This is a genomic window from Aquitalea magnusonii (assembly GCF_002217795.2).
Classification (GTDB): Bacteria; Pseudomonadota; Gammaproteobacteria; order Burkholderiales; family Chromobacteriaceae; genus Aquitalea; species Aquitalea magnusonii_B.
Genome location: NZ_AP018823.1, coordinates 1,895,340 through 2,813,449, shown reverse-complemented (window position 1 = coordinate 2,813,449; position 918,110 = coordinate 1,895,340). Strand labels below are relative to the sequence as shown.

Below are 918,110 nucleotides of genomic sequence, written 5' to 3'. Positions count from 1 at the left end.
TTGCAATTCACTCAAAGCACCAGCGGCTATAAAGTCAACATCTATGGCCCTACTGGCAGTCAGGAGGAATCATGGTTAAGCAAGTAGATAAATACAATGATTTCGACTTTGGAAAATATAACGAGACTCAAAAGTACGATATTCTGAAAAAGCTTTTCGAGCATCATGCTGCTGCCAACGGAAAGAATAATATCTCAGGGTTCGCATTTTAAACAGAGAATGGTCGGGTCAACCTTATCGGTGCTCGTGGCTTCACCAAAGGAAAAATAGTAAAAGATAGCAACAAGGTCTTCGATGACACACTATTTGTAGTGTACAAGGATGCATCTGGCCAAAAACGGGTGTCAGAGTTCGAATTCAATACTGAACCATATAGCAAGCAGAATGGTCAGTTGGCTGGACGGGTATTGATTAATGGCCTGTACCAATACAAGTTGGGCAACCACAAGATATCGTCATATCACAGCCATGCCAGCCTGGCAGAAATGGAAAGAACTCACCACTTCGCCCAACGCCACAACTACCGAGCCCTGAGGATTGTCAAAGGACTGGTCTTTCGCGCCCAAAATACTGGCAGCGCCAAAGCTCCGGAATACGAATTTAGCCCGAACAAACCGGATGCACCGTCGACGACCAACGAGCACAACATCCACTATGGAGGCGAAGGTCCTAACAATAGCACTCGTAACTGGAGTGAAGGGTGAATCGCCCCTCCTTTCCTAGACACTTCGCGAGCCTCACACTAGGCCCCACAAGGAGGTGTCATGAGCAAGCCGCGTTTCCCCGAAGCGTTCAAGATTGAAGCAGTCAAACAGGTAACCGAGCGTGGTTACCCAGTGGCCGAAGTCGCCAGCCGTCTCGGCGTATCTGCCCACAGCCTGTATCAATGGCTGAAACGCTTCGACCCCAAGCGCGCCCAACCGGCCGAACCCGCAGACCAGCAAGCCGAAATCCAACGTCTCAAGGCAGAGCTCAAACGGGTCACCGAGGAGCGCGACATCCTAAAAAAGGCCGCCGCATACTTTGCCAAGGAGTCCGGGTAAGGTATGCCTTCATCCGGGCCCATGCACAGCAGTTCCCTATTTCGACGTCTGTGTCGTGTTATGTCGGTGCATCCCAGTGGCTACTACGCCTGGAAAGCATCCCCGCATTCACCACGAGCGCGTGAAGACCAGCGCTTGCTGGAGCACATCAAGCAGGCATGGCTCGAAAGTGGCGGTGTCTATGGCTATCGCAAGGTGCATGACGACATGCAGGCTCAGGGTGAGCGCTGCGGCAAACATCGTGTGGCACGGCTGATGAAGCAGGAAGGCTTACGTTCGCAGACGGGTTACCACCGGCGTCCTGGGCATTACCGTGGCCGCCCGGCAGTGGTGGCACCTAACCACCTGCAACGCCAGTTCACCGTGAATGAACCGAATAAAGCTTGGGTGACCGACATCACTTATATCCGCACGCATGAGGGGTGGTTGTACCTGGCGGTGGTGCTGGACCTGTTCTCGCGGCAGGTGATTGGCTGGTCGATGCAGTCACGTATCGATAGAGAGCTGGTGGTGAATGCCCTGTTGATGGCGGTATGGCGACGTCAGCCCAAGCAGGAGGTACTGGTGCATTCCGACCAAGGAAGTCAGTTCAGTAGCTACGATTGGCAGGACTTCTTGAAAGCTCATCGCTTGGTGCCCAGCATGAGTCGGCGTGGGAACTGCCACGACAATGCCGTGGCAGAGAGTTTCTTCCAGTTGCTGAAGCGGGAGCGCATCAAGCGCAAAACCTATCACGACAGGGAGGAGGCCCGGCGGGATATCTTCGATTACATCGAGATGTTCTACAAACCGAAACGCCGGCATGGTTCCGCAAACGGGCTATCGCCGGTAGAGTTTGAGAAGCAATATTTCCAACGGCTCAAGAGTGTCTAGAGAAGCCGGGGCGATTCATGGCTAAGTATCAGTCCATGCATACACCAAGCACCGATAAGCGACCTGTGAGAATAGATCATAAAATTTGTGATGACTATGTTCCACCGGCAGCTGATGGAATTATTGGGAATTGTGAATTTTATTATAGGCCGCTGCATGAAGAGTATGTAAAAAAATCCGGCGTCAGCACACTGCAGGCTATTACTGCTTGGGCTAAAATATGGAATCCTTGGGGGATGTGGTAGTTGCCGAGAAGCTGCTGAAAATGCGGGATAAGTTAATTGTAGCAAAGAGTAGTGATGATAACTGGTCGCGACATGCAAGCTTTATGATGCGTCACATTGGTTGCGGTCACAAACCACCAGATTATTACATTAGTTATGGGTATTATTATTGTTCGAATTATGGAAAGAAGTTAATGCCAAAGCTAACCCCCGCAGGGCAGGATTGGCTAAGAAGTGGTCGACGCTTGTTGCAGGTTAATATGGAATATGGCTTAAGGGATAACATGAATGGGCCGCTAATATACATCCCTTGCAAGCGATATCCCAATCGATCAGTAGCATTCAGCTTTGCACAGCGGAAACTGGAGTTAAATAACGCAGCGTTCAGGAAGTTTGCTTTTGATACTCACGTCCCTGCCTATCTTGATGCTGGGCTGGCTGATCTGCCTGTCAGCGATTTGGCTAGAATTGGTGGGCAGCCTAATATCGAGGAGTGGACGGATGGCGCAACATGGAAGCAGGCAATTGATAGCGGCGTAGAGGTTGGTAAGGACTGGGGAGGGCGAGCAGTGCAGGAAGGTAAGGACTTAGTTGATAGTGCTATGCAAAGACTAATGTCGGTATTTAAGTGATGGCTGCCAGTACTCTATTGTCAATAATATTTAAGCTGGTGCGTGCTGCGCTTAAATGGTTGGTGATCATAATCATTGGCCTTGTCTTGCTGGTGGTGGGAGCTTATGGGGTTTATAGGATGTTAAGCATGTGGACATACGAAACTGATCTGATGGAGCATGACAAGCCTTATGGTGGTGGTGATATTCGCATTCACGACAGGCAAGTTATTGTCTTCAAGCCCATTGGTCCCGAATTTAAATTCAAGCCTGCTGCTGAATTAAAAAATCCTGAAGTGGCAGAGTTCGCAGAAGACTGGATGAATCATTACGAAGAGGTAAGAAATAGGGCTTCAGTCCGCTTGTTACGGGGTGATATGGATAAAGGTGTTCATCGCATCTTTGAAAAGCCTGGGCAAAATGGTGCCTGGTGGCTTTCACCTGATTGGAAAACCATTTATGTGAGTACTGACTGGACAAATTTCAAGCTACCCAATGGCCCTGATGGTTATGGGCAACGCTGGCATACACTATGGAAATCAATAGATGGTGGGCAGAGCTGGCAGCAGTTGGAATGGCCAGAACATGTTCAACCAGGCCAGCCCTTGTTCATGCCAGACGGTAAGCGCGGTTACTTGGTTGCCGATGGCATGCGCATATGGCGTACTTTTGATGGGGGACAGAGTTGGCAAGAAATTACTCTGCCTTCATGGGTGAATCAGCAGCTTACCGGCCATCCGAGTGGAAACGGTTTGTTACCTATGATTAAAGACAGTCGGGCAACTTTCAGTGCATTTGATCTGGCTGATGATGGCACATTACGGGTGGCGTTCTATGTACGAAAGGCAAAACTGGCTGCTGGTATCGGTGATGTGATTGAAAGTACATTGTTGTATCGTATTCCCTTATCTGCCTCACAAGATGAGTTGGCTCGTCAGTGGATGCAGCCAGAGATAGTTCTTCAACAACAATCAGTGATAGATATCAAGATGTCACACGATGGCAGCTTGAATCTGATTACGCTATTGGGGAAATTAAAACCTGAAAAAGTAGCTGAAACCCAACAGCGTCCTGCGGCTTATATTCAATGGAAGGATGGGAAGGAAAACTACCGCCATCAATTTGACGAACACGTTATTCCTGGTGCGCTATTTGTCGGGCCACAAGATCAACTGGTACTTGCAGGGGAAAGTTTAAATGCGAAGCAAACCTCTTCTGACTCCATCATCCTGATCAGTACCGACAGAGGCCAAGCCTGGAAAGAGACTGACGATGGCATGGCTTATGCGTGGTACTACGAAGCGGATAAAAATCGTATCTGGAAGTATCAGTACCGGTCCTTATATTGGCGGAAATTGAATCAATAACAGAAATTGACTCCATTCAGCTGGCAATGATTGTATTTACTCACCATTATCGCTGGCTGTTCCTGTTGTGTTACTCATTGGCAATACGATGAGCGTGGCCGTTCGGTGCTCATCATCGATGCCATGGGCAGTGCTACCCGCTATCAATACGGCGACGTAGGTGGCCTACGCGCTATCGTGTCGCCGGATGGCCAGGTCACCCAGCTGGAGTACGATGCCGAATCCCGACTGCTCAAGATCACCGACCCGCTGGGCCGCAGCACACATTACGACTACGACAAGGCCGGGCGTCTGCAAAGCCGCACCGATGCCAACGGCCACGCGCTGGCCTACCGCTACGACAAACTGGGCCGGCTGATTTCCCTGCGCAACGAAAATCACTGTCACTACCTGTTTGAATACGATGAAGGCGGACGGGTGATTGCGGAAACCGGCTTCGATGGTGCCGTCACCAGTTACCGTTATGACCCGCTGGCCCAGGTGCATACCGACGCCATCCAGGGCGTGAAAGTGCCGGCGTGGAACCAGTACAACCCCTACGATCCGGAACGCGACCCGCTGCTGCAGGCAGGCCCGGAGCCAGCCGCCCCGCACGCGGTGTACTACTACCACGCCGACCACCTCGGCACCCCGCAAGCCCTTACCGACGCGCAAGGCCAGTTGGCACTGGAGATGGATTACCAGGCCTGGGGCGAAGCACGGGAAGTGATTGCCGAGGCGGCAGCCTCTGCCGGCATCCGCAACCCCTTCCGCTTCCAGGGGCAGTATCATGACGACGAATCAGGGCTGCACTACAACCGCTATCGCTACTATGATCCGGAGATAGGGCGATTTATCTCGCGAGATCCGATTGGGTTGTTTGGTGGGTTAAATAATTTTATCTATGCTGCCAATCCTATTGAGTGGATCGATGCACTTGGATTAATCAACCTGCGAGCAACTGATCCTGCTCGTGGTTCACTATCACCTATCCAAACTAGATGCTGGTACCTACGAGAAGAGGAAAGAATTGATCAGAAACTATGCCAATGTAAATCGCAGAAAGAGAGAGCTCGTTTAGCTCACAAACTCAGAAATGAGGCGCGTATAAGAGCACGATTGCTTAGTAATGATTCAAAATGGGGAATTGGCCTTTATGTCGGAGGTGAAGCCTCGGGCACTGGAAGAGCTGAGCCGATGTTGAAATGGAAAGATGCAATCGCCAGAGCAAAGGCGAAGGGTGCGAATTCGCCTGATGAGATTTACAAAGTTATTGAGGAGTCATCAAAGAAGTCTAGGGCAAGTGTAAATAAATCACTTGAGGGTGTTGATTGCAATAAAGAATTGAAAGGATTTTAAAGTGAAATTTATAAATTTAGAGACGGTTGAAATTAAAAATGCAATAAAAAAAATAAATAACAAATTAATTATAGAAGTATTGGAAGAGGGGGTGATGCCAGAAGCGGATGTCCTGCTCTGCAAATATCTTGGGCGGAGAATTAATATAAAAGTCGACTTGGATTATGGTGCTGAGATATGTGGCATAGATGTCTTTTCTGATGAGGAAATAAATGAATTAGAAAAAATTATTATAGAAAATAAATAGTTGTCACTACGTTTGTTTTATTCATTCCAGAGCGCGACCCGCTGCTGCAGGCAGGCCCGGAGCCATCCGCCCCGCACGCGGTGTACTACTACCACGCCGACCACCTCGGCACCCCGCAAGCTCTTACCGACGCGCAAGGCCAGTTGGCACTGGAGATGGATTACCAGGCCTGGGGCGAAGCACGGGAAGTGATTGCCGAGGCAGCGGCCTCCGCCGGCATCCGCAACCCACTCCGCTTCCAGGGGCAGTATCATGACGACGAGTCAGGGCTGCACTACAACCGCTATCGCTACTATGATCCGGAGATAGGGCGGTTTATTTCGCGGGACCCGATTGGGTTGCTGGGTGATATTAATATCCATAGCTATGCGCCGAATCCGGTTGAGTGGGTTGATCCTTTGGGACTGTCTCCTAAGCCGAAGAACTCTCCAGATGTTGATAAGTGGGTGGCAAAGGGGGGGGCGGTTTGCGAGTGTTCTTGTGGAAATTGGCAGTATACTGATTGGGATGGGAATTCAGTTACATACAAAGATGGTTATCCTGATTTTTCTCCTTATCAACGTCAGCAAGTGAAAATTGATATGAAAGGTAATCATTCATCAGACTTTACTCTGGCAGATAAAAATGCTCCTCTAGGTCCTAAGTTGGCTCAGAATACTTGGCATCACCATCAGGATATGGAAACGATGCAAGAGGTTCCCAAGAAAATACATTCACGATTTACCCATTGTGGTGGTGTGTCGCTCAAGAAAAGGACATGATTGTGCCGATTAATTCTTTTGGAAAAGCCTCAGTAGATCAAATCGCATTGTTTGAAAGCACAATTGGTGTGCTCCTGCCTAATGATTATAGAGACTTTCTCTTGAAAAATAATGGAGGGGTATTGGTAGATTGTATGATTAGGCCTGCGGGTCTGAATGAAGATGTCTTGCTTGATGTAATGTTTGGATTGCAGTTAGATGAAAATTTAGATTTACAGTTTTGGCTTGAAGAGTACAGTGGGGAAATGCCAAGTGAATCTTTACTTATTGGTAGTGATCCGGGTTCGAATTTTATATTGATGATAATTTCTGGAGAGAGTAAGGGGGTTTATTACTGGGATCATACTCATTTTTTTTCAGATTCTTCTATGGAAGATGGAAATACGTATTTTATTTGTGATGATTTTAATGAGTTTTTAAATTTAATTAATTAATGTGTTCTTTCATAGATGCAGGGGTGAAGATACTATCTCGTGGCCATATTGACTAAGAGTCGGTAACCGTTCTCTAGCATTTTTCTAAAATTCCTTCATCTAGCCACCGCTTGTAGCTAATTGCTCTGGTTGACCCACCAAATACACCTGACCTGTTAGGTCAGGTGCACACCGACGTCATTCAGGGCGTGAAAGTGCCGGGATGGGGCCAGCACCACCTCTACGACCCGGACAAGGACCCGCTGCGCCAAGCCGGTCCGGAGTCGCAAGCGCCGAAGGCGGTGTACTACTACCACGCCGACCACCCCGCAAGCCCTTACCGACGCGCAAGGCCAGTTGACACTGGAGATGGATTACCAGGCCTGGGGCGAAGCACGGGAAGTGATTGCCGAGGCCGCAGCCTCCGCCGGCATCCGCAACCCCTTCCGCTTCCAGGGGCAGTATCATGGCGACGAGTCAGGGCTGCACTACAGCCGCTATCGCTACTATGATCCGGAGATAGGGCGGTTTATTTCGCGAGATCTGATTGGGTTGATGGGTGGGATTAATATCCATAGCTATGCGCCGAATCCGATTGAGTGGATTGATCCGCTTGGTTTGGAACGCTTTCCCACGTGGATGCCAACTAAACAAGGTTATCAGCGTCAGCATATCATTCCATATTCACTAAAAGGGCATCCAGTATTCGAAAAAGCAGGGTTGGATGTGAATTCTGCGGGAAATATGATGTATATGCCGGTGTGTGAAGGTATAGACTCCAAGAAGAAAGGATATCACCGAGGCTGGACCGAAGAACATGCGGCTTATAATAGGATGGTGCAGGCTAAATTAGATGAGATGAATATTAAATCTCGTCAAGAATGGTGGGATAAAGCGAGGACGCAAAAGGAAATTTCTAACTTGCAATTGAAGCTTAGGGCAGACTTGAATTCTGGGAAGCTGACTTCTGCATCTCCAGTGAGGTCGAAAAAGTAAATGAGGTGTGGTGTGATGAAAATATATACTATGAGTACGGCGGAGTCGAATGATAACTGCTATTTTGATGTAAAAGACACGAATGGGTCTGTTTTGGACCATTTTATGCTAGGTGTGCCTGTTGCTAGATTTGAAAAAGGATATCCTTTTATTATGAAGGCTCAATCTTTTTTTAATAAATATAATTTTAATACTTATGATTTTTTTGAGCCGACTATGGCTTTTCCTGTTTTTTCAACTCGTGCGGCTGGCGCGTTGCGGGAGAAAGTGTCATCTCAGATGACATTTTTTCCCGCAAAAGTCGATGTTAATGGCAGTCTTTATGAAGTTTTTGCTGGGGTAGTATTGAATAGAAAAAGTGTGTTTGAAAGGGTGGGCGATTATGAAGTACGTGTTAGGGATGGGGTGGTGATTGGTGATGATGATTTTATTGTTAGAGATTTAGATAATCCACAATTTTTCTTTGCTACGGAGTCTATGCGACTCTTATGTGATAGTTTACGGTTAAATATTTTATTTAAAAATTTTTCGATGATGAAGTAATCACGAAGATGCGGTAAGTGTATGTGGTTGAGCAATTTTTAAAATTGGTTTTTTACTTGATTGTTGCTATTTATATTTATAGGTGATTGCTGACTTTGAAGTGAGGCGAGGATATAGGTAGTCCATTCTTTGTGATGGTGGTGACTCTCAATGGCTTTAGGGATATTGATGTCAGGTAAATTGTTCGCGCAGGTTACGAATTTGTAGCAAGACCAACTAATGGCTTAATCGAGCCGACTGCTGTAATTGATGCTTATATGAGAGTTTTTATGTGACTTTAAATTTGTTAAATATGCTGGGTGGGAATATTTATAGAGCATGGTGTAGGATTATGTTGCTGATGGTGATTGATTTTGAGAAGAATTGAGAATATTTTTAAGCTGGACTCTAGGCTGAGGTTCGATTATTTCATTAGAAAAGTAGTGGATTTTGAAGTTGTGTGGGGCTTGTATGGCACTGGGTGGGCCGCTTCAATTGTCAATGGTGAAGAGGTAATTCCATTTTGGCCAGAGGAGGAATTTGCTCGTATTTGTGCTGATGGAGAATGGAAGGGCTTTTCTGCAAAAGCCATTTTATTGGATAATTTTCTCCTGAAGTGGCTGCCAGGAATGAAACGAGATGGGCGTCGATCTGCTGTTTTTCCAAACGTCGATGGAAAAGCAGTAGTTGTTGATGTTGATGAGCTTTATGATTTAATTGTTTGTGAGAAAAAGCAATATGAGTAGATTTCATTTTGGCAGCGGTTTGGTGGGAGTGAGATGATTTTTATGGTTTGCGACCATGTCTGATTGATTGTTAGTTGGAAGGTTTTTATTGCTCAGGAAACGCTTGATGATATTTTTCTGATGGAGTTTCAGTGTGTATTAATTTTGGTAATTTAGGTAATGAACTGAGATGTTCATTGCAGCTTAAGTAATAATCCAGGCGACTTGGTTGAGGATTGTATGGAAAAATATTACATCATGGCTATGAAAGAGGAACAAGGATGTCCATCTGGTTTTTATTACGCATACCTGGTGCCTGATTTTAAGGGTGGAGGCTATAAAGAACACTATGGTAAGTTGCCATGGTATGCAGGTCCTAAGAGATTTGGAGGTGGTCTTCCAAGTTTTCCTAGTGAATTGGATTTGATTGTGGATGATGAGAGTTATTCGTATGATGTAAGGAGTGGGTCTGCTTATTTTTATGTGCTGAGTGAAAAATTTCGTTCTGTTATTACCTTGTTTAAGACTGGTATTTGTAATATTGTGCCTGTTCGGTATTTGAATCGTTATGGTGAGGTTATTGGGGTTGAGCGCTACTATGTTGCTGCTACTGAGCGAATTGGCATGAAGGATGTTGTTGATTTCAAGACTAGCAAGTTAGGTGGTGAGTTTGGTGATATGTTTGAGGTGTTAAGGTTTAAAGAGAATATGGATTATGATTTGCTGGATATTTTTGATGCGGAAAAAGTCAGTTCACCCTTATTGTCTCTGATCGCATGAGGAAAGCCATGGTTGATAATGATATAAAAGGAGTTGATTTTCTTGATCTTGATTCTGTGGTGCTGAATTCAGAAGAAGATATTTCTAAAGGGGTTGTAAGATACATTCCTGTTTAGATAATCAACAGGTACGGTAGCACTGCGAGGTTTTGCCCCGGAATTAAGTAGTGCACGATTATAGCGAACAATATCTTTACTCGGTTGCTATCGTATAAGACACTATTCAGATATCAAATTCAGGGCTAAGAAAGTGGTTCTTGCCCGTCAATACCTCGTTGCTGCTTTGAAAGAAGTGGTAACTGCTCCTTAGTGCCCTCCTCAAGCGTTTTCTTGTCGTCGCTTTTTGCTGAACTATCCAAGCAGCGACAGCACCGAATACCGCTATGACCCGCTGGGCCGCCGTATCGCCAAGCTCAGTCAGGGCAAGACAACACTGTACGGCTGGGATGGCGACGTGCTGGCGTTTGAAACCCAAGACGACGCCGCAGTGCATTACCTGTTTGAACCCGGCAGCTTCATCCCGCTGGCCCAGGTGCATACCGACGCCATCCAAGGCGTGAAAGTGCCGGCATGGAACCAGTACAACCCCTACGACCCGGAACGCGACCCGCTGCTGCAGGCCGGGCCGGAGCCATCCGCCCCGCGCGCGGTGTACTACTACCACGCCGACCACCTCGGCACCCCGCAAGCCCTTACCGACGCGCAAGGCCAGTTGGCACTGGAGATGGATTACCAGGCCTGGGGCGAAGCACGGGAAGTGATTGCCGAGGTAGCAGCCTCCGCCGGCATCCGCAACCCACTCCGCTTCCAGGGGCAGTATCATGACGACGAGTCAGGGCTGCACTACAACCGCTATCGCTACTATGATCCGGAGATAGGGCGGTTTATTTCGCGGGACCCGATTGGGTTGCTGGGTGATATTAATATCCATAGCTATGCGCCGAATCCGGTTGGCTGGATTGATCCATTGGGGCTGGCACGATGCCCCTGTAATCCATGCTCGAAATATGATGTCGGTCCGTATGATGAGCTCAAGAGGCGTTCTGCGTCAGGTGACAATCTTGATATTCACCACGCGATGCAAAAACACCCGGCCTCTCAAGTTGTTGTTGGCTACGATCCCAAAACTGCTCCATCTATAGCAGTTCCCGCTGGCGAACATGAGCAAATTCCAACGCGTAAGGGTGTATATACGGGAACGGCAAGAGACCTCTTGGCTAGCGATATCAGAGACCTTAGGAAACATACAGGTGCTTCTAATGAGTGTTTGCAACGATTGATCTCACTCAATAAAGAAATGTATCCAGCCGCATTTAAAAAATAGTATTTTCAAAAAGGACTACAGCTATGAATGCAGAAAAATTTATTTCCGCAATCCGGACGCATGTACAGGAAAAGGCCAAAAATGATCTTGTAGGAACTTTTACGTCTCCTTCTGGTAGGTGTCCCCGAGAGCTATTGATAAAGGTTTCAGAGTGGCGCGCGGGCTTGCCGAGTGATCAGCAACGTCTGTTAGATGATGTGATTGCAGAGTCAGTTCGCGTTGCATTATTTGGTCTATTTGCTGTTATCGACGGATCAAGAGTGGTTGATGAAGATGTTGATCGCTTCATTATTACTGCGGTGGGTTACGATGGTGCTAGGACGGAGCTTAATCAAGATATGGCCATCGATCTCCATAGTGAGTTTGCACCAGATTAATTGTCCAGTCCCGGACGATTGTTCACGCGCTTTTTGAATAAGTCAGGTCGCCACTTCTGCCAATCTTTCATGGCCTGAATCGGTGTCCGATGCTAGCGCCAATTGCAGCAAACCCTGACCTACGACAAAGCCGGCCGCCTCAGCAGCCAGCGCCTGAGTGGTGTCACCCAGTGGAGCCGCCAATACCAGTACGATGCCGCCGGACAGCTCACCGGCATTACCGACAATCGCAGCGGCCAGATCAACTACCGTTACGACCCGGTAGGCCGCCTGCTGGAGGCCGCCACCCCCAAAGGTGTGGAAAGCTTCCGCTTCGACCCGGCCGGCAACCTGCTGGACAACACCCCGACAGCCGACGGCCATCAGGACAACAGCTTGCTGGGCAATCTGCTGAGCCACTACGCCGGCCGTCACTACCGCTACGACAGCCGTGGCAACCTCGTTGAAAAGCGCGTCAACGGCAGCCTCACCCAGCTGGAGTGGGACGGCTACAACCGCCTGAGCCGGCTGACAGCACCGGGTGGCAACAGCACCGAATACCGCTATGATCCGCTGGGCCGCCGCATCGCCAAGCTCAGTCAGGGCAAGACAACCCTGTACGGCTGGGATGGCGACGTGCTGGCGTTTGAAACCCAAGACGACGCCGCAGTGCATTACCTGTTCGAACCCGGCAGCTTCATCCCGCTGGCCCAGGTACATACCGACGCCATCCAAGGCGTGAAAGTGCCGGCATGGAACCAGTACAACCCCTACGACCCGGAACGCGACCCGCTGCTGCAGGCCGGCCCGGAGCCATCCGCCCCGCGCGCGGTGTACTACTACCACGCCGACCACCTCGGCACCCCGCAAGCTCTTACCGACGCGCAAGGCCAGTTGGCACTGGAGATGGATTACCAGGCCTGGGGCGAAGCACGGGAAGTGATTGCCGAGGCAGCGGCCTCCGCCGGCATCCGCAACCCCTTCCGCTTCCAGGGGCAGTATCATGACGACGAATCAGGGCTGCATTACAACCGCCACCGCTACTATGATCCGGAGATAGGGCGGTTTATCTCGCGGGACCCGATTGGGTTGCTGGGTGGGATTAATATCCATAGCTATGCGCCGAATCCGGTTGCGTGGATAGATCCTTTTGGGCTTGCGAAGTATCCTGCTGTGACCTTTCCAGAAGACAAGACAATAAAAGATGTTCGAATTCAAATGCAAGGGTCTAGAGGTGGGGATTTTAAAGCCGCAAATGAGGTCGCTGGAGTAACAGGTTGCAAAGGAAAGGCAACTAGAGATGCACACAAAAAAGAATATGGAGATGTAACGTGGCATCATGCTGATTATGATAAAGAAACTAATACTGCCAGAATGCAGTTGGTGAAAACTTCAGACCATGTTGCGAGTCTTCCTCATAGTGGTTCGGTTTCTCAGTTTGAAGAGGCTCATGGGGTGGTTTATGAAACATTAGAGGCAAAAGAGCTTGCTCTGCGTATGAATGCAAAGAAATGCATTTAAATTGAATTGATGGAGGATTTAAATTATGCAGGAAATAAGTTTTGATGATGAGAAAAGTGCAATTGTCAGAATAGATGCTCAGGGGGAGTTGGTTCGTTTAGAGCTGTCAGATTCACTAGATGCTTTTGATGAGAAGCTATCTGATCAGTATGTTTCTACAATTTCAACATTTATTAAGCAGTCAGATGTTTGGTATCGAGATTGTGTTGATGTTTTGAAGGGTGATCAAACTGCAGGTAATTCATTTAGGTTGATGGTGATTTATGTTTTATTTGAGCAGAGTAATAGTGATTCTGTATTTGGGTTGTTGTTTAGGGTTAATGGTGATGTAGAGCATGGGCGTGGTTTTAAGGTGAGTGGAAATGATTTTTCTATCATGGAATATGGTCTTGGGGATGTTTCATTTTGTTAGATATTGAAATATTTTAGAAAATTTTTATCAGCTCGGAAATGCTATTGATTGAATCGCCCCTCCTTTTCTAGACACTTCGCGAGCCTCACACTAGGCCCCACAAGGAGGTGTCATGAGCAAGCCGCGTTTCCCCGAAGCGTTCAAGATTGAAGCAGTCAAACAGGTAACCGAGCGTGGTTACCCAGTGGCCGAAGTCGCCAGCCGTCTCGGCGTATCTGCCCACAGCCTGTATCAATGGCTGAAACGCTTCGACCCCAAGCGCGCCCAACCGGCCGAACCCGCAGACCAGCAAGCCGAAATACGACGTCTCAAGGCAGAGCTCAAACGGGTCACCGAGGAGCGCGACATCCTAAAAAAGGCCGCCGCATACTTTGCCAAGGAGTCCGGGTAAGGTATGCCTTCATCCGGGCCCATGCGCAGCAGTTCCCTATTCGACGGCTGTGTCGTGTTATGTCGGTGCATCCCAGTGGCTACTACGCCTGGAAAGCGTCACCGTACTCACCGCGAGCTCGAGAAGACCAGCGCTTGCTGGGGTATATCAAGCAGGCATGGCTCGAAAGTGGCGGTGTCTATGGCTATCGCAAGGTGCATGACGACATGCAGGCTCAGGGTGAGCGCTGCGGCAAACATCGTGTGGCACGGCTGATGAAGCAGGAAGGCTTACGTTCGCAGACGGGTTACCACCGGCGTCCTGGGCATTACCGTGGCCGCCCGGCAGTGGTGGCACCTAACCACCTGCAACGCCAGTTCACCGTGAATGAACCGAATAAAGCTTGGGTGACCGACATCACTTATATCCGCACGCATGAGGGGTGGTTGTACCTGGCGGTGGTGCTGGACCTGTTCTCGCGGCAGGTGATTGGCTGGTCGATGCAGTCACGTATCGATAGAGAGCTGGTGCTGAATGCCCTGTTGATGGCGGTATGGCGACGTCAGCCCAAGCAGGAGGTACTGGTGCATTCCGACCAAGGAAGTCAGTTCAGTAGCTACGATTGGCAGGACTTCTTGAAAGCTCATCGCTTGGTGCCCAGCATGAGTCGGCGTGGGAACTGCCACGACAATGCCGTGGCAGAGAGTTTCTTCCAGTTGCTGAAGCGGGAGCGCATCAAGCGCAAAACCTATCACGACAGGGAGGAGGCCCGGCGGGATATCTTCGATTACATCGAAATGTTCTACAACCCGAAACGCCGGCATGGTTCCGCAAACGGGCTATCGCCGGTAGAGTTTGAGAAGCAATATTTCCAACGGCTCAAGAGTGTCTAGAGAAGCCGGGGCGATTCAGGGAATGCCCAGCGGCTGTATCCTCACTGTAAGCGTTGCAGTCTCAAACAGGCGGGCCAAGTCACCCAGGCAAAGAGGAGGAAAGGCTAATGAGCAAGTATGTTTTTTCAAACTGGCTCAATAGTTCAGGCGGACCATTGGTGGTAATGGAGGAGGCAAAGGCATCGCTATGGAATAGCATGGGTGGAAGCCCGTCTGATTTCGATTGGGCATGCCAATCTGTTGACTACGCCAGCAAGCTGACATTGCACGGATCAGATGTGCTTGTCTTGGGCGACGAGCCATTGCAAACAGCGATCGCTACGTCTGACAGCAGGCAACTGATCGTTCGCTGGAAGTGGGCCGATAATGAGGTGGATGTGCGTGCTGCAATCGAGCACATCGATTTCAACACGATAAACATTATCGAAAAATTGACAATCAACTGGGTCAATCAGCCACTTGTTGTGTTTGATGCCGTTGAGACATTTGATCCCGCCCAATGCCTGAGATTCACAATGCATTCTGGCTCCAACGAAGTGTCAACGTTCATCCACCAGCCGACTTCGAGGACATCTCTACTGGTGCATGCGATTGCCACCGTGTAGAGGGTGTTTGCAAGGGCGGGTGATTATGAGATACGTGTTAGGGATGGGGTGGTGATTGGTGATGGTCTTGCTTGCGATAAAGTTCTATATGGAATTTAAATGCAAAGTAAATTTAGAAAATTGGCAAGCTATTGTGTGCATTTCCAAATATATGTGTTCAACCGGCGAGGTTAAAGGAAGTCGTCGCAGGTGTTGATTTTATAATTTCTATTGAGGATCTGGAGTCGCCAGATAAATTAGTGTTTATTGCTCAGACTGAAGCTGGACCTATTATTATTGTTATGGATGATGATGGTGTCGAGATTCGAGTTCACTCTGAAAAAACACTACTGCTGGGTGAGGAAATTGTAAGAATGCTTGAAGAACGGGGAGCGGGGGCTGGTTTGAAATTATCAGCTGTTTAACCAGCATGACATCTTAAATTTGGAATGAAACAAATTCCCTCTCCGAAAGCCGGAGCATGCAGGGTAATAGCTTGCAGCAGACCCTGGTCTACGACAAAGCCGGCCGCCTCAGCAGCCAGCGCCTGAGTGGCGCCACCCGGTGGAGCCGCCAGTACCAGTACGATGCCGCCGGCCAGCTTACCGGCATTGCCGATAATCGCAGCGGCCAGATCAACTACCGTTACGACCCGGTAGGCCGCCTGCTGGAGGCCGCCACCCCCTAGGGCGTGGAAAGCTTCCGCTTCGACCCGGCCGGCAACCTGCTGGACAACACCCCGACAACGGGCATCAGGACAACAGCCTGCTGGGCAATCTGCTGAGCCACTACTCCGGCCGTCACTACCGCTACGACAGCCGTGGCAACCTCATCGAAAAGCGCGTCAACGGCAGCCTCACCCAGCTGGAGTGGGACGGCTACAACCGCCTGAGCCGGCTGACAGCACCGGGTGGCGACAGCACCGAATACCGCTATGACCCGCTGGGCCGTCGTATCGCCAAGCTCAGTCAGGGCAAGACAACCCTGTACGGCTGGGATGGCGACGTGCTGGCGTTTGAAACCCAAGACGACGCCGCAGTGCATTACCTGTTCGAACCCGGCAGCTTCATCCCGCTGGCCCAGGTGCATACCGACGCCATCCAGGGCGTGAAAGTGCCGGCATGGAGCCAGCACAACCCCTACGACCCAGACCGCGACCCACTGCTGCAGGCAGGCCCGGAGCCATCCGCCCCGCGCGCGGTGTACTACTACCACGCCGACCACCTCGGCACCCCGCAAGCCCTTACCGACGCGCAATGCCAGTTGGCACTGGAGATGGATTACCAGGCCTGGGGCGAAGCACGGGAAGTGATTGCCGAGGTGGCGGCCTCCGCCGGCATCCGCAACCCCTTCCGCTTCCAGGGGCAGTATCATGACGACGAATCAGGGCTGCACTACAACCGCCACCGCTACTATGATCCGGAGATAGGGCGGTTTATTTCGCGGGATCCGATTGGGTTGATGGGGGGGCTGAATGTTCACAATTATGTTGATAGCCCTGCGACAAAAATAGATCCTTTAGGGCTGATGCCATGGAAGTGGAACCCAAATGGGATGGGGCATCATCTTGTATGGAGAAAAAAAGCAGCATCTTGTGGCTTGGGGCATTTAGCAACAGAGCGTGATACGCCAACATATTTCCCAAATCCATATACGGCGGGAGATCATGAAGTCCTTCATCGTGCTCAAGGACCATACGTTGGTGGTAGGCAGGGGGCTTGGACTGGCTCACAAGATGAACTATTGGAAGCTTCTGCTAAAGGCTTGGATGGTATGACAATGAGGGGAGACTTAAAAATTCCTTCAACAGGTGAGGTGCTTGCTCATAATGTTACCCCATCGGAGGCATATAAAAAACTGATGGAGTGGCATGCAAAGCAGATTAAGAGGAATTGCTCTAAATAAAGGAATATGATGATATGCATACTTTGAGTATTGATGTTGAGGCAAACGGCATTATTCTTGCAGATGTTGATTTTTTACATCAAGTCTTGGAGTGGTCACCTCAATCTGGCGAGTCTAGAGATTTGCTGCATGATTTTTTTGCATCAGATTTAGGTGATTTGGTTATTAATTCAGGTGCGGTAGTTCCGCTTCTGTCAATAGATGATGGTGGGTATGAAATTATTTGCCGTTACGATGAGGAGTTAAGTACAGTTAGTGATATTTCTTTTGTTAGTAATGGTGAATTTCCGCTTTTTATCAGGGGGTCTGCTGATTTTTATGATTTTTCAGCATTGTTGGAATGGCCTTCTGGTGTTGGTCTTGCTAGTTTCTTTTCTCCAGGGTTTTATGCGGTGACTATCAATGGTTTTAGGGAGATTGATGCTGGGCGAATTGTTCGCGCAGGTTACGAATTTGTAGCAAGACCAACTAATGGATTAATCGAGCCGACCGCTGTAATCGATGCTTATATGAGAGTTTTTATGTAATTTTGAATTTTTAAATGTATGGGGTGGAGGCATTTATAGAGAGTAGTGTAGGGTTGTGTTTGCTGATGGTGATTAGTTTTGAGAAAAATTGAAAATGTTTTGAAGCTTGACTCTAAGTTTAGGTTTAATTATTTCATTAGAAAAGTGGTGGATTTTGAAGTTGTGTGGGGCTTGTATGGCACTGGGTGGGCCGCTTCAATTGTCAATGGTGAAGAGGTGATTCCATTTTGGCCAGAGGAGGAATTCGCTCGTATTTGTGCTGATGGAGAATGGAAGGGATTTTCTGCAAAAGCCATTTCATTGGATGATTTTCTCCTGAAGTGGCTGCCAGGAATGAAACGAGATGGTCGTCGCTCTGCTGTTTTCCCAAGCGTCGATGGGAAAGCAGTAGTTGTTGATGCTGATGAGCTTTATGATTTAATTGTTTGTGAGAAAAAGCAATATGAGTAGATTTCATTTTGGCAGCGGTTTGGTGGGAGTGAGATGATTTTTATGGTTTGCGACCATGTCTGATTGATTGTTAGTTGGAAGGTTTTTATCTGCTCAGGAAACGCTTGATGATATTTTTCTGATGGAGTTTCAGTGTGTATTAATTTTGGTAATTTAGGTAATGAGCTGAGATGTTCATTGCAGCTTAAGTAATAATCCAGGCGACTTGGTTGAGGATTGTATGGAAAAATATTACATCATGGCTATGAAAGAGGCGCAAGGATGTCCATCTGGTTTTTATTACGCATACCTGGTGCCTGATTTTAAGGGTGGAGGCTATAAAGAACACTATGGTAAGTTGCCATGGTATGCAGGTCCTAAGAGATTTGGAGGTGGTCTTCCAAGTTTTCCTAGTGAATTGGATTTGATTGTGGATGATGAGAGTTATTCGTATGATGTAAGGAGTGGGTCTGCTTATTTTTATGTGCTGAGTGAAAAATTTCGTTCTGTTATTACCTTGTTTAAGACTGGTATTTGTAATATTGTGCCTGTTCGGTATTTGAATCGTTATGGTGAGGTTGTTGGGGGTGAGCGCTACTATGTTGCTGCTACTGAGCGAATTGGCATGAAGGATGTTGTTGATTTCAAGACTAGCAAGTTAGGTGGTGAGTTTGGTGATATGTTTGAGGTGTTAAGGTTTAAAGAGAATATGGATTATGATTTGCTGGATATTTTTGATGCGGAAAAAGTCAGTTCACCCTTATTGTCTCTGATCGCATGAGGAAAGCCATGGTTGATAATGATATAAAAGGAGTTGATTTTCTTGATCTTGATTCTGTGGTGCTGAATTCAGAAGAAGATATTTCTAAAGGGGTTGTAAGATACATTCCTGTTTAGATAATCAACAGGTACGGTAGCACTGCGAGGTTTTGCCCCGGAATTAAGTAGTGCACGATTATAGCGAACAATATCTTTACTCGGTTGCTATCGTATAAGACACTATTCAGATATCAAATTCAGGGCTAAGAAAGTGGTTCTTGCCCGTCAATACCTCGTTGCTGCTTTGAAAGAAGTGGTAACTGCTCCTTAGTGCCCTCCTCAAGCGTTTTCTTGTCGTCGCTTTTTGCTGAACTATCCAAGCAGCGACAGCACCGAATACCGCTATGACCCGCTGGGCCGCCGTATCGCCAAGCTCAGTCAGGGCAAGACAACCCTGTACGGCTGGGATGGCGACGTACTGGCGTTTGAAACCCAAGACGACGCCGCAGTGCATTACCTGTTTGAACCCGGCAGCTTCATCCCGCTGGCCCAGGTACATACCGACGCCATCCAAGGCGTGAAAGTGCCGGCATGGAACCAGTACAACCCCTACGACCCAGAACGCGACCCGCTGCTGCAGGCCGGCCCGGAGCCATCCGCCCCGCGCGCGGTGTACTACTACCACGCCGACCACCTCGGCACCCCGCAAGCCCTTACCGACGCGCAAGGCCAGTTGGCACTGGAGATGGATTACCAGGCCTGGGGTGAAGCACGGGAAGTGATTGCCGAGGCAGCAGCCTCCGCCGACATCCGCAACCCCTTCCGCTTCCAGGGGCAGTATCATGACGACGAGTCAGGGCTGCACTACAACCGCTATCGCTACTATGATCCGGAGATAGGGCGATTTATCTCGCGAGATCCGATTGGGTTGATGGGTGGGATTAATATCCATAGCTATGCGCCGAATCCGATTGAGTGGGTGGATCCATTTGGTTTGGAACGGTTTGGATCTGGAAAGGGCAAGCATACTGCAACGGTTGAAGTGATAAACAAAAATGGTAATGTAAAAAGCTGTCAAACATTACAGAGTGGTAGTATGACTCCAGAGGAAAAAGAATTAGGTTTTCCTCGGAGTACTTTGGCAACTCATACTGAAAATCGTGCAATGCGTCAAGTTGATATTGCATCTGGAGATGTTGTCAACATTAGCGGGGAGTACCCACCATGCACATCTTGTAAGGGAGCTATGAATAAGAAAGCTAAAGAAGTTGGCTGTGTGGTTAATTATAGTTGGCCTGAGGGCTCTTGGAGTACGAAAAAATGACTGATAAAATTTTCTCTATAGTAATTAAGAGTGTTGTTTTTTATATTGAAGATGATATTCAGACGGTATCGTTTGCTTCTGATGAAACAAATAACCCAGAGAATTATTTAATTCTTCAAAATACAATACCTGCGGATCCTGATGGGTATTATTATGAAATATCATCGAGAGAGTATAGTGGTTATAATGGATTCTCTAATGTGTTGATCGATGAAGAAGGGATTTCATTCAATTTTGGTAGAAATCTTTTGGAGAAGAGTGGTTTTTTTGGTTTGCGACTACATCTGACTGATTGCAAGTTGGAAGGTTTTGATCAGCTCAGGAAAGCGCTTGATCATATTTTTCCTGATGGAATTTCCTGTATGTGATGAAGCTGATTGCCACTGCTATCTCGATTGCTAGTTATTCATACGGTGCAAGTTGAAATTCCTGATGCAGTTACTGCGACGTCCCCCCGGTATTGAGTAGCACGTGACTTTAGAGTCCAATCAACCATAAACGGAGATTGGATATGAAGAGACGATCCACCGAAGAACAGATCATCGGCTTCCTACGCGAAGCAGACGCGGGAATGCCCGTTGCACAGTTGTGCCGCAAATACGCCTTCTCAGAAGCCAGCTATTACCTTTGGCGCAACAAATTCGGCGGAATGAATGTCTCCGAGGCCAAGCGTCTCAAGGAGCTGGAAACCGAGAATGCGCGCCTGAAGAAACTCCTGGCCGAGACCATGCTCGAGAACGAGATTGCCAAAGAGGCCTTGCGAAAAAAGTGGTGAGCGCACCGTCACGGCGGGAGTTGGTGCGCCATCTGGTGGGCAAAGGGCTCAGCGAGCGTCGATCGCTCCGTCTAGCCGACATGAGCCCCAGTTCATTCCGCTACCAACCCGCCACCGACCATAATGTCGCCTTGAAAGCGCAGATCATCGCGCTCGCGCAACGGCACCGTCGCTACGGTGCTGGCATGATCTATTTGAAGCTGCGGCAGAGCGGCATGGTGGTCAATCACAAGCGGGTGGACCGGCTTTATGCTGAGGCAGGTCTGCAAATTCGCCGGCGTAAGCGCAAGAAAATTCCCGTGGCCGACCGTCATCCACTGGCTCGCCCTTTGGCGGCCAATCAGGTTTGGTCGATGGACTTTGTGTTCGACCGGACGGCGGAGGGGCGTGTCATCAAGAATCTGACGGTGGTCGATGATGCCACGCATGAGGCAGTCGCCATTGTTCCGGAACGTGCGATGGGAGGCCTGCATCTGACCCGCGTCCTTGACCAGTTGGCGAAGACACGTGGCTTGCCCAAAGCCATCAGGACCGATAACGGCAAGGAATTCTGCAGCCGAGTGATGTTGAGCTGGGCCCACGCTCATGGGGTTCAGCTCTTTCTCATCGAGCCGGGCAAGCCCAATCAGAACGCTTACATCGAATCCTTTAATGGGCATTTCCGGGATGAGTGCCTGAACGAACACTGGTTCACCAGCCTGCGCCAGGCCCAGGTTGTCATCGAAGCCTGGCGAAGGGAATACAACAATGAAAGGCCGAAGAAAGCACTGGGTGGTTTGACGCCGGCAGCCTATGCCGAATCATTTGCGGAGAAATCAGGTAAATTAAGCTTGGACTCTAAAGCCCCCTGCTACTGAAAGTGGGGGGACGTCGACTGCGCAAAGTTATCGGCGGGGAAGGGTAAGTGAAAATTAAGCTTTGCCGTGAAATGAAAATAGTTGTGTTGATCATGCCTTCAGTATCCTTTGAGGTGGTTGTGTAGATGCCCCGAGTTAAGCAGAATGTGTGGTGAAGTATTTAGCAAATAATGGATTTAAATTGCGGGTAAAGTAATTCATTGGCACTAATAAATTGTAAAAATCATGGTTGGGTAGGTTGTGAGCGTATAAGTCGGAATTTTATGACTGAAATTGATGCTGGTAATAAGGTAAAAGCATCGCGTGATATTATTGTTTTTGGTGAGATTGAGTTGTCGGTATTTGTCTTTGAGGGAGAGGTTATTGATGGGATTTCTTTTTTTAGACAGGGTTTATGTTGAGAGTGATTTGAATTTTGATGTGCTACCAGATGAATTATTACCTTTTGGTCATAAGTGCTTGATGGATCTGTTGTGATTAACTGGCTGAATGTATAGCTTCAAATTTCATTATTGTTTCGGCTTATCCAGTCGCTCTGCAAAAGTAGAATAAGACTTCTGCATGGATGCTCTGCTGTTCGGTCAGCATGACATCCTGAATCTGGAACGCGACAAGCTGCACCGTGAAACCCAACGCATATTGGGCAATAGCTTGCAGCAGACCCTGACCTACGACAAAGCCGGCCGCCTCAGCAGCCAGCGCCTGAGTGGCGCCACCCGGTGGAGCCGCCAGTACCAGTACGATGCCGCCGGCCAGCTTACCGGCATTGCCGATAATCGCAGCGGCCAGATCAACTACCGTTACGACCCGGTAGGCCGCCTGCTGGAGGCCGCCACCCCCTAGGGCGTGGAAAGCTTCCGCTTCGACCCGGCCGGCAACTTGGTGGACAACACCCCGGCAGCCGACGGGCATCAGGACAACAGCCTGCTGGGCAATCTGCTGAGCCACTACGCCGGCCGTCACTACCGCTACGACAGCCGTGGCAACCTCGTTGAAAAGCGCGTCAACGGCAGCCTCACCCAGCTGGAGTGGGACGGCTACAATCGCCTGAGCCGGCTGACAGCACCGGGTGGCAACAGCACCGAATACCGCTATGACCCGCTGGGCCGCCGTATCGCCAAGCTCAGTCAGGGCAAGACAACCCTGTACGGCTGGGATGGCGACGTACTGGCGTTTGAAACCCAAGACGACGCCGCTGTGCATTACCTGTTTGAACCCGGCAGCTTCATCCCGCTGGCACAGGTACATACCGACGCCATCCAAGGCGTGAAAGTGCCGGCATGGAACCAGTACAACCCCTACGACCCAGAACGCGACCCGCTGCTGCAGGCCGGCCCGGAGCCATCCGCCCCGCGCGCGGTGTACTACTACCACGCCGACCACCTCGGCACCCCGCAAGCCCTTACCGACGCGCAAGGCCAGTTGCACTGGAGATGGATTACCAGGCCTGGGGCGAAGCACGGGAAGTGATTGCCGAGGCAGCAGCCTCCGCCGGGATCCGCAACCCCTTCCGCTTCCAAGGGCAGTATCATGACGACGAATCAGGGCTGCACTACAACCGCTATCGCTACTTTGATCCGGAGATAGGGCGGTTTATTTCGCGGGATCCGATTGGGTTGCTGGGTGATATTAATATCCATAGCTATGCGCCGAATCCAATAGAGTGGATTGATCCATTAGGGTTGGCAAAAGGCACCAATCAACGTGGACAAGTTACAAGCAGAAGTTCCTGGAGAAAATCAACGGTTCAAGATGCGTGGGATAATGCGGCTCCAAGCCCAACGGGAGGTCGGGTCTGCCCTGCCTGCAAAGGTGAGGTAAAGGTGGCTCCTGGTACTGGACGCAGAGATTGGGATATTGATCATCACCCGGAGCCTTGGAGCAAACGAGATTTTCCAGACAATATCTCCCGCAAGGAAGTAATCGATAATTATCAAGATGGAACCATCTTTAAGTGTGCTTCCTGCAATAGAAGTGAAGGGAATAGAAAGTGACTAATTTAATTATTGATCATATTGAAGAAAATTTCGGAGAAATTGAGAAGGGCTGGGATTTTAGGATAAGTAAACTTCCAAATTTTCAAGTGGTTGAGTGTAGTAATGGGTTGTTGGAAAACATCACTACAATTATAAGTGTTGGGCTTGCTCAGCATAAGTTGAAGTCTAGACGATCGGAAAAAATAATTCGCCATGAGATATTGCTCTCCTTTGATAAGGATTGTATCCCATCAAACGCGGTGGCTATTATTAAGCAAATTGCGGAAACGTGTGTCGAAACGAGAGAGGCACTACTTGAAAATGATATTATAAAGAAAGTTGGCATTGTTTTTGATAATCACAAATTTGATAGCCTCTGGGTTAAGCCTCCAGTGTTTTTTAATGAAAACTCGTTTAGTTATTCTGGCTCGGATGTGAGTGGTGATATATGCATATTTGCATGGCTTATTCCGATAACTACTAAAGAGCGATGCTACATTGAAGAGAATGGAAGTGAGGCATTTGAGAATGTTCTTGAAACAGTTTCTGTTGATTTTTTTGATTTAAATAGAAATTGCATTTTTTGCGAGAGTGATGAGTAGTATTTACGCTTTTTGCTGAACTATCCAAGCAGCGACAGCACCGAATACCGCTATGACCCGCTGGCCCAGGTACATACCGACGCCATCCAAGGCGTGAAAGTGCCGGCATGGAACCAGCATAATCCCTACGACCCGGAACGCGACCTGCTGCTGCAGGCCGGGCCGGAGCCATCCGCCCCGCGCGCGGTGTACTACTACCACGCCGACCACCTCGGCACCCCGCAAGCTCTTACCGATGCGCAAGGCCAGTTGGCACTGGAGATGGATTACCAGGCCTGGGGCGAAGCACGGGAAGTGATTGCCGAGGCAGCAGCCTCCGCCGGCATCCGCAACCCCTTCCGCTTCCAGGGGCAGTATCATGACGACGAATCAGGGCTGCACTACAACCGCTATCGCTACTATGATCCGGAGATAGGGCGGTTTATTTCGCGGGATCCGATTGGGTTGCTGGGTGGGATTAATATCCATAGCTATACACTGAATCCAATAACATGGATTGATCCTTTAGGCCTCTCAGAGTGCCCGAATAAAAAAACATCGTTTAATGCAAAAAGTCGCCGGGAAGCACTAAGGCAGGCGAAAAGGGATGCTAGAATTCCAATGAATCAACAGCCAAAAATCATGAGAGAAGATCTTGAGGATGGAAGAAGATCTTGAGGATGGAAGAAGATCTTGAGGATGGAAGAAGATCTTGAGGATGGAAGTGGAAATACTGTGCTTGGCCCCAATTATGAACCAGTGACCACAAGAAATTATCACTACACCAACATCGATGGCAAATCAGTGATAATCCAAGAACATAGCATGGGACATGAAAAGGCAACCCCCTGCCATGGAGTAGAGCCTCACTTTAATGTAAGACCAATTAGCAACCCAAGAACTGGCAGCTTCCCCAAAACTCATGGCCATTACAATTTTCCGAGGTAGCAATGAATTTATTAGACAAAATCGCGCGCAATCAATTTTTGCTGCAACTATTTCCAACAGGCCTATTTCAACCAATACATATCGGGCAAATCAATCTCGACATAGGGGGGCGAGTTTATTTCAGCCTACATACAAGACAAAAACCTGAAATGGAAGTTGCCAAATGGGGAGTGTGGGGGAAAGATTACAACACAATTGTAATCAAGTTATTTGCCAAATCAGGAGAGAGCATAGAGATAAAAGAATGGCGCAACTTGCACTATGACATTCTAACAGTAGAAGAAAATGGAAAATGCATAACGATAAGACAGAAAAGCAACTCATTTAGTTTAAAACTCGAGGTGTCAAATATAATTTTTCAAGAATGTACTACCTACGCAGATGAATTAGAGATAAAAAATACCAAGGAATAAGGAGGGGAGAAAATAAAAGTAGACCACATTTTTTTGTAGCTGAAGTCAACGAAAGATACTGCAAGCAGTACAAATACAACAAGCTGGGCAACCGCATCGCCACCGTCCGCCCGGACGGCCACCGCGTGGATGTGCTCAATTACGGCAGCGGCCATGTGCATGGCCTGCTGTTCGGCCAGCACGACATCCTGAATCTGGAACGCGACAAGCTGCACCGTGAAACCCAACGCATATTGGGCAATAGCTTGCAGCAGACCCTGACCTACGACAAAGCCGGCCGCCTCAGCAGCCAGCGCCTGAGTGGTGTCACCCAGTGGAGCCGCCAATACCAGTACGATGCCGCCGGACAGCTCACCGGCATTACCGACAATCGCAGCGGCCAGATCAACTACCGTTACGACCCGGTAGGCCGCCTGCTGGAGGCCGCCACCCCCAAGGGCGTGGAAAGCTTCCGCTTCGACCCGGCCGGCAACCTGCTGGACAACACCCCGACAACGGGCATCAGGACAACAGCCTGCTGGGCAATCTGCTGAGCCACTACGCCGGCCGTCACTACCGCTACGACAGCCGTGGCAACCTCGTTGAAAAGCGCGTCAACGGCAGCCTCACCCAGCTGGAGTGGGACGGCTACAACCGCCTGAGCCGGCTGACAGCACCGGGTGGCAACAGCACCGAATACCGCTATGATCCGCTGGGCCGCCGCATCGCCAAGCTCAGTCAGGGCAAGACAACCCTGTACGGCTGGGATGGCGACGTGCTGGCGTTTGAAACCCAAGACGACGCCGCAGTGCATTACCTGTTCGAACCCGGCAGCTTCATCCCGCTGGCCCAGGTACATACCGACGCCATCCAAGGCGTGAAAGTGCCGGCATGGAACCAGTACAACCCCTACGACCCGGAACGCGACCCGCTGCTGCAGGCCGGCCCGGAGCCATCCGCCCCGCGCGCGGTGTACTACTACCACGCCGACCACCTCGGCACCCCGCAAGCTCTTACCGACGCGCAAGGCCAGTTGGCACTGGAGATGGATTACAAGGCCTGGGGCGAAGCACGGGAAGTGATTGCCGAGGCAGCAGCCTCCGCCGACATCCGCAACCCCTTCCGCTTCCAGGGGCAGTATCATGACGACGAGTCAGGGCTGCACTACAACCGCTATCGCTACTATGATCCGGAGATAGGGCGATTTATCTCGCGAGATCCGATTGGGTTGATGGGTGGGATTAATATCCATAGCTATGCGCCGAATCCTATTGAGTGGACTGACCCACTAGGATTAGAAAACGGGAGAGCAGTAAAAAATAATATGAAAAGAGCTGGACGCCCCTGCCCAAAATGGTATGCGGGCCACCATCTAATTGCTGAGCAGCTTGGTGATCACCCTGTTATAAAAGAGGCGACTGATAGAGGAATATATAATATCAATAGAAATGAAAACGGGGTGGCTTTGCCGACTCGACAAGCGGATTCATTAAGTTCAGGTAAGCCATTGCATAGTGGAAATCACTTGTCAGCTTACTATGAATCGGCTAGGAAGAGGTTGGATAAAATTGGTAATCCAAAGCAAATGAGTAATGACGAGCTTTTGTCGAAAATTGGTAAGGTGGAAATGAAAATGAAGTCGGATCTTGAGCAAGATAAGATAAGACTTCAAACTACAGATCCGCGTCCTGCAAATACTACGTGTATGTTATGAAAATGAAATACTTTATTCTGGCTTCTGATAATGATCTGCCTTTTGTATATGGCGATGCTAAATTTGAACCTGTTGACCAAGGGGTATATTCAAATTTGTGGCATGATAGAAAGTTGCCGAGCGGAACAACTGCACGTGTCAAGCTTGTGAAGAGCGTGAAGAGATTGAATCGTGATTTGTTTTCTGTTAATGCTGGATTTGTCGGGTCTAAAAAGCTGTTGGAAGTGTTGCAGGGGAGATTTAAATCAAAATTTAATCCGGTGCCCGCAGAAATTTTCTACCATTCAGGGGAGAGGGTGCAAGGGGATTTTTTTTTCCTGGAGTTTGACTGTTGGGTCGATGCTTTTGATTATGAAAATTCTAAATTTATCAAGGATGTCGACGGTAGCGGTAAGGTTGTTGAATGTGAATTCCTTCAAATTGATAGCTGTGAAGTGAGAGGCTATGATTTGTTTTTCCTATTGAATGTTGATTTCTTTGAGCCGGTTGTTTCAATGGGGTTAGCGGAGGAGTTGAAGAAAGAGAAAATATCCGGGTTTAAAATTATTTCGACAGAAGATTTTACTTGGAGTGAGTGATTTCAAAGGAGGCTTCTAATCGCAGCGGCCAGATCAACTACCGTTACGACCCGGTAGGCCGCCTGCTGGAGGCCGCCACCCCCAAAGGTGTGGAAAGCTTCCGCTTCGACCCGGCCGGCAACCTGCTGGACAACACCCCGACAGCCGACGGGCATCAGGACAACAGCCTGCTGGGCAATCTGCTGAGCCACTACGCCGGCCGTCACTACCGCTACGACAGCCGTGGCAACCTCGTTGAAAAGCGCGTCAACGGCAGCCTCACCCAGCTGGAGTGGGACGGCTACAACCGCCTGAGCCGGCTGACAGCACCGGGTGGCAACAGCACCGAATACCGCTATGATCCGCTGGGCCACCGCATCGCCAAGCTCAGTCAGGGCAAGACAACACTGTACGGCTGGGATGGCGACGTGCTGGCGTTTGAAACCCAAGACGACGCCGCAGTGCATTACCTGTTTGAACCCGGCAGCTTCATCCCGCTGGCCCAGGTACACACCGAGCCTGGGGCGAAGCACGGGAAGTGATTGCCGAGGCAGCAGCCTCCGCCGGCATCCGCAACCCCTTCCGCTTCCAGGGGCAGTATCATGACGACGAATCAGGGCTGCACTACAACCGCTATCGCTACTATGATCCGGAGATAGGGCGGTTTATCTCGCGGGACCCGATTGGGTTGCTGGGTGGGATTAATATCCATACCTATGCGCCGAATCCGGTTGAGTGGGTTGATCCACTGGGTTTGGCTGGCACGACCATTGATGGCATTGGTAAAGTGATACCCACAGATGATTATGGCATCCCTGATCCTGATTTATTTACTCCCGCTCCAAATGCAAAGGCGTATAAAAGGAATGCCAACTGTGGTCCGTTTGTTGGCCAGAAAAAGGCTGTCCGGGGGCAGCCATGTGCCTCATGTGGTGCTACAGTAATAAATCCAGTGGCAGACCATACAGATCCTTTAGTTGTTGAGCATTATCGAACTGGTGGCAATGATGTAAATCATCAGTCCTCAAACTGTGCGGTGCAGGCACACTGCTCATCTTGCTCAAGTAAACAAGGTGGAAAAGCTGCGGCATTCTCCCGTGCCATGAAGAAGAAACTTGGATTATGAAAATGACAAAAGCACAAGAAGTTGTTTGCAAGAAATTTAATTCCCCATACTTGCCCATAGCTGGGCAAGAAATGGTTGCACTGGCAGTGCAGACCATCGGAAAGATGCCTATATATGGTGTGCGCGTCATAAAAGAGCACCCCGATGATATTGAATGGTTTATTCATTGCGGGGAATTTTCAGGGGAAGATGATTTCTACAAGCCAATTCATGCTAGCCACTTGTCGGAAATGCTCCCGGCCATTGAAAAGTACCTTGCGCTATCACAGGGATTTAAATTCATCATTGATGATTCAGGCTATGAAGATGTTTGGCAAGATTTTCCTGAGGAGGGTGATTTATAAATGAAATGGCTTTGTTGAAAAAATCAGTTAAAGGCTGAGTAGCCCCAATCCCCAGATGGACTTATCTGATATGGATCGTTGCGGTGTGCTGAATGCTGAGAAACGGTTCAGAATCGCTGTACAGATTTGAAGCTCCTCCAGCTGCCGATCAAAGTTCCGTGACTTAATTCGGTCTGCCCGCAATTTGAAACAGTACATCTTCGTTTCGACCAGACTGCGGCGATGGTAGCCGCTCCACATCCCGCTGGTCCAGGGGCACACCGACGCCATCCAGGGTGTGAAAGTGCCGGCGTGGAACCAGTACAACCCCTACGACCCAGACCGCGACCCGCTGCTGCAGGCCGGCCCGGAGCCATCCGCCCCGCGCGCGGTGTACTACTACCACGCCGACCACCTCGGCACCCCGCAAGCCCTTACCGATGCGCAAGGCCAGTTGGCACTGGAGATGGATTACCAGGCCTGGGGCGAAGCACGGGAAGTGATTGCCGAGGCCGCAGCCTCCGCCGGCATCCGCAACCCCTTCCGCTTCCAGGGGCAGTATCATGACGACGAATCAGGGCTGCACTACAACCGCTATCGCTACTATGATCCGGAGATAGGGCGGTTTATCTCGCGCGATCCGATTGGGTTGTTTGGTGGGTTAAATATCCATAAATTTGCAGATAACCCAATTGAGTGGGTTGACCCTTGGGGCTTGAAAAAGGCAGGCGGTAGTTGTGCTTTGGATAAAAGTCTGGCAGGTGTTAAGGGTGATAAAAAGCAAGCTCAGCACATAATTCCTCAAGAAATATGGAATAAAAATGAGGATTTTTTTGATGATATTGGTATGGCGGGGATGAGGGATCATCGGTCGAATGGGGTTCTAATGCCTGACAGTCAGTCTGGAGCAGCTTCCGCAAATAGGAAGTATTACCATAATGGTTCTCATGCTAATTATTCGAGATCTGTTGATGCAGATGTAAGTGTAATCAGAAGAAACTATGAAGCTGGTCGAATTTCAGCAGCTGAGGCTCGGGTGCGAATAGGTAGATTGCAGGATGAGAGAAGGTCGCAAATGAGATCTCCTTTGGTCACGGGAACTTGTCCGGAAAGGCTAAGTTGAGGGTTTTATGAAAAAATACTATTTGGCAGTGATGAGTGAGAGTAATGGGTGTGCTTCCGGTTTCTATTCTGCAATATTGGTGGATGGTGTAGATAAGGATAGCCTTCAGCATTATGGTAAAAAGCCATGGTATGCTGGTCCTAAAAGATTTGGTGGGAAATTGATGCCATTTCCTGATGGTCTGATTTTGATGGCTAATAAGGATTGTTGTGATTGTGATATTAGAAGAGGGTCGGATTATTTCTATGTTTTTAGTGAGAAATTTTTAAATGTAATTAAAAATTATAAAACTAGTTTTGATGAAATTAAGCAGATTGTTCGAGTGATAAAAGATCTGGTCGAATCAGATGGCGGTTTGTTTTTTGTGGGTAGAACAAAAAGAATTTCCATGGCTGATGTTGTGGATTTTAAGTGTAGCAAAATGGTGGGTGAGTTTAATGATATGTTTGAAGTGTTCAGGGTTAGAGCTGATTTTGATTTTGACATGTTTGATATGTTTGATGCGGCAACTGGTCAATTGAGCTTGGTTGTGTCTGCAGAGTTGGTTTTGGCGCTGCAGGAAGTCGATCTAAAGGGTGTTGATTTTATGCCGATTGATGATCTTGTGTTTAATACACTGCAGGATTTCAGATTGAATAGTATGAGGTATTATCCTGTTTGATGGTTTTATGTGTATTTTGGCCGATTAGGGTTTGCGTGGGCATTAATGGTCTTATCTTGTTGGTTGAGATAATGTGTGTTGTTGACTAAGGTTTGATGTGTGTAATTCAATGGAAAGCGAAGCGGCTTGTCTAATAAATGTGTACGCTGGATATAACGATTTAGGGCCCGTGTATGAGGAACTGCCTGCAATCTCCACTGGGGATGGTTGCTACGAGTTGCTGTCGTCGCCTGGCTTGGCATTAAATATGGCGAAAGCAGATTTGATTCGTATAGAGAAGATAGATCAACCAGCAGTTGTATTGAGGCGGGGTGGGAATTTTTGCATACAAATTTATGCTGATGAAATTGCGGATGAAGAGATTGAACGATTGGATCAAACTGTGCTAAGCGAATTGGGTGGTAGTCTGGGTGGTGTAAATGGTGGGAATCTGGCTCTTTCTGTTCCATCAAGCAATGATATTCAGGCTATTAATAGGTTTTTTGATGATTTTAAATCGAGAGTTGGTGTGGAATGGTATTACGCTAATGTTTATAAGAATTTTGAAGACCCTGCAGATGAGACGCTGTTGGATTGGTGGGTCAAGCATTGATGTTTTTTAAAGCGGAATTTGGGGGGAGGTTGGACCAGTTCGCTATCAACTGCTTACGGTTGATTGCTGGTTTGTCATGAACGCTGCTGGCACGGTACTGGCCACAGCGTCTGAGCTATGAGGCAATTTGCCCGGCGTGCAGACAAAAAAACACCCCGCCAGCATGCTGGTCGGGGGGCTGCAATGTCAGAGCATGGCTCCGACGGAGGGTTAACTTTCACCCCATGTCGACGCCGTGCAAGCGTGGTTTGTGCGCGCGGTCAAGAGTGCGTGTACAAACAGGGCGGTTTGCATGTTACGCACTGGAAACCGCTGTTTCTATTAGGGATTGTACTGATCCTGCGGGATGGGTATCCGGATGGGGCTAGCGGTTGGCCATCACCGCCTGCACCAGGTCGGCAATCGAGCGCACTTTCATCTTGTCCATCATCTTGCCGCGGTGGGCTTCCACCGTCTTGATGCTGATGCCCAGTTCGTCGGCAATCACCTTGTTCATCTTGCCTTCCACCACCTTGTCCAGCACTTCGCGTTCGCGGATGGTGAGCGAGGCCAGGCATTCGGCAAAGCGGTCGCGCGCGGCGCTGCTGGCCTGTTGTTGCTGGCTCAACGCCAGGGCGCTGTCCACGGTATTGAGCAGGGCCTGCTGGTTGAACGGTTTTTCCAGGAAGTCGTGTGCGCCGCGCTTGACTGCCTGCACCGCCATCGGCACGTCGCCATGGCCGGTGATGAAGATGACCGGCCAGGGGTTGTGGCGTGCGCTCAGTTCATCAAACAGTTCCAGTCCGCTCATGCCGGGCATGCGGATGTCCACGATCAGGCAGCCGGCCCCGCGCGGCTGGAAGTCTTCCAGCAGGGCTTCTGCGCTGGCGTGACAGGAGATGGCGTAGTCGTGGCTTTCCAGCAGGAAAACCAGCGAGTCACGGAATGCTTCGTCGTCATCGACGATGTGAACCTGGGGAGTACTGGCACTCATGTTTCGGACACCGGTAGCGTGAATCGGAAAATACTACCACCACCGGGATTGTCTTCCACCCACAATTGACCTTCGTGGAACTCGATGATGGTGCGGCAGATGTTGAGACCCATGCCCATGCCTTCGGCCTTGGTGGTGAAGAAGGCATCGAACAGGCGTTCTTTCAGGTCCAGCGGGACGCCGTGGCCGTGATCGCTGATGGCCACTTCGATGCGGCGCGGGTTGAGCTGGCGTGCTTCCACATGCAGTACGCGTTCGGTGGGCGGGCAGTCCTGCATGGATTCGATGCCGTTCTTGATGAGGTTGAGCAGCACTTGTTCCACCAGGATGGGGTCGACATACAAGGCTGGCAGGGTTTTCTCCAACTGGATATCGATGGTGGCGGCCTGACGGCGGGCTTCGATATCGGCAATGGCCAGCGAGGCTTCGATGATGTCGGTGAGCTGGCAGGTTTTGCGGTCCGGCTCGCTTTGTTTGACAAACTCGCGGATGCGGCGCACCACGGTGCCGGCGCGTTCGGCCTGGGCGGTGATTTTTTCCATCACCGGCAGCAGTGATTCCGGGGTGGCTTTGCCTTGGCGGATGCGCTCGATGCAGCCTGCCTGGTAGTTGGCGATGGCCGATAGCGGCTGGTTCAGCTCGTGCGCCAGGGTGGAGGCCATCTCGCCCATGGTGACCAGGCGCGAGGTGGATTGCAGTTGCTGCATCTGCTGCTGGTAGCGTTCTTCGGCGTCGTGCTGCTGGGTGGTGTCGGTGAGGATGGTCATGGACACGATGCGGCCATTCACCCAGCGTATGCTGCGCCGGCGCATGGAGATCCAGCGCGAGGGCGGGTCCATCCATACTTCCATGTCCACGTCGCGCGCACTGCGCATCAGTTCTACCAGGCGCAAGTCGCAATAGCCTAACTGACTGTCGGCGGGCTGGTCCGGTGTGAACCATTGCTGGTAGCGCTGGTTGCAGAACAGCAGCTCCAGCGTGGCCGGGTCCACCACGGCCACGGCTGCGTCCAGCCCTTCGATTACCGTGACAAAGCGCTCGTGCGAGGCTTCCAGCCGGCGTTGTGCTTCCAGCCGCTCGGTAATGTCGGTCAGCACCGCCATCCAGCCGGTGTGGTGGCCACGGGCATCAATCAAGGGCGAGGCCAGGATGTGGGCGTCGAACACCTCGCCATTCTTGCGTTGCATCACCGACTGGAAACCTTCCGGCGGCGCATCGCCGGCCAGGGTATCGTCCAGATCACGCCGGTTGCCTTCACCTTGCGGGCCTTGTCGCCAGTAGGGGTAGGGCGGTGCCAGGCCCAGCAATTCCTGTTCGCTGTAACCGGTGAGGGCGCAGAAAGACGGGTTGACATAGGTGATGCGCCCTTGCAGGTCGATGGCACGGATGCCCACCACCAGCGAATCTTCCATGGCCTTGCGGAAGGACGATTCCTGGCGCAGTGCCTGCTCGGCCTGTTTTTCGGCTGTGATGTCGCGGCCGGATACATAGGCCACGCCGCTGTCGGCCAAGGGGCTGAGCGCCCACACGATCCAGCGGGTCTCGCCGCTCTGGGTGAGGATGCGGGTCTGGACAAAGCGGTCGGCCCCGCCGGTATCAAACATGCGCTCGAAGCTTTCGCGCGCGGTTTCTCGTTCTTCCGGCAGCAGATAATTGAGGAAAGAAGTACCCAGCAGCTCGTCCGCGCTGTAGCCCAGGCCTTTTTCAAAGGCCGGGTTGAGCTGCAGGATGGTGGTATCGCGCCGCACCACGCCCAGCATTTCCTGCGACAGCCGGTACACCCGGTCGCGTTCGCGTTCGGCCTCCACCCGGCCACGGATATGGCGGTTGAGGCTGAGCAGGCTGAGCAGGGTGAGCAAGGCCATGCCGCCGATCAGTCCCAGTTGCAGCAGCCGGGCCTGGGTCATCGCGCCTTTTACCGGGCGGGCGGTAATCACCAGTCCGGTGCCGGGCAGTTCCAGTTTTTCTGCCACACCGCCGCGCATGCGGCTGGCGGCATTGGCGGCAATGGTTTTGCCATCACGGGTTTGCAGCTCCAACTGGTATTTTTCGCTGAACCAGGCCGGGGGGAGCCGTCGTACCACATTGTCGGCATCGAACATGGCCACCAGCATGCCGTTGAACTGGCCGTTCTGGTAGAGCGGGATATGGAGTTCATAGCGCCAGTTGCCATTGCTGCGCTTAAACGGTGTGCTGTAGGCAAAACGCCCATTTTGCTGGGCCTGTTTGAAGGCGGCTGGGGCCTGGATGCTGCCGCCTGGGGCCAGCGGGCCATCTTCATAGGGCGCGGTCCAGCGCAGGGTGCCGTGGTTGTCGCTGCGCGCCAGCGCCAGCATTTCCGGGGTGTTGGCCAGTAGTTGTGAAGCCTGGGTCTGGAAGCCGGCTTCGTCGGTTTCGCCGCTGCCCATGCTGCGTGCCAGGTCGGTCAACTGGGCCAGATTATCTTCCAGCTTCAGTTGCAGGGTTTGTTCGGCCCACAGGGCGTCACGGGCCAGATTGCTTTTTTGCTGTTCGGCTTCGCGTGCATCCAGCGTCCACAGCATCACGCCCATGGTGAGGAAGAACAGCACGATGGTGGTGTTGGGAAATAGCTGATACCAGCCACTGCGTTTGCGGAACGCGTAAAAGCGGGGTGTGCGCATAGGGAGGCGGTGGGCTAGAGGTGGCAAAAGCCAGCAACATGTACTGGCCAGTATGGTTTTCTCCAGTGTACGACAACTGGCCGAGCCTGGCTGTAAGGGTTGGCCCGTGGTTGTCGCCTGATCATCAGCCGGTGCGCATGGCACTTGAGTCCATGCCGCAGCCGGGGGTAATCTCGCGGCTGGCTTTGATCAGGCAGGAAGATGGGCGGCATGCGCAGCAGCATAATCGGCGGAGTGTGGTTGGGTCTGGTGTGCAGCCTGGCGCTGGCGGCACCGCAACCAATCCGCATTGGCGTTCCCGGCGCCTTTACCGGCGGCTCTGCGCCGATGGGGCTGAGCATGCGTAATGGCATCCGGCTGGCCGCCGCCGAAATCAACAAGAGCGGCGGTGTGCTGGGGCGGCCCATCGAGCTGGTGGAGCGCGACGATGGTGGCATCCCGGCACGCGGCATCAAGGTGGCGCAGCAATTGCTCACCCAGGACCGAGTGGTGGCGGTGGTGGGCTTCGTCAATACCGGGGTGGCGCTGGCGGCCAGCAAGAACTACCAGGACGCGCGGGTGCCGGTGATGCTGGCGGTGGCCACCGCCGCCATCCTGACCCGGCAGTTTCCACTGCATGGCAATACCGACAACTATATTTTCCGGGTGGCGGCAGCGGACGACCTGCAAGCACCGTTGATTGTGCGTGAGGCGGTGCAGCGTTCGGGTTATCGCAAGCTGGCCATTTTTGCCGACAACACCAATTACGGCTATCAGGGCCTGATGGAGCTGGAACGTGCGCTGGGGCAGAACGGCCTGAAGCCCAGCTATGTGGCGCGCTTCAACCTGCAGGAACGGGACATGGCCAATGCACTGCTGCAGGCACGCAATGCCGGCAGCCAGGCCATTCTCACCTATGCCATCGGCCCGGAGCTGGCCGAGCTGGCCAATACCATGTCACGCATGGACTGGAAGGTGCCCATCATCGGTAGCTGGACCTTGTCCATGTCCAATTTCATCGATAATGCCGGCCCCAATGGCGAGGGCGCGCGCATGGTGCAAAGTTATATTCCGGCCGAAGACGACACCCCCCGGCGGCGGGACTTTCTGGATGGCTACCAGTGGTTGTTCCACACCCGGCGCATTCCCTCACCGCCCTCGGCGGCACAAGGCTATGACGGCATGAAGCTGATGGCCGAAGCCATCCGCCAGGCGGGTTCACTAGATGGTGTGGCCATTGTGCGGGCGCTGGAAAACCTGCGTCAGCCGGTGGCCGGCGTCATCACCACTTACAAGCAGCCATTCAGCCGCAACGACCACGAGGCGCTGGAGCTGAATGTGCCGGTGATCGGCAAGGTGGAACGTGGCCGGGTGGTGTATGCCTACCCGGCCGACAAGCCAAGACAGTAGTGCCTGGACAAGCTGCGATACTTGGCCGGCTAAACACGCCGGCAAGGAACATCCTGTTACCGGCTTTTGCCTGCTTGCCGTATGACAGCGACTGTCCGCATCCGTGTGGCTTGCACTGGCGACGCCTTGCTGCTGTCAAGCGCGCAGGCATGGCCCTTGTTGCTCAGGTATTGACGCCGCGTTCACTGGCGATTTGCTGAATGGCCGTGACAACCGATTCTGCCCCGCTGCGGATCTGGGTAATGATGTCGCCTACCTTGCCGACATTGTCCACGCTGGAACGTGCCTTGATGCCAATCACGCCCATGCTGTCCACGGCCGCTCCGGTGCTGGTCTGGATGGATGACACCATCTGCGAGATTTCCGCCGTGGACGCACTGGTGCGCTCTGCCAGCTTGCGCACCTCATCGGCCACCACGGCAAAGCCGCGTCCCATTTCGCCTGCTCGTGCGGCTTCGATGGCGGCGTTCAGCGCCAGCAGATTGGTCTGATCCGCGATGTCCTTGATGGTCTGCACGATGCTGCCGATGTGCTCGGAGTTTGTGCCTAGCTGCTGGACATTATCACCGGCACGCGCAATATCAACCGCCATGTCTTCTATTTCGTGTACCGCCTGCTGTACGCTGCTGACCCCCTCGTCAGCCCAGTGACGGGTCTGCTGTGAGGTGTTGAACGCAAACACCGCACTATCCTGCTCCTGGCGCTGCCGCTTGACGGCTTCAGTGATGTCGGTGGCGAACTTGATGATGGATATCACCTTGCCTTCGGTATCGAATACCGGGTTATAAGTGGCTTCCAGCCAGCGTTCACTGCCATCACGGGCCAGCCGGACAATGCGGCCGGAAAAGAACTGCCCGCTGCGCAGATTGTTCCACAAGCGCTGGTAGCCTTCGCTTTGTACCATGTCGTTGCTGCACAGTTGACGGTGATTGCGCCCGATCAGCTCTTCCTTGGCATAAGCCATGGTGTTCAGGAAGTTGCTATTGGCCCGGATAATGGTGCCGTCTGGCTGGAACTCGATGACTGCCATCGAGCGGTCGATGGCAGTCAGTGCGGCCTGGTTTTTCTGCGCGTCGATGACCTTGTCGGTCACGTCACTGGCAAACTTGACGTAGCCTGTCAGCTTGCCGCTGCCATCGTGTACCGGGTTGTAACTGGCTTCCAGCCAGACAGGGCTGCCGTCTTTCTTCTTGCGCTTGATCAGGCCGGAGAAGGGTTGGCCGCGCTGCAGGCTTGTCCAGAAGCTGGCGTAGTCGTTGGAGTTGGCATAGGCCGCATCGCAGAAGCTGCGGTGATGCAGGCCAATCAGCTCGGCGGCGCTGGCATAACCCATGGTCCGGGCAAAGTTTTCGTTCGCGTGGATGACCTTGCAGTCCAGATCAAAGCGGATGATGGCGGTAGAGGCGCTGACTGCGTCCAGCAAGCCCTGCAGCTCCTGATTGGTTGCGGCTTGAGTTTCCAGTTGTGCATGCAACTTGCGGTTGAACATGATCTTCTCCATCGACAAATTCTGTTGGCCACAGCATGACGCCAGAACTGGAGTTTCTGGTCACCGCAACTGAGGGACTGTGGAAAGTACTTATCATTCCAAAAGAAAATATCTTTGATAGATTAAGAGAATTCAACCCTGCGTGGTCAGGGGTTTCTGGTTAAGGCTGGCGCTGCCGTGCGCCAGCCGCATTGACTTCGAAACAGTCTGTCGGAAGACGGTATCAAGAGCGTGATGGCAAGGGGATAAACTCGGTTTCGCCCGGCACCGGGGCAAAGCGTCCCTGCTGCCAGTCGTCCCTGGCCTGGCGGATGCGCTCCAGCCGGGTGGAGACGAAGTTCCAGTCCAGAATGCGGTGGGCATCCGGCGTCGGGCCGGCCAGCAGCGCCAGGCGGCTGGGCTCGCGGGCGGTAATGCACAGCGGTGTGGCCGTCTCCGGCAGCAGGCCCAGTTCGCCACTGGCCAGGTTTTCATCGCCCAGGCTGATGCTGCCGCTGGCCAGATAAATGCCACGCTCGGCAAAGCCCGGCGGAATGTCCAGTGTTGCTCCGGCATCCATCTCCACCACGGCATACAGTGCGTCACCGGGAAAGGCTACCGGTGCGCTGCGGCCCCAGGCATCGCCCAATACCAGTTGTATCCGGCAGCCATCCTGCTGCCATGAGGGCAGGGCGCCGCGGTCGTAGTGGATGAAGGCCGGTGCGCATTCTTCCAGTGCCACCGGCAAGGCCAGCCACAGTTGCAGGCCTTCCACCGGGGTGCCGCTGCGGCGGATGTCCTCCGGAATGCGTTCCGAATGCACGATGCCACGCCCGGCAATCATCAGGTTGGCCGCGCCCGGCTCAATGCGCTGCACGCTACCCAGGCTGTCACGGTGCATCAGCGCGCCGCTGAACAGATAGGTGAGGGTGGCCAGACCGATATGCGGGTGCGGCCGCACGTCGTTATCGCGTTGATCCAGATTGAAGTGGGCGGGGCCCATGTGGTCCAGAAAAATGAAGGGGCCGATATGGCGTGCGCTACGGCTGGGCAGCAGGCGGCGCACCGCAAAGCCGATATCGCTGGTTTTGGCGCTGATGCGCTCACTCCATGTGTTCATCTTGGCGGCTCCGGTGGAAAGCCGGCCAGCCAGTCTGGCCGGCGCGGCTGCGGGGGTGGTTTCAGAAACGACCATTGCGGAAATCGTCAGCCGCCGCTTCCAGTTCGGCACGGGTATTCATCACGAACGGCCCCCACTGGGCAATCGGCTCGTTCAAGGGCTTGCCCGCCACCAGCAGGAAGCGCGCTGGTGCGGCGCTGGTGATGCGGATGCCGCCGGCTGCAGCATCATTGGCCAGAATAGCCATCTGGCGCTGCTTCACCGGCTGGCCGTGACTGCCCGCTTCCAGCTCACCCTGATAAACATAGATGAATGCATTATGGCCTGCCGGAATGGCGAGGAATTCATCCTGTCCGGCGGCCAGATGCACATCCAGATACAGCGGCTCGGTATCCGGGCGCTGGATGGCCGCAGGCTGCTTGTCCACGCTACCGGCAATCAGCCGCAGGCGGCTGCCCTGGGCGCTGTCCAGTTCGGGAATTTCCGCCGCGGGGATGTCGCGATACCACGGGTCTATCATCTTGTTCTTGGCCGGCAGGTTCACCCATAGCTGGAAGCCATGCATCAGGCCGTCTTCCTGCTCTGGCAGCTCGGAGTGAATCAGGCCGCGCCCGGCAGTCATCCACTGCACGCCGCCCGGTCCCAGCAGGCCCTCCTGTCCGGTGCTGTCGCGGTGACGCATGCGGCCATCCAGCATGTAGGTGACGGTTTCGAAGCCACGGTGCGGGTGGTCCGGAAAGCCGGCAATATAGTCGTCCGGATTGTCGGAACGGAATTCGTCCAGCATCAGGAAGGGGTCCAGCCGGCGTTGCAGGTCGTGGGTCAGTACCCGCAACAGGCGGACACCGGCACCGTCTGAAACCTCCATGCCATTGACCAGGCGTTCCACTTCGCGGCTGATGTTGTGTGTGCTCATCTTGCATCTCCTTGTCGGGGCCGGCGTTGCTGGGCCTGGCCGTTGATCATGGACTGCATTATTACAGTGGAAATTTGAATAAAAAAGCGCAAAAATCAGTAGTAATTAATCGAAAAATCAAATGTATGAAACAGGCTAAAACCACCTGGGAGCAATGGCAGGTCTTGCAATGCATTGTCCGTGAGGGCGGCTTTGCCCAGGCGGCCAAGGCCATGCACCGCAGCCAGTCTTCAGTCAGCTATATGGTGGCGCAATTGCAGCAGCAACTGGGTGTTGCCTTGCTGCAGGCGCAAGGACGGCGCATGCGGCTTACTCCGGCAGGCGAGGTGTTGCTGCGCGATGCGCAAAATGTGCTGGCGGCATCATTGCGGCTGGAAGAGAAGGCGCGCTCCTTGCTGCAAGGCTGGGAGGCCGAAGTACGGCTGGCGGTGGACAGCTTGTTTCCCACGCCGGCGCTATTGCCGGCGCTGGGGCAGTTTGCCAGCCATTGCCCCAGTACCCGCCTGCAGATGCACGAGGTGGTGATGTCCGGCGCGGATGATGCGCTGCATGGCCAGCAGGTGGAGCTGGCGGTGGCGGGGCGGGTGCCGCAGGGTTTTCTGGGTGACTGGCTGCTGGAGGCTGAGTTTGTCGCCTGTGCCGCGCCGGATCATCCCTTGCACCGCCTGGGACGGGCGCTGGAAATGGAAGACTTGCAGCAGCATGTGCAAGTGGTGTTGCGCGACTCCGGCCAGCGCCAGCCGCGCGATGAGGGCTGGCTGGGGGCCTGGCAGCGCTGGACAGTGTCGCAACCGGAAACGGCCATTGCTGCGGTGGAGCAGGGCTTTGCCTTTGGCTGGCTGGCCTGGCACCGCATTGCCGACGGCGTGGCCGCCGGGCGGCTCAAGCCCTTGCCATTGGCGCATGGTGCTTTGCGCAAGGCGGCGCTATATCTGATTCTGGCCGATCCGGCGCTTGCCGGTCCGGCTACCTTGCAACTGGCGGATTGCCTGCGGGTGGAGGCGGAGCGCTGGCGCAGCACCTACCAGCCGTACCAGGGGGTGTAGTCCGGGCCATAAGCAAAACGACCAGCGCTGGGCTGGTCGTGGCGGGTGTGGTGTGTGGCAGGCTTAGTGGCCTTGCTGCCCCTGCAGGTAGTGCTCCAGTGCGTGGCCGGCAGACAGGATGTGGAAGCGGATGAACTCTGCGGCTTCCTCGGCCGCGCCTTGCTTGCACAGTTCCAGCAGCCGGGTGTGCTCCTCGTGGGCGCGCTCCATGGTGCGGGTAAACAGGATCTGCATGCGGGTGTAGCGGTCGGTCTTGTTGTGCAGTTGTTCAATCAGCGCCAGGGTATTGGGGCGCTTGGCCGCACGGTACAGCGCCAGGTGGAAGCGCGCGTTGAGCTCACCCCAGTGACGCACATCGTTCTTCTGCAGGGCGACTTCGAATTCGTGCAGGGTCTGCTCGGCCAGGGCAATGTCGGCCGGGGTTTGACAGGGAATCGATGCCTTGAGCACCGAGCCTTCCAGCATGGCGCGGATTTCCAGCAGTTCCAGCACGTCTTCCAGCGACAGCTTGGACACCACGGCGCCCTTGTGGTCGATAATCTGGATCAGCCCTTCGGCTTCCAGTTGGCGCAGGGCTTCGCGTACCGGCACGCGGCTGACGCCGTATTCATTGGATAGCGCTTCCTGGCGCAATTGCTGGCCGTCGACGAATTCTCCGGAGAGCAGTCGCTGGCGAAGCGATTCGGTTACGGCACTGGTCAGCGTCTGGCGCTTGATCGGCTGCAGGGTAGTCATGGTTTTTAGGGTCTGTCAGTCAATCGGATAAATGCAAATGTATTCGATTATACGGGGCTTCCATTGTCAGACAAGAGGGCATCGTGTAGGTTTGGGTCGCAAATGTGAAAGATTTTGCCAGAAGCAAAAGAAAAACCCGGCCATGGCCGGGTTTTTCTTGCAAGACTGGGGTGGATGATGGGGCTCGAACCCACGACAACAGGAATCACAATCCTGGACTCTACCAACTGAGCTACATCCACCGCCGAAGCGGGTTGACTTGCCAGCCTGGGGCTGGCCGTCTGAAAGAGGGTGGGGTGGATGATGGGGCTCGAACCCACGACAACAGGAATCACAATCCTGGACTCTACCAACTGAGCTACATCCACCACAGGGTACTGCATTCTACAACGACTGCCAGTGACTACAAAAACTGGGGTACTGGCGCGCCCGACAGGAATCGAACCTGTAACCCCCGGCTTAGAAGGCCGGTGCTCTATCCAGTTGAGCTACGGGCACTCACTTATCGGGCTTTTTCTGGTCGGGGCGGCGGGATTCGAACTCGCGACCCCCTGATCCCAAATCAGGTGCGCTACCAGGCTGCGCTACGCCCCGACGACAGAGACCGCAACTATACGGATAGGCCCTTTTCCTGTCAACACCGAGTTGCAATCTTTTTTGGGAGGGCGTTCAACCCCGGTGTGGTCCATCCTGCGCCCGGCTGTAGCCGTAGCGGGACTAACTGCATGATATATAGATGCTTATTTTGCGAATTTTTCTTTACGTGAAATTATTCCTAATGTATTTTTGTGGTTTCGTAAAAAGCCAAAAAATGAGAAAATTGCCGCCTCTTTTCAAGTTCCATACGGAATCAGGCATGGCGGCGCAACTCATTGATGGTAAGGCAGTAGCAGAACAACTCATCGCCAAGGTAGGCGAAGGCGTGAAACAGCGGGTGGCGGCAGGCAAGCGCGCACCCGCACTGGCGGTCATTCTGGTTGGCAACGACCCGGCCTCCAGCGTGTATGTGGGCAGCAAGAAGCGCTCTTGCGAAAAGGCCGGCATCCGCTCGGTGGCTTACGACCTGCCGGCGGATACCAGCCAGCAGGCATTGCTGGACATCATCGATACCCTGAATGCCGATGCCACGGTGGATGGCATTCTGGTTCAACTGCCGCTGCCCAAGCAGATCGATCCGCAGGCCGTGATCGAACGCATCGACCCGAAAAAGGATGTCGATGGTTTTCACCCTTATAATATGGGCCGGCTGGCCATCAAGATGCCGCTGCTGCGTCCCTGCACGCCGCGTGGTGTGATGACCCTGCTGGAAGAGTACGGCATCGACCCCAAGGGCAAGAAGGCCGTGATCGTGGGTGCATCCAATATCGTTGGTCGTCCGCAGGCGCTGGAAATGCTGCTGGCCCGTGCCACGGTGACGGTGTGCCACAGCGCCACCGCCGACCTGGCACATGAAGTGGCCCAGGCCGACATCGTGGTGGCGGCGGTGGGCATTCCCGGCTTCATCAAGGGTGAGTGGATCAAGCCCGGTGCCGTGGTGATTGATGTGGGTATCAACCGCCTGGATACCGGCAAGCTGGCTGGCGATGTGGAATTCGCCACCGCTGCCGAGCGCGCCAGTTTCATCACCCCGGTGCCGGGTGGTGTCGGTCCGATGACCGTGGCAACGCTGTTGCAGAATACGTTGGATTCGGCCAATCTGAACGCCTGATCCCGTCACCGGCAACCAGCGCCACAGTCTGCAGGGAGTAGTCATCCCTGCGGCGTGTGGCGTTTGTCTTTTGCCGGATGGTGACGGCGACGCGGAATTGGCAAGTGACAGCCGCAAGGCTGCCGTTGATCATGTAATGACAAAGAGACTGTAATAATGAGTAATACCCGTCAATCGGCCACGCTGCTGATCAGTGCGCCGGACAAGAAGGGCCTGGTAGCGGCCCTGGCCAATTTCCTGATGACTTACAACGCCAACATCATGCATGCCGACCAGCATCAGGATACCAGCGAGAACCTGTTCCTGATGCGTATCCAGTGGGAGCTGGACGGCTTTACCCTGCCGATGGATGCGTTTGCCGCTGCGTTTCAGCCGATTGCCGCCGAGCACAATATGACCTGGAAGGTTTCCCTGTCCAGCCGCAAGCCGCGCATGGCCATTTTCGTATCCAAGTACGAACACTGCCTGGTGGATCTGCTGCACCGCTGGCGCATTGGCGAACTGAACTGCGATATTCCGCTGGTGATTTCCAACCACGAAGATTGCCGCCGTCTGGTGGAGTTCAACGGCATTCCCTTCCACGTTGTGCCGGTAACGCGTGAGAACAAGGCCGAGGCCGAGGCCGAACAGTTCCGCCTGCTGGAAGAGGCTGGTGCCGATTTCATCGTGCTGGCGCGTTATATGCAGGTGCTGTCCGGCGAGTTCGTCAAGCGCTACCCGGACCGGGTGATTAACATCCACCACAGCTTCCTGCCGGCATTCGATGGTGCCAAGCCGTATCACCGCGCCTTTGCCCGCGGTGTGAAGCTGATTGGCGCGACCAGCCATTACGTGACGGAAGATCTGGACGAAGGTCCGATCATCGAGCAGGAAGTGACCCGCATTTCGCACCGTGACGATGTGGAAGACCTGATCCAGAAAGGCCGCGATCTGGAAAAAGTGGTGCTGTCCCGTGCCGTGCGCTGGCATGTGGATGACCGCATTCTGTCCTATTCCAACAAAACTGTTGTCTTTGACTGAGCCGGCATCATGCACCGTCTGATCGATGATCTGCTGGGCCTGCTACGCTTCCGGGTGGGGCCGCTGGAGCAATACCAGTACCCGCGCTGGATGCCGGCACTGTTGCTGACGGTTCTCGGTCTGGTCGCCAGTGGCGGCACCGGTGAACTGGGTAACAATATTGCCGGCCGCATGCTGTTCATGCTGCTGTTTACCTGGCTGGAAACCCTGTTGTTCACCCAGTTCATCACGGTGTGGCTGCGGCTGGCCAAGTGGCAGCCTACGGGCTCGCTGTTCGGTCTGATCGTGCTGTGCAACAGTCTGCAGTTTGTCGAGCCGCTGACTAGCTGGCTGCCGGACGATGCCGCGCTGGGTGCCGACCTGGCCTTGTCCTTGCTGACCATCGCATTGATGGTGAATGGCCTGGCGGTGGTGTCTGCGGTCAGTCGTGTGCGGGTGCTGCTGGGGGTGATGCTGTTTGCCCCGGTGGCCATGCTGACGCTGGCGATGACCTTGCAACTGGCCGCCAGCATGGGCTGGGTGACCATTCCGCAAGATATGCTGGCACCGGTTGGTGAGGCGACGGCACCGGCAGTGGATGCGCCGGCTGCCAGCAAGGCAGGCACTGACTTGTAAGCACTGTGCTGCCATCCTTCACGCCAACTGACAAGGGCTGCCCGCGGGCAGCCCTTGTTGTTGCTGCAGCAAGGCCTGGGCTCAGGGCTCTTCGTCCGGAGGGCTGGCCAGCAGTGTTTGCAGCGCCTGCGCGAAGGCCTCGCGCCGCATGGCGCTGCGCAACTGCCCGTGATACTGGCCGTTGACAAACAGCAGCAGGGTGGGGAGGTGGAAGATGTCGTAGGCATGAGCCAGGGCCATGCTTTGCTGCACATCGACATAGGCCAGTTGCTGCAGCGGCTCGGCTTGCCAGTCCTGCAGCAAGCGCTGCCAGGCGCGACAGGCCGAGCAGCCGGGCTGACCGAACAGGATCAGGGTATTGCCAGGCAGGGCGGCCAGTTGGTGGTGAAAACCGAATTCGTCCAGCAGTAGCCAGCCTGAGGCAGTTGTGCCGGGCATATTGGCTCAGTCCACCTTGGCGATGTAACGCGCCAGCCCCAAAATGGCGCGCAAGGCCTGTCCCTTGGCGGTTTCTTCATTGCGCAGCCGGGCGTAGCGACGCAAGATGGCGCGGCTTTCCACAAACAGGTCAAGGTCGGTATCCGGTGAGGACACCAGGGCAATGCGCTCGATTTCACCCTGAGGCCGGGCTTGTCCCTGGGCAATGCACAGATAGACCTTGTGCGCATTGTGCGGGGTGATGTGGTCAAACAGGTAGAGCATGGAGTTGATGCGCAGCCCTGTTTCCTCACGGATTTCGCGGATCAATGCCTGGGAGCGCAACTCGCCGCGATTGGCCTTGCCGCCAGGCAGGTTGTAGCGCCCCCCGCGTGCGGCAGTGACCAGCACGCCGTCGGGCAATTCGATGATGGCAGTGGCACGTCTTGCCAGATCTGCCGGCAGGCGTTGATCAGGCTTTTTGTCGTCCGGATTTCTCATGCGTCTCTATATAACAGATACGGGCCGCAAATTGCGGCCCTGTTCTGTTGAACATTCTAATGTAAGCACCCGGCAGCGACAAACAGTCAATGCTACTTTAGGCCGGTTTATGCCAGCGGCAAGCATGCTTGTGCTGTTTCCGCGAAGAAAGCGATTTTAAAACCAATGCGGCCCGCCGTGCCTGCGCGTCAGCCAGCGTGGCGGGCTGTCAAGCTCAGTGCTGCTGGCGGTCGGCTTCATCGTCTGCCAGCTCGGCTTCCATCTGGGCGCGGATGGTGGCAAAGAACTGGTGGATTTCCTGCACGGCAGGCGAGATGGCGGCCAGCCATTGTTCGCGCTGGCTGCTGTCGCTGTTGTCGATGTAGGGGCGCATTTCAGGGTCCGGGTGGCGCTCGAAGGCCAGCGCCATGATGGCTTCCAGCGCGCCAGCATGGTCGGCATCGTCAAACAGCAGGTTCCAGTCGTCCTGCTGCAACTGCATGCCTTCGACAAAACCTTCGGCCCAGTCATTGCCGTGTACCACGCCTTGTTCATCGGCATCCAGCCAGGGCTGGAATTCCGCACCCTGTTGCAGGGTGTGGGCGATATCCAGCCAGTGGCCCATCAGCAGGCCGACAAATTTTTCCAGATCCTTTTCGCTGCGGAATGCCTGCTCGTCATCAAAGGCATCACCCAGAATCAGCGGCAGGCATTCGGTGGGCTTGATGGCTTCCGGGCCGCACAGCAAGGCGGTAAAGAAACCGTCCAGCTTTTCCAGGTTCATGCACTGCAGGCGGGAAAAGCGTTGCAGGGTGGTGGACAGGCGCTGGTAGTCGGCCTCGGTCAGCGGAGCGTGTTTCATCGGCGGGTCTTTCGGTATCAATGCGCCATTATCGCTGATCGCGGGCCGGGCTGCCCACCTCCTTGCCGCTCTTATTCCTTCCAGCGCATCGGCGGCAGCGCGGCAAAGGCTTCGCGCAAGGCCTGGCCCCAGCCGGTGTGTAATTGCTGGAAGTAGGGGTCCTGCTCGGTAATGCGCTGGTGAATGCCGGGGCCGAAGTCGTCCTTGTCATATACCAGCATGTCGATGGGCAGGCCGACCGACAGATTGCTCTTCATGGTGGAGTCAAAGCTGATCAGTGCGCATTTGGCGGCGTCTTCCACCGGGGTGTGGTAGTTGACCACGCGGTCGATGATGGGCTTGCCGTACTTGGCTTCGCCAATCTGGAAGTAGGGCGTGTCCGGCGTGGCTTCGATGAAATTGCCCTGCGGGTAGATGTTGAACAGGCGCGGTGCCTCTCCCCGGATTTGCCCGCCCAGGAGGAAGGAACAGCCGACTTCGATCTTGGACTGGCTGAGGGTGGGGCCATCGCGCTCGACAATTTCACGCAGGGTATCGCCCACCAGGCAGGCGGCGTCGTACATGGACGGTACGTTCAGGATGTTGCGCTCGCCCTTGCCGCTACTGGCGTTGGCGCGCTGGCGCAGCAGGCTGACCACGCTTTGGGTGGTGGCCAGGTTGCCGGCGGACAGCATCACCAGCAGGCGCTCGTCCGGTTGCTGGAAAAATTGCATCTTGCGAAAGGTGGACACGTGGTCCACCCCGGCATTGGTACGGGAGTCCGAGGCAAACAGCATGCCGGACGCAAGATTCATGGCGACGCAGTAAGTCATGATGCAGCTACTTGAAAAGTGGAGTTAAACCAATCTAGCTGGCTTGCTACTGTCCGTCCAGCCAGACACGCGCCTGAGCGCTCATGCTTTCGGTGCCACCGCCAAAGCGCACGCCGCGCACCGGGCAGGCATCCAGGTAATCCATGCCGATGGCCAGCTTCAGGTGATGTTCGTTGGCGGCCACCGCATTGGCCACGTCAAAGCTGTGCCAGGCACCGTCCACCCAGGCTTCGGCCCATGCATGGCTGGAGACGTGGTCGGCGGCATGGGCCGGCGAGTAGACATAGCCGCTGACATAGCGCGCCGGAATGCCCAGTTGGCGGGCGCAGCTCAGAAAGACATGGGTGTGGTCCTGGCACACGCCGGCACCTTTGGCGAAGGCCGCCGCCGCCGGGGTGTGGCTTTGGGTTTCGCCAGGCAAGAAGGGCATGTGCTCGCGAATGCCTTCCACCAGCGCTTGCAACTGGGTGAGGCTGGGGACGGGCTGGCGGTAAGCGGCGGCAAAGCGGCGCAGTGCCTCGTCCGGGGTGGTCAGCTCGGTCTGGCGCAGGAAGAATAGCGGCGGCAGATCGTCGCACAGCGGGGTGGTGGTGTCGGTTTCCACCGTGCCGCTGACCTTGATGCGGATTTCCTGATGCGGATAGTCCAGTGTGAGCACATGCAGGATGTTGCCGTAGCTGTCGGTACTGCGATGGGCGGCAACCGGCAGTTCCAGCTGCCAGTCCAGAATCTGCAGGCCATTGCCGGCTTGTGGCGTCAGGCGCAGGTACTGGGTGCTGTGGCGTACCGGGCTGTCGTAGCGGTACAGCGTTTCATGACTGATGGCAAGTCGCATGGCTATCCCTTTCTGGTGGTGCGAACCGGTCTGCGCTCAGGCAGCTTCCAGGTAACTGTGGTGGATGGTATTGCCCAGCAGGATGATGTCGTCGATCAGGCTGTCCAGCGTTTGCTCCAGCCCGTCGGCAAAGATGTCCTCGATGCTGCTGTAGGTGAGCCGGGCCTGGATTTCACTGGCGCGGCGGCGGGCGGCGCGGCCTGCCTGGCCTTCGATGCGCGCCAGTACCTTGTTGATTTCACCAAAGCAGGCACGCAGGCTGCGCGGCATGTCGTGGCGCAGGATCAGCAGTTCGGCCACCCGCTCCGGGGTGATGCTGTCGCGGTAGATGTCGCGGTAGGCCTCGAAACCGGACACCGAGCGCAGCAGCGCCGCCCACTGGTAGTAGTCTAGGATGTTTTCCGCTTCCGGCTCGTTGTCGCTGATCTGCTTGGTTTTCACATTCAGGATGCGCGCGGTGTTGTCGGCGCGTTCGATGAAGGTGCCCAGGCGGGAAAAGTGGAAGGTGTCGTTACGCAGCATGGTGCCGTAGCCCGCGCCGCGGAACAGGTGTGAGCGTTCGCGCACCCATTCCAGAAAGGTGGATGCGCTGCGGGTGTCCAGCCCGCGGCGCTGCCATTCGCGCATTTCCAGCCAGGTGCCATTCACTTGTTCCCACATTTCGGTGGTGATCTTCACCCGCACCACATGGGCGTTTTCCCGTGCATTGCGCATGCAGTTGTAGATGCTGCCGGGGTTGTCGCCATCCAGTGCCAGGTAGTGCAGCACGGCTTGCGGCGTGGGGGTGTGATGACGTTGCAGGAAGTCGGCGGTGCTGCCGGTGACATCCAGCGGCACCAGCAGGTCGTCCTGCGAGGACGCATGCAGCAGTGACATCTGCAGGCTGACATCCAGCAAGCGCGCGGTGTTTTCGGCGCGTTCCATATTGCGTGCCATCCAGTACAGGCACCCTGCCATTCGGCTTAGCATGTGATGTCCTCCTTCAGAATCCAGGTGTCCTTGGTGCCGCCGCCTTGCGACGAGTTGACCACCAGCGAGCCTTCGCGCAGGGCGACGCGGGTGAGGCCGCCGGCCACCAGTTGTACTTTCTTGCCCGACAGCACAAAGGGGCGCAGGTCGATATGGCGCGGCGCAATGCCGGCTTCGACGAAAGTGGGGCAGGTGGACAGCGACAGCGTGGGCTGGGCGATAAAGTTGGCCGGGTCTTCCAGAATGCGCAGCCGGTAGGCTTCGATCTCGTCCTGGCTGGCGGCAGGGCCAACCAGCATGCCGTAGCCACCGGCACTGTGGACTTCCTTCACCACCAGTTCGGGCAGGTGCGCCAGTACATAAGCCAGATCATCCGGCTTGCGCAACTGCCAGGTGGGTACGTTGTGCAGGATGGGTTCTTCGCCCAGATAAAAGCGGATCATGTCCGGCACATAGGGGTAGATGGACTTGTCATCCGCCACGCCGGTGCCCACCGCATTGCATACGCTGACGCGGCCTTCGCGGTACACCGACATCAGCCCCGGCACGCCCAGCATGGAGCCGGCATTGAAGGCCAGCGGGTCCAGGTAGGCATCATCCAGCCGGCGGTAGATCACATCCACCCGCTGCGGGCCGGAGGTGGTGCGCATGTAGACATGGCCGTTCTTGACGAACAGGTCCTGCCCTTCCACCAGCTCCACCCCCATCTGGCTGGCCAGGAAGGCGTGCTCGAAATAGGCGCTGTTGTACTGGCCGGGGGTGAGCACCACCACGGTGGGATTATCCACCTCGGCCGGTGCCACCGAGCGCAGGGTGTCCAGCAGCATATTGGGGTAGTGTTCCACCGGCGTGATGTCGTGGTTGGCAAACAGCTCGGGAAACAGCCGCATCATCATCTTGCGGTTTTCCAGCATGTAGCTCACCCCGGACGGGGTGCGCAGATTGTCTTCCAGCACGTAAAAGCCGCCGTCGCTGTGGCGGATGATGTCCACCCCGGCGATATGGGCGTACACCTGGCGTGGCAGATCTATGCCCTGCATGGCCAACTGGTAGCCGGCATTGGTGAGAATCTGCTCCGGCGGGATGATGCCGGCCTTGAGGATGTCCTGCTCGTGGTAGATATCGTGCAAGAAGCGGTTGAGCGCCGTGACGCGCTGGATGCAGCCTGCTTCCAGCGTTTTCCACTCGCTGGCGGAGATGATGCGTGGAATGGTATCGAACGGGATCAGCCGTTCGGACCCGCTTTCATCGCCATACACGGCAAAGGTGATGCCGACGCGGCGAAACAGGGTGTCGGCTTCGCTTTGCTTGTCGCGCAGCCAGGCCAGCGGTGCCTGGTTAAGCCAGTTGGCGAAACGCTGGTAGGACGGACGGGTGTCCTGATCCGGTGCCAGCATTTCGTCGTAGTGGGTGTGGTCTAGCGGTGTAATCTGGTGCATCGCGCATTCCCCCTTGATGGCTTGTATTGGGGGTAAGGCAATAAGCATGCCCAAAAATGCCGGGCAACCGTCATTTTGACCGTGATACCGGCAGGGACGGGGCTGGCTGAGCGTAAACCACGGTGCGGGCGGGTGGGGAAAAGTCGTGCCGATGCCGTTTTTTCAGCCCGGCATTATGTGCTGATTGATTAATGTTGCTGTAAAAAATACAGAAAAATGACGGCAATGCACCTTAATGACACACGGGTGCAAACTGTGGTGCAAGCTGCGGTTGACAATGGTGCAGAGGCAGCGCTGTCCGGAGCGGCGCTGCCGGGGCTGGCGGGCGTGAAGGCCACCGGCCACCGGTTGCCTGCAGGGCTCAGAGAATTTCTGCGATATTGCGCGCAGCGCGTTTGGCATCGAGGAAAATCAGGCCCAGCTTGGCTTCACGCCGGGCAATCACGGTGAGAACGGCATCCTTGCCGGCATAGCTCATCAGGATGTAGCCGTTGTCACCCTTCACCATTACCTGCTCCAGTTCGCCACGCGCCAGTTCCTTGGCGGTGCGCTCGCCCAGGGACAACATGGCGGCGGCCATGGCACCAACCCGGTCTTCATCCACGTCCTGCGGCAGCAGGGCGGCCATGGTCAGGCCGTCGGACGAGATGATGGCTGAGGCTTCGATATCGGCCGAGGCGCCGTTAAGGTCACTCAGGATGGACTTGAGCATCTGTTCACGCATGGTTTTCTCCAGTGGGTATTCTGTGGCCCGTATCGGGTTTGCTGCTTGTTCAAGCGTAACGACGGCTGAGCAACTCGATCAGCGTCACGAAGTGTTCATCCTGCAGGCGTGGCGTACCGCCAATGACCAGCACGAAAGACTGCTGCCCGACGTGCAGGGGGAAAAATCCCAGTTCGCTCTGCCCTGCCGGATTGCTGACCGACCAGGCGAGGCTGCTGATGTTGAGGTTGTTCTTCAACAGCAGGGCATGGCGGCGGTTAAGCGACATGATGTCGCCGGCCAGGGCGGCGATTTCCTCGGCCGACTCATGATGAAAGCCGGCGGTGGCGTAATACAGGCCATTGTCGTCGGCCAGCAGCGCCCGGCCGGTATCCGACAGCGCCGCCAGCAGTGCGGGTAGCTGGCTTTCCAGATTGACTGCCAGCGAAGGGCGCGGTGCCTCGGTGCCATGCACGAAGTCCAGCCGCTGCAGCCGGTACAGCGTTTCCAGGCCCTTTTCCAGATCGTTGTCGCTCCACTCGGCCAGCAAGGCCTCGGTTAGCGGCACGGAGTGGCCCAGCCGCAGGATCTGGGTGAGCAGCACGCGGGCGGCATCCTGTTCCGGGCTGGATACGGCATAGTAGGCGCCGGCCGGACTGGCAATCGGGTACAGCGCGTCCTTGAGTGCAAGGTTGTCTGACATGATCAGCTTTCCAGCCCGGGATCAATGGAGAACAGCAGGGCCAGCACCAGTTTTTTGACGTCCTCCCGGGAGCGGGCGTCAATTTCGAAAATGGGCGGGCGCATATCGAATTTTTCCAGCAGGGCGGCATAGGTTTCGATGCTGGGCGTGGCGCGCATATCGGTTTTGGTGACGCCAATCACCAGCGGTGCATCCTTGAGCATGTCGCGGAAGGCGTTGAGGAAAAACTGTAAATCCTTCACCGGATTGGCGCGGGTATTGTCCAGCAGCAGGATCAGGCCGATGCCGCCCTGGCTGAGGATGTCCCACATGAAGTCAAAACGTTCCTGGCCGGGCGTGCCATAGAGGTGAACCTTGGTGGTTTCATCCAGCATCAGTACGCCGTAGTCCAGTGCCACCGTGGTGGTGTCCTTGCGGTTGAGCGTCATGTCAGAGGCACGCGCGTCGGTGGTGACCGGCGCGATATCGCTGATGGCACCGATGGCGGTGGTTTTTCCCGCACCGACCGGGCCGGCAAAGATGATCTTGTTATCGTAAGCACGCATGGATTCGAGTTTTCCTGTTTACAGGCCGATGACTTTTTTGAGCAGACGGGACAGCAGATTGCCGTTGCCCGGTGCCGGTTTCACTGCCGGGGTGGCCGGGCTGTCGCTGGCAACCGTGGCGGCATTGCCGGCAGCGGCTGCCTTGACGGCGGGCCTTACCGGTTCGGTGGTGATCACCGACAGATTGCTGCCGCGGTTGGGGATGTCGAGAATCCCGATGCCGTAGGCCGCGGCCAGATAATTGAACAGATGTTCCGGTGGCACCTTGAGCAAACGGGTGATGAGTTTGAGATTGACCGGCGTGCGGGTCAGGAAGGCGGTAATGCGCATGGCCTCCGGAATGGGGGCCAGCCGGGTCAGATTGGGCCAGAAACGCAGGCGGAGCGGTGTGTCGGCGCTGATGCCGCGCATCAGCCGGCCCTGACAGGTCCAGATGGCGAGTTGCCAGGCCAGGGTTTGCGGGCGGATTTCCTGATTCACCGCAGCCAGGGTTTCGTTGGCATAGGCGTGCTGGTCCACTTCGTGGTTGGGGGCGGCACACAGCGCTTGCAGACTGTCCAGCGGTTGCAGCAGCAGGGCCTTGTCCTGTGCTGGCAACAACACCAGTACCGGCACCTCTCTTACCCGTACCACGGCGGCACTGCGCTGACGCAGCAGTCGCGCCACCATGCCAAACAGGCCGGCATGCGGATCAAAACGGGAAAAGCTGATCTTGCCGGGCTCGGCCGGGCTGGTTGCGGCAGGCGGTTCTGCACGAGGAGCGGCACTGCGCGTGGGCGGCAGCATGCTGCGCACCACATCCGGATCGTCAGGCTTGGCTGCCGGGCTGTCGGCTGGTGTGTCCGTATCCGGCAAATCCATCAACTGGGGCAGATCGGATGCTGGTGCCGGTGCCGCATTCTGCTGCCGTGCCGCGGTGGCGGCGCGGTGTGCCTCTTGCGACTGGGTGATGACTTCGGACAGCGTCGGTGCCACGCTGGCCACATAGGCAGCAGCCTCGCTGATGGCGGCAGTGGCTGCCGGTGCGGCTGGCACGGCCTGTGTAATGGCCGCGCTGGGCTGCGGCTGTACCGAGGACATGGCCGGCATGGCCATTGCTGCGCGTGGGCGGTAGTCCTTGCTCAGCAGTTCGCGCATTTGCGGAAACAGGGTTTCAATCCGCACCGGCTTGCGCAGTACGGCTGCCGGTGCCTCCCCCGGCGGGGTGGTGGTGACGATCAGGGCCGGCAGGTGCGGGTGTGCGGCACGGAAGGTGTGCCAGGCATTCCAGCCTTCCACACTGTCCACATCCACAATGGCCAGGTCCGGAGCATGACCGGGCGCTTCATCCAGCAACTGGTATTGCTGGTGGGAATGGTGCATGCGGAACGCCATGCGGAAAACCGACAGCTTGCGGGGGTCCATGCCCACCGGCAGCACGGTGACGAGTTGAGGCTGTGGGGCGTTGCTAAGCATCATGGTCTGGTTTCTCAGGCCGCAAGACGTTGCTGGTTGTGACGTTGCTGCATGGATTGCACGAAACGGCTGAGCATGGCGGTAATCTCATCCGGCGGGCTGGCCAGCCGTTCGCGAATCTGTCGGGTCAGCCAGGTGAAGCGGGCCAGATCGCCCAGGTGTTCGTACAGTTTGAGCAGGGGCGGGTAAAGCTCGGCCAGGGTTGGATTGCTCAGAATGGCGGTTTCCAGGGTCTGGATGGCCATGTCGATCTGGCCGAATTCGATGAATTGCTCTGCCTCGGACAATGCATCGTTCAAGGGGGAAGCGGCTTGCTCCGCATGTTTCACCGTCACCAACTGCAGCCGGGTTGCCGGCTGGCTGATGGGGGCGATATAACCGAATTGGCGGCCGATTTCTTCCAGCGCCAGCCGGTCCGGCTGGTTTTCCAGCGCCAGCAGAACCGGATGCTCTCCCAAATGGCAACCCAGGCGGAACAGTTGTTGTTTCAGGTTGTGGCCGGCATTGCCGATGCCGACATGAAACTGCCACAGATAGCGGCAGAACAGCGACAGTTTGCGGGTCATGTAACAGGCACGCAGGGTATCGATCAGCCGTGACAGCGACACGCCTTCCTGACTGGCCATATCTTGCAGTGCCGGCAGCGCGGCGGCGGGTTCGTGACAGGCCAGCAGGATGCTGGCCTGACGCGGCAGGGGCAGCATGCTGGTAATCAGGGTGATCTCCCGAGGGCTCAGCGGTGCCAGTTCTGCACGGCCTTCCACCAGCGGCACGCGCGGCAGGTGGGCGGCCAGTTGCACTGCTTCGGTGGCGGATACGCTGGCCTGTCCCGGAGTTTGCACCACGGCGCGCAGCAGCATTTCCTCGTGGCTGACGGCTGGCAACTGGTCGCCCAGTTGCTGGTTGACTTCCTCGATGCCCAAGCCCAGCCGGCTTTCGGCCAAGACGCGCAGCGACAGGTTTTGCGGGTCCTCCTGCAGGCCGAGGAAAACCGCATCGGTCAGTTGCTGGCGATCCAGCAGGCTGCGGTCGTGCAGTCGCTCCAGCATATCGCTGTAGTCGTCTATCCAGCGCAGGGTCAGATACAGCTCGGACAGGCGCTTGAGCTGGCTGGGGGCATGGATGGAGCTGCCATCCACATAGCTGCGCAAGGCGATGGCTGCCTGTTCCAGATAGCCAAATTCCAGGAATACCTCGATTTCAGCCAGGGCATCCAGATCGTCCACTTCGTAGGACAGCGTCTGTTCGTCGGCATCGTCCGCGTCTTCTTCCAGGCTGGCATCCGCTGCGGACTCTGGCATCGCGTCGGCTATGTGCGCCATTTGCGGATCGGCCTGGCTGGCCGGCGGGTGCCGGATTACCGCTTCAGGCAATAGGTGTGGCTGCTGCGCGCTGTTGTCGCCAGCCGGTTCGGCCTGGCGGCGCAGCAGGGTGATCAGCAAGGTGACGATCAGCAACAGCACAACGGCACTGGCGGCCATGGCTTCCGGTGATGCGCTCAACTGGCTGAGCAGGGTGGTGATGGTGTCCATGGGGCAGGTGGCTCAGTCCAGCGTGAAGTCGGCAGCGGTGATCAGGTCGGTGCCGCATTCCAGGGTTTCAAACCAGTCAAGGAAGCGTGTCACCATTTCCTTGCCCTTGAACGAGCCGCCATGCTGCGGCACGATCCATTCCACATCCAGTTGGCGAATCATCTGCACCCACAGCCGACAGGCCTTGTTATTGGTCATGTAGCGCTTGTGGAAACCCAGCATGTGGCTGTCGATCAGGTGGGCATCAAAGTCCGCCACCGGCTTGCCGGCTTCGTGGCCATCCATCAGCGAGGCGCCGATGTCGCCGGAAAACAGGATTTTGCTGAGCGGGTCGTACACCTGGAAAAAACCCACGGTGTGCAGGTAATGCGCCGGGATGATCTTGAGGGTGGATTGGCCCAGGGTGATGTCCATGCCCCGCGGCGGGATGGGAATCAGCCGGCCTTCGGTAGCACCGCGGATGCAAAAGTGCGGCAAGAAGCGCACCCATTCCTGGGCAATGATGATCTGCGCATCGGTAATCAGCAGCCAGCCATTGGCCGAGGCGATGATGTCCGGGTCCTGGTGCGAGGCAAAGATATAACGCGTGTGCGAGGGCAGGAAGTAGTCGGCCAGCTCGGCAATCAGGTGCTTGTAGGTGAGGTTGCCACCGGGATCGAGCAGCATGCCATCTCCCTTGTCGATGATGGCGAACTGATTGGACTGGATGCCTTCACCCTGTACCAGTTCGGTAAAGGCGACACATTTGTGATTGCCGTCATCATAAAGCACCAGAGCCATGGCTGTTCCTTGCGTAATGATTGCCGCCAGTGTACGGATTGCAGCGGCAAATCTGCTGACAGAATCAAACTCGGCAAGCGTATGCTTCCCGCTGTCATGAAGACTTATGAGAAGCTGTGTATTATTTTCGTTTGGCTCTAAATCGTTTTGATGTGAGTCAAGGATGACAGCAATGCAGCATGAATAGGCTTTTGGAATATAAGAAGATACTGCAAGTAAATCTGCATTTGTTTTCAGTGGGTTTGCGTCAACACTGCCCTTGGCCGTGCAATGCCTATTCAACTGGCGTGACGGCGGCAGGCTGTTTTAGCGTGCGCGCTGGGTGCGCATGGCCTCGGTAATGGCCTGAATGATGCGGGGGGCGGTGGCGGGGTTGGCGGCCAGATACAGCGGGTCGCCTTGCGGCAGGCTGAACACGGCCTCGAATTGCTGCTCCGGGACTTTCAACCTGGCCAGTTGGCTGCGTAGCTGGTCCGGATCGGCAATCAGTAACTGGACGGCACCGCTTTGCAGCAGCCGCGGACACTCCTGCTGGCTGTTGGTGGTGATGTAGTGGCTGCCGGCGCTGAAGCCGGACTGGATCAGGAACTCTTCCTGCACGTCATGATTGCCCACGCATACCTTGCAGCAGCTTTTCACCTGCTCCAGCGATTGCGGGGCAATGCCGGTTTCGCCATGCAGGCGATAAAACACCCTTTGCATGTGGCCGATCTGGCCCAGCCACAGGAACTGGCTTTCTCGGGTGTCGGTACGGGCAATCGAATAAATCAGCGTGTTGGGGCGGGTGGCTGCCATGCGGTAAGCCCTGGCCCAGGGCAGCACCTGGAAATCCGCCTTCAGGCCGGCCCGCGCCAGGATGTCCTTCACCAGGCGCGTGTTGCGGCCGGACAGATTGCCCTGGCCATCCACGCTACTGAGCCAGGCTGCGTTTTCCGTGACCACCAGGAGCCGCCCATCTGCCATCACCGGCTGCGTCAGCAGCAGCGACAGCAACAGCCCCGCAGCGGCGTGGTGCAGGCAGGACAGGACATGGGGGATGATTGACATGGTGGGGCTCCGGCAATCACATCAGGAATGAATACACTATAAACAACAAAAGCCGCAGGGTTGCCCCTGCGGCTTGCATGCAGCGGCAGTCTCTTTACAGCTTGCCCTCCAGCCAGGCCGGCAGGCTTGCCAGCGCTGCGGCCAGGTTTTCGGGCTGCGTACCGCCAGCCTGGGCCATGTCCGGACGGCCACCGCCCTTGCCACCCACTTGCAGGGCCACCTGATTCACCAGCTCACCAGCCTTGACCTTGCCGGTCAGGTCCTTGGAAACACGGGCAATCAGGCTCACCTTGCCGTCGGCGACGCAGGCCAGCAGCGCCAGGCCGCTTTCCAGCTTGTCCATCAGCTTGTCGCTCATGTCGCGCAAGGTGGCGGCATCGATGTCGTCGATCTTGCTGATCAGGCAGGACACCCCCTTGATGGCTTGTTGCTGGCTGGAGAGCAACTGGTCAAGCTGACCCAGCGCCAGTTGGCCCTTCAACTGCTGAGCCTGTTTCTGCGCGGCCTTCAGTTCGGCCTGCAGTTTTTCCAGCTTGGACAGCAGTTCGCCCGGCTGTGCCTGGGCGATGGCAGCGGCGGCTTTCAGTTCGCCATCCTGTGCCTGTACCAGGGCCAGCGCACCTTCGCCGGTGACGGCTTCGATACGGCGTACGCCAGCAGCCACGCCGGTTTCGGCGATGATCTTGAACAGGCCGATGTCACCAGTGCGCTGCACGTGGGTACCGCCGCACAGCTCGGTGGAGAAATCGCCCATCTTCAGCACGCGCACGGTGTCGCCATACTTTTCGCCAAACAGCGCAATGGCACCGGCCTTGATGGCGTCGTCGTAGGACATGTGGCCAACGCTGACTTCCACGTTGTGGATCACCACGCGGTTGACGATGCGCTCCACTTCGGCCAGTTGCTCGGCGGAAACCGGTTCGTTGTGGGCGAAGTCGAAGCGGGCGCGTTCCGGGTTCACCAGCGAACCCTTCTGCGCCACGTGTTCACCCAGCACATGGCGCAGGGCGGCATGCAGCAGGTGGGTGGCGGAGTGGTTACGCGCGGTGGCGGCACGCTTGTGCAGGTCGATGGTGGCGGTGACGCTGTCGCCCACCTTCAGGCTGCCACGGGCCAGACGGCCCTTGTGACCGAATACCGCAGCCTGCACCTTCTGGGTGTCGGCCACGTCGAACAGCGCAGCCACGCCGCCCTGGGCGGAGATTTCACCCACATCGCCCACCTGACCGCCGCCTTCGGCGTAGAAGGCGGTATTGTCCAGCACCACGATGCCTTCGTCGCCGGCTTCCAACTGCTGTACGGCTTCATTGCCCTTGTACAGCGCCAGAACCTTGGCATCCACGCTGCTGGATTCGTAGCCGTTGAATACGGTGTCGGCACCGCTGTAATCGACATTGCCGGCCATCTTGAAGGACGAAGCGGCACGGGCGCGTTCGCGCTGGGCTTCCATGGCCTTGTCAAAACCGTCCTGATCCACTTCCACTTCGCGTTCGCGGCAGATGTCGGCGGTCAGGTCCAGCGGGAAGCCGAAGGTGTCGTACAGCTTGAAGGCGGTTTCGCCATCCAGCACCTTGCTGTTGGCCGCCAGTGCGGTTTCCAGCAGCGCCATGCCCTTGTCCAGGGTTTCGGCAAAACGCAGTTCTTCCTGACGCAGGGTGTCTTCGATCTCGGCCTGCTTCTGACGCAGTTCCGGGTAGGCCTGGCCCATTTCCTCGGCCAGATCAGCCACCAGCTTGTGGAAGAACAGACCCTTCTGGCCCAGCTTGTAACCGTGGCGGATGGCGCGACGGATGATGCGACGCAGCACGTAACCACGGCCATCATTGGACGGCAGCACGCCATCGGCAATCAGGAAGGAACAGGCGCGGATGTGGTCGGCAATCACCTTGAGCGACGGCACGTCCATGCTGAAGGGCACGCCGGTTTCACGCGCAGCGGCTTTGAGCAGGTTCTGGAACAGGTCGATCTCGTAGTTGGCGTGTACGTGTTGCAGCACCGCCGAGATACGTTCCAGGCCCATGCCGGTATCCACCGACGGCTTGGGCAGCGGGTTCATCGCACCGGATTCGTCACGGTTGAACTGCATGAACACGTTGTTCCAGATTTCGATGAAGCGGTCACCGTCTTCTTCCGGGCTTCCCGGCGGGCCGCCCCAGATGTGTTCGCCGTGATCGTAGAAAATTTCGGTACACGGGCCGCAGGGGCCGGTGTCACCCATTTGCCAGAAGTTGTCCGAAGCGTAGGGTGCGCCCTTGTTGTCGCCAATGCGGACAATTTTTTCTGCCGGAACGCCGATTTCCTTGTTCCAGATGTCAAAGGCTTCGTCGTCGGTGGCGTACACCGTCACCATCAGCTTTTCCTTCGGCAGTGCCAGCCATTGCTCGCCGGTGAGGAATTCCCAGGCAAAGTGGATGGCGTCGCGCTTGAAGTAATCACCGAAGCTGAAGTTGCCCAGCATTTCGAAGAAGGTATGGTGACGTGCGGTGTAGCCCACGTTTTCCAGGTCGTTGTGCTTGCCGCCGGCGCGCACGCATTTCTGGCTGGTGGTGGCGCGGGTGTAGGGGCGCTTGTCAAAGCCGAGGAACACGTCCTTGAACTGGTTCATGCCGGCATTGGTAAACAGCAGGGTGGGGTCTTCCCACGGTACCAGCGAGCTGGAGGCTACGACCTGGTGGCCTTTGGAGGCAAAGAAATCCAGGAACTTCTGGCGAATTTCGGAGGTTTTCATGTCGGTTTCGTCAAGATTGAATACAGTGGTGGCGGCGTGGGACAGTGTCTTGCGGCCATTACGGTCATGCGCGATTGTGTCAAGCCACGGCAAGGCTGGCAAGGGTCATGGCGTGGCAGCGCACGCCGGGCCTGCGTGGAGCCGATAACAAAACCCCCCGCTTAAGCCTTGTGCCGCCTTGCCGTACTTCATCTGCTGTCTGCGGCGGCGCGCCTGGGGCCGGGTTCTCTGCGCGGTTTTGTCAGCGGCGGTTAGTCCTCGTCAGCCCAGGGGAAGTCGTCTTCGTCACGGCCTGCCATCACCTGGCGGATGACGCCCATGCCAAAGCCGCGTGCCGCCAGAAAACGCATTTGTTTTGCCCTTTCCTGCGGCGTGCTGGCCACGCTGCCAAACTTCTTTTCCCATTGCTGCCGGGCCAGGGCCAGGTCGTCGCGGTCTGCCAGGGCATCGGCAATGTCTTCCTGAGCAACACCGCGCTGGCGCATTTCCTGCTGCAGACGCCGGCTGCCATATTTCTGGCCCTTGACGTCGGCAAACTGCCGGGCAAAGCGGCTGTCGGACTGCCAGTTGCGCTCGGCCAGCTCATCCAGCAGGGCTGAGAGTTGTTCCGCACTTTCGGCAAACGGCGCGAGCCGCCGCTCCAGTTCCCGCCGCGTGTATTCGCGGCGGGACAGGAGATCGACGGCTCGCGCCTTCAGGCTTTTTTCCATCGGCACGCCGACTGCTTAGACGTCCAGTACGTCGTCAGCCATGTCTTCGGCGTCGTTTTCGGTGATTTCCACCTTGATGCCGACGGCTTCGCGGATCTTGGCTTCGATTTCCTTGGCGATGGCCGGGTTGGACTTCAGCCATTCACGGGTGTTGTCCTTGCCCTGGCCGATCTTCTGGCCGTTGTAGGCATACCAGGCACCGGATTTTTCAATGAAGCCGTGCTTGACGCCCAGCTCGATGATTTCACCTTCGCGGCTGATGCCTTCACCGTACAGGATGTCGAAATCGGCCTGGCGGAACGGCGGCGATACCTTGTTCTTCACCACCTTGACGCGGGTTTCGTTACCGATCACCTCGTCAGCCTTCTTGATGCCGCCAACGCGGCGGATGTCCAGGCGTACCGAAGCGTAGAACTTCAGCGCATTACCGCCGGTGGTGGTTTCTGGGTTGCCGAACATCACGCCGATCTTCATGCGGATCTGGTTGATGAAGATCACCAGGGTATTGGTGCGCTTGATGTTGGCGGTCAGCTTGCGCAGCGCCTGGCTCATCAGGCGGGCTTGCAGGCCGACGTGGCTGTCGCCCATTTCGCCTTCGATTTCAGCCTTGGGTACCAGCGCGGCCACCGAGTCGATCACGATGACGTCAACACCGCTGGAGCGTACCAGCATGTCGCAGATTTCCAGTGCCTGCTCGCCGGTGTCCGGCTGGGAAATCAGCAAGTCTTCCACGTTCACGCCCAGCTTCTGGGCGTAGATCGGGTCCAGCGCGTTTTCCGCGTCGATGTAGGCGCAGGTGCCGCCCAGCTTCTGGGCTTCGGCCACGGCCTGCAGACACAGGGTGGTTTTACCGGAGGATTCCGGGCCGTAGATTTCCACGACACGACCGCGCGGCAGGCCGCCGACACCCAGTGCCAGGTCCAGGCCCAGCGAACCGGTGGATACCACTTGCAGGTTTTCGTTGATCTGGTTGTCGCTCATCCGCATGATCGAACCCTTGCCGAACTGCTTTTCGATCTGGGCAAGGGCTGCCGCCAATGCGCGGCTCTTGTCTTCTGACGCCATGCTGTCTCCAATTGCGTGTAGTGGAATCGATAGATGGGGGATTATCGCACAAAGCCAAGAGCCGACAAATGCGAATGGCAGCTTGAAATGACACCAATACACGCAACATGGTATTGATGGAGAGGCTGGCCGGAATCGTCTGGTCGGGTAAAATGAGAGCATGATGAACGAGCGCGCACAACGACTGCTGAAAACGCTGATCGAACGCTATATTGCCGATGGTCAGCCGGTGGGATCAAAAACCCTGTCCATGCTGTCCGGCATGGAACTGTCATCTGCTTCCATCCGTAACATCCTGGCCGACCTGGAAGGCATGGGGCTGATTGCCTCGCCGCATACCTCCGCCGGGCGCGTGCCGACGGCCAAGGGCTATCGCCTGTTTGTCGACCACCTGCTCACCATCCAGCCGCTGGAAGAACTGGCGATGCGCGAGCTGGAAAGCAGCCTGCAGCCGGACAGCCCGCAGCGCATTGCACAGGCGGCATCCACCTTGCTGTCCGATCTCACCCACTTTGCCGGGGTGGTGGTGACGCCGCAGCGCTCTGACGTGGCCTTCCGCCAGATCGAATTCCTGCGCCTGTCCGAGCGGCGCATCCTGATGATTCTGGTGACGCTGGATGGTGATGTGCAAAACCATTTGCTGACCACCGAACGCGATTACAGCCCGAGCGAACTGGTGGAGGCGGGCAACTTTATCAGCCAGCACTACGCCGGGCAGGGCATCAGTGCCATTGCCAGCCGCGTGGCGGTGGAACTGCGCGAGCTGCAGGGCAATATCACCGAACTGATGGCGGCTGCGGTGCGTTTTGGCCAGAGTTCGCTGGGCAGTCCCAATGATGCGGTGGTGATTGCCGGTGGTATGAATCTGCTGAATGTGCGCGATTTGTCCGAAGACTTGTCGCGGCTGCGCGAACTGTTTGCCACTTTCGAGCGCAAGACCGAGCTGTTGAAACTGCTTAACCAGGGCCAGGATGCGCAGGGTGTGAACATTTTCATTGGGGAGGAGTCTGGCGTGATGACGCTGGATGAATGCTCGGTGGTGACCGCGCCCTACAGCATCAACGGCATGGTGGTGGGTACCTTGGGTGTGGTCGGCCCCACCCGCATGGCCTACGAACGGGTGATTCCCATTGTGGACATCACTGCGCGGCTGGTGTCCAGCGCGCTCTCTTATTAAGCCGTCCGCCGGACGGTAGCATACGGAATACCTGATGAAACGATTGTTGATGGCGGCTGCCCTTGCTGGCGGCATGATCTCCTCCCTGGCGCAAGCCGATGCCGCACTGCTGGCGCGGCCCGATGTGCAGCGCTATATCGATGAGCAGGTAGCCAGCGGCGTATTCAACCGCCCCGAATTGGAAGCCGTGTTTGCCAATGTGGAACTCAAGCCCAACATCATTGCCATTCTGGACAAGCCGGCCACCTCGCGGCCCTGGTATCAGTTTCGCGGCAGCTTTTACAACGAGCGCCTGCTGAAAAACGGCGTGGCCTTCTGGCAGCAGCATGCCGCCACCTTGCAGCGCGCCGAGCAGGTGTATGGCGTGCCGCCGGAAATGGTGGTGGCCATTCTGGGCATTGAAACCAATTACGGCCGCAATACCGGCAGCTTCCGCCTGGCCGACGCGCTGACCACCATCGCCTTCAACTACCCGCGCCGCGCCGAATACTTCCGCGGCGAGCTGACCGAATTCCTCAAGTTGTCCAAGGAAGAGGGCATCGACCCGCTGACGCTCAAAGGCTCTTACGCCGGGGCGATGGGTCTGCCGCAATTCATGCCGTCCAGCTTCCGCAAATGGGCGGTGGATTTTGACGGCAGCGGCCACCGCGATATCTGGAATAACGTCGACGATGCCATCGGCAGCGTGGCGCATTACTTCCAGCTGCAAGGCTGGCGCCATGGTGACGACATCATCATTCCGGCAGCAGTGCAGCCGGGGGTGGATGTCAGCGGCCTGGTGGCCGACAAGTTCAACCTGCATCTGACGGTGGGTGAACTCAAGGCGCGCGGCATCCTGCCGCAGGCCCAGGTGGCGGACAACGTACAGGCCGTGCTGGTGCCGCTGGAAACCGCGCCGGGGGTGACGGAATACTGGCTGGGGCTGAATAATTTCTACGTGATCACCCGCTATAACAAGAGCACTCTGTATGCCAAGGTGGCGCAGGAGCTGGCTGGCGAGCTGCGCCTGCGTTACCTGAATGCCCAGGCCCTGCAATCCGCCCAGCCTGCCGCCGCCCAGCCCGAAGCGTCGACCCCGGCCCTGTAAGGCCAACCAGGCTGGCGGGTGCTCCTGTCAAAAGGAGTCGCCTTGCCGGCCGATTGCCATTAAAATCCGCCCCCATGAGCTATCAAGTCCTTGCCCGCAAGTGGCGTCCCAAGCGCTTTGCCGACCTGGTCGGCCAGGAGCACGTGGTGCGCGCCCTCTCCAATGCCCTGAAAGAAGAGCGGCTGCATCACGCCTATCTGCTGACCGGCACCCGCGGGGTGGGCAAGACCACCATCGCACGCATTCTGGCCAAGAGCCTGAACTGTGAGACCGGCACCACCGCCGAGCCTTGCGGTGAATGTTCTGCCTGTCGCCAGATCGACGCAGGCCGCTTTGTCGACCTGCTGGAAATCGACGCCGCTTCCAATACCGGCATCGACAATATCCGCGAAGTGCTGGAAAACGCGCAGTACGCGCCCACCTCCGGCCGCTTCAAGGTGTACATCATCGACGAAGTGCACATGCTGTCCAAGAGTGCCTTCAATGCCATGCTCAAGACGCTGGAAGAGCCGCCGGCCCACGTCAAGTTCATCCTGGCCACTACCGATCCGCAAAAAGTGCCGGTCACGGTGCTGTCGCGCTGCCTGCAGTTTTCGCTGCGCAATATGACGCCACAACAGGTGGCAGGCCATCTGGCCCATGTGCTGCAAGTGGAAAACGTGCCGCATGAAAGCGCCGCGCTGGCGCTGCTGGGCCGTGCCGCTGCCGGTTCCATGCGCGATGCGCTGTCGCTGCTGGATCAGGCCATTGCCTATGGCATGGGTGACGTCCGCGAAGACGGCGTGCGCGCCATGCTGGGCGCGGTGGACCGTCGCTACCTGTTTGTGTTGCTGGATGCGCTGGCATCCGGTGATGGCCCGCGCCTGATGGCCGAAGCCGAACAATTGGCCCAGCGTGGCATCGGCTTTGACAGTGTGCTGGCCGAAATGGCCGTGCTATTGCAGCAACTGGCCATGGCACAGACCGTGCCCACGGCGATTGCCGACGACGAACCGGAGCGCGAGGCATTGTTTGCGCTGGCCAGCCTGATTGCGCCGCAAGACGTGCAGCTGTACTACCAGATTGCCATTCATGGCCGCAAGGATCTGGCGCTGGCCCCGGACGAGCATGCCGGTTTCAGCATGACGCTGTTGCGCATGCTGGCCTTCCATCCACTCAATACCCCGGCTGATAGTGTGGCTGCGCCGCGCAGCAGCGGGCTTGCTGCAGCCGGCCATCGTCCAGTTCCGGCGGCTCCGGCAGCATCGCCAGCCGCCACGGCAGCCGAGCCGGCGGGGGATGGTTCCGCCGCTGCCCGCGCCTTGCTGGCGGGCCTGGCCAATCGCAAACCGGCCAGCCGTCCGGCCGAGCAGCAGGCTTCCCCGGCGGCCGACGCCGACCCGGAGCCTGCGCCACGGCCTGAGCCTGTCGCACCGCCACAAGCGCCGGTGGAGGCGGTTGCCAAGCCGCCAGTAGCGCCGCTTGTCGTGCAGACCGCCGCTGCATCCGCTCCGGCGGAAGAGACGCCTGAAGCTGAAGATCAGGCCAGTGAGCAAGACAGCGAACTGGAAACCGCTGCGCCTTGGGATGAGGGCGACGAAGACGATGCCTTGCCTGCCTATGCGATGGCCGAAGAGGCCGAGCTGGCGGAAACGGTGGCCTATCAGTTTGATGGTGACTGGAGTGCGCTGGTGGGCTTGCTGGGTACCCGTCTGGGTGCCGCCCGCATGCTGGCACACAATGCCGTACTGAAAAACTGGAGCCAGTCGCGACTGGAACTGGCCGTACCGGACAGCTTCCGTCACATGGCCACCCGCGACTATCAGGAAAAACTCAAGGCTGCGCTGACCGAGCAATTCGGTCAGCCGGTCGAACTGGTGGTGACAATCGAGGAACTGGGGCTGGAAACACCGGCCATGCAGGGTGCCCGTCATCGTCAGGAACAACTGGCCCAGGCCCGACAATGCCTGGAAAACGATCCGGTCATCCAGCAACTGGTGCGCGAAATGGGCGCCACGCTGGTGGCGGAAACGATTCAACCTTTGCAGGAGTTGTGACATGTTCGGTAAAAACGGTATCGCTGGTCTGATGAAGCAAGCCCAGCAAATGCAGGAAAACATGAAGAAGGCCCAGGAAGAACTGGCCACCGTGGAAGTGGAAGGCCAGTCCGGTGCCGGTCTGGTGAAAATCGTCATGACATGTGCGCACGATGTGAAGCGCGTGTCCATCGACGACAGCCTGCTGGACGATGCCAAGGAAGACAAGGAAATGCTGGAAGACCTGATTGCCGCCGCCGTCAACGACGCGGTACGCAAGGTGGAAGCCACTTCCCAGGAAAAAATGTCCGGCTTTACCAACGGCCTGAACTTGCCGGCCGGCATGAAACTGCCGTTCTAAGACCCGCTCACAAAACCCCCGATTCTGCGTTGCGCCGACTTGCCGTACTCACTGTACTGTCTGCGTCGGCGCGCCTTGACTCGGGTGCTCTACGAGCTTTTGTTAGCGGCTCCAAGCCCCTTGCAACTGGCGGGGCCCGCCAATGATTGACAGCCTGTGGGAGTGGGAGCCGGCATGGAGCAGGTATTGCAGGGGCGTTGTCTGTGCGGGGCGGTGCGCTATCAATGCCATGGCCGCCCCTTGAGCGTGACTTACTGTTACTGCAAGACCTGCCAGCAGGCCAGCGGCGCACCGGTGTACCTGGGAGCGCTGTACCCCGCCGGTGCCGTGCGCTGGCAAGGCAGCACCACCGCTTACCGCTCCTCGGCGCTGGGTCTGCGGCATTTTTGCGGGCAGTGCGGTTCCACCCTGTTTTATGAATGCACCGATGGCAGTGGGCGGGTGGAAATCACCGTTCCCACGCTGGAAACGCCAGCGGTATTGCGGCCTGACTGTCATGAATGGACGTCCAGTGCCATTCCCTGGTTTCACCTGGACGATGACCTGCCGCGTTACCCGCAGGGCGCGCCGGACGACTGATGCCTTGCCTGTTCCCCTTTGCCAAACCCGTATTCCGGATTGCCGATGAAAAACCCACCCGCGCTTGAACAACTGATTGCTGCCCTGAAAGTGCTGCCCGGTGTCGGCCCCAAAACCGCCCAGCGCATGGCTTTCCATTTGCTGCAACGGGACAAGACCGGGGCGGACAAGCTGGCACGGGCGCTGGATCGGGCGCTGAACCATCTCACCCATTGCGAACGCTGCAATACCTTCAGCGAAACCCCGCTGTGCAGCATCTGTGCCGACCCGGAGCGCAGGCCAGACCAGCTGTGCGTGGTGGAAATGCCGGCCGACCTGATGACGCTGGAGCAGGCCAAATGCTATCAGGGCCTGTATTTCGTGCTGATGGGGCGTATTTCGCCGCTGGACAATATCGGCCCCAAGGAAGTGAATCTGGACAAGCTGATGGTGCGGGCGCTGGACGAGGTGGTGGAGGAGGTGGTGATTGCCACCAATTTTACTGCCGAGGGCGAAGTCACCGCCCACATGATTGCCGAGCTGCTCAAGGGCCGCGGCCCCAAGGTGTCGCGCATTGCGCGCGGACTGCCGGTGGGCGGCGAGCTGGAATATGTCGACCTGAGCACACTGGCGCAGGCGGTGTACGAACGCAAATCGCTGACCGCCCAGTCCGACCCGTCCACGCCGCCGGGCTGAGCGTCAGGGCGGGCGCTGTCACTCCATGGCTTGCCGCAGCAGTGCGCCTAACAGGGCAACGCCCTCGCGCTGGTGTAGCGGGTCGAAAAAGCTGAAGTTCAGCCGCAAGGCATTGGCCGCTACCGGGTGCGGGTAGAACAGCGTGGCCGGCGCATAATGTATGCCCTGTTCGATGGCCAGCGGCAGCAAGGCCGCACAGTCCAGCCCTTCGGGCAACACCACCCACTGGAAATAGCCGCCCTCGGCGCGCAGCAAGCGGCTGCCCGCCGGAAAACTCTCCATGATTTGCTGCACCATGGCATCGCGCCGCTGCCGCAGGCTGGCGCGCAGCCGGGTCAGCATGTCGCCGTGCTGGCCGGTGGCCAGCAGCCGTGCCAGCGCCATCTGGCTGGGCAGGGGGGTGCCCAGCGAGCTGCACAGCTTCAGTCCGCGCACGGTATCGCTCAGTCGCCCGGCAGCAATCCAGCCTACCCGATAGCCCGGTGCCAGCGATTTGCTGAAGGAAGAACAGTGCAACACCGTACCGCTGCGATCAAAAGCCTTGAGCGGGCTGGCCCCCTGCTTGCCGAAGTACAGTTCGCGGTAGGTGTCGTCCTCGATGATGCATACCCGGTATTGCTCGGCCAGCGCCACCAGCGCGCGCTTTTGCGCCTCCGGCATGACAAGGCCGGTGGGGTGCTGGAAGTTGGCCATCAGCACGATGCCGGCCGGGCGTTGCTCGTGCAGCGTTTCTTCCACTGCGGCCAGGTCCAGGCTGCCTTGCTCGGACAATGCTGCCGGCAGGATGGCAATGCCCAGATGGCGTAGTTGTTCCAGCGCCGCCGGGAAGGCTGGCGTCACCACTACCATGCTCTGGCTGCCGGAGGCACTGACCGCCGCGCGCATGGCCAGGGTGAGTGCTTCCATGCCACCGCAGGTAATCAGCAGCTCGTCCCCCGCCAGCGCAATGCCCTGACTCAGATAATGCAGGCCCAGTTCGCGGCGCAGGCCGTCAAAGCCCTCCAGCGGTGTGCTGGACAGGGCGTCGCGGTAATCCTGCAAGGCGCGGCCCAGCGCCCGGTTCATCGGTGTGGTGTTGATCAGCGCCGGATTGATGAAGGGGCAGCCCCAGGGCATGGGCAGGGCGGTGGTCAGGTGTTCCATGCGCAGGGTTTGCGGCGCGGCGGTTTCGGCTGGTGCCGCGCGCGTTGCCGGTGGACACACGCGGAAGCCGGAGCGCGGCAGCGCCTGCAGCAAGCCCTGCCGCTCCAGCTCGGCATAAGCGCGCTGGGCGGTGGTCAGGCTGACGGCATGGTCCTGGCATAGCTGGCGCAAGGAGGGCATGCGGTCACCGGCGCGCAGTTGGCCCTGCTCGATGGCGTGGCGGAACAACTGCGCCAGTTGCTGGGTTTTGCTCATGGACTGATTACTCGCGGTTGGGGCGCTCATTCGCCGATAAAGCTGCTTTTTTCCTGCAGCAGATGACCCGGCTGCTCCAGCGAACGAATGACAAAACGGATGTCATTGGCCCCGCGTGCTGCATGTTGCGGCTCCACCTGCACCCGCACACCGATGGTTTCGGTGGCGGTGGCGGCCAGGCTGACTGTCGGCGTGGCCGCTACCAGCCGGATGCCGGGCAGGCCTTCCACGCTGATGGCCAGGCGCTGGGCGGATTCGCTGCTGTTGATCAGCCGCACACTATAGCTGTTTTCCAGCCAGCCATCGTCGGTTTCCCGCACCAGGCTGGCGCGGTCGCGCAGGATGTCGGCCTTGAACGGCAGGCGCTGGGTAAAGCTGAACACTGACAGGCCGATGATGCCCAGCAGCAGGCTGCTGTAAAACAGCACGCGTGGGCGCTGCCATGCCGGTTTGCCCTTGCTCTTGCCTTCCAGTGCGGCCTCGCTGGTGTAGCGGATCAGCCCGCGCGGAGCGTGCAGCTGGTCCATCACCTGGTCGCAGGCGTCGATGCAGGCCGCGCAGCCGATGCATTCGTATTGCAGGCCGTTGCGGATGTCGATGCCGGTAGGGCAGACCTGCACGCAGATGCCGCAGTCGATGCAGCCGCCGGCGGATTTGTCGGCCTGTTTGCCGCGTGGTTCACCACGGCGGGCATTGTAGGAAATGATCAGCGTGTCACGGTCGAACATCGCACCCTGGAAACGGGCATAGGGGCACATGTGGCTGCACACTTTTTCCCGTAACAGCGCGGCCAGCAGATAGGTGAAGGCCGCGTAGAACAGGATCCAGAACACCTCCCACGGCCCGGCCTGGCCCTGCCACAGATTGCTTGCCAACTCGCCTGCCGGGGCAAAGTAGGCCACCAGCGAAAAGCCGGTCCACAGCGAAAACAGCAGCATCAGGCTGTGGGCCAGCCCCTTTTTCAGCAGCTTGCCGGCGCTGTTGGGGGCGGCATCCAGCTTGCGTCTGGCCTTGTGGTCGCCCAGCACCAGCCGCTCTATCCACAGCATGATCTGGGTGTACACCGTTTGCGGACAGGAATAACCGCACCACAGCCGCCCGGCCAGCGTGGTCCACCAGAACAGGCCCAGTGCGCTGACCACCAGCAGGGCGGCCAGATAGACAAAGTCCTCCGGCCAGAAGCTGGCACCGAATACGAAGAACTGGTGGCGTTCCAGGTCAAACAGCACCGCCTGGCGATGATTCCATTGCAGCCATGGCAGGCCGAGGAAAACCAGTTGGGTGAGGATGACCAGTGCCACGCGAATGTTGTTGAAACGGCCGCTGGTCAGGCGGGGGTAAATCTTGATGGGGACGGGCTGGCTCATGCTGCGGGCTCCGGAAGGATAACCCGCTCTTTTTAGGCGCTGTCACCATGACAGACAATGCACAGATCCAAAGCTGTTTATCGGTACAGATTTTTATCTGACTTTTAAAATCAAAGGCTTACTGTTTATTGTCGCGTATTGGATGTCGGGTGGGTGAATACAGATTCGGTACAGATGTTTGCGCCAGATCAAACGGCATCCTTGGCATGCTGAATAACAGCGCATCGCGTCACAGGGGACGGGAGCCACACGGCAACAGGGTTATGGTCAGTCGCGCTTAGCGCGACAGTTGTGGAAACAGCCGGTACAAGCCATCGACGATGATCTCGACTGACACCGCCGCCAGCAGCATGCCCATCACCCGGTTGACGATATTGATGCCGGTCTGCCCCAGCAGGCGGCTGATGGGGGAGGCCAGCACCAGCGCTCCATAGCAGGTAATGGCCACCAGCAGGCTGCTGATCAGCAGATACACCACCTGCAGCCAGGAGTGGGCGGTGGAAGCATAAATGATGACGGTGGAAATGGTGCCGGGGCCGGTGAGCAGGGGGATGGCCATCGGCACCACCGCGATATTGGTTTTGGCCTCGGCCTCCGACTGCTCTTCCTTGGTGGTCTTGGTGGGGGCCGGTTGGGCATTCATCAGCGCAATGGCAATCAGCATCACCAGCAAGCCGCCGCCCACCTGAAAGGAACCGATGCTGATGCCCAGAAAGCGCAGCAGGGTTTCGCCCACCACGGCAAACACACACAGCACCACCGCCACCGCCAGCGTGGTGGTTTGGGCAATGCGCTTGCGTTCCAGCTGACTGGATGTGGGAGTCAGGCTGATGAAGATGGGAATGGCCCCCAGCGGGTTGACCAGCACCAGCAGGGCGACAAATATTTTGGCGATTTCGAGTTCCATGGTGCATCCATGCTAGGGCAAAGCCGCCGGGCTGACATTCAGCGGCGGGACACAAAGCTGCAGGCTTGCGCCAGCACTGGCGGGCAATGCATACAACATAGCCCTTGCCGCACTGCATTGCCGCTCAGCCCTTGTGCGTGACGGCGGACAAGGGCTCGTGAAAGCGCAGCAAGCGTCCGGCATTGGCCATCACCAGCAGGGTGCTCAGATTGTGCAGCACAGCCGCCAGCAGCACGCCGGCACTGCCCAGCAGGCCAAAGGCGGCCAGCAGGGTGAGTGCCACCGCCCAGCCCAGCCCCAGTACCACGTTCTGCGCCAGTACGCGGCGGCACAGGCGGCTAAGCCTGATGGCGGTGGCCAGGCGGCGCAAGTCATGGCTGATCAGCACCACATCGGCAGCGGCCACGGCAATATCGGCTGCGCTGGCTCCCATGGCCACGCCAACCGCACCGGCCTTCAGCGCCAGCGAGTCGTTGATGCCATCACCTACCACCAGCGGGCGGTAACCGGCACTGATTTCTGCCTGCACCGCCTTGAGCTTGCCCGCGGGCAGCACCTGCGCCACCACACTGTCCATGGCCAGCGCCTCGCCTACCGCTGCTGCTGCCTGCCGGTGGTCGCCGGTCAGCAGCATTTGCCGTTGCAGGCCCAGCTGGCGCAGTTGCTGCATGGCCTCGGCGGCTTCGGCGCGCGGGCTGTCGGCCAGATGGAACCAGGCCAGCAGGCGGCCATCCAGCGCCAGTCCGGTCAGCGAGGCAGTGCTGCGCGCAGGCCGTTCACCAGGCACGCCCATTTGTTGCAACAGGGCAGGGCGGCCCAGCAGCACCTGTCCCCAGTCACTGTCGGCCTGCATGCCCATGCCGGGCAGTTCCTGCACATTGCGCAAGGCGGGCGCGGCCTGGTCTGTGGCAAGAGCGGCCAGCGCGCGGCTGACCGGATGGGTGCTGCAGGCGGCCAGCCCGGCTGCCAGCCAGACTGCTTCCACCGGGCTGTCGGCCGCCAGTGTTTCTACCGACTGCACTGCCAGCTGGCCGCTGGTGAGGGTGCCGGTCTTGTCGATGACCAGCGCGTTGACATCGGCCAGCTCTTCCAGAAAAGCCGCCCCGCGGATCAGCACACCATGGCGCGCCGCCACCGCCACGCCGGCCACGGCAGTGGAGGGCGCGGCCAATACCAGCGCGCAGGGACAGGCGGCCACCAGCACGGCCAGCATGGCCTGGCTGTCGCGGCTGATGAACCAGCACAGCGCGGCAATGGCCAGCACCAGTCCCAGATAGGCCCCCGCATGGCCCTCCACCAGCCGGGTGACCGGCGGTTTGGCTTGCTCGGCCTGTTGCATCAGCGCGCTGATGCGCCCCAGCGCCGATTGTTCACCCACCTGGCTGACTTCCAGCTGCAGCAGGCCTTGCAGATTGACCGCCCCGGCATACACCTGGCTGCCGGGTACGACATCCTGCGGCAGGGCCTCGCCGGTGATGGCCGAGGTGTCCAGGCTGGATTGCCCGCTCACCACCATGCCGTCGGCCGGAATGCGCTCGCCCGGTCGTACTTCCACCCGGTCGCCGCTACGCAGCTGGCTGTTGTCCACTTCTTCCAGACTGCCGTCGGCCTGATAGCGGCGGCTGCGGCTGCTGGTAAGGCTGGCCAGCGCGCGGATGGCTTCCTGCGAACCCAGCAGGCTGCGTTCTTCCAGCACATGGCCCAGCACCATCAGGATGGGAAGCAGCGCGGCGCTGAGGGTGTTACCGCTGGCCCAGGCACCCAGCATGGCCAGTGCCACCAGCAGGTCGGTCATGCCGTGCAGGTCCGGGTGTTGCAGGCTGTGCCAGGAGGCACGCAGCAGCGGTACCGCCATCAGCAGCGCGGCGGCGCTGGTCAGCCATTGGGCGATGATCTGCCCGTCGGGAATCAGGAAGTGCCAGATGCCGGCCAGCAGCAACAGGCCGATGGCCAGCAAGGCCAGTTGCAACTGGCGGGCGCTGCGCTGTTGTTCGGCGGCATCCAGCAAGCCGTGATGGGGATGGGAACAGCACTGGCTCACGGGCGGACTCCCGGCACAATCACCCGGCCACTGCTGTCCGGGTCCATGGTGGTGACCTGGCCTGCCTTGGCCAGTACCTGCTGGATCTTGTCCTGGTAAAGCTGGCGCAGCAGGGCAGGCCCGTCCGGCTGTTGCATGCGCGGTGCCAGCGCCAGGATTTCGCTGGTTTCATTGCGGGCCTGGGCCAGCCGTTCGTCGGCACGGGCGTGGGCACTGTTCAGGATGGTGCTGACCGCAGCGCTGGCTTGCTGTTGTTGCCGGGCGGCGGCGGTCTGGGCTTGCGCCAGTTGCCGCTCGACGGTCTGGTCGGCGGTCAGTACCGCGTCAAAGGCCGCTTGTGCGGCATGCGGCAGGCTGGATGTCAGGTCGATACGGGCGACTTGCAGGCCAAGCGGCACACCACGCTGGCGCAGTTGCTGCAGGCGCTGGTTGACCGCTTGCACCAGTTCGCCACGCAGCCGCTCGCGTAGTTCGGCCTGCTGGCTGGAGGGCTGGTTGCTGCGCGTCACCAGAATGCTGTCCAGGTCGCGGCCTGCGCTCAGCTGCAAGGCGGCGGCGCTCACCAGCCGGTCCAGCGCGGGCAGGGCCTGTTCGCCCTGCCGGGCGTAGGCGGCGGCATCGTCGATGCGGTAATACACGGTGGCATTCAGCTGCACCACGCCCACATCGCCTGTCAGCAGATATCCGGAACCGGCCAGTTCGTCACCCATCTGTTGCAATGATGTCCCGGCACCATCCAGCGCCAGCGCATGGGCATTGCGGCTGAGGCCTTCTACCTGCCGTTGTTGCAGTCTTTCGGTGGCAGGCAGCCAGATGATGCTGTCGATGGGGCTGGGCCAGGCCAGCAGCAGTCCGGCACGCTGCACCCTATCCACGGCGCCAAAGTGCAGCACCACCGCCTGGCTGTCGGCAGGAACGGGCCTGACATGGGCAGTCAACCAGCCAAGGCCAGCCAGCAGGGTGATGGCCAGCAGCAGGCGATAACCCAGGCGCAGCGACTGGGCCAGTGCGCTGGCGGGCAGTGGTGCGGTCGCCATCATTTGCCCTTTGCGCTCTTGCCTGCGGCCAGCCCCGGCGGGCCATCCACCAGCGCACGGAACGGGGCGGCATCGGTACGCAATATCAGGTGGGTGCCGGAGCCCACCACGCCGTTGAGGGTGTCCAGCGAACGCAGGGTCTTGTACAGCTCGGGTGCCTGCTGCCAGGCATCGGCGTAAATCCGCGCTGCCTGCACGCGCGAACCAGCTTCGATTTCGGCAGCGGCCACACTGGCATCGGCTTGCTGGATACGGGCATCGCGTGCGGCATTGGCTCGGATGGCGGCGGCCTGTTCATTGCCGCTGGCAGTGCGTTCGGCGGCGATGGTGTCGCGTTCGGCCCGCATGCGCGCCACGGTGGCATCCAGCGTGACGGCGGGCAGGGTCAGGCGCTCCAGCCCGACATCCACCACGCGCACGCCGTAACTTTCCAGCAATTGCGGTGCCAGTTGCTGGCGCAGTTGTTGTTCCAACTGGCTGATGCGCAACTGGCTGCGGTCGGTATTCACCAGATTGCCCAGGGCAAAGCGGCTGCTGCCGGTTTCCATGGCCGAGCCGGCAAAGGTGGCAATCTGCCGTGCCGCTTCATCCGGCTGGTTTTGTACCGCGCGCAAAAAACGGGTGATATGGCTGCTGTCGGCCGGAACCTGCCAGGCGACATAGCTTTGCATGATCACCCGCAGGCCGTCGCGCGTGCCAACATCTTGCAGGCCGCTGGAGGTGGTGCGCAGGCGCAGGTCCACCGGGACCACGGTTTCCAGCGGTGGCGGCAGACGCCAGGCCAGCCCCGGTTGCAGCAATACCCGCACCGGTGCGCCAAAGCGGGTAATCACCAGGGCTTCGCCCGAATGCACTTGCAACATGCAGGCGGACAGGCCGGCCAGCAGCAAAACGCCAAGCGCGGCGGCGGTTTTCCAGTGTCGCCAGCCGCTGCTCGGGCTGTCGCTCGCGGGAGGGTGGTGGTGAAACAGCGCCAAATCAGGCTCCTCAGGGATGCTTTCCCGCTGTGGCGGGGGGCGGTGTGGTGGCAATGGGCGCGCCATGCAGATCGATGGCGGGCAGGCCGGGATTGTTGGCGGCCGGGCGCAGGTCAATGGTGGGCAGGGCGCTGGCCGGAATGCGATGGTCGATGATGATGGGCTGAGCCTGATGCAGGCCTTGCTTCAGTGCATGCAGATAGCGCTCCAGCAGGAAGGACTGCCCGCCAAGGCTGGCGGCCTGACGGTCGGCCTGAAAGGCAATGGCATCCACCTTGCTGCGCGCCACCCGCTCGGCGGCGCTGGCGCTGGCATCGCGTGCCGCCTGTACGGCAGCCTGAATGGCCGCACTATGGCTGCGTACGGCCTGGGCGCGTTCCGCGGCCACACGGGCCTGCGCCAGAATGGCCGCAGCCTGCACGCCGTGATAGGCATTGGCCGCTGCCGCAGGCGGGTGAATGGCCTGGATTACCACGGCCAGCAGTTCCAGCCCGCTACCCGAGCGGTTCAGCGCCTGCTGGATTTGCTGTTGCAACTGGCGCGAGGTATCGGCCAGGGCCTCGCCCAGCAGCTTGTCCAACTGCTGCCCGGCAAAGTAATGCAGCATGGCGCGGTCCGCCACCGCATGCAGCAGGGCGGTGGGGTCGGCCTGCTGGTAGAGCGCCAGGGCGTCGGCATCGCGCAGCCCCTGGCGGTAAACCAGCCGCACATCCAGGCCTACCAGTTGGGTGCTCTGGCGCTCGCCTTGCTGGCTGGCAATCAGTTGGGTGGTTTCGGCGGCATGGTTGCCGTCCCACAAATGATTGTTGTCAGTCGGGGTGGCCGTGCTGTCCGGGCTTTGCCAGCGTCCCTGGCTATCCTGTTGCAGGCCGCTGGCCAGTTGATGCACCACGCCATACTCCACCCGGCGCACCTTGCCGAACGGCCATGGCAAACCCAGATGCCAGCCCGCCTGCCATACCGCCACCGGCTGGCCGAAGCGTTCGTACACACCGCGCTGATCACTATTGATGGTGTTGACGCTGCTCAGCAGCCAGCCACCCAGCAGCAGGGCCAGGGCAAACGGCCGCATGGCGCGGCCCAGGTATTGCAAGGCCCAGCTTTGGCGCAGCTCCAGTCCCAGCCCCTGTTGCAGCCGGCTACGCCAGTTGCGCACACCATCTTGCCCCAGCAGGCTGGCCAGCAGGCTGTTGCAAGGCAGGGCGGGAGGCTGCTGGCGCTGGTAAGGCTGCAAGATTTGCCACAGCGCACGCCAGCCCAGCTCGATTGCCAGCAGTGCCATCACCAGCGCCCCGGCCTGTAGCGGGCGCAGCAGCCAGTCCAGCCCCAGCAGCAGGCCGGCAGCGGCCAGCGCGGGCAGCAGCATGGACAACAGGACGGCGCGCAAGATGGCTTGCAGCCGTGCTGCTTCCGGCCAGTGCGCTCCATCCTGCAAGGCCAGGCTGCGTTCCAGCAGCAGCACGGCAAAACTCACACCCAGGCCAAAAAGCATGGCAGCCAACAGGCCATCCGGCTTGGGCGGGCTGTCGGGTGCGGCCTGCAATACCAGCAGGCTGATCAGCAGGGTCAGCAGGCTGGCGCTGGCTTGTTGCAGTACTGCCCAGCCGGTGCGGCGGCCAATCAGCCGTCGCAGGCGTGGCCACAGCAGCCAGCGGCGCAGGCTGTATTTGCCCGCGGTGGCGTGGGGGCGGGCTGTATTGTTGGCTGGCCTGGATTTGCCTGGCAGAACAAAGGGGAATAAGGGCAGCGCGGCCAAGGCCTGCCGTTTGCGGCGCCAGCCGGCCAGATTGCTACTGCCGTACAGCGCGCCAGTCAGTTGCCACAGGCTGGCCGACAGCGACAGGCATAGCAGGCGCGCCGTTCCGCCAGAGAGCAGCAGCCCCGCCAGCAGGCAGGCCGCCGCCAGCAGCAAGGCAGGCAGGGCGCAGCGCCGGTAGAGCAATTCCTGCCGGGTGGCAGCATCAGCAAGTGCAGAGGGGGAGGTCTTCATATTCCTGAGACGAGGTCAGGCAGCGCCAGCGCAGCTTGCCGACAATGCTACACTGCCTGCATCGCCGGATTGTCACGGGAGCAGGCAAAGCATGGATCATACACCTTACCTTGGCATGGCGTGTTGCGGCCTGATGGCAGCGGCACAGGCAGGCCAGCCAGCGGCAGAACCACCACCGGCGGTGCCGGCCTTGCAGCAGCCGGCCCCTGCCAACAGCAGCTATCAATGCCTGAACCCGGCGCAGCAGTTGCACGCCATGCTGGCCCGCTACGCCCTCAAGTGTGGCGATGCGGCCTGCCCGCTGTGCAATCCGCCTGCTGCGCCGTGAGGGCTCAGGCCAGTAACAGCTTTTCCAGGGTGCGCTGGTAAATTTCGGCCAGCGGTTCCAGATGCGCCACTTCCACGCATTCGTTCAGTTTGTGGATGGTGGCGTTGACCGGGCCAAACTCCACCAGCTCGCGCGCAATGCGCTTGATGAAGCGGCCATCGGAGGTGCCGCCGGTGGTGGACAGTTCGGCGCTATGGCCGGTGACCTGATAGATGGCTTCGCCCAGTGCATCGGTCAATGCGCCCGGTGCGGTGATGAAGGGCATGCCGGACAGGGACCAGTGCAACTCGTAACCCAGGCCGTGCTTGTCCAGAATGGCATGCACCCGGTCTTTCAGTGATTCCACCGAGCTTTCCGGGCTGAAGCGGAAGTTGAAGCGGATTTCACACAGGCCGGGAATGATGTTGACCGCACCGGTACCGGCGTGGATGTTGGACACCTGCCAACTGGTAGGCGGGAAGAAGTCGTTGCCACGGTCCCATTCGGTGACAGCCAGCTCGGCCAGCGCCGGGGCCATCAGGTGGACCGGGTTCTTGGCCAGGTGCGGGTAGGCGATATGGCCCTGGATGCCATGAATCACCAGGCGACCGGACAGCGAACCACGGCGACCGTTCTTGATGGTGTCGCCCAGTTGCTGGTCGGAAGTGGGTTCACCGACAATGCAGTAGTCAATCAGCTCGCCACGCGCTTCCAGCGTATCCACCACCTTGACCGAGCCATCCACCGCCACGCCTTCTTCGTCCGAGGTCAACAGCAGGGCAATGCTGCCGGGGTGATCCGGGTGAGCGGCGACAAAGGCTTCAATGGCGGTGATGAAGGCGGCCAGCGAGGCTTTCATGTCGGCCGCGCCACGCCCGTACAGCAGGCCGTTGCGCTGACGCGGTTCAAACGGCGGACTGTCCCATTGCTCCACCGGGCCGCTGGGCACCACGTCGGTATGGCCGGCAAAGCACAGCAGCGGCCCGCTCGTGCCACGCCGCGCCCACAGATTGTCCACTTCGCCAAAGCGCATCGGTTCGATGACAAAACCCAGTGCCTGCAGGCGTTCGGCCAGCAGTTGCTGGCAGCCGGCATCGTACGGGGTGACGGAATCGCGGCGGATCAGCTCGCAGGTCAGCTCCAGCGTCTTGCTCATGCGGCAAACTCCTCGGCCCATTGGGCTTCGTTGAAACCCACGCTGAGCTTGCCCGGACGTTCCAGCACCGGACGCTTGATGATGGAGGGCTGCGCCTGCAACACGGCAATCGCGCCTTCAGCCGTGGCGGCCTGGGCTTTCAGTTCGTCGGACAGGCCGCGCCAGGTGGTACCCTGGCGGTTGATCAGCTTGTCCAGGCCGATTTCGGCAATCCAGGCTTGCAACTGGGCTTCGGTCACGCCCTGTTTCTTGAAGTCGTGGAAGGCAAAGTCGATGTGATGATCGGTCAGCCACTGGCGGGCTTTTTTGACCGTATTGCAATTGGGAATGCCGTAGAGGGTAATCATGTTGTGTGCTTGCTTATAAATCCAGGGTGAATCCGTCAAAGCTGGTGGCAGTCTTGTCGGGGTCTTGCTTGCTCTGTGGTGGGGTGGTAATCGGTTTGGTTTCTGTCTGTTTGCTTTGGGCGTGGTTGATCAGCCAGTACAGGTTGGTGGGCGAGTCGGCATTTTTCAAGGCATCGTCCAGCAGGATGCGGTCTTGCTGATACAGGCGGAACAGCGACTGCTCGAAGGTTTGTGCGCCTTCGCTCATGCTGTTTTCGATGGCTTCCTTGATCTGGTCGATCTCGCCATTGCGAATCAGCTCGGCGATATGCGGGGTGTTGATCAGGATTTCCAGGGCCGGAATCTGCTTGCCATCCTTGCTGGGTACCAGGCGCTGCGAAATCACTGCGCGCAAGGAAACCGACAAATCCATCAGCAGCGCATTGCGGCTTTCGGTGGGAAACAGGCTGATCACCCGGTTGAGCATGTGATAACTGTTGTTGGCATGCAGCGTAGACAGGCACAAATGGCCGGACTGGGCATAGTTGATGGCATGCGTCATGGTTTCGGCATCGCGGATTTCACCAATCATCAACACGTCCGGCGCTTCACGCATGGCGTTTTTCAGCGCGTTTTCGTAAGAGAAGGTATCTACGCCGATTTCGCGTTGGTTGACGATGGATTTCTGGTGGCGGTAGACAAACTCAATCGGGTCTTCCACCGTCAGGATATGGCCGGACTGGGTCTGGTTGCGATGCTCCAGCAAGGAGGCCACGGTGGAACTCTTGCCGCTGCCGGTGGCCCCCACCACGATGATCAGCCCGCGTTTTTGCTGCACCAGGCTTTGCAAGGTATCGGGCAGGTTAAGCTCGGCCAGCGACGGAATGCGCGGCCGGATGAAGCGCACCACCATGGCCACCGTGCCGCGCTGCTTGAAAATATTCACCCGGTAATTGCCCAGTCCCTCAACCAGCCGGCCAAAGTTCATCTCCAGCTCACGCTCGAAGGTGGCAATTTCGGTTTCATTCATCAGACTGTAGGCCAACTGGCGCACGATATCCGCCGACAGCGGCTTGTCGTTGATCGGCAGGGTTATGCCGTCTATCTTGATCTGCGGCGGCGCTTCCGCCGTGAAAAAGATGTCGCTGGCCTGTTTGTCGGCCATCAGCTTGAAGAATGGCAGCATCAGCATGGTTGGGTTTTCCGATACAAATCTAATGGTGGCTCTGACAGCATGCTGTCTAGTATGGCCGTATTGTGCCTGCAGTCGGCGGCAAGCAACAGTCACCATCAAAAAAGCCCGCTGACGCGGGCTGCTGGGGTGAGGCTCAGGCCTGTTTGTTTACTTCCTGATCGCGCAGGGCGCGCCGCAGGATCTTGCCGACATTGGTCTTGGGCAATTCACTGCGGAATTCCACCAGCTTGGGTACCTTGTAGCCGGTCAGGTTTTCGCGGCAGTGATGAATGATGTCTTTCTCGGTCAGGCTGTCATCCTTTTTCACCACGAATACCTTTACCACTTCGCCGGACTTGTCGTCGGGAATGCCGATGCAGGCCACCTCCAGCACGCCGGGGTGGCTGGCAATCACGTCTTCCACCTCATTGGGGTAGACATTGAAGCCGGACACCAGAATCATGTCCTTCTTGCGATCCACCAGCTTGACAAAGCCTTCCGGCGTCACCATGGCCATGTCGCCGGTGGCCAGGAAGCCGCGCGCGTCGATCGCCTTGGCGGTTTCGTCCGGGCGATTCCAGTAGCCCTTCATCACCTGTGGCCCCTTGATGCACAGCTCGCCCTGTTCGCCTTGGGGCAGGGCCTGGCCATCGGCACCGCGGATTTCAATATCGGTGGACGGAATCGGCAGGCCGATGGTGCCATTGTATGCCTTGATATCCAGCGGATTGATGCAGGCTGCCGGACTGGTTTCGGTCAGACCGTAGGCTTCGGCCAAGGTTACGCCGGTCAGTTGCTTCCATTTGTCGGCCACCGCTTTTTGCACCGCCATGCCGCCACCTAGCGCCAGCCGCCAGCTGGAGAAGTCCACGGTCTTGAAGTCAGGGTGGTTAAGCAGGGCATTGAACAGGGTGTTGACGCCGGTAATGGCCGTGACGCGGTATTTCTTGATTTCCTTGATGAAACCCGGAATATCGCGCGGGTTGGTGATCAGCACATTCAGCGCGCCCAGCTCGGTAAAGATCATCAGGTTCGCGGTGAGCGAAAAGATGTGATACAGCGGCAGGGCGGTGACGATGATTTCCTGCCCTTCGCGGGCCACCGGCTTCACCCAGGCACCGGCCTGCAGCATGTTGGCAATGATGTTGCGGTGTACCAGCATGGCACCCTTGGATACCCCGGTGGTGCCGCCGGTGTATTGCAGGAAAGCAATGTCTTCGTGCTTGATTTCCACCGGCGTAAAGCGCTGGCTTGCGCCTGCCGCCAGTGCGTCGTTGAAACGGATGTGGCCGGGGATGTTCCAGGCGGGCACCATCTTCTTGATCTTGCGCACCACAAAGTTCACCAGCAGGCGCTTGGGGAAGCCCAGCATGTCGCCAATCGAGGCGATGAGCACATGCTTCACCTTGGTGCGCTTGAGTACTTCCTCCAGCACGCCGGCAAAGTTTTCCAGGATGACGATGGTTTCCGCACCCGAATCATTCAGCTGGTGTTCCAGCTCGCGCGGGGTGTACAGCGGATTGACATTCACCACCGTGCAGCCGGCGCGCAAGGTGCCGAATACCGCTACCGGATATTGCAGCAGATTGGGCATCATCACCGCGACACGGTCCCCCTTGTGCAGCTTGAGGGTGTTTTGCAGATAGGAGGCAAACTGCTCGGTCAGCGTTTGCAGTTCACCATAGCTCAGCACCTTGTCCATATTGGCCATGGCGGGGCGGTCGCGGAACTTGTGAACGCTGCGGTCAAACACTTCGACAATCGACTGGAACTGGTTGATGTCGATCTCGTGTGCTACCCCCGGCTGGTAATTCTTTAGCCAAACCTTTTCCATATGTAGGGTTTCTCCATCGTGCTGATACGAGAGTGCCGCGCCTGCAACGTGTGCGGTGGCGAGCGTCTTCTATATAATTGTTTCTGAATTTTCGAACGGGCGTTGCGCCCCTTCCTATATACCTGAACTCCGTCAGGTTGCGGCTAATTTACAGTATGTAAAAAACTCGCGCAAAGCACAGGCTGGTGGGTGCCACCCCGGCGGATAGGGCCTTGACAGGCTTCGGTTTTCTTTTTCACGGGAATGGGTTACAATCGCGATGTTTAGGGATGGGCGTTTCGCCCATTTTTTATTTGTGGAAAGAAGCAATGGATGTTCGTTTGCTGCTGGAAAACACCCTGCCAGGTCTAGGCTATGAGCTGGTCGATTTCGAAATGACCCAGGGTGGCGGTTATCGCGTGTTTATGGACAAGCCTGGTGGCATCACGGTGGAAGACTGTGTGCAGGTTAGCAACCACCTGACCCGTCTGTTCATGGTTGAAAACGTTAATTACGAACGGCTCGAGGTTTCCTCCCCGGGGCTGGATCGTCCTCTCAAGAAAGAGGCGGACTTCGTGCGCTTTGCCGGACAGCTTGCCAAGATCAAGACACGCATGCCGGTCGAGCAGCAAAAGAAGTTTGCCGGTCGTCTTGCCGGGGTTGAAGATGGCGCGGTCAAGCTGGAAGTGGACGGCGGCCGCATCGTGGCAATTGCCCTGACCAATATCGACAAAGCCAGGCTAGAGCCTGAGTTTTGAGCGCAGGCGGGGCCTCGTGCCGCGCACAAGGACAAAAATTCGGAGGAATGCATGAGTCGCGAGATTTTGCTGCTGGTTGATGCCCTGGCAAGCGAGAAGAACGTCAGCAAGGACGTGGTTTTTTCCGCCCTTGAAATGGCGCTTGCTTCGGCAACCAAAAAGAAGTTTACCGATGACGAAATGGATGTGCGTGTCGAAATCGACCGTCACACCGGGCAATATCAAACCTTCCGTCGCTGGACGGTGGTGCAGAACGAGCTGATCGAAAACGAAAGCCGTGAAATCACCATCACCGATGCGCGTGACGATGATCCGCGCATTGAAGTAGGCGCGGTGATTGAACAGCCGATGGAAGCTGTCGAGTTTGGCCGCATCGGCGCGCAGACTGCCAAGCAGGTCATCCTGCAGCGCATCCGCGATGCCGAGCGTGAGCAGTTGCTGAATGAATTCCTGCAGCGTCGCGAACACCTGATCACCGGCACCATCAAGCGCATCGAGCGTGGCAATGCCATCATCGAATGCGGCAAGCTGGAAGCCGTACTGCCGCGCGATCAGATGATTCCGAAGGAAAACCTGCGCGTGGGCGACCGTGTCAAGGCCTTCCTGCTGCGTATCGACCGCATGGGTCGTGGCCCGCAACTGGTGCTGTCGCGTACTTCCAGCCAATTCCTGATCAAGCTGTTTGAACTGGAAGTGCCGGAAATCGAAGAAGGCCTGCTGGAAATCAAGGAAGCAGTCCGCGATGCCGGCCTGCGTGCCAAGATCGCCGTCAAGGCCAATGATGCCCGCATCGATCCGCAAGGTACCTGCATCGGCATGCGCGGCTCCCGCGTTCAGGCCGTTACCCAGGAACTGGCGGGTGAGCGCATCGACATCGTGTTGTGGGCGCCGGAGCCGGCACAGTTCGTCATCAACGCACTGTCCCCGGCAGAAGTAAACCGCATCATGATCGACGAAGACAACCACAGCATGGACGTGGTGGTCGAGGAAGACCAATTGGCTCTGGCCATTGGCCGCAGTGGCCAGAACGTGAAGCTCGCTGCCGAGCTGACCGGCTGGTACCTGAACATCATGACCGTGACCGAAGCGGAAGAGAAACACCAGGCGGAAGATGCGCAACTGCGTGACCTGTTCGTCACTCACCTGGGTGTGGACGAAGCAACGGCCACCGTGCTGGTACAGGAAGGTTTTGCCACCCTGGAAGAGGTGGCGTATGTGCCGATCGCCGAAATGCTGGAGATCGACGGTTTTGACGAGGAGCTGGTGAATGAACTGCGCAGCCGTGCACGTGACGCCATCCTCACTCAGGCCATTGCGTCCGAAGAGAAAGTCGAAGGTGTGTCCGAAGACCTGAAGGATATTGAAGGTCTGGATACCGAACTGGTTCGCAAGTTGGCCGAGAACGGCGTGTCCACGCGGGATGACCTGGCTGATCTGGCCGTCGACGATCTGGTGGACATGACCGGCATTGAAGCTGAAGCTGCACGTGCAATCATCATGAAAGCGCGCGAACACTGGTTCAACCAGTAAGGCTTCTTCGGGAAGTATTTACGGAATTTGGGAAGACGCATGGTATTGACGAATGTAAAACAGTTTGCCGGTGAGCTGAACCTCACGCCTGAACGATTGCTGGAACAGCTTCGTGCGGCGGGAGTGTCCAAGCGCGCACCGGATGATACGCTCTCCGAGCAGGATAAATCCCAGCTTCTCGACTACCTGAAGCGTTCGCATGGCGCCCGTGATGAGTCGCGTATTACGCTGACCCGCAAGTCCACCAGTGAAATCAAGACCGCTGACGGTGGTACGGTAAAAGTGGAGACACGCAAGAAGCGTGTCGTGGTTCGCCCGGAAGATAGCCCGGTTGCCTCGGCTGCAGAAACTGCTGCAGCGGCAGCGGCACCCGCTGCTCCGGTGAGCAAGCCTGTTGAAGCTGTTTCTGCCCCTGCTCCGGCGGCAGAAGCCAAGCCGGTTGAAGTTAAACCGGAAGCAAAGCCGGAACCGCAAGCAAAGGTTGAACCCAAGGTGGAATCCAAGCCCGCCGCACCGGCCGCCCCGGTTGCGGAAGCCCCGGCCAAGGAAGCTGCTCCTGCTGCCAAGCCTGCACCGGCTCCGGTACGCACAGTGGCCTCCATTCTGTCGCCGGAAGAAGTAGCCTCCCGCGAAGCAGAAGAAAAGCGCCAGGCTGCTTTCCGTGCCCGTCAGCAAGAGCTGATGCGCGAAAAGATCGAACGCGAAGAGCGCCGTCAGGCGGCACGTCTGGCTGCGCAGCAGCCGGCCCCGGCACCCAAGCCGGTAGAAGCCCCCAAACCGGTAGAAGCCCGCAGCGAAGAACGTCGTGACGAACGTGGTCCGCGCCCGGCTGGCGACAACCGTGGCCCGCGTCCGGCTGGCGACAACCGCGGCCCGCGTCCGGCTGGCGACAACCGCGGCCCGCGCCCGGCTGGCGACAACCGCGGCCCGCGCCCGGCTGGCGACAACCGTGGTCCGCGTCCGGCAGGTGACAACCGTGGCCCGCGTCCGGCTGCAGCCGCTGCGCCGGGAGCCCCGGTGGTGCCGGCAACCGTTGCCGGCCGTCCGGATGCCAAAAAGGGCGGTAGCGCCAAGAAGGGCAACGAGCGCTGGGAAGAAGGCAAGAAGGGTGGCCGCGGTCTGAAGACCAAGGGCGGCGATGCCGGTAATGACTGGAAATCCCGCGGCGGCAAGGGCAAGCACAAGCAAAACAACCAGCATGCCTTCCAGGCTCCGACCGAGCCCATCGTGCATGACGTGCTGGTGCCGGAAACCATCTCCGTGGCCGATCTGGCTCACCGCATGGCCGTCAAGGGCGTCGAGGTGATCAAGGTCCTGATGAAGATGGGCATGATGGTGACCATCAACCAGGTGCTGGACCAGGAAACCGCCATGATCGTGGTGGAAGAAATGGGCCACAAGCCGCGTGCGGCACAGGCGGACGATCCGGAAGCCTACCTGGAAAAGCCGGAAGGCGAAGAAGTGGAAGTGGCCGTACTGCCGCGTCCGCCGGTTGTCACCGTGATGGGTCACGTCGACCACGGCAAGACCTCGCTGCTGGACTACATCCGTCGCGCCAAAGTGGCCGCGGGCGAAGCCGGTGGCATTACCCAGCACATTGGTGCTTACCACGTGGAAACCCCGCGCGGCATGATCACCTTCCTGGATACTCCGGGTCACGAAGCGTTTACCGCCATGCGTGCCCGTGGTGCCAAGGCCACCGACATCGTGGTGCTGGTGGTGGCTGCCGACGACGGCGTGATGCCGCAAACCATCGAAGCCATTCACCATGCCAAGGCCGCCAAGGTGCCGATGGTGGTGGCGGTCAACAAGATCGACAAGATGGGTGCCAACGCCGAACGTATCCGCCAGGAACTGGTATCCCACGAAGTGGTGCCGGAAGACTGGGGTGGTGATACCCAGTTCGTGGAAGTGTCCGCCAAGCAAGGCACCAATATCGACGCGCTGCTGGAAGCCATCTTGCTGCAGGCGGAAGTGCTGGAGCTGAATGCTCCGGTTGACGCCCCGGCCAAGGGCATCATCGTGGAAGCCCGTCTGGACAAGGGCCGTGGCCCGGTTGCCACGCTGCTGGTGCAGTCCGGCACCCTGAAGAAGGGCGATGTGGTACTGGCTGGTACGGCATTCGGTCGCGTTCGTGCGATGATCGACGAAAACGGCAAGGCCATCGACAGTGCCGGCCCGGCCATCCCGGTGGAAATCCTGGGTCTGTCCGACGTGCCGCAAGCCGGTGAAGACGCCATGGTGCTGACCGACGAGCGCAAGGCGCGTGAAATCGCCCTGTTCCGTGCCGGCAAGTTCCGTGACGTACGCCTGGCCAAGCAGCAAGCCGCCAAGCTGGAAAACATGTTCGCCCAGATGGCCGATGGCAGTGGCGAGGTGCAAACCCTCTCCATCATCATCAAGGCCGACGTGCAGGGTTCCTACGAAGCCTTGGCCGGCAGCCTGCAGAAGCTGTCCACCGACGAAGTGCGCGTCAGCATCCTGCACTCCGGCGTGGGTGGTATCTCGGAATCGGACATCAACCTGGCGATTGCTTCCAAGGCCATCGTGATCGGCTTCAACACCCGTTCCGATGCCGCAGCACGCAAGCTGGCCGAAAACGAAGGCGTGGACATCCGTTACTACAGCATCATCTACGATGCCGTGGACGAAGTGAAAGCAGCCTTGTCCGGCATGCTGGCTCCGGAGAAGAAGGAACAGATCCTGGGTACGGTGGAAATCCGTCAGGTGATTCCGGTATCCAAGGTGGGCAATATTGCGGGTTGTATGGTGACCGACGGTCTGATCAAGCGTACTGCTTCGATCCGCCTGATCCGCAACCACGTAGTGGTGCATACCGGCGAACTGGACTCGCTCAAGCGCTTCAAGGACGACGTGAAGGAAGTGAAGCAGGGCTACGAGTGTGGCCTGATGCTGAAGAACTTCAACGACATCCAGGAAGGCGACCAGTTGGAAGCGTTCGAAATCGTGGAAGTGGCCCGCTCGCTGTAAGCGGCAACTCCCCGGCGGGCGTGCTTTGGGCTCAGGCTCGAAGGCGCTCGCCTTTTGCATTCAAGGCGGCTGACACAAGGCCGGGTATCCGCCCGGCTGGCTGTTGGCCGCTTTCATAACTACAGGATGGAAATCATGGCCAAAGCCAGAAAAGGTTTCTCCCGCGCCGACCGCATTGCTGAACAGATTCAGCGCGAGCTGGCCGAGCTGGTGCGTACCGGTCTGAAAGACCCGCGTGTCGGCTGGATCACCATTACCGCCGTACAAGTGACGCGTGACTACTCCCACGCCAAAGTGTTTTACACCGTGATGGACGAAAAGACCCGCGAAGTCAGCCAGGAAGCACTGGAGCACTCCGCCGGTTACCTGCGTTCCGAACTGGGCCGCAGCATCAAGATGTTCACCACGCCGCAACTGCACTTTGTCTACGACGAGTCGGTATCGCGCGGCATGCACATGACCAGCCTGATCAACCAGGTGGCCAAGGAAGATGCGGAAAAATTCGGTCAGGTCGATGCTGCTGCCCCGGTCGCAGATGAAGAAGGTAGCGCCGAATGAGCAAGCCGCGCAGCAACCGCCGCCAGATTGATGGCGTGCTGCTGATCGACAAGCCCTACGACATTTCCAGCAATAATGCGCTGCAAAAGGCGCGCTGGCTGCTCAATGCCGCCAAGGCAGGGCATACCGGCGTGCTGGATCCGCTGGCCACCGGCCTGTTGCCGATGTGCCTGGGGGAGGCCACCAAGTTTTCCTCCTATCTGCTGGATGCCGACAAGGGCTATCGTGCCACCGTGCGTTTTGGTGCCGCCACCAGCACGGGGGACATCGAAGGTGAAGTGGTGCGCGAATGCCCGATTGCCTTTGATGAAGCTCGTCTGTTGCAAGTGATGCAGCAGTTTGTCGGTGAAATCAGCCAGGTGCCGCCGATGTATTCGGCGCTCAAGCATCAGGGCAAGCCGCTGTACGAATACGCGCGCGAAGGCATTGAAATTGCGCGGGAGCCGCGCAACATCACCATTCACGCGCTCCAACTGGTCAGCTTTGATGGCGTGGAAGCGGTAATCGACGTGCTGTGCAGCAAGGGCACTTATATTCGCACGCTGGCCGAAGACATTGCCATTGCACTGGATTGTGCAGCCCATCTGACCGGTTTGCGCCGCACCACCACCGGCGGCTTCCAGTTGTCCGAGGCCCATACCCTGGCCGATGTGGAAGCGCTGGACATGGCCGGGCGCGAAGCGCTGCTGTTGCCGGTCGACGTATTGGTGCAACACTTTCCGGCACATACGCTGGATGCAGCCAGCGTCGCGCGTTTTATTCACGGACAGGCCGTGCGTTTTGTCGGCGAGTGTGCGAGAATGACGCGCTTTCGTGTTTACAGCGATGTGGACGCGGAGTTTCTGGGTCTGGCCGAGCTGCGGGATGATGACATGCTGCACCCGATCAGACTCCTGGCTGTCAAACAGACAGCCTGCTAGCGAAGTGCAGATGGGTTGGGAAACCGGCTCGCTGCACTTGTCGGATCGCAAGATCCTTACCTGATTTGGAGTTACCCAAAATGGCAATGACCGCCGCCCAAAAAGCAGACATCGTTAAAAGCTTCCAGCACAAGGAAGGCGATACCGGTTCGTCCGAAGTGCAAATCGCACTGCTGACCGCTCGTATCAACGATCTGACCCCGCACTTCAAAGCCAACACCAAGGATCACCACAGCCGTCGTGGTCTGCTGAAGATGGTGAGCCGTCGTCGTCGCCTGCTTGACTACCTCAAGCGTACCGATGCTGACAGCTACCGCGCTCTGATTGCCCGTCTGGGTCTGCGCAAGTAATTGGTTCAGGTTTGAAAAAGTCGCAGCAAGTCTGCGACTTTTTCACGCTGGCCTTCAAGCACGCTGTATTACTGTGACAACGGGGGGAGCCTCTAGAAATTTTGATCGAAGCCGGTCCGAATTTTTAGGGGTTCCCGTTGTGTTTTCAGCTTGAAAAAACAATTTTGACTAAGGGATGCCCTGTGTTCAATAAAATTACCAAATCCTTTCAGTATGGTAACCAGACCGTTACCCTGGAAACCGGCGAAGTAGCACGCCAGGCTTCCGGCTCCGTTATTGTATCTGTTGATGAAACCGTGGTCCTGGTGACCGTTGTTGGCGGCAAAAACGTCAAGCCGGGTCAGGACTTCTTCCCGCTGACCGTAGACTACCTGGAGCGTACCTACGCTGCCGGTAAAATTCCGGGTGGCTTCTTCAAGCGTGAAGGCAAGCAGTCCGAGAAGGAAGTGCTGACCAGCCGCCTGATCGACCGTCCGATCCGCCCGCTGTTCCCGGAAGGCTTCTACCACGACGTACAGATCGTGGCCACCGTGCTGTCGCTGAATCCGGAAGTGGATTCCGACATCCCGGCCATGATTGGTGCCTCCGCTGCACTGGCCATCTCCGGCCTGCCGTTTGCCGGCCCGATCGGTGCTGCCCGTGTGGGTTACGCCAATGGCGAATACATCCTGAACCCGACCAAGACCGAACTGGCCACTTCCGAAATGGATCTGGTGGTTGCCGGTACCGAGCGGGCCGTGCTGATGGTCGAGTCCGAAGCCAAGGAACTGTCCGAAGCCGTGATGCTGGGCGCCGTGGTATTTGGTCACGACCAGATGCAAGCCGCCATCAAGGCCATCAACGAACTGGCTGATGAAGTGAACCCGGTGATGTTCGACTGGACCGCTCCGGCCAAGAACGAAGAGCTGATCGCCAAGGTACGCGGCATTGCCGGTGCCAAGCTGGCTGATGCTTTCCGTCTGCGTCAGAAGCAAGCCCGTACCGTAGCCATCAACGACGCCTGGAGCGACGTCAAGGCTGCGCTGATCACCGAAGAAACCGACACCCTGCTGGCCAACGAAATCAAGGGCATCTTCAAGGGTCTGGAAGCCGAAATCGTGCGTGGCCAGATTCTGGCTGGTGAACCGCGTATCGACGGTCGCGACACCCGCACCGTGCGCCCGATCAGCATCCGCAGCAACGTGCTGCCGCGCACCCACGGTTCCGCCCTGTTTACCCGTGGCGAAACCCAGGGCCTGGTGGTAACCACCCTCGGCACCAAGCAGGACGAGCAGATCATCGACGCGCTGGCCGGTGAATACACCGAGCGCTTCATGCTGCATTACAACTTCCCGCCGTACTCCACCGGTGAAGCCGGCCGCATGGGCCCGCCGAAGCGTCGTGAAATCGGCCACGGTCGTCTGGCCAAGCGTGCCCTGGTTGCCGTACTGCCGCCGGAATCCGAATTCGGTTACTCCATGCGCGTGGTTTCGGAAATCACCGAGTCCAACGGTTCTTCCTCCATGGCTTCGGTTTGCGGTGGCTGCCTGTCGCTGCTGTCCGCCGGTGTGCCGCTGAAGGCCCACGTTGCCGGTATCGCCATGGGTCTGATCCTGGAAGGCAACCGCTTTGCCGTGCTGACCGACATCCTGGGTGATGAAGATCACCTGGGCGACATGGACTTCAAGGTAGCCGGTACTGCCGAAGGCATCACCGCCCTGCAGATGGACATCAAGATCCAGGGCATCACCAAGGAAATCATGCAGGTTGCCCTGGCACAAGCCAAGGAAGGCCGTCAGCATATCCTGGGCCTGATGAAGGAAGCCGTGGAAGGCCCGCAAGAGCTGTCCGCCCACGCTCCGCGTCTGTACGTGATGAAGATCAACCCGGAGAAAATCCGTGACGTGATCGGCAAGGGCGGCGAAACCATCCGCTCCATCACCAAGGATACCGGCACCGAGATCAATATCGAGGAAGATGGCACCATCACCATCGCCTCCATCTCCGGTGAAGGCGCCGAGGCTGCCAAGAAGCGTATTGAAGAAATCACCGTTGAAGTTGAAGTGGGCAAGATCTACGAAGGTACCGTAGTGAAGATCCTCGACAACAACGTCGGTGCCATCGTTTCCATCCTGCCGGGCAAGGATGGTCTGGTACACATTTCCCAGATCGCCAACGAGCGTATCAAGAATGTGTCCGACTACCTGAAAGAAGGCCAGGTTGTGAAGGTCAAGGCCATCGAAATGGATGATCGCGGTCGCATCCGCCTGTCCATCAAGGCGCTGCTGGAAGACGAATCCAAGGTTGCGCGCGAAACCGCCGACTCCTTCGGTCTGAAGACCCAGCAGTAAATACCGGCCTGCCGGTAAGCCAGAAAGCCCGCAGCGATGCGGGCTTTTTTGTGCCTGCAAGGCAGGATGGCAGATGCATTCTGGGCGCGTGCGTGCCTAACAGTCGGCGGGATGGATGTCGCGATTGCGGCAGTCAGGCGGCTTACGCAGTAATGATTTTGCGCCGCGTATGGTGTTATTGCCTTGTTTGAATGCGCAAGTTGTTGAAAGTAAAGTGAAATATTTCTGTTTGACGCATTTGAGATAGGTCAAGTAATTTTATAAGCAGATGTCGCAAACCGGATATGGGTTGGCCGGAAGATTCGATTAGAATCATTTCAAGCGTATTAAATCATAACAATGCCGTTTACTGCCCCGGACAGCAGGCAGGAACGGAGGACCAAGCAGGAAGGGAACTAAAAAGATGAGCAATTCGATCACCCGCGCTGATTTCGACCAGGTCATGGTCCCCAACTACGGCCCGGCTGCCTTCATTCCGGTCAAGGGCCTGGGATCGCGTGTCTGGGATCAGGATGGTCGTGAATTCATTGATCTGGCTGGCGGTATCGCCGTGAATTCGCTGGGCCATTGCCACCCGCAACTGGTGGCTGCGCTGACCGAACAGGCTGGCAAACTGTGGCATGTGTCCAATGTGTTCACCAACGAGCCGGTACTGAAGCTGGCACATGCGCTGACTGCCGCCACCTTTGCCGACCGTGCCTTCTTCTGCAACTCCGGTGCCGAGGCCAATGAAGCCTGCTTCAAGCTGGCACGCAAATATGCTGCCGATCATTTCGGTCCGGAAAAGAACGAAATCATCTCCTGCAAGAATTCCTTCCACGGTCGCACCCTGTTTACCGTGAGTGTGGGTGGCCAGCCCAAGTACACCGAAGGCTTTGCTCCGGTGCCAGCCGGCATCCAGCATTTCGAGTTCAACAATATCGACTCGCTCAAGGCGGCCATCACTGACAAGACCTGCGCCGTGGTCATCGAGCCGGTACAGGGCGAAGGCGGCGTGCTGCCGGCTGACAAGGCCTTCTTGCAAGCCGCGCGCGAACTGTGCGACCAGCACAATGCCTTGCTGATTTTCGATGAAGTTCAAACCGGCGTGGGCCGTACCGGTTCGCTGTACGCCTATCAGGAATACGGCGTGACGCCGGACATCCTCTCCAGTGCCAAGTCGCTGGGTGGCGGTTTCCCGATTGGTGCCATGCTGACCACCGACAAGATTGCCCAGAGCTTCTCGGTCGGCACCCACGGTACGACATATGGCGGCAACCCGCTGGCTGCCTCGGTTGCCCTCAAGGTGATCGAAATCGTCAACACCCCGGAAGTGCTGGCCGGTGTGCGCACCAAGAGCCAGCGTCTGCGCGATGGCCTGAATGCCATCAACGACAAGTACCAGGTATTCAAGGAAGTGCGTGGCATGGGCCTGCTGCTGGGCTGCGTGCTGAGCGATGCCTTTGCCGGTCGCGCCAAGGACTTTGTCAACGCCGCCAGCAAGCATCAGCTGTTGCTGCTGGTAGCCGGTGTCAATGTCGTGCGTCTGGCACCTGCGCTGGTGGTGGAAGAGCGCGACATCGATGAAGCGCTGCAGCGTTTTGATGCTGCCGTGGCCGAACTCGTCGCCGCCAAGTAAGCCTCGTTTCATCCTGCAAGAGACACCACAGCCCGGCCTTGCCGTGGCTGTGGGTACGGCTGCGCCCGCGAAACGGCGCAGCGGCTTACCCCCCAGAGGGAGGTTTCCATGTTTATCGTGCGCCCCGTCCGCACTGCCGACTTGCCCGCCATCGAAAGAATGGCCGTAGCCAGCGGCATCGGTGTGACCAGCCTGCCCAACAATCGGGACAAGCTGTTCGAACGGATCCAGCAGTCCTCATCCTCGTTCGAGTTTGAAGCCACCGCAGAAACCGGCAGCGAATACTATATGTTCGTGCTGGAATCCGCCGGCGAAGTGGTGGGTACTGCCTCCATCAGCGCCTGTGCCGGTTTTGACGAGCCGTTTTACAGCTACCGCAGTGAAACCTTTGTGCATGCCTCGCGCACCCTCAAGGTGAACAACCGGGTGCATGTGCTCAATATCTGTCACGACCTTACCGGCATGGTGCAGTTGTGCGGCTTCTATGCCGATAACGTGCTGGAGCCGCTGGCCGCCGAACTGTTGTCCCGCGCGCGCCTGCTGTTCATCGCTACGGCACGGCAGCGCTTTGGCCGCCGCATCATTGCCGAAATGCAGGGCATTCATGACGATGCCGGTCAGTCGCCGTTCTGGAACGCCATTGGCCGCCGCTTCTTCAATATGGATTTCCTGCAGGTGGAACAGGCTTTCGTCGGCCACAGCAAAACCTTTATTGCCGAGCTGATGCCCAGCTATCCCATCTATGTGCCCTTGCTGCCGGATGATGCGCAAAACGCGATTGGCCAGATCCACGCCAATTTCGAGCGTCCCTGTCAGCTGCTCACCACCGAAGGTTTCGAGGCGGACAACTATATCGACATCTTTGATGGTGGCGCGGTGCTGACTGCCGAGCTGGACCGTCTGCAAACGCTGGAGCGCAACCGCTGTTATCCGGTGGAAGTGGCCGCCAGCCTGCCGGCCCAGGCCAGCATGCATCTGGTGTGCAACCAGCAAGTGGGTGACTTCGTGGCGGCAGCCATTCGTGTGGCCATTGTCGATGGTGTGGCCTTCATCAACCCGGATGCCGCACAGGCGCTGGGTGTAAGCAGCGGCGACACCGTGCGTGTGGTCGGCTTGCAGCAAGGCTGAGGAGAGACAGCATGATGATTATCCGCCCAATCGCGCATAGCGATCTGCCCGGCCTGATGAATCTGGCGCGTAGTGCCGGTGTCGGCCTTACCTCCTTGCCGGTAAATGAAGAACGCCTGTCGCGTCGCATCAGCCGTTCGGTACTGTCCTTTGCCGGCGAGCTGGACCGCGCCGACCAGGGCTATGTATTCGTGCTGGAAGACAGCGAAACCGGCCAGGTTGGTGGCATCTGCGCGCTGGAAGCCGCCGTTGGCCTGAAGGAGCCCTGGTACAACTACCGCGTGGGCACCATCGTGCATGCCTCGGACGAACTGGGGGTGTACTCGCGTCACGAAACCCTGTTCCTGTCCAACGACCATACCGGTTATTCCGAGCTGTGTACCTTGTTTCTGCACCCGGATTTCCGTGCCAACCGTAATGGCGGCCTGCTGTCCAAAAGCCGCTTCCTGTTCCTGGCGCAATTCCCGCAGTTGTTCGGCAAGACCGTGGTGGCGGAAATGCGTGGCGTATCCGATGCGGATGGCCGCTCCCCCTTCTGGGAAGGGCTGGGACGTCACTTCTTCTCCATCGATTTTGCCCAGGCGGATTACCTCACCGGCGTCGGCCAAAAGGCGTTCGTGGCCGAGCTGATGCCCAAGCACCCGGTGTATGTCGATTTCCTGCCGGCTGATGCCCAGGCGGTGATTGGCAAGACCCACGACAACACCCGCCCGGCGGTGGCCATGCTGGAATCCGAAGGCTTCCGCTACGAAGGCTATGTCGACATTTTCGATGCCGGCCCTACCGTGCAGGCGTATACCAGCGAGATTCGTGCGGTGAAGGAAAGCCGCACCGTGACTGCCCGCGTGCTGGACCCGCTGCCCGAAGGGGAGCGTTGCCATTACCTGGTATCCAATCAATCGCTGACCGGTTTCCGGGTGATTCTGGCAGAAGCGCCAGCCCCCACTCATGAATTCTGCCTGACGCCGGAACAGGCGCAGGCCCTGAACGTGCAGGAAGGCGACCACGTGCGCTGCGTGGCACTGTCGCCCAAGGAGAACGCATGACTACTTTGTTTATCAATGGTGAATGGCTGGCTGGTGCCGGCGCAGCTCTGAGCAAGACCAACCCGGCTACCGCTGCAACCATCTGGCAAGGGCAGGGTGCCAGTGCCGGACAAGTGGATGCGGCCATCAGCCATGCGCGCCAGGCCTTCAAGGCCTGGGCTCGCACCGCGCTGGACGAGCGCATTGCCATCGCCCGCCGCTTTGGCGAACTGCTGACGGCCAACAAGGATGCGCTGGCCACCATTATTGCCAAGGAAACCGGCAAGCCGATGTGGGAAGCGCTGACGGAAGTCACCACCATGGTCAACAAGGTGGAGATTTCGGTGAAGTCCTATAACGAGCGTACCGGCGAGCGCGCCGCGACCATGGGCGACGCCCAGGCGGTGCTGCGTCACAAGCCGCATGGTGTGGTGGCCGTGTTCGGCCCGTACAACTTCCCCGGCCATTTGCCCAATGGCCATATCGTCCCGGCGCTGCTGGCCGGTAACTGCGTGTTGTTCAAACCGTCCGAGCTGACACCGTGGACCGCGCAGGAAACGGTACGCCTGTGGGCGGAAGCCGGCTTGCCGGCCGGGGTGATTGCCCTGCTGCAAGGCGCGCGTGAAACCGGCATCGCCCTGGCTGGCCACAAGGGTATCGACGGCCTGTTCTTTACCGGCAGCTCGGCCACTGGCGAACTGCTGCACCGCAATTTCGGTGGTCAGCCGGACAAGATCGTGGCGCTGGAAATGGGCGGTAACAATCCGCTGATCGTGGAAGACGTGGCCGATGTCGATGCCGCCGTGCACCACATCATCCAGTCCGCATTCGTGTCGGCCGGCCAACGCTGCACTTGCGCGCGCCGCCTGCTGGTGCCGCAAGGCGCGTGGGGCGATGCGCTGCTGGCTCGCCTGGTTGAAGTCACCGCCAAGCTGAAAGTGGGGCAGTACGACGAGCAACCGGCACCGTTCATGGGCGCGGTGATTTCCAATGCCGCTGCCGAAGCCCTGCTCAAGGCGCAGGCCTGGCTGCTGGACAATGGCGGCAAGAGCCTGCTGGAAATGCGCCGCCTGACACCGGATGCCGCCATCCTGTCGCCCGGCATCATCGACAGCACCGCGGTGGATCGCCCGGATGAAGAGTTCTTCGGCCCGCTGCTGCAAGTCATCCGCTATGCCGACTTTGACGAAGCCATCGCCATCGCCAACGACACCCGCTTTGGCCTGGCTGGTGGCGTGCTGTCGGATAGCCGTGCCTTGTACGAACGCTATCTGCTGGAAAGCCGCGCCGGCGTGGTCAACTGGAACAAGCCGCTGACCGGTGCTTCCAGTGCAGCTCCGTTTGGTGGCATCGGCGCATCGGGCAACCATCGCCCCAGCGCCTACTATGCCGCCGATTACTGCGCTTACCCGGTGGCCTCGCTGGAATGCGACAGCCTGACCGTGCCTGCCCAACTTTCTCCGGGGATTACACTGTGAACGCCTACGAAGTGAATTTTGACGGCCTGGTTGGGCCGACACACAACTACAGCGGCCTGTCCTTTGGCAATGTGGCTTCCACCAGCAATACCAAGGCAGTGTCCAATCCCAAACAGGCGGCCCAACAGGGGCTCGCCAAGATGAAGGCGCTGCACGACCTGGGCTTCAAGCAGGGCGTGCTGGCCCCGCACGAGCGCCCGGACGTGGCCAGCCTGCGCCGCCTGGGTTTTTCCGGCAGCGACGGCGAAGTGGTGGCACGTGCCGCCAAGGAAGCCCCGGCCATTCTGGCGGCAGCTTCGTCCGCTTCCTGCATGTGGACGGCCAATGCCGCTACGGTGAGCCCGTCCGGTGATACCGCGGACAAGCGGGTGCACTTTACCCCGGCCAATCTGAACAACAAATTCCACCGTTCCATCGAGCATCCCACCACGCGCCGTCTGTTGCAGGCGATGTTTGCCGATGAGCAGCACTTCATGGTGCATGAGGCGCTGCCGGCACAGATGCACTTTGGTGATGAAGGTGCGGCCAACCACACCCGCTTCTGTGCCGAATATGATGCTGCCGGGGTGGAGTTCTTCGTGTTCGGCGCGGCAGCATTCGATGGTCGTTACCCGGCCCCGCAGCGCTTCCCGGCACGGCAGACGCTGGAAGCCTGCCAGGCCGTGGCGCGCCTGCATGGTTTGTCGGAATCCGGCGTGGTGTATGCCCAGCAGGACCCGGCCACTATCGATGCCGGTGTGTTCCACAATGACGTGATTTCGGTGGGCAACCGCAATGTGCTGTTCCACCATGAAAAGTCTTTCCTGGAGCAGGGCAGGGTGCTGGAAGAGCTGTCACGCAAGCTGGCGGCCGTGGGCGGGCAGTTTGTGCCGGTGGAGGTGCCGGATGCCGAAGTGAGCGTGGCCGAGGCGGTGAAGAGTTATCTGTTCAACAGCCAACTGCTGTCCAAGCCGGATGGCAGCATGATTATCGTGGTGCCGGAAGAGTGCCGCAACGTCGAGAGCGTGTGGAGCTATCTGCAAAAGCTGAGCAGCAGCGGTGGCCCGATCAATGAAATCCGCGTGTTCGACCTCAAGCAGTCGATGCAGAATGGCGGCGGCCCGGCTTGCCTGCGTTTGCGGGTGGCGATGTCGGCCAGCGAGATTGCCGCAGTCAACCAGGGTGTGCTGATGAGCGATGATCTGTTCGCAACGCTGAACGCCTGGGTGGAACGGCATTACCGCGATCGCCTGAGTGCGGATGATCTGGCCGACCCCTTGCTGCTGGACGAATGCCGCACGGCGCTGGACGAGCTGACGCGCATCATGCGGCTGGGTTCGGTTTATCCCTTCCAACTGGTCTAGCTAAGATGAAGCGGCCGGCAGCGGTGGATGGTGCGCAAGATCGCCCTGTCCGCATGTCGGCATGCCAAGCACAAAAGTCACCTTTAAGGTGGCTTTTGTGCTGTTATGGGGCAGAGTTGCCATTTTTGCCACATTGTGGGGCAAAAAAGACAGATTCAGTGCTGAAATTCTGGCCCGACTTTTGCTGTAGTAGCGCCAGTTGGCGGTTTTTTGCTGTTTTCACCGGCGTATACCGGACGAGCCATGAAATTTTTCTGGCAAGCCATGTGCTGCTGTAATGATTGGGATTGTATCCCGAAGATTGTATACATTCGAATGACTGCGAAAATTCTATGTTCGCATTGGAATGTGAATGAACATTTCTTTTCGGAAGCGAATAATTTCAAGGAGAAACATGTCAAAAATGTGAAAATGGGGCCTGGTGGTGGAGTGTTATGACGCAGCGAAGATATCCAATTTTATCTTGTTGCGGCGCAGCGTTATTGCTTGATAAAAATCAATAAAATCAATAACTTGCGCAAATTTTAAATGATTTGCTTTTTGGCTGTTTTTCGCCGGTTTTTAAGATTGACAGTCGATTGAATCCACACGCATAATCCGTGCGGCTGTCAGACAGAAGCCAGATAAATGGTTCGATGCGACAGGCTACAACAACAGGTGGCATAAGAAGAGGGGAAGCCCTACAAGCTGCTGGGTCGTTTAATCAAAGGAGATCTCCCACGTGGACATTTTTTTCCAACAGATCCTCAATGGTCTGGTACTCGGTAGTATCTATGCGCTGATCGCGCTGGGTTACACCATGGTGTACGGGATCATGGGCCTCATCAACTTTGCCCATGGCGAAGTCGTGATGTTTGGTGCCATGGTGACCATTTCGGTGGTATCCGCTCTGACCAATGCAGGTGTCAACCTGCCTGGTTGGGCTATTGTGCTGATCGGCATGCTGGTGGCCATTCCGGCCTGCATGTTGCTGGGCTTTGTCATCGAGCGGGTGGCTTACCGCCCCTTGCGTGGCGCCCAGCGTCTGGCCCCGCTGATTACTGCGATTGGTTTGTCCATCGTACTGCAGCAGGTGGCCATCCTGATCTGGGGTCGTAACTACATCCCCTTCCCGCAAGTGCTGAACCATGACACCGTGGAAATCTTCGGTGCCACCATTACCAAGCTGCAGATCATCATCGTGGTGCTGTGCCTGGCCATCATGGCCGGCCTGCTGGTGATGGTAGAGAAGACCAAGCTGGGTCGCGCCATGCGTGCCACCAGTCAGAACCCGGCGGTGGCCGGCCTGATGGGTGTCAACGTCAATACCATCATCTCCGCCACCTTCGTGCTGGGTTCCGCCCTGGGTGCGGTGGCTGGCGTGATGGTTGCCACCAACTACGACCAGGCCCACTACTACATGGGCTTCATGATCGGCCTGAAAGCGTTTACCGCTGCAGTGCTCGGTGGTATCGGCAATCTGGGCGGTGCAGTGGCCGGCGGCATCCTGCTGGGCATCATCGAAAGCCTGGGTGCCGGTTATATCGGTCAACTGACCGGTGGCTTCCTGGGTTCCAACTATCAGGACATCTTTGCCTTCATGGTGCTGATCCTGGTGCTGATTTTCCGTCCGTCCGGCCTGCTGGGCGAAAAAATGGCTGACCGTGCCTGATCTGGGGGAGAAATAACATGAGCAAGGCACTCGATTCCAAAAAACTCGGGCTGTTCATCGCCTGCGGCATTGCCCTGTGCGTACTGCCCTTCGTGGTAGGCGGCGCGCTGGGTAATTCCTGGGTGCGTATCGTCGACTTCGCATTGTTGTACGTGATGCTGGCACTGGGCCTGAACATCGTGGTGGGCTTTGCCGGCCTGCTCGACCTGGGCTTCATCGCCTTCTATGCCGTGGGTGCCTACACCTACGCATTGCTGGGTTCGCCGCACTTTGGCATTCACTGGCCCTTCTATGTCACCATTCCGCTGGGGGCGCTGTTTGCCGCCTTCTTCGGCATTCTGCTCGGTACCCCGGTACTGCGCCTGAAGGGTGACTATCTGGCCATCGTGACGCTGGGTTTTGGTGAAATCATCCGTATCTTCATGAACAACCTGAACGCGCCGGTCAACATCACCAACGGCCCGCAAGGTATCAACCTGATCGACCCGATCCGCGTTGGCGGTGCTGACCTGGGTTCGCCGATCAACCTGTTCGGCATATCCCTGCCGCCGGTCTATCTGTATTACTACCTGTTCCTGGTGCTGACCGTGGTGGTGGTGATCATGGCTTCCCGCCTGCAACACTCCCGTATTGGCCGTGCCTGGGTGGCGCTGCGTGAAGACCAGATTGCCGCTTCGGCCATGGGTATCAACATCCGCAACATCAAGCTGCTGGCCTTTGCCCTGGGTGCGCTGTCCGGTGGTGTGGCTGGTGGCCTGTTCTCTGCCTTCCAGGGTTTTGTCTCGCCGGAATCCTTCAGCTTGCTGGAATCCATCATGATCCTGGCCATGATCGTTCTGGGTGGTATGGGTAATATCGCCGGTGTGATCCTGGGTGCGGTCGTGCTGACCATCGCGCCGGAAATCCTGCGTGACGTGATTGGCCCGCTGCAGATGAAGACCATGGGTCGCATGCTGATCGACCCGGAAAACGCCCGCATGCTGCTGTTTGGTATGGCCATGGTGGTGATGATGCTGGTTCGTCCGGAAGGCATGCTGCCGTCCAAGCGCCGCAAGGCAGAATTCAAGGACGCCAAAGAAGCGGCTGCGCAGAAAGGTTAAGTCATGGCTGAAGTACTGCTGAAAATCGAAGGCATCAACAAGCGTTTTGGCGGTCTGCACGCACTGAGCGATGTCGGCCTGACCATTAACAAGGGTGAAATCTACGGTCTGATCGGCCCGAACGGCGCCGGCAAGACCACGCTGTTCAATGTGCTGACCGGCCTGTACGTGCCGGACGAAGGTTCTTTCACCTTTGACGGCAAGGATCTGTTCCAGGCCAAGCCGCACATCGTGGTGAATGCCGGTATCGCCCGTACCTTCCAGAACATCCGTTTGTTTGCGGAAATGACCGCGCTGGAAAACGTGATGGTGGGTCGCCACATCCGCTCCAAGGCCGGTGCCCTGGGCGCGGTACTGCGTGACCGCCGTACCCGCGAGGAAGAAAAGGCGATTACCGCCAAGGCTTGGGAACTGCTGGAATACGTAGGTATTGCCGACGTGGCCGACGAACGTGCCCGTAACCTGTCCTACGGCCACCAGCGTCGTCTGGAAATCGCCCGCGCGCTGGCCACCGAGCCCAAGCTGCTGGCGCTGGACGAACCGGCTGCCGGTATGAACCCGCGTGAAACCGAAGAGCTCAAGGAACTGATGAGCAAGATCGCCAAGAGCGGCGTGACGGTTTTGCTGATTGAACACGATGTCAAACTCATGATGGGTCTGTGCGATCGCATCGCGGTGCTGGATTACGGCAAGAAAATTGCCGAAGGCATCCCGGAAGAAGTACGCAAGAACCCGAAAGTGATTGAAGCTTACCTGGGAGCGGCACACGCATGAGCCTTCTGGAAGTTAAAAACCTGCAAGTGGCTTACGGCGGCATTCAGGCTGTTCGTGGCGTGGATTTCCACATCAACCAGGGCGAGCTGGTCACCCTGATCGGTGCCAACGGTGCCGGCAAGACCACCACCCTGAAAACCCTGATCGGCATGGTGAAGCCGTCCGGCGGCAGCATCACTTACGATGGCAAGCTGAACGGCACCATTGCCTCGCACGACTACGTGCGTCATGGCCTGGTGATGGTTCCGGAAGGCCGTGGCATCTTTGGCAAGCTGACGGTGGAAGAAAACCTGCAAATGGGTGCCTACTACCGTAACGACCAGGCTGCCATCCAGAGCGAAATCGAGCGCGTGTACGAACTGTTCCCGCGCCTGAAAGAGCGTTTCAAGCAACTGGCCGGCACCCTGTCCGGTGGCGAACAGCAAATGGTGGCCATGGGCCGTGCCATGCTGTCCAAGCCCAAGCTGCTGTTGCTGGATGAGCCGTCCATGGGTCTGGCACCGATCATCGTGGAAAAGATCTTCGAAATCATCCAGATGATTGCCAAGGAAGGCGTGACCATGCTGCTGGTGGAGCAGAACGCCAAACTGGCCCTGGAAGTGTCCCAGCGCGGTTATGTGATGGAAAGCGGCCGTATCACCATGAGTGGTCCGGCGCGCGAATTGCTCGACGACGAACGCGTGCGTAACGCTTATCTCGGCGAGTAAGCAAAAGAGTCTTCAATGACAGCAACGATTAGCCCCGAAGTACTGGTCCACCAGCTCTTCGGGGCCTTTTTATTGCCCCCGCTGCTCTTCATCCTGCCGGTGCTGCTGGGCCTGCTGCTGCGCCGCCGTGCGCCTGCCATCGCAACTAGCCTGGTCTGTCTTGGCCTGCTGCTGGCCTATCTATTGTCCATCCCGCGTACTGCCATGTGGCTGAATGCCGGACTGGAACGTTACCCGGTGGCAAGCATGGCCCAGCTGCAACAGCAACAGGCCATCGTGGTGCTGGGCGGCGGCAAGAAACCGGCTCCCGAATATGACCGTAATGAACCCAGTGCCGATACCCAGACCCGGCTGCGCTACGCCGCTTTTCTGGCACGGCATACCCATCTGCCCCTGCTGGTGACCGGCGGTTCACCCTATGGTGGTGAGCCGGAAGGCGAGGTGATGGCGCGTACCCTGCAACAGGATTACGGCCTGCCGGTGCGATGGGTGGAGATGCAGTCCATCACCACGCTGGAGAATGCCCGCTACAGTGCCCTCATGCTGAAACAGGCCGGCATCAGCCGCATTGTGCTGGTCAGCCAGGGCTGGCATCTGCGCCGCGCGCTGCCGTTTTTCCAGGCCCAGGGCCTGCATGTACTGCCTGCACCCACCGGTTTTGTCCGTTATGATGGCGCAGGGCTGGCCTGGTATCTGCCCACCGGGCGGGCCATGCAGGAATGCCATTCCGCCTTGCGCGAATGGCTGGGCATTTTCTTTTACTCGGTACAAGGCTGGTTGCACGGCAGGACCACGCAGCCAGACTGAGGCCGGGTCAACTCCGAGCAAGAGGTGTGAAGCGTGAACGTTGCAGCCATCATCATCGGCGATGAATTATTGTCCGGCAAACGGCAGGACAAGCATTTGCAATCCCTGATCCGCATTCTGGCGGCGCGTGGCCTGAGCCTGGCCGCTGCGGAATACGTGGGTGACGACCCGGCACGCATCACCGCCGCCTTGCAGCGTGCCTTTGCCAGCGGCGAACTGGTGTTCAGTTTTGGCGGCATTGGTGCCACCCCGGACGACCATACCCGCCGCTGTGCCGGACAGGCGCTGTGCTTGCCGCTGGAGGTTCACCCCGAAGCCGGTGCGCTGATCGAGGCACGCTTTGGCGAGGATGCTTATCCGCACCGCATCAATATGGCGATGTTCCCGTCAGGCAGCCGCATCATCCCCAATCCGGTGAACCAGATTGCCGGTTTCTCGCATGGTGATGTGCATTTCGTGCCGGGCTTTCCCGCCATGGCCTGGCCGATGATCGAATGGGTGCTGGATAGCCAGTACCGCCATCTGTTCAATGACAGCCCGGATGTGGAGCAGGGCGTGATTGCGCTGGACGCGCGCGAGGGTGACCTGATCACCCTGATGCAGGATTTCAGTCAGCGCTATCCTGCCCTCAAGCTGTCCAGCTTGCCCAGCTTTGGCAGCGACACCATCCCGCAGATGCATATCGACTTTGGTTTCACCGGCCAGCGCCAGTTGGTGGACATTGCCATTGCCGAATGGCGCAAGGCACTGACGGCGGCGGGGTATACCTTGCGCGAACGGTCTTGATCTGTTGTGTGGCACAACTGACAAAGGGGCTTTGCGCCCCTTTTTTGTTTTACTGGACCTTGCCGCTCAGCGCCCGGTCTTCAGCTGCGTCCACAGCCGGTTTTGCAGCCGCATGATGTCAGCGGGTACCGGCTCCAGCAGGAACAGCTTGTTGATGAGGGCAGGTGGCGGGTAGATGGCCGGGTCGTTGGCAATCTCCGGTTTCACGAACTTGCGTGCCGCCGCATTGGCGGTGGGGTAGAACACGGTATTGGTGATGCCGGCGTTCACCTGCGGGGTTTGCATGTAGTTGATCCATTGCAGGGCGGAATCGACATTCTTGGCCCCCTTGGGAATCACCATCACGTCAAACCACAGTGGCGCACCGGTCTTGGGGATGTAATAGGCCAATTGATAAGGGCGTTTGGCTTCGGCTGCCCGCGTCTTGGCAATCACCACGTCGCCGGAGTAGCCCAGCACCATGCAGATGTCGCCATTGGCCAGTTCGTTGATATAGCCGGACGAGCTGAAGCGTTTGATATAGGGACGGATTTTTTGCAGGGTCTGGAAGGCTGCCTGATAGTCAGCCTGATTACGGCTGTTGGGGTTTTTACCCAGATAGTGCAGGGTGGTGGCGAACACGGCCTTGGCATCGTCCAGTACCGAAATGCCGCAGCCTTTCAGTTTTGCCGCCTTTTGCGGGTTGAACAGATTGTCCCAGTCGTCCAGCGGCGTGTCCTTGCCCAATAGCGGCTGCACCTTGCTCAGGTTGTAGCCCAGGCCATCGGTGCCATAGGCCCAGGGTACGCCATACAGATTGCCTGGGTCGGCTCCGGCTATCTTGGCCATCAGCGCAGGGTCCAGATTACGCAGATTGGGCAGCTTGCTCTTGTCCAGCTTCTGGAAGGCACCGGCCTGAATCTGCTTGGCCATGAAGTCCGAGGTGGGGGTGACGATATCGTAGCCGGAGCTGCCGGTCAGCAGCTTGGATTGCAGGGTTTCATTGCTGTCGTAATTGTCGTAGCGCACCTTGATGCCGGTCTGTTTTTCAAAGCCGGGAATGGTGTCCTTGGCAATGTAATCCGACCAGTTATACACATTCAGCACTCCGGCGGCGCTGGATGCCTGGCTGGCGGCAGCCAGCAGCAGGGCGGAGGCAAGCAGTTTTCTGGTTTTCATGGCTGTTTTCCTGAGCGGTTGAATACGTCGTCATGAAAGACTTTGGACTACCAGCCAGCCGCGAGGTTTCCGCCTTCTTGCTGCAACAGGCCGAATGGTCCGGCAAGCTGCCGCACAGACAAGAAAAAACCCGGCACCAGGCCGGGTGAGGCAGGCAAAGAAACGGTTTCAATCCAGCAGGTGAAAGTGTTGCAGGATGCTGGAAAAATCCAGCTTGCCCTTGCCTGCTGCCACATGGCTTTCATACAGATTGCGCGCCAGCGCGCCCAGTGGTGTGGCGGCATGGCTGTCCAGCGCGGTGGTTTCGGCCAGGCCCAGGTCTTTGAGCATCAGCTCGCTCATGAAGCCGCCGTCATAGCCACGGCTGGCCGGGGCAGTTTCCATCACGCCAGGCCAGGGGTTGTACAGCTCCAGCGCCCAGTTGCGACCGGAACTGTTGCGCATGATGTCGGACAGCACTTTCGGATCCAGCCCGTTCTTCACTCCCAGCGCCAGCGCCTCGGCGGTACCGGCCATCAGGATGCCCAGCAACATATTGTTGCAGATCTTGGCGGTCTGGCCCGCGCCGTTGCCACCGGCGTGGAAAATGTTCTTGCCCATGGCCTCCAGCAGCGGGCGTGCTTCGGCCACATCCTCTGTCGCTCCGCCAACAATAAAGGTGAGCGTAGCGGCAGCGGCCCCGGCGGTGCCGCCGGAAACCGGCGCGTCCAGCATGCGCAGGCCTGCTGCGGTGGCAGCATCGGCCACCTTGCGCGCATCGCTGGCGGCAATAGTGCTGCAGTCAATCACCAGCCTACCCTTGGGCAGGCTGGCAAACAGCCCTTGCTCGCCCAGATACAACGCCTGCACATGCTTGCCGGCCGGTAGCATGGAAATCACCACGCTGGCACCTTGCACGGCGTCCAGCGCGCTGCTGGCGGCACGGGCACCGGCGGCGTGCAGCCTGGCCAACGCGTCGGCGGACAGATCGAAAGCGGCGACGCTAAAACCCTTGGCCACCAGATTGAGCGCCATCGGCCCACCCATATTGCCCAGTCCGATGAAGGCGATGTGTGTCATTGTCTCTCTCCTCATTTGTTGTACTTAAGGCAAGGTGGCCAAAGGGTGCTGCTCTGCCGGCCACGGTGCCACAAAGTGGCTGTCCACCCAGTCCTGCGGGATGTCGGCCAACTGGCGGTAATGCCATTGCGGTTGCCTGTCCTTGTCCACCAGCAGCGCGCGCACGCCTTCGCGGAAGTCCGGTTTGTGGCAGAAGTTGAGTGACAAAATCAGCTCCATGCGCAGCGCTTCGGCCAGCGACAGGTGGCGGGCGCGCTGGAAGATTTCCCAGGTCACGGCGGCGGACACCGGGCAGCCGTGGCGGAAATTTTTGGCCGCACTGGCCAGCCAGTCGTCATCGAACTGTTGCGTACCCAGGGCATCGGCCACTGTGGCGAGGTCGCCCATGCTCATCAGCTGATGAATGGTCAGCAGGTTGCGGGCGATATTGGACGCTGGCAGGTTGTTGCGTGCGGCCTGCTCCAGCTGGCTGAGCAGGGAGGAAACCTGGGCGCTGCGGGTGGCGCTGTCGGCATCCCAGTATTGCTGTTGCAGCTGCTCCAGCAACTGCGGCCAGGCGTCGCTGGCCAGTACGTGGTCGGCCAGATTGCAGATCAGCGCATCATGTGCATTCAGTGGCGCGCCGGTCAGGCCGAGGAACAGGCCGACCCGTGCCGGCATGCGTTGCAGAAACCAGCTGCCGGCCACGTCCGGATACAAGCCGATGGTGATTTCCGGCATGGCAATGCGGGTGGCACTGGTGGCCACGCGGTGGCTGGCCCCGGCCATCAGGCCCAGCCCGCCACCCATCACGATGCCGTGGCCCCACACGATGAGCGGCTTGGCATAGCAGTGGATGTGGTAGTCCAGCGTGTATTCTTCGCGGAAGAAGGCCAGCGCCTGCGGCTGCGGGTGGCTGTCGTCGCTCAGCAGCGCATCGCGCAGGGCGCGCACATCGCCACCGGCGCAGAAGGCCTTTTCGCCAGCACCGCGCAGCAGTACTGCGGCGATGCCGGAGTCAGCTTCCCAGGCGGCAAGCTTGGCTTGCAGCAGGCGGATCATCTCCAGCGTCAGCGCATTGAGCGATTTTTCGCTGTTGAGGGTGGCAATGCCGATGCGTTTGCCATCGGCACAGCGGCGTTCTTCAAACAAGACAACATCGGGCATGACGGCTCCTGTCAGCGGTTGTGCCATTGCGGGCTGCGCTTGGCCAGAAAGGCCTGCACGCCTTCTTGCTGGTCGGCGGTATCGAACAGCTTGATGAACTGCTCGCGCTCGTGAATCAGGTTATAGCTGGGCGGCTCGATGCGCGCGCGCTGTACCAGTTGCTTGCACACCTTGACCGAGGAGGGCGACTGGCGCGCCACTTTTTCCGCCAGCTTGAGCGCGGCTTCCAGCGCCTGGCCCTGACCGACCACTTCTTCCACCAGACCGATGCGTTCGGCGGTGTCGGCATCCACCCGCTCGCCACACAGAATCATGCGCTTGGCCCAGCCTTCGCCTACCAGCCATGGCAGCTGCTGGGTGCCGCCTGCACAAGGCAGCAGGCCGACCGCGGCTTCCGGCAGCGCCATTTGTGCCTGGACTTCGGCAATGCGGATGTCGCAGGCCAGCGCGCATTCCAGCCCGCCGCCCATGGCATAGCCGTTGATGGCGGCAATGCTGACACCACGGAAGGCGGCCAGCGCCTCGAAGGCCTCGCCGAACAGCATGGTCATTTCGGTAGCCACCAGCTTGTTGCCGTCGGCAAACAGATTGAGGTCGGCCCCGGCGGAGAAGAACTTGCTGCCGCTGCCGGTGATCACCAGCGCGTAAATGTTGTCGTCCGCGTTCAGGTCTGCCACCAGTTGCTTGAGCGCGTTCAGGCTGGCGCGGTTCCAGGTGTTGGCTGGCGGGTTATCGATGGTGACTTGCGCAGTATGGCCGCGTTTTTCCACTTGCAGATGAGCGTAATGTGTCATGGCGTTCCCGATCATTGGTAAGTAGTGCCTACAGTCTGTATACGATCTTTGTTGTCCTGAATCCGCTGCGCGGATGCCGGCTTGGTTTGCCGGGGCTGCCCGGCGGCAGGGAGGGGATATTTGCGTGGCCAAATATCCCCTCCACCCCTAAAGGCCACCCCGGGCAAGCCTGGCCTGCGGCTGCCCGCCGGATCCTGTCAGCCCCGAGGCGCGGCTGAACTCGCCCTGCGCTAACGTCGCAGGGCTCAAACATGCAGCCGCTTAATACCTCGGGTCTGCCATCCGGCGGCAGGCTTGATGGGGCCGTGGCTGCGTCGACAACCTCAATCCTGTATTGCAACATGCACCCCACAAGCAGGGTACATATGCGTGTTCAACGGATGCTCTCCAGCGCGCCGTCCTTCAGCAACTGCCGGGCGATGATCATGCGCATCACCTCGTTGGTGCCTTCCAGAATCTGGTGTACGCGGGCATCGCGTACATGGCGTTCCAGCGGGAAGTCCTTCAGGTAGCCATAGCCGCCAAACAGCTGCAAGGCATTATTGGCGACATTGAATGACAGATCGGTGGCAAAGCGCTTGGCCATGGCACAGTAGGCACTGGCGTCGCTGCTGCCGCTGTCCAGCTTGAAGGCGGCCAGACGTACCATCTGCCGCGCGGCCACCAGCTCGGTCAGCATGTCGGCCAGGCGGAACTGCACGGTCTGGAAGTCGGCCAGCGGCTGACCGAACTGCTGCCGCTCCTGCACATAGCGCTGGGCGGCATTCAGCGCGGCCTGGGCGGTGCCAACGGCGCAGGTGGCGATATTGATGCGGCCGCCATCCAGCCCTTTCATCGCATAGGCAAAGCCCATGCCTTCTTCGCCCAGCAGGTTGCCCGCCGGAATTTCCACATTGTCGAAGGTGATGGCGCGGGTGGGCTGGCTGTTCCAGCCCATTTTCTTTTCCTTCTTGCCGTACTGCACGCCGGGTGCGTTGGCGGGCACCACAAAGGCTGACACGCCCTTGGGGCCGGGGCCGCCGGTACGGGCCATCACCACCAGCACATCGGTGCTGCCCGCGCCGGAGATAAACATCTTGCTGCCGTTCAGCACATAGACTTCGCCCTTTTTCTCGGCGCGGGTCTTGAGCGAGGCGGCATCGGAGCCGGCACCCGGCTCGGTCAGACAGTAGCTGCCCAGCACTTCGCCACTCACCATGCGCGGCACCCATTCCCCGGCCAGCGTGGCGCTGCCGAAGCTGGCAATCATCCAGCTCACCATATTGTGGATGGTGAGATAAGCGGCGGTGGAGGTGCAGCCTGTTGCCAGTTCTTCAAACACGATGGCCGAATCCAGCCGCGACAGGCCCAGCCCGCCGTGGCTTTCCGGGGTGTACAGGCCGAGAAAGCCCATGTCACCGGCTTCGCGGATGGTGGCGAGCGGGAAGGTTTCTTCCAGGTCCCATTCGGCAGCGAACGGGGCCAGGCGGCTGCTGGCAAAGTCGCGCGCGCTGTCCTGGAAGGCCAGTTGCTGTTCGTTGAGTGCAAAGTCCATGTCGGTTTCTCCTCTTGCAGCAGCCGGGCCGGTGGGGGATTGCGGCCTGCTGCGGTCTTGTTTTATCTGACGTGAATCGGTCTGCCTTAAGCAGTGCAACTCAGCGCAGCGAAATGGTGGTGTGTACCTTGCCGCTGCTGGCCTCGTCGTCGAACCAGCGGCTGGTGACGGTTTTGGTCTGGGTATAGAACAGGATCACCTGTTTGCCGTAAGGGCCGAGGTCGCCCAGTTTGGAGCCGCGCGAGCCGGTAAAGCTGAACAGTGGCACCGGCACCGGAATCGGCACATTGATGCCGACCTGACCGACGTCGATGTCCTCCTGGAAGCGCCGTGCGGCAGCGCCGCTTTGGGTGAAGATGGCGGTGCCGTTGCCATTGGGATTGGCATTGATGATGGCAATGGCCTCGTCCAGCGTGTCCACGCCCAGCAGGCACAGCACCGGGCCGAAGATTTCCTGCCGGTAAATCGCCATGTCGGTGGTGACGCCAGAGAAAATGGTGGGGCCGACAAAGTTGCCCTCCGGGTAGCCATCCACTTGCACTTCCCGGCCATCCAGTTCCAGCACCGCGCCTTCGGCCACGCCCTTGGCAATCAGGCTGCTCACCCGTTCGCGGGCAGCGCAGGAAATCAGCGGGCCAAGGTCCGGGTTGTCTTTGCCTGCACCCACGCGCAGGGACTTGGCTTTAGCCACCAGATCGGGAATCCATTTGCGGGCTTCACCCACCAGCACCGCCACGCTCAAGGCCATGCAACGCTGGCCTGCTGCGCCAAATGCCGCGCCGGTCAACTGGTTCAGCGCCTGTTCCTTGTTGGCGTCCGGCAGCACGATGGCGTGGTTCTTGGCCCCCATCATGCATTGCACCCGTTTGCCGGCCAGGCTGGCGCGGTTGTAAACGTGGGTGCCGACGCGGCTGGAGCCGACAAAGGAAATGGCCTTGATGTCCGGATGGTCGCAAATGGCATTCACCACTGCTTCGCCGCCATGCACCACATTCAGCACGCCCGCCGGGATGCCAGCCTGCAAGGCCAGTTCCACCAGCCGCATGGTCACCATCGGGTCCTGTTCGGATGGTTTGAGCACAAAGGTATTGCCGGTGGCAATGGCCATCGGGAACATCCACAGCGGAATCATGGCCGGGAAGTTGAAGGGGGTGATGCCGGCACATACGCCCAGCGGCTGTTGCACGGTGTAAGTATCCACCCCTCCGGCCACGTTTTCGGCGTATTCACCCAGTTGCAGATTGCCAATGCTGGCGGCGTGTTCCACCACTTCCAGACCGCGGAAGATATCGCCCTCGGCATCGGCCAGAGTTTTGCCCTGTTCCGCCGTCAGCAGGGCGGCCAGTTCTTTCATGTGCTCGCGGATCAACTGTTGGTACTTGAGGAAAATCCGTGCGCGGCTGCCGATGGGGGTTTTCTTCCAGCTGGCGAAGGCCGTTTTGGCGCTGGCGACCGCGGCCTCGACTTCCCCGGCGGTGGCCATGGGGACCCGTGCCAGCACTTCTTGCGTGGCCGGGTTGATGATGTCGCGCCACTCCTGGCTGTGTGATTCGACAAATTCACCGTTGATCAGCAGCTTGACGCTGGGAACAGCCTGTTTCATCTGCAACTCTCCTGTGCTTGGCGGCTTGCGTGCCGTCTTGGTATGTCAGTCGTAGTGATAAAAACCCTTGCCGCTCTTGCGCCCCAGATGCCCGGCCGCCACCAGTTGTGCCAGCAGCGGGCAGGCGCGGTATTTGCTGTCACGGAATTCGCTATACAGGATGTCCATGATGGACAGGCAGGTATCCAGGCCAATCAGGTCGGCCAGTGCCAGCGGGCCGATGGGGTGGTTCATGCCCAGCTTCATCACGGTGTCGATGTCCTCCGCGGTGGCCAGGTTCTCGAACAGGGCAAAGGCCGCTTCGTTGATCATCGGCATCAGGATGCGGTTGGAGACAAAGCCCGGCCCGTCCTTCACCGTCACCGGGGTCTTGCCCAGCGCCACCGCCAGCTCGAATACCTTCTGGTAAGTGTGGTCGGCGGTCTGGATGGCGCGGATGATTTCCACCAACTGCATTAGAGGAACCGGGTTCATGAAGTGCATGCCCACCACGCGCTCGGGCTGTGGCACCCAGGCGGCAATGCGGGTGAGCGAAATGGACGAGGTGTTGGATGCCAGAATGGCATCCGCCCGCACCACGCTGCCCAGTTCGCGGAAGATGGCTTCCTTGATGGTCGGGTTTTCGGTGGCGGCTTCCACCACCAGGTCGCGGTCGGCCAGCTCGGCCAGCCGGGTGGTGGGGTGGATGCGCGCCAGAATGCCGGCGATGTCGGCTTCGGCAATGCTGCCTTTCTTCGCCATGCGTGCCAGGCTGTTGCCAATGGCAGCCAGGCCCTTGTGCAGGGCTGCCTCACTGACATCGGCCAGCCGCACTGCAAAGCCATGCATGGCAAATACCTGGGCAATGCCGTTGCCCATGGTGCCTGCACCAATCACGCCGATTTTTTGTCTTGTCATGTGCTGTTCTCCTGCGTTGTTTTTATCACAATAACTTGACGTTTACGTCAACGTCAATCAACAATCCGGCATCGGGGATCAAAACACGGCTGTCTGCTGCCAGCAGGCAAAGGGCAGGGCCAAAACAACAACAGGGGAACAGGCATGCAAAGCGTGACCTACAGCATCAGCCAGTTGGCGCAGGAATTTGATGTCACCACGCGCACTATCCGCTTCTACGAAGACCAGGGGCTGCTGGAGCCACAGCGCGATGGCCAGCGCCGCATCTATACCCGGCGCGACCGGGTGCGGTTGATGCTGATTTTGCGTGGCAAGCGTATCGGCCTGTCCTTGCTGGAAATCCGCGAGCTGTTCGATTTGTACGATGCCGCCAGCAACGACGAACCGCAACTGCGCGAGTTCATCCGCATCCTCAGCCGCAAGGAACAGCAATTGCAGGAACAACTGGACGACATCCGCGTGGTGATGGGGGAAATCAGCCAGATCCGCAGCCAGTGCGAAAAGGCACTGGGCAAACAGGCAGCATCAACACCGTAGCCGGGCAAGCAAGCCATTCAGGAAGGAACAGACAGATGCAACAGCAAGAATCGATTGTCATTGTGGGCATGGCCCGTACCGCCATGGGTGGTTTTCAGGGCATGTTTGCCAGCCAGACGGCCAGCCAGCTGGGTGCAGCCGCCATTCGCGCCGCCGTAGAGCGGGCTGGTGTGGCTGCCGAGGAGGTCGACGAGGTGATCATGGGCTGCGTGCTGCCCGCCGGCCAGGGCCAGGCCCCGGCCCGCCAGGCTGCGCTGGGAGCCGGGCTGCCGCTGGCCACCGGCTGCACCACCATCAACAAGATGTGTGGCTCCGGCATGAAGGCTGCCATGCTGGCGCACGACCTGCTGCTGGCCGGTTCGGCCAGCGTGATGGTGGCCGGTGGCATGGAGAGCATGAGCAATTCGCCCTATCTGATTCCCAAGGCGCGCGGCGGCCTGCGCCTGGGGCATGGCGAAATCAAGGACCACATGTTCCTCGACGGGCTGGAAGATGCCTACGACAAGGGCAAGCTGATGGGCGTGTTTGCTGAAAACTGTGCTGCTGATTATGGCTTCAGCCGCGAAGCACAGGATGCCTTTGCCATCGCCTCGCTCACCCGCGCCCAGCAAGCCATTGCCGAGGGCCGCTTCCGCGAGGAAATCACCCCGGTGCTGGTGGAGGGCAAGACCGGTACGCAAGCCATGGAAATTGACGAGCAGCCGCTCAAGGCAAAGCTGGACAAGATTGCCAGCCTGAAACCGGCTTTTCGCAAGGACGGCACGGTGACAGCGGCCAATTCCAGCTCCATTTCCGATGGTGCCGCCGCGCTGGTGTTGATGACGGCCAGCGAAGCCGCCCGCCGTGGCCTCAAGCCGCTGGCCCGCTTGGTGGCGCATGCCACCCACGCGCAGGAGCCGGGCCTGTTCACCACCGCGCCGGTGGGGGCCATGCGCAAACTGTTGGCCAGGACCGGCTGGACGGTAGCCGATGTCGACCTGTTTGAAATCAACGAAGCCTTTGCCGTGGTCACCATGGCAGCGATGCAGGAGCTGGGCCTGCCGCATGACAAGGTAAACGTGCATGGCGGGGCCTGCGCACTGGGCCACCCGATTGGCGCATCCGGCGCACGGGTGATGGTGACTTTGCTGTCCGCGCTGCGTCAGCATGGCGGCAAACGTGGCGTGGCCAGCCTGTGCATTGGCGGTGGCGAGGCCACGGCGGTGGCGCTGGAACTGCTGTAAGCGCGGTGTCTGGCCAAAACAAAAGCGCCCCCACGGGGCGCTTTTGCATGGTGGTACAAGCCGATTAGCGCGGCGCTTCCTGCTCCTCGCAGGGTTGTCCATTGTCCTCGACTGGCTCCGGGTAATCCTCCGGCCGCAGCCAGTGACGGAACAGGGTAAAACCCACGGCCAGCAGGGTGGGGCCGATGAACAGGCCTAGCAGCCCCCAGGCCAGCAAGCCGCCAATCACCCCCATGAAAATGATGGACAAGGGCATTTGCGCGCCCTGGCTGATCAGCAGCGGCTTGAGCACATTGTCGATGGTGTTGACCAGCAAGAAGCCCCACAGCAGCAGGAAGATGCCCATGCCGGTTTCACCGGAGTAGAACACCCAGGCGGCGGCAGGCAGCCAGATCAGCAGCGTGGGCAGTTGCGCCACCGCCACAATAAAGCACAGAAAACCCAGCACCAGCGCACCCGGCACACCGGCAATCAACAGGCCGATCACGCACAGCACGGTTTGCGCCAGGGCGGTACCCACCACGCCGGTGGTGACGCTGCGGATGGTGCGGGCAATCACCTCGGGCAATTCATCGGCGGTGGCTCCGCCCAGCTTGCTGATGGCCAGTTCGGCCCCATCCCACAGCTTGTCGCCATTGATCAGCAGTAGGCCGGCAACCACGATGGCCAGCACGATTTCCAGCATGCTCAGGCTGGCCGAGGCCCCGCTTTCCAGCGCCCACAGTGCGCCCTTGTTGATGGCCGGGCGGATTTTATCGATGAAGCCTGGCAGGTCCACCTGCACGCTCACCCAGAACTTGTGCAGTGACTCGCCCACCAGCGGCAGGGTATGCACCCAGGCTGGGGCATCCGGCAGGTGGATGCTGGTGAGGTCACGCGACATGGACGCCAGTTGCGGAATGGTGTCGGCCAGCGTCAGCGCCATCAGGCCGATGGGAATGGCCAGCGTCAGCGACAGCCCGCCGACAATGATGATGGCGGCCAGCTTGGCGCGGCCATTGAGCCGCAGCCGCAGCCGGGTGAACAGCGGCCAGGCGGAAATGGCAATGATGGCAGCCCAGGTGAGGGCTCCCAGAAACGGCTGGATCACCTTGAGGCAGGACAGGATGAGCAGGCCCATGACGGCGACGCGCAATACGGCCATCACGCTGATGCTGGGAAAGGGTTTGGGTGGCATGAGGAAAATCCGGAGTCTGAGTGAAAAGGCAGGCACAAAGCCTGCCCGATGGTGTGACACGTTAATGGATCAACCCGCGGACTTCAAGCCAGCATAAGGTGCAAAGCGTGCGGCCTCAGGCGGCAGGTCTCCTTCATTTCACCTTGACCATGATGCGCAGCACGCCCCACTGCCTGCCCTGTACCACGATGGGGGCGGAATAGTTTTTCATCAGGTCAAAGCGGCCACCCCCCATATTGCGGCGGTAGGTTTGTACCAGAAACGGCTTCTTGGTCTTCATCTGGTTGAGCGAGGTGCGGTCCAACTGACGCGTTCTGGCGCGGGAGTTGGCTGCATTCCATACCGGATCATTGGTGGGCGGTTTGGCAAATTCCCGGTTGATGATCGGGTAGTAATTGTTCATGTCACCCGGCGTGCAGGCGATGATGTCGGGCGAGGAGTCGACAATTTCATTGCACAGCGGCCCCAGATGGCGGGCGCAGAACTCGGTGTGGCGCGTCAGGTAATGCGGCGGGGTGATATCCGGCACTTGCTGGTACTGGGTATCGAACAGATCATTGATGGAAATTTCGCCGCGTTTTACCGCGTCTTCAAACAGTGTGGACACCTGCTTGGCCGACGCCACGATTTTCTCGATAAACGGCGTGTCCACCGTCTTGATACCGGCTTCGGAAGTCAGCGAAACCAGATCCTCGCTCATGTTCAACAAGGAGGCGGTATGGCCCTTGATGACTTCGATATCCTTCAGCGATTCGCGGGTGGTTTCCGCCACAACCCGGATTTCTTCTTCAATATGACGGCAGTGTTCGCGGTTGCCTACCGCCTCTTCCACAATCCCGGCCACCGATTGTTTGACCTGGGCCAGATCCTTGCTGATCTGATCAATGCGGGTAACGGCCGAACCAATCTCGCCGGTGCCGGAACGTGCTGCCTGGGCAACCTGCGAGGCGGCGCGGCTGTTGGCAATCAGCGAATCCACCTGGCTGCTCAGCGCGCTGAGCGTGGCCTGAATCATTTGCACCGCGCCCTCGGTCTGGGCTGACAGGTTCTTCACATTATCTGCCACCACGGCAAAACCGCGACCGGCTTCCCCGGCGCGGGCCGCCTCGATGGACGCATTGAGCGCCAGCAGATTGGTTTGCTTGGCGACATCGTTGACCGTTTTGGAAACCTGGGAGACATGTTCCAGCGAGGTGAGGATTTCCGGCAGCTTGGCTTCGATCTGGCCAACACCGTCCACCAGCTCCAGGATGGCATCCAGTGCCACTTTGACGGTGGCGCGGGTTTCTTCCATGCAGGTGGCCGCCTCGGTGGCATTTTTATGGGTGGATTCGGCCGCATCGCCGATACGGGTGTTGGCACCGGACAGGGAATGCACCGCCTCGACCATCGAGGCCATTTTCTCTGTGCGGCTGGTGGCTCGCGCATGCACCGTGTCCACCCGGCCGTCAATTTCCACCGATTCAATGCCCAGCCGGCCAACGCGCTCGGCCAGCGCGGTGACAGTACGGCGCAAGGTATCTTCTGACACGGTATCTTGCGGCCCGCTCGCGGCCGGCTGATCACCCTTCACCCAAAACATGAGACCCATAACTCCCCCAACATTCATCTGCGGTTTCATTAACGGCACACAAGCAGCTGGCATGGCCTGTCAGTACGACTCGGTTTTTGCACTGCACAATGCTATCAGAATAGCACGCAAAATAGGATCAGTACGCACAGGGCCTGAGCCCTGCCCATACTGATCCTGGATATTAGCGATAATGATGATAAATGTTAATGACGTTTGGGTTGCTGCCGCATGGTTTACAGTCGGCGGGCAAAATCGGCAGCCGGGGTAAAGCCAATGATGCGGTCACGCTCCTGGCCTTTGCGGTCAAACAGGATGATGCCCGGCGGGCCGTACAGGCCAAAGCGTTTAAGCAGGGCCTGATGCGCTGGCAGGTTGGCAGTCACGTCGGCACGCAGCAGCACATAGCCTTGCAATTTGGCTGTCACGGCCGGGGCGGGGAAGGTGTCGCTTTCCATTTCCTTGCACGACACACACCAGTCGGCATAAAAGTCCAGCAGCAGCGGCTTGCTGGCAGCCCGCGCCTCAGCCAGTGCGGCATCCAGCCCGGCGATGTCGTTGACCGGGCCAAAATGCATGGCCTGGCTGGCACCGGCCTGCGCCTTGTTACCCGCCAGCCATTTCAGCGGATAGCGTGGGTCGCTTTCCCCGGCCAGCGCCCCGGCCAACTGCGCCGCGCCCACCAGGAACAGCAGCAGGCCCAGGCCCTTGCCCAGCTTGTGGCTGATGTGGGCATTGCCCGGCAGGGTTTCAAACGCCTTCAGGAACACCGCACAGCCCACACACAGCGCCGCCCACAGTATCAGCACCAGCATGGCGGGCAGGAAGGGCGTGGCCATCCAGATCGCCAGTGCCAGCATCAGCACGCCAAAGGCGGCCTTCACCGCCTTCATCCAGCCACCGGCACGCGGCAGCACGTGGCCGCCAAATGTGCCGATCAGGATCAGCGGCAGGCCCAGCCCCAGCGCCATCGCATACAGCGCGGCACCGCCCAGCACGGCATCGCCGGTGCTGCCGATATAGCCCAGCGCCAGCGCCAGCGGCGGTGCCACGCAGGGGCCGATGATCAGCGCCGACAGCGCGCCCATGGCAAACACCGTGGCCAGCTTGCCGCCGGACAGCCGGTTGGAGGCATTGGCCAGCCGGGATTGCAGTGCCGAAGGCAGTTGGATGGTGTACAGATCAAACATGGACAGGGCAAACACCACCATCAGCACGCTGGCACTGAGAATGACGGCAGGCTGTTGCAGCCAGACAGTCAGCAGCGAGCCGGTGAGCCCGGCAATGATGCCGATCACGGTGTAGGTGAGCGCCAGCCCCTGCACATAAGTCAGCGACAGCCAGAAGCCGCGCCGGCGCGTGATGTGCTGGCCCTCACCGGCAATCAGCGAAGAGACAATGGGTAGCAGCGGATACATGCAGGCAGTGAAGGCCATGCCGATGCCGGCCAGCAGGAAGCTGCCCAGCGTGGCCAGCCAGCCCTTGGCCGCCAGATTGCCACCACTACCCGCCGGCTTTCCCGGCACCGCCTCGGCCAGCCAGTTGCTGCTGTCATTGCCGGCGCTGCCATAGGCATTGATGTCCAGGTGGTGGGTATAAGGCGGGTAGCACACCCCGGCGTTGGAACAGCCCTGCAGTTTTACATCCAGCCGGAATTGCGCTGGGGCATCGGCATGCAAGGGCAGCTTGATCAGCTTCTGGCCAAGATAAATCACCTGCTTGCCAAAAAAAGCGTCCTGCTTTTCCTTGCCGGCTGGCAGTTCCGGGCTACCCAGCAGACCGGCTGGGGCGGTGGTGAAGGACAGGCGGTCGCGGTAGACATAATAGCCATCCGCCACCTTCAGTTGCAGCAACAGGTGATCGGGCTGGCGTTCCACGCTGACGGCAAAGGCCTTTTCCGGTGGCAGCAGGTCTTCCTGGTTGACCGCCATGGCGGCAGTGCTCAGACCGAGCAGGCCAAGCAGCGCCAGCAGGCGCCACAAGGGGGACAACAGGCGTAACAGGGAGTGCGGCATGATGGTGCGTTATCTGGAGGATGCAAGGGTTGACCAGCAAGAGGCCCGCCGGTTCCGTGCCGGCTGGCGGCGGCTAGCGGCTGGCGCGGTTACTGCGGCTGGAAAAACGCTATTTTACGGTAGTATCGAGCCATAACAAATCAAAATGGGCGCAACATCACATCATGCAGCACATCATTCATTTTGCCCACGCCAACAGCTTTCCCGCGCCGGTATACGGCAAGCTGCTGCGCGCACTGGGCCAGCACTACCAGTTAGGCTGGCTGGATTGCATCGGCCACGACCCGCGCTATCCGGTGACGGACTGCTGGCCGCATCTGGTGGACGAAACCATTGCCGTGCTCAGCCGCTACCGCCAGCCGGTGATTGGCGTGGGCCATTCGTTGGGCGGCTATCTGCTGTTTTATGCCGCCATCCGCGCGCCAGAACTGTTCAAGGCGTTGGTGATTCTGGACTCGCCCTTGATGGGGCCGCGCCGGGCCGGGCTTATCTGGCTGGCCAAGAAGCTGGGCCTGATCGCCCGCATCACCCCCGGCGGCAATACTCTGGGACGACGCGACTGTTGGGCCAGCGTTGCAATGATGCACGACTATTTTGCCCGCAAACCGGCCTTTGCCCGTTTCGACCCGGACTGCCTGGCCGACTATGCGCTGCATGGCAGCGAGGACGACGGCCAGGGCGGGCGGCGTTTGCGCTTTCGCCCACAGATCGAACACCAGATTTACTGCGCCCTGCCGCATGACTTTCCGCGCTATCGCGGGCAATTGACGGTGCCAACCGCCTTTGTCGCCGCCAGCCGCCACGATGTGGTGCGGCCCTCCGACCTACGCTATATGCAGCGCCACTTCGGCATGCAGCTACATGAGATGACGGGCAGTCATCTGTTTCCGCTGGAAGCGCCACAGCAGACGGCGCAGACCATCCTGCAATTACTGCCCGGCCTGCTGGCCCGCGTTCAGTGACTGCCTGATAGCACCAGCAGGCCGGCCAGCATGCCGCCGCTGGCCGCCAGCAGGGTGGGCAGGCAGCGGCGCGCCAGCGCACTGCCGCCCAGGCTGGCAATCAGGCTGAACTTGAATACATTGTTGGCGGTAATGGCCAGCGCCAGCGTGGTGGCCACCTGCTGGCCGTCCAGCCGGTTCTCGCCAAACAGATTGAAAGCCGTCAGCGAGATGGCGTCCACATCGTTCAGGCCGGAAATCAGCGCTACCACATACACGCCCTTGCTGCCGAACTCGGCATTCAGCCAGGCGGCGCAAAACATCACCAGCGCAAACATGGCACCAAAGCCCAAGGCCAGCTTCATTTCGGAAGGGTTGCTCAGTTGCAGCTCCGGCTGCGGCTGGCTGTTATTGTGCTGGCGCAACTGCCACAGGGCGGCACTCAGGCCGCACAGCAGGCCGGGCAGCAGCACCCATGTTACCGCTGCCAGCACACTGGTTTGCACCACGGCGGCCAGTACCAGCAGCCGTGCAAACAGCACCAGATTGGCCAGCAGGATGACGGCGGTAGCCAGATTGAGCGACAGCGGATTGGCGCGTGCTTCGCGGGCATAAATCAGGCTGGTGGCGGTGGAGGAAACCAGCCCGCCCAGAATGCCCAGCAAGGGGCCGCCCACGCGCTGGCCGAGAATCTTCACGGCCAGATAGCCGGACAGGCTGATGCCCACGATCAGCGTCACCATCAGCCATACCTGATGCGGGTTCACCGCCTGATACGGGCCGAAGGTGCGGTTGGGCAGCAGTGGCAGCACGATGAAGGACAGCGCGGCAAACTGCAGCAGCGACAGCAGGTCGCGCCGTTCCAGCTTGTGGGTGAGGCCGGTGAGTTCCGGTTTCAGGTAGAGCAGGGCGGTGGCGACAATACCCACCGCCACCGCGACACCGCCAAAGCCATGCCATACCAGTGCGCCCAGGCAATACACCACCAGCAAGGAAACCACGGTGGTGGTGCGCGGCTCGGTCTTGTCGCCGTCGGCGCAGCGTTCCGGCAGAAAGCCAAACGAGGCCACCGCCAGCAGGCCGACGGTTTGCAGCAGCACGCCATGCGATGCCGCGTCCAGCATGGCGGCCAGGGTGCCCAGCACGGCAGTCAACGGAAAAGTGCGGATGCCGGCCAGGGTGTGGTGCTTGCGCTCGCGCTCCACCCCCATCAGCAGGCCGATGGCCAGACTGGTGACAAACAGCGGCAGCGCCTCGAACGGGCTGCCTGTGAGATTGAGCCAGCTTGCCAGATCAAAACCACCCATGACTTCCCCTTGTTCAGTTTGGCGCGGCTAAGCAAAACCTTGCTGCAGCCTTGCGCCTCCTTGCCGTACTGCTGGCACTGCCTGCGTCGGCGCGCCTGGCCCCAGGGGCGCTACGCTGTTTTTCTTGGCCGCTGTTGTGACTATTGGGGCAACCAGTTGCGGATACTCGCCTCGATGCCGCTGGCGTTGAGGCCGCAATCGGCCAGCAATACCGTGGGGTCGCCATGTTCAACATAGTCGTCCGGCAGGCCCAGCAGCAAGGCAGGCTTGACGATGCCCATGGCCTGCATGGCCTCCAGACAGCCGGAGCCGGCACCGCCCATCACCACGTTTTCTTCCACGGTGACGATGTAGTCATGCTTGTCGGCCAATTGGCGGATCAAGCCGGTATCCAGCGGTTTGACAAAGCGCATGTCGGCCACCGATGCATCCAGCGCCTCAGCCGCCGCCAGTGCCGGTGCCACCATGCTGCCAAAGGCCAGAATGGCCACCTTGCCCTGGCCGCTGCGGCGCAGCACGCCCTTGCCTACCGGCTGGGCGCTCATTTCCTGCTGGATGTCCACGCCGGGGCCGACGCCGCGCGGGTAGCGCACCGCGGTGGGGCTGTTCATGCAGAAGGCGGTGTACAGCAGTTGGCGGCATTCGTTTTCGTCGGACGGGGCCAGCACCGTCATATTGGGAATGCAGCGCAGGAAGGAAATATCGAAGGCACCGGCGTGGGTGGGGCCATCGGCACCCACCAGACCGGCGCGGTCGATGGCAAACATGACCGGCAGATTCTGCAGCGCCACGTCGTGGATCAGTTGGTCGTAGCCGCGCTGCAGGAAGGTGGAGTAAATCGCCACCACCGGCTTGGCACCATCACAGGCCAGACCAGCAGCAAAGGTAACGGCGTGCTGTTCGGCAATGGCCACGTCGAAGTAGCGGTCCGGGTGTTCCTTCTCGAAGCGCACCAGGCCGGAACCCTCGCGCATGGCCGGGGTGATGCCCACCAGGCGCGCATCCAGCTTGGCCATGTCGCAAATCCAGTCGCCAAACACCTGGGTGTACTGCGGCTTGCCACCACTCTTGCCACCGGCCAGGCCGTTGGCCGGGTCGAACTTGGTGACGCCGTGGTATTTCACCGGGTCGTTCTCGGCCAGCTTGTAGCCGTGGCCCTTCTTGGTGACGATATGCAGGAACTGCGGCCCTTTCAGGCTGCGGATGTTCTTCAGCGTATCCACCAGCACGTCCAGATCGTGCCCGTCGATCGGGCCGATATAGTTGAAGCCGAATTCCTCGAACAGCGTACCGGGGGTGAAGAAGCCCTTGACGTGCTCTTCCACCTTGCTGGCAATTTCCTTCAAGGGCGGGGCCATGCCCAGCACCTTGCTGGAGCCCTCGCGCATGGCGGCGTAGAAGCGGCCGGACATCAGCTTGGCCAGATAATTGTTCAGCGCGCCGACATTGGGCGAAATCGACATGTCGTTGTCGTTGAGGATCACCAGCAAATCGGTATCCATCGCCCCGGCGTTGTTCAGCGCCTCGAAGGCCTGACCGGCGGTCATCGCGCCATCACCGATGATGGCCACGCACTTGCGGTCCAGCCCCTGCATCTTGGCCGCCGCCGCCATGCCCAGCGCCGCACCGATGGAGGTGGACGAATGGCCGACGCCAAAGGTGTCGTAAGGCGATTCCTCGCGCTTGGGAAAGCCCGCCAGCCCGCCTTTCTGCCGCATGCTGCCCATGCGCTCGCGGCGGCCGGTGAGGATTTTGTGCGGATAAGTCTGGTGGCCCACGTCCCATACCAGACGGTCGTCCGGGGTGTTGAACACATAGTGCAGGGCGATGGTCAGCTCGATGCTGCCCAGGTTGGAGGCAAAATGGCCACCGGTCTTGCTGACCGTATCGACCAGGAATTCGCGCAGTTCCGTCGCCAGTTGCGGCAGTTGCTGGCGGCCCAGCGCACGCAGGTCGGAGGGCTGATGAATGGTGTCGAGCAGCGGAGTCATTGTTGTGCTTCTGCGGTTAAAACGAGCGGGCCACAATGTAGTCGGCCAGTTGTTTCAGTCTATCGGCAGCCGGGCCAAAGTCTTCCAGCGCGGCAAAGGCCTGCTCGCGCAGCTCGCGGGCAAACTGTTTGGCCTCGGCCAGACCCATCAGGCTGACGTAAGTAGGCTTGTCGTTGGCGGCGTCCTTGCCGGCGGTTTTGCCCAGCGTGGCGGTATCGGCTTCGCAGTCCAGTACGTCGTCCACCACCTGAAACGCCAGGCCAATGCGTTTGGCAAAGATATCCAGTTGTTCGGTCTGCTTTGCGTTCAAGGGCTGACCGGCCATCGCGCCCAGCAGCACGGCGGCGCGAATCAGCGCACCGGTCTTCAGCATGTGCATGAATTCCAGCTCGGGCAGGTTCAGCGTCTGGCCCACGCTGGCCAGGTCAATCGCCTGGCCACCGGCCATGCCGCCATGGCCGGAAGCGCGCGCCAGCAACTGGCACATGGCCAACTGGCTGGCCGGGCTTACGCCTTCCATCGGGGTGGCAATCAGCTCGAATGCCAGGGTTTGCAGCGCATCACCCACCAACAGGGCGGTGGCTTCGTCGAACTCCACATGACAGGTGGGCTTGCCACGGCGCAGCACATCGTCGTCCATACAGGGCAGGTCGTCGTGGACCAGCGAATAGGCGTGGATCATCTCCACCGCCGCCGCCACGCGTGCCAGGTTTTCCGCGCTGGCACCGCTTAATTCGCCTGCGGCAAAAGCCAGCAGCGGACGCACCCGCTTGCCGCCTTGCAGCGTGGCATAGCGCATGGCCTGATGCAGGCGCTGCGGCAAGGTGTCCGCCGAGGGCAGAAAGCGGGTGAGGGCGGTTTCCATGGTTTGCTGGATCTGCGTCATCCAGCCGATGAAGGATTCATTGGCCATTACTGAGGTCCAGCGGTTTGAGTTCGTCGTTTTCCAGAATTTTCAATTGCTGCTCGGCGTCAGACAGCTTGCCCTGGCAGAACTTGATCAGCTCAATGCCTTGCTTGTACGACGCCAGCGCCGTTTCCAGCGGCACATCGCCGCCTTCCATCGCCTGGATGATGTCCTCCAGCTGCGCCAGCGCGGTTTCAAAGCTGGCCGGGGCTTTGGCGGATTTCGCCATGGCGTTTTCCTTGTCGCAAAATCGGTAGTCGGCCATTTTATTCCATTTCCACGGCAACACGATATTTTTGTCAGGCTGGCAGGCCGCAGCGAAACCGCTTTAGCAATGCCGTCAGGATGGTGTAGGGTTGCGCCTGTTTGCCTGATTTCGACGAGGTTGTGACGTGTCCCACCCCCCTTGCATTCTGATTACCGGCTGCTCCAGCGGCATTGGTTACCACACGGCAAAACTGTTCGCCCAGCGTGGCTGGCGGGTGTTTGCCAGTTGTCGCCGTGCCGAGGATGTGGCCCGGCTGCAAGCCGAAGGGCTGGAAAGCCTGCAACTGGATGTCACCGACAGCGCTTGCATTGAGCGCGCACTGCAAGCCGTGCTGCAGCAGACTGGCGGGCGGCTGGATGCCCTGTTCAATAATGCAGGTTTCGGCCAGCCCGGCGCGGTGGAAGACATCCACCGCCAGGCCATGCGCGAGCAGTTTGAAACCAATCTGTTCGGCCCGTGGGAACTCACCAATGCCGTGCTGCCCGTCATGCGCGCCCAGGGCCATGGCCGCATCATCTATAACAGTTCCATTCTGGGGTTTGCCGCCATGCGCTGGCGCGGCGCCTACAACGCCAGCAAGTTTGCCATGGAAGGCATGTGCGACACCCTGCGGCAAGAGCTGCACGGAACCGGCATTTTTGTCTCGCTGGTGGAGCCGGGGCCGATTGAAAGCCGCTTCCGCCCCAATGCCCTGCAACGCTTCTTGCAGAATGTGGATGTGGCCGGCAGCGTGCATCGCGAGGAATACGAACGCCAGTTAGTACGCCTTAAAAAAGAAGGCCACGCCGCACCCTTCACCCTGCCCGCCACCGCCGTGGGCGAGGCGGTATGGCAGGCGGTCAGCGCCAGCCGCCCCAGGGAGCGCTACCGCATCACCAAACCCACCAAGGTGTTCTGGGTGCTACGCCGCGTGCTGTCCACCCGCGCTTTTGACTGGGCGCTGCGCAAGGCGGTGTAAGGCTGTGGAATGATGGGGGGAGCTGAAGTCCTGACGTGGTCAGCCTGCTCGCTTACAATCAGCCTTCCCCTGATGGACACCTTACTACTGCCATGATCGTTGCTTGCGGCCTGTTATTGGCCGGTTACTCAATATTCAGTTGCCTGCTGCTTGTCATCACGCACTTTCGCCCCGGCAGTTACCCGGATCAGCCCCATTCACGCCAGATGGGCATCGCTTTCTTGTTGACACTGGCAGTGCTGCAGGGGGTGCATGCTGCCTTGTTGCTTGGCTATCCCGATGCCTTGGCATCCGTGCTTTATCGGGCCTGTTTGTTTGCCGCCGCGCCCTGTTTCTATTTCTACAGCCATCCCTTACTACACCCGTCATTGAGCAAGGGCAGCCTGTGGCGCAAATGGCCGCACCTATTGCCTGTATTGCTAGGCACAATGCTGCCATTTGCACTGGCCTTCCCCCTGGCTTTTGCCTTGGGCATGGCGTATCTGCTGTGGTTTGCCCGTTCCATCTATCGACTTCGCGCAGAACGTGAATGTTTTCAGCGTGAACTGCTGCTGGTAGGGGGGGTAGTGCTGATTGCAGCCCTGGTTGCCCTGGCCGGTTTGCTGCCCACGCGCATTCATACAGCGCAATTTTTTGCGCTGTATTCCTGTGCCATCGGTATGGCGTTGTGGTTGACGCAATTGACCTTGGGCTTACGTCCGGCCATGCAGGAAGACATTGTTGCCGCTGCCAATGAAGCCTATCGCACCAGCACCCTCGGCAATGTGGACTGTGAGCGGGTACAAGCCAGGCTGGAGCAGTTGATGCGTGAGGAACGGCTGTACCAAAATGCAGAGCTTAGTTTGCCGATGTTGGCTCAACAGCTGGGATTGGGCGCACATCAATTATCAGAGCTGCTCAATATCCGCCTGGCCAAGGGCTTTTCACGTTATTTGCGTGAACAACGCGTGGCCGCTGCCTGCACCATGCTGCTGGCAGAGCCATCGGCATCGGTACTGTCGGTTGGCCTGAGTGTTGGTTTTGCCTCGCAATCAAACTTTTATGAAGCATTCCGCGAGATCCAAGGCATGACGCCGGGTAGCTATCGAAAGCTGATGAGTGCCGAAAAAACAGCATGAAGTGCTTCTGTTTTATCATTCCGGATTAAATAAATGCTTCTGTTTGTGCCGAGCGGAAGCTTTGCCTGCTAGTAAAAATCATGATGAGGGCTCCTGAACACACCTGAGGAGCTCAAGATGGCCGACATTCTTCCCCTGCTGTTGAAATGCCTGTTAAGCCTCGTCATCAGTACAATTGTCATCCGCATCCTGCAACGTCATCTGGCCGCCTTGCTACAGCGCCTGTGCCAGGACGCAACTGCCGCTGCATTCTGGCGCGACTATACCTGGCTGACCCTGGCCATGGTGCCGTTGGTACTTCTCATCATCAGCGATTGGCTATTCTGGGATGCCGACCTTGTCGACAGCCTGCGTGTCAGTCTGCTGTCAATCTTTGGCGGCTTGCTCTTTTGCTTAATAAAAATTAAGCGCCATATCGACCGTTTCATTGCCATCCCGGCGCATGATGCCAGTACTGCGTCCAAGCAGGAGTCTAGGGCATGAAGCTTCTCCTCACGGGTGGGGATGGCTTTATTGGCCGTCACCTGCATGCACGCTTGCAAGCCGCAGGACACTGCACACGCTTGCTTTCCAGACGCCATGGCTGTGACTTTGTCAGCATGACCGAACCCAGGCACTGGCTACCCTGGGTCAAGGGGCTGGATGCCGTAATCAATTGCGCGGGTATTTTCACCGCCACGCGCCAGCAAACCTTTGACCGGGTGCATACCGACGCCCCCGTCGCCCTGTTCCAGGCCTGTGCCGAAGCGGGCATTACGCGAGTTGTGCAAGTATCCGCCTTGGGGGCGGATGTCCATGCGTACAGCCCGTTTCTGCGCAGCAAGGGCAGGGCAGATGCCTTTTTGCAAATGCTTCCACTCAAATGGATGGTATTGCGCCCCTCCTTGGTTGTCGGCAAGGGAGGGACCAGCAGTCATTTAATGCAGCAATTGGCACGGTTGCCGTTGATTCCGATACCGGGCGATGGCAAGCAAGTCATTCAACCTGTCCATATCGAAGATGTTGCCCTTGCCTTGCTGCATGCGCTAGAGCAAGAACCCGCATGTCGTGTTGTCGCTGCCGTCGGGCCGCGTCGATATACCTTGCTTGATTGGGTTGCTGCACTGCGCCAACAGCAGGACTTGGCGGAGGCACGCTTCTGTCGTCTGCCACTATCACTGGCACGCCTGATTTGCCTGATAGGCCAGGGACTGCACCCGCTGCTACAGACCGATGCACTGGACATGCTCCAGGCAGGGAGCTACAGCGAGCTGCAACCCTTTGTCGAACTCCTGGGCCGCATGCCGCAATCGCCGCTGCATGCCCTTGCCAGCTCAGCCGGAGAATCAAGATGAGTTATTCAGCCATCAAAACATTACATATCCTCAGTATGGTCCTGCTGTTTGGTACCGGGTTTGGCAGTGCATTTTACAAATGGATGGCCGACCGTTCAGGCCGCGTGGAAACCATCGCAACCACCAACCGCCATGTTGTGCTGGCTGACTGGCTGTTTACCACACCCACCATACTGTTTCAGCCCATCAGTGGCTTGTGGATGCTATCGCAGTTGCAGTTGCCACTCGCCACCAATTGGGTGCTCGTTTCGCTGGCGCTCTATGTCTTGGCCGGTTGTTGCTGGCTGCCCGTCGTGTGGTTACAAATCCGCATGCGAGACCTCGCGACACAAGCCTTGCGCCTTGGCCATCCTTTACCCCAACGCTATTGGCAGTACGCACGGTACTGGTTCTACCTGGGGCTGCCTGCTTTCCTTGCCATGGTGATGGTTGTTGTCTTGATGGTCGGCAAGCATGTGCCGGGAGCCAACGGATGAAAAGTCCCATTCAAACCGTGCTGGGTGCTGACTGGCAGCGGCTACCCCGCGCCTTGCAAACCCACTATGCCGCTGCAGCGTGTGTTGACCGCGGCTATCTGGATATCGACTATCCTGCCTGGCTGCAAAAGCCATTAAACCTGCTCTACCGGTGTGGAGCACTGATTAATCAAACTGGTAGCCGGCTGCCCACGGAAGTCCACAAACAGATGCAGCAGGGTAAGCAATACTGGCAGCGGCGTATCACCTTGCCTGGCGGAATGGTGAAACACTTCAATAGTGAATGGCAGCCGCTTGCCAATGGCGAGATAGAAGAACGGGTCAATCGTTTTCTTGCCTTGCGCATGCGTCCCTCAGCCCATGCCACGGGCTTGCAATATGCCGGCACTGGTTACGTACTGCGCATGGGCAAGCTAAAGCTCCACCTGCCGGAGTGGCTGCTGCTGGGGCATACCACCATTGTTGAAACCGCCTTGGGCCCGGATTGTTTCGCCATGGATTTTCGGCTGAACCATCCCTGGTTTGGCCAGCTTTACCGCTATTCCGGTATCTTCCACACCGCAACGGAAGCAGCCCAATCGGTACAGGAGGAGACCGCCTCTCCCTCTACAAGGGTTTGACGTTTGCATGCGAAAGCCACTACCCATATTGTTTCTCGCGCCGCAGACGGAGAGTGGCGTAGTGGCCCGACCTTAGATATCCAGCCGCAGATTGGGCGTCACCATACCGATAATGCTATCCGGCACCGCATTGCGGCGGGCCAACACCGGCCATTGCGCCAGCACGTCCACCGTCTGTGCAATCACCCCATCTATCCAGGCCGGGGTGAACAGCTTGCTCAGCTTGCTAAAAGCATGGAAATCGGCACGGCAAAAGCCATCGCGCTTGCCATTGATGGTGGTGGCATGACTGTTTACCCAGTGACTGCCGGGCTTGTAGCTGTAGGCAATATCGTAGGCCGGGGCCAACTGCCAGGCGTGGCTGTCTGGGTCCAGCAAAAAAGCAAAGTTCTTGGTGTGGTCGTCGTGGTTTCTGGCCACCACATTGAACACCATGCGACGGAACAATTGCGCAGCGTCATCCGCCCCCAGCCCCAGGCGACGCATCAACTGCAAGATTTCCTCATACGAATACTGGCCCAGCTGCTTGTAACTGGCATGCGCCAGGCCGCACAAGGTCTGTACATGCAGCTTGCGATTGCCGCGCCGGTCAAAACGGCGGGTGACAAAATGGCGGCGCGGCCCTTCGTCCAGCAGCCAGCAAGGCTCCATGACAATGCCGCACTGGCGGGCCATCTGATAATACGTATACTCCATTGCGCCAAAGCCCAGCGGGTCACCAAATGTCTCCAGGCCGGACTGCTGCTCCACCACACCGTCAAACTTCAGCAGGCAATGGGTAAAACCTGCCGGCGCATCTGTCTGGCCAGAGCGGGCGTGACGAAAACCCTCATCAAACGCCAAAACCACCTTGGGCCGTGCGCCGCCTGCGCTGCTACCCACCGACAGCAAGCTCAGCATGGCATCCCGCTCGGCCACGCCCGCGGCCAGATTCACCTGCAAGGCAGCGCGCTGATTCAACACCTCCTGCGCCACCTCTACCAGACTGTCGATCGCCACATTGGTGGAGGCATTCAGCCCCTTCATCTGCCGCGCAGGATAAAACTCCAGCGCCCCCATGCCGCGTGAACCGGTGTATTTCAACCGCTCAAGCGGCGTGATACTCGATACCGCCCTGCCTTCACGCGCCACCCAGGCATTGAGCACGGCATTGCCAAAATCATCCGGCAAGGCATCGGCCAACATGCCGGGCAAGCCCCTGAACGTGGCCGGATCCAACTGCGGAAACTGATAAACCTGCGCTGCCAGCGGCATGTGCAGGGGCGACAGCTCAATGCCCTTGCGCCGGAAAGCCGGGTCATATTCGAAATGGCCCAGCCCGCGCCCCCTGTCAAAAGCCAGAGCGCCCACCAGATCGCCCTGGTATTTCACACTCAGCAGATCCTCGTAGCGCATCACCATGCCGTTTCATCCTTGCCCACCGCCTGTGCGGCCTGTGGCTGTTGCCGCGCAGCGCGCTGGCGTGGCTGGCCCTGCAATTTCAGCAATTGCAGGGGAGACAATGGCCGGGGGGCAGCAGATTGTCCAACTGGCTGTCCAGCCCCAGCGCCAGCAACAGCGCCAAAAAGGTATCCAGTTGGGACTTGCCCGCTTCGGCGTATTGCACCGCGCGGCGGGACAGCCCGGCGCGGCTGGCCAATGCATCCTGCGAGATATTGGCCTCCAGCCGGGCCTGGCGTAGCCGACGCCCCAGTTCTTCGGCAAGGGCGCTGGCGCTTTTTGATGTGTCGTAATGATTCATATATGGCGCACTGATAGCATTTATTGCCGCTAATGAGTTAAAAATAGCACATTGTGGATTGGTATATCTTATGCCGGCTCGGTCAATGAGTCATTGGCTTAGCTTGCATAGCGAAAATGCAACTTGGCGCTGCTGACAAAACCCCTGCTGCTGCGCTGCCTTGCCGTACGCCGTGTACGGTCAGCGGCGGCGCGTCTTACCCCAGGGAGGCGACGCTATTTTGTCAGCCGCTCTGGATGGGTGTTACGTGGCACATTAAGAAGCTGCTTTAACGATACTTCAGCAACGGCCACATCCGGCACGGGTTTGCCCATTTCTGCACTGCCAGCCAAGCTGGCAGTCCCGCATCAGCCTGCACTCCCTTGGTCCGCCATCTCCCGCCACGCCTGTTTGTTCATGCGCCGCGCCAGTTGCGCATGGCAGGCCGCCACCAGTTTCAGCAAATCCCCGTTCTGCATGCCCAGGCCCTTGGGCTGTGCAATTTCATCAGCCAGCGCCTGCAAGGGCGTGGCGCTGCACTCCAGCGCGCTGAGTCGGCCATGGCTATGGCGGCGCGGGTGGTCCGGGGTGTAATTCAGCGTTAGCAGCCAGTGGGTGTGCTGCCAGTTTGCTTCCTGTTGCAGCACGGTTTGCAGTACGGCATGGCTGATTTGCTGACCCGCTTCAGCGGCGATGGCCAGTGCCTGATCCCAGCGAGGAGTATGCGGCGGTAGCTGGTGCAGGGCGGGGAGCAGTTCGCGGCTTAGCCAGCGGCGTAGTTGGCGGGCGGCGGGTTTGCGGCTGCGGCGCAGGGCTTGCAGCAGGGCGGGCAGTGGCCAACTGGGCGGGGTGTGCTCGTCGGGCTGCTGTGCGTGTGTTTGCAGTTGCTGGCGGAGTTGTTCGGTGCAGCGTGGGCCGATGGCGGCGGCCAGATCGGCGATGGCGAGCAGGGGTGGGGTGTGGTGGAGGGTGAGGCGGATGGGTTTGCCGAGGTAGTGGAGGGTGAGGGGTGGTGGGGGCAGGGTGGTTTTGGTGTTAGCGGACATGGTGATGTCTCCATCAATATGGTGGTAGAGGATTTCCTGTCCGGATAATCAGGTCGCCAAACCTGGTTGCGCTGTTTAAGCGCAACTCGCAAAGGCTAAACAGCAAGCGGGCTAGTCGCAAGGGTTTACGGTGTGTGGATGGCTGGCAAGTAGTGTAGGAAATGGTTTTGTATCCGCTTTGCGGATGATGATTTTGCTGCCGCGTCCGCGCGGCGGCGGGGAAGGGACCTTTGCTTGGCCAAAGGCCCCTTCCAACCCCAAAGGCCACCCCACAAGCATGGCCTGCGGCTGCCCGACAGGTCCCGCCCGGCGCGAGGCGCGCCTGAACTCGCGATTTGCTAACGTCAAATCGCTCAAACATTGCAGGCGCTTAAAACCTCGCCCCGGCCACCCGTCGGCATGCTTGACGGGGCCGGTGGGCGCGTTGGTGCGGTGGTTATCTGATCAAGAACATCTGTCGGAGCTGGCACAGTCCCGTCAGCGCCCTGGGCGGCATGGCTGGGGCGGGGTTTCGACGCGCTGCGGGTCGCCTTTTCTTTGGGTTCTTTCTTTTGGCGAAGCAAAAGAAAGAACCTCGACGGCGGGGCGAGACCCGCGAAGTTGAATTTTTCTTTGTTTCTTTTTTATTTTATTGTTAATAAAAATGTGGATTGTCAAAATGGTATTTCAATCCAGTCTATTGTTTTTTCTAGTTTTGCCATTGTTTCTTTTGCTTCCGCAGATAGTTCTTTATATTTGGATGCTTTTATTATTTTTGGTTGTGCTAAGTTAAGAGTTAGTCTTAAGTGATTTAAGGTTGATTGTAGCATTTCGACAGTTTTTTGATCTGCTTTTGAATTCCCGATTTGATCCATTTTTTGGCCAAAGTTCAATATTTCTCTGAATAAGACAATCCAGTGATTAATTGATTCTTCGTTTGGATTTTGGTTCGCAATTATTCTAACGGTGGATAATATTTCTTCAATTAAGTCTTCTTGTGATCTTTTTTTGGTTTTTGTGAGTTTGTAGTGGTTTTTAATATGTTTGTAATGGTGTTGTTCAGCTCGGGCCAGCATCGGTCGAATGTTCTTTCTAGCTGGGCTTGGTTGAGTGGATTTTCAGATAAATCGTTTATTGAGTTGATAAGTTTTTTTATCTCATCTTCGCTATAAGGTGTTGCTTGGAACTGATTTAAAGGACCTTGCAATTGAGCTGTTTCTAAGTCGAACAGTAAGGGGCACACGCGAGAAAGCTTTGCGTTGCTTATTGCTCCAGATTCAAACATTAACCAAGGTGATGTCATGCTTTCATGCGTGACGCATATGATTCCAAGCTTGGATTCTCTAAGGTTGTGTTCAATTTCCGTGGACCATCGTTGCCCTTTTTCAATATCGGGTGAGTAGAAAGTTTCTATTGATTGGATTACATCTGGTAGCCATGTTCTAAAGGCATCTCCGATTAGCTTTCCCCGCTCTCCTGACCAAGAAATAAATACTTTCATAAGTTATTTTCCTTTTGAATAAATGTTAGTTATGTGACATGATTTGTTGGTTTGGTTTTTGAAATTTATTTGTCTGCGCAATTCTTAGTGAGAGTAGATTTAATTCGTATGCTCTATCATGTTTTCCATCAAATACAACCGAAAAGAATAGTCCGGTAAAGAAAGGTACTGCTAGGATAAGGATTAGCATGGCGATGCTAAGAAATATTTTTTCCACTCCTAGCGTGGCAAATATGGATGTGGCACCGTTTCCAATGATTCCGCTAATTATTCCAATGATTATTGATAGAAATATTAAGAATACAGGTTTTTCGGTTTGGCCTTTTTTCATTGATAAGACATTAGCCCATTCTTTTGAGTTGTTAACTATTTCTTCAAAATTGTCAATTTCAATTTTTGATGTTTTCTTTGCGTGGTGGAATATTATTGGGTTGATTTGTTTGAAAATACTTTTTTCTATTTTTAATGTCGAATATATGTTGTTGTGTGCCCTCTCAAGGCCTTTGAAAAATTCCCAAAAAAATAACATTTCAAAAAATATCATTGCTAGTAATGTGTCACTTATTTTTATTGAGATAGTGCTTAGGAAAACAAACGATATGAGTGTATATAAAAATACTGGTTTTGAGTGACTGTTTTGATAAGCATGTTTTAAATTCAAAATTATTAGACTAAAAAATCTTATATTTAAATACGAGGAGGTAAAATTTTCCAAAATAAAACTCCATTACATTGTTCTGATGTAAGTTTTATCATGAATGACAATGAATTATCAATGCGGAATGGTGCCACGAAGGTTATAAAACATTATTGTGCTGGTCGCAGCATCTTTAGCTGCCTGCTGCATGTGGTCAAGGTAATCGGTCAAGCGGTGGTCTGCATTCATACCGGCTGTGCCTCTGCCAGCACCTCGGCACGGAATTTCAATGGCAGGTCATCAGGCGTCAGCAGGTCGACATGCAGGCCTAGCAGCGATTCCAGCTCGACTTGCAGGCCGCCAAGATCGATCAGCGTTGCACCGGGCAAGGCATCCACCAGCAGGTCGATATCGCTGCCTTCGTGGTCGGTGCCGTGTAGTACCGAGCCGAATACGCGTGGGTTGGTAGTGGGGAATCGGGCTACCGTTGCGCGGACAGCGGCGCGCTGCAATTCCAGCACAAGGGAGGGGCGCATGGGCATTCTTTCAGGTAGAAAGCTGCTGAAATGTTAAGCGATCAACCATGGCACTCCAAGGACTATTTTCCGGTACGTGCATGCAGCTATCCGTTTGGTCTTGCTGCACCTTATCTGGCTTTCTTTGATGTCAGTTGGCGATAGCTGCCGCAAAAAAAGCCCACCATCCGGTGGGCTTTTACCACTTGTCCGTGACAAGCCATGCCTGGCTTGTCATTGCGCCAACCCGCTACACCGAAAACTTCCCCGCCAGTTGCGTCAACTGCGATGACAGGGTTTTCAGGCGGTTGACGGTTTCGCTGGAGGATTGCACCACCCGGCTGTTTTCCTCCGACATCCGCGCCACTTGCTCCACATTACGGGCGATATCCTGGCTGTTCTGGCTTTGCTCGCTCAGGCGGGTGCGGATGTCGGCCACGGCCACGCAAGCCTGGTCGATCTGTGCGCGGATGGCGTCCATTACCTCATGCGCTTCCACGGCCTTGCTTTGCCCGGCTTCCACCGTGCCACGGCTGGTGCTCATATGCCCGGCCACATGCTGGGTGGTGCCCTGGATTTCCTGCACGATGGTGGTGATCTCGGTGGTGGAGTGGGCGGTGCGTTCCGCCAGTTTGCGTACTTCGTCGGCGACAACGGCAAAGCCGCGTCCCGCCTCGCCGGCGCGGGCGGCTTCGATGGCGGCATTCAGGGCCAGCAGATTGGTTTGGTCTGCCACTTCGTGAATCACATCCACAATGGTGACGATGGACTCGGACTGGCGGGTGAGCTTGTCGATGGTGCCGGCCACTTCATTGATGGAGGCAACAATGCTGCTCATGCTGTGGCCTGCATCGCCTATCACTTCCACCCCGGTGAATGACTGGCTGACTGCATTGCGGGTGAGCAGGTCGGCCTGCGCCGAACGCTCGGCGCTTACCGACAGGCTGGTGCTCAGTTGTTCTACCGCGGCAGCCATGTCCGAGGCGGCATCATGTTGCTGTTCGCTCCCCCGTGCTACGTGGCGGGCACTGCTGGCAACTTCGCTGGCTGTTTCATCCAGTTGGCGCGAGGTGGTAATCAGGCTGCTGACGGTTTCGTGCAAGTTGTTGCGCATGGTGTGAATCTCGGCCAGCAGGCTGTCTGTTGCTTGGTCACGCAGTTTGATTTCGGTATCCAGTCTGCCGCTGGCAATTTGCTGCACCACCTTTTGCACGTAGAACGGGTCGCCGCCCAGTTGCAAGGTAATGGACATGTAAAGGGTGACAAACAGATAGGCCGACAGCAGCAGGGTGAACAAGGCACAGGCCATGTAGATGTTGCGCTGCAGCAGGATGTGTCCCAGCCGTACATGCAGCAGGGATTCAAGCTGATCAAGCGCAACTTGCTGCAGCGCCTGTGCGCTTTGTATGGTGCCGTCTTGCAGGCCGCTGGCATGTGTCGGTAAGCCGGAGAGGGCATTTTCCAGTTGCTGGGCATTGGCTTTGGCCTGAGTGGCAAATTGTTCCTGCCTGGCGGCAAGTATCTCTTTCAGGCCGGGGTTGAAGGCGGTGGCTTTGGCAAAGTCATCCTGCATGCCGGATAGTGCATCATCCAGCAGGATGCGCAGCCCCACGGCGGTGTCATGGTCCTTGGTGCCAAGCGGCTGGCCGGCGGATCGTTCCAGCAGGGCATTGGCGCGGGTGGCGCGGATCAGCCAGTTGGGCCATTTGACGGTGATGGCGTCCATCAGATAGAAGGTGTCGATATCCGGGTCCAGGGTCAGATTGGATTGATCGCTCACCCGGCCGATATGCTCATTCAGGGTATCGGTCAGCTTGTCCAGGTTATCGGCAGAGGGGCGGGTCTTGACCGCCTGCCAGGCGGCGTTCAAACCATTCCAGCTGCTTTCCACCGCCAGTCGCTGGCCAATTTCGGCTTGTACCGCATTCACCGCCCCCCAGGCGGGTTCCAGATTGGCGGCGCGTGCCTGCCCTTTTTCTGCCAATACCCGTTGCTGCTGGATTTGCGCCAGCAAGGCCATGCTTGGTTTCAGGTATTGCGTGCCTATCAGTTCCTTGCTGGAGAAGTCGGCATTATCCTGATTGCTACGATAAAGTCCGTAGGTAAGGTAGGTCAGCGCAATGGCAAATACGGTACCAATTATTGCAAAACGGCTGGGGTAACTCATTCGCCGCATGGCTTTGGCTACGATCTGGAACATGGCATTCTCGCTAAGGGCTGTGATGGTGATGCTTGCTCAGGTTATGCGGTACATTCGTCGGGACGAATCTGTGCGGTGAATGTCAATCATTTTTTATCAGAACAGATTGATTTAAAGAGGCATAACGGAACAGATGGTTGATTGCGCGTCTCCTTTTAAATATCAATGAATGATGCATTGGCTGATTTGATTTTTATGTGGCGGTCTTCCCCAGCATAGGAAAGATTGCAAAAGAATGCAGGGAGTGCGAGTTTTTTCTGTTATTTGCTTGAATGGTTAGGGACAGTTTGTAAATAATTTGATAAATGAATTGGCGAGTCAGCAGGATAAAGCCAAGGCACTTATCACTGGAATGAGCCATAAAAAAAGCCCACCGGTGGTGGGCTTTTGTCTAAGTGAGGAGCAGTCAGGCCAGCTTGGCCAGTTGCACTTTCACCTTGTCCATCTTGTCGTTCAACTCGGCCAGTTGCGCTTTGTCACGCTCCACCAGATGCGCCGGGGCCTTGTCCACATAGCCCGGTTTTTCCAGCTTGGCGGTCAGCTTGGCCAGCTCGGCGTCCAGCTTGCCCAGTTCCTTGGTGAGGCGGGCGGTTTCGGCGGCCTTGTCCACTTCCACCTTCAGCATCAGGCGGGCGTTGCCGGAGATGGCCACCGGCGCGTCGTCTGCCGGCAGGGTGGCGACGATGCTGCCTTCGGTCAGGCGGGCCAGCAGCTTCAGGTAGGGGATGAAATCCGCTACCGAGGCATCGCCGGTTTCAATAAACAGCGGGGCCTTCACGGCCGGGCCGATGCCCATTTCGCCACGCAGGTTGCGCACTGCGTTCACCATGTCCTTGAAGGCATCCATGCGCGCGTTGGCCGCGGCATTGATCTTCTCCAGCACGGCTACCGGCCATTGCGCCAGCATGATGGAGTCGGTCTTCTTGGCATTAGCCAGCGGGGCGACGGTTTGCCACAGCTCTTCGGTGATGAAGGGCATCAGCGGGTGGGTCAGGCGCAGGGCCACTTCCAGCACGCGCACGATGGTGCGGCGGGTGGCGCGTTGCTGGGCTTCGTTACCGTTTTGCAGCTGTACCTTGGCCAGTTCTACGTACCAGTCGCAGTACTCGTTCCAGATGAATTCGTAGATCACCTGGGCGGCCAGGTCGAAGCGGTAGGTTTCCAGCGCATTGGTGACGTCGGCTTCGGCCTGTTGCAGGCGGCCGATGATCCACTGGTCGACAAAGCTGAATTCCAGCGGCAGGCTTTCGTCCTGACCGCAGTCCTTGCCTTCCACGTTCATCATCACGAAGCGGGTGGCGTTCCACAGCTTGTTGCAGAAGTTGCGGTAGCCTTCTGCCCGCTTGAAGTCGAAGTTGACGCTGCGGCCCAGGGTGGCATAGCTGGCCATGGTGAAACGCAGGGCGTCGGTGCCATAGGCCGGAATGCCTTCCGGGAACAGCTTTTCGGTGGCCTTGGCAATGGCCGGGGCTTTTTCCGGGCGGCGCAGGCCGGTGGTGCGTTTTTCCACCAGTGGTTGCAACGCGATGCCGTCGATCAGGTCCACCGGGTCAATCACATTGCCCTCGGACTTGGACATCTTCTTGCCTTCGTGGTCGCGCACCATGCCGTGGATGTACACGTCGCGGAACGGCACCTTGCCGGTGAAGTGCTTGGTCATCATGATCATCCGGGCTACCCAGAAGAAGATGATTTCGTAGCCGGTAACCAGCACATTGGAGGTGACAAAGGCGTTCAGTTCCGGGGTTTCTTCCGGCCAGCCCAGAGTGGAGAAGGGCACCAGCGCGGAGGAGAACCAGGTGTCCAGCACGTCCTGTTCGCGGCGCAGCGTCTTGCCCGGCGCCTTGGCCTGGGCTTCTGCTTCGGTACGGGCAACCACGATATTGCCGTCTTCGTCGTACCAGGCCGGAATCTGGTGGCCCCACCACAGTTGACGGGAGATACACCAGTCCTGGATGTTCTTCATCCACTGGTTGTAGGTGTTGACCCAGTTTTCCGGGATGAAGCGCACTTCGCCGGATTCCACGGCTTCGATAGCTTTCTGGGCGATGGACTGGCCGGTGGCGTCGCCTTCGCCCACCTTGCTCATGGCCACGAACCATTGGTCGGTCAGCAAGGGTTCGATGACGGTGCCGGTACGGTCGCCGCGCGGCACCATCAGCTTGTGCGGCTTGGTGTCCAGCAGCAGGCCCTGCGCTTGCAGGTCGGCCAGCATGGTCTTGCGGGCTTCCTGGGTGGTCAGGCCGGCGTAGGCGGCCGGCAGTTCGATGCTGCCCTGGGCGCTGCCGTCAAAGCCGAAGATCTGCGCCTTGGGCAGGATGGTGGCTTGCAGGCTCATCACATTGATGAGCGGGGTGTTGTGGCGCTTGCCCACTTCGTAGTCGTTGAAGTCGTGCGCCGGGGTGATCTTGACGAAGCCGGTGCCGAATTCCTTGTCCACATAGCTGTCGGCAATCACCGGGATGGTGCGGCCGGTCAGCGGCAGTTGCAGCTGTTTGCCCAGCAGGTGCTGATAGCGTTCGTCTTCCGGGTTGATGGCCACGGCTACGTCGCCCAGCAGGGTTTCCGGGCGGGTGGTGGCGACGGTGACAAATTCGTCGCTACCGACTACCGGGTATTTGATGTGCCACATATGGCCGTCTTCTTCCTCGGAAATCACTTCCAGGTCGGAGATGGCGGTGCCCAGCTTGGCATCCCAGTTGGACAGGCGCTTGCCACGGTAGATCAGGCCTTGTTCGTACAGGCGTACGAATACTTCGGTCACCACTTCGGCGCGCACGTCGTCCATGGTGAAGTATTCACGGCTCCAGTCCACCGAGCAGCCTACGCGGCGCATCTGGCTGGTGATGGTGCCGCCGGATTTTTCCTTCCATTCCCACACCTTGGCGGTGAACGCTTCGCGGCCCATGTCGTGGCGGTTGATGCCTTGTTCGGCCAACTGGCGTTCCACCACGATCTGGGTGGCAATGCCGGCGTGGTCGGTGCCGGGAATCCATACCGTGTTGTCGCCCTTCATGCGGTAGTAGCGCGTCAGGCCATCCATGATGGTCTGGTTGAAGGCGTGGCCCATGTGCAGGGTGCCGGTGACATTGGGCGGCGGCAACTGGATGGCGAAGGACGGCTTGGTGGTGTCCATGCTCGGCTTGAAGTAGCCGGCCTGTTCCCAGTGTTGGTACCAACGGCGTTCGATATCGCCCGGTTCAAAGCTCTTGGCAAGTTCCATGGTGGTGAATGGTGTGTCTTATGCTGAAAAAATGGGTCGATTATACCCTTTTTTGCGGTGTTCTCCGAGCCGGCTGGCAGCGCTGCTGCTGGCTTGATTTAACATAAGCTTTACTGACAGAAAGTCTGGCTTCGTCAATAATGGGTGCCATCTCTCTTGACGAACAACAATCCACCACTCGCATGGACGCCCCGCGCATTCTCGTGATCGAAGACAGCCTGATGCTGATTCGCCCCCTGTGCCGTCTGGTCAATAAGCAGGGTTTTATTGCGGTGCCGGTAACCAGCCTGGCCGAGGTGCGCCAGGCCCTGGCCGTAGACCCGCGTTTTATGGCGGCGGTGGCGGATTACTGTCTGCCCGATGCGCCCAGCGGCGAGGTGTTGCCACTGCTGCTGGAAAACCGCATTCCCACCGTGGTGCTGACCGCGCACAACGATATGGCCACGCGTGAGCGGGTGTTGAGTATGCCGGTGGTGGACTACATTCCCAAGGAAAGTCCATCCGCCTTTGAATACGTGATGAAGATGCTGCGCCGCATCCGTCTTAACCCCAGCATCAAGGTGCTGGTGGTGGACGATTCGCTGGCCATGCGCCAGCTCTTGCGCACCCAGTTGGAGCGCCATCTGTATCAGGTGCTGGAAGCGGCCGATGCGGAACAGGCGCTGACCATTCTCCGGCAGGAGCGCGGCATCAAGCTGGTGCTGACCGATCACGACATGCCGGGCATGGACGGGGTACGCATGACCAGCACGGTGCGGCGTTTTCTGGACCCCACCCACCTGGCCATTATCGGGATTTCCGGTAGCCAGGACCCCACCATGACGGCACGCTTCATCAAGGCCGGGGCGGATGATTACCTGCAAAAACCCTTCAATTACGAAGAATTTTTCTGCCGCGTCACGCGCAATGTGGAGTTTGTGGAAAACCTGCAGGCGCTGAAGGAATCTGCCAGCAAAGACCCGCTGTCCGGCCTGTCCAACCGGCGGCATTTTTTCGAACAGGCCAGCGCCTTGCGCCACAATATCGGTGTGGCGGTGCTGGATATCGACCTGTTCAAGCGCATCAACGATGGCTACGGCCATGATGTGGGCGACCGGGTGATCTACCAGACTGCCCGCTTGCTGGAGTCTTTCTTCCCGGACGACATTGTTGCCCGTTTTGGCGGCGAGGAGTTCGTCATCCTCAGTCAAGAAGTGAATGCCAGCGTGATGCTGGCCCAACTGGACAAGCTGCGCCGGGCGCTGGCCAATCTGGAAATCAGCACCCCGCTGGGCGATTTGCGTTTTACCGTCAGCATCGGCATGGCGGCCACCGATGAAAGCGATATCGGCAATCTGCTCAAACAGGCGGACAACTATCTTTATCAGGCCAAGCACCGTGGCCGCAATCAGGTGTGTGGCGGCATGGTGACGGCTCAGGGGAATGATTCCCCGCTGGCCCTGGCATGAAAACAGGGGCCGGAGCCCCTTGGTCTTGTGCCATCCCTCCCTTTAATGTACTGCCGAGCGGGAAAACAGGTTCAGCACCAGTACGCCGCCAATGATCATGGCCATGCCGATGATGGCGGGCAGGTCCAGCTTCTGGCCGTATAACTGCCAGGCCACCAGCGAAACCAGCACGATGCCCGCGCCGGACCAGATGGCATACACCACCCCCACCGGTACGTGACGCAGCGTCAGTGACAGCATGTACAGCGACAGCATGTAGCCGGCGGCGGTCAGTACGGACGGGCCAAGCCGGGTAAAGCCTTCGGTCAGCTTCATCGATGAGGTGGCCACCACTTCGGCCAGAATGGCGATGCTCAGGAAAATCCAGGCGTTGTTGTTCATCTCGGTCTCCCTTGGTTTATTCGCTTTGCGACAGCACAGTTTGCCTGCCTTGCATGACACGCTGACGCAGCCGGTCGTAAGCCAGATTGAATAGATAGGTATAGGGCAGGAAAAAGGCAAAGAAGCCCAGGTCCAGCAGCAATGCCTGCCACAGCGATGTGTCAAGCCACCAGGCCGCCAGTGGCACCAGCATCACCACCAGTCCGCCCTCAAACAGCAAGGCATGTGCGCTGCGCACCCACACCGTACGCTGCAGCCCCCAGCGCCGCTCCGCCCGCTCGAACAGGGCGTTGAACAGCATATTGAACAGCATGGCCACGCCGGACATCATCAGCGCCAGCACCCCCATCTGGCCCATGCCGTTGCCAGTCAGCAGGGCGGCCAGTGGCACCAGCATGGCCATGGCGCAGGCTTCATACAGCACGGCGTGCAAGACGCGCTCCTGGATGCGCTTGTTGTCGGCTGTTGGCATGTGACTTTCCTTTCTGATGCGGATGATGCGGTTTGACCGGCTTTGGGTGACATTCTGATTGGTTTGTCGGATAGTTAAAAAATAAAATCCATCGGAGAAACCGATATGTCCTGGTCGCTAGATGCCATTGCCGCCTTCAGCACGGCAGCCGAGCTAGGCTCGTTCTCTGCTGCGGCGCGTCGCCTGGGCAAGAGTCAGTCCACCATCAGCGAGGCGATTGCCAATCTGGAGATCGATCTGGGTGTCAGCCTGTTCGATCGCAGTGGCCGGCAACCGCTACTGACTGCTGCCGGCCAGCAACTGCTCAGCCATGCCCGCCAGTTGCTCGATGCCAGCGATGCACTGGCGCGAGTGGCCGGTCTGCTGGGCGGCGGGCTGGAGCCGCGGCTGACCATCGTGCTGTCCGACACTTTTCAGTCCGAATCGCTGGAGCAGATGTTGCGCCTGTTCGAACAGCAATTTCCGGCGCTGGAACTGGAAACCCTGGTGGCAGAAAAAGAAGATGTGATTGATCTGGTGGAAAGTGGTCGGGCACAGCTTGGCTTTGTCTCGGGACTGGCGCGCTATCCGGCGGATATCGGTTATTACCCCATGCCGGATGCCAGTCAGAGCAGCCTGTATGTCAGCAGCAATCATCCGCTGGCGGGCCTCGCCAGTGTCAGCCGCGAACAACTGGCCGCCGAACGGGAGCTGCGGCTCAACACCTACTATGGCCCGCCCAGCGCCACCCTCGGTGCGCGCTGCTGGTCCGCTCCCAGCTACCTGCTGCTGCTGGAAATGACGCGGCTGGGCTTTGGCTGGTCCGAGCTGCCCAGTTGGCTGGCCGTCAACTTTGGCGGGGACGAGCTGAGCGAGCTGAAAGTGGCCGGCTGGCCCAAGGCGGTGCAGGTGGATCTGGTGTGGTCGCAGGCACGCCAGCCCGGCCGGGCGGCCTCCTGGGTGCTGGCGCAGTTGATGGAAGGTTGATCAGCCAGCAAAACACTGCGTTCTGCAAATCGCGCTTGTCGCATCCTTCTTTGCCCATACTATCCAAAAACGCTTCACCTTCCGCGCCATCACGCAGTCATTTATAAAGGCATGTTTATGAGCAATCTGTCCTCCTTCGCCATTACCGGCAAATGGCCGGCGCAATATCCGGACCGTCTGCAACTGTATTCCCTGCCCACCCCCAACGGGGTAAAGGTATCCATCATGCTGGAGGAGTGCGGCCTGCCGTATGAGGCGCATCTGGTCAGCTTTGAAAGCAACGATCAGTTCAGCCCGGAATTCCTGTCACTCAATCCCAATAACAAGATTCCGGCCATCCTTGACCCCAAGGGGCCGGATGGCAAGCCGCTGGCCTTGTTTGAGTCCGGTGCCATCCTGCTGTATCTGGCGGAGAAAACCGGCCAGTTCCTGCCGGCTGATCCGGCTCTGCGTTATGAAACCATTCAGTGGCTGATGTTCCAGATGGGCGGAGTGGGGCCGATGTTTGGCCAACTGGGTTTCTTCCACAAATTTGCTGGCAAGGACATAGAAGATAAACGTCCGCGCGACCGCTACGTGGCCGAGTCGCGCCGTCTGCTTGGCGTGCTGGATGCCCGCCTGAAAGGCCGTCGCTGGATCATGGGCGATGATTACACCATCGCCGACATGGCCATCCTGCCCTGGGTGCGCAATCTGGTGCAGTTTTATGGCGCGGGCGAACTGGTGGGCTATGCCGATTTTGTCGAAGTGCAGCGCGTGCTGGATGCCTTCCTGGCACGTCCGGCGGTGCAGGCGGGCCTGAACCAGCCGCCACGCAACTGACCCTTCTGCTTGCTGCGTAGAAATACGCAGTCGATTGTCATGAGGAAGGATTGCGCTTAGTGTCTGCAGTTTCCATCATCAGGGAGTTGCTCCTCATGCGCGTCCTTCATTGCTTGCTTGTGGTTGTTGCTTGGTGTGGGCTGGCGTGGTCCCCGGCGCATGCCGCCTCGCTCTCTGAAGCGGAACTCAGCGGCCATTACTGGCTGCAGAATGTGCGCGAGGTGGGTGGGGAGTTGTTGTTGCGGCCGGATGCCAGCTTTGAATGGAAGTTGAGCTATGGCGCGGTCGATCAGTATGCCACGGGCAAATGGCGGCTCAAGGATGGCAAGCTGGAGCTGCTGGCCAGCAGGCCAAAGGGTTCGCCGCTGTTCCGGCTGTTTGCGGAGGATGAGCTGCGCATTCGCAAGCCGGCAGAGCCGGGCAGTTGGATCGCCATTGTCGGCGTGCCGCAGGTAGGGCCGGCTGCCGGCATGGAAGTGCTGTTTGAAAGTGCTGGCGGCAAGCGCTGGCGCGCGGTCACTGATCGCAATGGCGATGCCATCGTGCAGGTGGATGCCGCCGAGCGTTGGACGCGGGCAGGCTTGCGTCGGGATGGCGACCAGGGGGACTGGCAATGGTTTGCCATTCCGGCGGTTCGGGCAGAAGCCAGGCTGGCGGCTTTTGCCATTGATGACATCAGCCAGATTGCGCCGCTGCCATTTGAACAGATGATCCTGCTGCCACAACAAGGCAAGCTGAAAACGGAAGATGGCGGCATGGTGTATGCGCGCTAGGCCGTGTTGGCGGGCATAAAAAAAGCCGGGCTAGCCCGGCTTTTTGCATGGCGTGGTGCCGGATTACAGCGCCGGCATGCTGTAGCCTTCGATCTTGGCGGCTTGTACCAGACCGGCCAGATATTCATGCATGGCCTTGTTGCCGGCCATCTGGGTCAGGTATTGCTGCAGGCGTTCCTTGATGTCGTCAAAGCTGATCTGGCCGCCCTGATTGCGTTCGTTCACCTGGATGATGTGATAGCCGAACTGGGTTTGCACCAGGTTGGGGGTGATCTGGCCGGCTGCGGTGCTGAAAACGGCCTGTTCGAATTCCGGCACCATCTGGCCACGGCCAAACTGGCCCAGGCTGCCGCCTTGCTTGCCGGACGGGCAGGTGGAGTGTTCACGGGCCAGGTCGGCAAAGCGCGCTGGGTTGGCTTGTACTTCGGCCAGCACGCCTTCGGCCTTGGATTTGGCCAGCATATTGCCCAGTTCGTCACCACCACCCAGCGGGAACAGGATGTGGCTGGCCACGGCGGATTCGCCGCTGGCAAAACGTTCCGGGTATTCATCGTAGAAGGCGCGGCAGGTGGCTTCGTCTACCGGCTCAACCTGGATTTCCTTTTCCAGCAGGGCACCGATGGCTGCATTGGGGTTGGCCGCGTCCAGACCTTCCGCCTTGGCTTGTTGCAGCAGCAGCTCGCGCAGCACCAGTTCCTGGATAGTGGCATCGCGCGGATTGGGCGCGTCTGCGTGGTTTTCCTGTTCAGCCTGCACCATGGCTTCAGTGATTTCAACGCCGTTTACGATAATGGCCATGAGATTTTCCTGTTTGGGGAGAGTAAGTGAGACGCTGCAAAGTATACGGCGCGCTAAAAGTGGGAATTAAATGGGGCCGCCGGGGGTAATGTCAATAGCGTTGCCCGTTGCTGTGCTGGTTTTGTGCTGATTTGCGAATAATTGTTAAAGCGCGCCCCCGCTTATTACATAGCAACATCTCGGTCTTGCTGCTTAAAAGGCAAGACAAGCCGCGGTAGTCCAATGTCCTCAATCTTTCCAATCAGGACGCTGGACATGAAAACTTTCCGCTGGGCTGCTTATCCGCTAGCCAGTGCCATGCTGCTGACCGCACTGGCCTTCGTGCTGTGTCACGCGCTTTATATTCCCTGGCCGGACAATTACTTTGCCTGGCGTCACGAATTGATGCTGCTTAGCGGCGTGGAACTGATCATGCTGATGTCGCTGGGCATGTTGCTGGGTATACGCCCCTTGTGGCTGGAAAAGCTGTGGGGCGGGCTGGACAAGCTGTACCGGCTGCATCGCCGGCTGGGTATTGCCGCCGGTCTGATGTTGGCGGCGCACTGGTTGCTGGACCTGTCGCCGCGCTGGCTGATCCAGCTGGGGCTGATTGCGCCCAAGGTCAGGCCATTCCGTGCGCATGTTTTTTCCTGGACTGGCCTGGCCAAGCAGGTGGGTGAGTGGGCCGCCTGGGTGGTGCTCGGCCTGGTGATTGTCGCCTTGCTGCGCATGGTGCCGTATGGTTTCTGGCGCAAATTGCACAAGCTGTTTGCCCCGGTATATCTGATGGGGGTGTTTCACAGTGCCATCCTCATCCCGACGGCATTCTGGTGGACGCCGCTGGGCTGGGCGCTGGCCGTGCTGCTGCTGGTTGGCAGCTATGCCGCTATTGCTTCCTTGCAGCGCAAGGTGGGTAGCTTGCAGCGCCATGCCGGTAGCGTTACCGCCGTGCATGTCCTGCCGGGCAATATGCTGGAACTCCGTTGTGAGGTGCCGCGCTGGCCTGGGCATCAGGCGGGGCAGTTTGCCCTGTTGCGACTGGATGCGGCAGAAGGTGCCCACCCCTTTACCATTGCTTCGGCCTGGCCAGGGCATGGCGAGCTGCGTTTTGTCATCAAGGCGCTGGGAGACTACACCGCCAGCCTGCCCGCCAGGGTGAAGCCAGGCTGCAAGGTGGTGCTGGAGGGGCCTTATGGTGGTTTTACCGGCGGGGTGGATGGTAGGCCGCTGTCCGGACCGCAGGTATGGGTAGCCGGTGGAGTGGGGGTGACACCTTTCCTGGCCTGGCTGCAGGCTTGCTGGCAGCCGGTGACGATGCCGGTGGATTTCTTCTACTGCGTGCGCAAGGCCAGTGAAGCCGCCGGGCTGGATGAAGTGCGCCATGCCTGTCAGCGGCTGGGTATCCGCCTGCACTTGCTGGAGAGCGATCACGGCCAGCGGCTGGAGGTGGCAGCGCTGCCCGAGGCTGCCGATGTGTGGTTCTGCGGGCCGGAAGGTTTGGGGCAGAGCCTGCAGCGCCAGTTGGCCAGCCGCGCGGTGCCGCCGCGTTTCCATCACGAGGCATTCTCGCTGCGCTGAGCTCGTCACCGCTTCAGAACAGGTCGATGTCGCCGCTGACGACTTCGGCCTCGCTCACCATGCCCAGTTGTTGCAGGGCTTCAAACTGGTTTACCTGGTTGCGGCCATGGGTTTTGGAGTAATACAGCGCCTTGTCGGCACGCTCTATCACCTGGGCCGGCACCAGGCAGTTGCCCAGTCTGGTAAAGCCGATGCTCACCGTGATCTGACCCACTTGTGGAAAGGGCTGGCTGGCGATGCGGGTGCAGAAACCTTCCAGTATGGCCTGCGCCTTTTCCTCGCTGGCTGAGTGAAACAGGATGGCAAATTCCTCGCCACCGTAGCGGTACAGGCCATCGTCCTCACCAAAAAACTGCTGCATGCGCTGCGCCAGCATCAGCAGCACTTCATCGCCGATGATGTGGCCGTAATTGTCATTAACCTGCTTGAAGTGATCGATATCCAGCAGTGCCAGAAACGGGATGCGCTGGCTGCGACCTGCCGTTACGCCTACCAGTGAAAACAGTTGGGCATCAAACTTGCGTCTATTGTTGAGGCCGGTGAGGGTGTCACTGTCCGATGCATGCAGCAGATTGAGGAAGTTCTCGTGGATGCGTGCCAGCGCAATCAGCAACTGGTTGTTTACCACGCTATCGGCAGATGGCGTCACCATCAGCACGGCAATCACCTGATTGGCCTGGTAAAGCGGTACGCAAAGACCGGTATCGGTAGGGTAGATGAGCTGATGTGCTTCCTGTTGCAGCAGGATGCGCAACATTTTGCCGCCTGGCAGGGTCCAGGGCTGGTTTTGCTGGGGTAGCTCGTCCAGATTGTCCAGTTGGATGCGCCACCAGGGGTGGCCGTCTATCCAGCGGCAGTTGTACAGCGCGATGGTGCAGTCCGGCATCAGTTCGCGCAGCGTGGTCAGCAGGCTGATTTCCAGCGTTCTGCGCTCGCGCTGGGCGGTCAGTTCAACAAGACTGTCCAGGATTTCCGGCAAGGGTGGTGCCGGTGGCGTGTTGTGTGAAGAGACGCTGGGCATATCCATTGAGGCCACATTGGTTGCTGCAGGGCAGTTTCATGACAAACGATGGAGCCAGTATAGGCAGTCAATGACAGGGAAGCCAGCGGGCGAGCGGCCATGTGCCGGCCGCCCGTCTAGCTGTCAACTGCGTCCGGTGCTGCCGAAACCGCCTTCGCCGCGCTCGGACTGGTCGAACTCATCCACCAGATTGAACTGCACCTGAACCACCGGCACGATGATCATCTGGGCAATGCGTTCCAGTGGTGCCAGGCGGAAGGCGGTGTGCCCCCGGTTCCACACCGAGACAAACAACTGGCCTTGGTAGTCGGAGTCGATCAGTCCTACCAGATTGCCCAGCACGATGCCATGTTTGTGGCCCAGGCCGGAACGCGGCAGGATCATGGCCGCCAGCTTGGGGTCGGCAATGTGAATGGCCATGCCGGTGGGCACCAGTTGGGTTTCACCCGGTGCAATCAGCAAGTCCTTGTCGATGGCGGCGCGCAGGTCCAGGCCGGCGGAGCCCGGCGTGGCGTAGTCGGGCAGGTTGTCGTGCAGGCGCGGGTCCAGCACTTTGACGTCTACAACAGGTTTCATGATGGTTTTCCTGCAAATGAAATGGGCAGGCAGGCCGCGTGGGCCTGCCTTGTAGGGCAAGGTCGGGTTGTGGTTGCGACTTAACGGGGCAGCAGGCGGGTTAGATGCTCGACAATGGCCCGAGCCACGGCGGGCTTGGGCAGGTCCGGCAGCGCGTGCGCACCGGCATCATCCAGCAGCACAACCTGGTTGCTGTCCGCACCCATGGCGTGTTGCGCCAGATTGGCCACCAGCAGCGGCAGCCGCTTTTTCTTGCGTTTGCTCTCGGCAAATTCCAGCAGGTTCTGGCTTTCGGCGGCAAAGCCGACACAGAACGGTGCGGCCGGCAGGCTGGCCACGGTGGCCAGGATGTCCGGGTTTTCTTCCAGTTCGATCACCGGCAGGCCGCTGCCCTTCTTGATCTTGTGCTCCGAGCGGTTTTTCACCCGGTAGTCGGCCACCGCGGCCACGCTGATGAAGATATCCGCGGCACCGACGGTCTGCATCACGCTATCGTGCATTTCGCGCGCGCTGCTCACATCGATGCGCTGCATGCCAATCGGTGCCGCCATGCCGGTGGGGCCGGAAATCAGCGTTACCTCGGCACCGGCGTCGCGGCAGGCGCGTGCCAGTGCATAGCCCATTTTACCGGAGCTGATATTGGTGATGCCGCGCACGGTATCGATGGCTTCATAAGTGGGGCCGGCGGTCAGCACCACTTTTTTGCCAGCCAGGGTCTTGGCCACAAAAAAGCCTTCCAGCAGTTCGGCGAGTGCTTCCGGCTCCAGCATGCGGCCTTCGCCCACCTCGCCGCAGGCTTGTTCACCGCTGTCCGGCCCCCATACCGACACCCCGTCTGCCTTCAGCTGGGCGACATTGCGCTGGGTGGGCGGGTTTTGCCACATCTGGCGGTTCATTGCCGGAGCGACGATCAGCGGACAGCTGCGGGCGGCGGCCAGGGTGGAAATCAGGTCATCGCTCACGCCGTGGGCCAGCTTGAACAGCAGGTTGGTGCTGGCCGGGGCAATCAGGAAGGCATCGGCCCGGCGCGATAGTTGTATGTGCGCCATGGCATTGTCGGGACGCGGGTCCCAGATATCCGTGTAGACCGCGTTGCCGGACAGGGCCTGAAAGGTGACTGGCGTGACAAAGCGGGTGGCGGCCTCGGTCATCACCACTTCCACCGTATGACCGGCCTTGACCAGCAGGCGGGTGAGTTCGGCAGCTTTGTAGGCGGCAATGCCGCCGCTCACACCGAGCAGGATGCGTCTGGCTGTCATCGGGCTTCCCGGATTACTGTGCAATATAAAGCCGAAAGTTTACCGGAAATTCCGCATGGCCGCGCAGCCGGCTTGCAACTGACCGTTGGCCGGGAGGGGAAGATGGCGGGGCGTGGATATGATGTTTGCCGACTGCGTCCAAACAAGCTATAGCCAGAGTAAGGGTAAATCATTCATGTCCATCATTGACTGGCCATTGGCCGAACGACCCCGTGAAAAATTGCTGGCCCAGGGGCCTGCCGCCCTGAGCGATGCCGAATTACTGGCCATCTTTCTGCGTACCGGCATCAAGGGAATGACGGCGGTGGACATGGCGCGGCAGCTACTGACGCAGTTTGGCTCGCTGGCGGCGCTGTTGGGCTGCCAACTGGCGGATTTTGAGCGCTGTCCTGGCCTTGGGGCTGCCAAGTATGCGCAGTTGATGGCGTGCAAGGAGCTGGCGCGCCGCGCGCTGGCTGAAGAAATGACGCTCAGCGATGTGCTGGACGGGCCGGATGCGGTGAAGAACTACCTGCGCTGGGCCATAGGACGGCGTGATGTCGAGGTATTTGTGGTGCTGTTTCTGAGTGCGCAGCACCGGCTTATCACCGTGGAGGAGCTGGCAAGTGGTACGCTGACCGAGGCGCGGGTCTATCCGCGAGAGGTGGCGCGGCGCTGTCTGCAACACAATGCAGCCGCCGTGATCGTGGCGCACAATCATCCCTCCGGCGTGGCGGAGCCTTCGGCGGCCGACCGGGCGCTGACCGCCAGTCTCACTGCGGCGCTGGCATTGCTGGATTGTCGTTTGCTGGATCATTTTGTGGTAACGGGCAGCCAGGCGGTGTCTATGGCCGAACTTGGCTGGCTGTGATGGGGGATGCGGATCGATGCTGTGCGGTAGCCTGACAGTGCTGCGCCAGTTGACGGGCGCATCTGGCTGGTGACTGTCGGCTGTGACCTTGTCTCTCAACTGCATCACACGGAGGTTGCCATGAACATCCTGCGCTTGCTCAATGAGTCGGATTACATTCAGGTCAACAACCAGTTTATCAAGCCGGATCAGCACGGCGCGTCGGAGGAGTTTGCCGATGAGGATGACATCGTGCTGGAAGCCCATGTTGATGGACAGGATCTGGTACTGACCCTGGGTGATCTGGAAGATGCCACGCCCTTGGCTGATGGTGGCTTCTGGCTGGAGGGCGTGGGCTATCTGCGCTTTCTGTCGCGGCAAAGCCTGCATTAGACAGGGCGGGGTGCTGCTGCCTGCGAACCTGATGCGCCCTGCATGGGTTTGCGGGCTGTCCTGTTGCGCCGCTTCCTGCTGGTGGTGTGGTTTTTCGGCCGGCCTGGCCTGACGATATACTTTTTCTTTTTCCTGGCTGCATGCAGTTTGATTTGTCTCAAATCAGGGTCTTGTCGCTGCTGTTAGAGTGTCGACTCTTATTCTAAAGGCATAATCTGCCGCATGGCTTCGAGGGTAATATGGAAAAATACAGAATCGGCATGATAGGCGCAGGTGTAACCGGCACCCCGCTGCTCCAGCAACTGCTGGATGCCCCGTTTGTTGAAATGGTCGGGGTGGCTGATCTGGATTTGCGTCTGCCCGGTATCGAGCTGGCGCGCGCGCGCGGCGTACCGGTAACCAGCAACTTCATCGAGATTGCCGAGCAGGGCGATCAGGTGGACATCATCATTGATGTCACCGGTTCGCGTAAGGTGCGCGAAGATCTGCGCCGCTTCATGCAGTTTTCCGGTAACAGCCATACTGTCATCGTGCATGAACGTGTTGCCTTGCTGATGATGTCGCTGGGTGCTGGCCAGCAAGTAGAAACCCAGCACGAGGAAATGGGCTACTGAGCCTGCGTTTACAGCAGGTGCGCAAGACAAAACCCGGCTTCGGCCGGGTTTTTTGCATTTCACGGCGGAACGCTGCGTATCAGCCAAAGCCACGTTGTTTCAAGGCCAGGTACAGCATGCCGGCGGTAATGGCGTCGTTCAGCGCGTCATGGCGCGGCAGGGCCGGCACTTGCAGGTCGGCAATCAGCTCGGCCAGCCGCAGGTCGATGTAGGCACCGGGGTTTTGCTTGAACTTGTAGTCGTAATAGCGGCCCGAGACTTCGATCTGCCGGTTGGGCAGGCTGATGCCGGTGATGCCGCGCACGTATTTGTTGAGCACGGCCACATCGTATTCCAGGTAGTAACCCACCAGCGGCCTCCCGCCAATGAAGTCCAGCAACTGCCGTACTGCGTCGTCTGCATCCAGCCCTTCCGACACATCCATCGGGCGCAGCCCGTGAATGCTGATGTTGCGGCTTTCCAGTTTGCGCGTGGGTTTGACCAGCACATAAAAGGCCTGGCTGGACAGGATGCGGTTGCCGCGCAGCTTCACCGCGCCAATGGATAGCAGTTCGGCTTCCTGTACTTTCAGGCTGGTGGTTTCGCAGTCCACGCTGACCACCTCCTGTGTGTCGTCGACAAACAGGGTGACATAGCGCGGGTCTTTGAGCATGCGGCGCTGCCACTGGCGTTTGAGATTGCCCAGCATCAGAAGCTCCCCAGACGGAAATGGTGGCGCAGCTGGGTGCGGAATTTCTTCACCACGCCCAGGGCGTCTTTCAGCAGGTCGCGTTCCAGCGTGGAGAGCTGATCGGGTTCAATCTGGTTGCCCGGCTGTTTGCCCAGCGACAGTTGCTGCAAGCCCTGGCTCAGCTTGAGGGTGAGCAGGAAGGACAGCGATTCGGCAATTTCACTGGCCAGCTCCTTGTCCAGATGCCCGGCTTCGGCCAGTGCGTGCAGCCGGTCGAAGGTGTTGCACTGGCTGATTCCGTGTTCCAGTGAGAGTGAACGCACGCCATGCACCAGCGGGAAAATGCCGCCTTTTTTCAGGTCCAGCATGGCCTTGCCGTTGCGCTCCTTGGTGAGCAGGTGGGAGAACAAGCCCAAAGGGGTGTCGAACTGTTCGATGGCGCGGGCAAAGCGCGAGAAAAAGCTGGCATCGTCGCGTAGCTGTTGCAGCAAATAGGCATGGCTGCGTTCCAGCAGGCTGGCATCGCCGGCGACGGCTTCGGCATCCACGTAAATGGCCAGGTTCATCAGCGCGGCACCATCCGGCTGGTACACCCATTGGTGAATCTGCTGTTGCAGCTGGCTTTCGGTCAGCCGCCAGGCGGCATTGTTGACCATGATCTGGCCCTGGCAGGGCGGGTAGCCAAAACGGGCCAGTGCGGCGGAAAAGGCTTCGCAGATGGCGGGCAGTTCCGGGTGGTTGAAGCCGTTGCGCAGGATCAGCGCATTGTCCTGATCGGTTTTGAGGATTTGTTCGCCACGGCCTTCCGAGCCCATTACCAGCAGGCAGCTATTGTCTTGCAGTTCTGCCGGGGCCAGTAGTTGCCAGGTGCGGGAGAACAGCCGGGCATTGAGGGTTTGCACCAGGCGGCCCAGTTGCGGGGCTTTGACGCCGTGGCTGAACAGGATTTGCACCAGACGGGTGATTTGAGCGGCGATTTCCGCCAGCTCGTCCAGCGTGTCGGCGCGATCCAGCCGCTGGGCAATCAGGTGGGAGTGGTTGGAGAAGTAGGACAGGATGTCCACCTGGGACAAGATACCGATGGCCTGGCCATTGTCGGTCACCACCAGGCGGCGGATATTGCGCCGGGTCATGATCAGCAGCGCATTGAACAGGAAGTCACCCACGTCCACGGTAAGCAGTTCGAAGCGGCACAGGGCTGCCAGTGGCGTGCTGCCGGGGACTTCGTTGAGCACGATGTCGCGAAAATCGGTAGTGGTGAAGATGCCCAGCCTGCCGTCATGGCGTACCAGTACCGACTTGACCTTATTGTCCTTCATCACCCGCGCCGCGTCGCGCACGCTGGTGCTGCCATCCACGAACACCGGGGTGCGGCTGCCGACATCGCGCACTGTGGCGGTGAGCAGGGTTTGTAGTTCGCGGTTGCCGGCACGTTGCGCCATGCTGCCGAACTTCTCTGACACGCTGGCATAAAAGTAGGCGCCAAAACGCGGGTTCTGTTCGGTCAGCGCCATCACCACATCCCGCGGCAGGGTGTAGAGCAGGGCTTCTTCGTGTACCACAAAGCGGTGTGGCGTCTGCCCGGCTACCATGGCGCGAGCGTCGAAGGTATCGCGTTCGCGGTAGAGGGTGATGACTTCGTCGCCTGCCATTTCACGCATGCTGCCTTTGAGCACCACGTACAGGGCATCTACCCGGTCGCTGGGGCCAAGCAGGCATTCTTCCTCGGCAAAAAACTGGATGTCGGCGTGTTTTTCCAGCGTTTGCTGTTCGCCGGGCGTCAGGGTGTCGAAGGGCGGATGGCTGAAGTCAAAACGGCTCATGATGTCTCTCCGGTGGCGCTATTGTTATCCATCTTGCAGAAGTGGCCTTTCAAACAGCATAACGCGGAAGCGACGGGCCGCAAACGAAAAAGCCGTTTCCTGAGAAACGGCTTGTGTAAGGCATGCAGCGGTATTCGCTTCAGTGGCCACTGCTTTGCAACGGTGCGCCGTCACGAAACAGCAATAGCTGGCCGGGCTGTAGCTGGATCCAGCTTTCGTTGTCGGTCAATGGCTGGGTGGCCACTACGGCCACCCGGTCGTACGGGGTGGTGACGGTGGAAAAATCTACGGTGACATCGTCGTCCACCAGATGGGCCTTGTTGAACGGCGCCTGGCGGATAATGTAGTGCAGATTGGTGGCGCAGTGGGCAAACAGCACTTCGCCATTGCTCAGCATGAAGTTGAATACGCCGTGCTGGCGGATTTCGGCCGCCAGGCGGTCGATTTCGGCAAACAGTTCGTCCAGTTGCGGCGCACTGCACCACTTGCTGCGCAATTGCTCCAGCAGGTAGCAAAAGGCGCGTTCCGAATCGGTGCTGCCCACCGGGTTGAAGTGACAGCCGGCTTCGGGCTGGAAGGTTTTCAGGTCGCCATTGTGGGCGAAAATCCAGTACTGGCCCCACATCTCGCGCATGAAGGGATGGGTATTGGCCAGATTGACCTCGCCCTGGGTGGCCTTGCGGATGTGGGCGATGACGTTTTGCGACTTGATCGGGTAATTGCGTACCAGATGGGCGACGGCGGATTCCACCGAGGGCTTGTCATCCAGAAAGATGCGGCAACCCTTGCCTTCAAAAAAGGCAATGCCCCAGCCATCGGCATGGTGGTCGGTGAGGCCGCCACGGCGGTGGAAGCCTTCAAAGGAAAACAGGATGTCGGTGGGGGTATTGCAATTCATGCCTAATAGCTGGCACATGGGGTCATCACTCGCTGCTATGGGGTGTTTCGGGGGTGTTGGCCGGGCTGCCAAGGCGTCCGGGGTGTTCCGAGCATAGTCGATTCATCCCGCAGCGACAATTGTCCGACACAGGGCCGGGCAGCTTAGCCACGCTGCGGGCAACAGGCTCTGATCAGGATCAGACATGCTGAGGGTTCACTCCCCCAGTGTCACCAGGCCGTTTTCTCCCAAGTTGGCCCCCATGTCGGAGGCCAGCTCGCCCACCCGCACCAGCGCCCGTTCGTAGGCTTCGTTCCACGGATAGCAGCAGGACAGCCGCAGGCAGTTGCGATAACGGCCACGCGCCGAATACATCACCCCCGGAACCACGGTAATGCGTTCGGCCAGCGCGGCGTGAAACAGCTCCAGCGTGTCCACCCCGGCGGGCAGTTCCACCCACAACAGGCAGCCGCCGGAGGGCAGGGTGGCGCGGGTGCCTTGTGGAAAGCGGCTGGCCACCGTGCCACGCAGTCGTTCCATCTGGCTCATGAAATGGCGGCGGATCAGCCGCAGGTGATGGTCGTAACCGCCGCTTTCCAGATATTCGGCCAGGGTTTCTTCCAGCAGCCGTGGCTGCCCCAGCGAGCTGGCGCATTTCAGTTGCAATACTTCGCGGGCAAAGCGTCCGGCGGCAATCCAGCCAATGCGAAAACCCGGTGCCAGCGTCTTGCTGTAGCTGGAGCACAGCAGCACCCAGCCATCGCGGTCGAAGGCCTTTACCGCGTCCGGCGTCTGGCTGCCGTAGTGCAGGTCGGCGTGCGGGGCGTCCTCGATCAGCGGAATGCGGTAGTCGTTGACCAGTTGCGCCAGCCGGCGCTTGGCTTCCGGCGGCATGGTGCTGCCCAGCGGGTTGTGTACGGTGGGCATGGCCACGATGGCTTGCAGCCGCTTTTCCGATAGCAGCAATTCCAGTGCGTCCAGTGACAGCCCGCTATTGGGGTGGGTAGGAATCTCGATCACCGACAGGCCCAGGCTTTTGAGCAAGGGCAGCAGGTAAAAATAGGTGGGCGATTCCAGCCCCACCGTATCGCCTGGCTTGCACACGGCGCGCAAGGCCAGTTGCAGCGCTTCGGAACAGCCATTGGTGATGACGATGTCGTCCGGGGCCAGCACGCAGCCCCAACTGACCGCACGCTGGGCAATCTGGCGGCGCAAGCGGGCCGAGCCGGGCGGGAAGGGGTAGTCGGTGGTCAGCTCCGGTTGCTGGCGCAATAGCCGCCCCATGATGTGCTTGAAGCGGTTGGTAGGGTAGAAGTCGCTGCCGCGCGGGCTGGCCAGGGACAGGTCGATGAAATCAGCTGACGTCTGTACCCGCATCACCGCTTCGATATGGTCCACCACTTCGCCGGTGGGCGCGGCTTCGCTCTGGCGGCGCATGCGTGGCAGCGGCAGGCTGGCGGCGGCTTTGACATAAAAGCCGGATTGCGGCCGCGCTTCGATAAAGCCGCGGTCTTCCAGCGTGCGGTAGGCCAGCAGAATGGTGGACGGGCTGACCTTGTGGATGTCACAGGCCTTGCGGACAGAAGGCAGCCGTTCGCCGGCCTGCATCACGCCGTTCTGGATCAGCGTGATCCATTCATTGACCAACTGCTGGTAGAGCGGCTCCTGATTCATGGTGCATTCCTTGGGCGGCGGACGGCTGTCCGGCACAGTTTTTGGCAAAGTGGACCATAACAGTTTGGAGATTGCATAACTGTTATGGTCTCAATTGTATTTTTCTGAATCTGTTATTGTCCAGTCGCTTTACGTACCATGGCAGCATCAAAAACATGGTGCGGTGGCAGGGTTTGCCTGTCGGGCCACAAGCCGGATTACGGCAAGCCTGTCCACCGCCAGCACTGCCCTGGAGTTGTCATGAATCTTGTTGCCCTGGTCACCTATCTGCTGGTGATGTCCATCACCCCCGGCCCCAACAACCTGGTGCTGGCCTCGTCCGGCGTCAATTACGGTTTCAGCCGCACGCTGCCGGCCTTGCTGGGCATGGCGTTGGGACTGGCCGTGCAGATCGGCCTGATGACGGTATTCCTGGGGCAGGTGGCAGGGCTGATCAGCAGCGTGCAGCTGTATCTGGCACTGGCCGGCTGCAGTTATCTGTTGTGGCTGTCCTGGGGCATGGCGCGGGCAGGGGCGGTGGACAAGGCGGATGGCGCGGCGGCACCGATGGGCTTTTCTGGTGGCTTGCTGTTCAACTGGCTCAACCCCAAAGTGTGGCTGATGGGTTTCAATATTGCGGTGGTGTTTTTGCCCAAGCATATGGACCCGCTGGCTGCCGGCCTGCTGTTTGCCGTCATCACCTTTGCCGTGGGCCTGCCCTGCATTGCGCTGTGGGCGGGCAGTGGCGTGGCCATCCGCCGCTGGCTGGCCTCGCCACGGCGCTTGCGTGCCTTCAACTGCGGCATGGCCGCCATGCTGGCCGGTACTGCGTTCTGGCTGATGGCGCAGATGCTGCCAGCCCATATGTTGCCGGTGGTCAGCGCGCTGATCTGATCTGTTCTGAACCGTTCTCCGGCCCTCCCTCAGTCTGGCAAGCGGGAGGGCTTGGCCGATAATCCGAGCCCGCATTTGCGGGCTGTTTTGTTGGCGGCGTACAATAGCGCCTTTCTTCATCCGGCTGGACCTCATTCCATCATGATCCGTACCCGCTTTGCCCCCAGCCCTACCGGCTATCTGCACATTGGTGGCGTGCGTACCGCACTCTTTTCCTGGGCGTATGCCCGCAAGAACAACGGCGTTTTCGTGCTGCGCATCGAGGACACCGACCTTGAACGCTCCACGCCGGAGTCGGTCAAGGCCATCATGGACGGCATGCACTGGGTAGGCCTGGATTATGACGAAGGTCCGTTCTACCAGACCCAGCGTTTTGACCGCTACAAGGAAGTCATCCAGCAGCTGCTGGAATCCGGCCATGCCTACCGCTGCTATTGCAGCAAGGAAGAGCTGGAAGCCATGCGCGCCGAGCAGGAAGCCAAGGGTGAAAAACCGCGCTACGACCGTCGCTGGCGTCCGGAAGAGGGCAAGACCCTGCCGGCCATTCCGGCTGATGTGGAGCCGGTAATCCGCTTCCGCACCCCGCTGGACGGCACTGTCGCCTGGGACGACGCGGTGAAGGGCCGTATCGAATTCTCCAATACCGAGCTGGACGATCTGATCATCGCCCGCCCGGATGGCAGCCCCACCTACAACTTCTGCGTGGTGGTGGACGACTGGGACATGCAGATCACCCATGTGATCCGCGGTGACGACCACGTCAACAATACCCCGCGCCAGATCAACATCCTGAAGGCGCTGAATGCGCCGCTGCCGGTGTATGGCCATCTGCCGATGATCCTGAATGAGGACGGCCAGAAGATGTCCAAGCGCCGCGACGCGGTGAGCGTGGTGGACTACGCCGACAAGGGCATCCTGCCGGAAGCGCTGCTCAACTACCTGGCCCGTCTGGGCTGGGGCCACGGCGATGACGAATTCTTCGACATGAAGCAGTTTGTCGAATGGTTCAGCCTGGAAGCGGTCAGCGCCTCGGCCAGCCGTTTCAACCAGGAAAAATTCCTGTGGCTGAACGCCCAGCACATCAAGGCCGCTGACAACAGCCGCTTGGCAGCGCTGATTGCCCCGCGTCTGGCTGCCGCAGGTGTGGATACCGCCACCGGCCCGGCCATTGAGGACGTGATTGCGCTGGTGAAAGAGCGCATCCAGGACCTGAACGCGCTGGCCGTGGAAGTGGATTACTTCTACAAGAAACGCGAAGCCGCTGCTGCCGATGTGGAAAAACACCTGGCTGGCGACGCCGTGGCACGCATGGGCCGCTTTGCCGACAAGCTGGCGGCACTGGATAGCTGGACCGCCGAAAGCATCCACGAACTGTTCAAGCCGTTCTGCGCCGAAGAAGGCATCAAGATGGGCCAACTGGGCATGCCGCTGCGCGTGCTGGTGTGTGGCACCACCCAGACTCCGTCGGTGGATGCCGTGCTGGCGCTGATCGGCAAGGAAGAAGTGCTGCGCCGCCTGCGCGCCTGAGCGGTTTTTCAGACGAACCCAATCACTTTCTCAGCAGCCTAAAAGCCACCCTGCGGGGTGGCTTTTTTTGTGCGCATGGGCAGGGAATCAGGTCACCGCATGGCGCTGCTGGAACTGCGGCTGATCCCAGTTGGCGCCATCCAGAATGTCGCGCAGGGTTTCCACCGCATCCCATACGTCAACATGGCGCAGGTAGAGCGGGGTGATGCCAAAGCGCAGCACTTCCGGTTCGCGGTAGTCGCCAATCACCCCACGGGCGATCAGCGCCTGCATCACCGCATAGCCTTGCGGGTGACGATAGCTGACATGGCTGCCGCGCTGTGCGTGATTCCGCGGGGTGATCAGGGTCAGCGGATGGTGGGCGCAGCGTTGTTCCACCAGCTGGATGAACAGGTCGGTGAGTGCCAGCGATTTTTCGCGCAGTGCCGTCATGCTGGTTTGCAAGGTGGCATCCAGTCCGCACTCCACCAGTGCCATGGACAGGATGGGCTGGGTGCCGCACAAAAAGCGGCGTATACCGTGGGCAGGCTGGTAGTCCGCCGCCATGTCAAACGGACGAGAGTGCCCCCACCAGCCGGATAGTGGTTGCCAGAAGCGGTCCTGATGGCGTGCTGCCACCCAGATGAAGGCCGGGGAGCCCGGTCCGCCATTCAGGTATTTATAAGTACAGCCCACGGCAAAGTCGGCCTCGCTTGCATTGAGGTCGACCGGTACGGCACCGGCCGCATGGGCCAGGTCCCAGATGGTGAGGGCGCCATGACGGCGTGCCTGCGCCGTCACTGCCGCCATGTCATGCATGGCACCGGTACGGTAATTGACGTGCGATAGCAGTAGCACCGCCACGTCTTCGTTCAATGCTTGTTCCAGCGGCAGGCTGTCGTCGATCAGCCGCATTTCATAGCCTTGCTGCAGCAGGTCCATCATGCCCTGGATCATGTACAGGTCGGTGGGGAAGTTGTCGCGCTCGGAGACAATCACCTTGCGCTGCGGGGCGGCTTGCTGCTGGATGCGGATGGCGGCAGCCAGTGCCTTGAAGATATTGAGCGAGGTGGTGTCGGTGATGACCACTTCGTCGCTGCCGGCACCGATCAGCCCCGCCAGCTTGTTGCCCAGCCGACGCGGCAGCTCGAACCAGCCGGCCGTATTCCAACTGCGGATCAGCCCTTCACCCCATTCCGCGCGCAATACTTGCAGGCTGCGCTCTTCAGCGGCCTGTGGCAGCACGCCCAGCGAGTTGCCATCCAGATAAATCACATCTTGCGGCAGTCGGAATTGCTGGCGCAGTCCGGCCAGTTCGTCGCTGGCATCGGCTGCCAGGCAGTGTTCACGCGTCAGCATGGTGTAGTCTCCTTGGTGGGGGAAACATCATGGTAGCACTGGCTTGATTGTGAACAATTGCAAGTTCTGCTTGCTGATTGCCAGTATTTTGCAGATTATTCGAATTAGTGAATGAATAATGAAAGAAACGTGCAAATGCAGCTCGACGCAATCGACATGCGCATCCTGCGCGCCTTGCAGGACAATGGCCGCCTGAGCAATCAGGACCTGGCCGAGCAGGTGGCGCTGTCGCCTTCTGCCTGCTTGCGCCGGGTACGAACGCTGGAAGAGGAGGGCCTGATCCGCGCCTACCGTGCCGAGCTGGACGCCGTGGCGCTGGGCTTCGAGCTGGAAGCCATTGTGCAGGTAACGCTGGATCGCAGCCGCGATGATTGGCATGGCGAGTTCCTGCAGCAGATGCAGGCCTTTGAGGAGGTGACGGCTGCCTATGTGGTGACCGGGCCGTGCAATTACATCCTGCAGCTGCGTTGCCGTAATCTGGCGGCGTTTTCCGACTTTATTGTGGAGCGTCTCAACAAGGTGCCCGGCATGCGCGATATCTGCTCGCACATCGTGATGAAAACCCTGAAAGACAGCCGCCATCAGCTTCCGCTCTGATCAGGGCCTGCCATGCACTGGGCGTAACAAAGCCGGTCTATGCTGCGTGTGGATGCCTGTCTGTCGGTCCTGCCCTGCTGTTGTTCAGCACCACTTACCTGGGGTGTGAGCAAAAACTCTAGAAAAGTGGATTTTGTGGCGAGGGATGGGGGATAATGCCGCCCAGCCAAACTGAGGTGCATCAAAATGAAGTGTGTTGACGATTTCCGCCTGCGTCTGGGCAAGCATGAACTGGTTCCCATCATGGTGGGTGGCATGGGCGTGGACATCTCCACCGTCGCCCTGTCGCTGGAGGCTGCCCGTCTGGGTGGCATCGGCCATATCTCCGATGCCATGGTACCCACGGTGACGGACCGTCGCTTCAACACCAAGTTTGTCAAGGACAAGCTCAAGCAGTACAAATTCAACGTCGAGAACGCCGACAAGTCGGTGGTGAAGTTCGACCTGGACATCCTGGCCGAGGCAACCAGGTTGCACGTGGGCTCCGCCATGGAGGCCAAAAAGGGCGACGGGCTGATTTTCATCAACTGTATGGAAAAGCTCACCATGAACGCGCCCAAGGAAACCCTGCGCGTGCGTATGCAAACCGCCATGGATGCCGGTATTGACGGCATTACCCTGGCGGCCGGTCTGCATCTGGGCTCTTTCTCGCTGATTGAAGATCACCCGCGTTTTCGCGACGTGAAGCTGGGCATCATTGTTTCGTCCCTGCGCGCCTTGCAGCTGTTCCTGAAAAAGTCGTCCCGTACCGGCCGTCTGCCGGACTACGTGGTGGTGGAAGGCCCGCTGGCTGGCGGCCATCTGGGCTTTGGCATGGACTGGGCAGAGTACGATCTGGCCACCATCGTGGCGGAAATCCGCGCCTGGATGCAGGCAGAACAGCTGGACATCCCGCTGATTCCGGCTGGTGGCATCTTTACCGGCAGCGATGCAGTCGGCTTCCTGGAAAACGGTGCCAGTGCCGTACAAGTAGCCACCCGCTTCACCGTCACCCGCGAATGCGGCCTGCCGGAAAAAGTGCAGCAGGAATACTTCAAGGCCACCGAAGATGATATTGAGGTGAACCAGTTGTCGCCGACCGGTTACCCGATGCGCATGATCAAGTCCTGCCCGGCTATCGGCGATGGCATTCGCCCCAATTGCGAGGCTTACGGCTATCTGCTGGATGCCAATGGTAGCTGTTCCTATATCCAGGCGTACAACCGCGAAGTGGCAGCCCATCCGGGCGAGCGCCGCATCAAGGTGATGGACAAGACCTGTCTGTGTACCCATATGCGTAATTTCGATTGCTGGACCTGCGGTCAGTACACCTACCGCCTGAAGGATACGACCCGTCGCAATGAAGACGGCAGCTACCAGATCCTCAGCGCCGAACACGTGTTCAAGGACTACCAGTTCAGCAAGGATGGCAAGGTAGCCTTGCCGGACTGACAAGGTACGCAAACCCGGTCTGGCTGGACCGGTTGGTAGAGAATGGCGAATCGCTGCGGCGCTTCGCCATTTTTCTTGTTGAAGCGGCACTGGCAGTAGTATCGTCAGAGCCTGTCTTGTCACTTTTGAGGAATGCCATGCCGCAACGTCTGGACCCCGCCACCACCGCCCTGATCCTGATCGACTTGCAACAGGGCATCCTGGGTTTTGCCAAGCAGCCCTATGATACCGAGCAGGTGCTGGAGCACTCCGCCGCGCTGGCCAAAGCCTTCCGAGCCGCCGGTGCGCCGGTGGTGCTGGTGCGGGTAGGCTGGTCGGCGGATGGTGGCGATGCGCTGCAGTTGCCGACCGATCTGGTGCCGCCGGCCACGCCGGTGCCGGACAACTGGTTGCAACAACCGGCCGAGCTGGAGGTGGCTGCCAGTGATATCCAGATCATCAAGCGGCAGTGGAATGCGTTTTACGGCACCGAGCTGGATTTGCAGCTGCGTCGGCGTGGTATCCGCACCGTGGTGCTGGCCGGCATTTCCACCCATATCGGCGTGGATTCCACCGCGCGTGCGGCCTGGGAGCGCAATTATGCGGTGGTGCTGGCCGAAGATGCCATGAGCTGCCAGGTGCTGGAATGTCACCAGTTTTCCGTCAAGCATATTTTCCCGCGCCTGGGCCGGGTGCGTAGTACGGCCCAGGTGTTGCAAGCCCTAGCGGCGGGGAAGGGTGGCAGTGAGTCGTTATCCGCTTGATCCGAACCAGGTTGAACTGACGGCGATCCGGGCGCAGGGGGCCGGCGGCCAGAACGTCAACAAGGTGTCCTCCGCCATTCACCTGCGTTTTGACGTGATGGCCTCCAGCCTGCCCGATCACATCAAGCAGCGCCTGCTGGCCATGGCCGACGCCCGCTTGAGCAAGCAGGGCGTCATCATCATCAAGGCGCAGCAGCACCGCACGCAGGAGTTGAACCGGGACGATGCACTGGCGCGTCTGCAAGCCATGGTGGATGCGGTGTCGCACCAGCCCAAGGCCAGGCTGGCCACCCGTCCCACCTATGGTTCACGTCAGCGCAGGCTAGAGGGGAAATCCCGGCGCAGCGGCATCAAGGCCTTGCGTGGTCGGGTGGATGACTGAACCGGCTGGGCGGGCTCAGGCGCGGCGACTGGACTGACAACTTGGAAACAGGTGTCGGCCCAGCTCTTCGGCTGGCACCGGTTTGCACAGCAAAAAGCCTTGCAGTTCGATATCCGGATGGTGCGCGCACAGGAAGTCCAGGTCCTGGGGGTTATCTATGCCTTCGGCCACCATGCGCAGACCCAGCTCGCGCGCGATATTGGCCATGCCGGCAATGATGCTCTGGCTGCGGGCGTCGCGGTGAATGTCCTTGATCAGGATGCGATCGAACTTCAGTTCGGTCAGTGGCAGGTTCTTGATGTGTTCTAGTGTGGTGTGGCCGGTGCCAAAGTCATCCAGCGACAATTCGAAGCCGCGCATGCGCAGGCGCAGCAGGGTGGCCAGCGTGTGGCCGAAATTGGTGAAGGCCATGGTTTCGGTGATTTCCAGCACAATGCGGTCAAACGCGAGGCCGCGCGATTCCACTTGTTCCACCAGCCAGTCCAGAAATTCCCGGTCGTCCAGCAGGCGGCGCGACAGGTTGATCGACAGGCGCAAATCTTGCGTATCCGGCCCGCGGATCAGCAAATCCAGGCCGGTTTGCACAATGCGGTGGGTCAGCAGGGAAATGAAGCCTTCATGCTCCAGCATGCCGATGAACTGGTTGGGCCCCAGTATGCCCATGGTGGGGTGACGCCAGCGTGCCAGCGCTTCAATCTGCACCGCCTTGCCCTGGCGCAGGTCGTAAATCGGCTGATAGAACGCACAAAACTGGTTGTGTGCCAGGCCGGTGATGATGTCGATCAGCGGCAGGCTGCTCTTGTTGTCGATGATGTCCTGCGGCAAGTCCAGCAGGCGGGTGATTTCGGTCAGGAACAGATTGTCATCAATCGGTTTGGCCAGATGACCAATGCCGGTGAAGCCCAGCTCTTGCGCTGCGCGCACGCTGTTGGCCAGCAATTCCGGCGAGTGGCCGCTGATGAGCAGCAGCGAGGGAATATGTGGTTGGCGGGATAGGTGTTCCACCAGCTCGATACCATCCATGCCCGGCATATTCAGGTCGGTAATCACCAGGTCGAGCGTGGGAATCTGCCGGCTAAGCTGGAAGGCCCAACTGCCATCGGCGGCTTCATGTACCACGGCATTGGGGATCTGCTGACACAGTTCTTTGAGCAGCTTGCGCTGACTGCTGCTGTCTTCGGCAAGCAGAATCTGTCTTGGCGGTTTACTGGTCATGGCGGACGCGCTGAGGGAGGAGTATTCCTCAATCTAAGCAGGTGTCATGCAATCTTTCCAGTTAAAAAACGGATAGATAGCGATTTCGTAAGTGGAAGCTGTAATGAGATGGCCGGATTGTGCGCTTTTTGTGAAAAAAATAGCGCTCAGCCAGCAGGGGGATGGCAGGGGTGGTCGGCCATGGCGATGCCAGCGCAAGGCTGGCCAGCTTTCAGGCAGAAACAAAGCGATTCCGCGTGCCTTGGCAAGCGGAAAGAGGCTGCGCGACCCTGCAGGTGGGCTGAGTGGCCGCGAGACAGGCGTGGCTGCTTAGCGGCGCTTGAAGTGCTGCGGGGCCGGGCCGCCGACCGGAGCGGTCGGATGGCGGAAATTGATGCGACCCTTGGTCAGGTCGTACGGGGACATTTCCACGGTAACGCGGTCGCCCACCAGTACGCGGATACGGTGCATTTTCATTTTGCCCGAGCCATAGGCCAGGATTTCCACATTGTTGTCTAGGCGCACGCGAAAGCGCGATTCCGGCAGCATTTCAATAACGACGCCTTGCAGTTCGATCATGTCTTCTTTGGACATTAACGATTCCTTTCAGTGTAACGGGTGGGCCAATAGCCCATGCGGCAGTCCCTCACGGAGCGCCGCACGATCTGTGATAACAGATTGCTTCTATCGATAACCAAGCAGGTAAGACTGGCAGCACATGCAAAATGTGCCGTTACCAAGGCAAGGCAGACGGATTGAAACCCCGATTGGGGAACGGTCCGGAAGGAGGCAGCGCGCATTATACGGCTAAATGGCTGATTTGTCAGCACAAATGAACAGTGAATCCACATTTGCTGCCAGGTTTTGTCTGCTGGCGGCAAAAACACTTATGCATCCGCAGCTTAGCGTGGTTGTCTGCATGTTGCATGCAGCACAGCGCCGACGCTGGCGAGGGGGTGGCACCGGTGTTGCAGCCGCTTGGGCCGGTGCTGGCGGTCGCTCTGCCTGGTCTGTCTGGCGCGGGTGCGGGCGTGGCCTGACAGGGCGTGGCGGAGCCTGGTCAAATCCTTGATATATGTCACAAAAGGAAAATTCAACATTCATATTCTTACAATTCAATACAAAAATGCACTGGATTATTCCTGCTCTTGCTGACATCCTGTAGGGTTTCGATCATCACGTTTTGCTGATATTTGCCAGCGGAGCAAAACGCTATCAGTTGTAAACCCTGCAGTAGGACAGACTTATGGAAAACAATAGAGAAGGCGAAGGACTCCGGCGCAGCCTGCAGGCGCGTCATTTGTCCATGATCGCCATTGGCGGCTCCATCGGTACCGGCCTGTTTCTGGCTTCCGGTGCCACCGTCGCCTCCGCCGGGCCGGGTGGGGCCTTGCTGTCGTATGCCCTGATCGGCCTGATGGTGTATTTCCTGATGACCAGCCTGGGCGAGATGGCGGCTTTCATGCCGGTGTCCGGCTCGTTTCAGGTGTATGGCTCGCGCTTTGTTGATCACTCCTTCGGTTTCGCCCAGGGCTGGAATTATTGGTACAACTGGGCGGTCACCATTGCGGTGGAGTTGGCTGCGGCCGCCATCGTGATGCATTACTGGTTGCCCACCGTGCCGGGCGTGGTGTGGAGTGCGCTGTTTCTGGCCATTATCTTTGCCCTCAACTATTTCTCGGTAAAGGGCTTTGGCGAGGCGGAGTTCTGGTGTTCCATGCTCAAGGTGATCACCATCATCGCCTTCATCATCGTGGGTTTCATGATGATCTGGGGCATCATGACCAATCCGGACAGCAGCCGTTATTCACCCGGCCTGAATGTGTTCATGCATGGTGACGGTCCCTTTGTCGGCGGGATGGCGGCCTTTGTCAGCGTGTCGATGATTGTGGGCTTTTCCTTCCAGGGGACCGAGCTGATCGGCGTGGCCGCAGGGGAGTCCAGCCAACCGGCCAAGACCATTCCGCGCGCGGTAAAGCAGATTTTCTGGCGCATCCTGATGTTCTACATGCTGTCCATCCTGATCATCGGCTTTATCCTGCCGTATAACGATCCGCTGCTACTGAAGAATGATGTACAGGATGTGGGGGCCAGCCCGTTCACCCTGGTGTTCAGCCGTGCCGGTCTCGCGCTGTCGGCCAGCCTGATGAATGCGGTGATCCTGTCTGCCATTCTGTCGGCGGGTAATTCCGGCATGTATGCCTCCACCCGCATGCTGTACGTGATGGCACAGAACAAGATGGCACCGGCCTGGTTTGGCAAGTTGTCCGACAGCGGTGTGCCGCGCAATGCGCTATATGCCACCACGGCGATTGCCGCACTGTGTTTTCTTACCTCCTTGTTTGAAAGCAATGCGGTATATCTGTGGCTGCTTAATTCCTCCGGCATGACCGGCTTCATTGCCTGGCTGGGCATTGCCATCTGCCATTACCGCTTCCGCCGTGCTTATGTGCGGCAGGGGTATGATCTGGCCGATCTGCCGTATAAGGCGCGCTGGTTTCCGTTGGGGCCGCTGTTTGCCTTTGCGCTGTGCATGTTGATCATGCTGGGTCAGAATTACGCCGCCTTCACCAGTGCCAAGGTGGACTGGAATGGCGTCGTGGCCACCTATATCGGTATTCCGCTGTTCTTGCTGCTGTGGCTGGGCTACAAATGGAAGCATGGCAGCAAGCTGATTGCGCTGGACAAGATTGCCCTGGCCCAGGCGCATGCCCAGTTGGAGCCCGCCGCATCGGCCACGCGTATGGCACAACAGGCTGCGGATTGAGCGCATTGCGCCGCTTGTCGCAGCAGCCCGGCTCCGCCGGGCTTTTTTCATGCCGGTGACGGGCTGGCGGCACAATTTTTTTATCGGCTGCGCTGTGCGGCGGCAGTGCGCACGTTACAATCGGCGCGCAATGCACTGCATGACAAAGTGCAGTATGCCAGACCACCATCCCCCACCAAGCAGGCCACTGGCCCGGAGAACAATAACATGGCCCTGATGTCACTTTTTTTCAGCAAATATCTGTTTGTGCTGGCAGCCTTGCTGCCCATCATCAATCCGCCCGGCCTGGTGCCCATCTTCATTTCGATGACGGCACGCAACAGCAAGCAGCAGCGGGCGTTTCTGGCGCGGCGTATTGCCATGTACTGCTTCCTGTTGCTGCTGGGCAGCATGTATGTGGGCAGTTTCGTGCTGGAGTTTTTTGGTGTGTCCTTGCCGGTGGTGCAGTTGTCCGGCGGCTTGCTGATTTCACTGGCGGCCTGGCGCATGCTCAATGACAACCCGGCGGAAAGCAACCAGCCTTCCAGTGAGCCGGTGCGGCAGGAGAATCGTGATGAGCTGAAGCAGCGGGCGTTTTATCCGCTGACCTTCCCGCTGACGGTGGGGCCGGGTTCGATTTCGGTGTCCATCACCGTGGGTGCGTCGATGACCGTAACCGGCAAGCCCATGGTCAAATACATGCTGGTGCCGATGGCCAGCCTGGCGGCGGTGCTGTCATTGGCCGTGCTGGTGTACATGTGTTATCGCCATGCTGACAAGCTGCTGGGCTATCTGGGCCAGACCGGCTCGGTGGTGTTCCTGCGCCTGTCAGCCTTCATCCTGATGTGCCTGGGGGTGCAGATCATGTGGGAAGGGGTGGAGCAGTTGTTCTCCGAACTGATCCAGAGCAATGCCAGCCTGCTGCATCGCTGAGGCATCGCCGCCCATTGCCTGCTGCAGCTGCGGGTAAAAGTCGATGAAGTCCTGCTCCAGTGCGTCATAGTGCTGCAGCAGGTCGTCAATGCCGGCCGCAACCGGGTTGTCACGCCGGATGCGGTGGCGGGAAAAGCCGCGCAGCACGGCGGCTATCCCCGCAATCTCGGCATAGGATAGCAGCCAGTCTTCTGCCTGCATGCGCGGCAGGATTTCCAACAGGCGTGGCGGCAGCCATTGGCGATGCGCCTGCAGTTCGGCGTAACTGCGGCGGGTAAAGTCGGCCAGCGGCATGCTGCAAAAGCGCGCCCAGTGCCGCGCCAGGAAGTGATCATAGAAAATATCCACCAGAATGCCGGCATAGCGTCGTCGTATCGGTGCGATGCGGCTTTTGCTTTGCATCACCAGCGGATGGCGGTCGGTGTGGCTGTCTATCCGGCGGTGCAGGGCCATGCCTTGCTGCAGTGCTGGCGGCAGGTGTAAGGCATGGGATGGCTTGAGAAAGTCGCCCAGCAGATTGCCAACGCGCGCCGCCGGGTTGTCCGGTGCCAGATGCAGGTGGGCCAGGTAGTTCATGCCGGGCCATGCCGGTTAAGCCGCACCACGATGATACGGGCCTGTTCGGTACTGCAGATGGTCAGGTTCGTCCCCGTTTCCAGCAGCAAGGCATCCTGCGTCTGCAGGGTGCAACGGCGACCATCTTCGCGCTGTATGGTCAGCGCATTGCCTGCCGCCAGCACCACCAGCAGTACATCGTCACGGCTTTGCAACTGGTGCTGGCCGCATAGTTGGAAACTTTCCACCTGCTGCCGGAAGCGCTCTCGCCGGGTCATGATATTGAAGTCGGTCACGGCTCCATCCTGCAACTGACTGTGAATGGGCTCTTCCCCGGCAAAGGCCAGCGGCTGGCTATCCCTGTCCAGCAGGCTGTGGCTGCCATCGCCGCGTTGCAGCAGCAAGCCCTGGCCATCCAGCAGCAGTAACTGGCGGTCCACGCCGGCAAACTGCGAAAACGGACCATCGCTCGCCACGCTGGCCATGCTGATGCGGTAGTCGAAGTTGTCCAGCGTGGCATCCGGTGGGGAGATCAGGATCTGGCGCGTGGTGCCGCCGCCATTTTTCCACGGCGTGGTCAGATAGTTGCGGGCAGACAGGGTGTGCATGGCGGGCTCGGACAGGCAAAACCGTGATTATCGCCTTAATGCCGGCGTGCTTGCACCTGCTCTCCGGCGGGCGGGCATCGAGGTGCGCAGGGGCGGAATTTTGTAGTGCTCCAACTACAAAGAGCGGGTTTTGATCTGACGCAATATGCCATTCCACTGTAGTGCCAAGATGAGATCAAACCTTACAGGCGCGACAGGCCAGGCCGGATGGCCCTGCTGGTGGCGGGAGCCTCCCGCAGCAGGCAGGTCGCACCAACCCCACCCTAAGGAGATTAATCATGGCTACCAGCGCTTTCTTCATTCCTTCCGTCAACCTGATGGGAGCCGGCTGCTTGCAGCAGGCCGTAGACAGCATGCAGGCCCAGGGTTTCAAGCGAGCCCTCATCGTCACTGACGCCGGCCTGGTCAAGACCGGCCTGGCCGGCAAGGTTGCCTCGCTGTTGGCGGCGGCTGATATCCAGTCCGCGGTGTTTGACGGCGTGCATCCCAATCCGACCAGTGCCAATGTGAATGCCGGCCTGGCCTTGCTGCAGGAAAAGCAGTGTGATGTGGTGATTTCGCTGGGCGGTGGTTCGCCGCACGACTGTGCCAAGGCTATCGCCCTGGTGGCGATCAATGGCGGCAAGATCCAGGACTACGAAGGCGTGGACAAGTCGGCCAAGCCGCAACTGCCGCTGGTGGCCATCAATACCACTGCCGGTACTGCCAGTGAAATGACGCGTTTTTGCATCATCACCGACGAGGCACGCCACATCAAGATGGCCATCGTGGACAAGCACACCACGCCGATTCTGTCGGTAAACGACCCGGAAACCATGGCCGGCATGCCGCCATCGCTGACTGCCGCCACCGGCATGGATGCGCTCACCCATGCCATCGAGGCCTATGTGTCGACCATCGCCACGCCGATTACCGACGCCTGCGCACTGAAGGCCATCAGCCTGATCGTGGCCTACCTGCCGCGTGCCGTGGAAAACGGCCAGGACATGGAAGCGCGTGAGCAAATGGCCTATGCCCAGTTCCTGGCCGGCATGGCCTTCAACAACGCATCGCTGGGTTATGTGCATGCCATGGCGCACCAGTTGGGTGGTTTCTACGATTTGCCGCATGGTGTGTGCAATGCCGTGTTGCTGCCGCATGTGCAGGTGTTCAACAGCAAGGTGGCTGCCGCCCGTCTGGCCGATGTTGCGGTGGCACTGGGCGCGAAGGCTGAAGCCGCGGAGGCTATTGCAGCCATTCGTCAACTGGCTGCCCGCGTGGGCATTCCGGCTGGTTTGACCCAGCTTGGCGTGAAAGAAGAAGATATCCCGGTGCTGGCTACCAATGCCCTGAAAGACGCCTGCGGCTTTACCAATCCGGTTCAGGCCACGCACGAAGAAATCTGCGCCATCTACCGCGCAGCCATGTAAGCCTGCTATCGCCTGATGTGCAGCCAACAGAGCCGGCCTTGCCGGCTCTTTTTCATCAGGAAGCCGCCTGCAGGCTGTTGCCAAAACCGGCGCTTTGGGCAGCGCTGCGGATGGCGTCCAGCACCAGTCTGGCCTTGCGCGGGATGCGGCGGCTGGCAAACACGGCATGCATCTGCGCGTCTTCGCCACGGTTGGATACGATGCGGTAGTCCGGGCACAGCCGCACCAGTTGACCGCTGGCCACCAGTGGTTCGGCCAGCCAGTCGCCCATGCGTGCCACGCCCCAGCCGGCCAGGGCCGCCTGCAGCACCGCATTGCCGGAACTCACCCGATGGCTGGCATTCAGGTTGAGGCTGACCTGATGGCTGTCCGAAACGAAATTCCAGGCTTTGAGAATGCGCGGTGCGGCATGAATCAGGATGGCGTGTTCGCTCAGTTCTTCCGGCTGCCGTGGCAGGCCCCGGCTGGCAACATAGGCCGGGCTGGCGTACAGGCGGCGTTGATAAGGCCATAGCGGAAAGCCGATCAGTTCGCTGGAGGCGGGGTAGGCACCACGGATGCTGAAGTCCAGCTTCTCGCGGATGGGCTCCAGAATGGTGTCGCTGTACAGGATGTCAAAACGCAGTTGCGGATTGTGCTCGGCCAGTTGTTGCAGGATGGGTGGCAGGAAATGGCTGGCCATCACCTCGGGTGCGGAAAAGCGCAGCCAGCCACGCGGCGCACTGCCCAGCGCCGCCAGATCGTCTTCCACTTCTTCCTGCAGTTGCAGAATTTGTCGCGCGGTATCGTAGTAGGCTTCGCCGGCCATGGTGAGGCTGACTTGTTTTTGCGAGCGGGCCAGCAGGCTGGTGCCCAGGTTTTCTTCCAGCGCCTGCACCGCTCGGGTGGCGCTGCTGGGCGAGGTACCCAACTGGCGTGCCGCTGAAACAAAGCTTTTGCGTTCCACCACGGCGCAGAACACCTGCAACTCCCATAGCAACTTCATTCTTGCCCCCTGTATTGCAATAACTGCAACACGGTATTGCAACAACATGGGCGGTGCAAGCCCTACAATGGCTTCCATTATCAGGAGGCAGTCATGTTGTTGACCTTGGGATTCTTGTGTTTCTTCTCTTTCATGGCCGGTCTGATCGATGCGGCCGTTGGCGGTGGCGGCTTGATCCAGACCCCGGCGCTGTTCAATTTTCTGCCGCAATATTCGGCAGCCACGCTGTTTGGCACCAACAAGATGTCTTCGGCAGTGGGAACCTTGTCGGCCACGCGCTCGTATTTGCAGCGGGTGCGCCTGCCGTGGAAGCTGGTGATTCCGGCGGCCATCACCGCCTTTATCATGTCCTTTGCCGGGGCGGCCACGGTAAACGCCATTCCCAAGTCGGTGATCCGCCCGCTGGTGCTGGTGCTGCTGGTGTTGATGGCCATGTATACGCTGTGGAAAAAAGACTTCGGCAAGTTGCACAAGCCGGTGACGATAGGGCGGCGCGAGATGGCCGTCGGCATGGCCATTGGCGGGGCCATCGGTTTTTATGATGGCTTGTTTGGTCCTGGTACTGGCAGCTTCCTGATTTTCCTGTTCATCCGTTTTTTTGCCTTTGATTTCCTGCATGCCTCGGCCGCGGCCAAGGTGGTCAACCTCACCACCAATGTGGCCGCGCTGGCCTTTTTCATTCCTACCGGCAATGTGCTGTTCCAGTACGCCATTCCGATGGCCGGTTTCAATGTGCTGGGTGCGATGACCGGTTCCTGGGTGGCGATGAAAAAAGGCGCGGGCTTTGTGCGGGTGTTGTTCCTGCTGCTGACTACGGTGTTGATCGGCAAACTGGCCTGGGACATGGTGCAGCCCTGGTTGCATGGCTGAATCCGGCGTGCCGGCTGAAATGAAAAAGACCACGCGATATCGCGTGGTCTTTTGTCTTGTCATCCGTGCCAGGCTCAGTCGTGTTTGTCCCAGCCACGGTGACGGCCATGGTGATGACGATGATGGCGGCGTCCTTCTTCTGGCGCGGCGCGGTCCTCACGCTGGTTCTTGGTGGTGATGGCCACGCCGGTGGCGCCACCCACGGCGCTGCCGATGATGGCACCATTGCGCCCACCTACCGCATTACCCACTGCAGCGCCTGCTGCACCACCTACTGCACCACCAAGAATCGCATCTGTTGTCGAGCCAGCCTGAGCGGCAGTTGCTGCCAGGCTGAGGGCAATAATCGAAATCCACTTGTTCATTTGCATGATTTGCTGCTTTCACTGAGTAAGTGGCGGCAGTCTAGTCAAGGCGGGTCAAAACGGACAAGTGATGAAATGTTAGCAAGTATTGAAAAGTGTTTTACTGGTAATGATGCTGACATTGCTGGATGATTTTATGATTTTAAGTATTTGATATTATTGATTTTTGTATTCCATATTCCTGCAGTGGGTTTATAACAATCTGTTACAGAGTCAGGCTGGGTAAAGCCCCCGACCCTGCAACAGCCATTGTCATGTTGCGGCAGCAGCTTGCCAGCGTCTGTTACTGGCCGGAGCAGCCGCAGCCACCACCGCCGCCGCAGCCACCACCACTGGCCGGTGCGCTTTCCTGCGGCTGCCCCAGGCTGATCTGGAACTCGATCACGATCATCTCCGGCTGGCGTTCGGCGTAGCGGAAGCTAACCTGCTGGCCATAACGCTGGCGTACCTGCTCCAGCAAGGGGAGCGGGTCGTGATCGTTGACAAAGCGCATGACTTCGCCGTCGTGCAGTGATTCGAGCGCGCCAAAAATGGCGGCATGGCGGAAGCGTTTGGCGATGCCGCGGGCATCGAACAGGTAGCTGGTATTCAGTTGAGGAGCAAGTGTAGTCATGTGTTATTCCTGCATGAGGGGGTGGTGAAGCCCGGATTTTGTCGCAGGCCCAGCCTGGTTATCCTTGAGTCAGGATAAGAAATTCCGCTTTGCCGGGCTGGTGGTGTTTAGGGCGCTGAGCGTCTGCCGTGGTGGAAAAACGCAGGCGGTGCTGCCGCGATAGCCTTATTCCGCAGCGGTGTTGCGCAAAGTCGGCCCGGTCATGGTGCTGGGCTTGCTGCTGGGAGATGCCAGTCTTTGGTTTCTGGGGTGGCGGATTTAAGCGCTGTCGCCCAGCTCATGCCGCTTGGGCCGTGTCAGGCCGCCCCCCCGCGGGCTGGATGGGTGCGCCTGGCTTTGTCATGGCTTGCAGCATCAGCCGCCACTATCATGCTGGCACCTCAGTTTGCGCTTTCTGCGGTGGCAGGCAGGGCAAGCTGTCAGTGCCGTCCCGCCGGCTGTACAATAGCGCGCCATGAGCCATGAAATCAGCCCGCCAGCCGCAGCTCCACGCCTGCTGGCCTGTCACGAATGCGATCTGCTGCAGTCTGCGCCGCTACAGGTGCAGCAGGGAGTGCTGTGCTGCCGCTGCGGGTGTCAACTGCTGCCTGGCCCGGCCTACCGTCCGGCAACTTCGCTGGCACTGGTGCTGGCCGGCTTGCTGGTGTTTGTGCTGGCCAATGTGTTTCCCGTGGTCGGGCTGGAGGCGGGCGGCGTCAGAACCGCCACCACCTTGCTGGGAACGGCCTGGCAACTGTCGCAGCAGCAAATGGAGCCGGTAGCCTTGCTGGTATTGCTCACCGGTGTGCTGACGCCGGGGCTGGAGTTGCTCTGTCTGCTCTACCTGCTGCTGCCCTTGGCGCTGGGCCATGCGCCTCCGGGCTTTGCCCGCGTAATGCGCCTGGTGCGCGTGCTGCATCCATGGGGCATGGTGGAGGTCTTTCTGCTTGGGGTGCTGGTTTCGCTGGTCAAGCTGGCACATATGGCCGAAGTGCATCCCGGCATCGGTTTGTGGTCGTTTTTTGCCCTGATCCTGCTGCTGGCAGGCAATGCCAGCCGTTTTGATGCGGGTTTGTTATGGGAGCGCTATCAGTCATGCCGCGCTACCAGGTAAACAGTGCCGCCAGCCAGGGGCTGTGGACCTGCCATGGCTGCGGACAACTATGCCGCGTTGGCAGCGCGCCGGTGGACGGCACGCCCTGCTGTCCGCGCTGCGGTGCCGGGCTGCACCGGCGCAAGCCGCACAGCCTGCAATATGCCTGGGCTTTCTTGCTGGCCGCCATCGTGTGCTACATCCCGGCCAATCTGATGCCCATCATGCTGACGGAAATGCTGTCCGGCACCCAGCGCGATACCATCATGAGCGGGGTGGCCTATCTGTGGCGCAATGGCTCCTGGCCACTGGCGCTGGTGGTGTTCATCGCCAGTGTGCTGGTGCCTTTGCTGAAAATACTGTCCATGCTGCTGTTGCTGCTTACCGTGCATTGGCGTTCGCGCTGGGCACCGCGGCAGCGCACCCGCCTGTACCGCCTGCTGGAAGTGGTGGGGCCGTGGTCCATGCTGGATATCTATGTGGTGGGTTTGCTGGTTGCGCTGGTGCAATTGCAATCGCTGGCTACCATCAAGGCCGGCCCTGGTGCCGTGGCTTTTGGTGCCGTGGTGGTGCTGACCATGCTTTCTGCCATGCATTTTGATCCCAGACTGATCTGGGATGTTTTCGAGGATGATGATGAGCGACAAGCCCCTGCCGCAGACGACTGATGCACCGCACAGCGTGAGTAGCGCTGATGAAACCCGCACGCCGGATGGCGTGCCGCTGGCGGTGGCCCGTCCCGCCCGTCCCAGCCGCTGGTCGCCCTCGCTGGTGTGGCTGATTCCGCTGGTGGCGGCGCTGATTGGCGGCTATCTGGCGGTGCAGGCCATCCTGGCGCGCGGCCCCACCATCACCATTACCTTCCGCAGTGGCGAAGGGCTGGAGGCCGGCAAGACGCGCATCAAGTACAAGGATGTGGATATCGGTGAAGTCACCGCGGTGCGCATCAGCGCTGACAGCAAGAATATCGAGGCCACGGCCCAGTTGAGCAAGGAGGCCGAACGTTTTCTGGCGCGTGACAGCCGTTTCTGGATTGTGCGGCCGCGCATTGCCGGCGGCAGCGTATCCGGTTTGGGCACGCTGTTGTCCGGTGCCTATGTTGGCATGGATGCGGGCAAGAGCAGCGAGATGAGCCAGCATTTCACCGGCCTGGATGTGCCGCCCATCATCACCGGAGATCTGCCAGGCCGTCAGTTCGTGCTCAAGGCTGCGGAGCTGGGCTCACTGGATATCGGTGCGCCAGTGTATTTCCGCCGCGTACCAGTGGGGCAGGTGGTGGCCTATCAGCTGGACCGCAATGGCCGCAATGTTGACATCACCGTCTTCGTCAACGCCCCTTACGACCGTTTTGTCACGGCAGACAGCCGTTTCTGGCACGCCAGCGGAGTGGATCTCTCCATCTCGGCTAACGGACTGAAGGTGAATACCCAGTCGCTCAGCGCCATCATGCTGGGTGGGGTGGCGTTTGAAACCCCGGTTTCGCCGGAGGAGAGCAAGCAGGCGGCGACAGGCAGCACCTTCACCTTGTCCAATACCCGTGAGCAAGCCATGCAATCGCCGGACCACGAAGTGGTGCCATTGCAGCTGAAATTCCAGCAGTCAGTCCGCGGCCTGGCCGTGGGGGCACCGGTAGACTTCCGTGGCATCGTCATTGGCGAAGTCACCAGCATCGGCATGGAATACGATGCCCCGCGCAAGGACTTCAACATGCTGGTCACCATCCGTATCTTCCCCAGCCGGCTGATCAGCATGTCCAGCAATCTGAATGAAGCCCGGCTGCATCAGTTGAAGCTGGACAAGATGGTGGAGCATGGCATGCGGGCGCAGTTGCGCTCGGGCAGCTTGCTGACCGGCCAGTTGTATGTGGCGCTGGACTTCTTCCGCGATGCCAAGCCGGCGCGCCTCGGACACAGCCAGGGCATGGATGTCCTGCCCACCATTCCGGGTGATCTTGAAGAGCTGCAGGGTGTGCTGCAACGCATTGCCCGCAAGCTGGACAAGGTGCCGTTCGACAGCATAGGCCAGGAACTGGACGCCACCATCAAGGAGCTGCACGCCACACTGTCCACGGTGCAGCAGTTGGGTCATAGCCTGGATGGCAAGGTGGTGCCGCAAACCCTGCAAACCCTGCAGCAACTGCAGCAGACGCTGGATAACGCCAATCAGGCACTGCAGGCCAACTCGCCTCTGCAGCAGGATGTGCGCAAGGCTGCTCAGGAAGTGAGTGAAACCGCGCGCAGCTTCCGTGCGCTAAGTGATTATCTGGATCGCCACCCGGAAGCGCTGATCCGTGGCAAACAGGAGAACCGACCATGAACAAGCGCATGCTGACCTGCGGCATCGTGCTGTGCAGCCTGCTGCTGGCTGCTTGCAGCTCGGCCCCCATCCGTTACCACCAACTGCGGGCCAGCCTGCCGGGCGGGGCCAGTCAGCAGCCCGGAGCCGTGCTGCTAGTCGAGCAGGTCAGCCTGCCGGCGGGAACGGATCGACCGCAATTATTGCTGGAAGATGAGCAAAACCAGCCGCGCTTGCAAGAGCAGGATTACTGGACAGCCAGCCTGTCACGCCTGCTCACCCAGGCCGTGGCTGGTAATCTGGCAGAGCAATTGCGCTTGTCAACGGTGTACGCCGCCCCGCAACTGTCACTGGCCCAGCCGGATCTGTCCTTGCAGTTGGATGTCCGTGCCTTCCGCTTGCTGCCGGGGCAGGGGGCACAACTGACATCCGCCTGGCGGGTGCTGCGGCCAGGCACGCAGGAAGTGCTGCTGCGAGGTTATTTCAGCCAGCAGCAGGCACAGACTGGGCAGCAGAGTGCGCAACTGGTGGCCGCGCAACAGCAACTGGTCAATGCGCTAAGCCAGCAGATTGCCACTGCCTTGGCGGCGCATGCCGACTGGCTGTACCCGCCCGCTAAGCGCTAGCCCGCCAGGGGTGGACGACGCTGGAACCAGGGCTGGGCTTGTTCCAGCTGCGCGGCCAGTTGCAGCAGCAGTCCATCCTGCCCCATGCCCGCCACAAACTGGGTACCCACCGGGATATTGTCTGCCGTCCAGTACAGCGGCACGCTCATGGCGGGTTGGCCACTCATATTGAAGGGGATGGTCCAGCCAATGTATTCCATCAGCTTGCGCGAGTGCTCTGGCACCAGTTGGCTCAGCTTCAGTGTCCAGTCCCAGCCAAGATGACCCAGCAGCAGGGTGGACAGCGCGTCCTCGAAGCGGGAGGTGCCCAGGCTGCCAATGGCTGCCGGTAGCTGGTTCAGTACCGGTGTTACCAGTATGTCGTAGCCTTGGTGGAAGCGCTGCATATTGCGCCCCTGCCGCAGCGCAAAGTCGCGCATCCAGGCAAATTCGCCGGCAGACAGCAGCTCGCCATAACGTGCCAGCGTCCAGCTTGATGGCTCCACCAGCCGGAAGCTGGCAGGCTGGCCATACAGTTGCCGACTGTTGCGCATCAGGCAGGCCATCTCCCCGCACACCATCACCAGCATGGCGCGGCACATTTCCTCGGCAGTATCCAGCGGCGGGTGGACTTCTTCCACGCTGTGTCCCAGGCTTTCCAGCAGGCGCAGACTGTGACTGAGCGCGGCATCGCATTCGGCGTGCAGGTGGCCTCCCATCAAAGGACGGCGTGTATAAGCAATGCGCAGTTTGCCCGGTGCTTGCTGCAGGCTGGCCAGAAACGTTTGTGATGGCGGTGGGCAGTGGTAGGCATCCGCACAGTCATTACCCTGGCACAAGATATCCAGCATGGCGGCACTATCACGTACGCTGCGGGTCAGCACGTGTTCGCTGGTAAATCCCTGCCAGCTTTCCGAGCGCTCCGGGCCGCAGGGCGAGCGCCCACGGCTGGGCTTGAGCCCGAACAGCCCGCAATTGGACGCCGGGATACGGATGGAGCCGCCGCCATCCCCGCCGTGTGCAATGGCAACCATGCCGGCGGCGACGGCTGCCGCCGACCCGCCGCTGGAGCCGCCGCAAGTCAGCGCGTGGTTCCAAGGGTTACGGGTAGCGCCATGGAGTGCCGACTCGGTATAGGGGTAGAGGCCAAACTCCGGCGTGCTTGTCTTGCCGGCGAAAATCAGCCCGGCGGCACGGTAGCGCCGGACCAGCTCGGCATCCTGTTGCGGAATATACCCGGCACACAGGCGGCTGCCATTGCTGGTGGGGATGCCGGCGACATCCGCCAGCAGGTCTTTGAGCAGGATGGGCAGGCCGGCCAGCGGGCTGGCGCCTGGCGGTGGCACTTGCCGGTCAGCACTGTCATCCAGGCGCAGGACAAGCGCATTGAGTGCCGGATTGCGGCTGTCCATCCTTTCCCGCGCCGCGCGCAGCAGTTCGCCTTGACTGATCTGCCCGCTTGCCAACAAGCCGGCCAAAGACAGGCCATCGTGTTCTTCGTAGTCAGGGAAAAATGCCATGCTCTGTTCCTGATGCTGAACCAAAGCATTCAGCATAATCGCTTTTGCCAGCGCATGCCGGTTTTGCAATTGCTTGCATTGAAATGTGTGGAATTAAAATTAAATTGCCACTTATTAAAAAATAATGATGTATATTTTTTAATGAAGAGTTTTTTTTGAATTTATATAGCGTCGTGCTTGGGTAGAATCTACCGCATCCTCCATCTTGCCCATCATCATGACCCGTCATCCGGCTTCTTCACGCTCTGCCTATGTCCTGCTGGTGCTGACCATGCTGCTGTGGTCTACCAATTTTGTCATCGCCCGTGCCATGCATGGCCAGATCGGGCCATTTGGTCTGGCTTTCGGGCGCTGGGCCATTGCCTTGCTCTGCCTGCTGCCGTTTGGCCTGCCGCGGCTGCGCCCAGCCTGGCCGCTACTGCGCCGGCAATGGCAGAAGCTGCTGCTGTTGGGCATGTTCGGCATCGGGCTGACCAATACCCTGGTGTATGTGGCCGTACGCACCACCACGGCCACCAACGCCGTCATTCTCAATAGCGCCACGCCGATGATGGTGCTGGTATTGGGTTCGCTGTATTTCCGGCAAAAACTGGCGCGCCGGCAGTGGGCCGGCATGCTGGTGGCCATGGCCGGTGCCTTGCTGATTGTGCTCAAGGGTGATGTGTTGGGCATGAGCGCTGTCCAGTTCAGTCATGGCGATCTGCTGGTGCTGGCGGCTGGCTTGTGCTGGGCGGTGTATACCCTGGGGCTGCGCACCCTGCTGCCGGGGCTGGATGCCTTGGTGATGATGATGGTGTTGTTGTTTGTGGGCGAATGCATGCTGCTGCCGGCATTCGTGCAGGAAACCTGGCAGGCCGGCGGCTTTCATTTATTATCCCTGCCGGCAGGGGCCGCCTTGCTGTATCTGGGCGTTTTCCCCTCGGTACTGGCTTTCCTGATGTATAACCGCGCCATTGCCCAGGTGGGGGCGGCCAAGGCGGCAGGCTTTCTCTATCTGATGCCTGCTTTTGGCGCGGTGCAGTCCATCCTGCTGCTGGGGGAGGAATTGCACTGGTACCATGTGGCGGGTCTGTCCGCCATCTTTGCCGGCATCGTGCTAGGCTCGCTCAGCCGTCGCCCCGCCAGCTCAAGCCAGGTAGTGACGGGCAAGCTGTCTGCTGCCGAGTAAAGCGGCGATGTGGTGTTGACTACGGATTTCTACGGATGGTGAAAAAGGCAGCTTCCCACTAAAGTTACGTCTGTTGGCAGTGCCCGTACTTATTGGATCTCCTGCAGTACCTGCCAACCTTAATTTTGCTTAGTAGTTGAAGTACCTCTGGCTTTTGTTCCTCTTCAGTATTGGCTATAGCTCGGCCCGGTGATTCCTCCCCGTTTCACCGGGCATTTTCTTGCCTGTCTTTCGCTCCCATATTGGTTTTCCTTGCCGCGGCGGCACTGCGCCCGCAGTTGGCGTGCAGTGGTAATCATGGTCAGCCTGCGGTCTATCCCCTACAATAGCGGCAGATCAACAGCGGCTGTGCCGGTGGTGACGTGCAGTCCGGCGCTGCTCCGGCAGACAACACGGCATCGGTGCTACCCGCTTTTTTTATTACAGGATGCTTTACATGGAACCCGTACGCCTTTCCAAGCGGATGGCCGAACTGGGTATTTGCTCCCGTCGCGAGGCGGACAGCTATATCGAACAAGGCTGGGTCAAAGTAGACGGCGAAGTGGCCGTGCTTGGCCAGAAAGTGCTGCCGCACAACACGATTGAAGTGCTGAAGAAGGCCCAGGATGCTCAGTCCTCACGCGTGACCATTTTACTTAACAAGCCGGTGGGCTATGTTTCGGGTCAGGCCGAGAAAGGCTATCTGCCGGCGGTGACTCTGGTCAAACCGGAAAACCATTGGTCGGAAGATCCCAGCAAAAAACGCTTCATCCCCGCCCATTTGCGAGGGCTGGCACCGGCCGGGCGGCTGGATATCGATTCGGTGGGCTTGCTGGTGCTGACGCAAGATGGCCGTGTGGCCAAGCACATCATTGGCGAGAACTCCACGGTGGAGAAAGAATATCTGGTGCGGGTGACTGGTGAGCTGAGCGAACGTGGTCTGGCCTTGCTCAATCACGGCCTGTCGCTGGATGGCGAGGCGCTTAAACCGGCTGAAGTTGCCTGGCAGAATGAAGATCAGCTGCGCTTTGTCCTGCGAGAAGGCAAAAAGCGTCAGATTCGCCGCATGTGCGAACTGGTAGGCTTGCGCGTGGTGGGTCTTAAGCGTATCCGTATCGGTACGATCAAGCTGGGCAACCTGCCAACCGGGCAGTGGCGCTACCTGCGTGACGACGAGATGTTCTGATCAGCACAGGCCGGGGTGGGCCGGCATGCGGCAACGGCGACCAGTGGTCGCCGTTTTGCATTGCAATATCCGACTTGGATTTGGCGGGCTGGCGTGACATTATCAAGCCCATGAACCCGATGCTGACGATATTGCTGGCACTACTGGCCGGCCTGATCCTGTTTTGTGTTTTCCCTTCTGCCTCCGGGCATTGGCTGCTGCGTGGCAGTTTGCGCCTGATGGGATTTCGCAGCCGCCGGCTGGCTTTGCCTGGCGGAGAGCTGGCATATCTGGAGGGGGGCAGTGGCCCCAGCCTGTTGCTGATTCACGGCTTTGGCGGCGATGGCCCAACCAGTTGGGGTCGCGTCATGTCGGCACTGGCAAAAGGCCATCATGTCCTGGTGCCGGATTTACTCTGGTTTGGTCGCAGTCATGTGGCAGGTGAGCCGGGATTGCTGGCGCAGGCGGATGCACTGCAAGCACTGATTCTTGCCCGTGTGCCGGACACCGTGCAGTTGGTGGGCTTGTCCTATGGCGGTTTCGTTGCCTTGGAACTGGCACGGCGCATGCCAGAGAAGGTTGCACGCTTGGTCATCATGGCATCACCGGGCATGGCCTATACGCCGGACGATCAGCAGGAGCTGCTTGCGCGGGCGCAGGTGCAAAGTGCCGAGCAATTATTCGTACCCAACGATGTACAGGCGCTGGCACGCATGATGGCGCTGGTGGGTAGCCCGCTGGCGAATGCGCCGCAGTTTTTGCTGCGCGATGTCTGGCAGTTTTATTACCGCGATCGCGTACCGCAGTTGCGGGCCCTGATGCAGGAGCTGGCCACCGGCCAGCAGGCCCATGTTGAGCGCCTCAGTCAGCCTCTGGCCATGCCGGTTGCGGTGATCTGGGGTTCGCAAGACGAAATCTTTCCATTGCATATCGGCCAGCGGCTGGCATCCTTGCTGGATGCCCCGCTGGTAACCATCGATGGTGGCACGCATGTGCTGCCTGTGGTGTCTGCCGGACAAACCGCGGCTGCCTTGCAGGATATTTTGCAGGCCGCTGCACCCGGGACTTGATCCAGTGCAGCAGCCCGGTGGCCAATATCGGGCATACTGCTGACTTTGTCTGAAGGAGAGGTGCCAATGCTGGACTGGCTATGGCAGAAACTGGGCCTGGATGCGGCTTCAAAGCAGAAGAAAGCGGATTTGCTGCAGGCCATCGAGACGGTGATTACTGGCTGTGATGGCCGTCTCAAACTGCTGCCGGGCTATCAGCAGCGCTTGCTTCCCGGCATCGGGCAGACGCTGGACTATCTGGCCGGCCTGCCTTGGCAGCGCATCCCCCCGCTGGAACTGTCCTTGCGCAGTTTTGCCACCGACCGCAGGCTAGGCCTGCTGTTTTCCAGCCCGCTCAGCCTGCTGCTATGCCTGAAAGGCAGTGCTCCCTTGCAGGCGTTCTTCCTCTCGGCCAGCCAGGGCGATGAGGCTTGGGCCATCATGAGCATGTGTAAAAGCGAGAACGTGCGCTTTGGCATGGTGGAGCACAATGGTGAAATCTGCAGTGATGTTGCCCAACAGGTTGTCAGTTTCGACCAGCACCGCCTGATTGATCCTTCTGCCAGTGCGGAGGATTTGCAGCAGAGCACCCGACACCGGGGCCTGGCCGTCCTGGTGGCCGTGATAGACCGGCGCATCAAGCTGTTGCAGCAAATGCGGCTGGATCTGCAGGCCGAGCTGGGCCAGATTCAGCTGAAACTGGCGACCTTCGGCCATGCCGGGCGGGTGGTGATTGATGCAACTGGCGGTGCCGGTACTGTCGCCAGCTTGCAGCTATCTGATGTCCAGGCACTGCGCCAGCGCGAGGCCGCAGTACAACAGCAGCTACAGCCGCTGGCACGCTTGACCGAGCTGGATGGCATTCTGGAAGTGGTGCGCGAGGTGCTGGAGCAGCCACAAGGCTTTTTCCATGTCGAGGCACAAACCATCTATCTCAATCGCATGGGCGTGTTGCATGAGCGTCTGGATGCGGACGATGTCACCGCCTTGTGCTACGAGCAGGTGGTATTGGGGCAGTTGCAGCCGATTTCGCGGGTATTGATGCCGGTTTATGTCCAGCGCCAGCACGTGCAAGAGCTGGAACAGCAGTTTGCCGATGAGCTTGCCACACTGGAGCAGCAGCAACTGCAAGGTGGCTTATTCTGATTGCCGGCCGGACAGTGCCGCGGCGCTGTCCCGGATGAGTGGCCAGATTTCCTCTGCCTGACTCACCGCATAAGCCTGATGCTTGTATTTGACCACCCCCTGGTCAGATAGCAACAAGGCATGGTCGGCCTGCACGCCAGCCCGGTTTAGACAGGCTTGTACACAGGACAGGCGGCATCCATCCAGCGCCAGGATGGGACGGCCGGATTGTGCCAGTCTTACCAGTCCGGGTACGCCGCCGCCGACACCGGCAATGCAGGACATTTCCGCCAGACCTTCCCGGTCCAGACGCAGCGCAAGGTCATTGGCCATCTGGGCTGCGCTGGAGCAGCCGGAGCAAGCATAGACCAGAGGGAATCTATTGGATGTCATGCCTCATTGTGCGATGCATGCCGGGCAAAGCGGTATCGGTCGCAGGCATCGGTCCGGCTACTCCTTCCGGGGGAGGCGCAGGATCAAGGGCACCGTCATTTCTGCTGCGCTGACGCCACCATGCTGGCCGGGCAGATGAAGTGCTTTCTCTTGCGGCAGCGTGTCGCGGATGCTCCAGTCATCGCGCGCCAGCAAGGTGACGTCACCGCAACGGCTTGCCAATTGTGGATGTGGCTCACCAGGGCCGAACACACCCGCCTGCAGCAACTGCTGGCTATCCACCACCCAGCAAGCATGGCCTAGTTGCTGTCGGGCCAGACTGATGAAGGCGTCGCGCAGCCCCGGTTTTAGGTGGCAGAACGCGGCACGGCGCTCACCTGACAGCGGCTGGGCCAGCATGGTGTACAAGGCCGGAAAATCTTCATCCAGGCTGATCTGCCGTGTGGCGGGCGTATCGATGAAACCATGGTCGGCGCTGGCCAGCAGTACGCTGTCGGTCTGATCGGCAATCTCGCTCAAGCGGGCGAAGGCCACGTCCAGCCGGTCAAACAGGGCCTGCACGGCGGGAGAGTGGCAGCCTTGCCGATGCATCAGGCTGTCCAGTTGTGGCAAGTAGAGGTAATGAAAACCCGGTGCTTGATTTTGTTGCAGGTGCTCTGCCAGCAGGTCAAAAGCATCTTCGATGTCACGATAGCCGGTACGCTGCATATTCCCGGCGTGGTGCAGGCTGTAGGGGGAGTCGGCGATATAGTGCGGTTGCAGTATTTCTGCCGCGCGCCCCAGTTGTGGCAGCACCGGTGGGCAAACCAGCAAGCGGCTGGCCAGTTGTGCCGGTGTCAGCATAGTGCCAACCGGATGTCGCACCGTCATTGGCAGCGGGGCCACGATACTCTGCTGTCCGGCCTCCTTATCATTGCAATACAGATGCCAGCCAATCAAACCATGGCTGGCAGGCGACTGACCGGTCAGCAAGGTGGTGATGGCCGCGGCGGTGGTGGCCGGAAACACGCTGCTCAGCGTGCTGCACTGATGGCGGCGCAGTGCGCTGTCCGGGCCAAGTGTGTCCAGTTGCCGTGAGCCCAGTCCGTCAATCAGAAGCAGCACCACATGCCGGTGCCGGGCAATGCCGGCCAGCCAGGGGTGGTGTAGTCCGGCGTGACCGCCGGTGGGGCCTCCCAGCTCACTACTCAGGCTGGCAAGCAAATTGAGCAAGCTGCCACCGTGGTAATCAGGCCAATGGCTACCAGGGAAAAGGGCAGAGAGCGATGAGGGCATGGCGACTCGCAATACGGCTGAAATTCACTCAGCTTACAGGCATACTGTGCCGACTTGAATCACTGGTTTAACCGTATGTCCCAAGCCGAGCAAAACATCTGTCAGCGTTGCGGTGCCTGCTGCGCCGCCTTTCGGGTGAGTTTTCATTACTCAGAACTGGACACCGAGCCGGGTGGCCGGGTGCCGGCAAGGCTGGCCGATGAGGAAACCGCCACTACCATGCGCATGCGTGGCACTGACTATGCGCGTCCGCGCTGTATTGCGCTGGTTGGCAAGATAGGAGAGTCGGTCCGCTGTGGTATTTACAGTGAGCGGCCTTCGCCTTGTCGCGAGTTTGGTGCCCGCGCCAGTATTGGCATTTATGAGGCAGCCTGTAATCGCGCACGGGCGCAAAACGGCTTGCCGCCTTTACAACTGGACTAAAAGCTGGGTATTTCCGCTGGGAATCCGTTGATTGCCCGCTATTCTGAAAAAACGTAAGGCACGGTAGGAAAGTACCCTACTAACTTCCGTAATGTCTCCACCTCGGTCGGCCACAGGGCGGTTGACCGAAACTGCCCCGGCTTGTATGCCGGGGCTTTTTTTGCGCAGGCTAAAACGAAAAAACCGGGCAGGCTGCCCGGTTTGTTCCAGCCGCAACGGCCAGCGTTGCTGCTTACGGACGTTCCACTGCCAGTGCCACACCCATGCCACCGCCAATGCACAGGGTTGCCAGGCCTTTCTTGGCGTCACGGCGTTGCATTTCGTGCAGCAGGGTCACCAGCACGCGGCAGCCGGATGCGCCAATCGGATGGCCCAGGGCAATGGCACCGCCGTTGACGTTGACTTTATCGGCAGACCAGCCCAGCTCGCGCGCCACGCCCAGTGCTTGTGCCGCGAAAGCTTCGTTGGCCTCTACCAGATCCAGTTGCTCAATGGTCCAGCCGGCTTTTTCCAGTACCTTGCGCGTGGCAGCCACCGGGCCGATGCCCATGACTTCGGGCGCGCAACCCGTCAGGGCATAGCCACGAATCACGGCCAGCGGCTTCAGACCCAACTGGTCAGCCTTGGCGGCGGTCATCAGCATCACGGCAGCTGCACCGTCATTGATGCCGGAGGCGTTGCCGGCGGTTACGGTGCCATCTTTCTTGAAGGCCGGGCGCAGCTTGGCCAGCGTCTCGGCAGTGGTGCCAGCCTTGATGTATTCGTCAGCATCAACGGCTACCGGGTCGCCCTTGCGCTGCGGTACCAGCACCGGAACGATTTCATCCTTGAACTTGCCAGCCTTCTGCGCGGCTTCGGCGCGGTTTTGCGAGGCCAGTGCCAGTGCATCCTGTTCTTCGCGGCTGATGCTGTATTTTTCTGCCACGTTTTCCGCAGTAATGCCCATGTGGTACTGGTTGTAAACGTCGGTCAGACCATCAGCCACCATGGTGTCCACCAACTGGGCATTGCCCATGCGGAAGCCATCACGCGAGCCCGGCAGGATGTGCGGGGACAGCGACATGTTTTCCTGACCACCGGCGATCACGATTTCGGCATCGCCATTGGCAATGGCCTGGGCTGCCAGATGGACGGCACGCAGGCCGGAGCCGCATACCACGTTGAGGGTGGAGGCAGGCGTGGTAATCGGCAGGCCGGCCTTGATCAGAGCCTGGCGGGCGGGGTTCTGGCCAACGCCGGCAGTCAGTACCTGACCCAGAATCACTTCACTCACGTCTTCCGGCTTAACGCCGGTCTGGGCCAGCAGGCCCTTGATGACGGTGGCACCCAGCTCGGGAGCGGGTACCTTGGACAGTGCACCACCAAAGCTGCCGACGGCAGTGCGCAGGGCGGCAACAATCACGATTTCTTGCATAGCTAACTCTCCGTTATGGTTCTGCGGTGGGGGCCCCTGTCAGGAGCATGTGCCCGGCATACATGTGCCGGGCATCGGGTAATTACTGCAAGCTGGCCACTGTGCTGGGCATGGCTTTGGCCAGAACATAGGTACCGGGCGCAGCCACCAGTGCCGGGAATTCCTTGCTGCCGGCAGCTTTGGGGGCGGCAACCTTTTTGCCCGATTGCGGGGCCAACCAGTTGTCCCAGTCTTTCCACCAACTGCCCGGACGGCTTTCCGCGCCTTCCAGCCACACTTCCGGATCGTCCACCAGGTTGTCATTCACCCAGTAGTTACGCTTGTCCTTGGTAACCGGATTGATGGAGCCGGCGATATGGCCGGATGCGCCGAGGACAAAGCGGCGCGACGGTGCGCCGGTCAGGTACTTGATGCCGGAGAAGGCCGACTTCCACGGCACGATGTGGTCTTCGCGCGCGGCAAACACGTACAGCGGGATGTCCAGCTTGCTGATGTCGATGGGCACATCGCACAGGGTGATGGCATTTTTCTTCACCAGCGCATTGTTCAGGTAGAACTGGCGCAGGAAGAAGGTATGCATCGGCAGCGGCAGGTCAACGGCGTCGTTGTTCCAGTACAAGAGGTCGAACGGAGCCGGCGTCTTGCCCAGCAGGTAGTTGTTGACCACGTAGTTCCATACCAGGTCATTGGCGCGCAGGCTGGCGAAGGTACGGCCGATTTCCTTGCCGCTGACAATGCCGCCATGGGTAAGCTTGGCTTCACGGCTGGCAACCAGGTTTTCGTCGATAAAGACCTTGATTTCACCCGGCTCCGCGTGGTCAATCAGCGAGGTCATGAAGGTGGCGCTGTCAATCAGCTTGATGCCCTTGGCCTGCATCACACACAAGGACGTGTTGAGGATGACGCCGCCCACGCAGAAGCCCAAGGCGTTCATGCTCGGTTGCTTGGTGATTTTCTTGACGGTTTCCGCCGCGGCAATCACGCCTTTTTCGATATAGCTTTCCCAGGTGAAATGCTTCATTTCCGGTACAGCCGAGCGCCAGCTGATCAGGAATACCTTGTAACCCTGGGCGACAAAGTGGCGCACCATGGAGTTGTCCGGCTGCAAGTCCATCAGGTAGTACTTATTGATGCAGGGCGGTACGATCAGCAGCGGCTTTTCATATACCTCGGCAGTGGTCGGGGTGTATTGGATCAGCTCGATCAGCTCGTTGCGGAAAACCACTTCGCCCGGCGTGGTGGCGATATTCTTGCCGATCTCGAACTTGCTTTCGTCCGACATCGAGATATGGCCCTTCTGGATGTCTTCGGCCATGTTCTTCATGCCTTCCACCAGGCTTTCGCCCTTGGTTTCCAGCGCCCGCTTGATGACTTCCGGGTTGGTCAGCATGAAGTTGGTGGGTGCCATCGCGTCCAGATACTGGCGGGTGGCAAAAGCCAATTTTTCCTTGGATTCTTCTTCCAGCTGGGATTGATCAACCAGCTCGGTCATCCATTTGGATGTTTGCAGATAGCTTTGTTTCAGGAAGCTATAGAACGGATGTTCATTCCATTCCGGTGCGGTAAAGCGGCGATCGGTACTGGCGGCTGGGGCTGCTGTGGTCTCGGCCGGTTTCTGGCCCAGAAATTGCAGCCACATATTCATTTGCTGCTGGTAGAGATTGGTTTGCATGGCCAGCATCTGGTTGGTGTTGTTCACCATCTGGTTCCAGGCACCGGAAATAGGATTGGCTGCTGCATCCAGCGGCATACCTGCGGTCATCGAATTGACAAACTGCTGCATCCACTGTTGGTTGGCCTCGGAGAGGCTGGAGAAGAAACTCTCCAGGGAAGCGGTCGTGTCCTGAGTCAAGGTAAATCTCCTTAACATGCCGTGAGTGGTGGGTGGATACGTGCTGCCCGGCTTGCTTGGGCGGGTGTTGCCGTCGCCGGGGTACTCGCTGACTGTAACAGGACTGTATGACAATTTCACCGGCTGGTGGTAAGCCGCGGTGAAAAAATCCATGGTGAGCTCAGGGCTGTTGCGGCAATGCACAATTCATGTCCATGTTCTTAACCAAATGACATGGTGCTTGTCCAGGCTTCATTTGATGTCATTGTCCTGATTTTGTCAGGGCGGCAGAATGGTAGCAGGTAATATGCTGGCAATGACATTAGTATAACTGCGTGCATGCTCCCGCAAGCCGCTTACATCTGGGATAATCGCACGCTTGAACGGTAAGGAGTACACCATGGCAGTTGTGATGCTGGAAGGCGTGGAGCAGCAAGTCAGCAATATTTTCTGCATTGGCCGCAATTACGCGGCACATGTGGCGGAGCTGGGCAATCAGTTGGAAGAAGAACCGCTGGTATTCCTCAAGCCCACTTCCTCCCTCACGCGCAGCGGGCGGGACATCGTGCTGCCGGCCTATTCCTCCGATGTACACCATGAGTGCGAGCTGGTGCTGCTGATTGGCAAGGGCGGCAGTGATATTGCCGTTGCGGATGCGCTGTCTCACGTTGCTGGCGTGGGCATTGGTCTGGACCTGACCGCGCGCGATGTGCAAAGTGAGGCCAAGCAGGGCGGCAAGCCCTGGACCAAGGCCAAGGGCTTCCGTCACGCGGCTTGTGTGTCTGATTTTGTTGCCGCTTCCCGTCTGGAGCTGGCTAAGCCATTTCACTTCAGCCTGCAGGTGAATGGTGCCACCCGTCAGCAGGGTGATACCAGCCTGATGTTGTATCCGCTGGCCATCATCATCAGTTATCTGTCGCAGACTTACGGCCTGACGGCGGGCGATCTGGTCTACACCGGCACGCCGCAAGGTGTGGCAGCCCTGCACGCGGGGGATGTGCTGCATCTGCAATTGGACGGTGTGCTAAGTGCCGACTGGACGGTGGCCGCATGAGCCGCCCGCGTGAGCAGGACGAAGACGACGGCAAGGTGCGGCTGGACAAATGGCTGTGGGCGGCGCGTTTTTACAAGACGCGCCAACTGGCGCATGAGGCGCTGGAGCTGGGCCGGGTGCTGGTGAATGGCGAGCGGGTGAAGGCTTCGCGCATCGTGCGCGAGGGGGATGAACTGCTGCTGCGCATCAACCAGCTGGAATACCGCATTACCGTGCTGCAATTGGCCACCCAGCGTCGTCCGGCCAAGGAGGCCGTGCTGATGTACCAGGAGGACGAAGCGAGCAAGGCTGAGCGCGAAGAGCGCATGCTGCTGCTGAAGGCCGAACATGCCAGTTTCCCGCATGGCGAAGGCCGTCCCACCAAGAAAGCCCGGCGCGATATTTCCCGCTTCAAGGGCTCCCTGTAATGACCATGTCACCGTTCCAGATGCCGGGCGGTGGCAGCTTTATCTGATTGTGTATTGATGTCTGCCTCATCTGCTGTTGCTGCGCCCTCCCTGCGTCCTTTTGCGCTGTTCTATTTTGCCTATTTCGCCTTTCAGGGCTTGTTCGGCCCGTTCTGGGGCTTGTATCTGGAATCGCTGTCATTCTCTGCACTGCAGATTTCCGTGCTGATGGCACTGTCCACGCTGGCGCGTATCGTGGCTCCCGGCTTCTGGGGCTGGCTGGCAGACCGGCAAGGGCGGCGACGGGCCATCATCATCAGCACCTCGCTGTGTTCGGCATTGGCCTTTGCGCTGGTGGGGCTGGGTAATGGCTTCTGGTGGATTTTCACCAGTCTGGCGGTATCGCATTTCTTTTGGGCCGGGGCCTTGCCGCTGGTGGAAGCCAGCACGGCCTACCTCACGCGTGCCCAGCCGGGCCGCTACAGCCGGGTACGGGTGTGGGGCTCCATCGGCTTTGTCTGCCTGTCCATGGTGGGCGGCTATGTGCTGGACCTGATCCATCTGGCTAATCTGCCCTGGGCCTTGCTGCTGTTGCTGGCATGCATCGTGTTGGCAGGCTGGTTCGTGCCGGACGTCAGCAACCCTCGCCATCATCAAGCGGCCGGGCCGATCTGGCAGACCTTGCGCCAGCCACGCGTACTGGCCTTGTTTGCCTGTTGCTTCCTGATGGCTTATGCCCACGGGCCTTATTACACTTTTTATTCCATCGGCCTGCGCCATGCCGGCTATGACAAGGGTGCCATCGGCTTGTTGTGGTCGGTGGGGGTGATCAGCGAAATCCTGGTGTTCCTGCTGATGCCGCGCATCATGGGTCGCTTTGCGCTGGAGCGGCTGATGTTGGCTTCACTGCTGACCGCCGTATTGCGCTTTGTGTTGATTGCCTGTGCGGTGGAGCAGCCGGTGCTGGCGGTGCTGGCGCAAAGCATGCATGCGCTGACCTTCGGCCTGCACCATGCCACTTCGGTGGGGCTGATTCACCGCCTGTTTGCCCAGCAGCACCAGGGCCGGGCGCAGGGCTTATACATCATTGCCTCGTTTGGTGTGGGCGGCAGTTCCGGCGGGCTGGTTGGCGGTTTGTTGTGGCCGCACGGCGGCATGTTGCCGACGTTTGGCATGTCGGTAGTGGCTGCCGCGCTGGGCGTGCTGGTGTGCCTGCGCTGGTTGCGGCCGGAACCCTGCGCCAAACCTACAGCAGCATGATCAGCTTCAGTTCCGGCGCTGCAGCCAGATTCAGCGTCAGTTGCTGATACACCAGACGGCCGCGTTGCGGATGGTTGAAGGCGCGTTCGCCGCCTTCGCGGCCTTGCACGTCATGCTGCTGCCACAGCGTATCGAATTCCGCGCTGCCCTGGCGCAGGGTGTCCAGCCATTGCCGGATGCTGTTTTCCTCCAGCCGCTCACCCGCATCGGCGCGAAACTCTGCCACCATGCGCCGCGCCCGTACCGGCCAGTCTTCCACCAGTTGACGTGACTCGGTGCGCAAAAACATGAAATCCAGCAAATTGTGCCGTGCCAGCGGCTGGTCCAGCCAGCCACTGAACAATTCCGCCGCCAGCGTATTCCAGGCCAGCGCATCCCAGTTGGCATCCAGCACGTAAGCCGGAGCGCCGATGACATCTACCGCGTCACGCAAGGCCTGACGCGATTGCGGATTGCGTTCGACAGGCCTGTCCTGCGGGTTTTTCAGTCCGGCCAGCTTGAACAGGTAATCGCGCTCGGCATGGGTCAGCAGCAGGGCATCGGCCAGACGTGACAGGGTGGGGGCGGATACCGACTGGCTGCGCCCCTGTTCAATCCAGGTCAGCCAGGTGGGGCTGATGCCGCACAGGGCGGCGACTTCTTCGCGCCGCAAGCCCTTGGCACGGCGTCGGCTGCCCGCTGGCAGGCCGGCTTGTTGTGGGCTGACCCGTTCGCGATGGGCGCGGATGAATTCGCCCAGCGGGCTGGTGGTTTTGCTTTGGCTCATGCGGATTCCTGATGGCGTTTCCACTTTAACGTGGTAGTGCTGGTACTAGTATAAACGCTTATCTTGTACTAGGAAAAAAGCTGCGCGATGATGTGTGCCAACAGCAGCCGAACTCTGTGGCGCACAACGGCCAAGGCGGTCAGGACAGCCTTGTAGCAGTAGTGAGCAGCGTGACAGAATGGCTGCCTTGTATCCGGCAAACCGGCGGTGTTGCAACCGCCATTTCACGAGCAGGAAGCCATGACAGCACAAACTCTTTACGACAAGCTCTGGTCCAGCCATGTAGTGCGGGAAGAGGCCGACGGCACGGTTCTTCTTTATATCGACCGTCACCTGGTGCATGAAGTCACCAGCCCGCAAGCCTTTGAAGGCCTGAAACTGGCCGGGCGCGGCCTGTGGCGTGTGGACTCGGTGGTATCCACCGCCGACCACAACACCCCGACCGATCACTGGGACGAAGGCATCAAGGACCCGATCTCCCGTCAGCAGGTGGAAACCCTGGACGCCAACATCAAGTCCTTTGGCGCGCTGGCTTACTTCCCGTTCAAAGACAAGGGGCAGGGCATTGTGCATGTGATGGGGCCGGAACAGGGCGCCACCTTGCCGGGCATGACCGTGGTCTGTGGTGACAGCCACACCTCCACCCACGGTGCCTTCGGTGCGCTGGCACACGGCATCGGCACTTCGGAAGTGGAACACGTGATGGCCACCCAGTGCCTGGTAGCCAAGAAGTCCAAGAACATGCTGGTGAAGGTGAATGGCCCGCTGCCTGCCGGCATTACCGGCAAGGACGTGGCGCTGGCGATTATTGGAAAAATCGGCACCGCCGGCGGTACCGGCTATGCCATCGAGTTCGGTGGCGAGGCCATTCGCAGCCTGTCGATGGAAGGCCGCATGACCTTGTGCAATATGGCCATCGAAGCCGGTGCCCGTTCCGGCATGGTGGCGGTGGATGAAAAGACCATCGACTACGTCAAGGGCCGTCCGTTTGCCCCCACCGGCGCGCAGTGGGATGCTGCCGTGGCTTACTGGAACACCCTGCATTCCGATGAAGGCGCGCATTTCGACGCCGTGGTTGAACTGGAAGCCAGCGACATCAAGCCACAAGTGACCTGGGGCACCTCGCCGGAAATGGTGACCGATATCGACGGCATCGTGCCAGACCCGGCTGCCGAAGCCGACCCGGTGAAGAAGGGCAGTATTGAACGCGCGCTGGCCTATATGGGTCTGACCGCCAATACCCCGGTGAAAGACATTCCGGTCGACATCGTGTTTATCGGTTCCTGTACCAATTCCCGCATTGAAGACCTGCGTGAAGCCGCTGCGGTAGCGCGTGGCCGTAAAAAGGCAGCCAGTGTGAAGCAAGTGCTTGTGGTGCCGGGTTCCGGCCTGGTGAAGGCGCAGGCCGAAGCCGAAGGGCTGGACAAGATTTTCATCGCGGCAGGTTTCGAATGGCGCGAGCCGGGTTGCTCCATGTGCCTGGCCATGAATGCCGACCGCCTGCAACCGGGCGAGCGTTGCGCCTCCACCTCCAACCGCAACTTCGAAGGCCGCCAGGGGCAGGGTGGGCGTACCCATCTGGTCAGCCCGGCCATGGCGGCTGCGGCAGGGGTGACCGGCCATTTTGTTGATATCCGTAGCCTGTAACCACCAGAGGAGTCTCGATATGAAACAGTTGATGCTGATTGTGCTGGCGACAGTGGCCCTCACCGCCTGCAATACCATACGTGGCGTAGGTCAGGATGTTTCCAAGGGCGGGCAGGCGATAGAAAACGCCGCCAAGGATGTTTCCAACAAATTGTAGATTGGTCAAAGCGCGGAGCAGCTCCTTGCTCCGCCCTGCCGAACAAAAGCGATGGGCCGTGCAGCCCGTGAAATGGCATAGTGATGAAAGCATTTACTACCCTGAGTGGACTGGTTTGTCCGCTTGATCGTGCCAATGTCGATACCGACGCGATCATCCCCAAGCAGTTTCTCAAGTCGATCAAGCGCTCCGGCTTTGGTCCCAACCTGTTTGACGAGTGGCGCTATCTGGACCACGGCGAACCGGGCATGGACAACAGCAAGCGCCCGCTGAACCCCGACTTTGTGCTCAACTTCCCGCGCTACGCCGGTGCGCAAGTGCTGCTGGCGCGTGAAAACTTCGGCTGTGGTTCCAGCCGCGAACACGCACCGTGGGCGCTGGACGACCAGGGCTTCCGCGTGGTGATCGCGCCCAGCTTTGCCGACATCTTCTTCAACAACTGCTACAAGAACGGCCTGTTGCCCATTGTGCAGCCGGCTGAAGTGGTGGATCAGCTGTTCCGCGAATGCGAAGCCAGCGAAGGCTACCGCCTGACGGTGGATCTGCAAGCGCAGACCATCACCACCCCGTCCGGCCAGTCGTTTGCCTTTGACATCACCGAGCACCGCAAGCACTGCCTGCTGGGTGGTCTGGATGAAATCGGCCTTACCTTGCAGCACGCGGAAGAAATCAAATCTTACGAGGCGGCCCGCCGCCAGTCCCAGCCCTGGTTGTTCCACCAGGCCTGAACAGGAGAATGACATGAGCCAGAGCGCACACGCAGAACACGTCCAGCAACAATTCGGTGCCCAGGCCGCGGCCTACCTGCACAGCCAGGTACACGCCCAGGGCGCGGAGTTTGCCCAGCTACAGCAAGCCGTGCGCGAGCACGGCGCAGCGCGGGTGCTGGACCTGGGCTGCGGTGCCGGCCATGTCAGCTTCCAGTTGGCCGAACACGCCGCCAGCGTGGTGGCCTACGACTTGTCCGCCAGCATGCTGCAGGTAGTGGCGGACGAGGCGGCATCCCGTGGCCTGGGCACGCTCACCACCCGGCAAGGCGCGGCCGAACAACTCCCATTTGCCGATGGCGAATTCGACTTTGTGTTCAGCCGCTACTCCGCCCACCACTGGGGCGATCTGGGCCTGGCGCTGCGCGAGGCGCGCCGGGTGCTCAAACCCGGTGGCAAGCTTGCCTTCATCGACGTGATGTCGCCCGGCCAGCCGCTGCTGGATACCTATCTGCAAGCAGTGGAAGTGCTGCGCGATACCAGCCATGTCCACAACTACGCCATGGCCGAATGGCTGGCCGCGTTGAGCGGTGCCGGCTGGCAAGTGCAGCAGGTGACGCGGCAAAAGCTGCGGCTGGAATTTGGCGTATGGGTGGAACGCATGCGCACACCGCAAACCATGCGCGAGGCCATTCGCCTGCTGCAGCAGTCGGTGGGGCAGGAAGTGCGCGACTACTACGCCATCGAGGCCGATGGCAGCTTTACCGTCGACGTGATCGTACTGTGGGCAGCGTGAAGATTTCAAAATACTCAGTAATCAGAGACAGCAAAGGATAAATCATGAAAATCGCCGTATTGCCGGGTGACGGCATTGGTCCGGAAATCATTGCCCAGGCACGTCGCGTGCTGGATGTACTGCGTCAGGACGGCCTGCCGATCGAGCTGGAAGAAGCCCCGCTGGGCGGTGCCGGCTATGACGCCTATGGCGTGCCGTATCCGGAATTCACCCAGAAACTGTGCCGTGCAGCCGACGCCGTGCTGCTCGGCGCGGTAGGCGGCCCGCAATACGACACGCTGGATCGCCCGCTGCGTCCCGAGCGCGGTCTGCTGGCCATCCGCAAGGACCTGAACCTGTTTGCCAACCTGCGTCCGGCCATCCTGTACCCGGAACTGGCCAATGCCTCCACCCTGAAGCCGGAAGTGGTGTCGGGTCTGGACATCATGATCGTGCGCGAACTCACCGGTGACATCTACTTTGGTCAGCCGCGTGGCATGGGTGTGAACGAACAGGGCGAGCGCGAAGCCTTCAACACCATGCGCTACAGCGAAAGCGAAGTGCGCCGCATCGCTCACGTTGCCTTCGGCATTGCCATGAAGCGCAACAAGAAGCTGTGTTCGGTCGACAAGGCCAATGTGCTGGAAACCACCGAGTTCTGGAAAGAAATCATGATCGACGTGGCGCGCGAATACCCGCAGGTAGAGCTGAGCCACATGTATGTGGACAATGCCGCCATGCAGCTGGTGCGCAACCCCAAGCAGTTCGACGTGATGGTGACTGGCAACATCTTTGGCGACATCCTGTCCGACGAAGCCTCCATGCTCACCGGCTCCATCGGCATGCTGCCGTCGGCCTCGCTGGACCAGAACAACAAGGGCCTGTACGAGCCTTCGCACGGTTCCGCACCGGACATCGCCGGCAAGAACCTGGCCAATCCGCTGGCCACCATCCTGTCTGCCGCCATGATGCTGCGCTACACCTTCGCCCAGGAAGAAGCCGCCCAGCGCGTGGAAAATGCGGTCAAGACCGTACTGGCCCAAGGCTACCGCACTGGCGACATCTTTGAAGCCGGCTGCCAGAAAGTCAGCTGCTCCGGCATGGGTGACGCAGTGGTGGCAGCGCTGTAAAAAAAACTTCACCCTGATAGGGTTGACCCCATTGCCACCTGCGCTATCGCGCTGCACAATGGGGTAATAAAAATACTTGGCCCGCTGGCGCTTGCGTTAACGGGCCAATCGCAACTTTAGAGACAGATCCCAGGAGAAACCCGTGAAAGTAGGCTTTGTAGGCTGGCGCGGCATGGTTGGTTCCGTGCTGATGCAACGTATGCGTGAAGAGAACGATTTCGCTGTCATCAACGAACCGGTGTTCTTCACCACTTCCAATGTCGGCGGCAAAGGCCCGGACATCGGCCGTGATGTACCGGCACTGAAAGACGCCAAGAACATCGACGAACTGAAGGCAATGGATGCCATTGTCACCTGTCAGGGCGGCGATTACACCAGCGACATCTATCCGAAACTGCGTGCCGCCGGCTGGACTGGCTACTGGATCGACGCCGCTTCCACCCTGCGCATGGCTGACGATGCCGTCATCGTGCTGGACCCGGTCAACCGCAATGTGATCGACAGCGCACTGGCCAAGGGCGTGAAAGATTACATCGGTGGCAACTGTACCAACTCCATCATGCTGATGGGCATGGGCGGCCTGTTCCGTGAAGGTCTGGTGGAATGGGTTTCCTCCATGACCTACCAGGCAGCTTCCGGCGGTGGTGCCAACCACATGCGCGAACTGATCAAGGGCATGGGTGTGGTACACGCTGCCGTGGCCGACGAACTGGCTACCCCGTCGTCCGCCATTCTGGAGATCGACCGCAAGGTGGCTGCTGCCATCCGCGAAGACGTGCCGACCGAATTCTTCGGCGCGCCGCTGGCTGGTGGTCTGATCCCCTGGATCGACAAGCAGCTGGACAACGGCCAGTCCAAGGAAGAGTGGAAGGGCCAGGCTGAGGTCAACAAGATTCTGGGCACCGATGCCACCATACCGGTGGATGGCCTGTGCGTGCGCATCGGCGCCATGCGCTGCCATAGCCTGGCACTGACCGTGAAGCTGAAGAAAGACCTGCCGCTGGAAGAGATCGAAGCCATCATCAAGTCTGGCAACGACTGGGTGAAATGGGTGCCGAACGACCGCGAAATCAGCGTCAAGGAACTGACCCCGGCCGCCATCACCGGTGGCCTGGAAGTTGGCGTGGGCCGCGTACGCAAGCTGAACATGGGTGGTGAGTACCTGTCCGCTTTCGTGATTGGTGATCAGTTGCTGTGGGGCGCGGCCGAACCGCTGCGCCGCATGCTGCGCATCCTCATCGAACGCTGATTCGGGGTAAAATGGTCGATACGCTTTTATCTGGCAGCTAGCCGGAATCGACTACACTGCAAAGGGCGCATTTTGCGCCCTTTGCTTTTGGCTGAGTTAAAATCAGCTTTTTTCTGGAATGTAAGGATTGATTCGGATGATGCAGCTTGCTGTGGTAGGTGCCGCTGGCCTGGTTGGCCAATCTGTTCTCGAACTGCTGGCCGAGCGCCAGTTCCCGGCTGAGCGGGTGTTTGCCGTGGATGGCCCGGAGCATGAGGCGTCAACCGTCAGCTATGGCAATCTGGAACTGGACATCCGCCAACTGGACGAATTCGGTTTCGAGAATGTGGCGCTGGCCATTTTTGTCGCTGGCAGCGATGTGGCGCGCGAATATGTACCACAAGCCCGCGCCGCAGGCGTCACGGTAATTGACTTCAGCGATGCCTACCGGCTGGATGCGGAAGTGCCGCTGGTGATACCGTCGGTCAATGGCGATCAATTGGCAGGACTGGAGGCGGGGGCGCTGGTGGCGGCACCCAATTGCACGGTCACACCCTTGGCCATGGCCTTGCGCCCCTTGCTGCCCCTGCAGCCGCGTCGCCTGACGGTTGCCACTTATCAGTCGGTATCCGGCGCAGGGCAGAAGGCGCTGGAAGAACTGGCAGAACAGACGACTGCCTTATTCTCGCAGCGCGAGTCGGAAAATAACGTTTTTGCCAAGCGCATTGCCTTTAATGTGCTGCCGCAGATCGGTCAGCTTGATGAAGACGGTGTTTCCGAAGAAGAGCACTCCGTGGTGAATGAATTGCGTCGCCTGTTGCAGCAGCCGGCGCTGCAGGTAGAAGCCAGTTGTGTGCGTGTGCCGGTATTTTTTGGCCATGCCTGGGCAGTATCACTGGAGGTTGAAGAGGATATTGATCTGGTGCAAGTACGTAATCGCCTGTTGGCGGCAGGATTGCAATTGATTGCCGCCGAGCAGCATGGTGGCTATATCACGCCAATGGAGGCAACCGGTAATGACGGTGTCTGGATTAGCCGTTTGCGCAAGACCGGAAAGACGCTCAGTTTTTGGCTCAGTGCTGACAATGTTCGTGTTGGTGCCGCCCTCAATTGCGTTCTTTTGGCCGAGTCTTTGTATAAAGCTGGCCTATTTGAATAAATGTAAAGCCCCGGCGTAGCCGGGGTTTTATTGTTATGTTATCTAGCTAAAAGCTTGGCTAGGGCCTAATATGGCACTAGTTGCCAGTTGTGTGTCCGTGCGGGTAGAACGGGCGAAATAAAATCAAGACAAATGAGTGCCGGAAGGTAGACTTGTGAATAATCAGGCAAAATTCAAGCTGAGCGTGCTGGCGGTCGCCATGGTTTGCTCGGCAAATGTATGGGCCGGTCTTGGCAGGATCAATGTGCGATCCTTCCTGGGGGAGACCTTTCACGCAGATATCGAGTTGACCGGGGTTCGCTCGAGTGAGCTGGAAACTGCCCGTATCGGGCTGGCCAGCCCGGATACCTTCCGCGATCTGAATGTCGACTACAGCAGCAGCATGTCGGCACTGCGCTTCCATGTCGCCCCGTCTGCACGCGGCGCGGTAATCAAAGTCAGCTCTTCCGTCCCCATCAATGAGCCCTACCTGCGTTTCGTGGTAGAGGCGAAAACCAGTTCCGGCCGCTCGGTGCGTGAGTACACAGTGCTGCTGGATCCGGCCAGCTACAACGCGCCACAAGCCAAATCCATCGTGCAGGACATGCCGCAATATGCCGAGGACAATCTGTCCAGCCGCTACGCGGCCAAGCCGGCCAAGCCTGCGCGCGCCATCGTCCCCGGCGTGGTGCAAACCCGTTCCGGCTCTACCTTGCGTGGCATGGCCGCCAGGGTGAAGCCCGCCGGCGCATCGCTGGAGCAGACCATGGCGGCGTTGGTGCAGAACAATCCGCATGCCTTTAGCGATGGTAATCCCAACAAGCTCAAAGCCGGCGTTACCTTGAAAGTGCCGGCAGCCGGCAAGGTAAAAGCCCTGTCGGCTGAACAGGTCAATACCATTTTGCATCCGGATGGCACGGCACCGACGGCACCAGCTACGGCACCGGTGGCACCGGCGGTCAAACCGCAGCCTGCTGCCAAGGGGACTGATGTCCTGAAACTGGTTCCGCCTGATGCCGCTGGCGCAGCACCGGATGCCAAGCTTTCCGCGCTGGAACAGCAGGTTAGCGCGCGCGAACAGTCACTGAAGGATGCCGAGGCGCGCATTGCCGCGCTGGAACAGCAACTCAAGGCCATGCAAAGTGGCAAGCCGCAGGCATCGCAGCCACAGGCCGTGGTACCGGCAGCCTCCATGCCGGCGGTTGAGCCCATTGTCGAAGCGAGCGCCCCCGTTGCAGCGGTGCCGGCACCCAAACCGGTGGTTGCGCCCAAGCCGGTGGCAGCTCCTCCTGCGCCGCCGGAGCGTTCCTGGCTGGATGGCTTGCTCGACAATCTGCCACTGATCGGTGGTGGTGTGGCCGGGGTGGGTCTGCTTGGGGCGCTGCTGGTATTGATTTCCCGTCGCCGCAAGGCCGCTGCAGGTTCTTCACTGCAACTGTCCGCCCAGGCCAATAATGCTGTGCTGGGGCGCAATGCGGTTGGCAGCGGCCCAAGCTCCGTCAGCGGTGGCCACTCCTTCATGACCAACTTCACGCAGTCCTCAGGGGCGATTGACGCGGCTGAAGTCGATCCGGTAGCCGAGGCTGAGGTGTACATGGCCTATGGCCGTGATGCCCAGGCCGAGGAAATCCTCAAGGATGCCCTGGCCAAGGATCCCTCGCGTCAGGAAGTCCGCCAGAAATTGCTGGAACTGTATGCCGCCAGACCGGATGCCGCCAGCTTCGAGAAGCTGGCGCGTGAATTTCATGCCAGCACCGACGGCAAGGGTCAGGCCTGGGCCAAGGTGGCGGCCATGGGCCTGGCGATTGATCCGGCCAATGCGCTGTATCAACTGGCCGAGGATGAGGCCGCGGTGGAAAGTGCGGCCCCTGCGGCTGCTGGCGTCATCGATCTGGATCAGGAGCTGTTTGGCGAGACCATCGCCGAGCCCGAGCTGGCCAAACCTGTTGAAGTTGCTGCATCGGCACCGGCCGATGATCCCTTGCGTGCAGCCTTGTTTGCCGAAGAAGAGGTGGCCGCTCCGGCTCCCGTGGCCGAGTCCAATCTGATGGATTTTGACCTGGATGCCGAACTCTCCGCCCTTGCCCCCGCAGCCCCCGAACCGGAAAAACCGGCGGCAGAGCCGGTGGCCGACACCAATCTGCTGGACTTCGATTTCAATCTGGACGGGCTGACGGCGGATAGCGAGCCGGCCAAAACCGAAGAACCGGCGGTGGGTACTCTGGAACTGCCATCCACCCCGCCGGCCAGCGACGGTTTTGAATCCTTGTACGAAGACATGGTGGCTGCCACCCCGACAGCAACGCCTGCCGCAGCCCAGCCTGAGTCAGCGCCTGCTGCCGAGGGCATGACCCTGCTGGATGACCCTCTGTCCACCAAGCTGGATCTGGCCAAGGTTTATCTCGATATGGGAGACCGCGACGGTGCGCGTGAAGTATTGCAGGATCTGGTGGGTGAAGCGCAAGGCAGCTTGAAGGAAGAAGCCCAGGCATTGCTTGCCAAGATCAGCAACTAAGGCAGTCCGGCTTGCCGATCAGGCTTAGCTTGTGAGACGGGCAGTGTGCAAGCACTGCCGCGCCAATTTTGCCGGTTTTATTTTTCATGGCACACGTTTAAGCCGGGTAGTTCATTAGCAATAAAACCTGCCAAAGCAGGAATCAGGGAAGTCCGTACCATGGCTTCAAGACATCGCATGACCTTGCTGGCCATCCTGCTGGCCGGCATGGGCTCTGCAGGATCGGCACTGGCAGGCTTGGGGCCTATTCATGTCCTGTCCTCGGAAGGCCAGCCGTTCGAGGCGGAAATTCCCGTAGTGGATGAAGATCCGCAAGGGAATGTGCTGGTTGGCCTGGCTGATCGCAACAAATACCCGCTGGTTTCCACCTACAGTCCGTCTGCATCGGTATTGAAGTTCTCCGCCATCCGTAAACCGGACGGCAGCATCCAGAAAATTCTGGTCAGGGGACCCAGCCGTTTTGATGAGTCGCTGCTGCGCTTTGCCGTGGAAATGAGCTGGCCGGCCGGACGGCTGGTGCGCGAGTTCGAGGTGGACTATCTGAGGGATGGCCCGCCGCGCAAGGACAAGCCACCGGTTCACGACGATACGGTGAAGAAAACTGCCGTGTCGCCAGACCAGATGCCAAGGCTCAGCAGCCTGGGTCTGGGGGAGCTGAAGGTCAAGTCTAAGCTGGGTGAGCCGCTGGTGGCCGAACTGGAGCTGTTTGGCACCGCAGTAAAGCAGACAGACAATATTCATGTGGCACTGTCCGCCGACAGCCTGCAGGGCGCGCCCAGTGCCGAGCAGCTGCAATTGGTGGCTTCCATGTCGCATCAGCTTACGCGCTCGGCTGCCGGCAAGTCCATGCTGCTGCTGAAAAGTACGCGCGTATTGACCGAGCCCTTGCTCGCCTTCCGGCTGGATGTTGGCGCTGCCAATGTGCATGCGCAAAAGCGCTACACCCTGTTGCTGGACCCCAATGGCTATACCGTTGAAGAGCATGCTGTCGACAGTGCCGCGGCGCATGGTGCGGCACATGGCGGCGGCAAGGTGCAAGCACTGAAGGTATACCGGGTATTGCATGGTGATACCCTGTCGCTGATTGCCGCCCGCATGAAAGGTGGTGGCAACCAGGCAGAAACCGCCAGACGCTTGTACCGCAACAATCCGGATGCCTTTATCGGCGGAGATGTCAATCGTCTGCGCGCCGGTACCGCGCTGAAGTACCCGGCCGAGTGGCACATGAGCAGCGCCGGCACCCCTGCGACACATGCCAGGCCAGCCCAAGCGCCACAGCCGCCGTCCGCTTCAGCCAAGCCGGAAGCGCCATCCACACCGGCAGTTGCCGCTCCGGAGGCCGTGACACTCAAACCCATGGTCAAGCCCGCCGGTGAGCAAGCCAAGCTTGCCGCATCGGCCAGCAAGCCGCAGGCTTCCGCACCACAGCTTGCAGCCGTCAAGGCTGTCACGCCAGGCAGTGCTGCTGACAATGTCAGGGAAGATAGGCTGAAGAACATTCTGCAGCGCCAGGATCAGGCTTTGCAGCAGGCGCAGCAGAAAACCCTGGAACTGGAACAGAAAATCCGCAACCTGCAGCTGGCCAAGGCAGCAGAAGCCAGTGCCGCCGCCATCGCCAGTCAGAACAAGGCCGCTGCCAGCCAGCCCGTCGCTGCGGTAACGGCAACGCCTACCGTCCAGGCCAGTCGCGCCATGGCTGCTTCGGCACCGGCCCTTGCCCCGGTGACGGCTTCGGCGCCAGCCATTGCCGCGCCCAAGGCTGCCCCCGCATCAGCGCCCAAACCGCTGGCGGCCAAAGCGCCTGAGCCTGCAGCGGCAACGGACTTCCTGGTGGATGATGTGCTGGCCAGCCTGCGCGGCAATACCACCATGATTGCTGGCGGTGCTGCCGTGGCAGCGCTGTCGGCTTTGCTGTTGGCGCAGCGCAGACGCCAGCGCAAGATTGCCACACCCGATAGCCAGCCCGAGGTGAAACCGGTGGCAGACAATGCCTCCTTGCTGACCATGGGGCCACTCACCACCCTGATGAGCGGTATCAAGCGTGGCGAGGGAATCGACCTTGCCTCGGTGGACCTGATTGCCGAAGCCGAGGTGTATCTGGCATATGGCCGCACCGACCAGGCTCTGGAGATACTGCGTGAAGGTCTGGTGCGCGAACCAATGCGCCAGGACCTGCGTTACAAGCTGCTGGAAGTGCTGGCCATGCAGTCGGACAAAGAGGGCTTTGTGGCCGAAGCCACAACCGCGCGCGGTATTTTCGGCAAGGACAGCACCTTGTGGATGCGCGTATGTGAACTGGGCCACACGCTGGCACCGGAACACCCGCTGTTCGATGCACAGCCGGTTGCCGCGGCCTCACCGCTGGATCTGCAGCCGGTCAGGGTACAGACCGCCGCGGAAGAGGCGGTGGCTGATGCGGCTGCGACGCCTGCTCCTGCCGATGCGGCCAGCGTGCCACTAGATCTGGCTGCCGAACTTGGCGCGCTGGAGCCTGCACCGGAACAGCCACTGGCGATGGACTTCATCGAAAAGCCGACAGCAGGCCCGGCAGCGCTGCCGCCGGCAAGTGATGAGAATCCCGCGCTGAGCGGACTGGATGCCTTTGCCTCGCTGGGGGAGCAGGAGCTAGAAAGCGTGGTGAACCAGGCCCCGGAACCGATGCTGGACATGGATTTCCTGTCCGAGCTGCCCGAGTCGGTCAAGCTGGAACCACCCGCCGGCCAGCCTGAAGCTGCCGCACCGGCACCAAGCGCGCAGTCCGAAGCCAATGACAAGATGGAGCTGGCCAAGCTGTATCTGGAAATGGGTGACAAGGAAACCGCCGAAGCGCTGATGAAGGAAGCAGGGCAGACCGCCTAGCTGTTGGCGCAGGGTATCAACACGGGGATGCAGCCGCATCCCCGTTTTTCATGGCTCGGCCAGCAACTCGCCACACCGGGCTTCTTGCATGTCAACATGGCGTAAACCCCGCAGGATAGGGTAGAGTTGATGCTTTATCGCCCCGCTGTCAGTGGCATCTGCGCTGGCTGCGGGAAGTTTTGCAAGCAAGGTGTGGGCATGAGAATAGCGCTCGGCATCGAGTATGACGGTCGGGCATTCTCCGGTTGGCAGACTCAGCCGCATGGCAATACCGTTCAGGACAAACTGAACCAGGCCATCAGCCGGATTGCCGGTCATGAAATTACAACGCTGGCCGCTGGCCGTACCGATGCCGGTGTGCATGCCGCCATGCAGGTGGTGCATTTCGATACGCGGACGGTACGTCCGCTGACGGCATGGGTGCGTGGCGTGAATGCGCTGCTGCCGCACGAAGTTGCGGTGGTGTGGGCGCGTGAGGTGTCAGACGACTTCCATGCGCGCTTCTCCGCTTTTTCGCGCTCCTACAGTTATTTCCTGCTGACCCATCCGGTACGCCCCTGTCTGCTGGCTGGCAAGGTAGGCTGGTATCACCAGCAACTGGATGTGGATGCCATGCGCCGTGCTGCACGGTGCTTGCTGGGACAGCATGATTTTTCCAGCTTCCGGGCGGCCGAATGCCAGGCCAAGAGCCCGCTCAAGCACTTGCAGCAGCTGGATATCAGCGAACAGGGCGGCTTGATCCGCTTTGACCTGATGGCCGATGCCTTCCTGCACCACATGGTGCGCAATATCGTCGGCGCGCTGCTGTATGTCGGCAAAGGCAGCCTGGATGAAGCCGGCCTGCAAGCCTTGCTGGCGGCACGGGACAGGACCCGGGCGCCGCCCACCTTCATGCCGGACGGCCTGTATCTGACCGGGGTGGGCTATCCCGCGCAGTTTGCCCTGCCGACGCAGGCTGAACCGGCGCGCCTGGCTTTGTGGAGATGAAGTGACAGTCAGAATCAAGATTTGCGGTATTACCCGCCCGCAGGATGGTGCCGAAGCTGCCCGCCTGGGTGCCGATGCCATCGGCCTGGTGTTTTACCCGAAAAGCCCGCGCAATGTCAGCATCGCCCAGGCGCAGGCGGTGATTGCCGCCTTGCCGCCCTTTGTCAGCGTGGTGGCGCTGTTCGTCAACCCGGAGCGCAACTGGGTGGAAGAGGTGCTGGCTGCCTGCAGCATCGACATGCTGCAGTTTCATGGCGAAGAAAGTGCGGAATTCTGCCGTTCTTTCCGGCGGCCTTATCTCAAGGCCGTACGGGTGAAGCCCGGCCTGGACCTGAGCGCCGCGGCAGCCCAATACCCGGATGCGCGCGGACTACTCACCGACGCCTTTGTCGAAGGCGCACATGGTGGCACCGGTACCACGTTTGACTGGACCTTGCTGCCGGAAAACCTGCCCCTGCCGTTGATTTTGTCCGGCGGGCTGGATGACAACAATATCGGACAAGCCGTGGCCGCAGTGCGGCCGGCGGCGGTGGATGTTTCCAGCGGAGTGGAAGCAGCCAAGGGAATCAAAGATGCTGCCAGAATGGCAGCGTTCATATCAGGAGCAAGGCATGGAGCGGTATGATCTTCCGGATGCAAAAGGCCATTTCGGCCCGTATGGTGGCGTCTATGTTGCCGAAACCTTGATGGCGGCACTGGACGAGCTCAAGAACGAATACGAGCGCGTCAAGGCCGATCCCACCTTCTGGGAAGAGTTTCGCCAGGAGCTGAAACACTACGTGGGTCGTCCCAGCCCCATCTACCACGCCAAGCGCTGGTCGGAACAACTGGGCGGTGCGCAGATCTTCCTCAAGCGCGAAGACCTCAACCACACCGGTGCGCACAAGATCAGCAATGCCATCGGTCAGGCCCTGCTGGCACGCCGCATGGGCAAAAAGCGCGTGATTGCCGAAACCGGTGCCGGCCAGCATGGCGTGGCCACCGCTACCGTGGCTGCACGTTATGGCATGGAATGCTTTGTCTACATGGGTGCCGAGGACATCAAGCGCCAGTCGCCCAATGTATTCCGCATGAAGCTGCTGGGTGCCACCGTGGTGCCGGTGGAGTCCGGTTCCAAAACCCTGAAGGACGCATTGAACGAAGCCATGCGCGACTGGGTGACCAATGTCGACAGCACCTTCTACATTCTGGGCACGGCAGCCGGCCCGCATCCTTACCCGATGATGGTGCGTGACTTCCTGTCGGTGATTGGCGAAGAGTCCAAGGAGCAAATGCCCGAAGTGGCTGGCCGCCAGCCGGATGTGGTGGTGGCCTGCGTGGGTGGCGGTTCTAACGCCATCGGCATGTTCTATCCCTACATCAATGTGGACGGCGTGCGCCTGGTGGGCGTGGAAGCCGGAGGTCACGGCATTGACAGCGGCATGCATGCCGCCCCCTTGTCCGGCGGTGCCGGCGTAGGCGTGCTGCACGGTGCCAAGAGCTATCTGATGCAGGATGCCAACGGTCAGGTTGTCGAGACCCATTCGGTATCGGCCGGTCTGGATTATCCCGGCGTTGGCCCTGAGCACAGCTATCTCAAGGACATTGGCCGCGCCGAATACGTTGCCATCGACGACAAGGAAGCCCTTGCTGCCTTCCATGACTGCTGTCACCTGGAAGGCATCATCCCGGCGCTGGAGTCCAGCCACGCGCTGGCCTGGGCTGCCAAGGTGGCACCCACCATGGGCAAGGACAAGGTGATTCTGGTCAACCTGTCCGGCCGTGGCGACAAGGACATCAATACCGTGGCCGGCCTGGCCGGTATCACGCTGTAACAAGGCGAAGGAAGGCTTATGTCACGTATTGCTGCATGTTTTGCTGCCCTGCAGGGCAAGAAGGCGCTGATTCCCTTCATTACCGCTGGCGACCCGCATCCGTCCCGCACCGTCGAGCTGATGCACGGTCTGGTGGATGGTGGTGCCGACATCATCGAACTGGGCGTGCCGTTTTCCGACCCGATGGCCGACGGCCCGGTGATCCAGCGCGCTTCGGAACGCGCACTGGTTCACAAGGTGGGTCTGCGCGATGTGCTGGCCATGGTGGCGGAATTCCGCAAAACCAACACCACCACGCCAGTCGTACTGATGGGTTATCTCAACCCGGTATTCGTCATGGGCTATGCGGCGTTTGCCACAGCAGCGCGTGAAGCAGGGGTGGATGGTGTGCTGACCGTGGATTGCCCGCCGGAAGAAGCGGCGGATCTGTCTGCCGCGCTGATCGCGGCAGACCTCGACCCGGTATTCCTGATTGCCCCTACCACGCCAGAGGCACGGGTGCGCGAAATCGCCCGTCACGCCCGTGGTTATGTCTATTATGTGTCGCTCAAAGGCGTCACCGGTGCAGGAAATCTGGACATTGACGATGTAGCGCGTAAAATTGCCGCCCTTAGAGCACATATTCAGGTTCCCATCGGCGTTGGCTTCGGCATTCGCGATGCCGCCACAGCCAAGGCCATCTCCGTGACGGCTGATGCCGTGGTGGTGGGGAGCCGACTGGTGCAGGAAATCGAGGCGGCGACAGAACAAACCGCCAAAGAGCGGTTGACCGGTCTGGTAGCGGAATTGAAAGCTGCCATTCTTTAAGGAACACGCAAACGGGGTGACATCACCCCGTTTTACTGACAACCCGGCTGGTGTGGCCGGGTTGTGTTGAGCAAGGAGTCAGCATGAGCTGGTTGAACAAGCTCCTGCCGCCGAAGATCAAGCGCGATTCCCGCGCTGACAAGCCTTCAGCGGTACCGGAGGGGCTGTGGAGCAAGTGCCCGGCATGTGAAGCCGTACTGTATTACACCGACCTGGAGAGCAATCTGCAGGTTTGTCCGAAATGTAATCATCACCATCCGCTGAATGCCCGTCAGCGGCTGGACATGCTGCTGGATGACGAAGGCCGCCGCGAAATCGGTGCCGAAGTCAAACCGGTGGACATTCTGAAGTTCAAGGATGGCAAACGCTATCCCGATCGCCTGGCAGCCGCGCAAAACAGCACCGGTGAAGACGATGCGCTGGTGGTGATGCAAGGCAGCATTCATTCCATGCCGGCCGTGGTGGCAGCCTTTGAATTCCGTTTCATCGGTGGTTCCATGGGTTCGGTGGTGGGTGAGCGTTTCGTGCGTGGCGTGCAAGCCGCCATCGAAGCCAAGGCCCCGTTCATCTGCGTGGCGGCATCCGGTGGTGCGCGCATGCAGGAAGGCCTGAACTCGCTGATGCAGATGGCCAAGACCAGTGCCGCACTGCAACTGCTGACCGATCACCAACTGCCTTTCATTTCGGTGCTGACCGATCCCACCATGGGTGGCGTGTCCGCCTCCTTCGCCTTCCTGGGTGATGTGGTGATTGGCGAACCGGGAGCGCTGATCGGTTTTGCCGGCCCGCGCGTGATCGAGCAGACCGTGCGTGAGACCCTGCCGGAAGGCTTCCAGCGTTCCGAATTCCTGCTGGAAAAGGGTGCCATCGACATGATCGTCGATCGTCGCGAACTCAAGCGCAAGATTGCCGAACTGGTGGCCATGCTGCAAAAGCAGCCTGCAGTCGCCTGATTTCCGGCCAGCAAGCCACAAGCCGCTTCCATTGGGGGCGGCTTTTTTCATGCCTGCTGCTTGTGCTAGGCTGGAGCCCATCTCCGGCATGACCGTAACTGTCGCCTTTATCAGAAAGCCTCGCCGTGCTTACCGCCTCCCAGTTGACCAGCTTGCAGGCCATTCTGCCTGCCGATCGTATCCATCTTGATGCAGAAACGTGTGAGCGCTATGGCCAGGACTGGACGCGCTACACCACGCCACGGGCGGCTGCCATCGTGTTTCCGATGGGTATCGAAGAAGTGCAGGCGGTGGTGCGCTGGGCCAATGCGCAGGGGGTGGGCATTGTCCCCTCTGGCGGCCGTACCGGCCTGTCTGGCGGTGCTGTTGCCGCGCAGGGCGAGGTGGTGGTGTCGCTGGAGCGCATGAACCGCATTGACGGTTTTGACCCGCTGGCGCGCACCGTGCGCTGCCAGGCCGGGGTGATCACCGCCGCCTTGCAGCAGTTTGCTGCCGACCACGGCCTGTATTACCCGGTGGACTTTGCCTCCAGTGGCTCCAGCCAGATCGGCGGCAATATCGCCACCAATGCAGGCGGTATCCGGGTGGTGCGCTATGGCATGACGCGGGAGTGGGTGGCTGGCCTTACGGCGGTGAGCGGTAGCGGTGAGGTACTGGAGTGCAATCTGGGCCTTGCCAAGAACAATGCCGGCTACGACTTCCGCCACCTGTTCATCGGCTCGGAAGGCACGCTGGGGCTGGTGGTGGAGGCCACCATGCGCCTGACCGATCTGCCACCGGCCACCACGGTGCTATTGCTGGCCTTGCCCAGGCTGGCAGACATCATGGCGGTGTTTCACGCCTTCCGCAGCGCGCTGACGCTGCAGGCTTTCGAATTCTTTTCTGATCTGGCGCTGACCCATGTGCTGGCTGCCCAGCAGGCAACAGCGCCGCTGGCTGAACGTCAGCCTTTCTATGTATTGCTGGAGCTGGAAACCGCAGTCCAGTCGCAGGAAGAAGCTGTCTTGCAGGTGTTTTCTGCTTGCCTGGAGCAAGGCTGGGTGTGTGATGGCGTCATTGCCCAGTCGCAGCAGCAGGCCAAGTCCTTGTGGCGCTTGCGCGAGGGCATCAGCGCCGCCATCACGCCGTATACGCCGTACAAGAATGACATCTCGGTGGTGCTGAGCCGGCTGCCGCAATTCGTGGCGCGTTTGCAAGGCGTGCTGGCGCGTGATTACCCGGACTTCGAGGTGCTGTGGTATGGCCATATCGGCGATGGCAATCTGCACATCAATGTGTTGAAACCGGCCAGTTGGGCGCTAGAGGATTTTCGTCATGCCTGCGAGCAGGTGAACGGCCAGGTGTTTGCGCTGGTGGCGGAGTTTGCCGGCAGCATGTCAGCCGAGCATGGCGTGGGCTTGCTCAAGCGCGATTATCTGGGGGTAACGCGTTCGGCAGAGGAGATTGCCCTGATGCGTGGGGTCAAGGCGGTATTTGATCCCAACTGCATCATGAATCCGGGCAAGTTACTTGCCTGATCGGCTTGCTGACGGTCACTGTGAATTGCAGGATGCAAGGTTATATGCTTTTGGTATTTTTATTCAGAATAACATCAGCTAAGCTTCGATAAAAATAATATATAACTCAATAAAAACAACAATTTGCGATGGCTTGTTGATTCTGAATATTACATTCTTGGTATCTGCAGTGAATCCATGGCCAATTTGTGCAGTTTTGCCTTTTTTCTAGGCAGCGCCAGCAAGTGGCTCACGGCAAAAGACTTTTTTTATTTGTTCAGTACTTATCCACAGAGTTATCCGCTGATTGCTGTGGATAATTGCGGCCCGCTGCAAGGGCGTGGCCATGGCCAACTGGCCACAACCCTTGACCGTTAACGGTTTCAGTCGGCCTGTGTGCTGCTTTCCAGCGCTTCCAGCTCTTCTTGCAGCAGCATCCAGTCTTCCTCCACCTGCGCCAGTTCGCTGCTGACCACGCCCAGCCGTTTGACGGCTTCGGCCAGTTTTGCCTTGTTGGCATCGCTATAGGCATCTTCACCGGACATGAAGGCATCCAGCTGGTTTTTCTCGCCGCTCAGTTGCTCCAACTGCTTTTCCAGCTTGGCCAGTTTGCTCAGCAGCGGCTTTTTCAGCTGCGCCAGTTTCTGGCGGGCTTCGGCTTCCTGGCGCTTTTGTTCCTTGCGGTTGACCGACTGGGCGTCGCCGCTGGATGGCTTGTTGCCTTCGGCCAGTTGGGCCAGACGCCACTGACGGTAGTCTTCCAGATCACCATCAAACGGCTTGACCGTGCCATCGCTGACCAGCCAGAACAGGTCGGTGGTGGATTCCAGCAGACTGCGGTCGTGCGATACCACAATCAGCGCGCCGGAGAAGTCCTGCAAGGCCAGTGTCAGCGCATGGCGCATTTCCAGGTCCAGGTGGTTGGTGGGTTCGTCCAGCAGCAAGAGATTGGGCTTTTGCCACACAATCATCGCCAGCGCCAGACGGGCTTTTTCGCCACCGGACATCGGGCCGACCAGATCGGTGGCGCTGTCGCCGCGGAAGTTGAAACCGCCCAGAAAGCTGCGTAGTTCCAGCTCGCGCACCGTCGGGGCCAGCCGCTGCATGTGCTGCAATGGCGATTCATCCTCGCGCAGGGTTTCCAGCTGGTGCTGGGCGAAATAGCCAATCTTCAGCGTTTGCGCCTTGATTACCTCGCCAGCTTGCTGCGGCAGGTCGCCCGCCAGCAGTTTCACCAGCGTGGATTTACCGGCACCGTTCACCCCCAAGAGGCCGATGCGGCTGCCGGCTTCCACTGACAGCGACAGCCCGCGCAGTATGGTGCTGCTGCCATAGCCGATATCCACCTTGTCCAGCCGCAGCAGCGGGTTGGGCAGGTTGTCCGGGCTGTCGAAGTGAAAATCAAACGGCGAGGCGACGTGGGCCGGGGCAATGCGCTCCAGCTTTTCCAGTGCCTTCACCCGGCTTTGCGCCTGCCTTGCCTTGCTGGCCTTGGCCTTGAAACGGGTGATGAAGGATTCCAGATGGGCGATCTGGCGTTGCTGCTTGTCATATTCGCCCTGCTGGCGCGCCAGCTTTTCCGCCCGCATGGTTTCAAACTGGCTGTAATTGCCGGTGTAGAGCGTCAGGGTCTGGTTGGCCACTTCGGCAATATGGCTGCAGATGCTGTCCAGGAAGTCGCGGTCGTGCGAGATGATCAGCAAGGTGCCCGGATAGCTTTGCAGCCAGTCTTCCAGCCACAGCACGGTTTCCAGGTCCAGGTGGTTGGTGGGCTCGTCCAGCAGCAGCAGGTCGGAGCGGCACATCAGCGCCTGGGCCAGGTTCAGCCGCATGCGCCAGCCACCGGAGAAACTCTTCACCGGGTTGCGGTGCGCTTCCACGGCAAAGCCCAGGCCGGTCAGCAGTTTGGCGGCACGGGCCGGGGCGGAATAGGCTTCAATGCGTGCCAGCTCGCCATGCAGATGACCAATGGCACTGCCGTCATCACGCGCCTCGGCGGCGGCCAGTTCGGCTTCCAGTTGGCGCAATTCCTGATCGCCATCCAGCACATAGTCGATGGCGGCGGTATCCAGCGCCGGGGTTTCCTGCGCTACGTGCGCCATCACCCATTGCTTGGGAATGTCGGCATCGCCGGCATCGGCGTGCAATTCACCCTTGAGCAGGGCAAACAGGCTGGACTTGCCCACGCCGTTGGCACCGACCAGGCCGGTCTTGTAGCCGGGGTTGAGGGTGAGGCTGGCGTCGATCAGCAAGTCTTTCAGCCCGCGACGCAGGCTGAGGTTTTTCAGTTGGATCATATTGGGTTTCTGCGCGGCACAGCGCGCTGTGCCGACGCGGTATTAAGCAGCGGGGAGGGCGGACAGGTCCCAGCGTGGTTTGATGGAATAGCCACCCGGTGCGGTGGCATGCCGCAGCCGCATGGCACCGGCAAAGGCAATCATCGCGCCGTTGTCGGTACACAGTGCCAGTGGCGGGTAGTACACCTGCAGCTTGCGACGGCTGGCGGCCTGATCCAGCGCGGCACGCAACTGCTTGTTGGCACCCACGCCACCGGCCACCACCAGCTTTTTCATGCCGGTCTGTTTCAGCGCCTTGAGCGACTTGCTGACCAGCACCTCGACAATGGCTTCCTGAAAGGCGCGGCAAATGTCCTTGCGGGTTTGCTCGTCAATCTGGCCGTGTTCGGCTTCCACTTGCTTGCTCAGGGTGAGCACGGCGGTTTTCAGGCCGGAGAAGCTCATGTCCAGATTGTCGCTGTGCAGCATGGGGCGGGGCAGATTGAAGCGAGTCGGGTCGCCTTCTTCGGCCAGCCGTGACAGCAGCGGGCCGCCGGGGTAGGGCAGGCCCAGCAGCTTTGCTGTCTTGTCGAAGGCTTCGCCCGCGGCATCGTCCAGCGTTTCACCCAGCACTTCATACTGGCCGATGCCATGCACTGCCATCAGCTGGGTGTGGCCGCCGGAAACCAGCAAGGCAATGAAGGGAAAGTCCGGGCGCGGGTCGGCCAGCAGCGGCGACAGCAAATGGCCTTCCAGATGATGCACGCCGATTACCGGAATGTTCAGGCCAAAGGCCAGCGCATTGGCCACGCTGGCTCCCACCATCAGCGCACCGCCAAGGCCGGGGCCCTGGGTGTAGGCAATGGCATCCACATCGGCCAGGGTTTTACCGGCATCGGCCAGGCAGGCTTCGGTGAGCGGGATGACGCGGCGGATATGGTCGCGGCTGGCCAGCTCGGGCACCACGCCACCGTATTCGGCGTGCATGGCCATTTGCGTATGCAGTTGGTGGGCAACTAGGCCCGCCGTGAGGTCGTACAGTGCAACGCCGGTTTCGTCGCACGATGATTCGATTCCAAGTACCAGCATGATGGCTTTATAACGGGGCAATCTTTCCATTTTACCGGCTAATCTTTGTCTGCCCAAATCTGGAATGATAGTCTGTGCCGATCGGCGCTTCTGGCGCGCAACAAAATCAGGAAGGGACAGGTAGTGAAAGCAAGACTCAAATGGGTGGATGGCGTGTGTTTCATGGGCGAAAGCGGCAGTGGCCATGCGGTGGTGATGGACGGTGCGCCGGAAGGTGGTGGCCGTAATCTGGGCCCGCGGCCGATGGAACTGCTGTTGCTGGGAACCGCCGGCTGTACCAGTTATGACGTGATTTCCATCCTGAAAAAGTCGCGCCAGCAAGTGACCGACTGCTGGGTGGAAATGGAAGCCGAGCGCGCGGATACCGAACCCAAGGTGTTCACCAAGATTCATTTCCACTTTGTGGTGACTGGCCGCGAACTGAAGCCGGAAGTGGTGGAGCGTGCCATCAAGCTGTCGGCAGAAAAATACTGCTCGGCCTCCATCATGCTGGGCAAGACCGCCGACATCACCCACGACTTCGAGCTGCGTGAGAGCTGATGCCTGCTCCCGGCTCCCCCGGTGTCCGGTTCGGTAACACAAGACCGCCGCTGCCATCAGGTAGCGGCGGTCTTGTTTTTGCCGCTGGCGGCAGCCGCGGTGGCACAGCGGCAAAACTTGCCGCCCAGGCTGGCTGGCGCGGGGGGGCGCAGGGTGTGACCGGCTTGCGCCATCAATAAAATCAGGCTTCTAGGCGGATTGCTGCGGCTGGCATGATTCCTGCTAATGATCGGGACGCATTCAGGGAGAAACGGTCATGTTGGACAAGATTGGCAAGGAGTTCGATTTTCAGCAGCGGGCGCTGAATCTGCGCGCATACCGCCAGGAAGTCATTGCCAGCAATATTGCCAATGCCGACACCCCCAATTACAAAGCGGTGGATTTCGACTTCAAGCAGGCGCTGCAGTCGGCACAAGGCAGTCAGAACAAGCTGGCCTTGAATGTAACCGATGCGCGCCACTTGCCGGGCGATGCCGCCGGTGCCGCCGGCAAGCCCGCCGTGCAGTATCGCAATGCAGTACAGCAAAGCCTGGACGGTAACACCGTGGATATGGACGTGGAGCGTGCGGCTTTTGCGGATAACGCACTGCAATACCAGTCCACGCTCACTTTCCTGAGCAAGCGTATTTCCAGTCTGAATACCGCCATTACCGGTGGAGGTCAGTAAGCATGTCTCTTGCCAATATCTTTGCCATTTCCGGTTCCGCGCTCACCGCCCAGTCGATGCGACTTAACGTGGTGGCCAGTAATATCGCCAACGCGGAAAGCGCCACCAGCTCCACCGGGCAGCCCTACAAGGGCCGCCATGTGGTGTTTACCGCGCTGCCGGTGACAGCATCCCAGCCGCAGGTGGCGGGGGTGCGCGTGACTTCCATCGTGGAAGATCAGACGCCGCCGCGCCTGAAGTATGACCCCAGCAATCCTCTGGCGGACGAGAAGGGCTATGTCAACATGCCCAACGTCAATCCGGTCGAGGAAATGTCCGACATGATTTCCGCCTCGCGCTCGTATCAGACCAATGTGGAAATGATGAATACCGCCAAAACCCTCCTGCAGAAAACCCTGCAGCTGGGGCAGTGATGAAAGGCCAGCGCCATGACCAGCTCGGTTAATTCCTCGTCCAATCCGTATGCAGTACTCAACGGCAGCTCCAGCAGCAGTGGCACCAGTTCCACTACTTCCACCAATGCCAACAACGACACCAGTGCCAAAGGTATTCAGGACCGCTTCCTGAAACTGCTGGTTACCCAGTTGCAGGCACAGGACCCGATGAATCCGATGGATAACAGCCAGATCACCAGCCAGATGGCGCAGATCAGCCAGGTATCCGGCATGCAGACGCTGAACACCTCGATGCAGAGCCTGGTGCAGTCGCAAGCGGCCAACCAGTCGATGATGGCTGCCACCATGATAGGCAAGCAGGCGCTGGTGCCTGGCAATGCGCTCAACCTTAGCAGCGGCAGCTCGGTGCAAGGGGCGGTGAATCTCAGCGGCGCGGCAACCGATTACACCGTCAGCATCAAGGATGCCAATGGCACGGTGGTGGACACCCTCACGGTGAAGAGCCCCAGCAATGGCCTGAATACCTTCGACTGGGATGGCAAGGATGCCAATGGCAACCAGTTGCCCAGCGGCAAGTACACCTTCAGCGCCCAGGCCACCAGTGCCAGCACCACGGCAGTTACCGCCACGCCTTATGCCAATCAGGCGGTGACAGCAGTGAGCTGGGCCAGCGGTACGCCGCAGCTGATCATGAAAGACGGCACCAGCGTCGGTCTGGCCAATGTGGCACAGCTATCTTAAATCCAGGTCATTAGTGCAATCAGGTTTCGGGGAGTAGCAATATGGGTTTTCAACAAGGTCTGAGCGGTCTGAATTCGGCGTCCTCGCAGTTGGATACCATTGGCAATAACGTGTCCAATGCCAGCACCGTTGGCTTTAAGAGTTCGCGTACCGAGTTCAGCGATCTGTTTTCCACCAGCTTTTATGGTGTGGCCAGTACTAGTTCCGGTATCGGCTCGCAGGTGAGCGCGGTAACCCAGTCCTTCAGTGCCGGCAACATTACCCCGACTGGTCGCAGCCTTGATCTGGCCATCAACAACAATGGTTTTTTCATTGTGCGGCAAAACCCCACATCTTCCACCGGTTCGCTGGCCTACACCCGTAATGGCCAGTTCCAGGTGGACAAGGATGGCTACATCGTCAATGGCAATGACCGCCTGCAAGGCTGGATGGCCAATAACGGCGTGGTGACCCAAGGCCCGGTGACCGACCTGAAACTGCAAACCAACCTGATTTCGCCGGCCGCCACCACCAAGGTCACCATGGGGGTCAATCTGGATTCCCGCCTGAGCACCCCTACGGTGACGCCGCTGGACCCCACCAATACCAAGACCTTCAACTGGTCCAATGCCGCACAGGTGTATGACAGCCTGGGCAACCAGCACAATCTGACCCTGTACTACGTCAAGGGTACGCCCACTGCCACCGGTACGCCGTGGACGGTAACGGCCTATGTGGACGGTAATCCGGCCACTACGCCCAATACCTACACCATGAACTACGACACCTCGGGTAATCTGATCACTACCACATCTACCACTCCGCCCACCACGATCGCGCCGTTCAGTGTCAGCTATACCGCGACAAGTCCTAATGGATCTTCTACGCCGCTTAACTTCACTGTCGACTATACCGGCTCTACCCAAACTGCCCAGGCCTCCGGCACCCCGACCGAAACCGTGGATGGTTATGCGCCAGGTACCCTGAGCAGCATGAATATCGATACCCACGGCAATATCATGGCCAGCTTCTCCAATGGTCAGAACAAGATCATCGGGCAGGTGGCGCTGGCTACCTTTACCAACTCGCAAGGCCTGCAAAACGAAGGTGGCAACCGCTGGCAGCAGACCCTGCAGTCGGGTGTGCCGGCCTACAATGCGCCAGGCTCGGGTAATGCCGGTACCGTGCAGTCGCAGGCGCTGGAGGATTCCAACGTCGATTTGACGGCAGAGCTGGTCAACATGATTACCGCGCAGCGCTTCTACCAGGCCAATGCGCAGACTATCAAGACCGAAGACACCCTGATGCAGACCATCATCAACCTGTAAGCAATAAAACAAGACTGAGCAAAGCAGCCTGAGGAAGCGGGGAATCAATGGATAAGATGCTGTACCTGGCCATGACCGGCGCCAAGCATATCGATTTGCAGCAGGCAACCACGGCCAATAATCTGTCCAATGCCAATACCAACGCCTTCAAGGCCGATCTGGCGTCTTTCCGCGCCCTGCCGGTAGTCGGGCCGGGTGCTCCCACCCGTACCTATGTGGTGGACAACACCATTGGCCATGACATGAGCCAGGGCAGTCTGATGCATACCGGCAGCCCCAGCGACTTTGCCCTGGGTTCCCCCGGTTTCTTTGCGGTGCAGGCTTCCGATGGCAATGAGGCTTACACACGCGATGGTGGCTATGTGCTGGACGCCAATGGCATGATGCGCACCCGTAGCGGCCTGCCCATCATGGGGGATGGCGGTCCGATCACGGTGCCCACCGGCTATCAGGTGCAGTTGGGACAGGATGGCTCGGTAATCGGTGTGCCGCTCAATGGCACTGACCGCACCCCGCAGTTGCTGGGCCAGATCAAGCTGGTCAATCCCGGCAACAAGGAAGTCTACAAAGGCCCGGATGGCTTGTTTCGCATGAATAATGGTGATACCGCCACCGCCGACACCAATGTCAAGCTGGTGCCGGAAACGCTGGAAGCCAGCAATGTGAATGCGGTGGAAAGCCTGGTGCAGATGATTTCCCATGGCCGCCAATACGACCTGAACATCAAACTGATGCAGAACGCCGATCAGAACGATCAGAAAGCCACCCAGTTGCTGAGCATGGGTTGAGCGCTGCATTCACCAAACAGATAACAGACAAGAATACTGAGGAAATACCGCCATGATGCGTGCGCTTTATGTTGCCAAGACCGGGATGGATTCCAGCCAGTTCAACCTGGATGTGATTTCCAACAACCTGGCCAACGTCAATACTGTTGGTTTCAAGCGCGGGCGCGCAATTTTCGAAGACCTGTATTATCAGACCCTGCGTCAACCGGGGGCGCAGTTGGCTGATGGCAGCACCACTCCCACCGGCTTGCAGGTTGGTACGGGTGCCACCGCCGTGGCAACCGCCAAAAACTTCACCCAGGGCAATATGACGCAAAGCAGCCAGCCGCTGGACTGGGCCATCACCGGTGATGGTTTCTTCCGCATCCTGCGTCCGGATGGCACCACGGCATACACCCGCGATGGCGAGTTCAAGCGCAACTCCAATGGGGATATTGTCACCTCCGATGGCTATCAACTGAACCCGAATATCAATATCCCGGGTACGGCCACCCAGATCACCGTATCCAATGCTGGTGTCGTGCAGTATTTCCTGCCCAATAATCCGGCCCCGCAAACCGCCGGCACCATCCAGCTCACCACCTTCATCAACCCGCAAGGGCTGGAGAGTGTGGGCAATAACCTCTACCTGCAAAGTGCATCGTCCGGCGACCCGCAGGATGGTGATCCGGGTACCGACAGCCGCGGCATCATCAAACAGGGGTTTCTGGAAGGCTCCAACGTGAATGTGACCGAAGAGCTGGTCAACATGATTACCGCGCAGCGTTCTTTCGAGATGAACTCCAAGGCCATCACCACCGCCGACCAGATGCTGCAGAAACTGACACAGATGTAAGCCGGATGATCTCCGGCAGTGGTCTGGCTGATGGTCTGCTGGTGAGTGCTGCAGTTTTGTGATGTGCAATTAAGGGCTAGAATCGCGTGTCAGACAGGTATGCGATGCAGGAGGAGGGCAAATGAATATGCTGAAATGGATGGTGCTGGGCCTGCTGGCTGTGCTGGCGGGGTGTGCAGCCCAGGAGCCCCCTCTGGTAACCCTGCCGATGACGGCCAGACCGCAACCGCAGGCTGCTACCCTGCCGGCCAATGGCTCTATTTTCCAGGCGGGCAGCTATCGCGCCATGTTTGAGGACAAGATGCCTGCGCTGGTTGGCGACACCCTCACCATCAATATCCAGGAAAAATCTTCCACCTCGCAGTCGGAACAAACCACCGCCACCCGCTCCTCGGCGCTGACTGACAATATCTCCAGCGGCATGCAGCTTCCCTTCGTTCCGGGCAGCCTGACCAAGGGTTTGGGCGCTTCGTTCAATGGCAGTGGTTCGGCCAGCAATACCGGCAAGGGCACCAATCAGGTAGCCACTACCTTTGTCAGTTCCATCACCGTGACGGTGATTGAAGTGCTGTCCAATGGCAATCTCATTGTCAGTGGGGAAAAGGTGGTGCGCATCAATGGCGATACCGAATCCATCCGCCTGTCCGGCGTGGTGAATCCGCGTGATATTGCCGCAGATCGTTCGGTGTCATCGCTCAAGGTGGCGGATGCCCGCATCGAGCAGGAAACCAAGGGTAATAACCGCCTGTATAACGAACCGGGCTGGCTGGCCAAGTTCTTCCTCAGCATCATTCCCATTTGACGGTCGGAACCGGACTGGATGACATCATGAAAAAATTCCTGCTTGCCCTGGCCTGCATGTTGGCAGTGGCGCATGCGCCGGCCGCCGAACGGCTGAAGGACATTACCAATATTGCCGGTGTGCGTTCCAACCAATTGCTGGGTTATGGCCTGGTGGTGGGCCTGGATGGCAGTGGTGACAAAGTGACCTCCTCACCGTTCACCGGCCAGTCTCTGTCCAATATGCTGACTCAGCTTGGTGTGCAGATTCCCCCTGGCACCAAGGTCGATCCCAAGAACGTGGCGGCTGTCAGCCTGACCGCCACGCTGCCGCCGTTTGCCCGCAAAGGCCAGGCGCTGGATGTCACGGTCTCGTCCATTGGCGATGCCAAAAGCCTGCGCGGCGGCACCTTGCTGCTGTCGCCACTGAAAGGGGCGGATGGTCAGATCTACGGCATGGCCCAGGGTAATGTGCTGGTAGGCGGTGCCGGTGCTTCCTCCGGTGGCAGCAAGGCGCAGGTCAATCAGTTAAGCGTGGGGCGCATTGCCGGCGGTGCCACGGTGGAACGTGAAGTGCCTACCGCGCTGGGCAGTGGCGAGTTCATCAACCTGGAACTGCAGGAAGCCAACTTCACCATGGCCAATCGGGTGGTGCAAGCCATCAACAAGGCATTCGGCAATGGTACGGCGCGGGCGGTGGATGGCGGCATGGTGGAAGTGCGTGCGCCTTTCGATTCCAATCAGCGCGTGCAGTTTCTGTCGCGGATGGAAAATCTTGCCGTCGACCCGGCAGAAGTTTCCCCTCTGGTCATCATCAATGCCCGTACCGGTTCCATCGTGATGAACCAGGCCGTGCAGCTGGAACCATGCGCCATCGCCCATGGCAATCTGACCGTCACCATCAACAACACCCCGCAGGTCAGCCAGCCGCCAGCCCTGTCCGGCGGGCAGACCGTGGCCACCAATCAAGCCAATGTCAGCGTCACCAGCGATGGCGGCAAGGTGCTGAAAGTGGCCAAGAGCGCCAATCTCAACCAGGTGGTGTCCGCATTGAATGCCTTGGGTGCCACCCCGCAGGATCTGATTTCCATCCTGCAGGCGATGAAAGCCGCCGGATCACTCAAGGCCGATCTGCAAATCATCTGAGCCTGTCTTGTCTTGTGTTTTCTTGTCATTGAGGCCCCGCTTGCGGGGCCTTTTTGCATTGGCCCGTTTCTTGCTATTAACGGCGCAAGGAGCGAGACATGACGACGCAGTTTTCCACTACTTATTCGGCAGCCGATGCCCTGAACCAGCAACTGGCGGTAGACCCTACCCAGATGTCCAGTCTGCGTTCGCGCATGGCCAAGGATCCGCAGGGGGCAGCCAAGGAGGCGGCGTCGCAGTTTGAAGCCCTGCTGATGGGAACCATGCTGAAAACCATGCGCGAGACCAAGTTTGACGATGAAGGCGACTCCGCCATGGATACCTACCGCGGCATGCTGGACCAGCAGATGGTGCAGTCACTCAGCCGTGCCGGCGGGATGGGCATTGCCAATCTGGTGTACCAGCAGATTGCCAAGCAGGCCGGTTTTGACCCCGGACAGGACGCATCCAACTTGCATGCCGGCAACAGCGGTCCGGTATTGCCTGCCCGCTTCAGTCAGTCCAGCGGCCTGAAGGCCTATCAGGCTGCCCAGAGTGAGGCGGCAACGGCGGGTAGCAGCACGGGTGCTGCTGCCTCCTCGACGGTAAGTAGTGATGGCAAGGGTTTTGTGCAGGGCATGTTGCCGCATGCACGTACTGCTGCCGCCCAATTGGGTGTGGCACCCGAGTTTGTGGTGGCCCATGCCGCGCTGGAAAGCGGCTGGGGCAAGCGTGCCATTCGCAATGCCGATGGCAGTGATTCGCACAATCTGTTTGGCATCAAGGCAACGGCTGACTGGCAGGGTAAGTCCACCAGTATCACCACCACCGAATATGTAAACGGCACCGCGCAGAAGAAGGTGGAAAAATTCCGCTCTTATGATTCGTATGCCGATGCCTTCCGTGACTATGCGCGCATGCTGAAAGACTCGCCGCGCTATCAGGCGGCTCTCAATCAAGGGCGCAATGTCACCGGCTTTGCCCAGGGGCTGCAAAACGGCGGCTATGCCACGGATCCGCGCTATGCCCGCAAACTGGTGGATGTGGCTGCCTCGCTGGGGCAGCAGTCGGTACGGTCTTGATTAAAGTTTCAGCAGTTGCGGTCGATAAGACTGCAGAGAGGTGATGATGGGCTCGAATATTTTTTCCATTGGTGTCAGCGGTCTGAACGCAGCGCAAACTGCGCTGTCTGTCGTCGGCCAGAACATTGCCAATGGCAACACCCCCGGCTACAACCGTCAGGTCATGAGCCAGGCGGCCCGCATGCCGCAGCAGGAAGGCTTTGGTTATCTGGGGCAGGGCGTGGATATCACCGGTGTCAGCCGCATCTACGACAGATATCTGGATTCCCAGGTGTTGGCCGCCCAGTCCGGCAGCAATTACTACTCCAGCCAGCTGTCGCAGCTTAACCAGATCAATAATCTGCTGTCCGATCCCACCGTTGGCCTGAGCAACTCTTTCCAGAGTTTCTACAGCAGCCTGCAGACGCTGTCACAAGACCCTTCGTCGATTCCCAGCCGCCAGACCGTGGTCAATATGTCGCAGGCGCTGGTATCCAACTTCACAGCCATCGGCAACAACCTGTCGCAAATGCAGGCCGGTGCCAATTCGCAGATCACCAGCACGGTAAACAGCATCAATGCCCTGGCGCAGAATATTGCCGATCTGAATAACCAGATTGCCGCCGCTGCCGCCGGCAACACCCAGCAACAGCCCAATGACCTGATGGACCAGCGTGATCAGGCCATGGAGCAACTGAACAAGTTGGTGACGGCCAAGGCCGTGCCGCAGTCTGATGGCACCTACAGCGTGTTCATCGGTAATGGCCAGGCCCTGGTGATGGGCAGCGTGCTTACCAAGCTGGGTACCCAGAAGGACCCGGCCAATCCGCTGAATGTGCAAGTTACCTATCCCAATCCGAATGGCACCACTACCGTGGTACCCAGCACGGCGCTGGCTGGCGGGCAGTTGGCGGGCTATCTGGATTACCGTGACGGCCCCTTGCTGACCACCCAGCAGAAGCTGGGGACTCTGGCGATTGACTTCACCACGGCCATGAATTACCAGAACCAGTTGGGGCGTGATCTGTCGGGCAACCAGGGGGGGCTGATCTTTACCGACATGAGCAGCTACGCCTCGCATCCGCAGGATGCCGTGGCCAATATGCAGCTGTTGCTGGCCGACCCGTCCAAGCTGGCGGCTTCTTCCGCGCTGCAATTGGGTTCGGGCGGCATCACCCCATCGGGCACCGGCGTCACCCTGTCCGGCGTGTGGGCCAGCATGCCCGGCACCTATGGCTGGGCCAGCACCTCGTCACCGCCGTCGGTGTCGACACACCCGGCTACCGGCCTGACCGGCATGACCATCAATGCCACTACCGCCACCAGCATCACGGCGACGCTGACCGGTGGTCCGGACAATGGCCAGACCTTCAATGTGGTGCCGGACCCCACGGTATCCAATGGTTACAAGCTGGTGGACAATGCCTCGCCAGCCAATGACCTGGGGATCAAGTTCCAGCTTTCCGGCCAGATGAAAGCCGGCATGACCATTAATGTCTCCCCGGTGCCTACCGGTACCGCGGTGATCGGCAACGGCAACAATCTGGGCGAGATGATGAGTTTGCAGACACGCAAGATCGTGGACGAGACCAAGGATGGTACCAATACCGGCCTGCAGTCTTTCCAGACCTTCTATTCCACCACGGTAAGTTATGTGGGCAATGCCACCAATACCGTGAAGCTGGCATCTGCATCGCAAACCACCTTGTTGCAGCAGGCCACCACCTCGCGCTCCAATGTCAGCGGGGTGAACATGGATCAGGAAGCTGCCGACCTGATCAAGTACCAACAGGCATATCAGGCGTCTGGCAAGGTGCTTCAGATTGCACAGACACTATTTCAGCAAATCCTGCAAATGGGTGGCTGAGGTGAGGGTTGAATCATGAGAATCAGTACCGCTACTTCTTACTTGACCGGCACTTACGACATGCAGTCGCTGCAATCGCAGCTACAGTCGCTGCAGTCGCAACTGGATACCCAAAAACGGGTGGTTACTCCGGCGGATGACCCGGTGGCCGCTGCACGCATCCTGCAGCTGAACCAGTCCGACGGCATGAACAGCCAGTACATCACCAATACCAAGGCGGTAGAGTCCACCTTGTCGCTGGCCGAGTCGCAGCTGTCCAATGCCTCCAATCTGCTGACCAGTCTGAAAGCCGTTGCCATCCAGGCCGGCAATACCGTTTTGTCATCCGACCAGTTGCTGATGATTCAGAAGCAGGTGCAGGAAGGCATTTCCGAAATGACCGGCTATGCCAATGCTACCGATGGCAAGGGCAACTATCTGTTCAGCGGCAACAAGGTGGATACGCCTCCCTATGTGCTGGATGCCACTTATACCGCAAGCTACAAGGGCGACACCGGCCAGCGTAATGTGCCGATCAGTGCGTCGCGCAGCATGCAGATTTCCGATGCCGGCAGCAATATCTTTGGCAATGCCAGCAGTCCAACTGCCGTATTTGACGCGCTCAAATCCTTGAATGATCTGTTGGCGCAAAACCCCAAGCCATCCACCTACAGCACCGATATGGGCAATATCGTGTCGGCGCTGGATGCCGCGCAGAAGAATCTGGCCACCAATATCGCCTCGATTGGCGCGCGCCGCCAGGAAAACCAGAGCGTGCAGGATATGGGTACCCAACTGGGCCTGCAGTACAAGAGCGGCATCAGTGACTTGCAGGATCTGGACATGCCAAGTGCCATCACCAGCTTCACCCAGACCCAGACATCCTTGAAATACAGCCAGTTGGTTTACAACAAGGTCACTAGTCTTTCACTGTTCAATTACATGTCCTGACGGCGGCAGTATTGCGGGTTAAACGAAACGGCTACCACATGGTAGCCGTTTTCATTTGCCTGGCGGGTTTACAGCGTTGCCGGCTCCACGATGATGCCGGCGCGCAGGCCGGGTTTGACGCCGGGGTTGGGAAACAGGATGCGCTCGGCCCCGCCTGTGGCCACATAGCGCTGCGCACCATCTTCGGCAATCAGGAAACCATCAGGCAGCGCGGTGAAATTTTCCACATCGGCATCCAGGTACAGGCGGAACGCTTGGCTGTGCTTGATCAGGTCGTACTTGGCGCGAAATAGCGGATAGTCACCCGGCTGATAGGCGGCCAGCGCCGGGGTGGTATTGCTCACTAGCTGGCGCAGCGCCTGGTCGATGCCGGCAAAGCGCGACAGATCGTTTTGGCCAAACGGACGTGCCTTGCCCAGCTCCAGGGTAAAGGCATGCGCCTGATGGTAGTGGCTGGTGTAGTAGCTGAAGGTATTGGCCGGCTTGCTGTGCAGCAGCACGGCCTCGATGCCGCAGTGTTTCAGCCAGGCCAGTTGGGCCGGATCATGCGCGCGCTGGTGCAAGAAGGGGTAGATGGCAAACTTTTCATATACCGAGCCACGGATGGCAGTGTGCAGGTCGTAGTGCAGGCGCGGCGCAGTCGCTGGCGCATGCCGGAAGAACCGTGCGGCCTGCTGTTCCAGCCGTGCCGCATGCCCGGCCTCGCGGGTGTCGGGGTGTTGCTGGTGCGCACCACAGAACAGGCGGTTGAGGTCGTAGTCCAGATAACGCTCTCCCTGGCGCATGGCGTCGGGATTGCCAAACAGCACCAGTACGCGGTGCTGCAGCGGCAGATTGCCACTGGCAATGTCGGCGAGCATCTTGTCCACGACTTCAACCGGTGCGGTTTCGTTGCCATGAATGCCGCAGGACAGCAGGATGTGGTGGCCCGCGGGATGGGCCGCCGCCGGCAGCAGTTCAACCGCATTGTCACTATGCCAGCGCGCCAGCACGCCACTGGCCAGGTGCCAGTCCTGTGCTTGCGGTGCCGTGGCGGATAGCACCTGCTGCAGGAAACGGGAGGGTGGGGTGGTCATTGGCAGTCCTGCACAATAGGGATGGCCGATTGTAACCATTTCCGGCTGCTGTGCAGCCGGCATGCCGCGTAGATGAACGGGCATGCCGTTTCTGGGCAAACCTCAGTCTATCCAGCCTGGTTTGCGCATTTCCAGAAAGGCCTTGACGCCTTCCTGGCCTTCTTCGCTGCGGCGCAGGGCTACCATGCGGTCTATGGTGAGCGCAATCACCTCGGGGGCGATATCACGGTGTTCGATATCGCGAATCAGCTGCTTGGCCGCTACCATGGCCTGCGGGCCGTTCAGCAGTAGCTGGCGGCACATGTGCTCAACGGCATCCTCCAGCTCATCGTTTTCCACCGTCTGATGAATCAGGCCCAGCCTGCGTGCCTTGCCGGCATTGATGCGCTCTGCCGTGACAAAGTAGCGCCGCGCAGCGCGCGGGCCGATGGCACGTACGATGTATGGTGCAGCCAGCGCCGGGATGATGCCCAGTTTGACGTCGGAAAAGCAGAACAGGGCCTCGGATACGCTGATGGACACATCGCAGCAGGCAACCAGGGCCGCACCGATGCCAAAGGCAGAACCCTGTACCCGGGCAATGGTGGGCTTGGGCAGGTGGTCCAGCGTTTCTAGCAGGATGGACAGCTTTTGCGCATCGCGGCGTTGCCGGGCTTCGTCAAATTCGGTCAGCTTGCGCAGCCATGCGCTGTCATGGCCGGCGGAAAAACTGATGCCCTCGCCGGTCAGTACCACGACACGGATGCTGTCATCCTCGGCCACGGTCTGCAAGGTGGCGGTCAGCAGTTCCACCATTCTGTCATCCAGCGCATTGTGCAGTTCACCCCGGTTCAGGCAGATGGTAGCGATGCCCTGCGGGCTGACTTTCAGTAATACGGCGTCTTCCATGCGTTTCTCCTTGTTGTTGTTGTGGGTGCCGCCTCAGGGTTGGCAAAAGCGAAAAATGCTGCGGGTAAAGGCTTCTGCTGCCTCGATATGCAATACATGTGCCGCGTGTGGAATCAGCTCCAGCGTGGCACCGCTGATTCTTTCCTGCAACAGTTCTGCCTGATAGCGCGGTGTCAGTCTATCCTCGTTACCCAGCAGGATGTGGCAGGGCAGTTTGATCTGTTGCAGCCAGTTACGCGCGTCGTGCTCTTTCACGCCATTGATCAGGCGGATGACGGCATCCCAGTCCACCATGCCTGCCATCACTTTCATGTCTTCCAGCATGGCGGCATTGGCCGCCAGAAAGCGGCTGGAAAACAGCCATGGCACACTGGCATTGAAGCGCAAATCCAGTCCGCCGGCCTGATTGCACTCGATCCAGCTCTGGCTGATGCGGTTGCTGGCTTCATCCGACCAGGCCAGGGTGGAGGCCAGCAGCAGCTTGTGCAGCCGGTGTGCATGCCGATGGGCAAAGTGTTGTGCCACCATGCCGCCGTAGGACAAGCCCACCAGGAATACTTTTTCCAGTTGCAATGCATCCAGCAGGGCGGCTGCCAGATCGGCCTGCGTGGCCAGTGCATATTTCTCGGTTGCCGGCTTGTCGCTTTGGCCCTGGCCGAGGAAATCCAGCCGCAGTACCTGGTAGTGACTTTCCAGTGCCGGTGTCAGCAGCGACCAGGCCGGTGTCGACATGGTGATGCCATTGAACAGCATCAGGGTGTGCTGACCGTGTCCGCTTATTTCGTAAAACAGCGAATAGCCGTCAAGCGTGATGTGAGGCATGAGAGAGGCTCCCAGGGGCGCTGTGTCCGCCGGATGGCGGCACTGGATGACTTCATTCTAGGCTGCATTGTTGCCACACAGCCAGTATGCTGTGGTTTTGCTGACAGATAGCGTGCTTAGGTAAACAGATTGTCATTAATCCTGTTTAAAGTGCTGGGATGTACAATGGCGGGATGACGTGATCACCGGATATGAACTGTATGTCTGATAGGGAAGTGGCTGCGCTTGAGCAATTGGGCTCGCGCTGTCAGGAACTGGAACTGATCATCAACGAACGGCGTTTGCAGCCGGTGTTCCAGCCTATTGTCGACCTCGAGAATGGCCAGGTCTTTGGCTATGAGGGCTTGATCCGTGGCCCTTCCAACAGCGCCTTGCATGCGCCGGTCAATCTGTTTGACCAGGCGGAGCGCTGCAATCTCACCGTGCAGTTGGATCGTACCTGCCGCCAGGTCACCATGGAGCGTTTTGTCGAACTGGGCCTCTCCGGTTTGCTGTTCCTGAATATCTGTCCGGCCACCTTGCTGGCACCGGAGCACCGGCAAGGCGAGACACTGGCGTTTCTTGGCAAGATCGGCCTGCCGGCTGAGCGCATCATCATCGAAGTGACCGAAACCACCCCCAGTGCCTGCTATTCCACCTTGCGCCGGGCTACCGAGCATTATCGTGAGAATGGCTTTCGCATTGCGCTGGATGATCTGGGAGAGGGCTTTTCCAACCTCAGGCTGTGGTCGGAGTTACGGCCCGATTTCGTCAAGCTGGACAAGCACTTCGTGCAACAACTGCATCTGGATCCGCTCAAAGAGCAGTTTGTCCGCTCGATGGTGGATATCGCCCGCCAGTCCGGCGCATTGCTGGTGGCCGAGGGCATCGAGACGGTGGCCGAATTGCGCACCTTGCAGCGCCTGGGCGTACGCTACGGCCAGGGCTATCTGCTGGCACGGCCCAGCCCGGTGCCGGCACTGGACTTGCAGATTCATGTCAGCGGGGTGTCCTGGTCGGGAGGCAGGATGCGCCTGCCCTGGCAAATGACGGCAACGGCGCGTGATTTGTTGCAGGAAGTGCCTTATCTGGAGCCCAATATCCCCAACGAGGCCGCCTACCGGCTGTTTGCCGGTGATCCGGCCCGCTTTGCCATTCCGGTGGTGGAGCATGGGGTGCCGATTGGCCTGTTGCGGCGACATCATTTGCTGGAGAGCTTTGCCAAGCCCTTCAACCGTGAACTTTACGGCAAAAAGCCCTGCACCATGATGATGGACAAGCAGCCGCTGATTGTCAGTGCCGACCTGAATGTACATGAGCTGTCCACCCTGGTGGTGGCGTCCGAGCAGCGCTACCTGGTGGATGGCTTCATCATCACCGAGGAGGGGCGTTACCTGGGCATGGGCACCGGTTTTGCCCTGATGCGCAAGATGACCGAGCTGCAGATTTCCGCCGCCCGCTATGCCAATCCGCTGACCGGTCTGCCGGGCAATGTGCCGCTGTCCGAGGCCATAGACCGCTTGCTGGAAGCACGGCTGCCCTTTGTGGTGGCGTATGCCGACCTGGACAATTTCAAACCCTTTAATGATCTGTACGGCTATGCCGCTGGTGACGAGATGATCCAGTTGGTAGGGCGGCTGCTGGTGGAGTGTGCCGACCCGGATCGTGATTTTGTCGGCCATGTCGGTGGGGATGATTTCGCCCTGCTGCTGCAGTCCACCGACTGGCAGCAAAAGCTGCAATCCATGCTGCAAGAGTTTGATCGCACCGTGCGTGGCTTTTTTGATCCTGCCCATCTGGCTGCCGGCGGTTTCGAGATGACTGGCCGTAACGGCGAGCAAGTACGTTTTCCACTGACTTCCTTGTCCGTGGGCGTGGTGCGGGTAGGGCCGGGGCAATATCCCAGTCACTACGAAGTGGGCTCGGCAACGGCCGAAGCCAAGAAGCAGGCAAAAAAACAGCTTGGCTCGGCCCTGTTTGTCGAGCGTCGCCAGCAGCTTGCCCTGCCGGATCCATCGCAGAGCGTGGCTGTTCGATGAATTAAACAAGCAGACCTGCTTTGCCTGTTTTGTATCAAATATTTCCACTCTGCGCTGCCTGTTTTCCAGAAAACCAGCGCTGTGAGGCTGGGAAGCCACATTGCCATGTCACTTTTGATCAAGTTTTGACTTGAGGCTTGTCAAATTTATTAAACGTAAGCTAGGCTTCTCTCCAGAAAAGAGCAGCACAAAGACTGCTCTGGGCAGCAACGGGAAGTTTGATCACGCGGACGGAAACGCCCATTCTGTGATCAAGGCCCAAGACTGATCGTAGTTTGGGAGAGTAGGGGAGGAGCCAGCATGAAATATGCCACCGCGCGCATTGCCATCCATGACGGCAACACAGGTCACGCCTGTTTCAGCACACCTCCTCGTAGTGTTATCGTTTCCGGTTTGATCGTTTTTTTCCCGCTTTTTTCTGTGCCGGACACTGCCCATTCGCGGTAGGGACTGGTATTGTTTTGAAAGCGGATCAGGTGCGAGTGGAAGGGACAGCCAGTCTGTCCATCCTGGAAGCTGACCCGATAATCAGGTCGCAGACACGCGAAATCAGCCGCCAAGGCTGGAATAGTAGGAGGGAGCAAAATCATGACGGATGCTGTAGCGGCCAATAAGCCGGTTCAATCAGTTGCTGGTGCACAGGCTGCCAAGCAGGTTCAGAGCGTGCAAGCCAATGACAAGCCCTATCTGAGAATCAGTGGGGTGCTGAAGAAATTTGGTGACAACGTTGCCGTTGATCATGTTGATCTGGACATCAGACAGCACGAAATCTTTGCCCTGCTGGGTAGTTCCGGCTGCGGCAAATCCACACTGCTGCGCATGCTGGCAGGCATGGATTCCCCAACCTCGGGCAAGATCATTCTGGATGGCGAGGACGTCATCGGCCTGGAGCCGTACGAGCGTCCGGTCAATATGATGTTCCAGAGCTATGCGCTGTTCCCCCACATGACGGTGGCCGAGAACATTGCTTTCGGTCTGAAGCAGGACAAGCTGCCCAAGGCGGAAATCAGCGCCCGTGTGGACGAAATGCTCGACCTGGTGCAGATGCGCAAGTATGCCAACCGCAAGCCGCACCAGCTCTCCGGTGGCCAGCAACAGCGCGTGGCGCTGGCGCGCAGCCTGGCCAAGCGTCCCAAGCTGCTGCTGCTGGACGAACCGCTGGGCGCGCTGGACAAGAAGCTGCGTCAGCAAACCCAGTTGGAACTGGCCAGCACCATCGAAAAGGTGGGCGTGACCTGCATCATGGTGACGCACGATCAGGAAGAAGCCATGACCATGGCGGACCGCATCGGCATCATGTCCGAAGGCAAGCTGCTGCAAGTGGGCACCCCGACCGAGATCTACGACTACCCCAACTGTCGTTTCACCGCCGAATTCATCGGTGAAACCAATATGTTTGAGGGTGCGGTGACGGTGGATGAATCCGACCGGGTGGAAATCACCTCGCAGGAGCTGGGCGGTGTGGTCCGCATCGACCACGGCATTACCGGTCCCAAGGGCATGCATGTGTGGGCCAGTGTCCGTCCGGAAGATGTCCGTCTGGACCGCAAGACCGTTGCTGCCGGCCCGAACATGGCCGCCGGCGTGGTGGAAAACATTGCCTACATGGGCAGCTATTCCGTGTTCCACATCAAGCTGGCCAGCGGCAAGGTGGTGAAATCGGTGGTGCCGTCCTCGCGCTGGTACGATGCCGACGAAACCGCCCCCACCTGGGGTGACCCGGTATTTGTCAGCTGGCGTGCCGATGCTCCGGTGGTGTTGACCCAGTAAGGGCTGCCCGGTTGGTCAAAGCGGATACGTCGTCAGAGTGTCCGCTTTTTTTGCGCCTGTATCCGGCGTTGCTGCTGTTTGCTGTCATCGATCAAGAGGTGTTCATGCTGCGCTTTGCCCATCAAGCTCCTGTCAATTCCTATTACCAGGCCACGGCCATGCACTGGGCGCACTGTCCTCCGCTGCAGGAGGCCGTATCGGCTGAGGTCTGTGTAGTGGGCGGCGGGCTGGCCGGCCTGTCTGCCGCGCTCAATCTGGCGGAACGCGGCTTCTCGGTTGTGCTGCTAGAGGGGGCCGCCGTGGGTTTTGGTGCCTCTGGCCGTAACGGTGGTCAGGTGATAGCCGGCTATGCCTGCGGTATCGACACCCTGCGCACGCAACTTGGCAGCGAACTGTCGCGGGTGATGTGGGATATGTCGGTGGAGGCGGTGGACATCATCGATGAACGGGTGCGCCGCCATGGCATTGATTGCGACTGGACGCGCGGCTTCTGTAATGTCGCGGTCAAGCCGCGCCACCTGCAGGAGCTGGAAGTCTGGCAGCAAGAAGCCGAACTGGTGTACGGCTATGAAGGCATGGAGCTGTGGGATGCCGCCCGCTTGCGTCAGCAGTTGGGCAGTTCGCGCTACCGGGGTGGTTTGTTTGACCCGCGTTCCGGCCATCTGCATCCGCTCAACTACACGCTGGGCCTGGCGCGTGCGGCACTGGCCGCGGGAGTGAGGATTTATGAACAGACGCCGGTATTGCGGCTGGAGCAGGGGGCGCAGCCTGTGGTGCATGCCGAGCAGGGGCTGGTGCGCTGCCAGCATGTAGTGCTGGCCTGCAATGCCTATATCGGCCAACTGCAGCCGCAGTTGGAGCGCAAGATCATGCCGGCTGGCACCTATGTGATTGCCACCGAACCGCTGGGTGCTGAGCGCGCCGCCAGTCTGATTGCCAACAATATGGCGGTGTGCGACACCAATTTCGTGCTGGATTATTACCGGCTGTCGGCGGACCACCGTCTGCTGTTTGGCGGCAAGGTCAGCTATTCCGGACGCGAGCCGCATGATCTGGCCGGGGCAATGCGCAGCGATATGCTGCGGGTGTTTCCGCAGTTGGCGGATGTGAAGGTGGACTATGCCTGGGGCGGTTTTTGCGACATCACCGTCAACCGCGCGCCGGACCTGGGCCGCCTGGCCGGCAATATCTACTACATGCAGGGTTTTTCCGGCCACGGGGTCAATGTTACTGGCATTGCCGGCAAGGTGATGGCCGAGGCCATTGCCGGCACCGCAGGCCGGCTGGACCTGTTTGCCCGCCTGCAGCATCGTGACTTTCCCGGTGGAAAGTGGCTGCGTACCCCTGCCTTGGTGCTGGGCATGGCCTATTACCGCATGCTGGATGCATTGTAAGCGCTAGCTTGCCTGCCGCAGGACAGCGGAGAACGGTTTGCTGGGCGCTGATTTTTAGCCGCGCCGGCGCAATGGAAGATATGCCGTCAAATGCATGATCGGACGGCATATTTGCCGTTTTTTCGTCGCGGAACAGGACATCCGGGTAAAGGGGATGCGCCGGAAAATTGCCATCCAGGCCACGTCATCAAATTTTTACTTGTCAAGCTGCGTGATGTTGTTAAAATCCGCGCTCGTTTTGCAATGCAAAACACCGACAATCAATTGTTTCGCTCCGACATCCCAGGCCCACATAAAAGCTTTGTAGCCCGAAAGCCGCGCACTAAGGAGCGGGGTTATCCATCGAATCATTGAGGGAAAATCTCATGGCTTGGACTGTGGCTGATAGCCGGAGCCTGTACGGCATCCGGCATTGGGGGGCGGGCTATTTTGACGTGGGCGACAACGGATGCATCCAGGTGCAGCCGAATGTGCGTCATGCCACACGGATTGATCTGCACGAATTAAGCCGTCAACTGGGGGCCAAAGGGCTGGATCTGCCGCTGTTGGTGCGCTTTCCGGACATCCTGCAAGACCGCGTGACGCGCCTGTGCCGCGCTTTTGACAATGCCATTGCCACGCAAAACTACGGCAATCGCTATACCGCCATTTATCCCATCAAGGTGAACCAGCAAGAAGCGGTGGTGAAAAGCATCATCGCCACCCGCGACGTGTCCATCGGGCTGGAAGCCGGCTCCAAGCCGGAACTGATGGCCGTGCTGGCGCTGGCTCCCAAGGGCGGCACCATCATCTGCAATGGCTACAAGGACCGCGAGTTCGTGCGTCTGGCGCTGATCGGCCAGAAGCTGGGTCATCAGGTGTTCATCGTCATCGAAAAAGAATCCGAAGTTGACCTGGCGATTGAAGAAAGCCAGAAGCTGGGCGTGCGCCCGATGCTGGGCATGCGCGTGCGCCTGTCCTCGCTGGCCAGCAGCAAATGGGCGGATACCGGTGGCGACAAGGGCAAGTTCGGCCTGTCCGCGGCCCAGCTGATTTCCGCTGCTGACAAGCTGGCCGCTGCCGGCATGTCCGACTGCGTGCGCTTGATGCACTTCCACATGGGTTCGCAGATTGCCAATATCGGCGACTACCGTGCCGGCTTCCGCGAAGCGGTGCGTTACTTTGCCGAATTGCGTGCGCTGGGCCTGCCGATTGACCACGTCGACGTGGGCGGTGGTCTGGGCGTGGATTACGACGGCACCCACTCGCGCAATGCCAGCTCCATCAACTACGACATGGACGAATACGCCCAGGTCATCGTGTCCATGCTGGCCGAGTTCTGCGACGAAAACGGCATTCCGCATCCGCGCATCCTGTCCGAATCCGGCCGTGCCATGACTGCCCACCATGCGGTGCTGATCATGAACGTGACTGATGTGGAACGCCTGCCGGAAAGCGTGCCGGAAGTGGATGACCTGTCGGTACTGGCCAAGCCGGTGCGCAAGCTGTTCGAGCTGATGGAGCTGACCGACGAAGAAATGGTGACGGAAATCTATTACCGTGCCAGCCATTACGCGTCCGATGTGTCCGACCTTTACTCCGCCGGCCGTATTTCGCTGAAGGAAAAGGCGATGGCCGAAGACGTACACGCCACCCTGTGCCGTCGTCTGCACCGCCAGCTGCAAGCCAGCCAGCGTTCGCAGCGCCAGGTGTATGACGAGCTGACCGACAAGCTGGCGGACAAGTATTTCTGCAACTTCTCGGTGTTCCAGAGCCTGCCGGATACCTGGGCCATCGACCAGATCCTGCCCATCATGCCGGTACACCGGCTGGACGAGCAGCCCACCCGCCGCGCCGTGCTGCAGGATTTGACCTGCGATTCGGACGGCAAGGTGAAGCAGTATGTCGACCAGCAAAGCATTGAATCCAGCATGTCGGTGCATGAGGTGGCCGCGGGCAAGGAATACCTGATTGCCGTATTCATGGTGGGTGCCTACCAGGAAATCCTGGGTGACATGCACAATCTGTTTGGCGATACCGACTCGGTCAACGTCTATGTGCGCGACAATGGCCAACTGGAATTTGCCGGTGTCGAGGAGCATGACACCATCGAAGACATGCTGCGCTATGTACACCTGTCGCCGGAGGAAATCCTCAACCGCTACGAGGAAAAAGCCCGTGCGGCTGACCTGTCCAGCGACGAGCGCAATGTGTTCTTTGCCGAGTTCTGCCGTGGTCTGAAGCAGTCGTCCTATCTGTCGGTTTAAGCCGCGCAGGTCTGATACAAAAGAAAAAGCCCTGAGTAATCAGGGCTTTTTTGCGTGTATTGCTCAGAAAATCAGCCTTCGGCTTCGACAAAATGCAGTTCCGGCGGCTCGCGGCGGAAGAAACCGGTGAGCTTGGCCAGATAGGCAATCCCCAGCGCCAGCCAGATCAGTCCCAGCATGATGGCGCGGCCATCCAGGCTGACCAGCAGCCACAGGTCGGCCAGCATGCCGATCAGCGGAAACAGCAGGAACAGGAAGAAGTCACGCGGCGCGCGACGGCGCTGGCGCACGTAGTAGTGGGCAATCACCGACAGATTGACAAAGCTGAACGCCAGGAAAGCACCAAAGTTGATGAATGACGTGGAGGTGGTGACATCCAGCTTCAGTGCCAGCAAGGCCACCACGCCACAAATCACCAGATTGTTCACCGGGGTGCGAAAGCGCACATGCAGCTTGCCGAATACGGACTGCGGCAGCACCGCGTCGCGGCCCATGGCGTACAGCAGACGCGAGGCACTGGCCTGCGCCGACAGGCCGGAGGCAAACTGGCCGATGATCAGGCCGATCAGGAAGATGCTGGCAAACAGGTCGCCGCCGATATTCTTGGCAATGTCGAACGCGGCATCATCCACGCTCTTGAACTGGCTGGAGGGGTGGGCCAACTGCACAAAGTAGGATGCCAGCACGAAAATCAGCCCGCCGATGATGGTAATCCACATGATGGCGCGTGGAATGGTGTGGCGTGCATCGCGGGTTTCCTCGGTAAGCGTGCTGACCGCATCAAAACCCAGAAAGGAATAACAGGCCACGGCGGCACCAGCCATGATCATCGGCAGCTTCATGTCGCCACGGAAAAAGGGCGCCAGATTCCACAAGGGCTTGCTGGCATCGCCCGCCACATAGTGGATGCACAGCGCGACAAAGGCCAGCAGCACCAGAAATTGCAGCAGCATCATCAGGTAGTTGACGGTATTGGCCATCTTCAGCCCGATGATGTTGATCAGCGTGGTGAACACGATGAAGGCAATCACCCACACCGCCATCGGGATGGCGGGAAAGGCGGAAGCCAGATAGGCCGCGCCGATCAGCCAGATGGCCATCGGCAGGAACAGATAGTCCAGCAACACCGCCCAGCCCACCAGGAAGCCCAGCTTGGCGTGGATGGATTTGCGGGTGTAGGTGTAGGCCGAACCGGCCACTGGAAAGGCCGCCGCCATGCGGCCATAGCTGTAGGCGGTAAACAGCATGGCCACCAGTGCCACCAGATAGGCGGCCGGCACCATGCCATCGGTCATTTGCGCCAGGATGCCGAAGGTTCCCAGCACGATGATGGGCGTCATGTAGGCCAGGCCAAACAGCACCACGGAGCCCAGCGTCAGCGAGCGCTCCAGTTGTTTCGTTTCCATTGTTTCTCCTTGTTGCTCATGTTTGTGTTTGTTGTCATGAGCCTGTCTCTTTTGTATGCACTTCACCTTGCCGGCAGGGCGTGCTTCCGGGCGGACGTGGCGCGTCCGGCAGACGGAGGCGGCCCACTGCCTAGTGTTGAATACGGAAGCTGCGCTGGCCGTTTTCGCCGTTGATGACGTCACCGGCCAGGGCAATGCGCCGGTCGTGCAGATAGCGGTAATCACGGCGGCTGGCGGCCAACTGGTTCAAATCCAGTGCCACACGCAGCTGCTGCGGGTCGCGGCCGCAACTGGCCACCACTTGGCCAAAGGGGTTGATCACCGCGCTTTCACCGGCAAATTGCAGGCCATCACCGCTGCCGCAGCGGTTGGTCATCACGGCAAACAACTGGTTTTCCATGGCGCGTGCGGTAATCGCAGTGCGATGCACCGGGCCGTACGGGTCCATATTGCCGTTGGTGACAATCAGCAGGTCCACCTCTTGCTGCGCCAGCGCGCGGGCGGTTTCCGGAAACTCGATGTCGTAACAGATGAGGATGCCGACGCGCAGGCCTTCCCACTCGCAGCTCAGCAATGCATCGCCGGGGGTGAAGATGCCGTGGTCGGATGCCCATAGATGGGTTTTGCGGTAGGCCAGTGCCACGCCGTGCGGGGTGAGCAGGGCGGTGGTGTTGTAAAAGCGGCCCTCATGTGCCTCGGCAAAGCCGATGGCCACGCTGATGTTTTTGTCTCGTGCCGCCTGCTGGATGGTGCGGATGGCCGGGCCGTCGATGGGCTGGGCCAGGGCGGCGATGTTGTCGGCGGTGGGAAAACCGCTGAGGTAGGTTTCCGGGAATACCAGCAGCCGGGTATCCGGGCTGCAGCGGGCGATGGCCTGCAGGGCGCTGGCGGTGTTGGCCGGGATGTCGCCATCGGCGCCAGGCAGTTGGGCCAGTTCTACAATCATGCTGTCTCCTTGGTTGAATGTTGTCAGACTACATTGCTGGCGCAGCCCCGTTGTCAGCGGGGAGGCTGTTGGAGCGTCTGGAAGCGTGCTAGCTTGAGAAGCTGTCAGCACAGGGCTCAGTATCGGTCCCTGATCCAGGTATGAAAATTACATCAAATGAGTAACCAGATTGGGGTAGTCGTGGCTTTGGAAATACAGGATATCGCCTGGCATCGCACAGTGGGGCGCTTGATCGATCAACTGGACAAACCCGTGTTCTGGCCGGCCCTGTTAGGGGTACTGGCCGATTATGTGGCCTTTGACAGTTGGGTGGTGCTGCTGTTTTACCCTGATCGCCCGCCCACGGTGCTGGCCGAGCAGGCCATGGCCGATGGCGGGGTGGATACCTTGTTTCAGGATTATTTGCAGGGTCTGTACCGGCTGGACCCGTTTTATGTCGCCAGCCTGGAGTACCGCCATGCCGGGCTGTTGCGGCTGGACGAGGTGGCACCGGACCGTTTCCCCTTCACCGATTACTACCAGCGCTACTTCCGCCTGAATATTGTCGAGGACGAGGTGCAGTTCAATCTGCCCGGTGAGGATGGCAGCACCTTGTGCCTGTCGCTGGGGGCAGGGCAGCGCTTCAGTCCGGAGCAGATGGCCACGCTCAGCCTGTTGCAGCCCTGGGTACTGGCCCTGATGCGCCAGCGCCTGTATTTCGAGCAACTGGCCGCCAGCAAGCCTGCTGTGGCCGCGCCGCAGGCAGCCTCGGTCGGGCTGGAGGGGCAGGGCCTCACCCTGCGCGAGAACGAGGTTGCCCAGCTGATGCTGGGTGGTCATTCCAGCAAGGCGATTGCCCAGCGCTTGCAGATATCGGTGGAAACCGTACGTGTGCACAAGAAACACCTGTACAGCAAGCTGGGCATCAATTCGCAATCCGAGCTGTTTTCGGTATTCCTGCGCGCCAGCCGGGCGTGAAAAAGCCTGCGCGTGGCAGGCTTGGTGTGATGCCGGGCTTGCTTACTGGATGATGCCGCCGCCCAGACAGATATCACCGTCGTACAGCACAGCAGACTGGCCTGGCGTCACCGCCCACTGTTTTTCGCGGAAGGTGAGGGTGGCCTGGCCATCCACTACCGGCGACAGCGAACAGGCCGCATCAGCCATGCGATATCGGTTCTTGGCCGCGTATTCACCAGCGGCTGGTGCGCCGTTCAGCGTCCAGGACAAATCGCTCATCGCCAGTGTGGGCTTGAGCAGCAGCGGGTGGTCATGCCCCTGCACCACGATCAGCTTGTTACCCGGAATATCCTTGCCGGCAACAAACCACGGTTCGCCGCTGCCATCCTTGCTGCCGCCAATGGTCAGTCCCTTGCGCTGGCCCAGCGTGTAGTACATCAGGCCCATGTGTTCTCCCACCACCTTGCCCTCTGCCGTTACCATCTGGCCCGGCTGGGTGGGCAGATAACGTTGCAGGAACTCGCGGAACGGGCGCTCACCGATGAAGCAGATGCCGGTGGAGTCTTTCTTGGCGGCGGTGGGCAGGCCGGCTTGTTCGGCCAGCTTGCGCACTTCGGTCTTGCGGATGTCGCCCAGTGGGAAGATGGATTTGGCCAGTTGGTGTTGCTGCAGGCGGTACAGGAAGTAGCTTTGGTCCTTGGTGTGGTCCACTGCCTTCATCAGGTAGTGCAGGCCGTCCTGTTCCATCTTGCGCGCGTAGTGGCCGGTGGCGATGCAGTCGGCACCCAGTTCCAGCGCGTAGTCCAGAAAGGCCTTGAACTTGATTTCGGCATTGCACAGCACGTCCGGATTGGGGGTGCGGCCAGCCGAGTATTCCTTGAGGAAGTACGAGAACACGCGGTCCTTGTATTCCTTGGCGAAATTGACGATTTCCATGTCGATGCCGACGATGTCGGCCACGCTCATGGCATCCAGTGCATCCTGCTTGATGGAGCAGTATTCGTCGTCGTTGTCGTCTTCCCAGTTCTGCATGAATACGCCGATGACTTCATGGCCTTGCTGCTTGAGCAGCCAGGCGGTTACCGACGAATCCACACCGCCGGACATGCCGACGACAATACGTTTCTTACCCGTCACGGGGAAAATCCTTCTTTCCAGAGAGCCAGGGGCACCACTACGGGTGGTTCCCCGAATGAATTGAACCAGCTATCCACCACCCATTCCTGGCCGGTGTCCTGCTCGGTGATATGACTGGCAAAGTGTTGGGTCAGCAGCCAGCGGGTGCGCCGCACAATGGGGTCCACCCGGTGAAAATGCAGCCAGCCCTGCGTAGCCAGGAACTGCAGGAAGGCTGAGTCGTTATGGCTGTGATCGATGCAGTCCATGCGGCCGTCGGCATCGTTGTCGAAGCGGTCGCCACCCTTGTCGTGCCACAGCGGGCTGTCTTGGGCCGACAGCCAGTACAGGGCCTGGACGGCACGCTGGATCTGGCTGCGTTCGGTACTGGCATCCTGCGGATGGGCAAACAACTGGGCCAGCCAGTCGCGGGCTTCCTCGGAAATTTCCACTTCCAGCTGTTTGGCGCAGCCGTAATCATAACAGAGCTGCAGTGGCTCCGCATGCAGTGCTCCGCTGGCCAGCAGTAACAGGCAGGCAGCATGGCGGCGCAGCCAGTGATAAAGGTGGCGCAAGGATTCCTCCCTTGCCGCCTGCTTCAGGGTTGATGGTGAATCAGGTCCAGGGCAAAGCGTTGTCCCAGCCGGTAGTCATCCAGGCATTGCATGACAACCGGGCTGCGGTGTTGCGACAGGCGGGCGGCGATGTCATCGTAAGTAAGCCAGTGGGCGCTGACAATCCCCGTATCCAGCTTTTCTGCCGGATGATGTTGCACCGCACGCGCGGCAAAGGCAAAGCGCAGCCAGGTAATGTCGCTGTCCGGTTTGTCCACCATGTAGATGCCCACCAGGTGTTGTAATTCCACCTCCCAGCCGGTTTCCTCGCGGGTTTCGCGCAGGGCGGCGGCAAACAGGCTTTCACCGTGTTCCAGGTGGCCGGCCGGCTGGTTAAAGCGCAGGCCTTGCTCGGTTTCTTCTTCCACCATCAGATAGCGGCCATCCCGTTCCACGATGGTGGCCACTGTGGTATTTGGTTTCCATTGCATGTCTCTGACCTTAATCTAATTGACAATCGTTATTATTTGAAAATACTATGTCGAGAATCATTCTCATTCAAGGTGCGTGCCATGTATGTCTGCTTGTGCAATGCGGTAACCGATAGCCAGATCCGCCAGGCGGTGGAAAATGGGGCTACGCGCATGTGCGACCTGCGGGCAGAGCTGGGCGTGGCTTCCGAATGCGGCAAGTGCGCTTGCTGCGCCAACCAGTTGCGTAAGGAAACCTTGCAGCAGATGGGAGCCTGCCATCCGGGACGGGTGGCTGCCTGAGTACGCAAGCTGCCGTGGGCAGATGACGCGGCCAGCGTGGCTGCGGAGCAAGAAAAAGGGGGCGATCGCCCCCTTTGTCGTTTCTGCCTGCGGTCTACTTGCCACCGCTGGCCGCTGCCTTGGCTGCCGGTGCCGAGGCATCGGGTGCAGGATCTTCCTGCTCTTCCCACGGCAGGCCAACCTTTTTGTTGTTGATGGACAGGTTGCCGTTCTTGTAATTGAGCTGGGTGGAAATCTGCCCCTTGTCCTCGTTGATGTATTTCTCGTCTTTCCACTGCGTCAGCTGGCTGTCCAGCAGATTGCGCGCCAGGTCTTCCACCTCACCCTATTGGGCTGCACTTCTGCGCTCTGATCCACCATGAACAGGGTGCGCGCTTGCGCCACCACCAGGTTTTCCAGGGTCTTGCGCGGCAGGCTCAGCCTGGCTTCCACTTCAAAGCGCTTGAGGAAGGCGGTGGAGTTGTTCAGGTCCGCTTCCTGCAGGCCGTTGAGCCCCAGGCTGCCTTGCAGCGTGGTTTCGCCACTGGGCATCTTCAGGTAGAAGTCGTTGATCACCAGCTTGGGATTGTTGGTGAGCAGCGGAATGCCGGTGTGCTTGATGGTGTCGATGTACTGCTTGCGCAATACTGCCGGGTCCACGCCTTCGAACGGAATCTGGCTGATGGCCTGATCCAGCTTCAGCAAGGTGGGGCCGTGCAGGTGATTGGCCGACACATCCAGCCGCATCGGGCCGTAATGCTGGTCGTTGTAGTTGAACTCGGCAAAGTCCAGCTTGCCGCGGGTATTGATGAATTCGTCCTGTTCGCTGCTGACAATCTGGTAGCGGAAGTTCTTCAGCGCCACTGCCGACGGCTTGAATTCGCCGGACGGGTTGATGAATTCTCCCACCCGCATGCGTGTCATCAGGTAAACCAGTTCGTTCAGCTTGATGCTGTAAGGAACGCTGTCCTTCCAGTTAAGCTGCACATTGCCCACGGTCAGCTCGCTGGTGCCCAGCTTGATGCCGGTGGCACCGGGGCGGATGTCGGAGACATAGCGCACGCCGTCAAAGGCCAGGCTGCCTTTGCTGGAGGCTTCCAGCAGGAAGCCCGGCGAGTTGGCTTCGGTCTTGTATTCCTTGTAGCCCGATGCATAGTCCAGCTTCAGGTCGAAGCCTTTCCATTTCATCTTCACGCCGGACAGGGCTTCTTCGTAGTCGAAGGAGGGCACATTGACATTCAGTTCGCCGCCGCCGCCAAAGCCCAGCCGGTTGGTGACGGTAATCGGGTCTTTGTCGCCAAAGAAGGTTTTGAGCGTTTTGCGGGTGGCATCGCTCATGGCAAATTCGGTGGTGACCAGCGCACGCGCCGGACGGAAGTCCAGGCTGGACAGGCCGGGGAAGGGGCCATGCTTGATGTGGTGGGTGAACTTGATGGTGGAACCCAGCAGCGGCTTGAAATTGTCCGGCAGCATGTTTTCATACGGCCCGGACAGGCGGCGGTTGAATTCCAGTTCGGTGGTCTCGGTGGAGGAGAACCAGCCGCGGTCGTAGCTGTGGGACTTCACCTTGAACAGCGGCAGGCTGGCCAGCATCTTGTGCTGCTCTTCCAGCGTGTCTTCGGCTTTCATGCCGGCCCAGAAGGCAGCCGCGCCGTTGAGCACCAACAGGCCACCCAGAGTGGCTCCCGCAATAATCAGACGTCGTTTTGGCAACACAAGCGTTTTTCTGAAGGGTGTGTGGATTGAGGCCCTATGGTACACCATGCGCGCCACAAGTCGAACCGTAGAAAACAGTCTGACACTGCAGGATCAATTGGTTAAAATGGAGAATTGCCCAAAATTCTGAGGTTTTCTGCCCGCATGCATTGGCTTAACGGTTTGCTTGATCTCCCATGGTGGGGGTATATCGTCGTGGCCCTGGTGCTGACTCACATCACCATTGCTTCTGTCACCATTTTTCTGCACCGCCACCAGGCACACCGTGCGCTGGACCTGCACCCGCTGCCCAGTCATTTCTTCCGTTTCTGGTTGTGGCTGACCACCGGCATGGTGACCAAGCAGTGGGCGGCCATTCACCGCAAGCATCATGCCAAGTGCGAAACCGCAGAGGACCCGCACAGCCCGCAGATACTGGGTATCAAGAAAGTGCTGTGGGAAGGGGTGGAATTGTACCGCGCCGCCTGCAAGGATCAGTCCATCATGGACAAGTTTGGCCATGGCACGCCGGATGACTGGATCGAGCACAAGCTGTACACGCCACACTTTGGCAAGGGCATCTTCCTGATGCTGGCCATCGACCTGCTGCTGTTCGGCCCGGCCGGCTTGTCCATCTGGGCGGTGCAGATGGTGTGGATTCCATTCTGGGCGGCCGGGGTCATCAACGGCCTGGGCCACTGGTGGGGTTATCGCAATTTCGAGAATGAAGACGCCTCCACCAATATCTTCCCCTGGGGCATTATTGTTGGCGGTGAAGAGCTGCATAACAACCACCATACTTTTGGCACTTCGGCCAAGCTGTCTTACAAGTGGTACGAGTTTGATATCGGCTGGATGTACATCCGCATGCTGGAAATCTGCCATCTGGCGAAGGTTCGCCGGGTGGCGCCGCGTCTGGCGCAGGATAGCAGCCGTCCGCAACTGGACCTGGAGCACCTGCAGGCCATCATCGCCAATCGCTATGCCATTGCCGCCCGTTATGCGCGCGAACTCAAACAGGTGTATCGCAAGGAGCTGGAACAGGTCAGCCTGCCGGAGATGGATGATCTGGTGCGCAAGATGAAGATCTGGCTGAAGCAGGATGCCAAGGACACGCCGGAGTGCGACAAGGCGCAGCTGGCTGCGGTGCTGCAGCACAGCGAAACCCTGCATACCATCTATACCATGCGTCAGGAACTATGCCGGCTGTGGGAACGCTCCTCGCTGACGCGTGAGCAGCTGCTGCACGAGCTGCAGGACTGGTGCCTGCGGGCCGAGCGGTCCGGTATTGCCGCGCTGGAGCGCTTTGCTCTCAGCCTGCGCAGGACGGCCGTGGCCTGATATTCCCTGTGTACCGGAAAAAATCCCGCTGGCAGTGTCAGCGGGATTTTTTTTCATGGCAGGCATGATTACTCGGTAATGCTCTGGTTCCAGTAGGCCTGCTTGATGTAAGGCATGGCAGTCAGTTGGGCGGCAATCTGCTCCAGTACTTCCGAATCGGCAGAGGTCGACAGCAAGGTGGCGGTGATTTCCACATCATCATCGCCAAACGGCTCGACATTCACATCACCCAGCGGGTACTGCGCCTGCTCCAGCAATTGATCAATCAGGGTGAACGCCAGTTTTTGCTGTTCCTCGGCACTGATCACACATAGCTGGTAGGTGACTTCGCTGTGCTCATCATCCAGCGGCGTGCGGTTGATGGAATTCACCACCGGTCGCAGCAGGGTGTTGGCGGCCAGCACGAAGATGGCAGCCAACAAGGCCGCATCCAGCAAGCCCGCTCCGGCGCAGGCCCCGGCCGCCGCCGAGCCCCACAGGGTGGCGGCGGTATTCAGCCCGCGTACATTCAGGCCTTCCTTCATGATGGTGCCGGCCCCCAGAAAGCCGACGCCGGATACCACATAAGCCACCACATGGGTGGCACCTTCATGGCCATTCAGGCGCATGGCCAGATCGACAAAGGCGGCAGCGCCCACGGCCACCAGCGCATTGGTGCGCAGCCCGGCAGTCCGCTGGCGCACCTGGCGTTCGTAACCGATGGCCGAGCCCAGCAGAAAGGCGGTCAGCAGGGCAATGAAGGAATGGGTAAACACAGAAAAATCGAAGTGCATAGAGCCCTCCTGTGGTGATGGTTTGGGGCAGGCGTATTGGTAGCGGCTGGCAATGACATCCTGATGAAACTGCCAGCGCACCGGGCAGGCCGGACCATCCGGCCCGGCCTTGGCCTTACAGCATGGATGCCACCACCTTGTAGATCACCATGCCCATGGCCACGACCAGATAGCCGCGCAACACGGCCATCCACAGCTTGTTACGCTGGGACAGCACCAGCGGGGGCAGTTGGTCCAGCGGCGGCATGCGCCAGCTATGCATGTGATGCAAATCCATCTTGCGTGCCTTGTGATGCGGCACCTGGCCCTTTTCCATTTCTTCGCGGGCATGCAGCACGTTCACCACGATGGCGATGATCAGGCCGATCACGCTGCCGCCAATCAGGATATTACTGATGCTTTCGCCCGACATGTCCGGGAACACCACCGCCGCCGTCAGGATGATGGACAGCAGCACCAGTACCGCCACGATGATGGCCGACAGCACATTGAAGAAGCGGCCGTTCACCCACGGGCCCAGTACATCCTTGTCATTGCACAGCAATAGCAGGAAGACGGTGGCGCTGGGCAGCAGCACGCCGGCCAGGGTTTGCACGGCATTGGTCAGCAGGCCCAGCGGTACGCCCGGAATCAGCACCAGCGCCGCCGCCAGCACGATCAGGCCGCAATACATGGCATAGAAACCCTTGGCGTCGCCCGGCTTGCGGTGCAGCGAGTGTTTCAGGCTCAGTACATCGCCCAGCGCATAAGCGGTGGACAGCGAAACCGCCATGGCGCCGATGATGCTGGCGTCAATCAGGGCGACGGCGAACAGCGTGCCGGGCAGGCGGCCATAGTATTTGGCCAGCCCATTGGCGACCGCGCCGGCATCCTGGAAGTTGCCGAACTCCGGATGACCGATGAACACCTGGGCGGTGAAGGCAATCATGGCCACCGCACCAATCACCACCAGTGCAATGCCCAGCCACAGATCGGCACGCTCGTAGGAGATGAAACGCGGGGTGATGCGCTTGTCGATCAGATAGCTTTGCTGGAAGAACAACTGCCACGGTGCCACGGTGGTGCCGACAATGCCGATGATCAGCAGCATCACGTCTGCCAGCTTGCCGCCTGCCGGCATTTGCGGTAGCAGGAAATCATGCGCCACCTGGGTCATGGGCGGGTGAACCATCACCAGGATGGGAACCAGCAGCAGGCTGCCGGCCACCAGAATCAGCGAAAAACGCTCGAAGCGGCGGAAGTCGCCGGTACTGGCCGACAGCATGATGAATACCGCAGCCAGGCCCACGCCGATAATTTTGGGTACGCCCAGAAAATCCATCCCCAGGCTGATGCCGATGAATTCGGTGACGATGGTCAGCGCATTAAGCAGGAACAGGTCGATGGCGCTGAAGGCACCCCAGAACTTGCCAAAGCGTTCGAGGATCAGCCGGGCATGGCCCACGCCGGTGACGGCCCCCAGGCGCAGTACCATTTCCTGGTTTACGTACAGGACAGGAATCAGCAGTGCCAGCGTCCACAGCAGCGAGGTGCCGTAGTTTTGTCCGGCCTGGGCATAGGTGCTGAAGGCACCGGCATCGTTGTCCCCCACCATCACGATGAGGCCGGGGCCGAGAATGGCCAGCAGGGTCTTGAATTTGGCCATCCAGCCATGGCGGGCAGCGGTGTCGTTGTGACGGATGGTACCCAGCGCGCCGCGGATGTCGCCGATGTGGGCGCTATCCAGTACGGCGGTGCGGTTATCTTGTTTGGACATGTGTTACTCCCTGAAACTGTTACTGCATAAGCATTCTGGTGCGGTCCGACGGCTCGGATCTGCCTTTCAGGGGGTGTGGGATGTCTGGCCTCATGGCAGGCATGAAACGCGAGATATCCAGGCATCCTGCTGGCTTGTCGTGGCGAGGTCGGTACGGCAATACGGCGTGGCACAAGGGCCGGGTCGAGGAGGTCACACAGTGGGGAGGCGGGAGGAGAAGGGGATGTCAGTGGCGATAGGGCATCCTCATCGTACTGCTCGCCGTCATGCTGCTCTGTGCGACCGCGCTACTGGGGTAGGGGTCCATGTTTGTCCTTTTCCTGGTCTTGGCATCGGGCGATGCGGGTCAATCACTGTTGGCCGGATGTCGGCGGGCAGGCAGTCTCAGGCCTGCTTGCGTTGGTGCAGGGCGATGCGCAGGTGGCGGTACAGCCAGCTCCACACGCTTTCATCGTGGCAGGCAAATGCCAGGTGGGCCGGCAGTGGCCGGGCTTGCTTGTGTTGTGTAGACAGCAGCATGGCGTAGTGCATGATCAGGCTCCTGAAGCAGTTGCGGACGCTGCCTGAACATGTCGCTGACAGACGGATCAGGCAGTGCCCGTGAAAAATTTCATGGGCAAAGCGGGACATCGATCACGGTCTGATGGCATGGCGGCTCCTTTCCGTCTGTGGCCGGATCTGGCGCAGAGGCTGCAAAGTCAGCAAGGCAATGCGGCATCAGGCTGCAAGCGCAAGCAAGGCGACAAGCCATGGCTTAACGACAGCACAGTGCTGCATGGGCAACTGGCAGGGCGGGGTGCACGGGGTGAAGCAACGGGGGGTGAAGCAGATGCGCACCATCTTGATCTGGCAAGACGGCGGCGGGGGAATACGGCGCAGGTCTTGGCGGATCAGCTCAAAACAGTTTGTTGATGACTGGGGCAGTCCAAGGCAGTAGACCCGAATTAAAAAGATGCGCGGATTCTAGTCCCCGCTGTTTGCGGGTGTCAATCGCGATTGGCGGCTTTTTGTGCCATCGCAGCAAAAAAGTTCCGCGACTGTGTCATCACCGTCGCAGCGGTAGGTTTTTGCCGTTTTCAGGCCGGCTTTTTTGCAGCCGGCACCCTGCCCGCCTGGGGGGAGGCACTGTGTGCCGCCTGCTTTAGCGGTAGAATCTGCGCTTTCCCACCTTGCAGCAAAGGAAGCAGCATGAGCATCTATCGTCACAAGCAGGGCGCCCGTCTGGCCGAAGCCGCCGTATGTAACGGCATGATTTTCCTCGCCGGTCAGGTGCCGGAAAACACCGATGCCGACGCCCAGGCGCAAACTGCCAATGTACTGGCCCAGATCGACACCCTGCTGGCCGAACTGGGCTCGGACAAGAGCAAGATTCTGGATGTCACCATTTTCCTGGCCAGCCTGGCCGACTACGATGCAATGAATGCTGCCTGGGACGCCTGGGTACCGGCTGGCAATGTGCCGGCGCGTGCCACTGTGGAAGCCAAGCTGGCCAACCCGGCATGGAAAGTGGAAATCAAGCTGGTGGCTGCCAGCTGAGCGCTGTCTGGCTGAATGTAAAAAACCCGCTACGGCGGGTTTTTTGTTGTGGGTGCTTGAGAGCCGCTGACAAAACCTCGTAGAGAACCTGTGCCAAGGCGGCGCAATGCTGGAGCGTGGGGTGTTATCGGGTCTTAAAAGCTGCCCTGATAACGCAGGCTATCGGCCACCGGCTTGCCGGCGATGAAATCGCTACAGGCCTGCAGCACGCAATCAGTCAGGTCGGCGCGCTGCGCGCTGACCGGCAGCACCGGCAGGCTGCGCATCCAGGTGAGCTGGCGTTTGCACAACTGGCGGGTGGCGGCCACGCCGCGTTCGATGAATTCCGCCTCGCTGCACTGTCCGTCCAGATAGTCCCAGGCCTGGCGATAACCCACGCAGCGCATGGAGGGTAGGTCGGGAGTAAGCGTCGGGTAGTCCTGGCGCAGGCGGCGAACCTCACCCAGAAAGTCCTGCTGCAGCATCAGCTCGAAGCGCTGGGCAATGCGTTGGTGCAGCCAGCTACGCTCCTCCGGCACCAGCGCCAGCGGCAGGCAGTTAAAGTCGGCGGCGGCTTCCTTGCCGCGGGCAATCAGGCTGGACATGGTCTGGCCGCTGAGCAGGCAGATTTCCAGCGCACGGTGAATGCGCTGCGCGTCATTGGGGTTGAGGCGGGCGGCGGTGTCCGGGTCCAGCACGGCCAGCCTGGCGTGCATGGCGGGCCAGCCGATGCGGCCGGCTTCGGCATCCAGTTCGGCGCGCAGGGCCGGGTCGGCTTGCGGCAGGTCGGACAGGCCTTCCAGCAGCGCCTTGTAGTACAGCATGGTGCCGCCCACCAGCAGCGGCATATTGCCACGGGCGCGGATTTCAGTGATCAAGCGGTTGGCATCGGCATGAAACTGGGCGGCGGAATAGGTCTCCAGCGGGCTGATGATGTCAATCAGATGGTGCGGGCAGGCGGCCATTTCCTCAGCCGTGGGTTTGGCGCTGCCGATATCCATGCCGCGATACACCAGGGCCGAGTCCACGCTGATGATTTCCACCGGGAAATGACGGGCCAGCGCCAGCGCCAGGCCGGTCTTGCCGGAAGCGGTGGGGCCCATCAACAGAATGGCATCGGGGGTGTGTGACATGGTGTGGTCTTCGTACGGGCTGGGTCTGGGGCGGGATTGTCGCACAGCTATACCCGCCCCGGAACCGCTTTTACGGCTGTGGCGCCAGCAGGCCGGCAGCGTAGCTGTCCAGCTGTTGCAGGATGTCCTGCTGGGCCGGTGTCAGCTCGCGCTCGCGCACGGCTGCCATTTCTTGCTGGAACTGCGCCAGGTTGCGCCCGCCCACGCCATCCTGCAGCTTGTGCCGGCACCAGTCGCGCCAGCGTTGGCTTTCTTCATCTGACAGGCTGGTGGGGAAGTTGCGTGCGCGGTAGCGGAACAGCAATTCACCCAGTTGGGCGTCTTCGAAAAAGGCCATCTCGCCAGTCAGTTGGGCGGCGGATTTCAGTCGCAGCTTGTTCAGCACCTTGCGGTCGTTATTGCTGACAAAACCGCCGTACAGGTTCTCGTCCACATCGCGCGGCTCGCCCGCTTCGCGGCGATACACCTGCCGCCATGTATGTGTCAGGTCGGGCAGGGCGGCGGCGCTGGCGGCATGCTGTTGTATCTGCACCATGTCCACGCCCCAGTGCGCTGCCCGGTCGGCGCCCAGTACCTTGAGGTTGGCTACGACAAAGGGCGATTTGTTGATGTGGATGGTCTTGAGCGGTAGCCGCGTCATGCCTTCCGGCAGCTCTTCGGTGCGGGTGTAGATGCGCTGGCGGATGTCGTCGGCACTCAGGCCGCGCAGCATGGCCGGGTCGAAGGCCAGGTCCCATACAATCACTTCATTGCTGTTGGTGGGGTGCGGGGCCAGCGGCCAGACAATGGCCAGATTGCCGCGCTCGGCACCGTACATGCCGGAGATGTGCAGCAGCGGCTGCGGTTTGTGCAGGTTCAGCTGTGCCTTCACCGCGTCTTTCTTGCGCAGGCTGAGGTAATAGTCGAACAGCTTGGGCTGCTTTTGCCTGATCAGCCGCGCCAGCGCAATGGTGGCGCGCACATCGGACAGCGCGTCATGGGCGGCTTCGTGCAGCAGGCCGTTGGCAGCGGACAGGTGTTCCAGCTTGAAACTGGGGCGGCCGTCTTCGTGTTGCGGCCATTCAATGCCTTCCGGGCGCAGCGCATAGGTGGCGCGCACCAGGTCCAGAATGTCCCAGCGGCCGCATTGGTTCTGCCATTCGCGGGCATAGGGGTCGATCAGATTGCGCCAGAACAGAAAGCGGCTGACTTCATCGTCAAAGCGCAGCGTGTTGTAGCCCACGCCGATGGTGCCGGGGGCGGCCAGTTCGCGTTCGATCACCGCGGCGAACTCATGCTCGGCCACGCCTTGCTGCAGGCAGTGCTGCGGGGTGATGCCGGTGAGCAGGCAGGCTTCCGGCGCGGGCAGGTAGTCTGGCGCGGGCTGGCAGTACAGCATCAGCGGCTCGCCGATTTCGTTCAGCTCGGCATCGGTACGCACCCCGGCAAATTGCGAGGGGCGGTCCTGGCGCGGCACGGCGCCGAAGGTTTCATAGTCGTGCCAAAAGAATGTATGCATGGCGGTATCGTCATGGTTGAACGAGGCGGAGTCTGGCAGTCTGGGGCAAGGCTGCCGGGCGGCGCAAGGGCCGGCGGGTCAGCCCTGATGGAAGCAGCGGCCGCACACGGCACGGTAGCGCGCCTCGCCGCCTATCTCCACTTGCGGGCCTTGTACCACACGGCTGCCATCGGCATTGATGCGGATATGCATGGTGGCTTTCTTGCCGCAGGCACAGATGGTCTTGATTTCTTCAATCTCTTCGGCGCGGGTCAGCAGCCAGGTGGCCCCGGCAAAGGGGTGGCCCTGAAAATCCACCCGCAAGCCAAAGCAGATCACCGGGATATTGCGGGTATGGGCCAGCCGGTGCAGCTGGCAGACCTGATCCGGTGTCAGGAACTGGGCTTCGTCCAGCAGGATGCAACTGATGCCGGCCCAGTCCAGTGACAAAAAGTCGGTATCACCGGCAAAGGTGTGGGCCTGACGTTGGATGCCCAGCCGGGAGGAAATCATGCCCACGCCAAAGCGGTCGTCGATGGCGGCGGTATACAGGGCAACCTGCTTGCCCATGGTTTCGTAGTTGTTGGCGATCTGCAGCAACTGGGTGCTCTTGCCGCTGTTCATGGCGGCATAGCGGAAAAACAGTTTGGCCATACGTGTTCTGTCTTGTGGTCCGGTGTGGTTCAGCGCCCGCGCATGAACAGATTGTCCAGGTCTTTCATGCTCAGGCGCGACCAGGTGGGGCGGCCATGATTGCACTGATTGGAGCGTTCGGTGTTTTCCATGTCACGCAGCAGGGCGTTCATCTCGGTCAGCGTCAGCTGGCGGTTGGCGCGCACCGCGCCGTGGCAGGCCATGGTGGCCAGCAGCTCGTTACGGCGCTCGGTCAGCACCTGGCTGAGGCCGAATTCGCGCACATCCTTCAGCACGGCGCGGGCCAGATCCACCGGATTGCCATCCTGCAGCCATACCGGTACACCGCGCACGGCAATCTGGGTGGGGGACAGCGGTGCCAGTTCCACCCCCAGTTGCTTCATCTGTTCGCCATGTTCATGCACGGTGGCCACTTCCATGCGGTCAGCGGCGAACGACACCGGCAGCAGCAAGGGCTGCATCGGAATGGTGTCGGCCTCCAGTGCGGTTTTCAGCCGTTCGTAGACAATGCGTTCGTGGGCGGCATGCATGTCCACTACGATCAGCCCGTCTTCGCACTGGCTGAGGATGTAGACCCCATGCAGTTGGGCCAGTGCAAAGCCCAGCGGTGGAATGCCCTCGCTGGCTTGTGGCAGGGCTTGCAACTGGCTTGGCGACAGCATGGCGGGCAGGGGGCTGGCTGGTACTGCTGCTTCCTGGGCCAGGCGGCTTTCTTCTTCACGCAGGCCGCCAAACATCTTGTCGTAAGTGCCAATGGCCTCGCGCGCCACATGCAGCGGCATGCTCTGCTGCTGGTAGCTGAAAGGCCGCGCCGGGGTGTGGTTGCCGCCGCCGGATGCCGGGGCAGGGCTGCGCGGCGGAAACAGTGCCGCTTGCGGCTCGCTGACATTGGCGCTGGTGTTGATGTCACCCTGCGCCGGCACCGGGCTGCTGCTGCCGGCGCTAGTGGCGGCCAGTGCCTTGTTGATGCTGTGAAACAGGAACTGGTGGATGGCCTGGCTTTCGCGAAAGCGTACTTCGATTTTGGTGGGGTGGACATTCACGTCCACGCCGGCCGGGTCCATCGACAGGAACAGCGCATACACCGGGTGGCGCTCGTGATGCAGCACATCGCGGTAGGCCTGACGCAGCGCGTGCTGAGCGGTCTTGTCGCGCACAAAGCGGCCATTCACATAAAAATACTGTGCGTCGCGACTGGCCTTGGAATAGGTGGGCGAGCCGACAAAGCCGCTCAGCGTCATGCTGCCGGCAGCGGTTTCCACCGTGATGGCTTCGGCAATGAAGTCCTTGCCCAGTAGCGCCCCTACCCGGGCTTGCATGTCTTGCGCCGGCAAGCGCCAGATCACCTTGCCATTGTGGCGCAGCATGAACTCCACCTGCGGATGGGCCAGTGCAATGCGCTCGAAGGTGGCCTCGCAGTGGGCGTATTCGGTGTTTTCACTCTTGAGGAATTTGCGCCGCGCCGGGGTGTTGAAGTACAGGTCCACCACTTCCACGCTGGTGCCGGGCGCGTGCGCGGCGGGCTCTACCGGATGCAGTGCGCCGTCAATGGCGATGATCTGGTGGGCGTGCGCACTGTCGGCGGGACGGCTGGTGAGGGTGAGGCGTGAGACGGAAGCCACGCTGGCCAGCCCTTCACCGCGAAAACCCAGGGTGCCCACCTGTTCCAGGTCGTCCAGCGAGGCAATCTTGCTGGTGGCATGGCGGTCCAGCGCCAGCGGCAAATCATCGGCTGCAATGCCGCCGCCGTTGTCGGTGACGCGGATCAGCTTGATGCCGCCCTGGGCCAGGTCGACGGTGATCTTGCTGGCACCGGCATCCAGGCTGTTTTCCAGCATTTCCTTCAGGGCAGAGGCGGGGCGTTCCACCACTTCGCCAGCGGCTATCTGGTTGACGAGGTGGTCTGGGAGCTTGTGAATGCGTTTCATAGGCCGTCGATGATAATGCCGGACTGGCAGGAAGGGTAGGGCAATGCTCCCGCCGCAGCGGGCGGGAGCGGATAAGGCTTACTGGCGCTGTGCGGCGCGCTTGTGTCGCCAGAACTCGATGATGGCGGGCAGGAAGGAAACAAAGATGATGCCGAAGATCAGCAGTTCCAGGTTCTTGCGCACGAAGGGCAGGTTGCCAAAGAAGTAACCTGCGTAGCTGAAACCGGCCACCCACAGCACCGCACCGGCCACGTTGTACACGGTGAACTGGCGATAGCCCATGCTGCCGATGCCGGCCACAAACGGCGCAAAGGTGCGGATGATGGGCACAAAACGGGTGAAGATGATGGTCTTGCCGCCATGACGGTCGTAAAAGGCGTGGGTTTTGGCCAGGTATTCCGGCTTGATCAGCCGCGGAAAGCGTTGCAGCAGCCGTGCGCCCAGCAGTTTGCCGATGGTGTAGTTGACGGTATTGCCCAGGATGCCGGCCACGGTCAGCAGCAGCACCAGCATGTGAACGTCCATCTTGCCCATGGCGGCCAGCGCACCGGCGACAAACAGCAGTGAGTCGCCCGGCAGGAAGGGCGTTACCACCAGGCCGGTTTCGCAAAAGATGATCAGGAACAGGATGGCGTAGATCCATACGCCGTACTGCGCCACCAGTTGGGCCAGATGGACGTCGATGTGCAGGATGAAGTCGAGCAGAAAAGTGATGGCTTCCATGGGACACCGGTTTTGGTCTGTGGGGGATGGAAAACTGGCCGGACAAGCCGGCCAGTCATTACCGCGGATGCAGGGTCAGGCTCAGACCACCGCTTCTTCTTTCGGTTTGGTCGGCTTGATCATGTGCTCGCGGCTGACACCCAGCCACAGCGCGATCGGGCTGGCCACCAGTACCGAAGAGTAAATGCCGAACACGATGCCGATGGTCAGTGCCATGGCAAAGCCGTGCAGTGCCGGGCCGCCGAATACCAGCATGGACACCACCATCATCTCGGTAGAGAAGTGGGTGATGATGGTACGGCTCATGGTGGCGGTAATGGCATTGTCGATGATGCTGGCCGTGGTCTTGCCGCGCAGGCCGGGCTTGCGGAAGTTTTCACGGATACGGTCGAACACCACCACCGATTCGTTCACCGAATAGCCCAGTACCGCCAGTACGCCGGCCAGTACGGTCAGCGAGAACTCCCAGCGGAAGAAGGCAAAGCAGCCAAGGATGATCACCACGTCGTGCATGTTGGCGATGATGGCCGACACGGCAAAGCGCCATTCAAAGCGCAGCGCCAGGTAGGCCATGATGCCCAGACACACCAGGATGGCAGCGGTCAGGCCGTGGGAAACCAGCTCCTCACCCACGCTGGGGCCGACAAAGTCCACCTTGCGCAGCTGCACGGTGCTGTCCTTGGCCTTGAGCAGGCCCATTACCTTTTCCGACAGTTGGGCCGAGGTGGTGCCCGGCTTGTTCGGCAGGCGGATCATCACGTCGCTGCTGCTGCCCAGGCTTTGCACGGTGGCTTCGCCCAGCTTGAGGCTGTCCACGGTATCGCGGATCAGGTTCAGGTCGGCCGACTGCTGGTACTGTACTTCCAGCACGGTACCGCCGGTGAATTCAACACTGTAGTTGAGCCCGCGGGTAGCCAGAAAGAACACGGCAAGAATGAAGGTGACCAGCGAAATTGCCGTGGTCAACCTGCCGTAGCTCATGAACGGGATGTCCCGTTTGATGCGGAAAAGCTCCATTGTCTGTCCCGTCCTTATTTCTCAGGTTTCCACACCTGGCCAATGGCCAGCGAGGTCAGTTTGCGACGGCGGCCGTACCACAGGTTCACCAGGCCGCGCGATACCAGTACGGCGGAGAACATGGAAGTCAGGATGCCGATGCAGTGCACCACGGCAAAGCCGCGTACCGGGCCGGTGCCGAAAATCAGCAAGGCCAGACCGGCAATCAGGGTGGTGACGTTGGAGTCCAGAATCGTCGCCCAGGCATGGCTGTAACCGGCCTGGATGGCCGAATGCGGCGGCACGCCATTGCGCAGTTCTTCACGGATACGCTCGTTGATCAGCACGTTGGCATCAATCGCCATACCCAGCGCCAGCGCAATGGCGGCAATGCCGGGCAGGGTGAGCGTGGCCTGCAGGATGGACAGGATAGCCAGCAGCAGGAACACGTTGACCGCCAGCGAGAGGGCGGAGAACACGCCAAACACGCCGTAGTAAATCACCATGAACACCGCGATGGCGGCAAAGCCCCACAGGGTGGAGTGGAAGCCCTTCTCGATGTTTTCCTTACCCAGGCTCGGGCCGACGGTACGCTCTTCGATGATGTTCATTGGCGCGGCCAGCGAACCGGCACGCAGCAACAGGGCGGTGTCATTGGCTTCCGCCGGGTTCATGCTGCCGGAGATCTGTACGCGGCCACCGCCGATTTCCGAACGGATCACCGGCGCAGTCACCACTTCGGCACGGCCTTTTTCCACCAGGATCATCGCCATGCGCTTGCCGATGTTTTCCGCCGTTACCTGACGGAAGATGGAAGCGCCGGTGGAGTCCAGATTGATGTGTACTGCCGGTGCGCCGTTTTCATCAAAGCCCGCTTGCGCATCGTTGATGTTGTCGCCGGTCAGCTCCACGTCCTTCTTCACCAGAATCTTGCTGTCGCCACGCGCAGTGGCTTCGTCCAGCAGGTCGTAACCGGCCGGAATATTGCCGGCCAGTGCGTCGCTGACCTTGCCCTGGTCGTCTTCCACCATGCGCACTTCCAGCGTGGCAGTACGGCCGATGATGTCCTTGGCGCGGGCGGTGTCCTGGATGCCGGGCAGTTCCACCACGATGCGGTTGGGGCCGGCCTGCTGGATGATGGGTTCAGACGTACCCAGCTCGTTCACCCGGTTGTGCAGGGTGGAGATGTTCTGCTTGACCGCATCGCCCTGGATCTTGGTGACTTCTTCCGGCTTCAGGGTGGCGGTCAGCTTGTAAGCACTGTCATCGCTGCTCACCACCAGGGTGGGCAGGGTGCGGCTGACCACATTTTGCGCGGCCTTCAGGGTGTCGGCATCACGCAGCTGCACTTCCAGCACATTGCCATTGCGCTTGATGCTGCCGTAGCGCACTTGCTTGTTCTTCAGCTCGCGGCGGATGTCGCCAGCGTAGCGTTCCATGGTTTTGTCGATGGCGGCCTGCATGTCAACCTGCAGCAGGAAATGCACGCCACCGCGCAAGTCCAGACCCAGGAACATGGGGTAGGCCTTCAGGTCGGCCAGCCACTGCGGCGAGGCCGGCAGCAGGTTCAGGGCGATGATGTAATTGTCACCCAGCGCGCGCTGGATGGCATCCCGCGCCTTGATCTGGGTGTCGGCATCCTTGAAGCGGATCTTCAGGCTGCTGCCGTCCAGGTAAAGACCGTCCGGGCTGATGTTCTGGGTTTTCAGTGCCTCTTCCACGCGGCCCATCAGGGCGGTGTCCACCGGAATGGACTGGCGGGTGCTGGAGACCTGTACCGCGGGAGTCTCGCCGTAGAAGTTGGGTAGCGTGTAGATCGTGGCAATGATCAGGGCTACCGCAATGACGAGGTATTTCCAGAGAGGATAGCGGTTCATGAGTGATATCGGAGGTAGGAAACGAAACTGGCCGTCCCCCGGTATGACCGGGCTGACGGCCGTCCTGGGGAATTACAGGGACTTCAGCGTGCCTTTTTCCACCTTGCCGGTAACGGCCGGGCGTTGCACATTGATTTCCACGCCATTGGCGATTTCCAGGGTCAGGAACTGCTCACCGGCCTTGACTACGCGGCCCAGTACACCGCCTTGGGTAATGACTTCGTCACCCTTCTGGATTTCCGACAACATCTTTTGGTGCTCTTTCATTTTCTTCTGCTGCGGACGAACCATCAGGAACCAGAACAGCACGAAGATGACGATCATGGGCAGGAAAGACATGATGTCGAAACCGCCCGGTGCGGCACCTGCGGCGAAAGCTTTATCGATGAAGGGCATTGTTTGCTCCCCTGTTATGTAAGTGTTGTTGATACAAACCGGCCATTGTAGCCACGCTACGTGGGTTTTTCCAACCGTTGGGCATGTCTGACCTGCGTGTGACCGGGGCGGTTCCCCTGGTCAGGCCACGCCGCGTGCGCGTTTGGCGGCAAACTCCAGGCGGAAATCCTCAAAACGGTCTTCCTCGATCGCCTTGCGCATTTCGCGCATCAGCTCCTGGTAGTAATAAAGATTGTGAATGGTGTTCAGCCGTGCGCCCAGGATTTCACCCACGCGGTGCAGGTGGTGCAGATAGGCGCGGCTGAAGTTGCGGCAGGCGTAGCAGCCGCATTCTTCGTCCAGCGGCTTCTTGTCATCCTTGTAACGTGCGTTCTTGATCTTCACGTCGCCGTACTGGGTGAAGATCCAGCCATTACGGGCATTGCGGGTGGGCATTACGCAGTCGAACATGTCGATGCCGTTGGCCACACCGTGTACCAGGTCTTCCGGTGTGCCCACGCCCATCAGGTAATGCGGCTTGTCGGCCGGCAGCATGCCGTTCAGCTCATTCAGCATGCGGTACATTTCCGGCTTCGGTTCGCCCACCGACAGACCGCCGATGGCGTAACCGTCAAAGCCCACCTGCAGCAGGCCTTCCAGCGACTCCTGGCGCAAGTCGGTATACAGATTGCCCTGCACGATGCCGAACAGGGCATTGGGATTTTTCAGGTCGTCAAAGGCACGGCGCGAACGCTCGGCCCAGCGCAAGCTCATCTGCAGCGATTTCTGCGCGGTGGCATGATCCACCTGGCCTGGCGTGCATTCATCCAGTTGCATCACGATGTCCGAATTGAGCACGGTCTGGATCTTCATCGAGATTTCCGGGCTCAAAAACAGCTTGTTGCCGTTGATCGGGCTTTGGAAGGTGCAGCCTTCCTCGGTCAGCTTGCGCATGTCGGCCAGGCTGAAAACCTGGAAGCCGCCCGAGTCGGTCAGAATGGGTTTGTCCCAGCCGATGAATTCGTGCAGGCCGCCAAACTGCTCGATCACCTCCAGGCCCGGGCGCAGCCACAGGTGGAAGGTGTTGCCCAGAATGATCTGCGCGCCGATGTCGTTCAGCTCCACCGGGCTCATGGCCTTGACCGAGCCATAGGTGCCCACGGGCTGGAAAACCGGGGTTTCCACTGTGCCGTGGTTGAGTTCCAGTGTGCCGCGCCGCGCGCCGCCGGATGTTTTGTGTACGGTAAACTTCAGCATGGGGTGTATTTGTTATGCAAAATCAGCGCGCTAGTATACAGCAAGCCGGCACTGGGCGGGCGCTTGCCATGGGATATGGCCGGGCGGCAGTTGGTGGCGCGGTTGGCGCGGGCCGGCCTGGTACATTGGCAGACACGGGTTTTTTCTGGCTTGCGCCTGCCTGGGGCTTGCATTTTCTCGGCCAGGCCTTTAGTATTGCCAACTCGACGACAGGCACGTAGCTCAGCTGGTTAGAGCACCACCTTGACATGGTGGGGGTCGTTGGTTCGAGTCCAATCGTGCCTACCAATACACAGCATGGAGTTATCCCAGGTGAAAAACTGGCGAACTACCACAACCCGACATTCTCACGCTAGCTGAGCCTTGCGGGTTGTACCATGCAAAAAAAGAGCGGCTCAGGCCGCTCTTTTTTTTTACCCTTCGCAACGATATTACGCCCTGTTTGGAGTTGACATGCCTGACATTCGCCTGCCTGACGGCTCGGTTCGATCCTTCGACAAGCCGGTAACGGTTCATGAAGTGGCTGCGTCCATCGGTACTGGTCTGGCGCGTGCTGCGCTGGCAGGTCGCGTCGATGGCGTGCTGGTGGATACCTCGTACAGTATCGATCGTGATGCCGATCTGGCTATCGTGACCGACAAGGATTCTGATGGTCTTGGCATCATCCGCCACTCCACCGCTCACTTGCTGGCCTATGCGGTAAAAGAGTTGTTCCCTGAAGCCCAAGTGACCATCGGGCCGGAAATCGAAAACGGTTTTTACTACGACTTCGCCTACAAGCGCCCGTTTACCCCGGAAGACCTCACCGCCATCGAAAAGAAGATGAGCGAACTGGCCAAGAAGGATATTCCGGTCGAGCGTTACGAGCTGCCGCGTGATGAAGCCATTGCCTACTTCAAGAGCATTGGCGAAGCCTACAAGGCCGAGATCATCGAATCCATCCCGCAAGGCGAAGTGCTGAGCCTGTACCGCGAAGGCGAGTTCACCGACCTGTGCCGTGGCCCGCACGTGCCGTCCACCGGCAAGCTGAAAGTGTTCAAGCTGATGAAGGTGGCCGGTGCCTACTGGCGCGGCGACAGCAAGAACGAAATGCTGCAGCGTATCTACGGTACGGCCTGGGCCAAGAAGGAAGACCTGGAAGCCTACCTGTACATGCTGGAAGAGGCGGAAAAGCGCGACCACCGCAAGCTGGGCGTGCAGATGGACCTGTTCCACCTGCAGGATGAAGCGCCAGGCATGGTGTTCTGGCATCCCAAGGGCTGGCAGCTGTGGCAGAACGTCGAGCAATACATGCGCGGCAAGCTGGTGAAAGAGGGTTATCAGGAAGTCCGCACGCCGATGATGATGGATGTGGAATTGTGGAAGAAGTCGGGTCACTGGCAGAACTACAAGGAAAACATGTTCATCACCGAGTCGGAAAAGCGCGACTACGCTGTCAAGCCGATGAACTGCCCGGGCCATATCCAGATTTTCAACAGCGGCCTGCGCTCCTATCGTGACCTGCCGCTGCGCTATGCCGAGTTTGGTTCCTGTCACCGTAACGAGCCGGGCGGTGCGCTGCATGGCATCATGCGCGTGCGTGGTTTCGTGCAGGATGATGGTCACATCTTCTGTACCGAAGACCAGATCAACCAGGAAGCCAAGGCTTTCCATCGACTGGTGATGGAAGTGTATGAGCGCTTCGGTTTTGACAGGGTGTCCATCAAGCTGGCGCTGCGTCCGGAAAAACGCCTGGGTGCGGAAGAAACCTGGGACAAGGCCGAGCAAGGCATGCGCGAAGCACTGCAGGCTTGCGGTGTGGCCTGGGAAGAACTGCCGGGTGAGGGTGCCTTCTACGGGCCGAAGATCGAATACCACGTGAAGGATGCGCTGGGTCGCTCCTGGCAATGTGGTACCCTGCAGCTGGATTTCATGCTGCCGGAAAGTCTGGGCGCTGAATATGTGGCTGATGACAATAGCCGCAAGCGTCCGGTCATGCTGCACCGCGCTGCACTGGGTTCGCTGGAGCGCTTCCTGGGTATTCTGATCGAAAACCACGCAGGCGCCTTCCCGCTGTGGCTGTCCCCGGTGCAGATGGTGGTGATGAATATTACCGAAGCGCAGGCGGATTATGCTGCACAAATCGCTGAAGCATTGAAGAAACAAGGCTTCCGCGTCGATCTTGACTTGAGAAACGAGAAGATCGGCTATAAAATCCGCGAGCACAGTCTGCAAAAGCTGCCGTACCAGATCATTGTGGGCGACAAGGAAAAAGCAGGCGAACTGGTTGCCGTGCGCGCCCGGGGCGAAGACCTGGGTCAGCTCACGCTGGATGCATTCATTGCCCGCCTCAAGGCTGAGATGCCCGAGGCCTGATCCGGCAGCGGCAGGCATTTGATAGATTAATAGGAGATTTGGCTATAGCTCAGGAACGCGAAGCACGGATCAACGGCGAGATTACCGCTCGCGAGATTCGTCTGGTAGGCATGGAAGGTGAGCAGATTGGTGTTGTCAGTCTGCGTGAAGCAATGGCACTGGCCGAGGAAAATGACGTGGATCTGGTGGAAATTTCCCCGACTGCTCAGCCTCCGGTCTGCAAGCTGATGGACTACGGCAAGTTCAAGTACGAACAGTCGAAGAAGCGTCACGAGGCCAAGCTCAAGCAAAAGCAGGTCCAGATCAAGGAAATCAAGTTCCGTCCGGGCACTGATGATGGCGATTACAACGTCAAGCTGCGCAACCTGATCCGTTTCCTTAATGATGGCGACAAGGCCAAGATCACCCTGCGTTTCCGTGGTCGTGAAATGGCTCACCAGGATATCGGCCTGGCGCTGCTCAAGCGCGTTGAAGCCGATTTGGCGGAAATTGCGACAGTTGAGCAGTTTCCCAAGCTGGAAGGTCGTCAAATGGTGATGATGATTGCCCCGAAAAAGAAATAATCGGGTATAATCTTCTCCTCGATACGGCAGGGTATACCCTGCCGTGTTGATTTGTAGGGCGGCAACGCCCTGCGCAAAAGCGTGACGCAGTGGTATCAAGCACCTTCGGGTCACCCTGTGTCTAATCTAACTCAGAAATTCTGCAGGAGTTTTCCATGCCGAAAATGAAGACCAAGTCGAGCGCGAAAAAGCGTCTCAACGTGCTGGGCAATGGCGGTGTAAAGCGCTCTTATGCGTTCAAGCGTCACATCCTGACCAAGAAAACCACCAAGAACAAGCGCCAGTTGCGCGGTACCACTCTGGTACACGCCACCAACATGGCTTCTGTTCGCGCCATGATGCCCTACGCATAAGGAGACTGAATAATGCCACGCGTTAAACGCGGTGTAACCGCACGTGCTCGTCACAAGAAAATCCTTGCCCTGGCGAAAGGCTATCGCGGCCGTCGCAAGAACGTCTATCGCATCGCCAAACAGGCGGTGATGAAAGCCGGTCAATATGCCTACCGCGACCGTCGTCAGAAAAAGCGTCAGTTCCGTCAGCTGTGGATTGCCCGTATCAACGCCGCTGCGCGTGAAAACGGTCTGCCGTACAGCAAATTCATGAACGGCCTGAAAAAAGCTGCCATCGAAATCGACCGTAAGGTCCTGGCCGATCTGGCCGTGTTCGACAAGCCGGCTTTTGCTCAGATCGTTGAAAAGGCGAAAGCTAGCCTCGCTTGATAGCAAGACTGTAAAAGGGGAGGCTAATGCCTCCCTTTTTTTTCATTTGCCTGTAGTAAAGATGTTGCAAGAGCGTTGACCAGACTGCCATGAGTGTGGTCAGCCTTTTTGTTCCGGTCTGCTGGTTGGTGCAGGGTGCCGCTGATGTCATGCAACGGTTGCCACATCGCTGGCCGACAGGCCGGAAAGACGCATACGGTGTGAGACCCAATGACTAACGTTGACGCGATTCTCCAAGCTGGTCTGGCTGCCGTCGAGGCAGTGTCCGACCTCATCGAACTGGAGCAGGTCAAGGCACGCTATCTCGGCAAGAGCGGCGAGCTGACCGAACTCCTCAAACAATTGGGCAAGCTTCCTCCCGAGGAGCGCAAGGCTGCCGGTGCCACCATCAATGTGGCCAAGCAGGCTTTCGAAACCGCCCACAATGCCCGCCGCGACCTGATCAATGCGCAGAAACTGGAAGCCCAGTTGGCGGCCGAGTCGCTGGATGTGACCCTGCCGGGCCGTGGCTTGTCCACTGGTGGCCTGCACCCGGTGGCGCTGACACTGGAGCGTATTGCCACCCTGTTCCGTTCCATGGGTTTTCAGGTGGCAGACGGTCCGGAAATCGAAACCGACTTCCACAATTTCCAGGCACTGAACATTCCGGAAAACCACCCGGCCCGCGCCATGGCCGATACCTTCTATGTAGAAGGTGGTGATGTGCTGCGTACCCATACCAGCCCGATCCAGGTGCGTTACATGCTGAACAATGAGCCGCCGATCAAGATCGTGGCTCCCGGCCGTGTGTATCGCGTGGATTCCGATGCCACCCATTCGCCGATGTTCCACCAGATGGAAGGCCTGTGGGTGGAAGAGGGCGTGTCCTTTGCCGACCTCAAGGCGGTGGTGACTGATTTCCTGCGCCGCTTCTTCGAGCGTGACGACCTGCAAGTGCGTTTTCGTCCGTCCTTCTTCCCCTTCACCGAGCCGTCCGCCGAAATCGACGTGCTGGGCGAGCGTGGCTGGCTGGAAGTGGGCGGCTGCGGCATGGTCCACCCCAATGTGCTGCGCAATGTGAATATCGATCCGGAAAAGTACAGCGGTTTTGCCTTTGGCATCGGTCTGGACCGTTTCGCCATGCTGCGTTACGGCGTGAATGACCTGCGACTGTTCTTTGAGAACGATCTCAACTTCCTCAAACAGTTCAATTAAGCGCAGGCAGGGATAAACAATGCAATTCTCCGAACAATGGCTGAGAAACTGGGTTAATCCTTCTCTTTCCAGCGAGGAACTGTCCTACCTGCTGACCATGGCGGGTCTGGAAGTGGAAGAAACCACTGCCGCCGCGCCGGCCTTTACCGGTGTGGTGATTGGCGAGGTCAAGGAGTGCGTCAAGCACGAAAACGCTGACCGCCTGCGCGTGACCAAGGTGGATGTCGGTACTGGCGAACTGGTGCAGATTGTCTGTGGCGCACCGAACGTGGCCGTGGGTGTGCGCGTACCGTGCGCACTGCCTGGCGCGGTATTGCCGGGTGACTTCAAGATCAAGCCCACCAAGATGCGCGGTGTGGAATCCGGTGGCATGCTGTGTTCCGGCAAGGAGCTGGGCGTACCGGAAGATGTGGATGGCTTGATGCTGCTGCCGGCGGATGCGCCGGTGGGCCAGAACATCCGCGACTACCTGGGGCTGGATGATCAGTTGTTCACGCTGAAAATCACCCCCAATCGTGCTGACTGCCTGTCGATCAAGGGCATTGCGCGCGAAGTGGCGGCACTGACCGGTGCTGCACTGCAGCCGCAAGCCATTACCGCCATCGCACCGCAAATCGACGATGTAGTGCCGGTTGCCATCGCCGCCCCGCAAGCCTGCGGTCGCTATATCGGTCGCGTGATTCGCAATGTCAACGCCGCTGCACCCACCCCGGACTGGATGAAGCGCCGTCTGGAGCGCTCCGGTCTGCGTTCCATTTCAGCCATTGTTGATGTCACCAATTATGTGCTGCTGGAACAAGGTCAGCCGATGCACGCCTTTGATCTGGCCAAGCTGAACGGTGGTATTACCGTGCGCATGGCCAAGGCTGGCGAGCAGTTGCTGTGCCTGAACGAAAAAACCGTCACGCTGGCTGAAGACAATCTGGTGATTGCCGATGACGCCAAGGTGCTGGCCATTGCCGGCATCATGGGTGGCGAGGAAAGCGGTGTTACCACCGCCAGCACTGACATCATGCTGGAAAGTGCCTTCTTTGCCCCGGCAGCCATTGCCGGCAAGGCCCGCGCTTGGGGTTTCGGTTCCGACTCTTCCTTCCGCTTCGAGCGTGGCGTGGATTTCGAACTGCAACGCGACGCCATGGAACGCGCCACCGAACTGGTGCTGTCCATCTGTGGTGGCGAAGCCGGCCCGCTCAACGAGCAAGTTGCCGAGCTGCCTGTCCGCAAAGGCGTGAAAGTCCGCACTGCGCGCGTAGCACGCCTGCTGGGCATCACCCTGTCTGCCGATCAGATTGCCACTATCCTCACCCGTCTGGGTCTGGCTTTCGATACTCAGGAAGACGGTTTCCTGGTGCATGCACCTTCCTTCCGCTACGACATCGAGATCGAAGAGGACCTGATCGAGGAAGTGGCCCGCGTACACGGTTACGATGCCATTCCCTACGAAGCACCGGCTGCCCGCCTGCGCATGCTGGCGCTGCCGGAAGAACGTCGCCCGCGTGAAGACATCCGCCATTTCCTGGCTGGTCGCGACTATCAGGAAGTGGTCAGCTACGCCTTTGTCGAAGAAGCCTGGGAGCGTGACTTCGCCGGCAATGCCGACCCGGTGCGCCTGATCAACCCGATTGCCTCGCAAATGAGCGTGATGCGTTCGTCGCTGATTGGCGGTCTGGTCAATGTGCTGCAAGGCAACCTCAACCGCAAACAGCCGCGTGTGCGCGTGTTCGAAGTGGCCCGCGTGTTCGGCAAGAACGCTGCCGGCAAGGCCGACGAAACCACCCAGCCGGAAAAAGTGGCCGGTTTGGCATGGGGCCCGCGTGTTGCCGAGCAATGGGGTGCCAAGGCCGAACGCATCGACTTTTATGATGTGAAGGCGGACGTGGAAGCCCTGCTGCTGCCAGCACAAGCCAGCTTTGCCAAGGCGGCACACCCGGCCTTCCATCCTGGCCGTTGTGCTGAAATCAGCCTGAATGGCAAGGTGATTGGCGTGATGGGTGAGCTGCATCCCAAGTGGGCGCAGCAATACGGCCTGCCAACGCCGCCGGTGCTGTTTGAGTTGGACTTGGCCGCGGTCGAACAACGTGCTGCCATCAAGGCACAGCCGGTCAGCAAATTGCAGCCGGTACGCCGCGATCTGGCGCTGGTGGTTGACGAGCAGGTAACGGTTGCTGCTATGCTGGACACTTTCCGTCAGCATGCATCGGCGCTGGTGAAGGAAGTGGCCCTGTTTGATGTCTATCGCGGCAAGGGTGTGGAAGAGGGCAAGAAGAGTCTGGCCTTCCGCGTGGTGTTGCAGGATGATGCCCGCACCCTGACCGACGAAGATGTCGAGCCGGCCATCCAGAAGCTGCTGGATGCTGTTGCAAGCGCACACGCAGCCCAATTGCGCCTGTAAGCCAATATTGCCGGAAGGCGTGGCATAATGTCCGCCTTCCATCTGTATATTCAAGAAGTTAAGGGGTAGTCATGACTTTGACCAAGGCTGAGTTGGCCGACCTGTTGTTTGACCAGGTAGGTCTGAACAAGCGTGAAGCCAAGGACATGGTTGAAACGTTTTTTGAGGAAATCCGTATCGCGCTGGAAGCAGGTGATTCGGTAAAGCTGTCCGGATTTGGTAATTTCCAGCTGCGCGACAAGCCGCAACGTCCGGGCCGCAATCCCAAGACCGGGGAAGAAATTCCCATCACGGCACGCCGCGTGGTGACCTTCCACGCCAGTCAGAAACTCAAAGGAATGGTTGAGCAATACCATGCTAACAAGCAAGGCTGATCTGCCGGCAATCCCGTCCAAGCGCTATTTCACCATCAGCGAAGTCAGCGAGCTGACCGGGGTGAAGCCGCATGTGCTGCGTTACTGGGAACAGGAATTCTCCCAGTTGCGCCTGGTCAAGCGCCGTGGCAATCGTCGTTACTACCAGCACCACGAAGTGCTGCTGGTGCGGCGTATTCGCGGTCTGCTGTACGACGATGGCTTTACCATTCAGGGCGCGCGCCAGCGGCTGGGTGCCGGTGGTGAAATGGAACGGCCGATTACTGCTCAGGAAGTACGCTCCGAGCTGGAAGCAATTTTGAATTGGCTGGATTCAGGTGTTGGCAAACAGTAAATAAACGGTTACAATGCGTTTCTCTTGAGTCGGGGTGTAGCGCAGCCTGGTAGCGCACCTGCATGGGGTGCAGGGGGTCGGAAGTTCGAATCTTCTCACCCCGACCACAAGAACAATTGCAGTATCAAACAGTTAAGCCTCCCAATGCGGAGGCTTTTTTGTTGTCTTCAAATATTGCGCGGGGCTTTTGCGGGACTTCACATTGCTTCCCAAGTCTCTATAGCCTCACGGTTGTATTGCACACTTCACGCGCGCCGCTTTGCGGCTGTCAACACACTGCCAGACAGCCGACAAAGCGGGTTTTGTCCCTCCAGCACCAAGCATCGGAATGCGTTGGCGTGCTGATACGCAGCGTGGACCACGCTGCCTGCGCCGGGCTAAACCTTGAAGCCCGAAACCGCCTGTTTGAGCTCATCCGCCATGGACTTGAGGCGATCGGCATTCACCGCTACCTGCGAGACAACCATGCTGGTTTCTTCAGTCATGTGGGCAATGTGCTCGACACGCTTGGCAATGGTACCGCTGGTGGTTTTTTGCTCGCGCAAGGAATGGGAAATGCCGATTACCGCCTGCACCACGCCTTTCGAGCCATCACTGATCAGGCGCATGGATTCCCCGGCACGGCTGGCCAGCTCCACACCCTCGGTCACCCGTTGGCTACCCTGCTGCATGGCTGTCGTGGCGTGGTCGGTATGTGTCTGGATGCTGGCGATCATCGAGGAAATTTCCTCGGCTGACATGGTGGTCCGTTCGGCGAGTTTTCTGACCTCATCGGCAACCACGGCGAAGCCGCGACCTTGCTCGCCGGCACGCGCAGCCTCGATGGCTGCGTTCAAGGCCAGCAGATTGGTCTGGTCGGCAACTTCCTTGATCACGTTGGCAATGCTGCTGATCTGTTGCGATTGCGCGGAGAGCGTAGCCATCTGCTGAGCTGTCTCGTTCACGCTCTGGGCGATACGGGTCATTTCATCGGTCGCATCCTTGACTTGCAATGCGCCCAGGTCGGAGCGGTTGCCCGACTCCGTGGCAATCTGTTCCGCTTCCTGCGCATTTTCCGCCACGATATCGATGCTGAAGGTGAGCTCTTCAATCGAGGCAGCCACCGACACGGTGTCGTCACTCTGCTGTGAGGCACTGGCCGACACCTTGCTGGAGGCGGCGGCAAGTTCGGCGGCAAGATTGGACACATTGGCCGCATTGCTTAGCACCTTGCGGATCAGTTCTGCCAGTTGCTCCTGCATCGCCTTGATTGAGGCCATCAGGCTGTCCTGGTTTGCACCTTCTATCTCCACGCGGGTTGAGAGGTCGCCCGAGGCAATGCGGCGCGACACTTCCATGGCATAACGTGGTTCCCCGCCAAGCTGCCGGATGATGCTGCGGCTGACATACAGCGAGAGGGCGATCAAGGACGCCAGCATGAGCAGGGCAGTCACCAGACTGCCGGAAATGATGCGGGAGCGGGTGGCATCAAACTGTTTGTCCGCTTCCTCCGCTTCCGCTGTCAGCGACAGGGCAAAGGGGGTCAGGGCATCGTTAATTGCTTGCACATGCTTGTCCATTTCGTCGTCCAGCGGGCGGATCAGCTTGAGGTCGGCATCGGCCTTGAGCAGCGGCAGGACTTGCGATTCGTATAAGGTGATGAGTGCCCGATGAGCGCTTTTGGCTTGCTCTGTCCGCGCCTTCTCCTGGGGGGTGCTCGCCAGTTCGCTGGCACGGGCCAGCATCTTTTCCGTAGTGACCTTGATTTCAGCCCAGTCCTTGGCGGATTCGGCCAGATTCCGGTTGATGATGCTGTCGGCAATGATGCGATACATGACCGGGCCAATCTTGGCGGTGATCAGCATTTCATTGCTCTGACTGCTGCGCTTGTAGCCAGCGTCCTGCAGATCGCCAAGATAGCTCATGCCTAACTGGGCAATCAGCAGCATCAGGGAGAAGGCTACCGTGGCAATCACCAGCAAGATGTGAAGCCGACTTGAAATCTTGAGTTTTCCCATTATTCAGGGCCTTCCGGAAGCGTGGAGTGGACAGATGAAAACACTACTATCGTAGACCGATATTCTGTAAACGATGCAACAGACTGCGCCTTGGCTTTGCCCATGCTGCGCGGGTGATTGATTCGGTATGGCATGTTTCATTTGCAATGAAAACACCGAATGCATGCAATGCGGTCCCGGATATTCTCCGGACATGTTTCATGTCTTGCATATGGTTTTTCCTGATTTGCCTGGTTATGCATTCCATACCTGGCCGTGTAATGGTTTTGTCGGCGGTTTGTGCGTCCAAGGCAGTATGTTGCTGGTTCTGTCCCTTGTGGTGCTTGCCATACCTTTACGCTGGCATGACAAGGGCACGAATGATGACTGCAGCGATAGTGATGCGGTGTCGGTATTTCGACGACTAGCGCGAGCTAGGCAGTGGGTGCATGACCCGTGGTGCTGTAATATGCCGCTGAATATTCTAACGGCATTTAAACGATGAAACAGCTTCTCGACAGTGCAGATTCTAGGCGGTTTGATGAACTCTCCCCGGCGTGCCGCCTTATCTGGGCCAAGAGTGGTGAAACCTCAGGGCATGGCCTGCTATGTCATATGCTGGATGTGGCTGCCGTGGCATCTGCCGTACTGGACTACAGTCCGCATCCGCCACAGCAGTTGGCAGACTGGTTTGGCCTGCCTGTGCCGAGTGTCAAGCGGTGGCTGGCCATGCTGGTTGGCCTGCATGATTTTGGCAAAGCCATCCCAGGTTTTCAGGCCAAATGGGAGGCTGGCAAACGGGCCGACCAGCAGGCAGGGTTGGCTTTCTTGCCAGAGATTTGCCTTGCGGCAGATCGGCACGATTTGGCCAGCGCGGCATTGCTGCCCCGGCTCTTGCTGGCCCAGGGCCTGCCTGCTGACTGGGCCGCTGGTGTGGTACAGGCTGTGAGTGCTCATCACGGCTTCAATTTTGTTGATGTGCAAGGGGCTCGTCCGTTGCACGAGCCCGATATCTGGCAGCAAACTCGCCAGCAGATTTTCACCGCTTATTGGCAAACGCTGGCTCCGGCCAGCCTGCCGCAAGATCAAGCCTTGTCCCTGGTTGCTGTGCAATGGCTGGCTGGGCTTACCAGCGTGTGTGACTGGATAGGCTCCAATAGCGAGTGGTTTCCCGCCGGTGAGCGCGCGGTCACGCTGGATGGACATTTTGCCCTGGCACGCAGTATCGCATGGCGAGTTCTAAGCGAACGCGACAAGCTCGGATGGCCGCCACAACTGGCCTTGCTGCAGCAGCCAGCAGCCAGTTGTGATGCATTGATCACGCAGATGCTGGGTTCGAAGGTCCCGGTCAGTGCCCGTCCTTTGCAGCGGCTGGCTGACACGCTGCTGGCCAGGGGGCAGGGTGCCAGCCTGTTGTTGGTCGAGGCTCCGATGGGCGAGGGCAAGACCGAGCTGGCGTTTCTAGCCAGTCTGCGTCTGCAAGCCCGTGAGCAGCACCGTGGTCTCTACCTGGCCTTGCCGACGCAGGCAACCGGCAATGCCATATTTGAGCGCGCACTGCAGTTTTTACGTGCTTTTGCCGGTAACGCGCCGCTGGATATCCAATTGGCGCACGGTGGTGCCGCCATGAACGAGACGGTTACTCGTCTGCGTGATATCTGGGGAGCATCGCGGGATGAAGCGGTGGTTTCTGCTGCCTGGTTTGCCCAAAAGCGGCGTGGGCTGCTGTCGCCCTATGCTGTTGGGACAGTCGATCAGGGCCTATTTGGGGTGATGAATGTCAAACACCACTTTGTGCGCCTGTGGGGTCTTGCCAACAAGGTGGTGGTGCTGGACGAGGTGCATGCATACGACGCCTACACCAGCAGCCTGATCGAAACCCTGCTGCGCTGGCTCAAAGCGTTGGGCTGTTCCGTCATCCTGATGAGTGCCACCTTGCCTGAGGCAAAGCGCGTCGCCTTGCTGCGCGCCTGGGGGATTGGCAGCCCCGTGCCAGATTATCCCTACCCCCGCGTGATGTTGGCTGACGCGCAGGGGGTGCGTGGAGATACCTTTACTCCCCGTCGGCAGGCACCGATTGCGGTCAGCGGGCTGGACGAGTCGCTGGATAGTATTGCCTCCCTGGCGTTGGCTGCCGTGCGGGATGGTGGCTGCGGAGCGGTTATCGTCAACACCGTGGACCGTGCCCAGCAGTTGTATCGGCGGCTGGCAGATCAGCTTCCTATCGGCACGGTGTTGCAGATCTTTCATGCCCGCTTCCCCGCCGATGAACGCCAGGCCATTGAGCAAGCCGTGCTGGCCACATTCGGAGCCAAAGGCCAGCGGCCAGCCCGTGCCTTGCTGCTGGCCACGCAGGTTGCCGAACAAAGTTTGGACATCGATTTTGACTTCCTGATTTCCGATCTGGCACCGGTAGACCTGCTACTGCAGCGTGCTGGCCGTCTGCATCGCCATCAGCGTGATGAACGGCCTGCAGCCCACCAGCAGCCACATCTGCATGTGGCCGGCTTACTGGCCGAGCGCTTGCCAGACTTGCAAACCACGGCCTGGGGAAAGGTGTACGGTGACTACCTGTGTCTGGTGACCTGGGCCATCCTGCTGCAGGAGCCACTGTGGCGGCTGCCAGAGGATATCGACCGGTTGGTACAGGCCGTGTATGCCCCCTGGCCGAAGCTGCCGGCGTTGGCCGCTGATATTGTGCAGAAGATAGAGGACGTCAGCCGTATCGAGCACCAAGCACTGACTAATCTGCACGCCCAATTGGCGCGCCATATCGCCATCGACCCGCGTGAATTGCCGGAATACGCTTACCACGACAAGCCGCATGGTGCTGACGAGGATGATACCTTGGCATTGCGCAACCAGACGCGGCTGGGCAGCGATAGTGTCACTGCCATTCCTCTGTGGGTTGATGGGGCGGGTCAGTGGTGCCTACAGGCGGACAGCCCTTCATTCAACCCGCAGTTGCCTGTCAGCGATGCATTGGCCCGCCAGCTATATGCTCGGCAGCTACGGATTGCAAACCCAGTGCTGCTCAAGCATTTGCTTGCACAAGCCCCCTGTCCGGCCTTTGCCGACCACCCCTTGCTTGCTCATTGCCAGCCCTTGTTGCTACAGGATGGAGTGTGCTCAGTGGGAGGGATAAAGGTGATGCTTACGCCGGACCTAGGTTTGCAGTATTGCAAGGAGACGACTGTGTAAGAGGTGGCCCGGTTATAGGGGAAGCAGACGGTGTGCCTAGTGATTTAACAACTAATACGGTTCATCCCCTTACCGGGCCATGGTCAGAAATCTAGCATGAGTTTGGCTCTGATTTCTTGGAAAATTTCAGAACAATTAATACTTGTGGGATGATGCACATCTAATTATTATGACTTTGACATTTTTTGATTGTTAATTTTATCGAGGTGAGATGCATGAAAGGCCGAGTATGTCTGCTGGACCAAGCCTGGCTACCGGTGCGCTACACCGATGGCCAGGTAAGGGAAGTCGGTTTGTTGCAGCTGTTCGCCGATGCAGACCGCATCAGTGGACTGGCGGAGACCACTCCTCCCAGCCTGATTGCCCTGTACCGCCTGCTACTGGCCATTACCCACCGCGCGTTTATCCGCGGTTTGGGCCGCTGGAGCATCAGCGACATCAAGCGTTATTACCGCGAGGGCCTGCCTGTTGCAGTACTGCAGGACTATCTGGAGCACTGGCGTGAGCGCTTTTATGTATTTCATCCCACATGGCCGTTTATGCAGGTGGCAGCCCTGGCGACAGCAGAAGAAACACGAGAGAAAAGCAAGCCGTGGACCCAGATTTCCTTGGCCAGCAGTAATGGCAATGCACCAGTACTGTTTGACCATGCGGTGGATACTCTGGCCACCAGAGTGCCGGTTGCCCAATTGTTGCGCCAGATGTTGGGATTCTTGCAATACACACCAGGCGGGCTGGTAAAAACGGTAAGGGATTCGGACAAGGCCGGACCATTGGCCAATACCGCCGCCATCCTGCCGTTAGGGGACACCCTGGCGCAAACGCTGTGCCTGGCTTTGCATCCGGCCAGCCTGGAGGCTGAGGGCGATTTGCCCGCCTGGGAAAGGCCACCGCCGGATATGGCGGCCCTGCTAGCCGCACCTAGCCTCGCTACCGGCCCGAATGATCGCTATACCCGCTTGAGCCGTGCGGTATTGCTGTTGCCTGACGATGAGAATGGCCACACTGTCAGCCAGATACGTTTTGCTGCTGGCCTAGCGCTGGCCGAGGATGAACACGCGCCGGACCACATGGCCAGTTATCGTGCCGGCAATACCGGCATGGTGCGTCTGGGTTTTAGCGAAGGCCGGGCGATATGGCGTGATTTACCCACCTTTCTACCCGATGCCAGCGGCAAACATGCCTTGCCTGCTGCGGTACTCAGTCATGCCAGCAAGCTATTGACGCAGCAGGGAGTAACACCCGGCTGGCTGGCGGTAATGGTGCTGGGGGTAGCCAGCGACAAAGCCAAGCTATTGCGCTGGCGCGTGGAACGCTTCAATTTGCCGCAGGCCTTGCTGGGGCAGGAAGACGCGGCCCAAGTACTGCGGCATTACTTGCGCTTGGGTGAGGAGCTGTTTGGCGAGCTGCGCAAGACAGCCAGCGCCATGTTGGCCAAGGCCATGCCGGACCCAGACCACAAAGACACCGGCAGCCGTGCCCGCACCATCTTTGACAACGGCCCGGCCCCTGCCGCCTATTTCTCCAGTCTGGAAAGCCGCTTGCCACAGCTCTTGCCGCTGATTGCCAATATGCAGGCCGATGCAGTCGACCATTACTGGAAAGAGGCCAGATTGGCTGCGGCTGAAATTGCCTGGGCCAGCGTGTGCCGCCAACTGGGCGACAGCGCCCGTGCCTTGCGCGCCCGCGCCCAGTCCGAGCCTTTCTACCTGGGGCTGCTTAAGCCCTTGCGTCCCGTTACTGCATCCCAGCCCAAGGAGCCATCCAATGTCTGATCATGCGCTGGAATTCATCCAGCATCTGCAAAGTCTGGCGCAAAAAAACCGTGGCGCGCTGGCAGCCTTGCGCCGCAGCGCCGGTTTCGCACCCGGCACCTATCCGCCGGCCTTTCCCCATGTCGAGCGCTTTGTACCGGCCAGCAGCCATGCCGAAGACAGCTACCGGCTGGCGCTGTATGTCACGGCAGCCCTGTTTGCCCGCCATCCACAGCATATGGCCGGGCAAAGCCTGGCAACCACATTGGGCAGACTGATATCGGCGCGTGACAGCGGCAGCATCGAACAGCGCTTTGTCGCGCTGCTGGCTGCTGATGCCGAGGACGTGCCGCAGTATCTGCGCCAACTGGTGTCCCTGTTGGCGGCAGACGGTCACGGCCTGGATTACGCCAGCCTGCTGCAGGACCTGTCCGCTTATCTGCGCCCCAGCCAGTTTGATGGTCGGGACGACCGCAACAAAGTACGCCAGCGCTGGGCGCGCGACTTCTATCGCCAATTGACCACGCAAGCGTAATAAGCTGCATTGCCATGATTGATAGCGTCATTTTTGGAAAGACTGCCATGAGCCTGTTTGTCGAATTTCACCTGATTCAGAACTTTGCCCCCTCCAACCTCAACCGTGACGATACCGGAGCCCCAAAAGACGCGGTATTTGGCGGCTATCGTCGCGCCCGCGTCAGCAGCCAGTGTTTCAAGCGAGCCATTCGCCTGACTGCCGATTTCCCTTTGCCGAATCAGGGCATCCGCACCAAAAAACTGCTGGAGATGCTGCGCGGGCAATTGCAGCAGCAATATGGTCGCACCGCTGAAGATCTGGACAGCCGCATTGAAACTGCGCTATCTGCCGCTGGGCTAAAGCTGAAGGAGGATGGCAAGACCGAATACCTGTTGTTTTTAGGGCAGCAGGAAATCGACGGTTTTGCCGCCCTGATCGATTTGCATTGGGAGGCACTGGCCACCCCGGCAGGCGGCGAGAAAAAGAGCAAAAAAGACGCCAAGGCCAGTGCGCCTGCCGATGTTGCGCAACAGGCCAAAACCATCATGAACGGAGGCAAGGCGCTGGATGTGGCCTTGTTTGGCCGTATGCTGGCCGACCTGCCGGCGGTCAATCAGGATGCCGCCTGCCAAGTGGCGCACGCCATCAGCACACACCGGGTGGAACGTGAGTTCGACTACTTTACCGCCGTGGATGACATGGGCGCAGCGGATGAACCCGGTGTCGGCATGATAGGCCAGGTGGAGTTCAATTCCGCCACCTTTTACCGCTATGCCGTGGTAGACCCGGCCAAGCTGGTGGCCAATCTGCAAGGCGACCGCGAACTAGCTCTGACCGGCCTGCACGCACTGGTACAGGCGGTAGCCCGTGCCATTCCCAGCGGCAAGCAAAATACCTTTGCTGCCCATAATCCCCCCAGCTTCATTGGTGTGGTCATACGCCATGCCAGTCCGCTCAATCTGGCCAATGCGTTTGAAAAGCCAGTCTATGCCCGCAATGGCGAAGCGCTTACCAGCCCCTCGGTTGCTGCATTGGCCGCTTACGAGCAGCAGCTTGCTGCCGTCTATGGCAACGGGCAAGACCGCTGGGCCTATCTGGACCTGACCCAGGCCTGGCCACAGGACAAGGGTGAACGCCAGACCAGCCTGGCCGCCCTGGCCGACTGGGTGGTCGCCCAACTGCGTCCCGAACTGGAGCAATGATATGGCCACCTTGCTGCTTCGGCTGGCAGGCCCCATGCAGGCATGGGGTAGCACCAGCCGGTTTGATGAACGCGATAGTGGCCTGGAGCCGTCCAAATCCGGCGTGATCGGTCTGCTTTGTGCTGCACTCGGTCGGGATCGCAGCATGGCGGTGGACGATCTGGCAGCCTTGCGCATGGCTGTAAGAGTAGACCGCGAAGGCCTGCTGATGCGTGATTACCAGACAGCCACCGGTGTGTTGTTGGCTTCTGGCAAGCCGGACCATCAGCGTACGGTGGTCAGCCCGCGGTTTTATCTAGCAGATGCAGTGTTTCTGGTGGGGCTGGAAGGAGACAGCGCTTTGCTCTCCACCATCCAGCAGGCGCTGCAACAGCCGGTGTGGCCGCTGGCCCTGGGGCGTAAGTCCATGCCACCAGGGCTGCCGGTGTGGCTGCCTGATGGGCTGCAGGATGGCAACTTGCTTGCCGTGCTGCAAGCCTGGCCCAGACTGGCGGCTGGCCGGCCCGAGCAGCAAGGCCAGCCGCTGCGCCTGATGCTGGAACACCCCTCAGAGGGAGCCATGAGGCTGGATCAGCCACTGGGGCCATTTTCCGAGCGCAGGTTTGGCCCGCGCTTTGTCAAACCGGAGGTGATGCATGTACCTGAGCAGACTCAAGCTTGACAGCCGCATGGCCACCGTCCGGCGCGATCTGGCCAGTGCCTACGATATGCACCGCACCCTCAGCCGTGCTTTTGCCGCCAGTGACGATGCCCAGCCATCGCGCTTTCTGTGGCGACTGGACAGTGTGGATGCGCTGCAGGGCGAGGCGGTGGTGCTGATTCAATCGGAAGAAGCCGGCCGCTGGCAGCAACTGCCGGCAGGCTATGTGCAGGACAGCGCCAGCAAGCAGTTGGACCTGTCCGTGCTGCTGCAGGATCAGCGACATTACCGGTTCCGCCTGCTGGCCAACCCCACGGTAAGCCGCGCTGGCAAACGCTATGGCCTGGTCAAGGAAGAGGAGCAACTGGCCTGGTTGCAGCGGCAACTGCAGAAAGCCGGTTGCGTGGTTCACAGCGTGCTGCGCACCCGCTCCGAGCGCTGGAGCATGCGTAGGAAAGGCCAGCTTGTCACCGTACAGGCCGCAGGCTTTGAAGGCGTGCTGGCTGTCGAGCAATCCGCACTGCTGCAAGCAGCCATCGGTCAGGGCATTGGCCATGCCAAGGCACTGGGCCTGGGCATGTTGTCACTGGCACCGTTAAGCCATGGCTGATCTGTTGCCCAAACTCAAACCACTGCCCATCAAGGAAAGGCTGTCGGTACTGTTTGTCGAGCGCTGCCAACTGGATGTGCTGGACGGTGCTTTTGTGGCGGTAGATGCAACTGGTATCCGTACCCATATTCCAGTGGGTGGCGTGGCATGCCTGATGCTGGAGCCGGGCGTGCGGGTCTCCCACGCGGCCTGCAAACTGGCGGCCGAGGTGGGCAGCTTGCTGGTATGGGTGGGCGAAGCCGGCGTGCGTTTGTATTCCGCCGGCCAGCCCGGCGGTGCCCGTGCAGACCGTCTGCTATACCAGGCCCGGCTGGCGCTGGATGACGATGCCCGGCTCAAGGTGGTGCGCGAGATGTACCGTCGCCGGTTTGGTGAAGAACCACCACAGCGCCGCAGCGTGGATCAGCTGCGCGGCATCGAAGGTGTGCGGGTGCGGGCGCTGTACAAGCATCTGGCCGCCCAATACGGTGTGAAATGGCAGGGCCGCAATTACGACCACACCGATTGGGATGCCGCCGATGTCATCAACCGCTGCCTCTCCGCTGCCAATCATTGCCTGTATGGCGTGGTAGAAGCGGCGGTACTGGCCGCAGGCTACGCACCGGCAATCGGTTTCATCCACAGCGGCAAACCCCTGTCCTTTGTCTACGATATCGCCGACATCTACAAGTTTGAAACCGTAGTGCCGGTTGCCTTTGCCGTGGCTGCCAGATCAAACGGCGGCAAGGACGAACGCACCGTGCGTCAACACTGCCGCGACATGTTTCGCAAAACCAGGTTGCTAGAACGCATCATTCCCGACATTGAAGATATTTTGGCGGCAGGCGGGTTGGACCTGCCCAAGATCGAGGGCGTGGTGGAAGCAGCGATACCGGAAGAAAAGGGGCTGGGCGATGCTGGTCATCGTGCTTGAAAACGCGCCGCCACGGCTGCGTGGCCGCATGGCCATCTGGTTACTGGAAATCCGCGCAGGTGTGTATGTGGGTAACTACAGCCGCAAAGTGCGTGACTACCTGTGGGGGCAAGTGGAGGCCGGGATAGAAGAGGGCAATGCCGTCATGGCCTGGCAGGCCAGTAACGAAGCCGGTTTTGACTTTGTCACCTTGGGGAAAAACCGCCGCATGCCGGTGGAGTTTGACGGAGCCCGGCTGGTATCATTCCACCCGCCAGACAGCTTGGATCAGGAATGACCTCCCGTTCTTTAACAAGCTGAAAATCAGCAGTGCAGTGCAGCAAAAAATCGGTAGATTTTTGTGTGGTTGGAATGCTGATTAAAAACAATGACTTATTTTTAGACTGTTCCCCGCGCCCGCGGGGATGAACCGCGAGGCCGCGCTGGATTTGCTCACCGTTCAGCCTGTTCCCCGCGCCCGCGGGGATGAACCGCCTTGTGCATCAACACTTCCACGGCTTTCACCCTGTTCCCCGCGCCCGCGGGGATGAACCGAACGCCTCCTTGAGCCGGTAGGCTTCGCCCAGCTGTTCCCCGCGCCCGCGGGGATGAACCGCCACCGGTACCTTCACCGTTGCCGGCACTGCGCTGTTCCCCGCGCCCGCGGGGATGAACCGATGCCAGCGCCGATGATATCGACAACTTCGCCCTGTTCCCCGCGCCCGCGGGGATGAACCGGAGGCATTCTTGCGATAACCCGCCTTGAGTGCCTGTTCCCCGCGCCCGCGGGGATGAACCGGCTTGCCGTTACATCGACACTAGTCCACCCCTCTGTTCCCCGCGCCCGCGGGGATGAACCGTTCTGCGGCAGCTTCACCATCGGCACGTCGTTCTGTTCCCCGCGCCCGCGGGGATGAACCGACGTTCGCGAATGGGTGAGTACAGTTCTTCAACTGTTCCCCGCGCCCGCGGGGATGAACCGTGCCATAGTCGGCCGGGATCACCTCCGGCCCCCTGTTCCCCGCGCCCGCGGGGATGAACCGTCGATCTACCTGAACGACACGCCAGTACAAAACTGTTCCCCGCGCCCGCGGGGATGAACCGAGCAGCGTGACCGCCGTAGACGGCGTGCTCAACTGTTCCCCGCGCCCGCGGGGATGAACCGCTGGCAGTCGCTGGTGAATACCGTGCTCACGCCTGTTCCCCGCGCCCGCGGGGATGAACCGCCGCCGTCCTCGGTCGCGGTCTTCCGGTCGTGCTGTTCCCCGCGCCCGCGGGGATGAACCGTCGTACACGCCCTGCAGGCTGTAATCGGTGAACTGTTCCCCGCGCCCGCGGGGATGAACCGTTCAGTGCCGACTTGGCTGCCTTTTTCATCTGCTGTTCCCCGCGCCCGCGGGGATGAACCGGGTAGGGTCGCGTGGTGTGCCAGCACCGTTACCTGTTCCCCGCGCCCGCGGGGATGAACCGACCGTCGATGATGCGAAGCGCCGCTATCGTGACTGTTCCCCGCGCCCGCGGGGATGAACCGCCACATGTGCTCATGCGGCTGCTACCGACCGCCTGTTCCCCGCGCCCGCGGGGATGAACCGCAATGCACCGTCCGGCAACTGCGGCCACCAACCTGTTCCCCGCGCCCGCGGGGATGAACCGGTTCCAGCATTGGGGTCAATAGTTTCTTTATTCTGTTCCCCGCGCCCGCGGGGATGAACCGATCACGGCAGCGATTGCGCCGATACCGGCAACCTGTTCCCCGCGCCCGCGGGGATGAACCGCCTGATCGTTGCCGAATGGGATGGCAGTTTCGCTGTTCCCCGCGCCCGCGGGGATGAACCGCAGAAACTGCTCGACGACATTTTGTTGCCTGACTGTTCCCCGCGCCCGCGGGGATGAACCGCTGGCGCATCCTGTCGAAGTCGATGCCTTCGGCTGTTCCCCGCGCCCGCGGGGATGAACCGCGCCATGCCCCCGCATCCAACCTGCACGAATACTGTTCCCCGCGCCCGCGGGGATGAACCGCAGCTGCAAGCCAGCCAACAGCAGCGCATCCGCTGTTCCCCGCGCCCGCGGGGATGAACCGTGCCGGGGTTGCTTTTACTACTGCCTCAGATGCTGTTCCCCGCGCCCGCGGGGATGAACCAGATCGTCGGCATCCAGACTGATGGTGTCCAGCCTGTTCCCCGCGCCCGCGGGGATGAACCGCATAGTTAGCTCCTGGCGCTATGTGATGCGTTCTGTTCCCCGCGCCCGCGGGGATGAACCGGGATGCAGCAGATCAGCCCACGCTGATGACAACTGTTCCCCGCGCCCGCGGGGATGAACCGTGGAAGAAGGCCGAGCCGGGTCCGAGTAGCACCTGTTCCCCGCGCCCGCGGGGATGAACCGACTACAAAGCAGCCCGCCGCCTTTTGCGTGACCTGTTCCCCGCGCCCGCGGGGATGAACCGCCGACGACGCCCCCTGCTGCTGGCCGACGACTCTGTTCCCCGCGCCCGCGGGGATGAACCGCAAAGGAAAAGCTGGGATGTGAGAGCGACTACCTGTTCCCCGCGCCCGCGGGGATGAACCGACAGGTAGACAGCGGCAATGGAAAGAACGAGGCTGTTCCCCGCGCCCGCGGGGATGAACCGAAATTGCGCCTGCTGATGAGTCATTTTATCGACTGTTCCCCGCGCCCGCGGGGATGAACCGTTTGCCGTGGCCTCGTGACATACTTCGTGATGCTGTTCCCCGCGCCCGCGGGGATGAACCGCCTAGTTCTGGAGTGTCAGCCATTACTTGGCCCTGTTCCCCGCTCCCGCGGGGATGAACCGTAGGTGTAACCAGATGGCAGGGTCGGCGACGTCTGTTCCCCGCGCCCGCGGGGATGAACCGGCGTCGTTGATCAGTGCGCGGATCTCGCTGCGCTGTTCCCCGCGCCCGCGGGGATGAACCGGGCGAGGTAAAGATGGGCGTCACGGTCACTCTTCCCCCCCACGGCGCTGCTGCCGTTGTTTCTGGCTGCTGGCGGGATCAGGGGCTGGACTGAGCATGTTGGCTGAATTGCCGGACAAGCAGTGCGATGAGCTGCCTTACTGCCGGACTGGGCTGGTAGCCTGTGCGGGTGATAAGGCCCAGGGTGCGTGATATGTGTGGCTGTCCCAGTGCAATGCCGGTCAGGCTATGCATATAGGCCGGGGTGAGCGATAGCTCGGGCACCACCATGGCACCCAGGCCGGCCATGGCCATGCCATAGGCACCGTGCAGATGGCTGGCTTCATAGTGAATGCGTGGCCGCTGCGGCAGGCCGGCCAGGTGGTGGTCCAGCAGCAGGCGGTTGCCACTGCGCTGTGCTACCCCTATCAGTCGTTCTCCTGCCAGTTCTGCCCATTCCACCTGCTGACGGCCTGCCAGTGGGTGGTCGTGGCGCACCACCAGCACATAGCGTTCGGTCAGCAAGGGCTGAAAGTCTATGCCTGGGTCTTCGCCGCCAATGAAGTTGATGCCGAAGTCGGCTTTGCCTTCCACTACCTGGCTGAGGACTTCTTGCGCGCCTTCGTCAAATACCCGCAGGCAGATGGCGGGGTGGCTGGCGGCAAACTCGGCCAGTGCGGCTGGCAGCAGGTGCTGTGCTGCCGATGGAATGCTGGCAATCGACACCAGTCCGCTGCGGTGCTGTGCCCGTTCGCCCAGGCCGTGCATGGCTTGTTCCAGTTCGTCCACCACGTTTTGTGCATGCAGGCGGAAATGTTCGCCTTCCTCGGTCAGCCGCACACTGCGTGTGGTGCGCTCCAGCAAGCGCACCTGCAGGGACTGTTCCAGTTTTTCTATGCGTCGGCTCAAGGCGGGTTGTGACAGGTACAGCGCCTCAGCCGCTGCCTTGAAGCTGGACTTTTCCGCCACCGCCAAAAAAGCCTGCAATTCGTTGAGTTCCAGATTGATGCGTGCCATCGATTAATCCATGAAATAAAAGCAATTAAACATTTATTGCGTTTTGTGCATTATTCCTGCGCAACATAAGCACAACAAGAGGAGAACTCGATGGCAGGAACATGGAAGCCAGGCTGCGGCCTGGCTGCGCTGCTGCTGGCGTTTGCCTGCACCCAGGCAATGGCAGAACAACTGACTGTGGTCAGCTCTGGCGGCTTTGCCGCCGCGCTGAAATTGCTGGCCCCGCAATTCGAGCGTGAAACCGGACATCAGCTGCAACTGCAATGGGGGCCGTCCATGGGTGATACCCCGCAAGCCATTCCGCAGCGCCTGGCGCGTGGTGAAAAAATCGACGTGCTGGTGATGGTGGGCAGCGCACTGGACCAACTGCAAGCCCAAGGCCGGCTGCTGCCGGACAGCAATACTCCGCTGGCTGCGTCGCGCATTGCGCTGGCGGTGAAACACGGCAGCCCGCAGCCGGACATCAGCACCTTGGCCGCATTGAAACAGACCCTGCTTAACAGCCATTCCATTGCCTATTCCGACAGCGCCAGCGGGGTGTTCCTGTCGACCGTACTGTTTTCCCGCCTGGGCGTGGCCGAGCAGATCAAGGACCGCAGCCGCATGATTCCCGCCGAACCGGTGGGCAAGGTGGTGGCGCGCGGTGAAGCCGAGCTGGGCTTCCAGCAATTGAGCGAGCTGATTCCGATTGGCGGCATCGATATTGTCGGCCTGCTGCCGGAACCGGCGCAGCAAGTCACCACCTTTTCCGCAGGCATCAGCCGCGACAGTAGCCATCAGGCGGCGGCGCGTCAGTTGCTGCGCTTTCTTGCTGCGCCGCAGGCTGCGGCAAGCATTCGCCAGACCGGGATGACACCGGTCAGCACCTCCGCTCAATAACAAGGATGACGACATGACCACTGCCAGCCCACGCCAGTCCAGCCTGTCCATGGTGTTACGCGTTACCAGCGGTAACTTCCTGGAAATGTTCGACTTTTTCCTGTACGGCTTTTACGCCACCTATATTGCCAAAACCTTTTTCCCCAGCGGTAATCTGTATGCCTCGCTCATCATGGCTTTTGCCACCTTTGGTGCCGGCTTTCTGGCCCGTCCCATCGGTGCCATCGTGCTGGGCAGCTATATCGACCGCATTGGCCGCCGCAAGGGGCTGATTGTCACCCTGGCCATCATGGCTTGCGGCACCGCGCTGATCGCCTTTGTCCCCGGTTATGCCAGCATTGGCCTGGCTGCTCCCTTGCTGGTGCTGCTGGGCCGCTTGTTGCAGGGCTTCTCCGCCGGGGTGGAGCTGGGCGGGGTGTCGGTGTATCTGGCTGAAATGGCCACGCCGGGCCGCAAGGGTTTCTTTGTCAGTTGGCAGTCGGCCAGCCAGCAAGTGGCCATCATGTTTGCCGCCGTGCTGGGTTATTTGCTGCATCAGGCTTTCAACAATCAGCAGATCGACCAATGGGCATGGCGCATTCCGTTTTTCATCGGCTGCATGATCATTCCCTTCATCTTTGCCATTCGTCGTTCGCTGCAGGAAACCGATGCCTTCCTGGCACACAAGCATCACCCCAGTTTTGCCGACATCCTGCGCTCCATTGCGCAGAACTGGCGGCTGATTACCGGTGGCATGTTGCTGGTGGTGATGACCACGGTGAGCTTTTACCTGATCACCGTCTACACCCCGACTTTTGGCAAGAGCGTGCTCAAGCTCAGCGAAAACGACAGCCTGCTGGTGACTTTCTTTGTCGGCCTGTCCAACTTTATCTGGCTGCCCATCATGGGCGCGCTGTCCGACCGCATTGGCCGCTGGCCGTTGATGCTGGGTTTCAGCCTGCTGGCCATGCTCACCGCCTACCCGGCGCTGGCCTGGATGGTGGCTTCGCCCAGCTTTGGCCACATGCTGGCGGTGGAGCTGTGGCTGTCCTTCCTCTACGCCAGCTATAACGGTGCCACCGTGGTGGCACTGACCGAGCTGATGCCCAGCCATGTGCGCACCGTGGGCTTTTCGCTGGCCTACAGCCTGGCCACGGCGATTTTTGGCGGTTTTACCCCGCTGGTGTCCACCGCGCTGATTGATGCCAGCGGCGACAAGGCTGCGCCCGGCTACTGGATGATGCTGGCTGCCGCTTGTGGCCTGGCCGCCACCCTGATGCTGTACCGCAAGGACATCCGCAGCCGCTTTGTCGGCAAGCCTGCCACTGTCTGAAGCATACACACTCTCTCCGTGCGCCTTTGCTTACCAGTCAGCGCATGTTACGGCCTCCCATGGGAGGCCTTTTTTTATGTGTTGTGCCGCCGTGAACCAAACCCTGCAGCAATGCTGCATCTTCTGCCCGTACTGCTTGCACGGTCTGCGACGGTGCGGCTTGTTCCGGTCGCGCTGGGCTATTTTCTCCCCCTGCTTATCCGGGCGGTGCTGTTGATTATCGGGGTTTGTCATGCTTAGGCCTGGGGCGTGGCCGGGCAGGTGGGGCTGAGTGAGGTTTGCCAGGCGGGTGAATTTGGCTGGCGGTAACAGCGCGGGTGGATGGGCTGTAATTTAAATGTGAATTAAGTGGCAGGTATCTATTTTTCTATATCGTAAAAGGTGAATGGGCAGATTGATTTTTTGTATATGACATGGATCAATAAAGTGTAATTGCATAAGGCGTTTTCCAGCATTTTTACATTGTTTTATTTATGCTATTTGCTTGAATTGTTTAAACTTTTTCTGTTGATTGCGTCTATTCCACAAATAATGTAATCATCATGATTATGTCAATATGGCTGGCTATGATGTTGTCTGCATTGTGGTCAGCTCTAGCTCTAACTAATCAAAATCAACGTTAATTCATCTGCCTATAGAAAATGCGTAACAATCAGCCAGTCACCCAGCAGGAAACCATTGTTCCAGATGGTGTTTTCATTTATTCCAGAACCGACACTCAGGGAAATATTACCGAGGCAAACAGGGCCTTTGCGGAAATCAGCGGTTTTGACCAAGCGGAAATGCTGGGGCAGCCACATAATCTGATCCGCCATCCTGACATGCCGGAAGAAGCTTTTGCCGATATGTGGCGCAATCTGAAGGATGGGCGTCCATGGCGTGGCCTGGTCAAAAATCGGCGCAAGGATGGTGGCTATTACTGGGTGCGGGCCAATGCATCGCCGGTGCGTGAGCAGGGCCGGATTGTGGCTTACCAGTCGGTGCGCACGCCGCCGGGCCGGGAAGAAGTTGCCGCTGCCGAGCAGTTGTACCGGCGCATCCGGGAAGGGGATCGCACCATCCGCATTGAAAACGGCAGGGTGGTGCGCAACCAGTCCGCCTGGCTGGTGCTGAGCAAGAGCTTCAACTTCCAGCTGTACTTCACCTTGTCGCTGTTGCTGGCAAGCCTGGTACTGGGTTTGCTGGCCAGCCGCTTTGCTGGTGTGGTGTCGCTGTTTTACGGGGTGGCGGTACTGGGTTTGTTGTGCGGTTTGTGGCAATTGTTCGTCACGCTGCCCACCACGCTGGGCAGGCTGAACCGCATCCACCGTTTTTTGCAGGATTTGCTTGGCACCGGCAATCTGCAGGCTGCGCTGCAGCCTACACGCAACGATATCATCAGCCACATTGCCGCCGAGCTGGACAACCAGACTGCAGCGGTGGCGGCCACCCTGCAAGTCATGCAAAACGCGGCACACAATGTGCAGGACACTGCCAACAGCCTGAACCACAGTGTGACCGAACTGGTGTCGTCGGCCACCTTGCAGACCGACAAGACCAGCGAGTCGGCGGCAACCATTGAGCAACTTACCGCCTCCATCGGTCTGATCGCACGCCATGCGCATGATACCGAGGCGGTAACGCGCGATGTGGGCAGCAAGGCGCAGGAGGCGTCGCGTCTGTCCGAACATGCCAGCGAAACCATCCGTGCGCTGGCGGTATCGGTGGTCAGTTCCGCCGAGACGGTGGAGCAACTGGGCGTGCGTACCGAGGATATCGGCAAGGTAGCCAATGTCATCAAGGATATTGCTGATCAGACCAATCTGCTGGCGCTCAATGCGGCGATTGAGGCGGCACGGGCGGGGGAAACCGGTCGCGGTTTCGCCGTGGTGGCCGATGAAGTGCGCAAGCTGGCCGAGCGCACCGCCAATGCCACGCTGGAAATCGACAAGATGATTACCCGTATCCAGGCCGATACCACCGGTGCGGTTGGCAGCATGCGGCAAAGTGCGGCACAGGTGAATACCAGCGTCAGCCTGGTGCAGCAGGCGCATGCCGTGCTGGACGAAATCAGCCTGCAAATGAGCCGTGCCGTGAGCATGGTGGGGGAAATCAGCCATTCCGCTGACGAGCAGAAAACTGGCATGGATCTGATGGAGCAGAGCCTGGAATCGGTGGCGGCCTTGACCGACCAGAACCTGCAAGTGGCGCGCGACACCAAGGCCGATTCCAGCCGTCTGCAACTGAATGTGGAGCGCATGGGCAAGGCCACGGCGCAATATCAGGTGTGAGCTTGCCGCCGGGCCATCCGGCCTGGCACGGTTGTCTTATCCGCCGGGCTGGCTGGTCAGCAGCGGCCCGGCCTTGATGACCGCCTGGGTGCGGCTGCTGACCTCCAGCTTGCGCAGGATGGCCGATACATGTGCCTTGACCGTGCTTTCGGCAATATTCAGCTCGTGGGCGACAATCTTATTGGGCTTGCCTGCCACAATGGCATCCAGCACACAGCGCTCCTGCCGGGTCAGGCTGCTGATGCGATCGCGCATGGCCAGTTGCTCGGTTGTCAGCGGCAGCGGCAGCGGGCTGTTGGTATCGTGACCGGCCAATTGCGCTGGCTGATAGATTTCACCGTCTTCGGCAATGCGGCGTACCGCATCGGCCATTTGCTGGCGCGGGGTGGATTTGGGAATGAAGCCACACACCCCCAGTTGCAGCGCCGCGCTGACCACCTCGCTGCGCTCGTCGGCAGACACCACCACCAGCGGCACCACCGGTGCGGCTTGCCGTAGCAGGGCAATGCCGTTCAGGCCATGCATGCCGGGCATGTTGAGATCCAGCAGTGCCAGCTCCAGCGTGTCGTCACCAATGGCCGCCTGCACCTCGGCCAGCGATGTGCATTCAATCAGGCGGATGTCACGTCCGAATGCTTCCTGCACCACGTCTTTGAGCGCCTCCCGGAACAGGGGGTGGTCATCGGCAATCAATACACTCATATCCATCATGAATCGGCCTCGCAAGATAAGGCTGCCCGGCGTTGACAGCGTCCAAGACTATAGCCTGAAACAGCCAATGCTGGCAGCATGTGGCTGCCGCTGGATGGCAAAAACGGCTGGCGCAGGAAGTTGGCAGCGCGTTGCCATGCAGCGCTAGAATGCAATGAGCAGGTAGTTGCCAAGCCCGGCAGCGCCGGTCGTAATCGGCCAAGCAACAAGAATGGCTGCCCGCCAAGACCGGGCAGCAAGGTGGAGACAAGATGGAGAAACCACTGGTGCTGCTGGCCACCACCCAGCAGCAAGACCCCGCACAAGCAGCCGCCGAGCTGTTTTCCCAGTTGTATCAGCCAGCGCTGTCCCTGGTGCTGCTGTTCATTTCCCCGGCGTATGATCTGGCAGGTCTGGCACCGGCCCTGCAGCAGCATTTTGGCGATGCGCTGGTGGTGGGCTGCACCACGGCAGGTGAAATCGGCTGCCATGGTTATCAGCAAGGCAGTATCAGTGGTGTGAGTTTTGCCCAGCCGGACTTCTTTGCGGTTGCCGCCAGGCTGGACAATCTGCACGATTTCGAACTCGCCGATGCATTCGAAGCCGTCATGACCGCCAGGCACGAACTGGCGCGCAACAGCGGCAAGGCAATTGATCGCAACAGCTTTGCCCTGATGCTGATCGACGGCCTGGCCGCCTGCGAGGAGCGGGTTGCCAGCCGGCTGTCGTCCGCGCTGGGGCATATTCCGCTGCTGGGCGGCTCTGCCGGTGACAATATGCGCTTCGAAAACACCGCCGTGTTGCTGAATGGCCGTTTTTACAATCAGGCGGCCGTTTTTATCATGGTGTCCAGTCGCCACCCGTTTGAAATGTTCAAGTCCGAGCATGCGGCACGCAGCGGTGAGCGCATGGTGATTACCGAAGCCGATGCCGACAGCCGGCTGGTGACGGAAATCAATGCCGAGCCGGCAGCCGTGGAATATTGCCGTACCCTGGGGCTGAACCCGGACCGGCTGGATGCCAATACCTTTGCCGCACATCCGCTGGTGCTGCAGGTGGGAGGGGTGCCTTATGTGCGTTCCATCCAGCGTGTCAATCACGACCTGTCGCTCTCCTTTTTCTGCAGCGTGGACGAAGGAGTGGTGCTGTCCGGCACCCAGGCGCAAGACTTGGTAGCCAGCCTGGACCAGACCTTTGCTCGGGTGCGCAGCCAGCTTGGTCCGCTGCAGGTGGTGCTGGGCTGTGATTGTGTACTGCGCCGCATCATGATCAGCAATACGGCGGCACAAAACCGGCTGTCCAGTCTGCTGGTGCAAAATCGGGTGGTCGGCTTCAACACCTATGGCGAGCAATTCAATGCCATGCATGTGAATCAGACATTCACCGGCATCGCCATCGGCTATGCTGCCGCTCACGCAGGAGAATAGGCATGGAACCGGCGCTGGATAAGCAGACCGACAAGGCCGTGCTGCTGCAATACATCGCGCAACTGGAAAAGGACAATGCCAAGCTGCGCAAGATCAACAATGCGCTGATCTACCGCGTGGAAAGCGGCATGGCGGACAATGGCAACTCCTTCACCATCTTCCAGGTATCGGCTGAGCTGGAAAAACGCATCCAGGAACGTACCCATGCGCTGGAGCGCGCAATCAACGATCTGAAAACCAGCAATATCGCCCTGGAAGAAGCCCGGCTGGCCGCCGAACAGGCCAATAACCGGCTGGGTGTGGCGGTGGATACCATTGCGGACGGCTTTGCCCAGTGGGACCAGCACGACAGGCTGGTACGCTTCAACCAGCGCTTTGTCGATTTGCAGCCGGCATTGCGGCGGCATGTGTACACCGGCATGCATTTTGCCGAGTACCTGGATCATCTGGCTGATTCCGGCAGTGCGCTGGAAGCACTGGGACAGGCAGATCACTGGCGTGCCCAGCGCAGCAGCCTGCACCGTGACAGCAGTGGCAGCTACCTGGAGCCGCTGAGCGACGGACGCTGCCTGCGCATCAGCGAACGAGCCACCGCAGATGGTGGCCGGGTGGCCATTTACACCGACATTACCGAAATCAAGCGCCAGGAGCAGTTGTTGCGCCAGCAAGACCAGGCGGCGCACCGCCAGTTGCTGGAAGCCACGGTCAACAGCCTGCGCCAGGGTATTGCCGTGTTCGACCAGCACTCACGCTTGCTGGCCTGGAACCACCGCTTCTGCGAGCTGGCCGGCCTGCCGCCCACAACCTTGCGTCTCGGCCAGGCGCTGCCGCTGGAGGCGGAAATCCCGCTGCTATGTCCGGTTCACGGCAGTTACGAAGTGGAAACCGGCCATGGCATCGTGCTGGAGATCGAATCCTGCCCGATGCCCGATGCCGGTTTTGTGATTACCTGCAGTGATGTCACCGCCCGCAAGCACGACGAACGCGCGCTGCGCGAGAGCGAATCCAAGCTCCGCCTGATTACTGATGCGCTGCCGGCGCTGATTTCCTATGTCGACAAAGACCAGGTCTATCGTTTTACCAACAAGGGCTATGAAGACTGGTTTGGCAAGCCGGTCAACGAAATCAACGGCCATACCCTGCGCGAGGTGCTCGGACCGGCCTTGTATGACCCGCGCCGCCATTTTGTCGAGCAGGCGCTGGCCGGTATTTCCTCGGTCTTCGAACTCAAGATGCCAGCCCCCAAGCGTTCGGTGGAATATGCCCAGGCGGCGTTCATTCCCCATATTGGCGAGGACGGCTCGGTGCATGGTTTTTATGCGCTGATCCAGGACATCACCCAGACCCGCCGCGCCGAGCAGGTACTGCAACAGGCCAAGGAAGAACTGGAGCGCAGCGTGACGGAGCGTACCGCCGAATTGCGTCAGGCCAATGCCCAACTGCGCGAGGCGATTGTGGCTGCCGAAGAGGCCAATCGCAGCAAGACGCGTTTTTTTGCCGCCGCCAGTCACGATTTGCTGCAGCCGCTGAATGCGGCACGCTTGTTTGTCGCCAGCCTGGCTGAGCGCGAAGCGGCCGCAGAGGGCATGCGCCTGGCACAACATGCCGCCAGCTCGCTGGAGGCGGTGGATGACCTGATCAATACCCTGCTGGAACTGTCCCGCATCGATGCCGGCGCATTGCAGGTCGCGCGCAGCCATTTCCACCTGGACCAACTGCTGCGTCAGCTCGGCATCGAGTTCAGTCCGCTGCTGGCCGAGCGCGGACTGCGCTTGCGCTGTCACCCCCTGGCGGTGGTGGTCCACAGCGACTGGGTGCTGCTGGGCCGCATCCTGCGTAATTTCCTCAGCAATGCGCTGCGTTACAGCGAGCAGGGCAGCGTACTGCTGGGCGCACGGCGTACTGCCGAAGGCGTGCTGGTTGGGGTGTGGGATCAGGGACAGGGCATTCCCGCCGCCAAATTGTCGCTGGTATTCGAGGAATTCCAGCGTCTGTCAGAGCATACCGCGATGTGCAGCAAGGGCCTGGGCCTGGGGCTGGCCATCGTCAAGCGGCTGGCCGGGCGTCTGCAACACCGGCTGGTGGTGCGCTCGCATTATGGCCGCGGTTCGTTCTTCGGCATAGTGCTGCCCTATGGCCAGCCCGAGGTGGCCAGCGTGATGCCGCGCCAGCAGGAGCGGGTGCCGGTACCCGGCCCATCCGAACTGCAAGGTTTGTCAGTGCTGCTGATCGATAACGAGCCGGCCATCCTGGCCGGCATGAGTACCTTGTTGTCCGGCTGGGGCTGTTTGCCGCTGGCGGCGGCAGGCAGCGAAGAAGCGCAAGCCATGCTGGCACGCTTGAGCCGCCCGCCGGACGTGATTCTGGCCGACTATCACTTGGACCACGACGAGCGCGGCCCGCAAGTCATCCGTGCGCTCTACCAGCAATTGCAGCAAAGGATTCCCGCGGCCATCATCACCGCCGACCACACCCCGGAAGTGGCGGCGGAAATTGCGGCTGGCGACTGGGCAATGCTGACCAAGCCGGTACGCCCGGCAAAGCTGCGCGCCCTGATCGGCCATCTGGGCCGGCAAGCCCAGGCCGCCGCAGGCTGAAGCACACTGGTCATCCGGCCTGGTTTGCCCTGTTATAAGACCAAAGTCGAATAGAGGAATGGCGGGCGATTTCGCACAATGACCTGGCAGCCGGTAGCAAGCACCGGCGCTTCGATTCTAATAGCCAGGAGGCAACGTCATGTATCAGCAAGCACTCGCCGCAATCAGCAAGAAAATTCCGCTGAAATCCCGCTACGACAACTTCATCGGTGGCCGCTGGGTGGCACCGGTGCAGGGCCAGTACTTCACCAATGTCAGCCCGATTGATGGCAAGCCGCTGTGCGAGATTGCCCGCTCTAGCGCTGCCGATATCGAACTGGCGCTGGATGCCGCCCATGCCGCCGCCGATCGCTGGGGCCGCACCGCAGCTGCAGTCCGTGCCAATGTATTGCTGAAGATTGCCGATCGTCTGGAAGAGTACCTGCCTTTCCTGGCACTGGTGGAAACCCTGGATAACGGCAAACCCATCCGTGAAACCAATGCCGCCGACCTGCCGCTGGCCGTTGACCACTTCCGTTACTTCGCCTCCTGCCTGCGTGCGCAGGAAGGTTCGCTGTCCGAACTGGACGACGATACCGTGGCCTACCACTTCCACGAACCGCTGGGCGTGGTGGGGCAGATCATCCCGTGGAACTTCCCGCTGCTGATGGCCGCCTGGAAGCTGGCCCCGGCACTGGCTGCCGGTAACTGCATCGTGCTCAAGCCGGCCGAACAAACCCCGATGGCCATTCTGGTGCTGATGGAAGTGATTGCCGACCTGTTGCCGGACGGCGTGCTCAATGTGGTGAACGGCTTTGGCGTGGAAGCCGGCAAACCGCTGGCCACCAACCCGCGCATTGCCAAAGTGGCCTTTACCGGTGAAACCGGCACTGGCCGCCTGATCATGCAGTACGCTGCCGAAAACATCATCCCGGTAACGCTGGAGCTGGGTGGCAAGTCGCCAAATATCTTCTTTGCCGATGTGATGCGTGAAGATGACGACTTTTTCGACAAGGCGCTGGAAGGTTTCGCCATGTTTGCGTTGAATCAGGGTGAAGTCTGCACCTGCCCGTCGCGCGTGCTGGTACAGGAATCCATCTACGATGCCTTCATGGAACGTGCAGTCGCCCGCGTCAAGGCCATCAAGCAGGGCAATCCGCTGGACATGTCCACCATGATCGGTGCCCAGGCTTCGCGTGAGCAGTTGGACAAGATCCTGTCCTACATCGACATCGGCCGGGCTGAAGGCGCCCAGGTGCTGACCGGCGGCGGTCAGGCCCATCTGGGTGGCCAACTGGCGGAGGGCTTCTATGTCCAGCCCACCATTCTGGCCGGTCATAACAAGATGCGCGTATTCCAGGAAGAAATCTTCGGCCCGGTGGTTGCTGTAACCACCTTCAAGGACAAGGAAGAAGCCCTGCACATTGCCAATGACAGCGCCTTCGGCCTGGGAGCCGGTGTCTGGACCCGTGACGGCAATACTGCCTACCGCATGGGCCGCGAGATCAAGGCGGGCCGTGTCTGGACCAACTGCTACCACCTCTACCCGGCACATGCTGCCTTTGGTGGTTACAAGAAGTCCGGTATCGGTCGTGAAACCCACAAGATGATGCTGGATCACTACCAGCAAACCAAGAACCTGCTGGTGAGCTACAGCCCGAAAGCCCTGGGCTTCTTCTAAGCAGTGCCGGGCAGCCGGCGGCGAGGCAGCATGCGCGCCGCCGGCTTGCTGACAGCCGTTCTTTTCACGGTCACCACCTGTGGGTGTGTGGCCGCTTGCAAGCAGCGGTCCTCCTTGGGGGTGGCGCGAGCCGCTCTCGCTTTGGCGCCGCCGGTATCTCGCAAAAAAGGGGTGACATGATTTCCCGCGTCAACATGACAGAGCGTGCTGCGGAACTATTGTCGGTGTTGTGCCAACGCCATGGTTCCCTGCTGTTCCACCAGTCTGGTGGATGTTGTGACGGCAGTGCGCCACTGTGTTTTACCCAGCAGGAATTCCGTGTTGGCGATCATGACATCCTGTTGGGAGAAATCGGCGGCTGCCCTTTTTACATCAGCGAATTCTTGTACGGTTATTGGCAGAACTGCCAACTCACCATCGATGCCCAGCCAGGGCGTAGCAGCAGCTTCTCTCTGGAGGCGACAGAAGGCATGCGCTTTGTTACCCTGTCGCGCCTGTTCACTGCACAGGAGCTGGCGCTGCTGTCACCGCCAGCGCGCGCCTCGGACTGAACTGTGCCTGACGGCAATGCAAAACCCCGGACTGGCCGGGGTTTTTTATTTGCAGGGGTATTCTGCAACTGTGCCGGTATTGCTCAATCAGCGGTGTGACCCCAGCTTCAGGAAGCATCCAGATAGTCGTAGCCGGCCCAATCCAGCGCGTAGCCATGCCCCTGCGGTTTTAGCTGCACCGGCTTGAGCAGGCCATGTTGCTGCATGTAATGCAGGTGGGCATGAATGGTGGGCTCGTTGAACTCATCGCCCATTTCGCGCCGGATGGCAGTCATGATCTGGCGTTCATCCAGGTATTGCACCTGCTTGGCGCGCAGAATGCGTAATATTCTGAAAACCAATAATTCGTTGCGAGGCATTGTTGGATGATATGGTGTTGCAGCGATTTTTCATTTATCTGACATTTTTATTGCGCAAGTCAAGCAATATGACAGAAGTGTTTCTCTCAGGAGTGATCAATGGTGTTGGAGCGTCCCGATTCCCCATGCATAGCCCGCTGTACCACGGCAGTCGGTGATAATGTCTGCCGTGGCTGCGCCCGCAGCTTTGCAGAGATTTCCAACTGGTGTTTCATGGCAAGCGCAGAGCGAGAGCAAGTATGGCAATGCCTGCCGCAGCGTCAGCCGCTGCTGGATATTGCCGAACGACTGGGGACTTTGCTTGATTTGCAAAACATGGAAGGTATCGAGTGGGGTGTGCTGCGGCTGGAGGGCAGGGTAGTCCTGCTGCGCTTGCAAGATGACGTGTTGCAACTGCGTCTACCCGATGGCCGTGCCTTGCCTCTTGGCATGGAGCAGGGCTTGGATGGTGTTGAAGCGCAACTGCGCCAATATGTTGCATTAGCAAATTAGCATTAAAAGGAGAACTGAAGCATGGCGCAAAACAGCGCATTGCCCGCCTTCTGGAATCAGCGTTATCAGCAAGGGGTGACACCATGGGAGGGGGCAAGCCCGGATGCCGAGATGCAGCGCTTCATTGCCACCTTGCCGGTGGGAAGTCGGGTTTTGCTGCCAGGCTGTGGCAGTGCCAGCGATGCGCGCTGGCTGGCCGAAGCCGGCATGCGTGTAGATGCCATTGACTTCAGTGAAGAGGCCATTGAGCGGGCATCGCAGGCGCTGCAGGGAACGCCGGTGCGTGTGCGGCAGGCGGATTTCTTTGCCCTGTCTGCCAGCCCGGTTTATGACCTGGTCTTCGAGCGCGCCTTTCTTTGTGCCTTGCCGCCAAGCCGTTGGGACGACTATACCCACAAGATGAGCCAGCTAATTGGCAAGGATGGCTATCTGGCGGGTGTTTTTTTTCTGGCAGACAAGCCGAAAGGGCCGCCGTTTGGAACCAGCCTCGAGGCATTGCAGCAGCGCTTTGCCGGGCATTTTGTCTTGCGCCAGTGTAAGGCCGTGGCAGAAGCCATCCCGGTATTCGCCGGTCAGGAGTTCTGGATGGTCTGGCATCGCGTGTCCGCTGGTGATGAGGGCCGGCAATAAGGGTTTTTCAATTTTATTGTTAACAGTTTTTGTTTTCTCTATTCATAGTGATCGTGGTTCATGATGGCAAGCATTCTTATCCAAAATTTGAGTAGTCATTTCACAGATTTCAGGTAAAAATGTAGCGCCCGCTTTAAACATATAACAAGCAATATCAGCAGGTCGCAAGGAGAGAGCATGGAGTGGTTCTGGCGTATTTATTCCCTGATAGAGAAGACGTTTTTCTACACGCTTACCCGGAAATTGTGCAGTTTCTTTTTTCTGAGCCTGTTTCAGCTCGCCATGCTGGTATATGTCTATCTGGTGTTGACCGATATTCGTGGCCAGCTCAATGGTTCCGGCATGAATGCGGCTGTGCTGGACAATATCCGCCGCAGCATTGACAGTGCCATTTTCTGGTCTGCCACCTTGTGGGTGGTCGGCTTTGTCTTTGTCAGCTTCATGGTCTGGTATTTGCGCTACCTGATCGTGCGTCCGCTGAAGATGATTATTGGCATCTTCAATGAAATTGGCGCCGGGGAAGGGGATTTGTCGCGTGACATTCCCACCATCACGCATGATGAAATTCGCGAGGTATCGGTTTCCTATAACCGCTTCCAGCTGAAAATGCGGGAAATCATCAGCAATGTCCGGCTGATGACCGTGCGTATCGCCATGGATTCTGCCCGTACCCGCAAGAATGTCAGCGAATCGCTGGGCAGTGCCTTGCGGCAAGATGAATTGGCCACCAGAGTGCGGGATGCCAGTGATCAGACGACCATGGGTATTAACCAGGTAACCGGCCAGACGCAATCCATTTCCTCCTCCACTTTGTCCAATCTGGATGTGGCGCGTGAATCCTATGACGAATTGAAAACCGTTGCCGATCGCATTTTCGACATCAGCCAGAAGGTGGGCCACTTTAACCAGACGGTGGAAGACCTGAGTCAACGCTCGGCCAGCATCAAAACCATTGTTGACCTGATCAAGGATATTTCTGACCAGACCAATCTGCTGGCGCTGAATGCAGCCATCGAGGCTGCACGCGCAGGTGAAACCGGCCGCGGCTTTGCCGTGGTGGCGGATGAGGTGCGCAAGCTGGCCGAGAAAGTGAAAAAGGCCACGGACGAGATTTCCAGCAATATCGACGGCATGCTTGGCCTGGTATCCGATACCCAGGTGGAAACCAACGAAATTACCGCTGGTACCCATCAGGCCAGAGAGGTGGTGTCTCGTGCTTCGCAGCACTTTGGCCGCATGATGGGAGATTTTGAAACCACGGCCAGTAGCCTGACCCAGATTGCCGGTACCATGGAGGACTTTGCCGAAACCAACCGGCAGGTTAATCGCCATGTGTCCGAAATTCATGGCCTTGGCCAGCAGGTGACTGAACGGCTGAATCATACCGAGCAGGTGGCTGACGCGCTGTCAGGCGTGGCGGAGCAGGTGCAGGAAATGGTCTCCCGCTTCATTATCGGTGAAGGCGAGTTCGATCGCATGATCGGCCTTGCGCGCAAGCAGCGCGATCAGTTGCAGGGCATCTTGCAGCAGCAGTTGCAGGGCGGAATCGATATCTTTGACAAGCGCTATCAGCAGATCCCCGGCAGCAAGCCGCCCAAATACCACACCGCCTATGACGAAAAGCTGGCAGGGCTGGTGCAGCCACATTACGACGGGCTGGTACGTGATGTGGTAGGCGGGCGTTTTTGCTTGTTGGTTGATACCAATGGCTATGCGCCAACCCACAATAGCTGGTATAGCCAGCCGCTGAGCGGCGATGAAGAAAAAGATCTGGTCAACAGCCGTGACAAGCGGATGTTTGCCGATCCTGCCGGCTTGAAGTCGGCACGCAATACCGAACCCTTCCTGCTGCACACCTATATGCGCGACACTGGAGAAATCCTGTCCGAGCTTACGCTGCCGGTATTTGTGGATGGACGCCACTGGGGGGCCTTGCGCCTGGGCTTTGATCCCAGCAGCCTGCTGGAAGCTGCCGGATTGGAAAGCAAGACCAAACGCTAAATCCGGGAGATATGAAATGAAAAAGAGGCTTCAAGCCTCTTTTTCATTTTCTTGCCTGCAGATGGATTCAGTCCAGTTGCGAGGTGCAGCAGGGGCAGCGGCTGGCTTTCAGCGGCACGCTGGACAGGCAGTAACGGCATTCCTTGGTCGCTGGTGCCGGGGCTGCTTCAGCCGGTGCTTCGCGCTTCAGTTTGTTGATGGCCTTTACCAGCATGAAAATGGCAAAGGCAACAATGGTGAAGCTCACCAGAGAGTTGATGAACAAGCCGATATTCATGGTGACTGCACCGGCCTGCTTGGCGGCGGCAACCGAGGCATAAGGGCCTGCCTGCTTCGCGCCTTCCTTCAGTACCAGAAACAGGTTGGCAAAGTCGACATTGCCAACCAGTAAGCCGATGGGGGGCATGATCACATCATCGACCAGTGATTTGACGATGGAGCCAAAGGCACCGCCAATGACCACGCCGACGGCCAGATCAATCACATTACCCTTGACGGCAAATTCCTTGAATTCTTTCAGAATGGACATGGCAGATCCTTTGATTTTTGTTTAATACAGTGTTAACCAAAAAATAGTTTAGCATGAATGCGCGGCGGCCGTTGTCACTGCCTTCTTGGGCAGGCAGGTTTTATATTGTCAAAATCAAAGCAAAAATCAAAGGAAAGTGCGGCAGTAGGCAGCCAGAAAAACAAAAAACCGCCAGCGGTGGCGGTTTAATATCAGAGTAATGGCTCCCCGAGCAGGGCTCGAACCTGCGACCTGCGGATTAACAGTCCGTCGCTCTACCGACTGAGCTATCAGGGAACAAAACACGGTGCATTGCGAGAGTGGCTCCCCGAGCAGGGCTCGAACCTGCGACCTGCGGATTAACAGTCCGTCGCTCTACCGACTGAGCTATCAGGGAATAACCGGGCAATGCTTAAATTGTGGTTTCTTGGCTCCCCGAGCAGGGCTCGAACCTGCGACCTGCGGATTAACAGTCCGTCGCTCTACCGACTGAGCTATCAGGGAACATCCAAGAGAGTGCGAACTATACCGATGCGAATCAGGCCTGTCAACGCTTTGGCCGTTATTTTGACAGCTTTTTCATGGCCCGTTCCCGGCATGGGAACTAAGTCCATGAAGCGAAAAGATTATCGCAACTGCATGGCCATGGTTTCCGTGATGGTACTGGCAGAAAATGATGGGAAAAAGTAAAATTCTTGACTAATTTAGTGTGCTAATCACAGGTGTTGCTACATGAACAAGCCATGGCAGGTGTGGGTAGAGAAAAATCAAGGTGATGTTGGTACTGAAAACCGGGTGGAGTTTCCGGATTTTTTCCGGCAGGTTGCGGCTGTGCGCGATGGAAATGCACTGGCCATGCTGGACGGTTTCAGCATTATCCAGCTAGACGGTGAAGATGCCGAAACTTTTCTGCAAGGCCAATTGTCTGGTGACATCCGCGCTGTTACGGATGGCATGGCCAGCTTCAGTACCTATTCCACCGCCAAGGGACGCATGCTGGCAAGTTTTCTTATCTGGAAACAGCAGGCCACATATTATCTGATGGTTTCATCGGAAATCTGCCAGGCAATTGCCAAGCGCTTGAGCATGTTTGTCATGCGTTCCAAGGTAAAAGTACAGGTGCTGGATGCAGAACACTTCAGTATTGCCGGTGCGCGCGGCAGGCAATTGCAAGCTGATATTGAGCAGTTTTTTGCAGTCGCCAGCCCGGCACCCCTGACGGTACTGCATGGCGCTGCAGAAACGGCTATCGCATTGCCGGAAGGCGGTTATCTGCTGAAACTGGCGGCGCATTCCGCCCTGCTGCCCACCTTGCTTGCAGCAGAAGCCACTGCCGTGTCATCGGCGGCATGGCGTATCCGCGATATTGATGCGGGTATTGTCTGGGTGGAGCAGGCGACCCAGGAGCAATTCGTGCCCCAGATGGCAAATATGGAGCTGATTGGCGCGGTCAGTTTTAAAAAGGGCTGCTACCCTGGGCAGGAGATTGTGGCGCGTACCCAATATCTTGGTAAGTTGAAACGTCGCTTATTCAAAGCCAGACTGTCTGCATTTGCCGCCGTGGGCAGCAAATTATTTAGTCCGGAAGTGCCAGAGCAATCCATAGGGATGGTCGCAGCCATTTGCCCGGTTGCTGAGGATGCATACGAGGCATTGGTTGTCGTCCAGACTGTTTGCTGGGAAAAAGGTGTTTATCTGGAGCCTGAGTATCTCACCCGCCTTGAGCGTTTGAGCTTGCCTTATGTTACTCAGGATGAATAAGCTTCTGGTTTGTTTACTAAATTTTAACCATTTGACCTTGACGAGTGGATAGGCTTTTGGCTAAATTGAATTTGTTTGTTGTCAAACCAAATAATAAGGGCGGAAAAATGGATATTAGCAATCTGAGTTTTACCGAGCTGGTAGCACTGAAGAACGATGTTGAAAACGAAATCAAACGTCGTGAATCTGAAGAAAAAACCAAGGCCAAAAAGCAGATCATCGAACTGGCCAAGGCTTATGGCCTGAGCGTGGAAGAGGTGCTGGGCAAGGTTGGTGGCGCAGTACGCAAGCCGGTGGAAGCTAAGTATCGCCACCCGCAAAATGCCGATCTGACCTGGACCGGTCGTGGTCGCAAGCCGGTATGGGTACAAGAATTGCTCAATGCTGGTAAAACGCTTGAAGATCTGGCCATCTGATGTAACATGACACTGACAAGTGCATGAAAAAAAGCGCCTGCATGGGCGCTTTTTGTTTTTGCATGCAAGTTCTTCTTGCTGATTTGCCTGCGTGTATAAATACTGATAAGAATGAACAGTATACGCGGTACTATCAACGATCCCCGTCATCATGACCGACTGAAAGTTACGACATGTTGGACTTTTTCTCCCGAGGCTCAAAGAACAAGTCAGACCCTTTGGCCAATGCGGCGGCTGCCAAGGTATATGCCGATGCGCTAAAGCAGGAATACGGCGCTGCTGCACATGAGAAAATTACCGAGATGTTGGCTGAGGTAAATGCCCTTTCCCCGCATGTCACGGCCGATCTGCTGGATGCGGTGTTGACCTTGAATCTGGAAATGCAGCCGCTACATGAAAACCTGTGTAGCCAATATTTCATGAATACCCGCATGCCAAAGGTATTGGAGGGGCAGCTTCGTTCGCAGATTCTCTCCTTTGGCAAACAATTCCTCGAGTTTTACCAGCGTGCGCTTTCTGTGGATACCAGCTTGCAGCAGGAGGAGCGCTTGCGGGCAATGCTGCCCTTGGTGGTGGTGCGCATGATGCATTACTTCGGCGAGTTTGCCCGCTGGCAATATCTGCGGCATTTCAGTCCGGATGACGTGTTCTGGCTCAATGTAAACCAGCTATATCGTTTTGCTGAGCAAATGCACATTGATTCCACACCTGTTTTCCTGTTTGGTGAGGATAGTCCCGGCACGACGGTGCAGGATCAGTATCTGATCATGTTGATGCTGTCCCTGCTGAGCAGTGGCAACCTCACCCTGCGGCAGTTCAATTTCTCTTATCAAATCCTGTGCCTGGTTTCCAATCGCATGTCGCTGCAGGCGCAGTTTTCGGAAGAGGCCAGTTTTGCCGTATGCCTGACCGAGGCCAAACCTGCGGTGCGGGCCAATGCGAGTTTTGTCAGTGATGCGGCCCGTTTCTGGTCCACGGTTGACATGGTGGAAATCATTCATGGCTGGGCCACTGTCATGGAAGGGGGGCGTTTGCCGCCCGAGTTGAAGCCTTTGGTGGAGCCTGGTATCGATGCCAGCCTGTTGCGCATGCTGTGCCGCGAGTGGGCTGCCAAGCCGGTGCGTTTTGAGCGTGCCGAGCGTATGGCCGTGACCAACCGTAATCTTGAGGTTGCGCATCGCCTGTCGGCACTGCACCGGTTGATACGCCAGCCGGATGAAGCCAGCATGGTGCAGACACGCCAGGCGGATACCGATAGTTTTGATGATGCGGCCAATATTCGCATTTACGGTTTTGTCACCAGTCGCAAGCGGGATCGCAGCACCTTGGCGTTGGCACCATTGAACATGTCTGCGGATGTGCCGCAGCCGACTGTGCCGCGAGACGAATTTTTGCGCTGGTCGGTGGAAAATGTGAGTCAGACCGGCTTGGGGGTGACGCTGGATTCACTGGGTAATGAGTGGGTGAGCCTGGGCGGTCTGGTTGGCTATCGTGACGTGGAGAGCAGTAACTGGAGCCTGGGACTGATTCGCCGGGTGAAGCGGGCCAGTCAGCGCGAGCGCATCTATCTGGGGCTGGAGACATTGTCCAGCCGGCCGGTGGCGGCCTCCATCCGTCCGGTGGATGCCAAGCTGATTGATCCTAGCCTGCCACCGGATATGGTGTGGCTGTCAGGGCATATTTCTCTGTTTGTGCCATTCGATCGTGGTGGGCGGCGCATCAATGCCCTGATCATGCCGATCTCGGTGTATACGCTAGGCAAACAGTACTATATGACGGCACGTAACAAGCATTTCCAGATTGCGCTGGGCAAGGTGCTGGAAAAAGGCAGTGACTGGTGTCTGGCTGAAATTGAGCTGGTGAAGGCGCTGGAAAAGTTGCCGCTGGTGATGTAAGCCGTTTGTCATGTTGGTAATAGAAAAAGCCGGAGCGCATGCTCCGGCTTTTTTGCATCAGGAAGGACGGTGATTCAGCGTAATTCGTTGATCACGGCATAGATGGGGGTCAATACCGCCTCGCCCATGCGCAAGCTGCGTTGGCCATTCCAGCCATAGTCGTCGTCCGGCAGGTTGGCATTGTCCTTGAACGGCATTTCCAGGGTAAAGGCCAGGCATTTGAAGTTTTCCCCTACCCAGTTGGTGGCCAAGCTGAGGTTGGCGCTGCCTGGGACGTCCTTTTCGTAACCCACTTCATCCTGGAAGTCGGGGTTGGCCACCATCAGATAGTGCTTGAACTTGTCTTCCAGTTGGCGAATGGTGTCGTTATACGAAGGCACGCCTTCGGTGCCGGCAACAAACACATAGGGCAGGGATTCGTCGCCGTGAATGTCCAGGAACAGGTCAACGCCGGTTTCCAGCATTTTGTTGCGTACCAGCAGCACTTCCGGACTCTTGTCGGCGGAAGGCTCCAGCCATTCCCGGTTCAGATTGGCACCTGCGGCATTGGTGCGCAGATTGCCCAGAATCGAGCCATCCGGATTCATATTGGGCACCACGTAGAAGGTAGCCTTGTCCAGCAGGGCGCGGGAGGTGGCATCCAGCGGGTCCAGCAGACGGTTGAGGAAGCCTTCGACAAACCACTCGGCCATGGTTTCGCCGGGATGCTGACGGGCAGTCACCCAGATTTTCAGGTCGGATTCGACTTCGTGACCAATGGTCAGCAGATTGATGTCACGGCCCTGCACGGTAAAGCCCAGATCATGTATCTGGCACAGGCCGGAGCCTTGCGCCTGACCCAGCAGGTTCAGGTGCTGCTCATGTGAATAGGGTTCGAAGTAGGCGTAGTACACGCTATTGGCCAGCGGAACGTGCTCAACGGTCATCACCTGGCCATCGTACTGTGCCGGAACGCGGAACCAGTTGATGCGGTCGTAGGAGGCCATGAGCTGGTAGTTGGTCCAGCCTTCGGGATAAGCACACTCACCGGCGTTCAGAAAGCGCAGCGTACAAGCCTGGTAGGCTGCGCCCTGCAGGCGGAAATAAAACCATTGGGCAAAGTCAGAGGCATTGTCACGCGGAATCCGCAGCTGGATGTCGTCGAAACTCTCCATGGAAACGATTTCGATACTGCCTGCGTCAAAGTTGCTGCTGATTTTCATGCGTTGAACCTGTGGTCTTTGCGGGAACTCAAAGATGGAATTGTAAACCTGCAGTGGCTCGCGTGCATCAGGAAAACAAAAAACCCCGCCATAGCGGGGTTGTTCTGTGTTCCAGGAGGAATCAGGCGCGCTTGGTGGCAGTCTTCACCGCATCGGCAGTGGCGCTGCTGGCAGCCTTGATGCTGCTGTCGGTGAATTCGGCAACCTGCTGGGCAGCCTTGCTGAAGCTGTTGACGGCGGCAGCGGCAGCGGCCAGGGAGGTCTTGACCGCGTTCAGCGCATTGTCGGAACCAGCCGGTGCATTCTTGGCGGCACCTTCCAGTGCGGTAATCAGGTTTTTGTTGAAGCTGCCGAGGTTTTCTTCAGCCAGTTTGGACAGTTCGGTCTGGGCAGCGGAAACGATTTCGTACACATTGCGGGAGTTGGCAACGGCCTTGTCCACCGACTGGCTGGTCAGCTGGTTGAACTGGTTGAGCGCCTCCTGGGCGTCAGTGGCACCTGCCAGCGCCTTGGCAACCTTGACGTTTTCTTCCAGAGTCTGCTTGGAAGCTTCCAGATTCAGCTTGACCAGGCGTTCGGCGCTGTCCAGGGAGATTTGGGCTACGCGCAGGGCAGCTTCAAAGCCGGACAGGGAGATTTTGCTCAGTTGATCGTTGGTATTGAACATGTTTTTAACCCTCATCATTGGATTTCGTGGAAATGACCGACAAGCTCTGTGTTGATTGATCTCTAAAGATTATCTTTTTATATTGCACTGCACAATGAAGGTGGAATGTAGCATGCGCTGCGAAAAGGGCATAGAAGTTTTGCTCTAGCTTGTTGTATTTATGATAAATTGCGGATGCACAACACCAACGACAATAATCCGGGAGTGTTACATGAGTGTTGAAAAAAGGGTCATCAAGAAGTACCCGAACCGTCGCCTGTATGACACGGCGACCAGTTCCTACATCACTTTGGGAGACGTGAAGCAACTGGTGCTCGAGAACGTGGACATCCAGGTTGTCGATGCCAAAACGCAGGATGACATCACCCGCAGCGTGCTGCTGCAGATCATCCTGGAGGAAGAAAACGGTGGCATGCCCATGTTCAGCTATGAAGTGCTGACGCAGTTCATCCGCTTTTATGGTCAGGCCATGCAGGGCATGATGGGCCCTTTCCTGGAAAAGAACCTGCAACTGTTTGGTCAGATGCAGCAGAAATTGCAGGAGCAGACCCGCGCCATCTACGGTGACAAGGCGGTGTTCAACTCCACCATGTGGGGTGAGTTCATGAAGCTGCAGGGGCCGGCCATCCAGAATGTGATGTCCAGTTATATGGAGCAGAGCACCGGCATGTTCCTGGAAATGCAGAACCGCATGCAGGAGCAGACCAAGCAACTGTTCAGCGGTTTTGCCTTCCCCGGCTATGTGCCACCTGGTAAGGACGATACCGACAAGTCCTGATGTCTGTTTCAGAATCAGCCCGCGTAAATGCGGGTTTTTTTGTGTCTGTATTCCTGCTGTTGTACCCCGTCTGCGGCTCTTGCGATTGCGTCGCCGCCTGGCTGACCGCGCTGGCGCGGGATGCGCGCGTGCCTGACTACCCCTAGGTGCTGCCGCGTAGGGCGGTGGGTGATTCTTGCGTCGCAGGACGCAGCTTTTGCCCGGACAGGGAAGCGGCAGAAGATATTGCTGCCAGTGTCGCAGTTGTGCATCCCCATCGATACGGGTGGCAGGGAAGGGTACATTTCTCCGGCGCAGGATTTGGTGTTGCTGCGGTGAAAGCCCTGTGTGCAGGGCAGGCAATGATTGCCCTGGTGCTTGGGGCCGGTGGAGGATTTTGCCCATCTGCATCAGCGCATGTGCCAATTGCGGCGTCCGGCCGTCACGGATTCGTCGGATCGCCCGTATTGCCCATGAGCGCGCTTTACCCGGCCTGAATGACAACAGCCCCTGTCCACGTGGTGTGGGCAGGGGCTGTGTTGTTTCAGTCTGCTGTGCGGCGATTACAGGCTGGGGAAGGCAAACTGCGAAGCCTCGTGGCTGGCGCGTTGCGGCCAGCGCTGGGTGATGGTCTTGCGCTTGGTGTAGAAGCGCACGCCATCCGGGCCGTAGGCGTGCAGGTCGCCAAACAGCGAACGCTTCCAGCCGCCAAAGCTGTGGTAGGCCACCGGTACCGGCAGCGGTACATTGACGCCCACCATGCCCACTTCGATTTCGTCGCAGAACAGGCGTGCTGCTTCGCCATCACGGGTGAACAGGCAGGTGCCGTTGCCGTATTCGTGGTCGTTGATCAGCTGCATGGCGTCTTCCAGGCTGTTCACCCGCACGATGCACAGTACCGGGCCGAAGATTTCTTCTTCGTAGACCTTCATGCCGGGCTTGACGTGGTCGAACAGGGTGCCGCCGACGAAGAAGCCTTCTTCGCAGCCGGATACCTTCAGGCCACGGCCATCCACCACCAGCGTTGCGCCTTGCTCCACGCCGCTGTCGATATAGCCCACTACCTTGTCGCGTGCCGCACCGGTCACCAGCGGGCCCATGTCCAGACCGCAGGAGGTACCGGCACCGATTTTCAGTTCGGCAATCTTGGGCTTGAGTTTTTCTACCAGCTTGTCGGCCACCTGGTCGCCCACTGCCACCACCACAGAAATGGCCATGCAGCGCTCGCCGCAGGAGCCATAAGCCGCACCCATCAGTGCGTTGACGGTGTTGTCCAGATCGGCATCCGGCAGCACCACGGCGTGGTTTTTGGCACCACCCAGCGCCTGTACGCGTTTGCCGCGCTTGTTGGCCTCGGTGTAGATGTATTCGGCAATCGGGGTGGAGCCGACAAAGCTGATGGCTTTTACTTCCGGTGCTTCGATCAGGCCGTCTACCGCTTCCTTGTCGCCGTTGATTACATTGAGCACGCCTTGCGGCAGGCCGGCTTCATGCAGCAGTTGGGCAATGAACAAGGTGGAGCTGGGGTCGCGCTCGGACGGCTTCAGGATGAAGCAGTTACCGCAGGCAATGGCCAGCGGGTACATCCACAGCGGCACCATGGCCGGGAAGTTGAACGGGGTGATGCCGGCCACCACGCCCAGCGGCTGGAAGTCGCTCCAACTGTCGATATTGGGGCCGACATTGCGGTTGTACTCGCCCTTGAGCAGTTCCGGCACGCCGCAGGCGTATTCCACGTTTTCGATGCCGCGCTGCAGCTCACCCACCGCGTCTTCTAGCGTCTTGCCGTGTTCTTCGCTGATCAACTGGGCAATCTTGTCGCGGTTGGCTTCCAGCAGTTGCTTGAAGCGGAACATCACCTGGGCGCGCTTGGCCGGCGGGGTTTTGCGCCAGGCCGGGAAGGCGGCTTTGGCACTGGCGATGGCGGCGCGGATGATGTCCTGGTTGGCCAGGGCCACTTCGCGTACCGGCTTGCCGAGCGAGGGGTTGAAGACGGCGCTGCTGCGGCCTGCCTGCTGGACAAGCTCACCATTGATCAGATGGGCGATAGTGCTCACGTTGGATTCTCTCTTTGAATGCGTGGTGTTGCTGTGCATGAAATGGGGTGGATCAGGCCAGGTTGTTCAGGACGCCGCCCACGGCATCGAACAGGGTGTCGAGCTGTGCCGGGGTGGTGTTGAAGCTGGGGCCGAATTGCAGGGTGTCGCCGCCAAAGCGCACGTAGAAACCAGCCTGCCACAGCTTGATGCCCGCCTCGTAGGGGCGGATGGTGGCATCGCCGTCGCGCGCGGCCAGTTGGATGGCACCGGCCAGGCCGCAGTTGCGGATGTCCACCACATGCTGGCTGCCCTTGAGCGCATGCAGTTTGTCTTCAAATACCGGTGCCAGCGCCAGCGACTGTTCGATCAGTTGTTCGCGCTTGAGCACTTCCAGCGTGGCCAGGCCGGCGGCGCAGGCCACCGGGTGGCCGGAGTAGGTGTAGCCATGGGTGAATTCGATGGCGTGCTGCGGCAGGTTCTGCTGCATGAAGGTGTTGTAGATTTCCTTGGAGGCAATCACCGCACCCAGCGGTACCGCGCCGTTGGTTACTTGCTTGGCGGTGTTCATGATGTCCGGGGTGACGCCAAAATAATCGGCACCGGTCCACTTGCCCATGCGGCCGTAGGCGGTGATCACTTCGTCAAAAATCAGCAGGATGTTGTTCTGGCTGCAGATTTCGCGCAGACGTTGCAGATAACCCTTGGGCGGCACGATGACGCCGGACGAACCCGACATCGGCTCGACAATGACGGCGGCAATATTGGACGCATCATGCAGCTCGATCAGCTTGAGCAGTTCGTTGGCTAGCTCCACGCCGCCGGTTTCGGCCATGCCACGGGTGAAAGCCATGCCCGGCTGCAGGGTGTGCGGCAGGTGGTCGGCATCCATCAGTTGGCCGTACAGCTTGCGGTTGCCGCCGATGCCGCCCAGCGAGGTGCCACCGATGTTGACGCCGTGGTAGCCACGGGCGCGGCCGATGAAGCGGGTTTTGCTGGGCTGGCCTTTCAGACGCCAGTAAGCCTTGGCCATCTTGATGGCGGTGTCGGCACACTCGGAGCCGGAACCGGTAAACAGCACGTGGTCGAGGCCTTCGGGCATGATGCCGGCGATTTCCTCGGCCAGGCGGAAGGCCAGCGGGTGGCCGTACTGGAAGCCCGGAGCGTAGTCCAGCGTGCCCAACTGGCGCGCTACCGCTTCCTGGATTTCCTTGCGGTTATGACCGGCACCACAGGTCCACAGGCCGGACAGACTATCGAAAATACGGCGGCCCTTGTCGTCGATGAAGTAATTGCCATCAGCCGCCACGATGATGCGCGGGTCTTGCTTGAATGCACGGTTGGCCGAGAAGGGCATCCATTGGGCGTCGAGTTTCAGATCGCTGGGGGTAAACACAGAATGCGGTGCAGACATGGTGGCTCCTGATGCCATGAGTGATGGTGACAGCATGCATCAAACAATAGGTGAGTTAAATTGAAACTTATAAACGTAAAGGTTTATTTTTTCTTACGTAATGTGGTTGGATATGGCAGAGCTTGGTGCAAGCTGGCCGCTGCCAGCGGCGGGCAGGCTGTCTGTTGCTGTGGCCGCTTTGTGCTGTGCCAGCTTCCAGGCGCGCGGGGTCAGGCCGCTGTGGGCCTTGAATGCGCGCGACAGCGCGGCTTCGCTGCCATAACCCACCGCATCGGCAATCAGCTTTAATGCTTGTCCCCGGCGCAGCATTTGCTGGGCCAGGCTGATGCGCCAGCCTTGCAGATAGGCACCGGGGGTACAGCCCACCGTGTCACGAAAGCTGTTGGCAAACACGCTGCGTGACATGCCGCAGCTTGCCGCCAGCGCATCCAGCGTCCAGTCTTGTTGCGGTTGTTCATGCATGGCCACCAGGGCGCGGCGCAGTCGGGGGTGGGACATGCCCGCCAGCATGCCGCCGCGTATGGCCCCCGTCTCCATCAGATAGCGCAACAACTGGATGAATACCGCTTCGAACAGGCGGTCCAGCAGGGCCTCTCGGCCACAGTAGTGGTTGAAGGCCTCGGTAAACAGCAGCTCCAGAATGGCTTGGGTGCCGGGAATGTCCTGCAGCGGCACGCAAACCACATTCGGCAGCGCCCCGGCCAGCGGGTTGTCAGCACCGCCGTCGAATTGCAACTGGGCGCAGGCGAGGGTGGCACCGGTTTGCGGATCGCTGATAAAGCGCCGTGCCAGCGGGCGCGGGTAAAACAGCAGGCTGGGTTCGCCAATATGCAGCGTAGCCTGGCCGGGGTGTTCCACGGTCAGCTCGCCGTGCTGCACCAGATGTAACTGCCCGCCGCTCTCTGGCGTGTCAAAGCGTGTCACCCCGCACAGGCTGCCGGAATGGAACAGGCGCGCACGCACCGGGAAGTGATGCAGCAAGGCGTCCAGCCTGTCGGTACAGGTATCCAGCACTTTGCGACTCCTGATCAATTTATCAATACTTTTTGTAGCATATCGTATTGGCAAGCGCGGTAAAGTGGTTTCTGCCAAACGGCTTGAATCCCCCACTCATGCAATACAAGGAATCCACCATGTCCATTGAAAAAGTCCTCTACCGCGCCAATGCCACCGCCACCGGTGGTCGTGAAGGCAGTGCCGAATCGTCTGATGCCGCCTTGAAGGTGCAATTGTCCACCCCGCGCGAACTGGGCGGTGCCGGTGGTCCGGGCACCAATCCCGAGCAATTGTTTGCCGCCGGTTACTCGGCCTGCTTTCTGGGGGCGCTGAAATTTGTGGCGCTGCAAGACAAGGTGGCCTTGCCTGCCACCACCACGGTGAACGCTACCGTGGGCATCGGCCCGATTCCCACCGGCTTTGGCATCGAAGTGGATTTGCAGATCAGCATTCCCGGTGTGGATGCAGCCAAGGCGCAAGCGCTGGTGGACAAGGCGCATATTGTCTGCCCGTACTCCAATGCCACCCGTGGCAATATCGACGTGCGCCTGCAACTGGTGTAAGCCACGACTGCTGGCAAGATGCCATCGTGATGACCCCCGCCTGGCCGGGGGTTTTGGCATTTCAGCGCCATCAAGGCAGGCTTAGCCGGCAGTCCGGCTGCGGCAGTCTGAAATCCAGCCGCTGTCGGGCCACAAGTTGCCAGCGCAAGGCGGTGTTGGCAGAAGCCGCGCAGGTATGCACTGGCAAATCGCTGTATAATCTGGCGTTTTTCATTTTTTGCACTACGCCACATGTCCAAAGCTCCTCGTATCGGTATGGTTTCCCTTGGCTGTCCTAAAGCCCAGAGCGATTCCGAACACATTCTTACCCGCCTGCGCGCGGAGGGTTATGAAATTTCCTCCTCTTATGACGGGGCTGACCTGGTGGTGGTCAACACCTGTGGTTTCATTGATTCGGCGGTGACCGAATCGCTGGATGCCATTGGCGAAGCGCTGAATGAAAACGGCAAGGTGATTGTCACCGGCTGTCTGGGTGCCAAGGATGGCGTGGTACAGAATGCCCACCCGTCGGTGCTGGCCGTCACCGGCCCGCATGCCACCGATGAGGTGATGGATGCGGTACATAACTACCTGCCCAAGCCGCACGACCCCTTTGTTGATCTGGTGCCGGATATCGGCATTCGCCTGACGCCCAAACACTATGCCTATCTGAAGATTTCCGAAGGCTGTAATCACCGCTGTACCTTCTGCATCATCCCGTCCATGCGTGGCGATCTGGAAAGCCGTCCGGTACACGATGTGCTGCGTGAAGCGGCCAATCTGGCCCGCGCCGGGGTGAAGGAGCTGCTGGTGATTTCGCAGGACACCTCGGCCTATGGCGTGGATGTCAAATACAAGCTGGGCTTCCATGACGGCCGCCCGGTGAAGACCCGCATGACCGAGCTGTGCGAGGAGCTGGGCAAGCACGGCATCTGGGTGCGCCTGCACTATGTTTACCCCTACCCGCACGTGGATGAAGTGATTCCGCTGATGCGCGACGGCAAGATCCTGCCTTACCTGGATATCCCGTTCCAGCATGCCAGCCAGAAAGTGCTGAAGCTGATGAAGCGTCCGGCCAATAGCGACAATGTGCTGGCGCGCATCAAGAAATGGCGCGAGATCTGCCCGCAGTTGGTAATCCGTTCCACTTTCATTGTCGGCTTCCCCGGCGAAACCGAAGAAGACTTCGAAGAACTGCTGCAATTCCTGCGTGAAGCCCAGTTGGATCGCGTGGGCTGTTTCACCTATTCCGCAGTCGAAGGTGCTACCGCCAACGACTTGCCGGATCAGGTGCCGGAAGATGTGAAAGAGGCGCGCAAGGAGCGCTTCATGGCAGTCCAGGCCGAAATCAGCGCCCGCAAGTTGGAAGCCCGTATCGGCCAGCGTCTGACCGTGCTGGTGGATGAAATCGACGACGAAGGCACCGCCATCTGCCGCAGCTATGCCGATGCGCCGGAAATCGACGGCCTGGTGTTTGTGGAAGACGCGACCGGTCTTGAGGCTGGCCAGTTTGTCGAGGTGGACATTGTCGATTGCAGCGAGCACGACCTGTGGGGCGAGCGCGTCTGAGTCTTGGCCGCGGATGACAAGTCAAAGCAACGGCGTTCCTGCGGGAACGCCGTTTTTGTTGCTGCCGCTTAGTCCTTGAACGCGGGCAGGCTCAGCGTGAAGCAGGCCCCGCCCTGCGGGAGATTGGCCGCGCTCAGCATGCCGCCATGGCGCTCGACAATGCCATAGCTGATGGACAAGCCAAGCCCGGTGCCCTTGCCGATGGGCTTGGTGGTGAAGAAGGGGTCGAAGATCAGTGGCAAGGCTTCCTCACTGATGCCGCTGCCATTGTCGTGCAGTTGCAGTTCCACGCTTTGTGCCTGACGGGTGATGCTCAGTTCCAGCCGGGGCTTCATGGTTTTTTCGATGGCATCAAACGCATTCTGGATCAGGTTCACCAGCACTTGTTGCAACTGGTTGGCCGAGCCACACACCCAGGCGGGGGCGTCCAGCCCGGTGTTGATGACTTCCACCCGGAAGGGCGCGGCACGGCTGACCCAGTGCAAGGCGCGTTGGGTGAGGTCGGCCAGGTCCACCCGCTGGCGGGTGTTTTCTTCCACCGCAGAAAAGCGCTTGAGTGCATCCACGATATGGCCGCTGCGCTCGGCACCTTCCATCAGGCCGGCGCTGAGCGAGGGCAGGTCGGCAATCAGGCGGTCGATTTTCAGTTCAATGCGCAAGGCCTGGTTTTCCGCGCTCAGGTCATGGGCGTGGATGGCGTTCAGATAACGGGTGAGCTTGCCGGCATAGCGCTGCATGGCGTGGGCATTGCCCAGCACAAAGCTGATGGGATTGTTCAGCTCATGCGCCACCCCGGCCACCAGCCGGCCCAGCGAGGCCATTTTCTCGGCTTGCACCAACTGCGCCTGGGCTGATTTGAGTGCCTGATGCGCCGCCTGTAACTGGGCATAAGCACGCTTGAGTTCGCCAATCGGACGTCCCACGGCGACAAAGCCGCTGTAACGGCCTTCACCGTCATACAAGGGGCTGACATTCCAGGTGACCGGCACCGGTTCTCCCTGCTGGCGGGGCAGGGCGATTTCCACATCCTGCACATCGCTGCGACCTGCTGCCAGCAGGGTGGCGATCTGGCTGCGTGCCTGGCTGTCTTCCACCAGTTCGGCCAGTTCGCGGCCAACCAGCTCGCTTTCTGCATGGCCGGTCAGTTGCAGCATGGCGCGGTTGACCTGGCGTACCTTTCCCACCGTATCGCACACCACCAGCACATCGGTCATGGCGGCCAGTACACCCTCGGTAAAGTGATGGGCTTCGGCCAGCTCACGGTGCTTGGTTTCCAGCGTTTCCTGTGAGGCCACCAGCTCGCTATACACCTCGTCCATGCGCTGGATGACGTCTATCCAGGCTGCTTCGGCCAGCTCCTGTCCGGCAGCGGCAAGGCTGTCGTCCGGCAGGCTGACCGGTGCATTCAGGGCATGGTGCGGGGCTGTCATGGTCTGGGGTTTCCTGTGGGCCAAGGGTAATGCCTATCCGGCTGCGGGCAGAGTCCCGTTTGTGTGCTTGCCATTTTATGCCGAGGCGAGTCTGGTGGGCAGCTTTTCTCTGGAGGGGAGCGGGCAGTGCGGTGTTTGCTTGCTTATTCAATCAGGCATTGGATATTTACATTTTTTTAAATATGAATATGGCTTGCAGAATAATGCAAGATGAAAAAAGCATTGTCATGCAGCGGTTTTGACTAATCCATCCAGACTATAGCTAACTGAAAAGACTATTTTTTGCGGCGGTGGCATTCGCTACACTGTTTTTCATATACAGATATTTTAAATAATATCTTTCAAAAAAATCGTTAAAAAGAAAGTATTTTAATAGAATTAACTTTTTGTTGAAAAAGATCGCAGACCGTCATATGATTGATATACTTTCTACTTAGTATTCACCTTTAGTTTGCCAAATCTTCTGGTGTAACTTGACCGGACTTGGCATGACGGCAGTTTGTTTTGCATTACACATGATTTAAATAACGCTAACCGGTCAAGCTTGATTGGTAAGCCGTCCACCTCTATGCCTAACCATGGTTTTTCATGGTTTGAATAGCATTATTTTCGTGCCGATGCCGCATTAAGCTGTGGTGTCGTGGCATGAACTTCAGCCTGATCATTTGGGGTTTTCCATTTATGCGTATGCGCTGCATGCGCAGGCCGGCTTGCGTGCCTGGCGTCGGGAAAGTTCCAACTGAGGCGCTGGCTGTGCATGCAAGACCAGCGATGCAAGCTTGTCTGACAGCCTTATGTGACACCCAGGGGGCGCCATGGCAGGGCCGGTGCCGGATTTCTTTCCGTCTTTCAAAATGAAACCAGACTGAAACCGCTATGCGAAAACTAGTCTTGGCCATCGGTATGGCCGTCGGCGCGCTGGCTGCCTCGGGGGAGGCCGCGCCACTCTGGAAGAGCAAGGCTTATGATGCGGCCATCATCCAGGCACGGCAGGGGAATATCCGGCCTGCGCTGAAGATGCTGGAAAGTGAGGCGGCCCGCGGGCCGTTGGCCGCACCCTTGCTCAATGATTACATCACCTTGCTGTGCTGGGATCAGCAGTACGCCAAGGCCATGCAGGCCAGCCAGGGCCGGGAAGGGGAGCTGCATGCCGATACCCTGCGGCTGCTGGCGGCCAATTTGCGTGGCCACAAGGAGTTTGGCAATGCCAGCCGTCTGTTTGGTTTGGCGCGCGAGCGGGGTGGCGACATCAGCAGCAGCATCCAGCAAGCCATGAGTACGGCCGAGGGCGGCGACATCACCCGCGCGCTGGACATCCTGAACCAGACCAATCCGGTATCGCGCGATGATGTGCTGGAGCTGACCCGAGCGCGGGCTTATGTGCTGATGCTGCATGGCGATCAGGCCCGTTCGCTGGATTACATCCAGGACAATCTGCGGCGCTACGCCGGCGACCCGGTGCTTGAGCGGCTGAAGCTGGATGTGCTGACCCGGCTGGGTCTGCCTGATCTGGACGGCAAGTCCGGCACCGCACTGAGCGAGAAGGAGCGGCAGCAGATTCTCAACGTCTCCACCATCGAATTGAAGGGGGCTGGTGAATTCACCACCGAAACCTACAAGCGGCTGATTCCGGCAGCATCCTTCTTCAATAACTACGTGCTGCTGTTAAGCCAGAAAAACCACCTGGACAGCGCGCTGGACATTGCCGCGCACAACCCGGCCTTGCTCACCCGCAAAACCCTGGCCGTGCTGCAGCAAGCCAGCGACAGCCAGGGTAAACCGGCGCAGCACGAGCAGGTGCGGCAGTGGATCAGCCAGTATTACGGCATTGACGGCGATGATGCCGGAACGCTGGTGGATAGCAGCGAAGTCGCTCCGGTCAGCCCGGAGCTGGCTGAAGTGCGCGCCCATGCCGATGCCTTGCGCCGCGAGGGAGCTTATGCGCAGGCGCTGGTTTATCTGACGAAGTGGCAGGCGCAGTATGCCGACGATCCGGTGCTCAATGCCCAGTACCGCAGCGTGCTGGCCTCGCTGGAAATGATGGATGCGCAACGCAGTCTGTTGTCGCGCCCGGCGCTGCCAGGGCAGGATCCGGCATGGTCGCTGGATCTGCAGCAAGGGCAGCAGGCCATCGAATGGGCACAGGTGCGGGCTGATCTGGATGAAATCCGCGAAATGCAGCAGACGCTGGACCAGGCGCTGGCGCAGAACGCCCGCTGGCTGGATGCGCCTGGCCATTCGCCAGCCATGCAGGCGCGTACCATCGACATCCGCCTGCAATTATTGCAGCGCCGTGGCCGCACCGAGGATGCCATCAAGTTGTTCGAGCAGAATCAGCAACTGCCTTACTCCGCCAATGGCCATGCGGCGGTGGCGGCATGCTATCTGGTGCGCAAGCAGCCGCAACAGGCTGCCCGTCAGTTTCAGAATGCGCTGTCCCGCGTACGCCGCGATGACCCCAAGGTGGAATGGCAGGTGGGCCTGGCCTATGCCCAACTGGAATCCGGCCAGTACCGCGCGGCCAGCAAAACCATTGCGGATGCCAGAAACGCCACGCCGCGTACCATGGCCGATCCGCTGACCGGCAACCGGCGCTTTAATCCGGACTACCTGTCGCTGGCCTATCACCAGGCGATGATCACGGCATTTCTGGGCGATGTGAAAGGCGCGCAGGTGCAGATGGACAGCCTGCTGGACCTGGCGCCGTTTGCCGCGCAAACCCGTATCGGCATGGCGCAGATTGCCCTGTTGCTGGAGTCGCCCACCACCACCAAGGCCATGCTCAAGCGGCTGGCGGTGGACGACGGCCCGGAGAAAAACTGGGACGTGATGGTGGGGCTGGTGGAAGCCGACCTGGCGCGGCAGGACTTCCAGCAAGCGCGACGATTGCTGGATGAACTGGAAAGCATGCCGGTGGATTCGGCGGAAAGCCGGCTCAAGCTGAGCGAACAGCAAGAGCAGTACCGCGCACTGACCGGGCCGGAGCTGGTGGTGGAAGCCGGGCATGACCTGGGCAGCAGCCAGGGCACCAGCATGCACAATGCCTATGACAGCCAGACCCGGCTGTACAGCGCCACCTATAACAATCTGCGCGTATTTGCCCAGCACCAGTTCCAGACCGCCGACTTTGCCTCCACCAGCGGGGTGGGCAGCGACAAGGTGCGCTTTGAAACCGCAGGCTTGGGCCTGCAATACCGCAGCCAGTACGGCACCGGCGAGATCGGCGGCTTCAGCCAGCTGGATGGCCACGCCATGCAAGGCGGCTTTGCCGGTTTTGACTGGACGGTGAACGACAACTGGCTGCTGGGCCTGCGCTACGAGAAAAACAGCATGGCCACGCCGCTGGAAGCACGCCAGAGCGGGGTGTACGCCAACCGCCTGCTGGGCAAGCTGGAGTACAAGCGCGACGACCTCACCACGGTGGAATTTGAAGCCTCGCAAATGGACTTCACCGATACCAACCGCCGCCAGGGCTTTGCGCTGACGGTGAACCAGACCCTGATCAAGGGGCCGATCTACCAGCTCAACGGCATTCTGGAAGCCAGCACCAATCACAACGACGTGCTGGACACGGCCAACTACTACAGCCCGCACCGCGACCTGGATACCAGCATCACCCTGATGAATGACATCACGCTATGGCGCTATTACGACAACAGCTTCCACCAGCGCATCGGCATCAGCGGCGGACGCTATTACGAAACGGCCTTTGGCAGCAAGAACACCTGGGCCTACACCATCGAACAAGTCTGGGATTTCAAAAAGGGAGGGGAGATCCGCTACGGCTTCTCACGCTCCATGCACCCCTATGACGGGGTGTCGGACGGCAGCAACCGCATCTATCTGTTCCTGGACTGGAAAATCAAATGAAAAACCTGATCCGCACTCTGCTGCTGGTGCTGGGCATGCTGTTGTCGCTGCATGCCGGTGCCAGCGCCGCCAACTCCAAACTGATCATCCTGTGCTACCACGAGGTGGCCGAAGAGGCTTTGTCGCTGTCCGACCCGTATGCGGTGGATGTGCAACTGCTGTCGAAGCAACTGGCCTGGATGAAGGGGCAGGGCTACCACTTTGTCAGCGTGGACGACATCCTGGCCGACCGCAACGGCACCCGCCCCTTGCCGGAAAAAGCCGTATTGCTGAGCTTTGACGATGGCTACCAGAGCATGTACAGCAAGGTTTTCCCCATTCTCAAGCAGTTCAAGGCCCCGGCGGTGGTGGCGCTGGTGGGGTCCTGGCTGCTGCCGCGCGACGATCAGGAAGTGCAGTACGGCGACATCTGGGTGCCGCGCAGCCGTTTTCTCAGCTGGGATGAAATCAGGGAAATGAAAGCCAGCGGGCTGATTGAAATTGCCAGCCATTCCTTTGCCATGCACAAGGGGGTGACGGCCAATCCGCAAGGCGGCTCCGAACCGGCTTATACCAGCCCCAGTTGGAGCGAGGGCAAGTACGAAAGCTATGACGCCTACCTGGCCCGCGCTGCGGCAGACATGAAAAAGAACAGCGACTTCCTGGCGGAAAAGCTGGGCGAACGTCCACGGGTGATGGTGTGGCCCTATGGTGCTTACAACTTCCGCGTGACCAAGCTGGCGGGTGAGCTGGGCATGCCCATCACCATGAGCCTGGACGATGGCATCAATACCGGCAAAACCCCGCTGCAAGCCATGCGCCGCGTGCTGATGGATGCGCGCACCAGGATTCCGGAACTGGCCTTCCAGTTTCACCAACTGGAGAAATTCCCCGACGGCGTGCGCCCGGAATCCAGCCGCATCATGCATGTGGACCTGGACTACATCTACGACCCGGACCCGGCCCAGCAGGACCGCAATATCGACGCCTTGCTGGACCGGGTAAAGGCCATGGGCGTGAGCACGGTCTACCTGCAAGCCTTTGCCGACCCCAAGGGTACTGGCGAGGCCGAAGCGCTGTATTTCCCCAACCGCTACCTGCCGATGCGCGCCGACCTGTTCAACCGCGTGGCCTGGTCGCTGGACACCCGCTGCGATGTGAAAGTGTATGCCTGGATGCCGCTGCTGGCTTTCAAGCTGCCGGACAGCAACCCGGTGGCCGGCAAGCTGGTGCTGGCTGCCGCGCGTGACGGTTCGCCACCGCAGGTGAAAGGCTATCGCCGCCTGTCGCCGTATTCGGCTGAGGCCCGCGCCACCATCCGTGGCATTTACGAAGACCTGGCCCGTGGCGCCCACTTCCATGGCCTGCTGTTTCATGACGACGCCACCCTGTCCGACGATGAAGACGTCAGCGCCGACGCCCAGGCCTGGTATCAGCAGCAGGGCCTGCCGCTGAACCCGGCCGAGGCACGCAAGGACCCGGCCATGCTGGCCGCCTGGACCAGCGAAAAGATCAAGCGGCTGGATGACTTCAGCCTGGAACTGACCGAGCTGGTAAGGATTTACGAACCGGCGCTGAAAGTCGCCCGCAACTACTATGCGCCGGTGGTGCTTAACCCGGCCTCGGAAACCTGGTTTGCCCAGTCCTACCGCAGCGGCCTGCAGCATTACGACTACGTTGCGGTGATGGCCATGCCTTATATGGAGCAAGCCGAACAGCCCAAAAAATGGATGCAGAGCTTGCTGCACGACGTCAAGGACATTCCGGGCGCGCTGGACAAGACCGTGTTTGAACTGCAGGCCACCAACTGGCGCACCAATCAGCCGGTACCGACAGAAGAGCTGGTGGACACGGTGAATACCCTGCACGAGCAAGGCGCGCGTCACTTTGCCTACTACCCGGATGACCAGTTCAAGGACCAGCCAAAGCTGTCGGTCATCCGGCGGGTGTTTTCCATGAAATCCAACCCGGCCGAATAAGGGGAGACCAGCATGAGCACGCTGATTGCAGTGATTCTGGCCTTCGCCTTCTACTACCCGCTGTTCATGGCCTGGCTGTGGATGCAGGGCGCGCTGTTCTATTACTGGCATTACGAGCGCAAGGACCCGCCAGTCTCCCAGCCGCCAGTGCTGGATTACCCGCCGGTTTCGGTCATCATCCCTTGCTACAACGAGGGGCAGAATGCGCGGGAAACCATAGGCGCTGCGCTGGCGCTGGATTATCCGGAGTTTGAAGTGATTGCCGTCAACGACGGCAGTACCGATGACACCGGCGACATTCTCAATGAACTGGCGGCCAGCAACCCGCGCCTCAGGGTGATTCACCAGTCGCCCAACCAGGGCAAGGCGGTGGGGCTGAATACCGCGCTGGCCTTTTCGCGCAATGAATACCTGCTGTGCATTGATGGCGATGCGGTGCTGGACCGCTATGCGGCCAAATGGCTGCTGCGCCATTTCATCAACTCGCCGCGCGTGGCCGCAGTCACCGGCAACCCGCGCATCCGCAATCGCACCACGCTCCTGGGGCGGCTGCAGGTGGGCGAGTTCACCGCCATCATCGGCTTGATCAAGCGTGCGCAGCGCTCCTACGGACGGCTGTTTACGGTATCGGGCGTGATCACCGCCTTTCGCAAGTCGGCGGTGATCGAGGCCGGCATGTGGAGCGAGGACATGCTGACCGAGGATATCGACATCAGCTGGAAGCTGCAGCACAAGCACTGGGCGGTGCGCTTTGAGCCGCATGCGCTGGTGTGGATCCTGATGCCGGAAACCCTCAAGGGCCTGTTCAAGCAGCGGGTGCGCTGGGCCAAGGGCGGCACCCAGGCGCTGATGCGCAATGCCTGGGTGTTTACCAGTTGGCGGCACCGTTATATGTGGCCCATCTACCTGGAGTATTTCCTCAGCGTGGTGTGGTCGTACAGCATGGCCTTCGTCATTGGCTACTGGCTGGCTTCGCTGCTGTTGCCCAGCGTGCTGCAACCCATTTCCAGCCCCTTCCTGCCCGGTTGGTACGGCCTGCTGCTGGGCTATACCTGCCTCACCCAGTTTGCCGTCAGCAAGGCCATCGACAGCCAGTACGACAAGGGGCTGGGCCGGAATTACTACTGGATGATCTGGTATCCGCTGGCGTACTGGCTGCTCAATGTGCTGACCTCGGTGTACGCCTTTCCACAAGCTGTCATCAGAAAGAAAGGGACCCGGGCCCGCTGGACCAGTCCCGATCGGGGAGTTCACCATGGAAAGTAGTGCCGACAAACTGATTATCGAAGCGCCGCACCTGCTGACGCCGCCGCAGCGCTTCTGCTCCTGGTTCTTCACCGCCCTGGGCTGGCTGGCATGGTGCTATCTGTGGCTGCCAGCCATGCTGTGGTGCTGGAGGGTGGTGCAGACCGGTGTGCTGTTTGATACCTCGGGGCGCAGCGGGGAGTTGATCACCCTGGGCATCTATACCCTGATTGGCGCTTTCCTGGGCCTGACACTGGTGGTGTGGGCCTTATCCAGCTACTACAAGTACAAGGGCTCGGACCGGCGCAAGAGCCGTGGTGACACCCACCCGCAGGATGTGGCCGAGCAACTGCACATTCCGCTGGAGGTATTGCTGGCCGGCAAGGACCGCAAGGTGATGGTGGTGCATCATTTGCCTGATGGCGGCGTATCCAGGATAGAAGCCTTGTCCTGATACTGGCGGCACCGATAAATCTGCCCCTTGCGGTATATGTCCGCCAGGGGCATTGATATTTATCCGCCAGCGCCTGGCAGTCATTTCATCAGCCTGGAAAATGCTTGTCGGCCATCGTCATCATTGCTGTCGGCAGCTAAATCCACTAGGCTTAACCCCTACGGCCAATAATGGTATTGGCAATAATAGCGTTGCAGCGCACGGCTGGTTTGGCTGGCTTAATTTTTTCCAGGCAAACCGGATAACTGCACGCATGTCCTGCACAGTATCGCCATGCTGGGCAAGGATAAAAAATAAAGCCTTCAGGGGAAGAATTATGACGGTTGCACGAAGAATCCTGTTTCAAATCCTTATTTCTGTTGTTGCCCTGCTTATCGTAGGTGGTGCCGGTATCGTGACACAGAACAAATTGTCGGCCACCGCCAGCAATTTTGCCGAAAACGATTATCCCAGCATCATCATCCTGGATGAATTCAATTCCTCTGCCACCGAAATGCGCCTGGGTGGGCTGCAATATGTCACGGCCAGCAATACCAGTGAAAAAGAGCAATTCAGAAATCGTATTGAGAATGGTTATCGCAAGGCCAAGCAGAATATTGCCACTTATGAAAAGTTGCTCAACGATGAGGAAGACCGTCGGCTATACGAAGCGGACAAGAAAAACCTGGATGATTACTATGCCAAGCTGCAGCCGGTAATGCAGGCATTTGACCAGGGCGATATGGAGCTGGTAAAGAAAATCCGCAATGCCACGCTCACGCCCTCGGGCAAGTTATTGTCCAAGGGCATCGATGACCATATCCAGTACAACAAGGATCATGTGCAAAAGGAAATCGAGCTGGCGCATCAAGAAGCGCATAGCGCGCTGATCTTTGCGGTATCCGTGCTGGTGCTGGCCATTGTCATCCTGGCCATCAGCGGTCTGCGTACCTTTGCTGCCGTTACCCGCCCGCTCAATGCGCTCAAGAGCACCATGCACGACATCGAGGACAAGCTGGATTTCACCCTGCAGGTGGAGGTGCATAACCCGCATGATGAAATCGGCAGCACGGCTACCGCGTTCAACCGTCTGATCAGTCGCGTCAATCAGAGCCTGCGCGACATCAGTGATAGCTGTCGTCAGGTCACCAGCTATACCACCAGCCTGGCCGCGGCAGCGCGCCATGTGTCCGATGCCGCCAGCAAGCAGAACGAAGCCTCGGCCAGCATTGCCGCCACCATGGAGCAGCTTACCGTCAGCATTAACCACGTTGGCAGCCGTGCCGGCAGCACCAGTGATAAAAGCATAGAGGCAAGCGATCTGGCAGAGTCCGGCCAGGCGGTGATCGGACGCACGGTGGCCGATATCCAGTCCATTCACCATACCGTGGGCAATGCGGCGCAGTGCATCGATGAACTGGAACAGCAAAACAGCAAGGTGGCCGCCTCGGTAGGCGACATCAAGGACATTGCCGAGCAGACCAATCTGCTGGCACTGAATGCCGCCATCGAGGCTGCCCGTGCCGGCGAGCAAGGGCGCGGCTTTGCCGTGGTGGCGGACGAAGTGCGCAAGCTGGCTGAGCGCACCTCGGTGCTGACACGCGAGATTGACGAGGTGATCAAGGGCATTACCACTATCTCGCGCCAGAGTGCCGAAGCCATGAACCAGACCCAGCAGAAGGTGGATGACGGCGTGCATGGCGCGGATGAAGCCTTGCAAGCCATTGGCCGCATCGGTACGGCATCGGGTGCGGCACGCTTGATGGCGGTGGAAATTGCCGATGCCATTCACGAACAGGCCAGCGCCAGCAACAGCATTGCCGCCCAGATCGAGCAGATTGCCCAGATGGCCGAGCGCTCCAGTGATGCGGCGGCCGAAACCGCAGAAACGGCCAGGGAGCTGGATGCCTCCGTGGCGGTGATGACCAGTGCGGTTGCCCGCTACCGGCTGTAGCTTTGAGGCCGGATACACCACCTTGGCAAGCCCGGTGATGCCGGGCTTTGTTGCGCACGGCAACAGCTACCGTGGCATCATGGGGTGTACTTGATGACCGATCGGGACCCCATGCTTACCCATGCTTTTGCTTACAAACAATGGGCCGACCAGCGCACGCTGCAGGCCGTGCGTACCCTGGCCCCGGCAAACCAGCCACAGGCCTATGCCTTTGCCTGCCAGCAACTCAATCACATGGTGATGGTGGAAGAGCTGTTCCGCGCCCGCTTGCAGGGACTGCCTGCACCGCATGCCGCCACCAATAGCGTGCAACTGCCCACGCTGGATGAGCTGGAGCGCCGCCTGCTGGCATCCAACGCCTGGTTGACCAGCCATATTGCCGCTCTCACGCCGGAAAGTGCGGCGCAAATCATCCGTTTTGTGTTTGCCGATGGCCAGGCCGGCAGCATGAGCCAGCAAGAAATCCTGTTCCACATCCTCAATCACGGCACTTACCACCGTGGTGCCATCGGACATGCGCTGGAGCAGGCCGGAGCACAGCGGCCAGCCGATACCTACACGCTGTACATCCATGCGGCCGAACCGCAGCGCCGTTGGTGCTGAACGGATGTGCGGCTACCCGGCTGCAGCGCGTCACGCCCCCCGGCCAAGGCCTGCCGACGCAGTGGGTACCTTGCGCGCGGCAACAAGGGGCAAGGAAGGGCGGGAGAGCAGGGCTTAGTGGGTAGTACACACCTGGCAGGGGTCGAAGCTGCGCACGATGTGTTGTACCTGCAGGGCTTGCGGGTCGCAGGCCGCCACCCCTTCCAGCGCTTTTTCCAGCGGGCCGGGCAGGCCCTGGCTGTCGCGCGGCGAGAAATTCCATGTCGTCGGCGCGATGATCTGGTAGCGGCTGATGCGCCCGGCATCCAGTGCCACCCAATGCCCCAGCATGCCGCGTGCCGCCTCGGTCAGGCCGATGGCCTGGCTGTGCTGCGGCTGGGTGGGAGTCGCCAGCTGGAATGCGTCGTCCAGTTGCAGTGCGGCCAGCCACTGTTCCATCTGCGGCACAAGGCGTGCCACTTCGGTAAGGCGTGCCACCACCCGGCTGTGTACATTGCCACCGTGTTCTGCCACCAGGGCAAGCAGCAGCGGCTCGCCGCGCAGCAGGCCGCGCGCCAGTGCGCCGGTTTCGGCGGCGGCACCGGCAATGCGCGGGGCCTTGCTCCAGCTATAGCCCTCGGCCTTGTCCGGCAGCGGCACCGTATCGCTATGCAGCGGCCTGGCCGGGCCATCGCCAGCCAGCCAACTGCTGTGGTTGTCCTCGCTGATGTCGTCCAGCTCCAGCGGCAGGCGGCTGCCGTCCTGCCATACGCCAGCCGGGCTCCAACAGCCATCCGGCGCGGCATAGGCATCGGCGGCAATGAAGCGGTCGTAGCTACGGCCCAGTTGGTGCAATTGCAGGTTGTCGGCAATGTGCAGAAAACAGGCAAAGTCCGCCTCGGGGGCTTGCTGGCGGTAGTTTACCAGTGCTTCAGGCGTGTTCAGGGCGGCGATGGCTTCCAGTGGCAGGCCGAAGGTGTGCTGTTCCAGATAACGGCGGAAGGTGCGCAACCATTGCTGCAAGCGCACCCGTTCGGCTGCGCTCACCACCTTGGTGACGCCACCCGGTTGCAGGCACAGCGTGTGCGGCCAGTGGCCGGCCAGGCTGCCCATGAAGCGCATCAGGATGGCGCGTGCCTCCAGCATGGGGGCGACGGCACTGCCGCGCTGGGCCTGGAAGCGGGCAAAGATATCCGCATGCCAGGGCTGGGACTGGTAGTCGGCGCGGGCAAAATCCGGCATGAAGAACAAATAGAAATGACTGAGGTGGTCGGCAATGTTTTCCACCGCGTGGATCAGATTGCGCACCTGCAGGCCATTGGGGGGCGGGCTGATGCCATACAGGGCGGATAGCGCATTGGCTGCCGCCACCGATTGCGATACCGAACAGATGCCGCAGATGCGCGGCACGATGGCCAGCGCGTCCAGCGGCTCGCGCCCCAGCAATATCCGTTCAAAACCGCGAAACAGCGGGGCGGTAACACGGGCGGCACTGACCTTGCCGTCGGCAAAGTCCAGCGTGATGTTCAGATCGCCCTCGACACGATTGAAGGGGCCAAGAATGCGGCGGCTCATGCTTTGTTCTTTTTCGGCAGGGAAGGCGGTACGGTCATGCGGTCCAGCGTGGCGTTTTGCCGCACCCGTGCCGGCGTGGCGGATTTGGACAGCGTGGCCAGCGCCACAAACCAGGCTTTGGGCATGTCGGTGGGCAGACCTACCGGGAAACCGGCCACCTGTGGTGTGCTGAAGAAACCATGGCCGGGGTCGGCAAAATCCGGCGCGGTGCAGTTGATGCAGGGATAGCCGCCAGTCAGGCAGGAGCCCTCGCCATTCCAGCCACGGCTGTTGCAGTCGGCATGGGCCTGGGTGCCTTTGCAGCCCACGTGTTCCATCAGGCAGCCCATCTGGCCCGGTGCCGTGGCGCTGGCCTTGAATTCGTAAAATTCGTTCTTGTCGCAGCCGTGGTGTACCAGCTTGTCGGCGTAAAAGCGCGGGCGGCCCAAGGGGTCGAGGTCGCTGGCCTTGAGGCTGTCACTGGCCAGCAAGGCCAGGGTTTCCAGCACCCAGCCCGGATGGGTGGGGCAGCCGGAGATATTCACCACCGGCAAGCCACCGGCGGCGTGGAAATCTCCGCCCAACAGCCCGCCCGGATGGTTACCGCTGTGGTTCAGTCCGGTGGCACCGGTCAGGTTGTCACCCGCCGCGCTGATGCCTCCATAGGCTGCGCAGGTGCCCACCGCGATGACGTGCCGGGCGCGGCGCGCCAGTTGTTCGATCAGCCTGCTCATGGGCTGGCCGTCCGGCAGCAGGTGGAAGCGCCCGGCAGCACCGGTCATCACCGATCCTTCCAGGCAGAGCATGTCCAGCGGCGCGCGGCCATCGGCCAGTGCTTGCAGCAAGTGCATGGCTTCATCTAGGCTTTGTTCGGCAAAGCTCGGGTGCCAGATCAGCTCGATGCCGATGTCTTCCAGTGTGGTGAACAGGCTGGGCGATTCGGCATTCAGCAGCGACAGGGTACAGCCGCCGCAGCCGCCGGATTGCAGCCACAGCAGGCGTTTATTTTTCGAGGCCATAGCGGGTCAGCTTGTTGCGCAGGCCGACGCGGGACAGCCCCAGTTCGGCGGCGGCGCGGGTTTTGTTCCAGCGCAGCCGGGTGAGGGTTTCGCGCAGGATCTGCTTTTCCAGTTCTTCCATGCGGGTTTTCAGATCGCCCGGCAGGCCGGAAAGAAAGGCCAGCTCGGCAACTTGCTCTTCGGCGGCGGCTTGCAGCACTTCGGCCGACAGCAGCTCGGCACCCAGCCGGTCTTCGTCACTCAATACCAGCATGCGGTTGATCTCGTTGCGCAGCTGGCGCACATTGCCCGGCCAGCGGTAGTCCTGCATGGCTTGCAGGGTGTCTTCGCCAAAATGGGCGGCCGGACGCTGATAGTGCTGGCAGGCTTCTTCCAGCAGGCTGTGGGCAATCAGCGGAATGTCCTGCGGCCGGTCGCGCAGTGGCGGTACGCTGACGGTAAAGGCGGACAGCCGGTAGTAGAGGTCTTCGCGAAACTGACCAGCGCGTACCAGCTCGGGCAGTTGCTTGTTGGTGGCCGATACCACGCGCACATTCACCTTGAGCGGGCGCGGGCTGCCCACCGGGCGGATTTCGCCTTCTTGCAGCACGCGCAGCAGCTTGGCCTGGAAGGCGGGTGAGGTTTCGCCGATTTCATCCAGGAAAATGGTGCCGCCATCGGCTTGCTGGAACAGGCCGATGCGGTCCTGGTAGGCCCCGGTAAACGCTCCGCGTTTGTGGCCGAACAGCTCGCTTTCCAGTAGTTGTTCCGGCATGGCGGCGCAGTTTTCCACCACGAAGGGGCGGTCACGGCGGTGGCTGGCATAGTGCAGTGCGCGCGCCAGCAATTCCTTGCCCACGCCGGATTCGCCTTCAATCAGCACGGAGATGTCAAACGGCGCCACCCGCGACAGCAGCGCGCAGATCTTGCTCATGCTGCTATCCGGCGCACGCACGATATTGTCCATGGCCGAGCGTTCGCGCATCTGCTCGCGCTTGCTGTCCACCCGCACCTTGAGCCAGGGTTCGGACGATTTCAGCTCCACATTCAGCAGCTCGTTTTCCTGCTGCAGGCGGAACAGTTCCACCGCGCCCTGCACGGTGAGCAGCAGCGATTCCGGCCGCCACGGCTTGAGCAGGTATTGATAGATACCCGCTTCGTTGACCGCGGCAATGATGTCGGCGTTGTCGGTGTAACCGGACAGGATGATGCGGATGACTTGCGGACAGCGTTCGCGCACCTGTTTGAGAAATTCCACGCCGCTCATGTCCGGCATGCGCTGGTCGCTCACCACCACCTGGATGAACTCCGAATCCAGAATGGCCAGCGCTTCGGCAGCGCCGCTGGCGGTAAACAGGGTGAAGTCGTCTTCCAGCGTGCGTTCCAGGGCTTCCAGTGAACGGATTTCATCATCCACCAGCAAGATGGCGGGTTTGGCGCGCATTGTTGTTATTCCCCAAAATGTGTTCGATGCGGTGTGTTCGGTACGGTGCGGGCCGGCAGGCCCGGCGAATTATTGTTGTTTGCGCTAGCGGAAACGGGCTTAGCAAATGCGCGGCAGCATTTCGCCGCTCAGCCAGTCCAGCAAGCGTTCGCCGCCAAAATCGGTTTGTACCCGCACAAACTGGTGGGCGTCATGCACCACTTCGCCGATGATGGCCGCCTGCTGTCCCAGCGGGTGGGCTTGCAGGGCGGCTAGTGCCGCCGCCGCCTCTGCTGCCGGGCAGATGGCCACCAGTTTACCTTCATTGGCAATGTAGAGCGGGTCCAATCCCAGAAATTCGCAGGCGGCGCGCACGCTGGCCTGTACCGGAATGGCGCTTTCCTGCAGCCGCATGCCCACACCGGACTGCTGGGCGATTTCGTTGAGCGTGGTGGCCAGGCCGCCACGGGTGGGGTCGCGCATCAGGAGCAGGCCGGGGCTGGCGGCCATCAGCGCGGCAGCCAGGGTGTGCAGGGCTGCGCTGTCGGACAGGATGGGGCTGGCAAAGCCCAGCCCTTCACGTTGCGACATCACCGCCATGCCATGATCGCCCAGCGTGCCGGACAGCAGGATCACATCGCCGGGACGGGCCTGATCGCCGGACAGGTTTACTCCGTCGGCCACCACGCCCACGCCGGTGGTGGAAATGAACACGCCATCGCCCTTGCCGCGTTCCACCACCTTGGTGTCGCCGGTGACAATGGCCACGCCGGCCGCGCGCGCAGCGGCAGCCATGGAGCGCACGATGCGCGCCAGATCAGCCAGCGGCAAGCCTTCTTCCAGAATGAAACCGGCGGACAGGTACAAGGGTGTGGCACCGCCCATGGCCAGGTCGTTGACCGTGCCATGCACCGCCAGGCTGCCGATATCGCCACCGGGAAAGAACAAGGGCGAAATGACATGGCTGTCGGTGGCAATGGCAATGCGTCCGCCCGGTGGCGGCAGGATAGCCTGGTCATTACCCTGCGCCAGCCAGTCGTTGGCAAACTCGGCGGCAAACAGCTCGCTCACCAACTGGGCCATGGCGCGGCCACCGCTGCCGTGGGTGAGGTTGACCAGGCCGTGCTTGAGGTCGAGCGGACGGGTGTAGGGCTTGCTCATGCCGTGGCTCCCTGTACGAAACGGCCATAGTGGTAATGGGCGGCACAGGCCCCTTCACTGGACACCATGCAGGAGCCCAGCGGGTTGTCCGGCGTGCAGACAATGCCGAATACCTTGCAGTCCTGCGGTTGCTTCTGGCCGCGCAGGATGGCACCGCACTCACAGGCCTTGTGGTCCGGCACATGGCGATACGGCAGGGCAAAGCGCAGCTCGGCGTCAAATTCGGCAAAGTCCGGGTGAATGGCCAGCGCGGAGTGCGGCACCTGGCCCAGGCCGCGCCATTCAAAGCTGTCGCGCAGCACCATGGTTTGCGCCACCCGCTGGCGGGCTTTCTGATTGCCTTCGTGGGTGACGGCGCGGCTGAACTGGGTTTCCACCTCGGTGCGGCCCTGCTTGATCTGCTCCACCAGCATGGCCACCGCCTGCAGCACGTCCAGCGGTTCGAAACCGGCAATCACCACCGGCTTGGCAAACTCCTCGGCCACCGCAGCATAGGGTGCGCTGCCAATCACGGTGCTGACGTGGGAGGGGCCGATAAAGCCGTCCAGCTGCACCGCATCGCCTGCGGCCAGCAGATGGCGCATGGCGGGCGGGGTGAGCACGTGGTTGCAGAACACACTGAAATTGGCCAGTTGTTCCTGCCGCGCCTGCAATAGCGCCAGTCCGGTGGGCGGGGTGGTGGTTTCAAAGCCGATGGCAAAGAACACCACCTGCTTGTGCGGGTTGTCGCGGGCAATCTGCAAGGCGTCATTGGTGGAGTACACCATGCGCACGTCCGCGCCCTTGGCACGCGCCTGGTACAAGCTCATCTTGTTGGATGCCGGCACGCGCAGGGTGTCGCCATAACTGCACAGGATGACATCCGGACGCAGCGCCAGCTCGATGGCGGAATCCACCCGGCCGATGGGCAGCACACACACCGGACAGCCGGGGCCGTGGATCAGCCGGATATTGTCCGGCAGCAAGCCGGTGAGGCCGTAGCGGGCAATGGCGTGGGTGTGGCCGCCACAGAACTCCATCAGCCGGTATTCACGGGCCGGGTCCACCAGACGGCTGATTTGCGCAGCCATGCCACGGGCAATGTCGCCACGGCGGAATTCGTCTACATACTTCATGCCTGCTCCCCCGCTGCCAATTGATCCATCAGGGCCAGGGTGCGGGCGGCTTCTTCGGCATCGAGTTTGCCGATGGCATAGCCGACGTGCAGGATGACGTAATCGCCTTCCTGCGGGCTGTCGATCAGGGCGACCGATACTTCACGGCTGACACCGTCCACGTCCACTACCGCCATCTCGTCGGGCAGTAGCTGGCTGATTCTTACCGGCATGGCCAGGCACATGATTCCTTCTCCTTGTTATTGTGTTTGCGCGGCGGCGTGGCTCAGGATAAAGCGCTCTGCGCCGTGCCTTGCAGCAGGCGTTGCCGTGCCACCCAGGCCTGACCCAGGCTCAGGCCGCCGTCGTTGGGCGGCAGGGCATGGGCGGTATAGACCTGCAGGCCGGCGTCACGCAGCAGCGGCAGCAGGCCTTGCAGCAATTGGCGATTGGCGCAGCAGCCACCGGCCAGCACCAGTTGCTGGATGCCGGTGGTGCTGGAGGCACGTGCGGCCCAGTCGGCTAGCGCATGCGCCAGCGTGGCGTGCCACAGGCTGGCAATGGCCAGCGGGTCGTGCAGTTGCAGCAACTGGCGCGCCAGCGGGCTGAGGTCCAGCAGATTGGTGGACGATACCTGCCAGCCTCCGGCCAGCGGTGCGCAGGGCGTGGCCAGCGCTTCCAGTTTTTGCGCGGCCTCGCTCTCGAAGCTTTGTTCCGGGCAGATGCCGGCCAGACCGGCGATGGCATCAAACCAGCGCCCCATGCTGGTGGTGTCCGGGCAGTTGAGCCCGGTTTCCAACTGGCGCAGCAATATGGGCAGGCCGGGGCGGTCGCTCAGCTGCGGCGGCAAGGGCAGCGCGCCGGCCAGCCGGTGCCACAAGCCCACCGCCATGCGCCAGGGCTCACGGGCGGCCTTGTCACCACCGGGCAGCGGCAAGGGGGTGATATGGCCCATGCGTTCGCAACTGGCCCCTTCCAGCATCATCAGCTCACCGCCCCAGGCACCGCCATTCTTGCCCAGGCCATAGCCGTCCAGCGCCAGACCCAGCGTCGGGCCTTGCAGGCCATGCTCGGCGATGACGGCAGCCAGGTGGGCATGGTGGTGCTGCACCGGCAGCAAGGGAATGCCCAATTGGCGTGACCATTGCTGAGCCAACTGGCTGGAAAAACTGTCCGGCTGCAAATCACAGGCAATGGCCTGCGGGTTGACGCCGGTCAGGTCCAGCAGGTGCTGGGCGGTGTGTTCCAGCGCCTCGCAACTGAGCGGGTGGTCCAGATCGCCCACATGTTGCGAGACAAAGGCTTCGTTGCCGCGCAGCACGGTGGCGGTGGTCTTGAGATAAGCCCCCAGCGCCAGCACGTCCGGCCCGCCCTCGGCCAGGGGCAGCGGGTCCGGCACAAAGCCGCGCGCCCGGCGGTAGAACAAGGGCTGCGCGTCTTGCAGCGCCAGCACGCTGTCGTCGCAGCGGGTGACGATATTGCGGTTGTGCAGCAGGAACACGTCGGCCACCTTGTTCAGCCGTTCACGCGCTTCCTGATTGCTGGTGACAATCGGTTCGCCGGACAGGTTGGCACTGGTCATCACCCAGCTTTGCTCACAGGCGTGCTCGCGCCATTGCTGGCCTTGCGGGCGGCCCAGCGCTTCGTGGAACAACAGCCATTGCAGCGGGGTGTAGGGCAGCATCACGCCGATGGCGGCAATGCCGGGGGCGATGTCCGGCATCCGTTGGTCGGCTTCCGGTTTTTTCTGCAGCAGCACGATGGGCCGTTCCGGGCGTTGCAGCCAGGCGGCTTCCTGCGGGCTGACTTCACAAAAGGCGCGCACCGATTCCACATTGAGCGCCATCACTGCCAGCGGCTTGCCGGGGCGATGCTTGAGCTGTCGCAGCCGCGCCACAGCTTCCGGATTGGTGGCGTCGCATACCAGATGAAAGCCACCCAGCCCTTTCATGGCAATGCTGCGGCCCATCTGCAGGATTTGCCAGGCACCGTGCAGCGGGTCGCCGTTGAGCGGCACACCAAAGCGGTCGGTCAGTTGCAGCTGCGGGCCGCAGTCCGGACAGGCGGTGGGTTCGGCATGAAAGCGGCGGCTGTGCGGGCCTTGGTATTCGCTGCGACAGGTCGGGCACAGCAAAAAGGGCAGCATGCTGGTGTTGGCGCGGTCGTAGGGCAGGCGATGGGTGACGGTGTAGCGCGGGCCGCAATCGGTACAGTTGATGAAGGGGTAGCGATAGCGGCGATTGGCCGGGTCAAACAGCTCGTCCAGACAGGCCGGACAGGTGGCACTGTCGGCGGGCAGGCGCGCCTGGGTGGTGCTGCCGCTGCTGCTGCGGATTTCAAAGCCGTCTTCATCCGGCAGCGGGTCCAGCAGGCTTTGCTGCATGCTGTCGATCTGGGCCAGCGGCGGCAAATCCTGTTGCAAATGCAGTTGGAAGGCATCCAGCTGGCTGCTGCTGCCCTGCAGTTCGATGGTGACGCCTTCGCCGGTGTTGTGTACAAAGCCGGACAGGCCAGCCGCCTGGGCGGTGCGCCAGATGAAGGGGCGAAAGCCCACTCCCTGTACCCGGCCGCGGATGGCCAGTCGCAAGCGTTGTGTCGGCATGATTCAGCGGCGCTCCTGCAACTGCTGCTCCAGCGCGGCTATCTGCTGACGCAGGCGGGCCACTTCGCGCTGTTTCACCAACTGGGCATCGTTCATGGCCAGCAACAGCCAGTCAATCCACAGGTCCATGCCGTCGCCGCTCTTGCTGGATAGCTGCAAAACCTTGATTTTCGGGTTGATGCGCCGCGCGTTGGCAATGCACACGTCCACGTCGAAATCCAGATGGCGCAGCAGGTCGATCTTGGTCAGCAGCATGATGTCGGCGGCAGCAAACATGTCCGGGTACTTCAGCGGTTTGTCCTCGCCTTCGGTGACGGACAGGATGGCCACCTTGTGCGCCTCGCCCAGATCGAAAGCCGCCGGGCATACCAGATTGCCCACGTTTTCGATCAGCAACAGGCTGTCATCGGCCGGGTTCAGCTGTTCCAGCGCCTGGCCCACCATGTGGGCGTCCAGATGGCAGCCCTTGCCGGTGTTGATCTGGATGGCGGGCGCGCCGGCCGCGCGGATGCGCTCGGCATCGTTGCTGGTTTGCTGGTCGCCTTCCACCACGTACACCAGGGTGTCGCTGCCCAGTTGGCGGATGGTTTCGGCCAGCAGGGTGGTTTTGCCCGAGCCGGGACTGGACACCAGATTGAGCGCAAAAATGCCACGGTCGCGCAGCCACTGGCGGTTTTGCGCGGCATAGCCATCGTTCTTGGACAGGATGTCCTGCTCAATCTTCACCATGCGCGCCTGGCTCAGCCCCGGCGCATGGGCATGGGCCGCGCCCTGGCCATAATGCAGCGCCGCACCGCCCGCCTGCTGGCTGAGCGTGGGCTGATGCTCTGCCGCTTGGTCTGCCGGGCTGGCCGGTGCCAGGTGGGCGTGAACATGATGATGCTGGTCGTGGTCGTGGTCGTGGGAATGGCCATGATCATGAGAGTGCGCATGGTGCGGGCGATAGGGAAACTTCACGCCGCCGGGAGTCCGGCCTTCAATCTTCACATTGCCTTTGCTGCAGCCGCAAACGGTACACATTGCTGCCTCTCCTTGTTTTTCATTCTGATGGCAGCGGCCGGTGGCCACTTGCCGGTATTCATGGGGCGGGGCTTATTCCACTTCCAGTTCGCTGACGCGCATTTCATCGCCACCGGTTACTTGCACCTGATGCTTGCCGCACAGTGGGCAGGCATCAAAGCGAGCATGGACGGCCACGCGCTGGCTGCAGGCCAGGCACCAGCCTTCACCGGGCTGGCGCACAAAGTGAAAGCGCGCGCCATCGGCCAGCGTGTCGCGGCTGACTACTTCCAGGCAAAAATCCAGGGCTTCCACTTCCACCCCGGCCAGCTCGCCTATGCTCAGCCATACCTGTTTTACCCGCCGGAAGTCCTGGGCCTTGGCCTGGTCTTCCAGCAACTGGATGATGCCTTCAGCCAGTGACATTTCATGCATATTCGGTTTCCTTGCTCACGCTGTATGCCACACAGGGGTCGATCAGGCTGATCTGGCGCTGCCATTCTGCGTCAGACGCTGCCGCCAGAAAACCCAGGCTTACCCGCAATACCCCTTCCGGGTGTGCATGCCACAGCGTGGGCGGCACCACCCGGTAACGGCTGATGCGGCCATTTTCATCCAGTGCCGCCAGATGCAGCAGCGGCCCGCGTGCGGTGTCCACCAGCGCCAGCGCGCCGTCGGGCAGGCAGGCGGCACTGGCTTGCAATTGCTGTGTGCCGCTCAGCCAGCGCGCCAGTTGCAGCAGCCGCGCCAGCAGCCGTGCGCGCGGGCGTAAATTTTTTTCCAGCAGGCCGGGCAGATGGGCGGCTTCACGTGCCAGTGCGCTTACCTCGCGCGCCTGTCCCTGCCATACCGGCCCGCCTGGGCGCAGCCAGTCGGCCAGATGCGCCGCCAGCATGCCAGCGCCAAACGGTGGCAGCAGCGTACAGCCGGGCAGCGGCTGCTCCAGCATGCGCAGCCAGCGTGCCGGTGCGGTATCGCCTTGCATCAGCCAGGCCAGCCAGCCGTCTTCGCCGCGTTGCAGCCAGTGCTGGCAGTCCTCACCGTAGACAAAGGCTTCGGCCAGGCTGCGCAGGGAGGGCAGGTCCTGTGCGGCGCGCCATTGTGCGGTCCACTCTGCCGCCGCCGCTGTGCCGTCAAAAGCCTGCGACCAGTCCAGTAGCAGCTTGCGCAGGGTTTCGCGCGTGGCTTCCAGTGTCAGCGTGGCTCGCTGTTCATCACTTGCCGTGGCCTGCTGACCGGCGGCCTGCTGCAGTACCAGCCTGGCGGCCAGGCTTTGCGCCTGGGCGCACAGGGAAAACAGCAGCGGGGTCATGGCAATGGCTTGCGCAGCGGGCTGGCCGATGAACAGCCGCTCTGCTTCCCGACGTGGCCAGCTTACGCGCGGAGCCGTGGCCCCGTCCTTGTCCTGGCTCAGATGAATGCGGATCTGATCGGCTGTCATCGGCCCAGTCCAAACAGGCGGCGGCGCGACAGGTCCGGTGCGGCGGGCTGTGCTGGTGGAAACAATAGCTTGAGCACTTCTTCTGCCGTGCTGCAGGCACTGGCCTGGTCGACAAATTGCAGCACCGGTGAAAACAGCGAGCACAGCCGGTAGTCGCCCAGTGCGGCTTCATGCCCAGCCATGAAGGGCAGGGCATCACCCGGCAGTTGCACCACCACCTCGCCACCCGGTGGCACCGGCGGCAGGCTGTCGGCTGCGGCGGGCAGCAGCAACAGGTTCATGAACCAGGGGGTGAGCAGCACGCCCACCCATAGCTGGCCGTGCGGGCCGTCCCACTGCCGGAAGCCGATGGCTTGCACCTGTAGCGCCGGATTGAGGATGGGAATGCCCTGCATGCGCGTGTCGGCAATCTGGCGGAATAGCTGTTCCAGCCCGGGGCCGGGGGTCTGGGCAGGGTTCATGCCGGGCTGTCCAGCACCATGAACTGGTCACGTGCGCCATCGCACACCGGGCAGCGCCAGTGTTCCGGCAGCCCGGAAAACGGCGTGCCGGGCGGAATCTGCCACACATCGTCGCCTTGTGCCGGGTCGTACACCCACCAGCAGATCTTGCACTCCATGCGCGCAGTATCCGCCAGGCTGTCATCGCGCCCCAGATAGGAGCCTTCGAAGCGCCCGTCCATCAGTATTCCCCCTGCAACCACTGCCAGGCTTCCTGCAGGCGGTCCAGCGAGTCGGCCAGATCGTCCGCCGAAGCCAGTGCCACTTCCGGAATGCGGGTGATTTCCAGCGTATCCAGCAAGATGCTGTTCATGCCGTTGAAGTACTGCACGCGCCAGACATTAGCCAGCGAGGTGGCCATGATGCGGCATTTGCCATAGCCGCGGGAAAACACCCCGCTATTACCCGGCCCCAGGATGGCATCCAGGCAGTCCATGTCGGCCGGACTCATCGGCAGCAAGGAAAAGTTGGTGATATGGGCCTCGCTGCCGGGGTTTTGCATGGCGGCGGCAATTTCGGTCAGTACCGGCCCGGCATTCATCAGTTGCTCGGGCAGGGTGGGGATGTCCAGCTCGGCCTTGCCAAACGCGCGGGCGGCCTGCCATACGGCGGCGGGAATCGGGCAGGCTTCAATGCGGTCGGCCAGCAGCTGGCCGTCGGCGCTGCTTTCCAGCACGCGCCAGATGCCGGCGAATACCGATTCCTGCATGTCCAGTTCGCGTCCGTCCAGCAGTTTCACCCGACAGGACACCTCGCCTTCGCCCAGTAGCTGGTTGATCAACTGACGGTTGGCGGCGTCAAGCTGGCTGATGTCCTGCACCGGATAAACCTCGGCATCACCCTGATAGCCCTGCAACTGGGCAATCAGGTCGGCAATCACCTGTTTGGCGGCATGCAGGTGTTCCACTTCTTCCGAGGTGGGCAGGGTGGGCTGGTCGAAGCTGTCGATTTCACGCGGCAGCGGCATGTAGGCCAGGTCCGGGTCTTCCGGTTGCGAACCGGGGCCAAGGCCCACCACGGCGACGGGGAAGGGTTTGATGTTCATGCGCAACCTTTCTCGCTGCTGGCACTGGTGACCGGAATGCCGACCGAAGGCGGGCGACGGGTGGGGGCGGTGAGCTTGTCGGCAAAGCTGTGTACGATGTCCGGCCAGTCCTGCAGGCCGGCGATGATGCCCACGTATTCTCCCTGCCGCAGAAACAGCAGGGCCGGGAATTTCAGGATGCCAAAGCGTTTGGCAATGGCCTGGCTGGCCGGCAGGTCGGCATAGGCCACGCGGAAGGTATCGGCGGGGAATTCGCGCAGCACTTCCGGCACGATCACCACATTGTCCAGCACCTCGGGATATTTCACCGGGTCGGCATTCAGCATCACGATCAGGTTTGGCGTTGCGCTTGCCAGGCTGTCCAGCCCGGCTGCAGCAACGGCCTGGTAGCCGGTATCAGCCAGCCTTTGCAGCAGGTTGTCTTGCGGATTGCTCATCAGGAGGTTTTCCTTTGTGCGTCCAATTGCGCCTGCAGATGCGGGGGCAATTGCGGTTCGCGCTGATTGAGGTCGGCCAGATGGATGGCCGGGTCGAAACGGCCGTTCATGGCGGCATCCAGTGCGGCCAGTGCATCCAGGATGTCGGCTGCACGTTCGGCGCTTAGCACCTCGCGTGCCGCCCCCATGAATACCAGCAGCCAGTCGCCGGGCTGTACTGCGCCCACCAGCGACAGGTCTACCGTTTGCCATTGCCCGGCGTGCTGACAGTCGGCCACCAGTTGGTGACAGCGTTCCACTTGCATGGGAATGCCCAGACACATCAGCCTTCTCCTTGCAGCACGCGGTCGTCGCCAATGCGGCAGGCCAGTTCGGCTGACGGGCGTTCGTCTTCATAGCGCTGCATGTCCAGGCTGGCGTGGTTCAGCCGGTCGTCGTCCTGGCGGGGTGACAGGCTGACGCCCCAGTCCTGCAACTGCTGTACGGCCAGCGCGATAGCCGGTTCCAGCTGCGCGCGCACCGCGTCGGTCAGGCTGCCGCCATAGTCTTCCAGTTGTACCGGCTGCACGCCGATCAGCACAATCTGGCCGGGCAGATTACCCTTGAGGTCGGCCAGCGCCAGCACCTCGGAAAACCCGGTCTGGTGCAGGCTCATTTTCTTGGCGGTGAGATAGGCCGGCACGGCATCGTCGTGGTACACCTTCAGCGTGCCGGGCGTGAGGCCAAAGTCGATGGCGTCGAACAGGATCAGCCGGTCCGCTTCCTCCACATAGGGCAGCAGCAACAGGCCTTGGGTGCCACCGTCCACAACGTCGACGTTGGCAGGGAGCTGGTAGCGGGCAAACAGCTGCTCGGCGGCGCGTACGCCAAAACCTTCGTCAGCCCAGAGCAGGTTGCCCAGCCCCATGATGGTGATGTGTGCGGTGTGCATGGTGTCGAAGCGCTGTAACGGAGAGGGTTACAGATCAAGATTCATGCCAGTGCGGCACAGCGGTAGAAAGCTTGCCAAATCAGCGGCTTGGGCTTAATTCCACAGTCACTGCAAGGACATATTGCTGGCAAATGGAAAGCCAAGTGGAAACTTTCTATTCGGCAGGGGGCTGATGTGGTTACGGAAATTTTAAATGTAATTGACATCGCATGTGCAAGCGCTTGCGGTGTAGCTGAATCACCTTCTTCTTGCTTCACACTCTTCTTTGCGCTGATGACTGGTTTTGCTTTCCGCATACCGTGCCCCCTTGACTCTCCCCTATGTTTTGCAAATATCATTAATTCCTATAAAAAATATGAATATTAGATATTAAGATGCTGCTGCGTTACCCCATTATTCAAGGCCTTGCCCTTATTTCTGTGCTGTTGCCGGCATACGGATATGCAGCCACTTCACCCGACCAGATTCTGCGTGACCGCCAGCAACAACTGGAACAACAGCGACAAGAGTTGCTCACTCGACCGGATATTTTTAACGCTCCAATACCGGAAGCGGCTCTTCCAGCCCCGCAAGACAGCATGCAGCCACAAACTGAAATTGGCCTCTGCTTTGAGATTAAATCAGTAACTTTCACTGGTGAGCCCACCGCATGGGATGGCTGGCTGCACGATATCGTCAAACCTATGCATGGAAATTGCCCCGATGTACGCCAGTTACAAACACTGGTGCAGGTCCTTACCAATGCCATGGTAGAGCGGGGCTATGTCACCAGCCGTGCTTATCTGCCGGAGCAGAACCTTAAATCAGGGGTGCTGAAATTGGTGATTGTGCCAGGCCGTTTGGGCCAGATTCGTTTGCAAAATGGGGGGAGTGACCTGTCCCTACGCGCTGCATTTCCTATTGATTCGGGTGATGTTCTGAATGTGCGGGCACTTGAGCAAGGCCTAGAGCAGCTTTCTCGTGTGAGTTCACAAAAAGCCAGCATGGAAATTGTGCCAGCAGGGCAAGAGGGATATTCGGATGTTCTGGTGAAGCGTGAGCGAGGCAAGCCATGGAGTTTGACGTACGGGTGGGATGATTCTGGTCAGAAATCAACGGGAAAACAGCAAGGCAGTCTAGGCCTAACTACCGATAACGTTATTGGTATCAACGACAGCTTTTCGATCAATTGGACTCAGGATGGAGAACGTATCAGTGACCCACGTTCACGAGCTGATACTTTGTCCTGGGTATTACCTTGGGGTAACTGGACTGGTCTTATCAGTTACAGTGAGTCAGATTATCGCCAGTTGGTTCAAGGAGTAAATCAGACATTTATTTCTACAGGTCATAGTCGTAATTCATTTTTTTCCTTGTCGCGCTTATTGCAGCGGAACCAAGCCAGTAAAACGGAATTAGCCTTGCAACTAACGCGTAAAGCGTCGCGCAGTTTCATTGAAAACGTAGAAATCAGCACACAGCGTAGAAACCTCACCCAAATAGGCTTAGAGCTGACACATCGACATTACCTGGGTGCATGGGTCCTGGATGGTGCGTTATCGGCGACGAAGGGGATCAATTTTTGGGATGCGATGGCAGATACCTTGGCTGACCAAGGTGGGCCTTCCGCCCGTGCTCGTGTTTATGCTGTCCGTCTTAATCTGAGTGCACCACTGAAAATCGGTGAACAGAATCTGCGCTGGACGACCAGTATCAAGGGACAGTACAGCCCTGATTTGTTGCTGGGCTCCGAGCAATTCAGCATAGGTAGCCGCTATACCGTACGTGGTTTTGATACCTACAGCCTGTCTGGCAGCAATGGCTATTTTTTGCGTAACGAACTGGCATGGACAGTGTTGCCACCCAGCTCACGTGGACAGTCGCTGGAAGTTTATACCGGACTTGATCTGGGCCAGGTGTCACGTCAGACATATGACTGGGGTGCTTCCACGTTGTCGGGGTGGGGTATTGGTCTGCGAGCCAGCCTATATCCCGGCCTAAATCTTGAACTCGCCCATGAGCGCGCATTGTATCAGCCCGAAGGGTGGAACCGCCCAGCCATCACGCATTTTCGCGTAGCCATGCAGTACTGATTTAAGCCACTACCTTAATTTTGGTGATACACGATGAACAAGCTTTGCTATCGGATTATTTTCAATAAATATCGTCAACAGTTAATGGCGGTCGCTGAAATTACTGTGGGCCAAGGCAAAAATGGCAGTACCGATCGTACTACTGATTCCACTACGCCTTTGCGCGGTTGGATACCGAATTGGCTATTCAAGAGTATTGTGGTCTTTACCATGATGAGCTTGGGGACTGCCACACTTGCGGCAGATATTATTGCTGCGCCTAATGCTGGAGCGGGCAAACAGCCTGGAGTTATCAACGCTCCTAATGGTGTGAGTGTGGTCAACATCACCACCCCAACTTCCAGCGGGGTCTCCCATAACCAGTACGAGCAATTCAATGTTGGTCGCGCAGGGGCAATCCTCAACAACTCGCCAACGCTGAATCCCACCCAGTTGGGAGGCTATATCAATGGCAACGCAAATCTGATACCGGGTAACAGCGCGCGTATCATTCTGAATGAAGTGATCGCCCCAAACCCGTCTCAACTACGTGGCATGCTGGAGGTGGCCGGACAGAAGGCTGAAGTCATCATTGCCAACCCCTGGGGTATTTCTGTGGGTGCTGGTGCGGGATTTATCAATACCAGCAATGCCACGCTTACTACCGGGACTCCACAATTGAGCAATGGCAGTCTCACCGGCTACCAGGTAAGCCGTGGTAGCGTCAGCGTTGACGGTCAGGCCGACGTTAGTGTTCTGGATAGTTTCACGATCATCAGCCGTGCTTTACAGCTTAATGCCGGTTTGTATGCCAAGCAGTTGAATGTAGTGCTGGGTGCGAATCAGGTCGACAAGGCCACGCTGACTGCCACCCCAATTCAGGGTAATGGTCCGGCTCCAGCCCTGGCGCTGGATGTGGCGCAGCTAGGAGGTATGTACGCGGGTGCCATTAAGCTGATCGGTACTGAAGCCGGGGTGGGCGTTAATAGCAAAGGTCAGATCCAGGCCACTAGTGGCACATTGCAGCTAACCAGTGCAGGTGATCTGGTGCTATCAGGCTCCACCAGCGCACAGGGCGACATGACGCTTGAGGCTTTGGACAATCTTAGCAATAGCGGCACCATCAGCTCTACAGGCAAGCTCAGCGCCCGCGGTGCTCAAGCTCAACTCGACGGGACGATGGCTGCCGGTGGAGATTTGACTGTCACGGCGATAAGCGTTACCGGGCACGGTGGTTTAGCGGCGGGTAGCCGCGAAGATGGCACATTGGGAGAGCTTGGCAGCTTGCGCATCTCAGCTGCTGAGAATTTGCAGCATCATGGTCGGTTACTGGCAGCGCAGGACGTTGTACTCACTGGTGAGCGAGTACAACTCGATGAGGCCAACATTAGCAGCGTACATGGTGATATTTCGGCCCAAAGTGATAGCGATCTTAGTTTGGCTGACGCGAAGTTGATAGCCAGCGGCCAGGTGAGCCTTCAGGCCAAGGGGGTGCTGGATACGCATCAAGGATCAGTAGCTGGACGTGATTTACAGATTACGGCACAGGCGCTGAATAATCAGCAAGGTATGCTGGCCCAAGTTGGTACAGGCAGCTTGCTGCTTGATGTTGCCGGCAACATTGACAACAGCCACGGGCGCATCGTCGGAGACGGGCAATTGTTGCTGACTGCAGGTCAGTTGGCTAATACGGCTGGGTTGATTCAGGCCGATAAACTGACACTCAATAGCGGTAGTGTTAATAATCAGGGCGGTACAATGCTGGCGTTAAATGAAGATAGCCAGCATGCCTTGCATGTCCGTGGTGCATTCGATAATAGCCATGCCGGCCAGATATTGACCAATGGTGACTGGCAAATTGCTGCAGATAGTCTAAGTAACCGGCAAGGAACTATTCAGGCTCTGCGAGCATTGAATATATCTTCGGTGAATGATGTGGACAACAATAGTGGGCAGTTGTCTTCCGGGAGCCAGTTCGTATTGGATGCAGCGGGATTTAACAACCAATACGGCACCTTGCAAAGCGCCGGAACCATAACTGCTAGGCTGTTGGGTGTACTAGATAATCGTAATGGCAAAGTACTGAGTAATCAGGCCATGTCCTTACGTTTGCAGAGATTGTTTAATCAGCAAGGCATTGTGAGCGGCGGTGGGGTTACAGCCATTGCTGCGCAAAGCCTCAACAACCAGCAAGGCCGGGTAATAGGTGGGCAAAGTCTATCACTATCCCTAGTGGATAATTTCACCTTTAGCCAGGGGGATACGCTATCAAGTACTGGCGCGCTACAGCTAGATACGATGGGCGACATCATCAATAGCGGCAATTGGCAAAGTACTGGTGATATGTCTTTGTCTGCTCGCAATGTTAGCAATAATACCGGTGCGCAACTCATTGCTGGCGGGGCGCTCAGTGCCACTGCTTCGGCTTCTGTGGGCAATCAAGGTCGCATGGAGGGTAGTCAGGTAGATGTAAAAGCCGATGTAATTAACAATAGCGGCATGATTAGTGCCAACCGGCTATCGGCTAATGCTCGGCATCTGCAAAACCAGGGTAGTGCTGCAGTGCTGGCGGCTACTGAACAACTAGATGTAAGCGCCAGCGAGCGGCTAAGCAATACCGATGGTGCCCTGATGTATAGCGCGGGCTCCATGAACTTGCATAGTGGTGGGCTACTAGAAAATATCTCCTCCTTTATTGCAGCGGAAGGGGATGTAAATGTCGATGCCAGCCGATTAGAAAATCGTCGCTCGGCAGTGGTGATTCAGCGTGAGGCGGAAACCAGTAGTTATGGCTGGAACAAATACAATTACTATTGGCGCAGCTTTGGCGCACGTGGCCAGGGTGATATTTCGGCTGTAACCAAAACCTTACTGGTGAATAGCCCAGAGGCGGCTAACAGTTATTACGGCACTATCCTGCAGCTTGATCAAGCCAATAAAAAAGCCTTGGTCCGCTACCAGGGCGATCACGAGCTCTGGGTCAATTACAACGCAATCCAGAAAAATGCTGATGGCAGCTATGATATGACCTTCTATGAAGGTAAGGCCTGCCTGGGGCGAGGTGAAACTTGCCCCTATCAGCAGATTGTCTGGCGTGAATATACCGGCGTACCCCGCGTGGAACAATGGGATCCAAATCTGCACGTGAATCCCATTACGTTAAATGATATCGACGATCTGTATAACTTTCGCGAGCGCTCCGTGAGTGGCACCCGCTATTTGGATAAATTAATTTCTGCAGGGGCAGCCTCCACGCTAGATGCTGGCAAAAAGTTGACTCTGAATGTAGGCAGCTTGCTGAATGATGCCAGCCGCATTACCGCCAATGGCGACCTTGCCATTGTCGGGGCCAGCTCGGTTATCAATCAAAGCTACTCGATTAATGAGCGACTGCATGAAACAGGTGTCGATCATTACGACAAGCATGTCGGCATTCACTGGTATCGCTCCTGGACGAGAGACGAGACTAGCTCGGTACAGACGCTGGATGCCGTCATCGCAGGTAATCAGGGGGTCAGTATTGCAGCGCCAGTCATCGACAATGTCACGCAAGAGCAGGCGCAAACAACAAAAGTACCAACAGTTGGTGCTACAGCGGGCCAAGCTGATCCTGGCGATGCGCTAGCCAATTTGCTGGTGAAGCTGCCCAATAATGGCTTGTTCACACAAACTAGCTATCCAGGCGCACATTATCTGATTGAAACCGATCCACGCTTTACCCAATACAGCAATTTCATCAGCAGTGACTACATGCTGCAACAATTGGGTTTCGATCCCAATGTAATCCAAAAAAGATTAGGTGATGGCTACTATGAACAGAAACTGGTCAAGGACCAGATACTGTCGCTAACCGGAGCCGCATCCCGCAATGGCAAGGACGCTACCGAACAGTACAAGCAATTACTTAACAGCGGAGCCAAAGTAGGGCAGAGCTTTCAGTTGCAGTTGGGCGTAGCCTTGTCTCCAGAGCAAATTGCCCGTCTGCAAGAAGATATTGTCTGGATGGTGAGCGAAACAGTACAAACCGCTTCTGGTCCGCAGCAAGTACTGGTTCCCAAAGTCTATCTGGCAAGTACCAGCCCTCAACTGCGCGCGGACGGTGCATTAATCAGTGGTAAGTCCCTTAATCTGCAAGCTTCGAGGCTAAACAATCAGGGGCAATTGCATAGTGCAGAACAGCTTGTTATCCAGGCCGATCAGCTGAATCACCAGGGTGGTCTGATCGATGGTCAAAGCGTATCGCTCAGCGCCAAACAACTCAATCTAAGCACTGATCTGCAGCATAGTGGCCGCACCGCAGAAGTACGCGGTACCGATATCAAGCTGAGTGGCGATGATGTCACCTTGCGGGGTGCCAAAATCAACGCCAGCGACAGCGTTGCGATTGCAGCTAAGAATAATCTGGCCATTACCACGGCTAGACGCGAAGAAGACGGCACCGTACAAGTGATGTCTGGTCGCATGGGCAATCGCGGTACACATTTGCAAGAACCCGGCGGCAGCGGTGTGGCTACCTATACGGGCCATTGGGAACGTGCGCAAGGTTCCGACATCAGCGCAGGTGGCAAGCTGACCCTCAGCGCCGGCCAAGATATTACCGTGCAAGGCTCCAGTGCCAAAGCACAGGGCCAAACCCTGCTGAGTGCAGGACGCGACATCAACATCACCACCGATACCACCCACAATCGCGGCACCCTGCAGGCAGATAGCGCCGCCACCCGCGTGTCGGCCAGTGGCCAAGCGGATACCCTATATACCAGCCAGATTGGTGGCGCAGCCGGGCTCACCGTAGAGGCAGGCAAACAACTCACCCTGACCGGCAGTGGCCTCAGCAGCAGCCAAGGCCAGACCGCCCTCAGCGCCGACACCGTCACGCTACAGGAAGCACGGCAACAGTCAGCCGACCACGACCAGGAATGGGGTAAAAGAAGCCAGGGCCAAACCCTGATCAACAAAGACAAGGGATTCGGCAGCAGCATCAGCAGCAGCCAGGGCGTCAATATCGTGGCACGCCAGAGTGACCTCACCCTGCAAGGCAGCAGCATCGACGCCGACCAGGGCGCGATCAAGCTCAAGGCGGCACAAGACGTCAAACTTCTGGCCAGCCAGGATCAAGAACAACTGCAACAAGAACACCACAGCAGCAGCAAAGGACTGTTCCGCAGCAAGCGCACCGACAGTATTCAAGAGCACCAACGCACCCAAGCCCAAGGCAGCAGCCTGTCTGCCGACAGCATCCGCATCGACGCCGGTCGCGACCTCACGCTGCAGGGCGGCAATGTCGCTGCCACCCACGATGTCGAGCTGACAGCAGGGCGCGATGTCACCCTCACTACGGCTATCAGCACCGAGCGCCAGTTTGCTGATGAAAAAACCAGCACCTCCGGCTTGATGGGCAGCGGCGGCATTGGCTTTAGCATTGGCAAACAATCCCAGCGCGACCAGCAAGCAGACACAGGTACCGCCGAAAAAGGCAGCACCGTCGGCAGCATCCTAGGCAATGTCAACATCCATGCCGGCCAGCAAGCCACCCTACGTGGCACGGATGTCATTGCCGGCGGCGATATCGACCTCAAGGCCAAAGAAATCCGTATCGAAGCCGCAGAAAACCGCTACCAACACGACGAAAAGCACGAAGCCAGCAAGAGCGGCCTCACCGTCGCCCTCTCCGGCGTAGTCGGTGCCGCCGTCAATACCGCCGTCCAACAAACCCAGGAAGCCAAAGAAACCGACAATGGCCGACTGCAAGCCCTCAAAGGCATCCAGGCCGGCCTGAGCGGCTATCAAGCCTACCAAGCCTATCAAGAAGAAGCCGCCAAAGCCCCCGCTGAACAAAGCTTTGCCGGCATCAGCCTGTCCATCGGCAACCAAAAATCCGCCTCACACAGCAGCACCAGCCAGAGCCAAAGCCAAGGCAGCAGCCTGCAAGCAGGCGGCAACCTCAGCTTAAGCGCGACCGGCAGCGGCCAGCGCGATGCCCAAGGCCAAGCCCAGGACGGCGACATCCGCATTCGGGGCAGCAGCCTGCAAGCCGGCAAAGACCTCACCCTGGACGCCGCCCGCGACATCGAACTGACCGCCAGCCGCAATCAAAGCACCGAAACCGGCGGCAATACCAGCAGCGGCTGGAACCTGGGCATCAGCCTGGGCGTCAGCAACAGCGGAGCAGGGCTCTCCATCTTTGCCAACGCCAACAAAGGCAAAGGCAGCGAAAGCGGCCACGGCAACAACTGGCAAGAAACCACCCTCAATGCCGGCAACACACTGCAGCTCCAGTCCGGACGCGACACCACCCTCACCGGGGCCCAAGCCAGTGGCCACACCATCGTGGCAGAAGTAGGCCGCGACCTCACCCTCAGCAGCCAGCAAGACGAAGACCACTATCATGCCAAGCAAAACCAAGCCAGCGTGGGCGGCAGCTTCACCGTTGGCAGCATGACCGGCAGCGGCTCCTTCAGTGTCAGCAAACAAAAGCTCGACAGCGACTACCGCAGCGTACAAGAACAAACCGGCCTTTACGCCGGCAGTGGCGGCTATGACATCACCGTTGGCCAGCACACCCAACTCAACGGTGCCGTGATTGGCAGCACCGCCAGCGCCGACAAAAACCAACTGGACACCGGCACCCTCGGCTTCAGCAACCTGCACAACCAAGCCGACTACAAAGTCGAAAGCCAAAGCATCGGCATGAGCAGCGGCCTGAGCGTCAGCGACCAACTCAAAGGCACCCTGATGAGCCAGGGAGCCAGCAGCCTGCTCGGCGGCGGCAACAGCAGCGGCCATGCCGAATCCACCACCTATGCGGCAATCAGTGATGGCAGCATCACCATCCGTGACCAGGACAAGCAGCAACAAGACATCGCCACCCTCAGCCGCGACGTCGAACATGCCGCCAACGGCCTCAGCCCCATCTTCGACAAAGACAAAGAACGGCAACGACTCGCCGAAGCCCAAGCCATCGGCGCCATCGGCAGCCAACTCATCCAGGTTGTTGCCACCGACAAACTGGCCGAAGCCAACCGCAAAGCCGGCCAAGACCCAGACTACGCCAACAGCCAGGAATACAAAGACCTGCAAGCCCAGTGGGGCACAGGCGGCACCTTCCAAAAGGCCGCCACCGCCGCCACCGCCGCCCTGCAAGGGCTGGCGGGGAACAACCTCCAGGCAGCACTGGCCGGCGCCGCCGCGCCCTACCTGGCAGGCGTAGTCAAAGACCTGACCGGCGACAACAAACAAGCCAACATCCTCGCCCATGCCGTGGTGGGTGCCGCGCTCGCCCAACTCAAAGGCGACAATGCCCTTGCCGGAGCGGCAGGCGCAGGCAGCGCCCCGCTGATGGCCGACTACCTGCAACAGACGCTGTATCCTGATGCGAAAAACCTGACGGAAGAACAAAAGCAAACCATCAGCGCGCTGACCACGCTGGCCTCAGGGCTGGCAGGCGGCCTGGCGGGTGGAAACAGCGCAGGTGGGCTGACAGGGATGCAGGCGGGTAAGAATGAGGTGGAGAATAACACCTTGTCGCCCAAGGAAATCAACACCCTGGGTAAAGAGCTTCAGTCGCAATGCGGTACGCTCAGTGGAGGCTCGAAATCGGCGTGCGAAAATGGCTTGATTACTGCTGCTGTCAAAGAAAGTAACCGCAGAAACGACTTTAGTCCGGAATATCAAGCCGCATTTGACGCCACATTCAACAAGGCGATGGCAGATGTTTCCACCATCTGCAAAGCCAATAGTCAGTGTGTTACCGAAGTAGCCAATAGCCTATTGATGGCTCGCCTAAGCTGCAGTACGGTAGAGTGTGCCAATGGCCAAGCAGGAGGTGCTGTCCGCAATGCCGCGCTGCGCTATGGCAGTGTGCTGGATGTTGCCAAACTGGCAGTAGGGGATTTTGGTTGGCTGGTTGGGTTGAAGGGGCCGTCTACAACTGCTGCAAACTCTGCGGTCATATCTGTCCGTCAGGCAGACCTTAATACGCTTGCGGCAAATGGCGTGAAATTTACTCCAGAAAATGTGTTAGCAACTGGCATTGGGCCAAACGGGAAAATTGTTTTTCTTGAAAACGGATCATCAAGTGCAGGATTGCAACACATTATCGAAAGGCATGCGGCTGATTTTGAAAGCAAAGGCATTGCACAGTCCGATATTCCTTCGGTGGTAATGGAGGCTGTTACTAAAGGTACGTTGGTAGGGACGAATGGCTCGGCCCCTGTCTATCAAATAATTTATGACGGATCACCAAAATATATTTCTGTTGGGGTTGGCTCCAATGGTTTTATTGTCCGTGCAAACCCCGTCTCGACATGGAAACCTGTTCAATGAAAAAGCTAAGATTAAGTGCTGAGTACGGTGCGCCTCCAATTTTCAATCCCACCCCTGAAGAAATGGGGCATATAGATATCGACGATCTTAACCTGTCTTCTGATCTTTTGATTAAAATAAGAGAGTGGGATTTTAAATTTCAAAAAACTTTTGTAGATGACTATCCACCAGATTCTGGTTTTAAAATTCTCGACGATTTGCAGCAACATAATAAAGTTGGGGCTGAGCTTGCAGAACTGATTCAGCAGGAGATGGGGGAAAATATATTTATCGAATTTTTTCCGCTAAAGTAGAGTTTCCACGACGTCTGCAAACTCCACCGCGATGCCCAAGGCCAATCCAAAAATTCAAAGCAATCCATGAGCAACAAAGCCGCGAAGTGGATAAAAACAGCCCGCTGGTGGCGCAAGGCTGGGACAAGGAACTCGCCTACGGCGGTATCCAGATCAGCGAACGTCCAAACTGGATGAGCGACATCTTTGGCATGGACGTGATGCGCGACGAACAAGCCAAAGCCCTGGTGAAATACTGGAATGCACAAGACCTGAACAAGATCGACAGCAATAGCCCGGCCTGGAGCAAGTTCGCGGTGTTTGCCTCCGACCCAGAAAACCAACTGGCACTGTTCAGTGGTGGCCTGGCGGTGAAGGAGCTGGTCCAAAAGGCCACCGCCTTCCTCAGCCGCAATAGCGCGACAAGCACGGTCGAAGCTTCTAAGATTGGCCTGCAATGGGGCAAAGGCAATATGAAGCAAGGCATGCCCTGGGAGGATTTTGTTGGCACCACCTTACCTGCCAATTCCCGCTTGCCACAAAACTTCAAAACCTTTGATTATTATGATCGTCTCTCTAAAACCGCCATCAGCGCCAAAACCCTGGATACACAGACCTTGGCCAAGCTAACTAAGCCGAATCAACTATATAGCTCGATCAAGAGTAATGTGGATGCGGTGGCGAAGTTTAAACCGGCAGATTTGTCGGGTGTTACACTAACCCCGGCGATGATTGCCAATCGTGAAATCCGCTTGGCAGTCCCGGCGCAAACCAATGCTACGCAGTGGCTGGAAATCAACCGTGCGGTCGAATACGGCAAGACCTTGGGCATCAAGATTAATATTACACAGGTAAAGTGAAATGACCTTTAAACCAAATCAAGATTATTGGACCAATGTGTACATTACCGAGCAATTTATTTCTATAAGAACTTATTCTGGTTTAGGCTTGGCGGGGGCGGATCCACTATTCCCACAACATTTATTGGAACCAGATGCAGATCATCACACCCTTGGTCTGACAGTATTGCAAGCCTTGCAAAATAGCCGAACCTTAAGCAATGAGGAATGTGAAACTACCGATTTTTTTGATTTGACCGCAGGCAAACTACGCTATCAAGCCTGGTATCAGGAATTGATGCAGCGTTATGGCTATAAAACCAAAAAAGCCTTGTTCAAGAATATGCAGTTATGTGGTATTCACTGCGTGAACGGCATCATTACCATTATTCCTTATCGTCACGAAAAACTAGAGGCCTGGGGTGGCGACGGTATCGAGGAGAGTGATTATGTCGTACTTTCTACCGCGTCTACACCAGAAGAAATTGGCGCAGGCCTACGCTTAGCCATCAGTCGCTGTCGTTGACGCCTGCCCTGCCCGGTGTGGGTGCAGTCCGAAAGATTAACAACCCCGCACTGGGCAGCGCCAAGGCCAATAAAGAGCTCTCCTTGGACGCAGCTCGTGACATAAAACAAAGCACTGAAAGTGGCAATCTCAACAACGCCTGCAGTGCATAAAGTTTTGCACACACCAATTAAAGATATATTTCCATGAAGAAAAATACCATAACTTGTTTTCGAACAAAAATTATCAACACATTTGTCTTAATTACTTTATCATCTGCATCTGCATCTGCATCTGCATCTGCATCTGCATCTGCATCTGCAATATCTAACCAGATATCTGCTGATATCTTGCTGAGCAAACTGACTGATAGTTGCGATACATCGCTATTTGGCTATCTAAAACAAAATGAAGCAGTTGCAACTAAACTGGCACCTGTGTATACGAAAGATAATTTTCTATTTTTCAAAGTGAAAAATAGAAAATCACACGACAATGACAGCATCGTTAACTTCACAACTCCATTGAATGCGAGTGGTTTGGAAATTATAGGCTACACCGATCAGTATACAAATCTGGGTAAAGATGGTCGTTATTATAATTGGGGATTTGTCGTAAAGGGTAATCCTGCAGATGTTATAAAGAAGCTACCTGCCAATGTTGCATCACAGCTACGCCAAGATGGTGATATTTTTATCAAAGCGGAATGGAAGCCTTCAAAAGACGATGCAGCCCCTTGGCGAGCAGGCACTAACACACCATCAGGCGAGCCGCCAAAGCTTGGCACTGTGGAGCTGCTTTTGATGCTCGAAGCCACTTCTGCCAACGAAACGCATATTATTTGTTCACTACAAGGCACTGTCACCCAAGATATTCTTAAAGCTCATAGGCCAGACCTGTACGATGAAATGTATAATAATAAAATCACTGTACAAAAATGGATAATTGCCGCAGAGCTAATTAAAAATTTCCAAATGGGGCGCCTTTTCAATAGCAATGAAGAGAAACAGAAAATTCTACAAGATACCATTTCAACCCTGAAAAAAAATAACCCAAATCACCCTCTAGCTTATTGGCAGGAGCTGACAGAAATTCAAAATAATTTCTTGGATGATGTTGCGAGAGATGAGCCGGAAAATGAGAAAAATCTTAGGGCGTTGATGGCTCTGTTGATGGTGAATGCTATGGATATTGATCAACTGAAAGATACGCCGCCAGAACAATCCCCGATTGTAACCCTAGTAACCAATAATATTATGAGCGTCGAACAGCTGGTACAGCTTAAAGGGGAATTTCAATATGGTGCTGCACTGCGAAAAAGAGAGGAAGCAGTAAAGAAACTGAAGGAGCGATATGATTTAGCCGACAAAAAGTGACTATCATGTTGTGGTTGGAGATTGGTGAAGTGTTGCTCTCACTCAGTCCAAGGCTGGTTCTAAGGAAGCCCGATGCCATCCCGTAAAGAAATTGCAAGTATTTGAGATAAACTGGCTATTTGTCTGGTGTATAGATTCAATCTTGGAATGGAGAGTAAAAATAAAATGATCTTTGGAGAGCCTTTTTACTTTGCACTGCAGTTTGATGTTGTCGAGGCATGGAATTCACCCGAAAGTATATGGCGAAATGGACTTTTTTGTTGTAGGTAAAAGGTGAGAGGGTGTTTGAGATTGTAGATGTTGTTGAGTTAAAAACAACATTTGGATTTTATTCAAAATCACCAATAGAAGAACTTTGTATTAATAACATAGAAATTGATGCGGTCGATTTGTATCGGAATGCTGAAAAATATTTCATAGGAGATGGTGAGGAGTTGATTAAGGGGTTGTTTGATCTAACATGCACAGCGATGGAAGATGGTCAGTGCTATTTGTATTTAATTAAAACAGACGAAGGTGATAGATTGGTATGGAGTACTGATAATGGAGAGAATGTAAGTGAGGCTATACTTCCTGTAGGAACGATAAAGGAAACTATAAAAAATTACAAAATATAAATCTGTAATCACTCAGGCTCCTCGATAAATCCCATTTTCCTAAATGGTTAATCAATAAAATCAATAAGTTACGAGATGTTTATTGCCCAAAGAGAGGGTTTTCGAGGAACCACCTTCGGCTTCGGCCAGCAAAATGGCATCAGCTTCCAACTGGGCGTTGGCCAGAGCCAGGGCAGCAGCCTGCAAGCCGGCAAAGACCTCACCCTGGACGCCGCCCGCGACATCGCACTGACCGCCAGCCGCAACCACCGCACCGAAACCGGCGGCAATACCAGCAGCGGCTGGAACCTGGGCATCAGCCTGGGCGTCAGCAACAGCGGAGCAGGGCTTTCCATCTTTGCCAACGCCAACAAAGGCAAAGGCAGCGAAAGCGGCCACGGCAACACCTGGCAAGAAACCACCCTCAATGCCGGCAACACACTGCAGCTCCAGTCCGGGCGCGACACCACCCTCACCGGAGCCCAAGCCAGCGGGCGCGCCATTGTGGCCGAAGTAGGCCGCGACCTCACCCTCAGCAGCCAGCAAGACGAAGACCACTACCACGCCAAGCAAAACCAAGCCAGCGTGGGCGGCAGCTTCACCGTTGGCAGCATGACCGGCAGCGGCTCCTTCAGCCTCAGCAAACAAAAGCTCGACAGCGACTACCGCAGCGTACAAGAACAAACCGGCCTTTACGCCGGCAGTGGCGGCTATGACATCACCGTGGGCCAGCACACCCAACTCAACGGCGCCGTGATGGGCAGCACCGCCAGCGCCGACCAAAACCAACTGGACACCGGCACCCTCGGCTTCAGCAATCTACACAACCAAGCCGACTACACAGTCGAAAGCCAAAGCATCGGCATGAGCAGCGGCCTGAGCGTCAGCGACCAACTCAAAGGCACCCTGATGAGCCAGGGAGCCAGCAGCCTGCTCGGCGGCGGCAACAGCAGCGGCCATGCCGAATCCACCACCTATGCGGCAATCAGTGATGGCAGCATCACCATCCGTGACCAGGACAAACAGCAACAAGACATCGCCACCCTCAGCCGCGACGTCGAACATGCCGCCAACGGCCTTAGCCCCATCTTCGACAAAGACAAAGAACGGCAACGACTCGCCGAAGCCCAAGCCATCGGCGCCATCGGCAGCCAACTCATCCAGGTTGTTGCCACCGACAAACTGGCCGAAGCCAACCGCAAAGCCACCCAAGACCCAGACTACGCCAACAGCCAGGAATACAAAGACCTGCAAGCCCAGTGGGGCACCGGCGGCACCTTCCAAAAGGCCGCTACCGCCGCCACCGCCGCCCTGCAAGGGCTGGCGGGGAACAACCTCCAGGCTGCACTGGCCGGTGCCGCCGCCCCCTACCTGGCAGGCGTAGTCAAAGACCTGACCGGCGACAACAAACAAGCCAACATTCTCGCCCATGCCGTGGTGGGCGCTGCGCTGGCCCAACTCAAAGGCGACAATGCCCTTGCCGGAGCAGCAGGCGCAGGCAGCGCGCCGCTGATGGCCGACTACCTGCAACAGACGCTGTATCCTGATGCGAAAAACCTGACGGAAGAACAAAAGCAAACCATCAGCGCGCTGACCACGCTGGCCTCAGGGCTGGCAGGCGGCCTGGCGGGTGGAAACAGCGCCGGTGGGCTGACGGGGATGCAGGCGGGCAAGAATGAGGTGGAGAATAACTACCTGACAGCCAAACAGGACGCGGCCAAGAATACCGAAAAAGCGGGCTGCAAAGGCGAGTTGAGCTGCCTAGCCAAGGTTGAACTGAAATATGCCCTGATCAGCGGCCAGCAAGAAATCGGACGGATGGTCGGCGTCGGTGGCGGCATCGGCCTGCAAAGCTACCAGCAGGCAGAAAACATCGTCGACATGGTGCGCAACTGGAGCGACACCCAAAAAACTCTGGTCGCCCTGGTCAACGACCCCGCTTTCCGCAGCAAGGTTGGCGACAGCATTGTGCAAGACTACCGCCAACGCATAGACCTGATGACTAAGGCCTACAATGATGGCGGCTGGGACGGATCGGTCACATCCGGGGTAGAAGCCGGACGACTGGCGGTGGATGTGGTGGGCGCGGCGACAGCGGTGATGGGGGCGGGTAAAGTAGCCGCTACCGCAGCCAAGGCCGGGGCCAATGTGGCGGGGCAGGCCATCACCAAAACCGCAGCGGCGGTAGAAGCCTCTGTTGGTGGTTTGCAAGGCTTCAACCAGCTACTGAAAAACGGCGGACTGTTTACCAGTAATGGCAAACCACTGATGGACTTCCGCTTGCTGACCACTGCTCAGAAAAGCGTAGTTGGCGACCTGCTGGGCAGCCAGAAAGTGCAACAGCTGATTCCCGGCGCGCAAGAAATAGGCCGCAGCCCCGGCATCGGACAAAGCGGTATTGACGGGTTGTACAAGGTCAACAAGCCGGGCGTGGATTATGTGGTGATCGAATACAAATTCGGGTCATCCAAACAAAGCATGACGCTGGACGGCTTGCAAGGCAGTGATAGCTGGTTGAGCGGGGCGAATACCAATTACAACCGGATATTGGAGTCGGTGGGCCTAGCTAATGCATCAAAAGTAGAAAAAGCCCTGAGTGAGGGGAAGGTTGAAAAGTGGTTGGTACACACCGACCCATTTGGTCGAGTGACAGTAGGCGTGATGAGGAAGGATGGTAAATTGATTCCAAATCCTGAGGCGGCATCGAAATTATTAAAAGGGATAAAATAGTGCGCTCGTTAATTGGCAGTCGTGCATACTGGGATGGCTTGGTGAAATTTCTTATTGAAGATATATGTGATCGTTGGGAGACCGCCAATAAGCCCGGTGGAGATGTATCCTATGCTCCCCAATATATGTTTTCAATTTCAAGAGAGAATTGGCACTTGCTACTCAGCCGCTACTCCCGTGGCGACGACATCCAGGAACTGGCGCAGTATTTCCCGCCCTTACTCGATGCCTGGGAAGAATCCGAGCGGTTGGGCAAGGACGTGTTTACCCCGCAACAGCAATACACCCGCCACGCCTGGAAGGTGAATCTGGACCATTACATCGTCTGCTTCTGGCTGGTGGGGCTGGCTTTGGCCCTGGAGCTGCCGGACGCGCAATGGCAACGGCTGCTGCTATTGATTGGCAACGAAGGCGAAGACCAATTACTCGACCGTATCATTGCCAGCCGTCAAACAGGGCGCAAGATTGGCGTTACGCTGTGCCACCCCAAGCCCTACCAGCGGCTGCTGAACGCCATCGACGCCCCAGCAGCACAGCAAGCCCGGCTGCTGGCCGACTTTGTGCAGCACTGGTATCGCGAACTGGACCGCCCGGCCAAACCCGGCAATGCCCCGGCCACCGCCATGTATGAACGCCCGTACTGGTACAGCTTGGGGAATCGACAGTTAGAGGACAGCGGTTACTTTGGCCGCTGGTGCGTGGAGGCGGTAGCCGCCGTCAAAGCCTTTGGCCTGGATGACAGCCAGTGTCTGGGACTGGAACACTACCCCGGCGACCTGCTACGGCCCAACGGCCCCAGCACCCACCCCGCCCGCCCGGACAACGGCGACGATCAAACGCCCACCATCCCCAGCCCACCCTGTAAAAGCTGGTGGCAACGTTTATTGGGGCGCTAACAGTAACAGCCCGCCTATCCATTAAATAGCCGGGCTGTTCTGCACGGGTGACTACGCGGGTTCAAGCCAGCAATTGCTGTGTTGCTGCTGCAAACCCAGCAAGCCCTGCATCAAGTGGCTGCGATAGGCATCGGACGGGTGCAGGGCAAGCAAGGCCAATACCGCCTCCAGCGTCTGGGCCTGCTCTCGCAATGCGGATTCCAGTTGGGCAAAACCACGTGCCAAATCCTGCACCGGGCTGCGCAGCGCGGCAAAGCGGTCCTGCTGGAGCATGGCTTGCAGCAGGACGATGTGTTGGTGCATCAGGGGGAGGATGGGTGTGGTGGTTTGGTGTGTCATGGGCGTTGCTCCTGAGGTGGTATATAGAGCAACGGCGGGGTGGTGGAAGACCTGCTTAAGGCGGTAAACGGTGCAATACAGGATAGGAAGATACGCATCAGAAGGCTCCAGAAAGCAGCTGGAATCTGCTCCCTACGACGCCAATCGCGGGTGGCAGGCGCATGGCGGGATTGGCGTTACCGGCTTCCTTCCCGGCGCCTCAAAAGAGGCTCCCACCATGGCCCGCCATAAAAAAGGCAAAGCAATGGTGTGCGGACTGGTACGCAAGCGCGTAGCAGTCCGGGAAGCTCGGGACGCCAATCCCGGTGCCGCTATTGAACGGCACGGTGGGGATTATCTAGTGCTGCGGGTGGGAAGGCAAGAAACATGGGCTAGGGCGGGCGGTGGCAAGGCGGGGCATGGTGTACGGAGCGCGGGCCGTGGATGGCAACGCAAAGGTATGCGTCAGTTGGCGACGCAAGGTTTAAACGCGACGTGCTTGCCTTAGCTGGCGGCGGGCCTGCGCCAGGTCCCAGGCGCTTTGCAGGGCCATCCAGAACTGTGCATCCTGGCCGAACAAGCAGGCCAGCCGGATGGCGGTGTCGGGGCTGATGCCGCGTTTGCCGGCAATCAGTTCGTTCAGCCTGCGCCGCGAGATGCCCAGCCGCCGCGCGGCATCGGTCTGGCTCATGCCGGAGGGTGCCAGAAAGCGGCTGTCCAGAAAGCGGCCGGGATGTAGCGGGGTGCGGGCACTGACGAGCGGAGTGGACATGGTGGCGGGCTTGGATGGCGTGTTGGGCTGCGTTGCTTTGCCGCCAGCGTGTGCTGGCGGCAGTTTGACACAAGCTGCGGTCTGGTCAGGAAAATGAAAACGTCAGCGCCAAGGCGTGCCGATGCAGACAGTAGGCTGAGTCAGGCAAGCAGGCGCTGAGGTTTTCCTGGTTTAGTCCTTGAACATGCGGAAACCGCTGATCATGGTCGACACCATGCTCTGCTTGGACATGATGTCTTCGCGGATGGCTGCATACACGTGAATCATCACGAACAAAATGATGGACCACATGCCCAGCCGGTGCCAGTTGTGTACGGTAAGGCTGTTGCCGCCAAAGGCGGAAATCACCCAGCCAAAGCCCTGGTAGGCCCAGCTCTTGGTGCCCAGGCCTTCGCCGTACAGCGCAAAGCCGGAGAAGCACATGAATACCGCGGCCCACAGGAAAGTGGCCATGGCGATCTGGCCGACCGGGTTGTGGCCGATGTATTTTTTCGGATAGCGCTCCAGGAACAGATACCAGCGCACTTCAAAGAAAAATTCCTTCCACCAGCCCTTGTCCCACACCGGCACCAGAATGATCTCGCGTGCATGGTGATTGCCCACCAGCGCCCAGTACAGCCGGCCAATCAGGCCGATGGCCAGGATGTAGCCGGCGGTGAAATGGGCAAAGCGGATATAGCCCATGACAAAATTGAAGGTGGCCTCGCCCGGAACCGAAGGCAGGGGTTTGCCGATCAGGTAACCGGTAACGGACAGGGTGATGATGCACAGCACGGTAACCCAGTGCCACAGGCGCACCGGTGCCTCGTACACATAAACGGACGTGACCTTGCGGCCCAGGCCCTGTGGGGCGTTGCCGTCGAAGCCGTAGCTTTTCATGTTGAATCTCCTGTTTTCCCGCCGTACCGCCACGCTGCCGGCCATCCCGGGAGTGATGGGCACTCCGGCCAGCGTGGCGGACGATCAGGAAGTTCGCCAGTACCGCCTGCGGGGGGGGCGGGCGGTGCTGACTGGTCAATCGTCGTGCCGTCAGCCGGGCAGGGGGTGCCGCCGGGCGGACGGGCGCGACGAACTCAACGTACTTTCACACTCACCAGTTCGCCGCCGTCCTCGCCAATCACATGGGTGGAGCAGGCCAGGCAGGGGTCGAAGCTGTGCAGGGTGCGCAGGATTTCCAGCGGCTGATCCGGCACCGCCATCTTGGTGCCCATCAGCGAGGCTTCGTACGCGCCGATCTGGCCCTTGGCGTCACGCGGACCGGCATTCCAGGTGGTGGGCACCACGCACTGGTAGCTGTCGATGCGGGTGTCGGCAATCTTCAGCCAGTGACCCAGCGCACCACGCGGTGCTTCGGTAAAGCCCACGCCCTTGGCCGCGGCGGGCCAACTGGCCGGGTCCCACTTCTCCACATTGGCAGTTGCCGTGTCGCCGTTCTTGATGTTGGTGATGAGGCGGTCGAAGAAGTAGCGCATCTTGTTGGCGGCCCAGGACGATTCCAGCGCGCGCGCGGCGGTACGGCCCAGGGTGGAGAACAAGGCTTCCTTGGGTGCGCCCAGTGCATGCAGCAGCTTGTCCACCGGCTCCTTGAACTCCGGCTTGTTCTGGTGATAGCCGATCAGGTAGCGCGCCAGCGGGCCTACTTCCATGGCGTGGCCCTTCCAGCGCGGCGATTTGATCCACGAGTACTTGGCCGATTCGTCCAGTTGCTCGATACGGGTCTTGGTTCCCTTGTGCTTGGCACCCAGCTCGAATTTGGGCGCGGTGATGCCGTCGAAGGGGTGCAGGCCCTTGCTGTCGTCGCCATAGCTGTACCAGCTATGGGTGACGAATTCCTGGATTTCATCCGGGGCGTACAGGTCGATCGGGTGGATTTCGTTGAACTTGCCGTTGATGATGGCGCCACGCGGCAGCAGCAGGCTGCTTTCGCTGTAGTCGTTGGCATGGTCGGGGAAGTCGCCGTAGGACATCACGCTCTGGCTGGACAGGCCGCCACCAATGGCCGCCCAGTCCTTGTAGAAGCCGGCAATGGCGATCACGTCCGGAATGTACACCTGCTCGCAGAAGGTGATGGTGCGGTCGATGATCTGCGACACCAGGTTCAGCCGCTCCATATTGATGGCACCGACTGCGCCCACGTCATCGATATTGATGGCGCAGGGCATGCCGCCCACCAGCCAGTTGGGGTGGGGGTTCTTGCCGCCAAAAATAGTGTGGATCTTGACGATTTCCTTCTGGAAGTCCAGCGCTTCCAGATAGTGCGCCACCGCCATCAGGTTGGCTTCCGGCGGCAGTTTCATCGCCGGGTGGCCCCAGTAGCCATTGCGGAAGGGGCCTAGCTGGCCGGATTCGACAAAGCGCTTCAGCCGCGATTGCAGGTCACGGAAATAACCTGGGCTGGACAGCGGCCAGTCGGAAATGCTCTGTGCCAGCTCGCTGGTTTTCTTCGGGTCGGCCTTCAGCGCGGACACCACGTCCACCCAGTCCAGCGCATGCAGGTGGTAGAAGTGTACCAAGTGGTCGTGTACATACAGCGCCGCCTGCATCATGTTGCGGATCAGGTTGGCGTTTTCGGGAATCTTGATCTTCAGCGCGTCTTCCACCGCGCGCACCGAGGTCAGCGCGTGGGTGCCGGTACATACACCGCAGATGCGCTCGACAAAGGCCCAGGCGTCACGCGGGTCGCGGCCCTTGAGAATCACTTCCAGGCCGCGCCACATGGTGCCGGTGGACACGGCATTGGTGATGATGTTGTTGCTGTCGATGTTCACTTCGCAGCGCAGATGGCCCTCAATGCGAGTGACCGGGTCCACCACCACGCGGCGGCCGCTATTGTCCAGGGTAAAACCTTGGGTCTGGTAGGACATCAGACTTTCTCCTCGTTCTTGTCTTTATTCTCGGCGGGTGCGGCGGCATCCAGCGGCTGCAGGTCCTGCTTTTTCAGCATGGTGCTCTTGATGGCGCTGACCGCGGCGTGGGCGGCAATGGCAGCCCCGGCGGTGCCGGCCACGGTAAAGCCGATCTTGTCGGCATTGGCTTCCACGCCGAATTGCGGAATCGAGGTGACGCGGTCGTAGAAGGAACCCTTGTCCCAGAAGCCTTCTTCCGAACAGCCAATGCAGCCGTGGCCGGACTGGATGGGGAAGGACACGCCGTCGTTCCAGCGTACGGTGGAGCAGGCGTTATAGGTGGTGGGGCCTTTGCAGCCCATCTTGTACAGGCAATAGCCCTTGCGCGCGCCATCGTCGTCCCAGCTCTCGACAAACTGACCGGCGTCAAAGTGCGGGCGGCGATAGCATTTATCATGGATGCGCTGGCCGTAGAACATCTTGGGCCGGCCCTGGCGGTCCAGCTCCGGAATCTTGTCGAAAGTCACCATATAGGTAATCACGGCGGCCATCACTTCCGGAATCGGCGGACAGCCCGGCACCTTGATCACCGGCTTGTCCAGAATCACCTGATGCACCGGCGTGGCGCGGGTGGGGTTGGGCTTGGCGGCCTGCACACAGCCCCAACTGGCACAGGAACCCCAGGCGATCAGCGCCTTGGCATCAGCCGATACGCGCTTGAGTTTTTCCACAAAGGGTTCGCCGCCGGGGAAGCAGTACATGCCGTCCTCATTGAGCGGCGGGTTGCCTTCCACGGCCACGATGTAATTGCCTTTGTGGTTCTTGATCAGGTCGTCAAGAATGGCTTCGGCCTGATGACCGGCAGCGGCCATGATGGTGTCGTCGTAATCCAGCGAGATCAGCGACAGGATGGCGTCCTTGGCCAGCGGGTGGGCCGAGCGGATGAAGGACTCGGTACAACAGGTGCATTCCAGGCCGTGCAGCCAGATCACCGGCACGCGTGGCTTGGTTTCCAGTGCATAGGCAATGCGTGGGACAAAAGCCGAGCCCAGGCCCAGCGAGGTGGCGGTCAGGCTGCAGAACTTCAGGAAGCTGCGCCGAGTCACGCCCTGGCGACGCATGGCTTGATAGAAAGTCTCCATGTGTTTACGCTCCTCCATGCCATGCATATGGCATTTGATGTGTTTTCTTGTTGTGCCGGATCTGCGTTTTTAGTGATCTGTCCGGACAGGCTGGCGGTGTTGCAACCTGTCCCTGGTTTCAATTTTCGTGCCAGCGCCAACGGCGGGAAAAATGGAGTGAAAACAGCAGCTTGATACATGGTGTAAAAAATGGAGTGTAAACTTTGTTTGCAGTTTGCCAACGAAGTGGAAAATAAATCGCTGGCATATGCCATGTAAAAAAGATGACTGCCAGCTTCAGGGTATTAAGTAAAAAATGTATAATGCTGCTGTAATGAACAGTAAATTGCTTACAGGTGTTCGATGATGTCTCCGTTGATGCAGCCCATAGAGCAGATTGCCTCGACTGATATTCTCAGTTGCTCACCGGAGACCCTGGTTCGCGAAGCAGCAGCCATGATGATGGAAAGCGGCTGCGGGTCCATTGTGGTATTCAATTCTGCGGAGCAGGCCATTGGTATCTGGACTGAAACCGATGCGCTATCGGTCGATCTGTCCGACGAAACTTCCCGCTGTCTGCCCATTCGTGAGGTGATGAGCACACCCGTCGTCACCTTGCCGCATCATATGAGCGTGCATGATGTGGTGGGCCAGTTTCGTAACAATGCCATCCGTCATGCCCTGGTGGAAAAACAAGGCAAAATCATCGGCCTGGTGTCGCTGTCCGATGTGGTGCTGTGCCAGGGGACCGAGGCTTTTCTCGGTCTGAAAAGACTGGACGGCATCCAGGCCAAGCCGGTTGTGGTGCTGCAGTCCAGTGATAGCCTGGCGGCAGCGCTGGCCAGCATGCGTGAGCAGGAGCTGACTGCCATCGGCGTACAGTTTGCCGATGGCAGCTATGGCATCCTCACCCAGCGCGATGTGGTTGGACTGGTCGCTTCTGGCCGGGGCCAGGCCGAGCTGGGCGATATCTGTACCCGGCCGGTGATTGGCGTTTCGGTCAGCACCAGCCTGTTGCAGGCCCGCCGCGTCATCCTGCAGCACCAGATCCGCCATCTGGCGGTATTCGATGCCGAACACCGACTGGCTCATATCATTGGTTTTCGTGAAATCATCCAAAGCATAGAGCATGAGTTCCTGCTGGAACTGCATGGCGCGCTGCGCGAGCGCGACGAGGCGCTGGTGCAGTCGCGCCAAAGCCTGTTGCTGGCCGACAAGGTGTTTGAAGCCACCATGGAAGGCATTGTCATTACCGATGGCAATGGCTTTATCCAGTCGGTCAATCCTGCCTTCACCCGCATTACCGGCTACAGCCGGGAAGAAGCCATCGGCAAGACGCCGGCCCTGCTCAAGTCCGGCAAGCAATCGCCAGAATTTTATGAATACCTGTGGCGTTGCCTGCGCAATGACGGTGCCTGGCAAGGCGAGGTGATCAACCGCCGCAAGAACGGCCTGCTGTACACCGAACACCTGAGCATTACCGCCATTCGCGATGAGCGCGGCGAATGCCTGCATTATGTGGCGGTGTTTTCCGACATCACCCAACGCAAGCAGGCCGAGGAGCGGCTGCATTTCCTGGCCAACCACGATGCGCTGACCGGCCTGCCCAACCGCACGCTGTTCATCGAAAAACTGCAGTCGGCGGTAGAGCAGGCGCGCCAGTATGATCGCCGCTTTGCCTTGCTGTTCATCGATCTTGACCGCTTCAAGATGGTGAACGACACCCTGGGCCACCATGCAGGTGACGAACTGCTGGTGCGCATTGCCAGCGAGCTGCAGCGCATTGCCCCCAATCTGTCCACCGTGGCCCGCCTGTCCGGCGACGAATTCACCGTGCTGCTGGAAAACATTGTCACCGTGCAGCAGGTGGCCAGCCGGGCGCAGAGCATTCTGGATGCCATCTCCGCCGAATCCACCGTGGCCGGGCAGGGCGTGTTCATTTCGGCCAGCATCGGCATCAGCATGTTCCCGGAAGACGGTGCCATGGCCGATGCCCTGCTGGTGAATGCCGACACCGCCATGTACCGGGCCAAGGAGCGCGGCAAGAACAATTTCCAGTTTTACACTGCCGACATGAATGCCCGTGCCATCGAACGGCTGAAGATGGAATACAGCCTGCACCGTGCGCTGGCACAGAATGAGCTGGAGGTGTGGTATCAGCCCAAGGTGGAGCTGTCGTCCGGCCGCATCATCGGTGCCGAAGCCTTGCTGCGCTGGCGACACCCGGACATGGGCCTGATTTCGCCGGCGCAGTTCATCCCGATTGCCGAGGAAAGTTCTCTGATTACCAGCATTGGCGAGTGGGTGCTGGACAGCAGTTGCGCTGCCATCCGCCGCTGGCGCGATGCCGGGCTGTTGCAAGGGCGTATTGCGGTGAACGTGTCCGGCCGGCAGCTGAAGTATTCCAGCATTGTCGATACCGTGGCCTGTATGCTGGAACGCTATGCGCTGCCCAGCAGTGCGCTGGAGCTGGAAATCACCGAAAGCGTGGCGATGGATGAAGACAGCGGCATGGTGGAAGTGTTGCACCGCCTGCAGGCGCTGGGCATCTATCTGTCCATCGACGACTTCGGCACCGGCTATTCCAGCCTGTCCTATCTGAAGCGACTGCCGGTGCGCGGCTTGAAGATTGACCAGAGCTTCATCATGGACCTGCACCAGGACCGTGACGATGCCGCCATCACCCAGGCCATCATCTCGATTGCCCGCAGCCTGGGGCTGGACCTGGTGGCCGAAGGGGTGGAGCTGGACGAACAGCGCCGTTTCCTGGTGGAGCAGGGCTGCCACTGCGGTCAGGGTTATCTGTTCAGCAAACCGGTGCCGGCTGATGCCTTTGAAGCCCTGCTGCGCGCACAGCAGGTTTGATGCTGACCGCATGAGTGCGTGGCGGTCTGGCCGCCACTGCGCTATCCTCGGCAGATGACTCGCTCCTCTTCCGTCCGCGCGGCGGCAAACAAGCCATCACAGCCATTGTTCTGGCGTGATCCGGCCTTGCCCTTCCTGGAAATCCGCACCGTGCAGGATGGGCGCCAGGTCTGTTACGCCCGCCATTCCCACGAGCATTTTTCCATTGGTGCCATCACCGGCGGTGTCAGCAGCTATCTGAGTCTGCAAGACCGCTATCAGGTGGCGCATGGCAGCGTAGTGTTGATGAACCCCGGTGAGGTGCATGCCTGCAACCCGATTGCCAATCAGGCCTGGTCCTACCACATGCTGTATGTGGATACCGCCTGGCTGGCGCAGTTGCAGCATGAGATTGGGCTGAGCGCCAATCAGGATTTTCACTGTTTTTCCCCGCGTTTGAGCGAGGATGCCGCGCTGTTCCGTGACCTGCAGCAACTGGTGGCCCGCTGCCTGAGCGCGGACTATGCCACGCTGGGCAAGCAGGAGGCGGCCACAAGCTTCTTTGCGCAGTTGCACACCCGGCTGCACACCGTGACGCCCAGCAGTGCAGGGCAGCATCGGCGCTTGCAACGGGTGGCTGAGTTCATTGACGATCAATACGCCTCAGACCTGCGGCTGGAGGACATCTGCGCCGCCTCCTCCTTATCCGCCTCCTATCTGATCCGCGCCTTCCGCCAGCGCTACCACATGACGCCGCATGAATATCTGCTCGATAGGCGCATCCGGCGTGGCAAGACACTGCTGCGCAGCGGCCAGTCCATCGCCCAGGTCGCCCAGACCCTGGGCTTTGCCGATCAGGCGCATTTCCAGCGCACCTTCAAGCGGCTGGTGGCCGCCACGCCAGGTCAGTACTGTCGCAGTGCCGGCTGAATCAATCCAGCAGCAGATATAGCGCACTGCCGGCCAGCAACACCGCCAGCAGCCGGTTAAACAAGCGCATGCGTGCCGGCTGGCGCAGATGCTGTTGCAGGCGTGCGCCGGCCCAGGCCCAGCAGGCAATCGACAGGTAGCAGATGACAAAATAGATGGCGGCAAAACGCCATACCAGCAGGGCATCGCCATGGCTGGCAAACGCCCCCATGCCGGCCAGTGAGGCCAGCCAGGCCTTGGGATTCAGCCATTGCATCAGCGCACCGTGCCGGAATGATGGCCGTTGTCTTGCGTCTCCCAGTTCGCCTTGGTCGCTGGCCAGCTTCCATGCCAGGTATAACAAGAAGGCCACGCCGGCTAACTGGATCAGTCCGCGTGCCGCCGGCAGGTCGTCCAGCAGCTCGGCCAGACCAAGTCCGGTCAGCAGAAACAACAGGGTAAAACCAATGGTGGCACCGCTGACATGACGCAGACTGGGCAGGAAGCCATGGCTGGCACCGCAGCCGAATGCCACGATATTCACCGGGCCGGGAGAAATGGAGGAGGCCAGCGCAAAGGCGGCCATGGAAAGCAGGGCTTGCATGTCTATCCTCGATGGGTGGGAAGAGTGTTCGAAGATAGGCTGCCCGGCCTGGACGGTATTGAACAAAATCACCCATTTGTACGGTGGGCTTGTCCCTTGCCACCCCGCCGCGACCGGGATGGTGAGCGGAAGGATGCCATTTTGCTAGATCATGGGCAGCATCATGGCGCAGATGGCCAGTAGCCAGCACAAGGCAGTTGTCATGAAGAAGCGGATTAACAAGCGCCGCATGCCTTGTTGTCTCTGCCCAAAGTCACGTCCTGCTGCGGCTTTGCCAAACAAGCCATGAATCGTGTCATCCAGCACTGTCAGTGACGGGGCATTTTCGAGTGCTGCCAGTAGCGCCGCATCCAATTGCAAGCGCCAGCAGAACCAGCTTTGCAACAGCATGGCGAGGGCGGCAGCGGTCTGTAGCCGCCATTCGCCAGCCTGAATACTGGCCAGCAGTAGCAGGCAGGGGCCGGGCCAGAGCAGCCAGCGGGTGCTGCGCAAGGCCGCGGCATGCAGGCGGAGGGTTGCTGTCTCAGGCAGCATGAGCGTCTCCTGGGGTGCAACAGGTCTGGATCCAGTGCCATTGCTGCGGTGACAGCACAATCTTGCGGCCCTGAGCCTGCAGGATTTGTTTGGCCTGCGCCAGATCGCTACAGCGTCCCGTCATCACCAGCCAGGCCATGATCACCGCCGCGCTGCGGCTCATGCCCAGTGCGCAATGGACCAGGATCGGGCCTGGGCGAGAATGCCGCAGGGCTTCCAGTTGTGCGACTGCATTGTGCATTCCGGCGCGATCTGGCAGGAGTAAATCCAGCAGCGGCAAATCCACATAGTGTGCTGCCGGGTGTGCCTGACGGCAGTATTCCGCCGCCAGGTCCAGCACGCTGTGAAAGCATGTTTCACGGGCAGCAATGGCCGGGCCTATCCAGACATCGTCTGCAATCAAACTGGCATGTGAATGTCCACGCAACAACCGGGCATGTATCTGCCGCATGAACAGCGTCAAGGGCAGAAACAGGCAGCGTGCGGGCAGCCTGTGCTGGCCTGCGACTTTTTGCCATACGCCGGCACCAAGGCGGCCATAGCCGACCGCCAGCAGGATCAGGCTCAGTGCCGGCCAAAGCAGCAGCCAGTACCAGCCGCCAAGCCAACTGGCGGCCAGGGTCAGCGCCAGCCCGCCCACTGCATAAGGCCTGCTCAACTGGCGGCGGCGTGTCTGTTCGATCTCCGCCACCCGGCTATAAGGCGGCAGTGGCATGGGGAGCAGATAACACACGACGATGCCCAGGGCGAAACCGGTGGGGATGTCGAGAAAGTGATGCTGCCAGGTGGTCAGTACCGATATGCCGATCAGCGCGAACCAGCCATGCAGCAGCCAGCGCCAACGCTGCGGCGTGTGTACTGCATAGCGTAGCCACAACACCGTCAGCAGGCTGATGTGCAGCGAAGGTGCCTGATTGAAGGGCTTGTCAAAGCCAGCCAGCAGGGTGAATAACTGGCCCGCCCATCCGTTCAGCGGCGGGCGCTCAAAGCCAAAGCGCAGCGGAAACAGCGCAAACAGCAGGCAGGAGAGCACGGTGACGCTCAGCAGCCGCAGCGCATGTCGGCGCAACTCCTCCCGGCTGCTGCAAATGAACAGCGACAGGCCGTAGAGGAGATCGATGCTCCAGTAGGGTAGGATGGTCCACGGCCACAGCGGGATGCGCCGTTCCCAGTCCATGGCGATATTGCCCACTGCCGATGGCGGCAGACTGGCGGCGTAGTGATTGGCCGCCCCGTATAGCAAGAAGAAAGCCGGACCAAGCAGCGCCAGCCACTGCAGGGCTTCGGGCCACTGGCGACGGTTGGTGGGCGGGCTCATGCCGTGGCTTGTGCCTGCACGGTTTGCCTCTGGTGCGGCGTGGCGTGCAGGCGGCGCGCGATGGTCACGCTGAAAATGCCCCATTCGTCGATGCGCTGGCAGATTTTCTCGAAACCCGCCGCGGCAACCAGTTGATCCATCTCTTCTTGGGTGCGGCGTCGCATCACCCAGTCGCTGCCGCCGCGATGGCTGGTGAGCGTGCGGGCAATCATCTCCAGTTGGGGATGCCAGGGTTGATTGGTGTAGACGAGATAGCCGCCTGCCGGCACAGCGGCGGCTAGACCAGCCAGCGAGTCGCGAATGCCGGCGTTGCCGGGAAACAGTTCATACAGGCCGGAGACAATGGCCAGCGTGGGGCGTGGCTGTAGTGCGGCGAGATCGGCCCCGTCGAAGGCATCGCCCTGATCGAAGCGTGCTTTGCCTTGCAAGCCGCGTTGCGCGATCAGCTTGCGTCCGGCGCTGACGTTGATGTCGCTGTAGTCGCGCAGTTGCAGGTGTTCGACGCGGTCGGCGTTGGTGGAGAGTGCATCCAGCACGTAGCGGCCATGGCCGGCGGCGATGTCCACCAGCCGCACCGGCATGCCGGCTTGCTCCAATTCCAAGACGGCCAGCGAGATCAGCTCCTGCAGGTGCAGTTTGCGCTGGCGGATGCCACGCCAGCCAATGCTGTCCAGATAGACGCGGTCGCCCAGCCGGCCTAGCGGCGTGATGCCGGAGGCTTGGTTGCGGTAAACGTAGTCCAGCGTGCTGCCGGAATCGAAACCGGTTTGCCAGCCTAGCCGGATGCCGTCGGACAGCCGGCCCAGCGTAGCCAGCGTCAGGCGGGTGAGGGCGAAGTTCCAGCGCTTGGGCGACAGGGCGGGCAGCGGCTGTTGCAGGCGATTGAATTCCTGGGCGGTGTAGCCGTGCTGGTCGGCTGCCAGCAGCGAGGGTCTGGCTACGCCGGCTTCCACGCGCTGGATGAAGGCGCGTATCTTGTCGAAGGCCAGTGCGCGGTCGCGCTCGCCCAGTGTGTCGTGATAGAAACCGGGCAGCTCGTGGCGCTCCTTGCACGGGCTGCCCAGATTCTGGAAAAAGGTTTCCTGCGGGGCCTTGTGTACGACGAAATCCGCGCCGGAGATCAGCAACTGCGTCGGCACGGTAATGGCACCGGCGTCGGCGATGATGCGCTCGGCGGTGTCGTAAAGGGCCAGCAGGATGTTGGCCGAGATGGGCCGGGTGATCAGCGGGTCGCTGTTGTAGGAGGCGATGCGCTCTGCATCGTGGGTCAGGAACTTGGCCTTCACATAGGAATTGACGAAGAAATTGCCGCGCAGCTTGTGCATCAGGCGCAGGCTGGGGCGAGCGAAAGGCACGTACAGCTTTACCTTGAAGGCCGGCGCAGCCAGGATCAGCGCGCGCAGGCGCGGCGCGTAATCATGCACCCAGCTTGCCGCCAGTACCGCGCCCACGCTTTGCGCAATGACGATCAACTGGTCAATCCGCACGCCGTGCTCCGCTTGCAGATGACGGACAAACTCTTCCAGATCACGAATCGTGGTGCCGATGCTGGGACTGAAGCCGCGCGGTCCGTCGTTGCGGCCGTGGCCGCGTGCATCCCAGGCGAATACCGGTGTATCTGCTAGGTCAAGTTCGTCCACCACATGCTGTAAGCGGCCGGAGTGCTCGTGGCCGCGATGCAATAGCAGGATGGCGCGCTGTGCCGGCGTGGTGATGGCCGGCCAGTGGCGGTAGAACAGCGCTTGTCCATCGAAACTGGTGAAGCGGGATTCCAGGGCTTGTCGCATGGCAGAGACCTTTCAGTTTTCTTGTCAGTGGCTGTCCGGGCCAGGTTCGGCGGGCAGGGTTTTTTGTTTTAACTGCAAAAAAGTGTCGCGAATATGCGCGCGGAAGCTGTCTTTGTTCTCTTGCCAGCACAGGGAGCGTCCTATGGCGACATCGACAAAGAAGGGGACCGGCAGCCACTGACCACGGCCCATCGCCCGGCCCAGGCCGTGCAGGTACACCGGCGCGACCGGGATGTCGGGGAAATCACGTAGCAGGTACCAGATGCCGGCTTTGATTTCAGACAGCGCTTCTGGCTCACCACGTGTGCCTTCGGGAAACAGCACCAGAATCTCGCCCGCTTGCAGTGCCTGCCGGCAGCCGGCCAGCGGGTCACGGCCTGCGCCCACGCCGCCGCGCACCACCGGGATGATGCCCACCACATTGGTGGCGAACCAGGCCATCCAGCGGTTTTTCAGAAAGTAATCCGCCGCGGCGGCGGGGCGCACGCGCGGGATCAGCCCCAAGGGAAACAGGCTGTAGAGCGCCAGAATGTCCAGGTGGCTGTTGTGGTTGGCAATGACGATGGCAGGGCCGGCGGTGGGCAGCCGTTCCTGATGCCGTACTGTCATCCCTAGCCACAGGCGCACCACCGGGCGTGCCAGCAGCATGACAAAGAGAATACGCAGCAGCTTGTTCATAAGGCGCTTAGAAGTACAGGTAGTGTACGTAGTGGAAAAACAGCGGTGCGGTATAAGTGAGCGAGTCCAGGCGGTCCAGAATGCCGCCGTGGCCCGGCAGTAGACGACCGGAATCCTTGACGCCGATGTCACGCTTCACCGCTGAAATCACGATGTCACCGATAAAACCCATGGAGCCGATCAGCAAACCTGCCAGTGCGGCATGCTGCGGACTGAATGGGGTGAGCAGGGGGCCGAGCAGCCAGCCGAGCAGGCCGGTGGTCAATACCCCGCCAAGCAGTCCTGCCAGAGTCTTGTTGGGTGATACCTTGGGGGCAATCTTGCGTTTGCCAAAGGACTTGCCCCACAGGTACTGCGCCACATCGTTCAACTGGGTCAGTGCCACCAGGTAAAACAGCATCATCGCCCCCTGCGCCGGTACGCCGATGCCGGTCAGTTGCGGCAGGGTCAGCACCGCCGCCATGTGGCTCAGGCAGAACACGCTGATCATCAGGCCCCATTGCAGCGAGGCCGCCGCTTTAAGAAAGCCCTGCGTCTCGCCAATCAGCACCATGCGCATGGGCACAAACAGGAAGATGTAAACCGGGATGAAAATGATGAACATGCCGTACCAGTGAATGCCCAGCCAGTAGTACTGCAGCGGAATGCTCAGATAGGCCCAGAACAGCACCACGTGGTCTGCGGTGCGCGTGGCGCACAGCGTCAGGTATTCCTTGAGCGCCAGGAAGCTGATCAGCGCAAATACCACCAGCGCCAGCGGGACGCTGCCCAGCAGGGTGAGCGAGAAGCAGCCGACAATCCACCACCAGGTCTTGATCCGCAGTTTCAGTTCCAGCCAGTTTTTTTCCGGCTTGCGCGCTTCCAGCACGCGGATGGCAACGCTGGCCAGCACCAGCAGGACAAAGACACCGCCCAGCGCCCACAGGAGCGGTGGCGGCAACAGCAACTTAAACATGGCGGCTTTCTTTCAGAATGGCGCGGGCGCGGTTGAATACAGTCAGCAACATCAGGAGTGCGGTGAGGCCGAACAGCCAGTCAGCGTAAGCGGCGGTGGTGGGCATCAAGCCCACCAGCAGTGCGAAGGCGCCATACCAGAAGGCACGGTCGCTCTTGCCCATCGGCCCGTCGTAACGGCGTGTCGCGCCAAGCGCGGGCCCGAGCACGCCGACGAATTCGGTCAGCAGCGCGAGCAGTACGGCCAGCACCACCAGCGCGGGATGGGTGCTCAGTACGGCAAAGGGGAGATAAAGTGCGGCGTCGGAGACCACATCGCCCACTTCGTTAAGAATGCCGCCAAGACGTGATTGCTGGCCAAATTCACGCGCCAGCATGCCGTCGATGGCGTTCAGTGCCATGCGTAGGAACAGAAACAAGGGCAGCAGCAGCCATGCCAGTGGCCGGGAGGAGTCCAGCCATAGCCAGAGGCCGTAGGCGATGGAGCCGAGCATGGCGCTCAGTGTGACCTGATTGGCAGTGACGCCGCCACGGACCAGGGATTTCAACAGCGGACGCAGCAAGTTTTGAAAGCGGGATTTGAGATCGTAAATACTTGGCATGGAAAGTGGATCGTTGCGGCAGGCCACCCTGCACGCGGGAAAGAAATGATGACAAACGGATTTTGACAGTCGCAGCCAGCAGGGGCAAATGGTCGCGGTATTTTGCGGTTTTTACTTAGGCCCGACGGCCGGGGGCGGCCAGGCAAGGGAATGTATTGGCATACCAGGCCGGCTTGCCCGGTGAGATCGCCCCTGGTGTTACTGCACGGATGGGGGAGCGGAAGCGGAAGTGGGTGCCTGTGTGCTGACCGGCATGGGGCCAGATCATCCGGCGCACAGGCAAAGAAAAAGGGATGCCGAGGCATCCCTGTTGCAGCGCTGATGGCAGACTGCGCGTTTACTGCTGGATCTTGGCCTGGGCTTTCAGCTCGCCAACGTATTTCTCGATGCGAGCGCCCATGATGCGCTGGGTCAGTTGCGGACGGGCATCGTCCAGCGACGGCACATTGCGCTCGGTGCGGACATCGTCCAGCTTGATCACGTGCCAGCCAAACTGGGTTTTCACCGGTTTGGCAGTAACCTGGCCCTTGCTCAGCTTGGCCATGGCGTCAGAGAACTCCGGTACGAAGGTGCCGGCTTCCTGCCAGCCCAGATCGCCACCGTTACCCTTGCTGCCCGGATCCTTGGATTTTTCCTTGGCCAGCAGGTCGAAAGCCTTGCCCTTGCGCAGGGCTTCGATCACGGCCTTGGCTTCGGCTTCGCTGCCAACCAGAATGTGGCGGGCATGGTATTGCTTGGTTTCCGGCACGGTAGCCACCAGCTTGTCATACTCAGCCTTCAGTTGCTCGTCCGTTACCGGGTTGGCTTTCTGGAAGTCCTTGATGACACGGTTGGCCAGCGCCATGGCTTCCATGTTCTGCAGTTCGGCCTTGAAGTCGGCAGTCTTGTCGATGCCTTTCTTGATGGCTTCCTGACGCAGCACTTCGGCGGTGATCAGTTGATCCTTGACCATGTCCTTGGTCTTGTCATCGGCTGCCTGGCCTTGGGCTGCCATCATCTGCACCACGGCGTCGATGCGGGCGGGGGAGATTTCGGTGCCATTGACGGACGGGCCGGCAGCAAAGACGGCAGAGGTGCTCAGAGCGGCCAGCAGGGCGCTTGCCAGCAAAGTCTTGCGCATGATGTTGGTTTCCTGTTGTTACTGTGGTGTGGTGTTACTGGATTTTCGCCTTGCTGCGCAGATCTTCCACTGCCTTGGCAATGGCTTCTTCCTGCAGTTGGCGCTCGATTTGCGGTTTTACTTCAGCCAGCGGCGGCAGTTTGGCATCGCGGATATCATCTACCTTGAATACGATCCAGCCCACGCGGGTTTGCATCGGCTTGCTGCTGTACTGGCCTTTCTTCAGGTCTTTCAGCAGCTCGGCCAGTTGAGGTTCCATGCGGGCCAGATTGCCCCAGCCCATGTCGCCGCCATTTTGCTTGGCAGCCGGATCCAGCGAACGGCTCTTGGCCAGGTCTTCGAACTTGGCACCCTTTTTCAGGCTGTCGATGATCTTGAGCGCATCGGCTTCGCTGGCCACGGTAATCTGGCGTGCGTGGACGTCCTTGGTGCCGGCAAACTTGCTTTGGGTCTGGTTGTAGCGTTCTTGCAGCTGTGCATCGCTGATCTGCATGTTTTTCACCAGGTCGGCAAACAGCGCTTCGCGCAGCATGTCCTGGCGGACTTCTTCCATGCGCTTGATGAAGGCGGGCTGCTGGTCCAGCTTGCGGCTCTGGGCTTCTTGCAGGATGACTTCACGGTTGATCAGGGTGTCTTTTACTTGCTGGCGCAGCGCGGGGGAATCCTGCACATTGCCATTGCTGTTTTGCACGACAACAGCCACCGCATTGTCCAGATCAGTCTTGTCAATGGACTTGCCATTAACCATGGCAATGGATTCGGCCATGGCCGGAATGCTGATGGAGGCAGCCAGCAGCAGGGCAGCAATCTTGGTAGTTTTCATTGGCGATTCTTCCTTGGGTCAAAGTTCTTCTGGTGTCAGTGCGCGAATGGCCAGCGCATGCACCCTGGTTTTCATCAGATCGCCCAATGTGGCATACACCAGACGATGGCGTGCCACACTGTTAAGACCGGCAAAACGGCTGGAGACAATCAGCACATCATAGTGGCCGCCACCGGAGCGGGCTCCGGCGTGCCCGGCATGGGCGGCGCTGTCGTCCTGGATTTCCAGATGTTCCGGTGTCAAGGCCTGCAGGGCAGCCTGCAGCAGCGCGACGGTATCGCTCATGCAGGGAATACCTTGCGGAAGGGTTTTACTTCTACCGCGGCGTATACGCCGGCAGCAACATAAGGGTCGGCATCGGCCCAGTTGCGGGCTTCTTCCAGGCTGGCAAATTCGGCCACGATCAGGCTGCCGGTAAAGCCGGCACTGCCAGGGTCCACGCTGTCAATGGCCGGGCAGGGGCCTGCCAGTACCAGACGGCCCTGTTCCTGCAAGGCAGACAGGCGGGCCAGGTGTTCCGGGCGGGCGGCAAGACGCTTTTCCAGGGAGCCGGGGTGATCCTGGCCGCTGATGATATACAGCATTATTTCTTTTCCTCGATGTATTTGGACAGGAACAGGCTTTGTGCGATGACGAACACCACCATCAGGCCCAGACTGCCAAACAGTTTGAAGCTCAGCCAGATTTCGCGACTGAAATTGAAGGCTACATACAGATTGAGTGCGCCCATGAAGGTAAAGAACAGCGACCAGGCATAGGCCAGCTTGCGCCAGATGAGTTGTGGTAGCTGGATCTGCGCGCCCATCAGCAGTTTCAGGCCGTTCTTGCCCATCAGGTCGCTAACCAGCAGTGCAATGGCCATCAGCCAATACAGTACGGTGAATTTCCAGATGATGAACAGATCGTTGTGCGATATCACGGTAGCCGCACCCAGCACCACGCTGAGGATCAGGTTGATCCATTGCATGGCGTCCACCTTGCGGTGCTTGAGCCAGGTCCAGGCAAACAGCAGGACGGTTGCCGCCACCAGAACCTTGGTGGCCAGAAACATGTCGTGGGTGATCAGGTAACTGCCGAAGAACAGGGCTACCGGAAGGAAGTCGGATAAGAATTTCATGCGGCTGATTATGGGGGCAGCCTGCCTGTTATACAAGCCAGGACAAGGCTGCCGTCATGACATAAGTGTTAACGATTGCTTTGCTTGACCACGCTCAGCGCGGTAGCCACCAGCGAGCTGACATCCGCCACATTGGCCGGCAGGATGACGGTGTTGTTCTGCTTGGCCAGTTGGGCAAAGGCGGCCACATACTGCTCTGCCACCTTGAGGTTGACTGCTTCGATACCGCCGTCCACCTTCACCGCTTCGGCTACCCGCCGTACGGCATCTGCCGTGGCATCGGCCACCAGGCGCAGTGCCTCGGCCTCACCCTGTGCCTTGTTGATGGCAGCCTGCTTGTTGCCTTCGGAATTGTTGATGGTGGCTTGCATCTCGCCTTGCGATTTCTGGATGGCTGCTTCGCGTGCGCCGGTAGCCAGGTTGATCTGCTCCATCTTCACCCCTTCGGACTGGGCAATACGGGCGCGCTTTTCCCGCTCGGCGGTAATTTGCGCCTGCATGGAATGCAGGATGTCCTGCGGCGGAACCAAGTCCTTGATTTCATAGCGCAATACCTTCACGCCCCAGTTGATGGCGGCTTCATCCAGCGAAGCCACCACGATCTGGTTGATTTCATCACGTTCCTCGAAGGTCTTGTCCAGCTCCATCTTGCCAATCACCGAGCGCAAGGTGGTTTGCGACAGTTGGGTGATGGCCAGCAGGTAGTCGCTGGTGCCATAGGAGGCGCGCTGCGGGTCCGTCACCTGGAAATACAGGATGCCGTCCACCTTTAGCTGGGTATTGTCGCGGGTGATGCAGATCTGGCTGGGTACATCCAGCGGTACTTCCTTCAGGCTGTGCTTGTAGGCCAGCCGGTCGATGAAGGGAATCAGGATGTTCAGCCCTGGTGTGAGGGTGGCGTGATAGCGGCCCAGCCGCTCCACGATATAGGCATGCTGTTGTGGCACCACCTTGACCGATTTGATGATGAAGATCACCACGGCGGCAAACAGGACGATGACGAATTCCATGATTATCGGCTTTCTTTTGATGAAGTGGTAAGGAGCAGTACATTGCCGTCACGGCCTGCGATGGCGGCGCTGTCACCCGCTGCCAGCGTGCTTGCATCCTCTGCACGGGCCTGCCATTCGGTGCCGCGATAATGCACACGCAGGTTTTGGCTGTCGATCCGGCTGATTACGCGGACCAGTTGGCCGATGTCCGGGTCGTCGAGCACGGCCTTGCTTGGTTGCGGTGCGGCTGGCTGGCGTTTGCGCCAGCGGCTCACGGCCAGAACACCGGCCATGCCGCCCAGGCTGGCCAGTGTCCAGCACAGTGCCTCACTGCCGCCCAGCAGGCTGGCAATGCCACCGGCGGCCAGCGCTACGGCGATTACCAGCAAGTAGAAAGTGCCGGACATGAATTCGGCCATCAGCGCCAGCAGCGCGCCGATCAGCCATAGAGTAGGAGTCAAGGTTGGCCAGCTTTCATGACGAAAGATTAGGCATTCTCATGCCGAAATGTGTCCAAGACAACTGCTTTTAGCGGTGGTCCGGGGCGGGAAGGGTGGACAGCAATGCGGCAGCTTGTGCTGGATCAAGCCAAAACGTGTCCAGTGCCAGCCGCAGTGTCTCGGTCAGCAGGCTCAGGACGATGAGCAGCGGGATCATGATTTGCCTCCGCTTGTGGCATCAGCATCAGGACGCACGCTGCGGCCAAAGCGCGTTACCATGCAGGCAACACTGTTAACTAAGACTTCGGGACAGGTATAAATGTTTCAACTGGCAGCCCCTGTTGCTGCAGAAATCGAAATCAAGAAGAGTCGCTTTCTTGCCTATGTGTATCCGGTTGCCCGGCGTGAAGAGGCTATGCAGCATCTTCTTGCGCTGCGCGCCCAGTATCCCGATGCCCGCCATTACTGCGCGGTGCTGCTGGTGGATGGCGACTCCATGCTGGATGATGATGGTGAGCCTTCCGGCACGGCGGCCCGGCCCATGTATAACGTGCTGATGCACAAGCAACTGCATAATGTGCTGGCGGTGGTGGTGCGCTATTTTGGCGGCGTCAAACTGGGTGCGGGCGGTCTGGTGCGTGCCTACACCCAGGCGCTGAACGCGGCGCTGCTGCTGGCGCAAGCGGTGCCCGTGGTGGTGATGGCGCAATGTCGTGCCCGTATTGCCTTTGCAGATGAGTCACGTTTTCGCCGTCATTGTGATGCTTTGCAGATTGCCGTGAGCGAGGCCAGCTATGGTGAACAGGTGGAATTGACGCTGAGCCTGCCGGCTACGCAGTGTGAGGCCTTGCAAATGCGCTTGCACGACCTGTTGGCCGGTGAGGTATATTTCATGACGCATGAGAATTGAGTTTGCCATCGGCACTTGCTGCGGCAAGCAATGACACAATCGGCTGGAAATGATCTTGTTTACGGGGAGAAATGAATGTCGCAGCAGCAATACCGTCTGGTGACGCGCAGTGATTTTGACGGCCTGGTGTGTGCCGTGCTGTTGAACGAGCTTGGCATGGTGAATGACATCAAGTTTGTCCATCCCAAGGACATGCAGGACGGGAAAATAGAAATCACCGAGCGGGATATCACCACCAATCTGCCGTATGTGCCTGGTGCGTATCTGGCCTTTGACCACCATTTTTCCGAAACCCTGCGCAACGGGCAGCATGCCAACCACATCATCGACCCGGCGGCGCCTTCTGCCGCCCGCGTGGTGTACGACCACTTTGGCGGCAAGCAGGCTTTTCCGCGCATCAGTGATGAAATGATGGACGCGGTGGACAAGGCCGACTCTGCCCAGTTCAGCCGCGAGGAAATCCTCAATCCCACCGGCTGGGTCTTGCTCAATTATCTGATGGATGCGCGCACCGGTCTTGGGCGCTTCCGTAATTTCACCGTCAGCAATTATCAGTTGATGATGGATTTGATCGGCTATTGCCGCGACCACAGTATCGAGGAAATCCTGGCCTTGCCGGATGTGAAGGAGCGGGTGGACCTGTACATGCAGTATCAGGAGCAGGCGCGCGAACAGATCGCACGCTGTGCCAAGGTGCATGGCAATCTGGTGTTGCTCAACCTGCTGCTGGAAGAAACCATCTATCCGGCCAACCGCTTCCTGGTATATGCGATGTATCCGGAGTGCAATATTTCCATCCACATGATGTGGGGCCTGAACAAGCAGAACATCGTGTTTGCCACTGGCAAGTCCATCATCGATCGCAGTTGCCGCACCAATGTGGGGGCGCTGATGCTGCAGTACGGTGGTGGCGGCCATGAGGCGGCGGGGACTTGTCAGGTCAGTGTCGATCAGTATGAGGATATCCGCGACGAGCTGATTACCCGTATCCGGGCGCAAGGCTGATGCATCGCTTACGGCCAGCGATGGCAGGGCTGATCAAGCCCGGTCCGTGAATGTCCTCGGTGCAATGCCGCTAATCAGGGAACATGATTTTCATGTTCCCTTTTTAATTGCAAGCCTCTGCGCTGCCGGTGCTGCTGCTGGTGGCACGCAGTGCGGGATCAGCAGCCTGCCATATTGCGCCGCCAGATGGCCCGGCACTGCCGGGTCAGAATGCGGGGTGCTGGCGTTTGTCACCCGCTTGGCGAGTACGGCAGGCGCTGCGTCGCCCTGTCTGGGTGGCCTTGCTTGTCGTGATACAGCGCTAAGCCTGGCCATTCTGCGCACTGGCCATGTGGCATCAAGTAGCAGGTATTGGCCTGGGGCAAGGGTTGTGCATATTAGCCTGGCAATGGACTGGGGTTTTCTTATCCTGAAGCATGGACTTTCTTGTTAGAATGTTGAGATTAAACAAGTTGTTTTAAATAATTAAAACTAACAAAAGAACGCACATCAAATGAAGATCAATCTGCCTGTTACCGCCAACGAGTTGATTGTCGACCCTGTTAATCCCATCGTCACCAAGACCGATGTGAAAGGCAGCATTACCTACGCCAATCGCGCGTTCATCGAGATCAGCGGCTTTAGCGAGGCCGAACTGCTGGGCCAGAACCACAATATCGTGCGCCACCCGGACATGCCGCCATCGGCATTTGCAGACTTGTGGGAAACGGTGAAGGCAGGCAAGCCATGGCGTGGCATCGTGAAAAACCGGGCCAAGAATGGCGATTTCTACTGGGTGGAGGCTTACGTTACCCCGATTACCGAACATGGCCGTATTGTGGGCTACATGTCGGTGCGCTCCCAGCCAAAGCGGCAGGATATCGATGCCGCTGCAGCCCTTTATCGCCAAGTGATGAACAAGCAGGCCAGCCTGCCTTCCACCTTGCAGCGTTATGCACGGCAGTCTGATGTGTTGCAAGTCGCGCCGCTGCTGTTTCTGCTGGGCCTGTTGGCGGCCATGGTGTCGTTCTTCTTGCCGGATGCCTTGCTCTGGCTGCGTGAGGCACTTGGCATGACCGGCTGTGTGCTGGCACTTGGCGCGGCCATCTGGGCATGGCGGCGGGTGCGCTCGGTATTGAAGGTGCTGGACGGACGCTTCCAGGACTTGCAGGAAGGCCGGCTGGATCATGCCTCCATGGCGCATGAAGGCGGCTTGCTGGGCAAGGTGCTTTCCTCGCTGGAATCCTTGCGCATTCATTACCGCGCCACCATTGCCGATGTGATGCGGGCCAGCCTGTATACCAAGGAACAGGCTCATGGTTTGCTGGATGATATGCATGCCCTGGCGGCACGATCGGTGCAGCAGCGTCAGGGATTAAACCAGATTAGCCACAATATGGAGTCGCTCAGCCTGGCGGTGCAGGATGTGGTGCGCCTGGCCGAACATAATCAGCAGGATTCACGCCATACCCAGGATGTGGCGCGGGATGGCCGCCATACCATGGATGCCGCAACCTCGGCGGCGGAGCGTGCGGTGAACGTGGTGTCACAGTCGCGTGGTGCCATGGTGGAGCTGGATGAGGCGATGATCCGCATCCGCAGCATGACGACTCTGATTCGCGAGATTGCCGATCAGACCAATCTGCTGGCCCTGAATGCCGCCATCGAGGCTGCCCGTGCCGGAGAGATGGGGCGTGGTTTTGCCGTGGTGGCGGACGAGGTGCGCAAGCTGGCCGAGCGCACCACCAACACCACCGATTCCATTGGTGAGATTGTCGAGGAAATCGGCAAGATCACCCATTCCGCCGTCAGCAGCATGGATGCCACGGTGGAAGAGGTGGGCGAGGTCAATGGGCAGATCCGCCTGTCATCGGGCAAGCTGCAGGGCCTGATCGAGGCGGCTGAGCAGTCCAGCCTGCAGGCACAGAAACTGGCCAGGGAGATGGGCAGCAAATCCGATTCCATCAATGTGATGGCGGCAGCGCTGGAGCAGTTGAATGCCTTGTCAGAGCAGGATTTGAGCACTACCCACTCCATTGGTGAGAGTGCCGGACATCTGGCCGAAACCTCGGAGGATCTGGCGCAGCTAACCGAAAATTTCAGCAAATGGCAGCAGCGTTGAACTGCTGAGCTTGCCCCACGCAACAGCCTGTCCGCGTTTTATCCGGACAGGCTTTTTTCATGGCTGTGTCGTGGTGCGGCGGGCAACCCAGATGGCGGTTTCCAGTTGCATGGCAATCTCGTTGTGCTGGTTGAGGGTGGTCCAGCGCAATTGCACAACGCCGAATCCGGGCTGGCTGGACGAAGGTTTTTGACCCGTTACCTCGATTTTGGCACGCAAGGTATCGCCGGGACGGGTAGGACGCGGCCAGCGCATATCGCGTATGCCCATGCCGATCAGCCCATTGGCCACGTTTTTCAGTTCACTGGCGGTGATCAGCCGCATGGTAAGGCTGCTGGTGTGCCAGCCAGAGGCTGCCAGGCCATCGAAAAAACTGCTCTTGGCCGCCTGTGGGTCGGTATGGAAGGGCTGCGGGTCAAACTGGCTGGCAAAGGCGATGATTTCTTCTTCGCTCAGGGTGTGGCTGGCCGTTTCGAACACGCGGCCCGGTGTCAGGTCTTCGAAGTAGAGCATATGTTTACGTTAACGTAAGTTTTGATGCTGCAGCATACGATGTGCCAGCCGACAGGTCAAAGGCGGTGCCGGGCCGGAGGTCAGATCCGCAGTGCGGCAATCAGCTCGCTTTCCAGTGCCAGTACCGTCTTGTCGTCTTTCAAACCGGGCCCGCTTACCAGGAAGGAGTCTTCCGCCCGGCTGCCCAGGGTCATGATCTTGGCGGACTGCACGCTAAGGTGATAATCGGCCAGCACCTTGGCAATGCGCGCCAGCAGCCCGGGACGGTCGCCGGCCACGATGGACAATACGTAGAAATTGTCCTTGTCGTCCGGACGGATCAGCACTTGCGGCGCAATCGGGAAGTGCTTCAGGTGACGGCTGATACGCCCGTTGGCCGGTGGCGGCGGCGGGGTTTCCAGGCGCAGGCATTCGGCCAGTTCGAATTCGATGAAGTTGATCATGTCGCGGTAATCCCCGTCGTGGTGCTCGGGAATGAAGACATGGAAGGTGTCCAGCGCATAGCCGTGGCGCGTGGTGTATACCTTGGCATCGGCAATGCTGTAGTTGGTGCGGCCAAAGAAGGCACAGGTGCGGGCAAACAGTTCCGGCTTGTCCGGGGTGTAGACCAGCACCTGGATGCCTTCGTGATCGTCCGACAGGCGGGCGCGCACCATGGGCGTTTCGATATTGACGAAACGGTTGAGAATGCGCGCATGCCAGGCAATTTCCTTGGCCTCGTGCCGCAGGAAGTACACCATGTCCAGCTGCGACCACAGTTTTTGCTCCACCCCGGCCGGAACGGCATAAAGGCGCAGCAGGCTGAGTGCCTGGGTCTTGCGTTCTTCCAGTTCCGAGTTGAGGTCCACCTCGCCACCACGCAACAAGACGCGCAGGGTGGCGTTGTAGAGGTCTTCCAGCAGCTTGGCTTTCCAGGCATTCCACACCTTGGGGCTGGTGCCGCGGATGTCGGCCACGGTCAGCAGGTATAGTGCGGCCAGTCGGCGTGGGGTTTGCGTCAGTTCGGCAAAGCGCTGGATTACATCCGGATCGTAAATGTCCTGCTTCTGCGCAATGCTGGACATGGTGAGGTGCTGGCCCACCAGCCAGACCACCAGGTCGGTGTCCGCGGCGGATAGCGCGTGTTGCTCGCAGAACTCGCGCGCATCCACCATGCCCAGCGTGGAGTGGTCGCCGCCACGGCCCTTGGCAATGTCGTGGAACAGGCCGGCCACGTACAGCACTTCCGGCCGCTCGAAATCATTGATCAGCCGCGACAGGAAGGGGTATTCGTGATTGAAGGCGCTGATGGCAAAACGGCGCAGATTGCGTACCACCATCAGGATGTGTTCATCCACGGTATACACATGGAACAGGTCGTGCTGCATCTGCCCGACGATGCGGCCAAAACCGGGCAAGTAACGGCCCAGCACGCCGTACAGGTTCATGCGGCGCAGGCAGCGGGTGAGGCCGGGTTCGCGCAGTATCTGCATGAACAGGCGGCGGTTTTCCGGATTCTTGCGGAAGCGGTCATTGATGTGGCTGCGGCCATGCCACAGTGCGCGCAGCATGCGCGGCGCAAAACCGGTCAGTTCCGGATTGCGTTGCAGCATCAGGAAGGCTTCCAGAATGGCGGAAGGCTCTGTTTCGAATACATCGGGACGGCGGATGCCCAGCATGCCGTTAACCGAATAAAAGCGCTCGTTCAGGTTTTGCGTGATGCGCGGCACCTGCGAGTAGAGGCGGGCGCGCAAATTGGGCAGCAGAATGCCATTGAGCTGGCTGACGGTTTTGGCGGCGCGGAAATACAACTGCATCACTTGCTCGCTGGCGCGCTTGGCCGGAGTGTCCTGCAGGCCGAAGGCCAGTCCCATGCTTTGCTGCAGATCGAAGATCAGCCGGTCTTCGCGCCGGCGCGCCAGGATGTGCAGGTCGATGCGCAGCCGCTGCAACTGGCGGTCGCTGTGGTGAATCAGCCGTGCTTCCGCCTGGGTGAGGATGCCGCGCTGTACCAGGTCGCTCCAGTTTTCCCCCAGACCGATGGCCTTGCTGATCCACAAAATCGTGTGCAAATCGCGCAGGCCGCCCGGACTTTCCTTGATATTGGGTTCCAGATTGTTGGTCACGCCAAAGTGGCGGTTGTGGCGCTGCTGTTGTTCCAGCGTCTTGCCTTCGAAGAAGGCCAGCGGGTCGCGCTGGCAGTCCAGGCGATGGATCAGCTGCTGATAGGGCGTGGCAGCACCGGCAATCAGCCGGTTTTCCAGCAGATTGGTTTCGATGGTGATGTCTGCTGCGGCTTCCTGCAGGCATTCGGCGATGGTACGCACGCTGTGGCCCACTTCCAGGCCCACATCCCACATGCGGCCGATGAGTGCGGCAACGCGTTCTGGCAAATCTGCCGGCGTCGGGCTGGGCAGCAAGACCAGCACATCGATGTCGGAACTGGGGAAGAGCTGGCCACGGCCATAACCGCCAACGGCAATCAGGGTGGCACTTTCGCCCATGCCTGCCTGCTGCCACAGTTGCTGCAGCACGCTGTCCACCACCTGGCTGTGTCGGCCCAGATAGTGCTGCGGATCACGTCCGACCCGGTATTGTTCAAGCAGTTGCTGGCGTTGGTTGGCCAGTTGTTTGCGCAGGTCTTGGGTCAGGTCGCTCGCGTGCAGGCTCATGTCAGCGTCTTTCCTGTTTCAGGATGATGGCAATGCCGGCAAACAGGAACAGCAGTGTCGGCACCGTGGCAGAGATGATGGGATTCCAGCTGTACAGCAATCCCAGATGGCCAAACAGGCGGTTGATGAAGTGGAAACCCACGCCCAGGCAAATGCCGGAGAACAAGCGCACGCCCAGTTGGCCGTGCCGGCGCTGTTGCGGGGTGAAGGCCAGCGCCACCAGTGCCATCGATACGCAGGCCAGCGGGTAGAACAGCTTGCTCCACAGCGCTATGTCATAACGCTGCGTCTGCTGCTTGTTGGCGCTCAGATGTTCGATGTACTTGATCAGGTTTAGTGCCGACATCTGTTCCGGTACCACCAGCAGCACGTTCAGGATGTCCGGCTCGACAATCGATGTCCATTGCGCCAGCGGTACGGATTTGCTCTCTACGTGGTCCGGAAACAGACGGGTTTCCACCACATTGTGCAACTGCCAGACATGGGCGGCACGCTGGTAGTTGCCGCGTTCGGCATAGCGGGTGGTCACCAGTTGGTAGTTATCGTCATAGGTGTAGATGCGCACCCCCAGCAAGGTGGTGTCCGGCAGCATCTCATGCACATTGATGAAGTTGTTGTTGTCCTTCACCCAGATGCCGGAGCGGAACTCCTGCGCCACCATCGAGCGCATGGCGGACAGCTTCATGCGTTCGGCCTGCTGCAGCGCATAGGGGCTGATGAACTCGCCCAGTGCGGTGGTGAGCAGGGCAAAGCCCAGGCCAAACAGCAGCAGGGTGCGGGCGATCTGCCCCAGGGTGATGCCGCAGGTGCGGATCACGGTGTATTCGCTGGAGCTGGCCAGTTGGGTCATCGCCACCATGCCGCCAATCAGCACGGCCAGCGGCATCAGTTCGTAGGCGTGGCCGGGAGCCTGCAGCGCAATGTAGGCCAGCATCTTGGTGATGGTGTAATTGCCGTGGTTCAGGTCTGGCACTTCGTGGATGATATCGAAGAAACCATACAGGCCCAGCAAGGCTGCCAGGGTAAACAGCGTGGACTGGGTCAGCGCGCTGATGATGTAGCGATAAATCAGTTTCATCGGATTCAGTGCTTGTGCAGGAAGTATTTCAGGGTCTGGCTGACGGAACTGGCTGGACGATCACGATATTTCAGCAGCAGAACGGCAATGATCAGCACAATGACATGCACCACCAGAATGCTGGCCATGCCCACTTTGCCCTGGGTAATCCAGTTACGTACCAGGGTCAGGCTGTTCTGGTACAGGAAGAAACCCAGCAAGGCCACCACCAGGTTGTAGGCATGGCCGCTGCGCGGGTTGTAGTAGGAAAGCGGAATGGCCAGCAAGGCCAGTACCAGGCAACTCAAGGGCATGGACAGACGCCATACCAGCTCCGAGCGGAAGGCCGGATCGCTGCTGCCGATCAGCGCACTGGTGCTTTGTGCCTGGCGGTTATTGGGTGTCGCGGCCAGCTTCTGATTGGTGCCGATCAGCACGCTGTAGCGTTTGAAGCTGCCCACCTCATAATTCGATTGTCCCGGTTCACCCACGTAGCGGCGGCCATCCTCCAGTACCAGCACGCGTTCGTTGTCGGCATTGACGGTAATGTAGCCGCGCTGGGCGAAGATGCTGGAAACCTTGCCTTCACTCATGTCCTGCATGAAGATGCGCGTGGCGGCACCATGTTGGCCGCCATAGCTTTCAATGAAATACACTTTGCTGCCGGAGCCGGTTTCCTTGAAGACGCCGGGGGCAATGGCGCTGATCTCTTCGCGCCGCTTGAGGATTTCGGCATACACCTGGCTGCGCTCTTCGGCCCACGGGGCAATGAACAGCGACACAATCCCCACCAACAAGGCCAGCGGGATGGTGAAGCGCATCACCGGCCATATCCAGTCGCGCAGTGACAGGCCGGATGACAGCCAGACGGCCATTTCATGGTCACGCCAGATGCGGGTCATCACCACCAGCACAGTGACGAAGACGGTAAGAATCATCAACAAGGGAAACAGACCCAGTGCCCAGAAGCCGATCAGCGCGGTGACCGCCTCGTTTGCAATCTGCCCTTCGGCCGCACGGCCAAGCAGGTTGATGGCCTGGGTGGAGAGAATGATGGCCAGCAGGACGATAAAAACGCCCAGGGCGGTAAAAGTCAATTCTCGGGTCAGGCTTTTACGAAAAACCATTTATCAGTGCCTTTTTGACTTTTTATGACTTGCGTAGTGATAATTTGATTTGATAACTCTGAAACGCCGTTTCCGGCAAATTTCGGGATGGACGCAGCTTCTGTCTTCGCCTGCTACAGGCAGGGCTTTCCGGCACGCTAGGCACTGCTGGCAGCCTGCAAGAAGTGGAACAACTGACACTCGCAATACACGGGAGTACAAGATGGAATTTAACATAAAAAGCGGCAGCCCGGAAAAACAGCGCGTTGCCTGCGTGATAGTAGGTGTCTATGAATCGCGCAAGCTCACCTTTGCCGCCGATTTGCTCGATCGTATCTCCAACGGCTTTATCAGCGATGTCATCCGCCGTGGCGACATGGAAGGCAAGCTGGGCAGCACCCTGCTGTTGCACTCGGTGCCACATACCCTGTGCGACCGGGTGATGCTGGTGGGACTGGGCAAGGAGCGTGATTTTCGCGCCAAGGAATACCGCGAGGCGGTACGCAGTTCGGTGCGCAGCCTCACCCAGACTTCAGCCACCGAGGCCGTCAGCTATCTGACCGAGCTGACTGTGAAGAAGCATGATGTCGAATGGATGATCGAGCAGGCCACCGTGGTGACGCTGGATGTGCTGTACCGCTTCGACCGCTTCAAGAGCAAGCAGGATGACAGCGTGCGTGAGCCGCGCAAGCTTACCCTGGCCGTGCCGCGCCGCAGCGATCTGGCGGATGGCGAAAAAGGCCTGCTGCGTGGTCTGGCCATTGGCAACGGCATGAAGCTGGCCAAGGACCTGGGCAATCTGCCGCCCAATGTCTGCACGCCGAGCTATCTGGCCGAAGAAGCGGAGCGCATTGCCGCCGAATTCGGTGCCGGTGTGGAAATCTACGGCCAGCGCCAGCTAGAAGAGCTGGGCCTGCATTCCTTCCTGTCGGTCGCCCGTGGCAGCGTGGTGGAGCCCAAGCTCATCGTGCTGCAATACCAGGGTGCCAAGGACAAGAACGACCGGCCGCTGGCCTTGGTGGGCAAGGGCATCACCTTTGACTCCGGCGGTATCTCGCTCAAGCCCGGCGAAGGCATGGACGAGATGAAATACGATATGTGCGGCGCCGCCTCGGTGCTGGGTGCCTTCCGCGCGGCGGTGGAAATGAAGCTGCCGATCAATCTGGTTACCATTGTTCCGGCCTGCGAAAACATGCCGGCGGGCAATGCCGTCAAGCCCGGTGACATCATCACCAGCCTGTCCGGCCAAACCATCGAAGTGCTCAATACCGATGCCGAAGGCCGCCTGATCCTGTGCGATGCGCTGACTTTTGCCGAACGCTTCAACCCGCAAACCGTGATTGATGTCGCCACCCTGACCGGTGCCTGCGTCATTGCGCTGGGCCATATCGCCACCGGCCTGTACAGCAATCAGGACAGCCTGGCGCGTGAACTGCTGGCCGCCGGCGAGGAAGTGGCCGACCGCGCTTGGCACATGCCCTTGTGGGATGAGTACCAGGAGCAGCTCAAGAGCCCGTTTGCCGACATGGCCAATATCGGTGGCCGTCCCGGTGGCAGCATTACCGCCGCCTGCTTCCTGTCACGTTTTGCCAAGGCTTACGACTGGGCGCACCTGGATATCGCCGGCACCGCATGGAAGAGCGGCAAGGACAAGGGCGCAACCGGTCGCCCGGTCCCGCTGCTGGTGCAATTCCTGCAAGACCGCGCCGATATCGCCCTGGGCAATGTCGTGCGCCGTGGCCGTCCGCGTCGCGAATCGCCAGAAGTTGTAGAAGATGACGCGGATTGATTTTTATACCAATGTGGCCCAGCCGCAGGAGTTTGCCTGCAAGCTGGCCGCAACGGTATTCCGCAAACAGGAGCGCTTGCTGGTCTGGCTGGAAGACGAGCGGGCGTTCGATACCTTCAGTAACCGGTTGTGGTGTATTGCTGATACCCAGTTCATTGCCCATTGCCGGCTGGATGCTGCTGAAGCTGCGCAAACGCCGATCTGGTTGACCACCGCACTGCCGACGGAGCTGCAGCACCCGGTATTGTTGAACCTGGGGCCGGAATTACCGCCCGCACCGGCACAGTTTTCCCGTATTCTGGAGATCGTCGGAACCGATGAGGCCGCGCTGGATACTGCCCGCCACCGCTTCAAGGCTTATCGCGCTCTGGGTTACGCCATCCAACACCATGACATGAGCCACAAGTGACCATGAACCAGTCGCCAACGCCTGATCTGCCCTCCTGGGACGAGCTGGACCTGCCCGTGCTGGACGAAGTGGTGGATGAATCCGCCATTCCGGTACTGGCAGAGGAAGTGCTGGACCTTCCGGATTTTGATTTTTCCAGTGAAGCGAATGCCCTGCCCAGTGGCATCCACTTGCCGGCAGAGGGGGTGGCGGAGCTGGAAATACCGGAACTCACGCTGGAAGATCTGGATGTGGCTGCGCCCGCAACGGCTGCTGCCGCACTGGATTTGGCCAGTCTGCCTTCGCTGGACCTGACCGAACCCGCAGCAGAGCTGGACCTGGAGCAGGTACTCCACGGCGACCAGGGAATGGCCATCGCCCCGGCAGCGCAATCGCAGCCAAGGCCGGAAGCGCCCTTGTTGGCAGTGGATGGATTTGAATTCATGCTGGATGAACCAGCACCAGCACCAGCACCAGCACCAGCACCAGCACCAGCACCAGCACCCGTCGCGCCGGTAGCCGCAGCGGCGCTTGCGCCAGAACCGGTCTTGCCAGCCGAGGTGCCGACGCCAGCGGTGGCGCAGGAAGCCGACGTGATGATCCCGACCCTGGCTGCGCTGGAAGATGAGCTGCAGATTCCGGATCTGTCAGACGAGCTGGGTGATGACTGGGGCAACATGGGCGAAGAGGCGATAGCCCCTGCAGCCACAGCAGAACCGGACACCCCCCAACCGCTATTGGCAGCCGAGGCTGTCAGCACTGCGCCAGTCCCGGAGCCGGAAACCCGACATGGCACGCCGGTAGATATGCCCCCGGCCTTGCCCGGTGGATTGTCCATCTCGCTGGACAGCCTGCCTGCCGGGGTGCTGGGTGGCGGTATCGGACGGCTGGAAGAGGAAACGCCTTCCGCAAGTGAATTGCTGGCGCGGGCGCAGGCACTGGTATCTTCCGCTCCCGCCTCGCTGGATGATGTATTGCGCGTTGCAGAACAAACCCTGGCGCAACAGACAGAAGCCGAGCAGGACGCTTTGTTGCAATCCTTGCATGCGGTACCGGAGCCGGAACACAAGGCATTTACTGCGCTGAGCGAAGATGAACTGCTGCAGGCCATGGCCAATCTGCCCGGCATGCTGCCGGCGGAAGAGCAGGATTGGCCTGGACTGGGGACCGCCGGGCAGCCGGATGCCGCCGTGCCTGAGCTGCAGGATGAGGCCGCTATATTGGCCGCCTCGGCCTTGCTGGCGGATGCGCCGGGCGATGCAGACTTCAGCCTGCAGTCCTTGCAGGCAGCGGAGTCGCCAGTATTGAGCACCGAGACCCAGCCTCTGGTGGAAATGGAGGAAAGCTGGCCCGGCCTGGATGAGGTGGATCGCGCCAGTGAGACCGAACTTAACCTGGCTGAAGACGAAGAGCACGCGGCGGTAACGGAAGTCAGCACTGTCATGCCCGCGGTATCGTCCGCCATGCCGGCGCTGCCTGTACGGGATGAGGACGCGGCGTTGTGCGGCTCTGACGCCGCTGCGCCGGCCCAGCCAGCCGGCAACACGGCGGCGCTCTCTGCACCGGTGCAGGGATTGTTTGCCGAATCGCCCTTCGCCATTGAACGGGCCAGTGGCGTGGTTGCACCAGAGCTGGAGTCGGCGGTGCTGACACCGCCGCAGCCGGAGACTGTCACCCCGGCTGCGCCGCCGGATCTGCCACTGCTGACCGAGACGGACGAAGCGCAGGTGCCGCCGGCAGGCGAGGTGGAACCGCCGCAACAGGCCGCAGTAGCGGTGGAGGCGCCGCCATTGCTTACCCCGGCTGCGCCGCCGGATTTGCCACTGCTGACCGAGACGGACGAAGCGCTGTTGCCGCAGGCAGGCGAGGTGGAACCGCTGCAACAGGCCGTAGTAGCCGTCGATGAGCAGCCTGCGCTGCCGTCGGCAGCACTGGAAACATTGGCCGGTACCAGTTTTGCCGCTGCCATGCCACAGGCAGGACCGCAAACGGCAACGCCGGATGCGGCCAAGTCGGTAGAGGTGCTGAGTGTTGCCGCTGTCACCACTGCCTCGGCTGCCGCAGCCTTGATGAACCCGCCCGCTCGCAAGGATGAAACGGTTGCGGTGGTGGATGAGCGGGCGCTGGTGGAAGCCATGTATGAAAAACTGCTGCCACGCATGAAGGTGGAGCTGTCACTATGGCTGCAGGACGCTCTGGAACTGCAGGCCAAGAACATGCTGTCCGGCGTGATGCAGCAGTTGAAGGAAGACTACGACATGCTGTTTGGCGAAACCCTGAAGGAAAGCCTGCGTCAGGCCATTCTGGCGCTGGGACGTGAGCAGCAAGGGCAGCATGACCCGTCTCGTGGAGGAGAAAACTGATGGGACACCGTTTATCCCGTATTGTCACCCGTACCGGGGACGACGGCACCACCGGTCTGGGGGATGGCAGCCGGGTGGCCAAGGATTGCACGCGCGTTCAGGCGCTGGGTGATGTAGACGAGCTTAATTCGGTTTTGGGTGTGCTGCTGGCCGAGGACCTGCCCGTTGAGGTCGCACAGCGCTTGCTGGCGGTGCAGCACGATCTGTTTGATCTGGGCTCCGAGCTGGCGGTGCCGGGCTATGCCGCACTCAAGCCGGAGCATGTTGCCATGCTGGAAGAGTGGGTGAGTCAAATGAATGCTGATCTGCCCATGCTCAAGGAGTTCATTTTGCCGGGGGGCTCGCGTCCGGCTGGCCTGGCCCACCAGGCCCGTTCGGTGTGTCGTCGGGCCGAACGCGCACTGGTGGCCGCCTCGCATGAGGGCGAGGTTTCACCATCGGCACGGCAGTATCTGAACCGCTTGTCCGATGCCCTGTTCATTCTGGCCCGTCATTTGAACAAGGTGCTGGGCCAGCCCGATGTCTTGTGGCAACCGCACCGCCGCGCCTGATGCCTGCTGGTCAGCCATGAAAAAGCCGCTGTTGTGAGCGGCTTTGCTTATCATGGTGCTGCAGCCTGGCTGATATCAGGCCGTGGCATGGCTGGGGGACGCGGCAAGCACCTCGGGCGGTAACTGCTCCAGCCACTGCAGCAGGCGCTCTGCCGTGCGTTCCCAGTGCGTGTCCAGCATCATCATATGACCCATATGCGGCAGGATTTCCGCATGTACATCCAGTCGCTCTGCTGTTGCCACCACATCCTGCGGTGAGATCAGCATGTCCTCGGCCGCCCCCAGCACCAGGGCCGGTAACGGCGGGATGGCCGCTATCCCCAAGGGATTGACCAAGGTCATGTCCATCACCGCGCGCTGACTTTCCAGTTGGCACTTTTCCACCAGCAATGCCGTGATGTTGGCAGGCGCATCCGCCGACAGCAGCAAGTCGCGCAGCTCATCCTGAGCCGGATTGTAATTGCCTTGCTGGTATCGATTCAGGTTCAGCAGCAAGGCCGGTGCCTGGGTCAGCAGGCGCAGGCTGGAGCTGGCCAGCCCGGTAGGCGGCACTGATGCCAGGAAGGCGGCAGCCGGCAGGCGCTGACGGGTCAGGTATTGCTGTAGGACGAAGCCCCCCATCGAGTGGCCAATCATGATGGGCGTACGCTTGATGCGCTTGACCGCCGCACTCAGATTGCTCACATAGTCGTCTATGCTGATGGCCGCCAGGTATTGGTGGCCGTCGCTGTCGCCATGTCCTTCCAGGCTGAGCGCCCAGCAGTCGTAGCCCTGGCGGGCAAACCAGGGCAGGAAGGCTTCCTGCCAGCACCAGGCGGCACAGAATGCGCCGTGGACAAACAAAAGGGGCGGCGCTTGGCGCGCCGTCCCTGTTGCTGCCTCATGAATCAGTTCGAGGCGTGGTTGCATTGAATCAAAGTACCTCTCCGGCATGGTCTGCCAAGCGTGAACGTTCCCCGCGTTGCAGGGTGATATGGCCGGAATGTTCCCAGCCCTTGAAGCGGTCCACCACGTAGGTGAGGCCGGAACTGCCTTCGGTCAGATAGGGGGTGTCGATTTGCGAAATATTGCCCAGACAGACTACCTTGGTTCCCGGACCTGCACGAGTGATCAGTGTCTTCATCTGCTTGGGCGTCAGGTTTTGCGCCTCGTCGATGATCAGGTACTTGTTGAGGAAGGTCCGGCCGCGCATGAAGTTGAGTGACTTCACCTTGATGCGCGAACGCACCAGGTCGCGGGTGGCGGCACGGCCCCAGTCGCCGCCGTCGTCATCGCTCTTGTTGAGCACGTCCAGGTTGTCTTCCAGCGCACCCATCCACGGGGCCATCTTTTCCTCTTCGGTGCCCGGCAAGAATCCGATGTCCTCGCCTACCGGCACGGTGACACGGGTCATGATGATTTCCGAATACAGTTTTTGCTCCAGCGTCATGGCCAGGCCCGCGGCCAGGGTGAGCAGGGTTTTGCCGGTGCCGGCCTGGCCGAGCAAGGTGATGAAGTCCACTTCAGGGTCCATCAGCAGGTTCAGCGCGAAGTTTTGTTCCCGGTTGCGCGCGGTAATGCCCCACACATTGTTCTTGTGGTGGCTGTAATCCTTCAGGGTCTGGATCACGGCGCTCTTGCCTTCCACCTTGATCACGCGCGCCTGCAAAGGCTGCGGTCCTTCCTGCCACAGCATCTGGTTGATCAGCAGGTTGGGAACATCCTGCCCTTTTACCTGATAGAAGCTGCGGCCCTGTTCCTGCCAGGACTTCATGTCCTTGCCATTGCGTTCCCAGAACGCCTCGTCGATTTCACGCGTGCCGGTGTACAGCAGGTCCGAATCCTGCAGCACCTTGTCGTTGAAGTAATCTTCGGCATCCAGGCCCAGCGCACGGGCCTTGATGCGCATATTGATGTCCTTGGAAACCAGGATGACCGAGCGCTCCGGATGCAGCTCCTTGAGGGCCATCACGATGCCGAGGATCTGATTGTCCGCCTTGCCTACCGGCAGGGAAGCGGGCAGCACGCTGTGAATGGCCTGGGTCTGCAGGATCAGCTTGCCAGTGGCAGCATCACGACTGGCATTTTTCAGCGTGATGCCGGCTTCAATCTTGTTTTCGCAGCCGCTGACAATATCGTCCAGAAAGCGGCTGGTCTGGCGGGCATTGCGCGCCACTTCCGACATGCCGCTCTTGTGGGCGTCCAGCTCTTCCAGGGTGATGATGGGGATGAAAACATCATGCTCTTCGAAGCGGTACAAACTGGTAGGGTCGTGCAGCAATACATTGGTGTCCAGAACGAACAGCTTGGTGGTTTTGCTTTTCTTACGGCTTACCATGATGGACCCCTTGGCGATGCAGAGCCCGGTCGGCAGACCGGGGCACTGCGTTAGAGAGTGTTTACAAAGGCAAGAACTTCAGCAGCATGACCGGGCACTTTCACCTTGCGCCATTCGCGCACGATCACGCCGCCGGCATCGATCACGAAGGTACTGCGCTCGATGCCTCTGACCTGCTTGCCGTACATGTTTTTCATTTTGATGACGTCAAACAGGGTACAAACAGTTTCCTCCGCATCGGATAGCAATTCAAACGGCAACTCCAGCTTGGCCTTGAAGTTTTCATGCGATTTGATGCTGTCACGCGAGATACCGACAATGCTGACGCCAGCCGCGGCAAATTGGGCGTGCAGGTCGCGGAAATCCATGGTTTCGTTGGTGCAGCCCGGCGTGTTGTCCTTGGGGTAGAAGTAGATCACCAGCGGCTTGGACGCAGCGGAAAGAGAGAAGGTGGTGCCGGCGGTGCCGGGCAGGGTGAAGTCGGGGCAGGGTGTGCCTGACATGCAAGACTCCTGACGGTGGTGGTTGGTGGGAGTACAACCGCCTTGCTTTGAGCTTAGCGGAAATTTCTTACGGTTGTCATCCTTATTCTGAGCCGTTTTCTTCATGATGACCACGTCGTATCAGCACCAGCAGTGCGCCTTCTCCTCCCATGGTTTCGCTGGCCTGGCAGAAGGCCAATACCTCCGGGTGATGGCGCAGCCAGCTACGCACCAGTTTTTTCAGCACAGGTTGGCCATTGGAGCCAAAGCCTTTGCCATGAATGATGCGCAAGCAGGGGCCGCGGTGTCGTGCGCGGTGCAAGAACAGGGCCAATGCATCCTGCGCCTGGTAACGATCCATGCCGTGCAAGTCCAGTTGGCAGGCAACCGGCCAATGGCCATTGCGCAAGCGCCTGAGCGTCTGGCCTGGCATGCCGGGGCGGGAAAACTGTGCCAGGTTGTCTTGTGGTTCGAACAGGCCGGACATATGACGCAGCACTTCCATCTCGGTGTGGGCTGACAAGCCGTGCTGAGCATGGCGGCGACGTGGGTGCGGGCTGGGTTTCTTGTGCTGCGGGATGTGACGCGGCTGACTCTTCAGCGGGATGACATCGCTGAACAGTTGCTTGAAATCGGGCTCGGGAAGTGGAGCAGGGGTAGGCGTACGCACGGCAGGCACGTCACTGCGACGCGCCTGCCGGCGGATTTCCTTCAATGTATCCTTGAAGGCCTTCAAGATATTACTTCAGGCTGTCCAGATAGCGTTCGGCATCCAGGGCGGCCTGGCAGCCGGAGGCGGCGCTGGTCACGGCCTGGCGGTAGATGTGGTCCTGCACGTCACCGGCAGCAAACACGCCCTCCACGCTGGTCAGGGTGGCATTGCCTTCGCGGCCGCCACGGGTGATCAGGTAGCCGGTGGCATCCATTTCCAACTGGCCTTTGAAAATGTCGGTATTGGGCTGGTGGCCGATGGCGATGAACACACCCATCAGCTTGATGTCTTCGGTGCTGCCGTCATTGAACTTCAGGCGGGCACCGGTAACGCCGCTGTCGTCGCCCAGTACTTCATCCAGATTGGCATTCAGCTTGAGGGTGATCTTGCCTTCGGCCACGCGCGACATCAGTTTGTCGATCATGATCTTTTCGGCACGGAAGCTGTCGCGGCGGTGGATCAGGGTCACGTGTTTGGCGATATTGGCCAGGTACAGCGCCTCTTCCACGGCAGTATTGCCGCCACCAACCACGGCGACATCCTGATTGCGATAGAAGAAACCATCGCAAGTGGCGCAGGCGGATACGCCTTTGCCGGCAAAGGCTTGCTCGGATGGCAGACCCAGGTATTTGGCGGAAGCACCGGTGGCAATGATGAGCGCGTCGCAGGTGTATTCGCCAGCGTCACCCACCAGGCGGATTGGCTTTTCATTCAGGTGGGTGGTGTGGATATGATCAAAGATCATTTCCGTGCCAAAGCGTTCGGCATGCTGCTGGAAGCGTTGCATCAGCTCAGGACCCATCACGCCGCTGGCATCAGCCGGCCAGTTGTCCACTTCGGTGGTGGTCATCAGTTGGCCACCTTGTGCCAGGCCGGTAATCAGCACCGGTTTGAGGTTGGCGCGGGCGGCGTAAACGGCTGCAGTGTAGCCAGCAGGACCGGAACCAAGGATCAGGAGGGGGCTGTGACGGGTGTTGCTCATCGTGTTGTTCCTGTTTTAGGTCGTTGAACAGTCATTTTAGCAGCTTTGCCATGACAGAATGGCGCATGCGGTCTAAACTGGACTTGTTAAATCGTGTAATGAGTGCGGAGGTGGGGGCATGGACGGAATAAGTCAAGTAAGCGGACAGAATGTTTCATCGGCCACTCAGGTGTTCGCCCTGAAAAAATCGCTGCAGGCCGAAGGCCAGTCGGTATTGTCCTTGGTGCAGGGTGCCAGCGATGTCGGCACGCAAATCAGCCAGCCTGCGTCGAATCCGGCCCATCTGGGGCAAAGTATTGATGTCCGTGCCTGAACTGGTCTGACTGGAAAAGCGGCGCTGGCCGCTTCTTTTGTGCCTGTTGCCGGTGCAGCAGGCAGCCTTGGACGCGGCAATGAAAAAACCGGGCAAGCCCGGTTTTTTTGTGCGGTGCTGAAGCGGGCTCAGGCCTGTTCACTGACTCTGCGGCTGCTGGTCTGGGTGGTGCTTTCCAGCAGGGACTGGTTGCTCTGATACTGCGCCACGGCAATCTGGCCGCTGTTCTTCTGGTTTTCCAGCGTCTGCTGTGCCTGATTGCGGACCGGAACAGACTGGCTGCTCGCGGTGGTATTGCTGTCGCTACTGCTGCGCTCGCTGTTGCGATTGCTGCTGGCGGTGGTTTGGCGGCTGCGGCTGCTGACGGCTGCTGCCGAGGTACTGCTGGTGGTGCTGTCCGATTCACTGCTGGCCCGGCTGGCATTCACGGTGCGCGTGCTGTCGGTACTGACGCTGGCGGCCTGGCTGGAGGTCAACTGGCTGGCCAGTGTCTGTTCGATCTGGAAGCGGTTCTGGCTTTGCCGCGATGGGGTGCTGACAACAGCCTGCAGGCTGCTGGCAGTGGTTTGCAGTTGTTCGGTGCTGCTCTGATTGCGGGTGGATACGGTACTGGTATCGCTGGTGTTCTGGCTGCTGTTGGCTGCGCGGCTGTTGCGGCTCTGTTGCAACAAGTTGGCCGTGGTGCTGGCGCTACTGCTCTGCAAGCGAGAGATGCTATCCATGGCGCAACTCCTGTTGATGGGCTAACCCTGTGATTTTATATCATTTTACGCAGGGTTTGCTGATAAATCAGTCTGGATGGCGCCATGGTGTGTGATTACTTCAACAGCACCAAGGCCAGCATGCGTTCTGCCAGTGCGTCCACGCTCAGCTCACCGTCGGATTTGTACCACTGCACCGACCAGTGCAGGCTGCCCAGCAAGGTGCGACGCAGCAGGCGGGTATCCTGCTTGACCAGTCCGGCGGCGGCGGCCTCGTCCAGTACTTCTTGCCACAGTGCTTCGTAGCGGTCGCGCAGCACGATCAGGCCGGGTTTGGCCGCGGCAGAGACACTGCGCCATTCATACAGCATCACTTCCAGTGCGGCCTGGTTATCCCCCAGCAGCGAGTTCAGATGAACATGGAACAGGGCGGACAGCTTGTCGCGCGGGTTACGGGCGCGCGCAATGGCTTCGCCCAACTGCTCGGTAGTGGCGCTAATGCCCAGCGCCATCACCGCTACCAGAATTTCTTCCTTGGTGCGGAAATGATAGAACAGGCTGCCGGACTGCAGTCCGACGGCATTGCCCAAATCGCGCACCGTGGTGCGTTCATAGCCCTGATCGCGGAACAGTTTGGCGGCGGCACGCACCAGTTCCATGCGACGGCTGTTTTCCTCGGGCTGATTATTTTTGTCTTGTACGCTCATGGTTCAGCCTATGTGCTGCGGGTAAGTTGAATGGTGGAGTGGCCCAGCTCGGGCAGAAAGCGCAGCGCGGCCTGCCATGCCATCTCTGGCCCCAATTGTTCCAGACAATTGGTGTGCTGATAGGGGCATTTCCGTTCGAAACAGGGGCTGCAGTCCAGATTGAGGCTGACCACGGCGGCCTGATCCGATAGCGGCGGGGTGAAGTCCGGGCTGGAGGAGCCATACAGCGCCACCAGCGGTTTGCCAAGGGCTGCGGCAACGTGCATCAGGCCGGAGTCGTTGCACACCGCCAGGCGGGTCAGGCCCATCAGGTCGATGGCTTCTTCCAGTCCGGTGCTGCCGCACAGATTGATGGCTGTGCCATCTGCCAGGCGGGCGATGTCATCACCGATGTCCTTGTCTTTGCCCGAGCCGAACAGCCAGACGGCAAAGCCGGCAGCGGCAAAGCGTTTGGCCAGTTCGGCAAAGTGGCGCGCCGGCCAGCGTTTGGCCGGGCCATATTCGGCACCTGGACAGAAGGCGACCACCGGGCGACTGGTGTCCAGGTGCAGGCGGCGGGCTGTTTCCAGCTGGCTTTGCGGATTGGTGACCAGTGCCGGATGGGCAATGGGGCGAGGCAAGGGGGTGTTGCGGGTTTCTGCCAGTGCGCAGAAGCGCTCCACCATCATCGGCAGTTCCTGCTCGTCCAGTTCGCGGGTGTCATTGAGAATCCAGTAGCGCGATTCGCCAATGAAGCCGGTCCGCAAGGGAATGCCGGCAAAGAGCGGGATCAGGGCCGATTTGATGGAGTTGGGCAGTACGATGGCCTGGTCAAAGCCTTCGGCCTTGAGTTTGCGGGCAGTTTGCCAGCGCTCGCGCAGGCGCAGTGCGCCGTGGCCGAAAGGGTTGAGATGCGCCTTGGCCACTTCCGGCATGCGTGCGAGCAGGGGCAGGGTCCAGGCCGGCGCAAATACATGCAGTTCCAGGCCGGGATGTCGTTGGTGCAGGCGCTGGTATAGCGGCTGGGCCATGACGCTGTCGCCCACCCAGGAGGGGCCGATGACCAGTATTTTTTTCTTCATGAAGGGTTCCGCTTCCAAATCAGCGCCATCCTGTGTCGGCTGTGGTGGCAAGCTGGCGTTGATTTGGTGAGCGGGCAAGCGAAAAAGGTGCGGAAGCCCGCACCTTTCGCATGCCGTCGGTCAGGCCAGGACTTAGTGGTGATGTCCGGCCGGTCCGATCAGCTTGTACTGGGTGCCACAGTAGGGGCACAGCGCTTCGCCGGTTTTGTGTACTGGCAGGAAGACGCGCGGATGCGAGTTCCAGGCCACCATGTCCGGCATCGGGCAGTGCAGGGGCAGGTCTTTGGCGGTCACTTCGATGACGCGACGGGTGTTTTCTTTCAGTTCAGCCATTGTCTTTCCTTGTCAGGCCGGCATTGCCGGCCCTTGCTGCTTGGGTGTGTTTACTTGACGTAGGTTAGCCAGTGTTCGTGTTCGGCATCCAGGCCCTTCACGATATTGAAGTACTTTTGCTGGATGGCGGCAGTGATCGGGCCGCGGCTACCTGTACCGATGGCACGGCGATCCAGTTCGCGGATCGGGGTGACTTCGGCGGCGGTGCCGGTGAAGAAGGCTTCGTCGGCACTGTAGACTTCGTCGCGGGTGATGCGTTTTTCGATGATTTCCAGCCCTTGCTCCTGGGCAATCTGCACCACGGTGTCGCGGGTGATGCCTTCCAGTGCGGAGGTGAGGTCCGGGGTGTAAAGCTTGCCCTTGCGCACGATGAAGATGTTCTCGCCCGAGCCTTCGGCCACAAAACCGTCCACGTCCAGCAGCAGGGCTTCGTCGTAGCCGTCTGCCGTGGCTTCGTTGTTGGCCAGGATGGAGTTCATGTAGTTGCCGTTGGCCTTGGCCTTGCACATGGTGATGTTGACGTGGTGGCGAGTGAAGGATGAAGTCTTCACGCGGATGCCCTTTTCCAGGCCTTCTTCGCCCAGGTAGGCACCCCACGGCCAGGCGGCCACGATGACTTGTACATCGTCCTTTTTCGGTGCCACGCCCAGTTTGCCGGAGCCGTAGAAGGCCATCGGGCGGAAGTAGCAGGAGGACAGCTTGTTGGCCTTGACCACGTCCAGATGCGCCTGGTTGATGTCGTCCTTGCTGAACGGCAGGTCCATGCCCAGGATCTTGGCGGAGCGGAACAGGCGGTCGGTGTGGTCCTGCAGGCGGAAGATGGCCGGACCCTTGGGGGTTTCATAGGCCCGCACGCCTTCGAACACGCCCATGCCGTAATGCAGCGTGTGGGTCAGTACGTGGGTGGTGGCATCGCGCCAGTCAACCAGCTTGCCGTCATACCAGATGAATCCGTCACGATCTGCCATCGACATCTTGGAGCTCTCCGTCATTATGTTTTGCGTAGCTGGCGATTATACCGTCAGCCGTGGTCTTGTGAACCGTCGTCAGCGAAAAACCGTTTCAGGCTGTGCTGTCGGTGCCGAAAACCTGCTGCCACAGTGCCTGCCCCTGCTGGTAGTGCTGGCGCAGTGTTTCATTGACTTCCACCTTGCTGCTTTCGTTTAGCCGGGCTGCATGCTGCAGCTTGCGGTAGTGGCGGTAGGCAGCGCGTCCCTGTTCTGCCTGCTCGGGGCTGATCAGTCCTGCCTCGGCGGCAACGGCCAGCAGGGCGATGTTGCCGGTATTGCGGGTGAAGGCGGGGAGTTGGCCGGCGTGTGCCAGAATCAGATATTGCACGATGAATTCGATATCGATGATGCCGCCGCGCGCATGCTTGACGTCGTGCTCGTGTGGCGGGTGGCTTTCCAGCATGCGCTGGCGCATGGCCAGAACCTCGCTGCGCAGCTTGGCCAGCTCGCGCGGCAGGGTTAGCACGTCATGGCGGATGGCTTCGAAGCCTTCACCGATGGTGGCATCGCCTGCCACGTAGCGCGCTCGGGTAAGGGCTTGATGTTCCCACACCCAGGCTTGTTTTTCCTGGTAGTTGCGAAAGGCTGCTAGTGAGCTGACCAGCAGGCCGCTGGCACCGTTGGGGCGCAGGCGCAAGTCGATGTCGTAGAGCACGCCGGCGCTGGTGGCGCTGGTCAGCCAGGTGGACATCTTGCGTGCCAGGCGCGAGTAAAGCTCGGTGGCGTCGGGATGTTCGTCGTCGTACAGAAAGATGATGTCCAGATCGGAGGCATAGCCCAGCTCTTTGCCGCCCAGTTTGCCGTAGCCAATGATGGCAAAACGCGGGGTATCGGTGTGGCGGCTGGGAATGTCGCGCCAGGCGTGGCGCAGTGTGGCATCCAGTACCGTATCGGCCAGCAGGGACAGTTGATCGGACAGTGCTTCCACCGTCCACATGCCGGCAATGTCTTGTGCCACCAGGCGGAAGGCCTGGGCGTGCTGGAAGTGGCGCAGGGTGTCCATCTTGGCTTCGATGTCGCCGTCGCTTTGTGCCATTTGCGCTTCCAGCTGGGCAGTCAGTGCCGGCCAGTCCGGTGTGGCGTACAGCACGCGGGCGTCCAGCAGCTCATCCAGCAGGATGGGGTGGCGGGTCAGGTAAGTGGACACCCAGGCGCTGGCCGAGCACAGGGTGGCCAGTCGCTGCAGGGTTTGCGGATATTCGGTGAGCAAGGCCAGGTAGGACGCACGCCGGCTGATGGCTTCCATCAGGCCGATGATGCGGGACAGGGTGGCGGCCGGGTTGGGGAAGTGGGTGGATACCTCGATCAGCGGTGGAATCAGTGCGTCGAATTTCTTGCGCCCGGCCAGTGGAATCTGTTGGTAGCGCTGACTCTGGGCCAATGCCCGCAACTGGCCCGCCACGCCTGGCACATCATCAAAGCCCAGTCCGGCCAGTTGTTCGGTCGGGTCCTGTTCGCAGATGTCGCGCCACAGGGAGGACAGCGGATGATCGGGTGCGGTTTCGGTGGGCAGGATGAAGACTTGTTCGAAATGGCGCGTTACCTTGCGCCGCTCGGTGTTGAGTGCATCCAGGAAGTCATGCCAGTTGGCAAAGCCCATGCTGGCGGCAATGCGGGCCTGGTTTTCCGCGCTGGCGGGCAGTGTCTGGGTTTGCTGGTCATCCAGGTATTGCAGGCGGTGTTCCAGATTGCGCAGGAAAGCATAAGCCTCCTGCAATTCGGCCACGGCAGCCGGTTCCAGCAGGCGCAGTTCGGCCAGGCGCTGCAGGGTGGCGCGGGTGCCGCGTAATTGCAGGCTCTTGTCGCGCCCGCCGCGGATCAGCTGGAACACCTGGGCGATGAATTCCACTTCCCGGATTCCACCCGGCCCCAGCTTGATATTGTCGGCCATGTCGCGCCGGGCCACTTCGCGGCGGATCTGGGCGTGCAGTTCGCGCATCGCCCCGTAGGCGTTGTAATCCAGATACTTGCGGTAGACGAAGGGGCGTACCATGTCGGAGAGGCCGGTGACATCGCCGGTGAGTGCCTTGGCCTTGATCCAGGCATAGCGTTCCCACTCGCGGCCCTGGGTGAGCAGGTAGTTTTCCAGCGCGGAAAAACTCATTACCAGCGGGCCGGAGTCGCCGTAGGGGCGCAGGCGCATGTCGACGCGGAACACCTGGCCATCCAGCGTGACATCGTTGATCAGACTGATGATGCGCTTGCCCACCTGGCTGAAGTATTCGTGGTTGCTGATTTTGCGCGGGCCGCTGGTTTCACCGCCTTCGGGGTAGATGAAGATCAGGTCGATGTCGGAGGAGACATTCAGCTCGCCGCCGCCCAGCTTGCCCATGCCGATGACGATGAGCTGCTGCACTTCGCCACTGTCCTCGCCGATGGGCTGGCCATACTGGGGCAGCGAGCGGCAGGCGCAGGCCAAGGCCTGCTGCACGGCAAATTCGGCCAGCAGGCTGATGGTGCTGACGACTTCGTCCAGGCCGGCCAGGCCGTTGTGATCGCGAGTAATCAGCCGTGCCATTACCGCCTGGCGCAGCCGACGCAGGGCGGATGCCGTGCTGTCCGGCCCGTCCAGTGCGTCCCAATCGGCAAAGCCAGCCATCTCGGCGGCATCCAGTGGTTGTTGCAGGCGGTTCTGCAGCAAGGCAAGCTGTTCAGGCCGCGCCGTCAGCAGCCGGTCCAGATAAAGTGAAAAGGCACGGCTCTGGGCAATGGCATGCTCCGGGTTTGCTGGCATAATGGCGCTGCACTCGCTGGTTGGTCCTGATAACACCTCATTGTATCGGTTTAGCTCATTTGGAAAAGCCCCTGCACCTGCTTGCCAGAATCCATGTCATTCGCTTGCTGCGCAAACTGCTGCGAATCGTCGGCCTGTTGTTGTTGCTGACGGGCATCGTGGTGGGTGGTGCTTTTTCGGTATTCAACTGGTGGTTTCTGCCGCGGCTGGAGCAATTCCGCCCGCAACTGGAGGCCAGCTTGTCGCAGGCAAGCGGACGGCAGGTGAGCGTGAGGGCCTTGTCCGGCGAATGGCAAGGCGTGGCACCACGGCTGCAATTGCAGGGGCTGCGTATTGCCAATCCGGTGAATGGCGAGGCACTTACCCTGCAGCAGGTGCTGGTGGTGCCGTCATGGTGGTCGCTGCTGTCCTGGCAGCCGCTGTTTTCCAGCATCGTGCTGCAGGGACCAAGCGTGGCACTGGTGCGTAACAGCGATGGCCATATCCTGCTGAATGGTTTTGACCTCTCCGCCAGCCCCGAGCGGTCGCAGTCAGCCGACGATGAACCTTCCGCCAACTGGCTGTTACGGCAGAAGCGCATTGAAATCAGTCAGGCGCATATCAGCTGGGAAGACAAGCAACTGGGGCTGCCACGGCTGGATTTGCAGCGTGGCCAGTTGATTTTGGGCCAGACCCTGCTGGGTCACCGGCTGAGCCTGTCCGGCAAGCCGGTGGCCACGCTGGGCAAGGGCTTTGACATGGAATTGTCATGGCGCGGCAATGATTTGCGCCAGTGGCGCGACTGGGCCGGCAGTGCGCGCATACGCCTCAACGGTGCGCAGGCCGGCATGTTGTCGCGCTATATGGAGAAGGTTGGCCTGGTTAACAGCGGCGAAGGCAGTGGCACGCTGGAGGCGGATTTTTCCGATGGCCATGTCAACAGCCTGCATGCCGATGTCAGTATCCGCAATGCAGCCTACACGCCGCGCGATGCACACACGCTGGTATTGCCTGCCATCAGTGGCAAGCTGCAACTGGAGCGCTCCTCGGACGGGATCTACGCCATCAATGCGTCCAATCTCACCCTGGCCAGTGCCAGCGGGCTTGCATTCGATAATTCCAGTATTCGCGGTAACTGGCTGCCCGGAGCGCAGGGCTATGGCCAACTGACGCTGGATAATGTCAATGTGGCGCACCTGACGCCGTTTATCCGAGCGCTGGGCGGGGATGGCAATTCGCTGTTTTCCCGTTTTGCACCCAGCGGCCAGCTGAAAAACCTGTCGCTCAGTTGGAAAGGCCCTTTGCAGTCACCCCGCCAGTACGTGGTGGCGAGCCGTTTCGATCAATTGGCGTGGCAGGCGTTTTCATCCATCCCCGGCGTCAGCGGTGTCAGTGGCTCGCTGCGTTTTGGCGAGCAGGGGGGCAGTCTGCAACTGGACAGCCGCCATGCGGCATTGAATTACCCGGCGGTATTCCCGCAGTTGCTGAATTTTGATCAGCTCAACGCCCGTGTGGAGTGGAAAAACCAGGGTCAGCAGACCGATGTGGATTTTCACGACGTCCGTTTTGCCAATGCCGATCTGCAAGGTCGTTTTGGCGGACATTACCACCATGATGGCAAGGGGCCAGGCGTGGTGGACTTTACCGCCAGTGTGGACAAGGTGGCTGCCATCCGGGTGCCGGCCTACCTGCCGCATGCGGTAGGGGAGGATACCCTGCGCTGGCTGAAGCAGGCTTTGCTGGGCGGCACCGCCAGTGATGTGCGCATGATCCTGAAAGGCGATCTGGCCGACTTTCCCTTTGCCGGTGGCAAGGGTGGTCAGTTCAGCGTGGATGCCAAGGTGGAGCAGGGCAAGCTGCTGTATGAAAAGGGCTGGCCCACCATTGACAACATCCAGGCCGACCTGGGTTTTCATAATGAAAAAATGCTGATTGCAGCAAGAAGCGGCAGCACGCTGGGTGTGCCGCTGAGCGCTGTTGAGGTGGGCATTGACAATCTGGGCGCTGCCCAGCCGGTGCTGACGGTGCAGGGCCACGCCCAGGGGGCGCTTGCCAGTATGCTCAAGTTCACGACCAGCAGTCCGGTGGATGGCTGGCTGGATGGCTTTACCGGCAATCTGCAGGCAGGTGGAAATGCCGCGCTGAATCTGAAGCTGGGCATTCCGCTATCCGGCCCACAGCCGGTGCGGGTGCGCGGCGACATCCTGCTGGCGGGCAATCAGCTTGGCTTCCATACCCTGCCTATTCCCACCTTGCGTGATGCGCACGGCACCCTCACTTTTACCGAACACGGCGTTGAAACCAATGGTGTCGCCTTTAATGCGCTGGGCGGGCCCTTCCTGCTGAAAGCCAGCAGCACGCCTGCCGGTCGCATGAACTTCGATATCCGTGGCGAGGCAGACAGCAAGCAGGCGCTGGATCGCTATCTGCCCATGCTCTCGCCCTATGTCAGCGGTCGCTCACCGTTTGCGGTGCAGTTTGTGGTGCAAAAAGGCTTGGAAAGCCTGCAGCTCAGTTCCAGTCTGCAAGGAAGCAGCATCCAGGCACCGGAACCTGCCGGCAAGCAGGCTGCCGATGTGTTGCCGCTGTCCTTGCGCGTGGTGCCGGGCAAGACCGCCCAGCAGCCGGTGCGGCTGGATCTGGAGGTGGGGAGTGTCGCCAGCGGCAGCTTGTTGCTGGATGGGCATGGCAATCTGAAAAGCGGGGTGATTGCGTCGGGTCGTCCGCTGGGCAAGCAGCCGGATGAAGGGCTGGTGTTGCGGCTGGCGGCCCCTCGGGTGGATGTGCCTCGCTGGGTGGACGCCATTGCCGGGCCTTCCGGCTTGCATGGCAATGGTGCTGCCGCCAGCAAGTCCATGCAGTTGGAACTGCCCTTGCAGATTGAACTGGATACTCCGCAACTGGATGGCTGGAGCGGCAGTCTGCACAAGGTAACGGCTACGCTGGGCAATCGGCGCATTCACAATGGCTGGTCGCTGGACGTGCGCGCGCATGAGCTCAGTGGCAGCATCGACTATCTGCCCGCGGGCAATGGGCTGGTACGTGCCAATCTGGCTTATGCGCTACTTAATCCGCCGGACAAGGGCAGTGCGGCAGACGGGGATGTGGCGATGAGCGACAAGGGCGACTGGCCGGCCCTGGATATCCGCGTGGGCGATCTGATTTACCAGAACCGGTCTGTGGGCAAGCTGGATCTACGCGCCCGTCGCGAAGGCCGTGACTGGGTGCTTAACCCGCTGCGGCTGGTGGCGCCGGAAGGCAGCCTGCAGGGCAGTGCCCGTGTGCGCCGCAGCGCCAGCGGCAAGGAAGTGCAAACCAGCTACCAGCTTGACAGCAGCGATGTCGGCAAGCTGCTGGCCCGTGTCGGCCTGCAGGATACCTTCCGCAAAGGTGAAGGTACGCTGCGTGGCAATATGAGCTGGCCCGGCGGGCTGTTTGATCTGAGCGCCAGCCAGCTAAGCGGCGAGATGACGCTGGCCCTGAAAAACGGCCGCTTTGCCAAGGTGGATCCGGGGGTGGCACGCCTGCTTGGCGTATTGAGCCTGCAGTCGCTGACGCGCCGGGTAAAACTGGATTTCACCGATGTATTCAGCGATGGCTTTGCCTTTGACTCCATCACCGGAGATGCACACATCAGCAAGGGCGTGTTTGTTTCTGATAATGTGCATATGAAAGGCCCGGCTGCGGATGTCTTCCTCCGTGGGCAGGTTAATCTGGCCAATGAAACCCAGGACGTACACATCAAGGTACAGCCGCATCTGGCCGAGAGTGTGGCCCTGGCGGCCGGTGCGGCCTTGCTCAACCCGGTAGTGGGCGTGGCTGCCCTGGCGGCACAGAAAGTATTGCAGGACCCGGTCGGCAAGATACTGTCGGTCGAATATGCACTGACCGGCTCGTTCGCCAATCCCAAGGTGGAGAAGCAGGGCATGGAACCTTTGAGAAACAGCAAGCGGATCATCACGCCATGAAACAGAAATTTATCGCTGCCGCCGTGCAAATGGTGTCCGGTACCGATGTTGCCGCCAACCTGGCCCGTGCCGCGGCACTGGTGGCCGAGGCAGCCGCCGGCGGTGCCGCCTTTGTGGTATTGCCGGAATACTTTTGCCTGATGGGCAGACAGGATGGCGATAAGGTCGCCATCTGCGAAGACGCCGGCCACGGCCCCTTGCAGAGCGCGCTGGCGGCCATGGCGCGCGACAACAAGGTATGGCTGGCGGCTGGCACCATTCCGCTGCGCAGCCCGCAGCCGGGCAAGGTATTCAACAGCACGCTGGTATTTGATCCGGATGGCGTGGTGCAGGCGCGCTACGACAAGATCCACCTGTTTGGCTATACCGGAAATGGTGAGCGCTATTGTGAGTCCGACAGCATTCTGGCCGGTAAGCAGCCGGTGAAGGTGGATATCGGTCTGGCGCAAGTAGCCTGCGGTATCTGTTACGATCTGCGCTTTCCCGAGCTGTTCCGCCAGCTTGCCCCGTTTGATGTGATGATTTTGCCGGCAGCCTTTACCGCCGCCACCGGCGAAGCGCACTGGGAAGTGCTGATGCGTGCCCGTGCCATTGAAAACCAATGCTTCGTGATTGCCTCCGGCCAGGGTGGTAGGCATGAAAATGGCCGCAAAACCCATGGTCAGTCCATGATCATCGACCCCTGGGGGCGCATTTTGGCGCAGCAGGCCAGTGGCGAAGGCGTGGTGCTGGCCGAGATTGACCCCGAATTGCTGCATTCGGTGCGCAGCGGCCTGCCGGCCCTGGCCCACCGCGTGCTCTGACAGAAAGACCCCCCCATGCAAGACGCTTTCACCATTGCCGATCAACTGCTGCTCTCGCCTTTTGGCGTTGACGAGTCCGTGATCGAAAAAACCTTTTCCCGCATGCGCCAGCACGCGGTGGACTATGCCGATCTTTACTTCCAGTACACCCGCAGCGAGGGCTGGAGTCTGGAAGAGGGCATCGTCAAGTCCGGCAGCTTCAGCATCGACCAGGGCGTGGGTGTGCGCGCCGTGGCTGGCGACAAGACAGCCTTTGCCTATTCCGACGATATCGGTGTGGATGCCATTACCCGTGCTGCCGACGCAGTGCGAGCCATCGGTCTGGCCGGTGGTGATGGCAGCGCCGGCCGCCAGTCGCCGCAGCGCGCGCGCGATCTTTATCCGGCCATCGATCCCTGTTACAGCCTGGAAGCTGCCGCCAAGGTGGCCCTGCTGGAAAAAGTGGAAAAGCTGGCCCGCGCCATGGACCCGCGCGTGATCCAGGTGATGGCCGGCGTGGCTTCGGAATACGATGTGGTGTATGTGGCGCGGCATGATGGCGTACGTGCGGCCGATGTGCGGCCGCTGGTGCGGCTGTCGGTACATGTGATTGCCGAACAGAATGGCCGCCGCGAGCAGGGCTCCGGCGGCGGCGGTGGCCGTTTCGACCTGACGCGCTTTGACGATGCACTGGTGGAAACCTATGTGCGTCAGGCGGTGGACCAGGCATTGATCAATCTGGAAGCCCGCCCGGCCCCCGCTGGCCAGATGACGGTGGTGCTGGGCTCCGGCTGGCCGGGTGTGCTGCTACATGAAGCCATCGGCCATGGCCTGGAAGGCGACTTCAACCGCAAGGGCACCTCGGCCTTCTCCGGCAAGCTGGGCCAGCGCGTGGCCGCTGCCGGGGTAACGGTGGTGGATGATGGCACGCTGGATGGCCGCCGCGGTTCGCTGGCTATCGACGATGAAGGCAACCAGACCAACCGCACCGTGCTGATTGAAGACGGTATTCTCAAGGGCTATATGCAGGATGCGATGAATGCCCGCCTGATGCAGGTGGCCCCCACCGGCAATGGCCGGCGCGAATCCTATGCCCATATCCCCATGCCACGCATGACCAATACCTATATGTTGGGCGGTCAGCATGATCCCAAGGAAATCATCGCCTCGGTCAAGGACGGCCTGTATGCCGCCAATTTCGGCGGTGGTCAGGTGGACATTACCAGCGGCAAGTTCGTCTTCTCCGCTTCGGAGGCCTGGCGCATCGAAGATGGCAAGCTGACCTATCCGGTAAAGGGGGCCACGCTGATTGGCAACGGCCCGGATGTGCTGGGTTATGTTTCCATGATCGGTAATGACATGGCGCTGGATCAGGGCGTTGGTGTCTGCGGCAAGGAAGGCCAGAGCGTGCCGGTGGGGGTGGGGCAGCCTACCTTGCGTATTGATGGCGGACTGACCGTTGGTGGTACCGGCGGCTGACAGGGTAGCTGGCATTCATGAAGCAAGCGAAGGCCGGCCTGGCACATGGCCAGTGGCTGTTGTTGCTGGCCGGGCTCTGCCTGCAGCACCGCGTGGCGGCACAGGACTTTACCGTTGCGGTGGAGGAGTCCGATAACCATCCTTTTGAGTATGTTCAGGGGGATGGCAAGACCCACGGCGGTTTTCATCTGGAAGTCATCGATGAGGTGACAGCCAGGCTGGGGTGGCATGTGGTGTACAAGCCCATGCCTTGGCAGCGCGCCCTGCGCAGCCTGCAGCTTGGACGAGTGGATGCGCTCAGCTATCTGGCCCGCACGCCGGAGCGCGACGCCTATGCGGTATTCCTGCCAGCGGCCATCCAGCACCGACAATATGCCGGCCTGTTTGTGCTGCGCGCCCAGCGCCAGCATTTTCCCGACAGCGCCCGTCCCTGCAGTTACGCCGCTTATCGCATGGCGGCGGCCAGCAACTATTTTTATGGCGCCATCGTGCAGCAGGCGATGCATGAGTGCTGGCAGATAGACATGACAGCCAGCTCCAAGGAAGAAGTGTTTGCCAAGCTGCTGGCCGGACGCATCGACATTGCCGTGGCCTACGGTACATCGCTGCAGTCGCTGGATATGCGCATGCCGGAGCTGCAATCCCAGGTGGTGGCGCTGCGTGAGCCGCGCTGGCTGATTGGTGACTTCTACCTCGGTTTCTCACGCAAAGCCATGTCGGCACAGCGCATTGATGCCTATGTCGCCGCACTTGGACGCTTCCGCAAAACCCCGGCTTATCAGCAACTGGTCAGCAAATACAATATGAAGTCCTTCCTGCCCTGAGCGGCAGGCAAGTCCTTGTCGTCCTTTCCGCTTGAAGGTGTGACCGGAGCGGATGGCGGTTGCAGGAGAAATCATGGTTCGGCTGGAAGATCTACATATCCTGCTGCACACCGCACAACTGGGCAGCCTGTCTGCCGCTGCTCGTGCGCTGGATATCAGTCCGGCGGTGGCCAGTGCCGCGCTCAAACGGCTGGAAAGCGAGCTGGGTACCCATCTGCTGGTGCGTTCCACCCGCAGCCTGCGGCTGACTGCCGATGGCGAGCGTTATCTGGAGCATGCCCGGACTGCGCTGGATGCCTTGCAAGCCGGCGCGCAGGCGCTGGCTGCCGGCCGCCAGACGCTGCAGGGGCAGCTCAGCCTGTCCATGCCCTCCGATATCGGCAGGCAATTGCTGCGTCCCTGGCTGGATGCCTTTCTGGCGGAGCATCCGGGCGTACGGCTGCAATTGCATATCAGCGACCGTCTGGCCGATTTGTACCGCATGCCGGTGGACGTGGCCCTGCGCTACGGCGTGCCGGAGGATTCCAGCCTGGTGGCCCTGCCCATGCTGCCGGATAATCGGCGGCTGCTGTGTGCCGCACCTTCCTACCTGGCAGCACATGGCTGGCCGCAACACCCTGAAGATCTCACCGCCCATGCCTGCCTGCGGCTGGTGCTGGGCGATGCCCTGCACGAACGCTGGCGTTTTGCCCGGCAAGGGGAGTGGACCACCGTTTTGGTTGGCGGGCGGTGCAATAGTGATGATGGCGAGATTGTGCGCCGCTGGGCGGTGGCCGGGCAGGGCATCGCCTACAAATCCAGGCTGGATGTGCTGGCCGATGTGCGCGCCGGCCGCCTGCTGCCCTTGCTGACCGAGTATCAGACCGAGCGTGCGCCGCTGTATCTGGTCTGCCCCCACCGCATGATGCTATCGCCGCTGGTGGTGCGCCTGCGCGAATTCCTGCAGTTGCGCCTGCAACAATATGTGGCGGGCAGCGAACCGGTGCCAGATCAGGACTGAGCCGGCACCCGGACGCTCAACCCTGGGTACTGAGCAGGCTGCCCACCGAGCTGGTGTAGCTGTTGCTCTGGCTGTGCTGCAGGTTTTGCAACAGCGCGCTCAGGAAAGATTGCAGATTGGCCGAGGTGCTGCTGCCGCTTGCACTACTGTCGCTGCTGCCATTGGCCTGCTGGACGCTGCTGAGCAGATTGTTGAAATCGCTTTGCAGGGTGCTCAGCGTGCCGGAGCTGCTGGACAGTTGCTGGATCAGGCTTTGCAACTGGCTTTCGGCATTGCCGTAGGCCGTGCTGCTGTCACTGCTGCTATCCGCCGTACTGGTTGACTTCAGCGCTGCAAACAGGTCATGCAGGAAGGTGTGCATGGCCTGCATCGGGTTTTGCGTGCTGCTGCTGGTCAGGCTGCTGTCGCTGTCGTCGTCATCATCCGGTGGCGGCGGAGGTGGTTGTACTGCGGCTGTGCCGGCATTGCTGCCGCTACTGTTTGCCGTGCTGCTGCTGGACGACGGTGGTTGCAAGGAGATGCCCAACTGGCTTAGTGCCTGCTCCACGCTTTGCATGAAGGCATCGTTGCTGCCGCGGTGCTTACCGTGGTGGCGTACTTCGCTGCCCGTACTTGTTGTGCTGGCCTGGCTGCTGCCCAGCAGGCTGCCATAAACCGAAGTGCTGCTGCTGATTCCTGAAATGCTCATGATGATGGCTCCTGATACGCGCTGGTGAGCGGTGCGCTGTTGCCATCGATGCGGCGCATGACGGCAGGCGTGCTGCTGCAGCAAGGCAAGTTCCAGGCCAGTGTGTGACGGTGAAAATGTAAAAACCTGTTAGGAAGTGTTAGCGTTTGTCGCCTGTCGCGGCAAAAACGCCATGCTCTGCTAAGGTGTCGCCTGTCGTGGATTTCCGGCAGTTGGCAGCGATGGAAAAAATTGCCGCTGCCAGCAGGCACTTGCCGCCGGAAAATTGTAAATATTGATTGCAGACAAGGGCTTGTCACGGTTGATGGCCGGTCTGCAGGCAAATTTTGCCGTTGCGTCAGAAGGTAGCCGCCATCAATGAGAGAGGGACCCGGGGCAAGCGGGCAGGCGGCTACCGTTTGCCATGATGCGTGGGTCGCCGGTTAAAAACGGTTAGCGGGCGGTAAAGCACTATAAATCAGTGTAAATGCCAGTAAAACTTCACCCGCAGCCGGCCGTGATGTGGATCATGTCTGCCGACAGCCTCCCAGGAGAGGGGGGAATGCGATAAATCAGGATGGAAAATGCGAATACTGCTGGTTGATGACGATATTGAATTGGCCGACATGCTGGGCAGCTACCTGGAGCGAGAGTCCTGCCTGGTTCAGAAAGTAAGCGATGGCACCAGCGCCGTGGTGCAGGCACTGTCCGGTCAGTTCGACCTGATGGTGCTGGATGTCATGATGCCCGGACTGAGCGGGGTGGAAGTGCTGCGGCGGGTGCGGGAGCACAGCATGTTGCCGGTGCTGATGCTGACTGCGCGTGGTGATGACACTGACCGTGTGCTGGGACTGGAGCTGGGTGCCGATGACTATGTGCCCAAGCCCTGCACCCCGCGCGAGCTGCTGGCGCGCATCCGCGCCATCCTGCGTCGCACCGGCAATCAGCCGCAGCCGGCGCACGAAACCGATGTGCTGCGCGAGGGGCCGCTCACCATGTGGCCGGGCGAGCGTCGTGCCCAATGGGGCGAACAGACGCTGGAGCTGACCAGTACCGAATACAGCCTGCTGGAACTGCTGGTGCGCCATGCCGGCCAGCCGGTTGGCAAGGACGTGCTGTCCAAGCAGGCGCTGGGCCGTCCGCTGGCGCGTTTTGACCGCAGTGTGGATGTACACATGAGCAGCATCCGGCAAAAGCTGTCGCGCGTGGCACCGGGCCGCATCTGCATTCAGACCGTGGTGCGACGCGGTTATCAGTTCATCAAGGCCTGATATGGGACGCTTGTTCTGGAAGCTGTTTCTCATCTTGTGGCTGGCGCAAATCAGCACCGTGGTCGGGGTGGGGGCGTTTTTCTGGATCAAGCACCGTAGCGATACCGCCGCCGCCATCGAAGAGCACCATCCGATGGATGGCACGGTACTGGATCTGGCCGCTTCCCTGCTGCGCTATGAAGGGCCTGCCGCCTTGCGCAAGCAACTGGCCGGCATGCAGCCGCATGGTCGCAATTATCTGTATGTGCTGGACGACCAGGGGCATGACCTGCTGGGGCGCTCGGTACCGGTACTGGACCACTTCGGTCCCCGTCCCCGGCGTGAGGTCAGCCTGCCGGATGGCAGACATTACCGCTTGGTATTGTTACCGCCAGGGCCGCCGGGCATGCCGGGCGGTCCGGGACGCGGCGGGCCGGAAGATCCGGGGCCGATTCCCCTGATTCCAGTGCTTGCCGCCCTGCTGGCAAGCCTGCTGTTTGGTGCCATCCTGGCGCGCTATCTGTCCAAACCCATCCATCTGATGAGCGAGGCATTCCAATCCGTGGCCAAGGGCCAGATGGACATCAATCTTGCCGACAAGATAGGCGGGCGGCGTGATGAGCTGGCTGATCTGGGACGTGATTTCGACAGTCTGGCGCAAAGGCTGAAGCAGTTGATCGTGGGGCAGCGCCGCCTGTTTCACGATGTGTCACACGAGCTGCGCTCGCCCTTGGCCCGGCTGAATGCTGCGGTGGATCTGGCACGGCAGCAGCCTGATCGTCTGGATGAATGGCTGGAGCGTATCGAGCGTGAATCCGGCCGCATGGATGCGCTGGTGGGCGAGGTGCTGGCGCTGGCCAGGCTGGATGCCGAGAGCGCCCAGCATCCGCCGGAGCGTCTGGCAATCGATGTATTGCTGGAAGAGTTGGTGCCGGATGCCGAATTCGAGGCACAGGCCAATGATTGCAGCATCGTGCTGCTGCAGACCGATATGGCGGAAGTGATGATGCAGCCGGAACTGCTGTCGCGTGCGCTGGAAAACGTGGTACGCAATGCCATTCACCATACCCGCAAGGGCAGTGCGGTGTCGCTGGCAGTGGTGCGCGGCGCAGCCGAAGTCAGCATTGAAGTGTGTGACTGCGGCCCCGGTGTGCCGGAACATGAACTCGAAACCATCTTCGAGCCTTTCTTCCGTAGCGAACAGAACAATCAGCCAGGCGGCTACGGGCTGGGTCTGGCGATGGCGCATCGCATCGTGCAGACCCATCATGGCCGTATCAAGGCGGCCAATCTGCCGCAGGGTGGGCTGCGTGTCAGCATCACCCTGCCGCTGGCCTAGGCGCTAGCCCTTGGAGCGCAGACCGCCGGAACTCCCCAGTTCGCTTAGCAAACGGCTGGTAGTCTGGCCGCTCAGGCGGAAAGGGTCCAGCACCGGGCTGGAAGAATGCCGCAGCAGCAGTGCGGCATTTTTCTTGTCCAGCGGTGCCTGCGCCATCGACCAGCAGGCAAACTCGCGCTGATCGACTTCCGCATAAGTCAGCAAGGTGACGTCGCGGTGACGGCTGTCACGGCAAATGGCCTGATACAGCGCATTCACCTCGGTCCGTCCACCTTCCAGTGCCTGCACAAACACGCCATCCCCGTAGCACAGTACACCGGTGATGCCGCGTTCGGGATTGTGCTGGTGGGCTGCATCCAGAATCTGCTTCACCAGTTCGCTGGTGATGGGGGTGGTGCTGCGGCTGGCATAAATCAGGCGAACAAGCATCTCAGTTTCCTTTGTGCAGCAGCGACAGGAATTCCCGGCGCAGGTTGGCGTCGCGCAGGAAGGAGCCGCGCATTACGCTGTTGGTCATCTTGGAGTTACTGTCTTTCACCCCGCGCCAGTGCATGCAGAAATGATCGGCCTCCATGACGATGGCCAGGCCGTCCGGCTGCAATTTGTCCATCAGCAGGTCGGCAATCTGCATGACTGCTTCTTCCTGGATTTGCGGGCGGGTCATCACCCAGTCAATCAGGCGGGCGTACTTGGACAGGCCGATCAGATTGGAGTGCTCATTGGGCATCACCCCCACCCACACCCGGCCCATGATGGGGCAGAGGTGGTGGGAGCAGGCGCTGCGTACCGTGATCGGCCCCACAATCATCAGCTCGTTCAGCTGCTCGATATTGGGAAATTCGGTATTGGGCGGGCTGGCAACATAACGGCCACGAAACACTTCGCGCACGAACATCTTGGCGACACGCCGCGCGGTATCCTGCGTGTTGTGGTCGTTGACGGTATCGATGACCAGGCTTTCCAGCACCCCCTGCATCTTGGCTGCCACTTCCTGTTGCAGCAAATCCAGCTCATCGCCTTCGATGAAGTCGGCAATATTGTCATTGGCGTGAAAGCGCACGCCGGCATTCTGAAGACGGTAGCGTATGCGCGAAGAAACGCTTTCTGTCGGCGTGGCGTTGTTATCCGTTTTGCTCATGGTGGGCTTGGGCCTTTATCTTCGATGGACTGGTGTGATCCCGGCAAAGGCAGTTGCCCATGGGGAATCGCCCTGCCAGCCGCTGTTTATCCGTGACGTGTATAGCAAGCGACAGCTGAGGACTGCCGCTGGAATTCCTGTTCTGCATGGTAATGCGCCGCAAGGGCCGGGAAAAGGAAAACCGGAATCGACACTGTCAGATGGTGACAGCGGCGCAGGCTTTCAAGACGGTGGCGCAGTTTTCTGCTGCCGGTACAAACAGGGCTGGCCGGATGCTTCCAGCACATCGATGCAGGGCTGGCGCTTGCTCTTGATGTGTAGTGCGCGGCAGGCATAGGGAAAGCGCGCATCATGGCTGATGTGGTAATGGCGGCAAGCCAGGCAGCCGGGGCGCGGGGCAGTGGATTGTCCGGTAGCAGGCATGGTGTGGCCAGGAGGAATGGAAACTGTGCTGATTGTGCCTGTCGGGGCGGTGTATGTGAATATTTGTTTTAAATGCTGATGTCGGCTGTCATTTTTGGTATAAAGCTGAATTGCATCCCGCGAAGTTGGCTATCTCTGCCGGCAAGGCGGCGTGACCGGCTGCTCAAGCCGGTATTGATACTGATCATGACTATCGACCCCGTACTGGTTTTGGCTCCGATCTTTCTCACCACCGAATTGCTGAGTCTGGCGCTGTGCATGGCGCTGGCTTCGCTGCGGCGCAGCGGCCTGCCCGGCGCACGGGAGTGGCTGCTGGCCAATGTTGCGGTAGTGATCTATCTGCCCTTGCTGGGTTTGCGCGGGCTGATTCCCGACAGTATTTCCATTGTTGTGGCCAATGGCATCCTGGCGCTGTCTGTCGCCTTGTATTATGCCGGCTGTGCCTATTTCCTGGGCCAGCCAGCGCGCTGGAACTGGCTGCTGGGCGGTGCGCTGCTGCAGGTGCTGGCCGTCACTTACTGGCGCTACGGCAATGACAGCTTGCCCATGCGTGTGATGGCCATTTCTGCCTACAGTGCAGCGGTGTGTACGGCAACTGCCTACTTGATGCTGAAACATTACCGTGGCCGGCGCAGCAGCGTTCATTACCGCTTGCTTACGGTACTGGCCTGTGTCTTTGCCCTGACCCAACTGGTGCGCAGCGTCTATTTCTACACACTACACCCCGCGCCCACCAATATCATGCTGGCCAGTGGCTGGAACATCATGCTGCTGTGTCTGGGGGCGGCCATCATGCCCGCCTTGTCCATGGCGGCGGTGCTGATGCTGCACGAATCGCTGCAAACCGAGGCGGAGAATGCGGCCAACCGCGATTTCATGACCGGCGCGCTGTCCCGCAAGCATCTGTTTACCATCGGCCAGCAGCAGATACTGCACGCGGCCGCCACCCATCAGCCGCTGACGCTGTTATTGATCGATCTGGATCACTTCAAGGCCATCAACGACACCTATGGCCATGCGGCGGGTGATGAGGTGCTGCGGGCCTTTGCCGACATGGTGCGCGGACATCTGCGCAGCCGTGATGCGCTGGGCCGGCTGGGGGGAGAGGAGTTTGCCATCATGCTGCCGGATACCACGGTGGAGGCGGCATGGCAGGTGGCCGAGCGCTTGCGGCAGCAGGCGCAGCAGCATCTGGTCTGCAGCAGTTTTGGGCATTGCCGCTACAGCATCAGCATCGGCGTGGCGGGCTGGCATGGTGGTGAAAGCTTCGACCAGCTATGTCGCCGCGCCGACCAAGCCCTGTACGAGGCCAAGAACCATGGCCGCAACCGGGTGCATGTCAGTCCGGGCATCTCGGCTGCGGTGGCGGGCTGAGTTGTCTTTCACGGCGCCGGTTTGAAGCTCAGGCATACCGAATTGATGCAGTAGCGTTCGCCGGTGGGTTCCGGCCCGTCGGGAAATACATGGCCCAGATGGGCGTCACAGTCGGCGCAGCGTACTTCCACCCGGATCATGCCGTGCGAGGTGTCGCGCAGACGCTTGATGCGCTCACCGGCGGCTTCGGCCCAGAAACTGGGCCAGCCGCAGCCTGCGTCAAACTTGGTGTCGGAGTGGAACAGCAGGCTGCCGCAGCAGATGCAGTGATAGTCACCGCGCTCGCTACGCCGGTAGTGCTCTCCACTGAAGGGACGTTCGGTGCCCCCCTGGCGGGTGACGCGGTATTGTTCCGGACTGAGCCGGGCGCGCCAGTCGGCGTCGCTGATGGATTTCGGGTCGCTCATGGCCATTCCTCGGGTGGGGTGCTGACAGTGAATCGGGCCGGACAGGAAAATCTGTCACGCCGCCTGCTTACAGTTCGTCCAGGCTGTTGTCCAGATGGGTCTCGTCGGCCCATTTTTCAATTTCCCACTCGCCATCCCGATAGCGAATCCAGTTGAGTGCGGCATTCGGAATGGGAAAGTCGCGGGCGCCGCTCAGTCCCTGGCCGCTGGCGGTGCGGTGTACCATTTCCAGCACACCGCCATGGCTTACCACCAGAATCTGCTGTCCGCTGTGGCGTTCTGCCAGTTGCTGCATGAAGTGCATGATGCGCTGCTGAAAGCCGTGCAGGCTTTCACCACCTTGCAGGTCGAAGTGGACATCCCGCTCCTGATGCAGCCGGTAGACGTGGGGGATGTGCTGGCGTGCCTCATCGAAGGTGCGGCCCTGCAGGGCACCATAATGCCGTTCTTTCAGCGCCGGGTGGGTTTGCAACGGCAGGCCCAGCCGCTGGCTGATGGCGCTGGCGGTCTGGCGGGCGCGGTTCAGCTCGCTGACATGCAGCGCGGCAAACTGCAGTTGCCGGCGCGCCAGGGCGTTGGCCAGTTGCTCGGCTTGCTGCAGGCCATGGCTGTTGAGTGGAATGTCCAGATGACCCTGCAGGCGGCGTTCGCGGTTCCAGTCGGTTTCACCGTGGCGGATCAGGCAGAAGCGGGTGGTGTGCATGAAGGTGTCCGGCTTGGGTTGATTACAGGATGCCGACGCCGGAGATTTCCCGCGCCAGGTTGGCGGCGTAGTTGTCCGTCATGCCGCCGACAAAATCCAGTACCTTCATATAGGCCTGGTACAGGCTGTCTTCAGTCTTGACGTGCTGTTCCAGCAGCCCCATGGCCAGATGCTGGCGCGGTGTCAGTTGCTCGCCCCCGCGGGTGATGTAGGCATGTACCGCTGGCACCAGCACATCCAGAATGGTGGCGACGCAGGGGTAGGACGCCAGTTCGGTCACCAGCTTGGTGCGATGGCGGTATACCTTGTTGCTGGCCAGTTCCTTGGCCTGGATCAGCGCTTCCTGTACCTCGGCATCGGTCAGGTTGATCAGGTCCTTGGCCGGAAATTCGCCCGCAAGAAGGGCGTTGTGGTGCAGCATGAATTTCTGTGCCACTTCGGCCACGCAGCGGCCAATGGCGATGCCGCGCAAGGTGGCGCATTTCTGCTTCACGTCGTGCAGGTTCCACACCTTTTCATATTCGGTAAAGCGGGCGAACAGGCCTTCGAATTCCCGTACATCCAGAATGCCGATTTCGACTGCATCTTCCAGGTCCAGAATGGCGTAGCAGATGTCGTCAGCCGCCTCCATCAGATAGGACAGCGGATGACGGCCCCATTCCAGCAATCCGATGCGTGGCAGGTGCAACTCTTCGGCAATGCGCTCGAAGTAGGGCAGTTCGGTGCGATAGATGTTGAACTTGTCGCGCGCAAGCGCCTTGGGCGCATCTGATGTCCACGGATACTTGATCAGCGCACCCAGTGCCGCGGCAGTCAGGCGCATGCCGCCTTCGTGGCTGTACATCTCCAGTGTGGCCAGCATGCGCAGGCCGTGGGCGTTGCCTTCGTAGGTCTGCACATCGCGCAACTGGGCGGCATCCAGCGTGGTGAGGAAATGCGCATTACGCGCATCGCGGAACCAGTCGCGCAGCGCATCTTCGCCGGTATGGCCAAACGGCGGGTTGCCAATGTCGTGCGCCAGGCAGGCCACCTGCACTACCGCGCCGATATCGAAGGGGCTGTAGCCGGGCGGCATGATCCCGGCGTGCTGCATCATCACCCCCACCCGGTTACCCAGGCTGCGGCCCACGCTGGCCACTTCCACGCTGTGCGTCAGCCGGTTGTGGGTGTGGTCGTTCTGGGCCAGCGGGTGCACCTGGGTCTTGCGGCCCAGGCGGCGGAAAGCGCTGGAAAACACCACCCGGTCGTGGTCGATATGAAAGTCGCTGCGCAAGCCTGCGCTGCCTTCATCGGTAGCCGGGGTGCGGGTGGGCTTGATTTCGCCTTGTACCACCTTGAAGCGCTGGGTGGACAGCAGGGCGGTCCATTGTTGTTGCTGGTGCTGGGTCATGGCAGGCCGTGGCAGGTTGGATGTAGCGATGATATGGGCTTTGCCGCCTGGGGAAAAGCAGCTTGCCGCTCAGGGCTGGGCATACAGGCGGATCAACTGGCCGTGGCGGTCTTCGGTAATGTAGAGTGCGCCGTCGGCACCGGCGCGGATTTCTACCGGGCCGCCGGGGCCTTTGCTGTCTTTCCAGTTGCTGATCAGTTCCAGCCCCTGGCCGGTGGGCAGGCCTTGGCGGTCGGTCGGATAGGCCATCAGGCGGTGGCCATGCTGGCGATAGCCATGAAAGCCGACAATCAGCCAGCCGGCAAAGCGTGGCGCGGCCTTGGGCCCCAGCCACCAGGTCAGTCCCAATGGTGCGGCATGTGCGGGTAACAGGCGGTAGGGGGGAGTGGTTTGACTGCAGTCATAGGCGGGAAACTCCGGTGCCGCCACCTGTTTGTCGTAGCAAAAGGGCCAGCCATAGTGCTTGCCGGCTTGCAGCAGATTCAGCTCGTCGTGTGGCAGTTCATTGTCGTTGGGCAACTGCAGTTTCAGCTGGATGGCGTCGCGGCTGTTTTCTGCCTGCAGCAGGATGCCACTGCGCGGATGCACGCCCAGTGCCATGCTGTTGCGCAGGCCACGGGCAAATACCCCCAGATCGCTGACCTTGCCATTGTTATCGATGTGATAGCGCCACACCACGCCGGCCCGGTCCTGCTCACTCTCGGGGCAGCGTCCGCTTGCCTGCTCGGCTGGCGCTGCGTTTTCGCAATTGTCGGATGAGCTGCCGATATTGACGTAGAGATCGCCGTTGGCGGCCAGGGCAAAGGTAGTGAGCGGGTGACGCTGGCGCAGTGGCAGGCTGATGACGGTTTCGCGTTGTTGTGGCGCTGCCAGGTCAAAGCGGATGATGCGTCCCACTTCTCCCACGTAAATCTTGCCATCCGGTCCTTGCACCACGCCGTGCGGACGGTCCAGCCCTGTTAGCAGCACAGTCTGCTGCCAGTTGCCGTTCTTGCGTTCCAGTTGCAGCAGCCGGCCTTGCGGGGCATCCCAGCGTGTCATTTCGGTCAGCAGCAGCTTGCCGTCTGGCAGGATGGCAAGTCCACGCGGCATTTTCAGGCCGCTGGCAATGATTTCGGCGCACAGGCCGGGCAGGACGTGCATGCCGGCTGGTGCAGTCTGAGGGCAGCGTTCGGCAGCTTGCGCCGACAGGGGCAGCATCAGGCAGGCAAGGATAAGCAGGTGACGGACATGCATGCGTTTTCTCCGGGAAGTACCGGCACAAGCCGGATGCTGCCAGCAACAATAGCAAGGGCCTGCCGGAAAGTCGCCTTTGCTGTGCGATCGGCTTGGGTTGGTGGGGGAATGGAGCCGCTAAAATCTGCTTGCGATGATTGTGTATGTAAATGATAATGATTGTCATTAACAAGCAAGCGAGGTGATGTCATGCTGTGGGCAATCATTCAGCTATGCGGAGTAGGGGTAATGGTGCTGACGCGGTTTGCATACCGGCCATTGCTGCGGCGTAGTAGTCACCTGCTGGTGGGGCAGTGCATCCTGCGCTGGCCTGTGCTGCTTGGCATGGTAATCCTGCCCTTGCTGGCCTCGTTTCCGGGCTGGCCGCACCGGTTTTCGCTGGCCCTGCCACCGCTGGCCGGGCCGGTGGGCTGCCTGATGCTGGCGTATGCATGCTGGCTGTTCTGGCGTAGTCAGCTTGATGTGCTGTCGGGTAATGCACAGCGTAAGCCATGGCCGGGCGGGGTTTATCAGCGTATTCGCCATCCGCTGTATGCGGCCCTGTGGCTGGCGGCGCTGGCCCAGTTCCTGCTGGTGCAGGATGGCTTGGCGGGCAGTGGCGGAGTGCTCGCCCTGCTGTTCAGCTATGGACGCAGCGTAAGGCGGGAGGAGGGGCTGTTGCTGCAGTGGCTGGGTGATGCCTATCGCCAGTATATGCAGCACACCGGCCGACTGTGGCCCCGCGGGCTGGCCCGCTAGCGCTGCCGGTCGCTCTCAGGGCTGACCATCGATATTGCTCAGCATGGCGGTGATTTCCGCCGGGCGATACAGGGCCGGGCCGCTTCGATACACCGTCAATTTTCCTTGTTCGATGAGGCCGACTTCCAGCTGCCTGCTGGCTGGGTCCAGCAGCAGGTAGGCCATCTCGCTGCCACCTTCGTGCGGCTTGTTGCCACTGACATAGAGCAGTTGGTCCCGGCTTAGCGGGCCGCTGACCTGCATGTTCTGCTGGAACACGGCAAATTTGCTGCCCAGCAGTTGCCGCAACGCCTCCGCCACCACGCCGGTCTGGTACAGACCGATGTCGGCCGGGTACTTTCCTACCTTGTGTTCCAGCGCCTGCCATTGCTGCTTGCCATCCGCCTTGTCTGACGCCTGTTTCAGGATGGCCACGGCATTGCCCAGTGCCGGGTTCTCCGTGAGCAGTGTTGCCGCGTGCTGCTTGGCTTCTGCCGTGACATTGCTTGCCTGCTGGCGCAGTGCGGCAAGCGGTGCGCTGCTGGCTTGCAGGCTATTGTGGGCTGCGCCGATGGCGGCTGAGGCCGCTTGCTGTACCTGTTCGCTTTGTTGCTGGCTGCAGGCGGTCAGCAGGCAAAGTCCTGTCATGGCCATGACTTTTCTGTACGCGATCATGATGGCTCCTGGTGCTGTGAACGATGGCAGAGTGTCTGGAGCGGCAAGAGTTCCTGTTTTTTATCGTAGTAATACTACATATATTCTTGCATATCACCTGTAGTTAACATTCACTATGAAAAACATGAATGTTTGAAATCGAACATATTGGCCTGTTCGCTGCGCAGTAGCCTTATTCTGCGCGTGGGGTGGTTGCGCGGTGGCTGCCGGTGCTTGTGGCTTTGGCGGCAAAAGATGCCAGGTGCGGCTGCAAGGCAGGCACTTTGCCTGTTTTGCTGCTATGGTGTTGATTATCAACAGTTCTGTGTATGCGGTGGCTGACACCTTGCCGTTCAGGCGGGGGCTGGATTTTCCCTATTGGCCAGTCAGGGCGCTTTGTGCGGTCCTAGTTTGATCTGCATCAAGCTCTTATTTTCGATATCGAATGTAGTATTGTTTCCATAGAGAACAATTTCGGGCTTCAATCAGGAGATAGTCATGGAATCGATTGCTCAACAAGCCGTACAAGCCGACCCGTGGCGGGATTTTGCCGCCGGAGACTGGCAAACCCGTGTCGATGTGCGTAACTTCATCCAGCGCAATTACCAACCTTATGCTGGCGACGCCAGCTTCCTTGCCGCCGCGACCGAGCGCACCCAGGCCTTGTGGGCTGCGCTGGGCGAATTGCTGAAACAGGAGCGGGAAAAGGGCGTGCTGGATGTCTCGGCTGACCGTGGCACTTCCATTACCGCTCACGATGCGGGCTATATCGATCCCAAGCTGGAACTGATTGTCGGCCTGCAAACCGATGCCCCGCTCAAGCGCGCCATCATGCCAAACGGTGGTTTGCGCATGGTGGAAGCCGGGCTGGCTGCCTATGGCTTTACCCTGGACCCGATGATCAAGGAAGTCTGGAGCAAATACCGCAAGAGTCATAACCAGGGGGTGTTCGATACCTATACCCCGGAAATCCTGGCGGCGCGCAAATCCGGCATCATCACCGGTCTGCCGGATGCCTATGGCCGTGGCCGCATCATCGGCGACTATCGCCGTGTCGCCCTGTACGGTACCGATTTCCTGCGCAAGGAGCGCCAGCAAGCCTTCCACGAACTGGACGACGCCGTCTTCTCCGAAGATGTGCTGCGTCAGCGTGAGGAGCTGTCCGAGCAATTCCGCGCGCTGGATGAGCTGCGCGAAATGGCAGCCAAGTACGGCTATGACATCAGCCGCCCGGCGGTGAATGCGCGCGAAGCCGTGCAATGGACCTACTTTGCCTACCTGGCTGCGGTGAAGGAGCAAAACGGTGCCGCCATGTCGCTGGGTCGCATTGCCACCTTCCTCGACATCTACATCGAGCGTGATGTGGCTGCCGGTGTGCTGACCGAAGCACAGGCACAGGAGCTGATTGACGATCTGGTGATCAAGCTGCGCATCGTGCGTTTCCTGCGCACTCCGGAATACGACCAGCTGTTCTCCGGCGACCCCACCTGGGTGACCGAATCCATTGGCGGCATGGGCGAGGATGGCCGCACGCTGGTGACCAAAAACAGCTTCCGCTTCCTCAATACCCTGTACAACCTGGGGCCGGCACCGGAGCCCAACCTCACGGTATTGTGGTCCACCGCGCTGCCGCAGGGCTTCAAGGACTTCTGCGCCAAGGTGTCCATCGATACCAGCTCCATCCAGTACGAAAACGACGACCTGATGCGGCCCTACTGGGGCGACGATTACGGCATTGCCTGCTGCGTGTCGGCCATGCGTATCGGCAAGCAGATGCAGTTCTTTGGTGCCCGCGCCAACCTGGCCAAGGCCATGCTGTATGCCATCAATGGCGGTCGCGATGAAAAGAGCGGTGCCGTGGTGGCCCATGGCTTCGAACCGATTACCGATGATGTGCTGGACTTTGACACGGTGATGGCCAAGTTCGACAAGATGATGGACTGGCTGGCCGCCACTTATGTGAAAGCGCTCAACTGCATCCATTACATGCACGACAAATACGCTTACGAGCGTATCGAGATGGCGCTGCATGACCGTGACATCCTGCGCACCATGGCCTGCGGCATTGCCGGGCTGTCGGTGGCAGCGGATTCGCTGTCGGCCATCAAGCATGCCCGCGTACATGTCATCCGCAACGAAGACGGCCTGGCGGTGGACTACCGCATCGAGGGCGACTACCCAGCCTATGGCAATAACGATGACCGGGTGGACAGCATGGCAGTGTGGCTGACCGAAACCTTCATGAACAAGATCAAGGCCCAGCCGTATTTCTACCGCAATGCCACGCCCACCCAGTCGGTGCTCACCATTACCTCCAATGTGGTGTATGGCAAGAAAACCGGTAACACCCCGTGCGGCCGTCGCGCTGGCGAGCCGTTTGCGCCGGGTGCCAATCCGATGAACGGTCGTGACGTGCATGGCTTTGTTGCGGCCGGTGCCTCGGTGGCCAAGCTGCCCTATGCCGCTGCGCTGGATGGCATCAGCTGGACCGCATCGGCCACGCCGGATGCGCTGGGCCATACCGCAGAGGACCGCGTTGCCAATCTGTCGCATTGTCTGGATGGCTTTGCCGCTGCCGGCGGTTTCCATGTGAATGTGAACGTATTCCGTCGTGAAACCCTGCTGGACGCCATGGAACACCCGGAACTGTACCCGCAGCTCACCATCCGCGTGTCCGGCTATGCGGTGAACTTCGTCAAACTGACGCGAGAACAACAACTGGATGTGATCAACCGTACCTTCCACAGCAGCCTGTAAGCCCGTCACGGTTTGTCCATCCACCCGCCCGCCGGCAGATGCTGACGGGCGGTTTTTTCATCAGGAGTTCTCATGACCCAGCAGCATGTGGTGCATGCGCCGCTCAGTCAGGGTGAGCTGACCGGCTATGTCCACTCCACCGAAAGCGGTGCCGGAGTGGACGGGCCGGGCATGCGTTTTGTCTATTTCATGTCCGGCTGCCAGTTTCGCTGCCAGTATTGCCACAACCCGGATACCTGGAAGCTGCATGCCGGTCGCCAACTGACGGTGGCACAGGCAGTGGCGGAAATCGCACCTTATGCCGGCTTTCTCAAATTTGCCGGTGGCGTCACGGTATCCGGTGGCGAGCCGCTGATGCAGCCAGAATTTGTCGGCGCACTATTCACCGCCATCAAGCAGCGCTACGGCCTGCATACCGCGCTGGATACCCAGGGCTTTTTGCATGCCAATGTGGATGATGCCTGGTTTGACCAGGTCGATCTGGTGTTGCTGGACATCAAGCACAGCGACCCGCAGCGCTATCTGGAAATTACCGGCCAGGCCTTGCAGCCGACGCTGGATTTTGCCCAGCGGCTGAAACGGCTGGGCAAGCCCGTCTGGCTGCGTTATGTGCTGGTGCCGGGGTTGACGGATGGTGCGGCTGATATCGCCCGCCTGGCAGACTACGCGGCCAGCCTTGGTGGCATCGTGCAACGGGTGGAGGTGCTGCCCTTCCACCAGATGGGAGCGGGCAAATGGGCACAATTGGGGCTGACTTATCCCTTGGCGGATACCCCGCCTCCCACTGCGGCTGCCGTGGATGCGGCCCGTTGCTTGTTTGCCGCGCGAGGACTCACGGTGTGCTGAGCTGAATACGGTGCAGGATTTGGGTGAAAGGTTCAGGCTATCTTTCCGAAACTTCTGATAGGTATTGTTTCTCGAGCAAGGATAATACGACGGGTGAGTGATTGACCAACCCTGAAATGATTGTCCGAAGAGATGAATAAAGAAGCGAGCAAATCCGGCAAGCAAACCTGCAATCTGTCCTCCCGGGTAATCAGTGAGCAAATCAGCACCCTGATCGATCGGCTATCCAAAAAAGGGCAGTGTATCGTCATCTGGGAAAAGCAACGCTTGCTGTTCTGCTCCATGGACAGCCGCAATGCCCAGCGTTACCTGGCCAAACCCACCTGCCTTGGCGTCTACGACGCTGATGTCACCTATTGGGATGTGCAGAAGGATCTGAAGGAAATCCTGCAACGCGACTGATGACTTTGGGGGGCGGACTGGTTTGCTAGCCAGTCCGCGGCATGATTCTGATTTACCCCTGCTGCCATATCCGGTAGAGTCCGCCTTTTCCATCGTCAAGGCAGGCCTCTGACAGGAGGGCTGCCCGCCGTCCAGCAAGTGAGTCCTGCCCTTATGCCTGGCTCATGCACCACACCATTTTCGATACTCCCATCCTGCGCGACCTGATGCGCGCCTTGTCCATTTTCCTGCTGCGTCTGCGTGGCTGGCGCATTGATGGCAATTTCCCCGATTTGCCCAAATACGTGCTGATTGCCGCACCGCATACCAGCAACTGGGATTTCCCATTAACGCTGGGCGTGTGTTTTGCCCTGCAAGCCAAGCTTTACTGGATGGGTAAGCACACCTTGTTCTGGGGGCCAATGGCTCCGGTCATGCGCTGGCTGGGCGGTATTCCGGTATTACGCAGCCGCAGCAACTCGCTGGTGCAGCAGATGGTGGCGGTGTACCAGCGTTCGGACAAGCTGGTGGTGGCCATTCCGCCGGAGGGAACCCGTCAGCGGGTAAAAGAATGGAAAACCGGGTTTTATCATATTGCCTGCGGTGCTCAGGTGCCGGTGGTGCTGGCTTATATGGATTATGCCCGTAAGGTTTGCGGCTTCGGCCCGGTGTTTTATCCCTGTGGCGATATCACGGTGGACATGCCGAAGATTCAGGCCTTTTATCAGGACAAGGTGGGTAAATACCCTGATCAGTATTAGATCCGGCTGGCAAGGTGGCCGCTGCCACTGCCTTGATCGGGGCAGAGCCTGACGCCGGACTCCCGGCAGCCCGCTCATCGCCAGTAATTCAGCCCGCAGGCGCAATGCTGCGGGCTTTTTCATGCTGGGCGCGCGGTGTTCACGGCGTGGGGGCGGCACTGGTGGCGGCTTGTACCGGGATGAATTGCAGAAGTGGTGCGGCCAGCAAGGACTGGCCAAAGTCGATGGCGCTGCGGCGCAGTTTTTCATCAGAAAATTCGGCCAGCAACTCTAGTCGGGCGATGATCTTGGACATTTCGCGCTCGAAGCTCAGATTGCGCTGCTGTGGCGTGATTTCATTGGCCAGCAGCATCGGGCTGCCATCCGCATTCTGCCGCCGTCCCAGCAGCCAGGAGGCCACTTCGACATTGTAGGCGGCATTGGCCAGTTGCTGGGCATTCAGGCCATGCACCAGGTAGAGCTCGGTCCGCCCGCCATAGACATCAACCAGCATGCTACCCAATCCATACACCAGGGTGCCGGCACGGTCGCCGCTGAACTGCGGATCAAAGGCGGTGCTCAGTGCCGCGGTGGAGCGCACCTGTCCCAGCGCGGGCAGGGCTTGCCGGTGCCGTATTGCCGTCATGACGTGTGCGATGGCGGCATCCCGGCTACTGAAGCCTGCTTTTTGCCATTGCGACGGATTGCGGCGGTAGAGTTTGTCCAGCAGGGTCTGCAAGCTGGCCAGGTTGTCGCGCATGGCCAGGTTGGCGATGCGGTTGGCGGCGCTTTGACCCAGTTCGGCCGAACTGAAGTCCTCACTCTTGACGGGCTTTTTGGCCGGGGTGTTGCTGCAGCCAGCCAGCATCAATCCCAACAGCACACACAGGGCAGGGCGAAACATCTTCATGGCGGTACACGCGGGGCGTGTGGCAGTGAGGTTGAGCCGTTTTACCCTGTTGTCTGCTGCCAGGCAAGCCAGCCTGGTTTCAGGACTTGGTGGCGAATAGTGCGCGCCAGCCATCCACTCCCAGGCGGGTGACGGTCTCGATGTTCTTCTCGAAGATGGCTTCCGCTTCCGGGAAGGCTTCCACCGCGCGGTCGATGCTGGCTTCGCGGATCAGGTGCAAAGTGGGCCAGGGCGAGCGGTTGGTGTAATTGCTGACATCGTTGATGCCGGTGCCGTCAAACTGGAATTTCGGATGAAAACTGGCTACTTGCAGTTCGCCGTCCAGCTCCAGCTCTTCGACGATGGCATCAGCGATATCCTGGAATTCATTGAAATCCAGAAAGCGTTGCAATACATAAGGATGCACCAGCAGCGTGGTGTCGGTTTCTTCTGGGTCGGTGTCGGCCAGCAGGCGCAGCTCACGTGCCAGTTCTTCGGCCAGTTGTGCCGGTTCGGTGGCATCGCTTACCACAATGCGGACTTGGTTCTTGACGTAAACGGATTTGGCAAAAGGACAGAGATTAAGGCCGATAACGGCTTTTTCCAGCCACAGGCGTGTGCTGGCAATGGCTTCTTCGTGGCTTGGCGTCTGCATGGTGCATGCTCCGATGGCTGGGCGGTGGCTAGGCAAGGCTGCGGTGGCGGATGACAAAACAAAAAACCCGGACGAGTCCGGGTTTTCATCAGCGCGTAATCTTTGGAAGATTACAGCGGCTGGATGTTGGAGGCTTGCTTGCCTTTCGGGCCATCGACGATGTCGAAGCTTACGCGCTGGTTTTCGGCCAGGGTGCGGAAGCCTTTGGCATTGATCTGGGAGAAGTGAGCGAATACGTCATCGCCACCTTCATCCGGAGTGATGAAGCCAAAACCTTTGGAGTCGTTGAACCACTTAACGGTACCGGTTGCCATTTTGTTTATCCTCAAAACGAGCAAGTTGATAAAACGCATGAAGTTCAAGGGAAATGGCGACTGAGGTACGGACTAAATGCCACTACGACAACTACACATCCACAACTTGAGCATCCTGCAGGCAGGCATACTGCCCATTGTTGCGAATGTTGGCAAGTATTTTCTGCGCCTTGTCAGGGCGCGCTGCGAGCAATCCCTGTACAAAAACACTGTGTGGTACATGGTTTATTTGGCCAGGGGCCTGGGTCAGGCACCAAAAAAGCCTTGTTTCTCTGCTTCATCCAGTGCGTGCAGCAGCCATTGGCCTGCCAGCGGGCAGCCGTCGCTGACCTTGCTGGCGGCCATCGACAGTACCTGCTGCTTGCTGACACCGTTTTCCCGCCAGCTCTGACCCTGGCGGTTCAGGTTGAGCAGGATGGGCATGAGCCGGTCCATGGCGCGGGCAAAGCGTGCCTCGGCGCTTTGGCGCGCCTCGAATTCCTGCCACAGCGCGACCAGCCCGGCTGCCTGCGCTTGCGGCAGCAAACCGCAGATGCGACGGATGGCCGCCAGTTCCTCGGCTTCGCGCTCGGCATTGTCGGTGGCGGCATAGACAATCACATCGCCGGTATCGATTTCTCCCAGATCGTGAATCAGCAGCATGCGGATCACCTTATCGATATCCAGTGCCACCGGCGCATGCTCGGCCATGCTCAGGGCAAGCAGGGCAGCCTGCCAGCTATGCTCGGCCGAATTCTCGTAGCGCTCCAGGCCGACTGGCTTGGTTTTACGCAGCACGGTTTTGAGTTTGTCCACTTCCAGAATGAAGTCGATCTGTTTTTGCAGGGCAAGCAAGGCGGCGGGCATGGCAGGGTACTCCGGCAAAGTCACAATAAAGGCGCACATGATACCCCGCTGTTTTTACCTGCGGGAAAGGATTGGCTCGGCTGGAGCCAATCCGATGATTTATAGTGCAATGACATCTGGCCACACCGTGAGCACCCCATGAGCGATGAAGAGCAATTGCAGTTTGTACGGGAAGATCCGGAGGGGTTTCAGGATTTCCGCGACGTACTGTCCGATTACGCGCCCCAAATTGAAAAGCTGGCTTCACAGTTGGGGCAAAACCCGCATTCACCACAACTGGTGGGCGACCTGTTTCGCCTGATGCACACCATCAAGGGCGATGCCGGTTTGTGTCGGGTGATGTTCGTGGTGCCGTATGCCCATGCGCTGGAAGGTCTGCTGGCACGCTTGCGCAGTGGCGAGCTGGTATATCAGGACGTCATGGGTGATGTGCTGCTGCTGGTGCTGGACCGGCTGGAGCTGGTGATGGGCCAGATAGCCGCCGCCCGCCCCGTGGACGCGGTGCAGATGCGCACCTTGCTGGAAACCTTGCGCACACTGGAGAGCGCGCCCTTGCCTTCGGTGCTGGCCACCTGCACGCGCCTGGTGGCGGCCATGGTTGGGGTACAGGGCAATAGCGAGGCACCGTCGGCGGCTGTTGCCGGTAACGCCGGTGGGCAGTCGCGCCAACAGGATATGTTGTTGTTCCGTACGCTGGCCTTGCAACTGGAGCAGCGCATGCCGGAATTTGTCGGTCGTACCGAGCGCAACCTCAAACTGGCGCTGGAACTGAACCGGCAGGCCGGTGGCTGGGTGGATGCCGAACAACTGGAAGCGGCGGTTTATATGCACGATGTCGGCATGATGTTCCTGCCGGAGCAAGTGTGGCTCAAGCTGGGCACGATCAGTGACCACGAGCGCCGCCTGATGATACTGCACCCGGCCTGGGTGGCCGGGCTGATGGGGCGCATGCCAGGCTGGGAGGGTGCCGCGCTGATGGTGATGCAGCATCACGAAACGCCGGATGGGGAAGGGTATCCTTATGGCCTGGTCAGCGGTGAAATCTGCCAGGGAGCCCGCATCCTGGCGCTGGTGGATGCATTCGAAGCGGTGATGCTCAAGCATGCCCATCGCGGGCAACGCCGTTCCATGCTGCGTGCCGCGGCAGAACTGAATGCGGCGGACAACCAGTTTGAGCGTGCCTGGCTTGACCCTTTCAATCAGGTTGTGCGCCGCATGCTGGAACAGCCGGCTGCCTGAGTCCTTTCAGTGTGCGGCCATGCCGTGGCTGTCCAGCCAGGTCAGCATGCGCTGCCAGCCGTCCTGTGCGGCGGCTGCATTATAAGAAGGACGATAATCCGCATTGAAGGCATGACCGGCTTGTGGGTACACCACGATTTGCGACGCGCTGCTGCCCTGTTGCAGGGCGCTGCGCATGCTGTTTACGCTGTCCTGCGGAATGCTGCCATCCTGGCCGCCGTAAAGTCCGAGAACCGGTACTTTCAATGTCGTGGCAATATCGACCGGCTGGCTTGGCGTCAATGTGCCGTGCTCTCCCACCAGCTTGCCATACCAGGCAATGCCGGCTTTCAGATCCGGGTTATGGCTGGCGTACAGCCAGGTAATGCGGCCACCCCAGCAGAAGCCGGTAATCGCTGTCCGCTTGACATCGCCGCCATGCAGGCCGGCCCAGGCCAGGGTGGCATCCAGATCCTGCATCACCTGCTGATCCGCAACCTTGCTGACGATGGTGCTGATGATGGTGGCGATGTCGCTGGCCTCGGCTGGATTGCCCTGGCGGAAGTACAGTTCAGGTGCAATCGCCAGATAGCCGCGTTTGGCCAGGCGACGACAGATGTCGCGGATATGCTCGTGGACGCCAAAGATTTCCTGCACCACCAGCACGATGGGCAGCGCATCTGCCTGGCCGGTAGGGCGGGCAAAGTAGGCCGGCAGAATGCCATCATCCAGCGCAATACCCGCCAGCCCGGTATCCAGTGACAGGGTGTCGGTGATGATGCTGGCCGTGACGGGCTGTACCGCCAGGGCGAAGCCGGTGGCCAGTGCTCCTTTGATGAAGTCGCGGCGTGGTGGATCGAATGCTTGCATGAACAGGATGCTCCCGGGTGTGGTCCGGCATACTGCCAGGACTTGTGGTTTGCAGCGTGCTTGGCGACAATGCCGCTCGCTTGCTGGCTCTTGCCTGCTTTGTCGGCGCAGCTTCCGCTGTTTGACTAAACTGTAGTCTAGATCGCTTATCCCAATCACCACCATGCCCCAGCCTCCGTCCAAGATAAAACTCCCCGGCAGTTTTCTGCGCGTGGGGGAGCAGCTCCCGGTTGATGTCTATGCCAAGAATGGCTTTTTGCTGCTGAAAAAGGGGCATTATGTCCTCACCCCGGAACAGCGCGAACGCCTGATGGATGTGGCACATGGCGATGCGGAAGAGGTTGCGGTGCGGCTGGAGCGCGAACGGCTGGATCGGGCCGCACAGCGTGAACGTGAAGCGGCAACCATGACCCCGAAAAACCCGCTGGTTGAGGTGGGTTTCATGGCCGGGCGGCTGGAGGCCGTTCTGCTGCATGGGCTGTCCGTGCCGGGCCTGGCCGGCAGGCTGGAAGAGATGGCGGAGGAGCTGTTGCAACTGACGCAGCGCTTTCGTGACGGCATGCTGGCATCGCTGTTTCTGGTGCCTGTGAAGTCGCACAGTCTGAAAGTGGCCACCCTGGTGGCGCTGCTGGGCCGGCGGCAGGGACTGGAGCCGCAGCGGCTGCATAGCCTGGTGTGTGCGGCGATGTCGATGAATGTTGCCATCAGCCAGTTGCTGAACCAGTTGGGCAGTCAGCGCCAGCCCATGAGCTTGTCGCAGCAGGAAGAAATGCTGGCACACCCGGTATTGGGGTCGGCCATATTGCGCGAGGCCGGCGTGGCGGACGAGCATTGGCACATGCTGGTACAGACGCATCACGAGCAGGATGATGGGCTGGGCTACCCGGCAGGGCTGCGCGCTGATGAAATCCACCCCGATGCGCGCTTGCTGGCGCTGGCTGACCTGCTGTGCGAGCGCTTCCACAGTGATGCCGCCGTGCTGCCGGCACAAGTCATGGCCAGCCTGTTCCGCGGCGAGCTGGGTCCATTCGCGCCGGCGCTGGTGTCCTTGATGATCAAGGAGATGGGCATTTATCCGCCGGGCAGCTTTGTGCGCCTGGCCAGCAATGAAATCGCGGTGGTGACCCATAGTGGCGACAAGGCCAATCAGCCGCGGGCCGCTGCGCTGCGCAAGGTGGATGGTCCGCCCTATGCGGATGTTCTGCTGCGCGATACGCGTCAGGGCGCTTACCGGGTGCTGGAGCCGGTAGCCGCGGCAACCGCAGCCGTGAATCCGGCTTATCTGACGCGGCTGTGGACCTCGCGACTGGGCTAGGCCGTCAGTGACTGGCGGCGGGCTCGCTGGCCGAAGCGCGCAGCGGGCTGATGCGCACGCTGCTCAGATTATTGACTTTCCACACCCGCTGCATGTGACCGAAGTCACGTCTTTGCTGATTGCTCAGCCTAAGCTCCGGGCGCATGGACAAGTCCAGGAATACCTCACCCAAATAAACGCTGCTGCCGGCATTGATGTCGAAACCCGCCTGCACCGGCATGGTGATCGAGCGCCACTGGCTGCCCCAGCCGGATTCCTCCACCCAGTTGCCCCAGGCATCAGTAACCTGATAGTGGCCTGGCGGCAGCGCAAACAACAGCAGCTTGCCATCCACCGGACTCATGCCTGCCTCGCCGAACACCGTGTCGGTATTCATGCTGGCCCTGCCATTGGCAATGATATGGCCGCTACTGTCGGCGATGTGCAGCCCGGTATTGGCCGAGTCCTGGTCAAAGGCTTTGGCCGTCAGCGAGACGATGGCATAGCCATAGCCCGATGGCGGGGTGATGCTGCCTTGCAGGCGGTCTGCCATGGTGCTGCAGGCAGATAACAGGAGTGGCGCCAGCAGCATGCTGCAACGCTGGATGATGGCCATGTTTCTTGGCTCCTTGTGGAGTTGGCGGGCAGCTTGCGCGCACCGGCGCGGGGCCGGTATGCATCTTGCCGTTACGATAGATTCGGGTATGCTAGCCGATCATTTTATTGTTGATAACAAAAACACGCGCAAAGGATACCCATGGATCAGTTCGACAACGTCAGTGTGGCCAAGCGTGCCAATGTCTATTTTGATGGCAAATGCGTCAGCCACAACATTACGCTGGCCGATGGCACCCGCAAATCGGTAGGCGTGATTCTGCCATCCAAACTGTTGTTCAATACCGGCGCACCGGAAATCATGGAGCTGCTGGAAGGCAAGTGCCGCATTACCCTGGCAGGCAGTAGCGAAGCGGTTGAGTATCAGGGTGGCCAGAGCTTTAATGTTCCGGGCGATAGCTCTTTCCAGATTGAAGTGTTGGAAACCCTGCACTACGTTTGCCATTTCGGCTGAGTCAATCCGCCCGCACCCTGCGCGGCCTGGTCGGCATTGCTGGCCGGGCCGTATGCTCCACGCCGCACGGTGATGCAGTCCCGTGCGGACTGCTTGCCATACTCCCCGTCTTTTATCCCTGATACGGCCTGATTTTCGCTGTTTCCATCGCTTTGTCCGCTTGTTCCTGTCTCATCTGCTGTATTAACTGCAATTTTTGCGTCCGGGATCCATATTTTTGCTGCGGGTTGTAAGCAAAACTACGCTTTTCCTGACTTATCCGAAAGGATATCCTTGCAAACCCGATCCAGCTTGGGTTGGGGGCAATAAGAGCTATGATGACAATAAGCAGGCAGCGGCCGCCCGTGGCAAGCTGTCATGATTAACCGGCCATGGGCGTGGTGACTGGAACAAGTGGATGCTTAAACGGCTTGAGGCGCAATGGTCGCGCCATGCATTGTCTGCCAAACCGGCGGTAGTCTATCCCGTCGCGGTGTGTATCTGCCTGTTGGCCGGCTGGCTGCTGGCCGTGGTGGCCAGTTATCTGCAAGATCGCGCTGATCTGCAGCAGCGCGCCGCAAGCATATCGCAGCAGCTCGAACGCCAGTTGTCGCTGGCCAATGTGGCGCTCAGTCGTATTGATTCCGTCATGCCTGGCAATAACTGCGACTTGAGCTCACGCTTGTTGGCCGCGGTGGTCCAGTCCACCCCGCATGCCCGTTATGCGCTGCGGCAAGCGCCGGACGGGCGCGTCTGTACCTCTGATCTCTCCCGGATGGACATGCCGCCCGCTGCGCCCGCTGGCACCAGTCTGTCGTTGCGTGCAGAGCTGGCCGGTGGCTCGGCTGTTGTGCTGCAGCGCCAGGGGAATGGCAGCAGCATGCTGGAATTGGGCGCAGTGTCGCTGGCCACCATATTGCAGACGGAGAGTGCGGTGGTTGCCGCAACGGTGCGGGTAGGATCACAGTACCTCACGGCGGATGGCGAGGTGCGTAAGTGGGATGAGGCCATGGTGCAGGGCCTGAACCGCCGGGTTGGCAGTCATGATGGTCTGCTGGAGGTTGTGGTACAGCAACCTTGGGTGGAGGTGTTATGGCATTCCTTGCTGCGCCGGCTGGATACCTTGCTACTGGCCGGCCTGGCCGGCGTGGCGCTGGGCTGGGCGCTGTTGCGTCGCCAACTGGCGCGCAATTCCAGCTCCTGGGAAATTGCACAGGGTATTCGCAATCGCGAATTCTTTACCCATTATCAGCCCATCGTGACGGCCGATCAGGGGGAGTGTATCGGTGTGGAGGTGCTGGCACGCTGGCGTCATCCGGTGCAGGGGGCCATCCGTTCCGATCTGTTCATTCCTGCGGCCGAGGATGCCGGGCTGATCGTGCCGCTTACCCGTTACCTGATCCGCCGTGTCAGCAAGGAATTCAAGCAGGTGGCGTTGCCGCCGGGCTTCCTGGTCAGCATCAATATTGCCGCCGAACATCTGGGCATGCCGGATCTGGTGGAGGACTGCAAGATGCTGCTGGCGGTATTGCGCGAGAAAAAGGCCGTGCTGGTGCTGGAGGTGTCTGAGCGTTTTCCACTGCCCGAGCATCAGGTGACTCATCGTGTAGTGCAAGACCTGCGCCAGATGGGGGTAAAGCTGGCGCTGGATGATTTTGGCATTGGCCATGCCGATCGCAACTACTTGCGCCGCTGGGGCTTTGACTACCTTAAAGTGGAAAAAGGCTATGTATCGGCACTGGGCAAGGACAGTTTCAAGGCCAATATTCTGGACGGTTTGTTGCAGACTTCACGTCAACTGGGTGTGCAGGTGATTGTGAAGGGGGTGGAGACGCAGGGGCAGCAGAATTACCTGTCGGTGAAGGGCTTTCAGTTCTTGCAGGGTTTTTACTTTGGCAAGCCGATGACGCTGAACCATTTCCGCCAGTGGCTGTATTCCGGCATCACCCAGGACCGTGTGCCGTCGGTTGCCGCAATGGCGGCAGGCCGGAGTGAGGCGGCGGATCGCTGAGTCCGCCCTGCCAGCAATAATGGCAAAGGGTATGCCGCGGGCTGTTGGCTCCGGCTGGCGGCGGCAGGATGCGATGACCAGGGTCGGCGTGCGCCGGCCCTTGTGCTTTGTGCGCGGGCGTTGCTGGCGGCTTAGTTGTTGTGAGGCTGGGTGCTGATCAGCAGCAATGATTCCCCGCTGTGCATGATGACTTCCGGGCCGGGGGAGAACTCGACTTCGCCGGGGCTGCGTTCCAGGGCAATCACCATGGCCTTGCCATCAAAGCCTTCTCGCAGAAAGCGTTCCAGCGGCTGGCCTTCCCAGCGTTCGTCCAGCACATGGACCTGGGCATGGAACTGGTTGGGATAGCGGTGGTGCAGGTGCTCGAAGAAATGCAGGGTTTCCGGGTGCGCCACGATATTGGCCATGTTCATGCCGCCCAGATGTGACGGAATCACCACATTGTCTGCTCCGACCGCCAGCAGTTTCTTGCGCGAGCTTTCGTTTTCCGCCTTGGCCACGGCCAGAACCTTGCTGTTGAGGCTTTTGGCAGTAACCACCACAAAGGCATTGTCGGCATCGGCACTCAGGCAGGAAATCAGTGCGCGCGCATGTGTGATGCCTGCGGCGGTGAGGTTTTCATCCTCGGAGGCATCGCCGATGATGAAGGGAATGTCCAGCTCTTGCAGCAGCATGGTGTTAGCTTCGTCTTTTTCTATCACCACCACCTGGTGCTGGGTGCCCAGCAACTCCTCCAGTGCATAGCGGCCGGTATGACTCAGACCGCAAATGATGGTGTGGCCGCGCATGTGGGCGATCAGTTTTTCCATTTTCTTTCGTCTCAGATAAAGCGGCAGGTCGCCCTGGAACAACATCAGCGTGAGCGAGGAAATGCCATAACCGACCACGCCGGTGCCAAACACGATCAGGGCAATGGTGAAGTAGCGGCCTTCCAGCGACAGGTTGTGGGTTTCGCCATAGCCGATGGTGGCCAGGGTGATGACCGTCATGAACAGGCTGTCGGAGAAGTCCCAGTGTTCGATCAGCATGTAGCCTGTAGTGCCAAACAACAGGGCGGCAAAAACCAGGCTGCTCAGGAACACGAGTTTACGCGGGAAGCTTTGGCGCATGAGTGAGGGGACCGCTGGCAAATGCGGCATTATAGCCGCTCTGCATGACTACGACATGCCCAGTTCCAGTGCTTGACCTGGCCGCAGGCTGGCAGGGTGAGCCGGAAGATGTGTACAAATATGTGCCGTGCCGCCCGGCGCAATGCTTCTTCACACTGTTTTACATGCCGTTACCTGCGGCTGGATAAGCTGAGTGTGTATCAACGCACTGGAGGTCCAGTCCATGAAAACCCGCATCCTGCTTCCCGCGCTACTGGCGCTGTCGTTTACCGGCCTGGCACATGCCGATGCCTCGGCCATTCTTGGTGGTGCGCTGGGTGGTGCCGTAGGTGCCGCCGTCGGCCAGTCTGTTGGCGGACGCAATGGTGCCATCATCGGCGGTGCTGTCGGTGGCAGCGTCGGTACGGCGCTGGCCTACCAGCGTGATGAAGAGCGTCGCTACCGCCCCTTGCCGCCGTCGGCACCGGTGGTGTACCAGCCGGTAGCCTATGTGGAACCGGTACGCTACATGCCGCCGCCGCGTCCGTACTGGCATGCCGGCTGGCGTGAGCGTGAGCAATATCGTCACTGGCGTGAACGCGATTGGCGCGAGCATGGCTGGCGGGGAGAGGATTACCGCTGGCGCGACTGATTTGTCCTGTTGCTGCCCGTGCAAGCGCGGCAGCCCGCCATGTAGGCAAAACCAGCCCCTGAACCCAGGGGCTTTTTTCATGGTGCATGCGCTGCGTGGTGTGCGGGGCGGTGTGTTGTGGCCGCACTGGGGCGAGAGCGCGTGATGGTCTGCAAAATGCTTGCCATGTTCTGGGTACTGTTCATATAATTCATTAGCAAACTAATCATTTATATGAAAATCACTATGGACAACGTGGACTTGCTGCGTCTTGGCATTACCAGCGCCATCATGCATGCCGGGCGCAAGTGGCGGCACATTTCGCAGGATGTGTTGTTTGGTCACGGCCTGACCGCACCTTGTGCCACGGCGCTGATTTTCATCGGCCGCCTGGGCGAAGGCATCAACCAGATTGCCCTGGCGGAGGAAATCGGCATTGAAGGCCCGTCGCTGGTACGGGTGATCGATCAACTGGCCGCCGATGGCCTGGTGCGCCGCGAAAAGGACAAAGTGGATCGCCGTTCCAATACCCTGTGGTTTACCGACGTGGGCAGGGCGCTGACGAACAAGATAGAAGTGGAACTGGTGGGCTTGCGCGCGCTGGTGTTCAAGGATGTGGCCGCGGCTGATCTGGAAGCTACCTTGCGGGTGTTTGCCGCCTTGGATGCCGCATTCCAGCGGCCTGGGCTGGCGGCTGAACTGGCAGCCATTGCAGGGCAGGAGCGCGCATGACGCTTCCTTCCTGGCGCGACTGGTTTTTTTCGGCCAAGGTGTTTGCCGCCGCCATGCTGGCGCTGTTCATTGCCATGGCGCTGGAACTGCCACGGCCCTACTGGGCAATGGCCACGGTGTATGTGGTGTCGCATCCGCTGACCGGAGCCACCCGCTCCAAGGCGGTGTACCGCATTGGCGGTACCTTGCTGGGGGCTTCCGCTGCCGTCGTCCTGACCCCTTTGTTTGTCAATGCACCCACCTTGCTGTGCCTGGTCGTAGCCTTGTGGACGGGCAGCCTGTTGAGCATTTCCCTGCTGGACCGTACCCCGCGCAGTTATCTGTTCATGTTGTCGGCTTATACCTTGCCGATGATCGCGCTGCCGACGCTGAATCATCCGGAAACCATCTTTGACGTGGCGCTGGCGCGTAGCGAGGAAATCCTGCTTGGCATCCTGTGTGCCAGCGTGGTGTCGGCACTGATATGGCCGGGCAAGGTTGCGCCCATTTTTTCGGCCCGTATCAGCAGTTGGATGCAGGACACGCGCGACTGGGCCTGTGAGCTGCTTAGCCCGCAACAGGGTGGTGGTGCGCAGGCCAGCCATGCCAGCCGTCACAAGCTGGCGGCGGATATCCTGGCACTGGACCAGTTCATCTCTCATTTGTCCTACGACACCACCAGCTTTGCCATGGTCAAGCATGCCCGAGAACTGCGTGGCCGCATGAGCATGCTGCTGCCCATCCTGTCCTCGCTCACCGAAACCCGGCAGGCCTTGGTACAGCAGGCTGCCGGGCTGCCTGCCTCCCTGACGGCGCTGATGCAACAGGTGGCCGACTGGATGAACGACCCGGACCTGCATCGCAGCCGCCAGGCGGTACCGGCACTGCAGCGGCAACTGGCGGCGCTCAAGCAGCAGATTGCCGATGGCGATGACTGGCAGTCCTTGCTGATTGCCCATGTGCTGGCGCGGGTGCAATCACTGATCAATCTGTGGCTGGACTGCCGTCTATTGCAGCAATTGCTGGCAGAAGAACACCCCACCTTCACGTGGAAACCGGCCTATCGGCATTGGCCGGTAGGCGGCACGGCACGGCATTACGATTACGGCATGGTGGCGTTTTCATCCTTGCAGGCGTCCACCGCCATCTTTCTGGCGTCACAACTGTGGATAGGGTTGGGCTGGACCGACGGATCCGGTGCCGTGATCATGGTGGCCATTGCGTCCTGCTTCTTTGCCGCACTGGACGAACCCGCGCCGATGATGCGTACCTTCCTGATCTGGGCGCTGGTCAGCATCGTGCTCACCACGGTGCTGCTGTTCATGGTGATTCCGGCGGCCTACACCTTTGAAATGCTGGTGGCCATGCTGGCCATTCCCTTCCTGTTGGTGGGCACACTGTTCACCCGGCCGCAGTTCACCATGATTGCCATGATGCTGACGGTGAACACGGCCACCTTCCTTAGCCTGCAAGGTGCGTACGATACCGACTTCACCGCCTTCTTCAACGGTAATGTCGCCACCGTGGTGGGCGTGTCGTTTGCGCTCCTGTTCAGCCTGCTGGTCCGTCCCTTTGGCATCGAGCTGGCCATCCGCCGCCTGCGCCGTGCCAGTTGGCACGACCTGGCGCGCATGGCGGCGGGGCGTGGACTGGACGATTATCCGCAACTCACCGCCCGCATGCTGGACCGACTGGGCCAACTGATACCGCGGCTGGCCGCCAGCGGGCATGACCAGTTGCCGCAGGCGTTTAGCGAGTTACGTACCGGCTTTAGCGTATTGCACCTGCAGCGCGACGAAAATGCCTTGTCCGGCCCGGCCGGCCTGCGAGTGCAGCAGGTACTGGATGAAGTGGCTGCGCATTACCGCCAGGCACTGGCGCTGCGTCAGCAAGCGCCAACCCGCGCGCAGCTACTGCAGCGCATTGATGCCGCGCTGGACCAGGTACTGGCCGTATCGCGCCGTAGCGACCACCATGTGCTTACCGTGCTCAATGCCTTGGTGGAGCTGCGCGTAACCCTGTTTCCGGCAGCCGGCAGCTATGCCGTGGCCGCCCCCTTACCCTTGGCTACTGGAGGCGTGACACCGTGATCGGTGAAATCGAAATCTACGGGGTGTTCTTCCCCAGCCTGCTGATCCTGATGGTGCTGGCCTTTGGCGTGACCGCCGGCCTGCGCATCCTGCTGGGGCAGCTAGGCTTCTACAAACTGGTATGGCACCGTTCCCTGATGAACTTTGCCTTGTATGTAATCGTGCTCGGCGGTTTCGTCGTGCTGACTCGCGGATGGTGATGATGAAAAAGCTGGCAGGAAAAGCGGGCCCGGTAGCCCTGACCCTGATTGTGGTAGTGGCCGCCGTAATGGTGGGGCGTCATTTGTGGGATTACTACACCAATGCGCCGTGGACGCGGGATGGCCATATCCGCGCCGACGTGGTGCAGATTTCGCCGGATGTCTCCGGCCTGATCACCGAGGTGAAAGTGACAGACAATCAACTGGTGAAACGGGGCCAGGTATTGTTTGTCATCGATCGTGCGCGTTACACACTGGCGCTGAAGCAGGCTGAGGCCGCGCTGGCGATGCAAAGTGCCGGCCTGGCACAGGCCAAGCGCGAAGCGGCGCGCAACCGTGGCCTGGCCGACCTGGTGGCACGGGAAAACATCGAACAAAGCGAAGCCCGCGTGCAGCAGGATGAAGCCAATGTCGCTGCGGCAGCTAGCGCGGTGGACGTTGCCAAGCTGAACTTGCAGCGCACCGTGGTAAGCAGCCCGGTGGATGGCTATCTGAACGACCGCATGCCGCGGGTGGGCGACTATGTCAGCACCGGCAAGCCGGTGTTGTCGCTGGTGGATGCCCGTTCCTTCCATGTGGACGGCTACTTCGAGGAAACCAAACTGGGCCGGGTGCAGGTAAACCAGCCGGTGGAAATCCAGATCATGGGTGAGGCGCGCAAGCTGCGCGGTCATGTGCAAAGCATTGCCGCCGGTATCGAGGACCGCGACCGCAGCAACGGTGCCACCTTGCTGCCCAATGTGAATCCCACCTTCAACTGGGTGCGGCTGGCACAGCGCATCCCGGTACGGGTGACGCTGGATGAGGTTCCGGCCGACTTTCGCATGATTGCCGGTCGCACTGCCACCGTGGCGGTGCTGCCCGGCAAGGGAGGCCAGCCGTGAGCCGCCGTCGTTCTGCCGCCTGGCTGGTCCTCACCGCGCTGGCCGGCTGCACCACCGTAGGGCCGGATTACCATCTGCCGCAGCAGGCTGCGCTGCAGCGCGGCTCGGCACAAGCCGGCTTTGCCAATGTCGATGGCAAGCTGACCAGCGCGCAGCCCGCGGCCAGCCGCTGGTGGCAGCTATATCACGACCCGGTACTCGAACAACTGGTGGAACAGGCAGAGGCTGCCAATACCGATTTGCGCGCCGCCACGGCCAATCTGCAAAAAGCCATGGCGGTGGCACGCGAGGTGAATGCCGAAGCCGGGCCGCATGCCAGCGTATCGGCATCTGCCGAACGCTCCAGGATTTCCGGCCAGAGCATGTTGCTGGAGCAGCCGCTGCCGGTGACCAATCTGGGCGATGAGGGGATACGGGTTGCCTACCAGCTCGACCTGTTTGGCAAGCTGCGCCGCGGCGAAGAGGCTGCCGCCGCCAATACCGAGGCGGTGGCCGCCGCGCGCGATCTGGCCCACATCACCGTGACGGCGGAAACCGTGCGCAGCTACCTGCAGATCTGCTCGGCCAACCATGGCTACCAGGTATTGCAACAGCAATACGGCTTGCAGCAAAAGCAAGTGGAACTGACGCAGCGGCTGGCGCGTGCCGGGCGACTGACCGCCACTGATGTGCTGCGTGCCAAGGCGCAGGCGGATAGTGTACAGGCGGGCTTGCCCGTCTATCAGGCCCAGCGCGATGCGGCCCGCTACCGGCTGGCCATGCTGCTGGGCAAAACGCCGGGCGAAGCCTTGCCGGCGGCGGCACTGGCCTGCGCGCAGGAGCCGCAACTGACACAGCCCATTCCGGTGGGGGATGGCCGAGCCTTGCTGGCGCGCCGCCCGGACGTGAAACAGGCCGAACGGCGGCTGGCGCAGTCCAGCGCCATGATAGGCGTGGCCACCGCCGAGCTGTATCCCAGCATCACACTGGGGGCCTCAGCCGGCTTCACCGGTGTGCTGGAAGACCTGGGCAAACGCTCCACCCAGCGCTTTGGCCTTGGCCCGCTGATCAGTTGGTCCATCCCCGATAGCGGCAGCCGCGCCCGCGTGGCGGCGGCACAGGCCGACTCCGCCACCGCGCTGGCGCACTTTGATGGCGTGGTGCTCAATGCCCTGCGTGAAGTGGAAACCAGCCTCAGCCTGTACGGCAAGGATTTGCAGCGGCTTACCCTGCTGCGTAGTGCGCGTGACAGCGCACGGGATGCCGCCGCGCAGAACCGCCGCCTGTATCAGGCTGGCCGTGCGCCTTACCTGTCCAGCCTGGATGCGGACCGCAGCATGGTCAGCAGCGAGCTGGCGGTGGCCAGTGCCGAAAGCCAGTTGGCGCAGGATCAGGTCAATCTGTTCCTGGCACTGGGTGGCGGGTGGGAGGTGCTAAGCCGCCCGCTTAGCGCCAAGTGAGTCATGCTCTGGCGGGTCCATCAGCCGCCGCAGATGGCTTGAGCATTTACTTGATGTAACAGTAATCCCGTCCGCTTAAATGGACTTGTGCAGGCTTGCACTCAGGGCATAGCATTGCGAACTTGATCTCGGTACGGAAGCAATGCATGGCAGAGCCCGGTAGCATCCCCATTCTGTTACCGGTATTTGTGGTCACTGAATTACTGTGTGCCTGCAATACCGTGCAGTTATGGTCATTGAAAAAGGCTGGTGTTGCCGGAACCCGCAGCTGGTTGCTGGCCAATATCGCCATGCTGGGCTACCTGCCGGCACTGGGTTTGCGCACGGTGCTGCCGCTGGTATTCAGCGTGGTAGTGAGCAATGGCCTGGGACTGCTGGCGGCCAGCCTGTTTTACATTGGCTGCGCCCGTTTCCTGGGACGGCCCACCCATGTGCGACCGCTGGCCCTGATGGTGGTGGTGGGCGTTGCCGGTTTGCTGGGCTTTACCCTGCTGCTGGACAGCATACGGGTCCGGGTGGTGATTGCGTCCGGTGGCATTTGCATCGTGTTTGCCGCCACCGCCTGGCTGCTGTTCCGCCATCGCCTGCCCACGCACCGCGCGGCAGTCTACTGGCTGGGTTCGGCCTGCAGTCTGCTCACATTCTTGCTGCATCTGGGGCGATTGGTCTATTACGGCAGCGGTTACGGCAGTCTTGACGACCTGTTTGCCACCACCCCGGTCAATGTGTTTTCCATGAGCATGACCGCCGCGCTGGTACCCGGCCTGTCCATGCTGGCCGTGGCCATGGTGCAGGAGCAACTGCTGAGCGATGCCACCTGGCGTGCCGAGCATGATGGCATGACCGGCCTGAATACCCGGCAGTGCTTTGAGGCGCGCAGCATGCAGCAGATGCAGCAAGCCTGGGAGCAGGCGTTTCCGCTGTGCCTGCTATTGATGGACATGGACCATTTCAAGCAGATCAACGACCGTCATGGCCATCAGGCCGGTGATCAGGTGTTGCTGGCATTCAGCGCACTGCTGCAGGAGGGCCTGCGTCCGGGCGATGTGGCGGGCCGCATGGGGGGCGAGGAGTTTGCCCTGTTATTGCCGCACACCACGCTTGAGCAGGCGCAGGCGCTGGCTGATGCCTTGCGATTGCGCGCTGCCGCCATCCCGGCAAGCTCACTTGGCGGCAGCATTCCTTACAGTGTCAGCATGGGGCTGGCGGCGTGGCAGCCAGGCATCTCCTTCCCGGAGCTGTACCGCCATGCCGACCTGGCCTTGTATGCGGCCAAGCAGGCCGGTCGCAATACCATTGTGCTCCACCGCTGACGCTGTCGGCCTGCAATCCGGTGCTCAGCCGTCCAGCAGTGCCTGCCTCAGTTGCTGCAAGCCTGCCTGATAGTGTTGGCGTGCTTGCAGCGCTTGTTGCATGTCGACTGCGGTAAACATGATGCCTTGATTGGGCTGTAATTGCCCCACCATGTCCAGATCAGCACTGATGACTGTCCCTATCATGGCGTAGCCGCCACCAGAAACCGCATCGCGCAGCAATATGATGGGCTCCTTGCCGGACGGTACCTGGATGGAACCGATGGGGTAGCCTGCATCCACGATATTTGAGGGGTCCGCCCCGGCACCAAATGGTGCTTCCCGTGGCTGAAACTGCAAGGGCGCACCTCCTTTGAGCCGATAGCCAATGCGGTCGGATTCTGAAGATACGCGCCATTGATCCTGATAAAACCGTGCTGCGGATTCGGCGCACAGGCGATGCGCATACAGGCCGGGGAGCACCCGCACCTCCGCCTTGCGCGGCAGCGTGGCTTGCAGCGCTGCCGGCAGGGTTCTGCCTACCGGCGCTGTTGTTGGCGGCGCGGCAACCAGCGGCAAGATATCGCCAGCCTGTAAACACCGGCCCTGATAACCCCCCAGGCCGCCCAGCGCATAGGTGGAGCGGCTGTCCAATACCGCGGGTAGATCAATGCCACCGGAAACCGCCAGATAGGCACGCATGCCAGCAGCAGCCGGGAGGAAATCCAGCGTGTCACCCGCCGCAATCGACAACACCTGATGCACCGCCTGTGGCTGCCCATTGATGCGTGGCTGCATGGCGGCACCGCAGATGGCGATCTGGCAGGCCGTGCTGAACTGCAACTGCGGCCCCAGCAAGGTGCATTCCAGCACGGCGGCGGTTTCCGCATTGCCTAGCAGCAGATTGGCGGCGCGGAATGAATATTGATCCAGCGCCCCGGAAGGGGGAATGCCCAGGTGGTAGTAGCCGTTGCGGCCAGCGTCCTGCACCGAGGTAGCCAGGCCAGGCTTGATGACTTTAATGTGCATGATGGGTTCCCGGTAGCGATTGCTTGTAGGCCTCTGGATTGGCCAGGAATTCCGGCAGCGAGAAACGGACCGGAAAGATATCCAGCGCAAAGCGGCCCTCGGCCACCGCCTGGATGGCCGCCTGGTATTGCTGCTGATCGATGGGCTTGAAACGGACAAGATCGCCGGGACGGAACAGCACCATGCTGTCTGCCAAGTAGGGCTGGCGTTGCGCCGGGTCGTAAATGGGCGCTGGCGTGATGCCAAACATCTGGTAGCCACCCGCTCCTTCTACCGAGTAAATACAGGCAAAGCAGCCCCCATGGCCAATGGTCTGGCGCGGGGTTGCCGTGCGCGGGCTCAGGTACTTGGGTACCTGCAATTGCTGATCGCGCTCCACCATCTGGTACATGAAGGGCAGGCCGGCGACAAAGCCCACCATGGACACCAACCACGGTGAGCCGCTATGGGCGGTGATAAAGGCATCGACCGAAGCAAAGCCGTTCACCCGTGCCGCGTATTCCAGATCGCTAGCCTGCGGGTCCTGATGGCGCTGGCGAAAGCGCGCCCCCACTTCCCGCGTCCAGGGGTCGTTGTACCATACCGGGATTTCCACCAGCCGGGTATCCAGTATCTGCGGGCTGTCTGCCAGCGATTGTTCCAACTGCTGCACCTGTCGCAGCAATTGCTCCGCCGGCAGGATGTCCGGATCAAAACGCAGTTGAAAGGAGGCATTGGCCGGGCAGATTTCCACGATCCCGGGCCATTGCAGTTGCCTAAGCTTGCTGGTGATGGCCATGCTGGCAAAGAAGGCGGGCAGCGACATCGATTCGCTGATTTCGGCAAACAGGAATTCGTCGCCGCCAAAGGTGTAACGAATGCTCATGCAAGTCTCCGGGGTCAAGATTGTGCCGGTGGTGGTCCATTTGCACGGCCAGCGGCCTGTCGCTGACTCAGCCACTGTTCCAGAAAACGGGTGTGGTAGCGTCCGGCACACACGTCGGCATCGGCCAGCAAGGCCTGGTGCAGGCTTTGGGTATGAGCAATGCCCGCGATGTGCAATTCGTCCAGCGCCCGGCGCATGCGGTACAGGGCGCGCTCGCGGCTTTCATCCCACACAATCAGCTTGGCCAGCATGGAGTCGTAGTGGGGCGGGATGACACAGCCCGGGTACAGCATGCTGTCAAAGCGTACTCCCGGCCCGCCCGGCAGCCGCAGTTGGTGGATGGTGCCGGGGGAGGGGCGGAAATCTTGCTGCGGGTCTTCGGCATTGATGCGGCACTCGATGGCCGCGCCGCGCAGCTGAATGTCTTGTTGCTCAAAGCGCAAGGGCTGGCCATCGGCAATCAGCAGCATTTCGCGCAGCAAATCGATGCCGGTGATCATTTCGCTGATCGGGTGCTCCACCTGGATGCGGGTATTCATTTCAATGAAATAGAATTCGCCCTGGTCAAACAGGAATTCCAGCGTGCCTGCGCCACGGTAGGACACCGACTGCGCCAACTGCACCGCTGCCTGACACAGCCTGCTGCGCTGCTGGTCATTCAGGGCGGGCGAAGGGGCTTCTTCCATGATTTTCTGGCGGCGGCGCTGCAAGGAACATTCACGTTCGTAGCAATGAATCACCCGTTGGCCATCACCCAGGATTTGCACTTCCAGATGCCGTGCCTGCGGCATGAAGCGTTCCAGATACAGATGCCCATCGCCAAAGGCACCCAGAGCTTCGCGTTGGGCGGCGGCAAACGCGGCATGCAGTGCTTCGGCATGTTCCACCACGCGGATGCCCCGGCCACCACCCCCTGCCACGGCCTTGATCATCAGCGGATAACCGATTTCCTTGGCCATGCTCATGGCCTGCACCACGTCAGCCAGTGCGCCCGGGCTGCCCGGTACGGTGGTTACGCCTACCGCCTGTGCCATGGCCCGGGCACGGGCCTTGTCACCCATCAGGGCGATGGTGTCTGCACTGGGACCGACAAAAATCATGCCGGCTGCGGCTACCTGGCTGGCAAACTCGGCATTTTCGGCGAGAAAGCCATAGCCCGGATGAATGGCATCCACTTCATGACTGCGGGCAGCAGCCAGAATGGCCGGAATGTCCAGATAGCTTTTTGCCGCCGGTGGCGGACCGATTTCCACTGTCCGGTCTGCCATCTGGCAGGCCAGGCTGTCCCGATCGGCGCTGCTGTGTACCAGCACGGTTTGCACGCCCATCTCCCGGGCGGCCCGGATGATGCGCACCGCGATTTCTCCCCGGTTGGCCACCAGGAGCCGCCGGATGCGCTGCAAGGCAAGGGCTTGCGTCATGTCACCACCCTCGCCACCGGCTGGCCGATGTCGACCGCATCGCCATCCTCTAGCAGGAAGGTCTGCAAGTGTCCGCTGTGCTGGGCGGTCAGTTCGTTGAATTGCTTCATCACCTCGATGCAGGCAATGACGGTATCGGCCGCAACCAGCTTGCCTTCTTCCACATAGGGCGCTGCATCCGGGGCCGGGCGACGATAGAAGGTGCCGGGCAGTGGGGCGAGAATCAGGTGTTCGGTCATGTGGTGTTCTCCTTGTGTAGCTTGTTTTTATGTGGCTCAGACTGTGCTTGGAGCATGTGGTGCGCGAATGGTGATGCCGGCTTGCAGCAAGCGGCTGCGGGTGGTGCGGATCAGTTCCAGCGCACCTGGGGTATCGCTGTGAATGCAGATGGAGTCGAACTCAATGGGGATGCGCTGGCCATCCACGGTATCAACCAGGCCGTCACGGCAGGCCAGCGCTACCTTGTCCGCCACCGCAGGCGGGGACAGCCGGCCCATCTTGCGGGTAAAGACAATGCTGCCGCTGGTATCGTAATCACGGTCGGCAAAGAATTCGCGTATTGCCCTCACCCCCAGTGCGGTAGCGGCACGGTGCGTAGCCGAGCCCGCCATGCAATACACCGCCAGTTGTGGCGACAACTGCTGCACCGCCTGCAAGAAGGCATATGACAGGGCCTCATCGCTGGCCATTGCCATGTACAAGGCACCGTGTGGTTTCACATGCTGCATGCGCATGCCTTCCAGTTGCAGGAAAGCTTGCAAGGCACCGATCTGGTACACCGCGTCCTGTACCAGCTCCTGCACGCTGGCCTGGATGGTGCGCCGGCCGAAACCCACCAGGTCGCGATAGCCGGGGTGGGCACCCACGGCAACGCCAGATGCTTTGGCCAGGCTGACACTGCTGGCCATGGTGGCGGGGTCGCCAGCATGAAAGCCGGTGGCGATATTGGCCGATGAAATCAGCGGCATGATGTGTTGGTCTACCCCGTCGCCGATCTGCCAGGGACCAAAGCTTTCGCCCATATCGGCGTTTAGGTCGATTACCTGCTTTTGCATCTGTATGCCTGTCGGAGAGTGAATCAGGCGGATACCGTAAGCAGGGGGGAGGAGGCGGGAGAAGTTTTAAATTTTGATAGGGTTCTATCAATTATTTTGATAACGCCAGGTTGCCAGACAGGGAAGGGCGGTTGACCGCTTATGCCTTGCCTTGCCTGCGGATTTAGCTGTACCACCAGGCAGTCATGCCGCGCTCTGGCTCACTGCCCGCGTAGGCTTGCTCCGGCCGAACCTGCCAATGCATCTGATACCGGTTTTCGACCTTTCACCCAACAAACTCCTCCCTATCTGATTGGCCTGCCACCGCGAGCGCTTTGATGATTGCCAATGTCATCAATCCGCCCGGACGCCTCCATGCCCAAGCCCTACCAGCTGCGCTTCTCCTCCCACCTGGGCCTGGACCTCTCCGTACACCACTTCACCATTACTCGCTCATCTCCAATCGTGTGCTCTTCTCTTCCCGGCATATCCAGCCCATCAGTTGACCCGGTACCACATCGTTGTTGGTTGATGCTGCTGTTTTCACTCAAACGCGGGTTGATCTGCCTGCTGCTGCCCTGGCTGGCAGCGTGCGCCAGCCTGGCCGGGCCGGGTGGCGGGCTGATTGGCGTGCCTACCCATTTGTATGACTTCAACCCGCATATCTACACCGTCAAATCCATCACGTTTGAGTTTCTGGGTGTGGCTGGGGTGTCCGGCGGCGAGGAGTGCTGCGCCACGCTGCCCCGCACCTGGCGTCCCGGCCTGATGGCCACCGTGCGCTGGGTGGAGGACCCCAATCCTTGCCTGGGGTGTGCACCCAATATCAACAAAGAGAGGAAAAAATTTCTTGAGTATATGAAACAGAAAGAAGCCAGCTACCAGCACTACAGCGCGCAGGTGGAGATTCCACGATATGGCAGTACCTGCGGCTTGAATCTGGTGTTCCTGCCCTGCCATCAGGTACGGCTGGTACTGGATTGCCAACAGAAATATCCACTGATCAAACAGTGGAGAGCTGAAGCCAAACAGATGGAGGGTCAAGCATGTCCGAAAGCACAATAAACCAGGAGCACGCCCAACTGGCCGCCCCCTGGGATGAGCAACTGGATGCCTTCCCCGGTGCTGCCCAGCAACTGCGCGATATGCGCCATTGGCGGCGACAGCTCTGGTGGCACGGCATCCGCTGGCTTAAACGCGCGCTGCTCTGCCTGCTGCTGCCGTGGCTGGCAGCGTGCGCCAGCCTGGCCGGGCCGGGTGGCGGGCTGATTGGCGTGCCTACCCATTTGTATGACTTCAACCCGCATATCTACACCGTCAAATCCGTCACGTTTGAGTTTCTGGGTGTAGCCGGGGTGTCCGGCGGCGAGGAGTGCTGCGCCACGCTGCCACGCACCTGGCGTCCCGGCCTGATGGCCACCGTACGCTGGGTGGAGGACCCCAATCCTTGCTTGGGGTGCGGTCCTAAAAATGAGAATGCTTTTCGTGAATACATGAAAAAGAAAGAAGCCACCTACCAGCACTACAGCGCGCAGGTGGAGATTCCGCCGTACCAGGATACCTATGGCATCAATCTGGCCTTTCTGCCCTGCCATCAGGTGAGGCTGGTGATTGATAGCAAACAAGTATTCCCGATGCTGGCGAAGTGGGAAGCCGAAGCCAAACAGATGGAGGGTCAGTCATGTCCGAAAGCGCAATAAACCTGGAACACGCCCAGTTGGCCGCCCCCTGGGATGAGCAACTGGATGCCTTCCCCAGTGCTGCCCAGCAACTGCGCGATATGCGCCATTGGCGGCGACAGCTCTGGTGGCACGGCATCCGCTGGCTTAAACGCGCGCTGCTCTGCCTGCTGCTGCCCTGGCTGGCAGCGTGCTCCAGCCTGGCCGGGCCGGGGGGCGGGCTGATTGGCGTGCCTACCCATCTGTATGACTTCAACCCGCATATCTACACCGTCAAATCCGTCACGTTTGAGTTTCTGGGTGTGGCCGGGGTATCCGGTGGAGAGGAGTGCTGCGCCACGCTGCCCCGCACCTGGCGTCCCGGCCTGATGGCCACCGTGCGCTGGGTGGAGGACCCCAATCCTTGCCTGGGGTGTGCTCCAAATATGGATAAAGAACCTGAAAAATTTGATGCATACATGAAAAAGATTCGCGCCAGCTACCAGCACTACAGCGCGCAGGTGGAGATTCCACGATATGGCAGTACCTGCGGCCTGAATCTGGTGTTCCTGCCCTGCCATCAGGTACGGCTGGTACTGGATTGCCAACAAAAATATCCACTGATCAAGCAGTGGAGAGCTGAAGCCAAACAACTGGAGGGTCAGTCATGTCCGAAAGCGCAATAAACCTGGAACACGCCCAACTGGCCGCCCCCTGGGATGAGCAGCTGGATGCCTTCCCCAGTGATGCCCAGGAACTACGCAACACGCGCTATGTGCAGCAACAGGAAATGCAGGAAGCCTCCCTGGCCGCGCACGCCCAGCGCCGCCCGCCCCCTTGCGGGCTGGTGACCAATGTGTCGCTGTTCTTCGATGGCACCAATAACCACCGCGCCACCGACCGGCTCACCAACAGCCACTCCAATATTGCCCGGCTATACGATGCCTCCATCCAGGGGGAGCGCGCGGCGCGCGATGGCTATTTTTCCTACTACCTGCAAGGTGTGGGTACCCAGTTCAAGGAAATCCATGAAATGAGCTTCTCCGCTGCCGGGCTGAAATACGCCGCGGGCGGGCAGATGCGCATTCTGTGGGGGCTGACCCGGCTGATTGATGCACTGCGCAAATCGAAAAGCCCGGATCCGGACCACCCGGAAGACTTGCCGGATGATGAGGCCTATCGCATTGCCTGCGACATGGTGAATGGCGAGCTCAATCACTGGGATACCAGGCGGCAGGGGCCGGTGCCGCCCAGCAAGCGTCGTCATCAGGCCATGCGCAATGGCATGGCTTCCATCATTCAGCATCTGGAGGTGCAGCAAGCACCCAAGCTGGCTGGTTTGCGGGTGCATGTGTATGGCTTCTCCCGTGGTGCAGCCGAGGCGCGCGCCTTCTTGCACTGGCTGCTGGAACTGTGCGAGTACGGCGAGGATGGCAAGTACCGGCTGTTTGGCGTGCCGGTCAAGGTGCCGTTTGTCGGCCTGTTCGATACCGTGGCCTCGGTGGGGCTGGCCGCCATCCGCCCGCCGGCGCTGGGCCATATGGACTGGGCGGACAATACCATGCCGCTGCCGCAGGCCCCCGGTTTTATCGGCCAGCATGTGCACCTGGTGTCGGCGCACGAGCAGCGCATCTGCTTTCCGCTGGATTCCACCCGCCTGCCGTCCGGCCGCTACCCGGCAGGCAATCTGGGCGAATTTGTCTACCCCGGCGTGCATTCTGATGTGGGCGGTGGCTACGGCCTGCGCGAGCAGGGCCGCTGTGGTGGCGAGGTGGGCATGCAACTGTCGCAGATTGCCCTGCGCCGCATGTACCTGCTGGCTTTCCGTGCCGCTGCGCCAATGACGGTGCCGAAAGAGTTGTATGACACCAGCGAAGGCAAGCTGGCCAGTATCGAAAGCTGGCGCTGGATGGACAGCGAGGTTCAAGAACAATTTAAAGTTAGTAATGACCTGATCACCCGCTTCAACGCTTGGGCGCAACTGCGCGACTGTGCCGAAGACACGGTGGAAAAAATCGTGGTCAAGCAAACCGCGCTGATCACCGCCTGGCGCATCGAACGCTTTGCCGGCGGCCTGGGCGGCAGCGGTGGGGTGCAGCAGGAGCAAACCGCCGCCTTCCGCCGTATTCCGCCGGACGATGCCATGCATAACGACTGGGCCAAAACCGCCTGGCGGCAAGCGCAAGCGCATGAACAGGCACAGGACGAACTGGCCGCCGTGATCAACCGCCCCGGCAGCACCATGCGCGATGTACAAAAAGCGCAGGACAAGGTGGCGGCCAACCCGGCCCCGCCCGGCGTGGTGGACCCGCGCAGCGGCCAGGTGGTGCCGGGGCTGAGCGTGCCATCCCCCGCCAAGGACTTCGACCCCAGCATGGACCACTCACAGTTGCGCGAAGCGGCGCTGGAGTTTCGCGAAGACTATCTGCACTGGCGGCGGGTGGACGGCCTGTTTGATGCCAAGGGCAAGCGCCTGCCCACCCCGCTGGCCGAGCCGGGCCAGGCCAGCCTGATTGATAGCGACCCGGACTGGAAACGCCCCTGGCATTTGACCTGGACCCTGATCGGCCTGTGGCTGAGCACGCTGTTCTCCCGCCCGATCAACCCGGACCACGAATACGAAGGGGTTTATTTGCTGCGCGAAGGCGAGCAACGCTGGCGTGACGTGGGCAATGGCCAGGGGCTGACCGCCGCGGCCAACCGCGATCTGCTGGCCTTGTTTGACGAGCACATACACGACTCGCGCGCCTGGTTCATGGTGGCAGCCACCGGCAACCGCGAGACAGACGGCAGCTACTTCCGGCTGCGGACCATTCTGTACGACGACATCACCAACAAGCGCTATCTGAACGCCTTGCAAAAGAGCGCAGCCGCCTGTGAGCCACCTGACGGGGCTCAGGCACAGCCGGCGGAATTGGCCGGGCAGCAAGGGGGTGGTTGATGCACTGCCTTGTGGGGGGGCCGCCAGCTTAGGCCAGGTCATATCATTTCAGCCTGTCGGGACAGGAGTGTAGCTGAGTTCGGCCTTGCCGACAGGCCGGGCCGGAAGGGGTAGTAAACGAGATGGAGAGTAAGTACTTTGGCGTTTTCCTTCCGGCAATTGAAGTATTTTGTTGCCACGGCTGAAGCGGGACAGGTTTCCCAGGCGGCGATGCAGCTGAACATCACCCAGTCGGCAGTGACGGCAGCCATCCGGCAACTGGAGGAAGTGCTGGTTACACGTTTGTTTGTACGCCACCCTCACGGCATGGTGCTGACTGATTCTGGCCGGCGTTTTCTCAGCCATGCCTACGGGATTCTGGCCGATGTGGAAGAGGCCATGTTGCTGAGCAATTGGGAAAGCGACTTTGCCGGCAGCTTGTCGGTGGCGGCCACTTATACGGTGATGGGGTATTTTCTGCCGGCACATGTGCGGCGGCTGGCGGCCTTGTACCCGCAACTCGAAATACGGCTGCACGAATTGCCGCGTGCCGAGATCGAAGCCGGACTGTTACAGCACGACTTCGATGTGGCGGTGCTGCTCAGTTCCAATGTGGACAACCCGGCGTTGCAGCTGGAGTCCATCATCAGTTCGCCCCGGCGCTTGTGGTTGCCGGCACAGCATCCGCTGCTGTCCCATCCCGCCCCCGGCTTGCAGGACATCGCTGGCGAGCCTTATATCATGCTGACGGTGGATGAGGCGGAGCAGTCGACACTGCGCTATTGGCAGCAGGCAGGCTTGCAGCCGCAGGTAAGGGTGCGCACCAGTTCGGTGGAGGCGGTACGCAGCATGGTGGCCAATGGCAGCGGGGTAAGCATTCTGTCGGACATGGTGTACCGGCCATGGTCGCTGGAGGGGCGGCGTATCGAAACGGTGAGCCTGCACGGCCTGGTGCCGCCGATGACCCTGGGCCTGGCGTGGAAAGCGCAGGCAGAAATCAGCCCGTCCATCGTGTTGTTTCGCGACTATTTCCGCCAGCAGTTCATGACGCCGTTCAGCAGCCAGCGCAGTGCGGCTGCGCGCTAGGGCTTTCAGCCTGTTGGCTGACCGGCTCCCCAGCCGTTTTCAAATACCAGCGCGGCCAGATTTTGCCGCTGCGCCCAGTTTTCCTGCTCCAGCATGGGTTTGTCGTAAAAGGCCTCGACATGGCCGATGCACAGGATGGCCACTGCCTTGGCCTCGGCGGGCAGGCCCAGCAGCGTGCCCAGCCGCTGCGGGTCGAACAGCGATACCCAGCCCAGGCCGATGCCCTCGGCGCGGGCGGCCAGCCACATGTTCTGGATGGCGCAGGCAATGGAGCAGATATCCATTTCCGGCAGGGTGCGGCGGCCAAACACATGGCGCTCGCGCCCGTCCATCAGCGCCGCCACCAGCACCTCGCCGCAGTCCAGAATGCCCTCAACCTTCAGCTTCATGAATTCTTCTTCCCGCTGACCCAGTGCCTTGGCAGTGGCCACCCGTTCCACCTCCACCTCGGCATGCAGTTGCTGGCGCAGGGCGGTATCGCTAATGCGGATGAAGCGCCAAGGCTGCATGAAGCCCACGCTGGGTGCCAGGTGCGCGGCCTGCAACAAACGTTGCAGCAGGGCCGGGTCCACCGGGTCCGGCTTGAAGTGGCGCATGTCGCGCCGTTCGCGGATGGCGCGGTAAACGGCGTCGATGTCGGCTTGGGGATAGGCATTCATGGCAGGAACAGTCTGGCGCAGGCCGCAGGGTTGGACGGGAAGTAAAGATGCAGATAACTGGCCAGCAGGCTGCCATGGCGGTATACCGGCTCGCCTTGGCCGCTACCGGTGGCGCGGCTGGCATGGGTAAGCGGGGTGATGGGTGTATCCAGGCTGGAATAGTGAAAAGTGTGGCCGCGCAGCACTGCACCATCCAGTTGCAGTTGTTGCAGGCCCAGCGCACTCAGGCGGCTATTCAGCCGGGCATGGCCGGGCAGCAGGCCCAGCATGGCCTCACTGTTACCCTGCTTGTCGGTCAGGCTGTCCAGCAAGTACAGCATGCCGCCACATTCGGCATACAGCGGCTTGCCGGCGGCGACGTGGGCATGCAGGCTGGCGCGGCTGTGCTGTGCGCGGGCCAGCGCGGCCAGATGCAGTTCCGGATAGCCACCGGGCAGCCAGACTGCATCGCAGTCCGGCAGCGTGTCGTCGGCCAGTGGCGAGAAGTAATGCAGCTCGGCCCCCAATGCCTGCAGTGTCTGCACATTGGCCGGGTAGATGAAGCTGAAGGCGGTATCGCGGGCGATGGCGATGCGCACGCCGTCCAGCAGCCGTGGCAGGCTGGGTGCCGTGGCAGGTTGGAAGGCGACTGGCGGCGGCAGTTGTGCCAGTGCGGTATTGGCTAGCTGGGTGGCAGCGCGCTCCAGCCGTGCTTCCAGATCGTCCACCTCCTGCGCCTGCACCAGGCCCAGATGACGCTCCGGCAGGCCCATGTCCTGCTGGCGCATCACCGCGCCCAGATAATTGAGGCTGGCGGGCAGGGCGGCGGTGAGCATCTCCGCATGGCGGCTTGATGCCACCTGATTGGCCAGCACGCCGTAAAACGGCAGGCCGGGGCGGAAGGTCGCCAGGCCATGCGCCACCGCCGCAAAGGTTTGCGCCATGCCGGCAGCGTCGATGATGGCGGCCACCGGCACGCCGAACAACTGCGCCAGATCGGCACTGCTGGGCGTGCCATCGAACAGGCCCATGCTGCCTTCGATCAGGATCAGGTCGGCCTCGGCGGCGGCCTGGTACAGGCGCTGGCGACAGTCATCCTCGCCGTTCATCCACAAATCCAGTGCATACACGGTGTGGCCGCTGGCCTGTTCCAGCACATAGGGGTCGAGAAAATCCGGCCCGGTCTTGAACACGCGCACGGTTCGGCCCTGCTGGCGGTGGTAGCGCGCCAGCCCGGCGCTGAGGGTGGTCTTGCCCTGATGCGAGGCAGGGGCGCTGATGAACAGCGCCGGGCAGTGGCGGATGGCCATGTCAGAACTCCACGCCCTGTTGTGCCTTGATGCCTTGCTCACGGTAGGGGTGCTTCACCAGCTTCATTTCCGTGACCAGATCGGCCGCGTCAATCAGCGCCTGCGGCGCATGGCGGCCGGTAATCACCACATGCAGCTTGGCCGGGCGGCTGGCCAGTGCCGCCAGGACTTCGTCCAGCGGCAGGTAGTCGTACTTCAGCACGATGTTCAGCTCATCCAGAATCAGCATGTCGTAGTGGCCGCTGCCCAGCATCTCCAGTACCGCATCCCAGGCCTGGCGCGCGGTGGCGATGTCGGCCTCGCGGTTCTGGGTGTTCCAGGTATAGCCCTCGCCCATGGTGAGAAAGCGGCAGTTGTCGAAGCGGCTGAACAGGTCGCGCTCGGCGGTATGCAGCGCGCCCTTGATGAACTGCACCACGCCCAGCTGCATGCCGTGGCCGACAATGCGCAGGCCCATGCCGAAGGCGGCGCTGCTCTTGCCCTTGCCCGTGCCGGTGTGGACGATGAGCAAGCCTTTTTCCTTGGTGGCGGCGGCTTTTTTCTTTTCAAAGCCGGCCTTGCGTTTTTCCACCATGCGCTGGTGGGCGGCGGCGTCGGTTTTCATGGCGGTTTCCTTCTGATTGCTGGTCTGCGGCGCAGGTCGGGACCGTGCCGCAGCAGGGGTATTGGTGAATGGTGGGTTTGGCGCGGCTAACAACAGCGCAGCGTCCCGGTGGCAAGGCGGCGCAACGCTGCAACAGGGTTTTTGTCAGCGGCTGTCACTGCCAGTGGGTGCCGGTGAGTGCGCGTAGTCGCTCCACAATGCGCGGACGGCTGGGGTGATAGCCGATGAATACCAGCTGCGCCTGCCGTGGTGCGGCGGTTTCCGGCTCCTGTTGCAGTTGCACGCGCTGGCGCACCGCTTGCAGTGTCAGCCGGCCCTGGCCGTCGGCACTGGCAGCATGGCCCTTGATGCGCAGCAGCGCTTCTTCGCGGGCAATGCTTTCCACCGCTGCCAGCAGGCGGGCCGCGTCCTGCGCGTCCTTGCTGCGGATCAGGAAGGACTGCCAGCCCGGGTCCTGCTCGTGAAAATGCTTGTGGGTGGCCAGGCCGTGACTGTGGGCGGCCAGCCCGCCGTGGCTGTGGCCGTCCAGCAGCGCCTGGTTGGCCAGCGGCCGCAGATTTAGCGGCAGGCTGGATACCGGGCCGTAATGGCGATGGCCGCTGCCGCTGACTTCATGCAGATGCAGGCCCAGCGTCAGCCGGGTGTCCAGTTTTGCCTGATAGGCCAGCTCGATAAAGCGGATGGACGGTGCCAGCTCGCGCACCGTGCTTTCCGCTTGCAGCATGGCGGTGTCGGTAAGGGTGTCGATCTTGTTCAGCACCACGATGTCGGCGTTCTCTAGCTGCTGGCGGAACAGGCTGGCCACCGCGTTGTCCTGCTGGCCGTGGCCGCTGTCAAAGTCGCCAGCCAGCAGCAGCGGGGTATCCACCACGGCCAGCGTGGCGTCCAGCACAAAGCGTTCTGCCAGCTCCGGGCCTTGCAGCTGTTCCATTACCGCGCTGGGCAGGGCCAGTCCCGAGGTTTCGATCAGCACATGGTCGATCTGCTGGCGGCGCTGCCACAAGGCCAGCATGGTGGGCAGGAAGTGCTCGTCGTCGTCGTAAGCCACCAGGCCATTGGCCAGATCGTGAATCTCCACCCCGGCCTTGTCGTCCGTACGCAGGATGGTGCCGTCGATGGACACCTCGCCAAATTCGTTGACCAGAATGGCCAGCCGCCGTTGTTTGCTGTCGCGGATCAGATTGGACAGCAGGGTGGTTTTGCCCGCGCCCAGAAAACCGGTGAGCACGGTGACCGGAATGCGCGGGCTGCTCATGCCAGTTGCTCCAGTGCGGCTTGCAGGCTGGCAAAGTCGGCAAAGCTGACCGGGTAGTCCAGCTGCGGACGATCCACCACGATGAAGGGAATGCCCAGTGCGGCGGCAGCGGCGGCCTTGGCACCATAGCCACCGGCGTCACCCGACTGCTTGCTGATGACGCAGTCGATCTGCCAGTCGCGCCACAGGGTTTCATTGGCGGCCTGCGAGAACGGCCCTTGCATCGCGCATAGCCGGGCGCGCGGAATGCCCAGGTCGATGGCGCGTTGCAGGTGTTGCGGGTCCGGTGCCAGGCGGACGAACCATTGCTTGTCAGCCGCGCCCTCGGCCTGCACAAAGCAGGCCAGCTCCTTGCTGCCGGTGGCCAGGAAAATGCGCTGGCCATGCTGCATCGCCAGTTTTGCCGCTTCGGCCATGCTGCTGCAGTGAATGGCCGGGTGCTGATCCTCTGCACTGGGGCGCTCGTAGCGCAGATAAGGCAGGGCCAGTTCCTGCGCCAACGCCATCAGCTGTTGCGACATTTCCGTGGCATAGGGGTGAGTGGCATCCACGATGCAGCGTGCCTGGCTTTGTTGCAGCAGCTCGCGGCGACGCTCCACACCCAGCCGCCCGCTGATGCTGGTGAGGCCGGGGCTGTCGGCGGCGACGATTTCGGCACCGTAGTCGCTGGCTGTGCTGACAATCACCGGCTGGCCGCCTGCCGCCAGTTGGCGTGCCAGTGCATTGCCGTCGCTGGTGCCGGCAAACACCCAGGCGGCAGCGCCGGGCAGGCTGTCGGCGGTAATGGTGTCGGCGGTGTTCTGCCAGTTGAAATAGCCGCGCGGGGTGAACATCCAGTTACGCTTGCGGCGGGTGAAGCGGTTGCCGATCACCAGCGAGGTGAGCATGTTGAACTGGCGGGTGCGCAGCTCGGCCAGGGTGACGATTTCCACGGTCTGGCCTTCGCGGTAGGCATTGTGAACGATGCCGCACAGGGTTTCCGGCCGCTTGTGTTCCAGCATGATGTCCAGAATGCGGTACACGCCTTCCTGCCGCTGCTTGCTTTGCACGTTGTAAAACACCACGGCCAGATCCGCCTCTGCAATATGGCGGGCGCGGCTTTCAATCCACTCCCACGGGCACAGCAGGTCTGACAGGCTGAGGGTGGCAAAGTCGTGCGATAGCGGCGCGCCCAGCAGCGAGGCACAGGCATTGGCCGAGGTGATGCCAGGAATCAGCTGCACATCGAAGCTGTCGTCCTCGCGCATGTCCTCGTAGGCCAGCGTGGCCATCGCATAAATGCCGATGTCGCCGCTGGAAATCAGCGCCACCGTCTTGCCGGCACGGGCTTCTTCCAGCGCCAGCTGGGCGCGGTCGCGTTCCTGGGTGAGTGGCAGGGTGCGGATGTCCTTGCCGGTAATCCACGGCTGGATCCAGGTGAGGTAGAGGTCGTAGGCGACGATGACGTCGCTGGCGGCCAGCGCCTGTTCCACCATGGGCGGAATCAGTTCGCGGCTGCCGGGGCCGACGGAGACTAGATAGAGTTTTCCGGTCATTGTTTTGTGCTTTCTGCTGCGTGCAGGCGGGGCCTGCCAAAAGTTTGTCTGGGCAATGCGTGGTGCGCATTGCGGATGTAAATCCTGTATTTGTTACGTAGCGGTGCTGGACCGTGGTCCTGCGCTGATACGTTTAACTGCGCGGTTTGCGGCTGGTCTGGGCTCTGGCAGCTTCAACCAGTGTTCTTACCAAACAAGCACCTTACCAACGCAGCCACCGGGCCCCATCAAGCATGCCGACGGGTGGCGCTGCTGCGGTTTTAAGCGGCTGGCTGTTTGAGCGATTGGACGTTAGCCAATCGCGAGTTCCAGCCGTGCCGCAGCAGGGGCAGGCCCCGGAGGGCAGCCGCAGGCCATGCTTGCCGGGGTGGCCTTGGAGGTGAAGGAGGGCTTGGCCAGGCAAGCCCTCTTTCCCGTCCGCCGCGCGGAAGCGGCATGCAAATCATCATCCGCGTAGCGGATTTCTAACTCGCACCTTCCAACGAAAAACCAACAGCAAAATCAACTTCGCGGGTCTCGCCCCGCCGTCGAGGTACTTTACTTTTGCTTCGCCAAAAGAAAGTACCCAAAGAAAAGGCGACCCGCAGCGCCGCGAAACCCCGCCCCAGCCGCACCGCCCAGGGCGCGGCTGAACTCGCACCGTGCTACCGTCACGGTGCTCAAACATGCAGCCGCTTAAAACCTTGGGCAGCACGCCTGTGTCGGCTCGCGCTGACGGGACTGGGGCTGCGTCGAATTTGTCGTTTTAACGAACCAACGACTGCGACGACACCCGGCACATCCTAATTTTTACTGCTGTCTTGGCCTCGTCTGGAGACTGGGTCACCAACGATGCTGTTTGTCTTTCAAAAATCAACCACCGTACCAACGCGCCCATGGGCCCCATCAAGCATGCCGACGGGTGGCCGGGGCGAGGTCTTAAGCGCCTGCAATGTCTGAGCGATTTGACGTTGGCAAATCGCGAGTTCAGGCGCGCCTCGCACCGGACGGGACCTGTCGGGCAGCCGCAGGCCATGCTTGTGGGGTGGCCTTGGAGGTGAAGGAGGGCTTGGCCAGGCAAGCCCTCTTTCCCGTCCGCCGCGCGGAAGCGGCAATGCAAAACATCATCCGCGTGAGCGGATACAAACCCCTTACCTGCACCTCTTGCCAGTGTTTCCACGCCCCTCTAACCTGGCCGCTGCCAACAACGCTGATTAGCCTTATCCCGTTGCGTTTACAAGCGCAATCAGGTTTGGCGACCTGTCTTGTAACTGGCATGAGAAGCCGCACTGCGCGGCTTCTTTAGCTTGTGTCCGTATGGTTTATGGCGGGCCAGGTGGGGAGACCTATGCGGTCTGCCGGTTCCAGTTCCGGTTCGCCAACCCTGCTTTGGCCTGCCACCCGCGTTTGGCGACGTTATTCACCTGCGCCAAAATCATCAAACCCATCCTCCACCACCGCCACCGTCACCCCCTCTCGCGCCATCTTTGGTACCAGCAGCCGCCCGCGCGGGCTGGCAATCAGCGCGCAGGGTTCGCACACCCCGTCCACGCCCACATTCTGCTGTACCCAGGTGGAAGGCTGGCCGGTCCAGCCGCGGGCGGCCACGTCGCTGCGGGCAATGACGCGCAAGGGCAGCGCGTGACGGGCGCAGAATTCCAGCAGGCCGCTTTCATCGGCCTTCAGGTCGATGGTGGCCACCTCGCGCACGTCACTGAGGCTGCGCCCGGCCAGCGCTTGCAACACGGCCTGTTCGATGGCCTCCGCACTTTTGCCACGGCGGCAGCCTATGCCCAGCGTCAGCGGCTTCAGCGCTTCTGTCGCTGTGGTAATGGCCGGGGTGGCACCGGTCAGGCGGGCGACGTGGTAGGCCAGCGCATTGGCACCGCCTTCGTGGCCGGACAGCAGCGGGATGGCAAAGCGCGCGGCTTCGTCCAGCACCACCACCGCCGGGTCGGTGAGTTTGCTTTGTGGCAGGCCATCCAGATAGCGCACGGCAATGCCGCTGGCCATCAGCAACACCCATTGGCGGTGCTGGTGGAAGACGGCGGCAAATTGCTGGCGCGCGTTGTCATCCGGCTGTTGCCAGGGCTGGTAGAGGGTGGCGTCCAGCGCGCGGGCCAGTTGCCGCGCCAGCGGCAGGGCAGATTCGCGCACGGTCCAGATGGCGGTGTGGCTCACGAGGCTTGCTGCTCCGGGTCCTGTTCCGATTGTGCTGCCAGTTCCGGCTTGCGCTTGCTGGGGCGCGGGGTTTTGCGGTCGGTGCCATCACGGAAAATATGCGTGAAACCAGCAGCGTACAGGCTGGATTCCACCCCGCCTTCGCGTGACAACGCCGCGCCCACCAGCAGCAGGGTGGTGAGCAGCCAGTCTTTCTGTTTGACCTCTTCCAGCAACTTGCCCAGCGTGCTGCGGTGGATGGACTGGTCCGGCCAGCTGGCGCGGCGCACCAGTGCCACCGGGGTGTCCGGCGGGTAGTGCAGCAGCAGGTCGGCCACGGTGTATTTCAGCCGCTGGCCGGACAGGAAGATGCACATGGTGGCCTGGTGTTCGGCAAAGCGGGCGATGGATTCCAGCTCCGGCACCGCGCTGGCGCGGCCGGAGACGCGGGTGAGGATGATGGATTGCGAGATGGCCGGGCGGGTCAGTTCGCTGCCCAGTGCTGCCGCAGCGGCGGTAAACGAGGACACGCCGGGGACGATTTCGTATTCAATACCCAGCGCTTCCAGCCGGCGCATTTGCTCGGCGGTGGCACCGTAGATGGCCGGGTCGCCGGAGTGCAGCCGCGCCACGTCGATATTGGCGGCCTGGGCGCGGCGGTAGCAGTCTTCCTGCTGGTCCAGCGACAGTTCGGCGGTATCGAGGATTTCGGCACCTTCACTGCAATGCTGCAGCATGTCGGTGGGCACCAGCGAACCGGCGTACAGCACCATGCCGCAGCTACCCAACAGGCGTGCGCCGCGCAGGGTGATCAGGTCGGCGGCACCGGGGCCGGCACCAATGAAATAGACTTTCATGAATGACGTTTCTCTCTCGCCTGACGGCGGATCAGCATGGTGGCAAGGTAACCGCTGGCCGAGGCGTCCAGCTGGCTGACATCCGGACACAGGATTTCATCGCTCAGGCCGATGCGGCGGGCAAAGGCACAATGCTGGGCAATACCCAGCCGCGACAGCAGGGCCAGTACATCCGGCAGACGCTGGCCGATTTTCATCAGCACCACGATGTCGTGGCTGGCGATGTCCGCTTCCAGTGCGGCCATGTCGTCCGGGCAGGGCAGGATCAGCATGCGTTCCTTGCCTTCGCCCAGCGGCCAGGACAGCGCCGAGGCGGTGGCGGCAAAGCTGGTGACACCGGGAAAAGTGGTGTGGGCAAGGCCGGGCAGCCGTTCGCGCAGCGCGGCCAGTAAGTAACCGTAGGTGGAGTAGGTCATGCTGTCGCCGATGGTGAGATAGGCCACCTTGTGGCCTTGCTCCAGCTCGGCGGCCACGCTGGCGGCCAGCGCGGCGTAGTGGTCGGCCAGCAGGCTGCGGTCCGGGTCCATGATGAATTCCACGTCACGGAATTTGCTGGCGTCGACAGGCAGGCCGGCCAGACATTGCTGTGCCACCGATTGCTCGCTGCCACGCGCACGCGGCAGGTAGATGATGTCGGCCTGCTGCAGTGCCTGCAGCGCAGCCACCGGTATCAGCCCGGCCTGGCCCGGGCCTACGCCCACGCCAATGAAATGTCCCAGTTCACTCATGTGTGTCTCCGGCGGCTGCGCCCAGCGGCGTGCCGTCCATGCTGAACAGCCGCACTGCCACGCGGCGGGCGCTGGGCAGTCGGCTGTGCATGCGGGTGGATACCCGCTGTTCTATCTCCATCCAGAAGGCTTGCGCCTGCGGATGGCCTTGCAATATCTGCACGATGTTTTCCACCGTATTGGCCTGGCGGATGGCCTGTACCAGCGCCGCGCTCAGGCCCAGTTCTTGCGCCAGTTGCGCCACATCGCCCATGGCCATGCCGCTTTTGCCGGAGTGGGTGTCCCATACCGTGGGGTCCAGCAGCTTGGCCAGCTTGCCGGGGTGGCCCAGCACCCACAGCGTGTCCAGCACGCGGCCTTGTTCCTGCAGGATGGCTTCGGCCTGCTCCAGCGAGCTGCCGACAAAGTTGGCAATCTGCACCACCTGTTTTTTCGGCAGGCCCAGCACGTCGGCGGCGTAGCCACGGCCTATCTTGCCGGGGGTGAAGGCGATGGCGGCAGGCAGATCGCCCAGCGCCACGCGGATATACACCTCGATGGAGGCCATCCACGCTGCCAGCGACATCGGCTCGACAATGCCGCTGGTGCCCAGGATGGAAATGCCGCCGACGATGCCCAGCATGGGGTTGAAGGTGCGCTTGGCAATGCGCCCGCCTTCCACACAGCCGATGGCCAGGTCAAAACCGGGGTCGGCACGGCCAGCCAGCACCTCGGCTACCGCCCACTGCATCATCTGGCGCGGTACCGGGTTGATGGCCGGTTCGCCCGGAGGAATGCGCAGGCCGGGCAGGGTGACGGTGCCCACGCCTTCGGCAGCGATAAAACGCAGCTGGCCGCTGCCATTGCACCTTACCTCGGCAAAGATGGTGGCGCCGTGGGTGTTGTCCGGGTCGTCGCCACCGTCTTTCAGTACTTCGGCGCGCGCGGTGAGTTCATCCAGCAGGTCCACTGCCTGTATCGGCACGGTGAGGTAGTAGTCCGGGTCGGGCAGGCTGATGTCCACTTCGCTGGCGCGCACCCCGTCCAGCAGGCAGGCCAGCGCGGCTTTTACCGCGGCGGTGGCACAGCTGCCGGTGGTGCGACCACGGCGCAGGCCGTTGGGGGCCGGCACCGTCAGGTCGTAGGGGACGCGCCGTTCGTGGGTCATGCCTCTTGCGCTGCCTGTTGCTGCTGGTAAACATGGCCGATGGCGTCAATCATCAGCGCATTGACGATGGTGGCCGCCCACGGCGAGCCGCCACGGGTGCCGCTATTGGTGATGCGCGGCACTTGCAGCAGGCCGCGCAGCGCGTCCTTGCATTCGCGGGTGCCGACAAAGCCCACCGGCAGGCCTACCACCAGTTGCGGCCGCCAGCCGTGTTCGCGCACCAGCCGTACCAGTTCCATGATGGCAGTGGGCGCGTCGCCAATGGCGACGATCACGTCATTGCCAAACTTTTCCCAGGCGCGGCGGATGCCGGCGGCAGAGCGGGTGAGGCCGTGGGCCTCGGCCAGCAGATAGGTTTCCGGGTCGTGTACGCCGCACCAGGTTTCCACTTCCAACTGTTGCAACACCGCGCGCTTGAGGCCGGTTTCCACCATGGTGACATCGGTGACGATGCGGCGGCAGCGCAGCAGGGCGCGCATGCCGATGGCCGCCGCGCCGGGGGAGAAAAACAGCTCGTCCACGCTGCTGAAGTCGCCGGTGGTATGCACCAGCCGGTGCAGCGCGGTGTGCTGTTCTGCCGGAAAGGCCGACCAGTCACGCCCCTCGCGGATGATGCGCATGCTTTCCGCCTCGATGGGGTGCGGCACATAGGGCGGCCAAGCGGGCGCGGCGGCCGGGGTGTTGTCCTTGGCCAGCAGGCCGCGCACCTTGCCGTGATGGCCTTGTTGCGGCGTGCCCACTTGCTGCTCGAAACCGATGATCTGCACCCGGTATTTGCACAGCGAGCAGTTCATGCTGGCACGGCCTTCCACGCCTTCCTGCGCCCGCTCCAGAAACACTTCGGCCACATGTTCGTGTACGCCCAGATAAGGCGCGGCCAGCACTTCGATATCCGGGCAGCGCGCGGCCAGATCGTCCACCGCGCCGTAAATGCGCTTGACCAGCACGCCATCGAACAGGAAGTAAGGCAGCACCACGATGCGCTCAAAGCCCAGCAGGCTGGCTGCTTTCAGGCCATCGGCCACCAGCGGGCGCGCAGTGCCGGAATAGCAGACAAAGGATGCGCCAAAGCCCATGCCTTCTTCCAGCATGCGGGTGAGTTTGGCGATTTCCGAGTTGGCGTCCGGGTCGGTAGTGCCACGGCCCACCACCACCAGGCAGCTATCGCCACGTGCCACGGTGCGCGTTGAGCGCGCTTCGGCCTCGATGATGCGCAGGCGGCACAGCTCCAGCAGGCGCGGGTGCAGGTTCATCGCCGCGCCAAAGTGGAAGGCGGTGTCCGGGTGTTCCTGTTGCAGCGCCAGCAGTTCGCTGGGCATGTCGTTCTTGGCATGGGTGGCGGCCAGCAGCACGCCGGGGGTCATCACCACCGTCTTGGCGCCATCGGCAATGGCCGCAGCCACCGCCTGGTCGATGGTGGGCGTGGCGAATTCCAGAAAGCCGTGGTAGATGCGGCGCTGCGGTGCACGCTGGCGCATGAGCTCAACCAGCGACATGAATTCGGCAATACCGGCCGGGTCGCGGCTGCCATGCCCGGCCAGCACGATGCTGTAGTCCTGCGTGCTCATTGCGCCTGCTCCGGCGTGGGCAGATGGCTGGGCTCGATCTGGCTGGCCATCGGCGTTTTGGTGCGGATCAGCATGATGCTCATGTCCGAGCAGCGGTGTTCGGCGCACTCGGCCAGCGTGCCGTGCCATTCGGCTTCGCCACGGGTGAGGTTTTCCCACACTTCCACCTGCTGGTCGGCCGGGATGCCGTTTTCCAGCAGGTAGGCGGCGATATGCCAGGGCATGAAGGAGCGCGCCTCGTCCCAGGGACAGGGAATCACGATGGCATTGCGCTGGTCTTGCAGCACATGCACCAGATGGCGCTTGAACGGGGTGAGGTCGCCACGGCGGTGGAAGGTGATGAAGGTGGTTTCGTCAAAACACACCTTGGCACGCGAAGCCAGCACCTGGGCCGAGGACAGGCCGGGCATGGTTTCCACCGGGTGGCCACAGGCGCGCTCCACCCGTTCCAGATACTGGAAGCCGCTGAAGTGGATGTCGCCCATGAATACCACCACGCAGTTCTTGCCGGCGTGGTGCAGCTTGGCCACTTCGTCCAACTGGGCCACCTGGTCGCGGTAGCCCATCTGGATGACCTGGGCGCTGTCCGGAATCAGCGGGCGCACCACGTCGATGACGGCGTTGAAGCCGGCGACGACGTCGGCATTGGCAATGAGATCGGCCGAGCGGCGTGGCAGGTAGCCGATATCGCCGGGACCGGCACCGATGCAGATAATCATGTCTGTTCCTTTATGCAGCGCGACGGCATCAGCCCAGTCGCGCCTGAATCGTGATGGTGAGTTGTTCGCTGGACAGCTGCTCGCATGGCAGGTATTCCGCCCGCATGGCCTGGGCCAGCTCGCGGGCGCGGCCCAGCTTCACATAAGCTTGTTCGGTATCCAGCACCAGCGCCGGAATGGCGGCGTCGGCCAGCTCGCCCGCCAGTTGCAGGCTTTGCTGCCACGGGTCGGCATGGTCTTCGCCCAGCGCCACATTGGCGCGGCCGTCGCTCAGCACTACCAATAGCGGCGACAGGCCCTGTGCGCCCTGGCGGCCCAGCGTGGTGGCGGCCAGTTGCAGCGCATGCGGCAGCGGGGTGCGGCCTCCGGTGGGCAGCGCGTGCAGCGCCTGTTCGGCTTGTTCCACCTGACGGGTGGGGGGCAGCACCAGCTCGGCCTGACGGCCACGGAAGGCGATGACGGCAATCTGGTCGCGGCGCTGGTAGGCGTCCTGCAACAGGCTGAGCACGGTGCCCTTTACCTGTTCCATGCGCTGCTGGGCGGCCATGGAGCCGGAGGCGTCCACCACCAGCACAATCAGGTTGCCCTGTTTTGCCGTACGCACCTTGTCGTGCAGGTCGGCGCGGGTGACAGCAAATTCCGCCGGATTGCGCTGGATGGCATGGCGCAGGGTGGCGTCCAGTGCCAGTGCCTGCGGTTGGGCATTGGGCACGGCGCGCACGCTGTGGCCCCGCCGTGCATTCAGCACCGTGCTGCGGCGGCCGCTGGCCTCGCTATCGCTGCGGTGGCTGGCCAGGCGGATGGTGCCGATGTCCTGCGGCGCGCGGGCGGCAAACACCTGTTCGCTGCCGCTGTCTGCTGGTGACTGCTGGTCCTGCTCGTCGTCTGCGGACGTGTCTTGCTGCTCGCCCGGCTGTTGTTCTGTAGCGGCGGTGTCATCGGCTGGGCTGGCGGGCGGCGGTGGATTTTGCGCTTGCTGCGTCAGCTCATCCAGCTTGTCCTGATCCAGCCCGCTTTGCTCGAAAGGCTTGCGGCGGCGGCGGTGCGGCAGCACCAGCATGGCGGCAGTGCGGATGTCTTCAGCGCTGACCTGTACCCGCGCATCCAGCGCGGCCAGTGCGCGGGCTGCCTTGTGCAGCACGATGTCGGCGCGCAGGCTGGCCACTTCAAACTCGCAGCACAGCTGGCTGATGAAGTCGAACAGGTGCTCACTTACCGTGACGCTGGCCAGCATGGCCTGGGCCTGGCGAATCTGCTCCTGCAGCGCGCTGCCCTCGGCCTGCCAGCGGGCGGCAAAAGCCTGCGGGTCGGCTTCGAAAGCCAGACGGCGGCGTACCACCTCGCTGCGGATGGCGGCATCGCGCGGGGCGCTTACGTCCACCATCAGGCCGAAACGGTCCAGCAGTTGCGGGCGCAGCTCGCCTTCTTCCTGGTTCATGGTGCCAAGCAAAGTGATGCGCGCCGGGTGGCTGATGGACAGGCCTTCGCGCTGCACGGTGTTGACGCCCATGGCGGCCACGTCCAGCAGCACGTCCACCAGATGGTCGGCCAGCAGGTTCACTTCGTCGATGTACAGCAGGCCGCGGTGGGCATTGGCCAGCAGGCCGGGCTTGAAAGCCTGGCGAGCCTGCTTGAGCGCCTGTTCAAAGTCCAGGCTGCCCAGGACGCGGTCTTCGCTGGCACCCAGCGGCAGATTGACGAAGGGAACGGCGGCATCTTCCGCCACCGCTTGTTCGCCCTGACAGCAGCTGCATTCGGGCAAGGGGGAGGCCGGGTCGCAGTTGAAGGCACAGCCCGGCACGCGGCGGATGGGCGGCAAAATGGCCGCCAGCCCGCGTGCGGCGGTGCTCTTGGCACTGCCCTTGTCACCACGGATCAGTACGCCGCCTATGCTCGGGTCCACCGCGCACAGTAGCAGCGCCTGCTTCAGTTGTTGCTGACCGACGATGGCGGCAAACGGATAAATCTGTTTCATGAGCGGCCTTGCGGATGTTCGCCACGCGCTTCGAGCATGGCTTCGCTATTCAGATGCAGTTGTTGCAGCGCGGCCAGGGTTTCCGGCCTGGGCTGCTGCCACAACTGGCGCTGGGCGGCTTCCAGCAGGCGTTCGCTGATGGCATTGAGCGCCCACGGGTTGCTGTCGGCAAAAAACTGCTGCATGGCCGGGTCCAGCGCGTAGCGGGCGGCCAGTTCCTCGTATACCCAGTCGTCCACCACATGGGCGGTGGCATCGTAGCCGAACAGGTAGTCCACGGTGGCGGTCAGTTCCAGCCCGCCCTTGTAGCCATGCTGCTGGATGCTGGCAATCCACTTGGGGTTGGCCACGCGCGAGCGGAACACGCGCAGCACTTCTTCCTTCAGCCCGCGCACTTGCGGCTGGTCCGGATTATGGCTGTCGCCAAAGAAGGCACGCGGCTGGCGGCCGGTCAGGCTGCGGATGGTGGCAATCATGCCGCCGTGGTATTGCAGGTAGTCGTCGCTGTCGAAGATGTCGTGTTCGCGATTGTCCTGATTGTGCAGCGCCACTTCCACGCCGGACAGGCGATGGCGCAGCGCGTCGCGCGCATCGGCCCCCTGTACGTGGCGGCCATAGGCATAGCCGCCCCAGTTGAGGTAAGCGGTGGCGAAGTCGGCGTCGGTCTGCCAGTTCTGCTCGTTGATCAGCGGCAGAATACCGGCGCCGTAGCTGCCGGGCTTGGCACCGAAGATGCGCAGCAGCGCCGGTTCGGCGGCGTGGTCGGGCAGGGCTTGCAGCAACTGCTGGCGCATGTCGTCCAGATAATGCTTGCGCAGGTAGTTGTCGGCCGGGTCTTCGTCCAGCATGGCCACCGTCTGCACCGCGTCGTCCACCAGCGCAATCAGCTGCGGGAAGGCATCGCGGAAAAAGCCGCTGATGCGCACCGTGACGTCAATGCGCGGACGGCCCAGCTCGGAAAGCGGAATCACCTCGATGCCGGCCACGCGGCGGCTTTCCGCCTGCCAGCGCGGACGCACGCCCAGCAGGGCGAGGATTTCGGCAATATCGTCGCCATGGGTGCGCATGGCGCTGGTGCCCCACACGCTGATGCTGACCGATTCCGGATACTGGCCGGTTTCCTTGCGATGGCGCGCCAGCATTTCATTGGCCAGCTGGCTGCCCACCTGCCAGGCGGCTTGCGAGGGCAGGCCGCGCGGGTCTACCGAATAGAAATTGCGTCCGGTGGGCAGAATGTGCGCCATGCCACGGGTGGGTGCGCCGCTGGGGCCTGCCGGCACATAGCCACCGGCCAGACCACGCAGCAGATTGTCGATTTCCTCGTGGGTGCGCGCCAGATTGGGTACTAGTTCGCACTGGATATAGGCCAGCACCTGTTGCAGGGCCTGGCTGTTGCCAGCCTGTGGCAGCACGGTGGCGATGACTACGGGAAGCGAAGCCGCCTCCGTACTCAGCATATGGGCCACCAACTGGCGGGCCAGTTGATTGATGTGGTCGATGGCATCGCTGCGGGTGTGCAGCAACTGCGGGCTGCTCATTTCCAGTGCCACCGGCACGTTTTCCAGGCGGCGGCCCTTGTCGTCCTGCAGCGCGTCCCAGTCCACCCCCAGTGCAGCGGCCACGCTGGCGGGCAGGCTGGGTACGGCCAGATTGGGCAGGCGGGTGAGGGCGCACAGCATGTCCACCAGCGCCTCGCCCTGCGGGGCCTGGCCGAGAATGTGCAGGCCGTCGCGGATTTGCGCTGCGCCCAGTTCGCACAGATAGCCGTCGATGTCTTCGATCAGGTGGGCTACGTCCACGCCCTCCATCTTGGCCAGCGTCAGCGGCACGCCGTCAGCGTTCAGCGTGGCATCCCATTCGTGGGCATGGTCGTGGCCGTGATCGTGCGCATGACCGTCATGGCCGTGCTCATGGTGATGATGGTCGTGATGGTGGTCATGCCCATGGTCATGATGGTGATGATCATGTGCGCCATGGCTGTGCGCTGCGCCCTTGGCCACCGGGCGGAACTGCATGCCGGCTGCCTTGGCGGGCGTCGCTTTCCCGGCTTTGGCTGGCTGGCTCAGGCGATAGCCCGCTGGCGCTGCCTTGGGCGGATGCGGGTGAGCATGATCATGGCCATGGTGATGGTGGTCATGGTGATCATGCGCGTGATGGTCATGGCTGTGCTCATGTGCATCATGGTGATGATGGTCATGCCCCAGCATGGCGGCCAGATCACTATCCAGCTTGGCTTCCTTGATCAGGTCCCAGATTTGCTGCTGCAACAGCGGCAGCTTGTTCGGGTCCAGCATTTCCACCTGGTAGTACTCGTCCACCAACTGGGTGAGCTGGGCCAGCGGGCCGTAGGTGTCGGCGGTGGTCATCGGCGGGGTCAGGTGGTCGATGATGACCGAATGGGCGCGACGCTTGGCCTGCGAGCCTTCACCCGGATCGTTCAGGATGAAGGGGTAGAACATGGGCATGTCGCCCAGCAAGGCGTCGGGGAAGCAGTGTTCCGACACGCCCACGCCCTTGCCCGGCAGCCATTCCAGCGTGCCGTGCTTGCCCACGTGGACGATGGCATCGGCCTGCCACTCGTCACGCAGCCAGCAGTACAGCGCGTAGTAGTGATGGGTGGGCGGCAGGTCCGGCGTGTGGTAGATGGCGTCCGGGTCCATGCCATAGCCACGCGGCGGTTGCAGCGCGACAAAGGCATTGCCCAGTTCCATGCCGGCAAATACCAATTGGTCGCCATCCACATAAGCCTTGCCCGGCGCTTGGCCCCAGCGCTCCAGCATGCGCTGTTGCAGCGGGGCCGGCAGCTCGGCAAACCATGTCTGGTAACGCGCCAGCGGCACGCGGGCCACGGCATTGCGCAGTTGCTCGGCGCTCAGGTAGTCGGTGTCGTAACAGCCGCGGTCGATCAGGCTGTGCATCAGCGCGTCGCTGCTCTCCGGCAGCGGGCCTATCCGGTAGCCATTGGCCTGCATCGCCTGTAGCAGCGCATACAGCGAGGCGGCGGAATCCAGCCCCACCGCATTGCCCACTTGCGAGGCCTTGCTGTTGGAGTTGGTAAAAATAAAGGCTACCCGCTTGTCCGCCGCCGGGGTGTGCTTCAGCCGCGCCAGCCGGGCGGCAATGCCGGCCAGGCGGCGCATGCGGTCCGGCAGGGGCTGGTAGTCGCTGCTGGCCGGGTCTTCCGGCTTGAACGATACCGGCACGCCGATGATGCGGCCGTCGAATTCCGGCAGCGCCACATTCATGGCGGTGTCCAGCGGGTTCAGCCCGCGTTCGGATGCTTCCCACTGCGCCTGGGTCATGCTGCTGGTGATGGCTTGCAGCACCGGGATGTCCAGCTGCTCGAAGGCTTCCACTGCCCAGCTGGCCTGGGTGGCCCCTTCGGCATTCACTTCGCCCATGGCAAAGGAGGTGGTGTTGATCAGCACGCAGGGCTGGCCGGCCCGTGGGTCGCGCAGCCATTGCAGCGCGGCGGGCAGGCCGTTGTCGTCCTGGCTGCGCAGCGAGGAGGTAAACAGCGGCAGCGCGTTGATCTGCCGCTCGGCCAGCATGTCCACCAGCAGGTCGATGAAGCGGGTGTTGCCGCTCAGCCAGTGGGCGCGGTAGAAGCTGATGGCCACCGTGGGCCAGCCGGGCTGGCGAATTTCACACCAGTCGTCCAGGCTGCAGCCGTCGGACAGTTCCGGGTGATACAGGCCGTGTTCCGGCAGTGCGGCTGGCGGCAGGTAGCCGTGGCCGGTCAGCAGCAGGCGGTCGGACAGGTAACGCATCAGCTGCGTCATATTGCCGCTGCCACCGGCTTGCAGATAGGCATTGGCATCCTGCTGGATGGCCGGGGGGACGGTGCTGAGCGCGGCCAGTTCCGGGTCCGGCTCGCCGGTGCCGCTCAGCACGATCAGTGCCTGATGCCGTGCCAGCGCCTGCTGGCGCAAGGCATCGAAACCGGCAATGGCCTGCACCCGGCCCAGTACGCGCAGCAGCAGGATGCGGGCGCTGGCCAGCGGGCCGTCCAGCAACTGCTGCATCTGGTGTTCATCGGTAATCTGTTGCAGGGCAATGCCGGATACCGGGCTGAAATCCTGCGGCCAGTGGGCGCGGCCCAGTGCGGTGAGGTCGGTGCCGGCATGGCTGAGCAGCACGATGCCGCCTTGATGGTGCTGGGTCATGGGGTGCTTTCATTGCAGACGTCGCCCGAGCCCAGGCGGTGGAAAATCAGCGGTTCTACCGGCGCACCGCCTTGCAGATGCTCGCTGACAATGCGCTGTACTGCACTGGCATCCACCTTGCGATACCACACGCCCTCCGGGTAAACCACCATGATGGGGCCTTCCTTGCACACGGCAAAACAATGGCTGCGGGTGCGTTTCACCTTCAGGCCGTCGCAGGCGTCAATCGCCTGACCCAGTTGCTTGAACATGGCCTCGGCCTGCTGGCCGTTTTCGGTACAGCGCGGGCCGGTACACATCAGCACGTGTTTGTAATGCAGTCGCATGCGGTTCTCGCGGCAATCACCCAGCCTGTTGGCCGGGCAGGGTGTCAAAACGTTTCCACTTGTAGATGGCGGCGGACAGCGCCCAGGTGAGGGCAAACAAGGCCACCACGAAATAACCGAAGTGGGCCAGGTTGTCGTTGAGCATGGCCACCACATCCCAGGCACCGCCGCTCAGTTGCAGCTTGTCGGCAATCAGGCCCAGGGTTTCCAGCCCGCCTATGCATACCGCCACCAGCACCGACACCAGGGTGATGGTGAGGTTGTACCACAGCTTGCGGATGGGGTTGATGAAGGCCCAGCCGTACACCTCCACCATCAGCATGCTGTCCAGCGTGTCCACCAGCGCCATGCCGGCGGCAAACAGCACCGGGTACACCATGATGTTCCATAGCGGAATGCCGTCGCTGCTTTGCGAGGAGGCAATGGCAAACAGGCCGATTTCGGTGGCGGTATCAAACCCCAGGCCAAACAGCAGGCCGATGGGCAGCATATGCCAGCTTTTGCTCACCATGCGGAACAAGGGCCGCAGCAGGCGCGACAGCAGGCCGCGGTTACCCAGTAGGATGTTGAGTTGCTCGTCACACACGGCTTCGCCGGCGCGGGCGCGGCGGAAGCTGTGCCAGATGCCGTGCAGCGCGGACAGGTTCATTGCCGCCAGCGCCAGCAGGAAAAAGGCGGAAATGCCGGTGCTGATGGCCCCGCCGATTTCACGGAAGCCGTTGATGCTGTCTTGCAAGGCGCGGGTGGCAAACACCACGGCGGCCACCGCGGCAATCACCAGCAGGGAATGGCCGATGGAAAAGAAAAAGCCCACGCACAGCGGGCGCTGGTTTTCCTGCATCAGCTTGCGCACGGTGTTGTCGATGGCGGCGATGTGGTCGGCATCCACCGCGTGGCGCAAGCCCAGCAGGTAGGCCAGCAGGGCGGTGCCCAGTCGGGCCGGGTGGTCGGCAAAGGCGCTGAGCGCCCAGCCCCAGGCCAGCAGATTGGCAGCCAGCAGCGGCAACAGTACCCATAAGTGACGGGAACGCTGTGCGCCGGCTAAAGATGATGAATGCGGTTTTGCTTGCATGCTGCCCTCGGAGACGATACGTCGCCGCAAGCGAGGGCACTGTCCGCCAAGCAGGGCGGCATTGTGCATTCCCCCGGTACACCCCGCCCGGATTCAGCCTGCGTCGACACGTATGACGGCCGGTCTCCTGGCTCGCGCTTCTTTACCCGACATCGCCTTCCCGGTTGGGCCGGTGGCATGATGATGCAGACTCGTCGCTTACAGTTGCGGGGGCAGCTGCGGTGTCTCACCGCATTCCCGTTTCACCCCTGGCGGGGCACCGTCATTTGAAGCGCGCATGATACGTGACAACGCAGCAAATGGGAATTCTTCCCGCTGATTTTCAAGGCTTTTCCCATTGCGACAGCGCGGCTTCCAGCCGTTGCCAGCCCGCTTCGTCGGGTGGCAGGCCAAGGCGCAGGCTGGGGCCGTCGGCAAAGCGGCGCACCAGGATGCCGCGCCGGGCCAGAAAGTCGAACAAGGCCGGGCAGTACGCCCCGTGCAGCCACTGGAACAGATTGCTGCCGCCTGCCGGAGTCAGGCCGTGGTCTTGCAGTAGCTGCTGCAAACGCTGGCGGTCGCGGGCCAGTTGCCCGCGCATCGCTTGCTGCCAGGCGTGGTCCTGCAAGGCCAGTTTCACCACTTCACGCGCCGGGCCGTTGATGCTCCACGGCCCGATGGCCTCGGCCAGTTGTTGCAGCAGGGCCGGCCAGGCAAATACAAAGCCCACCCGCGCGCCAGCCAGGCCAAAGAACTTGCCCACCGAGCGCAGCACGATCAGTCCCGGCAGGCCCACTTCATCCAGCAGGCTGTGTTCCGGCGTGGCGTCCATGAAGGCTTCATCCAGTATCAGCCAGCCGCCGCGGCTGGCCAGCCGCGCGCGCCAGTCGGCCAACTGCGCTCGGGCAAAGGTGGTGCCGGTGGGATTGTTGGGGTGGCACAGTAGCAGCACGTCCAGGGTGTCGACGGCGGCGTCGATATCTTCCGGCGCATGGCGGCTGAGCGTGTGGCCGTGTTGCTCCCAGTGCCAGGGGTGCTCGGCATAGCACAAGGGCAGCATGCCCACCCGGCCGGGCGGGCGCAGCGTGGGCAGCAACTGGATGGCGGGCTGGGAGCCGGCCACCGGCAGCAGCAGCGGGCTGCCGTAGTAATCCGCCGCGGCTTGTTCCAGGCCGTCGTCCTGTTCGGGCAGGCGCTGCCAGCTACGCGGGCTGATGGGCGGCACCGGCCAGCCTTGCGGGTTCAGCCCGGTGGACAGGTCCAGCCAGTTTTCCACCGCAATGCCGTATTGCGCTGCGGCACGCAGGATGCCACCACCGTGTTCAAGCATGAGTAAAGCTCCAGTTCAGCAAACCAGCCAGCAAGGCCAGTGCCACCCACAGCCACAGGCTGCGCTGTACCAGTGCGATGGCGCGGGCGATGTCCTCGGCCACCGGCGGGCGTTGCAGGCCCAGGGTGGGGCGTTGTTTCAGTTTGCCGTGATAGCTGGCCGCGCCGCCCAGCAGCACACCCAGCGCACCGGCACCGGCCGCCATCACCGGCCCGGCATTGGGGCTGTACCAGGTGGGTGCCTGGGCGCGCCAGCATTGCCAGCCCTGACGGGTGTGGCCCAGCAGGATGTAAGTCAGCGCGGTGAGGCGGGCGGGAATCAGGTTGAGCACATCGTCAAAGCGGGCGGCAGCCCAGCCAAAGTGCAAAAAGCGTTGATTGCGGTAGCCCCACATCGCGTCCAGGGTATTGGCGGCGCGGTATAGCACCACGCCGGGCGCGCCCAGCAGCAGAAACCAGAACACGGCGGCAAAAATGGCATCGCTGCCGTTTTCCAGCACCGATTCGATGGTGGCGCGCGCCACCGCGGTTTCGTCCAGTTCGCTGGTGTTGCGGCTGACGATCATCGCTACCTTGTAGCGGGCCAGTGGCAGGTCGCCAGCGCGCAGCGCATCCAGCACCGCCTGCGCATGCTCACGCAGGCTTTGCGCGCCAATGGCCAGATACAGCAGCAGCACCGAGGCCAACTGGCCCAGCCAGGGCAAGCCTGCCAGCCACCAGGCCAGCAGCGTTGGCGGCAACAGCAACAGGGCGATGCCCAGCACGCCGCGCAAGCGCATGCGCCATACCGGCTCGGCCTGGGGTGTGGCCGGGTAAAGTGCATGCTCCACCTGGCGCACCAGATAGCCATAGCCCACCAGCGGATGCCAGCGCCGCGGCTCGCCCAACAGGCGGTCCAGCAGCACGGCCAATAACAGAAAAACAGCAGAAATCACGTCACTCGCCTATATAATCGCCGGCTTCAGGGCAGCGGCCGATCCGGCTGCCCAAGCGTTGAAGAGCGACATTCTAGGGGGCTTCCCGAAAAAATGCGCGCCGGAGAATAGCATGACTGCCAAAACCATCATGATTCAGGGCACCACTTCGGATGCCGGCAAGAGCACTTTCGCCACCGGCTTTTGCCGTTTGCTGGCGCGGCGCGGGCTGCGTGTGGCCCCGTTCAAGCCGCAGAACATGGCGCTCAACAGCGCGGTAACGGTGGATGGCGGCGAGATTGGCCGCTCGCAAGCAGTGCAGGCGCTGGCCTGCGGCGTGGAGCCGCATACCGACATGAACCCGGTGCTGCTCAAGCCCAATAGCAATACCGGTTCCCAGCTCATCATCCAGGGGCGGGCGGTAGGCAATATCGACGCGGTGTCCTACCACGCCTACAAGCCGGTGGCGATGCAGTCGGTGTTGCAATCGCACGCCCGGCTGGCAGCGCAATACCAGTGCATCGTGGTGGAAGGGGCGGGCAGCCCGGCGGAAATCAATCTGCGCGAGGGGGACATCGCCAATATGGGCTTTGCCGAGGCGGTGGATTGCCCGGTGGTGCTGGTGGCCGATATCGAGCGTGGCGGGGTGTTTGCCCACCTGGTGGGTACGCTGGAATTGCTGTCCGACAGCGAACGCGCGCGGGTGGTGGGGCTGGTGATCAACCGCTTCCGTGGCGACCCGGCGCTGCTGCAGTCCGGCGTGGAGTGGGTGGAGCAGCGCACCGGCAAGCCGGTGCTGGGCGTGCTGCCCTATCTCAACGGCCTGCATATCGAGGCGGAAGACAGTCTGGCGCTCAATCGCCCGCAAGGCGAACATGCGCCGCAGCAAACGCTGCGCGTGGTGGTGCCGGTATTGCCGCGCATCAGTAATCACACCGATTTCGACCCGCTGCGCCTGCATCCGCAAGTGGAGCTGTTGCTGGTCAAGCCCGGCCAGCCCTTGCCCGCGGCGGACCTGATCATCCTGCCTGGCAGCAAGAGCGTGCGGGCCGATCTGGCCAGCTTGCGCGCCGCTGGCTGGGAGGCGGCCATTGCCCGCCATCTGCGCTATGGCGGCAAGCTGATTGGCATTTGTGGCGGTTTGCAAATGCTGGGCCAGCAGTTGCACGACCCGCTGGGGCTGGAAGGCGAGGCGGGCAGCAGTGCGGGCCTGGGCTGGCTGGAGATGGAAACCACGCTGGCCACGCACAAGCAGCTGACGCGGGTGAACGGCCACTTGACGCTGGGTGCGGCAGCAGTGAGCGGTTATGAAATCCACATGGGGGTGAGCACTGGCGCGGCACTGGCGCAGCCCGCGGTGCGGCTGGAGGATGGCCGCTGCGACGGGGCCATCAGCGCCGATGGCCAGATTCTGGCCACCTATCTGCACGGGGTGTTCGATCAGCCGGAAAGTCTGGCTGCGCTGTTGCAATGGGCCGGACTGGCTGCGCCGCAGCCGCTGGATTACCCGGCCATCCGCGAAGCGCATATCGAACGGCTGGCCGACATGCTGCAGCAGCATCTGGACCTGACACCGCTGGCGCGCTGGCTGCCTTGAAGGGTCTGGCCTGATCAGTCGGCGCTGGCGTCTTGCGGCGGCAGGTACGGCTGGATTTCCTCCAGCAGCGCCTGATGGCAATCCAGCAACTGGGGCAGCAATTGCTCCAGTTCGGTCGCTGCCTGCTGCTGGGCGGCGGACTCAATGCGGTAGCACAAGGCGGCAAACGGCGCCGCGCCAATCGACAGCGCCGCCCCGCGCAGCGCATGGGCAAACATGGCGCTGTCGTTCATGCGCTGCTGGCTGATGGCCTGCTGCAGTTTTTCCAGCCGCAACTGGGCATCGCGGATAAAGGTTTGCAGCAGGGCGAGCACAAACGCTGCATCACCGTCACAGTTTTCCAGGGTTTTCTGATAATCCAGCTGACAGCCGGTGACGGCCTCGCTCTGTGGGGCCGTGTGCTGCGGCAGGGTGCTTTCACCGCTGAGCACCCGTTCGATTTCTTCAAACAGACGCTGCGCATCCACCGGCTTGCTGACATAGCCATCCATGCCGGCTGCCAGGCAGCGTTCCCGGTCGCCGGTCATCGCATTGGCGGTCATGGCAATCACCGGCAGGCGCGGCAGTTGCTGCGCGGCCTCGCGCTGGCGTAGCGCGCGGGTGGCTTCCAGGCCGTCCATCACCGGCATCTGCATGTCCATCAACACCAGGTCGAATTTTTGCGCCGCCAGCAGTTGCAGTGCCTGTGCGCCATCTGCCGCCACGCTGGCCAGGCAGCCGCGCCGCGTCAGAATGGCCAGCGCCAGCTTCTGGTTGACCTCGTTGTCTTCCACCAGCAGCACATTCAACTGTTGCTTGCTGTCGTAGCCGCCGGTGCTGGGCTGCAGGCTGTCCGCTGCGCTGCTGGCCGTCATGCCGCGCAACTGGCAGATGGTGGCCAGCAGTTCTTCCTGCGGTACTGGTTTGGTCAGATAGCCGCCTATGCCCAGCTCCTGGCAGCGGCGGCCATCGCCACGCTCGCCGGAGGAGGTGAGCATGATGATGTCGGCCTGGCAGCCTTGTTGTTGCAACTGGCGCGCCACCTCGAAGCCGGACATGCCCGGCATGTGGCCATCCAGCAGGATCAGGTCGAAGCTGCGCGCCTGCAGCAGCGCCAGGGCCTCGAAACCGTCGGCACTGAGGGTGGCCACCATATTCCAGTTTTTCAGCAGCGCCGCCAGCCAACTGCGGTTGGTCGGGTTGTCGTCGCATACCAGCACTTCCAGTCCGGCCAGTTCGGACGGCTGGCTGGCCGCTGCCTGCTCCTCGCTCAGTTGCAGCGGAATGCTGAAGACGAATTCCGAGCCTTGTTGCGGGGTGCTGGTCACGCGGATATCACCGCCTAGCAGGGCAACCAGTTTCTGGGTGATGGACAGGCCCAGCCCGGTGCCGCCATAGCGGCGGGTGGTGCTGTTGTCGGCCTGGGCGAAGGCATCAAAGATGACGCGCTGCTTTTCCGGCGCGATGCCAATGCCGGTGTCCCGCACGGTAAAGGTCATCAGGTAGCGCCGGTCTGTCTGCTGCTGGCCGCGGATGTCCAGCAGGATCTCGCCTTCTTTGGTGAATTTCACCGCATTGCCCAGCAGATTGTTCAGCACCTGGCGCAGGCGGGAGGGGTCGCAGATAAAGCGGTCCGGCAGTTCGGGCGCAATCTGGCAGATGACTTCCAGATTGCGCTCCTCGGCCTTGCGCGCAAAGGGGTAGACCGTCTGGCTGACCAGGCTGCGCAAGGAGAAGGGCAGTTCTTCCAGCACCATCTTGCCGGCATCGATCTTGGAGAAGTCCAGGATGTCGTTGATGATGATCAGCAGCGAATCGGCGGAGGATTTGACGATTTCCAGGTATTCGCGCTGCTCGGTGGTCAGCTCGGTATCCAGTGTCAGTTCGGTCATGCCGATGATGCCGTTCATCGGGGTGCGGATTTCATGGCTCATATTGGCCAGGAAGGCACCCTTGGCCACATTGGCGGCTTCGGCCAGATCCAGCGCGCGGTCCAGCTTGCGGCTGAGTGCCTCGGCTTCTTCGCGCCGTTTTTCACTGTGGGACAGGTTGCGCCAGGCCAGGGCGGCTATCAGCACGGCCACCAGCATCAGCAAGGCGGCGGTGATGGCCACCATGGAGTTGATGTCCTGCAGGCTCTGGTTGCTGGCGTTGGCGGCATCGGTTAGCCGGCTGTTGGCACCCACGGTCAGCTCGCGCACATTGTCGGCCACGCTGTCCAGCCGCTTGAGCAAGGCCTGGGCCTGGGCGCGGTCAAAATAGCCGTCACCGGCATTCAGCTGCCGGTCGGTCTGGGTAATCAGGCTGCCCAGCGGGCCGATCTGCTGCTGATACCACCCGCTGTTGTGAAACAGCGAGGCATAGCGGTATTCCTGCAGCAGATTGATGCGCGATACCAGGATGTTGTAGCGCAACTGCAGCTCGTCCAGGTCGCTGCTGTTGCCACGGCTTTCTGCCAGCTTGGCCGCACCCAGGGTGCGGTAGTAATCGATGCCAAGCTGGGAGTAGACCCACACCACATTGTCCTGCCCTTGCTCGGCAAAACGCTTCATTTCCGCCTGTTGGCGCTGGTATAGCATGCCGACCACCAGCAGGGCGGCCACCATCAGGATGCCCAGCAGCCAAAGCTGGCTACTGATGCGTGTTTGCCGTGAGAACCAAGACACTGAAGGCTTCCGTTAAGGGTTTATTCGACGCGGATGCGGTTAACCTGCCATACGCAGCGGGAGTAGATTTCCTTGGTGCGCAGTTCGGGTTTCTTGTCAAAGGGATACATCACGAACAGCGGGCCCTTGTCGCGCACGGTCAGCACCTTGCCATTGATCTTGCGGGCCAGGATGACATCGTATTTTTCCAGATCGGCCAAGGGAATTTCAGCCGCATAGTCATTCAGTGCCACCACGTACAGCTTGCTGCCCTTGCTGCCTGCCGCCTTGAGCACATCGCGGAACAGCGGGCCTTCAAAGGTTTGTTCCTGCTTGTACCAGGGGGTGGCTACGGTCATTTTTACCTGTGGCAGCTTGTCCAGCATGGCGCTATCGAATTGTGCGTCGGCCCCGCTGTTCTTTTCGGTGATCTGCCCGGTAATGGTGACGATGGGGTGGGTGGCAGGTTTTTCCAGCGCCAGGGCAGAGCCGGCATGCAGTGCCAGCAGGGCGCTCAGCAGCAGGGCGTGACGGGTAAGAGGCATGAGGGTTTCCTTGGTTGAGTGAAGCAGCAAGTGCAGGAAAAGGCGGGAAGTCTGTTGTTGAGCAGCATTCTACAAGCTGCCGGTGAAAAATCCATGCCTGATGAAGCAGTCATTTGAGGCGGTACACGGCCATGATTTGCCGCAGCGCTGCGATTGCGCGCAGGCACAGCGGCCTTGCCGTCGTCTGCCACCCTTTGCCTGGCGGTGTCCTCCAGCTTGCCCATGCTGTGCTGTCACCGTTTTTGCATAACTTAAAGCTATCCAGCAAACAGATTTTAAATATTTTCGGTATTCAGAACCCTTCCATAGACTGCAATCGTCAGTGCCTCGCCGCCATGGTTGAGCGGCGTGCTGATGCGGCTTGCGGCCTGGCTGTAAGCGGCACAACCCCATGCCACCCGCGTTTGCGGTGTTCGGGGCCTTATACAGGGAAGGAAGTGAAATGGTGATGGAAAAAACCGATACGCTGGTGATTGGCGCGGGCCAGGCCGGCATTGCCCTGAGCGAACACCTGAGCAAGCTGGATGTGCCGCATCTGGTGCTGGAGCGCCAACGCATTGCCGAGCGCTGGCGCTCGGAACGCTGGGATTCGCTGGTGTGCAACGGCCCGGCCTGGCACGACCGCTTTCCCGGCCTGGATTTTGATGATGTCGCGCCGGATGCCTTTGCCGGCAAGGAACGGGTGGCGGACTATCTGGAAGCCTATGCCCGCAAATTCCACGCCCCCATCCGCACCGGGGTGGAAGTGCTCAAGGTGGTGCGCAATGACGGACGCCCTGGCTTTACCGTGACCACTTCGGCTGGTGTCTTCGAGGCCAATCGGGTGGTGGCTGCCACCGGCCCCTTCCAGCAGCCGCTGATTCCGCAACTCATTCCGGCTGACAGCCCGGTGACGCAAATGCACTCGGCCGCATACCGCAACCCGCAGCAACTGCCGCCCGGTGCGGTACTGGTGGTGGGTTCGGGCTCGTCCGGGGTGCAGATTGCCGACGAGCTGCAGCGCGCAGGCCGTCAGGTGTATTTGTCGGTCGGCCCGCACGACAGGCCGCCGCGCCGCTACCGCGAGCGGGACTTCTGCTGGTGGCTGGGGGTGCTGGGGGAGTGGGATGCCCAGAAAGTGAAGCCGGGGCGTGAGCACGTCACCATTGCGGTGAGCGGCGCACGTGGCGGACATACCGTGGATTTTCGCCGGCTGGCCGAGCAGGGCATCACCTTGCTGGGCATGACCCGCTCTTGCGAAAACGGTGTGATGCAGTTCCAGCCGGACCTGGCGGAAAACATTGCCCGCGGCGATGAAAACTACCTGGGGCTGCTGGACGCTGCCGATGCCTATATTGCGCAGAACGGGCTGGAGCTGCCGCCAGAGCCGCAAGCGCGGCAACTGCCGCCGGACCCGGCCTGCGTGCGGCAACCCATCCTGTCGCTGGACCTGGCTGCCAGCGGTGTCAGCACCGTGATCTGGGCCACCGGTTTTGCCGTGGATTACTGCTGGCTGCAAGTGAATGCCTTTGATGAAAAGGGCAAACCCAGTCATCAGCGTGGCATCTCCAGCGAACCGGGCGTGTATTTCCTGGGCCTGCCCTGGCTGTCGCGGCGTGGCTCCAGCTTTATCTGGGGGGTATGGCATGACGCCAAGTTCATTGCCGACCACATTGCCACCCAGCGCAAATACCAGGCCTATCACGCCAGTACCCCAGCCACCGCAGCGCCGGTGCGTGAAACGGTTTGTCAGGCTGCTGACTAAGTGATTTGATTCGATTTGAAAGGACCCGGCGAAGCCGGGCCTTCCGACTAACTGATTGATTCCGCAGCCTTGCCATCTGTTCCCAATCCCCCCGCTCTTGCCCTGGCAATTGAAAAGATCGACTCGCTTTCTTTCCAGCAGGCGAGATGGGGGTTGTCAATAATCCGCGGCAGCGGCAAGACCGTCGCCCCACACACAGCAATGAGGTGAAACATGGTTCACAAACGCATTCGTCCGTTCAATACCCGCGATACCTACCCGGAACAAAAGCTGGATAACGACCTGTGCCAGGCGGTGGTGGCCGGCAATATGGTGTTCCTGCGCGGCCAGATCGGTCAGGACCTGGATACCCGCGAGTCGGTTGGCATCGGCGATGTCACCGCCCAGGCGGAAAAAGCCATGGCCAATGTGAAGATGCTGCTGGAGGAGTCCGGCAGCCATCTGGATCACGTGTGCAAGATCGTCATCTACCTGGTGGATACCCGCTATCGCGAGGCGGTGTATCAGGTGGTGGGGCGCTGGCTCAAGGGCGTGTATCCGGTGTCCACCGGGCTGGTGATTTCTGCTCTGGCACGGCCTGAATGGCTGGTGGAAATCGACATCACCGCGGTGATTCCGGAAGGCTATCAGCCATGACCTTTTCCATTGCCGCACGTTGTCCGCAAACCGGCATGCTGGGGGTGGCGGCGGCCTCATCCAGCATTGCCGTGGCCAGCCGCTGCTGCCATGTGGCAGCCGGGGTGGGCGCGGTGATGAGCCAGAATGTCACCAACCCGGCCCTGGGTCCCAGGGCGCTGGCCTTGATGGCCCAAGGCCAGCGTGCTGGCGAGCTGCTGGCGGCATTGGCCGGTGCTGACCCGCATCTGGCCTGGCGTCAGTTGCTGCTGGTGCCGGCGCAAGGGGAGATTGCCACCTTCAGCGGTCAGCATGCGCTGGGGGTGTTTGCCACGGCGCAGGGCGAACACTGCGCTGCCGGTGGCAATATCCTGGCCGATGCCCGCCTGCCGGCGCGCATGGTGCAGGCTTTCGAGGAGAGTCGCGGCCATCTGGCCGAGCGCCTGCTCACCGCCATGCAGGCCGCGGTGGCGGCGGGGGGGGAGGTCGGGCCGATTCACGCTACCGGAATCAAGCTGGTATCGACGCAGAGCTGGCCGGTGGTGGACCTGCGGGTGGACTGGAGCGATGGCGAACCGGTGGCTGAACTGCAGCAGCTTTGGCAGCGCTATCAGCCGCAAATGCAGGATTACATCACCCGTGCCGAAGCGCCAGAACAAGCCCCTGGCTATGGGGTGCCGGGGCTGTAGCCTTGCCGCCTTAAACGCACAAGCCAGATCCGCATGGATCTGGCTTGGCAGTGGCTACGCCATGACGAGCGGGTGGCGGTGGGGCCTGGCCTCCGGGCAGAACCAGGCCCATGCCGCTGGCTGATCTTTATTCAGCGACGCGGCGCTTCGTACCAGCCCTTGGTCGCATTGACCACTTTGACCACCAGCAGCATCACCGGGACTTCGATCAGCACACCGACAACCGTGGCCAGCGCGGCACCGGATTCGAAGCCGAACAGGCTGATGGCGGCGGCCACGGCCAGCTCAAAGAAATTGGAAGCACCGATCAGGGCGGAGGGGCAGGCGATATTGTGTTTTTCGCCCACCGCCCGGTTCAGCCAGTAAGCCAGTGCGGCGTTGAAAAACACCTGGATCAGAATGGGCAGCGCCAGCAGCGCAATCACCAGTGGCTGCCTGAGGATGGCCTCCCCCTGAAAGCCGAACAGCAGCACCAGCGTAGCCAATAGTGCCGTGATCGACCACGGGCCGGTCTTGGCCATGGCGGCGGCAAAGACGGCCTGCCCCTGGCCTAGCAGTCGCTTGCGCCATAGTTGGGCCAGCATAACCGGGATGACGATGTAGAGCAGCACCGAGGTGAGCAGCGTATCCCAAGGCACGGTGATGGACGAGATGCCCAGCAGGAAGGCCACGATGGGCGCAAAGGCAAACACCATGATGCTGTCGTTGACCGCCACCTGAGACAGGGTGAACAGCGGGTCGCCATTGGACAGCCGGCTCCAGACAAACACCATGGCGGTACACGGTGCGGCAGCCAGCAGGATCAAGCCGGCAATATAGCTATCCAGTTGCTCGGCTGGCAGCATGGGGGCAAACAGATTACGCACGAACAGCCAGCCCAGAAAAGCCATGGAAAAAGGCTTGACCAGCCAGTTGACGAACAGGGTGACGGCAATGCCGCGTACATGCTGACGCACTTCGTGCAGGGCGGCAAAGTCCACCTTCACCAGCATGGGAATGATCATGACCCAGATCAGCAGGCCGACAGGCAGGTTTACCCGTGCCAGCTCCAGATGGCCGATGGCCTGGAACCAGGACGGAGCAAGCTGGCCGGCCGCGATGCCGGCCACAATGCACAGCAGGACCCAGACCGATAGCAAACGTTCGAAGAGACCCATTGGCGCTGCGCTGCCGCTTGTGCCGGTGGCATTGCATTGGCGGTTTGACATGGCGGCTCCTTACTGGCCAAGTGCGGCGCGCACCGCCGGCACCAGCCGGGCGCGGATGTCTTCATATACGGCGACAAAGCTTTCCAGCGGCTCGCCATGCGGGTCGTGAAAGCCCACATGAATGCGCGGCACCGGGCGCGGAAACACCGGGCAGCTTTCCCTGGCGTTGTCGCAGACGCTGACCACCAGATCAATGTCCTGATGCATCACTTCTTCCACCGACTTCGGGTGCAGGCCTGCGGTGGGCAGGCCGGCCAGTTGCAAGGCCTGGATGGCACCATCTGCCACCTTGGGCTGAGGCTGGGTGCCGGCGGAAATGGCCTGTACCAGGCCTGGCAGTGCGTGGTTGAGGATGGCCTCAGCCATCTGGGAGCGGCAGGCATTGCCGGTACACAGCACCAGCACGGTTTTGGGTGCGCTCATGATTTCAGCTCCGGAGTATCTGCATGGGGCGCGGGGCAGTGCCCGGACCCGCCGCAGGCGGCAGCCATCGGCAGGCAGGGCTGACCCTGGCAGCAATTGCGCGTCAGGAAGGCGATGAGCTGGTCCATCATGTGGTATGCGGCGCAATAGCGGATGAAGCGGCTTTCACGCTCACCTTTGATCAGGCCGACACGACTGAGATGGGACAGGTGAAAAGACAGCGTGGCATTGGGAATGCCTAGCTGTTCTCCAATGGCAGAGGCGGTGATGCCCTGCGGTCCGGCTTCTACCAGCAGACGAAAAATGGCAAGACGAGACTCATGCCCAAGCGCGGCAAGAAGTTCGGCGGCAGTTATTGTTTCCATATTTCCATTATTATGGAAATAATGTTGGTGGTCAAGGTGATGGGCGGCTGGTGGCAAAAAGCGTAAATCTATTATTGCAGTAGTATGGTAGTGGGTAAGAAATACTGCTATCACACAGACAGTAGTGATTGTGCTTATGCAATGATGAGCGCTATTGCCTGTCATTACGCAGCAACAAAAACACCAGATCGCCATCGGCATTCATCATCTTGTCCTGGATGGTTGCCGATAATGCCGCCCAGCTTATCTAAAACGTTGTCAGTATTTCGATCGGGGATGTGTATGTTCAATAAGAAACTGCATGCAAAAATTGCCAGCCAGGATGCTGCGCTAGAACAACAACAGGCCGTGCTGGAGGCCATCAGCCTGTCCATGGCCAGCGTGAGCTTTGACTTGAACGCCAATGTGACGGATTCCAACTCCCTGTTTCAACAGGTAATGGGCTATGGCGCATCCAGCTTGCTGGGCATGAATCACCGTGCTTTCTGCGATCCGGACTATGTCGCATCGCGTGATTATCAGGAGTTCTGGAATTCCTTGCGCGCCGGCAAGCCTTATATCGGGCGGGTAAAGCGGGTGCGCAGTTCTGGCGAGAGGATATGGCTGGAGGCAACCTACAACCCGGTGAAAGACAAGGCGGGAAAGGTGATTGGCTTCATCAAGTTTGCCACCGACATCACCCGGCGGGTGGAAGAGGCTGCGCGCAACAAGGCGGTGCTGGAGTCGGTTAACCGGGTGATGGCCAGTATCGAGTTCACCGTGGATGGGGTGATTACGGCGGTCAATCATAACTTCCTGCAGACCATGGGCTATCAGGAGTCGGAATTGATAGGCCAAAGCCACCGCAGATTGTGCGCACCAGAATTTGCCCAAAGCCGCGAATACACCCAGTTGTGGGATCAGCTACGCAGCGGACAGTTTTTTTCCGGGCAGATCAAGCGCATTGCCAGGGATGGTTCCGAGCGCTGGCTGGAGGCCAGTTATAACCCGGTATTTGACGATGCCGGCAAAGTGATTTCCGTCATCAAGTTTGCCACCGACATCACGGCAAACGTGATTGCCCAGAAGCAGGAGCGCGACAGCGCGCTGTTTGCCTTCAATACCTCACAGCAAACCCGGCAATGGGCGGAAGAGGGTGTGAACAATATCTCCGACAGCGTGGCCAATATTGAAAACATGGCTAACGAGATTTCCACCGCGGCACAAAGCGTCCAGTCGCTGGGGCAGCACTCGCAGCAGATTGGTACCATTGTGCAGACCATCAAGGACATTGCCGATCAAACCAATTTGCTGGCCTTGAATGCCGCCATCGAGGCGGCGCGCGCCGGAGAAACCGGCCGTGGCTTTGCCGTGGTGGCCGATGAGGTGCGCAAGCTGGCCGAGAGAACCTCGCTGTCCACGTCAGAGATATCCGGCATGGTCAGCGCCATCCAGAGCCAGACCGGTACCGCGGTAAACAATATGGATCAGATCAAGAAGCTGGTGGAAGGCAGTGTCGGGCAGGTCAACAAGGTGGGTGATGTCATCAACCAGATCCGCCAGGGGGCGGACTCGGTCGTCACCGCCATCCAGCAGATGGTCCTGGACAAAGGCGTGCAGTAGTCACGCCATGTCCCGCATATGAAAAACCCCGCGTCAGGCGGGGTTTTTCATATCAGACAGCATACCGGACAGGCTGTAGCGATGGTTTTGACAGTGCAATGGCATAATGCTAATAATTAACAAAAAATATCTAAACAGCACATTATTATGTATAAAACGATTGCAAATGTGATTGCAAAGCACATGCCGCCAGATGCCAGCCTGATCGGCTATGGCAATGGCCATCGTTCCTGGCTGTTCAATGTATCCTGGCCTGCTGCCGGTGAGGCTGAGCACGCCGGCCGACGCTATACCGTCTTTATCCGGATTGAACATGATGTGATTGAAGACGGAGTGCGTTTTGAGCTGGAAAACATGGAAGGCAAGATAGCTGCTTATCTCAAGTATCAGTTTGCCCATTTCCGCCCGGTCAACAATCCCTTCCTGCCTGCCGATGCGCCACATGATTTATGGACTATCAGTACTGCGGTACTGGATTGATGGTACAAACCCCTCATTCCAATTGCTGTGTTTGATCCGCAGCGCCTTGCTGCGGCCTGTCACCACGCAGTGGCCGGGCATATATCACGATACGACTTGCGCCGTAAGCGGCAGCACTCCAGCCAGGCAAACTGGGCTGCAGCTATCTGTCCGCACTCTGCCGTGAATGGGTGAGCTGCTCGCGCCAGGTGTTGAGGATGTGTGCTTGAGTCGGCCTTGCTGGTGATTTTTTGACATGTCCTCGCCTATCGTTGGGCCTGACCGCAAACGCTGCCCTCGCCGCAGGGCATGTGCCATCGACAATGCATCGTGATCGTCAATGAAATCTCTCTACAACTGCTTCCTGCAACTAGGAATAAGCCGTCAAGTTGAAGCCCGCCAGTTTCTATTGCGTGCCGGCGAAGTGGCGCAACGGCTCTATTTGATCGAAAAGGGATGTTTGCGTCTCTGTATTATTGACCCGGCTGGTCGCGAAACGAGTACCCAATTCTTTTTCGAGGGAGACGTTGTTGCCTCCTTGGAAAGCTTGCTGACAGGCAATCCCAGCAGCCAATACTTGCTTAGCATGGAGGCCTGCGACTTGCGGGTGCTGGATGCATCCGAGCTGATGCAGCGGGCTCAGTCAGATACCCAGCTTCAAGCAGAGCTGCACGCGTTAACGCAGCGACGATTAATTCACTACGTCAATCTTTACACAAGCGCCATCGCCGATTCACCTACCCAGCGCTATCTGGCTTTGCAGGCCACACACCAACAGCAACTGGAGCGCATTCCACTTCACATTCTGGCAGCGTATCTGGGGGTGAGTGCAGTACACCTGAGTCGAATCCGGCGCAAACTGAAAAGTGAGTCGGGGTCGCCTGCGCGCTGAACATTTGTTAATGCCCCCATGAAACCTAAGTTGCATGATGGCCCCATCACAAACACATTGGAGCAAGCATGCATACCTTGGTCATCCTGTCACACCCCTATGCTAAGAGTTATTGTCATGCCTTGTTCGAGCGAGTGGTGCTGACGCTCGAACAGGCCGGACATTCGGTTGACCGACTACACCTGGACCAGGAGGAGTTTGATCCCATCATGCGTGGCGCTGATCTTGCCGTTTATGCAAAGGGTCAAACTGCCGATCCCGCCGTGTCGGCCTATCAAGCCCGTATTGCTGCTGCGCAGCAGTTGGTATTCATCTTCCCGATCTGGTGGGAAGTAATGCCGGCCCTGCTAAAAGGCTTTCTTGACAAGGTGTTTACCAAGGGCTGGGCTTACCAGCCATCGAAACTGGGTGTCAAAGGAAATCTGGGACACATTCAGCGGGCAGTCATCGTGACCACGATGAACACGCCCAAATGGGCATACCGCTGGCTATTTGGAGACGCAGTGCAACGCGCGCTGGCACGGGGCACCCTGCGCAAATGCGGTGTCCAAAAAGTGGAGTGGGTGGCTCTGTCGCCAGTCAGCCATGTTTCGGATGAAAAACGTCAACGCTGGTTGAAACAGGTGGCGTCCAGGTTTGCTTAACGTCTTGCGTGTATCCGGCGTAGGCAGCAGCGTGTTGCATGATGAGCCTGCGGGGACAGGTCTTCTAAGAACCTTGTCCTCAAGTTGTTGCGGCGCTTGCTCAGCTGGATGGCCAGTCACGGATGATTGCTCCGGTGCTGTTTGAATCAATCAGGGCGCTGCTTGTACCAGGCTGCGTTCTTTTATTTCACCCGCGCCACCTCATCCACCCGCGTGGTGTAGCAGGGCGATTTCTTGTCCTGCCGCATGCGCCAGTCCTCGCTCAGTCCTTCTGCCCCCAGTTTTACCGTGCCACTGCCAAAGTTCCGGTTGAGTTTGTCGATGGCGGCCATCAGTTTGGCGCGCTTGGGGTCGGGCAGGGGGCTGAACAGGTCGCGCTGCTGGATGGCTGGTGTGCCGATGTCCATCAGGATGATGCCGGCCTTGTGGTAGCTGAACTCGGGTCGCCAGATGGCGCGCAGCGCGGCCTGGGCAGCGTGGTTGAGCAGCAGGGTGTCGGCGCTGGGGTGGATCAGCGGCACACAGGTGTAGCCGTGGTACTGGCCCAGCTCGCGAAACGGGTTGGTGCGGATGCTGACGCCAAGCAGCCCGGCCACGCAGCCCTGGGCGCGCAGCTTTTCGGCGGCGCGGGCCACGTGGTGGCTGATGCTGGCTGACAGCGCGGGCAGGTTGCGTACCAGGCGGCTGAAGCTGCGGCTGGAGATGATTTGCTGTTTGGCCGGGGCCACATCTTCCAGCGCCAGGCAGGGCGCGCCGTTGAGCTCCGCCACCGTGCGTTCCATCACGACATTGAACTTGCGCTTGATGTGGCGCGGGTCGGCCTGTTTCAGGTCCAAGGCGCTGTGGATGTTCATCTGCGTCAGCTTGTGGGCAATGCGCCGGCCAATCCCCCACACTTCACCCACCGCAAATTCGGCCAGCAGCCGGTCGGCCTCGCGCGGGGTCAGCCAGTCCCATTCAAACACACCGTTCCACTCCGGCCGCTTCTTGGCCACGTGGTTGGCCAGCTTGGCCAGCGTCTTGCTGCTGCCCATGCCCACGCAGGTGGGAATGCCCAGTCCCTGCCACACCGCCTGGCGGATGCGGTGGCCATGGCTGTCCAGGTCCGGGATGCCTGTTACATCGAGAAAGCATTCGTCGATGCTGTAGATTTCCTGCTGCGGGGCAAAGCGCGACAGCACATTCATCATGCGGCGTGACATGTCGCCGTACAGCGCATAGTTGCTGGAAAACACTGCTACGCGGTGCTTGTGGCATAACTGTTGCACCTGGTAGAAGGGCAGGAAGGCGGGAATGCCCAGCGCCTTGGCCTCGGCCGAGCGGGCCACCACGCAGCCATCGTTATTGGATAGCACAATGATGGGGCGGCCAAGGAGGTCCGGGCGGAACACCCGCTCGCAACTGGCGTAAAAGCTGTTGCCATCCACCAGCGCAAAAGTGCTCATACCAGCCGCCGCACCACGGCAATCACCACCCCCCATATCTGCAAGGTGTAATCGCCTTCCGCCGGAATCATCGGATAGCCGGGCGCATCGGCCAATAGTGCCAGCAGGCCTTGCTGCTTGTGCAGGCGGCGCAGCACAAAGCCGTCTTCATGCGCGGCCACCACCACATTGCCATGGACTGGCGTGCGCGCCTTGTCGATCAGCACATAGTCGCCCTTGAAAATACCGTGGATGGCATCGTTGCTGGCCATCATCAGAAAGGTACAGTCCGGGTCATCCACCAGCAGGGTGTTGAGGTTGATATTGTCCTGCACGTAATCGTCGGCCGGGCTGGGGAAACCGGCGCGCACGCTGTCGGCCATCAGGGGAATGCGTAGCGGGCTGGAGCGGGACAAGGGGATGGGGTAGTGCATGGCTACTGCTCGATATGATTATGTACAAAATCAAATATAGCAGAAAGCACGCCGCCAGGTGTGAGGATTTGCCGGTGGGCAGGGTAGATTGAAATGCTGGCGCTGAGGTGGCGGCTTGCTGCTGTACCACGCCGTCATCTGCCGCAGTGGCCGGTTGATAAGGAAGGCAGGTGATGGTTTGCCGCGCGGCAGGGACTCGCCGGGCATATTGGGCGAGTCCCTAGCGCGCATGGCCTCAGGGATGGCTGTGTGTGCAGCACCTCACGACCAGGGCCAGCAATGAGGCAAGCGCGGCAAACATGGTGACTGCACTCCAGCCGTAACGTGCCAGCAGCAGACTGGCCAATACCGAACCGAGCGACATGCCAATGAACATGCAGACAAACAGCAAGGCATTCAGTCGGCTGCGTGCTGCAGGATCAATCCGGTAGATCACCGCCTGGTGGGCAATCAGGCTGGCTTGCACGCCAAGGTCAAACAGCACGGCACCAGCGGCCAGCAGTATCAGTTGTACATGTACCGAGCATAAAGGTGCCAGGCTCAGCATCACAAAGGCCAAGGTGGCAAGACCGGCACCGGCACGTGTCACGACTTCCGGTCCCTGGCGATCTGCCATATGCCCGGCCAGCGGTGCGGCCAGCGCACCGGCAGCGCCGGCCAGACCAAACGCGCCGGAGGCAGCGCTGCCCATGTGGAAAGGATTGTTGTGCAGCATGATGGCCAGCGTGGACCAGAATGCGCTGAATCCAACCGATAGCAAGCCTTGTGCGATGGCCGCCCGGCGCAGGGCACCATGCTTGCGCCACAAGGTAAACAGCGAACCGAGCAGGGCGTGATATGCCAGGCTGGTGCTGGGCTGGAAGCGTGGCAGAAAGCGGCGGATTGCCAGGCCGGTCAGCAGAATCGTAGCCGCGGCAATGAAGAACATCGCACGCCAGCCATACTGCTCAGCCACCACGCCACTGACCACGCGCGACAGCAGGATGCCGGTCAGCAGGCCAGTCATTACGCTCCCCACCACTTTGCCGCGCTGGGTTTCCGGGGCCAGGGTGGCCGCAGCCGGCACGATATCTTGCGCCAGCGTAGCGCTCACCCCGATCAGCAGCGAGGCGGGCAGCAATACCGCCAGCGAAGGCGACAGTCCTGCCAGCAACAGGGCCAATACCAGCAGACCGGCCTTGATCAGCATGATGCTGCGCCGGTCATGCCTATCGCCCAGCGGGGCCAGCAGGAGAATGCCCAGTGCGTATCCCAGTTGGGTCAGGGTGGGAACCAGGCCGGCAGCCTGGCCCGAGGCACCGATATCGCCCGCCAATACACCCAGCATGGGCTGACTGTAGTAAAGGGAGGCAACCGACAGCCCCGCCCCTGTTGCCATCAGCAGTATCCGGAAGCGCGACAGGGATGGCCCGGCAGCCTGGCCAGCCATGGCCAGCGCAGCAGGGGTAAGCAGTTTGGAAGATGACATGTGCAGCCTCATGGAGTGGGAGATGACGGTCACATCATGAATGTGCGCGGCTTGTATGTGTAGCAGCCTGTTTGGAAGATCTGTTATACATTCAATGCATGAACAAGATCAGGAGCGCGGCAATGGATGACGATAAAGACGCGAGCGGCGCGCTGCGTACGGCCCTGCCTCTGCAAGCAGGTACGGGGGAGCGTATTGAGTTGATGCTGACCTTTCTCCGAATTGTCGAGGCCGGCAGCCTGTCTGCCGCGGCAGTACAACTGGGGACAACACAGCCCACCGTCAGCCGCCGACTGCAAATGCTGGAGCGCTCCCTGGGCTTGAGATTGCTTCAGCGCAGCACGCATGCCATGCGTTTAACCCAGGACGGTGAGCGCTGCTATGAACGCGCCAAGGAGCTGCTGGCCGGCTGGGCGCGGTTTGAGTCGGAACTCAAAGGGGCCAGAGAGGAGCCGGAGGGCGTGCTGCGCGTGATTGTGCCGCACGCCTTCGGACAGGAAAGGCTGATTGGCCCGTTGGCACGCTACTTGCAGCAACATGCCGGGATGGCGGTGGAATGGCTGCTGCATGATGATCGTGCCATCCAGGATTACATCGCGGCTGGCATCGACTGCGCAATTCAGGTGGGCGAAGTGCGTGATCCGGGCCTGGTGGCCGTGCCGCTGGCGCAGGTGCCGCGTATTGTCGTGGCCGCCCCTTCCTTGCTCAATGGCCAGCCCATCCCGCAAGACGCCAGCGAGCTGGCTGCGCTGCCCTGGCTGGCACTGCGCACTTTTTATCGCAATGAAGTACGGCTGACCCATTGCGAGACGGGAAAGAGCAAGCACATTCAGATCAGGCCGCGTTTTAGCACCGACAGCCTCTATGCCTTGCGTAGTGCTGCACTGCAGGGGGTAGGGGTGGGCATCGGTTCAAGTTGGGTGATGGATACCTATCTGGCGCAAGGACAGTTGATACAACTGGCACCCAAGTGGCAGGCGGCAGCGCTGCCGGTCAGCCTGGTCTACCCCTATGCCCGGTTCTATCCGGCGCGGCTACGCCGTTTTATCGATCTGATCCGAGCCGAAGCCCCCACAATCTTTGCTGCCCAGCAGCATGACCCGGCCATGGCACCCGCCGCTATGCCCAATCATGGCGTTGGCCGATGAGCTATTGGCACTCCTGGGCCGGATGGCTGGTACCCTGGCCAAGCCCTTTGGCCGGATTGCACGGCGACTGGGAAGCTGCGCTTGTTGCCCGCTATACCGCACAAGGCATGCACCATACCGGCTGCCTGTGTTACCCTGAGCAGGGTTTTTCCATGCTGCCATGACGGGGGCATGGTGTCTGACTGCCTTTTCGTCCCCGCACGCTCCTTCTTTGCCCGACTGCCTAAATTGAAGCGCTTGCCCGTTCGATCAGAACGTTTCCTCGCAATGCAATGCAGCTTCATTCCTGTAAAGGCGTCCCGGCATGCCCGGTTATCTGACCATGCAACAAACGGTGTCCGTTGGCGGCATCGATTATCTTGTCCGCTCCTTGCTGGACTCCCAGCAATATTCCGATCCGCTGGGCGAAGCGGAAGGACGCGGTATTTCACCGGCCAGTTGGTCCTTGTTTGGGCTGCTGTGGCCATCGGCCCGTGTACTTGCGCTGCTGATGCACAGCGAACCGCTTGCCGGTTTGAAAGTGCTGGAAATCGGGGCTGGCCTGGCGCTTGCCAGCATGGTGATTCACCGTCGCGCAGGGGATGTCACCGTGACTGACTGGCACCCGCGCAGCCCGGATTTCCTGCGCGAAAACCTGCAGCTCAACCATTTGCCGCCACTGGAATATCAGGCTGGCGACTGGGGTGGCAGCAATCCGGCACTGGGGCGCTTTGACTTGATCATCGGCAGCGATGTGCTGTACGAGCGCCAGCAGCCCGGCTTGTTGGCACACTTTATTGATCGCCATGCCACCGGGACGGCGGAGATTGTGATTGTTGACCCTGACCGTGGCAATCGAACCGGGTTTTGCCGGGAAATGACGGCTCTGGGCTATGGCTTCAAGGTGGAGCGCGCGCCAAGCAAGATGGAGAGCGGGGAAGCCTACAAGGGCTGTATTGTGCGGCTGTCTCGTCAGCGCGCACAGGCAGTCTAGCGCGGCAGCCTCACTGCTTGCGTATTGCGGTGTGCCAGGCGGCGTATCCGGGGCGCATGGTGCCAGCCTGCAAAGGCCGGGGAATCTGCCTTCCACGCCCCTATTGCGGCTGTCTGGTAATAATTATTGACAAATCAACAGGATAGGGGTATTGTTTCGGCACCTCTTCCCAAAGGTGATGTTCCAGATCACCTGCCTTGCCTTAACTGCTGCCGTTTCGCTACAGCAATTTCCGCCCAGGCCCACGAAGCCAATCCTCATGCCGCACAGCCGTTTTACCGGTGCGACAGATTACCTTTTCAGATTGGAAACACCATGTCCAAAGAAGACATGATTGAGCTCGAAGGTGTTGTCATCGAGATGCTGCCGGAATCACGTTTTCGTGTCCGGCTCGATAATAATGTGGAAATTCTCGCGTATGGTTCGGGCAAGATGAAGATACACCGCATCCGCGTGCTGCAAGGCGACCGGGTGACTGTTGAAATGTCACCATACGACCTGACCAAGGGGCGTATCAATTTCCGTCACCCAACTGCCAAACCAGCCTATCAGCCTCAAAGAAGGCCAAGACGCTAAAGACCAGGCGTGAAAATATGGTCGCAAGGAAAATAATTGAAAATTAATGAATTGAAACAAGGTGATTATATCACCCAGCAAGTAGACAATTTGACGGTTGCACTTGAAGTTGTATCGGTTAAAAAAATTGGCCGCCGCTTTATGGTTACGTTCAGCTCTGTGTTTGGTATCGAGACTGCAAGTTACCATGGTGATGCATATATCACCGTTTCTTGAGATTAAAAAATCCTGCCATCAGGCAGGATTTTCCGGCAGTCCAAAGATGAAAAAAGCCCCGTTTGGGGCTTTTTTCATACCAGCAAGAATTAAAGTGGCTGAATGCTGGCTGCAGCCGGGCCTTTCTGGCCCATTGCTCTGGTAAAGCTGACTTTCTGACCTTCGTGCAATGATTTGAAACCATCGGCACGGATCTCGGAAAAATGTGCGAAAAGATCGCCGCTGCCATTGTCCGGTGTAATAAAACCAAAACCTTTTGCATCATTGAAAAACTTAACGGTGCCTGTTTCCATGATTTACTCCTTGCGTCAATTTGAATTCCAGAAAACATGATAGTCAAGGGATAGATAAGGAAACAAGGAAGACCCATTTGGCGGGCAACGAGGTATCGATAGGTATGGCGCTTGAAAATCCTGCTTTTTCTTTTTTACGCTACAAACTGCGCTCGGTCAATATATTTCCGCTGTCTGGGGCATGATAATGGAAAAGATTCAAGCGGCTGTATTGGCCGGTGAATATTCACTGCTGCAATTTAATTCCCATTGTGATGAAATTGGCTGAAGTCTTCACCACGGCTAACCACATGGCGCAGCAGGATTTGGCGGCGTGGCGCTAACGCGTAGTAAAACGGGATGTATCCCGTGTACTGCATTGCTTGCGCTGTTTTACAACCGCTTGCGGCCGCAGCCAGCACGCAGGGGGGATTGAGCGCCGCTGTGTTCAGATGATGATGCGGATGTTGTCGATTACCTTGCGCACGCCTGGCATCCCGGCGGCGGCGTGCCGGGCCAGCGCTTGCTCTGACCAGCTATGCACACTGCCGCCAAGAATGACATCCGCCCCATCAATGCTGACGGTGATGCTGTCAATATCGCGGATGGCGCGGCGCTTGAGGGCGGTTTGCACTTCTTGCTCGATGGCATGGCTGAGGGGCTTGCTGCGCAGGCTGATGGCATTGCTGATGCCGGTTACGCCGCAGAGATGGCGCAACACATTGCTTGCTGCCTGGCGCTGGAAGTCCCATTCGACATCGCCTGCCAGCGTGATCCAGCCATGTTCAACCATCACCTTGATCGCATGCCCCTTGAGAGTTCCCATCAGTTGCAGCGCGTTGGCGGCTGCATGTGAAATATCGCTATCACTGCGCTGTTCGGTAGCCGGAATGACCACGGTCAGCGCTACTGCCAGTGCTTGCACCCCTTCAACCCGCAAGGCGGCACGTTCGGCTGACCACTTCTGGGTGGCGTCGGTCAGGACGCCGTTCAGGCTGACGACACCATCGTTGACCTGCACACCAATTTGACTGGCATCGAGCTGCGGGTCCCATTGCAATTCGGCGATGACATCTGCCTGTAGCTGTGTATCTGTCTTGCTCATGCTGACTACTCCTTTTGCGCGGAACAGCCATCATCGCCAGCAGTCTGCTTGGCGGTCTGTCTGTTAACGCAGGAAGACGGGAGGCTGGCAGTCACGCCAGCCGTAAAGGCCGTATTGTTCTGATGCGGCATAGCGCGGTAACAGCCCGTGGCAGCGCCGCGAAGGCTGTTATCTGCGCAACTTCAGGCCTGCAGCAATTGATGCAGCACATAAGGCAATACTCCGCCGTGCAGGCAGTAGGCCACTTCGGTTGGCGTATCCACACGTAATTGCAAGGTGCAGACCTGGTGGCAACCATCGGGGTAGTTGATATGCAGTTGCACCGGCTGTGCCGGTGATAGCGGGCTGTGCAAGCCTTCCAGTGCGAAGCTTTCACGGCCAGTCAGGCCTAGGGTGCAGATGCTGTCGCCAGCCTGGAATTGCAGCGGCAACACGCCCATGCCAACCAGATTGGAGCGGTGAATGCGTTCGAAGCTTTCGGCAATTACCGCGCGCACCCCCAGCAAGGCCGTGCCTTTGGCCGCCCAGTCTCGGCTTGAGCCGCTGCCGTATTCCTTGCCGGCAATCACCAGCAGTGGCACGCCTTCTGCCTGGTAGCGCTGGGCCACGTCATAAATGAAGCCTTGCGTGCCATCCGGCTGGTGCAGGCTATAGCCACCGGTGACGCGGCTGCCATCCCCGGCGGGCGCTAACATCAGATTATGTATGCGGATATTGGCAAAAGTGCCGCGCACCATGACCTCATGATTGCCACGACGGGAACCATAACTGTTGAACAAGCGGGGCGGAATGCCCAGTTGCTGCAGATAGCCTCCGGCACAGGAATCGGGTGCAATGCTGCCGGCCGGGCTGATGTGATCGGTCGTGACCGAATCGCCCAGCAGCAGCAGCGCGCGGGCTTGCCGTATCGCCGGCACCGGGGGGAGGCTGTCCAGCGTCACCTTGTCCAGAAACGGAGGGCGGGCAATATAGCTGGAGAGCGGCCAGTTATACGATTTATGCGTGTTGAGCGGCAGCTCCTGCCACAAGGGCGCATCCGCCACCTGGTATAGCTGTGGGTAGCGGGCCGGATTTTCCGCTGCGTGAACGGCCCGCTCGATTTCCTGCGGACTGGGCCACAGCATGGACAGATAGACGGCATTGCCCTGGGCATCGTGACCGAGCGGCGCACGGGTGAGGTCGATGTCTATCCGCCCGGCCAGCGCAAAGGCCACCACCAGCGGCGGGCTCATCAGGAAGTTGGCGCGCAGTGCCGGATGTATGCGCGCTTCGAAATTGCGATTGCCGGACAGCACGGCAGCGCAGATCAGGTCGTCATCGACAATCTGTTGCTCCAGGGTCAGATCCAGCGGACCCGAATTGCCAATGCAGGTGGTGCAGCCATAGGCAAGCAGGCGAAAGCCAAGCTGTGCCAGCGGTTCCAATAGCCCTGCGCTTTGCAGGTAGTCGCGCACTACTTGCGAACCGGGGGCCAGCGAGGTTTTGATATGGGATGGAACTTTCAGTCCCAATGCCACCGCCTTGCGGGCCAGCAAACCCGCCGTCAGCATGCTGCCCGGATGCGAGGTGTTGGTGCAGGAGGTAATGGCGGCAATCACGATGTCGCCATGTGCCAGCGGCGTGCCGCTTGCCGGTCCGGCTGGCCGGGCGGGGGCGGCAGCGTCCTTGCCGAAGCCGCCATGCTCGGTGGGGGTGGACAGGGTGGTGAGGAAGCTTTGCTGCAAGGCATCCAGCGGTATGCGATCCTGCGGCCGCCGCGGGCCGGCCACGCAGGGCTTGATGTCTGCCAGGTTTACATTGATGACGCGACTGTAGTCGATCTCGCCCAGCCGGGGCATGCCAAACATTTGCTGTGCCTGGAAGTAAGCCTGAAACGCGGCCACCTGTTCGCCATCCCGGCCTGTGGCCGTCAGGTAGGCCACTGTCTGGTGGTCGGGAGGGAAATACGCCACGGTGGCACCGTATTCCGGTGCCATATTGGCAATGGTGGCGCGGTCCGGCACGGTAAGCCGGGCGGCACCGTTGCCAAAGAATTCGACAAAGTCGCCAACTACATCCGATTTGCGCAGCAATTCGGTCAGGGTGAGGACCACATCGGTAGCGGTGACGCCTGCCGACACCTGTCCGTGCAGGTGTACGCCCAGCACATCCGGCTGCAGCAGGAATACCGGCAAGCCCAGCATGGCAGATTCCGCCTCGATGCCGCCCACCCCCCAGCCCAACACCCCCAGGCCATTGATCATGGTGGTATGCGAATCGGTCCCGACCAGGGTGTCGGGAAAGTAGATCTTGCCTTGCCTGCTCAGGCCCGGTGCCAGGTACTCCAGATTGACCTGGTGGACAATACCCTGCCCCGGCGGGGTGACGTGCAGATTGGCAAAGGCATGCTGACCCCATTTGATGAAGCGGTAGCGCTCACCATTGCGTTCGTATTCCAGTTGCAGATTGCGCTGCAAGGCATCGGGCTCGCGGAAAAAATCCACCTGTACCGAGTGATCCACCACCAGATGCACCGGAATTTTCGGTGTGATCAGCAAAGGGTCGCGGCCCAGGCGCATGGTGGCATCGCGCATGGCGGCCAGATCGCATAGCAGGGGCACGCCGGTGAAGTCCTGCAGCAAAATGCGCGCCACCACGAAGGGAATTTCCGTCTCGCGAGGCGCTTGTGGCTGCCAGCCTGCCAGTTGGCGCAAATGGGCCTCGCTGACATATTGGCCATCCACATGCCGCAACAGGGATTCCAGCATGATGCGCAAGGAAACCGGCAGCCGGGAGATGGCACCGAAGCCCTCTTGTTCCAGCAAGGGCAGCGCGTAATACAAACCGATCTGCCCGTTGCCAAAGGAGAATTCGCGTAAATAACTGGCGCTGCGCATGGTGTGGCCTCCTGCTGATGGGCGTTGCCGTTGCCGGTATGGAGGACAATCTTGGCCACTGCATCGCCCATGCTCTGTGCGCAGGCGCACATTCGGCAGGCTGCCTATACCATATTGCCAGGCTGCACCCAGTTATCGAATTGGGCCTCACTGATGCTGGCCAGCTCCAGCGCGGCCTGTTTCAGCGTGCAGCCGGTTTGCTGCGCATGGCGGGCGATGCGGGCCGCCTGGTCATAACCGAGGTGCGGACTGAGGGCGGTCACCAGCATCAGGGATTGGTTCAGCAACTGGGCGATGCGCTGGCGGTCGGCTTCCAGCCCGGCAATGCAATGCGTGGCCAGACTGTCCATGCCATCACTCAGCAGGCGCAGGCTTTGCAGAAAGTTGTAGGCAATCAGCGGCTTGAAGACATTCAGTTCGAAGTTGCCCGAAGCCGCGCCGATGGACAGCGCCACATCATTGCCCATCACCTGGCAGCACAGCATGGTGATGGCTTCACACTGGGTGGGGTTGACCTTGCCCGGCATGATGGAGCTGCCGGCTTCGTTGGCAGGCAGGATCAGCTCCCCCAGCCCGCAGCGCGGGCCGGAAGCCAGCCAGCGGATATCATTGGCGATTTTCATCAGGGCGGTGGCCAGCATTTTCATCGCGCCATGCGCAAGCACCATGGCGTCATGCCCGGCCAGGGCGGCAAACTTGTTGTCAGCGCTGCAAAGTGGCAGGCCGGTTTGCGCTGCCAGGATGGCGGCCACCCGCTCACCAAAGCGCGGATGCGTGTTAAGGCCGGTGCCGACGGCAGTGCCGCCGATGGCCAACTGATACAAGGCTGGCAGGCTGCCTTGCAAGGCTTGTTCGGCGTGGCGCAACTGGGCAATCCACCCGGATATCTCCTGCTCCAGTGTCAGCGGAGTGGCATCTTGCAGGTGGGTACGGCCAATTTTGATCAGCCCGGCAAAGGCCTGCGCTTTGGTCTGTAGCTGTTGCTGCAGCCTGTCCAGCGCCGGCAGCAGTTGCTGGCGGATGCCTTGTGCGGCGGCCAGATGCATGGCGGTGGGGAACACATCGTTGCTGGACTGCCCCATATTGATTTCATCATGCGGGTGCAGCAGGGCGTGCTGGCCGGGATGGCCACCAAGCAACTGGCTGGCCCGGTTGGCCAGCACTTCGTTGATGTTCATATGGCTTTGCGTGCCCGAGCCGGTTTGCCAGACGGATAAGGGAAATTGCCGCTCATGCAAGCCTGCGCTGATTTCATCACAGGCGTGGAGAATGGCCTCGCCCTTGGTGGCATCCAGCAAGCCCAGCTCCATATTTGCCTGGGCTGCCGCCCGCTTGATGCTGGCCAGCGCCTGGATCAGGGCCGGCGGCATCAGCTCGCTTGAAATGGCAAAATGCTGCAACGCACGTTGGGTTTCGGCCCCCCACAGTGCATCGTTTGCTACGGCAATGCTGCCAAAACTGTCGTTTTCCATGCGCGGGGAAGTTGTCATCCAGCATGCTCCATCGGCTGTTGTGGTTGCGCTGGCATGCGGCCCACCCGTCATCATGCAAAATGCCCATCAACTCCAGGGGGAATTGACAGGCGGTGCATCAACACCAGGCGGCTGCCGCAGGGCAGGCCAGGGTGCTTAAGGGGGAAAGCCCTGCCATGCAGGATGGCTAAGCCGCGTGTACGCTGCGCTTACTCAGGACTTGGTTTGGTCCGTGGTTTTGTCCTGCATGCTGCCAGGTGTTTTGCCGGCAGCGTCCTTGACGGTGTCTTTGCCGGCGTCAACGTTATTGCCCTTTTGGCTGAACACCGGTGCCGCTTGGGTGATGCCGGCATTGGCCTTGCTATTACTGCCTTCGGCGGGTTTTGCGGTGTCGTGCTTTTCGGTGATTGAAGTCATTGCGTGTACCTCTTGGTCTTGCTGATTGTGTCGGGTGAGTTCACCCGGCATCCAGCACATCATGCGCGCTTGCTGATGGCCCCTCTGTGCGTTATGCCGCATAGCGCATAATAAATCTCAGATAAGCACGCTAATCTTGTCGATGACATCGCGCACACCGGGCATGCCGGCTGCCGCATGGTTGGCCAGCGCGCGCTCGGACCAGCTATGGACGCTGCCGGAAAGAATCACATCCGGCCCATCAATGCTGACGGTAATGCTGTTGATGTCACGTATGGCCCGGCGCTTGAGCGCCGCTTCCACTTCTTCCTTGATGGCCTGGCTGAGCAGCTTGCTACGCAGCGTGATCTGGTTGCTGATGCCGGTAACGCCCGCCAGATGGCGTAGCAGGCTGATGGCGGTCTTGCGCTGGAAGTCCCATTCGACTTCGCCGGACAACGTGATCCAGCCGTGTTCGACCATCACTTTGATCGCGTGGTCTTTGAGTACCGGGACCATGTGCAGGGCATTGGCCGCGGCGGCGGAAATCTCGCCATCACTGCGTTGTTCCTGCCAGGGCAGGGCCACGGTCAGCTCGACGGCAAGCGCCTGCACCCCTCCCACGCGCAAGGCCGCCCGTTCGGCGGCCCACTTTTGCGTAAAGTCGGCCACCTCTCCGCTAAGGGTAATGACCCCGTCCTTGGCCTGCACGCCAATATGGCTGGCATAAATCTGCGGGTCCCATGCCAGCTCCGCCATGACATCTGACTGCAGTGTGGTATCGGTCTTTAGCATGATGGCGACTCCTTGTGGTTTGGAGTGCCATGATCGATGGTCAGGCCTGCGGCGTCTGTCTGTTGGGACACACAGCGATGAGCAGGGCAGGATGCACCGCGGGATGGCTGATGTGTTCTCTGACGTACATACATTATGTAATTTATGGATTATCTTAATAGAGATTGAATCATTTGATTTAATATTGTGAGGTGAAACATGGTAGAGACATGCCCGGCCAATGGTTTGCTTAGGGCCTTGCCAGAGGCGGAGTGGATGCATATCAGGCCCTTTCTCGAACAGGTGGAACTGCCGCTGGGCAAAACGCTGTACGAATCGGGACACAAGCTCAGCCACGTCTATTTTCCAGTCACGGCCATCGTATCGCTGCTCTATGTGATGGAGAACGGCGACTCGGCGGAGATTGCCGTGGTCGGCAATGAGGGCATTGTCGGCATCGCCCTGTTCATGGGGGGTGAGTCCACGCCAAGTCGGGGCGTGGTGCAAAGCGGTGGCTACGGTTATCGGCTGCCCGCCAAAGAGATCAAGCAGGCGTTCGAACGTTCGCTGCCGTTCATGCATCTGCTGCTGCGTTACACCCAGGCGCTGATTACCCAGATGTCGCAGACCGCCGTTTGCAACCGGCATCACTCGCTGGATCAGCAGCTATGCCGCTGGCTGCTGCTAAGCCTGGACCGGCTGCAGGGCAGTGAGCTTTGCATGACGCAGGAGCTGATTGCCAATATGCTGGGGGTGCGACGCGAAGGCGTGACCAATGCCGCGTTGAGCTTGCAGCGCGATGGAATCATCCGTTATTCCCGTGGCCATATCCGGGTTCTGGATCGCCCTGCGCTGGAATCCCGCACCTGTGAGTGCTATTCCGTGGTGAAAAAGGAATATCAGCGCTTGCTGCCGCCCTTTCAGGCCAGATGAGCGGATGGCACGCAACAGCACCGTGCCACCTGCGTTGAAGTAATTACAGCGTGGTGCCGGCGGCTTTTTTTCTGCCACTTTCGGCGCGCGCCGGGCTGGATAATGCCGAGTGCAGACTGCTGAAGTGCTGCTCTGTCAGCGCGCACAGGTTTTCATGGTTTTTTGACAGATCGTTGCACAGCTCGGTGGAGCAGTGCATCAGCTTGCTGGACGCATGGCTGGCGATCTGGTTGATCTTGCTGATGGTTTCCTCTGGGGAGCCGGCCACCAGCAGTTCTTTCATCGACAAGGCGCAAGTATCCAGTCCGGCCTGGCCCAGTGCCAGGTTGAAATGGACAATCTTTTCGGCGCAATCCAGGGAAAGCGCCATAAGCTTGATGCCTAGTCCCAAACCCGGCTGGCTTGGTGCCGGCAACTCCTGATGTGCAGTGTTCATGCTGGTTCTCCGCAACGCGTCATAGTGATGGCCGGAAAGAAAGGCAGCTTTCTTTCCCATCCGTTCAAACCGTGCCTTGCTTCTGTCCGGATGCAGCAAGGCACCGCTGGAAGCCGGCTGGCCAGACGGAAATGCACTTCCGTCAGCGGCATCTTCCAATAGCCGCAGTTCGTCCGTATGTACGGTGCCAAACATAGCGCTTTTTCAGCCAAGAGCAGGCTTGTGCATTGCCCGGCTAAGCGCGTTAACACACAGTCAGGGCTGGCGGAAATGGCGCAGGCTGAGCGTGGCACCCAATATCGGGTTGCCGGGGGAGTGGAAAATGCAGCAGCCACACAATTGCATTCTGCAGCGCTTGCCGTCAGCCGATCGCCAGCAACTGTTGGCGCGATGCGAACAGATGACTTTGCCGCAGGCTGCGCGCCTGGACGGGCCAGGCCAAGGTGGCCACCAGGTCTACTTTCCCCTGTCCGGGCTGGTGGTATTGCAGTCCGGCAGCGGCGGCCACGCGGTTTCGGCTGGCATGTTCGGCAATGAGGGCATGCTGGGCGCGGGCCTGGCATTGGGTTTGGCCCGCTCGCCCTTGCAGGCCACGGTGCTGGAGGCCGGACAGGCCATGCGACTTGGCTGTCTTGGCTTCTGGCATGCATTGCGGCATAGCCGACCCTTGACCAGGCTTAGCCAGCATTATCTTTATTCCACCTATGAGCAGCTTGCCCTGTCGGCAGCCTGTGCCCATTGCCACGACATCACGCCACGGCTGGCCTGCTGGTTGCTGATGGCGGACGATCGTCTGCAACTGGCTGCAATGCATTTCACCCAGCAGGAGATGGCCGACATTCTGGGAGTGCGACGGGTCGGCATTACCCGGGCGGCAGGCTGGCTGCAAGACCAGGGGCTGATTGGCTACCACCGTGGTGTGATCAGCATCCTGGATCGACCAGGTTTACAACAGGCCGCCTGTAGTTGTTATGTTTTGTTCGCCCGCAATCATGCACCTTTGATTTGTCATATCTAGCGCCGCTTGCCACCGCAGCCTGCATGTTTGTGCATGGTCTTGTGAGCAAGCCGGTGTGGCCGGCAGAGGGGTCATCTTCCATGCTGCGCTGCGGAATATGCTTGCAGACCGGTTAATAGCGTGTAGGGTACAGGGCACTGCCGGCTTCATCGTGTTGCCGGCTCTCTGCTGTGCAGAGATCTGTACAGAAAAAAGTGATGAAACCTACCCCCCCTGAAGCACTCCAGCCGGTGCAATCCATCCGCCCGGACCAAGCACCGCAGCCGTCTGCCATCATTGGCATTGGCTGCTCCGCCGGCGGACTGGAAGCGCTGGAAGCCTTGGTGGCCGGGATTACACCTGGCCTTGGCGTGGCGCTGGTGATTGTGCAGCATCTGGCCCCTGATTCCGCCAGCATCCTGCCGGAGTTGCTGGCCAGCCATACCCGCCTGGCCGTGCATGAGGCGGGACACGGCACGCCGATTCTGCCGGAGTGCATTTATGTGATTCCGCCCAATAAAACCCTCAGCTTTGACCATGGTTGTCTTTACCTTTCCACGCCGCCTGCCGGACTGCGCTTGCCGATTGATCGCCTGTTTCACACCCTGGCGCATGGCCTGGGCCGACGCAGCATGGCCGTCATCCTGTCCGGCATGGGGAAGGATGGCATGCTGGGCTTGAAGGAAATCAAGGCCTGCGGCGGGCTGAGTTATGCGCAGGATCCGCTGACCGCACGTGCCGACAGCATGCCGCGCAGCGCGATAGACCTTGGGGTGGTTGATTTCGTCGCCAGCCCGCAACGCCTGGCCAGCCTCTTGCTTGAGCAATGCAGCCATCCGGCGGCACCGCTGGCGCTGCCTGCCCCGCAAGCGGCCATCCGGGAAATCATCAGCTTGTTGCAGCAACATACCGGCAATGATTTTTCGCATTACAAGCCCAATACCCTGAATCGGCGCATCGAGCGGCGCATGACCTTGCTGCAGTTGGACAGCATAGCCGCCTATGCCGAGCATTTTCGCGGCAATCTGCAAGAACGTGATTTGCTGCTCAAGGAATTGCTGATTGGCGTTACCCGGTTTTTTCGCGATACCGCCATGTGGGACTACTTGCGGGACATGGCCATGCCGGCGCTGTTTGCGCAGTATCCGGCAGGCAAGGCATTGCGCGCCTGGGTGCCTGCCTGCTCCAGCGGCGAGGAAGCGTACTCGCTGGCCATCCTGTTTCGCGAGGCGCTGCTATTGCATCAGCCCGCCGGGCAGTTCAGCCTGCAAATCTATGCCACAGACCTGGACAGCGACGCCATCCAGCATGCGCGACGTGGCGTCTACGCTGGCAGCATTGCCGCGGACGTGGGGGCGGCACGGCTGCAGCAGTACTTTGTGGCCGAGGGCGATCATGTCCGGGTGAGCAAGGACATCCGTGACATGATTGTGTTTGCCACGCAGAACATCATTTCCGATCCGCCATTTACCCGGCTGGATATCCTGTCGTGCCGCAACCTGATGATTTATCTGGACAGCGTATTACAGGAGCAACTGCTGCCCTTGTTTCATTACGCGCTCTGTGCCGGCGGTATTCTGGTGCTGGGCAGCGCAGAAACCATCGGCCGGTTTTCCACCCTGTTTGTACCGCTGGATAAGAAAAATCGCATCTTTTCCCGCAACGACGAAGCCAGCAGCAGTCGCATGCTTGAATTACCGCTGCGCACAGCGTCGTGCTTGTTGCCGCTAATTGAAGAAACCATGCCAGATTACCGTAAAAGCCTTGAATACCAGACTGATCAACTGATTCAGCAAAATTATGCGCCAGCAGGGGTATTGATCAATAACGACGGGGATATCCTCTATATCAGTGGCCGGGTAGGGCGCTATCTGGAACCTGCGGCGGGCAAGGTGAATGTGAACATCTATGCCATGGCGCGCGAAGGATTGGCTAGTGCGCTGCATACCGCCATCCAGCAAGTTCAGTCCGGTGTGGAAATGGTGCAGCTGCATGATTTGCAGGTGGATGTTTTTGGAACACCGCACAGCTTTCATCTGACGGTACAACACATTCGGCAGCCGGAAGCGCTGCAGGGCCGGCTGCTGGTGGTGTTTACCGAAGCGCCGCCAGCCAAGACCAGGTCACGACGCCGCACTTCTGCCAGCGAGCGCGAGCTGATGCTGGAGCGCGAGCTGGAGCAGAGCCGCAAGCTGCTGCGCTCGATGCAGGAAGACATGCAGATTGCGCTGGAAGAAATGAAGTCCGGCAATGAAGAGCTGCAAGCCACCAATGAGGAGCTGACCACCTCGCGCGAGGAGCTGCAGTCGCTGAATGAAGAGTTGCAAACCATCAATGCCGAGCTGCAGGCCAAGCTGGACGACCTGACCTGGGAACGCAATGACATGAACAATCTGCTGAACAGCACCGAGATTGCCACGGTGTTCCTGGATGGTGACATGCGCTTGCGGCGCTTTACCAGCCATGCCACCGCGCTGTTCAAGTTCATTCCCGGCGATATTGGCCGTCCCTTGTCCGATATCCGCAGCGAACTGGATTATCCGCTGCTGCTGGATGATGCAGCCAAGGTGTTGCACACCGGGGTATTTGAAGAAAAACGGGTATATAGCCGCCATGGCCGCTGGTACCGCGTACGCATCATGCCTTATCGCCGGCTGGACAACGTGATTGACGGGATCGTGATCACTTTCATCGACACGACGGAGATTGCCAGCCTGGAAGCACGGCTGCAACAGCAGATGGAGTAAGGCTGATGGCCAACAAGTCCCATGCAAGACGTAGTGCTGCTAGCTTGCGCCAGCGTGCCGAGCAGCGGCTCAAGGCCATGCCGCTGCAGTTGCCTGGGACGCCGGACCCTCTGCGCATGTTGCACGAGCTGCAAGTGCATCAGATCGAACTGGAAATGCAGAATGAAGAACTGAAGCTGTCCAATGAGGCATTGCGGCTGGCTTCCTGCGTGTTCAGTCACAGCCATGAAGGCATTGTCATTACCGATGGTGCCATGCGCATTATTGAGACGAATCCTGCATTTAGCACGATTACCGGTTTTTCTGCCCGCGACAGTCTTGGCCGCACGCCGGCCATGCTGATCTGCCAAGGGCAGGATGGCCAGCACCCCAAGGCCATGTTGCGCGCACTGTACCGCCATGGCAGTTGGTGCGGGGAGTTGAACTGCCTGAGGCGCGATGGGACTGCTTATCCCGCCCGCCTGTTTCTGACCTTGTTGCGTGAGCCTGCCGGCGCAGGCCGGGAGCAGCGGCACTATATCGGTTTTTTTTCCGATATCAGCCAGTTGCGGCTGCATGAAGACGAACTCAATCGCATGGCCAACTACGATTTGCTCACCAGCCTGCCCAACCGGCGCTTGCTGACCGAGTGGCTGAATCTGGTCATTCACCGCGCGCAACGCACCGGCAAGCGCCTGGCGGTGTGTTATCTGGACCTGGACGGCTTCAAGGCAGTCAACGATAGCCTCGGCCACGAAGCCGGAGATCAGTTGCTGGTGGATATCGCCGACCGTTTGCGGCTGGCCCTGCGCGTCAACGATATCATTGCCCGGCTGGGCGGCGATGAGTTCGTGCTGCTGCTGACCGATCTGGCCGATGACGAAGAATACCGGCTGGTGCTGGATCGCGTCCTGCAAACAGTGGCCACGCCACTGACACTGGCCGGCAGCCTGGTCCAGGTTTCGGCCAGCATCGGCGTCACGGTGTACCCGCATGACGACTCGGACAATGACACCTTGCTGCGCCATGCCGACCAAGCCATGTATCTGGCCAAGCAGTCCGGTAAAAACCGCTACCATTATTACGATCTGGCCCAGGACAAGCTGATGCGTGAATACCACGACCAGCTATCACGGCTGGCCAATGCGCTGGAGCAGGGCGAGCTGCTGCTGGTGTATCAGCCCAAGGTGGATCTGCGCGATGGCAAGGTAATCGGACTGGAAGCCTTGTTGCGCTGGCAGCATCCCGAGCTGGGTTTGCTGCTGCCGGAAAGCTTCCTGAAAGTGCTGGAAGGCAGCATGACCGAGCTGGGGCTGGGCGACTGGGTGAGCAAGCAGGTATTGCAGCAAATGGAGCACTGGCGCCAGCAGGGCTGGGTGCTGGATGTCAGCATCAATATCAGCGCCAGCCAGTTACAACAGCCGGATTTTGCCGACAACTTGCTGCAGCAACTGGCGCAGTTTCCGCTGCTCTCACCGGCCCAGCTCGGGCTGGAGCTGCTGGAGACGGCAGCGCTGGAGAACATCGTGCAGTCCATTCAGACGCTGGCAGTGTGTCGCGCCCATGGCATCAGTTTTGCGCTGGACGATTTTGGAACCGGCTACTCCTCACTGGCCTACTTCCGCAATCTGCCGGTTGACATGCTCAAGATCGACCAGAGTTTTGTCAGCAATATGCTCAATAGCCCGGAAGACCGCAACATCGTCGACAGCATCATCCGGCTGGCGCGCGCCTTCAACCGCGAAGTCATTGCCGAAGGCGTGGAAAGCCTGGCGCATGGTGCCATGCTGTTGCAACTGGGCTGCCATTACTGCCAAGGCTATGCCATTGCCCGGCCCATGCCGGCCGCGTCCATCATTGCCTGGATGCAAGGCTGGGAGCAGCAGCGGACATGGGAACACCTGCCTGCGCTTGCCTGCGCCGGCTGATGCCGCGCCCAGCCATGCCGCCCGTCCTTATGTATGCTGCTGCACCGACGCCGCCTGCGCTTTGCGGGATGATGGGCCATGGGCTTGGCATGGACATGCAGCAGCATCCGACATGATCGTTCTTTGCTGTTTTGGTGCAGCCGGGGCATCCCGCGCGCTTGCCTTGCCTCCCCGTTGCGGACGCATTGCCTGCATCGGAATGCCTGCGCCGCAGGCTTGTTGATAGAAAGAAGGGTGTCACCATGACGGAAAAGGAAATTCTGGCACGCATCGTGAGCATGAACGGCAACCGCGACGGTGCCGTTCTCGCCGGGTTCTGGTTACTGATGGGCTCACGCCATGATATCCGTTTGTTTACCCTTGGCGATCTGCGCACCCTCTCCGGAGAGAGCCGCTCCTTGTTCCATGCCATTAACCAGGCTTACAGCAGCGAGCGTTTTACTGCATTAAGCCCGGCAATGGCCACCCGGCTGATGAGCATCCTGGTGGATTACGAGCATGCACATGCCGATAAAAAACCGTTTGTTGGTGCCAGCGCATCCGGGCGGGAGACCGGCTAAGGCATGCCGGGCAGCGGTACCGGCACACAAGGCCACCAGGCTGCAGCCTGATGACGGCAAGGTCGGCCAATCACTGCACTGCAGGCGCGGGGGGAGGGTACGGTTGTTGGCGGCATGATTTTTTGCCTGTACCGCATAAGTGACTTAGGCTGTGGCTGGCATTATCGACTTTTGCGAGGGAAAACATGCATATCGCCATTCTGACATTCGATGGATTCAATGAGCTGGATTCGCTGATTGCACTGGGGATTCTCAATCGGGTGAAAAAAACGGGGTGGCGGGTTTCCATTGCCAGCCCCAGCGCCACGGTGGCGTCGATGAATGGCGTGGTGTTGCAATCGCATATTGATCTGTCAGCGGCCAGCCTGGCCGATGCCGTCATCATCGGTAGCGGCATGAAAACGCGGGAGGTGGCCGCCGATGCCGGGCTGATGTCGCAGTTGCGCCTGGACCCGGCCCGGCAACTGCTGGGGGCGCAATGCTCCGGCACGCTGTTGCTGGCAAAGCTTGGCCTGCTGGACGGGCTGCCGGCCTGTACCGATCTGATTAGCAAACCGTGGGTGGAGGAGGCGGGGGTGGGCGTGCTGGATCAGCCTTTCTATGCCAAGGGCAATCTGGCCACTGCCGGTGGCTGTCTGGCATCCCAATATCTTGCGTTTTGGCTGATTGCCCGGCTGGAGGGGCTGGAAGCGGCAAGAAGTGCCCTGCATTATGTGGCACCGGTAGGCGAAAAAGAACAGTACCTGCAGCGCGCGATGGAAAACGTGATGCCATTTATGGCGGCGTAGGCGGTAGCGGCATGATGTGCTTGCTCCAGCCGCCATGCGGGGCTAGGGGAAGTATTTGCTGATGACCTGGTTGATGAAGCCATCCTGCCTCATGCGGTTGATGGCCTCGGCAATCCTGGCGGCATCCTCACGCGGGAACATCCGGCCTGAGGCGATCCAGTTCTGGTCGCTGTACATGCGCGCACCCACCACCGGCGGGACGCCGTTCTGGCGCTGGTAAATCGGCTTGAAGGTGGTGGCTGCCCCAAAAAAGCTGGCCACCCGTCCTGCTTTCAGCATCTTGGCCATGTCTTCCAGCGGGCTTTCCACCAGTTGCTCGCTCTGCACGCCTTGGCGCAGCAGCCAGGTACGGACGCTGGAGCCGGCGCGAATGCCGATCAGACCGGCTGCCGTGGCCTGCGCCACGCTGTCCAGCGCCGGGCTGCCATCGCGGGTGATGAAGCCGAAATCCGTGGTATTGGTGACGGCAATCCAGTTAAACAGCGCTTCGCGTTCCGGTGTGCGGGCAAAGTAAATCATCAATGCGCTGGCGCTGGAGGTCACTTCCTGCATCGCCCGTTTCCATGGGCGTATCTTGGCATTGGGAATAAAGCCGGCACGGCGGATGGCCTCGCTGCCGATTTCTATCATCATGCCCCCAGGCTGCTCCCCTCCCTGGCTGCACATCGGTGGCAGATGATCACATTCCAGATCAATCACCCTGGCGGCATCCTGCGCCTGGGCGCAGTGGCATAACAGCATGATGACGCTGGCAAGCAGCGTGACCGGTAGGACTGACATGCCATTCTTCCTTGCCACAAGAGCAGTTGCGGTTGATCTGTTCTTTAATACATAGCCGAGCCGGATGAAAATGCCAATGTATTGGCATGCTGCTGCGGCAGGTGGCGAGGGATGGCTGATGCGGTGTCGGTGCTTGCTTAAACAGCCTTTATTATCAATACGCGCTGAAAAATTAAGCACTGCTGCCGATTTTATGATTAATAATCGGGCGGTAATTTGCTTGTCATTGCGCTGCGGCTGACCGCAACTCAGCCGCAGCCTTGCCACCAGGCACCTGTGCCGCCGGGGCCGGACTGCGCGCCGCTTTGCCCGATTTATGTTGCATTTTAAATACACATTCATTGTCGACGTACTGCCCTTGCGGATGCTGGCGTGCGGCTAACTGTGGGCAAGCTGCGGCGAATCTGCATGATCGTGGCGCTATTGTCCGGTGATGGGCTTGTAGGCGGTGGGCCGCCTATCGTGGGTCTTACTTGTCATTCTGGTCGGCAAATAATATCGTAATGCGATATTTTACACATGCAGTGCATCTCACCGTGGCTGCTGTGCCGCTGGCACAAGACCAGCCGCTTGCCTGCAGCCACGCCCACCAAGGAATCTATGTCCGGTTCATTCAGGAAAATCCCCATTGAGGTCGCTCCCGCCAAACCTGCCGAGCAGGAGGTGGTATCGCTATATGCCGCGCAGAAGAAAATCTACCCGCGCAGTGTGCGTGGCCGATTCAACAACTGGCGCATTGTGTTTGTCGTGCTCACCCAACTGGTGTTTCTGGGCCTGCCCTGGCTACGCTGGGATGGGCGGCAGGCGGTGAATTTCGACCTGGTGGAACGCAAGTTCTACCTGTTTGGCCTGATTATCTGGCCGCAGGATTTCATCTACCTGGCGGCCTTGCTGATTATCTCGGCCTTCGGCCTGTTTTTGTGGACCACCATCGCCGGCCGCCTGTGGTGCGGTTATTCCTGTCCGCAGACGGTGTATACCGAAATCATGCTGTGGATAGAGCAGTGGACCGAGGGCAGCCACAGCCAGCGCAGCAAGCTGGACCAGCAAGGCTGGAGCCTGCGCAAGCTGCGCATCAAGCTGATCAAGCACAGCCTGATGCTGACCTTTTCCCTGCTGACCGGCTTTACCCTGGTGGGCTACTTCACCCCGATTCACGCGCTGCTGGCAGCGCTGCCCGGTTTTGATTACGGACCGTGGGAGCTGTTCTGGATCTTCTTCTACGCGGCTTGCACCTATTTGCTGGCCGGAGTGATGCGCGAACAGGTATGCCAGTACATGTGTCCCTATGCCCGCTTCCAGAGTGTGATGTTCGATGCCGACACGCTGGTGATTTCCTATGATGCCGCCCGCGGCGAGCCGCGCGGTGCGCGCAAGAAGGGCAGCAATCCGCAGCAGCAGGGCTTGGGCTCCTGCATCAACTGCGGTATTTGCGTGCAAGTGTGCCCGGCCGGCATCGATATCCGTGCCGGCCTGCAGCATGAGTGCATAGGCTGTGCTGCCTGCATCGATGCCTGCGACGCAGTGATGGACAAGCTGGCCTACCCGCGCGGACTGATTCGCTACACCACCGAACATGCGCTGGAGGGGCGCTATCCGGAAACGGCCATCCTGTCGCGGCTGCGGCGTCCGCGTGTGGTGCTGTATGCCTTGCTGCTGCTGGTGGCCACCAGTGCGGCCGGTATTTCCTTTGCCATGCGCAAGCCGTTCAAGGTGGATGTGATCCGTGATCGCGCCTCGCTGGTGCAGGAAACCGGCGATGGCCGGCTGGAAAACAGCTATCTGCTGAACGTGATCAACACCACCAGCCAGGATCAGCGCTTCAGCATCAGTGTGAGCGGTCTGCCGGGAATTGCCATTGCCAAGCCGCAGCCCTTATCCATCAAGGCTGCCGACAGCAAGGGCCTTGGGGTGCGGGTGGTGGTGGATCCGCAATACGCCGACCGCGGCAGCCACCCCATCCGGTTCCGGGTGCAGTCGCTGGACAATCCCGCGCTGGTGGTGGAGGAAAAATCCAGCTTCATCGGCGAATAAGGCGGTGGGGGGGCGACCGGTGCGCTGCAACAGGAGGTCAGTGCGGGTCCAGTGTGCCCAGGCAGGCCAGCAGCAATAGCGCCAGCAGGCACAGGGCAATCTGCAGCCGCACGGCACGCTGGAAACAGGGCAGGGCGCGCGGGCTGCTGGCCATGCGCGGCACCAGGTAGTAGCGGTTGTATAGCGCCAGCAGTGTCATGCCGGCCACCATCAGCAGCTTCAGGCCCAGCAGGATGGCATAGGGCGATGGGCTATCCGGCAGCAGGCTGCCGTTGATCAGGTAGAGATTGCCCAGGCCGCTGGCAATCACCAGCAGCACCACGCCGTGGCCGGCAGTGGAAAAGCGCAGCATGATCTGGCGCAGCACGGCGGGGGAGGCCGCCGCGGATGGTCCGCTCAGTCGCAATACCAGCGGCAGTGCGCCCAGCCATGCGCCACTGCTCAGCAGGTGCAGCAGATCAGTCAACTGGTGGCCAAGGCCATCCATGGCGGCATGGCCGCTGAGGGTGAGGCTGCTTAGCAGCGCAGCGCTGCTGAGCGCGCTGATGCCCGGCGAGGTCAAGCTGCGGCGCGGCCAACTGCTCAGCAACAACAGCAGGGCGGCGGCCAACTGCCAGCACCAGGCGTGGCCAATGCCGCTATCGCGGGCCACGCTGAGCAAGGTGGCAGGCTGCCAGCTATCTGTCCAGCCATCGGCCAGGATGGCACTGTGCAGCGGCAGCGCGCATAGCGTGGCCAGCAGGATGACAAGGCTGGCCCGGCGCTGCCAGCGCGCCAGCGCCTGCCAGATGGGCTGGCGTACTCCGGCAGGCACCAGCGCCAGCAGAAAGAGCGCGCTACCCCACAGCCACAGCGCTGCGCCGTGGGTTAGCCAGCGGCACAGCCATAGCAGGACATCAGCAGAATTCACTTGCTCACGCTGAAGCGGTAGCTGCCCTTGGTTTTGTGGCCGTCCACCGACAGCACATGCCATTCCAACTGGTAGCTGCCGGCTGGCAGCGGCTGGGCCGGTTTCACCACCAGGGTCTTGCCGCCATTGCCCAGCGTGGCTTCACCCAGGGCAACCTCCTGTTTGGCGGCGTTGCTGAGCTTGATGCCGCTGAATTTCACGTCCAGCGCTTCGGAAAAAGTCAGATTCAAACTGGCCGGTGTGCTGACCGCGCTGTCGGCGGCCGGTTCGGCAGTTTTCAGGTGGGCATGCGCCCAGGCCGCCGTGGTGGTGAGCAGGCTGGCAGCAACAATCAGCATGGAGGAACGGATAAAACGCAGCATGACAACTCCTGTCGGGTGAAAAAGCATGAATGGTGCGGCCTGGTGCCAGCCGGAGAGGCAGGATGCTAACCCATAGGCCGGAACTCGGGTAGCCGCGTTGCGGGGGGAATGGCAAAAACCGGTCTTGCCGCCGCCCCGGCATGGCATGGTGTCAGCCTCCCGCCATGGCAGGCTGGCGGCCATGGTAAAGCAGGGGGAAGCCATCGTCGGCCGGCACGCTGTGGATGGGGGTGGCATACAGTTGGCTGAGCAGGACTGGGCTTAGCACCTGGGCGGTGGGTCCGGCGGACAGCAGCCGCCCTGCCTGCAATAGCAGGGCATGCTGGCTGTAGCGCAGGGCGGCGTTCAGGTCGTGCAGTACCATGATGGTCAGCATATTGCGCTGGCGGGTTTGCTGTTCGATCACCCCCAGCACCTGTTGCTGGTGTTGCGGGTCCAGCGCGCTGATGGGCTCGTCCAGCAGCAGGATTTCCGGTGCCCGCAGCAGTGCCTGGGCCAGAAACACCATCTGGCGCTGCCCGCCGCTCAGTTGGCCCAGCGGCTGTTGTTCCAGCGCGGACAAACCTAGCAGTGCCAGTTGCTGGCGTGCTTGTTGCCGCAAGCTTGGCGGCACCCGCCAGCCCAGGGTTTGCACCTTGCCCAGCAGCACCACCTCCAGTGCGCTCAGCCGGCTGCTGCTGCCGCAGTCCTGCGGCAGCCAGGCCACGGCAGCGGGCAGCGTGCCAGTTTGATGCCGCCAGTCGGGCTGGTCGGTACGGCGGATGCAGCCGCCATAGGCCAGTTGCCCGGCCAGGGTGCGCAGCAGGGTGGATTTGCCCGAGCCATTCGGGCCCAGCAGGCAGGTGATGCTGCCACGCGGCCCGCTGTGCAGGTTCAGTCCATGCAGTACCGTGCGCCCGGCCAGTCTTACCGAGAGTTGCTCCAGTTGCAGCATTTTATTGTCCATCCTTGCCGCGCAGGATCAGCAGCAGGAAAAACGGCAGGCCGATCAGCGCGGTGACAATGCCGATGGGAATCAAACCGCCGGGCGACAGCCACTTGCCCAGCAGCGAGGCCAGCGACAGCAGCAAGGCACCGGACAAGGCCGCGCCGGGAATCAGGTAACGGTGATCTTCTCCCAGCAGCATGCGTGCCATGTGCGGGGCAATCAGGCCGACAAAGCCGATGGTGCCGACAAAGGCCACCGCCACGCCGGTCAGCAAGGACACCAGGGCCAGCGCCCGCCAGCGCAGGCGGGCCACGGCAATGCCCAGGCTGGCGGCGCGTTCATCGGACAAGCCCAGCGCGGTAAAGCGCCAGGCGTCCCGTGCCAGCAAGCCACCGCCCAGCAGCAGGGTAAGCCACATCAGGCCCACCGCATGCCAGCCGCTTTTGTACAGGCTGCCGAACAGCCAGAACACGATCTGCGCCAGCGCGTCCGGCGCGGCCAGGTATTGCAGCAGCGACAGCAGCGCCTGAAACAGAAACAGCAGGGCAATGCCCGCCAAGACATAGGATTCGGCATTGCCGCCGCGGCGTCGGCCTATCAATAGCACTGCCGCCCCGGCAACAAAGGCAAAGCCCAGTGCGCACAGCGGCAGGCCCCAGGCTTCGGCCAGCCCCAGGCTGCTGCCTGCCACGATGAACAGCGCCGCACCAAAACCGGCACCGGCGGAAATGCCCAGCGTGTAGCTACAGGCCAGCGGGTTGTGCAGCACAGTCTGCATGATCAGGCCGGACACCCCCAGCGCCGCGCCCACTGCCAGCGCCATCAGCGCCACCGGCAGGCGGATTTGCCACACGATGACACCATCGCCCCCTTCGCCTTGCAGCAGGCTGTGCAGCACTTGGGTGATGCTCAACTGTGCCGGGCCGCTGGCAATGTCCAGTAGCAGGCTGCCGCCCAGCAGTATCAGTCCCAGCAGCAGGACTCCGGCCCGCGTGAGGGCGTGCGGCCAGCGGGCTGTCATGGCCAGGCTGAGTGTGTTCATGGCTTGAGCCCCAGCAGCCAACTGCCGCTATAGGCGACGGGCAAGTAACGCTGGTGGTACTGGCGCAATTCGGCCAGCGGGTCGACATCGGCAAACTGCGCCGGATATAGCTGCTTGGCGATAAAGGCCATGGCGGTATAGTCGTTCAGGCTGCGGCACAGGCCGTGCTCGATGGCATAGACATGCTGCTGGCGCACTGCCGGCAGGCTGCTCCAGCCGGGGCGGCCCAGATAGGCTTGCAGGCTGGCACGCGCATCGGCCGCGCTATGGTCATAGCCCAGCTTGACCGCCTTGGGGCGGTTTACCCAGGACGAACCGGCAATGAAGATGTAGTCCGGCTGCGCTGCCAGCACGGCTTCCGGGTTCAGCGGCCCCCAGTTGGCGGCAATGCGGCCATTGGCCAGATTATCCGCGCCCAAGGTGTCCAGCAGCTTGCCCCACATGGTGTCGCGGTAGGTATTGCCCACGCTGTCGGCACCATCGCGGCCCAGCTCCACATACACCCGCGGCTTGCTGCTGGACTTGGCCAGCGCCACGCGGCGCAGGATGTCACGGTATTTGCGCTGGTATTGCTGCGCCAGTTCCTCGGCGCGGATATTGCTGCCCATCACCGCGCCAATGGCACGGGTGCTGGCCAGGTGCCGCTCCAACGTCTGGGCGTTGTAGTCGATCACCACAATGGGAATGCCGGCCTGGGTGATTTGCTGCACGGCAGTGCCCAGCACCTTGAAGCTGCCTTCGGGCAGGATCAGCACATCCGGCTTCAGTGCAATCACTTTTTCGGCGCTGAAGGTGTTGTCCTCGCTATAGCCCACGTCCGGCATGGTCTTGAGTGCCGGAATCACCTGCTGGTAACGCGCCCAGTTGGCCGGACGCCAGCCGGCCCACGGGTTTTTGCTGATGCCCACCACCCGCTTCCAGCCGTCAGCACCGGCAATGGCGGTGAAGTCCTCAAAGTTGAAACCCAGCACCACGCGTTTGGCCGGGACATCCACCACCACCTTGCGGTTCAGGGCGTCGCTGATGGCAAGCGGCTTGGCACGGGCAGGTTCGGCCAGCAAGGCAGGCAGGGCAAGAACGGTAAGCAGGAGCAGGGCAAGTCGGCAGGAAACAGACATGGCTGGTGCATGGGATGATGGGCAAGAGCGTCATTGTAGGCAACGGCGGCTGTGACAGCCTGTGGCAAATTGTCGCAGCCCCCGCTGACAGCGGCTTGGCGGTGGCCGAGCGACAGAATTTGGCGTTGACAGTTCAAATGCAAATGAGCATGATTCTCATTTTCAGAATATTCATCATCATGCTCATCCCTTTTCTGATCATGTTGCGCGAAGGCATGGAGGCCGCGCTGATTGTTGGCATCATCGCCAGCTATCTGCGCCAGTCAGGCCAGCAGCGCTGGATGCCTGCCGTTTGGCTGGGCGTGGTCCTTGCCTGCCTGCTCAGCCTGGCCGTGGGCTTTGCCCTGGAAATGACCGAGCAGGAATTCCCGCAAAAGCAGCAAGAACTGTTTGAGGCCGTGGTGGCGCTGATTGCCGTCGGCATTCTCACTTCCATGGTGTTCTGGATGAAGCAGGCCGCCCGTTCCATCAAGGGGCAGTTGCATGACTCCATCGACGCCGCGCTCAGCCGTGGCCGTGGTCAGGCTTATGCGCTGATCGGCATGGCCTTCTTTGCCGTGGCGCGTGAAGGGCTGGAGTCAGTGTTCTTCCTGCTGGCGGCCTTTCAGCAGCAGGCGCAAAACCCGCTGGCCTGGCTGGCCGCGCTGCTGGGCCTGGCTGTCGCCGTGGCCATTGGCTGGGGCATCTACCAGGGCGGGGTACGCATCGATCTGCGCCGCTTCTTCCGCCTTACCGGCATGTTCATCATTCTGGTGGCCGCCGGTCTGCTGGCCGGTGCGGTCAAGGCCCTGCATGAAGCCGGGCTGTGGAACCAGCTACAAGGCGTGGTGTTCGACCTTAGCCGCGTCTTGCCCATCGACACCCCGCTAGGGGTGATTCTGTCCGGCATGTTCGGCTACAACGACACCCCCACCGTCAGCGAGCTGCTGGCCTGGGTGCTGTATCTGCTGCCAGCCCTTTACCTGTTCATGCGCGGCAGCAAGCCTGCCGCCAGCCCTGCCAGTGCCACGCTGCACTCCCATTGACATCACCGCTCACCAATCCTGAAGGAAAATCACTGATGGCAAACCATGCCCTGTTCAAGTTGTCTGTTGTGGCTCTGCTGGTATCCACGCTGGCTGCCTGCGGCAAAACCGAGCAAGCACCTGCGGCCCAGGCCGGCAGTGCGCCGGTTGCTGAAGCTTCTGCCGCAGCAGCATCGGCCCCGGCCCCGGCCGTGGATTACACCGCCCAACTGGCCGGCCCGATTGCTGAATACAAGAAATATGTCAGCACCGAGCTGGACGGCTTGCTGACCCAGTCCAAGGCGTTTGCCGCCGCCATCAAGGCCGGCGATCTGAAAAAGGCACAGGGCCTGTATGCCATCACGCGCCAGCATTACGAGCGCATCGAGCCGATTGCCGAACTGTTCTCCGACATGGATAGCGCGATTGACGCCCGCGAAGACGATTTCAAGGAAAAGGCCGCCGATCCTAAATTCACCGGCTTCCATCGTCTGGAAAAAGCGCTGTTTGGCGATCACACCACCAAGGGCCAGGCCCAGTACGCCGACAAGCTGGTGGCCGACATCACCGAGCTGAACAAGCGCGTGGCCACGCTGGACATTCCGCCGGCCAAGATGGTGGGTGGCGCTGCCGGCCTGATCGAGGAAGTGGCGGCCACCAAGGTGAGTGGCGAGGAAGACCGCTACAGCCATACCGATCTGTGGGACTTCCAGGCCAATGTGGATGGCGCACAGAAGATTGTGGAACTGCTGCGTCCGCTGCTGCAGCAGGCCAGCCCGGATTTGCTGGCCAAGGTGGATGAAAACTTCAAGACCGTGGACAGCCTGCTGGACAAATACCGCAGTGAGGACAAAAAAGGCTTTGTCAGCTACGACAAGGTAAGCGAAGCCGACCGTACCTCCATGAAGGGGCCGATTACTGCCCTGGCTGAAGATCTGTCCAAGCTGCGCGGCGTGCTGGGCCTGGATTGATCCACTTGGTGCTGCCCCCTTGCCGCGCATGGCAGGGGGCAGTGTCCCGTCAGACAGTCAGGGCGGCCAGCGGCTGCCCCGGCTGCATTCAGGAAGCATTCATGTCCAAAGCATTATCCCTGTGCCTGCTGCTAAGCTTGCTGGCCGCCTGCAGCAAGGAAAAACCGGCCCAGGCCGTGGCCGGCAGCACCGCCGCGCCGGCCATTGCCGTTGTCAATGTCGGGGTGACGGATGAAGCCTGCGAGCCGATGCAGCTTACCGTCAAGCGCGGCAAAACCCAGTTCATGATCAAGAACAACAGCGCCCGCGTCGTGGAATGGGAAATCCTCAAGGGGGTGTATGTGGTGGAGGAGCGCGAGAACATCGCCCCCGGCTTCACCCAGAAGCTGACCGCCAAACTGGAACCCGGCAAATACGAAATGACCTGCGGCCTGCTGAGCAATCCGCACGGTGTCCTGATTGTTGAATGAACATGCTGCAAGGCAGCATCACACAGACAGACCTAACGTCATGACAGAACAAGACAAGCCCGCCACCGCCGCCACCAGCGCCATTGCCAACCCCCAGCGCCGCAGCCTGCTGCGTGGCGCCGGGCTGTTTGGCGGCGGCCTGTTGGCGGGTGGGCTGGGCAGTGCCGCCTGGTTTGGCAAACTGGCCAGCCCGGCTGATCCGGCAAGCGAAGTGGTGCCGTATCGCGGTGCGCATCAGGCCGGCATTACCACGCCTGCGCCGCAAGAAGCCATTTTCATTGCATTCGATGTACTGGCCAAAGACCGCCAAGGCCTGCAACAGACCTTGCAGTTGCTGACCGAACGCATTGCCTTTCTCACGCGTGGTGGCCCGGCTGCCGTCAGCCCGCCCAAGCTGCCACCGCCGGATTCCGGCCTGTTGGGCGATACCGTGTCGCCAGACCGCCTCACCATCACCGTGGCGGTGGGAGCCTCCTTGTTTGATGGGCGTTTTGGCCTGCAAGCACAGCGGCCGCAGCACCTGAGCCAGATGCCGGCCTTTCCCAATGATGCGCTGGATGCCGCCTGGTGTGATGGCGACCTGCTGCTGCAATGCTGTGCCAATGCGCGCGAGACCGTGATTCATGCCGTGCGTGACATCATCAAGCACTGCCCGGACAAGCTGGCGGCGCGCTGGAAAATGGACGGTTTCCAGCCGGCAGGCGCGGTGCGCCACAACAGTACCCCCATCAATCTGTTTGGCTTCAAGGACGGCACCGGCAATCCGGATAGCGCCGATGCCGCCCAGATGAACGCACTGGTGTGGGTGGACGACAAGGACAAGGAACCGGCCTGGGCCAAGGGTGGCAGTTATGTTGCCATCCGCCTGATCCGCTTCACGCTGGAGCAGTGGGACCGGACACCGCTGGGTGAGCAGCAGGGCATTTTTGGCCGTGACAAGTCCAGTGGCGCACCCTTGGGCAAGCAGCACGAATTTGACGACCCTGATTTTGCCGCCGACCCGCACGGCCAGCATGTACCGCTGGATTCCCACATGCGCCGTGCCGAACCCCGCCAGCATGGCCGCCACGATGCCCGGCTGCTGCGCCGCAGCTACAGCTACTCGCTGGGGCTGACCAAATCCGGCCAACTGGACATGGGGCTGGTGTTCATCTGCTTCCAGTCCAATCTGCAAACCGGCTTCATTGCTACCCAGAAGCGGCTGAATGGCGAGCCGCTGGAGGAATACATCAAGCCCTTTGGTGGTGGTTATTTCTTTGCCTTACCCGGGGTGGAAGGCAATGGCTGGCTGGGCCAGTCCTTGCTGCAAGCCACCGCCTGAGCGCAGCAGATGCGCTTGGGCAGCTAAAAAAATGCCGGCACCAGGTGCCGGCATTTTGCCTGCAAGATGCTGGGTCAGATCTTGTAGGCATCGACAATGTTCTGCAACTGGCGTGACAAGTTGTCCAGTTGCTGGGCCGAGCTGGCGGTATTGCCGGCGGCGGCACTGCTTTCTTCCGCCATCTGCGCAATGCCTTCCACCTGCTGGGCAATATTGATGGTGGCCACGCTTTGTTCCTTGATGGCATTGGTGATTTCATCCACCAGCACCACCGCGCGCTGGCTGCCGCTGCCGATGGCCACGATGGATTGATTGGCCTCTTCGGCACCACGCACGCCATCGGCCACGTTGGTTTCCACCTGTCCCATCGCCTTCACCGCCACCTCGGCACTTTCCTGGATGGCCGTGATGGTGGAGGCGATTTCCTGCGTGGACTGCGCGGTACGTTCGGCCAGCTTGCGCACTTCGTCGGCCACCACGGCAAAGCCACGGCCCTGCTCGCCGGCACGGGCGGCCTCGATGGCGGCATTGAGCGCCAGCAGATTGGTCTGGTCGGCCACGTCACGGATTACCTGTACCACGCGGGAAACCTGCTGGCTCTTTTCTTCCAGCCCGCGTAGCTGTGCCGAGGCTGCATCTACGGTGCGCGAGATGTGCTGAATATCGCTGGCGGCCTTGCTGATGGTGATCTTGCCCTGTTCGGCCAACTGGCCGGAGCTGACGGAGGCGGAGTTGGCCTCGCTGGCGCGGTCGGCCACATGGTTGACGCTGACGGTCATCTCTTCCACCGTGGCCGCCATATTGGATGAGGCACTGCTCTGGTGCTGGGCGGCGGTGGCTACCTGATTGGCCGTGGCGGCCAGTTCGGTGGACACGCTGGCAATGGTCAGCGCCCCCTGTTTGACCGATTGCAGATTGCCTTGCATGGTGTCCAGCAGCTTGTTAAAGGCATCGGCGGCATTGCCCAGTTCATCCGGGCGGGTAACCTTGATGCGCTGGGTGAAGTCCAGTTCTTGCGCCACATGGCGCAGGCTGTCGCGCAGGACCTGCATGCGGTGGCGGATTTCCCGCACCAGTGTGAAACCCAGGCCGCCAGCCACCAGCACTGCCAACACAATGATGGTGGCAAACAGGTTGACTGCCTGTTGGTAATTGTGCAGACCCTCTTCGGTCAGTTGTTTGGCCATCTTGTTGTTGTAGGTAACGTGGTCTTCCATCGCTTGGGTAAACTGGTTGGCCAGATTGCGGAACTCGCCGGTTTGCGAGAGTTCCTTGCTGATACCCTCCTGATTGTTGGCGTCCGCCATGGCCTGGATAACGTGGGCCTTGTCCAGGTAGGCCTTCAGCGATTGCCTGTCCGCCGCCAGCAATTGCTTGTCCTGCTCGTCCGCCAGAAAACCGGTTTCGTAACTGCTAAGCCCGGCTTCCACCTTGCTGGCATTGTCACGCAGCCGCTCGCTGGCGGCAGTTTTTTCCCCGGCATTGCCCGCCAACATGTAGTCGCGGATATTGATGCGCAGGCGTTCGCCGTAAATGGTGGATTGGTATAGCAGTTTTATGCTGGGCAGCACGTTTCTATCGATAAATTCAACCCGCTCCTGTGCCTTGCGCATATTGCTGTAGGCGAAGCCGGCTACGGTCAGGATTGCGATCAGGCAAACCAGCAATGTCCCGGTCAGTCTTTGTGCAATGGTCAGCTTCATGCTGTTCTCATTTCTTTGGTGGAAAAAGTAAATATGTTTGCACGCCGGCCTAATGCCAGCAAGCATAAGTCAATGAAAGTATAAGGTTTTCAGATTTGAATTATATGTTTAATTGATTGGGCTAAATTTAAACATTTTGATGCAAATTAGGCGGATTGGATACTACAAGCGAATTGCGCTACGGGATACTAGCTATTGGACATGTTGATGTGCATATACATGATTTAAAAAATATTCCTTTGGAATATTTTTTCTGGCGCGCCGCGGGATATATGTGCTAGTTATGCCGTAAATGCAGGACTTTCATGCTGAACCAGCAATACTGATATATCAGTTAGAGCAATTTTGTTGTTGGATGCCACTGCCAAACAGCAGATGATGCAGCAATGTAACAGGGAGCGGTGGCTTTGGCCCTCCCGACTGATGCGTGCGCATCACGACAGCAACATGATTGGAGATATGCGTGATTAGTGGCAAGACAACGCTGATTGCCCATCTGGGTTATCCCACCGAGAGCTTTAAGGCTCCGATGATTTACAACCCCTGGTTCGACAGCCAGGGCATTGATGCCGTGGTGATGCCCATTGGCGTCAAGCCGGAAGACTATGTGGCGGCGCTCGCCAGCATCCGCAAGTTCACCAATCTGCGCGGCGCACTGGTCACCATGCCGCACAAGGTTACTACCCTGGGCCTGATGGACGAAATCACCCCCACCGCCGCTATTGCCGGTGCCTGCAATGCCATCCTGGTGCGGCCGGATGGCACGCTGCTGGGCGACCAGTTTGACGGTGCCGGTTTTGTGCGAGGTGTGGAGCGCAAGGGCTTTGCGCTCAAGGGGCGCAAGGTGCTGGTATCCGGCAATGGTGGGGTGGGGTGTGCCATTGCCGCCTCGCTGGCCGCTGCCGGGGTGGCCGAAATGGCCTTGTTCGACAGCCATACCGCGTCTTCGGAAGCGCTGGCAGGGCGCTTGCGTCAGCATTATCCGCAGTTGAAGGTATCGGTGGGCAGCAACGACCCGGCCGGTTTCGAGCTGATCGTCAACGCCACTCCGCTGGGCATGAAGGACGACGACCCGCTGCCGTTTGACATGGACCGGGTCAGCCCGGACACCTTTGTTGGCGAAGTGGTGATGAAAAAGGAAATCACCCCGCTGCTGGCGGCGGCGCAGGCCAAGGGCTGCCGTATCCAGCTAGGGACCGACATGCTGTTTGAAATGATTCCGGCCTATCTGGAATTCTTCGGTTTTGGCAGCACCACGCCGGAAGAATTGCGTGCCGTGGCCAAGCTGAGTTACTGAGGAGGCGGTGATGCAGAAAATGCTGATGTTGCACGGCATCAACCACAATATGTTCGGCAAGCGCGACCCCAAGCAGTACGGCACGGTGACGCTGGCCGAGATCGACGCGCGCCTGCAGGCGCTGGGCCGTGAGCTGGGTGTGGAAGTGGAAAGCTTCCAGACCAATCACGAAGGGGAAATGTGCGAGCGCATTCACCAAGCCTATGCCGATGGCGTGGACGCGGTGCTGATCAATGCCGGGGCCTGGACCCATTACAGCTATGGCATTCGCGATGCGCTGGCCATCCTCACCGTACCCATCGTGGAAATCCACATGTCCAACATCCACGCCCGCGAACCCTTCCGCCATCTGTCGGTGTTTGCCGACATCGTCCAGGGTCAGATCTGCGGTTTTGGCAGCGAAAGCTATCTGTTGGGCTTGCGCGCCGCTGTGGCGGCAAGCGCAGCGCAGTAAGTTTTTCACTGCAGCAATCCTACACTGACTCAGTCAGTCCTGCGCGGAGGAGCCTGGCTCCTCCGCTTTTTTTTGGCTAGTGCCGGTGGGGGAGGGAAAGCCCCAGGGCCGCCGCCAGCTCGGGCAGGCCGGGGAAGATGGCAATCTGCCCGGCAAACTGCGCGGCGCTTGCCGCATCCAGATGCACACCGGCCACCGCCACGCCCGCCGCCAGCCCGGCGGCAATGCCGGAGGCGCTGTCTTCCACCAGCAGGCAGTCGCCAGGGGCTGCGTCAAGCAGGCGTAGCGCGTGCTGAATCAGCGCCGGGTCCGGCTTCCAGGCATTCACTTCGTAGGCGCTGATGATGGCGTCGCCAAAATAGGGCTTCAGCCCGGTACTGTGCAGGCTGGTTTCTATCTTCTGGCGTGGGCCGTTGGAGGCAATGCAGCGCGGCAGTTGCAGCGCGGCCAGCAAATCATGCGCGCCGGGCATGGTGTCCAGTTCGCTTGCCAGCAGTGGCAGGCTTTGCTCACGGAACTGACGACTGAACAGTTCACCGTCCAGTTGCGGAAAGTGCTGCTTGATGTCGTCCAGAAAGCGCGCATAGGGCCGGCCACGGAAATACTGCAGGATGCTGGCTTCATCCAGCGCATGGCCATGCTGTTGCAGGATGCGCCCGATCAGCCGCGCTGACAGGCTTTCGCTGTCCACCAGCGTGCCATCGCAATCAAAAATCACTGCCTTGATTTTAAACATCTACCTTCCTTTTAATGGCTGCAATCCATAGCATATTGTTATAACTGTTATGGCTGAAGGTGGCTTCTTTCTTTGGCCGGAATTCCCCACAATGGGGCGGGCCCTGGCATGGCGTTTGCCGGATGGCAGGGCGAAAACAGAAATGATGATGGCACGGCAACGTCCGTGCTGCATACCACCAGGAGGAGGCAGTAGATGAAACTTTCAACACGGCTGGGGCTGATCGTGGGCTTGGCGGCGCTGGGCGGCTTGCTGCTGGCCGCCATGGGGCTGGCATCCCTGCGCACTGCCATGCTGGAGCAGCGCCACGAATCCATCCGCACCGTGCTGACGCTGGCGGCGCAGCAGGTAAAACATTTCCAGCAACTGGAGCAAAGCGGCCAACTGAGCCGGGCGGAGGCGCAGCGCCGTGCCATCGATGCCCTGCGCAGCATGCACTACCAGAAAAGCCTGTATCTGTGGGCGCGTACCACTGGCGCGCTGGGCCTGGTGCTGCCTGGAGACAAGGGCGTGGGGCAGGTGGATTTCGGCAAGACGCTGCCGGATGGCCGCCATGACTTCAACCGCTATCTGGATGTGCTGGCCACGCAGGACATCGGCTTTGTCGAACTGATGGTGGTGAAACCCGGCGGCAGTGACGAGGTGTTGAAAATCAACGGTGTCACCCGGATTGACGGCTGGGACTGGGTGATCGGCTTTGGTGCCTGGACGGATGACATCCAGGCGGCCTTCTGGGAGGTGGCGCTGCGTTATATGGTCAGCGGGCTGTTGATGTTTGCCGTCATCGGCGGGGTGGCGGTGTGGATGGCCAGGAAAATCTACCGCGCCCTGGGCGGTGAGCCGGATCTGGCGGCCCAACTGGCCGGTGAAATTGCAGCGGGCAAGCTTAACCGGCAGTTGGATGCCGAGGCGCCGGCGGGCAGCCTGATGGCCTCCATCGCGGTGATGCAGGACAATCTGCGTACGCTGATTTGCGGCATCCAGGATAACGCCAGCCAGGTGGGGCAGTTGTCACATCATCTGGCCGGGCAGATGGCGCAGATCAACGATGCCTCGCGCCTGAGTTCCGCCGCCATTTCCTCCAGTGCTGCGGCCATCGAACAACTGGCGGTCAGTGTTGACCACATCTCCATGGGCGCGCGCGAGACCGAGACCAACTCCACCCAGGCAACGGAATTGGCCGCACGCGGTGCCTCGCTGGTGCTGCATGCCGGTGAAGAAATCAGCCGTGCTGCCAGCCAGGTGAATGATGCTTCGCGGCTGATTGGTTCTTTGGAGCAGCGCACCGACCAGATTGGCGATATTGCCAGCGTGATTCGTGATATTGCCGACCAGACCAATCTGTTGGCGCTTAACGCCGCCATCGAGGCCGCCCGTGCCGGCGAGCAGGGCCGCGGCTTTGCCGTGGTGGCGGACGAAGTGCGCAAGCTGGCCGAACGCACCAGCACCGCCACTGCGCAGATAGCCAGCACGGTACAGGCAGTGCATGCCGATACCGCCGCCGTGGTGCAAGGTATGCAGGCCATGGCACCGCAGGTGGCGATGGGGGTGCAGATGGCGGCCCAGGCAGGGGAGGCGCTGCAGCAGATCAACACCGCATCCGCCCAGGCGCTGGACAAGGTGCGCAGCATTGCCACAGCCACCACCGAGCAAAGCCAGGCCAGCAATAGCGTGGCGCAAAACATCGAGCAGATTTCCGGCCGCATGGAGGAGTCCAGCCACGCGGTTGCGCAGGCATGCGAGCATGTGGCCCGGCTGGAGCAACTGACCGCAGCCTTGCACCAGTCGGTGGCGCGCTTTCAGGTGTAGCGGTAGCGGGCAAGGGCCGGATGCGGGGAGGGCGGCTTGCTGGGCAAATTGAACTGTGTTCAAATCCGGAACCACTCAGCAAGGAGAAACGACATGGCAGGCAGTATGGAGCGTTCGCTGGCAATCCTGGAATTGCTGGCCCGTAATGGCGGACAACTGCCGCTGCATGTCATTGCCGACACCCTCAACATGCCGCGCAGTGGCGCGCACCGGTTGCTGGCCATGCTGATCGAGCAAGGCTATGTGCGCCAGCATGCGGAGAAGGGCGAGTATCAGCTCTCGCTCAAGCTGGTTTCGCTGGGGCTGATCTACCTGTCCACCAGCGGGGTGGCTGATGTGTCGCAGCCGATTCTGGAAAACCTGGCGCGCAGCTCGGGCGAGCTGGCGCGGCTGGGCATTATCGAGAACGAGCTGATCACCTTTGTGGCCAAGGCGCAGGGCGCACGCTCCGGCCTGCGCTACGACCCGGACATGGGCAGCAACCCGCCATTGTTCTGCACCGCCAGCGGCCCGGCCTGGCTCTCCCGGCTGGATGATGAACAGGCCTTGCAGATTGTCGCCCGGCAGGGCTTTGGCAATGGCCACGACTACGGCCCCAATGCCCCGCGCACCATTGCCGCCTTTCTGGAGGTGCTGCATGCCACCCGCAAGCGTGGCCATGCGGTGGCGGTGGACAGTTACGAACCGGGCATGACCTCGCTGGCCGCGCCCATCATCAACCCGCTCAACCAGAAGGTGGTGGGCGTGGTGACACTGGCCGGCCCCACCAGCCGCATTCCGGCGGACCGGCTGCCGGAGCTGGGCAGCCTGTTGCAGGATGCCGCTCGCGAGCTGGGTGAGGCCTCGCTGGGTTCGCTGTACTTCAAGTCCTGATTTGCGCTGTTTTTTCATGCATGGCCCGCCTGTCGGGCCATTGCCATTCATGCGCTCGATGTATAGCAAAGTGTTATATCTGATAGAGCGATAGTGCTCTTTTTTAATGCATGGCGCGGGAACACAATCCTCGCATGCAAACCTCTATCCCGACTCTGTTCATGCGTGGCGGTACCTCACGCGGGCCCTTCTTCCTGGCAGACGATCTGCCGCAGGATCAGGCATTGCGCGACCGTGTGCTGCTCGCTGTCATGGGCTCTCCCGACCGCCGCCAGATTGACGGCCTGGGTGGAGCGCACCCGCTGACCAGCAAGGTCGGCATCATTTCCCGCGGCAGCCAGCCTGGCGTGGACCTGGACTTCCTGTTTGCCCAGTTGCAGCCGGACAAGGACACGGTGGATACCACGCCCAACTGCGGCAATATGCTGGCAGCGGTGGTGCCTTTTGCGCTGGAGCGCGGCCTGGTAACGGCGCAGGGTGAAACCAGCACCTTCCGCGTGCTCACCCTCAATACCGGCATGCAGTGCGACGTGACGGTACAAACGCCGGGCGGCCAGATGCGTTACGACGGCGACGCCCGCATTGACGGCGTACCTGGCAGCGCCTCGCCCATCACCATCAACTTTCTGGATACCGCCGGTTCGGTGTGTTCCGGCTTGCTGCCCACCGGCAAGGTGAAGGATGTGGTGCAACTGGAAGGCGTGGGTGCGCTGGAAGTCACCTGTATCGACAACGGCATGCCGCTGGTGATGCTGCGCGCTGCCGACCTGGGCCGCAGCGGCTATGAAAGCGTGGCCGAACTGAATGCCGATACCGAGCTGAAAACCCGGCTGGAAGCGCTGCGCCTGCAATGCGGCCACCTGATGGGTCTGGGCGATGCCAGCAAGAAAACCTATCCCAAGATGTGTCTGGTTGCCCCGCCGCGCGACGGCGGCAGCATCAGCACCCGTTGTTTCATCCCCCATGTCTGCCACGACGCCATCGGCGTGCTGGCGGCAGTGACGGTTGGCACCGCCTGTGTGCTGGAAGGCTCGGTCACCGAGGGCATCGCGCAGATGCAGGCCGGCCACCTCCATCTGGTGTCGGTGGAACACCCGACCGGCGAATTCTCGGTGGACCTGGAACTGGACCCGGACAACCCGCAACACGTCATCCGCGCAGCGCTGCTGCGCACTGCAAGGCTCATCATGCGCGGAGAGGTCATGATTCCCTCCGCCATCTGGAAAGGACAGCAAGCATGATCATCGACATCCACGGCCACTACACCACCGCCCCCAAGGCGCTGGAAGACTGGCGCAAACGCCAGATCGACAACCTCTCCACCCCGGAGCTGGGCCCCAAGCCGTCCGAACTGAAGATCTCCGACGACGAGCTGCGCGACACCATCGAAAGCAACCAGCTGCGCCTGATGAAACAGCGCGGCTCCGACCTCACCATCTTCAGCCCGCGTGCCAGCTTCATGGCCCACCATATCGGCGACTTCAACACCTCCTCCACCTGGGCCGCCATCTGCAACGAGCTGTGCTACCGCGTCAGCCAGTTGTTCCCCGACCACTTCATCGGCGCGGCCATGCTGCCGCAGTCGCCCGGTGTCGACCCGGCCACCTCCATTCCGGAGCTGGAACGCTGCATCAAGGACTACGGCTTTGTCGGCATCAACCTCAACCCGGACCCGTCCGGCGGCCACTGGACCAGCCCGCCGCTGTCCGACCGCCACTGGTATCCCATCTACGAAAAAATGGTGGAGTACGACATCCCGGCCATGGTGCATGTGTCCACCAGCTGCAACTGCGCCTTCCACACCACCGGCGCGCACTACCTGAACGCGGACACCACCGCCTTCATGCAATGCCTGACCTCAGACCTGTTTACGGACTTCCCCACGCTGCGCTTTGTCATCCCGCACGGCGGTGGTGCAGTGCCTTACCACTGGGGCCGCTTCCGCGGGCTGGCGCAGGAAATGAAAAAGCCGCTGCTCAAGGACCATCTGCTCAACAACATCTTCTTTGACACCTGCGTCTACCACCAGCCGGGCATCGACCTGCTGACCAAGGTCATCCCGGTGGACAACGTGCTGTTTGCCAGCGAAATGATCGGCGCGGTACGCGGCATCGACCCGGAAACCGGCCACTACTACGACGACACCAAGCGCTACATCGAAGCGGCGGCACTGACGGATGCCGAGCGGCAGCAAATCTTTGAAGGCAATGCCCGCCGGGTGTATCCGCGACTGGATGCTGCCCTGAAAGCTAAAGGCTTGTAGTCATTGCGAACAAAAGCCCCGCGCTGACCCGGAGCTTTTGCGGAGTTGACCGCCTCTCACGTGCGCCATGGGCCACGCGATGGATAAAACAGATTAAGGAAGACAACACCATGTACCAACTCGGAGTGGTATACCGCAACATCACCCGCGCCGACCGCGCCGCCGCCGATGCACTGGCAGCGCTGGGCTCGGCCACCGTACACGAAGCCATGGGCCGCGTCGGCCTGCTCAAGCCCTATATGCGCCCCATCTACCCGGGCAAGCAGGTGTCCGGCACCGCTGTCACCGTGCTGCTGCAACCGGGCGACAACTGGATGCTGCATGTGGCGGCAGAACAGATTCAGCCCGGTGACATCGTGGTGGCAGGCGTTACCTCGGAATGCACCGACGGCTACTTTGGCGACCTGCTGGCCACCAGCTTCCAGGCCCGCGGCGCGCGGGCGCTGATCATCGACGCCGGTGTGCGCGATGTCAAAACCCTGCAGGAAATGGACTTCCCGGTCTGGAGCCGCGCCATCAGCAGCAAGGGCACCATCAAGGCCACGCTGGGCTCGGTGAATATCCCGGTGGTGTGCGCCGGCATGCTGGTGCATCCGGGCGATGTGATTGTGGCGGACGACGACGGCGTGGTGTGCGTACCGGCTGCCCGTGCGGCGGAAACCCTGGCGGCGGCGCAAAAGCGCGAATCGTTCGAGGGCGAAAAACGCGCCAAGCTGGCTTCCGGCGTGCTGGGCCTGGACATGTATGCAATGCGTGAGCCACTGGCCAAGGCCGGTCTGCGTTATATCGACTGAGGACGACAGCATGAGCAAACCTGTAAGTGGCGACTTCAGCAAGACCGCAGGCTGGCTGGACTGGTTTGACGGCCCGGCCAAACCGGCCTTCACTCTGCCAGCAGGCGCGGTGGATGCCCACTGTCATGTATTTGGTCCGGGGGCGGAGTTCCCCTATGCGCCGGAACGCAAATACACCCCGTGTGACGCCAGCAAGGCAGAGCTGTTTGCCCTGCGCGACCATCTGGGTTTTGAACGCAATGTGATTGTGCAGGCCACCTGCCACGGTGCCGACAACCGCGCCATGGTGGATGCCTGCCGTGCCAGCAAGGGCAAGGCGCGTGGCGTGGCCACCGTCAGGCGCGCAGTTACCGATGAAGAGCTGCAAAGCCTGCACGAGGCCGGTGTGCGCGGCGTGCGTTTCAACTTCGTCAAACGGCTGGTGGATTTCACCCCCAAGGACGAGCTGATGGAAATTGCCAGCCGCATCGCCAAACTGGGCTGGCATATCGTGGTGTATTTCGAAGCGCAGGACCTGCCGGAACTGTGGGACTTCTTCACCAATCTGCCCACCACCGTGGTGGTGGACCACATGGGCCGGCCGGATGTCAGCCTGCCGGTGGACGGGCCGCAGTTTGAATTGTTCGTGAAACTGATGCGCGAACATGACAATATCTGGTCCAAGGTCAGCTGCCCGGAACGCCTGAGCGTGACCGGCCCCAAGGCGCTGGATGGCGAACGCCACGCCTACCACGACGTGATTCCGTTTGCCCGCAAACTGGTGGAAACCTTCCCCGACCGCGTGCTGTGGGGCACTGACTGGCCACACCCCAATCTGAAAGACCATATGCCGGACGACGGCCTCTTGGTGGATTTCATCCCCCATATCGCGCCGACGCCGCAATTGCAGCAACAGCTGCTGGTCACCAATCCCATGCGCCTGTACTGGCCGGAAGAATGCTGAGGAGCCGCCATGGCTTTGGACAAACCGTATAAAGATGTGCCCGGCACCATCATTTTCGATGCCGAGCAAAGCCGCCTGGGCTACTGGCTGAACCAGTTCTGCACCAGCCTGATGAAGGCGGAAAACCGCGCCCGCTTTCTGGCCGACGAACGGGCTTATCTCGATGAATGGGCCATGACGGAAGAACAGAAGCAGGCGGTGATGGCGCGCGACCTTAACTGGTGCATGCAGTTGGGCGGCAATATCTACTTCCTGGCGCGCATCGGTGCCACCGACGGCAAGAGCTTCCAGCAGATGGCCGGCTCCATGACCGGCATGAGCGAAGAGGAATACCGCAACATGATGCTGGCCGGTGGCCGCTCGGTGGAAGGCAACCGCTACCTTGGCGAAGACGGCGACGCCCAGCCGCACCGCCAGCCGCAAGGCGCGGGCAGCAAGAAAGAAGGCAACTGATATGGCACGCATCACCGCATCCGTTTATACCTCCCACGTGCCGGCCATCGGTGTGGCCATGGACCTGCACAAGACGCAGGAAGACTACTGGCAGCCGCTGTTTGCCGGTTACGACTTCTCCAAGCAATGGATGAAGGACAACAAGCCGGACGTGATTTTCCTGGTGTACAACGACCACGCCACCGCCTTCAGCCTGGACATGATTCCCACCTTCGCCATTGGCACGGCTGCCGAGTACAAACCGGCCGATGAAGGCTGGGGCGCGCGTCCGGTGCCGGTGGTGAAGGGGCACCCGGCGCTGGCCAGCCATATTGCGCAAAGCGTGATCCAGCAGGACTTCGACCTCACCATCGTCAACAAGATGGACGTGGACCACGGCCTCACCGTGCCGCTGTCGCTGATGTGCGGCGAGCTGGACCCGGTGAAGGACGCCTGGCCCTGCCCGGTGATTCCGTTTGCCGTCAACGTGGTGCAATACCCGGTGCCCTCCGGCCAGCGCTGCTTTGCGCTGGGTCAGGCCATCCGCAAGGCGGTGGAAAGCTTTGACGAAGACATCAATGTACATATCTGGGGCACCGGCGGTATGAGCCACCAGTTGCAGGGTGCGCGTGCCGGGCTGATCAACCGCGAGTGGGACAACAACTGGCTGGACCTGATGATCAACGACCCGGTGGCCTGCGCCAAAGTGCCGCATATCGACTATGTGCGTGAAGCCGGCAGCGAAGGTATCGAACTGGTGATGTGGCTGATTGCCCGCGGCGCGATGGCCGACGTGAACAACGGTGAGCGCAGCGGCCCGCTGCCGCAGGTGACGCACCGTTTCTACCACGTCCCGGCTTCCAATACCGCCGTGGGTCACGCCATTCTGGAAAACAAGGAATAAGGAATCCCTGTCATGACAATCAAAGTAGCACTGGCTGGCGCAGGCGCGTTCGGCATCAAGCATCTGGACGGCATCAAGAATATTGCCGATGTGGAAGTGGTCTCGCTGATTGGCCGCGACCTGGCCAAAACCCGCGAAGTGGCGGACAAATACGGCGTGGCCCATGTCACGGATGACCTGAACGAAACCCTGGCCATCAAGGAAGTGGACGCTGTCATCCTGTGTACGCCCACCCAGATGCACGCCGGGCAAACCGCCGCCTGCCTCAAGGCTGGCAAGCACGTGCAGGTGGAAATTCCGCTGGCCGACAGCCTGGCCGGTGCCGAAGCCGCCGCCGCGCTGCAACAGGAAACCGGCCTGGTGGCCATGTGCGGCCACACCCGCCGCTTCAACCCCAGCCACCAGTGGGTACACAACAAGATTACCGCCGGGGAATTCAACATCCAGCAGATGGATGTGCAAACCTATTTCTTCCGCCGCACCAATATGAATGCGCTGGGCCAGCCGCGCAGCTGGACCGACCACCTGCTGTGGCACCACGCCGCCCACACCGTGGACCTGTTTGCCTATCAGGCTGGCAGCCCCATCGTGAAGGCCAATGCCATCCAGGGGCCGATTCACCCGGAACTGGGCATCGCCATGGATATGTCCATCCAACTGAAGGCCGCCAACGGTGCCATCTGCACGCTCAGCCTGTCGTTCAACAATGACGGCCCGCTGGGGACTTTCTTCCGTTACATCGGCGACACCGGCACCTATATTGCCCGCTACGACGACCTGTTCAACGGCAAGGAAGAGAAGATCGACGTATCGCATGTGGCCGTGTCGATGAACGGCATCGAGCTGCAAGACCGCGAATTCTTTGCCGCCATTCGCGAAGGCCGTGAGCCCAACTCCAGCCTGCGCCAAGTATTGCCGTGCTATCAGGTGCTGCATGCGCTGGAGCAGCAGTTGGTTTAGAGCTGCTGAAAAACCTAGTGCTGCGTTGCGCCTCCTTGCCGTACTTTGTGTACTGTTTGCGTTGGCGCGCCTTGCCCCAGCACGCTTTGCTTTTTTTTAGCGGCTCTTGATAAGTTTCTTTTGCAATCCCTTTGTAAGCGACCCTCCTGAACAAGGCAGTCCGGTTTGTTGCAAACCGGCTGACCTTGTCTTTTTGTTGCAGGGTCCCCGTCAGACAGTGCAAGGACAGTTCCATGAAACAGCGACAGCTTGGCCCGTTTACCGTTTCTGCCATCGGCCTTGGCTGCATGAATCTCAGTCACGCCTATGGCGTGCCACCGTCTGCCGAGCAGGGCGGCCAGGTATTGCTGGCAGCGCTGGATGCGGGCGTCACCCTGTTTGATACCGCCGCGCTGTACGGTTTTGGTGCCAATGAAGAGCTGGTGGGGCGAGTATTAAAGCCGCATCGTCAGCAGATTGTGCTCACCAGCAAGTGCGGCATGACCGGGGTGGAAGGCAAACGGGTGATAGACGGCAGGCCGGACACCCTGCGCCAGACCTGCGAGGACAGCCTGCGCCGCCTGCAAACCGATGTGATTGACCTCTACTACCTGCACCGCTGGGACCGCCAGGTGCCGATTGAGGATTCGGTTGGCGCGCTGGCTGATCTGGTGGCCGCGGGCAAGATCCGCAGCATCGGCCTGTCCGAGGTTTCCGCCGCCACGCTGGCCCGCGCCCAGGCGGTACACCCGATTGCCGCGGTGCAAAGTGAATATTCGCTGTGGACGCGCAATCCGGAAATCGCGCTGCTGGATGCCTGCCGCGCCCAGAACGTGGCCCTGGTAGCCTTCAGCCCGCTGGGCCGTGGTTTCCTGGCCGGTGGCGTGCGTGACCCGTCCGGCTTTGCTGCCAACGACATCCGCCGCGCCATGCCGCGCTTCCAGGCCGAACACTTTAGCCGCAACCTGCGCCTGTTGGATGCATTGCAGGGGCTGGCCACCGAAACCGGCTTTACCCTGGCCCAACTGGCCATGGGCTGGCTGCTGGCACAAAGCGAACAGGTGATTCCGATTCCAGGCACCAGCAATCTCCGCCATCTGCAGGAAAACCTGTCGGCCGACACAGTGACGCTGGACATGGAAGTGCTGACCCGTCTGGACGCCATTGTCAATGAAAACACGGTGAGCGGTGCGCGCTACAACGCCGCCACCCAGCAGGAAATCGACACCGAGGAATTTGGCGTTTCTGTTCAGCCAGCCTGATAGCCGGGCAGGAGATGACCACACCATTGCTTCCATCTGGGGTGTGAACCCATGCCGACGGGGTGTTCCTGTCGGCCTTTTTTTGCCTGCAAAGCCGCCGCCTGCAATCGCCTGCGATATCTCGCCTTTTATCAAGAAGGCGAGGCTTCCTTCTTCAATTGGCAGGGAAGGGGCAAAAAAATCCCGGCACAAGGCCGGGTGTTCAGCGAAGGAGGAGATGGTGCTGACAAACAGTGTATGGGTTTGCGGCCTGCCGCCCGTCAGAGATGGCTGCAGGCGCGCGGTCCTCAGGCAAGCGGTTCCAGCAACATCACACCGGCAGCGGTGTTGGAAATCGGCAGATGGTAGGTGTTTTGCAGCGCGCGCACATCGCCCTTGATGGTGGCGCGGGCAGCCAGCCACATCAGCAGCTCGATGCCTTGCGAGCCGGTATGCTCCACCAGTTGCTCCACCGTGTACTGGGTGGCCCATTTGGGCTTGTCCACCAGGCTTTGCATGAATTGCAGGTCGAAGGGCTTGTTGATGAAACCGGCGCGTTCGCCATCCAGCTGATGCGACAGGCCGCCGGTGCCGATCACCACCACGCGGGCGTCGGAATCCCAGGCGCTGATGGCTTCGCCAATGGCCTCGCCCAGCTTGTAGCAGCGGCTGGCCGAGGGAATGGGGAACTGCACGGTGTTGATGCACACCGGCACCACCTTGATCGGGCAGGCGCCTTCTTGCGGCCACAGCAGTTTCAAGGGCAGGGTGAAGGCATGGTCCACCAGCATTTCCTGACAGGTGGTGAGGTCGAACTCCTTGTTCACCAGCTGATTGATCAGGTGCCAGGACAGCTCGGTGTCACCAGTAAACGGCGGCAGGGTGGGAATGCCCCAGCCTTCGTCGGCATTGCGGTATTCCGGCGCGGCACCTACCGAGAAGGTGGGCATCTTGTCCAGGAAGAAATTCAGGCCGTGGTCGTTGTACACCACCACGGCAACGTCGGGTTTCACTTCGTCCAGCCAGCGATGGATGGGCGGGAAGGCGTCGAAAAACGGCTTCCAGTACGGTTCGTTCTGCAGATTGCCGGCAATGGCACGGCCGATGGCCGGAACGTGGGAGGTAACGATGCTGCCTACGATTTTTGCCATGATTATTGTCCCGCGTTCAGGAGTTTCTGTTTGAATTCGTCTTTGCTCATGCCGGTTTGCTGGGCACCGATGTCCTGCACGTCCAGGCCGAAGATGCCGGCAAACTTGGCCAGGTAGTAAACATTGCCGCCAGCGGCAATCAGTTGCAGCACATTGCGGCTTTGCACCGCAGCCAGTTGCGGCGCGGTCAGGCCGAAGCGGGCGCAGTAGGCGGCTTCGTCGGCCTTGAAGGCGTCGCGGTTGGCCTTGTCGTTGAAGGAAAAGCACATCTTGTTGAGGGCATAACCCTTCTGCGCCTGAATGTCGTCAAACAGGGTGGTTCCCGGAATGGAAACGCGTTGTTGCTCCGCCATCACTTGTTCTCCCTTGTTGATTCTGGTGAGTTCAGTGTCCCTGTTTGCGGTATGGAGATAAATGCGGTAAACCGGATGGCATAGATGAAAAATTTCGATCATTTGCAGCTGGATGGCCGGCTGCTGCAATTACTGCTGACGGTGATGGAGGAGCGCTCGGTCACCCGTGCGGCAGAGCGGCTGGACATGACCCAGTCGGCGGTCAGTCATGCGCTGGACAAGCTGCGGCTGATTGTGGACGACCCGCTGTTTGTGAAGTCCGGCCGCGGCATCTCGCCCACGGTACGGGCCGAGGCGCTGGCCCAGCACGCGCGCAGCCTGCTGGAAGACATGCGCCGCTTTGTCAGTGCCGCCAGTTTTGATCCGGCCCGTTTGCAGCGCACCATCAGCATTGCCGCCAACGATTTGCAACGGGATTTGCTGCTGCCGCGCCTGCTGGGGCTGTTGCAGGCCGAAGCGCCGGGCGTGTCGCTGCGAGTGTTGCCCTCCGGCATCCCCTCTGTGGAGATGCTGCGCAGTGATGAGTGCGATCTGGTGATCACCCCGCGCCCGCCGGATGGCAGCGACATCGTGCAAAAGCGGCTGTTTGCCGACCACTACCGGGTGTTTTACGACGCAGGCTGCCGTGCGGCACCGGCCAGTCTGGACGACTATCTGGCGGCCGAGCATGTTACGGTGGGCTATACGCCACCGCGCATGCTGGATATTGATGATTTTCTGGCCGGGCAGGGGGTAAGGCGGCGCATTGCCGCCTGGCTACCGGGTTTTGCCGGCATCGCACCTTTTGTGCAGGGCAGTTGCCGGCTGGCTACTTTGCCGGGCTTGCTGGCCAGCAACCTGCTGGCGGGGCTGGCCAGTTGTGCGCCGCCGCTCTCTTGCCCGGACATGCCGATGTATCTGGTATGGCACCAGCGCCATCGCCACGACCCGCTGCACATCTGGTTGCGCCAGCGGCTGGAGCAGGTGACGCAGCAGGCGCTGGCGGCGCAACTGCCGCGATGATACAGAGCGGCTAACAAAATAGCGTAGCGTCCCTGAGGCAAGGCGCGCCGACGCCGACAGTACATAAATGTATGGCAAGGAGGCGCAAGGCTGCAGCAGGGGTTTTGTCAGCCGCGCTTAGCAGCCGCTGTCCTGCAGGCGCTGGCTGACGGTGCGGCACAGCCAGTCCACCGAACGGGCGGCGCGGCTGGCCACACTGTGCGCGTCCTGGCTAAGAAATTCGTCATTGGCCACTTCAAAGGCGTAATTGCCCTGATAACCGGCCATTTCCAGCCGCACCAGCATGTCCACCACCGCCATGCTGTGTACTCCCTCGCCGGGGAAGGAGCGCTGGTGGCGCGAGATATGCACCATTTCTTCCAGCAGCGGCAGGTAGTCGCTCATGGCATCGGACAACTGCACCAGAAACAGCTTGTGCATGGGGATGCGGTACAGGTCGTCCAGCGGGATGCCACGGGCAAACAGGTGGAAGCTGTCCAGCACCAGGCCCACGTTCTGCCGGTTCACCATTTCCACCACCTGCCATGCCGCGTGGTAGTCGTGTACATAACGGCCCCAGGCCAGCGGCTCGAAGCCGATGCGGATGCCCAGGGGCGTTGCCAGCGTGGACAGCAGGCGCAGATGGGCGGCGGTGGTTTCCAGGTCGCCCACCGCATTGGGCGAGGTGGTGGCCGATACCACCAGCAGCTCCGCGCCCACCTGCTGCATCATGCGCATCATGGTTTTGGCCAGGTCTATCTTGTATTCCAGAAAGCGGCCGCTCATGCCTTCGAAGTCGCGCAGCGCCTCGAAGCCGATCACCTTCATGCCGCTGTGGCGCACCGTGCGCACGGTTTGTGCCAGGCCGCCTTCCTGTTCGTTCATCAGGTCCTGCGCCCACAGCGTGAGGCGGGAGAAACCGGCGGCGGACATGGCCTGCAGCTTGTCTTGCAGCTTGCCCTGCAAGGGGGCGGTATCAATGGCAAAGCGGCTGGCGTCCATGTCAGTTCCCCTGTTCCTTGCTGATGGCAAATTGCAGCAAGCCGGCATGCTCCAGCGCGTGCCGCACCAGTTGTTGCGGGCCGGACAGGCCCAGCCCCTGTTGTTGCAGCTGCTGGCGGGTGAGGGCCATGTCATGGCTGGCCAGCGTGACACCGGTCATGCCCTCGCTAATGCCATGCTCCAGCACGGCGGCCTGCAAGCGCAGCTGGATCTTGCCGCAGGGGCTTAGCAGCAGGCGGCTGTCCGTGGTATCGGCTGCAGTGGTTTGCTCAAAACCGAACAGGTGCTGGTAGAAGTCCTGCCAGTCACCAATGCGCTCCAACGGTACGCTCTGGGTCAGCAGGCTGATGCGGCTCAGCCCGGCATCCGTAGCCTGGCTATCCGCGTTCAGCGGCAGGAAGTCCACATCGTAAATGGAGTGCTCGCCATAGCGGTCTACCAGATACAGCAGCGAACCGCCCACACCCTGGAAGGCCGGAATGTGTAATTCCATCACCCCGGTGCCCATATCCACTTCCCATGCCCCCAGTTCGCGGGCGCGCAAGGTGGCTGCGCGTGCATCCTTCACCCGCAGCGCAATGGCGCAAATGCTGTGGCCGCGCTGCTGCGCGTAATGCTGGGCAAAGCTGTCCGGCTCGGCATTGACGATGAAGTTGATATCGCCCTGACGGTACAACAGCACCTGTTTGGAACGGTGCCGGGCGGTACAGCGAAAACCCATGGCCTGCAGCAGTTGGCCAAGGGCTGTCGGGTCGGTGGTGGCAAATTCAACAAATTCGATGCCGTCCGTGCCCATGGGGTTGGGCCGGCTGCTAAAGGGAAGGGTGTCGGACATGGGGAACCTGTCTGGTAAGGGCTGCGGGTTCAACAAGAGCTTGCCGGTTCAATCTGTCAGCTTCAGTCGCTGAGGCTGGCAAAATGCCGGGCCATGCGCTGGGCATCCGGGTTCAGGCCGCTGAACAGGCGGAATGCGCCCGCAGCCTGATACACCACCATGCCGCCGCCATTCATGGTAGCGCAGCCCAGCGCCTTTGCCGCCTTGAGCAAGGCGGTTTCGCGCGGGAAGTAAATCACGTCGGCCACCCACAAGGCCGGATGCAGCCATTCCACTGGCAGCGGCAGGCCGGGGTGGCCTTGCATGCCAATCGGCGTGGCCTGGATCAGGCCGTCGGCAGCGGCCAGTTCTCCGGCCACATCGTCGGCCACCACCACCCGCCCGGCACCAAAGCGCTGGTTCAGCCGTGCCGCCAGTGCGCTGGCGCGCGCCGGGTCGGCATCGTGTAGTGCCAGTCTTTGCGCACCCAGGGTGAGGATGGCATGGGCTACGGCGGCACCGGCACCGCCCGCGCCCAGTTGCACCACCTTGTCCAGCCTGGCCTGCGGCCATTGCTGCTGGAAGGACTGGGCAAAGCCCCACCAGTCGGTGTTGTGGCCAATGCGTTTGCCATCACGCAACTGCACGGTATTCACCGCGCCAATGGCGGCGGCATCGTCCGACAGGCTGTCCAGACAGGCCAGCACGGTTTGCTTGAACGGATGGGTGATGTTGCAGCCGGCATAGCCCACGGTCTGCATGGCGGTCAGCAGCGTGTCCAGCCCCGCAGCGCTGGTGTCCTGCGGCAGGTCGTGTAATTGATACAGACAGCGCAGGCCCAGCTGGCGGGCTTCTTCTTCGTGTAGCTGTGGCGAGCGCGAGCCCTGGATGCTTTGGCCGATCAGGCCCAGCAACAGCGTGCTGGCAGCGGAGGTGGATGCAGACATGTGTTGGTCTTTTTTGCTTGATTGCCGCGGCGGGCGGCATGCACCCCGCACACGGCATAGGCCGTGTGCGGGATGGCGGGAACAGGGAAACGCACTGGTGCAGTGAAAATTTTCACGCTAAGATTGAAATGTACCTTTTGGTACGAAATAAGTAAACCGGCAGCATCGCCAGACCAGGACTCAAACCCAGAGCGGTGCGCCGCCAGCGCCAGTTTCCCCATTGAGGATGACCACCATGCAACACTGTATTGCCACCGTTTCTCTGAGCGGAACCCTACCCGAGAAACTGGAGGCGATTGCCGCTGCCGGCTTTCAGGGCGTAGAAATCTTTGAAAACGACCTGCTGTATTTCGACGGTTCGCCACGGGATGTGCGCCGCCTGTGTCAGGAGCTGGGATTGCAGATCATGCTGTTCCAGCCTTTCCGCGACTTCGAAGGCTGCCGCCGCGACCGTCTGCAACACAATCTGGAACGGGCCGAACGCAAGTTCGAGCTGATGCACGAGCTGGGAACAGACCGCATCCTGGTGTGCAGCAATGTGCAGCCGGATGTGATCCGCGATAACGCGGTGCTTGCCGACGACCTGCACCAGCTGGCCGAGCTGGCGGCAAGGCATGAAGTGCTGGTGGGTTACGAGGCGCTGGCCTGGGGCCAGCATGTGAATTCCTACCGTCAGGTGTGGGACATCGTCAAAACGGTGGACCACCCCAATCTGGGCGTGATTCTGGACAGCTTCCACACCCTGTCGATCAAGGACGACCTGTCGCGCCTGACGGAAATTCCGGGCGACAAGATCGTATTCCTGCAACTGGCCGATGCGCCCATCCTCAATATGGACGTGCTGGAGTGGAGCCGCCATTTCCGCTGCTTCCCCGGTCAGGGCGAGTTCGACCTGCCTGCTTTCCTCGGTCCCATCCTGCAAAGCGGCTATCAGGGCCCGCTGAGTCTGGAAATTTTCAACGACGGTTTCCGCGCGGCACCCACCGGCGGTACTGCGGCAGACGGCCGCCGTGGCTTGCTGTATCTGGAAGAAAGCACCCGCGCCCGACTGGCCGCCAGCGCGGAACCCAGTGCCGCCGCCGTACTGCCGCAGTTGTTTGTCCCAGCACCGCAGCCGCAGTACGACGGGGTGGAGTTTCTGGAATTCGCCGTGGACGAGGCCGCCGCCAGCCGCCTGGCGCGCTGGTTCGGCAAACTGGGCTTTGCCCATGCCGGGCAGCACAAATCCAAGAGCGTCAACCTGTACCGTCAGGGGGGCATCAACCTGATTCTCAACTCGGAGCCGGACTCCTTCGCCCATGCCTTTTTCGTGGCACATGGCCCGTCGCTGTGCGCATCCGCCTTCCGGGTGAATGACAGCGCCCAGGCCCTGCAACGCGCCAAGCAGTATCGCGCCCGCTCGTTTGAAAGCCGCGTCGGCCCCAACGAGCGGCAGATTCCCGCTGTGCGTGCGCCGGATGGCAGCCTGCAATACCTGGTGGACCCCGGCGCGGACGGCAGCAGCATTTACCAGTCCGACTTCGACATGCTGCCGGGTGCCGCAGGCAAGCAAGGCCTGCTCACCGGCATCGACCACTTCGCGCTGGGCCTGCCGGAGGAAACGATGGACGCCTGGATGCTGTTCTTTCGCGCCGTGTATGGCTTCAAGGCCGAGAACGAGCACGTGCTGCCCGACCCCTATGGACTGGTGAAAAGCCGGGTGCTGCACAGCCCGGATGGCAGCATCCGCATTCCGCTCAATATCTCGGAAAACCGCAATACCGCCATTGCCCGCTCGGTGTCCACCTATCGGGGTTCCGGCGTGCAGCACATTGCCTTTGCTACCGACGACATCTTTGCTGCGGTGGCCGCGGCGCGGGAAAGCGGCGTGCCCTTGCTGGAAATTCCGCGTAACTACTACGACGATCTGGCCGCGCGCTTCGATCTGCCGGATGAATTTGTCGCCAGCCTGGCCGCGGCCAACATCCTGTACGACCGAGATGCCCAAGGCGGAGAAATGCTGCATGTGTACACCGCCCAGTTTGAAGACCGCTTCTTCTTCGAACTGCTGCAACGCCGCGCGGGCTACCAGCAATACGGTGCCGCCAATGTGGCGGTGCGCCTGGCCGCGCAGGCTCAGTCGCGCGCCCGGCAGCAGGCGCGCAGCAATTGGTATGACTAAGAGGGCATGAGCCACAGCGTATGGCAGTAAAAAGGGACACCACGTGGTGTCCCTTTCTCATGGCCAGCGGCTTGCAGCAATGAGGTCATATCCCTTGCAGGCCTGCCTTCAGGTTCGCTGCATGGCAGGCAAGGACATGTATGCCCAGGCGTAATCCGGTGTGATCAGGCCTGCGCCGTTTCTGCCTGGGTGGGGTCTTGTGGCTGCCTGCGCGTCAGCAGCACGGAGTCGGCCCCGGCATACACTTTGCGATAGCGCAGGTAGCCGGGGCCGATCAAGAATGGTTCCTGCCCTGGCGTGACTGTTTGGGGTACCTGGGTGCCTTGGGAGTCCTCGTACAATTTCACCCAGCCTTCTTCTTCCTTTGACAGTCTGCCGTTGGCTTTTTTCTTTTCACTCAGCTCTTTCAAGCCCGCCAGAATCTCCGGGGTTTCCTTGCTGGTAATCACCATGCGTCTTTTCTTTTTTTGAAAAAAACATCAAAATTAGTTGGGTCTATGTCTGTTTCAGTTAGTGCATGGCAAATGGATGTCATGGCTTTCTCTTCATGTAATATTCGAGATATTCTGTGGAATATTGAAGGGATTTTTTATATTTACTTTTTAAGTATTCTCTGTAATTTGGATCATCTTTTCCCTTGAGTGCCTTGACATCATTTGCATTGTATTTTGAGTCCAGCTCCCATGCCTCTTTTAGGTCTTCTTTGTCGATATTGCTTAATGATTCTTTGAGTAAGGCAATTTCTTTTTTGCGATCATTAACAAATTCATTCCATTTCTTTCTTCGATACTCCAGCGATGGCTTGGGGCCACCTTTGATCTCTCCCGGCCAGTTGGGGTTTTCCGGTGAATAATTGCTCACCGTAACCAGCACCTTGTCTGGCGACATGATCTGTATCCATACCCGGGCTGGCGTCGCATAGCGGGGTACGTCCACCTGATGGGGAATGACGGGAATCTTTTCGTATGCCCATTCCTTGTAGGTTTTTGCCTTGGTGCCAGCCTGGGTCAGTACCACCAACTTCATGCCGGGTTGCCATTTTTCCGGCAGGGCAACGCAGCACATGGTGCCGCTGCCACCATAGGCGGATACCCTGTCCATCGCCTCGAATGTCTTGATGTCATCCGGCATGGCAATGCCGATTGCATCGTAGTCGTCCTCGGTGTAGTTGATGGCGGTGAGCGCAACCCCCATATGGCTTGGGCCGAGACTCACGCAACTGCTGAGCAGCCCCCCAGCCAGTAGTGCGCTGCAGAGGCGTGCCAGCATATTGCGGTACAGCTGGTCATTCATGGTGTGGCGGGTTTCTTTTCCAGCTCGACATCCATGCCCATCATGCTGATGATCAGCAGGTAATCGCTCTGCATCTCATGGCTACGTCTGTTGGCGGCGTTCAGGACGCTGCCTTTGGCAAGCCTGATCAGGGCAATCTTGTCACCCACCAGTGCTTGCGATTTCACCGTGCTGGCATCATTCATCAGCCAGTCACGCAGTGTCTGGCCGGTGGTTTCCAGTTTGGTGGGGTCGGCTTCTTCCCAGCCAAATTGCTTGGAGACCAGCCCGTATTCTTCCCCCCGCTTCATAATGGTGAGCAGGGTTTGCGCCTGGCCATTGGCGTCATAAAGCTGCGGCATGCGTTCATTCGGCACCATGACATACTCTCCCAGCCAGTCATCGGCCTTGGCCAGTGGGGATAGCAGCAGGGCCAGTAGCAGCGCACAAGAACGGAACCATTTATTCGTCATTGCCTTCTCCTTAAGTGCTGAGGATCTGAATAAAAGCCAAAGCTCTGACAGGAAATTTACCACTGTGCCTCTGCCATCTTGGCAAGTATTTTATCAACATCACTCTTTTTAACTAGGCCATCCACCTCCAGCATTAAGCATTTCTTGAATTCGGGCTGAAGGCATGCATAATAAATATTATTTTTATTCAATTGCCCATCTCCAAATGTTTTGTCAGAGTGAATTGCTTGTAATATACCATATTTGGTTGGCAAGCTATACTTAATGTCAATGTGGGTTGTATATCGACCCGTATTGGATGGCTCAATATCATTGTTATTAATTTTTAAATCGTAATTGGTGTAGGCGCTTGACTCCGAAATAATAATAGAACCTTCTAGTCTGAGCTTTCTGCGATGAGAAATACCTATCACCTCAATTTTATCTTTATCGCAACTTTCTATTTTTACACTCTTAACGCTGGAAAAAATATATCCACACTCTATTTTTTCTGCAGACGCTACTTCCGTTGCAAGCAGGATAAAAAGTACACTGTAAATGCTCTTCATTAATTAATTCTTCTGCATTGAAACTCTTTAAAAGAAATCAATAGCATTGCAAGAAGTAGCCTAATTTTAATCTCCAATGGATTGGAAGTTGTTTGGCAGAGTAGTTTAATCATTTATAGTGAATCATGCCATTCTCAAAACATAGCCACCTAACTTGGTTGTTGAAACCACCTTCCAGTTTTCTCATGTATACGTGCAAGTCATGAGAATTTTGGAGATCGGCATATCTTTTTTGTGATGTAGTGTCTTATGGAGAAGGTTTATGGAGCGCTATCTTGAATGAGTTTGCTGGCAGCCAATGGTTGCTGAGTATGCAATCTTTCTAAACTCTTTAATTGATCTTGTTTTGTAGGAGTCGACTGCTTTATTTATCTCTTCAAATGAGACGGATCCTGCGTTAATTTCTATATCTGAGGTTTTCCCTATTATTCGTGCGACATAGCAAAGTCCAGTCCCAGATGGCCCATTTTTGTAAGTTATGCCGCAAGTGTCTGTTGTCTCATAGATGGAAAAGCCATTTTTCATGGCTAGTGTGGCAGGCCCTGAGGTCCCTGCCACACCACCTAAATACCAGACCCCTTTCTCTCCAAGCCCTTCCTGGACGTCTGATTCTGATATGGGCCTTATGGCTGGATTTTTAGGGTCGGTATTGCTAATTATAAGATGCTGTGTAGTAACGCTGTTTTTTCTTATTAATTGATTGTTTTTTTTGGCCCATTTCTTATCTGTATATGCGAATTGCACATTGCCAATGCATATTAGTCCCTTGGCAAAGGAAAGTCCCGGAAGAAGAATTAATAATGTAATAAATTTATTTACTTGTTGCATCCAGAAGCTCCTTTGCGATTCGAGTGGTTTGCTTAATTCTATCATCAAGGCCCATGTTGCCACCATTTAGGGCAAAAGAGATGGAGGTAATGGCCTGCGTTGATATGTCATTTTCTTTTATTATTTTATTCATTGATTTATATCCTGCTTTCCTAGCTCCTCTTTCCCAATAAAACCCTCCAGCATCAATGCAGTTGAATGGGATGGTGCTAATTTTCTGAGGATCTGCGATGTCTGGTATTTGTTCATAAGTTAATATTTGCCAGGCTTGGGCAGTTTTTAGAGAGACTTTTCTCCAGCCTCTGTAAATCCAATAGCCGTTGTGATTCAAGCGCCCCGTTAATTGCTTCATTCCTCGGCCGCGATATTTAACACCATCTGGTGCGGGTCCATTGGAAAGGTTTTTGTTGTTGTTATACTTAAAATACCACGAATCGTTTATATTATTATAGAATCCATTTGTTTCAGGTAAGATGCTGGGATGGTTGGGGTTTCGAGATGGAATCACGGATCCCTCCTGCATTCTTGCAAGAAAAAAAGACTCGACAGCGCCTTGGCCGTAAAAATGTGTCATTCTTGTTTTTGATTGATCGACTAGATATTTGGCTGCGATTCTGTTAATGTGGTTTCGATATTTTTCTCTGAGTTCTTCAGGGTTTGGGGTTTCTTTCTTGTTGTATACAGTGTCGGGATAGATCTTGGAGAATTCATCTTTACTTAACCATCCATTTTTCTTAAATTGGGTTATGAATGATCTTGGATTAAAATGCCAATGAGCACTGGAAATCTCCAATCCAGCCTCTTCCCAAAATGATAAAGATTCAATGTGCGCCTTGAATTCAGCATATTTCCTCTCATCCATTGGATCATCCAATACGTCACTTTTACTTTTTAGCCAAGCATATCGAGTATCAATTGTGGATTTTTCCCACTCAGTCGGAAATTTACAAATTGTTCGTGAAAGTCGTGACTGGACTTTTGCATCGGCCAGTGCAGTTGCTAACACGCCTTTATCCAACTTTTTTCCACTATTTCCCGTAAGCCATTTCTCAAGCATGGGGGAGTTGCATTGGCTATCCGGTGTGGGGTCATCGTCAATCAAGGTCCAGCCAAGCCAATGGGGGAAATCGGCATCGCTGAATTTCTTGATGCCTACCGCATTCAGATTCACCCAGCCTTGGCCGCCTGGGTAATTGACCTTGTGCCAATGTGGGACTGAGCCAGCAGGGATAGCGGTTTCATTTTCGGTATTGATGACCCGGCCAAATCGCAGCAACTCGTAAGCCGCACTTGGTGCAATATGAAAAGCATCTCCCAGGGCGGTCGCTTTGCTGTAAAGACTGTACTCATACTTGTCGTCGCTATCTGCTAGTGCTGCGCCGACCTCAACGAATACACCCTGTTGTTGAGTATCTTCTTGCCGAGTGGTGAGCAGGCATTTCCCGCGTTCAAAACGCATCGTCACAAACAGAGGGACAGTGGAGGTATGAACGACAGCGCCACTGCCTGCGGGAGCTTGCGGCGATGCAATAGAAGCAAAAAATAGTGTGCCTGGCGGTAGATAGAAATGCATATCGCCATAGACGATCTTGTCCCGGCCATCCTTGCTGATATCCAGCGTGCCCGAGCTTCTACCGACGATTTTTTTCAGGTTGGCATCGTCGCAGATGATTTCCAGATGGATGGCATTGTTGCCGTTGCAGCTGCCTACGCTGCCCAAGCTATCTTTGCGATATACCGGCTGCTTCTTTTTGACGAAGACCTGTTTGAGATGCATATAAATCGAGTAGTACTCGATCTGGCCGTCTGTTCCCTCGCCAATTTCTGTGCTGTGCTTGATCACCACACAGCCATTGTCGGTCTCGCCCTGATAGGCCAAAGGCTTCTTATCCGCATCAGGAGATGGGTCTCGCTTGTATACCACCACGCCATCGGCAATTGCGCGAACCGGCTCGCCATGCGCACCTGTGTCGGTATGCTCGATATGTTGGCCACCATGCCAGGCCATACGGCTGGCGATAGGAAAGCCTCCGCGAGAGCTAAAGGGCATCAAACCGGCCAGCCACTGTTCATCTGTGGCCGTGCCTTGGGGCGTTTTAAGAATCGGGGGACTGATGATCATGCTGATATCCGCTTATTCCGAGAACGGATGAGAATTGGGTGGGGTGTATTTGTCTTTTGGTAGCGTCGGTATCGGAATATTCATGCTGTCCGGCCCGCTCCAGTCATGGCTACCCCCCTTGAAGCTGACGGTTCCGGGGGCGTGCAGCTCAATCTTGCCATCCTTGATCCGCACGTAAGCGCCGCCGCTGGTCAGCAAAATTTCCTTCTTGCCATTCAAGTTGATGTTCTGCTTGGCCGAGGTAATCGTCACATCCTTATCCGCCGTCAGTTCCATCGCATCGCTCTGCGCTTGCACCTGCACCTTGCCCTTCGCCGCAATCAGCTTCAGCGCCACCTTGTCCTTCACCCCGGCCACAAACAGGCTGATGTGCTGACCGACGTTGTGCAGCCAGCGGCGGCCGGTGGTGTGGTTGGCATCGCGTTGGGCGATGAGGTTGAGGTTGGTTCCAGCGCTGAGGGTGTGGCTTTGTTCGGTGAGGCTGGCGATGCCGGCCGGGGCGGACAGGATGAGCAGCGGCTGTTGGCCAGCCTGGCTGCTGTTGCCGCTGCTGGCGGTTTTGCCTTCCTTGTCGGTATTGCTGCCGGCTTCCCAGGCTTTGAGCGCGGCGGCGTGGTGTTGCAGGTGGCCGCTGTCCTTGTTGCCGTCTTTGCCGTTGTCGGAGTTGATGGCGTCCGGCCCGGTTTCCATGCTGTCGGCCAGTTGTGCAGCGGCGGTGTCGCCCAGGCTTTGGCTGAGGCTGAGCGCGGCGTCGAGCTGGCTTTGCGCATGCTCGCGCGCCAGTTGTTTGCCGGATGCGCCGTTTTGCGCTTCGGTGCTGATGAGCAGGCCGTGGCCGGCGCGGATGGCGCCGTGCTGGTCGGTGCGTAGTTCGAAGCCTTCGCCGCGCGGCTGGGCTTTGCCATTGCTGCGCGGGTGGGTGAGGTAGCCCTGGTTGAGCTGGGTCTTGCCCGCTTCGCTACTGAGCTTGGCGCGGACTTCACCGGGCGTGTCGTCGAACAGCAGTTCGTTGTACTGGCCGCCCTGGTGTTCTTTGGATTTGATGCCGGACAGGGTCTTGTTGGCGGGCAAAGCGCCGGCACCGCTGAAGGCCGGGGTGGCGTGGCTGCCGTTGTACAGCACGCCAACAATCACCGGGCGGTCGATATCGCCTTCGATAAAGTCGACCAGCACTTCCTGGCCGATGCGCGGGATGAACTGGTGGCCCCAGCCGGCCCCGGCGCTGGGCATGGCCACGCGCAGCCAGCAGGAGGAGCGGTCGTCCAGATTGGCGCCGCTGCCGGGGTGTTCGTCTGGCCGCTGCCAGTGGAACTGCACCTTGATGCGGCCCAACTCGTCGGTGTGGACTTCTTCCCCCTCGGGCCCCACCACGGTGGCGGTCTGTACACCTTTAGATGTCGGCTTGGCCTGCGTGCTGTGGGCATAAGCCGGGGTGAGCGGAATGCCGCGGCGCTGGGCGGTGATCTGGGTCTGGAAGGGGCTGCTGTTCTGGCTGTCGTTTGATGTGCTGCTATCTCCCAGCAAGCCGCGCAGGCTGCTGGCCAGATCACCCGGCAGATTGTTGTTGGCACGGAAGGTTTGGCCGGTGACCACGAATTCACGCTGCTCGCTGCTGTCGCCCTCGTGCAGCGGATGTTCATCCAGGCGGAACCATTGGCCAGCGAGCAGGCTGCGTACTGAGCCGCTGCCAGAGAATTGCTTGGCCTGCACATCGTGCGCCTGCTGACGCCGCTGCGCATACTGACTCAGTTGCTCGGCATCGCTGGCGTAGTACAGCGACTGCGGGTCGTAATCCTGCAGGGTGGATTGCAAGGCATCGCCACTGCGGCCTTGCTGGATGCGGCTCTGATCGCCGCTGTGCTGGGTGCTCACCGGCTGGTAATCGAAACTGGCCAGCGCCACCGCACCGGACACCACCTGACGGGCGGCGCTCCAATCCGTCAGGCCGTCTTCTTCCTCGGTGGCATCGCTGCGGTGAAAGCGCACCCGCTCACTGGCGGCGGGCGGCAGGCTGTACGCATCATCAAACACCACCAGCTTGACCTGCGGATGCTCACCATCGACATGCTCGAAACGCCAGGCGTAACCCTCTTCGTGCAGCAGGCGCACGATGAAGTCGAAATCGCTCTCGCGGTATTGCAAACAGTAACTGCGCGGGTTGGCGGAGGCAGTGTGAAACTCCAGCGTCTGTACCTGGGCAAACACCGGATTATTGGCCTGATGCTCGGCCAGGATCTGCTTGACGATGTCCGGCACCGACAAGTCCTGAAACACCCGCGACGTACGACGCAGCCGCAGCAGCGCAAACGGCGGCTCGATGGTGAGGCCGTACTTGGCAAAACCGCCATCCGAACCCAGCAACTCGGCCCGTGACACCACCCCGCAACGCACCACCTGGCTGCCATCGGCATCCAGCACCCCCAGGCGGGCGGCCACACCGAGCAGCGACTTGAGCTCGATATTGCCATCCGGCGACAAACAACTGAGCTGATAGCGATAGGCCTCCGACACGCCCTCGCTGCCGTCCAGCGTGTGTGGCAATAACTGCTCGGCGGCGATCTGCCCGCCATCCAGCTGCAGGGTGAGCAGACGCTGGTGCTGGGAAAAGGCGGCGGCGAAGCTGGCGAGCAGGGAGGAGAAATCCATGGTGCGGGCTATCACGTCGGCTGACGTGAATCATCACATTCTGTTGAAAGTTCAACAGCTTATGCCTTCAGCATGGATCGAACAAGGCTGAATGGCATGAATGCGTAGTTCTACGGATGCCACGCGGCGCCGCTAAAGGGGCTGCGTGGTCGCGACTGAGTGGAGGGATAGACTGCGCTGCTCGACTTAACCGTGGCTAGCAAGAGCGCAGCATCCCTTGGGCAAGAAGATGCCGCGCAGCAGCAGGTTTTGGTGAGCGCTACTTATTTTAGCGGCGATACGGCGGTGGGCAGGGCAATGGTGGAGTGCATGTCGGTGGTGAGCCAGGCCGGGCCACCCTTGGGCGGCCAGATGCCGGCGGCGACGGCTTCGCCACGGATGCGGCTGCGTTCGTCCACGCTGGCGTAGGCCCAGATATTGGTAAAGCGCAGCGGGCCTTGCAGGGCGAACATGGCCACCAGGCAGGGCGACAGGGCGCTGCGCGGCGGCAGGTATTCCTGCCACAGGTCCATGGTGTGCTGCAGGCCGCCGGTCTTGATGCCGTAGGTACGGATTTCATACACCGGGCCGCTGATGCCGCTTTCGCTGCTGGGGCGCAGCGGGGCCATCCACGGGAAGGCCTGATACGCCTGCCGGTCGATGCTGGTGGCGAGGCTGCCGCAGCCGTAGGGGTCGGCGCTCAGGCGGGTGCGTTGCTGCTCGGCTTCCAGTGCGGCCAGGCTGTCAAAACCGCGCAAAACCAGCAGCTGGTTGAGCTGGCCGATATCGCTATACCAGCAGCCCAGCAGTTCGCCGCCGGCGGCGGCATCGCTGGTGTAGGCCTGTACGTTCTGGGCAGCCTGGGCGGTGGTGCCAAAGGGCAGGGTGAGGGTGGCGAGTTCGTAGTACATGGTGTGTCCTTGCTTGATATTGAAAATGTTCAAAGGCTTGCGTCGGGTTGGCGTCCGGCGGCGTGGTGTGCCGCCAAGTAGCCGAAAGTCATGGCCGGGCCCAAGGTGATGCCGCCACTGGGGTAGTGGCCGCCCATCATGCTGTGCATGTCGTTGCCGACCGCGTACAAGCCGCTGATGGGCTGGCGGTGTTCATCCAGCACTTGCGCGCTGGCATTGGTGGCCAGCCCGGCGAAGCTGCCCAGGCTGCCGGGGACGATCTTCACCGCGTAGTACGGCCCGTGTTGCAGCGGGGCCATGCAGGGGTTGGGCCAGGCATTGTCCTTGTCGCCCTGTACGCGGTTATAGGGGGTGTCGCCCTTGGCAAAGTCGCTGTCCTCCCCGGTAGCGGCTTGCTGGTTGTAGCGTGCCACCTGCTGTTCAAGCGCTACGGGGTTGATGCCGCAGCGGCGGGCCAGCTCTTGCAGCGTATTGCCACGTTGCAGATAGCCATTGCGCAGCCAGCGACCCAGCGGCATGGGGGCGGGTTTGACCGCGCCCAGCCCGTAGCGGCGGACAAAGCGGTGGTCGGCCACCAGCCAGGCTTGCACCGGCTGACCTGCCGGGATGGCACGCAGCAGGGCGGAGACAAAGTCGTGGTAGGAGTCAGCCTCGTTGCAAAAGCGCTGGCCATTGGCGGTAACGGCAATCAGCCCCGGTTTGGCCCGTTCGATCAGATGCGGAAAGTGGGCGGTGCTGCCATCGGCGCGTGGCACCAGCGATACCGGTGCCAATGCCATGGGGGAGGCCATCTCGCCCATCACGCCGCCAACGGCTTCACCCAGCCGCAGGCCATCGCCGCTATTGCTGGCCGGCGCGGCCGACCAGTGTTCCTGCCCGCTGGGCGCATGGGCCAGCAACTGGCGCTTGCGGGCGACATCGTGCGGAAAGCCGCCGCAGGCCAGCACCACGCCACGGCTGGCATGCACGGTGAGCGGGCCGTCCGGCGTGTCCAGTAGCGCACCGCTCACCTTGTCCTGTTCGCGCAGCAACTGGCGCACCGGGCTGGACAGGCGCAGTTCCACCCCGTCTTGCAGGGCCGAGGCCCCCAGCGCGGCGGCCAGCGCATTGCCGTTGACCAGCCGCATGCCACGGCCATGCAGCAGGCAGTCGCGCCAGTAGGCCAGCACGCGCCGGGTGACATAGGCAAAGGAGGTGAGCGAACGGCTGGCGTTGAGGAAATGGCGCAGCTCCACACCGGAGGCGATACCCATGCCCCATAGCGAAATCACGTCCAGCGGCTTTTTCAGCTGGTGAATATGCGTGCCCAGCAGTCGGCCATCGAAAGGTGCCGCACACACCGAACGCCCGCCAGTGGCCGCCCCGGCGCTGTGGCCGTGGAAGTCCGGAATCAGGTTGCCGTCGATGAAGCGCAGCAGGCTGTTGCGCTGGAAGAAGTCCACCATGCGTGGCGCGTGGCTCAGATAGGCATCGGCCAGTGCGGGGTCGAAGTCCTCTCCCAGTTCGCTGTGCAGGTACTGGCGCGGCAGGGCTGGGTCTTCGTCTATCCCGGCGGCGATGGCCAGCGGGTTGCGCGGCACCCATAGCCAGCCGCCCGACCAGGCGGTGGTGCCGCCAAACTCGGCTTCTTTTTCCGCCACCACCACCTTCAGCCCCAGCCGGGCGGCGGTGACGGCGGTGGCCAGGCCACCGGCGCCGCTGCCCACTACCAGCAGGTCGCAGTGCAGGGTGTTGGCTTGTGCTTGCTTGTCCACGGCCAACCTCAGCGCGCCAGCGGACCCTGCGCCAGCAGGAAGTCCAGCATCAGTTCACGCACGGCGGCAAACATGTCGCCACCCACCACAGTCTGGCAGCCCAGTGCGCGGGCGCTTTCAATCAGCGGGGTGACCGCCGGGGCGGTAATCACATCGCCGACAAACATGGTGCCGTCCAGCTTGCTGGCATCAATCGGCAGCGGGTCGCTGGCCTGCATGCCGGTGGGCGAGGCGTTGATGGCAATGGCAAAGCCGCTGGGGTCATTGCTGCCTATGCGCAGCTGGCCGGGGAAACCGGCAGACAGGCGGGCAATCAGCTGGTCGCGGCGGCTGGTGTCGGCATCGTGGATGGCCAGTTCGCTGACACCGTTTTCCAGCAGGGCCAGCGCAATGGCCGAACCCGCCCCGCCAGCACCCACCAGCAGCGCCCGCTTGCCTTCCGGCTGGCAGCCGGCCTCACGCATGGCGGCTACATAACCGGCGCCGTCACACATGTCGCCGTGCCAGCTACCGTCGGCATTGCGGCGCATCACATTGACTGCGCCCAGGCGGCGCGCCCGGTCGCTGGTACTGCTGCATTGGGCAAACATGGCGAACTTGTGCGGCACGGTGACGATGATGCCGTCCAGATTGCCCGCCAGGCTGATGCCCTTGACGTAGGCATCCAGATTGGCCGGGCTGACATGGCTGGGCACCAGAATGGCATTACGGCCTTGCTGTTGCAGGGAGGCGCTGACGCCAGCCGGGGATTTCACCTGGGCGATCGGGTCGCCCACGATGGCCAGTACGCGGGTGGCACCATCCAGTTGCAGGGTTTGGGTCATGTTGTGCTCTCCTTATTGGGTAACGGTGTCGCGCGTCAGGGCGCGGGTGTGGCGTTGGCTGGCATGGGTGGCGGCAATGCTGGCAAACACCAGTGCCGGGCCGATGGTGATGCCGGGCGCGGTATAGACCCCGCCCATGATGGAATGCATGTCATTGCCCACCGCATACAGGCCGGCAATGGGTTGGCCGTCGCGGCCCAGCACCCGAGCCTGGGTGTCGGTTTGCAGGCCGGTGGCGGCACCGATGTCGCCCGGATAGAGCCGCACCGCGTAATACGGGGCTTCGGCGAGCGGGCCGATATTGGGATTGGGCTGACCGCGTGAGGGGTCGCCCATGTTTTGCTGGTAGGCGGTTTCGCCACGGTGGAAGTCGCTGTCCACGCCACTGGCGGCATAGCGGTTGTTGCGCGCCACGCTGTCCTCCAGCGTGCTGGCGTCCATGCCCAGCTTGCCGGCCAGCTCGGCCAGTGTGTTGCCTGCGGTCAGGTAGCCATCGGCCAGGAAGGGTTCCAGGTTCTTGCCGCCGGGGCGCACCATGCCGATGCCGTACTGGCGCAAGGCGGCAGCATCGCAGATCAGGAAGGCCGGAATGCTGGGTGTGCTGCGGTGGGCTTCCTGCATGGCCAGGCCAAACAGGTGGTAGGAGGTGCTTTCGTTGACAAAGCGCGCGCCACGGGCATTGACGGTAATCATGCCGGGCTTGGCGCGGTCCAGCATGAAGTGCGGAAACACCGCCTGGCTGCCATCGGCACGGCGGCGCAGTGATACCGGAGCCCAGAACGCCGGGCTGAGGCTGCCTTCGGCCAGTTTTGCACCAAGGCCGCGCGCCAGTTGCTGTGCCTGGCCGGTATGGCCGGGCGCGCCGGGGCACCAGTCCATCTCTATGCCCGGCAGCAGGCGGGCGCGTTGTTCCGGGTCGCGGTTGAAACCGCCGCTGGCCAGAATCACCCCCTGATTCACCTTGATGCTGCGGCTGGTCTTGCCCTGGCGCAGGGTGAGGCCATGTACGCCGCCCTCATCGTGCTGGATGTCGCTGGCCTGACAGCGCAGTGCCAGCTGCACATTGCCCAGTTTCGACAGCGAATACAGCAGGCGGCCCACCAATGCATTACCCATCACCAGCCGGGTGCCACGCGGGTAGGACAGGCGGTCGCTGGCATGGCGCAGCAGCAGCTTGAGCGAGTGCCTGAACGAAGGCAGCGAGTGTTTGAGCTGCAGCAGGTGGTTGATGTCGGTGCGGTCCACCATCATGCCGCCCAGCACGGTGAATTCGGGGATGGGCGGGCGCAGCACGGCAAACAGCTCGCCCAAGAGGCGGCCATCAAAGGGCAAGGGTTCCAGCGCACGGCCATTGAGGGTGGAGCCGGGCAGGTCGGAAATATAGTCCGGGTGTTTGGGGTAGGGGCGGAATTTCACCTCGGTGGCGGCTTCCAGCGCAGCCACCACGGCCGGGCCGGCTTGCAGGAAGGCCTGGCGCAGTGCCGGGTCGGCCCGTTCGCCAATGGCCTTGTCCAGATAGCGGGCTGCTTCGGCCAGGGTGTCTTGCGGATTCACCCGTGTGCTATGCAGGGTGCCGGGTATCCAGGTAGTGCCGCCGGACAGGGCGGTGGTGCCGCCCACGTATTCGCTGTGTTCCACCAGCAGCACTTTCTGTCCGGCAAGGCCGGCAAACAGTGCGGCAGCCAGCCCGGCACCGCCGGCACCGATCACCACCACATCATATTCACTGCCTTGTGCAGGCAGGTTTTCCAGTTGCAACAGCATGTCAGTCTCTCCGTATTGCTGTCCTGCGTCCGTTTTGTTGCATAAAAGCAACCAGTCGGTACGTTTTGCGAATTTTTTTTAATGGAAGATTGTTACGTGCCAGCCGACTCCAGCGCTGCACCGTAGGTGCGCTGCAATACCTGTTGTGCAGCACTGCGCAGCAGCTTGGCCCGCTCCATGGCACCCAGATGGGCCTTGCTGTGCATCGGCACTTCCAGCGCAATCGGCAGGTCCGGCGGCAAGGCCAGCAGCAGTTCGCCCAGCGCCAGCCCGCCATGGCCCGGTGGCATGCGCTCGGCGCGGGCCTGGTACAGCAGTTCTTCCATGCTGTCGGGCTTGGCTGCCGGGGCATCGCACAACTGCATGTAGTGCAGGCGCTGGCGCGGCACCTCGGCCAGCATGGCCGGGGTATCCCCGGCGCGGTCAAAGTGGATGGCATCCACCAGCAGGGCGGCATTGTCCTGGCCGGCTTGCTGCAGCAGCTGCATGGCCATGGCGATGTTGCGGATGTCGGTCCACGGCATGGGCTCGATATTCATGCTCAGGCCCAGTGGTGCGCCCAGTTCACACAGCCGGGCAAAACTGTCCACGCAGCGGGCAAAGTCCGGGTCGTTGCCTGCCACCAGTACCTCGTGTGCGCCCAGCCGGGCGGCACTTTCCAGCATGGGCAGATAGCTGGCCACGTCCACCTCCGGTTTGAGCCTGAGTATTTCCACATCAGACACTTGCAGGCCGGTGTCCTGCAGGCGCTGCAAGGTTGCGCGCAGCAGCGGGCTGTTGCCCCGCATGTCGTGTTGCGGCTCCTGGACGGTGGCGGGCAGCAGGCGCAGGCCGACATGGCTGAAGCCGGCTGCCGCGGCGCAACTGACCATGTCGGGTGGGGATAGCTCCAGCATGCTGAGGGCAGCAAGAGCGAGCTGGCGTGGTGGCATGAGTCTCTCCTGTGTAGCTGGCGCTGGTGGGTGCTGTGGTGGCATTCCCCTGCCTGGCCAGTCTGTTTTGCGGTGTCTGATGGCTGGGCAGTATGCAATCGCAAAAAGTGGAATGCAATTCAAAAAAATAACTTTGTTTCTAAAGTTGTGCAGCCAGACTGCCTGGCATGCCAGGGTCGCAGCTAGTGGCAGGCGGTGCCGAGCGGGTACTGGAAAGAGGTGAAAATGCAGGACTGGCCTGCATTTGTGGCGTGGCAGGACTCAGGGATTTCCCGCACTGAAACGGCGCATTTTTGCCGCTTTGGCGTGCCGAAAACCGCTGTTGCATTTTTTTAATGTGCTGATTTCACGTAACAAAACTACAAGAATTGCAGTCTGGTGCATGATCTGGATATCTGCACATGGATGGGGCGCAGTTATCGTAAATCGGTATAACTGATAGATTTTTTGCGGTATGTTTTCAGGATTCATGCCAAGTCAGAATGCAATCCATGCCTACGGCGCATGAACAAGCATGCAAGCCACAGGCTGCACCAGGCGGCTGGTTTGCATGGCCGGATCGTCCAGACACAACAAGCAGGCAGCTCCGGGAACAGGAGACAGCCGGCAGGGGACAGTAGCAGGCAGCAACTGCTGGTGGCGGGCAGGTCCGCAAGCAGGCGACCAGCCCAGCCTAGCCAGCCAGAACAACAAGGCAGCGATTGCACACAGCGCTGCAACAGGAGACAAACAGATGAGTAACGCCAGCAATGTCATCAATGTACGGTCATTGATCGACGATCGTCCCATCAACCGCTTTCAGTGGCTGGTGGTGTTCTTTGGTTTCTGCATTATCGCGGCCGACGGTTTTGACGTGGCCATCATGGGTTTCATCGCCCCGGAACTCAAACGCCTGTGGCATGTGACCAACCCGCAGCTGGCACCGGTGCTCAGCGCCGCGCTGGCCGGCCTCACGCTGGGTGCGCTGTTTGCCGGCCCGCTGGCAGACTACCTGGGCCGCAAGGTGGTGCTGGTGTTGTCGGTATTCTTCTTCGGTTTCTGGACTTTGGTTACCGCCACCTCAACCGACGTTACCCATCTGGTGATCTTCCGCTTCCTCACCGGTCTGGGCCTTGGTGCCGCCATGCCCAATGTCGGCACGCTGGTGTCGGAATTTGCGCCGGAACGCCGTCGCTCCTTCCTGGTGACCGTGGTGTTCTGCGGCTTTACCGTGGGTGCTGCCGGCGGTGGCTTCCTGTCGGCCTGGATGATTCCGCACTTTGGCTGGCAAAGCGTGCTGATTTTTGGTGGGGTGCTGCCGATTGCCGTATCCATCGCGCTGTTGCTGTTCCTGCCGGAATCGGTGCGTTTCCTGGTGGTGCGTAATGCTCCGGCCGCCCGTATTGCCAAGATCGTGCAACGCCTGGCCCCGGATCTGTCGCTGAAGGACGCCAGCTTCACCATGGGCAATGCCGATGCGCCGGCCAAGGAAAATTCCATCCGTACCGTGCTGTCGCGTCAGTACCGCTTTGGTTCCTTCATGCTGTGGCTGGGTTACTTCATGGCGCTGTTCGTGGTGTACCTGATGGGTAGCTGGATGCCCACCCTGGTGAAAGAGTCCGGTTATACCCTGGCGGATGCCGCCTTCATTGCCGCCTTCTTCCAGTTTGGCGGCCCGGCAGGTTCCCTGTTCATGGGCTGGTGCATGGACCGTGCCAATCCGCACAAGGTGCTGGCCACCACTTATGCGCTGGGCGCACTGCTGCTGTTCGGCTTTACCTCGGTGGCTCAGCATCTGCCGCTGCTGTGTGCGCTCACCTTTGCCGTCGGCTTCTGCTTTAACGGTGCCAATACCGGCATGAATGCGCTGTCTGCCGGCTTCTACCCCACTGCGGCGCGTGCCACCGGCTCTAGCTGGATGCATGGTGTGGGCCGTATCGGTGCGGTGCTCAGTGCCTTTGCCGGTGGCCAGATGCTGGCCTGGGGCTGGACCTTCTCCCAGGTGTTTGCTGCCCTGGCGGTTCCTGCCGGCATCATCGTGCTGTCGCTGCTGCTGAAGAATATGGCCAGCAAGGGTCTGCCGGTGCAGGTGGTCGGCGCTGCCAGCAAGGCCATGCACCACTGATGTCAAGCTGACGGGCTGCGGACTCAGTCTGCCGCCCGCTCCAGATAGGCCAATACCGTATCGATGATGATCTGCCGGTGTCTGGCAGCGTGTTCGGGCAGGGTAAGGTCGCGCCCGAACAGGCTGGCAAAGGTGTGGCGGTTGGAGACACGGTAGAAGCACAGTGAGCTGATCAGCATGTGTACATCAATGGCATCGGCCTGGTTGTGGAATACCTGCTCGGCAATGCCGCGCGTGAGGATACCTTCCACCACTTCGATCACGCTGCGGTTGCGCTGGCGGATGATGTCCGAGTCGGCAATATGCCGCGCCTGGTGGATGTTCTCGATACTCACCAGCCGACAGAAGTCCGGATGATTGTGGTGGTAGTCGAAGGTGAAGCCGGTGAGCAAGGCCATGGCCTCGCGCGGCGGCAGTCCTTGCAGCTGCAACTGCTTTTCGATATCGCGGATTTCGCCATACACCCGCTCCAGCACGGCAATGTACAGCTCCTTCTTGCTGTGGAAGTGATACACCACCATGCGTTTGTTGGTACTGGCCTGCGCGGCGATATTATCCAGCCGGGCACCGCTGAAGCCGTGCTGGACGAATTCGTTTTGTGCCGCCTCCAGAATACGTTGGCGCATGCCTTCCGGATCGTTTTTACGCCGAGCCGGCAGTGGGGTGGTGGGGCAGTCTGCTGAGGTCAAAACGGATACCAATGAAAGGAGAAGTGGCAATAAAAGCAGAATCTGACCGCTTTTGATGACGGGTGTCAATCAGGCGGCAGTCGCCGGCAAGGGCGTTTTTGTCTGGCCAGGGTGGGGCAGTTTCCATTTGCCATGCCCGGCATGAGGATTGATTTTAAATAAATATTAATCTGTGAAAAAACAGATAGGAGATAATCGTGAAACGCAAGACCCAATTGATGCTGCTGGCTTCCCTGTCCCCGCTGCTGGCCAATGCCGCGCTGGCGGACGATTCCACGGTCACCATTTATGGCCGTATCCATGCCGACTTTGAAAACACCAAGTCCGGCGCGGCCAGTACCGCTTTCTCCACCAACAAGGTGCAAAACGACACCTCGCGCATCGGCTTCAAGGGCACGGAAGACTTGGGCAACGGCCTGAAAGCCATCTGGCAGGTGGAATCCGGGGTGGCCATTGATGATGGTTCGAGTACTGGCTCCAATACCTGGGCCGGTCGGGAAAGCTTTGTCGGGCTGAGTTCCAATCAACTGGGTACCCTGAAGGCCGGTAACTTCCTGGTGGCCATTGACGACCTGCACTACATCGCGGGCAACAGCTTCCAGTACGCCACCGGTATTTCCAATGATGCCACGCTGTGGGCCAATGGCGGCAGCCTGGCCAGTGGCGGTTTTGATGTGCGCGCCGGTAACTCGCTGAGCTATCAGACGCCCAAGTTCAATAATGTCACCGCCCGCATCCAGTATTCGCTCACCAGCGGCACCGGCAGCTCGGAAACCGCCACCCATGGCGCCAGCCTGGTGTCGGCCAATCTGACCTATGATGACGGCCAGTTGCGCGTGGGTTACGGCTTCCAGCAAAACCGCGCCATGCAGCAGATGTCCAGCAACTTCTACCAGAACGGCCTGATGCACATGCTGGCTGTGGGTTACAACTTTGGCAGCATCTATATTGGCGGCCTGGTGGAACACGACATCCTGGATAACATCAACCAGACCGGCAACAGCCGCAGCCGCAACTATGGCAGCCTGATCGCCACCTATACCAATGGTGCCAATATCTTCTCCGCCCAGTATGGTCAGGCAGCTTCCTGGAAGGGTTCAGCCGCGGTGCAGGATAGCGGTGCCAAGATGGGCACGCTGGCTTACAACCGTGTCTTGAGCAAGACCACCCAGGTGTATGTGCTGTATACCGAGCTGCACAATGATGCCAATGCCACTTACGTGCTGGGTGGCAACCCCAGCGCCACCGCCGCCGGGGCCAGCAAGCAGCATTCGCTGGCCGTGGGCATGTGGAAGAACTTCTGATCCTGAGGTAACGGTCCAGTGCCGCAGGTCCGGGGCAACCCGCCTGCGGTTTTGGCCGTTCTGCGCCCATGCGTCTTTATCACCGTCTTGCCCCATCTTCCTCGCGGATTGCCATGCTGGTGGCCGCGGCGTTTTTCATGGAAAACCTCGACGCCACCGTCATCAACACGGCCTTGCCGGCACTGGCGGCCTCGTTTGGCGTGCAGCCGGTGGACCTCAATATCGGCATCGCCGCCTATTTGCTGAGCCTGACACTGTTGATTCCGGCCAGCGGCTGGCTGGCCGACCGGCTGGGCTGCCGCCGGGTATTCATGGCGGCCATCGTGGTGTTTACCCTGGCGTCCTTGCTGTGTGCCATGTCGCAAAACCTGTGGCAGTTTGCGCTGGCGCGGGTGTTGCAAGGCGTGGGCGGGGCGATGATGGTGCCGGTGGGGCGGCTGGCGGTGTTGCGCAATACGCCCAAACAAAAGCTGATGCAGGCCATTGCCATGATTACCTGGCCGGGGCTGGTGGCACCCTTGCTGGGGCCGCCACTGGGGGGGCTCATCACCACCTATGCGTCCTGGCACTGGATTTTCCTGCTTAACCTGCCGCTGGGCGCGCTGGCGTTTGCATTGGCCGGGTGGCTGATTCCGGCCTCGGATGATGCGGCGGCAAGCAGCCGTTTCGACTGGACAGGCTTTCTGCTGTGCGGCACGGCCTGTCTGTTGCTGATGAGCGGTCTGGAGCAGGTGGGCGGCAATGGACGCCTGACGCTGGCCATGCTCTGCCTGTTTTGTTCCGCCGTGCTGCTGGCGGGCCTGTGGCGGCATTGCCGCCGCAGCCAGGCCCCCTTGCTGGACTTGTCCATCCTGCGCATTCGCACTTACCGTACCACCATTGTTGGTGGTTCCCTGCTGCGCGCGGCCATCAATACCACGCCGTTTTTGCTGCCGCTGATGTTGCAACTGGGCATGGGGGTGGAGGCTTTTCATGCAGGCTTGCTGTTGCTCACCCTGTTTGCCGGCAATCTGGGCATGAAGGTGATCACCAGCCGTACGCTGCAGCGCTTCGGTTTTCGCCACACCTTGCTGATCAGCGGTCTGGCGCTGGTGCTGCTGACCTTGCTGCTCGCCACCTTCGGGCCGGATACGCCATGGCCGTGGATGGTGCTGGTGCTGTTGCTGTCCGGCATGGCCCGCTCCATGACCTTCACCACCTTGAGCACCCTGGCTTTTGTCGACGTGCCGCCGGCACAGATGAGCCATGCCAACACCCTGTTCAATATGCTGCTGCGCATGGCCTACGGCCTGGGCATTGCCTTTGCCGCCATCGCGCTGCGCCTCTCCGAGGGCTGGCTGCCGGCCTCCAGCCCCTTGGCGCACTATCATTTTGCCTTCTGCATGCTGGCCGCACTGACCTTGCTGGCCCTGTGGGATGTATGGCAACTGCCGGCCAATGCCGGGCAACTGTTGAGCCAGCAGCCGGCGCCGCGTCACTGATGCGCCAATATCTGTTTGGACAGACGGCAAGGGCAATGCCATGCTTCTGGCTTGGCCGCCGGGCCGGGACAGCATGACAGGCACCGCCTGAGGGCGGGCTGGAATAACGACAAGAAGGTTGGGTTTATGGATTTGAAACAGTTGCAGTACTTTACCTGTGTGGCAGAGCTGGGCAGCTTCACCCGCGCGTCCAATACGCTGAACATTGCCCAGCCCGCGCTCAGCCGCCAGATCCGCATGCTGGAAGTGGAGCTGCGGCAGAACCTGCTGATCCGCAATGGCCGGGGTGTTTCCATGACCGAGGCGGGCAAGGTGTTGCTGGAGCACAGCCTGGGCATCCTGCACCAGGTGGAGCGGGTGAAGGAGGAGCTGGGCAAGGTGCGTGGTGCCATGGCCGGGCATGTGGTGGTGGGCTTGCCACCCAGCTTGCTCAAGGTATTGGCGGTGCCGCTGACCAAAACCTTCCGCGCCCGGCTGCCCAATGCCTCGCTGTCCATCTGCGAGGGTTTGTCCGTCACCATGCACGAGGCGCTGGTGGCCGGGCGGCTGGATGTGGCCCTGCTGTACAACGTGATTCCGTCTGCCGAAGTGGAAACCTTCCCCTTGCTGGAAGAAGAACTATTCCTGATGACCGCCCGCTTTGACGATGCCCCGGACAGCATCACCCTGCGTGATGTCGCCGGCACGCCGCTGATCATCCCCAGCCGCCCCAACTCCATCCGCATGCTGGTGGAGTCGGAGTTGGCCAATATCGGCTGCCGTCCGCACATCGAGCTGGAAATCGACGGTGTGTCCGCCATTCTGGAGCTGGTGGCCGATGGCTATGGCTCGGCGGTGCTCACCCGCAGCGCAGTGACCTCACTGGCCGATGCCTCGCGCTTTACCGTGCGCAAGATTGTCGAACCGGTGCTGTCCAGCAAGCTGGCCATGGCCATCAGCCTGCGTCACCCGGCCACCCTGACCCAGCAACTGTTCATCGATTTGATTCGCGAACATATCCGCGAATGGCTGGGGTATCCCTCCGAAACCTGATTGCCTCCGAACGGCTAACAAAATAGCGTAGTGTCCCTGGGGCAAGGCGCGCCGATGCCGACAGTACAAGCGTACGGCAAGCAGGCGCAACGCAGCAGCAGGGTTTTTGTTAGCGGTTCCTGGGGCGGAAAGTAGTATTGTGCTGGCTATTGCAAGTATCACCGGACCCATCTTCATCCTCATTGCCCTTGGTTACTGGGTAAGCTGGCGGCAGTGGTTTGCCCAGGCCAGCGTGCGGGCGCTGGGGCAGTTTGTCATCACCTTTGCCTTGCCGGCGATGATATTCCGCGCACTGACCCGCCAGTCTTTTGCCGAGGTGGTGGACCTGCACTACCTGCTGGCTTATGGGCTTGGCTCCTTGCTGGCATTGGGGCTGGGCATGCTGTTTGCCCGCGTGGTGGCCGGGCATGACCTGCGTCTGAGTACCCTGTTCGGGCTGGGCATGTCCATGTCCAATAGCGGCTTTATCGGCTTTCCCATCGTGTCGCAACTGCTGGGTGCCAAGGCTGGCATTGCGCTGGCCATGACCATGCTGGTGGAAAACGCGCTGGTGTTTCCGCTGGGGCTGATCCTGCTGGAAAGCCATGCCGCCAACGGCAAGGGCTGGGTTTACCTGCTGCGCCAGGTGGCCGGGCGCTTGCTGCGCTCGCCGCTGGTGATTGCCATCAGCACCGGGGTGTTGTGTTCGCTGGCAGGCTTGCAACTGCCAGGCGTGCTCAGCAAGGTGCTGGAGTTGCTGGCACAGGCATCGGTGGCCTTGTCACTGTTTGTTATCGGCGGCTCACTGGTGGGCTTGAAGACACGGGGCATCGTGCGCCGGATTTCCCCCATCGTGCTGGGCAAGCTACTGATACACCCCTTGCTGATCTTCTTGCTGCTGCATTTCCTGCTGCCGGTGCCAGCCTGGCTGCAAGTGGCGGCGGTGCTGTTTGCCTGCGCACCGATGATGAGCATCTACCCCATCCTGGGGCAGAAGTACGGCCATGAAGGCTTGTGCGCGGCCACCTTGCTGGCAGCCACGGTGGCATCCTTTTTTTCCATCAGCGGCATGCTCTGGCTGCAAGGCTGAGTTGTGGCGGCCCATGCGGCGGCGAGAATAAGCAATCCGGTTTTTCTTGGTTGGGAATGCGGGCATGGTTTTTTAATATCCATCCCATGCACATGGTTATGTCCTGTCATGACAGGCCGTGTTTTCATTCCCCTTGCTTTGAAAGGCTGCCAGGATGAGCTTTTATCAGGATTACAACGACAAGCTGGCCATTGAAGGCTGGAACACCCGCGAACTGAGCCAGTACCAGACGTTCGACCTCAAACGCCTGTCCCCGGCACTGGGGGCAGAAATCCGTGGTGTCGACCTCAGCCAGCCGCTGCCGCCTGCGCAACTGGCGGAAATCCGCCAGGCGCTGACCGAGCATCTGGTGCTGACCTTCCCCAGCCAGGCCATCAATGCCGAACAGCACAAGGCGTTTGGCCGTCTGTTTGGCAGCCTGCACCAGCATGTGCTGGGCGACAGCACCCAGTTGACCGCGCGCAGTGGCGATGCGGAAATCCTGGGCTGGAAAACCGGCCGCACCACCCGTTACACCGCGGGCGATGCCTGGCATAACGATGTGTCTTGCGACCCGCACCCCATCTGGGCGTCGTTCCTGCGCGTCACCCGCCTGCCGGAAGTGGGCGGTGGCGACACGGCGTTTGCCAACCTCTACCTGGCGTATGAATCCTTGTCCGAACCCATCAAGCAACTGCTGTTGGGGCTGACTGCCGTGCATGACGGGCGGGAAGGCTGGAGCAATGGCTATGGTGCCGAACCCAAGCCGGGCCAGGTATTCAATGCCAGCGAACACCCGGTGGTGGCAAAGCACCCGGTCAGCGGTCGCCCCTTCCTGTTTGTGAACGAGGCGTTTACTTCGCATATCGTGCAGCTGAGCCGCGCCGAAAGCGATGCGCTATTGCAACTGCTGTACCGCCATATCGAAAAACACCAGTCCTTCCAGGCGCGCATTCACTGGCAGCCGGACATGCTGCTGCTGTGGGACAACTGGGCCACCCAGCACCACGCCATCTGGGACTACTACCCGTTCGAGCGCTGGGGCGAGCGTGTGTCGGCTTATCTGGACCACGGCCCGCAGCCTGCCGGCAGCATCATCAGCCAGCAATAAGCAGCGCAGACTTAAGGCCCGGCTTTGCCAGGCCCGGTGACATCGCACCAAATAACGTTGTCAGCAGCCTGGGGGCTGCCCATCACGGGCGGCCCTTTTTACTGTGTGAAGCACGCGGCTTATGCAGCTTTGCTCTGGCTTATCCAGCGGCGGCTTGATAAGCAACGCAGTTTTCCTTGGTTCACGGGCGCTGTGGCAGTGCTTACAGTAAGCCCATCACGCAAACACACCATAAAGGAAGCCAGCATGACTCTGCGACTTGGCGACATCGCGCCGGATTTCAGCCAGCAATCCACCATTGGCGAACTGAACTTCCACCAGTGGAAGGGTGATAGCTGGGCCGTGTTGTTTTCCCATCCGGCGGACTATACCCCGGTATGCACCACCGAACTGGGTGCCACCGCCAAATTGCAGCAGGAATTTGCCCGCCGCAACGTCAAGGTGCTGGCGCTGTCGGTAGACTCGGTGGAAGCCCACCATGGCTGGATTGCCGATATCAACGACACCCAGCAGACCGAAGTGAATTTCCCCATCGTGGCCGATGCCGACCGCAAGGTGTCCGAGGCCTACGACCTGATTCACCCCAATGCCAGCAGCACCCATACCGTGCGCTCGCTGTTCATCATCGACCCGGCCCACAAGGTGCGGCTGATCATTACCTACCCAGCCAGTACCGGCCGCAATTTTGCCGAAATCCTGCGCGTGATCGACTCCCTGCAACTGACCGACCATCACAGTGTGGCCACCCCGGCCAACTGGCAGCAGGGTGAGGAGGTGGTGATTGTGCCGTCGCTACAGGATGAAGCGCTGATCCGTGAAAAGTTTCCCCAGGGCTATCGTGCCGTGCGGCCCTATCTGCGCCTGACGCCACAGCCGGTGTGAAATAGCGCCTTGAGTTTTTCCGTCCCTGTTGTTCTGTTGTCTCTGTTTCTCCTTCTTGCATGTCTCTTCTTCATGCCGGGTTATCCAACCCGGCATTTTTTTATGCGCAGGCAGAATGCAACACTGCCGGCGCGCCCAGCCACAGCAAGCTGCCCTTGTTGCAGCACCGTGCGCCAGCTACTGGCTAGTGCAAGAGGCAGGCCGGATGGTGCAGCGGTAGGCGCTTGCCTATTTGCCTCGGCCACTGGCGCATGCCTGCGGTAAAAAACGCTAATAAGAAACCTGTTGCCGGGTTGCGCCTGCGTGTCTGCTGCTACTGGCTGTGGCGGTGCGTTTTCCCCAGGCATGCTGCGCTATTTTCTTGGCCGCGCTAAGCAGTTTCATCAATTGACGCGCGCGATATTGCTGTGAAGAATCTAAAAAATTAAGCGAATATTCGCGGTAATAGCAAAGTAAAATATCTGTACATGAAAGTATTTTCTTGTTTGGTGCTTAATAAAGCATCTGTGGCAAAGAGAATTTTCCGAAAACGGGTATTGCTGGCCGGCGTGACAAATGCACGCTGCCGGATCGGCGTAAAAATAGTGTCCTGCCTTGTTTGATAAGGAGTGGACGCAGCCACATTGCATGGCCGATACTTTGAAACCGCGATACTGTGCCACGGCCAGTCATGTTGATGAATACCGGTTCTTTTACTCAAGCAGGAATAAGCGTTGGACCGCCAAACCCCCGATATTGAAGCCATGCTGGATCTGGCATACCAATTGGTATTGTGCCAGCTGGAAGCGGATGTCTATCGCGCCAAGCAGGATATCCGCGAAATGGTGGTGCCCATCAAAATCCTGCTGCTCAAGGAAATGGAGCAGGACGGCCAGATTTGCAGTCTGGACGACTTCTAGCCTCCTGCTGTTCTCGTCGCGCAAGCCTTTCCCTATTGCCCTGCCGCAGTCTCCGGCATGCTGATGTGCATCACGGCGTCTGGTGCAGCCGCTTTGCCATTTCGACGCCTGGCCGGGCATGGCGCGCTACCGCCTGCTTGCGCCGCCGTGCCAGCCATTGGTAGACACCCGATCCGCCCAGCAGCATCAGCAGCAGCCCGGTGAGTGCGGTGGCCACCCGTTGGACGTTCCCGGCAAAGCTGCCATCGTGCAGTACCTGCGCCCAACTGCTGACGCGCCGCCAGGGGTTGCTGGCTTCGGTTCTGTCGATGCGCAGCAGCTTGCCCTGATAGGGGTCTGCCTGCACCAGCGTACTGCCGTTGGGATGTTGCTCGTCCGGCAGTTTCAGGCGCATTTCCACCGGCTTGTCCGGCCGGGCACTGATGTTGATGCTGGTGAGCCTGCCTTGCGGCAGGCGCTGCCGGGCCAGGTGGGCCAGGGTGTCCAATGGCAGGCGCTGGCCGGTAGGCTGGATGGTGGCGTGCTTGCCTGGCTTGCCCTGCTTGGCTGGTGTCAGCCAGTCACGCAGGGGCTGATTGAACGCCAGCACCAGGCCGCTAAGCGTGCTGAGCAGCAGCAAGAGCAGCATGGCGGCACCGGCGGTGCGGTGCAGGTCGCTCACCAGAATGGCCACGCCCTTGTCACGGCGCACCCGCCAGGCCTTGCTCCAGTTCTTCGGCCACCAGTGAATGATGCCGCTTAGCAGTACCAGGGTGATCAGCACACCCGCCCAGCCCACCCAGATTTTGCCTTCCGGCAGCAGCAGACGTGCATGCAGTTCGTGCAGCCAGCCCCAGCCTTGGGCATTGCTGTCCTGTTGTTGCAGGATGCGGCCGCTGACCGGGTCCAGCCACAGGGTAATATCTGGCTGTCCCTTGCTGCGCACACGTGCCTGAATGCTGTTCTGGCTGTGTTCCGGCAAGCGCAGGCTGATATCGGCATGCGGGTAGTGCAGCCGCGCCATGGCATAGGCGGCCTGGTAGCTGACGGGCGTGGCCAGATTGGGCAGGCTGTCGGGGCTGATCTCGGACTGCAGCTCGGCACGGAAAACCAGCAGGCTGCCGCTCAGGCCCAGGGTGATGGCCAGCAGGGCTGCACCCAGGCCCAGGTAGCGGTGCAGCAGGATGATGAAACGCTTCAAGATGGTGTCCTGATTTTCTCGGTTTGCGCTATCAGAAAGTCAGGCTGGCCTTGACCAGCAGCTCACGCGGATCACCCAGGCGCACGGTGGATACGCTGCCACTGCTGCTGGTGGTGGTGGTGCCGGTGCCGGATGCGTAGTAGGTTTTGTCGAACACGTTTTTCAGATTGGCCTGGATTTCCAGCTTCTGGCCGCGCAGACGGGTTTGCCAGGCGACAAAGGCATCGGTCACGTAATAGGACGGCAGTTGGAAGGAGTTGGCCGCATCGCCCTGACGTTGGCCGACATAGCGGGTGCCGCCGCCAATGCGCCAGTGGTTGCCAAACATGTCATTGCCCAGATCGTAGGCCAGGTTGATGCTGCCACTGTGCTTGGGTACGTTGTAAAGCTGTTTGCCGGCATAGACCGGATCGCTGGTCACTACCGCGTCGGTATAGGCCCAGGCCAGTGTCAGTGACAGCTTGCGGGTGATTTCACCGCTGACATCCAGCTCCACCCCTTGGGAGCGCACCTTGCCCATGGCTTTGTCGATGCCATCGGTGTCGGTGGCGACAACATTGGTTTTTTCAATGTGGAACACCGCTGCGGTAGCGCTAATGCCATTTTGTTCCAGCTTCAGGCCCGCCTCGTGCGATACGCCGCGTTCCGGCTCAAAGCTTTGGCCATCACTGGCCGCATTGGGGACAAAGGACTCGCTGTAACTGCCGTACAGCGACCAGTGCGGATTGAGTTTGTAGATCAGGCCAAACTGGGGCAGGGCGGTATAGCCATCGCTGCGGTCGCTCACCACATAAGGCCGGCCCACGCCATCTTCCTGGCGGTAATGCTGATAGCGCAGACCATAAGTGGTGCGCCATTGCGGTGACAGTTCCCAGTTGTCCATCAGCAGCAGCGACTGGGTGTCGATGGTGCTGCGGTTATCGCTCTGGCTGGCACTGAGCGTGGTATTGGCCGGGCTGAGCACGCCGTAGACCGGCTTGTTGACATTCAACTGGGTGGCGGTGCTGGCACTGCCACGGAAGGTGTCCGAGCGCAGTTCGCGTGACTGGGTGATATCCAGGCCGATGATGGGCTTGTGGTTCTGCCCGAAGATGGCAATATCGCCCTGCAATTTGGTGGAAAAGGCCAGTGTGCTGTTGTTCACCACATTGCCATCCAGTCGTCTGGTCAGCACGCCGGTGCGGGCGTTGTATGCGGTGGCGCGGGTTTCGTAGTTGCTGTAGCTGATTTCATTCCAGGCCAGCCGGCTGTCCAGGCTCCACTGATTGCCCAGCAAGCGGCTGAAGCTGGCCGTTGCAGCCTGGGTATGACCTTGGGCCACATCCAGCGTATCGCCCAGCCTGGTTTCCCGAGCGACGTTCAGAGGCTTGCCATTGTAAAACACCGTGCCTCTGTCCCATGGCGTGGAGAAGTCGCTGTATTGGTAAGACAGCAGCAGTTTGTTGCGCTCATCGCTCCAGGACAGGGAAGGGGCAATCATGCTGCGTTTGGTGCTGCCATAGTTGCGCCAGTAGTCGGTGTCCTGTTTGTCGGCAATCAGGCGGTAGGCAAAATTGGAATCCCCCACCGGGCCGGTGGTGTCCAGCGTGGCAGAGCCACCGCCAAAGCTGGAGCTTTGTGCGCTGAGCGTGGTCTTGGGGGAGTTTTCCGGTTTTTTGCTGATGACATTGATGACGCCGCCGGGCTCCTGAATGCCGTACAGCAAGGATGCCGGTCCTTTCAGAACCTCCACCGACTCGGTCGTGGCATCGAAATTACTCATCAGGTAAGAGCGGACGCCATCGCGCAGAATGCTGCCGTCATTGCGCTCGCCAAAGCCACGGCGGGTGAAGCTGTCCTGGATGCCGGCCAGGGTGTTGCTTTCCACTATGCCGCTAATGGCGCTGACCGCCTCGCCCAGCGATTTTACCTGTTTGTCGGCAATGGTTTGCGGGGTGACGCTTTGCACGGCTTGCGGTGTGTCCAGCGTGCTTTGGGCATAGCCTGCCACGCTGCTTGCGCGGGTTTGGTAACTATGTGCCGGCTGGCTGTCGGTAGTGGCGCTGACCGATACGGTTTCCAGGGTGGCGGTATCTTCAGCTTTGGCAGTGAGGGGAATCAGCAGGAGTAGCGAGGTGGAAAAAAAGGAAGCAGGTTTCATGATACATATTGTTATAAATGATAATCATTATCATACATTATTTTGCCGGATTACGGTAGTGTGCGCCCAGGGCGCTAGGGCTGGTTCTGCTGCAGTCTCATGCCCTGTATTGCTGTCGTTGGCGTGCTGAGTGCCGGCCTGGCCGTCTGCCGGTCATGCCTGGCCGGTTATGGCTTTGACGCTGTCATCTGCCGATGGCTTGGCGGCATGTGGCCGTGGTGCTGGCAGGTAAAAAGGTGCAAGCAGCGACAAGATTTCCGCCTGCCAAGGCTAGTATGGTCATTTTCATGTCGCTGGGTGTCTCATGCCGCGATTTTCCATGCTCACCCTGCTGCAAGTATTGGCCTTGCTGCAGGCCAGTGCCTTGCTGCAGGCATCAACCATTCTGGGTGATAGCAGCATGTTTTCCATCAACGGCTCGGGCTTGAGCATCTACACCTCCAGCATGGGCGGGGGCAATGCCTACTGGGCCGGGCATTACAAGGTGGTGGATGTTGCCTATCAAAATGCCGGACATTACCGGCTGGACCTGGCCTGCGCCGCCCCCTGCGCCGCGCTGTCCTTGTCGGTCAGCGCGCAGGACGCCGCACAATTGCGGCTGGGCGATGAGGTGCAAGCCAGGCCCATGCCATATGGCGTGGCGTTTGATCTGGCGCGCAACGGCCAGTTGATTGCCATGCTGCTGGATCCTGCCCTGGCCGGTGAAGTGAAACCGGTACGGGTGATGTAGCTGCCTCCGCCTCATCGGCCGTATTTGTGCATCACCTGATCGACAAAACCTTCCTGTTTCATGCGGTTGAGGGCTGCCGCAATGCGGGCTGCCGTGTCCGCCGGAAAGCGTGGGCCGGAGGCCATCCAGCTTTGGCTGCTGTAAACCACCTTGCCCTCCACCGGCAGGGTGCCAGTCTCCTGCTGGTATATGGACCTGAAGGTGATGGATGCGCCCAGAAAGCTGCCGATGCGGCCCGCTTTGAGCATCTTGGCCATTTCGGGAAGCTGGCTTTGCTCCAGCCGCCGACTGTCTATGCCTTGTTGTGCCAGCCAACTGAGCGCGCTGGAGCCGCTACGCACCCCGATTAATCCCGCCGCCAGCGCCTGCTGCAAGGTATTGCATGGCGCGCTGCCATCTTTGCTAAAGAACCTGAAGTCGGTGGTATTGGTGATGGCTATCCAGCGGAACAAGGCTTCGCGCTCCGGCGTGCGGGCAAAATAAATGATGACTGCATTGGGGCGATCGATGACTTCACGCATGGCGCGATTCCACGGGCGAATCTTGGTGCGAGGCATGAAACCTGCACGGCGTATGGCCTCGCTACCAATTTCAATCATCATGCCCGGACTGGATTCGCCCGGACGATTGCAGATATTGGGCAGGTAATCACATTCAAGATCGATGACTCTGCTGGATTCTGCGGCTTGCGCCAGGCATGCGGTCAGCAATAGTCCGGGCAGCAGTCTGTGTGGCAGGGCGGCCATGAAGGGCTGGCTCCTTTGCGGAGGTATTTTCTTTGCCCTTATTTATAAGCGTTAGTTACCGAATTTGTGCAAATAAATCGCCCGCATGGCATCTCTTAAGTGTTTTTCCGGTTTTCACGGCATTACCGCTGGCTTGAGGTTCTGGGCAGGGTAGGGCCGCAGCCCGGCTCATCCTCCGGCTGGCATGTCGCGCCGGGCTGCGGCAGCCTTGCCGCGTGACTGGCCGCCCATGCTGCCGTCCATCTCGGCATGGGCAGCCGGCTGTGGTGTGGTGAGGTTAATTGCACAGGGAGAAATCAGCGGGACTAGATGGGATGAAACGGGATCAGCCGCGCCAGGCAAGCGTTTCAGCCATCTAGCCGCTCCAGGGTGACCACCGTTTAAATTTTGCGAATGGTCCGCTCAGGAAAGGCCAGATGTGGCACTTTTAGCAAGTTATTTGCACTGCAAGGAACAGTGTCATAGCTGACGGCCAAACCAGACCACTCGGCCAACGACTGCAAAATCACCGCCAGGATTAGATGGGTCAATCTCAAAGGGCCTGTAAGCCTCGTTAGCGCTCATAATTTCCAGTTTCCCACCTGGTAGCTTCTGCACACGCTTAACAAGCAAGTCCCCCTCAATACGCAGTACATACAGCCCTGCCCCAGGTGATGTGTCCGCATGATTCACCAGAATGACATCTCTATCATTCAGTACCCCTTCCATTGAGTCACCCTTTACGGAAAGGACTGACAAGTTGTTGGGATCAATCCTTAGATAGTTATCTATCCAGTAGCGCCGGAAAGACATAGAGAAAATGGGCTTTTCGCCGGCGACAGCAGCCCCATGACCTGCAGCAGCCTTGAGGTCATAACGAGGGATAAAGACAAACTCCTCCAGATCCACAGGATTGCCCAACGTGTCGTGGCATGGACATTTAGAGCCCAGCGATGGAGTCACCTTGTCGGTAGCACCTTTGCGCATTTCTCCTTCACCAAACAGTAGCCAATCCGCCGCAAGGCCATATTTCTTGGCATAAATCGAGATCTTTGTCGCATCGGGCTCTCTCTCGCCCGCTTCCCATGCCTGAAAAGTTGATAGTGAGACACCAACGACATTGGCAGCCTCAATTCTAGGCACTCCCATAGCCTCTCTAGCCTCTCTAATTCGGCTCCCGAGAGCGGACCGGTTACTTTCAGGTTGTTCAGGGGAACCTGAAAGCAACATCTGACCATCAGTACCTGTTTTAGAGTTCATTGCAAGCGCCTGAAAATTAATAGTTTTCTTGTTCGGTGTCTGATTCCGCACACACAAAAACCTGAAAACAAGTTGAAAACGGTTGTTAAGTGTTCATTTTCAGGTATCATGTGCTCACCTAATCACCGCAAGAGATTAAGAAATGAGCACATCCACAACCCAAAAAAAACCCGCCGAGGATTGGCACCGGGCGGATATTGTGGCGGCCGTTCGTAAGGCTGGATGGTCTCTTCGCAAGTTGTCCGTCCAAGCTCAATTGAGCCCTAGCGCATTAAACAATGCGCTGGATAGACCGTGGCCGAAGGCAGAAAAAATCATTGCTGCTGCCATCGGAGTTGAACCAGAGACCATCTGGCCGAGCCGCTACGCAAAGCGCCATTTTAAGCCAGTTTTTCCAACCATTCCTCCTTCATCCACAAATACCCCCACAGCATCACGATCGGCTGTTGCTGTTGAGTGAATGGTAGGGATGAACAGGCCAAATGGCCACAAATCAGATTCTCTGAGCTAGGAGTGATGCAATGAGAAACCAAGGCGGAAAATCCCGCAGCCCCACAAGCCTTGCTGAGGCTTTCGATCTTGATGAAGCAAATGCTCTGAAAGCACACCGCCGCCCGCGCAAGCAGATGGAAGAGCTGATGAGTACCAACCGCTCAACCTATGCCCGCTGGGTGTCAGACTGCGAAATGCCGGCCAGCCGTTTGTTGCAGTTCTCAGTACTGTGCGGCTCTGCCCATGTCATTGAGTACCTGGCTATTGCATGCGGAAAGTTGGTTGTGAGCATCCCGACTGGAAAAAAAGCCAAGGCTGGCGATCTGGGGGAAATGCAAGCCAACTTTGGCAAGGCCGTGATGCTTCTTGAACAGTTTTACCGAGGACAGTCTGAACTGTCAGAAACCCTTGGAGTGTTGAATGACGTTCTTTCGCAAGTGGCATACCACCGAGAGAACGTTATCAAAACAGGCCAGCCGGAACTTGAATTGTTTGGGGACTAAGCATGACCCAGGCTGAACTCAAAACTCACTACAGTGCTGCAGAGCTGGCCGAAATGAAACTGCCCAGCTTGCCAGGAACAATCCAGGGGATTGGTATCCGGGCCAAGACTGAACAATGGGAGTCAAAAAAGCGCCAGGGCCGTGGCGGTGGCTATGAATACGCCCTCTCCAGCCTTCCTGACGCCGCTGTTCGCGCCATCAAGGACCGCCTGGTGACGTCAATGATTGCCGCCCCCGCTGTGTCTGTACCTGTTTTGCCGATGAAGGCGCAGCAGATGGAGCTGGCACTGACTAGCCGTCAGCAAACTGTTGAAGGTGCCCGCAAGGGTGTACTGGTTGCCATTGAGCGCCTGATGGCTGGCTGCGGTGTTACCCGTGAAGCGGCTATTCACACCATGCTGACCCAGGCGAAGGCCGGCACCCTGGACCCTCACCTGGAGCGGATGCTACGTGCTGCCCATGATGGCCGTGGCCGTAAGGGCGATAGCCCATACCCATCTGTACGCAGCATCAAAGGCTGGCGCGCACTTGAAAAACAAGGGCAGCTTGCCCCGAAAACTGCGGTTAGCGCCGTGTTGGAAATTCCGGCCTGGGCCAAGTCTTTCCTGGATTACTGGCAAGTGCCTTCCAAACCGAGCGTATCCCATGCCTATGAGCAATTTGCACGGGATTGGACTGATAGCCCGGAAATGCTGCCATCAATTCACCAGGTGCGCCGCTTCATCGGCAAGTTGGGCACGGTCTCGCGGGAAACTGGTCGTATCGGCCCGCGTGAGATGAAGAACATCAAGCCCTTTGTCCGCCGTGATATTTCCGATCTGCTGCCGAATGACGTGTGGACAGCGGACGGCCATACCTTCGACGCCGAGGTACAGCATCCGCTGCATGGCAGGCCATTCCGCCCGGAAATCACAGCCATCATCGACGTGGCCACCCGCCGCATCATCGGCTGGAGCGTTGGCCTGGCTGAGTCTGGACTTGCTGTGCTGGATGCCATCACCCATGCGGTGACCCGTGAGGGCGTGATGGCGATCTTCTATGTCGACAATGGCTCCGGCTACAAAAACGACATGCTGCGCAATGAGTCGACTGGCGTGATGGGGCGACTTGGGGCCGACATGCGCTTTGCCCGCCCTTACAACTCGCAGGCTAAGGGTGCTGTTGAGCGGCTGCACCAGTCGGTATTCGTTCGCGCCGCCCGTGAGCTGCAGAGCTATATCGGTGCCGACATGGACCGCGAGGCGAAGTTGAGCCAGTTCAAGCTGACCCGCAAGGCCATCAAGGATGGTGGCAGCGTGAATCTGATCAGTTGGCCGAACTTCATTGCCTTCATCAACCAGCGGATTGCCGATTACAACGCCCGCCCGCATCGCGGCCTAAATGGCATCAGCCCGGACATGAAGCTGGCCGAATTTGTTGCCATGGGATGGGAGCCAACCCGCTTGCAGCCAGGCGAGGAAGCCTATCTGTTTCGACCACAAGTCGAGCGGACCATCAGCCGCTGTGAAATCTCTCTGTTCGGTAACCGCTATTTCAGCCGGACTCTGGAAGAGTTCCACGGCGAGCGCTTGCGTATCGGCTACGACGTGAACGATGCCAGCCGGGTCTGGGTGTATGCCGACGATGGCAGGCTTATTTGCACAGCGGAATGGAATGCCAACGTTCGCAGCTTCTTCCCTGTATCGGTGATTGAGCAGGCCAGAGAGAAACGCGCAGCTGGCAGAGCGAACCGCCTGCAGGTGCATCTGGAAGAGGTGCAAGCCGAACGACGCGGCCAACCGGTCATTGAGGCCCAGCAGGAAATTGTTATCCCAGGGCTGATCAGCGGCACTCGTGAGCAACTGGCAGAAGCCGCTGCGCTTGCCCGTGCCAAGCGTCAGCCACAGACCGCTGAGACACCTAGTCTGCGGGTGATTGATGTTGAACCGACCCCCGCACCCAGCAATGTCCTTAGCCTGCCGGATACTCCGGATGCCCGGTACCGCTACTTCTGCACCCTGCGCGACCGTCACCAGCGTGGCGAACCGCTGGGCGAACGTGAACTGGACTGGCTACTGAACAAATACGTCCGTACCAACGAATACCGAACCCTCAGCCAGCGCTGAGACCACAAAAAACAGGAGCCTAAACGTGAATCGCATTGCACCGATTGCCAACCTTGATCTTGTCAGCATCGCCATGAGCAAGCTGATCAACCGCCAAGACGGCCTACCCGGCCTGGGCGTTTACTACGGCCCTAGTGGTTACGGCAAGACCACCACCATCGTCGCTGTAGCCAACGAGACCCGCGCCTACTACGTCCAGATGCGCAGCGCCTGGGGCAAAAAAGCCCTGCTGGAAAAAATCGCCTTTGAAATGGGCATGCGACCTGCTGCCACTGTGTCAGCCAATCTGGATCTGATCTGCGAACAGATGTCGACCAGCCAGCGTCCGCTGATTCTTGATGAGGCCGACCATGCGGCCTCCCGCCCCGGCATGGTGGAGTTACTGCGCGATATCTACGAAGGCAGCCAGGCTCCGCTGATGCTGGTGGGGGAAGAAATGCTACCCAGCAAGCTGAAGAAATTTGAGCGGTTTCATGGTCGGGTGCTGGCTTGGGTGCCTGCGCAGCCGGTAACCATGAGCGATGCCCTGAAGTTGAAAGATATCTACAGCCCGGATATCGCCATTGCTGATGACTTGCTGGCGTATGTGGTCGACCTTGCTCACGGTTCTGTTCGTCGGCTTTGCGTCAACCTGGTGAACATCCAAGAGCACGCCATGTTGAATGGTCTGGACGCAATTGACCGGGCGACATGGGGTACCCAGCCGCTCTATACCGGCGATGCACCGAGAAGGGTTTAACGATGGCAGCGACAAAGCAAAAACGTCGCGGTGCCCACCTAGAAATGGTGGGGGGTAAGGGGGGGCGTCAGAGAGTTTGGGAAGCCATCCGGGCCAATCGTGATGGCTTCTATCTGGCAGACATATCCCGCGCTGCGAAGGTCGATCTGGCGACAGTGAGGACGTATGTGCAAGCACTCGAACGCGGCGGATTTATCCAGCAGTGCAATGTGACCGTAAAGCTGGCAGAGGCAAAGCAATTTGCCCTGGTCAAGGATAACGGCCTGGAAGCGCCGCGCCTGACCGCAGAGGGAAAGCCGGTTATTCAAGGGCTAGTCAATGAGGCGATGTGGCGAACCATGCGGATGGTACGCGACTTCAATTTTCACGAACTCGCGGCACTGGCCAGCACCACTGAAGTTTCAGTCGCACCAGGTACGGCCCGGACCTATCTGAAGCACCTGGCTACCGCTGGTTATTTGATTGAAATCGATAAAGGGCATGGCAAGGGTGCTGGTGGAATTCCTACCCGGTACCGCTTTAATCCAGCCCGAAACAGCGGGCCTCGCCCTCCGATGATCCAGCGTACCAAGTCAGTCTATGACCCCAATTTGGGCCAGGTCGTTTGGCAAGAGGAGCCAGATTATGACCACTGATTGGCTGGAAATATTGCGTACTGCCGTAGCCCAGCGTGGTCAGAAGCCGGTTGCTGCTGAACTGGGGTACTCCCGCACCACTGTCAGCCTTGTTTTAGCTGGCAAATATGCAGGGAAGACCGATGCGGTCGCCACGCAGGTGCTGGCTGTTCTGGCCACGGTGACCTGCCCATTCAATGGCCAGGAAATGACCATGGCTGATTGCCGCGCTTTCAGCAGCAGCCGTGCCCCGACACACCACCCGTTGAAACTGACGCACTGGCGGACCTGCCGCAAGTGCAAAAACTGCAGCAAAGGAGAGTGATATGCAAACCGCCGCCCCGCAGCGCCCAGTGCCTGCATTCCTGCCCATCAATGCCCTGATGCTGCAGGCCGTGAAAAAAGTGGAAGTGGTGATTCAGGAGCTGGGCCGTCGCGGCTTTGCCGTGGTCGGCATCGACATGAGCACTCCGTCGCGCCCCACCGTCCAGATCCAGACCAGTGCCCGCTGCGCCCAGTTGATTGAGTCGGGCCAGGCTGCTTACTACGGCTTTGGCCTGGGTGAGATTGGCCGCTATCGCGAAGGCCAATTCTGCCTGGATGGCTGCCGCGTGGTGTGGACCGAAAACGCTAACTGACCAGGAGCAAAACCATGAATACGCAACAGATTTTGAACGTACTGCAAGGGAGTCGCTTCGGTATGTCAGCCAAAGAGGTAGCCAAAGCAACCGGCCAACCTGCTGCAGACGTTGGGGCGGCGCTGTTTCAGATGGAGATCGCTGGCCAGGTGGGGAAACGTATGGTTGGCCGTGATTCCGTCTGGATCGTCAAGGTACAGACCAAGCCTGCGCAGAAAAAACGAGCTGCCCCGGTAGAGAAGGCACCACCCAAGCCGCTCCCGCTCCCAATGACTCGTATTCCTATCGCTGGACATGTGCAGTTGGATGTTACCGGAGGTCCGATCCGCCTCGGATTCTCCAACCTGAATGATCTGCAGGGCTTTATCAACAAATTGAATGAGGGGCAGTAGCCATGAAAAACCAAACCACTGAGACCAATGCAAACCGTGACTATCGCGCCATGCGCCGTGCAATGGGCATGAATCAGGCTCAGTTCTGGGGGGCTGTCAACGTGACCCAGTCGGGTGGCTCCCGCTACGAAAGTGGCCGCCAGGCTCCGGTCCAGGTAGACGAGCTGGTGCGTCTCCGCCATGAACTCGGCATTGATACCGCCCTGATCACCCCGGAAAACGCCGACCTGATTCGCGCCATTCTGGCTGGCACGCTGGATAGCAAGCTGCTGCTGCAAAACGCTAATCGCTGCCGTGATCTGCTGATTCACCTTGGCAATGGTGCTGTTGATCTGACCGAACTGGCTCAGTCGGTTTCTAACCTGATCGCTGGCCATCAGGAGACAGCAGAGGCCTTGCAGTAGCAATGACTAAGCAGGTCGAGTTGGATGAATCCACCAAAGCCAAGCTGCGGGCAGAGGTTGATCTGCTGGTGAGCATGGGGCATGACCGGGCAAGGGCAAAGCGGATTGTGTGGGATGACTACCTGGACGAGTTGGCAGCCTATACGGCGGCAGCTCAGCCAGTAGCCACTCCACCGGAGACAGAGCCAGTCCAGGAGCAGGAAATAGCGCTCCCAGCGCCGACAGCCCCTGATCCGGTTCTGCCCGGCCCAGAGCCACCGGCAAGAACCAGCCGGTTTTGGGACGCAAAGGAAGAACCCCGGCTAACACCGGAATGGCTGGAGCGAAACCGGCTGCAGCTGGCGAAAGTTAAACAGATTGTTGGAATGAGGAGCAGGTAATGCAAAACGCAACGCAAAACACCCCGAACGGCTACCGCAAGGATGCCAAGGGCCGTTTGGTACCGGTCGAATCAATCAAGGAGATCGACCTGACCCGTGATGCCCTGGTTGTCGAAATCGTCCAGAAAGCACTGGCTGTGAACAAGATGCTGGCTGACTTCAAGTCCGGCGTTTTTGCGGATATCCAGGCCTTCATTGAGCTTTCTGCTGAGCGGTACGGGGCAAAGATCGGTGGGGCAAAGGGCAATACCACCCTGGCCACCTTTGATGGCCACTACATGATCAAGCGTGCAGTCAGCGACACGCTCACCTTTGACGAAGGCCTGCAGGCCGCCAAAGCCCTGATCGACGAGTGCGTGCATGAGTGGACTGAAGGTGCCCGCAGTGAGATCCGCACCCTGATTAGCGATGCGTTCAACGTGGACAAAGAGGGAAAGATTTCCACCGGGCGCATCCTCAGCCTGCGCCGCCTGGAAATCCAGGACGAGAAGTGGCAGCGGGCCATGAATGCCCTCAGCGACTCGGTACGGGTGCAGTGTTCCAAGTCCTACATCCGCGTGTACGAGCGGATTGGCGATACCGACCAGTACCAGCCGATTCCGCTGGATATGGCTGGGGTGTGAGATGGGCCGAGTAGACAGCCTTATTGAACGGGTAATGCAGAAGCATCCCGGAACGAGCCAAGCAGCATTGCTGAAGTACTACGAAGAGGTCCACCAGGAGTTAGCCCCGTTGGCACGTCAATTAGAGGCCATGGTTGACCATGCGGAATTGCTGAAGGCAAAGGCGATTTCTGCAGACCGGATGGCAATCCTAAACAAGGTAAATGCTCTGATTCGCACCGGAGATCTGCCAGCGCGAGCACACAGTGAACGGAATGGAATGGTTCTCGCCTACAACGCGATCTATGAGTTTATCGCGGATCAGGACAAGGACGATGTTGGAAAGACGGATGCCGCCAAGCGTCAGTAATTGGCGGCTTCTGATCCGCAACCTCAGAACCGGAAACATCCCTTTCAAGTAGTTTTTACAACGCAGTACCAAGGAGAAAAGCATGAACAAGCAAGAGCTGATCAAACACGTAGCCGAACACGCTGAAGTGACTGCCAAGCAGGCCGAAGCCGTGATCAACAGCCTGACCACCACCATCCTGGACACCGTCCGTGCCGGTGGTGAGCTGCAAATCACTGACTTGGGCAAGTTCGGCAGTGTGGAGCGTGCCGCCAAGGCCGGCCGCAATCCCAAGACCGGTGAAACCATCCAGATCGCTGCCAAGCGTGCTGCGAAGTTCTCCCCGGCCAAGCGTCTGAAAGAGGCCGCAGCAGGCTAATCCGTGCGAAACCGCCCGCAAGGGCGGTCTGCCAGGCGTGGTGGCTTGGTACTGATGAGCAGCCGAGGAAAACATGGATAAACAAACAGCAATCGAAAAAATCAGGAAGTGCCTAGCCCTGGCCAAAAGCGCCAATGAGCATGAAGCCGCTGCAGCCCTTCGCCAGGCTCAAGCGCTGATGCGCAAGTATGGGGTGGAGGATGGCGACATCCTGATGGCCGAGGTAAGCGAGGCCAAGGTTAAAGCAGGTGCCAAAACCAAGCCTGTGAAGTGGGAAAGCCAGCTGTCCACCACGGTGGCCACCGCCTTTGGCTGCCGCAAGATTTTTGTCCAGGAATTGAAAGCAGGCTACTGGACGTTTATCGGCTGCGGCCCGGCAGCAGAGATAGCCACTTATGCCTACACCGTGCTGATGCGCCAGCTGCGCAAAGCCCGCAGTGAGTACCAGCAGACCCACTGTAAACGCCTTGTTCCGGCTAGTCGGACTCGCCGCGCCGATCTGTTCTGCGAAGCCTGGGTGGCTGGCGTTCGTCGCCAGATTGAGGCCTTTGCAGGCACGCAAGCCAACGAAGAAGCACTGGAGGTCTACATGGCCAAGGAATACCCGGACCTTGGCACCTTGGTTCCCAGGGATCGCCAAGCGGGAAAGAGTCTTCGCGATGGTGATGTGAATGCACGAGCAGCTGGCTGGAATGCTGGACGCAAGGCAACGCTGAATCATGGCGTCGACAACAAACCGTTGGCCATTGGTCAGTAACCGCCGAAAGAAACGACATGGGCAAGCTACAAGACCGTATCAATGAAATCGAACAAAAAGTCGCAATGGGTGAGCTGGACGCATTCCAGTGCTTTACCCAGATGCGCCAGCTGATTGATGTCTCCTGTGACCAGTCGGAATTGCTGCCCCTCTACCGCGAAGTTGTTGGACGAGTCGCCATTGCCCAAGACGCCAGAACAGTACTGCCGAATATGCGGTGCTGGTGGAGCAGAGAAAACATCCTCCGTATCGCGATGGACTTGCCAGACAAAGAAGGCCGCGCCTTCATCGGGCGCTGATAGAACCCGGTGTCGAGCCTGTTAACACAGGCTCCGCAACGTGTTTTAACCCTCAATGCAGCCGTGACCGGCCAGCCCCGATCAACTCACTGGGGTGCCGTCCTCTGATAAAGCCGGCATGGCCGGTCACGCGTGCATTGAGTTTGACCAGGAGAAGAACAATGACCGACAGACGCAAGGCGATGATCGCAAAGATCAAGATCGCCCAGCAGCAGCTGCAGATGGCTGACGACAGCTACCGCGCCATGCTGGCACGCCTGGCTGATGGCAAAACCAGCAGCACCAAGCTGACCCTGCAGCAGCTGGATGACGTGCTGGCCGAAATGAAGCGCCTGGGCTTTGTGCAAAAGCATGGCCGCCGTCCGCAGCCGAAGGACACCCGCGAAACCCTGATTGCAAAGGTTGAGGCCCAACTGGCAACCGCTGGCCGGCCCTGGGAGTACGCACATGCAATGGCCAAGCGTATGTACAAGGTCGAAAAACTGGAATGGCTGGATTACGAACAGCTGCAGGGGGTGATGGTCGCCCTTGTCTATGATGCACGCCGGAATGGGAGGCCCGTATGAACCGCAGTGACCACGAAATGGCAATGGCCCGTGCTGCACACCTGTTACCAGAAAATGCCCGCCAGCTCGTTGATATGCTAACGCTGGCCACCACACTGAAGCTGGTAGATGCCTACGGTGGCACACACTTCCCGATCCCGAAAACCGCCAGGCAGGAGGGACAATATTTTGCAGCACTGGCTGAAGCGGTAGGCGTCGATGCAGCGACCAAGCTGGTCAAGCGATATGGCAATACCAGGCTGTATGTGCCGAAGTGCGCTGCAGCACTGCGTGCCCTGCGTGATGCCAGTATCCGCGCTGACTATGACATGTCGTGCGGTGAGTTGGGGCATAATGCCACTGTCAATAATGTGCTGGTGCCGAAATACAAGCTGTGTGACCGCAGGATTGAAGAAATTCTAGCCAAAGCAGATGACCTGCTACCTGCGACTGCACAGGGCAGTCTGTTCTAGGAGAGTTGTCATGAAAATGGGTTCGATATCGGTGTTGGTAATTGCAGTGCTTGTGATCGGCTTTGGTGGTCATGCTTACAAGAAACACCAGGAAAAACAAAAGAACATCGAAGAGGCTGAGCAAGTACTCGCAGAACTGAAGAGTCTGGAGCAGCCCTACAAAGACTTTATCGAGCAATCGAGACTTGCCTCTGCAACACCAAGAGTACAACTATCTCCTGTCGTCGCCAGGATGCAGGACACTCTGAAGGTCGTTGCAGAAATGCATAGCAGTGGTTGTGCGATGGGAGTTCAGGTGACCCTTCGCCAATCAATTGAGAACATGAAGGATGGCTTTCTGTCTTTTATGGCGCACGACGATATAAAGTCAGATGCACAAACTTCGGTTGCAACATCTCAAATATCCGAATACCAGACATCTGCAGAGGCTTGCGCGATAGTAATGAAGAAACGGCTGGAAGATTTACAAAAGTAATACCCGACACTTAAAAGCCCCGCATAAGCGGGGCTTTTCTATTGGGGCAGGCATTTAGGTGTTATGGGATGTATTTGACTACCCCAAACTTCATCCGACGGACACCTGCTGTCATGTACAAACTGGGTGAAGTTTGAACCACACCTGTCATGGATTCGCTGTTACCTACTTCAATTGCGGCATCCCCACCCCGCTCTTTCACCTCCTTCGCGACGGCACTTCGGATCATGGATTCATCACCAACACCGCTGCCGATTTCACTCACGACGATACCAATCAGCCTGTACTTCTGTGGTGGCGAACCATTAGCCCAAAAGTCGACTCCATTGACGGTGACTTTTGTACCACCATGCCCCTCATAGATTGAGGTTTTCCCCTCATAAGGCTGGAAGTCGACAGACGCACACCCAGCAAGAAACAAGCCGAGTAAAGCCGAAACGAATAGGCGCATTTTTATCTCGTATGGTTAGGTGCAAAGCCGTTTGCATTTTAGTCACATGGCATTGAGTGCGATAGTGCCGAGATCATGCTGGCAGTACCCATAAGTCAGCAATTACCGAACCCCTTCCCAATCTGCCCACCTCCTGATTTTCCCTACGATTTGCCTCATGTCTCGCATGAGGAAATATCGTGTCCCGCACCATCAACCTAATTGTCATCCACTGCGCCGCCAGCCCCAACGGCAAGGTACTCGGCTCCGCGTCTAAATCGGCTGCAGCCGTCATTGACCAGTGGCATGCCCAGCGCGGCTTTCACCGCCAGCCGGCCGCTATTGCCGCTTACAACCCCGACCTCAAGGCCATCGGCTACCACTTTGTCCTGGACGTCGACGGTACCAAGGCCGCCGCCCGCGCCCTGGATGAAATCGGCGCGCATGTGGCTGGCCACAATGCCAACTCCATCGGCATCTGCATGGTGGGCACGGATCAGTACAGCACCGCGCAATGGGGTGCGCTGGCCAGCCTGGTGAAGGCTCTGCTGGCCAAGTATCCGGGCGTGCCGGTGGTTGGTCACCGTGATTTGTCCCCAGACAAGAATGGTGACGGCACGGTGGAACCCCGCGAATGGACCAAGACTTGCCCCGGCTTCACCGTTGCCGCCTGGCTGGCTGCCGGCATGAAGCCACAGCCCACAAATACCCTGGCCAGCTGATGCACCGGCCGCTCATTTACCTGTTGTTGCATGCCCTGGCAGCCCACCATCTCCCGTTATCCCGGTGGCGGGTGGCTGGTAGCCAGTCCGCCCCGGTAGGCCATCGTGGCCATAGTGGTGTGGCCCAGGCCAAGCGTGCAGCAGCAAAGCGAAGGAACCGCCGTCGTGCAACTCGCTGACATCCTCACCAACCCGGTTACCCAGCGCCTGTCGCAGAGCAAGCTCTGCATCGCAGTCGCCCTGGTGGCCACCACTTTTGCCCTGGTCTGGGAGGTGGTGCATGGCCGCGCCACGGAATGGCTGTATGGGCTTTATCTGGCCGCATGGGTAACCCATGCCCAGGCCAGCAAGCGGGCCGCCATTGCCCGTGATGCCTTGCCCACTCCGGCAGCAGGAGACGCGCCATGAACCTGTCCATCCCGCTTATCCCGACCTGGGTAAAGGCTGTCGCCATCGGGGCCGGCCTGGCATTCATCACCTACCAGGTGCATCAGCACGGCGTCGAATCGGGTGCCACTGCCCAGCACAAGGCAGATGAAACCATCCGCAGCAACCTGGTTGCTGACTACGAAAAGCAGCTGGGTAAGTTCAAAGACCAGTGGGCCGCTGAGCTGGCTACAGCCCTGCGTGACAAGCAGACGCTGGAACAGCAGGCCAACCAGGTCGGTGCAGCTCTGCTGGAGACCCGCGCCCAACTGGTCCGTACCCAGCAGCAACTGAAACAGGAGATTCCCCATGTCGTACAAGCTGATGGCCCTCGCTGGACTGGTATTGGCCCTGCAGGGCTGCGTCTCTACGCCCAAAACCTCGGCTACCCCCTCTCCAGTGGTGATCCGGGTCTGCCCGCAGCCAACCCCGGAGATGCTGCAAAAGCCGATCAAGCCGGCAGCGCCGGAGCCGGGCTATCACCCACAGACCTCCTGACGCACTCGGCGGATTACGGCCAGTGGTGCCAGAAGCTGGAGCAGCAGCTGGATGCCTTCATCACCCTACATACCAAGGACGCGCCATGAATAAAGAAAACAGCAATTTTCACGACTGGTATGAGGCGCTGAAGGCTTATGCCCGGAAAAAAGGCGGTAGCGCGGCTGATGTGGATGCCTGGCGTGAGGACTATGAAGCCGGAAAGTCCGTTGAGCAGGCTTGGTTTGACGCGTGGGGTGAGTAATGACCGACCTGACAATTCAAAACGAGCAAGGCCAGTTGATGGAGTCCCTGGAAATCAAGGGCGCAGCGCTGGCGGCTGTCGTCGGCCAGATTGCCCGCCTTGGTGGTGATGCGGAGTGTGCAAAAGAGGCTGCAAAACGGCTGTCCGAAGCACTGTACTGGGCAGACCGGGCGATGGGGGCCTTTGATGGATCCGTTTGATCGTGCCCAGAAGCAGGAGCTGGACGAGCGCGAAGGCCACATTGCTGCACGCCAGGCACTGGTCCCGCATGGTCCGCCAGCCACGCATTGCATTGATTGCGGGGTCGAAATTCCGAAAGAACGTCAGGTCGCGGCACCCGGCCTGCGCTGTACACGTTGTCAGAGCGCCGTTGAGCGCCGAAATGGGGGAAACCGGTGACGGTCACTGTTGAATTTTGGTACCTGGTCGGCCTGCTGCTGGGCTTCCTTGGCGTGGTGTTTACCTTCGGCAAGCTATTGCTGGGCGAGATTGAAAAGCGCCTTGACCAGCGCTTCCAGACCATTGATGCCGCTAACAAGGCAGCAGAGCTGCGTCTGGATCAGCGGTTCCAGGCGATTGATGAAGCAAACAAAGATGCCAGCAAACACTGGGACACCCGCTTTGCCGAGCTGATGGAACAGAACCGGCGCGAGGCCGACGGTTGGCAGCGCATCGAAAAAGACTTCCTGCGCTTCCAGGCCGAGCTGCCGCTGCAGTACGTGCGCCGGGAAGACTACGTACGCAACCAGACCGTGATCGAGGCCAAGCTGGATAGCCTCGCCCTCAAAATCGAAAACGTCCAATTGAAAGGACAGCAGCAATGAATATCGACGAAGCCAAAATCCGCCGTGAGAGCCTGCGCTGGTACCTGGTGCTGGCAGCATATAACGCCCGGCCAACCGAAGTCGTCGAAGACGTCATCCAGCAAACCATGCGGTCCCTTTACCCCGATGTATCGCCGCTGGAGGTACGTAAGGAGCTGGATTATCTGGAAGACCGCGCCATGGTGAAGCTGCGCAAGGAGCCATCGGGCCGCTGGTGGGTGGATGTCACCCGCTATGGTGTCGACCTTGCCGAGTACACCATCGACTGCCAACCCGGCATCGCCCGCCCCGAAAAGTACTGGTGAGCGGACATGGCTGCACGCAATAGTGTTTCCATGCTGCCGGCCGAGGTGCGTGCCTGGCTGGACCAGTCCCTGGTCGATGGCAATTTCAGTGGCTACCAGGCACTGGAGGAGCTGCTGCGCGACAGGGGCTTCAGCATCAGCAAGTCCGCCATCCACCGCTATGGCCAGAAGATTGAACGCCGCTTCGCCGCCATCCGTGCCAGTACCGAAGCCGCCAAGCTGCTGACCCAAGGTGCGTCGGATGATACCGACACCCGCTCCGAAGCGTTACTCGCCCTGGTACAGACCGAGCTGTTTGAATCCATCGTCAACCTGCAGGAAGCCGGGGACGAGGATGTCTCCAATGAAGACCGGATAGCCATTTTGTCCAAGGTGGCCAAGAACATCGCCACCTTGAGCCGGGCTAGCGTGAACCAGAAGAAATTCCGCCTGGAAGAGCAGGCCCGCATCGAGCAGAAGGCCCGCGCTGCGTTGCTGGCCGAGCAAGAGCAGAAGCTGGAAGAGCTGCGTGGCTCGGATGGTATGTCGGAACAGATGGAAAGCAGCATCCGCCGCATCCTGCTGGGTAAAGAGTGATGACTGAAACCGTACAGCAAGCCCCGTTAAAAGCCCTGGGCAGCCCGCGCAAAATTAACCTGGCCGAGGAGCTGGAGCTGGCCGGGGTTGTGGTGCCGCAGGAAGTTGCCGAGGCCATCCCGGCCGAGCAGCCGGTTTTTCTGCCTTACCAACAGCGCTGGTTTGAGGACGAGTCCCAGATCATGATCGCGGAGAAGTCACGCCGTACCGGTCTGACATGGGCAGAAGCCGGCCGCAACGTGGTAAAGGCCGCCCGGCCGCGCCGCCGCCAGGGCTGCAATACCTTCTATGTGGGCAGCAAAAAGGAAATGGCGCTGGAGTACATCGCCGCCTGCGCGCTGTTTGCCACGGCCTTCAATGAGCTGGCCCGCGCCGACGTGTACGAGCAGACCTTCTGGGATGAGGGCCGGCAGGAGGAAATCCTCTCCTACATGATCCGTTTCCCGAAGTCGGGTTTCAAAATCCAGGCACTGTCCAGCCGTCCGTCCAACCTGCGCGGCCTGCAGGGTGACGTTGTGATTGATGAAGCGGCATTCCATGAATCCCTCGAGGAGCTGCTGAAGGCGGCGTTGGCGCTGACAATGTGGGGCAACAAGGTACGGCTGATCAGCACCCATAACGGGGTCGAAAACCTGTTCAATGAGCTGATCCTGGAAGCCCGTGCCGGCAAGCGCGACTACAGCATCCACCGGATCACGCTTGACGATGCCATTGCCGATGGCCTGTACCAGCGCATCTGCTACGTCACCAATAAGGAATGGTCAGCCGAGGCCGAGGCGAAGTGGCGTGCCGATCTGTACAAGAACGCCCCGAACCCCGAGTCGGCCGACGAAGAGTACGGCTGCGTCCCCAAGAATAGTGGCGGCAACTGGCTGTCCAGCCTACTGATTGAAAAGCGCATGTCACCCGACACCCCGGTGCTGCGCTATGAGTGCCCGGCAGGCTTTGAACTGGAGCCGGACCATGTCCGCGCCAGCCACTGCCAGGACTGGATTGACTCGGTGCTGCAACCGGAGCTGGACAAGCTGCCCAAGGGCGTCCGCAGCTTTGACGGTGAGGACTTTGCCCGTAGCGGTGACTTGTCGGTTCACGTTCCGCTGATTGAGATGCAGAACCTGGTCAAGCGCGTGCCATTCATCCTGGAAATGCGCAATGTGCCCTTCCGCCAGCAAGAGCAAATCACCTTCCACCTGCTAGATAACCTGCCGGGCTTTGCCGGTGGCGCATTCGATGCGCGGGGTAATGGCCAGTATCTGGCTGAAGTGGCCATGCAGCGCTACGGGGCGGATCGCATCCACCAGGTGATGCTGTCGGAAAGCTGGTACCGCGAACACATGCCCCCGGTCAAAGCTGCCCTGGAAGATGGCGACCTGGACGGGCTGCCGAAGGACAAGGATGTGCTGGCCGACATGCGCGCCGTGCAAATCATCAAAGGGGTGCCACGTATTCCGGACACCCGCACTACCGGCGCTGACCTGGGCAAGCGCCACGGTGACGTGGCAGTCGGAGTCGCCCTCGCCGTGTATGCGTCCCGTGTGATTGATGCTGCGCCGCTGGCCACCAGGGGCTACAAGTCCATCCCTCGCGGGAGCATGGCCATGTCAGCCCGATTCGGGCGCGGCACCTGGTAACGAAACGGAGTGCAAAACATGCCGCAAATTGTGGATCACAACGGCCAGCCGATTAACACCGGCCTGCTCAAAACCACCATCGCTACCCCGACCACCACCGGGGTGCGTCAGATCATTGCCTCGGCCAGCCATGGGCTTGACCCGGAGCTGCTGGGCAACATGCTGCGCCAGGCAGTGAATGGGGATGCCAGCGCCTATCTGCGCCTGGCTGAGGACATGGAAGAGAAGTACCTGCATTACGGCTCGGAACTGTCGACCCGTAAGCGCGCCCTGGTTGGCCTGGAGCTGTACGTGGAGCCTGCCGGCGACGATGCCGTCAGCCTACGTGCTGCCGAGCTGGTGGAGCAGGCACTGGCACCGATCAAAGAAAACCTGTTCGATATCCTGGATGCCATCGGCAAGGGTTTCAGCGTCCATGAGATCGACTGGGAAACCAGCGCCAAGCAGTGGATGCCTGTTGGTTTGTCCTACCTACAGCCCTACTGGTTGCAGATCCGGCGCGATGAGCCGGAAACGCTCTACCTGCGCTCGGACAGCAATATCTATGGCGATGCGCTGGCCCCGTACAAATTCATCACCCACAAAGTCAAGGCAAAGTCGGGCGTGCTGATCCGGGGAGGCCTGGCGCGCATGGCCTGCTGGGCGTTTCTGTTCAGCAATTACGCAATAAAAGACTGGGTGACATTTGCCGAGGCATATGGCCAGCCGCTGCGGGTGGGCACGTACGATGTATCCGCTACCCCGCAGGACATTGAAACCCTGTTGATGGCCCTGCGCAGCCTGGGCACCGATGCGGCGGCCGCCATCCCCAAGAACATGGAGATCGACTTTGTCGACGCCGGCAACAAGACGGCCTCGGTTGATATCTATGCCCGGCTGACCGAGTACTTCGACAAGCAAACAAGCAAGATCGTGTTGGGCCAAACCTTGTCGACTAATACCGGTGGTGCAGATGGCGGTGGGGCTTATGCCCTGGGCAAGGTACACAGCGAGGTGCGGGAAGACATCCTGGAGGCCGACGTCCAGCAGCTGGAAGCCACTCTCAGCCGTGACTACGTCAAGCCGGTGGTCGACCTCAATCTGGGCGTCCAGTCGGCTTATCCGACTATCAAGCTGCGGATCAACAAACCGGAAGACCTGACTGCGCTGGCCGGGGTCGTCGACACCCTGGTACGCGCTGGTCTGCCAGTCAGCCAGGAATCGACCTATACCCGTTTCGGGCTGGAACGCCCCAAACAGGGCGAGGCGATACTGGTACCGGTGGATGCCCCGGCCCAGCAGGCGATGAATCGCTATCGTGCGATGAATGCCCAGCAGCCGGGTCAGACTGCTGACCCGATGGCACCGCTCCTGGAGCAACTGACCAGTAAGACGGCGGACCCGATGGATGCCATGCTGCAGGTGATTCGCCAGGCGCTGGCCGATGCCCCGGATCTGGAGTCCTTCCAGGCGTGGCTGACCGGTGCCTTTGGTGACCTGCCAACCACTGAGCTGCAACGGGTGATGAATACCGCCTTCAGCCTGGCTGAGCTGTCCGGTCGCTACGAGGTGAGCAATGGCCGATAGCGCGGCTCCGCTGACTGCGGTCTTCAAGCAGCCCTGGCAGACGCAGCTGGACTATTTTCAGCAGAAGCTGAACCTGCCGACTGAGCAATGGACCGACATCATGAAGGCGCAGCATGACCGCTCCTTTGTGGTGGCCGGGGCCATGGCCAGCGACTTGCTGGAGGATCTGCGGCAGGCAGTAGGCAAAGCCATTGCCGGTGGCAGTACGCTGGCCGACTTTCGGCGCGACTTTGACCAGATCGTGGCCACGCATGGCTGGGACTTCAAAGGTGGCCGCAACTGGCGCACCCGTGTCATCTACCAGACCAACCTGCAGACCAGCTATGCCGCAGGCCGCTACCAGCAACTGACCGACCCGGACATGCTGAAGGTGCGGCCGTACTGGCGCTATGTGCACTCCGACTCGGTACTGCGCCCCCGGCCGCAGCACCAGGCATGGAATGGGCTGATCCTGCGCGCTGACGATCCTTGGTGGAACGTTCACTACCCGCCCAATGGCTGGGGCTGCCAATGCACCGTGCATGCGGTTTCGTTGCAAGAGCTGCGTGACAAGTACGGTAAGGACGGCCCGGATACTGCACCGGTCATTCAGACACGCAGGGTGGAGCAGGACGATGGCAGCGTGGTCTATGTGCCGGATGGTATCGACTTCGGCTGGGACTATGCGCCTGGCCAGGCCTATGTCGGCAAGCTGCTGCTGGACAAGGCCGCGACGACCTCGGCCCGGATCGGTGCGGATGCTATCCAGAGTGCGGTCAACAATATCGACGCCCTGGACAAGATCATCCAGGAGCGCTGGCAGCCGCTAGTGCAGCAGATCTACCCGGACCCGGCCAGCTACCGGCCGACAAAGCAACGCTTCCACATCGGTGCACTCTCGCCGCAACTGGTCGACAAGATAGAACAGGCCACGGGCGATCCGCTGGCCACGGCCGTGGTGTCGGTCGACGATGCAGAGGTCAAGCATGCGCTGCGCGATACCGGGGCAAAAGCGGACAAGCGGATTGCGCTGGACGATGCAATGCAGACCGTCGTCGGCATGTGGGAGCCGGAGCGCGTTTATCAGCAGATTGATCATGGCAAAGAGGAGCCTGTTTATCTGGCAGTCTGGCAAGCAGCTGATGGCAGCCGGCATGTTAAAGCAGCGATTAACGTGAACTACCGGACCAAGGACAAGGATGCATCAGGGAAGCGCTATACCTTGCAGACAAACACGTTGCTGACCCTGGGCTATGTGGACCTGCGGGATTTGGATAATCCACAGCTTTACAAGCGGATTCTATAGAAGGAGGGAAACCGTGCCGGCAGGGACGCCACCCCCCTGCGTGTGCACGCCCTTTCGGGGTTGCAATACGTACAGCGCTATTTCACGTATTCCAGCACGGTATATTCATTATGAGTGACAACAGCTTTGAAATCCAAGTCATCAACGACAGTGTCGGCCAGGCACTGGGTCAACTGTTGGCCCAAGCCCACAACCTGCGTCCGGCCCTGCTGGACTTTGCAGAATGGGCTAAGGCCGAGACGGACCAGCGCTTTGCCGACCAGGCGGACTGGCATGGCCAGCCCTGGGCACCTAATGCCGAGCTGACCTTGGCCAACTACCTGCGTAACCATGGTGGCAGCAAGAACTTCAAAAAGGACGGCAAGCTGAGTGCTGCAGGCACCAGGCGGCTGGCTGCCAAACGTATCCTGCAGGTGGACGGTACGCTGCGCCGGGCTGCATTCAGCTACGACGCAACCAGCGACAGCCTGCGCTTCGGCCCCTGGGGCAATGGCCTGGACGCCTATGCCGCAATCCAGAACTTTGGTGGCAAGGCGGGCCGGGGACTCAAAGTCACCATTCCCATGCGCCAGTACTTGCCGGTCGATGTCGACGGCACACTGGCCGCCCCTGCAGAAGCCAAGTTGCTGGACATACTGGCCACCCATTTCCAGCAAAGCTGACTTTCCCCATAAACCGCCCTTGGCGCATGCGTAGTGCAGGTAGACTGCTAAGGGTTGGTAGTAATGGGGTAAAACGCCGTCTACCCCCGTTAACGCGTGTTAATTCCTAACTCAGACAGCCTTCCGCCCGCTGCATCCGGTCAATCTGCGCATTTACCGAACCCCTTCCCCCGTTTTTGTCCCCACCAGGCTGCGCACAATGCAGCCCATGAAGCTCATTCCCGAAGACGTTATCCGTGCACTCAACAGCCTGCAGCCTGATGGCCTGCAGCGGGCGAGCTGCGCCATCGCGCTCTCCATCGCCCTGGCGCTGGGGTCGAATGGTGAGCCGTCTGAGTGGTGCCAGGTCATTCCGGCCGGCACGTTCATGGGCCGTGATGGCCGTGGACCGTGGCATACCGACACCGCCGCCGTGCTGGCCGACTTTGCAGCAAACCAGGCGAAGGGCATTGATCCGGTGGTCGACTACGACCACCTCAGCATGGTGTGCCTGCAGACCGGCCAGAAAGCAGAGGCTGCGGGCTGGATCAAGCAGCTGGAAATCCGGGATGGAGAGACCTGGGCGCGCATTGAATGGAATGCCGACGCCGTTCAGGTGATCACGGCCAAGAAATGGCGCTACCTGTCACCCGTCTTCGATTTTGATGCCAGCGGCCGCGTGGTCCGCCTGGTCGCCGTGGGGCTGACCAACCAACCCAACCTGTTTTTACGTGCCCTCAACTCACAGGAGAACCGCATGGACCCGATTGACCAGCTGCTGCAGGAGCTTGGTATCAGCATCAGCGATGCCATGGATGCAGCCGGCAAACTGTCTGCCGCCTTGAATGCCATCAAGACGCTGAAGGACATCAGCAATTCGACCCAGACCGCCATGAATAGTCTGCGCCAGGTTACCGGTGCCGCTGCCGATGCCGACCTGAAGGCAGTAACCAACAGCATCATGACCGGCTTTGTACCCAAGGCCGAATACGAGCGCGTGGCCAATAGCTTGCAGCAGCTGCAAGCCGGCACTGCTGCCGCCGAAGTCGACAAGGCGCTGGATGAAGCCATTGCTGCCGGCAAGATCACGCCAGCCAGCCGCAACTTCTACCAGGCCATGTGCAGTACCGACATGAAGGCCTTCAAGGACTTTGTGAAATCCGCCCCGGTCGTGGTGCAGCCCGGTACCGAAACCACCACACGCGCCGCCAATAGCAAGCATGACAACCAGCAGGCTGGCGACAACCCGCTGATTGCCAACGCCAAGGCCCGCGCCGGCACCAAGTAACCCGATACGGCCCTTGGCCAGAAAAGGACAGTCATGGAATCCCTGACGATCAATCAGACCCTGCCGCCCCAGATCCCGCTGGTGGGTGAGCCGGATGAATGCTGCGAAACCCTGGCAGTCGGCCCGGCCGCACTGCCGGCCGGCACCATCCTGGGTGTGGCCACGCTGGACGATGAGCTGGCCGTGCCCTGGCATGTTGGTGACGACCCGCTGGCTTTCGTGCTGGGCGTGACCCGCCACGCGCTGCCGGCAGCCGATGCCGGTGTCACCTCCCGCGAGGTGGGTACCGTGGCCGGCGATTGCCTGGTGGCGCTGGATACGCTGCCGGAGCTGCAAGCGGCACAGGCATCCGCCCCGGCCAAATACCGTCACGTTTACCGCCAGCTGTCGGCACGTGGCATCCGCATCACCGAGCGTGCCGGCGACTAAGCGTCACCCGCTGTCACGACCTCAAGCAAAGGAAAACTGAGCCATGCCTCAATCTATCGCTGATCTGTTGAAAGATCCCGCGTTCTCCATCGCCAGCCTGACCGAATCGATCAAGCTGCTGCCGAATACCTATTCCAAGGTAGGCCAGTCCGGCATTTTTGTGCGCAAGGGCGTGAATTCCCGCACCATCGCCCTGGAATATGCCGGTGGCCGACTCCACCTCCTGTCCAATCAGGACGTGGGTAGTCCGGGCCAACGCACCAAGCGTGACAAGAAGAACGTGCGGTTCTTCGGGGTACCGCACATCCCGCACGATGACACCATTCTGGCGGCCGAGATCATGGGCTCTCGCGTCTTTGGCGGCAACGACACCCTGACGGTGGCCGACGTCGCCAATGTGGTGAACGACCATCTGCAGGACATGAAGGTCCGTCACGACCTGACCCAGGAGTGGATGATGCTGGGTGCCATCAAGGGCAAGATTGTGGATGGTGACGGCGAACTGATGTACGACCTGTACAAGGAATTCGGCATCCAGAAGAAGGTGATCGAATTCAAGCTGTCTGACCCGGCCTTCAATGTGAAGCAGGCTTGCATGAACGTGTGCCGTCACATTGAAAAGAACCTGCTGGGTGATGTGTCCACCGGGGTCAAGGCTTGGGTGGATGCAGAATTCATGGATGCACTGACTGTCCATCCGAACGTGGAAAAGGCATTCCAGGGCTGGGCCGCTGCCCAGGAAAATATCGGCGGGGACGTGCGCAACGGCTTCAAGTTTGGCGGTGTGACCTTCGAGGAGTACACCGGTGAAGTCCCGACTGCTGATGGCAAGAGCACGGTATCCCTGATCAGCGAAGGAGCTGGCCATGCCATTCCGCTGGGTACCCGCCAGACCTTCCTGATGTATGACGCGCCGGGTGACTTCATGGAAGCCGTCGGCACCCTGGGCCAGCCGTACTACGCCAAGATCAGGAATACCGATTTTGACCGTGGTGTGGATGTCCATACCCAGTCTAATCCGCTGCCGTTGTGCGCCCGTCCGGGTGTGCTGGTGGAATTGAAACTGACTTGATAACGCCGTGAGGCGATAGAGAGACAGCGACCGGGTGGGTGCGCTAACACCCACCCGGACAGCTGACCGCAGACCAAACCTGCAGGCCAACCCGAGGCTGCCACTTTCAGCGCTGAAAGCCCGGCAATTCTAACGGGTTTTAACGACCTTGCAGAGACATGACCGATATTCGCTGTGGCCATTGCGGCCGGAAAATGGCCGAAGGCCAGTACATTACCCTCAGTATCAAGTGTCCGCGCTGCCGGACACTCAATCATTTCAAGGCCACGAGCCACCCACCAGCGCACCAGGGCGTGCCAGACAGGACATCGCCTGATGCAAACCCTTCCGATCATTCCCTGGATAGGCGGTAAGCGCCGCCTGGCCAAACACATCCTGCCGCTGTTCCCGGAGCATACCTGCTACGTGGAACCGTTCTGCGGAGCAGCGGCCCTGTACTTCATGAAGAAGCCCGCCAAGGTCGAGGTGTTGAACGACATCTCGGGCGAACTGGTGAACCTCTACCGGGTGGTGCAACACCACCTGGAGGAGTTTGTACGCCAGTTCAAGTGGGCGCTGATCTCGCGGGAAATGTTCAAGTGGCTGCAGATCACGCCGGAGGTCATCCTCACGGATATCCAGCGGGCAGCCCGCTTTTACTACCTGCAGAAGATGGCGTTCGGCGGCAAGGTCAGTGGCCAGACCTTTGGCACCGCCTCCACCAGTCCGCCCCGGATGAACCTGCTACGCATCGAGGAGGAGCTGTCGGCTGCGCACTTGCGCCTGGCCCGGACCTACGTCGAGCACCTGGACTGGAAAACCTGCATCCAGAAGTACGACCGCTCCCACACCCTGTTCTATGCTGATCCGCCGTACTGGCAGACGGCGGGCTATGGCCTGTCGTTTCCGTTTGAAGAGTACCAGGCGCTGGCCGCGCTGCTGCGCAGCTGCAAGGGCAAGGTGATCTTGAGTATCAACGACCACCCGGATATTCGTGACGTGTTCGCGGGTTTCAGGATGGAGCAGGTGGCCATCCAGTACAGCGTGAATCCGAAGAAAGGGAAGTCCAGCGCGGAGCTGATCATTTGCAACTGGTAGGTGTGAGGGAGGAGAGGTGGCCAGGATGTTTTCCTGGCCAGCCTGCTACTTGTAATAGGTATCTGCGATCTCATTGAAGGATTCGGAGGCAAAATAGGCTGTGATGGTTTTAACCTCTACGTAACGACCACATCCATGCTGATCAACGTTTCCGTTACCCAAACGATTAGCAATTTCATCGTCACCAATAAAGGGGGTGACATTCTTATCATGTAGATAGTCAACATACAGAGTGATGTTATTTGTCTTGTCATCAACGAACACATTGCGAACTTTCACAAAGTGATCTCGACCCTCTGCGCCAAGTAATGATTTCAGTTCTACTTCAAGATCAATGACTTCTTGAACGGCATCCCTGACTGAGGGCAAGTAACCCTTGTGAAGGAGTCCATTCGTGCGAGTGTTTGCAATAAAAAATTGAGACTCATCAGTAGTCGTACCGATCACTGTCGAGGGCTTTTCAGTTCTATGAATTTCGATGGACATGGCCTCACCTTGGTCTTGATGGATTTGTCATCACTGCTTGGCCACAAATTGTACCCATATCCATCTGTCTGCCGAACCCTTTCCTGCCTTTTTTGCACTCCCCATGCCCGCACAATGCGGGCATGACTACTTCTACCCCCTACATCACCCAGCAAGGCCTGGAAGACCGCTTCGGCCGTGAGTTCCTGCTGCGTGTCACTGACCCGACAAATACCGGGGAAGTTGACCAAGGCAAGGTATCCCGCGCCATCGGGGACGCCACCGAGCTGGTCAACTCCTATCTAGGCAAGCGCTACACCCTACCGGTGCCGTTTGTTCCTGGTGCGCTGGAGCGTGTGGCCGCTGACCTGGTGCGCTACTTCATGTACTCCAGCCAGCCAGGTGAAGAAGTGACCAAGCGCTACGACGACGGGGTGAAGTGGCTCAAGGACGTAGCTAATGGCGTGGTGTCGCTGGGCTTGCCGGTGCCGGAAACCCCGGCCAGCTCCACTGGCAAGGTGGTCATGTCCGGCCCGCGCCGCAAATTTACCCGCCGTAGCATGAGGGACTACTGATGCGACCCGACCACCTCGCCCTGGGCAAACACATCGTCGCCCAGCTCAAGGCCCAGATCAGTGATGTCCGCCAGATCGTGCAGCGTGGCGAGTTGACCGATGTGACCAGTGGCGAGCAGGTCTCGCCGTCGTTGTATGTGATCTATGTGCGGGATGTCATTCCGGGTGATGGTCAGTCGCAGGAGGGCCAGAACCACATCCTGCAGCAGTGGATGGTGGTGGCCGCTCTCCAGGGTAGTGCCGACCAGATGCTGGCCAAGGCCGGGGAGCTGCTGGCCAATGTGCGTGCTGCACTGTTGGGCTGGACCCCGGATGCCGGGCTGTATGACCCGCTGCATGCGTCCACACCGCCTGCCGCCCTCTACGCGAGCGACTGGGGCTATTTCCCGCTGCTGTTTACCGCTGATTTCTACGCATGAAAGGAGACTCCATGGCATCGCAACAAAAAGAGCGTGTCGAGCTGATTGTGGAGCACAAGAACGCCGGCACGACCTACCCAGCCGGCGAAGAGCTGGACGTATCACCCAGCACGGCCGACTGGCTGTACCGCAACAACATTGCCAAGCCGGCAACGGCCAAGCAGTCCACCCCCACTTTCACGGAGCCTGAAGCATGAGCTACGCACCCGTCATTCTATCGACTGAAAAACACTCTTACTCGGTCTCCGGCCAGATCATGATGGCGGAGTATGGTGTCCCCAAATACACCCCGTTTGCCATGTGCGAATCGGCTGACCTGACCATTGAGCAGGAAACCCAGGAGCTGGCGGACTCGTACACCGGTCAGGGCAACTACGACAAGCTGTACTCGGTGAAGTCGGTATCGCTGGATCTGAAAGTGACCACTTTCCAGCCGGAAATCATTGCCGAAATGACCATGGGCGTGGCCAATGCCCGTGCCGAACAGACCATTTCCGATGAAGTCCAGACCGCCTTCAAGGGTGTCCTGGTACCGCTGGAACATCTCGGTGCCGGTGACTTTCAAGTGAGCCCTGAAGCTGGTGGCCAGCCGTATATCGCGGGCAAGGACTACTTCCCGACCGCTGCCGGCATCATCCCGCTGGCCGGTGGCGGTATCGCAGACGGCACAAAGATCAAGGTCAGCTACAAGGCACTGGAGGCCAATGTGGTCGAGTGGCTGGCCGGCTCCCAGAAAGAGCGCTCGCTGATCTTCCATGGCGTGAACAAGGCCAGCCGCAAGCAGGTAGTGATGGAAGTGTTCCGGGGCAAGTTCGGCTTTGCCGACAAGTACTCCATCCTGGGCAAGGATTTCCGTAGTGCCGGCCTGAAATTCGAGGTACTGGCTGACCCGCTGCAGACCGGTGACGGCTTGTCCCAGTGGGTACGTGAAACCCTGCTGAAGTAAGCCATCCACCATTACCGATGGGCGCAGCCTGGCTGCGCCCTGGAGCTTGTCATGCGTATCGAAAAACCCACCCCTATCGGTGACCACGTCATCACCATCCGCGAACTGACAGTCGCGGATATTCGTGCATTGCTGGTTGAGTCCATGCAGCAACATGGCGATGTCGGGCTGATCCCGGCGCAAGCTGATCTGGTGCTGAATGCCACCCTGTTGCCGGATCTGCGACTGGACGAGCTGCGCGCCATGGCCCCGATGGAGCCTGAGCTGCTGGATAGCCTGGCTGACTCCGAGCTGCAAACACTGCGCGACAAGTGCCGGGAGTTGAACCCGCTTTTTTTCGGCATGAAGGCGCGGCTGGAACAGGCGCAGGCCAAGGCGGAGATGATCGCCCTGGCCCAGCTGAACAGCTAAGCCAGCTGGAAACCAATCTGGGCCGGCTGATTGAAGCGGGCCACCCCAATGCAGCGCAGTACCCGCTGCGCTTCTTTGCCGCAGTCATTGATGACCTGAATAGCCGAAACGCCACATGAAAACCCTGGAATACCTGATCAAGGCCAACAGCTCCGACTTTGTCACTGCCGTGACCAAGGCGGAAACCATCTATGGCCAGGCACTCAAGGGCATGTCGGACAAGGCCAAGCAGATCAGCCTGTTCAAGCAAGCCAAGGAAGACGCAGACAGCACTGGCACCGCCCTGGTCAAGCTGAAGACCACCACAGAGCAGGTGCGCAAGGCACTGGGTGAAAGTGGCGGCACCCTGCAGCAAAGCCAGCAACTGGCGAAGGCTGAGGCCGCGATCAGCAAGACCGAGGCTGCCATGCGTGGCCAGGTAGCAGCCGTGGTCTCCATGCGCCAAGCGCTGGCGGCGGCCGGTGTCGATACCCGCAACCTGGCTGCAGAGCAGGACAAGATGGCCAGCGCGATTGCAAAAGCATCTGCAAACGTCATCCAGAACCGCCGTACCAATGCTGCCCGCGATGTCCTGGGCATCCGTTCCGAGCTGGATATCACCCGCGAAATTAACCTGGTGCAGGCGGCCTATGATCGCCTCGCAGCCACCGGGACGGTTTCGCATAACGAGCTGGACCGAGCCGCCGCCGCGACCAAGGCCCGGATTGCCGCCCTGCGCCAGGAACTGCGTGGCGGTGCCGAAGAGGTCAAGCTGTTTGCAGCCCCATCTGCATCGGTCAACCAGGTGCGCCGCACTGGTGCCGCCCGCGATGTCCTGGGCATCCGCTCCGAGCTGGATATCACCCGCGAAATCAGCCAGGTGCAAGCAGCGTATGACCGCCTCGCTGCCACCGGGACGGTTTCGCATAACGAGCTGGACCGAGCCGCCGCCGCGACCAAGGCCCGTATTGCGGCCCTGCGCCAGGAGCTGCGTGGTGGTGCCGAGGAGGTCAAGCTGTTTACGGCTCCTTCTGCGTCCGTCAACCAGGCACAACGTACAGGTGCTGCCCGTGACGTCCTGGGCATCCGCTCCCAGACCGACATCCAGCGCGAAATCCAGCAAGTGTCTGCTGCATTCACGCGCCTGACCCAGAACCCGGCAATCAGCATGGCCGAGCTGTCCAGGGCGGCCACGGCCACCAAAGCCAGGATTGCTGAACTGCGCGCCGAGCTGCAGGGCACGATGCCAGCCAGCAGCTTCCTGATGACCGGTGCCGGCAAGCTGGTGGCTATGGCCAGTGCGGTGGTGTCGCTCAACGCTGCGCTGGCACTGACCCGCAGCATCCTGTCCACGGCTGGCCAGTTTGAAACCCTGCGCACCCAGTTAAACGCCGTTGAAAAGTCGGCCACCAAGGGCGGTGACGCCTTCGCTTACATCAAGCAGCAGGCGGTCAATACCCCATTCCAGGTCACCAACCTGACCCAGACTTATATCCGGCTGCGCAATTACGGGCTGGACCCGACGGCCGGCAGCATGCAGGCCATCATCGACCAGGCCGCCAAGCTGGGTGCGTCCCAGGAAATGCTGGAGCGCATCACCCTGGCACTGGGCCAAGCGTGGACAAAGCAGAAGCTGCAGGGCGAAGAGATCATGCAGCTCAACGAGGCCGGTGTCCCGGTCTGGGACTTGCTGTCCAAGGCAATGAACAAGTCAGCGGCAGAGCTGATGAAGATGTCCGAAAACGGACAGCTCGGCAGGGATGCCATCACTGCATTGATGCAGGCAATGGAAAACGATGCGGCTGGCGCGGCTGCCTCCCAGATGCAGACCTGGAATGGCGTGGTGTCGAATGCCACCGACCTGTGGCAGGAGTTCCTGGACAGCATTGGCCAAGCCGGGCTGCTGCAGTTTGCTAAGGACAGCATCACCCAGCTAACGACTGCGCTGCAGAAAATGAAAGAGACCGGCGAACTGTCCAAGATCGCCCACGACATCGCAGACGCGCTGCAGGCCCTGGGCAAGATCGCCATCGGTACTGCCAAGTTCATCACCGCGCATCACGATGCAATCATTGCGGTGGCTGCGGTTTATGGTGCGCTGGCTGCCAAGAAACTATTTGCTGGCCTTGCTACTGATCTGGTGACCTTTGCTACTGCAGCTACCAAAGCGGCTACTGCTCTGAGGACGCTGAAAGAAGCACAGTCGATAGGCAGCATGCTGGATGTGGTCACTGGCAAGGGGGCAATCCAGTCGGGGGTCGCCTGGAGCAAAGCGGCTAGCGTGGCACAGAAAGCCTGGTCAGGTGTCACCGCCGAAGTTGCCCTCACCTCTACGACCTCGCTGGCGGGCATTGCGGCGCTGATTGCCCGCTTTACTGTCTTTGGCACCGTGGCCTATGCCGCATACGCTGCCCTTGAACCCATCATCAGCAACACTATTGACCTCCACAAGATGGAAGCGGATGCCCTGGAGCAAAAGCGGCAGAAGCTGGAGGAAATCAATCGACTGCAGCAGCAAGCAGCCCGCTCTGGCGGCACCGGCTCGGTCACGCGGGTCTACACGGCAGAAGAGCTGGCCAGCGCGACTACCGCCCAGCTCAAAACCTACCGCGAGAACCTGGACCGCGCCCGCCAGATCCAGATCGACCAAGCCAACCTGCGCGCCCGGAACGTGACCCGTGCCGGTGGAGTGTCTGACCAAGACCCCGAATACCAGAAATACCTGGCCGAGGCTGTCACCTACAAGAAAGCGCTCAAGGCGCTGGACGATTACCAGGCGCAACGGCTGAAGCAGGAAACTACCTACGGCAACCAGGTGAAGGCCATCAAGGCCGGCCAGCTGGAGACGCTGGCGGTAGCGCTGGCCAAGGAACAGAAGCTCTACGACAAGGCCAACGAGCAGCTGCAAGCGGCGGTTGCGGATCGCAAGAAGCACCAGGACGCATGGGCCAACAATAAAGCGGTCGACCCTGCAGCCAAGGCCGCAGAGCCGCAGGGTGTCACTGACTACTACGAAAGCCTGCGCAAGGCCAATGAGCTTGCTCGCAAGGCTGCGACCAGCCAGCAGACAGCCGGCAATACCGGACTGGATAGCGATTTCCAGAAAGCCGCCCGCGATGCCTCTGCCGCTGAAACGGCATTCAGCCGGGTGATGGAGGTGATCAACCAGTTGCGCACGAACGGCAAGATTACCGAGGGCGAATTCAACTTCATGAATGACCAAGCCGGCCGCGCCCAGGACAGCGCGGATGCCAGCATGGAGAAAACAGCCAAATCAACCATGCAAAAGGCCCTGGAGCAGATCGAAGCCATCAAGGCTGCCGCTGCTGCGGTACAAAAGCTGGATATCTCGGTCAGCATCAACGACCAGCAGGCCCTGCAGGATATGGACAGCATGATGAACCGTATCCAGCAAGCAGCGACGGCCAAGCCGATCAGGATTGCCGTGGAGCTGGTGGGACCGGATGGCAAGTACCGTACCGATGCCCGCAGCGCACTGGGCCTGGCTGACCGCCCCCTGTCTGAAATCCAGTCCAATGCCGAAGGCGGTGCCATTTCTGGCCCCGGTACCGGCACCTCGGACAGCATCCTCAGTTGGCTGAGCAATGGTGAATTCGTGGTCAAGGCAGCGGCCACCAGCTACTACGGCCCCGGCCTGCTGCATGCCATTAACCAGATGCGCCTGCCACGCTTTGCCGTGGGCGGTGCCGTTGGCCAGCTGCCGGCAGTGAGCCGGGCCATGGCGGGCATTCCGACCATGCAGGCTGCTGCGGCCGCCAGCCCGGCCAGCCAGAAGACCCCGCTCAATATCTACCTGCCAGGCCAGGCCGCGCCGGTGCCGCTCTATGGCGATGACGATGCAGTCCAGCAACTGGTGAAGGCCGCAACCCTGATGAACCTGAAACAAGGCTGAACATGGCAAACGTCCACGAATACGCACTGACGCTGGGCATTGATGGCACGTTAATTCCGATCAAGGCCGTTGTGAAATTAACGCAGACCTATGAACGTGCCGGCGGGCGCAATCTGCTGCGCATGCGCTCCGGCCGGGGCGTGATGCAGTCCCGCTGGGAGAAGATTCGTTCCGATATCGCCGCCACCGGTTGGATGCCGGCACCGCTGGCTGCCCTGGATCAAACCGCCCCCCACGTTCTGGACTGCGCCGCCCCCAGGGCGGTGCCGATTGGCACGGTAGTCAGTGAACGCCCGGATATCCCAGGCGTGGTCCGCAATGGCATGTATTACTACTGGCCGCGCCTGACCGGCTTTATCACGATTGCCGAGAACACCGATATCCGCTCCGCAAGCTGGGGCTGGAATCTGCATTTTGAGGAGCAATGATGGCAACCCCGAATAGTGATTATTACCCCCGTGTTGCACCGAATCCTGGTCAGGCTGTTTATCTGGATGGCTGGGAAACCACGCTGACTGCTGAATGGGTTGGAACGGGAACACCCCAGCTCGCGAACTGGATCAATCTGGATACCATCCTGCTCCAGTTTCCCAATTCTTATGCGAATCTTGTATTTGAATGGGTAGTTGATGGTGTGACCTATCGCCAACCTGGCGTTGCTTATGCAATGGAGGGGCATGTTTATGCCGAGAAGGTCGGCAGAGGGATGGCAACCAATGCGGTGTCTTTTGATGATGCCAGTAAACCCATTCCCAACGGAGCCAGGGTTTATCTTCCCCTCATGGCGGAAGATATTCAGTTCCTGGTTAACTTTTCTCCGGTATTGCTTCCTTATAAGGTGCAGGACAATGCATGGGTTTCTGCAACTACTCACTACTTCCAAGCGCCATATAGCCCCAATGGGGTGAGATACGTTTTTCCCGAGATTGCGGAAGGGGATAAAGCCCTGGTATTGCTATGCGCGTTTACCAGCCGTGGCTATGTCGTCATCCAGGAACAAAAGCTGACTGGTGAGCTGAACTGGTTTGATATGCCAGCCATCATCAATAACGGTGGCGGCACACCATCATGATGTTCGGCTTGTCTCCGTTTGGTGAAACCCCGATCGGTCTGTCTTCGGCTTCTGCTGGTTCAACGGTTCATGCTGGACAGACCGTCTCTTTGCCGCTTGTGATTACCGTTGCGCATGCCCAGTCTCTACCCGCCGAGGCATGGGATGTCAGGGTGACGCTGGGTGGGGTGGATGTCTCTGACCGCATTGCCGGGGAAGTCACTATCGAAGCCGAGGAGGACTCGGCCCGTATCGCCACGGTCAGGCTGCTCCTGGTTGCTGGCGAGTCGTTTGCCAGTCTTTCTGGCGCAGTCCTGCTCATTGATGTGCAGCACACCCGCCTGAGTGCCTGGGTACGCCGGTTTACCGGGCGTGTTGCATTGCCGGAGATTGACGCTGAAACCGGCATTGCCACCCTGCATGGTACGGATGGCCGGCGCGACTCGCTGGCCCTGGCCACGCGCACCGAGCTGGATGCATTGCTCGGTGGCTTCTGGTCGCCCCATGTGTTTGCCCGCTATGCCGACAGCCTGCAGTACGCCCAGGACCGTCTGTCCACGCTGCCCGCCGCCTATGATCTTGATGTGTATGGCGCACCCCGGCTGACGCCGTGGGCCGGTCTGGCTTCCCGGCTGACGTTGACGGACGACGATCTGGCAGACGGATCGCTTGCGATCCAGCCGGCTGCCCGTCAGTCCGTGGTCAACCTGGTCACCAATGACAATATTGGCGTCCAGCCGGTCAGCACTACCCCGATTTGTCATCTTGCTGACAATAAAACCCTGACCAACAATCCCCAGCCAACCCTGACCGGTATCGCCGTGCCTGGCATGAATATCCGGGTGGACATTGCTGGCCAGGTGCTGACCGCCGTGGCAGGAAGCACCGGCTCCTGGTCCGTCACGACCAAGGTTCTGGCCGATGGCCGCTATACCCCAAAGGTCACACTCAGTGCCGGCGCAGCAGCATGCATCATGTGGGGCACGCCATTCCAGGTGGCACGAGATGGCAAAGGTAGCGCGGTGACCAGCGAGTCGGCCATGGAGCAGGTCGTGGATTGCAGCCTGCAGTATCGCTACCCGCGCCTGCATGAGTACCGCCGCGTCATCAACTGGAGCATGGGCCTGTCCTATGGTCAGTTCGTCCAGGGCCGTAATGGCAAGCCGTTCAAGCTGCCCGAAAAGAGCCTGTTCCGTTCAGCCGTGGAGAGCAGTGGCTGGAAGCTGCGCTCGGAGGCCTGGACCGCTCCGCTGCAAGGCACCCAGTACGTTGGCTATGTCGATGCTTCTGGAGCAATCATTTCCGGCAACCCGCCATCGAGCGCAGTAGCTATCCTGACCTTCCGCAACGACTATACCGGCCCGGCTGCCGACGACCCGCGCTGTGCCGGCGCTGTACTGCAAATTGCTCGTCGTGTGGTGCAGTCCATGACCGAACGCTGGCGGATTACCGTCCAGGCCCCGGATAGCGTGGCCGCGCTGGGCACCCTGAAGCGTCAGGGTCAGACAGTCAGCATGGATGCCTCTGGTCTGTTTGATGCGACGGCCTGGACGGAATCGACCACCATGCAGCCTGATATCGGCACCACCACCACGGACCTGACAACGCTGGCCAGTGCGAGTCGTGATGATGCGAACCTTGCGCTGCAGACGCTGGCGGCCATCGCCCGTCGCCAGATCCTGGCATCGCACCGGACCACCCGAGTGCAATTCAAAGCGCAAAGTAACCCACTGCTGGATGTGGACATGGGAGTGACCGTGAACAGTGTCGACATGCTGGCCAGCGGCAAGGTGGCACGCCTGGTAGAGCATTACGACACCTCTGCCGGCAGTGCCATCACCGATGTGGAACTGGCTATTTCCGGGCTGGTGGCTGCCGGTACCGCCAATAGCGATCCGATTCTGGCCCCGGAACTCACCAGTCTGCCGAACATGTCCCAGGCAGATAGCGCGGATCTGGGTACCTGCCTGGAGGGACTGGGAACCTACAGTGCCACCACCACCGGCTACACCACCGGAGCCGCAGGTGATACCAGCTCAGAATATCCGCATGAAGTGGCGATTGCAGTGCCGGATATTCCGGTGTTTTTAACTGACCCTGTTTCGCGGGAGCTGGCCTACAACATCAGCGTGGCCATCCCGGTCGATACCCTGGAAATGCGATGAGTCTGACCTTTGGGTTTTATGAAGACGCGGGCCGGACCCTGCCGCTGGCCAGCCTGGCCATCAAGGGCGGCACGGCTACCCGGATCTGGGTGGGGACGGATGGAACCGCCCAGGCCCAGGCCGCGAGTGGTGGCAGCATCACGTTGACTGCCAATGCAGTACTGCCGGGTGTGCCAGCCAGCGCCATCCACCTGGCCACCTCACTGTCTGCACTGGCCAGCGCCAGTGCATCCGTCGATCTGGGCCAGGTGGTTAGTGGCATGCAGGCCGTGTGGTTGCTGGTCGACCAGTCCGCGCTGGCGGATGGGGAATACAGCAATGTCTCCCTGGTCACTAACCCGATCTATGAGGGCTGAGCGATGGCGCGGATGAATACACAGCAAGCAGCAGAAGTCGCCAAGGCTCTCGCTGGTCAGAACAATCAACCGTCTGCAAGCGGCAGCCTTCCGGCAGTCAGCGGGCCGGGTGGCATTGCCGGAGGTATCTTCCGGGGTAAGGCCAAGGAAGCGGTCAGCGGTGCCGGTAGTGCCGGGCTGGCTGCGGCCTATGTGGAAACGGCCAGGACATGGGGAGATGTATCTACAGAGCTGGCCACCAAGTTCACCAGTGATGGGCTATTCGCCATCGGGATGGTGCCGGTTAAAACCATCACCCTGGCGGAATCTGATGCCTCCGGTAATGCTATTACCGGAACGTCCGTCACCATTACCCTTAGTGGGAAGCTGCCATCATGATAGTGCCGGTCAGCATGGGCTTTTTTGGTGGCCACGTTGAGAACGTTTCAAATGGGCAGGGTGTATTTGTACGGGATGATGGTCAACGGTTTTCTTGGGAGGGTGCAAGCCCGTTTTACAATTTTCCAGATGTGAAGTCTTGGCCTGCTTACTGCAACCGGGCCATTGTGCCTTCTGCACCGCATAACGTTCCTGGTGCGCGCCGTGAGGTTTGGTCGTATGGGCCGAATCCATGCTTATACGCTGGGAAGTACCGATTTCCCGTACCGTTATTTTCCGCCGTCGACGTTGGCTGGCTGTTTCCTATCGCACCTGGTGAGGTTTTGTGGATTGGTGCGCCGGCTGGTGCGGCGATGACTGATCTTGGAAGTTCATCGGTAAGGCCGGCATTTAACGTGACAGTTTCAGGCGATGCGCCAGTCTTCAGTCCGAAGTGGGTATGTTCATCGCTGGATGGCCGCTGTGTAGTGGTCTACGACGGCAGGTATTTTTATGATGTTGCTGTCAGTGTGGAGAAAAAAACCGGTGTCATCAACGAAAGAACTTCAAGCAAGGTTCGCTACGATGTCACCCTGGCTTACACCCGCTACAACGACAGCATTGGCCGCGTGGTCGATATTGAGAAAAATACGGTGCATAACATCGATGTCGTCAATCTCAGCGGCACTGTCTTTCTGGGAGAGGTCTCTTTTCCAGTTGGTCCAGCAGGCCACACAGAAAGTACAACGCTCTACCAGACCGTCTTTCATGTGCGCTATGAGATTAATGGCAAACCATTGGCCGAGTACAAGGATGTGGTCCACGACATGGGCGGGAATACGAACATCGGGTGGGCTTATATAGAACCCTACTTGCAGGAGCACGGCATCTACGATCGGACAATGTCAGCCTGGCTGCTGGGGGACGAAGTGTTTATCGATGTCGTCTATCCACGTACCTCGATAGTGGGACATACCTTCACACTCCATGCCGGCAATGTGTTTAGCCTGCAGTGCCATGATGTCCCGGAAGGTGGTACCAAGCATATAAACTATGCCGGCTTCGGTGACGCGCTGGCAGCCTCGCCCTACATCGGCAGTGCGGTCATCAAGTCCAGCCCTGATGCGGTCTACCTGCGGGCGATTGCACCGGGCAAAATCTACCTGTCGGACAACGAAGGGGATGAGTCGTTTTTCTTTGTCTGACTATCTGTACGAACTCCTTCCCCCGTTCCTCCTCAGCAGAAACACCGGACACTTGGCTCTCAATGTCCGGTGTTTTGTTTTGAGGTGCCCCATTGCTCCCCTATGTCCGTAAAGACCCGTTAACCATCGTCCAGGGCTGCACCTTCTTGCATACCTGGGAATGGACTGCGGGTGGTCAACCGGTTGATCTGACCGGAGCCGAGTTTGAACTGGTTGCAAAGTCCAGCACAGATAACGCTACCGCCCTGATCCATCTCACGACTGCCAATGCCGGTATCACCGTAAACGGCAACGCTATCACCCTCCGCATTGAGGAGGCGATCACCCGCACGTACATCTGGCGTGATGCTGTGTTTAACCTGCGCGTTAAATGGCCTGGGCCGGAGCCTCGCCGGGTTGACCCGTTCATGACAGGCCGGATTGAAGTCCTGCCGGGGGTATTGGCATGACTGAAGTGATTGAACTGACGACAACCCCAGCCCGCGAGGTTCTTGAAGTCACTATCACCGAGCGAGAAACCATTGTTGATGTCGCTCGGCAAGGCCCTCCTGGGCCGCCAGGCCCAGCCGGTTCCGATGTATTCGATATCGATCTCAACCTGATCTATCAGATTGCCAAACTCTAGGAGTGCAAATGTCTCTGCAAACACGTATTACCGAACTAGCACAGAGCATCGCAGCTGACATCAAGTTATTGAAGGCAAATCAGGGAAACTTGGCTGTCTTGAATACGACCGAAAAAGTCAGTTTGGTTGCAGCGATCAATGAGGTGCTGCAGTTAGCCCAGGCGGCGGCAGGTGCTGCCGGTGCATCTATTGATGACACGGCGGCCAGCAATACCAAAACCTACTCGTCGACCAAGATCACGGGGCTACTAGCTGATCTGAAAAACCAGATTCTTGGCGGTGCGTCAGCGGCTTATGACACGCTGCAGGAAATTGAGGCCGAGATCGGCAATGACAAGTCGGCGCTGGCTAACCTGCTGACAGCGGTCGGAAATCGATTGTCCTTTGCCGACGCCCAGTCACTGACGGCGGCACAGCAGCTTCAAGCATGTACCAATCTCGGCATCGGTGATCCCACGACAGATTTCGTTGCCGCTTACAATGCAGCGAAAGCCTAAATGTCTGTTGCGACAAAAGTCACTGCGCTGGCGCAAGTTATCGGTGCTGATATCAAAGCTCTGTTTGTGGCAGTTGCGGGTAAGGCCTCGGTATCCAGCGCTGCGCCGTCATCTCTCGCGGCGCAGGCAGCGTCCGGTACATCGGCAGATGCATCACGGGCTGATCATGTACACCCGTACCCCAGCAGCCTGCCCGACCTGAAAATTACTGGTTCTGCCAAGCTTCCAGGCGTTACGTTATTCAGTACAGCGATGGCTGGGGTTTCTAGTGCGGACTGGACTAACGTTCCGCTTGATAGTAGTGGCAATACCGCGCTAGTCGCCGGCTACGTCTACACGTTCAGGCTGAACGTAACCGGAACGTCCTCGAATACTGGTGCAAGTTATCAGGTATACCAGACTGCAGCCTCAACCTGGGCAATACGCTTGGTAGCTAACAGCGGAACAGATAGTAACAAGCCACGTTTGCAGGTAAGCGGCGGCGTGGTGCAGGTAACAACTAACAACTCAAATGCGTACAATCTGCAGGTAACTGTGGAAACTAGGTACACCGGGAATGTTACGCTGTCGCACCCGTCCGCGCTGGGTATTGACGGTGTTTTGTCTCATGACGGTGACGCAAGCACGCTAACAGCTACTGCTAGGGTGATTGGAGCTGGGGCGGCACCCAGTGCATGGGCTAGTCAAAACTACGGTGTAGAGCTGCAAGGTGGGGCGGTTATTTCACAGTCTACCGGGGTGATGCAGCTTGTTCAGAACGCGGTGTTGACTACTGGTGGATGGGTGTATAAGTACAACACATATGCCTCCATTTATTCAGCCTACGGCGGCTGGCATTACTGGAATACTGCACCCTCTGGTACGTCCGGCAGTTCAATAACGTGGTCAACGCCGATGGCTCTTTCTTATGCAGGAAATCTGCTAATCGGCTCCACGTCCGATAACGGGTCGGATCGGCTGCAGGTGAATGGCACTATTTATGCCACATCCCCGGCAAACAAAGACAGCTCAAACAAGGTCTCAACGACAGCGTGGGTCAACATAAACGCGCTATGCTGGTACGACAATAGCGCTACAGATTTTAACGCTATGACAACAAGCGGGGTGTCGTTCACCGCCGCGTCCAACGGGAACCCCTCGGGCAGCGCAGGTGGCATACTGCTCGTTAAGAACGTCGGCAGTTTGATAACGCAGCAGTTCCACACACTGACCGCCAACAACTTTTTCATGCGTTCCAGCACTGACGGTGGAGTGTCGTGGAATGCTTGGAAACAGGCGGCCACGACTGCAAGCCCCACGTTTTCAGGCACTACCACAACGTCATCTCTCAAAGTGAACGGTCTGATGGTAAACCTGGCGGGAGGCGTAGCGCTCTATGGTCCCGGTTCGTTGCCAGCGTTGTCTACGACGATGGTTGCGGGTGAGATAACCGGTAACGGTAACCAAAACCTCGGGACTGACTACGGCATGCTGAGGCTGTCGGCGGGTGGCGGTGCTGCATTATCCCAGAAATCGGCTATCGATCTGATTGGCTACACAGACGACTCTACCGGCAGACAGATTGTGTTTTATGCTGGAGGCGTTCGCGTAGGCTCATTCAAAGCAAGCGGTAATCTGCTAATCGGCACGTCTACTGACAACGGCACAGACAAGCTGCAAATCAGCGGTACGCTACTGTCTTCTGGTAACCGGCTGCAAGCGGTGTCCGCCCCGTCCGCCCCGGCATCCGGTTACACGCTTGAGTACGGCCAAACCCTGGCCGGTCGCACGCTACCAGCAGCTATTCCGTCCATGGGTAAATTCGTTGTGAATGACCCAGCTCGCTGGCGCAGGAAAATCAGCGTGATGAACGCCCAAGGTGGCGGCACCACATGGTTCTACGACACCATGGCGGCCCCCGCGGCTGTCGGCACTGCGACGGCGCGCACGGTGACAGCGGGCACGATGGTAGGTATGGCGCAACGCATCGGCTACGTGTCAGCCGCGACAGTGGGTAGCTTGTCTGGCCTGTACGCAACGCTGGGAATGTATACCCTAGGGACAGGTACGCTCGGCGGCTTCTTCTATAGCACCCGCTTCGCATTCTCCGATCCCGCAGCGGTATCTGGTGCGCGTGCATTCGTCGGCCTGTCATCCAGCGTTGCAGCCCCAACTAACGTCGAGCCGAACACGCTAACGAACTGTGTTGGCTTGGCGCAACTGTCTACTGACGCTACACAACTCTATATCGTCTATGGCGGCAGTGCAGGGCAGGCAGCTATCGGGCTTGGTGCGGGCTTCCCCCCGATGGCAGCAACCGGCATTACTGGTGGCCCGATCTATGAGCTGACCCTGTACAGCCCGTCTACTACCAGTGGAGTCGTTTATTACCGTGTTGAGCGGCTGGATACTGGTACCTTCGTTGAAGGTTCAGTTGGTCCAGGTACTGCAGGCACAACCCTGCCGGCAAACACTACACTGCTGGCACACAGGGCATGGCGCACCAACAACGCTACCGCCCTGGCTGTCGGCATCGACATTGTCAGCGTCTACCTTGAAACGGAGCAGTGATGTACACAATCGATATGAACAGCGGGGCTGTTACCCGCGATAGTGACGGTAAAGTTGTCGCGCCGTGCCAGGCTGTCGATGACCCGGACTACGTTGCATACGTCGACTGGATAAATGCAGGCAACCATCCTGCCGGATCACCCGTACCTGATGGAGGTTAATTTTTGCAGGTTGTTTTGCATATTATTGCGGATTCATCAGTGCAAAAGCGCGTGCGAAAGTGTGCAAAAGAATCCGCGACGTTACACCGGCTGTTTGGGATGTGTGCGGGAATGATGCTGAATTGCAGAAATGCAAAACGGGCCTTGTATCGCTACAAGGCCCGTGGAATATGGTGCCGGCGGCAGGAATCGAACTCGCGACCCCCTGATTACAAGTCAGGTGCTCTACCAACTGAGCTACACCGGCGAAGGGCTGCAATATAGCGTTTCACCGGTGGCTTGGCAAGCGGCCTAATGCATTTTCTTGTGCTTTTTGTTGGCCTTTTGCTTTAGCTTGTTGTTTTTGCTTGATTTATGCGAAACAACTTTTTTGGCCTTGGCTTTGTGTGCGACAGCCTTGGGCATCTTGCCGGCTTTGTGCGCGCTGGCCTTCTTGCCGTGGTGTTTGGCATGGCTGGTGGTGACGCGGTGTTTGCGGCCCGGTTTGCTGGCGTGTTTGTGGCTGCCTTGCTGGCTGCTGGCGGTGGTGCCGGCGTGGTGTGCCGGTTTTTTTGCACTCTTGAGCGGGGCGTTCTGCACGTCGCCCGGCAGCGGAATGTCTTCGGTTTCGGCGTGGGCGATGCCGCCCAGCAGCAGGGCGCCCAGCAGCAGGGCGCGGCCAATGATGGAATGGTTCATGTGAAGTCTGGGCCCTTATGGTTGGCCATTCGGCTTGAGGGTCGTGGATGCAAGGGGCTAATACTAGCATGGCTTGCGCCAGTGGATGTTGCCGTGGCTTGTTCTGGCGGCGCGGCGGTGCGGTCTTGCCGGCGCAATGTGACTGCCTGGTCTTGCCGGGCGGTGGCCTGGCCATTGCCGGTGGTGTTGCAGATATGTCGTGTTGCCGCCGATGGCAATAAGGGGCCACGTCACCGCTCAGTGAGGTGGCCCCTTGGCGATCTGGCAGCCCTGCGTTGGCATGGCTGCCTGGTGGGTGGGGAGTTTAGCCCTGGTCGATCTGGCGGTTGGCTTCCATCACGGTCAGCGCCGCCATATTGATGATGCGGCGTACGGTGGAGCTGGAGGTGAGGATGTTGACCGGCGCATTGACGCCCAGCAAGAAGGGACCGACGGCGACATTGCTGCCGGCGGCGGTTTTCAGCAGGTTGTAGGCGATATTGCCGGCATCCACATTGGGGCAGACCAGCAGATTGGCCGCGCCCTTGAGGCGCGACATCGGCAGGATGTCCATGCGCAGCGCTTCGTCCAGCGCGCAGTCGCCATGCATTTCACCGTCCACTTCCAGTTCCGGGGCGCGCTGGCGGATCAGCTCCAGCGCCTGACGCATCTTGCTGCCGGAGGCCGAGCTGCCGGAGCCGAAGTTGGAGCGCGACAGCAGTGCGGCCTTGGGCTTCATGTGCAGCAGCGTCATTTCCTCGGCGGCGGCAATGGTAAATTCGGCAATTTGCTGGGCCGTGGGGTTGTCGTTGACGTGGGTGTCCACCAGTGCCACGGTCTGCTTGTCCAGCAGCAGGATGTTCATGGCGGCATAGGTGTCGGAGCCGGCTTTCTTGCCAATCACCTGGTCGATATAGCGCAGGTGGTCGTGATAGCTGCCCACTGTGCCGCAGATCATGCCATCGGCATCGCCAAGGCGCACCATCATTGCGCCAATCAGGGTCAGGCGGCGGCGCATTTCCACCCGCGCCATTTCCTTGGTCACGCCGTCACGGCACATCAGCTCCCAGTAGCTGGTCCAGTACTGGTGGAAGCGTTCGTCGTATTCCGGGTTGGTGACTTCCACGTCCTCGCCCAGGCGCAGGCGCAGGCCGAATTTTTCGATACGGGCCAGCAGCACTTCCGGACGGCCCACCAGAATCGGGCGCGCCAGTTTTTCATCCACGATCACCTGCACCGCGCGCAGCACGCGTTCGTCTTCGCCCTCGGTAAACACGATGCGGGTCTTGCCGCCTTCGCGCACCTGTTTTTTGGCGGCGGCAAACAGCGGCTTCATGAAGCTGCCGGAGTGGTAGACAAACTGCTGCAGTTGCTCGGTATAGGCGTCCAGGTTGGCAATCGGCCGGGTGGCCACGCCGCTGTCCATTGCCGCCTTGGCCACGGCCGGGGCAATGCGCACGATCAGGCGCGGGTCGAACGGTTTGGGAATCAGGTATTGCGGGCCGAAGGATAGGTCGTAACTGCCGTAGGCGGCGGCCACCACTTCGTTTTGTTCTTCTTCGGCCAGGCCGGCAATGGCGTACACCGCAGCCACTTCCATCTCGCGGGTGATGGTGGTGGCGCCCACATCCAGCGCGCCGCGGAAGATGTAGGGGAAGCACAGCACGTTATTGACCTGGTTGGGGTAGTCGGAACGGCCAGTGGCCATCACCACGTCGTCACGCACCGCATGGGCTTGTTCCGGCAGGATTTCCGGTGCCGGGTTGGCCAGCGCCAGAATCAGCGGGCGGGCGGCCATTTGCGCCACCATGTCCGGCTTGAGCACACCGCCAGCGGACAGGCCGAGGAATACATCGGCCCCGGCAATCACTTCGCGCAGGGTGCGGGCGTCGGTGGGCTGGGCAAAGCGCGCCTTGGCCGGGTCCATCAGGCTGGTACGGCCCTGGTAGACCACGCCTTCGATATCCGTCACCCAGATGTTTTGCAGCGGCAGGCCCAGATGCACCATCAGGTCCAGGCAGGTGAGGGCGGCGGCACCGGCGCCGGAGGTGACTACCTTGACCTGGCTGATGTCCTTGCCCACCACTTTGAGGCCGTTGATGAAGGCGGCGGCCACGGTGATGGCGGTGCCGTGCTGGTCGTCATGGAAGACCGGAATCTTCATCCGTTCGCGCAGCTTGCGTTCCACTTCAAAGCATTCCGGGGCCTTGATGTCTTCCAGATTGATGCCGCCAAAGGTGGATTCCAGGCTGGCGATGATGTCTACCAGCTTGTCCGGGTCGGTTTCGTTGATTTCGATGTCGAATACATCAACACCGGCAAATTTCTTGAACAGTACCGCCTTGCCTTCCATCACCGGCTTGGAGGCCAGTGCGCCGATATTGCCCAGGCCCAGTACGGCAGTGCCGTTGGTGATGACGCCCACCAGATTGGAGCGGGCGGTAAAGCGGCTGGCATTGAGCGGGTCGGCCACGATTTCTTCGCAGGCGGCGGCCACGCCGGGGGTGTAGGCCAGCGCCAGGTCGCGCTGGGTCACCAGCGGCTTGCTGGCGTTGACGGCGATTTTGCCCGGGGTGGGAAATTCGTGGTAATCCAGTGCTGCCTGACGATCGGTCGTATCCATGGTGTCGCTCCTGATGTGGGCTTGTTTGCAGTGCCAAGGCCATCGCTATGTCGTTTTGGCTGCCGGACAGGGCAGCCACGCTCTCTCCAGTTGGGCGTCCCATAGCGGGGCTGGCCACTGGATTAACAGCAAGTCTAGCGAAATAACATAAGGTAAATATTTTGATTTACTATCACTCCATACTATTTATATTATGGTTTGACCCGCCATGGCCGAAATCAATGCCGATGAGATCCTGCGCCACCTGTCTGCCCGGCTGAAAATGCGCCACCTGATCCTGCTGCTGAACATCCAGCAGCATGGCTCACTGACTCGGGTGGCGGAGCAGATGGCCAGCAGCCAGCCGGCCATCACCAATGCCCTGTCCGAGCTGGAGGGCATGTTTGGCGGTGCGCTGTTTGACCGTTCGACGCGCGGCATGGCCCCCACGGCGCTGGGCAAACTGGTGCTGGCGCGGGCGCGGGCCATGCTGCACGATCTGGATCATCTGGTGCGCGATATGGCCAGTGCGGCGGCCGGCTTCGATGCCCACCTGCATGTGGGGGTGATTCCCTTTATCTCGGGCCGTTTGCTGTCCGCCGCCATCCGCCGCGCCATGCCGGCGGACAGCAAGGGCCTGACCGTGACCATTCATGAAGGCACCAGTGATCAGTTGCTGCCGCAATTGCAGGATCACACGCTGGACATCGTGATTGGCCGGGCTTCTTCCACGGTGGACTTGCGTGGCGTGGAGTTCAATCTGCTCTACCGGCAACAGCCGCGCCTGATTGCCAGCCGCCGCCTGGCCGCGCAGCTAGGCCGCGTCCGGCTGGACTGGGGGCAGTTGGTGGGGCTGGACTGGATCTTGGGCGCACCCAATACGCCAATGCGCGAGCAGGTGGCGGATATCTTTCTGGCTGCCGGTATCGCGCCGCCTGTGCCTATTGTCGAGAGCTATTCCTCCAAGCTGATTGGCGAAATGATTGTGGCCAGCGAACGGGCCGTGTCCATCGTGCCGGCGGATATCGCCGAAGAACTGGCACGCACCACGGGTTTGGCCATTGTGCCGTATTCCTTTGACTGGACCTTGCCTCCCATTGCCATGTTTACCCGTGCCGCCAGCCAGTCGCGCCCGCTGGCCGACTTTGCCCGCGCCTTGCTGGAACTGAGCCGCGAAGGCTGATCCACGCCGCCGCCAGCGCCAGGCAGAAAGCGGAGGGCCAGCGGCAAAACGGTAGAGTGCGCGCGCGGGCCGCTTGCGCGGTGTCGGCAAGCCTTGGCCGGTTTGATGCCTATAATCAGTCGATGTGGCGTTGACAGACGGCTTGCGCGCTGCGCTGTTGCTGCTGGACGCCCGGCCTTGTGCGCCGGGTGAACGGGCATGGCAATTGCTGCGTATATCCGCAGGCTGCAATAACAACAGGCAAGTGCCATTCAATAAGGCCGTGTATGCAGCAGGGAATGATAGAAAAAATATGGCGCGAGTCACTGAAAAACTACGCGCTGGGCCTGATGGTGAATCTGGCTGCGATTCTGGCCATCACCTATATCTTGTTGGACGATGCATCCCGCTTGGTCGCTGTCTGGTCTGCTGTGGCCATGGCCTTGATGCTGCTGCGCTTCATGCAGTTTATGCATGCGGCCCGGCGTTACCGGCAGACCAGAACCTTCTTCGTGGCCGATAAGTTTTACCTGTGCCTGGGCTTGCTGGCGGCGGGAGTGCTGTGGGCCTGGCTGGGCTGGTGGGGTATTGCGCATTACCAGGGGCCGCAGCAGTTTGCCATCATCGTCATTTTGTCCGCGCTGGCTGGCGGTGCCACCGGCACGCTGGCTTCGCTGCGCGTGATGGGCAAGAGCTACATCCTGTTATTGCTGCTGCCGGCCTGTGTGCGGCTGTTGCAAACCGGCATTGCGCCTTTCATCACGCTGGCGGTGCTGGGGCTGATTTTTGCCGCAGTCATGCTGTTCAGCCATGAAAACAATTACAAGCTGATTCGCCACAGCGTGGGCCTGGCGCTGTCCAACCAGGCGTTGCTGGATGAGGTGTCGTCGCTGGCCAATGCGCTGCAACGCGAAAACAACACCCTGGAAGCGCGGGTGGCGGAAAGAAGCAAGGATTTGCTACGCCTGGCCTACCACGACGAGCTGACCGGCCTCTTGAACCGGCATGGCGTGTCCAATCTGGTGAAGTACTTTGGCATCACGCCGGGCAATGTCACGGTTTTTTTCCTCAACCTCAATCGCTTCAAGCAGATCAACGACAGCATGGGCCATGAGGCTGGCGATGCTGTACTACGCCAGGTGGCGCAGCGGCTGGAGGCGCTGGCCTCCCGTCTGAGCCGCGACATCTTCAGCAATGTCGATTGCCAGGTTGGGCGCTGGGGCGGCGATGAATTCATCTTCTACCTGGCGCAACTGGGTGAGGACGCGGTGCCACCACGCACGGTGGGGCGGCTGATCCGCGATGAAATCAACAGCCCCATGACCGTGGCGGGCAAGACGATAGCGATAGACGCCAGTATTGGTGCTGTTTCCGAGTCGGATTGTGACAATCCCAACAATCTGTTCCTGTACGCCGACATTGCGGCTGGCGAAGCCAAGCGCACGGGCTGCGTGGTGTTTTTCAATCCCGGCATCCGCGCCCAATTGACGCGCAAATCCACTCTGGCGCAGGACTTGCGCATGGCCATTGCCAACCGGCAGTTGTTCATTGTCTGCCAGCCCATTGTCTCTGCCGCCGATCACCAGTTGGCCTCTTTTGAAGTGCTGCTGCGCTGGACGCACCCGGAGCTGGGGCCGATTTCGCCGGCAGAGTTCATTCCGGTTGCCGAAGAGAGCGGCAGCATTGTCGAGTTGGGAGACTGGGTCATCGGCCAGGCGATTGCTGCCGCTGCCGCACTGTTGCCCCGTGCCGCGGATGGCCGGGTCAAGGTGGCGGTGAATGTGTCGCTGCATCAGCTACTGCAGGATGACTTTGCCGACAAGCTGTTGCTGGCCACCAGCCAGGGCTTTGCTGCTGAAAACCTCATCATCGAGCTGACCGAGAGCGTGTTTCATGAAAACGAGATCGATATGGTCAAGCAGGTGCTGTTCCGCATCAAGCAGTTGGGGGTGGAAATCCATATCGATGACTTTGGCACCGGTTATTCCTCTTTTTCCCGCATCTGCCAATTGCCGATTGATGCCATCAAGATCGACAAGGCCTTCATCCAGTCGGCGGATGAAAAAAACACCGCCATCATCGAGGCCGTGGTGTTCATTGCCCAACGGCTGAAGATAAGGGTGATTGCCGAGGGCATCGAAACCGTGGAGCAGGCGCAGAGAATGCAGGCGCTAGGTGTGAACGAGCTGCAAGGTTACTTGTTTGGCAAGCCGCAGTTGCCTGGCACCACGGTGTGAGCCGCTGGCCCAGCCCCTGTTCGCCGCGCGACTGAGGGGCTGCGGCCGGTGTTGCTGTCGCAGGTGGTGGTGATGTCAGCGCCACGGCCACGCTGCTGGTGGCCGCTGTGTTGCCGCAGGGCAGCAGCCGCGGCGGACAAGCTTGCCTGCCTGCTCAGGCGAGGTATTCGGAAATCTCGATCAGGTTCTGATCCGGGTCGCGCAGGTAAACCGAGCGGATTTTGCCGGTGGCCCCGGTACGGCCTACCGGCCCTTCGATGATGGCCAGGCCTTTTTCCTGCAGGCGGGCGATTACCGTGTCCAGCGGCTGGCTGGCGATGAAGCACAGGTCCAGTGCGCCGGGGGTGGGCAGGGCGGCCTTGGGTTCGAACTCCTTGCCCTGCACGTGGATATTGATTTTCTGGCTGCCAAACTTCAGTGCCAGCCGCTCCACTGGCGGGGTGCCGCCAATGAATTTTTCCAGCGTCATGCCCAGGCCGTCACAATAAAAGGCCAGGCAGTCATCCAGGCGGGCGGTGGTGAGGACGAGGTGGTCGAGATGGCTGATCATGCGGCAAGACTCCATAAACAGGTGGGCTGTCCATCTTGCTGCATAGCGCCATCCCGGCGCAATCCCTGTTTGGCAGAACAGCGGGCCGCGCAGGCAGCAAGCCGCTGTCCTGTGTGCTGCCTAGTGGCTGGCAAAACGCGCCAGTTCGCGTTCCCAGTCCAGCGGGGCGGTGCCGATCTCGCGGTCCTCGTCGCGGATGGCATCAGCCGGCAGGAACCAGTTGACTTCAAACAGCAGGCCGTCCGGGTCGTGGCCGTACACACTCTTGAAAATACCGTGGTCTTCTTCCAGGCCCAGCTTGCCAAGTGCCTGCAACTGGTCGCGGATGCGCTTGAGTTCCAGCAGGGTGTCCACTTCCCAGGCCAGGTGGTAAAGCCCGGCCGGCGGCTCGTTGGCCCCCGGAGTTTCACCGCGCGCGCTGAACACGCCTGCGCGTTGCTGGCCCTGATTGCGGGCGAACAAGGCCAGGTCGTGATGGTTGTCCGACTCCGCCGCCTGGGCAAAGAAAGCCTTTTCCGGTTGCGGGCCGGGCGAGGAGTGAAATCCCAGCACTTGCTGATAAAAACGGCGGCTGTCGGCAAGGTCGCTGACATACAGCACGGCGTGGTTCAGGCGTTTGATTCCCATAATGTGCTTTCGTGTGACAAGGGTTTACAGATGGTAGGCACCGTGTTGCTGTGCCAGGTAAGCGGCAATCTGGCGGGCGTCTTGCAGGAAGTGCCGCCCGGCGTGCTGCTTGGCATCGGCGGGTAAGGGGCTGGCCGGGTCCAGTATCAGCACCGGCAGGCTCTGGTTTTCTTCGCCCAGCAGTGCGATTACCGGCTGACGCGGCCGTGGAAACGGCAGGCGGCGGATTTCAATGCGCTCGGCCAGTGCCGGTTGCACTGCCAGCAGGCCTTCCAGCAGATTGCTGTGCGGGCAGACAAAGCGCTGGTCGGCCGGATGGTCGGGGCGGGTGAATCCGGGCTCCAGCAAAAACAGGGTGTCGCGGCTCATCAGGCATCTTTCGCAGTAAAAATGGTGTGGCAGCAAGAACCCCGCCGGGAGGCGGGGCATGCGGTCTTAGAAGGATTTGGCCAGGGCCAGGCTCAGCGCGCTTTCGCTGGATACGCCATTGCCACCCCAGTTGACGCGGCCGTAGGACGCATAGGCTTTGGTCTGCTTGGACAGATTGTATATCGTGCCCAGCACATACTGGGTGTAGCCGGTCTTGTCGACGTTGCTGCCACCGATTTCCACGTCGTAGCCCTTGGTCAGCGAGACATAAGGCAGCCACGCGCCCACGTTGTAGCCGAAGGTGAGCACGGCTTCACGGGTTTTCACATCCTGACCGGAAGCGGCGGCGCTCAGGCTCTGGCCGCTGGCTGCCAGGCGGGCGTTCAGCACATTCACGTTGTAAGCCACGCCCGGATTGTCAACAAACTTGCCGCTGGAAACGCCCAGGTAGCCGTTAACGGTCTGGAAACCCAAGGCCAGGTAGATGGGGTCGCTGATATAGCCTGCTTCCACACGCCACCAGTTTTTCACCGCGCCGGTCTGGGCGGATGAGTTCACCTGTTTGGCATCCCCCTTGGTTTCATAGCTGAACTTGGCAAAGTAACCGGCCTGTTCGTAGCTCAGGCCCAGGTTGAATACCTGGTTGTTGGTGGGCTGGCCATTGCTGTCGTTGGCGCGCTTCTCGTCTGCCGCCCAGGTGGTGGTAAAGCTGAAACCGGCCAGGTTGGGGCTGTCGTAGCGGATGGCGTTGTTCAGGCGACCGTCCAGACGGGTGGAGTACAGTTGGCCGCCCACGCCGCTGTAGGAACCCGGATCGATATATTCCATGTCCAGGTTGGCGTAGTCGGACAGGCGGCCCAGGCGCAGCTTGCCGTTCTGGCTTTGCAGGCCGATGAAGGAGTCACGGCTGGCGAAGGTGTCGGTACCGCTGCCATCCACGTGGATGCGGTTTTCCACCTGCCAGATGGCGGTCAGGCCATTGCCCAGGTTTTCCGAGCCCTTGAAACCGATGCGCGAAGTGTTGTCATTCACCTGCACGTTTTTCAGGCTGCCGCTGGCGGTATAGCTTTGGACGCTGGACAGGTTGCCGGCCACTTTGCCGTACAGGGTAATGCCCTCGTCGGCATGGGCAAACAAGGGAGAAGCAGCAATAGCCAGGGTGAGCAGTTTTATTTTCATGATGTGTTCACAGGAAATCGGTTGGTCGGATAAACAAGCCGGTGCCGTGGTGGCGGGTTTCGGCTGTGGCTTATTCTTCCGTATTGTTCCCGTTTTATTAATCAAAAAAAATTGATTAACAAATCAATAGCCATCTGCGGTTTTTATTCATATTGATTTTTTTTTATGGCCTTCTGGCGAATATTGCTAAGTCAAATTTTTATTGGTTATTGCAAGAAAATGCATAAGCCGTGCGGATAAGCATATCAATTTAATTTGATTGATCTTCAAATTTGCTGGGAATAGATTTTGTGGCGTCAATTACACGGTGCAAACAAATGTCATACTCCCTGTCCATCCTGGATAAAAGCCCGATTCCGCCGGGCGCTACCGCAGCCGATGCACTGGCCAATACCGTGGCGCTGGCCAAGCTGGCAGAGCAGTTGGGCTATTACCGTTTCTGGGTGGCCGAACACCACAGCACGCCGCTGCTGGCCAGTTCCGCGCCCGAAGTGCTGATCTCCCACATCCTGGCGCATACCAGCCGCATCCGCGTGGGCAGTGGCGGCGTCATGCTGCAGCACTACAGCCCCTACAAAGTGGCGGAAACCTTCAATCTGCTGGCGGCGCTGGCGCCGGGCCGGGTAGACCTGGGCGTGGGCAAGGCCCCCGGCGGCCTGCCGTTCAGCACCCGTGCCTTGCAGCACTATCACGATGCCGCGCGCAAGCCGGATTTCACCGCCCAGCTTACCGAGCTGAATGCCTTCCTGAATGAAGGCCAGCCGGAGGGCCATCCGCTGGCCGGGGCAAAGGCGACACCGCTGCCACCCATTACGCCGGGGCGCTTCTTGCTGGGCGGCAGCCCGGACAGCGCCCGGCTGGCCGCCCGCCTGGGCTGGGATTTTGCCTATGCCGGCCACTTCAATGGCGACCCTTTGAATATCCAGCAATCCATTGCCGTGTACCGCCAATGGACCGGCAAGGTGCCGGCGCTGGCGCTGTATGCCTTTGCGGCAGAAACCCGCGAACAGGCACAGGCGCTGGTGGGGGAGCTGAAGCTGTTTAAGGTGACGCTGGAAGATGGCCGCAGCGTCAACGTGCCCAGCCGCGAGGCCGCCGAGGAGTTTGCCCGTCAGGCTGGCAGCAGCCGGTACCAACTGGAAGAAAAGCATCCGCACGTGATTGCCGGTACTGCCGGTGATGTGCGCGCCGAGCTGGATTCCCTGCACCAGAGCTACGGCATCCGCGAATTCATCATTGATATCCCTGTGGCCCAGTTTGCGCTGCGCCGCGCTTCCATTGCCCTGCTGGCCGAAGCGCGCGAGCCGCTGGCCGCCTGACCGTACTGATCAATCTTTTTGGAGCTGAACATGAGCAAACCCATTACTTTCGGCATCATGCTGCACGGCGCTGGTGGCCACATGCACGCCTGGAAACACCCTAGCGGCCCGGCGGATGCCAGCGTGAACCTGCAGTTCTATATCGATACCGTGCAGAAAGCCGAAGCCAACGGCATTGCCTTTGCCTTTGTGGCGGACGGCCTGTACATCAACGAAAAATCCATTCCGCACTTCCTCAACCGTTTCGAGCCGATTTCCATCCTGTCGGCGCTGGCCAGCGTAACGCGCAAGATCGGCCTGGCCGGCACCGTGTCCACTTCCTACAGCGACCCGTTTACCGTGGCGCGCCAGTTCGGCTCGCTCGACCTGATCAGCGGCGGCCGCGCCGGCTGGAATGTGGTGACCACGCCGCTGGAAGGCACGGCGCTGAACTACAGCCGCCCGCATCCGGAACACAGCCTGCGTTATGAAATTGCCGACGAATACCTGCAAGTCACCCAGGGCTTGTGGGATAGCTGGGACGACGACGCCTTGCCGCGTAACCGTGAAACCGGCCAGTTCTTCGACAAGGACAAGCTGCACACCCTGAACCACAAGGGGCGTTTCTTCCAGGTGGCCGGGCCGCTGAACATCAGCCGCTCGCCGCAGGGCCAGCCGGTGATTTTCCAGGCCGGCTCTTCCGATGCCGGTATTGGCCTGGCGGGCAAGTATGCCGACGCGGTGTTTACCCACTCGCCCTCCATCGAGGAAACCCGCGACTTCCTGCGCAAGGTGAAAACCAGCGCCGTGCTGCATGCCCGCAAGGCCGACGATGTGAAAATCTTCCCCGGCATTGCGCCGGTGGTGGCCGCCACCGATGCCGAGGCCGAAGCCAAGTTCCGCATCATCCAGCAACTGCTGACCATCGATGACGCACTGGCCTATCTGGGCCGCTTCTTCGACCACCACGACTTTACCCAGTACCCGCTGGACGAGGCCTTCCCGGAGCTTGGCGATATCGGTCGCAACAGCTTCCGTTCCACCACCGACCAGATCAAGGCCCGCGCTCGCGAGCACGGCCTGACCCTGCGCCAGGTGGCGCTGGAAGTGGCCACCCCGCGCAGCAACTTTGTCGGCAGCGGTGAAAAAGTGGCGGCGGAAATCATCCGCTGGGTGGATGAGGGTGCGGCTGACGGTTTCATCCTGGGCTTCCCGGTGGTGGCCGAAGGGCTGGACGACTTCATCACCCATGTGCTGCCGGTGCTGGAAAAGAGCGGACGCTTCAATCGCCAGCTGGAAGGACGCACCCTGCGCGACCATCTGGGCTTGCCGCGCAAGGAAAGCCGTTACCAGCAAGCGGCTGAGCACAGCAGCCAGCAGCAGGTGGCCTGATGAATGCAGCATTAGACAGCGCCGTGTTGCCGCGCAGCCTGCAGATCGAAACCGGCATTGCGGCTGCCAATGCCGAATTCGTCGCCCTGCGTCGCGACCTGCACCAGCACCCGGAACTGGCGTTTGCCGAACATCGCACCGCCGGCAAGGTGGCCGCGCTATTGCAGCAGTGGGGCTATCAGGTGACTACCGGCATCGCCGGCACCGGGGTGGTGGGCAGCTTGCGCCGCGGCAGCAGCGAGCGTTCGCTCGGCCTGCGCGCCGATATGGATGCGCTGCCCATCCAGGAAGCCACCGGCCTGCCGTATGCCAGCCAGAACCCCGGCGTGATGCATGCCTGCGGACATGACGGCCACACCGCCATCCTGCTGGCCGCCGCCCGCTTTCTGGCACTGCACGGCCAGTTTGACGGCACCTTGCAGCTGATTTTCCAGCCGGCGGAAGAAACCGGCAGCGGCGCACGGCGCATGCTGGAGGAGGGCTTGTTCGAGCGCTTTCCCTGCGATGCGGTGTTCGGCCTGCACAACTGGCCTGGGGTGAGCTGCGGCCATGTCGGCTGCATCGAAGGCCCGGCCATGGCCTCGGTAGACCAGGCCCACATCACCGTCCATGGCAAGGGCGGCCATGGGGCCGAACCGCATAACACGGTGGACCCGGTGCTGGTGAGTGCCCACGTGATTACCGCGCTGCAATCGGTGGTGTCACGCAATGTCGACCCGCTGGACATGGGCGTGCTCACCGTGGGCAGCATCCACGGCGGCCATGCGTCCAATGTGATTCCGGACAGCGTGGAGCTGAAGCTGACTGCCCGCACCTTCCGCCCGGAAGTGCGCAGCCTGCTGCAACAGCGCGTACCGGCACTGGTGGAGGCACAGGCGGCCAGCTTTGGCGCACGCGCCGAGGTGGATTACCGCCTGGGCTTCCCGCCGGTGTGCAATCACCCGGCAGAAACCGCGCTGGCGCGTGAAGTGGCACAGGACACGCTGGGCGCGGCGCGGGTGGAACAGGCTTTCCGGCCGCGCACCGCCAGCGAGGACTTTGCCTTCATGTTGCAGGCGCGCCCCGGCAGCTTCGTGTTTTTCGGCAATGGCGACAGCGCAGGCCTGCATAACCCGCGCTACGACTTCAACGACGCCATCCTGCCGCTGGCCGCCAGCTACTGGGTGGCCCTGGCCGAACGCTATCTGCCGCTGCAACAGGCGGCCACATAACAAGCGACAGCCAGACACACACATCGCAATGGACCGAGCACATGCGTGACTACTTTGTTTACACCACCACCACCGACCCGCGCGCCAGCGTGATGCTGGCCGAGCTGACGCAGGAATACGACGCACGCTACGGCAATCTGTTCAGCCCCGGCGGTGCCGCTGAGGAAATGCGCCGCTATCCGCCGGAAACCTTTGCGCCGCCGCATGGCAACTTCCTGTTGCTGCTGCGTCAGGGCCAGGCGATTGCCGGCGGGGCCTTCAAGCGGCTGGATGAGCACACCGCCGAATTCAAGCGCATCTGGACCCACAGCCAGTTCCGCCGTCAGGGCCTGGCCGGGCTGGTGTTGCAGGAGCTGGAGGCGCAATGCCAGCGCCAGGGCTACCGCCAGATTTACCTCACCACCGGTTGCCGCCAGCCGGAGGCGGTCGGGCTCTACCTGCGTCATGGCTATCAGGCGCAGTTCGACCCCGAGGGGGATCTGGAAGCCTTGCGCACCCTGCCGTTTACCAAGGCAGTGCCACGCCAGTCCAGCGCGCCATCCCACCCCGCGCACTGGACGGAACTGGCCGGCATTGCCGTTTGAAACCGCTTTGACTTGCTGGCCGACCACCCATCGCGGCTTTTGCACAGGACAAGACATCATGAGTGAAATTACCGAAGTCGGCGAAATCGCCTTTACCCATTCATTGCCACGGCAAGGCAATGCGCATGCCCATGCCGACAACAGCGGCAGCAACCGCTATGCCGGGCTGCGCATCATCCCGGCGCGTTACCCGGCACGTATTGCCGGCAGCGTGCTGGCCCTGCTGTTGCTGGCGGCCATCATCAGTTCGGTGGCCACCAATCCGCGCTGGGGCTGGGCGGTGTTTGCCGAATGGTTTCTGGCCGCCCCGGTGCTGGAAGGCCTGGGCCGCACTCTGCTGCTGACCGCCATCGGCACAGTGCTGGGGTCGGTGTTGGGCACGGTGCTGGCGCTGGCGCGGGTGTCGCGCTCGCCGCTGCTGGCCAGCCTGTCGTGGAGCTATATCTGGCTGTTCCGCTCCATTCCGCTGATCGTGCTGCTGCTTATCCTCAACAACCTGGGTTATCTGTACGAAACCATCAATATCGGTGTGCCGTATACCGGCATCAACTGGTTCAGTTATTCCACCACCGAGCTGATCAGCCCCTTTGCCGCAGCAGTGCTGGGCCTGAGCCTGAACCAGGCGGCATTCTCGGCGGAAATCATCCGTGGCGGCATTTTGTCGGTGGAGCAGGGCCAGCTGGAAGCCGCGGCCGCGCTGGGCCTGCCGCGCGGACGGCAGATTTTCCGCATCGTGCTGCCGCAGGCCATGCGTACCATTTTGCCCACCGCTTTCAATGACATCATTGGCCTCGCCAAGGGCACGGCCAATGTCTACATCCTGGCGCTGCCGGAGCTGTTCTACACCATCCAGGTGGTGTACCACCGCAATCTGGAAGTGATTCCGCTATTGATGGTGGCCACTGTGTGGTACCTGATCATCCTCACCGTACTGTCCACGGTTCAGGTGCAGGTGGAGCGTCACTATGCGCGTGGCGCGCTGCGCCAGCAGCCGCAGTCGCTGTGGCAGCGTGCTCGTCAGCGCTGGTGGCCTGTCAGCGCCAGCGGCCCGGCCACGGTGGCACCGCCTGCTGCGCTGACCGACATACCCGCAGTGCAGGGCGGGGAAGTCGCCATTCATGCTGTCAGCAAGCGCTATGGCCATCAGCAGGTGCTGGATGCGGTGTCGCTGACCGTTCCGCCCGGCAGCGTCACCGTCATCATCGGGCCGTCCGGTTCGGGCAAGTCCACCTTGCTGCGCAGCATCAATCATCTGGAACGGGTGGATAGCGGTTTCATTGCCATTGACGGGGAGTTGATCGGCTATCGCCAGCAAGGCAATTCGCTGCACGAGCTGAAGGAAAAGGACATTCTGCAACGCCGTGTGGAAGTGGGCATGGTGTTCCAGCACTTCAACCTGTTTCCCCATCTCACCGTATTGCAAAACCTGATTGAAGCGCCCATCGCGCTGCGCGGCCTGAGCCGGGCCGAGGCCGAAGCCCAGGCGCGCCTGCTGCTCAAGCGGGTAGGGCTGGCCGACAAGGCCGATGCCTGGCCGCGTCAGCTATCCGGTGGCCAGCAGCAGCGCGTGGCCATTGCCCGTGCGCTGGCGCTGCGCCCCAAGGTGCTGCTGTTTGACGAACCCACCTCGGCGCTGGACCCGGAGCTGGTGCAGGAAGTGCTGGACGTCATCAAGGAGCTGGCGCGCTCTGGCACCACGCTGCTGATTGTCACCCATGAAATCGGCTTTGCCCGTGAAGTGGCCGATACCGTGGTGTTCATGGAGCAAGGCCGCATTGTGGAAAGCGGCAGCCCGGAGCAGGTATTGCGCCAGCCGCAGCAGCAGCGCACCCGCGAATTCCTGGCCCGCGTGCTCTAGCGCCATCGATAAAACAATTTCACACACCGTCACGACCATAACAAGGAAAGCATCATGTCGCGTAACACCCATCTGCCACGCCGTACCGTACTGGCCGCCCTCAGCCTTGCCCTGCTGGCCCCGCTGTTTGGCCATGCCGCCAGCAGCATCGACCTGAGCCCGGAGCAAAAAGGCCAGCCCAAGGGCCGTCCGGTGCCAGAGGCCATCAAACTGCTGCCCAAGGACGTGCGCTTCGTCAAGGACAAGACCTTCGTGGTGGCCATTGCCGGCGGCATTCTGCCGATTGGCGGTTTTGCCAGCGACTCGAAAACCATCATCGGTGCCGACCCGGACATCTCCCGCCTGGTGGCTGACGGCCTGGGCCGCAAGCTGGAACTGGTCAACGTGGCCTGGGCCGACTGGCCGCTGGGCTTGCAGTCCGGCAAATACGATGCGGTGATTTCCAATGTCACCGTTACCGAAGCGCGCAAGGAGAAATTTGATTTCTCCACCTACCGCAAGGACTTGCTCGGCTTTTACACCAAGGCGGGCAGCAAGCTGAAAATCAATGCACCCAAGGATACTGCCGGGCTGAAGGTGATTGTGGGGGCGGGCACCAATCAGGAGCAGATCCTGCTGGAATGGAACAAGAAAAACGAAGCCGCCGGGCTCAAACCGTTGCAGGCACTGTATTTTGATGATGAAGCCGTGGCCCGCGTAGCCTTGCAGTCCGGCCGCGCCGATGCCTGGCTCGGCCCCAATGCCATCTATGCGCTGGAAGCGGCGCGTACCGGCAAGGTACGGCTGGCCGGCACCTTCTCTGGTGGTTGGCCGCTGACAGCGGACATCGCGGTGGCCACGCGCAAGGACTCCGGCCTGGCTCCGGCGATTACCAAAATCCTCAATACCCAGATTGCCAACGGCAATTACGCCAAGGTACTCAGCCGCTGGGGCCTGAGTGCCGAAGCGGTGAGCGAATCGCGCACCAACCCGCCCGGCCTGCCCAAGAACTGAGCGTCTCGCAGCAAGCGGTAACAATGACAACGGCCCTTCGGGGCCGTTTTTTCATGTGTTCAAGTCTTGTCGCAATGCTTGTCACAGGACTTGTCCGGGCTGTCCTGCTCCAGATTGTGGCGGATGTGCAGCAAGGCTTGCAGCAAGGCCTCGGCCTGTGCCGCGGGGATGCCCTGCATGGCGCGGGCGGCCAGCAGGCGGCCATGCTGATGCAAGGTGCTGTGCAGCGTCTGCCCGGCCTCGGTCAGATACAGGCGCATGCTGCGGCGGTCCTGCGTGTCGGCGCGCGCCTCCAGCAGCCCGGCTTCTTTCAGGCGGGTAATCAGCCGGGTGAGCTGCGCCTTGTCGCGCCCGGAGTGCTGGGCAAGGTCACTCTGGGTATGGCCCGGATGGCGGCAGAAATAGCCCAGCACCTTGCCTTCCATATGGGTCAGCCCCAGGGCATCGTCCCGGATCGCGGCAAACTGGCGCGAGCGGTATTGATGCATCAGGGTGTGGATGGCCTCGAAAATCTGCTCGGCGGTGTCGTCAACATTGTTGACAAGGTCAACTTTATTTTGCATATTAGGTGATATTATCAATCAATTGGAGTCGCCATGACCACCATTTTGCCGCAACACCGCATCGAGCGGGTCAGATATGAACTGGCCAAGCGCAATGTCACCGTCCGCAAGGTAGAGCGCAGCGGCGACGGCTTTGCCCGCATCACCTTTGCTGGCGAAGCGCTGCACGGTTTCCAGTCACAGTCCTTTGACGACCATATCAAGTTCATTTTCCAGGACGCCGCCGGCAATACCGTAATGCGTGACTATACACCGCTGGCCGCCACGGCAGAGCAGGGTGAGCTGACGCTGGAGTTCGCGCTGCACGGCCACGGTGCCGCCGCCAGTTGGGCGCAGCAGGCAGCCGAGGGCATGCAGGCCATCATCGCCGGGCCCAAGGGTTCGATGATCATCCCGGCGCAGCAGGACTGGCATTTGCTGGTGGGCGATGCCTCATCCCTGCCGGCCATCCGCCGCCGTCTGGCCGAGCTGCTGCCCAGCGCCCATGTTGAGGTGCTGCTGCTGCGTGAAGACAGCGCGGCTGGCTGGACACTGCCGCAACAGTCGAGCTGGCGGGTCAGCCAACTGGCAGATGGCGAGGCCTTGCTGGCGGCATTGCGTGGCTGGCAAGTACCGGACGGCCATGGTTTTGCCTGGTGCGCGGGTGAGGGAGGACTGATGCGTCAGGCGCGCAGCATACTGCTGGAAGAAAAGCAGCTACCGCGCGAAGGGGTCAAGGTGGCAGCATACTGGCGGCTGGGTGAGGCGGATTTTCACGAGCGCCTGGCCTAGACGGCCCTGGAACAGTTGGTATCGCGCGGCTGACAAAGCCCTGCTGCTGCCCTGCGTTGCACTGGTAATGTCAGCAGGATTGGGGCCAGGTGGTGTCGCTCACAAAACAAGCGCTGCGCGGTTAAACCGGCAGCGCTTGTTCATTGCAGTGGATGTCGCTGTGTGCGGCTCAGGCCGCCATGGCTTCATCTGGCAGATCTGCGCATAGCTGGCGGATTTCCTCCAGCAAGGCGTCGATTGCCGGTGAGGGACAACTGCCCAGCCGCTGGGTGATGCCGATATGGCGACGGGTATCGCCCAGATCCACCGCCAGCGGCACGATTTCTCCACTGGCGATTTCCACGTGCAACTGGTGGGCGGAGCAGGCGGTCAGCAGCTCGCTATGCGCCAGCAACTGGCGTACCACCGCCAGGTCGCCACTTTCCACCGAGGGCTCCGGCGCAGGCAACCCGGCGCGCCGGAAGGCGCTGACCAGTGCCTGGCGGGCCGGAGACTCCGCGCGCGGCAGAATCCAGCCCGCGCCTTGCAGCTCGGCCAGCGACAGCCTGCGTTGCCAGCGCGCCAGCGGGTGGCTGCGGCGACAGAAAATGCCCACCTGATCCTGAAACAGCGCTTCGCTGTAGAACGGTGCCGCGGCATTGCCCTGACGCAAGGCCCCGAAGATGAAGTCGATATCGCCGCAGCGCAGGCCGCGGGCCAGTTCGGCAAACGGGCTTTCGCTGGTCTTGATCTTCAGGCCGGGATAGCGCTGCAACAACCGGGCAATGGCCAGCGGCAACAGGCTGGTGCGGCACAGCGGCAGCGCACCCACGGTAATGGTGCCGCACAGGCTGCCGCGCAGGGCAGACAGGTCGGCCTCGATATGGCGCAGCTCGGCAAAGGCGCGCTTGGCATGCAGCAGCAGTTGCTCGCCCGCTTCGGTCACCACCAAACCTTGCGTCATGCGTTGCAGCAGCGGCTGACCTACGGCTTCCTCCAGCCGGGCCAGCGACATGCTGATGCCGGATTTGCTCAACCCCAGTTGCTGACAGACCGGGGAGAACTGGCCATGTTCGGCCAGGCTGACAAAAATCCGCAGCTTGTTGCCGCCCAGCAATAGCTGGCTCAGCGGAGTAGGGTCGATGCGGCTGCCGCGAAACTGGCACAGCGCGGTGGCCGCCTGCAGGATTTCCTTGTGAATGCGCTGCGCGCGGCGATGCACGGCTTCGCCATAGGCATTAAGCAGCATGCCACGCGGGCGGCGCTCGAACAGGCTGACACCCAGCAAGTCTTCCAACTGGGTGAGCGCGCGGGTGATGGCCGAGGCGGCCTTGAATATCTGTTCGGACGAACGGGTGACGCTGCCGGTGTGGGCCACCGACAAAAACACGCGCAGATAGCGCAACACCTCATCCCGCTCCGGCTTGGCGGCAGGGTGGTTCATGAGTCTCTCCTCCAGCGATGCAATGGCCGTGACCGTCGGGCATCTGGAACTGCTGACAAAACCCCGCTCCTGCGTTGCGCCGCCTTGCCGTACTGCTGGTACTGTCTGCGGCGGCGCGCCTTGTTTCGGGGACATCTGCGATGTTTTGTCAGTGCAGCCAGCACTGGCGCACCCTGCGCGGACCGGCATGTTTTTTTGCTTTGCTGCACATTCTGCGGCTATGGTGCTATTCGATGCAGATGTCAAAACCGTGTCTGTGATCAGCTTTCCTGATCGCTGAACTGACATATCAGAAGCACCTGCCGAAGGGGGATGCAATGAAACTGGCAACACTGGCCGCGCTGATAGCCGCGGTGGAAGAGGGCAGCATGCGTGCCGCGGCGCGGCGCATCGGCTGCTCGCAACCGGCGCTCACCCGGATGATTCGCGAACTGGAGCTGGAACTGGCCGCGCCCTTGCTGCTGCGCTCCTCACGCGGGGTATTGCCCACTGCGCAAGGGCGGGTGCTGTATGAACGGGCAGTGCGCGCCCGTCATGAGCTGGAAGCCGCCGCCGATGAAATCAGCCAGATTGGCGGCCACATGGTGGGCAAGCTGCATATCGGTGCGGTGCCGCTGGCGGTGATGCTGCTGATCCCCGAAGCCATGCGCACCTTTGTGCGCGAGTTTCCGCAAATCCAGTTGCGCATCAGCGAAGAACTGTATGTGGCGCAATTGCAAAAGCTGCGTACCGGCGAGGTGGACATCACCGTCGGCGGCATTCCGGACGATCTGGCTGCCGGGGAGTTCTACATCGAACCCCTGCTGCACACCGAGATGATTCCGGCGGCGCGCCAGGGCAGCCGCTGGCTGGAAGCCCGTTCGCTGCAGGATTTGCAAGCAGCGCCCTGGGTGTATACCGGCACCGACCACCGTGCCGGCTATGCGCGGGCGCTGTTTGAGCGCAATGGCCTGGAAGCGCCGCAGCAAGGCGCGCTGGTCAACTCCACCCTGGCTTTGTTGTCGCTGGTGTCCACCGGCGACTACGTGGCCTTGCTGCCCCGGCAGATTGCCCGCCAGTCCTGGCTGGCCAGCTATGTTTCGCCCATCGAAACGGGCGAATCTGGCCTGCCGCTGCAAGTGGGGGCCATGGTGCGGCAAGAGCTGGCACTGGCCCCGGTGGTGCGCCATCTGCTTACCCATTTGCACCGCGCCGCCCACCACATCAATCGCGGCGACATGCTGCCTGCCTGAGCATCTACCTGCTTCCTCCCTGACGGCCACCGCGTGAACCGCAGCGCTCACAAAATGAGAATGCACGGTCACGAAGGGGCAAAGTTGCCCGCCTTTCCTCCGCATATATTGTTGGCAGAACAAGACGCCTGCCCAGGCAAATGCGGAGGAGAAACATGGATACGACAGCAAGTTACAGCGGTTTGCCGGCGCTGCCCTGCGTGTGGATGCGCGGCGGCACTTCCAAGGCGGCCTTCTTTCAAGCAGCCGACCTGCCGGCAGACCCGGCCGAGCGCGACCGTCTGCTGCTGGGGGCCATGGACGGCACCGACGCCCGCCAGATCGACGGCATTGGCGGCGGGCATCCGCTGACCACCAAGATCGCCATCATCTCCCGCTCCAGCCGCGACGATGCCGATATCGACTACCTGTTTGGCCAATTGGTGATTGGTGCTAATCGCATCGACTACGCCCCCACCTGCGGCAACATCCTGGCTGCGGTGGCACCGTTTGCGCTGGAAGAGGGCTTGCTGCCCTGCAGCGATGGCGAAACCCGTGTGCGCATCCACATGGTGAATACCAAGTCGCTGTGCGAAGCCGTGCTGCCCACGCCGGGCGGCAAGGTGAGCTATCAGGGCCACACCCGTATCAGCGGCGTTCCCGGCAGCGCAGCCGCCATCGAGCTGCGGTTTGCCGATGTGGCCGGTTCCTCCTGCGGCGCGCTCTATCCCACCGGCCAGGCACAGGACGTGGTGGGCGGCGTGGCGGTCAGCTGTATCGATAACGGCATGCCGGTGGTGCTGCTGCGTGCTGCCGACCTGGGCATCACCGGTTACGAAAGCCCGGCCGAGCTGGACGCCAACGACAGCTTCAAGCGCGAGCTGGAAGCCATCCGCCTGGCCATCGGCCCGCGCATGGGCCTGGGCGATGTCAGCGCGCGGGTAGTACCCAAGATGACGTTGCTGGCTGCGCCGATTACCGGCGGGGCCATTCATACCCGTACTTTCATCCCGAAAAAATGCCATGACGCCATCGGCGTGCTGGGTGCCGCCTCCGTCGCCACCGCCTGTGCCGACCCGGCCACGGTGGCAGGCGCGATGGCCGTGCTGGAGGACGGTGCTGCGGCCATCTCGGTGGAGCACCCGACTGGTGAGTTCACCATCCGCCTGACAGCGCAGCCGGACGCTGCACCTGCGGTGGCGCTCATCCGCACCGCCAGGCCCTTGTTCCGCGGCCAGGTGTTGCTGCCGTACCCGGCCTGAATGGCCTTGCGTTTCACCAGATAAAAAAACCACAGGACGCGGCCCGATCCGCGCCCAACGCTCGTCGTATTACAACAATGCAATAACGCAACAGGAGGAGAGATTCATGAATCAGGCAGCAGTACTGGATGTGCGCGAGTTTATTAACGCGCGCAAGATGTCGGCCTTCCAGTGGGGGCTGGTGGTGTTGTGCTTTTTGATTGTGGCTGTGGATGGCATGGATGTGGCCATCATGGGTTTTGTCGCGCCCAGCATTCTGGGCGAGTGGCATATCTCGCGTCCGGCCTTTGGCGTGGTGATGGGCGCTGCGCCCATCGGTCTGGCGGTGGGTGCCTTGCTGGCTGGTTCTTCCGCTGACTGGTTTGGCCGGCGCAAGGTGTTGCTAGCCTCGGTGCTGGGCTTTGGCGTGGCCACACTGGCCACTGCACATGCCACCACGCCACAGGGCATGGCAGCGCTGCGTTTTATCACCGGCCTGGCGCTGGGGGCGGCCATGCCCAATACCACCACGCTGATCTCGGAATACATTCCGGAGCGCATCCGCTCCTCGGTGATTGCCACCATGTTTACCGGTTTCAACCTGGGCTCTGCAGCCATCGGCTTTGCTGCCGCCTGGCTGACTCCGCGCTTTGGCTGGCAGTCCGTGCTGACCTTTGGCGGCCTGATGCCCTTGATTCTGCTGCCTTTCATGTTTTTCCTGCTGCCGGAATCCGCCCGTTATCTGGTGGGTAAGGGCGCACCGGCGGAACGTGTGCGTCCGCTGCTCTCGCGTGTGTGTCAGGTAAAGCTGGACAGCTACCAGGTGTTTGTATCGCAAGAAGCCCCGGTCAGCGCCAAGCAGCCGCTGGGCGTGTTGTTCTCGCAAGGCTATGCGCTGAAAACCTTCAGCCTGTGGCTGACTTATTTCATGGGCCTGCTGGTGATCTACCTCACCACCAGTTGGCTGCCCACCATGATGAAGGACGCCGGTATTTCGATTGACCGTGCCTCCACCCTGACGGCGATGTTCCAGCTGGGTGGCACCGTGGGTGCCATCGTGGTGGGTTTTGCCATGGACCGCATCAAGCCCAGCCGCGTAATCAGCGCGTCCTACCTGCTGGGTGGCGTGGCATTGGTGGTACTGGGGGGCAGCGGCCTGAATTCGGCCTGGATCGTGCTGGCCATCCTGGCCACCGGCTTCTGCCTGAGTGGCGCGCAAACCGGGCTGAACGCCTATGCGCCGGGCTGCTACCCCACCATGGCCCGTGCTACCGGTGTCAGCTGGATGCTGGGCGTGGGTCGTCTGGGCAGCATTCTGGGTTCGTCCATCGGCGGCGTGCTGCTCAGCCTGGGCTGGGGCTTCGAGGCCATTTTCCTGGCGCTGGCGCTGCCGGCGGTGATTGCCGCTGCGTCCATTCTGGGTGGCAGCCGGCAAGCCCGCACGCAAGCCTGATTTCCGATTTTTCATAACATGCAAGCGGCGCTACAGCGGGTAGCGCCGGCATCTGACATACGCAAGAAGGCAGACCTGATATGGCAACCATCATTGGCGGCATCGCCTGTTCCCATACTCCCACCATCGGTTTTGCGGTGGATCGCAACAAGCAGGACGACCCGGTATGGGCTCCCATCTTCCAGGCTTTTGCCCCGGTAAAAGCCTGGCTGGCGGAGAAAAAGCCGGATGTGCTGTTCATGATTTACAACGACCATGTCACGTCTTTCTTCTTCGACCACTATTCCGCCTTCACCCTGGGCATCGATCAGCGTTACGAAGTGGCGGACGAGGGCGGTGGCGCGCGTAATCTGCCGCCGGTGGCCGGCCATGCCGCGCTGTCGCGCCATATCGGTGCCAGCCTGATGGCCGCCGAATTCGACATGTCCTTTTTCCAGGACAAGAAACTGGACCACGGCTGCCTGTCGCCGCTGTCCATGCTCAACAACGGCAATAGCGACTGGGACGTACCCATCGTGCCGCTGGCCGTGGGGGTGTTGCAGTTCCCGGTGCCGTCCGCCGCGCGCTGTTACAAGCTGGGCAAGGCCTTGCGCGATGCCATCGAAAGCTATCCGGAAGACCTGAAAGTGGCCATCGTCGCCACCGGTGGCCTGTCGCACCAGGTGCATGGCGCGCGCTGCGGTTTCAATAATCCTGAATGGGATTTGCAGTTCCTGGAGCTGTTCGAAAAAGACCCGCAGGCACTCACCCGGCTGACACTGGCCGATTACGCCGAGCTGGGGGGCATGGAAGGGGCGGAAGTCATCATGTGGCTGATCATGCGCGGTGCGCTGTCCTCACAGGTGAAGAAAATCCACCAGACCTACTATCTGCCGTCCATGACCGGCATCGCCACCGCCATTTACGAAAACGCCTGCCTGCCGCTGCCCAAGCCGCGCACGGCGGACCTGCGCCACGCCATGGAACGGGAACTGGCCGGGGCGGAGAAGCTCACCGGCACCCACCCGTTCACGCTGGAAGCCAGCCTGCGCACCTACAGGCTGAACAAATTCCTGCGCGACATGATTGATCCGGCGCACCGCGAGCTGTTCCTGAACAACCCGCAAGCCGCCTATGCCAAGGCCGGCTTGACGGAGGAGGAGGCCGACATGCTGCAGCGGCGCGACTGGGATGCGCTGATCCGCTACGGCGTGATTTTCTTTGGCCTGGAAAAACTGGGTGCGGTGGTCGGCGTGTCGAATCTGCACATTTACGCCGCCATGCGTGGCCAGACGCTGGAGCAATTCCAGGCCACCCGCAACGCGCCGGGCGCGCTGTATTCAGTTACCGGCAAGGATGCTGGCGCACTGGCCTGGGACCAGAACAAACAGGGCTGAGCATTGCAAAGCCGCTGCCCGCTGGGCGGCGGCAAGACAACAAGGAATTACACCATGATCATCGACATCCACGGCCACTACACCACCGCCCCCAAGGCGCTGGAAGACTGGCGCAAACGCCAGATCGACAACCTCTCCACCCCGGAGCTGGGCCCCAAGCCGTCCGAGCTGAAGATCTCCGACGACGAGCTGCGCGACACCATCGAAAGCAACCAACTGCGGCTGATGAAGCAGCGCGGCTCCGACCTCACCATCTTCAGCCCGCGTGCCAGCTTCATGGCCCACCACATCGGAGACTTCAACACGTCCTCCACCTGGGCGGCCATCTGCAACGAGCTGTGCTATCGCGTCAGCCAGTTGTTCCCCGATAACTTCATCGGCGCGGCCATGCTGCCGCAATCGCCCGGTGTCGACCCGGCCACCTCTATCCCGGAGCTGGAACGCTGCATCAAGGACTACGGCTTCGTCGGCATCAACCTCAACCCGGACCCGTCCGGCGGCCATTGGACCAGCCCGCCGCTGTCCGACCGCCACTGGTACCCCATCTACGAAAAAATGGTGGAGTACGACATCCCGGCCATGGTGCATGTGTCCACCAGCTGCAACTGCGCCTTCCACACCACTGGCGCGCACTACCTGAACGCGGACACCACCGCCTTCATGCAATGCCTGACCTCAGACCTGTTTACGGACTTCCCCACGCTGCGCTTTGTCATCCCGCACGGCGGCGGCGCGGTGCCGTACCACTGGGGCCGCTTCCGCGGGCTGGCGCAGGAAATGAAAAAGCCGCTGCTCAAGGACCATCTGCTCAACAACATCTTCTTTGACACCTGCGTCTACCACCAGCCGGGCATCGACCTGCTGACCAAGGTCATCCCGGTGGACAACGTGCTGTTTGCCAGCGAAATGATCGGCGCGGTACGCGGCATCGACCCGGAAACCGGCCACTACTACGACGACACCAAGCGCTACATCGAAGCGGCGGCACTGACGGATGCCGAGCGGCAGCAAATCTTTGAAGGCAATGCCCGCCGGGTGTATCCGCGACTGGATGCTGCCCTGAAAGCTAAAGGCTTGTAGTCATTGCGAACAAAAGCCCCGCGCTGACCCGGAGCTTTTGCGGAGTTGACCGCCTCTCACGTGCGCCATGGGCCACGCGATGGATAAAACAGATTAAGGAAGACAACACCATGTACCAACTCGGAGTGGTATACCGCAACATCACCCGCGCCGACCGCGCCGCCGCCGATGCACTGGCAGCGCTGGGCTCGGCCACCGTACACGAAGCCATGGGCCGCGTCGGCCTGCTCAAGCCCTATATGCGCCCCATCTACCCGGGCAAGCAGGTGTCCGGCACCGCTGTCACCGTGCTGCTGCAACCGGGCGACAACTGGATGCTGCATGTGGCGGCAGAACAGATTCAGCCCGGTGACATCGTGGTGGCAGGCGTTACCTCGGAATGCACCGACGGCTACTTTGGCGACCTGCTGGCCACCAGCTTCCAGGCCCGCGGCGCGCGGGCGCTGATCATCGACGCCGGTGTGCGCGATGTCAAAACCCTGCAGGAAATGGACTTCCCGGTCTGGAGCCGCGCCATCAGCAGCAAGGGCACCATCAAGGCCACGCTGGGCTCGGTGAATATCCCGGTGGTGTGCGCCGGCATGCTGGTGCATCCGGGCGATGTGATTGTGGCGGACGACGACGGCGTGGTGTGCGTACCGGCTGCCCGTGCGGCGGAAACCCTGGCGGCGGCGCAAAAGCGCGAATCGTTCGAGGGCGAAAAACGCGCCAAGCTGGCTTCCGGCGTGCTGGGCCTGGACATGTATGCAATGCGCGAGCCGCTGGCCAAGGCCGGGCTCAGGTATCTGGACTGACGTTTGCTGGCGTAAGCGTCACTCTCTGTATTGGCCACCCCGCGGGGTGGCATTTTTTTGGTCTGGGCGATGCAGAAACGGCAAGGCCGGGATGCGGGGAGGGCGGAAGTGGGGTCAGGCCGTGGTATCGACCGAATTACCAAGATGGCTGGGATTGCTGACGTATTCGTAGAGGCCGACACCAATGGCCACCCCGGCCAGCAGGGGATGGGCCTCGACAATGGAAGCGGCCTCGGTGACTACCGAGGAACCTGCTTTGAGCAAGGCCCCGCCGGAACTGCTGATGAATGAACCGACTGCACCCAGAAACATGGTTGGATTCCTTATTGCATTTATAAGAACTATCGGTGGAAATGCGGCTGGCTTGAGTTTCTTTACCCGGATTTACATCGGCTGACATGCGCATGAAAAACGGCTGGCAATGTGCCAGCCGTTGCGCTGTCAGGCTCCAAGCAGCCCCGTGTGGCATCAGAAGGCGGTGGACATGCCCACGCCCACGCTGTGCAGGGTGTTGCCATTGGCCAGCACCACGGTGCTGCTGGCATTGGTGCCGGTGGTGAGCGGACTGAAGCCGAAGTTGGCGTTTTGCAAAGCGCCGTTGTTCAGGCGGGTGGCATAGGTGTAGAAGCTGGTGCGCTTGGTGGCGGCATAAGTGGCACCCAGCACCCACTGTGTGGCTTTGTAGTCGTCGGCGCTGCTGGCATTGTTGAGGCGGCCCAGTTTGCTGTAGGACGCCTTGAGGGCAAGGCGTTCGCTGAGCGGCTGGCTGACACCCACCGTCCAGCCGGTCTGGTGCTGGGTCTGGCCACCAGTGGCGGATTCATAGGTCCCGCGCTCCACCCCGGCACCCAGCAAGGTGCCGGTGCTGCTGAAGGTCCATTGCGCCAGCAGCTTGGCAAAGTCCACATGCTTGCCGGCGGCGGCAGTGCCGGAGTTGGTCTGTTCGTAAGCGGCGGTGTCGAACTGGCGGTCCCAGCCGAAACCGGCCTTGAACGGGCCGTCGCTGTATTTGACCGCCAGGCTCAGGCGGCTGCGGTTGGTGTTGTTGGTCTTGGTTTCATCCACGCCGTAGGACAGGCCGCCCTGCCAGCCGGACAACAAGGGCGAGATATAGTGCAGCGAGTTCTTCAGGCGGGTTTCGCCACGGCTGAACAACTGGTAAAAGCCGGGGCCGGTACCCCAACTGTCGGCAATGGTGCCGGCCATCACGTCAATGCCAAAGTCGGCGGTACTGCCCACCAGCGATTTGTACACGGTGTCGTTGTAACCGGCGATCAGGCGACCGTATTGCTCGCTGCTCATGCCGACAAAGCTGTTGCGGGTGGCCAGGGTGGCGCTCTGGCCCCAGTCGGTGCTGCCACCCTGTTCGAAGTTGCGCAGGCTGGATTCCACCTGCCAGATGGCTTTCACGCCATTGCCCAGGTCTTCGTTGCCGCGAAAGCCGATGCGGGAATTATTGTCGGTAACGCGGGTGGTGGTGGACTTGGTGCCAGCGCTGCCGCCAGACGCGCCCACCGATTCCAGCGAGGCGCTGATCACGCCGTATAGGCTGACATTGCTGTCTGCCGCCTGGGCATTGAGTGCGCTCAGTACGGCACATGCGGCCAGGCTCAGTTTGACTGTGAATTGCTGCATGGTTTCTCCTCCATCTTGAATAGATAGTTGTTATTGCATTGGCTAATCTAGGTCAGCGGGGATGGGGCGGCGTTGCCAATAAGTGAACTTGCGTTGCCGTGTTATGTGGTGCTTGCACGGCGGGGCGCTGCCACGCGTCAGGCTGCTTGATAGCGTGGCGCAAGAGGTGGCCGGGCATGATGTTAAGCCAGGCAAAGTGAGGCAAAGCTGGATGACTGTCTTGCGATTGAATGATAGTAATTCCTGTTTGATTTGGATGCGTATCAGGAGTGGATGAAGTGAATAACACCGATCACCGTGGTGGCCTGGCGGCCATCGGCTGGCGCTGTCTGCCAGTCTTGGCCTGGCTGTACTTGCTGTGTAGCGCATGGCTGCCACGATTGGCACAAGCTGCCGACTATCAAAACCTGCCGGTGCAGCCGGCGGTGATCAGTTGTGCGGCGCTGGGCCAGCAGGACTTGAGCGCTGCGGCGGATGCGACTGTCAGCATCCAGGCGGCCAGCGTGGTGAATACGCCCAAGGGCGCGTTTTGCAAGGTGGAGGGCAGGATAGCCCCGGCCATCGGTTTTGAGGTGGATTTGCCGGTCAACGGCTGGACCCAGCGTTATTTGCAAGGCGGTTGCGGCGGCTTGTGCGGCATGACCCGCGTGGGCATCAGCAATGCCGGACGCTGTGGGCCTGCGCTGAATGGTGAATTTGTGGTGGCTGGCAACGACATGGGCCACAAGGGTCCGATGATGGGGCCGGATCAGGCCAGTTTCGGGGCTGATCCGCAAAAACGCATCGACTTTGCCTACCGCGCCAATCATCAGACCGCGCTGGTGGCCAAGGCCTTGATTCGTGCGTTCTACGGCCAGCCTGCACGTTTTTCCTACTTTGTCGGTTGTTCCGATGGCGGTCGTGAGGCGCTGATGGAAGCGCAGCGCTATCCGGACGATTTTGACGGCGTGTCCGCCGGGGCTCCCGCCACGCTGTTCCAGTTGCAAAACTCGCTGTATCACGGCTGGAATGTGGTGGCCAATCAGCGGGCGGATGGCAGCAATATCCTGCTGCAAAACCGGCTGGGCATTCTGCACCGTGCCGTGCTGGCGCATTGTGCCGAGGGTTCCGGGGTAAAGGATGGCCTGCTGCAAGACCCGCTCAGTTGCAAGGTGGACCCGGCCTGGGCGCAATGCCCGCCGGATGCCGCCGACAGCAGCCAGTGCCTGACTGCCGAGGAAGTGGCGGTGGCGCGCAAGCTGTATGACGGCCCGCTGGATGCGGCTGGTCGCAAACTGACCATGGGTGGCGTGCTGCCCGGCTCCGAACTGCAATGGATGGTGCCGGCCAGCACGCATGGCAAGTCGATGAGTCAGGACATTGCCTCACTGGCCATCAGTTATCTGATCCTGCCGCAGCTAGACCTGGGCATGGGCAATCTGCAAAAACTGCGGTTTGATGACGCCACGTTTGCCCGGCTGGCGCAATTGGCCCCGCTGTACAACGCCACCAATACCAATCTGCAGCCTTTTTACCAGCGCGGCGGCAAATTGATCCTGTGGCATGGACTGGCGGATACCTCGGTCACCCCGGCGGTGTCGCTGGCTTATTACCAGGGTGTGCAGCAACAACTGGGTGCCGCTGCAACCGATAGCTTCATGCGGCTATTCCTGTTGCCGGGTGTCAGTCATTGCGGCGGAGGAGAGGGTTACGACCAGGTGGATGTGCTCAGCCCGCTGATGGCCTGGACCGAATTGCAACGCCCGCCGGCAGCCCTGCTGACTGGCAAGCTGGCCCAGGCCGCACCGGACTTCATGGCCGCTCCCCCACCAGCAGGCATCCCAGAGCAGGGCAAGCCTGCCCAGGCCGCAGCCACCTTGCATGTGGCACCGCTGCCCAGCAGCCCGCTGGCACAGCCTTGGGCCGCGCTCAAGGCCACGCGCCCGGTGTATCCATGGCCCATGATTGCCCGCTATCGTGGCAGTGGCGATGTGAACGATGCCGCCAACTATCAGCCGCAGCAATCAGCCGCTGTGCTGCCGCTGGATTTCAACAGCCTGGCCAGCACCCTGATCGGGCCGGACAATCAGCGTAACTACCGGGTGGAGCAGGGGCGCTTGACTGCCGCGCCGTAACGCCCTGCCGTGCTTTCAGCGGCTGCTGCTGGCCGCTGCGGCCGGGCCGGCGCTGAAATAGTGACGCAGGTATTGCTCCAGCGCGGCACTATCCAGCGGTGGTGAATAGTAATAGCCCTGGAAGGTGTCACAGCCGTTTTCGCGCAGGAAATCCACCTGTGCGATTGCCTCGACACCTTCTGCGGTAATGCCCAGCATCAGGCTCTTGGCCAGCATGATGATGGCCTTGCACACCGCGGCATCCTGCGGCTGGGCCGGCGTATTGCAGATGAAGGAGCGGTCTATCTTCAGCCGGTCCACCGCCAGGTCCTTCAGCACCGCCATGGATGAGTAGCCGGTGCCAAAGTCGTCGATGGCCACCGATACCCCGATCTGCTTCAGGTCCTTGAGGATGCGCTTGCTGTTCTCCAGTGATTGCAACACGCTTTCGGTGATTTCCAGTTCCAGCAGGTGCGGGGCCAGGCCGCTGTCAGCCAGTTCGCGTGCCACGCGCTGGCGGAAGTCCGGTTCGACAAACTGCATTACCGATACATTGACCGCCACTTTCAGCGGGTAGTGGTAGTCGGCATTCCAGTGCTGCGCCGCGCGGCAGGCTTGCTGCAGCACCCAGCTACCCAGCTCCTGGATCAGTCCGCATTCTTCTGCCACCGGGATGAACAGGTCGGGCGGAATATGCTGTCCCTCGTCCTGCCAGCGCAGCAGCGCTTCAAAGCCGATCAGTACATTGTCCTCCACCCGGATCAGCGGCTGGTAGTGCAGGGTAAAGCTGCGCTCCTTTACCGCCTGGCGCAGCCGCTGTTCCAGCCGCAGCCGTTCGTGTACTTTTTCCGCCATGGATTCATTGAAAGTGCAGTGGCGGCGCTTGCCGGCCTGCTTGGCCTGATACATGGCGCTGTCGGCCGCGCTGAGCAGCTTTTCTGCCGTGGTGCCATGCTGCGGATACAGCGCAATGCCGATGCTGCAGGTGACGACGATGTTTTCCTTGCCCGCCTGCATCGGCTGTTCCAGTTTTTCCAGCAGGCGGTCTGCCATGGCGGTGCAGTCGGCCTCGCTGCTATGCGGGCAGATGATGAAGAATTCGTCGCCGCCAAAACGCACCGGAATGTCGGCGCGGCGGATGGTTTCGCGAATGCGCTGTGCCACCACCTGCAGTAGCTGGTCGCCCATGGCATGTCCCATGCCGTCGTTGATCAGCTTGAAGCCGTCAAGGTCGATGAAGACCAGTCCCATCTGCGTGCCGCTGGTTTCGGCGCGTTGCAGCTCGATGGCCAGTTGTTCGTTCAGCAGATAGCGGTTGCCCAGATCGGTCAGGGCATCATGAAAGGCCATGCGGTTCAGCTCGATCTCGGCCTGTTTGATGGAGCTGACATCAGTGCAGCCGATGATGTAGTGCGCCGGCAGGTCCATGTCGTAGGACACCAGGCAGATGTGTTCCCAGGCGGGGAAGTGCTCGCCGTTCTTGCGCTGGCACATCACTTCGCCATGCCAGCCGGCATCGCCCAGTTGGATCAGCTTGCTGTAGAAATCCGGGGTGTGTTTTTTTACGTGCAGCAGCTCGTCGATATCCTGCCCCAGGATTTCCATCAGCGCGTAGCCGGTCAGGCGCAGGAAGGCCGGATTGGCGGATTTCACCAGCCGCTCGCCATCTATCACCACGATGCCCTCGGCGGTGGACTGAAATACCGCCCCGGCCTGCTGCAGCAACTGCTCGGACTTGATGCGTTCGGTGATGTCGCGCAGCACGCCGATCTGCTTGGCGCTTTCCTGCCACTGCGGTTCGTACTCCTGCACCGACATCTCCACCCATACCGCATCGCCATCATCCGGAGTGATGGTGGTAATCATGTCTACCCGGCCCCGGTCTTTCAGCAACTGGTTCAGCCGGCTTTGGTCGGCATGTTCCAGCAGGCGCAGGAAGGGCGGCACGGCTTCCTGGCGCGTGGCCATGTCCAGCCCGGTGATCTTGCCGAAATAGCCCTGGCCGGTGAAGGTGGATTGTTGCTGGTCCCATTCCCAAATGCCCAACTGGGCGGTTTCCACCGCCAGCATCAGCAGGCGCTGCTTTTTGTGGACTTCCACTTCGGCGGTGCGGCAGGCCAGTGCCATGCGGATGGTGGCATTCAGTTCGCGCAGTTCGAAGGGTTTGAGCAAATAACCGTAGGGGGCGCTTTTTTCGGCCTGCTGCAGGATGTTTTCTTCGGCAAAGGCAGTGAGGTAAACCACCGGGATATCCAGCGTCTGGCGGATGATGAGAGCGGCTTCGGTGCCGGACATGCCGCCCTCCAGGTGGATGTCCATCAGGATGAGGTCGGGCTTGAGCTTGCCGGCGGCGGTAATGGCTTCCTCGCCGCTGGCGCAACTGGCCACCACGTCAAAGCCCAGGCTTTGCAGCGCGATTTTCAGATCCAGCGCGACAATGCGTTCATCTTCAACGATCTGGATGCGGTTGGCCATGTTTCTACTCCCGGATAAGGTCTGGAATGGTCAGGGTGAAGCAGCAGCCCTGGCCTGGTGCCGTTTCCAGCGTCAACGTGGCTTTCAGTTGTTCGGTCAGCATGGGCAGTAGCTGGAAGCCCAGGGTGGCCGCATTGCCCAGTGTCACCCCGTCGGGGCAGCCCTTGCCGTTGTCACGGATTTGCAGTTGCACCTGCTCGGCCGTGTGCATCAGGATTTCCAGCCGGCCCGGCTGGCCGGGTAGGAAGGCGTGCTTGCAGGCATTCACCACGATTTCATTCAGGATCAGCCCGAAGGGAATGCTGTTGTGCAGCTCCAGGTAGGCTTCCGGTCCATCCCGTTGGAACAGGAAGACAATGTGGTTGCCATAGCCGGTGCTGACATCGCGCAGCAGGTGGCTGAGCCTTTCGATATAGACCGACATCGGGATGCGCGAGAAATCATTGCGCTCGTACAGCAACTGGTGGATCAGCGCCATCGAGCGCACGTGGTTCTGGCTGTCCAGCAAGGCCTTGTTCACCTCCGGGGTGGCGGTTCTGGCCTGCAGGTTAAGCAGGCTGGAAATCACCTGCAGATTGTTCTTCACCCGGTGGTGTACCTCGCCGAGCAGCACGGTTTTTTCTTGCAGGGCCTTTTCCAGGTCCAGCTTGGCGTAATAGCGTTCCGAAACATCGGAAATACAGGCCAGGGTCAGCAGTTCGCCGCCCACATGCATGGGATTGAGGCCGATTTCACAGGGAAACGCCGTGCCATCGCGGTGGCGGGCAAACAGGGGCTTGCGGTTGGCCATGCCGCGTGCCTGCGGCTGGCGGAAGAAGCTGCTGAGGTTGTGAGCATGCTGGCTGCGGAAATCCGCCGGCAGCAGATGGTCCAGCTTTTCGCCCACCAGTTCGCGCCGGCTGTAGCCAAACAGTTGTTCCATGCGGGTGTTGATCAGGCGGATGGTGCCGCTCTGGTCCACCATCATCAGGCCGTCCGGCGTGGATTCCACCACTTCGCGGAAATAGGTTTCGCTGATCTGCAAGGCCAGCTCGTTTTGCTTGCGGGCGGTGATATCGATGCCGGAGGCAATCAGGTTGCTGATCTGTCCGTCTTCATCCCACAAGGGCCTGAGCATGAAGTCTATGGTCATGCGGCTGTCGTTCTTCATGCGCACCACTACGTCGTAGCGCACGGTCTGGCCGCGGGCTGCCTGCGCCACCGCTTGCTGCAGTTCGGCTTGTACTGCCGGGTCGTGGTTCCACCAGTAACATTCCCAGAACAGCTTGCCCTGCACCTGGGACAGCTCCAGCCCGGCCTGCTCCAGCGGGGCCCGGTTGGCTTCCTGCAAAGTGCCATCGTTGCTGAGCACGCTGACAAAGGTGAACAGGGCGTCCAGCACCTTGCGGATGCGATCGTTACTGGCGCGGATGGCTTGCTCGGCCTTTTTCTTCAGGGTGATGTCTTCCACCATGGCGATAATGCCGCAGGGCTGGCCCTGCCTGTCAAAACGCGGGTGGTAGCTGGCAGTCCAGTAGGTAAAGTGTCCGCTGCCAGGCGGTATTTCGGCACAGGCTTCGAAATTGCACTCGGCCACGCGGCTGGCCATCACCTTGTGCATCAGTGCTTCCAGGCCGGGGCCGGCTTCCGGCAGCACGTCGCGCGGGGTGCGGCCAATGTGGGCGGCGGGAGGCAGGCCGTTAGAGCTGGCCAGTTGCTGGTTGATATGAACATAGCGCAGCTCGCTGTCCAGCACGGCAATGCCGATGGGGGAGGCTTGTAGCAGGTCTGCGAGCAGTTTTTCCATGCGCCTGTTCCACCTTGTGATGAGGGGACGACTGATTATCCATTATGGGTAATGAAAATACGTATTGAAAGTATTGCTTTACTTGCTTGTGCAATGTCATCTGGCAGATGCCTGGCGGGGGAGGTGGCGGCTGTGCCGGGCAGGAGGGCGCGGCGTGTTGTGCGCTGCAATGTAAATTGCGCTCAGTTGTATGCTTGTCGAAATATCAAATCAGCCGGCAAGATTTTTTTTATTTGGCGGCGTGAATTGTTTTTATGATTTTGCGACTTTTTTTGAATGAAAATGGTTTTTTAATTAAATGAAAAACCTGCAGGCATTCGGTTTTGCGAATATCGTGCGGTGGGTGTGTTCGGGTTTTCGAATGGGTTGTTTCCCATTGTTTTCAACGACATGGCTTGCATTGCGTGCATGGAATGAAGTGGTTAGCATGGATGCGTAGTCAGATCAAAGATGATCAAGAATGCCCTTGGCAGAATCGGGCTGGTATTTGATTATCGCTATAAACATGTGAAACCAACGGGAAATAAATCGTGTCAGAAAATCAAGGTGACAAAAAGCTGCAGCGCGGGCTTGAGGCACGACATATCGAACTGATTGCCCTGGGTGGGACAATCGGTGTCGGTCTGTTCATGGGCTCGGCCAGCACGCTGAAATGGACGGGCCCTTCGGTCTTGCTGGCGTATGCCATTGCCGGGGTCTTTATTTTCTTCATCATGCGCACCATGGGTGAAATGCTGCATACCGAACCGGTGGCCGGTTCCTTTGCCCATTACGCTTACAAATACCTCAGCCCCTACTGGGGCTATCTCACCGCCTGGGCTTACTGGCTGATGTGGATTGCGGTGGGTATTTCGGAAATTACCGCCGCAGGTGTGTATGTGCAGTACTGGTTCCCCAGCGTGCCACAGTGGGTGCCGGCCATTGCCTTTGTCGCCATTCTGGCAGCGTCCAACCTGCTGGCGGTGCGCCTGTACGGCGAGTTCGAGTTCTGGTTCGGCCTGATCAAGATTTCCACCATCGTGGTGATGATTCTGGTGGGCATGAAGCTGATCCTGGTGGGCGGTGCCGACATGCCGGCGGTGGGTTTTGCCAACCTCACCGCGCACAGCGGCTTCTTTGCCGGTGGCTGGCAGGGCTTCCTGTTTGCCTTGTGCCTGGTGGTGGCGGCTTATCAGGGGGTGGAACTGGTGGGCATTACCGCCGGTGAAGCCAAGGACCCTCAAGTCACCCTCAAGCGCGCCATCAACAACATCATCTGGCGCATCCTGATTTTCTATGTGGGTGCCATCTTTGTCATCGTGGCCATTTATCCGTGGAACCAGATTGGCAGCAGCGGCAGCCCCTTCGTGCTGACCTTTGCCAAGGTGGGCATTGCCGCCGCAGCCGGTGTCATCAATTTCGTGGTGCTGACCGCGGCGCTGTCCGGTTGCAATAGCGGTATCTATAGCTGTGGCCGCATGCTGTACACCCTGGCACAGAACAAGCAGTTGCCGTCTTTCCTGGCCAAGGTGTCCAAGGGCGGGGTGCCGGTCAACGCCATCTGGGTGACCATTGCCTGCATCGGCCTGGGTTCGGCGCTCAACTACATCATCCCCAATCCGGAACGCGTGTTCGTGTATGTGTACAGTGCCAGTGTGCTGCCGGGCATGGTGCCCTGGTTTGTGGTGCTGGTATGTCAGGCCCGTTTCCGTCTGGCGCATAGCGACAAGATGGCCAGCCATCCCTTCAAGTCCATCCTGTTTCCCTTCACCAACTGGCTGACCATTGCCTTCCTGGTGTGCGTGCTGTTTGGCATGCTGGTGAATCCGGATACCCGCGTATCGCTGTTTGTCGGCAGTGGGCTCTTGTTGGCGGTGTCCTTGGTGTACAAGATGTTCAATCTGGGTCGCCACCATCAGCCGGCACTGGCTGCGGTGGAGCGCGACTGAGTGAGGCAGCGGCGTGCAACGGCACGCGGTTAATATCCATGCAAAGGGCGTGCCTGCGGGCAGGCCCTTTTTGCTGGCCTGGCGTTTGGCGCGCCGCCGCAGGGTTTTGAGTCGTGCTTAGGCGAAGAGGGCGGTGCTGGGGCTTATCTGCGCACCAAACTGGCGGATTTCCGCGACAAAGTCTGCCGCCTGTGCCTCGAATCCCGGCACCGGGCTGCTGCAGTCAGACAGCAGCACCAGCTTGCGGGCAAAGTCTGTCCCCAGGTGGCGCAGCAGGCTGCGTACCGAGCTGGCTACGCAGTGCGACAGCGCCTCGCCGGCCACGATAACCCGCTGTGCCGCCACCAGCGCGGCCACCTGCTGCGGCTGGAAGCGGGTGGCCGGGTCATCCGCCAGCGGCAGATCGGCCTCGAAGGCCGAGAAATGCTCGGTCAGCGGGTTCAGGCCCTTGAACAGGTACTGCACCGTCCGCAGACGCTGGCATTCCCATTGCTGCAGTGCCTGGTTCAGTCCGTCGTGAATATTGTGTCCCCAACTGCCAGTCAGGCAATGCGGCGGCCAGACAAACAGCGCGCAGTGCTGCAGGTAGTGGCGCACGGCAGGCAGCAGGGCCGGGTCGGCGGGCAACCAGCGTCCGGCATCCACATCGGCCAGGGTGATGGGGCAGAGCAGCGGCTGCTCGCCCGCCGGGCCGCGCCAGAAAGCCGGGTGAGCGATGTCGTAGCGGTGGTGGCTGTCCAGGGTGACGGTGATGGCATCCAGTGCCGGGCCATGCTGCTCAATCAGCTTGGCAAGCCGCGCCATGTCGCGGCAGGCCCCCGTTACCGGCAGGGCTGCGGTGGGCAGGTCGCAAAAGTCGTTTTGCGGATCGATGATCAGGAGATGCTGGCTCATGGTGATGGTTTCCGGATGACAGGCCGCCATTTTGCAAGCAGCCGGGTCATTTGGGTAGTCAGAGCCATCCCGCGCCAGGGTTTGGCTGGCAGGCAAATTCTGCATCCTTGCCCGCACGCGCTGCTATTGAGCAAGTCGGCGGTGGCCCGGCAGTGCGGTTTGGCAGCTTGCGGCGGCAAGCTGGCGCGGTTTTCCCGGAGCGTGCTGCACTGCTGTTTTATCGGGGCGGCGTGCTTTGCCGTGCGTGGCGGAGCTTTTTTGCTATGCATATCCGCTTTTTCCATAAGCATTTTTCTTGATAACAAGATCATTTTTTCTTGCTTATGGATATAAAGCGGCTCTGCTAAGGTGCTGTCCATTGCCATGACGCACTGCGGAAAACCCACCCATGACCGTTCTCGCCATTCTCGGCAGCCCCAGTAAAACCTCGCGCACTGCGCGTCTGATTGATCGCAGCCGTGTTGCGCTGGCCGCACTGGATATCGAGCTGCAAACCATCAGCATTCACGACTTTCCGGCCGATGCACTGTTGTACGGCCAGTTTTCTCACCCGCAAATCCAGGACTTCCAGCAGCGGGTTGGCGCGGCCAGCGGCCTGATCATTGCCACCCCGGTGTACAAGGCGGCCTATGCCGGCGCACTCAAGGTGCTGCTGGACCTGATTCCCGAAGGCGGCCTGGCCGGCAAGCCGGTATTGCCACTGGTAAGCGGCGGCAGCCCCGGCCATTTGCTGGCGGTGGATTACTCCATCAAGCCGGTACTGGCGGCGCTCAAGGCCAGCGCCATCCATCAGGGCGTGTATGCGGTGGAGTCGCAAATCGGCGCCAATGCCAACGGCGAGGCCGAACTGGCCGAGGAGCTGGAACAGCGCCTGCAAACCGCCGTGCATGAGTTTGCCGCCCTGCTGGGGGTGAACGCCCCGGCCCCGCATGCGCTGCGCTATGCCAACGATTTCATTTCCCGGCTGATCAGCCTGTAAATCCGGATACACCATGACTGCATCAATTCTGAAAAAAACACTGGGCCTGGCCGTGCTGGCCGGTTGGTCGCTGGCGGCCCAGGCGCTGGACCTGAACGTGGGCTACCAGAAAAGCGCCATCAATCTGGTTTCGCTCAAAGCACAAGGCACGCTGGAAAAACAGCTAGCCCCGCTGGGCGTGACGGTGAAATGGTATGAGTTCCAGGCCGGGCCGCCGATTCTGGAAGCCATGAATGCCGGCAGTGTCAGCATCGGCATGACCGGTGATTCCCCGCCGGTGTTCGCCCAGGCTGCCGGGGCCAATATCGTGTATATCGGCCAGGAGCCTTCCAAGCCGGAATCCTCCGCCATCCTGGTGCCGGCCGGTTCGACCATCAAGAAGCTGGCTGACCTCAAGGGCAAGCGGGTGGCCTTTACCAAGGGCTCCAGCGCGCACTACCTGACGGTGGCGGCACTGAAAAAAGCCGGCTTGCAGTACAGCGACATCACCCCGGTTTATCTGACGCCGTCCGAGGCGCGCGCCGCCTTCGAGCGCGGCAGCGTGGACGCCTGGAGTATCTGGGACCCGTACTACGCCGCGGCCAGCCGCGCCGGTGGTGTGCGGGTGCTGTCCAGCGGCAAGGGCCTGAGCGCCAACAACACCTTCTATCTGGCGGCGCGCGACTTTGCCCAGGCCAACCCCAAGGTGATTGCCATCGTGTTCAAAGCGCTGACCGACAACAACAAACAACTGCGCGGCAATGTGCAGCAAGTGGCCAAAACCCTGTCCGGCTACACCGGGCTGGAAGCGGAAACCTATGCCGCCATGTTGGCGCGTCATCCGGACTACAGCGTCAGCTATGTCAATGCCAAAACCGTTCAGCAACAACAACAGGTGGCCGACACCTTCCACGCGCTGGGCCTGATTCCCAAGGCCATCAAGGTGCAAGACGCGGTGTGGAAGCCCTGAGCCCCGACAAGATCAAGTCAAGAACAAGACAGGAATAATGGACATGCAGATTTTCTGGTTTTTCCCTACCCATGGTGACGGACGTTATCTGGGCAGCCCGGAAGGGGCGCGCACCGTGGACCTGGACTACCTCACCCAGATTGCCCGCGCGGCAGACAGCCTGGGTTTTGATGGTGCGCTGATTCCCACCGGGCGTTCATGCGAAGACCCGTGGGTGACTGCCGCCACGCTGATTCCGGCCACGCGCAAGCTGAAATTCCTGGTGGCGGTGCGCCCCGGCATCATGTCGCCCACGGTGGCGGCACGCATGGCTTCCAGCTTTGACCGCCTGTCGCAAGGCCGCCTGCTGGTGAATGTGGTGGCCGGGGGCGACCCGGTGGAACTGGCCGGTGATGGTAGCTGGCTGAGTCATGACGAACGCTACGAAGCTGCCAGCGAATTCCTGCACATCTGGAAGGGCGTACTGGCCGGTGACAAGGTGAATCTGGATGGCAAGCACATCAAGGTGAGCGATGCGCAGTTGCTGTATCCGCCAGTGAGCAAGCCGTATCCGCCGCTGTATTTCGGTGGCTCTTCCGATGCCGCGCATGATCTGGCGGCCGAACATGTGGATGTCTACCTCAGTTGGGGCGAACCGCCAGCGGAAGTGGCCAAGAAGATTGCCGATGTGCGGGCGCGCGCCGCCAAGCTGGGCCGCACGGTGCGCTTTGGCATCCGCCTGCACATCATCGTGCGCGAAACCAATGCAGAAGCCTGGGCCGCAGCCGAGCGGCTGATCAGCCGTCTGGATGACGCCACCATCGCCAATGCGCAGAAAACCCTGGCACGGGCCGATTCCGAAGGCCAGCGCCGCATGGCTGCGCTGCATGGCGGCAGCCGCGACAAGCTGGAAATCTCACCCAATCTGTGGGCCGGCATCGGCCTGGTGCGCGGCGGCGCAGGCACGGCGCTGGTGGGCGATGGCCCCACCGTGGCGCGCCGCATGCAGGAATACGCCGAGCTGGGCATCGAAACCTTCGTGTTCTCCGGTTATCCGCATCTGGACGAAGCCTACCGCGTGGCCGAGCTGCTGTTCCCGCATCTGCCGGATCGTCTCAAGCCCAGCATCGGCCAGCAACCGGCAGGCGAGGTGATGGCCAACCAGCTATTGCCCAATGAAACCCGCCAGGCGGCGGCTTCCTGAGGAGCATGGCCATGTCACGTTCACATGCATTGGCGCAAGGCCTGTGGCAGCGCCTGCTGCCCTGGCTGGTGCCCATTCTGCTGCTGGCGTTCTGGCAACTGGCCTCGGTGGCCGGCTGGCTCAATCACCGCGTGCTGCCTGCCCCCAGCGAAGTGGTAGTGGCCTTCTGGCAACTGCTGATCAGTGGCGACCTGTTCCGTCATCTGGCGGTCAGCTTTGGCCGGGTGGCTGCCGGTTTTGTCATCGGTGCCGGGCTTGGCCTGTCGCTGGGCCTGCTTACCGGGGTGTCGCGTCTGGGCGAGGCGCTGTTTGATACCACCTTGCAGATGCTGCGTAATATCCCGCCGCTGGCCATCCTGCCGCTGGTGATTCTGTGGTTTGGCATCGACGAATCGGCCAAGGTGTTTCTGGTGGCCTTTGCCGTACTGTTTCCGGTCTACCTCAACACTTATCACGGCATCCGCTCGCTGGACCCGCAGTTGCTGGAAATGGCGCGCAGCTATGGCCTCAGTGGTAATGCGCTGTTCCGCCAGGTGGTGTTGCCCGGTGCCTTGCCGTCCATCCTGGTGGGCATCCGCTACGCACTGGGCATTGCCTGGATCATCCTGATCGTGGCGGAAACCCTGTCGGCCACCAGCGGTATTGGCTACCTGGCCGCCAATGCGCGCGAATTCCTGCAAACCGACATCGTGGTGCTGTCCATCCTGCTGTATGCCGCGCTGGGCAAGGTGGTGGATGTGGCCGCCCGGACGCTGGAAAAACGCTGGCTGCGCTGGCATCCGTCCTACTTCAAGGCCGCCTGAGGAGAACATGATGAAACTGGATGATCTCAACAGCGCCAGCCCCATCCATCTGCAGGATCTGAGCCGGCGTTTTGGCGATCGCGTGGTGCTGGACCAACTCAATCTGCTGATTCCGCAAGGTCAGTTCCTGGCCATAGTGGGCCGCTCCGGTTGCGGCAAGAGCACCTTGCTGCGCCTGTTGGCCGGGCTGGATCAGCCTGATGGCGGCCTGTTGCAACAGCCGGCAGGACAAAGCGTGCGGGTGATGTTTCAGGAAGCCCGCCTGCTGCCGTGGAAAAGCGTGCTGGACAATGTGGCGCTGGGCTTGCCGGCCAGCCGCCGCGGCGAAGCCGAGCAGGCCTTGGCCGAAGTAGGGCTGCTTGACCGGGCAGGGGAATGGCCGGCCCGGCTGTCCGGCGGCCAGCGCCAGCGGGTGGCCCTGGCGCGGGCGCTGGTGCATCAGCCCTCGCTGCTGTTGCTGGACGAACCGCTGGGCGCGCTGGATGCGCTCACCCGGCTGGAAATGCAGGGCCTGATCGAGCGGCTGTGGCAGCAGCATGGCTGCACCACGGTGCTGGTGACCCATGATGTCAGCGAAGCCGTGACCCTGGCCGACCGCGTGGTGTTGCTGGAAGAGGGCCGGGTGGCGCTGGATTTGCCGGTGGAGCTGCCGCGCAGCCGCAACCCGGCAGATAGCCGCTTTGTGGCGCTGGAACAGCACATCCTGCAGCGCGTGCTGCAAGGGCCTTCCTTCAATGCACCGTTAATCAATGAAACACCGCTCGCGGCGCTGCATTTCTCGCAGCTGCACTGGGCCTTGTAACACCATTACATAGAAAGCAGAGCATGAGCATTCAATCCATTAATGTGCGCAACCAGTTCAAGGGCGTGATCAAGGAAATCATCGAAGGACCGGTATTGTCCGAAGTGGACGTGGAAACCGCCTCCGGCATTGTCACCTCGGTGATCACCACCCGTTCGGTGCGCGAACTGCAGCTCAAAGTGGGCTCGCCGGTGGTGGCCTTCGTCAAATCCACTGAAGTATCCATCGCCACGCTGGCTTGAGCGCCGCTGACGACTGCCGCTTGCCGGCCGCGCGGGTGCGGCTGGCAAGCGGCGTTGGAGGGATGCAGTCTTCTGTATCCAATATTCTCCAAAACGATATACAACAAAATTTTTATTATTTTTGGTTTGCAGCAACTATCGCTAGACTTGCCACTCCTGACGGGTTATCCCCCGTCGCTCACCCGCTTTCTGCCTGATCAGGGCAGGGGATAGAACGCAGACGGTATGATAGAAGTACGCAATCTCAGCAAACATTTCAGCCATGAAGGCCGCCGCATCGCTGCGCTGGACGATGTCAGCCTGCAAGTGGCCGCCGGTGAAATCTACGGCATCATCGGCCGCTCGGGGGCCGGTAAAAGTACCCTGATTCGTTGTCTCAACCTGTTGGAACGTCCGGATAGCGGCACGGTGACACTGGGCGAGCAGGAACTCACCGCCTTGCCGGAAGCCGAGTTGCAACTGCGCCGCCAGCGCATCGGTATGGTGTTCCAGCATTTCAATCTGCTGCGTTCGCGCACCGTGGGCGGCAATGTGCGCTTCCCGCTGGAGCTGGCCGGTACCCTGACCCCGGCACAAATGGACGCCCGCGTGGACGAGCTGTTGCAACTGGTGGGCCTGGCCGATCACAAGGAAAAACGTCCGTCGCAATTGTCCGGCGGGCAAAAGCAGCGCGTGGGTATTGCCCGTGCGCTGGCCAATCACCCGGACCTGCTGCTGTGTGACGAAGCCACCTCGGCGCTGGACCCGGAAACCACCGATTCCATTCTGGCCCTGCTGGCCGACATCAACCGCCAGCTCAATCTCACCATCGTGCTGATTACCCACGACATGCGCGTGATTCGCCAACTGTGCGACCACGTGTCGGTAATGGATCACGGCAAGGTGGTGGAAAAGGGCAGTGTGCTGGATGTGTTCCTGCAGCCGCAGCATGCGGTCACCCGCAGCCTGCTGGCCGAAACCGGTTTCGGCCAGGGCGAACGGGTGGACGCCTGGCGTGCGCGCATTGGCGTGCCGCTGCTCAAGCTCACCTTTGTTGGCGAGCCCACGCTCAGCCCGGTGCTGGACAAGGTGGGCCGTGCGACCGGCCTGCGCGTCAACCTGCTCAGTGGCACCTTGAGCGAAATCCGTGACACGCCTTGCGGCCAGTTGCTAGTGGGCGTGGTGGCGTCTGATGTGGAACTGCCGGCCCTGCCGGAGATTTTTGCCCGCGAGGGTGTACGTTGCGAGGTGCTGGCATGAGCGGATTCGACCCAAGCCTGTTGTTGACGGTGGACTGGCCGGAAATCGGCACCGCCACGCTGGATACCCTGACCATGTTGGGTGTGTCCCTGCTGTTTACCATCGTGTTCGGCCTGCCGCTGGGCGTGCTGCTGTACATCAGCGCACCGGGCCAGCTACGTGCCCGCCCGCGCCTGTATGCGGTGCTGTCTTTCCTGGTGAACGTGCTGCGTTCGCTGCCGTTTGTCATTTTGCTGATTGTGCTGATTCCGCTCACCCTGCTGCTGGTGGGTACCTCCATCGGCGTGGCCGGTGCCATCGTGCCGCTGGTGGTGGGGGCCATTCCCTTCTTTGGCCGCCTGGTGGAAAACGTGCTGCGCGAAATCGACCGCGGCGTGATTGAAGCCAGCCAGTCCATGGGGGCCAAACTGCCGCAGATCGTGTTCAAGGTGCTGCTGCCCGAGGCCATGCCCGGTCTGATCGGCGCGGCTACCGTCACCGCCGTGGCGTTGGTGGGTTACACCGCCATGTCCGGGGTGATTGGCGGCGGCGGGCTGGGCGATCTGGCCATCCGCTACGGCTATCAGCGCTTCCAGACCGAGGTGATGATCGTCACCGTGGCCCTGCTGCTGGTGCTGGTACAAGCCCTGCAAACCGCGGGCGACGCCCTGGTGCGCCGCTGTCGCTTCGGCTGAGTCAGCCGCCAGCACATTACTGCATTCCCTTTGTTGTGAATCCCTGTGCAGCCGGACTTGACCGGCTGCATGGAGCCCCTTTGCCCATTGATCTGGAGAAAAAAACGATGAAACGCGTTTCCAAGCTGTTTGCTGCCCTGAGCCTGAGCGTGGCCGCCCTGGCCGTCCACGCCGAAAATGTAAAGCTGACCGTGGCTGCCTCGCCGGTGCCGCATGCTGAAATCCTCGAAGCCCTGAAGCCCACCCTGGCCAAGCAAGGTGTGGATCTGCAAGTAAAGGTGTTCAACGACTACGTGCTGCCTAACACCCAGGTAGAAGAAAAGCAGCTGGATGCCAACTTCTTCCAGCACATTCCGTATCTGGACAAGTTCAACAAGGACCGTGGCACCCATCTGGTGGTGGCTTCCAAGCCGGTACACATCGAGCCGTTTGCCGCTTACTCCAGCAAGTACAAGAAAGTGGCCGACCTGCCGCAAGGCGCTACCGTGGCCATCCCGAATGACCCGACCAATGCCGGCCGCGCACTGCTGCTGCTGGATCAGGGCGGTGTGATCAAGCTGAAGGATCGCAAGAACATCTACCCGACCACCAAGGACATCGTGTCCAACCCGAAGAACATCAAGATCAAGGAACTGGAAGCCGCTACCCTGCCGCGCGTGCTGAATCAGGTGGACGTTGCGCTGATCAACGCCAACTACGCGCTGGAAGCCAAGCTGAACCCGAAGAAGGATGGCCTGTTCACCGAAACCACCTCGCCGTATGCCAACCTGCTGGTAGCCCGTCCGGACAACAAGAACAGCGCCGCCATCAAGAAACTGGCTGCTGCGCTGAACAGCCCGGAAGCCAAGAAGTTCATCGAAACCAAGTACCAGGGCGCAGTGATTCCGGCGTTCTGATCCGGACTTGATACGCACTGCTGACTGAAAACGGGATGGCAAACGCCATCCCGTTTTGTATTTTCAAAGCATCCATCACGCACTTTCCCTTGTTCGGTAAGCACTTGTCTGCTGAGAAAGCGACGATTCTTTTTGTTATGCCAGAAAATGCCATAATAACGGCATGGTTATCTATTTTCTTCATAATCACTGCAGTTTTTCTTGCTTAGTCGGCGGCGCACTGCCGCGTATATTGGTCTGCAAGCCAGATGGCATCAGCCAGGGAGACCAATATGACGCAACTGCAGACCAACACCACCTCCAGCACCACCCCGAATACCAACCAGGCCGGACCTAGCGGCCATCACCTCAGCGCCACCGACGCAGTCAGTGCCAGCGAAGAGCTGCTGGAAATCGCCCGCCTGCGTGCCGCGGACAGCGGCCTTGCCTATACCGGCGCGCTCTACCCGCTGGAAGCCTGGTCGCTGGTGGAAGCCGGTGTCGCCACGCTGGTGGATGTGCGTACCGCCGAGGAGCGCAAATTCGTCGGCCAGGTGCCAGGCTCACTGCATGTGGCCTGGCAGACCGGCACGGCGCTGATCAAGAATCCGCGCTTCCTGCGCGAGCTGGAAAACAAGACCGGTGGCAAGGACAGCATCGTGGTGCTGCTGTGCCGCAGCGGCAAGCGTTCCGCCGCCGCCGCCGAGGCAGCGGCCAAGGCTGGCTTTACCCAGGTGTACAACGTGCTGGAAGGGTTTGAAGGCGATCTGGACAGCCAGAACCAGCGTGGTGACGTGGGTGGCTGGCGCTACTGGAACCTGCCTTGGCAGCAAGACTGAAACCCGGCCCGGCCCGACTGACGATAGAGCGAGTGCAGCGATGAATGATCTGGTCCGCCCCTTTGGTCCTGCCCAGCCGGTGGTACACGACTGGCATCTGGACAGCGTAGTCAGCGCCCTGCATGCGGCGCGTGCCGACTGGCGGCAAAGCCAGGGCCGTTTGCGGGATTTTTCCACCCGCGAGTTTCCGTCCCGTACCGCCTTGCGTGACATCGTGGCCACGCTGGCAGCGGCGCTGTTTCCGATGCGGCTGGGTCCGCCGGGGCTGCGTGACAGCAGCGAGGACTTTTTTGTCGGCCACAGCCTGGCGGTGGCGCTGGATGCGCTGGCCGAGCAAGTAGTGCTGGAGCTGCGCTATAGCGCGCGCTTGAACGGTTTGTCGGCAGAGGATATCGAGGCACAGTCGGTGGCCATTGTTCAGCAGTTTGCCGCCGCCTTGCCCGATCAGCGCCGCCTGCTGGATGCCGACATCACCGCCGCCTGGCAAGGCGATCCGGCAGCGCGCAGTGTGGATGAAGTGCTGCTGTGCTATCCCGGCATCAACGCCATCCTGCATCACCGTCTGGCGCACTTGCTGTATCGCGCCGGCCTGCCGCTGGTGGCGCGCATCATTGCCGAAATCGCCCATGGTGAAACCGGTATCGACATTCACCCCGGCGCGCAGATCGGTGCCGGCTTCTTCATCGATCACGGCACCGGCGTGGTGATCGGCGAAACCGCCGTCATCGGTGAGCGGGTGCGGCTGTATCAGGCCGTCACCCTGGGGGCTAAACGCTTCGAACAGGGCGAGGATGGCAGCCTGCTCAAGGGCCAGCCGCGCCACCCCATCGTGGAAGACGATGTGGTGATTTATGCCGGGGCCACTGTGCTGGGGCGCATCACCATCGGGCGTGGCTCCAGCATCGGCGGCAATGTCTGGCTCACCCGCAGCGTGCCGCCAGGCAGTCAGATTAGCCAGGCCAGCCTGCAAGCCGCCTCACCTTAACCGCACCACTACCAATCACTGATTGACCACCTGATCCCGCTGCATGGGCAGCGGGCAGGGCGGAGCTTTGCCTGCAGGCCGCCGGCAAGGGGGCTGTGTTGCCTGCAGTTTTGTTTCTTCCACCATCCCTTATGGAGCAGACATGTCTCAACATCAGGACGTCAAACAGGCACTGGGCGACAACGCCGCGCGCCAGCTAGCCAATGCCACCAAAACCGTACCGCAGTTGTCCACCATCAGCCCGCGCTGGCTGGTGCATCTGCTGCAATGGTCGCCGGTAGAAGCGGGCATTTTCCGTCTGAACCGGGTGAAAAACGCCGCTGGTGTGCAGGTGGCCTGCTCGCAGCGCGACGAATCCGAACTGCCGCAAACCTTTGTCGATTACGAAGAACAGCCGCGCGAATTGTTCCTCAATGCGGTCACCACCGTGCTGGACGTACACACCCGCGTGTCCGACCTGTACAGCAGTCCGCACGACCAGATCAAGGAACAGCTGCGCCTGACCATTGAAACCATCAAGGAGCGTCAGGAATCCGAGCTGATCAACAACCCGGAATACGGCTTGCTGGCCAATGTGGACGAAACCCAGCGCATCTCCACCCTGACCGGCGCACCGACCCCGGACGATCTGGACGAGCTGTTGACCAAGGTATGGAAAGAGCCGGGCTTCTTCCTGGCCCACCCGCTGGCCATTGCCGCCTTCGGTCGTGAATGCACCCGCCGTGGCGTACCGCCGCCGACCGTGAGCCTGTTCGGTTCGCAGTTCATCACCTGGCGCGGTGTGCCCATCATCCCGTCGGACAAGCTGCCTATCGACGAAAACGGCAAGACCAAGATCCTGCTGCTGCGCGTGGGTGAAAAGCGTCAGGGCGTGATCGGCCTGTACCAGCCGGGTGTGGCGGGCGAACAGAGTCCGGGCCTGTCGGTGCGCTTCATGGGCATCAACCGCAACGCCATCGCGTCCTACCTGATTTCGCTGTATTGCTCGCTGGCCGTGCTGACCGAAGATGCGCTGGCCGTGCTCGAAGACGTGGAGATTGGCAAGTACCATGACTACCCAGATACCTACAAGTAAGCCTTCCGGCCTGCCAGACGGCCTGCCGGATGTCGCCCAGTTGGCGAATCTGGCCAATGCCTTCTTCAGCGCCTTGCCGGGTCAGGTGCCGGGCAGTGCGCCAGCGGCGTCCAATGGGCTGAATCTGGATGTGGCCGGTCCGCAGTTGTCGCCACAACCGGCCGCTGCCGCCGCGCACACGCCGGAACCGGCGGCGCTGGATGGCTTTGGCCGTGGTGGTCCGCATGCTTATGCCGTGCCGGAGGGCTATGGTGCGGCCATTCCGCAACTGGCCGCCGCCCAGCCTTCCGCCCCGTCTGCTGCCGGTGCCGCCGTGCCGTCCTCGCCGTATTACTTTATCGGCGAATCCTCGGCTTACCCGGCATCGTCCAGCAGTTTGCCGGTGGATGACCGGGTTACGGCGCAGTCTTTCGGCCTGCCGGGGGCGGATGAGTTGCGCGCCCTGCTGGCCGGTGACAGCCGCCAGCCGGTGGTGGCAACACCCGCACAGGGCAATAGCCATGGCTATTACTTTGTCGAGGAGTGGCCGCAGCATGGCAAGGCGCCGGATTTCGACCGCAAGGTGGCCAGTCGCGGCCATGGCTTTGATGTAAACGCTGTGCGACGTGACTTCCCCATCCTGGCCGAACGGGTCAATGGCAAGCCCTTGATCTGGCTGGATAACGCCGCCACCACGCACAAGCCGCAAGCGGTGATCGACCGGCTGGCCTATTTCTACCAGCACGAAAACTCCAACATCCACCGCGCCGCGCATGAGCTGGCGGCGCGGGCAACGGATGCCTACGAAGCGGCCCGTAACAAGGTGGCCCGTTTCATCGGCTCTCCCAGCCCGGATCAGGTGATTTTCGTGCGCGGTGCCACCGAGGCCATCAATCTGGTGGCCAATACCTGGGGGCGCCAGAATATCGGCGCGGGCGATGAAATCGTGGTGTCGCAGTTGGAACACCACGCCAACATCGTGCCCTGGCAGATGCTGGCAGCCGCCAGCGGCGCCAAAATCCGGGTGATTCCGGTGGATGACAGCGGGCAGATCCTGCTGGACGAATACCGCAAGCTGCTGAACAGCCGCACCAGACTGGTGGCCATCACCCAGGTATCCAATGCGCTGGGCACGGTGACACCGGTGCAGGAAATCGTGGCGCTGGCGCATGCCGCCGGGGCGCGGGTGCTGGTGGACGGCGCGCAATCGGTGTCGCACATGCGGGTGAACGTGCAGGCGCTGGATGCAGACTTCTTTGTGTTCTCCGGGCACAAGGTGTTTGCACCCACCGGCATTGGCGTGGTGTACGGCAAGAAGGAATTGCTGGACAGCATGCCGCCGTGGCAAGGGGGTGGCAATATGATTGCCGATGTCACCTTCGAGAAAACGCTGTATCAGCCGGCACCCAACAAGTTCGAGGCGGGTACCGGCAATATCGCGGACGCGGTGGGCCTGGGCGCAGCCATCGACTATGTCGAGCGTATCGGGCTGGAAGCCATTGCCCATTACGAGCACGACCTGCTGGTATACGCCACCCACGGCCTGCAGTCGGTGCCGGGTTTGCGCCTGGTCGGCACGGCAGCCAACAAGGCCAGCGTGCTGTCCTTTGTGTTGCCGGGCTATCGCACCGAGGAAGTGGGCAAGGCGCTGAATCAGGAAGGCATTGCAGTGCGCTCCGGCCACCACTGCGCCCAACCGATTCTGCGGCGCTTCGGGCTGGAAGCCACGGTGCGGCCTTCGCTGGCTTTCTATAACACCTGCGAGGAAGTCGATACCCTGGTAGCGGTATTGCAGCGTCTGGCACGGCGGCATTAAGGCGGTGTCACCGGCTGCTGGCTGGCCCCAAACCCCGCTCGCGTTCTGAACAGAAAGCGAGGCTCGCTGCTGCAATGGGCAGTGTAAGGGCGGGGGATAGGGAATGGATGGGGCGGCTGCGCAATCAGTCGCTTCATCGACAGGCCCGGTTTTGCCGGGGCCGGTGCAATCGCAGCAACTCACTTTGTCAGCAGCCTGAGGGCCGGTGCATTTGCACCGGCCCTATTGCTTGGCAAATGCAGCGGGCTTTTCTGACTGCAGCCTTCGGGCATAACATGATGCGTGTGCCTCAAGGAAAGGACTGTCATGCCTGTCATACGTTTGATGACGCTGGATGATTACCCCACCGTGCTGCAACTGATGCAGCAAACACCTGGTATTTCCATCCGCGATGCGGATTCCGCAGCAGCCACCGCGCGTTATCTGGCGCGCAACCCCGGCCTGAGTTTTGTTGCCGAGTGCGACGGCCAGATCGTGGGCTGTGTGATGTCCGGCCACGATGGCCGTCGCGGCTATCTGCAGCATTTACTGGTGCTGCCGGCCTATCGGCGGCAGGGGCTGGCGCGTCGTCTGGTGGATGCCTGCATTGCCGAACTGGCACGCCAGGGCATTGCCAAGACCCATCTTGATGTCTTCCGCAGCAATACGGCGGCGCAGAGTTTCTGGGAAAACCAGGGCTGGCAGCGGCGCGAGGATATCTGCCGCTATTCCTTCATTTCCAGCGCTAACAGCCAGGCCTGAAGCGCAAACCGTTGGCGCCTGACTGGCGGCAAAGGCCCGCTTGCGCTTACAATGCGGCCCTTTTTTCTTGTCCGAGGGCTGTCATGGAAATGAACTACGCTGTGCAACGCTATGCCGCCACGCGGCCATGGGCCAGACGTGTCGGGCAACTCTACACCCAGGCGGTGCAAGCCGAAGCGGTTCAACAGGAAGGCATGGCGCTGGTGGCGCGCGAACTGGAACGCGCAGCCCAGGTGTATCCGGCTGCCACGGCCCGTATTGCCATCGAGCAGCGGCTGGCCGATGCCTATGGTCAGTTTTGCCGGCATGGCCGGCTCATGGCACATCTGGATGACAAGCTGATGCTGGCGCTGGCGCACACCCGTTTGCCCGGCAATATGCCGGATCGGCTCACCCTGCCGGCTGAAGCCTTCTATCTGCATGCCGCTGCGCTGGGCGGTGCTTTTGTCATGCATCTGCCGGCCAGCAATGCCGTTGCCCTGTTGCTGGTCCATGCGGATTTTTCGGCCACGGGCAGCGACTGGCTGGCGGATGCCGAACACAGCCTGGCCTTGCTGGTGAACTACCCCGGCGAGCTGGCCGCGCCAATGGCGACAGTGGCGGCAGAATGGCATGCGCTGTTGAGCACGGTGTTGGGCGGGCTGGCCGTCATGACCCAGCCCAAGCTGGAAATGCTGCGCGGCTGGGAGGAGGCCGCCCCGGCAGACGCGGTGGCGCTGGCCAGTCATCCCACTTGCGCCAAGTCACGCAAGAAGGGCCGCAGCCAGTTGCTGCAGGCCGGTTTTCAGGAAGTCAGCTATTGCCGCATGGCAGGGGTGGCCGAGGCAGGCACGGGGTATGCCAATCAGGGCTACTGGCGACGCCAGGCGCTGAGCGACGCACAGGGCGGCTCCCGCCTGGTGTGGGTGATGCCGCGCTGATTCAGCGTTGTGCCAGCTGGGTGCGCAGAATCTGACGCACCGCCGAGGTTTCGAACGGTTTGCCCATGATGGCCGATACCCCGGCAGCTTCGGCTGCCGCCAGTTTTTCCATGTTTTCCTCGCTGGAAATCATGATGATGGGTACCGAGCTTTGCATGCTGCTGGTGCGGATGTAGCTGGCCAGCTCACAGCCATCCATCAGCGGCATGTTGTAGTCTGTCAGCACCAGGTCGAACAGGGTCTTGTCGATCAGCGGCACGGCATCCTTGCCGCTCCATGATTCGGTGATCTTCTCGAAGCCCAGCCGTTCCAGCACGGTGCGGATATGGCGGCGAGCCATCACGCTGTCATCCACCACCAGGATGTTCAGGTCGGCATAGTCGATATCGCTGTCGGTGTCGTTCTGGTTGACTGCCAGAAAATCCATGGTGTCGTTGATGACCTTGCGCAGCTGGGACAGATCGAAGGGCTTGGGCAGAATGCCCATCAGCCCGGCCTGGCGCATGGGGTCGATCAATTCCGGATTGGTTTCGCTGGAAACCAGGATGAAGGGCAGGTCACGCAATTCCGGATGGCCGCGCATCTGGAAAATCATCTGGCCGGCGGTCATGTCCGGCAGGTGGAAGGCGCTCATCACCACGTCCGGCTTGTATTTGCCGATGTAATCCAGCAGGGCTTCCCCGGTTTCGAATACTTCCATGCGCGAGATGCCAAGCTCGGACAGCGCCTGACGGATGATCTGCGCTTGCACCGACGAGCTTTCCGCCAGCGCGACAATCAGGTGTTGGGTAGACAGCATACGAGTATCCGTTTTCTGTGAGGCTATATTCCACTATAGGCTGATTGTCTGCGCTGTCAGCCCGGTCAATGAAAAAACCCTGCCGCGGGCGGCAGGGTTGGTCCGGTTTATTGCTCCTGATGGTAGCGGGTGATGCGTTCCACTTCTTCTTTGGAACCCAGGAACACCGCAATGCGTTCATGCAGGCCTTGTGGTTGAATCTCCAGGATGCGCTGGTAGCCGTTGGTGGCTGCGCCGCCGGCCTGTTCGATGATGAAGGCCATCGGGTTGCCTTCGTACATGATGCGCAGCTTGCCGGCCTTGTCCGGATCGCGGGCATCCTTCGGGTACATGAAGATGCCGCCGCGGGTGATGATGCGGTGTACTTCAGCCACCATGGAGGCCACCCAGCGCATATTGTAGTCCTTGCCCAGCGGGCCGGTCTTGCCGGCCAGCATTTCGTCTACATAGCGCTTTACCGGGGCTTCCCAGTGGCGCATATTGGACATGTTGATGGCAAATTCCTGCGTGCTTTCCGGTACTTGCATGTCGGAGTGGGTCAGCACGAAGGAGCCGTGTTCGCGGTCCAGCGTAAAGCCATGCACGCCGCTGCCAAAGGTCAGCACCAGCATGGTTTGCGGGCCGTAAACGGTATAACCGGCGGCAACCTGTTTGGTACCCGGCTGCAGGAAGGCTTCCTGGGTGGGGTGGTCGATGCCTTCCGGGCAGCGCAGGATGGAGAAGATGGTGCCGACCGAAATATTGACGTCGATATTGGACGAGCCATCCAGCGGATCGAACATCAGCAGGTATTCGCCCTTCGGGTATTCGCCCGGAATGTGGTAGGGCAGTTCCATTTCTTCCGATGCCATGGCGGCCAGGCTGCCACCCCATTCGTTGGCATCCAGCAGGAAATCATTGGCGATCACATCCAGCTTCTTTTGCGCCTCGCCCTGGATGTTGCCGGTACCGGCTTCGCCCAGAATGCCTGCCAGCGCACCCTTGTTGACGGAGTAGCTGATGGCCTTGCAGGCGCGGCCAACGGTTTCGATCAGCAGTCGCAGCTCTGGCGGCAAGGTGCCGGCCTTGCGCTGTTGTTCGATCAGGAAGCGGGAAAGGGTGATGCGGCTCATGTCATTCCTTGCGTGCGGTGGATGTGCAAAACGGGTCTGGTTCTGGCACAGCGAATCAATGTCAGGCGGTCATTATAACGAATATGCCTGCATCGTCATGCGCTAACAGCTATCAATAAACGATGATTCGGTCGAGAGGCTTGCCATGCGGATACTTCTGGCGCTGATTGTTTTGCTCTGGCTGCCCGGTGCCATGGCGCTGAGCATTTATACCGAGGACTGGCCTCCCATCACCTTCCAGCGCAACGGCATTGCCGATGGCATGGCGGTGGAAGTGGTCAGGGAGATCCAGGCGCGCATCCATGACAACAGCAGTATTGATGTCGTGCCCTGGGTGCGTGGCTACCGCGAACTGGAAACCACGGCCAATGTGATGCTGTTTACCGTGGGGCGCAGCGATGCGCGTGAAAAAATCATGACATTGGTCGGCCCGGTGGCGGTGTCGCAGACCGTGCTGCTGTGCCGCAAGGGAGAGGCGGCTGGTTTGCTGGCCTTGGGAAGCGGCATTTTCAGTCGTCCGGTGGGGGCTTACCGGGGCAGTATTTTTGCCGATGCCGCAGTGGCGGCCGGTTTTGTCGAGGTCGATCTGGCCCCGACGCCGCAGGTTGCCGCCCAGAAACTGCTGGGTGGCCGTTATGACTTGTGGTCGGAGGGGAGCTTTGTTGTGGCTGCGGTGCTCAAGGATATCCGGCAGCCTGCCGATGCCGTGGAGGTGGTGCGGGTGCTGGAGTCGCTGGATCTCTACCTGGCTTTCTCGCGCGGCACCTCCGGCAAGATCATCCGCCGCTGGTATGAGGGTCTGGCAGCCATCAAGAAAGATGGCACCTTCCGCCGTATCTACAACAAATGGCTGCCGCACGAGATTGCACCGCTGGAAGTGCGGCAGCTTGGTCTGCCGCCCGCACCTTGAATGCAGGCAGGCGGGTCAGTCCGCCGGGAAGGCGTGGGCAATCATGTTGGCATTCAGCCCGGCAGCGGGGAAGGGCCGCATCTGGCCGGCTTCCTGCTCCAGCCAGCGACAGAAGGAGGCCACGGTGGAATCGCCCGATGCCGTGCGCGGCACGATCCAGCAATAATCCCGCACCGGCACCACCGGGCTGGAAAGCGGCGCCACCAGATGGCCGGAATCCACCAGCGCCTGCGCCATCGGTAATGGCCCCAGTGCCACGCCCAGGCCATCCAGCGCTGCTTGCAAGGCGAGCGAGAAACGGTCGAAATGCAAGCCGCAGGCCGGTTTCAGCTCGGGTACGCCAGCCAGGGTGAGCCAGCGCTGCCAGGCGGTGGGACGGGTGTCGGCATACAGCAGGGTGTGCTGGGCCAGGTCTGCCGGGCTTTCAATCGGAAAGCGCTTGAGCAGCGCCGGCGAACACAAGGGCAGTTCGCACTCTTCCAGGAAAGGCTTGGCAATATGGCCCGGCCAGTCGCCGGGGCCGCGACGGATGGCAATGTCAAACGGGCTGTCCAGCCGGCTGATGTCGCGGTCGGATGTCACCAGATGCAGTTCCACATCCGGGTAGCTTTCGCGAAATACATGCAGGCGCGGCATCAGCCAGTGCATGGCCATGGTGGGGGTGGAGTTGATGGTCAGCCGGCGCTGGTTGTCCGGCTGCAGCAATTGCGAAGTGGCATTGGCGATCAGGTCCAGCCCGTCCTGCACCTGGATCAGGTAGCGCCAGCCGGTGTCGGTCAGCTTCACCCGTCCGCCAGCGCGCTCGAACAGACGCACACCCAGCCATTCTTCTAGCTGCTTGATCTGCTTGCTCACAGCACCGTGGGTAACGAACAGCTCGTCGGCTGCCGAGGAAAAGCTTTCCAGCCTTGCTGCGGCCTCGAATATCCGCAGCGCATTAAGAGGGGGGTAAGTACTCATGGTGTGAGTATAACTCACAGACGATGTTTCGATTACTCGTTTGTAACTGGCATGCAGAGGGCGTAATCTTCCAGCAATCAAAACGGGGTAGAAGGAAATCTCCCCGGACGGTTGCCGCCAGTTGATCCCGCGCTGGCGGCTGACTCATTGCAAACAACCCAAGCAAAAAGGTCCCAAGCTATGCTCGAAGCCTACCGTCAGCATGTTGCAGAGCGCGCTGCACTGGGCATTCCGCCCCTGCCGCTGAACGCCAAGCAAACCGAACAACTGGTCGAACTCCTGAAAAACCCGCCCAAGGGCGAGGAAGATCTGCTGGTCGAGCTGATCACCTTCCGCGTACCGCCGGGCGTGGATGATGCGGCCAAGGTCAAGGCATCCTTCCTGGCCGCCGTGGCCGAAGGCAGCGTGGCTTCGCCGCTGGTTTCCCGTGCCAAGGCCACCGAACTGTTGGGCACCATGCTGGGTGGCTACAACGTCAAGCCGCTGATCGACCTGCTGGCTGACGCCGAAGTGGGTGCCATCGCCGCCGAAGGCCTGAAGAAAACCCTGCTGGTATTCGACTTCTTCCACGACGTGCAAGTGCTGGCTGAAGGCGGCAACGCCAATGCCAAGGGCGTGCTGCAAAGCTGGGCCGATGCCGAATGGTTCACCAGCCGTCCGGAAGTGGAAAAGAAAATCACCGTTACCGTATTCAAGGTGCCGGGCGAAACCAATACCGACGATCTGTCGCCGGCACCGGACGCCTGGAGCCGCCCGGACATCCCGCTGCACTACCTGGCCATGCTGAAGAACACCCGTCCGGGTGCTGCCTTCGTGCCGGAAGAAGATGGCAAGCGCGGTCCGATGCAGTTCATTGAAGACCTGAAGAAAAAAGGCCATCTGGTTGCCTATGTGGGCGACGTGGTGGGCACCGGTTCTTCCCGCAAGTCCGCCACCAACTCGGTGGTATGGGCGACCGGCCAGGACATCCCGTTCGTGCCGAACAAGCGCTTTGGCGGCGTCACCCTGGGCGGCAAGATTGCACCTATCTTCTTCAACACCCAGGAAGACTCCGGCTCGCTGCCGATCGAAGTGGACGTGTCCGCGCTGGAAATGGGCGATGTGATCGACATCTACCCGTACGACGGCAAGATCGAAAAGAACGGTGCCACCGTTGCCAACTTCCAGCTGAAGTCCGACGTGCTGCTGGATGAAGTGCGTGCCGGTGGCCGTATCAACCTGATCATCGGTCGTGGCCTGACTTCCAAGGCGCGCGAAGCACTGGGTCTGGCTCCGTCCACCGTATTCCGTCTGCCCAAAGACCCGGCCAATTCCGGCAAGGGCTTCTCGCTGGCACAGAAGATGGTTGGCCGCGCCTGTGGTCTGCCGGAAGGTCAGGGCGTGCGTCCGGGCACCTACTGCGAACCGAAGATGACCACCGTGGGTTCGCAAGACACCACTGGCCCGATGACCCGCGACGAGCTGAAAGACCTGGCCTGTCTGGGCTTCTCCGCCGATCTGGTGATGCAGTCCTTCTGCCACACCGCCGCTTATCCGAAGCCGGTGGACGTGAAGATGCACAAGGAACTGCCGGCCTTCATCTCCACCCGTGGCGGCGTTGCGCTGCGTCCGGGCGATGGCGTGATCCACAGTTGGCTGAACCGTCTGCTGCTGCCGGATACCGTGGGTACCGGTGGTGACTCCCACACCCGTTTCCCGATTGGCATTTCCTTCCCGGCCGGTTCCGGTCTGGTGGCTTTTGCCGCGGCTACCGGCGTAATGCCGCTGGACATGCCGGAATCCGTTCTGGTGCGCTTCAAGGGCGAACTGCAACCGGGCGTCACCCTGCGTGACCTGGTGAATGCCATCCCGCTGTACGCCATCAAGCAAGGTCTGCTGACTGTGGCCAAGGCTGGCAAGAAGAACATCTTCTCCGGTCGCGTTCTGGAAATCGAAGGTCTGCCCAACCTGAAGGTGGAACAGGCATTCGAACTGTCCGACGCTTCTGCCGAACGTTCCGCTGCCGGTTGCACCGTGCATCTGAACAAGGAACCCATCGTCGAATACATGCGCTCCAACATCACCCTGATGAAGACCATGATTGCCGACGGCTACGCTGATGCCCGCACGCTGGAGCGCCGCATCAAGAAGATGGAAGAGTGGATTGCCAATGGCGAACTGCTGAAGGCCGATGCCGACGCCGAATACGCAGCCGTGATTGAAATCGACCTGGCCGACGTGAAAGAGCCTATCGTGGCCTGCCCGAACGACCCGGACGACGTGAAGTTCATGTCCGAAGTGGCCGGCACCCCGATCGACGAAGTGTTCATCGGTTCCTGCATGACCAACATCGGTCACTTCCGTGCCGCTTCCAAGCTGCTGGAAGGCAAGCGCGACCTGCCGGTAAAACTGTGGCTGGCCCCGCCGACCAAGATGGATGCGCAGCAGTTGACCGACGAAGGCCACTACGGCGTGTTCGGCATGGCCGGTGCCCGCACCGAAATGCCGGGCTGCTCGCTGTGCATGGGTAACCAGGCACAGGTGCGTGAAGGTGCTACCGTGATGTCCACTTCCACCCGTAACTTCCCCAACCGTCTGGGCAAGAACACCAATGTGTTCCTGGGTTCGGCAGAACTGGCCGCCATCTGCTCCAAGCTGGGCAAGATTCCGACCGTGGAAGAGTACAAGGCCAATATCGGCATCATCAACGAGAAGGGTGCCGAGGTTTACAAGTACCTGAACTTTGACCAGATCAAGGACTATCAGGATATCGCTGCCACCGTGACAGTGAACTGATTCTGGCCGTGATCGCCAAGAACCCCGCCTGGTGCGGGGTTTTTTTGTTTCCGCTGCAAGTAGCCGGGCAGTGCGGTCTGGCGACGAAAAACAGGTACAATCAAAGGTCTTGATTGCCTGTGGGTCAGCTTCCGGTTACAGGCAGCGTTTGAATGACGAAAGAGGTTGCGGATCGTGTGGTTTGTGTTTGTGCTGATTGGTTTGGGTGTGGCAGCTGGCGTGGCCTGGCGCAAGCTGGGGGCAGGGCAGTCCTGGGACTTGTCGCAACAGCGCGTGCGCCTGCTGAAAAAGCTGGACCAGATGCTGGGTGCCGGTCACGACGAGGCGCTGGATGTCCCGCCGGCGGCTTTTCGCGAACGTCGCCGGGAACCGGTGGCCATCCGTTTTGATGCCGTTGCCGAAAGCAGCCCGTCAGCACCGCTTGCCGCATTGGATGATACCGGCGCACAGCCGGGCCTGTCCGGCCCGCTCCCGCTGGAATCCCGCCCCTCATCCCCGGCTAACGTCCATGCGGCCAGGGTGGAGCCACCGCTGGCAGCGGCAGCGAAACCCGGCCCGGCCAGTCCGGCCAGCCCCTTGGCCGCAAGCCGTAACGCTCCGGCTGCCGATCTGCCGCATGTCGAGCTGGCACGCAGCTATCGCAAGAGCAAGCCGCAGCCCAAGCCGACAGCCACACCGGTGGCAGGCAATCTGCCGGTGATCGGTTTGGATGAGTTGCAGCACAATATGCACCACGGTGCGCGTCGCCGTCAGGCACAGCGTCAGCCGCTTGCCGGCCAGCCGGAACAGAAAACCCTGCCGCTGATCGACCCGCACGAGGTGCGGGCTCAGGTTAATGCGCTGCACAGCAAACGCCGCAGTAGTGAACCCCCGGTAGCCAAGCCCGCGGTGGTGCTGCAGCCGGTACGCTCAGCTCCCCACAAGATTATCTCTTCTGCGCCGCCGGCAGCGCGTCGCGAACCGCTGCCGGAAGAGCCGCCCATCGTGCGTCACGAACAGTTGCCGCGCAGCAAGGCTTACGAAGGCTGGATCCGTCCTCCGGAAAGCAAGGCGGCGCTGACTAAGGCGGCGCCAGCTCCCGTCGCACCGGTGCCGGGCGGTTTGTCGCTGGCGGATATTCCGGATGCGCCGCTTGCCGCTGCGGCCCTGGTGCCTCCGTCGCAGACGCTGCCGCCTGCCGCTGCGCAGCCTGCAGCAGCGTCTTTGCCCGCCGAGGATGGCCTGCCTGCCCCTGCCGATAATGTGTGCACTGCCGCCGTTGTGGCTCAGGTCGGCATGCCTGCTGCCGCGCAACAGGTGCATACGGTGCATGAGGATGTCGTGCCGGCAGCCGATACCGACGAGGTTGCCGCGGTGGTCCAGCCTGCGCAACAAACGCCCGCCTTGCCGGATACCGTGTTGCCAAACACCACGCCAGCCATGCCTGATGACCATCTCTCCGCCAGTGAACTGCCTGCTGCCGGTGTGGCGGCAGCCGTGTCCTTGCAGTCAGTGGCGGCTCCTGCCATTAGCGCAGCCAGCAGCCTTGCCCCACCCGTGGAAGAGCGCCAGCCCTGGCGCTGGCCAGAACAGCGCCAGCAGGTGCAAGTCGCGCAAGAGTCCGGCACCGAGGCCGCACCGGGTGGTTTGCGTTGGACCACCATTGTCGAACGAGGGACGCAGGCCGAAGCTGCACCGGTTGCCGACAGTCCGCTGGTATGGCATCTGCTGGATGACGCTGCGCCGGAGAGCACCCATGCTGCCGCAGCCACTCCCGGCGATGCCGCCGCTAGCCAGTCCTCCCCGCTGCCAGTACCCGAAACCACCAGTAACGCAGAGGCACCCACGCTGTCCCCGGCGCAACTGCCAGCCGCCACGACCGCGGATGCAGCCCTGCCCTGGGCGCTGCCGGCACCCGCTGCTGCACATCGCTCCAGCCTGCCGGTGATTTACGGTGAAGACTGCCTGCCGGGGCTGGATTTGCTGCGCCCGGCCGAAGAGGCCACTACGGTGGTGTCGGAAGACGAATTGCTGGAGCGTGGCATCCTGATCGAGGAAAAGCTGGCCGAGTTCAAGGTCAAGGTGAGTGTGGTGGATGCCTATGCCGGGCCGGTGATTACCCGCTACGAAGTGGAGCCGGCAGTTGGCGTGCGTGGCAATCAGGTGGTCAACCTGATGAAAGACCTGTCGCGCGCGCTGGGCCTGGCTTCCATCCGGGTGGTGGAAACCATTCCCGGCAAAACCTGCATGGGGCTGGAGCTGCCTAATGCCAAGCGCCAGATGATACGGCTGTCAGAGATTTTCTCGGCCGAGGTGTTCCAGCAGCCCGCCTCGCGTCTGACCATGGCGCTGGGCAAGGACATTACCGGCCAGCCGGTCGCCATCGATCTGGCCAAGGCACCACACCTCTTGGTGGCCGGTACCACCGGTTCCGGCAAGTCGGTGGGCGTGAATGCGATGATTCTGTCCATGCTGTACAAGGCCACGCCGGATGAAGTGCGCTTCATCATGATCGACCCCAAGATGCTGGAACTGTCGGTATACAACGACATTCCGCACCTGCTGGCCCCGGTGGTGACCGACATGAAACTGGCCGCCAATGCGCTTAACTGGTGCGTGGGCGAAATGGAGCGCCGCTACCGGCTGATGAGCGCGCTGGGCGTGCGTAATCTGGCCGGCTACAACGACAAGGTACGTGAAGCCGAAGAGGCGGGTCGCCGTCTGACCAACCCCTTCAGCCTGACGCCGGAAACGCCGGAACCACTGCACAAGCTGCCCTTCATCGTGGTGGTGGTGGATGAGTTTGCCGACCTGATGATGGTGGCCGGCAAGAAGATTGAAGAGCTGATTGCACGTCTGGCGCAGAAAGCCCGCGCCGCTGGCATTCACTTGATTCTGGCTACTCAGCGCCCGTCGGTGGATGTGATTACCGGCCTGATCAAGGCCAATATCCCCACGCGGATTGCCTTCCAGGTATCCAGCAAGATAGACAGCCGCACCATTCTGGACCAGATGGGGGCCGAAAGCCTGCTGGGGCAGGGTGATATGTTGTTCCTGCCGCCGGGTTCCGGTTATCCGCAGCGGGTGCATGGTGCCTTTGTCACCGATGACGAAGTACATGCGGTGGTGGATTTCCTCAAACAATGGGGCGAGCCGGACTACGTGGAAGGCTTGCTTACCGGCGAGAGCGAGGCAGATGAGGAGTCGGCCGCAGCCACCGCCAAGACCCAGGCGGCTACCGAGAGCGATCCGCTATACGATGAGGCGGTGGAAATTGTGCTGAAAACCCGCAAGCCGTCCATTTCAGCCGTGCAACGCCATTTGCGCATTGGCTACAACCGTGCGGCGCGACTGATCGAGCAAATGGAAGCGGCGGGCATTGTCAGTGCCATGGAAAGCAACGGCAACCGTACCGTGCTGGTACCGCAGCGGGACTTCTGAAGCCGGGCTGGTCGCGGCATCCCAGGCAGGATGCCAAGGGTAAAAACAAAAGGCAGCTTTGGCTGCCTTTTTTGTGGTGCCAGAACTCAGTAACGACGCTGACGGCGCGCCGGCTGTTCGTCATGGCGGATGCGGATGGGAATCAGCGCACGCTTTTTTTCCAGCGGGGCAAGCATCATGCCCAGCACAACGGCAAAAGCGGCGATCAGTACGATCATCAAAACGGTTTCCATGGCTGATCTCCCTCGGCTAGGCATGGTTCTGTCTGGTTGAACCCTGCATTGATTGTCGACACAACTGGCTTGTTGCTCAAGTTAAATATGCGGCAATTATGGTTTTTTTCAAGCAAATCTGCGTAATTTCATAGTACGGCAGGTAGCAATCCAAACATCATCTATAAAGTAAGGCATGAACCAACACGCAATGCGCCGGAGAAACTTTTGACCGCGCCATCCCATACTGATTCCTCACTGCCGACAACATCTTCCACCAGCGTGTTTCAAGCCATGTTCGATGCGGCAGATGCGGCCTTGCTGACACTGGATGCCAATGGCGTCATCACCCTGTGCAATCCGGCGGCACAACAACTGCTGGGCTATCCGGCAGCGGAGTTGTGTGGCCGGCATCCTGGCTGTTTGCTGGCGGCTGAGCGCCTGGAGCAGGAGTGCCGCCAGCTTGCGCAACGCTTGGGGCGTAGTGTCGCGGAGGTGGAAGTGTTCACTGCCGAGGTCAGGCCGGGGCATAGCCTGCAGCGCGAGTGGCCATTGCTGGACAAGCAGGGACGGGAACACACGGTGCGACTGTCGGTGACGGCAATTGCCGGTGTCGGGCCAAACAGCGGCTACATGCTGGTATTGCAAGACATCACCGAACTTAAGCGCATGCAGCAGTTGATGCATCGTCAGCATGCGCTGTTTGCCGCCGGACCCATGGTGGCCTTTTCCTGTCACCCGGCGCGCCCGGATGTGCTGGTGGAAGTCAGCCCTAATGTGGCGGATATCCTGGGTTGTTTTCCCGAGGATATCCTGCTGGAGCCGGCGTGGTGGTTGCAGCGTTTGCATCCGGACGACAGGCCATGTCTTGCCGATGGTCAGTGGCGTTTGGCACAGGGGGCGGGTTTTGTCACCCGGCGCTACCGCTTCTTGCATGGCAGCGGCCACTGGTGCTGGCTGGAAGAGTATGTCCAGCAACTGGGCAGCGATGTGGTGCAAGGCTACTGGATTGATGTCACCAAACAGGTGGATGGGGAAGACCGGCTTACCAAGATTGCCAGCAATATTCCCGGCATGCTGTACCAGTTTTCCACCAATCCGGATGGTGCCGGCCATTTTTCCTATGTCAGTGAAGGGGTGCGCAGCATCTTCGGGGTGTCCCCGCAGCAGGTAATGCACAATACCGATCTGGTTTGGCAGCGGGTCTTCCCGGATGATCAGCAAAGGGTGAAAGAGGAAAGTGAGGCCGCGCTGCGCTACGAGCAGCCATGGATCAGCGAGTTTCGCATCCTGCTGCCCGATGGGCGCATGATCTGGGTGGAGGGACGGGCCACGCCCGAGCTGCAAGACGATCAATCGGTGCGCTGGCATGGACTGATTTCGGAAATCACCCAGCGCAAGCGTACCGAAGAAGCGCTGCGCGAGAGCCAGGAACGGCTGGACATGGCGATGCGTGGTGCCAGGATCGGCCTGTGGGACTGGCATGTGGCGCTGGGCCGGCTGGACTACAACCAGCAACTGGTGGACATGTTGGGTTATGACCAGCACACCTTGCACTGTAATCCGGCGCAATGGCAGGCGCTGGTGCATCCGGATGATCTGCCCACCGTGCGGCACAATATCCGGGCGCTGCTTAAGCGCGAAGCGCGGCAATACCGCATCGAATACCGGCTGATCAAGCGTAGCGGCGAGATCATGTGGATACTGGACAAGGGCCAGGCCACCGAGGTGGACGGTAATGGCAATGTCTGCCGCATTGTCGGTACGGTGCAGGACATCACCACGCACAAGCAGGCGCAGAAACTGCTGGAGAGCAGCGAGGCCCACTTCCGCATGCTGTTCCAGAATCATGGCGCGGTGATGATTCTGATTGATCCGGACAGTGGCCAGATCGTGGACGCCAATGCCTCCGCAGTACGCTTTTATGGCTATCGCCGTGACGAGCTGGTCGGCATGCCGGTCAGTCAGATCAATCTGATGGAAGAGGAACGGATACGCGGCACCATGGGCGTGGCCCTGCTGCAGGCGCACAATCACTTCACCTTTACCCACCGCCTGGCCAGTGGCGAGTTGCGCACGGTGGATGTGCATTCCTCGCCGGTGGAGTCCGGTGGTCGCACCCTGCTGTTTTCCATCATCCACGACATTACCGCGCGCCGGCAGGCGGAAGATGCCCTGTCCACCCTGCAGCGCCAGTTGCTGGCCATTATCGAGAATTTCCATGGCGCCATCTTGCTGGAAGACCAGAATGGCTCCGTGGTGCTGGTCAACCAGCAGTATTGTGAAATGTTCATGCCGGACCAAACGCCAGAACAGCTCAAGGCCAGCAGCCGCCTGCATGTTGCCGCACAAGCGTCTGCTGGCTTTGCCGAGCCGGAGCGCATGCTGCAGCGGCTGGAGGAGTTGCAGCGTTCACGGCAGATGGTGCTGGGCGAGGAGTGGGCGCTGCGGGATGGCCGCATGCTGGAGCGCGACCATGTCCCCATCTTCATCGAGGGCAGGCTGCGCAGCGTGTTATGGGTTTACCGTGACATCAGCAGTCGCAAGAAGCAGGAAGAGGCTCTGCGCCAGTTGGCCACCACGGATGCCCTCACCGGTATTGCCAACCGGCGCAGCTTTATGGAAAAACTGGTTGATGAATTTGCCCGTTTCCTGCGCTTTGGCAATCCGGTGGCGGTACTGATGCTGGATATCGATCATTTCAAGCAGGTGAACGATACCTGGGGACATGCGGTGGGTGACAAGGTGCTGCACGATTTTGCCGCGCTCTGCCAGCAGGAAGTGCGCCAGGTGGATGTGCTGGGCCGATTGGGCGGCGAGGAGTTTGCCGTCATCCTGCCTGGTTGTGGCATGGCCGGAGCGCTGGCACTGGCAGAGCGTCTGCGCGAGGCGGTACGCGCCCATGTGGTGCATGTGGGCGAGGCATCGCTGCAGATTCACACCAGTATCGGCGTGAGCTGTTTTTCACGGCAGCAGCAGGATGCGGCGGTGGCGCTGGCGCTGGCCGATCAGGCGCTGTATGAGGCCAAGCTGGCAGGGCGCGATCAGGTCAAGGCCTTTGATGGCAATGGCCAGCGCTTTCCGCCCGGCGACTAGGTCGGGGGCAGGGCTGCTGCCGTCTGTTTCAGGCTGCGCATGGCGCGGTCCACGCCATCGAGGGTGAGCGGATACATGCGTTGCTGCAGCAGCTTGTGCATCATCTGCAGCGAGGGGGTGTAGTCCCAGTATTGTTCTGCCACTGGATTAAGCCACACCGCATGGCGAAACTGCTGCAGCAGACGGCGCATCCACACTTCGCCGGATTCCGGGTTCATGTGCTCCACGCTGCCGCCCGGATGGCTGATTTCATACGGGCTCATGGTGGCATCACCGACAAAGATCAGCTTGTAGTCCTTGCCGAAGGTGTGGATCAGATCCCAGGTGGGCAGGCTGCTGCCCTGCCGCCGGCGGTTGTCTTGCCACACCGTTTCGTACACGCAGTTGTGGAAGTAGTAATACTCCAGGTGTTTGAACTCGCTTTTGACCGCAGAGAACAACTCTTCCACCACCTTGATGTGGTCGTCCATCGAGCCGCCGACATCAAACAGCACCAGCACCTTCACCGTATTGCGCAATTCACGCACCATCTGCAGCCGCAGCAGGCCGGCATTGCGCGCGGTGGCGGCAATGGTGGCATCCAGGTCCAGCACTTCCTCGGCACCATCGCGGGCAAATTCGCGCAGCCGGCGCAAGGCCAGCTTGATATTGCGGCTGCCCAACTCTGCCGCATTGTCGAAATTGCGGAACTCACGCTGGTCCCACACCTTTACCGCCCGGCGGTGGCGCGAGCCATCCTGGCCGATGCGTATGCCTTCCGGGTTATAGCCATAGGCACCAAACGGGCTGGTGCCGCCAGTGCCTATCCACTTGTTGCCGCCCTGATGGCGCTCGTTCTGTTCTTCCAGCCGCTGGCGCAGAGTATCCATCAGCTTGTCCCAACCCATGGCTTGCAATTGCTGCTGTTCTTCCGGGCTGAGAAATTTCTCTACCTGTTTGCGCAGCCAGTCTTCCGGAATCTCGCGCTGCAAGTCGTCCAGATTCAGCGTCTTGCCCTGAAAGTAATGACCGAAGGCCTGATCGAAGCGGTCGTAATGCTTTTCGTCCTTGATCAGCGTGGTGCGCGCCAGAAAGTAGAAGGCGTCCAGGCTGCCAAAGGCGACATGCTGCTTGAGTGCCTCAAGCAGGGTGAGGAATTCCTTGAGCGATACCGGCAGGCCGGCAGTGCGCAATGTATAAAAGAAATCGATCAGCATGGTGGCTTCGTGCAGCGTGACAGAGAAAAATTCAGATGTTATTCTGGCTTTAGAGTCGTGGCTCTAAACGACCGTTTGCCGGATGGAACAACACGAGGATAGCACAATGAATGTTTTGCCGATGATGCCGGGCACTGAAACCGCGCTGCAGCATGGCTATGCCGCCTTGCGCCTGGCCGCGGACAGTGAGCGTTTTCCTGGCTTGGCCCGCCGCCGTGGCTGGCTGGATGCGGTGGAGAAATTGCTACAAGAAAACCGCCAGGCCCTGATTGATGCCATCAATGCAGATTTTGGCCAGCGCAGCAGTGTGGAAACGCAACTGGGCGAGCTGTTTCCCAGCCTGGAAGAGCTGCGCCGGGCACGGCGCAAGCTGGCAGTCTGGATGCGGCCGCAGCGAAGGCCGGTTTCCATCTGGTTCCGCCCGGCACGCAATCGCCTGTTGCCGCAGCCTTTGGGGGTGGTGGGCATCGTGGTGCCATGGAACTACCCCTTGTTTCTGGCGCTAGGGCCATTGATTGGTGCCTTGGCCGCGGGCAACCGGGTGATGATCAAGATGTCCGAACTGACCCCGGCTACCGGAGCGCTGCTGGCTGCGCTGATGACGCGTTACTTTGAGCCGGGTGTGGTTAGCGTGGTAAATGGTGGCCCCGAGTTGTCCCAGGCATTTACCCGCCTGCCTTTCGACCATTTGCTGTTTACCGGCTCTACCGCTGTTGGCCGCCATGTGATGCGGGCTGCGGCGGATAATCTGACGCCGGTGACGCTGGAACTGGGCGGCAAGTCGCCAGCCATCGTGGCACGCGATGCCGACTTTGCCCGCGCTGCGGAATCCATTGTGGCCGGCAAGCTGTTTAATGCCGGTCAGACCTGCGTGGCACCGGATTACGTGCTGGTGAATGCCAAGGATCGTGACCGGCTGCTGGCCATGCTGGACGCTGCCGCCACCCGCGCCTATCCCACGCTGGCACACAATCCGGACTACAGCAGCATCATCCACCCACGGCATTACCAGCGCCTGCAGCAATGGCTGGACGAGGCTGCCGCCGCGGGGGCCGACATCCGTCAGGTCAACCCTGCCGCCGAGTCGTTGCAGTCGGTACGCAAGATGCCATTGACCCTGGTGCTGAATTCTCCGCCGCACTGCGCGCTGATGCAGGAGGAAATCTTTGGCCCCATCCTGCCGATCATCAGCTATGACCGCTTTGAGGATGCCATTAGCTATATCAATGCCAGACCGCGCCCGCTGGCGCTGTATCTGTTCGACCGTGATCCGGTACGCATAGACAAGGTGCTGCAGCAGACCATCTCCGGTGGTGTGTGCATCAATGAAACCATCCTGCACGTGGTACAGGATGCCATGCCGTTTGGTGGTGTCGGAGCCTCCGGCATGGGCCATTACCATGGTTACGAAGGCTTTCTGACCTTCTCCAAGCTCAAGCCGGTATTCGAGCAAAGCCGCTGGGCCGGCACCTGGCTGACCCGCCCGCCTTACGGGCGCGCGGTGCAATGGCTGCTGCGGCTGATGCTGAGGGGCTGACATGCTGACCAGACGACAACTGATCAAGACCGGCATGGCAGGCAGCGTGGTGCTGCTGGCCGCAGGCTGGCTGGCCACGCCGCAGCCTGATGCGCTGGTGCCGGGGCAGGCGATGCAACTGGAATTCCTGCGGCCGAGCGATGTGCAGATCATCCGCAGTATTGCCCCGGTGATGCTGGGTATTGCCGGCTTGCCGCTGGATGCGGTGGTGCAAGGGGTGGATCGGGCCATCACCAAGCTGCTGCCAGCGGTGCAGCAAGAGCTGCGCCAACTGTTTGATCTGCTGGCGAATCGTTGGGGACGGCGCTGGCTGGCCGGTGTCGTCAGTCCGTGGGCGACGGCAAGCAGCAGCGAGCTGGCTGCATTCCTGCGGCGTTGGCAAAACAGCCCGCTATTGCTACTGCGCTCCGGCTATCAGGCGCTGCATGCACTGATCAACGCCGCCTGGTTTGGCAATCCCGCCAGCTGGGGCGGACTGGGCTATCAACAACCGCAACAGGTGATGGGTTTATTGCTATGAGTTGCAAGATGAGTTTGCCCGATCCAGTGGCCGAAGGTGTGGCCAGTGGCTGGCGGGTGCTGGATGGTGCGGCGCAGACGCAGGACCTGCATCTGACATGCGATGTGCTGATCATCGGCACCGGTGCCGGCGGCGGCATGACGGCGGAAGTGCTGGCCAGCGCCGGGCTGGATGTGCTGATGGTGGAAGAGGGTGCCTTGCGGACATCGCGTGACTTCCGTCTGCTGGAAGCCAAGGCTTATCCGGAGCTGTATCAGGAATCCGCCAGCCGCAAGACCGCCGACAAGGCCATCAACATCCTGCAGGGCCGCACGGTGGGTGGCAGCACCACGGTCAACTGGACCAGCGCCTTTCGCACGCCAGCCGACACCCTCAACTGGTGGGGTGAACGTTATGGCCTGCACGGGCTTAACCCACAGGCGATGGCACCGTGGTTTGACATGGCAGAAGCCAGGCTGGGGATAGATGACTGGCTGGCCGACCCCAATCCCAATAACAGTGTGCTGGAGCGTGGCTGCCAGGCGCTGGGCCTCAAGCATGGTCGCATCCGCCGCAATGTGCGCGGCTGCTGGAATCTGGGCTATTGCGGCATGGGCTGTGCCACCAATGCCAAACAATCAATGCTGGTGACGACCATTCCGGCCGCCTTGCAGCACAAGGCCGGCTTGCTCAGCCGCGCACGGGTGGAACGGCTGCTGCTGGCGGCGGATGGCAAGTCGGTGCAGGGGGCGCAAGGCAGCTTGCTGCGTGCCGATGACCACAGCAGCAGTGGCTATCAGTTTCATCTCAAGGCCCGGCATGTGGTGCTTGCCGCCGGGGCGATCGGCACGCCGGCCATTCTGTTGCGCAGCGGCCTGGGCGGCGCGCAGTTGGGCAAGCGCACCTTTTTGCATCCGGTCAGCATCTGCGGCGCGGTGATGTCGCAGCGTATCGAGGCCTATAACGGCGCGCCGCAAACCGTCTATTCCGATCACTTCATGCACACCCAGCCACTGGATGGCCCGCTCGGGTACAAGCTGGAAGTGCCGCCGGTCCATCCGTTGCTGGTGGGGGTGACGCTGTCCGGCTTCGGCCAGCACAGCGCGCAGCTGATGCAGCAACTGCCCCAGTTGCATGTGATGCTGGCCTTGCTGCGGGACGGGTTTCATCCCGACAGTCAGGGCGGACAAGTGCGCTTGCGTAGCGATGGTACGCCGGAGCTGGATTATCCCTTGACTGATGTACTGTGGGATGGCGTGCGGCGCAGTTGGCTGACCATGGCCGAAGTGCAGTTTGCCGCTGGTGCGCGTCAGGTGCAGGTGATTCACGAGCAGGCTCCCTTGCTGAACAGTTGGCGTGAAGCCAAGGAGATGATTGGCCAACTGCCACTCAAGCCCTTGCTGGCGCGTCTGGTCAGCGCCCATGTGATGGGCGGGGCCGCCATGAGCAGCCAGCCGGATCAGGGCGTGGTGGATGAATATGGCCGCCACTGGAGCTTGCGCAATCTCAGCGTGATCGATGGTTCGGTGTTTCCCACCAGCATTGGTGCCAATCCCCAATTGTCCGTTTATGCCTTTGCGCTACGGGCGGCGCATCAGTTGCGAGAGGCATTGAAAGCCTGAAAACCTAGAGTAAAAGCCCGAAAATGCCGCTGCCTGGGCATTTTCGGGCTTTGTTTTGCGGTTGTTCCGGCTTTAGCTGCAGTTTGGCTGATCAAACGCAACAACGGCACATGCCCATGCAATATACTGAACACCTCTTGATGAATGAGTGTTCATTACTTCAATGGCATCTTCCGGCAAGTTATTCCCGCTGTGGCTGGGGCTGATTGTCCTGAGTGGCCCCGTGCTGGCGGAGTCTTTGCAGCAGGCCTGGCAACAGGCAGAACAGCTTAGCAACAGCCTGCGGGCCGAAGCACGCAAGGTGGCGGGGGCGCGGCAACAGGAGGCCGCCAGCCATGCTGCTGCTGGTCCGGCCCTGACTGTGGAGGCAGGCGTCAGCCAACTGGACAACACCCCGACAGCCCGGCTGGATATCAGCCCGCTCAGCCACGGCCTGGGTGCGCTGGGCGCACAACTGCCATCCAGTGTGGAGGCACCGCTAAGCAAGCGCGATGTGCGCTATGCCAATGCCCGTCTCAGTCTCCCGCTATATACCGCTGGCCGGCTTGACGCCATGCAGCAAGCAGCCGCAGCGGCCACCAGTGCCAGCCAGTACGCACAGGAGCAGGTCCGGCAGTCACTGCGGCTGCAGGTGGCGGAGGCCTATTTCAATGTGCTGCGCGCGCGGCATGCCGCCAGCGTGGCCAGCCAGTATCTGCAAAGCCTGCAGTCCTACCAGCGTGATGTGAACAATTTTTTCCGCAAAGGCGTGGTGGCGCGTGGCGATGTGCTGGGGGCGGAACTGGCCGTTGCCGATGCACAGCAGAAGCTGATATCGGCACGGCAGGCCGAAAGCCTCAGCCAGTCGGCCTATAACCGTCTGCTCGGGCGCGAGTTCAGCCAGCCGGCGCAACCGGACGAACTGAGCCTGCCGGATGAGCAGCGCAGCTTGCCCGTGTTGCAGGCGCGCGCCCTGCAAATGCGGCCCGAGCTGGGCGGCCTGGCCGAGTGGGCGGCATCCTTGCATGCCAGTGCGCGCAGCGTCCGGGCGGAGAGTCAGCCGCAAGTGGGGGTGTATGCCGCCTACAGCTATCTGAATAACCCCTATCTGGTGAACAAGGGGGTTGGTTCGGTAGGGCTGGGGCTGAGCTGGAGCGTGTTTGACAGCGGCTTGATCCGCGCCCGCGCCGGCAGCGCCAGCGAACAGGCCATGGCAGTGGAAGATCAGCTGCGCGAGGTGCAGTCGCTGATTGCGCTGGATGTGCAGCGCGCCCATAGCCAGCAGATCGAGGCTGCCGCGCGCATCAAGGTGGCACAGGCGGCCTTGCAGTCGGCAGATGAATTCCTGAGCATCCAGCGCGACCGTTATCGCAACGGTCTGGCCAATCAGACCGAGGTGCTGGCGGCAGAAGCACGCCGCGCGGATGGTCAGCGCAATCTTTTCAATGCCCGTTACGACCACGCCCTGGCCGTGGTCGGCTTGCAGCGGGCCATCGGTGAGCTGTGACATGAAACAAGGCAAAGTACTGATTGCAGGGGTGGTGCTGGCACTGGCGGCGGCACTGGGCTATGGCATCTGGCAATCGCGGGACCGTGGTCTGCCCGAAGGCCTGATTCAGGCCAATGGCCGACTGGAAGGCGACGCCGTGCTGGTGGCCGCCAAGTATCCGGGGCGGCTGGAGACGGTGAAGGTACATGAGGGGGATATGGTCAGCAGCGGCCAGTTGCTGGCCACGCTTACTTCGGATGAGGTCAGCGCGCGCCTGCGTGCCGCCCGCGCCACCCTGGCGGCGGCCCATGCCCAGCAGCAACGTGCTGCGGCTGCCGCCAGTCAGGCCGACAAGGACGCCGCGCGCTTTGCCGACTTGCTGGCCCGTGGTTCGGTAGACCGCATGCATGCCGAACAGATGCAACTGGCCGCCGTGAGTGCCCGCACCCAGAATCAGCAGGCGACCGAGCAGATTCGTCAGGCTGAAGCCGTGGTGGCCGAAGCCAGTGCCGTGCTGCAGGAACTGCAACTGAAAGCACCTTCTGGCGGCATGGTCAGCAACCGGCTGCGTGAGCCGGGGGAAATGCTGGCAGCCGGTGGGGCGGTGGTGGAGATCATCGATCTGAACCACCTCTATCTGAAGGTGTATGTGCCGGAAAACCAGATCGGCAAAATCCGTCTTGGCCTGCCGGCGCAAATCACCACCGATGCCTTCCCGCAACATCCGTTTGCCGCCACCGTCAGCCATATCGCAGCGCGCGCCGAATTTACCCCCAAGGAAGTGCAGACCCCGGATGAGCGGGTAAAACTGGTGTACGCGGTCAAGCTCACCCTGGCCAGCAATCCCGATCTGCGCCTCACGCCCGGTCTGCCTGCCGATGCGGTCATCCGCTGGAAGTCTGGGGTGGCCTGGCAAGCACCGCGCTGGTAGTCATGGACGACATCCTTATCAAGGCCAGCGGTTTTGGCAAACGCTATGCCGGTCATGTGGCGGTTGACACCCTGGACATGGCCGTGCGCCGTGGCGAGCTGTACGGGCTGATCGGCCCGGATGGCGCCGGCAAATCCAGCCTGATGAAGGCGGTGGCCGGCGTATTGTCCTACGAGCAGGGTAGCCTGGAGGTGTTTGGCCAGTTGCTGGACAGCGAACGCAGTGCCGAAGCCATCAAGGACCGCATCGGGCTGATGCCGCAGGGCCTGGGGCAAAACCTGTACGGCGATCTGACGGTGGAAGAAAACGTCGACTTCTTTGCCCGGCTGCGGCTGGTGCCGCGTGCCGAGGCCGCGGCCCGCAAGGAGCAGTTGCTGGCCATCACCCGGCTGGCGGCTTTTCGCCAGCGGCCGATGAAGCAGCTATCCGGTGGCATGAAACAGAAGCTGGGCCTGGTGTGTACGCTGATCCATGCCCCGCAGCTCATCATTCTGGATGAACCCACTACCGGGGTGGACCCGGTGTCGCGTCGCGACTTCTGGGCGATTCTGGCCGAGCTGATCGCCGGGCAGGGCCTGACTGCGCTGGTGTCCACCGCTTATATGGATGAAGCCAGCCGCTTCAACCGCATGAGCCTGCTGCATCAGGGCCGCAAACTGGCAGAAGGCACGCCGGCGGAGATTCTGCAGCAGGCCCCCGGCAGCATCGTGCAGTGCCGGGTGGAACCCCAGTTGGCCGCCATGCAGCGGCTGGCCGCCGCCTGGCCGCAGTGCGAGGCCATGGGGCCGGACATCCGCCTGTTTGTACCCGAAGCCAATCCTGATGCCGCCCGCCTGCAGGTGACGACCCTGCTCGATGGGCTGGACTGCCGCCAACTGGATGTGCTGGAGCCCGAGCTGGAAGATGTGTTTGTTGCCATGCTGGGCGGGCAGCAGGGTGGTTCGGCAGCGCCTGCCCTGGCCGCGCAGCAGCCCCAGCCTGCCGGGCAGGAGCTGGCCATCGAGGCCAAGGGGCTGAGCAAGCGCTTTGGTGATTTTGTCGCCGTGGGCGATGTCAGCTTTCAGGTGCGGCAAGGTGAAATCTTCGGCCTGTTGGGGGCCAATGGTGCCGGCAAGACCACCGCCATCAAGATGCTGACCGGCATTCTGCCGCCCAGCAGTGGCAGCGGGCGCGTGGCCGGGGCGGACATGAAGCAGGCCGGTGCGCTGATCAAGTCACGCATCGGTTATATGTCGCAGGCGTTTTCCTTGTATCTGGACCTGAGCGTGGTGGAAAACATCCGCCTGTATGCCGGCATTTACGGCCTGGATCGCAAGGCGCGTGCTGTACGGCTGCAGTGGATTCTGGACATGGCGGGGCTGCATGGTCACGAAAACGATCTGGCCGCCGCCCTGCCCATGGGCTTGCGCCAGCGGCTGGCACTGGGCTGCGCGCTGGTGCATCAGCCGCGGGTATTGTTTCTGGACGAACCCACCAGCGGGGTGGACCCCCTGGGCCGGCGCGCCTTCTGGGACATCCTGTTCCGTCTGTCGCGGCAGGATGGCGTGGCCATGCTGGTGACCACCCACTATATGAGTGAGGCCGAACATTGCGACCATCTGGCGCTGATGTTTGCCGGTAAGGTGGTGGCGGACGCCTCGCCGCAGCAGATGAAACAGCAGGTGCTGGCCGAGGCCGGCCAGTTGTATCAGGTGCGCGCCGACAATGCGGCCGCGCTGGTGGCACCGCTGCGTCAGGCCGGTTTTACCGATGTGTCGCCCTATGGTACGGCCTTGCACGTGCTGACACCGGATGTGGCGCGGCTGGGCGCGGTATTGCGCGATCTTGGCGTGCAGCACCCGCCGCAAGCACGGCCCATTGCGATGGAGGATGTATTTGTACAGCGTGTCAGCCAGTTGGAGGCGCAAAAGGCGGCCTCCGGGAGCAAGTCATGAATCTGCAGCGCGTGCTGGCCATCGCCGGCAAGGAATGGCGTGAAATCGTACGTGACCGGCTGTTCTTCTCGCTGGCTTTTGTGGTGCCGGCCTTGTTGATGCTGTTGTTCGGCTATGGTCTGTCGCTGGATGTGGAAAACATCCCGTTTGCCGTGGTGGACCACGACCGCAGCGCGGCCAGCCGCGACTATGCCTACCGCTTTATCGATTCGCGCTATTTCCAGTTTCGCGGCTATGCCGGGGATGAGCGCGATGCCAGCCGACTGATTGGCTCTGGGCAGGTGCGGGTGGTGCTGGTGATACCGCCGCAGTTTGGCAAGAGCCTGGCCCAAGGCCGCCCGGCGGCCATCCAGACCCTGGTGGACGGCAGCTTTCCCAGCCGCGCCATGACCACCAAGGGCTATGTCACCGCCATCAATGCCGCCTTCAGCCTGGCCGCAGTGGCCCAGGCGGTGTCGCAGGCCACCGGCCTGTCACAGCAGGATGCCCTGGCGCAGCTAACGCCCATCGCGCTGGAATCGCGCTATCTGTACAACCAGAGCGTGTCCAGCATCTGGTCGCTGGCACCCAAGCTGATCATGGTGATCCTGATGCTGTCGCCGCCTTTTCTCACCGCGCTGGGCGTGGTGCGAGAAAAAGAGAACGGCTCCATCTTCAATATCTACGCCTCCAATGTCAGCCGTGGCGAGTTTCTGGTGGGCAAGCTGGCACCCTATGTGGCCATTTCCAGCGTCAACATCCTGTTGCTGTGGCTGCTGGCCGTGCTGCTGTATCAGGTGCCGTTCAAGGGCAGCCTGCTGTTTTTCCTGCCGGCCACGCTGGTGTATGTGCTGTGTACCACCGGCATCGGCCTGTTGGTGTCGGTGCTGGTGCGCACCCAGGTGGCGGCGATGATTGTCACCATGGTGGTGACCATGATTCCGGCGGTGCTGTATTCCGGCCTGATCATTCCCATTGTGTCGCTGGGTGCCGGCGCGCATGTGGTGGCGCAACTGATGCCGGCCATGTATTACACCGATATCGTGGTGGGCTGCTTTCTCAAGGGGGTGGGCCTGATGTCGCTGTGGCAGCCATTGGCCATCCTGGCTGGCTATGCCTGCCTGTTGTTTGCCATCGGCTATCGATTGTTCAGCAAGAGGCCAAGTACATGAATGCAGATTGGCAACTGGCTTGGCGGCGCTTTGCCGTGATGCTGGTAAAAGAATTGAAGCAATTGGGCCGCGACCGGGTATTGCTGGCCTTCATCGTGTATGCCTTTACCGCCGACATTTTTCTGGCGGCATCCGGCGTGTCGCTGTCGCTGAATCATGCCGCCACCCTGGTGCAGGATCAGGACCACAGTCCACAGTCGCGCGAACTGCTGTCGCGCTTCCAGCCGCCTTACTTCCGCATGGATGGCGCAGTAGGGCAGGATGCCGCCGCACTGGCGGCGCTGGATCAGGGGCGTGCCATGCTGGTGTTGTCGGTGCCGCCACAATTTGGCAAGCAACTGGCCACCGGCCAGCCCACCAGCATCGCCATGCAGGTGGATACCACCAATTCGGTACTGGGGTTTCTGGCCACCAGCCATGCGCAGCAGATTGTCAGCCAGTTTGGGCTGGAGTCGGCCATGCAGCGCCTGGGCATGGGGGCTGACGCCGCGCACAGCCTGCCAAATGTACAGAACGATATCCGTGTCTGGTACAACCCCAACCAGGAAGACAGTTGGTTTATGGGGGTGGCGGAAATGCTCAATATCGCCACCGTGTTTGCCGTATTGCTGCCTGCTGCCGCCATGGTGCGGGAGAAGGAGCGCGGCACGGTGGAGCAACTGATCGTGTCGCCCTTGTCGCCATTCGGCATCCTGTTTCCCAAGGTGGTGTCGATGACCGGGGTCATCCTGTGCGGGGTGGCACTCAGCCTGTTCCTGATATTGATTCCGCTGTTTGCCATTCCGGTGAAGGGTAGCTTGCTGCTGTTTTTTGCCTTGTCCGGCCTGTATGTGTTCACCACCGCCGGGCTGGGCTTGTTTGCCGCCACCATTGCGCGCAATCTGGCCCAGGCTGGCATGCTGTCCATCCTGATTCTGGCGCCGATGCTGTTTCTGTCCGGTGCCTGGACCCCGCCTGAGGCCATGCCGGTGTGGCTGCGTGGGCTGATGTATGTTTCACCGCTGCATTACTACCTGGACATTGCTTTCGGGATTCTGCTCAAGGGTCAGGGCCTGGCCGACTTGCAGCCAGCCATCCTGGGCATGAGCGCTATCGGCGTGCTGGTGTTTGCCAGCGGCCTGTTGTTGTTCAGAAAGCAATTCGACTGAGCACGATCATCTGTATTTGTCAGCGCAGCGGAAACCAAAGGCAAGGTGGCTTGCCTCAGACTGATAGCCGCCCGTCCATGGGCGGTGACGTTGCCGCGGCCGGGCCGTCCTGCCGGTGTGCGACACTGCGTGCATTGCATCTCTCATACAGGAGATCACCATGAGCAGCATGATGAAGGCAGCCGTTTTTATTGCACCAGGCCGGATTGAAATTGCCGAAAAACCCATTCCGGACGTAGGTCCCAACGATGCCCTGATCCGCATCACCACCACCACGATCTGCGGTACCGATGTTCATATTCTCAAGGGTGAGTATCCGGTAGCGCCGGGTCTGACTATCGGCCATGAGCCGGTAGGCATCATCGAAAAGCTTGGCAGCGCGGTCAGCGGCTATCAGGAAGGCCAGCGGGTGATTGCCGGTGCCATTTGTCCCAATTTCAATTCTTATGCCGCCCAGGATGGCGTGGCCTCGCAGGATGGCAGTTATCTGATCGCCGCCGGGCGCTGTGGCTGCCACGGCTACAAGGCCACGGCGGGGTGGCGCTTTGGCAATCTCATCGACGGCACCCAGGCCGAGTATGTGCTGGTGCCGGATGCCCAGGCCAATCTGGCACCGATTCCGGATGGCCTGACGGACGAGCAGGTGTTGATGTGTCCGGACATCATGTCCACCGGTTTCAAGGGGGCGGAAAATGCCAATATCCGCATCGGTGACACCGTGGTGGTGTTTGCCCAGGGCCCGATTGGCCTGTGCGCCACCGCCGGAGCGCGCCTGCTGGGTGCCACCACCATTATTGCGGTAGATGGCAATGCGCACCGGCTTGGCATCTCTCGCCAGATGGGGGCGGATATCACCCTCAATTTCACCCAATGCGATGTGGTGGAGGAGGTGATGAAGCTGACCGGGGGGCGCGGGGCGGATGCGGCCATCGAGGCGCTGGGCACCCAGCACACCTTTGCCTCGGCCTTGCAGGTGCTCAAGCCTGGCGGCACGCTGTCCAGTCTGGGGGTGTACTCCAGCGATCTGACCATTCCGCTGGGGGCTTTTGCCGCCGGTCTTGGCGACCACAAGATCAATACCGCACTTTGCCCCGGCGGCAAGGAGCGCATGCGGCGGCTGATGGGAGTGATTGCCTCTGGGCGGCTTGATCTGGGCGCGCTGGTGACGCATCACTATGCGCTGGATGATATCGAAGCCGCTTACGATCTGTTTGCCCATCAGCGTGACGGGGTGCTGAAGATCGCCATTCGTCCCTGAGGGGGTGCGGGTCGGGACTGCGGTCCTGTTCTGCTCAAGGCCGTCGTCCTTGCGGGCGGCGGCCTTGCTCATGGTGCGCCACTTAGTGGCCGGCGTGGCGTTGCTGCAGTTGCTGGAAGGCCGCCATGAAATCCGGTTGCACATAGGGCTTGAGCAGGGCCATCACCTGACGCACGCCACGATGGCCGGAGGCCTCGGTGATGGGGGATTTTGGGCGCGAGGTCTGCTCAAAGGCAAACCAGAACTTCACCACCAGCCAGATATTGATGCTGACCGGCTCGATATCTTCTTCGTCCATCTTGAGCAGGCCCAGGCGGATGAATTCGCGGAAATGTTCGCCCAGAATGCCTTTTAACTCGGTGTTGACGAACTGGTGGTACTCCGACTGCAATTGCGGGCTGCGCGCCAGCATGCCTGGCAGGTCGTAGAACATGAAGCGGAACTGCCACATGGCCAGGAAGGCGGTATCCAGGTAATTGACCAGATCGGCCACTGTCATGTCGCGCGCTTCCGGCACCGCCAGGCGCTCGTTGATGAAGTCGCGGTACATCAGGAAGATCTGGTAGACGATTTCTTCCTTGTTGCGGAAGTGGTAGTACAGATTGCCCGGGCTGATGCCCAGATGCGCCGCAATGTGGTTGGTGGTGATATTGCGCTCGCCCTGTTCATTGAACAGCTTCAGGCTTTCCAGAATGATGCGGTCGTAGGTCTTGATGCGGGGTTTGCTCATGAGGCACCGAAACAATGGGGCAAGCGCGGATTATAACCGCTGTTTGGAGTTGCAGCTCTAATTATTTCGATACACACGGCACTGGCGTGGCGGCGCTTTCCGGATAGCAGCCAGCCATGAACTGGTAGATGATGGCCTGTTCGATACGCTGTCTTTCCTTGGCCGGAATGGCAATGCGCAGAATCAGTTGGTAGCGCTTTTCGTCCACCGCCTGCATGCCGATGCGCGGCTCCACCGACGGGGTGTCCACCAGGTAGCGCTCGGCCATGCGCTCCATGTGTACGCGGGCGGCTTCCACATGCTGCTGGCAGTGTTCCTCTGCCGCCGCCAGCAGCAGGTGCTGGGCGCGGGTAGGGGGAATCTGGTAGCCCACCGGCACATTGATGATGTGCATTACATAGTCGCCCATGTAGTTTTCCCGGATTACCGCATTGGACAGCAGCAGGCTGTTGGGAAAGGTGAGGGCGCGGCCGGTCATCTGGTGGGCATTATGCTGCGGGCCAATTTCCATCACCGTGGTGGACAACAGGCCGATGTCCACCACCCGGCCCCGGATATTGCCCACCTCGATATGATCCCCCAGGCTGTAGCTGTTGGACGCATGGCGCACCACAAAGCCCGACACGCACAAAATCAGCTCCTTGGTGGCCAGAATCAGCGCCGCGGCAAAGGCCAGCATGGACACCGCGATGGTTTGCAGCTCCTCGGCCCAGATCATGCCGATGCCGGCCAGGCCGGCAATGAACAGGAAATTGCGGGTGGAGACCGACCAGCGCCGTCTTTCCTCCACCGGCACATTGACATTGCTGGACAGGATATGGCCAACCGCCAGCCGGATCAGCAGCAACACTGCAATCAGCATCAGCGAACGCACGATTTCGTGCGAGTAATCGTTGCGTAGCTGGTGCAGCAAGTCGAGCAGTTCGGACATGGCGCGGCCTGCTTCAGTCGTTCAGCTTGACAGCGTGTTCACGGGTTTCGTGGAACACGATGTCCGGCCAGCGTTCCTGCGTCAGTTGCAGGTTGACGCGGTTGGGGGCGAGGTAGGCCAGGTTGCCGCCGGCATCGGTGGCAATATTCATTTGCAGGGCCTTGATGAATTCATCCAGTTTTTTGCGGTCGTCGCAGGTAAACCAGCGTGCCGACCAGATGCTGGCCGATTCAAACACCGCATCCACGCCGTATTCTGCCGCCAGGCGCGAGGCCACCACTTCGTACTGCAGCACGCCCACCGCGCCCAGAATCAGGTCGCCGCCACTGTGTGGCTTGAATACCTGTACCGCGCCTTCTTCACCCAGTTGTTGCAAGCCTTTTTGCAGCTGCTTGAGTTTTAGCGGGTTCTTGATGCGTACCGAGCGGAACAGCTCCGGCGCAAAGAAGGGAATGCCGGTGAAGGCCAGCTCTTCGCCAGCGGAAAAACTGTCGCCAATCTGGATATTGCCGTGGTTGGGGATGCCGATGATGTCACCGGCAAAGGCTTCTTCCACGATTTCGCGATCGTGCGACATGAAAGTCACCACGCTGGAGGCGGCAATTTCGCGGTTAAGCCGTAGGTGCTTCATCTTCATGCCGCGCTCGAACTGGCCGGAGCACACCCGCAAAAAGGCAATGCGGTCGCGGTGCTTGGGGTCCATATTGGCCTGGATCTTGAACACGAAGCCGGAGAACTTGCCCTCGGTCGGGTTGACCATGCGCACGGTGGCATCGCGCTCTTGCGGTGCCGGGGCCCAGTTGATCAGTGCGTCCAGGATTTCCCGGATGCCGAAGTTGTTGATGGCGGAGCCGAAGAATACCGGGGTGAGTTCGCCAGCCAGGAATTCTTCCAGATTCCATTCGTTGGAAGCGCCCTTGACCAGTTCGATCTCCATGCGCAGATTATCCATTTCCAGCGGAAACAGCTCGTCCAGGCGTGGATTGTCGATGCCCTTGATCACTTCGATATCGGTAATCAGCTTTTCGCTGCCGGCTTCAAACAGGATGACTTCGTCGTTCAGCAGGCTGTACACGCCACGGAAGGTCTTGCCCATGCCGATAGGCCAGGTAATGGGCGCGCAGCGGATTTTCAGCACGTTTTCCACTTCGTCCAGCAATTCCAGCGAATCGCGCACTTCACGGTCGTACTTGTTCATGAAGGTGACGATGGGCGTGTTGCGCAGGCGGCAGACATTCAGCAGCTTGATGGTTTGCTCTTCCACACCCTTGGCAGCGTCAATCACCATCAGCGCGCTGTCCACGGCGGTGAGCACGCGGTAGGTATCTTCGGAGAAGTCCTGGTGGCCCGGGGTGTCCAGCAGGTTGACGGTGTGCTCGCGGTAGTCGAACTGCATCACCGAGGAAGCCACGGAAATACCGCGTTGCTTTTCGATTTCCATCCAGTCCGAAGTGGCAAACTTGCCGCCCTTCTTGCCTTTTACCGTGCCGGCCATCTGGATGGCGCCTGAAAACAGCAGCAGCTTTTCGGTCAGCGTGGTTTTACCGGCGTCAGGGTGGGAAATGATGGCGAAGGTGCGGCGGTGCGCCACTTCCTCGGCAATACGGGACAATTCTGCGGACATGGATTAGGAACAGGCTTGACTTGGAAAGGCGGTGATTTTACAGGATAGCCGCGCACAACAAAACCTCGCAGGCCGCAAATTTCTTGCCGTTAATGTCTGCGGGCTTTTCTTTTTACATCAGCAAGATAGCGCAATTGCATGCTCAAAGGGCTGCCCGAGGGGTGCAATTGGGTCGGCACCATTGCATGATTTGGTTATCATGACTGTTTTCCCGGCCCTGATGTGCTGCCGGGCAAGCAAGAACAGGAGCAGGCATGTTTACCGGTATCGTGCAGGGCATGGCCGAGGTGGTGGCCATCGAGGAAAAACAGGATTTTCGTCGTCATGTAGTACGGCTGCCGCAGGCCTTGACCGGCGGCATCGAACTGGGTGCGTCCATTGCCCACAACGGATGCTGCCTGACTGTAACCGAGGTCAATGATGATCTGGTGGCCTTCGACCTGATGGCCGAAACCCTGCGGCTGACCAATCTGGGCGCTTTGCAGGTGGGCGACAGGGTGAATGTGGAGCGCGCGGCGAAGTTTGGCGATGAAATCGGCGGTCATGCCATGTCCGGCCACATCATCTGCCAGGCGCGAGTGGAAGAAGTGCTGCGCACCCCCAATAACTGCACGGTATGGTTCAGCCTGCCGGCAGAGTTTGCCAAATATGTATTGAGCAAAGGCTATATCGGTATTGATGGCTGCAGCCTCACCATCGGCTCGGTGGAGGGAAATCGCTTCTGCGTACACCTGATTCCGGAAACGCTGGAGCGCACCATCATCCAGTTCCGCCAGCCGGGGGATGCCATCAATATCGAAATCGACCCGCAAACCCAAGCCATTGTCGATACCGTGGAGCGGGTGCTGGCGCAGCGCAATTCTTTTGCCATTTGAAATTGGATAAAAATCTGGCCCGATGGCTTGATGCTGGCCTGATTGTCTCCATGTTTTATTAAATACGTGGGCGGTTTCCGCCGTGAGCAGGCTGCAAATCGGCCTGTTGCTACAGATTTTATTGCCTGCCTGGCATGCCGGGTGGCGCAAACCCGATATAAGGATGCAGCAAATGGTTATTTCTCCGGTGCAGGACATCATTGCCGATATCAAGGCAGGCAAAATGGTGGTGCTGGCTGATGCGGAAGATCGGGAAAACGAAGGCGATATCGTGATGGCGGCCGAGTTCGTCACCCCGGAAGCCATCAATTTCATGGCCAAGCATGCGCGCGGCCTGATCTGTCTTACCCTGACCGAGCAGCGTTGCAAACTGCTGGAGCTGCCGATGATGGCAGCCAATAACGGTACTTCCTTTGGTACCAACTTCACTGTTTCCATCGAAGCGGCCGAAGGCGTGACCACTGGCATTTCCGCCGCCGACCGCGCCCGCACCGTGCAGGCGGCGGTGGCGCGCAATGCCAAGGCCAGTGATCTGGTGCAGCCTGGCCATATCTTTCCGCTCAAGGCGCAAAACGGTGGTGTGCTGATTCGTGCCGGCCATACCGAAGCGGCCTGCGACCTGCCGATGCTGGCTGGCCTGGAACCGGCTGGGGTGATCTGCGAAATCATGAATGACGACGGCACCATGGCGCGCATGCCGGAATTGCTGGAGTTCGCCAAGACGCATGGCCTGAAGGTGGGCACCATCGCCGACCTTATCCACTACCGCAGCCGTACCGAATCGCTGGTGGAAGAAGTGGGTCAGCGCTCGGTGGAAACCCCGTTCGGTGCGTTTGACCTGCATGTGTTCCGCGATGTCACTACCCGCGAAACCCATCTGGCACTGGTCAAGGGCAAGCTGGACGAAAACGAGGAAACCCTGGTGCGCGTGCACGAGCCGCTGTCCATCATGGATGTGCTGGACCCCACCTCGCGTCCGCACTCCTGGACGGTGCCCGGTGCGCTGGAAGCCATCGACGAAGCCGGCAAGGGCGTGGTCATCCTGCTGTACCGCGACGAAACCGGTGACGACCTGCTGCAGCGTGCGCTGGGGCAGAACGTGAAGCGCTCGCCCTGGGACGGCAAGACCTTCGGCGTGGGCGCGCAAATGCTCAAATCACTGGGCGTAGGCAAGATGAAGCTGATGTCGCCGCCGCTGAACGTGCTGTCGATGGCCGGCTTCAATCTGGAAGTCACCGGATTTTGCCAGCCTGAACACTTTCATATCGAAATCGGTTAAAATAACCGGTTTTCCGTCATGACCATCCCCTGATGGCGCCGCTAGTCCGGCTGTCAGGGGCTTATCTGATTGCCTTATCTGATTTTTGCCGTGAGGACTCACATGCTTGAAGCTATCCAGCGCATTGCCCCCGATTTCAACGGTCAAGGCCTCAAGGTCGGTATCGTTCAGGCCCGCTTTACCGAAGAGGTTTGCCATGGCTTGCGTGATGCCTGCCTGGCCGAGCTGAAAACGCTGGGTGTGGCCGCCGCCGACGTAACCCTGGCCACCGTGCCGGGCGCACTGGAAGTGCCGCTGGTGCTGCAAACCATGGCCAAGAGTGGCAAGTTCGACGCGCTGGTGGCGCTGGGTGCCATCATCCGTGGCGAAACCTACCACTTCGAGCTGGTTTCCAATGAATCCGGTGCTGGTGTGACCCGTGTCGGTCTGGACTTCGATATCCCCATCGCCAATGCCATCCTCACCACCGAGAATGACGAGCAGGCTGAAGTACGCATGCTGGAAAAAGGCCGCGACGCAGCCCGCGTTGCGGTGGAAATGGCCAATCTGCACAAAACGCTGCGCGGCTGACCCTTGCGGGCTTGCCGCTCACTTGTTCTTTTTAGGAAACCGATATGAAAACCGCCCGTCGCCGTGCCCGCGAGTTTGCCGTTCAGGGCATCTATGAATGGGAATTGAATCCGGACCGTCCGGCTTCGCTGATTGAAAAACACCTGCGCGAAAACGAATACTTCGCCAAGGCGGATGAAGCCCTGTTCCGCGCTGTGCTGTACGGTGTACTGAAGGATGTGCCGCTGCTGTCCGGCCAGATCCGTCCGTACTACGAACGCAACGAAGAGGAAGTCAGCCCGGTGGAACGTGCCGTGCTGCTGATGGCTGCGCTGGAGCTGACCCAGCATCCGGAAACGCCGTACCCGGTCATCATCAACGAAGCCATCGAAATCACCAAAACCTTTGGTGGTACCGACGGCCACAAATTCGTCAATGGCGTGCTGGACAAGCTGGCTGCCGACGTACGTGCCGACGAGGTTGCCTCGCAGCGTGCGCGCCGTCAGGGCTGATGACGCTGATGTCTGATGCTGACACCCGCTACGGCGGGTGTTTTTGCATCCAGACCCGGAATCTATCTACATGAACGAATTCGACCTGATTCGCCAGTACTTCACCCGCCCGGCCCCCTCCGCAGTGCTGGGTGTCGGCGACGATGCTGCCATCCTGCGCCCGACGCCGGGGCAGGACCTGCACGTTTCTGTCGACATGCTGGTGGAGGGGCGGCATTTCTTTGCCGATGTCAGCCCGCAAGCCTTGGGGCACAAGACGCTGGCAGTCAATCTGTCCGATATGGCGGCCATGGGGGCGAAGCCGCGCTGGGCCTTTCTGTCGCTGGCCATGCCACGGCTGGACGAAGCCTGGGCGCGCGATTTCAGCCGCGGCCTGTTTGCGCTGGCCGGGCAGCATGGCGTGGAATTGGCCGGTGGCGATACCACGCGCGGCCCGCTGACACTGTCCATCACCATCATGGGTGAAACACCGCAAGGCAAGGCCTTGCGGCGCGATGCAGCGCAGGTGGGCGATGATGTGTGGGTAAGCGGCGAGCTGGGCCTGGGTGCCATCGCGGTCGCTGTGCGCAACGGCCAACTGGTCGATGCCGGCTTGAGCGAAGATGTGCTGGCGGCATGCCAGTGCAAGCTGGATTTTCCGTTGCCACGGCTGGAGCTGGGGCAGGCCCTGCTTGGCGTGGCGCGTGCGGCGGCTGATGTGTCAGACGGGCTATTGGCTGATCTGGGGCATATCCTGACGGCCTCCGGCGTGGCGGCGGAAATCCGGGCCGACAGCCTGCCATCCTTGCCGCCGCTGGAGGCGCAGCGTGAGCGCTGGCTGGACTATCTGGCAGCCGGTGGTGATGATTACGAGCTGTGCTTCACCGCGCCGCAGGCTGCGCGTGAGGCAGTGGCAGCCGCAGGCAAGGCGGCAGGCTGCCGGGTGACGCGTATCGGCCATATCGTGGCGGGCAGCGGCGTGCGCCTGCTGGATGGGCAGGGCGCGGTGATGACATTGAACAAGGCGGGTTATGACCACTTCGCATAAGCAGGCTCCGGCCTTTCGCCCGGACTGGGCGTTCTTGATGCGCCATCCGGCGCATTTGCTGGCTTTTGGCTTTGGCAGCGGGCTGGCCCGCAAAGCACCCGGAACCTGGGGCACGCTGGTGGCCTATCCACTGTTTTTCCTGTTGCTGGCGCTGGGTGCTGGGCCGCTGCTGATCAGCCTGCTGTGCGTGCCGCTGTTTGTGCTGGGGGTGTGGGCCTGCCAGAAAACCGGCGATGCGCTGGGTGTGCACGATTACGGCGGCATTGTGTGGGACGAAGTGGTAGCCATGCTGCTGGTGCTGGCCTGGGCTCCGGCTGGCTGGGCGGGCTGGCTGTTGGCCTTTGCGCTGTTCCGTCTGTTTGATATTGTAAAACCCTGGCCGATAGGCTGGTTCGACCGGCGCGTGCATGGCGGTTTTGGCGTGATGCTGGACGACATCATTGCCGCTGGTTTTGCCCTGGCGGTACAGGCGCTGCTGGCAAGCTGGCTGCCGGTCTGATTTTTGCAAGGAGAGCTTGATGCGGTGGGATGGCAATCGCGAAAGTGACAATGTCGAGGACCGGCGCGACGAAGAAAGCGGCTCCTCTGGCGGCTTCAGTCTTGGTGGCGGCAGTATCGGGCTGGGTACGGTCGCCATTGGCCTGGTGGCGTGGCTGGTGTTTGGTGCCAACCCCTTGCAGGTGATTTCCGCGCTGAGTGGCGGCGGCCATCAGCAGGTGCAGACCCAGCCGCATCAGCCCAAAGTGCATTCGGCCGAAGAAGAGCGCGAAGCCAAGCTGGTGCGGGTGGTACTGGCTGATACCGAAGACGTCTGGGGACAGATTTTCCAGCAGCGTGGCGGCAGTTACGAGCGCCCCAAACTGGTCATGTTCAGCAACAGCACACCCACCGCCTGCGGGCAGGGCGAGTCGGCCATGGGGCCGTTCTACTGCCCGGCCGATCACAAGGTGTATATCGACCTGGCTTTCTACCGCACGCTGAACCAGCAACTGGGTGCGCCGGGCGAGTTTGCCGAGGCGTACGTGATTGCCCACGAGGTGGGTCACCACGTGCAAAACCTGCTGGGTATTTCCGGCAAGGTGGATGCGGCGCGGCGTGGTGCTTCCGAACGCAAGTCCAATGCGCTGTCGGTGCGGCTGGAGTTGCAGGCCGATTGCTTTGCCGGCGTCTGGGGCAGTCATGCCGACAAGGCGCGCCATATTCTGGAAACGGGTGATCTGGAAACTGCGCTCAATGCAGCATCGAAAATCGGCGACGATACCCTGCAGCGTTCTGCCGGCCATGCCGTGGTGCCGGACAGCTTTACCCACGGCAGCAGTGCGCAGCGGGTGCGCTGGTTCAAGCGCGGCTTTGACAGTGGTGATATCGCCCAGTGCGACACCTTTGCCGCCAACCCCTTGTGACAAGCGACCGGCAGTCTATGCGATGCGCTTAATTGCATGCTCAGCGGGCCGGTCTGCCCCATCTGCTGCGGCTTTGTGGTATTCTTGCGCCCCTCTTGATTGTGACCCGTCACCCATCCAATGAAAGATCCCTGCGATCACTACACTTTTGACCTGATCGGCGGCGTGCAGAAAAAGCCTGGACGCAAGCCCTTGGGTGAGCGCGCCATGACGGTGGCCGAGCGCAAGCGCCGCAGCCGTGAGCAGCGGCGCAACCGTCTGCAAGAGTTGTCGGTGACTGTGGAGTTGAGCCGCGATGCGCAGAAGTCGCTGGACAAGATGATCGAGTGGTGGGGGGTGAGCAAGAAAGAAGCCATCAACCGTGCCTTGCAGATTGCCTGCCAGTCGCAAACCGGTCGCACCGGCATGTTGTTTGGCTTTGAGCTGCCGCCAGGCGGAAAAAAAGCCTCGCGCAAACGGCAGGGCTGATACGGTTCAGGATAGTAAAAAAGGCTGCTCCAGTGGGGCAGCCTTTTTGTTTGGGCATCAGCCGTAACGTTTTCTGGCTTCGATGGCAAGACCGCTGCCGATGCTGCCAAACAGATTGCCTTCCACGTGGCGGGCGTTGGGCAGTTGCTCCTGCACGCATTGGCGCAGCGCCGGCACGCCGCTGGAGCCGCCGGTAAAGAATACGGTGTCGATCTGGCTGGCCTGGATATTGGCATCCTGCAGCAGTTTGTCGATGGTCTTGCCGATTTGCCCCAGCATGCTGGCAATGCTGTGGTTGAACTGCTCGCGCAGCAACTCGGCATACAGGCCGTCTTCGATCAGTTCCAGGTCCAGGCGGTGGCTGTCGCTGCCGGATAGGGCAATCTTGGCTTCTTCCACCTGCATGGCCAGCCAGTGGCCGGCACGCTCCTGAATCAGCTTGAACAGGCGGTCGAAGGCGCGTGGGTCTTCCACGTCGCGATGAATATCCTGCAAATCCATCCATGCCTTGCGGGTGTAGGCAAAGTTGATGGTGTGCCAGGTGGCCAGGTTGAAGTATTGCGCCGAGGGCATTTCGGCATTGTTGCGCAGGCGGCTCTTGAAACCGAACAGCGGCATCACGCCGTGCAGGCTCAGTTGCTTGTCAAAGTCCGTCCCGCCGATGTGTACGCCGCCAGTGGCCAGGATATCGGCGCGACGGTCGTCCAACAGGCGGCGCTCTGGCGACAGGCGTACCAGGGAGAAGTCTGAAGTACCGCCGCCGATATCCACGATCAGCACCAGTTCTTCGCGGGTGATGGAGGATTCGTAGTCGAAGGCGGCAGCCAGTGGCTCAAACTGGAAGGAGATGTCCTTGAAGCCCACCTGGCGGGCAATCTGCGCCAAGGTTTCTTCTGCCTGGGCATCGGCCTTGGGATTGTCATCCACAAAGAATACCGGGCGGCCCAGCACTACTTGTTCAAACGGGCGGCCTGCGGCACGGTCGGCGCGCTGCTTGATTTCCTGGATGAACAGGGTAAGCAGGTGGCGAAATGGCAGGGCGCGGCCTTGCACTTCGGTCTGGCTGTCAATCAGGCTGCTGCCCAGCAGGCTCTTGAGGGAGCGCATCAGCCGCCCTTCGTAGCCTTCGGTGTACTCCAGCAATGCCTTGCGGCCAAACACCGAGTGGTCTTCTTCGTAGTTGAAGAACACAACCGAGGGCAGGGTGATCTTGCCGTCTTCCAGTGCAATCAGCGTATCCGCGCCGGGGCGCAGCCAGCCTACGGTGGAGTTTGAGGTGCCAAAGTCGATGCCGCATGCCCGTGCAGCGCTGCTTGTATTCATGATTCCATCCCGAAAAGCGAGGCGGGATGGTACGCGGAACCGGCCATTTTGGGAAGGGGCCTTATGGTGAGTTGCTGTCTGTTTGCGCGCTTCGATCCGGTTTTGGCGCTGTTTCGGTAGTGGTTTCCCGCTCCTGCATGCGGTGCAGACCGGTGGCTGCGTGGCGGGCATCCTCTTCGCTGTGCAGATAGCGGCGCGTGGTTTGAATACTGGCGTGGCGCAGGTTCTGGCTCACCATCAGCAAGGGAATGCCGGCGTCCAGCTGATGGCTGGCGGCGGTGTGGCGCAGCCAGTGGGTACTGGCCTGCAACAGGCGGGCGCGGGTGTCTGTCTCATGGCAGCGTTCGGCGGCGCGCTGGAATATTTCCTGGCAGATCAGGTAAATCGCCTTGTCACTGATGCCGTGTAGCTGCGTGTTGCGCTGCCCTGGAATGCGGCAGATTAGTGGCGTGCTGTCGGCATGATCCGGCAGCGGCGGCAGTCCCAGCGAGTCTCGGTAGGCGCTCAGTGCTGCCAGCAATTCCTCTGATACCGGAATGTCGGCCAGGCTGCCGCCCTTGCCCTGCACCCGCCACCACCATTGCTGGCGGCGCTGGCTGAAGTCATTCATGCGGGCGTTTGCCACTTCTTGCCTGCGGGCGCCGGTCAGGTAAAGCAGGGTCATCAGCCAGCGCGCACGGGCGGCTTGTAGCTGTTCGCGCCGGCTGGCTGTCGGCAGGTTGCTCAGTGTGTCGAGAATGGCTTGCCAGGCCTGGGTATCGAGAAAGCGTTCAATTGGACGGCTGTCCTGTGGCTGACGCTGGCGCAGCAGTTTGAAGGGGTTGCCACGGCGGTAGCCGGCCTCGCTCAGATAGCTGAACAGTGCCGACAAAATGGTGAGTGCCTGCCGGATGCTGCCCGGCTGCAGGGGGCCGGTAAAGGGTTTCCACTGCGGGTGCTGGCGCGGGCGGGCCGGGCCGATCCAGCGCTCTGGCGGCCATGGGGCTTGCAGGAAGCGTTGGTAGTCCAGTACGTCTTCACGCTGCACCTGCTGCAGTTGCTTGTTGCGATCACTCAGCCACAGCAAGAAGCGCTCGGTCTCCTTGCGGTAGCTGCGCAAGGTGGCGGGGCGGTCAATGAACTCGCTGAGCCACAGCAGGACGGCCTGCTGGTCGGATTGGGCTGCAATCAGTGCCTGGCCTGCTGGTGGCCGGGCGGGAAGGGTGTCTGGCATGTTGTGCCTGATTCTAGAAGCAGGCTGTGGTGGCGACAAGGCTTTTACCGATGGCATGTGCGTTGATTGTGCTGTCTGGTGCTAGCATGCAGTTCCTGTATTGGAGCGCGTGAGAGGAAACAGATGACAAGTCGACCCCTTGTTTGGATTGTCGTGCCGCTGGCACCTGCGGTGATGGCGCAGTTGGAAGCGCAGTATGAATGCCTGCGCGGCTGGGAGCAGCAGGAGCTGCTGGCTGCGGGCAAGGTTTGGCCGGCGGTGCGGGCGGTGGTGACGACGGGCGGTGCCGGGGCTGCGCGCCAGTTGCTGCAGGCGCTGCCTGCGCTGGAGCTGGTGGCATGTGTGGGTGTGGGTTTTGATGCCATTGATGTGGCCTATGCCCGTGAGCGGGGCATTGCCATCACCACTACTCCCGGCGTGCTGGACGATTGCGTTGCTGATACTGCGCTTGCCTTGTTGCTGGCGGTTTTTCGCCGTGTGGTGCAGGCAGATGGCTTTGTGCGGGCGGGTAGGTGGTTGCAGGGAGGATTTCCGTTGACGCACAGTCTGGCGGGCAAGCGTTGTGGCATTGTCGGGCTGGGGCATATCGGGCAGGCCATTGCGCGGCGGGTGGTGGCCTTTGGCATGTTGCCGTGTTATCACGGCCCCAGACCCAAGGTGGGTGTGGACTATCCATACTATGCGGATCTGCTGCAGATGGCGGCGTCGGTTGATGTGCTGGTGTTGTCGCTGCCGGGCGGTGCTGCCACGCGGCATGTGGTGGATGGCCGGGTGCTGGATGCGCTGGGGCCGGAGGGCGTGCTGATCAATATTGCCAGAGGTTCGGTGGTGGATCAGGCCGCGCTGGTGGAACGCCTGCTTGATGGCCGCCTGGGTGGGGCCGGGCTGGATGTGTTCGAAGATGAGCCGGTGGTGCCGGATGCGCTGTGTAAGCTGGATAGTGTAGTGCTTACCCCGCATATAGCCAGTGCCACGCTTGAAACACGGGCGGCCATGGCGCAGTTGATGCTGGACAATCTGCAGGCACACTTTGCCGGCAGATCATTATTGACGCCGCTGTCCTTGGTTTGATGCCTGCCTTGAATTCTGCTGGTTGATCCAGCTATAGATGAGAAGGCACTGGTTATTTGGCCAGGGGAACAGGGTGAGAACAAATGCATGAAAAACCAAAAATACTGGTGGTGGACGATGTACTGATTACCCGCCGTCTGATGAAGGCTGGGTTGGCGCATTGTTTTGAAGTGCTTGATGCGGAAAGTGGGGAGGATGCGCTGGCCATGCTGGAAACGGTGCAGCCGGCGGCTATTGTGCTGGATGTGGAGATGCAGCCTGGCATGGATGGTTTCGAGGCGTGCAGGCGCATTCGCGGTGATGAGCGCTTTGCTTGTATCCCGGTTGTATTTGTTTCCGCCAGGGATGCGGTGGAGGACAGGCTGAGTGGTTACGAAGCCGGGGGTGAGGATTACATTGTCAAGCCGTTTTCTGCTCCGGAGCTGGAAGCCAAGTTACAGAAACTGATTGCCGCAGCCGAGGAGCGGCAGCGTTTGAATGGGCTGGCCCGTGCGGCAAGCAGCGCCGCCATGACGGCCATGATCAGCATGAGTGAGATGGGGGCCTTGCTGGAAGTGATCAAGCAGTTGGGTTCGGCTGGTGGTCTGCATGAGCTGGCGGATGCCATGGTGGCGGGCATGGCTTTGTATGGTTTGCAGGGCAGTGTGCAGTTGCGTACAAGCGAAGGGGTGGTGATGCGCAGCAGTGACGGAGAGATCAGTCCGCTGGAGGCGTCAGTGCTGGATCATTTGATGAAAATGGGGCGTCTGACGCAATTCAAGAGCCGGATGATCATCAACTTTCCGTCGGTGTCCTTATTGGTGCGTGATATGCCGCAGCATGATGAGGAGCGTTGCGGTCGTTTGCGCGACCATTTGTCCATGTTGCTGGAGGCGGCCAATGTGCATGTTGAATCCTTGGCGCGGATGGCGGAGGCGCGTCGTCGTGATGACCTGATTGTGCAGGTGGCCTTGCGCATGATTCAGACGCTGGGTGAGGTGGATAGGGCGCAGCGAGACAATCAGGTGGCAGGCCGTATCGCGCTGGAGGGGATTCGGCAACGCATAGATGAGGCCTGCGTTTCCATGTTGCTGACCAATGGGCAGGAGATTCTGTTGGGAAGGGCGCTGGATGAGGGGATTGAGGCGTTGTTGAATTCCCAGTCAGACCTGACTGATTTGCAGGACATGCTGTCACGCATGGTGGTGGAGTTGCGCCAGGTGGCAGGTGTGTTTGCGCATTGAGTTGAGGTGATGCGCCAGCTTGGTGGCGCGGCGTGTTTGCACGCGAAATATTGTTGCGGAGTGTGATGCAAGGCCCGGCATGTGTTGCCGGGCCTTTTCTTTGCCGGGTGCGTTTATTTGGCAGTGCTTCTTTGTGGCGGTGATCGATAACTACCGATAAGTCTAGTAATCGGAAAAATTATTCAGACTGATGTAATAAAATAATGTAATACGTAATAAATTACGCCTGTGATACACTGCACTCAGTTCAACTTGAGGTGAGATGGTGATGGCTGCAGATATTTATGCGCGCATCCGGCAAGTGGCATTTGATCTGGTGGGCGAGGGCATCTGGCCCACGGTGGTGGAGGTGCGCTCTCGTCTGGGAACGGGCTCCAATACCACCATCAACAACACGCTTAAAGAGTGGCGGCAGGAGTTTTTGTCGCGCATGGCCAGTTCGTCGCGATATCCGGATTGGCCGACTGGTCTGGCCGAGGCGTTTGGCATGATCTGGCAAAAGTCTTGCGAGGCGGCTGAGCAGCAGTGGGAAGGGATGCGCAAGGAAGCGGCTGCCCAGGTGGCGGCCGCTGAGCAGGAAAAAACCACGCTGCAAGCGCAGTTGGAAAGCGTTGAGTCCGCCCTGCAGTCATCGCTGCGAGAGCTGGAGTTGCGTGCGGCACGTCAGCAAGAACTGGAGGCCAAACTGCAGGCCGCAGAGCAGCGGCATGCACTGTTGGAAGCCAACTGCCTTGGCCTGAACGAACAGTTGGAGCAAGGGCGTCAGTCCTTGCTGCAACTGCGGCAAGAGGCCGAAGAGCGTGTGGCTGAGCTTGAGTCCCGTCATGATCAGCGGCTGCAAGAGGCACGCCAGGAGGCTGAGCGGCGCGAGACGCTGGCTTATGAGCGTCTGGAAGGTTTGCGGGTCCGCCTGTATGAACAGGTGGAGGAGGAGCGTCAATCCATGAAGCTGGCAACCGCCTCCTTGCAGGATGAGCTGCAGGCTGCGCGTCTGCAGGCGTCCCGTACAGAGCAGCAATGGCGCGAGCGACTGGCCGAGCGCGATCGGGAGGCAGGCAAGCAGGCCGCGCGCCTGGAGATGCTGGAGCTGCGCAATGCAGAATTGCAGCAGGCTTGCGAACGACAGTCCGTGCTTAGCGAGCAAGCCAGTGCGCGCCTGCTGGACATGGCAGGCGAAAATGCACGGCTGGCAAGTGAAATGTCAGCCGGCCTGGAGCGGCAATTGGCGCGGCTGGCCAGCGCCATGCATGATGCCAGACAGGACTTGCTGGTGCTGGATGAGGCAGGTATGCGCGAATGGGTTAGTCGCCAACTGCAACTGCCTTTGGGGTGAGTCCGTGTCAGCACAAACAACGGATGCATTGGCATCTGTTGTTTGTGCATTGGGTGGTGAATTTCAGAACAGGTGCTGCAAGGCCGTGCAGATTTGTTCCAGGTATCTGGCATCGGTGCTGTCAAATTGATCGAGCTTGCTGGAGTCGACATCCAGTACGGCCACGACTGTGCCACCGGCATCGCGAATCGGAACCACGATTTCCGAGCGGGCGCTGGACGAGCAGGCGATGTGGCCAGGAAAGGCATCAACATCCGGCACCACCAGGGTGCGGTTTTGCGCCCAGGCGCTGCCGCATACCCCCTTGCCATGCGGGATGCGTGTGCAGGCAATCGGGCCTTGAAATGGTCCCAATACCAGTTGCTGGTTTTTCACCAGATAAAATCCGGTCCACAACCAGTCGAATGTGCTGTGCAGTGCCGCGGCCAGATTGGCCAGTGCTGCAATCCGGTCGTCTTCATGCTGTACCAGTGCCTGGGCCTGGGGCAGCAAGGTCTGATACTTTTCTTCTTTGGTTTCGCCCTGAATGGTCAAATGTTCAGCCATGTCTTGCTCTGCTAGGTAATTCAAGGCCGTTAGCATAGCAGATTGTCCGCCCGGAAAAAGCCAGTAAAAAACCCGGCGAAGCGCCGGGTTTTTGTGCAAGGCCGTGCAGGATGGGCCTACATCATGTGCTGACCACCGTTGATGGCCAGGTTGGCGCCGGTCATGAAACCGGATATGTCTGATGCCAGGTAGTTGATCAGGCCGGCAATTTCTTCCGGCTTGCCCAGGCGGCCTACCGGAATGTTGGCGATGATCTTGTTGCGTACTTCTTCCGGCACGGCCATCACCATGTCGGTAGCGATATAGCCAGGCGAGATGGTGTTGACGGTGACGCCCTTGCGTGCCACTTCCTGGGCCAGGGCCATGGTAAAGCCATGCATGCCGGCCTTGGCGGCGGAGTAGTTGGTTTGGCCAAACTGGCCTTTCTGGCCATTGATGGAGGAGATGTTGATGATGCGGCCAAAGCCACGCTCCACCATGCCATCCAGTACCGGTTTCACCATATTGAACAGCGAATCCAGATTGGTCTTGATGACGGCGTCCCAGTCATCCTTGGTCTGCTTCTTGAACGTGCCATCGCGGGTGATGCCGGCATTGTTGACCAGTACATCCACGGCACCCACTTCGGCTTGTGCCTTGGCCAGCATGGCGGCGCAGGCGGCGGTGTCGGTAACGTCACACTGATAGGCATGAATGTCGGAAAAGCCCATGCCCTTCATGTCAGCCAGCCAGGCTTGCTCCTTGCCCGGTTTGCTGTAGGTGGTGATCACGGTGTGGCCGGATTCGGCCAGGGCCTTGCAGATGGCGGTGCCAATGCCGCCCATGCCTCCGGTTACGAGTGCGATACGTTTTGTCATGATGCTGGCTCCTTGTCTTTGTTGGGGCGAAAGTCGCTGGTCTCGGTCTGGTTTTACTGTTTTCTTACCAGAATATGAGTCCGACACGGAATTGTAAACAGCTTGGATGACAAAACGTTTTATGCAGATTGATTTAGCAATTCATTACTCAAACGTTGGAGTAAATCCAGTCTTTGTGCTGCAATTCTTCCATCGGCTGCTGCTTGCTTGATGGCGCAGTCAGGTTCCTTGCGGTGTGTGCAGTTGTGAAAACGGCACTGACCGATCAGCGGGCGCATCTCCGGGAAGTAGTGCAGCAGGTCGCTGGCTTGCAGATGTTTGAGCCCGAATTCCTGCAGGCCGGGGGAGTCGATCAGGTCGCTGCCCGGCGAGAGGCTGTCCAGGTGATATAGCGTGGCGTGGGTGGTGGTGTGGCGACCGGAGTCCAGTGCCTCGGAAATATCACCGATGCGGGCATTGGCCTCCGGCAGCAGGGCATTGGTCAGGGTGGACTTGCCCATGCCGGACTGGCCGACAAACACGCAGGTTTCGCCATCCAGTAACGGCAATAGTGGTGTCATGTCTTGTTTGGCGGACAGGGTGATCATCTTGTAGCCCAGTGCGGCATAGGGCTGCAGTTTTGCCACCAGCGCAGCGGTTTCGGGCAGGTCGGCCTTGTTGATCAGGATGACTGGGTCGATGTCGGCTGCCTCGGCGGCAATCAGGCAGCGGTTGAGCAGTTCCTCGCTGGGGCTGGGGACGGCGGCAATCACGAACAGGATGCGGCTGACGTTTGCCGCAATGACCTTGGTTTTCCATTCGTCCTGCCGGTATAGCAGGCTGCTGCGCGGCAGGCTGTCTTCGATGACGGCCTGTTCCTTGTTCTGGATGAGGATTTCCACCCGGTCGCCACAGGCAAAGTCCACCCGTTTGCCGCGCGTGGAACAGCCGTAGGTCTGGCCCTCTGCTTCAACAATGAAGCGGCGGCCATGGCTGCGGATGATCTGTCCGGTAGCTGCTCTCATGCGCGTCCTTGCAGTGCTTCGGTTTTGGCAGCACAGATGAAATCGTTAAGGGTGAGTCCGCCGGCATCGTGGGTGCTGAAGCACACCACCACGCGGTTGTAGTGGACCGACAGGTCGGGGTGATGGTCTTCCTGATGGGCAATCCAGGCCAGGGCATTCACAAAGGCCATGGTCTGGTAGTAATCGGCAAAACGGAAGGTCTTGCACAGCTCGATGCCCTTGATTTCCCAGTCCGGCAGTTTGGCCAGAAACTGGCTGGTGGTGTTGGCGTCCAGCGGGCTCAGGCCGTGGGCTGCCTCGCAATGCAGTTCGAGCAGATTCATTATCGGGCTCCTTTCAGGTGGGCGATGCGCAGGCTCGCTGGTGGGTGGGAGTCGTAAAAGGCGGAGTGCAAGGGGTCCGGTGTCAGGGTGGACGCATTGTCACGGTACAGTTTCACCAGCGCGTCAATCAGGTGCTGGGCATCGGCCTGGCTGGCGGCAAAGCCGTCTGCTTCGTATTCGTGGCGGCGCGACATCAGGCTGGACAAGGGGGTCAGCGGGAAGGTGAAGGCAGGCACGGCCATGAAGAACAGGACCAAGGCCATCGCCGTGCTCGGGGTGCTAACCCCAAGTGCGGCGTAGAACCAATTGGCATCCAGCAATTGACCCAGAATAAACAGAAAGCCCAGCGACAGGGCAAAGGCAAAGCTGATGCGCTTGACAATGTGCTTGCGCTTGAAGTGGCCCAGTTCGTGGGCCAGGACTGCTTCGATTTCTTCCGGTGCCAGTTGTTTTAGCAAAGTATCGAAAAACACGATGCGCTTGGCACTGCCAAAGCCGGTGAAATAGGCATTGCCGTGGCTGGAGCGGCGCGAACCGTCCATCACGAACACGCCTTGGCTGGTAAAGCCGGTGCGCGCCAGCAAGGCTTCGATGCGTTGTTTGAGTTCAAGGTCTTCCAGCGGGCTGAAACGGTTGAACAAGGGGGCGATCAGCGTGGGGTAGAGCGCCACCATCAAGAGCTGGAAGGCCGACCATACCAGCCATACCCACAGCCACCATAGCGGCCCTGCCTGGGCCATCAGCCACAATACCAGGGCCAGCAGCGGCAGTCCGATGACTGCGCCGATCAGGCTGCCCTTGACCATGTCGAGCACGAACATGCGCAAGCTCATCTTGTTGAAGCCATAGCGGGCTTCAATGCGGAAAGTGCTATACAGCGACAGGGGCAGGCTGACCGCAGAGCTGATAAGGGTAACGGCGACAACCAGCAGCAGGCCGCTGGCGACACTGCCCAAATGCCATTGTGCAATGCTGGCTGATAGCCATTGCAGCGTTCCGCCCATGGTCAGGGTCAGGATCAGGCCGGTATCGATGACGGCCGACAACAGGCTCAGCCGGGTTTTGGCCATGCTGTAATCGGCAGCGTGCTGATGTTGTTGCAGGGTGATGCTGCCGGCAAAGTCGGCCGGTACGCTGTGGCGGTGGCGGGCGATATGGCGCAGATGGCGCCAGCCCAGCCACAGTTTGAGTCCAAGCGTGGTGGCCAGTGCGGCCAGAAACAGGATGCGGAATGCCTCGGTCATGATTTACGCAGGTGGGTTTGCCGCCAGGGCGACAATGAAGGAAAATACGCAGATTCGCAAAGATTGGACAGTATGGCACAAGATCAGAACAACCTCATCTGGCTCGACATGGAAATGACCGGGCTGAATCCAGAAACCGACCGCATCATCGAAGTGGCAATGATTGCCACCGACAGCCAGCTTAATATCCTGGCGCAGTCGCCGGTGCTGGTGATTCACCAGCCGGACAGCGTGCTGGATGCCATGGATGACTGGAACAAGAATACCCACGGCAAGAGCGGCCTGATTGACAAGGTCAAGGCGTCAACCCTGACCGAAGCCGAAGCCGAGGCCACCTTGCTGGCCTTCATGGCCGAGCATGTGCCGGCGCGCACTACGCCGATGTGTGGCAACACCATTCATCAGGACCGCCGCTTCATGGTGCGCTGGATGCCGCAGTTGGAAGAATATTTCCACTACCGCAATCTGGATGTCTCCACCCTGAAGGAGCTGTGCAAGCGCTGGAAGCCGGAGGTCGCCCGCGGCGTGGTGAAGCGCGGCAAGCACGAGGCGCTGGCGGATATCGAGGAATCGATCGAAGAACTCAAGTATTACCGCGAGCACTTCATCAAGTTGTGATGTAGTGCTGTTGCTACATGATGGTAATATGCAGGCAGCAAGGGGACGCGAGTCCCCTTTTTCTTGCAAGCTGCCCGCCAGCGGGCGCAGGTTTGCCCAATTGAATTTCCATTTTTGATTGCAGCGATTTCCTCATCATGTTTGACGACAGCAAAGCCGGTATCAACCACAGCCCGGTATGGGCCAGACTCCATCAGCATCAGCGTGCCACTCGCTTTATGCAGATGCGCGAACTGTTTCAGGCTGATCCGCAGCGCTTTGAGCGCTTCTCCCTGCAGCTGGACGGCGTGCTGCTTGATTATTCCAAGAACCGTATTACCGAGCGCACGCTGGAGTTGTTGATCGATCTGGCGCAAGAAGCCGAATTGCCGCTGTGGATGGAGCGCATGCGTAGCGGTGAGCGCATCAATGTCAGTGAAAAGCGTGCGGTACTGCATACCGCCTTGCGCTTGCCCGCTGGCGCTGCGCTGCCGCTGGATGGGACTGACATAGTGCCTGAGGTGCATGCCGTGTTACAGCGCATGCGGCTGTTTACCGACAAGGTACGCAGCGGGCAGTGGCTGGGCTATGCCGGCCAGCCCATCCGCGATGTGGTGAACCTGGGGATTGGTGGTTCTGATTTGGGACCGCTGGTGGTGCAGGAGGCCTTGTCGGCCTATGCCCATCCCGATCTGCGGGTGCATTTCGTGTCCAATGTCGATGGCCAGCATATTGCGCGCACACTGGAACGGCTTGATCCGGCCACCACCTTGTTTGTGATTGCGTCCAAATCCTTTACCACGCCGGAAACCCTGCTCAATGCCGCAGCGGCCAAGGCCTGGTTTTTACGTACGGGCAGCCCGGCCGACATCGCCCGCCATTTTGTGGCGGTGTCCACCAATACCCAGGCGGTTGCTGCCTTCGGCATCGATACCGAGCACATGTTTGGCTTCTGGGACTGGGTGGGTGGTCGTTATTCGGTATGGTCTGCCATCGGTTTGCCGGTGATGCTGGCAGTGGGTTATGACCACTTCCGTCAGTTTCTGGATGGTGGCCATGCCATGGATACGCATTTTTTCAGTGCGCCGCTGGCGCAGAACATGCCGGTGCTGCTGGCGCTGATCGGTATCTGGTACAACACCTTTTATCAGGCGCACACCCACGCCATCATGCCCTACGACCATGGCCTGCGCCGCTTGCCGGCGCATATCCAGCAACTGGACATGGAGTCCAATGGCAAGCGGGTGGGGCGCTTTGGCGAGCCGCTGGATTTCGATACCGGCCCGGTAATCTGGGGCGAGGAAGGTGCCAACAGCCAGCATGCATTCTTCCAGCTATTGCATCAGGGTACCCGCCTGGTGCCTTGCGACTTCATCGTGCCAATGAATGGGCATTATGGCCTGGAGCAACAACACCGCGTGCTGGTGGCCAACTGCTTTGCCCAGGCTGAGGCGCTGATGCGCGGCAAGAGCGAGGCGGAGGTAATGGCCGAGCTGCCAGCACTGTCCGGCGAGGAGCTGGACATGCTGTTGCCGCAAAAACTGTTTCCTGGCAATCAACCTTCCAATACCATTGCGCTGGACAAGGTGACACCCTATACCCTGGGCATGCTGATGGCGCTGTACGAGCACAAGGTATTTGTGCAGGGGGTGATCTGGGGCATCAATTCCTTTGATCAATGGGGTGTCGAATATGGCAAGCAACTGGCGCGGCGCATTCTGCCGGAGCTGGATGCCGCAGCCGATGCCCCGGCTGCACATGATAGTTCCACATTGGGCTTGATCCGCCATTTCAGGAAAACACATGGATGAACAATTGACCGTCTTGGCCGCCCGGCTGGGTGAGCGGCTGATGCAAAGAGGTGAGTGGATTGCTACGGCAGAGTCCTGCACTGGCGGCATGATTGCGGCAAGCCTGACGGATGTGGCTGGCAGCTCGGCCTGGTTTGGCTATGGCATGGTCAGTTACAGCAATCAGGCCAAGCAGGACTTGCTGGGTGTCCGTGCCGCCACGCTGGAGGCGCATGGCGCGGTGAGCGAGGCTGTGGTCAGGGAAATGGCCGCCGGTGCCCGTGAACGTGCCGGGGCTGACTGGGCGGTAGCCGTGTCCGGCATTGCCGGACCGGGTGGCGGCTCCGCTGCCAAGCCGGTGGGAACGGTGTGGCTGGCCATTGCCGGGCCGGACGGCACCGGCAGGGCCTTTGTCTGTTGTTTTCCGGGCGATCGCGCCGCGGTGCGATCGCAAACCGTGCAGGTGGCACTGACGGCCATGCTGGAAGCGCTGGACGATCAGCCGCTGCTTGGCTAGGCCGTACTGGACATGTGTCTTGATAATGACAAAGGGAGCCTTGGGCTCCCTTTGTCATTGCTGCGGTGCTATTGCCGGCGCAGCCAGTCGCGGGTGTGGCAGATCAACTGGTAGGCCACCGATAGCTGGGCCGGGATGGTGGGCAGGGCATCGATGTGATACCAGCCGGCATCTTCGATTTCACCCGGTTGCGGGCGGATGTCGCCGCCATCGTACTCGGCGGTAAAGGCCAGCATCAGCGAGTGGGGGAATGGCCAGGACTGCGAGCAGACATAGCGCAGATTCTTCACCCGCACGCCCACTTCTTCCAGTGTTTCGCGATGGACGCATTGCTCCACCGTTTCGCCCGGTTCAACAAAGCCGGCCAGGGCGCTGTAAACGCCAGGCAGGAAATGCGGGCTGCGTGCCAGCAGTAGTTCGCGGCCCCGGTAGACCGCCACCATCATGGCAGGCGACAGGCGCGGATAGTAAAGCTGGCCGCAACTGGGGCAGCACTTGCCCTGGTCATGCGCGTGTTGCAGCAAGGGGCTGGCGCAATGTCCGCAAAAGCGGTGCGTGTGCTGAAACTGGCGTAGTTGGGCGGCGCGGGCGATGCCTGCGGTTTGTTCCGGCGGCAGTGCCATCAGGGCTGCGCGCAAGGGCAGCCATTCGCCATCTGCCGGTGCCGGGCCGATCAGATCTGCCGCGTACAGGTTGCAGCCTTGCTGCTGGTCGATAAACAGGCGATTGGCCAGCGGCCAGTGGCGGGCGGCATCCGTCGGCAGGGCCTGGTTTTGCAGCAACAGGCGCTGCCCGTCAAAGATGCACCAGCGGGTTGGGAGGTCGGGATTGAAATGTTCGGGTAGTTCGAGCGGCATGATCGGGCTTTGGGAAACTAAGCTGCCAGTGTAGCTGCAGCGCCGGGGAATTGTCTGCTGCATGCACGGCTGTCTGGATAAAAAATTGCCTGCGACACGGCTGGCTGGCCTGTCCGGCTGATGCAGATCAAGCCCGGCGCTGCATTATTCAGTGGCGCTGATCATGCATCCAGCAGGCGCTCTGGCGGCGCACCACTTCGGAGAGCGATCCGCTTTCACGGTAGATTTCACGCAGCCATTGGCTGTCGGACTGGCGCTTGAGCGTGCGTTCACGCAGCGCGGCCAGCTCGGCTTCGCAGTCAAGTGCGGCAGCATGTGTCTGCAGGCTGCCCAGGGTGTGCAGCAGGTCTTCCTGCAGGCTGGACTGCGTACCGGCGGTGCCGTCCACCAGCACGCCATCAAAGCCGAAGCGGCAGGCCTGGAAGCGGTTATAGCTGTAAGTCAGGTAACGCTCCGGGCGGATATCCTGCCATGCCTCTTCCAGGCAGCAGCGCGCCAGCATCTGGGCATAAGCCGCCAGCAAGGTGGGGGTGACGATGTCCAGCGGGGTATCACAGATGCGGATTTCCACCGTGCCGTATTCCGGTTTGGGGCGGATGTCCCAGTAAAAATCCTTCATGCTGGCGACGATGCCCAGCCGTGCCATCCCTTGAAAGTAGTCATTGAACTGTTCCCAGTTTTCCACGCCCGGCATGCAGCCGGACAAGGGGAAGGCGTTGACGCTGGTCAGGCGTGAAGTCTGGAACAGCGTGTCCATGCCCTGGTAGAAGGGCGATGAGGCGGACAGGGCAATAAAGTGGGGAATGTAGCGTGCCAGGTAATGACTCAGGCGGATGGCACTGTCGCCATCTGGGCAGCCAATATGAATATGCTGTCCATAGACAGTGAACTGCTTGGCCAGATAGCCATACAGTTCCGAAACCAGTTGATAGCGTTCCTTGGGATAAATCTGTTGCTCACTCCAGTGTTGGAAAGGGTGTGAGCCGCCGCCGGCCAGGCCCAGATTCAGCTTCTCGGCACTTTGCACCAGTAACTGGCGGATGGCTTGCAGCTCCTGCAGCATGCTGGCGCTGCCGTGGTGTATCGCCGTGCCGATTTCAATCATGCCCTGAGTGATCTCCGGCTTGATGTCATAGCCGTGGGCTTGTCGGTCAATCAGCAGCAGCAGGTCGTCCGAGCCGCGGGTCAGGTTGTAATCGCGGCGGTTGACAATCATCAGCTCCAGTTCCACGCCCAGGGTCAGCGGCGTGCTGTTGTTGAATTCCAGCATTTCATTTCTCCTTGCAGATATCGCCAGTCTGCTGCAGTGCAAAGCGGCATAGCCAGGGCCCTGCCAGTTCGCTGAGCAGCAGCACGGCCATCAGGCAGGCTGCTGCGCTGCTTGCCTGCGCGCCCAATGCCAGCGAACCCATGCTCAGCAGCATGGCACTGCCGCCCGATAGTGGGTTGAGTGCCAGCCCCAGCCATAGGCCGCGTCGGCGGGTAAGGCAGTTGGCCGGTGCCAGCGCAAACCAGAACAGCATGGCAATGGCCGTGCGCAATAGCAGATAAGCGATGGCCAGCGGCCAATGGTGTGCCAGTGCTTGCGGTTGCAGCCAGGCACCGGCTGCCACAAAAAAGGCGACAAAGAAAAAGTGGCTGCCAGTGAGCAGGTCGGGTTCGCTGACGCTTTCGCCGCCGCGCAAATTGCGTGTGGCCAGGCCGAATACCAGCAAGGCCAGCGAGGGCAGGGTGTTCAGCATCACCGCCAGCCCCACCAGCAGGCTAATCAGCCCAAACAGCAGTACGGTGCGGTGCTGGCGCTGGTGGCCCAGCCAGTGGTTGAGGGCAATGGCCAGCAGCCCGGCCAGCAAGCCCAGCAGGCTGGAGCCAAGAATCAGCCAGGCCGGGGTGAGCAGGCTGTCTGCTGACAGATGCTGGTTGAGCAGATGGGCCGAGCCCAGCGCAATGGCAAAAGCCAGCAGGGATAGCAGGCTGGACAGGGCGGTGGCGGTGGCCAGTCGGTCACTCACCTGTCCTTCAGCCCGTCCCTCGCGCATCATCTCCAAAATGACGATGGGTGAGGTTGCCATGCCGATGGCGGCCATGGTGGTGCTGGTCTGCCAGTCCAGTCCGGCATAACTGAGCAATGCGTACAGTGCGGCAAAAACCAACAGGCAATAGCTCAGCGTGCTGAGCAACAGGGTGCGCTCGGCGCGCAGCCAGCGCAGATCCACCCGCCGCCCGCTTTCGAACAGCGCCAGGCCCAGGGCCAGGTTGATGAACAGATCGGCAGCGCGTAGCAGATCCTCATTCAATATGTGCAGGCTGGCTGGGCCGATGATCAGGCCGATCAGCACATAGCCGGTCATGGCCGGCAGGCGGGCAATGCGGTTGGCAATCTGGCCGCCGACTACGCCTAGTGTCAGCAAGATGCCAAAGGCGGCAAGCGGATTCAGGGCAATGTTCTGCCATGGAAAATGTGGCATGGGCGTCTCCGTGGTCTGTGGTTGGGTCTGCGTGGGCAGGGTGGCAAGGCCGGGAGTGGCGCTGGACGATGAGGCCGTGTGGGTACGGCAAAGCAGGGTCTGGTTAATCAGAGACTGCTGATTTAGTAGAAGGGTTCCGCGCCGTGGTCGATTTTTCGCTGCGCAGCCGGCAGCCAGCCGGGGTGGTCGCCATGAAAAACGGCCCTTGCAGGGCCGTGGGATGGGAGGTGGTTGGGGTTAGCGCCGGCGCTGCTCTTGCCACAGCAAATAGCAGCCCAGCAGCAGGCCGAGACCGCATAGCGCCAGCACATAGTGCGCCGGTGCCAGCGGGTTTGTCTTCAGCCATAGCGTTACCGCCATCGGTGTCAGACCACCGAAAATGGCATAGGACAAATTGTAGGAAAACGACAGGCCGCTAAAGCGCACGGCGGCCGGGAAGGCGCGCACCATGACGTAGGGGACGGCACCGACGATGCCGACGCACAAGCCGGTCAAGGCATACAGCACATACAACTGGCTGCTGTCGATGGCGAGCGTGTTGTAAAAGTGATGGCTGCTGGCTCCCAGCAACAGGCTGCCCAGAATGAAAGTCAGGCCGCTGCCGATACGGTCGATGATGCGGCCGGCCAGCATGCAGCCGACGGTCAGGGCGATAATGGCCAGGCTGTTGGCTTTCAGGCTGGTGGTTGCGGCAATGCCAAACTGTTTTTGCAGATAGGTGGGGGTCATCAGGATGACGACCACGATGGCGGCAGACAGCAGCCAGGTCAGCAGCACAGACACCAGAACGGCGTGTTTGTGCTGTTGCAGGACGGTCTTGAGTGGCAGTTCCTGCGCCAGGGTCTTCTTGGCCTGCATTTCGGCAAATACCGGGGTCTCCTCCAGCCATTGGCGCAGATACATGGCGATCAGGCCGAACACGCCGCCAATCAGGAAGGGAAGCCGCCACGCCCAGTCGGCAATCTGGGCCGGGGTGAAGCTGGTATTGATCAGCGTGGCCAGCAAGGAACCCAGCAGAATCCCCGCTGTCAGCCCGGCGGTCAGCGTGCCGCAGGCATAGCCGGTGTGGCGGGCGGGGACGTGCTCGGCAACAAAAACCCAGGCGCCGGGCACCTCGCCGCCGATGGCTGCGCCTTGCAGGATGCGCAAGGCCAGCAAGGCCAGCGGCGCGGCAATGCCGATGCTGGCATAGGTGGGCAGCATGCCCATCAGCAGCGTGGGGACGGCCATCAGCACAATGGACAAGGTAAACATGCGCTTGCGGCCCAGCTTGTCGCCAAAGTGGGCCATCACAATGCCACCCAGCGGGCGGGCCAGGTAGCCGGCGGCAAAAATGCCGAAAGTCTGGAACTGGCGCAGCCAGTCGGGTATGTCGGGCGGGAAAAATTGCTGGCCGATTACCAGAGCGAAAAACACGAAGATGATGAAGTCGTAAAACTCCAGAGCGCCGCCCAGGGCGGCCAATGCCAGGGTGCGGTAATCCTGCAGGGTGAGCGGGCGTGGCGCTGTCAGGCCAGCCTCCTTGTGGTGCGGGGTCATGCGTGATCTCTATATATATGTGGATGGAGCGGCCGATCTGTGTCGGCGTGGTGCCGCGAGGCGGAGCTAGAGAATACGGGAAGGCTGGCGGGGAAGGCAATGCAGGCAGATGCCGCTGGGCGGCATCTTATTGCGCAAAGAGCATTTATACGTGGTAAAAGTTTTTCACAAGATAGGATTAATCAGGAAATCTGGCATGTTTATGCCGGCTGGTGCGCTTGCTGTTGCAGTCCTGATAGCGTGTCGGCGCTTTCTTGCATGATGCGCTCGAACAGTTGCTGCACGCTGGGGATGTCATCAATCAGTCCCTGCACCTGGCCGATGAGTTGTACGCCTTGGTGGTGATCGCCATCTTCGATGGCAAGGCGGATGGATTCGGTGGCCGCGCCAAACAGCGCCAGTTGTCGCAGCTCCTGCGGTTTTTGCAGCATGCCGCCCAGCGCCACTTTCAGCACGGGCATGCCCATCTTGCGGGCTACGCTGCTGGCTTTCCAGGCTGCCGCCAGCAAATTCATCGGCTTGCGGCTGGCGGCGCGGGCGGTGGGGGTGTCCATCATGCGGCACCACAAGCCATCGAAATTGCGTGAGTACAAGGTGTCAGCCACGCCGCGCTGGCGAATCATTTCCTTGCTGGTGGCGTGTACCGGGCTTTCCTGCGTCATCGCCAGGCGGCTGCCCATGGCGACGGCATCGGCCCCCAGCGCCAGCGCGGCCAGCAGGCCGGCCCCACTGCCAAAGCCACCGGCGGCGATGATGGGCAGGCTGCTCACCTGGCGGATGGCCGGAATCAAAACCAGCGAGGTGACTTCGCCGCCATGCGCGGCCGCTTCGTGGCCGGTCACCAGCAAGCCATCCACGCCGGACTTTTCTGCCGAGATGGCGTGTTTTTCCGTTACTACGGTGGCAATCACCTTGCCGCCATAGGCATGAGCCCGCTTGACGATCCAGTCGCCCTTGCCCAGGGAAAAGTTGATGACCGGAACCTGCTCTTCCAGCGCTACCTCACAGTTTTCCCGTGCGCCGGGCATCATCAGCGTGCAGCCAATGCCAAAAGGCCGGTCGGTCAGCGCGCGGATGCGGCGGATGGCCTGGCGCGTCAGCTCCGGTGTCAGCGGGCCTGTGGCCAGAATGCCCAGGCCGCCGGCATTGGCGGTGGCGGCCACCAGTTCGGGAGTGGCGATGTAGCTCATGCCGGGGCAGGCCAGCGGCAGGCGTACGCCGAAGGTTTCGGTAAAGCGGGTTTGCATGATGATGACCTGCAGGTGGTTTACACTAGGCGGCTATTGTTCAGGCTTTTTCCGAAAAATTCAAACGGTTGTTTGATTATGTATATGGTATTGATTGGCTGGCTCTACGTGGTATTGATGCTGGCGGTGGCGCAAAACAGCCTGTGGGCGACATTTTCCATCCTGTTCTTCCTGGGTTTTCTGCCCACCTTGTTTATTGCAAGAATGACACGCCGCAAGTGGCGAAAGCGGCAGGAATTGGCGCGGGAGCAGGCAAAACAGGCCAAGACGCTTGAGTGAGGCGGCTGTGCGGTGCTAGAATCCTGCGTCCTCTGCATTGGGCAGGGGAAACACTACGCACATCCGCGCCAAAGGGTGCCGTCAAAGCAAAAAGACGGTTGTCTGCGCGGATGGAGGCTTAACCCTTTAAGGAGTTTTTGCATGTCCACCAACGTTACCATGCGTCAAATGCTTGAGGCCGGCGTTCACTTCGGCCACCAAACCCGTTTCTGGAACCCGAAGATGGCTCAGTACATCTTTGGCAGCCGCAACAAGATTCACATCATCAACCTGGAAAAGACTCTGCCGCTGTTCATCAGCGCCCAGGAATATGTGCGTCGTCTGGCCGCCAACAAGGGTACCGTAATGTTTGTTGGTACCAAGCGTCAGGCGCGTGAGATCGTCCGTGAAGAAGCTGCCCGCGCTGGCATGCCGTTTGTTGATCACCGCTGGCTCGGCGGTATGCTGACCAACTACAAGACCGTGAAGCAGTCCATCAAGCGTCTTGAAGAAAAGCGTGCCATCCTGGAAGGCGCTGACACCGGTTACAACAAGAAAGAACTGTTGGACCTGCAACGTGAAGTTGACAAGCTGGAACGTTCGCTGGGTGGTATCAAGGATATGAAGGGCCTGCCGGATGCCATCTTCGTTATCGACACTGGCTACCAGAAAGGTACCATTGTTGAAGCCAAGAAGCTGGGTATCCCGGTAATCGGCGTTGTTGATACCAACAACTCGCCGGATGGCATCGACTACGTAGTTCCGGGTAACGACGACTCCAGCCGTGCCATCCGCCTGTACGCTCGCGGCATCGCCGACGCGGTACTGGAAGGTCGCGCTCAGTCGCTGCAGGAAGTCGTAGCCGCCGCTGAAACGGCCCAGGCTGAGTAAGCAGACTCGAAAGGGGGCGCAAGCCCCTTTTTTGAGACCTGACTACCCTTACGTATCGAATACAGGAGTTACAAATGGCGGAAATCACCGCAAAAATGGTTTCGGATCTGCGCGCTGCCACCGGCCTGGGCATGATGGAATGCAAAAAGGCTCTGGTTGAAGCTGAAGGCGACGCAGCCAAGGCTGAAGAAATTCTGCGCATCAAGTCCGGCAACAAGGCTTCCAAGATGGCTGGCCGTCTGGCTGCCGAAGGTATCATCGGTTCTTACGTTGCCGGCGGCGTTGGCGCCCTGGTTGAAGTGAACTGTGAAACCGACTTTGTCGCCAAAGACCCGACTTTCGTTGCCCTGGCCAATGCTGCTGCGCAAGCTGCTGCCACTGCCAACCCGGCTGATGTTGAAGCCCTGTCTGCTGTTGTGATCGACGGCCAGTCCGTGGAAGACATCCGCAAGGCTGCCATCGCCAAGCTGGGCGAAAACATGACCATTCGTCGTTTCGTGCGTTACGAAACCACCGGTACCATCGCCACCTACCTGCACGGTGCCAAGATCGGCGTGATCGTTGACCTGAAGGGTGACGAAGCGCTGGGTCGTGACATCGCCATGCACATCGCTGCTTCCAAGCCGATCTGTGTATCCAAGGATCAGGTTCCGGCCGAGACCCTGGAACAAGAACGCAAGATCTACACCGCTCAGGCTGCCGAATCCGGCAAGCCGGCCGACATCGTTGCCAAGATGGTGGAAGGCCGCGTCAACAAGTTCCTGGCTGAAGTGACCCTGGTGGGTCAGCCTTTCGTCAAGAACCCGGACGTGACTGTAGAAAAACTGCTGGCTGAAAAATCTGCTTCCGTAAACGCATTCGCCATGTTTGTTGTTGGCGAAGGCATCGAGAAGAAGGTTGTAGACTATGCTGCTGAAGTGGCTGCTGCTGCCAAGCTGTAAGTCTGACAAGACTGTATGATCGAACGGCACCCTGCCTGCAGGGTGCCGTTTTGCAAACTGAATGCCCCAAAACACCCAACTCGAGGTTACCATGAGCCAAGCTCCTTCCTACAAACGCATTCTGCTCAAGCTGTCCGGTGAGGCCCTGATGGGCGACGATAACTACGGCATCAACCGCTCGACCATCGAGCAGATTGTCGGTCAGATCAAGGAAGTGGTAGAGCTGGGCGTGCAAGTGGGTATCGTGATTGGTGGCGGCAATATCTTCCGTGGTGTGTCCAGCGCCGCCAGCGGCATGGACCGCGCCACTGCCGACTACATGGGCATGATGGCCACCGTGATGAATGCGCTGGCGCTCAAGGATGCCATGGGCAAGGTGGGCGTGGTGGCACGGGTGCAGTCCGCCCTCACCATGCAGCAGATTGCCGAGCCCTATGTGCGTGGCAAGGCCATGCAATATCTGGAAGAGGGCAAAGTGGTGATTTTCGGTGCCGGCACCGGCAACCCCTTCTTTACCACCGATACCGCCGCTGCCCTGCGCGGCATGGAAATGAACGTCGACATCATGCTCAAGGCCACCAAGGTGGATGGCGTGTACACTGACGACCCGAAGAAGAATCCTGATGCCGTACGCTATCAGACCCTGACCTTCGACGAGGCCATCGGCCGCAATCTGAAGGTGATGGATGCCACCGCTTTCGCGCTGTGCCGTGACCAGCACCTGAATATCAAGGTGTTCAGCATCTTCAAGCAAGGCGCGCTCAAACGCGTAGTGCTTGGCGAAGATGAAGGCACGCTGGTACACTGCTGAGCTTGACGAATACCAAGGGGCGGAAACGGCTGGAAGCCGCTTTCCGCCTTGTTTTTCAAAGTACCGATTTTTGGAGCAAGCATGATTAATGAAGTCAAGAAATCCGCCGAGCAGAAGATGACCAAGTCTCTGGAGGCATTCAAGACCGACCTGACCAAAGTACGTACGGGTCGCGCCCATACCGGCATTCTTGATCATGTCATGGTCGACTACTACGGTAGCGACGTGCCGGTAAACCAGGTGGCCAATGTCAGCCTGATTGATGCCCGCACCATCGGCGTACAGGCATGGGAAAAGAACATGGTGGCCAAGATCGAGAAAGCCATTCGCGATTCCGATCTGGGTCTGAACCCCGCTTCCATGGGCGACATCATTCGCGTGCCGATGCCGATGCTGACCGAAGAACGTCGCCGTGACCTGATCAAGGTGGTTCGTAGCGAGGCGGAAGGCGCTCGCGTGGCTGTGCGCAATATCCGTCGCGATGCCAATAACGAATTCAAGAACCTGCTCAAGGACAAGTCCATTACCGAAGATGACGAGCGCCGTGGTCAGGACGACATCCAGAAAATGACCGACAAGTTCATTGCCGAGATCGACAAGGCGCTGGCGGCCAAAGAAGCAGACCTGATGGCGGTATAAAGGAAATAGCCTTGTTTGGAAGCTCCACCAAGGACGTGCCGGAGGTACACTGCGTGCCCCGGCACATCGCCATCATCATGGATGGTAATGGCCGCTGGGCCAAAAAGCGTTTCCTGCCGCGGGTGGCCGGTCACAAAAAAGGTTTGGACACCGTGCGTGAAATTGTCACCGCCTGCAAGGAAATGGGGGTGGAGTACCTGACGCTGTTTGCCTTTTCCACCGAAAACTGGCGGCGTCCGCCGGATGAAGTCAGTTTTCTGATGGATCTGTTCATCCGTGCGCTGGAAAACGAAGTCAGCAAGCTGCACGCCAACAATATCCGGCTGCGGGTATTGGGTACGCGCGAGCGCTTCAGCCCGGCGCTGGCCGAACGCATACAGGCGGCGGAAGACAAGACCGCTGCCAATGATGGCCTGGTGCTGAGCATTGCCGCTGATTATGGTGGCCGCTGGGATGTACTCAATGCGGTCAATGGCCTGATTGCCGACGGGGTCAGCCAGATTACCGAGGAGGCGCTGGCAGAGCGACTTTCCACGCACTGGGCACCAGAGCCGGATCTGTTCATCCGCACTGGCGGAGAGCAGCGCATCAGCAATTTCCTGCTGTGGCAACTGGCGTATTCCGAGTTGTACTTCACTGATCTGCTGTGGCCGGATTTTGACCGCGGCGCACTTGAAGCTGCCCTGAAATCTTACCGCCAACGTGAACGCCGTTTCGGGCGTACCAGCGAGCAGCTGCCCGAACAGCAGCGCAGAAACTGATCCCTCATGCTCAAAACCCGCATTCTGACTGCTCTGGTATTGCTGCCACTGATGCTGGCTGCCTTGTTTCTGTTTCCGGCATCGGCCTGGGCTGGTTTTTCCTGGCTGATCATCCTGCTGGCCTTGTGGGAGTACTCCCGCATGACCGGGCTGCAAGGTGCGCTGCGCTGGGGCTACCTGGCCGCTACCAGCGCCTTCGCCGCCATTTCCTGGCAACAGGGCTGGCAGATGCCGCTGGCTGCGCATGTGTTGTCGCTGCTGTTCTGGCTGCTGGTGATGCCCTTGTGGCTGGCACGGCGCTGGACGGTAAAAACGCCGCTGCTGGCTTGTCTGCTGGGCTGGGTGCTGATGCTGCCGGCCTGGTATGGCTTTTTGGAGTGGCGGCCGCAGGCTGACGCCAGTCATGCGCTGACCCTGCTGGCCGTGATGGGCCTGGTGTGGGTGGCGGATGTGGCTGCTTATTTTTCCGGCAAGGCATTCGGCAAGCGCAAGCTGGCACCCTCCATCAGCCCTGGCAAAAGCTGGGAAGGCGTATACGGCGCGCTGGTGGGCGTGGCTGTTTATGTGGTCATTGTCAGCCGCCTGGGCTGGATTTCCGTCGGCCTGCCAGTGTGGGCGCTGGTATTGCTGGCCTTGCCGCTGACTGCGGTCAGTGTCTGTGGCGACTTGCTGGAATCCTGGTTCAAACGTGCCTCCGGCATCAAGGACAGCAGCAAGCTGCTGCCTGGTCATGGCGGCGTTTATGACCGAATCGATAGTCTCATTGCCGTTCTGGCAGTCAGCAATGCGCTGCGCGTGCTGGGCGGGCTGTAAGCACATCTCATGAAACCTCAAGGCATTGCAGTTCTTGGGGCAACCGGCAGCATCGGCGTCAATACGCTGGATGTGGTTGCCCGTCATCCCGAGCGCTACCGCGTGGTGGCGCTCAGTGGTCATCATCAGGTCGACCGTCTGTTTGAACAGGCCTGCCGTTTTTCTCCCCTTTATGTTGTCGTGGCGGATGCCGCATCTGCCAATGATTTGCAAGGCCGCTTGCAAGAGCAGGGCCTGGCTACCGAAGTGCTGCATGGTGCAGCGGCGCTGGAGCGAGTGGTCAGCTTGCCCGAGGTGGACGTGGTGATGGCTGCCATCGTCGGGGCGGCGGGCTTGCCTTCTGCCATGGCGGCGGCCCGCGCCGGCAAGAAGATATTGCTGGCCAACAAGGAATCGCTGGTGGTGGCCGGCCGCCTGTTCGTGGAGGCGGTGCGGCAGCATGGCGCTACCTTGCTGCCGGTGGATAGCGAACACAGTGCCATTTTCCAGTCCTTGCCGCATGACTATGCCGGCAACCTGGAGGCTTCCGGCATTCGCAAGATCATTCTTACCGCCTCGGGTGGCCCGTTTCGCCAGCACAGCGCCGAAGCCTTGTTGCAAGTCACCGTGGAAGACGCCTGTCGTCATCCCAATTGGGTGATGGGGCGCAAGATTTCCGTGGATTCGGCCAGCCTGATGAACAAGGGGCTGGAGGTTATCGAGGCGCACTGGCTGTTTTCGGCCCCGCCCGAGCAGATTGACGTGGTGGTGCATCCGCAAAGCGTGATTCATTCCATGGTGCAATACCGTGATGGTTCGGTGATGGCGCAACTGGGCTCGCCGGACATGCGTACCCCGATTGCCTGCGCGCTGGCCTGGCCGGAGCGCATCGAGGCTGGCGTCGGCTCGCTGGACTTTTTCAGCATGGGCAATCTGAGCTTCGAACAGCCGGATCTGCGTCGTTTCCCCTGTCTGGGGTTGGCGTTTGACTCCTTGCGCAGTGGTGGCGACGCCCCTGCGGTGCTCAATGCAGCCAATGAAGTGGCGGTGGCGGCCTTCCTGGAAGGGCGCTTGCGCTTTGTCGATATTGCTGCCGTGGTGGAAGCCACGCTGGCTGGTGTCAGCCTGTCACCCAGCACCTCGCTGGCTGCCTTGCTGGACAAGGATGGCGAAGCGCGTCGCTTTGCCGTGAACAAGGTGGGTTCATGCTGACATTCCTGGCATTCCTGGTGGCCATTGGTGTATTGGTCACTTTTCACGAACTGGGTCACTACTGGGTGGCGCGCCTGTGCGGGGTGAAGGTGCTGCGCTTCTCGGTAGGCTTTGGTGCGCCGCTGTATACCTTGCGTCGCGGCGATACCGAGTGGGCCATCAGCCCCATTCCGCTGGGTGGCTATGTGCGCATGCTGGATGAGCGCGAAATGGATGTCGCGCCGGAAGAGCGCCATCTGGCTTTCAATACCCAGTCGGTTTACAAGCGCATGGCCATTGTGGCGGCTGGCCCGCTGGCCAATCTGGTGCTGGCCGTACTGTTTTACTGGCTGGTGATTGCTGGTGGTGTCACACAGTTGCTGCCGCAAATCGGCACGGTGATCACCCCCAGTCTGGCCGCTACTGCCGGCTTCCAGCCGGGCGACCGCGTGCTGTCGGTCAATGGACAGAAGGTGGATGACTGGCAAGGCCTGCGACTGGCGCTGGTGGATGCGGTAGGCAGTGGCGATGTGCCGCTGCGCCTGCAAGTCAAAACCGCGCAGTCGGCCACGGTGCTGCGCAGCATCGACCCGGCCCAGGCGGATGAAGATACTCTCAAAGCCCTGGAGCAAGGCAATCCCGGCTTCATGCCCATGCGTTATCTGCCCGCCATTGGTGGCGTGGAAGAAGGTGGCGTGGCGGCGCGTGCCGGACTGAAAGCAGGGGATAAGCTGATTGCCGTGGATGGCAAGCCGCTGGTCAGTTGGGATGCCTGGGTGAGACTGATACATGAAAGTCCGGGCAAGGAGCTGCTGATCCGTATCCAGCGGGATGGCAAGCCGCTGGACGTCAAGCTGCGTCCGGCCACGGTCGCCGACGGCGATGTGATGATAGGCCGTATCGGCGCGGCACCGCTGCTGGATGCCGCCTGGATGAAGCAACTGGCATTTACCCACCGGCCCGCAGTGGCCGAGGCGGGGGTCGAGGCGGTGCGCAAGATGACCGACACTGCCTGGATGAGCCTGAAATTCCTGGGGCGCATGGTGATTGGTCAGGCTTCGCTGGATAATCTGTCCGGTCCGCTGACCATTGCCAGCATTGCCGGGCAGACGGCCCGCGAAGGCTGGAGTCCCTATCTGGAGTTCCTGGCGTTAATCAGCATCAGCATCGGTGTGCTTAATCTGTTGCCAATACCTGTGCTGGATGGCGGGCACTTAATGTATTATGTCGCGGAGCTGGTCAAAGGCCGCCCGCTGAGCGAGCGTGCGCAACTGTTTGGACAGAAGATCGGATTCATCCTGCTGGCGTCGCTGATGCTGTTTGCCGTGCTGAACGATATCAGCCGCCTTTTTGGGGGTTAAAACAAACCTATGAAATTGAAACTACTTGCGGCCGCTGTGCTGGGCATGACTACGGCAACAGCTGTTTGGGCCGCGAATCCGTTTGTGATCAAGGATATCCGCGTTGAAGGCCTGCAGCGTACCGAAGCCGGTACCGTCTTCAACTACCTGCCAGTCAAGGTGGGTGACACCTTCAATGATGAAAAAGCACGTGAATCCATCAAGAGCCTGTTTGCCACCGGCTTCTTTGATGATGTGCGCGTGGAATCTCGCGATGGTGTGGTGATTGTTGCCGTGGCCGAACGCCCGGTTATCACGCAACTGAACATCAATGGTGCCAAGGAATTCAGCAAGGATCAGCTGAAGAAGGCACTCAAGGACAACGGCTTTGCCGAGTCCCGCATTTTTGATCAGGCCTTGCTGGACGGTGCGGTGCAGGAACTCAAGCGCCAGTACTACAGCCGTGGCAAGTATGCGGTGGAAATCTCCCCGCAGGTGACCAAGCTGGAGCGCAACCGTGTTGCGGTGACACTGGACATCACCGAAGGCATCACCGCCCAGATCAAGGACATCCACATTGTCGGCAACAAGGCATTCAGCCAGGACAAGCTGCTGGATGAAATGACGCTGACCTCTGGTGGCTGGCTGTCCTGGCTGACCAAGGACAACCAGTATTCCAAGCAGAAGCTGACTGGCGATCTGGAAAAACTCAAGGCTTTCTACCAGAACCAGGGCTATCTGGAATTCAATATCGAATCCACCCAGGTATCCATCAGCGCAGACAAGGAACACATGTTCCTGACGCTGAACCTCAATGAAGGCAGCAAGTTCACCGTTGCCGACATCAAGCTGGCTGGCGACCTGAAAGTGCCGGAAGCCGAGCTGCGCAAGCTGATCACCATCAAGCCCGGCGAAGTGTTCAACAACGAGAAGGTGACCGAGAGCGTGAAGGCGCTGAGCGATCGCCTGGGCAATGATGGTTATGCCTTTGCCAACGTCAATGCCTTGCCGGACATCAATCGCGACAAGCAGCAAGTGGCGTTCACCTTCTTTGTTGATCCGGGCCGCAAGACCTATGTGCGCCGTGTCAATATTGCCGGCAACACCAAGACCCGCGACGAAGTGGTACGGCGCGAACTGCGCCAGCTGGAAGGCTCGGTATATAACGCGGCCAGCGTCAAGCGCAGCAAGGACCGTGTCGAGCTGCTGGGCTACTTTGAAGACGTGAACGTGGAAACCCCGGCGGTGGCGGATGCGCCAGACCAGGTGGACATGAACATCACCCTGAAGGAACGTGCCACCGGCAGTATTTCCGCCGGGGTGGGCTTTGTGCAGGGTGAGGGCATCCAACTGTCGGCCAGTATTTCCCAGAGCAATATCTTTGGCTCCGGCAAGTACATGTCCTTTGGCATCTCCAATGGCTCGGTCAACAAAACGGCCACGCTGTCGTTTACCGACCCGTATTTCACCGCCGACGGGGTGAGCCTGGGTTACGACATCTACCACCGCGTGTACAAGCCGTATAACAGCTCGTCCTCCAGCACCACGCACTACAAGACATCGACAGATGGTGTTGCCATGCGCTTTGGTGTGCCGGTTACCGAAACCGACCGCATCAACTTCAGCCTGGGCCTGGAACAAACCAAGGTGGGCACCTGGAGCGACAGTCCGACCCGCTATCTGGACTTCGTCAACAAGTACGGCAGCAACAACCTGTCGCTGATCGGCACTGCCGGTTGGGGACGCGATACCCGTGACAGCTCGCTGTGGCCGACCCGTGGTGCCAACATCAAGGTACAGGCTGATGCGGCACTGCCGGGCGGCGACCTTGAATGGTACCGCCTGACCCACTCGCAGCAGTGGTTCTTCCCGCTTTCCAAAACCTTCACCCTGATGCTGAACGGTGAAGTGGGCTATGCCAACGGTTATGGCAAGACGTCCACCTTGCCGTTCTTCCAGAACTTCTATCTGGGCGGTCTGGGTTCGGTGCGCGGCTACGATTCCAACAGCCTGGGTCCGAAGGATGCCAGCACCGGTGACTACCTGGGTGGTACCCGTAAGGCGGTGGCCAATGCGGAAATCCTGTTCCCCTTCCCGGGCATGAAGGACAACAAGTCGGTGCGTGCCAGTGTATTCTTTGACTCCGGTACGGTATGGGACAGCACGGTCAGCGGTAGCACGCCGAGCAGCGAACTGCGTTACTCCACCGGTGCCGCCGTTACCTGGCTGTCGCCGCTGGGACCGATGAAGTTCAGTCTGGCCAAAGCCCTGCGCAAGAAAGAGGGCGACAAGTACCAGAGCTTCCAGTTCCAGTTGGGTACCGTCTTCTAAACCGAAAGAGGCCTGAACATGAAATCTTCTTTCAAATGGTTGATTGCCGGGCTGGCCTTGGTCAGCCTGCAGGCCTCAGCCGCTGATTTCAAGCTGGGTTTTGTCAATATCGAGCGTGTTTATCGTGAGGCGGCACCGGCCATCGCCATCCAGAAAAAACTGGACAAGGAGTTCGGCGACCGCCGCGCCGAGCTGAAAAAGATGGAAAAGCGTGCCAAGGAGCTGGAAGGCCTGCTGGCCAAGAGTTCGCTGTCCATTGATGATCGCAAACGCTACGAGCGCGAGTATGCCGGGCTGGATCGCGATTATCAGGCCAAGGCGCGCGAATTGTCGGAAGACTTCAACCAGCGGCGCAACGAGGAATTTGCCTCGGTACAGGAGCGGGCCAACCGCGTGCTGCGGCAGATTGCCGATCGCGAACAATACGACCTGATTCTGCAGGATGTGGTTTATGTCAATCCCAAGTACGACCTGACCGGCAAAGTGCTGAAGGAACTTGAGAAGTAATCCTGCGTAACTGTTACGGGAGAAGCCGACCCGTGGTCGGCTTTAATTTTTTGATGGCCTACACTCTTTCGTCTATTGTCGACCAGCTCGGTGGCGTGCTGAAGGGAGCCGACCGCACGGTCGAGCGCCTGGCACCACTGGATGTGGCGGCGCAGAGCGACATTACCTTTCTATCCAACCCCAAGTACCGCAAGCAACTGGACGGATGTACCGCCGGTGCGGTGATTGTTTCGCCCAAGTTGGAAGCCGAACTCGATCCGGCGCGCTCCTGGATTGTGGTGGATGATCCCTATCTGTATTTTGCCAAGGTGGCCACGCTGTTCCACCCGCCGGCGCAGGCGCGTGGTGGCATTCATCCCTCAGCCATCGTGGGTGAGGGTACGGTGATTGCTGCCAGCAGCGAAGTACGCGAACACGTCAGCATCGGTGCCGGCGTGGTGATTGGCGAGCGTTGCATCCTGCACCCTGGTGTGGTGATTGGTGACGGCAGCGTGCTGGGTGACGATGTGGTGCTGTATCCCAATGTCACGGTTTACCATGGCAGCGTGCTGGGTAATCGCGTGGCCGTGCATTCCGGCAGTGTGATTGGTGCCGACGGTTTTGGCCTGGCCTGGGCCAAAGATCACTGGTTCAAGATTCCGCAAACCGGTCGCGCCATTCTGGAAGATGATGTGGAAGTGGGTGCCAACACCACCATCGACCGTGGCGCACTGGCTGACACCATCATCCGCCGCGGTGCCAAGATCGATAACCTGGTGCAGGTGGCCCATAACGTGCAGATTGGCGAACACACCGCCATCGCCGGTTGCGTGGGCATTGCCGGCAGCACCACCATCGGCGCGTATTGCACGGTCGGCGGGGCCGCCATGTTTGTCGGTCATATCGACGTGGCGGACAAAACGCATATCGGCGGCGGCACCCTGGTGTCCAAATCCATTCGCCAGCCGGATACCTATGCCTCGTCCTACCCGCTGCAAACCATGAAGGAATGGCTGGGTAACGCCGTTCACGTAAGACATCTGGACGATCTCGCCAAGCGGATAAAACAACTGGAGCGCGAGATCGGCACTCTGAAAGAAAACAAGGACAACAGTAATGACTGAGCACGCCGTAAGCATTGATGTACGAGAAATCATGAAGTGCCTGCCGCACCGCTATCCCTTCTTGCTGGTGGATAGGGTGACGGAAATGGTGCCGGACACCCGCATCAAGGCGCTGAAGAACGTCACCATCAACGAACCCTTCTTCTGCGGCCACTTCGAGCAATACCCGGTGATGCCGGGCGTGCTGATCATCGAAGCGCTGGCGCAGGCTGCCGGCATCCTGGCCATCAAGAGCCAGGGCGAACGTGCGGAAAACGAGCTGTACTTCTTTGTCGGCATCGATAAGGCCCGCTTCAAGCGCCAGGTGGTGCCGGGCGACCAACTGATCTTCGAAGTAGAGCAGATCGCCGTCAAGCGCGGCATCGGCAAGTACAATGCCCGTGCGCTGGTGGATGGTCAGGTGGCTTGCGAAGCCGAAATCATGTGTGCCAAGCGTGAGGTCTGATCATGGCCATTCATCCGACCGCGATTGTCGATCCCAAGGCAAATATTGCTGCTGATGTTGAAATCGGAGCCTATTCCATCATCGGTGCTGATGTCAGCATCGATAGCGGCACCTGGGTGGGGCCGCATGTGGTGATTGAAGGGCATACCAGCATCGGCAAGAACAACCGTATCTTCCAGTTCAGCTCGCTGGGTGCCATCCCGCAGGACAAGAAGTACGCCGGAGAGCCTACCCGGCTGGAAATCGGCGACAACAACACCATCCGCGAATTCTGCACCTTCAATATCGGTACCGCGCAGGATGTGGGCGTGACCCGTCTGGGCAACAACAACTGGATCATGGCCTATGTGCATCTGGGGCATGACTGCCAGATTGGCAACAACACCATTTTTGCCAACAACGCCACGCTGGGCGGCCATGTGCATATCGGTGACTGGGTGATTCTGGGTGGTTTCACCAGCGTTCACCAGTTTGCCATTATTGGCGATCACGCCATGACCGCCTTTGCCAGCGCAGTGGCGCAGGATGTGCCGCCCTATGTGATGGCACATGGTAATCGTGCGGTGCCGGCTGGCATCAATGCCGAGGGCCTGAAGCGCCGTGGCTTCACCCCGGAGCAGATCCGCCGGGTGCGCAATGCCTACAAGGCGCTGTACCGCCAGGGCTTGCAGTACGACGCGGCCAAGGAGGCCATTCTGGCCGAAGCCCAGCAAGGCCATGCCGAGCTGGAGCCGTTTACCCGCTTCTTTGCCCAGTCTGAGCGAGGCATCATCCGCTAACCATGTCTGAACCCTTGTTCAAACGCAAAGGCGCGCTCAAGGTGGCCATGGTGGCCGGTGAGGCCTCCGGCGACCTGTTGGCCGCCCATCTGATGGATGCCTTGCAGGCCCGTCATGCCGATATCGAATTTGCCGGTATCGGCGGCCCGCGTATGGAAGCGCGCGGCTTCACCTCCATGGTGCCGCAGGAAAAACTGGCGGTGCGCGGTTACGCCGAAGTGCTGCGCAGCCTGCCGGAGCTGCTGCGCATCCGGCGCAATCTGCGCGAACAGTTGCAAGCGGAGAAGCCGGATGTCTTTATCGGGGTGGATGCGCCGGACTTCAATCTGGCGCTGGAAACCGCGCTGAAGAAGCAGGGCATTGCCACCATCCATTACGTCAGCCCCTCGGTGTGGGCATGGCGGCTGGAACGCATCTACAAGATAGGCCGCGCCGTCAATCGCGTGCTGTGCCTGTTCCCGATGGAGCCGGCCTTGTATCAACAGGCCAAAGTGCGGGCTGATTTTGTCGGCCACCCGCTGGCCAGCGAAATTCCCATGCAGCCGGATCAACTGGCCATGCGCGAACAACTGGGTCTGCCACGTCAGGGGCCGGTGTTCACCCTGATGCCGGGCAGTCGCAAAAGCGAGCTGGAATTCATGGCACCGCTGTATATCGAAGCGGCCCGCCTGCTGCTGCGCGATTATCCCGATGCCACCTTTCTGGTGCCTTTGGCCACCCGTGCCACCATGGACCTGTTCGATCGCATGCTGACACAGCACAAGGCCTGGGACTTGCCGCTGCGCAAGCTGTTTGGCCATGCGCAAATGGCGATGATTGCCAGCGACGTGGTGCTTGTTACCAGTGGCACGGCCACGCTGGAAGTGGCGCTTACCAAGCGGCCGATGGTGATCAGCTACAAGCTGTCCTGGCTCACTTATCTGCTGGTCAAGCGCAAGATCAAGCTGCCCTATGTGGGACTGCCCAACATCCTGTGTGGCCGCTTTGTAGTGCCGGAGCTGCTGCAGAAAGATGCCACCGCGCCAAAGCTGGCGGCTGAGGTCAAGCGCCTGTACGAGGACAAGGACGCACGGGCCGAGGTGCTGCAGACTTTTGGCGATCTGCATCAGTCGCTGCTGGCCGATACGGCGGCACTGGCGGCCACGGCGGTATTGCAGGAAGCGGGATGTCAGCCGCAGCCGGCATGAGCGAGCTGCTGATTGCCGGCGTGGACGAGGCCGGACGCGGCCCGCTGGCCGGTGCCGTGTTTGCCGCCGCGGTGATTCTGGACCCGGCCCGGCCGATTGCCGGGCTGGCCGACTCCAAAGTGCTGAGCGAATCCAGGCGCGATGCCCTGGCCATCCTCATCAAGCGCGATGCGCTGGCCTGGTGCATTGCCAGTGCCAGCGTGGAGGAAATCGACAAGATCAACATCCTGCAAGCCACCATGCTGGCCATGAGCCGGGCGGTGGCCGGGCTGGCGGTAAGGCCGGGCAAGGTGTTGATTGACGGCAACCGCGTGCCAAAGCAGATTGCCCTGCCAGCCGAAGCCATCGTCAAGGGCGATGCCAAGGTGCAGGCCATTTCCGCCGCCTCCATCCTGGCCAAGACCGCGCGCGATGCCGAACTGGTGGCGCTGGACGCGCAATACCCGCAATACGGTTTTGCCCGCCACAAGGGCTATCCCACCGCCGAGCATCTGGCCGCGCTGGAGCAGTACGGCGCACTGGCCGAGCACCGCAAATCCTTCGGCCCGGTCAAAGCCTGGCTGGCCCGCCAGCAAGGGCAGCTATTCTAGCGGCCTGCCATGAGCGATAGTGCCAAATCCTGCTTTCCTGCGGTGGTGAACCCGCAAACCCGCTTGCTGATTCTGGGCTCCTTGCCCGGCGATGCCTCGCTGCAAGCGGCGCAGTACTATGCCCACCCGCGTAATCAGTTCTGGCGCTTGCTGGGCGAGGTGCTGGGGCTGGATCTGCCCGCCATGCCTTATCTGCAGCGCTTGTCGGCCATGCAGGCACAGGGCGTCGGCTTGTGGGATGTGGTGGCAGAGGCGCAGCGCCGCGGCAGTCTGGACACCGCCATCCGCGCCGCCAGCGCCAATGACCTGACGGCACTGTGCCATGGCCTGCCCAGGCTGCAGGCGGTTGCCTTCAATGGTGCCACGGCTGCCGGCATCGGTCGCCGCCAACTGGCCGGCCTGGCCGGGCGGCTGCAGTTGTTCAATCTGCCTTCTTCCAGCCCGGCCCATACCATGGCCTATGCCAGCAAGCTGGCGCAGTGGCTGCCGCTGCGCGAAGCATTGCACCGGCCCTGAGCTGCCGCTGCAGGTTTTTCTTGAAGTCTCTGCGCTGCTGTGGTGTGCTGTGGCATCTTGATTTTGCCATTTGCCCCCTCTGCAACAGGAGCCCCAATGCGTACCGAAACCCACCCGCTGCTATCGTCCAGTCTGGGCACCCAGCGCAGCATTACCAGTTTTCATTTTGGTCCGACGGGCGGCAGCGGCGGGTGGCCGCGCAAGGTGTATATCCAGGCCAGCCTGCACGCGGGTGAAATCCCCGGCATGCTGGTGGCCCACCTGCTGCGCCAGCAGTTTGCCGACCTGGAAGCGCGCGGGCTGCTGCAGGCGGAAATCGTGCTGGTGCCGGTGGCCAACCCCATCGGCCTTGCCCAGCAACTGCACTATCAGCCGCAGGGACGGTTTGATCTGGAAACCGGTGAAAATTTCAACCGCCTGTACAGTGAGCCCTCGGCGCAGATCATTCCCCAACTGGCACAACAACTGAGCGCGGATGTGGATGCCAACCGCAGCATCATCCGCCAGGCGCTGCGCAGCGTGATTGCTTCCCAGGCTGTCAACAGCGAGCTGCAAAGCCTGCGCCAGACCCTGCACCTGCTGGCAGTGGATGCGGATCTGGTATTGGACCTGCACTGCGATTTTGCCGGGCCGGTACATATTTACGCGCACAGCGAACACTGGCCGCTGGTGGAAGACCTGGCCGCGCACCTGCAGTGCGCTACCTCGCTGCTGGCTGACGAATATGGTGTGATGCCGTTTGACGAGGCTATCTTCCTGCCCTGGGCCAGAATCCGCGCCGCCTTGCCGCAGTTTCCCGTGCCGTTCGACAGCGTGGCCGTCACCGTGGAGTTACGCGGCGAGGGCGATGTCAATTACACCCTGGCCGGCCAAGACAGCCAGGCCATTGTGCGTTATCTGACCGGGCGTGGTGTGATAGCGGCTGCCACACCCGTGGCCGTGCCGCCGCTGCCTCACCCCGCAACGCCGCTGCAGGGTTCGCAGACGCTGATTGCACCGCATGCCGGGGTGATCGTGATGCGGGCCGAGCTGGGCAGCGTGGTGCAGCTTGGCGATGCCATTGCGGATGTGATTGATCCCATCAGCGGCAGCACCACCACCTTGTGCGCCGGCACCGATGGCGTGTTCTATGTTTTCGCCCGCCATCCCTATGTCACCCGTGGCGCTACCGTTGCCAAGATTGCCGGTGCCGCACCATTGAGCAAGAAAAACCTGCTGGGGGCCTGATTAGCTTGCCAGCCGGTACATGGCAAGCATCGATGCATGTTCTGTGGCGTTTTCCGTACCAAGGCACGGCAGAGCAGGTCTTGAGGGCTTGAAAACTTGCAGTTTCAAGCCGCTTGCACCGATATTGATACTGTTGAGCATCCTGCAGGAGAGGAGGGGGAGCATGAGTCGCTATTGCATCTGGTTTGTTACGCCTGACGACACTGTCATGCGTCGTGCCGAGGTTGCCATCAATGGCAGTATTCATTGTCATCAGGTGCTGGAGGAGATTGAAGCCCAGTTGGCCATGGATTGTGGCCTGAGCCAGGTGATGATCGTGGACTGGAAGCGCTTTGAGCAGGTGGAGGGACAGTCTGTACCCTTGGCCCGCGCGGTGGCTTGAGCCGCCGGAGTGCGGCAGCCTAGCGCCACACTCGGAGGAACTAGTTCCACAGATGGAAGATAGGGGTTGGCCTGCATGTTATCATGCCGGCCAACCCCTTTTTATCGGATGTCGCCATCATGTATGTGCTGGGTGTTGCCGGTTATTCCGGCAGTGGCAAGACCACCTTGCTGGAAAAGGTCATTCCCTTGTTGTGCGCGGCAGGCATCGATGTTGCCGTGATCAAGCATACCCACCACGATGTGGACTGGGACCAGCCCGGCAAGGATAGCTGGCGTCACCGCGAGGCGGGTGCGCGCCAGGTATTGCTGGCCGGAGCCCGCCGTCGCCTGTTGGTGCAAACCATGCCGCATGGCAACGATGCACCGCTGGCTGAGCATGTGGCAGCCTTGCGTCCCTGCGACCTGGTGCTGGCTGAAGGCTTCAAGCACGAGCCGGTACCGCGGCTGGAAGTGTATGATCCGGCCCTGGGCCACGCGCCCTTGTGCCTGCAGGATCCTGCCGTGCTGGCCCTGGTGAGCGATGCCGCGATCCCTACCGATTTGCCCCGCTTCCGGCGTGATGATGCTGCCGGTGTGGCCCGTTTCATTCTTGCCCTTCTGGAAACCCGTCAAGATGCTCACCGTTGATCAAGCCCGCGACTGGCTGTTGCAGCGTGCCCAGCCTGTTCGTACCAGCGAAACCCTGCCCCTGCTGCAGGCGCTGGGCCGTATTCTGGCCGAGCCGGTACTGGCCGGCGTTGATGTGCCGCCGCAGGATAACAGCGCCATGGACGGCTATGCCTTGCGCTGCGCCGATGGCAGCGGCCCCTTGCCAGTGTCACAGCGTATTCCGGCCGGCACCCAGCCGCAGCCTTTGCAAGCCGGTACGGCGGCGCGCATTTTCACGGGTGCGCCCATTCCTGCCGGTGCCGATGCGGTGGTCATGCAGGAGATGGCTGTGCTGCAGGCTGATGGCCAGGTGCTGTTCAGCCAGGCGGTGAAGCCGGGCCAGAATATCCGTCGCGCCGGCGAGGATATCCTGCGCGGAGCCACCGTGCTGTCCGCCGGGCAGTTGCTGACGGCGGCGGACCTGGGGCTGGCTGCGTCCATCGGTGTGGCAACGTTGACAGTCTATCGTCCGCTGCGGGTAGCGGTGTTCTTTACCGGTGACGAACTGACCGAGCCGGGGCAGCCGCTGGCAGCCGGTCATATTTACAACTCCAACCGTTACTGGCTGGTGCCCGAATTGATGCGCCTGGGCTGCGAGGTGACTGATCTTGGCATTGTGCCGGATTCGCTCAGCCGTACTCGGGAAATCCTGCAGGATGCCGCCGGGCTGGCCGATGTCATCATGACTTGCGGCGGGGTGTCGGTTGGCGAGGAAGATCACGTCAAGGCGGCGGTGGAGGCCGAGGGCAGTCTGGATCTGTGGAAGATTGCCATCAAGCCGGGCAAACCCTTGGCCAGCGGCAAGGTGGGTCAGGCCGGTTTCATCGGCTTGCCGGGCAATCCGGTTTCCGGTTTTGTTACCTACCAGGTACTGGTCAAACCCTATCTGCAGCGCTGCGCCGGTTTGCAGCAAGACGACACGCAGCCGGTGGCGCACTATCCGGCCGGCTTTGCCTGGGAGCGCCCGGACACCCGGCGCGAGGAATTCCTGCGGGTGAAGCTGGTGCAGCAGGATGGCCGGTGGCAATTGCAGCGCTATCCCAATCAGGGCTCCGGCGTGCTGACATCCTGTGCTTGGGCCGATGGCCTGGTGCGTCTGGCGCCAGGGCAGCAAGTGAGTCCGGGCGATATGCTGGCCTTGATTGCTTTTGCAGATTAAGCATGCCGCTGCTGCGTTTTGTGGATGGTGAGGGCCAATTGCTGGCCGAGGTGGCGGCCAATGCCGGTGAGGTGCTGCTGGATGTGGCCCGCCTGGCCGATGTCCCCTTGCACTGGCGTTGTGGGCAGGGTACCTGCGGCACCTGCAAGGTCCGCATCCGCCATGACGGCCCGGCACAGCCGGTGATGCCAAGTCGTAAGGAGCGCAATGTGTTGCTGCGCGCCGGTCTGATCGACCCGGCCCAGGCGGGGGCGGAAAGCTGGCCGGACATCTCCAGTGGCTGGCGGCTGGCCTGCCATCTGCCGGTGGGAGAGCAGGACTGGCAGGTGCTCTGCCCGCAGGACTGACGCCAGTTGTTTGGGGCGGGGGCGGTCAAGGCAAAGCCACGATGCAGATCGTGGCTTTTTTGTTGCCGGCAGAAGATTCAGCTGGATGCCGGGCTGACCACATTGCGCCCTGAGCGCTTGGCAATGTATAGCGCGCCATCGGCTGCTTCATAGATGCTTTGGGCGGTATCGTCTGGCTGTGGAATGCGGGCGGCCACGCCAATGCTGCAGGTTACTTTTTGCAAGGGGCTGCCATCGTGCGGCAAGTCCAGGTCTTCCAGGCGTTGGCGGAAGACTTCGGCGGCATCCACGGCATCCTGCATGCCGGTTCCCGGCAGCAGAACCCCGAATTCTTCCCCGCCCAGCCGGGCCGGCAGCGCGCCTTTGTGCTTGAAGGCGTCCTGCAGCACATGGGCCACCCGTTTGAGCACCACATCGCCAGCGTAATGACCGTACTGGTCGTTGTAGAGCTTGAAGTGATCGATATCCAGCAGAATAAAGGCCAGCGGCTGGTGGCTGTGGCGATGGCGTTCGATGCAGGGCAGAAATACTTCGTCAAAATGGCGGCGGTTGGCCAACTGGGTCAGACCATCGGTGGTGGCCAGGGTTTGCAGGCTGGCCTGACGTGAGATAAAGCGGGCAAAGCCGCACAGCAGCAGCATCAGCATGCTGCAGACCGGGGCAAACCAGAGCCGGCCCAGTCCAAGTAGCAGTATGCTGCCTGCTGCCACCAGTGCGGCGGCGGCGGCATAAACCAGCAATGCATTGCGCTGCTGGCCGCGCGGTGCAAGGCTGTAGTCCAGCAGCGCGATCAGCAGTAGCGTGAGCAGGGCCTGGCCTTGCAGGCCGAGGGGGCGGGGCAGCTTGCCATCTTGCAGCCCGCGCAGCAGATAGGCATTGATGATGACGCCGGGCATGCCGATGGAATTGCCGGAAATCGGGGTGCCGTGCATGTCGCCAAGGCCGGCGGCGGTAACGCCAATCAGCACAATGCGGTTGCGGAAGTATTCCTTGTCGACACCGGACAGCGCGTCGATATAGGACAGCCGCTCAAAGGGCGGTTTCCCGGTGGCAAACGGAACCATCACCTCGTCGGCGCGTACCCATGGTTCGTTGTGGCCGTGGAAAACCGGGACCGGTGGTGCGGCTGGTTTGCCCTGCGCCACATCCAGTATTGCACGGGCGAAACCGGGATGGTCCGGGCTGCCCAGTCCGGCGTACAAATAGGTACGGCGCACCACGCCATCCTTGTCGCGTTCGAAATCGGTGTGGCCCAGCCGGTTCGAGGCGGCCTCGAACAGTGGCAATGGCCGGGTTTCGGTCAGTTCCTGGCCATTGCTTTCCGGAAACACCGGGCTGACCACCTTGCCATTGCGACGCATGGCGGCGGCCAGAGCCTGATCGGGCTTGTCATTGCTCAGCGTGCTCTCTGCCAGGGCAATGTCCAGCCCAACCGCACGCGCATAGCGCAGTTGATCCAGCAACCGGGCGTGCAGCTCGCGGGGCCAGGGCCAACGGCCCAGCTCTGCCAGGCTGCGGTTATCCACTTCGATCACGATGGGGTCATCAGCCGACTTGTCCAGTCGGTGCCAGCTTAGTGCCGCATCGTAAAACCAGTTATCCAGCCGCTGCAGCGGCCCGGTCAGTGTCAGTAGCAGGCCAAGAAGCCCGGCAAGCAGCGGCAGCAACTGCCATAGCCTGGCATTGCCGGATAAGGGTCTGGATGTGTCTGCTGGCATGGATTTAGCGTAGTTGGACTTCTTCGAAGGCTTCAATGGCCTGATAGCCATGCTCACCACTGACTTCCAGGCGGGCAAAATACCGGCCTTGCGGCAGTTGTGCCAGCGGCCATACCGGCTGAGCCCTGCTGTCGCGGTAGCGGATGGTTTTCATGTCGGCCTGGTCGGACAGGGTTAGCGTGTAACGCGCGCCTGCCACCGGGTAGCGCCGCGCCAGCAGCGATGGTACCGCGGGTTTGAGTGCGGAAAACAGCCCACGTACCTGGATGGCCTGGGTATCGCTGTAGGGGCCGGGCTGGCCCTTGGCATCCAGACGTGCCACACGCCAGAACCATGCGCCCTTGTCGGGTAGCTCAATGGTGCTGTCTGCTTCGGTCAGCGTGCGTTGCAGGCTGATGCTGGCAAAGTCCGCCGTGCGCGACAGTTGCCATTGCAGTGGCTGTGTCGGACTGGCATTCAGCCGCAGGGAAAACGACTTGCCACGGATTTCCTGCACGCCGTCGCCAGCTTGCAGCAAGGGTGGTTGCGGATAGGCTTGCAGCGTGAAGCTGCGGCTGCTGTCGTAGCCTTCCAGGCCGGTGGCATTGCGCGCGCGTGCCGATAGCCGGTATTCGCCGTTTTCCGGCAGAGCGGCATAGAGCTGTGCTTGTTGCACCGTACGTTCGGCAATTTGCTTGCCGTGTTCACCCGGGCCGCGCACGCTCACCCGGTAAGCCACGGCTTGCTGATCGGCTTGCCAGTGCAGCAAGGGCGGGTTGAAGCTGCTGGCCGTTGGCAGGCTGCTCAGGTCCGGCGCTGCCGGCAGGGCTTGCGGTTGGCCGAGTTTGGCATTGGCGGAGGCCATGGCACCAAAGCCGGCCGGAACGTCCACCTGTCCTTGCTTGCTGGCATTGACATTCACCTTGCCGCGCAGCACCTCGGTGGCTGTGCTGTCTGCTGTTTCGGCACTGACGCGGAATTCGGTGCCGCGCACCGTGGTGACGGCTGACGGGGTGCGGATCTGGTAGCGGCCCGGCATCAGGATGTTGGGAATCACCGCGCTGCCGGTATTGCCCTTGTCCAGCTTGATTTCGGTTCTGGCCGAGCCTGTGCTGGGGTAGTAAATCTCGTTTTGCAGCTGTGCCGTGGTATTGGCATTCAGCAGCAGGGTGGAGCCATCGGCAAAGCGCAGCTTGAGCATGGCATCGTTGCCGGTCTGGAATTGCACCCCTTTGGGGTAGCGGATGTCCTTGCTGATGGGCATGGGCTTGCCGGCCGCATCATGGGCGCTGACCTCGCCGGAGAATTCCTCGATCTGGGCGCTGGAAGGCTGCTGTCTTACCCAGGCGTAGGGCACCTTGATGCGGCTGCCCGGCGTCAGGCGGTAGGGATCGGCAATGCGATTGAGCTTTTGCAGGCGTGGTACATAGGCGGCGGAGGACAGATGCTGGTCGGCAAAGGTCCACAGCGAGTCGCCGGGTTTGACCAGGTATTCCCAGCGGGCGCTGTCAATGCCTGAGGCAGCATGTGCCGAGTTAAACAGTAAAATAGTGCATACAAATGGGATTATTCTCATGGACAGTCTTGCTAAAAAATGGGCGCAAGTAACGCAGAATAACCGCATGGTAAGCTGCTGGCAGCGGAATGCAACAGTGCGTGGTTCGATGAGCAGGGGTTTTTTTATTTTTGTGATAAAAATAAGGCCAACCTGTAAGGGTTGGCCTGCAAGTGTCTGCAAAGGACGGAGCAGATGAAGAAATGCCTGTTTGTCAGCTCGTACGCAGTCGCTCGCTGCGGCCGCGCAACCATTCCAGCGTCAACAGCAGCAGGATGGAGAAGCCGATCAGCAGGGTGGCCGCCGCCGCAATGGTGGGGCTGAGGTTTTCGCGGATACCACTGAACATCTGGCGCGGCAGGGTGGCTTGTTCCGGCCCGGCCAGGAACAGCGTTACCACCACTTCATCGAAGGAAGTGGCAAAGGCAAACAGCGCACCCGAAATCACCCCCGGCGCAATCAGCGGCAGGGTGATGCGGAAGAAGGTGGTGATGGGCGAGGCACCCAGGTTGGCCGCCGCACGGGTCAGGTTGTGGTTATAGCCCTGCAGGGTGGCGGTCACGGTGATGATGACAAAGGGTACGCCCAGCGCGGCATGTTCCAGAATCAGCGTGGTATAGCTGTTGTCCATGCCCAGCGGGGCAAAGAACAGGTAGCTGGCCACGCCGACAATCACCACCGGCACCACCATCGGCGAAATCAGCAGGAACATGATGATGCCCTTGCCACGGAATTCGCCGCGGGTGAGGCCGATGGAAGCCAGGGTGCCCAGCACCATGGCCAGCACGGTGGCGGCCGGGGCCACGATCATGCTGTTCTGCAAGGAGCGGATCCACTCCGGTGCGCTGAACAGGTCCTGATACCAGCGGAAAGAAAAGCCGGTCAGCGGGTATACCAGGAAAGAGCCTTCGTTGAAGGACAGCGGAATGATCACCAGCACCGGCAGGATCAGGAACAGCAGGGTCAGGCCGCTGGTAATGCGCAGAACGTAGTGCCACACCTTTTCGATGGGCGACATGGTCGGGTTCAGCATGGTTATGTCTCCGTGAAGGGTGAGGGTTAGCCCAGGCGCAGGCTCTTGGCGCCTACCAGCCAGTTGTAAACGATGTACAGGATCATGGTGGCGGCCAGCAGCAGGCCGCCCAGTGCGGTTGCCATGCCCCAGTTGATCGAGGTGTTGGTGTAGAAGGCCACGAAGTAGCTCACCATCTGGTCGTTCGGGCTACCCAGCAAGGCCGGGGTGATGTAGTAGCCGATGGACAGGATGAACACCAGCAGCGCACCGGCACTGATACCGGCCACGGTTTGCGGGAAGTACACGCGCCAGAAGCTGGCAAACGGGTGGCAGCCCAGCGAGATGGCAGCCTTCATGTAGCTGGGCGAGATGCCTTTCATCACGCTGTAGATGGGCAGGATCATGAAGGGCAGCAGGATGTGTACCATGGAGATGTACACGCCGGTGCGGTTGAACACCAGTTGCAGCGGGTGATCGATGATGCCCAGCCATTGCATGGTGGAGTTGATCAGGCCGCCCGATTGCAGCAGCACGATCCAGGCGGCAACCCGTACCAGGACAGAGGTCCAGAACGGCAGCAGTACCAGAATCATCAGCAGATTGCTGGTGCGGGTGGGCAGATTCACCAGCAGGTAGGCCAGCGGGTAGGCCAGGGCCAGCGCGATGGCGGTGACTACCAGGCTCATCCAGAAGGTGCGGGTGAAGATGTCCAGATAAATGGCCTGGTCCGGCGAGGAGCGGCTGATTTCGCCCAGGTCGTCCACGCGGTGGTCCATGGCGGCCAGCAGGTAGAACGGAGTCTGGGTGCTGGTGTTGCGGCGAATGGCCTGCCAGTAGGCCGGGTCACCCCAGCGTTCGTCCAGATTGGTCAGCGCTTCCTTGTAGGACTTGGGCGGCGGGTCCATCGGCAGGGCGCGCGCAGTCTTGTTGAGCAGACTGCGGTAGCCGGCTACTTCCATGTTCAGGCGTTTGCCCAGATCGCCCAGTTTCTGGTCGTCGTGAGCTTGCTGGATGTCTTGTGCCGCCGCGGCATACACCGTTTCTGGCGGCAGGGCACGGCCACTCCAGCTGGAAATGGCCTTGACCGTGTGTGGCATGGCGTCAACCACTTCGGGGTTGTTGACGCTCTTGAACAAGAGGCTGGTAATGGGCAGCACGAATACCAGCAGGATAAACAGTACCAGCGGCAGAATCAGCAGCTGTGATTTCAGCTTGTTCATGCGCTCGGCGCGGGCCAGTTTCTGCTTCAGAGAACGGCCGGCCTCCGGCTGGGTGGCTGCGACAGCGGTGGTGGGTGCAGAGGAAGCGGTCATTCTTCCGGCTCCGGATCAGGTAAGGGGTAAAACCCCCTGGGGATGAACCCCCGAGGGGGCGGGCCTGCTGCCGGTAAACTATCCGGCAGCAGTCATGCGTGTTGCAGCTGCTTACTTGGCAGCCCAGGCATTGAAACGTTGTTCCAGCGATTCGCCGTAGTCAGCCCAGAACGCCACATCCACGGCTACGCCGCTCTTGATGTTTTGCGGGGCGGTCGGCAGGTCGGCAACCAGCTTCTTGTCCAACAGCGGTACGGCTTTCTTATTGGTCGGGCCGTAAGCGATGTTCTGCGAGTACACCTTCTGGTTTTCCGGCTTGCTGGCAAAGGCGATGAACTTCAGTGCAGCGTCCTTGTTCGGGGAGCCCTTCGGAATGGCCCAGGAGTCGAAGTCATACATGCCGCCGTTCCAGACGATCTTCAGGTTCTTGCCTTCCTTCTGGGTGTTGGCAATGCGGCCGTTGTAGGCCGAGCTCATCACCACGTCGCCGGATACCAGGTATTGCGGCGGTTGTGCGCCAGCTTCCCACCACTGGATGTTCGGCTTCAGCTGGTCCAGCTTCTTGAAGGCGCGGTCCACGCCAGCCGGCGTGGCCAGAACCTTGTACACATCTTTCGGCGCTACGCCGTCAGCCATCAGGGCCACTTCCAGGGTGTACTTGGCACCTTTGCGCATGCCGCGCTTGCCCGGGAATTTCTTCACATCCCAGAAATCTTTCCAGCTGGTCGGGCCAACCTTCAGCTTGTCGGCGTTGTAGGCCAGCACGGTGGACCATACAAAGATGCCTACGCCGCAAGTCTGGGCGGCACCCGGTACGAAGTCGGCCTTGTTGCCGATCTTGCTGTAGTCCAGCTTTTCAAACATGCCTTCGTCGCAACCGCGGGCCAGTTCCGGGGATTCCACTTCCAGGACGTCCCAGGACACGCTCTTGGTGTCGACCATGGCTTTGACCTTGGCCATTTCGCCGTTGTATTCGCCGCCAACCACCTTGATGCCGGTGGCCTTGGTGAAGGGTGCGTAGTAGGCCTTTTCCTGGGCGGCCTTGTTGGCACCGCCAAAGGAAATCACGGTCAGGTCAGCTGCCTGGGCAGCCTGAGCGCAACATGCTGCCACTACCGCCAGCGAAAGAGCTTTCATGCATTTCTTCATTTGATAGTTCTCCATATTGTTTTGGGACTACAGCTACACGCTACTCACTCGCACGCACTCACTCGGCCACTGCGACAGGATCGAGCGCTCTTACGTGTTCTACATTCCAGCCCAGGGAAACTACGTCGCCCACGGACAGCTTGGGGTCCAGGGTGGCGATAGGCTGCTTGATGATGAAACTGGAATTGCCACATGCTTCCAGGCGGATGCGCACATGGTCACCCAGGTAAATGAATTCGCGGATACGGCCGGAGAAGCGGTTTTGCTCCTGCTGCACATTCAGATTGATGCGCTCCGGACGGATGGACAGCGACACCGGCGCACCGGGCGCGGCATCGTGAATGGCCATGGCTTCCACCCGTTCGCCGTTTTCCAGGCCCACGGTACAGCGATCACCCTCGCGGCTGAGCAGCTTGCCGTGCAGGCGGTTGTTTTCGCCGATGAAGTTGGCCACAAAGGTGTTGCGCGGGTGCTCGTACAGGTTTTGCGGGCTGTCGATCTGCTGGATTTCGCCCTGGTGGAACACGGCCACGCGGTCAGACATGGTCAGCGCTTCGCTCTGGTCGTGGGTGACGTACACCACGGTCACGCCCAGGCGTTCGTGCAGGTGCTTGATTTCCATCTGCATGTGTTCGCGCAGTTGCTTGTCCAGTGCGCCCAGCGGTTCGTCCATCAGCACCAGTTGCGGTTCGAATACCAGGGCGCGGGCCAGGGCCACACGCTGTTGCTGACCACCGGACATCTGGCCCGGATAGCGGTTGGCAAACTTGTCCAGCTGCACCATGGACAGCGCGCGCTTCACCCGTTCGGTGACGTCGGTCTTGTCCATGCCGCGCACCTTCAGCGGGAAGGCCAGGTTTTCGGCCACGGTCATGTGCGGGAACAGTGCGTAGTTCTGGAACACCATGCCGATGTCGCGCTTGTGCGGCGGCACCCGGTTGAGCGAGCGCTCACCCAGCATGATTTCACCAGCAGTGGGGGTCTCGAAGCCGGCCAGCATCATCAGGCTGGTGGTCTTGCCGGAGCCGGACGGTCCCAACAGGGTAAGGAATTCACCCTTGCGGATATCCAGATTGAGGTCTTTGACGATCAGGGTCTCGCCGTCGTAGCTCTTTTGTACGTTCTTGAAGCGGACCAGGATGTCGCTTGCACTCGTTTCAGCCATGACCACTCCTGTTGTTTAAATGGTGATGACTGAATTGTAAAAACCGCATGACAGTGCGGATATCGGCCAGCGGCGGATTTTGCTGTCAGGATAAATGCTGTAGTCCTGTAGGGCGATTCCTACACGCCATCAGCATGTTTCAGCCGCTGGCAGCCTTAGCGCTGGCGCAGCAATGGCGGTGGGCGGGAAGGTTCCGGTCCAGGTAGCGGCCACCGGCAATGCCCTGCGGGCTGCCCGGAAAGCCCGGCAGCAGTGCCATGCCGCGCCTAGCAGGGCGCGCAAGCTTGTGAACGTCGGTGGTGGCGGGGCTGCCAGCGCATCAGCGCATTACCTGTACCAGGCCACGGCGCTGCGCTTCCAGCACCGCCTCGGTACGGCTGTAGACGCCAAACTGTTCCAGGATGGCGGCCACATGCACGCGCACGGTGTTTTCCGACAGGCCCAGGCTATTGGCAATGGCCTTGTTGGAGCGGCCCAGGCACAGCTCGCTGAGCACTTCCAGTTGGCGCGGCGTCAGTTGCGAGCCGCGGCCTGCCGCCTTGGCCGGTGCCGCGTCGATCAGAGCCTCGCCACGCAGGCAGCGTTCCAGCGCCTGGTCAATCTGCTCGACACTGGCGGATTTGGCCAGCACCCCGGCAATGTCCGGTGTGGCGCTGGCCAGCTCCGGGCTGGCCGACAGGATGATGATGCGTGCCGACTGGAAATGTCGGCGCAGCACGGTGACGCCATCCAAGCCGTTCAGGCCGGGCAGTTGGATGTCCAGCAGGATGATGTCCACCGGCGTGCTGCCGTACTGGTGGATGGCATCCATCACGGTGCCGGCTTCAAGAATATTGCCAACCTTGTCGTTGTTTTCCAGTACCAGGCGCAGGCCGGTACGAAACAGGGCGTGGTCGTCGATGAGAAGCAGTCTGGCGCTAAGCATGGTGCATGGGTCGTCTGATAAGGAATAGCTACGGGCTATGCAGGCTGAACCGCTGGTGCAGCCTGGGCATGGGGCGATCCGGGCCGGTGGCGTCCACTGGCATGGCCTGCCATGTCAAGTGGATGGAAATTCCCGGCTTGGCAAATATGTGCTTTTTTCAGAAAAAAGCAAAGCCTTTCTACTGTGCGCTGCCTTGCGGCGCGCACGGCTGTTGGCTGAGTAGCTGGTTAAGGCTGTCGTACAGTTGTGCGGGGGCAACCGGCTTGTGCAGCAAGGGCAGGCCGCTGTCGCTGGCTTCGCGTAGCCGGGCCGGGGCGGTGTCGCCGGTCAGCAGCAGGGCCGGAATGTCGCGGCCCACCGCCTGGCGGATGGCGTGGATGGCATCACTGCCGTTTTTTTGTTCACGCAGCCGGTAGTCGCTGATCAGCAAGTCCGGTTGCTTGTGATTGAGCCAGGGCAGGGCAGCGTCCAGCGACTCTGCCGCCATGCACTGGCAGCCCCAGCTTTGCAACAGCAGCACCATGCTGCTGCGCACAATATCGTCATCCTCGATCAGCAGCACGGTGGCCTTGGGCAGGCATTGGCTGATGCCGACTGCCGGCGCGGCTGCCGCTGGCAGCGGGCTGGCGGTGGCGATGCGTGGCAGGCCAAGGCGGAACACACTGCCGCGGCCTGGCCGCGATGCTACACGCAAGGGGTGTTGCAGCAGTTGGGTGAGGCCGCGCACGATGGCCAGCCCAAGGCCCAGGCCTTTCTTGCGGTCGCGTTCCGGATTCCCCAGTTGGTGGAACTCGTCAAAGATTTCCTGCTGTTGCTGCGCGGCTATGCCAATGCCGCTGTCCCATATCTCCAGCCACAACTGGTCGCCACGGCGGCGGCAGCCCACCAGGATGCCGCCGTGCTGGGTGTAACGGATGGCATTGCTGATGAGGTTGCGCAGGATCAGCTCGATCAGCGACGGGTCGGACATCACCACCTCGGCCGTGTCACGGCTGCGGTAGAACAGCCCCTTGGTGTTGGCCAGCGGTGCCAGCTCTCTTTCCATCTTGTTTAGCAGTGGCTGCAGGGCAAAGGCTTGCAGCTGCGGGGTGATCACCCCGGCATCCACCCGCGAATAATCCAGCAGGCTGTGCAGCATTTCCGCCGAGGCATTGGTGGCGCTCTGGATATTGGCCAGCAGGCTTTGCTGCCTGGCATCCAGTGCGGTTTTGCCCAGCACTTCCAGAAATAGCCCCTGCGCGTGGATGGGTTGGCGCAGGTCGTGGCTGGCGGCGGCCAGGAATTTCGACTTGGCAAGATTGGCCTGCTCTGCCTCCTGTTGTGCCCGGCGCGATTCGGCAGACGCCTGGCGCAGCCGGTCTACCAGTTCCAGGTTTTCAAAGCGCAGTTCGATGGCCCCACGCGCGGCGCGTTCGCTATTACGCGCCTGCATCAGCAGGGTGGCCAGATACATGATGGCAGCCAGCCCCAGCGTGTTTAGCGCCAGCGCATCCGATAACAGCGACTTGAGCGCGATCATGCCCAGCTCCAGTGAAATGAAGCCGATGAACACCGGCAGCACGGGCGACAGGATGGACATGGAATTGCCAGCCACGCCGGACAGCACGGCAATGGCCAGAATCCAGCTTGGCGGCGATGCCGGATTCAGACCCACCCACATCAGGCTGCCCCAGGCGGCACCGTCGATGGCGTGCAGCAGTACCAGACGCCGCCGCAGCCTGGGCAGTGCGGCAGGCAGAATGGGCCGGGCCAGAATACGGCGGGCGTCGACAATGTCGATGAGCTTGGAGGCAATCACCAGCACGCACCACCCGCTCAGTCGCAAGGGGTCGGCCTGGTGTTGCAAGGCATAGGCCACCAGCAATACCACCAGAATGCCGGGCAGCACCGAGCTGCCCAGATTATTGAGCAGCAGGCGGATCTGTTCGATGCGCACTTTTTCCTGCGATGACGGTTGCAGATTGCTGATCATGAATAGTGTGCCGCCGCAAGGCCGTGGGCCTGGGCTTATCTGCTTATCTCAAGGTTGGTGCCGCCAGGGGACGGCGGCCGGGTGTTGCAGCCCATTATAGTCCGCTGAGCTGACCGTTCTGCGCGCTGGTCAGCCATGCGGTGCTGGCGGGTGCGCCGGCCAACGTGGCTTGGCCGTGGGGCAGGGCTGCGCTTGATACGGATCAAGTCTTTTTCTGTCAGCGCTGCCGTGGCAGAAAAATCAATATATAGTGTTTTGAAATTTTAAATCACTACATATTGTTATGAAAAATACTGTACTGGTGAATCCGCTTGCCACGCTGGACGAATACCTCAGCCGCGCCGACTGGCGTGTTTCTGCCAATGCCAACCAGGGTTACAGCCTGGGCGGGATGATACTCAACGCCGCCGGCAAGCTCACCGCCAACTACTGGCTGGATGGCATCTACCCGCCGCAGGTGGCGCAGGCTCACCGCGATGCAGACTTCCACCTGCATGATCTGGACGTGCTGGCCGGTTACTGCGCCGGCTGGTCGCTGCGTCAGTTGCTGCATGATGGCTTCAATGGCGTGCCGGGGCGGGTGGAATCCGCGCCGCCGCGTCACCTGGGTTCCGCCCTGGGCCAGATGGTGAATTTCCTTGGCACCTTGCAAAACGAATGGGCAGGCGCACAGGCATTTTCCAGCGTGGACACCTATCTGGCACCCTTTGTCAAACGCGATGCGCTGAGTGATGCCCAGGTAGAGCAGGCGATGCAGGAGTTTGTCTACAACCTTAACGTCCCCTCGCGCTGGGGTACGCAAACCCCGTTTACCAACCTCACCTTCGACTGGACCTGCCCGGTGGACCTGGCCGGGCAAATCCCCATCATCGCCGGTGAGGAAATGCCCTTCTGCTATGGCGATTGCCAGCCGGAAATGGACCGCATCAACCGCGCCTTCCTGCGGGTGATGGGGGCGGGCGATGCCCATGGCCGGGCGTTTACCTTTCCCATTCCCACCTACAACATCACGCCGGATTTTGACTGGGACAGCGCCAACGCCGATTTGCTGTTTGACCTGACCGCGCGTTACGGCCTGCCGTATTTCCAGAACTTCCTGAATTCCGACCTGGAGCCGCAAATGGTGCGCTCCATGTGCTGCCGCCTGCAACTGGACCTGCGCGAGCTGCTCAAGCGCGGCAACGGCCTGTTTGGCAGCGCCGAACAAACCGGTTCGCTAGGCGTGGTTACGCTTAACTGCGCGCGGCTGGGCTATCGCTTCCGGGGTGACTGGGAAGGCCTGCTGGCCGAAACCGACCGTCTGCTGGCACTGGCCCGCATCAGCCTGGAAATCAAGCGCGAACGGGTGCAGGGCTGGATGGATGATGGCCTGTACCCCTACACCAAGCGCTATCTGGGCACGCTGCGCAATCACTTCTCCACCGTGGGGGTGAATGGCATCAACGAACTGGTGCGCAATTACACCGGTGATCGCGACGACATCAGCAGCCCCGCCGGCCAGCAACTGGCGCTGGCGCTGCTGGACCACATCCGCGCCCGCATGGTGCAAATGCAGGAAGACACCGGCCACCTGTACAACCTGGAAGCCACCCCGGCCGAAGGCACCACCTACCGCTTTGCCCGCGAAGACCGCAAGCGCTACCCCGACATCCTGCAGGCCGGCCCGCTGGACAAGCCTTACTACACCAACTCCAGCCAGTTGCCAGCCGGGCATACCGATGACCCCTTCCTGGCCTTGCAGCACCAGGAGCCACTGCAGCGCCGTTATACCGGCGGCACGGTACTGCACCTGTACATGACCGAGGCAGTCAGCTCTGCCGCGGCCTGCAAGCAACTGGTGCAGCGCTCGCTGCAACGCTTCCGCCTGCCTTATATCACGGTGACGCCAACGTTTTCGGTCTGCCCGCGGCATGGCTACCTGACTGGCCACCACGAATTCTGCCCCAAGTGCGATGCCGAACTGCTGGCCCGCAGCACGGCAGCCAGCGCGCCCGGCTGCTGCTAAACAGCATGGCGCAGCCAGGCACAAACCTGCTGCTGCGCTGCGCCGCCTTGCCCCAGCGCCGGGCGGCCTGTGTCAGCGCGCCTTAGCCCAGGGGCGCTAGGCCGTTTTGTTAGCCGCGCCTCATTTTTCCCCTCTCACCGGAGAACAATATGTCACATCAAACCGAAATCAAACCGGCGGAACAACTGGACCCGTCCCTGCGCACCCGCTGCGAAGTATGGACCCGCGTGATGGGCTACTTCCGCCCGGTATCCGCCTTCAATACCGGCAAGCAGGGCGAATTTGCCGAACGTGTGCATTTTGATGAACAGCATCTGCATCACTGAGGCGGCTGCACCGGCCGGCGCGGGCTGCCTGCCGCTGGCCGGCATCGAGCCATTTTCCAGTTGCGACTGGCCGGGGCGGCTGGTGGCCACGGTGTTTGTGGCCGGCTGCCCCTGGCGTTGCGGCTATTGTCACAATGCCACGCTGCAGGCACGCAGCGCCGGGGTGCTGGATTGGCCCGCGGCCCGCGCGGTCTTGGCGCAACGCGTGGGCTTTCTGGACGGGGTGGTATTCTCCGGCGGCGAAGCCACGCTGGCCCCGCAACTGGCCGACTGGATGCAGGACGCCCGCCAACTGGGCCTGGCCATCGGCCTGCATACGGCGGGCATCTACCCGCAGCGACTGGCGGCACTCAAGGGCCTGGTGGACTGGATCGGCCTCGACATCAAGGCCGCGCCCGGCGGGGTGGATGCCGTCACCGGCGTGCCCGGCAGCGAGGCGCGCATGTGGCAGGCGCTGGATATCGCGCTGGACATGGTAGCGGACGGCGGTGCCGCGCTGGAATGCCGCACCACGCTGGACCCACGCCTGATGACGGCAGACAGCCTGCATCAGCTGGCGGCAAGCCTGCAGGCCAAGGGCGTCACCCACGCCGCCTTGCAACAGGGGCGGGATGCCAAAGGCCAGCCATTGTTCGACGCCGCACAATGGCCGGGACAGGCGGTACTGGACGACTGGCAGCGGCGCTTTTGCCAGTTTGGCTGGCGTCACGCCTAGTTTTCACGCACTACCGTCTGCGCACTCGCGCCATACTTCAAGCCGGGCAGCTTTGACCCTGCCTCTGTCGCAGCAACTGCCGCGACAGACGGCTGTGCAAGCGCTGATGGCAGGCGGCGGCCAGCCCCAGCAACTCGCCATTATCGGCAGAGATGCCCGGCGGCGTGGCAATCTGCTGCGCCAGCGCCTGCAAGGGCGTAGCCGAACTGTTCAGCCCCAGCAAACGGCCATGCGCATGACGCAAGGGGTGATCCGGTGTGTAATCCAGCGTCAGCAACCAGTGCGAATGCTGCCAGCGCGCGCCCTGCGCCAATACCGTTTGCAACACCGCATGACTCACCTGCACCCCGGCCTCCGCCGCCAGCGCCAGCGCTTGCTCCCAACGCGGCGCGGCAGGCGGTAACTGCGCCAGTGCCGGCAGCAGCTCCCTGTTCAACCAGTCACGCAACTGCCGCGCCAGCGGCTTGCCACTGCGACGCAAGGCGCGCAGCAGTGCCGTGGCGGGCCAGTATTCCTTGATGTCTTCAGTTTCTGCGGTGTTTTCGCGGGTCGGGTCTGCCGCCAGTAATTGCTGCATGCGGCTTCCCAGCCGACGGCCAATGACCGCCAGCACATCGCCGCTGTGCAGCCACCATTGGCCGTGGTGGTGCCGAATATGCAGCGGCTTGCCGTGGTAGTAACAGCAAAGGGGAGGCGGGTGTTGGGGGGGGGTGCGTTGTCATGAAGCGGGTTCCTTCGAGTACGTTGAAAGTCACCCCTGTTGAGAGGGTGGCCAGGTACTTCAACACCGCTCGAAGACGGCCTGCAGATTTTCCCGGTTGCCCGAGTATTGTATGACTGCACGCTACCCGGCCATAAGCTGCGCATTGTCCACAAAAACGGACAATGACAAAACCGATGGACGTAAAAATGCCGTCAAGCTTTCGGGTACGGCAACCGCTTCGAGATGGTGTGTTGAGCACCAGCGGCACACTCTAGCGATGGGCGGGTAGGGCGGAAACTGCTCGAAAGGGAGGGCCAGCACAGCGTTGCTGGCCGCGATGTCTGCGCCATTGCCTGATGGGTGGTGGCAAGTTTCCAGATACGTTTGCTCAAAACATTGTCGCGGGATGCGACAACTATCGCCGCATGCCTTGCTGCTGGCTTTTTGCTGGTGGGCCTCCTGCAAAATCAAGCAATTATCTAATTTAAAGCATGGATGGCAGTATTTGCCGCAAAAATGCCAAATGATTAAAGCGTGAATAAAATCAAAGACATTATTATTTTTATAAGAAAATTATTGTAATACTTTTCAAATAAATTGAGCTGGCTAGACACCTTGGTTTCATGTGGCTACTATAAATTGTGCATATCAATATTTTAATTGCACAAAAATTTCATTTGGCAACGTATTGCCTTCATTTTCTGCTTCACTAATTAGTAAGTTGCGAATAAGTAACCTAAAATCAAGCGCCGATTGAAATAATTTGTATCGGTGTAGGTAAAATTAAACATTAAAGGCGAGGAATTTTATGTTTAGTCAGTTCTCTGTAAGGCAAAAACTGCTGGGGGGCTTCACCCTGATGATTGTGCTGTTGTCCATCCTGCTGGGTGTGGCCGTTGTGAACATGCAAACCATCAATAGCAAAATTATTGACATGACACAGGATCGCTATCCCAAGATAGCCCTTGTACACAGTGTGACGGCCAAATCGCTCGATATGGCCCGAGAAATACGTAATGCGATCATTTTCAGTACCGAAGATACCGAAGGGTATATATCGAAAGTGATAAGCCTGGACAAGTCTCAGGACGATGATATGGGCAAGGTGGAGTCTCTCCTTTCTACGGCGAAAGGTAAGGAACTCTTTGAAAAATTGAAAGAGCAGAACAAGGCGCTGAGTGCGGCTCTGGAACAAACCTACCCCCTGATTCGTGCTCACAAAACTGTTGAAGCAGCGGAAATGGTTAAGCAGAAAGTTGCGCCAGCTAACAATACCTTCATGGCAAGCCTGAAAGATTTTTCCTCGTTGCAAGAAGAGGAAATGCAGAAGTCTATTCAGGATGCTTCCCGTGCGTACCAAAGTGCTAGGGTCAACATGCTGACCGTAGGCGGAATTGCGCTATTACTCGCTATTGGTAGCGCTCTCTTCATTGCCAGACTCATTACGGTGCCGCTGCAGAAGTCTGCCCAATTAGTAGAAAAAATTCGCCAGGGTGATCTGACTGGACATGATGAAACATATCCTCCCGCACGCGATGAAGCGATAAAGATCGCTAGTGGTCTACAGGAAATGCGTACTGGCTTGCGTCAGATTGTTCAAGCAATCCAGTTGAATGCGCACAATGTTTCCGACTCCGCCAGAGAACTATCCAGCATGGCCGAGCAAGTGGCCGGCGGAGCGCAACATCAGGCCGAGGCCACCTCAGAAGCGGCTGCAACTATCGAACAGCTCACGGTCAGCATCAACCACGTGGCCGATAATTCAGACGAGGCCAAGCGTCAGTCTTTGCAAACGGGTAGCTTGGCGCGAGATGGTGGCCAGGAAGTGATCGATTCTGTTGCCCGGATCAAGGATGTCAGCCAAGCCGTTAGTGGTACCTCCACGCAGATGAATATTCTTAGTAGCGAAGTACAAAAAATTGACAGTATTGTCACCGTGATTCGTGATGTTGCCGATCAAACCAACCTGCTTGCCCTTAATGCAGCTATCGAAGCCGCCCGTGCCGGGGAAATGGGGCGGGGATTTGCAGTGGTAGCAGATGAGGTACGTAAACTTGCCGAACGTACCACCTCATCAGCACAGGAAATTACCCAGATGATCAACTCCATTCAGGTAGGTGTCACGCGGGTAGTAGGTAGCATGAATTCTAGCTTGAGCAGCGTAGAAGCCGTGACTAGCAGTACAGAGCTAGCCTCACAAACGATAGAACGTATTGGTGCGAGTACGCATGAAATCGAGAGCACCATTGCCAATATCACCGATGCGCTAGGTGAACAGCGGATTGCCAGTCAAAGCTTGGCACAAAACATGGAGCGTGTATCTCAGATGGCTGAAGAGAATAGCGCCACGGTGGAAGAGCTTGCGACGACTTCTGCTCAGCTCAGCGCGCTCTCCCACGACTTGCAAGGTATTACAGCGCGTTTTCAGCTATAGAATGCCAGTGCTTGGATTAATGTAAGCGCAGAGGCTGACTATCACTAGTTAGCCTGCTTTCTGGCGCTGCGCTGGAGTAAAAGTAAGCCTTACCACACATGACTGTTCAGGCTTGACAGCCAGTGTGTCCAAAACGATTGATCATGATCACTGTTTAAATAGTTCTGCCTACCCGCTGTCTTTGCTTACTGAGTGGGTACGAAAATACACGCCGTGTTATACAAACAACAACTGAACCGTGTTCATTGTTTTCAAGCGTCTTAAAAGTGAGCCCCTGACTGCATTTTTTGTACTGCCCATGCCCGCATAATGCGGGCATGTCTACTTTTACCTCCTGTATCACACAGCGATGTCATGAAGAGTGCTTAGGGCGTGAGCGCCTGCTGCGTTTCACCGCGCGTAGGGTGGATGCCCCGAAGGGGCGATCCACCGCGAAACGCTCTCGAATAAATCCATTTCCCCCATTGAAAAACCACCGTGCCGACGCGCCCACTGGGCCCCGTCAAGCATGCCGACGGGCGGGCCGGGGCGAGGTAAGTAATCGCCTGCAATGTCTGAGCGATTTGACCTTAGCTAATCGCGAGTTCAGGCGCGCCTCGCACCGGGCGGGGCCTGTCGGGCAGCCGCAGGCCATGCTTGCTGGGTGGCCTTGGAGGTGAAAGAGGGCTTGGCCAGGCAAGCCCTCCTTCCCGTCCGCCACGCGGAAGCGGCACTTAAATCATCATCCGCGTGAGCGGATTTTCATCACGGCTTTCTCTTTTAAAATCAAAGGTAAATGCAACTTCGCGGGTCTCGCCCCGCCGTCGAGGTACTTTACTTTTGTTTCGCCAAAAAGAAAGTACCCAAAGCAGAGGCGACCCGCCGTGCAGGTAGCACGCCAGATGAAGGTCAAGATTATTCTATGCCATTGTGCTAGTATGACTGCTTTCGGCCAAGAGCGGTCATTGCCGAGATATGGGACCGAGGCCTCAAGATCGGCCTCAGCCGTCTATCGCACACCAGATAGAAGAAGGCTGCTGTCATGTTGAAAGCAGCCTAAAACATCTCTATTAAAGCGGGGGCGATCCATATCATTCTTGGTTATACACAGACAAACCAAATATACACCTGCAAAGGTGTATATTTCACGTTGGGCCTCATAACGATATGCGCTGCTTCGGAATAACAAAGGCTAAACAACGCTGCAAGAACACCGGGAAGTTTCCGTATTGCTCGAAACATTGGTGGCAACCGCTTAGCGGGCTAGTTCTCGTTGTTTCGGTCATCGGCTTTTGGGCGGGATTTTTTCAGGATCTCATTAAGCCGTTGAAGGAGTGGTCCGAAAGAGTTGCTGAATTCAAGAAGCCGTTAGCCGTCGAGATTAAGAGCAATCGGCGCACGGTTCCAGAGTGGTTGCAGGACCCAGACCCTACCAAGGGGGAGCCAGACATAGTCACAATCCTATCGGACCGGCGTCCAATGAAGACGCTTGAGATATTCCACTCTGCCAAGGACCAGCGATTTCGGGACTATCCGCCGACAGCGCCACTGACCGATTTTCGCATCCCTACTTCTGCCGAATATGAGGTCGTCGATCTTGATGGTGACGACATTCCGGAAGTCGTTGTTACGTTTTCCAACCAGATATATTCACTGCACTACGACAAACTCGTAAGCGTATTGATCTTGAATCCTCGCGGAGAACTGCTTACCAAGACGCCGTATCCAACAAAGATCGAAGGCCTTGAAGTTGTCTCGCTAACCCCCTACAGCGCGTTCCAAACAACGGGGGTAATGTATGACGCCATTAGCAATACGTCGGAGACGATCACCTTCGCCAATGGATTTCACGTTGCTGATCGCAACGGACAGCGTGTCCTCCAATTTTCGTGGGTAATCGACAACGCCGGTTACGTTGGGCCTCATCTGCATCAGGTGCAAGAAATGGTTATGCGAGATGGCCGGCTAGAACCTCTTTCCGAGAAGCCCGCTCTGTATATTTCGGAAGATTGGAACGAACCATGGTCGGGGCAGACACAGGTCAATATTGAGGCTGCGAAGCTATTCTTGAAAGAACACAATCTGCCGCCGTTCTCGGAAATGAGGAAGGAAGCCGAGAAGTCTTTCTTCGGGACGCCAATAAGGCCCGACCCTGCGGTGCAGGAGACGCTGCGCAATAAAGCCGTGCAGCGCCCCTGACCTTGAACGTTGGGCATCACCATTACGAGTACTGAGATCACAGGAGTTCTTATGAGCAAGCTTTCCAAAACCAAAGTTCAAGTATTGGATCAATTCGAGGCAAGGACTGATGAATGGTCCTTCGGCGCTTTTGAAAAGGCGCTCGAACAGGCAATGGGTGCCAGATACGGAAATTATCAAACGGCAAAATCGACGATTGCGGAAGCTGATCATGATGGTCGGTGGCCTAATACGGTAAAGAGATACGTATTGTCCAACTACCGAGCTTTCGGAAATTCTCCGGCAGAACTTGTAAGCATTGCCAACCGTATCCTTGCCGGTCTGACTGAGGAAGAGAAGTCATATTGGAAGCCCGCCGCCAACAAGTGATGCCCAACCCATCATTTTTTAGTTCCTCGTAATGGATACCGAAGAGCTTCCGCTCCTTGATGCACTGCGCGGCTTGGCCATGCTCCAGCAGGAATTTCTTCGTCTCGCGCTTTTCGTCGCGTCGGAGGGCCCAGCAAGCTTCGAAGGGGAAAAGCTAACTTGTACGCTTGGTGACGGACAACGGCGCACAAGCACGTTTCTGGCTATGGCCGCAGGTCAGTCATTTGAAACGTTGCTGCATGTGGCGAAGCTTCGCGGCATCCCGGTTCGAGATGCGTATCCGGTCGCTAGATCGGCAATCGAATCCTTCGTAAACGCTAGCTATCTCTTGGCCGAATCGGACAATGTTGCCGCACGAGCCATCCGGTACATCGACTTTGCTGCTTGGCGTCACCACAATCGGAAATTTGGGAGCGGTGAGTTCTCGATTGAAGTTCGCTCAGACCCTGATCCCCAGGCCACGCTCACGCAGAAGTATCCCGAGTTCAGTGGTAAGGGTAACGGCTCGTGGACTAACCTCGATGTGCCTAGCCGAATAAGGAGAGTAGGCGAATTAGCGGGACGGCGATCTGGGTCACGCCTACTTGCAGCTTATGGTCTGATCTACTCTCTTTCATCCGAGATCATTCACGGCTCTCCCTTCGGTGCAAGCTACTTCTACTCCGCGCATTTGAAGGGCGAAAGAACTACTAAGGCATTTCAAGCCGCGACCGTGCGTCATCTGGAAGAGATATTCATCGGAGTGCTGCACGCTGGTTGCGGCTTCCTTGCTACGTTCTTTGGGCAACAGAACATGCAAGCACCATTGAACGCAGAGGAAAAGATATTTGCGCGGCTCCTAGAGTTGAGTACAAAGCCGTCGTCTTCATTTCCGCCTGCCATGCCGCAGGCAGCCGACACAGAGAGCGAAGAATGAAATGCTTCCCAACCCATCATTCCACTGGACCTGCGCGAAATGCCGCGCAGTCGGATGAATTCAAACGTTAGTGCCTACTTTTTCATGAGGGCATAGACTGCTTTGGGTCGTAAGCAGAAATCAATTTGGTAGCATCCGGAATCGTCTTATCTGCTTGATTCCCCACCGCACCAACGCGCCCACTGGGCCCCGTCAAGCATGCCGACGGGTGGCCGGGGCGAGGTAAGTAATCGCCTGCAATGTCTGAGCGATTTGACGTTAGCAAATCGCGAGTTCAGGCGCGCCTCGCCTCGGTCGGGTCCTGTCGGGCCGCCGCAGGCCATACTTGCCGGGGTGGCCTTGGCGGTGAAGGAGGGCTTGGCCAGGCAAGCCCTCTTTCCCGTCCGCCGCGCGGAAGTGGCATGTAAATATCAATATCAGCTGGCTTAAGCCATGAAAGCGCGAATGTCATTTGAACTACGCATTGCGGGTGAAGCCGATGCGCAAGAAATTGCCACTCTTGTCAACCGAGCCTACCGTCCCTCGCCGCAAGAGGCGGGCTGGACTCACGAGGCGAATCTGATTGCTGGCGCAAGAACGACTGCTGAGCAAGTTCTTTCGCTACTTCACGAACAGTCCACGATTCTGCTGTTGTGCCTCGGGCCTAAGATTGTCGCTTGTGTACATGTGCAAGGAGACCGGTCTGGCGCTTACATCGGCATGCTGGCGACTGATCCCGCCATGCAGGCCCAAGGTCTTGGCAAGCAAATGCTGCGTCATGCTGAGGCATACGCCACCGAACATTTATTCGATAGCGATTGCGGATTTAATATGATGCGATTGTGAAGACAATTCAGGTTAATCTAGATTTTACTCCACCCAGAACCTCTATGGATTTGGTATTGTCGGGTCGGTATAGTGTTAATAACAGATCGCTGATTAGAAAGAAGTAGCCATGAAAACCACCATTAAAGCCAAAGCCATCCTGATCGCAGTAGCCATGTTTACTGTGCTCTCAGCCAATGCGGCGGATGTCATGCCCCCCGTTCTGACACCCGGTTCCACATATGAGTTTCAGCGAGTAGATGGTTTTACAGGGATAGAGAAACAGCACTGGACACTGACTTTCAAGGGCATGAAAAATGGCAAGTACGCTTACGACGGCATCAACAATGAAGGGAACTACAAGTTCTTCCAGAACAAAGACCTGAACAGCTTTGCTGTAAACAAAAAAACCGGTGATATCACCGAGTATCAAATCTTTAAGTGGCCACTCACGGTTGGCGAAGAACATGTATACCAAGATCGTATTGGTCCGGTAACTGTTTCTGTCCAAGCTACTGAAAAGGTGGAAACCAAGGCCGGTGTTTTTGATACATACCGAATCAAGAGGAATGGCTCATGGTATAGTGATGAAACCAACCGGCGCGGGCCATGGCAAGAGGTGTGTTGGTATGCACCTTCAATTGGTTCATTCGTGAAAATTGAATCCTCGTATGCCGATCTGCTCGGTAGACGTTATAATTGGGTAAAGACGGAATTGATCAAGTACACCACGCCAGATACTCAGCCCTTCCCTGCAAATTAAGTACCCGCCACACACAGAAAGGCACTATCCACGGATGGTGCCTTTTTTTATTGGCGTCGACGGATAGAAATATTCGGAGTTGGACATTTGCTGGAGTCTAATACCATACAAGGCATCGCTACTCAATATGTCGGTTCTGTCTTCACGGCCAGAACTCCTGGCGTTCTACCAGCGGCGTGGTTATGTACTTACCGGGGAGGTAGCGGAGTATCCCTTGTCGGCTGGTGTCGGTCTGCCAATTGTTGAAGGCATTCATGTGCTGTCGCTTGCCAAGATACCTGAGTCATCATCCAACGGCCCTGTGTGACAAGCCACGCAGGCTGGTGAAGCCAGACCTTTCTGAATATCTGCTTTTCAAGACTGACCGTCACTGTCCAGGGCCGAAACCCGGCTGCGGCTTAATTCACGCTACGCGGACGCAAGCGGTTTGCCGCGCTTGGCATACACGCTCTTCCGGCACGGGTGGTGAGGGGAGCATGCTGCGCTTTGGTGGCGGCCTTGTTACTGGCTGGTGCCGTGCGGTGGCTGTCCTTGCTGGATGTGTGCTTGCAGGCCGTTGATCAGCGCATCGAAGGTGACTTTGCAGCGTGGTGTGCTGCGTAAGTCTTCGTGCATCACAATCCAGGTAGCCAGGCTGAGTGCAAACTGCTGCGGTAGCAGCCGCACCAGCGCTGCATCGCGCCGGGCGAGTGCAATCTGGCACACGCCGATGCCGCATGCGGCACGGATCAGCGCCAGTTGGGCGATATCGTTGTCGGTTCTCAGCGAGAAACCGCCCGGTGTCGGTATCGGCAGTGCTTTTGCTGCGGCGCGCAGGAAGGGTGTTTCCTTGTCGAAGCCGATCAGGGTGTGCGTGGCCAATTCGTCCAGCGTTGCCGGTGTGCCGCAGCGCTCCAGGTAGTCTTGATGCGCATGCAAGCCCAGCATGACATCACCGATGTGTCGTGCAATCAGCGCATCCTGCTGCGGCTTGGTCATGCGCACGGCAATGTCGGCCTCGCGCTGCAGCAGATCCTGCACCCGGTTGGTCAATACCAGTTCTACCTTCAGTTGCGGATGTTGCTGCTGCAAGCGCGCGATGATGGGCGGCAAAACTTCAACACCAATTACCTCGCTGGCTGAAATGCGTACCGTGCCTTGCACGCCGCTGCCGTGGCTTTCGGCTGCCCGTTGCAGGGCTGCAGCAGCGCTGTGCATGGATTCGGCGTGGCTGCGCAGTTCCAAGGCTGCCGCAGTGGGGATCAGGCCCGACTGCGAACGCGTAAACAGGGCAAATCCCAGCGCTTTTTCCAGTGCGGCGATATGACGGCCTGCGGTGGGTTGCGTGATGCCCAGCGCACGCGCGGCACCGGATAAGGAGCCTTCCTGCAGCACGCTGAGGAATGAGCGATAGAGTTCCCAGCCAATAGCGTTATCCATACAAAAATGCATACCTGATGGGTGGTGTTGGTCAATTTATTTTGTATGAAACACCCGCCAGAATCCAGTCATCGCAACGCAGCACACGGGAGCTGGATGATGAAGACAGGCAAGGTGGTCTTGGTACTGGGCGCCGCAGGCGGCATCGGCGGTGAAATTGCCCGCCAGTTACTGGCCGCCGGGTGGCAGGTGCGGGCATTCACGCGCGGACAGCGCCAAGCGCAGCCGCCACAAGACGGCATGTTGTGGCTGCAAGGTGATGCCATGTGCCGGGACGATGTCATGCATGCGGCGCAGGGGTGTGATGTGATTGTGCATGCGGTGAATCCGCCGGGTTATCGCCGCTGGTCGGAGCTGGTTTTGCCGATGATAGACAACACCATCGCGGCCGCCATTGCCCAGGGTGCCACCATCGTGTTGCCCGGTACGGTTTACAACTATGGGCCAGACGCGTTTCCGCTGATTGGGGAAGATGCGCCGCAACGTCCGCTCACCCGCAAGGGTGCCATCCGTGTCGAACTGGAAGGCCGGCTGCAGGCCGCCAGTTGTCGTGGGGCGCGTGTCATTGTGGTCCGGGCTGGCGATTTTTTTGGCCCGCACGCGGGCAACAACTGGTTTGCCCAAGGCTTGCTCAAGCCCGGCCAGCCGGTTACGACGCTTGCCCTGCCTGGTGATCGCGGAGTGGGGCATCAATGGTCATACCTGCCGGATGTTGCGCGGACCATGACTGCGTTGCTGGCCAGGCGGCATGAGCTTGACCCGTTTGCCACCTTTCATATGGCGGGGCATTGGGATGCCGATGGCCGCCAGATGGCAGCGGCAATTTGCCGTGTTATTGCCGCCCGCGGTGGCATGCCGCCGCGGGTGCGCCGGTTTCCCTGGTGGCTGATCTATCTGGCGGCTCCTTTTGTACTCACCCTGCGGGAGATGTTGGAGATGCGCTATTTGTGGCGTCAGCCGGTGCGCATGGACAATGCCCGCTTGATGGCGCTGCTGGGCAGCGAGCCACATACGCCCCTGGACGAAGCGGTGGAAGCCACGCTGGCGAGTATGGAGGCCAGCTTTAGCGTGCCGCGTGGTGTGTAGTGCCGCTGCAGGCTTGTACAAGCCAGGGCTTGTGTTGGTCTGCCAGGGGCCTGCATCTTGCCGCAAGCGCAGCCCTGTGCGGCTTGTAAAGCAGAAATGCCGTATCGAGCATGCTGGACGGCCGATGCCTGCCATGCAGCCTTGGTGCCGCCTGCTGGCGGATGAGAAATCCCATGGACTTATACCGTTTGGCGCACCGTATTTCCCACCGTAGCGACGCCCAGCACCGTCACAAACATCGTCCGCATGAGCGGATGACCGCTTCCACGCACCCCGGCAGCCCCATCGGCTGGCCGGGTTTTTTCATGTCTGCATAAAGCCCACAAACAAAGTACGGACTTCCGCACCCGCCGTACGGGGCAAAGTACGGCCTGACGTCAGTAGGGTTTTTTGCTCAAATAAAACTCCATAAAAATCAATGATTTAAAAATTTTTTACCGGGCAAAAAGGCTGGCACGCCAGTTGCAATAAGAAGGGCAGCTGAGAAGCTTTCTACTCACCCATTCGATACAAACTGGAGATTGCCATGACTGTAAAGAACACTTCCGTCAAGAATGACAAACTGAGCGCCAAGGGCGTGGCCGGTGGCATGCCGCTGCTGCATGAACCGAAGCTGAACAAGGGTACGGCTTACACCGTGGAAGAGCGTCGCCAGATGGGTCTGGAAGGCCTGCTGCCGCATGCGGTGGAAAACCTGGACCGTCAGGTGGAACGCGTGCTGGCTCACCTGGACGAAAAAGCCGACGATCTGGAACGCTACATCTACCTGATCGGCCTGGAAGACCGTAATGAAACGGTGTTCTACAAGACCATCATGTCCGACCCGAAACGCTTCATCCCGGTGTTGTACGACCCGACCGTGGCTGATGCCTGCGAAACCTTCGGCAACAACTACCGCCGCGCCCGTGGCATGTACATCACCCGCTACATGAAGGGCCGCATGGCCGAAGTGCTGCGCAACTGGCCGGAAAAAGACGTGCGCTTCATCTGCGTATCCACCGGTGGCCGTATTCTGGGCCTGGGCGACATCGGCGCCAACGGCATGGGTATTCCGATTGGCAAGCTGCAACTGTACACCGCTTGCGCTGCCGTACCGCCGGCCGGCCTGCTGCCGGTGCTGTTCGACATTGGCACCACCAATGAAACCCTGCGCGCCGACCCCTTCTACATGGGCACCCGCGAAGCACCGGTTTCCGAAGCCGAGCTGGACGAACTGACCGAAGAATTCATCCAGGCCGTACAGGAAGTGTTCCCCAACTGCTGCGTGCATTTTGAAGACTGGAAGGGCACCGACGCCATCCGCATGCTGGATCGCTACAAAGACAAGATCCTCTGCTACAACGATGACATTCAAGGTACTGCCAGCGTGGCGCTGGCTGGTATTGCAGCCGGCATGAACATTACCGGCGGCAAGCTGACCGATCAGCGCGTGATGTTCCTGGGTGCGGGTTCTGCCGGTCTTGGCATTGCCAAGCTGTTCTGCGCCGAACTGCAAACCCTGGGCCTGAGCGAAGCCGACGCCCGTAAACAGGTAGCCCTGTTCGACATCAACGGCCTGATCGAGCATTCCCGTACTGATCTGTCCGAAACCCAGAAGCTGTATGCCCGTCCGGCCAAGCCGTGCAAGGACTTCCTGCAAGCCATCCGTGACTTCAAGCCGACCGTGCTGGTGGGCGTGAGCACCAAGGCCCGTGCCTTCACCCGCGAGGTGATCGAGCTGATGAGCGAGCTGAACGAACAGCCCATCATCTTTGCGCTGTCCAACCCCACCCACAAGGCCGAGTGTACTGCTGAGGAAGCCTACACCTGGTCCAAGGGCAAGGCACTGTTTGCTGCTGGCGTGCAGTTCCCCGACTTTGACTACGAAGGCAAGACCTTCCGTCCGGGCCAGGCCAACAACTTCTACATCTACCCGGCCATCGGTCTGGCTACCTACTGCTGCCGCCCGACCCGCCTGAACGACGAATGCTTCATCGTGGCTGCCCATGCCACCGCCGATCAGGTAACGCTGACCCAGCGCGCCAAGAGCATGCTGTTCCCCAGCCAGGACCAGATTCTGGAAACCGAAGTGACCACGGCCGCACGCATTGCCGAGTACATGTTCGATTCCGGTCTGGCCCAGGTGGAGCGTCCGCGTGATATCCGTGCCTGGATCGAGAGCCAGCTCTACAAGCCGCAATATTAAGAAGGGCACGCACCGCTCGGTCGGGCGGTGCATGAATAGCTGACGGGTGCCACCCGCGCCCGATGGCCACCGCCGACACGGCTTGCCGGCTGGCGGTGGCTGACAATACAAAGGTGTCTATCATGGACTACATCATTCATACCCTGCAGAAGTATCCGGAGATTGCGATCTATCTGACCATCGCTGTCGGCTTCTGGGTGGGCAATCTCAGTCTGGGCAAATTCAATCTGGGGGTGGTGACTTCCACCTTGCTGGCCGGTTTGCTGATTGGCCAGGTGCATCTGGTGATTCCGCCGGTGCTGCAATCCACTTTCTTTGCCATGTTCCTGTTTGCCGTCGGCTATGCGGTGGGCCCGCAGTTCATCCGCGCGCTCAAGAGTGACGGTATTTCGCAGGTGTTCTTCACCATTCTGGTGTGTGCGTCCGGTCTGGTAACGGCCATCCTGCTGGGCAAGATGCTGCATTACGACGCCGCGCTGACTGCCGGCCTGCTGTCCGGTGGCTATACCAACTCCACCGTGCTGGGCGTGGCAACCGACTTGCTCAACCAGGTCAACCAGATGCCTGGCGGCGTGAAAGTGGCCATGGCGCTGATGCCGGTTGCCTATGCCGTGACTTACCCGTTTGGTACTGCCGGTTCTGCCTGGTTCCTGGCGACGTTTGCCCCGAAAGTGCTGGGTTTCAATCTGGCCGAAGAGTGCAAGAGCTATGAAAAGGAAAACGGCAACGGCCACACCGTGGGCAGCACCGCTTACCGCGAGTTTTCCGCCCGCGCCTTCCTGCTGAGCAATGTCGACCTGTTTGACAAGACGGTTTCCGAAGTGGAAGCCATGTTCAACCACGAAATCTTTGTCCGCCGCGTGCGTCAGGCCGTGGGTGCCAAGATTGTCGATTGCGAAGGCACTACCCGCATCCAGCGCAACGATGTGGTGGCCATTTCCGGCACCCTGACCGCGCTGCTGAAATACCAGAACCATTTTGGCAAGGAAGTGAAAGACGTTCCGCTGCTGGACTTCTCCACCGAACTGCTCGACCTGGTGGTGACCAGTCGCAAATACGCAGGCAAAACCCTGGGCGACATCACTACCGCGCTGTTTGGCAAGCCGGGCCGTGGTCTGTTCCTCACCCGCTTTAGCCGTGGCGAGCTGGACATGCCGATGGGGCATGATGTGGTGGTGCAGCGTGGTGACGTGCTGACCATTCTGGGTGCCAAGCAGGACGTGGTGGCCGTGGCCAAGGAACTGGGCTATGCCGACCGTCCGCTGGAAAACTCCGACATGGCCTTCATGGGCTTCGGCATCGTGGTGGGCAGCATTCTGGGTGCCATCACCGTGCATGTGGCCGGTATTCCGCTGAGCTTTGGTACTTCGGTGGGTTCCATCGTGGCCGGTATCGTGTGCGGTTACCTGCGTGCCACCATGCGTACCTTCGGCAAGATTCCTGGCCCGGCGCTGTGGGTGTTCAATAATGTCGGCCTGAACGGCTTTATTGCGGTGATTGGCCTGAATGCCGCGCCTGGCTTTATTTCCGGCCTGCAACAATACGGCCTGACCCTGCTGTTTGCCGGTGCCGTGGTTACTCTGGTGCCGCTGATTGTCGGCCTGCTGCTGGGACGCTTCGTGTTCAAGTTCCACCCTGGCATCCTGCTGGGCGCATGTGCCGGTGCCCGTTCCACCACGGCCGCGCTGGGCGCATTGCAGGACGCAGCGCAAAGCAAAGTGCCTGCCGTGGGCTATACCGTAGGCTATGCGGTATCCCGGCTGGTGATGGCGGTGTTCACCATTGTGCTGGTCAACGTGTTCTAGCCGTCTTGTTCTTTATCCTTTCGGTCGTCGTGGCCCTGCCATGACCTTGCCACGCGGGTATGCCCCGCGTGGTTTTTTTGCTTTGCATGTTGCGGCGCAAAAAGTGGCGCTGTGCTGTGGGATAATGTCCATATGCCAGCCACCATCTGCCAGCCGCCACCGGGCGACGACGTGAATCCAGCCAAACGGGCCAGGCCCGGAGTGCGTATGAAACGAAGCGGTTTTTATCTTTATTTGCTGATCTCCATGGCGCTGTCCTTGCTGTCGGCCTGGGTGGTGTACACCGTCAGTTGGCAACAGCAGTTGCAGCAGCGCCAGCAGGAGTCGGTGCGCCGTGTGGCGCGCAATGCCGGTTTTTTGCAGCACGAGGTGGACAAGTTCGGCCTGTTGCCGCTGGCGGCATCCTATAACGACACCCTGCGCGAAGCACTGGCCATGCCGGATGACTCCCGGCAACTGGCGCGCGCCAACCAGTACCTGGTGCGGCTGAATCAGGGCGCCGGGTCCTTGCAGGCTTATCTGGTGGACAAGGCGGGCAAGGTGATTGCCTCCAGCAACTGGCAGCAAAAAGACAGCTTTGTCGGCCGCAATATTGCCTACCGGCCTTACTTTCAGCAGGCCGCGGCCAACCGCATCACCACTTATTACGCCATTGGCACCACCGGCAATGCCACCGGCTTTTATCTGGCCACCGGCATTTACCAGGGGCAGGAGCGGGTGGGCGTGGTGGCCATCAAGATAGGGCTGGAGCAACTGGAGCACATGTGGGGCAATATCGTGGAGCCGCTGCTGGTGTCCGATTCCAATGGCGTGGTGGTGTTGTCATCGGTGCCGGACTGGAAGTATCACGCCACGGTGCCGCTAAGCTATGAGGCCAGGCTGGCGCTGGAAAAAGCCCAGCAGTACAACAAGCAGGTGATCAAGCCGCCCATCTGGCTGCGCAAAAGCGTGCTCAACAGCCAGGCCATGCTGGTGCAGATGGGGCAGGGCCGCAGTCGGCACGAATACCTGGCCATCAGCCAGACCATCCCGGTGAGCGGCATGACGCTGACCATGCTGAATGACACCCACGAACTGCACAGCCTGGCCATGACCCGCGCGCTGGCCGTGGCGGTGGCGGTGGGCTTTGCCTGCCTGTTGCTGCATTCGGTACGGCTGTGGCGCATGAACCTGAAGGCAGAGGCCAAGGCACGGCGCAATCTGCAACTGGCGCACGACCACCTGGAAGAACAAGTCGAGCAACGCAGCAGCGAGCTTAAACAGGCCAATGCCAGCCTGAAAAAAGAGATTGAAGAGCGCATCCAGGCGGCGCGCCAGGTGGAAAACTTCCAGAACGAGCTGATCCGCACCGAAAATCTGGCGGTCATCGGCCAGCTATCCACCGGCATCGCCCATGAAATCAACCAGCCGCTGGCGGCGCTGTCCGCCTTGTCGGCCAATACCGTGCGCTTTCTGGAAATCAACGACCTCACCACCGCGCGGGCCAATCTGGAACGTATCACCGACATCGTGGTGCGGCTGGGCGCGCTGACCGAACAGCTGAAATCCTTTGCCCGCCGGCCAGATGGCGAGCGCGAATCGGTGGCGGTGACGCAGGCGGTGGAAAACGCCTTGTTCCTGCTGAACCACCGCCTGAAAAAGACGCACATCCAGCTACAACTGCCGCCGTCACCCGCCGACATCGTGGTGCTGTGCGAGGCGGTGCGGCTGGAACAGGTGCTGGTAAACCTCATCAGCAATGCCATTGATGCGCTGGCCGGTGTGGAGCATCCGCAGATCAGCATGGACTGGTCGCGTCAGGGCGATATCGTGCGCATCAGCGTGCGCGACAATGGCAGCGGCCTGTCCGAAGAAGTGAAGGCCCGTATTTTCGAACCCTTCTTCACCACCAAGAAAACCAGCGGACTGGGCCTGGGGCTGGCCCTGTCCTCGGACATCATCAAGTCCTACGGCGGCATCTTGTCCGCCGACAACCACCCGGATGGCGGGGCGGTATTCACCATCACGCTCAGACAGAACAAGCAGGAGTAAAGCATGAGCAATCTACAAGTACTGGTGATCGAGGACGATCAGGACGTGCAACTGGGCTATGTGCAGGCACTGGGGCTGGACGGCATCCAGGCCCAGGGCTTCGATTCGGTAGAAAAAGCCCGCCGCAGCATAGGCCGTGACTTTGCCGGCATCATCGTCAGTGACATCCGCCTGCCCGGCATGGACGGCCTGGCCTTCATGCAGGAGCTGCTGGCCGACGATCCCGACCTGCCGGTCATCCTGATTACCGGCCACGGCGACATTGCCATGGCGGTGCAAGCCATGCGCGACGGCGCTTACGACTTCATCCAGAAACCCTTCCTGCCGCAAGTGCTGGTGTCGGTGGTGCAGCGCGCGCTGGAAAAACGCCGCCTGGCACTGGAAGTGCGCCAGCTACGCAAGCAACTGGCCGCCTATGGCGGGCTGGAAAGCCGGCTGATTGGCAACTCCAACGTGATGGCCGAGCTGCGCCGCCTGGTGCAGGGCGTGGCCGCCACGCCCACCGATGTGCTGATCAACGGCGAAACCGGTGCCGGCAAGGAGTTGCTGGCACGCTGCCTGCACGACCTGTCCGGCCGCACCGGCCCCTTTGTGGCGCTCAACTGCGGCGGCCTGCCGGAAACCCTGTTCGACAGCGAAATGTTCGGCCACGAAGCCGGGGCCTTCTCCGGTGCCAGCAAGCAACGCATCGGCAAGATCGAATACGCCCAGCACGGCACGCTGTTCCTGGACGAAATCGAAAGCATGAGCATGCCGATGCAGATCAAGCTGCTGCGCGTGCTGCAAGAGCGGGTGATTGAGCGGCTGGGTTCCAACCGGCTGATTCCAGTGGATTTTCGCGTGATTGCCGCCACCAAGGCCGACCTGTCCAAGCTGGCCGAAGAAGACAAATTCCGCGCCGACCTGTACTTCCGCCTGAACGTGGTGACGCTGGACCTGCCGCCGCTGCGCGCCCGGCGCGAGGACATTCCGCTGCTGTTTGATTACTTTGTCACCCAGTCCGCGCTGCGCATGAGCCGCCCGGCACCGGCCATCACCCCGGAAGTGGTGCGCGACCTGATGGCCTACCACTGGCCGGGCAATGTGCGCGAGCTGCGCAATCAGGCCGACCGCTTTGTGCTGGACCTGAAAATGCTGCCCGGCAGCGCCATGGCCGATACCCAGCTCACCTTGCACGCGGCGGTGGAATCGTTTGAAAAGGGCATGATTGCCGAAGAGCTGCGCAAGCAGGGCGGCAATGTTTCCAAAACCGCCGAAGTGCTGAAAATCGCCAAGACCACGCTGTTCGACAAGATCCGCAAATACGATCTGGAAGAAAAGTAAGCCCATGGCGCAGGAGCCGGCAGCAGGGCAGGGATGCCGTGGCCGGCTTTGTCAGGCAGGCATTTTGCCAGATGCCAGCACGCTGCCAGCGCGCAGCGTGCCAACTGGATAGCCGCGCAGGCGGCAGAGGATGAGTGATGGAATTACGCCAATTGCGCTATTTTGTCAGCGTGGTGGCGCAGGGCAGCATGGGGCGGGCCGCGCTGGAGCTGGGCGTGGGTACCTCGGCGCTAAGCCAGCAGATCAGCCGGCTGGAGGGCGAGCTGGCCACCCGGCTGTTGCAGCGCACCTCCAGCGGCGTGGTACCCACCGATGCCGGCCTCGCGTTCTGGCGGCAGGCGCAACTGGCCATCCGCCATGCCGACGACGCCATGCGCGCCGCCCAACTGGCACGGCTGTCCGGCCATGTCAGCGTGGGCATGGCCCCCAGCACCACCGGCGTGCTGGGCCTGCCCTTCATGGCGGCCATGCGCCAGCGTTACCCGGACATCCGCTTGCATCTGGTGGAAAACCTGTCCGGCAATCTGGCCACCATGCTGGGCGCGCGCCAGTTGGATCTGGCGGTGTTGTTTCAGGCCGAGCGCACCCGGCGCTGGAGCGTGCTGCCCTTGCTGGATGAGCGCCTGTTCCTGATCTGCCGCCGCGACCTGCCTGCAGCACCCACGCAAGACCACATCAGCCTGGCCGAGCTGGGCGATATGCCGCTGATTCTGCCCAGCGGCCCGCATGGTTTGCGTGCCTTGCTCAATACCGCCAGCGCCCATGCTGCCCATGCACTGAACATCTGCGCCGAAATCGACGGCCTGCCGCTGTTGATGGACGCGGTGTGCGCCGGTTACGGCGCCACCATCCAGCCCGGTGCCGCCGTTGCCCGCCTGCCGGCGGAACAGTTGCGCCTGATTGACATCGTGGATGACAACATCAGCCGCCCCAATCTGCTGGTGAGCCTGTCCGATGACGAGCTGTCCCCGGCCGGGCTGGCCACCCGCGTGGTGCTGCAGCAGGTGGCCAGCGAACTGGCCCGCAGCGGCCAGTGGCCGGGAGCCACTGTTTACAATCGCTAAACACCTGTTGCCCGATCCGGTCTGGCGGCCGGCCTGAGGGCTTTTTACAGTCTCCGCTTGTCTCAGGGAGGCTGTACCCATGTTTGATGTTCTGATCATCGGCGGCGGCAACGCCGCACTCTGCGCCGCACTGATGGCCCGCGAAGCCGGGGCCTCGGTGCTGCTGCTGGAGTCCGCCCCGCGCGCCTGGCGCGGCGGCAATTCACAGCACACCCGCAATCTGCGCTGCATGCACGATGCCCCGCAAGACGTGCTGGTGGATGCGTATCCGGAAGAAGAATACTGGCAGGACCTGCTGCGCGTGACCGGCGGCCAGACCGACGAAGCGCTGGCCCGGCTGGTGATTCGCGCCAGCGGCAGTTGTCGCGACTGGATGCGCCGTCACGGCGTGCATTTCCAGCCCTCGTTGTCCGGCGCACTGCATACCGCCCGCACCAATGCCTTTTTCATGGGGGGCGGCAAGGCGCTGGTGAATGCCTACTACCGCAGCGCCGAACAACTGGGCGTGGTGATTCGCTACGACAGCGCGGTTGAGCGGCTGGAATTGCAGGATGGCCGCTTTGTTGCCGCCCACCTGGCGGGCGGCGAGCGCATCACCGCACATAGCTGCGTGCTGGCCGCTGGCGGCTTCGAATCCAACCGCGAATGGCTGCGCAGCGCCTGGGGCCAGAACGAGCAGGGCGACTGGCCGGCGGACAACTTCCTCATCCGTGGCACCCGCTTCAACCAGGGTGTGCTGCTCAAGTTCATGCAGCAGGCCGGGGCCGATATGGTGGGCGACCCGTCACAATCGCACTGCGTGGCGATTGACGCCCGCGCGCCGCTTTACGATGGCGGCATCTGCACCCGCGTGGACTGCGTGTCGCTGGGCATCATGCTCAACCGCCATGCCGAGCGCTTTTACGACGAGGGTGAGGATTTCTGGCCCAAGCGCTATGCCATCTGGGGGCGGCTGGTAGCACAGCAGCCGGAGCAGATCGGCTACTCCATCATCGATTCCAAGGCCATTGGCCGCTTCATGCCGCCGGTATTCCCCGGCAACAAGGCCGACACCCTGCCGGAACTGGCCCGCCAACTGGGGCTGGACGAGGCGCGCTTTGTCGACACCATCCAGCGCTACAACGCGGCCTGTCAGGCCGGCCAGTTCGACCACACCGTGCTGGACAACTGCCACACCGACGGCCTCACCCCGCCCAAAAGCCACTGGGCCTTGCCGCTGGATACCCCGCCTTACTACGGCTACGCGCTGCGCCCCGGCATCACCTTTACCTATCTGGGCCTGAAAACCAATGCCGACGCCGCCGTGTACTTTGCCGGCCAGCCCAGCCCCAATCTGTTTGTGGCCGGTGAAATGATGGCCGGCAATGTGCTGGGCAAGGGCTATGTGGCTGGTATCGGCATGGCCATCGGCACGGCTTTTGGTCGCATTGCCGGCAGCCGTGCCGCGCAGGCTGCTGCGGCTGTTTCACAAGGAATCTGACATGCAACAACTCACCCGCCTGATCGACGAGGCGCAACAACTGGCTGCCGGCCAGCCGGGCTCTCTGCTGGACAAAGCAGAGGCCGAAGTGGCGCGCGATTTGCAAATCTGCAATGCCTGCCGTTATTGCGAGGGCTTTTGTGCGGTGTTTCCCGCCATGACCCAGCGGCTGGAATTCGGCCAGGCCGACATCCATTACCTGGCCAATCTGTGCCACAACTGCGGCGCCTGTCTGCATGCCTGCCAGTACGCACCGCCGCATGAATTTGCCGTCAACATTCCCAAAGCCATGGCCCAGGTGCGCCAGCAAAGCTATACCCGCTTTGCCTGGCCGGGCGCGCTGGGGCGGCTGTATCACCACGCCGGGCTGACCGTTGCGCTGGCACTGGCCGTCAGCCTTGCGCTGTTCCTGCTGCTGTTGCAGGCAGTGGCCCCGACAGTGAACAGCGGCAATTTCTACGACTACTTCCCGCACCATCTGCTGGCCGGGCTGTTCGGCCCGGTATTCGGCTTTGCCGTGCTGGCGCTGGGCATGGGTGTGCGCCGCTTCTGGCGTGACATCAGCCCGCAAGCGCCGGATGTACCGGCGGTGCTGGATGCCGGTCATGCAGTGGCCACGCTGAAGTATCTGGATGGCGGCCACGGCCAGGGCTGCAATAACGCCGACGATGCCTACACCCTGTGGCGGCGGCGTTTTCACCACTTCACCTTCTACGGTTTCCTGTCCTGCTTTGCCGCCACCATCGTGGCCACCGGCTACCACTATCTGCTGGGTCTGCCAGCCCCCTATGCACTGAACAGCCTGCCGGTGCTGCTGGGCATTGCGGGTGGTATCGGCCTGCTGATTGGCCCTGCCGGCCTGCTGTGGCTGAACCTGCAGCGCGACCCGCAGCATGGCGACGTACAACAACGCCCGATGGACCGCGGCTTCATTGCCCTGCTGCTGCTCACCAGCGCCAGCGGCCTGCTATTGCCGTTTGCTCGCCACAGCCATGTGCTGGGCAGCCTGCTGGCGGTGCATCTGGGCGTGGTGATGGCGCTGTTTCTCACTCTGCCCTATGGCAAGTTCGCCCACGGCATTTTCCGCAGCGCGGCCTTGCTGAAATGGGCGATCGAAAAGCGTCAACGCCGCTGACAGCCCGCCGCGCCCGATTATTCAAAAAAGCAATAAACACAACGCAACAAAGGAGAGTACTCATGCAACAAGCGCCAGCCAGCCAGCACCCCGCCCAGTCCCGACTGGGTGCGGTACTGCGCGTGACCAGTGGCAATTTTCTCGAACAGTTCGACTTTTTTCTGTTCGGTTTTTATGCCAGCTATATCAGCAAGGCATTTTTCCCCACCAGCAGCGAGTTTGCCTCGCTGATGCTGACCTTTGCCGTCTTCGGTGCCGGTTTCCTGATGCGCCCGCTCGGTGCCATCGTGCTGGGCAGTTATGTGGACCGCATTGGCCGCCGTCAGGGGCTGATCGTGACGCTGGGCATCATGGCCTGTGGCACGGTGCTGATTGCCTTTGTGCCGGATTACAGCCAGATCGGCCTGGCCGCGCCCTTGCTGGTGCTGCTGGGCCGCTTGCTGCAGGGCTTTTCCGCCGGGGTGGAACTGGGCGGGGTGTCGGTGTATCTGGCCGAAATTGCCACGCCGGGTCACAAGGGCTTTTACACCAGTTGGCAGTCGGCCAGCCAGCAGGTGGCCATCGTGGTGGCGGCAGCCATCGGCTATGGCATCCAGTTGTGGCTGAGCCCGGCGCAGATTGCCGCCTGGGGCTGGCGCGTGCCGTTTTTCATCGGCTGTCTGATCATCCCGCTGATTTTCCTGCTGCGCGGTTCCTTGCAGGAAACCGATGCCTTCCTGGCGCGCAAGCACCGCCCCAGCCTGCGTGAAATCTTTGGCACCATCGGCCTGCACTGGCGCACCATCGTGGCGGGCATGTTTCTGGTGTCGCTTACCACCACGCTGTTTTACTTCATCACCGTCTACACCCCGACTTTTGGCAAGAGCGTACTGCACCTGAGTGCGCAGGACAGCCTGGTTGTCACCCTGTGCGTGGGCCTGTCCAACTTTTGCTGGCTGCCCGTCGGCGGGGCGCTGTCCGACCGCATTGGCCGCCAGCCGCTGTTGCTGGGCATTTCGCTGCTGGCCTTGCTCACCGCCTATCCGGCCATGGCCTGGCTGGCAGAGGCTCCCAGCTTTGCCCGGCTGCTGACGGTGTTGCTGTGGTTCTCTTTCTTCTTTGGCATGTATAACGGCGCGATGGTGGCGGCGCTGACCGAGGTCATGCCGGTGTATGTACGTACCGTGGGCTTTTCGCTGGCCTTCAGCCTGGCCACCGCCATTTTTGGCGGCCTGACCCCGGCGGTATCCACCGCGCTGGTGGAAATGACGCACAGCAAGAGTTCACCGGCGTACTGGCTGTTGTTTGCCGCCGCTTCTGCCTTGATTGCCAGCCAGCGGCTGTTCCGCAGCAAACACGGCAAGCCAGCCTGATACCGCCACGGCGCACCGTCGGCAGCCTTGCCAGTCGGCGGGGGCAGGCTCCCGCATGCGGCAGCGGGGGCTTGCCTGGCTGCAGTTGGCCGGCAGGCACGAATATTGCAAAGTCTGGGCTAATCACTTGCCGATGCCGCCATGACTGCTTCTTCTGCATTACGACTGTTGCTGGTCAACGATACCGACCGCCCGATGGCGCAGCTGCATGCCGCGCTGACGGCGGCTGGCTATCTGGTGATTGCCCAGGCCCAGGGCGCTGCCGAGCTGCTGCAACTGGTGGACAGCCAGGCCCCGGACATCATCATCATCGATACCGAATCCCCCTCGCGTGACACGCTGGAACAACTGGCGCTGATGGGCCATGCCGCGCCGCGCCCGGTGGTGATGTTTGCCGAGCAAGGCGGGCTGGCCGCCATTCAGGCCGCGGTGAGTGCCGGGGTTACTGCCTATGTGGTGGACCAGGTGGCGGCCAGCCGCCTGGCACCCATCATCGACATGGCGCGGGTCAAATTTGAAGAAGACGCCAGGCTGAAAAAGCGCCTGGCCGAGGTGGAAGAACAACTGGCGGAGCGCAAGTTGATTGAGCGCGCCAAGGGCATCCTGATGGAGCGCCGCCAACTGACTGAGGCGGAAGCCTATGCGCTGCTGCGCAGCCAGGCCATGCAAAACGGCCTGCGGCTGGCCGAACTGTCCCGACAACTGATCAACTCCAGCAAACTGCTGGGCTGAAAGCCTTTCATGACTGCTGCTGCAAGCTTACACACGCTGAACCTGGGCTTTGTCGCGCTGACCGACTGCGCCGCACTGGTGGTGGCCCGCAAGCTGGGGCTGGATAGGGAGCTGGGCCTGCAGTTTTGCCTGCAGCGCCAGCCGTCCTGGTCTGCCGTGCGCGACAAGCTGATGAGCGGACAACTGGATGCCGCCCATGCGCTGTACGGTCTGGTGTACGGCATGCAACTGGGCCTGGGCAGCCCGCAATGCGATATGGCCATCCTGCTGACGCTGAACCAGAACGGGCAGGGCATCAGCCTGTCGCCAAACCTGGCGCAGCAATACCGCCAGGGTCTCAGCCTGCGCGCGCTCAGCCAGCAGCTTGGCCGCCCGCTGGTGCTGGCGCATACCTTTCCCACCGGCACTCACGCCATGTGGCTGTATTACTGGCTGGCGGCGCAAGGCATCCATCCCTTGCATGATGCCCGCTGCGTGGTGATTCCACCGGCGCAGATGGGCGATGCCATGCAGGACGGGGTGCTGGATGGATTCTGCGCCGGTCAGCCCTGGCACGCGCTGGCGCAGCAGCGTGGTGTGGCCAGTCTGGTGGCCGACAGCGCCGTCATCTGGCCGGATCATCCGGAAAAGGTGCTGGCCTGCCGCCGCGAGCTGGCACAGCAGCAGCCGGAGCTGGCCGGGCGGCTGGTGCAGGCGCTGTTGCTGGCCAGTCACTGGCTGGATCAGCCGGAAAACCATGCGCAGGCTGCCGCCTGGCTGGCCGAGGATGACTGCCTGGGCATGCCGGTGGAGACTATCTTGCAGCACTGGACCCACAGCGATGCCGCTTCGCTGCGCTTTTGTGATGAGGGCCGGGTCAACTATCCCTATCTGACTGACGGGCTGTGGTTCTTGCAGCAATACCGCCGCTGGGGTATGTGGCAGGGCGGGGCCGACCAGGCGCTGGTGGCCGCCGTCAACCAGACCCTATTGTACGAGCAGGCGGCGCGGGCCTGTGGTGTGCCGCTGCCGGCAGCCGGCGCACGCCATAGCGTGCTGATGGATGGCAGCCGCTGGCCGTCACCGGCAGACGGTGCGCCCTGTGCTGGTGCGCTGCCGCATGCAGCGCACTGATGCGGTGCGGTATCTTGCTGCCGCCGGCTTGAATCAGCCCGATTGCGCCAGTTTTCTGCTGGCACGCTCTTTGCATTAATCATCTTGCAGCGGCGCAATGGCGTGCCGCCTGCACCAGACATCGCGGCAGCGGCCAACGGCGGCCATTGCCGACCCGGACAACGGCGTCCTCTCCTGACTTTAACGTCAGGGAGGACGCCGTTTTTGTTTTGGCCATTTGGCGGGAAGCACGCTTCCCCGACAGGAGCACTACATGGACCGCACTTTCTGGCAAGCCGGACACAAGCCAACCCTGTTCTCAGCCTTTTTGTATTTCGACCTCAGTTTCATGGTGTGGTATCTGCTGGGGCCTTTGCAGGTGCCCATCGCCACCGCACTGCATCTGTCCACCCAGCAGCGCGGGCTGATGGTGGCCACGCCGATTCTGGCCGGGGCCATCCTGCGCCTGCTGATGGGCGTGCTGGTGGACCGCATCGGCGCGCGCGCTGCCGGCATCATCGGCCAGTTGGTGGTGATTGCCGCCTTGCTGGCGGCCTGGCAGATCGGCATTGCCAGCCTGGGTGGCGCGCTGCTGCTGGGCTTGTTCCTGGGCGTGGCCGGGGCCTCGTTTGCGGTATCGCTGCCGCTGGCCTCGCGCTGGTATCCGCCGCAGCACCAGGGTACGGCCATGGGCATTGCCGGGGCGGGTAATTCCGGCACCGTGCTGGCCGCGCTGTTTGCTCCGGCACTGGCACTGGCGTTTGGCTGGCAGAACGTGTTCGGCCTGGCCTGCATTCCGCTCATTGCCGCGCTGCTGATCTTTACCTGCTGTGCCAAGGACGCGCCCAATGCGCCGCCAGCCAAGAAGCTGGCCGACTATCTGGCGGTGCTGCAGGAAAAGGACGCCTGGTGGTTCATGTTTTTCTATTCCATGACCTTTGGCGGCTTCTCCGGCTTTGCCAGCGCGCTGCCGGGTTACTTTCACGACCAGTTTGCTTTTGATGCCAAAACCGCAGGGCTGTATACCGCGGCCTGCGTGTTTGCCGGTTCGGTGATGCGCCCGCTGGGCGGCATGCTGGCCGACCGTCTGGGCGGCACCCGCTCGCTGCTGGCGGTGTATCTGTGCTGTGCGCTGTTGATTGGCGCGGCCGGTTTCAATGTGGGTGGCCCATCGGTGGCACTGCTGCTGTTCATCCTGGCCATGCTGTGCCTGGGGGCCGGTAATGGCGCGGTGTTCCAGTTGGTGCCGCAGCGCTTTGGCAAGGAAATCGGCGTGCTGACCGGCCTGGTGGGCATGGCCGGCGGGGTGGGCGGCTTTGCGCTGGCTGCCAGCCTGGGCGCCATCAAGCAGGCTACCGGTGCTTATGCAGCAGGTTTGTGGCTGTTTGCCTGCCTGTGCTGCCTGGCCTGGCTGAGCCTCTCCGGGGTGAAACAACGCTGGCGCAGTGGCTGGCGCGTGGCGGCGGCACGGGTATAAGGAGAGCAGGATGAATATGGCAGAACTGCAGGGCAAGACCCGGCAAAAACTGGTGGTGGTGGGCAATGGCATGGCCGGCATCCGCACCGTGGAAGAATTACTGGCGCTGGCCCCGGAGATGTACGACATCACCGTATTCGGTGCCGAACCCCACCCTAACTACAATCGCATCCTGCTGTCGCCGGTACTGGCCGGGGAGCAGGACTTCAAGGACATCATCCTCAACAGTGTTGAATGGTATGCCGCGCACGGCATTACCCTGCACATGGGCAAGAACGTTGCCACCATCGACCGGGTGCGCCGCAAAGTCCTCGCCGAGGATGGCACCGAGGCGGCTTACGACCGCCTGCTGCTGGCCACCGGCTCCACACCCTTCATCCTGCCGGTGCTGGGCAAGGATCTGGATGGTGTCATCAGCTATCGCGACATCCGCGATACCGAGCTGATGATGGAGGCCGCCAAGACCAAGCGTCAGGCGGTGGTGATTGGCGGTGGCCTGTTGGGGCTGGAAGCTGCCAATGGCCTGAAGCTGCGCGGCATGGACGTGACCGTGGTGCATCTGGGCGACTGGCTGCTGGACCGCCAGTTGGACGAAGTGGCCGGTGGCTTGCTGCGCCGGGCGCTGGAAAAACGTGGCATCGGCTTTTTGCTGGGCAAGCAGACGGCGGCCATTCTGGACGATGGCCAGGGCGGTGTGGCCGGGGTGCGCTTTAGCGATGGCCAGCAGATAGACGCGCAACTGGTGGTGATGGCGGTGGGCATCCGCCCCAATACCGCACTGGCCGAATCCTGCGGCCTGTATTGCGAGCGCGGCATTGTGGTGAGCGATGCGCTGCAAACCTACGACCCGCGCGTGTATGCAGTGGGCGAATGCGTCAGCCATCGCGGTGTCGCTTACGGACTGGTAGCGCCCTTGTTCGAGCAGGCCAAGGTGTGCGCCAACCATCTGGCCCAGTTGGGTATTGGCCGCTATCAGGGCTCGGTGCTGTCCACCAAGCTGAAAGTCACCGGGATTGATCTGTTCTCGGCTGGCGACTTCATGGGCGGCGAGGGCATGGAGGATATCGTGCTGTCCGACCCGGCTGGCGGCGTGTACAAGAAGCTGGTGATCAAGGACGACAAGCTGGCCGGTGTCTGCCTGTATGGCGATACCGCCGACGGTGCCTGGTATTTCAAGCTGCTGCGCGAAGGCCGTTCGGTGGCGGATTTGCGCGACACGCTGATGTTTGGCGAATCCGCCATTGGCGATGCCGGCGTGCAGGGCCAGAGCAAGGCCGCCTGCATGCAGGACAGCGACGAAGTCTGCGGCTGCAATGGCGTGTGCAAGGGAAGCATCGTCAAGGCCATCAAGGACAAGGGCCTGTTCACGCTGGACGAGGTGAAAAAGCACACCAAGGCCGCCAGCTCCTGCGGTTCCTGCTCCGGCCTGGTGGAGCAGATATTGATGAGCGTGGTGGGTACCGATTTCCAGGAAACGCCCAAGACCAAGGCGGTGTGCGGCTGTACCGAGCGCAGCCACGGTGAAGTGCGCAAGGCCATCCGCGAACAGCACCTGCTGACCCATGCCGAGGTATTCCACTTTCTGGAATGGCGCACCCCCAATGGCTGCGCCACCTGCCGTCCGGCCATCAATTACTACCTGCTGTCCAGTTGGCCGCACGAGGCGGTGGACGACCCGCAAAGCCGCTTCGTCAACGAACGGGTACACGCCAATATCCAGAAGGACGGTACGTTTTCGGTGATTCCGCAGATGAAGGGCGGCGTCACCACCCCCAGCGAGCTGCGCCGCATTGCCGACGTGGCCGACAAATACCAGGTGCCGATGCTGAAAGTGACAGGCGGGCAGCGTATCGACCTGTTGGGCGTGAAAAAGGAAGACCTGGTCAATGTCTGGCAAGACCTGGGCATGCAGTCCGGCCACGCCTACGGCAAATCCATCCGTACGGTGAAAACCTGCGTCGGCAGCGAGTTCTGCCGCTTTGGCACCCAGAACAGCACCCAGATGGGGATTGATCTGGAAACCATGCTGGCCAATATGTGGTCGCCGCACAAGGTGAAGCTGGCGGTGTCCGGCTGCCCGCGCAACTGTGCCGAAGCCGGCATCAAGGACGTGGGGGTGATTGCGGTGGATTCCGGTTGGGAACTGTATGTCGGCGGCAACGGCGGCATCAAGACCGAGGTGGCGCAGTTCCTGTGCAAGGTGAAAACCGCCGAGGAGGTAAAGGAATACAGCGGCGCATTTTTGCAGCTGTACCGCGAGGAAGCCTATTACCTGGACCGCACCGTACACTTCATCGCCCGCGTCGGCCTGGATGTCATCAAGGCCAGGGTGGTGGCCGATGCCGCCAGCCGCCAGGCACTGTACCAGCGGCTGCTGTTCTCGCTGCAAGGCCTGCCCGATCCATGGGCGGCACGCATTGCCGGGGCGCAGAAAAACGAATTCATTCCGATCAAACTGGAAGCCTGAGGAGCGCACAGCATGACAGACAGCCAACACTGGGTTCAGATTTGCGCCCTTACCGACATTCCGCCGCAAGGCAGCCGGGTGGTGGAACGCGCCAGCGGCAATGTGGCGGTGTTCCGCACCCATGACGACCAGGTATTTGCCCTGCTGGACCGCTGCCCGCACAAGGGCGGGCCGCTGAGCCAGGGCATGGTGCATGGCCATGGCGTCACCTGTCCCTTGCACAGTTGGCATATCGACCTGGCCAGCGGCGCAGCACGCGCGCCGGACGAGGGCTGCGCCCGCCATTTTCCGGTGAAACTGGAACAGGGCATGGTACTGCTGGGCTTGTGAACAAGGCGGATGGCAACGGGTTGCAACGGCTTGCAACGGGACCTTGTCATCAGAAAAGGATGGGCAAAATGGGCAGGACTGAAACCCGCTCCACCTGCTGCTATTGCGGTACAGGCTGTGGCGTGCTGATTGCCAGCGAAGACGGGCGCATAACAGGTGTGCGGGGCGACCCGCAGCACCCGGCCAATTATGGCCGGCTGTGCAGCAAGGGGCTGAACCTGGCGGCCAGTGCCGCCAGCGACAGTGGCCGTGCGCTGTACCCGGAGATGCGGCCCACCCGCCACGCGCCGCGCCAGCGCGTTGGCTGGGACGCTGCGCTGGACAGCGTGGCGGCAGGTTTTGCCAGCATCATCCGCCAGCACGGGCCGGACGCGGTGGCTTTTTACGTGTCTGGCCAGTTGCTGACCGAGGACTATTATCTGTTCAACAAGCTGGCCAAGGGCGTGGTGGGCACCAACAATATCGACACCAACTCCCGCCTGTGCATGTCCAGCGCCGTTACTGCCTATAAAAAAGCCTTTGGTGCCGATGGCCCGCCAACCTGTTATGCCGATCTGGAACAGGCCGACTGCGTGCTGTTTGCCGGCAGCAATCTGGCCTACGCCCACCCGGTGCTGCTGCGTCGGCTGGAAGAAGCGCGCGCGGCGAGGCCGGACATGCGCTGGATTGTCATCGACCCGCGCCGCACCGACACCGCAGTCATGGCCGACCTGCATTTGCAGATCCAGCCCGGCACCGATGTCGCCCTGTTCAACGGCATGCTGCATCATCTGATCTGGGAAGGGCTGGTGGCGGAGGATTACATCCACGCCCATACCGAAGGCTTTGCCGAACTCAAGCAGATGGTGCGCAACACCACGCCGAAAATGGCGGCGGAAATCTGCGGCATCCGCGAAGAAGACCTGATTCAGGCTGCCGAGTGGTTTGGCCACAGCCCGGCCAGCCTGTCGCTGTACTGCATGGGGCTGAACCAGTCCAGCCACGGTACTGACAAGAACCTGGCGCTGATCAACCTGCATCTGGCTACCGGGCAGATCGGCAAGCCGGGTGCCGGCCCGTTCTCGCTCACCGGCCAGCCCAATGCCATGGGCGGGCGCGAAGTAGGTGGCATGGCCACCATGCTGGCGGCGCATCGCGATATCGACAATGCCGCGCACCGGGCAGAAGTAGCCGCCCACTGGGGCGTGCCGGCCGAGCGGCTGTCCGCCACGCCTGGCCTGCCGGCCATTGCCATGTTCGACGCATTGCAGCAGGGGCGCATCAAGGCCATCTGGATTGCCTGCAGCAATCCGGCACACTCGCTGCCCAACCTGCCACAGGTACGCGCCGCACTGGCCAGGGCCGAGCTGGTGGTGGTGCAGGACGCCTTTGCCCATACCGACACCACCGCGCTGGCCGACATCCTGCTGCCCGCAGCCACCTGGGGTGAAAAAGAAGGCACGGTCACCAATTCCGAACGCCGCATCAGCCGGGTGCGTGCCGCCGTGCCACCACCGGGCGAGGCGCAAAGCGATGGCTGGATTGTCAGCCAGATTGCCCGCCGTCTGGAGGTGCTGCTGTATCCCGGCGCTGCCAGCCTGTTTGCTGATACCGAAGTCGCCAGCGTGTTTGACGAACATTGCGCACTCACCACCGGGCGTGATCTGGACATCAGCGGGCTGAGCCATGCGGTGCTGGATAGCGCCGGGCCGCAGCAATGGCCGCTACCCGCTGGCGCGGAGCAAGGCCAGGCGCGGCGTTATGTCGATGGCGTGTTTGCCACTGCCAATGGCCGCGCCCGTTTTCATGCCGTGCGTTATCAGCCACCGGCAGAGAATGTGTCGGCGCATTACCCCTTCCGCCTGCTGACGGGCCGCCTGCGTGACCAGTGGCATGGCATGAGCCGCACCGGCCGCCTGCCGCAACTGTTTGCCCATTGTCCGGAACCGGCACTGGAGATGCACCCGGACGATGCCGCGCGGCGTGACCTGCAGGCGGGCGATCTGGTCCGCATCAGCAGCAAGCGCGGCCAACTGGTGCTGCCGCTTGCCATCAGCCGCGAACTGCCCGGCGGCACGGTGTTTGCGGCCATGCACTGGAATGGCCAGTTTCTCAATAGTGGTGGCATTAACGAGGCCAGCCAGCCGCAGGTGGATGACCAGTCCTTCCAGCCGGAACTCAAGCATGCGGCGGTGAAGGTGGAAAAAATCAGCCTGCCGTGGCGGGTGACGGCGGCGCTGCGCTGTGATGATTTGCCGGCCATGCAGGCGCGGCTGGCACCGCTTCTTTGCCAGTGCAGCTATGCCGCCATTGCGCTGCACGGCCCGGATGTCTTATTGTTGCGCGCCGCGCATGCGACGGCGCTGGCTGACTGGCTGCAACAGTTGCTGGATGTGCTGGGCCTGCACCCCGGTCCGGATGTGTTGGAGTACCGTGACGACCGGCGTGGCGTGGTCAAGCGCGTAGCCTGGGCCGATGGCCGTCTGTCTGGCTTTGTGTTTGCCAGCAGCAGTGCGACCGATGTCCCGGCAGCGGACAGCCTGCTGCAGCAACTGCAAGCGGGGGAGGCATGGCAAGGCTCTCGCCTGACTGTGTTTGCCCCGGCCGGGCAGCGTGCCGTAGCGCGGGAAAAAATCGTCTGCCAGTGCCGGCAAGTGGGCGAAACCGCCATCCGCCAATGTCTGGAGCGGGGCGAGAGTGTGGCACACCTCAAGAACACCCTGGGCTGCGGCAGCGTCTGCGGTTCCTGTGTGCCGGAAATCAAACGCATGGCCGCCAGCGTGGCGCAGCCTGCCTGAACAGGGAGTAAGAACATGAAACGCGCAACAGGCAAGGTGGTGCTGCTGGGGGCTGGCCCCGGCGATCTGGAACTGCTCACCCTCAAGGCGGTGCGCCAGTTGCAGGCGGCGGAAGTGCTGCTGCTGGACGAGCTGGTCAACCCGGACATCGTCAGCCTGGCACCGCAGGCGCAGGTGGTGCGGGTGGGTAAGCGCGGTGGCTGCAAGTCCACGCCGCAGGATTTCATCCAGCGCCTGATGCGCCGTTATGCCGTGCAGGGCAGGCGGGTGGTGCGGGTGAAGGGTGGCGAGGTACTGCTGTTTGGCCGTGCCGGTGAGGAAATCCGCTATCTGCAACAACACGGTATCGAGGTGGAAGTGGTGAACGGTATCAGTGCGGCACTGGCGGCAGCCGCCAGCCTGAATGTATCGCTCACTCATCGCCAGCATTGCCGTGGCGTGACGCTGGTGACGGCCCACGCACAGGACCACAGCGAGCCGGACTGGCAGGCACTGGCCGCCACCGGCACCACCTTGGCCATCTATATGGGTATGAGCCGCATTGCCAGCCTGAATCAGGCGCTGTTGCAGTACCTGCCGGCCAGCACACCGGTGGCGGTGGTGCAGTGGGCCAGCACGCCGCAGGAGCAGCGCCTGCTGAGCACGCTGGCCACGCTGGAGGCTGACGCCCTGGCCGCAGGCATGGGCAGCCCGGCCATCATTCTGGTGGGCGAGGCCATGGCCGAAGCCAGCTTGCCGCAACTGCCCATGGCTGCGGCAGTGCCAAGCTGTGCCTAGCGACTAGGCTGCCGTGTCTTCCAGCCCCACCGGCTGGCATAGCACGGTAGATGTCACGGAATTGGCAATAAAGCAGTTGCTGTGTGCCTGATGGTGCAGTTGGGCATGCTGGGCCGCGCTGGGCGGGTTGGCACTGCCAAATTGCACATCCGGCCGCAGCGTGACGCGGGTGATGGCCAATTGCCCGGCGGCATTCTTGCCCATCTCGCCACTGGCCCGGTCCAGATAACGCTCCACCGTGAAACCGGCACGGGCGGCCAGGTCCAGAAACCACAGCATGTGGCAACTGGACAGCGCTGCCACAAAGGCTTCTTCCGGGTCCACCGCGCTGGCGTCCGACATCGGCAGCGGCACCACGGCGGGGGAGGACGACGCCGCCACCTCGGCCCCGCCATCAAAGCGCAGCACATGCTTGCGGCTGTAGCGACGGTTGAGAAAATCCTGACCGCTGCGTTGCCATTCCACTTCCACCACGAATTGCGCCATTGTGTTCTCCCGTTCAGGCGGTTTGATGCAGAAAAATGGTCAGGCTGTCCTTGGGCGGGCGGATTCCCGCCTCGGCCAGCATGCGGCCCACCATGCCGCGATGATAGCTGCCGTGGGTGATCAGATGCAGCAGCATCTCACAGCGCTGCATCCTGCCCGGCTTGCCATCGACAAAGCGGAAGTCCACCGCCTCGCCCAACTGGCTGGCATCCATGCTGCGCAGATATTGCTGATACCAGGCATCGCTGGCCTGCTGGCGCGCCTGCAGCGCGGCCAGCGTTGGCGTATCCGGCGTGTTCAGCGCCTCAAAGCCATGCGGCTGCTGCTGCAGATTGGCTTGGAAGATCTGTTCCACCAGCCACACATGGTTCAGCATGCGCACGGCGGCGGTCTGGGTGTCGGCAGCCAGTGCCTGCAGTTGCTGTTCCAACAGGGCAAATAATTGCTGGTTGGCCCAGGCCTTGGCCTGGAAGAGGGTGGGTAACAGGGCTTGCATCGGTGTTCTCCGTGAAAAATCCTAGCTTATTCTGCTTTTTGCCTTTTAGAATCGGCCACTCAGGAAAATTATTGCTGAATGGGATTCATCAATATGGTGGAAACACAAACCGGCGAGCTGCTGGCCGTGCTGTATCTGAGCGAAACCGCCAGCTTTACGCGGGCGGCAGCACGGCTGGGGCTGACGGCCTCGGCCTTGTCCAAGGCGATAGACCGGCTGGAAAAACGGCTGGGCTGCCGCCTGTTTGCCCGCAGCACGCGCCGGGTGGTGGCCACCGCGGAGGGCGAGCGCTTCATTGCCCATGCCCGGCGCATCGTGGACGAGCTGGCCAATGCCGAGGCCGATCTGCGCTTTGGCCGCAATATTCCGCAAGGCACGCTGCGCATTACCGTGGGGACTGCCTTTGGCAACCAGCAGTTGCTACCGGCGCTGCCACGCTTCATGGCGCGCTATCCGCAACTGCGGCTGGCCTTGTCGGTGAGCGACCATCTGGTGGATATCGCCGCCGACGGTTTCGACCTGGGCTTGCGGCTGGGGCCGCTGGGCCCGGTGGATAATCTGGTGGCGCGCCCCATTGCCAGCCTGCCGCGCAAGGTGTGTGCGGCACCGGCCTATCTGCGCCAGTACGGCAGTCCGCAACATCCGGAGCAACTGGCGCAGCACCAGTGCCTGGTGGTGGCCGATGTGGAGCAGGCCGACCAGTGGCCCTTCATGGTGGATGGCGAATTGCGACGGGTGGATGTCAGCGCCCGGCTGAGCGTGGACAGTGCCGAATCCCTGCTTAGCCTGGCGCTGGCCGGGGCCGGCATCATCCGCCAGTCGGCCTTCTTGCTGGAGCCGGCATTGCAGGACGGGCGGCTGGTGGAAATCCTGCAGCCGTGGCGGGTGGACGACAGCATGCCGCTTACCGCCTTGTACCCGCCGGGCCGCCAGCATCAGGCCAAGCTCACCGCCATGCTGGACTTCCTGCACGAAAGCTTCGGCCAGCCAGACTAGTTGCAGCTGGCCAAACGCAGCGGGGCGTGCTGACCTGTCAGTTGCAGCTCCAGCGCCGCCGGCCCGTTCATGGCCTCCAGCAGCAGGATTTCGCCACGGGCCTGGCCTGGCTGCCAGCAGTCACCGCGCCGCAGAATCACATCCTGGCCGCAGTAGCTGATCCAGATGCGTCCCTGCGCTACCTGCAAGGACAGTGGCAGTTGTCCGCTCAGGCGCATCACTTCGCCCTGGCGCAATATCAGTGTGCTCATCTTGCATGCTCCCCTGCTGTTGATGAAACACAGCTTAGAGGGCGGGGTGCTGCGCCGGTAGCCACACAGTTGTCGATAATCAGCCATGACAGTTATGGTTTTGCGGCAACTGTACTGCCTGTTTTTGTGTACAACTGTGCGTGGTGCGGCGCGGACAATCCCTTATCATGGCGGCATGGATACCCAGCCTCTTTACCTGCAACTGGCGGATGATATCGCCGCCCAGATCCGCGCCCGCGTGCTGCGTGCCGGCGAACGCCTGCCTTCGCTGCGCGAGATGAAACTGCGGCGCGGCCTCAGCCTGAGCACGGTGCAGCAGGCTTTCCGACGGCTGGAAGACCTGGGCCTGGTGGAAGCCAGGCCGCAGTCCGGCTACTTTGTGCGCTTGCGCAGCGAGAGCGGGCATGTGTTGCGGCTGGCCGCGCCTACCGAAGTGGCGGTCGATCCGCTGCTGTGGAGCTATGTCGAGGATCAGTCCGAGCAGCACACCGAACGCATGCAGGGCTTTCGCAGTGCGGTGGCACCGCATGCGCTGCTGCCCACCGCCCAGTTGCAGCGCATGACGCTGGACTGCATGCGCAGGCATCCTGACTTGCTGTCCGACTATGGCCGCCCCAGCGGCTATCTGGATTTCAAGCGCCAGATTGCCCGGCTGGCCATGGAGTGGGGCGGCCAGTTGCACCCGGAACAACTGATTGTCACCCAGGGCACCATCGAGGCGCTGAATCTGGCGCTGCGCGCCCTTACCCAGCCGGGCGATGTGGTGGCGGTGGAGTCCCCGGCGTATTTTTCGCTGCTGTTCACGCTAAAGGCGCTGGGGCTGCGCGTGGTGGAAATCCCCACCGATCCGGTCAGCGGCATTTCGGTGGACGCGCTGGAGCTGGCCACGCGCGATGCCGCCATCAAGGCGGTGATTCTGGTGCCCAATTTTTCCAATCCGCTGGGCGCGCTGATGCCGGACGCCGCCAAGGAAAAAGTGGCCGATATGCTGGCCGCACGCGGCATTCCGCTGATCGAGGATGATGTCTACGGCGAGTTCTACTATGGCCGGCAGCGGCCACGCCCCATCAAGGCATTCGATCGCAGCGGCAATGTGCTGTACTGCGCCTCGCTCACCAAGGATGTGGCACCGGGCCTGCGCATAGGCTGGATAGATCCTGGCCGCTATCGCAGCCAGGTGGAGGTGCAGAAATACCTGAGCACGCATTCCACGCCCACGCTCAACCAGGCGGTACTGGCGCGCTTTCTGGAAAGCGGTGCCTACCCGCGTCACATGCGCCGTCTGCGCCGTGCCATTGCCAGCCAGATGCAGGGCCTGCTGGATGGGCTGGCGCGCTATTTTCCGGCCGATGTGCGTTATACGCGCCCGCAAGGCGGCTTTGTGCTGTGGCTGGAGTTCCCCCAGGAGTTCGACAGTCTGACGCTGCACCGGCAAGCACGGCAGGAGGGCATAGGGCTGGCCCCCGGCCCGCTGTTTTCGCCGCGTGGCGACTACCGCCACTGCGTGCGCCTGTCCTGCGCCGAGCCGTGGAGCGCGGTGCAACAGGCGCGGCTGGTACGGCTGGGCCAATTGGTGCGCCAGCAATATGCCGGCTGAGCCCGGCAGATTTCCGCATAGCGGTCCGATCCGGCCGCGCAGATGGCAAAACGCTCAACCACCACCACGGAAAGGTTGAGCGTTTTGCTGCCCAGGCTTGCTGCCAGCACGGGCCGTCTGCCTGGCATCCGGCCTTAGCGGGCCTTGGGCGCAGTGCCTTCGGCGTGGGCCACCACGGCGTCAATCTGGATCAGCGCATCCTGTGGCAGCGCAACCACGCCAACGGTGCGGCGTGCCGGGGTGCCGGTGGGGAAGAAGGTGCGGTACACGCTGTCCACGGCGGCGATATCGTCGATGTTCTTCAGGAAGATGTTTACCTTCACCACATCGGCCAGTGAGTGGTTGATGCTTTCCACGATGGTCTGGATGTGCTGCAGACACAGCCTAGCCTGCTGGCTGATATCGCCGGCCACCAGTTTGCCGCTGCCGGCTTCCAGCGGCAGTTGGGCCGAAATGTGGTTGTAGTGCGAGAAGGCCACGCTCTGGGTGGCAATGCGGCTGCGCGGCGCATCACTGGTGTTGGCTGCCTGGATGACGATGCCGTGACGGTCTTCCACCGCTTGCGGCGGGGTGCCGTCGCCATGGGAAACCACGGCTTCGATCTGCACCAGCGCATCCAGCGGCAGGCCGGCGGCGGCAATGGTGGTGCGTGCCGGGAAATAGGCAGCGGCGCGGGCAATGGCGGAATCCGGGAAGAAAGTGGTGTATACCGCGTCCACGGCAGCGGTATCGGCCAGGTCTTTCAGGAAAACGTTGATTTTGACAATGTCGTCAAAGGGAACATCAATGTTTTCCAGGATGGTCTTGATGTTCTTCAGGCATTGCGCGGTCTGTTCCTGCACGCCGCCGGCCACCAGCGCGCCGGTATCCGGGTCGATCGGCAACTGGGCGGAAATATTGTTGTAGTGGGAAAAGGCCACGGTCTGGGTGGACAGCACGCTGCACGGGGCCTTGGGTGTGTTGCGCGCTACCTTGATCAGGTCGCCGGCTTGCGGTGCATGCGGGATGGTGCCTTCGCCGTTGGAAACCAGCGCTTCCACTTGTACCAGCGCCTGCAGCGGCAGGGCGTCCACCGCCACGGTGGTCAGTGCCGGCAACTGGCCGGTAAAGAAGTTGGCATACACCTGTTGCACCACGTCGAGGTCACGGATGTCCTGCAGGAAAATGGAGATGCGCACCACATCGTTCAGACTGTGGCCAATGCTGTCGATCACGGCCTTGATGTTGGCAAAGCACTGCTGAGCCTGTTCGCGGATGCCGCCGGCCACCAGCTTGCCAGTGGCCGGGTCTACCGGCAGTTGGGCCGACAGATTGTTGTAGTGGGAAAAGGCCACGGTTTGGGAGTAGGGGCCGATTGCCTGCGGCGCTTTGTCGGTATTGCGTGCCAGGACTGCGTTGTAGTTGCTCATAGTGTGACTCACCTTGTGCTGGGTATGGATTGCGACGCTGCTGCCGGGCATTTCCTTGCCGTCTGGCTGGGTTTGCCTGCCTGTCGTGGCGTCCCTGATTGAACAGCGGTGAATATAAGCGTGTGCTTATTCTTTGTAAATTAGCAAACGTTGATATATGTCAACAATGTCATCAGCTACTCAAAATAAGGCCGGAATCAGCCTGTTTTTTGTGATGACATGGAAATATCACTTTATCCGTGACGGCTTGAGTGTCCACCTGCATGCGCGCTGATATGCAAATCAGCTTTTCTTGCTTCCTTGCCGGCATGCCCTGCCTTATCGTGGTGCTTAAACCGCACGCCAGCCGTGCCGCACCCGGAGCCACCATGCCACATTCACCCGCCTTGCCCGTTATTGATATCAGCCTGCTTGATGGCAGCACCGAACAACGTCAGCAACTGCTGCAACAACTGCGCGGCGCGGCACGCGACCACGGTTTCTTTTATCTGGTCGGCCATGGTATTGCCGCTGACAAGGTGACGGCGCTGCGTCAGGCCGCACGGGCATTCTTTGCCCTGCCAGAAGCCGACAAGCTGGCCATCGACATGGAAAACTCGCCGCATTTTCGCGGCTATACCCGTGCCGGTGAAGAACGCACCCGCGGTGCCGCCGACTGGCGCGAACAACTGGATATCGGTGCCGAGCGCCCCCCGCGGCCCGACCTGGCAGCGCAGGGGCCGTGGTGGCGTCTGCAAGGCCCCAATCAATGGCCGACGGCCTTGCCGCAACTCAAACCGGTGCTGCTGGACTGGCAGCAGGAAACCACCCGCCTTTCCATCCGCCTGTTGCGTGCCTTTGCCGAAGCCCTGCAGCAGCCGGTCGACATTTTCGACGCTGCCTTTGTCGAAGCCCCGGTGCAGCATCTGAAAATCATCCGTTATCCGGGCAGCCGGCAAGGTGCAGCCGGGCAGGGCGTGGGGCCGCACAAGGACGGCGGCTTTCTCACCCTGTTGCTGCAAGACGATAGCCAGGACGGCCTGCAAGTGGAAACCGAGCAGGGCTGGCTTGATGCGCCGTCATTGCCGGGCAGTTTCATCGTCAATATCGGTGAATCGCTGGAAATGGCATCCGATGGATATCTGCGGGCCAATGTGCATCGGGTGCTGAGTCCGCCAGAGGGCAAGGACCGCTTGTCGGTGGCCTTTTTCCTTGGCCCGCGGCTGGATGCCACCATTCCGCTGCTGCAATTGCCGGCGCAATTAGCCGCCGAAGCACGCGGCCCGGAGGCCGACCCGGACAACCCGCTGTTTTACCGTATTGGTGACAATTATCTCAAAGGACGGCTGCGCTCCCATCCCAAGGTGGCCGTCCGCCACCATGCCGACCTGCTTTCCCCGCAAGCATTGCAGGCTGCTTCCCTTCCCACCTCCGCAGGAGAATATGCATGAAACGCGCAACCCTCTGGCTGGCCTTGTTCGGCCTGGCCGCCAGCCTCACCGCCCACGCCGAAGTGCTGACCATCGGTGCCGAAGCCGTACCGCACGCCGAAATCCTGGAGCATGTAAAACCGGCGCTGGCCAAGCAGGGTATCGAGTTGAAAGTGAAGGTGTTCAGCAATGGCCTGCAGGAAAACCTGGCGGTGGCCGGCAAGGAAATCGACGCCAACTACTTCCAGCACCAGCCCTTCCTGGATAGCTTCAACAAGTCCAAGGGCACCCGGCTGGTAAGCGTGGCAGCCATCCATGTGGAACCGTTCGGCGCGTACTCGCACAAGTACCGCAAGACCAGCGAGCTGCCGGATGGTGCCACCATCGCCATTCCCAACGACCCGTCCAATACCGGCCGCGCCTTGCTGCTGCTGCACAAGCAGGGCCTGATCAGCCTGAAGGACCCGGCCAATATCCTGGCCAGCGCGCGTGACATCAGCAGCAACCCGCACCATTTCAAGATCAAGGAACTGGAAGCCGCCACCCTGCCACGCGTGCTGGATCAGGTGGACATTGCGCTGATCAATACCAATTACGCGTTGCAAGGCGGGTTGAAACCCAAGCGTGATGCGCTGTTCAGCGAAGGCAGCCAATCTCCTTACGCCAACATCATCGTGTCGCGCGAGGATAACCGCAGCAGCCCGGCGCTGAAAAAACTGGTGGCGGCGCTGTCCACCGACGAGGTGCGCCAGTTCATCGACCAGCGTTATCAGGGTGCGGTGGTGCCGGTGTTCTGAACCCGGCGTCCTGATGCCAGCCAGGCTCTTCTCGCTTTCAGGGAAAGGGCGGGGGGATAGGGAATAGACGGGAAGGTTGCGGAATCAGCTTTTTAGTCGCAAGGCCCGGCTTTGCCGGGTCCAGTGCAAGCGCACCAAATCACTTGGTCAGCCGCAACAAAGGCGTCCCCTCACGGCGGACGCCTTTGTGTTGCTGACTGACAGAACAGGGTTTTACCAGTCTTCCGGCAGCCCTTCCTTCAGCGTGGACACATAGCTGGCGGTACGCGGGTTTTGCGGGTGCAGGAATAACTGGCGGCTGCTGCCTTGCTCCACGATGCGGCCATCTTCCAGAAACACCACGGTGTCGGCCAGTGTGGCGGCCAGCCGCAGGTCGTGGGTGGCAATCAGCATGGTCATCTTGTTGGCAGCCAGTTGGCGCAGCACGGCCACCACTTCGCTGGCCAGCTCCGGGTCCAGTGCCGAGGTGGGTTCGTCACACAGCAGCAGGCCGGGGGACTGGGCCAGTGCGCGGGCGATGGCCACCCGTTGCTGCTGGCCGCCGGACAGGGTGCCGGGCCAGGCATCCGCCTTGTGCGCCATGCCCACTTGTTGCAGCAGTTCACGGGCGCGGGCTTCGGCCTGGGCACGCGGCCATTTCTTCACCACCAGCAGGCCTTCCATTACGTTTTCCAGCGCGGTGCGATGCGGAAACAGTTGGAAGTTCTGGAATACCATGCCGGTTTGCAGACGCAGGCGATGCATGTCCTGACGGCCCGGCTGGGCATGGCCATGGCCAAACTGCAGGCTGGCATCGCCCAGGGTAATCTGTCCGGCGCTGGGGGTTTCCAGCAGATTGATGCAACGCAGCAGGGTGCTCTTGCCGCTGCCGGACGGGCCGATCAGCGCCGTCACCTGGCCGGGCGGCACATGCAGCGAGACATCCTTGAGCACATGCTGGCTGCCAAAATGCTTGTCGATATTGTGCAGTTGAATCATTTCGTCTCCTGGGCCTGGTGCAGGTGCTGGCCAAAGCGGGCTTCCAGTTTTTGCTGGCCGGCGGACAGCACGGAGCTGAACAGCAGGTAGATCAGCGCAGTTTCGGTATACAGGATCAGCGGTTCATAGGTGACCGAGGCAATGCGCTGCGCGGCTTGGAAGATTTCCGGCACGGTCAGCACCGCGGCCAGCGAGGTGTCCTTGATCAGCGAGATGAAGGTATTGGCCAAGGGCGGCACGGCCACGCGGCTGGCCTGCGGCAAAATGGTGCGGCGCATGGCCTGGGCCCAGGTCAGGCCGATGGAATAGGCGGCTTCCCATTGGCCGCGCGGTACCGCCAGCAGGGCGGCGCGGATCACTTCCGAAGTGTAGGCCCCCACGTTCAGCGAAAAACCGATGACAGCGGCCGGCAGCGGGTCAAACACGATGCCGGCCTTGGGCAGGCCGTAAAAAATCAGGAACAGTTGCACCAGCAAGGGCGTGCCGCGGATCAGCCACACATAAAAGCGGAAGCCGTCCGCCAGCGGCTTGGGGCCATACAGCCGCACCAGCGCGGTGACAAAGCCCAGCGACAGGCCACAAGCAAAGGACAGCAGGGTAAGCGGTACGGTGAACACCAGCCCTGCATACAGCAGCGGCGGCAATGATTCCACCATCAGTTTCAACCATTCAGGCATGTGCCGACTCCATTATTGTTATCGTGTTGTGCCAACAAAATTGCCCCGTAGGACGGGGCGGCAGATTTTGACGAAACCCTCTCGTTTTCCGACAGGAAAGCGAGGCTCCCTTTCAGGGAAAGGGCGGGGGGATAGGGAGTAGACGGTAAGGCTGCGGAAGTCATGACTTAGTCGAAAGGCCCGGCTTTGCCGGGTCCAGTGAAACCGTACCTAATCACTTTGTCCGCAGCCTGCGGCCCCGCAGGACGGGGCAAGCTGGCAAGTCCGGGGCGGGATATGCTTAGTGCGACACGTCTTCGCCAAAGTACTTGAAGGAAATCTTCTGGTAAGTGCCGTCCGCCTTGATGTCAGCCAGTGCCTTGTTGATGGCGGCCTGCAGTTGCGGGTTGCCCTTGCGGAAAATGATGCCGGAGAAGTCGGCGTCCTTTTCGGTGGCGGCAATGCGCAGTTTGGAGTTGGGCTGGTGCTTTTTGTAATCCAGGAAGGATAGGCTGTCGTTGATGGTGGCATCCACGCGGCCGGAAGCCAGCAGCTCGAGCGAATCGTTAAAGCCTTGTACCGGGACGACTTCTGCACCGAAGGATTGCGCCAGCTTGCCGAAGTTGCTGGTCAGGGTGTTGGCGGACTTCTTGCCCTTGAGGTCGGCAAAGGTCTTGATCGGGCTATTGCCATTCACGATCAGCGCGGCCTTGGAGGCGATATAGGCGTTGGAGAAGTCGTACTTGGCCTTGCGGGCTTCGGTAATCGATACCTCGTTGGCCACGGCGTCGTAACGGTTGGCATCCAGGCCGGCAATCAGGCCGTCCCATTTGCCTTCGATGAATTCGGCTTTCACGCCCAGCTTGGCGGCCACCGCCTGGGCAATTTCCACATCAAAACCCACCAGCTTGCCGCTGGCATCGTGATAGGTAAACGGCGCGTATGTGCCTTCGGTGCCCACGCGGATGACACCGGCGGATTTGATCTTGGCAAGGTCTTCAGCGGCGGCAAGGCCCGGCAGAATGGAGGCGAGCAGGGCGGCAATGGCAAATCGTTTCACAAGGTACTCCTGGCTGTTTTTGTCGTGATGTCTTGCCGCCTGGTGGCGGCCTGCGGCGACTATAACGTGGCTGCTATATTCGGATAAGCAATTAATCAAGCATTGCTTATCAGTAAAGTGAATAAGGCGGGTTTGGCCGGCAGCGCTGGCTCGTCCGCCGTTGCAGGCAGCGCGCAGGAGGCTGGTGGACTACCATGACGGTGCCATTGGCGCGTGGCCGTGTCGTCTCAAGGAGTAAACATGCACCTGTTGAGCAATATCCTGCTAATGAGCTGCCTGTTGGCGCTGCTGCCTGCTGGCCAAGCGCGGGCTGGCTTGCGCCCGGACCAGGGCGACTTGCGCCGCTTCATGCATGGCGTGGCGGCGGTGCCGGCAGCAGAACCGGGCAGTTTCAATGTGTTTTTCAGCAGCGCCGGCCTGCCGCCGCGTGGTCCGGACCGTGCCGGTAGCTGGACCCATGATGTCTATGTCCAGCCGTGGCGGGCGACGGACGGTGCCGTTGGCCGACCACGGGTATTCATTGCCAGGCCGGAAGCGCAGGAGCCGGTATCCGCTGCGCGCAATACCCGCGGACGGGTGATGCTGACCTTCGAGGATGGCTGGCGCTCGGGGCAGGAAGTCAGCCAGCGTTACGGGGTTTACGATGCCGCCTTGCGGCCGGTCAAACCCTATCCGCAAACCGTGGAGGCCGGTACCCATTCCGGCCATGTGGCGGCGGTGGGCGAGCGTTTTGTGCTGTTTTATTCCGATGGCTGGGTGGATGGCGGCGGGGTGGATGATCTGGGCAGCGGCAACGGCGTGTATGCCGGGGTTTACGATGCGGATGGCCGGCCACTGTACAGCCTGGATATTGCCGACGGGCAGCGGGCTTGGTGGCCGATGCTGGCTGGCGCAGAGCGTGTTGCGCTGCTGCTGTGGCAGCAGTTTGTCCCCGGCAGGCAGGACGCGCGGCTGAAAATGGCGCTGCTGGATGTGTACAAGGGCACCATCAGTGGTGAGCGGGTACTGTGGGAGCGCCTGCAGTATTACAGCTACAACCTGATCTGGCTGCCCGAGCCGGCCCGTTTCCTGCTGGCCGGCAATGCTGACGGCCACGGCTTTGCCATGCTGGTGGATAGTGCCGGCCGCACGCAAGCCCGGCTGGACTGCCTGCCGCTGCTGGTACGCGAGGCGGGCATGGCGGCCGCTGGCAATTCGGTTTATCTGCCGGCGGCGGATGGCCGCCTGATGCAGTTGGTGGCCGGTTCGGCCTCTTTGCGCCTGGCCGGGCTGCTAGCGGCCAGCAATGGCCGCCCGGTGAGCTGGCGGCCTCTGGGCAGTGTAGGGCTGGTGCGCAGTAATGGGCTGCTTGACTGGCTGTCGCTGACGGAGGCCGGGCCGCAGTGGCTGCATTTCGATCCGGCAATGGCAGTGCCTGCCGGTGCTGCCGATTCCTGCCGCCAGACAGGCTGAGCAGACCGGGCGCGCGTGCCTGGCCGCCGCTATTGCGCTGCGGGCAGGGCGCATCCCATCGTTATCTCCATCCTGTAGCAACTGACCCTGCGCCGTGCCGGTGGCGGGGGCTTTGCCGTTGATTTCATTCCAGAGTCATTGCGTCCCGCTTTGATTGATTCGTATCAATTTCAGCAAAAATGCCAAGGACGTAGGATGCATGCGCTAGCACCTTGCTGGCCGTAGTGGCCACCATGCTGCAGCCCGATCAGGGCAGTGTCCATATTCTGGGTTTGGATGCACGCCGCCAGGCGGCTGACATCCGCCGCCAGTTGGGCGTGGTGTTTCAGGATGGCGCGCTGGAGCCGCGCTTGTCGGTGTGGGACAACCTGCTGCTGATTGCCTGTTGCTATGGTTTTGCCGGTGCCGCCGCCCGCAGCCGCTGCGCGGCGCAACTGGCGGCCTGCGGCTGGGAGCCGATGGCCGGGCGCAGGGTGGAAAGTCTGTCCGGTGGTCAGCGTCGGCAACTGGAACTGATGCGGGCCAGCCTGGCCGCACCGCGCCTGCTGCTGCTGGATGAGCCTACCCAGGGGCTGGATGAGGCTGCCAGCCGGGCATTCTGGCAACAGATCGCCGGGCTGCGTCAACAGGGGGTGACGGTGTTGTTCAGCACCCATCGGCCAGAAGAAGCCGCGGCGGCAGAGCAGTGCATCCGGCTGGTGGATGGCCGGCTGCAGCCCATTGCGGCTGCCACGGCGGGAGCGCGCTGATGCTGCCGCAAACGCTGTTGCTGCTGATCTGGCTGGAACTCAAGCGCTACTGGCTCAATCCACTGCGCATCCTGCTAAGCCTGGCGCAGCCGCTGATGTATCTGTTTATTCTGGGGGCCGGTCTTGCTGGTGGCACCTATGCGCTGGACAGCCGTTATCAGGCTTATATCTATCCGGGCATCGTGGCCATGTCGCTGATGTTTGCCGCCGCATCGGCAGCGGTGGGCGTGGTGCATGACCGTCAGGTGGGAGTGTTCAGGGCGCTGCTGGTTTCTCCCTTGCCGCGCAGCACGCTGGCGCTGGCCAGAATCCTGTCCTGTACCGTTGTGGCGCTGGTGCAATCGGTATTGCTGCTGCCGTTTGCCCCGGTGTTGGGGCTGGCTTTTTCGCCGCTGTCGCTGCTGTCTTTCCTGCTGGCCATGTGCTTGTGCGCGCTGGTTTTTTCGGCACTGGCGCTGGTGATGGCGCTGCCTTTCCGTTCTGTGATGGTGTTTCCGGTGGTATCCAACACGCTCACCCTGCCGATGTTCTTGTTGTCCGGGGCCTTGTACCCGCTGGAACTGGCACCAGCCTGGCTGCAAGGGCTGGCCAGGCTGAATCCAGCCGCGTACGCGGTGGACTTGCTGCGCGGCGTGCTAGGAGGGCGTTATTCCGCGCTGCCCGCAAACAGCGCCGTATTGCTGCTGATCGCCATGCTGGCAGCCGCTTGGGTGGTCCGCTCACTGCAGGGCAGGGGCGGACGGCTGTGAGGTGGGTGTTCAGCGGCGGCTGGATGCGGACAGCCTGACTTCCAGCCGGTGCTGGAACAGTTCCAGCACGATGGACAGCAGCCAGTACAGGATGGCCGCGGTGAGCAGCATCTCCATATAGCGGTAAGCCGAACGGCCATAGCTTTGCGCCAGGAACATCAGCTCCCACAGGCCCATCACCGACACCAGCGAGGAGTCCTTCAACATGGAAATGAACATGCTGAAGGTGGGTGGCACCGCCACTTTCATTGCCTGCGGCAAAATGATGTGGCGCATGATGGCCTGCGGCTTGAGCCCCAGTGCCTTGCCGGCATCCCACTGACCACGGTGGATGGACAGAATGGCGGAGCGGAATACTTCGCTCAGGTAAGCGCCATAGCACAGCGCCAGCGCGGCCACACCGGACGGAATGGCGGTGGGTACGACTCCCAGCTGCGGCAGGCCCAGGTAGATCAGCAGGATCTGCACCAGGAGCGGCGTACCCTTGAAGAAGGAATTGTAAAAGGTGGCCAGGCCGTACAGCAGCGGGTTTTGCGACAAGCGGCCCAGCGCAGACAGCATGCCAATCATCACCGCCAGCACGGTGGACAGCAGGCAGAGCAACAGGGTAAGCGGAATGCCCTGGATAAAGCCTTCCGGGCTTAATTCCAGCCCGGCCAGCAGGGGCAGCTTGCTCAGGGCAAAGTGGTAGTCCAGTTCAAAGGCATTGACGAACCAGACAAAGCCGCCCAGCAGACACAACATGACCAGGCCGACTTGCAGCCTGAATCGATTTTCCAGTTTCATGATGCGGACAGACAAAAGCAGAAAGCCCCGGACGGCTGCATGCCGCCACGGGGCTGGTTCTTAGTTGGTGATATCGCTGCCAATCCATTTTTTGGAAATGGCGCTGAGCGTGCCGTCTTTCTTCAGCTCGGTAATGATTTGTTTGACGCGGGCATTCCATTGCGCATCGCCCTTGTCCACGGCCACCCAGTTGGGTTCCTGGTACAGCGGGCTGCCCACAATGCGGAACTTGCCGGTCTTGCTGATGCGTTCACGCGCGGTCACCAGGTTGGAAATCACCGCATCCACGCGCTTGCCCGCGCCCAGCGCCAGGTCCTGGTAGGCCAGTTCCTCGTTGTCATACGGCGCAATCACCACCTTGTTGAAGGGGTAGGCCGGCTGCACGGCATTCGGCGCTTCAATGATCAGCTTCTTCTGCAGATAGCTTTCATAGGAGGAGCCTTGCTGTACGGCAATCTTCTTGCCCTCCAGGTCCTTGATGCTGCGGGTTTTCTTGTCAGCCACATTGGCAATCAGTACTGCCGGCGAGTTGTAGTAGAACACCGGGAAGTCCAGTACCTGGGCTCTTTCCTTGTTGGGCGTCATCGAGCAGATGCAGATATCCCAACGCGCGCCCCATTTGCCGGCGGCAATCACTTCCCAGGACGGGGTGTCCAGTTTCAGCTTGACGCCCAGCTTTTTCGCCACGGCCTTGGCCACATCCACATCAAAGCCATCCAACTGGTTTTTGCTGTTAAGGAAGGAGTAGGGCGGGTAGCTTTCCAGCAGCACGCCGCGCAGTACGCCGCTTTTCTGCACGTGGTCCAGGGTGGCACCGGCATGGCTCTGGCTGGCGGCCAGCAGGGCAAGGGCGGTCAGCGTCTTGGTGATCTTGGTTTGTCTTTGGAACATTTTTATGGTCTGAATGCTGTTTGGGTGTTAATCTATATATCAAACTATTATAATAATTACCAATTTGTTTGCGTATAAATATATAACATTTTCACGCATCATGCACGCCGCAGGCGCTGCTGATCGCGCTGAATTGCCTGGATAAGCATATGAGCCAAACCCTGATTCTCGATGGCGGCATGGGCCGCGAACTCAAACGCATTGGTGCGCCGTTCCAGCAGCCGGAATGGTCGGCACTGGCGCTGCTGGAAGGTCCGCATTTTGTCGAGCAGGCACATGATGCCTTCGTCAATGCCGGAGCCCGCGTGATTACCACCAACAGCTACGCCGTGGTGCCGTTTCACATCGGCCAGCAGCGTTTCGAGCAGCACGGCGAGCGTCTGGCCGCATTGGCGGGTGAGCTGGCCCGCCGCAGCGCGAACAAGGCCGCGCATGCGGTACTGGTGGCAGGTTCGCTGCCGCCGGCGCTGGGTTCCTATCGCCCCGACCTGTTCAACGAGGCGGATTCACTGGCCATTCACCGGGTGCTGATTGCCGGGCTTGCGCCGCATGTGGACGTATGGCTGGCCGAAACCCAAAGCTCGCTGGCCGAGGTGCGCGCCGTGCGTCAGGCATTGGGCGAGCAGGATAAGCCGCTGTGGCTGTCCTTCACCCTGCAGGATGAAGATGTCGACAGCGTGGCACGGCTGCGCTCCGGCGAAACCGTCAGCGCGGCCGTGGCCGAAGCCATCAAGCTGGGCGCGGCTGCCGTGCTGTTCAACTGCAGCCAGCCCGAGGTGATGGAAGCGGCGCTGGATGCCGCCAATGCCGTGCTGCAAGAACAAGGCCAAAGCCTGCAACTGGGCGTGTATGCCAATGCCTTCCCGCCCACCCCGAAAGATGCCAAGGCCAATGCCACGCTGGACGAAATCCGTGCCGACCTGACACCGCAAAACTACCTGGGCTGGGCCGAGCGCTGGGTAGGCAAGGGGGCAGGTATTGTGGGCGGCTGCTGCGGCATTACGCCGGAACACATCGCCAGACTGGCGCAACAACTGGGCTAGTCAGGACGGCGGGCCGGGTGGCAGGCCATGCGCTTGCCAACCGGCCCGCGGCCTTTTCGGGCCGCTGCTGCTGGCGGCTCCGCTGTTTACATCACCCCCCCTCTGGTGGCGCTTCCTGCTGCCGCCTTGTCTTGCCGGCCACCTTGGCCGCCTGAGCGCCTGACACTTACCCGTTGCTGTTGGCCCCATGCGCCAGGCTTGCCAGCTTTGCTGCCCATCGCACTCCCAAGCCTTGCTGCTTTTACTGGCTTGCTGTCACCGCGGTGCCGGATGACGGAAATCCGTCCATTTTCTTGGGACTTGTTTACGGCATGCCGTAGGGCCATGGCATGCGGCATAAATAATACGGTTTAAAATCAACGGGTTTATTTTAAAATTTACCTGGCATGGATATTGCGCTCCGGGTGGGTGACAGGCACTTATCCCTATGAGAACACTATGCAAATCACTCACCGCATTATCCTGACCCAGGCGGTCGGCTTGCTGGCCATGCTGCTCGTTGGTTCTTACGGACTCTGGCAGTTGCATCAAGCCCAGCAGCGTTTCCGGTTTGTGTCACTCAATACGACGGCCAGCATTGCCGCCATTACCGAGGCGCAGCACAGCATGGCAGAAATGCGGCTGGCAACCCTGAAGTTTCTGGTGGCACCGGATACAACCATACGCCAGGCCGCCAGGCAGGCCATGCTCGACAATGATCGCAAGCTGGATGACTTTCTGGCCGGCTACCGCGCGCACCACGCCAGCGACGAGGCCGACATGCGGATGCTGGCTGCCGATCAGCAAGCCCTGGAGCGCTACCGGACGGTAAGGGATCGCGTGGTCAGCCAGAGTGCCACCGACCGCGACGGTGCATTCCGTGCGCTGGTGGTGGATGCCCGCGCCATGAGCACGGCGCTGGGGCAGCGCTTTAATGAGCACGTTGCCTACATCTTTCAGCAGGTACACAGCCTGGATCAGCAAAACCAGGACAGCTACAGCGCCTCGATGCAAATGGCCATTGGCCTGATGGCCTTGTCACTCATCGCATCCGGCGTGCTGGGTGCGCAATTGTTCCGCACCATACGCCGCGGCCTGGCGGGCATGCAAGGCAGCATGCTGGAGGTCAGCCGCACCCTGGACTTCACCCAGCGCGCCAAGGTACAGCAGCAGGATGAAATCGGTTGCACCGCCGAGGCCTTCAATCATCTGCTGGCCGTGCTGCAGGCAAATCTGGGCAGCATCCTGCAAGGCGCGCAACAGGTTGCCCAGGCTTCGGCACTGATGTCCGACACCGCCGGACAAGTATCCTGCGCATCGTCAGAGCAAAGCCAGGCAGCCGCAAGCATGGCGGCAACCATAGAAGAAATGACCGTCAGCATCAATCACATTGCCAGCCGTGCGCAGGAAGCCAATGCACAGTCCGGCAATGCCGGCCAGTTGCTTGCCGAATGCTCGGACATTGTCGGGCAGACCATCACGGACATTCGCGAGATTGCCACTATGGTAGAAACCGCATCCGCCAGCATCCGCGCACTGGAAGACGACAGTGGCAAGGTCAGCATGGTGGTAATGGTGATCCGCGACATTGCCGACCAGACCAATCTGCTGGCACTGAACGCAGCCATCGAAGCCGCCCGTGCCGGCGAACAGGGGCGCGGTTTTGCCGTGGTGGCAGATGAGGTTCGCAAGCTGGCCGAGCGTACCGCGCGTTCAACACAGGAAATCGCGACAACCATCGACACCATGATTACCCGCGCGCAACAAGCCTTTGAACAGATGCAGTCGGCAGAGCAACGGGTAAGCAGTGGCGTGGCCAGGGCAGACCTGGCCGATCATGCCATCAAGCAAATCGGCACCGCCTCGGCCGCTGCCGGCAATCTGGTGGATGAAATCAGCGCGGCCATCAGCCAGCAGGGCGTGGCCAGCGACAATATTGCCGGGGAAGTGGAGCGCAGCGCACAGATGGCAGAACAAGCCAATGCCGCCGCGCAAACCACGGCGGATACGGCAAGCCATCTGGCACAACTGGCAGAAAAACAAATCGCCACCCTGCAAGCCTACACGCTGTAAACCACACGGACTGCCGCAGCATCTGGCAGTCCGTGGGTGTCACCCTTAGCTAACAAGGCATGAAAAAAGCCATTGAGAATCAGTAAATACTGATCATCAATGGCTTTTAGAGGTTCTGGTGGAGGCGGCGGGAATCGAACCCGCGTCCGAAAGTCCTCTACAGTGAGTTCTACATACTTAGTCGTGTCATTTGGATTTAACCTCCGCTACGCCGACGGACAGGCTGAGCTTTGGCGAGTTACCTAAAGTTTCGCACCAGACCAAGTAACCCGGAAAGGCACTAGCAGATGTAGAGTGACACTACAGGGTTTTGACGCCCCCGGCCCATCTGCGAACCGTTGTAGTGTCTAGCCGGCCGTTAGGCTGCTAGAGCGTAAGTTTCGTCGTTTGCGACTAAAAAAATTCAGTGTTTTACGGGGTGACTGAAATCCCGGTATGCCCTCATCTGCTTCGCAACCCCCGTCGAAACCAGGTCGCCCCCAGATAAGACTGACAAGTATATAGAACAAAGCCCGCTCGCGCCAGCCTGCTGGCAGGGATGGGGCGCTTACTTGCCGGAAATCTGTACGCCCTGGGCCTGCTTGTCGGTATTGATGCGCAGGATGATGTGTTTGGCCGACACGCCGGACGCCACCAGGAACTGCTTCACGGCCACGGCGCGGGCATGGGCCACGGCGCGGGCGTTGCTGGTGCTGCCGCGCTGGCAGTAGCCACGCACGATCAGCTTTTTGTCGGACTGGAAGCTGGCAATCTGGCGCAGAATCTGGCCCTTGCCCACTTCATCCAGCTCTCGGCTGTCGTTGGCAAACGGTACAAATGCCGGATTGGCGGCCATATTGGCATCAATCTTCTTGTCGAGGGCGGCTTTGGCGAGTGCTGCGCTGTCTGTCACCGGCTGGGCGGCTTGCGGTGCGGCGGCTACCGGGGTGCTGGCCGGAGCCTGCGGTGCCTTGTTGCTGGAACAGGCAGACAGGGCGAGGCTAGCAAGACAGCAAAGCAGAATGCGTTTCATGGTAAGAGTATCCAGTTGCGGGAAAGTAAAGTGCGCCAGGACAAACCTTGGCGCAGTCACGCATGGCCTGTTGGCCATACTCTCTTGTCTTAACGCATTGGCGGCGGATGGGATGACATGCGGCGCGATATTGCGGCTGCAGTTGCCTTTGCAGCTAACAAAATCGCGCCGCATCCCTGGGCAAGCGGTACTGCCGCCGGCCATGGCGGCAGTGCGGCCAGGTGCTGCAAGGCGGCAGCAGGTTTTTGTTAGTGGTTCTTATCCTGGCGGAACAGTGCCCACTCTTCGAGCAGTTGGCCGTCTGGCAGTCGGCACATGGCGTATTCATTACCTGTCTGGTCCTGACGTGGCAGTAGCTGGCCTCCGCGCTGCAGGCAATGCAGCGACGCCGGATTGGCCAGCCCAACTGCAGGCATGGCAGGGCTGGCCGGTGCGGTAGTGCAGGCAGACAGTACAGCAGCAAGCGAGAGGGCAAATAGCAAGGTGGTGGTGCGCTGTGTCATGGCAGATGGCAGTGTTGGCGTGGTGTTGCAGTATAAAGGCGGCTTCCGCTTGTGTGGTCGTAAAACTGGCAGAAACCGCCGCCTGTGTCATGCCGGCGGGTGCCGCCGGGATGCTAGTTTCTCTTGTTTGCTCCCGCACAGGTTTTGCCATGACCCATACCCACAGCCCGCATCCGCAAGCGGTAGGCCCGCAGTTTTCCCTGGCCAAGATGCAACAAGCCCGCGATCTTACCTTTGACGCCATTCACCGCATTGCCGCGCAGATCCGTCCCGGCATGACCGAGCGGCAAGCCAAGGCCGTGGCGCGCCGCACGTTGGAGGCCATGGGAATGGAGCGGATCTGGCACGGCATCGTCATCCGCTTTGCGTGCAATACGCTGCAAACCTTCCACCAGCAAAGCAAGCCGGAGATTGTGCTGGCGGAAAACGATATCTATTTCATCGATCTTGGCGTGGTGTGGGATGGTCACGAAGGTGATGCCGGTGCCAGCTTTGTGGTGGGCGATGATGAGCAGATGCGGGCCTGCGCGCTGGCGGCACAGACGCTGTGGCAACGGGTGCGTGACTGGTGGCAGCGCACCGGCTGTGCCGGAGCCGCCTTGTATGATTACGCGGCCCGGCAGGCCGCTGCCATGGGCTGGCAGCTGAATCTGGAAGTGCGCGGCCATCGGGTGTCCGACTTCCCGCATGCCATTTATCAGGCGGGCAAGCTGGGCGACTTTGCCGCCTGTCCGGACACCGGCTTGTGGATTCTGGAAATCCAGATTCGCCATCCCGTCTTGCCCTATGGGGCCTTCTATGAAGATTTGCTGCTGCGGCGGACGGAATAAGGCAGCGGGGCAAGGTGGCCGCCGGGCTGGCCTGTGCTGGCGATGCCGGCAGAGGGGGCTGCGTGACGCCAGTGTGGATTAGGTCTAGAATAGCTATTCATTTATCTATTCATAATTCAATTCACATCATGTCGCGTCATGCAGATTCCATCCGCCAACAACTGGCTGCCGGGCTTTGTACCGCCAGGCAACTTGTTGAAAAAACAGGCTTAAGTCAGCCGACGATATCGCGCGCGCTGTCTGCCCTGGGCGAAGAGGTGGTGCGGCTGGGTGCCGGGCCAGCTATTCACTATGCGCTATTCGACAGCACTCGCAGCGCACTGGCGGTGCCGGTGTACCGCGTCAGCGACGCCGGGCAAATCCGCCAACTGGGCCGCTTGCTGCCAGTGCGGCCACAAGGCTTTGTCATGCAGCAGGCCGATGGCATCACCCTGCACAGCGACGGGCTGCCATGGTGGCTGTACGATATGCGGCCCCAGGGCTATCTGGGCCGGGCTTATGCCTCCGCCCATGCAGGCAGCCTGCAACTGCCGGCCAATCCGGAACACTGGAGTGATGCCGAAGTGCTGCGTGCCTTGCTGGCACATGGTCATGATGTGATTGGCAATTTGCTGATAGGCGACGCTGCCCGTGAGCATTTTCTATCCATGCCGCTGCCGCAAGCAGTCAGGCCGCAACACGACTACCCGCGCCTGGCCAGTGCCGCCAGTGCGGGCGAGCTGCCCGGTTCCTCCGCCGGTGGCGAGCAACCCAAATTCTGCGCCTACCGCGAACACGGCCACGTGCTGGTGAAGTTTTCCGCCGCCGATGACAATCCGGTCAGCCAGCGCTGGCGCGATCTGCTGTTGGCCGAGCATCTTGCCCTTGCCGTACTGGGGGTGGCCAGCAGCGTGGTGGATTGTGGCGCGCAGCGCTTTCTGGAAGTACCCCGCTTTGACCGCATCGGTACGCTGGGGCGGGTAGGGGTGTTTTCCTTGCGCGCGCTGGATGCCGAATTTGTCGGCGCCGCCCATGCACCGTGGCCGGTGGTGGTGCAGCGGCTGGTGGCGGCAGGCCATGTCACGCCGCAGTCCCATGCCGGTGCCGCCTTGTTATGGGCGTTTGGCACGCTGATTGGCAATACCGACATGCACAGCGGCAATCTGTCCTTCACCAGCCTGCATGGCCGCCCCTACCAACTGGCCCCGGCCTACGACATGCTGCCCATGGCCTTTGCCCCGCGCAGCGGTGGTGCGCTGGTGGACACGCTGCCGCCCGCTGTGCTGAGCGCAGAGGTAGATGCGGCCTGCTGGCAGCAGGCCCTGGCCCTGGCACAGGACTACCATGCCCGCCTGCTTAGTCATCCGGCTTTCTCTGCCAGCTTCCGCCCCTGCATTACTGCATTGGGCGCGCATATCGACACTGCCGCCGTGCGCATTGCGCGGCTGGGCTGAACCCGGCCCGCAGCCGGGTTCTACTCCGGCCCAATTGTCCGGTCTTCCGCCGCCTCCACCCGCCACGCCTGTTTGTTCATCCGTCTGGCCAATAGCTGATGGCAAGCCTCCGCCAACCGCAGTAATTCCACATTGCTGCTGGGCAAACCATCCGGCGCGGCAATGTGCTGAGCCAGTGCCTGCAAGGGTGTGGCCTGGCTGTTGAGCGCCACCAGTCGGCCATGTGTATGGCGGCTGGGGTGGTTGGGGGTGAAGCGCAGCGTCAGCAGCCAATGGCCGTGCTGCCAGCCTTGTCCCTGTTCCAGAACCGCACGTAATACCGCATGGCTGATCTGCTGCCCGGCCTCCGCAGCCATGGCCAGTGCCTGGTCGTGGCGTGGGGCGTCGCTTGGGCGCTGCTGCAGGGCAGGGAGGACTTGGTGGTTCAGCCAGTGGCGCAGGCGTTCCGTAGCGGGGCGATGGATTTGGCGCAGCACCTGTTGCAGAGTGTTTTCCGGCCAGTAGTGTTGCGGGCTGTCGTGTGGTGGGTGTTTACAGCAGGGATGTTGTTGGAGGATGTGTTGCAGGCGGTGGCGCAAGCGTGGGCCGAATAGTTGCAGGATGTCGTCGCCGTGCAGGCAGCAGGTGTGGGGGTGGAGGTGCAGGCGGATGGGTTTGCCGAGGTAGGACAGGGTAAGGGGAGGGGGATGCAGCTTGGTTTCGGTCATGGCGATGTCCTTCACGTGCAATAGACGCAAGTTAATAGGTTGCTTACTTGGTTTTTTGCTGGTGATGGGTCGCCAAACCCGTTGCGTTGTTAAACGCAAGTCTTGGAGGCTAGCGGTCAATATCCATTGCGGCAATAGATGGTTGTGCGAGTGGGATTGACCAATGGTTCAGCCCTAAGCGGGAATCCGCTGCGCGGATAATGTTTTGTGTTGCCGCTTCCGCGCGGCGGACGGGAAAGAGGGCTTGAGTGGCCAAGCCCTCCTTCACCTCCAAGGCCACCCCACAAGCATGGCCTGCGGCTGCCCGACAGGTCCCGACCGGTGCGAGGCGCGCCTGAACTCGCGATTTGCTAACGTCAAATCGCTCAAACAAGGCAGGCGCTTAAAACCTCGCCCCGGCCACCCGTCGGCATGCTTGACGGGGCCATTGGTCGCATCGGTTTGGTGGTTTTTCGATGGGGAAAATGGATTTATTCGGCAGCGTTGAGCGGTGGATCGCCCCTTTGAGGCCTCCACCCTACAAGGAGGCTTTGCAGGTAGGGCGGAAGCCCCAACGATTTACCGGGGCGTCCCGCCGCGAAATATGCCGGTTTTCGCTATCTGCTAACGTCAAATCGCTCAAACAAAGCAGGCGCTTAAGACCTCGCCCCGGCCACCTGTCGGCATGCTTGACGGGGCTGGTGGGCGCGTTGGTGCGGTGGTTTCAGATGATGAAAGACTTGCTGGGTATACTGATTATGTCATTGAAATATTGCGACCATGAGAGCAAGCTGCAAACAGCCAAGAAATGCATCCTGGAAGGAAGATGGAAGGGGGGCGAGATTGGTGCAGGAGATGTTACGCAGACATCGGAAAGCATGGTTCAGGCTGCCAGATAGAGATTGCTACGGCAATCGTCCGCACATCATGATGGGTATTGTTTAAAGCGGCAAACTGATATTTAGAGGCGTCAGATGGTATTTTTCGGCAAGAATCAGTCCACTTTGGAAAAAGTAAACAAGGTGCTGTTTGTAATTATTTTGGCAGAAATTCTTGCGTCCTTTGTATTCGATTGGATGCAAAAATATTCTTTGGTTTCTATTGGTATTTTAGGTGTGATTAATGTTTTAAATAGTATGATTACTAAAGAAGTAATTTATATTCGTGGTGGTGAAATTCTCTATGAGAAAAACAAAAAAACTTATATTTTTTTCATGTTTATGTATGGTGTGTTGGCATTAATGTTTCTTTATCGTGGTTTGTCAAAATTTTAGGCGCATTATCGAATCGTTCCTCCTCTTATTTTTATAATCTGTACCGACAGTAACCGGTCCCGTCAGCGCGAGCCGACGCAGACGTGCCGCGCAGGGTATTAAGCGGTCGGCTGTCCGAAGCGGCGCGACGTTAGCGCGCCGCAAGTTCCGGCCGCGCCCTGAGCGGTGCGGCTGGGGCGGGAATTCGAAGCGCTGCGGGTCGCCTTTTCTTTGGGTACTTTCTTTTGGCGAAGCAAAAGTAAAGTACCTCGACGGCGGGGCGAGACCCGCGAAGTTAGTTTTGTCTTTGATTTTTCAATATTTTCTCGGGGAGTAGGTGCCAAGAGTGTCACCCATGTTCCCGCACACCTGTCAGCCATCTCTCCGGTTTGTACCCGCTGTAGCAATACACCTGTTAGCGGATTTCAACTGTCTGACCGAGCGCCGCCGCGATATTGACCAGGGCATCCAGCGAAAACGATGCAATCTGGCCGTTCATCAACTGGCTGATGCGCGGCTGGCTGACTCCGCAGCGCCGTGCGGCTTCCGCCTGGGTCAGTCCTTGTTCACTCAACGTGGTGGAAATCTGGCGCATCAAAGCGGCACGCACACGCAGATTGGCCGCTTGTTGCGGGTTGGATTCAAGCGCATCCCATACGCTGATGGTGCTGGGTTCCGTAATCATGGCGTGCTTCTCAATAGAAGGTCTGGCAGTTCGTCATTATCGCACTGGCCCACTGTGCCGCTGTGGCATGGCGGTGGGGGCGTATGAATGTCTAATGGTTAGTTCATACATGCTGATAAACCGAATATGCAGTTGCAATATTTGCATGATGCTATCAAGCTGTAATCTGCCTTGGAGTACATGAGGAATGCATGATGAAAGCCAAAATACGGAAGGTGGGCAAGGGCCAAGGAATCATCATTCCTAAGACACTGATTACCCTGTTTGGATTTGATGGCGAAGTGGAAATGACGACCACCTCACAAGGCATCATGCTGACCAAGCCCAAACATCAGGTTCGGGCAGGCTGGGCCGCTGCCAGCCAGCAAGCCAGGCATTGGCAGATGCAGGAGATGTTGCACTGGTATATCCCGAATTTGGCAATGAAGGAGATGAGGTACTGACATGGTAAGGCCCTGTGAGGTTTGGCTAAGCTGCTCTGAGGTGACATATCTACGCCAAAGTGCAGATGCCACCCTGCATGCACAGCAGCAGAATCGCACACCGCTCGGCCTGATCGAGTTGGATGAAGTGCTGGCAGCGCAAGACGGGGAGCGACAAACCCTGTCCAGCGAACAGAGCGCTCTGAATGCCTTGCTCCGGGATGATGAGCAGCGTCGCGACAACCAGCAAGCGCTATTCCAGCAGATCGAGCAGCAGGCCGCCGACGTCGACATCTGGCAGCGGCTCAACAGCCTGATTGGTTCGAAAGAGGGCGACAAATACCGCAAGTTTGCTCAAGGGCTGACACTGGACCATCTGATCAAGGTGACCAAATCGGCTGGGGTGGGATTTTCTAAGCTGACAGTGTGATTGTGCTAAATGCTGCCAAAGCATAGGGCGGCAACTTCATGCGACTAATTGTGCTGTTTTATTTCTGGCAATTCAGATGGGGAGTGAATTAAATGTTGGAGAAAATTGATCAAATACAGGGTGTTGGATTGCTTTGTGATGTAAATGGTAAATCTCTTAGGTTTCACAAGGGAACTTTAATTTATGCTGAAAATGGAAGGGGAAAATCTACGCTTGCAAGCTTGATGCGATCCGTTTCAATTGGAGATGCATCCTTAATAGCGGAAAGAAAGACAATTGATAGCAGCCACAAGCCCCTTGTTCATTTGCAGTTTGGAAGTGGACATAAAGTGTCATTTAGTAATAATGCTTGGTCAGAAAGCCGGAAGGAACTGGTGGTTTTTGACGCTGATTTTATTGAAAAAAACGTTCATACAGGGGGGGCTGTCAGTCCAGGTCATCGAAAAAATTTACTTGAATTTGCCCTCGGGGCCGCGGCAGTGTCTGCACGTGAGGCAGAAGACAAAGCAACGAAGGATGCTGTTGCAGCGAATGACCTACTCAAACAGTTGTCGGCTCAATTGGCAGGGTATCATCCTGGGGTGTTGCTCTCTGATTTTGAGAAAATCAATAAAATAGAAGATGCTGACTGCCAAATCGAATCCATTCAAAATCGCATAGCGGCTGCGGCAAACATTGCATCAATTCTCACACGACCATTTCCGCTAGAGGTTGAGCTTCCTCAGTTGTCCATCGAGGCTTTTTTTGAAATATTGAACACGACACTAGATGACATTCAGGAAGATGCTGAAAAAATTGTTCGAAAGCATGTTGAAAAATTAGCAATCAATAGCGCAGAAACTTGGTTAAGTTCAGCGCAATCATTTGATAATGGTATGGATTGCCCATATTGTGGCCAAGACACTTCTGGCGTAGATCTTATAAAGGCTTATCGGACGCATTTCAATGCGGCCTATGGTCAGCTTAAGGATAAAGTTTCTCGCCTAGAAAAAGGAATTGAGCTTAGAGCTGGCGAAGCTATTCTTGATGTTTTTGAATCTGGCGTAGCAAGTGCCAATTCAATTATTTCGACTTGGATTTCTGATTTTAAATTGGAATCTGTTGGCTTTGATAGGTGTGGGGCAGCAAAGTCACTCGATGAATTGAAAAAACTTCTTTTGGCACTGGCCATTAAAAAACAAGCAAATCCCGTTTTTTTCATTGGCGATGGCGCAGAATTAGCTAAGGCGCAGGAGCTCTGGAGTGCCGTTTTAGGCTTCATGCAGGAAAGTAATAAGCAAATTAGTGATGCTGGACGAGCATTGCGAGAATACACCGCAAGTTTGAAGGCAGAGAACAAAGATGATCTGCAGGTGCAAATATCTAGGCTGCAGCTTTCAAAGCGAAGATATGAGCCAGAGGTGATAGATCTATTTGATAAATTTGGGAAGGCAAAAATTAATGCTGATGGTTTTGATAAGATAAAAAAGAAAGCCAGAGATGATTTAGACACATTGATGACAAATGTGCTTGGAAAGTATGAAGATGATATAAATGCACTGCTCGCAAAGTTTGGTGCCGACTTTCGCATCGAAAAAATGGATGCGAACTTTAGAGGGGGGGCTCCGCGTAGTGAGTATGGTTTAAAGCTCCGCGGAAAATCAGTTGCCCTACAAGGGGGGGCTCCACGTTTTGCTACAGCGCTAAGCGAAGGAGACAAAAGGACGTTAGCGTTTTCATTTTTTATTGCCACAACCCTATCCGACCCAGACCTGTCGAAGCGAATAGTTGTAATAGATGATCCAATGTGTAGCTTAGATTTAAATAGAAAACACCATACAAGGGTTGTATTAAAACAGCTCTACTCAAAAGTTGAGCAATTGATCGTTTTGGCTCATGATCCATATTTTATTCGTGATATTCTTGATGATTTAAATTCCAAAGATGGGCAAACGCAAGTTAGTGTTTTTCAGCTTCGGCAGGCTCAAGATGGTTATAGCGTCTTAGAAAAATTTGATGTTGAGAAAGAGTGTGAGTCTAGGTACTATCGTCACCATAGAATGCTTTCGGAGTACTGTGAGACTGGAGCGCTAGATTCGAGGTCTGTAGCTAAGGCTATTCGACCATTTCTGGAGGGGTATCTTCACCGGCGCTTCCCAGGTTTTATTCCGCAGGGGCTTATGTTTGGTCAAGTCCTGTCGTATGCCAATGAAATGACTTTGCCACACCCGGTTGCTTATTTGCATCCGCTCATTGAAGAGCTTCAGGAAATTAATGATTACGCAGGGAAGTTTCACCATGATACGAACCCAGGCAATGCTGATACTGTACAAGTCAATTCGACGGAGTTAAAAACATTCTGTCAGCGCTCATTGCAAATTGTTCATTCTGGCTCCGCATCTTAGGGTTTTCATGCACTTAGACCCTTCTTCGTAATGTGTACAAAACAACAGCCACCATTCATGGTGGCTGTTGTTATTATAATTCTGCATATATTTTCGTCATCCCTCTATCTCCTCGCTTATAACCTGGTTGTGGTGATTCAAAATTACTATCTGTGACATCCAAATTGGTAATTTTTGATAATGTGAAAAGATTCCAATCATGACCAGCAGTGGTGTGATCGCCTGCTATTTGAAAGCAGAGTAAAGCAACGTTTCCTGCAGAAGACACTCCTACCGCATGTGGCTCTATAAGTCGATCAAGGCCATCATAGTTGAGTGAGATCACTTTTCGATCATTAATTGCAGCAATTATCTTATCAAGCATGTTTCCTTCTAGTAAAAATTCACATGGCAAATGCCATGTGAATTATAGGATCAAAATCAATAATGTACTTAATGAATGTCAGAAAAGACAAAGCCCGCGTTTGCGGGCTTTGTTGCAGCTTTATATGTCGTCGTATGCAAGCTTCTCTGTCGTTCTGGTAAGCTTATGTGTCGCTCGACGTCTATGTCAATGTCGGTTCACCCAAAGCATGAAACTACAATTCTTTTGTTTTCAATGGCATGTGTCGTGTGGTCATTAAAATAAATGAAATAAATTAGATGCAAAGTTTGAAATTATAGGGAAAATAAGTCAAATAATGAAAAATTATAGTGTTGAAGCATCCGGGTCCAAGAGAGGGAGGGGGGCGACCTATTGATCAAGGGCGCGAAGATCCAACATCCATGGCATGTCGTGTTAGATTTAAGCTCCGTCTAAGACTGGATTTTGGATTTGACTAAACAACTCCAGGCCTATCCAAAGTTCTGTTAAAACCATCTCTTGTCCTTCGAGCTATCGAAAAGCTGCTCTAGCCGAAGAGGCACCAGCAACTGACCTACCTCCTATCAGCATGTTGGCCAGAAAAGCAATGTGGTCAGGTACTCCATGTTTCATGGCCAGTTTTGGCTGTCGTCGTAGTCAGTTGCTATAAGCCTCCCCACGAGGTTTCTTGAGGTGTCAAGGAACTACAGCACGATAAAGGGAGACGCAGCTTTGTACTTATTGTATTGACCTGAAGAACTGTGTATTTGAGCAGGTGGAATTCAGACTTGAAAATAGTGAGGCCCCCAAAGGGGCCTGAGGCTAACCTAGTTCCATCACCAGTAAGTGGGCTGGGAGAGGGCTTTATAGGGCTGCGAGAGGTAGTATAACACCATTGAGCACACAGCGCTTTACCCCTGAATTCAAAGAAAAAGCTATCAAATGCGGGCGCTGGTGGTTGTTGACAGCCGTGCCAGTCATGCCTGACCAGGGCGCTGGTGCCCGCTGGCCAACATAGAACAGACAATTTAGATGAGAAAGTGGGCTTCAGCTTTCGCCCCTTTGCTGCCGGTTGACCCTTAGAAAAGCGGACGCTCAGGAACGTGTAGGTTGAGCGGCAAGCAAAGCTGCCCTGATTTGCTTGTCCGCTCGAACCAAAGTTAGGGCACAGAAGAGTTCATAACTTCGGCCGAGTTTTCCAGCTTCACCCTCCCGTTGAGAATATGCCGTCGCCTGGAGTTCCGACCAACACATACTGTCACGGCATTAAGCTCTGACGTAGCCAAGCCTGCGTTGACTTCCGCCCACACCCAGCAAGTTGCGGCGGCTCCGACCAGCAGTAAGGCTGCAATTACAATAACTCCCATCGTGGTCGACGATTGGCTTCCGGGCCAGTCGTTGCTCACCACAAGCAGTTGGACGGCGAGCATCACAGCGGCACATGTGAGTAAGCCCTTAGCAATGGCTCCCAACATGAACTTAACGATTCCACGCCCCAGACGAAGGGGAGTGGCGTAGCCCATCGGGCCGAGAATAGCGAATGCAAGGAGTTGGGGAGCAATGAGCAAGGCAAAGGGCGCCACGGCGATGCCGAAGCTCGCCTTCAGATTCAGGACCTCCGCCACTAAGAACCCCAGCAGCTTTCCAATAGGTGCATCCGAGAACACACCATTGACCAAATCCCCACTTGTAATTGCATAGACTCCGAGAGTTAGCGTGAGGAAGAACACAAAGCCAAATAGGCAAACTAGCATATTTGTTTGGCTCTGGTCGATTCGCGCAGCAGCCGCCATGATCGCGACAAAGTAGACTATTGAAATTATGACTATGAGAGAAATGGTAACTCGGGCTAAGGCGGGATTTAACTGATGCTTTGCGCCTTCGTCATTTGGTGAACCGACGGCACTATGAGGGCCGATGATGCTCCATACGAGCACCCACAGCAGGATGAAAGCCACGGGGTATATGATGCCAAACTGAATGCACTTCTTACACGAATGGCGGGTGGCCCATTTCCACCGAGTCGATAAACGAACCCTTTTTTCGATCCAACTCCATGTGGTTTTGAATGGCGCTATTTTTTTCATACTAATCCTTCGCTGGTATATCATTACTACCGTAGTTCAGCTTGAGCGGCCGTTGATGGTTGCAGTCCTGTGCGGCTGCAATGCCACTGTTAGTTGGCGCTGCCACATTCAGGCAGTCTGCTATTGATTTTAGTTATCCAGTTGAGAATCCATCATGACTTGAATACAAGGCAATATTCTTTTCCAGTTTCGGATTCAAGGCAAAATCCTAGTTTTTCATATAGGTGCCTAGCTGGGTTGCCACGTAAGACGCTGAGACGAACTACAACCCCATTTCGCTTTGCATCCTCAAGCAAGGTGTAAATAAGAAACCGGCCAATCCCTTTTCCCTGAAACCGTGGTAGGATTTGAACTTGAATAAGGTTCCATTCTTTTTCAGTTTTGAAAACTTTCATTAGCCCTACAGCATTGCCATTGATGAGAACGATCTGGGCTCCATCGTATTGATAGCGTACACGTTGAAGATGCGAATCATCATCGGTCGGTTCTCCTACGCGCGCCAAGTGTTCAGTCATGACTTGCTGGCGCAGGTCAAGGAGAAATTTTTCATCGGAGAGCTGAGCCTGTCGTAATGTAATTTCTTCACAAGTCATGGAATTTCCAGAAATTAATAACTAACCAGTCGCAATTAGTGATGTCTAAAAATTATTAATTAACCACAAGAGAATCGCATTGACAGTTGTTAATAATAAATAAAATTGCTTTTAATGCAGGCGGGTTTGTATCCACCATTTTGAGGCTTCCATCAAAGGTCTGGATCGCTATTTTTGTTGGGAAAAATGCATAAAAAGATAATCCAACATCACTCCCCTTCTCACTGATTTTTCTTTCGCAAACCTGAATTATTTTTTGTCTCAACGATATTCGCATTGTAACTAAATCCTATTAGATTGACGGACTACTGCTTGATCATATGAAAAGTGGCCATTAGTGCATTTTGCACTGCCAATATCCGCATTGTCATGACGTAGGAATAATGCGCCTACCTGCATGGCATCAGTAATGCATTTGGCACGTCCAGATTTCTTTACAACCCGGTCATTAGCCGCTGCTGTACTCAACGGCGGCTTTGTCGAGTTTAGGTATTTCGCTTCGTATATATGCAATGACCGCTTCTGGCCGAAATGCGACACAGCAAGTCACCCATCTTGCTGACAGCATATCAACTGAAAGCGGTCACCACCAGAGCAGCACCCACGAAATGAAAAGAATGCGCTGGCACAAGTGGGAAGCTGCGCCGGAATCCACAGTCAACAGGTCACTGAGCTCGGCGACCCTTTTACCGTGGTTTTCGCTCGGCTTGGGGTTTCCAGCCACAACCTGCACAAATGGGTGAAAGCGGTCAGCCCAGATAACTCGGAGAAACAAGAAGCGCGATCCTTAAGCTCATTCAAATATGTTGGTCAACATAGACGCCCATCGATGGGTACAAAAGCTAACAAACGAACAGGCTGAGTACAGTCTCGGATCCCCCCTCACTGATTTTAGCGGGCTCTTGCGCCGTTAGGCGGCAGATCATCGCATTTTACCGGTGGCTCAAAATTAATAATTCCAGATGGGAGTTTTTGAGCTAGCAAAAATTTTGCATCGCCTAATGGGGCCAATTTGTATTGTGGTCCTAATTTACATTCTTGACCCTCATACATATCAAAGTAGTAAATCAATCGAGGAGCAAGATATGAGATCTTGCTTTCATACCAGGCTAAGCCGTTCTGCCCGCTTGCAAATATTGTGTATCCAATCGTTGAGTAAAATATTATTTGAAATAGTCTGGTGATAAATTTAAAGCGGAGGGGCGAGACTGCAAGGGTTCCTGCGAACAGCCAGGACCTAAGGCGAGGGTCAAAATTTGCTAGCAAGGAGGGAAGCATGACGATTGACGACATAAAGATACCGATGAAGAAAATGATTCCACCGGCAAAAATCATTAGGACAGGAATCATAAGAATGGCAATGAATAAAGTTGTGCGCACAAAATTTGTTGGAGTTACGTGCACAATTTGGGTGACCTCTTGTCCTGCTAAGGAATATGCGAGGTTTGTTGCTGCCGCAAATGCAATGCCAATTATTGCTTTGCCTAAGAGGTTTTCAGATAAAGCTTTGTACCATCTAAACACGTCATGCAGAGCAATATATCCGAAAAAAAAGGTTAGCAGAATGATATAGGCTAACAAGAAGGGCTTTCCACCTGCAAGTAATAGTAGTGCTAAGCCGAGCATGAGTATGCAGGCATTTACATAAAGCTTTTGTTCTGTTGAGAGTCCTTTGTATGTTTCAAGTAGTTTGGTCCAAAATTCATCAATTTTACCCTGGTGTGGTGAGGTCAGGTACAACACTCGGAGAGTTGCACCCAAAAACATAAATTTTATTGTCACCCAGACGAATGCTGAACGCCACTGCTCGGGTGCTATCAAGGCCATAAATACGAGGCCGAAAGCACCCACCGTCATTCCCTTGCCTAATGATGAAATTTGATTTCGTTGCTTTTCGCTTAGCCGACTGGATAATGCGTTTTCGCTTCGTCTGGTTTTTTTGTTTTTCACTGTTGAAAATTTCTGTTTGTTGAGTGGTTGGTTTTATCATGCTTAATGAGTGTAATTGATAAATTCAAGATTCGGGACCTTTTTAATGTCTCCAATAATTTTGACGCTACAGCAGATTAGGCCTACGGATTTTTTCTGCAATAAGAATAAGAAAATCGCTTAGCTCCATTTTTAGACCGGAGCTAATTTTCAATAGGCTGTCTAATGTGGGTGATCTTTCACCTAGCTCTAGCAAAGAAATGTATGTTCTGCTTATCTCGGAATCAAACCCCAAACCTTCCTGAGTTAGCCGCATCTCTCTTCTGATCTGTCTTAATGCCTTGCCGAATATTTGGTTGTGATTCATTTTATCCGCCTTTCCTTGATCTGCCAATTTTTACTTTCTGAAATTAGCCTTAATATGCCAACGGCGCGAGCATGAAACAGGAATTTTTTGCCATCGGGGATGGTGTGGGTGACTGCTTCTGATAGACAACCGTGCTTGGCTTCGTGCCGAATTCTTATAGTGCTAATTCCTGTTATTGTTGAGAGCTCTTTCGTTGTTAGCATCTTTTGACTAGTGCTGAGATGGCCTTCCGTTTGCTGTATACATTTCCTTCCTCGACCTGCGCGACTTTGGTAATTCTCTGCAAGCTTTATTTTTTGCAATACATCATCTGTAATGTCTTTTCTCCTGAATGCATAGGTTAACCCACTATCGATAGCTGGCCCGTGCGCAGGAATGATGCCAATCGATATGATTCGATCTGCCAAGTTGGTTGGGTTGCACATTAATTGCCGGGCAATTTCATGTGTAAATACATATTTTCCGCGAAATTCAACAAGATCTTTGATCTCAATGCAAGCTTGCCGCTTGGCAAGCGCTTTTGCTGTCAGGAGCTTTGCCTTGATTAAGCGGTAGACTGCATCCGGATAGATATCCAAAAATTCAGCTGCCTTACGGACGGACAACAAATTGTCATTCTCGCCAACAGTCGTGAGGGTTTTACAGAGAGCGAGACTTGGCAGTCCATCTGCGGGATTGAAGGCGATGACTCTGGTGTGCTGTCCGTCAATGTCCAGCAAAAGATCTAATCTTTTGGCATGGTCAATTCCATAGTGGTCAAATCGAACGACTTTGCTATTTAGTACGGGTTCGCTCAGATGTGATAACCGGTGCAAAAGCCTTGCCAAACTCTTTCCATCAATGATTTCCTGCTTATCGATTCGTCTTCGATGGGCTAAGCAATTGTTGGGGGCGTAAGTCAGCACTTCTTTTCTGAGCAGCGTCTTGATGATGTGTGATGACACGTTCAATGTGATGGCTACCGTCGCCATGGGCAGAGCAGGGATTTCATCTTCTGGCAAGTAGCTGTTCATTCCCTGTGCTGGATGCTTTGTGTGCAGCCAATGGCTTGCAATCGACGCCAGCTCAGCATCGAAATTGGCATCCAGCCCTAGACCAAGCAGTAAGCAGGCAGCGGCATGCCTTGGTCCGAGAGTGGGGCATTCCATATACCTTTTTTCAAGTTGGTCGACCACGGCGTGCTGAAACGATGGGGAGGACTGGAGCTGATTGTCTGTTACATTCAGTGTCGCTTGATGCATCTGCACATGGCCGACCGCCGCCAGGCGTGTGAGATCGGGTAGCTCACCCTCAAGCGCCAGTAGCACGAGTGTGACGTATCGCATCAATTGATGTGGCAGCAACTCGTTTACTGGAATGGGCTGCCAAGCAGGGTCCGCAGGCATGGTTGGTGCGTCTGCAAGCGAGTAGCCACATACACACTGCCGCAGCGATGAGTAACGCCAGCTGACATGTCGTTGACAGGATGGACAATGTTCAACTAGAAGCACACGGTGCTTGGCGCATGCGGTTTGCAAGCGCCAGTCCCAGCTAGCCTGTTGAATGTGGGCCTCCTTCAAACACAGAGGGCACCAAGCGCGATGTTTGTCCCGGAGCATCTCAAGGGGCCACAGCTTTCCCTGGTGGCAGAATTTGCGGAATTTACCGACGCGAACATCGAGTGGCTGCACCAAGTTGTCCAAGCTGCTGACTGGGATATTGAGCTCCTTGCCAAGAAGCGCTAGGTCATAAATTCCAAACTGAGGAATGAGCGAAGGCTGTGAAGGGTAGGTGGCATAGGTACCAAGAAATTCGCGCAATTCTTGCACGTGGCGCAAGCAGTTGAGTTCTGCCACCCTCAGAAGATAGCCCGCTAGGTTTTCCCGGACATCAGGGGCTGGGCGTATCAGCAAGCGGAAGCAATCAGCGGGATCCGTCGATAAGGTGTTCATGCCCGAGCCTCCTTGAGCTGGGTAACCCACTGCTCGATTGCCTCGGCACTTTCACTGAATGGATTGGCGCGAAGCTTGCGGTTTTGTGCCAGGTAGCGGTCAAAGCAAAGCACAAGATGCGTTTGTTCAATCCGTGTGCAACCTTGCATCAATGCCATGCGTACCGCTTTCTGAATCAGCGTGGCAAGGGAGCGGAAATTACCGCCTGTTGCCAAATACAACCTGGCTGGCATGTCTTCATCGCACAGTCCACTTGCTTTTTCCAAGGGAAGGCCCTGTTCGTAGCAGCTGAGTAACCGTTCAAAATCAGCAGGCTTTTCTATCCAGTTAAAGGCGGACATTGCCATGCGTAGTGGGAATCTACCTGCTAACTGTGGGCTGCATTCCAGAACCGCTGCTGCACTGGGCATGCCGACTAAAACAAATGGCAATCCAGTTTGATTAATCAGGCTCTTGATTGCATCTGCGACGACTTCAATCCGTCGGACTGTGCCGCGCTCTACCAAGTGTTGGAATTCATCCAGGATGATCATCCTAGTATTGCTGCGTGATAATAATTGAATCAGCCGGGTGTGCTTGTACTCGATATTGCCACGATCAGGGTAGGGGGCTTTAAGGCACGCCAATATGGCTGTAAACAATCCTGATATTGTCGCGGGCAGTGGTAGGGATGCTAAAAGCACAGGTGTTTCTGTATGGTCACCGTTGATAAAGCGGGGGTGTAGTGAGTAGAAGGTATCGAGTAGTCTTGATTTGCCCACTCCGGTATCACCGGTGACCAGCATGCACTGCGGTTCCGAACAATCATCCGACGCCTCAAGACAATTTTCCATCTCAGCTAAAATGGTATTGAAATGTGGGTGCCGAATCAGGATGCGCTTCATTTCTAGACATTTTGGGCGGATGTCAGAATAGGGGGCGTTCATTTGCTGTCTCCTTCTAAAGGAAGGCGTTCCAAAGACCACGATTGCTGAGATGAAATATTCTCCCAAGCATGGCTTTCAGGCGATCCTTGAGTGCTAATATGAAAATCCTCTTTGGTTGAACGTCGCGGTGCTTGCTTTTTCTTACGTTGGTTTTGCTTCAGCCGTTTTTCTGCCTGTAAATGCGTCTGATGGATCTCTCGGCGTAACTTGGCTTTTTCTTGTCGAACCAGCTCTGCATCAGCTCCAATTGGGTCCGCAGTGTCCTTTTTGTGCGCTTTGCGTGCGCGCTGAAAATCCAGCCATGACATGCTTGGCTCAACATTGATCGTCAGGCACTCCAGTTTGATGAGCGCCTTGTTCAGCGGGTCATAGATGTATGCTTGGGTGATATCCTCAGGGTCGATGCGCAGCATGACCTTGCTCTTGGCCGGAAGTTTCTGTTGCAGGTGGATCAGGTACGGATGGTGATAGAGCAAGCCTTGAACGCCGATCCGACCGTCACAGATAGTCCGCTCAAAGGCCAGTCCGGTCTCGACTTCGAGGTTGAGACTTTGTGGTAACGGGGGGACAGGGTGTTCGTCGACCAATCGTGTCCAGCACTGCAGCGGTGTTTCGCCCAGTTCGTGATGACGGGTGTTGTGGTAGTCGACCACGACCCAGCGAAAAACCATCTGCCGCAGTTCGTGTAGAGTCAGGCTGGCGAGCTTCTCAGACGGGTAGTCGCCGCGTTCAACCGGGTTGGACCAGGTGGTGCCCGGTAGCTTGTGTATCAGGCGCCGGTTTAACGTGCCGATAAAACGTTCGACCGCACCTTTGTACCAAGGCTTACCTGGTGGGCAGTACTGCATATCCGCGTGGAGGTCGGCACAAAACTGCTTGTGAACATTGCTGTGAAATTCTGGACCATTGTCCATGCAGATAAGACGAAATTGGCCTTCGACCGGCCAATTGAAGCCTTGGCATTCAGGAATATCGTCGAGGATGGCCTGCTTGCTGGTAACAGCCTGTCGCAAGCACATCAAGACGGCAATCGATGATGGCGGTTCGAGGTCGATATAAATGCCAACTACCATCCGCGAGCGGCGGTCGATGGCGACTGTTACTGTCGGCCTACCAAGTGATTCCCGGGTAATCGGGTGTACTACGATGATGTCGAGCCGGGTGTGGTCAATCTCGATGCGCTCTAAGGCAAACAGTGCGACAGGTCCTCGATCCCGGGTGCGGAAGTAGCGTCGGGCGTTTTTTTCGCCCATGCGTCTCGCCATGACGATAAATGGATCGAGCAGCCGCTTGATCAGCTTGCAAAAGCCGCTATAGCTGATTGTCCGTAGCCACTCGCCTTTGGGGCGTTGACGATTAGCTTCGATAACCCGGTCACACAACTCGGCATGCGCATCTATCCGACTATTGCGTGCACGGCTCAGGTAATAGGTATCGATGGTTTCGTAAAATAGTTCGATCACCTCTTCGTTAATCTGTCCCTTGCGACGTCCACAATTTGCGCTCCTGGGCGCAAGAACAATTGGATCTCTGTTGCTATCCAGAAAATTCCGGCACCACCTATAGATGGTAATCCGACTAGGAGGATTGGCATCGCGAAGTTGCTTTGCCACTTCGGCAACGATAGGTAAGGTTTCATGTTCTCGTGAGAAGTGCTCAGTTCGCGCAAGGACTGCCCGCACATAGATCAAGCTTCTTTGTAGTTTTGGGCGATGGTTTTCAGGTAAGGCTGAAGGTATCGGCGGTAGGCCATCCTCGCGGAACAGAACATCTTGGTCAGTAATGACCTTGAACTGGCCCTGCTGAAAATAGACTTCAACTTCATCCATCGAGAGATGCGTGATGGATGACGTGCGCTCGTTGAGTAATGAAACTTGCCGCTCCGCCTGGATGTGCAGGACTCGGTAATGAGTGCTGTGGAGGTCTACCGAAACTCCCTCCCGGAGATCAAGCGCCATCACCATGCTCCTTCTACCAGCCAGACTTCCAGGAGCGGGGTAATCGCATGGTGCTCATCGTAGTCGAGCCAACCTCGCCAGATCAGGTGATACAGCTTGGCGAGCCCGGTTGTGTTGCAGCCCAACTGCGCCAATAGCCACTGCAAGCGGTATGCCTTGCCGCCGTCGAAAGCGTCAAGGATTCGAACTTGATCCTGCCGCGAGACGAACATGTCAGCGTAATGCTTCAGAAAGTTGAGATTGTTCAAGACAGGCTGCTGGCGAATTTCGTACTCGTCTTTGACCACATACTCGTATCCGTACATTGCCAATGCTTGTCGGATGCAGTCGCTTTGCTGTCGAAACACGTCTGAACTGGCCACATCATGAGGCTTGACCTCATAAAGAGTGGGCAAGCGGTTGGGGTCATGCCAGCACGCTTTGAAATCTGGTGTGTAACGGTGCCACTTGCCTTGATAACAGTAATCAAAGGTTTCTGGCTGGCCGTAGATCTCGCGTATGGCCAGGTTTGACTCAAGATGCAAAAGCCAGTCTCGTTCTAACGTACTTTCCCACGGTATCAGCCCTGCCATTTTGAAGCTGTAGGACAGGCCAATGACCTTGGAGCTGTTGACGTTATGAATCTTGCGTATGGAGGGGATCAGCATGATGGATTTCCCCCTTGAGTCGATGAGGGAGGGGCTGATCGAAAGTGAGGGGCCATTAGCCTGGCTAACAGTAGCTGTGTTTCCAGCCAGGCTTCCAAGTGGCATGCAGCCATAAAAGAGCGGAATGACATCCGCAGTGGTTGGAGTCTGGGAGCGAGATAGAGGTCAAGACCGACTCTCTTGATCAGCGACAGTGCTAGGTGTGGCCGGGGCCGTGAGATTGATGGATGTAGCCGATCCAACAATTTAGCCAAGTCATGTTTGCGTACTCGCGAGCAACAAGGCTTGGGTACAGAAGGGCGGCGCCCAGGGGCGAGCAAGTTCGCCGCGCATAATGGCAGATGGTATTTCATGGCTTTTCCTTTGCAGTTTTGCACCAGATCGGTATCCAGTTTTGCCAGGACGAGCGGGGGCAGCCTCGAGCAAAATTGCCCTTGACTGTCCCTATCGGAAAAGCCAAAATGAAATCGACTGGATCGCAAACCTAGTCAGTTTCAAATAGCCCTCAAGTTTTCGCAGAACTTGGGGGCTTTGCTCTTCCGTGCTCGCTTAATTAATCAACGTGCACAAAGTTACATTTCAGTCTCCTCTCAAGTTGGACGGGGTAGTTAATCGCCAACGCTTGCTAGCTCAGCAGCTTTTTGGTCAATCATAAGCCTCCGCGTCAGTGCTTCAGAATCGTCGCCAAGGCGGCCTTCTTTTAGCCCCAGCTTCACGGCAATCTCATGGCTTATGCCCCGACAGCACTGCTTGTCGCCCTTCAATACCTGGTATACCGAGGCGACAGGATATCCATAGGCTTTGGCCCAAGCGGTAATAGATAAACCGCTTGCTTTGAATTCAGCTCGAACTTGATCAGGGGTCTTGCAGTAGTTCATGGCGATCATCTCCATTCGAGGTCCATTGCTCGATAAGTTATATAAAAGCTCATGGACATGAATAGATCAAGGTGTCGAATAGAAAAAATCAAAAAATCTCACATTTACTCAGATCACCCTACATTTAATGCAAAGAAGGGTAAATGCAACAAATTAGGTAAATAAATGAAATTGCATGCATTGCAGAGGAAGATTGATTTGATATTTAGCTGGCTAAACAGTATGGATTGCGATCTGCTGGGCGTGTAGTTGCCTTGGTATTATGTGAGAGTTTTGCAATGGTTATTGGAGAACGCCATCCAATTCGAGAATTTTGGAGAAATTTTCTCTAAATTGATTTTCCAGATTTTTTAATAACAAATACATTGTCAAACGAGTGCATTGGCATGTATGCCGGTCCCACTGCGATGTGCTTGTCCCGTATTCCACCAGCAAGTAGAGATGAGAGGGCATCCATGCTTGCCTGCCGCCTGTGCAGTGCTTTGCATTGCCCTGGTCCAACTGAAAAGTAAGGACTGCTGTTGCTTGTGTTCGCGCCACAGGCTTCCGGTGTGAAAGCATAGTGACAACATCATTTCAATGGAGCATGCTATTGATATATCCATATGTCAAACCAAGTGCGAGAGCGCCATGCATCAGGAGCACAAGCCTTGCCTCCATTTCACTGGGCGATCACAACTCGGCAAGTCAATCAACTCCCTCATCGGCATCGTGGAGACATTTCAATGCATTACATCCCATGTAAATAATGTAGAGAGCTTATCGTGACTGACCGCAGCGCCACAGCGACAATCAAGGGATATTTCTACCAGTTCGACCAGACGATCGTGAGGTTGCTGGAGGGCTCGAAGCAGGCGAGCGTCACGGTGGAGGGGATCGAAGATGTCGACCTTGACGATGGGAATGACAGCGCCTACGTCCAGTGCAAGTATTACGAGGGGACGGAATACAACCACTCCGTGATCAAGGAGGCGGTGATCCACATGCTGCGGCATTTCCATGCTGCAGGATGCCCCAATGATCAGCTCTTCAAATACCGGCTCTATGGGCACTACGAGAGCGGCCAACACAAGCTTGCGCTGCCCCTGACAGATGACTTCCTGAAGGCGAACTTCCTCACCTATAAGAAGGACAAGGTGGAGCACAAGGTCCACGAGGAATTGGGGATCACTGGGCCGCAACTCGCGGCCTTTCGATCACTGCTCGATATTGATGTGAATGCGCTCTCCTACGATGCACAGCAGACCAAGCTGCTCGGGCTGCTGCAGTCGGAGATTCCGGGATGCAGCGGCATCGATGCGGAGGTTTTCTACTATCCGAGCGCGATCAATGTGATTCAAGGTCTCGCAATTCAAGCCGACGAGGTGAAGCGCAAGATCACAAAGGAGAGGTTTCTCCAGGAGGTCAATCGCAAAGACGTTGTCTTCAGTGCCTGGCTGCAGCAGAAGTTTGGAGCCGATTACTACGCCCGACTGATCCGGCGGAAGTACTTCCATTTCGGTAGAACAAAGATGCCGAAGGCCTCGAGATTCTTCGTCATTGACATGGCCGGCGAGTACGACGTCAACAAGGCCACGGAAATGCTAGTCCGAATGGCTGAGTTCTTCTCGCACAAGGAGCTCGTGAGGACTCCCCCGGCAGACAGATTCTGTCCCTACGTGCTTCTGCGGGGGCTGACACCTGTCGAGCTAGTCGAACTCAAGAAGAGCCTTTGGGACCAAGGGGTCGTCTTCAATGACGGGTATCCGTTCCACGGTGCCGAATTCTCTCCCAGAGCGCTTGCCGTGGATCCCACCAAAGAACAGCTCTGGCGGATCAAGTTCGTACCCAGTGACGACCAACTGGCCCCCACCATTGCCGCAGCCTCTGGATCCGTCATCGAGGTTTACGACTTCTACAAGGCGGTGCCGCTGGACCGCGCGCATATGCCCAAGGGCAAGGTCACTCATGAGATCAAGAGTAGTAATTCCTATCTGCTTCAGGAGGTTATGCAGGCATGAACGATTCGAGCGACATCAAGGCGGAAGTGGTTGCTGTCTTCCCTGACAAGGTGAAGATCTCGGTAGGCGATATCGCAGCATTTTCCAATGAGAAGAGCCTCAAGGTGGGCTCCTACCTGCGTATCACCGACAGCGAGGATTGCGCGCTGATCGCGATCATCGAAAACTTCTGCATTGAAGTGAATGACAAGGCCGAGCGTCGTCACATAATCGAGGCGTTGCCACTTGGCATCATTGCTGATGGCAAGTTCATCCGAGGTGGCGATACGCTGACCATTCCGCCCACAGGCGTGACGCCGGCGACGGAGGACGATATCAAGAAGATCTTCGAAGACTCCGTCGAGCCGGCCAAGAAGTTCGTCTTCAGCGCGTTGGCGTCCAATGACAAGATCAACGTGCCCGTCGATGGAGATCGATTCTTTAATAAGCACATTGCCGTGGTGGGGTCCACTGGGGCAGGCAAGTCCCACACTATCGCAAAGATCATTCAGACAGCGGTTAGTGCAAAAAATGGCAAGTATTCGTTCAACAACTCCCACATCGTTATCTTCGACATCCACTCCGAATACAAAACAGCTTTTCCTGACGCCAACTTCCTCGATGCTAGCACGCTGACGCTACCGTACTGGCTGCTCAACAGCGAAGAGCTGGAAGAGGTGCTGCTGGATACGGGCGAACGTGACAACTACAACCAATCGGCCGTGTTTCGCCAGTTAGTCACGGAGAACAAGAAGCGGCACAACGCCGCTTCGAAGTTCGTCTTCTACGATAGCCCACTGAAATTCGATATCCATGAGGTATTGAACGCGCTGTACAACATCAAGAACGAGACCGTGAACTCGAAGGATGAGGCTCGATACATGGTGGTGGATAGCAGCTACTCACTGCTCCCGGAGGGCAAAACGGACGCAAAGCACGGCTTGTTGTTAACTCCAGACCAACGTCTCCAAAAGTACTTTGAGAGCCGGCTCGAATTTCACCCAACAAAATCCCAAAGCATCACTGCCGGTAGCTACGCAGACAAGTCGCTGGACAAGTTCTTTACTCGTTTCGAGTCGAAGGTGGCGCAAGACAGGCTCCAGTTTCTCTTCGGCTCGGCGGCAGACACGGCCACGTTAGAGAGCACCCTCAAAAGCCTTTTGGGCTACGGCGATAAGCAGTCGAACGTCACTGTCGTCGACCTGAGTGGCGTGCCCTTCGAGGTACTCAGCATCACTGTGTCGCTGATCTCGCGCATCTTGTTCGAATACGGTTACCACTACAAGGTGATGAGAACTAGTGTCAAGGAGACCATCAACAATGATGCGCCGCTATTGCTGGTTTACGAGGAGGCGCATAAGTACGTACCAAACAGCGACTTGGCACGGTTTCGAGCTTCGAAGTTATCGATTGAGCGCATCGCTAAGGAAGGACGTAAATACGGTGTCACGCTGCTGCTTTCCAGTCAGCGTCCCTCCGAGATCTCAGAGACGATTTTTTCGCAGTGCAGTAATTTTCTTGCGATGCGCCTGACGAATCCGAGCGACCAGAGCTATGTGTCGCGCCTTCTACCGGACACACTCGGCAACCTATGCGACAAGCTGCCAACCCTAGGGGCGGGGGAGGCCTTACTGATCGGCGAGGCCGTCGTCATGCCATCGTTGGTGAAGGTGGGGCGCTGTAAGCCGGAGCCTTCCTCTTCCGATATACCATACTTCCAACTGTGGAAGGAGGAGTGGAAAAATATCGATTTCATTGGAATTAAGAGGGCTTGGCTCAAAGAGTGAGTTTGGGCTCCATCCGAATCTGCTCCTGTGGTTTAGCATGTCAAACAATTAGGGTGGTCAGTCGCTTTATAACCGACCAGCTCTCCTGAAGTTTGATGCCAGCTTTGGAAAAATTTGCAGTCCACCCGCTTCCTGTGTTTGGTAGGTAACTCTGGTTGCCTGTCAAAATAGGAAAAATGCTGTTGCTGAAATAGTGCAGGTATGTTTGTCTGCGTTTTGTGATTTCAACGTTATACATCGCCGAGGAACCAATGAAAGCTATTGTCAGATTTGTTAATCCAGCCCGAGGCATGTACGCCGCCGAGATTGATGGGCAAGGAGAGTTTGTCGTCTTTGAGCTGCTCGACTCTTCAGAGCCTGAGCTCGGAGATATTGTTACACATCCAGATTTTTATTCTATGGGTAGCGAAACTCTGAGTAATCTCACACAAAGTTGCCAAATGGATGTTTACATTCAAAACGTATGCGGTTCAAGTTTGGTAAGAATGCAGTGCTTCCTATAGGAGCGATGGCAGTTTTTCTCATTTTACTGACCCTACGACCGCCATGGCCGATGGTCTGTCAGCGAACCTTCTTAGCCGAAAATTGATCGGCCATTGTGGTCAATGGATGTGATTTTCGTAAGTGCTGCTACGAATTGAAAAGCTGTAGTTCCGCAAATGGAAACTACAAACCTTCTGACATATTTCATAACTTCCTGTGGCCCTAATGTGGCCGGCAAACTAAAATTACAGCGAATCCACACTCGGTATGACCCAGAACTACTCAGAAAACTGGCAGCACCTCAAATCTATCCTAACCGGATTCTCGACGAATAATCGAGAACCCAAACTCCATTGGCATTCGGACCACATCCATGCAAAGGCGTTGTCGATTTTTCTAGCTCATGCGACCTTGGCTACTCCAAGGTTGGATCGCATGACTGTTCGAGAAGTGCTTGCAGGACATCAAGAGTGGCCACATACCCCTGATGCACGTCAGTTTGAGGGGGTAAGCCTGCCACTATCATTACTCGAAGAGTTGGGGCTGGTTGGTTTTTATGCCGACTGGTGCACTGTGCACAGCAGGTCTCCAAATCAAGATGATGTAGATCCGATCCTTATTCCGCTAATTCAGGCTATTGAACACCTTAAGGACATTTGCTGGGGGCGGAATGGCTACATTCAGCCTCATTATGTATGCCCTGTAGATGAACTACAGAAGCTTCTGGCGGATCATTTTGGCAGCACACCTGTAGCTGAACTTATTCCTGAGCTAAGCCTTGAAGACATCTATTTCAAGCTGCATCCGGGCAATATAAATTTTGACTCCTTAGTCAGTACATATTTATGGCAAAGGCTGCGAGCGATCCTCGAACCAAGCGAAGCGTTTGAACGATGGATGCTGTGCTTACGTGTTAATTGCGAATGGGCTTTTCCGGTGCTATTTGGCGATAGCGACTATGAACAGAAAGCAGAGTTTAACAACCAACTGTTAGCTTACGTGGCTCAAGACAGCGGGCTTTTCACCACCTCCGAAACGCTGAAAAGGCAGGCCATTAACAAGGATAGGTTTTCGCATATTGCCATCCCTGTTAGCACTCACCTGAAATACACAATTGATGCAGACGGGAATAGTCCTTCAGAATGCCAAGATGTCATTGGGTTTGAAAAGCCAACACTGGACACACTGAGAGCTGCTTATCCATTACCTAGCTCTGACAACACCACCGATCTGCAACTCGTTAGAAATTGGCATTACTCGGGACATTGGCTAGAGCCGCAGTTGTTGTACACATGGCTGCTGAGTTTCTCTATTGAGGACAGCATACGTATCGAGAGCCACCTATTAGCGTCTTATGGATTTGTTGAAAAGCTCCTCGAACTGGCCGCATCTCGCCCATTACTTAAACACCTTCTGTTTAACGTACTTCCAGATTATGAAAGCGCCACCTACAAGCTTTTTTTATTATCACAGTCTGCCACCTGTGATGTCGCCTTATTTTATCTGACACAAAAGTCATTTTCCAGTCGTCGCGATAGCAAGTCGTTCATGCGGAATTTCGATAAAAGCTATCAAAATTTGGTATGCCATGAATACCTTCGAGCGATTGAGGTAGAGCCGGATAGTGGCGACCGCCTGCTCAAGGTAGTTGATTTATTAGGTGGTCGATGTGGTTTTCATACTCGAGACTTTCCCGAAAGCCACGAGTATCAGTTCCTACTCTGTTTTCTGGATAGCTTAAGCCATCAGCGTGTAGTTCAACTCGGGAAAGCTTTTTCCGAATGGTGCGCAACCACGAAAATAAAGCATGCGCACCAATGTTCTCAGCTTCATTGGTATTTTCTTGGATTCTGGCTGATTGAGCGTATCGAGCAGCTTGGTATTGACCTTGCCGGTACATTGATTTGTAACTTAAGGGAGAATCTTCTTGGCTATTACCGAGCAGAGATTGTGGAAAGCTTAGCTGGTAAACAACACAGCCTAGAACCTAACGATTTCTTCTCGGCACTTCCGTGGCACAAGCTTGTTGGGAGTGAAGGACCGGTTCAACTCCTTGAGATATCGAATCGTTGTGGCGACTGGCAAGCAAAATTGAGCTATTCGAATGTGAATAACTTTTCGGTTGCTTCAGCAGTTCGGCATTACCTTCAGGTTTTGATGTGTGTAGGTCGGCCGCACAGGATACCTCAGGATTGGAAGCGTTTTGCAAGCCGAGTAGTTGAAATCGTCCGAATGCTTGGTTTTGGTCCTCGCGAAGAAGCTACTTACTTATTTGATACTGCGTTTTATCTAGAAAAATACGATCTTTGGTCGCAATTCTGTTCTTATACCAACCTACTTGAGAGGGAGCTGTATGACGAGATAGTCGATCGTTGCTTGCCATACGTTCCCTTGAACCAACTTTTTATATTACTCGAACGTTGCAATGTGATTGCACGCACTCGGGAGTTGCAGGAAATAATCGCGACGCGGCAGTCACCTGATTCCGAAAATTTAGGGTTGTCTAGCCTTGAGCAAGCCTTCATATCGGCCTGGGATGCAGGAAACTATGATCAAGCATCTAGGTTAATAGGTACTGCGATAAGCATTTTTGACCAAGATCGTTTTTCCAATACAAAAAATCCCCATTTTCTGAGGGTGCGCAAAAAATGGCAAATCTATGAGTATAAATGGCACCTACTCAAACTCCTAGAAACATTCAAGGGGCACCCTGAAGAATATGCCCGTGAAGCTCGTAAGGTTTCGATGCCGCACGAAAATATTGGTGGTCCTACACGAAATGACGAAGATGTATATAACCGGGAATGCGAGCAGTTTAGACGCTACATTATTGCGGCTGCCTATTGCGAAACATCCCCTGAAAAGTGTATAGACATCATGGAACAGTTGTGCAAAGAAAATAAAAGCAACAACTTCAGTTTTATGCTGTTCAAAGGTCGAGTGGCTCTCCATGAAATAAATGATGACACAACGGGACTGCGTCATGCACTTTCTCAGCTTCTCAACAGCCTAATTGATCTTACCCCAGAGAATATGCCGCCGCTCTGGATCGCTCACATCTTGGACGCATACCGACAGCTTCATGATCAAGAAATCGACAATTTTTGGGGGAAACTCAACCCGGACCAGCAGGCTCGACGAGAAATTCTGCGCCCCTACTGCAGGGCTCTTATGGAACGTGGTGACACGCTGATTGCCCAACACATTCTAACCCGCTACCAGGATCTCAATTTCCAAGCATCTGATGAGTTGGGGATCGATGACTTAGCTGATGAAGTAGTGAAGACAAACGAGAAATCCATGCTTCAACTTATTCAGGTGGTAAATGAAGCATCGGAACGCAGCATAGTCCAGCTAAAAAAACACTACTCTCAGATCGTATCCAAAGAATTTGAAGACTATGTAACCATCGTTGGTCAAGAGCTAGAGCCACATGAGTTCCTGAAAAATGTAGTAGTTGAGGTGGCTCAGGAATTGCTGTTGCGGAAAAAAAACCTGCAAATCCATTCAGAATATCTGGAAGATCGTATTAGCTTTCGAATTTCCAAAGAGGATTTAATTAACGATTGGTTCACGTCGCTATTTGATAAGCGGATGGCTGAGGCCCGTATCGGGTTCAGAGATCAGAAGCGAGGTGGAAAGTCGACATCTGGCGAAAGCCCAGGAGAGATTGATGCTTTCATCACGGATGCAAAAAACAGACGAATTTCTATCTTTGAAGCGTTTCGGCTGTTTTCAAAAGACGCCAAGGTTATTTCTGATCATCTAAATAAAATCGCAGGCTATGACAATGAATCTCTTAGTCCTGTTTTCATCGTCGCATATTGCGATGTCAATGATTTTGATGCTTTGGTTAGCGGCTACTCCGCATTCATTGCGAGCCAAAACTACACTGGGTTCACTATCGACTCGCTGACAGACGGTAGTATTCGGACACTTGACTTTAAGGGTCATCTATGGATTGGCATGGAACGACGTTGGCGTGGTCATCGGGAAATAATTTTTTATCATCTATTACTGAATATGGGCTCACAATAACCGCGTTTGAGTGAGGCCGCCTTGGCAGTCGGCTACAGAAACTAAGCGGTTATTGGAAATACTTACCCCCGATGACTGTTCTGGCCGAGAAGCGGGGCGATACAAATGCTCCAGCAAGCGGTTACATTTGATGGCACCAAGAAAAAGGCCCTGTTAAAACAGGGCCTTTTTCTTGGTGCCAAATGAGATTTCACACTTTGGCTATCGGAAATTCCAAACTTTGACTACAAAATTTCAACCTTTCCGATTTCTGACAGTCAAATCAATCCCAGCTCAACGCACCGCCAGTCTGATACTCGGTAACTCGCGTCTCAAAGAAGTTCTTCTCCTTCTTCAAGTCAATCATCTCGCTCATCCACGGGAAGGGGTTGTTCACGCCCGGGAACAATTGATCCAGGCCAATCTGCTGCATGCGACGGTTGGCAATAAAGCGCAGGTATTCCTTGAACATGCTGGCGTTCAGGCCCAGCACGCCACGCGGCATGGTGTCTTCGGCGTAGGCGTATTCCAGTTCCACGGCTTTCTTGAACAGCTCGACGATTTCAGCCTTGAAGCTTTCGGTCCACAGTTGCGGGTTTTCCAGCTTGATGGTGTTGATCAGGTCGATACCGAAATTGCAGTGGCTGGATTCGTCACGCAGGATGTACTGGTATTGCTCGGCAGCGCCGGTCATCTTGTTCTGACGGCCCAGTGCCAGGATTTGCACGAAGCCGACGTAGAAGAATAGGCCTTCCATGATGCAGGCAAACACGATCAGCGAGCGCAGCAGTTTCTGGTCGTTTTCCAGGCTGCCGGTCTTGAAGGCCGGGTCGCACAGTACGTCGATGAAGGGAATCAGGAATTCGTCCTTGTCACGGATGGACTTGATTTCGTTGTAGGCGTTGAACACTTCGCCTTCGTCCAGGCCCAGGCTTTCCACGATGTACTGGTAGGCGTGGGTGTGGATGGCTTCGTCAAAGGCCTGACGCAGCAGGTACTGGCGGCATTCCGGGCTGGTGATCTGGCGGTAGGTGCCCAGCACGATGTTGTTGGCAGCCAGGCTGTCGGCGGTAACGAAGAAGCCCAGGTTGCGCTTGACGATGCGCATTTCGTCTTCGGTCAGTTGGCCGGTTTTCCATTGTTCGATGTCGCGCTGCATGTTGACTTCTTGCGGCATCCAGTGGTTGGCACATTGGGCGAGGTATTTTTCCCAGGCCCATTTGTGCTTGAACGGTACCAACTGGTTGACGTCGGTGGTGCCGTTGATGACTTTCTTGTCCACGGCGTTTACGCGGCCGCTGGGCTGGCTGTCGTTGCTGGAAGGGACTGCCGGTTTTTGTACTGGGGTATCGTCAAAGCTCAACATGTTTTGCATTCTCCGTGTTTATTTGCCGGCCACGCCGATGGGGGTGGTCAGCTGGATGGTTTGGCCCGCGCGCGGCATGGTGTGGGTGCTGGTTTCGGCGGCGGGCTGGCATGGGGGCTGTTCCAGCAGCATGGCGCTCTGGCGCATGATGCGGATGGCGGTGCGCGGTGTGGCTGGCGTATCGCGCAGTGGTTCTGGCAGGTCTACCAACACCAGGCCCAGCTTGCGAAAGCGGTCTTGTTCCGGGTGCTGTGCTGCACGGCTGGCGGTGCAGAATAGGGTGGTGCTCATGCCTGTTTCCCCCGTTGGTTTGCTTCCGAAGCCGGCTGTGGTCAACCGGCTTGAGAAGCCTGTCCGGTTATTGGGCCGGATGCCCGTGTTCTTCAAATTGCGCCAGGCCGTAAATGCGCCATTCGCCGTTTTCCCGTATCAGGTGGTAGGCGGTGGAGAATATCCACGGCTCGGACTGCTGTCGCTGTGCTGTCCATCGCACCTTGACGGTGGCCAGTTCGCTGCCAAAGGGCAGTACGTCTGTGATGCGGCAACTGGCGCTGCTTACGCCCTGGGCGCGGTAATACTCCAAAATGCCTACGGTGGCCTGGTAGAGCGCCTCGGTTTCATTGCTGCCGAAGGTGGCGATCTGGCCATGGTGTACCGCGGTAAACGGGCGGGTGAACATGGCGTAGACCGCACGCGCATCCAGGGCGGAGTAGGCCTGGCTGTAGCGGTTGAAAAACTCCTGAAGTGTCATGGGCATCTCTGATTGTCGGTGCCTTGTGGGCTTGGTTCAGATGCTGGCTGGCCTTGACGGGCTGCCATCTTGTTTGCTTTTACACTTCCCCATTCGGAAACCGCCTGCGGGCAAGCGGTTTGGAAATGGGCTGGCCGGGTGAGCGGCCAGTTTGTTGCTGTTGGTCTTGTTTGCCTTACTGGCAAGCTTCGCACGCCCTGTGGGCTGGACACCGTCGCCTTGCTGGATTGTTGCTTCGCACCAACCGCTGATTGTTCTGCTTGCCTTATTGGCAAGCTTCGCACGCCCTGCGGGCTGGACACCGTCGCTTTGCTCCGGTGCCATCCGGGTTGTTGCTTCGCATCAATCCATCCTGCTTGCTTGCCTTACTGGCAAGCTTCGCAATCAGGGTTGTCAATGCTGCAGAACTTGGCGTCGGTGGCCGGGGTGTTGTCCACTTCGGCTACCGGGGCGCTTTGTTCGGCGGCGGCGTTGTAAGCCGGGTTCAGGCCGCTGGCCACCGCGTTGAGTTCGCCACCGCGACCGGTGGATTTCTCGGCGCTGGAGGCTGCCAGGGTGCGCAGGTAGTAGGTGGTTTTCACGCCACGAATCCACGCCAGCTTGTACAGGTCGTCCAGTTTCTTGCCGGATGCGCCAGCCATGTACAGGTTGAGCGACTGGGCCTGGTCAATCCATTTCTGACGGCGCGATGCCGCTTCCACCAGCCATTTCGGGTCGATTTCGAAGGCGGTGGCGTAAATGGCTTTCAGCTCGGCCGGAATGCGGTCGATGCGGCCCAGGCTGCCGTCGAAGTACTTGAGGTCGGCAACCATCACTTCGTCCCACAGGCCGGCTTTTTTCAGGTCGCGCACCAGGTATTCGTTGGTGACGGTGAATTCGCCGGACAGGTTGGATTTGACGAACAGGTTCTGGTAGGTCGGCTCGATGCTGGCAGACACGCCAATGATGTTGGCGATGGTGGCAGTCGGGGCGATGGCCAGGGTGTTGGAGTTGCGCATGCCGTGTTGCTTGATGCGTTCACGCAGGGCGTTCCAGTCCAGGCGTTCGGTGCGGTCCATTTCCAGGTAGCCGCCGCGTTCGGCTGCCAGCAGGTTGATGCTGTCTTGCGGCAGCAGGCCACGGTCCCACAGGCTGCCCTTGTACGACGGGTAGCGGCCGCGTTCTTCGGCCAGCTCGGTGCCTGCCCAGTAGGCGTAGTAGGCCACCATTTCCATGGATTCGTCGGCAAATTCAACCGCTTCCTGCGAGGCGTACGGTACGCGCTTCATGTGCAGGCAGTCCTGGAAGCCCATGATGCCCATGCCCACCGGACGGTGCTTCAGGTTGGAGTTGCGTGCCTTCTTCACCGGGTAGAAGTTGATGTCGATCACGTTGTCCAGCATGCGCAGGGCAATGCGGATGGTGCGTTGCAGCTTCTCGGCGTCCAGTTTGCCATCGGCACCCATGTGGGCGGCCAGGTTGACCGAACCCAGGTTGCACACGGCGATTTCGTCGTCGTTGGTGTTCAGGGTGATTTCGGTGCACAGGTTGGAGCTGTGTACCACGCCCATGTGCTGTTGCGGGCTGCGGATGTTGCACGGGTCCTTGAAGGTAACCCACGGGTGACCGGTTTCAAACAGCATGGTCAGCATCTTGCGCCACAGGCTGAGGGCCGGAATGCGCTTGTACACTTTCAGCTCGCCACGTTCGCCCATGGCTTCGTAGTGCTGGTAGCGCTTTTCGAAGGCGGCGCCGTACAGGTCGTGCAGGTCCGGGGTTTCGGACGGGGAGAACAGGCTCCATTCCGCGCCTTCCATCACGCGCTTCATGAACAGGTCCGGAATCCAGTTGGCGGTGTTCATGTCGTGGGTGCGGCGGCGGTCGTCACCGGTGTTCTTGCGCAGTTCCAGGAACTCTTCCACGTCGGCGTGCCAGGTTTCCAGGTAGGCGCATACCGCGCCCTTGCGCTTGCCACCTTGGTTCACCGCCACGGCGGTGTCGTTGACTACTTTCAGGAAGGGAACAATACCTTGCGACTTGCCGTTGGTGCCCTTGATGTGGGAGCCCATGGCGCGCACCGGGGTCCAGTCGTTGCCCAGGCCGCCGGCAAATTTGGACAGCAGGGCGTTTTCCTTCAGGCCTTCGTAAATGCCGTCCAGGTCGTCGGCAATGGTGGTCAGGTAGCAGCTGGACAGTTGGCTGCGACGGGTGCCGGAGTTGAACAGCGTGGGGGTGGACGACATGAAGTCGAAGCTGGACAGCACGTTGTAGAACTCGATGGCGCGGGCTTCGCGGTTCACTTCGTTCAGTGCCAGGCCCATGGCCACGCGCATGTAGAAGGCCTGCGGCATTTCAATGCGGGTGCCGTCGATGTGCAGGAAGTAGCGGTCGAACAGGGTTTGCAGGCCCAGGTAGCCAAATTTCAGGTCGCGCTTCGGGTCCAGGGCGGCACCCAGTTTTTTCAGGTCGAACTCGGCCAGGCGTTCGTCCAGCAGTTCGGCCTGAATGCCTTTCTTGATGAATTGCGGGAAGTAGTCGGCATAGCGCTCGGCCATTTCTTCCTGGCTTACCGATTCATCCATGATTTCCAGTCGGATGCTGTCCAGCAGCAGGCGGGCGGTGACGTAGTCGTAGGCCGGGTCCTGTTCGATCATGGAGCGGGCGGCCAGAATGGCGGACTTGTTTACTTCGTCCAGCGATACGCCGTCGTAGATGTTCTTCAGGGTTTCGGACAGGATGGCGTCGATGTCGATACCGGCCAGGCCCTGGGCGGCGGATTCGATGCCGGCGCGCAGGCGGGGAATGTCCAGCGGCTGCTTGCGGCCATCCTTGCGGATGACGTTGATCTGGATCTGGGTCAGCGCTTCGCCACGGGCGGCGCGCTCTTGCGAACGTTGTTCGCGGTACAGCACGTAGGCGCGGGCTACGTCGTGTTCGCCAAAGCGCATCAGGCTCAGTTCTACCTGGTCCTGAATGTCTTCGATGTGGATGGCACCGCCTTCCGGCTTGCGACGCATCAGGGCGTTGACCACCAGTTCGGTCAGTTGGGCCACCTTGTCACGAATGCTGGCGGAGGTGGCGCCTTGATGCCCCATCACGGCCAGGAATGCCTTGGTCATGGCGATGGAGATCTTGACCGGCTCGAACGCCACCACGGCACCATTGCGGCGAATGGTCTTGTAGTGGCTGAAGTCGGCCTGGGGGGCGGCGGCACGGCCGAGTTCGGCAGCGGTTTGCCCTTCAAAGGTGGTCAGTTGCATGGGGCCCTCTTTGGGTGGTTTGCGTCTTCGCCGGTGCGGCCAGCGGGTGGCTGGATGCGGGCTGTGGACAAGTCTGTTGAAAAGCTGTGTGTTCGTTGTGAATAAACACAATATGTATGTTTGTACTGCTAGGTTGGCCCAAATTCTAGTGTTCTGTGCGTGGCGGGGCAAGTCTTGACAGTCCGTCAGAAAATGTGAAATCCACGCCAGATAAGGCTTACAGGGGGGTAGGAATTTTTTGGGGCAGGGCTGCCTGCTTTTGGTGCCGGGGGGAAATCCTGTAAAGACAAGCATCTGGGTGCTGATGCAGTTTCGCCACAATATCTGGTGTTCTGCCTTTGTTGCGTGGCCGCTACGCCTTTGGCATGAAAAATTGATGACGTTTCATCTTTTTTCTCATCCATCGCGGCGCTGTGGGCAAGAAAAACGGCAGCCCACGCCATAACGTGCGGGCTGCCGTGTCGAGCGGGAGCTTAGTCTTGCGGCTGCAGCCAGATCAGACTGGCCATGCGGCCGGTAATCTTGTCGCGGCGATAGGAAAAAAAGCGTTCGCGATCGATGACCGTGCAGAAATCCCCACCGTATACCCGCTCAATGCCCAGCGCCGCCAGCCGCTGGCGCGCCAGCAGGTAGATGTCGGCCAGGTATTTGTCTTCGCCAATGGCGGCAAAGGCTTGCTCGGCTGCCGGGTCCTGCGCCATGAAGGCAGCGCGCACTTCGGCACCCACTTCAAAGGCATCCGGGCCGATGGCCGGCCCCAGCCAGGCCATCAGGCTGGAGGCTGCCACGCCGGTGGCGGCCACGCTGGCTTCCAGCACGCCATCGCACAGGCCGCGCCAGCCGGCGTGAGCGGCGGCTACCACGCTGCCGGCAGCATTGCACAGCAATACCGGCAGGCAATCAGCCGTCATCACCACGCATACCGTGCCGGGCGTGGTGCTGTAGCTGGCATCGGCATCCAGCAGGCGGTCGCTCACTTCCGCGGCGTTGACGACATGGGTGCCGTGTATCTGGTTGAGCCAGGCCGGTTCGGCCGGCAGTGCGGCGCGCAGCAGTTCGCGGTTGGCGGCCACGGCGTCGGCATCATCGCCTACGTGAGTGCCAAGGTTGAAGCTGTTGAAGGGTTGCAAGCTGTGGCCGCCCTGGCGGGTGGTGATCAGGGTGCGCACATTGGCCGGGGCGGGCCAGTCGGCCTGCAGCCAGTGGCTGGACGGATCAGTCACGCACATAAATCACCTCGATGTCGCCATCGTCGTCTTCATCGTCCTCGTCGTCCCAGTCTTCTGCATCGTCTTCTGCACCCGCAGCGGCCTGTTGCAGCCGTTCGCCGCCTTCGCCGCGCAGGGTGTTGAGCAGGTGCATGAAGTCTTCCGGCATCGGCGCCTGCCAACTGCGCTCTTCGCCGGTGGCCGGGTGAACCAGCGCCAGTTTGTAGGCGTGCAGCGCCTGACGTGCCAGCAGCTTGACCGCGTCGGCCACGTAGTCGTCCATCTTGTGGCGCGGGTTGCCGTACAGCGCATCACCGGCCAGCGGGTGGCGGGCTTCCTTCATGTGGACGCGAATCTGGTGGGTGCGGCCGGTTTCCAGCTTGCATTCGATATAGGAATGGCTGTCAAAGCGTTCCAGCACGCGTACGTGGGTAATGGCCGGTTTGCCGCCAAACTTCAGCACCGCCATTTTCAGGCGGTTGTGCGGGTCGCGGCCAATCTGGGTGCTGATGGTGCCATCAAACGGCACCACGCCATCGGCAATGGCACGGTAGATGCGCTTTACCGTGCGTGCCTGTAGCTGGCGCACCAGCTCGGTTTGCGCCGGAACGGTCTTGGCCACCACCATCAGGCCACTGGTGTCCTTGTCCAGCCGGTGTACGATGCCGGCGCGCGGTACGTGGGCCAGGGCGGGGCAGTGGTGCAGCAGGCCGTTGAGCAGGGTGCCGGTCCAGTTGCCACTGGCCGGATGCACCACCAGGCCGGCCGGTTTGTTCACCACCAGGATGTGTTCATCTTCGTAAACAATGGGCAAATCCATGGCTTCGGGATGGAAAGCCATTTCTTCATTTGACTGAACAATGGTAACGTCCAGCTTTTCGCCACCCAGCAGCCTGGTTTTCGGGGGGACGACTTTGCCGTCCACCAGAACATGGCCATCCTTGATCCATTGGGTCAGGCGGCTGCGGGAGTAATCGGGGAGGAGTTTGGCAAGAGCTGCGTCAAGGCGTTCGCTACCCAAAGAGAGCGGAACCTCCAGCTGTTGTCGAGCAGATACCTCGTTTTCCGAGATATCGCTATAATCCTCCGAGTCAAAGTAAGGATCGGTCATGAAAAGATACGTTGTAGCAGCAATGTTGGTGATGGGGCTTGCCGGTTGTGCAACCACGGAAACCTACGACGAAACGCGCGGCTGGACCGTGGAAAAGCTCTACTCGGAAGCTCGGGATGAACTGAACAGCGGTAATTATACCCGTGCTGTCAAGCTGTACGAAACGCTGGAAGCGCGCTACCCTTATGGCCGCTATGCCCAGCAGGCCGAAATGGACTTGGCCTATACGCATTACAAGGATAATGAACCGGAACTGGCCGTGGCCGCTGCCGACCGCTTCATCAAGCTGCATCCGGCCCACCCGAATGTGGACTACGTGTACTACCTGAAGGGTTTGGTCTACTACAACGACGATCAGGGCATGTTGTCCAAGTGGGCTGGTCAGGACATGAGTGAACGTGACCCGAAAGCGGCGCGCGAATCCTTCCTGGCCTTCCGCGAACTGACCACCCGCTTCCCCAACAGCAAGTATAGTGCGGATGCGCTGCAAAAGATGAACCGTCTGGTGGATGCACTGGGCGGCAGCGAAATGCATGTGGCACGCTACTACATGAAGCGTGGCGCTTACCTGGCAGCGGCCAACCGCGCGCAGAACGTGGTGAAGGAATACTCCAATACCAAGTATCCGGAAGAAGCATTGGCGCTGATGTCGGTGGCCTACGACAAGCTGGGTATGGCGCAACTGGCAAGCGATGCCAAGCGCGTGCTGGCGCTGAACTACCCCAAGAGTGCTTATCTGACCCAGCCGTGGCAGGTGGAAGAAATGCCGTGGTGGAAGGTGTGGAAATAATCCGCCATGCCGGATAGCAAAAAGGCCGCTTGATGCGGCCTTTTTTCATGCCCTGCGCCTGGTGGGGCCGGCAGCAGGGGGGGCTGATCAAATCGCGTCTTCGTTGGTTTCGCCGGTACGGATACGTACCACTTGCTCAACTGCCGTGACAAAAATCTTGCCGTCGCCAATCTTGCCGGTGCGGGCGGCGGCCACGATGGCTTCAATGGCGCGATCCACCAGATCGTCGGCCAGAATCACTTCCACCTTGACCTTGGGCAGGAAGTCCACCACGTATTCGGCACCGCGATACAGTTCGGTATGACCCTTCTGGCGGCCAAAGCCTTTGACTTCGGTAACGGTCAGGCCGTTGATGCCAAGGTCGGACAGCGCCTCACGCACTTCATCCAGTTTGAAGGGTTTGATCACGGCTTCGATCTTTTTCATGCTCAGGTGCTCCTTGCGGTGACTTTATTGTTCCGTAAATGCGCTGTGGACGATTGATAGCCCGACATTCGCCGCAGAATGGCCTTAATGTACGGCCTGTTTTGCTGTATTATGACGCGCTTTCCTGATCCTTGTCGCGAGTGTTGCATGTCGACCATTCTCAAGCTGCGGGGCGGTGCTGCCCTGTCCCAGTTTCGTCTTGAAAAACTTCTCGCTGCCGCTGCAGAAGCCGGCCTGCCCGAGATCAGCCTGAAAGCCGAATTCTGGCATTTTGCCGAGAGCGAAAACGAACTCTCGACCGAACAGCAAGGCATTCTGGGCAAGCTGCTCAACTACGGCGAGGCTCCGTATGCCGCAGCGCCGCAGGGCGAGTTGTTTCTGGTGACCCCACGACTGGGTACGCTGTCCCCCTGGGCCTCCAAGGCTACCGATATTGCCCGCCACTGCGGGCTGGAACAAGTGCTGCGGATCGAGCGCGGCACTGCTTACTGGGTAAGCACCGCCGGGGTATCTTTAAGTGAAGAGGCTCGTCAGATTCTGGCGGGCCTCTTGCACGATCGCATGACCGAAACCGTGCTGGGCTCGCTGGACGATGCCGACAAGCTGTTTGTCCACATGGACCCGCAGCCGCTGACCAGTGTGGACATCCTGGCAGGCGGCCGCGCGGCGCTGGAAGCGGCCAACCGCTCGCTGGGCCTGGCGCTGTCCGAAGACGAAATCGTCTACCTGGTGGAAAACTTCACCCGCATGGGCCGCAATCCCACCGACGTTGAACTGATGATGTTTGCCCAGGCCAACTCGGAACATTGCCGTCACAAGATTTTCAATGCGCAGTTCGTGATCGATGGCGTAGAGCAGGGCAAGTCGCTGTTCCGCATGATTCGCGACACGCACGATGCACATCCGGAAGGCACGCTGGTGGCCTACAAGGATAATGCCTCGGTGATTGAAGGCGCCTTCATCGACCGCTTCTACCCGGCACCGGAAACGGCCGAGTACGGTTTCACCACCGAACCGACCGACATCCTGATGAAGGTGGAAACCCACAACCACCCGACCGCCATTTCCCCGTTTCCGGGTGCTTCCACCGGTTCCGGTGGTGAAATCCGTGACGAAGGTGCCACCGGTCGTGGTTCGCGCCCCAAGGCCGGCCTGACCGGCTTTACCGTGTCCAACCTGAACATTCCGGGCTTTGTGCAGCCGTGGGAAGTGTATAGCGAAGACAAGGCCGAATATGGCCGTCCGGGTCGCATTGCCTCCGCCCTGCAAATCATGCTGGACGGCCCGATTGGCGGCGCTGCCTTCAATAACGAATTTGGCCGTCCCAACCTGACCGGCTACTTCCGTACCTTTGAAGAAGTTGTCGACGGCGAAATGCGCGGCTACCACAAGCCCATCATGATTGCCGGTGGTCTGGGCAGCATTCAGCAGCAACAGATTCACAAGAATGAAATTCCGGAAGGCGCCTTGCTGATCCAGTTGGGCGGCCCCAGCCTGCTGATCGGCCTGGGCGGTGGCGCGGCGTCCTCCATGGACACCGGTGCCAACAGCGAAAACCTGGACTTCGACTCGGTACAGCGCGGCAACCCGGAAATCGAACGCCGCTGTCAGGAAGTGATTGACCGCTGCTGGCAGTACGGTGCCAATAACCCCATCGTGTCGATTCACGACGTGGGTGCCGGTGGCCTGTCCAATGCCTTCCCGGAACTGGTGAACGACGCTGGCCGCGGTGCCATCTTCCACCTGCGCAAGGTGCATCTGGAAGAAAAGGGCATGACCCCGATGCAGATCTGGTCCAACGAATCGCAAGAGCGTTACGTGCTGGCCATCCTGCCGCAGGACCTGGACCGCTTTACCGCCATTTGCGAACGCGAGCGCTGCCCGTTTGCCGTGCTGGGCGTGGCCACCGATGACGGCCACCTGCAAGTCCGCGACGACTACTTCAACAACAAGCCGGTGGACATGCCGCTGGAAGTGTTGCTGGGCAAGCCGCCGCGCATGACCCGCGACGTGAAGACCGTACCGCTGGAATTCCGCGTGTTCGACGCTTCGCGCTTCCCGCTGAAGGAAACCGCCTACCGCGTGCTGCGCAACCCGGCCGTGGCCGACAAGTCCTTCCTCATCACCATTGGCGACCGCTCGGTGGGCGGCATGACCGCGCGCGACCAGATGGTGGGCCCGTGGCAGGTGCCGGTGGCCGACGTTGCCGTCACCACCATGGGTTTCAACAGCTACCGTGGCGAAGCCATGGCCATGGGCGAACGTACGCCGACTGCCTTGTTCAACGCCGCAGCTTCCGGACGCATGGCCATTGGTGAATCGCTCACCAATATTGCCGCCAGCTTTGTCAGCCATATCGGCAACATCAAGCTGTCCGCCAACTGGATGGCCGCTGCCGGCCATCCGGGCGAAGATGCGCGCCTGTACGAAACCGTGGAAGCGGTTTCCCGCCTGAGCCAGGACCTGGGCGTCAGCATTCCGGTGGGCAAGGACTCGCTGTCGATGAAGACGGTATGGGAAGAAAACGGCGAGAAGAAGTCGGTGACTGCGCCGGTTTCGCTGATCGTCACTGCCTTCTCCCCGGTGGAAGACGTGCGCAAGACCGTTACCCCGCAACTGCGTGATGAAAAAGATACCGACATCATTCTGGTGGACCTGGGCTATGGCCGCTGCCGTTTGGGCGGTTCCATCTACGGCCAGGTGTGGAAGGCCATGGAAGGCCGTGCGCCGGACGTGGAAAGCCCGTCCCAACTGGCTGCCTTCTTCAATACCGTGCAAACCCTGCTGCGCGATGACATGCTGCTGGCCTATCACGACCGTGCCGATGGCGGCCTGTTCGCCACGCTGGCGGAAATGATGTTTGCCGGTCATGTGGGCCTGACGGTGGATTTGCAAGAGCTGGTGATCGAGCGCAAGAACACCCAGCGCCTGATCGACGATTTCGTGCAGCCGACACCGGAAGCCGCCACCCATGGCCGCATCATGCGCGTGCTGTTCAACGAAGAGCTGGGTGCGGTGCTGCAGGTGAAGAAGGCCCACACTGCCGAAGTGATTTCGCGCTTCATGGCTGCCGGCATTGGCCGCGAGCTGTTCGTGCTGGGCAAGATCAACAGCAAGGACCGCCTGATCATCAATCATCATGGCGAAGAGTTGTTCAACGAAAGCCGCGTCGATCTGCACAAGGCCTGGAGCGAAACCAGCCACCGTCTGCAACGCATGCGTGACAACCCGGCCTGCGCCGACAGCGAGCACCTGCTGCTGTCCAATACCAAGTCGCAGGGCCTGTTTGCCAAGCTGTCCTTCGATACCGAAGCAAACCCGGCGGCACCGTTCATTGCCACCGGCGCGCGTCCGCGCATGGCTATCCTGCGCGAGCAGGGGGTGAACGGCCAACTGGAAATGGCTGCGGCATTCGACCGTGCCGGTTTCCAGGCCGTGGATGTCCACATGAGCGACATCATCAGCGGTCGCGTGTCGCTGGCCGACTTCAAGGGTCTGGCTGCCTGCGGTGGTTTCAGCTACGGCGACGTGCTGGGTGCCGGCGAAGGCTGGGCCAAGAGCGTGCTGTTCAACCCGCGTGCCCGCGAGCAGTTTGAAGCCTTCTTCCAGCGTGGCGACACCTTCGCGCTGGGGGTGTGCAATGGCTGCCAGATGATGTCCAATCTGTCCGGCATCATTCCGGGTGCCCAGCACTGGCCCAAGTTCCAGCGCAATGCGTCCGAGCAGTTCGAAGCCCGCTTCACCATGGTGGAAGTCACCGAATCGCCGTCCATCTTCCTGGCCGACATGGTGGGCAGCCAGTTGCCGGTAGTGGTCAGCCACGGTGAAGGCCGTGCCGTATTTGCGCCGGGCGCACAGGATGGTGTGCTCACCGCGCTGCGTTATGTGGACTTCAACGGCAAGCCGACCGAAACCTACCCGCTGAACCCGAACGGCTCGCCGGCCGGTATCACCGGTGTCACCACCGCCGATGGCCGCTTCACCATCATGATGCCGCACCCGGAACGCGTGTTCCGTACCGTGCAAAATAGCTGGCATCCGGAAGGCTGGGGCGAAAACGGTGCCTGGTTCCGCATGTTTGCCTCGGCACGCCGCTGGGTGGGCTAAGCGCAGCTGACAAAACCCCTGTGGCAGCGTTCGCCTCCTTGCCGTACGCAGTGTACTGTCTGTGTCGGCGCGCCTTGCCCCAGGGACGCTGCGCTATCTTGTCCGCCGCGCCAGGCAGGCCTGGAGTGAGCTGCAAAACAAAACGGAAGCCTTTGGGCTTCCGTTTTTTTATTGTTTCAGCGTGCTGAAGAATCAGGATGCCGCTGCATCCGTCAGGTTTTGCGGGCCGAAGGCATGCGGCAGCAGTTGGTCCAGCGTGGTGTCGATGCGGTCAGGTCCGTCGCAGATGCTGCGCACCAGCAGGTGCGGGCCAAACTCGTTCAGCACCTGGCGGCAGGCACCGCAGGGGGAGGTGGGCGTGGCGGTTGGGGTGTAAATGCAGACGGCAATGACTTGTTGCAGGCCGTGCAGTGCGCGCGCAGAGAAAATGGCAGTACGCTCGGCACAATTGCCCAGGCCGTAGCTGGCATTTTCCACATTGCAGCCGGGATGAATCCTGTCCTGCTCATCCAGAATGGCGGCTCCGACAGCAAAGCGGCTGTACGGTACGTAGGCATGCCGTGCAGCCAGGCGGGCTGCTGCTTCAAGTTCTGCCCATTGTGCGGGACTGGGGGTGTGCTGTGCCATGATGGCTCCGGTACATTCAGACTGGGCGCGTGATCTTGCCTAGCGCGGCGGTGGCTGTCAATCGTGTTGCAGGCTGAGTCTCAGCCTGGCGGCGTCTGGCGCAATACCTTGGCGGCGTGGGTTTGCAGCGCTTCGCTTAGCGCCTGCGTCAGCGAAGATTCCACCCGCCAGTGATGCCAGTAAAGCGGCATGTCTATGCATTGGCCTGGCAGCAGGTCTATCAGGCGGCCGGTGTGCAGGTCATCGTCGATCATCAATTCCGGTAGCAGGCTGTAGGCCAGCCCCAGCCGCGTGGCTTGCACAAAGCCTTGCGGGGTGGGCAGGGTGAGGTGGGGTGTGCTCCCCGTATAGCCGGCAAACTGCTGCAGGAATTCGCTGTGCAGGTCGTCCTTGCCGCTGAAAATGATGGCCGGGGCCTGGGCCAGCGCCGCCGGGGTGAAGCCATCGGCAAAGTAATGTGCGGCAAATGCCGGGGTGGCCAGGCACAGATAACGCATGCAGCCGAGGAAATGGCATTCGCCACCCTGAATCGGCGTGGGGCGAGTGCCGACGCAACCCACCACATGACCCGCGCGCATCAGCTCGTGGGTGTAGTCCTGATCGTCCATCATCACATCAATCAGCAATCGACCTTGCTGCATCACGCTTTGCACCGCAGGCAGAAACCAGGTGGCCAGGCTGTCGGCATTGACACCCACGCTAAGTTTGGAGAATGCGTGCTGCGCGGCGTCCGGCCGCAGGGTGCTGATCAGCTCCCCCTCCATCAGGCTGAGCTGGCGATAATGTTGCAGCAGCAGTCGTCCGGCCACGGTGGGTTCGGGCGGGCTGGTGCGGGTCAGTACCGGCTGGCCCAGATGTTCTTCCAGTTGGCGAATGCGTTGCGAGATGGCGGACTGGGTGAGAAAAAGCTTGCGCGCGGCCTTGTCAAAGCCACCGCTGTCCACCACGGCGGACAGGGCTTCCAGTTGTTTCGGGTCCAGCACGGCAGGCTCCGGCGATGGCAGAAGAAGGCCATGCTAATGGCTGCGCGGCTGCATGGCAAACAGGATGGCGGCGAGCACTGTGCCGGCCAGAAACAGGCTGCGCGCCACGCTCCAGTCGGCGGAGCCGGCCACCAGCGCGGCCAGCAGCAAGGGGCCGAGCAACTGCCCCAGATTGGCCAGTTGCACGAAATAGCCTTGCAACACCGCCAGCTGCACCGGGCCGCGGCTGAGTCCATGGGCTGAGGACAGGGCGGCGGGCGGCACCGCACCGCCACAAAAGGAAAGCAGCAGGCACAGCAGATAGGCCGCATCCGCGGGCAGGCCGGGCCAGAAAGCCAGCAAGCCGCTTAGGCCCATCAGCCCCAGCGCAGTGCAAATCAGCGTATCGCGCGCCATGCCGCGGCGGAGCAGCCAGGCCCCGGCAAGGTTGCCGGGAATATTGGCTACCACCGCCAGTGCCGACAGCAGCGCGATCGTGTGGGTGCTCAGTTCCGGCCGCGCTTGCAGCATGGTTGGCAGCCAGACAAACACCGCCCACAGCATCAGGGTGTACAGCATGAAGGCGAGGCCGTAGCGCCAGACCGCCGACTGGCGTAACACGGCAAACGGTGCTGCCGCTTGTGGCGTGCTTGGACGCGCCTGCGGGTTGCACTGCCGGAAAACCGCTTTGCACGACAGCAGTAACAGCAAGGCCAGCAATTGCAATGCCATGCCCGCCAGCCATGCCAGACGCCAGCCACCAACTGCGGCCAGCGCCGGGGTCAGCAGCATGCCGACAGCGGCACCCAGCGGCAGGTTTACCGCCCACAGGCTGAGGGTCAGACGTTTGTCCTGATCGCAGGCCAGACTGACGATCATGCCGGGCATGGCCACCGAGACCAGCAAGAAGCCGATGCCTTCGATCACCCGTGAGGCCAGCATCATGTAGAGGCCATGCGCAGGCAGCGCCAGCGCGCCGCCAAGCAATAACAGCAGCAGGCCGATGACGCCTGCTTGCAGTGCATTCCAGCGCACCAGCAGCAAGCCCACGAACAGGCTGAGTACGATGGCCAGACTGTTAAAGGCAGAGGCGATCCAGCCGCCTTCAACCAGACTCAGTCCCAGCTCCTGGCGTAGCAGCCCCAGCACTGCCGGCACCTTGCCCAGGCAGAAGGCACCGGCGGCACCGGCAAAGATGGCAATCAGCACGGCAGGCCAGTGGGTGGCCTGCGTGGCGGGCTGTTGGCTGGGCGTGCTCATGCGGGCTGCTGGCTGTTGCGCAGCCAGTCCTCGGTCAATTGCCCGAACTCACCGCGCTGATACGCCCGGATGCGGTCGTTGATTTCCTCGCTGCTATTCATCACGAAGGGGCCATGCTTGACCAGTGGCTCGTGCAGCGCCGGGCCGGACAGCAAGACAAAGTGACAGCCGGCCTCAGCATGGATCTGCAGCCGGGCAGCGTGTGCCGCCGAATCAGCCAGAGCAATGCCAACGGCTGCTCCGGCCGGGATGTCGCTGCTTTGTCCATCGCTTGTCAGTTGTAGTGGGGCGTCAATGGCATAGAGCATGGCATTCCAGCCTGGCTCCAGCGCATGCGTGAAGCGCTGGCCGGCATCAATAAAGCCATCCAGCAAGGTAAAGGCTTCCGGCAATGCCGCGCTGTGGGCGGCGTGAATGCCGTTACTGCTGCCGGCGGCAATACGCACCCGCACGCCCGCTGCCTGATATTCCGGGATGTCGGTCGGCTCGGCATGCACGGCAAACGGGGGCTGCATTTTCTTGCTGGCCGGGAGGTTGACGAAAATCTGCAGTGCATGCACGTGCGGATTGGCGCCTTCCGGCTGCTCGGTATGCACCGCACCGCGTCCGGCTGCCAGCCAGTGCAGGGCACCCGGCACGATGGGGCCCTGATTGCCCATGGAGTCGTAATTGACATGCGGGCTGCTGGCGTCTTCGAACATATAGGTCACGGCGGAAATCCCGGCGTGCGGGTGTGGTTCGAAGGTGGGGGCCGTCATGTGGAAGTGGTCCACCATCACCACCGGGTCGATCAGGCCGTGGAACATCTGCTCGCCAAAATGCTGGGCCTGAAAGCCACTGCCAATGGTGAGCGGCTGGCCGTGGACCGCTGCGGAAATCTTCAGTCCTGTCATTGTGCTTGTGTCCTGATTGCCGCCGGGCCAGATGGCCGCAGCGTGGTTAAACGTCAGTTGCAATACCGGCTGCCGCTGTGCTGCTGCCGGTATTGCTCTTGTACTGCCTGGCTGCAGGCTTGCTTTAACTGTGCTCCAGCGGCAGTGCTTGCCAGTGCCGTAGCAGGCGCGCTGCCGCAAACATGCTGTGCACCCTGGCGAAATAGGGCTGGTAGTACGCGCGCAGTAATTGCACCTGTTCCAGATATTGGCGGCTGCTCCAGCCTTCCAGCAGCAGGATGCGGCAGGGGTCGTCAGCGTCCTGGAAGATTTCAAAGCGCAGGCAGTCGGCTTCTTGCTGCAGAATGAAGCGGCTGAACTGCTGTAGTTCTTGCAGGAAATCAGCCACACACTCCGCTTTGATGGTGAGTTCCACCGTCAACACATGCATGTCTGTTGTGACCTTACAGGGCATCGGTCAGGCCGCCATCGGTCAGCAGGGTGCGGCCGGTAATCCAGCGGGCATCATCACTGGCCAGAAAGGCCACCACGTCAGCGATGTCTTGTGGTTGCGCCACCCGCCCCAGCGGTGTGCCATTGGCCACGGCTGCGCGCCGCGCCGGTGGTGTGGCTGCGGTCATATCGGTTTCGGTCATGGCCGGTGCCACCGCATTGACGGTAATGCCACGCGGCCCCAGCTCCAGCGCATAGGCATGAGTCAGCACCGAAACGGCCGCCTTGCTGGCAGCGTAGATGGCGGTGCCGATGCGTGGTGAATAAATCAGGTTGCTGGACAGATTGACAATGCGGCCGCCGTGTTCGGGGAAAAGCGGCAGCGCATGGCGGGTCATCAGCAGCATGCTGCCCATATTGCCGTTGAAGACACGGGCAATATGTTCGGCATCCACTTCGCTCAGGCTGCGTCCTTCAAATATCCCGGCATTGTTGATCAGGATGTCGATACGGCCAAAACGGGTGGCGATGGCGGACAGCACATTGCGCACCGCCTGCTCCTGGCTGACATCGGCGGCATAGGCCACCGCCTTGCCACCCCGGCTGATGATGTCGGCAACGACATGCTCCGCCTGTTGTTGATTGCTGCGATACACAATCACTAGCTGCGCGCCCTCATCGGCCAGTTTGCGGGCAATGGCTGCGCCAATGCCGCGCGAACCGCCGGTGACAACCGCTACCTTATCTGCTTGTTTCATATTGAATTTGCCCTGTTTGGCTTGATGGAAGGCTGTTGGCTGCCAGCGTCGTCATGTGGGCGCTGGCAGGGGTCTTTACGGCGGCTTATTTCTTGCTGAAGCCGCTTTGCATCTGCCATACCAGGGTGGCAAACGGCATGTCCAGATCGCTGTAGACCGCATGGGCCTTGGGGTCGACATTGCTGCGCAGCATTTCTACCGCTGCCGTGGCGTAGTCGGTGACCGGGATGCCCGCACCCAGCAGGCGTTGCAAGCCTGCGGTACGCTTGGCTTCATTAAAGGTGCCGGAAGCATCCAGCACGACACGGGTGTCATAGCCAGCCGCCTTGGCTGACAGGGCCGGGAAGCTGGCACAGATTTCCAGCGATACCCCGGCCACGATGATTTGCTTGCGACCGGTTTTTTCAATGGCGGCGCGCACTTTCGGGTCTTCCCAGGCATTGATCATGGTGCGGCTGATGACTTGCACGCCGGGCAGCGCGGCCATCAGTTCCGGCATGGTCGGCCCCCACATGCCATCCGGCATGGTGGCGGTCACAATCACTGGCACGCCCAGGGTGCGCGCGGCCTTGGCCAGGGCCACCACATTATGTTTCAGCTCGCCCACCGTGGTGTCGCGCACCCCGCTGAGCAGGCCCACCTGATGATCCACCAACAGCAACACGGCATTGTCTCGCGACAGCATGCTGAGATTGGCATTTGCTTGGGCAGCGGTGGTGGTGGTGGCTGTGGCGGCGGGCAGGGCGCTGCTGGCCGCGGCTAGGGCGGCCAGGCCGATCAGGCTGGCGCTGAGCAGTTGACGAATTTTCATGGCTTGGTCCTTTGCGTGGTGGTGTAAGCAATCCGGCCATGCCCCGTTGACTGTTTAGGGTGGGGCTTGTATCAAAGGTCTGATTGCGTGGGCGTATTATGGGCAAGGTAGCCAGGCCTAAAATGTAGGAAAAATCGTAGTTATCGTTCCACTGGTGGAACGATAGTGTGCCGATTCGCGGCAAGGACATGTCCATGACTCCACTTGCACTTGATTTGAATGATCTGTTTCTGTTTTCCCAGGTGGTGCAGCGGCAGGGCTTTAGTGCGGCGGCCCGCAGTCTGGGGCTGCCCAAGTCACGCCTTTCGCGCCGTATCAGCTTGCTGGAGCAAAGGCTGGAAACACGCTTGTTGCAGCGTAATGCGCGCACGGTGCGGCTGACCGATGCCGGTGAGGCGCTGTATGCCCATTGCCTGGCCATGCTGGCCGAGGCGCAGGCGGGTGAAGCCGCGGTACGCCAGCGCCGGCAGGAGCCAAGTGGCAAGGTGCGGCTGAGCATGCCGATAGCCATTGCCGATGCCGCCTTGTCACGTTTGCTGCCGGCCTTCATGCAGCGCTATCCCAAGGTGAGATTGTCGGTGCAGGCCAGTAATCGTCAGGTGGACTTGCTGGAAGAGGGGGTGGATGTGGTGGTGCGTGGTGTTGGCTTCGAACAGGCGTCTTCCAGCCTGGTGCAAGTCAGCCTGTGTACCGCGCAATGGGGCTTGCTGGCCGCGCCGGCATGGGTGGCGCAAGAGGGCGATATTCTATTGCCGCAACAACTGGAGGGACGTGGCAGCCTGTTGTTCACTGCGCAGGAGGGGGATGCGGATGTTTTGCTGTTACGCCACGATTCTGGCATCTGCCAGGACGTGCGGGTGAATGTGCTGCTGCGCAGTGATCATGTGCAAACCCTGAAGCAGGCGGCGCTGGCCGGTTTGGGGGTGGCCGGGCTGCCCTTATATAGCTGTGCCGAGGAGTTGGCGGATGGCCGCTTGCAGTTGTTGCTGCCGCAGTGGCGACCCAAGGACGGGCGGCTGGTGATGCTGTATCCGACGCGCCGTGGTTTGTCCCCGGCAGTGCGGGTGTTGATTGACTTTTTCAAGAGTCAGTTGCCGGGCTTGCTGGAGTATCGTAGCGGCCAGGGGCTGAATTGATATTAGAATTTCTTATCATATATAAAAATTATTAGCTTAACTTCTATTCAAATTGACTTTAAGCTACGCGCCTGTTCATGGCTTGCTTTGCCACCCGGCAAGGCGGCGGTTTGTCTGGCGAGAAAATCATGTTCAATCTGAATGTTTATCTGGCTGCGCTGGGGCTGTCCACCAGCCAGATCGTGGGTATCGGCCCACAAAATGCCTTCATCATCCGGCAGGGCATTGGTCGCAGCCATATTCTGCCCATCGTGCTGATCTGCATTGTGGCGGATGTGCTGCTCATTAGCTGTGGTGTGCTGGGCATGGGCAGGATCATCGGTGCCATTCCCGGTTTTGTGCAGACCGTGGCCTGGCTGGGCGCGGCTTTCTTGTTGTGGTTGGGGTTCAAATCCTTCCGGGCCGCGCTGCATCCGGGGGCGTTGCAGCTGGATGGCTCGGTGGAGCGGGACAGGAAAAAGGCGATTCGCACCATCTTGCTGGTGACGCTGCTCAATCCCTATGTCTGGCTGGATACCGTCATCCTGATTGGCAGCGTGGCTTCGGTATATGGCAGCCATGCCGCCCCCTCATTCATTCTGGGCAGCATCACGGCATCGGTGTGCTGGTTTGTCGGCATCGGCTTTTTTGCTGGCAAGCTGGCACCGCTGTTTCAGCAGGAGCGTAGCTGGCGCATCCTGGATTGCGCCATCGGCCTGATCATGTTGTTTACCAGCAGCCTGCTGGTCTGGAATTACGGCTTCACGCCTTGAGCAAGCGTGTGGGCAAGGGGGAATGCAAAAAAGCCGGACTATGTCCGGCTTTTTTGGTTGGGTGCTGGCTTATTCTGCGGCAGCGTCCAGCTCCAGGCCCTTGATCAGGTCGTCGCGAGTCAGCAGGAAGACAAAGCCATCGCCGCTGGCGGTTTCCATCCACATGAAGGGCAGGTTGGGGAAGCACTCTTCCAGCATGTCACGGTTATGGCCGATTTCCACCAGCAGTACACCATGCTCGGTCAGCAGGTCCGGCGCGCGGCGCAGGATTTCGCGCGTGGCGTCCAGGCCGTCTTCACCCGAACCCAGGGCAATTTCCGGCTCGTGCAGGTATTCCTGCGGCAGCGCGTCCACCGACTCGGCATCCACATACGGCGGGTTGGCGATGATCAGGTCGTAGGGCTCTTCCAGGCCTTCGCACAGATCGCTGTGAATCAGCTGGATCTGGTCTTCCAGGCCATAGTTCTGCACATTGATGGCCGCTACTTCCAGCGCATCCAGCGAAATGTCCACGGCGTCGATTTCGGCGTCCGGGTAATGGTGTGCCAGTTGAATGGCCAGGCAGCCAGAGCCAGTACACAAATCCAGCGCGCGGTGTACCAGTTCGGGATGTTCGATCCACGGTTGCAGCGGCTCACCCAGCAGTTCGTAGATGAAGGAGCGCGGCACCAGCACGCGTTCATCCACATAGAAGCTGAACTCACCCTGCCAGGCTTCGTGGGTGAGATAGGCCACCGGCACTTTTTCTTCGGCCCGGCGTTCAATCAGGTCCACCACGTCCTTCACCTCGGTCGGCAGCAGGCGGGCATCCAGATAGGGTTCCAGCCGGTCGATCGGCAGCTTCAGCGTGGTGAGGATGAGGTAGGCAGCTTCGTCGTGGGCATTGTCGGTGCCGTGGCCATAGGTGAGGCCGGCCTGGTTGAAACGCGACACCGCAAAACGCAGCAGATCGCGTACGGTGCTAAAGCTGCTGGCAGCCTGTGCGTACATGCTTGTCCTTTCTGGACAGGGAGGAGTTTCGCCCCGTCGATAATGACAAGGGACATGGCTTGCATGTCCCTTGTGGTCTGGTTCGGTCGCCATTATAGCCAAGCGACCAGCGCTGCACTATATCCGTGAAGAGCCGTGACGGGTGGATGGCGGCGGTAGCTGGCCTTGCGCCACCATCACGCCATCATTGCGCATCAGAACGGCAGCGCTGCATCGGTGGCGGCAGACAGCACGCGGCGGAAGTCGGCCTTGATGCGTTCCAGGGCCTCGGCATTGTCGGCTTCAAAACGCAGCACGATTACCGGCGTGGTATTGGACGCGCGCGCCAGGCCAAAACCGTCGGCGTACTCGACGCGCAGGCCATCCAGTGTATTCACTTCGTCAGCACCCTCGAACTTGGCAGATTTCTGCAGTTTGGCGATCAGTGCATGGTTTTCGCCCTCGGCCTTCATCTTGAGGTTGAGTTCCGGGGTGGAGATGGCGTTGGGCAGCGCATTGAGCACGGCGCTGGGGTCTTCCACGCGCGACAGCACTTCCAGCAGGCGCACGCCGGCGTACATGCCGTCATCAAAACCGTACCAGCGTTCCTTGAAGAACACGTGGCCGCTCATTTCACCGGCCAGCAGGGCGCCGGTTTCCTTGATCTTGGCCTTGATGAAGCTGTGGCCGGTACGGGCCATCACCGGCTCGCCGCCATTTTCCAGAATCCACGGCTTGAGCAGACGGGTGGATTTGACGTCGTAGATGATCTTGGCTTTGGGGTTGCGTTCCAGCACATCGGCAGCAAACAGCATCAGCTGACGGTCCGGCCAGATGATGTTGCCATCCTTGGTGACTACACCCAGGCGGTCGCCGTCGCCATCAAACGCCAGGCCCAGTTCGGAGTCGGTCTTGGCCAGCGCTTCAATGACGTCCTGCAGGTTTTCCGGTTTGGCCGGGTCCGGATGGTGGTTGGGGAAGCTGCCATCCACTTCGCAGAACAGCTCGCGTACGCGGCAGCCCAGGCGGCGGAACAACACCGGAGCAAAGGCACCGGCCACACCGTTACCGCAATCCACCACGATATTCATATTGCGTTCCAGCTTTACATCGCTGGTGATGCGGTCCAGATAGGCTTCCACGATGTCATGGGTGCGATAGCCGCCTTCACCCTGGCTCAGATCCTTGTCCTTGATGCGCTGGTACAGGCGCTGGATGTCGTCACCGGCCAGCGTGTCGCCGGCCAGCATCATCTTGAAACCATTGTAATCCGGCGGGTTGTGGCTGCCGGTCACCATCACGCCGGACAGAGTGCCCAGTTCGTACGCGGCAAAGTACAGCATGGGCGTGGCTACGCGGCCCACATCAATCACATCCACGCCAGCGGCGCGAATACCGCTGGCCAGCGCATCGCTCAGGTCCGGGCCGGACAGGCGGCCATCACGGCCAACCACGATGGCTTTTACCTTGCGGGCTTGTGCTTCGGAACCGATGGCATGGCCGATTTGGCGGGCCACATCCGCAGTCAGGGTTTTACCGACAATGCCACGGATATCGTAGGCCTTGAAGATGTCTTTGGATGGTGTGCTCATGATGGTAGGCAAAATCTCGTAAACAATAATCAGTAAAACCGGCCGTCAGGCAATGACGGCCGCGAAAAGAAAAGTATAAGGCTCAGGCGGCCAGGGACTGGCTGAGTTCGATCAACTGGTCCAGTTTTTGCCGTGCCTTGCCTTCGGCCAGCACCTGACGGGCAAGGGCAATCCCTTCCGGCAGCGTGCCGCAAAGGTCGGCAGTATAGATGGCCGCACCGGCATTGAGTACCACGATGTCGTGGGCCGGGCCGGGTTGGTTATCCAGCACCGACAGCAGGATGTCGCGCGAGGCGCTGGCGCTGCTGGCCTGGATGTCCTTGAGTTCGAAGAAGCTAAAGCCCAGCTCGCGCGGGTCCAGCAGGTATTCTTCGATCTGGCCGTGCTTCAGTTCGGCCACCATGGTGCGGTCGCTGAGGGTGATTTCATCCAGCCCGTCCAGGCCATGTACGATCATCACGTGCTGGCTGCCCAGTTGCTTGAGTACCCGCGACTGGATGCCTACCAGGTCGGGATGGAAGACGCCCATGATCTGGTGATCGGCATTGGCCGGGTTGGTCAACGGCCCCAGGATGTTGAAAATGGTGCGCGCGCCCAGTTCCTTGCGAATGGGTGCCACATGCTTCATCGCGCTGTGGTGATTGGGGGCGAACATGAAGCCGACCCCGATTTGGTCGATGCAGCGGCCAACCTGCTCTGGGGTCAGGTTCAGATTCACGCCCAGCAGTTCCAGTACATCGGCGCTGCCGGAGCTGGACGATACCGAGCGTCCGCCATGCTTGGCCACCCGTGCGCCGGCGGCAGCCACCACGAAGGCTGCGGTGGTGGAAATATTGAAGGTATGGCTTTTATCCCCACCGGTGCCGCAGGTGTCGATCAGGTGTTCACGCTGTTTTACCGGTACCGGCGTGGCAAATTCGCGCATCACGGTGGCGGCGGCGGCAATCTCGGAAACACTTTCCACCTTGGTGCGCAGGCCAATCAGGATGGCAGCCGTCTGGGCCGGCGTCAGTTCACCGCGCATGATCTGGCGCATCAGGTCCAGCATTTCGTCAAAAAACAGTTCGTTGCCGTCAATCAGCCGGTTCAGTGCGGCTTGTGGGGTAAGCATGTCGGGGTCCTTGAATCTCGGGTACATTGCCGCCTGCTGCGGTGCGCTACCAGCAAAAACCTGCCGCAGGGGCAGGGTGTTTGCACAGGGTCAGGCAAATTCCTTGAGGAAGTTATCCAGCATGTGATGGCCATGCTGGGTGAGGATGGATTCCGGGTGGAACTGCACGCCCTCGATGGGCAGGGTTTTGTGGCGCACACCCATGATTTCGCCGTCATCAGTCCAGGCGGTGATTTCCAGGCAGTCCGGCAGTGTTTCACGCTCGATCACCAGCGAGTGATAACGGGTGCAGCTAACCGGATTGGGCAGGTCACGGAACATGCCGACATTATGATGGTGTACCGGTGACACCTTGCCATGCATCAGTTGCTTGGCGTGGATGATCTTGCCGCCAAAGGCCTGGCCAATGCCCTGATGCCCAAGACAAACCCCCATGATGGGCAGCTTGCCGGCAAAGTGCTTGATGGCGGCTACCGAAATGCCCGCCTCGTTAGGGGTGCAGGGGCCGGGGGAGATCACCAGATATTTAGGCTGTAGCGCCTCGATCTGGGCGATGGAAATTTCATCGTTGCGGAATACTTGTACTTCCTGCTGCAACTCGCCGAAATACTGCACCAGATTGTAGGTAAACGAGTCGTAGTTATCGATCATGAGTAACATATTCAGCTTAACACCTTGTATTCGTTGACTTTTTCTGTCGATATTGCAGGCCGTTACTCACATCATGACTCATATGGCTGTTTGATGGACCTGCTTGTCATGTGAGGTCGGTTTCTTCTGGCCGGCGGGATGAGCATCCGTTCTTAACCGGGGCCGGGAAATTTTGCCCCTAATCTTACGGTAGATGGTGCGCTTGTGCCAGCCGCGCAGTCCCACGATTATCTTGCTGTGCTGTGGTTTTCCCGTGCCTGGGGCCGACGATGGGCGGATGGTTTTTGCGGCAGCGCTCTGTGCGGGGAGGGGCAATGCCGTGAGCGCTGGTAGCCCGGATTGGCCGCCGTCCTGGCCGTGTTCTGCCCGCCGGTGCCGGATATTGTCACATTCGGATGGCCGCGTTTGGCGGTGATTCTTGTTGGCCCGCGCTCAGATCAGCTTGTGCTCGATGGCATAGCGCACCATGTCCGCCACCGAGTGTGCTTGCAGCTTTTGCATCAGCCGCACCTTGTGGGTGCTGACGGTTTTGGAGCTGATATTCAGTTGCTGGGCGATTTCGTTGACATTGGTACCGTGTACCAGGCGTTCGAATACCTGGTATTCCCGTTCGGACAGTTGAGTGTGGGCCGGACGTGAATCGGTGAGACCTACCTCGAACACCATGCGGTCGGCCAGTTGCGGGTCGATGTAGCGCCCGCCGCTGGCTACCTTGCGGATGGCGGTCAGCAGCAGGGCCGGGTCGCTGTCCTTGGTGCTGTAGCCGGCGGCACCGGCCTTGAGGGCGCGGGCGGCTATCTGCACTTCGTCGTGCATGGACAGCATCAGGATGGCCGGCGGATTGTCCAGTGCGCGGATGCGCGGAATGGTTTCCAGCCCGTTGGTGCCGGGCATGGAAATGTCCAGCAGCAGCACATCGGCACTGGTCTGGCGCAGTTGCTCCAGCAATTGGGTGCCATTGGTGGCTTCACCCACCACGCTGATGTCTTCGGCCAGCGAGATCAGTTGCTTGATGCCCTCACGGACAATCTTGTGGTCTTCGGCAATGATGACGCGAATCACGCGATTTCCTTTCCTTCTTCTACCGGCAGGCGGATGGTCAGGGTGCAGCCCTGGTCCGGCTGGCTGTCGATATCCAGTTTGCCGCCCAGCAACAGCACCCGTTCGCGGATGCCTACCAGGCCAAAGGAGCGTAGCTGGCGATGGGCTTGCGGGTCGAAACCCTTGCCATCGTCGGCAATGCTCAGGGTGATGATGTCCTGCTGGCAGGTCAGCCCCACGCTGACCGTGCTGGCTTCGGCGTGGCGCAATACATTGGTGAGCGCTTCTTGCAGGATGCGGAACACGCCAATGGCGCGCGCGTCGCTCAGCGCGATGGGGCTGTCCGGCACCGACACCAGGCAGGGAATGCCGCTGCGTTTTTCAAAGCGCCGCGCCTGCCATTCGATGGCCGAACCGATGCCGGCGTCCAGCACCGGCGGGCGCAGTGCGGTGGCGACGTCGCGCACGATCTGGAAGGTCTGCTCGATCAGCTTTTTCATGGCTTGCAGGCGTTCGGCCAGCTTGCTGTCGCTCTGACCGAAGCTCAGTTCGCACATCGAGGTTTCCAGCCGCAATACGGTGAGAATCTGGCCCAGCTCATCATGGACTTCGCGGGCGATACGGGCTTTTTCTTCCTCCCGCACCGATTCCAGGTGGGCGGACAGGCTGCGCAGCAAACCACGCGATTCGGCCAATTGCAATTCATTGTGCTTGTTGGCCGAGATGTCCCATACGATGCCATCCCATACTACATGGCCATCGTCAAAACAGCGCACGGCTGCCTTGATGTCCACCCAACGCATGTCGCCGCCTTGATGGCGCATGCGGCCCTGCCAGGCCAGGTTGCGGTTGTTGTTGGCTGCGTCTTGCCAGGCCTGTAGGTAGCTGGCGCGGTCTGCATCGGCCACCACGTCCTGCCAGCCTTCCGGCATGCCTACCAGATCCAGCGGGCTATAGCCCAGCATGGTCTGGCTGGCGTCGCTGACAAAGGCCAGCCGTACCGGGTGCTGTGCTGCCGGTCGCTCCAGCCGGAATACCATGCCCGGCACATTGCTGGCCATGCCCTTGAAGCGGGCTTCGCTTTCTTCCAGTGCAGCACGGGCTTTCTGGTGCTCGGTGATGTCGTTCAGGTAAACCACCAGGTATTCGGTGCGGCCAAACTTGAGAAAGCTCAGGGTGACGCCCACCGGCAGATACTGTCCGTCCGCTTTCAGGCAGCGTGTTTCAAAGCTGCTCAGGGTCTTGCTGTTGCGCAACTGGTTCCACAGGTCCAGCCAACTGCTGTTGTCCAGCGAGGGCTGCACTTCCGGCAAGGACAGTTGCAGTAACTGGTCGGCCGGGAAGCCCAGCATGCTTTCCACGGCACGATTGGCATACTGGATGCGGCCATCCCAGTTGACCCACAGAATGCCCACGGTGCTGTTGTCGATGGAAAACTGGGTAAGGCGTAGTGATTCTTCTGCCTGGTCGCGGGCTTCCAGCTCCAGTCTGGCCGCCAGCAGGCGCTTTTCGGCCCAGCGGCGCTGACGGCGCTGATGGCCGAACAGGCCGGCCAGCAGCAGGGTGGAAAGCAGCAAAGCCAGTGTCATGCGGTGCCAGAAACCCAGCGAGTCGATCAGCCGCGGGTAGCTGGGCAGCATCCAGCGCGCATACAGTTGTTCCATGCGGATGCCGGGGATGTCTTGCAATTGGCGATCCAGCACGGCAGGCAGTTCCGGCCAGTCGCGCCGTACCGCAATGCGCAGCAGGTGGGTGTAGCCCAGATCACCCACTACCGCCAGGCGGGAGAACTCCGGCTCTTTGAGCAGGGTGGCCAACTGGGCTTCGTCGACAATGGCGTATTCGGCATATTGCTGTTGCACGGTTTGCAGGGCGGCGCGGTCGTTGGCCACCTCCACCCGCGGCAACTCGGGATAATTGCGCCGCACAAAGCGCAGTGCATCGCTCTTGCCGTCCAGTGCCAGCCGTTCGCTTAGTGATAGCCGGTCCAGGTCCACCGCATTGCCGCTGCCGTCAGGGAAGCCGACAATCTTGTGCGGCACCCGCAAGTAGGGCTGGGAGAACAGCCAGTGATGCAGGCTGGCCGGGGTTTGCAGCATGCCGGGCGAGATATCCACTTCGCCGTTTTCCACCGCCTGATCCAGTGCCTGCTGGTTGTTGAAGGTGCGCCAGGACAGGGTGACATCCATTTTGCCGGCCAGCAGGGCCATGACCTCCACGTCGGCACCTTCCAGCAAATGGCTGCGCGGATTGAGCTGGGCATAGGGGGCTTGCAGCACCACGCCTACCCGCCAGTGGCGGTGTGCGGCCAGCCAGTTGTGGGGGGCGGGATTGGCCGCCATGGTCAGCGTGCAGAACAGGCTTGCCAGCAGGGCTGTCAGCGCAAAAAACAGATATCGGTGGCGAGGAGCCGGCTGCATGTGAAGCCTGTAAGCGTGGTGGTTTGGAAGCATGTCAGCCGCTAACAGCAACGGGATGGCATGGCTGCGGCATACTTTACCCTGTAGTACGGATTTTGCCAAAACAGTGGCAAGAAGTTTCCCGCCTTCCCGCCAAGTGCGTTTACATGAATTCACAATAATTTACCTTGCATTAACCGCAATGGCCGGGCCCAGGCGCAATACTTCAGCATTAAAACAGAAACAGTCCCCACGCCTTCATGCCCCGCTTTATTTCCCTGCACCGCCGCAGCCTGCTGGTAGCTGCCGTATTGCTGCTGGCCGTTGCCGTATATCTGCTGTATCCGCGTCCGCCAGCCAGTCACTATCTGACCGCCACCGTCAGCCCGATGAATCTGGAAGATACCGTACTGGCCACCGGCACCATCAAGGCCCTGCGCGAAGTCAGCGTGGGTGCGCAGGTGTCCGGCCAGGTGAAGTCGCTCAAGGTGAGGTTGGGCCAGAGTGTGAAGAAGGGTGAGCTGCTGGCGGAAATCGACCCGCGCACCCAGGAGAATTCGCTGGAAGATGCCCAGGCCTCGGTCAGCAGCTATCAGTCACAGCTCAAATCCAAGCTGGCGGCCTTGCTGAAGGCCAAGCAGGATTTTGCCCGCCAGCAGCAGATGCTGGGTCAGCAGGCCACCTCGCAGGAAAGCTATGACAGCGCCAAGGCTGCGCTGGATGGTGCCGATGCCGACGCCCAGCAACTGCAGGCGCAGTTGCAGCAGGCCCGCATCAGCCTGAAAACCGCCCAGCTTAATCTGGGCTATACCCGCATCCTCGCCCCGATTGACGGGGTGGTGGTGGCCTTGCCGGTGGAAGAGGGCCAGACGGTGAATGCCAGCCAGTCCACTCCCACCATCGTCAAACTGGCGCAACTGGACACCGTGACGGTAAAGGCAGAAATATCCGAGGGTGATGTGGTCAAGGTCAAGCCCGGTCTGCCGGTGTACTTCACCATCCTGGGCGAGCCGGATCGGCGCTATCAGGCCAGCCTGCGCTCCATTGATCCTGCGCCGCAGTCCTATAGCGACTCCAGCGACAGCACCAGTACCAGCAGCACGTCCACCAGCTCCAGCTCCAGCAGTTCTTCATCCACCGCCATCTACTACTATGGCCTGTTCGATGTGCCCAATCCGCAGCATAAGCTGCGCATCAATATGACGGCGCAGGTTACGGTGGTGCTCAGCCAGGTGAAGGGTGTGCTGGCGATTCCGGCCAATGCACTGGGTGTGGCGGGCAAGGATGGCCGCTACGCGGTACGGGTGTTGCAGGCGGACGGCCAGATCCAGCCGCGCCAGGTGAAGATCGGCCTGAACAATAATGTGCATGCCCAGGTGTTGTCCGGGCTGCGCGCTGGCGAACAGGTGGTGCTGGGCGAAGCCAGTGCCAGCACCAGCAGCAGTAGTGGTCATAACGGCCCGCCGCCGATGGGGATGTAAGCGATGAGCATTCCCTTGCTGGAACTATCCGGCGTGTGTCGTGACTTTGCCGCCGGTGAAGACACGGTCACGGTGCTGGACAACATCAATCTGCAGATTCAGGCAGGCGAGATGGTGGCCATTATCGGGGCGTCCGGGTCTGGTAAGTCCACGCTGATGAATATTCTGGGCTGCCTGGATGCGCCGACGCGCGGCAGCTACCGTGTGGCTGGTCAGGCAGTGGCGGACATGAGCCCGGATCAACTGGCGCAACTGCGCCGTGAGCATTTCGGCTTCATTTTCCAGCGCTATCATCTGCTGGGCGAACTCAATGCCCTGCAAAACGTCGAGTTGCCAGCGGTTTATGCCGGCAGCCCGGCACAAGAGCGTATTGCGCGGGCCGCCAGCCTGCTGGCACGACTGGGCCTGGCCGAGCGTGCCGGCCACAAGCCGGGCCAGTTGTCCGGCGGTCAGCAGCAGCGGGTGAGTATTGCCCGTGCGCTGATGAACGGCGGCAAGGTGATTCTGGCCGACGAACCTACCGGCGCACTGGACAGTGCCAGCGGCCAGCAAGTGATGGCCATCCTGCGCGAGCTGCATGCCGAGGGCCACACCATCATTCTGGTGACGCATGACAGCAAGGTGGCCGAGCATGCCGACCGCATCATCGAAATCGGTGACGGCAAGCTGGTGGCCGATACCCGGCGGGCCGGTTCCATGCCGGTGACTGGGCAGCTTGAGGGTGTTGGCGGGGCGGAGTCCACCGGCTGGCGCATGCTGCGCGAGCACTTTGCCGAGGCATTCGGCATGGCCTGGCGGGCGCTGATGGCACACCGGCTGCGCTCGGCGCTGACCATGCTGGGCATCATCATCGGCATTGCCTCGGTGGTGTCGGTGGTGGCGCTGGGTACCGGCTCCAGCCAGCGCATTCTCAGTGACATCAGCTCATTGGGCACCAATACCATCAATATCTATCCCGGCAAGCATTTTGGCGACCGCAAGGCCGATGCCATCCACACGCTGACCCCGCGCGATGCCGCGGTGCTGGCCGAGCAGCCCTTTGTCGACAGCGTCACCCCGGAAGTCAGCGACAGCGTGACCCTGCGCTACCGCAATGTGGCGGTCACTGCGCAGGTGAAGGGCGTGGGTGAGCAGTATTTCCGCGTGCGCGGCGTATCCATGGCGCAAGGGCGTGCCTTTGATGCCAGCGCCGTCAGTCAGCAGGCGCAGCAGGTGGTGATAGACGAAAACAGCCGCAAGGCCCTGTTTGCCGACGGCGACGACCCCATCGGCAAAGTCATCCTGCTGGGCAAGCTGCCCTGCCGGGTGGTGGCGGTGACGCAAACCCAGAAAAGCGCTTTCGGTACCGACGAAAACCTCAATCTCTGGCTGCCCTACAGCACGGTGATGTACCGCATGCTGGGGCAGGATTACCTCAAAGCGGTAACGGTAAGGGTGAGCGACAATGTGTCCACCGCCGCTGCCGAACAAAGCCTGGTGGCCTTGATGACACGTCGGCACGGCACGCAGGACTTTTTCGTGATGAATACCGACAGCATTCGCCAGACCATAGCCAGCACTACCGCCACCATGACGCTGCTGGTATCGATGATTGCGGTGATTTCGCTGGTGGTGGGCGGCATTGGCGTGATGAACATCATGCTGGTATCGGTGAGTGAGCGTACCCGCGAAATTGGCGTGTGCATGGCGGTGGGTGCGCGCCAGCGCGACATCATGCAGCAGTTTCTGATTGAAGCCGTGCTGGTATGCCTGCTGGGCGGTGCGCTGGGCGTGGCCTTGTCGCTGGGCCTGGGGGTGCTGGTGGCCCGCCTGGCCAGCTTCAACATGGTTTACTCGCTCACCTCCATTGTGGCGGCCTTTGCCTGCTCCACCCTGGTGGGGGTGTTGTTCGGCTATCTGCCGGCACGCAATGCCGCGCGGCTGGACCCGGTGGTGGCCTTGTCCCGTGAATGAGCACAGCTTGAGAACAGAATGAAAGTATTAAACCCCATCCTGCTGGCTAGCTTGCTGCTGGCCGGCTGTGCCAGCATCACCGCCACGCCGTATCAGACACCGGCGCTTGCGCTGCCCGCACAATGGCAAGCCAGCCAGCAAGCGGTGGCCAATTCCGCTGTGGCGGGGGCCTGGTGGCAGCAGTTTGGCGATGCCGAACTGGATGCCCTGATCAAACAGGTGCTGGAACGCAATAACGATCTGGCCGCCGCCGCCATCAAGGTGCGCCAGGCCATGCTGCAGGCAGACTTGGCCGATACCGATCTGGCGCCGACGCCCTCGTTCAGCCAATCGAGCACGGCCAACCGGCGCGTGGGTGGCGATGCCGTCAGCAGCCAGAGCCATTCGGCCAGCTTGTCGGTCAGTTATGAACTGGACTTGTGGGGCAAGCTGGCGCACCAGAGCGATGCCAAGGCCTGGGAGGCGCGCGCCACGGTGCAGGACATGGAAAGCAGCCGCCTCAGCCTGATCGGCAGCACCATCAAGCTGTACTGGAAGCAAGCCTGGCTGCGTGAGCGGCTGGCCCTGGGTCAGGCCAGTGTCGATTACCAGCAACAGGCGCTGCGGCTGGTGCTGGCCAAGCAGCAGGCCGGTGCCGCCGCCGAGCTGGACGTGCTGACGGTAAGGCAAAGCCTGGCCAGCCAGCAAGCCAGCCTGCACGACTACCAGCAGCAATTGGCCGAAACGCAGAATGCCCTGGCCATCTTGCTGGATGGACCGCCCAAGGGCGATGTCGCCTGGCGTGCCAGCCTGCCTGCCGCAGACTTGCCGGATGTGCCTGCCGGTTTGCCAGTGGCGCTGCTGGCGCGTCGGCCAGATTTGCGCGCGGCCGAACTGCGCCTGCGCGAAACACTGGCAACTGGTGATGCCACCCGTGCCTCGTACTATCCTGATTTTTCCCTGACCGGCAGCCTGGGCAGCAGCAGTAGCCGGCTGGCGCAGGTATTGAGCAATCCGCTGGCCACGCTGGGCAGCGGCATCACCTTGCCATTCCTGCAGTGGCGGCAGATGAAGCTGAATAACAGCATCAGCGATGCTGACTACCAGTTGGCGGTGGTGAACTTCCGCCAGACTTTGTATTCCGCACTGGCTGATGTGGAAAATGCGCTCTCTGCCCGCAGCCAGTACCAGCAGCAGGGTGCGCGGCTAACGCAATCCGCCTTGTTGGCACAGCGGGCGGAACACCTTTACCGGCTGCGCTACCAGGCTGGTGCCGCACCGCTGAAGGACTGGCTGGATGCGCAAGAAACGCGCCGTACCGCCGAGGTAAGCCTGCTGGAAAACCGTTACAACCGGCTGGTGAATCAGGTGACGCTGTATCAGGCGCTGGGTGGCGAGGCCAGCGCGCAGTAAGCGCGGCTGACAAAAGCCGCGCCGCCTGGCGGTAGCGTGGCACGGCCAGTATCGGCGTGCTTTGTCTGGGAAGGTGCGGCTAGTTTCTGGCGGCGCCAGGCCATAGTGCGAAACATAAACAGCCCGGTGCATGCACCGGGCTGTTTGCTGAGACTGGCGATGCTCAGTGTGCCTGACTGGTATCCGCCACGCGGGTAGGGCGGGGAGCCAGCCAGATGGCGCAGGCCGCCACGACGAAAGATATGCCGGTCAGCCAGAAAATCTGGTTGGTGGACAGCATGATGCTTTGCGACTGCAATAGCTGGTTGAGCTGGTTGCTGGCCGCATCCAGGCTCATTCCGCTCTCCTGCAGGCTGCGCAGGGTAGTGCCGCCGGGGTCGATGCTGCCTACCAGGTCGGCATGGTTGTAGCTGGCCTTGTCTTCCCAGGCGGTGGTCACCAGCGAAGTGGCAAAGGCACCGGATAAGGTCCGCATGAAGCTCATCAAGCCTGCGGCCGAGGCCATTTCCTCCGGCTCCACGCTGGCCATGGCGAGGCCAGTGAGCGGCACAAAGAAGAAAGGCATGCCCACGCCCTGGAACAGCAGCGGCAAGGCTACTTGCCAGAAGCCCATGTCGGTGGTGGAAAAGCTGCGGTACAGGGTGACGCCACCCAGCCACATCACCCCCATGAACACCAAGGGGCGAGGATCGACACGGGTGGAAAGCTGTGCCACCAGCGGTGCCACCAGCACCGCCAGAATGCCGCTCATCGCCGTGGCATGGCCGGCTTCGGTGGCGGTGTAGCCCATATAGCTTTGCAGCCATTGCGGAGTGAGCACCGTTGCGCCAAAGAAAGAGCCGAAAGCCAGCGAGATGGTAAGCACACTGGCCCAGTAGCCGCGGTGCCGGAATACCCGCAGGTTCACCACCGGGTTTTTCTCGGTCAATTCCCAGATCAGGAAGGCGGCAAAGCCGATGACTGCCGTCACGGTGAGCGCCACGATCTCGGCTGAATTGAACCAGTCCAGGTTCTTGCCTTCATCCAGCATGATTTGCAGCGCCGCCACCCACACCACCAGCAGGCCAAGGCCAACGGCATCCACGCGGATGTTCTCGCGCAGGCTTTCCTGGCTTTTCAGCAATTTCCAGCCGGCATAGCCGCACAGCATGGTGATGGGGACGTTGATCCAGAAAATCCACGGCCAGCTCACCTGGTCACACAACACACCGCCCAGAATCGGCCCCATGATGGGCGCAATCAGCGTGGTCATACTCCACAAGCCAATGGCTGCGCCGGTTTTTTCCTTGGGAAAAATCCGCAGCAGCAGGGTTTGCGACATCGGCATCAGCGGCCCGCCGGCCAGGCCCTGCAGCACGCGGAACAGCACCAGCGTTTCCAGCGAACCGGCCATGCCGCACAGCAGGGAAAACACACCGAACAGCACCATGGAGCCGATGAACAGCCGCACCGTGCCCAGCCGTGCCGCCAGCCAGCCGGTGAGCGGCACGGTAATGGCTTCAGCCACGGCATAAGAGGTGATGACATAAGTGCCCTGGCTGGAAGATACCGCCAGGCCACCGGCAATATTGGGCACCGACACATTGGCAATGGTGGTGTCCAGCACGGCGACAAAGTTGGCGGCGGCCAGCACCAGGGCGGCCAGCCACAGGGTGCCGCCTTCCAGTGGCTTGGGTGCAGCAGAAGTTTGGCTGTCAGTCATGATGGCTTACTCGCTGGCAGTATCGATGGTGACTTCCATTGACAGACCCACTTGCAGCGGATGGGCGCGCAGTTCTGCCGGGTCCAGTGCGATGCGTACCGGCAGGCGCTGCACCACCTTGATCCAGTTGCCGGTGGCGTTTTGCGCCGGAATGGTGGCAAAGGCCGCGCCCGAACCGCCCGCCAGACCGGCCACCTTGCCGTGGTAGGTAATGCGGCTGCCGTACAGATCGGCTGTCAGCGTGGCGGGCTGGCCGATACGCACCTTGTCCAGTTGCACTTCCTTGAAGTTGGCATCCACGTGCGCTTGCTGCAGCGGCACCACCGACAGCAACTGGGTGCCGGCCTGCACGCGCTGGCCGGTTTGCACCTGACGCTTGGCCACCACGCCATCCACCGGTGCGCGGATCACGGTGCGGGCCAGGTCCAGGCGGGCCTGGTCACGCTTGGCACGCGCCAGGGCCACTTCCGGGTTGGTGTCCACCGTGGTGTTGACGGTGAGGGTCTGATTGGCCTTGAGCGAGCCTTGCGCGGCGCGGGCATTGGCTTCGGCCTGCTTGGCGGCGGCTTCGGCGGCAGTCAGGTTGGCGCTGGCGGTGCTGAACACGTTTTGTGCATTGCTCAGTTCCTCGCCGGAGACCGAACCGCTCTTGGCCAGTGCCTGGCGGCGTTTGAGATCCAGTTCGGCGCGTTGCAGATCGGCACGGGCGGAAACCAGTTGGGCATTGCTGCGCGCCTGGTCGGCAATGCGGGCCTGAACCTGGGCCTGCAAGCCTTCATCGCTGGCCAGATAGCCTTGCACGCGGCGTTCGGCACGTGCCAGTTCCGCCTCGGCTTGGGCCAGGTTCAGCTTGGCATCATTGTCGTCCAGTCGGGCCAGGATGTCGCCGCGCTTGACTGTCTGGGTATCCACGGCCAGCACCTCACGTACGGTGCCGCTGACTTCGGGGGTGACCTGGGCTACTTCAACCGCGACATAGGCGTTGTCGGTGCTGACGTGGTGTGACGCCACCAGCACCCAGTAACCGCCGGCAGCCAATGCGCTCAGGGCGACGACACCGCCCAGCAGGGTAAACAGTTTCTTGCGCTTGGCCAGGCGCAGGGTGTCGCTGTGCGGTGCGTCGGCGGCGGGGAGGGCTTGGATATTTTCGCTCATGATGATTCTCTCAATATGCTTGTTCGATTGGGCTGGCTCAGGCTTGCTGATAGCCACCGCCCAGTGCCTTGATCAGGTTGACATCCAGCAGGAACAGCCGGGTTTCCAGGCTGGCTGCGCTACGGCGGCTGGTGATGACGTTATCCTCGGCGTTCAGTACGTCCAGATAACTGGCCAGGCCGCCTTGGTAGCGGTTCTGCATCACCTGGTAGGACTCCTCGGCGGTTTTCAGCGCCAGGCGGCGTTGTTCCAGCTGCGGGGTAAGTTCCTTTTCCTGGGCCATGACATCGGCCACATCATGCAGCGCCTGGGTGAGGGTCTGGTTGTAGCTGGCCACGGCGGCATCGTATTCGGCGCGTGCCACGCGGTAGTTGCCCTGCAGTGCGCCGCCCCGGAAAATCGGCAGCGAAATGGCCGGGCCGACGCCGCCGATATCAGAACCGTTCTTGGTCAGATAGCTCAGGCCCAGCGACTGCACACCCAGGTAGGCAGACAGATTCACATTGGGATAGAAGGCGGCGCGGGCTACTTTGATACGGCTGGCAGCGGCTTCGGCACGCAGACGGGCGGCGGCCAGATCGGGCCGGCGGCCCAGCAGATCCGCTTGCAAGGTGGTGGGTAAGCCTTGCGGATGCAGCAGGCTGGCGGCCGGGCGGCGGATGCTCAGGGCGCGGTCCGGGCCGGCCCCCATCAGGGCGGCAATGCTGAGCTTTTGCTGGGCAATGGCTTGGCGCGCCGCGCTCAGATCGGCACTGGCGGCGGCGGCGCGGGACTGTGCCTGGCGCAGGCTGCCCAGCGTTTCCAGTCCATTGTCAAAGCGCTGCTGCAGCAAGGCGGTGCTGTTCTGGCGTACTGTCAGCGCTTGTTCGGCGGCATCCTGTTCGGCAAACAGGCGGGCCAGCTCGGCATAGGCGGCGGCAATCGCGCTGGTCAGGGTCAGGCGGCTTTGGGCTGCTTCGGCCTGGGCGGCGGCAAGCTCCGAGCCGGCGGCGGCAATGGAGGCGCGGTTCTTGCCCCAGAAGTCGAATTCATAGCTGAAATCCAGTTGCACCTTGGCCGAATTGTTATAGCCATGCGGTACGAAGGCAACGGGAAAACCGTTGTTGTAGCTTTGCTTGAGCTTGGTGACCGAGGTGTTCAGATCCAGGGTGGGCAGATCGCTGGCACCTGCCTGTTCGGCTTGGCCCGCCGCCTTGGCCAGGCGCGCCTGTGCGGCGGCCAGGTCTGGCGAGCTGGCCAGGGCTTCCTGCATGATGTCGTCCAGCTGACCATCCTGATAGCTTTGCCACCAGTTGCTGCTCATCCATTGCGCCTGACCGGCGGGGAGGGTTTGCTGGCTTTGCAGTTGCTGCATGTTTTTGCTGCTTGGCTCGGTTCCCAGGTCCGGTATGCTGGCGCAACCAGCCAGAATCAGGCTGCTGAGCAAGGCAAGTTGCAGCCAAGGGCGCGTGGGGCGCATGCTTGATGTGGTGTCCATTTTTTTGACAGGGCCTTTAACTGTACTGTACGGTACAGTTATAATGTGAGACAAAATTGTCGTCAAGTAAAACCGTACAGGCTAGTTCAGTTTTGGAGCAAAAATGCGAACAAAAAGTGAAGAGCGCCGCCAGCTCATGGTGGCAACCGCGGCAGAGTTGTTTCTGCAGCGTGGCTATGAGGCCACCTCGATGGCGGAAATCTGCAGCCGGGTCGGTGGCTCCAAGGCCACTCTGTATGGCTATTTCAGGTCAAAAGAAGAGCTGTTTTTAAGCGTGATGAAAATGCTGGCCGAGGAGCGCATGTTGCAGGCTTACGCGCGGCTGGTGCCGGGCGGTGATATTGCGGCGGCCTTGTGCGCTTTTAGTGAAAACTACCTGCAGGTCATTCTTAGTCCTGATTTGATGGCGATGCGCGGCATCATCGCCGGGGAGCTGGTGCGTGCGGGTGCGGCGCAGCAGTTTTTTGACGCCGGACCGCGACTGGGCTGGCGGCGGGTGGCCGCGTATATGGAGGCGGAGATGCAGGCAGGGCGCTTGCGCCGGGCAGATGGCTGGATTGCTGCCATGCAGCTGCTGTCGCTGGTGCAGGCTGAATATCAGCAGGCCTTCATGATTGGTGTGGTGAGTGAGGAGGATGTGGCGCTGCTAAGCGAGCGTGTTGCGCGTGGTGTTGCGGTATTCATGGCCTGGTATGGCCTGTAGGCATTGGCGGTAAGCCGTTTCCGCCGTGTCGGACGTCATGCGGGGGGCTGTTGGATTCCGCAGCCTTGCTGCTTCAATATTGTTTCCACCTCTACGCATCCCCCTGCACCTGGCTGCTGCTATCCAGAAGCGGTGGCGCATGAAAAAACCGGGCAAGCCCGGTTTTTTCATGGCGGTGGCGCGGCGGCTGCCTAGTTGCACAGGGTTTTCAGGTATTGGCCGGCATTGAACAGGTCGCGCTCGATGGCGCGACGCACGGCGGACGGGTCCTTGCGCTGCAGCGCACGCATCATGTCTTCATGGCAGTCGTTCATGATGCTCCACACGTGCGGGTCCTGATGCAACTGGTTGGAAATCGGGCCGACGTGCAGCCACACGCTTTCAATCAGCGACAGCAGCATGGCAGAGCCGGAGGCGCGGTACAGCGTGATGTGAAAGTCTTCATTCGCGGTCAGATAGCCTTTGACGTCGTGATTGCGAATGGCTTCGCCCATGGTCGCGGTCAGTTCCTCCAGCAGCTTGAAGTCGGCACTGCTCAGATTGCGCGCCCCTTTTTCGGCGGCTTCGCCTTCCAGCAGCATGCGGGTTTGCAGGATGTCGTCAAACTGGGTGCGGCTCAGTTGCGGCACCGTGACGCCGCAATTGGGAATGTTGGCCAGTGCCTTCTCTGCCACCAGGCGCTGCAGAGCGGTACGCACCGGCATTTCTCCTACCTGCATGTCCTGCGCGAGCTGTTTGATCTTGAGGCGTTCACCAGGAAGCCAGCGGCCCAGGGACAGCCATTGGCGCAGGGTGGTGTAGGTTTCGTCCTGTAGGGTGGAGGAAGCGGGAGTCTTCATTGTAGGCGAGTCGTCGGTATTTGAATTTGCCACAAGGATACCATAGCAGGGGTATTGCTGTGATGCTTCACACTTCATGAATTATTTGATCATAAATTGACATGAAATTTTGCCATGACTATGATTGATACCGGCTTCTGTTCCGGTATTTGCATTTTAATTCATTCGGGTTGGTGCGGTGTTGGAATGTTGGCTTCTTTGAACATTTGATCACAAAGGAGAAAACATGCATGAGCATTTGCAGCACTTCATTCGCGAGCACAACATCCATGAGGTGGAGTGCGTCATTCCGGACATGACCGGTGTGGCGCGGGGCAAGATAGTCCCCAAGGATCTGTTCCTGGCGGAAGAGAGCATGAAGATGTCCAAGGCGGTGCTTACCATTACCGTCAATGGTGAGTTTGCCGAGTTTGAACGCTTTGTCGGGGCCAATGATCCGGACATGGTGTGTGTGCCGGACGCCTCTTCCATCCGGCTGGTGCCCTGGGCGATCGAGCCGGTGGCGGTGGTGATACACGATTGCGAGGATTTTGACGGTCAGCCGGTTGGCATTTCCCCGCGCGCGGTATTGCGCAAGGTGCTGGCGCTGTATGCCGCACGTGGCTGGCAGCCGGTGGTGGCGCCGGAGATGGAGTTTTACCTGATCCGCCAGAACAGCAATCCACACGAACCGCTACGTCCGCCCACTGGCCGTGCCGGGCGCTCCGAAGTAGGGCGGCAGTCCTTCTCCATCGATGCCGTCAACGATTTCGACCCCTTCTTCCAGGAGCTGTCCACTTTCTGCCAGCAAGCGCAACTGAATGTGGAAACACTGATTCATGAAGTGGGTGCCTGCCAGATGGAAATCAATTTCACCCATGGCAATGCACTGGAACTGGCCGACCAAGTGTTCCTGTTCAAGCGCGCGGTGCGCGAAACCGCTTACCGTCACAATATCTTTGCCACTTTCATGGCCAAGCCGATGGAAGGCGAGCCTGGCAGTGCCATGCATATCCATCAAAGCATTGTCAGCAGCGCCAGTGGCGAGAATATCTTCTCGGCGGCAGACGGCAGCGCAACTCCCTTGTTCTTCCACCATATTGGCGGCATGCAGAAATACCTGCCCATGGTGATGCCCATGCTGGCACCTTACGTCAATTCCTATCGCCGGCTCAGTCGTCATGCGGCAGCGCCCATCAATGTGCGCTGGGGCTATGACAACCGTACCTGCGGCATCCGCATTCCGCCGTCCGGCCCCGGTGCGCGCCGACTGGAAAACCGGGTGCCGGGCGTGGATGTGAACCCCTATCTGGCCATGGCGGCCACGCTGGCTTGCGGCTACCTGGGCATGGTGCAGGGGCTGACTCCCAGCGAGCCGATGAGCGACAGCGCCTACGACCTGGATTTCGAGCTGCCGCGCAGCCTGGAAGATGCCGTGGCGCTGATGCAGGACTGCCCCGAGCTGTCGGAAATCCTGGGTGAGCAATTTGTGCAAGCCTTCTGCGCGGTGAAGGAGAAGGAATTCGAAACCTTCAATCGCGGGATCACCGCCTGGGAACGCGAACACCTGCAGCTGCACGTATGACATGATGGCGGGCTGCTGTCCGCCCACTACAAGATCAAGGAGAAATGGATGAGCACACGTCACGGCATCAACTGGGACAAGGCGCTGCAACTGCACGCCGCCGAGCGTCAGCGTTTTATCGCGGCACGCCCGCAATCACAGCAACTGTCGGCCCGTGCCGACCAGCACCTGCTGTTTGGCGTGCCACTGCACTGGATGGATGACTGGTCCACCCCCTTCACCCTGTATGTGAAGCAGGCGCAAGGTGCCAGTTTTGAAGATGTGGATGGCAATCGCTACGTCGACTTTTGCCTGGGTGACACCGGTGCCATGTTCGGCCACGGCCCGGCCCCGGTCGCGCGTGCGGTGGCCGCGCAGGCCGCGCGCGGCATCACCACCATGCTGCCGTCGGAAGATGCGGTCTGGGTGGCGACGGAGCTGGCACGGCGCTTTGGCCTGCCGTACTGGCAATTTGCCATGACCGCCACCGATGCCAACCGCTTTGCCCTGCGCTGGGCGCGGGCCGCCACCGGCCGCCAGCAGTTATTGGTATTCAATGGCTGCTACCACGGCACCATTGACGATGTGTTTGTCGACCTGGTGGATGGCAAGCCGGTGCAGCGCGCCAGCCTGCTGGGGCAGGTATACGACCTCAAGCAATACACCCGCGTGGTGGAATTTAACGATCTGGCTGCGCTGGAAGCAGCGTTGCAAGATGGTCAGGTAGCTTGCCTGCTGGCCGAACCTGCCATGACCAATATCGGCATGGTGCTGCCAGAATCGGGCTTCTGGGAGGCAGCACAGGCGCTATGCCGCCGCTACGGCACGCTGTTGATTCTGGATGAAACCCATACCATCAGCACCGGCATGGGCGGCTATACCCGCGCCCACGGCCTGACGCCGGACATGATGGTGCTGGGCAAGCCCATGGGCGGCGGCGTGCCGTGTGCGGTGTATGGTTTTTCCGCGGAAATGGCTCAGCGGGCGCAGCAGGCCAAGCGCGAAGCGGTGCCGGGCCACAGCGGCATCGGCACCACGCTGACCGCCAATATGCTGGCCATGGCGGCAATGCGTGCCAATCTGGCCGAGGTGATGACCGAACAAGCCTATGCCCACATGTTTGCGCTGGCCGAACAATTGGCCGCCGGCTTGCGTGCGGTGATTGCCCGTCATGCGCTGCCCTGGTGCGTGACGCAGGTGGGGGCGCGTACCGAGTTCCAGTTCTGCGCCACCCCGCCGCGCAATGGCAGCGAGGCGGACGCGATTTTGGATAGCGACATGGAGCACATCATCCACCTGTTCCTGCTCAATCGCGGCCTGTTGATCACACCTTTCCACAATATGTTGCTGGTGTGTCCGCAGACCACGGTGGCGGAAGTCGAGCAACTGGTGGCGGCATTCGACAGCTTTGTTCAGCAGGTACTGTAATCCACCCCGCGCAGGCCGCCGTGGCGGCGGTCTGCTTCAGTCGGCCGACTTGTCGGCACTTACGCTGAACTGTTCGCCAATGCTGAAGAAGTTGCCACCGGCAATGTAGTGCAGGCTGCGCTTGTCATCATGGCCGTCAAACTGCCAATGGCCGTCGTGCCAGACATCGGCGTCGGCCTTGGCGGCCAGCACTTCGCCGATAAACAGGTCATATTGCTGCTGATTGTGCGGCTCGCTGATGATGCGGCATTCCAGATACGCGATGCAGCCGTCCACATGTGGTGCTGCCACGGCTTCGCCGGGCAGGGCGGTCAGGCCGCTGACGGCAAACTTGTCCACCTCCTTGCCGCTGCAACTGCCTGCGGTCAATACCTGTTCAGCCTGGGCGCGGCAGGGGACGTTCAGCACAAATTCGCCGGAAGCTTCCATCAGTTCACGGGTATGGGTGGCCTTGTCCACCACCACCAGCACCTTGGGCGGGTCAAAGTCCAGCGGCATGGCCCAGGCGGCCGCCATCACGTTTTGTTTGCCCGCGTGGGCTGAGGAAACCAGCACGGTCGGGCCGTGGTTCAGCAGGCGATAGCTTTTGGCCAGCTCAACAGTGACAAACGCTTGCATCGGATAGTCCTTCAGATTGATCTGCTGCTGATTCTAGCAATATCCGCCAGTGTATGGCTTGTATCTGACTGTGGGCGTGTACAATGCCGCCAGTTCAACATTTAATGGAAAGCAAGCCATGTCCAAGCGCAAGGAAGACGCACTCGACCCGGATACCATCGCCCTGTTGCAATGGTGTGCCGAAGTGGAAGCCCTGTTTGTTGCCGCCGGTGCCAAACCGGACGAAGCACAGCAGCAGATTGAAGAAAATGCCGAGTGGTTTACCGATATGTTTTTTGATGGCCTGAGCCCGGAAGAGGCAGCCAAGGCGGCGCTGAATTGAGCAGCACATCTCCTTGCTATGCGGTGCTCGACTTTGAAACCAGCGGGCTGTCGCCCGCCGTGGGCAGCCGTGCCACGGAAATCGCCGTCGTGCTGTGGCAGGATGGCCGCGAAGTGGATCACTACCAGAGCCTGATGAATGCCGGCGTGCGGATTCCGGCGCAAATCGAACAGCTTACCGGCATCAGCAATGCCATGCTGCGCAGCGCGCCGCCAGCGGCTACCGTCATGCGCGAGGTGGCGGATTTCGTCGGCGAGCTGCCACTGGTGGCGCATAACGCAGCCTTTGACCGCAAGTTCTGGGACCACGAGCTGGGCTTGCTGGGGCGGCAGCGGCGACAGGATTTTGCCTGCACCTTGCTGCTGGCGCGGCGCTTGCTGCCGCAGGCACCGGATCACAAACTGGGCACGCTCACCCGCTGGGCGGGGCTGCCGGATGCCGGACGCGCCCACCGCGCGCTGGCCGATGCCCGCATGGCGGCTCAGCTATTGCAATACCTGCTGCAGACGGCGCAACGCAAGCATGGTGCCAGGCAACTTGACCATCAACAGCTATGCCAGTTGCAGAAGGTGAGTGCCGGCAAGGTGGCGGATTTCTTCATGCAGCGTGCCTAGCTCGCTTGCAGGCTGGCCATGGGTGGCGTTCGCCATCCCGGCCTGATCGCCATTGGCGGCTGATGATGAATCGGCTCGCCAGTAAAGCGAAATTTCCAGACGCCAAACCGGACATCATGACATTCCGCTCCTGTAAACAGCATCCCTAGACTAATGGCCTGTATCGCCGCGCAGTTTTCCGGAGTGATACCGACTTTACTCGGGGGTTTTCATGTCCAAAGGTATTGCACCTCTCGCACTTGCCGCATCTCTTGCAGTCTCCCTGTTGCCGGCAGCCGAAGCCTGCACCCGCGTGCTGTGGAATACACAGCCGGGTTATCTGCTCAGTTCGCGCAATCTTGATTTCTTTGGTCCGGTCAGCCCTTCGCTGGTACTCAGTCCACGCGGTGTCAGCCGCGTGGGTGCCAGCGAAGAAAATGCAGCCCATAGCGTACGCTGGAAGGCGCGCTATGGCAGTGTGGCCGTTTATGCTGACAATGTTTTTCCGATGGATGGCATGAACGAGAAGGGCCTGGTGGCACATACCCTGTACTTTACCGGTGGTGCCGAACAGCCGCAGCCGGGCAAGCCGGAAAAGCCGGTACTGGAAAGCAGTCACTGGCTGAGCTTCATCCTGGATAACCATGCCACGGTAGCCGAAGCCGTTGCTGCCATCCGCAGTGTGCGACTGGTACCCAAACGCCTGCCCATCGACTACGCGTCGGACACCAAGCACATTGCCATTGAGGACGCCAGCGGCGATTCGGCCATCATCGAAATCGTCAAGGGTGAAACCGTCATCCATCATGGCAGGCAGTTTACCGTGCTGACCAATCCGCCTGACTACGACAGCATGCTGAAGCAGGAAAAAAAGTTTGCGGCGTCCACCTCCGAAACCATTCCCACCGGCTGGCAGGCGGATGCCCGGCTGGTGCGGGCCAACTGGCTGCTCAAAACCCTGCCGCGGCCGGATAATGCCGAAGAAGCCCGCGGTTTTCTGGCCTCCATCATGCACAGCGTGGCCATGCCCATCGGCCTGATGGCAGATCCGCTGGATTTGTCGGTGGAAAAAGCCTACGAGCCGTATTCACGCTATCCGGCGGAAAACCGGGGCGTGGGTACCTACTGGACCACCACGGCCGACATGAAAAACATGCGCTATGCGTTTCAGTCTGCCTCGTCCATCAGCCCGGTCTGGCTGGATTTGCGCGACTTCGACTTTGCCAGGCTCAAGCAAACCAAGGCCATATCGCGCCTGAACCTGTATGGCAGCAAGAACTGGACTGGCAATGCACGCCAGCATTTGCAGGATGTGGCGGCCTATCACTGACCTTGCTCATCCCTGCAGGCATCAGTTTTCAGCTTCCAGTGTCAGCAAGTGCGGGGTGAAATCACCGCGCTCCAGAACCCGGATGCAGGCATCCACCACATCCGGGTCCAGTTGGCTGCCACGCATCAGGCGAATCTGGGCAATGGCCTGGCCAATGCCCAGCGCGGCGCGGTAGGGGCGGTCGGATGACATGGATTCGACAATGTCGGCCACGGTGAGGATGCGCGATTCCAGCAGGATGTCCTGGCCGCACAGGCCCAGCGGGTAGCCGGAGCCGTCAAGGTATTCGTGATGCTGGCGGATGATGTCGGCAATGGGCCAGGGGAAGTCGATGTTCTTCAGGATGTTGTAACCCACTTCGGGGTGGCGTTTCACCAGGGCAAATTCCACCGGGTGCAGGCGGCTGGGCTTGCTGAGGATTTCTGCCGGCACCTCGATCTTGCCCAGGTCATGCACCACTGCGCTCAGGTACAGGCCGCGCAGCCGGTGTGCATCCAGACGTAATTCCTGGCCTATCAGCACGGCCAGTTCGGCTACATGCTTCTGGTGGCCGGCGGTGTAGGGGTCGCGCTGCTCCAGTACCGAGGCGATGGCGGCCAGCGCGTTTTCCAGCGCATTTTCCAGTAGCTGCGCCTGGCTGGCTTGCTCTTGCAGTGATTGCTGGTAGGCCACGCGGGTGCGGCGCGACTGGATGCCGAACTGCACGTTGCGGGTAAGCTCCTCGAATACCTGCACTTCCACCGGGCCGAAGCAGTGGGCTTCGCCGGCATACACCGCCAGTGCGCCGATCAGGTCTGGCCCGGCCACCAGTGGAATGGCCACGATGGCTTGCAGCCCGTGTAGGCGGGCGGCGGCTTGCCAGGGTTGGAAGTCGGGGCTTTTGTCCAACTGGCTGAGCGAGATGGTGCCGCCCTGGCGAATGCAGCGGGCAATCGGGCCTTGGCCCTGGGCGGTATGTTCATCCCAGCTGATTTCCAGTTGCTTGGCATACGCCCTGGCCTGGCCGGCGGCGGACAGTACCTGCAGCCGGCTTTGCTGGAGGTCGCTCAGCCCGCAGATCAGCGCCAGCGGGTAGCGCTGGTCTGCCACGATGGCATCGCAAACAGCCTGCAGCAGGGCTTGTTCATCACTGGCCTGCACCAGTGCCTGATTGGTACGGCTATTGGCCTGCAGCGCCCAGGCGCGGCGCTGCATTTCGTCGTGGTCCTGCTTTTGCTGGGTGATGTCTTTGAAAATGACGGTCAGGCCTATGCACTGGCCATCGGGCGCAAAAATCGGTGACTTGCTGGTTTCCAGCCAGCGCGGCTGGCCATCCAGCATATAGGGCTCTTCCACCCGTATTGCCTGGCCGCTGCACATCACCTTGCGGTCATCCGCCTGGTAGCTGGCGGCCAGTTCAGCCGGAAAGAAGTTGTAGTCGGTTTTGCCGGCCACCGCTTCGATGCTGATGCCCAGGTCATCGGCAAAGCGCTGGTTGCAGGTGATGAAGGTGGAGTTGATGTCCTTGATGATGATACGGTCCGGCAATTGCCGAATCGCCGCCTGCAGGGTGTAGGCGGAGTGGGGTAGTGCCGTGAGGGGTGCATCCATGCTCAGTTTTTTCTTTTGCTGTCCGGCAAGGCGTAGCCGTGCTCGGTAAAGAGTGCCAGGCAGGCATCCACCACCTGGCTGTCATACACAGTGCCGCGATAATGTCTTAGTTGCGCCAGCGTCTGCTCCAGCCCTAACTGCCGACGGAAGGGGCGGTGCGACAGCATGGCTTCCACACTGTCTGCCACGTGGATGATGCGGGCTTCCAGCAGGATGTCTTCACCGGCCAGGCCGCGCGGATAACCGCTGCCATCCATGTTTTCGTGATGCTGCCAGGCAATTTCGGCTATCGGCCAGGGAAAGCGGATGTCCTTGAGAATTTCATAGCTGGCTTCGGCATGCATTTTCACCAGCTCGAACTCCTCGTGGTTAAGCCGGCGTGGCCGGGTGAGGATTTCCGACGGAATCTGAATCTGGCCGATGTCATGCACCATGGCAGCCAGCCCCAGTCCTTCCAGGCGATGTTCATCCAGCCCCAACTGGCGGCCAATGGCAACCGCCAGGTCGCTCACCCGTACTTCATGGCCGGCGGTGCTCAGGTCGCGATGCACCATGGCGGCGGACAGTGCACTGATGGCCTGGATCAGCGATTGGCGCAGTGATTCTTCGGCTGACTTGCGCGCGCTGATGTCGATGAAGGCACCAATCACACCGCCAATACTGTTGTCTTCGTTGTAGAACAGGTCCTTGGCATACACCACGTCCATCAACTGCCCTTGCTTGCTGCGCAGCACATATTCAAACAACTGCGGCTGGCGGCTGGCAATCAGCACGCCATCATTCTGGGTGAACATGCTGGCCAGTTCTGCCGGCCATACCTCGGCCGGGGTCTTGCCAATGATTTCTTCGGCCTGCATGCCGACGGTGCGGCTGAATGCCGGGTTGCAGCCCAGATAACGTCCGGCGGCGTCCTTGTAAAACACGGCAATCGGCATGGCATTGAGCAGGGCGGTGCTGAAGCGTTGCGCCCTGTCCAGTTCGGCCTTGGCCTGGTTGCGCTCTCGCTGCAGCGCTTCGGCCAGTTGTTCGCTGTCATGGCATAGTTTGATGGCGCGGGCCAGGTTGGACAGGATGGGCGGAAACACATGCTCCAGCGGCATGTGCTGCAACATGGGGACGGGGGCCAGCAGCAGGATGGTGTAGTGCTGTTCCAGTGGCAGGCGCAGTCCGTATTGATAGTGTGGCTGGCCGGTGAGTGTTTGCAGCAGGGCGGGATCGCAGCCGGGGTGGATGCTGCGTCCCAGCAGACCGGGTGGTAGCGGGATGGTGTGGCCGGTCTGCTGTTGCAGATGATGATCACCAATCACTTTCAGCAGTTGTCCGCTGCTGGCGTCCAGCCCCTGGGCATGGCCGATTGCCAGCCCGGCGGGGCAGCCGGTATGAAACAGCAGGCGCTGCAGCACCTTGGTCAGCAGGGCATCCACGGTGACTTCGCGACCGATGGTGAGGGACAGGTCGTACAGGACGGCAAGCAGCTGATCGCGGTTCATGGCTGCTTCCACAGGCTGCAGATGATGCTGGCGTTGTGAAACAGCGGATAGCCCCATTCCTGCAGACTGCCGATCTCGCCCAGCGTCAGTGCGCCAAGCAGGGGGCTGGCCTGGCTGCTAGTGTGCAGTTGGCGGATTTCCTGCAGCGCATCGTCCCCGAAGTGCATGCTTCTGCCGGCGCAGTAGAAGGCCAGCAGTGGCTGGCCGGCGATATTACCGTGGCGCTGGCGCAGCGTGGACAGCAGTTGCTCCACACAGCCGGTGCCGGGGCTGGCGGGTGCCTGCAGCATGATCAGCATGGCGTTTTCCGGCACCTCGCCCACGCAGGATACCGAGCCGTCATCTTCCAGGGCTACCGGAATGCGGATCAGTACCTGCTGGTTGGCCAGCATGATGCCCAGGGGGAAATGCACTCCGAATGAATAGAAGTTTTCCCGCGTCAGCTCCGCGCCAAACTGCTGCTTGACAATGTCCTGATAGGCGGCAAATGCCGGTTTCCAGTCGATCTGGAAAATGCGGTTGCAGGCGGTGGCGGTGGCGGTCATGCATTGGGCGGGTGTTGGGTAGCCATGATGCAGTACCGGATTGGTCGAGCCGGGCATGAGCAGGCACAGCACGCCGTGCCCCAGCGTCTGGTACTGGTTGAACAGGCAGTCAATGGGCTGGAAGCTTTCACTACCGGCATTGACCCCGCCATAAAACACTTGGTCGGCCAGTAGCAGGTACAGCTCGTCCAAGGTGGAGGCGATGTCCGGCAGCATGCCGTCGAAGAGCATGAACAGCGTCGGCTTGCCCTGTTGGGCCGGCCAGTGCTGCAGCATTTGCTCCACTTGCGTGGCCATTTGCTGCGCGGTTTGGGCTGCGGTGCTATCCGGGTTGATTCGCAGCAGGGCTGCCTGGCTGGCTGGATGCCGGGGTATGAGCCAGGCTCCACCAGGCAGGTAGCCTTGTGCGCCCAGCAGTCTTGGGAAAATGCCCCCTGCCAGTTCGATGCCCAGGTGCAGGCAGCAGGTTTGCAGCAGTGGCAGCCTGTCGCGGTCTGATTCCGCCAGCAAGGCCAGCAAGGGCTGGCCGGGCTTGGCCTGTTGCCATAAACGTAGCTGGGTTTCCAGCTGTGAGGCTTCCAGCGGACTGTGCCAGGGCGTGGACATCCGTTTTACTCTCAGTCATCAGGCGCAAACAAGGCGCGATACCCTCATCATAAACGAGGGTATCGCGCATGCCGACCATTCCCGAGGTAAAAATTACGTCAAAGCTTGATCTGTACCGCATTGCATGTGGCCCGCGGCGCTGCTGGCTGGCTCGGCGTGCAAGGGGCTGTGCTGCCGCGGCCCACTTTGCAGCCAGTTGTGCAGCAGGCGGCTGCTAAGCGGAATGAACAGGAACACCATCACCGGAGTAAGCAGCAGGGTGCTGCACAGTACGCGCAGCACCACCGGCAGCGTGGCCAGCGTATCGCCCAGCAGCAGGCTGAAACACAGTGATACCGGGAAGAATACCAGCCAGATCATCACCGCCTGTTTCCAGCGCGGCGGGGTTCGCAGGCCGAACCAGTGATCCAGCCCCTCGGCGCAATGCACATGGCTGTGCTGGATCAATCCGGCACCTTCGGATAGCCAGGCCTGGCGCTCAGGACTGGCCGCCCAGCGCTCAAGGCTGTGCTGGTCGGTAAAGCGAAACAGGATTTGCCAGTTGTCGTCACCGGCCGGTGGTTGCAGCAGACCGGAGCCCAGAAAGCCGGAAGCCTGGCTGGCCAGGGCTTCGCCGTGGCGTATCCATTGGTGAAACTCGGCGTGGTGTGTCGGCTTGATGCGGCGGGTAATCAATAGGGTAAGTGGGGTGCTGGGTGTCATGATCTGGCTCCTGCAAGCAAGTTCCGCCACCCGGGGTGAGGGTGGCAGCTACGCCTCCGGGGTGGTGGAGGCGCTTCTGCCACAGTTTCAAGCAAACATCATGCCCGGCTGTCTTCACTTGCGCAGCAGGCGCAAGCCATTGCCCACCACCAGCAGACTGGCACCAACATCCGCAAATACCGCCATCCACATGCTGCCCATGCCCAGCAGGGTCAGCAGCAGGAACACGGCCTTGATGCCCAGTGCCAGTGCAATGTTCTGCACCAGGATGGTGTGGGTGGCGCGCGACAGACGAACAAAATCGGGCAGTCGGGCCAGATTGTCTTCCATCAAGGCCACATCTGCCGTCTCGATGGCGGTATCCGAGCCCATGGCTCCCATGGCAAAGCCGATATCCGCCTGCGCCAGCGCCGGCGCATCGTTGATACCATCGCCAACCATGCCGACCAGACCATCGCCGGCCAGGCTGGCAAGGACATCGGCCTTGTCCTGCGGCAGTAATTCGCCCCTGGCCTGATCCATGCCCACGCTGGCAGCCATGGCGCTGACGGTATGCTGGTTGTCGCCACTGAGCATGATGGTGCGAATCCCCAGTTGCTGCAGCGCGGCAATCGCGGCGCGGCTATCCGGGCGCACGGTATCGGCAACGGTAAACAGCGCCAGCACGCTGACTTCGTCCAGCAGCAGTACAACGCTGTTGCCTTGGATTTGCTGTTGCTCCAGCAAACTCTGCAATGCAGCGGAACCCAGCCCTTGCTGCTGAGCCAGCCGGTAATTGCCCAGCCACAGGGTGCGCCCGGCAATCTCCCCTTGCACGCCCAGTCCGGGCAGGGCGCTAAAACTACTGACTGGCTGCAAGGCGATATTGTCCTGGGCGGCGGCACGGGCGACAGCGCGCGATGCCGGGTGATCGGAGTGGCTGGCCAGGCTGGCAGCCAGGCTGCGGACATTGGCGGCATCACCCGGCACCAAAAGCTGCCAGCCGGTTTGTTCCGGTTTGCCGTGCGTGATGGTGCCGGTTTTGTCCAGCGCCAGCCAGCGCAGACGCCGACCTTGCTCCAGCCAGATGCCTCCCTTGATCAGAATGCCGCGCCGGGCCGCGGCAGCCAGACCGCTGACCACAGTAACCGGGGTGGAAATCACCAGCGCGCAGGGGCAGGCAATCACCAGCAGCACCAGGGCCTTGTAGATCCAGTCCTGCCAGTTGCCGGCCCCCAGCAGGGGTGGCAGCACTGCCACACCCAGTGCCAGCAGGAACACCACCGGCGTATAGATGCGGGCAAAACGGTCGACAAAACGCTGGGTCGGTGCCTTGGCATCCTGTGCCTGTTCCACGGCATGGGTGATGCGGGCCAGCATGGTGTCACCCGCCAGTGCGTCCACCCGGTATTCGAAAGAGCCGCTTTCATTCAGCGTTCCGGCAAACACGCTGTCCCCAGGCTGCTTCTCCACCGGCATGCTTTCACCGGTCATGGCGGACTGGTTCACGCTGGAGTGGCCACGGATGACTTCACCATCCAGCGCAATGCGCTCGCCTGGTGCCACCCGGGCAATGCTGCCAATGCGGATGTCTGCCAGCGCGGTGGCCTGCCAACTGCCATCTGCCTGCAATACGGTGGCCTGGGGTGGGCTCAGTTGCAGCAGGCTGTCGATGGCATTGCGCGCCCTATCCAGCGAGCGGGCCTCGATGCGCTCGGCCAGGGTGAACAACACCATCACCATGGCGGCCTCCGGCCATTGGCCCAGCAGCAAGGCACCGGTGACGGCGATGCTCATCAGGGCATTGATATTCAGAGTGAGGTGGCGCAGGGCAACCCAGCCCTTTTTGTAAGTGCCGATGCCGCTGCCCATGATGGCCAGCAATGCCAGCATGGCGGCCAGCCAGGCAGGGGCCTGCAGCCAGTCTGCCACTTCTGCCGCCAGCGCCGCGCCGCCGGCCAGTGCCAGTGGCCACCACGCGCTAGTGGGTTTGGTGGCCAAGGCTGGCTGCGTTTGCTTATCGGCTGTTTCCGGGGTGAAGCCCAGGCTGCTGATGGCCGCAAGAATGGCGGGCAGGGCGGCGGGCTGATGCGTTACGGTAAGCAGGCGCTGCATCAGGCGGAATTCCAGCGCCTCCACGCCGGGCAGGCTGGAGAGCTGTTTGCGGATCAGCGCTTCCTCTGTGGGGCAGTCCATCTGCAAGATGCGGATAGGCGTATGCTGCAAGCCGTCGCGGGTTTCGGCAGCAGCAGGAGCCTGCGCCGCATCCGGCATGGCCGAGCTGCAGCAGGCGGTGTCGGTTTCATGCGCGTGTGTTTTCTTGCGATAAGCCGGACCGTTTGGTGCTGGCTTGGTCTGATCGTGCTGGTGCGGGTGCGAGTGCTGCATATTGTTCTCCTGTGCGGCTTTGGCTTACAGTAAACACCTTGAAGCAACTACAAGGTCAAGCGCGGTGAGGAGCAAACATGAAAATTGGTGATCTGGCCCAGCGGGCAGGCTGCACCACGGAAACGGTGCGCTTTTACGAAAAGGCGGGCTTGCTGCCGGCCGCCGACCGCGAAGCGAATAATTATCGCAGCTACGGTAGCCGTCATCTGGAGCGTCTGCGCTTTGTACGCAATTGCCGGGCGCTGGACATGACGCATGAGGAGATTCATCAGCTGCTGGCGCTGATGGAAGCCCCGGCAGCCGATTGTGGCGGCGTGAACCACTTGCTGGACGATCATATCCAGCATGTAGATGCACGGATTGCGGAATTGCTGCAGCTCAAGCAGCAACTGGATGCGCTGCGGCAGCGCTGCCAGCATGAACAAGCCGTAGATGCCTGCGGCATCCTGCAGGGCTTGGTGGAAATGGAGACAAGCGCCAGGCCGGAGCGTCACACCCATCTGGGCTGAGCATGACGCTGCCTTGCCTGGTTCAAACCTGGTATTGCGCCACGGTGCGCAATATCGTCCTGGCTTGCTGATGCAGGTTGCGGGCGGCATCGGCCGAACTGCCTGCGGCGGAGGAGTTTTCCTCCGCCATCTGGGCAATCTGCTCCACGCGCTGGGCAATGGTATTGCTGGTGCTGGTCTGCTCGGCAATGCTGTTGGAAATATCGTGGACCAGGCCCATCGCCTGATGCGTGTTGGACTGGATCTGATCGATGGCGGTATTGGCCTCGCGTGCGCTGTCGGCTTCCTGATTGGCGCGCACCACCACCTGTTCCATGCTGCTTACCGCATCTTCGGTGCCCTGTTGCATCTTGGTGATGACACTGGAAATTTCAGTGGTTGACTTGGCAGTACGTTCCGCCAGCTTGCGTACCTCATCGGCCACCACGGCAAAACCGCGGCCCATTTCGCCGGCGCGGGCGGCTTCGATGGCGGCATTCAATGCCAGCAGATTGGTCTGCTCGGCAATGTCCTTGATGATGCCCATCACCGTGGCGATGGTCTGGCTATCCTGCTTCAACTGGCGGATGTGGGTGGCCGCATCCTGTACCGATGCCGACACCTGGGTGATGCCCGCCACCGTGGCCATGATCACCTGCCCACCCTGGGTGGCCATGCTGCCTGCGGTGCTGGTTTGGCTGCTGGCTTCCATGGCGCGGTCAGAAACATGGTTGATGCTGACCGTCATTTCCTCCACGGCAGCGGCCATGGCGGATGCCGCCTCGCTTTGCACTTCGGAGCTGCGGGCAATCTGTGAGGTGTTGGCGGCCATCCCTTCGATGGCCTGGTCCACGTTTTCCACACTGCGGCGGATGTCCTGGAAGCTGCTTTGCAATTGTTGCAGCAAGGTGTTGAAGGCTTCGGCAGTTTCGCCCACCTCATCCTTGCGTTCCAGTTTGACGCGCAGACGGAAATCCAGCGACTGGCGCACATTCAGCATCACGTCACGCATGCCCAGCAGGCTGCTTCTGATATGACGGAACAGTCGGCCGCCCAGGATGCCACAGACCAGCAGACAGATACTGATGAAGACCAGTGAGGTGGTGATGGCCTGCTGGTAAGCCTTGGTATTGTCCGCGGACAGGGTGGCGGCCAAGCGGTAGTTGAACTGCATGTGCTCGGCCATACTCTTGCTCAGGGCGGCGGTGATGGTGCGCATGGGGCCGTTGAAAATGGCTTGTTCCGCTTCCTGTGTCTTGTGTTGCCTGGACAATTGCAGCAGGGCGTCGCGTGCGCTGCGGTATTCCTGCATCAGCTTGCGCTCCCGTTCCAGCAGCTTGCGGTCCTCCTCGTTGACGATCAGGCTTTGCTGATAGCGCGCCAGGGCATCGTCAAAGCGCTTGTCCTGGGTGTTGATGGCCTGCTGATCTTTTTCCTTTTGCGCATCATCATGCGCAATCACATGGCGATAAGTGCCAGTACGCAGCAAGGTGAGTGCATCTTGCATCTCGTCCAGCGCGATGATGCTGGGGAAGGTGTTGTCACTGAGGTATTCGAAGCGGGCGTTGGCTTGATGCTGTTCGTACAATCCGAAGCCGCCGATACCCAGCAGCGCCAGCAAGGCAATGCCCAAGGTAAGTGCCAGCCTTTGTGAAATGTTCATGGTTGTGTTCCCCGGTGTTATCTTGCCCAGCAAGCGTTTGGCTTGTTGAGTTATAGCCGGGGAGGGAGAACTGACAAGACTGGATTTCACCTTGCGCTTCTGGCTGCGCTGTGCAGTCAGCAAGCGCAGGAGCTGGCGACGCCCCAGATGGCAAAGTCCTGGCCATAATGCGGGTCAATATCGGGGTAATCCGGGTGGGCGGCCAGCAGGCGCAGATGCTTGCCACTGCGCTGCAGGCGACGGACCAGCAGCTCGCCATCCAGTGCGGCCAGCACCAGGCTGCCATGTACCGGGCTTGCCTGGCTATCGATGTGCAGCCAATGACCGGCGGCAATGCCGGCACCGCTGAGTGCATGGTCAGGCATGCGCAGGGTGAAGCGACTGGTGTTTGTATCGTGGCTGAATGCAGGCATGACGCGATGTCCCGATATGGATGCTGCGTTGATGATTTTGAAATTGTACGTAATCAAAAAAGCAGAAGCAAGCCACTTGCAGCCCATCTTTTTCTGCCAGTGTTGGCCGAATGTGAGCAGAGCCCCCATGCGGCAGACACAAATTTCCCTTGCTGGAGCAGGGCTTGGCTGGTTAACCTCACGGTTTAACGCTTTTTTTCATCATTACAGTGGCGCAGGAGCCAAGCATGACCAAACAACAACTCATTGCCATCCTTTCTGAAAAAACCGGTAGCAGCAAAGTCGATGTCCTGCGCTTCATGGACGCTCTGGAGCAAACCATCCGCGAAGAGCTGGTCAACGGCGGTGAGTTGACGCTGGCCAGTACCGGCAAGTTCAAGGTGAAAGATACTGCCGCCCGCAACGGCCGCAACCCCAAGACCGGCGAAACGGTGTTGATTCCGGCCAAGCGAAAGGTGGTGTTCACTCCCATCAAGGCGCTCAAGGATGCCGTGGCCGGCTGATTCACCGGACTGCATGCCAGAGGCTGGCAATATATAAGGGACGCTGTGGCGTCCTTTTTTCATGGATGTAGATAATTTATACGCATAACTGGATTGTCCGCTGAAACTGTTCAATAAATAAATAAAGTGTTGCCCAAAGCCCTTTTCAGCCTTGCTGGCTTTTGAAACTTCGGGGATGGGGATGGGGCAATCAGGGCAGAATATGTCTGCCAATGCCGATAGTGTGCAAGTTTCTTTTTAAAATGCTTGTTGCATTTAAAATGGTATTGACGTGTCAAGGTGAAGCCGTGAATATGGCATCTAGCCTGTGCGGGCGCTCCTTTGTGCACAGGGCTGCAGTGTAGGGTTTTAAGCAATTATAAGAATAGGATTCTCCATGCGTACTCTCCGTTCAAGAATGCTTGCATTCGTTCTGATGATACTGGTGGCCATCTCGCTGCTGTTTTGCGGTGTGGCTTACTGGAAGATGAAAGAAGCCCTGCTTTCTTCCATCAGCGATCAGATTAGTCAGACCGCCAATAACAAGGTCAGCTTTATCACCGAATGGGTAAGCACCCGTCAGAATATCGTCGGCTCTGCGCTGCTGCACTTTACCGAGGGGGACATGAAGCCCATCCTCGATCAGTCGCAAGTAGCCGGCAAGCTGGACGACATGTATGTCGGCGAACCCAACAAGAAAATGACCCAGTTCACCGGCTCAACACCGGTGCCGCCGGGCTATGATCCGACCGGTCGTCCGTGGTATCTGGCTGCCAGCAACTCGCAGGAAGCCATTGCCACCGCTCCCTACATTGATGCAGCCACCAAGAAACCCATCATTACCTTTGCCAAGGCCTTGCGTAAGGATGGCCAGTTGGTGGCGGTGGCCGGTGGCGACGTGTCGCTGGTGCGGGTGGCTGACGAAGTGGTGTCCTCCAAGCTGCCGGGCGATGGTTTTGCCTTCCTGGTGACGGGTGACGGCTCGGTGATTGCCCATCCGGCCAAGGATTCGGGCATGAAGAAAATCAGTGAGGTGATGTCCGGCTTCGACCTCAACAGCATCAGCAAGGACGGTACGCTGCAGACCGTCAATATCAATGGCGAATCCAGCATGACTGCGCTGTATCCGGTCGGCAAGACCGGCTGGCTGCTGGGCGTGGTGGTGCCGGTGGCCGCGGCCACGGTTTCCGTTTCGCACATGATCGAGCTGATGATAGGCGTGTTGATTGCCGGCGTGGTGGTGGTGGCCTTGCTGGCCACCTTCGGGGTAGCCCGCATGCTGTCCGGCCTGACCGAGCTGCGTGACGCCATGCGCAACGTGGCCAGCGGCGATGGCGACCTCACCTTGCATCTGCCGGTGCGTTCGCAAGATGAAGTGGGCCAGATTGCCGAAGCCTTCAATGCCTTCGTTCACAAGCTGCATGGCATGTTTGTTTCCGTGCGCAACGATGCCGAAGCCCTGGCGCGTGATACCTCTGCCTTGCACCAGGCGGCAGAAAGCATTGCCTCCGACTCGCGCGTGCAGTCCAATGAGTTGTCTGCCACTGCCGCAACGATCGAAGAGATCACCGTCAGCATCAATCACATTGCCGACAATGCCGGCGAAACCGAAGTGCTGGTGGCCACCACGCGCGAAAACTCGGAAGACTCTTACCAGGCGATGGAAAAAGTGGCCAGCGAGGTGCAGTCCATCGTGCAGACTGTGGATGCGCTGCAAAATGCCATGGGCGATCTGTCTTCGCATTCCGAGCAGATTCGCGGCATTGTGGCCGTGATCCGTGATATTGCCGATCAGACCAACCTGCTGGCATTGAACGCTGCCATCGAGGCTGCGCGTGCCGGTGAGCAGGGGCGCGGCTTTGCTGTGGTGGCAGATGAAGTGCGCAAGCTGGCAGAACGCACCGCATCGGCCACGGTGGAAATCGCGCAGATGATCAATAGCGTGATGAGCCAGACCGAAGTGGCCATCGGCCATACCAGCAAGACCAATGAGCGCGTGGCCACCGGGGTGTCACTGTCGCGTGAGGCGGCTGACAAGGTGGGCAAGATCAAGGCCAGCACCCACGATATCGCGCGGCGCATGTCGGAAATCACCAGCTCAACCAAGGAGCAGAGCACCGCAACCACCGTGATGGCGCAAAGTGCAGAGCGCATTAATGCCAAGGCACTGGAGAGCGATGAGAATGTACAGCGCATTCTCACCATCATCCAGGATCTGTCGCGTCGTGGTGCCGACCTGCGCTCGCTGGTATCGCAGTTCAAGCTGTAAGCGGCTTGGCAGCATGGTGCTGCCCGTCCCGGACAGCCAAAGCCCCCGTATGATACGGGGGCTTTTTTTGCGACCCGTCACTCTGGCGCACCGCTTACCATCGCCGCAGCCAGATGCGCCCTGCTGCTTTCAGGCCGGGTACGCCGGGGGCTGGGTCTTGTCGTCGGCGTAAGTCTGGTGGATTTTCAGGATTTCCGGCAGGGCTTTTTTGAAGGCGGGAATCAGCTGCGGGTCGAAATGCGAGCCGGATTGGCCATACATATAGTCCAGCGCCACTTCCAGCGGCAGGGCCGGTTTGTAGGGCCGTACCGACAGCAGGGCGTCAAACACGTCGGCGATGGCAACGATGCGGCCCACCAGCGGGATGGCCGTGCCACGCAAGCCGTAAGGATAGCCGCTGCCATCCCAGCGCTCGTGGTGGGTGAGGGCGATAGTGTGCGCGGTTTGCAGCAGTTCGTCATCGTGTTTGCCGATGATGTCCGCCCCCATCAGCGGATGCTGCTTCATCAGATTCCATTCGCTGCAGTCCAGCTTGCCGGGCTTGAGCAGGATGTGATCGGGGATGCCGATCTTGCCGATATCGTGCATGGGTGCGGCCAGTTGCAGGATTTCCTGTGCCTTGTCCCCCAGTCCGGCCACTTCGGCAATCAGGCGCGAGGCATGGGCCATGCGGATGACGTGATTGCCGGTTTCGTTGTCCTTGAATTCGGCGGCGCGGCCAAGGCGCTGGATGATTTGCTGGCGCGAGGTCAGCAGCTCACGCGTGCGCTGCGCAACCATGCGTTCCAGTTCGCGCGTTTGATCATACAGTGCCAGATGGGTGCGCACCCGTGCCTTGACCACCGGCGGGCTGATCGGCTTGGTAATGTAGTCCACGGCACCGATTTCCAGTCCCAGCCGTTCATCTTCCACCGAGCACATGGCAGTGACAAAAATCACCGGGATGTGCTGCCGGTCGGGATTGGCCTTAAGGCGACGGCATACTTCGTGACCACTGAGACCAGGCATCATCACGTCCAGCAGGATCAAGTCCGGCGGTGCATCCGAGTAGGCAATCTTCAGCGCCTTTTCCCCATTGGGGGCCACCTTGATTGCATATTCGTCTTCCAGGATGGCGGCCAGAAGTTCGATGTTTTCCGGTACATCATCGGCAATCAGGATGCTCTGGCGCTGTCTGAGGTCGGCCATGGTCGGTGTGCTTTCAGGTGGCTATTGCATTGTCGGCTTTGGTTGCAGGCGCGCAGCCAGCTGTTCGAGCTGCTGTAGCGCTGCGTCGTATTCGTATTGCGCGGCCAGGCGGGATAGCTGCTGTGCCGTATCCGCCTCGGCGTGGCCGGCCAGCGCATGGTACAGGGCGGTGGCGGTACGGCTGGCCTTGATATCGTTGTCCTGCAATTGCAGGGCCAGCGCGCTGATCAGCGCCTGGCTGTCCTCGATGAACGGGCTGGCAGGGTCTGGTGCTGCTGCCTGTTCCTGCTCCAGATGCGCCAGCAGTTGCTGCAATTGCTGTTGCAGGCGTGCGATGGCTTCTTCCCGCTGGCTGCCATCGCCATCCAGATGGTATTCCAGATGGCGGCAGGCCGCGGCCAGTGCATCGGCACCGATATTGCCGGCCAATCCCTTCAGATTGTGGACGATGCGGCGTGCGCCATCTTTTTCTCCCTGCTGCAGCGCCTGGCGCAGACGTTGCACGGCATCGTGCTCCCGTTCCTGAAAGCGGCTTAGCAGGCGTGCATACAGGGTGTGATCACCCCCCATGCGCAGCAGGGCAGTGTTGCGGTCCAGCAGTACATTGCCGGTTGCCGGCGTTTGCGCAGTGCTGCTGACTGGCAGCGGCGGTGGCAAATCGGGCTGTAAATGGCGCAGCAAGGTGGCGTAGAACACCTGGATATCGATCGGCTTGGCAATGTAATCATCCATGCCTGCCTCCAGGCAGCGCTGTTCTTCTCCGGCCATGACATTGGCTGTCATGGCCACGATCTTGCGTGTGGCATGGGCAGGCTGGCGGCGCAACTGGCGACTGGCTTCCAGCCCATCCATCACCGGCATCTGGCAGTCCATCAGCAGGAGCTGGTAGTCGTGCTGGTCGGCCATCTGCAGTGCTTGCGCACCGTTTTCCGCCAGGTCGGCCTGGATGCCCACTTGGCGCAGTAATTCCAGCGCCACTTCCTGATTGGTCTGATTGTCTTCCACCAGCAGCACCCGGCTGCCTTGCAGCCATTGCCTGAGCTGCGGCAGATCCAGCCGCGGGGCGCTGTTGTTGCGTACCAGTGCCGGCTGGTGGCGGCAGGCGGTGTGAATGGCATCCAGCAGGGTGGAGAAGGTGGCCGGTTTGTCCAGAATGCCGTCCACCGGTGTCTGGCCCAGTGCTTGCGCCAGGCTGTCGCTGTCATGGGCGGTGGCCAGCAGGCAGGCCGGGGTGGGGAAGTCTGCGCTGGCCTGGATCTGTTGCAGGGTTTCCACGCCATCCATGCCGGGCATTTTCCAGTCTATCAATGCCAGTTGGTAGGGGTGTCCGGCCTGCTGCGCCCGCTGTAGCGACTGCAGTGCTGCCGGGCCGCTGTCCACCGCTTCGGCATCCAGTTGCAGGGCTTGCAGCATGTGGGCAAACACCTCCCGTGCCGCGGCATTGTCATCAACCACCAATGCCCGCATGCCGCGGATGTCGGGCAGGGTGCTGGCTTGCTCCGGCTGCGGCTGGGCCTTGCCCAGCCGGCAGGTGAAGCGGAAGCTGCTGCCAACTCCGGGGGTGCTGCTGACACTGATGTCGCCATGCATCAGTTCCACGATGTGCTTGCAGATGCTCAGCCCCAGGCCAGTACCGCCATAGCGGCGCGTGGTGGAGCTGTCGGCCTGGGTAAAGGCGTGGAAGACGTTGTCCTGTTCTGCCTGGCTCATGCCGATGCCGGTATCGCGCACTTCGATGCCCAGCAGCACCTGGTCCTGGTCTTCGGCTTCCAGCCGCACTGCCAGGGTGATTTCGCCCTGGTCGGTAAACTTGACGGCATTGCCCACCAGATTGTTCAGCACCTGTCCCAGCCGCAGCGGGTCGCCCACCAGGCGCGGCGGCACATCGGTGGCGATGTCGAACAGCAGCTCCAGGCCCTTGTCGCGCACCCGCAGGGCCACCAGGTCGGCCACCTGGCTGATGACGTCCTCCAGCATGAAGTCGGTCTGTTCGCAGCTAAGCTTGCCCGCCTCGATCTTGGAAAAATCCAGGATGTCGTTGATCAGGCCCAGCAGGCCATTGGCGGCAATGTGAACCTTGTCCAGATAATTGCGCTGCTGCGGATTGAGCCCGGTTTGCAAGGCCAGTTGGGTCATGCCGATGATTGCATTCATCGGCGTGCGGATTTCATGGCTCATATTGGCCAGGAAGTCCGCCTTGGCGCGGGTGGCTGCCTCGGCAATGCGGCGCGCGGCGCGGGCATCCTGCTCTGCCAGCTTGAGCGCGCTCACATCCACGATCATGCCGATCAGCCCGCCAGGCGTATTGTCCTGATGGCGAAAGCCGGTGACCGAGTACAGCACATGATGCAACTGCCCGTCGGCAAGTTGCATCTGCTCCTCGCGCGCCACCCGGCTGCAATGGGCGATGACTGCTTCGTCTTCCTGCTGGTAGTGTTGGCGATCGGCCAGCGGCAGGTAATCCAGGTCCAGCACGCGCTTGCCGATGAAGTCGCGCCGGTTGATGCCGAATGCCTGTTCATAAGCCTGATTGCAGCCGATGAAGCGGCTATCCGCGCCCTTGTAGAAAATCGGATTGGGAATGATGTCCAGCAGCGCCTCCACCAGCGCCACCTGATGCAGCAGCGCACTGGTGCGCTCGGAAACCTTTTGTTCCAGTTGGGTGCGGGCATATTGCAGTTGGCTGGTGCTGCTTAGCAGTTGTTGGCGCATCAGTTCCTGGGCGGCGGCCAATTGGCTGATTTCCTGCCACGGTGCCTGCCGCGCAGTCTGGCTGACCGGCAAGGCCAGCTCCAGCCGTCCGATGCGGGCACTTTCTTCTGCCAGTTGCTGCAAGGGCAGGGCAAAGCGCCGCGCCATGCGCAGGGCCACCACGCCGCCGCATACCAGTGCGGCCACGGTAATCAGCACCAGCACCAGCAGGTCGCCGGTAGTGCCAGGCAGGAAGGCAGACTGTGGGGCAATGACGGCAATCCAGAATAGCTGCTGGCCAAAGTGCATGGGTTGGAACAGGCTGAACCAGTCCTGATCGGCCGCGTTGTGGCGGCTGACCAGGCCAGGTTGTTGTGTGCGGCGCAGCCAGTGCTGGTAGCCATGCGCCAGCGGGCCATTCTTGATGGTGGCCAGCGGCTGCATCTGCAGTGCTTGCTGTTGCTGCCGGTCGCTCAAGGGCAGTACCAGCAGCCTGGCCTGGTCATCCAGCAACGCCAGCGTTTTCTGCTGCTCGGCCGGCAGGCTGCCGGTATAGCTGGCCAGGCTGCTGAGATTTACGTCATGGCCAATGACAAAGCGGCTGCCATCGTCTGCGGTCCAGCGACTGACTGCCGTCAGGCCGATCTGACGGGTGGTGTAAAAGGTATACGGTGCGGTCCAGAACAGCTTGCCGTCATTGGCCAGCGCCATGGCCCCCTTAAACCAGGGGCGCTGACGGGCATCGTAATCCTGCTGCCGGGTTTCACTGCGGATCAGCCGGCGCTGGCGGTCCCAGTAAAACCAGTATGTGGTGCGGCCCAGCCGGGCCGGGTCGCTCAGGCGGTTAACCCAGCCACCGTCGGCATTATGCAGCAGCAGGATTTCGCGGCCTGATTCGTGGGCCATGTTGACCGAGGCGATTTCGCCATGGTTTTCGATGATGGGGAAAAAGAATTCGTTGAAGCGCTGTAGCTGCTGTCGTTCTGACAGCCACTCGGTGTGGCCGGTCCAGTGGCTGTTGCGGCCCCAGGCCTGACTGGCGCGCAGGGTGTCTTCCACACTGCCCAGCAAATGCCGGGTGCGGGCTTCCAGTTGCTGGGCGGAAACCTGCATCTCTGACTGGGCCAGGCTGTCTACGGTGCGCTGGACAATCAGGTGATAGCAGCCAAAGGCAAACACGGTCAGTGACAGCAGGATGAGGCCGCACATGCGCAGGACCATGCTGCTGGCGAAAGTCTTTTTCAATCAGCGCTCCAATACCGGCGTACTGTGCTGCTGTGGGGAGGAAGCTTGCTTGCCGCTCAGGCCCGATCAGCAGCGGGATGCGCTACTGATCTAAAGGCTGGGCAAAATGATACTAACATGCCGGAAAACGCAAACTCAATTGTCATTGCAGATTGCCTGCCCGCCCGTTGCGGGCAAGGATCAGGACTGGGCGGCTTGCGCGGCGCGCAGCTTGTCTTTCTTGCTCATGCGCTTGCCCTTGATGCCGCCATTCAGGTCGCCGCGCGGTGGGCTGGCCGGCAAATCCTGTGGTTCGAAACCCACAATACGCTCACGCGCAACCGGCTGTTGCTGGCGCTTTTCGATCAGGCGGAAGTGGGCGGCATTGTCGGCGCAGACAAAGCTGATGGCCACGCCGCTGGCACCGGCGCGCGCGGTGCGGCCAATGCGGTGGGTATAGTCGGCGGCGGCGCGTGGCAGGTCGTAATTGACCACCAGCGGCAGACCGGCAATATCGATGCCACGGGCAGCCACATCGGTGGCTACCAGCACCTGCAGTCGTGCGGCCTTGAAGTCGGCCAGGGCCTGGCCGCGCTGACTCTGGCTGCAGTCGCCATGCAGGGCGGCGGCGCGGATGCCTGCCTGTTGCAGCTTGCCGCTGACGCGCTCGGCGCTGTGGCGGCTGGCCACGAATACCAGTACGCGTTCCCAGTTTTCAGTTTGCAGCAGATGGCGCAGCAGCATGGTACGGCGCGCTGCATCCACTTCGATGGCCCGCTGGCGGATGGCCGGGCTATTGTCCGGTGTAGCCGGGATGTCGATGGTTTGCGGCTGTCGCAGCAATTGCGTAGCCAGTGTGCGCAGGGCTGGCGGGAAAGTGGCGGAAAACAGCAGGTTTTGCCGATAGGGCGGCAGCAACGCCAGCAACTGGCCGATTTCATCGGCAAACCCCAGCTCCAGCAGCCGGTCGGCCTCGTCCAGTACCAGGGTGCTGACGGTGGACAGGCGCAGCGCATTGTGCTGCAGCAAATCCAGCAGCCGGCCCGGCGTGGCCACCACGATGTCGGCACCACCGCGCAGGGCCATCATTTGCGGATTGATGGAAACGCCGCCGTAAGCCACCACCACCTTGGGGCGACGTGGCAGCTTGTCGCCCAGTTCGCGCAGGGTAGTGCCCACCTGCATCGCCAGTTCCCGCGTGGGCAGCAGAATCAGGCCTGCCAATTGCCGCCGTGAGCTGGCGGCTTGGCTCAGCCATTGCTGCAACAGCGGCAGGCAATAAGCGGCGGTCTTGCCCGAGCCGGTCTGGGCGGTGGCCAGCACATCGCTTCCGTGCAGGATAAGCGGGATGGCAGCGTGCTGGATGGCACTGGGGGTGGCATAGCCTTGAGCGGCGGCGGCATCGGCCAGCGCGGGCTGCAGACCCAGAGAGGTGAATGGCATGAGCAGGGCAGACATGAAGGAGGGTGGAAGCGGCACAGCCGCCAGAGGCGCGCAGTATCAGCCTGTCAGCCTGCAGGGTCAAGCTTGCTGCAATCTGGGCGGCAGGCGGGGACGTTTAAGAGTAAAATCCGGGCTCGCCAGCCAAAGTAAAGTGAAGCAATCAGCTCATGGATGAAACAGAAGTCAAAGACAAACCCAGATACGCCATCGTGGCGTCGGTTCAGCTACCGGAAGTCAGTGATGTGGAATTTTCCTCCTCGCTGGCCGAATTGAGCGAGCTGGCCAAGACCCTGGGTTTTCAGGTGGTGCATACCTTTGTCCAGAAGCGCAACGGTTTTGACCGTACCGCCTATCTGGGCGTGGGCAAGCTGGAAGAAATCCACATGTATGTCAATCGCGGCCTGCGGGCTGACGAGCTGGCCGATGCACCGCCGCAGCTGGACCCGTCCGCCATTGAGATTGACGTCTTGCTGGTGGATCACGAAATTTCCCCGTCCCAGGCGCGTAATCTGGAGCTGGCCGTCGGTTGCGAGGTGATGGACCGCACCATGGTGATTCTGGAAATCTTCCACCGCAATGCCCGTTCGCGCGCGGCCAAGGCGCAGGTGGAAATCGCCCGCCTGGGTTATATGGCACCGCGCCTGCGCGAGGCGGCCAAGCTGGCCGGGCCGCAAGGCCGTCAGCGTAGCGGCATGGGTGGCCGCGGTTCGGGTGAATCGCATACCGAGCTGGATCGCCGCAAGGTGCGCGACCGCATTGCCGAGCTGCAGCGTGAAATCGTGGCCATGGAGCTGGAGCGCAAGACCCAGCGTTCGCGCCGGCTGGAACGGCAGGGTCAGGGCCTGGCCGGGGTGTCGCTGGTGGGCTATACCAATGCCGGCAAGTCCACCCTGATGCGGGCGCTCACCGGTAGCGAAGTGCTGGTGGCCAACAAGCTGTTTGCCACGCTGGACACCACGGTGCGCGCCATCTACCCGGAAAGCGTGCCGCGCGTACTGGTGAGCGACACCGTGGGCTTTATCAAGAATTTGCCGCACGGCCTGGTGGCCTCGTTCAAATCCACGCTGGAAGAAGCGCTGGATGCCGGCCTGCTTCTGCATGTGATCGACGCCAGCGACCCCGGCTTTGAACGCCAACTGGAAGTGACCGACACCGTACTGCAGGAAATCGGTGCCGATGAAGTACCGCGTATCCGCGTGTTCAACAAGATTGACCATGTGGCAGATGAAAGCGCCTGGCGGGCCGAGCTGGAACAGCGCTATCCCGGCTGTGTGGTGATGAGTGCGCGCCGTCCGGATGATGTGTCTGCGCTGCGCGCGCGCATCGTGGCTTTCTTCCAGCAAGACCTGACCGAGGATGAAATCCTGCTGCCGTGGTCGGCGCAGCAATTGCGCGGTGAAATCTACAGTCACTGCCAGGTGCTGGAAGAGCGGGCGGATGAGGACGGTAGCTGGTTCCGCGTGCGTGGCGAGCCGGAGCAGTTGCGCCGCCTGCATGAGAAGCTGAACCCCGGTTCTGGCGGACGGGAAAAGGAATACTGGGAAGTCTGACGCTGCACCTGCCTGATCAGGCAAAAGGCCCATGCCGTAATGGCATGGGCCTTGTGTTTTATCGCTGCAGCAGGGCCTGCCGGCGCAGGCCGTACAGGCTTACAGCAGGCAGGCGCAAGGCGGCAGCAGCTTTATGGTTGGCGGCGTTTAGCCCGGCACCCCCAGAATCACACTGGATGCCTTGAAGATGGCGGTGGCACGGCTGCCGGGCTGCAAGCCCATGTCCTCGGCACTGCCATTGGTGATGATGGCGGCAATGCTGACTCCGGCTGCCACTTCAATCACCACTTCGCTGTTTACCGCGCCCGGAATCAGCCGGCTGACCGTGCCGCGCAACTGGTTGCGTGCCGACAGGCGGATGTTGTCATCCCCAGTGCCATCATCCCCAGTTCCGACGATTACCGATGACGCCTTGATCAGCGCATAAGCCGTCACCCCCGGCTCCAGCCCCAGGCTGAGCACACTGTCGCGGGTCACGACGGCCACCAGCCGCAGGCCGTTGGTAATTTCCAGCTCCACTTCATCATTCACTGCACCGGTCTTGATGGCGACGACCTTGCCCAGAAACTGGTTGCGCGCACTGGTTTTCATGCTCATGCCTCCCAAAAGCAGCAGATCGTCCGCCATGCCGCTGGCCTGACGCTGCAGGTTGCGCAGGAATTGCTGATGTTCCCGCGTGATGATCTGATAGTTCTCCACCAATTGGCGTCCACGCACGGTCAGACGGGTGCCGCCGCCGCCTTTGCCACCGGATAATCGCTCCACCAGCGGCTCACCCGCCAGATTGTTCATGTGGTCGATGGCATCCCAGGCAGCCTTGTAACTGAGCTTGATGTCACGCGCGGCCTGGCTGATGGAGCCGCAGACATCGATTTGCGCCAGCAAGGCCAGATGTTGCGGGCTGCCAAACTTTTCTCCGGCCAGGTTTAGCCATAAAGCACCTTGCAAGGTGATGTCCTGCTGTTTCATGTTTGTCGCTCCGGCTGGGCTGGCAGGCAGGTGGTGTGCGCGTGGCAGCGCCCGCACTCCGGCGGTTTGAGTCCGGGGCGGCCCAATTGCTCACCCAGTTCTGCGTAGAGAAAGCGTTTCCATTTGAGATCGGGCTGCTTGCGTGCATACAAGGGGTAGAGATAATGCTGCAGCAGCAGGTTCAACTCATGGCGGCTGGCCAGCCCCATGTCCTGCCACAGATGGCGGCTGCCCAGGCTGGCCACCGCCACGGCGTGCGCCAGCCAACGGCCATGCCGTGGATTCTCCGCCGCAGAACGATTGGCCAGCAGCATGGCCACCAGCTCAGCCACCAGAGCGGGCCGCTGGGCTTGTAACTGCTGGTATTGGGTTTCTGCCAGCGCCTCCAGATAGCCCAGTTCCGGTGCGCAGGCTGCCAGCATCTCCAGCATTTCCTGCTGCGGCAGGCCCAGCGTCCAGGCATAGAGAGGCAGCTCGCCATCCTGTGCATTGCGTAGCACGCCAAGTACGGTGCGGCTAAGCAGGCGGAAGGCTTGCTGCCGCTGGAAATCAGCCATGGATGGTCTCCATCAGGCCGGCAGGCGGCTGGCTTAGCCGGCCATCCTGCAGGTATAGGGTTTGCTGGCCAAACACCCGGACATCTTCGGCATCGTGGGTAATCAGCAGCATGGGAATGGACAGGCGCTGCAGCAGCTCTGCCAGTTCGCTGCGCAACTGCTGGCGCAAGGCCGGGTCCAGTGCCGAAAACGGCTCATCCAGCAGCAGCGCACGGGGGGCGGCCACCAGCGCACGCGCCAGGGCGGTACGCTGGCGTTGGCCACCGGATAGCGTGGCCGGCAATTGCTCGGCCAGGGTTTCCAGTCCAAAAGCATTCAGCCAGTAGTCCACCGCAGCCAACTGGCGGCGACGTCCGGGGTTGAGCCAGCCGCGCTGCAGGCCAAAGCCGATGTTCTGGCGCACGCTCAGGTGGGGAAACAGGGCGTAGTCTTGAAACAGATAGCCTAGCTGTCTTTGCTGCGGACTCAGGCAAATGCCTTGTGCGCTGTCGAACAGGCTGCGGCCATCCAGCCGGATATGGCCGTGGTCTGGATGATGCAGGCCGGCAATGGCCTTGAGCAGCATGCTTTTGCCTGCGCCGGACGGGCCATAGACCACCAGTTGCTGGCAGTTGCTTTGCAGGGCGATATCCAGTGCAAAGCTGCGCGTGCCGCTGTGCAGGGTGTGGCGAATGGCCAGATCAAAACGCGGTGTGTTCATGTCAGCGCTCCGCCAGTCGGCCCGGTGCCAGCTTGCCTGCCAGCAGCAGCACCAGGATGCAGACCACGGAAGTGACCAGCACCAGCCGGTTGGCACTATCATCCTGTCCGGCCTGTACTGCCTCGTAGATGGCCACCGACAGGGTCTGGGTCTTGCCGGGAATGCTGCCAGCCACCATCAGCGTGGCACCGAATTCGCCCAGCGCGCGGGCAAAGGCCAGCAGCAGGCCAGCCAGAATGCCGCGCCAGGCCAGCGGCAGGGTGATGCGAAAGAAAATGCCGATCTCGGAAATGCCCAGCACGCGGCCGGCCTGTTCCAGTTGGCCGTCCACCGCCTCGAATGCGGCGCGGGCCGGTTTGTAAACCAGTGGAAACGCCACCAGTGCGGCGGCAATCACCGCACCTTGCCAGGTGAAGATCAGGTTGATGCCAAACTGCTGCTGCAACCAGCCGCCCAGCGGGCCGCGCCGGCCCAGCAGGGTGAGCAGGTAGTAGCCCAGTACCGTGGGTGGCATCACCATCGGCAGGGTCAGTGCCGTGTCCAGCAGATTGCGGCCGGGAAAGCGCCCGCGGGCCAGTAGCAGCCCCACGCCAACTCCCAGCAGCAGGTTAAGCAGGGTGGCGCAGCCTGCCACCCGCAGCGACAGGCCCAGCGCGGTCCAGGCCGGGTCATTCATCCAGTCAGGCATGTTCAGGGCTTGTGAAAGCCGTAGCGGCTCAGGATGGACTGGGCGGCGGGAGACAGCAGGTAGCTGACAAAGCGCTGCGCCTCGGCGGCATTGGCCGCGCTGGCGGTACGGGCCACCGGGTAGTTGATGGTTTCATCCAGCGGCACGGTAAACGCCACTTTTACCTTGTCCGGCATGATGGCGGCGTCAGTCTGGTAGACAAAGCCGGCTTCCACCTCGCCACGCGCCACGTAGTCCAGCGACTGGCGCACGTTCTGGGTGTTGATGGCCTTGGCTTCCACCGCCGGCCACAGGCGGGCGTTTTCCAGAGCGCGCTTGGCGTAGCGTCCCACCGGCACGCTGGCCGGGATGCCCAGCGCCACATGGCGGATGCCGGCCTGTTGCAGATCGGACAACTGCTGCAGCTTAAGCTTGCTGTCGCTCGGAACAATCAGCACCAGGGCATTGCGGGCAAAGTCCTTGCGCTCGGCGCTGTTGACCAGTTTTTGCTTCACCGCGCTGTCCATGGTTTCCTGGTCGGCGGAGGCAAATACATCCACCGGTGCTCCCTTGGCCATTTGCTGCAGCAGCACGCCGGAGGCGGCAAAGTTGAAATTGACCTTGCTGCCGGGGTTCTGTGCTTCAAACCCACGGGCAATATCCTTGAAGGCATTGGTGAGGCTGGCGGCGGCGGAAACTGTGATTTCACCAGCCTGGGTGTAGCCTGCCAGCACCATGCTGCACAGGGATAGGGCAATCAGCCTTGCTTTCATTGCGGGCTCCGGTTTGCGTGTGAAGGCGTAATATACCCGGATATATAACGCTGTGAAATAATCCTTCCGGGGAATAGCCCATAGGCTGAAATTGCTAGCCGCGCCAGAGCGCGGCTGCCTGCCTGGCCATGCAGTTGCGGGAAGAAGTACGCTGTCGCTGCCGCCAAAACAGCGGGGCATGGCTGTGCAAGGGGTGCATCACGACCGATTACGCCGGGCAATCTGCCTAGAATGGGCACAGGACGACAGCGTCTTGCCTGTCATGTCAGCTAATAGCCGGAGCCTCTGCCATGTACTTTACCCATGCCATCACCCGCCTGCCTGCCGACACCGTTGCCGCCGGCCTGACCACCGCCAGCCTCGGTGCGCCGGATGCCGCGCTCACCCGCCAGCAGTTTCGTGAATACATCGACATTCTGCTGCAACTGGGCCTGACCGTGACCACGCTGCCAGCCTTGCCGGATTTCCCCGATGCCCATTTCGTGGAAGACGTGGCGGTGATGATGCCGGAGCTGGCCATCATCACCCATCCGGGCGCACCATCCCGCCGTGGTGAGGTACACAGCATGGCCCCGCTGGTATCGCGTTTTCGCCATGCGGTGTGGCTGGGCGAGGGCGAACACATGGATGGCGGCGATGTGCTGATGGTGGACAAGCGTTTTTTCATTGGCCTGTCCAGCCGCACCAATGAAGCCGGCATCAGCCGTTTTGCCCGCGAAGTGGAAAAATTCGGCTATCGCGTGCAGGCGGTGCCGGTGGCCTCCGGCCTGCATCTGAAATCGGTGGTGAATTATGTCGGGCGTAATACCGTGCTGCTGTCGGCGGCAGCGGTTGATGAACCGGCATTCCGTGATTTTCGCCACATCGTGCTGGACCCGGCCGAGGAGTACGCCGGCAACACCATGTGGATCAACGACAGCCTGATCACCCCCAGCGGTTATCCGCATACCTTGCGCCAGTTGCAGCAACTGGAACTGCCCATCATCCAGACCGATACCAGTGAAATCCGCAAGATGGATGGCGGGCTCACCTGCCTGTCCTTGCGCTTCTGATGGCGCAGCCTAGCCTGGGCTGCGGCCAGCGCGCTTGATGGTTTGCAGCTCGGTGGTGGTGAGGATTTTCTCGATGCGAAACGCCGTGCTGGCCAGCCAGGCGTCGGCCAGTTGGCGGTATTCATCGATATGCTGGCAGGCAATGCGCAACAGGAAATCCACCGTGCCGCTCACCATCCAGCCATCCTGCACTTGCGGGGTGCGCTGGATTTCGGCAATGAAGGCTTGCTGGGAAACCAGATGGTCGGCCAGCGTCACCTGCGCCAGAATCACCAGTGGCGGTGCGCTGCGCGGCAGGTCGACGATGGCGCTGTAGCCCTTGATGATGCCGGCCTTCTCCAGACGGCGCACCCGTTCCAGACAAGGGCGTGGCGTCAGGTTTACCTGCTCGGACAGGCGCTGGAAGGGCAGGCGGCCATCGCGTTGCAGGATGTCGAGAATTTGCAGATCAATACGATCCAGGCCGGTTTTGTCTGTCATGGGGAGCAAGGCTTCATGGGGCGGTGACACAAGTGCGCATTGCAGCGCTGCCGGCATGGGCTTGTCAACAATGATGACGACGGCAAAAAATCCTTGTGCATTGCAGCAGGCGGGGCTAGGATCGTCTCTGCCCCTCATGGGCAACGTCGCTCGGACGGTTCCGGGCGCTTACGTGAAAGGCTCACATGGCTTCCTCTGCAGGCAAGCGCCGCTTTGCGCGCATCGATCGTCTTCCCCCCTACGTATTCAATATCACCGCCGAACTGAAACTGGCGGCCAGACAGCGCGGCGAGGACATCATCGACCTGAGCATGGGCAACCCCGATGGCGCCACGCCGCCGCATATCGTGGCCAAGCTCAATGAAGTGTCGCAACGCCCGGATACCCACGGCTACTCTGCCTCCAAGGGCATTCCGCGGCTGCGTCGCGCCATTTCCCGCTGGTACAAGGACCGCTACGAGGTGGACATCGACCCCAATAGCGAGGCGATTGTCACCATCGGTTCCAAGGAGGGCCTGGCCCACCTGATGCTGGCCACGCTGGATGGCGGCGATACTGTGCTGGTGCCGGACCCCAGTTATCCCATCCACATTTACGGCGCGGTGATTGCCGGGGCGCAGATCCGTTCGGTGCCGCTGGTGCCCGGCATCGACTTTTTTGCCGAGCTGGAAAAGGCCATCCGTGGCAGCTATCCCAAGCCCAAGATGATGGTGCTGGGCTTTCCGTCGAATCCCACTGCGCAGTGCGTGGAGCTGGATTTCTTCGAAAAAGTGATTGCACTGGCCAAGAAGCACGACATTTTCGTGGTGCATGACCTGGCCTATGCCGACATCGTGTTTGATGGCTGGAAAGCACCGTCCATCATGCAGGTGCCGGGCGCCAAGGATATCGCCGTCGAGTTCTTCACCCTCAGCAAGAGCTACAATATGGCGGGCTGGCGCATCGGTTTCATGGTGGGCAACCCGGACCTGGTGGCTGCGCTGGCACGGATGAAGAGCTATCACGATTACGGCACCTTCACCCCGCTGCAAGTGGCCGCCATTGCCGCGCTGGAAGGCGATCAGCAATGCGTGCGTGACATCGCCGCCAAATACCAGCAGCGCCGCGACGTGCTGGTAAAGGGATTGAACGAGATTGGCTGGGAAGTGGAATGCCCCAAGGCTTCCATGTATATCTGGGCGCGTATTCCGGAACAGTGGCGCGAACTGGGTTCGCTGGAGTTTGCCCGCCTGATGCTGGAAAAGGCCAAGGTATGCGTATCGCCCGGCATCGGTTTTGGTGACCAGGGTGACGAATACGTACGCTTTGCGCTGATCGAGAATGAAGCGCGCATCCGGCAGGCGCTGCGTGGCATCAAGCAGATGTTCAAGGAGCAGTAAAACAGCCGGCGCATCGCGCCGGCATGCAACACGGCCACGCATTGCGTGGCCGTGTTTGCGTCAGCTTATACCTGGAAGCGCGACACCAGTTTTTCCATGTCCACGGCAATGCGCTCAACGGCATCCGCCGACTGCGCGGTATTGTGGGCGGTAGCGCTGGCTTCTTCGGCATGCTGCACGATGGTTTCGATTTTTTGTGCCACCTCGGTGGCCGCAGAGGCTTGCTCGCGCAGCGCGGTATTCAGTTGATCGACAATCCCGGCGACATGTTTGGCGCTGTCGCGCAGGGTGGATACGGTATCGCCGGCTGCATTGGCATTGCTGACACTGGCTGCCACCAGTTCCACCCCTTGATCGACACCGTTGACCACATCCACGGTGGATTGCTGGATGGAGGCCACCATCTTGACGATTTCATTGGTGGACTGCGCGGTGCGCTCCGACAGTTTGCGCACCTCGTCGGCCACCACGGCAAAGCCGCGACCCTGTTCACCAGCGCGGGCCGCCTCGATGGCGGCATTGAGCGCCAGCAGATTGGTCTGGTCGGCAATGTCCTTGATCACCGCCACGATGGAGGAAATCTGCGCTGATTCGGTTTGCAGGCGGGCAATCCGTTCGGCTGCAGTGCCAACCACCAGCGAGATGTCATTGATCTGACCCACCAGTGAGCGCAGCGACTCCAGGCCGTTGGCAGCTTGCTGATCGGACGATGCGCTCAGGCTGGCGGCCTCGGCGGTGCCGTCAGCCACGTGATTGATCGACACTGTCAGTTGTTCGGTATTGGCAGCAATGGCGGAGGCAGCCTGGCTTTGCAGGCTGGCTGACTGCTCCATCTGCTGTACCGAGCGGTTGAGCTGGCGGGATGACTCCAGCAGGACTTCGGCATTGCGGCGCGAGTCCTGCATGGCTTCCCGCAGTGCCGACTGCATATGGCCCATGGCGATAATCAGCTTTCCCACCTCATCCTGGCTTGCCGGTGGCAGGGTGCCGCGCAAGTCACCGTTGGCAATACGCCGCGCGGCGTCCACGGTATTGTCCAGCCGGCCAGCAATGCGCCGGGCCACAATCAGCGATACCGCCAGCGACAGGATTACCCCGGCAATCAGTGCCACGGTACCACCGGCCACGCCAGCCTTCACGCTGCGGTCGGCACGCTCGGCGGCCTTGCGCGCGCCCTCGGCATTCAGCTTGATCAGAGAATCGGTCAGGTCGCGCAGGGCATTGGCTTTTTTCACCCATTCGCCCTTGCGCAAGGCCTGGGCCTCGTCCTCCTTGCCAGCCTTGATCAAGGCAATTGCCTTGCTCACGGTGTCACGATAAGCGGCGGCGGCAACCTGTGCTTGCTGGTAGGCGATTTTTTCCTCATCCAGGCTGATCTGGGATTCATAACGTTTGAAAGCGTCTTGCAATTTACTGTCCAGGTCCGCCATCGAGCTTTCCATCTTGCTGCGCTCGGCCGGGGTGTTGGGCAGCATGTATTCCAGGCTGCGCACCCGGTAGCGCAAGCGCAACTGGCTGATCTCGCCGACCGATTGCACTGATGGCAACCAGTCTTCAGCGATCTGGCGGGTTTCACCGCCAACTGACTTGATCTGCCAGATACAGAACAGGATGGCGGCAATCAGCACGCCGCCGCTGAGCATGAAGTTGACGATAAATTTTTTAGTCAGGCTGATGTTGTCAAGAAATTGCATGGCTGCTGCTCCGCCGATAGTTGTTATGTCTGTCCACTGCACCTAAATCCAGTAAAGAACATTTTTCCGCGATCAGCCATGCAAATATTGCCCTGGAATATAGCCGGGTGCCGGTTTTAGCCACCGACCAGGCCGGGTTTGTGCCAAATAACAGCCGGTGCTGCGCTTTGGCGGGCCGGACAGTCATGGGCTTGCTGCACCGTGCTTATGCCTTGGTAAGGCGGCAGTGCGCAGCCGTCTGGCTTGCTTGCGCCAGCGGGCTACCCGTTTTGCATGAAAACTGCACAGCAAGCAGCGTGGCCGGGCTGTTTGGCAGCGGCGTCAAGCCTGCCTTTGCGGTGCGCCAAGGCGTGCTAAGTATCTGACGCAGCAGGCAGTGCCAGCCGGGATGGGCAGGGCGCGTGCCGCGCATGACGGCCACGCCGCGACTAGGCATGCGCTGACGGGGTGGACGTGGTAGAATCGGAGCTTATTTTTGATTCCTGAAAAGATAGCCATTTACCCATGACAGATCAGCTTTTCGCCAAGGAAACGATCCCAATCAGCCTCGAAGAGGAAATGCGCCGCTCCTACCTCGACTACGCCATGAGCGTGATCGTGGGCCGTGCGCTTCCCGATGTGCGTGATGGCCTCAAACCGGTACATCGTCGCGTGCTGTTTGCCATGCACGAACTTTCCAACGACTGGAACCGTGCATACAAGAAATCCGCGCGTATCGTGGGCGATGTCATTGGTAAATACCACCCGCACGGTGACTCGGCGGTTTACGACACCATCGTGCGCATGGCGCAGGACTTCAGCCTGCGCTACCCGCTGGTGGATGGCCAGGGCAACTTCGGCTCGGTGGATGGCGACAGCGCCGCCGCCATGCGTTACACCGAAATCCGCATGGCGCGCATTGCGCACGAACTGCTGGCGGATATCGACAAGGAAACCGTGGACTTCGGGCCGAACTACGACGGCTCCGAACACGAACCGCTGATCCTGCCGGCCAAGATTCCCAACCTGCTGATCAACGGCTCCTCCGGCATTGCCGTGGGCATGGCCACCAACATCCCGCCGCACAACCTCACCGAAGTGGTGGATGGCTGTCTGGCGCTGCTGGCCAACCCGGAAATGACCATCGACGATCTGATCGACATCATTCCGGCACCGGACTTCCCGACGGCAGGCATCATCTACGGCACCGCCGGGGTGAAAGAGGGCTACCGTACCGGTCGCGGCCGCGTCATCATGCGCGCCCGCACCCACTTTGAAGACATCGGCAAGGGTGATCGTCAGGCCATCATCGTCGACGAGATTCCGTATCAGGTGAACAAGTCGCGCCTGCTGGAGCGCATTGCCGAACTGGTGCGTGACAAGCAGATCGAAGGCATTTCCGACCTGCGCGACGAGTCGGACAAGTCCGGCATGCGCGTGGTGATCGAGCTCAAGCGCGGCGAAATGCCGGAAGTGGTGCTCAACCACCTGTTCAAGCTCACCCAACTGCAAGACAGCTTCGGCATCAATATGGTGGCCCTGGTCGATGGCCAGCCGCGCCTGTTGAACCTGAAGCAGATCATCGACGAATTCCTGCGTCACCGCCGCGAAGTCGTCACCCGCCGCACCATCTACGAACTGCGCAAGGCGCGCGAACGTGGCCACATCCTGGAAGGCCTGGCCGTTGCGCTGTCCAATGTCGACGACATCATTGCGCTGATCAAGGCCTCGGAAACCCCGCCGGCTGCCAAGGTGGCGCTGATGGCGCGTGCCTGGCGCTCGGAGCTGGTGGAAGAGATGCTGTCCCGCGTGGACCAGAGCAAGGCGCGCCCGGACGGGCTGGATGCCGAATTCGGCCTGCACCCGGACGGCTACCGCCTGTCCGACGCGCAAGCCCAGGCCATCCTGGAAATGCGTCTGCAACGCCTGACCGGCCTGGAGCAGGACAAGATTGTCGGCGAATACCGCGACATCATGGCCATCATCCTGGACCTGATCGACATTCTGGAACGTCCGGAACGCATCAACCAGATCATCGGCGACGAACTCTCTGCCATCAAGACCCAGTTCGGCGATGGCCGTCGTTCGGAAATCGAACCGTTTGGCGGCGACATCAATATCGAGGACCTGATCACCCCGCAAGACATGGTGGTGACCATCTCCCATACCGGCTATATCAAGACCCAGCCGATCGACGATTACCGCTCGCAGCGCCGTGGCGGTCGTGGCAAGCAGGCTGCGGCCACCAAGGATGACGATTTCATCGACACCCTGTTTGTGGCCAATACCCACGACTACGTGCTGTGCTTCTCCAGCAAGGGCCGCTGCTACTGGATCAAGGTTTATGATCTGCCGCAGGGCGGTCGCAACAGCCGCGGCAAGCCGATGGTGAATGTGCTGCCGCTGGCCGATGGCGAGAAGATCAACGCACTGCTGCCGATCAAGGCCTTCACCGATGCCGAAGCCGTGTGCGACGAAAACGAAGATGATGAAGCCGCCGCCCTCAAGGCCAAGGGTCCGTTTATCTTCATGTGTACCGCCAACGGCACGGTGAAGAAAACCCCGCTGGAAGCCTTCTCCCGTCCGCGTACCGCCGGCATCATCGCCGTGCGTCTGGACGAAGGTGACAACCTGATCGGCGTCGCCCTGACTTCCGGCAACGACCAGATCATGCTGTTCTCCGACGCCGGCAAGGCCGTGCGCTTCAGCGAAACCGACGTGCGTGCCATGGGCCGTACCGCCGGTGGCGTGCGCGGCATGATGCTGGGTGAAGGCCAGCAGGTGATTTCCCTGCTGGTCACCAATTCGGAAGAGCAGCAAGTGCTGACCGCCAGCGATGGCGGCTATGGCAAGCGCACCCGCACCGGCGAATTTCGTCATACCAGCCGTGGCACCCAGGGCGTGATTGCGATGGACCTGACCGACAAGACCGGCCTCAAACTGGTGGCCGCCAGCCTGGTGGAAGACAGCGACGACGTGATGCTGATCACCACCGGCGGCGTGCTGATTCGCACCAAGGTATCTGAAGTGCGTGAAACCGGCCGTTCGGCACAGGGCGTGCGCCTGATCAACCTGGACGAGGGCGAGAAGCTGATCGGCCTGGAAAAGGTGGCAGAAGGCGAATCCGACGAGGAAGTCGAAGTTGTCGATGGCGATGCAGCCAACGGTGAAGATGTCGCCGCACCGGCAGCCGACGCCGCCAGCGCAGGGGATGCCGAGGCATGACGGCAAGCCCTGCCAATCCGCAGGTGCTGGAGACGATGAGCAAGCTCTTCGTCTCCCTCCCGCACTGTGCCACCCTTGGTTTCCAGTATCTGGGCACCGAGGGTCGCCGCCCGGTGCTCAAGGTGGAGTGGCGGGAAGACCTGGTGGGCAACCCCGCCAGCGGCACCATTCACGGCGGGGTGATCACCTCGCTGGTGGATACCACCAGCGCCGTTTCGGTCACCGCCTGCCTGCCGGATTTTGAAACCATTGCCACGCTGGACCTGCGCATCGACTACCTGACGGCAGCCACACCGGGCAAGGCCATTCACTGCCGTGCGGAGTGTTACCGCCTGGCCAGCCAGATCGCCTTCACCCGCGCCGTGTGCTATCACGATGACCCCGCCGATCCCATCGCCCATGGTGTAGCCACTTTCATGCGTGAATCCAGTCGCGCCTCGATGTTGCAGGAGCCAAAACCATGAGCGATTTCATGGAAAAACTGGCCACACTGCGCGATGCCAAGGACTTCACCGCCCTGATCGACGCCATTCCCTATGCCCGGCTGATGGGCGTGGAAATGCGGGAAGACGAAGCGGGCGAGTTGCTGTTCCAGCTACCGTTTGTCGAGCGCAATGTCGGCAACACCGTTCTGCCGGCACTGCACGGCGGGCTGATTGGCGGGTTTCTGGAAAATGCGGCGCTGCTGCACCTGATCTGGCATCGCGAATCGCTGGCAGCACCCAAGATTGTCGATTTTTCGCTGGACTACCTGCGTTCAGGTCGACCGCAAACCCTGTTTGCCCGCTGCGAGATCACCAAGCAGGGCAAGCGCGTGGCACATGTATTGATAGAGGCCTGGCAAGAAGACCGCCGCAAGCCGGTGGCTGTGGCACGGGCCCATTTCCTGCTGACGCAGTGACACACAGGCATGGCCTGATCTGGTCATGCCGCAAGTTTGAAGCAATGACTGAGGACAGACATGGCCAAGGTGTATAACTTTTCCGCCGGACCGGCAGTTTTGCCCCACGACGTTCTGGCACAAGCCCAAAGTGAAATGCTGGACTGGCACGGCTCCGGCATGTGCGTGATGGAAATGAGCCATCGCGGCAAGGAATTCATGGAAATCATCCATGATGCCGAGCAGGACCTGCGCGAGCTGATGCATGTGCCGGCCGGTTACAAGGTGCTGTTCCTGCAAGGCGGTGCCTCCATGCAGTTTTCCATGGTGCCGCTGAATCTGCTGGGCGACAAACAGTCGGTCGATATCGTCAATACCGGTCACTGGTCCAAGCTGGCCATCAAGGAAGCGCGTCGTTATTGCAATGTCAACGTGGTGGCCAGTAGCGAAGACCGCAACTTTGCCTATGTGCCGGCAGAGGAAACCTGGCAGCGCGACCCCAACGCCGCCTATCTGCACTACACCTCGAACGAAACCATCGGCGGTTTGCAGTTCCCCTTCGTGCCGTCCGAGCAGGGCGTGCCGCTGGTATGTGACATGTCCTCCGACTTCCTGTCGCGCGAAGTGGATGTCAGCAAGTTCGGCCTGATCTATGCTGGCGCGCAAAAGAATATCGGCCCGTCCGGTCTGGTAGTGCTACTGGTGCGTGAAGACCTGCTGGGCCGCGCCCGTGCCGACCTGCCCACCATGCTCAACTATCAGGTCCATGCCGACGCCGACTCCATGTACAACACCCCGGCCACCTATCCCATCTATATCGCCGGCCTGGTGTTCAAGTGGCTGAAGCAGCAGGGCGGGGTAAAGGGCATGGCAAGCCGCAATGCGGAAAAAGCCGGTCTGCTGTATCACACCATCCAGGCCAGCGAAGGCTTCTACACCACCCATATCGATGAACCCTTCCGTTCGCGCATGAATGTGGTGTTCCGCCTGAAGGACGAGGCACTGGAAGAGAGCTTCATGATGGAAGCACGCAAGAACGGGCTGATCCAGCTCAAGGGTCACCGCGTGGTTGGCGGCATGCGTGCCTCCATTTACAACGCCATGCCGATTGAAGGGGTGAAGGCACTGGCCAGCTTCATGCAGGACTTCGCCCGCCAGAACGGCTGAGGCTGAGCAATGCAGGCAGATTGTTCTGCCAACACGACACTGTGTGCAAAAACCCGTGGCCAACACGGGTTTTTTCTTGTGCGCAGCGGTTTTATGATGGATGACCATAACAATATCGGAAATCATGCCATGGACCGCTCCATTCAACGCTTGCTGCTTGCGGGCGGCCTCATCGTGTCACTGGCCATGGGCATTCGCCATGGCTTCGGCTTTTTCATGCCGCCCATGACCAGCGCCTTTGGCTGGACCCGCGAAAGCTTCGCCTTTGCGCTGGGCATGCAGAACCTGATCTGGGGCCTGGCGCAGCCCTTTGCCGGAGCCCTGGCCGACCGGCATGGTCCGGGCAAGGTGCTGCTGGGCGGGGGCCTGCTGTATGCCTTGGGCCTGCTGCTGATGACGGTATCGGCCACGCCGGTGCTGTTTTCGCTGTCAGCCGGCGTCTTGCTGGGGCTGGCCTTGTCCGGCACCACCTATAGCGTGATTTTTGGCGTGCTGGGCCGTACCGTGCCCGCTGCCTATCGTTCGCGCGCCATGGGACTGACCGCAGCGGCCGGCTCCTTCGGTCAGTTTGCCATGGTGCCGATCGAGCGCTCGCTGATCGACGGCATGGGCTGGCTGCCCTCCCTGCTGGTACTGGCCGGCTGTGCCTTGCTGATGTTGCCGCTGGGGCGCTCACTTACCCGGCAGGCAGATGCCATGCCGCAAACCGGCGCACCGCAGGTGCATGCACATCTGCTGCAAGGCATGCTGCATACCTTTGCCCGCGCCTGGACCGAAAAAGGCTTCCGCCTGCTGATGGCGGGCTATTTTGTCTGCGGTTTTCAGGTGGTATTCATTGGCGTGCATCTGCCGGCCTATCTGCGTGATCACGGCATGGGCGGCAATATCGCCAGTCTGGCGCTGGCCCTGATCGGTCTGTTCAATATTTTCGGTACCTTTATCTTTGGCGAAGCCGGCAGCCGTTATGCCAAACCGCCCTTGCTGGCCGGCATTTATCTGGCGCGCAGCATTGCCATCGGCCTGTTTCTGTTATTGCCGCTGTCGGTGCCCTCGGTGCTGGTATTTGCCTCGGTGATGGGCTTTCTGTGGCTGTCCACCGTACCGCTGACCAATGGCGTGATTGCCAGCCAGTTTGGCGTACAGCACCTTGGCATGCTGTCCGGGGCGGTGTTCTTCTCGCATCAGTTGGGCAGCTTTCTGGGCGTGTGGCTGGGAGGCAAGCTGTACGACCTGAACGGCAATTACAATATCGTGTGGGGCATCGCCATCGCACTGGGCGTACTGGCCGCGCTGGCCAACCTGCCGATACGCGAGCAGGCATCTGCCGCCTTTGCCGACAAGGCCGCTGCATGAAAACCGCTTTGTATGCCGTGCTGGGCCTGTTGCTGGTGATACTGCTGTTGATGTATCAGCAACCGCGCTTTGTCATGGCATTTTCCGACTTGATAACCGCCTGTTTTTGAAGCGTCAGGAGCTTGCATGCTGAGTACCGAACTGTTTGCCCGTTTGACTGCCATCTGGGAAGAGGGCGAGCATCACGATGCCGTCACCACCGAACGCGCACTGAAAAACCTGTTCATCACGCCGGATACCGGGCGCTTTCTCTACCAGCTATTGCGGCATGCCAATCCGCAGCATGTGCTGGAGATCGGTACATCCAACGGTTATTCCACCTTGTGGCTGGCGCTGGCACTGCGGGATCGTAGCGGTCGCATCACCAGTCTGGACGTTCTGCCGGCCAAACAGCAGCAAGCAGCGCGACATTTGCAGGATTTTGCCTTGCAACACAAGGTGGAACTGCATTGCCAGGACGCTGCCGCCCATTTGCGCGCAGCGGCCGACGGCAGCGTGGATGTGGTGTTTCTGGACGCAGATCGCAGCCGATATGTGGATTATTGGCCTGATTTGTGCAGGATTCTGCGTCGTGGCGGCCTGATCGTGGTGGATAATGTTCTGTCGCATGCGGCTGAATGTGCAGATTTCATTCGACTGGTGCTTGCGACGGAAGGCTATCTCGCGGAAACTTACCAGATTGGAAAAGGCCAGTTTGTCATAGTGAAAGATTGATTACGTGTCAGAAGAACTGCTGAAGCAACATCGCGATGCCATCGACGCCATCGATGCCCAGATCCTCCACCTGCTTAACAGCCGTGCCAGTCATGCCCGTGAGATCGGAGAAATCAAGGGTGGTGGCATCATTTACCGCCCGGAGCGTGAGGCGCAGGTGCTGCGCCGCATCCAGCAGCTCAATCCGGGCCCCTTGCCGAATGAAAGCGTGGCGCGGCTGTTTCGCGAGGTGATGTCCGAATGCCTGGCGCTGGAAAAACCCTTGTCCATCGCCTACCTGGGGCCGGAAGGCACCTTCACCCAACTGGCTGCCATCAAGCACTTTGGTCATGCAGCACGCACGGTAGCCTGCGCCTCGGTGGATGAGGCTTTCCGCCTGGTGGAATCCCGCGCGCTGGATTATGTGGTGGCTCCGGTGGAAAACAGCACCGAAGGTGCGGTTGGCCGCACGCTGGACTTGATGGTCAGCAGCCCGCTGCGCATTTGCGGTGAGGTGGTGCTGCGCATTCATCATCACCTGCTGCGCAAGCAGGAAGGCATGAACGGCATCACTCGGGTGTATGCCCATGCCCAGGCGCTGGCGCAATGTCACGAATGGCTGAACAAGAACCTGCCGGCACATGTCGAGCGGGTATCGGTGGCCAGCAACGCCGAAGCGGCCCGTCTGGCAGGCGAGGATGTAAACGCCGCAGCCATTGCCGGCCAGGCCGCGGCCGAGCGCTATGGCCTGGTCAAGCTGGCGGAAAACATCGAAGACGAACCGAACAACACCACCCGCTTCCTGGTGCTGGGCAATCAGCAGGTTGGCGTAAGCGGTCAGGACAAGACCTCCATCGTGGTGGCAGCGCCGAATCGACCGGGCGCGGTACATCAGTTGCTGGCACCGGTGGCCGACAACGGCGTCTCGATGACCAAGTTCGAATCGCGTCCTTCGCGTGCCGGCTTGTGGGACTACGTTTTCTTCATCGACATGGAAGGGCATCATGACGATGCCAATGTCGCGACGGCGCTGGCCGGCCTGTCGGAGCGGACGTCCTTTGTCAAAGTGCTGGGTTCCTACCCGCAGGCCGTATTGTAAAGAGTGAATGATATGCAACAGCCGGTCGGAATGTTCCGCCCGGCTGTATTCGTTTTTGGAGAGTCAAATGAAGGCAGTGTGTCTGTTTTGTGGGTCCAATAAAGGCAATCGTCCAGAATATGTTGCTGCAGCCGTGAATCTTGGTCGCACGCTGGCCGAAGAGGGCATCACCCTGGTGTATGGTGCCGGCAAGGTGGGTTTGATGGGAGTGGCCGCCGATGCCGCGCTGGCCGCCGGTGGCAAGGTGATTGGCGTGATTCCGGAATTTCTCAAGGCCAAGGAAGTCGCCCACCTGGGTCTCACCGAACTGCATGTCACCGAAACCATGCATCAGCGCAAGGCAATGATGGCCAGCCTGGCAGACGGTTTTATCGCGCTGCCGGGTGGGTTTGGTACTTTTGACGAATTATTCGAGATTCTTACCTGGGCGCAACTGTCGGTACACCAAAAGCCGGTTGGCCTGCTGGATGTGGCTGGCTTCTATCAACCACTGCTGACGCTGGCGCAGCATGCTGTGGCAGAAGGCTTTGTGCCGGCAGGCAATATGGAATTGTTTGCCCATGCGCCAGATGTGGTGACGCTGCTGGATGTCATGCGGAACTATCAGCCGCGCCAGACCGTGAAGTGGCTTGATCTGGAAAAGACCTGACCCCATCTGGGAATAGACCGTCCCAGGGAATTCGACATGAACGAGATGCACGTTGCTGACAGCAAGACTTGGCGTTGGCGCTTGCGCCGACTGCTGACCGGACCATTGGTGTTGCTGGCTGCGCTGCTGCTTGCTTTTGAAGAGTTTGCCTGGGACGAGCTGTCAGCCTGGCTGGCCAGGCTAGGGCGGTTGCCGGTATTGCGCCAGATCGAGTCGGCCATAGCGCGCGCATCGCCAGGGGTGGCGCTTAGCCTGTTTCTGTTGCCGGTGCTGGGGCTGTTGCCGGTCAAGCTGGCCGCCGTGCTGCTGATCAGCCGCGGCCATGCCGTGCTCGGCCTGTTGGTCATTCTGCTGGCCAAGCTGCTGGGTACCGCAGTGGCGGCACGGTTATTTGGCCTGACCCGCAAGCAACTGATGAGCGTGGGCTGGTTTGCCCGCGCTTATCAGCTCTTCATGCGTTTCAAGGCTTATGTATATGGCAGGCTTGCCGCATCCCGTGCCTGGCAGGCCGCTCATCGGCTGCTCAATGTGTTGCGAACATCTCTGCGCCGCCCATCCGCCTGGTCCCGCCTTGGGCGGCGCCTGTCGCGGCAGTGGCAGCATTTGCGTAAATAGCGGACATCGCCGTGCTGCCGCTTCTGCTAAAATCTGATGTCCGCCGTGATGCGGAGCTGAGCGCCCCAATCCCTTTTGCAGGAACAAAGCATGATTATCGTGATGACCCGTTACGCACAGGATGAGCAGATTCAGGCCGTAGTCGACAAGATTCGTGCCGCGGGCCTGAGCGAGCATGTCTCCCGTGGTACCGAGCGCACCATTATTGGCGCGGTGGGGGATGAGCGGGTATTCAGCCCGGACGCCTTTGCCCTGTTGCCGGGCGTGGAGCGGGCGATGCGGGTAGTCAGGGAGTACCGCATTGTGTCGCGTGAAGTGCATCCGGCCGACAGCGTGGTGCAGGTTCGTGGGCTTTCTATCGGCGGTCCTGCCATTCATGTGATTGCCGGCCCGGCTGCCGTGGAAACGCCGGAACAGATGGCGCTGTCGGCCCAGATGGTGCGTCAGCATGGCGGCAAACTGCTGCGCGGCGGTGCGTTCAAGCCGCGTACCAGCCCCTATGCCTTCCAGGGCGTTGGCGTGGAGGGGCTGGAGATCCTGCAGCAGGAGGCGCGCCGCCAGGGCCTGCCCATGGTCAGCGAATTACTGGATGTGCGCCTGCTGGATACCTTCCTTGAATATGATGTGGATGTCATCGAAATTGGCGCACGCAATATGCAGAATGTCGGCCTGCTCAAGGAAGTTGGGCGCATCAACAAGCCGGTGATCCTGAAGCGCGGGCCGTCTTCCAGCTTGAGTGAGTGGCTGATGGCCGCGGAGTACATTGCCGCCGGTGGCAATCACAACATTATTTTCTGTGAGCGTGGCGTACGCAGTTTCGAAACGTCTTATCGCAACATGCTGGACCTCTCAGCCATTGCCGTGATGAAGCGGGAAACCCATCTGCCGGTGATTGTCGACCCCAGTCATGCCGCAGGAAAAGCATGGATGGTGCCCGCACTGGCCAAAGCGGCGCTGGCGGCCGGGGCGGATGGCCTGATGCTGGACATCCACCCGGACCCGGCCAATGCCTGGTGTGATGGCGAGCAAGCACTTAATCCTGGCGAGTTCGCCCTGCTGATGCAGCAGCTATCCGCGCTGGCCACCACGCTGGGGCGCAGTCTGGCCTGAGTCTTGTCTTCGGGTATGCGTTTTGTCTTGAGATAGTTTTGTCTTGGGATAAATGAAAAAACCGGCATCTGCCGGTTTTTTCATATCAGGAATGCTTAGGTCCAGCCAAGCAGATAAGGAGCCAGCCATCCGCCCAGCACACTGCATGCCAGTGGCGACAGCAAGGTGCTCAAAAGCAGCATGCCCCATGACAAGCCAGCCCATTTGCTGCGCAGCAGGGCCAGCAGGAACAGGCGGTACAGCAGATAGCTGATGATCACAATCATCGGCGGCATCATGATGTAGGCTGCCATCGGACGCCATTGCAGGAATGGAGAAGTCAGCAGGCAGCCCAGGCCCAATGTAAGCTGGGAGATCAGCAGGGCGGTGATGCGCGGAGATTCGGCCGGAAAGCTCAGGCCTCGCCTGCCGGCACTGACGGCGGCGGGCAACCAGATGGCCGCCGAGATTGCCAGCCAGATGTAGCTGTAAACGAAGGGTAGCCAGATGGGGCGCAGCAGGTGATAGGGCTCGGTCAGACGGATGGTCGTAGCCAGCAGGAAATAGCCTGCAACAAAAGCTGCAATGGCAACCGGGCTGCGTGCAGCGATCTGTCGCCACAGGATGTGCAGCAAATATGCGGCCAGCAGCAGAATGATGGTCCAGCCCCCGATGGTTGCGGTCATGCCTGTCCCAGCACGCGCAGCAGCGCTGCGGAAATGATTTCACCCATTTGGGCCAGGTAGTGTGTATGCATGTCGAAGGTGAAGCGTTGAGCGTCATCGCTGGCAAGTACCAGCAAGCCGAATGCGCTGCCGCTGGCATCGGTCAGCGGTATCTGGCTGAATGATTGCAGTACCGGCGTGGCCGGGAACCAGCCCAGCACTTCATCATTGACATAAGGGCCGCAGTAGGGGGCGGACAGATTGCGCGCCAATGCCTGGACTTCATGGCGCGCATTGTACAAGGGTGAGGATTCGGCTGCCGGGTGCCACAGGCGCAGTGCCATGCGATCCAGTGCAAAATCCTGATGGAAGCAACTGGCCAGACCATCCGCAATCTGCTGCAGGTTCAGGCAGCGCTGCAGCATCAGCGACAGCCGGTGCGCACTATGGATGATCTGGTCATTGGCTTCGCCGTGGCGGATGAGTTGATGCAGGCGGGCTTCCAACTGGCGGTTGCGGTCTTTCAGTTCCAGCATCTGGCGGTCTGCCAGTGAAACCACCACCCGGTCCTGCGCCATCTGGCCGCGCAGACCAAAGCGCTCGGCATGGTGCTGCAGGAAATCCGGATGGCTATCCAGAAAGGCCAGAACCTCTTCGCTTTGCATCAACATTCTCCTTGTGCGGCGCATGCGCGCCTTGGCAGTTCAGACTTCGATTTCGCCTTGGAATACCGTCATGGCCGGACCAGTCATGCGTACGGGCTGACCATCGCCATGCCATTCGATTTGCAGGTCGCCACCGCGGGTATGCACCAGCACCTTGCTGTCCAGCAGGCCGCGGCGGATGCCAGCCACAACCGCAGCGCAGGCCCCGGTGCCGCAGGCCAGGGTTTCGCCGGCACCGCGCTCAAAGACGCGCAGGCGGATTTCCTGCCGCGAAACAATCTGCATGAAGCCGGCGTTGACCTTCTCCGGAAAGCGATGATGAATTTCAATCAGGGCACCCAGTTCCTTGACCGGCGCGGTGTCGACATTATCGACCACCTGCACGGCGTGCGGGTTCCCCATTGATACCACGCTGATGTCGCAACTGTAGCCGCCGGTATCCAGCGGGTAGGTGATGGCGTCGCCTTCGGCAACAAAGGGGATGTCCACGGGCCGGAAGCGTGGCACGCCCATGTCGACAATCGCCTGGTTCTGGCCCAGGTATTCCGGAACGATCACGCCTTTGGCGGTTTCCACCCGGATGGCCTTCTTGTTGGTCAGTTTCTGGTCGCAGACAAACTTGGCAAAACAGCGTGCGCCGTTGCCGCATTGCTCCACTTCACTGCCGTCATTATTGAAAATGCGGTAGCGAAAATCGTTGTTTTCTTCCTGGGGGGATTCCACCAGCAGCAGCTGATCAAAGCCGATGCCGAAGTGGCGGTTGCCAAGTTGGCGAATTCTGTCGGTATCGAGGGAGACGGTTTGTCTGACACCGTCAATTACCATGAAGTCATTGCCCAGGCCATGCATCTTGCTGAATTTGAGTCGCATCGGAAAAGGTCCGGTCTCAGGGTTGGCCAAATGCCTTCCATCATAACCGATATGCCATGCCTGTCCAGCTTTGGAGCCATTCGATTGACACCTTACTAACCAGTAAGTAAAGTTTGCTGATGAAACCTGCCACCGATACCAAAAGCGATACCCGCAAGCGCATTCTCGACATTGCCGAGGAGCTGCTGCTGACGCGTGGCTACAATGCTTTCAGCTATCAGCACATCAGTTCGGTACTGGGCGTGCGTAATGCTGCCATTCACTACCATTACCCCAAGAAAACCGACCTTGGCGTGGCGCTGATCCAGCGTTACCGCCGTCGCTTCCAGCGCTTTATCGAAGCGCAGCTGGCCTTGACACCTGCCGAGCAACTGGAGCGCTATTACACGCTGACCGATGCCTATTTCGAGCGTGACCAGCAAATTTGTCCCAGCGGCATCCTGACGACCGAATACCAGACCCTGCCACAGGAAATGCAGCAGGAAGCCAATGCCTTTGTCGATGAAATGCGTGACTGGGCGGTCAGCATTGCTGCGCGCGGGCGGGCTGATGGCAGCATGCGCTATGCCGGCACGCCGGAAGCCATGGGCCTGTTGATGCTGGCCGCCCTGCAGGGCGGCTTGCAACTGGCGCGTACCGACCAGGCAGTGATCGACGCGCTGAAAATCCAGATCCGGGCCTTGCTGGGCCTGGATGCTTCACTTCCATGACATAAAACAGAGGGCTAACACGCATGGATTATCAAAAAAACAGCATGAGTCGCATTGCCGACAAGGTAGGCAAGTTGCCGGTCGGTATGCGCAGCAGGGTCTTGTCCCTGCTGTTTGGGCGGCTGGTTCCTTTTCTGTCCACATCCGGCATTCGCTTTGAGCAGGTGGGGCATAGCAGCCTGACTGTTTCCATTCGCAACCAGCGCAAGGTGCAAAACCATATCAAGGGCGTACATGCCGCGGCCATGGCACTGCTGGCCGAGACCGCCAGTGGCTTTGTCGTGGGCATGAACGTGCCGGATGACAAGCTGATGCTGCTCAAGTCGATGAAGGTGAATTACATCAAGCGCGCGCAGGGCAATATGCGCGCTGTGGCCACACTGAGCGACGCGCAGATTCACGCCATGTACGACACCGACAAGGGTGATGTGCTGGTTGATGTCAGCGTAACAGACGAATCGGGGGAGTCACCGGTTATCTGCGAAATGGTGTGGGCATGGGTGCCCAAGAAGCGCCCTCAATAAAGGAGCCCAAACATGCAATGGCAGACATTTGATGTTGGCGTAGAGGATAAGGTGGCACTGGTGCGCTTCAATCGCGCCGACAAGGCCAATGCATTGAACCAGACCATGTGGCAGGAGCTGCAATCGGTGATGGAGTGGGCGGATGCCGAGCCTGCGGTGCGTGCGGTGGTGCTGGCTGGTCATGGCAAGCATTTTTGTTCCGGCATTGATCTATCCATGCTGATGGGTATTCAGGGCGCGATTGCTAATGAATGCGAAGGTCGGCAGCGTGAAAAACTGCGTCGGCTGATTCTGCAACTGCAGGACAATGTGTCCAGCCTGGAGCGCTGTCGCAAGCCGGTGGTGGCGGCCATACATGGTGCCTGCCTTGGCGGCGGGCTGGATATTGCGCTGGCGGCGGACTTCCGCTTTGCGGCTGCAGATGCGGTATTTGGCGTGCGCGAAGTGGATATCGGCATGGTGGCAGACGTCGGGACGCTGCAGCGTTTGCCAGGCGTGGTCGGGCAGGGCGTGGCAAGGGAGATGGCCCTCACCGGGCGAGATGTGGCGGCAGAGGAGGCGCTGCGCATTGGTCTGGTTAACCGCCTGCTGCCTGATGCTGACGGGGTGCTGGCCGCGGCCATGGCGTCGGCGGCGTTAATCGCCAGCAAGTCGCCGCTGGCCGTACGGGGCAGCAAGGAAATGCTGAATTACGCCCGCGATCACAGCGTGGCAGACAGCCTGAATCATGTCGCCACCTGGAATGCGGCCATGCTGTTGTCAGAAGACATCCAGAAAGCGGCCATGGCATC

At 59.7% G+C, this 918,110-nt stretch carries 858 protein-coding genes, 10 tRNA genes, 2 other RNA genes, 9 pseudogenes, 1 CRISPR repeat array and 1 riboswitch (2 of these 881 cut by a window edge); of the genes and pseudogenes, 502 read left to right on the top strand and 377 right to left on the bottom strand.

Annotated features, from left to right (window positions below; all coding sequences use genetic code 11):
* The 18 genes and pseudogenes from DLM_RS13395 to DLM_RS13330 all read left to right on the top strand — a co-directional run.
* A protein-coding gene (locus DLM_RS13395; protein WP_089084475.1) for a hypothetical protein crosses the window boundary here: on the top strand, positions 1-87 show its end. The gene continues 1,164 nt to the left of window position 1, outside the view; 87 of the gene's 1,251 nt are visible here — the last part of the coding sequence; its start codon lies beyond the left edge, outside the window; it ends in the stop codon at positions 85-87.
* Complete coding sequence (locus DLM_RS23405) at positions 72-212, top strand: hypothetical protein (RefSeq protein WP_167467110.1); 141 nt, start codon at positions 72-74, stop codon at positions 210-212. Before DLM_RS13395 ends, DLM_RS23405 begins: the two co-directional genes overlap by 16 nt.
* A gap of 99 nt (positions 213-311) precedes the next feature.
* Positions 312-704: a hypothetical protein gene (locus DLM_RS23110; protein ID WP_145985859.1), complete on the top strand. Its 393-nt coding sequence runs from the start codon at positions 312-314 to the stop codon at positions 702-704.
* Between the two features lie 60 nt (positions 705-764).
* A pseudogene (locus tag DLM_RS13390) lies at positions 765-1,916 on the top strand (IS3 family transposase).
* A gap of 17 nt (positions 1,917-1,933) precedes the next feature.
* Entirely contained in the window at positions 1,934-2,161 is a 228-nt protein-coding gene (locus DLM_RS23400; RefSeq protein ID WP_167467109.1) for a hypothetical protein, read from the top strand.
* The gene (locus DLM_RS13385) at positions 2,137-2,772 is read left to right on the top strand and encodes a hypothetical protein (protein WP_119313249.1); all 636 of its coding nucleotides are present in this window, start codon (positions 2,137-2,139) and stop codon (positions 2,770-2,772) included. Before DLM_RS23400 ends, DLM_RS13385 begins: the two co-directional genes overlap by 25 nt.
* The gene (locus DLM_RS13380) at positions 2,772-4,118 is read left to right on the top strand and encodes a WD40/YVTN/BNR-like repeat-containing protein (protein WP_089086424.1); all 1,347 of its coding nucleotides are present in this window, start codon (positions 2,772-2,774) and stop codon (positions 4,116-4,118) included. Before DLM_RS13385 ends, DLM_RS13380 begins: the two co-directional genes overlap by 1 nt.
* A 105-nt stretch (positions 4,119-4,223) precedes the next feature.
* Positions 4,224-5,456, top strand: a complete 1,233-nt coding sequence (locus tag DLM_RS13375) for an RHS repeat domain-containing protein (protein ID WP_089086423.1) — start codon at positions 4,224-4,226, stop codon at positions 5,454-5,456.
* A gap of 1 nt (position 5,457) precedes the next feature.
* On the top strand, positions 5,458-5,703 hold the full coding sequence (locus tag DLM_RS13370) for a hypothetical protein (RefSeq protein ID WP_089086422.1): 246 nt from the start codon (positions 5,458-5,460) through the stop codon (positions 5,701-5,703).
* An 80-nt stretch (positions 5,704-5,783) separates the two neighbouring features.
* Positions 5,784-5,840, top strand: a pseudogene (locus DLM_RS24045) (RHS domain-containing protein); the annotation flags it as partial.
* 18 nt (positions 5,841-5,858) lie between these two features.
* A complete protein-coding gene (locus tag DLM_RS23510) occupies positions 5,859-6,464 on the top strand; it encodes an RHS repeat-associated core domain-containing protein (RefSeq protein WP_145985858.1) in 606 nt (201 codons plus the stop codon).
* Positions 6,461-6,898 carry an SMI1/KNR4 family protein gene (locus DLM_RS13360; protein ID WP_089086420.1) on the top strand — a complete coding sequence of 146 codons (438 nt, stop codon included), beginning with the start codon at positions 6,461-6,463 and terminating at the stop codon, positions 6,896-6,898. Before DLM_RS23510 ends, DLM_RS13360 begins: the two co-directional genes overlap by 4 nt.
* Before the next feature lie 348 nt (positions 6,899-7,246).
* A complete protein-coding gene (locus tag DLM_RS23880) occupies positions 7,247-7,873 on the top strand; it encodes an RHS repeat-associated core domain-containing protein (RefSeq protein WP_089086419.1) in 627 nt (208 codons plus the stop codon).
* 15 nt (positions 7,874-7,888) lie between these two features.
* The gene (locus DLM_RS13350; RefSeq protein ID WP_089086418.1) at positions 7,889-8,416 is read left to right on the top strand and encodes a hypothetical protein; all 528 of its coding nucleotides are present in this window, start codon (positions 7,889-7,891) and stop codon (positions 8,414-8,416) included.
* 422 nt (positions 8,417-8,838) lie between these two features.
* Complete coding sequence (locus DLM_RS13345; protein ID WP_197715407.1) at positions 8,839-9,141, top strand: DUF2750 domain-containing protein; 303 nt, start codon at positions 8,839-8,841, stop codon at positions 9,139-9,141.
* A gap of 219 nt (positions 9,142-9,360) precedes the next feature.
* A complete protein-coding gene (locus DLM_RS13340; RefSeq protein ID WP_119313248.1) occupies positions 9,361-9,900 on the top strand; it encodes a hypothetical protein in 540 nt (179 codons plus the stop codon).
* Positions 9,901-10,242: 342 nt separating this feature from the next.
* A complete protein-coding gene (locus DLM_RS13335) occupies positions 10,243-11,223 on the top strand; it encodes an RHS repeat domain-containing protein (RefSeq protein WP_089085104.1) in 981 nt (326 codons plus the stop codon).
* 23 nt (positions 11,224-11,246) lie between these two features.
* Entirely contained in the window at positions 11,247-11,600 is a 354-nt protein-coding gene (locus DLM_RS13330) for a hypothetical protein (protein WP_089085103.1), read from the top strand.
* Here the strand turns inward: DLM_RS13330 and DLM_RS24040 are convergent.
* Positions 11,597-11,708: pseudogene (locus DLM_RS24040) on the bottom strand (IS481 family transposase); the annotation flags it as partial. The gene DLM_RS13330 and the pseudogene DLM_RS24040 sit on opposite strands and share 4 nt — an antisense overlap.
* A gap of 189 nt (positions 11,709-11,897) precedes the next feature.
* Between DLM_RS24040 and DLM_RS13325 the strand changes: the two are divergent.
* The 27 genes from DLM_RS13325 (at position 11,898) to DLM_RS13215 (ending at position 29,573) form a co-directional block, all read left to right on the top strand.
* Positions 11,898-13,100, top strand: coding sequence for an RHS repeat-associated core domain-containing protein (locus DLM_RS13325; RefSeq protein ID WP_420000718.1), 1,203 nt, complete (start codon positions 11,898-11,900; stop codon positions 13,098-13,100).
* Between the two features lie 25 nt (positions 13,101-13,125).
* Entirely contained in the window at positions 13,126-13,512 is a 387-nt protein-coding gene (locus DLM_RS13320; RefSeq protein ID WP_119313246.1) for a hypothetical protein, read from the top strand.
* Positions 13,513-13,624: 112 nt separating this feature from the next.
* Positions 13,625-14,775, top strand: a protein-coding gene (locus DLM_RS13315; RefSeq protein ID WP_119313197.1) for an IS3 family transposase whose coding sequence is annotated in 2 segments (ribosomal slippage) — positions 13,625-13,862 and positions 13,862-14,775 — 1,152 coding nt in all. Because the reading frame shifts where the segments join, the coding sequence is not laid out codon by codon here.
* Positions 14,776-14,882: 107 nt separating this feature from the next.
* The gene (locus DLM_RS13310) at positions 14,883-15,380 is read left to right on the top strand and encodes an Imm21 family immunity protein (protein WP_089085936.1); all 498 of its coding nucleotides are present in this window, start codon (positions 14,883-14,885) and stop codon (positions 15,378-15,380) included.
* A 131-nt stretch (positions 15,381-15,511) separates the two neighbouring features.
* Positions 15,512-15,784, top strand: a complete 273-nt coding sequence (locus tag DLM_RS23105; protein WP_145985857.1) for a hypothetical protein — start codon at positions 15,512-15,514, stop codon at positions 15,782-15,784.
* A 56-nt stretch (positions 15,785-15,840) separates the two neighbouring features.
* Positions 15,841-16,047: an RHS repeat domain-containing protein gene (locus DLM_RS13305; protein ID WP_089085935.1), complete on the top strand. Its 207-nt coding sequence runs from the start codon at positions 15,841-15,843 to the stop codon at positions 16,045-16,047.
* Between the two features lie 317 nt (positions 16,048-16,364).
* Entirely contained in the window at positions 16,365-17,264 is a 900-nt protein-coding gene (locus DLM_RS13300) for an RHS repeat domain-containing protein (RefSeq protein WP_167467108.1), read from the top strand.
* 14 nt (positions 17,265-17,278) lie between these two features.
* The gene (locus tag DLM_RS23100; protein ID WP_145985856.1) at positions 17,279-17,791 is read left to right on the top strand and encodes a hypothetical protein; all 513 of its coding nucleotides are present in this window, start codon (positions 17,279-17,281) and stop codon (positions 17,789-17,791) included.
* 78 nt (positions 17,792-17,869) lie between these two features.
* Positions 17,870-18,241, top strand: a complete 372-nt coding sequence (locus tag DLM_RS13295; RefSeq protein WP_089085933.1) for a DUF2750 domain-containing protein — start codon at positions 17,870-17,872, stop codon at positions 18,239-18,241.
* Between the two features lie 220 nt (positions 18,242-18,461).
* A complete protein-coding gene (locus DLM_RS13290) occupies positions 18,462-19,001 on the top strand; it encodes a hypothetical protein (protein WP_119313244.1) in 540 nt (179 codons plus the stop codon).
* A gap of 342 nt (positions 19,002-19,343) precedes the next feature.
* Positions 19,344-20,303 (top strand): RHS repeat-associated core domain-containing protein, encoded by a 960-nt coding sequence (locus tag DLM_RS13285; RefSeq protein ID WP_089086372.1) that lies wholly within the window; start codon positions 19,344-19,346, stop codon positions 20,301-20,303.
* Positions 20,300-20,671 (top strand): hypothetical protein, encoded by a 372-nt coding sequence (locus DLM_RS23095; protein WP_145985855.1) that lies wholly within the window; start codon positions 20,300-20,302, stop codon positions 20,669-20,671. The genes DLM_RS13285 and DLM_RS23095 overlap by 4 nt, the downstream gene beginning before the upstream one ends.
* Before the next feature lie 143 nt (positions 20,672-20,814).
* Positions 20,815-21,935, top strand: a protein-coding gene (locus DLM_RS13280) for an IS3 family transposase (protein WP_420000697.1) whose coding sequence is annotated in 2 segments (ribosomal slippage) — positions 20,815-21,073 and positions 21,073-21,935 — 1,122 coding nt in all. Because the reading frame shifts where the segments join, the coding sequence is not laid out codon by codon here.
* A gap of 263 nt (positions 21,936-22,198) precedes the next feature.
* Positions 22,199-22,336, top strand: a complete 138-nt coding sequence (locus tag DLM_RS23380) for a hypothetical protein (protein ID WP_167467107.1) — start codon at positions 22,199-22,201, stop codon at positions 22,334-22,336.
* 160 nt (positions 22,337-22,496) lie between these two features.
* Positions 22,497-22,778 carry an RHS repeat domain-containing protein gene (locus tag DLM_RS13275; protein ID WP_089084265.1) on the top strand — a complete coding sequence of 94 codons (282 nt, stop codon included), beginning with the start codon at positions 22,497-22,499 and terminating at the stop codon, positions 22,776-22,778.
* A gap of 3 nt (positions 22,779-22,781) precedes the next feature.
* Positions 22,782-23,405: an RHS domain-containing protein gene (locus DLM_RS13270; protein WP_089084266.1), complete on the top strand. Its 624-nt coding sequence runs from the start codon at positions 22,782-22,784 to the stop codon at positions 23,403-23,405.
* Positions 23,369-23,929: an RHS repeat-associated core domain-containing protein gene (locus DLM_RS13265; protein WP_089084267.1), complete on the top strand. Its 561-nt coding sequence runs from the start codon at positions 23,369-23,371 to the stop codon at positions 23,927-23,929. The genes DLM_RS13270 and DLM_RS13265 overlap by 37 nt, the downstream gene beginning before the upstream one ends.
* Positions 23,926-24,513 (top strand): suppressor of fused domain protein, encoded by a 588-nt coding sequence (locus tag DLM_RS13260; RefSeq protein ID WP_089084268.1) that lies wholly within the window; start codon positions 23,926-23,928, stop codon positions 24,511-24,513. Before DLM_RS13265 ends, DLM_RS13260 begins: the two co-directional genes overlap by 4 nt.
* A gap of 12 nt (positions 24,514-24,525) precedes the next feature.
* On the top strand, positions 24,526-25,170 hold the full coding sequence (locus DLM_RS13255; protein WP_119313241.1) for an RHS repeat domain-containing protein: 645 nt from the start codon (positions 24,526-24,528) through the stop codon (positions 25,168-25,170).
* A 21-nt stretch (positions 25,171-25,191) separates the two neighbouring features.
* Positions 25,192-25,440 (top strand): HNH/endonuclease VII fold putative polymorphic toxin, encoded by a 249-nt coding sequence (locus DLM_RS24035; RefSeq protein WP_089084269.1) that lies wholly within the window; start codon positions 25,192-25,194, stop codon positions 25,438-25,440.
* A 2-nt stretch (positions 25,441-25,442) separates the two neighbouring features.
* Positions 25,443-25,853 carry a hypothetical protein gene (locus tag DLM_RS13245; protein WP_089084270.1) on the top strand — a complete coding sequence of 137 codons (411 nt, stop codon included), beginning with the start codon at positions 25,443-25,445 and terminating at the stop codon, positions 25,851-25,853.
* Positions 25,854-25,978: 125 nt separating this feature from the next.
* Entirely contained in the window at positions 25,979-26,386 is a 408-nt protein-coding gene (locus tag DLM_RS23690; protein ID WP_231959854.1) for an RHS repeat domain-containing protein, read from the top strand.
* Between the two features lie 221 nt (positions 26,387-26,607).
* Positions 26,608-27,546 carry an RHS repeat domain-containing protein gene (locus DLM_RS13235; RefSeq protein WP_231959853.1) on the top strand — a complete coding sequence of 313 codons (939 nt, stop codon included), beginning with the start codon at positions 26,608-26,610 and terminating at the stop codon, positions 27,544-27,546.
* A 2-nt stretch (positions 27,547-27,548) separates the two neighbouring features.
* Positions 27,549-28,124: an Imm43 family immunity protein gene (locus tag DLM_RS13230; RefSeq protein WP_145985854.1), complete on the top strand. Its 576-nt coding sequence runs from the start codon at positions 27,549-27,551 to the stop codon at positions 28,122-28,124.
* Positions 28,121-28,645 (top strand): RHS repeat domain-containing protein, encoded by a 525-nt coding sequence (locus DLM_RS13225; RefSeq protein ID WP_089085939.1) that lies wholly within the window; start codon positions 28,121-28,123, stop codon positions 28,643-28,645. The genes DLM_RS13230 and DLM_RS13225 overlap by 4 nt, the downstream gene beginning before the upstream one ends.
* Positions 28,642-29,229, top strand: coding sequence for an RHS repeat-associated core domain-containing protein (locus tag DLM_RS13220; RefSeq protein ID WP_089085940.1), 588 nt, complete (start codon positions 28,642-28,644; stop codon positions 29,227-29,229). Before DLM_RS13225 ends, DLM_RS13220 begins: the two co-directional genes overlap by 4 nt.
* Positions 29,230-29,231: 2 nt before the next feature.
* The gene (locus tag DLM_RS13215) at positions 29,232-29,573 is read left to right on the top strand and encodes a hypothetical protein (RefSeq protein WP_197715406.1); all 342 of its coding nucleotides are present in this window, start codon (positions 29,232-29,234) and stop codon (positions 29,571-29,573) included.
* A gap of 27 nt (positions 29,574-29,600) precedes the next feature.
* On the opposite strand, the pseudogene DLM_RS13210 reads toward DLM_RS13215, so the two are convergent.
* A pseudogene (locus tag DLM_RS13210) lies at positions 29,601-29,810 on the bottom strand (hypothetical protein); the annotation flags it as partial.
* Positions 29,811-29,856: 46 nt separating this feature from the next.
* Between DLM_RS13210 and DLM_RS13205 the strand changes: the two are divergent.
* The 3 genes from DLM_RS13205 (at position 29,857) to DLM_RS13195 (ending at position 31,928) form a co-directional block, all read left to right on the top strand.
* Positions 29,857-30,675, top strand: a complete 819-nt coding sequence (locus DLM_RS13205) for an RHS repeat-associated core domain-containing protein (RefSeq protein WP_167467106.1) — start codon at positions 29,857-29,859, stop codon at positions 30,673-30,675.
* Between the two features lie 7 nt (positions 30,676-30,682).
* Positions 30,683-31,336 carry a hypothetical protein gene (locus tag DLM_RS13200; RefSeq protein WP_089085944.1) on the top strand — a complete coding sequence of 218 codons (654 nt, stop codon included), beginning with the start codon at positions 30,683-30,685 and terminating at the stop codon, positions 31,334-31,336.
* Between the two features lie 109 nt (positions 31,337-31,445).
* The gene (locus DLM_RS13195) at positions 31,446-31,928 is read left to right on the top strand and encodes a DUF4265 domain-containing protein (RefSeq protein ID WP_089085945.1); all 483 of its coding nucleotides are present in this window, start codon (positions 31,446-31,448) and stop codon (positions 31,926-31,928) included.
* Positions 31,929-32,292: 364 nt separating this feature from the next.
* Here the strand turns inward: DLM_RS13195 and DLM_RS13190 are convergent, their stop codons facing one another.
* Together DLM_RS13190 and DLM_RS13185 are read right to left on the bottom strand one after the other, a co-directional pair.
* Positions 32,293-32,901, bottom strand: coding sequence for a response regulator transcription factor (locus tag DLM_RS13190; protein ID WP_089085946.1), 609 nt, complete (start codon positions 32,899-32,901; stop codon positions 32,293-32,295).
* Positions 32,898-35,543, bottom strand: a complete 2,646-nt coding sequence (locus DLM_RS13185) for a PAS domain S-box protein (protein WP_089085947.1) — start codon at positions 35,541-35,543, stop codon at positions 32,898-32,900. The genes DLM_RS13190 and DLM_RS13185 overlap by 4 nt, the downstream gene beginning before the upstream one ends.
* 210 nt (positions 35,544-35,753) lie before the next feature.
* On the opposite strand from DLM_RS13185, the gene DLM_RS13180 reads away from it, so the two are divergent.
* Positions 35,754-36,932, top strand: a complete 1,179-nt coding sequence (locus DLM_RS13180; RefSeq protein ID WP_089086339.1) for an ABC transporter substrate-binding protein — start codon at positions 35,754-35,756, stop codon at positions 36,930-36,932.
* A gap of 163 nt (positions 36,933-37,095) precedes the next feature.
* Here the strand turns inward: DLM_RS13180 and DLM_RS13175 are convergent, their stop codons facing one another.
* From DLM_RS13175 to DLM_RS13165, 3 genes are all read right to left on the bottom strand, one after another.
* Positions 37,096-38,421 carry a methyl-accepting chemotaxis protein gene (locus tag DLM_RS13175; RefSeq protein WP_197715405.1) on the bottom strand — a complete coding sequence of 442 codons (1,326 nt, stop codon included), beginning with the start codon at positions 38,419-38,421 and terminating at the stop codon, positions 37,096-37,098.
* A 223-nt stretch (positions 38,422-38,644) separates the two neighbouring features.
* Positions 38,645-39,520, bottom strand: a complete 876-nt coding sequence (locus tag DLM_RS13170) for a pirin family protein (protein WP_089086340.1) — start codon at positions 39,518-39,520, stop codon at positions 38,645-38,647.
* 61 nt (positions 39,521-39,581) lie between these two features.
* Positions 39,582-40,436, bottom strand: a complete 855-nt coding sequence (locus tag DLM_RS13165) for a pirin family protein (RefSeq protein ID WP_089085949.1) — start codon at positions 40,434-40,436, stop codon at positions 39,582-39,584.
* Positions 40,437-40,561: 125 nt separating this feature from the next.
* On the opposite strand from DLM_RS13165, the gene DLM_RS13160 reads away from it, so the two are divergent.
* On the top strand, positions 40,562-41,482 hold the full coding sequence (locus tag DLM_RS13160) for a LysR family transcriptional regulator (protein WP_089085950.1): 921 nt from the start codon (positions 40,562-40,564) through the stop codon (positions 41,480-41,482).
* A 63-nt stretch (positions 41,483-41,545) separates the two neighbouring features.
* Here the strand turns inward: DLM_RS13160 and DLM_RS13155 are convergent, their stop codons facing one another.
* From DLM_RS13155 to DLM_RS13135, 5 genes are all read right to left on the bottom strand, one after another.
* Positions 41,546-42,217, bottom strand: a complete 672-nt coding sequence (locus tag DLM_RS13155) for a GntR family transcriptional regulator (RefSeq protein WP_089085951.1) — start codon at positions 42,215-42,217, stop codon at positions 41,546-41,548.
* Positions 42,218-42,383: 166 nt separating this feature from the next.
* A tRNA-His gene (locus DLM_RS13150) sits at positions 42,384-42,459 on the bottom strand.
* Positions 42,460-42,509: 50 nt separating this feature from the next.
* Positions 42,510-42,585, bottom strand: a tRNA-His gene (locus DLM_RS13145).
* Positions 42,586-42,638: 53 nt separating this feature from the next.
* Positions 42,639-42,715 (bottom strand) — tRNA-Arg (locus DLM_RS13140).
* A gap of 19 nt (positions 42,716-42,734) precedes the next feature.
* A tRNA-Pro gene (locus tag DLM_RS13135) sits at positions 42,735-42,811 on the bottom strand.
* 262 nt (positions 42,812-43,073) lie between these two features.
* Between DLM_RS13135 and folD the strand changes: the two genes are divergently transcribed.
* From folD to DLM_RS13120, 3 genes are all read left to right on the top strand, one after another.
* Complete coding sequence (gene folD, locus DLM_RS13130; RefSeq protein ID WP_089085952.1) at positions 43,074-43,925, top strand: bifunctional methylenetetrahydrofolate dehydrogenase/methenyltetrahydrofolate cyclohydrolase FolD; 852 nt, start codon at positions 43,074-43,076, stop codon at positions 43,923-43,925.
* A 156-nt stretch (positions 43,926-44,081) separates the two neighbouring features.
* On the top strand, positions 44,082-44,945 hold the full coding sequence (purU, locus tag DLM_RS13125; protein WP_045846096.1) for a formyltetrahydrofolate deformylase: 864 nt from the start codon (positions 44,082-44,084) through the stop codon (positions 44,943-44,945).
* A 9-nt stretch (positions 44,946-44,954) separates the two neighbouring features.
* Positions 44,955-45,560, top strand: a complete 606-nt coding sequence (locus tag DLM_RS13120; protein WP_197715404.1) for a hypothetical protein — start codon at positions 44,955-44,957, stop codon at positions 45,558-45,560.
* 81 nt (positions 45,561-45,641) lie between these two features.
* On the opposite strand, the gene DLM_RS13115 is transcribed toward DLM_RS13120, so the two are convergent.
* The 17 genes from DLM_RS13115 to recA form a co-directional block, all read right to left on the bottom strand.
* Positions 45,642-45,998, bottom strand: coding sequence for a thioredoxin family protein (locus DLM_RS13115; RefSeq protein ID WP_089085953.1), 357 nt, complete (start codon positions 45,996-45,998; stop codon positions 45,642-45,644).
* Between the two features lie 6 nt (positions 45,999-46,004).
* Positions 46,005-46,478 carry an NUDIX hydrolase gene (locus tag DLM_RS13110; RefSeq protein ID WP_089085954.1) on the bottom strand — a complete coding sequence of 158 codons (474 nt, stop codon included), beginning with the start codon at positions 46,476-46,478 and terminating at the stop codon, positions 46,005-46,007.
* Positions 46,479-46,692: 214 nt separating this feature from the next.
* The gene (locus DLM_RS13105; RefSeq protein WP_089085955.1) at positions 46,693-47,319 is read right to left on the bottom strand and encodes a YecA family protein; all 627 of its coding nucleotides are present in this window, start codon (positions 47,317-47,319) and stop codon (positions 46,693-46,695) included.
* Positions 47,320-47,390: 71 nt separating this feature from the next.
* Positions 47,391-48,131 carry a proteasome-type protease gene (locus DLM_RS13100; RefSeq protein ID WP_089085956.1) on the bottom strand — a complete coding sequence of 247 codons (741 nt, stop codon included), beginning with the start codon at positions 48,129-48,131 and terminating at the stop codon, positions 47,391-47,393.
* Positions 48,132-48,177: 46 nt separating this feature from the next.
* Positions 48,178-48,966 carry a transglutaminase family protein gene (locus DLM_RS13095; RefSeq protein WP_089085957.1) on the bottom strand — a complete coding sequence of 263 codons (789 nt, stop codon included), beginning with the start codon at positions 48,964-48,966 and terminating at the stop codon, positions 48,178-48,180.
* 36 nt (positions 48,967-49,002) lie between these two features.
* Positions 49,003-49,935, bottom strand: a complete 933-nt coding sequence (locus DLM_RS13090; protein WP_089085958.1) for an alpha-E domain-containing protein — start codon at positions 49,933-49,935, stop codon at positions 49,003-49,005.
* The gene (locus DLM_RS13085; protein WP_089085959.1) at positions 49,929-51,374 is read right to left on the bottom strand and encodes a circularly permuted type 2 ATP-grasp protein; all 1,446 of its coding nucleotides are present in this window, start codon (positions 51,372-51,374) and stop codon (positions 49,929-49,931) included. The genes DLM_RS13090 and DLM_RS13085 overlap by 7 nt, the downstream gene beginning before the upstream one ends.
* Before the next feature lie 361 nt (positions 51,375-51,735).
* Positions 51,736-52,098, bottom strand: a complete 363-nt coding sequence (locus DLM_RS13080; RefSeq protein WP_045846088.1) for a roadblock/LC7 domain-containing protein — start codon at positions 52,096-52,098, stop codon at positions 51,736-51,738.
* Between the two features lie 49 nt (positions 52,099-52,147).
* Entirely contained in the window at positions 52,148-52,780 is a 633-nt protein-coding gene (locus DLM_RS13075) for a hypothetical protein (protein ID WP_089085960.1), read from the bottom strand.
* Positions 52,781-52,782: 2 nt separating this feature from the next.
* Entirely contained in the window at positions 52,783-53,325 is a 543-nt protein-coding gene (locus DLM_RS13070; protein ID WP_089085961.1) for a GTP-binding protein, read from the bottom strand.
* Between the two features lie 18 nt (positions 53,326-53,343).
* The gene (locus tag DLM_RS13065) at positions 53,344-54,783 is read right to left on the bottom strand and encodes a hypothetical protein (protein ID WP_145985852.1); all 1,440 of its coding nucleotides are present in this window, start codon (positions 54,781-54,783) and stop codon (positions 53,344-53,346) included.
* An 11-nt stretch (positions 54,784-54,794) separates the two neighbouring features.
* Entirely contained in the window at positions 54,795-56,312 is a 1,518-nt protein-coding gene (locus DLM_RS13060; protein ID WP_089085963.1) for a hypothetical protein, read from the bottom strand.
* A 12-nt stretch (positions 56,313-56,324) separates the two neighbouring features.
* Positions 56,325-57,092, bottom strand: coding sequence for an MBL fold metallo-hydrolase (locus tag DLM_RS13055; protein ID WP_089085964.1), 768 nt, complete (start codon positions 57,090-57,092; stop codon positions 56,325-56,327).
* 306 nt (positions 57,093-57,398) lie between these two features.
* The gene (locus DLM_RS13050) at positions 57,399-58,139 is read right to left on the bottom strand and encodes a substrate-binding periplasmic protein (protein ID WP_089085965.1); all 741 of its coding nucleotides are present in this window, start codon (positions 58,137-58,139) and stop codon (positions 57,399-57,401) included.
* Between the two features lie 94 nt (positions 58,140-58,233).
* On the bottom strand, positions 58,234-60,867 hold the full coding sequence (alaS, locus tag DLM_RS13045; RefSeq protein ID WP_089086341.1) for an alanine--tRNA ligase: 2,634 nt from the start codon (positions 60,865-60,867) through the stop codon (positions 58,234-58,236).
* A gap of 251 nt (positions 60,868-61,118) precedes the next feature.
* Positions 61,119-61,577, bottom strand: coding sequence for a recombination regulator RecX (recX, locus tag DLM_RS13040; protein WP_089085966.1), 459 nt, complete (start codon positions 61,575-61,577; stop codon positions 61,119-61,121).
* A gap of 15 nt (positions 61,578-61,592) precedes the next feature.
* Entirely contained in the window at positions 61,593-62,642 is a 1,050-nt protein-coding gene (recA, locus tag DLM_RS13035; RefSeq protein WP_089085967.1) for a recombinase RecA, read from the bottom strand.
* Positions 62,643-62,802: 160 nt separating this feature from the next.
* Between recA and hrcA the strand changes: the two genes are divergently transcribed.
* From hrcA to recR, 6 genes are all read left to right on the top strand, one after another.
* Positions 62,803-63,819, top strand: coding sequence for a heat-inducible transcriptional repressor HrcA (hrcA, locus tag DLM_RS13030; protein ID WP_089085968.1), 1,017 nt, complete (start codon positions 62,803-62,805; stop codon positions 63,817-63,819).
* Positions 63,820-63,853: 34 nt separating this feature from the next.
* On the top strand, positions 63,854-64,906 hold the full coding sequence (gene mltB / locus DLM_RS13025) for a lytic murein transglycosylase B (protein WP_089085969.1): 1,053 nt from the start codon (positions 63,854-63,856) through the stop codon (positions 64,904-64,906).
* A gap of 74 nt (positions 64,907-64,980) precedes the next feature.
* Complete coding sequence (gene dnaX, locus DLM_RS13020; RefSeq protein WP_089085970.1) at positions 64,981-66,942, top strand: DNA polymerase III subunit gamma/tau; 1,962 nt, start codon at positions 64,981-64,983, stop codon at positions 66,940-66,942.
* 1 nt (position 66,943) lies between these two features.
* On the top strand, positions 66,944-67,282 hold the full coding sequence (locus DLM_RS13015; protein ID WP_045846077.1) for a YbaB/EbfC family nucleoid-associated protein: 339 nt from the start codon (positions 66,944-66,946) through the stop codon (positions 67,280-67,282).
* 174 nt (positions 67,283-67,456) lie between these two features.
* A complete protein-coding gene (locus DLM_RS13010) occupies positions 67,457-67,861 on the top strand; it encodes a GFA family protein (protein ID WP_089085971.1) in 405 nt (134 codons plus the stop codon).
* Between the two features lie 45 nt (positions 67,862-67,906).
* Complete coding sequence (gene recR / locus DLM_RS13005) at positions 67,907-68,536, top strand: recombination mediator RecR (RefSeq protein ID WP_089085972.1); 630 nt, start codon at positions 67,907-67,909, stop codon at positions 68,534-68,536.
* An 18-nt stretch (positions 68,537-68,554) separates the two neighbouring features.
* Here recR and DLM_RS13000 read toward each other — a convergent pair whose 3' ends face one another.
* The 7 genes from DLM_RS13000 to DLM_RS12970 form a co-directional block, all read right to left on the bottom strand.
* Positions 68,555-69,934, bottom strand: coding sequence for a PLP-dependent aminotransferase family protein (locus DLM_RS13000; RefSeq protein ID WP_167467105.1), 1,380 nt, complete (start codon positions 69,932-69,934; stop codon positions 68,555-68,557).
* Positions 69,935-69,960: 26 nt separating this feature from the next.
* On the bottom strand, positions 69,961-71,301 hold the full coding sequence (gene ccoG / locus DLM_RS12995) for a cytochrome c oxidase accessory protein CcoG (RefSeq protein WP_089085974.1): 1,341 nt from the start codon (positions 71,299-71,301) through the stop codon (positions 69,961-69,963).
* Between the two features lie 277 nt (positions 71,302-71,578).
* Positions 71,579-72,208 (bottom strand): MarC family protein, encoded by a 630-nt coding sequence (locus DLM_RS12990; RefSeq protein WP_089085975.1) that lies wholly within the window; start codon positions 72,206-72,208, stop codon positions 71,579-71,581.
* A 124-nt stretch (positions 72,209-72,332) separates the two neighbouring features.
* Complete coding sequence (locus tag DLM_RS12985; RefSeq protein ID WP_197715403.1) at positions 72,333-74,249, bottom strand: heavy metal translocating P-type ATPase; 1,917 nt, start codon at positions 74,247-74,249, stop codon at positions 72,333-72,335.
* Complete coding sequence (locus tag DLM_RS12980) at positions 74,246-75,289, bottom strand: SPFH domain-containing protein (protein WP_089085977.1); 1,044 nt, start codon at positions 75,287-75,289, stop codon at positions 74,246-74,248. The genes DLM_RS12985 and DLM_RS12980 overlap by 4 nt, the downstream gene beginning before the upstream one ends.
* Positions 75,286-76,263 carry an SPFH domain-containing protein gene (locus tag DLM_RS12975; RefSeq protein WP_197715402.1) on the bottom strand — a complete coding sequence of 326 codons (978 nt, stop codon included), beginning with the start codon at positions 76,261-76,263 and terminating at the stop codon, positions 75,286-75,288. The genes DLM_RS12980 and DLM_RS12975 overlap by 4 nt, the downstream gene beginning before the upstream one ends.
* Before the next feature lie 10 nt (positions 76,264-76,273).
* Entirely contained in the window at positions 76,274-78,253 is a 1,980-nt protein-coding gene (locus DLM_RS12970; protein ID WP_089085979.1) for an SPFH domain-containing protein, read from the bottom strand.
* 91 nt (positions 78,254-78,344) lie between these two features.
* Between DLM_RS12970 and DLM_RS12965 the strand changes: the two genes are divergently transcribed.
* Entirely contained in the window at positions 78,345-78,581 is a 237-nt protein-coding gene (locus tag DLM_RS12965) for a hypothetical protein (protein WP_089085980.1), read from the top strand.
* A 4-nt stretch (positions 78,582-78,585) separates the two neighbouring features.
* Here the strand turns inward: DLM_RS12965 and dapE are convergent, their stop codons facing one another.
* The 4 genes from dapE to DLM_RS12945 all read right to left on the bottom strand — a co-directional run bounded on the left by dapE (position 78,586) and on the right by DLM_RS12945 (position 83,050).
* Positions 78,586-79,716: a succinyl-diaminopimelate desuccinylase gene (gene dapE, locus DLM_RS12960; RefSeq protein ID WP_089085981.1), complete on the bottom strand. Its 1,131-nt coding sequence runs from the start codon at positions 79,714-79,716 to the stop codon at positions 78,586-78,588.
* Positions 79,713-80,063: an ArsC family reductase gene (locus DLM_RS12955; protein WP_089085982.1), complete on the bottom strand. Its 351-nt coding sequence runs from the start codon at positions 80,061-80,063 to the stop codon at positions 79,713-79,715. Before DLM_RS12955 ends, dapE begins: the two co-directional genes overlap by 4 nt.
* A gap of 13 nt (positions 80,064-80,076) precedes the next feature.
* Positions 80,077-81,234: a PilT/PilU family type 4a pilus ATPase gene (locus tag DLM_RS12950; protein ID WP_089085983.1), complete on the bottom strand. Its 1,158-nt coding sequence runs from the start codon at positions 81,232-81,234 to the stop codon at positions 80,077-80,079.
* 136 nt (positions 81,235-81,370) lie between these two features.
* Positions 81,371-83,050, bottom strand: a complete 1,680-nt coding sequence (locus DLM_RS12945) for a long-chain-fatty-acid--CoA ligase (protein ID WP_089085984.1) — start codon at positions 83,048-83,050, stop codon at positions 81,371-81,373.
* Positions 83,051-83,358: 308 nt separating this feature from the next.
* Between DLM_RS12945 and rimP the strand changes: the two genes are divergently transcribed.
* From rimP to DLM_RS12855, 18 genes are all read left to right on the top strand, one after another.
* On the top strand, positions 83,359-83,787 hold the full coding sequence (rimP, locus tag DLM_RS12940) for a ribosome maturation factor RimP (RefSeq protein ID WP_089085985.1): 429 nt from the start codon (positions 83,359-83,361) through the stop codon (positions 83,785-83,787).
* A 51-nt stretch (positions 83,788-83,838) separates the two neighbouring features.
* Complete coding sequence (gene nusA, locus DLM_RS12935) at positions 83,839-85,317, top strand: transcription termination factor NusA (RefSeq protein ID WP_089085986.1); 1,479 nt, start codon at positions 83,839-83,841, stop codon at positions 85,315-85,317.
* Between the two features lie 39 nt (positions 85,318-85,356).
* Positions 85,357-88,308, top strand: a complete 2,952-nt coding sequence (gene infB, locus DLM_RS12930) for a translation initiation factor IF-2 (protein WP_089085987.1) — start codon at positions 85,357-85,359, stop codon at positions 88,306-88,308.
* A 135-nt stretch (positions 88,309-88,443) separates the two neighbouring features.
* Positions 88,444-88,866, top strand: a complete 423-nt coding sequence (gene rbfA / locus DLM_RS12925; RefSeq protein ID WP_089086342.1) for a 30S ribosome-binding factor RbfA — start codon at positions 88,444-88,446, stop codon at positions 88,864-88,866.
* Complete coding sequence (truB, locus tag DLM_RS12920; RefSeq protein ID WP_089085988.1) at positions 88,863-89,786, top strand: tRNA pseudouridine(55) synthase TruB; 924 nt, start codon at positions 88,863-88,865, stop codon at positions 89,784-89,786. Before rbfA ends, truB begins: the two co-directional genes overlap by 4 nt.
* Before the next feature lie 80 nt (positions 89,787-89,866).
* Positions 89,867-90,136: a 30S ribosomal protein S15 gene (rpsO, locus tag DLM_RS12915; RefSeq protein ID WP_045845302.1), complete on the top strand. Its 270-nt coding sequence runs from the start codon at positions 89,867-89,869 to the stop codon at positions 90,134-90,136.
* A gap of 182 nt (positions 90,137-90,318) precedes the next feature.
* Positions 90,319-92,466, top strand: coding sequence for a polyribonucleotide nucleotidyltransferase (pnp, locus tag DLM_RS12910; RefSeq protein ID WP_089085989.1), 2,148 nt, complete (start codon positions 90,319-90,321; stop codon positions 92,464-92,466).
* 403 nt (positions 92,467-92,869) lie between these two features.
* Positions 92,870-94,084, top strand: a complete 1,215-nt coding sequence (locus DLM_RS12905) for an aspartate aminotransferase family protein (RefSeq protein ID WP_089085990.1) — start codon at positions 92,870-92,872, stop codon at positions 94,082-94,084.
* Between the two features lie 108 nt (positions 94,085-94,192).
* Positions 94,193-95,212, top strand: coding sequence for an arginine/ornithine succinyltransferase subunit alpha (gene aruF, locus DLM_RS12900; protein ID WP_089085991.1), 1,020 nt, complete (start codon positions 94,193-94,195; stop codon positions 95,210-95,212).
* Between the two features lie 11 nt (positions 95,213-95,223).
* On the top strand, positions 95,224-96,258 hold the full coding sequence (gene astA / locus DLM_RS12895; RefSeq protein WP_089085992.1) for an arginine N-succinyltransferase: 1,035 nt from the start codon (positions 95,224-95,226) through the stop codon (positions 96,256-96,258).
* Positions 96,255-97,715 (top strand): succinylglutamate-semialdehyde dehydrogenase, encoded by a 1,461-nt coding sequence (gene astD, locus DLM_RS12890; protein WP_089085993.1) that lies wholly within the window; start codon positions 96,255-96,257, stop codon positions 97,713-97,715. The genes astA and astD overlap by 4 nt, the downstream gene beginning before the upstream one ends.
* A complete protein-coding gene (gene astB, locus DLM_RS12885) occupies positions 97,712-99,058 on the top strand; it encodes an N-succinylarginine dihydrolase (protein ID WP_197715401.1) in 1,347 nt (448 codons plus the stop codon). The genes astD and astB overlap by 4 nt, the downstream gene beginning before the upstream one ends.
* A gap of 721 nt (positions 99,059-99,779) precedes the next feature.
* On the top strand, positions 99,780-100,709 hold the full coding sequence (locus DLM_RS12880; protein WP_089085994.1) for a branched-chain amino acid ABC transporter permease: 930 nt from the start codon (positions 99,780-99,782) through the stop codon (positions 100,707-100,709).
* A 17-nt stretch (positions 100,710-100,726) separates the two neighbouring features.
* Positions 100,727-101,809: an ABC transporter permease subunit gene (locus DLM_RS12875; RefSeq protein ID WP_089085995.1), complete on the top strand. Its 1,083-nt coding sequence runs from the start codon at positions 100,727-100,729 to the stop codon at positions 101,807-101,809.
* Positions 101,810-101,812: 3 nt separating this feature from the next.
* The gene (locus DLM_RS12870; RefSeq protein ID WP_089085996.1) at positions 101,813-102,583 is read left to right on the top strand and encodes an ABC transporter ATP-binding protein; all 771 of its coding nucleotides are present in this window, start codon (positions 101,813-101,815) and stop codon (positions 102,581-102,583) included.
* A complete protein-coding gene (locus DLM_RS12865; protein WP_089085997.1) occupies positions 102,580-103,290 on the top strand; it encodes an ABC transporter ATP-binding protein in 711 nt (236 codons plus the stop codon). Before DLM_RS12870 ends, DLM_RS12865 begins: the two co-directional genes overlap by 4 nt.
* 15 nt (positions 103,291-103,305) lie before the next feature.
* Positions 103,306-104,097 (top strand): YdcF family protein, encoded by a 792-nt coding sequence (locus DLM_RS12860; RefSeq protein ID WP_089085998.1) that lies wholly within the window; start codon positions 103,306-103,308, stop codon positions 104,095-104,097.
* A gap of 33 nt (positions 104,098-104,130) precedes the next feature.
* Positions 104,131-104,883 carry a competence/damage-inducible protein A gene (locus tag DLM_RS12855; protein WP_089085999.1) on the top strand — a complete coding sequence of 251 codons (753 nt, stop codon included), beginning with the start codon at positions 104,131-104,133 and terminating at the stop codon, positions 104,881-104,883.
* A gap of 66 nt (positions 104,884-104,949) precedes the next feature.
* Here the strand turns inward: DLM_RS12855 and DLM_RS12850 are convergent, their stop codons facing one another.
* The 7 genes from DLM_RS12850 to DLM_RS12820 form a co-directional block, all read right to left on the bottom strand.
* Positions 104,950-106,041, bottom strand: coding sequence for a polyamine ABC transporter substrate-binding protein (locus DLM_RS12850; RefSeq protein ID WP_089086000.1), 1,092 nt, complete (start codon positions 106,039-106,041; stop codon positions 104,950-104,952).
* 168 nt (positions 106,042-106,209) lie between these two features.
* On the bottom strand, positions 106,210-107,100 hold the full coding sequence (mmsB, locus tag DLM_RS12845) for a 3-hydroxyisobutyrate dehydrogenase (protein ID WP_089086001.1): 891 nt from the start codon (positions 107,098-107,100) through the stop codon (positions 106,210-106,212).
* 24 nt (positions 107,101-107,124) lie between these two features.
* Positions 107,125-108,246 (bottom strand): enoyl-CoA hydratase/isomerase family protein, encoded by a 1,122-nt coding sequence (locus DLM_RS12840; protein ID WP_089086344.1) that lies wholly within the window; start codon positions 108,244-108,246, stop codon positions 107,125-107,127.
* A gap of 11 nt (positions 108,247-108,257) precedes the next feature.
* Positions 108,258-109,040, bottom strand: coding sequence for an enoyl-CoA hydratase (locus DLM_RS12835; protein ID WP_089086345.1), 783 nt, complete (start codon positions 109,038-109,040; stop codon positions 108,258-108,260).
* Between the two features lie 373 nt (positions 109,041-109,413).
* The gene (locus DLM_RS12830) at positions 109,414-110,574 is read right to left on the bottom strand and encodes an acyl-CoA dehydrogenase family protein (protein ID WP_089086002.1); all 1,161 of its coding nucleotides are present in this window, start codon (positions 110,572-110,574) and stop codon (positions 109,414-109,416) included.
* Positions 110,575-110,674: 100 nt separating this feature from the next.
* Positions 110,675-112,177: a CoA-acylating methylmalonate-semialdehyde dehydrogenase gene (locus tag DLM_RS12825; protein WP_089086003.1), complete on the bottom strand. Its 1,503-nt coding sequence runs from the start codon at positions 112,175-112,177 to the stop codon at positions 110,675-110,677.
* Positions 112,178-112,222: 45 nt separating this feature from the next.
* On the bottom strand, positions 112,223-113,074 hold the full coding sequence (locus DLM_RS12820; protein WP_089086004.1) for a 3-hydroxybutyryl-CoA dehydrogenase: 852 nt from the start codon (positions 113,072-113,074) through the stop codon (positions 112,223-112,225).
* Positions 113,075-113,218: 144 nt separating this feature from the next.
* On the opposite strand from DLM_RS12820, the gene DLM_RS12815 reads away from it, so the two are divergent.
* On the top strand, positions 113,219-113,611 hold the full coding sequence (locus DLM_RS12815) for a MerR family transcriptional regulator (RefSeq protein WP_089086005.1): 393 nt from the start codon (positions 113,219-113,221) through the stop codon (positions 113,609-113,611).
* A 35-nt stretch (positions 113,612-113,646) separates the two neighbouring features.
* A complete protein-coding gene (locus tag DLM_RS12810; protein ID WP_089086006.1) occupies positions 113,647-114,834 on the top strand; it encodes an acetyl-CoA C-acetyltransferase in 1,188 nt (395 codons plus the stop codon).
* A 64-nt stretch (positions 114,835-114,898) separates the two neighbouring features.
* On the opposite strand, the gene DLM_RS12805 is transcribed toward DLM_RS12810, so the two are convergent.
* From DLM_RS12805 to dsbD, 3 genes are all read right to left on the bottom strand, one after another.
* Positions 114,899-116,011, bottom strand: coding sequence for an AI-2E family transporter (locus DLM_RS12805; RefSeq protein WP_089086007.1), 1,113 nt, complete (start codon positions 116,009-116,011; stop codon positions 114,899-114,901).
* A gap of 133 nt (positions 116,012-116,144) precedes the next feature.
* Positions 116,145-117,542 (bottom strand): methyl-accepting chemotaxis protein, encoded by a 1,398-nt coding sequence (locus DLM_RS12800; protein ID WP_167467104.1) that lies wholly within the window; start codon positions 117,540-117,542, stop codon positions 116,145-116,147.
* Positions 117,543-117,817: 275 nt separating this feature from the next.
* Positions 117,818-119,596: a protein-disulfide reductase DsbD gene (dsbD, locus tag DLM_RS12795; RefSeq protein WP_089086009.1), complete on the bottom strand. Its 1,779-nt coding sequence runs from the start codon at positions 119,594-119,596 to the stop codon at positions 117,818-117,820.
* A 164-nt stretch (positions 119,597-119,760) separates the two neighbouring features.
* Here dsbD and DLM_RS12790 point away from each other — a divergent pair, with 164 nt between their 5' ends.
* A complete protein-coding gene (locus DLM_RS12790; RefSeq protein ID WP_089086010.1) occupies positions 119,761-120,558 on the top strand; it encodes an alpha/beta fold hydrolase in 798 nt (265 codons plus the stop codon).
* Here DLM_RS12790 and DLM_RS12785 read toward each other — a convergent pair.
* The 4 genes from DLM_RS12785 to DLM_RS12770 form a co-directional block, all read right to left on the bottom strand.
* Positions 120,552-121,844: an MgtC/SapB family protein gene (locus DLM_RS12785; RefSeq protein WP_089086011.1), complete on the bottom strand. Its 1,293-nt coding sequence runs from the start codon at positions 121,842-121,844 to the stop codon at positions 120,552-120,554. The two genes, DLM_RS12790 and DLM_RS12785, sit on opposite strands and share 7 nt — an antisense overlap.
* Before the next feature lie 140 nt (positions 121,845-121,984).
* Complete coding sequence (gene dxs / locus DLM_RS12780; protein WP_089086012.1) at positions 121,985-123,835, bottom strand: 1-deoxy-D-xylulose-5-phosphate synthase; 1,851 nt, start codon at positions 123,833-123,835, stop codon at positions 121,985-121,987.
* Positions 123,836-123,851: 16 nt separating this feature from the next.
* Positions 123,852-124,748: a polyprenyl synthetase family protein gene (locus tag DLM_RS12775; protein ID WP_089086013.1), complete on the bottom strand. Its 897-nt coding sequence runs from the start codon at positions 124,746-124,748 to the stop codon at positions 123,852-123,854.
* On the bottom strand, positions 124,738-124,971 hold the full coding sequence (locus tag DLM_RS12770) for an exodeoxyribonuclease VII small subunit (RefSeq protein WP_089086346.1): 234 nt from the start codon (positions 124,969-124,971) through the stop codon (positions 124,738-124,740). Before DLM_RS12770 ends, DLM_RS12775 begins: the two co-directional genes overlap by 11 nt.
* Positions 124,972-125,134: 163 nt before the next feature.
* Between DLM_RS12770 and DLM_RS12765 the strand changes: the two genes are divergently transcribed.
* The 6 genes from DLM_RS12765 to DLM_RS12740 all read left to right on the top strand — a co-directional run bounded on the left by DLM_RS12765 (position 125,135) and on the right by DLM_RS12740 (position 129,516).
* Positions 125,135-125,968, top strand: coding sequence for an SDR family NAD(P)-dependent oxidoreductase (locus tag DLM_RS12765; RefSeq protein WP_089086014.1), 834 nt, complete (start codon positions 125,135-125,137; stop codon positions 125,966-125,968).
* A 221-nt stretch (positions 125,969-126,189) separates the two neighbouring features.
* Entirely contained in the window at positions 126,190-127,086 is an 897-nt protein-coding gene (locus tag DLM_RS12760; protein ID WP_197715400.1) for a helix-turn-helix domain-containing protein, read from the top strand.
* Between the two features lie 117 nt (positions 127,087-127,203).
* Positions 127,204-127,569 carry a hypothetical protein gene (locus tag DLM_RS12755; protein WP_089086016.1) on the top strand — a complete coding sequence of 122 codons (366 nt, stop codon included), beginning with the start codon at positions 127,204-127,206 and terminating at the stop codon, positions 127,567-127,569.
* Positions 127,566-128,420 (top strand): NAD-dependent epimerase/dehydratase family protein, encoded by an 855-nt coding sequence (locus DLM_RS12750; protein WP_089086017.1) that lies wholly within the window; start codon positions 127,566-127,568, stop codon positions 128,418-128,420. Before DLM_RS12755 ends, DLM_RS12750 begins: the two co-directional genes overlap by 4 nt.
* On the top strand, positions 128,417-128,896 hold the full coding sequence (locus tag DLM_RS12745) for a DUF2269 family protein (protein WP_089086018.1): 480 nt from the start codon (positions 128,417-128,419) through the stop codon (positions 128,894-128,896). Before DLM_RS12750 ends, DLM_RS12745 begins: the two co-directional genes overlap by 4 nt.
* A complete protein-coding gene (locus DLM_RS12740) occupies positions 128,893-129,516 on the top strand; it encodes a DUF4166 domain-containing protein (RefSeq protein WP_089086019.1) in 624 nt (207 codons plus the stop codon). The genes DLM_RS12745 and DLM_RS12740 overlap by 4 nt, the downstream gene beginning before the upstream one ends.
* A gap of 72 nt (positions 129,517-129,588) precedes the next feature.
* On the opposite strand, the gene DLM_RS12735 is transcribed toward DLM_RS12740, so the two are convergent.
* The 9 genes from DLM_RS12735 to DLM_RS12700 all read right to left on the bottom strand — a co-directional run bounded on the left by DLM_RS12735 (position 129,589) and on the right by DLM_RS12700 (position 140,337).
* The gene (locus DLM_RS12735; RefSeq protein ID WP_089086020.1) at positions 129,589-130,917 is read right to left on the bottom strand and encodes a type II toxin-antitoxin system HipA family toxin; all 1,329 of its coding nucleotides are present in this window, start codon (positions 130,915-130,917) and stop codon (positions 129,589-129,591) included.
* A gap of 79 nt (positions 130,918-130,996) precedes the next feature.
* Positions 130,997-131,257: a helix-turn-helix transcriptional regulator gene (locus tag DLM_RS12730; RefSeq protein ID WP_197715399.1), complete on the bottom strand. Its 261-nt coding sequence runs from the start codon at positions 131,255-131,257 to the stop codon at positions 130,997-130,999.
* A 347-nt stretch (positions 131,258-131,604) separates the two neighbouring features.
* Complete coding sequence (locus DLM_RS12725; RefSeq protein WP_089086022.1) at positions 131,605-132,282, bottom strand: hypothetical protein; 678 nt, start codon at positions 132,280-132,282, stop codon at positions 131,605-131,607.
* 653 nt (positions 132,283-132,935) lie between these two features.
* On the bottom strand, positions 132,936-133,136 hold the full coding sequence (locus DLM_RS23090; protein WP_145985851.1) for a hypothetical protein: 201 nt from the start codon (positions 133,134-133,136) through the stop codon (positions 132,936-132,938).
* 110 nt (positions 133,137-133,246) lie between these two features.
* A complete protein-coding gene (locus DLM_RS12720; protein ID WP_089086023.1) occupies positions 133,247-133,762 on the bottom strand; it encodes a toll/interleukin-1 receptor domain-containing protein in 516 nt (171 codons plus the stop codon).
* Between the two features lie 25 nt (positions 133,763-133,787).
* Positions 133,788-134,477: a hypothetical protein gene (locus DLM_RS12715; protein WP_145985850.1), complete on the bottom strand. Its 690-nt coding sequence runs from the start codon at positions 134,475-134,477 to the stop codon at positions 133,788-133,790.
* Positions 134,478-134,644: 167 nt separating this feature from the next.
* Entirely contained in the window at positions 134,645-134,935 is a 291-nt protein-coding gene (locus DLM_RS12710) for a nucleotidyltransferase family protein (RefSeq protein WP_089086025.1), read from the bottom strand.
* A 229-nt stretch (positions 134,936-135,164) separates the two neighbouring features.
* Complete coding sequence (locus tag DLM_RS23375) at positions 135,165-137,114, bottom strand: methyl-accepting chemotaxis protein (RefSeq protein WP_089086026.1); 1,950 nt, start codon at positions 137,112-137,114, stop codon at positions 135,165-135,167.
* A 406-nt stretch (positions 137,115-137,520) separates the two neighbouring features.
* Positions 137,521-140,337, bottom strand: a complete 2,817-nt coding sequence (locus DLM_RS12700) for a valine--tRNA ligase (RefSeq protein WP_089086027.1) — start codon at positions 140,335-140,337, stop codon at positions 137,521-137,523.
* A 140-nt stretch (positions 140,338-140,477) separates the two neighbouring features.
* Between DLM_RS12700 and DLM_RS12695 the strand changes: the two genes are divergently transcribed.
* The gene (locus tag DLM_RS12695; protein ID WP_231959852.1) at positions 140,478-141,785 is read left to right on the top strand and encodes a diguanylate cyclase; all 1,308 of its coding nucleotides are present in this window, start codon (positions 140,478-140,480) and stop codon (positions 141,783-141,785) included.
* Positions 141,786-141,827: 42 nt separating this feature from the next.
* On the opposite strand, the gene DLM_RS12690 is transcribed toward DLM_RS12695, so the two are convergent.
* Both DLM_RS12690 and DLM_RS12685 read right to left on the bottom strand, forming a co-directional pair.
* Positions 141,828-142,166: an SMR family transporter gene (locus tag DLM_RS12690; protein WP_089086029.1), complete on the bottom strand. Its 339-nt coding sequence runs from the start codon at positions 142,164-142,166 to the stop codon at positions 141,828-141,830.
* Positions 142,167-142,182: 16 nt separating this feature from the next.
* Complete coding sequence (locus DLM_RS12685) at positions 142,183-142,638, bottom strand: multidrug/biocide efflux PACE transporter (protein WP_089086030.1); 456 nt, start codon at positions 142,636-142,638, stop codon at positions 142,183-142,185.
* A 105-nt stretch (positions 142,639-142,743) separates the two neighbouring features.
* Between DLM_RS12685 and DLM_RS12680 the strand changes: the two genes are divergently transcribed.
* The 3 genes from DLM_RS12680 (at position 142,744) to DLM_RS12670 (ending at position 145,199) form a co-directional block, all read left to right on the top strand.
* Positions 142,744-143,604 carry a LysR family transcriptional regulator gene (locus DLM_RS12680; RefSeq protein WP_089086031.1) on the top strand — a complete coding sequence of 287 codons (861 nt, stop codon included), beginning with the start codon at positions 142,744-142,746 and terminating at the stop codon, positions 143,602-143,604.
* A 117-nt stretch (positions 143,605-143,721) separates the two neighbouring features.
* Positions 143,722-144,426, top strand: coding sequence for a glutathione S-transferase N-terminal domain-containing protein (locus DLM_RS12675; protein WP_089086032.1), 705 nt, complete (start codon positions 143,722-143,724; stop codon positions 144,424-144,426).
* A 95-nt stretch (positions 144,427-144,521) separates the two neighbouring features.
* Positions 144,522-145,199 (top strand): hypothetical protein, encoded by a 678-nt coding sequence (locus DLM_RS12670; RefSeq protein WP_145985849.1) that lies wholly within the window; start codon positions 144,522-144,524, stop codon positions 145,197-145,199.
* Between the two features lie 63 nt (positions 145,200-145,262).
* Here DLM_RS12670 and DLM_RS12665 read toward each other — a convergent pair whose 3' ends face one another.
* Entirely contained in the window at positions 145,263-145,997 is a 735-nt protein-coding gene (locus tag DLM_RS12665; RefSeq protein WP_089086034.1) for a peptidylprolyl isomerase, read from the bottom strand.
* 255 nt (positions 145,998-146,252) lie between these two features.
* Here DLM_RS12665 and DLM_RS12660 point away from each other — a divergent pair, with 255 nt between their 5' ends.
* Positions 146,253-147,554 carry a ferric reductase-like transmembrane domain-containing protein gene (locus DLM_RS12660; RefSeq protein ID WP_167467103.1) on the top strand — a complete coding sequence of 434 codons (1,302 nt, stop codon included), beginning with the start codon at positions 146,253-146,255 and terminating at the stop codon, positions 147,552-147,554.
* Between the two features lie 13 nt (positions 147,555-147,567).
* On the opposite strand, the gene DLM_RS12655 is transcribed toward DLM_RS12660, so the two are convergent.
* From DLM_RS12655 to coaBC, 3 genes are all read right to left on the bottom strand, one after another.
* Positions 147,568-148,581 carry a GGDEF domain-containing protein gene (locus DLM_RS12655; RefSeq protein ID WP_089086036.1) on the bottom strand — a complete coding sequence of 338 codons (1,014 nt, stop codon included), beginning with the start codon at positions 148,579-148,581 and terminating at the stop codon, positions 147,568-147,570.
* A 117-nt stretch (positions 148,582-148,698) separates the two neighbouring features.
* Complete coding sequence (dut, locus tag DLM_RS12650; RefSeq protein ID WP_089086037.1) at positions 148,699-149,151, bottom strand: dUTP diphosphatase; 453 nt, start codon at positions 149,149-149,151, stop codon at positions 148,699-148,701.
* An 80-nt stretch (positions 149,152-149,231) separates the two neighbouring features.
* Positions 149,232-150,410 (bottom strand): bifunctional phosphopantothenoylcysteine decarboxylase/phosphopantothenate--cysteine ligase CoaBC, encoded by a 1,179-nt coding sequence (coaBC, locus tag DLM_RS12645; protein ID WP_089086038.1) that lies wholly within the window; start codon positions 150,408-150,410, stop codon positions 149,232-149,234.
* 175 nt (positions 150,411-150,585) lie between these two features.
* On the opposite strand from coaBC, the gene radC reads away from it, so the two are divergent.
* The 3 genes from radC (at position 150,586) to DLM_RS12630 (ending at position 152,246) form a co-directional block, all read left to right on the top strand.
* A complete protein-coding gene (radC, locus tag DLM_RS12640; protein WP_089086039.1) occupies positions 150,586-151,260 on the top strand; it encodes a RadC family protein in 675 nt (224 codons plus the stop codon).
* 120 nt (positions 151,261-151,380) lie between these two features.
* Complete coding sequence (locus DLM_RS12635) at positions 151,381-151,632, top strand: hypothetical protein (protein ID WP_089086040.1); 252 nt, start codon at positions 151,381-151,383, stop codon at positions 151,630-151,632.
* A gap of 239 nt (positions 151,633-151,871) precedes the next feature.
* On the top strand, positions 151,872-152,246 hold the full coding sequence (locus DLM_RS12630) for an oxidoreductase (protein ID WP_089086041.1): 375 nt from the start codon (positions 151,872-151,874) through the stop codon (positions 152,244-152,246).
* Between the two features lie 79 nt (positions 152,247-152,325).
* On the opposite strand, the gene DLM_RS12625 is transcribed toward DLM_RS12630, so the two are convergent.
* From DLM_RS12625 to DLM_RS12610, 4 genes and pseudogenes are all read right to left on the bottom strand, one after another.
* A complete protein-coding gene (locus DLM_RS12625; RefSeq protein ID WP_089086042.1) occupies positions 152,326-152,934 on the bottom strand; it encodes a 3'-5' exonuclease in 609 nt (202 codons plus the stop codon).
* Positions 152,934-154,739, bottom strand: coding sequence for a putative nucleotidyltransferase substrate binding domain-containing protein (locus DLM_RS12620; protein ID WP_089086043.1), 1,806 nt, complete (start codon positions 154,737-154,739; stop codon positions 152,934-152,936). Before DLM_RS12620 ends, DLM_RS12625 begins: the two co-directional genes overlap by 1 nt.
* 166 nt (positions 154,740-154,905) lie before the next feature.
* Positions 154,906-155,655, bottom strand: a pseudogene (locus tag DLM_RS12615) (class II glutamine amidotransferase); the annotation flags it as partial.
* Between the two features lie 177 nt (positions 155,656-155,832).
* The gene (locus DLM_RS12610; protein ID WP_045845253.1) at positions 155,833-157,290 is read right to left on the bottom strand and encodes a PLP-dependent aminotransferase family protein; all 1,458 of its coding nucleotides are present in this window, start codon (positions 157,288-157,290) and stop codon (positions 155,833-155,835) included.
* A gap of 240 nt (positions 157,291-157,530) precedes the next feature.
* On the opposite strand from DLM_RS12610, the gene DLM_RS12605 reads away from it, so the two are divergent.
* Both DLM_RS12605 and gltX read left to right on the top strand, forming a co-directional pair.
* The gene (locus DLM_RS12605; RefSeq protein WP_089086045.1) at positions 157,531-158,163 is read left to right on the top strand and encodes a LysE family translocator; all 633 of its coding nucleotides are present in this window, start codon (positions 157,531-157,533) and stop codon (positions 158,161-158,163) included.
* A gap of 141 nt (positions 158,164-158,304) precedes the next feature.
* On the top strand, positions 158,305-159,690 hold the full coding sequence (gene gltX, locus DLM_RS12600; protein ID WP_089086046.1) for a glutamate--tRNA ligase: 1,386 nt from the start codon (positions 158,305-158,307) through the stop codon (positions 159,688-159,690).
* An 87-nt stretch (positions 159,691-159,777) separates the two neighbouring features.
* On the opposite strand, the gene kynU is transcribed toward gltX, so the two are convergent.
* Entirely contained in the window at positions 159,778-161,028 is a 1,251-nt protein-coding gene (gene kynU / locus DLM_RS12595) for a kynureninase (protein WP_089086047.1), read from the bottom strand.
* A 135-nt stretch (positions 161,029-161,163) separates the two neighbouring features.
* On the opposite strand from kynU, the gene DLM_RS12590 reads away from it, so the two are divergent.
* The 4 genes from DLM_RS12590 to arfB all read left to right on the top strand — a co-directional run bounded on the left by DLM_RS12590 (position 161,164) and on the right by arfB (position 164,181).
* A complete protein-coding gene (locus DLM_RS12590; RefSeq protein ID WP_089086048.1) occupies positions 161,164-161,625 on the top strand; it encodes an Lrp/AsnC family transcriptional regulator in 462 nt (153 codons plus the stop codon).
* Between the two features lie 186 nt (positions 161,626-161,811).
* Positions 161,812-163,056 carry a nitronate monooxygenase gene (locus tag DLM_RS12585; protein WP_089086049.1) on the top strand — a complete coding sequence of 415 codons (1,245 nt, stop codon included), beginning with the start codon at positions 161,812-161,814 and terminating at the stop codon, positions 163,054-163,056.
* 137 nt (positions 163,057-163,193) lie between these two features.
* Positions 163,194-163,799 carry a hydrolase gene (locus DLM_RS12580; RefSeq protein ID WP_089086050.1) on the top strand — a complete coding sequence of 202 codons (606 nt, stop codon included), beginning with the start codon at positions 163,194-163,196 and terminating at the stop codon, positions 163,797-163,799.
* Positions 163,780-164,181 carry an alternative ribosome rescue aminoacyl-tRNA hydrolase ArfB gene (gene arfB, locus DLM_RS12575; protein WP_089086051.1) on the top strand — a complete coding sequence of 134 codons (402 nt, stop codon included), beginning with the start codon at positions 163,780-163,782 and terminating at the stop codon, positions 164,179-164,181. The genes DLM_RS12580 and arfB overlap by 20 nt, the downstream gene beginning before the upstream one ends.
* Before the next feature lie 15 nt (positions 164,182-164,196).
* On the opposite strand, the gene DLM_RS12570 is transcribed toward arfB, so the two are convergent.
* Positions 164,197-165,396, bottom strand: a complete 1,200-nt coding sequence (locus DLM_RS12570; protein WP_089086052.1) for an EAL domain-containing protein — start codon at positions 165,394-165,396, stop codon at positions 164,197-164,199.
* A gap of 309 nt (positions 165,397-165,705) precedes the next feature.
* Positions 165,706-165,969 carry a translation initiation factor IF-1 gene (gene infA / locus DLM_RS12565; RefSeq protein ID WP_089086053.1) on the bottom strand — a complete coding sequence of 88 codons (264 nt, stop codon included), beginning with the start codon at positions 165,967-165,969 and terminating at the stop codon, positions 165,706-165,708.
* 652 nt (positions 165,970-166,621) lie between these two features.
* Between infA (DLM_RS12565) and DLM_RS12560 the strand changes: the two genes are divergently transcribed.
* Together DLM_RS12560 and DLM_RS12555 are read left to right on the top strand one after the other, a co-directional pair.
* Positions 166,622-168,142, top strand: coding sequence for an amino acid permease (locus tag DLM_RS12560; RefSeq protein WP_089086054.1), 1,521 nt, complete (start codon positions 166,622-166,624; stop codon positions 168,140-168,142).
* Between the two features lie 207 nt (positions 168,143-168,349).
* Entirely contained in the window at positions 168,350-169,054 is a 705-nt protein-coding gene (locus DLM_RS12555) for a MarC family protein (RefSeq protein ID WP_089086347.1), read from the top strand.
* Here DLM_RS12555 and DLM_RS12550 read toward each other — a convergent pair.
* Complete coding sequence (locus tag DLM_RS12550; RefSeq protein WP_089086055.1) at positions 168,950-169,630, bottom strand: ACP phosphodiesterase; 681 nt, start codon at positions 169,628-169,630, stop codon at positions 168,950-168,952. The genes DLM_RS12555 and DLM_RS12550 overlap by 105 nt on opposite strands.
* Complete coding sequence (locus tag DLM_RS12545; protein WP_089086056.1) at positions 169,627-170,217, bottom strand: HutD family protein; 591 nt, start codon at positions 170,215-170,217, stop codon at positions 169,627-169,629. Before DLM_RS12545 ends, DLM_RS12550 begins: the two co-directional genes overlap by 4 nt.
* A gap of 278 nt (positions 170,218-170,495) precedes the next feature.
* Between DLM_RS12545 and yiaY the strand changes: the two genes are divergently transcribed.
* Positions 170,496-171,626, top strand: a complete 1,131-nt coding sequence (gene yiaY / locus DLM_RS12540) for an L-threonine dehydrogenase (protein WP_089086057.1) — start codon at positions 170,496-170,498, stop codon at positions 171,624-171,626.
* Between the two features lie 55 nt (positions 171,627-171,681).
* Here yiaY and DLM_RS12535 read toward each other — a convergent pair whose 3' ends face one another.
* On the bottom strand, positions 171,682-172,611 hold the full coding sequence (locus tag DLM_RS12535; protein WP_089086058.1) for a LysR family transcriptional regulator: 930 nt from the start codon (positions 172,609-172,611) through the stop codon (positions 171,682-171,684).
* 93 nt (positions 172,612-172,704) lie between these two features.
* Here DLM_RS12535 and DLM_RS12530 point away from each other — a divergent pair, with 93 nt between their 5' ends.
* Positions 172,705-173,481: a sulfite exporter TauE/SafE family protein gene (locus DLM_RS12530; RefSeq protein WP_197715397.1), complete on the top strand. Its 777-nt coding sequence runs from the start codon at positions 172,705-172,707 to the stop codon at positions 173,479-173,481.
* A 74-nt stretch (positions 173,482-173,555) separates the two neighbouring features.
* On the opposite strand, the gene DLM_RS12525 is transcribed toward DLM_RS12530, so the two are convergent.
* On the bottom strand, positions 173,556-173,846 hold the full coding sequence (locus tag DLM_RS12525) for a glycine zipper domain-containing protein (RefSeq protein WP_089086059.1): 291 nt from the start codon (positions 173,844-173,846) through the stop codon (positions 173,556-173,558).
* Positions 173,847-174,129: 283 nt separating this feature from the next.
* The gene (locus DLM_RS12520) at positions 174,130-174,459 is read right to left on the bottom strand and encodes a DUF2249 domain-containing protein (RefSeq protein WP_089086060.1); all 330 of its coding nucleotides are present in this window, start codon (positions 174,457-174,459) and stop codon (positions 174,130-174,132) included.
* Positions 174,460-174,913: 454 nt separating this feature from the next.
* Here DLM_RS12520 and DLM_RS12515 point away from each other — a divergent pair, with 454 nt between their 5' ends.
* The 4 genes from DLM_RS12515 to DLM_RS12500 are packed head-to-tail and all read left to right on the top strand — an operon-like array spanning position 174,914 to position 178,452.
* On the top strand, positions 174,914-175,552 hold the full coding sequence (locus DLM_RS12515) for a paraquat-inducible protein A (protein WP_089086061.1): 639 nt from the start codon (positions 174,914-174,916) through the stop codon (positions 175,550-175,552).
* Positions 175,534-176,199 (top strand): paraquat-inducible protein A, encoded by a 666-nt coding sequence (locus DLM_RS12510; RefSeq protein ID WP_089086062.1) that lies wholly within the window; start codon positions 175,534-175,536, stop codon positions 176,197-176,199. The genes DLM_RS12515 and DLM_RS12510 overlap by 19 nt, the downstream gene beginning before the upstream one ends.
* Before the next feature lie 13 nt (positions 176,200-176,212).
* A complete protein-coding gene (locus DLM_RS12505) occupies positions 176,213-177,847 on the top strand; it encodes an intermembrane transport protein PqiB (protein WP_231959851.1) in 1,635 nt (544 codons plus the stop codon).
* Entirely contained in the window at positions 177,844-178,452 is a 609-nt protein-coding gene (locus tag DLM_RS12500) for a PqiC family protein (RefSeq protein WP_089086064.1), read from the top strand. Before DLM_RS12505 ends, DLM_RS12500 begins: the two co-directional genes overlap by 4 nt.
* Here the strand turns inward: DLM_RS12500 and DLM_RS12495 are convergent.
* Together DLM_RS12495 and DLM_RS23080 are read right to left on the bottom strand one after the other, a co-directional pair.
* Complete coding sequence (locus tag DLM_RS12495) at positions 178,449-179,951, bottom strand: amidase (RefSeq protein ID WP_089086349.1); 1,503 nt, start codon at positions 179,949-179,951, stop codon at positions 178,449-178,451. The two genes, DLM_RS12500 and DLM_RS12495, sit on opposite strands and share 4 nt — an antisense overlap.
* Positions 179,935-180,180, bottom strand: coding sequence for a hypothetical protein (locus DLM_RS23080; RefSeq protein WP_145985848.1), 246 nt, complete (start codon positions 180,178-180,180; stop codon positions 179,935-179,937). Before DLM_RS23080 ends, DLM_RS12495 begins: the two co-directional genes overlap by 17 nt.
* Here DLM_RS23080 and DLM_RS12490 point away from each other — a divergent pair.
* From DLM_RS12490 to DLM_RS12475, 4 genes are all read left to right on the top strand, one after another.
* Positions 180,169-181,119: a DMT family transporter gene (locus DLM_RS12490; protein ID WP_145985847.1), complete on the top strand. Its 951-nt coding sequence runs from the start codon at positions 180,169-180,171 to the stop codon at positions 181,117-181,119. The genes DLM_RS23080 and DLM_RS12490 overlap by 12 nt on opposite strands.
* Positions 181,120-181,555: 436 nt before the next feature.
* On the top strand, positions 181,556-182,284 hold the full coding sequence (locus tag DLM_RS12485; RefSeq protein ID WP_089086066.1) for a pseudouridine synthase: 729 nt from the start codon (positions 181,556-181,558) through the stop codon (positions 182,282-182,284).
* Positions 182,285-182,403: 119 nt separating this feature from the next.
* Positions 182,404-183,333 (top strand): alpha/beta fold hydrolase, encoded by a 930-nt coding sequence (locus tag DLM_RS12480; RefSeq protein ID WP_167467102.1) that lies wholly within the window; start codon positions 182,404-182,406, stop codon positions 183,331-183,333.
* A 66-nt stretch (positions 183,334-183,399) separates the two neighbouring features.
* Positions 183,400-184,458: a hypothetical protein gene (locus DLM_RS12475; protein ID WP_089086068.1), complete on the top strand. Its 1,059-nt coding sequence runs from the start codon at positions 183,400-183,402 to the stop codon at positions 184,456-184,458.
* Here the strand turns inward: DLM_RS12475 and DLM_RS12470 are convergent.
* The gene (locus DLM_RS12470; protein ID WP_420000696.1) at positions 184,450-184,770 is read right to left on the bottom strand and encodes a putative zinc-binding protein; all 321 of its coding nucleotides are present in this window, start codon (positions 184,768-184,770) and stop codon (positions 184,450-184,452) included. The two genes, DLM_RS12475 and DLM_RS12470, sit on opposite strands and share 9 nt — an antisense overlap.
* Positions 184,771-184,887: 117 nt before the next feature.
* The gene (locus DLM_RS12465; RefSeq protein WP_231959850.1) at positions 184,888-186,042 is read right to left on the bottom strand and encodes an alkaline phosphatase family protein; all 1,155 of its coding nucleotides are present in this window, start codon (positions 186,040-186,042) and stop codon (positions 184,888-184,890) included.
* 138 nt (positions 186,043-186,180) lie between these two features.
* Here DLM_RS12465 and DLM_RS12460 point away from each other — a divergent pair, with 138 nt between their 5' ends.
* Positions 186,181-186,528 (top strand): YkgJ family cysteine cluster protein, encoded by a 348-nt coding sequence (locus tag DLM_RS12460; protein ID WP_089086071.1) that lies wholly within the window; start codon positions 186,181-186,183, stop codon positions 186,526-186,528.
* 232 nt (positions 186,529-186,760) lie between these two features.
* On the opposite strand, the gene DLM_RS12455 is transcribed toward DLM_RS12460, so the two are convergent.
* Together DLM_RS12455 and DLM_RS12450 are read right to left on the bottom strand one after the other, a co-directional pair.
* Positions 186,761-187,942 (bottom strand): acetyl-CoA C-acetyltransferase, encoded by a 1,182-nt coding sequence (locus tag DLM_RS12455; RefSeq protein ID WP_089086072.1) that lies wholly within the window; start codon positions 187,940-187,942, stop codon positions 186,761-186,763.
* Positions 187,943-188,024: 82 nt separating this feature from the next.
* Complete coding sequence (locus DLM_RS12450) at positions 188,025-189,725, bottom strand: class I poly(R)-hydroxyalkanoic acid synthase (protein ID WP_197715588.1); 1,701 nt, start codon at positions 189,723-189,725, stop codon at positions 188,025-188,027.
* 448 nt (positions 189,726-190,173) lie between these two features.
* Here DLM_RS12450 and DLM_RS12445 point away from each other — a divergent pair, with 448 nt between their 5' ends.
* From DLM_RS12445 to DLM_RS12435, 3 genes are read left to right on the top strand one after another with little or no spacing between them, the layout of a single operon-like run.
* Positions 190,174-190,827: a fumarylacetoacetate hydrolase family protein gene (locus DLM_RS12445; RefSeq protein WP_089086074.1), complete on the top strand. Its 654-nt coding sequence runs from the start codon at positions 190,174-190,176 to the stop codon at positions 190,825-190,827.
* Positions 190,824-191,234, top strand: coding sequence for an RNA-binding S4 domain-containing protein (locus DLM_RS12440; protein ID WP_089086075.1), 411 nt, complete (start codon positions 190,824-190,826; stop codon positions 191,232-191,234). Before DLM_RS12445 ends, DLM_RS12440 begins: the two co-directional genes overlap by 4 nt.
* Before the next feature lie 57 nt (positions 191,235-191,291).
* The gene (locus DLM_RS12435) at positions 191,292-192,473 is read left to right on the top strand and encodes an MFS transporter (protein WP_089086076.1); all 1,182 of its coding nucleotides are present in this window, start codon (positions 191,292-191,294) and stop codon (positions 192,471-192,473) included.
* Here the strand turns inward: DLM_RS12435 and DLM_RS12430 are convergent.
* Positions 192,460-193,239: a helix-turn-helix transcriptional regulator gene (locus DLM_RS12430; protein ID WP_089086077.1), complete on the bottom strand. Its 780-nt coding sequence runs from the start codon at positions 193,237-193,239 to the stop codon at positions 192,460-192,462. The two genes, DLM_RS12435 and DLM_RS12430, sit on opposite strands and share 14 nt — an antisense overlap.
* 240 nt (positions 193,240-193,479) lie before the next feature.
* Here DLM_RS12430 and leuC point away from each other — a divergent pair, with 240 nt between their 5' ends.
* The 15 genes from leuC (at position 193,480) to DLM_RS12355 (ending at position 211,473) form a co-directional block, all read left to right on the top strand.
* Positions 193,480-194,886 (top strand): 3-isopropylmalate dehydratase large subunit, encoded by a 1,407-nt coding sequence (gene leuC / locus DLM_RS12425; RefSeq protein WP_089086078.1) that lies wholly within the window; start codon positions 193,480-193,482, stop codon positions 194,884-194,886.
* A 19-nt stretch (positions 194,887-194,905) separates the two neighbouring features.
* Positions 194,906-195,043 (top strand): entericidin A/B family lipoprotein, encoded by a 138-nt coding sequence (locus DLM_RS12420; RefSeq protein WP_089086079.1) that lies wholly within the window; start codon positions 194,906-194,908, stop codon positions 195,041-195,043.
* Positions 195,044-195,126: 83 nt separating this feature from the next.
* Positions 195,127-195,771, top strand: a complete 645-nt coding sequence (gene leuD / locus DLM_RS12415; protein ID WP_089086080.1) for a 3-isopropylmalate dehydratase small subunit — start codon at positions 195,127-195,129, stop codon at positions 195,769-195,771.
* A gap of 13 nt (positions 195,772-195,784) precedes the next feature.
* Positions 195,785-196,546, top strand: coding sequence for a class I SAM-dependent methyltransferase (locus tag DLM_RS12410; RefSeq protein WP_089086081.1), 762 nt, complete (start codon positions 195,785-195,787; stop codon positions 196,544-196,546).
* Between the two features lie 44 nt (positions 196,547-196,590).
* Positions 196,591-197,655 carry a 3-isopropylmalate dehydrogenase gene (gene leuB, locus DLM_RS12405; protein ID WP_089086082.1) on the top strand — a complete coding sequence of 355 codons (1,065 nt, stop codon included), beginning with the start codon at positions 196,591-196,593 and terminating at the stop codon, positions 197,653-197,655.
* A 142-nt stretch (positions 197,656-197,797) separates the two neighbouring features.
* Complete coding sequence (asd, locus tag DLM_RS12400; protein ID WP_082086297.1) at positions 197,798-198,904, top strand: aspartate-semialdehyde dehydrogenase; 1,107 nt, start codon at positions 197,798-197,800, stop codon at positions 198,902-198,904.
* Positions 198,905-199,040: 136 nt separating this feature from the next.
* Complete coding sequence (locus DLM_RS12395; RefSeq protein WP_231959849.1) at positions 199,041-200,042, top strand: aspartate-semialdehyde dehydrogenase; 1,002 nt, start codon at positions 199,041-199,043, stop codon at positions 200,040-200,042.
* A 154-nt stretch (positions 200,043-200,196) separates the two neighbouring features.
* Positions 200,197-202,536: a FimV/HubP family polar landmark protein gene (locus DLM_RS12390; RefSeq protein ID WP_231959848.1), complete on the top strand. Its 2,340-nt coding sequence runs from the start codon at positions 200,197-200,199 to the stop codon at positions 202,534-202,536.
* A gap of 159 nt (positions 202,537-202,695) precedes the next feature.
* Positions 202,696-205,395, top strand: coding sequence for a FimV family protein (locus tag DLM_RS12385; RefSeq protein ID WP_145985845.1), 2,700 nt, complete (start codon positions 202,696-202,698; stop codon positions 205,393-205,395).
* Positions 205,396-205,593: 198 nt separating this feature from the next.
* Entirely contained in the window at positions 205,594-206,382 is a 789-nt protein-coding gene (truA, locus tag DLM_RS12380) for a tRNA pseudouridine(38-40) synthase TruA (RefSeq protein WP_089086085.1), read from the top strand.
* Between the two features lies 1 nt (position 206,383).
* Positions 206,384-207,007 (top strand): phosphoribosylanthranilate isomerase, encoded by a 624-nt coding sequence (locus DLM_RS12375; protein WP_089086086.1) that lies wholly within the window; start codon positions 206,384-206,386, stop codon positions 207,005-207,007.
* A complete protein-coding gene (gene trpB, locus DLM_RS12370) occupies positions 206,994-208,196 on the top strand; it encodes a tryptophan synthase subunit beta (protein WP_089086087.1) in 1,203 nt (400 codons plus the stop codon). The genes DLM_RS12375 and trpB overlap by 14 nt, the downstream gene beginning before the upstream one ends.
* 18 nt (positions 208,197-208,214) lie before the next feature.
* Entirely contained in the window at positions 208,215-209,003 is a 789-nt protein-coding gene (trpA, locus tag DLM_RS12365) for a tryptophan synthase subunit alpha (RefSeq protein ID WP_089086088.1), read from the top strand.
* Positions 209,004-209,086: 83 nt separating this feature from the next.
* Positions 209,087-209,956, top strand: a complete 870-nt coding sequence (gene accD / locus DLM_RS12360; RefSeq protein ID WP_089086089.1) for an acetyl-CoA carboxylase, carboxyltransferase subunit beta — start codon at positions 209,087-209,089, stop codon at positions 209,954-209,956.
* Between the two features lie 125 nt (positions 209,957-210,081).
* Positions 210,082-211,473 (top strand): FAD-binding oxidoreductase, encoded by a 1,392-nt coding sequence (locus DLM_RS12355; protein WP_089086090.1) that lies wholly within the window; start codon positions 210,082-210,084, stop codon positions 211,471-211,473.
* A gap of 362 nt (positions 211,474-211,835) precedes the next feature.
* Here DLM_RS12355 and DLM_RS12345 read toward each other — a convergent pair whose 3' ends face one another.
* Together DLM_RS12345 and tsaD are read right to left on the bottom strand one after the other, a co-directional pair.
* Positions 211,836-213,749, bottom strand: coding sequence for an ATP-binding cassette domain-containing protein (locus DLM_RS12345; RefSeq protein WP_089086092.1), 1,914 nt, complete (start codon positions 213,747-213,749; stop codon positions 211,836-211,838).
* Positions 213,750-213,791: 42 nt separating this feature from the next.
* Positions 213,792-214,817 carry a tRNA (adenosine(37)-N6)-threonylcarbamoyltransferase complex transferase subunit TsaD gene (gene tsaD, locus DLM_RS12340; RefSeq protein ID WP_089086093.1) on the bottom strand — a complete coding sequence of 342 codons (1,026 nt, stop codon included), beginning with the start codon at positions 214,815-214,817 and terminating at the stop codon, positions 213,792-213,794.
* A gap of 123 nt (positions 214,818-214,940) precedes the next feature.
* Here tsaD and DLM_RS12335 point away from each other — a divergent pair, with 123 nt between their 5' ends.
* From DLM_RS12335 to flgL, 12 genes are all read left to right on the top strand, one after another.
* Positions 214,941-215,357, top strand: coding sequence for an OsmC family protein (locus DLM_RS12335; RefSeq protein WP_089086094.1), 417 nt, complete (start codon positions 214,941-214,943; stop codon positions 215,355-215,357).
* Positions 215,358-215,613: 256 nt separating this feature from the next.
* Complete coding sequence (gene flgB, locus DLM_RS12330) at positions 215,614-216,024, top strand: flagellar basal body rod protein FlgB (protein WP_089086095.1); 411 nt, start codon at positions 215,614-215,616, stop codon at positions 216,022-216,024.
* A gap of 2 nt (positions 216,025-216,026) precedes the next feature.
* Positions 216,027-216,437: a flagellar basal body rod protein FlgC gene (flgC, locus tag DLM_RS12325; RefSeq protein WP_089086096.1), complete on the top strand. Its 411-nt coding sequence runs from the start codon at positions 216,027-216,029 to the stop codon at positions 216,435-216,437.
* A 15-nt stretch (positions 216,438-216,452) separates the two neighbouring features.
* Complete coding sequence (locus DLM_RS12320; protein WP_089086097.1) at positions 216,453-217,160, top strand: flagellar hook assembly protein FlgD; 708 nt, start codon at positions 216,453-216,455, stop codon at positions 217,158-217,160.
* A 41-nt stretch (positions 217,161-217,201) separates the two neighbouring features.
* Positions 217,202-218,467, top strand: a complete 1,266-nt coding sequence (gene flgE, locus DLM_RS12315) for a flagellar hook protein FlgE (RefSeq protein WP_089086098.1) — start codon at positions 217,202-217,204, stop codon at positions 218,465-218,467.
* A gap of 47 nt (positions 218,468-218,514) precedes the next feature.
* Entirely contained in the window at positions 218,515-219,255 is a 741-nt protein-coding gene (locus DLM_RS12310) for a flagellar basal body rod protein FlgF (protein ID WP_089086099.1), read from the top strand.
* A gap of 52 nt (positions 219,256-219,307) precedes the next feature.
* Positions 219,308-220,090, top strand: a complete 783-nt coding sequence (flgG, locus tag DLM_RS12305; protein WP_089086100.1) for a flagellar basal-body rod protein FlgG — start codon at positions 219,308-219,310, stop codon at positions 220,088-220,090.
* A 121-nt stretch (positions 220,091-220,211) separates the two neighbouring features.
* Positions 220,212-220,892: a flagellar basal body L-ring protein FlgH gene (locus DLM_RS12300; protein ID WP_197715396.1), complete on the top strand. Its 681-nt coding sequence runs from the start codon at positions 220,212-220,214 to the stop codon at positions 220,890-220,892.
* 26 nt (positions 220,893-220,918) lie between these two features.
* Entirely contained in the window at positions 220,919-222,016 is a 1,098-nt protein-coding gene (locus DLM_RS12295; protein WP_089086101.1) for a flagellar basal body P-ring protein FlgI, read from the top strand.
* Between the two features lie 98 nt (positions 222,017-222,114).
* The gene (flgJ, locus tag DLM_RS12290; RefSeq protein ID WP_089086102.1) at positions 222,115-223,077 is read left to right on the top strand and encodes a flagellar assembly peptidoglycan hydrolase FlgJ; all 963 of its coding nucleotides are present in this window, start codon (positions 222,115-222,117) and stop codon (positions 223,075-223,077) included.
* Positions 223,078-223,120: 43 nt separating this feature from the next.
* Entirely contained in the window at positions 223,121-224,923 is a 1,803-nt protein-coding gene (gene flgK, locus DLM_RS12285; RefSeq protein ID WP_231959847.1) for a flagellar hook-associated protein FlgK, read from the top strand.
* Positions 224,924-224,938: 15 nt separating this feature from the next.
* The gene (gene flgL / locus DLM_RS12280) at positions 224,939-225,853 is read left to right on the top strand and encodes a flagellar hook-associated protein FlgL (protein ID WP_089086103.1); all 915 of its coding nucleotides are present in this window, start codon (positions 224,939-224,941) and stop codon (positions 225,851-225,853) included.
* Between the two features lie 68 nt (positions 225,854-225,921).
* Here flgL and astE read toward each other — a convergent pair whose 3' ends face one another.
* The 3 genes from astE to DLM_RS12265 form a co-directional block, all read right to left on the bottom strand.
* Positions 225,922-226,929: a succinylglutamate desuccinylase gene (astE, locus tag DLM_RS12275; protein ID WP_089086104.1), complete on the bottom strand. Its 1,008-nt coding sequence runs from the start codon at positions 226,927-226,929 to the stop codon at positions 225,922-225,924.
* Positions 226,930-227,031: 102 nt separating this feature from the next.
* Positions 227,032-227,817: an enoyl-CoA hydratase-related protein gene (locus DLM_RS12270; RefSeq protein WP_089086105.1), complete on the bottom strand. Its 786-nt coding sequence runs from the start codon at positions 227,815-227,817 to the stop codon at positions 227,032-227,034.
* Positions 227,818-227,850: 33 nt separating this feature from the next.
* Positions 227,851-228,639 carry an alpha/beta fold hydrolase gene (locus DLM_RS12265; RefSeq protein ID WP_089086106.1) on the bottom strand — a complete coding sequence of 263 codons (789 nt, stop codon included), beginning with the start codon at positions 228,637-228,639 and terminating at the stop codon, positions 227,851-227,853.
* Between the two features lie 200 nt (positions 228,640-228,839).
* Here DLM_RS12265 and DLM_RS12260 point away from each other — a divergent pair, with 200 nt between their 5' ends.
* The 6 genes from DLM_RS12260 (at position 228,840) to speA (ending at position 236,067) form a co-directional block, all read left to right on the top strand.
* Entirely contained in the window at positions 228,840-230,657 is a 1,818-nt protein-coding gene (locus DLM_RS12260) for a GGDEF domain-containing protein (protein ID WP_089086107.1), read from the top strand.
* Between the two features lie 300 nt (positions 230,658-230,957).
* The gene (locus tag DLM_RS23370; protein ID WP_167467101.1) at positions 230,958-231,104 is read left to right on the top strand and encodes a hypothetical protein; all 147 of its coding nucleotides are present in this window, start codon (positions 230,958-230,960) and stop codon (positions 231,102-231,104) included.
* Positions 231,105-231,245: 141 nt separating this feature from the next.
* Positions 231,246-232,427: an ABC transporter ATP-binding protein gene (locus DLM_RS12255; protein ID WP_089086108.1), complete on the top strand. Its 1,182-nt coding sequence runs from the start codon at positions 231,246-231,248 to the stop codon at positions 232,425-232,427.
* A gap of 104 nt (positions 232,428-232,531) precedes the next feature.
* Complete coding sequence (locus DLM_RS12250) at positions 232,532-233,821, top strand: NAD(P)/FAD-dependent oxidoreductase (RefSeq protein WP_089086353.1); 1,290 nt, start codon at positions 232,532-232,534, stop codon at positions 233,819-233,821.
* 90 nt (positions 233,822-233,911) lie between these two features.
* Positions 233,912-234,175: a hypothetical protein gene (locus DLM_RS23075; protein ID WP_145985844.1), complete on the top strand. Its 264-nt coding sequence runs from the start codon at positions 233,912-233,914 to the stop codon at positions 234,173-234,175.
* Positions 234,176-234,186: 11 nt separating this feature from the next.
* The gene (gene speA, locus DLM_RS12245) at positions 234,187-236,067 is read left to right on the top strand and encodes an arginine decarboxylase (RefSeq protein WP_089086109.1); all 1,881 of its coding nucleotides are present in this window, start codon (positions 234,187-234,189) and stop codon (positions 236,065-236,067) included.
* A gap of 71 nt (positions 236,068-236,138) precedes the next feature.
* Here speA and DLM_RS12240 read toward each other — a convergent pair whose 3' ends face one another.
* Both DLM_RS12240 and DLM_RS12235 read right to left on the bottom strand, forming a co-directional pair.
* Positions 236,139-237,473, bottom strand: coding sequence for an APC family permease (locus tag DLM_RS12240; RefSeq protein ID WP_089086110.1), 1,335 nt, complete (start codon positions 237,471-237,473; stop codon positions 236,139-236,141).
* Between the two features lie 130 nt (positions 237,474-237,603).
* Complete coding sequence (locus DLM_RS12235; protein WP_089086111.1) at positions 237,604-238,419, bottom strand: carbon-nitrogen hydrolase family protein; 816 nt, start codon at positions 238,417-238,419, stop codon at positions 237,604-237,606.
* 156 nt (positions 238,420-238,575) lie between these two features.
* On the opposite strand from DLM_RS12235, the gene DLM_RS12230 reads away from it, so the two are divergent.
* Complete coding sequence (locus DLM_RS12230) at positions 238,576-239,376, top strand: helix-turn-helix transcriptional regulator (protein ID WP_231959846.1); 801 nt, start codon at positions 238,576-238,578, stop codon at positions 239,374-239,376.
* A 42-nt stretch (positions 239,377-239,418) separates the two neighbouring features.
* Here DLM_RS12230 and mnmA read toward each other — a convergent pair whose 3' ends face one another.
* The 3 genes from mnmA to DLM_RS12215 are packed head-to-tail and all read right to left on the bottom strand — an operon-like array spanning position 239,419 to position 241,519.
* On the bottom strand, positions 239,419-240,465 hold the full coding sequence (gene mnmA, locus DLM_RS12225) for a tRNA 2-thiouridine(34) synthase MnmA (RefSeq protein ID WP_231960245.1): 1,047 nt from the start codon (positions 240,463-240,465) through the stop codon (positions 239,419-239,421).
* A 26-nt stretch (positions 240,466-240,491) separates the two neighbouring features.
* Positions 240,492-241,049 (bottom strand): hypothetical protein, encoded by a 558-nt coding sequence (locus DLM_RS12220; RefSeq protein ID WP_089086113.1) that lies wholly within the window; start codon positions 241,047-241,049, stop codon positions 240,492-240,494.
* 23 nt (positions 241,050-241,072) lie between these two features.
* Positions 241,073-241,519 (bottom strand): NUDIX hydrolase, encoded by a 447-nt coding sequence (locus DLM_RS12215; RefSeq protein ID WP_089086114.1) that lies wholly within the window; start codon positions 241,517-241,519, stop codon positions 241,073-241,075.
* Positions 241,520-241,600: 81 nt separating this feature from the next.
* On the opposite strand from DLM_RS12215, the gene DLM_RS12210 reads away from it, so the two are divergent.
* Positions 241,601-241,801: a (2Fe-2S)-binding protein gene (locus tag DLM_RS12210; protein ID WP_089086115.1), complete on the top strand. Its 201-nt coding sequence runs from the start codon at positions 241,601-241,603 to the stop codon at positions 241,799-241,801.
* Between the two features lie 94 nt (positions 241,802-241,895).
* Here the strand turns inward: DLM_RS12210 and DLM_RS23875 are convergent, their stop codons facing one another.
* Positions 241,896-242,120, bottom strand: a complete 225-nt coding sequence (locus DLM_RS23875) for a DUF945 family protein (protein WP_269461326.1) — start codon at positions 242,118-242,120, stop codon at positions 241,896-241,898.
* The gene (locus DLM_RS12205; RefSeq protein WP_269461325.1) at positions 242,081-243,493 is read right to left on the bottom strand and encodes a YdgA family protein; all 1,413 of its coding nucleotides are present in this window, start codon (positions 243,491-243,493) and stop codon (positions 242,081-242,083) included. The genes DLM_RS23875 and DLM_RS12205 overlap by 40 nt, the downstream gene beginning before the upstream one ends.
* 147 nt (positions 243,494-243,640) lie before the next feature.
* Here DLM_RS12205 and DLM_RS12200 point away from each other — a divergent pair, with 147 nt between their 5' ends.
* Complete coding sequence (locus tag DLM_RS12200; RefSeq protein ID WP_089086116.1) at positions 243,641-244,816, top strand: fatty acid desaturase; 1,176 nt, start codon at positions 243,641-243,643, stop codon at positions 244,814-244,816.
* A gap of 68 nt (positions 244,817-244,884) precedes the next feature.
* Here the strand turns inward: DLM_RS12200 and DLM_RS12195 are convergent, their stop codons facing one another.
* The 3 genes from DLM_RS12195 to DLM_RS23365 form a co-directional block, all read right to left on the bottom strand.
* Positions 244,885-245,589, bottom strand: coding sequence for an MgtC/SapB family protein (locus tag DLM_RS12195; RefSeq protein WP_089086117.1), 705 nt, complete (start codon positions 245,587-245,589; stop codon positions 244,885-244,887).
* Positions 245,590-245,704: 115 nt separating this feature from the next.
* Positions 245,705-247,345 (bottom strand): Nramp family divalent metal transporter, encoded by a 1,641-nt coding sequence (locus DLM_RS12190; protein ID WP_089086118.1) that lies wholly within the window; start codon positions 247,343-247,345, stop codon positions 245,705-245,707.
* Between the two features lie 384 nt (positions 247,346-247,729).
* Positions 247,730-247,876, bottom strand: a complete 147-nt coding sequence (locus tag DLM_RS23365; RefSeq protein ID WP_167467100.1) for a hypothetical protein — start codon at positions 247,874-247,876, stop codon at positions 247,730-247,732.
* Between the two features lie 69 nt (positions 247,877-247,945).
* Between DLM_RS23365 and DLM_RS23070 the strand changes: the two genes are divergently transcribed.
* The gene (locus tag DLM_RS23070; RefSeq protein ID WP_145985843.1) at positions 247,946-248,257 is read left to right on the top strand and encodes a hypothetical protein; all 312 of its coding nucleotides are present in this window, start codon (positions 247,946-247,948) and stop codon (positions 248,255-248,257) included.
* Positions 248,258-248,533: 276 nt separating this feature from the next.
* Complete coding sequence (locus tag DLM_RS12180) at positions 248,534-248,881, top strand: RidA family protein (protein ID WP_062788479.1); 348 nt, start codon at positions 248,534-248,536, stop codon at positions 248,879-248,881.
* A gap of 134 nt (positions 248,882-249,015) precedes the next feature.
* Here the strand turns inward: DLM_RS12180 and miaA are convergent, their stop codons facing one another.
* The 9 genes from miaA to tgt all read right to left on the bottom strand — a co-directional run bounded on the left by miaA (position 249,016) and on the right by tgt (position 259,280).
* The gene (gene miaA, locus DLM_RS12175) at positions 249,016-249,993 is read right to left on the bottom strand and encodes a tRNA (adenosine(37)-N6)-dimethylallyltransferase MiaA (protein ID WP_089086121.1); all 978 of its coding nucleotides are present in this window, start codon (positions 249,991-249,993) and stop codon (positions 249,016-249,018) included.
* A gap of 70 nt (positions 249,994-250,063) precedes the next feature.
* Entirely contained in the window at positions 250,064-251,491 is a 1,428-nt protein-coding gene (gene sbcB, locus DLM_RS12170) for an exodeoxyribonuclease I (RefSeq protein WP_089086122.1), read from the bottom strand.
* A gap of 78 nt (positions 251,492-251,569) precedes the next feature.
* Positions 251,570-252,124, bottom strand: coding sequence for a thymidine kinase (locus DLM_RS12165; RefSeq protein WP_089086123.1), 555 nt, complete (start codon positions 252,122-252,124; stop codon positions 251,570-251,572).
* 29 nt (positions 252,125-252,153) lie between these two features.
* Entirely contained in the window at positions 252,154-254,052 is a 1,899-nt protein-coding gene (gene mutL, locus DLM_RS12160) for a DNA mismatch repair endonuclease MutL (protein WP_089086124.1), read from the bottom strand.
* A 78-nt stretch (positions 254,053-254,130) separates the two neighbouring features.
* Positions 254,131-254,775, bottom strand: coding sequence for a DedA family protein (locus DLM_RS12155; RefSeq protein WP_089086125.1), 645 nt, complete (start codon positions 254,773-254,775; stop codon positions 254,131-254,133).
* Positions 254,776-254,856: 81 nt separating this feature from the next.
* Positions 254,857-255,792, bottom strand: a complete 936-nt coding sequence (gene secF / locus DLM_RS12150) for a protein translocase subunit SecF (protein WP_089086126.1) — start codon at positions 255,790-255,792, stop codon at positions 254,857-254,859.
* 14 nt (positions 255,793-255,806) lie between these two features.
* Entirely contained in the window at positions 255,807-257,648 is a 1,842-nt protein-coding gene (secD, locus tag DLM_RS12145) for a protein translocase subunit SecD (protein ID WP_089086127.1), read from the bottom strand.
* Between the two features lie 72 nt (positions 257,649-257,720).
* Positions 257,721-258,044 carry a preprotein translocase subunit YajC gene (gene yajC, locus DLM_RS12140; RefSeq protein ID WP_089086128.1) on the bottom strand — a complete coding sequence of 108 codons (324 nt, stop codon included), beginning with the start codon at positions 258,042-258,044 and terminating at the stop codon, positions 257,721-257,723.
* A 120-nt stretch (positions 258,045-258,164) separates the two neighbouring features.
* Positions 258,165-259,280 carry a tRNA guanosine(34) transglycosylase Tgt gene (gene tgt / locus DLM_RS12135; RefSeq protein WP_045845175.1) on the bottom strand — a complete coding sequence of 372 codons (1,116 nt, stop codon included), beginning with the start codon at positions 259,278-259,280 and terminating at the stop codon, positions 258,165-258,167.
* A gap of 211 nt (positions 259,281-259,491) precedes the next feature.
* Here tgt and DLM_RS12125 point away from each other — a divergent pair.
* The 10 genes from DLM_RS12125 (at position 259,492) to DLM_RS12080 (ending at position 267,321) form a co-directional block, all read left to right on the top strand.
* Positions 259,492-259,568: transfer RNA gene (locus DLM_RS12125), tRNA-Val, on the top strand.
* 165 nt (positions 259,569-259,733) lie between these two features.
* Positions 259,734-261,635: a threonine--tRNA ligase gene (gene thrS / locus DLM_RS12120; protein ID WP_089086130.1), complete on the top strand. Its 1,902-nt coding sequence runs from the start codon at positions 259,734-259,736 to the stop codon at positions 261,633-261,635.
* Positions 261,636-261,673: 38 nt separating this feature from the next.
* Positions 261,674-262,198, top strand: coding sequence for a translation initiation factor IF-3 (infC, locus tag DLM_RS12115; RefSeq protein WP_082086295.1), 525 nt, complete (start codon positions 261,674-261,676; stop codon positions 262,196-262,198).
* 155 nt (positions 262,199-262,353) lie between these two features.
* Positions 262,354-262,551 carry a 50S ribosomal protein L35 gene (gene rpmI / locus DLM_RS12110; protein WP_089086131.1) on the top strand — a complete coding sequence of 66 codons (198 nt, stop codon included), beginning with the start codon at positions 262,354-262,356 and terminating at the stop codon, positions 262,549-262,551.
* 12 nt (positions 262,552-262,563) lie between these two features.
* Positions 262,564-262,920: a 50S ribosomal protein L20 gene (gene rplT, locus DLM_RS12105; RefSeq protein WP_059285958.1), complete on the top strand. Its 357-nt coding sequence runs from the start codon at positions 262,564-262,566 to the stop codon at positions 262,918-262,920.
* A 210-nt stretch (positions 262,921-263,130) separates the two neighbouring features.
* Positions 263,131-264,114, top strand: coding sequence for a phenylalanine--tRNA ligase subunit alpha (gene pheS, locus DLM_RS12100; protein WP_045845171.1), 984 nt, complete (start codon positions 263,131-263,133; stop codon positions 264,112-264,114).
* A 19-nt stretch (positions 264,115-264,133) separates the two neighbouring features.
* Positions 264,134-266,506 carry a phenylalanine--tRNA ligase subunit beta gene (pheT, locus tag DLM_RS12095; protein WP_089086132.1) on the top strand — a complete coding sequence of 791 codons (2,373 nt, stop codon included), beginning with the start codon at positions 264,134-264,136 and terminating at the stop codon, positions 266,504-266,506.
* A gap of 71 nt (positions 266,507-266,577) precedes the next feature.
* Positions 266,578-266,880 carry an integration host factor subunit alpha gene (locus tag DLM_RS12090; protein WP_045845169.1) on the top strand — a complete coding sequence of 101 codons (303 nt, stop codon included), beginning with the start codon at positions 266,578-266,580 and terminating at the stop codon, positions 266,878-266,880.
* Positions 266,861-267,214, top strand: a complete 354-nt coding sequence (locus tag DLM_RS12085) for a MerR family transcriptional regulator (RefSeq protein ID WP_089086133.1) — start codon at positions 266,861-266,863, stop codon at positions 267,212-267,214. The genes DLM_RS12090 and DLM_RS12085 overlap by 20 nt, the downstream gene beginning before the upstream one ends.
* A gap of 30 nt (positions 267,215-267,244) precedes the next feature.
* Positions 267,245-267,321 (top strand) — tRNA-Pro (locus tag DLM_RS12080).
* Between the two features lie 270 nt (positions 267,322-267,591).
* Here DLM_RS12080 and DLM_RS23360 read toward each other — a convergent pair.
* Positions 267,592-269,211, bottom strand: a complete 1,620-nt coding sequence (locus DLM_RS23360) for a methyl-accepting chemotaxis protein (protein ID WP_089086134.1) — start codon at positions 269,209-269,211, stop codon at positions 267,592-267,594.
* Positions 269,212-269,691: 480 nt separating this feature from the next.
* Between DLM_RS23360 and DLM_RS12070 the strand changes: the two genes are divergently transcribed.
* The 8 genes from DLM_RS12070 to cas2e all read left to right on the top strand — a co-directional run bounded on the left by DLM_RS12070 (position 269,692) and on the right by cas2e (position 278,304).
* Positions 269,692-272,391 carry a CRISPR-associated helicase/endonuclease Cas3 gene (locus DLM_RS12070; RefSeq protein WP_089086135.1) on the top strand — a complete coding sequence of 900 codons (2,700 nt, stop codon included), beginning with the start codon at positions 269,692-269,694 and terminating at the stop codon, positions 272,389-272,391.
* Between the two features lie 215 nt (positions 272,392-272,606).
* Complete coding sequence (gene casA / locus DLM_RS12065) at positions 272,607-274,166, top strand: type I-E CRISPR-associated protein Cse1/CasA (protein ID WP_089086136.1); 1,560 nt, start codon at positions 272,607-272,609, stop codon at positions 274,164-274,166.
* Positions 274,159-274,680, top strand: coding sequence for a type I-E CRISPR-associated protein Cse2/CasB (gene casB, locus DLM_RS12060; RefSeq protein ID WP_089086137.1), 522 nt, complete (start codon positions 274,159-274,161; stop codon positions 274,678-274,680). The genes casA and casB overlap by 8 nt, the downstream gene beginning before the upstream one ends.
* A gap of 47 nt (positions 274,681-274,727) precedes the next feature.
* A complete protein-coding gene (gene cas7e, locus DLM_RS12055) occupies positions 274,728-275,864 on the top strand; it encodes a type I-E CRISPR-associated protein Cas7/Cse4/CasC (RefSeq protein ID WP_089086138.1) in 1,137 nt (378 codons plus the stop codon).
* A 1-nt stretch (position 275,865) separates the two neighbouring features.
* The gene (gene cas5e, locus DLM_RS12050; RefSeq protein WP_089086139.1) at positions 275,866-276,525 is read left to right on the top strand and encodes a type I-E CRISPR-associated protein Cas5/CasD; all 660 of its coding nucleotides are present in this window, start codon (positions 275,866-275,868) and stop codon (positions 276,523-276,525) included.
* The gene (gene cas6e / locus DLM_RS12045; RefSeq protein ID WP_089086140.1) at positions 276,500-277,114 is read left to right on the top strand and encodes a type I-E CRISPR-associated protein Cas6/Cse3/CasE; all 615 of its coding nucleotides are present in this window, start codon (positions 276,500-276,502) and stop codon (positions 277,112-277,114) included. The genes cas5e and cas6e overlap by 26 nt, the downstream gene beginning before the upstream one ends.
* A complete protein-coding gene (gene cas1e / locus DLM_RS12040; RefSeq protein WP_089086141.1) occupies positions 277,107-278,027 on the top strand; it encodes a type I-E CRISPR-associated endonuclease Cas1e in 921 nt (306 codons plus the stop codon). Before cas6e ends, cas1e begins: the two co-directional genes overlap by 8 nt.
* Positions 278,008-278,304, top strand: coding sequence for a type I-E CRISPR-associated endoribonuclease Cas2e (cas2e, locus tag DLM_RS12035; protein WP_089086142.1), 297 nt, complete (start codon positions 278,008-278,010; stop codon positions 278,302-278,304). Before cas1e ends, cas2e begins: the two co-directional genes overlap by 20 nt.
* 106 nt (positions 278,305-278,410) lie before the next feature.
* Positions 278,411-280,940: a CRISPR direct-repeat array (repeat unit 29 nt; unit sequence CTGTTCCCCGCGCCCGCGGGGATGAACCG).
* A 77-nt stretch (positions 280,941-281,017) separates the two neighbouring features.
* Here cas2e and DLM_RS12030 read toward each other — a convergent pair.
* Positions 281,018-281,935: a LysR family transcriptional regulator gene (locus DLM_RS12030; protein ID WP_089086143.1), complete on the bottom strand. Its 918-nt coding sequence runs from the start codon at positions 281,933-281,935 to the stop codon at positions 281,018-281,020.
* Between the two features lie 90 nt (positions 281,936-282,025).
* Between DLM_RS12030 and DLM_RS12025 the strand changes: the two genes are divergently transcribed.
* The gene (locus tag DLM_RS12025; RefSeq protein WP_089086144.1) at positions 282,026-282,814 is read left to right on the top strand and encodes a substrate-binding domain-containing protein; all 789 of its coding nucleotides are present in this window, start codon (positions 282,026-282,028) and stop codon (positions 282,812-282,814) included.
* 13 nt (positions 282,815-282,827) lie between these two features.
* A complete protein-coding gene (locus tag DLM_RS12020; protein ID WP_089086145.1) occupies positions 282,828-284,126 on the top strand; it encodes an MFS transporter in 1,299 nt (432 codons plus the stop codon).
* A 632-nt stretch (positions 284,127-284,758) separates the two neighbouring features.
* On the opposite strand, the gene DLM_RS23685 is transcribed toward DLM_RS12020, so the two are convergent.
* Positions 284,759-284,941, bottom strand: a complete 183-nt coding sequence (locus tag DLM_RS23685; protein ID WP_231960319.1) for a hypothetical protein — start codon at positions 284,939-284,941, stop codon at positions 284,759-284,761.
* Between DLM_RS23685 and DLM_RS12015 the strand changes: the two genes are divergently transcribed.
* Positions 284,855-286,396 carry a methyl-accepting chemotaxis protein gene (locus DLM_RS12015; protein WP_231960244.1) on the top strand — a complete coding sequence of 514 codons (1,542 nt, stop codon included), beginning with the start codon at positions 284,855-284,857 and terminating at the stop codon, positions 286,394-286,396. The genes DLM_RS23685 and DLM_RS12015 overlap by 87 nt on opposite strands.
* 36 nt (positions 286,397-286,432) lie before the next feature.
* Here DLM_RS12015 and DLM_RS12010 read toward each other — a convergent pair whose 3' ends face one another.
* Entirely contained in the window at positions 286,433-287,107 is a 675-nt protein-coding gene (locus tag DLM_RS12010) for a response regulator (RefSeq protein ID WP_231959845.1), read from the bottom strand.
* 251 nt (positions 287,108-287,358) lie between these two features.
* Between DLM_RS12010 and nosP the strand changes: the two genes are divergently transcribed.
* From nosP to DLM_RS11990, 4 genes are all read left to right on the top strand, one after another.
* Complete coding sequence (gene nosP, locus DLM_RS12005) at positions 287,359-288,513, top strand: nitric oxide-sensing protein NosP (protein WP_089086147.1); 1,155 nt, start codon at positions 287,359-287,361, stop codon at positions 288,511-288,513.
* Between the two features lie 2 nt (positions 288,514-288,515).
* Entirely contained in the window at positions 288,516-291,110 is a 2,595-nt protein-coding gene (locus DLM_RS12000) for a PAS domain-containing hybrid sensor histidine kinase/response regulator (RefSeq protein ID WP_089086148.1), read from the top strand.
* Between the two features lie 139 nt (positions 291,111-291,249).
* On the top strand, positions 291,250-292,770 hold the full coding sequence (gene adh, locus DLM_RS11995) for an aldehyde dehydrogenase (protein WP_089086149.1): 1,521 nt from the start codon (positions 291,250-291,252) through the stop codon (positions 292,768-292,770).
* A 176-nt stretch (positions 292,771-292,946) separates the two neighbouring features.
* Positions 292,947-293,321 carry a DUF779 domain-containing protein gene (locus tag DLM_RS11990; RefSeq protein WP_089086150.1) on the top strand — a complete coding sequence of 125 codons (375 nt, stop codon included), beginning with the start codon at positions 292,947-292,949 and terminating at the stop codon, positions 293,319-293,321.
* A gap of 107 nt (positions 293,322-293,428) precedes the next feature.
* Here the strand turns inward: DLM_RS11990 and DLM_RS11985 are convergent, their stop codons facing one another.
* Positions 293,429-293,662, bottom strand: a complete 234-nt coding sequence (locus tag DLM_RS11985) for a hypothetical protein (protein ID WP_145985842.1) — start codon at positions 293,660-293,662, stop codon at positions 293,429-293,431.
* Between the two features lie 117 nt (positions 293,663-293,779).
* Here DLM_RS11985 and DLM_RS24030 point away from each other — a divergent pair.
* From DLM_RS24030 to DLM_RS11970, 4 genes and pseudogenes are all read left to right on the top strand, one after another.
* A pseudogene (locus tag DLM_RS24030) lies at positions 293,780-293,884 on the top strand (DUF1289 domain-containing protein); the annotation flags it as partial.
* Positions 293,885-293,893: 9 nt separating this feature from the next.
* A complete protein-coding gene (locus DLM_RS11980; RefSeq protein WP_231959844.1) occupies positions 293,894-294,172 on the top strand; it encodes a hypothetical protein in 279 nt (92 codons plus the stop codon).
* Between the two features lie 21 nt (positions 294,173-294,193).
* On the top strand, positions 294,194-294,802 hold the full coding sequence (locus DLM_RS11975; protein ID WP_089086153.1) for a methyltransferase domain-containing protein: 609 nt from the start codon (positions 294,194-294,196) through the stop codon (positions 294,800-294,802).
* Positions 294,803-294,979: 177 nt separating this feature from the next.
* Positions 294,980-296,803 (top strand): methyl-accepting chemotaxis protein, encoded by a 1,824-nt coding sequence (locus tag DLM_RS11970; RefSeq protein ID WP_089086154.1) that lies wholly within the window; start codon positions 294,980-294,982, stop codon positions 296,801-296,803.
* Positions 296,804-296,870: 67 nt separating this feature from the next.
* Here the strand turns inward: DLM_RS11970 and mscL are convergent, their stop codons facing one another.
* The 4 genes from mscL to DLM_RS11950 form a co-directional block, all read right to left on the bottom strand.
* On the bottom strand, positions 296,871-297,332 hold the full coding sequence (mscL, locus tag DLM_RS11965; RefSeq protein WP_089086155.1) for a large conductance mechanosensitive channel protein MscL: 462 nt from the start codon (positions 297,330-297,332) through the stop codon (positions 296,871-296,873).
* Between the two features lie 200 nt (positions 297,333-297,532).
* Positions 297,533-297,608: transfer RNA gene (locus DLM_RS11960), tRNA-Asn, on the bottom strand.
* Between the two features lie 24 nt (positions 297,609-297,632).
* A tRNA-Asn gene (locus DLM_RS11955) sits at positions 297,633-297,708 on the bottom strand.
* Between the two features lie 31 nt (positions 297,709-297,739).
* Positions 297,740-297,815 (bottom strand) — tRNA-Asn (locus DLM_RS11950).
* Between the two features lie 228 nt (positions 297,816-298,043).
* On the opposite strand from DLM_RS11950, the gene DLM_RS11945 reads away from it, so the two are divergent.
* The 3 genes from DLM_RS11945 to DLM_RS11935 all read left to right on the top strand — a co-directional run bounded on the left by DLM_RS11945 (position 298,044) and on the right by DLM_RS11935 (position 301,383).
* On the top strand, positions 298,044-299,072 hold the full coding sequence (locus DLM_RS11945; protein ID WP_089086156.1) for a YgfZ/GcvT domain-containing protein: 1,029 nt from the start codon (positions 298,044-298,046) through the stop codon (positions 299,070-299,072).
* A gap of 56 nt (positions 299,073-299,128) precedes the next feature.
* The gene (locus DLM_RS11940) at positions 299,129-299,488 is read left to right on the top strand and encodes an H-NS histone family protein (protein ID WP_331852730.1); all 360 of its coding nucleotides are present in this window, start codon (positions 299,129-299,131) and stop codon (positions 299,486-299,488) included.
* A 173-nt stretch (positions 299,489-299,661) separates the two neighbouring features.
* The gene (locus DLM_RS11935; protein ID WP_089086158.1) at positions 299,662-301,383 is read left to right on the top strand and encodes a hypothetical protein; all 1,722 of its coding nucleotides are present in this window, start codon (positions 299,662-299,664) and stop codon (positions 301,381-301,383) included.
* A gap of 74 nt (positions 301,384-301,457) precedes the next feature.
* On the opposite strand, the gene DLM_RS11930 is transcribed toward DLM_RS11935, so the two are convergent.
* Positions 301,458-302,585, bottom strand: a complete 1,128-nt coding sequence (locus DLM_RS11930) for a M14 family metallopeptidase (RefSeq protein WP_089086159.1) — start codon at positions 302,583-302,585, stop codon at positions 301,458-301,460.
* A gap of 121 nt (positions 302,586-302,706) precedes the next feature.
* On the bottom strand, positions 302,707-303,252 hold the full coding sequence (locus DLM_RS11925) for a phasin family protein (RefSeq protein ID WP_089086160.1): 546 nt from the start codon (positions 303,250-303,252) through the stop codon (positions 302,707-302,709).
* Positions 303,253-303,463: 211 nt separating this feature from the next.
* Between DLM_RS11925 and phaR the strand changes: the two genes are divergently transcribed.
* Positions 303,464-304,030: a polyhydroxyalkanoate synthesis repressor PhaR gene (gene phaR, locus DLM_RS11920; RefSeq protein ID WP_089086161.1), complete on the top strand. Its 567-nt coding sequence runs from the start codon at positions 303,464-303,466 to the stop codon at positions 304,028-304,030.
* A gap of 542 nt (positions 304,031-304,572) precedes the next feature.
* On the opposite strand, the gene DLM_RS11915 is transcribed toward phaR, so the two are convergent.
* The 3 genes from DLM_RS11915 to DLM_RS11905 form a co-directional block, all read right to left on the bottom strand.
* Complete coding sequence (locus DLM_RS11915) at positions 304,573-306,066, bottom strand: CoA-acylating methylmalonate-semialdehyde dehydrogenase (RefSeq protein ID WP_089086162.1); 1,494 nt, start codon at positions 306,064-306,066, stop codon at positions 304,573-304,575.
* A gap of 52 nt (positions 306,067-306,118) precedes the next feature.
* Complete coding sequence (locus DLM_RS11910; RefSeq protein ID WP_089086163.1) at positions 306,119-307,459, bottom strand: aspartate aminotransferase family protein; 1,341 nt, start codon at positions 307,457-307,459, stop codon at positions 306,119-306,121.
* A gap of 93 nt (positions 307,460-307,552) precedes the next feature.
* Entirely contained in the window at positions 307,553-308,473 is a 921-nt protein-coding gene (locus DLM_RS11905) for an AraC family transcriptional regulator (protein WP_089086164.1), read from the bottom strand.
* A 119-nt stretch (positions 308,474-308,592) separates the two neighbouring features.
* On the opposite strand from DLM_RS11905, the gene DLM_RS11900 reads away from it, so the two are divergent.
* Together DLM_RS11900 and rimO are read left to right on the top strand one after the other, a co-directional pair.
* Complete coding sequence (locus DLM_RS11900; protein ID WP_089086357.1) at positions 308,593-309,018, top strand: organic hydroperoxide resistance protein; 426 nt, start codon at positions 308,593-308,595, stop codon at positions 309,016-309,018.
* A gap of 231 nt (positions 309,019-309,249) precedes the next feature.
* Positions 309,250-310,566 carry a 30S ribosomal protein S12 methylthiotransferase RimO gene (rimO, locus tag DLM_RS11895; protein ID WP_089086165.1) on the top strand — a complete coding sequence of 439 codons (1,317 nt, stop codon included), beginning with the start codon at positions 309,250-309,252 and terminating at the stop codon, positions 310,564-310,566.
* A gap of 68 nt (positions 310,567-310,634) precedes the next feature.
* On the opposite strand, the gene DLM_RS11890 is transcribed toward rimO, so the two are convergent.
* A complete protein-coding gene (locus DLM_RS11890) occupies positions 310,635-311,996 on the bottom strand; it encodes a sensor histidine kinase (RefSeq protein WP_089086166.1) in 1,362 nt (453 codons plus the stop codon).
* A gap of 876 nt (positions 311,997-312,872) precedes the next feature.
* Here DLM_RS11890 and DLM_RS11885 point away from each other — a divergent pair.
* The 6 genes from DLM_RS11885 (at position 312,873) to DLM_RS11860 (ending at position 322,059) form a co-directional block, all read left to right on the top strand.
* Positions 312,873-315,866 (top strand): hypothetical protein, encoded by a 2,994-nt coding sequence (locus tag DLM_RS11885; RefSeq protein ID WP_145985841.1) that lies wholly within the window; start codon positions 312,873-312,875, stop codon positions 315,864-315,866.
* Positions 315,863-317,824 carry a poly-beta-1,6-N-acetyl-D-glucosamine N-deacetylase PgaB gene (gene pgaB, locus DLM_RS11880; RefSeq protein WP_089086168.1) on the top strand — a complete coding sequence of 654 codons (1,962 nt, stop codon included), beginning with the start codon at positions 315,863-315,865 and terminating at the stop codon, positions 317,822-317,824. The genes DLM_RS11885 and pgaB overlap by 4 nt, the downstream gene beginning before the upstream one ends.
* 12 nt (positions 317,825-317,836) lie before the next feature.
* The gene (pgaC, locus tag DLM_RS11875; protein WP_089086169.1) at positions 317,837-319,090 is read left to right on the top strand and encodes a poly-beta-1,6-N-acetyl-D-glucosamine synthase; all 1,254 of its coding nucleotides are present in this window, start codon (positions 317,837-317,839) and stop codon (positions 319,088-319,090) included.
* The gene (pgaD, locus tag DLM_RS11870) at positions 319,080-319,523 is read left to right on the top strand and encodes a poly-beta-1,6-N-acetyl-D-glucosamine biosynthesis protein PgaD (RefSeq protein WP_089086170.1); all 444 of its coding nucleotides are present in this window, start codon (positions 319,080-319,082) and stop codon (positions 319,521-319,523) included. The genes pgaC and pgaD overlap by 11 nt, the downstream gene beginning before the upstream one ends.
* A gap of 100 nt (positions 319,524-319,623) precedes the next feature.
* Complete coding sequence (locus DLM_RS11865; RefSeq protein WP_089086171.1) at positions 319,624-321,456, top strand: methyl-accepting chemotaxis protein; 1,833 nt, start codon at positions 319,624-319,626, stop codon at positions 321,454-321,456.
* A gap of 93 nt (positions 321,457-321,549) precedes the next feature.
* Positions 321,550-322,059, top strand: a complete 510-nt coding sequence (locus tag DLM_RS11860) for a DinB family protein (RefSeq protein WP_197715395.1) — start codon at positions 321,550-321,552, stop codon at positions 322,057-322,059.
* 114 nt (positions 322,060-322,173) lie between these two features.
* Here DLM_RS11860 and DLM_RS11855 read toward each other — a convergent pair whose 3' ends face one another.
* The 16 genes from DLM_RS11855 to hybD all read right to left on the bottom strand — a co-directional run bounded on the left by DLM_RS11855 (position 322,174) and on the right by hybD (position 336,223).
* Positions 322,174-323,613 carry a nickel-dependent hydrogenase large subunit gene (locus DLM_RS11855; protein ID WP_089086173.1) on the bottom strand — a complete coding sequence of 480 codons (1,440 nt, stop codon included), beginning with the start codon at positions 323,611-323,613 and terminating at the stop codon, positions 322,174-322,176.
* Positions 323,610-324,611, bottom strand: a complete 1,002-nt coding sequence (locus DLM_RS11850) for a HupU protein (protein WP_089086174.1) — start codon at positions 324,609-324,611, stop codon at positions 323,610-323,612. The genes DLM_RS11855 and DLM_RS11850 overlap by 4 nt, the downstream gene beginning before the upstream one ends.
* Positions 324,595-326,034, bottom strand: a complete 1,440-nt coding sequence (locus tag DLM_RS11845) for a sigma-54-dependent transcriptional regulator (RefSeq protein WP_089086175.1) — start codon at positions 326,032-326,034, stop codon at positions 324,595-324,597. The genes DLM_RS11850 and DLM_RS11845 overlap by 17 nt, the downstream gene beginning before the upstream one ends.
* Before the next feature lie 99 nt (positions 326,035-326,133).
* Entirely contained in the window at positions 326,134-327,174 is a 1,041-nt protein-coding gene (gene hypE, locus DLM_RS11840; RefSeq protein ID WP_089086176.1) for a hydrogenase expression/formation protein HypE, read from the bottom strand.
* Positions 327,171-328,289, bottom strand: coding sequence for a hydrogenase formation protein HypD (gene hypD / locus DLM_RS11835; RefSeq protein ID WP_089086177.1), 1,119 nt, complete (start codon positions 328,287-328,289; stop codon positions 327,171-327,173). Before hypD ends, hypE begins: the two co-directional genes overlap by 4 nt.
* On the bottom strand, positions 328,286-328,513 hold the full coding sequence (locus tag DLM_RS11830) for a HypC/HybG/HupF family hydrogenase formation chaperone (RefSeq protein ID WP_089086178.1): 228 nt from the start codon (positions 328,511-328,513) through the stop codon (positions 328,286-328,288). The genes hypD and DLM_RS11830 overlap by 4 nt, the downstream gene beginning before the upstream one ends.
* 41 nt (positions 328,514-328,554) lie before the next feature.
* Positions 328,555-330,870 (bottom strand): carbamoyltransferase HypF, encoded by a 2,316-nt coding sequence (hypF, locus tag DLM_RS11825; RefSeq protein WP_197715394.1) that lies wholly within the window; start codon positions 330,868-330,870, stop codon positions 328,555-328,557.
* A 3-nt stretch (positions 330,871-330,873) separates the two neighbouring features.
* Complete coding sequence (gene hypB / locus DLM_RS11820) at positions 330,874-331,890, bottom strand: hydrogenase nickel incorporation protein HypB (RefSeq protein ID WP_089086179.1); 1,017 nt, start codon at positions 331,888-331,890, stop codon at positions 330,874-330,876.
* Between the two features lie 72 nt (positions 331,891-331,962).
* Positions 331,963-332,304 (bottom strand): hydrogenase maturation nickel metallochaperone HypA, encoded by a 342-nt coding sequence (gene hypA, locus DLM_RS11815; RefSeq protein WP_197715393.1) that lies wholly within the window; start codon positions 332,302-332,304, stop codon positions 331,963-331,965.
* Positions 332,297-333,310 (bottom strand): hypothetical protein, encoded by a 1,014-nt coding sequence (locus DLM_RS11810; protein ID WP_089086180.1) that lies wholly within the window; start codon positions 333,308-333,310, stop codon positions 332,297-332,299. Before DLM_RS11810 ends, hypA begins: the two co-directional genes overlap by 8 nt.
* A complete protein-coding gene (hybE, locus tag DLM_RS11805) occupies positions 333,307-333,771 on the bottom strand; it encodes a [NiFe]-hydrogenase assembly chaperone HybE (RefSeq protein WP_089086181.1) in 465 nt (154 codons plus the stop codon). The genes DLM_RS11810 and hybE overlap by 4 nt, the downstream gene beginning before the upstream one ends.
* Positions 333,768-333,992, bottom strand: a complete 225-nt coding sequence (locus DLM_RS11800) for a rubredoxin (protein WP_089086182.1) — start codon at positions 333,990-333,992, stop codon at positions 333,768-333,770. The genes hybE and DLM_RS11800 overlap by 4 nt, the downstream gene beginning before the upstream one ends.
* Positions 333,992-334,855 carry a hydrogenase expression/formation protein gene (locus DLM_RS11795; RefSeq protein ID WP_089086183.1) on the bottom strand — a complete coding sequence of 288 codons (864 nt, stop codon included), beginning with the start codon at positions 334,853-334,855 and terminating at the stop codon, positions 333,992-333,994. Before DLM_RS11795 ends, DLM_RS11800 begins: the two co-directional genes overlap by 1 nt.
* Complete coding sequence (locus DLM_RS11790) at positions 334,852-335,292, bottom strand: hydrogenase (protein WP_089086184.1); 441 nt, start codon at positions 335,290-335,292, stop codon at positions 334,852-334,854. The genes DLM_RS11795 and DLM_RS11790 overlap by 4 nt, the downstream gene beginning before the upstream one ends.
* Positions 335,292-335,615, bottom strand: a complete 324-nt coding sequence (locus DLM_RS11785; protein WP_045845130.1) for a HypC/HybG/HupF family hydrogenase formation chaperone — start codon at positions 335,613-335,615, stop codon at positions 335,292-335,294. Before DLM_RS11785 ends, DLM_RS11790 begins: the two co-directional genes overlap by 1 nt.
* On the bottom strand, positions 335,615-336,223 hold the full coding sequence (gene hybD / locus DLM_RS11780) for a HyaD/HybD family hydrogenase maturation endopeptidase (RefSeq protein WP_089086185.1): 609 nt from the start codon (positions 336,221-336,223) through the stop codon (positions 335,615-335,617). The genes DLM_RS11785 and hybD overlap by 1 nt, the downstream gene beginning before the upstream one ends.
* Before the next feature lie 374 nt (positions 336,224-336,597).
* Here hybD and DLM_RS11775 point away from each other — a divergent pair, with 374 nt between their 5' ends.
* From DLM_RS11775 to DLM_RS11735, 10 genes are all read left to right on the top strand, one after another.
* Positions 336,598-338,295: a ShlB/FhaC/HecB family hemolysin secretion/activation protein gene (locus DLM_RS11775; protein ID WP_089086186.1), complete on the top strand. Its 1,698-nt coding sequence runs from the start codon at positions 336,598-336,600 to the stop codon at positions 338,293-338,295.
* A 33-nt stretch (positions 338,296-338,328) separates the two neighbouring features.
* Entirely contained in the window at positions 338,329-346,596 is an 8,268-nt protein-coding gene (locus DLM_RS11770) for a hemagglutinin repeat-containing protein (protein ID WP_089086187.1), read from the top strand.
* Positions 346,593-346,889, top strand: coding sequence for a hypothetical protein (locus tag DLM_RS11765; RefSeq protein WP_089086188.1), 297 nt, complete (start codon positions 346,593-346,595; stop codon positions 346,887-346,889). The genes DLM_RS11770 and DLM_RS11765 overlap by 4 nt, the downstream gene beginning before the upstream one ends.
* 86 nt (positions 346,890-346,975) lie before the next feature.
* Positions 346,976-347,728 carry a hypothetical protein gene (locus DLM_RS11760; RefSeq protein WP_197715392.1) on the top strand — a complete coding sequence of 251 codons (753 nt, stop codon included), beginning with the start codon at positions 346,976-346,978 and terminating at the stop codon, positions 347,726-347,728.
* A gap of 1 nt (position 347,729) precedes the next feature.
* A complete protein-coding gene (locus tag DLM_RS11755; protein WP_089086189.1) occupies positions 347,730-348,233 on the top strand; it encodes a contact-dependent growth inhibition system immunity protein in 504 nt (167 codons plus the stop codon).
* A gap of 185 nt (positions 348,234-348,418) precedes the next feature.
* Positions 348,419-349,588 carry a hypothetical protein gene (locus tag DLM_RS11750; RefSeq protein ID WP_167467098.1) on the top strand — a complete coding sequence of 390 codons (1,170 nt, stop codon included), beginning with the start codon at positions 348,419-348,421 and terminating at the stop codon, positions 349,586-349,588.
* Positions 349,589-349,735: 147 nt separating this feature from the next.
* Entirely contained in the window at positions 349,736-349,858 is a 123-nt protein-coding gene (locus DLM_RS24025) for an Imm42 family immunity protein (RefSeq protein ID WP_197715391.1), read from the top strand.
* Between the two features lie 11 nt (positions 349,859-349,869).
* Positions 349,870-350,205 carry an Imm42 family immunity protein gene (locus DLM_RS11745; protein WP_197715390.1) on the top strand — a complete coding sequence of 112 codons (336 nt, stop codon included), beginning with the start codon at positions 349,870-349,872 and terminating at the stop codon, positions 350,203-350,205.
* Between the two features lie 75 nt (positions 350,206-350,280).
* Positions 350,281-352,914, top strand: a complete 2,634-nt coding sequence (locus DLM_RS23870) for a hemagglutinin repeat-containing protein (RefSeq protein WP_089086191.1) — start codon at positions 350,281-350,283, stop codon at positions 352,912-352,914.
* Positions 352,914-353,810, top strand: a complete 897-nt coding sequence (locus DLM_RS11735) for a PoNe immunity protein domain-containing protein (protein ID WP_269461324.1) — start codon at positions 352,914-352,916, stop codon at positions 353,808-353,810. The genes DLM_RS23870 and DLM_RS11735 overlap by 1 nt, the downstream gene beginning before the upstream one ends.
* 51 nt (positions 353,811-353,861) lie before the next feature.
* Here the strand turns inward: DLM_RS11735 and DLM_RS11730 are convergent, their stop codons facing one another.
* From DLM_RS11730 to DLM_RS11710, 5 genes are all read right to left on the bottom strand, one after another.
* Positions 353,862-354,149, bottom strand: coding sequence for a hypothetical protein (locus DLM_RS11730; protein WP_089086193.1), 288 nt, complete (start codon positions 354,147-354,149; stop codon positions 353,862-353,864).
* 463 nt (positions 354,150-354,612) lie between these two features.
* Entirely contained in the window at positions 354,613-354,900 is a 288-nt protein-coding gene (locus tag DLM_RS11725; RefSeq protein ID WP_089086194.1) for a HigA family addiction module antitoxin, read from the bottom strand.
* A gap of 171 nt (positions 354,901-355,071) precedes the next feature.
* The gene (cybH, locus tag DLM_RS11720) at positions 355,072-355,779 is read right to left on the bottom strand and encodes a Ni/Fe-hydrogenase, b-type cytochrome subunit (RefSeq protein ID WP_089086195.1); all 708 of its coding nucleotides are present in this window, start codon (positions 355,777-355,779) and stop codon (positions 355,072-355,074) included.
* Positions 355,780-355,973: 194 nt separating this feature from the next.
* Entirely contained in the window at positions 355,974-357,764 is a 1,791-nt protein-coding gene (locus DLM_RS11715; protein ID WP_089086196.1) for a nickel-dependent hydrogenase large subunit, read from the bottom strand.
* Positions 357,764-358,888 carry a hydrogenase small subunit gene (locus tag DLM_RS11710; RefSeq protein ID WP_089086361.1) on the bottom strand — a complete coding sequence of 375 codons (1,125 nt, stop codon included), beginning with the start codon at positions 358,886-358,888 and terminating at the stop codon, positions 357,764-357,766. Before DLM_RS11710 ends, DLM_RS11715 begins: the two co-directional genes overlap by 1 nt.
* 342 nt (positions 358,889-359,230) lie before the next feature.
* On the opposite strand from DLM_RS11710, the gene DLM_RS11705 reads away from it, so the two are divergent.
* Both DLM_RS11705 and DLM_RS11700 read left to right on the top strand, forming a co-directional pair.
* Positions 359,231-361,732 (top strand): EAL domain-containing protein, encoded by a 2,502-nt coding sequence (locus tag DLM_RS11705; RefSeq protein ID WP_231959843.1) that lies wholly within the window; start codon positions 359,231-359,233, stop codon positions 361,730-361,732.
* Positions 361,733-361,786: 54 nt separating this feature from the next.
* On the top strand, positions 361,787-362,641 hold the full coding sequence (locus DLM_RS11700; protein WP_089086197.1) for a helix-turn-helix transcriptional regulator: 855 nt from the start codon (positions 361,787-361,789) through the stop codon (positions 362,639-362,641).
* Between the two features lies 1 nt (position 362,642).
* On the opposite strand, the gene DLM_RS11695 is transcribed toward DLM_RS11700, so the two are convergent.
* The 15 genes from DLM_RS11695 to DLM_RS23865 all read right to left on the bottom strand — a co-directional run bounded on the left by DLM_RS11695 (position 362,643) and on the right by DLM_RS23865 (position 373,806).
* Positions 362,643-363,224, bottom strand: a complete 582-nt coding sequence (locus tag DLM_RS11695) for a LysE family translocator (RefSeq protein ID WP_089086198.1) — start codon at positions 363,222-363,224, stop codon at positions 362,643-362,645.
* Between the two features lie 144 nt (positions 363,225-363,368).
* Complete coding sequence (locus DLM_RS11690; RefSeq protein ID WP_089086199.1) at positions 363,369-363,758, bottom strand: hypothetical protein; 390 nt, start codon at positions 363,756-363,758, stop codon at positions 363,369-363,371.
* Complete coding sequence (locus DLM_RS11685) at positions 363,748-365,076, bottom strand: phosphatase PAP2/dual specificity phosphatase family protein (protein WP_167467097.1); 1,329 nt, start codon at positions 365,074-365,076, stop codon at positions 363,748-363,750. The genes DLM_RS11690 and DLM_RS11685 overlap by 11 nt, the downstream gene beginning before the upstream one ends.
* On the bottom strand, positions 365,073-366,863 hold the full coding sequence (locus DLM_RS11680) for a bifunctional alpha/beta hydrolase/class I SAM-dependent methyltransferase (protein WP_089086201.1): 1,791 nt from the start codon (positions 366,861-366,863) through the stop codon (positions 365,073-365,075). The genes DLM_RS11685 and DLM_RS11680 overlap by 4 nt, the downstream gene beginning before the upstream one ends.
* A 24-nt stretch (positions 366,864-366,887) precedes the next feature.
* Positions 366,888-367,541, bottom strand: a complete 654-nt coding sequence (locus DLM_RS11675) for a lysophospholipid acyltransferase family protein (protein ID WP_089086202.1) — start codon at positions 367,539-367,541, stop codon at positions 366,888-366,890.
* A 7-nt stretch (positions 367,542-367,548) separates the two neighbouring features.
* A complete protein-coding gene (locus tag DLM_RS11670; protein WP_089086203.1) occupies positions 367,549-368,496 on the bottom strand; it encodes a phosphatidate cytidylyltransferase in 948 nt (315 codons plus the stop codon).
* Positions 368,489-369,097, bottom strand: a complete 609-nt coding sequence (locus DLM_RS11665) for a CDP-alcohol phosphatidyltransferase family protein (protein WP_089086204.1) — start codon at positions 369,095-369,097, stop codon at positions 368,489-368,491. Before DLM_RS11665 ends, DLM_RS11670 begins: the two co-directional genes overlap by 8 nt.
* A 337-nt stretch (positions 369,098-369,434) precedes the next feature.
* Positions 369,435-370,217: a peptidylprolyl isomerase gene (locus DLM_RS11660; RefSeq protein ID WP_089086205.1), complete on the bottom strand. Its 783-nt coding sequence runs from the start codon at positions 370,215-370,217 to the stop codon at positions 369,435-369,437.
* A gap of 34 nt (positions 370,218-370,251) precedes the next feature.
* Positions 370,252-371,040 carry a peptidylprolyl isomerase gene (locus DLM_RS11655; RefSeq protein ID WP_089086206.1) on the bottom strand — a complete coding sequence of 263 codons (789 nt, stop codon included), beginning with the start codon at positions 371,038-371,040 and terminating at the stop codon, positions 370,252-370,254.
* 18 nt (positions 371,041-371,058) lie between these two features.
* Positions 371,059-371,325, bottom strand: coding sequence for a BolA family protein (locus tag DLM_RS11650; protein WP_089086207.1), 267 nt, complete (start codon positions 371,323-371,325; stop codon positions 371,059-371,061).
* Positions 371,322-371,624 carry a YciI family protein gene (locus DLM_RS11645; protein WP_045845117.1) on the bottom strand — a complete coding sequence of 101 codons (303 nt, stop codon included), beginning with the start codon at positions 371,622-371,624 and terminating at the stop codon, positions 371,322-371,324. The genes DLM_RS11650 and DLM_RS11645 overlap by 4 nt, the downstream gene beginning before the upstream one ends.
* Entirely contained in the window at positions 371,624-372,157 is a 534-nt protein-coding gene (locus tag DLM_RS11640; RefSeq protein ID WP_089086208.1) for a septation protein A, read from the bottom strand. Before DLM_RS11640 ends, DLM_RS11645 begins: the two co-directional genes overlap by 1 nt.
* Positions 372,158-372,225: 68 nt before the next feature.
* Positions 372,226-373,167, bottom strand: a complete 942-nt coding sequence (locus tag DLM_RS11635) for an SPFH domain-containing protein (RefSeq protein ID WP_089086209.1) — start codon at positions 373,165-373,167, stop codon at positions 372,226-372,228.
* A gap of 2 nt (positions 373,168-373,169) precedes the next feature.
* Positions 373,170-373,610 carry an NfeD family protein gene (locus DLM_RS11630; protein ID WP_089086210.1) on the bottom strand — a complete coding sequence of 147 codons (441 nt, stop codon included), beginning with the start codon at positions 373,608-373,610 and terminating at the stop codon, positions 373,170-373,172.
* Between the two features lie 67 nt (positions 373,611-373,677).
* Positions 373,678-373,806 carry a hypothetical protein gene (locus DLM_RS23865; protein ID WP_269461323.1) on the bottom strand — a complete coding sequence of 43 codons (129 nt, stop codon included), beginning with the start codon at positions 373,804-373,806 and terminating at the stop codon, positions 373,678-373,680.
* Between the two features lie 102 nt (positions 373,807-373,908).
* On the opposite strand from DLM_RS23865, the gene DLM_RS11625 reads away from it, so the two are divergent.
* From DLM_RS11625 to DLM_RS11615, 3 genes are all read left to right on the top strand, one after another.
* Positions 373,909-374,499, top strand: coding sequence for an IMPACT family protein (locus DLM_RS11625; RefSeq protein ID WP_089086211.1), 591 nt, complete (start codon positions 373,909-373,911; stop codon positions 374,497-374,499).
* Between the two features lie 75 nt (positions 374,500-374,574).
* Positions 374,575-375,504, top strand: a complete 930-nt coding sequence (locus DLM_RS11620) for an exopolyphosphatase (RefSeq protein ID WP_089086212.1) — start codon at positions 374,575-374,577, stop codon at positions 375,502-375,504.
* 493 nt (positions 375,505-375,997) lie between these two features.
* Positions 375,998-377,605 carry a methyl-accepting chemotaxis protein gene (locus DLM_RS11615; protein WP_089086213.1) on the top strand — a complete coding sequence of 536 codons (1,608 nt, stop codon included), beginning with the start codon at positions 375,998-376,000 and terminating at the stop codon, positions 377,603-377,605.
* 57 nt (positions 377,606-377,662) lie between these two features.
* Here the strand turns inward: DLM_RS11615 and DLM_RS11610 are convergent, their stop codons facing one another.
* The 4 genes from DLM_RS11610 to lptF form a co-directional block, all read right to left on the bottom strand.
* Positions 377,663-378,118, bottom strand: a complete 456-nt coding sequence (locus DLM_RS11610) for a MaoC family dehydratase (protein ID WP_089086214.1) — start codon at positions 378,116-378,118, stop codon at positions 377,663-377,665.
* A gap of 80 nt (positions 378,119-378,198) precedes the next feature.
* A complete protein-coding gene (locus tag DLM_RS11605; protein WP_089086215.1) occupies positions 378,199-380,769 on the bottom strand; it encodes a [protein-PII] uridylyltransferase in 2,571 nt (856 codons plus the stop codon).
* Between the two features lies 1 nt (position 380,770).
* Positions 380,771-381,847: an LPS export ABC transporter permease LptG gene (gene lptG, locus DLM_RS11600; RefSeq protein WP_089086216.1), complete on the bottom strand. Its 1,077-nt coding sequence runs from the start codon at positions 381,845-381,847 to the stop codon at positions 380,771-380,773.
* A 5-nt stretch (positions 381,848-381,852) separates the two neighbouring features.
* Complete coding sequence (gene lptF / locus DLM_RS11595) at positions 381,853-382,953, bottom strand: LPS export ABC transporter permease LptF (RefSeq protein ID WP_089086217.1); 1,101 nt, start codon at positions 382,951-382,953, stop codon at positions 381,853-381,855.
* A gap of 202 nt (positions 382,954-383,155) precedes the next feature.
* Here lptF and DLM_RS11590 point away from each other — a divergent pair, with 202 nt between their 5' ends.
* The 4 genes from DLM_RS11590 to DLM_RS11575 are packed head-to-tail and all read left to right on the top strand — an operon-like array spanning position 383,156 to position 388,023.
* Entirely contained in the window at positions 383,156-384,721 is a 1,566-nt protein-coding gene (locus tag DLM_RS11590; RefSeq protein WP_089086218.1) for a leucyl aminopeptidase, read from the top strand.
* Entirely contained in the window at positions 384,708-385,130 is a 423-nt protein-coding gene (locus DLM_RS11585) for a DNA polymerase III subunit chi (protein WP_089086219.1), read from the top strand. The genes DLM_RS11590 and DLM_RS11585 overlap by 14 nt, the downstream gene beginning before the upstream one ends.
* 2 nt (positions 385,131-385,132) lie before the next feature.
* Complete coding sequence (locus DLM_RS11580) at positions 385,133-387,472, top strand: hypothetical protein (protein WP_089086220.1); 2,340 nt, start codon at positions 385,133-385,135, stop codon at positions 387,470-387,472.
* Complete coding sequence (locus DLM_RS11575) at positions 387,472-388,023, top strand: cob(I)yrinic acid a,c-diamide adenosyltransferase (protein ID WP_089086221.1); 552 nt, start codon at positions 387,472-387,474, stop codon at positions 388,021-388,023. The genes DLM_RS11580 and DLM_RS11575 overlap by 1 nt, the downstream gene beginning before the upstream one ends.
* A gap of 75 nt (positions 388,024-388,098) precedes the next feature.
* On the opposite strand, the gene DLM_RS11570 is transcribed toward DLM_RS11575, so the two are convergent.
* From DLM_RS11570 to trxB, 5 genes are all read right to left on the bottom strand, one after another.
* On the bottom strand, positions 388,099-388,932 hold the full coding sequence (locus DLM_RS11570) for an alpha/beta hydrolase (RefSeq protein WP_089086222.1): 834 nt from the start codon (positions 388,930-388,932) through the stop codon (positions 388,099-388,101).
* Positions 388,933-388,936: 4 nt separating this feature from the next.
* Positions 388,937-390,340, bottom strand: a complete 1,404-nt coding sequence (locus tag DLM_RS11565) for a PhoH family protein (protein WP_089086223.1) — start codon at positions 390,338-390,340, stop codon at positions 388,937-388,939.
* A 50-nt stretch (positions 390,341-390,390) separates the two neighbouring features.
* Positions 390,391-390,843, bottom strand: coding sequence for a peroxiredoxin (locus DLM_RS11560; protein WP_089086224.1), 453 nt, complete (start codon positions 390,841-390,843; stop codon positions 390,391-390,393).
* A gap of 82 nt (positions 390,844-390,925) precedes the next feature.
* Positions 390,926-391,558 (bottom strand): Smr/MutS family protein, encoded by a 633-nt coding sequence (locus DLM_RS11555; RefSeq protein WP_089086225.1) that lies wholly within the window; start codon positions 391,556-391,558, stop codon positions 390,926-390,928.
* A 4-nt stretch (positions 391,559-391,562) separates the two neighbouring features.
* On the bottom strand, positions 391,563-392,516 hold the full coding sequence (gene trxB, locus DLM_RS11550; protein ID WP_089086226.1) for a thioredoxin-disulfide reductase: 954 nt from the start codon (positions 392,514-392,516) through the stop codon (positions 391,563-391,565).
* A 118-nt stretch (positions 392,517-392,634) separates the two neighbouring features.
* On the opposite strand from trxB, the gene DLM_RS23055 reads away from it, so the two are divergent.
* Positions 392,635-392,829, top strand: coding sequence for a putative motility protein (locus DLM_RS23055; RefSeq protein ID WP_145985839.1), 195 nt, complete (start codon positions 392,635-392,637; stop codon positions 392,827-392,829).
* 128 nt (positions 392,830-392,957) lie between these two features.
* Here the strand turns inward: DLM_RS23055 and DLM_RS11545 are convergent, their stop codons facing one another.
* The 6 genes from DLM_RS11545 to glnE form a co-directional block, all read right to left on the bottom strand.
* Complete coding sequence (locus tag DLM_RS11545) at positions 392,958-393,551, bottom strand: hypothetical protein (RefSeq protein ID WP_089086227.1); 594 nt, start codon at positions 393,549-393,551, stop codon at positions 392,958-392,960.
* A gap of 95 nt (positions 393,552-393,646) precedes the next feature.
* Entirely contained in the window at positions 393,647-394,237 is a 591-nt protein-coding gene (locus DLM_RS11540) for a TetR/AcrR family transcriptional regulator (protein WP_089086228.1), read from the bottom strand.
* Between the two features lie 8 nt (positions 394,238-394,245).
* On the bottom strand, positions 394,246-395,298 hold the full coding sequence (gene waaF / locus DLM_RS11535) for a lipopolysaccharide heptosyltransferase II (protein WP_089086229.1): 1,053 nt from the start codon (positions 395,296-395,298) through the stop codon (positions 394,246-394,248).
* A 132-nt stretch (positions 395,299-395,430) separates the two neighbouring features.
* Positions 395,431-395,631 (bottom strand): zinc-finger domain-containing protein, encoded by a 201-nt coding sequence (locus DLM_RS11530; protein ID WP_089086230.1) that lies wholly within the window; start codon positions 395,629-395,631, stop codon positions 395,431-395,433.
* 50 nt (positions 395,632-395,681) lie between these two features.
* Positions 395,682-396,605 (bottom strand): branched-chain amino acid transaminase, encoded by a 924-nt coding sequence (locus DLM_RS11525; protein WP_089086363.1) that lies wholly within the window; start codon positions 396,603-396,605, stop codon positions 395,682-395,684.
* Positions 396,606-396,693: 88 nt separating this feature from the next.
* Positions 396,694-399,375, bottom strand: coding sequence for a bifunctional [glutamate--ammonia ligase]-adenylyl-L-tyrosine phosphorylase/[glutamate--ammonia-ligase] adenylyltransferase (glnE, locus tag DLM_RS11520; RefSeq protein WP_089086231.1), 2,682 nt, complete (start codon positions 399,373-399,375; stop codon positions 396,694-396,696).
* A 59-nt stretch (positions 399,376-399,434) separates the two neighbouring features.
* On the opposite strand from glnE, the gene DLM_RS11515 reads away from it, so the two are divergent.
* The 5 genes from DLM_RS11515 (at position 399,435) to DLM_RS11495 (ending at position 407,407) form a co-directional block, all read left to right on the top strand.
* Complete coding sequence (locus DLM_RS11515) at positions 399,435-403,322, top strand: YhdP family protein (RefSeq protein ID WP_167467096.1); 3,888 nt, start codon at positions 399,435-399,437, stop codon at positions 403,320-403,322.
* The gene (locus DLM_RS11510; protein WP_089086233.1) at positions 403,319-404,125 is read left to right on the top strand and encodes a carbon-nitrogen hydrolase family protein; all 807 of its coding nucleotides are present in this window, start codon (positions 403,319-403,321) and stop codon (positions 404,123-404,125) included. Before DLM_RS11515 ends, DLM_RS11510 begins: the two co-directional genes overlap by 4 nt.
* Before the next feature lie 15 nt (positions 404,126-404,140).
* Positions 404,141-405,583, top strand: coding sequence for a metalloprotease TldD (gene tldD, locus DLM_RS11505; protein WP_089086234.1), 1,443 nt, complete (start codon positions 404,141-404,143; stop codon positions 405,581-405,583).
* 17 nt (positions 405,584-405,600) lie between these two features.
* Complete coding sequence (locus DLM_RS11500) at positions 405,601-406,407, top strand: substrate-binding periplasmic protein (RefSeq protein WP_089086235.1); 807 nt, start codon at positions 405,601-405,603, stop codon at positions 406,405-406,407.
* Between the two features lie 73 nt (positions 406,408-406,480).
* Positions 406,481-407,407: a LysR family transcriptional regulator gene (locus tag DLM_RS11495; RefSeq protein WP_089086364.1), complete on the top strand. Its 927-nt coding sequence runs from the start codon at positions 406,481-406,483 to the stop codon at positions 407,405-407,407.
* Between the two features lie 16 nt (positions 407,408-407,423).
* Here the strand turns inward: DLM_RS11495 and DLM_RS11490 are convergent, their stop codons facing one another.
* Positions 407,424-408,095, bottom strand: coding sequence for a cellulose 1,4-beta-cellobiosidase (locus tag DLM_RS11490; RefSeq protein WP_089086236.1), 672 nt, complete (start codon positions 408,093-408,095; stop codon positions 407,424-407,426).
* Positions 408,096-408,658: 563 nt separating this feature from the next.
* On the opposite strand from DLM_RS11490, the gene DLM_RS11485 reads away from it, so the two are divergent.
* Positions 408,659-409,345, top strand: coding sequence for a response regulator transcription factor (locus tag DLM_RS11485; protein WP_089086237.1), 687 nt, complete (start codon positions 408,659-408,661; stop codon positions 409,343-409,345).
* Position 409,346: 1 nt separating this feature from the next.
* Positions 409,347-410,663, top strand: a complete 1,317-nt coding sequence (locus DLM_RS11480; protein WP_089086238.1) for a HAMP domain-containing sensor histidine kinase — start codon at positions 409,347-409,349, stop codon at positions 410,661-410,663.
* A gap of 3 nt (positions 410,664-410,666) precedes the next feature.
* On the opposite strand, the gene DLM_RS11475 is transcribed toward DLM_RS11480, so the two are convergent.
* The 3 genes from DLM_RS11475 to DLM_RS11465 all read right to left on the bottom strand — a co-directional run bounded on the left by DLM_RS11475 (position 410,667) and on the right by DLM_RS11465 (position 412,224).
* Complete coding sequence (locus DLM_RS11475) at positions 410,667-411,092, bottom strand: BLUF domain-containing protein (RefSeq protein ID WP_089086239.1); 426 nt, start codon at positions 411,090-411,092, stop codon at positions 410,667-410,669.
* A gap of 1 nt (position 411,093) precedes the next feature.
* Complete coding sequence (gene folE / locus DLM_RS11470; RefSeq protein WP_089086240.1) at positions 411,094-411,801, bottom strand: GTP cyclohydrolase I; 708 nt, start codon at positions 411,799-411,801, stop codon at positions 411,094-411,096.
* 222 nt (positions 411,802-412,023) lie between these two features.
* Positions 412,024-412,224, bottom strand: coding sequence for a hypothetical protein (locus tag DLM_RS11465; RefSeq protein ID WP_089086241.1), 201 nt, complete (start codon positions 412,222-412,224; stop codon positions 412,024-412,026).
* 186 nt (positions 412,225-412,410) lie between these two features.
* On the opposite strand from DLM_RS11465, the gene DLM_RS11460 reads away from it, so the two are divergent.
* The gene (locus DLM_RS11460; protein WP_089086242.1) at positions 412,411-413,598 is read left to right on the top strand and encodes a sensor domain-containing diguanylate cyclase; all 1,188 of its coding nucleotides are present in this window, start codon (positions 412,411-412,413) and stop codon (positions 413,596-413,598) included.
* Between the two features lie 8 nt (positions 413,599-413,606).
* Here the strand turns inward: DLM_RS11460 and msrB are convergent, their stop codons facing one another.
* The 4 genes from msrB to DLM_RS11440 form a co-directional block, all read right to left on the bottom strand.
* On the bottom strand, positions 413,607-414,011 hold the full coding sequence (gene msrB, locus DLM_RS11455; protein WP_420000706.1) for a peptide-methionine (R)-S-oxide reductase MsrB: 405 nt from the start codon (positions 414,009-414,011) through the stop codon (positions 413,607-413,609).
* 61 nt (positions 414,012-414,072) lie between these two features.
* On the bottom strand, positions 414,073-414,708 hold the full coding sequence (locus DLM_RS11450; RefSeq protein ID WP_089086244.1) for a histidine phosphatase family protein: 636 nt from the start codon (positions 414,706-414,708) through the stop codon (positions 414,073-414,075).
* A 22-nt stretch (positions 414,709-414,730) separates the two neighbouring features.
* On the bottom strand, positions 414,731-416,098 hold the full coding sequence (locus DLM_RS11445; RefSeq protein WP_089086245.1) for a deoxyguanosinetriphosphate triphosphohydrolase: 1,368 nt from the start codon (positions 416,096-416,098) through the stop codon (positions 414,731-414,733).
* Positions 416,099-416,167: 69 nt separating this feature from the next.
* The gene (locus DLM_RS11440) at positions 416,168-417,334 is read right to left on the bottom strand and encodes a PQQ-dependent sugar dehydrogenase (RefSeq protein WP_089086246.1); all 1,167 of its coding nucleotides are present in this window, start codon (positions 417,332-417,334) and stop codon (positions 416,168-416,170) included.
* Between the two features lie 189 nt (positions 417,335-417,523).
* Here DLM_RS11440 and DLM_RS11435 point away from each other — a divergent pair, with 189 nt between their 5' ends.
* The gene (locus DLM_RS11435) at positions 417,524-418,072 is read left to right on the top strand and encodes a hypothetical protein (RefSeq protein ID WP_145985838.1); all 549 of its coding nucleotides are present in this window, start codon (positions 417,524-417,526) and stop codon (positions 418,070-418,072) included.
* Positions 418,073-418,087: 15 nt separating this feature from the next.
* Here DLM_RS11435 and DLM_RS11430 read toward each other — a convergent pair whose 3' ends face one another.
* Positions 418,088-418,726 (bottom strand): hypothetical protein, encoded by a 639-nt coding sequence (locus DLM_RS11430; protein ID WP_145985837.1) that lies wholly within the window; start codon positions 418,724-418,726, stop codon positions 418,088-418,090.
* Between the two features lie 477 nt (positions 418,727-419,203).
* On the opposite strand from DLM_RS11430, the gene pflB reads away from it, so the two are divergent.
* The 4 genes from pflB to DLM_RS11410 all read left to right on the top strand — a co-directional run bounded on the left by pflB (position 419,204) and on the right by DLM_RS11410 (position 423,450).
* A complete protein-coding gene (gene pflB / locus DLM_RS11425; protein WP_089086249.1) occupies positions 419,204-421,462 on the top strand; it encodes a formate C-acetyltransferase in 2,259 nt (752 codons plus the stop codon).
* 72 nt (positions 421,463-421,534) lie between these two features.
* The gene (gene pflA, locus DLM_RS11420) at positions 421,535-422,308 is read left to right on the top strand and encodes a pyruvate formate-lyase-activating protein (RefSeq protein WP_089086250.1); all 774 of its coding nucleotides are present in this window, start codon (positions 421,535-421,537) and stop codon (positions 422,306-422,308) included.
* Positions 422,309-422,440: 132 nt separating this feature from the next.
* Entirely contained in the window at positions 422,441-422,710 is a 270-nt protein-coding gene (locus tag DLM_RS11415; protein WP_089086251.1) for a hypothetical protein, read from the top strand.
* A gap of 164 nt (positions 422,711-422,874) precedes the next feature.
* Complete coding sequence (locus DLM_RS11410) at positions 422,875-423,450, top strand: lysophospholipid acyltransferase family protein (RefSeq protein WP_089086252.1); 576 nt, start codon at positions 422,875-422,877, stop codon at positions 423,448-423,450.
* 139 nt (positions 423,451-423,589) lie between these two features.
* On the opposite strand, the gene DLM_RS11405 is transcribed toward DLM_RS11410, so the two are convergent.
* The 4 genes from DLM_RS11405 to DLM_RS11390 all read right to left on the bottom strand — a co-directional run bounded on the left by DLM_RS11405 (position 423,590) and on the right by DLM_RS11390 (position 426,133).
* Positions 423,590-424,339 carry a hypothetical protein gene (locus tag DLM_RS11405; RefSeq protein WP_089086253.1) on the bottom strand — a complete coding sequence of 250 codons (750 nt, stop codon included), beginning with the start codon at positions 424,337-424,339 and terminating at the stop codon, positions 423,590-423,592.
* Between the two features lie 79 nt (positions 424,340-424,418).
* Positions 424,419-424,973 (bottom strand): DUF1415 domain-containing protein, encoded by a 555-nt coding sequence (locus tag DLM_RS11400; RefSeq protein ID WP_089086254.1) that lies wholly within the window; start codon positions 424,971-424,973, stop codon positions 424,419-424,421.
* A 110-nt stretch (positions 424,974-425,083) separates the two neighbouring features.
* Positions 425,084-425,287, bottom strand: coding sequence for a cold-shock protein (locus DLM_RS11395; protein ID WP_045845074.1), 204 nt, complete (start codon positions 425,285-425,287; stop codon positions 425,084-425,086).
* A 246-nt stretch (positions 425,288-425,533) separates the two neighbouring features.
* The gene (locus tag DLM_RS11390) at positions 425,534-426,133 is read right to left on the bottom strand and encodes an HD domain-containing protein (protein WP_089086365.1); all 600 of its coding nucleotides are present in this window, start codon (positions 426,131-426,133) and stop codon (positions 425,534-425,536) included.
* 138 nt (positions 426,134-426,271) lie between these two features.
* On the opposite strand from DLM_RS11390, the gene DLM_RS11385 reads away from it, so the two are divergent.
* Positions 426,272-427,372, top strand: coding sequence for an HD-GYP domain-containing protein (locus DLM_RS11385; RefSeq protein WP_089086255.1), 1,101 nt, complete (start codon positions 426,272-426,274; stop codon positions 427,370-427,372).
* A gap of 6 nt (positions 427,373-427,378) precedes the next feature.
* Here the strand turns inward: DLM_RS11385 and DLM_RS11380 are convergent, their stop codons facing one another.
* Positions 427,379-428,221 carry a dienelactone hydrolase family protein gene (locus DLM_RS11380; RefSeq protein ID WP_089086256.1) on the bottom strand — a complete coding sequence of 281 codons (843 nt, stop codon included), beginning with the start codon at positions 428,219-428,221 and terminating at the stop codon, positions 427,379-427,381.
* A gap of 163 nt (positions 428,222-428,384) precedes the next feature.
* On the opposite strand from DLM_RS11380, the gene DLM_RS11375 reads away from it, so the two are divergent.
* The gene (locus DLM_RS11375; RefSeq protein WP_089086257.1) at positions 428,385-429,536 is read left to right on the top strand and encodes an HD-GYP domain-containing protein; all 1,152 of its coding nucleotides are present in this window, start codon (positions 428,385-428,387) and stop codon (positions 429,534-429,536) included.
* 4 nt (positions 429,537-429,540) lie between these two features.
* On the opposite strand, the gene DLM_RS11370 is transcribed toward DLM_RS11375, so the two are convergent.
* The gene (locus tag DLM_RS11370) at positions 429,541-430,131 is read right to left on the bottom strand and encodes a hypothetical protein (protein ID WP_231960160.1); all 591 of its coding nucleotides are present in this window, start codon (positions 430,129-430,131) and stop codon (positions 429,541-429,543) included.
* 141 nt (positions 430,132-430,272) lie between these two features.
* Here DLM_RS11370 and DLM_RS11365 point away from each other — a divergent pair, with 141 nt between their 5' ends.
* Positions 430,273-430,584, top strand: a complete 312-nt coding sequence (locus tag DLM_RS11365; protein WP_089086258.1) for a pyrimidine/purine nucleoside phosphorylase — start codon at positions 430,273-430,275, stop codon at positions 430,582-430,584.
* A gap of 397 nt (positions 430,585-430,981) precedes the next feature.
* Positions 430,982-432,574 carry an EAL domain-containing protein gene (locus tag DLM_RS23675; RefSeq protein ID WP_231960157.1) on the top strand — a complete coding sequence of 531 codons (1,593 nt, stop codon included), beginning with the start codon at positions 430,982-430,984 and terminating at the stop codon, positions 432,572-432,574.
* A 131-nt stretch (positions 432,575-432,705) separates the two neighbouring features.
* Here DLM_RS23675 and DLM_RS11355 read toward each other — a convergent pair whose 3' ends face one another.
* Complete coding sequence (locus tag DLM_RS11355) at positions 432,706-433,683, bottom strand: potassium channel family protein (protein ID WP_089086259.1); 978 nt, start codon at positions 433,681-433,683, stop codon at positions 432,706-432,708.
* Positions 433,684-433,906: 223 nt separating this feature from the next.
* Here DLM_RS11355 and DLM_RS11350 point away from each other — a divergent pair, with 223 nt between their 5' ends.
* The 7 genes from DLM_RS11350 (at position 433,907) to DLM_RS11320 (ending at position 440,930) form a co-directional block, all read left to right on the top strand.
* Positions 433,907-434,314, top strand: a complete 408-nt coding sequence (locus tag DLM_RS11350) for a glycine zipper domain-containing protein (protein WP_089086260.1) — start codon at positions 433,907-433,909, stop codon at positions 434,312-434,314.
* Between the two features lie 225 nt (positions 434,315-434,539).
* Positions 434,540-435,025: a MarR family winged helix-turn-helix transcriptional regulator gene (locus DLM_RS11345; RefSeq protein ID WP_089086261.1), complete on the top strand. Its 486-nt coding sequence runs from the start codon at positions 434,540-434,542 to the stop codon at positions 435,023-435,025.
* Positions 435,022-437,094, top strand: coding sequence for an FUSC family protein (locus tag DLM_RS11340; RefSeq protein WP_089086262.1), 2,073 nt, complete (start codon positions 435,022-435,024; stop codon positions 437,092-437,094). Before DLM_RS11345 ends, DLM_RS11340 begins: the two co-directional genes overlap by 4 nt.
* A complete protein-coding gene (locus DLM_RS11335; protein ID WP_089086263.1) occupies positions 437,091-437,294 on the top strand; it encodes a DUF1656 domain-containing protein in 204 nt (67 codons plus the stop codon). Before DLM_RS11340 ends, DLM_RS11335 begins: the two co-directional genes overlap by 4 nt.
* A complete protein-coding gene (locus DLM_RS11330) occupies positions 437,294-438,178 on the top strand; it encodes an efflux RND transporter periplasmic adaptor subunit (RefSeq protein WP_231960155.1) in 885 nt (294 codons plus the stop codon). Before DLM_RS11335 ends, DLM_RS11330 begins: the two co-directional genes overlap by 1 nt.
* Positions 438,175-439,617: an efflux transporter outer membrane subunit gene (locus tag DLM_RS11325; RefSeq protein ID WP_089086265.1), complete on the top strand. Its 1,443-nt coding sequence runs from the start codon at positions 438,175-438,177 to the stop codon at positions 439,615-439,617. The genes DLM_RS11330 and DLM_RS11325 overlap by 4 nt, the downstream gene beginning before the upstream one ends.
* A gap of 146 nt (positions 439,618-439,763) precedes the next feature.
* Positions 439,764-440,930: a GGDEF domain-containing protein gene (locus DLM_RS11320; RefSeq protein ID WP_089086266.1), complete on the top strand. Its 1,167-nt coding sequence runs from the start codon at positions 439,764-439,766 to the stop codon at positions 440,928-440,930.
* 24 nt (positions 440,931-440,954) lie between these two features.
* On the opposite strand, the gene DLM_RS11315 is transcribed toward DLM_RS11320, so the two are convergent.
* The 5 genes from DLM_RS11315 to DLM_RS11295 are packed head-to-tail and all read right to left on the bottom strand — an operon-like array spanning position 440,955 to position 445,279.
* Positions 440,955-441,938, bottom strand: coding sequence for a biotin-dependent carboxyltransferase family protein (locus DLM_RS11315; protein ID WP_089086267.1), 984 nt, complete (start codon positions 441,936-441,938; stop codon positions 440,955-440,957).
* The gene (locus DLM_RS11310) at positions 441,928-442,803 is read right to left on the bottom strand and encodes a 5-oxoprolinase subunit B family protein (RefSeq protein ID WP_089086268.1); all 876 of its coding nucleotides are present in this window, start codon (positions 442,801-442,803) and stop codon (positions 441,928-441,930) included. The genes DLM_RS11315 and DLM_RS11310 overlap by 11 nt, the downstream gene beginning before the upstream one ends.
* Before the next feature lie 14 nt (positions 442,804-442,817).
* Positions 442,818-444,224: an acetyl-CoA carboxylase biotin carboxylase subunit gene (locus DLM_RS11305; protein ID WP_089086269.1), complete on the bottom strand. Its 1,407-nt coding sequence runs from the start codon at positions 444,222-444,224 to the stop codon at positions 442,818-442,820.
* A complete protein-coding gene (locus DLM_RS11300) occupies positions 444,221-444,463 on the bottom strand; it encodes an acetyl-CoA carboxylase (RefSeq protein ID WP_089086270.1) in 243 nt (80 codons plus the stop codon). Before DLM_RS11300 ends, DLM_RS11305 begins: the two co-directional genes overlap by 4 nt.
* Before the next feature lie 36 nt (positions 444,464-444,499).
* On the bottom strand, positions 444,500-445,279 hold the full coding sequence (locus DLM_RS11295) for a 5-oxoprolinase subunit PxpA (RefSeq protein ID WP_089086271.1): 780 nt from the start codon (positions 445,277-445,279) through the stop codon (positions 444,500-444,502).
* Between the two features lie 327 nt (positions 445,280-445,606).
* On the opposite strand from DLM_RS11295, the gene DLM_RS11290 reads away from it, so the two are divergent.
* The 5 genes from DLM_RS11290 (at position 445,607) to DLM_RS11270 (ending at position 450,922) form a co-directional block, all read left to right on the top strand.
* Positions 445,607-446,323, top strand: a complete 717-nt coding sequence (locus DLM_RS11290; protein ID WP_089086272.1) for a DUF3304 domain-containing protein — start codon at positions 445,607-445,609, stop codon at positions 446,321-446,323.
* Positions 446,305-446,958: a DUF3304 domain-containing protein gene (locus DLM_RS11285; protein WP_089086273.1), complete on the top strand. Its 654-nt coding sequence runs from the start codon at positions 446,305-446,307 to the stop codon at positions 446,956-446,958. The genes DLM_RS11290 and DLM_RS11285 overlap by 19 nt, the downstream gene beginning before the upstream one ends.
* A complete protein-coding gene (locus DLM_RS11280; RefSeq protein ID WP_089086274.1) occupies positions 446,940-447,602 on the top strand; it encodes a DUF3304 domain-containing protein in 663 nt (220 codons plus the stop codon). The genes DLM_RS11285 and DLM_RS11280 overlap by 19 nt, the downstream gene beginning before the upstream one ends.
* Entirely contained in the window at positions 447,584-449,857 is a 2,274-nt protein-coding gene (locus DLM_RS11275) for a T6SS phospholipase effector Tle1-like catalytic domain-containing protein (RefSeq protein WP_089086275.1), read from the top strand. Before DLM_RS11280 ends, DLM_RS11275 begins: the two co-directional genes overlap by 19 nt.
* 138 nt (positions 449,858-449,995) lie before the next feature.
* On the top strand, positions 449,996-450,922 hold the full coding sequence (locus tag DLM_RS11270; RefSeq protein ID WP_089086276.1) for a LysR family transcriptional regulator: 927 nt from the start codon (positions 449,996-449,998) through the stop codon (positions 450,920-450,922).
* A 5-nt stretch (positions 450,923-450,927) separates the two neighbouring features.
* Here DLM_RS11270 and bluB read toward each other — a convergent pair whose 3' ends face one another.
* The 17 genes from bluB to cbiB all read right to left on the bottom strand — a co-directional run bounded on the left by bluB (position 450,928) and on the right by cbiB (position 473,204).
* Positions 450,928-451,581: a 5,6-dimethylbenzimidazole synthase gene (bluB, locus tag DLM_RS11265; RefSeq protein ID WP_089086277.1), complete on the bottom strand. Its 654-nt coding sequence runs from the start codon at positions 451,579-451,581 to the stop codon at positions 450,928-450,930.
* Positions 451,578-452,870, bottom strand: a complete 1,293-nt coding sequence (locus tag DLM_RS11260; RefSeq protein WP_089086278.1) for a cobyrinate a,c-diamide synthase — start codon at positions 452,868-452,870, stop codon at positions 451,578-451,580. Before DLM_RS11260 ends, bluB begins: the two co-directional genes overlap by 4 nt.
* 1 nt (position 452,871) lies before the next feature.
* Positions 452,872-453,474 carry a cob(I)yrinic acid a,c-diamide adenosyltransferase gene (cobO, locus tag DLM_RS11255; protein WP_089086279.1) on the bottom strand — a complete coding sequence of 201 codons (603 nt, stop codon included), beginning with the start codon at positions 453,472-453,474 and terminating at the stop codon, positions 452,872-452,874.
* Positions 453,475-453,628: 154 nt separating this feature from the next.
* Complete coding sequence (locus DLM_RS11250) at positions 453,629-454,729, bottom strand: CobW family GTP-binding protein (protein ID WP_089086280.1); 1,101 nt, start codon at positions 454,727-454,729, stop codon at positions 453,629-453,631.
* On the bottom strand, positions 454,726-456,264 hold the full coding sequence (cobJ, locus tag DLM_RS11245) for a precorrin-3B C(17)-methyltransferase (RefSeq protein ID WP_089086281.1): 1,539 nt from the start codon (positions 456,262-456,264) through the stop codon (positions 454,726-454,728). Before cobJ ends, DLM_RS11250 begins: the two co-directional genes overlap by 4 nt.
* Before the next feature lie 1,395 nt (positions 456,265-457,659).
* A complete protein-coding gene (locus tag DLM_RS11240) occupies positions 457,660-458,424 on the bottom strand; it encodes a cobalt-precorrin 5A hydrolase (RefSeq protein ID WP_089086282.1) in 765 nt (254 codons plus the stop codon).
* The gene (gene cobM / locus DLM_RS11235) at positions 458,421-459,260 is read right to left on the bottom strand and encodes a precorrin-4 C(11)-methyltransferase (RefSeq protein ID WP_045848315.1); all 840 of its coding nucleotides are present in this window, start codon (positions 459,258-459,260) and stop codon (positions 458,421-458,423) included. Before cobM ends, DLM_RS11240 begins: the two co-directional genes overlap by 4 nt.
* Positions 459,257-459,988: a precorrin-2 C(20)-methyltransferase gene (gene cobI / locus DLM_RS11230; protein WP_089086283.1), complete on the bottom strand. Its 732-nt coding sequence runs from the start codon at positions 459,986-459,988 to the stop codon at positions 459,257-459,259. The genes cobM and cobI overlap by 4 nt, the downstream gene beginning before the upstream one ends.
* Positions 459,981-461,135 (bottom strand): cobalt-precorrin-5B (C(1))-methyltransferase CbiD, encoded by a 1,155-nt coding sequence (cbiD, locus tag DLM_RS11225; RefSeq protein ID WP_089086284.1) that lies wholly within the window; start codon positions 461,133-461,135, stop codon positions 459,981-459,983. The genes cobI and cbiD overlap by 8 nt, the downstream gene beginning before the upstream one ends.
* Complete coding sequence (locus DLM_RS11220; RefSeq protein ID WP_089086285.1) at positions 461,132-462,703, bottom strand: precorrin-8X methylmutase; 1,572 nt, start codon at positions 462,701-462,703, stop codon at positions 461,132-461,134. The genes cbiD and DLM_RS11220 overlap by 4 nt, the downstream gene beginning before the upstream one ends.
* On the bottom strand, positions 462,700-463,422 hold the full coding sequence (locus DLM_RS11215) for a cobalt-precorrin-7 (C(5))-methyltransferase (protein WP_045848311.1): 723 nt from the start codon (positions 463,420-463,422) through the stop codon (positions 462,700-462,702). Before DLM_RS11215 ends, DLM_RS11220 begins: the two co-directional genes overlap by 4 nt.
* Before the next feature lie 28 nt (positions 463,423-463,450).
* Positions 463,451-465,397 carry a putative cobaltochelatase gene (locus DLM_RS11210; protein ID WP_089086286.1) on the bottom strand — a complete coding sequence of 649 codons (1,947 nt, stop codon included), beginning with the start codon at positions 465,395-465,397 and terminating at the stop codon, positions 463,451-463,453.
* Entirely contained in the window at positions 465,394-469,563 is a 4,170-nt protein-coding gene (locus tag DLM_RS11205) for a cobaltochelatase subunit CobN (RefSeq protein WP_089086287.1), read from the bottom strand. The genes DLM_RS11210 and DLM_RS11205 overlap by 4 nt, the downstream gene beginning before the upstream one ends.
* Positions 469,560-469,889, bottom strand: a complete 330-nt coding sequence (locus DLM_RS11200) for a (2Fe-2S) ferredoxin domain-containing protein (RefSeq protein WP_089086288.1) — start codon at positions 469,887-469,889, stop codon at positions 469,560-469,562. Before DLM_RS11200 ends, DLM_RS11205 begins: the two co-directional genes overlap by 4 nt.
* A 16-nt stretch (positions 469,890-469,905) precedes the next feature.
* Positions 469,906-470,961, bottom strand: a complete 1,056-nt coding sequence (locus DLM_RS11195) for a HoxN/HupN/NixA family nickel/cobalt transporter (protein ID WP_089086289.1) — start codon at positions 470,959-470,961, stop codon at positions 469,906-469,908.
* 99 nt (positions 470,962-471,060) lie between these two features.
* Positions 471,061-471,240, bottom strand: a riboswitch (cobalamin riboswitch).
* Between the two features lie 43 nt (positions 471,241-471,283).
* Positions 471,284-472,270 (bottom strand): threonine-phosphate decarboxylase CobD, encoded by a 987-nt coding sequence (gene cobD / locus DLM_RS11190; protein WP_089086290.1) that lies wholly within the window; start codon positions 472,268-472,270, stop codon positions 471,284-471,286.
* Positions 472,263-473,204, bottom strand: coding sequence for an adenosylcobinamide-phosphate synthase CbiB (gene cbiB, locus DLM_RS11185; protein ID WP_089086291.1), 942 nt, complete (start codon positions 473,202-473,204; stop codon positions 472,263-472,265). Before cbiB ends, cobD begins: the two co-directional genes overlap by 8 nt.
* Positions 473,205-473,316: 112 nt before the next feature.
* On the opposite strand from cbiB, the gene DLM_RS11180 reads away from it, so the two are divergent.
* Positions 473,317-474,780, top strand: coding sequence for a cobyric acid synthase (locus tag DLM_RS11180; RefSeq protein WP_089086292.1), 1,464 nt, complete (start codon positions 473,317-473,319; stop codon positions 474,778-474,780).
* A gap of 14 nt (positions 474,781-474,794) precedes the next feature.
* Here DLM_RS11180 and DLM_RS11175 read toward each other — a convergent pair whose 3' ends face one another.
* Complete coding sequence (locus tag DLM_RS11175) at positions 474,795-477,425, bottom strand: response regulator (RefSeq protein WP_089086293.1); 2,631 nt, start codon at positions 477,423-477,425, stop codon at positions 474,795-474,797.
* 20 nt (positions 477,426-477,445) lie between these two features.
* On the bottom strand, positions 477,446-477,949 hold the full coding sequence (locus tag DLM_RS11170; RefSeq protein WP_089086294.1) for a molybdopterin-dependent oxidoreductase: 504 nt from the start codon (positions 477,947-477,949) through the stop codon (positions 477,446-477,448).
* 448 nt (positions 477,950-478,397) lie between these two features.
* On the opposite strand from DLM_RS11170, the gene DLM_RS11165 reads away from it, so the two are divergent.
* The 3 genes from DLM_RS11165 (at position 478,398) to DLM_RS11155 (ending at position 480,997) form a co-directional block, all read left to right on the top strand.
* Entirely contained in the window at positions 478,398-479,693 is a 1,296-nt protein-coding gene (locus DLM_RS11165) for a flavin-containing monooxygenase (protein ID WP_231960152.1), read from the top strand.
* 213 nt (positions 479,694-479,906) lie between these two features.
* Positions 479,907-480,329, top strand: a complete 423-nt coding sequence (locus tag DLM_RS11160) for a RidA family protein (protein WP_045848302.1) — start codon at positions 479,907-479,909, stop codon at positions 480,327-480,329.
* Complete coding sequence (locus DLM_RS11155; RefSeq protein WP_089086296.1) at positions 480,326-480,997, top strand: DUF1028 domain-containing protein; 672 nt, start codon at positions 480,326-480,328, stop codon at positions 480,995-480,997. The genes DLM_RS11160 and DLM_RS11155 overlap by 4 nt, the downstream gene beginning before the upstream one ends.
* A gap of 131 nt (positions 480,998-481,128) precedes the next feature.
* Here the strand turns inward: DLM_RS11155 and arsB are convergent, their stop codons facing one another.
* From arsB to DLM_RS23670, 3 genes are read right to left on the bottom strand one after another with little or no spacing between them, the layout of a single operon-like run.
* On the bottom strand, positions 481,129-482,154 hold the full coding sequence (gene arsB / locus DLM_RS11150; protein ID WP_089086297.1) for an ACR3 family arsenite efflux transporter: 1,026 nt from the start codon (positions 482,152-482,154) through the stop codon (positions 481,129-481,131).
* A 60-nt stretch (positions 482,155-482,214) separates the two neighbouring features.
* Positions 482,215-482,628 carry an arsenate reductase ArsC gene (locus DLM_RS11145; RefSeq protein ID WP_089086298.1) on the bottom strand — a complete coding sequence of 138 codons (414 nt, stop codon included), beginning with the start codon at positions 482,626-482,628 and terminating at the stop codon, positions 482,215-482,217.
* Positions 482,625-483,194, bottom strand: a complete 570-nt coding sequence (locus tag DLM_RS23670) for an ArsR/SmtB family transcription factor (protein WP_231960151.1) — start codon at positions 483,192-483,194, stop codon at positions 482,625-482,627. The genes DLM_RS11145 and DLM_RS23670 overlap by 4 nt, the downstream gene beginning before the upstream one ends.
* Positions 483,195-483,422: 228 nt before the next feature.
* On the opposite strand from DLM_RS23670, the pseudogene DLM_RS23860 reads away from it, so the two are divergent.
* The 4 genes and pseudogenes from DLM_RS23860 to DLM_RS11120 all read left to right on the top strand — a co-directional run.
* Positions 483,423-484,511 (top strand): annotated as a pseudogene (locus tag DLM_RS23860) (methyl-accepting chemotaxis protein); the annotation flags it as partial.
* Positions 484,512-484,778: 267 nt separating this feature from the next.
* Entirely contained in the window at positions 484,779-485,075 is a 297-nt protein-coding gene (locus DLM_RS11130; protein ID WP_089086301.1) for a hypothetical protein, read from the top strand.
* Between the two features lie 319 nt (positions 485,076-485,394).
* On the top strand, positions 485,395-485,946 hold the full coding sequence (locus tag DLM_RS11125; protein WP_089086302.1) for a Crp/Fnr family transcriptional regulator: 552 nt from the start codon (positions 485,395-485,397) through the stop codon (positions 485,944-485,946).
* A 68-nt stretch (positions 485,947-486,014) separates the two neighbouring features.
* Positions 486,015-486,590, top strand: coding sequence for an NAD(P)H-dependent oxidoreductase (locus DLM_RS11120; RefSeq protein WP_089086303.1), 576 nt, complete (start codon positions 486,015-486,017; stop codon positions 486,588-486,590).
* A gap of 182 nt (positions 486,591-486,772) precedes the next feature.
* Here the strand turns inward: DLM_RS11120 and DLM_RS11115 are convergent, their stop codons facing one another.
* The 3 genes from DLM_RS11115 to DLM_RS11105 form a co-directional block, all read right to left on the bottom strand.
* Complete coding sequence (locus DLM_RS11115; RefSeq protein WP_089086304.1) at positions 486,773-488,035, bottom strand: Y-family DNA polymerase; 1,263 nt, start codon at positions 488,033-488,035, stop codon at positions 486,773-486,775.
* Positions 488,032-488,448, bottom strand: a complete 417-nt coding sequence (locus tag DLM_RS11110; RefSeq protein ID WP_089086305.1) for a LexA family protein — start codon at positions 488,446-488,448, stop codon at positions 488,032-488,034. Before DLM_RS11110 ends, DLM_RS11115 begins: the two co-directional genes overlap by 4 nt.
* A 235-nt stretch (positions 488,449-488,683) precedes the next feature.
* On the bottom strand, positions 488,684-489,916 hold the full coding sequence (locus DLM_RS11105; protein WP_089086306.1) for an MFS transporter: 1,233 nt from the start codon (positions 489,914-489,916) through the stop codon (positions 488,684-488,686).
* Positions 489,917-490,038: 122 nt separating this feature from the next.
* Here DLM_RS11105 and DLM_RS11100 point away from each other — a divergent pair, with 122 nt between their 5' ends.
* The 4 genes from DLM_RS11100 to DLM_RS23050 all read left to right on the top strand — a co-directional run bounded on the left by DLM_RS11100 (position 490,039) and on the right by DLM_RS23050 (position 492,829).
* Positions 490,039-491,064: a LysR family transcriptional regulator gene (locus tag DLM_RS11100; RefSeq protein ID WP_089086307.1), complete on the top strand. Its 1,026-nt coding sequence runs from the start codon at positions 490,039-490,041 to the stop codon at positions 491,062-491,064.
* Between the two features lie 304 nt (positions 491,065-491,368).
* Positions 491,369-492,037 carry a class I SAM-dependent methyltransferase gene (locus DLM_RS11095; RefSeq protein ID WP_089086308.1) on the top strand — a complete coding sequence of 223 codons (669 nt, stop codon included), beginning with the start codon at positions 491,369-491,371 and terminating at the stop codon, positions 492,035-492,037.
* Between the two features lie 315 nt (positions 492,038-492,352).
* Positions 492,353-492,613, top strand: a complete 261-nt coding sequence (infA, locus tag DLM_RS11090; protein ID WP_089086309.1) for a translation initiation factor IF-1 — start codon at positions 492,353-492,355, stop codon at positions 492,611-492,613.
* 36 nt (positions 492,614-492,649) lie between these two features.
* Positions 492,650-492,829, top strand: a complete 180-nt coding sequence (locus tag DLM_RS23050; RefSeq protein WP_145985836.1) for a hypothetical protein — start codon at positions 492,650-492,652, stop codon at positions 492,827-492,829.
* An 89-nt stretch (positions 492,830-492,918) separates the two neighbouring features.
* On the opposite strand, the gene DLM_RS11085 is transcribed toward DLM_RS23050, so the two are convergent.
* From DLM_RS11085 to DLM_RS11060, 6 genes are all read right to left on the bottom strand, one after another.
* Positions 492,919-493,122 (bottom strand): cold-shock protein, encoded by a 204-nt coding sequence (locus DLM_RS11085; protein ID WP_089086310.1) that lies wholly within the window; start codon positions 493,120-493,122, stop codon positions 492,919-492,921.
* Positions 493,123-493,549: 427 nt separating this feature from the next.
* The gene (locus DLM_RS11080) at positions 493,550-494,206 is read right to left on the bottom strand and encodes a BON domain-containing protein (RefSeq protein ID WP_089086311.1); all 657 of its coding nucleotides are present in this window, start codon (positions 494,204-494,206) and stop codon (positions 493,550-493,552) included.
* Between the two features lie 182 nt (positions 494,207-494,388).
* Complete coding sequence (gene acnA, locus DLM_RS11075; protein ID WP_089086312.1) at positions 494,389-497,082, bottom strand: aconitate hydratase AcnA; 2,694 nt, start codon at positions 497,080-497,082, stop codon at positions 494,389-494,391.
* Positions 497,083-497,186: 104 nt separating this feature from the next.
* A complete protein-coding gene (gene fumC, locus DLM_RS11070; protein WP_089086313.1) occupies positions 497,187-498,572 on the bottom strand; it encodes a class II fumarate hydratase in 1,386 nt (461 codons plus the stop codon).
* Between the two features lie 195 nt (positions 498,573-498,767).
* Positions 498,768-498,971, bottom strand: coding sequence for a hypothetical protein (locus DLM_RS11065; RefSeq protein WP_145985835.1), 204 nt, complete (start codon positions 498,969-498,971; stop codon positions 498,768-498,770).
* Positions 498,972-499,088: 117 nt separating this feature from the next.
* Positions 499,089-499,745 carry a BON domain-containing protein gene (locus tag DLM_RS11060; protein WP_089086315.1) on the bottom strand — a complete coding sequence of 219 codons (657 nt, stop codon included), beginning with the start codon at positions 499,743-499,745 and terminating at the stop codon, positions 499,089-499,091.
* A 255-nt stretch (positions 499,746-500,000) separates the two neighbouring features.
* Between DLM_RS11060 and DLM_RS11055 the strand changes: the two genes are divergently transcribed.
* Positions 500,001-500,657 carry a Crp/Fnr family transcriptional regulator gene (locus DLM_RS11055; protein WP_231960150.1) on the top strand — a complete coding sequence of 219 codons (657 nt, stop codon included), beginning with the start codon at positions 500,001-500,003 and terminating at the stop codon, positions 500,655-500,657.
* A gap of 43 nt (positions 500,658-500,700) precedes the next feature.
* On the opposite strand, the gene DLM_RS11050 is transcribed toward DLM_RS11055, so the two are convergent.
* Complete coding sequence (locus DLM_RS11050) at positions 500,701-501,093, bottom strand: hypothetical protein (protein ID WP_145985834.1); 393 nt, start codon at positions 501,091-501,093, stop codon at positions 500,701-500,703.
* Positions 501,094-501,415: 322 nt separating this feature from the next.
* On the opposite strand from DLM_RS11050, the gene DLM_RS11045 reads away from it, so the two are divergent.
* The 5 genes from DLM_RS11045 to DLM_RS11025 all read left to right on the top strand — a co-directional run bounded on the left by DLM_RS11045 (position 501,416) and on the right by DLM_RS11025 (position 508,092).
* Complete coding sequence (locus DLM_RS11045; RefSeq protein WP_089086318.1) at positions 501,416-502,111, top strand: Crp/Fnr family transcriptional regulator; 696 nt, start codon at positions 501,416-501,418, stop codon at positions 502,109-502,111.
* A gap of 197 nt (positions 502,112-502,308) precedes the next feature.
* The gene (locus DLM_RS11040; RefSeq protein WP_089086319.1) at positions 502,309-504,837 is read left to right on the top strand and encodes a chemotaxis protein CheB; all 2,529 of its coding nucleotides are present in this window, start codon (positions 502,309-502,311) and stop codon (positions 504,835-504,837) included.
* A 5-nt stretch (positions 504,838-504,842) separates the two neighbouring features.
* The gene (locus tag DLM_RS11035; protein ID WP_089086320.1) at positions 504,843-506,744 is read left to right on the top strand and encodes a putative bifunctional diguanylate cyclase/phosphodiesterase; all 1,902 of its coding nucleotides are present in this window, start codon (positions 504,843-504,845) and stop codon (positions 506,742-506,744) included.
* A 242-nt stretch (positions 506,745-506,986) separates the two neighbouring features.
* Complete coding sequence (locus DLM_RS11030; protein WP_089086321.1) at positions 506,987-507,304, top strand: hypothetical protein; 318 nt, start codon at positions 506,987-506,989, stop codon at positions 507,302-507,304.
* Positions 507,305-507,489: 185 nt separating this feature from the next.
* On the top strand, positions 507,490-508,092 hold the full coding sequence (locus tag DLM_RS11025; RefSeq protein ID WP_089086322.1) for a DJ-1/PfpI family protein: 603 nt from the start codon (positions 507,490-507,492) through the stop codon (positions 508,090-508,092).
* A gap of 42 nt (positions 508,093-508,134) precedes the next feature.
* Here the strand turns inward: DLM_RS11025 and DLM_RS11020 are convergent, their stop codons facing one another.
* Positions 508,135-508,872 (bottom strand): substrate-binding periplasmic protein, encoded by a 738-nt coding sequence (locus DLM_RS11020; RefSeq protein ID WP_167467095.1) that lies wholly within the window; start codon positions 508,870-508,872, stop codon positions 508,135-508,137.
* Between the two features lie 600 nt (positions 508,873-509,472).
* Here DLM_RS11020 and ccoG (DLM_RS11015) point away from each other — a divergent pair.
* Positions 509,473-510,906 carry a cytochrome c oxidase accessory protein CcoG gene (gene ccoG / locus DLM_RS11015; RefSeq protein ID WP_089086368.1) on the top strand — a complete coding sequence of 478 codons (1,434 nt, stop codon included), beginning with the start codon at positions 509,473-509,475 and terminating at the stop codon, positions 510,904-510,906.
* A gap of 37 nt (positions 510,907-510,943) precedes the next feature.
* Here the strand turns inward: ccoG (DLM_RS11015) and copD are convergent, their stop codons facing one another.
* From copD to DLM_RS10990, 5 genes are all read right to left on the bottom strand, one after another.
* The gene (gene copD / locus DLM_RS11010; protein ID WP_167467094.1) at positions 510,944-511,816 is read right to left on the bottom strand and encodes a copper homeostasis membrane protein CopD; all 873 of its coding nucleotides are present in this window, start codon (positions 511,814-511,816) and stop codon (positions 510,944-510,946) included.
* On the bottom strand, positions 511,813-512,178 hold the full coding sequence (gene copC / locus DLM_RS11005; protein ID WP_145985833.1) for a copper homeostasis periplasmic binding protein CopC: 366 nt from the start codon (positions 512,176-512,178) through the stop codon (positions 511,813-511,815). The genes copD and copC overlap by 4 nt, the downstream gene beginning before the upstream one ends.
* Before the next feature lie 151 nt (positions 512,179-512,329).
* The gene (locus DLM_RS11000; protein ID WP_167467093.1) at positions 512,330-513,112 is read right to left on the bottom strand and encodes an ABC transporter ATP-binding protein; all 783 of its coding nucleotides are present in this window, start codon (positions 513,110-513,112) and stop codon (positions 512,330-512,332) included.
* A gap of 1 nt (position 513,113) precedes the next feature.
* Positions 513,114-514,148, bottom strand: a complete 1,035-nt coding sequence (locus tag DLM_RS10995; protein ID WP_089086326.1) for a FecCD family ABC transporter permease — start codon at positions 514,146-514,148, stop codon at positions 513,114-513,116.
* Positions 514,145-515,266, bottom strand: a complete 1,122-nt coding sequence (locus DLM_RS10990; protein WP_089086327.1) for an ABC transporter substrate-binding protein — start codon at positions 515,264-515,266, stop codon at positions 514,145-514,147. Before DLM_RS10990 ends, DLM_RS10995 begins: the two co-directional genes overlap by 4 nt.
* A gap of 179 nt (positions 515,267-515,445) precedes the next feature.
* On the opposite strand from DLM_RS10990, the gene efeU reads away from it, so the two are divergent.
* The 4 genes from efeU (at position 515,446) to efeB (ending at position 519,032) form a co-directional block, all read left to right on the top strand.
* Positions 515,446-516,291, top strand: a complete 846-nt coding sequence (gene efeU / locus DLM_RS10985; protein ID WP_089086370.1) for an iron uptake transporter permease EfeU — start codon at positions 515,446-515,448, stop codon at positions 516,289-516,291.
* A 35-nt stretch (positions 516,292-516,326) separates the two neighbouring features.
* On the top strand, positions 516,327-517,241 hold the full coding sequence (gene efeO / locus DLM_RS10980) for an iron uptake system protein EfeO (RefSeq protein ID WP_089086328.1): 915 nt from the start codon (positions 516,327-516,329) through the stop codon (positions 517,239-517,241).
* 101 nt (positions 517,242-517,342) lie between these two features.
* Positions 517,343-517,711 (top strand): cupredoxin domain-containing protein, encoded by a 369-nt coding sequence (locus DLM_RS10975; RefSeq protein ID WP_089086329.1) that lies wholly within the window; start codon positions 517,343-517,345, stop codon positions 517,709-517,711.
* Between the two features lie 40 nt (positions 517,712-517,751).
* Positions 517,752-519,032, top strand: coding sequence for an iron uptake transporter deferrochelatase/peroxidase subunit (efeB, locus tag DLM_RS10970; RefSeq protein ID WP_089086330.1), 1,281 nt, complete (start codon positions 517,752-517,754; stop codon positions 519,030-519,032).
* 74 nt (positions 519,033-519,106) lie between these two features.
* On the opposite strand, the gene DLM_RS10965 is transcribed toward efeB, so the two are convergent.
* Positions 519,107-520,735 (bottom strand): methyl-accepting chemotaxis protein, encoded by a 1,629-nt coding sequence (locus DLM_RS10965; protein ID WP_167467092.1) that lies wholly within the window; start codon positions 520,733-520,735, stop codon positions 519,107-519,109.
* 463 nt (positions 520,736-521,198) lie between these two features.
* Between DLM_RS10965 and DLM_RS10960 the strand changes: the two genes are divergently transcribed.
* Both DLM_RS10960 and aroQ read left to right on the top strand, forming a co-directional pair.
* Positions 521,199-522,032, top strand: a complete 834-nt coding sequence (locus tag DLM_RS10960) for a shikimate dehydrogenase family protein (protein ID WP_089086332.1) — start codon at positions 521,199-521,201, stop codon at positions 522,030-522,032.
* Positions 522,033-522,042: 10 nt separating this feature from the next.
* A complete protein-coding gene (aroQ, locus tag DLM_RS10955; protein ID WP_089086333.1) occupies positions 522,043-522,486 on the top strand; it encodes a type II 3-dehydroquinate dehydratase in 444 nt (147 codons plus the stop codon).
* Positions 522,487-522,562: 76 nt separating this feature from the next.
* Here the strand turns inward: aroQ and DLM_RS10950 are convergent, their stop codons facing one another.
* On the bottom strand, positions 522,563-523,222 hold the full coding sequence (locus DLM_RS10950) for an HAD family hydrolase (protein ID WP_089086334.1): 660 nt from the start codon (positions 523,220-523,222) through the stop codon (positions 522,563-522,565).
* Between the two features lie 195 nt (positions 523,223-523,417).
* Here DLM_RS10950 and DLM_RS10945 point away from each other — a divergent pair, with 195 nt between their 5' ends.
* From DLM_RS10945 to DLM_RS10900, 10 genes are all read left to right on the top strand, one after another.
* Entirely contained in the window at positions 523,418-525,031 is a 1,614-nt protein-coding gene (locus DLM_RS10945; protein ID WP_089086335.1) for a methyl-accepting chemotaxis protein, read from the top strand.
* A gap of 93 nt (positions 525,032-525,124) precedes the next feature.
* Positions 525,125-525,904 carry an IclR family transcriptional regulator gene (locus tag DLM_RS10940; protein ID WP_089086336.1) on the top strand — a complete coding sequence of 260 codons (780 nt, stop codon included), beginning with the start codon at positions 525,125-525,127 and terminating at the stop codon, positions 525,902-525,904.
* 134 nt (positions 525,905-526,038) lie between these two features.
* On the top strand, positions 526,039-527,145 hold the full coding sequence (locus DLM_RS10935) for a 4-oxalomesaconate tautomerase (RefSeq protein ID WP_089086337.1): 1,107 nt from the start codon (positions 526,039-526,041) through the stop codon (positions 527,143-527,145).
* Entirely contained in the window at positions 527,142-528,167 is a 1,026-nt protein-coding gene (locus DLM_RS10930) for an amidohydrolase family protein (RefSeq protein ID WP_119313238.1), read from the top strand. The genes DLM_RS10935 and DLM_RS10930 overlap by 4 nt, the downstream gene beginning before the upstream one ends.
* Before the next feature lie 110 nt (positions 528,168-528,277).
* Complete coding sequence (gene ligK / locus DLM_RS10925; RefSeq protein WP_119313237.1) at positions 528,278-528,961, top strand: 4-carboxy-4-hydroxy-2-oxoadipate aldolase/oxaloacetate decarboxylase; 684 nt, start codon at positions 528,278-528,280, stop codon at positions 528,959-528,961.
* A 10-nt stretch (positions 528,962-528,971) separates the two neighbouring features.
* On the top strand, positions 528,972-529,904 hold the full coding sequence (locus DLM_RS10920; RefSeq protein WP_089083859.1) for an amidohydrolase family protein: 933 nt from the start codon (positions 528,972-528,974) through the stop codon (positions 529,902-529,904).
* A gap of 9 nt (positions 529,905-529,913) precedes the next feature.
* Complete coding sequence (gene ligA / locus DLM_RS10915; protein ID WP_089083860.1) at positions 529,914-530,357, top strand: protocatechuate 4,5-dioxygenase subunit alpha; 444 nt, start codon at positions 529,914-529,916, stop codon at positions 530,355-530,357.
* Between the two features lies 1 nt (position 530,358).
* Positions 530,359-531,240: a class III extradiol dioxygenase subunit beta gene (locus tag DLM_RS10910; protein WP_089083861.1), complete on the top strand. Its 882-nt coding sequence runs from the start codon at positions 530,359-530,361 to the stop codon at positions 531,238-531,240.
* 12 nt (positions 531,241-531,252) lie between these two features.
* On the top strand, positions 531,253-532,200 hold the full coding sequence (locus DLM_RS10905) for a Gfo/Idh/MocA family oxidoreductase (RefSeq protein WP_197715557.1): 948 nt from the start codon (positions 531,253-531,255) through the stop codon (positions 532,198-532,200).
* A 233-nt stretch (positions 532,201-532,433) separates the two neighbouring features.
* Positions 532,434-533,441, top strand: coding sequence for an aldo/keto reductase (locus DLM_RS10900; RefSeq protein WP_089083863.1), 1,008 nt, complete (start codon positions 532,434-532,436; stop codon positions 533,439-533,441).
* A gap of 287 nt (positions 533,442-533,728) precedes the next feature.
* Here DLM_RS10900 and DLM_RS10895 read toward each other — a convergent pair whose 3' ends face one another.
* The gene (locus tag DLM_RS10895) at positions 533,729-534,571 is read right to left on the bottom strand and encodes a class III extradiol dioxygenase family protein (protein ID WP_089083864.1); all 843 of its coding nucleotides are present in this window, start codon (positions 534,569-534,571) and stop codon (positions 533,729-533,731) included.
* Between the two features lie 2 nt (positions 534,572-534,573).
* Entirely contained in the window at positions 534,574-534,924 is a 351-nt protein-coding gene (locus DLM_RS10890) for a protocatechuate 4,5-dioxygenase subunit alpha (protein ID WP_045844910.1), read from the bottom strand.
* A gap of 84 nt (positions 534,925-535,008) precedes the next feature.
* Here DLM_RS10890 and DLM_RS10885 point away from each other — a divergent pair, with 84 nt between their 5' ends.
* On the top strand, positions 535,009-535,926 hold the full coding sequence (locus tag DLM_RS10885) for a LysR family transcriptional regulator (protein WP_089083865.1): 918 nt from the start codon (positions 535,009-535,011) through the stop codon (positions 535,924-535,926).
* 117 nt (positions 535,927-536,043) lie between these two features.
* On the opposite strand, the gene DLM_RS10880 is transcribed toward DLM_RS10885, so the two are convergent.
* The 3 genes from DLM_RS10880 to DLM_RS10870 all read right to left on the bottom strand — a co-directional run bounded on the left by DLM_RS10880 (position 536,044) and on the right by DLM_RS10870 (position 538,668).
* Positions 536,044-536,907 (bottom strand): sugar phosphate isomerase/epimerase family protein, encoded by an 864-nt coding sequence (locus DLM_RS10880; RefSeq protein WP_089083866.1) that lies wholly within the window; start codon positions 536,905-536,907, stop codon positions 536,044-536,046.
* Between the two features lies 1 nt (position 536,908).
* A complete protein-coding gene (locus tag DLM_RS10875) occupies positions 536,909-537,742 on the bottom strand; it encodes a 4-hydroxyphenylpyruvate dioxygenase family protein (protein ID WP_089083867.1) in 834 nt (277 codons plus the stop codon).
* Positions 537,743-537,804: 62 nt separating this feature from the next.
* On the bottom strand, positions 537,805-538,668 hold the full coding sequence (locus DLM_RS10870; protein ID WP_089083868.1) for a shikimate dehydrogenase: 864 nt from the start codon (positions 538,666-538,668) through the stop codon (positions 537,805-537,807).
* Positions 538,669-538,903: 235 nt separating this feature from the next.
* Here DLM_RS10870 and DLM_RS10865 point away from each other — a divergent pair, with 235 nt between their 5' ends.
* Complete coding sequence (locus DLM_RS10865; RefSeq protein ID WP_089083874.1) at positions 538,904-540,829, top strand: bifunctional sugar phosphate isomerase/epimerase/4-hydroxyphenylpyruvate dioxygenase family protein; 1,926 nt, start codon at positions 538,904-538,906, stop codon at positions 540,827-540,829.
* A 164-nt stretch (positions 540,830-540,993) separates the two neighbouring features.
* Here DLM_RS10865 and DLM_RS10860 read toward each other — a convergent pair whose 3' ends face one another.
* The 12 genes from DLM_RS10860 to DLM_RS10810 all read right to left on the bottom strand — a co-directional run bounded on the left by DLM_RS10860 (position 540,994) and on the right by DLM_RS10810 (position 554,882).
* On the bottom strand, positions 540,994-541,281 hold the full coding sequence (locus DLM_RS10860) for a hypothetical protein (RefSeq protein ID WP_089083869.1): 288 nt from the start codon (positions 541,279-541,281) through the stop codon (positions 540,994-540,996).
* 79 nt (positions 541,282-541,360) lie between these two features.
* Positions 541,361-542,122, bottom strand: a complete 762-nt coding sequence (locus tag DLM_RS10855; protein WP_089083870.1) for a DUF3304 domain-containing protein — start codon at positions 542,120-542,122, stop codon at positions 541,361-541,363.
* On the bottom strand, positions 542,119-542,574 hold the full coding sequence (locus tag DLM_RS10850) for a hypothetical protein (RefSeq protein WP_089083871.1): 456 nt from the start codon (positions 542,572-542,574) through the stop codon (positions 542,119-542,121). The genes DLM_RS10855 and DLM_RS10850 overlap by 4 nt, the downstream gene beginning before the upstream one ends.
* A 56-nt stretch (positions 542,575-542,630) precedes the next feature.
* Complete coding sequence (locus tag DLM_RS10845; RefSeq protein ID WP_089083872.1) at positions 542,631-543,122, bottom strand: hypothetical protein; 492 nt, start codon at positions 543,120-543,122, stop codon at positions 542,631-542,633.
* Positions 543,123-543,392: 270 nt separating this feature from the next.
* Entirely contained in the window at positions 543,393-543,950 is a 558-nt protein-coding gene (locus tag DLM_RS23045) for a hypothetical protein (RefSeq protein ID WP_145985832.1), read from the bottom strand.
* Entirely contained in the window at positions 543,934-546,072 is a 2,139-nt protein-coding gene (locus DLM_RS10840; RefSeq protein WP_119313236.1) for a peptidoglycan DD-metalloendopeptidase family protein, read from the bottom strand. The genes DLM_RS23045 and DLM_RS10840 overlap by 17 nt, the downstream gene beginning before the upstream one ends.
* 12 nt (positions 546,073-546,084) lie before the next feature.
* The gene (locus tag DLM_RS10835) at positions 546,085-548,718 is read right to left on the bottom strand and encodes a type VI secretion system Vgr family protein (RefSeq protein ID WP_119313235.1); all 2,634 of its coding nucleotides are present in this window, start codon (positions 548,716-548,718) and stop codon (positions 546,085-546,087) included.
* A 263-nt stretch (positions 548,719-548,981) separates the two neighbouring features.
* Positions 548,982-549,608, bottom strand: a complete 627-nt coding sequence (locus DLM_RS10830) for an NIPSNAP family protein (protein WP_089083774.1) — start codon at positions 549,606-549,608, stop codon at positions 548,982-548,984.
* 29 nt (positions 549,609-549,637) lie between these two features.
* Complete coding sequence (locus DLM_RS10825) at positions 549,638-551,362, bottom strand: FAD-dependent oxidoreductase (protein ID WP_089083775.1); 1,725 nt, start codon at positions 551,360-551,362, stop codon at positions 549,638-549,640.
* An 8-nt stretch (positions 551,363-551,370) separates the two neighbouring features.
* A complete protein-coding gene (locus DLM_RS10820; protein ID WP_089083752.1) occupies positions 551,371-552,186 on the bottom strand; it encodes a shikimate dehydrogenase family protein in 816 nt (271 codons plus the stop codon).
* Between the two features lie 12 nt (positions 552,187-552,198).
* A complete protein-coding gene (locus DLM_RS10815) occupies positions 552,199-553,950 on the bottom strand; it encodes an FAD-dependent oxidoreductase (protein WP_089083753.1) in 1,752 nt (583 codons plus the stop codon).
* A 92-nt stretch (positions 553,951-554,042) separates the two neighbouring features.
* Positions 554,043-554,882: a sugar phosphate isomerase/epimerase family protein gene (locus tag DLM_RS10810; protein WP_089083754.1), complete on the bottom strand. Its 840-nt coding sequence runs from the start codon at positions 554,880-554,882 to the stop codon at positions 554,043-554,045.
* 733 nt (positions 554,883-555,615) lie between these two features.
* On the opposite strand from DLM_RS10810, the gene DLM_RS10805 reads away from it, so the two are divergent.
* Positions 555,616-556,986: an MFS transporter gene (locus DLM_RS10805; RefSeq protein WP_089083755.1), complete on the top strand. Its 1,371-nt coding sequence runs from the start codon at positions 555,616-555,618 to the stop codon at positions 556,984-556,986.
* Positions 556,987-557,009: 23 nt separating this feature from the next.
* Here DLM_RS10805 and DLM_RS10800 read toward each other — a convergent pair whose 3' ends face one another.
* Positions 557,010-557,612 (bottom strand): TetR family transcriptional regulator, encoded by a 603-nt coding sequence (locus tag DLM_RS10800; protein WP_089083756.1) that lies wholly within the window; start codon positions 557,610-557,612, stop codon positions 557,010-557,012.
* 260 nt (positions 557,613-557,872) lie between these two features.
* Between DLM_RS10800 and DLM_RS10795 the strand changes: the two genes are divergently transcribed.
* From DLM_RS10795 to DLM_RS10765, 7 genes are all read left to right on the top strand, one after another.
* Entirely contained in the window at positions 557,873-558,979 is a 1,107-nt protein-coding gene (locus tag DLM_RS10795; protein ID WP_231960149.1) for a porin, read from the top strand.
* Between the two features lie 137 nt (positions 558,980-559,116).
* Positions 559,117-560,460, top strand: coding sequence for an MFS transporter (locus DLM_RS10790; protein ID WP_197715556.1), 1,344 nt, complete (start codon positions 559,117-559,119; stop codon positions 560,458-560,460).
* 126 nt (positions 560,461-560,586) lie between these two features.
* Complete coding sequence (locus DLM_RS10785) at positions 560,587-561,492, top strand: LysR substrate-binding domain-containing protein (protein ID WP_089083758.1); 906 nt, start codon at positions 560,587-560,589, stop codon at positions 561,490-561,492.
* A gap of 139 nt (positions 561,493-561,631) precedes the next feature.
* Positions 561,632-562,561 (top strand): AEC family transporter, encoded by a 930-nt coding sequence (locus tag DLM_RS10780; protein ID WP_089083759.1) that lies wholly within the window; start codon positions 561,632-561,634, stop codon positions 562,559-562,561.
* Between the two features lie 154 nt (positions 562,562-562,715).
* The gene (locus tag DLM_RS10775) at positions 562,716-563,651 is read left to right on the top strand and encodes a TauD/TfdA dioxygenase family protein (protein WP_089083760.1); all 936 of its coding nucleotides are present in this window, start codon (positions 562,716-562,718) and stop codon (positions 563,649-563,651) included.
* Positions 563,652-563,897: 246 nt separating this feature from the next.
* A complete protein-coding gene (locus DLM_RS10770; RefSeq protein ID WP_089083761.1) occupies positions 563,898-564,533 on the top strand; it encodes a peroxiredoxin in 636 nt (211 codons plus the stop codon).
* 713 nt (positions 564,534-565,246) lie between these two features.
* The gene (locus DLM_RS10765; protein ID WP_089083762.1) at positions 565,247-565,432 is read left to right on the top strand and encodes a hypothetical protein; all 186 of its coding nucleotides are present in this window, start codon (positions 565,247-565,249) and stop codon (positions 565,430-565,432) included.
* Between the two features lie 70 nt (positions 565,433-565,502).
* Here the strand turns inward: DLM_RS10765 and DLM_RS10760 are convergent, their stop codons facing one another.
* Positions 565,503-566,612: a PepSY-associated TM helix domain-containing protein gene (locus DLM_RS10760; protein ID WP_167467091.1), complete on the bottom strand. Its 1,110-nt coding sequence runs from the start codon at positions 566,610-566,612 to the stop codon at positions 565,503-565,505.
* 31 nt (positions 566,613-566,643) lie between these two features.
* Positions 566,644-568,752, bottom strand: coding sequence for a TonB-dependent siderophore receptor (locus tag DLM_RS10755; protein ID WP_089083764.1), 2,109 nt, complete (start codon positions 568,750-568,752; stop codon positions 566,644-566,646).
* Between the two features lie 304 nt (positions 568,753-569,056).
* On the opposite strand from DLM_RS10755, the gene DLM_RS10750 reads away from it, so the two are divergent.
* On the top strand, positions 569,057-569,482 hold the full coding sequence (locus DLM_RS10750) for a hypothetical protein (protein ID WP_089083765.1): 426 nt from the start codon (positions 569,057-569,059) through the stop codon (positions 569,480-569,482).
* Between the two features lie 11 nt (positions 569,483-569,493).
* Here DLM_RS10750 and DLM_RS10745 read toward each other — a convergent pair whose 3' ends face one another.
* Both DLM_RS10745 and DLM_RS10740 read right to left on the bottom strand, forming a co-directional pair.
* On the bottom strand, positions 569,494-570,228 hold the full coding sequence (locus tag DLM_RS10745) for a substrate-binding periplasmic protein (protein WP_089083766.1): 735 nt from the start codon (positions 570,226-570,228) through the stop codon (positions 569,494-569,496).
* 459 nt (positions 570,229-570,687) lie between these two features.
* Positions 570,688-571,356 (bottom strand): XRE family transcriptional regulator, encoded by a 669-nt coding sequence (locus tag DLM_RS10740; RefSeq protein ID WP_420000717.1) that lies wholly within the window; start codon positions 571,354-571,356, stop codon positions 570,688-570,690.
* Between the two features lie 253 nt (positions 571,357-571,609).
* Here DLM_RS10740 and DLM_RS10735 point away from each other — a divergent pair, with 253 nt between their 5' ends.
* From DLM_RS10735 to DLM_RS10645, 19 genes are all read left to right on the top strand, one after another.
* Positions 571,610-571,927 (top strand): helix-turn-helix domain-containing protein, encoded by a 318-nt coding sequence (locus tag DLM_RS10735; RefSeq protein ID WP_089083768.1) that lies wholly within the window; start codon positions 571,610-571,612, stop codon positions 571,925-571,927.
* A gap of 61 nt (positions 571,928-571,988) precedes the next feature.
* Positions 571,989-572,462, top strand: coding sequence for a hypothetical protein (locus tag DLM_RS10730; RefSeq protein ID WP_089083769.1), 474 nt, complete (start codon positions 571,989-571,991; stop codon positions 572,460-572,462).
* A 2-nt stretch (positions 572,463-572,464) separates the two neighbouring features.
* On the top strand, positions 572,465-574,567 hold the full coding sequence (locus tag DLM_RS10725) for a Mu transposase C-terminal domain-containing protein (RefSeq protein WP_089083770.1): 2,103 nt from the start codon (positions 572,465-572,467) through the stop codon (positions 574,565-574,567).
* A gap of 25 nt (positions 574,568-574,592) precedes the next feature.
* Complete coding sequence (locus tag DLM_RS10720) at positions 574,593-575,306, top strand: AAA family ATPase (RefSeq protein WP_231960148.1); 714 nt, start codon at positions 574,593-574,595, stop codon at positions 575,304-575,306.
* A gap of 2 nt (positions 575,307-575,308) precedes the next feature.
* Positions 575,309-575,941 carry a hypothetical protein gene (locus DLM_RS10715; protein WP_089083771.1) on the top strand — a complete coding sequence of 211 codons (633 nt, stop codon included), beginning with the start codon at positions 575,309-575,311 and terminating at the stop codon, positions 575,939-575,941.
* Entirely contained in the window at positions 575,931-576,245 is a 315-nt protein-coding gene (locus DLM_RS10710) for a hypothetical protein (protein ID WP_089083772.1), read from the top strand. Before DLM_RS10715 ends, DLM_RS10710 begins: the two co-directional genes overlap by 11 nt.
* A 1-nt stretch (position 576,246) precedes the next feature.
* The gene (locus DLM_RS10705; RefSeq protein ID WP_089083773.1) at positions 576,247-576,558 is read left to right on the top strand and encodes a hypothetical protein; all 312 of its coding nucleotides are present in this window, start codon (positions 576,247-576,249) and stop codon (positions 576,556-576,558) included.
* Between the two features lie 14 nt (positions 576,559-576,572).
* Positions 576,573-576,950, top strand: coding sequence for a hypothetical protein (locus DLM_RS10700; protein WP_119313186.1), 378 nt, complete (start codon positions 576,573-576,575; stop codon positions 576,948-576,950).
* A 2-nt stretch (positions 576,951-576,952) separates the two neighbouring features.
* The gene (locus DLM_RS10695; RefSeq protein WP_119313187.1) at positions 576,953-577,354 is read left to right on the top strand and encodes a helix-turn-helix domain-containing protein; all 402 of its coding nucleotides are present in this window, start codon (positions 576,953-576,955) and stop codon (positions 577,352-577,354) included.
* A gap of 2 nt (positions 577,355-577,356) precedes the next feature.
* Positions 577,357-577,734 carry a hypothetical protein gene (locus DLM_RS10690; protein ID WP_119313233.1) on the top strand — a complete coding sequence of 126 codons (378 nt, stop codon included), beginning with the start codon at positions 577,357-577,359 and terminating at the stop codon, positions 577,732-577,734.
* Positions 577,734-578,357: a DUF3164 family protein gene (locus DLM_RS10685; protein WP_119313189.1), complete on the top strand. Its 624-nt coding sequence runs from the start codon at positions 577,734-577,736 to the stop codon at positions 578,355-578,357. The genes DLM_RS10690 and DLM_RS10685 overlap by 1 nt, the downstream gene beginning before the upstream one ends.
* A 34-nt stretch (positions 578,358-578,391) precedes the next feature.
* Positions 578,392-578,706 carry a hypothetical protein gene (locus DLM_RS10680; protein ID WP_145985831.1) on the top strand — a complete coding sequence of 105 codons (315 nt, stop codon included), beginning with the start codon at positions 578,392-578,394 and terminating at the stop codon, positions 578,704-578,706.
* 82 nt (positions 578,707-578,788) lie between these two features.
* Positions 578,789-579,064: an HU family DNA-binding protein gene (locus DLM_RS10675; RefSeq protein WP_089084364.1), complete on the top strand. Its 276-nt coding sequence runs from the start codon at positions 578,789-578,791 to the stop codon at positions 579,062-579,064.
* Between the two features lie 3 nt (positions 579,065-579,067).
* Positions 579,068-579,132: hammerhead ribozyme type II (locus tag DLM_RS10670), an RNA gene on the top strand.
* 5 nt (positions 579,133-579,137) lie between these two features.
* The gene (locus tag DLM_RS10665) at positions 579,138-579,821 is read left to right on the top strand and encodes a DUF2786 domain-containing protein (RefSeq protein ID WP_089084365.1); all 684 of its coding nucleotides are present in this window, start codon (positions 579,138-579,140) and stop codon (positions 579,819-579,821) included.
* Positions 579,822-579,838: 17 nt separating this feature from the next.
* Positions 579,839-580,120 (top strand): hypothetical protein, encoded by a 282-nt coding sequence (locus tag DLM_RS10660; protein ID WP_089084366.1) that lies wholly within the window; start codon positions 579,839-579,841, stop codon positions 580,118-580,120.
* Positions 580,121-580,281: 161 nt separating this feature from the next.
* Entirely contained in the window at positions 580,282-580,686 is a 405-nt protein-coding gene (locus DLM_RS10655; RefSeq protein ID WP_089084367.1) for a gp16 family protein, read from the top strand.
* Complete coding sequence (locus DLM_RS10650; RefSeq protein ID WP_062785978.1) at positions 580,683-581,138, top strand: Mor transcription activator family protein; 456 nt, start codon at positions 580,683-580,685, stop codon at positions 581,136-581,138. The genes DLM_RS10655 and DLM_RS10650 overlap by 4 nt, the downstream gene beginning before the upstream one ends.
* 10 nt (positions 581,139-581,148) lie before the next feature.
* A complete protein-coding gene (locus tag DLM_RS10645; RefSeq protein WP_089084368.1) occupies positions 581,149-581,613 on the top strand; it encodes a hypothetical protein in 465 nt (154 codons plus the stop codon).
* A gap of 61 nt (positions 581,614-581,674) precedes the next feature.
* Here DLM_RS10645 and DLM_RS10640 read toward each other — a convergent pair whose 3' ends face one another.
* On the bottom strand, positions 581,675-582,064 hold the full coding sequence (locus tag DLM_RS10640) for a hypothetical protein (protein ID WP_089084369.1): 390 nt from the start codon (positions 582,062-582,064) through the stop codon (positions 581,675-581,677).
* 179 nt (positions 582,065-582,243) lie between these two features.
* Between DLM_RS10640 and DLM_RS10635 the strand changes: the two genes are divergently transcribed.
* The 17 genes from DLM_RS10635 to DLM_RS10555 all read left to right on the top strand — a co-directional run bounded on the left by DLM_RS10635 (position 582,244) and on the right by DLM_RS10555 (position 594,627).
* Entirely contained in the window at positions 582,244-582,765 is a 522-nt protein-coding gene (locus DLM_RS10635; RefSeq protein WP_089084370.1) for an N-acetylmuramoyl-L-alanine amidase, read from the top strand.
* A gap of 165 nt (positions 582,766-582,930) precedes the next feature.
* Positions 582,931-583,173: a hypothetical protein gene (locus DLM_RS10630; RefSeq protein WP_089084371.1), complete on the top strand. Its 243-nt coding sequence runs from the start codon at positions 582,931-582,933 to the stop codon at positions 583,171-583,173.
* Positions 583,170-583,778, top strand: coding sequence for a hypothetical protein (locus tag DLM_RS10625; RefSeq protein ID WP_119313232.1), 609 nt, complete (start codon positions 583,170-583,172; stop codon positions 583,776-583,778). Before DLM_RS10630 ends, DLM_RS10625 begins: the two co-directional genes overlap by 4 nt.
* Positions 583,775-583,933, top strand: a complete 159-nt coding sequence (locus tag DLM_RS23350) for a hypothetical protein (protein ID WP_167467090.1) — start codon at positions 583,775-583,777, stop codon at positions 583,931-583,933. Before DLM_RS10625 ends, DLM_RS23350 begins: the two co-directional genes overlap by 4 nt.
* Positions 583,933-584,133, top strand: a complete 201-nt coding sequence (locus DLM_RS10620; RefSeq protein WP_089084334.1) for a hypothetical protein — start codon at positions 583,933-583,935, stop codon at positions 584,131-584,133. The genes DLM_RS23350 and DLM_RS10620 overlap by 1 nt, the downstream gene beginning before the upstream one ends.
* Positions 584,134-584,328: 195 nt before the next feature.
* The gene (locus DLM_RS10610; RefSeq protein WP_089084373.1) at positions 584,329-584,757 is read left to right on the top strand and encodes a hypothetical protein; all 429 of its coding nucleotides are present in this window, start codon (positions 584,329-584,331) and stop codon (positions 584,755-584,757) included.
* Entirely contained in the window at positions 584,754-585,062 is a 309-nt protein-coding gene (locus tag DLM_RS10605) for a hypothetical protein (protein ID WP_089084273.1), read from the top strand. Before DLM_RS10610 ends, DLM_RS10605 begins: the two co-directional genes overlap by 4 nt.
* A 6-nt stretch (positions 585,063-585,068) precedes the next feature.
* Positions 585,069-585,638: a DUF3486 family protein gene (locus DLM_RS10600; RefSeq protein ID WP_089084374.1), complete on the top strand. Its 570-nt coding sequence runs from the start codon at positions 585,069-585,071 to the stop codon at positions 585,636-585,638.
* Entirely contained in the window at positions 585,638-587,269 is a 1,632-nt protein-coding gene (locus DLM_RS10595; protein WP_089084375.1) for a hypothetical protein, read from the top strand. The genes DLM_RS10600 and DLM_RS10595 overlap by 1 nt, the downstream gene beginning before the upstream one ends.
* 18 nt (positions 587,270-587,287) lie before the next feature.
* Complete coding sequence (locus tag DLM_RS10590; RefSeq protein WP_119313231.1) at positions 587,288-588,835, top strand: DUF935 domain-containing protein; 1,548 nt, start codon at positions 587,288-587,290, stop codon at positions 588,833-588,835.
* Positions 588,825-590,120 carry a phage minor head protein gene (locus DLM_RS10585; RefSeq protein WP_089084379.1) on the top strand — a complete coding sequence of 432 codons (1,296 nt, stop codon included), beginning with the start codon at positions 588,825-588,827 and terminating at the stop codon, positions 590,118-590,120. Before DLM_RS10590 ends, DLM_RS10585 begins: the two co-directional genes overlap by 11 nt.
* 110 nt (positions 590,121-590,230) lie before the next feature.
* Positions 590,231-590,782 carry a phage virion morphogenesis protein gene (locus DLM_RS10580; RefSeq protein ID WP_089084380.1) on the top strand — a complete coding sequence of 184 codons (552 nt, stop codon included), beginning with the start codon at positions 590,231-590,233 and terminating at the stop codon, positions 590,780-590,782.
* Positions 590,783-590,990: 208 nt separating this feature from the next.
* On the top strand, positions 590,991-592,049 hold the full coding sequence (locus DLM_RS10575) for a phage protease (RefSeq protein ID WP_089084391.1): 1,059 nt from the start codon (positions 590,991-590,993) through the stop codon (positions 592,047-592,049).
* A gap of 33 nt (positions 592,050-592,082) precedes the next feature.
* Positions 592,083-592,478: a hypothetical protein gene (locus DLM_RS10570; protein WP_089084381.1), complete on the top strand. Its 396-nt coding sequence runs from the start codon at positions 592,083-592,085 to the stop codon at positions 592,476-592,478.
* A gap of 43 nt (positions 592,479-592,521) precedes the next feature.
* A complete protein-coding gene (locus DLM_RS10565) occupies positions 592,522-593,550 on the top strand; it encodes a major capsid protein (RefSeq protein ID WP_089084382.1) in 1,029 nt (342 codons plus the stop codon).
* Between the two features lie 158 nt (positions 593,551-593,708).
* On the top strand, positions 593,709-593,903 hold the full coding sequence (locus DLM_RS10560; protein ID WP_089084383.1) for a Com family DNA-binding transcriptional regulator: 195 nt from the start codon (positions 593,709-593,711) through the stop codon (positions 593,901-593,903).
* Positions 593,866-594,627, top strand: coding sequence for a DNA adenine methylase (locus tag DLM_RS10555; RefSeq protein WP_089084384.1), 762 nt, complete (start codon positions 593,866-593,868; stop codon positions 594,625-594,627). The genes DLM_RS10560 and DLM_RS10555 overlap by 38 nt, the downstream gene beginning before the upstream one ends.
* Before the next feature lie 45 nt (positions 594,628-594,672).
* Here the strand turns inward: DLM_RS10555 and DLM_RS10550 are convergent, their stop codons facing one another.
* A complete protein-coding gene (locus DLM_RS10550; protein WP_089084385.1) occupies positions 594,673-595,113 on the bottom strand; it encodes a hypothetical protein in 441 nt (146 codons plus the stop codon).
* 122 nt (positions 595,114-595,235) lie between these two features.
* On the opposite strand from DLM_RS10550, the gene DLM_RS10545 reads away from it, so the two are divergent.
* The 16 genes from DLM_RS10545 to DLM_RS23035 all read left to right on the top strand — a co-directional run bounded on the left by DLM_RS10545 (position 595,236) and on the right by DLM_RS23035 (position 610,141).
* On the top strand, positions 595,236-595,667 hold the full coding sequence (locus DLM_RS10545) for a gp436 family protein (protein WP_089084386.1): 432 nt from the start codon (positions 595,236-595,238) through the stop codon (positions 595,665-595,667).
* Positions 595,667-596,086 carry a phage tail terminator protein gene (locus tag DLM_RS10540; protein ID WP_089084387.1) on the top strand — a complete coding sequence of 140 codons (420 nt, stop codon included), beginning with the start codon at positions 595,667-595,669 and terminating at the stop codon, positions 596,084-596,086. The genes DLM_RS10545 and DLM_RS10540 overlap by 1 nt, the downstream gene beginning before the upstream one ends.
* 11 nt (positions 596,087-596,097) lie before the next feature.
* Positions 596,098-596,283 (top strand): DUF7210 family protein, encoded by a 186-nt coding sequence (locus DLM_RS10535; RefSeq protein ID WP_089084388.1) that lies wholly within the window; start codon positions 596,098-596,100, stop codon positions 596,281-596,283.
* Entirely contained in the window at positions 596,280-597,032 is a 753-nt protein-coding gene (locus tag DLM_RS10530) for a hypothetical protein (protein ID WP_119313230.1), read from the top strand. Before DLM_RS10535 ends, DLM_RS10530 begins: the two co-directional genes overlap by 4 nt.
* Positions 597,033-597,083: 51 nt before the next feature.
* Positions 597,084-597,443: a hypothetical protein gene (locus tag DLM_RS10525; protein WP_089083858.1), complete on the top strand. Its 360-nt coding sequence runs from the start codon at positions 597,084-597,086 to the stop codon at positions 597,441-597,443.
* Between the two features lie 115 nt (positions 597,444-597,558).
* Positions 597,559-601,335 (top strand): tape measure protein, encoded by a 3,777-nt coding sequence (locus tag DLM_RS10520; protein ID WP_119313229.1) that lies wholly within the window; start codon positions 597,559-597,561, stop codon positions 601,333-601,335.
* 2 nt (positions 601,336-601,337) lie between these two features.
* Positions 601,338-601,763, top strand: a complete 426-nt coding sequence (locus DLM_RS10515) for a hypothetical protein (RefSeq protein ID WP_089084290.1) — start codon at positions 601,338-601,340, stop codon at positions 601,761-601,763.
* The gene (locus DLM_RS10510) at positions 601,760-602,407 is read left to right on the top strand and encodes a hypothetical protein (RefSeq protein ID WP_119313228.1); all 648 of its coding nucleotides are present in this window, start codon (positions 601,760-601,762) and stop codon (positions 602,405-602,407) included. The genes DLM_RS10515 and DLM_RS10510 overlap by 4 nt, the downstream gene beginning before the upstream one ends.
* Positions 602,408-602,505: 98 nt before the next feature.
* The gene (locus DLM_RS10505; RefSeq protein ID WP_231960237.1) at positions 602,506-604,551 is read left to right on the top strand and encodes an Ig-like domain-containing protein; all 2,046 of its coding nucleotides are present in this window, start codon (positions 602,506-602,508) and stop codon (positions 604,549-604,551) included.
* Positions 604,548-604,907: a hypothetical protein gene (locus DLM_RS10500; RefSeq protein WP_089084286.1), complete on the top strand. Its 360-nt coding sequence runs from the start codon at positions 604,548-604,550 to the stop codon at positions 604,905-604,907. Before DLM_RS10505 ends, DLM_RS10500 begins: the two co-directional genes overlap by 4 nt.
* 12 nt (positions 604,908-604,919) lie before the next feature.
* The gene (locus DLM_RS10495; RefSeq protein ID WP_145985761.1) at positions 604,920-605,285 is read left to right on the top strand and encodes a hypothetical protein; all 366 of its coding nucleotides are present in this window, start codon (positions 604,920-604,922) and stop codon (positions 605,283-605,285) included.
* A complete protein-coding gene (locus DLM_RS23040) occupies positions 605,282-606,469 on the top strand; it encodes a hypothetical protein (protein WP_145985829.1) in 1,188 nt (395 codons plus the stop codon). Before DLM_RS10495 ends, DLM_RS23040 begins: the two co-directional genes overlap by 4 nt.
* Before the next feature lie 92 nt (positions 606,470-606,561).
* Positions 606,562-606,918: a DUF7264 domain-containing protein gene (locus DLM_RS10485; protein ID WP_089084718.1), complete on the top strand. Its 357-nt coding sequence runs from the start codon at positions 606,562-606,564 to the stop codon at positions 606,916-606,918.
* Complete coding sequence (locus DLM_RS10480; RefSeq protein WP_089084717.1) at positions 606,915-607,094, top strand: hypothetical protein; 180 nt, start codon at positions 606,915-606,917, stop codon at positions 607,092-607,094. The genes DLM_RS10485 and DLM_RS10480 overlap by 4 nt, the downstream gene beginning before the upstream one ends.
* Before the next feature lie 8 nt (positions 607,095-607,102).
* The gene (locus DLM_RS10475) at positions 607,103-607,591 is read left to right on the top strand and encodes a hypothetical protein (protein ID WP_089084716.1); all 489 of its coding nucleotides are present in this window, start codon (positions 607,103-607,105) and stop codon (positions 607,589-607,591) included.
* On the top strand, positions 607,592-610,141 hold the full coding sequence (locus DLM_RS23035; RefSeq protein WP_145985828.1) for a pyocin knob domain-containing protein: 2,550 nt from the start codon (positions 607,592-607,594) through the stop codon (positions 610,139-610,141).
* Between the two features lie 332 nt (positions 610,142-610,473).
* Here the strand turns inward: DLM_RS23035 and DLM_RS10460 are convergent.
* The 3 genes from DLM_RS10460 to DLM_RS10450 form a co-directional block, all read right to left on the bottom strand.
* Positions 610,474-610,549, bottom strand: a tRNA-Thr gene (locus DLM_RS10460).
* Between the two features lie 44 nt (positions 610,550-610,593).
* Complete coding sequence (locus tag DLM_RS10455) at positions 610,594-610,980, bottom strand: hypothetical protein (protein ID WP_089084713.1); 387 nt, start codon at positions 610,978-610,980, stop codon at positions 610,594-610,596.
* 304 nt (positions 610,981-611,284) lie between these two features.
* A complete protein-coding gene (locus tag DLM_RS10450; protein WP_089084712.1) occupies positions 611,285-613,582 on the bottom strand; it encodes an NADP-dependent malic enzyme in 2,298 nt (765 codons plus the stop codon).
* A gap of 208 nt (positions 613,583-613,790) precedes the next feature.
* Between DLM_RS10450 and DLM_RS10445 the strand changes: the two genes are divergently transcribed.
* A complete protein-coding gene (locus tag DLM_RS10445) occupies positions 613,791-614,744 on the top strand; it encodes a LysR family transcriptional regulator (protein ID WP_089084711.1) in 954 nt (317 codons plus the stop codon).
* 278 nt (positions 614,745-615,022) lie between these two features.
* Positions 615,023-616,960, top strand: a complete 1,938-nt coding sequence (locus tag DLM_RS10440; protein ID WP_167467089.1) for a putative bifunctional diguanylate cyclase/phosphodiesterase — start codon at positions 615,023-615,025, stop codon at positions 616,958-616,960.
* A gap of 154 nt (positions 616,961-617,114) precedes the next feature.
* On the opposite strand, the gene DLM_RS10435 is transcribed toward DLM_RS10440, so the two are convergent.
* The 4 genes from DLM_RS10435 to DLM_RS10420 all read right to left on the bottom strand — a co-directional run bounded on the left by DLM_RS10435 (position 617,115) and on the right by DLM_RS10420 (position 619,685).
* Entirely contained in the window at positions 617,115-617,510 is a 396-nt protein-coding gene (locus DLM_RS10435; protein ID WP_089084709.1) for a VOC family protein, read from the bottom strand.
* Between the two features lie 120 nt (positions 617,511-617,630).
* Positions 617,631-618,137: a VOC family protein gene (locus tag DLM_RS10430; protein ID WP_089084708.1), complete on the bottom strand. Its 507-nt coding sequence runs from the start codon at positions 618,135-618,137 to the stop codon at positions 617,631-617,633.
* Between the two features lie 24 nt (positions 618,138-618,161).
* Positions 618,162-618,506 (bottom strand): DUF3088 domain-containing protein, encoded by a 345-nt coding sequence (locus tag DLM_RS10425; protein WP_089084707.1) that lies wholly within the window; start codon positions 618,504-618,506, stop codon positions 618,162-618,164.
* A 66-nt stretch (positions 618,507-618,572) separates the two neighbouring features.
* Complete coding sequence (locus DLM_RS10420; protein ID WP_089084706.1) at positions 618,573-619,685, bottom strand: porin; 1,113 nt, start codon at positions 619,683-619,685, stop codon at positions 618,573-618,575.
* A gap of 317 nt (positions 619,686-620,002) precedes the next feature.
* Between DLM_RS10420 and DLM_RS10415 the strand changes: the two genes are divergently transcribed.
* The 7 genes and pseudogenes from DLM_RS10415 to DLM_RS10390 all read left to right on the top strand — a co-directional run bounded on the left by DLM_RS10415 (position 620,003) and on the right by DLM_RS10390 (position 627,021).
* On the top strand, positions 620,003-621,004 hold the full coding sequence (locus tag DLM_RS10415) for an LLM class flavin-dependent oxidoreductase (RefSeq protein ID WP_089084705.1): 1,002 nt from the start codon (positions 620,003-620,005) through the stop codon (positions 621,002-621,004).
* 30 nt (positions 621,005-621,034) lie between these two features.
* A complete protein-coding gene (locus tag DLM_RS10410) occupies positions 621,035-622,375 on the top strand; it encodes an LLM class flavin-dependent oxidoreductase (protein WP_089084704.1) in 1,341 nt (446 codons plus the stop codon).
* The gene (locus DLM_RS10405) at positions 622,375-623,586 is read left to right on the top strand and encodes a M20 aminoacylase family protein (protein WP_089084703.1); all 1,212 of its coding nucleotides are present in this window, start codon (positions 622,375-622,377) and stop codon (positions 623,584-623,586) included. The genes DLM_RS10410 and DLM_RS10405 overlap by 1 nt, the downstream gene beginning before the upstream one ends.
* A gap of 41 nt (positions 623,587-623,627) precedes the next feature.
* Positions 623,628-624,170 (top strand): GNAT family N-acetyltransferase, encoded by a 543-nt coding sequence (locus tag DLM_RS10400; RefSeq protein ID WP_089084702.1) that lies wholly within the window; start codon positions 623,628-623,630, stop codon positions 624,168-624,170.
* 58 nt (positions 624,171-624,228) lie between these two features.
* Positions 624,229-625,065, top strand: a pseudogene (locus tag DLM_RS23655) (amino acid ABC transporter permease); the annotation flags it as partial.
* A gap of 198 nt (positions 625,066-625,263) precedes the next feature.
* Positions 625,264-626,028 carry an amino acid ABC transporter ATP-binding protein gene (locus DLM_RS23495; protein WP_420000716.1) on the top strand — a complete coding sequence of 255 codons (765 nt, stop codon included), beginning with the start codon at positions 625,264-625,266 and terminating at the stop codon, positions 626,026-626,028.
* Positions 626,029-626,082: 54 nt separating this feature from the next.
* Positions 626,083-627,021, top strand: coding sequence for an ABC transporter substrate-binding protein (locus DLM_RS10390; protein ID WP_089084700.1), 939 nt, complete (start codon positions 626,083-626,085; stop codon positions 627,019-627,021).
* Between the two features lie 59 nt (positions 627,022-627,080).
* Here DLM_RS10390 and DLM_RS10385 read toward each other — a convergent pair whose 3' ends face one another.
* A complete protein-coding gene (locus DLM_RS10385) occupies positions 627,081-627,584 on the bottom strand; it encodes a MarR family winged helix-turn-helix transcriptional regulator (protein ID WP_197715554.1) in 504 nt (167 codons plus the stop codon).
* Between the two features lie 33 nt (positions 627,585-627,617).
* Between DLM_RS10385 and DLM_RS10380 the strand changes: the two genes are divergently transcribed.
* Positions 627,618-628,355 carry a siderophore-interacting protein gene (locus DLM_RS10380; protein ID WP_089084699.1) on the top strand — a complete coding sequence of 246 codons (738 nt, stop codon included), beginning with the start codon at positions 627,618-627,620 and terminating at the stop codon, positions 628,353-628,355.
* Positions 628,356-628,524: 169 nt separating this feature from the next.
* On the opposite strand, the gene DLM_RS10375 is transcribed toward DLM_RS10380, so the two are convergent.
* A complete protein-coding gene (locus DLM_RS10375; protein WP_167467088.1) occupies positions 628,525-629,778 on the bottom strand; it encodes a LysR family transcriptional regulator in 1,254 nt (417 codons plus the stop codon).
* Between DLM_RS10375 and DLM_RS23345 the strand changes: the two genes are divergently transcribed.
* From DLM_RS23345 to ligK (DLM_RS10345), 7 genes are all read left to right on the top strand, one after another.
* On the top strand, positions 629,777-630,058 hold the full coding sequence (locus tag DLM_RS23345; RefSeq protein ID WP_167467087.1) for a hypothetical protein: 282 nt from the start codon (positions 629,777-629,779) through the stop codon (positions 630,056-630,058). The genes DLM_RS10375 and DLM_RS23345 overlap by 2 nt on opposite strands.
* 37 nt (positions 630,059-630,095) lie before the next feature.
* On the top strand, positions 630,096-631,010 hold the full coding sequence (locus DLM_RS10370) for a LysR family transcriptional regulator (RefSeq protein WP_089084697.1): 915 nt from the start codon (positions 630,096-630,098) through the stop codon (positions 631,008-631,010).
* Between the two features lie 155 nt (positions 631,011-631,165).
* Entirely contained in the window at positions 631,166-632,251 is a 1,086-nt protein-coding gene (locus tag DLM_RS10365; RefSeq protein ID WP_089084696.1) for a 4-oxalomesaconate tautomerase, read from the top strand.
* A 106-nt stretch (positions 632,252-632,357) separates the two neighbouring features.
* Positions 632,358-633,683, top strand: coding sequence for an MFS transporter (locus DLM_RS10360; RefSeq protein ID WP_089084695.1), 1,326 nt, complete (start codon positions 632,358-632,360; stop codon positions 633,681-633,683).
* An 80-nt stretch (positions 633,684-633,763) separates the two neighbouring features.
* Positions 633,764-635,059, top strand: coding sequence for a gallate dioxygenase (locus DLM_RS10355; RefSeq protein WP_089084694.1), 1,296 nt, complete (start codon positions 633,764-633,766; stop codon positions 635,057-635,059).
* A 54-nt stretch (positions 635,060-635,113) separates the two neighbouring features.
* Positions 635,114-636,139, top strand: coding sequence for an amidohydrolase family protein (locus DLM_RS10350; RefSeq protein WP_119313225.1), 1,026 nt, complete (start codon positions 635,114-635,116; stop codon positions 636,137-636,139).
* A 110-nt stretch (positions 636,140-636,249) separates the two neighbouring features.
* Positions 636,250-636,933, top strand: coding sequence for a 4-carboxy-4-hydroxy-2-oxoadipate aldolase/oxaloacetate decarboxylase (gene ligK, locus DLM_RS10345; protein WP_119313224.1), 684 nt, complete (start codon positions 636,250-636,252; stop codon positions 636,931-636,933).
* 114 nt (positions 636,934-637,047) lie between these two features.
* Here the strand turns inward: ligK (DLM_RS10345) and DLM_RS10340 are convergent, their stop codons facing one another.
* A complete protein-coding gene (locus DLM_RS10340; protein ID WP_089083156.1) occupies positions 637,048-637,245 on the bottom strand; it encodes a hypothetical protein in 198 nt (65 codons plus the stop codon).
* Positions 637,246-637,401: 156 nt separating this feature from the next.
* The gene (locus DLM_RS10335; RefSeq protein ID WP_089083157.1) at positions 637,402-638,568 is read right to left on the bottom strand and encodes a porin; all 1,167 of its coding nucleotides are present in this window, start codon (positions 638,566-638,568) and stop codon (positions 637,402-637,404) included.
* Positions 638,569-638,846: 278 nt separating this feature from the next.
* Between DLM_RS10335 and DLM_RS10330 the strand changes: the two genes are divergently transcribed.
* The gene (locus DLM_RS10330; RefSeq protein WP_197715553.1) at positions 638,847-640,682 is read left to right on the top strand and encodes a tannase/feruloyl esterase family alpha/beta hydrolase; all 1,836 of its coding nucleotides are present in this window, start codon (positions 638,847-638,849) and stop codon (positions 640,680-640,682) included.
* 15 nt (positions 640,683-640,697) lie between these two features.
* Here DLM_RS10330 and DLM_RS10325 read toward each other — a convergent pair whose 3' ends face one another.
* A complete protein-coding gene (locus tag DLM_RS10325) occupies positions 640,698-643,136 on the bottom strand; it encodes an EAL domain-containing protein (protein ID WP_089083158.1) in 2,439 nt (812 codons plus the stop codon).
* A 4-nt stretch (positions 643,137-643,140) separates the two neighbouring features.
* On the bottom strand, positions 643,141-644,922 hold the full coding sequence (locus DLM_RS10320) for a PAS domain S-box protein (RefSeq protein WP_089083159.1): 1,782 nt from the start codon (positions 644,920-644,922) through the stop codon (positions 643,141-643,143).
* 530 nt (positions 644,923-645,452) lie between these two features.
* Here DLM_RS10320 and DLM_RS10315 point away from each other — a divergent pair.
* The gene (locus DLM_RS10315; protein ID WP_089083160.1) at positions 645,453-646,850 is read left to right on the top strand and encodes an amino acid permease; all 1,398 of its coding nucleotides are present in this window, start codon (positions 645,453-645,455) and stop codon (positions 646,848-646,850) included.
* A gap of 117 nt (positions 646,851-646,967) precedes the next feature.
* On the opposite strand, the gene DLM_RS10310 is transcribed toward DLM_RS10315, so the two are convergent.
* Positions 646,968-647,744: an isochorismatase family protein gene (locus tag DLM_RS10310; protein ID WP_089083520.1), complete on the bottom strand. Its 777-nt coding sequence runs from the start codon at positions 647,742-647,744 to the stop codon at positions 646,968-646,970.
* On the bottom strand, positions 647,741-648,109 hold the full coding sequence (locus tag DLM_RS23030) for a hypothetical protein (RefSeq protein WP_145985827.1): 369 nt from the start codon (positions 648,107-648,109) through the stop codon (positions 647,741-647,743). Before DLM_RS23030 ends, DLM_RS10310 begins: the two co-directional genes overlap by 4 nt.
* 23 nt (positions 648,110-648,132) lie before the next feature.
* On the opposite strand from DLM_RS23030, the gene ssuE reads away from it, so the two are divergent.
* The 16 genes and pseudogenes from ssuE to DLM_RS10235 all read left to right on the top strand — a co-directional run bounded on the left by ssuE (position 648,133) and on the right by DLM_RS10235 (position 661,845).
* On the top strand, positions 648,133-648,723 hold the full coding sequence (gene ssuE / locus DLM_RS10305) for an NADPH-dependent FMN reductase (RefSeq protein WP_089083161.1): 591 nt from the start codon (positions 648,133-648,135) through the stop codon (positions 648,721-648,723).
* A 13-nt stretch (positions 648,724-648,736) separates the two neighbouring features.
* A complete protein-coding gene (locus DLM_RS10300; RefSeq protein WP_089083162.1) occupies positions 648,737-649,672 on the top strand; it encodes a sulfonate ABC transporter substrate-binding protein in 936 nt (311 codons plus the stop codon).
* Positions 649,673-649,715: 43 nt separating this feature from the next.
* Positions 649,716-650,855, top strand: a complete 1,140-nt coding sequence (ssuD, locus tag DLM_RS10295) for an FMNH2-dependent alkanesulfonate monooxygenase (protein WP_231960147.1) — start codon at positions 649,716-649,718, stop codon at positions 650,853-650,855.
* Positions 650,856-650,866: 11 nt separating this feature from the next.
* Complete coding sequence (ssuC, locus tag DLM_RS10290) at positions 650,867-651,658, top strand: aliphatic sulfonate ABC transporter permease SsuC (RefSeq protein ID WP_197715552.1); 792 nt, start codon at positions 650,867-650,869, stop codon at positions 651,656-651,658.
* A 7-nt stretch (positions 651,659-651,665) separates the two neighbouring features.
* Positions 651,666-652,460, top strand: coding sequence for an ATP-binding cassette domain-containing protein (locus tag DLM_RS10285; RefSeq protein ID WP_089083165.1), 795 nt, complete (start codon positions 651,666-651,668; stop codon positions 652,458-652,460).
* A 23-nt stretch (positions 652,461-652,483) separates the two neighbouring features.
* Positions 652,484-652,702, top strand: a complete 219-nt coding sequence (locus tag DLM_RS10280) for a TOBE domain-containing protein (protein WP_045844948.1) — start codon at positions 652,484-652,486, stop codon at positions 652,700-652,702.
* 225 nt (positions 652,703-652,927) lie between these two features.
* Positions 652,928-653,659: pseudogene (locus DLM_RS10275) on the top strand (methionine ABC transporter ATP-binding protein); the annotation flags it as partial.
* Positions 653,660-653,683: 24 nt separating this feature from the next.
* Complete coding sequence (locus tag DLM_RS24020) at positions 653,684-653,941, top strand: NIL domain-containing protein (protein WP_420000715.1); 258 nt, start codon at positions 653,684-653,686, stop codon at positions 653,939-653,941.
* The gene (locus DLM_RS10270; protein WP_045844950.1) at positions 653,938-654,615 is read left to right on the top strand and encodes a methionine ABC transporter permease; all 678 of its coding nucleotides are present in this window, start codon (positions 653,938-653,940) and stop codon (positions 654,613-654,615) included. The genes DLM_RS24020 and DLM_RS10270 overlap by 4 nt, the downstream gene beginning before the upstream one ends.
* Before the next feature lie 107 nt (positions 654,616-654,722).
* A complete protein-coding gene (locus DLM_RS10265; RefSeq protein WP_089083167.1) occupies positions 654,723-655,511 on the top strand; it encodes a MetQ/NlpA family ABC transporter substrate-binding protein in 789 nt (262 codons plus the stop codon).
* 272 nt (positions 655,512-655,783) lie between these two features.
* Positions 655,784-656,329 (top strand): rhodanese-like domain-containing protein, encoded by a 546-nt coding sequence (locus DLM_RS10260; protein WP_089083168.1) that lies wholly within the window; start codon positions 655,784-655,786, stop codon positions 656,327-656,329.
* A 40-nt stretch (positions 656,330-656,369) separates the two neighbouring features.
* On the top strand, positions 656,370-657,314 hold the full coding sequence (gene epsC, locus DLM_RS10255; protein ID WP_089083169.1) for a serine O-acetyltransferase EpsC: 945 nt from the start codon (positions 656,370-656,372) through the stop codon (positions 657,312-657,314).
* A gap of 142 nt (positions 657,315-657,456) precedes the next feature.
* Positions 657,457-658,389, top strand: coding sequence for a family 2A encapsulin nanocompartment shell protein (locus DLM_RS10250; RefSeq protein ID WP_089083170.1), 933 nt, complete (start codon positions 657,457-657,459; stop codon positions 658,387-658,389).
* A complete protein-coding gene (locus DLM_RS10245) occupies positions 658,364-660,184 on the top strand; it encodes a family 2A encapsulin nanocompartment cargo protein cysteine desulfurase (RefSeq protein WP_089083171.1) in 1,821 nt (606 codons plus the stop codon). Before DLM_RS10250 ends, DLM_RS10245 begins: the two co-directional genes overlap by 26 nt.
* 306 nt (positions 660,185-660,490) lie before the next feature.
* Positions 660,491-660,925, top strand: a complete 435-nt coding sequence (locus DLM_RS10240) for a GNAT family N-acetyltransferase (RefSeq protein ID WP_089083172.1) — start codon at positions 660,491-660,493, stop codon at positions 660,923-660,925.
* Positions 660,926-661,008: 83 nt separating this feature from the next.
* Positions 661,009-661,845 carry a hypothetical protein gene (locus tag DLM_RS10235; RefSeq protein ID WP_089083173.1) on the top strand — a complete coding sequence of 279 codons (837 nt, stop codon included), beginning with the start codon at positions 661,009-661,011 and terminating at the stop codon, positions 661,843-661,845.
* A 1-nt stretch (position 661,846) separates the two neighbouring features.
* On the opposite strand, the gene DLM_RS10230 is transcribed toward DLM_RS10235, so the two are convergent.
* Positions 661,847-662,644: a response regulator gene (locus tag DLM_RS10230; RefSeq protein ID WP_089083174.1), complete on the bottom strand. Its 798-nt coding sequence runs from the start codon at positions 662,642-662,644 to the stop codon at positions 661,847-661,849.
* Positions 662,645-662,751: 107 nt separating this feature from the next.
* Positions 662,752-663,756, bottom strand: coding sequence for a class 1 fructose-bisphosphatase (locus tag DLM_RS10225; RefSeq protein ID WP_089083175.1), 1,005 nt, complete (start codon positions 663,754-663,756; stop codon positions 662,752-662,754).
* Positions 663,757-663,901: 145 nt separating this feature from the next.
* On the opposite strand from DLM_RS10225, the gene DLM_RS10220 reads away from it, so the two are divergent.
* Positions 663,902-664,666, top strand: a complete 765-nt coding sequence (locus DLM_RS10220) for a substrate-binding periplasmic protein (RefSeq protein WP_231960146.1) — start codon at positions 663,902-663,904, stop codon at positions 664,664-664,666.
* A gap of 15 nt (positions 664,667-664,681) precedes the next feature.
* Here the strand turns inward: DLM_RS10220 and gcvA are convergent, their stop codons facing one another.
* On the bottom strand, positions 664,682-665,626 hold the full coding sequence (gene gcvA, locus DLM_RS10215) for a transcriptional regulator GcvA (RefSeq protein ID WP_089083176.1): 945 nt from the start codon (positions 665,624-665,626) through the stop codon (positions 664,682-664,684).
* 180 nt (positions 665,627-665,806) lie between these two features.
* On the opposite strand from gcvA, the gene acnB reads away from it, so the two are divergent.
* Both acnB and DLM_RS23650 read left to right on the top strand, forming a co-directional pair.
* Entirely contained in the window at positions 665,807-668,401 is a 2,595-nt protein-coding gene (acnB, locus tag DLM_RS10210; RefSeq protein ID WP_089083177.1) for a bifunctional aconitate hydratase 2/2-methylisocitrate dehydratase, read from the top strand.
* 174 nt (positions 668,402-668,575) lie between these two features.
* Positions 668,576-671,821, top strand: a complete 3,246-nt coding sequence (locus DLM_RS23650) for a DNA translocase FtsK (protein ID WP_269461359.1) — start codon at positions 668,576-668,578, stop codon at positions 671,819-671,821.
* An 86-nt stretch (positions 671,822-671,907) separates the two neighbouring features.
* Here DLM_RS23650 and DLM_RS23340 read toward each other — a convergent pair whose 3' ends face one another.
* Positions 671,908-672,054: a hypothetical protein gene (locus tag DLM_RS23340; protein ID WP_167467086.1), complete on the bottom strand. Its 147-nt coding sequence runs from the start codon at positions 672,052-672,054 to the stop codon at positions 671,908-671,910.
* 207 nt (positions 672,055-672,261) lie between these two features.
* Here DLM_RS23340 and DLM_RS10200 point away from each other — a divergent pair, with 207 nt between their 5' ends.
* Positions 672,262-675,129 (top strand): sensor domain-containing diguanylate cyclase, encoded by a 2,868-nt coding sequence (locus DLM_RS10200; protein ID WP_145985826.1) that lies wholly within the window; start codon positions 672,262-672,264, stop codon positions 675,127-675,129.
* Here DLM_RS10200 and DLM_RS10195 read toward each other — a convergent pair.
* Positions 675,126-676,325, bottom strand: coding sequence for a vWA domain-containing protein (locus DLM_RS10195; RefSeq protein WP_089083179.1), 1,200 nt, complete (start codon positions 676,323-676,325; stop codon positions 675,126-675,128). The genes DLM_RS10200 and DLM_RS10195 overlap by 4 nt on opposite strands.
* A gap of 106 nt (positions 676,326-676,431) precedes the next feature.
* On the opposite strand from DLM_RS10195, the gene DLM_RS10190 reads away from it, so the two are divergent.
* From DLM_RS10190 to DLM_RS10150, 9 genes are all read left to right on the top strand, one after another.
* The gene (locus tag DLM_RS10190) at positions 676,432-677,862 is read left to right on the top strand and encodes a coniferyl aldehyde dehydrogenase (RefSeq protein ID WP_089083180.1); all 1,431 of its coding nucleotides are present in this window, start codon (positions 676,432-676,434) and stop codon (positions 677,860-677,862) included.
* A gap of 1 nt (position 677,863) precedes the next feature.
* The gene (locus DLM_RS10185) at positions 677,864-678,382 is read left to right on the top strand and encodes a twin-arginine translocation pathway signal protein (RefSeq protein WP_089083181.1); all 519 of its coding nucleotides are present in this window, start codon (positions 677,864-677,866) and stop codon (positions 678,380-678,382) included.
* Between the two features lie 8 nt (positions 678,383-678,390).
* Complete coding sequence (locus tag DLM_RS10180) at positions 678,391-679,983, top strand: GMC family oxidoreductase (RefSeq protein WP_231960145.1); 1,593 nt, start codon at positions 678,391-678,393, stop codon at positions 679,981-679,983.
* Positions 679,984-680,131: 148 nt separating this feature from the next.
* On the top strand, positions 680,132-681,469 hold the full coding sequence (locus tag DLM_RS10175; RefSeq protein ID WP_145985825.1) for a TolC family protein: 1,338 nt from the start codon (positions 680,132-680,134) through the stop codon (positions 681,467-681,469).
* Between the two features lies 1 nt (position 681,470).
* Positions 681,471-682,382, top strand: a complete 912-nt coding sequence (locus DLM_RS10170; protein WP_089083184.1) for an HlyD family secretion protein — start codon at positions 681,471-681,473, stop codon at positions 682,380-682,382.
* A 2-nt stretch (positions 682,383-682,384) separates the two neighbouring features.
* A complete protein-coding gene (locus DLM_RS10165) occupies positions 682,385-684,316 on the top strand; it encodes an ATP-binding cassette domain-containing protein (RefSeq protein ID WP_089083185.1) in 1,932 nt (643 codons plus the stop codon).
* Positions 684,313-685,467, top strand: a complete 1,155-nt coding sequence (locus tag DLM_RS10160) for an ABC transporter permease (protein ID WP_089083186.1) — start codon at positions 684,313-684,315, stop codon at positions 685,465-685,467. The genes DLM_RS10165 and DLM_RS10160 overlap by 4 nt, the downstream gene beginning before the upstream one ends.
* Positions 685,464-686,615, top strand: coding sequence for an ABC transporter permease (locus tag DLM_RS10155; RefSeq protein ID WP_089083187.1), 1,152 nt, complete (start codon positions 685,464-685,466; stop codon positions 686,613-686,615). The genes DLM_RS10160 and DLM_RS10155 overlap by 4 nt, the downstream gene beginning before the upstream one ends.
* A 160-nt stretch (positions 686,616-686,775) precedes the next feature.
* Positions 686,776-687,873 (top strand): NAD(P)-dependent alcohol dehydrogenase, encoded by a 1,098-nt coding sequence (locus tag DLM_RS10150; RefSeq protein ID WP_089083188.1) that lies wholly within the window; start codon positions 686,776-686,778, stop codon positions 687,871-687,873.
* Positions 687,874-687,955: 82 nt separating this feature from the next.
* Here the strand turns inward: DLM_RS10150 and DLM_RS10145 are convergent, their stop codons facing one another.
* The 3 genes from DLM_RS10145 to DLM_RS10135 all read right to left on the bottom strand — a co-directional run bounded on the left by DLM_RS10145 (position 687,956) and on the right by DLM_RS10135 (position 691,158).
* Entirely contained in the window at positions 687,956-688,603 is a 648-nt protein-coding gene (locus DLM_RS10145; protein ID WP_089083189.1) for a TetR/AcrR family transcriptional regulator, read from the bottom strand.
* Between the two features lie 61 nt (positions 688,604-688,664).
* The gene (locus DLM_RS10140) at positions 688,665-689,534 is read right to left on the bottom strand and encodes a mechanosensitive ion channel family protein (protein ID WP_089083190.1); all 870 of its coding nucleotides are present in this window, start codon (positions 689,532-689,534) and stop codon (positions 688,665-688,667) included.
* Between the two features lie 13 nt (positions 689,535-689,547).
* On the bottom strand, positions 689,548-691,158 hold the full coding sequence (locus DLM_RS10135) for a peptide chain release factor 3 (RefSeq protein ID WP_089083191.1): 1,611 nt from the start codon (positions 691,156-691,158) through the stop codon (positions 689,548-689,550).
* Between the two features lie 254 nt (positions 691,159-691,412).
* Here DLM_RS10135 and DLM_RS10130 point away from each other — a divergent pair, with 254 nt between their 5' ends.
* The 8 genes from DLM_RS10130 (at position 691,413) to DLM_RS10095 (ending at position 697,271) form a co-directional block, all read left to right on the top strand.
* Positions 691,413-692,033, top strand: coding sequence for a riboflavin synthase subunit alpha (locus tag DLM_RS10130; protein ID WP_089083192.1), 621 nt, complete (start codon positions 691,413-691,415; stop codon positions 692,031-692,033).
* A gap of 172 nt (positions 692,034-692,205) precedes the next feature.
* Complete coding sequence (gene ribBA, locus DLM_RS10125) at positions 692,206-693,312, top strand: bifunctional 3,4-dihydroxy-2-butanone-4-phosphate synthase/GTP cyclohydrolase II (RefSeq protein ID WP_089083522.1); 1,107 nt, start codon at positions 692,206-692,208, stop codon at positions 693,310-693,312.
* 102 nt (positions 693,313-693,414) lie between these two features.
* A complete protein-coding gene (gene ribH / locus DLM_RS10120; protein ID WP_045844974.1) occupies positions 693,415-693,882 on the top strand; it encodes a 6,7-dimethyl-8-ribityllumazine synthase in 468 nt (155 codons plus the stop codon).
* A gap of 44 nt (positions 693,883-693,926) precedes the next feature.
* A complete protein-coding gene (nusB, locus tag DLM_RS10115; protein WP_089083193.1) occupies positions 693,927-694,373 on the top strand; it encodes a transcription antitermination factor NusB in 447 nt (148 codons plus the stop codon).
* A gap of 70 nt (positions 694,374-694,443) precedes the next feature.
* Complete coding sequence (gene thiL, locus DLM_RS10110; protein ID WP_089083194.1) at positions 694,444-695,400, top strand: thiamine-phosphate kinase; 957 nt, start codon at positions 694,444-694,446, stop codon at positions 695,398-695,400.
* Entirely contained in the window at positions 695,384-695,899 is a 516-nt protein-coding gene (locus tag DLM_RS10105) for a phosphatidylglycerophosphatase A (protein WP_089083195.1), read from the top strand. The genes thiL and DLM_RS10105 overlap by 17 nt, the downstream gene beginning before the upstream one ends.
* A 19-nt stretch (positions 695,900-695,918) precedes the next feature.
* Positions 695,919-696,803: a neutral zinc metallopeptidase gene (locus tag DLM_RS10100; RefSeq protein ID WP_089083196.1), complete on the top strand. Its 885-nt coding sequence runs from the start codon at positions 695,919-695,921 to the stop codon at positions 696,801-696,803.
* A gap of 120 nt (positions 696,804-696,923) precedes the next feature.
* Complete coding sequence (locus tag DLM_RS10095; protein WP_045844979.1) at positions 696,924-697,271, top strand: hypothetical protein; 348 nt, start codon at positions 696,924-696,926, stop codon at positions 697,269-697,271.
* Positions 697,272-697,328: 57 nt separating this feature from the next.
* Here the strand turns inward: DLM_RS10095 and DLM_RS10090 are convergent, their stop codons facing one another.
* A complete protein-coding gene (locus DLM_RS10090) occupies positions 697,329-698,594 on the bottom strand; it encodes an Hsp70 family protein (RefSeq protein ID WP_089083197.1) in 1,266 nt (421 codons plus the stop codon).
* Between the two features lie 61 nt (positions 698,595-698,655).
* A complete protein-coding gene (locus DLM_RS10085) occupies positions 698,656-699,807 on the bottom strand; it encodes a tyrosine-type recombinase/integrase (protein WP_089083198.1) in 1,152 nt (383 codons plus the stop codon).
* A gap of 123 nt (positions 699,808-699,930) precedes the next feature.
* Here DLM_RS10085 and DLM_RS10080 point away from each other — a divergent pair, with 123 nt between their 5' ends.
* The 3 genes from DLM_RS10080 (at position 699,931) to DLM_RS10070 (ending at position 703,434) form a co-directional block, all read left to right on the top strand.
* The gene (locus DLM_RS10080; RefSeq protein ID WP_089083199.1) at positions 699,931-700,878 is read left to right on the top strand and encodes a 2-hydroxyacid dehydrogenase; all 948 of its coding nucleotides are present in this window, start codon (positions 699,931-699,933) and stop codon (positions 700,876-700,878) included.
* 83 nt (positions 700,879-700,961) lie between these two features.
* Positions 700,962-702,101, top strand: a complete 1,140-nt coding sequence (locus DLM_RS10075; protein ID WP_089083200.1) for a response regulator — start codon at positions 700,962-700,964, stop codon at positions 702,099-702,101.
* Between the two features lie 268 nt (positions 702,102-702,369).
* Positions 702,370-703,434: a DNA-binding protein gene (locus tag DLM_RS10070; protein WP_167467085.1), complete on the top strand. Its 1,065-nt coding sequence runs from the start codon at positions 702,370-702,372 to the stop codon at positions 703,432-703,434.
* 63 nt (positions 703,435-703,497) lie between these two features.
* On the opposite strand, the gene DLM_RS10065 is transcribed toward DLM_RS10070, so the two are convergent.
* The 5 genes from DLM_RS10065 to DLM_RS10045 form a co-directional block, all read right to left on the bottom strand.
* Positions 703,498-703,980, bottom strand: a complete 483-nt coding sequence (locus tag DLM_RS10065) for a GAF domain-containing protein (protein ID WP_089083202.1) — start codon at positions 703,978-703,980, stop codon at positions 703,498-703,500.
* A 116-nt stretch (positions 703,981-704,096) separates the two neighbouring features.
* Positions 704,097-704,837 (bottom strand): acetoacetyl-CoA reductase, encoded by a 741-nt coding sequence (gene phbB, locus DLM_RS10060; protein WP_089083203.1) that lies wholly within the window; start codon positions 704,835-704,837, stop codon positions 704,097-704,099.
* Positions 704,838-704,956: 119 nt separating this feature from the next.
* Entirely contained in the window at positions 704,957-705,841 is an 885-nt protein-coding gene (gene rsgA, locus DLM_RS10055; protein WP_089083204.1) for a ribosome small subunit-dependent GTPase A, read from the bottom strand.
* Entirely contained in the window at positions 705,838-706,164 is a 327-nt protein-coding gene (locus tag DLM_RS10050) for a 4a-hydroxytetrahydrobiopterin dehydratase (RefSeq protein WP_089083205.1), read from the bottom strand. Before DLM_RS10050 ends, rsgA begins: the two co-directional genes overlap by 4 nt.
* The gene (locus tag DLM_RS10045) at positions 706,164-707,408 is read right to left on the bottom strand and encodes a M48 family metallopeptidase (RefSeq protein WP_089083206.1); all 1,245 of its coding nucleotides are present in this window, start codon (positions 707,406-707,408) and stop codon (positions 706,164-706,166) included. The genes DLM_RS10050 and DLM_RS10045 overlap by 1 nt, the downstream gene beginning before the upstream one ends.
* Before the next feature lie 72 nt (positions 707,409-707,480).
* On the opposite strand from DLM_RS10045, the gene orn reads away from it, so the two are divergent.
* The 3 genes from orn (at position 707,481) to DLM_RS10030 (ending at position 710,312) form a co-directional block, all read left to right on the top strand.
* Positions 707,481-708,026 (top strand): oligoribonuclease, encoded by a 546-nt coding sequence (orn, locus tag DLM_RS10040; RefSeq protein WP_089083207.1) that lies wholly within the window; start codon positions 707,481-707,483, stop codon positions 708,024-708,026.
* A 137-nt stretch (positions 708,027-708,163) separates the two neighbouring features.
* Positions 708,164-709,816, top strand: coding sequence for a glucose-6-phosphate isomerase (gene pgi / locus DLM_RS10035; RefSeq protein WP_089083208.1), 1,653 nt, complete (start codon positions 708,164-708,166; stop codon positions 709,814-709,816).
* On the top strand, positions 709,809-710,312 hold the full coding sequence (locus DLM_RS10030; protein WP_089083209.1) for a CinA family protein: 504 nt from the start codon (positions 709,809-709,811) through the stop codon (positions 710,310-710,312). Before pgi ends, DLM_RS10030 begins: the two co-directional genes overlap by 8 nt.
* Positions 710,313-710,380: 68 nt before the next feature.
* Here DLM_RS10030 and nudC read toward each other — a convergent pair whose 3' ends face one another.
* The 5 genes from nudC to DLM_RS10005 all read right to left on the bottom strand — a co-directional run bounded on the left by nudC (position 710,381) and on the right by DLM_RS10005 (position 716,423).
* Entirely contained in the window at positions 710,381-711,169 is a 789-nt protein-coding gene (gene nudC, locus DLM_RS10025; RefSeq protein WP_089083210.1) for an NAD(+) diphosphatase, read from the bottom strand.
* 148 nt (positions 711,170-711,317) lie between these two features.
* Complete coding sequence (locus tag DLM_RS10020) at positions 711,318-712,439, bottom strand: YbdK family carboxylate-amine ligase (protein ID WP_089083211.1); 1,122 nt, start codon at positions 712,437-712,439, stop codon at positions 711,318-711,320.
* 1 nt (position 712,440) lies between these two features.
* Positions 712,441-713,637, bottom strand: a complete 1,197-nt coding sequence (locus DLM_RS10015) for a cation:proton antiporter (RefSeq protein ID WP_089083212.1) — start codon at positions 713,635-713,637, stop codon at positions 712,441-712,443.
* Between the two features lie 237 nt (positions 713,638-713,874).
* On the bottom strand, positions 713,875-715,176 hold the full coding sequence (locus tag DLM_RS10010) for an MFS transporter (protein ID WP_089083213.1): 1,302 nt from the start codon (positions 715,174-715,176) through the stop codon (positions 713,875-713,877).
* A 200-nt stretch (positions 715,177-715,376) separates the two neighbouring features.
* On the bottom strand, positions 715,377-716,423 hold the full coding sequence (locus tag DLM_RS10005) for an NAD(P)H-dependent flavin oxidoreductase (RefSeq protein WP_197715551.1): 1,047 nt from the start codon (positions 716,421-716,423) through the stop codon (positions 715,377-715,379).
* On the opposite strand from DLM_RS10005, the gene DLM_RS10000 reads away from it, so the two are divergent.
* The 22 genes from DLM_RS10000 (at position 716,418) to DLM_RS09895 (ending at position 735,270) form a co-directional block, all read left to right on the top strand.
* A complete protein-coding gene (locus DLM_RS10000; protein WP_197715550.1) occupies positions 716,418-716,702 on the top strand; it encodes a hypothetical protein in 285 nt (94 codons plus the stop codon). The genes DLM_RS10005 and DLM_RS10000 overlap by 6 nt on opposite strands.
* A 141-nt stretch (positions 716,703-716,843) precedes the next feature.
* The gene (gene rpsB, locus DLM_RS09995; protein ID WP_089083216.1) at positions 716,844-717,572 is read left to right on the top strand and encodes a 30S ribosomal protein S2; all 729 of its coding nucleotides are present in this window, start codon (positions 716,844-716,846) and stop codon (positions 717,570-717,572) included.
* Between the two features lie 74 nt (positions 717,573-717,646).
* Positions 717,647-718,513 (top strand): translation elongation factor Ts, encoded by an 867-nt coding sequence (tsf, locus tag DLM_RS09990; protein ID WP_045844998.1) that lies wholly within the window; start codon positions 717,647-717,649, stop codon positions 718,511-718,513.
* 91 nt (positions 718,514-718,604) lie between these two features.
* Entirely contained in the window at positions 718,605-719,324 is a 720-nt protein-coding gene (gene pyrH / locus DLM_RS09985; RefSeq protein WP_045844999.1) for a UMP kinase, read from the top strand.
* 81 nt (positions 719,325-719,405) lie between these two features.
* Positions 719,406-719,963, top strand: a complete 558-nt coding sequence (gene frr / locus DLM_RS09980) for a ribosome recycling factor (RefSeq protein WP_089083217.1) — start codon at positions 719,406-719,408, stop codon at positions 719,961-719,963.
* 77 nt (positions 719,964-720,040) lie between these two features.
* On the top strand, positions 720,041-720,724 hold the full coding sequence (gene uppS / locus DLM_RS09975) for a polyprenyl diphosphate synthase (RefSeq protein WP_231960228.1): 684 nt from the start codon (positions 720,041-720,043) through the stop codon (positions 720,722-720,724).
* Between the two features lie 6 nt (positions 720,725-720,730).
* A complete protein-coding gene (locus DLM_RS09970; protein WP_089083218.1) occupies positions 720,731-721,537 on the top strand; it encodes a phosphatidate cytidylyltransferase in 807 nt (268 codons plus the stop codon).
* Between the two features lie 9 nt (positions 721,538-721,546).
* Complete coding sequence (gene ispC, locus DLM_RS09965) at positions 721,547-722,728, top strand: 1-deoxy-D-xylulose-5-phosphate reductoisomerase (protein ID WP_089083219.1); 1,182 nt, start codon at positions 721,547-721,549, stop codon at positions 722,726-722,728.
* Positions 722,722-724,068, top strand: a complete 1,347-nt coding sequence (gene rseP / locus DLM_RS09960; protein ID WP_089083220.1) for an RIP metalloprotease RseP — start codon at positions 722,722-722,724, stop codon at positions 724,066-724,068. Before ispC ends, rseP begins: the two co-directional genes overlap by 7 nt.
* Before the next feature lie 9 nt (positions 724,069-724,077).
* Complete coding sequence (gene bamA, locus DLM_RS09955; RefSeq protein ID WP_089083221.1) at positions 724,078-726,378, top strand: outer membrane protein assembly factor BamA; 2,301 nt, start codon at positions 724,078-724,080, stop codon at positions 726,376-726,378.
* A gap of 18 nt (positions 726,379-726,396) precedes the next feature.
* The gene (locus tag DLM_RS09950) at positions 726,397-726,885 is read left to right on the top strand and encodes an OmpH family outer membrane protein (RefSeq protein ID WP_089083222.1); all 489 of its coding nucleotides are present in this window, start codon (positions 726,397-726,399) and stop codon (positions 726,883-726,885) included.
* A gap of 53 nt (positions 726,886-726,938) precedes the next feature.
* Complete coding sequence (gene lpxD, locus DLM_RS09945) at positions 726,939-727,988, top strand: UDP-3-O-(3-hydroxymyristoyl)glucosamine N-acyltransferase (RefSeq protein WP_089083223.1); 1,050 nt, start codon at positions 726,939-726,941, stop codon at positions 727,986-727,988.
* On the top strand, positions 727,981-728,433 hold the full coding sequence (gene fabZ / locus DLM_RS09940; protein WP_089083224.1) for a 3-hydroxyacyl-ACP dehydratase FabZ: 453 nt from the start codon (positions 727,981-727,983) through the stop codon (positions 728,431-728,433). Before lpxD ends, fabZ begins: the two co-directional genes overlap by 8 nt.
* Positions 728,434-728,435: 2 nt before the next feature.
* On the top strand, positions 728,436-729,212 hold the full coding sequence (gene lpxA / locus DLM_RS09935) for an acyl-ACP--UDP-N-acetylglucosamine O-acyltransferase (RefSeq protein WP_089083225.1): 777 nt from the start codon (positions 728,436-728,438) through the stop codon (positions 729,210-729,212).
* Between the two features lie 2 nt (positions 729,213-729,214).
* Positions 729,215-730,399, top strand: coding sequence for a lipid-A-disaccharide synthase (lpxB, locus tag DLM_RS09930; RefSeq protein WP_089083226.1), 1,185 nt, complete (start codon positions 729,215-729,217; stop codon positions 730,397-730,399).
* Positions 730,396-730,989 carry a ribonuclease HII gene (rnhB, locus tag DLM_RS09925; RefSeq protein WP_197715581.1) on the top strand — a complete coding sequence of 198 codons (594 nt, stop codon included), beginning with the start codon at positions 730,396-730,398 and terminating at the stop codon, positions 730,987-730,989. Before lpxB ends, rnhB begins: the two co-directional genes overlap by 4 nt.
* A 9-nt stretch (positions 730,990-730,998) precedes the next feature.
* On the top strand, positions 730,999-731,505 hold the full coding sequence (locus DLM_RS09920) for a DNA-deoxyinosine glycosylase (RefSeq protein WP_089083227.1): 507 nt from the start codon (positions 730,999-731,001) through the stop codon (positions 731,503-731,505).
* A gap of 96 nt (positions 731,506-731,601) precedes the next feature.
* Positions 731,602-732,732 carry a succinylglutamate desuccinylase/aspartoacylase family protein gene (locus DLM_RS09915; protein WP_089083228.1) on the top strand — a complete coding sequence of 377 codons (1,131 nt, stop codon included), beginning with the start codon at positions 731,602-731,604 and terminating at the stop codon, positions 732,730-732,732.
* Between the two features lie 163 nt (positions 732,733-732,895).
* Entirely contained in the window at positions 732,896-733,114 is a 219-nt protein-coding gene (locus DLM_RS09910) for a hypothetical protein (protein ID WP_089083229.1), read from the top strand.
* Between the two features lie 83 nt (positions 733,115-733,197).
* The gene (gene mobB / locus DLM_RS09905) at positions 733,198-733,743 is read left to right on the top strand and encodes a molybdopterin-guanine dinucleotide biosynthesis protein B (RefSeq protein WP_231960144.1); all 546 of its coding nucleotides are present in this window, start codon (positions 733,198-733,200) and stop codon (positions 733,741-733,743) included.
* Entirely contained in the window at positions 733,730-734,923 is a 1,194-nt protein-coding gene (glp, locus tag DLM_RS09900; RefSeq protein WP_089083230.1) for a gephyrin-like molybdotransferase Glp, read from the top strand. The genes mobB and glp overlap by 14 nt, the downstream gene beginning before the upstream one ends.
* A 2-nt stretch (positions 734,924-734,925) precedes the next feature.
* A complete protein-coding gene (locus DLM_RS09895) occupies positions 734,926-735,270 on the top strand; it encodes a 2Fe-2S iron-sulfur cluster-binding protein (protein ID WP_089083231.1) in 345 nt (114 codons plus the stop codon).
* 77 nt (positions 735,271-735,347) lie between these two features.
* Here the strand turns inward: DLM_RS09895 and DLM_RS09890 are convergent, their stop codons facing one another.
* From DLM_RS09890 to DLM_RS09855, 8 genes are all read right to left on the bottom strand, one after another.
* On the bottom strand, positions 735,348-736,988 hold the full coding sequence (locus tag DLM_RS09890) for a CHASE2 domain-containing protein (RefSeq protein ID WP_167467084.1): 1,641 nt from the start codon (positions 736,986-736,988) through the stop codon (positions 735,348-735,350).
* Positions 736,989-736,992: 4 nt separating this feature from the next.
* Positions 736,993-738,543, bottom strand: a complete 1,551-nt coding sequence (locus tag DLM_RS09885; protein ID WP_167467083.1) for a FecR domain-containing protein — start codon at positions 738,541-738,543, stop codon at positions 736,993-736,995.
* A 193-nt stretch (positions 738,544-738,736) separates the two neighbouring features.
* On the bottom strand, positions 738,737-739,555 hold the full coding sequence (locus DLM_RS09880; protein WP_045845016.1) for an ABC transporter permease: 819 nt from the start codon (positions 739,553-739,555) through the stop codon (positions 738,737-738,739).
* 26 nt (positions 739,556-739,581) lie between these two features.
* On the bottom strand, positions 739,582-740,850 hold the full coding sequence (locus DLM_RS09875; RefSeq protein ID WP_089083234.1) for an ABC transporter permease: 1,269 nt from the start codon (positions 740,848-740,850) through the stop codon (positions 739,582-739,584).
* Between the two features lie 111 nt (positions 740,851-740,961).
* Complete coding sequence (locus DLM_RS09870; RefSeq protein ID WP_231960143.1) at positions 740,962-741,987, bottom strand: ABC transporter substrate-binding protein; 1,026 nt, start codon at positions 741,985-741,987, stop codon at positions 740,962-740,964.
* 70 nt (positions 741,988-742,057) lie between these two features.
* Positions 742,058-743,164, bottom strand: coding sequence for an ABC transporter ATP-binding protein (locus DLM_RS09865; RefSeq protein ID WP_089083236.1), 1,107 nt, complete (start codon positions 743,162-743,164; stop codon positions 742,058-742,060).
* A gap of 319 nt (positions 743,165-743,483) precedes the next feature.
* The gene (locus tag DLM_RS09860; protein ID WP_089083237.1) at positions 743,484-744,089 is read right to left on the bottom strand and encodes a response regulator transcription factor; all 606 of its coding nucleotides are present in this window, start codon (positions 744,087-744,089) and stop codon (positions 743,484-743,486) included.
* Between the two features lie 178 nt (positions 744,090-744,267).
* On the bottom strand, positions 744,268-746,061 hold the full coding sequence (locus tag DLM_RS09855) for a hybrid sensor histidine kinase/response regulator (protein ID WP_089083238.1): 1,794 nt from the start codon (positions 746,059-746,061) through the stop codon (positions 744,268-744,270).
* 283 nt (positions 746,062-746,344) lie between these two features.
* Here DLM_RS09855 and DLM_RS09850 point away from each other — a divergent pair, with 283 nt between their 5' ends.
* The 3 genes from DLM_RS09850 to DLM_RS09840 all read left to right on the top strand — a co-directional run bounded on the left by DLM_RS09850 (position 746,345) and on the right by DLM_RS09840 (position 749,107).
* Positions 746,345-748,066: a ribonucleoside triphosphate reductase gene (locus DLM_RS09850; RefSeq protein WP_089083239.1), complete on the top strand. Its 1,722-nt coding sequence runs from the start codon at positions 746,345-746,347 to the stop codon at positions 748,064-748,066.
* A 149-nt stretch (positions 748,067-748,215) separates the two neighbouring features.
* Positions 748,216-748,392, top strand: a complete 177-nt coding sequence (gene nrdD / locus DLM_RS09845) for an anaerobic ribonucleoside-triphosphate reductase (RefSeq protein WP_119313223.1) — start codon at positions 748,216-748,218, stop codon at positions 748,390-748,392.
* Entirely contained in the window at positions 748,370-749,107 is a 738-nt protein-coding gene (locus DLM_RS09840) for an anaerobic ribonucleoside-triphosphate reductase activating protein (RefSeq protein WP_089083240.1), read from the top strand. The genes nrdD and DLM_RS09840 overlap by 23 nt, the downstream gene beginning before the upstream one ends.
* Positions 749,108-749,144: 37 nt before the next feature.
* On the opposite strand, the gene DLM_RS09835 is transcribed toward DLM_RS09840, so the two are convergent.
* Positions 749,145-749,684 (bottom strand): hypothetical protein, encoded by a 540-nt coding sequence (locus tag DLM_RS09835; protein WP_145985823.1) that lies wholly within the window; start codon positions 749,682-749,684, stop codon positions 749,145-749,147.
* A 934-nt stretch (positions 749,685-750,618) separates the two neighbouring features.
* Between DLM_RS09835 and DLM_RS09830 the strand changes: the two genes are divergently transcribed.
* The 6 genes from DLM_RS09830 to DLM_RS09805 all read left to right on the top strand — a co-directional run bounded on the left by DLM_RS09830 (position 750,619) and on the right by DLM_RS09805 (position 757,274).
* Positions 750,619-752,244, top strand: a complete 1,626-nt coding sequence (locus DLM_RS09830; protein ID WP_089083242.1) for a methyl-accepting chemotaxis protein — start codon at positions 750,619-750,621, stop codon at positions 752,242-752,244.
* A gap of 1,458 nt (positions 752,245-753,702) precedes the next feature.
* The gene (locus DLM_RS09825) at positions 753,703-754,422 is read left to right on the top strand and encodes a hypothetical protein (protein ID WP_145985822.1); all 720 of its coding nucleotides are present in this window, start codon (positions 753,703-753,705) and stop codon (positions 754,420-754,422) included.
* A 51-nt stretch (positions 754,423-754,473) separates the two neighbouring features.
* Complete coding sequence (locus DLM_RS09820) at positions 754,474-754,791, top strand: hypothetical protein (RefSeq protein WP_089083244.1); 318 nt, start codon at positions 754,474-754,476, stop codon at positions 754,789-754,791.
* 31 nt (positions 754,792-754,822) lie between these two features.
* On the top strand, positions 754,823-755,707 hold the full coding sequence (locus DLM_RS09815) for a DUF5677 domain-containing protein (protein WP_089083245.1): 885 nt from the start codon (positions 754,823-754,825) through the stop codon (positions 755,705-755,707).
* A 444-nt stretch (positions 755,708-756,151) separates the two neighbouring features.
* Positions 756,152-756,532 (top strand): GNAT family N-acetyltransferase, encoded by a 381-nt coding sequence (locus tag DLM_RS09810; protein ID WP_167467082.1) that lies wholly within the window; start codon positions 756,152-756,154, stop codon positions 756,530-756,532.
* Between the two features lie 109 nt (positions 756,533-756,641).
* Positions 756,642-757,274: a hypothetical protein gene (locus tag DLM_RS09805; RefSeq protein ID WP_089083247.1), complete on the top strand. Its 633-nt coding sequence runs from the start codon at positions 756,642-756,644 to the stop codon at positions 757,272-757,274.
* Between the two features lie 501 nt (positions 757,275-757,775).
* On the opposite strand, the gene DLM_RS09800 is transcribed toward DLM_RS09805, so the two are convergent.
* Positions 757,776-758,693 (bottom strand): LysR family transcriptional regulator, encoded by a 918-nt coding sequence (locus tag DLM_RS09800; RefSeq protein ID WP_089083248.1) that lies wholly within the window; start codon positions 758,691-758,693, stop codon positions 757,776-757,778.
* Positions 758,694-758,789: 96 nt separating this feature from the next.
* On the opposite strand from DLM_RS09800, the gene DLM_RS09795 reads away from it, so the two are divergent.
* From DLM_RS09795 to cobA, 16 genes are all read left to right on the top strand, one after another.
* The gene (locus DLM_RS09795) at positions 758,790-759,779 is read left to right on the top strand and encodes an NAD-dependent epimerase/dehydratase family protein (RefSeq protein WP_231960142.1); all 990 of its coding nucleotides are present in this window, start codon (positions 758,790-758,792) and stop codon (positions 759,777-759,779) included.
* Positions 759,780-760,305: 526 nt separating this feature from the next.
* Positions 760,306-761,964 carry an NAD-dependent malic enzyme gene (locus DLM_RS09790; protein ID WP_089083250.1) on the top strand — a complete coding sequence of 553 codons (1,659 nt, stop codon included), beginning with the start codon at positions 760,306-760,308 and terminating at the stop codon, positions 761,962-761,964.
* A gap of 122 nt (positions 761,965-762,086) precedes the next feature.
* Positions 762,087-763,769 carry an aspartate-alanine antiporter gene (gene aspT / locus DLM_RS09785; RefSeq protein WP_089083526.1) on the top strand — a complete coding sequence of 561 codons (1,683 nt, stop codon included), beginning with the start codon at positions 762,087-762,089 and terminating at the stop codon, positions 763,767-763,769.
* 207 nt (positions 763,770-763,976) lie between these two features.
* Positions 763,977-765,800, top strand: a complete 1,824-nt coding sequence (locus DLM_RS09780; protein WP_167467081.1) for an ATP-binding protein — start codon at positions 763,977-763,979, stop codon at positions 765,798-765,800.
* Positions 765,801-765,803: 3 nt separating this feature from the next.
* Positions 765,804-767,123, top strand: coding sequence for a sigma-54-dependent transcriptional regulator (locus tag DLM_RS09775; RefSeq protein ID WP_089083252.1), 1,320 nt, complete (start codon positions 765,804-765,806; stop codon positions 767,121-767,123).
* A 137-nt stretch (positions 767,124-767,260) separates the two neighbouring features.
* Positions 767,261-768,187: a LysR substrate-binding domain-containing protein gene (locus tag DLM_RS09770; RefSeq protein ID WP_089083253.1), complete on the top strand. Its 927-nt coding sequence runs from the start codon at positions 767,261-767,263 to the stop codon at positions 768,185-768,187.
* Positions 768,188-768,266: 79 nt separating this feature from the next.
* On the top strand, positions 768,267-769,667 hold the full coding sequence (gene tcuA / locus DLM_RS09765; protein ID WP_089083254.1) for an FAD-dependent tricarballylate dehydrogenase TcuA: 1,401 nt from the start codon (positions 768,267-768,269) through the stop codon (positions 769,665-769,667).
* A 1-nt stretch (position 769,668) separates the two neighbouring features.
* A complete protein-coding gene (tcuB, locus tag DLM_RS09760; RefSeq protein ID WP_089083255.1) occupies positions 769,669-770,802 on the top strand; it encodes a tricarballylate utilization 4Fe-4S protein TcuB in 1,134 nt (377 codons plus the stop codon).
* 62 nt (positions 770,803-770,864) lie between these two features.
* The gene (locus tag DLM_RS09755) at positions 770,865-772,154 is read left to right on the top strand and encodes an MFS transporter (protein WP_089083256.1); all 1,290 of its coding nucleotides are present in this window, start codon (positions 770,865-770,867) and stop codon (positions 772,152-772,154) included.
* Between the two features lie 141 nt (positions 772,155-772,295).
* A complete protein-coding gene (locus tag DLM_RS09750; protein WP_089083257.1) occupies positions 772,296-772,886 on the top strand; it encodes an ANTAR domain-containing response regulator in 591 nt (196 codons plus the stop codon).
* A gap of 9 nt (positions 772,887-772,895) precedes the next feature.
* Positions 772,896-773,999, top strand: coding sequence for a CmpA/NrtA family ABC transporter substrate-binding protein (locus DLM_RS09745; protein ID WP_089083258.1), 1,104 nt, complete (start codon positions 772,896-772,898; stop codon positions 773,997-773,999).
* A gap of 253 nt (positions 774,000-774,252) precedes the next feature.
* Entirely contained in the window at positions 774,253-775,455 is a 1,203-nt protein-coding gene (locus tag DLM_RS09740; RefSeq protein ID WP_089083259.1) for a nitrate/nitrite transporter, read from the top strand.
* A 10-nt stretch (positions 775,456-775,465) separates the two neighbouring features.
* Complete coding sequence (gene nirB, locus DLM_RS09735) at positions 775,466-777,922, top strand: nitrite reductase large subunit NirB (RefSeq protein WP_231960141.1); 2,457 nt, start codon at positions 775,466-775,468, stop codon at positions 777,920-777,922.
* A 12-nt stretch (positions 777,923-777,934) separates the two neighbouring features.
* Positions 777,935-778,252: a nitrite reductase small subunit NirD gene (gene nirD / locus DLM_RS09730; RefSeq protein ID WP_089083260.1), complete on the top strand. Its 318-nt coding sequence runs from the start codon at positions 777,935-777,937 to the stop codon at positions 778,250-778,252.
* Between the two features lie 68 nt (positions 778,253-778,320).
* Positions 778,321-781,029, top strand: coding sequence for a nitrate reductase (locus tag DLM_RS09725; protein WP_089083528.1), 2,709 nt, complete (start codon positions 778,321-778,323; stop codon positions 781,027-781,029).
* Positions 781,030-781,044: 15 nt separating this feature from the next.
* Positions 781,045-781,806, top strand: a complete 762-nt coding sequence (gene cobA, locus DLM_RS09720; protein WP_089083261.1) for a uroporphyrinogen-III C-methyltransferase — start codon at positions 781,045-781,047, stop codon at positions 781,804-781,806.
* Positions 781,807-781,809: 3 nt separating this feature from the next.
* Here the strand turns inward: cobA and DLM_RS09715 are convergent, their stop codons facing one another.
* The gene (locus DLM_RS09715; protein ID WP_089083262.1) at positions 781,810-782,292 is read right to left on the bottom strand and encodes an OsmC family protein; all 483 of its coding nucleotides are present in this window, start codon (positions 782,290-782,292) and stop codon (positions 781,810-781,812) included.
* Positions 782,293-782,305: 13 nt separating this feature from the next.
* Positions 782,306-782,788, bottom strand: coding sequence for a DinB family protein (locus DLM_RS09710; protein ID WP_089083263.1), 483 nt, complete (start codon positions 782,786-782,788; stop codon positions 782,306-782,308).
* A 78-nt stretch (positions 782,789-782,866) separates the two neighbouring features.
* Between DLM_RS09710 and DLM_RS09705 the strand changes: the two genes are divergently transcribed.
* Positions 782,867-783,784, top strand: coding sequence for a LysR family transcriptional regulator (locus tag DLM_RS09705; RefSeq protein WP_089083264.1), 918 nt, complete (start codon positions 782,867-782,869; stop codon positions 783,782-783,784).
* Here DLM_RS09705 and DLM_RS09700 read toward each other — a convergent pair.
* Positions 783,781-784,035 (bottom strand): hypothetical protein, encoded by a 255-nt coding sequence (locus DLM_RS09700; RefSeq protein WP_089083265.1) that lies wholly within the window; start codon positions 784,033-784,035, stop codon positions 783,781-783,783. The two genes, DLM_RS09705 and DLM_RS09700, sit on opposite strands and share 4 nt — an antisense overlap.
* Before the next feature lie 175 nt (positions 784,036-784,210).
* Here DLM_RS09700 and DLM_RS09695 point away from each other — a divergent pair, with 175 nt between their 5' ends.
* Positions 784,211-785,632, top strand: a complete 1,422-nt coding sequence (locus DLM_RS09695; protein ID WP_167467080.1) for a PLP-dependent aminotransferase family protein — start codon at positions 784,211-784,213, stop codon at positions 785,630-785,632.
* A 134-nt stretch (positions 785,633-785,766) separates the two neighbouring features.
* Here DLM_RS09695 and DLM_RS09690 read toward each other — a convergent pair whose 3' ends face one another.
* Positions 785,767-787,041, bottom strand: coding sequence for a RidA family protein (locus DLM_RS09690; RefSeq protein WP_089083267.1), 1,275 nt, complete (start codon positions 787,039-787,041; stop codon positions 785,767-785,769).
* 368 nt (positions 787,042-787,409) lie between these two features.
* Between DLM_RS09690 and DLM_RS09685 the strand changes: the two genes are divergently transcribed.
* Together DLM_RS09685 and DLM_RS09680 are read left to right on the top strand one after the other, a co-directional pair.
* Positions 787,410-788,471, top strand: coding sequence for an isopenicillin N synthase family dioxygenase (locus tag DLM_RS09685; protein ID WP_089083529.1), 1,062 nt, complete (start codon positions 787,410-787,412; stop codon positions 788,469-788,471).
* Positions 788,468-789,247 (top strand): MetQ/NlpA family ABC transporter substrate-binding protein, encoded by a 780-nt coding sequence (locus DLM_RS09680; RefSeq protein ID WP_089083268.1) that lies wholly within the window; start codon positions 788,468-788,470, stop codon positions 789,245-789,247. The genes DLM_RS09685 and DLM_RS09680 overlap by 4 nt, the downstream gene beginning before the upstream one ends.
* A gap of 213 nt (positions 789,248-789,460) precedes the next feature.
* Here the strand turns inward: DLM_RS09680 and DLM_RS09675 are convergent, their stop codons facing one another.
* The 3 genes from DLM_RS09675 to DLM_RS09665 all read right to left on the bottom strand — a co-directional run bounded on the left by DLM_RS09675 (position 789,461) and on the right by DLM_RS09665 (position 791,941).
* Positions 789,461-790,225, bottom strand: a complete 765-nt coding sequence (locus DLM_RS09675) for an amino acid ABC transporter ATP-binding protein (RefSeq protein ID WP_089083269.1) — start codon at positions 790,223-790,225, stop codon at positions 789,461-789,463.
* Complete coding sequence (locus DLM_RS09670) at positions 790,222-790,902, bottom strand: amino acid ABC transporter permease (RefSeq protein ID WP_089083270.1); 681 nt, start codon at positions 790,900-790,902, stop codon at positions 790,222-790,224. Before DLM_RS09670 ends, DLM_RS09675 begins: the two co-directional genes overlap by 4 nt.
* A 280-nt stretch (positions 790,903-791,182) precedes the next feature.
* A complete protein-coding gene (locus DLM_RS09665) occupies positions 791,183-791,941 on the bottom strand; it encodes an amino acid ABC transporter substrate-binding protein (protein ID WP_089083271.1) in 759 nt (252 codons plus the stop codon).
* Positions 791,942-792,181: 240 nt separating this feature from the next.
* Between DLM_RS09665 and DLM_RS09660 the strand changes: the two genes are divergently transcribed.
* From DLM_RS09660 to DLM_RS09650, 3 genes are all read left to right on the top strand, one after another.
* Positions 792,182-793,393, top strand: coding sequence for a hypothetical protein (locus DLM_RS09660; protein ID WP_089083272.1), 1,212 nt, complete (start codon positions 792,182-792,184; stop codon positions 793,391-793,393).
* Between the two features lie 233 nt (positions 793,394-793,626).
* Complete coding sequence (locus DLM_RS09655; protein ID WP_145985821.1) at positions 793,627-794,142, top strand: ABC transporter ATP-binding protein; 516 nt, start codon at positions 793,627-793,629, stop codon at positions 794,140-794,142.
* On the top strand, positions 794,142-794,891 hold the full coding sequence (locus DLM_RS09650; RefSeq protein WP_089083274.1) for an ABC transporter permease: 750 nt from the start codon (positions 794,142-794,144) through the stop codon (positions 794,889-794,891). The genes DLM_RS09655 and DLM_RS09650 overlap by 1 nt, the downstream gene beginning before the upstream one ends.
* A 9-nt stretch (positions 794,892-794,900) precedes the next feature.
* Here the strand turns inward: DLM_RS09650 and DLM_RS09645 are convergent, their stop codons facing one another.
* Together DLM_RS09645 and DLM_RS09640 are read right to left on the bottom strand one after the other, a co-directional pair.
* A complete protein-coding gene (locus DLM_RS09645; RefSeq protein WP_089083275.1) occupies positions 794,901-795,677 on the bottom strand; it encodes an amino acid ABC transporter permease in 777 nt (258 codons plus the stop codon).
* A gap of 60 nt (positions 795,678-795,737) precedes the next feature.
* Positions 795,738-796,568, bottom strand: coding sequence for a transporter substrate-binding domain-containing protein (locus tag DLM_RS09640; RefSeq protein WP_089083276.1), 831 nt, complete (start codon positions 796,566-796,568; stop codon positions 795,738-795,740).
* 149 nt (positions 796,569-796,717) lie between these two features.
* Between DLM_RS09640 and DLM_RS09635 the strand changes: the two genes are divergently transcribed.
* Positions 796,718-797,611, top strand: coding sequence for a homocysteine S-methyltransferase family protein (locus DLM_RS09635; RefSeq protein ID WP_089083277.1), 894 nt, complete (start codon positions 796,718-796,720; stop codon positions 797,609-797,611).
* 438 nt (positions 797,612-798,049) lie between these two features.
* The gene (locus DLM_RS09630) at positions 798,050-799,663 is read left to right on the top strand and encodes a methyl-accepting chemotaxis protein (protein ID WP_089083278.1); all 1,614 of its coding nucleotides are present in this window, start codon (positions 798,050-798,052) and stop codon (positions 799,661-799,663) included.
* A gap of 116 nt (positions 799,664-799,779) precedes the next feature.
* Here the strand turns inward: DLM_RS09630 and ssrA are convergent.
* The 3 genes from ssrA to DLM_RS09615 form a co-directional block, all read right to left on the bottom strand.
* Positions 799,780-800,144, bottom strand: a transfer-messenger RNA (tmRNA) gene (ssrA, locus tag DLM_RS09625).
* Between the two features lie 66 nt (positions 800,145-800,210).
* Complete coding sequence (locus tag DLM_RS09620; RefSeq protein WP_167467078.1) at positions 800,211-800,675, bottom strand: OmpA family protein; 465 nt, start codon at positions 800,673-800,675, stop codon at positions 800,211-800,213.
* Between the two features lie 248 nt (positions 800,676-800,923).
* The gene (locus DLM_RS09615; RefSeq protein WP_089083280.1) at positions 800,924-801,178 is read right to left on the bottom strand and encodes a DUF333 domain-containing protein; all 255 of its coding nucleotides are present in this window, start codon (positions 801,176-801,178) and stop codon (positions 800,924-800,926) included.
* A gap of 149 nt (positions 801,179-801,327) precedes the next feature.
* On the opposite strand from DLM_RS09615, the gene DLM_RS09610 reads away from it, so the two are divergent.
* The gene (locus DLM_RS09610; RefSeq protein ID WP_089083281.1) at positions 801,328-802,008 is read left to right on the top strand and encodes a M24 family metallopeptidase; all 681 of its coding nucleotides are present in this window, start codon (positions 801,328-801,330) and stop codon (positions 802,006-802,008) included.
* 128 nt (positions 802,009-802,136) lie between these two features.
* Positions 802,137-803,441, top strand: coding sequence for a type II toxin-antitoxin system HipA family toxin YjjJ (gene yjjJ, locus DLM_RS09605; RefSeq protein ID WP_089083282.1), 1,305 nt, complete (start codon positions 802,137-802,139; stop codon positions 803,439-803,441).
* 20 nt (positions 803,442-803,461) lie between these two features.
* Here yjjJ and DLM_RS09600 read toward each other — a convergent pair whose 3' ends face one another.
* Positions 803,462-804,148: a hypothetical protein gene (locus DLM_RS09600; protein WP_145985820.1), complete on the bottom strand. Its 687-nt coding sequence runs from the start codon at positions 804,146-804,148 to the stop codon at positions 803,462-803,464.
* A gap of 1,001 nt (positions 804,149-805,149) precedes the next feature.
* On the opposite strand from DLM_RS09600, the gene DLM_RS09590 reads away from it, so the two are divergent.
* Positions 805,150-805,401 (top strand): hypothetical protein, encoded by a 252-nt coding sequence (locus DLM_RS09590; RefSeq protein ID WP_145985819.1) that lies wholly within the window; start codon positions 805,150-805,152, stop codon positions 805,399-805,401.
* Positions 805,402-805,795: 394 nt separating this feature from the next.
* On the opposite strand, the gene DLM_RS09585 is transcribed toward DLM_RS09590, so the two are convergent.
* Positions 805,796-806,065 (bottom strand): helix-turn-helix domain-containing protein, encoded by a 270-nt coding sequence (locus DLM_RS09585; RefSeq protein WP_197715548.1) that lies wholly within the window; start codon positions 806,063-806,065, stop codon positions 805,796-805,798.
* A 191-nt stretch (positions 806,066-806,256) separates the two neighbouring features.
* On the opposite strand from DLM_RS09585, the gene DLM_RS09580 reads away from it, so the two are divergent.
* The 3 genes from DLM_RS09580 (at position 806,257) to DLM_RS09570 (ending at position 809,301) form a co-directional block, all read left to right on the top strand.
* Positions 806,257-806,508 (top strand): AbrB/MazE/SpoVT family DNA-binding domain-containing protein, encoded by a 252-nt coding sequence (locus tag DLM_RS09580; RefSeq protein WP_197715547.1) that lies wholly within the window; start codon positions 806,257-806,259, stop codon positions 806,506-806,508.
* A gap of 40 nt (positions 806,509-806,548) precedes the next feature.
* Positions 806,549-806,917 carry a hypothetical protein gene (locus DLM_RS09575; RefSeq protein ID WP_119313222.1) on the top strand — a complete coding sequence of 123 codons (369 nt, stop codon included), beginning with the start codon at positions 806,549-806,551 and terminating at the stop codon, positions 806,915-806,917.
* Positions 806,918-807,009: 92 nt separating this feature from the next.
* On the top strand, positions 807,010-809,301 hold the full coding sequence (locus tag DLM_RS09570) for an AAA family ATPase (protein ID WP_089083286.1): 2,292 nt from the start codon (positions 807,010-807,012) through the stop codon (positions 809,299-809,301).
* A 73-nt stretch (positions 809,302-809,374) separates the two neighbouring features.
* Here the strand turns inward: DLM_RS09570 and DLM_RS09565 are convergent, their stop codons facing one another.
* From DLM_RS09565 to DLM_RS09520, 10 genes are all read right to left on the bottom strand, one after another.
* Positions 809,375-809,665 (bottom strand): hypothetical protein, encoded by a 291-nt coding sequence (locus tag DLM_RS09565; protein ID WP_089083287.1) that lies wholly within the window; start codon positions 809,663-809,665, stop codon positions 809,375-809,377.
* A 1,139-nt stretch (positions 809,666-810,804) separates the two neighbouring features.
* Entirely contained in the window at positions 810,805-811,731 is a 927-nt protein-coding gene (locus DLM_RS09560) for a hypothetical protein (protein WP_089083288.1), read from the bottom strand.
* Between the two features lie 152 nt (positions 811,732-811,883).
* Positions 811,884-812,324: a GNAT family N-acetyltransferase gene (locus tag DLM_RS09555; RefSeq protein WP_089083289.1), complete on the bottom strand. Its 441-nt coding sequence runs from the start codon at positions 812,322-812,324 to the stop codon at positions 811,884-811,886.
* A gap of 891 nt (positions 812,325-813,215) precedes the next feature.
* On the bottom strand, positions 813,216-814,274 hold the full coding sequence (locus tag DLM_RS09550) for a hypothetical protein (protein WP_145985818.1): 1,059 nt from the start codon (positions 814,272-814,274) through the stop codon (positions 813,216-813,218).
* Positions 814,275-814,380: 106 nt separating this feature from the next.
* Positions 814,381-814,569 (bottom strand): helix-turn-helix domain-containing protein, encoded by a 189-nt coding sequence (locus DLM_RS09545; protein ID WP_231960226.1) that lies wholly within the window; start codon positions 814,567-814,569, stop codon positions 814,381-814,383.
* A 47-nt stretch (positions 814,570-814,616) separates the two neighbouring features.
* Complete coding sequence (locus DLM_RS09540) at positions 814,617-816,551, bottom strand: TniQ family protein (RefSeq protein WP_089083292.1); 1,935 nt, start codon at positions 816,549-816,551, stop codon at positions 814,617-814,619.
* The gene (locus DLM_RS09535) at positions 816,548-817,477 is read right to left on the bottom strand and encodes a TniB family NTP-binding protein (RefSeq protein WP_089083293.1); all 930 of its coding nucleotides are present in this window, start codon (positions 817,475-817,477) and stop codon (positions 816,548-816,550) included. The genes DLM_RS09540 and DLM_RS09535 overlap by 4 nt, the downstream gene beginning before the upstream one ends.
* On the bottom strand, positions 817,474-819,435 hold the full coding sequence (locus tag DLM_RS09530; RefSeq protein WP_167467077.1) for a Mu transposase C-terminal domain-containing protein: 1,962 nt from the start codon (positions 819,433-819,435) through the stop codon (positions 817,474-817,476). The genes DLM_RS09535 and DLM_RS09530 overlap by 4 nt, the downstream gene beginning before the upstream one ends.
* Positions 819,435-820,082: a TnsA endonuclease N-terminal domain-containing protein gene (locus DLM_RS09525; protein WP_089083295.1), complete on the bottom strand. Its 648-nt coding sequence runs from the start codon at positions 820,080-820,082 to the stop codon at positions 819,435-819,437. Before DLM_RS09525 ends, DLM_RS09530 begins: the two co-directional genes overlap by 1 nt.
* Before the next feature lie 608 nt (positions 820,083-820,690).
* Positions 820,691-820,975: a DNA-binding protein gene (locus tag DLM_RS09520; RefSeq protein ID WP_231960140.1), complete on the bottom strand. Its 285-nt coding sequence runs from the start codon at positions 820,973-820,975 to the stop codon at positions 820,691-820,693.
* A gap of 749 nt (positions 820,976-821,724) precedes the next feature.
* On the opposite strand from DLM_RS09520, the gene DLM_RS09515 reads away from it, so the two are divergent.
* The 3 genes from DLM_RS09515 to DLM_RS09500 all read left to right on the top strand — a co-directional run bounded on the left by DLM_RS09515 (position 821,725) and on the right by DLM_RS09500 (position 829,247).
* On the top strand, positions 821,725-822,960 hold the full coding sequence (locus tag DLM_RS09515; RefSeq protein ID WP_089083296.1) for a DUF4297 family anti-phage-associated protein: 1,236 nt from the start codon (positions 821,725-821,727) through the stop codon (positions 822,958-822,960).
* Entirely contained in the window at positions 822,957-824,726 is a 1,770-nt protein-coding gene (herA, locus tag DLM_RS09510) for an anti-phage-associated helicase HerA (RefSeq protein WP_089083297.1), read from the top strand. The genes DLM_RS09515 and herA overlap by 4 nt, the downstream gene beginning before the upstream one ends.
* A gap of 750 nt (positions 824,727-825,476) precedes the next feature.
* On the top strand, positions 825,477-829,247 hold the full coding sequence (locus DLM_RS09500; protein WP_089083299.1) for a hypothetical protein: 3,771 nt from the start codon (positions 825,477-825,479) through the stop codon (positions 829,245-829,247).
* Positions 829,248-829,509: 262 nt separating this feature from the next.
* Here the strand turns inward: DLM_RS09500 and DLM_RS09495 are convergent, their stop codons facing one another.
* From DLM_RS09495 to rluD, 6 genes are all read right to left on the bottom strand, one after another.
* A complete protein-coding gene (locus DLM_RS09495) occupies positions 829,510-830,592 on the bottom strand; it encodes a ribonucleotide-diphosphate reductase subunit beta (protein ID WP_089083300.1) in 1,083 nt (360 codons plus the stop codon).
* Between the two features lie 18 nt (positions 830,593-830,610).
* Positions 830,611-830,883, bottom strand: coding sequence for a hypothetical protein (locus tag DLM_RS09490; RefSeq protein WP_089083301.1), 273 nt, complete (start codon positions 830,881-830,883; stop codon positions 830,611-830,613).
* Between the two features lie 67 nt (positions 830,884-830,950).
* The gene (locus DLM_RS09485; RefSeq protein ID WP_089083302.1) at positions 830,951-831,343 is read right to left on the bottom strand and encodes a hypothetical protein; all 393 of its coding nucleotides are present in this window, start codon (positions 831,341-831,343) and stop codon (positions 830,951-830,953) included.
* Positions 831,344-831,708: 365 nt separating this feature from the next.
* Positions 831,709-834,582, bottom strand: a complete 2,874-nt coding sequence (locus tag DLM_RS09480; protein ID WP_089083304.1) for a ribonucleoside-diphosphate reductase subunit alpha — start codon at positions 834,580-834,582, stop codon at positions 831,709-831,711.
* A 473-nt stretch (positions 834,583-835,055) separates the two neighbouring features.
* A complete protein-coding gene (gene pgeF / locus DLM_RS09475; RefSeq protein ID WP_089083305.1) occupies positions 835,056-835,811 on the bottom strand; it encodes a peptidoglycan editing factor PgeF in 756 nt (251 codons plus the stop codon).
* A complete protein-coding gene (gene rluD / locus DLM_RS09470) occupies positions 835,798-836,901 on the bottom strand; it encodes a 23S rRNA pseudouridine(1911/1915/1917) synthase RluD (protein WP_089083306.1) in 1,104 nt (367 codons plus the stop codon). Before rluD ends, pgeF begins: the two co-directional genes overlap by 14 nt.
* Here rluD and DLM_RS09465 point away from each other — a divergent pair.
* Positions 836,900-837,691, top strand: coding sequence for an outer membrane protein assembly factor BamD (locus tag DLM_RS09465; protein WP_089083307.1), 792 nt, complete (start codon positions 836,900-836,902; stop codon positions 837,689-837,691). The two genes, rluD and DLM_RS09465, sit on opposite strands and share 2 nt — an antisense overlap.
* Before the next feature lie 87 nt (positions 837,692-837,778).
* Here DLM_RS09465 and DLM_RS09460 read toward each other — a convergent pair whose 3' ends face one another.
* A complete protein-coding gene (locus DLM_RS09460; RefSeq protein WP_045846995.1) occupies positions 837,779-838,117 on the bottom strand; it encodes a P-II family nitrogen regulator in 339 nt (112 codons plus the stop codon).
* Between the two features lie 147 nt (positions 838,118-838,264).
* On the opposite strand from DLM_RS09460, the gene purL reads away from it, so the two are divergent.
* A complete protein-coding gene (gene purL / locus DLM_RS09455) occupies positions 838,265-842,224 on the top strand; it encodes a phosphoribosylformylglycinamidine synthase (protein WP_089083308.1) in 3,960 nt (1,319 codons plus the stop codon).
* A gap of 192 nt (positions 842,225-842,416) precedes the next feature.
* On the opposite strand, the gene DLM_RS09450 is transcribed toward purL, so the two are convergent.
* The 7 genes from DLM_RS09450 to DLM_RS09420 all read right to left on the bottom strand — a co-directional run bounded on the left by DLM_RS09450 (position 842,417) and on the right by DLM_RS09420 (position 847,967).
* A complete protein-coding gene (locus tag DLM_RS09450; RefSeq protein ID WP_089083309.1) occupies positions 842,417-842,851 on the bottom strand; it encodes a cytidine deaminase in 435 nt (144 codons plus the stop codon).
* Positions 842,852-842,931: 80 nt separating this feature from the next.
* Positions 842,932-843,834 (bottom strand): LysR family transcriptional regulator ArgP, encoded by a 903-nt coding sequence (locus DLM_RS09445; protein WP_089083310.1) that lies wholly within the window; start codon positions 843,832-843,834, stop codon positions 842,932-842,934.
* Between the two features lie 33 nt (positions 843,835-843,867).
* Positions 843,868-845,073 (bottom strand): CynX/NimT family MFS transporter, encoded by a 1,206-nt coding sequence (locus tag DLM_RS09440; RefSeq protein WP_089083311.1) that lies wholly within the window; start codon positions 845,071-845,073, stop codon positions 843,868-843,870.
* Positions 845,070-845,966, bottom strand: coding sequence for a pirin family protein (locus tag DLM_RS09435; RefSeq protein WP_089083312.1), 897 nt, complete (start codon positions 845,964-845,966; stop codon positions 845,070-845,072). The genes DLM_RS09440 and DLM_RS09435 overlap by 4 nt, the downstream gene beginning before the upstream one ends.
* A 124-nt stretch (positions 845,967-846,090) precedes the next feature.
* A complete protein-coding gene (locus DLM_RS09430; protein WP_167467076.1) occupies positions 846,091-846,396 on the bottom strand; it encodes a putative quinol monooxygenase in 306 nt (101 codons plus the stop codon).
* 13 nt (positions 846,397-846,409) lie between these two features.
* Positions 846,410-847,156, bottom strand: coding sequence for an SDR family NAD(P)-dependent oxidoreductase (locus DLM_RS09425; RefSeq protein WP_089083314.1), 747 nt, complete (start codon positions 847,154-847,156; stop codon positions 846,410-846,412).
* Between the two features lie 85 nt (positions 847,157-847,241).
* A complete protein-coding gene (locus tag DLM_RS09420) occupies positions 847,242-847,967 on the bottom strand; it encodes an isochorismatase family protein (RefSeq protein WP_089083315.1) in 726 nt (241 codons plus the stop codon).
* Between the two features lie 194 nt (positions 847,968-848,161).
* Between DLM_RS09420 and DLM_RS09415 the strand changes: the two genes are divergently transcribed.
* Positions 848,162-849,103 carry a LysR substrate-binding domain-containing protein gene (locus tag DLM_RS09415; protein WP_089083532.1) on the top strand — a complete coding sequence of 314 codons (942 nt, stop codon included), beginning with the start codon at positions 848,162-848,164 and terminating at the stop codon, positions 849,101-849,103.
* A 128-nt stretch (positions 849,104-849,231) separates the two neighbouring features.
* Positions 849,232-849,855 carry a LysE/ArgO family amino acid transporter gene (locus tag DLM_RS09410; RefSeq protein WP_089083533.1) on the top strand — a complete coding sequence of 208 codons (624 nt, stop codon included), beginning with the start codon at positions 849,232-849,234 and terminating at the stop codon, positions 849,853-849,855.
* Between the two features lie 69 nt (positions 849,856-849,924).
* Here the strand turns inward: DLM_RS09410 and prmB are convergent, their stop codons facing one another.
* The 6 genes from prmB to DLM_RS09380 all read right to left on the bottom strand — a co-directional run bounded on the left by prmB (position 849,925) and on the right by DLM_RS09380 (position 857,639).
* Positions 849,925-850,845, bottom strand: a complete 921-nt coding sequence (gene prmB, locus DLM_RS09405; RefSeq protein ID WP_045846985.1) for a 50S ribosomal protein L3 N(5)-glutamine methyltransferase — start codon at positions 850,843-850,845, stop codon at positions 849,925-849,927.
* Positions 850,846-851,039: 194 nt separating this feature from the next.
* Positions 851,040-852,416, bottom strand: a complete 1,377-nt coding sequence (locus DLM_RS09400) for a phosphomannomutase/phosphoglucomutase (RefSeq protein WP_089083316.1) — start codon at positions 852,414-852,416, stop codon at positions 851,040-851,042.
* 82 nt (positions 852,417-852,498) lie between these two features.
* On the bottom strand, positions 852,499-853,527 hold the full coding sequence (gene trpD / locus DLM_RS09395; protein ID WP_089083317.1) for an anthranilate phosphoribosyltransferase: 1,029 nt from the start codon (positions 853,525-853,527) through the stop codon (positions 852,499-852,501).
* Positions 853,528-853,617: 90 nt separating this feature from the next.
* Positions 853,618-854,187, bottom strand: coding sequence for an aminodeoxychorismate/anthranilate synthase component II (locus DLM_RS09390; RefSeq protein ID WP_089083318.1), 570 nt, complete (start codon positions 854,185-854,187; stop codon positions 853,618-853,620).
* A 423-nt stretch (positions 854,188-854,610) separates the two neighbouring features.
* Positions 854,611-855,240, bottom strand: coding sequence for a response regulator transcription factor (locus DLM_RS09385; protein WP_089083319.1), 630 nt, complete (start codon positions 855,238-855,240; stop codon positions 854,611-854,613).
* Positions 855,237-857,639: a PAS domain-containing sensor histidine kinase gene (locus DLM_RS09380; RefSeq protein ID WP_197715546.1), complete on the bottom strand. Its 2,403-nt coding sequence runs from the start codon at positions 857,637-857,639 to the stop codon at positions 855,237-855,239. The genes DLM_RS09385 and DLM_RS09380 overlap by 4 nt, the downstream gene beginning before the upstream one ends.
* Positions 857,640-857,878: 239 nt before the next feature.
* On the opposite strand from DLM_RS09380, the gene DLM_RS09375 reads away from it, so the two are divergent.
* From DLM_RS09375 to DLM_RS09365, 3 genes are read left to right on the top strand one after another with little or no spacing between them, the layout of a single operon-like run.
* Positions 857,879-859,099, top strand: a complete 1,221-nt coding sequence (locus tag DLM_RS09375; protein ID WP_089083320.1) for an efflux RND transporter periplasmic adaptor subunit — start codon at positions 857,879-857,881, stop codon at positions 859,097-859,099.
* A gap of 9 nt (positions 859,100-859,108) precedes the next feature.
* On the top strand, positions 859,109-861,052 hold the full coding sequence (locus tag DLM_RS09370) for a MacB family efflux pump subunit (RefSeq protein ID WP_231960225.1): 1,944 nt from the start codon (positions 859,109-859,111) through the stop codon (positions 861,050-861,052).
* A gap of 18 nt (positions 861,053-861,070) precedes the next feature.
* Complete coding sequence (locus tag DLM_RS09365) at positions 861,071-862,444, top strand: efflux transporter outer membrane subunit (protein WP_089083322.1); 1,374 nt, start codon at positions 861,071-861,073, stop codon at positions 862,442-862,444.
* Between the two features lie 163 nt (positions 862,445-862,607).
* On the opposite strand, the gene DLM_RS09360 is transcribed toward DLM_RS09365, so the two are convergent.
* The 3 genes from DLM_RS09360 to DLM_RS09350 are packed head-to-tail and all read right to left on the bottom strand — an operon-like array spanning position 862,608 to position 866,778.
* On the bottom strand, positions 862,608-864,146 hold the full coding sequence (locus DLM_RS09360) for a DHA2 family efflux MFS transporter permease subunit (protein WP_089083323.1): 1,539 nt from the start codon (positions 864,144-864,146) through the stop codon (positions 862,608-862,610).
* 6 nt (positions 864,147-864,152) lie between these two features.
* Positions 864,153-865,301, bottom strand: coding sequence for an HlyD family efflux transporter periplasmic adaptor subunit (locus DLM_RS09355; RefSeq protein ID WP_089083324.1), 1,149 nt, complete (start codon positions 865,299-865,301; stop codon positions 864,153-864,155).
* Between the two features lie 37 nt (positions 865,302-865,338).
* Entirely contained in the window at positions 865,339-866,778 is a 1,440-nt protein-coding gene (locus tag DLM_RS09350; protein WP_089083325.1) for an efflux transporter outer membrane subunit, read from the bottom strand.
* A gap of 103 nt (positions 866,779-866,881) precedes the next feature.
* Between DLM_RS09350 and DLM_RS09345 the strand changes: the two genes are divergently transcribed.
* Entirely contained in the window at positions 866,882-867,481 is a 600-nt protein-coding gene (locus DLM_RS09345) for a TetR/AcrR family transcriptional regulator (RefSeq protein ID WP_089083326.1), read from the top strand.
* 191 nt (positions 867,482-867,672) lie between these two features.
* Here DLM_RS09345 and DLM_RS09340 read toward each other — a convergent pair whose 3' ends face one another.
* On the bottom strand, positions 867,673-868,320 hold the full coding sequence (locus DLM_RS09340; RefSeq protein ID WP_089083327.1) for a GntR family transcriptional regulator: 648 nt from the start codon (positions 868,318-868,320) through the stop codon (positions 867,673-867,675).
* 226 nt (positions 868,321-868,546) lie between these two features.
* Between DLM_RS09340 and DLM_RS09335 the strand changes: the two genes are divergently transcribed.
* Both DLM_RS09335 and DLM_RS09330 read left to right on the top strand, forming a co-directional pair.
* Positions 868,547-869,884: a glutamine synthetase family protein gene (locus DLM_RS09335; protein WP_089083328.1), complete on the top strand. Its 1,338-nt coding sequence runs from the start codon at positions 868,547-868,549 to the stop codon at positions 869,882-869,884.
* 48 nt (positions 869,885-869,932) lie between these two features.
* Entirely contained in the window at positions 869,933-871,291 is a 1,359-nt protein-coding gene (locus DLM_RS09330) for an aspartate aminotransferase family protein (protein ID WP_089083329.1), read from the top strand.
* A gap of 36 nt (positions 871,292-871,327) precedes the next feature.
* On the opposite strand, the gene DLM_RS09325 is transcribed toward DLM_RS09330, so the two are convergent.
* Positions 871,328-871,909, bottom strand: a complete 582-nt coding sequence (locus tag DLM_RS09325) for a flavin reductase family protein (RefSeq protein ID WP_089083330.1) — start codon at positions 871,907-871,909, stop codon at positions 871,328-871,330.
* Positions 871,910-872,027: 118 nt separating this feature from the next.
* Between DLM_RS09325 and DLM_RS09320 the strand changes: the two genes are divergently transcribed.
* The 3 genes from DLM_RS09320 to DLM_RS09310 all read left to right on the top strand — a co-directional run bounded on the left by DLM_RS09320 (position 872,028) and on the right by DLM_RS09310 (position 874,154).
* Positions 872,028-872,231, top strand: a complete 204-nt coding sequence (locus DLM_RS09320) for a hypothetical protein (RefSeq protein ID WP_089083535.1) — start codon at positions 872,028-872,030, stop codon at positions 872,229-872,231.
* Complete coding sequence (locus DLM_RS09315; RefSeq protein WP_089083331.1) at positions 872,228-872,845, top strand: PolC-type DNA polymerase III; 618 nt, start codon at positions 872,228-872,230, stop codon at positions 872,843-872,845. The genes DLM_RS09320 and DLM_RS09315 overlap by 4 nt, the downstream gene beginning before the upstream one ends.
* Positions 872,846-873,056: 211 nt before the next feature.
* The gene (locus DLM_RS09310) at positions 873,057-874,154 is read left to right on the top strand and encodes a linear amide C-N hydrolase (protein ID WP_089083332.1); all 1,098 of its coding nucleotides are present in this window, start codon (positions 873,057-873,059) and stop codon (positions 874,152-874,154) included.
* Positions 874,155-874,175: 21 nt separating this feature from the next.
* On the opposite strand, the gene DLM_RS09305 is transcribed toward DLM_RS09310, so the two are convergent.
* The 5 genes from DLM_RS09305 to DLM_RS09285 all read right to left on the bottom strand — a co-directional run bounded on the left by DLM_RS09305 (position 874,176) and on the right by DLM_RS09285 (position 881,454).
* Positions 874,176-875,744, bottom strand: coding sequence for an HD domain-containing phosphohydrolase (locus DLM_RS09305; protein ID WP_089083333.1), 1,569 nt, complete (start codon positions 875,742-875,744; stop codon positions 874,176-874,178).
* A gap of 2 nt (positions 875,745-875,746) precedes the next feature.
* The gene (locus DLM_RS09300) at positions 875,747-877,234 is read right to left on the bottom strand and encodes an HD domain-containing phosphohydrolase (protein WP_089083334.1); all 1,488 of its coding nucleotides are present in this window, start codon (positions 877,232-877,234) and stop codon (positions 875,747-875,749) included.
* The gene (locus tag DLM_RS09295; protein WP_089083335.1) at positions 877,231-878,385 is read right to left on the bottom strand and encodes an FIST signal transduction protein; all 1,155 of its coding nucleotides are present in this window, start codon (positions 878,383-878,385) and stop codon (positions 877,231-877,233) included. The genes DLM_RS09300 and DLM_RS09295 overlap by 4 nt, the downstream gene beginning before the upstream one ends.
* A gap of 93 nt (positions 878,386-878,478) precedes the next feature.
* Positions 878,479-879,087, bottom strand: a complete 609-nt coding sequence (locus DLM_RS09290) for an antibiotic biosynthesis monooxygenase (RefSeq protein ID WP_089083336.1) — start codon at positions 879,085-879,087, stop codon at positions 878,479-878,481.
* Between the two features lie 114 nt (positions 879,088-879,201).
* Positions 879,202-881,454 carry a heavy metal translocating P-type ATPase gene (locus tag DLM_RS09285; RefSeq protein ID WP_089083337.1) on the bottom strand — a complete coding sequence of 751 codons (2,253 nt, stop codon included), beginning with the start codon at positions 881,452-881,454 and terminating at the stop codon, positions 879,202-879,204.
* A gap of 77 nt (positions 881,455-881,531) precedes the next feature.
* Between DLM_RS09285 and cadR the strand changes: the two genes are divergently transcribed.
* Complete coding sequence (gene cadR, locus DLM_RS09280; RefSeq protein WP_089083338.1) at positions 881,532-881,963, top strand: Cd(II)/Pb(II)-responsive transcriptional regulator; 432 nt, start codon at positions 881,532-881,534, stop codon at positions 881,961-881,963.
* Between the two features lie 22 nt (positions 881,964-881,985).
* On the opposite strand, the gene DLM_RS09275 is transcribed toward cadR, so the two are convergent.
* Positions 881,986-883,605: a methyl-accepting chemotaxis protein gene (locus DLM_RS09275; protein ID WP_089083339.1), complete on the bottom strand. Its 1,620-nt coding sequence runs from the start codon at positions 883,603-883,605 to the stop codon at positions 881,986-881,988.
* Positions 883,606-883,721: 116 nt separating this feature from the next.
* Entirely contained in the window at positions 883,722-884,018 is a 297-nt protein-coding gene (locus DLM_RS09270) for a LexA family protein (RefSeq protein ID WP_145985817.1), read from the bottom strand.
* A 227-nt stretch (positions 884,019-884,245) separates the two neighbouring features.
* On the opposite strand from DLM_RS09270, the gene DLM_RS09265 reads away from it, so the two are divergent.
* Both DLM_RS09265 and DLM_RS09260 read left to right on the top strand, forming a co-directional pair.
* Complete coding sequence (locus DLM_RS09265; RefSeq protein WP_089083341.1) at positions 884,246-884,521, top strand: HU family DNA-binding protein; 276 nt, start codon at positions 884,246-884,248, stop codon at positions 884,519-884,521.
* 397 nt (positions 884,522-884,918) lie between these two features.
* Positions 884,919-886,769: a methyl-accepting chemotaxis protein gene (locus tag DLM_RS09260; RefSeq protein WP_231960139.1), complete on the top strand. Its 1,851-nt coding sequence runs from the start codon at positions 884,919-884,921 to the stop codon at positions 886,767-886,769.
* A 129-nt stretch (positions 886,770-886,898) separates the two neighbouring features.
* On the opposite strand, the gene DLM_RS09255 is transcribed toward DLM_RS09260, so the two are convergent.
* The 3 genes from DLM_RS09255 to DLM_RS09245 all read right to left on the bottom strand — a co-directional run bounded on the left by DLM_RS09255 (position 886,899) and on the right by DLM_RS09245 (position 893,315).
* Positions 886,899-887,957: a response regulator gene (locus DLM_RS09255; protein WP_089083343.1), complete on the bottom strand. Its 1,059-nt coding sequence runs from the start codon at positions 887,955-887,957 to the stop codon at positions 886,899-886,901.
* Positions 887,958-887,978: 21 nt separating this feature from the next.
* Positions 887,979-891,893 carry a response regulator gene (locus DLM_RS09250; RefSeq protein WP_145985816.1) on the bottom strand — a complete coding sequence of 1,305 codons (3,915 nt, stop codon included), beginning with the start codon at positions 891,891-891,893 and terminating at the stop codon, positions 887,979-887,981.
* Between the two features lie 180 nt (positions 891,894-892,073).
* A complete protein-coding gene (locus tag DLM_RS09245) occupies positions 892,074-893,315 on the bottom strand; it encodes a DEAD/DEAH box helicase (RefSeq protein ID WP_197715545.1) in 1,242 nt (413 codons plus the stop codon).
* A gap of 167 nt (positions 893,316-893,482) precedes the next feature.
* On the opposite strand from DLM_RS09245, the gene hflX reads away from it, so the two are divergent.
* Positions 893,483-894,865, top strand: coding sequence for a GTPase HflX (hflX, locus tag DLM_RS09240; protein ID WP_089083345.1), 1,383 nt, complete (start codon positions 893,483-893,485; stop codon positions 894,863-894,865).
* 147 nt (positions 894,866-895,012) lie between these two features.
* On the opposite strand, the gene DLM_RS09235 is transcribed toward hflX, so the two are convergent.
* The 5 genes from DLM_RS09235 to modA are packed head-to-tail and all read right to left on the bottom strand — an operon-like array spanning position 895,013 to position 898,531.
* Positions 895,013-895,834 (bottom strand): TOBE domain-containing protein, encoded by an 822-nt coding sequence (locus tag DLM_RS09235; RefSeq protein WP_089083346.1) that lies wholly within the window; start codon positions 895,832-895,834, stop codon positions 895,013-895,015.
* On the bottom strand, positions 895,831-896,391 hold the full coding sequence (locus DLM_RS09230; RefSeq protein WP_089083347.1) for a nitrogen fixation protein NifQ: 561 nt from the start codon (positions 896,389-896,391) through the stop codon (positions 895,831-895,833). Before DLM_RS09230 ends, DLM_RS09235 begins: the two co-directional genes overlap by 4 nt.
* Complete coding sequence (locus DLM_RS09225; protein WP_089083348.1) at positions 896,384-897,091, bottom strand: ATP-binding cassette domain-containing protein; 708 nt, start codon at positions 897,089-897,091, stop codon at positions 896,384-896,386. The genes DLM_RS09230 and DLM_RS09225 overlap by 8 nt, the downstream gene beginning before the upstream one ends.
* A gap of 1 nt (position 897,092) precedes the next feature.
* Positions 897,093-897,779, bottom strand: a complete 687-nt coding sequence (gene modB, locus DLM_RS09220; protein WP_197715544.1) for a molybdate ABC transporter permease subunit — start codon at positions 897,777-897,779, stop codon at positions 897,093-897,095.
* Between the two features lie 2 nt (positions 897,780-897,781).
* Positions 897,782-898,531 (bottom strand): molybdate ABC transporter substrate-binding protein, encoded by a 750-nt coding sequence (gene modA, locus DLM_RS09215; protein ID WP_089083350.1) that lies wholly within the window; start codon positions 898,529-898,531, stop codon positions 897,782-897,784.
* A 290-nt stretch (positions 898,532-898,821) separates the two neighbouring features.
* On the opposite strand from modA, the gene DLM_RS09210 reads away from it, so the two are divergent.
* The gene (locus tag DLM_RS09210) at positions 898,822-899,583 is read left to right on the top strand and encodes a dimethylarginine dimethylaminohydrolase family protein (RefSeq protein WP_089083351.1); all 762 of its coding nucleotides are present in this window, start codon (positions 898,822-898,824) and stop codon (positions 899,581-899,583) included.
* Positions 899,584-899,592: 9 nt separating this feature from the next.
* Here the strand turns inward: DLM_RS09210 and DLM_RS09205 are convergent, their stop codons facing one another.
* Positions 899,593-900,063 (bottom strand): Lrp/AsnC family transcriptional regulator, encoded by a 471-nt coding sequence (locus DLM_RS09205; protein ID WP_089083537.1) that lies wholly within the window; start codon positions 900,061-900,063, stop codon positions 899,593-899,595.
* Positions 900,064-900,248: 185 nt separating this feature from the next.
* Here DLM_RS09205 and alaC point away from each other — a divergent pair, with 185 nt between their 5' ends.
* Entirely contained in the window at positions 900,249-901,442 is a 1,194-nt protein-coding gene (alaC, locus tag DLM_RS09200) for an alanine transaminase (RefSeq protein WP_089083352.1), read from the top strand.
* Between the two features lie 65 nt (positions 901,443-901,507).
* Here the strand turns inward: alaC and DLM_RS09195 are convergent, their stop codons facing one another.
* Positions 901,508-903,136, bottom strand: coding sequence for a methyl-accepting chemotaxis protein (locus DLM_RS09195; protein WP_089083353.1), 1,629 nt, complete (start codon positions 903,134-903,136; stop codon positions 901,508-901,510).
* Positions 903,137-903,640: 504 nt separating this feature from the next.
* Here DLM_RS09195 and gyrA point away from each other — a divergent pair.
* The 10 genes from gyrA (at position 903,641) to aroF (ending at position 913,906) form a co-directional block, all read left to right on the top strand.
* Entirely contained in the window at positions 903,641-906,340 is a 2,700-nt protein-coding gene (gyrA, locus tag DLM_RS09185) for a DNA gyrase subunit A (protein WP_089083355.1), read from the top strand.
* The gene (locus DLM_RS09180; protein WP_089083356.1) at positions 906,337-906,804 is read left to right on the top strand and encodes a PaaI family thioesterase; all 468 of its coding nucleotides are present in this window, start codon (positions 906,337-906,339) and stop codon (positions 906,802-906,804) included. The genes gyrA and DLM_RS09180 overlap by 4 nt, the downstream gene beginning before the upstream one ends.
* Entirely contained in the window at positions 906,801-907,241 is a 441-nt protein-coding gene (locus DLM_RS09175) for a PaaI family thioesterase (protein ID WP_089083357.1), read from the top strand. Before DLM_RS09180 ends, DLM_RS09175 begins: the two co-directional genes overlap by 4 nt.
* Before the next feature lie 60 nt (positions 907,242-907,301).
* Positions 907,302-908,387, top strand: coding sequence for a 3-phosphoserine/phosphohydroxythreonine transaminase (gene serC / locus DLM_RS09170; protein ID WP_089083358.1), 1,086 nt, complete (start codon positions 907,302-907,304; stop codon positions 908,385-908,387).
* Between the two features lie 129 nt (positions 908,388-908,516).
* Positions 908,517-909,740, top strand: coding sequence for an MFS transporter (locus DLM_RS09165; protein ID WP_089083538.1), 1,224 nt, complete (start codon positions 908,517-908,519; stop codon positions 909,738-909,740).
* Positions 909,741-909,866: 126 nt separating this feature from the next.
* On the top strand, positions 909,867-910,454 hold the full coding sequence (locus DLM_RS09160; protein ID WP_089083359.1) for an O-methyltransferase: 588 nt from the start codon (positions 909,867-909,869) through the stop codon (positions 910,452-910,454).
* A 4-nt stretch (positions 910,455-910,458) separates the two neighbouring features.
* A complete protein-coding gene (gene pheA / locus DLM_RS09155) occupies positions 910,459-911,532 on the top strand; it encodes a prephenate dehydratase (protein ID WP_089083360.1) in 1,074 nt (357 codons plus the stop codon).
* 67 nt (positions 911,533-911,599) lie between these two features.
* A complete protein-coding gene (locus DLM_RS09150; protein ID WP_089083361.1) occupies positions 911,600-912,181 on the top strand; it encodes a TIGR00730 family Rossman fold protein in 582 nt (193 codons plus the stop codon).
* A gap of 36 nt (positions 912,182-912,217) precedes the next feature.
* Entirely contained in the window at positions 912,218-912,796 is a 579-nt protein-coding gene (locus DLM_RS09145) for a hypothetical protein (protein WP_089083362.1), read from the top strand.
* A gap of 90 nt (positions 912,797-912,886) precedes the next feature.
* Positions 912,887-913,906 (top strand): 3-deoxy-7-phosphoheptulonate synthase, encoded by a 1,020-nt coding sequence (aroF, locus tag DLM_RS09140; RefSeq protein ID WP_089083363.1) that lies wholly within the window; start codon positions 912,887-912,889, stop codon positions 913,904-913,906.
* Positions 913,907-914,001: 95 nt separating this feature from the next.
* Here the strand turns inward: aroF and DLM_RS09135 are convergent, their stop codons facing one another.
* The 3 genes from DLM_RS09135 to dapF are packed head-to-tail and all read right to left on the bottom strand — an operon-like array spanning position 914,002 to position 916,085.
* On the bottom strand, positions 914,002-914,571 hold the full coding sequence (locus DLM_RS09135) for a hypothetical protein (protein ID WP_089083364.1): 570 nt from the start codon (positions 914,569-914,571) through the stop codon (positions 914,002-914,004).
* Positions 914,568-915,215, bottom strand: coding sequence for a DUF484 family protein (locus tag DLM_RS09130; RefSeq protein ID WP_089083365.1), 648 nt, complete (start codon positions 915,213-915,215; stop codon positions 914,568-914,570). Before DLM_RS09130 ends, DLM_RS09135 begins: the two co-directional genes overlap by 4 nt.
* A 39-nt stretch (positions 915,216-915,254) precedes the next feature.
* Entirely contained in the window at positions 915,255-916,085 is an 831-nt protein-coding gene (dapF, locus tag DLM_RS09125; protein ID WP_089083366.1) for a diaminopimelate epimerase, read from the bottom strand.
* A gap of 119 nt (positions 916,086-916,204) precedes the next feature.
* Here dapF and DLM_RS09120 point away from each other — a divergent pair, with 119 nt between their 5' ends.
* The 3 genes in view from DLM_RS09120 to DLM_RS09110 are tightly spaced (at most 23 nt apart) and all read left to right on the top strand, a layout consistent with a single transcriptional unit that may run on beyond the window.
* On the top strand, positions 916,205-916,795 hold the full coding sequence (locus DLM_RS09120; RefSeq protein WP_089083539.1) for a TetR/AcrR family transcriptional regulator: 591 nt from the start codon (positions 916,205-916,207) through the stop codon (positions 916,793-916,795).
* 23 nt (positions 916,796-916,818) lie between these two features.
* A complete protein-coding gene (locus DLM_RS09115; protein ID WP_089083367.1) occupies positions 916,819-917,319 on the top strand; it encodes a DUF4442 domain-containing protein in 501 nt (166 codons plus the stop codon).
* 12 nt (positions 917,320-917,331) lie between these two features.
* On the top strand, positions 917,332-918,110 hold the 5' portion of the coding sequence (locus DLM_RS09110; RefSeq protein ID WP_089083368.1) for a crotonase/enoyl-CoA hydratase family protein. 34 nt of this gene lie beyond the right edge of the window; only the first 779 of its 813 coding nucleotides appear in the window; it begins with the start codon at positions 917,332-917,334; the stop codon falls past the right edge of the window.

Coding starts and splice junctions, on each gene's coding strand:
- aruF (WP_089085991.1), top strand. CDS start 94,193: ATGTTTATCGTGCGCCCCGTCCGCACTGCCGACTTGCCCGCCATCGAA.
- DLM_RS10800 (WP_089083756.1), bottom strand. CDS start 557,612: ATGCGCCAACGTATTCTGGAGGCGGCACAAAACGAATTCGTCCAGCAC.
- tsf (WP_045844998.1), top strand. CDS start 717,647: ATGGCGGAAATCACCGCAAAAATGGTTTCGGATCTGCGCGCTGCCACC.
- rpsO (WP_045845302.1), top strand. CDS start 89,867: ATGGCAATGACCGCCGCCCAAAAAGCAGACATCGTTAAAAGCTTCCAG.
- hrcA (WP_089085968.1), top strand. CDS start 62,803: ATGATGAACGAGCGCGCACAACGACTGCTGAAAACGCTGATCGAACGC.
- DLM_RS09495 (WP_089083300.1), bottom strand. CDS start 830,592: ATGTTGAGCTTTGACGATACCCCAGTACAAAAACCGGCAGTCCCTTCC.
- DLM_RS13110 (WP_089085954.1), bottom strand. CDS start 46,478: ATGAGAAATCCGGACGACAAAAAGCCTGATCAACGCCTGCCGGCAGAT.
- lpxD (WP_089083223.1), top strand. CDS start 726,939: ATGGCCTACACTCTTTCGTCTATTGTCGACCAGCTCGGTGGCGTGCTG.
- DLM_RS12990 (WP_089085975.1), bottom strand. CDS start 72,208: ATGGAACTCGAAATCGCCAAAATATTTGTCGCCCTGCTGGTGCTGGTC.
- mnmA (WP_231960245.1), bottom strand. CDS start 240,465: ATGTCCGGCGGTGTGGATTCGTCGGTAACCGCCTGGCTGCTCAAGCAG.
- DLM_RS09270 (WP_145985817.1), bottom strand. CDS start 884,018: ATGCCTGCATTCAGCCACGATACAAACACCAGTCGCTTCACCCTGCGC.
- dsbD (WP_089086009.1), bottom strand. CDS start 119,596: ATGCCGCACTCCCTGTTACGCCTGTTGTCCCCCTTGTGGCGCCTGCTG.
- DLM_RS10230 (WP_089083174.1), bottom strand. CDS start 662,644: ATGCTGTCTACCCAACACCTGATTGTCGCGCTGGCGGAAAGCTCGTCG.
- DLM_RS10280 (WP_045844948.1), top strand. CDS start 652,484: ATGAGCATTCAATCCATTAATGTGCGCAACCAGTTCAAGGGCGTGATC.
- speA (WP_089086109.1), top strand. CDS start 234,187: ATGGCTTGGACTGTGGCTGATAGCCGGAGCCTGTACGGCATCCGGCAT.
- DLM_RS23670 (WP_231960151.1), bottom strand. CDS start 483,194: ATGCCGATGGCGATCTGGTGTTTTTGTTGCTGCGTAATGACAGGCAAT.
- DLM_RS12560 (WP_089086054.1), top strand. CDS start 166,622: ATGGAAAACAATAGAGAAGGCGAAGGACTCCGGCGCAGCCTGCAGGCG.
- DLM_RS11400 (WP_089086254.1), bottom strand. CDS start 424,973: ATGCAGACGCCAAGCCACGAAGAAGCCATTGCCAGCACACGCCTGTGG.
- mmsB (WP_089086001.1), bottom strand. CDS start 107,100: ATGACACACATCGCCTTCATCGGACTGGGCAATATGGGTGGGCCGATG.
- DLM_RS11020 (WP_167467095.1), bottom strand. CDS start 508,872: ATGTCAGTCCTACCGGTCACGCTGCTTGCCAGCGTCATCATGCTGTTA.
- DLM_RS11680 (WP_089086201.1), bottom strand. CDS start 366,863: ATGCGACAAGCCCTGGAATCCCGCTTCACCAGTTTCGATGGACAAGCG.
- DLM_RS11390 (WP_089086365.1), bottom strand. CDS start 426,133: ATGCCCGCCGCCTTGCTTGCCCTGCAAAAACAGATCGACTTCATTCTG.
- DLM_RS09780 (WP_167467081.1), top strand. CDS start 763,977: ATGAAACGAAGCGGTTTTTATCTTTATTTGCTGATCTCCATGGCGCTG.
- DLM_RS11320 (WP_089086266.1), top strand. CDS start 439,764: ATGGCAGAGCCCGGTAGCATCCCCATTCTGTTACCGGTATTTGTGGTC.
- DLM_RS11085 (WP_089086310.1), bottom strand. CDS start 493,122: ATGGAAACAGGCACCGTTAAGTTTTTCAATGATGCAAAAGGTTTTGGT.
- rpmI (WP_089086131.1), top strand. CDS start 262,354: ATGCCGAAAATGAAGACCAAGTCGAGCGCGAAAAAGCGTCTCAACGTG.
- pgaC (WP_089086169.1), top strand. CDS start 317,837: ATGAGCACGCTGATTGCAGTGATTCTGGCCTTCGCCTTCTACTACCCG.
- DLM_RS09745 (WP_089083258.1), top strand. CDS start 772,896: ATGACTGCTGCTGCAAGCTTACACACGCTGAACCTGGGCTTTGTCGCG.
- DLM_RS11795 (WP_089086183.1), bottom strand. CDS start 334,855: ATGAACATCAAACCCTTCCCCGTCGCCGTGGTGGGCCTTGGCCCCGGT.
- DLM_RS12870 (WP_089085996.1), top strand. CDS start 101,813: ATGGCTGAAGTACTGCTGAAAATCGAAGGCATCAACAAGCGTTTTGGC.
- DLM_RS11645 (WP_045845117.1), bottom strand. CDS start 371,624: ATGCTGTATATCATCAGCGGCCAGGATCACCCCGGCTCCCTGGAAAAG.
- DLM_RS09815 (WP_089083245.1), top strand. CDS start 754,823: ATGGATACCGAAGAGCTTCCGCTCCTTGATGCACTGCGCGGCTTGGCC.
- DLM_RS11295 (WP_089086271.1), bottom strand. CDS start 445,279: ATGCAAAAGCAGGTAATCGACCTAAACGCCGATATGGGCGAAAGCTTT.
- pgaD (WP_089086170.1), top strand. CDS start 319,080: ATGGAAAGTAGTGCCGACAAACTGATTATCGAAGCGCCGCACCTGCTG.
- DLM_RS09135 (WP_089083364.1), bottom strand. CDS start 914,571: ATGACCGCAACCATCGGGGGCTGGACCATCATTCTGCTGCTGGCCGCA.
- DLM_RS12445 (WP_089086074.1), top strand. CDS start 190,174: ATGGCAGTTGTGATGCTGGAAGGCGTGGAGCAGCAAGTCAGCAATATT.
- DLM_RS10310 (WP_089083520.1), bottom strand. CDS start 647,744: ATGAGCCAGCATCTCCTGATCATCGATCCGCAAAACGACTTTTGCGAC.
- DLM_RS10080 (WP_089083199.1), top strand. CDS start 699,931: ATGACAAGTCGACCCCTTGTTTGGATTGTCGTGCCGCTGGCACCTGCG.
- DLM_RS09555 (WP_089083289.1), bottom strand. CDS start 812,324: ATGACTTGTGAAGAAATTACATTACGACAGGCTCAGCTCTCCGATGAA.
- DLM_RS09275 (WP_089083339.1), bottom strand. CDS start 883,605: ATGAACATTTCACAAAGGCTGGCACTTACCTTGGGCATTGCCTTGCTG.
- DLM_RS11665 (WP_089086204.1), bottom strand. CDS start 369,097: ATGCCAAGTATTTACGATCTCAAATCCCGCTTTCAAAACTTGCTGCGT.
- DLM_RS13215 (WP_197715406.1), top strand. CDS start 29,232: ATGACAAAAGCACAAGAAGTTGTTTGCAAGAAATTTAATTCCCCATAC.
- dapE (WP_089085981.1), bottom strand. CDS start 79,716: ATGAGCAAGACGCTGGAGCTGACCTGCGAGCTGATCCGCCGCGATTCC.
- DLM_RS12945 (WP_089085984.1), bottom strand. CDS start 83,050: ATGGAAAAGGTTTGGCTAAAGAATTACCAGCCGGGGGTAGCACACGAG.
- DLM_RS09305 (WP_089083333.1), bottom strand. CDS start 875,744: ATGGATGCACCCCTCACGGCACTACCCCACTCCGCCTACACCCTGCAG.
- DLM_RS12755 (WP_089086016.1), top strand. CDS start 127,204: ATGGCCGACATTCTTCCCCTGCTGTTGAAATGCCTGTTAAGCCTCGTC.
- DLM_RS09540 (WP_089083292.1), bottom strand. CDS start 816,551: ATGAACACCTTATCGACGGATCCCGCTGATTGCTTCCGCTTGCTGATA.
- DLM_RS11590 (WP_089086218.1), top strand. CDS start 383,156: ATGGAATTTAACATAAAAAGCGGCAGCCCGGAAAAACAGCGCGTTGCC.
- truA (WP_089086085.1), top strand. CDS start 205,594: ATGAGAATAGCGCTCGGCATCGAGTATGACGGTCGGGCATTCTCCGGT.
- infB (WP_089085987.1), top strand. CDS start 85,357: ATGGTATTGACGAATGTAAAACAGTTTGCCGGTGAGCTGAACCTCACG.
- DLM_RS13275 (WP_089084265.1), top strand. CDS start 22,497: ATGGATGCTCTGCTGTTCGGTCAGCATGACATCCTGAATCTGGAACGC.
- DLM_RS10245 (WP_089083171.1), top strand. CDS start 658,364: ATGACTACCCAGATACCTACAAGTAAGCCTTCCGGCCTGCCAGACGGC.
- DLM_RS11580 (WP_089086220.1), top strand. CDS start 385,133: ATGAACCAGTCGCCAACGCCTGATCTGCCCTCCTGGGACGAGCTGGAC.
- DLM_RS12395 (WP_231959849.1), top strand. CDS start 199,041: ATGATGCAGCTTGCTGTGGTAGGTGCCGCTGGCCTGGTTGGCCAATCT.
- DLM_RS10585 (WP_089084379.1), top strand. CDS start 588,825: ATGGCCGATAGCGCGGCTCCGCTGACTGCGGTCTTCAAGCAGCCCTGG.
- DLM_RS11860 (WP_197715395.1), top strand. CDS start 321,550: ATGACCGATCGGGACCCCATGCTTACCCATGCTTTTGCTTACAAACAA.
- DLM_RS10005 (WP_197715551.1), bottom strand. CDS start 716,423: ATGCAAACCCGCTTTACCGAAACCTTCGGCGTACGCCTGCCGCTGGCC.
- DLM_RS23055 (WP_145985839.1), top strand. CDS start 392,635: ATGGACGGAATAAGTCAAGTAAGCGGACAGAATGTTTCATCGGCCACT.
- DLM_RS09635 (WP_089083277.1), top strand. CDS start 796,718: ATGAGCCAAACCCTGATTCTCGATGGCGGCATGGGCCGCGAACTCAAA.
- DLM_RS11415 (WP_089086251.1), top strand. CDS start 422,441: ATGAATAAAGAAGCGAGCAAATCCGGCAAGCAAACCTGCAATCTGTCC.
- DLM_RS13340 (WP_119313248.1), top strand. CDS start 9,361: ATGGAAAAATATTACATCATGGCTATGAAAGAGGAACAAGGATGTCCA.
- DLM_RS12875 (WP_089085995.1), top strand. CDS start 100,727: ATGAGCAAGGCACTCGATTCCAAAAAACTCGGGCTGTTCATCGCCTGC.
- DLM_RS13085 (WP_089085959.1), bottom strand. CDS start 51,374: ATGCACCAGATTACACCGCTAGACCACACCCACTACGACGAAATGCTG.
- DLM_RS09920 (WP_089083227.1), top strand. CDS start 730,999: ATGAGCGATAGTGCCAAATCCTGCTTTCCTGCGGTGGTGAACCCGCAA.
- DLM_RS10920 (WP_089083859.1), top strand. CDS start 528,972: ATGAGCAAACCTGTAAGTGGCGACTTCAGCAAGACCGCAGGCTGGCTG.
- DLM_RS11250 (WP_089086280.1), bottom strand. CDS start 454,729: ATGAGCAGCCCGCGCATTCCGGTCACCGTGCTCACCGGTTTTCTGGGC.
- DLM_RS09565 (WP_089083287.1), bottom strand. CDS start 809,665: ATGCTTGATAAGATAATTGCTGCAATTAATGATCGAAAAGTGATCTCA.
- DLM_RS10660 (WP_089084366.1), top strand. CDS start 579,839: ATGGGCAAGCTACAAGACCGTATCAATGAAATCGAACAAAAAGTCGCA.
- DLM_RS10770 (WP_089083761.1), top strand. CDS start 563,898: ATGACTCTGCGACTTGGCGACATCGCGCCGGATTTCAGCCAGCAATCC.
- DLM_RS10710 (WP_089083772.1), top strand. CDS start 575,931: ATGACCACTGATTGGCTGGAAATATTGCGTACTGCCGTAGCCCAGCGT.
- DLM_RS10810 (WP_089083754.1), bottom strand. CDS start 554,882: ATGCCACCACGCCAGCTCGCTCTTGCTGCCCTCAGCATGCTGGAGCTA.
- DLM_RS09265 (WP_089083341.1), top strand. CDS start 884,246: ATGACCAAACAACAACTCATTGCCATCCTTTCTGAAAAAACCGGTAGC.
- DLM_RS12270 (WP_089086105.1), bottom strand. CDS start 227,817: ATGGAAGACGCCGTATTACTGAAAGTCAGCCCGCAGGGCATCGCTACC.
- rpsB (WP_089083216.1), top strand. CDS start 716,844: ATGTCCACCAACGTTACCATGCGTCAAATGCTTGAGGCCGGCGTTCAC.
- DLM_RS09610 (WP_089083281.1), top strand. CDS start 801,328: ATGACCCATACCCACAGCCCGCATCCGCAAGCGGTAGGCCCGCAGTTT.
- DLM_RS11105 (WP_089086306.1), bottom strand. CDS start 489,916: ATGTCATCTTCCAAACTGCTTACCCCTGCTGCGCTGGCCATGGCTGGC.
- DLM_RS10740 (WP_420000717.1), bottom strand. CDS start 571,356: ATGGGAGTGCCTAGAATTGAGGCTGCCAATGTCGTTGGTGTCTCACTA.
- DLM_RS12735 (WP_089086020.1), bottom strand. CDS start 130,917: ATGGTGATGCGCTACGAGGATCTGCTGAGTGTGAAATACCAGGGCGAT.
- DLM_RS12865 (WP_089085997.1), top strand. CDS start 102,580: ATGAGCCTTCTGGAAGTTAAAAACCTGCAAGTGGCTTACGGCGGCATT.
- DLM_RS11475 (WP_089086239.1), bottom strand. CDS start 411,092: ATGCTTGTTCGCCTGATTTATGCCAGCCGCAGCACCACCCCCATCACC.
- DLM_RS12685 (WP_089086030.1), bottom strand. CDS start 142,638: ATGCCAACAGCCGACAACAAGCGCATCCAGGAGCGCGTCTTGCACGCC.
- coaBC (WP_089086038.1), bottom strand. CDS start 150,410: ATGACAGCCAGACGCATCCTGCTCGGTGTGAGCGGCGGCATTGCCGCC.
- DLM_RS23080 (WP_145985848.1), bottom strand. CDS start 180,180: ATGACGGGTCATGATGATGGGCAAGATGGAGGATGCGGTAGATTCTAC.
- DLM_RS11980 (WP_231959844.1), top strand. CDS start 293,894: ATGGCAAGCGCAGAGCGAGAGCAAGTATGGCAATGCCTGCCGCAGCGT.
- DLM_RS09645 (WP_089083275.1), bottom strand. CDS start 795,677: ATGAAACTGGAAAATCGATTCAGGCTGCAAGTCGGCCTGGTCATGTTG.
- leuC (WP_089086078.1), top strand. CDS start 193,480: ATGACAGCACAAACTCTTTACGACAAGCTCTGGTCCAGCCATGTAGTG.
- DLM_RS23865 (WP_269461323.1), bottom strand. CDS start 373,806: ATGATCCCGCTGCTCATCGTCCTGAGCCTGCTGACCGAGACACTGCGG.
- DLM_RS11775 (WP_089086186.1), top strand. CDS start 336,598: ATGCTGCTGCGTTACCCCATTATTCAAGGCCTTGCCCTTATTTCTGTG.
- DLM_RS12700 (WP_089086027.1), bottom strand. CDS start 140,337: ATGGAACTTGCCAAGAGCTTTGAACCGGGCGATATCGAACGCCGTTGG.
- DLM_RS09820 (WP_089083244.1), top strand. CDS start 754,474: ATGAGCAAGCTTTCCAAAACCAAAGTTCAAGTATTGGATCAATTCGAG.
- DLM_RS10855 (WP_089083870.1), bottom strand. CDS start 542,122: ATGAATGACCAGCTGTACCGCAATATGCTGGCACGCCTCTGCAGCGCA.
- DLM_RS12265 (WP_089086106.1), bottom strand. CDS start 228,639: ATGCCTCACATCACGCTTGACGGCTATTCGCTGTTTTACGAAATAAGC.
- DLM_RS12745 (WP_089086018.1), top strand. CDS start 128,417: ATGAGTTATTCAGCCATCAAAACATTACATATCCTCAGTATGGTCCTG.
- DLM_RS11100 (WP_089086307.1), top strand. CDS start 490,039: ATGGATGACGATAAAGACGCGAGCGGCGCGCTGCGTACGGCCCTGCCT.
- DLM_RS11110 (WP_089086305.1), bottom strand. CDS start 488,448: ATGCACTACCCCATCCCCTTGTCCCGCTCCAGCCCGCTACGCATTCCC.
- cobD (WP_089086290.1), bottom strand. CDS start 472,270: ATGCTTGAACACGGTGGTGGCATCCTGCGTGCCGCAGCGCAATACGGC.
- DLM_RS12485 (WP_089086066.1), top strand. CDS start 181,556: ATGGAACCCGTACGCCTTTCCAAGCGGATGGCCGAACTGGGTATTTGC.
- DLM_RS11785 (WP_045845130.1), bottom strand. CDS start 335,615: ATGTGTCTGGGCATTCCCATGCAAGTGGAACGCTGTCACCAACTGGTG.
- DLM_RS11350 (WP_089086260.1), top strand. CDS start 433,907: ATGAAAACCCGCATCCTGCTTCCCGCGCTACTGGCGCTGTCGTTTACC.
- DLM_RS12430 (WP_089086077.1), bottom strand. CDS start 193,239: ATGAGCCAAAGCAAAACCACCAGCCCGCTGGGCGAATTCATCCGCGCC.
- DLM_RS09865 (WP_089083236.1), bottom strand. CDS start 743,164: ATGGCTGAAACGAGTGCAAGCGACATCCTGGTCCGCTTCAAGAACGTA.
- DLM_RS13105 (WP_089085955.1), bottom strand. CDS start 47,319: ATGAAACACGCTCCGCTGACCGAGGCCGACTACCAGCGCCTGTCCACC.
- astA (WP_089085992.1), top strand. CDS start 95,224: ATGATGATTATCCGCCCAATCGCGCATAGCGATCTGCCCGGCCTGATG.
- DLM_RS12190 (WP_089086118.1), bottom strand. CDS start 247,345: ATGTCCAAACAAGATAACCGCACCGCCGTACTGGATAGCGCCCACATC.
- DLM_RS13175 (WP_197715405.1), bottom strand. CDS start 38,421: ATGTTCAACCGCAAGTTGCATGCACAACTGGAAACTCAAGCCGCAACC.
- DLM_RS10530 (WP_119313230.1), top strand. CDS start 596,280: ATGAGCTACGCACCCGTCATTCTATCGACTGAAAAACACTCTTACTCG.
- flgB (WP_089086095.1), top strand. CDS start 215,614: ATGTTGGACAAGATTGGCAAGGAGTTCGATTTTCAGCAGCGGGCGCTG.
- DLM_RS11465 (WP_089086241.1), bottom strand. CDS start 412,224: ATGCCTGCTACCGGACAATCCACTGCCCCGCGCCCCGGCTGCCTGGCT.
- sbcB (WP_089086122.1), bottom strand. CDS start 251,491: ATGCATACATTCTTTTGGCACGACTATGAAACCTTCGGCGCCGTGCCG.
- tgt (WP_045845175.1), bottom strand. CDS start 259,280: ATGCTGAAGTTTACCGTACACAAAACATCCGGCGGCGCGCGGCGCGGC.
- DLM_RS10820 (WP_089083752.1), bottom strand. CDS start 552,186: ATGACCCAAACCCTGCAACTGGATGGTGCCACCCGCGTACTGGCCATC.
- DLM_RS09670 (WP_089083270.1), bottom strand. CDS start 790,902: ATGCCTGAATGGTTGAAACTGATGGTGGAATCATTGCCGCCGCTGCTG.
- DLM_RS11655 (WP_089086206.1), bottom strand. CDS start 371,040: ATGAAAACTACCAAGATTGCTGCCCTGCTGCTGGCTGCCTCCATCAGC.
- DLM_RS10520 (WP_119313229.1), top strand. CDS start 597,559: ATGAAAACCCTGGAATACCTGATCAAGGCCAACAGCTCCGACTTTGTC.
- DLM_RS11510 (WP_089086233.1), top strand. CDS start 403,319: ATGAAACAGAAATTTATCGCTGCCGCCGTGCAAATGGTGTCCGGTACC.
- DLM_RS10965 (WP_167467092.1), bottom strand. CDS start 520,735: ATGAAGCTGACCATTGCACAAAGACTGACCGGGACATTGCTGGTTTGC.
- DLM_RS10415 (WP_089084705.1), top strand. CDS start 620,003: ATGTCATACTCCCTGTCCATCCTGGATAAAAGCCCGATTCCGCCGGGC.
- acnA (WP_089086312.1), bottom strand. CDS start 497,082: ATGCGCAGCGCCAGTTATTTACGCGAATTCTCCTTTGGCAACGGGCAG.
- DLM_RS23510 (WP_145985858.1), top strand. CDS start 5,859: ATGGATTACCAGGCCTGGGGCGAAGCACGGGAAGTGATTGCCGAGGCA.
- DLM_RS11160 (WP_045848302.1), top strand. CDS start 479,907: ATGGTTCACAAACGCATTCGTCCGTTCAATACCCGCGATACCTACCCG.
- DLM_RS09430 (WP_167467076.1), bottom strand. CDS start 846,396: ATGCATGTGTTGACGGTGGAACTCACCATCAAAGCGGAGTGTGTGGCT.
- DLM_RS12545 (WP_089086056.1), bottom strand. CDS start 170,217: ATGCACACCCTGTCTGCCCGCAACTATCTGACCACGCCGTGGAAAAAT.
- DLM_RS09910 (WP_089083229.1), top strand. CDS start 732,896: ATGAGTCGCTATTGCATCTGGTTTGTTACGCCTGACGACACTGTCATG.
- DLM_RS10850 (WP_089083871.1), bottom strand. CDS start 542,574: ATGACGAATAAATGGTTCCGTTCTTGTGCGCTGCTACTGGCCCTGCTG.
- DLM_RS12260 (WP_089086107.1), top strand. CDS start 228,840: ATGTCTGATAGGGAAGTGGCTGCGCTTGAGCAATTGGGCTCGCGCTGT.
- DLM_RS11765 (WP_089086188.1), top strand. CDS start 346,593: ATGAAAAAGCTAAGATTAAGTGCTGAGTACGGTGCGCCTCCAATTTTC.
- pheT (WP_089086132.1), top strand. CDS start 264,134: ATGCAATTCTCCGAACAATGGCTGAGAAACTGGGTTAATCCTTCTCTT.
- nudC (WP_089083210.1), bottom strand. CDS start 711,169: ATGCCGCTCGAACTACCCGAACATTTCAATCCCGACCTCCCAACCCGC.
- DLM_RS23045 (WP_145985832.1), bottom strand. CDS start 543,950: ATGCAACAAGTAAATAAATTTATTACATTATTAATTCTTCTTCCGGGA.
- ligK (WP_119313237.1), top strand. CDS start 528,278: ATGTACCAACTCGGAGTGGTATACCGCAACATCACCCGCGCCGACCGC.
- DLM_RS11865 (WP_089086171.1), top strand. CDS start 319,624: ATGCTTGTCGGCCATCGTCATCATTGCTGTCGGCAGCTAAATCCACTA.
- DLM_RS13245 (WP_089084270.1), top strand. CDS start 25,443: ATGAATTTATTAGACAAAATCGCGCGCAATCAATTTTTGCTGCAACTA.
- DLM_RS13385 (WP_119313249.1), top strand. CDS start 2,137: ATGGAATCCTTGGGGGATGTGGTAGTTGCCGAGAAGCTGCTGAAAATG.
- DLM_RS10650 (WP_062785978.1), top strand. CDS start 580,683: ATGAACCGCAGTGACCACGAAATGGCAATGGCCCGTGCTGCACACCTG.
- DLM_RS12385 (WP_145985845.1), top strand. CDS start 202,696: ATGGCTTCAAGACATCGCATGACCTTGCTGGCCATCCTGCTGGCCGGC.
- prmB (WP_045846985.1), bottom strand. CDS start 850,845: ATGTACGCACAGGCTGCCAGCAGCTTTAGCACCGTACGCGATCTGCTG.
- rimO (WP_089086165.1), top strand. CDS start 309,250: ATGTCCAAAGCTCCTCGTATCGGTATGGTTTCCCTTGGCTGTCCTAAA.
- mscL (WP_089086155.1), bottom strand. CDS start 297,332: ATGTCCATTCTGAAAGAATTCAAGGAATTTGCCGTCAAGGGTAATGTG.
- DLM_RS12525 (WP_089086059.1), bottom strand. CDS start 173,846: ATGAACAAGTGGATTTCGATTATTGCCCTCAGCCTGGCAGCAACTGCC.
- DLM_RS11945 (WP_089086156.1), top strand. CDS start 298,044: ATGAACAAGCCATGGCAGGTGTGGGTAGAGAAAAATCAAGGTGATGTT.
- hypD (WP_089086177.1), bottom strand. CDS start 328,289: ATGAAGTATGTAGACGAATTCCGCCGTGGCGACATTGCCCGTGGCATG.
- DLM_RS12515 (WP_089086061.1), top strand. CDS start 174,914: ATGAGCCATGAAATCAGCCCGCCAGCCGCAGCTCCACGCCTGCTGGCC.
- DLM_RS13000 (WP_167467105.1), bottom strand. CDS start 69,934: ATGAGCAAAACCCAGCAACTGGCGCAGTTGTTCCGCCACGCCATCGAG.
- DLM_RS10990 (WP_089086327.1), bottom strand. CDS start 515,266: ATGTCTGTTTCCTGCCGACTTGCCCTGCTCCTGCTTACCGTTCTTGCC.
- nirB (WP_231960141.1), top strand. CDS start 775,466: ATGAATATGGCAGAACTGCAGGGCAAGACCCGGCAAAAACTGGTGGTG.
- rsgA (WP_089083204.1), bottom strand. CDS start 705,841: ATGAGAGCAGCTACCGGACAGATCATCCGCAGCCATGGCCGCCGCTTC.
- DLM_RS09330 (WP_089083329.1), top strand. CDS start 869,933: ATGAGCACACGTCACGGCATCAACTGGGACAAGGCGCTGCAACTGCAC.
- DLM_RS10875 (WP_089083867.1), bottom strand. CDS start 537,742: ATGTCCGACACCCTTCCCTTTAGCAGCCGGCCCAACCCCATGGGCACG.
- nosP (WP_089086147.1), top strand. CDS start 287,359: ATGGAGAAACCACTGGTGCTGCTGGCCACCACCCAGCAGCAAGACCCC.
- pflB (WP_089086249.1), top strand. CDS start 419,204: ATGGAATCGATTGCTCAACAAGCCGTACAAGCCGACCCGTGGCGGGAT.
- cas1e (WP_089086141.1), top strand. CDS start 277,107: ATGGCTGATCTGTTGCCCAAACTCAAACCACTGCCCATCAAGGAAAGG.
- DLM_RS12625 (WP_089086042.1), bottom strand. CDS start 152,934: ATGCTGGGCAATCTCAAACGCCAGTGGCAGCGCCGCATGCTCAAAGAC.
- DLM_RS10950 (WP_089086334.1), bottom strand. CDS start 523,222: ATGTTTAAAATCAAGGCAGTGATTTTTGATTGCGATGGCACGCTGGTG.
- DLM_RS13200 (WP_089085944.1), top strand. CDS start 30,683: ATGAAAAAATACTATTTGGCAGTGATGAGTGAGAGTAATGGGTGTGCT.
- DLM_RS12950 (WP_089085983.1), bottom strand. CDS start 81,234: ATGCTGATGCTGCCATTCTTCAAGCTGATGGCCGACAAACAGGCCAGC.
- nusB (WP_089083193.1), top strand. CDS start 693,927: ATGAAAACCGCCCGTCGCCGTGCCCGCGAGTTTGCCGTTCAGGGCATC.
- DLM_RS09700 (WP_089083265.1), bottom strand. CDS start 784,035: ATGAGCACACTGATATTGCGCCAGGGCGAAGTGATGCGCCTGAGCGGA.
- casB (WP_089086137.1), top strand. CDS start 274,159: ATGTCTGATCATGCGCTGGAATTCATCCAGCATCTGCAAAGTCTGGCG.
- pflA (WP_089086250.1), top strand. CDS start 421,535: ATGACCCAGCAGCATGTGGTGCATGCGCCGCTCAGTCAGGGTGAGCTG.
- aroF (WP_089083363.1), top strand. CDS start 912,887: ATGATTATCGTGATGACCCGTTACGCACAGGATGAGCAGATTCAGGCC.
- DLM_RS12475 (WP_089086068.1), top strand. CDS start 183,400: ATGCTGGACTGGCTATGGCAGAAACTGGGCCTGGATGCGGCTTCAAAG.
- DLM_RS09685 (WP_089083529.1), top strand. CDS start 787,410: ATGCCACATTCACCCGCCTTGCCCGTTATTGATATCAGCCTGCTTGAT.
- DLM_RS10475 (WP_089084716.1), top strand. CDS start 607,103: ATGTCTCTGCAAACACGTATTACCGAACTAGCACAGAGCATCGCAGCT.
- DLM_RS10945 (WP_089086335.1), top strand. CDS start 523,418: ATGAAACTTTCAACACGGCTGGGGCTGATCGTGGGCTTGGCGGCGCTG.
- DLM_RS11620 (WP_089086212.1), top strand. CDS start 374,575: ATGTCGCAGCAGCAATACCGTCTGGTGACGCGCAGTGATTTTGACGGC.
- DLM_RS12965 (WP_089085980.1), top strand. CDS start 78,345: ATGGATCATACACCTTACCTTGGCATGGCGTGTTGCGGCCTGATGGCA.
- DLM_RS13360 (WP_089086420.1), top strand. CDS start 6,461: ATGATTGTGCCGATTAATTCTTTTGGAAAAGCCTCAGTAGATCAAATC.
- DLM_RS11695 (WP_089086198.1), bottom strand. CDS start 363,224: ATGCAAGCCCTGCTTTCCATGGCCGCCTTTGCGCTGGCCTCCTCCATT.
- DLM_RS11975 (WP_089086153.1), top strand. CDS start 294,194: ATGGCGCAAAACAGCGCATTGCCCGCCTTCTGGAATCAGCGTTATCAG.
- trpD (WP_089083317.1), bottom strand. CDS start 853,527: ATGCTTACCCCACAAGCCGCACTGAACCGGCTGATTGACGGCAACGAA.
- DLM_RS10545 (WP_089084386.1), top strand. CDS start 595,236: ATGACTACTTCTACCCCCTACATCACCCAGCAAGGCCTGGAAGACCGC.
- DLM_RS10375 (WP_167467088.1), bottom strand. CDS start 629,778: ATGAACCACCCTGCCGCCAAGCCGGAGCGGGATGAGGTGTTGCGCTAT.
- DLM_RS23030 (WP_145985827.1), bottom strand. CDS start 648,109: ATGGCAATGGACAGCACCTTAGCAGAGCCGCTTTATATCCATAAGCAA.
- DLM_RS12180 (WP_062788479.1), top strand. CDS start 248,534: ATGAGCATCTATCGTCACAAGCAGGGCGCCCGTCTGGCCGAAGCCGCC.
- DLM_RS09115 (WP_089083367.1), top strand. CDS start 916,819: ATGGATTATCAAAAAAACAGCATGAGTCGCATTGCCGACAAGGTAGGC.
- trpA (WP_089086088.1), top strand. CDS start 208,215: ATGTCACGTATTGCTGCATGTTTTGCTGCCCTGCAGGGCAAGAAGGCG.
- infA (WP_089086309.1), top strand. CDS start 492,353: ATGTCCAAAGAAGACATGATTGAGCTCGAAGGTGTTGTCATCGAGATG.
- DLM_RS10880 (WP_089083866.1), bottom strand. CDS start 536,907: ATGGACGCCAGCCGCTTTGCCATTGATACCGCCCCCTTGCAGGGCAAG.
- DLM_RS11410 (WP_089086252.1), top strand. CDS start 422,875: ATGCACCACACCATTTTCGATACTCCCATCCTGCGCGACCTGATGCGC.
- DLM_RS09285 (WP_089083337.1), bottom strand. CDS start 881,454: ATGCAGCACTCGCACCCGCACCAGCACGATCAGACCAAGCCAGCACCA.
- DLM_RS11715 (WP_089086196.1), bottom strand. CDS start 357,764: ATGTCCTACCAGACCCAAGGTTTTACCCTGGACAATAGCGGCCGCCGC.
- DLM_RS10285 (WP_089083165.1), top strand. CDS start 651,666: ATGATGAAACTGGATGATCTCAACAGCGCCAGCCCCATCCATCTGCAG.
- aspT (WP_089083526.1), top strand. CDS start 762,087: ATGGACTACATCATTCATACCCTGCAGAAGTATCCGGAGATTGCGATC.
- DLM_RS23870 (WP_089086191.1), top strand. CDS start 350,281: ATGTTTATTGCCCAAAGAGAGGGTTTTCGAGGAACCACCTTCGGCTTC.
- DLM_RS24025 (WP_197715391.1), top strand. CDS start 349,736: ATGGAGAGTAAAAATAAAATGATCTTTGGAGAGCCTTTTTACTTTGCA.
- cas2e (WP_089086142.1), top strand. CDS start 278,008: ATGCTGGTCATCGTGCTTGAAAACGCGCCGCCACGGCTGCGTGGCCGC.
- acnB (WP_089083177.1), top strand. CDS start 665,807: ATGCTCGAAGCCTACCGTCAGCATGTTGCAGAGCGCGCTGCACTGGGC.
- DLM_RS12420 (WP_089086079.1), top strand. CDS start 194,906: ATGAAACAGTTGATGCTGATTGTGCTGGCGACAGTGGCCCTCACCGCC.
- DLM_RS11565 (WP_089086223.1), bottom strand. CDS start 390,340: ATGGTAAGCCGTAAGAAAAGCAAAACCACCAAGCTGTTCGTTCTGGAC.
- DLM_RS11845 (WP_089086175.1), bottom strand. CDS start 326,034: ATGCGCGCCAAACCCGCCATCTTGCTGGTGGATGATGAAATCCGTTCA.
- DLM_RS11730 (WP_089086193.1), bottom strand. CDS start 354,149: ATGACACACCAAACCACCACACCCATCCTCCCCCTGATGCACCAACAC.
- DLM_RS10595 (WP_089084375.1), top strand. CDS start 585,638: ATGACTGAAACCGTACAGCAAGCCCCGTTAAAAGCCCTGGGCAGCCCG.
- DLM_RS10180 (WP_231960145.1), top strand. CDS start 678,391: ATGAGTTTGCCCGATCCAGTGGCCGAAGGTGTGGCCAGTGGCTGGCGG.
- purU (WP_045846096.1), top strand. CDS start 44,082: ATGAGTAATACCCGTCAATCGGCCACGCTGCTGATCAGTGCGCCGGAC.
- DLM_RS11485 (WP_089086237.1), top strand. CDS start 408,659: ATGCGAATACTGCTGGTTGATGACGATATTGAATTGGCCGACATGCTG.
- DLM_RS09255 (WP_089083343.1), bottom strand. CDS start 887,957: ATGGCCGACCTCAGACAGCGCCAGAGCATCCTGATTGCCGATGATGTA.
- DLM_RS12450 (WP_197715588.1), bottom strand. CDS start 189,725: ATGCAGCAGTTTGTCAATTCGATGACCGCAGGTATGCCGCTGGATGCA.
- DLM_RS13305 (WP_089085935.1), top strand. CDS start 15,841: ATGCAGGGTAATAGCTTGCAGCAGACCCTGGTCTACGACAAAGCCGGC.
- DLM_RS23100 (WP_145985856.1), top strand. CDS start 17,279: ATGCATACTTTGAGTATTGATGTTGAGGCAAACGGCATTATTCTTGCA.
- DLM_RS10640 (WP_089084369.1), bottom strand. CDS start 582,064: ATGCGCCTATTCGTTTCGGCTTTACTCGGCTTGTTTCTTGCTGGGTGT.
- DLM_RS10410 (WP_089084704.1), top strand. CDS start 621,035: ATGAGCAAACCCATTACTTTCGGCATCATGCTGCACGGCGCTGGTGGC.
- mltB (WP_089085969.1), top strand. CDS start 63,854: ATGAAACGATTGTTGATGGCGGCTGCCCTTGCTGGCGGCATGATCTCC.
- DLM_RS12200 (WP_089086116.1), top strand. CDS start 243,641: ATGCATTGGCTTAACGGTTTGCTTGATCTCCCATGGTGGGGGTATATC.
- DLM_RS09525 (WP_089083295.1), bottom strand. CDS start 820,082: ATGCTGATCCCCTCCATACGCAAGATTCATAACGTCAACAGCTCCAAG.
- DLM_RS09640 (WP_089083276.1), bottom strand. CDS start 796,568: ATGTTCCAAAGACAAACCAAGATCACCAAGACGCTGACCGCCCTTGCC.
- astD (WP_089085993.1), top strand. CDS start 96,255: ATGACTACTTTGTTTATCAATGGTGAATGGCTGGCTGGTGCCGGCGCA.
- orn (WP_089083207.1), top strand. CDS start 707,481: ATGGCACAAGATCAGAACAACCTCATCTGGCTCGACATGGAAATGACC.
- DLM_RS09840 (WP_089083240.1), top strand. CDS start 748,370: ATGAACAGCATCTGCATCACTGAGGCGGCTGCACCGGCCGGCGCGGGC.
- DLM_RS12510 (WP_089086062.1), top strand. CDS start 175,534: ATGCCGCGCTACCAGGTAAACAGTGCCGCCAGCCAGGGGCTGTGGACC.
- DLM_RS11790 (WP_089086184.1), bottom strand. CDS start 335,292: ATGAGCAATCCGCAAGACAACCTGCTGCAAAGGCTGGCTGATACCGGC.
- DLM_RS09380 (WP_197715546.1), bottom strand. CDS start 857,639: ATGCAGCCGGCTCCTCGCCACCGATATCTGTTTTTTGCGCTGACAGCC.
- ccoG (WP_089086368.1), top strand. CDS start 509,473: ATGTCCGGTTCATTCAGGAAAATCCCCATTGAGGTCGCTCCCGCCAAA.
- DLM_RS09320 (WP_089083535.1), top strand. CDS start 872,028: ATGTCCAAGCGCAAGGAAGACGCACTCGACCCGGATACCATCGCCCTG.
- DLM_RS10835 (WP_119313235.1), bottom strand. CDS start 548,718: ATGGATTTCTCCTCCCTGCTCGCCAGCTTCGCCGCCGCCTTTTCCCAG.
- DLM_RS09160 (WP_089083359.1), top strand. CDS start 909,867: ATGCTGAGTACCGAACTGTTTGCCCGTTTGACTGCCATCTGGGAAGAG.
- DLM_RS11495 (WP_089086364.1), top strand. CDS start 406,481: ATGGTTCGGCTGGAAGATCTACATATCCTGCTGCACACCGCACAACTG.
- fabZ (WP_089083224.1), top strand. CDS start 727,981: ATGACTGAGCACGCCGTAAGCATTGATGTACGAGAAATCATGAAGTGC.
- DLM_RS12740 (WP_089086019.1), top strand. CDS start 128,893: ATGAAAAGTCCCATTCAAACCGTGCTGGGTGCTGACTGGCAGCGGCTA.
- DLM_RS12490 (WP_145985847.1), top strand. CDS start 180,169: ATGACCCGTCATCCGGCTTCTTCACGCTCTGCCTATGTCCTGCTGGTG.
- DLM_RS10145 (WP_089083189.1), bottom strand. CDS start 688,603: ATGAGCAAACCCCGCATCAAGACCTACGACCGCATCATTCTGGAAAGC.
- DLM_RS12435 (WP_089086076.1), top strand. CDS start 191,292: ATGTCTGCCTCATCTGCTGTTGCTGCGCCCTCCCTGCGTCCTTTTGCG.
- DLM_RS12810 (WP_089086006.1), top strand. CDS start 113,647: ATGCAACAGCAAGAATCGATTGTCATTGTGGGCATGGCCCGTACCGCC.
- DLM_RS10010 (WP_089083213.1), bottom strand. CDS start 715,176: ATGACCCCGCACCACAAGGAGGCTGGCCTGACAGCGCCACGCCCGCTC.
- astE (WP_089086104.1), bottom strand. CDS start 226,929: ATGACCACCCCACCCTCCCGTTTCCTGCAGCAGGTGCTATCCGCCACG.
- DLM_RS12030 (WP_089086143.1), bottom strand. CDS start 281,935: ATGGCACGCATCAATCTGGAACTCAACGAATTGCAGGCTTTTTTGGCG.
- DLM_RS11705 (WP_231959843.1), top strand. CDS start 359,231: ATGATGTCTCCGTTGATGCAGCCCATAGAGCAGATTGCCTCGACTGAT.
- pgi (WP_089083208.1), top strand. CDS start 708,164: ATGTTTGACGACAGCAAAGCCGGTATCAACCACAGCCCGGTATGGGCC.
- DLM_RS10690 (WP_119313233.1), top strand. CDS start 577,357: ATGACTAAGCAGGTCGAGTTGGATGAATCCACCAAAGCCAAGCTGCGG.
- DLM_RS09355 (WP_089083324.1), bottom strand. CDS start 865,301: ATGAGCGAAAATATCCAAGCCCTCCCCGCCGCCGACGCACCGCACAGC.
- DLM_RS11310 (WP_089086268.1), bottom strand. CDS start 442,803: ATGAGCATTCGTTACACCTTTGGCGGCGACGAATTCCTGTTTGCCGAA.
- frr (WP_089083217.1), top strand. CDS start 719,406: ATGATTAATGAAGTCAAGAAATCCGCCGAGCAGAAGATGACCAAGTCT.
- DLM_RS09875 (WP_089083234.1), bottom strand. CDS start 740,850: ATGACCGCTTCCTCTGCACCCACCACCGCTGTCGCAGCCACCCAGCCG.
- DLM_RS09425 (WP_089083314.1), bottom strand. CDS start 847,156: ATGAAACAAGCAGATAAGGTAGCGGTTGTCACCGGCGGTTCGCGCGGC.
- DLM_RS10020 (WP_089083211.1), bottom strand. CDS start 712,439: ATGCTGGAATTCAACAACAGCACGCCGCTGACCCTGGGCGTGGAACTG.
- lptF (WP_089086217.1), bottom strand. CDS start 382,953: ATGGTTTTTCGTAAAAGCCTGACCCGAGAATTGACTTTTACCGCCCTG.
- DLM_RS09795 (WP_231960142.1), top strand. CDS start 758,790: ATGATGAAGACAGGCAAGGTGGTCTTGGTACTGGGCGCCGCAGGCGGC.
- DLM_RS09480 (WP_089083304.1), bottom strand. CDS start 834,582: ATGCAACTGACCACCTTTGAAGGGCAAACCGCTGCCGAACTCGGCCGT.
- DLM_RS09460 (WP_045846995.1), bottom strand. CDS start 838,117: ATGAAAAAGATCGAAGCCGTGATCAAACCCTTCAAACTGGATGAAGTG.
- ligK (WP_119313224.1), top strand. CDS start 636,250: ATGTACCAACTCGGAGTGGTATACCGCAACATCACCCGCGCCGACCGC.
- DLM_RS12805 (WP_089086007.1), bottom strand. CDS start 116,011: ATGCCACCCAAACCCTTTCCCAGCATCAGCGTGATGGCCGTATTGCGC.
- DLM_RS12655 (WP_089086036.1), bottom strand. CDS start 148,581: ATGGATATGCCCAGCGTCTCTTCACACAACACGCCACCGGCACCACCC.
- DLM_RS09850 (WP_089083239.1), top strand. CDS start 746,345: ATGAAAAATACTGTACTGGTGAATCCGCTTGCCACGCTGGACGAATAC.
- glnE (WP_089086231.1), bottom strand. CDS start 399,375: ATGCCAGCAAACCCGGAGCATGCCATTGCCCAGAGCCGTGCCTTTTCA.
- DLM_RS11750 (WP_167467098.1), top strand. CDS start 348,419: ATGAAGAAAAATACCATAACTTGTTTTCGAACAAAAATTATCAACACA.
- tsaD (WP_089086093.1), bottom strand. CDS start 214,817: ATGCTGGTACTTGGAATCGAATCATCGTGCGACGAAACCGGCGTTGCA.
- DLM_RS13160 (WP_089085950.1), top strand. CDS start 40,562: ATGAAACAGGCTAAAACCACCTGGGAGCAATGGCAGGTCTTGCAATGC.
- DLM_RS10725 (WP_089083770.1), top strand. CDS start 572,465: ATGACCCAGGCTGAACTCAAAACTCACTACAGTGCTGCAGAGCTGGCC.
- DLM_RS10140 (WP_089083190.1), bottom strand. CDS start 689,534: ATGTCCGAACTGCTCGACTTGCTGCACCAGCTACGCAACGATTACTCG.
- DLM_RS10160 (WP_089083186.1), top strand. CDS start 684,313: ATGAATCTGCAGCGCGTGCTGGCCATCGCCGGCAAGGAATGGCGTGAA.
- DLM_RS12840 (WP_089086344.1), bottom strand. CDS start 108,246: ATGCCCGATGTTGTCTTGTTTGAAGAACGCCGCTGTGCCGATGGCAAA.
- DLM_RS10565 (WP_089084382.1), top strand. CDS start 592,522: ATGCCTCAATCTATCGCTGATCTGTTGAAAGATCCCGCGTTCTCCATC.
- cybH (WP_089086195.1), bottom strand. CDS start 355,779: ATGAAAAGCTACGGCTTCGACGGCAACGCCCCACAGGGCCTGGGCCGC.
- aroQ (WP_089086333.1), top strand. CDS start 522,043: ATGCAGAAAATGCTGATGTTGCACGGCATCAACCACAATATGTTCGGC.
- DLM_RS12240 (WP_089086110.1), bottom strand. CDS start 237,473: ATGGAAACGAAACAACTGGAGCGCTCGCTGACGCTGGGCTCCGTGGTG.
- recA (WP_089085967.1), bottom strand. CDS start 62,642: ATGGCGTCAGAAGACAAGAGCCGCGCATTGGCGGCAGCCCTTGCCCAG.
- thrS (WP_089086130.1), top strand. CDS start 259,734: ATGCCTGACATTCGCCTGCCTGACGGCTCGGTTCGATCCTTCGACAAG.
- DLM_RS10645 (WP_089084368.1), top strand. CDS start 581,149: ATGAAAATGGGTTCGATATCGGTGTTGGTAATTGCAGTGCTTGTGATC.
- DLM_RS09260 (WP_231960139.1), top strand. CDS start 884,919: ATGCTTGCATTCGTTCTGATGATACTGGTGGCCATCTCGCTGCTGTTT.
- DLM_RS11450 (WP_089086244.1), bottom strand. CDS start 414,708: ATGCACACCACCCGCTTCTGCCTGATCCGCCACGGTGAAACCGACTGG.
- glp (WP_089083230.1), top strand. CDS start 733,730: ATGCTCACCGTTGATCAAGCCCGCGACTGGCTGTTGCAGCGTGCCCAG.
- dxs (WP_089086012.1), bottom strand. CDS start 123,835: ATGACTCCGCTGCTCGACACCATTCATCAGCCCTCCGACCTGCGTGCG.
- rbfA (WP_089086342.1), top strand. CDS start 88,444: ATGGCCAAAGCCAGAAAAGGTTTCTCCCGCGCCGACCGCATTGCTGAA.
- DLM_RS12635 (WP_089086040.1), top strand. CDS start 151,381: ATGAACATCCTGCGCTTGCTCAATGAGTCGGATTACATTCAGGTCAAC.
- DLM_RS09725 (WP_089083528.1), top strand. CDS start 778,321: ATGGGCAGGACTGAAACCCGCTCCACCTGCTGCTATTGCGGTACAGGC.
- DLM_RS11530 (WP_089086230.1), bottom strand. CDS start 395,631: ATGGCTGAACTGAAAGAAAACACCCGTCGCGTCATCGAAGTGACCGCC.
- DLM_RS11570 (WP_089086222.1), bottom strand. CDS start 388,932: ATGCAACCACGCCTCGAACTGATTCATGAGGCAGCAACAGGGACGGCG.
- DLM_RS09195 (WP_089083353.1), bottom strand. CDS start 903,136: ATGCAATTTCTTGACAACATCAGCCTGACTAAAAAATTTATCGTCAAC.
- DLM_RS11625 (WP_089086211.1), top strand. CDS start 373,909: ATGTTTCAACTGGCAGCCCCTGTTGCTGCAGAAATCGAAATCAAGAAG.
- DLM_RS10195 (WP_089083179.1), bottom strand. CDS start 676,325: ATGCTGATCGATTTCTTTTATACATTGCGCACTGCCGGCCTGCCGGTA.
- DLM_RS13050 (WP_089085965.1), bottom strand. CDS start 58,139: ATGTCAATCATCCCCCATGTCCTGTCCTGCCTGCACCACGCCGCTGCG.
- DLM_RS11640 (WP_089086208.1), bottom strand. CDS start 372,157: ATGAAATTCTTATCCGACTTCCTTCCGGTAGCCCTGTTCTTCGGCAGT.
- DLM_RS10895 (WP_089083864.1), bottom strand. CDS start 534,571: ATGGCAAAAATCGTAGGCAGCATCGTTACCTCCCACGTTCCGGCCATC.
- nrdD (WP_119313223.1), top strand. CDS start 748,216: ATGTCACATCAAACCGAAATCAAACCGGCGGAACAACTGGACCCGTCC.
- DLM_RS11670 (WP_089086203.1), bottom strand. CDS start 368,496: ATGTTTAAGTTGCTGTTGCCGCCACCGCTCCTGTGGGCGCTGGGCGGT.
- dnaX (WP_089085970.1), top strand. CDS start 64,981: ATGAGCTATCAAGTCCTTGCCCGCAAGTGGCGTCCCAAGCGCTTTGCC.
- DLM_RS09520 (WP_231960140.1), bottom strand. CDS start 820,975: ATGGAGATGATCGCCATGAACTACTGCAAGACCCCTGATCAAGTTCGA.
- kynU (WP_089086047.1), bottom strand. CDS start 161,028: ATGCTGACGCGTGAACACTGCCTGGCAGCCGATGCCAGCGACGAACTG.
- DLM_RS10890 (WP_045844910.1), bottom strand. CDS start 534,924: ATGGCGGAGCAACAACGCGTTTCCATTCCGGGAACCACCCTGTTTGAC.
- cobM (WP_045848315.1), bottom strand. CDS start 459,260: ATGAAAGTCTATTTCATTGGTGCCGGCCCCGGTGCCGCCGACCTGATC.
- DLM_RS11635 (WP_089086209.1), bottom strand. CDS start 373,167: ATGGAATTCGTCATCGTCCTGTTTGCCGCCGTGGTGATCTTCATCATC.
- DLM_RS09835 (WP_145985823.1), bottom strand. CDS start 749,684: ATGCAGCAATTACTGGCGGCAGACCCGACCCGCGAAAACACCGCAGAA.
- DLM_RS13010 (WP_089085971.1), top strand. CDS start 67,457: ATGGAGCAGGTATTGCAGGGGCGTTGTCTGTGCGGGGCGGTGCGCTAT.
- DLM_RS11380 (WP_089086256.1), bottom strand. CDS start 428,221: ATGCAAGCATTCGATCCACCACGCCGCGACTTCATCAAAGGAGCACTG.
- DLM_RS09680 (WP_089083268.1), top strand. CDS start 788,468: ATGAAACGCGCAACCCTCTGGCTGGCCTTGTTCGGCCTGGCCGCCAGC.
- efeO (WP_089086328.1), top strand. CDS start 516,327: ATGGCAAACCATGCCCTGTTCAAGTTGTCTGTTGTGGCTCTGCTGGTA.
- DLM_RS11970 (WP_089086154.1), top strand. CDS start 294,980: ATGGAGTGGTTCTGGCGTATTTATTCCCTGATAGAGAAGACGTTTTTC.
- DLM_RS09570 (WP_089083286.1), top strand. CDS start 807,010: ATGTTGGAGAAAATTGATCAAATACAGGGTGTTGGATTGCTTTGTGAT.
- DLM_RS10225 (WP_089083175.1), bottom strand. CDS start 663,756: ATGAGCCGCATCACCCTTTCCCGCTTCCTGATCGAACAACAGCGCAAG.
- yiaY (WP_089086057.1), top strand. CDS start 170,496: ATGGCTACCAGCGCTTTCTTCATTCCTTCCGTCAACCTGATGGGAGCC.
- DLM_RS11280 (WP_089086274.1), top strand. CDS start 446,940: ATGTCCGAAAGCGCAATAAACCTGGAACACGCCCAGTTGGCCGCCCCC.
- DLM_RS10775 (WP_089083760.1), top strand. CDS start 562,716: ATGAGCTTTTATCAGGATTACAACGACAAGCTGGCCATTGAAGGCTGG.
- DLM_RS12570 (WP_089086052.1), bottom strand. CDS start 165,396: ATGACCAGTAAACCGCCAAGACAGATTCTGCTTGCCGAAGACAGCAGC.
- DLM_RS10155 (WP_089083187.1), top strand. CDS start 685,464: ATGAATGCAGATTGGCAACTGGCTTGGCGGCGCTTTGCCGTGATGCTG.
- DLM_RS09715 (WP_089083262.1), bottom strand. CDS start 782,292: ATGGCGCAATTCGTGGTGGAAGTGGAATGGCAACGCAGCGGTCAGGAT.
- nirD (WP_089083260.1), top strand. CDS start 777,935: ATGACAGACAGCCAACACTGGGTTCAGATTTGCGCCCTTACCGACATT.
- DLM_RS09805 (WP_089083247.1), top strand. CDS start 756,642: ATGAAAACCACCATTAAAGCCAAAGCCATCCTGATCGCAGTAGCCATG.
- DLM_RS13120 (WP_197715404.1), top strand. CDS start 44,955: ATGCACCGTCTGATCGATGATCTGCTGGGCCTGCTACGCTTCCGGGTG.
- DLM_RS09870 (WP_231960143.1), bottom strand. CDS start 741,987: ATGAAAGCTCTTTCGCTGGCGGTAGTGGCAGCATGTTGCGCTCAGGCT.
- DLM_RS09705 (WP_089083264.1), top strand. CDS start 782,867: ATGGGATTCATCAATATGGTGGAAACACAAACCGGCGAGCTGCTGGCC.
- DLM_RS10550 (WP_089084385.1), bottom strand. CDS start 595,113: ATGTCCATCGAAATTCATAGAACTGAAAAGCCCTCGACAGTGATCGGT.
- DLM_RS12610 (WP_045845253.1), bottom strand. CDS start 157,290: ATGAATCAGGAGCCGCTCTACCAGCAGTTGGTCAATGAATGGATCACG.
- DLM_RS23040 (WP_145985829.1), top strand. CDS start 605,282: ATGATAGTGCCGGTCAGCATGGGCTTTTTTGGTGGCCACGTTGAGAAC.
- DLM_RS12785 (WP_089086011.1), bottom strand. CDS start 121,844: ATGGGTGGTTTTGATCTGGCAAGCTGGCTCAATCTCACAGGCAGCCCG.
- DLM_RS11340 (WP_089086262.1), top strand. CDS start 435,022: ATGACGCTTCCTTCCTGGCGCGACTGGTTTTTTTCGGCCAAGGTGTTT.
- DLM_RS10695 (WP_119313187.1), top strand. CDS start 576,953: ATGAAAAACCAAACCACTGAGACCAATGCAAACCGTGACTATCGCGCC.
- DLM_RS11355 (WP_089086259.1), bottom strand. CDS start 433,683: ATGCGCCAAAGCTTCCCGCGTAAACTCGTGTTCCTGAGCAGCCTGGTT.
- DLM_RS11395 (WP_045845074.1), bottom strand. CDS start 425,287: ATGGCAACCGGTACCGTTAAGTGGTTCAACGACTCCAAAGGTTTTGGC.
- DLM_RS11615 (WP_089086213.1), top strand. CDS start 375,998: ATGAAGATCAATCTGCCTGTTACCGCCAACGAGTTGATTGTCGACCCT.
- DLM_RS12670 (WP_145985849.1), top strand. CDS start 144,522: ATGCGCGTCCTTCATTGCTTGCTTGTGGTTGTTGCTTGGTGTGGGCTG.
- DLM_RS10600 (WP_089084374.1), top strand. CDS start 585,069: ATGGCTGCACGCAATAGTGTTTCCATGCTGCCGGCCGAGGTGCGTGCC.
- DLM_RS12090 (WP_045845169.1), top strand. CDS start 266,578: ATGACTTTGACCAAGGCTGAGTTGGCCGACCTGTTGTTTGACCAGGTA.
- DLM_RS09800 (WP_089083248.1), bottom strand. CDS start 758,693: ATGGATAACGCTATTGGCTGGGAACTCTATCGCTCATTCCTCAGCGTG.
- DLM_RS12835 (WP_089086345.1), bottom strand. CDS start 109,040: ATGACACATTACGCTCATCTGCAAGTGGAAAAACGCGGCCATACTGCG.
- tldD (WP_089086234.1), top strand. CDS start 404,141: ATGCAAGACGCTTTCACCATTGCCGATCAACTGCTGCTCTCGCCTTTT.
- DLM_RS09335 (WP_089083328.1), top strand. CDS start 868,547: ATGCATGAGCATTTGCAGCACTTCATTCGCGAGCACAACATCCATGAG.
- modB (WP_197715544.1), bottom strand. CDS start 897,779: ATGCCTGACTGGATGAATGACCCGGCCTGGACCGCGCTGGGCCTGTCG.
- DLM_RS13170 (WP_089086340.1), bottom strand. CDS start 39,520: ATGAACACATGGAGTGAGCGCATCAGCGCCAAAACCAGCGATATCGGC.
- DLM_RS10360 (WP_089084695.1), top strand. CDS start 632,358: ATGAATCAGGCAGCAGTACTGGATGTGCGCGAGTTTATTAACGCGCGC.
- DLM_RS11275 (WP_089086275.1), top strand. CDS start 447,584: ATGTCCGAAAGCGCAATAAACCTGGAACACGCCCAACTGGCCGCCCCC.
- DLM_RS11330 (WP_231960155.1), top strand. CDS start 437,294: ATGATGAAAAAGCTGGCAGGAAAAGCGGGCCCGGTAGCCCTGACCCTG.
- DLM_RS12790 (WP_089086010.1), top strand. CDS start 119,761: ATGCAGCACATCATTCATTTTGCCCACGCCAACAGCTTTCCCGCGCCG.
- DLM_RS09325 (WP_089083330.1), bottom strand. CDS start 871,909: ATGCAAGCGTTTGTCACTGTTGAGCTGGCCAAAAGCTATCGCCTGCTG.
- DLM_RS10335 (WP_089083157.1), bottom strand. CDS start 638,568: ATGCAGCAATTCACAGTCAAACTGAGCCTGGCCGCATGTGCCGTACTG.
- DLM_RS10755 (WP_089083764.1), bottom strand. CDS start 568,752: ATGAAACCTGCTTCCTTTTTTTCCACCTCGCTACTCCTGCTGATTCCC.
- DLM_RS11315 (WP_089086267.1), bottom strand. CDS start 441,938: ATGCACATTAAAGTCATCAAGCCTGGCCTGGCTACCTCGGTGCAGGAC.
- DLM_RS09290 (WP_089083336.1), bottom strand. CDS start 879,087: ATGACACCCAGCACCCCACTTACCCTATTGATTACCCGCCGCATCAAG.
- DLM_RS10240 (WP_089083172.1), top strand. CDS start 660,491: ATGCCTGTCATACGTTTGATGACGCTGGATGATTACCCCACCGTGCTG.
- hybD (WP_089086185.1), bottom strand. CDS start 336,223: ATGCACACCGCACACATCACCATCATGGGGCTGGGCAACCTGCTCTGG.
- DLM_RS12580 (WP_089086050.1), top strand. CDS start 163,194: ATGCCGCAACGTCTGGACCCCGCCACCACCGCCCTGATCCTGATCGAC.
- DLM_RS12555 (WP_089086347.1), top strand. CDS start 168,350: ATGGCCCTGATGTCACTTTTTTTCAGCAAATATCTGTTTGTGCTGGCA.
- ispC (WP_089083219.1), top strand. CDS start 721,547: ATGAAACCTCAAGGCATTGCAGTTCTTGGGGCAACCGGCAGCATCGGC.
- DLM_RS10830 (WP_089083774.1), bottom strand. CDS start 549,608: ATGTACTACGAACTCGCCACCCTCACCCTGCCCTTTGGCACCACCGCC.
- DLM_RS12660 (WP_167467103.1), top strand. CDS start 146,253: ATGAAAACTTTCCGCTGGGCTGCTTATCCGCTAGCCAGTGCCATGCTG.
- DLM_RS09650 (WP_089083274.1), top strand. CDS start 794,142: ATGCTGCCGCAAACGCTGTTGCTGCTGATCTGGCTGGAACTCAAGCGC.
- DLM_RS11685 (WP_167467097.1), bottom strand. CDS start 365,076: ATGAGCCCGCCCACCAACCGTCGCCAGTGGCCCGAAGCCCTGCAGTGG.
- DLM_RS10100 (WP_089083196.1), top strand. CDS start 695,919: ATGCGGTGGGATGGCAATCGCGAAAGTGACAATGTCGAGGACCGGCGC.
- DLM_RS11885 (WP_145985841.1), top strand. CDS start 312,873: ATGCGAAAACTAGTCTTGGCCATCGGTATGGCCGTCGGCGCGCTGGCT.
- DLM_RS10620 (WP_089084334.1), top strand. CDS start 583,933: ATGACCGACCTGACAATTCAAAACGAGCAAGGCCAGTTGATGGAGTCC.
- secF (WP_089086126.1), bottom strand. CDS start 255,792: ATGGAGCTTTTCCGCATCAAACGGGACATCCCGTTCATGAGCTACGGC.
- DLM_RS09770 (WP_089083253.1), top strand. CDS start 767,261: ATGGAATTACGCCAATTGCGCTATTTTGTCAGCGTGGTGGCGCAGGGC.
- DLM_RS10130 (WP_089083192.1), top strand. CDS start 691,413: ATGTTTACCGGTATCGTGCAGGGCATGGCCGAGGTGGTGGCCATCGAG.
- DLM_RS11935 (WP_089086158.1), top strand. CDS start 299,662: ATGTTGGACTTTTTCTCCCGAGGCTCAAAGAACAAGTCAGACCCTTTG.
- DLM_RS09225 (WP_089083348.1), bottom strand. CDS start 897,091: ATGAACACACCGCGTTTTGATCTGGCCATTCGCCACACCCTGCACAGC.
- DLM_RS10865 (WP_089083874.1), top strand. CDS start 538,904: ATGCAACACTGTATTGCCACCGTTTCTCTGAGCGGAACCCTACCCGAG.
- hypF (WP_197715394.1), bottom strand. CDS start 330,870: ATGCCGACACAACGCTTGCGACTGGCCATCCGCGGCCGGGTACAGGGA.
- DLM_RS13320 (WP_119313246.1), top strand. CDS start 13,126: ATGCAGGAAATAAGTTTTGATGATGAGAAAAGTGCAATTGTCAGAATA.
- alaC (WP_089083352.1), top strand. CDS start 900,249: ATGGCTTCCTCTGCAGGCAAGCGCCGCTTTGCGCGCATCGATCGTCTT.
- DLM_RS11260 (WP_089086278.1), bottom strand. CDS start 452,870: ATGGCCATCCGCCACTGCCCGGCGCTGTTCATCAGCGCCCCTGCCTCG.
- DLM_RS10105 (WP_089083195.1), top strand. CDS start 695,384: ATGACCACTTCGCATAAGCAGGCTCCGGCCTTTCGCCCGGACTGGGCG.
- cobJ (WP_089086281.1), bottom strand. CDS start 456,264: ATGACCGGAAAACTCTATCTAGTCTCCGTCGGCCCCGGCAGCCGCGAA.
- casA (WP_089086136.1), top strand. CDS start 272,607: ATGAAAGGCCGAGTATGTCTGCTGGACCAAGCCTGGCTACCGGTGCGC.
- DLM_RS10590 (WP_119313231.1), top strand. CDS start 587,288: ATGCCGCAAATTGTGGATCACAACGGCCAGCCGATTAACACCGGCCTG.
- DLM_RS10745 (WP_089083766.1), bottom strand. CDS start 570,228: ATGGCCGCCCTGCCACACAGACTGCTGCCCGGACTATTGCTGACCGCA.
- herA (WP_089083297.1), top strand. CDS start 822,957: ATGAACGATTCGAGCGACATCAAGGCGGAAGTGGTTGCTGTCTTCCCT.
- DLM_RS10735 (WP_089083768.1), top strand. CDS start 571,610: ATGAGCACATCCACAACCCAAAAAAAACCCGCCGAGGATTGGCACCGG.
- DLM_RS11115 (WP_089086304.1), bottom strand. CDS start 488,035: ATGAGCACTTTTGCGCTGGTGGATGGCAACAGCTTTTACGCCAGTTGC.
- DLM_RS09675 (WP_089083269.1), bottom strand. CDS start 790,225: ATGATTCAACTGCACAATATCGACAAGCATTTTGGCAGCCAGCATGTG.
- fumC (WP_089086313.1), bottom strand. CDS start 498,572: ATGACAACTTCCCCGCGCATGGAAAACGACAGTTTTGGCAGCATTGCC.
- DLM_RS11375 (WP_089086257.1), top strand. CDS start 428,385: ATGCCCCAGCCTCCGTCCAAGATAAAACTCCCCGGCAGTTTTCTGCGC.
- DLM_RS11285 (WP_089086273.1), top strand. CDS start 446,305: ATGTCCGAAAGCACAATAAACCAGGAGCACGCCCAACTGGCCGCCCCC.
- DLM_RS12440 (WP_089086075.1), top strand. CDS start 190,824: ATGAGCCGCCCGCGTGAGCAGGACGAAGACGACGGCAAGGTGCGGCTG.
- DLM_RS09790 (WP_089083250.1), top strand. CDS start 760,306: ATGACTGTAAAGAACACTTCCGTCAAGAATGACAAACTGAGCGCCAAG.
- DLM_RS10935 (WP_089086337.1), top strand. CDS start 526,039: ATGCAAACCTCTATCCCGACTCTGTTCATGCGTGGCGGTACCTCACGC.
- hypA (WP_197715393.1), bottom strand. CDS start 332,304: ATGCATGAAATGTCACTGGCTGAAGGCATCATCCAGTTGCTGGAAGAC.
- DLM_RS12250 (WP_089086353.1), top strand. CDS start 232,532: ATGCTGCGCTTTGCCCATCAAGCTCCTGTCAATTCCTATTACCAGGCC.
- DLM_RS10455 (WP_089084713.1), bottom strand. CDS start 610,980: ATGAACCATTCCATCATTGGCCGCGCCCTGCTGCTGGGCGCCCTGCTG.
- DLM_RS10840 (WP_119313236.1), bottom strand. CDS start 546,072: ATGATCATCAGTCCCCCGATTCTTAAAACGCCCCAAGGCACGGCCACA.
- DLM_RS23340 (WP_167467086.1), bottom strand. CDS start 672,054: ATGGAAACCGTTTTGATGATCGTACTGATCGCCGCTTTTGCCGTTGTG.
- DLM_RS11290 (WP_089086272.1), top strand. CDS start 445,607: ATGTCATCAATCCGCCCGGACGCCTCCATGCCCAAGCCCTACCAGCTG.
- DLM_RS10750 (WP_089083765.1), top strand. CDS start 569,057: ATGCCGCGATTTTCCATGCTCACCCTGCTGCAAGTATTGGCCTTGCTG.
- accD (WP_089086089.1), top strand. CDS start 209,087: ATGAGCTGGTTGAACAAGCTCCTGCCGCCGAAGATCAAGCGCGATTCC.
- DLM_RS10350 (WP_119313225.1), top strand. CDS start 635,114: ATGATCATCGACATCCACGGCCACTACACCACCGCCCCCAAGGCGCTG.
- DLM_RS09310 (WP_089083332.1), top strand. CDS start 873,057: ATGTCCAAAGGTATTGCACCTCTCGCACTTGCCGCATCTCTTGCAGTC.
- DLM_RS09580 (WP_197715547.1), top strand. CDS start 806,257: ATGATGAAAGCCAAAATACGGAAGGTGGGCAAGGGCCAAGGAATCATC.
- DLM_RS11900 (WP_089086357.1), top strand. CDS start 308,593: ATGTCCATTGAAAAAGTCCTCTACCGCGCCAATGCCACCGCCACCGGT.
- serC (WP_089083358.1), top strand. CDS start 907,302: ATGGCCAAGGTGTATAACTTTTCCGCCGGACCGGCAGTTTTGCCCCAC.
- DLM_RS09775 (WP_089083252.1), top strand. CDS start 765,804: ATGAGCAATCTACAAGTACTGGTGATCGAGGACGATCAGGACGTGCAA.
- DLM_RS23880 (WP_089086419.1), top strand. CDS start 7,247: ATGGATTACCAGGCCTGGGGCGAAGCACGGGAAGTGATTGCCGAGGCC.
- DLM_RS12020 (WP_089086145.1), top strand. CDS start 282,828: ATGACCACTGCCAGCCCACGCCAGTCCAGCCTGTCCATGGTGTTACGC.
- flgC (WP_089086096.1), top strand. CDS start 216,027: ATGTCTCTTGCCAATATCTTTGCCATTTCCGGTTCCGCGCTCACCGCC.
- DLM_RS09175 (WP_089083357.1), top strand. CDS start 906,801: ATGAGCGATTTCATGGAAAAACTGGCCACACTGCGCGATGCCAAGGAC.
- DLM_RS09390 (WP_089083318.1), bottom strand. CDS start 854,187: ATGTTACTCATGATCGATAACTACGACTCGTTTACCTACAATCTGGTG.
- DLM_RS10135 (WP_089083191.1), bottom strand. CDS start 691,158: ATGTCCGCAGAATTGTCCCGTATTGCCGAGGAAGTGGCGCACCGCCGC.
- DLM_RS11215 (WP_045848311.1), bottom strand. CDS start 463,422: ATGATTATCTGCATCGGTGCCGGTCCCGGCGATATCGGCTACCTGCCA.
- mobB (WP_231960144.1), top strand. CDS start 733,198: ATGCCGGCCAACCCCTTTTTATCGGATGTCGCCATCATGTATGTGCTG.
- phaR (WP_089086161.1), top strand. CDS start 303,464: ATGAGTGTTGAAAAAAGGGTCATCAAGAAGTACCCGAACCGTCGCCTG.
- DLM_RS11035 (WP_089086320.1), top strand. CDS start 504,843: ATGGCCAACAAGTCCCATGCAAGACGTAGTGCTGCTAGCTTGCGCCAG.
- ribH (WP_045844974.1), top strand. CDS start 693,415: ATGCTTGAAGCTATCCAGCGCATTGCCCCCGATTTCAACGGTCAAGGC.
- uppS (WP_231960228.1), top strand. CDS start 720,041: ATGGATGGTAATGGCCGCTGGGCCAAAAAGCGTTTCCTGCCGCGGGTG.
- DLM_RS09830 (WP_089083242.1), top strand. CDS start 750,619: ATGTTTAGTCAGTTCTCTGTAAGGCAAAAACTGCTGGGGGGCTTCACC.
- DLM_RS23370 (WP_167467101.1), top strand. CDS start 230,958: ATGAAATATGCCACCGCGCGCATTGCCATCCATGACGGCAACACAGGT.
- DLM_RS09375 (WP_089083320.1), top strand. CDS start 857,879: ATGCCCCGCTTTATTTCCCTGCACCGCCGCAGCCTGCTGGTAGCTGCC.
- DLM_RS10975 (WP_089086329.1), top strand. CDS start 517,343: ATGTCCAAAGCATTATCCCTGTGCCTGCTGCTAAGCTTGCTGGCCGCC.
- flgJ (WP_089086102.1), top strand. CDS start 222,115: ATGACGACGCAGTTTTCCACTACTTATTCGGCAGCCGATGCCCTGAAC.
- gcvA (WP_089083176.1), bottom strand. CDS start 665,626: ATGAGTACTTACCCCCCTCTTAATGCGCTGCGGATATTCGAGGCCGCA.
- DLM_RS10390 (WP_089084700.1), top strand. CDS start 626,083: ATGTCGCGTAACACCCATCTGCCACGCCGTACCGTACTGGCCGCCCTC.
- DLM_RS09145 (WP_089083362.1), top strand. CDS start 912,218: ATGAACGAGATGCACGTTGCTGACAGCAAGACTTGGCGTTGGCGCTTG.
- DLM_RS13015 (WP_045846077.1), top strand. CDS start 66,944: ATGTTCGGTAAAAACGGTATCGCTGGTCTGATGAAGCAAGCCCAGCAA.
- DLM_RS09420 (WP_089083315.1), bottom strand. CDS start 847,967: ATGAAAATTCGTCAACTGCTCAGCGCCAGCCTGATCGGCCTGGCCGCC.
- DLM_RS11200 (WP_089086288.1), bottom strand. CDS start 469,889: ATGCGACTGCATTACAAACACGTGCTGATGTGTACCGGCCCGCGCTGT.
- DLM_RS10355 (WP_089084694.1), top strand. CDS start 633,764: ATGGCAACCATCATTGGCGGCATCGCCTGTTCCCATACTCCCACCATC.
- DLM_RS12695 (WP_231959852.1), top strand. CDS start 140,478: ATGGGTGCCATCTCTCTTGACGAACAACAATCCACCACTCGCATGGAC.
- DLM_RS10700 (WP_119313186.1), top strand. CDS start 576,573: ATGAATACGCAACAGATTTTGAACGTACTGCAAGGGAGTCGCTTCGGT.
- DLM_RS09435 (WP_089083312.1), bottom strand. CDS start 845,966: ATGACAGGACTGAAGATTTCCGCAGCGGTCCACGGCCAGCCGCTCACC.
- flgK (WP_231959847.1), top strand. CDS start 223,121: ATGATGGGCTCGAATATTTTTTCCATTGGTGTCAGCGGTCTGAACGCA.
- DLM_RS11440 (WP_089086246.1), bottom strand. CDS start 417,334: ATGCATGTCCGTCACCTGCTTATCCTTGCCTGCCTGATGCTGCCCCTG.
- DLM_RS23405 (WP_167467110.1), top strand. CDS start 72: ATGGTTAAGCAAGTAGATAAATACAATGATTTCGACTTTGGAAAATAT.
- DLM_RS09130 (WP_089083365.1), bottom strand. CDS start 915,215: ATGCAAAGCGAAGAGGTTCTGGCCTTTCTGGATAGCCATCCGGATTTC.
- DLM_RS09365 (WP_089083322.1), top strand. CDS start 861,071: ATGAAAGTATTAAACCCCATCCTGCTGGCTAGCTTGCTGCTGGCCGGC.
- DLM_RS12070 (WP_089086135.1), top strand. CDS start 269,692: ATGAAACAGCTTCTCGACAGTGCAGATTCTAGGCGGTTTGATGAACTC.
- DLM_RS11855 (WP_089086173.1), bottom strand. CDS start 323,613: ATGAGCCGCCGCATTCTTGGCCCCTTCAATCGTGTCGAGGGCGATCTG.
- DLM_RS09415 (WP_089083532.1), top strand. CDS start 848,162: ATGACTCCACTTGCACTTGATTTGAATGATCTGTTTCTGTTTTCCCAG.
- DLM_RS13265 (WP_089084267.1), top strand. CDS start 23,369: ATGGATTACCAGGCCTGGGGCGAAGCACGGGAAGTGATTGCCGAGGCA.
- DLM_RS12860 (WP_089085998.1), top strand. CDS start 103,306: ATGACAGCAACGATTAGCCCCGAAGTACTGGTCCACCAGCTCTTCGGG.
- dapF (WP_089083366.1), bottom strand. CDS start 916,085: ATGCGACTCAAATTCAGCAAGATGCATGGCCTGGGCAATGACTTCATG.
- DLM_RS09810 (WP_167467082.1), top strand. CDS start 756,152: ATGTCATTTGAACTACGCATTGCGGGTGAAGCCGATGCGCAAGAAATT.
- DLM_RS13080 (WP_045846088.1), bottom strand. CDS start 52,098: ATGCGTGAACAGATGCTCAAGTCCATCCTGAGTGACCTTAACGGCGCC.
- DLM_RS10870 (WP_089083868.1), bottom strand. CDS start 538,668: ATGTCTGCATCCACCTCCGCTGCCAGCACGCTGTTGCTGGGCCTGATC.
- DLM_RS12010 (WP_231959845.1), bottom strand. CDS start 287,107: ATGATGGATATGAGTGTATTGATTGCCGATGACCACCCCCTGTTCCGG.
- rnhB (WP_197715581.1), top strand. CDS start 730,396: ATGAGCGAGCTGCTGATTGCCGGCGTGGACGAGGCCGGACGCGGCCCG.
- DLM_RS12000 (WP_089086148.1), top strand. CDS start 288,516: ATGGAACCGGCGCTGGATAAGCAGACCGACAAGGCCGTGCTGCTGCAA.
- DLM_RS10380 (WP_089084699.1), top strand. CDS start 627,618: ATGACCACCATTTTGCCGCAACACCGCATCGAGCGGGTCAGATATGAA.
- DLM_RS10185 (WP_089083181.1), top strand. CDS start 677,864: ATGCTGACCAGACGACAACTGATCAAGACCGGCATGGCAGGCAGCGTG.
- DLM_RS10905 (WP_197715557.1), top strand. CDS start 531,253: ATGACAATCAAAGTAGCACTGGCTGGCGCAGGCGCGTTCGGCATCAAG.
- DLM_RS09585 (WP_197715548.1), bottom strand. CDS start 806,065: ATGATTACGGAACCCAGCACCATCAGCGTATGGGATGCGCTTGAATCC.
- DLM_RS13165 (WP_089085949.1), bottom strand. CDS start 40,436: ATGAGCACACACAACATCAGCCGCGAAGTGGAACGCCTGGTCAATGGC.
- DLM_RS10495 (WP_145985761.1), top strand. CDS start 604,920: ATGAATACACAGCAAGCAGCAGAAGTCGCCAAGGCTCTCGCTGGTCAG.
- DLM_RS12770 (WP_089086346.1), bottom strand. CDS start 124,971: ATGGCGAAATCCGCCAAAGCCCCGGCCAGCTTTGAAACCGCGCTGGCG.
- DLM_RS10525 (WP_089083858.1), top strand. CDS start 597,084: ATGCGTATCGAAAAACCCACCCCTATCGGTGACCACGTCATCACCATC.
- hybE (WP_089086181.1), bottom strand. CDS start 333,771: ATGAACCCTGCCCAGACCCCCGGCCCCGGGCTGGAACAGCTATTCCGC.
- pgeF (WP_089083305.1), bottom strand. CDS start 835,811: ATGTGCGTGACTGATCCGTCCAGCCACTGGCTGCAGGCCGACTGGCCC.
- folD (WP_089085952.1), top strand. CDS start 43,074: ATGGCGGCGCAACTCATTGATGGTAAGGCAGTAGCAGAACAACTCATC.
- DLM_RS12320 (WP_089086097.1), top strand. CDS start 216,453: ATGACCAGCTCGGTTAATTCCTCGTCCAATCCGTATGCAGTACTCAAC.
- DLM_RS10685 (WP_119313189.1), top strand. CDS start 577,734: ATGCAAAACGCAACGCAAAACACCCCGAACGGCTACCGCAAGGATGCC.
- DLM_RS10050 (WP_089083205.1), bottom strand. CDS start 706,164: ATGAATCTGCTCGAACTGCATTGCGAGGCAGCCCACGGCCTGAGCCCG.
- DLM_RS12720 (WP_089086023.1), bottom strand. CDS start 133,762: ATGAAAGTATTTATTTCTTGGTCAGGAGAGCGGGGAAAGCTAATCGGA.
- secD (WP_089086127.1), bottom strand. CDS start 257,648: ATGAACCGCTATCCTCTCTGGAAATACCTCGTCATTGCGGTAGCCCTG.
- DLM_RS10445 (WP_089084711.1), top strand. CDS start 613,791: ATGGCCGAAATCAATGCCGATGAGATCCTGCGCCACCTGTCTGCCCGG.
- DLM_RS09530 (WP_167467077.1), bottom strand. CDS start 819,435: ATGGCGCTTGATCTCCGGGAGGGAGTTTCGGTAGACCTCCACAGCACT.
- pgaB (WP_089086168.1), top strand. CDS start 315,863: ATGAAAAACCTGATCCGCACTCTGCTGCTGGTGCTGGGCATGCTGTTG.
- cobI (WP_089086283.1), bottom strand. CDS start 459,988: ATGAGTGAACTGGGACATTTCATTGGCGTGGGCGTAGGCCCGGGCCAG.
- DLM_RS10665 (WP_089084365.1), top strand. CDS start 579,138: ATGGATAAACAAACAGCAATCGAAAAAATCAGGAAGTGCCTAGCCCTG.
- DLM_RS10170 (WP_089083184.1), top strand. CDS start 681,471: ATGAAACAAGGCAAAGTACTGATTGCAGGGGTGGTGCTGGCACTGGCG.
- DLM_RS12460 (WP_089086071.1), top strand. CDS start 186,181: ATGTCCCAAGCCGAGCAAAACATCTGTCAGCGTTGCGGTGCCTGCTGC.
- DLM_RS23380 (WP_167467107.1), top strand. CDS start 22,199: ATGACTGAAATTGATGCTGGTAATAAGGTAAAAGCATCGCGTGATATT.
- DLM_RS09500 (WP_089083299.1), top strand. CDS start 825,477: ATGACCCAGAACTACTCAGAAAACTGGCAGCACCTCAAATCTATCCTA.
- DLM_RS10405 (WP_089084703.1), top strand. CDS start 622,375: ATGAATGCAGCATTAGACAGCGCCGTGTTGCCGCGCAGCCTGCAGATC.
- DLM_RS24035 (WP_089084269.1), top strand. CDS start 25,192: ATGGAAGAAGATCTTGAGGATGGAAGTGGAAATACTGTGCTTGGCCCC.
- DLM_RS11690 (WP_089086199.1), bottom strand. CDS start 363,758: ATGCTGCCTGAGACAGCAACCCTCCGCCTGCATGCCGCGGCCTTGCGC.
- DLM_RS10575 (WP_089084391.1), top strand. CDS start 590,991: ATGAAGCTCATTCCCGAAGACGTTATCCGTGCACTCAACAGCCTGCAG.
- trpB (WP_089086087.1), top strand. CDS start 206,994: ATGGAGCGGTATGATCTTCCGGATGCAAAAGGCCATTTCGGCCCGTAT.
- DLM_RS23350 (WP_167467090.1), top strand. CDS start 583,775: ATGAATAAAGAAAACAGCAATTTTCACGACTGGTATGAGGCGCTGAAG.
- DLM_RS09915 (WP_089083228.1), top strand. CDS start 731,602: ATGCGTACCGAAACCCACCCGCTGCTATCGTCCAGTCTGGGCACCCAG.
- DLM_RS11605 (WP_089086215.1), bottom strand. CDS start 380,769: ATGAGCCTGCACGCGAGCGACCTGACCCAAGACCTGCGCAAACAACTG.
- DLM_RS11650 (WP_089086207.1), bottom strand. CDS start 371,325: ATGAGCGATACCGTCGCGCTGCTGCAGGCTGCCCTGCAGGCCTTGACA.
- DLM_RS09400 (WP_089083316.1), bottom strand. CDS start 852,416: ATGAGCACACCATCCAAAGACATCTTCAAGGCCTACGATATCCGTGGC.
- modA (WP_089083350.1), bottom strand. CDS start 898,531: ATGAAAGCAAGGCTGATTGCCCTATCCCTGTGCAGCATGGTGCTGGCA.
- DLM_RS12710 (WP_089086025.1), bottom strand. CDS start 134,935: ATGCGCCCCTCCCTTGTGCTGGAATTGCAGCGCGCCGCTGTCCGCGCA.
- DLM_RS09245 (WP_197715545.1), bottom strand. CDS start 893,315: ATGCCATTCACCTCTCTGGGTCTGCAGCCCGCGCTGGCCGATGCCGCC.
- DLM_RS10580 (WP_089084380.1), top strand. CDS start 590,231: ATGAGTGACAACAGCTTTGAAATCCAAGTCATCAACGACAGTGTCGGC.
- DLM_RS23095 (WP_145985855.1), top strand. CDS start 20,300: ATGACTGATAAAATTTTCTCTATAGTAATTAAGAGTGTTGTTTTTTAT.
- DLM_RS10480 (WP_089084717.1), top strand. CDS start 606,915: ATGACTGAAGTGATTGAACTGACGACAACCCCAGCCCGCGAGGTTCTT.
- DLM_RS12725 (WP_089086022.1), bottom strand. CDS start 132,282: ATGTCCGCTAACACCAAAACCACCCTGCCCCCACCACCCCTCACCCTC.
- msrB (WP_420000706.1), bottom strand. CDS start 414,011: ATGGCCATGAGCGACCCGAAATCCATCAGCGACGCCGACTGGCGCGCC.
- DLM_RS11490 (WP_089086236.1), bottom strand. CDS start 408,095: ATGAGCATTTCAGGAATCAGCAGCAGCACTTCGGTTTATGGCAGCCTG.
- DLM_RS10150 (WP_089083188.1), top strand. CDS start 686,776: ATGAGCAGCATGATGAAGGCAGCCGTTTTTATTGCACCAGGCCGGATT.
- DLM_RS11045 (WP_089086318.1), top strand. CDS start 501,416: ATGCAGCAGCCACACAATTGCATTCTGCAGCGCTTGCCGTCAGCCGAT.
- DLM_RS10675 (WP_089084364.1), top strand. CDS start 578,789: ATGAACAAGCAAGAGCTGATCAAACACGTAGCCGAACACGCTGAAGTG.
- DLM_RS11560 (WP_089086224.1), bottom strand. CDS start 390,843: ATGTCAGGCACACCCTGCCCCGACTTCACCCTGCCCGGCACCGCCGGC.
- DLM_RS10940 (WP_089086336.1), top strand. CDS start 525,125: ATGGCAGGCAGTATGGAGCGTTCGCTGGCAATCCTGGAATTGCTGGCC.
- DLM_RS10065 (WP_089083202.1), bottom strand. CDS start 703,980: ATGGCTGAACATTTGACCATTCAGGGCGAAACCAAAGAAGAAAAGTAT.
- DLM_RS11660 (WP_089086205.1), bottom strand. CDS start 370,217: ATGCGCAAGACTTTGCTGGCAAGCGCCCTGCTGGCCGCTCTGAGCACC.
- DLM_RS13310 (WP_089085936.1), top strand. CDS start 14,883: ATGAGCAAGTATGTTTTTTCAAACTGGCTCAATAGTTCAGGCGGACCA.
- DLM_RS12585 (WP_089086049.1), top strand. CDS start 161,812: ATGAAGTGTGTTGACGATTTCCGCCTGCGTCTGGGCAAGCATGAACTG.
- DLM_RS11080 (WP_089086311.1), bottom strand. CDS start 494,206: ATGAGCAAGACAGATACACAGCTACAGGCAGATGTCATCGCCGAATTG.
- DLM_RS10930 (WP_119313238.1), top strand. CDS start 527,142: ATGATCATCGACATCCACGGCCACTACACCACCGCCCCCAAGGCGCTG.
- DLM_RS10510 (WP_119313228.1), top strand. CDS start 601,760: ATGATGGCAACCCCGAATAGTGATTATTACCCCCGTGTTGCACCGAAT.
- DLM_RS23090 (WP_145985851.1), bottom strand. CDS start 133,136: ATGGATCAAATCGGGAATTCAAAAGCAGATCAAAAAACTGTCGAAATG.
- DLM_RS12905 (WP_089085990.1), top strand. CDS start 92,870: ATGAGCAATTCGATCACCCGCGCTGATTTCGACCAGGTCATGGTCCCC.
- yajC (WP_089086128.1), bottom strand. CDS start 258,044: ATGCCCTTCATCGATAAAGCTTTCGCCGCAGGTGCCGCACCGGGCGGT.
- DLM_RS23675 (WP_231960157.1), top strand. CDS start 430,982: ATGCTTAAACGGCTTGAGGCGCAATGGTCGCGCCATGCATTGTCTGCC.
- DLM_RS12235 (WP_089086111.1), bottom strand. CDS start 238,419: ATGATTGTAGAACTGGCCCAACTGCCTGGCGCCGATGGCGACATCCCG.
- DLM_RS09410 (WP_089083533.1), top strand. CDS start 849,232: ATGTTCAATCTGAATGTTTATCTGGCTGCGCTGGGGCTGTCCACCAGC.
- DLM_RS11930 (WP_089086159.1), bottom strand. CDS start 302,585: ATGAAAATCAGCAGCAACTTTGACGCAGGCAGTATCGAAATCGTTTCC.
- pyrH (WP_045844999.1), top strand. CDS start 718,605: ATGAGCCAAGCTCCTTCCTACAAACGCATTCTGCTCAAGCTGTCCGGT.
- DLM_RS23375 (WP_089086026.1), bottom strand. CDS start 137,114: ATGTTCCAGATCGTAGCCAAAGCCATGCGGCGAATGAGTTACCCCAGC.
- DLM_RS12470 (WP_420000696.1), bottom strand. CDS start 184,770: ATGGCCAATGACCTTGCGCTGCGTCTGGACCGGGAAGGTCTGGCGGAA.
- DLM_RS12155 (WP_089086125.1), bottom strand. CDS start 254,775: ATGGAAGCCATCACTTTTCTGCTCGACTTCATCCTGCACATCGACGTC.
- DLM_RS11435 (WP_145985838.1), top strand. CDS start 417,524: ATGCTGTGGGCAATCATTCAGCTATGCGGAGTAGGGGTAATGGTGCTG.
- DLM_RS11210 (WP_089086286.1), bottom strand. CDS start 465,397: ATGAAACAGATTTATCCGTTTGCCGCCATCGTCGGTCAGCAACAACTG.
- DLM_RS10095 (WP_045844979.1), top strand. CDS start 696,924: ATGAAAGATCCCTGCGATCACTACACTTTTGACCTGATCGGCGGCGTG.
- rseP (WP_089083220.1), top strand. CDS start 722,722: ATGCTGACATTCCTGGCATTCCTGGTGGCCATTGGTGTATTGGTCACT.
- DLM_RS11025 (WP_089086322.1), top strand. CDS start 507,490: ATGCATATCGCCATTCTGACATTCGATGGATTCAATGAGCTGGATTCG.
- DLM_RS09485 (WP_089083302.1), bottom strand. CDS start 831,343: ATGACACTTCAGGAGTTTTTCAACCGCTACAGCCAGGCCTACTCCGCC.
- DLM_RS13095 (WP_089085957.1), bottom strand. CDS start 48,966: ATGCGACTTGCCATCAGTCATGAAACGCTGTACCGCTACGACAGCCCG.
- hflX (WP_089083345.1), top strand. CDS start 893,483: ATGGATGAAACAGAAGTCAAAGACAAACCCAGATACGCCATCGTGGCG.
- cadR (WP_089083338.1), top strand. CDS start 881,532: ATGAAAATTGGTGATCTGGCCCAGCGGGCAGGCTGCACCACGGAAACG.
- DLM_RS11000 (WP_167467093.1), bottom strand. CDS start 513,112: ATGCTGCAACTGGAGCAACTCTCGGTAAGACTGGCCGGGCGCACGGTA.
- DLM_RS13350 (WP_089086418.1), top strand. CDS start 7,889: ATGAAAATATATACTATGAGTACGGCGGAGTCGAATGATAACTGCTAT.
- hypB (WP_089086179.1), bottom strand. CDS start 331,890: ATGTGTACCGTTTGCGGCTGCAGCAAAGGCAATGTGAAGATTGAAGGC.
- DLM_RS10085 (WP_089083198.1), bottom strand. CDS start 699,807: ATGCCAGACACCCTTCCCGCCCGGCCACCAGCAGGCCAGGCACTGATT.
- DLM_RS11145 (WP_089086298.1), bottom strand. CDS start 482,628: ATGAGCGCACCCAAAACCGTGCTGGTGCTGTGTACCGGCAATGCCTGC.
- flgG (WP_089086100.1), top strand. CDS start 219,308: ATGATGCGTGCGCTTTATGTTGCCAAGACCGGGATGGATTCCAGCCAG.
- DLM_RS10235 (WP_089083173.1), top strand. CDS start 661,009: ATGGAAATGAACTACGCTGTGCAACGCTATGCCGCCACGCGGCCATGG.
- trxB (WP_089086226.1), bottom strand. CDS start 392,516: ATGAGCAACACCCGTCACAGCCCCCTCCTGATCCTTGGTTCCGGTCCT.
- DLM_RS10910 (WP_089083861.1), top strand. CDS start 530,359: ATGGCACGCATCACCGCATCCGTTTATACCTCCCACGTGCCGGCCATC.
- DLM_RS12550 (WP_089086055.1), bottom strand. CDS start 169,630: ATGAACTACCTGGCCCACCTGCATCTGGCACCGGACAACCCGGCGGCG.
- DLM_RS10220 (WP_231960146.1), top strand. CDS start 663,902: ATGCGGATACTTCTGGCGCTGATTGTTTTGCTCTGGCTGCCCGGTGCC.
- DLM_RS11125 (WP_089086302.1), top strand. CDS start 485,395: ATGAAATCTCTCTACAACTGCTTCCTGCAACTAGGAATAAGCCGTCAA.
- DLM_RS10845 (WP_089083872.1), bottom strand. CDS start 543,122: ATGAAGAGCATTTACAGTGTACTTTTTATCCTGCTTGCAACGGAAGTA.
- ccoG (WP_089085974.1), bottom strand. CDS start 71,301: ATGAGCCAGCCCGTCCCCATCAAGATTTACCCCCGCCTGACCAGCGGC.
- DLM_RS12210 (WP_089086115.1), top strand. CDS start 241,601: ATGTATGTCTGCTTGTGCAATGCGGTAACCGATAGCCAGATCCGCCAG.
- DLM_RS09165 (WP_089083538.1), top strand. CDS start 908,517: ATGGACCGCTCCATTCAACGCTTGCTGCTTGCGGGCGGCCTCATCGTG.
- DLM_RS09860 (WP_089083237.1), bottom strand. CDS start 744,089: ATGCTTAGCGCCAGACTGCTTCTCATCGACGACCACGCCCTGTTTCGT.
- DLM_RS10045 (WP_089083206.1), bottom strand. CDS start 707,408: ATGACCGAGGCATTCCGCATCCTGTTTCTGGCCGCACTGGCCACCACG.
- DLM_RS13230 (WP_145985854.1), top strand. CDS start 27,549: ATGAAATACTTTATTCTGGCTTCTGATAATGATCTGCCTTTTGTATAT.
- DLM_RS09895 (WP_089083231.1), top strand. CDS start 734,926: ATGCCGCTGCTGCGTTTTGTGGATGGTGAGGGCCAATTGCTGGCCGAG.
- DLM_RS11445 (WP_089086245.1), bottom strand. CDS start 416,098: ATGACCCAGCACCAGCAACAACAATGGACCGCCCTGCTGTCCACCCAG.
- DLM_RS12690 (WP_089086029.1), bottom strand. CDS start 142,166: ATGAACAACAACGCCTGGATTTTCCTGAGCATCGCCATTCTGGCCGAA.
- DLM_RS09560 (WP_089083288.1), bottom strand. CDS start 811,731: ATGAAAAAAATAGCGCCATTCAAAACCACATGGAGTTGGATCGAAAAA.
- DLM_RS13155 (WP_089085951.1), bottom strand. CDS start 42,217: ATGACTACCCTGCAGCCGATCAAGCGCCAGACGCTGACCAGTGCCGTA.
- DLM_RS12535 (WP_089086058.1), bottom strand. CDS start 172,611: ATGAAGTTGCTATGGGAGTTGCAGGTGTTCTGCGCCGTGGTGGAACGC.
- DLM_RS10705 (WP_089083773.1), top strand. CDS start 576,247: ATGCAAACCGCCGCCCCGCAGCGCCCAGTGCCTGCATTCCTGCCCATC.
- DLM_RS13115 (WP_089085953.1), bottom strand. CDS start 45,998: ATGCCCGGCACAACTGCCTCAGGCTGGCTACTGCTGGACGAATTCGGT.
- DLM_RS10190 (WP_089083180.1), top strand. CDS start 676,432: ATGAATGTTTTGCCGATGATGCCGGGCACTGAAACCGCGCTGCAGCAT.
- DLM_RS12410 (WP_089086081.1), top strand. CDS start 195,785: ATGAGCCAGAGCGCACACGCAGAACACGTCCAGCAACAATTCGGTGCC.
- DLM_RS13190 (WP_089085946.1), bottom strand. CDS start 32,901: ATGAGTGCCAGTACTCCCCAGGTTCACATCGTCGATGACGACGAAGCA.
- DLM_RS11365 (WP_089086258.1), top strand. CDS start 430,273: ATGGATCAGTTCGACAACGTCAGTGTGGCCAAGCGTGCCAATGTCTAT.
- DLM_RS11850 (WP_089086174.1), bottom strand. CDS start 324,611: ATGGCCTCGAAAAATAAACGCCTGCTGTGGCTGCAATCCGGCGGCTGC.
- DLM_RS23075 (WP_145985844.1), top strand. CDS start 233,912: ATGCATGATCGGACGGCATATTTGCCGTTTTTTCGTCGCGGAACAGGA.
- yjjJ (WP_089083282.1), top strand. CDS start 802,137: ATGTCGCGTCATGCAGATTCCATCCGCCAACAACTGGCTGCCGGGCTT.
- DLM_RS10365 (WP_089084696.1), top strand. CDS start 631,166: ATGGATACGACAGCAAGTTACAGCGGTTTGCCGGCGCTGCCCTGCGTG.
- ssuD (WP_231960147.1), top strand. CDS start 649,716: ATGCAGATTTTCTGGTTTTTCCCTACCCATGGTGACGGACGTTATCTG.
- DLM_RS13090 (WP_089085958.1), bottom strand. CDS start 49,935: ATGCTAAGCCGAATGGCAGGGTGCCTGTACTGGATGGCACGCAATATG.
- DLM_RS12830 (WP_089086002.1), bottom strand. CDS start 110,574: ATGGACTTTGCACTCAACGAACAGCAACTGGCCTTCCAGGACAGCGCG.
- DLM_RS13180 (WP_089086339.1), top strand. CDS start 35,754: ATGCGCAGCAGCATAATCGGCGGAGTGTGGTTGGGTCTGGTGTGCAGC.
- DLM_RS09695 (WP_167467080.1), top strand. CDS start 784,211: ATGGATACCCAGCCTCTTTACCTGCAACTGGCGGATGATATCGCCGCC.
- DLM_RS12230 (WP_231959846.1), top strand. CDS start 238,576: ATGAGTAACCAGATTGGGGTAGTCGTGGCTTTGGAAATACAGGATATC.
- leuD (WP_089086080.1), top strand. CDS start 195,127: ATGAAAGCATTTACTACCCTGAGTGGACTGGTTTGTCCGCTTGATCGT.
- DLM_RS10655 (WP_089084367.1), top strand. CDS start 580,282: ATGACCGACAGACGCAAGGCGATGATCGCAAAGATCAAGATCGCCCAG.
- DLM_RS11385 (WP_089086255.1), top strand. CDS start 426,272: ATGAGCGATGAAGAGCAATTGCAGTTTGTACGGGAAGATCCGGAGGGG.
- arsB (WP_089086297.1), bottom strand. CDS start 482,154: ATGGGTCTCTTCGAACGTTTGCTATCGGTCTGGGTCCTGCTGTGCATT.
- flgE (WP_089086098.1), top strand. CDS start 217,202: ATGGGTTTTCAACAAGGTCTGAGCGGTCTGAATTCGGCGTCCTCGCAG.
- DLM_RS10340 (WP_089083156.1), bottom strand. CDS start 637,245: ATGTTTCTGGGTGCAGTCGGTTCATTCATCAGCAGTTCCGGCGGGGCC.
- tcuB (WP_089083255.1), top strand. CDS start 769,669: ATGCAACAACTCACCCGCCTGATCGACGAGGCGCAACAACTGGCTGCC.
- DLM_RS12620 (WP_089086043.1), bottom strand. CDS start 154,739: ATGAGCCGTTTTGACTTCAGCCATCCGCCCTTCGACACCCTGACGCCC.
- DLM_RS12955 (WP_089085982.1), bottom strand. CDS start 80,063: ATGATTACCCTCTACGGCATTCCCAATTGCAATACGGTCAAAAAAGCC.
- DLM_RS11165 (WP_231960152.1), top strand. CDS start 478,398: ATGGAAAAAACCGATACGCTGGTGATTGGCGCGGGCCAGGCCGGCATT.
- DLM_RS11910 (WP_089086163.1), bottom strand. CDS start 307,459: ATGTCTGCACCGCATTCTGTGTTTACCCCCAGCGATCTGAAACTCGAC.
- rplT (WP_059285958.1), top strand. CDS start 262,564: ATGCCACGCGTTAAACGCGGTGTAACCGCACGTGCTCGTCACAAGAAA.
- DLM_RS13070 (WP_089085961.1), bottom strand. CDS start 53,325: ATGCGTGCTTACGATAACAAGATCATCTTTGCCGGCCCGGTCGGTGCG.
- DLM_RS11700 (WP_089086197.1), top strand. CDS start 361,787: ATGACTCGCTCCTCTTCCGTCCGCGCGGCGGCAAACAAGCCATCACAG.
- DLM_RS10320 (WP_089083159.1), bottom strand. CDS start 644,922: ATGGAAAAACTGCTCGCAGACCTGCTACAAGCCTCCCCCATCGGCATT.
- DLM_RS12820 (WP_089086004.1), bottom strand. CDS start 113,074: ATGACAAGACAAAAAATCGGCGTGATTGGTGCAGGCACCATGGGCAAC.
- pheS (WP_045845171.1), top strand. CDS start 263,131: ATGACTAACGTTGACGCGATTCTCCAAGCTGGTCTGGCTGCCGTCGAG.
- waaF (WP_089086229.1), bottom strand. CDS start 395,298: ATGAAGAAAAAAATACTGGTCATCGGCCCCTCCTGGGTGGGCGACAGC.
- DLM_RS11060 (WP_089086315.1), bottom strand. CDS start 499,745: ATGCTAAAGACCGATACCACACTGCAGTCAGATGTCATGGCGGAGCTG.
- DLM_RS23685 (WP_231960319.1), bottom strand. CDS start 284,941: ATGGCGGATCAGATTATGTGGCTGCCCCAGCATTTCCGCTTGGTCAAA.
- DLM_RS09235 (WP_089083346.1), bottom strand. CDS start 895,834: ATGAAACAGCAGGACATCACCTTGCAAGGTGCTTTATGGCTAAACCTG.
- DLM_RS11055 (WP_231960150.1), top strand. CDS start 500,001: ATGCATATCAGGCCCTTTCTCGAACAGGTGGAACTGCCGCTGGGCAAA.
- DLM_RS12520 (WP_089086060.1), bottom strand. CDS start 174,459: ATGACTACACTTGCTCCTCAACTGAATACCAGCTACCTGTTCGATGCC.
- DLM_RS09465 (WP_089083307.1), top strand. CDS start 836,900: ATGAAAAGATACGTTGTAGCAGCAATGTTGGTGATGGGGCTTGCCGGT.
- DLM_RS23035 (WP_145985828.1), top strand. CDS start 607,592: ATGTCTGTTGCGACAAAAGTCACTGCGCTGGCGCAAGTTATCGGTGCT.
- DLM_RS11155 (WP_089086296.1), top strand. CDS start 480,326: ATGACCTTTTCCATTGCCGCACGTTGTCCGCAAACCGGCATGCTGGGG.
- DLM_RS11990 (WP_089086150.1), top strand. CDS start 292,947: ATGATTTCCCGCGTCAACATGACAGAGCGTGCTGCGGAACTATTGTCG.
- ssuE (WP_089083161.1), top strand. CDS start 648,133: ATGACCGTTCTCGCCATTCTCGGCAGCCCCAGTAAAACCTCGCGCACT.
- DLM_RS12455 (WP_089086072.1), bottom strand. CDS start 187,942: ATGCAAGAAATCGTGATTGTTGCCGCCCTGCGCACTGCCGTCGGCAGC.
- DLM_RS11610 (WP_089086214.1), bottom strand. CDS start 378,118: ATGCTCTACTTCGAAGACCTGACACCGGGCCGCGTGTTCGAAACGGCC.
- DLM_RS10715 (WP_089083771.1), top strand. CDS start 575,309: ATGGCAGCGACAAAGCAAAAACGTCGCGGTGCCCACCTAGAAATGGTG.
- purL (WP_089083308.1), top strand. CDS start 838,265: ATGTCGACCATTCTCAAGCTGCGGGGCGGTGCTGCCCTGTCCCAGTTT.
- DLM_RS11050 (WP_145985834.1), bottom strand. CDS start 501,093: ATGAACACTGCACATCAGGAGTTGCCGGCACCAAGCCAGCCGGGTTTG.
- DLM_RS10815 (WP_089083753.1), bottom strand. CDS start 553,950: ATGCTGTTGCAACTGGAAAACCTGCCTGCACAAGGCAGTGAATATGAT.
- DLM_RS10790 (WP_197715556.1), top strand. CDS start 559,117: ATGGAAAACCTCGACGCCACCGTCATCAACACGGCCTTGCCGGCACTG.
- DLM_RS09630 (WP_089083278.1), top strand. CDS start 798,050: ATGCAAATCACTCACCGCATTATCCTGACCCAGGCGGTCGGCTTGCTG.
- bamA (WP_089083221.1), top strand. CDS start 724,078: ATGAAATTGAAACTACTTGCGGCCGCTGTGCTGGGCATGACTACGGCA.
- DLM_RS10785 (WP_089083758.1), top strand. CDS start 560,587: ATGGATTTGAAACAGTTGCAGTACTTTACCTGTGTGGCAGAGCTGGGC.
- DLM_RS10075 (WP_089083200.1), top strand. CDS start 700,962: ATGCATGAAAAACCAAAAATACTGGTGGTGGACGATGTACTGATTACC.
- DLM_RS10515 (WP_089084290.1), top strand. CDS start 601,338: ATGGCAAACGTCCACGAATACGCACTGACGCTGGGCATTGATGGCACG.
- DLM_RS09360 (WP_089083323.1), bottom strand. CDS start 864,146: ATGACTGACAGCCAAACTTCTGCTGCACCCAAGCCACTGGAAGGCGGC.
- DLM_RS12495 (WP_089086349.1), bottom strand. CDS start 179,951: ATGGCATTTTTCCCTGACTACGAAGAACACGATGGCCTGTCTTTGGCC.
- cobO (WP_089086279.1), bottom strand. CDS start 453,474: ATGAAAACCGACGCCGCCGCCCACCAGCGCATGGTGGAAAAACGCAAG.
- adh (WP_089086149.1), top strand. CDS start 291,250: ATGTATCAGCAAGCACTCGCCGCAATCAGCAAGAAAATTCCGCTGAAA.
- DLM_RS10325 (WP_089083158.1), bottom strand. CDS start 643,136: ATGGCCAACCGCATCCAGATCGTTGAAGATGAACGCATTGTCGCGCTG.
- DLM_RS23345 (WP_167467087.1), top strand. CDS start 629,777: ATGAGTCTCTCCTCCAGCGATGCAATGGCCGTGACCGTCGGGCATCTG.
- DLM_RS11675 (WP_089086202.1), bottom strand. CDS start 367,541: ATGAACAAGCTGCTGCGTATTCTCTTTGTCATGCTGCTGGCACGCCCG.
- DLM_RS09535 (WP_089083293.1), bottom strand. CDS start 817,477: ATGAACGCCCCCTATTCTGACATCCGCCCAAAATGTCTAGAAATGAAG.
- DLM_RS13380 (WP_089086424.1), top strand. CDS start 2,772: ATGGCTGCCAGTACTCTATTGTCAATAATATTTAAGCTGGTGCGTGCT.
- DLM_RS12970 (WP_089085979.1), bottom strand. CDS start 78,253: ATGAAGACCTCCCCCTCTGCACTTGCTGATGCTGCCACCCGGCAGGAA.
- DLM_RS12345 (WP_089086092.1), bottom strand. CDS start 213,749: ATGATCCAACTGAAAAACCTCAGCCTGCGTCGCGGGCTGAAAGACTTG.
- DLM_RS12590 (WP_089086048.1), top strand. CDS start 161,164: ATGCAGCTCGACGCAATCGACATGCGCATCCTGCGCGCCTTGCAGGAC.
- DLM_RS12480 (WP_167467102.1), top strand. CDS start 182,404: ATGCTGACGATATTGCTGGCACTACTGGCCGGCCTGATCCTGTTTTGT.
- DLM_RS11800 (WP_089086182.1), bottom strand. CDS start 333,992: ATGGACGGGCGCTTCGAAGGCTCCTATCTGGGGCGCGATGACAGCCTG.
- leuB (WP_089086082.1), top strand. CDS start 196,591: ATGAAAATCGCCGTATTGCCGGGTGACGGCATTGGTCCGGAAATCATT.
- DLM_RS12215 (WP_089086114.1), bottom strand. CDS start 241,519: ATGCAATGGAAACCAAATACCACAGTGGCCACCATCGTGGAACGGGAT.
- DLM_RS11810 (WP_089086180.1), bottom strand. CDS start 333,310: ATGACAGCCGATCAGATCCGCATTCATCTGAGCCAGGACAAGGACGGG.
- DLM_RS11480 (WP_089086238.1), top strand. CDS start 409,347: ATGGGACGCTTGTTCTGGAAGCTGTTTCTCATCTTGTGGCTGGCGCAA.
- DLM_RS12025 (WP_089086144.1), top strand. CDS start 282,026: ATGGCAGGAACATGGAAGCCAGGCTGCGGCCTGGCTGCGCTGCTGCTG.
- DLM_RS09755 (WP_089083256.1), top strand. CDS start 770,865: ATGCAACAAGCGCCAGCCAGCCAGCACCCCGCCCAGTCCCGACTGGGT.
- DLM_RS12165 (WP_089086123.1), bottom strand. CDS start 252,124: ATGGCCAAACTGTTTTTCCGCTATGCCGCCATGAACAGCGGCAAGAGC.
- DLM_RS11370 (WP_231960160.1), bottom strand. CDS start 430,131: ATGGCCATCATCCAGCGTTGCAGCATGCTGCTGGCGCCACTCCTGTTA.
- DLM_RS11460 (WP_089086242.1), top strand. CDS start 412,411: ATGACTATCGACCCCGTACTGGTTTTGGCTCCGATCTTTCTCACCACC.
- DLM_RS09180 (WP_089083356.1), top strand. CDS start 906,337: ATGACGGCAAGCCCTGCCAATCCGCAGGTGCTGGAGACGATGAGCAAG.
- DLM_RS10730 (WP_089083769.1), top strand. CDS start 571,989: ATGAGAAACCAAGGCGGAAAATCCCGCAGCCCCACAAGCCTTGCTGAG.
- folE (WP_089086240.1), bottom strand. CDS start 411,801: ATGAGCAAAACGGATAACAACGCCACGCCGACAGAAAGCGTTTCTTCG.
- DLM_RS09690 (WP_089083267.1), bottom strand. CDS start 787,041: ATGAGCAACTACAACGCAGTCCTGGCACGCAATACCGACAAAGCGCCG.
- ssuC (WP_197715552.1), top strand. CDS start 650,867: ATGTCACGTTCACATGCATTGGCGCAAGGCCTGTGGCAGCGCCTGCTG.
- DLM_RS12530 (WP_197715397.1), top strand. CDS start 172,705: ATGTTGTTGACCTTGGGATTCTTGTGTTTCTTCTCTTTCATGGCCGGT.
- DLM_RS11830 (WP_089086178.1), bottom strand. CDS start 328,513: ATGTGCCTGGCCATGCCGGTAAGAATCAGCCAGCTACTGCCCGACGAG.
- DLM_RS10535 (WP_089084388.1), top strand. CDS start 596,098: ATGGCATCGCAACAAAAAGAGCGTGTCGAGCTGATTGTGGAGCACAAG.
- DLM_RS10030 (WP_089083209.1), top strand. CDS start 709,809: ATGGATGAACAATTGACCGTCTTGGCCGCCCGGCTGGGTGAGCGGCTG.
- cbiD (WP_089086284.1), bottom strand. CDS start 461,135: ATGACCCACGAACGGCGCGTCCCCTACGACCTGACGGTGCCGGCCCCC.
- lpxB (WP_089083226.1), top strand. CDS start 729,215: ATGTCTGAACCCTTGTTCAAACGCAAAGGCGCGCTCAAGGTGGCCATG.
- DLM_RS09295 (WP_089083335.1), bottom strand. CDS start 878,385: ATGTCCACGCCCTGGCACAGTCCGCTGGAAGCCTCACAGCTGGAAACC.
- DLM_RS10385 (WP_197715554.1), bottom strand. CDS start 627,584: ATGCAAAATAAAGTTGACCTTGTCAACAATGTTGACGACACCGCCGAG.
- infA (WP_089086053.1), bottom strand. CDS start 165,969: ATGTCCAAAGAAGACATGATCGAACTGCAAGGCGTCGTTATTGAAATG.
- DLM_RS09600 (WP_145985820.1), bottom strand. CDS start 804,148: ATGACCGAAACCAAGCTGCATCCCCCTCCCCTTACCCTGTCCTACCTC.
- DLM_RS13195 (WP_089085945.1), top strand. CDS start 31,446: ATGGAAAGCGAAGCGGCTTGTCTAATAAATGTGTACGCTGGATATAAC.
- DLM_RS10435 (WP_089084709.1), bottom strand. CDS start 617,510: ATGATCAGCCATCTCGACCACCTCGTCCTCACCACCGCCCGCCTGGAT.
- DLM_RS12750 (WP_089086017.1), top strand. CDS start 127,566: ATGAAGCTTCTCCTCACGGGTGGGGATGGCTTTATTGGCCGTCACCTG.
- recR (WP_089085972.1), top strand. CDS start 67,907: ATGAAAAACCCACCCGCGCTTGAACAACTGATTGCTGCCCTGAAAGTG.
- DLM_RS12605 (WP_089086045.1), top strand. CDS start 157,531: ATGAATCTTGTTGCCCTGGTCACCTATCTGCTGGTGATGTCCATCACC.
- DLM_RS10540 (WP_089084387.1), top strand. CDS start 595,667: ATGCGACCCGACCACCTCGCCCTGGGCAAACACATCGTCGCCCAGCTC.
- DLM_RS10900 (WP_089083863.1), top strand. CDS start 532,434: ATGAAACAGCGACAGCTTGGCCCGTTTACCGTTTCTGCCATCGGCCTT.
- DLM_RS11925 (WP_089086160.1), bottom strand. CDS start 303,252: ATGTTCAATACCAACGATCAACTGAGCAAAATCTCCCTGTCCGGCTTT.
- efeB (WP_089086330.1), top strand. CDS start 517,752: ATGACAGAACAAGACAAGCCCGCCACCGCCGCCACCAGCGCCATTGCC.
- copC (WP_145985833.1), bottom strand. CDS start 512,178: ATGCTGCGTTTTATCCGTTCCTCCATGCTGATTGTTGCTGCCAGCCTG.
- DLM_RS12730 (WP_197715399.1), bottom strand. CDS start 131,257: ATGAATCATTACGACACATCAAAAAGCGCCAGCGCCCTTGCCGAAGAA.
- lptG (WP_089086216.1), bottom strand. CDS start 381,847: ATGAAACTGATTTATCGCTACATCATCAGCGCGCTGACCCAGTCCACG.
- DLM_RS10570 (WP_089084381.1), top strand. CDS start 592,083: ATGGAATCCCTGACGATCAATCAGACCCTGCCGCCCCAGATCCCGCTG.
- nusA (WP_089085986.1), top strand. CDS start 83,839: ATGAGTCGCGAGATTTTGCTGCTGGTTGATGCCCTGGCAAGCGAGAAG.
- cobA (WP_089083261.1), top strand. CDS start 781,045: ATGAAACGCGCAACAGGCAAGGTGGTGCTGCTGGGGGCTGGCCCCGGC.
- DLM_RS09825 (WP_145985822.1), top strand. CDS start 753,703: ATGAAGACGCTTGAGATATTCCACTCTGCCAAGGACCAGCGATTTCGG.
- DLM_RS11890 (WP_089086166.1), bottom strand. CDS start 311,996: ATGACAGCCCCGCACCATGCCCTGAATGCACCGGTCAGCCTGCCGGAC.
- DLM_RS13290 (WP_119313244.1), top strand. CDS start 18,462: ATGGAAAAATATTACATCATGGCTATGAAAGAGGCGCAAGGATGTCCA.
- DLM_RS13055 (WP_089085964.1), bottom strand. CDS start 57,092: ATGGCTCTGGTGCTTTATGATGACGGCAATCACAAATGTGTCGCCTTT.
- DLM_RS10860 (WP_089083869.1), bottom strand. CDS start 541,281: ATGGTGATTACCAGCAAGGAAACCCCGGAGATTCTGGCGGGCTTGAAA.
- DLM_RS10500 (WP_089084286.1), top strand. CDS start 604,548: ATGAGTCTGACCTTTGGGTTTTATGAAGACGCGGGCCGGACCCTGCCG.
- DLM_RS12825 (WP_089086003.1), bottom strand. CDS start 112,177: ATGAAACAGGCTGTTCCCAGCGTCAAGCTGCTGATCAACGGTGAATTT.
- DLM_RS09855 (WP_089083238.1), bottom strand. CDS start 746,061: ATGATCAGCAATCTGCAACCGTCATCGCAGGAAAAAGTGCGCATCGAA.
- DLM_RS12675 (WP_089086032.1), top strand. CDS start 143,722: ATGAGCAATCTGTCCTCCTTCGCCATTACCGGCAAATGGCCGGCGCAA.
- DLM_RS12255 (WP_089086108.1), top strand. CDS start 231,246: ATGACGGATGCTGTAGCGGCCAATAAGCCGGTTCAATCAGTTGCTGGT.
- lpxA (WP_089083225.1), top strand. CDS start 728,436: ATGGCCATTCATCCGACCGCGATTGTCGATCCCAAGGCAAATATTGCT.
- DLM_RS11305 (WP_089086269.1), bottom strand. CDS start 444,224: ATGACGCAAGCCCTTGCCTTGCAGCGCATCCGGCGGCTCCTGGTGGCC.
- DLM_RS12295 (WP_089086101.1), top strand. CDS start 220,919: ATGAAAAAATTCCTGCTTGCCCTGGCCTGCATGTTGGCAGTGGCGCAT.
- DLM_RS11345 (WP_089086261.1), top strand. CDS start 434,540: ATGGACAACGTGGACTTGCTGCGTCTTGGCATTACCAGCGCCATCATG.
- DLM_RS23360 (WP_089086134.1), bottom strand. CDS start 269,211: ATGGGAAAACTCAAGATTTCAAGTCGGCTTCACATCTTGCTGGTGATT.
- DLM_RS11545 (WP_089086227.1), bottom strand. CDS start 393,551: ATGGATAGCATCTCTCGCTTGCAGAGCAGTAGCGCCAGCACCACGGCC.
- DLM_RS09880 (WP_045845016.1), bottom strand. CDS start 739,555: ATGCTGAACCCGACCATGTCGCCCATCGAAAAGGTGTGGCACTACGTT.
- radC (WP_089086039.1), top strand. CDS start 150,586: ATGTCCATCATTGACTGGCCATTGGCCGAACGACCCCGTGAAAAATTG.
- DLM_RS12085 (WP_089086133.1), top strand. CDS start 266,861: ATGCTAACAAGCAAGGCTGATCTGCCGGCAATCCCGTCCAAGCGCTAT.
- DLM_RS10805 (WP_089083755.1), top strand. CDS start 555,616: ATGAGTAACGCCAGCAATGTCATCAATGTACGGTCATTGATCGACGAT.
- DLM_RS11525 (WP_089086363.1), bottom strand. CDS start 396,605: ATGTCGATGGCAGATCGTGACGGATTCATCTGGTATGACGGCAAGCTG.
- flgL (WP_089086103.1), top strand. CDS start 224,939: ATGAGAATCAGTACCGCTACTTCTTACTTGACCGGCACTTACGACATG.
- phbB (WP_089083203.1), bottom strand. CDS start 704,837: ATGACAAAACGTATCGCACTCGTAACCGGAGGCATGGGCGGCATTGGC.
- DLM_RS23400 (WP_167467109.1), top strand. CDS start 1,934: ATGGCTAAGTATCAGTCCATGCATACACCAAGCACCGATAAGCGACCT.
- DLM_RS12500 (WP_089086064.1), top strand. CDS start 177,844: ATGAACAAGCGCATGCTGACCTGCGGCATCGTGCTGTGCAGCCTGCTG.
- DLM_RS09205 (WP_089083537.1), bottom strand. CDS start 900,063: ATGACAGACAAAACCGGCCTGGATCGTATTGATCTGCAAATTCTCGAC.
- DLM_RS09620 (WP_167467078.1), bottom strand. CDS start 800,675: ATGAAACGCATTCTGCTTTGCTGTCTTGCTAGCCTCGCCCTGTCTGCC.
- DLM_RS13060 (WP_089085963.1), bottom strand. CDS start 56,312: ATGGACACCATCACCACCCTGCTCAGCCAGTTGAGCGCATCACCGGAA.
- DLM_RS23365 (WP_167467100.1), bottom strand. CDS start 247,876: ATGCACTACGCCATGCTGCTGTCTACACAACACAAGCAAGCCCGGCCA.
- DLM_RS10430 (WP_089084708.1), bottom strand. CDS start 618,137: ATGGGAATCAAACGCCTGAACCACGCCGTGCTGTATGTCAGCGACCTT.
- DLM_RS13065 (WP_145985852.1), bottom strand. CDS start 54,783: ATGATGCTTAGCAACGCCCCACAGCCTCAACTCGTCACCGTGCTGCCG.
- DLM_RS11725 (WP_089086194.1), bottom strand. CDS start 354,900: ATGTCCACTCCGCTCGTCAGTGCCCGCACCCCGCTACATCCCGGCCGC.
- DLM_RS10265 (WP_089083167.1), top strand. CDS start 654,723: ATGAAACGCGTTTCCAAGCTGTTTGCTGCCCTGAGCCTGAGCGTGGCC.
- DLM_RS10425 (WP_089084707.1), bottom strand. CDS start 618,506: ATGAGCCGCGACACCCTGTTTTTGCTGGAGCCCGGATTCACCCGCCCC.
- DLM_RS12775 (WP_089086013.1), bottom strand. CDS start 124,748: ATGGCCAATGAATCCTTCATCGGCTGGATGACGCAGATCCAGCAAACC.
- DLM_RS09440 (WP_089083311.1), bottom strand. CDS start 845,073: ATGAGCACGCCCAGCCAACAGCCCGCCACGCAGGCCACCCACTGGCCT.
- DLM_RS10070 (WP_167467085.1), top strand. CDS start 702,370: ATGGCTGCAGATATTTATGCGCGCATCCGGCAAGTGGCATTTGATCTG.
- DLM_RS10555 (WP_089084384.1), top strand. CDS start 593,866: ATGCAAACCCTTCCGATCATTCCCTGGATAGGCGGTAAGCGCCGCCTG.
- DLM_RS10370 (WP_089084697.1), top strand. CDS start 630,096: ATGAAACTGGCAACACTGGCCGCGCTGATAGCCGCGGTGGAAGAGGGC.
- DLM_RS09340 (WP_089083327.1), bottom strand. CDS start 868,320: ATGAAGACTCCCGCTTCCTCCACCCTACAGGACGAAACCTACACCACC.
- DLM_RS10885 (WP_089083865.1), top strand. CDS start 535,009: ATGAAAAATTTCGATCATTTGCAGCTGGATGGCCGGCTGCTGCAATTA.
- DLM_RS12195 (WP_089086117.1), bottom strand. CDS start 245,589: ATGCACTTCGATTTTTCTGTGTTTACCCATTCCTTCATTGCCCTGCTG.
- DLM_RS10680 (WP_145985831.1), top strand. CDS start 578,392: ATGCAGAAGCATCCCGGAACGAGCCAAGCAGCATTGCTGAAGTACTAC.
- DLM_RS11575 (WP_089086221.1), top strand. CDS start 387,472: ATGGGACACCGTTTATCCCGTATTGTCACCCGTACCGGGGACGACGGC.
- thiL (WP_089083194.1), top strand. CDS start 694,444: ATGAACGAATTCGACCTGATTCGCCAGTACTTCACCCGCCCGGCCCCC.
- DLM_RS13330 (WP_089085103.1), top strand. CDS start 11,247: ATGAATGCAGAAAAATTTATTTCCGCAATCCGGACGCATGTACAGGAA.
- DLM_RS12680 (WP_089086031.1), top strand. CDS start 142,744: ATGTCCTGGTCGCTAGATGCCATTGCCGCCTTCAGCACGGCAGCCGAG.
- bluB (WP_089086277.1), bottom strand. CDS start 451,581: ATGAATGCCTATCCCCAAGCCGACATCGACGCCGTTTACCGCGCCATC.
- DLM_RS10400 (WP_089084702.1), top strand. CDS start 623,628: ATGCGTGACTACTTTGTTTACACCACCACCACCGACCCGCGCGCCAGC.
- DLM_RS12665 (WP_089086034.1), bottom strand. CDS start 145,997: ATGGCCATTATCGTAAACGGCGTTGAAATCACTGAAGCCATGGTGCAG.
- DLM_RS11065 (WP_145985835.1), bottom strand. CDS start 498,971: ATGACTTCAATCACCGAAAAGCACGACACCGCAAAACCCGCCGAAGGC.
- cas5e (WP_089086139.1), top strand. CDS start 275,866: ATGGCCACCTTGCTGCTTCGGCTGGCAGGCCCCATGCAGGCATGGGGT.
- dut (WP_089086037.1), bottom strand. CDS start 149,151: ATGAAACCTGTTGTAGACGTCAAAGTGCTGGACCCGCGCCTGCACGAC.
- cas7e (WP_089086138.1), top strand. CDS start 274,728: ATGAGCCTGTTTGTCGAATTTCACCTGATTCAGAACTTTGCCCCCTCC.
- DLM_RS09890 (WP_167467084.1), bottom strand. CDS start 736,988: ATGCCAGCAGACACATCCAGACCCTTATCCGGCAATGCCAGGCTATGG.
- DLM_RS11430 (WP_145985837.1), bottom strand. CDS start 418,726: ATGATCGCGTACAGAAAAGTCATGGCCATGACAGGACTTTGCCTGCTG.
- DLM_RS11130 (WP_089086301.1), top strand. CDS start 484,779: ATGCCGCCAGATGCCAGCCTGATCGGCTATGGCAATGGCCATCGTTCC.
- DLM_RS09950 (WP_089083222.1), top strand. CDS start 726,397: ATGAAATCTTCTTTCAAATGGTTGATTGCCGGGCTGGCCTTGGTCAGC.
- truB (WP_089085988.1), top strand. CDS start 88,863: ATGAGCAAGCCGCGCAGCAACCGCCGCCAGATTGATGGCGTGCTGCTG.
- DLM_RS12300 (WP_197715396.1), top strand. CDS start 220,212: ATGAATATGCTGAAATGGATGGTGCTGGGCCTGCTGGCTGTGCTGGCG.
- DLM_RS10300 (WP_089083162.1), top strand. CDS start 648,737: ATGACTGCATCAATTCTGAAAAAAACACTGGGCCTGGCCGTGCTGGCC.
- DLM_RS09350 (WP_089083325.1), bottom strand. CDS start 866,778: ATGGACACCACATCAAGCATGCGCCCCACGCGCCCTTGGCTGCAACTT.
- tcuA (WP_089083254.1), top strand. CDS start 768,267: ATGTTTGATGTTCTGATCATCGGCGGCGGCAACGCCGCACTCTGCGCC.
- hypE (WP_089086176.1), bottom strand. CDS start 327,174: ATGAGCAAGCCCTACACCCGTCCGCTCGACCTCAAGCACGGCCTGGTC.
- DLM_RS11205 (WP_089086287.1), bottom strand. CDS start 469,563: ATGACCCAGCACCATCAAGGCGGCATCGTGCTGCTCAGCCATGCCGGC.
- DLM_RS10165 (WP_089083185.1), top strand. CDS start 682,385: ATGGACGACATCCTTATCAAGGCCAGCGGTTTTGGCAAACGCTATGCC.
- DLM_RS09615 (WP_089083280.1), bottom strand. CDS start 801,178: ATGACACAGCGCACCACCACCTTGCTATTTGCCCTCTCGCTTGCTGCT.
- DLM_RS09345 (WP_089083326.1), top strand. CDS start 866,882: ATGCGAACAAAAAGTGAAGAGCGCCGCCAGCTCATGGTGGCAACCGCG.
- DLM_RS11770 (WP_089086187.1), top strand. CDS start 338,329: ATGAACAAGCTTTGCTATCGGATTATTTTCAATAAATATCGTCAACAG.
- DLM_RS11755 (WP_089086189.1), top strand. CDS start 347,730: ATGACCTTTAAACCAAATCAAGATTATTGGACCAATGTGTACATTACC.
- DLM_RS11030 (WP_089086321.1), top strand. CDS start 506,987: ATGACGGAAAAGGAAATTCTGGCACGCATCGTGAGCATGAACGGCAAC.
- DLM_RS10440 (WP_167467089.1), top strand. CDS start 615,023: ATGATAGAAAAAATATGGCGCGAGTCACTGAAAAACTACGCGCTGGGC.
- DLM_RS13185 (WP_089085947.1), bottom strand. CDS start 35,543: ATGCGCACACCCCGCTTTTACGCGTTCCGCAAACGCAGTGGCTGGTAT.
- DLM_RS09545 (WP_231960226.1), bottom strand. CDS start 814,569: ATGCGGCTAACTCAGGAAGGTTTGGGGTTTGATTCCGAGATAAGCAGA.
- DLM_RS11095 (WP_089086308.1), top strand. CDS start 491,369: ATGCCCGGTTATCTGACCATGCAACAAACGGTGTCCGTTGGCGGCATC.
- DLM_RS09210 (WP_089083351.1), top strand. CDS start 898,822: ATGTACTTTACCCATGCCATCACCCGCCTGCCTGCCGACACCGTTGCC.
- cas6e (WP_089086140.1), top strand. CDS start 276,500: ATGTACCTGAGCAGACTCAAGCTTGACAGCCGCATGGCCACCGTCCGG.
- DLM_RS09300 (WP_089083334.1), bottom strand. CDS start 877,234: ATGAACCGCGATCAGCTGCTTGCCGTCCTGTACGACCTGTCCCTCACC.
- DLM_RS09655 (WP_145985821.1), top strand. CDS start 793,627: ATGCTGCAGCCCGATCAGGGCAGTGTCCATATTCTGGGTTTGGATGCA.
- DLM_RS11540 (WP_089086228.1), bottom strand. CDS start 394,237: ATGAGCGTACAAGACAAAAATAATCAGCCCGAGGAAAACAGCCGTCGC.
- DLM_RS10995 (WP_089086326.1), bottom strand. CDS start 514,148: ATGAACACACTCAGCCTGGCCATGACAGCCCGCTGGCCGCACGCCCTC.
- DLM_RS11180 (WP_089086292.1), top strand. CDS start 473,317: ATGACTGCCAAAACCATCATGATTCAGGGCACCACTTCGGATGCCGGC.
- rluD (WP_089083306.1), bottom strand. CDS start 836,901: ATGACCGATCCTTACTTTGACTCGGAGGATTATAGCGATATCTCGGAA.
- DLM_RS09885 (WP_167467083.1), bottom strand. CDS start 738,543: ATGAGAATAATCCCATTTGTATGCACTATTTTACTGTTTAACTCGGCA.
- DLM_RS09230 (WP_089083347.1), bottom strand. CDS start 896,391: ATGGCTGATTTCCAGCGGCAGCAAGCCTTCCGCCTGCTTAGCCGCACC.
- DLM_RS09150 (WP_089083361.1), top strand. CDS start 911,600: ATGAAGGCAGTGTGTCTGTTTTGTGGGTCCAATAAAGGCAATCGTCCA.
- DLM_RS09740 (WP_089083259.1), top strand. CDS start 774,253: ATGGACCGCACTTTCTGGCAAGCCGGACACAAGCCAACCCTGTTCTCA.
- DLM_RS11120 (WP_089086303.1), top strand. CDS start 486,015: ATGCATACCTTGGTCATCCTGTCACACCCCTATGCTAAGAGTTATTGT.
- DLM_RS10250 (WP_089083170.1), top strand. CDS start 657,457: ATGTCTCAACATCAGGACGTCAAACAGGCACTGGGCGACAACGCCGCG.
- DLM_RS12850 (WP_089086000.1), bottom strand. CDS start 106,041: ATGAAAACCAGAAAACTGCTTGCCTCCGCCCTGCTGCTGGCTGCCGCC.
- efeU (WP_089086370.1), top strand. CDS start 515,446: ATGCTCATCCCTTTTCTGATCATGTTGCGCGAAGGCATGGAGGCCGCG.
- DLM_RS10260 (WP_089083168.1), top strand. CDS start 655,784: ATGACGCAACTGCAGACCAACACCACCTCCAGCACCACCCCGAATACC.
- DLM_RS12310 (WP_089086099.1), top strand. CDS start 218,515: ATGGATAAGATGCTGTACCTGGCCATGACCGGCGCCAAGCATATCGAT.
- DLM_RS10625 (WP_119313232.1), top strand. CDS start 583,170: ATGAACCTGTCCATCCCGCTTATCCCGACCTGGGTAAAGGCTGTCGCC.
- mutL (WP_089086124.1), bottom strand. CDS start 254,052: ATGAAACGCATTCACAAGCTCCCAGACCACCTCGTCAACCAGATAGCC.
- DLM_RS09710 (WP_089083263.1), bottom strand. CDS start 782,788: ATGCAAGCCCTGTTACCCACCCTCTTCCAGGCCAAGGCCTGGGCCAAC.
- epsC (WP_089083169.1), top strand. CDS start 656,370: ATGAATGATCTGGTCCGCCCCTTTGGTCCTGCCCAGCCGGTGGTACAC.
- DLM_RS09450 (WP_089083309.1), bottom strand. CDS start 842,851: ATGGCACAGCACACCCCCAGTCCCGCACAATGGGCAGAACTTGAAGCA.
- DLM_RS09970 (WP_089083218.1), top strand. CDS start 720,731: ATGCTCAAAACCCGCATTCTGACTGCTCTGGTATTGCTGCCACTGATG.
- DLM_RS10560 (WP_089084383.1), top strand. CDS start 593,709: ATGACCGATATTCGCTGTGGCCATTGCGGCCGGAAAATGGCCGAAGGC.
- rimP (WP_089085985.1), top strand. CDS start 83,359: ATGGATGTTCGTTTGCTGCTGGAAAACACCCTGCCAGGTCTAGGCTAT.
- DLM_RS10015 (WP_089083212.1), bottom strand. CDS start 713,637: ATGCCACATTTTCCATGGCAGAACATTGCCCTGAATCCGCTTGCCGCC.
- DLM_RS10450 (WP_089084712.1), bottom strand. CDS start 613,582: ATGGATACGACCGATCGTCAGGCAGCACTGGATTACCACGAATTTCCC.
- DLM_RS11195 (WP_089086289.1), bottom strand. CDS start 470,961: ATGCAAGCAAAACCGCATTCATCATCTTTAGCCGGCGCACAGCGTTCC.
- ribBA (WP_089083522.1), top strand. CDS start 692,206: ATGGTTATTTCTCCGGTGCAGGACATCATTGCCGATATCAAGGCAGGC.
- DLM_RS10270 (WP_045844950.1), top strand. CDS start 653,938: ATGAGCGGATTCGACCCAAGCCTGTTGTTGACGGTGGACTGGCCGGAA.
- DLM_RS11220 (WP_089086285.1), bottom strand. CDS start 462,703: ATGAGCACGCAGGACTACAGCATCGTGCTGGCCGGGCATGGCAGCCGC.
- DLM_RS11585 (WP_089086219.1), top strand. CDS start 384,708: ATGACGCGGATTGATTTTTATACCAATGTGGCCCAGCCGCAGGAGTTT.
- miaA (WP_089086121.1), bottom strand. CDS start 249,993: ATGTCACACACCCCCGATGCCATTCTGTTGATGGGCCCCACCGCTTCC.
- DLM_RS12815 (WP_089086005.1), top strand. CDS start 113,219: ATGCAAAGCGTGACCTACAGCATCAGCCAGTTGGCGCAGGAATTTGAT.
- recX (WP_089085966.1), bottom strand. CDS start 61,577: ATGGAAAAAAGCCTGAAGGCGCGAGCCGTCGATCTCCTGTCCCGCCGC.
- DLM_RS10605 (WP_089084273.1), top strand. CDS start 584,754: ATGAATATCGACGAAGCCAAAATCCGCCGTGAGAGCCTGCGCTGGTAC.
- alaS (WP_089086341.1), bottom strand. CDS start 60,867: ATGAAAACCTCCGAAATTCGCCAGAAGTTCCTGGATTTCTTTGCCTCC.
- DLM_RS10090 (WP_089083197.1), bottom strand. CDS start 698,594: ATGAATACAAGCAGCGCTGCACGGGCATGCGGCATCGACTTTGGCACC.
- DLM_RS09750 (WP_089083257.1), top strand. CDS start 772,296: ATGACTGCTTCTTCTGCATTACGACTGTTGCTGGTCAACGATACCGAC.
- ligA (WP_089083860.1), top strand. CDS start 529,914: ATGGCTTTGGACAAACCGTATAAAGATGTGCCCGGCACCATCATTTTC.
- DLM_RS12630 (WP_089086041.1), top strand. CDS start 151,872: ATGGAAAAATACAGAATCGGCATGATAGGCGCAGGTGTAACCGGCACC.
- DLM_RS11500 (WP_089086235.1), top strand. CDS start 405,601: ATGAAGCAAGCGAAGGCCGGCCTGGCACATGGCCAGTGGCTGTTGTTG.
- DLM_RS09120 (WP_089083539.1), top strand. CDS start 916,205: ATGAAACCTGCCACCGATACCAAAAGCGATACCCGCAAGCGCATTCTC.
- DLM_RS12980 (WP_089085977.1), bottom strand. CDS start 75,289: ATGATGGCGACCGCACCACTGCCCGCCAGCGCACTGGCCCAGTCGCTG.
- DLM_RS13075 (WP_089085960.1), bottom strand. CDS start 52,780: ATGTCAGACAACCTTGCACTCAAGGACGCGCTGTACCCGATTGCCAGT.
- gltX (WP_089086046.1), top strand. CDS start 158,305: ATGATCCGTACCCGCTTTGCCCCCAGCCCTACCGGCTATCTGCACATT.
- gyrA (WP_089083355.1), top strand. CDS start 903,641: ATGACAGATCAGCTTTTCGCCAAGGAAACGATCCCAATCAGCCTCGAA.
- DLM_RS11170 (WP_089086294.1), bottom strand. CDS start 477,949: ATGCCTCTTACCCGTCACGCCCTGCTGCTGAGCGCCCTGCTGGCACTG.
- DLM_RS10420 (WP_089084706.1), bottom strand. CDS start 619,685: ATGAAAATAAAACTGCTCACCCTGGCTATTGCTGCTTCTCCCTTGTTT.
- DLM_RS09660 (WP_089083272.1), top strand. CDS start 792,182: ATGCACCTGTTGAGCAATATCCTGCTAATGAGCTGCCTGTTGGCGCTG.
- DLM_RS11300 (WP_089086270.1), bottom strand. CDS start 444,463: ATGACCGAACACCTGATTCTCGCCCCACTGCCCGGCACCTTCTATCGT.
- DLM_RS09490 (WP_089083301.1), bottom strand. CDS start 830,883: ATGAGCACCACCCTATTCTGCACCGCCAGCCGTGCAGCACAGCACCCG.
- DLM_RS11710 (WP_089086361.1), bottom strand. CDS start 358,888: ATGGAGACTTTCTATCAAGCCATGCGTCGCCAGGGCGTGACTCGGCGC.
- DLM_RS11405 (WP_089086253.1), bottom strand. CDS start 424,339: ATGAAGATGTTTCGCCCTGCCCTGTGTGTGCTGTTGGGATTGATGCTG.
- DLM_RS13100 (WP_089085956.1), bottom strand. CDS start 48,131: ATGACTTACTGCGTCGCCATGAATCTTGCGTCCGGCATGCTGTTTGCC.
- DLM_RS11040 (WP_089086319.1), top strand. CDS start 502,309: ATGAAACCTACCCCCCCTGAAGCACTCCAGCCGGTGCAATCCATCCGC.